This is a genomic window from Microbacterium galbinum (assembly GCF_023091225.1).
Lineage (GTDB): Bacteria > Actinomycetota > Actinomycetes > Actinomycetales > Microbacteriaceae > Microbacterium > Microbacterium galbinum.
Window position 1 is genome coordinate 1132883 of the sequence record NZ_JAHWXM010000001.1, and the last position, 917182, is coordinate 2050064.

841 protein-coding genes, 9 tRNA genes, 1 pseudogene and 1 riboswitch (2 of these 852 cut by a window edge) are annotated in these 917182 nt (G+C 68.9%); of the genes and pseudogenes, 345 read left to right on the top strand and 506 right to left on the bottom strand.

From position 1 onward, the window contains the following. Positions 1–663, bottom strand: partial view of a phosphoenolpyruvate carboxykinase (GTP) gene (locus KZC52_RS05575; protein WP_247623062.1) — the 5' portion only. Its footprint begins 1200 nt before the window's first position; 663 of the gene's 1863 nt are visible here — the first part of the coding sequence; its start codon is at positions 661–663; its stop codon lies off the left edge, out of view. Positions 664–774: 111 nt separating this feature from the next. Between KZC52_RS05575 and KZC52_RS05580 the strand changes: the two genes are divergently transcribed. After that, positions 775–2217 carry an XRE family transcriptional regulator gene (locus KZC52_RS05580; RefSeq protein WP_247623063.1) on the top strand — a complete coding sequence of 481 codons (1443 nt, stop codon included), beginning with the start codon at positions 775–777 and terminating at the stop codon, positions 2215–2217. Positions 2218–2250: 33 nt separating this feature from the next. Here the strand turns inward: KZC52_RS05580 and KZC52_RS05585 are convergent, their stop codons facing one another. Then, complete coding sequence (locus KZC52_RS05585) at positions 2251–3345, bottom strand: winged helix DNA-binding domain-containing protein (protein WP_247623064.1); 1095 nt, start codon at positions 3343–3345, stop codon at positions 2251–2253. Positions 3346–3496: 151 nt separating this feature from the next. Here KZC52_RS05585 and KZC52_RS05590 point away from each other — a divergent pair, with 151 nt between their 5' ends. Beyond that, positions 3497–3868 carry a DMT family transporter gene (locus KZC52_RS05590; RefSeq protein ID WP_247623065.1) on the top strand — a complete coding sequence of 124 codons (372 nt, stop codon included), beginning with the start codon at positions 3497–3499 and terminating at the stop codon, positions 3866–3868. Then, positions 3865–4182, top strand: a complete 318-nt coding sequence (locus KZC52_RS05595; protein ID WP_247623066.1) for a DMT family transporter — start codon at positions 3865–3867, stop codon at positions 4180–4182. Before KZC52_RS05590 ends, KZC52_RS05595 begins: the two co-directional genes overlap by 4 nt. A 22-nt stretch (positions 4183–4204) precedes the next feature. Here the strand turns inward: KZC52_RS05595 and murQ are convergent, their stop codons facing one another. After that, entirely contained in the window at positions 4205–5140 is a 936-nt protein-coding gene (murQ, locus tag KZC52_RS05600) for an N-acetylmuramic acid 6-phosphate etherase (RefSeq protein ID WP_247623067.1), read from the bottom strand. Further along, positions 5130–6032: an N-acetylglucosamine kinase gene (locus KZC52_RS05605; protein WP_247623068.1), complete on the bottom strand. Its 903-nt coding sequence runs from the start codon at positions 6030–6032 to the stop codon at positions 5130–5132. The genes murQ and KZC52_RS05605 overlap by 11 nt, the downstream gene beginning before the upstream one ends. Before the next feature lie 64 nt (positions 6033–6096). On the opposite strand from KZC52_RS05605, the gene KZC52_RS05610 reads away from it, so the two are divergent. Then, positions 6097–6957, top strand: coding sequence for a MurR/RpiR family transcriptional regulator (locus KZC52_RS05610; RefSeq protein ID WP_247623069.1), 861 nt, complete (start codon positions 6097–6099; stop codon positions 6955–6957). Between the two features lie 6 nt (positions 6958–6963). On the opposite strand, the gene KZC52_RS05615 is transcribed toward KZC52_RS05610, so the two are convergent. After that, positions 6964–8088 carry a DUF998 domain-containing protein gene (locus tag KZC52_RS05615; protein WP_247623070.1) on the bottom strand — a complete coding sequence of 375 codons (1125 nt, stop codon included), beginning with the start codon at positions 8086–8088 and terminating at the stop codon, positions 6964–6966. A gap of 88 nt (positions 8089–8176) precedes the next feature. Here KZC52_RS05615 and KZC52_RS05620 point away from each other — a divergent pair, with 88 nt between their 5' ends. After that, entirely contained in the window at positions 8177–8827 is a 651-nt protein-coding gene (locus KZC52_RS05620) for an HAD-IA family hydrolase (RefSeq protein WP_247623071.1), read from the top strand. A gap of 38 nt (positions 8828–8865) precedes the next feature. Here KZC52_RS05620 and KZC52_RS05625 read toward each other — a convergent pair whose 3' ends face one another. Both KZC52_RS05625 and KZC52_RS05630 read right to left on the bottom strand, forming a co-directional pair. Then, a complete protein-coding gene (locus KZC52_RS05625; protein WP_247623072.1) occupies positions 8866–9459 on the bottom strand; it encodes a TetR/AcrR family transcriptional regulator in 594 nt (197 codons plus the stop codon). Between the two features lie 43 nt (positions 9460–9502). After that, entirely contained in the window at positions 9503–9937 is a 435-nt protein-coding gene (locus KZC52_RS05630; RefSeq protein WP_247623073.1) for an Lrp/AsnC family transcriptional regulator, read from the bottom strand. Positions 9938–10087: 150 nt separating this feature from the next. Here KZC52_RS05630 and KZC52_RS05635 point away from each other — a divergent pair, with 150 nt between their 5' ends. The 7 genes from KZC52_RS05635 to paaZ are packed head-to-tail and all read left to right on the top strand — an operon-like array spanning position 10088 to position 18486. Continuing rightward, positions 10088–11215, top strand: coding sequence for a thiamine pyrophosphate-dependent enzyme (locus KZC52_RS05635; RefSeq protein WP_247623074.1), 1128 nt, complete (start codon positions 10088–10090; stop codon positions 11213–11215). Further along, entirely contained in the window at positions 11212–12261 is a 1050-nt protein-coding gene (locus tag KZC52_RS05640) for an alpha-ketoacid dehydrogenase subunit beta (RefSeq protein WP_372491558.1), read from the top strand. The genes KZC52_RS05635 and KZC52_RS05640 overlap by 4 nt, the downstream gene beginning before the upstream one ends. Next, positions 12258–13604, top strand: coding sequence for a dihydrolipoamide acetyltransferase family protein (locus tag KZC52_RS05645; protein ID WP_247623075.1), 1347 nt, complete (start codon positions 12258–12260; stop codon positions 13602–13604). The genes KZC52_RS05640 and KZC52_RS05645 overlap by 4 nt, the downstream gene beginning before the upstream one ends. A gap of 10 nt (positions 13605–13614) precedes the next feature. Then, positions 13615–14802 carry a thiolase family protein gene (locus KZC52_RS05650; RefSeq protein ID WP_247623076.1) on the top strand — a complete coding sequence of 396 codons (1188 nt, stop codon included), beginning with the start codon at positions 13615–13617 and terminating at the stop codon, positions 14800–14802. Beyond that, positions 14799–15539: an enoyl-CoA hydratase/isomerase family protein gene (locus KZC52_RS05655; protein WP_247623077.1), complete on the top strand. Its 741-nt coding sequence runs from the start codon at positions 14799–14801 to the stop codon at positions 15537–15539. The genes KZC52_RS05650 and KZC52_RS05655 overlap by 4 nt, the downstream gene beginning before the upstream one ends. Positions 15540–15562: 23 nt before the next feature. Then, positions 15563–16408, top strand: coding sequence for a 3-hydroxyacyl-CoA dehydrogenase family protein (locus tag KZC52_RS05660; RefSeq protein WP_247624715.1), 846 nt, complete (start codon positions 15563–15565; stop codon positions 16406–16408). Next, positions 16405–18486 (top strand): phenylacetic acid degradation bifunctional protein PaaZ, encoded by a 2082-nt coding sequence (paaZ, locus tag KZC52_RS05665; RefSeq protein WP_247623078.1) that lies wholly within the window; start codon positions 16405–16407, stop codon positions 18484–18486. The genes KZC52_RS05660 and paaZ overlap by 4 nt, the downstream gene beginning before the upstream one ends. 87 nt (positions 18487–18573) lie before the next feature. Here paaZ and KZC52_RS05670 read toward each other — a convergent pair whose 3' ends face one another. From KZC52_RS05670 to KZC52_RS05690, 5 genes are all read right to left on the bottom strand, one after another. Continuing rightward, complete coding sequence (locus KZC52_RS05670; RefSeq protein WP_247623079.1) at positions 18574–19863, bottom strand: hypothetical protein; 1290 nt, start codon at positions 19861–19863, stop codon at positions 18574–18576. 156 nt (positions 19864–20019) lie between these two features. Next, positions 20020–22512 (bottom strand): phosphoenolpyruvate--protein phosphotransferase, encoded by a 2493-nt coding sequence (gene ptsP / locus KZC52_RS05675; protein ID WP_247623080.1) that lies wholly within the window; start codon positions 22510–22512, stop codon positions 20020–20022. Then, the gene (gene dhaL, locus KZC52_RS05680) at positions 22512–23156 is read right to left on the bottom strand and encodes a dihydroxyacetone kinase subunit DhaL (RefSeq protein ID WP_281731236.1); all 645 of its coding nucleotides are present in this window, start codon (positions 23154–23156) and stop codon (positions 22512–22514) included. The genes ptsP and dhaL overlap by 1 nt, the downstream gene beginning before the upstream one ends. Continuing rightward, entirely contained in the window at positions 23156–24148 is a 993-nt protein-coding gene (gene dhaK / locus KZC52_RS05685; RefSeq protein ID WP_247623081.1) for a dihydroxyacetone kinase subunit DhaK, read from the bottom strand. The genes dhaL and dhaK overlap by 1 nt, the downstream gene beginning before the upstream one ends. A gap of 250 nt (positions 24149–24398) precedes the next feature. Beyond that, positions 24399–26519, bottom strand: coding sequence for a RecQ family ATP-dependent DNA helicase (locus KZC52_RS05690; RefSeq protein WP_247623082.1), 2121 nt, complete (start codon positions 26517–26519; stop codon positions 24399–24401). A gap of 88 nt (positions 26520–26607) precedes the next feature. Here KZC52_RS05690 and KZC52_RS05695 point away from each other — a divergent pair, with 88 nt between their 5' ends. From KZC52_RS05695 to KZC52_RS05730, 8 genes are all read left to right on the top strand, one after another. Next, entirely contained in the window at positions 26608–27027 is a 420-nt protein-coding gene (locus KZC52_RS05695; protein WP_247623083.1) for a pilus assembly protein CpaE, read from the top strand. A 99-nt stretch (positions 27028–27126) separates the two neighbouring features. Continuing rightward, entirely contained in the window at positions 27127–28128 is a 1002-nt protein-coding gene (paaA, locus tag KZC52_RS05700; RefSeq protein ID WP_247623084.1) for a 1,2-phenylacetyl-CoA epoxidase subunit PaaA, read from the top strand. Further along, a complete protein-coding gene (gene paaB / locus KZC52_RS05705) occupies positions 28128–28433 on the top strand; it encodes a 1,2-phenylacetyl-CoA epoxidase subunit PaaB (RefSeq protein ID WP_247623085.1) in 306 nt (101 codons plus the stop codon). The genes paaA and paaB overlap by 1 nt, the downstream gene beginning before the upstream one ends. Then, positions 28430–29254, top strand: a complete 825-nt coding sequence (paaC, locus tag KZC52_RS05710) for a 1,2-phenylacetyl-CoA epoxidase subunit PaaC (protein WP_247623086.1) — start codon at positions 28430–28432, stop codon at positions 29252–29254. The genes paaB and paaC overlap by 4 nt, the downstream gene beginning before the upstream one ends. Positions 29255–29259: 5 nt before the next feature. Next, complete coding sequence (paaD, locus tag KZC52_RS05715; RefSeq protein ID WP_247623087.1) at positions 29260–29742, top strand: 1,2-phenylacetyl-CoA epoxidase subunit PaaD; 483 nt, start codon at positions 29260–29262, stop codon at positions 29740–29742. Then, entirely contained in the window at positions 29742–30905 is a 1164-nt protein-coding gene (gene paaE / locus KZC52_RS05720) for a 1,2-phenylacetyl-CoA epoxidase subunit PaaE (RefSeq protein WP_247623088.1), read from the top strand. The genes paaD and paaE overlap by 1 nt, the downstream gene beginning before the upstream one ends. A gap of 14 nt (positions 30906–30919) precedes the next feature. Then, positions 30920–31690: an enoyl-CoA hydratase/isomerase family protein gene (locus KZC52_RS05725; protein ID WP_247623089.1), complete on the top strand. Its 771-nt coding sequence runs from the start codon at positions 30920–30922 to the stop codon at positions 31688–31690. Between the two features lie 141 nt (positions 31691–31831). Then, entirely contained in the window at positions 31832–33355 is a 1524-nt protein-coding gene (locus tag KZC52_RS05730) for an ATP-dependent DNA ligase (protein WP_247623090.1), read from the top strand. A gap of 30 nt (positions 33356–33385) precedes the next feature. Here the strand turns inward: KZC52_RS05730 and KZC52_RS05735 are convergent, their stop codons facing one another. Then, positions 33386–33904 (bottom strand): phosphoribosyltransferase, encoded by a 519-nt coding sequence (locus tag KZC52_RS05735; RefSeq protein ID WP_247623091.1) that lies wholly within the window; start codon positions 33902–33904, stop codon positions 33386–33388. A 145-nt stretch (positions 33905–34049) separates the two neighbouring features. Here KZC52_RS05735 and KZC52_RS05740 point away from each other — a divergent pair, with 145 nt between their 5' ends. The 4 genes from KZC52_RS05740 to KZC52_RS05755 all read left to right on the top strand — a co-directional run bounded on the left by KZC52_RS05740 (position 34050) and on the right by KZC52_RS05755 (position 39172). Further along, positions 34050–35696, top strand: coding sequence for a thiamine pyrophosphate-binding protein (locus tag KZC52_RS05740; RefSeq protein ID WP_247623092.1), 1647 nt, complete (start codon positions 34050–34052; stop codon positions 35694–35696). Between the two features lie 54 nt (positions 35697–35750). Further along, the gene (locus KZC52_RS05745) at positions 35751–36617 is read left to right on the top strand and encodes a PhzF family phenazine biosynthesis protein (protein WP_247623093.1); all 867 of its coding nucleotides are present in this window, start codon (positions 35751–35753) and stop codon (positions 36615–36617) included. Between the two features lie 340 nt (positions 36618–36957). Then, complete coding sequence (locus tag KZC52_RS05750) at positions 36958–38622, top strand: HNH endonuclease signature motif containing protein (protein WP_247623094.1); 1665 nt, start codon at positions 36958–36960, stop codon at positions 38620–38622. A gap of 154 nt (positions 38623–38776) precedes the next feature. Next, complete coding sequence (locus tag KZC52_RS05755; RefSeq protein ID WP_247623095.1) at positions 38777–39172, top strand: VOC family protein; 396 nt, start codon at positions 38777–38779, stop codon at positions 39170–39172. Positions 39173–39205: 33 nt separating this feature from the next. Here KZC52_RS05755 and KZC52_RS05760 read toward each other — a convergent pair whose 3' ends face one another. From KZC52_RS05760 to KZC52_RS05770, 3 genes are all read right to left on the bottom strand, one after another. Continuing rightward, positions 39206–39586, bottom strand: coding sequence for a VOC family protein (locus KZC52_RS05760; protein WP_247623096.1), 381 nt, complete (start codon positions 39584–39586; stop codon positions 39206–39208). Positions 39587–39699: 113 nt separating this feature from the next. Beyond that, entirely contained in the window at positions 39700–41577 is a 1878-nt protein-coding gene (locus tag KZC52_RS05765; RefSeq protein WP_247623097.1) for an FAD-dependent monooxygenase, read from the bottom strand. A gap of 117 nt (positions 41578–41694) precedes the next feature. After that, positions 41695–43074: an MFS transporter gene (locus tag KZC52_RS05770; protein ID WP_247623098.1), complete on the bottom strand. Its 1380-nt coding sequence runs from the start codon at positions 43072–43074 to the stop codon at positions 41695–41697. Positions 43075–43216: 142 nt separating this feature from the next. Here KZC52_RS05770 and KZC52_RS05775 point away from each other — a divergent pair, with 142 nt between their 5' ends. Genes KZC52_RS05775 through KZC52_RS05810 form a run of 8 tightly spaced genes read left to right on the top strand, consistent with a single transcriptional unit; the run spans position 43217 to position 51027 of the window. Then, a complete protein-coding gene (locus tag KZC52_RS05775) occupies positions 43217–44791 on the top strand; it encodes a fumarylacetoacetate hydrolase family protein (RefSeq protein ID WP_247623099.1) in 1575 nt (524 codons plus the stop codon). After that, the gene (locus tag KZC52_RS05780) at positions 44788–45471 is read left to right on the top strand and encodes a GntR family transcriptional regulator (protein WP_247623100.1); all 684 of its coding nucleotides are present in this window, start codon (positions 44788–44790) and stop codon (positions 45469–45471) included. Before KZC52_RS05775 ends, KZC52_RS05780 begins: the two co-directional genes overlap by 4 nt. Continuing rightward, entirely contained in the window at positions 45468–46964 is a 1497-nt protein-coding gene (gene hpaE, locus KZC52_RS05785; RefSeq protein WP_247623101.1) for a 5-carboxymethyl-2-hydroxymuconate semialdehyde dehydrogenase, read from the top strand. Before KZC52_RS05780 ends, hpaE begins: the two co-directional genes overlap by 4 nt. 41 nt (positions 46965–47005) lie before the next feature. Further along, complete coding sequence (gene hpaD, locus KZC52_RS05790; RefSeq protein WP_247623102.1) at positions 47006–48172, top strand: 3,4-dihydroxyphenylacetate 2,3-dioxygenase; 1167 nt, start codon at positions 47006–47008, stop codon at positions 48170–48172. A gap of 9 nt (positions 48173–48181) precedes the next feature. Beyond that, on the top strand, positions 48182–48967 hold the full coding sequence (locus KZC52_RS05795) for a 2-keto-4-pentenoate hydratase (RefSeq protein ID WP_247623103.1): 786 nt from the start codon (positions 48182–48184) through the stop codon (positions 48965–48967). Continuing rightward, a complete protein-coding gene (locus tag KZC52_RS05800; RefSeq protein WP_247623104.1) occupies positions 48952–49770 on the top strand; it encodes an HpcH/HpaI aldolase family protein in 819 nt (272 codons plus the stop codon). The genes KZC52_RS05795 and KZC52_RS05800 overlap by 16 nt, the downstream gene beginning before the upstream one ends. 37 nt (positions 49771–49807) lie before the next feature. Further along, positions 49808–50530, top strand: a complete 723-nt coding sequence (locus KZC52_RS05805) for a DUF6882 domain-containing protein (RefSeq protein ID WP_247623105.1) — start codon at positions 49808–49810, stop codon at positions 50528–50530. 59 nt (positions 50531–50589) lie between these two features. Beyond that, positions 50590–51027 (top strand): hypothetical protein, encoded by a 438-nt coding sequence (locus KZC52_RS05810; RefSeq protein WP_247623106.1) that lies wholly within the window; start codon positions 50590–50592, stop codon positions 51025–51027. Positions 51028–51064: 37 nt separating this feature from the next. Here KZC52_RS05810 and KZC52_RS05815 read toward each other — a convergent pair whose 3' ends face one another. Both KZC52_RS05815 and glyA read right to left on the bottom strand, forming a co-directional pair. Next, positions 51065–51943, bottom strand: coding sequence for a bifunctional methylenetetrahydrofolate dehydrogenase/methenyltetrahydrofolate cyclohydrolase (locus KZC52_RS05815; RefSeq protein WP_247623107.1), 879 nt, complete (start codon positions 51941–51943; stop codon positions 51065–51067). Beyond that, on the bottom strand, positions 51940–53214 hold the full coding sequence (gene glyA / locus KZC52_RS05820; protein WP_247623108.1) for a serine hydroxymethyltransferase: 1275 nt from the start codon (positions 53212–53214) through the stop codon (positions 51940–51942). Before glyA ends, KZC52_RS05815 begins: the two co-directional genes overlap by 4 nt. Positions 53215–53252: 38 nt before the next feature. Then, a riboswitch (ZMP/ZTP riboswitch) is annotated at positions 53253–53337 on the bottom strand. Positions 53338–53389: 52 nt separating this feature from the next. Here glyA and KZC52_RS05825 point away from each other — a divergent pair. From KZC52_RS05825 to KZC52_RS05850, 6 genes are all read left to right on the top strand, one after another. Continuing rightward, positions 53390–54916 carry a beta-N-acetylhexosaminidase gene (locus KZC52_RS05825; RefSeq protein WP_247623109.1) on the top strand — a complete coding sequence of 509 codons (1527 nt, stop codon included), beginning with the start codon at positions 53390–53392 and terminating at the stop codon, positions 54914–54916. Then, on the top strand, positions 54913–56088 hold the full coding sequence (locus tag KZC52_RS05830) for an N-acetylglucosamine-6-phosphate deacetylase (protein WP_247623110.1): 1176 nt from the start codon (positions 54913–54915) through the stop codon (positions 56086–56088). The genes KZC52_RS05825 and KZC52_RS05830 overlap by 4 nt, the downstream gene beginning before the upstream one ends. A 477-nt stretch (positions 56089–56565) precedes the next feature. After that, on the top strand, positions 56566–58608 hold the full coding sequence (locus KZC52_RS05835; RefSeq protein ID WP_247623111.1) for a sigma-70 family RNA polymerase sigma factor: 2043 nt from the start codon (positions 56566–56568) through the stop codon (positions 58606–58608). Between the two features lie 9 nt (positions 58609–58617). Continuing rightward, positions 58618–58989, top strand: coding sequence for a YrdB family protein (locus tag KZC52_RS05840; RefSeq protein WP_247623112.1), 372 nt, complete (start codon positions 58618–58620; stop codon positions 58987–58989). Further along, entirely contained in the window at positions 58986–60350 is a 1365-nt protein-coding gene (locus KZC52_RS05845; protein ID WP_247623113.1) for an FAD-binding oxidoreductase, read from the top strand. The genes KZC52_RS05840 and KZC52_RS05845 overlap by 4 nt, the downstream gene beginning before the upstream one ends. Further along, a complete protein-coding gene (locus KZC52_RS05850) occupies positions 60343–60747 on the top strand; it encodes an NUDIX hydrolase (protein ID WP_247623114.1) in 405 nt (134 codons plus the stop codon). The genes KZC52_RS05845 and KZC52_RS05850 overlap by 8 nt, the downstream gene beginning before the upstream one ends. A 68-nt stretch (positions 60748–60815) precedes the next feature. Here the strand turns inward: KZC52_RS05850 and KZC52_RS05855 are convergent, their stop codons facing one another. From KZC52_RS05855 to KZC52_RS05870, 4 genes are all read right to left on the bottom strand, one after another. Next, positions 60816–61595, bottom strand: coding sequence for a glucosamine-6-phosphate deaminase (locus KZC52_RS05855; RefSeq protein ID WP_247623115.1), 780 nt, complete (start codon positions 61593–61595; stop codon positions 60816–60818). After that, on the bottom strand, positions 61588–62514 hold the full coding sequence (locus KZC52_RS05860) for an ROK family protein (protein WP_247624717.1): 927 nt from the start codon (positions 62512–62514) through the stop codon (positions 61588–61590). The genes KZC52_RS05855 and KZC52_RS05860 overlap by 8 nt, the downstream gene beginning before the upstream one ends. A 74-nt stretch (positions 62515–62588) precedes the next feature. Further along, the gene (locus tag KZC52_RS05865; RefSeq protein ID WP_247623116.1) at positions 62589–63776 is read right to left on the bottom strand and encodes an ROK family transcriptional regulator; all 1188 of its coding nucleotides are present in this window, start codon (positions 63774–63776) and stop codon (positions 62589–62591) included. Between the two features lie 74 nt (positions 63777–63850). Beyond that, positions 63851–67189, bottom strand: coding sequence for a family 20 glycosylhydrolase (locus KZC52_RS05870; RefSeq protein ID WP_247623117.1), 3339 nt, complete (start codon positions 67187–67189; stop codon positions 63851–63853). 25 nt (positions 67190–67214) lie between these two features. Between KZC52_RS05870 and KZC52_RS05875 the strand changes: the two genes are divergently transcribed. Together KZC52_RS05875 and KZC52_RS05880 are read left to right on the top strand one after the other, a co-directional pair. After that, a complete protein-coding gene (locus KZC52_RS05875; protein ID WP_247623118.1) occupies positions 67215–67619 on the top strand; it encodes a RidA family protein in 405 nt (134 codons plus the stop codon). Between the two features lie 90 nt (positions 67620–67709). Next, entirely contained in the window at positions 67710–69176 is a 1467-nt protein-coding gene (locus KZC52_RS05880) for a L,D-transpeptidase family protein (RefSeq protein ID WP_247623119.1), read from the top strand. A 99-nt stretch (positions 69177–69275) separates the two neighbouring features. Here the strand turns inward: KZC52_RS05880 and KZC52_RS05885 are convergent, their stop codons facing one another. Further along, entirely contained in the window at positions 69276–71495 is a 2220-nt protein-coding gene (locus tag KZC52_RS05885) for an NADP-dependent isocitrate dehydrogenase (protein WP_247623120.1), read from the bottom strand. 117 nt (positions 71496–71612) lie between these two features. Between KZC52_RS05885 and KZC52_RS05890 the strand changes: the two genes are divergently transcribed. The 7 genes from KZC52_RS05890 (at position 71613) to KZC52_RS05920 (ending at position 80305) form a co-directional block, all read left to right on the top strand. Beyond that, the gene (locus tag KZC52_RS05890; RefSeq protein WP_247623121.1) at positions 71613–72071 is read left to right on the top strand and encodes a GNAT family N-acetyltransferase; all 459 of its coding nucleotides are present in this window, start codon (positions 71613–71615) and stop codon (positions 72069–72071) included. A 201-nt stretch (positions 72072–72272) separates the two neighbouring features. Further along, positions 72273–73286: a LacI family DNA-binding transcriptional regulator gene (locus tag KZC52_RS05895; RefSeq protein WP_247623122.1), complete on the top strand. Its 1014-nt coding sequence runs from the start codon at positions 72273–72275 to the stop codon at positions 73284–73286. Between the two features lie 130 nt (positions 73287–73416). Next, the gene (locus tag KZC52_RS05900) at positions 73417–74724 is read left to right on the top strand and encodes an ABC transporter substrate-binding protein (RefSeq protein WP_247623123.1); all 1308 of its coding nucleotides are present in this window, start codon (positions 73417–73419) and stop codon (positions 74722–74724) included. Between the two features lie 58 nt (positions 74725–74782). After that, complete coding sequence (locus KZC52_RS05905; protein WP_247624718.1) at positions 74783–75748, top strand: carbohydrate ABC transporter permease; 966 nt, start codon at positions 74783–74785, stop codon at positions 75746–75748. Then, the gene (locus KZC52_RS05910) at positions 75748–76635 is read left to right on the top strand and encodes a carbohydrate ABC transporter permease (RefSeq protein WP_247623124.1); all 888 of its coding nucleotides are present in this window, start codon (positions 75748–75750) and stop codon (positions 76633–76635) included. Before KZC52_RS05905 ends, KZC52_RS05910 begins: the two co-directional genes overlap by 1 nt. Continuing rightward, positions 76635–78869, top strand: coding sequence for an alpha-xylosidase (gene yicI, locus KZC52_RS05915; RefSeq protein WP_247623125.1), 2235 nt, complete (start codon positions 76635–76637; stop codon positions 78867–78869). Before KZC52_RS05910 ends, yicI begins: the two co-directional genes overlap by 1 nt. Beyond that, positions 78866–80305: a GH1 family beta-glucosidase gene (locus tag KZC52_RS05920; RefSeq protein WP_247623126.1), complete on the top strand. Its 1440-nt coding sequence runs from the start codon at positions 78866–78868 to the stop codon at positions 80303–80305. The genes yicI and KZC52_RS05920 overlap by 4 nt, the downstream gene beginning before the upstream one ends. Before the next feature lie 37 nt (positions 80306–80342). Here the strand turns inward: KZC52_RS05920 and KZC52_RS05925 are convergent, their stop codons facing one another. Beyond that, entirely contained in the window at positions 80343–81170 is an 828-nt protein-coding gene (locus KZC52_RS05925) for a hypothetical protein (RefSeq protein ID WP_247623127.1), read from the bottom strand. Positions 81171–81378: 208 nt separating this feature from the next. Here KZC52_RS05925 and KZC52_RS05930 point away from each other — a divergent pair, with 208 nt between their 5' ends. After that, entirely contained in the window at positions 81379–82215 is an 837-nt protein-coding gene (locus KZC52_RS05930) for an alpha/beta fold hydrolase (RefSeq protein ID WP_247623128.1), read from the top strand. An 86-nt stretch (positions 82216–82301) separates the two neighbouring features. Here the strand turns inward: KZC52_RS05930 and KZC52_RS05935 are convergent, their stop codons facing one another. From KZC52_RS05935 to KZC52_RS05965, 7 genes are all read right to left on the bottom strand, one after another. After that, positions 82302–84113, bottom strand: coding sequence for an ABC transporter ATP-binding protein (locus KZC52_RS05935; RefSeq protein ID WP_247623129.1), 1812 nt, complete (start codon positions 84111–84113; stop codon positions 82302–82304). Then, positions 84110–86041, bottom strand: a complete 1932-nt coding sequence (locus tag KZC52_RS05940) for an ABC transporter ATP-binding protein (RefSeq protein ID WP_247623130.1) — start codon at positions 86039–86041, stop codon at positions 84110–84112. The genes KZC52_RS05935 and KZC52_RS05940 overlap by 4 nt, the downstream gene beginning before the upstream one ends. 322 nt (positions 86042–86363) lie before the next feature. Continuing rightward, complete coding sequence (locus KZC52_RS05945; protein ID WP_247623131.1) at positions 86364–86861, bottom strand: methylated-DNA--[protein]-cysteine S-methyltransferase; 498 nt, start codon at positions 86859–86861, stop codon at positions 86364–86366. Next, positions 86858–88393, bottom strand: coding sequence for a DNA-3-methyladenine glycosylase 2 family protein (locus KZC52_RS05950; RefSeq protein WP_247623132.1), 1536 nt, complete (start codon positions 88391–88393; stop codon positions 86858–86860). Before KZC52_RS05950 ends, KZC52_RS05945 begins: the two co-directional genes overlap by 4 nt. 206 nt (positions 88394–88599) lie before the next feature. Next, on the bottom strand, positions 88600–90207 hold the full coding sequence (gene purH / locus KZC52_RS05955; RefSeq protein ID WP_247623133.1) for a bifunctional phosphoribosylaminoimidazolecarboxamide formyltransferase/IMP cyclohydrolase: 1608 nt from the start codon (positions 90205–90207) through the stop codon (positions 88600–88602). A gap of 45 nt (positions 90208–90252) precedes the next feature. Beyond that, positions 90253–90840 carry a phosphoribosylglycinamide formyltransferase gene (gene purN / locus KZC52_RS05960; protein ID WP_247623134.1) on the bottom strand — a complete coding sequence of 196 codons (588 nt, stop codon included), beginning with the start codon at positions 90838–90840 and terminating at the stop codon, positions 90253–90255. 9 nt (positions 90841–90849) lie between these two features. After that, positions 90850–92250 (bottom strand): cell division protein PerM, encoded by a 1401-nt coding sequence (locus KZC52_RS05965; protein WP_247623135.1) that lies wholly within the window; start codon positions 92248–92250, stop codon positions 90850–90852. Positions 92251–92344: 94 nt separating this feature from the next. Between KZC52_RS05965 and KZC52_RS05970 the strand changes: the two genes are divergently transcribed. After that, the gene (locus KZC52_RS05970) at positions 92345–93766 is read left to right on the top strand and encodes an NCS2 family permease (protein WP_247623136.1); all 1422 of its coding nucleotides are present in this window, start codon (positions 92345–92347) and stop codon (positions 93764–93766) included. A 99-nt stretch (positions 93767–93865) separates the two neighbouring features. After that, positions 93866–94780, top strand: coding sequence for a homocysteine S-methyltransferase family protein (locus KZC52_RS05975; protein ID WP_247623137.1), 915 nt, complete (start codon positions 93866–93868; stop codon positions 94778–94780). A gap of 67 nt (positions 94781–94847) precedes the next feature. On the opposite strand, the gene sucD is transcribed toward KZC52_RS05975, so the two are convergent. After that, on the bottom strand, positions 94848–95750 hold the full coding sequence (gene sucD, locus KZC52_RS05980; protein WP_247623138.1) for a succinate--CoA ligase subunit alpha: 903 nt from the start codon (positions 95748–95750) through the stop codon (positions 94848–94850). Between the two features lie 18 nt (positions 95751–95768). Further along, a complete protein-coding gene (sucC, locus tag KZC52_RS05985) occupies positions 95769–96935 on the bottom strand; it encodes an ADP-forming succinate--CoA ligase subunit beta (RefSeq protein ID WP_247623139.1) in 1167 nt (388 codons plus the stop codon). 172 nt (positions 96936–97107) lie between these two features. Between sucC and KZC52_RS05990 the strand changes: the two genes are divergently transcribed. Both KZC52_RS05990 and KZC52_RS05995 read left to right on the top strand, forming a co-directional pair. Next, positions 97108–97770, top strand: a complete 663-nt coding sequence (locus tag KZC52_RS05990; protein ID WP_247623140.1) for a TetR/AcrR family transcriptional regulator — start codon at positions 97108–97110, stop codon at positions 97768–97770. Between the two features lie 103 nt (positions 97771–97873). Further along, positions 97874–99109 (top strand): acyl-CoA dehydrogenase family protein, encoded by a 1236-nt coding sequence (locus tag KZC52_RS05995; RefSeq protein ID WP_247623141.1) that lies wholly within the window; start codon positions 97874–97876, stop codon positions 99107–99109. Between the two features lie 30 nt (positions 99110–99139). Here the strand turns inward: KZC52_RS05995 and KZC52_RS06000 are convergent, their stop codons facing one another. Further along, on the bottom strand, positions 99140–99628 hold the full coding sequence (locus tag KZC52_RS06000; protein WP_247623142.1) for a hypothetical protein: 489 nt from the start codon (positions 99626–99628) through the stop codon (positions 99140–99142). A gap of 83 nt (positions 99629–99711) precedes the next feature. On the opposite strand from KZC52_RS06000, the gene KZC52_RS06005 reads away from it, so the two are divergent. Together KZC52_RS06005 and KZC52_RS06010 are read left to right on the top strand one after the other, a co-directional pair. Continuing rightward, the gene (locus KZC52_RS06005) at positions 99712–101163 is read left to right on the top strand and encodes a phytoene desaturase family protein (RefSeq protein ID WP_247623143.1); all 1452 of its coding nucleotides are present in this window, start codon (positions 99712–99714) and stop codon (positions 101161–101163) included. Between the two features lie 113 nt (positions 101164–101276). Next, entirely contained in the window at positions 101277–102320 is a 1044-nt protein-coding gene (locus tag KZC52_RS06010; protein WP_247623144.1) for an ATP-dependent DNA ligase, read from the top strand. Between the two features lies 1 nt (position 102321). On the opposite strand, the gene ligD is transcribed toward KZC52_RS06010, so the two are convergent. From ligD to KZC52_RS06040, 6 genes are all read right to left on the bottom strand, one after another. After that, positions 102322–103377, bottom strand: a complete 1056-nt coding sequence (ligD, locus tag KZC52_RS06015) for a non-homologous end-joining DNA ligase (protein WP_247623145.1) — start codon at positions 103375–103377, stop codon at positions 102322–102324. A 71-nt stretch (positions 103378–103448) separates the two neighbouring features. After that, a complete protein-coding gene (locus KZC52_RS06020; RefSeq protein ID WP_247623146.1) occupies positions 103449–104567 on the bottom strand; it encodes an SseB family protein in 1119 nt (372 codons plus the stop codon). Positions 104568–104637: 70 nt separating this feature from the next. Further along, positions 104638–107106: an ATP-dependent helicase gene (locus KZC52_RS06025; protein ID WP_247623147.1), complete on the bottom strand. Its 2469-nt coding sequence runs from the start codon at positions 107104–107106 to the stop codon at positions 104638–104640. A gap of 83 nt (positions 107107–107189) precedes the next feature. Beyond that, on the bottom strand, positions 107190–108203 hold the full coding sequence (locus KZC52_RS06030; RefSeq protein ID WP_247623148.1) for an ABC transporter permease: 1014 nt from the start codon (positions 108201–108203) through the stop codon (positions 107190–107192). Then, positions 108200–109165 (bottom strand): ABC transporter ATP-binding protein, encoded by a 966-nt coding sequence (locus KZC52_RS06035; protein ID WP_247623149.1) that lies wholly within the window; start codon positions 109163–109165, stop codon positions 108200–108202. The genes KZC52_RS06030 and KZC52_RS06035 overlap by 4 nt, the downstream gene beginning before the upstream one ends. 85 nt (positions 109166–109250) lie before the next feature. Further along, the gene (locus tag KZC52_RS06040; RefSeq protein ID WP_247623150.1) at positions 109251–110237 is read right to left on the bottom strand and encodes a glycerophosphodiester phosphodiesterase family protein; all 987 of its coding nucleotides are present in this window, start codon (positions 110235–110237) and stop codon (positions 109251–109253) included. Positions 110238–110326: 89 nt separating this feature from the next. Here KZC52_RS06040 and KZC52_RS06045 point away from each other — a divergent pair, with 89 nt between their 5' ends. Both KZC52_RS06045 and KZC52_RS06050 read left to right on the top strand, forming a co-directional pair. Next, positions 110327–111238, top strand: a complete 912-nt coding sequence (locus KZC52_RS06045) for a Bax inhibitor-1/YccA family protein (protein WP_247623151.1) — start codon at positions 110327–110329, stop codon at positions 111236–111238. A 152-nt stretch (positions 111239–111390) separates the two neighbouring features. Further along, positions 111391–111663 carry a GlsB/YeaQ/YmgE family stress response membrane protein gene (locus KZC52_RS06050; protein WP_247623152.1) on the top strand — a complete coding sequence of 91 codons (273 nt, stop codon included), beginning with the start codon at positions 111391–111393 and terminating at the stop codon, positions 111661–111663. Between the two features lie 60 nt (positions 111664–111723). Here KZC52_RS06050 and KZC52_RS06055 read toward each other — a convergent pair whose 3' ends face one another. The 11 genes from KZC52_RS06055 to KZC52_RS06105 all read right to left on the bottom strand — a co-directional run bounded on the left by KZC52_RS06055 (position 111724) and on the right by KZC52_RS06105 (position 123486). After that, positions 111724–113022: an RNA polymerase sigma factor gene (locus KZC52_RS06055; protein WP_247623153.1), complete on the bottom strand. Its 1299-nt coding sequence runs from the start codon at positions 113020–113022 to the stop codon at positions 111724–111726. Between the two features lies 1 nt (position 113023). Continuing rightward, a complete protein-coding gene (locus KZC52_RS06060; RefSeq protein WP_247623154.1) occupies positions 113024–113449 on the bottom strand; it encodes a YciI family protein in 426 nt (141 codons plus the stop codon). 130 nt (positions 113450–113579) lie between these two features. Next, positions 113580–114965: a glycosyltransferase gene (locus tag KZC52_RS06065; protein ID WP_247623155.1), complete on the bottom strand. Its 1386-nt coding sequence runs from the start codon at positions 114963–114965 to the stop codon at positions 113580–113582. 8 nt (positions 114966–114973) lie between these two features. Further along, a complete protein-coding gene (guaA, locus tag KZC52_RS06070) occupies positions 114974–116560 on the bottom strand; it encodes a glutamine-hydrolyzing GMP synthase (RefSeq protein ID WP_247623156.1) in 1587 nt (528 codons plus the stop codon). Continuing rightward, positions 116557–117069 carry a DUF3817 domain-containing protein gene (locus tag KZC52_RS06075; protein WP_247623157.1) on the bottom strand — a complete coding sequence of 171 codons (513 nt, stop codon included), beginning with the start codon at positions 117067–117069 and terminating at the stop codon, positions 116557–116559. Before KZC52_RS06075 ends, guaA begins: the two co-directional genes overlap by 4 nt. A 64-nt stretch (positions 117070–117133) precedes the next feature. Next, entirely contained in the window at positions 117134–118114 is a 981-nt protein-coding gene (locus KZC52_RS06080) for a class I mannose-6-phosphate isomerase (protein WP_247623158.1), read from the bottom strand. Further along, a complete protein-coding gene (locus tag KZC52_RS06085; RefSeq protein ID WP_247623159.1) occupies positions 118111–119385 on the bottom strand; it encodes an ADP-dependent glucokinase/phosphofructokinase in 1275 nt (424 codons plus the stop codon). The genes KZC52_RS06080 and KZC52_RS06085 overlap by 4 nt, the downstream gene beginning before the upstream one ends. Positions 119386–119420: 35 nt before the next feature. Continuing rightward, positions 119421–120284 carry a ketose-bisphosphate aldolase gene (locus tag KZC52_RS06090; RefSeq protein WP_247623160.1) on the bottom strand — a complete coding sequence of 288 codons (864 nt, stop codon included), beginning with the start codon at positions 120282–120284 and terminating at the stop codon, positions 119421–119423. A gap of 49 nt (positions 120285–120333) precedes the next feature. Next, positions 120334–121179, bottom strand: a complete 846-nt coding sequence (locus tag KZC52_RS06095; RefSeq protein WP_247623161.1) for a carbohydrate ABC transporter permease — start codon at positions 121177–121179, stop codon at positions 120334–120336. Positions 121180–121181: 2 nt separating this feature from the next. Continuing rightward, on the bottom strand, positions 121182–122105 hold the full coding sequence (locus KZC52_RS06100) for a carbohydrate ABC transporter permease (RefSeq protein WP_247623162.1): 924 nt from the start codon (positions 122103–122105) through the stop codon (positions 121182–121184). A gap of 82 nt (positions 122106–122187) precedes the next feature. Next, entirely contained in the window at positions 122188–123486 is a 1299-nt protein-coding gene (locus KZC52_RS06105) for an ABC transporter substrate-binding protein (RefSeq protein ID WP_247623163.1), read from the bottom strand. 232 nt (positions 123487–123718) lie between these two features. On the opposite strand from KZC52_RS06105, the gene KZC52_RS06110 reads away from it, so the two are divergent. Continuing rightward, positions 123719–124525, top strand: coding sequence for a DeoR/GlpR family DNA-binding transcription regulator (locus KZC52_RS06110; RefSeq protein ID WP_247623164.1), 807 nt, complete (start codon positions 123719–123721; stop codon positions 124523–124525). 80 nt (positions 124526–124605) lie between these two features. Here KZC52_RS06110 and KZC52_RS06115 read toward each other — a convergent pair whose 3' ends face one another. From KZC52_RS06115 to KZC52_RS06125, 3 genes are all read right to left on the bottom strand, one after another. Continuing rightward, positions 124606–128868 carry an ExeM/NucH family extracellular endonuclease gene (locus KZC52_RS06115; RefSeq protein WP_247623165.1) on the bottom strand — a complete coding sequence of 1421 codons (4263 nt, stop codon included), beginning with the start codon at positions 128866–128868 and terminating at the stop codon, positions 124606–124608. A 199-nt stretch (positions 128869–129067) separates the two neighbouring features. Next, positions 129068–129820, bottom strand: coding sequence for an SURF1 family protein (locus tag KZC52_RS06120; RefSeq protein WP_247624719.1), 753 nt, complete (start codon positions 129818–129820; stop codon positions 129068–129070). Positions 129821–129879: 59 nt separating this feature from the next. Next, the gene (locus KZC52_RS06125) at positions 129880–130995 is read right to left on the bottom strand and encodes a GuaB3 family IMP dehydrogenase-related protein (RefSeq protein WP_247624720.1); all 1116 of its coding nucleotides are present in this window, start codon (positions 130993–130995) and stop codon (positions 129880–129882) included. A gap of 38 nt (positions 130996–131033) precedes the next feature. On the opposite strand from KZC52_RS06125, the gene KZC52_RS06130 reads away from it, so the two are divergent. After that, positions 131034–132164, top strand: a complete 1131-nt coding sequence (locus KZC52_RS06130) for an FAD-dependent oxidoreductase (RefSeq protein ID WP_247623166.1) — start codon at positions 131034–131036, stop codon at positions 132162–132164. 63 nt (positions 132165–132227) lie between these two features. On the opposite strand, the gene KZC52_RS06135 is transcribed toward KZC52_RS06130, so the two are convergent. The 8 genes from KZC52_RS06135 to guaB all read right to left on the bottom strand — a co-directional run bounded on the left by KZC52_RS06135 (position 132228) and on the right by guaB (position 140439). Then, entirely contained in the window at positions 132228–134027 is a 1800-nt protein-coding gene (locus KZC52_RS06135) for a sensor histidine kinase (RefSeq protein WP_247623167.1), read from the bottom strand. Further along, the gene (locus tag KZC52_RS06140; protein ID WP_247623168.1) at positions 134024–134371 is read right to left on the bottom strand and encodes a response regulator; all 348 of its coding nucleotides are present in this window, start codon (positions 134369–134371) and stop codon (positions 134024–134026) included. The genes KZC52_RS06135 and KZC52_RS06140 overlap by 4 nt, the downstream gene beginning before the upstream one ends. Next, positions 134368–134511 (bottom strand): hypothetical protein, encoded by a 144-nt coding sequence (locus KZC52_RS06145; protein WP_247623169.1) that lies wholly within the window; start codon positions 134509–134511, stop codon positions 134368–134370. The genes KZC52_RS06140 and KZC52_RS06145 overlap by 4 nt, the downstream gene beginning before the upstream one ends. After that, a complete protein-coding gene (locus KZC52_RS06150) occupies positions 134508–135998 on the bottom strand; it encodes a glycosyltransferase family 2 protein (protein ID WP_247623170.1) in 1491 nt (496 codons plus the stop codon). Before KZC52_RS06150 ends, KZC52_RS06145 begins: the two co-directional genes overlap by 4 nt. Next, entirely contained in the window at positions 135995–136708 is a 714-nt protein-coding gene (locus KZC52_RS06155) for a PHP domain-containing protein (protein WP_247623171.1), read from the bottom strand. Before KZC52_RS06155 ends, KZC52_RS06150 begins: the two co-directional genes overlap by 4 nt. Next, entirely contained in the window at positions 136705–137691 is a 987-nt protein-coding gene (locus tag KZC52_RS06160; protein ID WP_247623172.1) for an ATP-grasp domain-containing protein, read from the bottom strand. The genes KZC52_RS06155 and KZC52_RS06160 overlap by 4 nt, the downstream gene beginning before the upstream one ends. Position 137692: 1 nt before the next feature. Next, positions 137693–138736, bottom strand: coding sequence for a response regulator (locus tag KZC52_RS06165; protein ID WP_247623173.1), 1044 nt, complete (start codon positions 138734–138736; stop codon positions 137693–137695). A gap of 200 nt (positions 138737–138936) precedes the next feature. Next, a complete protein-coding gene (gene guaB / locus KZC52_RS06170) occupies positions 138937–140439 on the bottom strand; it encodes an IMP dehydrogenase (protein WP_247623174.1) in 1503 nt (500 codons plus the stop codon). Between the two features lie 366 nt (positions 140440–140805). Here guaB and KZC52_RS06175 point away from each other — a divergent pair, with 366 nt between their 5' ends. The 4 genes from KZC52_RS06175 to KZC52_RS06190 are packed head-to-tail and all read left to right on the top strand — an operon-like array spanning position 140806 to position 144791. Beyond that, positions 140806–142068, top strand: coding sequence for a branched-chain amino acid ABC transporter permease (locus tag KZC52_RS06175; protein ID WP_372491580.1), 1263 nt, complete (start codon positions 140806–140808; stop codon positions 142066–142068). A 5-nt stretch (positions 142069–142073) separates the two neighbouring features. After that, complete coding sequence (locus KZC52_RS06180; protein WP_247623175.1) at positions 142074–143051, top strand: branched-chain amino acid ABC transporter permease; 978 nt, start codon at positions 142074–142076, stop codon at positions 143049–143051. Further along, complete coding sequence (locus KZC52_RS06185) at positions 143041–144057, top strand: ABC transporter ATP-binding protein (protein ID WP_372491560.1); 1017 nt, start codon at positions 143041–143043, stop codon at positions 144055–144057. Before KZC52_RS06180 ends, KZC52_RS06185 begins: the two co-directional genes overlap by 11 nt. Next, a complete protein-coding gene (locus KZC52_RS06190) occupies positions 144054–144791 on the top strand; it encodes an ABC transporter ATP-binding protein (protein ID WP_247623176.1) in 738 nt (245 codons plus the stop codon). The genes KZC52_RS06185 and KZC52_RS06190 overlap by 4 nt, the downstream gene beginning before the upstream one ends. Before the next feature lie 152 nt (positions 144792–144943). Here KZC52_RS06190 and KZC52_RS06195 read toward each other — a convergent pair whose 3' ends face one another. Beyond that, complete coding sequence (locus KZC52_RS06195; protein ID WP_247623177.1) at positions 144944–146200, bottom strand: ABC transporter substrate-binding protein; 1257 nt, start codon at positions 146198–146200, stop codon at positions 144944–144946. A gap of 132 nt (positions 146201–146332) precedes the next feature. Beyond that, positions 146333–147268: an EamA family transporter RarD gene (gene rarD, locus KZC52_RS06200; protein ID WP_247623178.1), complete on the bottom strand. Its 936-nt coding sequence runs from the start codon at positions 147266–147268 to the stop codon at positions 146333–146335. A gap of 229 nt (positions 147269–147497) precedes the next feature. Here rarD and KZC52_RS06205 point away from each other — a divergent pair, with 229 nt between their 5' ends. Continuing rightward, positions 147498–149027 (top strand): polysaccharide pyruvyl transferase family protein, encoded by a 1530-nt coding sequence (locus KZC52_RS06205; protein WP_247623179.1) that lies wholly within the window; start codon positions 147498–147500, stop codon positions 149025–149027. A gap of 53 nt (positions 149028–149080) precedes the next feature. Here KZC52_RS06205 and groES read toward each other — a convergent pair whose 3' ends face one another. Continuing rightward, positions 149081–149377, bottom strand: a complete 297-nt coding sequence (gene groES, locus KZC52_RS06210; RefSeq protein ID WP_017203655.1) for a co-chaperone GroES — start codon at positions 149375–149377, stop codon at positions 149081–149083. A 139-nt stretch (positions 149378–149516) separates the two neighbouring features. Between groES and KZC52_RS06215 the strand changes: the two genes are divergently transcribed. Further along, on the top strand, positions 149517–150716 hold the full coding sequence (locus tag KZC52_RS06215) for a THUMP-like domain-containing protein (protein WP_247623180.1): 1200 nt from the start codon (positions 149517–149519) through the stop codon (positions 150714–150716). A 1-nt stretch (position 150717) separates the two neighbouring features. On the opposite strand, the gene KZC52_RS06220 is transcribed toward KZC52_RS06215, so the two are convergent. The 11 genes from KZC52_RS06220 to coaA form a co-directional block, all read right to left on the bottom strand. After that, on the bottom strand, positions 150718–151833 hold the full coding sequence (locus KZC52_RS06220) for a hypothetical protein (protein ID WP_247623181.1): 1116 nt from the start codon (positions 151831–151833) through the stop codon (positions 150718–150720). After that, a complete protein-coding gene (locus KZC52_RS06225) occupies positions 151830–152873 on the bottom strand; it encodes a hypothetical protein (RefSeq protein WP_247623182.1) in 1044 nt (347 codons plus the stop codon). The genes KZC52_RS06220 and KZC52_RS06225 overlap by 4 nt, the downstream gene beginning before the upstream one ends. A 6-nt stretch (positions 152874–152879) precedes the next feature. Beyond that, complete coding sequence (locus KZC52_RS06230) at positions 152880–153374, bottom strand: hypothetical protein (RefSeq protein WP_247623183.1); 495 nt, start codon at positions 153372–153374, stop codon at positions 152880–152882. Then, the gene (gene tsaD, locus KZC52_RS06235; RefSeq protein WP_247623184.1) at positions 153371–154438 is read right to left on the bottom strand and encodes a tRNA (adenosine(37)-N6)-threonylcarbamoyltransferase complex transferase subunit TsaD; all 1068 of its coding nucleotides are present in this window, start codon (positions 154436–154438) and stop codon (positions 153371–153373) included. Before tsaD ends, KZC52_RS06230 begins: the two co-directional genes overlap by 4 nt. After that, positions 154435–154926, bottom strand: coding sequence for a ribosomal protein S18-alanine N-acetyltransferase (gene rimI / locus KZC52_RS06240; RefSeq protein WP_247623185.1), 492 nt, complete (start codon positions 154924–154926; stop codon positions 154435–154437). Before rimI ends, tsaD begins: the two co-directional genes overlap by 4 nt. Next, positions 154923–155546 (bottom strand): tRNA (adenosine(37)-N6)-threonylcarbamoyltransferase complex dimerization subunit type 1 TsaB, encoded by a 624-nt coding sequence (gene tsaB / locus KZC52_RS06245; RefSeq protein ID WP_247623186.1) that lies wholly within the window; start codon positions 155544–155546, stop codon positions 154923–154925. The genes rimI and tsaB overlap by 4 nt, the downstream gene beginning before the upstream one ends. Positions 155547–155612: 66 nt before the next feature. Then, on the bottom strand, positions 155613–156098 hold the full coding sequence (gene tsaE, locus KZC52_RS06250; RefSeq protein WP_247623187.1) for a tRNA (adenosine(37)-N6)-threonylcarbamoyltransferase complex ATPase subunit type 1 TsaE: 486 nt from the start codon (positions 156096–156098) through the stop codon (positions 155613–155615). Next, positions 156095–157201 (bottom strand): alanine racemase, encoded by a 1107-nt coding sequence (alr, locus tag KZC52_RS06255; RefSeq protein WP_247623188.1) that lies wholly within the window; start codon positions 157199–157201, stop codon positions 156095–156097. The genes tsaE and alr (KZC52_RS06255) overlap by 4 nt, the downstream gene beginning before the upstream one ends. After that, entirely contained in the window at positions 157198–157557 is a 360-nt protein-coding gene (locus tag KZC52_RS06260; protein ID WP_247623189.1) for a holo-ACP synthase, read from the bottom strand. The genes alr (KZC52_RS06255) and KZC52_RS06260 overlap by 4 nt, the downstream gene beginning before the upstream one ends. Positions 157558–157609: 52 nt before the next feature. Then, positions 157610–159457: a glutamine--fructose-6-phosphate transaminase (isomerizing) gene (gene glmS, locus KZC52_RS06265; RefSeq protein ID WP_247623190.1), complete on the bottom strand. Its 1848-nt coding sequence runs from the start codon at positions 159455–159457 to the stop codon at positions 157610–157612. A 62-nt stretch (positions 159458–159519) separates the two neighbouring features. Beyond that, positions 159520–160464 carry a type I pantothenate kinase gene (gene coaA / locus KZC52_RS06270; RefSeq protein WP_247623191.1) on the bottom strand — a complete coding sequence of 315 codons (945 nt, stop codon included), beginning with the start codon at positions 160462–160464 and terminating at the stop codon, positions 159520–159522. Between the two features lie 36 nt (positions 160465–160500). Between coaA and KZC52_RS06275 the strand changes: the two genes are divergently transcribed. Beyond that, entirely contained in the window at positions 160501–161439 is a 939-nt protein-coding gene (locus KZC52_RS06275; RefSeq protein ID WP_247623192.1) for a Ppx/GppA phosphatase family protein, read from the top strand. A 71-nt stretch (positions 161440–161510) separates the two neighbouring features. Here KZC52_RS06275 and glmM read toward each other — a convergent pair whose 3' ends face one another. The 8 genes from glmM to KZC52_RS06315 all read right to left on the bottom strand — a co-directional run bounded on the left by glmM (position 161511) and on the right by KZC52_RS06315 (position 168499). Further along, positions 161511–162869, bottom strand: a complete 1359-nt coding sequence (gene glmM, locus KZC52_RS06280; RefSeq protein WP_247623193.1) for a phosphoglucosamine mutase — start codon at positions 162867–162869, stop codon at positions 161511–161513. A 15-nt stretch (positions 162870–162884) separates the two neighbouring features. Next, on the bottom strand, positions 162885–163370 hold the full coding sequence (gene rpsI / locus KZC52_RS06285) for a 30S ribosomal protein S9 (protein ID WP_247623194.1): 486 nt from the start codon (positions 163368–163370) through the stop codon (positions 162885–162887). 27 nt (positions 163371–163397) lie between these two features. Continuing rightward, a complete protein-coding gene (gene rplM, locus KZC52_RS06290) occupies positions 163398–163844 on the bottom strand; it encodes a 50S ribosomal protein L13 (protein WP_102194388.1) in 447 nt (148 codons plus the stop codon). Positions 163845–164025: 181 nt separating this feature from the next. Continuing rightward, positions 164026–164778 (bottom strand): MBL fold metallo-hydrolase, encoded by a 753-nt coding sequence (locus KZC52_RS06295; RefSeq protein WP_247623195.1) that lies wholly within the window; start codon positions 164776–164778, stop codon positions 164026–164028. A 32-nt stretch (positions 164779–164810) separates the two neighbouring features. Continuing rightward, on the bottom strand, positions 164811–165479 hold the full coding sequence (locus tag KZC52_RS06300; protein ID WP_247624723.1) for an endonuclease/exonuclease/phosphatase family protein: 669 nt from the start codon (positions 165477–165479) through the stop codon (positions 164811–164813). A 74-nt stretch (positions 165480–165553) separates the two neighbouring features. Further along, positions 165554–166396, bottom strand: a complete 843-nt coding sequence (gene truA / locus KZC52_RS06305) for a tRNA pseudouridine(38-40) synthase TruA (protein ID WP_247623196.1) — start codon at positions 166394–166396, stop codon at positions 165554–165556. Between the two features lie 80 nt (positions 166397–166476). Next, on the bottom strand, positions 166477–168018 hold the full coding sequence (locus KZC52_RS06310) for an APC family permease (protein WP_247623197.1): 1542 nt from the start codon (positions 168016–168018) through the stop codon (positions 166477–166479). A gap of 115 nt (positions 168019–168133) precedes the next feature. Continuing rightward, entirely contained in the window at positions 168134–168499 is a 366-nt protein-coding gene (locus tag KZC52_RS06315; protein ID WP_247623198.1) for a winged helix-turn-helix transcriptional regulator, read from the bottom strand. A 94-nt stretch (positions 168500–168593) separates the two neighbouring features. Here KZC52_RS06315 and KZC52_RS06320 point away from each other — a divergent pair, with 94 nt between their 5' ends. The 6 genes from KZC52_RS06320 (at position 168594) to KZC52_RS06345 (ending at position 172902) form a co-directional block, all read left to right on the top strand. Then, the gene (locus tag KZC52_RS06320; RefSeq protein ID WP_247623199.1) at positions 168594–169448 is read left to right on the top strand and encodes an SDR family oxidoreductase; all 855 of its coding nucleotides are present in this window, start codon (positions 168594–168596) and stop codon (positions 169446–169448) included. A 95-nt stretch (positions 169449–169543) separates the two neighbouring features. Next, positions 169544–170014, top strand: a complete 471-nt coding sequence (locus tag KZC52_RS06325; RefSeq protein ID WP_247623200.1) for a heme-degrading domain-containing protein — start codon at positions 169544–169546, stop codon at positions 170012–170014. A 61-nt stretch (positions 170015–170075) separates the two neighbouring features. After that, positions 170076–170513, top strand: a complete 438-nt coding sequence (locus KZC52_RS06330) for an SRPBCC family protein (protein ID WP_247623201.1) — start codon at positions 170076–170078, stop codon at positions 170511–170513. A gap of 54 nt (positions 170514–170567) precedes the next feature. Further along, complete coding sequence (locus KZC52_RS06335) at positions 170568–171605, top strand: iron-containing redox enzyme family protein (protein ID WP_247623202.1); 1038 nt, start codon at positions 170568–170570, stop codon at positions 171603–171605. Next, positions 171602–171808 carry a CDGSH iron-sulfur domain-containing protein gene (locus tag KZC52_RS06340; RefSeq protein WP_247623203.1) on the top strand — a complete coding sequence of 69 codons (207 nt, stop codon included), beginning with the start codon at positions 171602–171604 and terminating at the stop codon, positions 171806–171808. The genes KZC52_RS06335 and KZC52_RS06340 overlap by 4 nt, the downstream gene beginning before the upstream one ends. Continuing rightward, a complete protein-coding gene (locus KZC52_RS06345; RefSeq protein WP_247623204.1) occupies positions 171808–172902 on the top strand; it encodes an FUSC family protein in 1095 nt (364 codons plus the stop codon). The genes KZC52_RS06340 and KZC52_RS06345 overlap by 1 nt, the downstream gene beginning before the upstream one ends. A 40-nt stretch (positions 172903–172942) precedes the next feature. On the opposite strand, the gene KZC52_RS06350 is transcribed toward KZC52_RS06345, so the two are convergent. The 7 genes from KZC52_RS06350 to KZC52_RS06380 all read right to left on the bottom strand — a co-directional run bounded on the left by KZC52_RS06350 (position 172943) and on the right by KZC52_RS06380 (position 177807). Beyond that, a tRNA-Met gene (locus tag KZC52_RS06350) sits at positions 172943–173016 on the bottom strand. A gap of 36 nt (positions 173017–173052) precedes the next feature. Then, positions 173053–173124 (bottom strand) — tRNA-Thr (locus KZC52_RS06355). Between the two features lie 68 nt (positions 173125–173192). Next, on the bottom strand, positions 173193–174308 hold the full coding sequence (locus KZC52_RS06360) for a M23 family metallopeptidase (RefSeq protein WP_247623205.1): 1116 nt from the start codon (positions 174306–174308) through the stop codon (positions 173193–173195). 201 nt (positions 174309–174509) lie between these two features. Further along, positions 174510–175313: an inositol monophosphatase family protein gene (locus KZC52_RS06365; protein ID WP_247623206.1), complete on the bottom strand. Its 804-nt coding sequence runs from the start codon at positions 175311–175313 to the stop codon at positions 174510–174512. Beyond that, positions 175310–176353: a hypothetical protein gene (locus tag KZC52_RS06370; RefSeq protein ID WP_247624767.1), complete on the bottom strand. Its 1044-nt coding sequence runs from the start codon at positions 176351–176353 to the stop codon at positions 175310–175312. The genes KZC52_RS06365 and KZC52_RS06370 overlap by 4 nt, the downstream gene beginning before the upstream one ends. Positions 176354–176472: 119 nt before the next feature. After that, positions 176473–177270 carry an enoyl-CoA hydratase/isomerase family protein gene (locus KZC52_RS06375; RefSeq protein ID WP_247623207.1) on the bottom strand — a complete coding sequence of 266 codons (798 nt, stop codon included), beginning with the start codon at positions 177268–177270 and terminating at the stop codon, positions 176473–176475. A gap of 45 nt (positions 177271–177315) precedes the next feature. Continuing rightward, on the bottom strand, positions 177316–177807 hold the full coding sequence (locus tag KZC52_RS06380; protein ID WP_247623208.1) for an FBP domain-containing protein: 492 nt from the start codon (positions 177805–177807) through the stop codon (positions 177316–177318). Between the two features lie 49 nt (positions 177808–177856). On the opposite strand from KZC52_RS06380, the gene KZC52_RS06385 reads away from it, so the two are divergent. Next, entirely contained in the window at positions 177857–178615 is a 759-nt protein-coding gene (locus tag KZC52_RS06385; RefSeq protein WP_247623209.1) for an SDR family NAD(P)-dependent oxidoreductase, read from the top strand. Positions 178616–178914: 299 nt separating this feature from the next. Then, on the top strand, positions 178915–179286 hold the full coding sequence (locus KZC52_RS06390; protein WP_247623210.1) for a hypothetical protein: 372 nt from the start codon (positions 178915–178917) through the stop codon (positions 179284–179286). A 97-nt stretch (positions 179287–179383) separates the two neighbouring features. On the opposite strand, the gene KZC52_RS06395 is transcribed toward KZC52_RS06390, so the two are convergent. Both KZC52_RS06395 and KZC52_RS06400 read right to left on the bottom strand, forming a co-directional pair. Then, positions 179384–179468 (bottom strand) — tRNA-Tyr (locus tag KZC52_RS06395). 86 nt (positions 179469–179554) lie between these two features. Next, complete coding sequence (locus KZC52_RS06400) at positions 179555–180481, bottom strand: carbohydrate kinase family protein (protein WP_247623211.1); 927 nt, start codon at positions 180479–180481, stop codon at positions 179555–179557. 75 nt (positions 180482–180556) lie between these two features. Here KZC52_RS06400 and KZC52_RS06405 point away from each other — a divergent pair, with 75 nt between their 5' ends. Then, positions 180557–181153 carry a hypothetical protein gene (locus KZC52_RS06405; RefSeq protein WP_247623212.1) on the top strand — a complete coding sequence of 199 codons (597 nt, stop codon included), beginning with the start codon at positions 180557–180559 and terminating at the stop codon, positions 181151–181153. A 79-nt stretch (positions 181154–181232) separates the two neighbouring features. On the opposite strand, the gene rpoC is transcribed toward KZC52_RS06405, so the two are convergent. The 12 genes from rpoC to KZC52_RS06465 form a co-directional block, all read right to left on the bottom strand. Beyond that, positions 181233–185108 carry a DNA-directed RNA polymerase subunit beta' gene (rpoC, locus tag KZC52_RS06410; protein WP_247623213.1) on the bottom strand — a complete coding sequence of 1292 codons (3876 nt, stop codon included), beginning with the start codon at positions 185106–185108 and terminating at the stop codon, positions 181233–181235. Between the two features lie 81 nt (positions 185109–185189). Beyond that, entirely contained in the window at positions 185190–188690 is a 3501-nt protein-coding gene (gene rpoB, locus KZC52_RS06415; protein WP_247623214.1) for a DNA-directed RNA polymerase subunit beta, read from the bottom strand. A 219-nt stretch (positions 188691–188909) separates the two neighbouring features. Next, positions 188910–189515 (bottom strand): hypothetical protein, encoded by a 606-nt coding sequence (locus KZC52_RS06420; protein WP_247623215.1) that lies wholly within the window; start codon positions 189513–189515, stop codon positions 188910–188912. A 47-nt stretch (positions 189516–189562) separates the two neighbouring features. Beyond that, positions 189563–191254, bottom strand: coding sequence for an ABC transporter ATP-binding protein (locus KZC52_RS06425; RefSeq protein WP_247623216.1), 1692 nt, complete (start codon positions 191252–191254; stop codon positions 189563–189565). Then, positions 191251–192201, bottom strand: coding sequence for an ABC transporter permease (locus KZC52_RS06430; RefSeq protein ID WP_247623217.1), 951 nt, complete (start codon positions 192199–192201; stop codon positions 191251–191253). Before KZC52_RS06430 ends, KZC52_RS06425 begins: the two co-directional genes overlap by 4 nt. Positions 192202–192235: 34 nt before the next feature. Beyond that, the gene (locus KZC52_RS06435) at positions 192236–193240 is read right to left on the bottom strand and encodes an ABC transporter permease (RefSeq protein ID WP_247623218.1); all 1005 of its coding nucleotides are present in this window, start codon (positions 193238–193240) and stop codon (positions 192236–192238) included. A 118-nt stretch (positions 193241–193358) separates the two neighbouring features. Then, positions 193359–195032, bottom strand: a complete 1674-nt coding sequence (locus KZC52_RS06440; protein ID WP_247623219.1) for an ABC transporter substrate-binding protein — start codon at positions 195030–195032, stop codon at positions 193359–193361. Between the two features lie 154 nt (positions 195033–195186). After that, positions 195187–196050 carry a MurR/RpiR family transcriptional regulator gene (locus KZC52_RS06445; RefSeq protein ID WP_247623220.1) on the bottom strand — a complete coding sequence of 288 codons (864 nt, stop codon included), beginning with the start codon at positions 196048–196050 and terminating at the stop codon, positions 195187–195189. Positions 196051–196064: 14 nt separating this feature from the next. Continuing rightward, entirely contained in the window at positions 196065–197549 is a 1485-nt protein-coding gene (locus tag KZC52_RS06450) for a glycoside hydrolase family 3 N-terminal domain-containing protein (protein WP_247623221.1), read from the bottom strand. Further along, positions 197546–198379 carry a carbohydrate ABC transporter permease gene (locus KZC52_RS06455; protein ID WP_247623222.1) on the bottom strand — a complete coding sequence of 278 codons (834 nt, stop codon included), beginning with the start codon at positions 198377–198379 and terminating at the stop codon, positions 197546–197548. Before KZC52_RS06455 ends, KZC52_RS06450 begins: the two co-directional genes overlap by 4 nt. Continuing rightward, a complete protein-coding gene (locus KZC52_RS06460; protein ID WP_247623223.1) occupies positions 198376–199350 on the bottom strand; it encodes a carbohydrate ABC transporter permease in 975 nt (324 codons plus the stop codon). Before KZC52_RS06460 ends, KZC52_RS06455 begins: the two co-directional genes overlap by 4 nt. Positions 199351–199365: 15 nt before the next feature. Continuing rightward, positions 199366–200655: a sugar ABC transporter substrate-binding protein gene (locus KZC52_RS06465; protein ID WP_247623224.1), complete on the bottom strand. Its 1290-nt coding sequence runs from the start codon at positions 200653–200655 to the stop codon at positions 199366–199368. 180 nt (positions 200656–200835) lie between these two features. Here KZC52_RS06465 and KZC52_RS06470 point away from each other — a divergent pair, with 180 nt between their 5' ends. The 4 genes from KZC52_RS06470 to KZC52_RS06485 all read left to right on the top strand — a co-directional run bounded on the left by KZC52_RS06470 (position 200836) and on the right by KZC52_RS06485 (position 204151). Then, positions 200836–202095, top strand: a complete 1260-nt coding sequence (locus KZC52_RS06470; RefSeq protein ID WP_247623225.1) for an LCP family protein — start codon at positions 200836–200838, stop codon at positions 202093–202095. A gap of 32 nt (positions 202096–202127) precedes the next feature. Further along, on the top strand, positions 202128–202988 hold the full coding sequence (locus KZC52_RS06475; RefSeq protein WP_247623226.1) for a spermidine synthase: 861 nt from the start codon (positions 202128–202130) through the stop codon (positions 202986–202988). A gap of 92 nt (positions 202989–203080) precedes the next feature. Next, positions 203081–203608, top strand: a complete 528-nt coding sequence (locus KZC52_RS06480) for a hypothetical protein (RefSeq protein WP_247623227.1) — start codon at positions 203081–203083, stop codon at positions 203606–203608. Positions 203609–203662: 54 nt separating this feature from the next. Continuing rightward, entirely contained in the window at positions 203663–204151 is a 489-nt protein-coding gene (locus KZC52_RS06485) for a SprT-like domain-containing protein (protein ID WP_247623228.1), read from the top strand. A gap of 11 nt (positions 204152–204162) precedes the next feature. Here KZC52_RS06485 and KZC52_RS06490 read toward each other — a convergent pair whose 3' ends face one another. From KZC52_RS06490 to KZC52_RS06530, 9 genes are all read right to left on the bottom strand, one after another. Next, positions 204163–204624 (bottom strand): DUF3054 domain-containing protein, encoded by a 462-nt coding sequence (locus KZC52_RS06490; RefSeq protein ID WP_247623229.1) that lies wholly within the window; start codon positions 204622–204624, stop codon positions 204163–204165. A gap of 63 nt (positions 204625–204687) precedes the next feature. Continuing rightward, positions 204688–205314 carry a 2-phosphosulfolactate phosphatase gene (locus tag KZC52_RS06495; RefSeq protein WP_247623230.1) on the bottom strand — a complete coding sequence of 209 codons (627 nt, stop codon included), beginning with the start codon at positions 205312–205314 and terminating at the stop codon, positions 204688–204690. A gap of 100 nt (positions 205315–205414) precedes the next feature. Beyond that, on the bottom strand, positions 205415–206893 hold the full coding sequence (locus tag KZC52_RS06500) for an ABC transporter permease (protein ID WP_247623231.1): 1479 nt from the start codon (positions 206891–206893) through the stop codon (positions 205415–205417). Continuing rightward, positions 206890–207651: an ABC transporter ATP-binding protein gene (locus KZC52_RS06505; RefSeq protein WP_247623232.1), complete on the bottom strand. Its 762-nt coding sequence runs from the start codon at positions 207649–207651 to the stop codon at positions 206890–206892. The genes KZC52_RS06500 and KZC52_RS06505 overlap by 4 nt, the downstream gene beginning before the upstream one ends. A 128-nt stretch (positions 207652–207779) precedes the next feature. Further along, positions 207780–208415: a response regulator gene (locus tag KZC52_RS06510; protein ID WP_247623233.1), complete on the bottom strand. Its 636-nt coding sequence runs from the start codon at positions 208413–208415 to the stop codon at positions 207780–207782. Then, on the bottom strand, positions 208412–209608 hold the full coding sequence (locus tag KZC52_RS17535) for a sensor histidine kinase (protein WP_247623234.1): 1197 nt from the start codon (positions 209606–209608) through the stop codon (positions 208412–208414). Before KZC52_RS17535 ends, KZC52_RS06510 begins: the two co-directional genes overlap by 4 nt. A 69-nt stretch (positions 209609–209677) precedes the next feature. Continuing rightward, positions 209678–210469, bottom strand: a complete 792-nt coding sequence (locus KZC52_RS06520) for a class I SAM-dependent methyltransferase (RefSeq protein WP_247623235.1) — start codon at positions 210467–210469, stop codon at positions 209678–209680. 33 nt (positions 210470–210502) lie between these two features. Further along, on the bottom strand, positions 210503–211645 hold the full coding sequence (locus tag KZC52_RS06525) for an AMP-binding protein (protein ID WP_247623236.1): 1143 nt from the start codon (positions 211643–211645) through the stop codon (positions 210503–210505). 9 nt (positions 211646–211654) lie between these two features. Then, positions 211655–212581 carry a 1,4-dihydroxy-2-naphthoyl-CoA synthase gene (locus tag KZC52_RS06530; protein WP_247623237.1) on the bottom strand — a complete coding sequence of 309 codons (927 nt, stop codon included), beginning with the start codon at positions 212579–212581 and terminating at the stop codon, positions 211655–211657. A 116-nt stretch (positions 212582–212697) separates the two neighbouring features. Between KZC52_RS06530 and KZC52_RS06535 the strand changes: the two genes are divergently transcribed. Continuing rightward, complete coding sequence (locus tag KZC52_RS06535) at positions 212698–213675, top strand: o-succinylbenzoate synthase (RefSeq protein ID WP_247623238.1); 978 nt, start codon at positions 212698–212700, stop codon at positions 213673–213675. Positions 213676–213681: 6 nt separating this feature from the next. On the opposite strand, the gene KZC52_RS06540 is transcribed toward KZC52_RS06535, so the two are convergent. Further along, entirely contained in the window at positions 213682–214302 is a 621-nt protein-coding gene (locus KZC52_RS06540; protein WP_247623239.1) for a TetR/AcrR family transcriptional regulator, read from the bottom strand. Positions 214303–214442: 140 nt separating this feature from the next. Here KZC52_RS06540 and KZC52_RS06545 point away from each other — a divergent pair, with 140 nt between their 5' ends. Continuing rightward, positions 214443–217214 carry an efflux RND transporter permease subunit gene (locus tag KZC52_RS06545; protein WP_247623240.1) on the top strand — a complete coding sequence of 924 codons (2772 nt, stop codon included), beginning with the start codon at positions 214443–214445 and terminating at the stop codon, positions 217212–217214. Then, positions 217211–219163, top strand: a complete 1953-nt coding sequence (locus tag KZC52_RS06550) for a YhgE/Pip family protein (RefSeq protein WP_247623241.1) — start codon at positions 217211–217213, stop codon at positions 219161–219163. Before KZC52_RS06545 ends, KZC52_RS06550 begins: the two co-directional genes overlap by 4 nt. Positions 219164–219355: 192 nt before the next feature. On the opposite strand, the gene ccsB is transcribed toward KZC52_RS06550, so the two are convergent. From ccsB to KZC52_RS06580, 6 genes are all read right to left on the bottom strand, one after another. Beyond that, a complete protein-coding gene (ccsB, locus tag KZC52_RS06555; RefSeq protein WP_247623242.1) occupies positions 219356–220333 on the bottom strand; it encodes a c-type cytochrome biogenesis protein CcsB in 978 nt (325 codons plus the stop codon). 4 nt (positions 220334–220337) lie between these two features. Continuing rightward, positions 220338–222116, bottom strand: a complete 1779-nt coding sequence (gene resB / locus KZC52_RS06560; RefSeq protein WP_247623243.1) for a cytochrome c biogenesis protein ResB — start codon at positions 222114–222116, stop codon at positions 220338–220340. A gap of 43 nt (positions 222117–222159) precedes the next feature. Beyond that, positions 222160–222930: a cytochrome c biogenesis CcdA family protein gene (locus KZC52_RS06565; RefSeq protein WP_247623244.1), complete on the bottom strand. Its 771-nt coding sequence runs from the start codon at positions 222928–222930 to the stop codon at positions 222160–222162. Next, complete coding sequence (locus tag KZC52_RS06570; RefSeq protein ID WP_247623245.1) at positions 222927–223577, bottom strand: TlpA family protein disulfide reductase; 651 nt, start codon at positions 223575–223577, stop codon at positions 222927–222929. The genes KZC52_RS06565 and KZC52_RS06570 overlap by 4 nt, the downstream gene beginning before the upstream one ends. 64 nt (positions 223578–223641) lie before the next feature. Further along, entirely contained in the window at positions 223642–224046 is a 405-nt protein-coding gene (locus KZC52_RS06575; protein ID WP_247623246.1) for a MerR family transcriptional regulator, read from the bottom strand. Positions 224047–224112: 66 nt separating this feature from the next. Next, complete coding sequence (locus KZC52_RS06580) at positions 224113–224598, bottom strand: MarR family transcriptional regulator (RefSeq protein WP_247623247.1); 486 nt, start codon at positions 224596–224598, stop codon at positions 224113–224115. A 264-nt stretch (positions 224599–224862) separates the two neighbouring features. Between KZC52_RS06580 and KZC52_RS06585 the strand changes: the two genes are divergently transcribed. Next, complete coding sequence (locus KZC52_RS06585) at positions 224863–225768, top strand: NAD(P)/FAD-dependent oxidoreductase (RefSeq protein ID WP_247623248.1); 906 nt, start codon at positions 224863–224865, stop codon at positions 225766–225768. Between the two features lie 25 nt (positions 225769–225793). On the opposite strand, the gene KZC52_RS06590 is transcribed toward KZC52_RS06585, so the two are convergent. Further along, the gene (locus tag KZC52_RS06590; RefSeq protein ID WP_247623249.1) at positions 225794–226423 is read right to left on the bottom strand and encodes a histidine phosphatase family protein; all 630 of its coding nucleotides are present in this window, start codon (positions 226421–226423) and stop codon (positions 225794–225796) included. A gap of 1 nt (position 226424) precedes the next feature. Beyond that, a complete protein-coding gene (locus KZC52_RS06595) occupies positions 226425–226823 on the bottom strand; it encodes a DUF5684 domain-containing protein (RefSeq protein ID WP_247623250.1) in 399 nt (132 codons plus the stop codon). 116 nt (positions 226824–226939) lie between these two features. On the opposite strand from KZC52_RS06595, the gene aspS reads away from it, so the two are divergent. Then, positions 226940–228721: an aspartate--tRNA ligase gene (gene aspS / locus KZC52_RS06600; RefSeq protein WP_247623251.1), complete on the top strand. Its 1782-nt coding sequence runs from the start codon at positions 226940–226942 to the stop codon at positions 228719–228721. Positions 228722–229124: 403 nt separating this feature from the next. On the opposite strand, the gene KZC52_RS06605 is transcribed toward aspS, so the two are convergent. Beyond that, a complete protein-coding gene (locus tag KZC52_RS06605; protein ID WP_247624724.1) occupies positions 229125–229907 on the bottom strand; it encodes a sulfite exporter TauE/SafE family protein in 783 nt (260 codons plus the stop codon). A gap of 125 nt (positions 229908–230032) precedes the next feature. Here KZC52_RS06605 and KZC52_RS06610 point away from each other — a divergent pair, with 125 nt between their 5' ends. The 6 genes from KZC52_RS06610 (at position 230033) to KZC52_RS06635 (ending at position 234912) form a co-directional block, all read left to right on the top strand. Beyond that, positions 230033–230548 (top strand): GNAT family N-acetyltransferase, encoded by a 516-nt coding sequence (locus tag KZC52_RS06610; RefSeq protein WP_247623252.1) that lies wholly within the window; start codon positions 230033–230035, stop codon positions 230546–230548. A gap of 146 nt (positions 230549–230694) precedes the next feature. Beyond that, positions 230695–231834: an ABC transporter substrate-binding protein gene (locus tag KZC52_RS06615; RefSeq protein WP_247623253.1), complete on the top strand. Its 1140-nt coding sequence runs from the start codon at positions 230695–230697 to the stop codon at positions 231832–231834. Further along, on the top strand, positions 231813–232769 hold the full coding sequence (locus KZC52_RS06620; RefSeq protein ID WP_372491561.1) for an ABC transporter permease: 957 nt from the start codon (positions 231813–231815) through the stop codon (positions 232767–232769). Before KZC52_RS06615 ends, KZC52_RS06620 begins: the two co-directional genes overlap by 22 nt. Beyond that, entirely contained in the window at positions 232766–233560 is a 795-nt protein-coding gene (locus KZC52_RS06625; RefSeq protein WP_247623254.1) for an ABC transporter permease, read from the top strand. Before KZC52_RS06620 ends, KZC52_RS06625 begins: the two co-directional genes overlap by 4 nt. Next, on the top strand, positions 233557–234648 hold the full coding sequence (locus KZC52_RS06630) for an ABC transporter ATP-binding protein (RefSeq protein WP_247623255.1): 1092 nt from the start codon (positions 233557–233559) through the stop codon (positions 234646–234648). Before KZC52_RS06625 ends, KZC52_RS06630 begins: the two co-directional genes overlap by 4 nt. Positions 234649–234735: 87 nt before the next feature. Further along, positions 234736–234912, top strand: coding sequence for a YegP family protein (locus KZC52_RS06635; RefSeq protein ID WP_247623256.1), 177 nt, complete (start codon positions 234736–234738; stop codon positions 234910–234912). A 66-nt stretch (positions 234913–234978) separates the two neighbouring features. Here KZC52_RS06635 and KZC52_RS06640 read toward each other — a convergent pair whose 3' ends face one another. The 9 genes from KZC52_RS06640 to KZC52_RS06680 form a co-directional block, all read right to left on the bottom strand. After that, positions 234979–235734, bottom strand: a complete 756-nt coding sequence (locus KZC52_RS06640; protein WP_247623257.1) for an amino acid ABC transporter ATP-binding protein — start codon at positions 235732–235734, stop codon at positions 234979–234981. Further along, positions 235731–236522 (bottom strand): amino acid ABC transporter permease, encoded by a 792-nt coding sequence (locus KZC52_RS06645; RefSeq protein WP_247623258.1) that lies wholly within the window; start codon positions 236520–236522, stop codon positions 235731–235733. Before KZC52_RS06645 ends, KZC52_RS06640 begins: the two co-directional genes overlap by 4 nt. 34 nt (positions 236523–236556) lie before the next feature. Then, on the bottom strand, positions 236557–237369 hold the full coding sequence (locus tag KZC52_RS06650; protein ID WP_247623259.1) for a transporter substrate-binding domain-containing protein: 813 nt from the start codon (positions 237367–237369) through the stop codon (positions 236557–236559). A 145-nt stretch (positions 237370–237514) separates the two neighbouring features. Continuing rightward, positions 237515–237817: a Dabb family protein gene (locus tag KZC52_RS06655; protein ID WP_247623260.1), complete on the bottom strand. Its 303-nt coding sequence runs from the start codon at positions 237815–237817 to the stop codon at positions 237515–237517. Beyond that, complete coding sequence (locus tag KZC52_RS06660) at positions 237814–238077, bottom strand: glutaredoxin family protein (protein ID WP_247623261.1); 264 nt, start codon at positions 238075–238077, stop codon at positions 237814–237816. The genes KZC52_RS06655 and KZC52_RS06660 overlap by 4 nt, the downstream gene beginning before the upstream one ends. Beyond that, positions 238074–238376 carry a rhodanese-like domain-containing protein gene (locus KZC52_RS06665; protein WP_247623262.1) on the bottom strand — a complete coding sequence of 101 codons (303 nt, stop codon included), beginning with the start codon at positions 238374–238376 and terminating at the stop codon, positions 238074–238076. The genes KZC52_RS06660 and KZC52_RS06665 overlap by 4 nt, the downstream gene beginning before the upstream one ends. Before the next feature lie 97 nt (positions 238377–238473). Continuing rightward, positions 238474–238572 (bottom strand): 30S ribosomal protein bS22, encoded by a 99-nt coding sequence (locus KZC52_RS06670; protein WP_003792170.1) that lies wholly within the window; start codon positions 238570–238572, stop codon positions 238474–238476. 136 nt (positions 238573–238708) lie between these two features. Then, positions 238709–238900 (bottom strand): helix-turn-helix domain-containing protein, encoded by a 192-nt coding sequence (locus KZC52_RS06675; RefSeq protein WP_247623263.1) that lies wholly within the window; start codon positions 238898–238900, stop codon positions 238709–238711. A 270-nt stretch (positions 238901–239170) separates the two neighbouring features. Next, complete coding sequence (locus KZC52_RS06680) at positions 239171–239587, bottom strand: ArsR/SmtB family transcription factor (RefSeq protein ID WP_247623264.1); 417 nt, start codon at positions 239585–239587, stop codon at positions 239171–239173. A 104-nt stretch (positions 239588–239691) separates the two neighbouring features. Between KZC52_RS06680 and KZC52_RS06685 the strand changes: the two genes are divergently transcribed. Both KZC52_RS06685 and KZC52_RS06690 read left to right on the top strand, forming a co-directional pair. Next, positions 239692–241122 carry a TrkH family potassium uptake protein gene (locus KZC52_RS06685; RefSeq protein ID WP_247623265.1) on the top strand — a complete coding sequence of 477 codons (1431 nt, stop codon included), beginning with the start codon at positions 239692–239694 and terminating at the stop codon, positions 241120–241122. Continuing rightward, positions 241115–241786 (top strand): potassium channel family protein, encoded by a 672-nt coding sequence (locus tag KZC52_RS06690; protein WP_247623266.1) that lies wholly within the window; start codon positions 241115–241117, stop codon positions 241784–241786. The genes KZC52_RS06685 and KZC52_RS06690 overlap by 8 nt, the downstream gene beginning before the upstream one ends. A gap of 31 nt (positions 241787–241817) precedes the next feature. Here KZC52_RS06690 and KZC52_RS06695 read toward each other — a convergent pair whose 3' ends face one another. Both KZC52_RS06695 and proC read right to left on the bottom strand, forming a co-directional pair. Next, on the bottom strand, positions 241818–242105 hold the full coding sequence (locus tag KZC52_RS06695) for a DUF1905 domain-containing protein (protein WP_247623267.1): 288 nt from the start codon (positions 242103–242105) through the stop codon (positions 241818–241820). Between the two features lie 2 nt (positions 242106–242107). Next, a complete protein-coding gene (proC, locus tag KZC52_RS06700; protein WP_247623268.1) occupies positions 242108–242947 on the bottom strand; it encodes a pyrroline-5-carboxylate reductase in 840 nt (279 codons plus the stop codon). A 60-nt stretch (positions 242948–243007) separates the two neighbouring features. Here proC and KZC52_RS06705 point away from each other — a divergent pair, with 60 nt between their 5' ends. After that, positions 243008–243979: a cation diffusion facilitator family transporter gene (locus tag KZC52_RS06705; protein ID WP_247623269.1), complete on the top strand. Its 972-nt coding sequence runs from the start codon at positions 243008–243010 to the stop codon at positions 243977–243979. 17 nt (positions 243980–243996) lie between these two features. Here KZC52_RS06705 and KZC52_RS06710 read toward each other — a convergent pair whose 3' ends face one another. Then, positions 243997–244452, bottom strand: a complete 456-nt coding sequence (locus tag KZC52_RS06710) for a nucleoside deaminase (RefSeq protein WP_247623270.1) — start codon at positions 244450–244452, stop codon at positions 243997–243999. Between the two features lie 91 nt (positions 244453–244543). Here KZC52_RS06710 and upp point away from each other — a divergent pair, with 91 nt between their 5' ends. After that, positions 244544–245176 (top strand): uracil phosphoribosyltransferase, encoded by a 633-nt coding sequence (gene upp / locus KZC52_RS06715; protein WP_247623271.1) that lies wholly within the window; start codon positions 244544–244546, stop codon positions 245174–245176. A gap of 15 nt (positions 245177–245191) precedes the next feature. Here upp and KZC52_RS06720 read toward each other — a convergent pair whose 3' ends face one another. The 3 genes from KZC52_RS06720 to nadE all read right to left on the bottom strand — a co-directional run bounded on the left by KZC52_RS06720 (position 245192) and on the right by nadE (position 250383). Continuing rightward, positions 245192–245836 (bottom strand): GNAT family N-acetyltransferase, encoded by a 645-nt coding sequence (locus tag KZC52_RS06720; RefSeq protein WP_247623272.1) that lies wholly within the window; start codon positions 245834–245836, stop codon positions 245192–245194. 148 nt (positions 245837–245984) lie between these two features. Next, a complete protein-coding gene (locus tag KZC52_RS06725; RefSeq protein ID WP_247623273.1) occupies positions 245985–249494 on the bottom strand; it encodes a TM0106 family RecB-like putative nuclease in 3510 nt (1169 codons plus the stop codon). Between the two features lie 70 nt (positions 249495–249564). Next, positions 249565–250383: an NAD(+) synthase gene (gene nadE, locus KZC52_RS06730; RefSeq protein WP_247624726.1), complete on the bottom strand. Its 819-nt coding sequence runs from the start codon at positions 250381–250383 to the stop codon at positions 249565–249567. 114 nt (positions 250384–250497) lie between these two features. On the opposite strand from nadE, the gene KZC52_RS06735 reads away from it, so the two are divergent. After that, a complete protein-coding gene (locus tag KZC52_RS06735; RefSeq protein ID WP_247623274.1) occupies positions 250498–251055 on the top strand; it encodes a phosphorylase family protein in 558 nt (185 codons plus the stop codon). Between the two features lie 62 nt (positions 251056–251117). On the opposite strand, the gene KZC52_RS06740 is transcribed toward KZC52_RS06735, so the two are convergent. The 5 genes from KZC52_RS06740 to KZC52_RS06760 form a co-directional block, all read right to left on the bottom strand. Continuing rightward, entirely contained in the window at positions 251118–254249 is a 3132-nt protein-coding gene (locus KZC52_RS06740) for an AAA family ATPase (protein WP_247623275.1), read from the bottom strand. After that, on the bottom strand, positions 254250–255419 hold the full coding sequence (locus KZC52_RS06745) for an exonuclease SbcCD subunit D (RefSeq protein ID WP_247623276.1): 1170 nt from the start codon (positions 255417–255419) through the stop codon (positions 254250–254252). It lies immediately after the preceding gene. 120 nt (positions 255420–255539) lie between these two features. Further along, a complete protein-coding gene (locus tag KZC52_RS06750; RefSeq protein WP_247623277.1) occupies positions 255540–256985 on the bottom strand; it encodes an MFS transporter in 1446 nt (481 codons plus the stop codon). A gap of 326 nt (positions 256986–257311) precedes the next feature. Next, positions 257312–257776, bottom strand: coding sequence for a DIP1984 family protein (locus tag KZC52_RS06755; RefSeq protein WP_247623278.1), 465 nt, complete (start codon positions 257774–257776; stop codon positions 257312–257314). Between the two features lie 52 nt (positions 257777–257828). Continuing rightward, positions 257829–258137 (bottom strand): GNAT family N-acetyltransferase, encoded by a 309-nt coding sequence (locus KZC52_RS06760; protein ID WP_247623279.1) that lies wholly within the window; start codon positions 258135–258137, stop codon positions 257829–257831. A 326-nt stretch (positions 258138–258463) separates the two neighbouring features. On the opposite strand from KZC52_RS06760, the gene KZC52_RS06765 reads away from it, so the two are divergent. The 5 genes from KZC52_RS06765 to KZC52_RS06785 all read left to right on the top strand — a co-directional run bounded on the left by KZC52_RS06765 (position 258464) and on the right by KZC52_RS06785 (position 262238). Continuing rightward, positions 258464–259174: a winged helix-turn-helix domain-containing protein gene (locus KZC52_RS06765; RefSeq protein WP_247623280.1), complete on the top strand. Its 711-nt coding sequence runs from the start codon at positions 258464–258466 to the stop codon at positions 259172–259174. 46 nt (positions 259175–259220) lie between these two features. Next, a complete protein-coding gene (locus KZC52_RS06770) occupies positions 259221–260174 on the top strand; it encodes a DNA-3-methyladenine glycosylase family protein (RefSeq protein WP_247623281.1) in 954 nt (317 codons plus the stop codon). A 15-nt stretch (positions 260175–260189) separates the two neighbouring features. Then, entirely contained in the window at positions 260190–260399 is a 210-nt protein-coding gene (locus KZC52_RS06775; protein ID WP_247623282.1) for a hypothetical protein, read from the top strand. Next, on the top strand, positions 260399–260803 hold the full coding sequence (locus KZC52_RS06780) for a VOC family protein (RefSeq protein ID WP_247623283.1): 405 nt from the start codon (positions 260399–260401) through the stop codon (positions 260801–260803). Before KZC52_RS06775 ends, KZC52_RS06780 begins: the two co-directional genes overlap by 1 nt. Positions 260804–261068: 265 nt before the next feature. Beyond that, positions 261069–262238 (top strand): RtcB family protein, encoded by a 1170-nt coding sequence (locus tag KZC52_RS06785; RefSeq protein WP_247623284.1) that lies wholly within the window; start codon positions 261069–261071, stop codon positions 262236–262238. 105 nt (positions 262239–262343) lie between these two features. Here KZC52_RS06785 and KZC52_RS06790 read toward each other — a convergent pair whose 3' ends face one another. Beyond that, positions 262344–263807, bottom strand: coding sequence for an MFS transporter (locus KZC52_RS06790; RefSeq protein ID WP_247623285.1), 1464 nt, complete (start codon positions 263805–263807; stop codon positions 262344–262346). 52 nt (positions 263808–263859) lie between these two features. Beyond that, positions 263860–265206, bottom strand: coding sequence for a M20/M25/M40 family metallo-hydrolase (locus KZC52_RS06795; protein WP_247623286.1), 1347 nt, complete (start codon positions 265204–265206; stop codon positions 263860–263862). Between the two features lie 48 nt (positions 265207–265254). On the opposite strand from KZC52_RS06795, the gene KZC52_RS17540 reads away from it, so the two are divergent. The 3 genes from KZC52_RS17540 (at position 265255) to KZC52_RS06810 (ending at position 267201) form a co-directional block, all read left to right on the top strand. Continuing rightward, positions 265255–266265, top strand: coding sequence for an FUSC family protein (locus KZC52_RS17540; RefSeq protein ID WP_247623287.1), 1011 nt, complete (start codon positions 265255–265257; stop codon positions 266263–266265). A gap of 157 nt (positions 266266–266422) precedes the next feature. Beyond that, positions 266423–266689 carry a glutaredoxin family protein gene (locus KZC52_RS06805; RefSeq protein WP_247623288.1) on the top strand — a complete coding sequence of 89 codons (267 nt, stop codon included), beginning with the start codon at positions 266423–266425 and terminating at the stop codon, positions 266687–266689. Positions 266690–266787: 98 nt separating this feature from the next. Next, on the top strand, positions 266788–267201 hold the full coding sequence (locus KZC52_RS06810; protein ID WP_247623289.1) for a VOC family protein: 414 nt from the start codon (positions 266788–266790) through the stop codon (positions 267199–267201). A gap of 6 nt (positions 267202–267207) precedes the next feature. On the opposite strand, the gene thrC is transcribed toward KZC52_RS06810, so the two are convergent. The 5 genes from thrC to KZC52_RS17545 all read right to left on the bottom strand — a co-directional run bounded on the left by thrC (position 267208) and on the right by KZC52_RS17545 (position 271435). Further along, on the bottom strand, positions 267208–268611 hold the full coding sequence (thrC, locus tag KZC52_RS06815) for a threonine synthase (protein ID WP_247623290.1): 1404 nt from the start codon (positions 268609–268611) through the stop codon (positions 267208–267210). A gap of 105 nt (positions 268612–268716) precedes the next feature. After that, positions 268717–269211, bottom strand: coding sequence for a methylated-DNA--[protein]-cysteine S-methyltransferase (locus tag KZC52_RS06820; protein WP_247623291.1), 495 nt, complete (start codon positions 269209–269211; stop codon positions 268717–268719). Between the two features lie 35 nt (positions 269212–269246). Continuing rightward, the gene (locus KZC52_RS06825) at positions 269247–269654 is read right to left on the bottom strand and encodes an arsenate reductase ArsC (protein ID WP_247623292.1); all 408 of its coding nucleotides are present in this window, start codon (positions 269652–269654) and stop codon (positions 269247–269249) included. 18 nt (positions 269655–269672) lie between these two features. Next, a complete protein-coding gene (locus KZC52_RS06830) occupies positions 269673–270275 on the bottom strand; it encodes a response regulator transcription factor (protein ID WP_247623293.1) in 603 nt (200 codons plus the stop codon). Beyond that, positions 270272–271435 (bottom strand): sensor histidine kinase, encoded by a 1164-nt coding sequence (locus KZC52_RS17545; RefSeq protein ID WP_247623294.1) that lies wholly within the window; start codon positions 271433–271435, stop codon positions 270272–270274. Before KZC52_RS17545 ends, KZC52_RS06830 begins: the two co-directional genes overlap by 4 nt. 153 nt (positions 271436–271588) lie before the next feature. Here KZC52_RS17545 and KZC52_RS06840 point away from each other — a divergent pair, with 153 nt between their 5' ends. The 7 genes from KZC52_RS06840 (at position 271589) to KZC52_RS06870 (ending at position 277804) form a co-directional block, all read left to right on the top strand. Next, the gene (locus KZC52_RS06840; RefSeq protein ID WP_247623295.1) at positions 271589–272116 is read left to right on the top strand and encodes a small multidrug efflux protein; all 528 of its coding nucleotides are present in this window, start codon (positions 271589–271591) and stop codon (positions 272114–272116) included. A gap of 194 nt (positions 272117–272310) precedes the next feature. Continuing rightward, positions 272311–272916 carry a hypothetical protein gene (locus KZC52_RS06845; RefSeq protein WP_247623296.1) on the top strand — a complete coding sequence of 202 codons (606 nt, stop codon included), beginning with the start codon at positions 272311–272313 and terminating at the stop codon, positions 272914–272916. 120 nt (positions 272917–273036) lie between these two features. Further along, positions 273037–273660 carry a copper resistance CopC family protein gene (locus KZC52_RS06850; RefSeq protein WP_247623297.1) on the top strand — a complete coding sequence of 208 codons (624 nt, stop codon included), beginning with the start codon at positions 273037–273039 and terminating at the stop codon, positions 273658–273660. Positions 273661–273671: 11 nt separating this feature from the next. Then, entirely contained in the window at positions 273672–274208 is a 537-nt protein-coding gene (locus tag KZC52_RS06855; RefSeq protein ID WP_247623298.1) for a copper chaperone PCu(A)C, read from the top strand. Continuing rightward, positions 274208–275446: a Dyp-type peroxidase gene (locus KZC52_RS06860; protein ID WP_247623299.1), complete on the top strand. Its 1239-nt coding sequence runs from the start codon at positions 274208–274210 to the stop codon at positions 275444–275446. Before KZC52_RS06855 ends, KZC52_RS06860 begins: the two co-directional genes overlap by 1 nt. Next, complete coding sequence (locus KZC52_RS06865; protein WP_247624727.1) at positions 275395–276858, top strand: PepSY-associated TM helix domain-containing protein; 1464 nt, start codon at positions 275395–275397, stop codon at positions 276856–276858. Before KZC52_RS06860 ends, KZC52_RS06865 begins: the two co-directional genes overlap by 52 nt. Before the next feature lie 55 nt (positions 276859–276913). After that, a complete protein-coding gene (locus KZC52_RS06870) occupies positions 276914–277804 on the top strand; it encodes an SDR family NAD(P)-dependent oxidoreductase (protein WP_247623300.1) in 891 nt (296 codons plus the stop codon). A gap of 38 nt (positions 277805–277842) precedes the next feature. Here KZC52_RS06870 and KZC52_RS06875 read toward each other — a convergent pair whose 3' ends face one another. The 3 genes from KZC52_RS06875 to KZC52_RS06885 form a co-directional block, all read right to left on the bottom strand. Further along, entirely contained in the window at positions 277843–278454 is a 612-nt protein-coding gene (locus KZC52_RS06875) for a DUF4333 domain-containing protein (RefSeq protein WP_247623301.1), read from the bottom strand. Positions 278455–278665: 211 nt separating this feature from the next. Further along, on the bottom strand, positions 278666–279955 hold the full coding sequence (locus tag KZC52_RS06880; RefSeq protein ID WP_247623302.1) for a hemolysin family protein: 1290 nt from the start codon (positions 279953–279955) through the stop codon (positions 278666–278668). Positions 279956–280060: 105 nt separating this feature from the next. Continuing rightward, entirely contained in the window at positions 280061–281062 is a 1002-nt protein-coding gene (locus KZC52_RS06885; protein WP_247623303.1) for a TerC family protein, read from the bottom strand. Positions 281063–281306: 244 nt separating this feature from the next. On the opposite strand from KZC52_RS06885, the gene KZC52_RS06890 reads away from it, so the two are divergent. Further along, positions 281307–281465 carry a DoxX family protein gene (locus tag KZC52_RS06890; RefSeq protein ID WP_247623304.1) on the top strand — a complete coding sequence of 53 codons (159 nt, stop codon included), beginning with the start codon at positions 281307–281309 and terminating at the stop codon, positions 281463–281465. Then, the gene (locus KZC52_RS06895; protein WP_247623305.1) at positions 281462–282367 is read left to right on the top strand and encodes a VOC family protein; all 906 of its coding nucleotides are present in this window, start codon (positions 281462–281464) and stop codon (positions 282365–282367) included. The genes KZC52_RS06890 and KZC52_RS06895 overlap by 4 nt, the downstream gene beginning before the upstream one ends. A gap of 69 nt (positions 282368–282436) precedes the next feature. Here KZC52_RS06895 and KZC52_RS06900 read toward each other — a convergent pair whose 3' ends face one another. After that, positions 282437–284908 carry a X2-like carbohydrate binding domain-containing protein gene (locus KZC52_RS06900; protein WP_247623306.1) on the bottom strand — a complete coding sequence of 824 codons (2472 nt, stop codon included), beginning with the start codon at positions 284906–284908 and terminating at the stop codon, positions 282437–282439. Positions 284909–285071: 163 nt separating this feature from the next. On the opposite strand from KZC52_RS06900, the gene KZC52_RS06905 reads away from it, so the two are divergent. From KZC52_RS06905 to KZC52_RS06915, 3 genes are read left to right on the top strand one after another with little or no spacing between them, the layout of a single operon-like run. Then, a complete protein-coding gene (locus tag KZC52_RS06905) occupies positions 285072–287516 on the top strand; it encodes a glycosyl hydrolase family 95 catalytic domain-containing protein (protein ID WP_247623307.1) in 2445 nt (814 codons plus the stop codon). Further along, on the top strand, positions 287506–288453 hold the full coding sequence (locus tag KZC52_RS06910) for an acetylxylan esterase (RefSeq protein ID WP_247623308.1): 948 nt from the start codon (positions 287506–287508) through the stop codon (positions 288451–288453). Before KZC52_RS06905 ends, KZC52_RS06910 begins: the two co-directional genes overlap by 11 nt. A 34-nt stretch (positions 288454–288487) precedes the next feature. Then, positions 288488–289654 (top strand): ROK family transcriptional regulator, encoded by a 1167-nt coding sequence (locus tag KZC52_RS06915; RefSeq protein ID WP_247623309.1) that lies wholly within the window; start codon positions 288488–288490, stop codon positions 289652–289654. A 176-nt stretch (positions 289655–289830) separates the two neighbouring features. Here KZC52_RS06915 and KZC52_RS06920 read toward each other — a convergent pair whose 3' ends face one another. The 4 genes from KZC52_RS06920 to KZC52_RS06935 form a co-directional block, all read right to left on the bottom strand. Beyond that, complete coding sequence (locus tag KZC52_RS06920; RefSeq protein ID WP_247623310.1) at positions 289831–291459, bottom strand: extracellular solute-binding protein; 1629 nt, start codon at positions 291457–291459, stop codon at positions 289831–289833. A gap of 59 nt (positions 291460–291518) precedes the next feature. Next, a complete protein-coding gene (locus KZC52_RS06925) occupies positions 291519–292496 on the bottom strand; it encodes a carbohydrate ABC transporter permease (RefSeq protein ID WP_247623311.1) in 978 nt (325 codons plus the stop codon). Continuing rightward, positions 292493–293467: an ABC transporter permease gene (locus tag KZC52_RS06930; protein WP_247623312.1), complete on the bottom strand. Its 975-nt coding sequence runs from the start codon at positions 293465–293467 to the stop codon at positions 292493–292495. Before KZC52_RS06930 ends, KZC52_RS06925 begins: the two co-directional genes overlap by 4 nt. A 166-nt stretch (positions 293468–293633) precedes the next feature. Continuing rightward, complete coding sequence (locus KZC52_RS06935; RefSeq protein ID WP_247623313.1) at positions 293634–293882, bottom strand: hypothetical protein; 249 nt, start codon at positions 293880–293882, stop codon at positions 293634–293636. 156 nt (positions 293883–294038) lie between these two features. Between KZC52_RS06935 and KZC52_RS06940 the strand changes: the two genes are divergently transcribed. The 4 genes from KZC52_RS06940 (at position 294039) to KZC52_RS06955 (ending at position 297139) form a co-directional block, all read left to right on the top strand. Next, positions 294039–294545 carry a hypothetical protein gene (locus KZC52_RS06940; protein WP_247623314.1) on the top strand — a complete coding sequence of 169 codons (507 nt, stop codon included), beginning with the start codon at positions 294039–294041 and terminating at the stop codon, positions 294543–294545. 85 nt (positions 294546–294630) lie between these two features. Next, positions 294631–295152 carry a hypothetical protein gene (locus KZC52_RS06945; protein ID WP_247623315.1) on the top strand — a complete coding sequence of 174 codons (522 nt, stop codon included), beginning with the start codon at positions 294631–294633 and terminating at the stop codon, positions 295150–295152. A gap of 26 nt (positions 295153–295178) precedes the next feature. Beyond that, entirely contained in the window at positions 295179–296273 is a 1095-nt protein-coding gene (locus KZC52_RS06950; protein WP_247623316.1) for a fatty acid desaturase family protein, read from the top strand. Between the two features lie 50 nt (positions 296274–296323). Then, positions 296324–297139, top strand: a complete 816-nt coding sequence (locus tag KZC52_RS06955; protein WP_247623317.1) for a suppressor of fused domain protein — start codon at positions 296324–296326, stop codon at positions 297137–297139. A gap of 19 nt (positions 297140–297158) precedes the next feature. Here KZC52_RS06955 and KZC52_RS06960 read toward each other — a convergent pair whose 3' ends face one another. The 3 genes from KZC52_RS06960 to KZC52_RS06970 form a co-directional block, all read right to left on the bottom strand. Continuing rightward, positions 297159–297662: a type 1 periplasmic-binding domain-containing protein gene (locus KZC52_RS06960; protein WP_247623318.1), complete on the bottom strand. Its 504-nt coding sequence runs from the start codon at positions 297660–297662 to the stop codon at positions 297159–297161. Between the two features lie 55 nt (positions 297663–297717). Further along, the gene (locus tag KZC52_RS06965) at positions 297718–298353 is read right to left on the bottom strand and encodes a type 1 periplasmic-binding domain-containing protein (protein WP_247623319.1); all 636 of its coding nucleotides are present in this window, start codon (positions 298351–298353) and stop codon (positions 297718–297720) included. A gap of 67 nt (positions 298354–298420) precedes the next feature. After that, on the bottom strand, positions 298421–301000 hold the full coding sequence (locus tag KZC52_RS06970; RefSeq protein ID WP_247623320.1) for a fibronectin type III domain-containing protein: 2580 nt from the start codon (positions 300998–301000) through the stop codon (positions 298421–298423). Positions 301001–301370: 370 nt separating this feature from the next. On the opposite strand from KZC52_RS06970, the gene KZC52_RS06975 reads away from it, so the two are divergent. From KZC52_RS06975 to KZC52_RS06990, 4 genes are all read left to right on the top strand, one after another. Then, entirely contained in the window at positions 301371–301841 is a 471-nt protein-coding gene (locus tag KZC52_RS06975) for a hypothetical protein (protein WP_247623321.1), read from the top strand. Next, positions 301838–302257, top strand: coding sequence for a hypothetical protein (locus tag KZC52_RS06980; RefSeq protein ID WP_247623322.1), 420 nt, complete (start codon positions 301838–301840; stop codon positions 302255–302257). Before KZC52_RS06975 ends, KZC52_RS06980 begins: the two co-directional genes overlap by 4 nt. Position 302258: 1 nt before the next feature. Next, on the top strand, positions 302259–302975 hold the full coding sequence (locus KZC52_RS06985; protein ID WP_247623323.1) for a hypothetical protein: 717 nt from the start codon (positions 302259–302261) through the stop codon (positions 302973–302975). Between the two features lie 223 nt (positions 302976–303198). Then, entirely contained in the window at positions 303199–304248 is a 1050-nt protein-coding gene (locus tag KZC52_RS06990) for a DUF3800 domain-containing protein (protein ID WP_247623324.1), read from the top strand. Between the two features lie 407 nt (positions 304249–304655). Here the strand turns inward: KZC52_RS06990 and KZC52_RS06995 are convergent, their stop codons facing one another. The 3 genes from KZC52_RS06995 to KZC52_RS07005 all read right to left on the bottom strand — a co-directional run bounded on the left by KZC52_RS06995 (position 304656) and on the right by KZC52_RS07005 (position 309866). Next, on the bottom strand, positions 304656–305750 hold the full coding sequence (locus tag KZC52_RS06995) for a DUF4365 domain-containing protein (RefSeq protein ID WP_247623325.1): 1095 nt from the start codon (positions 305748–305750) through the stop codon (positions 304656–304658). A 238-nt stretch (positions 305751–305988) separates the two neighbouring features. Further along, positions 305989–306708, bottom strand: a complete 720-nt coding sequence (locus KZC52_RS07000) for a hypothetical protein (protein WP_247623326.1) — start codon at positions 306706–306708, stop codon at positions 305989–305991. A gap of 719 nt (positions 306709–307427) precedes the next feature. Continuing rightward, a complete protein-coding gene (locus KZC52_RS07005; protein ID WP_247623327.1) occupies positions 307428–309866 on the bottom strand; it encodes a hypothetical protein in 2439 nt (812 codons plus the stop codon). A 222-nt stretch (positions 309867–310088) separates the two neighbouring features. Here KZC52_RS07005 and KZC52_RS07010 point away from each other — a divergent pair, with 222 nt between their 5' ends. Beyond that, positions 310089–310961 (top strand): HNH endonuclease, encoded by an 873-nt coding sequence (locus tag KZC52_RS07010; protein WP_247623328.1) that lies wholly within the window; start codon positions 310089–310091, stop codon positions 310959–310961. A gap of 330 nt (positions 310962–311291) precedes the next feature. On the opposite strand, the gene KZC52_RS07015 is transcribed toward KZC52_RS07010, so the two are convergent. Next, positions 311292–311933, bottom strand: coding sequence for a hypothetical protein (locus KZC52_RS07015; protein WP_247623329.1), 642 nt, complete (start codon positions 311931–311933; stop codon positions 311292–311294). 857 nt (positions 311934–312790) lie between these two features. On the opposite strand from KZC52_RS07015, the pseudogene KZC52_RS17685 reads away from it, so the two are divergent. The 3 genes and pseudogenes from KZC52_RS17685 to KZC52_RS07020 all read left to right on the top strand — a co-directional run. Next, positions 312791–312874: pseudogene (locus tag KZC52_RS17685) on the top strand (Lsr2 dimerization domain-containing protein); the annotation flags it as partial. 12 nt (positions 312875–312886) lie between these two features. Next, entirely contained in the window at positions 312887–313090 is a 204-nt protein-coding gene (locus KZC52_RS17640; protein WP_443677133.1) for an Lsr2 family DNA-binding protein, read from the top strand. After that, positions 313087–313311 carry a hypothetical protein gene (locus KZC52_RS07020; protein ID WP_247623330.1) on the top strand — a complete coding sequence of 75 codons (225 nt, stop codon included), beginning with the start codon at positions 313087–313089 and terminating at the stop codon, positions 313309–313311. The genes KZC52_RS17640 and KZC52_RS07020 overlap by 4 nt, the downstream gene beginning before the upstream one ends. Positions 313312–313683: 372 nt before the next feature. Here the strand turns inward: KZC52_RS07020 and KZC52_RS07025 are convergent, their stop codons facing one another. Further along, entirely contained in the window at positions 313684–315126 is a 1443-nt protein-coding gene (locus KZC52_RS07025; RefSeq protein WP_247623331.1) for an MFS transporter, read from the bottom strand. A gap of 93 nt (positions 315127–315219) precedes the next feature. Here KZC52_RS07025 and KZC52_RS07030 point away from each other — a divergent pair, with 93 nt between their 5' ends. Next, complete coding sequence (locus KZC52_RS07030; RefSeq protein WP_247623332.1) at positions 315220–315675, top strand: MarR family winged helix-turn-helix transcriptional regulator; 456 nt, start codon at positions 315220–315222, stop codon at positions 315673–315675. Positions 315676–315731: 56 nt separating this feature from the next. On the opposite strand, the gene KZC52_RS07035 is transcribed toward KZC52_RS07030, so the two are convergent. The 7 genes from KZC52_RS07035 to KZC52_RS07065 form a co-directional block, all read right to left on the bottom strand. Further along, entirely contained in the window at positions 315732–318767 is a 3036-nt protein-coding gene (locus tag KZC52_RS07035) for a glycoside hydrolase family 2 TIM barrel-domain containing protein (RefSeq protein WP_247623333.1), read from the bottom strand. A 39-nt stretch (positions 318768–318806) separates the two neighbouring features. After that, on the bottom strand, positions 318807–321398 hold the full coding sequence (locus tag KZC52_RS07040; RefSeq protein ID WP_247623334.1) for a family 78 glycoside hydrolase catalytic domain: 2592 nt from the start codon (positions 321396–321398) through the stop codon (positions 318807–318809). A 64-nt stretch (positions 321399–321462) separates the two neighbouring features. After that, positions 321463–322542 (bottom strand): family 43 glycosylhydrolase, encoded by a 1080-nt coding sequence (locus KZC52_RS07045; RefSeq protein WP_247623335.1) that lies wholly within the window; start codon positions 322540–322542, stop codon positions 321463–321465. Continuing rightward, the gene (locus tag KZC52_RS07050) at positions 322539–324977 is read right to left on the bottom strand and encodes a glycoside hydrolase family 2 TIM barrel-domain containing protein (RefSeq protein WP_247623336.1); all 2439 of its coding nucleotides are present in this window, start codon (positions 324975–324977) and stop codon (positions 322539–322541) included. The genes KZC52_RS07045 and KZC52_RS07050 overlap by 4 nt, the downstream gene beginning before the upstream one ends. Then, on the bottom strand, positions 324974–326203 hold the full coding sequence (locus KZC52_RS07055) for a glycoside hydrolase family 1 protein (RefSeq protein ID WP_247623337.1): 1230 nt from the start codon (positions 326201–326203) through the stop codon (positions 324974–324976). Before KZC52_RS07055 ends, KZC52_RS07050 begins: the two co-directional genes overlap by 4 nt. After that, complete coding sequence (locus KZC52_RS07060) at positions 326200–328500, bottom strand: glycoside hydrolase family 3 N-terminal domain-containing protein (protein WP_247623338.1); 2301 nt, start codon at positions 328498–328500, stop codon at positions 326200–326202. Before KZC52_RS07060 ends, KZC52_RS07055 begins: the two co-directional genes overlap by 4 nt. Positions 328501–328559: 59 nt before the next feature. Then, entirely contained in the window at positions 328560–329930 is a 1371-nt protein-coding gene (locus tag KZC52_RS07065; protein ID WP_247623339.1) for an MFS transporter, read from the bottom strand. 157 nt (positions 329931–330087) lie between these two features. On the opposite strand from KZC52_RS07065, the gene KZC52_RS07070 reads away from it, so the two are divergent. Continuing rightward, positions 330088–330732, top strand: a complete 645-nt coding sequence (locus KZC52_RS07070) for a TetR/AcrR family transcriptional regulator (protein ID WP_247623340.1) — start codon at positions 330088–330090, stop codon at positions 330730–330732. Between the two features lie 119 nt (positions 330733–330851). Next, a complete protein-coding gene (locus KZC52_RS07075) occupies positions 330852–333050 on the top strand; it encodes an MMPL family transporter (protein ID WP_247623341.1) in 2199 nt (732 codons plus the stop codon). Between the two features lie 64 nt (positions 333051–333114). Here KZC52_RS07075 and KZC52_RS07080 read toward each other — a convergent pair whose 3' ends face one another. The 5 genes from KZC52_RS07080 to KZC52_RS07100 form a co-directional block, all read right to left on the bottom strand. Beyond that, entirely contained in the window at positions 333115–333951 is an 837-nt protein-coding gene (locus KZC52_RS07080; protein ID WP_247623342.1) for an ATP-binding cassette domain-containing protein, read from the bottom strand. Further along, entirely contained in the window at positions 333948–335780 is a 1833-nt protein-coding gene (locus KZC52_RS07085) for a dipeptide/oligopeptide/nickel ABC transporter permease/ATP-binding protein (RefSeq protein ID WP_247623343.1), read from the bottom strand. The genes KZC52_RS07080 and KZC52_RS07085 overlap by 4 nt, the downstream gene beginning before the upstream one ends. Then, positions 335777–336718: an ABC transporter permease gene (locus KZC52_RS07090; protein ID WP_247623344.1), complete on the bottom strand. Its 942-nt coding sequence runs from the start codon at positions 336716–336718 to the stop codon at positions 335777–335779. The genes KZC52_RS07085 and KZC52_RS07090 overlap by 4 nt, the downstream gene beginning before the upstream one ends. Positions 336719–336782: 64 nt before the next feature. Beyond that, positions 336783–338312, bottom strand: coding sequence for an ABC transporter substrate-binding protein (locus KZC52_RS07095; protein WP_247623345.1), 1530 nt, complete (start codon positions 338310–338312; stop codon positions 336783–336785). A gap of 189 nt (positions 338313–338501) precedes the next feature. Next, positions 338502–340946: a glycoside hydrolase family 2 protein gene (locus KZC52_RS07100; RefSeq protein ID WP_247623346.1), complete on the bottom strand. Its 2445-nt coding sequence runs from the start codon at positions 340944–340946 to the stop codon at positions 338502–338504. A 415-nt stretch (positions 340947–341361) separates the two neighbouring features. Here KZC52_RS07100 and KZC52_RS07105 point away from each other — a divergent pair, with 415 nt between their 5' ends. Beyond that, positions 341362–341616, top strand: coding sequence for a hypothetical protein (locus KZC52_RS07105; RefSeq protein WP_247623347.1), 255 nt, complete (start codon positions 341362–341364; stop codon positions 341614–341616). Between the two features lie 11 nt (positions 341617–341627). Further along, positions 341628–343226 carry a bifunctional phosphatase PAP2/diacylglycerol kinase family protein gene (locus KZC52_RS07110; RefSeq protein ID WP_247623348.1) on the top strand — a complete coding sequence of 533 codons (1599 nt, stop codon included), beginning with the start codon at positions 341628–341630 and terminating at the stop codon, positions 343224–343226. A gap of 43 nt (positions 343227–343269) precedes the next feature. Here the strand turns inward: KZC52_RS07110 and KZC52_RS07115 are convergent, their stop codons facing one another. The 3 genes from KZC52_RS07115 to KZC52_RS07125 form a co-directional block, all read right to left on the bottom strand. Further along, positions 343270–344091: a carbohydrate ABC transporter permease gene (locus KZC52_RS07115; protein WP_247623349.1), complete on the bottom strand. Its 822-nt coding sequence runs from the start codon at positions 344089–344091 to the stop codon at positions 343270–343272. A 1-nt stretch (position 344092) separates the two neighbouring features. Then, complete coding sequence (locus tag KZC52_RS07120; protein ID WP_247623350.1) at positions 344093–345019, bottom strand: carbohydrate ABC transporter permease; 927 nt, start codon at positions 345017–345019, stop codon at positions 344093–344095. A gap of 90 nt (positions 345020–345109) precedes the next feature. Further along, complete coding sequence (locus tag KZC52_RS07125; protein ID WP_247623351.1) at positions 345110–346366, bottom strand: ABC transporter substrate-binding protein; 1257 nt, start codon at positions 346364–346366, stop codon at positions 345110–345112. A 295-nt stretch (positions 346367–346661) separates the two neighbouring features. On the opposite strand from KZC52_RS07125, the gene KZC52_RS07130 reads away from it, so the two are divergent. The 4 genes from KZC52_RS07130 to KZC52_RS07145 all read left to right on the top strand — a co-directional run bounded on the left by KZC52_RS07130 (position 346662) and on the right by KZC52_RS07145 (position 353202). Next, positions 346662–348938, top strand: coding sequence for a glycoside hydrolase family 3 N-terminal domain-containing protein (locus KZC52_RS07130; protein ID WP_247623352.1), 2277 nt, complete (start codon positions 346662–346664; stop codon positions 348936–348938). A 38-nt stretch (positions 348939–348976) separates the two neighbouring features. Next, entirely contained in the window at positions 348977–351256 is a 2280-nt protein-coding gene (locus KZC52_RS07135) for an alpha-L-rhamnosidase (protein WP_247623353.1), read from the top strand. 103 nt (positions 351257–351359) lie between these two features. Next, the gene (locus KZC52_RS07140) at positions 351360–352406 is read left to right on the top strand and encodes a LacI family DNA-binding transcriptional regulator (RefSeq protein WP_281731452.1); all 1047 of its coding nucleotides are present in this window, start codon (positions 351360–351362) and stop codon (positions 352404–352406) included. Between the two features lie 274 nt (positions 352407–352680). Next, positions 352681–353202, top strand: coding sequence for a hypothetical protein (locus tag KZC52_RS07145; RefSeq protein ID WP_247623355.1), 522 nt, complete (start codon positions 352681–352683; stop codon positions 353200–353202). Between the two features lie 6 nt (positions 353203–353208). Here the strand turns inward: KZC52_RS07145 and KZC52_RS07150 are convergent, their stop codons facing one another. The 4 genes from KZC52_RS07150 to KZC52_RS07165 form a co-directional block, all read right to left on the bottom strand. After that, entirely contained in the window at positions 353209–353868 is a 660-nt protein-coding gene (locus KZC52_RS07150; protein WP_247623356.1) for a response regulator transcription factor, read from the bottom strand. Further along, the gene (locus tag KZC52_RS17550; RefSeq protein ID WP_247623357.1) at positions 353865–355016 is read right to left on the bottom strand and encodes a sensor histidine kinase; all 1152 of its coding nucleotides are present in this window, start codon (positions 355014–355016) and stop codon (positions 353865–353867) included. Before KZC52_RS17550 ends, KZC52_RS07150 begins: the two co-directional genes overlap by 4 nt. Next, positions 355013–355753, bottom strand: coding sequence for a hypothetical protein (locus tag KZC52_RS07160; protein ID WP_247623358.1), 741 nt, complete (start codon positions 355751–355753; stop codon positions 355013–355015). Before KZC52_RS07160 ends, KZC52_RS17550 begins: the two co-directional genes overlap by 4 nt. Before the next feature lie 277 nt (positions 355754–356030). After that, positions 356031–357341 (bottom strand): MFS transporter, encoded by a 1311-nt coding sequence (locus KZC52_RS07165; protein ID WP_247623359.1) that lies wholly within the window; start codon positions 357339–357341, stop codon positions 356031–356033. A gap of 136 nt (positions 357342–357477) precedes the next feature. Between KZC52_RS07165 and KZC52_RS07170 the strand changes: the two genes are divergently transcribed. Together KZC52_RS07170 and KZC52_RS07175 are read left to right on the top strand one after the other, a co-directional pair. Continuing rightward, the gene (locus KZC52_RS07170) at positions 357478–358065 is read left to right on the top strand and encodes a TetR/AcrR family transcriptional regulator (protein ID WP_247623360.1); all 588 of its coding nucleotides are present in this window, start codon (positions 357478–357480) and stop codon (positions 358063–358065) included. Positions 358066–358213: 148 nt separating this feature from the next. Beyond that, positions 358214–359206 (top strand): LacI family DNA-binding transcriptional regulator, encoded by a 993-nt coding sequence (locus KZC52_RS07175; RefSeq protein ID WP_247623361.1) that lies wholly within the window; start codon positions 358214–358216, stop codon positions 359204–359206. Between the two features lie 364 nt (positions 359207–359570). On the opposite strand, the gene KZC52_RS07180 is transcribed toward KZC52_RS07175, so the two are convergent. The 4 genes from KZC52_RS07180 to KZC52_RS07195 all read right to left on the bottom strand — a co-directional run bounded on the left by KZC52_RS07180 (position 359571) and on the right by KZC52_RS07195 (position 364218). Beyond that, the gene (locus KZC52_RS07180; protein ID WP_247623362.1) at positions 359571–359981 is read right to left on the bottom strand and encodes a hypothetical protein; all 411 of its coding nucleotides are present in this window, start codon (positions 359979–359981) and stop codon (positions 359571–359573) included. Between the two features lie 503 nt (positions 359982–360484). Continuing rightward, entirely contained in the window at positions 360485–361477 is a 993-nt protein-coding gene (locus tag KZC52_RS07185; RefSeq protein WP_247623363.1) for an AAA family ATPase, read from the bottom strand. 9 nt (positions 361478–361486) lie between these two features. Further along, positions 361487–363400, bottom strand: coding sequence for a TnsB C-terminal domain-containing protein (locus KZC52_RS07190; RefSeq protein WP_247623364.1), 1914 nt, complete (start codon positions 363398–363400; stop codon positions 361487–361489). An 80-nt stretch (positions 363401–363480) separates the two neighbouring features. Further along, on the bottom strand, positions 363481–364218 hold the full coding sequence (locus KZC52_RS07195; protein ID WP_247623365.1) for a TnsA-like heteromeric transposase endonuclease subunit: 738 nt from the start codon (positions 364216–364218) through the stop codon (positions 363481–363483). A gap of 417 nt (positions 364219–364635) precedes the next feature. Here KZC52_RS07195 and KZC52_RS07200 point away from each other — a divergent pair, with 417 nt between their 5' ends. The 3 genes from KZC52_RS07200 (at position 364636) to hrpB (ending at position 369542) form a co-directional block, all read left to right on the top strand. Further along, positions 364636–365064: a MarR family winged helix-turn-helix transcriptional regulator gene (locus KZC52_RS07200; protein WP_247623366.1), complete on the top strand. Its 429-nt coding sequence runs from the start codon at positions 364636–364638 to the stop codon at positions 365062–365064. Between the two features lie 112 nt (positions 365065–365176). Next, positions 365177–366784, top strand: a complete 1608-nt coding sequence (locus KZC52_RS07205; protein ID WP_247623367.1) for an SPFH domain-containing protein — start codon at positions 365177–365179, stop codon at positions 366782–366784. Positions 366785–366989: 205 nt separating this feature from the next. After that, on the top strand, positions 366990–369542 hold the full coding sequence (gene hrpB / locus KZC52_RS07210; protein ID WP_247623368.1) for an ATP-dependent helicase HrpB: 2553 nt from the start codon (positions 366990–366992) through the stop codon (positions 369540–369542). 15 nt (positions 369543–369557) lie between these two features. Here the strand turns inward: hrpB and KZC52_RS07215 are convergent, their stop codons facing one another. The 3 genes from KZC52_RS07215 to KZC52_RS07225 are packed head-to-tail and all read right to left on the bottom strand — an operon-like array spanning position 369558 to position 372640. Next, positions 369558–370277, bottom strand: a complete 720-nt coding sequence (locus KZC52_RS07215) for an ABC transporter permease (RefSeq protein ID WP_372491563.1) — start codon at positions 370275–370277, stop codon at positions 369558–369560. Between the two features lie 11 nt (positions 370278–370288). Beyond that, complete coding sequence (locus KZC52_RS07220) at positions 370289–371104, bottom strand: ABC transporter ATP-binding protein (protein WP_247623370.1); 816 nt, start codon at positions 371102–371104, stop codon at positions 370289–370291. A gap of 39 nt (positions 371105–371143) precedes the next feature. Continuing rightward, complete coding sequence (locus KZC52_RS07225) at positions 371144–372640, bottom strand: L-serine ammonia-lyase, iron-sulfur-dependent, subunit alpha (RefSeq protein ID WP_247623371.1); 1497 nt, start codon at positions 372638–372640, stop codon at positions 371144–371146. 71 nt (positions 372641–372711) lie between these two features. Here KZC52_RS07225 and KZC52_RS07230 point away from each other — a divergent pair, with 71 nt between their 5' ends. Together KZC52_RS07230 and KZC52_RS07235 are read left to right on the top strand one after the other, a co-directional pair. Then, positions 372712–373338 carry a hypothetical protein gene (locus KZC52_RS07230; RefSeq protein WP_247623372.1) on the top strand — a complete coding sequence of 209 codons (627 nt, stop codon included), beginning with the start codon at positions 372712–372714 and terminating at the stop codon, positions 373336–373338. A 74-nt stretch (positions 373339–373412) separates the two neighbouring features. Further along, positions 373413–373688 carry a hypothetical protein gene (locus KZC52_RS07235; protein WP_247623373.1) on the top strand — a complete coding sequence of 92 codons (276 nt, stop codon included), beginning with the start codon at positions 373413–373415 and terminating at the stop codon, positions 373686–373688. A 148-nt stretch (positions 373689–373836) separates the two neighbouring features. Here KZC52_RS07235 and KZC52_RS07240 read toward each other — a convergent pair whose 3' ends face one another. Beyond that, positions 373837–375567, bottom strand: a complete 1731-nt coding sequence (locus tag KZC52_RS07240) for an L-aspartate oxidase (RefSeq protein WP_247623374.1) — start codon at positions 375565–375567, stop codon at positions 373837–373839. Between the two features lie 77 nt (positions 375568–375644). Between KZC52_RS07240 and KZC52_RS07245 the strand changes: the two genes are divergently transcribed. Beyond that, entirely contained in the window at positions 375645–376580 is a 936-nt protein-coding gene (locus KZC52_RS07245) for a LysR family transcriptional regulator (RefSeq protein WP_247623375.1), read from the top strand. Between the two features lie 4 nt (positions 376581–376584). On the opposite strand, the gene KZC52_RS07250 is transcribed toward KZC52_RS07245, so the two are convergent. The 16 genes from KZC52_RS07250 to KZC52_RS07325 all read right to left on the bottom strand — a co-directional run bounded on the left by KZC52_RS07250 (position 376585) and on the right by KZC52_RS07325 (position 393252). Then, positions 376585–377106 (bottom strand): DUF2247 family protein, encoded by a 522-nt coding sequence (locus KZC52_RS07250; protein ID WP_247623376.1) that lies wholly within the window; start codon positions 377104–377106, stop codon positions 376585–376587. A 48-nt stretch (positions 377107–377154) separates the two neighbouring features. Beyond that, positions 377155–378798: a hypothetical protein gene (locus KZC52_RS07255; protein ID WP_247623377.1), complete on the bottom strand. Its 1644-nt coding sequence runs from the start codon at positions 378796–378798 to the stop codon at positions 377155–377157. Continuing rightward, positions 378791–379339 (bottom strand): hypothetical protein, encoded by a 549-nt coding sequence (locus KZC52_RS07260; protein WP_247623378.1) that lies wholly within the window; start codon positions 379337–379339, stop codon positions 378791–378793. The genes KZC52_RS07255 and KZC52_RS07260 overlap by 8 nt, the downstream gene beginning before the upstream one ends. Positions 379340–379471: 132 nt before the next feature. Next, the gene (locus KZC52_RS07265; RefSeq protein ID WP_247623379.1) at positions 379472–380032 is read right to left on the bottom strand and encodes a hypothetical protein; all 561 of its coding nucleotides are present in this window, start codon (positions 380030–380032) and stop codon (positions 379472–379474) included. Then, positions 380029–380460, bottom strand: coding sequence for a DUF4279 domain-containing protein (locus tag KZC52_RS07270; protein WP_247624728.1), 432 nt, complete (start codon positions 380458–380460; stop codon positions 380029–380031). Before KZC52_RS07270 ends, KZC52_RS07265 begins: the two co-directional genes overlap by 4 nt. Positions 380461–380469: 9 nt before the next feature. Then, on the bottom strand, positions 380470–380676 hold the full coding sequence (locus KZC52_RS07275) for a hypothetical protein (protein WP_247623380.1): 207 nt from the start codon (positions 380674–380676) through the stop codon (positions 380470–380472). Positions 380677–380709: 33 nt separating this feature from the next. Further along, on the bottom strand, positions 380710–381210 hold the full coding sequence (locus KZC52_RS07280) for a hypothetical protein (RefSeq protein ID WP_247623381.1): 501 nt from the start codon (positions 381208–381210) through the stop codon (positions 380710–380712). Between the two features lie 111 nt (positions 381211–381321). After that, a complete protein-coding gene (locus KZC52_RS07285; protein WP_247623382.1) occupies positions 381322–382035 on the bottom strand; it encodes a hypothetical protein in 714 nt (237 codons plus the stop codon). Beyond that, complete coding sequence (locus KZC52_RS07290; protein WP_247623383.1) at positions 382035–382355, bottom strand: hypothetical protein; 321 nt, start codon at positions 382353–382355, stop codon at positions 382035–382037. The genes KZC52_RS07285 and KZC52_RS07290 overlap by 1 nt, the downstream gene beginning before the upstream one ends. A 441-nt stretch (positions 382356–382796) precedes the next feature. Continuing rightward, positions 382797–383480 carry a hypothetical protein gene (locus tag KZC52_RS07295; protein ID WP_247623384.1) on the bottom strand — a complete coding sequence of 228 codons (684 nt, stop codon included), beginning with the start codon at positions 383478–383480 and terminating at the stop codon, positions 382797–382799. 199 nt (positions 383481–383679) lie between these two features. Beyond that, positions 383680–383988 (bottom strand): hypothetical protein, encoded by a 309-nt coding sequence (locus tag KZC52_RS07300; RefSeq protein WP_247623385.1) that lies wholly within the window; start codon positions 383986–383988, stop codon positions 383680–383682. Positions 383989–384128: 140 nt separating this feature from the next. After that, the gene (locus KZC52_RS07305; RefSeq protein WP_247623386.1) at positions 384129–384491 is read right to left on the bottom strand and encodes a hypothetical protein; all 363 of its coding nucleotides are present in this window, start codon (positions 384489–384491) and stop codon (positions 384129–384131) included. Between the two features lie 124 nt (positions 384492–384615). Further along, complete coding sequence (locus KZC52_RS07310) at positions 384616–391095, bottom strand: RHS repeat-associated core domain-containing protein (protein ID WP_247623387.1); 6480 nt, start codon at positions 391093–391095, stop codon at positions 384616–384618. Continuing rightward, complete coding sequence (locus KZC52_RS07315; protein WP_247623388.1) at positions 391095–392015, bottom strand: LAVTG motif-containing sortase-dependent surface protein; 921 nt, start codon at positions 392013–392015, stop codon at positions 391095–391097. Before KZC52_RS07315 ends, KZC52_RS07310 begins: the two co-directional genes overlap by 1 nt. A gap of 505 nt (positions 392016–392520) precedes the next feature. Further along, positions 392521–392593: transfer RNA gene (locus tag KZC52_RS07320), tRNA-Arg, on the bottom strand. 65 nt (positions 392594–392658) lie between these two features. After that, complete coding sequence (locus KZC52_RS07325) at positions 392659–393252, bottom strand: asparagine synthase (RefSeq protein ID WP_247623389.1); 594 nt, start codon at positions 393250–393252, stop codon at positions 392659–392661. A gap of 95 nt (positions 393253–393347) precedes the next feature. On the opposite strand from KZC52_RS07325, the gene KZC52_RS07330 reads away from it, so the two are divergent. Then, on the top strand, positions 393348–394205 hold the full coding sequence (locus KZC52_RS07330) for an SDR family NAD(P)-dependent oxidoreductase (protein WP_247623390.1): 858 nt from the start codon (positions 393348–393350) through the stop codon (positions 394203–394205). A gap of 15 nt (positions 394206–394220) precedes the next feature. On the opposite strand, the gene KZC52_RS07335 is transcribed toward KZC52_RS07330, so the two are convergent. The 17 genes from KZC52_RS07335 to KZC52_RS07415 form a co-directional block, all read right to left on the bottom strand. Continuing rightward, positions 394221–395090: a hypothetical protein gene (locus KZC52_RS07335; protein WP_247623391.1), complete on the bottom strand. Its 870-nt coding sequence runs from the start codon at positions 395088–395090 to the stop codon at positions 394221–394223. Next, entirely contained in the window at positions 395087–395332 is a 246-nt protein-coding gene (locus KZC52_RS07340; protein ID WP_247623392.1) for a hypothetical protein, read from the bottom strand. Before KZC52_RS07340 ends, KZC52_RS07335 begins: the two co-directional genes overlap by 4 nt. Positions 395333–395557: 225 nt before the next feature. Beyond that, positions 395558–396172 (bottom strand): GntR family transcriptional regulator, encoded by a 615-nt coding sequence (locus KZC52_RS07345; RefSeq protein ID WP_247623393.1) that lies wholly within the window; start codon positions 396170–396172, stop codon positions 395558–395560. Positions 396173–396337: 165 nt separating this feature from the next. Continuing rightward, positions 396338–396994, bottom strand: coding sequence for an NADPH-dependent F420 reductase (locus KZC52_RS07350; RefSeq protein WP_372491564.1), 657 nt, complete (start codon positions 396992–396994; stop codon positions 396338–396340). Positions 396995–397039: 45 nt separating this feature from the next. After that, entirely contained in the window at positions 397040–397498 is a 459-nt protein-coding gene (gene sufU, locus KZC52_RS07355) for a Fe-S cluster assembly sulfur transfer protein SufU (RefSeq protein ID WP_247623395.1), read from the bottom strand. Beyond that, positions 397495–398802 (bottom strand): cysteine desulfurase, encoded by a 1308-nt coding sequence (locus KZC52_RS07360; protein ID WP_247623396.1) that lies wholly within the window; start codon positions 398800–398802, stop codon positions 397495–397497. Before KZC52_RS07360 ends, sufU begins: the two co-directional genes overlap by 4 nt. Before the next feature lie 12 nt (positions 398803–398814). After that, a complete protein-coding gene (gene treZ / locus KZC52_RS07365) occupies positions 398815–400599 on the bottom strand; it encodes a malto-oligosyltrehalose trehalohydrolase (protein ID WP_247623397.1) in 1785 nt (594 codons plus the stop codon). Next, positions 400596–402944 carry a malto-oligosyltrehalose synthase gene (gene treY / locus KZC52_RS07370; protein WP_247623398.1) on the bottom strand — a complete coding sequence of 783 codons (2349 nt, stop codon included), beginning with the start codon at positions 402942–402944 and terminating at the stop codon, positions 400596–400598. Before treY ends, treZ begins: the two co-directional genes overlap by 4 nt. Beyond that, positions 402941–405193, bottom strand: coding sequence for a glycogen debranching protein GlgX (gene glgX, locus KZC52_RS07375; RefSeq protein WP_247623399.1), 2253 nt, complete (start codon positions 405191–405193; stop codon positions 402941–402943). The genes treY and glgX overlap by 4 nt, the downstream gene beginning before the upstream one ends. Then, positions 405190–405513 carry a hypothetical protein gene (locus KZC52_RS07380; protein ID WP_247623400.1) on the bottom strand — a complete coding sequence of 108 codons (324 nt, stop codon included), beginning with the start codon at positions 405511–405513 and terminating at the stop codon, positions 405190–405192. The genes glgX and KZC52_RS07380 overlap by 4 nt, the downstream gene beginning before the upstream one ends. A gap of 312 nt (positions 405514–405825) precedes the next feature. Then, a complete protein-coding gene (locus tag KZC52_RS07385) occupies positions 405826–406182 on the bottom strand; it encodes a hypothetical protein (protein ID WP_247623401.1) in 357 nt (118 codons plus the stop codon). Further along, positions 406179–406862, bottom strand: coding sequence for a hypothetical protein (locus KZC52_RS07390; RefSeq protein ID WP_247623402.1), 684 nt, complete (start codon positions 406860–406862; stop codon positions 406179–406181). The genes KZC52_RS07385 and KZC52_RS07390 overlap by 4 nt, the downstream gene beginning before the upstream one ends. 64 nt (positions 406863–406926) lie before the next feature. After that, positions 406927–407286, bottom strand: coding sequence for a hypothetical protein (locus KZC52_RS07395; protein WP_247623403.1), 360 nt, complete (start codon positions 407284–407286; stop codon positions 406927–406929). Then, entirely contained in the window at positions 407283–407624 is a 342-nt protein-coding gene (locus KZC52_RS07400; protein WP_247623404.1) for a hypothetical protein, read from the bottom strand. Before KZC52_RS07400 ends, KZC52_RS07395 begins: the two co-directional genes overlap by 4 nt. After that, positions 407621–408127 carry a hypothetical protein gene (locus tag KZC52_RS07405; RefSeq protein WP_247623405.1) on the bottom strand — a complete coding sequence of 169 codons (507 nt, stop codon included), beginning with the start codon at positions 408125–408127 and terminating at the stop codon, positions 407621–407623. Before KZC52_RS07405 ends, KZC52_RS07400 begins: the two co-directional genes overlap by 4 nt. A gap of 134 nt (positions 408128–408261) precedes the next feature. After that, positions 408262–410082, bottom strand: a complete 1821-nt coding sequence (locus tag KZC52_RS07410; RefSeq protein ID WP_247623406.1) for an alpha/beta hydrolase — start codon at positions 410080–410082, stop codon at positions 408262–408264. Positions 410083–410183: 101 nt separating this feature from the next. Then, positions 410184–410525, bottom strand: coding sequence for a DUF6507 family protein (locus KZC52_RS07415; protein ID WP_247623407.1), 342 nt, complete (start codon positions 410523–410525; stop codon positions 410184–410186). Positions 410526–410630: 105 nt separating this feature from the next. On the opposite strand from KZC52_RS07415, the gene KZC52_RS07420 reads away from it, so the two are divergent. Continuing rightward, entirely contained in the window at positions 410631–411278 is a 648-nt protein-coding gene (locus tag KZC52_RS07420) for a LysE family translocator (protein ID WP_247623408.1), read from the top strand. Positions 411279–411313: 35 nt separating this feature from the next. Here the strand turns inward: KZC52_RS07420 and KZC52_RS07425 are convergent, their stop codons facing one another. Beyond that, positions 411314–411940: a GyrI-like domain-containing protein gene (locus tag KZC52_RS07425; protein WP_247623409.1), complete on the bottom strand. Its 627-nt coding sequence runs from the start codon at positions 411938–411940 to the stop codon at positions 411314–411316. A 17-nt stretch (positions 411941–411957) separates the two neighbouring features. Then, positions 411958–412509 carry a TetR/AcrR family transcriptional regulator gene (locus KZC52_RS07430; protein WP_247623410.1) on the bottom strand — a complete coding sequence of 184 codons (552 nt, stop codon included), beginning with the start codon at positions 412507–412509 and terminating at the stop codon, positions 411958–411960. A gap of 88 nt (positions 412510–412597) precedes the next feature. Between KZC52_RS07430 and KZC52_RS07435 the strand changes: the two genes are divergently transcribed. Together KZC52_RS07435 and KZC52_RS07440 are read left to right on the top strand one after the other, a co-directional pair. Beyond that, positions 412598–413626 carry a zinc-dependent alcohol dehydrogenase gene (locus tag KZC52_RS07435; protein WP_247623411.1) on the top strand — a complete coding sequence of 343 codons (1029 nt, stop codon included), beginning with the start codon at positions 412598–412600 and terminating at the stop codon, positions 413624–413626. Then, positions 413626–414195, top strand: coding sequence for a cysteine hydrolase family protein (locus KZC52_RS07440; RefSeq protein ID WP_247623412.1), 570 nt, complete (start codon positions 413626–413628; stop codon positions 414193–414195). Before KZC52_RS07435 ends, KZC52_RS07440 begins: the two co-directional genes overlap by 1 nt. 18 nt (positions 414196–414213) lie before the next feature. Here the strand turns inward: KZC52_RS07440 and KZC52_RS07445 are convergent, their stop codons facing one another. The 6 genes from KZC52_RS07445 to KZC52_RS07470 form a co-directional block, all read right to left on the bottom strand. Next, positions 414214–415077: an AraC family transcriptional regulator gene (locus tag KZC52_RS07445; RefSeq protein WP_247623413.1), complete on the bottom strand. Its 864-nt coding sequence runs from the start codon at positions 415075–415077 to the stop codon at positions 414214–414216. A 344-nt stretch (positions 415078–415421) separates the two neighbouring features. Then, entirely contained in the window at positions 415422–415817 is a 396-nt protein-coding gene (locus KZC52_RS07450) for a helix-turn-helix domain-containing protein (protein ID WP_247623414.1), read from the bottom strand. Between the two features lie 93 nt (positions 415818–415910). Further along, entirely contained in the window at positions 415911–416189 is a 279-nt protein-coding gene (locus KZC52_RS07455; protein WP_247623415.1) for a hypothetical protein, read from the bottom strand. Positions 416190–416521: 332 nt separating this feature from the next. Then, positions 416522–416974, bottom strand: coding sequence for a BLUF domain-containing protein (locus KZC52_RS07460; RefSeq protein WP_247623416.1), 453 nt, complete (start codon positions 416972–416974; stop codon positions 416522–416524). Between the two features lie 285 nt (positions 416975–417259). After that, on the bottom strand, positions 417260–417583 hold the full coding sequence (locus KZC52_RS07465; RefSeq protein ID WP_247623417.1) for a DUF7882 family protein: 324 nt from the start codon (positions 417581–417583) through the stop codon (positions 417260–417262). A gap of 949 nt (positions 417584–418532) precedes the next feature. Continuing rightward, the gene (locus KZC52_RS07470; protein WP_247623418.1) at positions 418533–420056 is read right to left on the bottom strand and encodes a recombinase family protein; all 1524 of its coding nucleotides are present in this window, start codon (positions 420054–420056) and stop codon (positions 418533–418535) included. 17 nt (positions 420057–420073) lie between these two features. Between KZC52_RS07470 and KZC52_RS07475 the strand changes: the two genes are divergently transcribed. From KZC52_RS07475 to KZC52_RS07485, 3 genes are all read left to right on the top strand, one after another. Next, entirely contained in the window at positions 420074–420466 is a 393-nt protein-coding gene (locus KZC52_RS07475; RefSeq protein ID WP_247623419.1) for a hypothetical protein, read from the top strand. A gap of 89 nt (positions 420467–420555) precedes the next feature. Next, complete coding sequence (locus KZC52_RS07480; protein ID WP_247623420.1) at positions 420556–421314, top strand: hypothetical protein; 759 nt, start codon at positions 420556–420558, stop codon at positions 421312–421314. A 92-nt stretch (positions 421315–421406) separates the two neighbouring features. Then, positions 421407–421553, top strand: a complete 147-nt coding sequence (locus KZC52_RS07485) for a hypothetical protein (RefSeq protein WP_247623421.1) — start codon at positions 421407–421409, stop codon at positions 421551–421553. Positions 421554–421707: 154 nt separating this feature from the next. Here KZC52_RS07485 and KZC52_RS07490 read toward each other — a convergent pair whose 3' ends face one another. The 14 genes from KZC52_RS07490 to KZC52_RS07550 all read right to left on the bottom strand — a co-directional run bounded on the left by KZC52_RS07490 (position 421708) and on the right by KZC52_RS07550 (position 428288). Then, on the bottom strand, positions 421708–421971 hold the full coding sequence (locus KZC52_RS07490) for a hypothetical protein (RefSeq protein WP_247623422.1): 264 nt from the start codon (positions 421969–421971) through the stop codon (positions 421708–421710). 50 nt (positions 421972–422021) lie between these two features. Then, positions 422022–422669, bottom strand: a complete 648-nt coding sequence (locus KZC52_RS07495; RefSeq protein ID WP_247623423.1) for a hypothetical protein — start codon at positions 422667–422669, stop codon at positions 422022–422024. A gap of 800 nt (positions 422670–423469) precedes the next feature. After that, the gene (locus tag KZC52_RS07500) at positions 423470–423811 is read right to left on the bottom strand and encodes a terminase (protein ID WP_247623424.1); all 342 of its coding nucleotides are present in this window, start codon (positions 423809–423811) and stop codon (positions 423470–423472) included. A gap of 115 nt (positions 423812–423926) precedes the next feature. Then, a complete protein-coding gene (locus tag KZC52_RS07505; RefSeq protein WP_247623425.1) occupies positions 423927–424193 on the bottom strand; it encodes a hypothetical protein in 267 nt (88 codons plus the stop codon). Positions 424194–424201: 8 nt separating this feature from the next. Then, the gene (locus KZC52_RS07510) at positions 424202–424750 is read right to left on the bottom strand and encodes a hypothetical protein (RefSeq protein ID WP_247623426.1); all 549 of its coding nucleotides are present in this window, start codon (positions 424748–424750) and stop codon (positions 424202–424204) included. Between the two features lie 175 nt (positions 424751–424925). Beyond that, positions 424926–425090: a hypothetical protein gene (locus tag KZC52_RS07515; RefSeq protein ID WP_247623427.1), complete on the bottom strand. Its 165-nt coding sequence runs from the start codon at positions 425088–425090 to the stop codon at positions 424926–424928. A 22-nt stretch (positions 425091–425112) separates the two neighbouring features. Further along, positions 425113–425595 carry a hypothetical protein gene (locus KZC52_RS07520; protein ID WP_247623428.1) on the bottom strand — a complete coding sequence of 161 codons (483 nt, stop codon included), beginning with the start codon at positions 425593–425595 and terminating at the stop codon, positions 425113–425115. A 77-nt stretch (positions 425596–425672) separates the two neighbouring features. Continuing rightward, positions 425673–426248 carry a hypothetical protein gene (locus KZC52_RS07525; protein ID WP_247623429.1) on the bottom strand — a complete coding sequence of 192 codons (576 nt, stop codon included), beginning with the start codon at positions 426246–426248 and terminating at the stop codon, positions 425673–425675. Beyond that, a complete protein-coding gene (locus KZC52_RS17315; protein ID WP_281731243.1) occupies positions 426235–426363 on the bottom strand; it encodes a hypothetical protein in 129 nt (42 codons plus the stop codon). Before KZC52_RS17315 ends, KZC52_RS07525 begins: the two co-directional genes overlap by 14 nt. Before the next feature lie 92 nt (positions 426364–426455). Beyond that, entirely contained in the window at positions 426456–426908 is a 453-nt protein-coding gene (locus tag KZC52_RS07530; RefSeq protein WP_247623430.1) for an Lsr2 family DNA-binding protein, read from the bottom strand. Next, a complete protein-coding gene (locus KZC52_RS07535; RefSeq protein ID WP_247623431.1) occupies positions 426905–427225 on the bottom strand; it encodes a hypothetical protein in 321 nt (106 codons plus the stop codon). The genes KZC52_RS07530 and KZC52_RS07535 overlap by 4 nt, the downstream gene beginning before the upstream one ends. Beyond that, the gene (locus KZC52_RS07540; RefSeq protein WP_247623432.1) at positions 427225–427719 is read right to left on the bottom strand and encodes a hypothetical protein; all 495 of its coding nucleotides are present in this window, start codon (positions 427717–427719) and stop codon (positions 427225–427227) included. Before KZC52_RS07540 ends, KZC52_RS07535 begins: the two co-directional genes overlap by 1 nt. Beyond that, positions 427709–427990, bottom strand: a complete 282-nt coding sequence (locus tag KZC52_RS07545; protein ID WP_247623433.1) for a hypothetical protein — start codon at positions 427988–427990, stop codon at positions 427709–427711. The genes KZC52_RS07540 and KZC52_RS07545 overlap by 11 nt, the downstream gene beginning before the upstream one ends. Positions 427991–428066: 76 nt before the next feature. Then, positions 428067–428288, bottom strand: a complete 222-nt coding sequence (locus tag KZC52_RS07550; protein WP_247623434.1) for a hypothetical protein — start codon at positions 428286–428288, stop codon at positions 428067–428069. A 113-nt stretch (positions 428289–428401) separates the two neighbouring features. On the opposite strand from KZC52_RS07550, the gene KZC52_RS07555 reads away from it, so the two are divergent. Both KZC52_RS07555 and KZC52_RS17555 read left to right on the top strand, forming a co-directional pair. Further along, on the top strand, positions 428402–428950 hold the full coding sequence (locus KZC52_RS07555) for a helix-turn-helix domain-containing protein (protein WP_247623435.1): 549 nt from the start codon (positions 428402–428404) through the stop codon (positions 428948–428950). Beyond that, positions 428943–430070 carry a tyrosine-type recombinase/integrase gene (locus tag KZC52_RS17555; protein WP_247623436.1) on the top strand — a complete coding sequence of 376 codons (1128 nt, stop codon included), beginning with the start codon at positions 428943–428945 and terminating at the stop codon, positions 430068–430070. The genes KZC52_RS07555 and KZC52_RS17555 overlap by 8 nt, the downstream gene beginning before the upstream one ends. A 55-nt stretch (positions 430071–430125) precedes the next feature. Here KZC52_RS17555 and KZC52_RS07565 read toward each other — a convergent pair. Further along, positions 430126–430215: transfer RNA gene (locus tag KZC52_RS07565), tRNA-Ser, on the bottom strand. Between the two features lie 190 nt (positions 430216–430405). Here KZC52_RS07565 and KZC52_RS07570 point away from each other — a divergent pair. Both KZC52_RS07570 and KZC52_RS07575 read left to right on the top strand, forming a co-directional pair. After that, positions 430406–432154 (top strand): D-apionate lactonase family protein, encoded by a 1749-nt coding sequence (locus KZC52_RS07570; RefSeq protein WP_247623437.1) that lies wholly within the window; start codon positions 430406–430408, stop codon positions 432152–432154. Continuing rightward, entirely contained in the window at positions 432151–433416 is a 1266-nt protein-coding gene (locus KZC52_RS07575) for an MGH1-like glycoside hydrolase domain-containing protein (protein WP_247623438.1), read from the top strand. Before KZC52_RS07570 ends, KZC52_RS07575 begins: the two co-directional genes overlap by 4 nt. 22 nt (positions 433417–433438) lie before the next feature. On the opposite strand, the gene KZC52_RS07580 is transcribed toward KZC52_RS07575, so the two are convergent. From KZC52_RS07580 to KZC52_RS07590, 3 genes are all read right to left on the bottom strand, one after another. Beyond that, on the bottom strand, positions 433439–434443 hold the full coding sequence (locus KZC52_RS07580; protein ID WP_247623439.1) for a LacI family DNA-binding transcriptional regulator: 1005 nt from the start codon (positions 434441–434443) through the stop codon (positions 433439–433441). Continuing rightward, positions 434440–435447, bottom strand: a complete 1008-nt coding sequence (locus KZC52_RS07585) for a LacI family DNA-binding transcriptional regulator (RefSeq protein WP_247623440.1) — start codon at positions 435445–435447, stop codon at positions 434440–434442. Before KZC52_RS07585 ends, KZC52_RS07580 begins: the two co-directional genes overlap by 4 nt. Positions 435448–435527: 80 nt before the next feature. Then, complete coding sequence (locus KZC52_RS07590) at positions 435528–437825, bottom strand: beta-glucosidase family protein (RefSeq protein ID WP_247623441.1); 2298 nt, start codon at positions 437823–437825, stop codon at positions 435528–435530. Between the two features lie 145 nt (positions 437826–437970). Between KZC52_RS07590 and KZC52_RS07595 the strand changes: the two genes are divergently transcribed. The 3 genes from KZC52_RS07595 (at position 437971) to KZC52_RS07605 (ending at position 441160) form a co-directional block, all read left to right on the top strand. After that, the gene (locus KZC52_RS07595; RefSeq protein WP_247623442.1) at positions 437971–439272 is read left to right on the top strand and encodes an ABC transporter substrate-binding protein; all 1302 of its coding nucleotides are present in this window, start codon (positions 437971–437973) and stop codon (positions 439270–439272) included. Positions 439273–439359: 87 nt separating this feature from the next. After that, positions 439360–440241, top strand: a complete 882-nt coding sequence (locus KZC52_RS07600) for a carbohydrate ABC transporter permease (protein WP_247623443.1) — start codon at positions 439360–439362, stop codon at positions 440239–440241. 10 nt (positions 440242–440251) lie between these two features. Beyond that, positions 440252–441160 (top strand): carbohydrate ABC transporter permease, encoded by a 909-nt coding sequence (locus KZC52_RS07605; protein ID WP_247623444.1) that lies wholly within the window; start codon positions 440252–440254, stop codon positions 441158–441160. A gap of 409 nt (positions 441161–441569) precedes the next feature. Here KZC52_RS07605 and KZC52_RS07610 read toward each other — a convergent pair whose 3' ends face one another. Next, complete coding sequence (locus KZC52_RS07610) at positions 441570–441938, bottom strand: VOC family protein (RefSeq protein WP_247623445.1); 369 nt, start codon at positions 441936–441938, stop codon at positions 441570–441572. Between the two features lie 62 nt (positions 441939–442000). On the opposite strand from KZC52_RS07610, the gene KZC52_RS07615 reads away from it, so the two are divergent. After that, positions 442001–442450, top strand: coding sequence for a MarR family winged helix-turn-helix transcriptional regulator (locus KZC52_RS07615; protein WP_247623446.1), 450 nt, complete (start codon positions 442001–442003; stop codon positions 442448–442450). A gap of 3 nt (positions 442451–442453) precedes the next feature. Here the strand turns inward: KZC52_RS07615 and KZC52_RS07620 are convergent, their stop codons facing one another. Beyond that, on the bottom strand, positions 442454–443284 hold the full coding sequence (locus tag KZC52_RS07620; protein ID WP_247623447.1) for an NAD-dependent epimerase/dehydratase family protein: 831 nt from the start codon (positions 443282–443284) through the stop codon (positions 442454–442456). A gap of 146 nt (positions 443285–443430) precedes the next feature. On the opposite strand from KZC52_RS07620, the gene KZC52_RS07625 reads away from it, so the two are divergent. The 5 genes from KZC52_RS07625 to KZC52_RS07645 are packed head-to-tail and all read left to right on the top strand — an operon-like array spanning position 443431 to position 451254. Next, positions 443431–446067 carry a family 78 glycoside hydrolase catalytic domain gene (locus KZC52_RS07625; RefSeq protein WP_247623448.1) on the top strand — a complete coding sequence of 879 codons (2637 nt, stop codon included), beginning with the start codon at positions 443431–443433 and terminating at the stop codon, positions 446065–446067. Further along, complete coding sequence (locus tag KZC52_RS07630) at positions 446064–446753, top strand: aspartate/glutamate racemase family protein (protein ID WP_247623449.1); 690 nt, start codon at positions 446064–446066, stop codon at positions 446751–446753. The genes KZC52_RS07625 and KZC52_RS07630 overlap by 4 nt, the downstream gene beginning before the upstream one ends. Next, positions 446750–448732 carry a glycoside hydrolase family 127 protein gene (locus tag KZC52_RS07635; RefSeq protein ID WP_247623450.1) on the top strand — a complete coding sequence of 661 codons (1983 nt, stop codon included), beginning with the start codon at positions 446750–446752 and terminating at the stop codon, positions 448730–448732. Before KZC52_RS07630 ends, KZC52_RS07635 begins: the two co-directional genes overlap by 4 nt. A 4-nt stretch (positions 448733–448736) precedes the next feature. Next, the gene (locus KZC52_RS07640; RefSeq protein ID WP_247623451.1) at positions 448737–449990 is read left to right on the top strand and encodes a RuBisCO large subunit C-terminal-like domain-containing protein; all 1254 of its coding nucleotides are present in this window, start codon (positions 448737–448739) and stop codon (positions 449988–449990) included. Then, positions 449983–451254 (top strand): four-carbon acid sugar kinase family protein, encoded by a 1272-nt coding sequence (locus KZC52_RS07645; protein ID WP_247623452.1) that lies wholly within the window; start codon positions 449983–449985, stop codon positions 451252–451254. The genes KZC52_RS07640 and KZC52_RS07645 overlap by 8 nt, the downstream gene beginning before the upstream one ends. Here the strand turns inward: KZC52_RS07645 and KZC52_RS07650 are convergent. After that, positions 451251–451718: a hypothetical protein gene (locus tag KZC52_RS07650; protein WP_247623453.1), complete on the bottom strand. Its 468-nt coding sequence runs from the start codon at positions 451716–451718 to the stop codon at positions 451251–451253. The genes KZC52_RS07645 and KZC52_RS07650 overlap by 4 nt on opposite strands. Positions 451719–451727: 9 nt before the next feature. Further along, positions 451728–452441 (bottom strand): HEAT repeat domain-containing protein, encoded by a 714-nt coding sequence (locus tag KZC52_RS07655; protein ID WP_247623454.1) that lies wholly within the window; start codon positions 452439–452441, stop codon positions 451728–451730. Positions 452442–452539: 98 nt separating this feature from the next. Here KZC52_RS07655 and rhaI point away from each other — a divergent pair, with 98 nt between their 5' ends. The 3 genes from rhaI to KZC52_RS07670 are packed head-to-tail and all read left to right on the top strand — an operon-like array spanning position 452540 to position 457189. Next, entirely contained in the window at positions 452540–453706 is a 1167-nt protein-coding gene (gene rhaI / locus KZC52_RS07660; RefSeq protein WP_247624729.1) for an L-rhamnose isomerase, read from the top strand. Between the two features lie 40 nt (positions 453707–453746). Further along, a complete protein-coding gene (locus tag KZC52_RS07665; RefSeq protein WP_247623455.1) occupies positions 453747–455783 on the top strand; it encodes a bifunctional aldolase/short-chain dehydrogenase in 2037 nt (678 codons plus the stop codon). After that, complete coding sequence (locus KZC52_RS07670) at positions 455780–457189, top strand: rhamnulokinase (protein ID WP_247623456.1); 1410 nt, start codon at positions 455780–455782, stop codon at positions 457187–457189. Before KZC52_RS07665 ends, KZC52_RS07670 begins: the two co-directional genes overlap by 4 nt. 7 nt (positions 457190–457196) lie before the next feature. Here the strand turns inward: KZC52_RS07670 and KZC52_RS07675 are convergent, their stop codons facing one another. From KZC52_RS07675 to serS, 4 genes are all read right to left on the bottom strand, one after another. Then, positions 457197–458483, bottom strand: coding sequence for an LCP family protein (locus KZC52_RS07675; protein ID WP_247623457.1), 1287 nt, complete (start codon positions 458481–458483; stop codon positions 457197–457199). Positions 458484–458533: 50 nt separating this feature from the next. Then, a tRNA-Ser gene (locus KZC52_RS07680) sits at positions 458534–458618 on the bottom strand. Positions 458619–458660: 42 nt separating this feature from the next. Continuing rightward, complete coding sequence (locus KZC52_RS07685; RefSeq protein ID WP_247623458.1) at positions 458661–459482, bottom strand: HAD family hydrolase; 822 nt, start codon at positions 459480–459482, stop codon at positions 458661–458663. Further along, positions 459479–460798, bottom strand: coding sequence for a serine--tRNA ligase (gene serS, locus KZC52_RS07690; RefSeq protein ID WP_247623459.1), 1320 nt, complete (start codon positions 460796–460798; stop codon positions 459479–459481). The genes KZC52_RS07685 and serS overlap by 4 nt, the downstream gene beginning before the upstream one ends. A 122-nt stretch (positions 460799–460920) precedes the next feature. Between serS and KZC52_RS07695 the strand changes: the two genes are divergently transcribed. Continuing rightward, positions 460921–461301 (top strand): YybH family protein, encoded by a 381-nt coding sequence (locus tag KZC52_RS07695; protein WP_247623460.1) that lies wholly within the window; start codon positions 460921–460923, stop codon positions 461299–461301. 169 nt (positions 461302–461470) lie between these two features. Here KZC52_RS07695 and KZC52_RS07700 read toward each other — a convergent pair whose 3' ends face one another. Continuing rightward, entirely contained in the window at positions 461471–462010 is a 540-nt protein-coding gene (locus KZC52_RS07700) for an RNA polymerase sigma factor (protein ID WP_247623461.1), read from the bottom strand. Between the two features lie 77 nt (positions 462011–462087). On the opposite strand from KZC52_RS07700, the gene KZC52_RS07705 reads away from it, so the two are divergent. Beyond that, positions 462088–463086, top strand: coding sequence for a diacylglycerol/lipid kinase family protein (locus tag KZC52_RS07705; RefSeq protein ID WP_247623462.1), 999 nt, complete (start codon positions 462088–462090; stop codon positions 463084–463086). Positions 463087–463152: 66 nt separating this feature from the next. Here the strand turns inward: KZC52_RS07705 and KZC52_RS07710 are convergent, their stop codons facing one another. From KZC52_RS07710 to KZC52_RS07720, 3 genes are all read right to left on the bottom strand, one after another. Then, positions 463153–463881: a hypothetical protein gene (locus KZC52_RS07710; RefSeq protein WP_247623463.1), complete on the bottom strand. Its 729-nt coding sequence runs from the start codon at positions 463879–463881 to the stop codon at positions 463153–463155. Between the two features lie 46 nt (positions 463882–463927). Next, the gene (gene cls / locus KZC52_RS07715) at positions 463928–465388 is read right to left on the bottom strand and encodes a cardiolipin synthase (protein ID WP_247623464.1); all 1461 of its coding nucleotides are present in this window, start codon (positions 465386–465388) and stop codon (positions 463928–463930) included. 99 nt (positions 465389–465487) lie between these two features. Beyond that, complete coding sequence (locus KZC52_RS07720) at positions 465488–465661, bottom strand: hypothetical protein (protein ID WP_247623465.1); 174 nt, start codon at positions 465659–465661, stop codon at positions 465488–465490. Between the two features lie 114 nt (positions 465662–465775). Here KZC52_RS07720 and KZC52_RS07725 point away from each other — a divergent pair, with 114 nt between their 5' ends. Then, positions 465776–466894 (top strand): DUF4192 family protein, encoded by a 1119-nt coding sequence (locus KZC52_RS07725; RefSeq protein ID WP_247623466.1) that lies wholly within the window; start codon positions 465776–465778, stop codon positions 466892–466894. Here KZC52_RS07725 and lysS read toward each other — a convergent pair. Next, positions 466887–468446 (bottom strand): lysine--tRNA ligase, encoded by a 1560-nt coding sequence (lysS, locus tag KZC52_RS07730; protein WP_247623467.1) that lies wholly within the window; start codon positions 468444–468446, stop codon positions 466887–466889. The genes KZC52_RS07725 and lysS overlap by 8 nt on opposite strands. Positions 468447–468525: 79 nt before the next feature. Here lysS and KZC52_RS07735 point away from each other — a divergent pair, with 79 nt between their 5' ends. Continuing rightward, the gene (locus KZC52_RS07735; protein ID WP_247623468.1) at positions 468526–470343 is read left to right on the top strand and encodes a DUF2207 domain-containing protein; all 1818 of its coding nucleotides are present in this window, start codon (positions 468526–468528) and stop codon (positions 470341–470343) included. A 40-nt stretch (positions 470344–470383) separates the two neighbouring features. On the opposite strand, the gene KZC52_RS07740 is transcribed toward KZC52_RS07735, so the two are convergent. The 10 genes from KZC52_RS07740 to hpt form a co-directional block, all read right to left on the bottom strand. Beyond that, positions 470384–471076, bottom strand: coding sequence for a DUF2520 domain-containing protein (locus KZC52_RS07740; RefSeq protein ID WP_247624730.1), 693 nt, complete (start codon positions 471074–471076; stop codon positions 470384–470386). 4 nt (positions 471077–471080) lie between these two features. Then, a complete protein-coding gene (locus tag KZC52_RS07745) occupies positions 471081–473000 on the bottom strand; it encodes a PH domain-containing protein (RefSeq protein WP_308194250.1) in 1920 nt (639 codons plus the stop codon). Further along, positions 472997–473578: a PH domain-containing protein gene (locus KZC52_RS07750; protein WP_247623469.1), complete on the bottom strand. Its 582-nt coding sequence runs from the start codon at positions 473576–473578 to the stop codon at positions 472997–472999. The genes KZC52_RS07745 and KZC52_RS07750 overlap by 4 nt, the downstream gene beginning before the upstream one ends. Then, positions 473529–474011: a DUF3180 domain-containing protein gene (locus tag KZC52_RS07755; protein ID WP_247623470.1), complete on the bottom strand. Its 483-nt coding sequence runs from the start codon at positions 474009–474011 to the stop codon at positions 473529–473531. Before KZC52_RS07755 ends, KZC52_RS07750 begins: the two co-directional genes overlap by 50 nt. Beyond that, positions 474011–474547: a 2-amino-4-hydroxy-6-hydroxymethyldihydropteridine diphosphokinase gene (gene folK / locus KZC52_RS07760; protein WP_247623471.1), complete on the bottom strand. Its 537-nt coding sequence runs from the start codon at positions 474545–474547 to the stop codon at positions 474011–474013. Before folK ends, KZC52_RS07755 begins: the two co-directional genes overlap by 1 nt. Then, the gene (gene folB, locus KZC52_RS07765) at positions 474544–474930 is read right to left on the bottom strand and encodes a dihydroneopterin aldolase (protein ID WP_247623472.1); all 387 of its coding nucleotides are present in this window, start codon (positions 474928–474930) and stop codon (positions 474544–474546) included. Before folB ends, folK begins: the two co-directional genes overlap by 4 nt. Before the next feature lie 44 nt (positions 474931–474974). After that, positions 474975–475778, bottom strand: a complete 804-nt coding sequence (gene folP, locus KZC52_RS07770; RefSeq protein ID WP_247623473.1) for a dihydropteroate synthase — start codon at positions 475776–475778, stop codon at positions 474975–474977. After that, complete coding sequence (gene folE, locus KZC52_RS07775) at positions 475775–476374, bottom strand: GTP cyclohydrolase I (protein ID WP_247623474.1); 600 nt, start codon at positions 476372–476374, stop codon at positions 475775–475777. Before folE ends, folP begins: the two co-directional genes overlap by 4 nt. 2 nt (positions 476375–476376) lie before the next feature. Continuing rightward, on the bottom strand, positions 476377–478374 hold the full coding sequence (gene ftsH / locus KZC52_RS07780) for an ATP-dependent zinc metalloprotease FtsH (RefSeq protein ID WP_247623475.1): 1998 nt from the start codon (positions 478372–478374) through the stop codon (positions 476377–476379). 64 nt (positions 478375–478438) lie between these two features. Further along, positions 478439–478990 carry a hypoxanthine phosphoribosyltransferase gene (hpt, locus tag KZC52_RS07785; RefSeq protein ID WP_247623476.1) on the bottom strand — a complete coding sequence of 184 codons (552 nt, stop codon included), beginning with the start codon at positions 478988–478990 and terminating at the stop codon, positions 478439–478441. 103 nt (positions 478991–479093) lie between these two features. Here hpt and KZC52_RS07790 point away from each other — a divergent pair, with 103 nt between their 5' ends. Beyond that, positions 479094–479690, top strand: coding sequence for a DUF937 domain-containing protein (locus KZC52_RS07790; protein ID WP_247623477.1), 597 nt, complete (start codon positions 479094–479096; stop codon positions 479688–479690). 20 nt (positions 479691–479710) lie between these two features. Here KZC52_RS07790 and tilS read toward each other — a convergent pair whose 3' ends face one another. Beyond that, complete coding sequence (gene tilS / locus KZC52_RS07795; RefSeq protein WP_247623478.1) at positions 479711–480706, bottom strand: tRNA lysidine(34) synthetase TilS; 996 nt, start codon at positions 480704–480706, stop codon at positions 479711–479713. 68 nt (positions 480707–480774) lie between these two features. Here tilS and KZC52_RS07800 point away from each other — a divergent pair, with 68 nt between their 5' ends. Together KZC52_RS07800 and KZC52_RS07805 are read left to right on the top strand one after the other, a co-directional pair. Further along, positions 480775–481440: a TMEM175 family protein gene (locus KZC52_RS07800; RefSeq protein ID WP_247623479.1), complete on the top strand. Its 666-nt coding sequence runs from the start codon at positions 480775–480777 to the stop codon at positions 481438–481440. Positions 481441–481486: 46 nt separating this feature from the next. Next, complete coding sequence (locus KZC52_RS07805; RefSeq protein WP_045254862.1) at positions 481487–481978, top strand: inorganic diphosphatase; 492 nt, start codon at positions 481487–481489, stop codon at positions 481976–481978. Between the two features lie 104 nt (positions 481979–482082). Here KZC52_RS07805 and KZC52_RS07810 read toward each other — a convergent pair whose 3' ends face one another. Continuing rightward, positions 482083–483450, bottom strand: a complete 1368-nt coding sequence (locus tag KZC52_RS07810; protein ID WP_247623480.1) for a peptidoglycan DD-metalloendopeptidase family protein — start codon at positions 483448–483450, stop codon at positions 482083–482085. Between the two features lie 209 nt (positions 483451–483659). Between KZC52_RS07810 and KZC52_RS07815 the strand changes: the two genes are divergently transcribed. From KZC52_RS07815 to KZC52_RS07845, 7 genes are all read left to right on the top strand, one after another. Next, positions 483660–483735, top strand: a tRNA-Glu gene (locus KZC52_RS07815). A gap of 26 nt (positions 483736–483761) precedes the next feature. Next, a tRNA-Asp gene (locus KZC52_RS07820) sits at positions 483762–483835 on the top strand. Between the two features lie 69 nt (positions 483836–483904). Further along, positions 483905–483977, top strand: a tRNA-Phe gene (locus KZC52_RS07825). Between the two features lie 157 nt (positions 483978–484134). Next, positions 484135–484767 (top strand): hypothetical protein, encoded by a 633-nt coding sequence (locus KZC52_RS07830; protein WP_247623481.1) that lies wholly within the window; start codon positions 484135–484137, stop codon positions 484765–484767. Positions 484768–484788: 21 nt separating this feature from the next. Further along, positions 484789–486189 (top strand): threonine/serine exporter family protein, encoded by a 1401-nt coding sequence (locus KZC52_RS07835; RefSeq protein WP_247623482.1) that lies wholly within the window; start codon positions 484789–484791, stop codon positions 486187–486189. Positions 486190–486367: 178 nt separating this feature from the next. Beyond that, a complete protein-coding gene (locus KZC52_RS07840; protein ID WP_247623483.1) occupies positions 486368–488335 on the top strand; it encodes a S1 family peptidase in 1968 nt (655 codons plus the stop codon). A 115-nt stretch (positions 488336–488450) separates the two neighbouring features. Then, entirely contained in the window at positions 488451–489371 is a 921-nt protein-coding gene (locus KZC52_RS07845) for an AEC family transporter (RefSeq protein WP_247623484.1), read from the top strand. A 12-nt stretch (positions 489372–489383) separates the two neighbouring features. Here KZC52_RS07845 and KZC52_RS07850 read toward each other — a convergent pair whose 3' ends face one another. Beyond that, complete coding sequence (locus KZC52_RS07850) at positions 489384–490712, bottom strand: VCBS repeat domain-containing M23 family metallopeptidase (RefSeq protein ID WP_247623485.1); 1329 nt, start codon at positions 490710–490712, stop codon at positions 489384–489386. A gap of 127 nt (positions 490713–490839) precedes the next feature. On the opposite strand from KZC52_RS07850, the gene KZC52_RS07855 reads away from it, so the two are divergent. The 3 genes from KZC52_RS07855 (at position 490840) to KZC52_RS07865 (ending at position 493289) form a co-directional block, all read left to right on the top strand. Further along, positions 490840–491142, top strand: coding sequence for a DUF7882 family protein (locus KZC52_RS07855; RefSeq protein ID WP_247623486.1), 303 nt, complete (start codon positions 490840–490842; stop codon positions 491140–491142). A 52-nt stretch (positions 491143–491194) separates the two neighbouring features. Further along, positions 491195–491716: a hypothetical protein gene (locus KZC52_RS07860; protein ID WP_247623487.1), complete on the top strand. Its 522-nt coding sequence runs from the start codon at positions 491195–491197 to the stop codon at positions 491714–491716. 178 nt (positions 491717–491894) lie between these two features. Beyond that, the gene (locus KZC52_RS07865; protein WP_247623488.1) at positions 491895–493289 is read left to right on the top strand and encodes a cell division initiation protein; all 1395 of its coding nucleotides are present in this window, start codon (positions 491895–491897) and stop codon (positions 493287–493289) included. A gap of 61 nt (positions 493290–493350) precedes the next feature. Here KZC52_RS07865 and KZC52_RS07870 read toward each other — a convergent pair whose 3' ends face one another. From KZC52_RS07870 to KZC52_RS07885, 4 genes are all read right to left on the bottom strand, one after another. Beyond that, complete coding sequence (locus KZC52_RS07870; RefSeq protein WP_247623489.1) at positions 493351–494382, bottom strand: fatty acid desaturase family protein; 1032 nt, start codon at positions 494380–494382, stop codon at positions 493351–493353. Positions 494383–494610: 228 nt separating this feature from the next. Further along, positions 494611–494889, bottom strand: a complete 279-nt coding sequence (locus tag KZC52_RS07875) for a hypothetical protein (protein WP_247623490.1) — start codon at positions 494887–494889, stop codon at positions 494611–494613. A 181-nt stretch (positions 494890–495070) separates the two neighbouring features. Next, positions 495071–495985: an intradiol ring-cleavage dioxygenase gene (locus KZC52_RS07880; RefSeq protein WP_247623491.1), complete on the bottom strand. Its 915-nt coding sequence runs from the start codon at positions 495983–495985 to the stop codon at positions 495071–495073. A gap of 72 nt (positions 495986–496057) precedes the next feature. Continuing rightward, positions 496058–497209, bottom strand: a complete 1152-nt coding sequence (locus tag KZC52_RS07885; RefSeq protein ID WP_247623492.1) for a low temperature requirement protein A — start codon at positions 497207–497209, stop codon at positions 496058–496060. A gap of 359 nt (positions 497210–497568) precedes the next feature. Here KZC52_RS07885 and KZC52_RS07890 point away from each other — a divergent pair, with 359 nt between their 5' ends. Beyond that, complete coding sequence (locus tag KZC52_RS07890) at positions 497569–499101, top strand: sugar transferase (protein WP_247623493.1); 1533 nt, start codon at positions 497569–497571, stop codon at positions 499099–499101. A 4-nt stretch (positions 499102–499105) separates the two neighbouring features. After that, positions 499106–500059, top strand: a complete 954-nt coding sequence (locus tag KZC52_RS07895; protein ID WP_247623494.1) for a glycosyltransferase family 2 protein — start codon at positions 499106–499108, stop codon at positions 500057–500059. Between the two features lie 367 nt (positions 500060–500426). Here KZC52_RS07895 and KZC52_RS17325 read toward each other — a convergent pair whose 3' ends face one another. Both KZC52_RS17325 and KZC52_RS07915 read right to left on the bottom strand, forming a co-directional pair. Further along, entirely contained in the window at positions 500427–505769 is a 5343-nt protein-coding gene (locus tag KZC52_RS17325; RefSeq protein ID WP_281731244.1) for a PKD domain-containing protein, read from the bottom strand. A gap of 279 nt (positions 505770–506048) precedes the next feature. Next, positions 506049–507062 (bottom strand): glycosyltransferase family 4 protein, encoded by a 1014-nt coding sequence (locus tag KZC52_RS07915; protein ID WP_247623495.1) that lies wholly within the window; start codon positions 507060–507062, stop codon positions 506049–506051. Between the two features lie 59 nt (positions 507063–507121). On the opposite strand from KZC52_RS07915, the gene KZC52_RS07920 reads away from it, so the two are divergent. Further along, entirely contained in the window at positions 507122–508309 is a 1188-nt protein-coding gene (locus KZC52_RS07920; RefSeq protein ID WP_247623496.1) for a DUF1972 domain-containing protein, read from the top strand. Here the strand turns inward: KZC52_RS07920 and KZC52_RS07925 are convergent. Both KZC52_RS07925 and KZC52_RS07930 read right to left on the bottom strand, forming a co-directional pair. Continuing rightward, positions 508306–509640: an MATE family efflux transporter gene (locus KZC52_RS07925; protein ID WP_247623497.1), complete on the bottom strand. Its 1335-nt coding sequence runs from the start codon at positions 509638–509640 to the stop codon at positions 508306–508308. The genes KZC52_RS07920 and KZC52_RS07925 overlap by 4 nt on opposite strands. Positions 509641–509647: 7 nt before the next feature. Next, the gene (locus KZC52_RS07930) at positions 509648–511030 is read right to left on the bottom strand and encodes a tyrosine-protein kinase domain-containing protein (protein ID WP_247623498.1); all 1383 of its coding nucleotides are present in this window, start codon (positions 511028–511030) and stop codon (positions 509648–509650) included. A 128-nt stretch (positions 511031–511158) separates the two neighbouring features. Between KZC52_RS07930 and KZC52_RS07935 the strand changes: the two genes are divergently transcribed. Further along, positions 511159–511815, top strand: a complete 657-nt coding sequence (locus tag KZC52_RS07935) for an arsenate reductase/protein-tyrosine-phosphatase family protein (protein ID WP_247623499.1) — start codon at positions 511159–511161, stop codon at positions 511813–511815. Positions 511816–511848: 33 nt separating this feature from the next. On the opposite strand, the gene KZC52_RS07940 is transcribed toward KZC52_RS07935, so the two are convergent. The 5 genes from KZC52_RS07940 to KZC52_RS07960 all read right to left on the bottom strand — a co-directional run bounded on the left by KZC52_RS07940 (position 511849) and on the right by KZC52_RS07960 (position 519095). Beyond that, entirely contained in the window at positions 511849–513000 is a 1152-nt protein-coding gene (locus KZC52_RS07940) for a glycosyltransferase (RefSeq protein WP_247623500.1), read from the bottom strand. A gap of 97 nt (positions 513001–513097) precedes the next feature. Beyond that, the gene (locus KZC52_RS07945) at positions 513098–515812 is read right to left on the bottom strand and encodes a right-handed parallel beta-helix repeat-containing protein (protein WP_247623501.1); all 2715 of its coding nucleotides are present in this window, start codon (positions 515810–515812) and stop codon (positions 513098–513100) included. Positions 515813–515999: 187 nt separating this feature from the next. Beyond that, the gene (locus KZC52_RS07950; RefSeq protein ID WP_247623502.1) at positions 516000–517334 is read right to left on the bottom strand and encodes a phenylacetate--CoA ligase family protein; all 1335 of its coding nucleotides are present in this window, start codon (positions 517332–517334) and stop codon (positions 516000–516002) included. After that, positions 517331–518380, bottom strand: a complete 1050-nt coding sequence (locus KZC52_RS07955; protein WP_247623503.1) for a glycosyltransferase family protein — start codon at positions 518378–518380, stop codon at positions 517331–517333. Before KZC52_RS07955 ends, KZC52_RS07950 begins: the two co-directional genes overlap by 4 nt. Next, positions 518373–519095: a CDP-alcohol phosphatidyltransferase family protein gene (locus KZC52_RS07960; protein ID WP_247623504.1), complete on the bottom strand. Its 723-nt coding sequence runs from the start codon at positions 519093–519095 to the stop codon at positions 518373–518375. The genes KZC52_RS07955 and KZC52_RS07960 overlap by 8 nt, the downstream gene beginning before the upstream one ends. A gap of 118 nt (positions 519096–519213) precedes the next feature. Here KZC52_RS07960 and KZC52_RS07965 point away from each other — a divergent pair, with 118 nt between their 5' ends. The 3 genes from KZC52_RS07965 to KZC52_RS07975 all read left to right on the top strand — a co-directional run bounded on the left by KZC52_RS07965 (position 519214) and on the right by KZC52_RS07975 (position 522134). Next, positions 519214–520146, top strand: a complete 933-nt coding sequence (locus KZC52_RS07965; protein WP_247623505.1) for a glycosyltransferase family 2 protein — start codon at positions 519214–519216, stop codon at positions 520144–520146. Positions 520147–520212: 66 nt separating this feature from the next. Beyond that, on the top strand, positions 520213–520860 hold the full coding sequence (locus tag KZC52_RS07970; RefSeq protein ID WP_247623506.1) for a DUF4232 domain-containing protein: 648 nt from the start codon (positions 520213–520215) through the stop codon (positions 520858–520860). A 14-nt stretch (positions 520861–520874) separates the two neighbouring features. Then, positions 520875–522134 carry a hypothetical protein gene (locus KZC52_RS07975; RefSeq protein ID WP_247623507.1) on the top strand — a complete coding sequence of 420 codons (1260 nt, stop codon included), beginning with the start codon at positions 520875–520877 and terminating at the stop codon, positions 522132–522134. On the opposite strand, the gene KZC52_RS07980 is transcribed toward KZC52_RS07975, so the two are convergent. Continuing rightward, positions 522088–523254: a glycosyltransferase gene (locus tag KZC52_RS07980; protein WP_247623508.1), complete on the bottom strand. Its 1167-nt coding sequence runs from the start codon at positions 523252–523254 to the stop codon at positions 522088–522090. The two genes, KZC52_RS07975 and KZC52_RS07980, sit on opposite strands and share 47 nt — an antisense overlap. 203 nt (positions 523255–523457) lie before the next feature. On the opposite strand from KZC52_RS07980, the gene KZC52_RS07985 reads away from it, so the two are divergent. Next, the gene (locus KZC52_RS07985; protein WP_247623509.1) at positions 523458–523907 is read left to right on the top strand and encodes an FAD synthase family protein; all 450 of its coding nucleotides are present in this window, start codon (positions 523458–523460) and stop codon (positions 523905–523907) included. Between the two features lie 21 nt (positions 523908–523928). Here KZC52_RS07985 and KZC52_RS07990 read toward each other — a convergent pair whose 3' ends face one another. Continuing rightward, positions 523929–524321: an SIP domain-containing protein gene (locus KZC52_RS07990; protein ID WP_247623510.1), complete on the bottom strand. Its 393-nt coding sequence runs from the start codon at positions 524319–524321 to the stop codon at positions 523929–523931. Between the two features lie 81 nt (positions 524322–524402). On the opposite strand from KZC52_RS07990, the gene KZC52_RS07995 reads away from it, so the two are divergent. The 3 genes from KZC52_RS07995 to KZC52_RS08005 all read left to right on the top strand — a co-directional run bounded on the left by KZC52_RS07995 (position 524403) and on the right by KZC52_RS08005 (position 527975). Continuing rightward, positions 524403–524666 carry a glutaredoxin domain-containing protein gene (locus KZC52_RS07995; RefSeq protein WP_247623511.1) on the top strand — a complete coding sequence of 88 codons (264 nt, stop codon included), beginning with the start codon at positions 524403–524405 and terminating at the stop codon, positions 524664–524666. A gap of 164 nt (positions 524667–524830) precedes the next feature. After that, positions 524831–526207, top strand: coding sequence for an MFS transporter (locus KZC52_RS08000; protein ID WP_247623512.1), 1377 nt, complete (start codon positions 524831–524833; stop codon positions 526205–526207). Between the two features lie 28 nt (positions 526208–526235). Continuing rightward, the gene (locus KZC52_RS08005) at positions 526236–527975 is read left to right on the top strand and encodes an aldehyde dehydrogenase family protein (protein ID WP_247623513.1); all 1740 of its coding nucleotides are present in this window, start codon (positions 526236–526238) and stop codon (positions 527973–527975) included. Between the two features lie 18 nt (positions 527976–527993). Here the strand turns inward: KZC52_RS08005 and ypfJ are convergent, their stop codons facing one another. Then, a complete protein-coding gene (gene ypfJ / locus KZC52_RS08010) occupies positions 527994–528881 on the bottom strand; it encodes a KPN_02809 family neutral zinc metallopeptidase (RefSeq protein ID WP_247623514.1) in 888 nt (295 codons plus the stop codon). A 45-nt stretch (positions 528882–528926) separates the two neighbouring features. Between ypfJ and KZC52_RS08015 the strand changes: the two genes are divergently transcribed. The 3 genes from KZC52_RS08015 (at position 528927) to KZC52_RS08025 (ending at position 530963) form a co-directional block, all read left to right on the top strand. Continuing rightward, on the top strand, positions 528927–529916 hold the full coding sequence (locus tag KZC52_RS08015; RefSeq protein ID WP_247623515.1) for a malate dehydrogenase: 990 nt from the start codon (positions 528927–528929) through the stop codon (positions 529914–529916). A 116-nt stretch (positions 529917–530032) separates the two neighbouring features. After that, positions 530033–530416, top strand: coding sequence for a response regulator (locus KZC52_RS08020; RefSeq protein ID WP_247623516.1), 384 nt, complete (start codon positions 530033–530035; stop codon positions 530414–530416). A 76-nt stretch (positions 530417–530492) separates the two neighbouring features. Further along, a complete protein-coding gene (locus KZC52_RS08025; RefSeq protein ID WP_247623517.1) occupies positions 530493–530963 on the top strand; it encodes a recombinase family protein in 471 nt (156 codons plus the stop codon). A 7-nt stretch (positions 530964–530970) separates the two neighbouring features. Here the strand turns inward: KZC52_RS08025 and KZC52_RS08030 are convergent, their stop codons facing one another. The 39 genes from KZC52_RS08030 to KZC52_RS08220 all read right to left on the bottom strand — a co-directional run bounded on the left by KZC52_RS08030 (position 530971) and on the right by KZC52_RS08220 (position 583683). Further along, positions 530971–531600, bottom strand: coding sequence for a hypothetical protein (locus KZC52_RS08030; RefSeq protein ID WP_247623518.1), 630 nt, complete (start codon positions 531598–531600; stop codon positions 530971–530973). Between the two features lie 41 nt (positions 531601–531641). Next, the gene (locus tag KZC52_RS08035; protein ID WP_247623519.1) at positions 531642–533330 is read right to left on the bottom strand and encodes an alpha/beta hydrolase; all 1689 of its coding nucleotides are present in this window, start codon (positions 533328–533330) and stop codon (positions 531642–531644) included. Further along, positions 533311–533631 (bottom strand): hypothetical protein, encoded by a 321-nt coding sequence (locus tag KZC52_RS08040; RefSeq protein ID WP_247623520.1) that lies wholly within the window; start codon positions 533629–533631, stop codon positions 533311–533313. Before KZC52_RS08040 ends, KZC52_RS08035 begins: the two co-directional genes overlap by 20 nt. A 147-nt stretch (positions 533632–533778) precedes the next feature. Continuing rightward, positions 533779–534066: a WXG100 family type VII secretion target gene (locus KZC52_RS08045; RefSeq protein WP_247623521.1), complete on the bottom strand. Its 288-nt coding sequence runs from the start codon at positions 534064–534066 to the stop codon at positions 533779–533781. A gap of 122 nt (positions 534067–534188) precedes the next feature. Then, positions 534189–534854, bottom strand: a complete 666-nt coding sequence (locus KZC52_RS08050; RefSeq protein ID WP_247623522.1) for a hypothetical protein — start codon at positions 534852–534854, stop codon at positions 534189–534191. 4 nt (positions 534855–534858) lie between these two features. After that, positions 534859–535500: a hypothetical protein gene (locus KZC52_RS08055; protein ID WP_247623523.1), complete on the bottom strand. Its 642-nt coding sequence runs from the start codon at positions 535498–535500 to the stop codon at positions 534859–534861. Next, the gene (locus KZC52_RS08060; protein WP_247623524.1) at positions 535497–536624 is read right to left on the bottom strand and encodes a hypothetical protein; all 1128 of its coding nucleotides are present in this window, start codon (positions 536622–536624) and stop codon (positions 535497–535499) included. Before KZC52_RS08060 ends, KZC52_RS08055 begins: the two co-directional genes overlap by 4 nt. Further along, positions 536621–536923, bottom strand: coding sequence for a hypothetical protein (locus tag KZC52_RS08065; protein WP_247623525.1), 303 nt, complete (start codon positions 536921–536923; stop codon positions 536621–536623). Before KZC52_RS08065 ends, KZC52_RS08060 begins: the two co-directional genes overlap by 4 nt. Before the next feature lie 76 nt (positions 536924–536999). Then, on the bottom strand, positions 537000–537287 hold the full coding sequence (locus KZC52_RS08070) for a WXG100 family type VII secretion target (RefSeq protein ID WP_247623521.1): 288 nt from the start codon (positions 537285–537287) through the stop codon (positions 537000–537002). Between the two features lie 127 nt (positions 537288–537414). Then, on the bottom strand, positions 537415–538290 hold the full coding sequence (locus KZC52_RS08075) for a hypothetical protein (protein ID WP_247623526.1): 876 nt from the start codon (positions 538288–538290) through the stop codon (positions 537415–537417). Positions 538291–538364: 74 nt separating this feature from the next. Next, positions 538365–539033, bottom strand: a complete 669-nt coding sequence (locus KZC52_RS08080; protein WP_247623527.1) for a hypothetical protein — start codon at positions 539031–539033, stop codon at positions 538365–538367. A gap of 37 nt (positions 539034–539070) precedes the next feature. Further along, positions 539071–539664, bottom strand: a complete 594-nt coding sequence (locus tag KZC52_RS08085) for a hypothetical protein (protein ID WP_247623528.1) — start codon at positions 539662–539664, stop codon at positions 539071–539073. Further along, entirely contained in the window at positions 539661–540962 is a 1302-nt protein-coding gene (locus tag KZC52_RS08090; RefSeq protein ID WP_247623529.1) for a hypothetical protein, read from the bottom strand. The genes KZC52_RS08085 and KZC52_RS08090 overlap by 4 nt, the downstream gene beginning before the upstream one ends. Positions 540963–540979: 17 nt before the next feature. Beyond that, a complete protein-coding gene (locus KZC52_RS08095; RefSeq protein ID WP_247623530.1) occupies positions 540980–541327 on the bottom strand; it encodes a hypothetical protein in 348 nt (115 codons plus the stop codon). 82 nt (positions 541328–541409) lie between these two features. Beyond that, positions 541410–542303 carry a hypothetical protein gene (locus KZC52_RS17330; RefSeq protein ID WP_281731245.1) on the bottom strand — a complete coding sequence of 298 codons (894 nt, stop codon included), beginning with the start codon at positions 542301–542303 and terminating at the stop codon, positions 541410–541412. Between the two features lie 36 nt (positions 542304–542339). Beyond that, a complete protein-coding gene (locus KZC52_RS08105; RefSeq protein ID WP_247623531.1) occupies positions 542340–542705 on the bottom strand; it encodes a hypothetical protein in 366 nt (121 codons plus the stop codon). A gap of 58 nt (positions 542706–542763) precedes the next feature. After that, complete coding sequence (locus KZC52_RS08110) at positions 542764–543225, bottom strand: hypothetical protein (protein WP_247623532.1); 462 nt, start codon at positions 543223–543225, stop codon at positions 542764–542766. Positions 543226–543387: 162 nt separating this feature from the next. Beyond that, positions 543388–547899 carry a type VII secretion EssC family protein gene (locus KZC52_RS08115; RefSeq protein ID WP_247623533.1) on the bottom strand — a complete coding sequence of 1504 codons (4512 nt, stop codon included), beginning with the start codon at positions 547897–547899 and terminating at the stop codon, positions 543388–543390. Positions 547900–547963: 64 nt separating this feature from the next. Beyond that, positions 547964–549424: an RDD family protein gene (locus KZC52_RS08120; RefSeq protein ID WP_247623534.1), complete on the bottom strand. Its 1461-nt coding sequence runs from the start codon at positions 549422–549424 to the stop codon at positions 547964–547966. After that, complete coding sequence (locus KZC52_RS08125; RefSeq protein WP_372491565.1) at positions 549421–550146, bottom strand: hypothetical protein; 726 nt, start codon at positions 550144–550146, stop codon at positions 549421–549423. The genes KZC52_RS08120 and KZC52_RS08125 overlap by 4 nt, the downstream gene beginning before the upstream one ends. Continuing rightward, complete coding sequence (locus KZC52_RS08130; protein WP_247623536.1) at positions 550143–551774, bottom strand: serine/threonine-protein kinase; 1632 nt, start codon at positions 551772–551774, stop codon at positions 550143–550145. Before KZC52_RS08130 ends, KZC52_RS08125 begins: the two co-directional genes overlap by 4 nt. Beyond that, a complete protein-coding gene (locus KZC52_RS08135; RefSeq protein ID WP_247623537.1) occupies positions 551771–553213 on the bottom strand; it encodes an FHA domain-containing protein in 1443 nt (480 codons plus the stop codon). The genes KZC52_RS08130 and KZC52_RS08135 overlap by 4 nt, the downstream gene beginning before the upstream one ends. Continuing rightward, complete coding sequence (locus tag KZC52_RS08140; protein WP_247623538.1) at positions 553213–554028, bottom strand: PP2C family protein-serine/threonine phosphatase; 816 nt, start codon at positions 554026–554028, stop codon at positions 553213–553215. The genes KZC52_RS08135 and KZC52_RS08140 overlap by 1 nt, the downstream gene beginning before the upstream one ends. Continuing rightward, complete coding sequence (locus KZC52_RS08145; RefSeq protein ID WP_247623539.1) at positions 554025–555416, bottom strand: RDD family protein; 1392 nt, start codon at positions 555414–555416, stop codon at positions 554025–554027. The genes KZC52_RS08140 and KZC52_RS08145 overlap by 4 nt, the downstream gene beginning before the upstream one ends. Next, positions 555413–557839, bottom strand: a complete 2427-nt coding sequence (locus KZC52_RS08150) for a transglutaminase TgpA family protein (protein ID WP_247623540.1) — start codon at positions 557837–557839, stop codon at positions 555413–555415. The genes KZC52_RS08145 and KZC52_RS08150 overlap by 4 nt, the downstream gene beginning before the upstream one ends. Beyond that, a complete protein-coding gene (locus KZC52_RS08155; protein WP_247623541.1) occupies positions 557836–559098 on the bottom strand; it encodes a DUF58 domain-containing protein in 1263 nt (420 codons plus the stop codon). Before KZC52_RS08155 ends, KZC52_RS08150 begins: the two co-directional genes overlap by 4 nt. Further along, positions 559098–560069, bottom strand: a complete 972-nt coding sequence (locus KZC52_RS08160; protein WP_247623542.1) for an AAA family ATPase — start codon at positions 560067–560069, stop codon at positions 559098–559100. Before KZC52_RS08160 ends, KZC52_RS08155 begins: the two co-directional genes overlap by 1 nt. A gap of 58 nt (positions 560070–560127) precedes the next feature. Further along, positions 560128–566217 carry an Ig-like domain-containing protein gene (locus tag KZC52_RS08165; RefSeq protein ID WP_247623543.1) on the bottom strand — a complete coding sequence of 2030 codons (6090 nt, stop codon included), beginning with the start codon at positions 566215–566217 and terminating at the stop codon, positions 560128–560130. 152 nt (positions 566218–566369) lie between these two features. Then, complete coding sequence (locus KZC52_RS08170; protein ID WP_247623544.1) at positions 566370–567083, bottom strand: hypothetical protein; 714 nt, start codon at positions 567081–567083, stop codon at positions 566370–566372. Next, positions 567080–567907 (bottom strand): PP2C family protein-serine/threonine phosphatase, encoded by an 828-nt coding sequence (locus KZC52_RS08175; protein WP_247623545.1) that lies wholly within the window; start codon positions 567905–567907, stop codon positions 567080–567082. The genes KZC52_RS08170 and KZC52_RS08175 overlap by 4 nt, the downstream gene beginning before the upstream one ends. Further along, the gene (locus KZC52_RS08180) at positions 567904–569448 is read right to left on the bottom strand and encodes a DUF5684 domain-containing protein (RefSeq protein ID WP_247623546.1); all 1545 of its coding nucleotides are present in this window, start codon (positions 569446–569448) and stop codon (positions 567904–567906) included. Before KZC52_RS08180 ends, KZC52_RS08175 begins: the two co-directional genes overlap by 4 nt. Beyond that, positions 569445–571994, bottom strand: a complete 2550-nt coding sequence (locus KZC52_RS08185) for a transglutaminase domain-containing protein (protein ID WP_247623547.1) — start codon at positions 571992–571994, stop codon at positions 569445–569447. Before KZC52_RS08185 ends, KZC52_RS08180 begins: the two co-directional genes overlap by 4 nt. Continuing rightward, a complete protein-coding gene (locus tag KZC52_RS08190; RefSeq protein WP_247623548.1) occupies positions 571991–573361 on the bottom strand; it encodes a DUF58 domain-containing protein in 1371 nt (456 codons plus the stop codon). Before KZC52_RS08190 ends, KZC52_RS08185 begins: the two co-directional genes overlap by 4 nt. Beyond that, a complete protein-coding gene (locus KZC52_RS08195) occupies positions 573358–574347 on the bottom strand; it encodes an AAA family ATPase (protein WP_247632997.1) in 990 nt (329 codons plus the stop codon). The genes KZC52_RS08190 and KZC52_RS08195 overlap by 4 nt, the downstream gene beginning before the upstream one ends. Positions 574348–574384: 37 nt before the next feature. Next, positions 574385–580327 (bottom strand): Ig-like domain-containing protein, encoded by a 5943-nt coding sequence (locus tag KZC52_RS08200; RefSeq protein WP_247623549.1) that lies wholly within the window; start codon positions 580325–580327, stop codon positions 574385–574387. Further along, on the bottom strand, positions 580327–581460 hold the full coding sequence (locus KZC52_RS08205) for a serine/threonine-protein kinase (protein WP_247623550.1): 1134 nt from the start codon (positions 581458–581460) through the stop codon (positions 580327–580329). The genes KZC52_RS08200 and KZC52_RS08205 overlap by 1 nt, the downstream gene beginning before the upstream one ends. 109 nt (positions 581461–581569) lie before the next feature. Next, positions 581570–582139 (bottom strand): DNA-3-methyladenine glycosylase I, encoded by a 570-nt coding sequence (locus tag KZC52_RS08210; protein ID WP_247623551.1) that lies wholly within the window; start codon positions 582137–582139, stop codon positions 581570–581572. A gap of 115 nt (positions 582140–582254) precedes the next feature. Beyond that, positions 582255–583301, bottom strand: coding sequence for an NAD(P)-dependent alcohol dehydrogenase (locus tag KZC52_RS08215; RefSeq protein ID WP_247623552.1), 1047 nt, complete (start codon positions 583299–583301; stop codon positions 582255–582257). A gap of 52 nt (positions 583302–583353) precedes the next feature. Then, positions 583354–583683: a hypothetical protein gene (locus KZC52_RS08220; protein WP_247623553.1), complete on the bottom strand. Its 330-nt coding sequence runs from the start codon at positions 583681–583683 to the stop codon at positions 583354–583356. Between the two features lie 76 nt (positions 583684–583759). Between KZC52_RS08220 and KZC52_RS08225 the strand changes: the two genes are divergently transcribed. Next, complete coding sequence (locus tag KZC52_RS08225; protein WP_247623554.1) at positions 583760–584779, top strand: hypothetical protein; 1020 nt, start codon at positions 583760–583762, stop codon at positions 584777–584779. Positions 584780–584861: 82 nt separating this feature from the next. Here KZC52_RS08225 and KZC52_RS08230 read toward each other — a convergent pair whose 3' ends face one another. The 5 genes from KZC52_RS08230 to recQ all read right to left on the bottom strand — a co-directional run bounded on the left by KZC52_RS08230 (position 584862) and on the right by recQ (position 596413). Beyond that, positions 584862–586922, bottom strand: coding sequence for an acyl-CoA dehydrogenase family protein (locus KZC52_RS08230; protein WP_247623555.1), 2061 nt, complete (start codon positions 586920–586922; stop codon positions 584862–584864). A gap of 34 nt (positions 586923–586956) precedes the next feature. After that, positions 586957–588027, bottom strand: coding sequence for an HTTM domain-containing protein (locus tag KZC52_RS08235; RefSeq protein WP_247623556.1), 1071 nt, complete (start codon positions 588025–588027; stop codon positions 586957–586959). Continuing rightward, positions 588024–588836, bottom strand: a complete 813-nt coding sequence (locus KZC52_RS08240; protein WP_247623557.1) for a DUF5819 family protein — start codon at positions 588834–588836, stop codon at positions 588024–588026. Before KZC52_RS08240 ends, KZC52_RS08235 begins: the two co-directional genes overlap by 4 nt. An 82-nt stretch (positions 588837–588918) precedes the next feature. Further along, positions 588919–594051 (bottom strand): choice-of-anchor G family protein, encoded by a 5133-nt coding sequence (locus KZC52_RS08245; protein WP_247623558.1) that lies wholly within the window; start codon positions 594049–594051, stop codon positions 588919–588921. A 310-nt stretch (positions 594052–594361) separates the two neighbouring features. Continuing rightward, complete coding sequence (gene recQ / locus KZC52_RS08250; RefSeq protein ID WP_247623559.1) at positions 594362–596413, bottom strand: DNA helicase RecQ; 2052 nt, start codon at positions 596411–596413, stop codon at positions 594362–594364. 293 nt (positions 596414–596706) lie between these two features. Between recQ and KZC52_RS08255 the strand changes: the two genes are divergently transcribed. Then, a complete protein-coding gene (locus KZC52_RS08255) occupies positions 596707–597009 on the top strand; it encodes a GNAT family N-acetyltransferase (protein WP_247623560.1) in 303 nt (100 codons plus the stop codon). Beyond that, positions 597006–597923 carry a pirin family protein gene (locus KZC52_RS08260; protein WP_247623561.1) on the top strand — a complete coding sequence of 306 codons (918 nt, stop codon included), beginning with the start codon at positions 597006–597008 and terminating at the stop codon, positions 597921–597923. The genes KZC52_RS08255 and KZC52_RS08260 overlap by 4 nt, the downstream gene beginning before the upstream one ends. Before the next feature lie 15 nt (positions 597924–597938). Here KZC52_RS08260 and KZC52_RS08265 read toward each other — a convergent pair whose 3' ends face one another. From KZC52_RS08265 to KZC52_RS08290, 6 genes are all read right to left on the bottom strand, one after another. Next, positions 597939–599396, bottom strand: a complete 1458-nt coding sequence (locus KZC52_RS08265; RefSeq protein WP_247623562.1) for a sodium/solute symporter — start codon at positions 599394–599396, stop codon at positions 597939–597941. After that, positions 599393–599767, bottom strand: coding sequence for a heavy metal transporter (locus KZC52_RS08270; RefSeq protein ID WP_247623563.1), 375 nt, complete (start codon positions 599765–599767; stop codon positions 599393–599395). Before KZC52_RS08270 ends, KZC52_RS08265 begins: the two co-directional genes overlap by 4 nt. Then, positions 599764–600483 (bottom strand): LytR/AlgR family response regulator transcription factor, encoded by a 720-nt coding sequence (locus KZC52_RS08275; RefSeq protein WP_247623564.1) that lies wholly within the window; start codon positions 600481–600483, stop codon positions 599764–599766. The genes KZC52_RS08270 and KZC52_RS08275 overlap by 4 nt, the downstream gene beginning before the upstream one ends. Positions 600484–600492: 9 nt before the next feature. Further along, positions 600493–601674, bottom strand: coding sequence for a sensor histidine kinase (locus tag KZC52_RS08280; protein ID WP_247623565.1), 1182 nt, complete (start codon positions 601672–601674; stop codon positions 600493–600495). Positions 601675–601817: 143 nt separating this feature from the next. Beyond that, on the bottom strand, positions 601818–602057 hold the full coding sequence (locus KZC52_RS08285) for a YbdD/YjiX family protein (protein WP_247623566.1): 240 nt from the start codon (positions 602055–602057) through the stop codon (positions 601818–601820). A gap of 1 nt (position 602058) precedes the next feature. Further along, complete coding sequence (locus tag KZC52_RS08290) at positions 602059–604341, bottom strand: carbon starvation CstA family protein (protein WP_247623567.1); 2283 nt, start codon at positions 604339–604341, stop codon at positions 602059–602061. Positions 604342–604524: 183 nt separating this feature from the next. Here KZC52_RS08290 and KZC52_RS08295 point away from each other — a divergent pair, with 183 nt between their 5' ends. The 6 genes from KZC52_RS08295 (at position 604525) to KZC52_RS08320 (ending at position 611921) form a co-directional block, all read left to right on the top strand. Continuing rightward, on the top strand, positions 604525–607074 hold the full coding sequence (locus KZC52_RS08295) for an excinuclease ABC subunit UvrA (RefSeq protein WP_247623568.1): 2550 nt from the start codon (positions 604525–604527) through the stop codon (positions 607072–607074). A gap of 69 nt (positions 607075–607143) precedes the next feature. After that, a complete protein-coding gene (locus tag KZC52_RS08300; RefSeq protein ID WP_247623569.1) occupies positions 607144–607689 on the top strand; it encodes an ECF transporter S component in 546 nt (181 codons plus the stop codon). A gap of 195 nt (positions 607690–607884) precedes the next feature. Then, on the top strand, positions 607885–609594 hold the full coding sequence (locus KZC52_RS08305; RefSeq protein WP_247623570.1) for an ABC transporter ATP-binding protein: 1710 nt from the start codon (positions 607885–607887) through the stop codon (positions 609592–609594). Next, positions 609591–610412, top strand: coding sequence for an energy-coupling factor transporter transmembrane component T family protein (locus tag KZC52_RS08310; protein WP_247623571.1), 822 nt, complete (start codon positions 609591–609593; stop codon positions 610410–610412). Before KZC52_RS08305 ends, KZC52_RS08310 begins: the two co-directional genes overlap by 4 nt. 10 nt (positions 610413–610422) lie before the next feature. After that, the gene (locus KZC52_RS08315; RefSeq protein ID WP_247623572.1) at positions 610423–611298 is read left to right on the top strand and encodes a siderophore-interacting protein; all 876 of its coding nucleotides are present in this window, start codon (positions 610423–610425) and stop codon (positions 611296–611298) included. Then, complete coding sequence (locus KZC52_RS08320) at positions 611295–611921, top strand: ECF transporter S component (RefSeq protein WP_247623573.1); 627 nt, start codon at positions 611295–611297, stop codon at positions 611919–611921. The genes KZC52_RS08315 and KZC52_RS08320 overlap by 4 nt, the downstream gene beginning before the upstream one ends. A gap of 26 nt (positions 611922–611947) precedes the next feature. Here the strand turns inward: KZC52_RS08320 and KZC52_RS08325 are convergent, their stop codons facing one another. From KZC52_RS08325 to KZC52_RS08340, 4 genes are all read right to left on the bottom strand, one after another. Then, positions 611948–612319, bottom strand: a complete 372-nt coding sequence (locus KZC52_RS08325) for a type II toxin-antitoxin system PemK/MazF family toxin (protein ID WP_247623574.1) — start codon at positions 612317–612319, stop codon at positions 611948–611950. Continuing rightward, a complete protein-coding gene (locus KZC52_RS08330) occupies positions 612316–612537 on the bottom strand; it encodes a ribbon-helix-helix domain-containing protein (protein ID WP_247623575.1) in 222 nt (73 codons plus the stop codon). Before KZC52_RS08330 ends, KZC52_RS08325 begins: the two co-directional genes overlap by 4 nt. Before the next feature lie 159 nt (positions 612538–612696). Then, positions 612697–613860, bottom strand: a complete 1164-nt coding sequence (locus KZC52_RS08335; protein ID WP_247623576.1) for an acyl-CoA dehydrogenase family protein — start codon at positions 613858–613860, stop codon at positions 612697–612699. A gap of 141 nt (positions 613861–614001) precedes the next feature. After that, positions 614002–614934 carry a M15 family metallopeptidase gene (locus KZC52_RS08340; RefSeq protein ID WP_247623577.1) on the bottom strand — a complete coding sequence of 311 codons (933 nt, stop codon included), beginning with the start codon at positions 614932–614934 and terminating at the stop codon, positions 614002–614004. A 111-nt stretch (positions 614935–615045) separates the two neighbouring features. On the opposite strand from KZC52_RS08340, the gene KZC52_RS08345 reads away from it, so the two are divergent. Genes KZC52_RS08345 through KZC52_RS08355 form a run of 3 tightly spaced genes read left to right on the top strand, consistent with a single transcriptional unit; the run spans position 615046 to position 617818 of the window. Then, on the top strand, positions 615046–616068 hold the full coding sequence (locus KZC52_RS08345; protein ID WP_247623578.1) for a zinc-dependent alcohol dehydrogenase: 1023 nt from the start codon (positions 615046–615048) through the stop codon (positions 616066–616068). Continuing rightward, complete coding sequence (locus tag KZC52_RS08350) at positions 616065–616823, top strand: SDR family oxidoreductase (RefSeq protein ID WP_247623579.1); 759 nt, start codon at positions 616065–616067, stop codon at positions 616821–616823. The genes KZC52_RS08345 and KZC52_RS08350 overlap by 4 nt, the downstream gene beginning before the upstream one ends. Continuing rightward, complete coding sequence (locus tag KZC52_RS08355; protein WP_247623580.1) at positions 616823–617818, top strand: aldo/keto reductase; 996 nt, start codon at positions 616823–616825, stop codon at positions 617816–617818. Before KZC52_RS08350 ends, KZC52_RS08355 begins: the two co-directional genes overlap by 1 nt. Before the next feature lie 444 nt (positions 617819–618262). Here KZC52_RS08355 and KZC52_RS08360 read toward each other — a convergent pair whose 3' ends face one another. Genes KZC52_RS08360 through KZC52_RS08395 form a run of 8 tightly spaced genes read right to left on the bottom strand, consistent with a single transcriptional unit; the run spans position 618263 to position 627374 of the window. Continuing rightward, entirely contained in the window at positions 618263–619777 is a 1515-nt protein-coding gene (locus KZC52_RS08360) for an aldehyde dehydrogenase (NADP(+)) (RefSeq protein ID WP_247623581.1), read from the bottom strand. Next, on the bottom strand, positions 619774–620964 hold the full coding sequence (locus KZC52_RS08365) for a fumarylacetoacetate hydrolase family protein (RefSeq protein WP_247623582.1): 1191 nt from the start codon (positions 620962–620964) through the stop codon (positions 619774–619776). The genes KZC52_RS08360 and KZC52_RS08365 overlap by 4 nt, the downstream gene beginning before the upstream one ends. Positions 620965–621021: 57 nt before the next feature. Beyond that, positions 621022–621810 (bottom strand): enoyl-CoA hydratase/isomerase family protein, encoded by a 789-nt coding sequence (locus KZC52_RS08370; protein WP_247623583.1) that lies wholly within the window; start codon positions 621808–621810, stop codon positions 621022–621024. Beyond that, positions 621807–622943: an extracellular solute-binding protein gene (locus KZC52_RS08375; protein ID WP_247623584.1), complete on the bottom strand. Its 1137-nt coding sequence runs from the start codon at positions 622941–622943 to the stop codon at positions 621807–621809. Before KZC52_RS08375 ends, KZC52_RS08370 begins: the two co-directional genes overlap by 4 nt. Then, positions 622940–624184, bottom strand: coding sequence for a CaiB/BaiF CoA transferase family protein (locus tag KZC52_RS08380; protein ID WP_247623585.1), 1245 nt, complete (start codon positions 624182–624184; stop codon positions 622940–622942). Before KZC52_RS08380 ends, KZC52_RS08375 begins: the two co-directional genes overlap by 4 nt. 30 nt (positions 624185–624214) lie before the next feature. Then, positions 624215–625267 (bottom strand): Gfo/Idh/MocA family protein, encoded by a 1053-nt coding sequence (locus KZC52_RS08385; protein ID WP_247623586.1) that lies wholly within the window; start codon positions 625265–625267, stop codon positions 624215–624217. Continuing rightward, complete coding sequence (locus KZC52_RS08390) at positions 625264–626220, bottom strand: MBL fold metallo-hydrolase (protein WP_247623587.1); 957 nt, start codon at positions 626218–626220, stop codon at positions 625264–625266. Before KZC52_RS08390 ends, KZC52_RS08385 begins: the two co-directional genes overlap by 4 nt. After that, positions 626220–627374, bottom strand: coding sequence for a mandelate racemase/muconate lactonizing enzyme family protein (locus KZC52_RS08395; RefSeq protein WP_247623588.1), 1155 nt, complete (start codon positions 627372–627374; stop codon positions 626220–626222). Before KZC52_RS08395 ends, KZC52_RS08390 begins: the two co-directional genes overlap by 1 nt. A gap of 109 nt (positions 627375–627483) precedes the next feature. Here KZC52_RS08395 and KZC52_RS08400 point away from each other — a divergent pair, with 109 nt between their 5' ends. The 8 genes from KZC52_RS08400 to KZC52_RS08435 all read left to right on the top strand — a co-directional run bounded on the left by KZC52_RS08400 (position 627484) and on the right by KZC52_RS08435 (position 636624). Further along, a complete protein-coding gene (locus KZC52_RS08400) occupies positions 627484–628230 on the top strand; it encodes a FadR/GntR family transcriptional regulator (protein ID WP_247623589.1) in 747 nt (248 codons plus the stop codon). A 180-nt stretch (positions 628231–628410) separates the two neighbouring features. Beyond that, the gene (locus tag KZC52_RS08405) at positions 628411–629676 is read left to right on the top strand and encodes an ABC transporter substrate-binding protein (RefSeq protein ID WP_247623590.1); all 1266 of its coding nucleotides are present in this window, start codon (positions 628411–628413) and stop codon (positions 629674–629676) included. A 4-nt stretch (positions 629677–629680) separates the two neighbouring features. Continuing rightward, complete coding sequence (locus KZC52_RS08410) at positions 629681–630655, top strand: carbohydrate ABC transporter permease (RefSeq protein WP_247623591.1); 975 nt, start codon at positions 629681–629683, stop codon at positions 630653–630655. Further along, positions 630655–631482: a carbohydrate ABC transporter permease gene (locus KZC52_RS08415; RefSeq protein ID WP_247623592.1), complete on the top strand. Its 828-nt coding sequence runs from the start codon at positions 630655–630657 to the stop codon at positions 631480–631482. The genes KZC52_RS08410 and KZC52_RS08415 overlap by 1 nt, the downstream gene beginning before the upstream one ends. Before the next feature lie 4 nt (positions 631483–631486). Next, a complete protein-coding gene (locus KZC52_RS08420) occupies positions 631487–633631 on the top strand; it encodes a right-handed parallel beta-helix repeat-containing protein (RefSeq protein WP_247623593.1) in 2145 nt (714 codons plus the stop codon). Positions 633632–633654: 23 nt separating this feature from the next. Continuing rightward, positions 633655–633798 carry a hypothetical protein gene (locus KZC52_RS08425; RefSeq protein WP_247623594.1) on the top strand — a complete coding sequence of 48 codons (144 nt, stop codon included), beginning with the start codon at positions 633655–633657 and terminating at the stop codon, positions 633796–633798. A gap of 62 nt (positions 633799–633860) precedes the next feature. Beyond that, positions 633861–636023 (top strand): intein-containing Rv2578c family radical SAM protein, encoded by a 2163-nt coding sequence (locus KZC52_RS08430; protein ID WP_247623595.1) that lies wholly within the window; start codon positions 633861–633863, stop codon positions 636021–636023. Positions 636024–636084: 61 nt separating this feature from the next. Further along, positions 636085–636624: a YaeQ family protein gene (locus tag KZC52_RS08435; RefSeq protein WP_247623596.1), complete on the top strand. Its 540-nt coding sequence runs from the start codon at positions 636085–636087 to the stop codon at positions 636622–636624. Between the two features lie 369 nt (positions 636625–636993). Here KZC52_RS08435 and KZC52_RS08440 read toward each other — a convergent pair whose 3' ends face one another. Then, a complete protein-coding gene (locus KZC52_RS08440) occupies positions 636994–639252 on the bottom strand; it encodes a DEAD/DEAH box helicase (RefSeq protein ID WP_247623597.1) in 2259 nt (752 codons plus the stop codon). Between the two features lie 254 nt (positions 639253–639506). On the opposite strand from KZC52_RS08440, the gene KZC52_RS08445 reads away from it, so the two are divergent. Beyond that, positions 639507–640394 carry an aldose 1-epimerase family protein gene (locus tag KZC52_RS08445; protein ID WP_247623598.1) on the top strand — a complete coding sequence of 296 codons (888 nt, stop codon included), beginning with the start codon at positions 639507–639509 and terminating at the stop codon, positions 640392–640394. A gap of 108 nt (positions 640395–640502) precedes the next feature. Here the strand turns inward: KZC52_RS08445 and KZC52_RS08450 are convergent, their stop codons facing one another. From KZC52_RS08450 to KZC52_RS08465, 4 genes are all read right to left on the bottom strand, one after another. After that, complete coding sequence (locus KZC52_RS08450) at positions 640503–643739, bottom strand: efflux RND transporter permease subunit (protein WP_247623599.1); 3237 nt, start codon at positions 643737–643739, stop codon at positions 640503–640505. 9 nt (positions 643740–643748) lie between these two features. Next, positions 643749–644366: a TetR/AcrR family transcriptional regulator gene (locus tag KZC52_RS08455; protein ID WP_247623600.1), complete on the bottom strand. Its 618-nt coding sequence runs from the start codon at positions 644364–644366 to the stop codon at positions 643749–643751. 75 nt (positions 644367–644441) lie between these two features. Beyond that, the gene (locus KZC52_RS08460; RefSeq protein ID WP_247623601.1) at positions 644442–644804 is read right to left on the bottom strand and encodes a fluoride efflux transporter FluC; all 363 of its coding nucleotides are present in this window, start codon (positions 644802–644804) and stop codon (positions 644442–644444) included. Continuing rightward, positions 644801–645196: a fluoride efflux transporter FluC gene (locus tag KZC52_RS08465; RefSeq protein ID WP_247623602.1), complete on the bottom strand. Its 396-nt coding sequence runs from the start codon at positions 645194–645196 to the stop codon at positions 644801–644803. Before KZC52_RS08465 ends, KZC52_RS08460 begins: the two co-directional genes overlap by 4 nt. Before the next feature lie 85 nt (positions 645197–645281). Between KZC52_RS08465 and KZC52_RS08470 the strand changes: the two genes are divergently transcribed. After that, positions 645282–646811, top strand: coding sequence for an FAD-dependent oxidoreductase (locus KZC52_RS08470; RefSeq protein WP_247623603.1), 1530 nt, complete (start codon positions 645282–645284; stop codon positions 646809–646811). Positions 646812–646836: 25 nt separating this feature from the next. On the opposite strand, the gene KZC52_RS08475 is transcribed toward KZC52_RS08470, so the two are convergent. From KZC52_RS08475 to KZC52_RS08485, 3 genes are all read right to left on the bottom strand, one after another. Continuing rightward, entirely contained in the window at positions 646837–647646 is an 810-nt protein-coding gene (locus tag KZC52_RS08475) for a nitroreductase family protein (protein ID WP_247623604.1), read from the bottom strand. 4 nt (positions 647647–647650) lie between these two features. Then, on the bottom strand, positions 647651–648034 hold the full coding sequence (locus tag KZC52_RS08480; RefSeq protein ID WP_247623605.1) for a hypothetical protein: 384 nt from the start codon (positions 648032–648034) through the stop codon (positions 647651–647653). A gap of 313 nt (positions 648035–648347) precedes the next feature. Beyond that, entirely contained in the window at positions 648348–649193 is an 846-nt protein-coding gene (locus KZC52_RS08485) for a MerR family transcriptional regulator (protein WP_247623606.1), read from the bottom strand. A 165-nt stretch (positions 649194–649358) separates the two neighbouring features. Between KZC52_RS08485 and KZC52_RS08490 the strand changes: the two genes are divergently transcribed. From KZC52_RS08490 to KZC52_RS08505, 4 genes are all read left to right on the top strand, one after another. Continuing rightward, a complete protein-coding gene (locus KZC52_RS08490) occupies positions 649359–650204 on the top strand; it encodes a DUF4097 family beta strand repeat-containing protein (protein WP_247623607.1) in 846 nt (281 codons plus the stop codon). Beyond that, entirely contained in the window at positions 650201–650824 is a 624-nt protein-coding gene (locus KZC52_RS08495) for a PadR family transcriptional regulator (RefSeq protein WP_247623608.1), read from the top strand. Before KZC52_RS08490 ends, KZC52_RS08495 begins: the two co-directional genes overlap by 4 nt. A 132-nt stretch (positions 650825–650956) precedes the next feature. After that, on the top strand, positions 650957–651532 hold the full coding sequence (locus tag KZC52_RS08500) for a hypothetical protein (RefSeq protein ID WP_247623609.1): 576 nt from the start codon (positions 650957–650959) through the stop codon (positions 651530–651532). Between the two features lie 101 nt (positions 651533–651633). Next, on the top strand, positions 651634–652287 hold the full coding sequence (locus tag KZC52_RS08505) for a CatA-like O-acetyltransferase (RefSeq protein WP_247623610.1): 654 nt from the start codon (positions 651634–651636) through the stop codon (positions 652285–652287). 15 nt (positions 652288–652302) lie between these two features. On the opposite strand, the gene KZC52_RS08510 is transcribed toward KZC52_RS08505, so the two are convergent. Beyond that, on the bottom strand, positions 652303–652854 hold the full coding sequence (locus KZC52_RS08510) for a universal stress protein (RefSeq protein WP_247623611.1): 552 nt from the start codon (positions 652852–652854) through the stop codon (positions 652303–652305). 148 nt (positions 652855–653002) lie between these two features. Here KZC52_RS08510 and KZC52_RS08515 point away from each other — a divergent pair, with 148 nt between their 5' ends. Together KZC52_RS08515 and KZC52_RS08520 are read left to right on the top strand one after the other, a co-directional pair. Next, positions 653003–653188, top strand: coding sequence for a DUF3073 domain-containing protein (locus KZC52_RS08515; RefSeq protein ID WP_029259537.1), 186 nt, complete (start codon positions 653003–653005; stop codon positions 653186–653188). An 83-nt stretch (positions 653189–653271) separates the two neighbouring features. Then, positions 653272–654087, top strand: coding sequence for an MOSC domain-containing protein (locus KZC52_RS08520; protein ID WP_247623612.1), 816 nt, complete (start codon positions 653272–653274; stop codon positions 654085–654087). A gap of 9 nt (positions 654088–654096) precedes the next feature. Here KZC52_RS08520 and KZC52_RS08525 read toward each other — a convergent pair whose 3' ends face one another. From KZC52_RS08525 to KZC52_RS08540, 4 genes are all read right to left on the bottom strand, one after another. After that, positions 654097–655410: an MFS transporter gene (locus tag KZC52_RS08525; RefSeq protein WP_247623613.1), complete on the bottom strand. Its 1314-nt coding sequence runs from the start codon at positions 655408–655410 to the stop codon at positions 654097–654099. Next, positions 655407–656879 carry an amidophosphoribosyltransferase gene (purF, locus tag KZC52_RS08530; protein WP_247623614.1) on the bottom strand — a complete coding sequence of 491 codons (1473 nt, stop codon included), beginning with the start codon at positions 656877–656879 and terminating at the stop codon, positions 655407–655409. Before purF ends, KZC52_RS08525 begins: the two co-directional genes overlap by 4 nt. A gap of 6 nt (positions 656880–656885) precedes the next feature. Further along, the gene (gene purM, locus KZC52_RS08535) at positions 656886–658001 is read right to left on the bottom strand and encodes a phosphoribosylformylglycinamidine cyclo-ligase (RefSeq protein ID WP_247623615.1); all 1116 of its coding nucleotides are present in this window, start codon (positions 657999–658001) and stop codon (positions 656886–656888) included. Positions 658002–658080: 79 nt separating this feature from the next. After that, entirely contained in the window at positions 658081–658290 is a 210-nt protein-coding gene (locus KZC52_RS08540) for a hypothetical protein (RefSeq protein WP_247623616.1), read from the bottom strand. Positions 658291–658448: 158 nt separating this feature from the next. Here KZC52_RS08540 and KZC52_RS08545 point away from each other — a divergent pair, with 158 nt between their 5' ends. Continuing rightward, positions 658449–659054 carry a zinc-binding alcohol dehydrogenase gene (locus KZC52_RS08545; protein ID WP_247623617.1) on the top strand — a complete coding sequence of 202 codons (606 nt, stop codon included), beginning with the start codon at positions 658449–658451 and terminating at the stop codon, positions 659052–659054. A gap of 3 nt (positions 659055–659057) precedes the next feature. On the opposite strand, the gene KZC52_RS08550 is transcribed toward KZC52_RS08545, so the two are convergent. Both KZC52_RS08550 and KZC52_RS17560 read right to left on the bottom strand, forming a co-directional pair. Then, positions 659058–659465: a potassium transporter Trk gene (locus KZC52_RS08550; protein WP_247623618.1), complete on the bottom strand. Its 408-nt coding sequence runs from the start codon at positions 659463–659465 to the stop codon at positions 659058–659060. A gap of 403 nt (positions 659466–659868) precedes the next feature. After that, positions 659869–664470, bottom strand: coding sequence for an HtaA domain-containing protein (locus KZC52_RS17560; protein ID WP_247623619.1), 4602 nt, complete (start codon positions 664468–664470; stop codon positions 659869–659871). 157 nt (positions 664471–664627) lie between these two features. Here KZC52_RS17560 and KZC52_RS08560 point away from each other — a divergent pair, with 157 nt between their 5' ends. The 3 genes from KZC52_RS08560 to KZC52_RS08570 are packed head-to-tail and all read left to right on the top strand — an operon-like array spanning position 664628 to position 667583. Beyond that, positions 664628–665743 (top strand): heme/hemin ABC transporter substrate-binding protein, encoded by a 1116-nt coding sequence (locus tag KZC52_RS08560; RefSeq protein WP_247623620.1) that lies wholly within the window; start codon positions 664628–664630, stop codon positions 665741–665743. Further along, a complete protein-coding gene (locus tag KZC52_RS08565) occupies positions 665740–666813 on the top strand; it encodes a FecCD family ABC transporter permease (RefSeq protein ID WP_247623621.1) in 1074 nt (357 codons plus the stop codon). The genes KZC52_RS08560 and KZC52_RS08565 overlap by 4 nt, the downstream gene beginning before the upstream one ends. Beyond that, the gene (locus tag KZC52_RS08570) at positions 666810–667583 is read left to right on the top strand and encodes a heme ABC transporter ATP-binding protein (RefSeq protein WP_247623622.1); all 774 of its coding nucleotides are present in this window, start codon (positions 666810–666812) and stop codon (positions 667581–667583) included. The genes KZC52_RS08565 and KZC52_RS08570 overlap by 4 nt, the downstream gene beginning before the upstream one ends. An 11-nt stretch (positions 667584–667594) precedes the next feature. Here KZC52_RS08570 and KZC52_RS08575 read toward each other — a convergent pair whose 3' ends face one another. Beyond that, positions 667595–667963: a sterol carrier family protein gene (locus KZC52_RS08575; protein ID WP_247623623.1), complete on the bottom strand. Its 369-nt coding sequence runs from the start codon at positions 667961–667963 to the stop codon at positions 667595–667597. A 34-nt stretch (positions 667964–667997) separates the two neighbouring features. Between KZC52_RS08575 and KZC52_RS08580 the strand changes: the two genes are divergently transcribed. Both KZC52_RS08580 and purD read left to right on the top strand, forming a co-directional pair. After that, positions 667998–668666 (top strand): NUDIX hydrolase, encoded by a 669-nt coding sequence (locus KZC52_RS08580; protein ID WP_247623624.1) that lies wholly within the window; start codon positions 667998–668000, stop codon positions 668664–668666. Between the two features lie 232 nt (positions 668667–668898). Beyond that, entirely contained in the window at positions 668899–670176 is a 1278-nt protein-coding gene (gene purD / locus KZC52_RS08585) for a phosphoribosylamine--glycine ligase (RefSeq protein WP_247623625.1), read from the top strand. A gap of 7 nt (positions 670177–670183) precedes the next feature. On the opposite strand, the gene KZC52_RS08590 is transcribed toward purD, so the two are convergent. The 7 genes from KZC52_RS08590 to KZC52_RS08620 all read right to left on the bottom strand — a co-directional run bounded on the left by KZC52_RS08590 (position 670184) and on the right by KZC52_RS08620 (position 677391). Next, the gene (locus KZC52_RS08590) at positions 670184–670714 is read right to left on the bottom strand and encodes a GNAT family N-acetyltransferase (RefSeq protein WP_247623626.1); all 531 of its coding nucleotides are present in this window, start codon (positions 670712–670714) and stop codon (positions 670184–670186) included. 166 nt (positions 670715–670880) lie between these two features. Further along, entirely contained in the window at positions 670881–671609 is a 729-nt protein-coding gene (locus KZC52_RS08595) for an amino acid ABC transporter ATP-binding protein (protein ID WP_247623627.1), read from the bottom strand. Continuing rightward, positions 671606–673081 carry an amino acid ABC transporter substrate-binding protein/permease gene (locus KZC52_RS08600; protein WP_247623628.1) on the bottom strand — a complete coding sequence of 492 codons (1476 nt, stop codon included), beginning with the start codon at positions 673079–673081 and terminating at the stop codon, positions 671606–671608. The genes KZC52_RS08595 and KZC52_RS08600 overlap by 4 nt, the downstream gene beginning before the upstream one ends. Positions 673082–673187: 106 nt before the next feature. Further along, entirely contained in the window at positions 673188–674702 is a 1515-nt protein-coding gene (locus KZC52_RS08605) for a DHA2 family efflux MFS transporter permease subunit (protein WP_281731248.1), read from the bottom strand. Next, the gene (locus KZC52_RS08610) at positions 674699–675322 is read right to left on the bottom strand and encodes a PadR family transcriptional regulator (protein WP_247623629.1); all 624 of its coding nucleotides are present in this window, start codon (positions 675320–675322) and stop codon (positions 674699–674701) included. Before KZC52_RS08610 ends, KZC52_RS08605 begins: the two co-directional genes overlap by 4 nt. A 100-nt stretch (positions 675323–675422) precedes the next feature. Then, on the bottom strand, positions 675423–676103 hold the full coding sequence (locus tag KZC52_RS08615) for a response regulator (protein WP_247623630.1): 681 nt from the start codon (positions 676101–676103) through the stop codon (positions 675423–675425). Positions 676104–676125: 22 nt separating this feature from the next. Beyond that, entirely contained in the window at positions 676126–677391 is a 1266-nt protein-coding gene (locus KZC52_RS08620) for a sensor histidine kinase (protein WP_247623631.1), read from the bottom strand. Positions 677392–677585: 194 nt separating this feature from the next. Here KZC52_RS08620 and KZC52_RS08625 point away from each other — a divergent pair, with 194 nt between their 5' ends. Then, positions 677586–678491 (top strand): Ltp family lipoprotein, encoded by a 906-nt coding sequence (locus KZC52_RS08625; RefSeq protein ID WP_247623632.1) that lies wholly within the window; start codon positions 677586–677588, stop codon positions 678489–678491. Positions 678492–678528: 37 nt separating this feature from the next. On the opposite strand, the gene KZC52_RS08630 is transcribed toward KZC52_RS08625, so the two are convergent. After that, positions 678529–678744, bottom strand: a complete 216-nt coding sequence (locus tag KZC52_RS08630; protein WP_247623633.1) for a hypervirulence associated TUDOR domain-containing protein — start codon at positions 678742–678744, stop codon at positions 678529–678531. An 86-nt stretch (positions 678745–678830) separates the two neighbouring features. Here KZC52_RS08630 and KZC52_RS08635 point away from each other — a divergent pair, with 86 nt between their 5' ends. Together KZC52_RS08635 and KZC52_RS08640 are read left to right on the top strand one after the other, a co-directional pair. After that, the gene (locus tag KZC52_RS08635; protein WP_247623634.1) at positions 678831–679715 is read left to right on the top strand and encodes a phosphoribosylaminoimidazolesuccinocarboxamide synthase; all 885 of its coding nucleotides are present in this window, start codon (positions 678831–678833) and stop codon (positions 679713–679715) included. Between the two features lie 177 nt (positions 679716–679892). Beyond that, positions 679893–681248: a uracil-xanthine permease family protein gene (locus tag KZC52_RS08640; protein WP_247623635.1), complete on the top strand. Its 1356-nt coding sequence runs from the start codon at positions 679893–679895 to the stop codon at positions 681246–681248. 81 nt (positions 681249–681329) lie between these two features. Here the strand turns inward: KZC52_RS08640 and KZC52_RS08645 are convergent, their stop codons facing one another. Beyond that, on the bottom strand, positions 681330–682007 hold the full coding sequence (locus KZC52_RS08645) for a TetR/AcrR family transcriptional regulator (protein ID WP_247623636.1): 678 nt from the start codon (positions 682005–682007) through the stop codon (positions 681330–681332). A 107-nt stretch (positions 682008–682114) separates the two neighbouring features. Between KZC52_RS08645 and KZC52_RS08650 the strand changes: the two genes are divergently transcribed. Both KZC52_RS08650 and KZC52_RS08655 read left to right on the top strand, forming a co-directional pair. Next, entirely contained in the window at positions 682115–682987 is an 873-nt protein-coding gene (locus KZC52_RS08650; protein WP_247623637.1) for a DUF1266 domain-containing protein, read from the top strand. Next, on the top strand, positions 682975–684027 hold the full coding sequence (locus KZC52_RS08655) for a hypothetical protein (RefSeq protein ID WP_247623638.1): 1053 nt from the start codon (positions 682975–682977) through the stop codon (positions 684025–684027). Before KZC52_RS08650 ends, KZC52_RS08655 begins: the two co-directional genes overlap by 13 nt. A 469-nt stretch (positions 684028–684496) precedes the next feature. Here the strand turns inward: KZC52_RS08655 and KZC52_RS08660 are convergent, their stop codons facing one another. Next, positions 684497–685069, bottom strand: coding sequence for a hypothetical protein (locus KZC52_RS08660; RefSeq protein WP_247623639.1), 573 nt, complete (start codon positions 685067–685069; stop codon positions 684497–684499). 435 nt (positions 685070–685504) lie between these two features. Here KZC52_RS08660 and KZC52_RS08665 point away from each other — a divergent pair, with 435 nt between their 5' ends. Continuing rightward, entirely contained in the window at positions 685505–686272 is a 768-nt protein-coding gene (locus tag KZC52_RS08665; RefSeq protein WP_247623640.1) for a hypothetical protein, read from the top strand. A gap of 530 nt (positions 686273–686802) precedes the next feature. On the opposite strand, the gene KZC52_RS08670 is transcribed toward KZC52_RS08665, so the two are convergent. From KZC52_RS08670 to KZC52_RS08680, 3 genes are all read right to left on the bottom strand, one after another. Beyond that, positions 686803–687630, bottom strand: coding sequence for a hypothetical protein (locus KZC52_RS08670; protein WP_247623641.1), 828 nt, complete (start codon positions 687628–687630; stop codon positions 686803–686805). A gap of 291 nt (positions 687631–687921) precedes the next feature. Continuing rightward, positions 687922–688530, bottom strand: coding sequence for a TetR/AcrR family transcriptional regulator (locus tag KZC52_RS08675; protein ID WP_247623642.1), 609 nt, complete (start codon positions 688528–688530; stop codon positions 687922–687924). A 42-nt stretch (positions 688531–688572) separates the two neighbouring features. Continuing rightward, entirely contained in the window at positions 688573–689565 is a 993-nt protein-coding gene (locus KZC52_RS08680; protein WP_247623643.1) for an LLM class flavin-dependent oxidoreductase, read from the bottom strand. Positions 689566–689692: 127 nt separating this feature from the next. On the opposite strand from KZC52_RS08680, the gene KZC52_RS08685 reads away from it, so the two are divergent. The 4 genes from KZC52_RS08685 to KZC52_RS08700 all read left to right on the top strand — a co-directional run bounded on the left by KZC52_RS08685 (position 689693) and on the right by KZC52_RS08700 (position 694761). Continuing rightward, entirely contained in the window at positions 689693–690562 is an 870-nt protein-coding gene (locus KZC52_RS08685) for an SDR family NAD(P)-dependent oxidoreductase (protein WP_247623644.1), read from the top strand. Between the two features lie 49 nt (positions 690563–690611). After that, positions 690612–691580 carry an NmrA family NAD(P)-binding protein gene (locus KZC52_RS08690; RefSeq protein ID WP_247623645.1) on the top strand — a complete coding sequence of 323 codons (969 nt, stop codon included), beginning with the start codon at positions 690612–690614 and terminating at the stop codon, positions 691578–691580. Further along, entirely contained in the window at positions 691577–692524 is a 948-nt protein-coding gene (locus tag KZC52_RS17565; RefSeq protein WP_247623646.1) for an NADP-dependent oxidoreductase, read from the top strand. Before KZC52_RS08690 ends, KZC52_RS17565 begins: the two co-directional genes overlap by 4 nt. 581 nt (positions 692525–693105) lie before the next feature. Continuing rightward, positions 693106–694761: an ABC-F family ATP-binding cassette domain-containing protein gene (locus KZC52_RS08700; protein WP_247623647.1), complete on the top strand. Its 1656-nt coding sequence runs from the start codon at positions 693106–693108 to the stop codon at positions 694759–694761. Between the two features lie 118 nt (positions 694762–694879). Here the strand turns inward: KZC52_RS08700 and KZC52_RS08705 are convergent, their stop codons facing one another. The 5 genes from KZC52_RS08705 to KZC52_RS08725 form a co-directional block, all read right to left on the bottom strand. Next, positions 694880–695872, bottom strand: a complete 993-nt coding sequence (locus KZC52_RS08705) for a LacI family DNA-binding transcriptional regulator (protein WP_247623648.1) — start codon at positions 695870–695872, stop codon at positions 694880–694882. A gap of 59 nt (positions 695873–695931) precedes the next feature. Further along, complete coding sequence (locus tag KZC52_RS08710; RefSeq protein ID WP_247623649.1) at positions 695932–697362, bottom strand: GH1 family beta-glucosidase; 1431 nt, start codon at positions 697360–697362, stop codon at positions 695932–695934. Positions 697363–697366: 4 nt separating this feature from the next. Further along, the gene (locus KZC52_RS08715; RefSeq protein ID WP_372491567.1) at positions 697367–698257 is read right to left on the bottom strand and encodes a carbohydrate ABC transporter permease; all 891 of its coding nucleotides are present in this window, start codon (positions 698255–698257) and stop codon (positions 697367–697369) included. After that, positions 698254–699306 carry a carbohydrate ABC transporter permease gene (locus KZC52_RS08720; RefSeq protein WP_247623650.1) on the bottom strand — a complete coding sequence of 351 codons (1053 nt, stop codon included), beginning with the start codon at positions 699304–699306 and terminating at the stop codon, positions 698254–698256. The genes KZC52_RS08715 and KZC52_RS08720 overlap by 4 nt, the downstream gene beginning before the upstream one ends. Before the next feature lie 76 nt (positions 699307–699382). Continuing rightward, positions 699383–700693, bottom strand: coding sequence for an ABC transporter substrate-binding protein (locus tag KZC52_RS08725; protein WP_247623651.1), 1311 nt, complete (start codon positions 700691–700693; stop codon positions 699383–699385). Between the two features lie 173 nt (positions 700694–700866). On the opposite strand from KZC52_RS08725, the gene KZC52_RS08730 reads away from it, so the two are divergent. The 3 genes from KZC52_RS08730 (at position 700867) to purQ (ending at position 702445) form a co-directional block, all read left to right on the top strand. Next, a complete protein-coding gene (locus KZC52_RS08730; RefSeq protein WP_247623652.1) occupies positions 700867–701397 on the top strand; it encodes an adenine phosphoribosyltransferase in 531 nt (176 codons plus the stop codon). A gap of 95 nt (positions 701398–701492) precedes the next feature. Continuing rightward, entirely contained in the window at positions 701493–701741 is a 249-nt protein-coding gene (purS, locus tag KZC52_RS08735; protein WP_247623653.1) for a phosphoribosylformylglycinamidine synthase subunit PurS, read from the top strand. Continuing rightward, positions 701738–702445, top strand: a complete 708-nt coding sequence (gene purQ / locus KZC52_RS08740; protein WP_247623654.1) for a phosphoribosylformylglycinamidine synthase subunit PurQ — start codon at positions 701738–701740, stop codon at positions 702443–702445. The genes purS and purQ overlap by 4 nt, the downstream gene beginning before the upstream one ends. A gap of 61 nt (positions 702446–702506) precedes the next feature. On the opposite strand, the gene KZC52_RS08745 is transcribed toward purQ, so the two are convergent. Continuing rightward, complete coding sequence (locus tag KZC52_RS08745; RefSeq protein WP_247623655.1) at positions 702507–703775, bottom strand: hypothetical protein; 1269 nt, start codon at positions 703773–703775, stop codon at positions 702507–702509. A gap of 163 nt (positions 703776–703938) precedes the next feature. Then, positions 703939–704370 (bottom strand): DUF1761 domain-containing protein, encoded by a 432-nt coding sequence (locus KZC52_RS08750; RefSeq protein ID WP_247623656.1) that lies wholly within the window; start codon positions 704368–704370, stop codon positions 703939–703941. An 86-nt stretch (positions 704371–704456) separates the two neighbouring features. Between KZC52_RS08750 and KZC52_RS08755 the strand changes: the two genes are divergently transcribed. Continuing rightward, entirely contained in the window at positions 704457–706118 is a 1662-nt protein-coding gene (locus KZC52_RS08755; RefSeq protein WP_247623657.1) for a glycoside hydrolase family 13 protein, read from the top strand. An 82-nt stretch (positions 706119–706200) separates the two neighbouring features. Further along, complete coding sequence (locus KZC52_RS08760; RefSeq protein WP_247623658.1) at positions 706201–707199, top strand: LacI family DNA-binding transcriptional regulator; 999 nt, start codon at positions 706201–706203, stop codon at positions 707197–707199. A gap of 204 nt (positions 707200–707403) precedes the next feature. On the opposite strand, the gene KZC52_RS08765 is transcribed toward KZC52_RS08760, so the two are convergent. Both KZC52_RS08765 and fdxA read right to left on the bottom strand, forming a co-directional pair. After that, positions 707404–707919, bottom strand: a complete 516-nt coding sequence (locus KZC52_RS08765; RefSeq protein ID WP_247623659.1) for a flavin reductase family protein — start codon at positions 707917–707919, stop codon at positions 707404–707406. Further along, on the bottom strand, positions 707916–708242 hold the full coding sequence (gene fdxA, locus KZC52_RS08770) for a ferredoxin (RefSeq protein ID WP_247623660.1): 327 nt from the start codon (positions 708240–708242) through the stop codon (positions 707916–707918). The genes KZC52_RS08765 and fdxA overlap by 4 nt, the downstream gene beginning before the upstream one ends. Positions 708243–708350: 108 nt before the next feature. Here fdxA and soxR point away from each other — a divergent pair, with 108 nt between their 5' ends. The 7 genes from soxR to KZC52_RS08805 all read left to right on the top strand — a co-directional run bounded on the left by soxR (position 708351) and on the right by KZC52_RS08805 (position 714205). Next, the gene (gene soxR, locus KZC52_RS08775) at positions 708351–708824 is read left to right on the top strand and encodes a redox-sensitive transcriptional activator SoxR (RefSeq protein ID WP_247624735.1); all 474 of its coding nucleotides are present in this window, start codon (positions 708351–708353) and stop codon (positions 708822–708824) included. A gap of 146 nt (positions 708825–708970) precedes the next feature. Beyond that, a complete protein-coding gene (locus KZC52_RS08780; protein ID WP_247623661.1) occupies positions 708971–709324 on the top strand; it encodes a carboxymuconolactone decarboxylase family protein in 354 nt (117 codons plus the stop codon). A 10-nt stretch (positions 709325–709334) separates the two neighbouring features. Continuing rightward, entirely contained in the window at positions 709335–710399 is a 1065-nt protein-coding gene (locus tag KZC52_RS08785) for a nucleoside hydrolase (RefSeq protein WP_247623662.1), read from the top strand. A 3-nt stretch (positions 710400–710402) separates the two neighbouring features. After that, positions 710403–711719 (top strand): acyl-CoA dehydrogenase family protein, encoded by a 1317-nt coding sequence (locus tag KZC52_RS08790; protein WP_247623663.1) that lies wholly within the window; start codon positions 710403–710405, stop codon positions 711717–711719. Continuing rightward, entirely contained in the window at positions 711716–712981 is a 1266-nt protein-coding gene (locus KZC52_RS08795) for an LLM class flavin-dependent oxidoreductase (protein ID WP_247623664.1), read from the top strand. Before KZC52_RS08790 ends, KZC52_RS08795 begins: the two co-directional genes overlap by 4 nt. Next, on the top strand, positions 712981–713682 hold the full coding sequence (locus KZC52_RS08800) for a hypothetical protein (protein ID WP_247623665.1): 702 nt from the start codon (positions 712981–712983) through the stop codon (positions 713680–713682). Before KZC52_RS08795 ends, KZC52_RS08800 begins: the two co-directional genes overlap by 1 nt. Positions 713683–714013: 331 nt before the next feature. After that, a complete protein-coding gene (locus KZC52_RS08805) occupies positions 714014–714205 on the top strand; it encodes a hypothetical protein (protein ID WP_247623666.1) in 192 nt (63 codons plus the stop codon). Positions 714206–714343: 138 nt separating this feature from the next. Here the strand turns inward: KZC52_RS08805 and KZC52_RS08810 are convergent, their stop codons facing one another. Further along, positions 714344–715597 carry an LLM class flavin-dependent oxidoreductase gene (locus tag KZC52_RS08810; protein ID WP_247623667.1) on the bottom strand — a complete coding sequence of 418 codons (1254 nt, stop codon included), beginning with the start codon at positions 715595–715597 and terminating at the stop codon, positions 714344–714346. Beyond that, entirely contained in the window at positions 715594–717657 is a 2064-nt protein-coding gene (locus tag KZC52_RS08815) for a hypothetical protein (protein ID WP_247623668.1), read from the bottom strand. The genes KZC52_RS08810 and KZC52_RS08815 overlap by 4 nt, the downstream gene beginning before the upstream one ends. A 119-nt stretch (positions 717658–717776) precedes the next feature. On the opposite strand from KZC52_RS08815, the gene KZC52_RS08820 reads away from it, so the two are divergent. Beyond that, positions 717777–718184: an acyl-CoA dehydrogenase family protein gene (locus KZC52_RS08820; RefSeq protein WP_247623669.1), complete on the top strand. Its 408-nt coding sequence runs from the start codon at positions 717777–717779 to the stop codon at positions 718182–718184. 129 nt (positions 718185–718313) lie between these two features. Further along, entirely contained in the window at positions 718314–718964 is a 651-nt protein-coding gene (locus tag KZC52_RS08825) for a nucleoside/nucleotide kinase family protein (protein ID WP_247623670.1), read from the top strand. 100 nt (positions 718965–719064) lie between these two features. Here the strand turns inward: KZC52_RS08825 and KZC52_RS08830 are convergent, their stop codons facing one another. Further along, the gene (locus KZC52_RS08830; RefSeq protein WP_247623671.1) at positions 719065–720273 is read right to left on the bottom strand and encodes an acyl-CoA dehydrogenase family protein; all 1209 of its coding nucleotides are present in this window, start codon (positions 720271–720273) and stop codon (positions 719065–719067) included. After that, complete coding sequence (locus KZC52_RS08835; protein ID WP_247623672.1) at positions 720270–721652, bottom strand: O-acetylhomoserine aminocarboxypropyltransferase/cysteine synthase family protein; 1383 nt, start codon at positions 721650–721652, stop codon at positions 720270–720272. Before KZC52_RS08835 ends, KZC52_RS08830 begins: the two co-directional genes overlap by 4 nt. 100 nt (positions 721653–721752) lie before the next feature. Here KZC52_RS08835 and KZC52_RS08840 point away from each other — a divergent pair, with 100 nt between their 5' ends. The 7 genes from KZC52_RS08840 (at position 721753) to KZC52_RS08870 (ending at position 729932) form a co-directional block, all read left to right on the top strand. Further along, positions 721753–722664, top strand: a complete 912-nt coding sequence (locus KZC52_RS08840; RefSeq protein ID WP_247623673.1) for a Rossmann-fold NAD(P)-binding domain-containing protein — start codon at positions 721753–721755, stop codon at positions 722662–722664. Next, on the top strand, positions 722661–723920 hold the full coding sequence (locus KZC52_RS08845) for an adenosylhomocysteinase (RefSeq protein ID WP_247623674.1): 1260 nt from the start codon (positions 722661–722663) through the stop codon (positions 723918–723920). Before KZC52_RS08840 ends, KZC52_RS08845 begins: the two co-directional genes overlap by 4 nt. 28 nt (positions 723921–723948) lie before the next feature. Continuing rightward, entirely contained in the window at positions 723949–725283 is a 1335-nt protein-coding gene (locus KZC52_RS08850; RefSeq protein WP_247623675.1) for an amidohydrolase family protein, read from the top strand. After that, the gene (locus tag KZC52_RS08855; RefSeq protein ID WP_247623676.1) at positions 725280–726647 is read left to right on the top strand and encodes an NtaA/DmoA family FMN-dependent monooxygenase; all 1368 of its coding nucleotides are present in this window, start codon (positions 725280–725282) and stop codon (positions 726645–726647) included. The genes KZC52_RS08850 and KZC52_RS08855 overlap by 4 nt, the downstream gene beginning before the upstream one ends. A 266-nt stretch (positions 726648–726913) precedes the next feature. Then, the gene (locus KZC52_RS08860; protein ID WP_247623677.1) at positions 726914–728161 is read left to right on the top strand and encodes an extracellular solute-binding protein; all 1248 of its coding nucleotides are present in this window, start codon (positions 726914–726916) and stop codon (positions 728159–728161) included. Continuing rightward, on the top strand, positions 728161–729108 hold the full coding sequence (locus tag KZC52_RS08865; RefSeq protein WP_247623678.1) for a carbohydrate ABC transporter permease: 948 nt from the start codon (positions 728161–728163) through the stop codon (positions 729106–729108). Before KZC52_RS08860 ends, KZC52_RS08865 begins: the two co-directional genes overlap by 1 nt. Next, complete coding sequence (locus KZC52_RS08870) at positions 729105–729932, top strand: carbohydrate ABC transporter permease (RefSeq protein ID WP_247623679.1); 828 nt, start codon at positions 729105–729107, stop codon at positions 729930–729932. Before KZC52_RS08865 ends, KZC52_RS08870 begins: the two co-directional genes overlap by 4 nt. 208 nt (positions 729933–730140) lie before the next feature. On the opposite strand, the gene KZC52_RS08875 is transcribed toward KZC52_RS08870, so the two are convergent. The 3 genes from KZC52_RS08875 to KZC52_RS08885 form a co-directional block, all read right to left on the bottom strand. Beyond that, positions 730141–731094, bottom strand: a complete 954-nt coding sequence (locus KZC52_RS08875) for an ATP-grasp domain-containing protein (RefSeq protein WP_247623680.1) — start codon at positions 731092–731094, stop codon at positions 730141–730143. Positions 731095–731157: 63 nt separating this feature from the next. After that, positions 731158–732660: a SulP family inorganic anion transporter gene (locus KZC52_RS08880; RefSeq protein ID WP_247623681.1), complete on the bottom strand. Its 1503-nt coding sequence runs from the start codon at positions 732658–732660 to the stop codon at positions 731158–731160. Between the two features lie 66 nt (positions 732661–732726). Next, the gene (locus KZC52_RS08885; RefSeq protein ID WP_247623682.1) at positions 732727–733056 is read right to left on the bottom strand and encodes a hypothetical protein; all 330 of its coding nucleotides are present in this window, start codon (positions 733054–733056) and stop codon (positions 732727–732729) included. Between KZC52_RS08885 and KZC52_RS17645 the strand changes: the two genes are divergently transcribed. Further along, positions 732950–733546, top strand: a complete 597-nt coding sequence (locus KZC52_RS17645) for a TM2 domain-containing protein (protein WP_504915100.1) — start codon at positions 732950–732952, stop codon at positions 733544–733546. The genes KZC52_RS08885 and KZC52_RS17645 overlap by 107 nt on opposite strands. A 48-nt stretch (positions 733547–733594) precedes the next feature. Here the strand turns inward: KZC52_RS17645 and KZC52_RS08895 are convergent, their stop codons facing one another. Together KZC52_RS08895 and KZC52_RS08900 are read right to left on the bottom strand one after the other, a co-directional pair. Beyond that, the gene (locus tag KZC52_RS08895; protein ID WP_247623684.1) at positions 733595–733924 is read right to left on the bottom strand and encodes a hypothetical protein; all 330 of its coding nucleotides are present in this window, start codon (positions 733922–733924) and stop codon (positions 733595–733597) included. A gap of 214 nt (positions 733925–734138) precedes the next feature. Then, entirely contained in the window at positions 734139–734465 is a 327-nt protein-coding gene (locus KZC52_RS08900) for a low molecular weight protein tyrosine phosphatase family protein (protein WP_247623685.1), read from the bottom strand. A 78-nt stretch (positions 734466–734543) separates the two neighbouring features. Here KZC52_RS08900 and KZC52_RS08905 point away from each other — a divergent pair, with 78 nt between their 5' ends. Next, a complete protein-coding gene (locus KZC52_RS08905; protein ID WP_247623686.1) occupies positions 734544–734906 on the top strand; it encodes a UBP-type zinc finger domain-containing protein in 363 nt (120 codons plus the stop codon). A 27-nt stretch (positions 734907–734933) separates the two neighbouring features. Here KZC52_RS08905 and KZC52_RS08910 read toward each other — a convergent pair whose 3' ends face one another. Together KZC52_RS08910 and KZC52_RS08915 are read right to left on the bottom strand one after the other, a co-directional pair. Then, positions 734934–735278, bottom strand: a complete 345-nt coding sequence (locus KZC52_RS08910; RefSeq protein WP_247623687.1) for a hypothetical protein — start codon at positions 735276–735278, stop codon at positions 734934–734936. Between the two features lie 196 nt (positions 735279–735474). Next, positions 735475–736425, bottom strand: a complete 951-nt coding sequence (locus KZC52_RS08915) for a manganese catalase family protein (RefSeq protein ID WP_247623688.1) — start codon at positions 736423–736425, stop codon at positions 735475–735477. 182 nt (positions 736426–736607) lie between these two features. On the opposite strand from KZC52_RS08915, the gene KZC52_RS08920 reads away from it, so the two are divergent. Continuing rightward, on the top strand, positions 736608–737177 hold the full coding sequence (locus KZC52_RS08920; protein WP_247623689.1) for a sugar O-acetyltransferase: 570 nt from the start codon (positions 736608–736610) through the stop codon (positions 737175–737177). A 20-nt stretch (positions 737178–737197) separates the two neighbouring features. On the opposite strand, the gene KZC52_RS08925 is transcribed toward KZC52_RS08920, so the two are convergent. Then, entirely contained in the window at positions 737198–737494 is a 297-nt protein-coding gene (locus KZC52_RS08925; RefSeq protein WP_247623690.1) for a hypothetical protein, read from the bottom strand. Positions 737495–737591: 97 nt separating this feature from the next. On the opposite strand from KZC52_RS08925, the gene KZC52_RS08930 reads away from it, so the two are divergent. After that, complete coding sequence (locus KZC52_RS08930; protein WP_247623691.1) at positions 737592–737891, top strand: DUF7882 family protein; 300 nt, start codon at positions 737592–737594, stop codon at positions 737889–737891. 104 nt (positions 737892–737995) lie between these two features. Here KZC52_RS08930 and KZC52_RS08935 read toward each other — a convergent pair whose 3' ends face one another. The 8 genes from KZC52_RS08935 to KZC52_RS08970 form a co-directional block, all read right to left on the bottom strand. Further along, the gene (locus KZC52_RS08935; protein ID WP_247623692.1) at positions 737996–740140 is read right to left on the bottom strand and encodes an LAVTG motif-containing sortase-dependent surface protein; all 2145 of its coding nucleotides are present in this window, start codon (positions 740138–740140) and stop codon (positions 737996–737998) included. 222 nt (positions 740141–740362) lie between these two features. Further along, entirely contained in the window at positions 740363–741097 is a 735-nt protein-coding gene (locus tag KZC52_RS17570; protein ID WP_247623693.1) for a GntR family transcriptional regulator, read from the bottom strand. 41 nt (positions 741098–741138) lie between these two features. Further along, positions 741139–743385 (bottom strand): exo-beta-d-1,3/1,6-glucosidase, encoded by a 2247-nt coding sequence (locus tag KZC52_RS08945; RefSeq protein WP_247623694.1) that lies wholly within the window; start codon positions 743383–743385, stop codon positions 741139–741141. Continuing rightward, positions 743385–744416, bottom strand: a complete 1032-nt coding sequence (locus KZC52_RS08950) for an ABC transporter permease (protein ID WP_247623695.1) — start codon at positions 744414–744416, stop codon at positions 743385–743387. The genes KZC52_RS08945 and KZC52_RS08950 overlap by 1 nt, the downstream gene beginning before the upstream one ends. Before the next feature lies 1 nt (position 744417). After that, positions 744418–745506: an ABC transporter permease gene (locus KZC52_RS08955; protein ID WP_247623696.1), complete on the bottom strand. Its 1089-nt coding sequence runs from the start codon at positions 745504–745506 to the stop codon at positions 744418–744420. Continuing rightward, on the bottom strand, positions 745503–746309 hold the full coding sequence (locus KZC52_RS08960) for an ABC transporter ATP-binding protein (RefSeq protein ID WP_247623697.1): 807 nt from the start codon (positions 746307–746309) through the stop codon (positions 745503–745505). The genes KZC52_RS08955 and KZC52_RS08960 overlap by 4 nt, the downstream gene beginning before the upstream one ends. Further along, complete coding sequence (locus KZC52_RS08965; RefSeq protein ID WP_247623698.1) at positions 746306–747130, bottom strand: ABC transporter ATP-binding protein; 825 nt, start codon at positions 747128–747130, stop codon at positions 746306–746308. The genes KZC52_RS08960 and KZC52_RS08965 overlap by 4 nt, the downstream gene beginning before the upstream one ends. A 134-nt stretch (positions 747131–747264) precedes the next feature. Then, positions 747265–748932: an ABC transporter substrate-binding protein gene (locus KZC52_RS08970; RefSeq protein WP_247623699.1), complete on the bottom strand. Its 1668-nt coding sequence runs from the start codon at positions 748930–748932 to the stop codon at positions 747265–747267. Positions 748933–749058: 126 nt separating this feature from the next. Between KZC52_RS08970 and KZC52_RS08975 the strand changes: the two genes are divergently transcribed. Together KZC52_RS08975 and KZC52_RS08980 are read left to right on the top strand one after the other, a co-directional pair. Beyond that, positions 749059–749739 (top strand): TetR/AcrR family transcriptional regulator, encoded by a 681-nt coding sequence (locus tag KZC52_RS08975; protein WP_247624736.1) that lies wholly within the window; start codon positions 749059–749061, stop codon positions 749737–749739. A 118-nt stretch (positions 749740–749857) separates the two neighbouring features. Then, positions 749858–751072: an amidohydrolase gene (locus tag KZC52_RS08980; protein ID WP_247623700.1), complete on the top strand. Its 1215-nt coding sequence runs from the start codon at positions 749858–749860 to the stop codon at positions 751070–751072. A gap of 138 nt (positions 751073–751210) precedes the next feature. Here the strand turns inward: KZC52_RS08980 and moaA are convergent, their stop codons facing one another. From moaA to KZC52_RS09005, 5 genes are all read right to left on the bottom strand, one after another. Continuing rightward, positions 751211–752293 (bottom strand): GTP 3',8-cyclase MoaA, encoded by a 1083-nt coding sequence (gene moaA, locus KZC52_RS08985; RefSeq protein ID WP_247623701.1) that lies wholly within the window; start codon positions 752291–752293, stop codon positions 751211–751213. A gap of 131 nt (positions 752294–752424) precedes the next feature. Then, entirely contained in the window at positions 752425–753483 is a 1059-nt protein-coding gene (locus KZC52_RS08990) for an ABC transporter ATP-binding protein (RefSeq protein WP_247623702.1), read from the bottom strand. Continuing rightward, entirely contained in the window at positions 753480–754268 is a 789-nt protein-coding gene (modB, locus tag KZC52_RS08995) for a molybdate ABC transporter permease subunit (protein WP_247623703.1), read from the bottom strand. Before modB ends, KZC52_RS08990 begins: the two co-directional genes overlap by 4 nt. Further along, the gene (modA, locus tag KZC52_RS09000) at positions 754265–755041 is read right to left on the bottom strand and encodes a molybdate ABC transporter substrate-binding protein (protein ID WP_247623704.1); all 777 of its coding nucleotides are present in this window, start codon (positions 755039–755041) and stop codon (positions 754265–754267) included. Before modA ends, modB begins: the two co-directional genes overlap by 4 nt. 2 nt (positions 755042–755043) lie before the next feature. Then, entirely contained in the window at positions 755044–755436 is a 393-nt protein-coding gene (locus KZC52_RS09005; RefSeq protein WP_247623705.1) for a TOBE domain-containing protein, read from the bottom strand. 189 nt (positions 755437–755625) lie between these two features. On the opposite strand from KZC52_RS09005, the gene KZC52_RS09010 reads away from it, so the two are divergent. The 5 genes from KZC52_RS09010 to KZC52_RS09030 are packed head-to-tail and all read left to right on the top strand — an operon-like array spanning position 755626 to position 758621. Beyond that, a complete protein-coding gene (locus KZC52_RS09010) occupies positions 755626–756417 on the top strand; it encodes a HesA/MoeB/ThiF family protein (protein WP_247623706.1) in 792 nt (263 codons plus the stop codon). Then, positions 756414–757661 (top strand): molybdopterin molybdotransferase MoeA, encoded by a 1248-nt coding sequence (locus tag KZC52_RS09015; protein WP_247623707.1) that lies wholly within the window; start codon positions 756414–756416, stop codon positions 757659–757661. The genes KZC52_RS09010 and KZC52_RS09015 overlap by 4 nt, the downstream gene beginning before the upstream one ends. After that, positions 757658–758155 carry a cyclic pyranopterin monophosphate synthase MoaC gene (gene moaC / locus KZC52_RS09020; RefSeq protein ID WP_247623708.1) on the top strand — a complete coding sequence of 166 codons (498 nt, stop codon included), beginning with the start codon at positions 757658–757660 and terminating at the stop codon, positions 758153–758155. Before KZC52_RS09015 ends, moaC begins: the two co-directional genes overlap by 4 nt. Then, positions 758152–758385 carry a MoaD/ThiS family protein gene (locus KZC52_RS09025; RefSeq protein ID WP_247623709.1) on the top strand — a complete coding sequence of 78 codons (234 nt, stop codon included), beginning with the start codon at positions 758152–758154 and terminating at the stop codon, positions 758383–758385. Before moaC ends, KZC52_RS09025 begins: the two co-directional genes overlap by 4 nt. Positions 758386–758435: 50 nt before the next feature. After that, a complete protein-coding gene (locus tag KZC52_RS09030) occupies positions 758436–758621 on the top strand; it encodes a hypothetical protein (RefSeq protein WP_247623710.1) in 186 nt (61 codons plus the stop codon). A gap of 90 nt (positions 758622–758711) precedes the next feature. Here KZC52_RS09030 and KZC52_RS09035 read toward each other — a convergent pair whose 3' ends face one another. The 5 genes from KZC52_RS09035 to KZC52_RS09055 form a co-directional block, all read right to left on the bottom strand. Further along, positions 758712–759179, bottom strand: a complete 468-nt coding sequence (locus KZC52_RS09035) for a hypothetical protein (protein ID WP_247623711.1) — start codon at positions 759177–759179, stop codon at positions 758712–758714. A 30-nt stretch (positions 759180–759209) separates the two neighbouring features. Then, a complete protein-coding gene (locus KZC52_RS09040; RefSeq protein ID WP_247623712.1) occupies positions 759210–759638 on the bottom strand; it encodes a molybdenum cofactor biosynthesis protein MoaE in 429 nt (142 codons plus the stop codon). Next, the gene (locus KZC52_RS09045) at positions 759635–760123 is read right to left on the bottom strand and encodes a MogA/MoaB family molybdenum cofactor biosynthesis protein (RefSeq protein WP_247623713.1); all 489 of its coding nucleotides are present in this window, start codon (positions 760121–760123) and stop codon (positions 759635–759637) included. Before KZC52_RS09045 ends, KZC52_RS09040 begins: the two co-directional genes overlap by 4 nt. A 38-nt stretch (positions 760124–760161) precedes the next feature. Continuing rightward, positions 760162–761793: a molybdopterin-dependent oxidoreductase gene (locus tag KZC52_RS09050; protein ID WP_247623714.1), complete on the bottom strand. Its 1632-nt coding sequence runs from the start codon at positions 761791–761793 to the stop codon at positions 760162–760164. A gap of 74 nt (positions 761794–761867) precedes the next feature. Then, entirely contained in the window at positions 761868–762566 is a 699-nt protein-coding gene (locus tag KZC52_RS09055; protein WP_247623715.1) for a GTP pyrophosphokinase, read from the bottom strand. Between the two features lie 136 nt (positions 762567–762702). Here KZC52_RS09055 and KZC52_RS09060 point away from each other — a divergent pair, with 136 nt between their 5' ends. Next, positions 762703–764784 carry an APC family permease gene (locus KZC52_RS09060; RefSeq protein ID WP_247623716.1) on the top strand — a complete coding sequence of 694 codons (2082 nt, stop codon included), beginning with the start codon at positions 762703–762705 and terminating at the stop codon, positions 764782–764784. A gap of 116 nt (positions 764785–764900) precedes the next feature. Here the strand turns inward: KZC52_RS09060 and KZC52_RS09065 are convergent, their stop codons facing one another. Beyond that, complete coding sequence (locus KZC52_RS09065) at positions 764901–766070, bottom strand: SLC13 family permease (protein WP_247623717.1); 1170 nt, start codon at positions 766068–766070, stop codon at positions 764901–764903. Between the two features lie 211 nt (positions 766071–766281). Here KZC52_RS09065 and KZC52_RS09070 point away from each other — a divergent pair, with 211 nt between their 5' ends. Genes KZC52_RS09070 through KZC52_RS09095 form a run of 6 tightly spaced genes read left to right on the top strand, consistent with a single transcriptional unit; the run spans position 766282 to position 774025 of the window. Further along, positions 766282–766371: a potassium-transporting ATPase subunit F gene (locus tag KZC52_RS09070; protein WP_247623718.1), complete on the top strand. Its 90-nt coding sequence runs from the start codon at positions 766282–766284 to the stop codon at positions 766369–766371. Next, positions 766371–768050 (top strand): potassium-transporting ATPase subunit KdpA, encoded by a 1680-nt coding sequence (kdpA, locus tag KZC52_RS09075; protein WP_247623719.1) that lies wholly within the window; start codon positions 766371–766373, stop codon positions 768048–768050. Before KZC52_RS09070 ends, kdpA begins: the two co-directional genes overlap by 1 nt. 2 nt (positions 768051–768052) lie before the next feature. Next, positions 768053–770215 carry a potassium-transporting ATPase subunit KdpB gene (gene kdpB, locus KZC52_RS09080; RefSeq protein ID WP_247623720.1) on the top strand — a complete coding sequence of 721 codons (2163 nt, stop codon included), beginning with the start codon at positions 768053–768055 and terminating at the stop codon, positions 770213–770215. A gap of 11 nt (positions 770216–770226) precedes the next feature. Then, positions 770227–770850: a potassium-transporting ATPase subunit KdpC gene (kdpC, locus tag KZC52_RS09085; protein WP_247623721.1), complete on the top strand. Its 624-nt coding sequence runs from the start codon at positions 770227–770229 to the stop codon at positions 770848–770850. Continuing rightward, positions 770847–773357 carry an ATP-binding protein gene (locus KZC52_RS09090; RefSeq protein WP_247623722.1) on the top strand — a complete coding sequence of 837 codons (2511 nt, stop codon included), beginning with the start codon at positions 770847–770849 and terminating at the stop codon, positions 773355–773357. The genes kdpC and KZC52_RS09090 overlap by 4 nt, the downstream gene beginning before the upstream one ends. Then, positions 773354–774025, top strand: coding sequence for a response regulator (locus KZC52_RS09095; protein WP_308194251.1), 672 nt, complete (start codon positions 773354–773356; stop codon positions 774023–774025). Before KZC52_RS09090 ends, KZC52_RS09095 begins: the two co-directional genes overlap by 4 nt. Before the next feature lie 6 nt (positions 774026–774031). Here the strand turns inward: KZC52_RS09095 and KZC52_RS09100 are convergent, their stop codons facing one another. From KZC52_RS09100 to KZC52_RS09110, 3 genes are all read right to left on the bottom strand, one after another. Beyond that, positions 774032–774304, bottom strand: a complete 273-nt coding sequence (locus KZC52_RS09100) for a DUF1905 domain-containing protein (RefSeq protein ID WP_247623723.1) — start codon at positions 774302–774304, stop codon at positions 774032–774034. 25 nt (positions 774305–774329) lie between these two features. Then, complete coding sequence (locus KZC52_RS09105) at positions 774330–775115, bottom strand: TspO-related membrane protein (protein WP_247623724.1); 786 nt, start codon at positions 775113–775115, stop codon at positions 774330–774332. Between the two features lie 118 nt (positions 775116–775233). Beyond that, on the bottom strand, positions 775234–775797 hold the full coding sequence (locus tag KZC52_RS09110) for a TetR/AcrR family transcriptional regulator (protein WP_247623725.1): 564 nt from the start codon (positions 775795–775797) through the stop codon (positions 775234–775236). A gap of 94 nt (positions 775798–775891) precedes the next feature. On the opposite strand from KZC52_RS09110, the gene KZC52_RS09115 reads away from it, so the two are divergent. Continuing rightward, positions 775892–776734 carry an alpha/beta fold hydrolase gene (locus tag KZC52_RS09115; protein ID WP_247623726.1) on the top strand — a complete coding sequence of 281 codons (843 nt, stop codon included), beginning with the start codon at positions 775892–775894 and terminating at the stop codon, positions 776732–776734. A 95-nt stretch (positions 776735–776829) separates the two neighbouring features. Here the strand turns inward: KZC52_RS09115 and KZC52_RS09120 are convergent, their stop codons facing one another. The 10 genes from KZC52_RS09120 to KZC52_RS09165 all read right to left on the bottom strand — a co-directional run bounded on the left by KZC52_RS09120 (position 776830) and on the right by KZC52_RS09165 (position 787562). Next, positions 776830–777789, bottom strand: a complete 960-nt coding sequence (locus KZC52_RS09120) for a siderophore-interacting protein (protein WP_247623727.1) — start codon at positions 777787–777789, stop codon at positions 776830–776832. Continuing rightward, on the bottom strand, positions 777779–778579 hold the full coding sequence (locus KZC52_RS09125; protein ID WP_247623728.1) for an ABC transporter ATP-binding protein: 801 nt from the start codon (positions 778577–778579) through the stop codon (positions 777779–777781). Before KZC52_RS09125 ends, KZC52_RS09120 begins: the two co-directional genes overlap by 11 nt. Next, positions 778576–779694, bottom strand: coding sequence for a FecCD family ABC transporter permease (locus KZC52_RS09130; RefSeq protein ID WP_247623729.1), 1119 nt, complete (start codon positions 779692–779694; stop codon positions 778576–778578). The genes KZC52_RS09125 and KZC52_RS09130 overlap by 4 nt, the downstream gene beginning before the upstream one ends. After that, entirely contained in the window at positions 779691–780734 is a 1044-nt protein-coding gene (locus tag KZC52_RS09135; protein WP_247623730.1) for a FecCD family ABC transporter permease, read from the bottom strand. Before KZC52_RS09135 ends, KZC52_RS09130 begins: the two co-directional genes overlap by 4 nt. 33 nt (positions 780735–780767) lie before the next feature. Continuing rightward, positions 780768–781796, bottom strand: coding sequence for an iron-siderophore ABC transporter substrate-binding protein (locus KZC52_RS09140; RefSeq protein ID WP_247623731.1), 1029 nt, complete (start codon positions 781794–781796; stop codon positions 780768–780770). 267 nt (positions 781797–782063) lie between these two features. Beyond that, positions 782064–782267, bottom strand: a complete 204-nt coding sequence (locus KZC52_RS09145; protein WP_247623732.1) for a cold-shock protein — start codon at positions 782265–782267, stop codon at positions 782064–782066. Positions 782268–782500: 233 nt separating this feature from the next. Then, complete coding sequence (locus tag KZC52_RS09150) at positions 782501–785407, bottom strand: helix-turn-helix transcriptional regulator (RefSeq protein WP_247623733.1); 2907 nt, start codon at positions 785405–785407, stop codon at positions 782501–782503. Positions 785408–785496: 89 nt separating this feature from the next. Further along, positions 785497–785775: a hypothetical protein gene (locus tag KZC52_RS09155; RefSeq protein WP_247623734.1), complete on the bottom strand. Its 279-nt coding sequence runs from the start codon at positions 785773–785775 to the stop codon at positions 785497–785499. A gap of 177 nt (positions 785776–785952) precedes the next feature. Further along, the gene (locus KZC52_RS09160; RefSeq protein WP_247623735.1) at positions 785953–786408 is read right to left on the bottom strand and encodes an SRPBCC family protein; all 456 of its coding nucleotides are present in this window, start codon (positions 786406–786408) and stop codon (positions 785953–785955) included. 98 nt (positions 786409–786506) lie between these two features. Further along, positions 786507–787562: a DUF998 domain-containing protein gene (locus KZC52_RS09165; RefSeq protein WP_247623736.1), complete on the bottom strand. Its 1056-nt coding sequence runs from the start codon at positions 787560–787562 to the stop codon at positions 786507–786509. Between the two features lie 111 nt (positions 787563–787673). On the opposite strand from KZC52_RS09165, the gene KZC52_RS09170 reads away from it, so the two are divergent. Genes KZC52_RS09170 through KZC52_RS09185 form a run of 4 tightly spaced genes read left to right on the top strand, consistent with a single transcriptional unit; the run spans position 787674 to position 792729 of the window. After that, positions 787674–788711, top strand: a complete 1038-nt coding sequence (locus KZC52_RS09170; protein ID WP_247623737.1) for an FUSC family protein — start codon at positions 787674–787676, stop codon at positions 788709–788711. A gap of 55 nt (positions 788712–788766) precedes the next feature. Next, entirely contained in the window at positions 788767–789432 is a 666-nt protein-coding gene (locus KZC52_RS09175) for a DNA alkylation repair protein (protein ID WP_247623738.1), read from the top strand. A gap of 41 nt (positions 789433–789473) precedes the next feature. Continuing rightward, positions 789474–790187 carry a purine-nucleoside phosphorylase gene (gene deoD, locus KZC52_RS09180; protein ID WP_247623739.1) on the top strand — a complete coding sequence of 238 codons (714 nt, stop codon included), beginning with the start codon at positions 789474–789476 and terminating at the stop codon, positions 790185–790187. A gap of 40 nt (positions 790188–790227) precedes the next feature. After that, entirely contained in the window at positions 790228–792729 is a 2502-nt protein-coding gene (locus tag KZC52_RS09185) for a DEAD/DEAH box helicase (RefSeq protein ID WP_247623740.1), read from the top strand. A 20-nt stretch (positions 792730–792749) separates the two neighbouring features. Here KZC52_RS09185 and KZC52_RS09190 read toward each other — a convergent pair whose 3' ends face one another. From KZC52_RS09190 to KZC52_RS09200, 3 genes are read right to left on the bottom strand one after another with little or no spacing between them, the layout of a single operon-like run. Further along, positions 792750–793709: a D-alanine--D-alanine ligase family protein gene (locus KZC52_RS09190; protein WP_247623741.1), complete on the bottom strand. Its 960-nt coding sequence runs from the start codon at positions 793707–793709 to the stop codon at positions 792750–792752. Next, a complete protein-coding gene (gene alr / locus KZC52_RS09195) occupies positions 793706–794824 on the bottom strand; it encodes an alanine racemase (RefSeq protein WP_247623742.1) in 1119 nt (372 codons plus the stop codon). Before alr (KZC52_RS09195) ends, KZC52_RS09190 begins: the two co-directional genes overlap by 4 nt. Continuing rightward, entirely contained in the window at positions 794821–795507 is a 687-nt protein-coding gene (locus tag KZC52_RS09200) for a M15 family metallopeptidase (protein WP_247623743.1), read from the bottom strand. The genes alr (KZC52_RS09195) and KZC52_RS09200 overlap by 4 nt, the downstream gene beginning before the upstream one ends. 87 nt (positions 795508–795594) lie before the next feature. On the opposite strand from KZC52_RS09200, the gene KZC52_RS09205 reads away from it, so the two are divergent. The 4 genes from KZC52_RS09205 (at position 795595) to KZC52_RS09220 (ending at position 798938) form a co-directional block, all read left to right on the top strand. Continuing rightward, positions 795595–796332: a response regulator transcription factor gene (locus KZC52_RS09205; protein ID WP_247623744.1), complete on the top strand. Its 738-nt coding sequence runs from the start codon at positions 795595–795597 to the stop codon at positions 796330–796332. Between the two features lie 10 nt (positions 796333–796342). After that, entirely contained in the window at positions 796343–797410 is a 1068-nt protein-coding gene (locus KZC52_RS09210; RefSeq protein ID WP_281731249.1) for a sensor histidine kinase, read from the top strand. A 221-nt stretch (positions 797411–797631) separates the two neighbouring features. Continuing rightward, on the top strand, positions 797632–798123 hold the full coding sequence (locus tag KZC52_RS09215; protein WP_247623746.1) for a hypothetical protein: 492 nt from the start codon (positions 797632–797634) through the stop codon (positions 798121–798123). 35 nt (positions 798124–798158) lie between these two features. Then, positions 798159–798938, top strand: coding sequence for a hypothetical protein (locus KZC52_RS09220; protein WP_247623747.1), 780 nt, complete (start codon positions 798159–798161; stop codon positions 798936–798938). 248 nt (positions 798939–799186) lie between these two features. On the opposite strand, the gene KZC52_RS09225 is transcribed toward KZC52_RS09220, so the two are convergent. Then, complete coding sequence (locus KZC52_RS09225) at positions 799187–799840, bottom strand: FMN-dependent NADH-azoreductase (protein ID WP_247623748.1); 654 nt, start codon at positions 799838–799840, stop codon at positions 799187–799189. Between the two features lie 77 nt (positions 799841–799917). On the opposite strand from KZC52_RS09225, the gene KZC52_RS09230 reads away from it, so the two are divergent. Beyond that, complete coding sequence (locus KZC52_RS09230) at positions 799918–800250, top strand: winged helix-turn-helix transcriptional regulator (RefSeq protein ID WP_247623749.1); 333 nt, start codon at positions 799918–799920, stop codon at positions 800248–800250. 78 nt (positions 800251–800328) lie between these two features. On the opposite strand, the gene KZC52_RS09235 is transcribed toward KZC52_RS09230, so the two are convergent. Beyond that, positions 800329–801858 (bottom strand): SDR family NAD(P)-dependent oxidoreductase, encoded by a 1530-nt coding sequence (locus KZC52_RS09235; RefSeq protein WP_247623750.1) that lies wholly within the window; start codon positions 801856–801858, stop codon positions 800329–800331. A gap of 89 nt (positions 801859–801947) precedes the next feature. Here KZC52_RS09235 and KZC52_RS09240 point away from each other — a divergent pair, with 89 nt between their 5' ends. The 8 genes from KZC52_RS09240 to KZC52_RS09275 all read left to right on the top strand — a co-directional run bounded on the left by KZC52_RS09240 (position 801948) and on the right by KZC52_RS09275 (position 806772). Next, a complete protein-coding gene (locus KZC52_RS09240) occupies positions 801948–802418 on the top strand; it encodes a hypothetical protein (protein ID WP_247623751.1) in 471 nt (156 codons plus the stop codon). 50 nt (positions 802419–802468) lie between these two features. Continuing rightward, a complete protein-coding gene (locus KZC52_RS09245) occupies positions 802469–803533 on the top strand; it encodes a M4 family metallopeptidase (protein WP_247623752.1) in 1065 nt (354 codons plus the stop codon). Beyond that, a complete protein-coding gene (locus tag KZC52_RS09250) occupies positions 803508–803876 on the top strand; it encodes a protealysin inhibitor emfourin (RefSeq protein WP_247623753.1) in 369 nt (122 codons plus the stop codon). The genes KZC52_RS09245 and KZC52_RS09250 overlap by 26 nt, the downstream gene beginning before the upstream one ends. Before the next feature lie 173 nt (positions 803877–804049). Next, positions 804050–804271, top strand: coding sequence for a hypothetical protein (locus KZC52_RS09255; RefSeq protein WP_247623754.1), 222 nt, complete (start codon positions 804050–804052; stop codon positions 804269–804271). A 1-nt stretch (position 804272) separates the two neighbouring features. Further along, positions 804273–804779, top strand: a complete 507-nt coding sequence (locus tag KZC52_RS09260) for a GNAT family N-acetyltransferase (protein ID WP_247623755.1) — start codon at positions 804273–804275, stop codon at positions 804777–804779. Between the two features lie 129 nt (positions 804780–804908). Further along, the gene (locus KZC52_RS09265) at positions 804909–805643 is read left to right on the top strand and encodes a ribonuclease H family protein (RefSeq protein ID WP_247623756.1); all 735 of its coding nucleotides are present in this window, start codon (positions 804909–804911) and stop codon (positions 805641–805643) included. Between the two features lie 18 nt (positions 805644–805661). After that, positions 805662–806048, top strand: a complete 387-nt coding sequence (locus KZC52_RS09270) for a DoxX family protein (protein WP_247623757.1) — start codon at positions 805662–805664, stop codon at positions 806046–806048. Positions 806049–806121: 73 nt separating this feature from the next. Continuing rightward, positions 806122–806772 (top strand): Pr6Pr family membrane protein, encoded by a 651-nt coding sequence (locus KZC52_RS09275; protein WP_247623758.1) that lies wholly within the window; start codon positions 806122–806124, stop codon positions 806770–806772. A gap of 36 nt (positions 806773–806808) precedes the next feature. On the opposite strand, the gene KZC52_RS09280 is transcribed toward KZC52_RS09275, so the two are convergent. After that, entirely contained in the window at positions 806809–808170 is a 1362-nt protein-coding gene (locus tag KZC52_RS09280; RefSeq protein ID WP_247623759.1) for a flavin monoamine oxidase family protein, read from the bottom strand. A 207-nt stretch (positions 808171–808377) separates the two neighbouring features. On the opposite strand from KZC52_RS09280, the gene KZC52_RS09285 reads away from it, so the two are divergent. Further along, positions 808378–809013 carry a VanZ family protein gene (locus tag KZC52_RS09285; RefSeq protein WP_247623760.1) on the top strand — a complete coding sequence of 212 codons (636 nt, stop codon included), beginning with the start codon at positions 808378–808380 and terminating at the stop codon, positions 809011–809013. Between the two features lie 4 nt (positions 809014–809017). Here the strand turns inward: KZC52_RS09285 and KZC52_RS09290 are convergent, their stop codons facing one another. Beyond that, positions 809018–809995, bottom strand: a complete 978-nt coding sequence (locus KZC52_RS09290) for an SRPBCC family protein (protein WP_247623761.1) — start codon at positions 809993–809995, stop codon at positions 809018–809020. Between the two features lie 2 nt (positions 809996–809997). Beyond that, complete coding sequence (locus KZC52_RS09295) at positions 809998–810402, bottom strand: ArsR/SmtB family transcription factor (RefSeq protein ID WP_247623762.1); 405 nt, start codon at positions 810400–810402, stop codon at positions 809998–810000. A 141-nt stretch (positions 810403–810543) separates the two neighbouring features. Between KZC52_RS09295 and KZC52_RS09300 the strand changes: the two genes are divergently transcribed. Beyond that, on the top strand, positions 810544–810750 hold the full coding sequence (locus tag KZC52_RS09300; RefSeq protein WP_247623763.1) for a hypothetical protein: 207 nt from the start codon (positions 810544–810546) through the stop codon (positions 810748–810750). Between the two features lie 268 nt (positions 810751–811018). Here the strand turns inward: KZC52_RS09300 and KZC52_RS09305 are convergent, their stop codons facing one another. From KZC52_RS09305 to KZC52_RS09325, 5 genes are all read right to left on the bottom strand, one after another. Then, positions 811019–812614, bottom strand: coding sequence for an ABC transporter substrate-binding protein (locus KZC52_RS09305; RefSeq protein ID WP_247623764.1), 1596 nt, complete (start codon positions 812612–812614; stop codon positions 811019–811021). A 70-nt stretch (positions 812615–812684) separates the two neighbouring features. Continuing rightward, positions 812685–813440 (bottom strand): ABC transporter ATP-binding protein, encoded by a 756-nt coding sequence (locus KZC52_RS09310; RefSeq protein ID WP_247623765.1) that lies wholly within the window; start codon positions 813438–813440, stop codon positions 812685–812687. After that, entirely contained in the window at positions 813437–814435 is a 999-nt protein-coding gene (locus tag KZC52_RS09315; RefSeq protein WP_247623766.1) for an ABC transporter ATP-binding protein, read from the bottom strand. Before KZC52_RS09315 ends, KZC52_RS09310 begins: the two co-directional genes overlap by 4 nt. Continuing rightward, complete coding sequence (locus KZC52_RS09320; RefSeq protein ID WP_247623767.1) at positions 814432–815334, bottom strand: ABC transporter permease; 903 nt, start codon at positions 815332–815334, stop codon at positions 814432–814434. Before KZC52_RS09320 ends, KZC52_RS09315 begins: the two co-directional genes overlap by 4 nt. Further along, positions 815331–816308 carry an ABC transporter permease gene (locus tag KZC52_RS09325; protein ID WP_247623768.1) on the bottom strand — a complete coding sequence of 326 codons (978 nt, stop codon included), beginning with the start codon at positions 816306–816308 and terminating at the stop codon, positions 815331–815333. Before KZC52_RS09325 ends, KZC52_RS09320 begins: the two co-directional genes overlap by 4 nt. Before the next feature lie 160 nt (positions 816309–816468). On the opposite strand from KZC52_RS09325, the gene KZC52_RS09330 reads away from it, so the two are divergent. Then, the gene (locus tag KZC52_RS09330; protein ID WP_247623769.1) at positions 816469–817050 is read left to right on the top strand and encodes a PadR family transcriptional regulator; all 582 of its coding nucleotides are present in this window, start codon (positions 816469–816471) and stop codon (positions 817048–817050) included. Between the two features lie 46 nt (positions 817051–817096). Here the strand turns inward: KZC52_RS09330 and KZC52_RS09335 are convergent, their stop codons facing one another. Beyond that, a complete protein-coding gene (locus tag KZC52_RS09335) occupies positions 817097–817771 on the bottom strand; it encodes a cysteine hydrolase family protein (RefSeq protein WP_247623770.1) in 675 nt (224 codons plus the stop codon). Positions 817772–817861: 90 nt separating this feature from the next. On the opposite strand from KZC52_RS09335, the gene KZC52_RS09340 reads away from it, so the two are divergent. Beyond that, positions 817862–819331: an MFS transporter gene (locus KZC52_RS09340; protein WP_247623771.1), complete on the top strand. Its 1470-nt coding sequence runs from the start codon at positions 817862–817864 to the stop codon at positions 819329–819331. A gap of 330 nt (positions 819332–819661) precedes the next feature. Here the strand turns inward: KZC52_RS09340 and aztA are convergent, their stop codons facing one another. Next, positions 819662–820321 carry a zinc ABC transporter ATP-binding protein AztA gene (aztA, locus tag KZC52_RS09345; protein WP_247623772.1) on the bottom strand — a complete coding sequence of 220 codons (660 nt, stop codon included), beginning with the start codon at positions 820319–820321 and terminating at the stop codon, positions 819662–819664. Between the two features lie 55 nt (positions 820322–820376). Here aztA and aztB point away from each other — a divergent pair, with 55 nt between their 5' ends. Genes aztB through aztD form a run of 4 tightly spaced genes read left to right on the top strand, consistent with a single transcriptional unit; the run spans position 820377 to position 824685 of the window. Beyond that, complete coding sequence (gene aztB / locus KZC52_RS09350) at positions 820377–821237, top strand: zinc ABC transporter permease AztB (protein WP_308194252.1); 861 nt, start codon at positions 820377–820379, stop codon at positions 821235–821237. Beyond that, a complete protein-coding gene (locus tag KZC52_RS09355) occupies positions 821234–822517 on the top strand; it encodes an ABC transporter (RefSeq protein ID WP_247623773.1) in 1284 nt (427 codons plus the stop codon). The genes aztB and KZC52_RS09355 overlap by 4 nt, the downstream gene beginning before the upstream one ends. 1 nt (position 822518) lies before the next feature. Beyond that, positions 822519–823451: a zinc ABC transporter substrate-binding protein AztC gene (gene aztC, locus KZC52_RS09360; RefSeq protein ID WP_247623774.1), complete on the top strand. Its 933-nt coding sequence runs from the start codon at positions 822519–822521 to the stop codon at positions 823449–823451. Positions 823452–823482: 31 nt separating this feature from the next. Next, the gene (gene aztD, locus KZC52_RS09365) at positions 823483–824685 is read left to right on the top strand and encodes a zinc metallochaperone AztD (protein WP_247623775.1); all 1203 of its coding nucleotides are present in this window, start codon (positions 823483–823485) and stop codon (positions 824683–824685) included. Positions 824686–824802: 117 nt separating this feature from the next. Here aztD and KZC52_RS09370 read toward each other — a convergent pair whose 3' ends face one another. Both KZC52_RS09370 and KZC52_RS09375 read right to left on the bottom strand, forming a co-directional pair. After that, positions 824803–825564: an HAD-IIB family hydrolase gene (locus KZC52_RS09370; protein ID WP_247623776.1), complete on the bottom strand. Its 762-nt coding sequence runs from the start codon at positions 825562–825564 to the stop codon at positions 824803–824805. Further along, positions 825561–826661 carry a LacI family DNA-binding transcriptional regulator gene (locus KZC52_RS09375; protein ID WP_247623777.1) on the bottom strand — a complete coding sequence of 367 codons (1101 nt, stop codon included), beginning with the start codon at positions 826659–826661 and terminating at the stop codon, positions 825561–825563. Before KZC52_RS09375 ends, KZC52_RS09370 begins: the two co-directional genes overlap by 4 nt. 174 nt (positions 826662–826835) lie before the next feature. Here KZC52_RS09375 and KZC52_RS09380 point away from each other — a divergent pair, with 174 nt between their 5' ends. From KZC52_RS09380 to KZC52_RS09390, 3 genes are read left to right on the top strand one after another with little or no spacing between them, the layout of a single operon-like run. Then, positions 826836–827777, top strand: a complete 942-nt coding sequence (locus KZC52_RS09380) for a carbohydrate ABC transporter permease (RefSeq protein WP_247623778.1) — start codon at positions 826836–826838, stop codon at positions 827775–827777. After that, on the top strand, positions 827774–828661 hold the full coding sequence (locus tag KZC52_RS09385) for a carbohydrate ABC transporter permease (protein WP_247623779.1): 888 nt from the start codon (positions 827774–827776) through the stop codon (positions 828659–828661). Before KZC52_RS09380 ends, KZC52_RS09385 begins: the two co-directional genes overlap by 4 nt. Before the next feature lie 34 nt (positions 828662–828695). Then, the gene (locus tag KZC52_RS09390) at positions 828696–829784 is read left to right on the top strand and encodes a glycoside hydrolase family 130 protein (RefSeq protein WP_247623780.1); all 1089 of its coding nucleotides are present in this window, start codon (positions 828696–828698) and stop codon (positions 829782–829784) included. A gap of 239 nt (positions 829785–830023) precedes the next feature. On the opposite strand, the gene KZC52_RS09395 is transcribed toward KZC52_RS09390, so the two are convergent. The 9 genes from KZC52_RS09395 to KZC52_RS09435 form a co-directional block, all read right to left on the bottom strand. Next, the gene (locus KZC52_RS09395; protein ID WP_247623781.1) at positions 830024–834595 is read right to left on the bottom strand and encodes a galactose-binding domain-containing protein; all 4572 of its coding nucleotides are present in this window, start codon (positions 834593–834595) and stop codon (positions 830024–830026) included. Positions 834596–834750: 155 nt separating this feature from the next. Beyond that, positions 834751–836055: an ABC transporter substrate-binding protein gene (locus KZC52_RS09400; protein WP_247623782.1), complete on the bottom strand. Its 1305-nt coding sequence runs from the start codon at positions 836053–836055 to the stop codon at positions 834751–834753. A gap of 465 nt (positions 836056–836520) precedes the next feature. Then, a complete protein-coding gene (locus tag KZC52_RS09405) occupies positions 836521–838116 on the bottom strand; it encodes a DHA2 family efflux MFS transporter permease subunit (RefSeq protein ID WP_247623783.1) in 1596 nt (531 codons plus the stop codon). A 156-nt stretch (positions 838117–838272) separates the two neighbouring features. After that, positions 838273–838446 (bottom strand): CsbD family protein, encoded by a 174-nt coding sequence (locus KZC52_RS09410; protein WP_247623784.1) that lies wholly within the window; start codon positions 838444–838446, stop codon positions 838273–838275. Positions 838447–838562: 116 nt separating this feature from the next. Beyond that, entirely contained in the window at positions 838563–839177 is a 615-nt protein-coding gene (locus tag KZC52_RS09415; protein WP_247623785.1) for a hypothetical protein, read from the bottom strand. Continuing rightward, positions 839174–839755 carry an Asp23/Gls24 family envelope stress response protein gene (locus tag KZC52_RS09420; protein ID WP_247623786.1) on the bottom strand — a complete coding sequence of 194 codons (582 nt, stop codon included), beginning with the start codon at positions 839753–839755 and terminating at the stop codon, positions 839174–839176. Before KZC52_RS09420 ends, KZC52_RS09415 begins: the two co-directional genes overlap by 4 nt. Beyond that, a complete protein-coding gene (locus KZC52_RS09425) occupies positions 839752–840147 on the bottom strand; it encodes a hypothetical protein (protein WP_247623787.1) in 396 nt (131 codons plus the stop codon). Before KZC52_RS09425 ends, KZC52_RS09420 begins: the two co-directional genes overlap by 4 nt. Beyond that, positions 840147–840335, bottom strand: a complete 189-nt coding sequence (locus tag KZC52_RS09430; RefSeq protein ID WP_247623788.1) for a DUF2273 domain-containing protein — start codon at positions 840333–840335, stop codon at positions 840147–840149. The genes KZC52_RS09425 and KZC52_RS09430 overlap by 1 nt, the downstream gene beginning before the upstream one ends. Continuing rightward, the gene (locus tag KZC52_RS09435; RefSeq protein WP_247623789.1) at positions 840332–840862 is read right to left on the bottom strand and encodes an Asp23/Gls24 family envelope stress response protein; all 531 of its coding nucleotides are present in this window, start codon (positions 840860–840862) and stop codon (positions 840332–840334) included. Before KZC52_RS09435 ends, KZC52_RS09430 begins: the two co-directional genes overlap by 4 nt. Before the next feature lie 139 nt (positions 840863–841001). Between KZC52_RS09435 and KZC52_RS09440 the strand changes: the two genes are divergently transcribed. The 6 genes from KZC52_RS09440 to KZC52_RS09465 all read left to right on the top strand — a co-directional run bounded on the left by KZC52_RS09440 (position 841002) and on the right by KZC52_RS09465 (position 850142). Beyond that, positions 841002–841574 (top strand): RNA polymerase sigma factor, encoded by a 573-nt coding sequence (locus tag KZC52_RS09440; RefSeq protein WP_247623790.1) that lies wholly within the window; start codon positions 841002–841004, stop codon positions 841572–841574. After that, a complete protein-coding gene (locus KZC52_RS09445; RefSeq protein ID WP_247623791.1) occupies positions 841571–842158 on the top strand; it encodes an Asp23/Gls24 family envelope stress response protein in 588 nt (195 codons plus the stop codon). Before KZC52_RS09440 ends, KZC52_RS09445 begins: the two co-directional genes overlap by 4 nt. Beyond that, positions 842155–842478, top strand: coding sequence for a hypothetical protein (locus KZC52_RS09450; RefSeq protein ID WP_247623792.1), 324 nt, complete (start codon positions 842155–842157; stop codon positions 842476–842478). The genes KZC52_RS09445 and KZC52_RS09450 overlap by 4 nt, the downstream gene beginning before the upstream one ends. A gap of 117 nt (positions 842479–842595) precedes the next feature. Beyond that, a complete protein-coding gene (locus tag KZC52_RS09455) occupies positions 842596–843414 on the top strand; it encodes an aminoglycoside phosphotransferase family protein (RefSeq protein ID WP_247623793.1) in 819 nt (272 codons plus the stop codon). Positions 843415–843668: 254 nt separating this feature from the next. Further along, a complete protein-coding gene (locus KZC52_RS09460) occupies positions 843669–844421 on the top strand; it encodes an SDR family NAD(P)-dependent oxidoreductase (RefSeq protein WP_247623794.1) in 753 nt (250 codons plus the stop codon). A 231-nt stretch (positions 844422–844652) separates the two neighbouring features. Continuing rightward, complete coding sequence (locus tag KZC52_RS09465) at positions 844653–850142, top strand: GH92 family glycosyl hydrolase (RefSeq protein ID WP_247623795.1); 5490 nt, start codon at positions 844653–844655, stop codon at positions 850140–850142. Positions 850143–850276: 134 nt separating this feature from the next. On the opposite strand, the gene KZC52_RS09470 is transcribed toward KZC52_RS09465, so the two are convergent. From KZC52_RS09470 to KZC52_RS09480, 3 genes are all read right to left on the bottom strand, one after another. Continuing rightward, positions 850277–850558 carry a hypothetical protein gene (locus KZC52_RS09470; protein ID WP_247623796.1) on the bottom strand — a complete coding sequence of 94 codons (282 nt, stop codon included), beginning with the start codon at positions 850556–850558 and terminating at the stop codon, positions 850277–850279. A gap of 1 nt (position 850559) precedes the next feature. After that, a complete protein-coding gene (locus KZC52_RS09475) occupies positions 850560–850889 on the bottom strand; it encodes a DUF7882 family protein (RefSeq protein WP_247623797.1) in 330 nt (109 codons plus the stop codon). 105 nt (positions 850890–850994) lie between these two features. Then, on the bottom strand, positions 850995–851435 hold the full coding sequence (locus tag KZC52_RS09480; protein WP_247623798.1) for a MarR family winged helix-turn-helix transcriptional regulator: 441 nt from the start codon (positions 851433–851435) through the stop codon (positions 850995–850997). 128 nt (positions 851436–851563) lie between these two features. On the opposite strand from KZC52_RS09480, the gene KZC52_RS09485 reads away from it, so the two are divergent. Together KZC52_RS09485 and KZC52_RS09490 are read left to right on the top strand one after the other, a co-directional pair. Further along, positions 851564–851806, top strand: coding sequence for a hypothetical protein (locus tag KZC52_RS09485; protein ID WP_247623799.1), 243 nt, complete (start codon positions 851564–851566; stop codon positions 851804–851806). Further along, positions 851806–852372, top strand: coding sequence for a MarR family winged helix-turn-helix transcriptional regulator (locus tag KZC52_RS09490; protein WP_247623800.1), 567 nt, complete (start codon positions 851806–851808; stop codon positions 852370–852372). The genes KZC52_RS09485 and KZC52_RS09490 overlap by 1 nt, the downstream gene beginning before the upstream one ends. Before the next feature lie 18 nt (positions 852373–852390). Here the strand turns inward: KZC52_RS09490 and KZC52_RS09495 are convergent, their stop codons facing one another. The 3 genes from KZC52_RS09495 to KZC52_RS09505 all read right to left on the bottom strand — a co-directional run bounded on the left by KZC52_RS09495 (position 852391) and on the right by KZC52_RS09505 (position 854546). Next, positions 852391–853962 (bottom strand): MFS transporter, encoded by a 1572-nt coding sequence (locus KZC52_RS09495; protein WP_247623801.1) that lies wholly within the window; start codon positions 853960–853962, stop codon positions 852391–852393. A 97-nt stretch (positions 853963–854059) separates the two neighbouring features. Beyond that, positions 854060–854233 (bottom strand): CsbD family protein, encoded by a 174-nt coding sequence (locus tag KZC52_RS09500; RefSeq protein ID WP_247623802.1) that lies wholly within the window; start codon positions 854231–854233, stop codon positions 854060–854062. Positions 854234–854294: 61 nt separating this feature from the next. Then, positions 854295–854546: a hypothetical protein gene (locus tag KZC52_RS09505; RefSeq protein ID WP_247623803.1), complete on the bottom strand. Its 252-nt coding sequence runs from the start codon at positions 854544–854546 to the stop codon at positions 854295–854297. 91 nt (positions 854547–854637) lie between these two features. Between KZC52_RS09505 and KZC52_RS09510 the strand changes: the two genes are divergently transcribed. After that, on the top strand, positions 854638–856203 hold the full coding sequence (locus KZC52_RS09510) for an SDR family oxidoreductase (protein WP_247623804.1): 1566 nt from the start codon (positions 854638–854640) through the stop codon (positions 856201–856203). Between the two features lie 29 nt (positions 856204–856232). Beyond that, on the top strand, positions 856233–856502 hold the full coding sequence (locus KZC52_RS09515) for a hypothetical protein (protein WP_247623805.1): 270 nt from the start codon (positions 856233–856235) through the stop codon (positions 856500–856502). A gap of 106 nt (positions 856503–856608) precedes the next feature. Here the strand turns inward: KZC52_RS09515 and KZC52_RS09520 are convergent, their stop codons facing one another. From KZC52_RS09520 to KZC52_RS09530, 3 genes are all read right to left on the bottom strand, one after another. After that, positions 856609–858546 (bottom strand): BCCT family transporter, encoded by a 1938-nt coding sequence (locus KZC52_RS09520; RefSeq protein WP_247623806.1) that lies wholly within the window; start codon positions 858544–858546, stop codon positions 856609–856611. A gap of 329 nt (positions 858547–858875) precedes the next feature. After that, a complete protein-coding gene (locus KZC52_RS09525; protein WP_247623807.1) occupies positions 858876–860570 on the bottom strand; it encodes an ABC1 kinase family protein in 1695 nt (564 codons plus the stop codon). Between the two features lie 72 nt (positions 860571–860642). Next, the gene (locus tag KZC52_RS09530; protein WP_247623808.1) at positions 860643–861266 is read right to left on the bottom strand and encodes a PadR family transcriptional regulator; all 624 of its coding nucleotides are present in this window, start codon (positions 861264–861266) and stop codon (positions 860643–860645) included. 125 nt (positions 861267–861391) lie between these two features. Here KZC52_RS09530 and KZC52_RS09535 point away from each other — a divergent pair, with 125 nt between their 5' ends. Next, entirely contained in the window at positions 861392–861643 is a 252-nt protein-coding gene (locus KZC52_RS09535) for a glycine zipper domain-containing protein (protein WP_247623809.1), read from the top strand. A gap of 84 nt (positions 861644–861727) precedes the next feature. Then, positions 861728–863299, top strand: a complete 1572-nt coding sequence (locus tag KZC52_RS09540) for a glycosyltransferase family 2 protein (RefSeq protein ID WP_247623810.1) — start codon at positions 861728–861730, stop codon at positions 863297–863299. A gap of 98 nt (positions 863300–863397) precedes the next feature. Here the strand turns inward: KZC52_RS09540 and map are convergent, their stop codons facing one another. Beyond that, entirely contained in the window at positions 863398–864171 is a 774-nt protein-coding gene (map, locus tag KZC52_RS09545; RefSeq protein WP_247623811.1) for a type I methionyl aminopeptidase, read from the bottom strand. A 69-nt stretch (positions 864172–864240) separates the two neighbouring features. Here map and KZC52_RS09550 point away from each other — a divergent pair, with 69 nt between their 5' ends. Continuing rightward, positions 864241–864513 carry a helix-turn-helix domain-containing protein gene (locus KZC52_RS09550; protein ID WP_247624739.1) on the top strand — a complete coding sequence of 91 codons (273 nt, stop codon included), beginning with the start codon at positions 864241–864243 and terminating at the stop codon, positions 864511–864513. Between the two features lie 128 nt (positions 864514–864641). On the opposite strand, the gene KZC52_RS09555 is transcribed toward KZC52_RS09550, so the two are convergent. The 3 genes from KZC52_RS09555 to KZC52_RS09565 all read right to left on the bottom strand — a co-directional run bounded on the left by KZC52_RS09555 (position 864642) and on the right by KZC52_RS09565 (position 866563). After that, complete coding sequence (locus KZC52_RS09555; protein ID WP_247623812.1) at positions 864642–865079, bottom strand: DUF6841 family protein; 438 nt, start codon at positions 865077–865079, stop codon at positions 864642–864644. A 100-nt stretch (positions 865080–865179) separates the two neighbouring features. Beyond that, a complete protein-coding gene (locus KZC52_RS09560; protein WP_247623813.1) occupies positions 865180–866184 on the bottom strand; it encodes a DUF2510 domain-containing protein in 1005 nt (334 codons plus the stop codon). Positions 866185–866257: 73 nt separating this feature from the next. Beyond that, positions 866258–866563, bottom strand: coding sequence for an ArsR/SmtB family transcription factor (locus KZC52_RS09565; RefSeq protein WP_247623814.1), 306 nt, complete (start codon positions 866561–866563; stop codon positions 866258–866260). A gap of 82 nt (positions 866564–866645) precedes the next feature. On the opposite strand from KZC52_RS09565, the gene KZC52_RS09570 reads away from it, so the two are divergent. Further along, positions 866646–867902, top strand: coding sequence for an MFS transporter (locus KZC52_RS09570; protein WP_247623815.1), 1257 nt, complete (start codon positions 866646–866648; stop codon positions 867900–867902). A gap of 11 nt (positions 867903–867913) precedes the next feature. On the opposite strand, the gene KZC52_RS09575 is transcribed toward KZC52_RS09570, so the two are convergent. Genes KZC52_RS09575 through KZC52_RS09590 form a run of 4 tightly spaced genes read right to left on the bottom strand, consistent with a single transcriptional unit; the run spans position 867914 to position 870010 of the window. Next, positions 867914–868840 carry a DUF6615 family protein gene (locus KZC52_RS09575; RefSeq protein WP_247623816.1) on the bottom strand — a complete coding sequence of 309 codons (927 nt, stop codon included), beginning with the start codon at positions 868838–868840 and terminating at the stop codon, positions 867914–867916. Positions 868841–868882: 42 nt separating this feature from the next. After that, the gene (locus KZC52_RS09580; protein WP_247623817.1) at positions 868883–869119 is read right to left on the bottom strand and encodes a hypothetical protein; all 237 of its coding nucleotides are present in this window, start codon (positions 869117–869119) and stop codon (positions 868883–868885) included. After that, positions 869112–869675 carry a hypothetical protein gene (locus tag KZC52_RS09585; protein ID WP_247623818.1) on the bottom strand — a complete coding sequence of 188 codons (564 nt, stop codon included), beginning with the start codon at positions 869673–869675 and terminating at the stop codon, positions 869112–869114. Before KZC52_RS09585 ends, KZC52_RS09580 begins: the two co-directional genes overlap by 8 nt. 11 nt (positions 869676–869686) lie before the next feature. Beyond that, positions 869687–870010, bottom strand: a complete 324-nt coding sequence (locus KZC52_RS09590) for a hypothetical protein (protein WP_247623819.1) — start codon at positions 870008–870010, stop codon at positions 869687–869689. Between the two features lie 312 nt (positions 870011–870322). Between KZC52_RS09590 and KZC52_RS09595 the strand changes: the two genes are divergently transcribed. The 5 genes from KZC52_RS09595 to KZC52_RS09610 all read left to right on the top strand — a co-directional run bounded on the left by KZC52_RS09595 (position 870323) and on the right by KZC52_RS09610 (position 876449). Next, a complete protein-coding gene (locus KZC52_RS09595) occupies positions 870323–872272 on the top strand; it encodes an SIR2 family protein (protein WP_247623820.1) in 1950 nt (649 codons plus the stop codon). A 101-nt stretch (positions 872273–872373) separates the two neighbouring features. Next, positions 872374–872892 carry a DUF7255 family protein gene (locus KZC52_RS09600; protein WP_247623821.1) on the top strand — a complete coding sequence of 173 codons (519 nt, stop codon included), beginning with the start codon at positions 872374–872376 and terminating at the stop codon, positions 872890–872892. 232 nt (positions 872893–873124) lie between these two features. Continuing rightward, entirely contained in the window at positions 873125–873523 is a 399-nt protein-coding gene (locus tag KZC52_RS17650; protein ID WP_372491581.1) for an HNH endonuclease, read from the top strand. A gap of 317 nt (positions 873524–873840) precedes the next feature. Next, positions 873841–875130: a DNA sulfur modification protein DndB gene (locus KZC52_RS09605; RefSeq protein WP_247623822.1), complete on the top strand. Its 1290-nt coding sequence runs from the start codon at positions 873841–873843 to the stop codon at positions 875128–875130. A 629-nt stretch (positions 875131–875759) separates the two neighbouring features. Then, positions 875760–876449 carry a hypothetical protein gene (locus KZC52_RS09610; protein ID WP_247623823.1) on the top strand — a complete coding sequence of 230 codons (690 nt, stop codon included), beginning with the start codon at positions 875760–875762 and terminating at the stop codon, positions 876447–876449. 179 nt (positions 876450–876628) lie between these two features. On the opposite strand, the gene KZC52_RS09615 is transcribed toward KZC52_RS09610, so the two are convergent. The 7 genes from KZC52_RS09615 to KZC52_RS09645 all read right to left on the bottom strand — a co-directional run bounded on the left by KZC52_RS09615 (position 876629) and on the right by KZC52_RS09645 (position 884940). Further along, on the bottom strand, positions 876629–877588 hold the full coding sequence (locus KZC52_RS09615; protein ID WP_247623824.1) for a DNA cytosine methyltransferase: 960 nt from the start codon (positions 877586–877588) through the stop codon (positions 876629–876631). A gap of 34 nt (positions 877589–877622) precedes the next feature. Next, entirely contained in the window at positions 877623–878528 is a 906-nt protein-coding gene (locus tag KZC52_RS09620; RefSeq protein WP_247623825.1) for a NotI family restriction endonuclease, read from the bottom strand. A gap of 234 nt (positions 878529–878762) precedes the next feature. Beyond that, on the bottom strand, positions 878763–881591 hold the full coding sequence (locus KZC52_RS09625; protein WP_247623826.1) for a laminin G domain-containing metallophosphoesterase family protein: 2829 nt from the start codon (positions 881589–881591) through the stop codon (positions 878763–878765). 38 nt (positions 881592–881629) lie between these two features. Then, complete coding sequence (locus KZC52_RS09630; protein WP_247623827.1) at positions 881630–883180, bottom strand: Ig-like domain-containing protein; 1551 nt, start codon at positions 883178–883180, stop codon at positions 881630–881632. Between the two features lie 206 nt (positions 883181–883386). After that, positions 883387–883695, bottom strand: coding sequence for a winged helix-turn-helix transcriptional regulator (locus KZC52_RS09635; protein ID WP_247623828.1), 309 nt, complete (start codon positions 883693–883695; stop codon positions 883387–883389). Then, the gene (locus tag KZC52_RS09640; protein ID WP_247623829.1) at positions 883692–884096 is read right to left on the bottom strand and encodes a VOC family protein; all 405 of its coding nucleotides are present in this window, start codon (positions 884094–884096) and stop codon (positions 883692–883694) included. The genes KZC52_RS09635 and KZC52_RS09640 overlap by 4 nt, the downstream gene beginning before the upstream one ends. A gap of 238 nt (positions 884097–884334) precedes the next feature. Further along, complete coding sequence (locus tag KZC52_RS09645) at positions 884335–884940, bottom strand: TetR/AcrR family transcriptional regulator (RefSeq protein ID WP_247623830.1); 606 nt, start codon at positions 884938–884940, stop codon at positions 884335–884337. 84 nt (positions 884941–885024) lie between these two features. On the opposite strand from KZC52_RS09645, the gene KZC52_RS09650 reads away from it, so the two are divergent. Both KZC52_RS09650 and KZC52_RS09655 read left to right on the top strand, forming a co-directional pair. Continuing rightward, complete coding sequence (locus KZC52_RS09650; RefSeq protein ID WP_247623831.1) at positions 885025–886017, top strand: SDR family NAD(P)-dependent oxidoreductase; 993 nt, start codon at positions 885025–885027, stop codon at positions 886015–886017. Between the two features lie 148 nt (positions 886018–886165). Continuing rightward, positions 886166–886459, top strand: a complete 294-nt coding sequence (locus KZC52_RS09655) for a hypothetical protein (protein WP_247623832.1) — start codon at positions 886166–886168, stop codon at positions 886457–886459. Between the two features lie 10 nt (positions 886460–886469). Here KZC52_RS09655 and KZC52_RS09660 read toward each other — a convergent pair whose 3' ends face one another. The 3 genes from KZC52_RS09660 to KZC52_RS09670 form a co-directional block, all read right to left on the bottom strand. Next, positions 886470–886916: an NUDIX domain-containing protein gene (locus KZC52_RS09660; protein ID WP_247623833.1), complete on the bottom strand. Its 447-nt coding sequence runs from the start codon at positions 886914–886916 to the stop codon at positions 886470–886472. Beyond that, on the bottom strand, positions 886913–887068 hold the full coding sequence (locus tag KZC52_RS09665) for a hypothetical protein (RefSeq protein WP_247623834.1): 156 nt from the start codon (positions 887066–887068) through the stop codon (positions 886913–886915). Before KZC52_RS09665 ends, KZC52_RS09660 begins: the two co-directional genes overlap by 4 nt. Before the next feature lie 228 nt (positions 887069–887296). Then, positions 887297–887539 (bottom strand): hypothetical protein, encoded by a 243-nt coding sequence (locus tag KZC52_RS09670; protein ID WP_247623835.1) that lies wholly within the window; start codon positions 887537–887539, stop codon positions 887297–887299. 256 nt (positions 887540–887795) lie between these two features. Between KZC52_RS09670 and KZC52_RS09675 the strand changes: the two genes are divergently transcribed. Continuing rightward, positions 887796–890261: a M1 family metallopeptidase gene (locus KZC52_RS09675; protein WP_247623836.1), complete on the top strand. Its 2466-nt coding sequence runs from the start codon at positions 887796–887798 to the stop codon at positions 890259–890261. A gap of 186 nt (positions 890262–890447) precedes the next feature. Here KZC52_RS09675 and KZC52_RS09680 read toward each other — a convergent pair whose 3' ends face one another. Then, on the bottom strand, positions 890448–891077 hold the full coding sequence (locus tag KZC52_RS09680) for a TetR family transcriptional regulator (protein WP_247623837.1): 630 nt from the start codon (positions 891075–891077) through the stop codon (positions 890448–890450). 54 nt (positions 891078–891131) lie between these two features. Here KZC52_RS09680 and KZC52_RS09685 point away from each other — a divergent pair, with 54 nt between their 5' ends. Together KZC52_RS09685 and KZC52_RS09690 are read left to right on the top strand one after the other, a co-directional pair. Then, entirely contained in the window at positions 891132–891722 is a 591-nt protein-coding gene (locus tag KZC52_RS09685) for a biotin transporter BioY (protein WP_247623838.1), read from the top strand. Between the two features lie 104 nt (positions 891723–891826). Next, positions 891827–892120, top strand: a complete 294-nt coding sequence (locus KZC52_RS09690; RefSeq protein WP_247623839.1) for a hypothetical protein — start codon at positions 891827–891829, stop codon at positions 892118–892120. Between the two features lie 123 nt (positions 892121–892243). On the opposite strand, the gene KZC52_RS09695 is transcribed toward KZC52_RS09690, so the two are convergent. Further along, the gene (locus KZC52_RS09695; RefSeq protein ID WP_247623840.1) at positions 892244–892681 is read right to left on the bottom strand and encodes a VOC family protein; all 438 of its coding nucleotides are present in this window, start codon (positions 892679–892681) and stop codon (positions 892244–892246) included. A 99-nt stretch (positions 892682–892780) separates the two neighbouring features. Between KZC52_RS09695 and KZC52_RS09700 the strand changes: the two genes are divergently transcribed. The 3 genes from KZC52_RS09700 (at position 892781) to KZC52_RS09710 (ending at position 896365) form a co-directional block, all read left to right on the top strand. Continuing rightward, the gene (locus tag KZC52_RS09700) at positions 892781–893734 is read left to right on the top strand and encodes a helix-turn-helix transcriptional regulator (RefSeq protein WP_247623841.1); all 954 of its coding nucleotides are present in this window, start codon (positions 892781–892783) and stop codon (positions 893732–893734) included. A 109-nt stretch (positions 893735–893843) separates the two neighbouring features. Beyond that, positions 893844–896171, top strand: coding sequence for a phosphoribosylformylglycinamidine synthase subunit PurL (purL, locus tag KZC52_RS09705; RefSeq protein ID WP_247623842.1), 2328 nt, complete (start codon positions 893844–893846; stop codon positions 896169–896171). Beyond that, positions 896171–896365: a hypothetical protein gene (locus tag KZC52_RS09710; RefSeq protein ID WP_247623843.1), complete on the top strand. Its 195-nt coding sequence runs from the start codon at positions 896171–896173 to the stop codon at positions 896363–896365. Before purL ends, KZC52_RS09710 begins: the two co-directional genes overlap by 1 nt. A gap of 363 nt (positions 896366–896728) precedes the next feature. Here the strand turns inward: KZC52_RS09710 and KZC52_RS09715 are convergent, their stop codons facing one another. Then, on the bottom strand, positions 896729–897301 hold the full coding sequence (locus KZC52_RS09715) for a TetR/AcrR family transcriptional regulator (RefSeq protein ID WP_247623844.1): 573 nt from the start codon (positions 897299–897301) through the stop codon (positions 896729–896731). Positions 897302–897370: 69 nt separating this feature from the next. Here KZC52_RS09715 and KZC52_RS09720 point away from each other — a divergent pair, with 69 nt between their 5' ends. The 3 genes from KZC52_RS09720 to KZC52_RS09730 all read left to right on the top strand — a co-directional run bounded on the left by KZC52_RS09720 (position 897371) and on the right by KZC52_RS09730 (position 900898). Further along, positions 897371–899932 carry an MMPL family transporter gene (locus KZC52_RS09720; RefSeq protein WP_247623845.1) on the top strand — a complete coding sequence of 854 codons (2562 nt, stop codon included), beginning with the start codon at positions 897371–897373 and terminating at the stop codon, positions 899930–899932. A 136-nt stretch (positions 899933–900068) separates the two neighbouring features. Then, complete coding sequence (locus KZC52_RS09725) at positions 900069–900428, top strand: TraR/DksA family transcriptional regulator (protein WP_247623846.1); 360 nt, start codon at positions 900069–900071, stop codon at positions 900426–900428. A gap of 32 nt (positions 900429–900460) precedes the next feature. Further along, complete coding sequence (locus KZC52_RS09730) at positions 900461–900898, top strand: VOC family protein (RefSeq protein WP_247623847.1); 438 nt, start codon at positions 900461–900463, stop codon at positions 900896–900898. Between the two features lie 20 nt (positions 900899–900918). Here KZC52_RS09730 and KZC52_RS09735 read toward each other — a convergent pair whose 3' ends face one another. Then, positions 900919–901503 (bottom strand): TetR/AcrR family transcriptional regulator, encoded by a 585-nt coding sequence (locus KZC52_RS09735; RefSeq protein ID WP_247623848.1) that lies wholly within the window; start codon positions 901501–901503, stop codon positions 900919–900921. Positions 901504–901573: 70 nt separating this feature from the next. After that, positions 901574–902413: a Gfo/Idh/MocA family protein gene (locus KZC52_RS09740; protein WP_247623849.1), complete on the bottom strand. Its 840-nt coding sequence runs from the start codon at positions 902411–902413 to the stop codon at positions 901574–901576. Between the two features lie 63 nt (positions 902414–902476). Between KZC52_RS09740 and KZC52_RS09745 the strand changes: the two genes are divergently transcribed. Beyond that, positions 902477–903304: a hypothetical protein gene (locus KZC52_RS09745; protein WP_247623850.1), complete on the top strand. Its 828-nt coding sequence runs from the start codon at positions 902477–902479 to the stop codon at positions 903302–903304. Beyond that, positions 903301–904146, top strand: a complete 846-nt coding sequence (locus KZC52_RS09750; RefSeq protein ID WP_247623851.1) for an SMP-30/gluconolactonase/LRE family protein — start codon at positions 903301–903303, stop codon at positions 904144–904146. Before KZC52_RS09745 ends, KZC52_RS09750 begins: the two co-directional genes overlap by 4 nt. A 306-nt stretch (positions 904147–904452) precedes the next feature. Here KZC52_RS09750 and KZC52_RS09755 read toward each other — a convergent pair whose 3' ends face one another. After that, positions 904453–905421: a C-terminal binding protein gene (locus KZC52_RS09755; protein ID WP_247623852.1), complete on the bottom strand. Its 969-nt coding sequence runs from the start codon at positions 905419–905421 to the stop codon at positions 904453–904455. Positions 905422–905526: 105 nt separating this feature from the next. Then, the gene (locus KZC52_RS09760) at positions 905527–906411 is read right to left on the bottom strand and encodes a LysR family transcriptional regulator (protein ID WP_247623853.1); all 885 of its coding nucleotides are present in this window, start codon (positions 906409–906411) and stop codon (positions 905527–905529) included. 162 nt (positions 906412–906573) lie between these two features. Here KZC52_RS09760 and KZC52_RS09765 point away from each other — a divergent pair, with 162 nt between their 5' ends. Together KZC52_RS09765 and KZC52_RS09770 are read left to right on the top strand one after the other, a co-directional pair. Then, entirely contained in the window at positions 906574–907854 is a 1281-nt protein-coding gene (locus KZC52_RS09765; protein ID WP_247623854.1) for an MFS transporter, read from the top strand. 78 nt (positions 907855–907932) lie between these two features. After that, entirely contained in the window at positions 907933–909564 is a 1632-nt protein-coding gene (locus KZC52_RS09770) for an amidohydrolase (RefSeq protein WP_247623855.1), read from the top strand. Between the two features lie 159 nt (positions 909565–909723). On the opposite strand, the gene KZC52_RS09775 is transcribed toward KZC52_RS09770, so the two are convergent. The 5 genes from KZC52_RS09775 to KZC52_RS09795 are packed head-to-tail and all read right to left on the bottom strand — an operon-like array spanning position 909724 to position 914485. Further along, positions 909724–910596, bottom strand: a complete 873-nt coding sequence (locus KZC52_RS09775) for a siderophore-interacting protein (protein WP_247623856.1) — start codon at positions 910594–910596, stop codon at positions 909724–909726. Continuing rightward, complete coding sequence (locus KZC52_RS09780) at positions 910593–911441, bottom strand: ABC transporter ATP-binding protein (protein WP_247623857.1); 849 nt, start codon at positions 911439–911441, stop codon at positions 910593–910595. The genes KZC52_RS09775 and KZC52_RS09780 overlap by 4 nt, the downstream gene beginning before the upstream one ends. After that, entirely contained in the window at positions 911434–912501 is a 1068-nt protein-coding gene (locus KZC52_RS09785; protein ID WP_247623858.1) for a FecCD family ABC transporter permease, read from the bottom strand. The genes KZC52_RS09780 and KZC52_RS09785 overlap by 8 nt, the downstream gene beginning before the upstream one ends. Further along, entirely contained in the window at positions 912498–913532 is a 1035-nt protein-coding gene (locus KZC52_RS09790; RefSeq protein WP_281731506.1) for an iron chelate uptake ABC transporter family permease subunit, read from the bottom strand. The genes KZC52_RS09785 and KZC52_RS09790 overlap by 4 nt, the downstream gene beginning before the upstream one ends. Before the next feature lie 14 nt (positions 913533–913546). Next, positions 913547–914485: an ABC transporter substrate-binding protein gene (locus KZC52_RS09795; RefSeq protein ID WP_247623860.1), complete on the bottom strand. Its 939-nt coding sequence runs from the start codon at positions 914483–914485 to the stop codon at positions 913547–913549. A 296-nt stretch (positions 914486–914781) separates the two neighbouring features. On the opposite strand from KZC52_RS09795, the gene KZC52_RS09800 reads away from it, so the two are divergent. Both KZC52_RS09800 and KZC52_RS09805 read left to right on the top strand, forming a co-directional pair. Continuing rightward, positions 914782–915531: an SDR family NAD(P)-dependent oxidoreductase gene (locus KZC52_RS09800; protein ID WP_247623861.1), complete on the top strand. Its 750-nt coding sequence runs from the start codon at positions 914782–914784 to the stop codon at positions 915529–915531. Further along, positions 915524–915871 (top strand): nuclear transport factor 2 family protein, encoded by a 348-nt coding sequence (locus tag KZC52_RS09805; RefSeq protein ID WP_247623862.1) that lies wholly within the window; start codon positions 915524–915526, stop codon positions 915869–915871. The genes KZC52_RS09800 and KZC52_RS09805 overlap by 8 nt, the downstream gene beginning before the upstream one ends. 97 nt (positions 915872–915968) lie before the next feature. Here KZC52_RS09805 and KZC52_RS09810 read toward each other — a convergent pair whose 3' ends face one another. After that, positions 915969–916793, bottom strand: coding sequence for an SDR family NAD(P)-dependent oxidoreductase (locus tag KZC52_RS09810; RefSeq protein WP_247623863.1), 825 nt, complete (start codon positions 916791–916793; stop codon positions 915969–915971). Continuing rightward, on the bottom strand, positions 916786–917182 hold the final stretch of the coding sequence (locus KZC52_RS09815) for a mandelate racemase/muconate lactonizing enzyme family protein (protein ID WP_247623864.1). It continues 701 nt past the right edge of the window; 397 of the gene's 1098 nt are visible here — the last part of the coding sequence; its start codon lies beyond the right edge, outside the window; the stop codon is at positions 916786–916788. The genes KZC52_RS09810 and KZC52_RS09815 overlap by 8 nt, the downstream gene beginning before the upstream one ends.

Sequence of the window (917182 nt, forward strand, 5' to 3'; positions counted from 1 at the left end):
GTGCACGATGTACTTCTCGTCGTTGCACGGCCACTCGGCATCCGCCTGTCCCGGCGCGAGCGGGGCGCCGACGGTGTGCGCGGTGCGCACCCACGGGGCGCCGTCGGCGATCTGCCGGGTGACGGCATCGCCGACGCGGGTCATGATGCCGATCGAGGCGACCGCGTAGGCGCTGTCGGTGATCTGCACGCCGATGTGCGAGAGCGGGCCGCCGACCGCACCCATCGAGAACGGCACGACGTACATCGTGCGTCCGCGCATGGACCCGGCGAACAGGTCCGTCATCTTCTCGTGCATCTCGGCGGGCGGTGCCCAGTTGTTCGTGGGACCTGCGTCCTCCTCCTTCTCGGAGGAGATGAACGTGCGCCCCTCGGTGCGGGCGACGTCGCTGGGGTGCGAGCGGGCGAGGTACGAGCCGGGACGCCACTCGGGGTTGAGCTTGATGAGCTTGCCCTCGGAGACGAGGCCGCGCAGCAGCCAGTCGTTCTCGGCGCGCGACCCGTCGACCCAGTGCACGGAATCGGGCTGCGTCAGCTCCGCCATCTCGTCGACCCAGGCCACCAGCTCCGCCATCGTGGGAGTGTCATAGACCGGCACCGCGCCGAAGGTGCGCGCGGCGGCGACGGGCGAGGTGCGAGGGGTGAAGACTTCGGCGATGGCCATGGGCTGCTCCTTTGAAGTGTGGGGCGTTGAACCCATCTTCTTCGGCATTCCTCGGGACTTTTCAACGATTCTGGTCGTAAATATCGCGATTCTTTCGTCTAAGATCAAGGAATGGCGTCCTCCGGCATCCATCTCACGACCCTCGGCCATCGCATCCGCCACCACCGGCAGGCTCAGGGGTTCACCCTCGACGAGCTCGGCGCGCTCGTGGGCGTCGCGGGGTCGCAGCTCAGCCTGATCGAGAACGGCAAGCGCGAGCCGAAACTCTCGCTGCTGCAGGCCATCGCCCAGGCCACGGGCACCGAGGTCACCGACCTCATCTCGGGGGAGCCGCCGAACCGCCGCGCGGCTCTCGAGATCGAGCTCGACCGCGCGCAGGAGAGCCCGGTGTTCCGCCAGCTCGGCATCGCCCCGGTGCGCGTGACGAAGGGCATGAGCGACGAGACGATCGAGTCGGTGCTGGGCCTGCACCGCGAGCTCCAGCGCCGCGAGCGCGAGGCCATCGCGACCCCGGAGGAGGCCCGCCGCGCCAACACCGAGCTCCGGCTGCGGATGCGGGCGCAGAACAACTACCTCGGCGACATCGAGAAGCTCGCCGAGAAGCAGCTCAAGGCCGCCGGGCACGTGCAGGGCGCGCTCAGCCACCGCACCGTGAGCATCATGGCCGAGCGCCTCGGGTTCGAGCTCATCTACGTCAACGACCTGCCGCACTCCACGCGCTCGGTCACCGACCTCGAGAACGGGCGCATCTACCTGCCGCCCGCTTCCATCCCCGGCGGCCACGGCCTGCGCTCCATGGCGCTGCAGGCGATGGCCCACCGCCTGCTCGGGCACACCCCGCCCACCGACTACGCCGACTTCCTGCAGCAGCGCCTCGAGATCAACTACTTCGGTGCGTGCTGCCTGCTGCCCGAGACCGCATCCGTCGCCTTCCTGCAGCAGGCCAAGAAGGATCGCAACCTCGCCGTCGAGGACTTCCGCGACACCTTCGGTGTCACGCACGAGGCCGCGGGGATGCGGATGACCAACCTGCTCACCCAGCACCTGGGCATGTCGCTGCACTTCCTGCGCGTGGACTCCGACGGCGCGATCACCCGCGTCTACGAGAATGACGACCTGCCCCTGCCCATGGACGTCACCGGGGCCGTCGAGGGTCAGCGCGTGTGCCGCAAGTTCCAGGCACGGGCGGCCTTCACGCAGCAGAACCGCACGACCGAGCATCACCAGTACACCGACACTCCGTCGGGCACGTTCTGGTGCTCGACCCAGACCGGGTCGTCGGCCGACGGCGAGTTCTCGATCACGGTGGGCGTCCCCTTCGACGACGCACGCTGGTGGCGCGGTCGCGAGACGACCGATCGCGCGGTGTCGAACTGCCCCGACGAATCGTGCTGCCGACGCCCGTCGTCGGAGCTGACGGAGCGCTGGAACGGCAAATCGTGGCCGAGCGCCCGCGTGCACACCCACATGTTCTCGCCGCTGCCCCGTGGTGCCTTCCCCGGCGTCGACGACAGCGAGGTCTACGAGTTCCTCGGGCGTCACGCCGAGGAGTGATCCGCGGCGTCCATCTGCGGGTCGCTCCGCGGATCAGGCCGCGGCACCGAGGAACGCCGCATGACGCGCGAGCGCGGCGCGCACCTGCTCGTCGATCTCCGGATCGAGCGCCGGCCGCTCCCCCGCAGAGAACGGCTCGACGACCGCCTCACCGCCCCCGCGTCCGGATGCCGCCGGCAGACGCCACACCCCGACCACCTCGCCGTCGACGACCACGACGGGGCGCACCATGCCGTTCTTGCCCGGACCGACCGCGGCCAGCCCCTCGGGCGGGCACACGAGCGCGCGATCCGCATAGGAGATGTAGTACTCGTCGAAGGCTCCGAGCACCTGCACCCGTGGCGCCCCGGGCGAGCGACGCGGCGGTGCGACCGCTGCATAGGTGCCCTCCTCGACCTCGACCACGCGGACGCCCGCGCGGGCCACGGCCTCGCGCGATGCTCCGAGGGTGAGCCCCGACCACCACGCGAAGTCCTCGACCCGCACCGGCCCGTGACCGTCGACGTAGCGCACGAAGAGTTCGGCGAGCGGATCGTCGGGCCGCACCGAATCACGGATCCACGCGTCGGTCGCGACGAAGCGCTGTTCGCGGGTGATCCCCGCGGAGGTCGTCGCAGGCACGACCGGGCCCTGACAGATCTCGCCCCGCATCGCGAGAGCTCCGAGCAGATGCACACCGCGCTGATCCCGCGGGTCAATCCCGGCATCCGACCATCGTGCGAAGGCCTCCGCGCGGGAGCAGCCGCCATCGCGGAGCGCCGGGTCGATGATCCGGGCCGCGCGTCGCAGCAGCTCGTCGTCGATACCGAGATCGCGATGGCGCGTCGCGGCGGCCGCCAACTGACGCGCCCCGGTGACCGACAGCACCCACCCCAGATCTGGTGCCGGGATCGTGTGCAGGGTGCCGCGCATCGTCCAGGCACGCACGAGGTCGCCGCGATCGAACGCGCGATCGACCGCTTCCCAGGCGACGGTGCCGCGCGTGCGGGCAGCCAGCGCCCATCGCCCGGCGGTGAAATCCTGGCTCTGCACCGCCAGCATGTGCCGCGCCGCCTCGACCACCGACGCGGCGCGCGCGGTGAGCCGATGCGAACGAAGGCGCTCGTGGCGCAACGACGTGCGGTTCATGTCCCCATGATGCCCGGTGCCCCCGACACCCGTTCCCCCGACACCCGTTCACCTGCCGGACAGGGAATCCTGCGAGCATCCGACGTGTTCTCCCCTGCGGCGCACGAGCCCGGCATCCACCGTCGGCACCGCCGCTCCCGAAAGGCCCTCGATGACAGACCGACCCCACCGCTCGCCGTGGCCGCCCCTGCTGATCGCGATCGCGCTCGAGGTATCGGCGACGCTGTCGCTGCGCGCGGCCGAGGGCTTCACGCATCCGCTCTGGCTGATCGTGGTCGTCGCCGGGTACACCGGGTCGCTGTGGTTGCTGTCGGTCGTGCTCGATCGGGGGATGCCGGTGGGCGTCGCCTACGGCATCTGGTCGGCGATCGGCGTCGTGCTCACCGCCGTGCTGGGCACCGTGCTGTTCGGTGAGACGCTCGGCACGGTGCAGATCATCGGTGTCGGCGCGATCGTGATCGGCGTGCTGCTCGTCGAGCTCGGCTCGCACGCCCGCCCGACCTCGACGGAGGTCGCCTCGTGATCTGGCTGCTGCTGGTTCTCGCGATCGCCAGCGAGGTCACCGCCACACTGAGCCTGCGCGCCTCGGAGGGCCTGCGCCGCCGGCGGTGGATCCCCGTGATCGTCGTCGGCTACCTCGCCGCGTTCTCGCTGCTGGGCACGATCCTGGCGATGGGCATGCCCGTGGGCGTCGCCTACGGGATCTGGGCCGCTGCCGGCGTGGCGATCACGGCCGTGATGGGCCGCATCCTCTTCAAGGACCACTTCTCGGCGATGATGGCCGCGGGCGTCGCGCTCATCGCGGTCGGCGTCGCACTGATCGAGTTCGGGCACTGACCCCCGCGGCAGCCGGGCGAGCTCAGCTCAGCGCCGAGATCGCCTCGCGCAACAGGCCGTCGGCCGCGTCGAGGGCGGAGGCCGCGTCGGCGGGCGTCGCGCCGGTCGCGAGGATGAGCACCGCGAGCTTGACCGATCCGTCGGCGGCGGCGAGCGCGCGCGCGGCCTCGTCGGTGTCGACCCCGGCGAGCTGCGACACCGTGCGGATCGACCGCGCGTGCAGCTTCTCGTTGGTGGCGAGCAGATCGACCATCACGCCGCGGTAGGTCTTGCCGAGCTTGATCATCGAGAGCGTCGTGAGCATGTTGACCACGAGCTTCTGCGCGGTGCCCGACTTCAGGCGCGTCGACCCGGAGATGAACTCCGGGCCCGTCACGACCTCGATCGCGATGTCGGCGGCGGCACCGATCGCGGAGGCCCGGTTCGAGGCGATCGCGACCGTGAGTGCGCCCAGACCGCGGGCGTAGTCGAGTCCGCCGATCACGTAGGGAGTGCGGCCCGAGGCCGAGATGCCGACGACCGTGTCGGATGCGGTGAGCTGCAGTTCCGCCAGTGATGCGGCCGCAGCGTCGGCGTCGTCCTCGGCGTTCTCGACGGCCGAACGGATCGCCGTCTCACCGCCCGCGATGATGCCGACCACGAGCGACGGGTCGGTTCCGAAGGTGGGCGGGCACTCGCTCGCGTCGAGCACGCCGATGCGACCGGCCGTCCCCGCACCGATGTAGATGAGGCGCCCTCCGCGACGGAAGCGCTCGGTGATGCCGTCGACGGCGGCGGCGATCTGCGCGGCCTCCGCGGCCACCGCTCCCGCCACCCGGGCGTCCTCGGCGTTCATGCGCTCGACGAGCTGTGCGCTCGTCAGAAGATCGAGGTCACCGCGCTCGGTGGTCGCGGCCTCGGTGTCGAGCTTCGACAGCTCCTCGATCAGAGCGGTGAGTCGGGTGTCGTCATTCGGCACGGTGCACGAACCTTTCGTGAGGGAGATCGAAGCGGGTGGCGAGCAGGAGGGCACCGTCGATCGCGTCGCCGACGGGCCGCCGGACCCGGCGGCCGGCGGCGGCGAGCGCATCGGTGAGCTGCCCACGGAACCAGGCGTGGTCGGTGAGTCCGCCGTGCAGCACGACATCGGGCGTCGTGGACGCCGCGACGGCGGAGGCGGTGAGCAGGCGGGTCGCCTCGGCGGCGATCGCCCGAGCGGCCTCATCGCCGGCCTCGGCGGCATCCAGGGCGAGCGGAGCGAGGGTCGCGAGACGTCGGGCGAGTGGATCGCCGTGCGCGAGCCAGGGGATGATGTCGGATGCCGCGCCCACGGGTTCCGCGATCGCCTCCGTGAGAGAGGTCGCGGGCCCGAGACCATCGGCGGCGTGCAGCACCGCGCGGAGCACCTCGCGGCCAAGCCAGGAGCCGCTTCCGAGGTCGCCGACGTCGGGACCCCAGCCGTCGACGAGACGGGCGCCCTCGGCATCCGTTCCGAGGGCGGCGGCGCCCGTGCCGGCGATGAGAAGCACGCCGTGGCCGCCGTCGAGTGCACCGGCGTGGGCGGTGACGACATCAGAGGTCACGGCGACGGGGGCCAGCACCCGCGCGGCGAGGAGACCGGCCAGGCGCTGCGCGGCGGCGGGTGCGGCCCACGCACCTGCCGCCCCGACGGAGAGGGCCGATATCATCCCGTCCGGTACCTCGGCGAACACGGTCTCGACCGCTGCGAGAGCGGCGCTGACACCGTCGGCGGCGGCGAGCCCCGGCGCACCTGTACCCTCATGTGCAGGCCGGCGTGTCGGATCGGCGACCACCAGTCGGCAGCGCGACTTGCCGAGGTCGACGGCGAGCACGCGGGACATCGAGATCATAAAAATAGTCTACGCAGATTGACGGCGACATGAAAGAATTCTTCACAGCCGGAAAGGGAGATGAATGAGCATCCAGACGACGATCGCGGCTTCGGTCGACACGCTGCCGCCCTCCCTCGCCCGGATCGCCCGCGCCGTCGCCGACAACCCCACCCAGGTGATCGAGAGCACGATCACCGAGCTCGCCGCGTCGTGCGACACCTCGGTCGCGTCGGTCGTGCGCTTCTGCCGCGTGATCGGGGTGAGCGGTTACGCCGCGCTGCGTCGCACCCTCGCCGCCGAGCTCGGGCGCGAATCGGTCAACTTCGGCACCAACAGCGGGTTCGGCGCCGAGATCGCCGCCGACGACAGCCTGCGTGACGCCGCCCGCAAACTCGCCGCCCTGGAACGCCTCGCGATCGAGGAGACCGTCGAGCGCCTCGACTACGACGCGCTCGGAGCGGCCGCCGAGGCCATCGAGGGCTCGGGGCGCATCCTGCTGTTCGGAATCGGGGCGAGTCGCCTGGCCGCCGCCGATCTCGGCCACAAACTGCTGCGCATCGGCCACAACGCGATCGCCCTCGACGATGCGCACGAGGCGAGCGCCGCCGCCGCCCTGCGCACCTCGCCGACCGTCGCGATCGGCTTCTCGAACTCGGGAACGACCCCGGAAGCCGTGCTCTTCCTGCAGGCCGCCCGCGACACCGGTGCCACCACGATCGGCATCACCGGCGCCGGTACCTCTCCCCTCGCCCGCGCCTCCGATCACCTCCTCCTCACCCACGCGCGCGAATCCCGCTTCCGCGCCGGCGCGATGGTGAGCCGCATCGCCCAGCTCGCCCTCGTCGACTGCCTCTTCATCGGCGCGGCGCAGTTGCGCCGCGATGTCGCGGTCGACGCCCTCGAGCGCAGTGCCGCCGCGACCCGGGCGCTGCGCGGCGAGTAGCCGTTCTCAGGCGGTGTCGACGGCGTCCGGCGCCGCCGCGGGCTCCGGTGACCGCTCATGGATCGAGCCCGCCGTGCGCAGGAACACGATGATCCAACTGAAGATGAGCACCGCGGCGATCAGCTCGACGGCGGTCAGGTTGTAGTACCCGGTCGCGAAGAACACCGCGAGCAGAACGATCACCAGCACGTACGCCCACCCGAGCAGCACGAAGATGCGTGGGATGGTGCGCAGGAGCCACGGCAGCCCGACCACGATCACGGCGAAGGCCACCGCCATCCCGGTCGCGACGGTGTTGTGCACCGCGAAGAACTCGTCGACGGGGAAGATCCCCACGCACGCCAGGAAGATCCCGATGAGGATGAGTCCCGTACGCACGATCGTGCGGCCGCGCCGATCGACCGGGTCGGTCGCGGGAAGGCCCGCGGTCGCGTAGCGGGAGATCGTCGTGACCATGACGCCCGCGATGATCAGGGTGATGTTGAAGGCGTACGAGGCGCTGTTGGAGCTCATGCCCAGCGCCGAGAGGTTGTCGCGCCACCAGTGCGGATCGCTCGAGGCGAGCATGCTCGCGAAGGCGCCGATCACGAGGAACACCGCGAGCACGAGAGACAGGGTCATCGGGGTGAGCGCGACGGAGCTGAGGAACGACACGTACGCGGTGAGCGCGAAGGCGACACCGATGAGCACCGCTCCGGGGAACGCGAACACCGGCGCATCCGTGAAGCTCTGCTCGAGCAGCTTCGCGATCCCGAGCCAGCCGAGGTAGGCGATCGCCGCGTGGGCGAAGGCGATCGCGAGCAGGTCGTACCAGCGCAGACGGTCGCCCGGCACGCTGAAGCCGTCGCGCACGGCATCCGGATCGGCATCCTCGGGACGGGCGACGAGACGTCCGAGTGCGAACGCGAGGGCCGCGGTGGCCGCTCCCCCGTAGGCTGCGAAGTTGCCGATCGATCCCGTGCCGCTGATCGCCATCTCATGGCCGAAGAACACGGGGAAGGCGACGAGGAAACCGATCACGAGGAACAGCGCCCCGACGATGAGCGCGGCGGCCTCGAGCACGGCGTCGTCGCGCGCCGGCCCCCGCACCTGCCGGAGCACCTGGCGGACCCGTTCGGCGATCGCGTGCATGCTGCACCTCCCGCCGCCATCCTAGGGTCGCGGCGCTCGCCGATGGGGGGGGGCGGATGCCGCGGCGCCGCGCCGTTAGCCTGGAGGGGTGACCGAGACCCTCCACGCCCGCGCCGTCCTCCTCGACATGGACGGGACCCTGGTCGACTCGACCGCCGTCGTCGAACGCCTCTGGTTGGAGTGGGCGCAGCCGCACGGGCTCGACCCCGCCACGGTGCTGCGGGTCATCCACGGCCGCCAGGGCCACCAGAGCATGTCGATCCTGCTGCCCGAGCGCGACCACGCCATCAATCTGCACGAGAACACCGTCATGCTCGCGAACGAGAGCAGCGATGTCGCGGGCGTCGTCGAGATCACCGGCGCCGCCGCACTGCTGCAGGCGCTGCTCCCCCACCCGCACGCGATCGTGACCTCGGCGAACGTCGAACTGATGACCGCGCGCATGGGCGCGGCGGGGCTCCCCCTGCCCGCCCTGACGATCACCGCCGAGAGCGTCTCGGCCTCGAAGCCCGACCCCGAGGGCTTCCTCCGCGCCGCAGCGGAGCTCGGTGTCGATCCCGCCGACTGCATCGTGTTCGAGGACTCGGGTGCCGGCATCCAGGCCGCGCACGCCGCCGGTATGCGCGTGGTCGGCGTCGGCCCGCACGCCCACGCGCACGACCCCGAGGTGCAGGTCGACGACCTCACCCGTGTCGCCGTGACGGCGACAGACGACGGCTTCACGCTGACGATCGACTGACGACCCGCGCCGCACGCCGGTGAGGCGGATGCCGCGGCTCAGCGCGTACGGAGCCCGTCGAGGGCCACGGCGAGAACGTCGCGGGCGAGGGCTTCGGCCCCTTCGGGACCGCTCGGGCGGTACCACTCCACGAGGGAGTTGACCATGCCGAAGAGCAGACGCGTCGCGACCGAGGCATCCACATCGGCTCGCACCGCGCCCTCCTCCTGCGCCGCGCGCACGATCGCGGTCACGGCCTGATCGAAGGCGCGCCGACGTTCGAGTGCGCGCCGTTCGACCTCGCTGTTGCCCCGCACGCGCAGCAGCAGCGTGACCGAGGGCAGATGCGTCACGAGCACACCGACAGCGCCCTCGAGCACCGCGGCCAGTCGGTCGCCCGGGCGCACGGCATCCGTGATGGCCAGGACGCCCTCGAGGCCGTCGAGCGCCTCGTCGAGGGCCGTCTCGAGGATCTCCTCCTTGGAGGAGAAGTGGTGGTAGAGCGCGGCCTTCGACAGCCCGAGCCGGGCAGCGAGGGCAGCCACCGAGGTGCCGTCGTAGCCGGACTCGTTGAACACCGCCACCGCCGCGTCGAGCAGACCCCGGCGGTCGTACCCGGGGCGCCCTCGACGGACGGGGTCGGCTGCGCTCATCGCCCCAGTCTGGCACGCGGGCCGCGCGGCGAGGAGTGGCTGCTCAGCGCTCGAAGTCCTCGAAGATCAGGGTCGTGCGGGTCGTGCGGATCGACGGGATCGCCTGGATGTCCTCGAGAACGATCCGGCGGAGGTCGCGCGCATCGTTCGCCCGCACGAGCAGGATCACGTCGAAGTCTCCACCGACCAGCGCCATGTGCTCGATCTCGGGGATCGCCCGCAACCGATCCTGCACGAGCTGCCAACTGGCCTGCTCGATCGCGAGCGTGACGTAGGCGCTCGCGTGATGGCCGAGCTTCGCGGGATCCGTGCGCACGGTGTACCCCGTGATCACCCCCGCATCGGTGAGCCGTCGGATCCGGGCATGGGCGCCTGCCCGCGAGATGTGCACGGCATCCGCCAGCGCGGTCATCGACGCCCGCGCATCGCGTCGCAGCTCGTCGAGGATGGCCCGGTCGATCTCATCCAGCGTGGTCATGGCACTCCTTCGTCCCGCGTCGAATTCTGACACTTCGGCGAGCGCGAGCGCAACGAGCGCGCAATCGTCCAGCATTCAGCCGCACCTCTTGGACGACTGCGCGCGAGAGCGCATGCTGTCGTCATCAGGTTCGGCGAGGAAGGCGACCAGATGAACGACGACATGCTCCCCCGCGACGAGGCGGTGCAGCTCATCGCCCCCGACGGCACGCTCACCGAGGACGCGGACTATCCGCTCCCCGACCGCGGCGCGCTGCTCGACGCCTACCGCGGACTCGTCGAGGGACGCCGCTTCAACGACCAGGCGAGCGCACTGGTGCGCCAGGGCCGCCTCGCGGTCTACCCCTCGTCGCACGGGCAGGAGGCCTGCCAGGTCGCAGCCGCGCGGGTGCTCGACGGCGCCGCTGACTGGCTGTTCCCCACGTACCGCGACGCCGTCGCCATCATCGGACGCGGAGTCCCGCCGGCGGAGACCATGGTGCTGCTCGCCGGCGACTGGCATTCGGGCTACGACGTGCGTGCGCACCGCGTCGCCACGCAGTCCACGCCCCTCGCGACCCAGTTGCTGCACGCGGTCGGCTTCGCGTACGCCGCGAAGCGTCGCGGCGACGACACGGTCGTGCTCGCCCTGTGCGGCGACGGCGCCACCAGCGAGGGCGACTTCCACGAGGCGATGAACTTCGCGTCGGTCTTCCGCGTGCCGGTGGTCTTCTTCGTGCAGAACAACGGATTCGCGATCTCGGTGCCCCTCTCGCGCCAGACCGCTGCCCCCTCGCTCGCGCACAAGGCGATCGGCTACGGGATGCCGGGGCAGCGGGTCGACGGCAACGACGTCGCCGCGGTGCTGTCGGTGCTCGGCGCGGCCGTGCGGCGAGCACGCGCGGGCGACGGCCCCACGCTCGTCGAGGCGCACACCTATCGGATGCAGGCGCACACCAACGCCGACGACGACACCCGCTACCGCGAGCGCGCCGAGGTGCAGGCCTGGGTCGAACGCGACCCGCTGCGGCGGCTGCGCACGCACCTCCGCGCGGTCGGAGCGCTCGACGACGAGACCGAGGCCCGGTTCGCGGCGGATGCCGAGACCCTCGCGACCGAGCTGCGCACCGCATTGAACACCGACGCCGACCTCGATCCCGAGGATCTCTTCCGATTCGTGACCGCGACCCGTTCCCCGCAGCTCGAGGAGCAGTGGGCGATGCTGCGGGGCGAGATCGAGCGCACGGCGGCGGCATCCGGCCAGGCGGAGTCCGCCTCTCACGAAGGAGCATCCCGATGACGATCGCGCAGGACGGCACGCATCTCGACGGCATCGGCGCGGGCGTCGATGCGGACGGCCGGGCCCCGGCGACGCTCACGATGGCCGCGGCACTGAACCTCGCACTCGCCGACGCGCTGACCGACGACCCCGAGGTCGTCGTCTTCGGGGAGGACGTGGGGGCGCTCGGCGGGGTGTTCCGGGTCACCGACGGACTCACCGCGCGCTTCGGCGAGGATCGCTGCTTCGACACCCCGCTCGCCGAGTCCGGCATCGTCGGCACGGCGGTGGGCATGGCGATGAACGGCATGCGCCCCGTGGTCGAGATGCAGTTCGACGCTTTCGCGCTGCCCGCGTTCGAGCAGGTGGTGAGCCACGTCGCGAAGTACGGGAACCGCACGCGCGGAGGGGTGCGGATGCCGCTGGTCATCCGCATCCCGTTCGGTGGCGGCATCGGCGGGGTCGAGCACCACTGCGACTCGTCGGAGGCGTACTACGCGCACACCCCGGGGCTCACGGTCGTGTGCCCGTCGACCCCGCAGGACGCCTACTCGCTGCTGCGGGCGGCGATCGAGTCGCCCGATCCGGTCGTGTTCCTCGAGCCCAAGAAGCTGTACTGGACGCGCGGCGAGGTCGACACCGCGCACCGCGTCGACCTCGGCAGCGCCCGGGTCGCGCGCACCGGCACCGATGTGACGCTGCTCGCCTACGGCGCGGCCGTGCCGCTCGCGCTGGAAGCCGCCGAGGTCGCAGCCGCCGAGGGCCGCAGCGTCGAGGTCGTCGATGTGCGCTCGCTCTCCCCCTTCGACGACGCCACGGTCACGGCCGCCGTGCGCGCCACCGGGCGGGCGGTCGTGATCGCCGAGGCACCGGGCTACGCGAGCGTCGCCTCCGAGATCCAGTCGCGGGTGTTCGAGCGCTGCTTCGAGCACCTCGAGGCACCGGTGCGCAAGGTGACCGGGTTCGACATCCCTTACGCCCCGCCGAAGCTCGAGCACTGGTACCTGCCCGACGTCGACCGCGTGCTCGACGCGATCGACACGCTGCACTGGGAGGACGAATCGTGAGCACCCTCACCGCGCACGTCTTCCGGTTGCCCGATCTGGGCGAGGGTCTCACCGAGGCCGGTCTCGTGCAGTGGCTCGTGGCGGTCGGAGACACGATCGCCGTCGATCAGGCGATCGCCGAGGTCGAGACCGCCAAGAGCGTCGTGGAGCTGCCGTCCCCGTTCGCGGGTGTGGTGACCGCGCTGCACGGCGACGCCGGCGACACGATCGCCGTCGGCGCCCCGGTGCTGGAGGTGTCGGATGCCGCGGCGGCGAGCGCCTCATCCGAAGCCGTCCTCCCCGAGAACGCGGCGCACGAGGACTACCGAGTCGAGGAACGCGCAGGCTCGGGCAACGTGCTCATCGGCTACGGCACGAGCGAACGGTCGGCGAGCGGACGCCGCCGGCGGTCGGCCGTGCACGACTCGGCCGCGACGCCCGCCGACACGGCGGAGGCACCCTCCGCCCGCACCGTCGCGGTGCGCTCGCCGATCGTCCGTCGGCTCGCCCGCGACCTCGGTCTCGACGTGCACGCGATCCCCGCGACCGGAGCCGACGGTGCCGTGACGCGCGCCGACGTGCTGCGGGCCGCGGTCGATCATGCCGTCGACGGCGCGCACGCACCGGCATCCGCGGGTCCGGCGTCGTCCGCCGACGAGATCGACGGCCTGCGCGTGCGCGCCCGTGACCGCCTGTCTCCGCTGCGCCGGGCCGTGAGCGCCCGCCTGAGCCGCAGTCGCGCCGAGATCCCCGAGGCGACCGTCTGGGTCGACGTCGACGCGACGCGTCTCTGGGATCTGCGGCGCGAGATCGCCGCGGCCGGCGAGCGCGCGCCGTCGCTGACCGCGCTGTTCGCCCGCTTCGCCCTGCTCGCGCTCGAGGACCACCCCGTTCTCGCCTCGCGTCTGGATGACGGCGGGGAGGAGCTCATCGCGTTCGAGGGCGTGAACCTCGGGGTCGCCACCGACACCGAGCGCGGGCTGCTCGTGCCGGTCGTCCCCCGCGCGCACGAGCTGAGTGTCGCGCGACTCGACGCCGCGCTGCGCGAGCTCGCCGAGACCGCCCGGGCCGGGTCGATGCCGCCCGAACGGATGCGCGGCTCGACCTTCACCCTCAACAACTACGGTGGACTCGGCGTCGACGGGTCGGCTGCGATCATCAATCATCCCGACGTGGCGATCCTCGGCATCGGACGCGTGCTCGAGCGACCCTGGGTCGTCGACGGCGAGGTCGTCGCCCGCCGCATCGCCCAGCTGTCGCTGGTGTTCGATCACCGCGTGTGCGACGGCGGCTACGCCGCGAGCTTCCTGCGGCAACTGGTCGCGCTGATCGAACAGCCGTTGCGCGCCTACGGGCGCGTGTGAGGAGGCCGATATGACCGAGGCGTTCCTCATCGGCGGAGCCCGCACCCCGATCGGGCGCTACGGCGGCGCCCTCTCCGGCATCCGCCCCGACGACCTCGCCGCCCTCGTGGTGCGCACCGCCGTCGATCGCGCCGGAGTGCCGGATGCCGCGATCGACGAGGTGATCCTGGGAGCGGCGAACCAGGCCGGGGAGGACAACCGCAACGTCGCGCGCATGGCCGTGCTGCTCGCGGGGCTCCCCGACGACATCCCGGGTCTGACCGTGAACCGGCTCTGCGCCTCGGGGATGTCGGCCATCGCCCTGGCGGCCCAGGCGATCCGCGCGGGGGACGCCGAGCTGCTCGTCGCGGGCGGCGTCGAGTCGATGACCCGGGCCCCGTGGGTGCAGGCCAAGCCCGAACGGGCGTGGGCGAAACCGGGCGCCGTCGTCGACACCTCGATCGGCTGGCGGTTCACGAACCCGCGCCTCTCCGCACGCGCCGGCACCACCCTCTCGATGCCGGAGACCGCGGAGGAGGTCGCCCGACGCGACGGGATCACGCGAGAGGATGCCGACGCGTTCGCGCTGCGCAGCCACGCCCTCGCGATCGCCGCGATCGACGCCGGACGCTTCGCCGACGAGATCGTCGCCGTGCCCACGCGCGCCGGCGAGGTCGACGTCGACGAGGGCCCGCGCCGCGACACCGACCTCGGTGCGCTCGCGTCGCTGCGCCCCGTCGTGGAGGGCGGCCGCGTCGTCACCGCCGGCAACTCGAGCTCCTTGAACGACGGGGCCTCCGCCGTGATCGTCGCCTCGGGTGAGGCCGTGCGCCGCTACGGCCTCACACCCCGTGCCCGCATCGTCACGGCGACCTCCGCCGCACTCGCTCCGGAGATCATGGGTCTCGGTCCCGTGCCGGCGACCGAGAAGGCGCTGCGGCGCACGGGCCTCGCGGTCGACGCGATCGGGGCCGTCGAGCTGAACGAGGCCTTCGCCTCCCAGTCGCTCGCCTCGATCCGTCGGCTCGGACTCGACCCGGAACGCGTCAATCGCGACGGCGGAGCGATCGCCCTCGGGCACCCGCTCGGGTCGAGCGGCTGCCGCATCGTCGTCACGCTGCTCGGGCGCATGGAGCGCGAGGGGGCGGGGCTCGGACTCGCGACGATGTGCGTGGGCGTCGGGCAGGGCACGGCCATGATCCTGGAGCGGGTGGCATGAGCGACCCGCTGCTGATCGAACGGCGTGACGACCGCGTGCTCGCCACGCTCCACCGACCGGAGCGCCGCAACGCCATCGACCTCGCCACGATCGATGCCCTGCACGCGCTCTGCGCCGAGCTGGAAGCCGACCCCCGCACGCTGATCCTCACGGGTGCGGGCGGCGACTTCGCGGCGGGCGCCGACATCGCCCAACTGCGCGAGCGCCGCGCCGACGATGCGCGCCGCGGGATCAACGCCACGGCCTTCCTCCGCGTGGCCGAACTGCCGATGCCGGTCATCGCCGCCCTCGACGGCTACGCGCTGGGCGGCGGCGCGGAGCTCGCCTACGCCGCCGACATCCGCATCGCCACCGCGTCGCTCCGCATCGGCAACCCCGAGACCGGACTCGGCATCCTCGCCGCTGCCGGCGCGACCTGGTGCCTGCCCGAGATCGTCGGCCACGCCCGCGCCGCCGATCTCCTGCTCACGGGCCGTGCGCTGGGCGCGGACGACGCCCTCTCCTGGGGGCTCATCTCGGCGATCCATCCGCCCGAGCAGTTGCTGCCCGCCGCGCACGCGCTCGCGGACCGCATCGCCGCGAACGACCCGCTCGCCACCCGGCACACCAAGCGCGCCCTCCGCGCGCCGCGTGCGGAACATCCGCACATCGACGGAGAACTGCAGGCCGAGCTGTTCGAGAGCCCCGAGAAGGAGCGCCGCATGACCGCCTTCCTCGATCGCACGGATCGCTCGTGAGCGCGCCGGCCGTCGTCGGCGTGATGGGCGGAGGGCGCATGGGCGCGGGCATCGCGCACGCGTTCCTGCTCGCCGGATCGCGAGTGGTCGTCGTCGAGCGCGATACGGAGGGCGCGGATGCCGCGGCGCTGCGCATCGACGAGAGTCTCCGCCGTTCCGCCGACCGCGACCCCGGCCTCGATGCGGGCGAATGCGCCGCGCGCCTCCGGGTCACGACGGATGTCGAGGCGTGCAGGGGGGCCGCACTGGTCGTCGAGGCCGTGCCCGAGGACCGCGTTCTCAAGGAGGATGCGCTCGCGCGGCTCGAGCACGTGCTGCCGGACGAGGCCGTGCTCGCCTCGAACACCTCATCGATCTCGATCGACGACCTCGCGCTCGCCCGCCGACGGCCGGAGCGCTTTCTCGGGCTCCACTTCTTCAACCCGGTGCCCTCGTCGGCACTCGTCGAGATCGTGCGGGGAGCGACCACCGACCCGGCCGTCGTCGATACCGCGCGCGAGTGGGTCGCTCTGCTCGGCAAGACTCCGATCGTGGTCGCCGACTCCCCCGGCTTCGCGTCGTCGCGCCTCGGCGTCGCGCTCGGACTCGAAGCCATTCGGATGCTCGAGGAGCGCGTCGCATCCGCGGCCGACATCGACGCCGCCATGACGCTGGGGTACCGGCATCCGGTGGGCCCGTTGCGCACGACCGACCTCGTGGGGCTCGACGTGCGTCTCGGGATCGCCCAGGAGCTCGCCCGCGAGTTGGGTGACCGCTTCGAGCCACCCGCTCTGCTGCGCCGAATGGTGGCCGAGGGGCGGCTGGGACGAAAGAGCGGCGCAGGCTTCTACGACTGGACCGACCCCGACTCTCCGAAGGAGACGCGATGACCGAGTACCTGCCCAGTTACGTCGAGGGCGCCTGGTGGACGCCCTCGGCTGGATCACCCTCGACGGAGGTGCGCGACGCCTCGACCGGCGAGCTCGTGACCCGCGTGTCGACCACGGGTCTCGACCTCGCGGCGGCGCTCGTGCACGCCCGCACGGTCGGGCAGGCGAGCCTCGCCGGGCTCACCTTCCACCAGCGAGCCGTGCTGCTGAAGCAGTTCGCGCTGGCGCTGACCGCCCGCAAGGACGAGCTGTACGCGCTCTCGGCCCGTACGGGTGCGACGGCCGCCGATTCGTGGGTCGACATCGACGGCGGCATCGGCGTGCTCTTCTCCTACTCGGGCAAGGGACGCCGCGAACTGCCGAACGGCACCGTGCGCATCGACGGCCCGGTCGAGCCCCTCTCGAAGGACGGGTCCTTCCTCGGCCGCCACGTGCACACCACGCTGCCGGGCGTCGCCGTGCAGATCAACGCCTTCAACTTCCCCGTGTGGGGTGCGCTCGAGAAGTTCGCCCCCGCCTTCCTCGCGGGAATGCCGACGCTGATCAAGCCCGCGACCCCGACCGGCTACCTCGCCGAGGCGATGGTGCGCATCCTCATCGAGTCGGGTCTGGTGCCCGAGGGCACGCTGCAGCTCGTGAGCGGGAGCGTGCCCGACCTGTTCGACCACCTGCTCCTCGGCGACATCGTGGGATTCACCGGCAGCGCCTCGACCGCCGAGTCGCTGCGGCGGAGCGCCGCGGTGCAGACCGGGGGCGTGCGTTTCACGGCCGAGACCGACTCGATCAACGCCTCGGTGCTCGGCACGGATGCCACGGTCGACACGCGCGAGTTCGATGCCTACGTGCGCCAGCTCGTCACCGAGATGACGACGAAGGCCGGACAGAAGTGCACCGCGATCCGTCGCGTCATCGTGCCGGAAGGATCGGCGGATGCCGTGATCGAGGCCGTGCGCACCCGCCTCGCGGAGCGCACGGTGCTCGGAGACCCCCGAGCCGAGGGCGTGACCATGGGCCCGCTCGCCTCCCTCGCCCAGCGCGACGAGGTGCTGCGACAGGTCGCCGCACTGCAGGATGCCGGCGGACGGATCGTGATCGGCACGACCGCGACGCCGGAGGTGCGACGCGCCGACGGAACCACGGGGCCGGTCTCGGAGGGGGCCTTCGTCGCGCCGATCCTGCTGCGCTTCGACGACGCCGAGGCGGATGCCGTGCACGACATCGAGGCCTTCGGCCCGGTCGCCTCGATGCTGACCTACTCGACCATCGCGGAGGCCGCAGGTCTCGTCGCCCGCGGCGGCGGTTCGCTGGTGACGAGCATCGCGACGCACGACCCCGCGCAGGCGGTGGCGCTCGCGACCCGCATCGCGCCGTTCAACGGGCGGCTGCTGGTGCTCGACCGCGACGATGCACGCTCCTCGACCGGACACGGATCCCCGCTCCCCAACCTCGTGCACGGTGGACCGGGGCGGGCCGGCGGTGGCGAAGAGCTGGGCGGGATCCGGGCGGTGCTGCACCACATGCAGCGCACCGCGGTGCAGGGATCGCCCGAGATGCTCACGGCCCTGACCGGTGTCTGGCACACGGGCGCCGCGGTGCGCAGCGACGGACGGCATCCGTTCCGCCGATCACTCGCCGAACTGCGGGTCGGCGACCAGGTGGCCTCGGGATCGCGCACCGTGACCCTCGACGACATCGAGACGTTCGCGCGCTTCACCGGCGACACCTTCTACGCCCACATGGACGAGGCCGCGGCGGCGGCGAATCCGTTCTTCCCGGGGCGAGTCGCCCACGGCTATCTGCTCGTGTCGTGGGCGGCAGGGCTCTTCGTCGATCCCGAACCCGGTCCGGTGCTCGCGAACTACGGACTCGAGGACCTTCGCTTCGTCACGCCGGTGTCGCCGGGTGATGAGATCCGCGTCGAACTGACCGCGAAGCAGATCACGCCGCGCGAGACCGACGACTACGGCGAGGTGCGCTGGGACGCCGTCATCCGCAATCAGCGCGACGAGACCGTCGCGACCTACGACGTGCTCACGCTCGTGAGCAAGCATCCTCAGGGCGAGACGGTGCCCGCCTGATTCCGGAGAGGCCGAACAGCGCCCCGGCCGCGACCATCCCGACCAGAAGTCTCATGAGCGAGCGCATCGGCGGCATCCCCCGCCCGCTCATCCGAACACCAACGGCGCGCGCAACGTCGCATCCTCCACGCCGATGCCCGTCACGACCGCCGCCGGATCGGCGGGGTCGCGGTCGGAGCGGAGCCGCACGAACCCGCCGTCTCGTGTGGCCGACTCGTAGAAGTACTCGCCGGAGGCGATGACGGTCACGAAAGTCCCTTGCGGGAACGCTGTGATGGCCGCACTCACGGGATCCCCCACACGCACTCCGCCGGCCGAGGGCAAGGAGGCTCCCGGGTGGACCGGTTCGCCGTAGACGTTCGACACTCCGACCGTCACACTCGCGACGCGTTCGCCGCTCTCATCGGTCCAGATCCCGACCGATGCGGATCCATCGGCGGCGGTCAGCCACCACGGGCTCCCCGCCCATTCCGGCTCGACCGCCCGAGCACCCGGTACAGCGGCCAGCGCAGCATCGAGATCACTGCCGAGCACGATCGGACCGACGGCCGCGGTGCTCATCTCCCACGCACTCCACGGCGCTGACGGGTCGGCCGCCGCCGGTGTCTCCGACGGAGTCGGCGGATTCGCCGTCAGCTCCTCGATGAGGGCGTCGCGGGCGGAGCCGCTGTGCTCTCGCAGCATCTCCGCCACCGCCTCGGCGTCGATCGCCGATCCGTCGACCCCCGTCTGGAACAGCTCGACGATGACGTTCCCCATCGACGCGTAGCCCTTGTGATACCGCCACTCGCCATCGACGTACCCCTCGGTCAGCGTTCCGGCGATCGCCTGCACGTCGTCACCGTCGCCGACGATCTCGGCGTCGAACCCGGACTCCCGCTCCAGCACGTAGGAGGCGCATTGCTCCGTCGCCGCGCGAAGCTGGTCCATCCGCGCTGAGACCTGCGCCTCGTCGGCGAGCTGCAGCACGTGCAGCCGTCCCACGGCGTTGTCGCTTCCCTCGAGGGTCCACGTGAGGGTCCGCGCCGCGACCGATCCCAAGGACATCTCTGCGGAGAGCGCGCCGCAGATCGAGGGGACGGGCACCGGCCCACCCCCGTCGGAGATCTGCTCCAGTGCGCTCGTCGGTTCGGACATCTCCGCGATGCCCGGCAGGAGCGCGCGGATCTCGTCCTCCGAGGGCAGGAACCAGTCGAGCTCGTCACCGACGAAGTGGAGCGGCCCGTCGTAGGCCGCGGGCTCCGGAGTCTCGGGGGCAGCCGTCGGGGTGGGATCCGGCGTCAAGTCGGGTTCGGGCGCGCACCCGGAGAGTCCGAACAATGCCCCGGCCGTGACCAGGCCGAGGACGAGCTTCGTGAACGACCGCCCGTGCGGCATATGACCCTCCGATGATCCGCTGCGCCGCCCGCCGACGCCTCCCCTGGGGCGAGCGTAGCGGCTGCTCTGGACATCCCGCCCGCCTCCACGACCGGTCGAGATCAGAATGATACGAATCGCATGCCCGTGGGCGCATATATGTCGCGAGGGAAGGTGTCAGAGCCCGCTCACGTCCGCCAGAACAGCGCCCACCGCCTCCCGCGCCGCCGAAGCGGTCGGCGCTGCGAGGGCCGCATCGGCCGCACGTCGGCACGCGTCCTGATCGACGGCCGCGAGCGCCGCGCCGACCCGCCCGAGCGCGCGCGGTGCCATCGAAAGCGAAGTCACTCCGAGCCCCGCGAGCACCGGAGCGAGCGCGGGGTCCGCCCCGGCCTCGCCGCATACCCCGACCGGCTTCCCCGCCGCGCGCCCCGCAGCGCCTACCGCGCCGATGAGTCGCAGCACCGCGGGCTGCCACGGATCGTTGAGGTCGCCCAGTTCGCTGAGGAGCCGGTCGGCCGCCAGCGTGTACTGGGCGAGATCGTTGGTGCCGAGGCTGACGAAGTCGACGACTTCGAAGATCTCGGTGGCGAGCAGGGCGGCCGACGGGGTCTCGATCATGATGCCGACACGGTCGATCCCCGCGCCCCTGGCCCGCTCCGCGAACTCCGCCGCCTCCTCGACGGTCGCCACCATCGGCGCCATGACCTCGACGAGGGCCGATTCCGCCTCGGCGGCGAGGGCGAGCGCTCGCAGCTGATCATCGAGAAGACGCGGGCTGCGACGGGCGATCCGCAGACCCCGTACGCCGAGCGCCGGGTTCTCCTCGTCGTCGACGTTCGCGAAGGGCAGGGGCTTGTCACTTCCCGCGTCGAGCGTGCGCACGACCACCTTGCGACCGGGGAACGCGGCGAGCACCCCGCGGTACGCGATGACCTGCTCATCGACGGAGGGAGCATCCGTGCGCCCGAGGAAGCAGAATTCCGTGCGGAAAAGTCCCACGCCCTCGGCGCGCGCCTCCGCAGCGGCGAGGGCGTCCGCCGCACCTCCGACGTTGGCGAGCAGGGCGAGCGGATGGCCGTCCGCCGAGCGGCCCTGCCCGTCGAACTCGACGACGACCGCGGCGGCACGCGCGGACGCCACTCGCTCCTCATCCGGGCCGACCTCGACGGTGCCGCGATCACCGTCGACGAGCACGATCTCCCCCTCGCGGATGCCCGTGGCACCGGTGACGCCGACGACCGCCGGGAGTCCGAGCGAGCGGGCGATGATCGCCGTGTGAGAGGTGGGACCGCCCTGCTCGGTGACGAGCGCTGCGCAGCGACCACCGCCGAGGGCGGCCGTGTCGGCGGGCGAGAGGTCCACGGCGACGAGCACGAACGGCTCCTCGCGCTCGGGGACCCCCGGCAGGTCGAGTCCGAGGATCTCCGCGATCACGCGGTCGCGCACGTCGCGGATATCGGCGACGCGTTCGGCCATCCGCCCCCCGAGCGCCTCGAGGGCCGTCTCGTGCGATCGGGCCGCTTCCCATACCGCGCGCGCGGCCGTGCGGCCCTGCGAGAGCACGAGCGCGCGGGCATCGGCGAGCAGCTCGGGATCGGACGCGATGAGGCGTGCGGCATCGAGGATCTCCCGCGCCTCCCCCGTCGACTCCGCGGAGCGCGCACGCAGGTGCTCGGCGACCGCGACGGTCGCCCGCTCGACCGCCGAGACCTCGGCGGGGCGCTCGCTCTCGGCGACGACGACTCCGCCATCGGGCTCGGGCAGCGCGGGAGCGAGATGAACGACGGATGCCGCGGCGACCCCGGGGCTCACGCCTCGTCCGCGCAGCACATCGCCCGCGGTCACCGCACCCGCCGCATCCCGAGGCGGCGCGACCGGTTCCGGCGCCGAGCCCGTCCCGGTGCCGGTGCCGGTGCCGGTTTCGGGGAGCCCGTCCGTTCCCTCCCCGAACCCGTCGTCGAAGAGCGCCGCGATCCGATCGAGAGCACCGGCGGCATCCGCCCCGTGCGCCGAGATCTCGATCTCGTCGCCCTGGCGCGCGCCGAGGATCAGCAGCCGCGAGAGACTCGCCGCAGCCGCCTCCGGGCCGTCGGGCAGTCGCCGCAGACGCACGTCGACGCCGCCGGAAGCCTCGGCGATCAGGGCCGCCGGGCGGGCGTGGAGGCCCTGCGGGTTGCGCACGAGCACGCGGCGGGTCTGCGCGTCGCCGGCGGGCCGGGACGGAGCCACCGGTTCCGGAACCGGTTCCTCCGCACCGAGCTGCCCCGACTTCGCTCCGAGGGCCGCGGACGCCTCGGCGGCGACCGTGTCGAGATCTCCCCCGGCCGCCGCAGACACCACGGCGGCGAGCAGACCCTCGACGAACGGTGCGGGGGCGAGCCTGACCGGCACGTCGCTCAGGCGCAGTTCGAGTGCGAGCTCGGCGCTGAGCACAGCCGACCCGAGGTCCATGAGCACGAGCACACCGTCGCAGTCGGCGGCGAGCTCGTCGATCGCTTCGGCGACGGCCACGGCATCCGTGCCGAGGATCGGCGTACCGTCGGCATCCGTGCCCGCACCGGCCGCGACGCGCACTCGCGCGCCGGGCCCCTGCACCATCTGCAGGGCGAGCTCGAGCGCCGCCTCCCCGAGTCGTGCGCTGTGGGAGACGGCGACGATGCCGATCATCAGCTCGCCGCGATCGCCGCGGGGAGCGTCTCGAAGAGCAGCGTGGTCGATGCGGCACCGGGATCGAGATGTCCGGCACTGCGTTCGCCGAGATAGCTGGCCCTCCCCTTGCGGGCCACCAGCGGCAGCGTCGCGTCGCGCCCCGTGGCGGCGGCGACCGCAGCGGCCTGCGTCGCCTCGGCGAGGTCGGCACCTCCCTCGATGGCCGCGTCGAGCGCATCGACCGCCGGCGACATCGCGTCGAACATCGTCTTGTCCCCGACCTCGGGCTTGCCGCGCGCGACGATGCCCTCGAGCCCGGCGCGCAGCGCGGCGGCCAGGCCGGTCGCGTCGAGATCCTGGACCGCGCCGGTCGTCATCCCCATCCGCAGGAAGAACGTGCCGTAGAGCGGCCCGCTGGCGCCGCCGACCGAGCTGACGAGCGTCATCCCGACGGTCTTCAGGAGGTCGTCAGCCGCGGCCGGCGCGCTCGCTGCGAGCTTCTCGGTGACGGCGCTCATCCCCCGCGCCATGTTCGCGCCGTGGTCGGCGTCGCCGATCGCGGAGTCGAGTTCGGTGAGCCATTCGCGCTTCTCGGCGACAGCCGCGCCGAAGCGGATGATCCAGTCCTGCAGGGTGGCGATCGAGACGGTATCCGCGGCCATCAGGCGCCCCACCGCAGACCGGGGGTCACGACCGGGCTGTCCCACAACCGCAGCACCTCGTCGTCGGCCTTCAGCACCGTGACCGAGCAGCCGGCCATGTCGAGCGAGGTGATGTAGTTGCCGACGAGGTTGCGCACGATCTGCACGCCCGCTGCCTCCAGGAGCGCTGCGACCTCGGCGTACATCAGGTAGAGCTCGATCTGCGGGGTCGCGCCCATCCCGTTGACCATCACGATCGCGGGTCCCGCGAAGTCGAGGTCGGCGAGGATCGGCTCGACGAGCTGGCGGGCGATGTCGGATGCCGGCGCCAGGGGCTCCCGGTGGCGCCCGGGCTCGCCATGGATGCCGATGCCGATCTCCATCTGGTCGTCCGGAAGGTCGAAGGTCGGCTTGCCGGCGGCCGGCACCGTGCAGCTGGTGAGCGCCATGCCCATGGAACGCCCCTGGCCGTTGACGCGTTGCGCGAGGGCGACGACGGCGGCGAGGTCCTGTCCTTCCTCCGCGGCCGCGCCGACGATCTTTTCGAGCAGCACGGTGAGGCCGACGCCGCGTCGTCCGGCCGTGTAGAGCGAGTCCTGCACCGCGACGTCGTCGTCGACGACGACCGTGCCGACCTCGATGCCCTCCATCGAGGCGAGTTCGGCGGCCATCTCGAAGTTGAGCACGTCGCCGGTGTAGTTCTTCACGATGTGCAGCACGCCGGCCCCCCGGTCGACGGCCTTCGTCGCTGCCTGCACGCGGTCGGGTGTCGGAGAGGTGAAGACCTCACCCGCGACCGCGGCGTCGAGCATCCCGACACCGACGTAGCCGCCGTGCAGGGGCTCGTGCCCCGATCCGCCGCCGGAGACGATCGCGACCTTTCCCTGCGCCTTCGGCTCGGCCCGCGTGATGACGTGCGTCTCGAGGTCGACCGACAGCTCGGGATGCGCGAGTGCGACTCCCTTGAGCGATTCGACGAGCACGTCCTCCGGGGCGTTGATGAGCTTCTTCATCGTCCGATCTCCTTCGATCTCTTCCGTCGGGTGTCGATGCCGGCCGCATGGCCGACGTCGCGAAAGCAGGCGACCTGGAACAGGCGACACCGCCGTCACTGTCGAACATGCTCGGGACGGCTGGTCTTGTCAAGGTCGAACGTGGGATCCGGGGCCACCAACTCTCTTCTTCGGCGTTCTTCGACGCCACCGTGTCACCCGCGCCGTGTCACCCGCGCCGTGTCACCCGCGCCGTGTCACCCGCGCAGTGTCACCCGCGCAGGGCGAGCACGAACGGCAGCACCTCGGTCGCGCCGGCGAGCCGAAGCGTGCGCGCGGCGACCGTGAGAGTCCATCTGCTGTCGGCGAGATCGTCGACGAGCAGCACGGGACCGTCGGGGATCTCGAGGCGATCGGCGCTGAACCGATCCCAGAGACCGCCGAGGCGGAAGACGCTGTTACCGCCGGGCTGACCGCTCGGACCGCCGCCGACGAGACCGAGCTCGCCCAGGTACGGCAGCCGGCCGATCTCGGCCAGTCCGCGGGCGAGGCTGTCGACGAGCTGGGGGCGCGAGCGCGACGGGAGTGCCACCACCGCGACGGGCCGCTGCGACCACTCCCACCCGGCCAGCACGCGCACGCATCCGTCGAGCACCTGTCGCGTCACCGCGGCGTCCGGCGCCCCCGCGGCGAAGAGCGTGCGCAACGTGCCACCCCACCCCAGGTCGGTCAATCGCGCCAGCGCCCGCCCCTCGCCCGCCTGTTCGTCTGCGGCGATGCGCCCCTTGACGGGGACGTCGAGCCGATCGGCGCCCGTGGGCCAGGCGCGGCGGGGCTCGATCGGCACCCCGACCCGGTCGAGCGACTGGGAGGCCTGGGTGGTGGCCGCCGCGCCGATCTCGCGCGGGAACCATTCGCCCGCGCAGTTGTCGCACCGCCCGCAGGGCTTCGCGGTGTCGTCGTCGAGGGCGCGCTGCAGGAACTCCATCCGGCATCCGTCGGTCTGCTCGTACGCGATCATGTGCTGCTGCTCGGCGACGCGCTCCCCCGCGATGCGTTCGTATCGCTCGGCGTCGTAGCTCCACGGCGCCCCCGTCGCGACCCACCCGCCCTGCACGCGTCGCACCGCGCCGTCGACGTCGAGCACCTTCAGCAGCAGTTCGAGCGGGGTCCGACGGATGTCGACCATCGCCTCGAGGGCCGGTGTCGAGATCGGCGCGTCGCCGAGTGCGCCGATCACCCGCTCCGCACGTTCACGGTCGGGCATCGACGCGGTCGCGAAATAGTGCCAGATGTCGCGGTCCTCGACACCGGGCAGCAGTAGCACGTCGGCGCTCTCGCTGGCGCGGCCCGCACGGCCCACCTGTTGGTAGTACGCCACGGGCGACGAGGGCGCGCCGAGGTGCAGCACGAAGCCGAGATCGGGCTTGTCGAACCCCATGCCCAGCGCACTCGTCGCCACGAGCGCCTTCACCTCGTTACGCTGCAGCATCCCCTCGGATTCGGCGCGTTCCTCGGTGTCGGTCTGCCCCGTGTACGCCCGCACGTCGTGCCCGTGATCGCGCAGCAGTCGCGCCGTATCGACCGCCGCCGCGACCGTCAGCGTGTAGATGATGCCCGATCCGGGGAGATCGTCGAGGTGGCTCAACAGCCAGGCCAGTCGGCTCGCGGAGTCGCGCAGCCGGAGCACTCCGAGGCGCAGCGACGTACGCGCGAGCGGTCCGCGGATCGTGAGCACCCCGGCCCCGGGATCGCCTCCCGCCGTGCTCGCGCCGAGCTGCTCGGCCACGTCGACCATGACGCGGCTGTTCGCCGTGGCCGTGGTGGCGAGAACCGGGACGTCGGCCGGCATCTCGGCGATGAGATCGCGCAGCCGTCGGTAGTCGGGGCGGAAGTCGTGCCCCCAGTCGCTGATGCAGTGCGCCTCGTCGACCACCAGCATCCCCATGCGGCTCACGAGCGCCGGCAGACGCTCTTCCCGGAAGGCCGGATTGTTGAGGCGCTCGGGCGACACGAGCAGAACGTCGACCTCGTCACGGTCGAGCTGCGCGAGGACGTCGGTCCACTCGTGGGCGTTCGTCGAATCGATGGCGACCGCCCTCACCCCGGCTCGGGAGGCTGCCGCGATCTGATCGCGCATCAGGGCCAGCAGCGGCGAGACCAGGACGGTCGGCCCCGCCCCCTGGCCCCGCAGCAGGCGGGTGGCGACGAAGTAGACGGCCGACTTCCCCCACCCCGTGCGCTGCACGACGAGCGCCCGGCGGCGACCGTCGACGAGCGCTTCGATGGCCTCGTACTGCCCGTCGTGGAAGTCGGCATCGGGGCGGCCGACCAGCTCGCGGAGGGCGGCGAGAGCGGCCGCGCGGGTGCCGAGGGAGGGTGCGGAGGTCATCCCCTCACTCTGCCCCATCCCTCCGACACCGCGATCGGCGCACAGACGCACCGGCCCCGCCGCGCAACCGGTCGTCTAGCGTGGAGACGTGATCACCCGAGACCTGGCCGTCGCCCTCCGAGCCGCCGGCCTGGTGTGGCATCCGATCGAGGGCGACCGCTTCCAGCTCGACCTCCCGAACGAGGTGGAGCTGGAGTCCGAGGCCGACGTGTTCACCGTCAGCGGCATGACGATCGAGGCGCGGCAGACGCCGAGCGGCACCGACCTCGCCTTCAACGGCACGACCGAGTGGGCGCTCGACGCGGTGACCCTCGCGGATGCCGTGTGGCTCCCCCGCGAGGATCAGTTGCGCGAGCTGCTGCGCGGAACCTTCCGCTCGCTGGAGCGGCTCGACGACACCTTCCGTGTGCGGGTGCGGATCTCGGGGGAAGATTTCTCGTTCGAGCACCCCGATCCCGCCGAGGCCTACGGCCGAGCGCTGCTAGAGCTGGTCTCGCGCTCGCAGTGAGTCAAGGATCCGACGCGCGCCGGCCTTGAGGATCCCATCCCGTCGTGACAGAATTACCTAACGAACGGTCAGTAAAGAAGCTGGCCGGGAGGAGCCCCGATGAACGCCCCCGCAGACCCCTCGATCACCGCGGACGTCTCCGACGAGCAACGCATCTCCGACGAGGAACGTCTCTTCGACGAGCTCATCGCGAACGAGCAGCGCATCGAGCCGCGCGACTGGATGCCCGAGGCCTACCGCAAGACGCTCATCCGTCAGATCTCGCAGCACGCGCACTCCGAGATCATCGGCATGCAGCCGGAGGGCAACTGGATCACGCGCGCGCCCAGCCTCAAGCGCAAGGCGATCCTGATGGCGAAGGTGCAGGACGAGGCGGGCCACGGGCTCTACCTGTACTCCGCGGCGCAGACCCTCGGCATCACCCGCGACGAGATGATGCAGCAGCTCATCGACGGGCGGGCGAAGTACTCCTCGATCTTCAACTACCCCACCCCGACCTGGGCCGACATGGGCGCGATCGGATGGCTCGTCGACGGCGCCGCGATCTGCAATCAGGTTCCGCTCTGCCGCGCCTCGTACGGACCCTACGGCCGCGCGATGGTGCGGGTCTGCAAAGAGGAGTCGTTCCACCAGCGCCAGGGCTTCGAGATCCTGCTCACCCTCATGCAGGGCACCGAGGAGCAGCGACGCATGGCGCAGGATGCCGTCGACCGCTGGTACTGGCCGAGCCTGGCGATGTTCGGCCCACCGGACGACCAGTCCCCCAACTCCGCGCAGTCGATGGCCTGGAAGATCAAACGCTTCTCGAACGACGAGCTGCGCCAGCGGTTCGTGGGGATGCTCGTTCCGCAGGCAGAGATCCTCGGCGTCACCCTGCCCGACCCCGAGTTGCGCTTCGACGAGGCATCCGGGCGGTACGAGATGGGTGAGATCGACTGGGACGAGTTCTTCGAGGTGCTCCGCGGCAACGGACCGTGCAACACCGAACGGCTGGAGCGCCGGCGCACCGCTCACGAGGACGGGGCATGGGTGCGGGAGGCCGCGGCGGAGTACGCCCGCCGGCAGGCATCCGCCTCGGCCCTCGACAAGGAGGTGGCCTGATGGCGAGCCCCGGCACCGACCCTCGCGAGCCCTGGCCCCTCTGGGAGGTCTTCGTGCGTGCGAACCGCGGGCTCAGCCACGTGCACGTGGGGTCCCTGCACGCACCGGATGCCGAGATGGCGATCCGCAACGCGCGCGACCTGTACACCCGACGCGGCGAAGGGGTCTCGATCTGGGCGGTGCCCGCCGAGGCCATCACCACGAGCGACCCGGATGCGAAGGGCGCGTACTTCGAGAGCGCCGCGGGCAAGAACTACCGGCACGCCGTGTACTACACGGCCTCCGAAGGGGTGCCGCACCTGTGAACGCCGTGGACGGTCACGGTGACGTCACCGTCGAGGAGCTGCACCTCGCGCAGGAGCTCGCGGGATCCGGCGAGCGCGCGGCATCCGCCGACATCGCCGAGTACGCGCTGCGTCTCGGCGACGATGCGCTGATCCTGTCGCAGCAGCTGGGCGCCTGGATCTCGCGTGCGCCGGAGCTCGAGGAGGACGTGGCGCTCGGCAACATCGCCCTCGACCTGCTCGGCCACGCCCGCTCGCTGCTGCGCTACGCCGGCTCCTTCGACGGACGCAGCGAAGACGATCTGGCGTTCTTCCGCGACGAGCCGGAGTTCCGCAGCGCCTGGATCATGGAGCAGCCCAACGGCGACTTCGCGCAGACCATCGCGCGCCAGCTCGTCGTCTCGACGTACATGGTCGAGCTCTATGCGGCGCTGCGATCGAGCGGCGACGGGACCATCGCGGCCGTCGCCGAGAAGGCGCTCAAAGAGGTCGACTACCACCGCGACCACGCCGTGCAGTGGACGCTCCGGCTCGCGGGCGGCACCGAGGAATCGCGCTCGCGGATGATCCGCGCCCTGCGCGACGTCTGGCCGTTCGTCGACGAGCTGTTCCGCGACGACCCGCTGATCGACCGGCTCGACGATGCGGCCGCGCGCCCGTCATCGCTGCGCGCGGGCTTCGATGCCGTGATCGACACGGTCTTCGCCCGGGCCGACCTCGCGGTGCCCGACGTCGCGGCGTCGTCCGCCGGCGGACGACAGGGGTCGCACGCCACGCCGATGGGGCACATCCTCGCCGAGATGCAGGTGCTCGCGCGACGGCATCCGGGGGCGACATGGTGACGGCGATGACGACGACGGATGCCTGGCGGATCGCCGCCGCCGTCGCCGACCCCGAGGTCCCGGTGCTGACCATCGAGGACCTGGGCGTGCTGCGCGCGGTCGAGTCCGACGGCGCGCGGGTGCGCGTCGACATCACCCCCACCTACAGCGGATGCCCCGCGATGGACACGATCCGCGACGACGTGATCCTGGCGCTCACCGCGGCGGGCTTCGGCGAGGTCGAGGTGCGGCTCGTGCTCGCCCCGGCCTGGACGACGGACTGGATGTCGGATGCCGGCAAGCGCAAGCTCGAACGCTACGGCATCGCCCCTCCGACCGGTCGCGCGGCGGTGCACGACGGACCCATCCCTCTCACGCTGAGCGTGCGCTGCCCGCGATGCGGATCGCTCGACACCCGGGAGGTGTCGCGGTTCGGTTCCACCTCGTGCAAGGCGCTGTTCGAGTGCCGCGCCTGCCTCGAGCCCTTCGACCATTTCAAGGTGCACTGATGTCGCTGTTCGCGCCCGCCACGGCATCCGCTCCCCCGGCCCCGCCCCGCGAGGTGCCGAAGGCGCGTCGACGCGCCCGCTTCCACACGCTCGTCGTCGAGGCCGTGCGCCCGCTCACCGACGACGCGGTCGAGGTGACATTCACGGTGCCGGCCGCGCTCGCCGGCGAGTACGACCACCTGCCCGGCCAGTACGTCGCGCTGCGCACCGTGCTCGACGGGGTCGAGGTGCGTAGGTCGTACTCCCTGTGCCGTGCTCCCGAGCATCGCGCCGACGGCGCCGACACCCGGCTGAGCGTGGCGGTCAAGCGCGACGAGGGCGGGCGGTTCTCGACCTGGGCGCAGAGCGGTCTGAAGCCGGGGTTCGAGATCGACGTGATGAGTCCGCAGGGCACCTTCACCTCGGCCCTGCCCGACCTCGATCACCGGCACGTGGTGGGCATCGCCGCCGGCTCCGGCATCACCCCGCTGATGGCCCTGGCGCACACGGTGCTGTCGCGGTCGGACACCGCGCAGTTCACCCTGCTGTACACGAACCGGTCGACGCTCGACGTGATGTTCCTCGAGGAGCTCGCCGATCTGAAGGACCGCTACCCCACCCGCCTCACTCTGCACCACGTGCTCTCGCGCGAGCAGCGCACCGCTCCCGTGCTGTCGGGCCGCATCGACGAGCCGAAGCTGCGCACGATCCTCACGACCCTCCTCCCGCCCGACGACGTCGACGAGTGGTTCCTGTGCGGGCCGCTCGCCCTGGTCGACCTCTGCCGCGAGGTCCTGGCCGATGTCGGCGTGGGCAGCGAGCACATCCGCTTCGAGCTGTTCACGACCGGCGACGAGCCCGCCCGTGCCGCACGACCGGTGCAGGTGCGGGCGGGTGAGCGCACGACCACGATCGAGGTGACGCTCGACGGCGTCTCGTCGACGGTCGAGAGCCCCGTGGATGCGCACGAGTCGGTGCTGAACGCGGCGCTGCGCGTGCGACCCGACGCCCCCTTCGCCTGCGCGGGCGGGGTGTGCGGCACCTGTCGGGCCCGGGTCGTCGAGGGCAGCGTCACGATGACCGAGAACTATGCGCTCGAGCCCGACGAGATCGAGCGCGGGTTCGTGCTCACCTGCCAGTCCCATCCGACCAGCGACCGCGTCGTCGTCGACTACGACGTGTGAGGGAGAACGGACCGATGATCGATCTCCGCATCGCCGACGACGTCGCCCACGTCACCCTGCGCGCTCCCGAGCGTCTGAACGCGCTCGACGAGCAGGCGCTCCACGGCCTCGATGCCGCGTACGCCGAGGCCGAGACGGCGGGTGTGCGCGCGCTCGTGCTGAGCGGAGAGGGGCGCGCGTTCTGCGCGGGACGGGACATCTCGGGCGTGGATCCGCGCGACGACGACGTGATCGGGTACCTGGGCGGGCTCGTCGCCCCGCTCCTGCAGCGGATGTCGCGCTTTCCCGCGCCCACGTTCGCGGCTGCCCACGGCGCCTGCCTCGGCGTCGGCCTCGGCCTGCTGATCGCCACCGATGTCGTGTACGTCGCGGAGTCGGCGAAGATCGGCTCGCCGTTCGCCGCTCTCGGCGCGACCCTCGACTCCGGCGGGCATGCCCTCTTCCTCGATCGCCTGGGCGCGCACCGCACCCTCGACCTCATCTACACGGGACGCCTGATGACCGGCGTCGAGGCCGTGACCGCGGGACTCTTCTCGCGGGTGCTGCCCGACGACGAGGTGCACGAGGCGACGAGGGATGCCGCGGCGACGGCCGCCCTCGGACCGACGGCCGCGTTCGTCGCCAGCAAACGCCTCGTGGCGCGCATCCGCGACGAGCGGCTGGCGCTGTGGGAGTCGGTCGAGCTCGAGAACGCGGCGCAGGCGGAGCTCGGCGACACCGATGATTACCGCGAGGGATTCGCGGCGTTCCAGCAGAAGCGGAAGCCGCGGTTCCGCGGGCGGTGAGGCGGCGGACGATGAGGCGGCGGACGGTGAGGCGGCGGGAGCGCGTGCCGGCACGCCGGTGAACGGGGGTGCCGCTGAGCCGGTGACCCCGGGTTGTCAACGCTCTGGCCGGATGTCGGTGCCCGGTGTGACACTTCGGAGATGATGCTCTCGCAGCTGGTCTCGACGACCGAGGAGGTCGCCGCCACGTCCTCGCGCCTGGCGAAGATCGACGCGCTTGCCCGGCTGCTGGTCCAGGCCGACGCCGACGAGATCGCGCCGCTGACCGGGCTCCTGCTCGCGACACCGCGGCAGGGGCGCCTCGGCATCGGATGGCGAGGAATGAGCGCCCTCGAGGTCTCCCACGCCGATGCCTCGACGCTCGCGATCACCGACGTCGATCAGGCGTTCGAGCGTCTCGCCGCGGCATCCGGAACCGGCTCCGCGAGCGTGCGCAGCAGCACCCTCCAGGCGCTGGCCGCACGGGCGACCGCGCCGGAGTGGGATTTCCTCACCCGGGCCATGCTCGGCGAGCTGCGCACCGGCGCGCTCGGCGGCGTGCTGCTCGACGCGATCGCCCGCGCCTCCGATCGTCCGGTGCCCGCCGTGCGCCGGGCCGCCATGCTGTCGGGAGACCTCGGCGAGACAGCGCTGATCGCACTCACCGGAAGCGCCGAATCGCTCGACGAGGTCGGGCTCCGCGTCGGTCGTCCCGTGCTGCCGATGCTCGCCGCCACCGCCGCGACCCCGACCGACGCCCTCGGCATCACGGGTGAGGCCTCGGTCGAGTACAAGCTCGACGGTGCCCGCATCCAGGTGCACCGCCACGGCGACGAGGTGTCGGTGTACACCCGCAGCCTCGCCGACATCACCCACCGCGTGCCCGAGCTCGTCGAGATCGTGCGTGCCCTGCCCGCGCACGACCTCATCCTCGACGGCGAGACGCTGGCCCTCGATGAAGACGGTGGGCCGCGTCCGTTCCAGGAGACGATGTCGCGGTTCGGGGCCGACGCCGCGCGCGAGCTCGCCCTGCGCCCGTGGTTCTTCGATCTGCTGCACGTCGACGGGCGTGACCTCATCGACGAGCCGCTGGGCGTGCGGCTCGCTGAGCTCGATCGGGTCGCCGGCCCCTGGCGCATCCCGGGAACGGTGACGGCCGATGCCGAGGCCGCCGAACGGGTCTCGCACGATGCCCTCGCCGCCGGCCACGAGGGCATCGTCGCCAAGGCCATCGACTCGCCGTACGCCGCGGGTCGCCGAGGCAAATCCTGGGTCAAGGTCAAGCCCGTGCTCACCTACGACCTCGTGGTGCTCGCGGCCGAATGGGGCTCGGGGCGCCGTCAGGGTCTGCTGTCGAACCTGCATCTCGGGGCACTCGATCCCGCCGGAGAATTCGGCGAACCCGGCGCTCTCGTCATGGTCGGCAAGACCTTCAAAGGGCTCACCGACGAACTGCTGCGCTGGCAGACCGCCACGTTCCCGACGCTCGAGACCCGACGAACGCAGGGCACCGTGTTCCTGCGGCCCGAACTGGTCGTCGAGATCGCGATCGACGGCGTACAGCGATCCCCGCGCTATCCCGGGGGCATCGCGCTGCGCTTCGCCCGCGTCAAGGGCTACCGCCCCGACAAGGCGCCGGGCGAGGCCGACACGATCCAGACGCTCCGCTCCCTGCTGCGGGAGTGAGGTGAGAAGAGCGCCGGCTACGGCATCCGCTCAGGCCGAAGGCGCGAGCCCGAGGTCCTCTTCGCGCACGGTTCCCTGGAACGACCACGGGAAGTTGATCCAGAGATCGGTGTCCTTCCAGGCGTAGTCGGGCTGGATGATGGTCGACGGCTTCGTGTAGATCGTGACCGAGCGCACGTCGGCGCCCTTGTCCTTCAGCAACTGAACCGCGAGGGCGAGGGTGCGGCCCGAGTCGGCGACGTCGTCGACGAGCAGCACGCGGCGCCCGTCGAGGTATGCCATGTCGAGCTCGGGCGGGAGCACCTCGGGGGCGTCGAGCACGGTGCCGATGCCGGTGTAGAACTCGACGTTGATCGCGCCGCAGTTCTTCGCGCCGAGACCGTACGCGATGGCGCCGGCGGGCAGGAGCCCTCCGCGGGCGATCGCGACGACGACCTCGGGCTCGAAGCCGCTGGCGAGGATGTCACGGGCAAGGTCGCGGGTGGCGGCGCCGAAGCCGTCCCAGGTGAGCGTCTCGCGCTCGTTCGATGCGTCAGTCACCCGATCCATTGTCCTCCATCGCGGCGATAGACTGACCACGTCCGGCCGCCCTGCGACCGGTGCCTGAAAAAGAGGCACGAAGCACTCCTCGCCGACGCGGGTGCGAGACACATACGGAACGTCGTTCTCCGTCCCTGTCTCGAAAGGCTTCGCCATGCCCTCCGTCTCCGCGCACGTCGCGCTCACCCTCGCCCAGCACATCGACGCCGTCTTCGGGGTGATGGGAAACGGCAACGCCTACTTCCTCGACGCGATCGAGACGCAGACGGATGCCGTCTTCACCGCCGTACGCCACGAACAGGGTGCCGTGGTCGCCGCCGACGCGCACTTCCGCGCCTCGGGCCGGATCGCCGCGGGCACCTCCACCTACGGCGCCGGATTCACGAACACGCTCACGGCGCTGGCGGAGGCGGTGCAGGCGCACGTGCCGCTCGTGCTCGTGGTCGGCGACGAGCCGACGTCCGGACCGCGTCCGTGGGACGTCGACCAGATCGCCCTCGCCTCGGCGGTCGGTGCGCGCACCTATACCGTGGGCCGCGCCGACGCGGCGGCGACGACCGTCATCGCGATCGAGCACGCGCTCACCTACCGCGTGCCCGTCGTGCTCGCGATCCCCTACGACGTCGCGGCGTTGGAGGCGGGGTCCGTCCCACCGGCGCCGGAGCCGCGGGTGCCGGCCCCGCTCGCACCGAGCGGGGAGTTCGCCGAGGGGATGCTCGACGAGATCGCCGCCGCTCTGTCCACGGCCGAGCGGCCGTTCCTGCTGGCCGGCCGCGGCGCCTGGCTATCGGGAGCGAGCGCCGCGCTGGGCGAGCTCGCAGCGTCCACCGGCGCGCTCACGGCATCCACCGCCCTCGGCCGCGGAGTCTTCCCCGACACTCGTTTCGACCTGGGCGTCACGGGCGGTTTCGGGGCCGAGGGCGCGATGGAGCTGATCCGCGAGGCCGATGTCGCCGTCGTGTTCGGCGCGGGACTGAACCAGTTCACGATGCGCTTCGGCGCGCTGTTCGCTCCCGGTACGAAGGTGTTCCAGATCGACATCGCTCCGGCGGCCACGCACGCCCACGTCGGCGGTTTCGTCCGGGCCGACGCACGTCTCGCGGCCGAGGCACTGGTGGAGCGGGTGACGGGTTCGATCGGTGCGCCATGGCGTGAGAGCGTCGACGTCACCGCCGCGCGGGCGTACGACCACGGCGACGATCTCGCCCCCGACGGGCGTCTCGACCCCCGCTCCGCGGCCCGGCGCATCGCCGCGCTGCTGCCCGAGGACCGCGTGGTCGTCTCGGACGGCGGGCATTTCATCGGCTGGGCGAACATGTACTGGCCGGTCGCCGCGCCCGACCGGATGATGATGATCGGCACGGCCTTCCAGTCGATCGGACAGGGCTGGCCGAGCGTCGTCGGTGCCGCTCTCGCCCGGCGCGACGCCACCGTCGTGCTCACCTCGGGCGACGGCGGCGGACTCATGGCGATCGCCGATCTCGAGTCCGCGGTACGTGCAGCCGCCGGTCGCGGGGCGGCGGTGATCTGGAACGACGCCGCCTACGGTGCCGAGGTCAACCTGTACGGATTGAAGGGGCTCGCCGAGGCGCCGATGCGCATTCCCGAGGTCGACTTCGCCGCCTTCGCCGCAGCGGTCGGCGCCGAGGGCGTCGTCGTGCGCACGCTCGCGGATCTCGATCGCCTGGAATCGTGGGCTGCCGAAGACCCCGCGACCCGCCGCTTCCTGCTGCTCGACCTGCGCATCTCGGGTGACGTGATCGCGCCGTACCAGCAGGAGATCATCCGCGTGAACTCGTAGGCGCGGCATCCGTTCGTTCCTGTCCGTTCGTTCCTGTCCGTTAGGCTCCGATCCATGCCCGAGAACCCCGAGATCCTGCGCTACAGCGCGTTCGCCGCGACGCCCGACGGCGGCAACCCCGCGGGCATCGTGCTCGACGCCGCAGGTCTCGACGACGAGCGGATGCGGCGGATCGCCGCCGACGTCGGATACTCCGAGACCGCCTTCGTCACGGAGCGTTCCGAGGTCGATGGGGTGCCGCATCACCGAGTGCGGTACTTCTCGCCAGGAGCTGAAGTGCCGTTCTGCGGTCACGCCACGGTGGCGACGGCGGTCGCCCTCGCCGAACGTGACGGGGCGGGAACGGTCGTATTCGAGACCGCGGCGGGGCCGGTGGCCCTGGAGTCGGTGGCGGATGCCGCGGGCGCGATCACCGTGTCCTTCACGAGCGTCGAGCCGCAGGTGCGCGAGCTCGACCCGGCGGTACGCGATCGCTTGCTGGACCTGCTGGGTCTCACCGTCGCCGACGTCGATCCGCGGTTCCCCGTGCAGGAGTCATTCGCCGGCAACTGGCATCCGATCGTCTTCGTCGCCGATCGGGAGCTGTTCCACCAGTTCCGCTTCCGTCCCGCCGACATCGCCGATCTGATGCGCGCGCAGGGCTGGCTCGGAACGGTGACGGTGATGCACGCACACGATTCGACCGCGTTCGAGGCTCGCAATCTCTTCCCGGTCGGACGCATCACCGAGGATCCGGCGACGGGATCCGCGGCGGCTTCGACCGGCGCGTATCTGCGGGAGCACGGATACGCAGGAGAGACGATTCGCATCCGCCAGGGCGCGCACGTCGGTCGGCCGAGTGAGTTGATCGTGACGATCCCGGAGTCCGGCGGCATCGTCGTGGCGGGCGGCGCCTTCCCGCTTCCCGCCGACGGTTCCTGAGCGGGCGCGGCGAGACTCTCGGTCCTGAGCGAGCGCAGCGAGCCTCCGGTTCCTGAGCGAGCGCAGCGAGCCTCCCGGTTCCTGAGCGAGCGCAGCGAGCCTCCCGGTTCCTGAGCGAGCGCAGCGAGCCTCCCGGTTCCTGAGCGAGCGCAGCGAGACGAAGGGCCGCGGCATTGCCGCACGACTTGGGTCCCTGAGCTTGTCGAAGGGCCCCACCCCGCATGCACTCGTTCTGCACCGCTGCCGTGTTGTTCCGAGTTCTCCACCGATCGCGTCGATACTGGCTGTGGCCTGGTGTTTTCGTATCGGAATGTCGGTGGCTACTGGTGGACTGGGGCGTATGAACAGCACCGCCGAGTTTCTGGATCGGGTCGCCGCCGACCTGGCCGCGGTGCTGCGCGCAGACGCGCTGGCGGGGTTGTCGGATGCCGAGAAGATGCAGGTGCTCCGCGCCGCGGGTGAGCTCGCCCGTCTCGTCGACGCCGTCGTGGTGGAGACGGTCGGATCGGTCCATCAACGCCCGGCGGGATCGGGAGAATTGGCGTTCTGCGGTCGGTTCGGATGCCGGACGATGAACGAACTCGTCCAACGCGTACTCCGCACCGACGCGGCCGGGGCGGCACGGGTCGTGAAAGCCGGGAAGATCGTCCGACGGGACCTGGACTTCTCCTCCGGTGCGCTGCTTCCCGCCCGGTGGCCCGCTATGCGGGAAGCGCTGCTGGATGGGGCGGTCGGGGTCGCGGGGCTGCTCGCCGCGACCGGCCCCGTGGAGCAGGCGGGGCCGCGGATCGGGTCAGCGGACCGGTTGCGGGCGGACGCCGAGTTGGCGGAGTACGCCCGGGGACTCGTCGCCGTCGAGGGCGACGGGGCTATGGACGGAGACCGTGGTGCCGATGCCGAGCGCGAGTTCGATTCGGGCCCGCCGGCCACCCCGGAAGACTTGAAGCTGTTGTCGCGGGTGATCGTGACCTACCTCGACCCGGACGGTGCGGAACCTGCCGAAGAACGCGCGATGCGCGCCCGCGGGATCGTCCTCGGCCGCGCGAAGGACGGGGTGATACCGATCCGCGGGTCACTGCTGCCGGAGACGGCGGGGCAATTGCAACGCATCTGGGACGCGTACCTGAACCCGAAGGTCGACGGACCACCCGCCCCCGCGACCCCGCTCCCGGATGCGGGCATGGCCGGTGGGGTGCGGTTCGCCCCCTCCGCTGAGGGAGCGACGATGGGCTCGGTCGATGACGCCCTGCTCGGTGAACCGCTTCCCCGGCTCAACGGCAACGCTCTGCCGTCCGACGATGCCCTGCCCTCGGGCGACCCTGGTGGGATGGTCGATGGGCGGTCCCGGGCGCAGAAGCAGCACGACGCCCTCGCCGCCGCCCTCGGAATCGCCGCCCGCCACAGTGACATGCCCTCCCTCGGCGGCGCCGCCCCGACCCTGGTCGTGTCCGTGACCGCGGAGGACTACGCGTCCGGGCGGGGATGGGCGCAGGTCGACGGCATCGACACCCCGGTCTCCCTCGCCACCGCCCGGCACACAGCGTGCGGTGGCAGCATCCAACGCGTCACCTCCGACCCCACCGGTCGCATCATCGGCATCGACACCACCGACCGGGTATTCACCGCCCACCAACGCCGCGCGATCACCCTCCGTGACCGCGAATGCCTCATCCCCGGCTGCCACGTCCCCGCCGCCTGGTGCGAGATCCACCACGTCACCGAACACTCCCGCGGCGGACCCACCACCACCGACAACGGCGTCACCCTCTGCTGGCACCACCACCGCACCCTCGACACCTCCGGCTGGGAGATACGCATGCACAACGGCACACCCCACGTCCGCGGACCCGCCTGGTGGGACCCCCACCAAAAATGGCGAACACCCCGACCCGCACCCCGCACCACCACCACCGCCGCCACCGAGACCGCGAGCTCGACCTCGACCGCGACCGCGACCTCAAGAGCGCCAGCGACACACCGGACACGAACACCGATCCGCGCATGAACACGGTCGAGCAGAAGGGTGTTCCCGGTGAGGACCGTGTCCGTCGCCCTGCCCCTGCACCAGCACCAGCACCAGCCCTGCGCCTGCCCCTGCACCTGCACCTGCACCTGCACCTGCACCTGCGCCTGCGCCTGCGCCTGCGAGAATCGATGCCATGCCCGGTCTCCACCACGTCGAAGTATGGGTCGCCGACCCCGAATCCGCTCGCCGCGACTGGGGATGGCTCCTCCCGCGGCTGGGTTTCTCACTGCAGCAGGAATGGCCGGAGGGTCAGACCTGGGCTGCCGACAGCGGGCCGTACCTCACGATCACGACCCCACCGGGCGTCGACGATCGAGGCCATGACCGCCGTCGCCCGGGCGTCAACCACCTCGCCTTCCAGGGAGGCACCGCAACGGCCGTCGACGCGATCATGTCGCTCGCCTCAGAGAACGGCTGGCGCCCGCTGTACCACGAGCGCTACCCCCACGCGGGCGGCCCCGACCACTACGCCGGATGGCTGGAGAATGCCGCAGGCTTCAAGGTCGAGATCGTCGCGGAAGGAGCCTGACCGCGCCCCTCAGCCCCGCGCCGCCAAAAATCCTCAGCCCTGCGCGCCGTAGTCGGGCAGCTCCTGCAGCGTCCAGGTGTTGCCGTCCGGGTCGTCGAACGACACGAACCGCCCCCAGTCGAGATCCTCGACGCCGCGGGCATCGACCCCGAGGCCCCGCAGGTGGGCGAGAGCCTCGTCGGCATCCGGAACGACGACCTGGATCGAGTTCTGCTGACCCGGCTCGAGATCCAGGCCCAGCCCGGTGCCGAACGCGATCGAGCACGCCGAGCCCGGCGGAGTCATCTGCACGAACCGCAGCCCCTCGGTCGGGGTCTGGTCGTGGTCGGCGTTGAAGCCGATCTTCACGTAGAAGTCCTTCGCGCGGTCGACATCCGACACCGGCACGAAGATGAGTTCGATCTTCCAGTCCATCACGCCACTCCTCAGGTCACGGCGGGCGTCATCGCCCGTCCGCATCCACGGTAGGCCGCACCTCCGACATTCGCCAGATCAGACCCTGGAGCAGGCAGGAGACAATGTCAGCCTCACCGCGCCTGCAGCATCCCTTCAGCCAGGAACTCCGCCAGCTCCCGCACGCCCGCTTCATCCAACGGCAGGATCGCGGCGACGTACTGGTCGGGTCGGACAACCACGACGACGCCGTCGCGCGACAGTCCCCGCTCGGCGAAGATGTCGACGTCGGTCCACTTGCTGGGCCCCGCCGCGTACACCTTCTCCCAGTCGACGAGACCGAGCGGCCCGGTCCGCGGCTGGAACAGCGCCGGCGTCGTCGTCACCTCGACGTCCTCGAAGGGCTGCTGATACACGGCCTTCACGTCGAACACGGCGTCCGCATCGGCATCCGCCGGGGTGAATCGCTCGAAGAGCGGTGCCGCAGCCTGCGCCCACGCAGCCAACCGTTCACCGGACGCGTCGCCGAAGGCGTAGACGCGCCACCGCCCGTCGGCGCGCGCGTGGTGTCCGAGGTGCACCACGTTCCCGTCGCCCACCCGCACGACCTCCGCAGATCGGAAACGCTTCCCGAGCGGGACGCCGGTGGCCAGTCCCTGATGCGCATCCGACCCGGTGATCATCGACGCCGAGTACTGCGTCATGAACCCCGACGGGAACTCGGCCGTCGCGAGGTAGTACGTCGCGAGCTCCTGCGGGTCCGAGATCTCCTCCGGCTTGCGCGCCATGAGGCTCGACCACTCGCGATCGAAGTCGATGAGCTGCTGCGCGACGGGCCGCCGCTCGGCGCCGTACGTCGCGAGCAGCGCCTCGGGCGCGCGGCCGGTGAGCACCGAACCGAGCTTCCACCCGAGGTTGAAGCCGTCCTGCATCGAGACGTTCATACCCTGCCCGGCCTTGGCGCTGTGCGTGTGGCAGGCGTCGCCGGTCAGGAACACCCGCGGCGAGCGCCCGGAATCCTCGGGGGCGTCGTCGAATCCGTCCGTCACGCGATGGCCGACCTCGTAGACGCTGTGCCACGCCACCTCGCGCACGTCGAGCGTGTACGGGTGCAGGATCGCATTCGCCCGACGGATGATCTCCTCGATCGGCGTCTGCCGCACGCGGTGGTCGTCGTCGTCCGCGACTTCGCCGAGGTCGATGTACATGCGACTGAGATAGCCGCCCTCCCGCGGGATGTGGAGGATGTTCCCGGCGCGCGAGTTGATCGCGCACTTGGTGCGCCAATCGGGGAAGTCGGTGTTCACCAGCACGTCCATGACGCCCCAGGCGTGCGCCGCGACGTCGCCCACATGGATCCGACCGATCGCCTCGCGCACACGACTGCGAGCACCGTCGCATCCGGCGACGTACTTCGCCCGGATGACCCGTTCCTCCCCCGTCCGCGCTCCTGCGACGTACCGCACGCGCACCTCGACCGGGTACCCGCCCTCGTTGTGCACGGTCAGCCCCTCGAATGCGACGCCGTAATCGGGCACGATGCGGGCGGGCCCGTCGGCGGCCGCCTCGGCGAAGTAGTCGAGCACGCGCGCCTGGTTGACGATCAGGTGCGGGAATTCGCAGATGTCGTAGGCGTAGTCGGCGGTGCGCGCCGTGCGCACGATGCCGGCGGCGTCGTCGGGATCGGGCCCCCAGAAGTTCATCCATCCGATGTTGTAGGCCTCGGCGGTGATGCGCTCGGCGAACCCGAACGCCTGGAAGGTCTCGACGCTGCGCGGCTGGATTCCGTCGGCCTGACCCAGCACGAGCCGTCCGTCGCGCTTCTCGATGATGCGGGTCGTCGCGCCCGGATACTGCGACATCTGCGCCGCGAGCAGCATCCCCGCCGGCCCCGAGCCGACGATGAGCACGTCGACCTCGTCGGGCAGGTCATCGGGTCGCTCGATACCCGTGCCCGCGGCATCCTGCACGCGCGGGTCGCCGGAGACATAGCCGTGGTGGTGGAACTGCATCGTCGTCGATTCCTTCCGAACTTCTCTCATTGTGCGCGGGTTCTGCGCTCCCGTCGCAGTTTCCGTCGGCCCGGGCGCACCGAGCCGACGGAAACTGCGATGGGACGGATCCGCGGGTCAGGCCCGGGCGAGTCCGTGGATCGGGCTCACGGCCTGCTCCTCCTCGTGATCCGGGCCGAGCGGAATGCCGGAACGGTCACGCAGCAGCAGCGTCGCGATGAGTCCGATCACGGTCATGCCGGCGAGGTACCAGGTGACGGCCTGCGTCGAACCGGTCGCCGACACGATGGCCGTCGCGATGGTCGGGGCGAACGCGCCTCCGGCGATGGCACCGATCGCGTACGAGATCGAGACGCCCGAGAAGCGGATGCTGGCCGGGAACAGCTCCGTGTACAGCGCCGCCTGCGGGCCGTACGTGAAGCCGAGGCCGATCGTGAGGATCGCGAGGCCCGCGAAGACGAGCCCGATCTCCCCGGTGTTCACGAGCGGGAACAGCGCGAACACGCCGCCGAGCTGCAGCACCCAGCCGATGATGTAGGTCGTGCGGCGGCCGATGCGGTCGCAGATCCAGCCCGCGACGAGCGTGCTGATCAGCCAGGTGACCGCCGATCCCGCGACGGCCCACAGCACCGGACCGCGCTCGAGCCCGATCGGACCCTCGGGGTTGGTCGTGTATCCCTGGATGTAGCCGCCGGTGGTCATGTAGCCGACGGCGTTGTTGCCCGCGAACACGAGCGCGGCGATGATCACGAGCAGCGCGTGCTTGCGGAACAGCTGCACGATCGGCATCTTCGCCTTCTCCTTGCGCTCCGCGAGTTCGGCGAACACCGGACTCTCCTCGACGCGGCGACGCACGTAGTAGCCCACGAGGATCAGCACGACGCTGAGCAGGAACGGTACGCGCCAGCCCCACGCGAGGAACTGGTCGCCCGGCGCGATCACCGTCATGAGCGCCATAACACCCGAGGCCAGCAGCAGACCGAGCGGAACACCGATCTGCGGCGAGGCGCCGAAGATGCCGCGCTTGGCGCGCGGGGCGTGCTCGACGGCCATGAGCACCGCGCCGCCCCACTCGCCGCCGGCCGAGATGCCCTGCAGGATGCGCAGCAGGACGAGCAGCACCGGGGCGGTGATGCCGATCGTCTCGTAGGTCGGCAGCAGTCCGATCAGCGCGGTCGCGAGACCCATGAGGATGAGCGTCCACATGAGCACCGTCTTGCGTCCGAGCTTGTCGCCGTAGTGGCCGGCGAGGAACGCTCCGAGCGGGCGGAAGAGGAAGCTCACACCGACCGTGGCGAACGCGATCAGGGCGCTGTCGGCGCCGAGCGGCGCGAAGAACAGCTGCCCGAACACGAGCCCGACGGCCGTGGCGTAGATGAAGAAGTCGTACCACTCGACGGTGGTCCCGACCACCGTGGCGAAGACGACGCGGCGACGGTCGGCCGCCGTCGCGATGGTTCCGGTGGGTGTGAAACCCGCCTGTGACTGACCGCTCATGCGGTGTCTCCTTTGTTCGTGACTGCATTGTCACGGCGTGCATCCGAGTCGCGGTCGGAGGTGCTTGCCGGGGGTGGAAGCGATGATATATGATTTCGGATACGACGCACAAGGTGTCGGAGAAAGCGCGAGGAGGCGCCCCGTGACGGATACCATCGCCCGCCCCGGCAAGATCATCGCGATCCATCTGAGCTACGCCTCCCGGGCCGACCAGCGCGGGCGTCGCCCCGCCGCCCCCTCGTACTTCTTCAAGCCGTCCAGTTCCGTCGGGGTCTCGGGCGGCACGGTCGAGCGTCCCGCGGGCACCGAGTTGCTCGCGTTCGAGGGCGAGATCGCGCTCGTCATCGGCACCCCCGCCCGGCGGGTGGCGCTGGCGGATGCCTGGACGCACGTCGCGTGGGTCACGGCGTCGAACGACCTCGGCCTCTACGACCTGCGAGCGAACGACAAGGGATCGAACGTGCGCTCGAAGGGCGGCGACGGCTACACACCCCTCGGACCGCACCTCATCGACGCCCGCACGGTCGACCCGACGGCGCTGCGCGTGCGCGCCTGGGTCAACGGCGAACTCCGCCAGGACGACACGACGGCCGGGCTGATCTTCCCGCTCGCGCAGCTCGTCGCCGACCTGTCGCAGCACTTCACGCTCGAGCCCGGCGACGTGATCCTCACCGGCACTCCGGCCGGGTCATCCGTCATCGTCCCCGGCGACGTGGTCGAGATCGAGGTGGATGCTCCCGACGCTTCGGGCTCGCCCACCTCGGGCCGGCTCGTCACGACCGTCACGCAGGGCCACGTCGCCTTCGACGAGACGGTCGGGTCGCTCCCCGCGGTCGACGACTTGCAGCGCACCGAGGCCTGGGGCTCCGCCGAGGCCGCCGGTCTCGTGGCGGTCCCTTCGTCTCGTCGCGATGCTCTTCGCTCAGGAACCGAGGAGGGAAGGAACCCGGTTCCTGAGCGAGCGAAGCGAGACGAAGGGCCCACACTCTCCCCCGCCCTCCGCGCGAAGCTCCTCGAGGCCCCGACCGCCGGGCTCTCGGCCCAGCTGCGCAAGCGCGGCCACCACTCGTGCTTCATCGACGGCGTCACCGCGAACATCCCGGGCTCGAAGATCGTCGGCACCGCGAAGACGCTGCGCTTCGTCCCCTTCCGCGAAGACCTCTTCGCGAGCCACGGCGGCGGCTACAACGCCCAGAAGCGCGCGTTCGACGCCGTCGAGGAGGGCGAGGTCATCGTGATCGAGGCGCGCGGCGATGCATCCACCGGCACGCTCGGCGACATCCTCGCCCTGCGCGCCCGCACCAGAGGCGCGGCCGGCGTCGTCACCGACGGCGGCGTGCGCGACTTCGACCAGGTCGCAGAGATCGGCCTCCCCGTCTTCTCGCAGGGCGCGCACCCCTCGGTGCTCGGTCGCCGGCACGTGCCCTGGGAGGTCGACGTCACGATCGCCTGCGGCGGGGCGTCCGTGCAGCCCGGCGACATCGTCGTGGGCGATGGTGACGGCGTGATCGTGATCCCGCCCGCCCTCGCCGAGGAGATCGCGGACGCCGCGATCGCCCAGGAGCACGAGGATGCGTGGATCGCGACGCAGGTCGAAGCGGGGCATCCCGTCGACGGCCTGTTCCCCCTGAACGCCGAATGGCGCGCCCGGTACGAGGCGGAGACCGCCCCGCAGAACGAGACGGCCCCGCACACCGAGACGGGCACGAACGCATGACGACCACCGCCGCCAGCAAGTCCGAGGTCGCGTACGAGTGGATCCGCTCGCGCATCACCGGGCACATGTTCAGTCCCGGCTACCGCCTGGTGCTCGGCTCGATCGCCGACGACCTGAAGATGAGCGTCGTGCCCGTGCGCGAAGCCATCCGCCGCCTCGAGGCCGAGGGACTCGTCACCTTCGAGCGCAACGTCGGCGCCCGGGTCACGCTCGTCGACGAGAGCGAGTACGCCCACACGATGCAGACGCTGGGCATCGTCGAGGGGTCGGCGACCGCGCTCTCCGCCCCGCTGCTCGATGACGACGCCCTCGACGAGGCGGCCCGAATCAACGACCGCATGGCCCGGATGCTCGACCACCTCGACGCCCACGCCTTCACCGAGCTCAACCGGCAGTTCCACTCCGTGCTGTTCGAGCCGTGCCCGAACCCGCATCTGCTCGACCTCGTGCACCGCGGGTGGTCGCGGCTCTCCGGCATCCGCGATTCGACCTTCGCGTCGATCCCGGGCCGCGCCCAGCACTCCGTCGAGGAGCACACCGAGATCCTCGACCTCATCCGAGCGGGCGCCGATCCGCTCGAGATCGAACTCGCCGCCCGCAACCACCGCTGGCGCACGATGGACGCGTTCCTCGACGCACTGCACACCCGCACCGCCCCGACGACCGGAGACCAGTCATGACCGATCCGCGCATTCCCGCCGACCTGCCCGACCACATCCAGCACTACATCGACGGCGCCTTCGTCGACTCGGTCGACGGCGACACCTTCGACGTGCTCGACCCCGTGACGAACACGACCTACACGACGGCATCCGCGGGCAAGAAGGCCGACATCGACCGGGCCGTCGCCGCCGCCCGCCGCGCGTTCACCGAGGGCCCCTGGCCGCGGATGCTCCCCCGCGAGCGCTCCCGCGTGCTGCACCGCATCGCCGACATCGTCGAGTCGCGCGATGCCCGCCTCGCCGAGCTGGAGTCGTACGATTCGGGCCTCCCGATCACGCAGGCGCTGGGCCAGGCCCGCCGCGCGGCCGAGAACTTCCGCTTCTTCGCCGACCTGATCGTCGCGCAGTCCGACGACGCCTTCAAGGTGCCCGGTCGTCAGATGAACTACGTCAACCGCAAGCCGATCGGCGTCGCGGGTCTCATCACCCCGTGGAACACGCCGTTCATGCTCGAGTCGTGGAAGCTCGGCCCGGCCCTCGCGACCGGCAACACGGTGGTGCTCAAGCCCGCCGAGTTCACGCCCCTGTCGGCGTCGCTCTGGGCCGGGATCTTCGAGGAGGCGGGCCTGCCGCAGGGCGTCTTCAATCTCGTCAACGGGCTCGGTGAGGATGCGGGTGACGCGTTGGTGAAGCATCCGGACGTGCCCCTCATCTCGTTCACCGGCGAGAGCCGCACCGGGCAGATCATCTTCGGCAACGCCGCCCCCTTCCTCAAGGGCCTGTCGATGGAGCTCGGCGGCAAGTCGCCCGCCGTGGTCTTCGCGGATGCCGATCTCGAGGCCGCGGTGGATGCGACGATCTTCGGCGTCTTCTCGCTCAACGGCGAGCGCTGCACGGCCGGCTCACGGATCCTCGTCGAACGCGCGATCTACGAGGAGTTCGTCGAGCGCTATGCGGCGCAGGCGAAGCGCGTGAAGGTCGGCTACCCGCACGACCCGACGACCGAGGTGGGCGCACTCGTCCACCCCGAGCACTACGACAAGGTGATGAGCTACGTACGTGTAGGCAAGACCGAGGGCCGGCTCGTCGCCGGCGGCGGGCGCCCCGAGGGGTTCGACGAGGGCAACTTCGTCGCCCCGACCGTCTTCGCCGATGTCGCCCCCGACGCCCGCATCTTCCAGGAGGAGATCTTCGGCCCCGTGGTCGCGATCACCCCGTTCGACTCCGACGACGAGGCGCTCGCGCTCGCGAACGACACGAAGTACGGCCTCGCCGCCTACATCTGGACGAACGATCTGAAGCGCGCCCACAACTTCGCGCAGTCGGTCGAGGCGGGCATGGTGTGGCTGAACAGCAACAACGTGCGCGACCTGCGCACCCCCTTCGGCGGCGTGAAGGCCTCGGGCCTCGGCCACGAGGGCGGCTACCGCTCGATCGACTTCTACACCGACCAGCAGAGCGTGCACATCACGCTCGGCGGCGCCCACAACCCCACCTTCGGCAAGAACTGACCCCCTCCTGTCACGCAGGAATCGACAGCAAGGACGCTGACATGACCGACAAGACGCAGAAGACTCTCACCTCCTCCGGCTACTACGTGTCGCAGGAGGCACCGATCCACTCCGACAACCCGGTCGCGACGCCGACCAGCACGCCGCCCGACATCCTGCGCTGCGCCTACATGGAACTCGTGGTCACCGACCTCGCCGCCTCGCGTCAGTTCTACGTCGACGTGCTCGGGCTGTACGTGACCGCCGAAGACGACGACGCGATCTATCTGCGCTCGACCGAGGAGTTCATCCACCACAACCTCGTCCTGCGCCGGGGGCCGATCGCCGCCGTCGCCGCGTTCTCGTACCGGGTGCGCAGCGCGGAAGATCTCGACCGCGCCGTCGCCTTCTACGCCGAGCTCGGCTGCGACGTGCGCCGCGAGCCGAACGGCTTCGTGCAGGGCATCGGCGACTCGGTGCGCGTGGTCGACCCGCTCGGCTTCCCCTACGAGTTCTTCTTCGAGACCACCCACGTCGAGCGCCTCTCGTGGCGCTACGACCTGCACACCCCGGGCGAGCTCGTGCGCCTCGACCACTTCAATCAGGTCACCCCCGACGTGCCCCGCGCGGTGCGCCACTACCAGGACCTCGGTTTCCGCGTCACGGAGGACATCCAGGACGACGAGGGCACCGTGTACGCCGCATGGATGCGCCGCAAGCCCACCGTGCACGACACCGCGGCGACCGGCGGAGACGGGCCCCGCATGCACCACGTCGCGTTCGCCACGCACGAGAAGCACAACATCCTCGCGATCTGCGACAAGCTCGGCGCGCTCCGCCGCTCGGACGCGATCGAGCGAGGACCCGGTCGCCACGGCGTCTCGAACGCCTTCTACCTCTACCTGCGCGACCCCGACGGACACCGCGTCGAGATCTACACGCAGGACTACTACACCGGTGACCCCGACAACCCCGTCATCACGTGGGACGTGCACGACAACCAGCGTCGCGACTGGTGGGGCAACCCCGTCGTGCCCTCCTGGTACACCGAGGCGTCGCTCGTGCTCGACCTCGACGGCAACCCTCAGCCCGTCGTCGCCCGCACCGACTCCAGCGAGATGGCGGTGACGATCGGCGCCGACGGCTTCTCGTACACGCGGCCGGACGAGGGCGAGGCATCGATGCCCGAGTACAAGCAGGGCGAGTACAAGCTCGGCCACCAGCTGTAGGAGATGCGGATGCTGTCAGCAGAGGTCATCGCGCAGATCGCCGCAGAATTGGCCCGGGCCGACCGGGAGCACACGGTGATCCCCCGGATCACGTCTCGTTGGCCCGAGGCGACGATCGAGGACTCCTACGCGATCCAGGGCGTGTGGCGCGACACGCAGGTCGCCGCGGGCCGCACGCTCGTGGGCCGCAAGATCGGACTGACGTCGAAGGCCATGCAGCAGGCGACGGGCATCACCGAGCCCGATTACGGGGTGATGTTCGACGACACGGTGCACGAGTCCGGCGCCGAGATCCCCGTCGACCACTTCTCGAACGTGCGCATCGAGGTCGAACTCGCGTTCGTGCTCAAGCATCCGCTCGAGGGCCCCGACTGCACGCTCGACGACGCGCTCGCGGCGATCGACTACGCGGTCCCCGCGCTCGAGGTGCTCAACTCGCACATCGAGCTCGAGGGCCGCACGATCGTCGACACGATCAGCGACAACGCCGCCTACGGGGCGATGGTGCTCGGCTCGGTGCGCAAGCGTCCCGATGAGATCGATCTGCGCTGGGTGCCCGGCGTGCTGTCGCGCAACGGCGAGATCGAGGAGACCGGCGTCGCCGCGGGCGTGCTCGGTCACCCGGCCACCGGCGTCGCGTGGCTCGCGAACAAGTTCCACCAGCACGGCGCGCGCCTGGAGGCCGGCGAGATCATCCTGGCAGGATCGTTCACACGCCCGATGTGGGTGTCGCGCGGTGACGAGGTGCTGTGCGACTACGGACCGATGGGAACGATCGCATGCCGCTTCATCTAGATCCCTCCTTCCGCGACCGGCTCGCGGCATCCGATCGCCCGCTCGTGGGCATGTGGGTGTGCTCGGGCAGCCCGCTGCTCGCCGAGGTCGCCGCGGGCTCCGGCCTCGACTGGCTGCTGATCGACATGGAGCACTCCGCCAACACCCTCGATTCGGTTCTCCTGCAGCTGCAGGCGGTCGCCGCGTATCCGGTGACGCCGGTCGTGCGCGCCCCGGCCAACGACGTCGTGGCGCTCAAGCAGATCCTCGACCTCGGCGCGCAGAACGTGATCGTGCCGATGGTGTCGTCCGCCGAGGAGGCGCGGGCCGCGGTCGCCGCCACCCGCTACCCGCCGGAGGGCGTGCGGGGTGTCGGCAGCGCCCTCGCCCGCAGTGCGCGCTGGAACCGCGTCGACGGCTACCTGCGCGATTCGGCGCAGCACACGTCGCTCACGGTGCAGATCGAGACCGCGGCGGGCGTCGAGGCGGCGGGCGAGATCGCCGCCGTCGACGGGGTGGATGCCGTGTTCGTCGGCCCGTCAGACCTCTCGGCCTCGATGGGCCTGCTGGGTCAGCAGACGCATCCGGATGTCGTCGCCGCCGTCGAGCGCGTCTTCGCCGCGGCGAAGGCGGCCGGAACCCCGGTCGGGGTGAACGCCTTCGATCCGGTGGCTGCCGAGGCCTACCTCGCCGCCGGCGCCGACTTCGTGGCCGTCGGTGCCGACGTGGCGCTGCTCGCGCGGGCATCCGAGGCTCTCGCCGCGCGGTTCATCGCCTCGGGTGGATCGGATGCTCCGGACCGGGGTGAGAAACAGAGCTACTGACTGGCGGATTCATAGACTCAGCCACGAAACTGTTCGCATGACCTTCGCTGCGCTCCAGCCTCTCGCCGATCGTGCCGCCCTCTACTCCGTGATCCGCCAGGATCAGCTCTCGGCCGCTGCCGATGCGCTGGGCGAGCATCGCTGGGACGCCGACATGACGGCGGGCACCCTCACCTTCACCGCGAACGCCGACCCCTCGCGTCAGCTCGTCACGCGTGCGCACCTGATCGCCACGATCGCCCCGGGGCCGCGCTCGATGCTCTGGGCCTGGGCGCACCCGCAGGGCGACCCGCAGGGCATCGCCGCGCAGCTGCGCGCCTACGGAGAGGAGCACGGCATCGCCGAACTCACCTCGGCCGAGGTGCCGTTCCCCGCGGATGCCTCGGGCGACGAGGACTGGATCGCCGCGGCCGCGCACACCGTCGGCGGCGTCGCGGTGGAACTCACCGGCCGCTCCCCGTACTACTCCGCTCCCGTCGGCGGCGGCACACGCGCCGTCTTCCTCCTCGACGCGCCGCTGCCGCAGCTCACCGTGGCCGACGCCATGATCGTCATGCCGCGCATGCTCGCGAGCTTCACCCTGCCCGACGCACGCACCTCGGTGTGGGATCTCGCCCGCCTCGCCGGCTGGACGCTCACCTGGACCGACGAGGCCTTCTCGGGCGCGACCGTCGTCGATGCGACGGGTTCCGCCACCTTCAGCTTCGACGAGCACGCCCGCATCTCGAACGTGCAGAGCTCGCTCGGCGGCCAGCGCTGACATCGTCCCCGGTCGCTCCGGGGATGCGCACTCCGCGCGGGCTGTGGGATTCTGATCCTATGAAGAAGGCAATCGTGCGCTTCGGCTCGCTCTACGTGTTCAACGTGGTGGTTCTGCTGCTGATCGGCCTGCTGCTGCGGGGCGTCTCGGTGGGATGGCACGCGTTCTGGGCGGCGATCATCCTCACCCTCGCCGCGCTGTTCGTGAAGCCGACGCTGGCAGCCGCCTTCCGCCGATCCGCCGCGAAGTCGGCCGCCGACCGTACGAAGGCGGGCGAGAAGGTCGTCCAGTACGTGCTCGTGTACCTGGTCGAACTGATCGTCTGGGCGCTCACGGTGTGGCTGAGCGGCGTCGACGCCCGCGGATTCTGGGGCTACGTGATCCCGCCGCTCCTGCTGCTGGTCGGGTGGATGATCTACGACCAGGTCGACGACAAGCTGCAGGCGAAGGCCTCCGAGGTCTACGACAGCGTGCAGGCGCGCGTGCGCCGACGCTGACGGCATCCGTCGAGCGGGATGCCGTCAGCGTCTTCGTTCAGGCGAGGCGCTCTGTCGCTTCGACCACGTTCGTCATGAGCAGCGCGACGGTCATCGGGCCGACCCCGCCCGGGTTCGGCGAGAGGAAGCCGGCGACCTCGGCCACGTCGGGGTGCACGTCGCCGGAGACGACGCTCTTGCCCGTCTCGGGGTCGGTCGTGCGGGTCACACCCACGTCGAGCACGGCGGCACCGGGCTTGACGTCCTCGGCACGGATGAGGTGCGCGACGCCCGCGGCGGCCACGATCACGTCGGCCTCGCGGAGGTAGCGCGGCATGTCGACCGTGCCGGTGTGGGTGAGCGTCACGGTCGCGTTGATGTCGCGGCGCGTGAGCAGCAGTCCGATGGAGCGGCCGATCGTGACGCCGCGGCCGACGACCACGACGTGCTTGCCCTTCAGGTCGTAGTCGTTGCGCAGCAGCAGCTCGATCACACCGCGCGGCGTGCACGGCAGCGGGGTGCGGATCGGGCTGTTGACGTTGAGCACCAGGCGACCGAGGTTCGTCGGGTGCAGTCCGTCGGCATCCTTCGCGGGGTCGATCCGCTCGAGGATCGCATCGGTGTCGAGGTGCTTCGGCAGCGGCAGCTGCACGATGTAGCCGTGGCAGTCGGGGTCGGCGTTGAGCTCGTCGATCAGCGCCTCGACCTGCTCTTGCGTGGCATCGGCCGGCAGCTCGCGCTGGATCGAGTTCATCCCGATCGCCTCGGACTGGCGGTGCTTCATGCCCACGTACAGCTGCGACGCGGGGTCCGCACCGACGAGCACCGTGGCGATGCCCGGGATGATCCCGCGGGCGCGCAGCGCAGCGACGCGCTCGGTCAGCTCGGCCTTGATCTCGGCCGATGCCGCCTTGCCGTCGAGGACGACCGCGGTCACTGCTGCAGGTCCGGGTAGAGCGGGAAGCCGGCCGCGAGCGCGTCGACGCGGGCGCGGAGAGCCTCGACGTCGGCACCCGGCTGCAGCGCCAGCGCGATGATGTCGGCGACCTCGGTGAACTCCGTGTCGCCGAACCCGCGGGTGGCGAGCGCCGGGGTGCCGATGCGCAGACCCGAGGTGACCATGGGCGGACGCGGGTCGTTCGGCACGGCGTTGCGGTTCACCGTGATGTGGATGTCGTGCAGCAGGTCTTCGGCCTGCTTGCCGTCGATCTCGGCCTCGCGCAGGTCGACCAGCACGAGGTGCACGTCGGTGCCACCGGAGCGCACGGCGATGCCGGCATCCTTGACGTCCTGCTGCGAGAGGCGCTCGGCGATCAGCGCCGCGCCGCGCAGCACGCGCTCCTGTCGCTCGGCGAACTCGGGGGTCGCGGCGAGCTTGAACGCGGTCGCCTTGGCGGCGATCACGTGCATGAGCGGGCCGCCCTGCTGGCCCGGGAACACGGCCGTGTTGATCTTCTTGGCGATGTCGGCGTCGTTCGTGAGGATGAAGCCCGAGCGAGGGCCGCCGATCGTCTTGTGCACGGTCGACGAGACGACGTGGGCGTGGGGCACCGGGTTCGGGTGCAGGCCCGCGGCGACGAGACCGGCGAAGTGCGCCATGTCGACCCAGAGCAGTGCGCCGACCTCGTCGGCGATCGCGCGGAACGCCGCGAAGTCGAGCGTGCGGGGGTAGGCCGACCAGCCGGCGATGATGACCTTCGGCTTGTGCTCGATCGCGAGGCGACGCACCTCGTCCATGTCGATGACCGAGGTCTCGGGGTTCACACCGTAGGCGACGATGTCGTAGAGACGGCCCGAGAAGTTGATCTTCATGCCGTGCGTGAGGTGGCCGCCCTGGTCGAGCGAGAGGCCGAGGAGCGTGTCGCCGGGGCGCGCGATGGCGTGCAGCACGGCGGCGTTGGCCGAGGCGCCGGAGTGCGGCTGGACGTTCGCGAACTCGGCGCCGAACAGGCTCTTCGCCCGCGAGATCGCGAGTTCCTCGGCGACGTCGACCTCTTCGCAGCCGCCGTAGTAGCGACGGCCGGGGTAGCCCTCGGCGTACTTGTTCGTGAGCACGGAGCCCTGCGACTGCAGCACCGAGACGGGCACGAAGTTCTCGGACGCGATCATCTCGAGGAAGGTCTGCTGACGCTTCAGCTCGCGGTCGAGCACCTCGGCGATCTCGGGATCGACCTCGGCGAGCGGGGCGTTGAAGTAACGGTCGGTCATGATGACGGGCTCCTCTGACGACGGATTCGAAGGGTGTTCTCATCGGCCCAGGCGCGCGGTCGAATTCCGTGGTCGGTCGCTCCCCGGTGGTAACCCACCCAGACGCCAGTCGCGACAGATCGAGCATACCGGATTCCCCCTGGTCGACTCCCCGCCGCGCGGCTAGGGTTTGTTCATGGTCTTTACACATCAGCTTTCGCTCGTCCCGGTGCCCGCCGCAGCCGTCGTGCACGAAGGACGGATGCCGATCACCGCGACGACGCGCGTGCACGGCTCCTCCCCCGCGGCCGACGTCCTGACGGCCGCGGCCGCACGGCGCGGCGCCCCTCCCCTCACCTCCGTCGATGCCTCCGCGCACACCCCGGCCCCGGGCGACATCGTGCTGCGCATCGACGCCGACGCCGCGGCATCCGAGGGCTACCGACTGTCGGTCGGCACGCACGTCGAGATCATCGGCGCCGACGAGGCCGGCCTGTTCTACGGCGTGCAGACCCTGCTGCAGCTGCTCCGCGAGGACGACGAGGGCTGGAGCCTGCCGTACGTCGAGATCGACGACGCCCCGCGCTTCACGCATCGCGGAGTGATGCTCGACGTCGCCCGCCACTTCTTCGACGTCGCCGAGGTGAAGCGGTTCATCGACGCCACCAGCGCACTCAAGTTCAACCGCCTGCACCTGCACCTCACCGACGATCAAGGGTGGCGGGTGCACATCGACTCCTGGCCGCTGCTCACCGAGCGGTCATCGGCGACGTCGGCCGGCGGTGACCCCGGCGGTTTCTACACGAAGGACGACTACCGCGAGATCGTCTCCCACGCGGCGTCGCGGCACATGGTGCTGATCCCCGAGATCGATCTGCCGGGGCACACCCACGCGGTCGGCGTCGCCTACCCCGAGCTCGTCGAGGCGCCGGTGCTCAACGACGCCCTCGTCGCGCAGTCCGAGACGCTGGGGCAGCCCCTGCCCGTCGCGGGAGAGACGTACCTCGGCTGGGGAGTCGGTCACTCGAGCGTGCGCATCCGCGAGGAGCGCACCTACGACTTCGTGCGCGACGTCGTGCGCGAGCTCGCCGAGATGACCCCGGGCCCGTACCTCCACATCGGCGGCGACGAGTCGCTGGGTACCTCGCAGGAGGACTTCGACCACTTCGCCGAGCGCGCGACGCAGATCGTCGTGGATGCCGGGAAGATCCCCGTCGCCTGGCACGAGATGGGTGCCGCCGACGGCATCGCCGAGGGCACGATCGGGCAGTACTGGGGCATGAAGGTCCCCACCGGTTCGCACGCCGCCGAGGCCGCGCACTTCGTGGAACGCGGCGGGGCGCTGATCATGTCGGCCGCGGATGCCACGTACCTCGACATGAAGTACGACGACGAGTTCCCCCTCGGCCTCACCTGGGCCGCCGTGATCGACGTGCGAACCGCGTACGAGTGGGAGCCCACCGCCGTGCTCGACGTGCCCGGTGCGGCGATCCTCGGCACCGAGGCACCGCTGTGGTCCGAGACCACGCGCACGATCGACGACGTCGAGCTGCTCGTCTTCCCGCGCGCCGCCGCGCAGGCCGAGATCGCCTGGTCGCCGCAGCATGGAGAGGGACGCGAATGGTCGTCGTTCCGCGAGCGGCTCGGCGCCCTCGCTCCGCTGTGGAAGGCTGAGGGGACCCGATTCCACCCCGTCGCAGACATCCCCTGGAGCGATCGATGAGCGTCCACCCCGCAGCGACCGGAAGCCTGGTCGTCCACTCCGCGCGCGTCGTGGATCGCGGCGAGATCGTCGACGACGCCTGGGTGCGCTTCGACGACGGCCGGGTCGCCGCACGCGGAACGGGCGCCGACTGGGCGCCCGCCGACGAGGTCGTCGACGCGGCATCCGTCGCCGGCTCCGGTGCGCTTCTCACGCCCGGCTTCGTCGACATCCACGGGCACGGCGGGGCCGGCGCATCGTTCGACGACGGCGTCGACTCCATCCGCACCGCGCGCGACCTGCACCGCGCGCACGGCACGACCCGCGCCGTGGTGTCGCTGGTGACGGCTCCGCTCGATGAACTCGCACGCAGCGCCGCGCAGATCGCCGACCTCGTGCACACGGATGCCGACATCCTCGGCTCGCACCTCGAGGGGCCGTTCCTCGATCCGGGGCACCACGGCGCCCACGACCCGTCGCTCCTGCGCGCACCGCTGCCCGATGACGTCGACCGGCTGCTCGCCGCGGGTCGCGGAACGATCCGTCAGATCACGATCGCCCCGGAGCTTCCCGGCGGACTCGACGCGATCCGCCGGATCGTCGCGGCAGGCTCCGCGGCCGCCGTCGGCCACACCGATGCGGATGCCGCCATGGCGGTCGCCGCGTTCGAGGCGGGGGCGTCGATCCTCACCCATGCGTTCAACGCGATGCCCGGCATCCACCACCGCGCTCCGGGGCCGGTGCTCGCCGCCGCGGCGGATCACCGTGTCGTGCTCGAGGCGATCGCCGACGACGTGCACCTCGATCCGCACGTCGTCAAGCTCGTGTTCGACGCCGCTCCCGGGCGCGTGGCCCTGATCACGGATGCCATGGCCGCAGCGGGGAGCGCGGACGGCCGCTACGACCTGGGCGCGGTGAGCGTGACGGTCGAGAACGGCATCGCCCGCGCTGTCGAGACGGGGGCGATCGCCGGCTCGACGCTCACCCAGGACGAGGCTCTGCGGCGCGCGGTCGCCGCGGGCGTCGCGCTCGTCGACGCGGTGCGTGCGCTGACCGAGACCCCGGCCGGAGCCGTGGGCTTCGCCTCGGAGCTGGGCGCGCTGCGCACCGGAATGGTGGGCGATGCCCTGCTGCTCGATGCAGAACTGCGCGTGGCGCGCGTGTGGGTCGGGGCGCGGCCCCGCAGGGCCTAGGTCCTTCCACCGCGCGCCGACGCGCAGCGCAGGCGGCTCCGGTCCCTTCGCGCGGAGAGAGTGGAGGGTGCCGATCCCCCCGGATCGGCACCCTCGGGTTCCCCCACGTAGAGAGGGGGGCCGAGAACTCCTCCCCCGAGGCTCCCGACCCGCCCGACCGATGCGTGAACCCCCTGCATCGGAGCCCGAACCCCGCCCCCCGGTGGAGTTCGTCGTGGCTGTCTCTACAGATGAGACGACGTGCAGCCCGATTCATTACGCGAACCTGGGAAAAAATCTGAGAAAAGTTCTGAGACTCGTGAATATCCGCTTCTGACCGGGCTTTTCTTTTCCAGACATTTTCGCCGGCGAACTCCGGCGAGGGCTGGCCCTCGGGCGAGTTCCGAGAGAGAATGGAGAACTCGCGTGATGATCCGGCCCATCGCGCGTCTCACTCTGTGAAGGCACATACCCGTGCCCCACGACCGAGGGATCACAGTGCACGAAGAGAACACTCCTCACATCGACGACACGATCGCCGACGCAGACCTCATCCTCCGCACCCGTTCGGGTGACACGGGGGCGTTCGGAGAACTCTGGCGTCGTCACTACCCCTCGGGGATCGCGGTCGCACGCTCGGTCACCTCGTCGATCGACCCCGACGACCTCGTGCAGGAGTCGTACACCCGCATCTACCAGGCGATCGTCAAGGGTGGCGGGCCCAACGGCTCGTTCCGCGCCTACCTCTTCACCAGCATCCGCAACACGGCCGCCGCCTGGGGTCGCTCGCGCCGCGAAGACGCGATGGACGAGCTCGACGCGGTCGCCGACCCCGACAGCACCGACCAGGCATCGAACGACGCCCTCGATCGCAGCCTCACCGCGCAGGCGTTCCGCAGTCTCCCCACGCGCTGGCAGGAAGTGCTCTGGTACACCGAGATCGAGCAGATGCGGCCGCAGGAGGTCGCTCCGCTCCTGGGCATGAAGTCGGGCGCGGTCTCACAGCTCGCGTTCCGCGCCCGCGAGGGTCTTCGCGAGGCGTGGATCCAGGCGCACCTGCGCAGCTCGGCCCCGGGCTCGGAGTGCCAGTGGACGATCGAGCACCTCGGCGCCTACTCGCGCGGCAATCTCGGATCGCGTGACCACCGTCGCATCGAGGCGCACCTCGACGAGTGCGCCCGCTGCATGATCGTGGCCGCCGAGGCGAAGGACGTCTCCAAGCGCCTCGCACTCGTGCTGCTCCCCCTCGTGCTCGGCGTCACGGGCGCCGCGGGGTACCTGGCGACCCTGCAGGGCGGTGGCGCACCGATCGTCGCTCTCGCGGCCATGCCCTCCAGCGTGCCCGGCGGCGTGGTCGCCGGCGACGGCGGATCCGGCGCCCTCGCGGCGGGCTCCACCGCCGGCGGTGCGGGAGCCGGCGGTGCCGGCGGAGCAGGCGGGTCGGCCGGCGGTGGTGCCGGCGGGTCTGCCGGTGGTTCGGCCGGAGCATCCGGCGGGATGCTGTCGGGCATGGGCGCCCTCGTCGGCGCCGGTTCGGCCGCTCTCGTGGTGGCCGGTGTCGTCGCCGCGGCGACGATCATCCCCGGCCTGGCCGGGGCGAACCCGTCGACGTCGCTGCCGAGTGCCGGCGACTCCGATTCGTCGTCGATCTCCTCGGACGTCGGACCGGACGCGTCGATGAGCACCGAACCCGTGGATGACGAGCTCGACGAGCCCGTCGAGAAGCCGAAGGACGAGACCGTTCCCCCGGTGGCCGACGACGAGACGGATGCCGACACCGGCACGGACGTCCCCGCGGCCCCCGTCGTCACGACTCCGGCGAATCCGGCTCCGGGCTCGGGCGGCGATTCGGGTCCCGGGACGGTTCCCACCCCTGCGCCTACGCCTACGCCCACTCCGACGACGCCTCCGGACGAGGAAGAAGAAGAGCCGCCCGTCGACCCCGTCGTCCTTCCCGAAGGAGTCCCGACGATCACAGGTGTGTCAGTCAGTTGCCTGCCGCCCTCTAGGGACGAGGTTCTCGAGACCACCGTCTATACCCTTCAGCTCTCAGGCGTGGCAGATGCGAAGGTCGTTGCGTATACCGGCCTCGACGCCGACGCCCTCGAGGAGAGTTCGACGGGGACAGTCAACACACAGGGCATCGGGACACTAGAACTCCACCCCGACGTGTTCGAGTTGTTCTGGGGCAACGTCTCCGTGGCCTACTACATCGAAGTCGATGGTGTTCGGAAGACAAGCGACCTGAAGACACCTGCGGTGTTGCTCAGCACATGGGTCGACCCGTGGGAGGTGCCGTGCGGCATTCCCGACGTGCCGTTGCCCGCGGATGTTCCCGAACTCGTGCCAGAGCAGCCCGCCGTCGTCGAGCAGCCCGCCCCCGTCGAGGAGCCGGCACCCGCTGAAGAGCCGGCCCCGGCACCTGTCGAGGACGAGCCCGCAGCGGCGACCGCTCCCGCCGAGACCGATGCCCGGGTCGACGCCGCGGTGACGCCCGAGGTCGTCGTGGTGCCGGACGAGGAGCCGGTTCCCGCCGAATAGACTGGATCCATGCCCCAGGATCCCACCCCCATACCCGGCGTCGAGCGCCCCGTCATCACGGTCATCGACGTCATCCGTGCCGTCGTGCTGGTGGTGGCCGTCGCCTCTCTCGCCCTCTGGGGCTTCGCCACCTGGGATCTCCCCTGGAGCATCGTGGTGGGCATCGGCGCCCCGGTCGTCGTGATCCTCGTCTGGGCGCTGTTCCTCTCGCCTCGCCCCGTGCTGCGGGTGCACCCGTTCCTGCGCGCCGCGGTCGAGCTGCTCATCTACGTGGGCGTCACGATCGCCTGGTGGTCGATGGATCAGGCCCTGGTCGGATCGGCCTTCGCCCTCGTCGCGATCGTCACCGGTCTCATCAGCGGACGACGCGCACTCGGATGAGCGTCCTCGCGCAGCTGACCGCGGCTCTCGGCGATCTCGTCGACACGCGCGCGGCTGCGCTCGAGGAGGCGAGAGCCGACCGCTCCGGACATGCCGCCGAGGGGCGCCCCCTCGCCATCGTGCACGCCGAGACCGTCGCGCATGTGCAGGAGACGATGCGCATCGCGACCGCCACGCGCACCCCCGTCGTCGTGCGGGGCGCCGGCACCGGCCTCGCCGGAGGCGCGAACGCCGGCGAGGGGGAGATCGTCCTCTCCACCGCCCGCATGACCGCGGTGCTCGAAGTGCGTCCCGACGACCTCCTCGCGGTCGTCGAACCCGGCATCCTGAACGCCGATCTCAACCGTCTCCTCGCCGAGCACGGCGTGTGGTGGGCACCCGATCCCGCGAGCCGCGAGATCTCGACGGTCGGGGGCAACATCGCCACCGGCGCGGGCGGGCTGCTGTGCGCCAAGTACGGTGTGGTGCGCGATGCCGTGCTGGGGGTCGACCTCGTCCTGGCCGACGGCCGCCTGCTGCATCTCGGCCACCGCAGCGTGAAGGGCGTCACCGGTCTCGACCTCACGTCGCTCGTGATCGGCTCGGAGGGCACCCTCGGCGTCGTCGTCGGCGCCACGCTCAAGCTGCGCCGCCGCGTCGTCGGCACGGTCTGCACCATCGCCGCGACGTTCCCCGACGTCCGCAGCGCCGCGACCGCCTCCGCCGCCGTCACGGCCTCGGGCGCACAGCCCGCCATCATGGAGCTGATGGATGCCGCGAGCCTCGCCGCCGTGCACGCCGTCCTCGACCTCCCCGCCCCCACGCCGGGTGCCGCGCAGCTCACGATCCAGACCGACGGGCCCGCCTCCGAGGCGGAGGCCGATGCGATCGCCGAGATCCTGCGCGTCCACCAGGGCACCGTCGCCGTGACGCACGACCCCGTCGAGGGCGAGCGCCTGCTGGCGATCCGCCGGTCGATGCACCAGGCGATGGCATCGCTGGGTACGGCCCTCATCGAAGACGTCTCGGTGCCACGCAGCGCGATGCCGGCGATGTTCGACGAGATCGCGCGCATCGAGCGGCAGTACGGACTCACGATCCCCACCGTCGCGCACGCGGGAGACGGCAACCTGCATCCGAACTTCCTGTTCGCGGGTGCCGAGACGCCCGCGCACGTGTGGCAGGCGGCCGACGACCTGTTCCGCGCGGCGATCGCCCTCGGAGGCACACTGACCGGCGAGCACGGGATCGGCACCCTCAAGCGCCGCTGGCTCGCCGACGAACTCGGCCACGACCAGTGGGAGCTGCAGCGGCAGATCGCGCGGGTGTTCGACCCGCTCGGCATCCTCAACCCCGGAAAGGTGTTCGCCCCCGATGCCTGACATCCACGTGAGCGCGGCGATCATCGACGACGGCGCCGGACGCGTGCTCGTCGTGCGCAAGCGCGGCACTACCCGGTTCATGCAGCCCGGCGGCAAACCCGAGCACGGCGAGACGCCCGCGCAGACGCTGCTGCGCGAACTGCACGAGGAACTCGGACTCGAGCTCGACGAGAGCGCGATCGAACCCCTCGGCCGGTTCGTCTCGGCGGCGGCGAACGAACCGGGCCACCGGGTGGTCGCCGACGCGTTCCGCACGACGATCGATCCGAGCGAGGTGTGCGTGCAGGCCGAACTCGAGGAGCTGCGCTGGATCACACCCGACGACGTGTCGGCGCTCCCCCTCGCTCCCCTCAGCGTCGAGCACCTGCTGCCGCTGGCGTGGCCCGCTCCGCATTGAGGCGTGGCCCGCTCCGCGTGGAGTGATGCCTCAGCCCTGACGCGGGCCCGCTGCTCGCACGAGCGCGCTCAGATGCCCTGCCAGGCCGGCTTGTTCGCGAACGTGTAGCGGTAGTAGTCCGCCTGCGCGAGACGCGATGCGGCGGCCTCGTCGACGACGACGGTCGCGTGCGGGTGCAGCTGGATCGCCGAGCCCGGCAGCGATGCCGTGAGCGGGCCCTCGACGGCGGCGGCCACGGCCTCGGCCTTGCCCTCGCCGAACGCGAGCAGCACGAGGTGGCGTGCCTTCAGGATCGTGCCGAGTCCCTGCGTGATGCAGTGCATCGGAACGTCGTCGATCGAGTCGAAGAAGCGCGCGTTGTCCTCGCGGGTCTGTGCCGTGAGCGTCTTCACCCGGGTCTGCGAGGCGAACGACGAGCCGGGCTCGTTGAAGCCGATGTGACCGTCGGTTCCGATCCCGAGGATCTGCAGGTCGACGCCTCCCGCGGCGGCGATCGCGGCCTCGTAGTCGTCGCCGGCGTGCTGGATCGTGTCCATCGCTCCGTTGGGAACGTGGATGCGGCGGGGGTCGAGGCCGAGCGGCTCGACGACCTCGCGCGTGATGACCGAGCGGTAGCTCTCGGGGTGGTGCGGGTCGATGCCCACGTACTCGTCGAGCGCGAAGCCGCGCACCTGCGAGAGGTCGCGACCGGCGAGCTGCACGCGCAGCGCCTCGTACACGGGGAGCGGGGTCGACCCGGTCGCGAGACCCAGCACGGCATCCGCGCGTGCGTCGAGCAGCTCGACGATCTCGGTGGCGACCAGGGAGCCGGCGGCTTCCTTGCTCTCGACGATGACGACCTCAGCCATGGAAGACGATCTCCTTCTCGGGGACGGCGGCGCCGACGAGCGCGGCACCGAAGGCGGCAGCGGGTGACCCCGCGGGAAGCATCTCGATGCGCTCATCGAGGTGGAGCGATCGCATGAACGGCGACGTCTCGGCATCCGCCTGCAGGGCCGAGCGGATGCCATCCTCCAGGCGCGGGCCGAGAGCGGTGAGTCCGCCGCCGATGATGACGGTGTCGACATCCGCGGAGAGCACGAGCACGCGTACGGCGGCCGCTCCCCCGTGGTGCAGTTCGGCGCGGAGGCGGATCGCGTCGGCGTCGCCGGCGTCGGCCGCCTCGATGATGTCCTTGACCGGGAGCGCGCCGGGCCTGCCCCAGGCCTTGGCGAGTGCGCCGCCGCCGCAGAGGGTCTCGATGCAGCCGCGCTGCCCGCACCCGCACACGCGTCCGCGGGGGTCGACGGAGATGTGCCCCACTTCCCCGGCGGTGCCCCGGGAGCCGCGGTGGATGCGGCCGTCGATCACGATGCCGGCGGCGACACCCGTGCCGAGGTTGAGGTAGGCCATGGATCCGGTCGCTCCGCGCAGCACGGCGGCGCCGAGCGCTGCGGCTTTGACGTCGTTCTCGACGCGGAAGGGAATGCCGAGCTCGGCCTGGGCGCGCGCGGCGAGGTCGAGCGACTCGACGCCGAGGTTGACCGCGTGCAGGACCCGCCCGCTCTCGACGTCGACGAGCCCGGGGATGCCGATGCCCACCGAGCCGATGTCGGCCATCGCGATCGCGTTCTCCGCGGCCAGCGCGCGCACGGCGAGCACGATGCTCTCGACCACGGCGTCATCGCCCCACCCGGTGGGGCGCCGCAGGCGTCCGATGATCTCGCCCGACGGCGAGACCGCGACGGCATCGATCTTGGTGCCGCCGACGTCGAGTCCGACGCGCACGGCGCCGCCCGCGGACTCGCCGGCGCCTCGACGAGTCGCGAGCTCCGGGATGCCGGGGCTCGGGGTCGTACGGGTCACGAGACTCCCAGCTGGCCCGAGAGCACCATCACCGCGGCTCCGCGGAGGACGATGTCGTCCTGCACGGTGAGGCGGATGAGAGCGTCCTCGAACACGCCTTCCAGCGTGCGGGCGTGCAGGGTCTCGACGGCCGCGTCGATGAGGATGCCGTCGAGCAGGTCGGCGGGACCCGAGAGCACGACCTCCGAGAGGTCGAGGGCGGCGACGATCGGGGCGATGGCGATCGCCATGCGGGTGCCGGCGTCGCGGAGGATCTCGTCGCGGGCCGACGGGTCGGCGGCGACGGCCTCGCTCAGGCGCGTCTCGCTCAGCCATGCCTCCAGGCATCCGTCCTTCCCGCAGGCGCAGCGCGGACCCCCGTCGGTGCCGACCGTGACGTGACCGATCTCACCGGCGGCGAAGCGGCTGCCGAGCAGCGGCTGGCTGCCGGTGATGAGACCGGCGCCGACACCGCGGCCGATCTTGATGAGCATGAAGTCGGCCTTCGCCTCGCCGAAGGTGTACTCGGCCAGCACGGCGGCGTTGGCGTCGTTGCGGGCGAGCACGGGGAGGTCGAGGTCGGCGCCGAGCTTGGCCTCGAGGGGGAAGCTCGTCCAGCCCAGGTTCGGCGAGCTCAGCACGATGCCGTCGGGGCGCACGACACCGGGGGTGCCGATGCCGACGCCGAGCAGCGGGCGCGTCGAGGCGGCGACCAGCGAGCGTGCGAGCTCGAGCGTGGCGGCGTAGGCCGCGTCGCCGTCGGCGGACTCGGGCCGCGGCACCTCGCGGCGCTCGAGCACGTCGCCGTCGAGGCTGAGCACGGCTCCGATGAACGCGTGCGGGCCCGAGAGGTCGAGCCCGAGGATCTGGTGGCCGACGCGGTCGATGTCGATGAGGATCGGCGGCTTGCCGGGACCGGCGGTCTCGCGCACGCCCATCTCGATGACGATCCCGTCGGCGATGAACTCGGCCACGAGGTCGGAGATGGTGACCCGCGTGAGGCCCGTTTCGCGCGAGAGGTCCGCTCGGCTCATCGCGCCGGCGTGGTACAGCGTCTGCAGCACGAGGGCGCGATTGTGCCCGCGCGCGTGCTCGGGGAGGACCTTCGACCGCGAGCGCAGGTGGCGGCCGGGTCCGAAGGCGTGCGTATTCGCATCGACGTACTCCGACGACGATGCGGGGCGCTGTTCATCCGACACGGACATGTTTGTTAGTAGACCTTACGAACATAATTTACGCAACCCCGCTCGCCGAGCGAGTCCGCGAGGTTACCGAAACGTTACTTCTGTGTGACGGCCTCGTCGGGAGCCGTTTCCGCCCCCGTGACGAGGCGTGCGACGAGGCCCGCGACGATCTGCTCGCGGGCCTCGATCGTCATCGGTTTGCCCGGCACGCCGGGTCGCCGCTGCACGGGCGAGGGACCGTCAGGGGAACGGTACCGCACCCCGGCGGCCGCGAGGCGCCGCAGGTGCGTGGGGAGCCGGCGCGCGAAGTCGTCGAACGGCGCGGGATCCCCACCCTCCCAGAGCCGCTCGGCGATCGCCGCGAGGCGCGGGAACATCGCGAAGTCCACACGGTCGCGCGTGGGCAGGTGCTCTGTCCAGACGTTCGCCTGCCCGCCGACCGCGCCCTCCTCGATCCGCAGCGTGTAGCTGCGCTCGATGGTCAGCGGCGGCCCGACGCGGATGGGCTCCTCGACCGAATCCGCCTGCGCATAGTCGAGGTACACCTCGAGGTCGGGACAGGCGATGACCGGGATGCCGCGGCGCACCGCTTCGCGCATCGCCACGGGGCCGCGCCAGGCGAGGATGCGTACTCCCTCGGGAACATCGCCCTCGAGCACCTCGTCCCAGGCGAGCGCGGTGCGACCGCGGCTGCGCACGTGAGCGGCGAAGTGCGCGGTGAACCAGGGCTGCACGTCGTGCGGGTCGGCGAGACCGAGCTCGGCCATGCGCGCCTGCGCCGCCGGGCTCTCCGCCCATTCGGTGACCGGCACCTCGTCGCCGCCGATGCCGATCCACTCCGCGTCGAACACGTCGCAGAGCGCATCGATGGCCGCCCGCCCGAAGGCGAGCGACGCTTCGGTCGGCGCGAGCGTGCGCGGGTTCACGCCGAAGCGCTGCCAGGGGCCGGTGATCGGCTCGCCCACGTCGACGTTGCCGAGTTCGGGGTAGGCCGCGAGAGCCGCCTGGATGTGACCGGGCAGCTCGACCTCCGGCACCAGCGTGACGAAGCGCTCCGCCGCGTAGGCGACGAGTTCGCGCAGCTCGGCCTGCGTGTAGAAGCCCTCGTGCACGCCCGGCTCCACGGTCGCGAGCGGGCCATGGCCGCGCTGCGTGGCCTCGCGCCGTGCGCCGATCCCGGTCAGACGGGGATATCCCGGCACCTCGAAGCGCCAGCCCTGGTCATCGGTGAGGTGCAGGTGGAGCACGGTGAGGTGGTGATCGGCGAGGAGGTCGATGAGGCGGCGTACGTCGTCGGCCGGACGGAAGTGCCGGGCGACGTCGAGCATCGCCCCGCGCCAGCCGTACGCCGGCGAGCCCTGCCAGACGCCGGCCGGGATCACGGCGTCCGCCTCCGCCTCCGCATCGGGATCGCGCAGCTGACGCAGCACGGTCGCGCCACGGAAGACGCCGGCCGGTGTCGCGCCGACGATCTCGATCCCCCCGGCATCGACCGACAGGCGGAAGGCCTCGGCGCCGATGCGCCCCTCGGAATCGGGAGCCTCGGCCAGCGCGGCATCGACGCGGAGTCGGATGGCGGGAACCGCCTCACCCCGGTCCTCCGCCCGTTCGCCGCCGCCGAGCCGGCGGATCGCGGCGACCAGGTCGTCCGCTCCGACGACCGGCGTGCGCGTGGACCACCGGAACCCCGTCGTGTTCTCGTCGATGTGCGCGGCGATCCGGGGCACGGTCGCGCGGTGGGGCGCCGGCGGCATGCGCAGCGCCCGACCGGGGGTGGCGCCCGTGACCGCGCCGTCCGCCACGACCGGCACTCCCCCGACCAGCACCTCGACCACGCCCACGGGCGGGTGGAGAGGAGACTCGAACGTGGCCCCCGCGGCGATCGTCCGTGCGTCGAAGAGGACGAGGTCGGCGGTCGCCCGCTCGCGGATCACGCCTCGGGGCGCATCGCCGCGGTCGAGGCCGAGGCGCTGCGCGGGTGTACCCGACAGATGCCGCACGCCCTCCTCGAGCGTGAGGATGCCGAGCTCGCGCACGTAGTGACCCAGATAGCGGGCGAAGGTGCCGCGTCCCCGCGGGTGAGGTCGCGCACCGATCAGGATGCCGTCGCTCCCCGCCGTGTGCCGCGGATGGCGCATGATCGCCTGCACGTTGGCCTCGTCGCCGATGTGCATGAGGATGCCCGTGGCTCCGGCATCCGCGATGATCGTGTCGAGCACCACGTCGACCGCGCGACGACCCTCGGTCGCGGCGATCTCGGCGATGGTGCGTCCCACGAGGTCGCCCAGCTCCGGGTTGGCGGTGCCGGAGATCTGGATCTGCGTCCAGTCCGCCCGCTCCCCGTGGAACCCGTCGCAGCCGATCTCCTCGAGCTCGACCCGCACGCGCTCGCGTCCGGCGTCGTCGAGGTCTGCGAGCGTGCGCAGCAGCGAGCCGGTCTCGGAGAGCCGACTCGGAAGGAGCGCAGCGAGCGTCGTCGCCCCCGGCAGGTAGGGATAGGTGTCGAGCGTCGCATCCACGCCGTCGGCGATCGCCTGATCGATGAGTTCGAGAAGGTCGCGTGCGCGCCCGCGGTTCGGGGCGAAGTTCATGGTCGCGTGCGTGAGGTGGATCGGGCACCCGGTGCGCCGGCCGATGTCGAGCGCCTCACGATAGGCATCGAGCGCGGATCCGCCGTAGCTGCGCGTGTGCGGGGCCCAGTATCCGCCGCGTTCGGCCACGACCCGGCACAGCGCCTCGAGCTCGTCGGTGTCGGCGTACATCCCCGGCGTGTAGGTGAGACCGCTCGACATGCCGAAGGCGCCCGCGTCGAGGCAGTCGGCGAGCAGCGCGCGCATCCGAGCGATCTCGTCGCTCGTCGCCGGACGGTTCTCGTGACCCACCACGATCATCCGCAGGTTGCCCTGCGGCACCAGCATCGCGGCGTTCGCGACGGATGCGCGATCGATCGCGTCGAGCAGATCGGCGACGGTTCGCCACGGCGCGGTGGTCGGCCCGTTCCAGCCGGCGATCTGCGCGGCGATCACGGGTGCGGTCGCGTCGTCGAGCGGCGCGTAGCCGAGTCCGTCCTGGCCGATGACCTCGGTGGTGACCCCCTGCAGGATCTTCGCGTCGTGCGCGGCGCCGGCGAGCACCGCGAGGTCGCTGTGGGCGTGCATGTCGATGAACCCCGGTGCGAGCACGAGTCCGCGGGCGTCGACCTCGATCGCCCCCTCGGGCAGCACGAGGGTCGGCGACTCCGCGCCCTCCCGCACCACCGCGACCACGCGCGCGCCCTCGACCGCGACGTCGGCGACGAAGCGATCCGCACCCGTGCCGTCGACCACGGTCGCCCCACGGTACACGCGCACTCGACCCTGCGCGGCCTTGTCGGCGCTGAGCACCAGGGCCTCTCCGGGGGCTCCGTCCACGGCATCCGCAATTTGTTGAGGCATCTAACAAGGCTACTAGGCTGGCCTCATGACTGCGAAGACCCGTATCTCCACCGACGCCGCCCCCGCTCCCGCCCACACCTTCTCGCAGGGCGTGCGCAAGGGCCCCTTCGTCCAGGTCTCCGGCCAGGGCCCGGTCGACGCCGTGACCAACGAGTACCTCTACCCCGGTGACGTCGCGGCGCAGACGACCCGCACGCTCGAGAACGTCAAGGCGATCGTCGAGGCCTCCGGCGCGACGTTCGATGACGTCGTCATGCTGCGCGTGTACCTCACCAAGCGCGAGGACTTCCCGATCATGAACGACGCCTACGGCGCATTCGTCGAAGCGCACACCACGAGCGGTGTGCTGCCCTCGCGCACCACGGTCTTCACGGGCCTGCCGCGCGAGGAGATGCTCGTCGAGATCGACGGCATCGCGATCGTCGAGTGATTCTCACGGGGAGGCCACGGGCGACCGTTGCCTCCCCGTTATATGCTCTCCGGTACTCTTGTCAAAGACGGCACGTTAGATAACCGGGGGGTGAAGTTCGTGACGGATGTGATCTCGACTCACGAGGCTGCGACAGAAGCGCTCGACGAAGCGCCGACCGCGGCGGAGTCCGAGCCGCCCACGGGCGAGCAGCCCCTCGCGTGGGCTCCGAACGAACCGGCCCCCAAGAAGCGCCGCCTGGGTCTCTGGATCGGCCTCGGCCTCGGCGTCGTGGCCATCGGCGCCGGTGCGGCCTCGATGATCCTCATCGCCCCCGGCACCACGGTCGCCGGCATCAACGTCGGGTGGATGACGCCCGGCGCCGCGAACGACGCGATCGAGTCGCACCTCGCCGACACGCAGATCACTCTCACCGGAGCAGGCGACGGCACGGTGCTCACCGGCAGCGATCTGGGCATCGCCCTCGACGGCGAAGCGCTCAGCAACCAGGCCTTCGCCGAGCGTCCGATGTGGAACCTCGGCGCCTGGATGGGCGAGCCGATCGCCGGAGACATCACGCTCGACGCTGCGACGGCCACCAGCGCCCTGCGCGACGCCGTGCCCTCCAGCTTCGTCGACCCCACCGATGCGGGCGTCACCTTCGACGCCGCCAGCGGAACATACGTCACGACCCCCGCCGAGGCCGGCACCGCGATCGACGTCGACGCCCTCACAGCCGCGATCATCGACACCGTCGCCGCCGGCGGCTCGAACGTCGAGTTCTCGGGCGACCCGACCGAGGCCGCGGCCGCCGTCACCGACGACGACGCCGCGACCACCGCCGCCTCGCTGAACACCCTGCTCGGCACCGCCGGGTTCTACGTGGGCGAGGAGCGCACCGTGCCGCTCACGGCCGACGTCGTCGCCTCGTGGCTCACCGTCACCGAGGAGGGCGGCCAACTGGCCGTCTCGGCCGACGCCGCGGAGATCCAGAAGACCGTCGACCTGCTGCCCGGGATCGTCGACCGCGCACCCGTGAACGCGAGCAACATCGTCGACTCGGCCGGCAATGTGCTCCGCTCCGAGACCGAGGGCGTCACCGGACGCACGATCGGCGAGACGACCGGCATCGCCGACGACGTCGCCGCCAAGATCGAGGCGGGCGACGGGGTGTTCCCGCTCGCGGTGTCCGAGGTGCCGTTCGAGTCGGTGAACCTCTACCGCCACATCGACATCAACCTCAGCACGCAGCGCGCCACGCTCTACGAGAACGACCAGGTCGTCAACAGTTGGCTGGTGTCGACGGGCCTTCCCGGCACCCCCACACCGACGGGCGAGTTCAAGGTCTTCGCGCACACCCGCATGCAGGACATGGGCTGCTACGAGGGCGCCCCGTACTGCACCGAGGACGTCCCGTGGATCACCTGGTTCACGACCAACATCGGGTTCCACGGCACCTACTGGCACAACAACTACGGCAACCGGATGAGCCACGGCTGCGTCAACCTGCCGATCGACCTCGCGAAGTACGTCTACGACTGGTCGCCGGTCGGCCTCGAGGTCTCGGTCCACAACTGACCGACGCGGTCCACGTCTGATCCGGGATCACTCCCGAACACGAGCGGACACGACGAAGGGGCGGATGCCGAAGCATCCGCCCCTTCGTCGTATCCGCGATCAGTTCAGCGCATCGATGATCCCGTTCAGGGTGGCCGACGGACGCATGACCGCCGCCACGAGCGCGTCGTCGGGGCGGTAGTACCCCGCGATCTCGACGGGCGAGCCCTGCACCGCGTTGAGCTCGGCGACGATGGTCTGCTCGTTCTCGGTCAGTGCCGCGGCGATGGGCGCGAAGGCCGCCGCGAGGTCGGCATCCTTCGTCTGCTTCGCCAGCTCCTGCGCCCAGTACAGGCCGAGGTAGAAGTGGCTGCCGCGGTTGTCGATCGTGCCGAGCGCGCGACCCGGGGAACGGTCCTCCTCGAGGAAGGTTCCGGTCGCGGCGTCGAGGGTCTCGGCGAGCACGCGGGCCTTCTCGTTGCCCGTGCGGTCGGCGAAGTGCTCGAGCGAGGCCGCCAGCGCGAAGAACTCGCCGAGCGAGTCCCAGCGCAGGTAGTTCTGCTCGACGAGCTGCTGCACGTGCTTGGGCGCGGAGCCACCGGCACCCGTCTCGAACAGCCCACCGCCGGCCAGCAGCGGAACGATCGAGAGCATCTTGGCGCTCGTGCCCACTTCGAGGATCGGGAACAGGTCCGTGAGGTAGTCGCGCAGCACGTTGCCCGTCACCGAGATGGTGTCGAGTCCGTGACGCATGCGCGCGAGCGTGTAGCGCGTGGCCTCCTCGGGGGCGAGGATCGTCAGCGTCAGGCCGTGCGTGTCGAGCAGCGCGAGACCCTGGTGCACCTTGGCGATGATCTGGGCGTCGTGCGAGCGGTTCGCATCGAGCCAGAAGACCGCCGGGTCGCCGGTCGCGCGAGCGCGGGTGACCGCGAGCTTGACCCAGTCCATGACCGCGATGTGCTTGGTCTGCGTCGCGCGCCAGATGTCTCCGGCCTCGACCTCGTGCTCGATGAGCGCGTTGCCCTCGCCGTCGAGGATCTGCACGACACCGGCCGCGGGGATCTCGAAGGTCTTGTCGTGGCTGCCGTACTCCTCGGCCGCCTGCGCCATGAGACCGACGTTCGGCACGGTGCCGATCGTGGCGGGGTCGAGCGGGCCGTTCGCGATCACGTCGTCGATGACGGCCTGGTACACGCCGGCGTACGACGAGTCGGGGATGACCGCGAGGGTGTCGTCCTCGCCGCCGTCCTGGCCCCACAGCTTGCCGCCGTTGCGCACGAGGGCGGGCATCGAGGCGTCGACGATCACGTCGCTGGGCACGTGCAGGTTGGTGATCCCCTTGTCGGAGTTCACGTACGACAGGCGCGGACCCTCGGCGATGGCCTTGTCGAAGGCCGCGGCGATCGCGGTTCCGTCGGCGACATCGGCGAGACCGGACAGGATCGAGCCGAGACCGTCGTTCGGACGCAGACCCGCCTCGGCGAGCTGCGTGCCGTAGGTCGCGAACACGTCGGCGAAGAAGGCCTTCACGACGTGGCCGAAGATGATCGGGTCGCTGACCTTCATCATCGTGGCCTTGAGGTGCACCGAGTAGAGCACGTCATCGGCCTTGGCCTGGGCGAGGGTCTCGGCGAGGAAGGCGTCGAGAGCCGCGGCCGAGAGGAAGGTCGCGTCGATGATCTCGCGCGGCAGGACCTTGAGGCCCTCCTTGAGGACGGTGACGGTGCCGTCGGCGGCCGTGTGGCGGATGCTCAGCACGTCGTCGGATGCCGCGACCCACGACTTCTCGTTGGACTTGAAGTCGTCGTGGCCCATCGTCGCGACGCGGGTCTTCGACCCCTCGGCGAAGGCCTTGTTGCGGTGCGGGTGCTTCTTGGCGTAGTTCTTCACCGCGAGGGGCGCGCGGCGGTCGCTGTTGCCCTCGCGCAGCACCGGGTTCACGGCGGAGCCCTTGATGCGGTCGTAGCGCGCGCGCACGTCCTTCTCGTCGAGCGAGGTCGGGTCGTCGGGGAAGTCCGGGATGTCGTATCCCGCCTTCTGCAGCTCGGCGATCGCGGCCTTGAGCTGCGGGATGGATGCCGAGATGTTCGGCAGCTTGATGATGTTCGCCTCGGGCAGCGTGGCGAGGCCGCCGAGCTCGGCGAGCGCGTCGCCCACCTGCTGCTCGGGCGTGAGCTTCTGCGGGAAGGCTGCGAGGATGCGGCCGGCGAGCGAGATGTCCCTGGTCTCGACCTCGATGCCCGCCTGACCGGTGTAGGCCGTGATGATCGGCAGGAGCGAGGCGGTGGCGAGCGCCGGTGCCTCGTCGGTGTAGGTGTAGATGATGGCGTCGTCAGTCACCGGATGATCTCCGTTCACAAGGGCGATTTGTCTCGATACCAAGATACCCGCAACGCTGTGGGAGAAATCTCGACCCGATCGAGTGTGCGCGTGCGCGCGAGGGGTTAGCCTGGGGTCATGTCCGAACTGCGCATGGTCGAACTCTCCGCTGCGACGATCGTCGCCGTGAACAACATGTCGCTCAAGCCCGGGCAGGAGCAGTTCCTCGCTCCGGTCTCGTACGGGATCGCGGCGACCGTCATCAACCCGGCCACGTCGTGGCAGCGGGTCGTCCTCGACGGCGATGCCGTCGTGGGCTTCGTGAGCGCCAACTTCGATCCCGAGGCCCCGGAGGATCACTTCCGCTCGGTGCTGTGGCGCATCAACGTCGACGCCGACGACCAGGGTCGCGGCGTCGGCCGGTTCGCCGTCGAGAAGTTGCTCGAGGAAGCCCGCTCCCGCGGTCTCGACCATGTCGATGTGATCTACGAGGCCGGAGACGACGGCCCCGAGGCGTTCTTCCTGCGCGTGGGCTTCACGCCCGTCGGCGAGACGGAGTACGGCGAGGTCATCGCCTCGATCCGCATCGCGTCCTGAAGCCGGCGGCGGGGTCTCGAATCCCCTCCCCCATCGAGACCCCGTCGCCTTCGGCCGGGGCGTCGGGCGACCGTGCCCGCGCGCATCTCCCCCGGCGTGACAGAAATATGTTGCGCTCGACCACAAACCGTGTCTATCATCGCTGAAGAAGCCTGAGCGAAGCGCTTCGACAATCTCACCCAGAGCGACGATGGAGTCACGATGACGACGATCCACGAGGTGGCCGCTGCCGCCGGTGTCTCGATCAGCACCGTGTCGTACGCGCTCAGCGGCAAGCGTCCCGTGTCGGAGAAGACCCGCCGCCGCATCGAGGATGCGGCGCAGACGCTCGGGTACCAGCCCGATGCCGGCGCCCGGATGCTCGCGGGCCGCCGCACCCACATCTTCGCGCTCACGGAGCCGCTGCGCGCCGACACGCACGCCCCCACGCACATGGCGTTCGTGCTGGCCACCGCCGTCGCCGCCCGCCGCCGCGGCTACGACATCCTCCTCCTCACCGACGAGCAGACCTCCGATGGGATGAACCGCGTCGCCGCGTCGAACCTCGTGGATGCGATCCTCGTGCTCGATGTGGCGCCCGACGACGAGCGCGTCGACATCGCCCGCTCGGTGCGCACGCCGACGATCTTCATCGGGCTCCCCGACGATCAGCGCGACCTCACCTGCGTCGACCTCGACTTCGAGGCCGCCGGCCACCTCGCGATCGATCGACTCGCCGACGCCGGCCACACCGCGGTGCACCTCCTCGGCCAGACCGAGGTCTCGTACCGCAAATCGAACTTCCCCCGCCGACTCCTCCGCGGGGTCGAGGAGCGCGCCGCCGACCGCGGCGTCGTCCTGACCTGGACCGCGACCGGGGCCGCTGCCACCGACCCCGCTCTCGTGCGCCGATCGGCCGAAGCTGCTCTCGATGACGGCATCCGCGCGTTCGTCGTGCACGCCGTCGGCGACGTGCACGACGTGCTCCTCGAGGTGTTGGACGAACGCGGCCTCGCGCTCGGCGTCGACGCCTCGGTCATCTCGGCCGCGGCATCCTTCGACACCTCCGTACTCGCAGCGCCGATCGACACCATCCCGCTCGTGCCGCAGCAGTCGTGCGAGCTCGCGGTCGACATCGCCGTGCGCCACCTCGACGAGACGAACGTGCCGCCCGAGATCCACCTCATCGCGCCCGAGTACCACGGCGCGGGTTCCGTCCGACCGCCCCGCGACTGACCTCGCCCTCACACCTCCCTCCCGTATCGCCGAGATCGAAACGCTTCGACGATCACGCGATCGCCACAACTGAACACCCCACCGATGCAGTGTTCGGCCCTCCGGGGCCACCGAGAAAGGAGTGCCGACGATGGCACGCACGACACGCAGGACGAAGACGCTCACCGCCCTGGCCGCTCTCACCGCGACCGGTATCGCGCTGAGCGGCTGCACCGCCGGATCGTCCGACGACGGCGGAGACGGCCAGACCCTCAAGCTCTGGCACTACGAGGGCGCCGACAGCGCCATGGGCAAGGCCTGGGACGAAGCGATCAAGATCTTCGAAGAGGAGACCGGCGCGACGGTCGAGTTCGAGGAGAAGTCGTTCGAGCAGATCCAGAAGACCGCGAGCCAGGTGCTCGACACCGACGCCGCCCCCGACCTGATGGAATTCAACAAGGGCAACGCGACGGCGGGCTTCCTGGCCTCGACCGGCCTCATCACCGACATCTCCGACGCCGTCGAGGAGTACGGCTGGGACGAGAAGCTCGCCCCGTCGCTGCAGACCACGGCCAAGTACTCGGAAGACGGCGTGATGGGCGGCGACACCTGGTTCGGCGTGCCGAACTACGGCGAGTTCGTCGGCGTCTACTACAACCAGGATGCCTTCGCAGCAGCGGGACTCGAGATCCCCACCACCTACGAGGAGTTCGTCGACGTGCTCGACGCCTTCGTGGCACAGGGCATCACCCCGCTGGCCGAGGCCGGCGCCGAGTACCCGCTCGGCCAGCTCTGGTACCAGCTCGCCCTGCTCGAGGGCGACCGCAGCTTCGTCGACGCCTACCAGCTCTACGACGGAGAGGTCGACTGGCAGGGTCCGGAGATCACCTCCGCGACCGAGACCCTGAAGGAGTACGTCGACAAGGGCTACATCGCCTCCGACGTCTCCTCCGTCAAGGCCGAGGACGCCGGTGTCTCGTTCATCAACGGCACCTCGCCGATCTTCGTGTCGGGCTCGTGGTGGTTCGGCCGCTTCGTCGCCGAGGCCACCGGCTTCGAGTGGACGATGAACGCCTTCCCGGGCGCCGATCTCTCGCTCGGCTCCTCGGGCAACCTCTGGGTCGTTCCCGAGAACGCCGCCAACAAGGAGCTCGCGTACGAGTTCATCGACATCACGATGCGCCCCGAGATCCAAGCGATCATCGGCAACAACGGCGGCCTCCCCGTCGCCGCCGACACCGCCGACATCACCGACGAGAAGAGCGCCGCGCTCATCGAGACGTTCAACGGCGTGCTCGACGCCGACGGCCTGTCGTTCTACCCGGACTGGCCCGCACCCGGCTTCTACGACGTGATCGTGCAGGAGCTGCAGGGTCTGGTCACCGGCGTGCAGGATGCCGAGACCACGAACGCGAACCTCGGCGAGCAGTACGACGAGGGCACCGCCGAATTCCGTTGATCCGCCCGCGGGGGCGGCGCCCGACCGGCGCCGCCCCCGCACCCTCCTGGAGATGAACATGTCACTCGCCACCCGCGAGGGCCGCCGCACCAAGCTGCCGCCCGAAGAACCGTCGATCCCGCAGCGCAGCGGTGGGACCGGGGCCTACTGGATGTACCTGCTCCCCGGCTTCGTGCTGTTGCTCGTGGTCGTCATCGTCCCGCTGATCTGGAACGTGTACCTCACCTTCACGAAGTGGAAGGGCGTACGCACGCCGGAGTTCATCGGTCTCGAGAACTGGCAGAAGATCCTCACCGACAGCGACTTCTGGACCTCCTTCACCAACTCGGTGTGGATGATCCTCGCGATGGTCGTCGTGCCCACGATCATCGGCCTCATGGTCGCCGCCCTCCTGTTCGACGTGGTCGGACGCAAGTTCGGCGGCAAGGTCGGCAGCTTCCTGCGGGCCACCTACTACCTCCCCCAGATCCTTCCGATCGCCGTCGCCGGCATCGTGATCGGCTGGATCGTGCGCCCCGGCGGCGACGGCGCGCTCAACCAGATCCTCGCCTGGTTCGGCATCCCCGCCTACGACTGGCTCGGCCAGATGCCTTCCGCGCTCATCGTGCTGATGGTCGTGATGGTCTGGGTGCAGCTCGGCTACCCCGTCGTGGTGTTCATGGCCGCGCTCCAGCGCGTCGACCCCGAACTCTACGAGGCGGCCGAACTCGACGGCGCGAACTGGTTCCAGCGCTTCTCGGCGATCACGATGAGCATCATCCGCCCCGAGATCTTCGTCGTCACCCTCACCTGCACCATCGCGGCGCTCAAGGTGTTCGGCCCGGTGTACATCATCACCCGCGGCGGACCGGCGGGGTCCACCCTCGTCCCGGCGTACTACGCCTACCAGGAGTTCTTCACCAAGCGGAACGTCGGCTACGGCGCCACGATCGCGACCGTGCTCACGATCGTCGTGGTCATCGTGTCGATCATCTTCATCCGCGTCCAGAACTCGCTCGAGCGCAAGGAAAGGGCGGGTCTGTGATGCACGCCACCACCGCCATCGTCACCGGCAAGAAGGCCGCGAGCCGTCCGCGCGGCGGCATGACCAAGAAGCGTCCCGTCGACTGGCTCCTGCTGGCGCTCGTCATCGTCGGCGCGCTGCTCGTGATCGCGCCGTTCTACCTCGTGCTCGTGAACTCCTTCAAGTCGCCGCTCGACTACGCGACCTCCGGCCCCCTCGCCTTCCCCGAGACCCTCGACTTCGGTGGGATCATCAAGTTCTGGGAGCGCGTGAACTTCCCCGAGAAGGTCTGGAACTCGATCTTCATCGCCGGCATCGTCTCGGTGCTCGCGGTCGTGATCTCGATGCTCAACGCCTTCGCGATCGGGATCGGACGCGTGCGCGGACGCTCCTGGATCGTGCTGCTCTTCCTGCTCGCGAACCTGCTGCCGCAGGAGGCGCTGCTGTACCCGCTGTACTACATGTTCAAATCGGTCGGACTGTACGACAACGTCTGGTCGGTCATCATCGTGTTCACGGTGATCCAGGCCGCGTTCGGCACGTACCTGCTGTCGTCGGTGTACGGCACCTTCCCCAAGGAGATCCTCGAGGCCGCCTCGCTCGACGGCGCGACCCGCTGGCAGATCCTGTGGCGCGTCGTCTTCCCGATCAGCCGCCCGACGCTGTCGGTGCTGCTCATCTTCTTCTTCATCTGGACGTGGAACGAGTTCCTCATCCCGCTGACGTTCCTCGCGTCGAACGCCAACCAGACCGTCCCGGTCGCGATCAGCGTGCTGCAGGGCGACCGCCTCATGGACGTCACCACCACGAGCGCCTCGGCCCTGCTGGGCATCATCCCGACGCTCATCTTCTTCCTCATCTTCCAGCGCACCCTCACCCGGGGCATCACGGCAGGAGCAGTCAAGTAATGAAGTTCACCGACGGGTTCTGGCAGCTGCGCCCCGGCGTCACCGCGCTGTACGCGCAGGAGGCGTACGACATCGCCGAGACCACCGAGACCCCCGACGGCCCAGGTCTCGTCATCACCGCTCCGACGATGGTGATCTCCAAGCGCGGCGACACCCTCAACCGGCCCGTGCTCACGACCACCCTCTCCTCCCCCGCCGAGGGCGTGATCCGGGTGCGGATCGCCCACCACACCGGCCGGCGGTGGCACGGCGGCTTCGCCCTCCCCGGTGCCGGTGGTGCCACGGCATCCGTGTCGGTGTCGGACGCCGGCGGCGTACTCGACGCGGGCTCCCTCGTGGCGACGGTCACCCCCGGTGCCCCGTGGGACCTGTCGTTCGCGGTCGACGGACGCCGGGTCACCGGCAGCGGGCACAAGGCGCAGGGATACGTCCAGCTCGCCGAGGGCGCCCAGGTCGACCCGGGGATCGTGAGCAACGCGCGTCAGGGCGGCGGGATGCCGGCGGCATCCGTCTTCGTGCACGAGCAGCTCGACCTCGGCGTCGGCGAGCAGATCTACGGACTCGGCGAGCGCTTCGGTCCGCTGGTCAAGAACGGCCAGACGGTCGACGTGTGGAACGCCGACGGCGGTACCTCGAGCGAGCAGGCGTACAAGAACGTGCCGTTCCACCTCTCGAGCAGGGGCTACGGCGTACTCGTCAACGACCCGGGACACGTGTCGTACGAGATCGGCTCGGAGGCGGTCGAGCGCGTGCAGTTCTCGGTGTCGGGCGAACAGCTGGAGTACTTCGTGATCGCGGGGCCCACCCCCAAGGACGTGCTCGGGCGCTACACCGCCCTCACCGGTCGCCCGCCCGTGGTGCCGGCCTGGTCGTACGGACTGTGGCTGTCGACGAGCTTCACGACCGACTACGACGAGCAGACCGTCAACTCCTTCCTCGACGAGATGGCGGCCCGCGAACTGCCCGTGTCGGTCTTCCATTTCGACTGCTTCTGGATGCGCGAGTTCAACTGGTGCGACTTCGAGTGGGACCCGCGGGTGTTCCCCGACCCCGAGGGAATGCTCGGCCGCCTGCACGACAAGGACCTGCGCGTCTGCGTGTGGATCAACCCCTACATCGCCCAGCGCTCCCCCCTGTTCCGCGAGGCGGCCGACCAGGGGTTCCTGGTGAAGCGCGCCGACGGCTCGGTGTGGCAGTGGGACCTCTGGCAGGCGGGCATGGGGCTCGTCGACTTCACGAACCCCGAGGCGACGGCCTGGTACCAGTCGAAACTGCGCGCTCTCGTGGCGCAGGGCGTCGACTGCTTCAAGACCGACTTCGGCGAGCGCATCCCGACCGACGTGGTCTGGGCCGACGGCGCCGACCCCGAGCGCATGCACAACCTCTACACCGACCTCTACAACCGCGCCGTGTACGACGTGCTCACCGAGGCGCGCGGCGAGGGCGATGCCGTGCTCTTCGCCCGCTCGGCGACCGCGGGCGGGCAGAGCATGCCCGTGCACTGGGGCGGCGACTCGACGTCGACCTACACGTCGATGGCCGAGACCCTGCGCGGCGGCCTCTCGCTCGCCCTCTCGGGCTTCGCCTTCTGGAGCCACGACATCGGCGGGTTCGAGGGGATGCCGGATGCCGGCGTCTACAAGCGCTGGACAGCGTTCGGCCTGCTCGGCTCCCACTCGCGGTTCCACGGCTCGAGCTCGTATCGGGTGCCGTGGGCGTTCGACGACGAGGCGGTGGAGGTCACGCGTCGCTTCACGCACCTCAAGATGCGCCTCATGCCCTACCTGTACGCGCAGGGCCTCGACGCGGCCGCCACGGGTGTGCCGCTGATGCGGCCAATGGTGCTCGAGTTCCCCGACGACCCGGCGACGGCGTACCTCGACCGCCAGTACATGCTCGGCTCCGACCTGCTCGTGGCCCCCGTGTTCACCGAGGACGGCGAGGTCGAGTTCTACCTGCCGGCCGGCGAGTGGACCTCGCTGCTCACGGGCGAGACGGTGACCGGCGGCGGGTGGCGGCGGGAGCGGCACGGCTTCGATTCGCTCCCCCTGTACGTGCGCCCCGGAACCGTGCTCCCCTGGGGCGCCCGGGTCGATCGACCCGACTACGACTACCATGACGGATTGCAGCTGCGCGTCTTCGCGGGCGGCACCGGCACCGCGGCCGTCACCGTCACGAATCCCGACGGTCGCACCGAGACCTACACGGCCGACCTCGAGGAGATCACCGCATGACCACGCTGTTCACCCCCCGCGACGACTACCGGGGCTCGGGACTCGTCTTCCCCGCGGACTTCACGTTCGGGTCGGCGACCGCGTCGTACCAGATCGAGGGAGCCGCCGCCGAGGACGGGCGCACCCCCTCGATCTGGGACACGTTCAGCAAGACCCCCGGCAAGGTGTGGAACGGCGACACGGGAGACGTGGCCTGCGACCACTACCACCGCACCGAGGAGGACCTCGACCTGATGGCCGACCTGGGGCTGCAGGCCTACCGGTTCTCGATCGCGTGGCCGCGCATCGTCCCCACGGTGTCCGGCGGGGTGAACCAGGCCGGCGTCGACTTCTACTCGCGTCTCGTCGACGGGCTGCTCGCCCGCGGCATCCGTCCCGTCGCCACGCTGTACCACTGGGATCTGCCGCAGTACCTCGAGGATGCCGGCGGCTGGACCGCGCGCTCCACGACCGACGCCTTCGAGCGGTACGCCGAGATCATGGGCACGGCCCTGGGCGACCGTGTGCACACGTGGACGACGCTCAACGAGCCGTGGTGCTCGGCCTACCTCGGCTACGGTCAGGGCGGGCATGCACCGGGGCGCCACGAACCGGCATCCGCCCTGTCGGCCGTGCACCACCTCAACCTCGCGCACGGGCGCGCGGTGCAGGCGCTGCGGGCGACCTCGACGGGCGACCCGGACTACTCGGTCACGCTGAACTTCCACGTGCTGCGCGGTCAGGGCGACGGTGCGGCCGAGGCGATGCGTCGCATCGATGCCCTCGCGAACCGCGCGTTCACCGGTCCGATGCTGCGCGGCGAGTACCCCGCCGATCTGCTCGACGACACATCCTCGGTCACCGACTGGTCGTTCGTGCAGGAGGGCGACCTCGCCACGATCCACCAGCCGATCGACGTGCTGGGAGTCAACTACTACTCGACCGCGACCGTGCGGCTCTGGGACGGCGTCTCGCCGAAGCAGCAGAACGATGGGCACAAGGGCACCGAGGGCGGCACCGCCTGGCCGGGCAGCGATCAGCTCGTCGAGTTCGTCGAGCAGCCGGGCCCGTACACGGCGATGGGCTGGAACATCGCACCCGAGGGACTCGAGGAGCTGCTCGTGTCACTCTCGGAGCAGTTCCCGGAGCAGGCGCTCATGGTCACCGAGAACGGCGCCGCGTTCGACGACGAGGTCTCGGCCGACGGCACCGTTCCCGACCCGGAGCGCACCGACTACCTGCGTCGGCACTTCACCGCGGCGCACCGGGCTCTCGAGCGCGGCGTCGACCTGCGCGGATACTTCGTCTGGTCGTTGCTCGACAACTTCGAATGGGGCTACGGCTACGCCAAGCGGTTCGGCATCGTGCGGGTCGACTTCGACACGCTCGAGCGCACCGTGAAGGACTCCGGTCACTGGTACCGCGAGCTGGTACGCAGCCGCACGATCGCTCCCTGAGCGAGCGCGGTGGGGTCCCGCTGATCCTGGCGGGATCTCACCGATCGCGGTCGTCCCGGCTCTCCCGGTCGTCGCCGCGCGGGCGCTTGCGCGCCGACCACGCGGCGAAGGCGGATGCCGCCGCTCCCGCCGCACGATCGATCGCCTCGGCGGAGCGCGAGATCGCGTCCTGCGCGGCGTCCTGCCATCCGACGCTCGCCGTCGTGTCCCCCCGCCCGCGCGCGGTGTGCTCGGCGATCTCGAAGGCACGGGCGAGCGCGTCGACGGCGTCGCGGTAGTCGGCGAACTCCGCGGGCGTCGGACGCTCCCCCGCCGTGCGCCGCGCCTCCGCCGCACGATTCGCCGCGCGGAAGTATGCCGCCGTCGCCGGCTGCTTCACGTCCGACATCGCCGGGTAGGCGATCTGCAGACCGGGATCGGTCTCGTAGGTCATCCAGCGCGCGACGATCGCATCGTGGTCGGCGCGCAACCGCTCCAGCGGGCGAGGGGCGGATGCCGCGGGGAGCGCGGCGCGGGCCGCATTCAGGCGCACCTGCTTCGCGCGCACATCGGCCGCGGCCGCCTTCGCATCGCGCTCGGCGTCGCGCAGCATCCGTTTCGCGCTGGCCACGTGCTCCGCCGTCGCCCGGCGTGCGGTGCGTTCGGCGGCGATGCGGGTGTGATCGGCGCGCGCGATCTTCACGGCTGCGCGCTTCTCGACCACCGCGACCTTCGCCGCCCGCAGGTCATGGCGCGCAGCATCGACGGCGAGGCGTCGGCCACTGCGCGTGCTGCGACGCCGCAGCCCGACGGCGCCCGCGGTGACACCGCCGGCGCCGACCGCCGCGATCCACCACCACTCCCCGAGGAGCATCAACGGGTCCATCCTCCGATGCTATCGAGCCGCTGGCCGGGGCGCTGAGCAGGACCGGGGAGGGAACCTCACTGAACAGGTGTCGAATCCTTGCGGAAACCCCTGTCCCGGGGGGCCGCACGGGGGTACGTTGATCGTGCTCATCACTCCCCGATGGGCGCACAAGCCCACACCGCCGCACCGACCACGATTCGGTGCGGCACCGACGATGGAGGCCCACATGGGATTCGTAACCACGGAAGACGGCGCGGAGATCTTCTTCAAGGACTGGGGTCCCCGCGACGCCCAGCCCATCATGTTCCACCACGGCTGGCCTCTGTCGTCCGACGACTGGGACGCGCAGATGCTGTTCTTCCTGTCGAAGGGCTTCCGCGTCGTCGCCAGCGACCGTCGCGGTCACGGACGCTCCTCGCAGATCGGCACCGGGCACGACATGGACCACTACGCCAGTGACGCGTCGGCGGTCGTCGAGCACCTCGACCTGCGGAACGCCGTGCACATCGGCCACTCGACCGGAGGCGGCCAGGTCGCCCGCTACGTCGCCAAGTACGGCCAGCCCCAGGGGCGCGTCGCGAAGGCCGTGCTCGTCTCGGCCGTTCCGCCGCTGATGGTGCAGACCGAGGCGAACCCCGAGGGCACGCCGATCTCGGTCTTCGACGGTTTCCGCGAAGCGCTCGCAGCGAACCGCGCCGACTTCTTCCAGGCCGTCGCCTCCGGTCCCTTCTACGGCTTCAACCGCGAGGGCGCGGCCGTCTCCGAGCCCGTCGTCGCCAACTGGTGGCGCCAGGGAATGACCGGCAGCGCGCTCGCGCACTACGAGGGCATCAAGGCGTTCTCCGAGACCGACCAGACCGAGGACCTGAAGTCGATCACGGTTCCGGTGCTGGTGCTGCAGGGCGACGACGACCAGGTCGTGCCGTACAAGGATGCCGCGCTGAAGCAGCACGAGCTCCTGCCGAACTCCGAGCTCAAGATCTACGAGGGTTACCCGCACGGCATGCTCACCACGCACGCCGACGTGATCAACCCCGACATCCTGGCGTTCATCCAGGCGTAATCGCGGCCGCTCCACACGCAGACGGCGCACCTCGGGATCTCCCGGGGTGCGCCGTTCCGCGTCGTGCCGTGCGACGGCTCGTCGCGTCAGACCAGCGTCTCCTGCCATGCCGCGTGCAACTGGGCGAACTTGCCCGTGCCGCCGATCAGGGCATCGGGGGTGTCGTCCTCGATGATCTCGCCGTGCTCCATCACGAGCACCCGGTCGGCGATCGCGACGGTCGAGAGCCGGTGGGCGATGATGATCGCGGTCCGGTCGGCGAGCAGCGTCTGCAGGGCATCCTGGATCAGCCGCTCCGAGGGGATGTCGAGTGACGCCGTCGCCTCGTCGAGGATCAGCACCGCGGGGTCGGCGAGGAACGCACGGGCGAACGAGATCAGCTGACGCTGACCGGCCGACACGCGGCCACCGCGCTTGTTGACGTCGGTGCCGTAGCCGTCGGGCAGCGCCTCGATGAACCCGTCCGCGCCCACGGCCCGGGCGGCAGCGCGGATCTCGTCGAGCGAGGCGTCGGGTTTGCCGAGTGCGATGTTGTCGGCGACGGTGCCGCTGAACAGGTAGGCCTCCTGCGTGACCATGACGATCGCGCGGCGGAGGTCCTTCGGGTGCAGCGAGCGCAGGTCGACGCCGTCGAGCGTCACCGTACCCTTCGACGGGTCGTAGAAACGCGAGATGAGCTTCGCCAGCGTCGACTTACCCGCACCGGTCGTGCCGACCAGCGCGATCGTCTGCCCCGCGGGGATGTCGAGCGAGAAGTTCGGGAGGATCGTCTTCTCACCGTTGTACCCGAAGGTCACCTCGTCGAACTCGATGTGCCCGCGCGACTCCCACAGGTCGACCGGCTTCTCGGGGTCGGGCACCGTCGGCACCTCCTCGAGCACGCCCGACACCTTCTCGAGCGCGGCGGTGGCCGACTGGTAGGAGTTGAGGAACATCGCGATCTCCTGCATGGGCGCGAAGAAGTTGCGCACGTACAGCACCGCCGACAGCAGCACGCCGACGGTCAGCGCGCCCTCGGCGACGCGCACGCCGCCCCAGAGCACGACGATGCCGAGCGTGAGCGCCGCGACGCCCATCAGGCCGGGCTCGAAGGTGCCGAACAGCATCAGCGAACGGCGGTTGACGTCGCGGTACTCCCCCGAGATCTTCTGGAAGGCGACGTCGTTGCGGGGTTCCTTGCGGAACGCCTTGACCGCGCGGATGCCGGTCATGGTCTCGACGAACTGCACGATCACCTGTGCGCTGATGACGCGCGACTCGCGGTAGACGAGCTGCGACCGCGAGTAGAACCAGCGCATCAGGAAGAACAGCGGAACACCCGCGATCGCGAGGATGAGTCCGGACTGCCAGTCCCAGATGCACAGCGCGATGAAGGTGAACAGGCCGAAGAGCACGCCGGAGACGAGCTCGTTGAGGCCGCCGTCGAGCAGCTCGCGGATCGAGTCGAGGTCGCTCGTCTGACGCGAGATGATGCGCCCGGAGGTGTACGACTCGTGGAACTCGAGGCTCAGACGCTGCGTGTGCAGGAAGATCCGCTTGCGCAGATCGAGCAGCACCGCCTGCGTCAGCTTGGCGGCGATGATGACGTACCAGGCGATCATCACCGCGGCGACGACCCCTGCGAGCAGGTAGACGCCGCCGATCATGAACGTCGGCATCCAGTCGGAGTGCTCGATCACGGCCGGCAGCGCACGGTCGAGCCCGATGCTGATGAGGATGGGGCCCGCGACCTGCAGCGCGGTCGAGATGACGAGCACGACGGCTGCCAGCACGATGCGCGCCTTGAGCGGCCGCACGAGCGAGCCGAGCAGACGCAGCGAGCGCTGCCGGATGGCCCTGCTCTCCTCCTTGGTGTACCGGGAGCGGTCTTCGTCCTGCGTTCCGATGAGGGCGCTCATGACCGCACCTCCTTCTCGGTGATCAGATCTTCGTCGGGCTGCTCGCCGTTCTGGGCGCGGATGCCCGCCTCGATGTCGTGAGCCTCGTCGGCCTCGTCGTCGCGGATCACGGGGATCGCGCCGGTGCGCGCCGCTTCCTCGGCCTCGAGGCTGGAGATGACGTGACGGTAGTGGCGGCTGCTGCGCAGCAGCTCGCTGTGCGTGCCGACGGCGGTGATGCGCCCGGCCTCGAGCAGCGCCACGCGGTCGGCGAGGGCGACGGTCGACGGCCGGTGCGCGACGATCATCGCGGTCGTGTCGGCGAGCACGTGGCGCAGCGCCTCCTCGACGAGCGCTTCGGTGTCGACGTCGAGCGCCGAGAGGGGGTCGTCGAGCACGAGCACCTTCGGCTTCGCGGCGACCGCACGCGCGAGCGCGAGTCGCTGTCGCTGACCGCCCGAGAGACTCAGTCCCTCTTCACCGATGACCGTCTCGACGCCATCGGGCAGCGCGTCGACGAACGATGCCTGGGCGACGTCGAGGGCTTCGCGCAGGACGCGCTCGGCCTCGTCGCTGTGCACGTCGAGCTCGGCGCGACCCAGCAGCACGTTCTCGCGCACGGTCGCCGAGAAGAGCGTCGCGTCCTCGAACGCCATCGCGATGTGCTGGCGCAGTTCGGCCAGCGGCAGGTCGCGCACGTCGACGCCGTCGAGCGTCACGGAACCGCCGGTCACGTCGTAGAGGCGGGTCGGCAGCGTCGTGAGGGTGGTCTTGCCGCTGCCGGTGAGGCCGACCAGCGCCATGGTCTCGCCCGGCCGCAGCACGAGGTCGATGCCGTCGAGCAGGTCGCGCTCCTGCGCGCCGGCGTCCTGGTAGCGGAAATGCGCGTTCTGGAATGCCAGCTCGCCCCGCGGGTTCTCGATGTGCACGGGGTTCTCGGGGTCGGTGATCGTGTTCGTCTCGGAGAAGATCTCGAACACGCGGTCGGTCGCCGTGCGGGCGTCGAGCATGAACGAGAACAGGAAGCCGATCGACTCGATCGGCCAGCGCAGCACCGTCGCCATCGCGAAGAACGCGAACAGTTCGGGCAGGTCGATCGCGCCCTGCGAGATGAGCCAGATCCCCGACATGAGGCTGAGACCGAAGGCGATCTGCGGCATGAGGTCGAGCCAGAACCAGATCGAGGCGATCGCCCCGGCCTTGCTCATCTCGGTCTCGCGCAGCGTCTCGGCCTGGCGGCTGAAGCGGCTCAGCGCATGCTTACCGCGCCCGAACGCCTTGAGCACACGGATGCCGTGCACGCTCTCCTCGACGCTCGTGGCGAGGTCGCCCGCCTGGTCCTGGCTCCGGCGGGTGAGGGCCCCGTAGCGCTTCTCGAAGAGGTAGCCGCGGATCCACAGCGGGATCGCGGTGACGATGAAGATCGTGCCCAGCAGCCAGTGCCACCGGAACAGGAGTGCCGCTCCGATGATGATCGTGAGGATGTTCACCACGAGCAGCACGAGACCGAAGGCGAGCCAGCGGCGGATGAGGCCGATGTCCTGCATCATGCGGCTCAGCAACTGGCCCGACTGCCAGCGGTCGTGGAACGCCACGGGCAGGGTCTGCAGGCGCGCGTAGAGATCGGTGCGCATGCGGTACTCGACCTCGGTCGAGGGCTTGAGCACGAACTGGCGGCGCAGGAACACCATCAGGGCTTCACCGAGGGCGAGGCCGAGAACGGCGACCGCGCCCCAGACGATCGCTCCGAGCTCGCCGGTCTGCACAGGGCCCTGGATGATCTGCTCGAGGACGATCGGGATCATCAGCGCGATGATCGCCGCGGCGAGCGCGCTGGCGGCACCGCCGGCGAGCCGCCAGATGACGGGACGGACGAAGGGCTTGAGACGCCACAGCGCTGCGGCGGTCGACAGGGAGGAGGAAGCGGGGGGATTCTGCGAGGAAGACATGTCTCTCAGACGGTTCGTGCGGAAGAGGTTGCGGAGCAGGCGGACGCCGAGCGGTCTCGGTGAGTGCAGCGGACTCGTCGAGTCCGGCGTCCGGCGGGGAAGAGGCGGGCGCGGAGCGCGGTGCGGCTCTAGTGGAACGTGCGCACCGGAGTCGTGCCGAGAGCTGCGATCTGCGTGACCAGGATCGTGGTCATGGTGTCCTCCTCAGGGCTCGGCGGTGTCGTCCGGTCGGTGCGACAGCCCTCCAGCCTATTGCTGTGAACAAGCTGTGCGCAAGAGGAATTCCTCCTTTCCTCTCGCGCGACCCGTCGGCCCCGGTCTCTCAGCGCGCGATCTCTTCGCGTGCGAGCAGGCGCTTCTTCACGTCGAGTCCCCAGGCGAAGCCGCCGAGGGTGCCGTCGGTACGCAGCACCCGGTGGCACGGCACGAACAGCGCCGGGGCGTTGCGCGCGCAGATCGATGCCGCGGCCCGCACGGCGCGCGGGTTGTCGAGCACGGCGGCGAAGGAGGTGTACGTGAGCGGAGCGCCCGGGGCGATCTCCCGCAGCGCGGCCCAGCCCGACAGCTGCAGCGAGGTGCCCGTCTGACGCACGGGCACGGCGTCGATCGCCGCGAGGTCGCCCGCATAATACGCCTGCACGGCCGACGCTGCTTCGGTCTCGCCCTCGCGCACCTCTGCCGGGCGCACCGCCGCCGCGAGCCTTCCGAGGATCGCCCCGCGGTCGGCCGTCCAACCGGACGCCAGCACGCGCTGCTCGTCGTCGGCGAGGATGGTGAACGCCCCGTCGGGAGTGTCGATGGTCTGGATGAGGGCGGTCATGGGGTCTCCTTCGTGATCGGTGTCTTCGTGATCGGTGTCTTCGTGATCGGTGTCGTCGTGATCGGTGTCGTCGTCGCGCGCTTCGCCGAGCGGACGGGGGCCGCGCGCCAGAGGTGCGCGGTGAGGTAGCTCCGCCACGGAGCCGTCCGCTCCGCCCACGCCGTCAGGGCACGCGGTTCGCCCGGGAGACCGGAGGCCGCGGCCCCGGCTCGCATCGCGACGTCACCCGGGAGCAGGATGTCGGGGTCTCCGAGCACCCGCATGCGCACGTAGTCGGCCGTCCACGGCCCGATGCCCGGCATCGCGAGGAGCGCGGCCCGCTGCTCGGCCCCATCGTCACCGACCGTGAGGGTGAGCGAGCCGTCCGCCAGCGCGGCAGCGGCACCGGTGATGGCACGGATGCGGGCGGCCGGCCCCCGCAGCACCTCGGAGCCGTGCTCGGCGATCGCGGTCATGGTCGGGAAGAGCACACCGTCGTCGGTGCGCTCTCCGAGGGCGTCGGCGAGCGCGGTCAGCGCCGTCCGGGCGGCGACGACCGTGATCTGCTGACCGACCATCGCGCGGATGAGCATCTCGTGGGGATCGGCCGCTCCCGGCACTCGGATCCCCGGGGTCGCGGCGACCAGCGGCGCGAGCTCGGGGTGCGCACCGAGCGCGTCGTCGACGGCCCGCGGGTCGGCATCCAGATCGAACAGGCGCCGCACCGTGCCCACCAGGGGCGCGAGATCACCCAGCTGCGTGACCCGGGCGCGCAGATGCAGTCGCTCGGCGGCATCCTGCCGCACCTCGAACCACGCCGGCCCTCCGCTCATGCGCAGGTGCCGTGCGAACGACGTCTCGGTGGCCGCCTCGACCCCGGGCAATGCGCGGGCCGCCATCCAGGCGAAGATGCCCGAGGCATCGAGTGGCCCGCGGAAGGGCAGCACGAGGTCGATCGTGCCGGGAGCTGCGGCCATCGGCATCCGTCGTCGCGCGCGCAGCTCGCTGGGCGTGAGGGCGAAGACCTCGCGGATCGTGTCGTTGCACTGCCGGATGCTGGCGAACCCCGCCGAGAACGCCACGTCGGAGACGGGCATGTCGGTGCCGACGAGCAACATGCGCGCCGTGTGCGCACGGTGCGCACGGGCGAGGGCCAGCGGCCCGGCACCGAGCTCGCTGACCAGCACCCGGTTCAGATGCCGGCTCGAGTACCCGAGCCGCGCGGCGAGGCCGGACACTCCCTCGCGTTCCACCACACCCGCGGAGATGAGTCGCATCGCACGGGCCGCGGCGTCACCGCGCAGATTCCAAGCCGGCGACCCGGGCGCCGCCTCGGGGAGACAGCGCTTGCATGCCCGGTAGCCCGCCTCGTGCGCCGCGGCGCTCGTCGGGTAGAACGTCACGTTCTCGGGCTTCGGCGTGCGCGCCGGGCAGCTCGGCCGGCAGTAGATGCCCGTCGATCGCACGGCCGTCACGAACTGCCCGTCGAAACGGGTGTCGCGTGCGTCGATCGCGCGGTACCGCTCGTCGAAGTCGGTCACGGGGAGGCTCATGACTCCATGCTGTCACGGGCCTCCGACATCGACTGGCGGAAATCGGACATCACGGTGAGAGGTCACGACACGTCGCATCCGCGCGGCGCGAGACGGCGTGTCGTGACTCCTCACGCGATCGCCGATCTCCGATCGCCGAGAGACCGGACGGACCGAGGCCCCCACCCGCGGTCTGCGGATGAGGGCCTCGAGGGAGCTGCGGATGCTCAGTGGAAGAAGTGGCGCTCTCCCGTGAAGAACATCGTGACGCCAGCCTTGCGGGCCGCATCCACGACCTCCTCGTCGCGCACCGAGCCACCCGGCTGCACGATCGCGGTCACACCGGCATCGATGAGCACCTGGGCGCCGTCGGCGAACGGGAAGAACGCGTCGGATGCCGCGACCGAACCGCCCGCGCGCTCGCCCGCGCGCTCGACCGCGAGGCGGCACGAGTCGACGCGGTTGACCTGGCCCATGCCGACGCCGACCGTGGCGTTGTCCTTCGCGAGCACGATCGCGTTCGACTTGACGGCGCGGCACGCCTTCCACGCGAAGATCAGGTTCTCCATCTCGAGGTCGCTCGGGCGCTCACCGGAGACGAGCTCCCAGTTCTTGGCGACCGAGACGATGTCGTCGGGGAACCGGTCGGCGTCCTGCAGCAGGAGTCCGCCCGAGACCAGGCGCACGTCCATGCGCTCCTGCTGCCAGTCCTCCGGCAGCTGCAGCAGCCGCAGGTTCTTCTTCGCCTTGAACACCTCGAGGGCGGCGGGCTCGAACGCGGGGGCGACGATGACCTCGGTGAAGATGTCCTTGAGGTTCTCGGCCATCTTGAGCGTCACGGTGCCGTTCGCGGCGATCACTCCGCCGTACGCCGAGACCGGGTCGCACTCGTGCGCGCGCAGGTGCGCGCTGGCGATCGGGTCGAGGGCGTTCGGAGCGGTCGTCGCGATGCCGCACGGGTTGGCATGCTTGATGATCGCGACGGCCGGCTTGATCATGTCGTAGGCGGCGCGCAGGGCGGCATCCGCGTCGACGTAGTTGTTGTACGACATCTCCTTGCCCTGCAGCTGCGTGGCCTGGGCGATGCCGTGACCGCCCGCGCGCGTATAGATCGCACCGCGCTGGTGGGAGTTCTCGCCGTAGCGGAGCGTCGCGAGGCGCTCGGCCTGGATCGTCAGGTGCGCCGGCAGGTCGCCGTCGTCCTGGAGGGTGCCCTCGGCGAACCACGACGCGACGGCCGTGTCGTAGGCGGCGGTGTGCGCGAACGCGCGGGCCGCGAGCTCGCGCCGCTGCGACAGCGAGGTGCCGCCCTCGGCGATCGCCGAGATGATCCCGGGGTACGACTGCGGCGAGACGACGATCGCCACGTTCGCGTGGTTCTTGGCGGCGGCGCGCACCATGGCGGGCCCGCCGATGTCGATCTGCTCCACGACGTCGTCGCCCTGGGCGCCCGAGGCGACGGTCTCGACGAACGGGTACAGGTTCACCACGACGAGCTCGAACGGTGCGATGTCGAGGTCGGCGAGCTGACGCTCGTGGTCCTCGAGGCGCAGGTCGGCGAGCAGGCCGCCGTGGATCTTCGGGTGCAGGGTCTTGACGCGACCGTCGAGCATCTCGGCGACACCGGTCACCGCGGCGACGTCGGTCACCTCGAAGCCGGCCTCGCGGATGGTCGCGGCGGTCGAACCGGTCGACACGATCTGCACGCCGGAGTCGGCGAGCGCCTTCGCGAGGACGAGCAGATCGGTCTTGTCGCTCACCGAGACGAGCGCCCGGCGGATCGGCACCGTGTCGCGATCGCGGTACAGCGAGGGGTCGTGGCGGGGGCCGGCCATGGTGATGCTCCTTCGTGCGTCGGGCGTGAGAGGGGAGGAAGAGGATCAGGAAGCGGCGTCGAGCGCGAGCTCGCCGGTCGCGATGCGCCGTACGACATCGATCAGCAGGCGGCGCTCGACGGGCTTGATGCGGTCGTGCAGGGTGTGCTCGGTGTCGCCGTCGAGGATCGGCACGCGCTCCTGCGCGAGGATCGGTCCGGTGTCGACGCCGTCGTCGACGACGATCACGCTGGCGCCCGTCTCGGCGACGCCGGCGGCGAGCGCATCGCGCACCCCGTGCGCGCCCGGGAACTCCGGCAGGTAGGCCGGGTGGGTGTTCACGAGACGCGGGGAGAACTGCGCCACGAGGGATGCGGGCAGCAGGCGCATGAGACCGCTGAGCACGACGAGGTCGGGGTTCCAGACGGCGAGCTGGCGGCCGAGCTCCTCGCCCCAGGCCTCGCGGCTCTCGTGCTCGTGCCACGGCACGGTGAAGCTGGGGATGCCGAACTCCTCGGCGTGGGCCAGGCCGTCGGCCTCGCGGTCGGCGCCCACGACGACCACCCGCGCGGGAAAGTCCGGGTGGCGGGCGGCCTCGAGGAGGGCACGAAGATTCGAGCCGGTGCCCGAGATGAGAACGGCGACCGTGAGCACGCGCCCAGTCTACCGGGGCGCGGGAGGGCGCCCCTCCCCGGTGACATCGTCGAGCGGAGCCGTCTCCGCGAAGGGCAGAGGGGCGGCATCCGCTGGTGAATCGGCGGATCCGGCAGACGGCGACGTCGATGCCGCGTCACCGATCAGATCGTCGAGATCGGATGCCGTCATCTCGGCGACCCAGCGATCGGTGCGCTCCTCGGCGAGCTCGTCGCGGTTGCGCGGCGACAGCAGCAGGATCGCGGCGCCCAGCAGCACCTCTCCCCCGAGGGCGAGCGCGAAGGCGCCGACCGACGGGCCGGTCTCGGCGAGACGCCCCGGACCGATCGACCCGCTGGTGAGCAGCGCGGCGAGGGCGGCGACACCCGCGGTCACGGCGCCCATGCCGACCGCGATCACGGCGCGCGGCAGCATCCGTAGCGGCGTCCCCTCCCACACCAGGCGAGAGCGCACGGCCCATCCGGCCACGGCACCGGCGGCGACCGGCAGCAGCACGACGATGAGCATCCAGATCGAGCTGTTCTCGGGCAGCAGCCCCAGCACCGGGATGCCGGGCACGACGCCGAGCTGCGTGCCCGCCGGAGACACCGCGGTGCCGACGCCCACGGCGAATCCGGGTCCGGCGATCCACGACGCCGTCCAGATGAGGAGCGTCGGCAGGTAGAGGAACTGGGCGAGGGTGATCACGACCGCGCCGAGCACGTCGACACGTGCGGCCTGGAAGAGGGCGACGACCTCCCCGCCGCGGAACAGCGTGAGGAGGGCGAGCGCCGCGGCAGAGACACCGAGCACGGCGACGAGGGCGAACGCCGCTCCCCGCACGATGGCCGCGGGTACCGGGGTCCACTCGGTCCAGGCGTCCAGACGGTCGTGGATCGCATCGATCGGCCCGCCGTCGCCGTCCTCCCAGACCACGCGCACCGCTCCGCACACCGCACCCGCGAGGTACACGGCCGCGGGCAGCAGGATCGCGAGGAGCAGGGAGGTCTTCGCCGCGTCGAGACGCGAGGTGAGGGCGACGCCGGCGGCGATCGCGGCGAACACGACCGTGCCCGAGAGCACACCGGTCACCCACGAGCCGGCGTTCGCGGCTCGCGCGCCCGAGCGCGCCGCGAACAGCAGGGTGAAGACCAGGAGGGCGAGCGGGGCGACCGAGACGGTGAAGGACGCCGCCGCCGCCGGAACACCGACCGCGACCAGCGCCGCATCCGCGATCGTGATGTCGAGCGGTACCCCGTGCCCGAACGCCCACAGCGTGCCGGTCAGCGGCCAGAGCGCCCCCCAGTCGGCCGCGGCGCCGAAGGCGAGGGTCCACAGCAGGGTCAGCGGCGCCAGGAGCACGGCGAGTCCGACGGCGGCCGCGATGGCGGCGTCGAACGCGGCGAGGAGGGCGACGAGAAGGCGTTGCATAGCCTTTCGAGACTACGACGAGAATCCGGGCGGATGCCGGTGGGCGCGCGCGGCGCGGGAGAGACGATATCGTCTCATCCGGAGGTTCACCCGAATGACAACTGCCCCGTCCCCCGCACCCACCGCCGCTGAGCCGAAGAACGCCCTGGATCGTTTCTTCGAGATCACCAAGCGCGGTTCCACCTTCGGCACCGAGATCCGAGGTGGCCTGGTGACGTTCGTCACGATGGCGTACATCGTGATCCTCAACCCGATCATCCTCGGAACGCCCGACGTCGACGGCGTCGTGCTGTCCAGCTCTGCGGTCGCCGCCGCCACCGCGCTCACCGCCGGTGTGATGACGATCCTGTTCGGCGTGATCACGCGACTGCCGTTCGCGTTCGCCGCCGGACTCGGCATCAACGCCTTCATCGCCTTCTCGGTCGTCGGCTCGGTGACCTGGCCCGAAGCCATGGCGCTCGTCATGATCAACGGTGTCATCATCGTGCTGCTCGCCGCGACCGGCCTGCGCAAGATGATCTTCGACGCCGTTCCCGTGCAGCTCAAGCTCGCGATCACGGTCGGCATCGGCCTCTTCATCGCCTTCATCGGCTTCGTGAACGCCGGTTTCGTGACGGCGACCGGCAACGCCTCGCCGCCCGTCGACCTCGGCATCGGCGGCTCCGTAGCCTCCATCCCGACCCTGCTCTTCGTCGTCACGCTGCTCATCGGCGGCGTGCTGACCGCGCTGCGCGTCAAGGGTGCGATCCTCATCGCCCTCGTCGGCGGCACCGTGCTCGGCGGCATCGTCAACCTGATCTGGCCGTTCGGCCTCGACTTCGGCTTCACCGGCTCGATCGTGGGCCTGCCCGACCTCAGCCTGGTCGGCCAGGTCGACTTCGGCTTCGACCTGCAGAAGGTCAGCATCGTCGCCCTCGTGATGTTCGTGTTCACGCTGCTGTTCTCGAACTTCTTCGACGCCATGGGCACCATGACGGGCCTCGCGAAGGAGGCCGACCTCGCCGACGAGAAGGGCGACTTCCCGCGCATCAAGTCCGCGCTCGTCGTCGAGGGCATCGGCGCGATCGCCGGTGGTGGCACCTCGTCGTCGTCGGCGACGGTCTTCGTCGAGTCGGGCGCCGGCATCGGCGAGGGCGCACGCACCGGATTCGCCACGCTCATCACGGGTGCGATGTTCCTGGTCGCGATGTTCTTCACCCCGCTGACCTCGCTCGTGCCCGGCGCCGTCGCGGCCGCCGCACTCGTGCTCGTCGGTGCGATGATGCTCGCTCAGATCAAGAACATCGATCTCAGCGACTTCCGCGTGCTGCTGCCGGTCTTCCTCACCGCCACGGTCATGCCGATGACCTACTCGATCGCCAACGGCATCGGCGCCGGCTTCATCAGCTGGATCGTCGTGAACGCCTTCTCCGGTCGCGCCAAGACGATCCACCCGCTGCTCTGGGTGGTCGGCGCGGGCTTCGTGATCTTCTTCGCCCGCGGGCCGATCGAAGCACTGTTCGGCATCGGCATCTGAGAGCGAGTCGACGGAGGGGCGGATGCTGCGGCATCCGCCCCTCTTTCGTGTCCGGAAGTCCCGTAGCGCGGGCCATCGCGCGGTGGTAGACCGGGATCCATGGATGCCGACGCGCAGCGGTACGTCACCGACGGCGGTCTCGAGACCGACCTGATCTTCCATCACGGCATCGATCTGCCGGAGTTCGCGGCCTTCGTGCTGCTCGACTCTCGCCGCGGACGGCGCCTGCTCCGGGAGTACTATCGCGCCTACGGCGACATCGCCCGCGCGAACGGCGCGGGCCTGCGCCTCGAATCGGCGACGTGGCGTGCGAGCGCCGACTGGGGTGCGCGGCTCGGATACGACGCGACGGCACTCGATCGGATCAACCGCGAGGCGGTGTCCCTGATGCGCGCGGTCGCGGAGGACTACGCCGACCTGCCCGATGTACGCCTGGTGGGAATGCTCGGCCCCCGAGGCGATGGGTACCGCCCCGGGACGTGGGATCCGACGACCGGAGCCGACGATGCGCTGACCTATCACCGTCCGCAGGTGCAGTCCTTGACCGCGGCGGGCGTCGACATCATCGCGGCGTACACGCTCTCCGACGCGGCCGAGGCGATCGGGATCGTGCGGGCGGCACGCGACGAGGGCATCCCCGTCGAGATCTCGTTCACCGTGGAGACGGACGGCCGCCTCGCGACGGGGAGCACGCTCGCCGAAACGATCGATCTGGTCGACGCGGGCTCACCCGCCGACGGCTATCTCCTCAACTGCGCGCATCCCGACCACTTCGCGCACGCCCTCGACGCGGCGACGGTGCCGAGGATCGTCGGACTCCGCCCCAATGCGTCGCGTCGGTCGCACGCAGAACTCGACGAGTCCGAGACCATCGACGAGGGCGACCCGGCAGACCTGGCGATCGCCGTGGCCGCCCTGGCCGAGCGGATGCCGTCGGTCCGGGTGATCGGCGGATGCTGCGGCACCGACGCCCGGCACGTCGCCCTCATGTGGGACGCCCTGGTCGAACACTGACGGGGCTCCCCGGGCATGAAAGAAGGCCCCGGGGTGGAGCCCGGGGCCTTCTCCTACAGCTTAGCGCTTAGAGCGACTCGACGATCGCGCGCATCAGGTCGGCGGTCTCGGACGGCGTCTTGCCGACCTTGACCCCGGCGGCCTCGAGGGCCTCCTTCTTGGCCTGAGCGGTTCCGGCCGAACCGGAGACGATCGCACCGGCGTGACCCATGGTCTTGCCCTCGGGAGCAGTGAAGCCCGCGACGTAGCCGACGACCGGCTTGGTGACGTGCGCCTTGATGTACTCGGCCGCACGCTCCTCGGCGTCGCCGCCGATCTCGCCGATCATGACGATGGCCTTCGTCTCGGGGTCGGCCTCGAACGCGGCGAGCGCGTCGATGTGCGTCGTGCCGATGACCGGGTCTCCGCCGATGCCGATGGCGGTCGAGAAGCCCAGGTCGCGCAGCTCGAACATCATCTGGTAGGTCAGGGTGCCCGACTTCGACACGAGGCCGATCGGTCCCTTGCCCGTGATGTTCGCGGGCGTGATGCCGACGAGCGCCTCGCCGGGGGTGATGATGCCGGGGCAGTTCGGCCCGATGATGCGGGTCTTGTTGCCCTTGCTCTGGGCGTAGGCCCAGGCCTCGGCGGAGTCACCGACGGGCACGCCCTCGGTGATCACGACGAGCAGCGGGATCTCGGCGTCGATGGCCTCGACCATCGCGCTCTTCGTGAAGGCGCCCGGCACGAAGGCGATCGACACGTCGGCGCCGGTCTCCTTCATCGCCTCGGCGACCGAGGCGAAGACGGGCAGCTCGACGGCGTTGCCGTCCTTGTCGGTGTGCGAGACCGTGGTGCCGGCCTTGCGGGCGTTGACGCCACCGACGACCTGCGTACCGGCCTTGAGCATGAGCGCCGTGTGCTTGGTGCCCTCGCCGCCGGTGATGCCCTGGACGATGACCTTGGAGTCCTTGTTGAGGTAGATCGACATTCTTCTAGTCCTTCAGTCTCAAGCGTTGGCGAGCTCGGCGGCCTTGTCGGCGCCCTCGTCCATGGTGGCGGCCAGGGTCACGAGCGGGTGCGCGTACTCGGCGAGGATCGCGCGACCCTCGTCGACGCGGTTGCCGTCGAGGCGCACGACGAGCGGCTTGGATGCCGTGGCACCCAGCGTCTCGAGCGCGCCCTTGATGCCGTTGGCGACGGCGTCGCACGCCGTGATGCCGCCGAACACGTTGACGAAGACGCTCTTGACCTGCGGGTCGCCGAGGATGACGTCGAGGCCGGCGGCCATGACCTCGGCCGAGGCGCCGCCGCCGATGTCGAGGAAGTTGGCGGGCTTGACGCCGTTGTGGTTCTCACCGGCGTAGGCGACGACGTCGAGCGTCGACATGACGAGTCCCGCGCCGTTGCCGATGATGCCGACCTCGCCGTCGAGCTTCACGTAGTTGAGACCCGATGCCTTGGCCTTGGCCTCGAGCGGGTCGGCGGCATCCTTGTCTTCCAGAGCCTCGTGCTCGGGGTGACGGATCTCCGACGCGTTGTCGTCGAGGGTGACCTTGCCGTCGAGCGCGATGATGTCGCCCTCTTCGGTGCGCACGAGCGGGTTGACCTCGACGAGCGTCGCGTCCTCGCCCTTGTAGACGTCGAAGAGCTTCACGAAGACGTCGGAGACCTTCTCGACGAGGTCCTCGGGGAAGTTCGCGGCGCGCGCGATCTCGACGGCCTTCTCCTTGTCGATACCCGTGAGCGGGTTCACCTCGACGCGGGCGAGGGCCTCGGGGCGCTCGACGGCGAGCTCTTCGATCTCCATGCCGCCCTCGACCGAGCAGAGGCTCAGGTAGGAGCGGTTGGCGCGGTCGAGCAGCACGGAGAAGTAGAACTCCTCGGCGATGCGGGCGCCCTGGGCGACCATGACGCGCTTGACGATGTGGCCCTTGATGTCGAGGCCGAGGATGGCCTTGGCCGCCTCGTAGGCCTCGTCGGGGGTCTTGGCGACCTTGACGCCGCCGGCCTTGCCACGACCACCGGTCTTGACCTGCGCCTTGACGACGACGACGCCGCCGATCTTCTCCGCGGCTGCCTTCACCTCCTCGGGGGTGTCGGCGACGATGCCGGCGAGAACCGGCACTCCGTACTTCTCGAAAACGTCTCGTGCCTGGTACTCGTACAGATCCACTGTGGTTCCTTCACTGGGCTGCTGTCTGGTAATTCTCTCGATGTCGAGACATCGACCAGTCCCCCAGCCTACTACCTCGGACTGGACGCTCCTGCGGGCCCGGATGCTCCGCCGGGGGCCGCCCGCGTCACACCATCCGCATGCTCGACAGCGCGAGGTCTAGGCTCGTGCCATGCACGAATCCGCTGAACTGCGCACCGGCGTCGTGGCCGCTGCCCTCGAGCTCTTCGACACGCAGGGCTTCGATCAGACCTCGGTCGAGCAGATCGCGAAGGCGGCCGGCGTCTCGCGATCCACCTTCTTCCGCCAGTTCGGCGGTAAGGAGGACGTCGTCTTCGCCGACCACGAGGCACTGCTGGAGCGCCTGCGGGTGTTCCTCGCCGAGGGACACGACGATCCGTGGGGCGCGGTGTGCGCGGCATCCGAGTCGGTCTTCTCGCACTTCGCCCACGACCCCGAGCTCGCCCGCCGCCGCTATCGGATCGTGCGCGAGGTCCCGGTGCTGCGCGAGCGCGAGATCATCACGGTGTTCCGCTACGAGCGCCTGTTCGACGAGTACCTGCGCGGGGCCCTCCCCGGCGTCGACCCGCTCGACGCGGTCGGCTTCGCTGCCCTGGTGACCGCGGTGCACAACCACGTGCTGCGCCAGCTGCTGCGCGGCACGAAGAAGGTGCCTCTCGCGACCCTGCAGGCGGCACTGGCGGACGTGCGCCGTCGCTACGGCGTGCCGGCGGATGCCACGGCGAGCGCTCCCGACGATGTCGTCGTCGCCGTGTTCCCGCGGTCGATGCCGGTCGCCGAGGTCACGCGGCGCCTGCGCTCGCAGCTCGACTGAGCGCTCTGCGGCGGGTCCCTCGGGCAGGGTTCCGCTTTCGCGCTCCCGGAGTCGTGGAACTCAGTTTCGAGGAGTACGATACCTGGTGCCACGAAGGAGCCCCATGAGCATCGATTCCTCCCCCCTGCCCGGCGAGCGCGTCTCGTCGTACGACGTCACGGGACGGCAGGGCAGCGACTACTACGCCGTGTTCGCCGACATCCCGGATGCCGATCGTGCCGCCTGGGAACGCGCGCAGGCGTACGTCAACGAGGTCGCCCCGCAGATGGCCGACGCCTGGGACCGGGCCGAGTACCCGCTGACCGCCGCTCGCCGCCTGGGCGAGATGGATCTGGTCGTCGACGGCGTCGAGCACCCCGCTCTCACGCGTCTCTCCCCTCTCGCCGCCGGACTGGTCAACATGGAGGTCTCGCGAGGCGACGGCTCCCTCGGCACGATCCTCGCGGTGCAGGGCGGTCTCGCCCTGCGCACCCTCGCGCTGTTCGGCTCGCCCGCGCAGCAGGAGAAATGGCTGACGGCCCTCGCCGACGCGAGCGTGCTGGGGTCCTTCGCCCTCACCGAGCCCGACCACGGGTCGGACTCGGTCTCACTCGAGACGGTCGCGCGCCGCGACGGCGACGCCTGGGTCATCAGCGGCACGAAGAAGTGGATCGGCAACGGGGCATCCGGCGGGATCACCTTCGTCTGGGCGCGCGTCGACGACGAATCCGCCGACGAGCACGGCGCCGTGCGCTGCTTCCTCGTCGAGCAGGACACCCCCGGATACACCGGCACCGTCATCCGCGGAAAGGCGTCGCTGCGTGCGATCCACCAGGCGCACATCCGCCTGGACGACGTGCGCGTTCCCCTCGACGCCGTGCTCCCCGGAACGCACAGCTTCAAGGATGCGTCGGTCGTGCTCTACGCGACCCGCTCCGGCGTCGCCTGGTCGGCACTCGGCCACGCCACCGCCTGCTACGAGGCCGCCCTGGCGTACGCGACCCAGCGCGTGCAGTTCGGCAAGCCGCTCGCGAAGTTCCAGATGGTGCAGGAGCGCCTCACCCACATGCTCGAGGACCTCACCGCGATGCAGCTCTACTGCCGCCGGATGGCCGACCTCGAGACGGCGGGCGCGTTGCGTCCGACGCAGGCGTCGCTCGCGAAGTTCCACAACACCCGCGCCGCACGCCGCATCGCCTCGACCGCCCGCGACCTGCTCGGGGGCAACGGCATCCTGCTCGAGAACGGCGTGATGCAGCACCTCGCCGACATCGAGGCGATCCACACCTACGAGGGCACGGAGAGCGTGCAGGCGCTGCTTCTCGGGCGCGACATCACCGGGATGAGCGCGTTCGCCTGACGGTGGAGGACGGATGCCGGCGAGCGGCGCTCAGTCGCAGCCGCAGCCGCCCGACGGCGTCTTGACCATGAAGCACACGTCGCACACACCGTAGTCGCGCTCGGTCACCGGCTTCGGCGCCTTCTCGCGCGGCACCGACGGCGTGCGCGGGGTCGAGGAACGCTTCGCCGCACGCGCGGGGACGGAGGGCGCGTACTCGCTTGGGTGGGTGACGTAGAAGTACGGCGCACGCCCCTCGCTGGGCTGCAAGCGCAGCGGGGTGGAGCCGACGACGATCGTCTCGTCCTCGGCGAACCCGTTCGTGTAGGTGCGCCCGATGTGGAGCGAGGCGTGGTCGCCGCGGCGCAGGGCCTCGATATAGCGGCCGCGGTCGATGAACGAGGTCACACCCACGGCGTCGACGATCGCACCGATGAACTCGTGGTTCACCGGGTCGATGCGGTGCGCGCGCAGCGCCTCCGCGAGGGAGCGGTAGGGACGGGAGGTGCCGGTCGGGGTCGGGCCCTGTACTTCGTTCATCCTTTCCAGGATCGCACGATCCCGGGGCCGTCTCGACCGCTTCCGCTCCCCGGCCCCGGCGCAGGCCGTGCAAGACTGGCGGCATGGTGCGGGCGACGATCATCGGCAGCGGGCCCAACGGCCTGGCGAGCGCGGTGTCGCTCGCCAGGGCGGGGTACGAGGTGCGGGTGCTCGAGGCATCGGACACGATCGGTGGCGGCGTGCGCACGACCGACGGCATCCTTCCCGACTTCCGCCACGACGTCTGCTCCGCCGTGCACCCGGCGGCACTCGCCTCGCCGTTCTTCCGTGCCTTCGGCCTCGCCGACCGCATCGACTGGATCCGTCCCGACATCTCCTACGCCCATCCGCTCGACGGAGGCAGGGCGGCGATCGCCTGGCGCGACATCGAGAAGACGTCCGCCGCCCTCGGGGCCGACCGTGATGCATGGCTCGCCCGACTGCGGCCGCTGAGCGAGCACATCGACGGGGTCGTCGACTTCACCGGCCATCAGATCCCGCGCTGGCCGCACGAGCCGCTCACCGCCGCGCGTTACGCCCTGCGGATGCTCGACCAGGGCACACCGCTCGCCTCGCGCGCCTTCCGCACCCCGGAGGCGGCGGCCCTGATCACGGGTGTGCTCGCGCACGCCAATACGCCCGTTCCCTCGCTCCCCGGCGCGGCGGCCGGGCTTCTGCTCGCCGCCCTCGGTCACGCGCAGGGCTGGATGTATCCGCGCGGGGGCGCCCAGCGGATCGCCGACGCGCTGGTCGCCGACCTCGAGGCGCACGGCGGTCGCGTCGAGACGGGGCTGCACGTGCGCGACCTCGGCATCCTCGACTGGGGCGATCCCGCGCGCGGCGACCTGCTCCTGCTGAACACCTCGCCGCGTCTCGCCCTGACCCACCCCGGACTCCCCGCCGGGTACGCTCGCGCTCTCTCCCGCTACCGGTACGGACCGGCCGCGGCGAAGGTCGACTTCGAGCTCGACGGACCGGTGCCCTGGGCGAACGCCGACGTGGCGCAGTCGCCGACCGTGCACCTCGGCGGCACCCGTGAGGAGGTGCGGGCGAGTGAGAACGCCGTCGCCCGCGGGCGGGTGAGCGAGCGCCCGTACGTGCTCGCGGTCCAGCCCTCCGTCTTCGACGCCACCCGCGCACCCGAGGGCAAGGCCGTGTTATGGACCTACATCCACGTTCCCCTCGACTCGGACCTCGACGCGACCGAGCTGATCACGCGTCAGGTCGAGCGCTTCGCCCCGGGGTTCCGAGACCGCATCCTCGCGCACCGCTCGGTGCCGGCATCCGCACGCGAGGCCGTCAACCCGGCCGAGATCCAGGGCGACGTGCTCGGCGGGGCGTTCACGATGCGCCAGGCGCTGCAGCGGCCGACGCTCTCCGCGGCCCCGTGGCGCACGCCGATGCCCGGCGTCTATCTCGCCTCGGCCGCGACCCCGCCCGGGCCCGGCGTCAACGGCATGTCGGGATGGCTCGCCGCCCGCACGGCCCTCGCCGATGCCGGCGAGCCGCACGAGCTCGGCGACCTCTTCCCCTGACACCCGTTCCCCGTGAGGGGTCAGGACTCGCCGCGCCTCGCGGCGCCGGCGCGGCATGTCGTGACTCCTCGCGTCCCCTTCCGCCGCGCGCACGTGCTCGCCAGGATGGAGGCATGCGCTACGACATCCCCGCCCCGATGCTCGCGAAGGCCGCGGCGACCGTGCCCGATCCGGCGAAGACGCCCGGCGGCCTGCTCTTCGAACCCAAGTGGGACGGGTTCCGCGGCCTCATCGCGTGGGACGGCGAGACCGTCGAGATCGGATCCCGCGGAGCCAAGCCGCTCACACGATACTTCCCGGAACTCGTGGAGGCGATCCCGGAGCTGCTCCCCCGCCCGTGCCTGCTCGACGGCGAGATCGTCGTCGCGACCGGCGCGGACGGAGAGCAGCGTCTCGACTGGGAAGCGCTCAGCCAGCGCATCCACCCCGCAGCCTCCCGCGTGGCGCGCCTTGCCGCCGAGACACCGGCGATGTTCATCGCGTTCGACCTGCTCGCGGAGGGCGACGACGACCTGCTCGACCGGCCGTTCTCGGAGCGCCGGGCTCGCCTGGAGTCGCTTCTGGCGGACGTGGCGCATCCCGTGCACATCACCCGTACGACGCGTGATCACGATGCGGCGGTGCGCTGGCTCGCGGAGTTCGAGGGCGCCGGGCTCGACGGGGTCGTCGCGAAGCCGCTCGACCAGCCCTACGCCCCCGGCAAGCGCACGCTGATCAAGGTCAAGCACGCCCGCACGGCCGACGTCGTGGCGCTCGGATACCGCATCCACAAGTCCGGCGCGGGAGTCGGCTCGCTCCTCGTCGGCCTCTACGACGAGGACGGAACGCTGCGCCAGGTGGGCGGCGTCGCCGCGTGGAGCGACGCGCGCCGCCGCGACCTCGTCGAGGAGCTCGCGCCCCTGGTCGAGCGCGACGAAGCCGGAGACGCCGTCACCGGCGAGGGCGAACGATCGCGCTTCACCGGATCGAAGGACGTCTCCTTCGTGCGCCTGCGTCCGGAGCGCGTCCTCGAGGTGCGCTACGACCAGCTCGAGGGTGCGCGCTTCCGCCATACCGTGCAGTTCGAACGCTGGCGTCCCGATCGCGACGCGCGCTCGTGCACCTACGCGCAGCTCGACTCGGTCGCGGGATACGACCTCGCCGACGTGATCGGTTGACTCAGTCCTTCGCGGCAGGCTCCCCGTCGGCGTCCCAGTGCGCCGCCACCTTCTTGCTGGGCTGCACGCGCGGCGGCTCCCCCGGCATCTTGGGGAACTCGGGTGGGAACGACAGCTCGCCCAAGCCGTCTTCGACGTCGCGCTCCCACCAGGCGAGAAGGGTGTCGATGCGTCCGGGCTTCTGCTGCTTGTCGGCCCACGGGTCGCCGATCTCGTCGAGGCGCTGCGGAACACTGCGCACCGTGAACCTCGTCGGATCGAGGCCGTCCAGCTCGTCCCAGTGCACCGGGGTCGACACGGTCGCACCCGGCAGGGCACGCGGACTGTAGGCGCCCGCCATCGTTCGATCACGGTTGGCCTGATTGAAGTCGATGAAGGTGCGCTCTCCGCGCTCCTCCTTCCACCAGCTCATCGTGACCCGATCGGGCATCCGGCGTTCGAGTTCGCGCCCCGCGGCGATGACCGCGTGTCGCACGTCGAGGAACTCGTGGGTGGGTTCGATCGGCGCGAACACGTGCAGACCGCGATTGCCGCTCGTCTTCGCGAACGCCTCGAGGCCCGCCTCGCTCAGCACCTCCCGCAGGCCGTGGGCGGCGGTGACGGCATCCGCGAAGTCCGTGCCCGGTTGCGGATCGAGATCGATGCGCAGTTCGACGGGGTTGTCGGGGGCACTCGCGAGCGACGCCCACGGGTGGAACACGATCGTGTTCATCTGCACGGCCCACACGATCGCCGACGGTCGGTTCAACACGATCTGCGGATGCCGCCGCCCGCTGTTGTAGGTCACCGTCACGGCGTCGACGTAGTCGGGAGTGCCCTTCGGCGGATTCTTCGAGAAGAAGCCCTCGCTCCCCACGCCGTCACGGAACCGCTCGAGCGATACCGGTCGGTCGCCGTTCGACGCGAGGAAGGGATCGGCGACCCGCTGCACGTAGTCGGCCAGCTCGGCCTTGGTGATCCCGACCTCCGGCCACACGACCCGGTTGGGGCTGGAGAGCACGACCTCGCGCTCCCCCTCGGGGTCGGACACGGTCACGGGCACACGTTCGGAGGCCATGCAACGACCCTAGAGCGCGGCTGTCGCCCGCGGAAGGGCGCGCCGCAGCAGGGCCCCTCCGTCGTGTGGTGTCAGTCCTCGGTCGCGGGGGCGAGTTCGAGCACGCGCGTGAGGGCATCGCGTTCGACGATGAGGGTGGGACCTGCCGGATCGATCACGACGCCCGCCATCTCGGTGTGCCCCGCGAGCACCTTCGCGAGCTGCGCGGGCTCGAAGGGCAGCGGTCGGTCGCCGCGGCCGAGGGCGATGACCTCGAGCGGGTGCGAGAACAGCTGGAGGAAGCGCTTGCCGTCGGTCGTCTGCGCCTCGGCGATGCCCACCTGGCCGTCGGCGCCACCGTCGTTCACGGCCACCCACATGCGCGTCTCGGCGAGCGCCTCGCCCGCACGGGTCGCGGAGTCCTGCTCGCGCGGGGCCGCGACGATGGCCTTGACCGTCATCTCGGCATCGGCCTGCTCGAGCGTCTTCTGCAGCAGCTCGGTCGGGAACACCACCCGGTGCGGCGCGGAGGCGTTGTCGATGATGAGGCCCGCGAAGTCGCCGGCGACGACCTGCTGCATGACGGAGGTCGAGGGCTGCGCCACGGCCGATGTCGAGGAGGGGTCGGCTTCGAGCTTCACCGAGTCGCGCACGGCGGCGGCCGAACTGAAGGCCAGCATGAACTGGCGCTCCTCGTCGCGCACGACGGCGACGGCGAGGGGCTTGCCCTCGGCGATCTGCGCACGGGCATCGCCGTTCACGCGGATGAAGAGGTGTCCCTGCAGCGCCTGCCGCATGACGCCGAGCAGCTGCTCGTTGCTCGCGCCCTTCTCGACCTGCTTCAGGGCCTCGCGCAGCAGCACGTTGTCCTTCATGCCGGGAACGGACTCGGTCTGCTCGGGCGGCGACGCGGCGGCGAGAGGCAGACGCGGCTCGGCGGCGGGAGCGGCGGGGGCGGCGGGGGCCGTAGGCGCGGTCTGCACGGCCGGAGCCGGCTTCGCGTCGGGGTCGGGCAGCGAGACCTCGGGACCCGCCTCCGCTCCGACGCCGCGGAAAGCCTGCACCGAGATGCCGATTGACGGAGCGGCGGGGGCTTCCTCCGCCGCGGCGACCGGAGCCTCATCCGCCGGCGTCTCGACCGCCTCGGCGGCGTCGGGTGCGGAGGTGACGGCGTCGTCAGCGGACTTCTTGCGGCGGGAGAAGAGGGCCATATGAGCCAGCCTAACCCTCCGCGGCTCCGCCCTCGGCGGCAGTGGGCCCGGCGGCACCGGCCCGGTGCCGTCAGATCTTCTCGATCGGTGCGACCTTGATGAGGAGCTTCTTCTGCCCGGCGGTGTCGAAGCGCACGTGCGCGATGCGCTTGGCGCCCTCACCGGTGACGGCGTCGACGCGACCTTCGCCGAAGTCGACGTGGCGGATGCGGTCCCCCGCGGTGAGTTCGAGGTCGCCGTTGTCGCGCACCTTGGCCGTGACGCGGTTCGGGAACCGGTCCATGGCGGTCGAGAGGGGCTTGAGCGAATCGCGGCCCGGCAGCGGCTTGACTCCGAAGCGATCGCCGGAGCCGGAACCCGACCCCGATCCCGATCCTCCGAATCCGCCCGCGCGGCGCGCGTTGAGGGCGCGCGACTGCATGCCCCCGCGGGAGTTGACGTCTCCCGGGGACTGGCGCCAGTCGATCAGAGCGACCGGGATCTCCTGCAGGAAACGACTCGGCATCGCGACGGTCACCTCGCCGAACTGCGCCCTGGTCATCGCGAGCGACAGGTGCAGGCGCTTGCGAGCACGGGTGATGCCCACGTAGAAGAGCCGACGCTCCTCCTGCGGTCCACCGGGCTCGCCGGCCGAGATGCGGTGCGGGATGAGGTCTTCCTCGACACCCGTGACGAAGACCGCGTCGTACTCGAGGCCCTTGGCGGTGTGCATCGTCATGAGAGACACGGTGCCCGACTCGTCGTCGAGGTCATCGGCATCCGCCACGAGCGCCACATCGGTGAGGAAGTCGACGATCGTGCCCTCGGGGTTGTTGCGTGCGAAATCGCGGGCGACGGCGACGAACTCGTCGAGGTTCTCGACGCGCGCTTCGTCCTGCGGGTCGCGGCTGGCGCGCAGCGCATCGAGGTAACCGCTCTTGGCGAGCAGCAGGCTCAGGCCGTCGGCCACGGTCGTCGGAGCCGGCACCTCGCCCGTCGGCGGCAGCATGATGGCCGTCGCCTCGGTGAGCACGGCGTCGAGCTGCGCGATCGCCGCCTGGATCTTGGGGCCGAAGCCGAGCTGTGCCGGCATAGACAGGGCGTCGCGAAACGTGATCCCCTGCTCCTCGGCGAAGCGGGCGATCGCCGTCTCGGTCACATCGCCGATGCCGCGACGCGGTTTGTTGAGGATGCGGCGCACCGCCATCTCGTCGGCCGGGTTCGCGACCGCCACGAGATACGCCAGCGCGTCCTTGATCTCGGCGCGCTCGTAGAACTTGGTACCGCCCATGATCTTGTACGGCACCGCCGAACGGATGAAGATCTCCTCGAGCGCACGCGACTGGGAGTTCGTGCGGTAGAAGACCGCCATCTCGGAGTACGGCATGCCGGCGCGGTGCAGCGCCTCGACCTCGTCGGCCACGAACTGCGCCTCGTCGTGCTGCGAGTAGCCGGTGAAGCCGATGATCTTGTCGCCCTCGCCCCGGTCGCTCCAGAGCTTCTTCTCCTTGCGGTCGAAGTTGTTGCCGATCACCGCGTTGGCCGCCGAGAGGATGTTCTGCGTCGAGCGGTAGTTCTGCTCGAGCAGCACCACGCGCGCCCCGGGGAAGTCGCGTTCGAACTCGCTGATGTTGCGGATGTCGGCACCGCGGAACGCGTAGATCGACTGGTCGGAGTCGCCGACGACGGTGAGCGAGGCTCCGGCGGTCTCGGCGTTCTTCGGCTCGGGCTCCGGCTCGAAGATCATCATGCCGTTCGAGGCATACGGGTCCGGTGCCGACGACGATGCAAGGGGCCGCGTGAGCTCGTGGATGAGCGCGTACTGCGCGTGGTTGGTGTCCTGGTACTCGTCGACGAGGATGTGCCGGAACCGACGGCGATACGTGTCGGCCACCTCGGGGAACGCGCGGAACAGATAGACCGTCTGCCCGATCAGGTCGTCGAAGTCGAAGGCGTTCGCCTTCTGCAGCTGACGCTGGTAGTCGGCGAAGACCTCGACGAAGATCCGCTCGGCGGGGTCCGACATGTTGGCCTGCCGCGCATAGGACTCGGCATCCGACAGCTCGTTCTTGAGCTTCGAGATGCGCGACTGCACGGATGCCGGGGTCAGCCCGAAGGCGTCGGCCTCGCGCTCCTTGACCAGACGCTTGATGAGCGCGCGGGAGTCACCCGAGTCGTAGATCGTGAACGACTTGGTGAACCCGAACTGCTGCGCCTCGCGCCGCAGGATGCGCACGCATGCCGAGTGGAAGGTCGAGATCCACATGCCGCGTGCCGCATCGCCGATCAGGCCCTCGACGCGCTCGCGCATCTCGCCCGCCGCCTTGTTGGTGAAGGTGATCGCGAGGATCTGGCTCGGCCAGGCCTCGCGGCTGCGCAGCAGCGACGCGATCCGACGCGTGAGCACGCTCGTCTTGCCCGATCCGGCCCCCGCGACGATGAGCAGCGCAGGACCGCGATAGGTGACGGCTTCGAGCTGCTGCGGGTTGAGGCCGGCGAGGAGGTCGTCCTGACCCTGCGGGCCGGCGGTTCCGGGAACGATGAGAGGAGCTTCGGTCATGGCTCTACGAGTCTAGGCGGCGCCACCGACACCACCGCCGCCTGTTTCGCTCCCGCGCACGGTCCGGCATCCGCGACCGGAGCTCAGGCGATGCGCGTCCCCGGCGGCAGCATCCGTGCGGGCGTGCGCGTGCGCGACCACGCCCCGGCGAACAGCGACCCGGCGATCACGACCTGCACTCCGAGCCCGACGAACCAGCTCGGAACCGTGGAGTCGATCACCTCGCGCGGAGTCGGACCGGGGCTCCCCACCGCGCAGTCGTCCCAGCGCTGTTCGAGGGGCGACAGCTGCGCGCTGCGCACCCCGTACTTGATCTGCCCGAACAAATCGACCGGATACCCGCCGCTTCCGTACTCGGTGGGCGTGGCATCGGCCAGCACGACGAAGGGGTTCGCGGCGAGCGCCCACCACACGAGATCGAAGCGCGGCACCTCGTAGGTGTACTCCTCCCACTGGTCGCAGATCGGGCCGTTCTCGTCGTAGGGACGGCTGTAGTTCGTCGCCTCGCCGCGGACGGCGAGCCCGCCCAGCGCGAACACGATGAGCGTGCCGATCACGAGACCGGCGACCACGAGGTACGTCGTGGCGACCGAGAACAACGGACGCGCGATCAGACCGCTCAGCCCCACCCCGATGGCCGCGACGATGACGATCTCCGCGGCCAGTACGAGGATCGAGATGAGCAGCACCAGCGGGTCCGCGCCCCCGCCGAGCAGCGAGAAGGCGAGGAAGGGCAGCGCGACGAGCAGGAATGCCCCGCCCGTCGCGATCGCGGCGACGAGTTTGCCGAGCATGATGTCGCCCGTCGAAACCGCGGTCACCTGGATCGCGGCGAGGGTCGCCGATTCGCGATCGCCGTTGATGGCGTTGCCGCTCAGCGTGGGCGACACGAGCACGACGAGCAGGAGCACCATGTTCACGACGATCGAGAAGATCCCCGCCCCCGGGGCGTCGCCGTAGGAGTAGACGGCAGACGACAGCGCTGTGACCCCGAGGAGCACCGCGGCGAAGACGCCGAGCAGCACGTACCAACCGACACTGCGCAGGCGCTGGGTCAGTTCGAGACGGGCGATGGTGCCGATATGGGCGATGCTCATGCTCCGGCCTCCGTTCCGGGGTGAGCCGTGGGCGGGGGTGCGACCGTCGGATTCAGATGCAGGAACGTGTGTTCGAGCGCGCTCTGCGCCGGCGCGAACTCCGAGATCGGGAGCTGCGCGGCGACCAGCCTCTGCAGCGCGTGCGCGGCGGACTCCTCGGTCTCGAAGCCGATCAGTACGGCTCCGCGGTCGGCGCCGAGCGACTCCGGAGCCACCCCGAGGGTCGACGCGACCTGCCAGGCGTCGGCGGCCAACCGATCGGTCGAGGCGCCGAGCAGCCGGATCCGCCAGGCTCGGACGGATGCCTGGGCCGGCGCCGCGTCGACCACTGCCCCCGCGACGAGGAAGACGGCGTCGTCGACGACCTCCTCGAGCTCCGAGAGGATGTGGCTGGAGATGAGCACGGTGCGCCCCTCGGCGGCGAGACGGCGCAGCAGCACGCGCAGCTGCACACGGGCCTCGGGATCGAGTCCCGAGGCGGGCTCGTCGAGCAGCAGCACCCGGGGGTCGTGCACGAGCGCCCGGGCGAGCCCGAGCTTCTGCTTCTGCCCGCGGGAGAGCACCTTCGCGGGGGAATCGGCGAGCGGGGTGAGCCCGACGAGGTCGAGCAGCGCGGCGGCCCGATGCGCGGCATCCGTCGGTGCGATGTCGTACAGCCGACCCGTGGTCACGAGTGTCTCGCGCGCCGTCAGCGAGGGCCAGGCGCCGAGCGCGTCGGGCATCCACCCGAGCAGCCGGCGGGCGGCCAGCGGATCGACCATCGGGTCGACGCCGCCGATGCGGATCGTGCCGGTGTCGGGGGCGAGCAGCGAGGCCAGCATCAGGAGCAGGGTCGTCTTGCCCGCGCCGTTCGGCCCGACGAGTCCGGTCACCCGCCCCGGTTCCGCGCGCAGTGTGGCCGACCGGACGGCCTGCACCGTCCCGAACGCCCGGCTGACGTCTTCCACGACGATTCCACTCATGCGGGCCAGTCTGGCATCCGGCTCCGACGCTCCCGCCGCGCACCGCCGGGTCGCTCCGACGCCGGCTCTGCCGGTGCCCGATCCCTCAGCCGCGGAAGAACGCCACGCCCAGGTCGGGGTGATCGACGAAGACGCCGTCGATCCCCTGTCGCGCGATCACGCCCCACTCCGCCTCGTAGTCGCCGAAGGCGCCCTTGCCCCCGTCGCCGCGGAACTCGGGCGCGAGGAAGGCGTTCTCGGGTCGGCACGTCCAGGTGAAGACCTTGAGGCCCCGCGCATGCGCGTCGGCGACGATCGTGTTGCCGTGCGCCAGCAGCATCTTCTTGCTCACGCTGATGCCGTCGACCGAGCCGATCAGGCCGTTGAGGCCCCGCGGTGCGACCGTCGCCTTGTAGGTGAGCGCCCTCTTGCCGTGGGCGACGAGCTGGTCGTAGGGGCGGCCGGACGATTCGATCAGGTAGATGTAGGAGGCCGGGATGCCGCGGGCCCGGAGCTGACCCAGCACGGTCTGCTCGAAGCACTCGATGATCAGCGGCAGTTCTCCGTCCGCCCAGCCGGCGGCCCGCAGATCGCGCTCGATCAGCGGCACGAGGTCGAGACCGATGCTCGCGAAGTACGTGGCGTGCTTGACCTCGAGCACCACGCCGATCTCGCGCCCGTGCTCGACCGACCCGCGCCGCACGAGGTCGAGCAGATCGACGAGACGCAGGATCGGCTGCCCGCCGTCGAAGCTGGCGCTCGTGGCGCGCACCTCGGGCAGACGCTCGCGCCCGCGGAGCGTCGAGAGCTCGTCCCAGGTGAAGTCCTCGGTGAACCAGCCCGTCAGCGCCTGCCCGTCGACCCGCTTGGTGGTGCGGCGATCGGCGAACTCCGGATGCTCCGCCACATCGGTCGTGCCCGAGATCTCGTTCTCGTGGCGCACGACCAGCACGCCGTCCTTCGTCGCGACGACATCGGGCTCGACGGCATCCACCCCCATCGCGAGCGCCAGCTCGTACGAGGAGCGGCTGTGCTCCGGGCGATACCCGGGCGCGCCCCGGTGTCCGATGACGAGGGGAGTTTTCCTGGGCACGCTCTCAGCGTAGAACACCCCATCGCGCGCCCCACGCCGGTATCGTGGAGGAAAGCGACCTACGACACCCTTCTGGAGTGAGGCCCACCATGAGCAACTTCGCATTCAACAACCCTGCTTTCAAGCAGCAGGATCCGCGCAATGTCGCGACCTACCCCGGCGCACCGCAGGGTGCTCGGGGAGCCCAGGCCGCATCGTTCCAGCACGCCACCGTCGACGCCGCGGCCAACGCGCAGCTCGAGGGCATGTACGCAGCCCCGCCGGCGGGCTCGATCGAGACCGATCGCATGTCCGTCGAGGACACCGTCTGGAAGACGGCCGGCCTGTTCGGCATCCTCCTCGTCACCGCGGCCATCGGCTGGGTGTGGACGCTCGGCGGCACCGACATCACCTCGTTCTCGACCGTCTCGCTCGTGCCGTGGATGATCGGTGCGCTCGGCGGTTTCGTCCTCGCGATGATCATCACCTTCACCTCGCGCAAGAAGGTGCGTCCGGCGCTGATCTTCGCCTACGCCGCCCTCGAGGGTCTGTTCATCGGTGGCATCTCGGCGTTCTTCGAGGTCCTCTACCCGGGCATCGTGCTGCAGGCCACGCTCGCGACGATCTCGGTCGTCGGCGTGACCCTCGCCCTCTTCGCCAGCGGCAAGATCCGCGCGTCGAAGAAGGCCACCAAGATCTTCATGGTCGCGATGGTCGGTTACCTCGTCTTCTCGCTGCTGAACCTCGTGCTCATGTGGACCGGCGTCCTGCCCGCCAGCCAGGCCTTCGGCCTCTACAGCGCCGAGATCATGGGCATTCCGCTCGGACTGATCATCGGCGTGCTCGTGGTCATCATGGCCGCCTACTCGCTGGTGCTCGACTTCGACCAGATCCAGCAGGGTGTGCGCAACGGCGCTCCCCGCGTCTACGGCTGGCTCGGCGCCTTCGGCATCATGGTCACGGTCGTCTGGCTGTACGTCGAGATCCTGCGCATCATCGCGATCGTCCGCGGCAACAACTGACGATCCGTCGTCTGTCGCTCACGAGGCCCGTCTCTCTTCGGAGGCGGGTCTCCTGCATGTTCCGCCCCGCGGCGCAAGGGGTTTCCTGAAAGCTTCCTGAGAGCGCAGAATCGAGCGATCAGACGAAACTCGTCTGCACACAGGAGGTCATCATGAGCTTTCTCGGCTTTCTTCTTCTCGGTCTCATCGCCGGGGCCATCGCGAAACTGATCCTGCCCGGCAAGCAGGGCGGTGGATGGTTCATCACGCTTCTGCTGGGCGTCGTCGGCGCCCTGCTCGGAGGGTGGCTCGGCTCGCTGATCCTCAACCGCCCGCTCACCGAGTTCTGGGATCTCGGCACGTGGCTCCTCGCCATCGGCGGATCGATCATCGTGCTGCTGATCTACGGCCTCATCGTCGGTCGTGGCAGTCGCAGCAAGGCCTGATCACCGCTCCGTGCGCTGATCGCGGCGCTTCGCCCCCTCCGGCCCCCGGTGGGGGCGAAGTCATGTCCGCTCGCCGCGCGACTTCGCCTCGAGCAGCGCGCGTTCACGGTCGTTGCCGGTGAGGGCGGCGGCCGTCGCGAACTCGCTGCGCGCTTCGTCCTCCCTCCCGAGGCGGCGCAGCATCTCGGCCCGCGTCGCCGGCAGCAGGTGGTACCCGCGCAGAACTCCGGATGCCTCCAGCTGATCGAGTACCTTCAGCGCCGAGGCCGGCCCCGTCGCCATCGCGACGGCGGCCGCGCGGTTGAGTTCGACGACGGGTGACGGGGCGAGCCGCCCGAGCGCCTCGTAGAGCACGACGATCTGTTCCCAGTCGGTCTCCTCGATCGACGGAGCGAGCGCATGGCACTCGGCGATAGCCGCCTGCAGTCCATAGGCGCCACGGCCTCGGCCGACGGCATCCGCCCGCGCGAGCGCGGCGCGTCCTCGCGTGATCCGGCTGCGGTCCCATAGCCGTCGGTCCTGGTCGCCGAGCAGCACCGGATCTCCCTGCGCGTCGGTCCGCGCCGGGAACCGCGCCGCGGTGAGCTCCATCAGAGCGAGCAGCGCGAGGGCGTCCGGCTCGCGCGGCATCAGCCCGACCAGCACACGCCCCAGCCTGATCGCCTCGTCGGCGAGGTCCGGCCGCATCCATTCCGGCCCGCTGCTCGCCGCGTGGGCCTCGTTGAAGATCAGGTACACGATGCCGAGGAGCGCCCCGAGACGGGCGGTGTGCTCCTCGCGCGGAGGAGTCTCGAACGGAACCCCCGCCGCGGCCAGCGTCTTCTTCGCCCGCACGATGCGCTGCTGCACGGTGGCCGTGGGAACCAGGAACGCGCGAGCGATCTCCTCGCTCGACAGCCCCGCGACCACGCGCAGGGTGAGAGCCACCTGGGCTTCGCGTGACAGCACGGGGTGACAGGCGATGAACATCAGCCGGAGCACGTCGTCGTCGACCGCGTCCGGATCCCAGGGCACGGCGTCGATCCCCTCGGCCTGCTCGCGCTCCAGGTCGTGGGCGAGCACGGCGATGCGATCGTCGAAGCGCTCCTGCCGCCGCCATCCGTCGATCGCTCTGCGCTTCGCGACGGCCGTCAACCAGGCGGCGCCGTTACGGGGCACACCCTCGACCGGCCACTGCCGCAGCGCATCGAGCAGCGCCTCCTGGGCGAGGTCCTCCGCCCACCCGAAGTCGCCGACCATGCGGGCGAGCGTGCCGACGATCTTCGCCGACTCGATGCGCCAGACCGCGGCGACGGTGCGCTCCACCGTCCCCGGTGGGGGAAGGGGACGCACCGCCGCGTCGTCGGAGGAGGGGGTCATCTCACTGCTGGGCGCGCTGCGCCTGCTCCTCGCGCCAGCCTGCTTCCTTCTCGATCCACTCGTTGTCGGCGGGGAAGTCCGAGGCGTCGGTCACCCGGCGCACCTCGAGGAACGATCCGGGTCCGAGCGGTGCACGGCTCGCCCACTCGGCGGCCTCCTCGCGGCTCGACACCTCGAGGATCCAGAATCCGTTGAACAGCTCCTTGGTCTCGCCGTAGGGGCCGTCGGTGATGAGCGGGGTCTCGGCGCTGAAGTCGACGACGAAGCCCTCCGCGGCATCGGTGAGTCCCTCGCCCGCTGCCAGCACGCCGGCCTTGATCATGGACTCGTTGTACTTCCCCATCGCCTCGATGACCTGCTCGAAGGGGATCTCCTTGTACGCATCGACGGCCTCGTCGGTCGCGCGCATGATGAGCATGTACTTCATGGTGTTCTCCTTGATCGATGGGATCGTGTCTCGACCCTCTCATCAAAGACGTCGAACGGGAACGCGTCGGATCGACATGCGATCCGGAATTCTCCGAGATTTCTTCTCGAGCGCTCTCTCGAGCGTGTTCTCAGCGCCGGGGCGGCCGACGCACGGCCGCATCGATCACGGCGGTGAGCGCGCTCAGCGACTTCTCGGGGCTCCATGCCGCGGCCACCTCGGGGGCCTCGGCACTCAGCCGCGCGAGCAGCGCGGGGTCGGCCAGCACGCCGCGCAGGGCGGCGGCCAACGCATCGACATCGCCGCTCGGAGCGAGCACTCCCCCGCCCGCGCCCAGGACGTCGCGGATGCCGTAGCGCACGTCGTACGACACGACCGGCGCGCCGTGCAGCAGCGCCTCGACGATCGACAGCGGTTGCCCCTCGAAGGCGGTGGCGGTGAGCACGACCGAGGCCCGGTCGAGAACGCGCCCCGGGTCGTCGGTGTACCCGGCGAGCACGACGCGATCCGCCGCACCGAGCTCGGCGATGAGGGCGGTCAGGCGCTCCTGCTCCGGTCCGCCGCCCCAGATCTCGAGGCGAGTGTCGGGCACGTCGGCGGCGAGGAATGCGCGGATGGCCTGATCGACGCGCTTGCCCGGAGCCAGGCGTCCGAGCACCACGACCAGTCCCGGCTCCCGCAGGTCGTCGCGGCGCGCGACGGCCGCGATCGGGTTCGGCACGGTCTCGTTCCGCGCCGCCGTGCCGAAGCGTGCCACGACGTCGTCGCGCTGCGTCGCCGTCGGCCAGATCACGGCGTCGAAACGGTCGGAGAGGGCGAACCAGCGCGTCCACAGGGCGTTGGTCGGGGCATCCGCCGTGTAGGGAGCCTCGAGGTGGATGGTGTGGATCGTGTGGAGGATGCGCACGCGCGGATCCTGCCACCCCACGATGAGCTCGCCGAGCTGACGCGATTCGCAGATGACGACGATCGGGCGGTCGCCGAGGCCCGCGGCCAGGTGCGACAGCCACGCGCGGTACAGTGCGCCGAAACCGGCGACGCCGCCTACGACCTCGCCGTCCGCATCGAAGATCTGCACCGGCTCGACGCTCAGGTGCCAGTCGGGATTGCCCGGGATCACCGGGAGCGCGACGAACGGCCGACCCTCGGCATCCGCGATCGTGCGGTACTCGACCCCCGGGTTCGCGACGAGGGCGGGATCGGCGACCGATCGCAGCCACGCGGTCGCTCCGCCCTCGGCGGCGACGGCCTCGTCGAAGAGATTGCGCAGGCGGGAGGCGTCGACCAGAGCACCGCGCGAGACGAACGTCTCCCGGTGCTGCGCGTGGTCGGCCGCGGTACCCGGGTCGAAGGTGAGCAGCTGCGGCCCACGCCCCTCGGCCACGCCCGCACCGGCCAGCTGCCGGGCGCGCGACAGCGTCGCGATCGTGTAGCCGCCGTCGAGGTCGGGGATGAGCCGGCTCGACAACACCAGGTACTCGGCGTCCGGCAGGGCCGGCGCCGACGCGGGGAGCATCGTCTCCCCTACTCCCACTCGATCGTCCCCGGCGGCTTCGACGTCACGTCGAGCACAACGCGGTTGACGTCGCGCACGCCGTTGGTGATGCGGTTCGAGATCTTGGAGAGCACGTCGTACGGCAGGCGCGTCCAGTCGGCCGTCATCGCGTCTTCGCTCGACACGGGACGCAGCACGATCGGATGGCCGTAGGTGCGGCCGTCGCCCTGCACACCCACCGAGCGCACGTCGGCGAGGAGCACGACCGGGCACTGCCAGATCTCCTGGTCGAGCCCGGCTTTGGTGAGCTCCTCACGAGCGATGGCGTCGGCCTCGCGGAGGATCTCCAGACGGTCGGCCGTGACCTCGCCGATGATGCGGATGCCCAGGCCGGGGCCGGGGAACGGCTGTCGGCCGACGATCGCCTCGGGGATGCCGAGCTCGCGCCCGATCGCCCGGACCTCGTCCTTGAACAGCGCACGCAGCGGCTCGATCAGCTCGAAGTCGAGGTCGTCGGGCAGACCGCCCACGTTGTGGTGCGACTTGATGTTCGCCGTGCCCGCACCGCCGCCGGACTCGACGACGTCGGGGTAGAGCGTGCCCTGCACGAGGAACTTGACCGGGGCGCCGCCGGAGGCCTTCGCCTCGGCGACCAGGTCGAGCTGCACCTTCTCGAACGCGCGGATGAACTCGCGCCCGATGATCTTGCGCTTCTCCTCGGGATCGGTGACACCCTTCAGGTGGCCGAGGAAGGTGTCGGCGGCGTCGACCGTGATCAGACGCACGCCGGTGGACTCGACGTAGTCCTTCTCGACCTGCTCGCGCTCGCCCTTGCGGAGGAGCCCGTGGTCGACGAACACGGCGGTGAGCTGGTCGCCGATCGCCTTGTGCACGAGCGCGGTGGAGACCGCGGAGTCGACACCGCCGGAGAGCGCCGAGATGACGCGGGCGTCGCCCACCTGCTCGCGGATGCGCTCGATCTGCTCGGCGATCACGTTGCCGCTGTTCCAGTCGGACGCGAGGCCCGCGCCCTTGTGCAGGAAGTTCTCGAGCACGCGCTGGCCGTGATCGGAGTGCTTGACCTCCGGGTGCCACTGCACGCCGTAGAAGCCGCGGTCCTCGTTCGCGAACGCCGCGACCTTGGTCGCGTCCGTCGTCGCGAGCACGTCGAAGCCCTCGGGAGCACGCGCGACCTGGTCGCCGTGGCTCATCCACACGTTCTGCTCGACGGGCTGGCCGCCGAGCAGCGTTCCGCCGTCACCCGTGATGACGGCATCCGTCGCCCCGTACTCGCGCAGGCCGGTGTTCGCGACCTCGCCACCCAGGGTCTGGGCCATGTACTGGAAGCCGTAGCAGATGCCGAGCGTGGGCACGCCGAGGTCGAACACCGCGGGGTCGAGGCGCGGCGCTCCCTCCTCGTACACCGACGAGGGCCCTCCGGAGAGGATGATCGCGACCGGGTTCTTGGCGGCGATCTCGGCGGCGGTCGCGGTGTGCGGCACGATCTCGCTGTAGACGCCGGCCTCGCGCACGCGGCGGGCGATCAGCTGCGCGTACTGCGCGCCGAAATCGACGACGAGCGCGGGGCGCTGCTGGGTCTCGGACTGTTCGGTCAACGGGCACCTTCCGGGGCGGGAGCGGAGACCTCTGAGGCCTCTCGGGTGGCGAGGTAGGTCTTGACTTCACGGGCCACGATGGCCTCCATGAAGAACGACAGCAGCGGGATCACGCCGCCGAGGGCGAGCAGGATGAAGCGCGGGAACGGCCAGCGCATCAGGCTCCACATGCGGAAGCACGCGAAGAGGTACACGACGTAGAACCAGCCGTGCGCGACGAGGATCGCCAGCGACACGTTGAAGCCGTCGCCGAGCGAGGTCATCTCGCACGAGTTCGTCCAGGGGGCGAACAGCGACCACCACTCGCAGTCGGCGCCGGCGAGCACGCCGGCGAACCAGAGCGGTCCGCCCGATCCTCCGAGGAACAGTTCGAGGTGGATCGGCGTGTACTTCAGCACCATCTCGGTCAGCAGCAGGAGCAGCATGACTCCGGTGATGATCGACGCGATCTGGTAGAACTTCAGCGCACCGCGGATCGCCGGAAAGCTGGCGACTTTCGGTTCGGGCATGCGTCCAGTCTAGTCGGCGCGCCGCACCGCTCGATCCGGCGCGGATGGCCCGCGCTCGACGCCCTCACGGTGCGGGCGGCCGGGCGACCAGCGCTTCACCGTGACCCGTGAGCGCGCGCTCGGATGCCGCGGCGGGAACGAGCACGGTCGACCCCGCGGGGAACTCCTGCCCGCCCAGGGCGACCTCGCCATCGACCACGACGACGATCGCGAACCCGGGATCGAGCACCATGGGCTCGCCGTCGACCGGAACCCGATCGAGGCGGAAGTACTCGTCGGCGGCAGCCGGGAACGCCGACCCCGATCGCGGCGCCGTGCGGACGAGGGCGTCGAGCTGTGCCCGGTCACGTCCGGCGCGGTTCACCGCCGTCAGGGCCAGATCGAACCCGAGACCCAGATGCCCCTCGCCGGGGCCGTCGATCGCGAACCCCTCCCACTCGAGCAGGATCGAGAGGTCCTCGGGCTGCTGCAGTTCGAGCAGGAGAACACCCGCGCCGATCGCGTGCAGTTCCCCCGGCTGCACCCACACCACATCGCCGGGCCCGACCTCGATCGCGTGCAGCAGACCGAGGAGCGCGGCGACGTCCTGGCGCGCGACCAGATCGGCCAGGGCATCGGCCGTCACGTCCTCCCGCAGGCCGACGTGCACCGTCCCGCCCTCGAGGATGTACCAGGCCTCGGCTTTGCCGTGCGCGCGGCCGAGATGCCCGGCCGCGAAGTCGTCGTGCGGATGCGCATGCACCGGCAACCGCTCCCCCGCGTCGAGCAGCTTGACGAGCAGGCGCGCGTCGTCACCCCAACGGCGGACGTGCTCCTCCCCCAGCCAGGCGATCGGGTCGTCGGCGATCGCCTCGCGCAGCAGACGCCCGTCGGGCAGGGTGCTGAGGCCGAGGGTCTCCTCGCCGCGGACCGTCGTCACCGATCCGATCCAGTCCTCGGGTTCGCGGGGCGCGGACCCCGGATCGCCGCGGAACGCGCGGAGGCGCTCACCGCCGCGGTAGAAGCGCTCGGCCGGTCGGTTCGGGGCGAGGGCGATCGGGTTCATCGGGCAGCTCCATTCACATCGGCGTGCGCGGCATCCGCGTCAGCATGCGCGGCATCCGCATCGGCGTGCGCAGCATCCGCATCCGCGTGCGCAGCCAGGAACCCGCCGACGAAGGTATCGCCGAGACCGATCGTCGTCGGCTCCGCGATATCGAGGGCGAAGGCCGGCACGCCGATCGCTCCGGGGATGCCGCCCTCGACGGCGGCGACGAGCTCGGCGCCGCGGCGGCTCCGCGCCATCGCGGCCGTCTCCTCGGCATCCGACGACGAGAATCCGTCGCCGAGCCGGTAGCGCGTCGCCGCGACCCGGACAGCGCTCTCGAGCGCTGCGCGGTGGCGCGCGGCATCCGATCCGACGGCGATCGCCCAGTGCCGGGTGTGCACGACGAGGGCGGGGGCGGGGATCAGCCGGGCGATCGCAGTGAGCGCGGCGATCACATCGGCCGGATCGAGCAGATCGACGGATCGGCCCAGACACTCCTGCAGTTCGTCCTCGTTCATGCCGTAGACATCGATGCGGGAGAGCAGCCGGTCGCGGACGGTGTGCGAGAAGGCCCGCGTGTAGAAACCCGCGTCCTCGTAGTACACCAGCGCGTCGTCGGGCAGCGACGTGAGCGCCACGAGCAGCTCGTCGAGCCGGCGCTCGAGCAGGTCGTGGTCCTGCATGGTGTTGAAGCCCGACACCAGGAAGACGGATGCTCCGGCCAGGGCCGCCGGCAGATCGTCGGCGAGACGCATCTCGCGATTGGGCGGGTCGTTCGCGAAGATCAGCCGGTTCGCGCTCGGGGAGACGATGTCACCGTCGATCAGCCGCACGTGCGCCCCGACCGGGTACTGCACGATCAGGTGCGGATCGAGGGTGTCGCGGTCGGCCGACGACACGTACGAGACGCGCTCCGGCAGCAGACGGCGGACGTTGTCGTCGATGCTCACCAGATGCTGCACGCTCGGGATGCCGAGGCTGTCGAGCACGAGCCCCGCCCGCACCCCCGTGCCGCCGAGCGTCACGGCCACGTCGAAGTGCGCGGCGAAGCGCTCGATCACCTCGGAGGACTCGACGAAGCGCTCGGCCCCGGTCCCGGCTGCGACGAACGCGAGCACGGCCACCAGGAGCGAGCGCTCGTCGACGATCGACGCCGCGGCGGTCAGCTCGTGCCGCCGGATGCGATGCTCCCGGGCCAGCCGGCCCACGACGGCGGAGTCCCACCGCAGTTCGAAGTCGACCGTTCCGCCGAGCCCCAGCACGAGCCGACCGCCCACATCACGTGTCATCCGTCGATCGTCCTCCCCGTCGAGATCCGTGCCGGTCAGTACAGGTCGGCTTTGCCGTCCGCACCGAACAGTTCGATCTTCTCAGCCGCGGTCGCCTTCAGGGCGGCGATCGGCTCGGGCTGGATCGCGTTCGGCTCGCGCAGACGCTCGTCGGTGCCCAGGATCTCGCGCATGCGGTTGTGGTACGAGACCTTGATGTCGCTGGAGATGTTGATCTTGTTGATGCCCAGCTCGACGGCGCGACGCAGTTCGGAGTCCGGGTTCGCCGATCCGCCGTGGAGCACGAGCGGGATGCCGACCGCGGCCTTGATCTCCTGGAGCAGGTCGTGGCGCAGCTCGGGGTTCTTCTCGGCGGGGTACAGCCCGTGCGAGGTGCCGATGGCGATCGCGAGGCTGTCGACGCCCGTCTCCTCGACGAAGCGCACGGCGTCGTCGACGTTCGTGTAGATGATCTCCGCGGCACCCGACTCGCCGTAGCTGTCGTTCGCGCCGATCGTGCCCAGCTCGCCCTCGACCTGGATGCCCACCGCGTGCGCGGCCTCGACGACCTTGCGCGTGAGCGCGACGTTCTCGTCGAACGGCAGCAGCGATGCGTCGATCATGACCGAGGTGAACCCGGCCTTGATCGCCGTGATCATCTGCTCGTAGCTGCCGCCGTGGTCCCAGTGGATCGCCACGGGGACGCTCGAGCGGTGCGCGCGGGAGTGCATCGCCGCGATCAGGTCGGTCGTGATGTGCGAAACCTCGTCCGGGTGGATCGCGATGATCACCGGCGCGTTCTTCTCCTCGCTGATGTCCATGACTCCGTTGAACATCGCCCAATCGCTGATGTTGAACGCCGGGATCGCGAAGTTGTGCGCGTTGGCGACGTCGAGGATGGATTTTCCGGTGTAGAGCACGTGTTTCTCCTGTTTTCGTGATGGTCAAGGGCCCCGGGCGGGGTGGCGGTCAGCTCTTCACCGAGCCGGCCGTGAGGCCGCTGATGAAGTAGCGCTGGAAGAAGAGGAAGAGGATGAGCACGGGGATGGACCCGAGCACGCTCATGGCCATGATCTGGTTCCACTCGTAGGAGTGCTGCCCCATCAGGAGTTGGATGCCGATGGGCACCGTGCGCATGTCGATCGTGCGTGTGAGCGTCAGCGCGAACAGGTACTCGTTCCACGCGATCATGAACGTGTAGATGCCCACCGACACGATGCCCGGCACCGAGATCGGCACGAGGATGCGCCACAGCGCCGTGAACGACCCCGCGCCGTCGACGCGGACGGCCTCGTCGAGCTCGCGCGGCAGGGTGTTGAAGTAGCCGGTCATCATGATGATCGCGTAGGGCAGCGTGAACACCATGTACGTGAGGATCAGCCCGGCGTAGGAGTTGTAGAGGCCGAGGCCGACCATCAGGCCGAAGTACGGGATCAGCAGCGTGATGGGCGGCACGGCCTGCACGCTCACGATCACCACGTTGAGGATGCGCTTGCCCCGGAAGTCGAAGCGGCTGAAGGCGTAGGCCGCCTGGATCGCGACGATCAGGGTGAGGATCGTGACCGACCCCGCGACGATGTAGCTGTTGAGGAAGAACCGCACCGTCTCGGCGTTCGTGAAGATCGCGATGTACGCGTCGAACGAGAAGGTGTCGGTGATGAGCCGCGGGGGCAGCTCGAAGATCTGGGTGTTGGACTTGAACGAGCTCGAGAGCATCCACAGCACGGGTCCGGCGGCGAAGACGGCTCCGATGATCAGTCCGATCATCAGCGAACCCTTCGCGACGACGCGGCGGTTCTTGATGGTGAGCGCCATGTTCAGTCCCTCGCTTTCTGGTGACGGACGTAGAAGACGGCGAGCACCATCGACATCAGCAGCACGAGCACGGCCGAGGTGGCGGCGAGCGAGAAGTCGTACTTGGCGAAGGCGAGCTTGTAGGTGAAGGTGCTGAGCACCTCCGTGACGTCGATCGGACCGCCGCCGGTGGTCATCCAGATGAGGGCGAACTGCTGCGAGGTCCAGATCAGGTCGAGCAGCACGAGGCTCACGATGATCGGTCGCAGCTGCGGGATCGTCACGTTCCAGAAGCGCTGCACGTTGCTGGCGCCGTCGACGGTGGCCGCCTCGTGCAGTTCGGCCGGGACGCCCTGGAGGCCGGCGAGCAGGCTGACCATGAAGAACGGGTACCCCGCCCAGATGTTGATGAAGATGATGGTGCCCAACGCCAGCTGCGGAGAGGCGAGCCATTCGATGTCGGTGTTGAGCAGGAAGTTGATCACGCCGTTCGGGGCGAGGAGCATGCGCCACAGCACCGCGATGACCGCGACCGTGAACAGCCACGGCAGAACGTAGAGGGCCCGGAACAGCGAGCGCGAGACCCGGCCGAGGAGCGGGCTGTTCAGCATCATCGCGAACGCGAGACCGAGCACCAGGTGCGCCAGCACGCTCGCGACCGTGAACAGGATCGTGTTGCCGGTGGCCTTCCAGAAGCGGGGGTCGGAAAGGACCTCGACGTAGTTGGCGATCCCGACGAACTCGGGCGACTTGTTCAGGATCACGTTGTCCTGGAACGAATATCCGATCACCATCACGATCGGCACGATCATCAGGACGAACAGCAGGATGATCGTCGGCGAGAGGAAGGCGTACGACTCGGTGGTCTTGCGCAGTTGCCGTCGGCGCCGCGAGTGCGGCACCCCGGTGACGATCACCTCGGTGTCGTCGGTCGTTCTCAGGCTCATGAGGTGCGGGCTCCTAGGTTGGTCGGGTGCCGCACCGCATCATTGGCGATGCGGCACCCCGTTCAGGCGGGAGGCGAGGAGCTCAGAACTCCGCTTCCCAGGACGTCTGCGCCGCCTTGAGCGCGTCGGGGATCGACTGCTGCCCGTCGAGTGCGGACTGCAGCTGCTCGCCGAACTGGCGCATCAGCTCCTCCGCCACCGGCAGCCCGGTGAACTCGTTGGCGGGGTAGCCGGCCTGGTAGATGTCGAACGCGGTCTTGAACAGCTCGTCGTCGTTCACGAAGTCGGGAACCGAGGTCGAGTTGCCGGGGAAGGCCTTCGCCATCGTCGACAGAGTCGAGTTGGTCTCCTGGCTCATGAGGAACTCGACGAGCTTGAACGCCGCCTCCTTGTGCTCGGAGTTCTCGGCCACGCCGATGCCCCACGAGGCGTAGGGAATGCCGCGTTCGCCCTCGTATCCGTCCTCGGCGGGGATCGCCGAGATCGAGAACTCGAGGTCGGGGTTCGTCTCGCGGATGAGGTTGATGTGCGCGAGCGAGTCGATCATCATGCCGGCCCGGCCGTTGGTGAACTCCTCGACCTTGTCCTGCTCCTTCATCGTGAACGAACCGGAGGCGATCACGCCCGCGTCCCACAGCTCGCCGATGTACTCGACCGCGGAGGTCACGTCGTCGTTGGTGAGATCGGGCTGACCGTCCTTCAGCATCGAGCCGCCGGATGCCCAGACCCACGACATGACGTCGTTCTGCACACCGTTCGGCGCTTCGAGGGAGAGCGGGAGGACCCACCCGGAGACGTCGCCCCCGAGGGCGGAGACCTTCTCGGCGGCATCCTCGAACTCGGTGCGGGTGGCGGGCGGAGCGTCGACACCGGCCTCGGCGAGGAGCGCGTCGTTCGTGAACATCGGATACACGAAGTTGACGACCGGGATCATGTACGTGCTGCCGTCGACCTGGATCTGGCTGGCGAGCTCGCTGTCGTCGTAGTCGTACTCCTCCATCAGCGCGCTGAGGTCGGCGATGACTCCCTGCGAGGCGAAGTCGTTGACCCACGCACCGTCGAGACCGACGACATCGGGCATGGTGCCGGACGCGGCTCCCGCGAACAGCTGCTCCTTGGTGGAGGCGTACGGCCCGCTCACGAGATCGACCGTGATCCCGGGGTTCGCCGCCTCGAAGTCGTCGATGAGGGCGCGGAACTCGCCGTCGGGCAGTTCCGGCTCCCACCACTGGGCGAACTCGATCGTCACGTCGCCGCCGTCTCCACCGCTGTCGCCGCCGGTGCTGGGCGCGCAGCCCGCCACCGCCAGAAGGGTCACGGCCGCCGCGGCGGCTCCGACGATGTTCCGGGTGCGTCGCTGCCCCAGTCGCACTGTGCTCATCACTTCTCCTCTTCGAGATCGTGCCGCATCACGCGCTTCAATGCTTGTTCATGCGGTTTTGAGCCATGTTATGCCCGGATTTGCCGCGGCGTCAAGCGTCAATCTGGAGATGTCGTTACAGACTTCTTCCGCAGGGGGCCGATATTCCGCGGATAATCAGCCATGCACTCGATATGCCGTTTTCTGCACAAGTCTGCGGTGTTCGTCGCTTTCGTGTGCTAGAGATGTCTGCATGGAAACATCCGCACCGGCACATCGTCGTCGCCTCCCCGCGGGCAGGAAGGCCGATCTCGCCAGCTACGTCGAGCAGACGGGGCAGGTCACGGTCGGCGATCTCGCCGAGCATTTCGGCGTCTCGATCGACACGATCCGCCGCGATCTCGATCAACTCGACCGCGAAGGCGTGCTCGTGCGCACCCACGGCGGTGCCGTGAGTTCCGCGACCGGGCCGCTCAAGGACCGCGCCCTCGACGTGCGCATGCGCGTACAGACCGAGGAGAAGGAGCGCATCGCTCGCCTCGCCGCCGGTCTGATCGAGGACGGCTCGGTGGTGATGCTGAACGCCGGAACGACGACGTTGGCGGTCGCTCGCGCGCTTCGCAATCATCAGGATCTGACGATCGCGACGAACAACCTGCGGATTCCCGCCGAGCTCGCCCCCACCGCGTTCCGCGACCTGTACGTGTTCGGCGGTGCGGTGCGCTCGATCACCCAGGCGACGACCGGACCCGTGACGTTCACGATGACGCCCGGCGGCCCGGAGGTCGACATCCGCTGCGACCTCGCGCTGATCGGCGTCGGGGCCGTCGACGAGGGCGGGTATTCGGCCTCGAACCTCGGCGACGCCGCGATGATGTCCGAGATGATGCAGCGCGCCGAGCGCACCGCGATCCTGGCGGACTCCTCGAAGATCGGGCGCCGGTTCTTCGCGCAGATCGCGCAGCTCGACCGGGCCGACTACCTGATCACGGATGCCCCGCCGCCCCCGCACATCGCCGCAGCCCTCGCGCAGGCCGACGTGCAGGTTCTCGTCCCCTGACGACCTGACAGCGACCTGAACGACGACGGAGGCCGCCGGGATCGCTCCCGGCGGCCTCCGCTTCGATCAGCGGGGTGGGGTCACCACCATCCGCCGATCAGATCGAGGATCCAATCGATGATGCCGCCGATGATCCCGCCGATCGTGCTCGCCTTCTTGACGGTGACGGATGCCGTGGCCTCGTCTCCGTCCGACTGCGACACCGCGACGGTGTAATCGCCGGCCTTGGTGTTCTTCGGAACCGTCACCGAGCCGTCGAACGAGCCGTCGCCGGCGACCTGGATCGTGCCGACCTCGATTGGCGCGCCCTTCTTCGGTCGCAGCTGCACAGTCACCGTCTCGCCCGGCGCGTAACCCTCACCGGTGATCTGCAGCTTCTTGCCTGCCGTCACCTTCGAGGAGCCCAGGTCGATCGTGCCGGCGAACTCCGCCTCACCCGTGATCGTGAACGGCACCTGCACCGTCGTGCCCGTCGCCGGGACCGACACCGTGAGCGCCTGCTCACCCGTCGCTCCCGCGGGGACGGTGAAGGTGAGCGTCGCACGTCCGGCCTCGTCGGTCGTGTCGACGATCGCCGGGTCGATCGCACCCGCGGCGAGCTGGGTGTCGCCCAGCGAGAGCGTCACCTCGCCCGGTGCCGGCTCTCCCGCGCTGAACGCGAGCGACGACAGCGCGACGGTCACCTGATCGCCCGCGCTGTACCCGTCGGCATCCGCCGGGCTGACCGTGACGCCGACGGCCCGCTGCGCCTGATCGGGCGTCGCGGTGCCGTTCGCGTCGAACCAGTCGACCATCGACTGCAGATCGATCTTGCCGGTGTCGCGCTTGCCGGTGCCCTCTCGGAAGGTGACGAAGTTGTCGCCGCCCGCCGCGAGGAACGAGTTCGCCGCGACGGTGTACTCGGCCGCCGGGTCGATCGGGGTTCCGTCGAGCGTGATCGAGGTGATCCGCGCTCCCTGCGCCGCCGTGGGGTCGTACGTGTAGACGAGCCCCTCCGAGACGCCGAGCTTCAGGAACGGACGCGCCGCCCCCGCAGGCTGCCACTGCTCTTCGAGCACGCCCTTGAGCTGCTCCCCCGTCAGGGTGAGCGTCACGAGCGTGTTGGCGAACGGTTGCACGTTCGCCGCCTCTCGATAGGTGACGTTGCCGTCGGCATCGGATGCCCCGCTCGACGCGTACGCGAGGTTCGCGCGCAGACCGCCGGGGTTCATCAGGGCGATGTCGGCATCCGTCGACCACTTCTGCACATCGGCGACGAAGTTGCCGATCGTCGACTCGCCACCGCGGTTCTCCGAACCGTTCGCCTGACGCGCCCGGTTGAAGTCCGCCGTGATCTGCCCGACCTCGACCGCACCGAGCACGTCGGCCTCGGCCTTCGCCTTCGCGACGATCTCGGCGACCTCGGGCACTGCCGGGTAGAGCGGCTGTCCGTTGGCGGTGAGGGGCTTGATCTCGTTGGTGATCGAGATCAGGTCCTTCGTGGTCGGGTCGACCTGGATGTTCATCAGACCCAGGTTCTCGCCGTACTGCCCTGCCGAGACGACCGGGCGGCCGTCGATGACGTGGTTGTAGGCGAGGTGGGTGTGAGCCGAGACGATCGCATCGACATCGGCGTCCACGCCGTAGACGATCTCACCGAGCGGCGAGTCGGGCGTGACCGCCGCGACATCGGTGCTCTCGGCGCCCTCGTGCACGAGCAGGATGATGACGTCGGCCTCGCCGTTGGATTCGTCGCCGTCGCGCAGATCGTCGGCCACCGCGTTCACGGAGTCGGCGATGCTGCGCACCTCGAGGTCGGCGATCCCCTCCGGGGAGACCAGCGAGTCGAGATCCTCGGTGACGGCTCCGATGAAGCCGACCTTGACGCCGTCGAGCTCCTTGACCCAGGCGGGGGCCAGAGCGGGCTCGCCGGTCTCGGTCACGAACACGTTCGACGCGATGTACTCCCAGTCCGCGCGGTCCTGCACGCGATCGCGCAGGTCCTCCCAGCCCTGGTCGAACTCGTGGTTGCCCGCCGAGCTCACATCCAGACCGGCCGCGTTGAGCGCGTCGATGGTGGGGTTGTCGTCGTTGATGAACGAGGTGAACGTCGATGCACCGATCAGGTCTCCCGCTCCCGCGAAGATCGTGTTCGGGTTCTCGGAACGGAACTGCTGCACGGCTCCTGCGAGCACAGCGGCACCGGCGGCGGCGCCGTCGGCCTCGATGCGTCCGTGGAAGTCGTTCACCGTGACGACGTCGATGCTCACCGGCGGGATCTCCGAGGAAACACCGACGATGATCGGGTCGTGGTCGCTCGACCGATAGGGCGTACCCGCCTCGGTGGCTCCGAACGCGTAGCCGCGGTCGCTCCACTCGGGCGAGTTGATGCCCCACACGCCGGCTCCGGTGATCGAGGAGGCGAGCGACGGCGACGCGATCACGTGGTCGAGCGAACCCAGCTCGCCGTCGAACGAGTACGTGTACTGTCCGTCGGTCTTGTCGGCGACGAGATCGCTCCAGCCCGCCGACGTGAACACGTCGATCGGGTCTTCCTTGCCGTAGGCGTTGAAGTCGCCGATCAGCAGCAGGTCGCTGCTCCCGGTCGACTGCTCGAGGTCGCCGGCGAAGTCGAGGATCGCCTCGGCCTGCGCCACGCGGTCGGCGTTGAAGAAACCCTGACCGTCGGCCGGCTCGGCACCCGCGCCGGTGGGCGGGGACTTCGACTTGAGGTGGTTCGCAACGACCGTCACGACCCGTCCGTCGATGTCGAACGCCTGCGCGATCGGCTCACGGGCATTGCCCCCCACCGACTCGTCGGTCACGGTCGCACTGTCGCCGACCGGTGAGACGGCATCCTTCTTGTAGATGATCGCGTTGGTGATGTAGTCGGTCGTCGCCGCGTCGTTCAGGGCGTCGGGCGTCGGCACGAACGCCCACACCTCGCCGCCCGCCGCGTCGTTGAGCCCGTCGACGAGGTCGGCGAGCGCCGTGTCGATCGGCTTGCCGAGCTTGACCGAGTTCTCGATCTCCATGAGCGAGACGATGTCGGCGTCGAGTCCGTTGATCGCCGCGACGATCTTGGACTTCTGGATCGCGAACTGCTCCGCATTCGCCGCGCCGCGGGCGTCGGGGTTCTCGCTCTTCAATGTCGTGAAGTAGTTGAAGACGTTGAACGACCCGACCTGCACGTCGCCGCCCACGTCCGGAGCGGTCTCGGGGCGCGGGTTGGTCTGCTCGAAGCCGACCTTGAGCTCGGCGGGCGAGGAGTCGTCGATCGGCACGGTCGGCTGCAGCCGCCAGTCGTCGAAGCCCCACTGCAGGATGTAGCCGGCGTCGCTGAAGTCGACGACGTCACCCGTGCGCACGACCTGGTCGGTCGTGAAGTACGGCTGCTGACCCGGGTGGTTGTTGTTGTTGACCTGCAGAGACCACGCGTCGTCGAGCAGGATGCGGTTCGCCCGGTTGGCGGCCGCGATCGCGGCTGCATCATCACCCGGACGCGTCGTCTCGGTGCTCTTGACGTTGAGGTCTTCCCCGGCGTTCAGCCACAGCGTGCCGAAGTTGTAGAGCTGGTGGCTCGACGCGAGACGATAGGTACCGGCCGGGGCGACGAGCATGTTCTCGTACTGCTCGCGGTCGGCGCCCACGACGGTGTCGGGGAGAGGGGTGACCTCGGGCAGACCGGCATCGGCCGTGACGACCTCGACACCCGCGAGAGCCGTGGGCGAGATCTGGGTCTGGCCGAAGTACTCGCTCACCCGCCCGGTGACCGAGACGAGGTCGCCGATCTCGAGAGTCGGAGCGAGGGCGTTCAAGAAGACGAACACGCCGTCGGAGGCGCCGGGCGTCGCGTCCTCGGCGCCGCCGGAGCCCTGCGTCTGGATCACGATGCCCTTGTAGCCGCCGGTCCGATAATCGGCGGTGACGATGCCCTCGACGGTGACGGTCTGACCGTTCACGGGAGAGACGTCGCCGGTGCCCTGCACCTCGGCGATCGTGTGGGTGGCCGGCGTGCTCGCGACCGCGGCATCCTCCGCGGGGGCCGCCGGTGCTTCTTCGGGCGCGGGCGCGGGCGCCGCTGCCGCGTCGTCCGCCTCGTCCTCGGCGTCCGGCTGCGTCGACGGGGCCTCCTCCGGTGCGGGGGATGCGGTGTCGTCCGGCGCGGGGGTCGCCGGAGCCTCGGTCTCGGTGCTCGACGATGCGGGGGCATCGACGGGCTCCTCGGCGAAAGCGGGGGCCGCGGCGAGCGACCCGAAGGTCAGCGCGACGGCGGTGGTCAGAGCGAGAGCGCCGGTGCGCCCCCGCTTCCGGAATTCTGACGAATCGACTCCCGTGCGGGCGTCGTCGTGGGGGGCTGACATGCGAACGGTCTCCTCGACATTGTGGATTTCGGTGACGTCGGGCCCTTGTGGGGCCTGTCGTGCGAGCGCCCGGAGCGTGTGTCCGGACGCGCGCATGTCTTCGACCCTACGGAGAGGGTCCGACATCCTCAATGGTGTTCGCCGTTTGGTCACCGACTGCTCACCGGCCGCGCACGGCCGCATTCCCGGGGTGCGCGTGTCAGGCGGACGCCGCGGCGGCGTCCTCGAATTCCTCGACCTCGCGCTCCCACGCGTCCTTCGCCAGGCGGTACCAGAGGTAGAAGGCGAAGCCCGCGAAGATCGCCCACTCGACGGCGTAGAACACGTTGAGCCAGTTGACCGGCGACATCTCGTTCGGCGCCGGCGAATCGATGTCGACGAGCCCGGCGGATGCCTCGATCGCGGCGAGATACGGCCGATACACGTCGAGCTGGTCGGTGTCGTGCCAGAAGCTGAGCAGTGCGGCCGTCGACATCCGGTTCATCCGGTCGGGTTCGTCGTGCGGCGGCGGGACCGGTCCCTCGTCGGAGATGATGCGGCCGGCGATCTCGACGGTGCCGCCGTCATCGGCGTTCAGTTCGTCGATCGCCGCGTCCGCGCTCTCGCGGTCGGGTGCCCATCCGATCGCGACGGCGATCGAGGTGCGCTCGGCGACGCGCAGCTGACCGGTCACCCAGTAGCCCTCGACGCCGTCGTTGTAGCGCTGCGAGACGACGAGGAAGTCGCCGGGCACCCAGGTGCCCGAGGTCTCGACCCGCTGACCGACGAGCGGCTCGGGAAGGTACTGCCCCGGTTCCACGACCTCATCGAGCTGTTGCACCTGCTCCGTCGCGCCCGGCTCGGGCGGGTCGGTCTCGATCGCACGTTCGAGCTGCCACTGGCCGAGCCAGGCGAACACGCCGGCCACCAGCAGGCAGAACAGCAGCATGCCGATCCATCGCCCGCGCAGCATCACCTCACGGAGGGTCGGCGGGAACAGCGGGGCGGACGACACGGCGGCGATACGGAGGATCAGGCTTCGTACGGGGCGAGGACGACCTCGACCCGCTGGAACTCCTTGAGGTCGGAGTATCCGGTGGTCGCCATGGACTTGCGCAGCGCGCCGATGAGGTTCGCGGTGCCGTCGGCCACGGGAGCGGGGCCGTACAGGATCTCCTCGAGCGTGCCGATCCCTCCGACCTGCACGCGACGACCGCGCGGCAGCTTCGGGTGGTGGGCCTCGGGGCCCCAGTGGTAGCCGTGACCGGGCGCATCGGTGGCGCGGGCCAGCGCGACGCCGAGCATGACGGCATCCGCCCCCATCGCCAGCGCCTTCACGATGTCGCCGGAGGTGCCCACGCCGCCGTCGGCGATGACGTGCACGTAGCGTCCGCCCGACTCGTCGAGGTAGTCGCGACGCGCCGCCGCGACGTCGGAGACGGCGGTCGCCATCGGCGCGTGGATGCCGAGGGTCGCGCGCGTGGTCGACGCCGCTCCCCCGCCGAAGCCGACCAGCACACCGGCCGCGCCCGTGCGCATGAGGTGCAGCGCGGCCGTGTAGGTGGCTGCGCCGCCGACGATCACGGGCACGTCGAGGTCGTAGATGAACTTCTTGAGGTTGAGGGGCTCGATGTCGCTCGAGACGTGCTCCGCCGACACCGTGGTGCCACGGATCACGAACAGGTCGACCCCGGCCGCGGCGACCGTGTCGTAGAACTCCTGGGTGCGCTGCGGCGTGAGCGAGCCGGCGACGGTGACGCCCGCCTCGCGGATCTCGGCGAGACGCTGCGTGATGAGCGCGGGCTTGATCGGCTCCGAGTACAGCTGCTGCATGCGCACGGTCGCCTGGGAGTCGCTGAGGCCGGCGATCTCGGCGAGCAGCGGCTCGGGGTTCTCGTACCGGGTCCAGAGGCCCTCGAGGTCGAGCACGCCGAGGCCGCCGAGCTGCCCGAGCATGATCGCCGTCTGCGGGCTCACGACGGAATCCATCGGCGCCCCCAGCACGGGGATCCCGAAGCCGAAGGCGTCGATCGTCCAGGCGGTCGACACGTCCTCCGGGTTGCGCGTGCGCCGCGAGGGCACCACCGCGATGTCATCGAACGTGTACGCGCGACGCGCGCGCTTTCCTCGGCCGAGCTCGATCTCCATGGTCACCACTCCAGACTACCCGGGCGCGGAGGCGGTCGATGGCTGGGAGACTGGGAGCGACATCGGGAGGATGCATGGGAGCGGATGCCGCAGCGGTCGTCATCGTGGGCGGCGGGGTCATGGGACTCGCCACCGCCTGGGAACTCGCACGACGCGGGAAGCGTCCCGTCGTGCTGGAGCGGTTCGCCCGCGGCCACCGCGAGGGGGCGTCGCACGGAGCCACGCGCAACTTCAACAACGCCTACGACGAGGATCACTACCTCGACCTCCTCGTGCGTGCGCGGGAGGGGTGGGACTCGCTCGGTGACGTCGGCGGGACTCCCCTGTTACGGCTGCACGGCCTCGTCACGCACGGTGATGTCGACCTGCGGCGGATCCACGAGCGCCTGGCCGCGCGCGGCATCCCGGCCGAGGTGCTCTCCGCAGGCGAGGCGACCCGCCGCTGGGCCGGCATGCGCTTCGACGACGACGCGCTGTGGTCGCCCGACGCCGGCGTCGTGCGAGCATCCGCTGCCCTGATCGAGTTCGAGCGCCGGATCCTCGCCGCGGGCGGCGACGTGCGATGGAGCACGCCGGTCGCCGCGATCGACGACCGCGGGGAGGGCATCGACATCGCTCTCGCCGACGGCTCGCACCTGCGCGCCGAGACCGTGGTGGTCACGGTCGGTGCCTGGAGCCGGAACCTGGTCGGAGAGCTCGGACTCCCCCGCCTCACGGTCACCGAGGAGACGCCCGCGCACTTCGCGCCGGTCGATGACGCCGGCTGGCCGTCGTTCAACCACTACGTCGATCCGGAGGAGTACCCCGCGACCGTCTACGGCATGCCCACTCCCGGGGAGGGCGTGAAGGTCGGCTTCCACCGTGTGGGCGACGAGGTCGACCCCGACGCCCGCCCGCACGTCCCCACGCATCTCGACACTCTCGCCGGCTACGTGCGCGAGTGGATGCCGGGACTCGACGCGGCGAGCGCGGTGCCGATCAGCTGCACGTACACCTCGACCGACGACGGCGCGTTCGTCCTCGACCGACGCGGCCGGATCGTCGTCGGAGCGGGCTTCTCGGGCCACGGGTTCAAGTTCGCGACCGGGATCGGGGCGACGCTCGCGGATCTCGCGCTCGACGAGTCGGCGCGCGCCGCCGAGCCGTTTCGGCTCCCCCACGTGAGCTGAGAGGTCGGAACACGCCGCAGGACGGCATCCGCACGCGGCGAGTCGTGACCCCTCACCGGGATGTCAGACGTTGCGCAGGCCCTCGAGACGCAGCGCTTCCGTGCGCAGCTCGACCGGAAGAGTGAACCAGAACTCGGTCCCCTTCCCCACCTCGCTGCTCATGCTCATGGTCCCGCCGTGCGCCTGAACGATGGCGCGAGTGATCGTCAGCCCGAGCCCCACCCCGGGCACCGCGTTCCGGGTCGCCGTCGAGGCGCGGAAGAAGCGAGTGAACAGCATCCCCTGCTCTTCCTCCGGGATCCCGAAACCGGTGTCCTCGATGCAGATGCGAGCTTCGCCCTCGCGCATCTCCAGGCGTGCGGTGACGCGTCCGCCGCTCGGCGTGAACTTGATCGCGTTCGACAGGAGATTGTCGATCGCCTGACCGATTCTGCCGGCGTCGACGAGGAGACGGATGGGTTCCGCCGGGATGTCGGAGAGGAGCTCCACACCGTTCTTCTGAGCGTTCGGCCCGGACGACTCGACGGCGGATCGCACGAGAGCGGAGAGGTCGGTTTCCGCCTTCTCGAGCGGGAATCGGCCGGACTCCGCCTGCGCGGTGAAGAGCAGGTCGCCGACGAGGTTCAGAAGACGTTTGGCGTTCCGCTCGATCACGGCCACGAAGTCCTGCTGGTCAGCGGTCAACGGTTGTTCCGGATCGTTCTGCAGCAGGTCGAGGAACCCGATGATCGCGCTCAACGGCGTGCGCAGTTCATGCGAGATCATGCCGACGAACTCGTCCTTGAGGCGTGCGACCTCGACGGCCTTGGTCTCGTCCGTGATGACGAGCAGATAGCCGCGCTGTGCGCCATCCGTCCCCTGGTACAGCGACAGCGTGAGACGCACGGGCACGCTCGATCCGCCGGCGGTGGTCATGTCGACATCGGCTTCGACCGTGCGGCCCGCGTCGACTTCGTCGAGCAGGGCGCGCATCCCGGTCGGGTCGTCGAGCGACCGGGGAGTCGCGGGATCGGCGAAGAGGCCGAGTGCCGAGGGATCGAAGAAGCGATCGACGGTCACATCATCGAGCGCCTCGTCCACGGACAGACCGATGAGGCGCTCCGCCCCGGGGTTCCAGGCGATCACGACACCCTTGCGGTCGGTGGCGATGACCGCCTGGGCGGTGATCGAGCTCCACAGGCTGCTGAACGACTCCAGGAGGAACTGGTACTGCTTCTCGCTGGCCTGGAGCTGCTGGACCATCGAGAGGTTGTCCGAGAGCGCCGCCGTGCGCTCGACGACGAGCGCCTCCGCTTGAGCGGTGCGCAGACGCTGGAGACGTGAGAGCTCGTTGACGATCGCCCCGGCCACCGCGAAGACGAGGGGGCTGATCACGCCGCGGAGCCAGGCGAGCTCGCCGGCTGCCGAGTCGAGCGCGATCGGCATCAGGAAAGCGATCGACGTCAGGACCCCGATCAGGAAGACCGGACGCAACCCCGGTGAGGCGGCGAGCCAGATCACCGGGAGCAGGACGAACGACGAGAACAGCGACGCGGTTCCACCTGTGCCGACACGCAGCACTCCGATGGCCAGGATGTCCACCGCGGGGATGAGGAGCACGATCCAGCCGTCGTGAACGCCCCGTGCCGCGAGGACCGCGGCGAGCGCGGTGACGAGCCCCACCAGAGCGATACCGACGATCGCCGCCGCCGGATTCGTGGCCTGGATACCGGGCACCACGATCACGAGCAGCCCTGCGACGCCGACGGCGATGGCCGTGGGCCCCTGCTTCATGAGCGGTGTGGGGTCGTCGAAGTACCGCTGCCACCCGCGCTGCACGGGAGCGGGGGCGGCCGCCGTGCCCAAGGACTCGTAACGATTCATCGGTCGACTCCTGCGACGGCCCGGCGCAGGGCTGCCCCGCGCACGGGCTTCGGGAGCGCGGCATCCGCCGTCGGGTACGACGTCACGTCGAGCACGGAGCTGATCACGAGGAAGCACCGCGGGAACGTCTCCCGCACCAGGCGCGCGCACTCGGTGCCGGAGATACCCGGGAGCAGCAGATCGAGCACCGCGAGCGAGGGGTCGATGTGCGGGAAGGCCGAGATCGCCGACTCGGCGTCACCGGCGGAGAACACGTCGAAGCCCTCGCGGTCGAGATGACGACGCAGCAGCGACATCTGGTCGAGGTCGTCCTCGACCACGAGGGCCAACGGGCGTGCGCTCATCGGAGGAACATCTCGCGGACGACGACCACCACGACGACGACGGCGATAGCGGCGAGAGCCTGCCAGATCAGCCGCTTCTCGGAGCGTGCGTCCTGCTCGATCTCCTCGGCCTCGGCCTGGGGTGTGGGCATCTCGGTCATGAGTCGACCCGTCCGACCTTCTCGGTCTTGATCCAAGAGGCGTCGGCGCGACGCCACTCCTTGATGTAGGAATCCACGGTGATGGCGCACAGCAACGAGCCGTATCCGCAGATGTAGAGCAGGAGGCCGGCGAAGAACCGCCCGCCCGGCAGCTTCTCGACGGCCCGGGCGAGCCAGACGCCCAGCATCGAGATCGGGCCCCAGAGGTAGAAGACGAGGGCCCAGACGAAGAGGGTGTCGTCGTTCAGCGACCCGCCGAGGGCGAGCACGGCGTCTTCGAACGCCCAGGGGAACAGCGCGATGGCCATGAGGATGAGCGCGCCGAGGCCCGGGAACATGATGGCCTCGCGCCAGGAGTGCCGCCCGATGCGCCCGTCGAGTTGCACGGCATAGAGCATCGAGAACAGATAGATGCACGCGGCCGCGATCCACATGAACCGGAAGACGAACTCCGCGATGTCGCTGTGGAAGATCAGCAGGATCACGAGCGCGGTCGCCGCGACCAGCATGAAGGCCGGCAGCAGCAGGATGGTGAACCATGCGAGCCCGAACGAGAAGCTGCCCAGCTGGTGGTCGGGGTTCGGTCGGAACCACAGGTGCTTGTAGATCGACGTCAGCTGCACGTTGCCGCGCGCCCACCGCAGACGCTGTTTCCAGAGTGCGTCGATCGTGCGCGGTTCCTCGGCCAGCACGACGGCGTAGGGCTCGAACACCGCCCGCCGCCCCTTCAACTGGCCCTCGAAGGTGGTCATGGTGTCCTCGGCGAGGGTGCCGGTCGGGATCCGTCCGCCGATCGCCTCGAGGTTCGCCCGCGAATGGAGCTGCGCCCCACCCGCGAGGCACGCGATCGCCCCGAGCACGTTCTGGGTGCGTCGGGCGGAGAGCTGACCGATGATGTACTCGACCCCGATGAACCGGGTGAGGTAGTTGCGATCGCGGCTGCCCTCGGCGATGTACGCGGTCACCGCGCCGACCTTGTCGTCGGCGAGGTGCCGGGTGAGCTTGCGCAGTGCGTCGCGGGCGAAGATGACGTCGGCGTCCATGATCAGCACGGCTTCGGTCCACGGGTCGGCGAGGGCGATGTCGAGTCCGTGGTTCAGGGTGTGGGCCTTGCCCTGGCCGCCGACCTCGCGCCGCAGGTGCTCCACGCGTCCCGGGTGCTGCGCCGCCTTGGCCCGCACGATGTCAGGGGTGTCGTCGGTGGACGCGTCGTCCACGACGAAGATCCGGAGCCGCTCCTCCGGGTACTGCAGCTGCAGCAGGCGTTCGATCGCGGGCCCGATCACGAGCCCCTCGTTCCACGCGGGGATGATCACCGCGACGTTCGGGTGATGCGGGGCCGCCTTCCCGTAGTGGTTGCGGAACGCGTGCATCGGCAGCGAGAGGAACTGCAGCCCCGTGTTGATGACGGGCAGCGTGCCGACGAGGATGCAGAGGATGAGCACGATGACGATCGCCGTCTGCCACCATTCGAGCTGGTCGATCACGGCAGCGCCTCCGCTCCGAGCAGGTCGCGCACGCGAGCGTACCGGCCCACGTCACGGGCGTCATGGCTGTCGGTGGAGGCCACCAGCTCCGCACCCGCGGCGCGGAGCGCGGCCAGCGACGCGGGCTCGGGGCATCCCCACTTCTCGTTGACCTCGACGAGCGTGCCCGTTCGGGCGGCGGCTTGCGCCCACGCCGCGAGGCGCTCCTCGCCCAGGTCGCTCTCGGCGAGACCGATCTTCGGCAGCAGCGAGAAGCAGTGAGCGAGCTGGTTGCCCGGATGGCGTTCCATCGCGGCGATGACTCCGGCGACGAAGTCGTCGAGCACGTCCGTCGTCGCCCAGCCGTCGGCGATGCGCTCGCGCACGGCGGTCGGGCCGAGGGGCCCGTCGACCCCGGGGAACTGATGGTCGGCGATCAGGATGCGATCGATCCCCGCCGGCAGCTCGGGGATGTCGAGAGTGCCCGCGGTGTCGAGGATCTTGGCCTCGACCCCCGTGAGCACGGTCAGCCCCTCGGGCACGCGCAGGGCCGCGATCGCGGAGACGTACTCGGGCACCCAGGTGGTGTCGCGGCGCACGTGGTCGACGATGCGAAGGGTCTCGAGGCCCGCGACGACGGCGGCCGCGACGTTCTCCTCGGGAGTCGAGACGGCGTCGTCGGAGAAGGTGGAGTGGACGTGGTGATCGCCGCGGAGGATGCCGATGCTCACGCTTCCTCCTGGTGACCGGCGTGCTCCGAGACGAGCACGTCATCGATCTCGACCACGATGTCCTCGAGGAAGCGCACCGAGGCGAGCTCCCGGAACGGAAGCCGCTCGGGCAGTTCGGCCCCCAGGAACAGGTCGACCACGAGCGAGGGGATGTCGACGCCCGCCGCGATCGTGAGCGGCAGCGCGCCGGGGAATCGCGGGTTGACCTCGAGCAGCACGGCGGCTCCGGTGCGGTCGCGGCGCAGTTGCACGTTGGCGACACCCACCAGCCCGATCGCCCGGGCGATCTCGGCGGCGGTCTCCTCGAGCTCGGGATCGTGCACGGTGCGCCCGGCGATCGCGACGCCGGAGTCGACACGCGCGCGGGTGCGCGGCACCGCGGCGACGACCCTCCCCGCGGCATCGGCGATGACGTCGACCGAGTACTCCTCACCGGGCAGGAAGTCCTGCACGATCAGTCCCTCGTCGAGCGGGAGCGCGTCGAGCGCCGCCCGATCGGGCACCAGGCGGATGCCGCGGCTCCCCGCCCCCTGGCGGGGCTTGGCGAAGACGGGGAACTCCCACTCGATCGCGAGCGCGTCGGGACCGGCCAGCACGGTGCGCGGTGCGCGTCCGGTGGGGGCGCACCGCTCGGCGAGCAGCAGCTTGTCGAGCGCGGTGTCGAGGGTGTCGGCCGAGGGCGCGGCGAGGACGGCGGGGGCGAGTTCCTCGCGTCGGCGGGCGAGCGTGATGAGTTCGACGTCGACGGTCGAGATCACGAGGTCGAGGCGATCGTCGACCACCAACTGCGCGAGAGCCGGCACGAAGTCGTCGGCCTTGCCCGGCGGCACCAGACGCCGCTGCTCGGCGGGCACGAGATAGAGACCTGCCGCCCAGCCGTCCATGTCGGCTGCGAAGACCGTCAGCTCCGGTCGGCGCAGCAGCGAGCGGATGACGGCGACGCCGGCGGGTCCTCCGGCTCCGGTCACGAGGACGCGGGCCATGTCAGCCCTCCTGTCGGGTGAGCTCATGAGCGCCGACGAAGGCCGCCGTCTCGCGGACGATCTCGAGCGGCTCCACCGCCACGCCGCCACCGAAGCGCGACCAGTACCGAGCGGTCGCCCGCACGAACTCCGGCTCGAGGTAGGCGCGGCTCGCGGTCTGCGATCCGAAGCAGTCGAGCAGGCGCAGCTTCTGGTCGACGAAGCCGTCGATGCGCACGAAACGCGTGGGCCGGAAGTCGATCGTCGACGAGGGGCTCTGGTAGCAGGCGACCGTGCCGACGCGGCGGGTGGCGACCGTGGTCGCCTCGTTCACGGCGCGGTGATCCTGATGACGGTCGTGCGCGGAGTGCGTGTAGACGATCGTGGGCTGGATCTGCTCGACGACCTCTTCGATCAGACGCACGGTCGACCCGCCACCGGAGATCTCCGTGTCGACCAGGTCCTTGAGGAACAGGCGGGCGCCGATCAGCTCGGCGGCGGCCAGCGATTCGTTCTGACGGCTGTTGGCATCGCCTCCGCGCGCGCCTCGCGACAGGGTGAGGATGGTGATCTCGTCGCCCGCGGCGGCGTGCGCCGCGAGCACTCCCCCGACGCCGATCTCGACGTCGTCGGGATGGGCTCCGACCGCGAGCACGATCTCCTTGCGGCGTCCTTCCTCGCGACGGCGGCGGCCTTCCTCGGCGAGGTTGCGCACGACTTCGACGAGACGCGCGTTGTCGAGCGGCTTGGTCAGGAACTCGTCGGCCTGGGCGCGGAGCGCCGAGACCGCGTACTCCACCGAGACGTGGGCGGTCATGACGACGACGGGCACCGCCGGCACCTTGCGACGCAACTCCGCCAACAGCTCGAGTCCGTTCAATCCGGGCATCTCGATGTCGGTGATGACGACGTCGGGGCGGATCTCGGCGACCTTCTCGACCGCGACGAGACCGTCGGGGGCGAGGTCGACCACGCACCCGGCCCGTCGCTCGAGCACCGTCTTCACGAGCAGGGAGACGTCCTGGTCGTCATCGACGACGAGGACGCGGATGGCATCTACGGACAATTCGGCTCTCCTTGGGGAGATTCCCGACCGTTGGGGGCGGTATACCACCGGTGCGTTCGCCACCGGAAGCACGCGGGAAAGGGCGAGCAGGTTCCTCACGATTGTGGCACACGCCCTTCGCCTGACGGCGCGCGACGCCACGCAGAGAACGAGGGACGGATGCCGCGGCATCCGTCCCTCCCCTCATCCGCGCGAGCGGATCACTTCTTGTAGTTGGGCGCCTCCACGACGATCTGCACGTCGTGCGGGTGCGACTCCTTGAGCCCGGCCGAGGTGATGCGCACGAACTTTCCGCGAGTCTTGAGCTCTTCGATCGTGCGGGCGCCGACGTAGAACATCGACTGACGGAGACCGCCGACGAGCTGGTATGCGACGGCGCCGAGCGGTCCGCGGTACGGGACCTGCCCCTCGATGCCCTCGGGGATGAGCTTGTCGTCGCTGGGGACGTCCGCCTGGAAGTAGCGGTCCTTGGAGTAGGAGGTCTGCTTGCCACGCGTCTGCATGGCACCGAGCGAACCCATCCCGCGGTACTGCTTGAACTGCTTCCCGGACTGGAAGACGATCTCGCCCGGAGACTCGTCCGTGCCGGCGAGGAGCGATCCGAGCATCACGGCATCCGCACCGGCGACGAGCGCCTTGGCGATGTCGCCCGAGTACTGCAGCCCGCCGTCGGCGATCACCGGCACGCCCGCGGGGCGGGCGGCGAGGGAGGCTTCGTACACGGCGGTCACCTGCGGCACACCGACGCCGGCGACGACGCGGGTGGTGCAGATGGAGCCGGGGCCGACGCCGACCTTGACCGCGTCGACTCCCGCGTCGACGAGCGCCTGTGCACCCTCGCGGGTCGCGACATTGCCTCCGATGATGTCGATGTGCGCGAAGGACTCGTCGGCCTTGAGGCGCTTGACGAGATCGATGACACCCTGCGACTGGCCGTTGGCGGTGTCGACGACGAGCACGTCGACACCGGCGTCGCGCAGCGCCTCGGCGCGCTCCCACGCGTCGCCGAAGAAGCCGATCGCCGCACCGACGCGCAGGCGACCCTGGTCGTCCTTGGTGGCGAGGGGGTACTTCTCGCTCTTGTCGAAGTCCTTGATCGTGATGAGTCCGGCGAGCTTGCCGTCGGCGTCGATCAGGGGGAGCTTCTCGACGCGGTGCTTCGCGAAGAGGGCGATGACCTCGCCGGCGGCCACGCCGACGGATGCGGTGACGAGCCCCTCCGACGTCATGACGTCCTTCACGAGGGTCGACTGGCGCTCGAAGCCCGAGACGAAGCGCATGTCGCGGTTCGTGATGATGCCGACCAGACGGCCGTCGCCGTCGACGACGGGCAGGCCCGAGATGCGGTACTGGGCGCACAGCGCGTCGACCTCTTCGACGGTCGCGTCGGGGGTCGTGGTGATCGGGTCGGTGATCATGCCCGACTCGCTGCGCTTGACGCGGTCGACCTGCGACGCCTGATCGGCGATCGACAGGTTGCGGTGCAGGATGCCGATGCCGCCCTCGCGCGCCATCGCGATCGCCATGCGCGCCTCGGTGACGGTGTCCATCGCGCTGGAGAGAAGAGGAGTGGCGACCGAGATGCGACGTGTCACTCGCGAGGAGGTGTCGGCCTCGCTGGGGATGACATCCGTGTGCCCGGGAAGCAGCAGGACGTCATCGTACGTCAGTCCGACGAAACCGAAGGGATCGTGCTGTTCCATGGATGCTCCTCCTGCGCGTGTCGCGCGACGCCGAGTTCGTGGGGCCGGCCGGATCCGGCCGGGAAACCGTATGAAGATTCTAAGCGGAGAGCGGCCGAGAACATTCCCGGAGCCGGGCACCGTGACGACCCCGATCGGCCCACCGGTGTATTGGTACCGCTCTCATTTCGATCAGATTAAAGGTGTAGGCGAAACGCAGATCGCCCACTACAGTCAAGTGCGTCGTCCAACCCGAGACGGTCGAAGTCTGTGCGAAGGTGCACTCACCCTGGAGGTTGCGTGGGATCCACAACAATCGCCGTCCACCGGAAGAAGCCGTGGCTGGTCGCGTTCATCGGAGTGCTGCTCGCACTCGGCGCGATCCTCATGCAGCCGCCGCTCGCCGCCTCGGCAGAGACGACAGACGACGGTCAAGAGGTCACCGACTTCTACTTCGGCGGGGTCATCACCTTCGACGACGAGCCGGTCGAGGGCGTCGAGCTCTCGGTCTCCGGCAGCGGCTTCGAGGGTGAGACCGAGACGGATGCCGAGGGCAAGTGGCGCCTGTACGTGCCCGAGAAGGAGACGTACACGATCACGGTGAACGAGGAGACGCTCCCCGACGGTGTGATCGTCGACGCGTCGCTCCTCCCCGAGGGCACGCAGCCGATCTCCGGCACGACGGCATCGTTCGAGGTGGAGTTCGGTCTCACCGGAACCAAGATCCTCAACCTCTTCCTCGGCGAGGGCGAGCGCATCACCGTCAGCTTCATCGACCAGCTGGCGTCGCGACTCGTGGGCGGCCTGAACTTCGGCCTGCTCCTCGCACTCGCGTCGATGGGCGCGGCGCTCATCTACGGCACGACGCGACTGTCGAACTTCGCACACGCCGAGATGGTCACCTGGGGCGGGCTCGTCGGAGTCGTGACGACCTCCCTCTGGATGCTTCCTCCGTGGCTCGGCATCGCCGCGGCCGTGATCGCCGGCGGTCTGCTGGGCTGGGCCATGGATGCCGGTCTCTGGCGTCCGTTGCGGCGTCGCGGGCTGGGAGTCGTGCAGCTGATGATCGTCAGCATCGGCCTCTCGCTCGCGCTCCGCTACCTCTTCCAGTACATGATCGGTGGCGGCACCTACCAGCTCCCGGGCGCGAGCCCCGAGCCCATCCGGCTCGGACCCATCTCCTTGTCGTACATCGACATGATCGCGATGGGCGTCAGCATCGTCGTGATCATCGGGGTGGCGTTCTTCCTCACTCGCACTCGGGTCGGTAAGGCCACGCGGGCGATCTCAGACAACCCGCAGCTCGCCGCCGCATCCGGCATCGATGTCGACCGGGTCGTCCGGTACGTCTGGATCCTCGCCGGAACGCTCGCCGCGATCTCGGGCGTGCTCTGGGGCTACTTCCGCCCCGGAGTGACCTGGAACATGGGCATGCAGATGCTGCTGCTCATCTTCGCCGCGATCACGCTCGGCGGTCTCGGCACCGCCTTCGGCGCGCTCGTCGGCTCGCTCATCGTGGGTATGGCCGTCGAAGTGTCGACCCTCTGGATCCCCTCCGACCTGAAGTACGCGAGCGCCCTGGTCATCCTCATCGTGATCCTTCTCGTCAGACCGCAGGGCCTGCTCGGCCGCAAGGAAAGGTTGGGCTGATCATCATGGACTTCGGATCCATCTTCACCAACACGGCCGCTTACCTCTTCAGCCCCATCACGCTGGCATACGCGCTGGCCGCCACGGGCCTCGCCGTGCACTTCGGCTACGCCGGACTGCTCAACTTCGGCATGGCGGCCTTCATGGCCATCGGCGGCTACGGCTACGCGATCTCCGTGCTCTCGTTCGGGCTGCCGTGGTTCGTGGGCATGCTCATCGGCCTGCTCGGTGGCGCGCTCTTCGCCGTGCTCCTCGGCATCCCGACCCTGCGTCTGCGCGCCGACTACCTGGCCATCGCCACGATCGCGGCCGGCGAGATCGTGCGCCTGCTCTTCACCACGCAGGTCTTCGACGAGTTCACGAACTCCGCCGACGGCCTCGCGCAGTACAACGGCGGCTTCCGCGATGCGAACCCGTTCCCCCCGGGAACCTACGGGTTCGGCCCGTGGACGTACACGGCCAACGACCTGTGGAACCGCGTGTTCGGGCTCATCGTGCTCGCCCTCGCCGTGCTCCTCGTCTGGGCGCTGATGCGCAGCCCCTGGGGGCGCGTGCTCAAGGGCATCCGCGAGGACGAGGACGCCGTGCGTTCGCTCGGCAAGAACGTCTTCGCCTACAAGATGCAGGCGCTGGTCGTCGGCGGTGTGCTCGGCGCGGCAGGCGGAATCGTCTTCGTCCTCCCGTCGGCGGTCGTCCCCGGCAGCTACTCGACGTCGCTGACGTTCTTCCTCTGGACGATCCTCCTGCTCGGCGGCGCGGCCACCGTGTTCGGCCCGACGCTCGGAGCGGTCCTGTTCTGGGTGGTCAACGCGTTCCTCGCGAGCCTCCTGCCGCAGCTGGCGAACGCCGGCCTGCTGCCGATGACCGACAAGCAGGCGGCGACCGTCGTCTACATCGTCGTCGGCGTCGCACTCATGCTGCTCGTGATCTTCCGCCCGCAGGGCATCCTCGGAGACAAGAGGGAGATGACCTTTGTCAAGTGAACTGACCCCCGAGCCGGCCGCCGCGCCGGCGACGGGAAGCATCAAGCGTCCGAAGACCACCGGTCTGACGAAGGGCGAGGTCAAGCCCGGCGTCGCCAAGGTCGACCCGATCCTCGTTGTCGACGCGGTGCAGCGGCGATTCGGCGGCATGACCGCCGTCGACGTCGAGCACCTCGAGATCCCCCGCGGCGCCATCACGGCGCTCATCGGACCGAACGGCGCGGGCAAGACCACCCTCTTCAACCTGCTCTGCGGTTTCGACAGGCCCAACAGCGGCACCTGGTCGTTCGACGGCAAGAACCTGTCGGGCATCCCGTCGTTCAAGGTGGCCCGCATGGGTCAGGTGCGCACGTTCCAGCTCACGAAGTCGCTGTCGCTGCTCACGGTCCTCGAGAACATGAAGCTCGGAGCCACCGGGCAGCGCGGAGAGGGCTTCTGGTCGAGCCTGTTCCCCTTCCTCTGGCGCGCGCAGGACACCGAGATCGAGGGCAAGGCGCGTGAGCTGCTCGCGCGCTTCAAGCTCGACGCCAAGGAGAAGGACTTCGCCGCCGCGCTCTCGGGCGGTCAGCGCAAGCTCCTCGAGATGGCCCGGGCGCTCATGAGCGACCCGACGCTGGTGATGCTCGACGAGCCGATGGCCGGCGTGAACCCGGCCCTCACCCAGTCGCTGCTCGACCACATCCTCGACCTCAAGGATCAGGGCATGACCGTGCTCTTCGTCGAGCACGACATGCACATGGTGCGCCACATCGCCGACTGGGTCGTCGTCATGGCCGAGGGCCGCGTCGTCGCCGAAGGTCCGCCCGACCAGGTGATGGACGACCCCGCGGTCATCGACGCGTACCTCGGCGCCCACCAGGACGTCGACCTCGGTGCCGTCACCGGTCGCATTCCGGTCGTCGCCGACGCCGAGGCTGCGCGCATCCGCGAACAGATCGAGGCCGAGGCAGAGGCAGAGCTCGAGGCGACGGATCCCGTCGACTCCGACACGAAGGACAACGCATGAGCGAAGACAAGGTGGTCGTCGAACTCACGGACGTCCACGCGGGCTACCTTCCCGGCGTGAACATCCTCAACGGGGCGAATCTCGTCGCGCGTCAGGGCGAGCTGATCGGCATCATCGGCCCGAACGGCGCCGGCAAATCGACGCTGCTCAAGGCGATGTTCGGCCTCGTCAACGTGCGCGGTGGAGAGATCACGCTGAACGGCGAGAGCATCGTGGGCCTCAAGGCCGACAAGCTCGTCAAGCGCGGGGTGGCCTTCGTGCCGCAGACGAACAACGTCTTCCCTTCGCTGTCGATCGAGGAGAACCTGCAGATGGGGCTCTACCAGAACCCCAAGATCTACGCGGAGCGCCTCGAGTTCGTCACCGGCATCTTCGCCGAGCTGGGTAAGCGTCTCAAGCAGCGCGCCGGGTCGCTCTCGGGCGGTGAGCGGCAGATGGTCGCGATGTCGCGGGCGCTCATGATGGACCCGTCGGTGCTGCTGCTCGACGAGCCCTCGGCCGGCCTCTCCCCCGTGCGTCAGGACGACGCGTTCATCCGCGTCTCGGACATCAACAAGGCGGGTGTGACGACGATCATGGTCGAGCAGAACGCTCGCCGTTGCCTGCAGATCTGCGACCGCGGTTACGTGCTCGACCAGGGCAAGGACGCGTACGAAGGCACCGGGCGCGAGCTGTTGAGCGACCCCAAGGTCATCGGACTGTACCTCGGGACGCTCGCCGACGACGTCGCCTGAGCGCTTCGACGAGGGGCGGGATGCTTCGGCATCCCGCCCCTTTCGCATGCCGCACGGCGGTGCAGTCATGGCTACCTGCCCGCACGAGGAAGGCCCCGGATGCGAGCATCCGGGGCCTTCCGAGTGATCGGTCGATCAACTCATCGATTCGATCAGTTGGTGCGCTCGATGGTGTTGCCCGCGACGTACTTGTAGATGCCGATGGTGGCGCCCTGCGGGTCGCCGTTCTCGTCGAACGTCACGTCGCCGGAGTAGCCGTCGTAGTCGGCCGTGCCGCCGTCGGTGATGATCTTGGCGCACTCGGCGAAGCTGGTGCACTTCTCACCGTCGCCCGAACCGCCCGAGATCTCCTGCATCTTGGCCGCGATGTCGGCGCCCTCGGTCGAACCGGCCGCGAGCGACGCGAGCGCCACCAGGATCACGGCGTCGTAGGCCTCGGCCGCGTAGGTGAAGTCCTTCACCTCGGGGTTGCCGGCAGCCGTCCACGACGCCTGCAGGCGATCCGTGAAGTCGTCCTCGAGTGCAGGACCCGCCTTCGTGCCCTGCGCGCCCTCGAGCGAGACCGAGATCTCGTCGCCGTAGTCGGACAGGTTGCCGTCGACCATGTAGAACTTGTCGGCCGAGATGCCGGCGTTCACCAGCAGCGGCGCGATGGTCTTGAACTGCTCGAACGACACGATCGCGACGGCGTCCGGGTTCTGGGCCTTGATCGACTCGACCTGCGCATCGAACTGCGCATCGCCGACGTTGAACGAGACCGACTCGACGACCTCGCCGCCGGTGCCCTCGAACGTCGTGGTGAGCGCGTCGTTCAGGCCGGTGCCGTAGGCGTCGTTCTGGTAGATGATGCCGAGCGTCTTGGCGCCGTCCTCGGCGATCAGGTTGCCGAGCACCTCGCCCTGCAGCAGGTCGCTGGGGGCGGTGCGGAAGTAGAGTCCGTCGTCCTCCCAGGCGGTGAAGTCGGGGGACGTGTTCGACGCCGAGATCTGGAGGATCCCCGCGCTCACGTTTCCGTCGAGCACCAGCTTCGAGACACCGGAGGCGGCCGCACCGACGATCGCACTGACGTCAGCGTTGCGCAGCTTCTCGATCGACGTCTCGTACGCCTTGGTGTCGGTGTCGCCCTCGTCCTCGGCGGTGAGGTCGATGGTGATGCCGGCCTCCGCCGCGTTGACCTCCTCGACCGCGAGTCCGACACCGGACTCCATGGGCGGTCCCAGGAATGCCAGCGACCCCGTCTTCGGCAGCAGCGAGCCGAGCTTGAGGGTGAGATCGGTGGCGGGCGCGCCGCCGTCGGACGAGTCATCGGACGGGGTGCTGCTGCAACCCGCGATGACGAGGGCAGACGCGCTGACAAGCGCAATGCCTGCGAAGATCTTCGCGGTGCGCGAACCCTTCAGTGCCTTCATAATGCTCCCTTGCGTAACTGAGAGTGGACGTGACCACAGTCGAGTGCTCTAACCCTAGGGCGCAGAAGCGCTCCGTAGGGGTCGCAAGTGTTTCGGTGCGTTAACGATCCGCTACGCGGTGGAATACCGGTTTCAGACGATGGGCGTGGGAGCGGTCCTTCGCCCTCGTCGCGCGGCGAGCAGCAGGTCGATCACGAACACGACGATCGCGATCCAGACGATCACGAAACCGGCCCAGCGCTCGGCCGGCATGGGCTCGTGGAGGAAGACGACGCCGATGACGAACTGCATCACCGGGGTGATGAACTGGATCATCCCGATGACGGTGAGATCGATCCGGCGCGCACCGGCGGCGAACAGAAGCAGGGGCACGGCCGTCGCGATCCCGGCGCAGGCCAAGAGCACTGCGTGCCATCCGCCGTTCACGCCCATCGTGAGGCCCGCCGGGGTCTGAGCCACCAGGATGAGCTGCACGACGGCGATCGGGATCAACCAGAAGGACTCGAGGGTCAGACCGCTGACGGCATCCACCGCCGGCCCGATCTGCTTCTTGATGAGTCCGTACAGACCGAAGGAGGCCGTCAGCGAGAGGGCGATCCACGGGAACTCGCCGTGGGCCACGATGATCACGACCACGGCGACCGAGGCGATCCCGATCGCCGCCCACTGGAGCCGGCGGATCCGCTCGCGCAGCACGAACACGCCCAGGAGCACCGTCGTGATCGGGTTGATGAAGTACCCGAGGCTCGTCTCGACCACGTTTCCCGTCAGGGTGCCGATGAGGAACACCTGCCAGTTGACGTAGATGAGCAGGCCCGCGAGCGCCGTCCAGCCGAGGAGCTTCGGCCGCCGGATGATCGCCAGGAACGCGGTCCAGCCCCGCATGACGGTGAGGAGCAGGAGGCAGAAGACGAACGACAGCAGCACCCGCCAGGCGACGACCTCCCAGGGCCCCGTGGGCACGAGAAGCAGGAAGTACAGGGGCAGCACGCCCCACAGCAGATAGGCACCGCCCGCGTAGGCGACTCCGGAGGTCTGGCTCGACGAAGCGCGGGGGACGGAACTCACCGCACAACACTATGCCCGCGGTGCGCATCCACTGGCGGTTCCGTGGCCTGCCGGATGATTTCGGCAGGAATCGGATGCCGCGTGGCGGATGCTGCGCTTTCTTCCCGGGGTCCAAAATGGCCGATCGGTATACTGATCGGCATCGCCTGAGCCCTCGCGATTCCGCGATTCCCCTCGCGGACAGCCCTGCCTCCGCACCCGACGGCGGCGGTCTCCCGAAGGACGTGCCGTGCCCCCGCACACGCTCCCCCCGGTCGTCGCGTGCGGCGCCTACGAACGCGACAACCTCGGCGATCTGCTCTTCTTCGTGGTCGCCGATCACTTCGCGCGCGGCATCGTCGATGTCGAGTACACCGCGCCGATCGCCGTCGACATGTCCGCGCTCCTCGGGCGGCGGATCACCGCGACCGGCCCGACCCTCACCGAGAAGCCCGCCACGGGCATCTGGACCGTCGGTGGCGAGGTCGGCTCCACGCAGCGCGAGTACGTCTACCGGACCGCCGTCGACGACGCCGAGTGGTCGCGGTTCTCGTCACTCGACGCGGCCGAACAGGACGCGCTCCTCGACGAGGTGATGAACGCACGGATGGAGTCGCCGTACGTGCCGCGACCGAGCGCGTTCCCCCGCAACCGCGGGGCGCGCCTGGTGCTCAACTCCGTCGGAGTCTCGGGCATCGGCGGCCTGACTCCCTGGCGTGCCGCCGTCGCCACGAGCGCCCTGCGCGAAGCGCGCTACATCTCGGTCCGTGATCCGAAGTCCGCCGAACTGCTCGAGCGCCTCGGCATCCCGCACCGTCTCGCGCCCGACCTCGTCCACACGATCGCGTCGGTCCTACCGATCGATGCACCCCGCGACAGCTCCGTGCTCCTTCAGCTGTCGGAAGGACACATCCGCACGTACGGCATCGAGGCATGGACCGACGCCATCGTCGCGTGCTCGGAACTCGGGGATCATCCCATCCGGCTCTTCGTCGCCGGATCAGCGCCCGCGCACGATTCGATCGAGCGCTACCGCGAACTCATCGACCGGGTCTCGGCCGAGCGCCCGGACTGGGACATCGCCCTCAGCGACGCACGCTCGATCGACGACCGTGTGCGCGAGATCGCCACGGCCTCCCTCTGGATCGGCAGCTCATTGCACGGCCGCATCCTCGCGTGCGCCTACGGCACGAAGCGCCTCAGCATCGCCAAGCCGAAGGTCGACGTCTACGCCGAAACCTGGGACGCGGACTTCCCGTTCGGCATCGAGCCCTCCAGCCTTCCTGCTGCCGTGACCGCAGCACTCGAACACGAGCCGGATGCTGCGCATGCCGCGGCCCTCGCGGACTCCGCGCGCAAGAGCGTGGTCGACGCCCTGGCGGTCTTCACCGAAGCGGACGACGCGCCGGAGAGCGACGCTCTCGCCATCCGCATCGACGAGGTCACCCAGCTCCAGATCGCAGCGATGCGACTCGAGCACGAGCATGCCGAGGCGGTGCGCTTCGGCAAGGAGCGCGCAGCCGAGGCCCTCCGACTCGCCGGCGACAGGGATGAGCAGCGTCGGGCCCGGCAGGCCGTCGAGAAAGAACTCGCCGAATCACACGCTCGACTGAAGAAAGCGGAAACCGAGCTCGAGAGCCTGCGTTCACGGCTGCACGAGATCGAGACGAGCACGTCGTGGAAGATCGGATCGCGCCTCACCTCCGTGGCGCATGCGCTGCGACTTCCCCGACCGTCGTCGCTCCGACGGCGCGGGCGCGACGACTCCGCCGCGCGCTGACGAGAAGGGGCCCGGATGCCGAAGCATCCGGGCCCCTTCTCGGGAACGCTGAATCAGCGGACGACGACCGCCAGGACGTCGCGAGCCGACAGGACGAGGAATTCGTCCGCACCGAACTTGACCTCGGTGCCGCCGTACTTGCTGTAGAGCACGCGGTCGCCGACGGCGACGTCGAGCGGAACGCGGTTGCCGTTGTCGTCGATGCGACCGGGGCCGACCGCCACGACCTCGCCCTCCTGGGGCTTCTCCTTGGCGGTGTCGGGGATGACCAGGCCACTCGCGGTGGTCTGCTCGGCCTCGACCTGCTTGATGACGATGCGGTCCTCGAGCGGCTTGATGGAAACCGACACGGTCTACCTCTTCTTTCTTGACGCTGACACGAAAGACTTGTTCGCACTCTCAACCCGAGAGTGCTAACGCCAGTGTAGGCGCTTCGCTGGCACTCATGCAACGCGAGTGCCAGCCCCGCCGCCCGCGTAGGCTGAGCGAGTGGAGATGTCTGAGCTGCAAGCACTGCTGACCCCCGTCGGGCTGGAGTTGCTGGATGCGCTCGGCAGCGTCGAGTCGACGGACGAGGTCACGCGCGCGGTGTCGCGGTTGCGGGCCGACGGACACTCCCCCGAACTCGTCTCGGCCGTGGTCGGCCAGGCGCACCTGCGTGCGAAGGCGGGAGCGAAGTTCGGACCGTTCGCCGAGCGGATGCTGTTCACCCGCGCGGGCCTCGAGCAGGCCACACGTCTCGGCGTCGCCGCCCGCCACGCCCAGCGCATGCGCAGCGCGGGGCTGACCCGCATCGCCGACCTCGGCTCCGGGATCGGCGGCGATGCCCTCGCCTTCGCCGGAGCCGGTCTCGATGTGCTCGCGGTCGACGCCGACCCGGTGACCGCGGCGATCGCGGCGTACAACCTCGCCCCGTTCGGTGAGAGCGCGACCGTGCAGCACGGCACGGCCGAGAGCGCCGACCTCGACGGGCGCGACGCGGTGTGGATGGACCCCGCCCGGCGCACGGCCGGGCACAGCGAGACCCGTCGCGTCTCGCCCGACGACTACTCCCCCTCGCTGGACTGGGCATTCGCGCTCGCGTCCCGCGTGCCGACCGGGATCAAGCTTGGCCCCGCACACGATCGCGATGCGCTGCCGGCCGATGCCGAGGCCCAGTGGGTCAGCGCCGACGGCAGCGTGGTCGAGCTCGTGCTCTGGACCGGGGCTCTTGCCCGGGCCGGCGTGCGCCGCGCCGCGCTCGTGATCCGCGGCGAGCGCTCGCACGAACTCACCGCCGGCGCCGACGCCGTCGACGCCGAGGTGCGCCCGCTCGGCGCCTTCCTGCACGAACCCGACGGAGCGGTGATCCGGGCTCGTCTGATCGGCGACGTCGCCCGCAGCCTCGATGCCGGCATGCTCGACGAGAAGATCGCCTATCTGACCTCGGATGCCGCGCTCACCAGCCCCTTCGTGCAGTCCTTCCGGGTGCGCGAGACGATGGCCGCGAACCCGAAGGCGATCAATGCCGTGCTCAGGGCGAACGACATCGGCACGCTGGAGATCAAGAAGCGCGGAGTCGATATCGACCCGGCGCAGTTCCGCAAGAAGCTCACGCTGCGCGGTGGTGCCTCGGCCACGTTGATCCTGGTGCGGGTCGGAGACCAGCGCCGCGCGATCCTCGCCGACCGGGTGTCCGCCGCCGAGTAGGTCAGCCGGCTCGGGCTTCGGTGATCGTCAGGTAGGGCGTCTGGCTCGCGGTGAAGGCGAGAGTGAGCGACGAGCCGGGCCCGGAACCCGATCCGTCGTCCGACACGAAGGTGGACAGGCCGACGTCGATCGCCGTCGTGGAGGGCAGGCAGACCGCATCGAGCTGTGCGGCATCGACGATCAGGCAGGCCTCGGGCTCGACCGTCTCGCCGTATCGATTCGCCATCCAGACCGGCTCGTCTCGGAAGTAGCCGACGACGCTCAGGTTCATCTCGAAGCCCTGCGCGACGAGTTCCTCGGCCCGCGTGCGCTCGTCGCCGACGAACTGGGCGAGGATCGATGACGACGAGTCCCATTGCTGGATCGATGCGATCGGATCGCCGTCGGTGGCGACCACGATGTACGCATTGATCGTCGTGAAGACGGCGGTCACCTCGTCGACGGTCTCGCCGGGGCGCATGACCGCGACGTTGATTCCGACGTTCTGGAAATCGGACGTGCGCTGGCACTGGGATTGCGTCGCCTCGTCGACATCGACGACGGCGCAGGTCAGATCCCCTTCGCCCTTGGTGCCCAGCCAGACGATCGCACCGGAGTCGTCGTCCTGCCCGACCGCACGCAGCGTGCCGGGATCGAAGTCGGATTCGTCTTCGAGGAGAGCGCGCCGCTCCTGCTGCTCCGCGGTCAGCGCTATCGCATCGGACGGCGGCGCGAAGACGGCCCAGCCGATGCCGATCCCCAGCACGAGCATCAGCACTGCGGAGACCGTCACGAACCGCCAGTGCCGACGCAGCACCGCGTGCGTCCCCGGAGCCGCCTCCGGTTCTCGTGCGTCGATGGGGGCAGTCTCCGTAGCATCCGTCCCTTCCACCTGTCCGAGTGCGAGGGACTCCTCGAGGCTCGGCGCACGGTCGGTCGGACGATCGGATGCCGGAGCGGTCACCGTCGCGCGTGGAACCGCATGGTTCCTCTCGGGGAACGGGTCTGCGGATCCGGGGATGATGGTGCGACGACCCTGTTCGAGCTCACGCAGACGACTGGCCTCGTCTCGCGTCAGCGCGGCTGCGCGGCCGTACGCCTTGCGCTGCAGATCTCGCAGTTCGCCGTCAGTGCTCACTTCGCTTCTCCCGGCGCCGACTCCCGGGCGATCTCGAGGTACGACGGCCCCGCCCCGTAGGCATAGGTGATGCGGGTCGTCCCTCCGGTCTCCTCATCCGGGCGTTCGAACGCCAGGGACCGGGCACCCGCCTCCTCCGCGGCGTTCGGGTCGCACACCGAAAGCGGGGCTTCCCCGGAGCCGTCGTAGATCACGCACGTCTGCCCTGTCGCCGTGCGCGTGGCCGCCCATACGGGAGTGTCGCGGTCGTACCCGGCGATCCACAGACTCGTCCGCTCGAACCCGAGTGCCACGAGATTCTCTGCGATTCGCGACTGGTCCTCGTCGTAGAGCATGCCGTAGTTGTCGGCCTCGCCGTAGAGGAAGCTCTGCGAGAGCACCGCCGGGCGTCCGTCGAGAGTCAGGAACAGCTGCGCCGACACCTGGCGCTTGAGCTCGTCATCGACGTCGACGGTCAACGCCGCATCCATCCCCGAGGAGCGCACCGCATCCGTGCCGTTGCACGTCGGTCGGTACACTTCGCCATCGCTGAACACGAGGCATGTGGAGGCCCCGTCCCCCTTCGTCGCGGCCCACACGACCACGTCGGCCTCGACCGCCATGACTCGGATCGAACCGGCGTCGTACTCGCCGCCGTCGACGAGGCGCTGCTGCCACTGCTGCTGCGCCTCGCTGATCACGATGACGTGTTCGGCCGGCCGCGTGAGCAGCCAGCCGGCGACCGTGCCGATCCCGAAGACCACGACGATCGCGACCGCGATGGTGATCGTCCGTCGTATCGCCGACCGACGGGGCCGGTCGATGGACGGATTCTCCGCGCTCTCCTGGTCGTGCGGGTGTGCATCGATCTCCGACGGGGCGACCTCGCCGCCGGGGGTGACCGGCTCCGGACCGGAGGGATGCTCGACATCAGGGTCCCGGTCACGACGTGAACCGAGTTCCTCGAGACGTGCCATCTCAGCGGTGGTCAACCTGCCCTCACGCCCGTAGGCGCGCGCCTGCAGGGCGCGCAGTTCGACGGCTTCCTCGGCGTCGAGCATCCGACGTCAGCCCAGTCTCTCGAACTGCATGCCGGCCCAGACGAGCCAGCCCAGGCTGTACACCGTCGCGGTCAGCCCGAGCACGAGCGCCCAGCGACCCATCCCCCGGCTCTCGACCGGTCGACGCAACGACATGATCGACGCGATGATCGCAACCACCCCCACCGGCAGGCCCCAGCCGACGAAGAACGAGGCACCGAGGGCGACGATCGCTGCGAGCAGCGCCCACGGAGCGAGGCGGGCGTCATCGATGACCATCTCGGTCTCGGCGGGCGCCCACGCGGTGCGGCCCGTCGGGTCGTCCGCATCCGGACCGCTCACGACCACGGGCTCGATGCCCACGGGGCCGGTCGGCAGCCGCGTGTATCCGTCGCGACGCGCTCCGGGCAGTCGTGCGGAACCTGCCGGGCTCTCGACCTCGCCACTCGGCCGGTCGATGCGCGGAGTCGGTGAAGGCGTGGGCGTCCCCGGTGCGGGCGTCGGCTCCGTGGGGTCGGTCATACGGTGACCGCCTCCGCTACCTGGATCTCGGTTACGGGGAGCGTCGAGTCGGCGCCGAAGGCGAGCGTGGACGGCTGCTTGCCGGAGGAGATCAGCTCGGCGGCGAGCGCCGCGATCATGGCCCCGTTGTCGGTGCAGAGCGAGAGCGGCGGGATGCGTACCGTCACGCCCGCCGCGGCTGCGCGCTCGAGGGCGACGTCGCGCAGGCGGCGATTGGCGATCACTCCCCCGCCGAGCAGCAGTCGGGGAACGCCGAGGTCCGCGCAGGCGGCGAGCGCCTTCGTGACGAGCACGTCGACGACCGCCTCGCGGAAACTCGCCGCGACATCGGCCACCGGCACCTCGACGCCGTCGGCCTCGCATTTCTCGACCCAGCGCGCGACCGCCGTCTTCAGCCCCGAGAACGAGAAGTCATAGCGGTGCTTCGCCAGGTCGGAGGCGCGGGACAGCCCGCGCGGGAAGCGGATCGCGTTCGGGTCTCCGTCGACGGCCGCCCGATCGATCTCGGGCCCACCGGGGTACGGAAGCGAGAGCAGGCGGGCGACCTTGTCGAACGCCTCTCCCGCCGCGTCGTCCATCGTCTCCCCGAGGAGTTCGACGTCGGTCGTGAGGTCGCGAACGTGCAGGAGCGAGGTGTGCCCGCCCGACACGAGAAGCGCGATCGTCGGGTACTCGAGAGGTTCGGAATCGGCCGTGAGGATGTCGGCGGCGATGTGCCCGACGAGGTGGTTGACCGCGTAGAGCGGTTTGTCGAGCGAGACCGCGAGACCCTTGGCGGCCCCGACACCGACCATGAGCGCGCCGGCGAGACCGGGACCGCTCGTGACGGCGACGGCATCGAGGTCGGCGAGAGCCACGCCCGCCTCGGCCAGGGCCGCGTCGATCGACGGCTGCAGGGCCTCGAGGTGCGCACGGGCCGCGACCTCCGGCACGACGCCCCCGTAGCGGGCGTGCTCGTCCATGCTCGAGGCGATGGTGTTCGACAGCAGAGTGCGTCCGCGTACGATCCCGATGCCCGTCTCGTCGCAGCTCGTCTCGATCCCCAGCACCAGCGGTTCGCTCATGCGCTCACCTCACTCCCCATGCCGGAGTCGTTCCCCAGCGACCTGCGCAGCACGAGCCGCATCACGATCGCATCCACATCATCCGGCTGATAGTAGCGGGGGCGTCGTCCGATCTCCTCGAAACCTTCTGAGAGGTACAACCCCTCCGCAGACGGGTTGTCGGCTCGCACCTCGAGGAACACCTCGCGCGCCCCGCGCTCGCGCGCGGCATCGAGCAGGGCGCGCAGCAGAGCCCGTCCCCGCCCCACCCCGCGATGGTCGGCGTCGAACGCGATGGTCTGGATGTCGGCATCCGCACTGCCGCGCAGCGCGCGCACACCGCCGTAGCCGATGACCGAGCCCTCTTCGTCGTCGACGAGGTAGCGCCCATGCTCGCTGACGAGTTCGGCGGCCATCGCCTCGGCGCTCCACGCGTCGGTCGGGAACGAACGCCGCTCGATCCCCATGATCGCGTCGAGGTCGGCGGCGGTCGCATCGCGCAGGGTCACAGCCCCACCCGCTTCGGGGCGGCCGGCTGCTTTACGTCGGGCTGGCGGAGGTAGAGGGGCTCGGCGCCTGCGAGTTCGCGACCGGCGGCGTGAGCGCGGGCGCCGACGCGAGCGAGATCGACGGCCGACAGCGCGGCGACGTCGATCCGGCGGATACCGTCGAGGTGCGCGTCCGCGTCGACGACCGGAACGAGCACGGTGTCGGCGAGCACGCGCGGAAGTCCGTCGGCATCGACGCCGTCGAAGACCGTGATCGCGACCTCGCGTCGTCGCGCGTCGGTGACGATCGCGAACGGCCCGGTGACGGCATCCGTCTCGATCGCCGTGAGCGCCGCCGCGTGATGGCTGGGTACGGGGATCACCGGGATGCCACGACCGAGCGCGAAAGCCCGGGCGGCGGCGATCCCGATGCGGAGCCCGGTGAAGGGGCCGGGGCCCATGCCCGCGACGACGTGCGAGACGTCGTCACCACCCGACGCGGCCAGCGCCTCGACGAGCAGGTCGCCGATCACCTCGGCGTGCCCGAGCGGGTCGCTCGTGCCCGCCTCGGCGCGGCACGCGCCGTCGGGATCGATCAGCGCGACGGCGCTGCCCAGGGAGGTGTCGACGGCGAGAATCACCTCTCCAGGGTAGTCGCCGTTCACGGGTGGCCGTCGGCCGGGCTGTCGCGCCGGGAGCGAGGGGACTCAGGCCTCGATGCGCGTCATGGTGAAGTAGCGCGGCGCATCGGCGTCGAGCTCGGCCGGATCGATCTCGCCGCCGTCGTCGCCGACGGGACGCTCGAGCTCGATGTCCCACCAGGCATCGGCGAGGTCCTCCGCCATGCCGCGCCCCCACTCGACCACGACGACCGATCGCGCGAGGTCGAGGTCGAGGTCGTCGAGCTCCGCTCCGGAGCCGAGCCGGTATGCATCGACGTGCACCAGCGGGGCCCGGCCGACCAGCGACGGATGCGTGCGTGCGATCACGAACGTCGGGCTCTGCACCGGCCCCCGTACACCGAGCCCCTCGGCCAGGCCGCGCGTGAAGGTCGTCTTCCCGGCACCGAGGGGACCTGTGAGGATCAGCAGGTCGCCGGCTTCGAGCTGCTCGCCGATCAGGAAGCCCAGGCGCTCCATGTCGTCGGAGGAGGGGACCTCACGGCGCCCGAGGAAGGCGGGATCGACGCTCATGTCGTCCTCCGCGGAACGCGCGCTCCGATGCGGGTGACGATCTCGTAGTTGATCGTGTCGGCGGCATCCGCCCAGTCGGCGGCCGAGGGCACACCCAGCGTGGGGTCGCCGAACAGCACGACCTCATCGCCGATCGAGACCGGGGTGTCTCCCACGTCGACGACGAACTGATCCATGGCGATGCGGCCGACGTTGGTGAAGCGCTGTCCGCCGATCGAGACCGGCAGCCGACCCGACGCGTGCCGGGGCACGCCGTCGGCGTATCCGAGCGGCACGAGCGCGAGAGTCGTGTCGTGGTCGGTGCGATGGTCGTAGCCGTACGAGACGCCGGTGCCGGCGGGCACCCGGCGCACGGCGGCGATGGCTCCGCGGAGCGTCATCGCCGGACGCAGGCCCAGCTCGGCGGAGGTGCGGTCGTCGAACGGCGAGAGCCCGTAGAGGCCGACGCCGATGCGCACCGCATCGAGCCGCATCTCGGGCCGGTCGATCGCGGCGGCCGTGGCGGCGATGTGCCGGATCTCGGGATGGATGCCGAAGGATGCCGCGACCTCGACCCCCTCCTCGAACTTCGCCAGAGCTGCGCGATCGTCGTCGAGGGACGTGTTGGAGAGATGGCTGAAGAGTCCCACCACCCGCAGACGTCCGATGCGTTCGTGCCGGGCGGCCTCGGCGAGGACCCGTGCCCAGTCCGCCGGGGCGATGCCGTTGCGCGACAGACCGGTCTCGAACTTCAGATGCACGGCGACGGGGCGATCGACGCTCGCGACAGCCGCGGCGGCCTCGAGCTGATCGAACGATGAGATGCCGAGCTCGATGTTCTCGGCCGCCGCACGGTCGAAACGCTCGCCGGGCGCGTGCAGCCACGCGAGGATCGGGGCGGTGATCCCCTGCCGGCGCAGCTCGAGCGCCTCGGGGATCTCGGCGACGCCGAGCCTCGTCGCGCCGCCGGCCAGCGCAGCCACGGCGGCAGCGGCCGCTCCGTGACCGTAGGCGTTGGCCTTCACGACGGCGATGACCTCCACACCGGTCAGACGGCGGAAGTGGCGGACGTTGTCGGCGATCGCATCGATATCGACGGATGCCTCGCGGAACGGAACGGTCACAGGTGGCCTCCCTCGGCGACGACGAATGCGGTCGCGAGTCCCGCGTCATGACTCATCGTGAGGTGCAGGGTCGCGATCCCGCGCTCGACGATCACGTCGGCCGTAGATCCCGACAGCACGAAGTACGGCCGCCCCGATTCCTCCGATGCGATCTCGATCTCGGTCCAGTGCACGCCGTCCGAGCCGCCGAGCGCCTTGATCAGCGCCTCTTTCGCGGCGTACCGGGCAGCGAGCGACGGAAGCCGGAGGCTCCGCTCCGCGGGCGCGAAGAGACGCTCCAGGAGACGAGGGGTGCGCTCGAGGGTCCGCTCGAATCGCGGGATGTCGACGAGGTCGATGCCGGTCCCGATGATCACGGTTCCAGCCTACTCGCGGCGCACGGTCGGACCCGTGCACCGCGAACCCGGCTCATTCGACGGTGACGGACTTCGCGAGGTTTCGCGGCTGGTCGACGTCGAGCCCCTTCGCCGTGGCGAGCGCCATCGCGAAGATCTGCAGCGGGACGACCGCGAGCAGCGGTTCGAACATCGCGCCGGCGAGCGGGATGCGGATGACCTCGTCGGCGAAGGGCAGCACGGCGGCGTCGCCCTCTTCGGCGATCACGATGACCCGGGCTCCGCGAGCGCGGATCTCCTGGATGTTCGAGACGACCTTCGAGTGCACGAGCGCCGAATGGCGGGGCGACGGCACGAGCACGAACACCGGCTGCCCGGGCTCGATGAGCGCGATCGGACCGTGCTTGAGCTCGCCGGCGGCGAAGCCCTCGGCGTGGATGTACGAGATCTCCTTGAGCTTGAGCGCGCCCTCGAGCGCGATCGGGTAACCCACGTGGCGGCCGAGGAAGAGCACCGAGCGGGTGTCGGCCATCCAACCGGCGAGCTGGGAGACGTGCTCGTTCTCATCGGCGAGCACCCGGGCGATCTTGTCGGGCAGGGCGCTGAGCTCGTCGACGTCGGTCGACGCGTCGGCGACCGAGCCGCGCACGCGCCCCATGTGCAGACCGAGCAGGAGGAGGGCGGTGATCTGCGCCGAGAAGGCCTTGGTCGAAGCGACCGCGACCTCGGGGCCGGCGTGCGTGTAGACGACGGCATCCGACTCGCGCGGGATCGTCGCGCCCTGCGTGTTGCAGATCGACAGCGTGCGTGCGCCGCGCTCGCGGGCGTACTTGACCGCCATGAGCGTGTCCATCGTCTCGCCCGACTGGCTGATGGAGACGACGAGGGTGTCGGCGCCGATCACCGGGTCGCGGTAGCGGAACTCGTGGGCGAGCTCGACGTCGACGGCGACACGGGCCCACTGCTCGATCGCGTACTTGCCGACGAGCGCCGCGTACGAGGCGGTGCCGCACGCGGTGATGATGACGCGGTTGATACCGAGGAAGAGGTCGTCGAGTCCGTCGAGTTCGGGGATCACGACCTGGCCGTCGTGGATGCGCCCGCGGATCGTGTTGGCGACGGCCTCGGGCTGCTCGGAGACCTCCTTGGCCATGAAGCTCGCCCATCCGCCCTTCTCGGCGGCGGCGGCATCCCACGAGACCTCGAACGGCTCGGGTTCGACCGGGGTGCCGGCGAAGTCGACGACGGTGACGGCGTCGGGCGTGATCGACACGATCTGGTCCTGACCGATCGCGAGCGCGTGGCGGGTGTGCTCGACGAAAGCGGCCACATCGGAACCGAGGAAGTTCTCGCCCTCGCCGAGGCCGATCACGAGCGGGGAGTTACGGCGGGCGCCCACGACGAGCCCCGGGTGGTCCTGGTGCACGGCCAGCAGGGTGAACGCGCCCTCGAGGCGGTTGACGACGCTGCGGAACGCGAGCTGCAGGTCGCCGCCGTTCTGCGCGTACTCGCGGCCGAGCAGGGCTGCGGCCACTTCGGTGTCGGTCTCGCTACGGAACGCGACGCCGGCGGCCACCAGCTCATCGCGGAGCGAGGCGAAGTTCTCGATGATGCCGTTGTGGATCAGCGCGAGCTTGTCGCCGTCGGCGAGATGCGGGTGCGCGTTGACGTCGGTCGGGCCGCCGTGCGTGGCCCAGCGGGTGTGACCGATACCGGTCGTGCCGTCGGGCAGCGGGGCGTCGGAGAGCGAGTCGCGCAGAGCGCTGAGCTTGCCCGCCTTCTTGCGCATGCCGAGCGCTCCGTCGCCGTCGATGACCGCGACGCCCGCGGAGTCGTATCCGCGGTACTCGAGGCGGGCGAGACCGGCGAGAAGGATGTCCTGGCTGGGGCGCGGGCCCACGTATCCGACGATTCCACACATGCCGTCAAGAATAGGCGCGTTTTTTTGCGAGCCGTCCGAACAATCGAACCCGCCCGACGGGGTCAGAGCTTGCGCAGGAGCACGCTCTCGACCGAGTGATCCGCGCCCTTGTTCAGCACCAGACGGGCGCGATGCTTGGTCGGCATCACGTTCTCGACGAGGTTGGGCATGTTGATCTCGTTCCAGTACCCGAGGGCCGTCGTGATCGCCTCCTCGTCGGTGAGGTGCGCGAAGACGTTGAAGTACGACGACGGATTGCTGAAAGCACCCTCGCGCAGGGCGAGGAAGCGCTCGACGTACCAGTTCGCGATGTGGTCGCTGTCGGCGTCGACGAAGATCGAGAAGTCGAAGAGGTCGCTGACCGCGACGTCGTTCGGCGCCGCCGGCGGCTGGAGCACGTTCAGCCCCTCGACGATGACGACGTCGGGGCGACGCACCACCACGTGCGCGTCGGGAACGATGTCGTAGCGCATGTGCGAGTAGAAGGGCGCGCGCACCTCGGGCGCACCGCTCTTGACCTCGGTGAGGAACTCGATGAGCGAGCGGCGGTCGTAGGACTCCGGGAAGCCCTTGCGCTCCATCAGGCCGCGACGCTCGAGCTCGGCGTTCGGATAGAGGAAACCGTCGGTCGTCACCAGCTCGACACGCGGCGTGCCGGGCCACCGGCTCATCAGCTCGCGCAGGAGACGGGCGATCGTCGACTTCCCGACAGCGACGGAGCCGGCCACACCCACCACGAACGGGGTCGTCGAGTCCTCCTCCTGGAGGAACGAGCTGGTCGCAGCGCCGAGGCGCTTGGTCGACGTCGCGTACAGGCTGAGCAGGCGGCTGAGGGGCAGGTAGACCTCGCGCACCTCGTCGAGGCTCAGACGGTCACCGATGCCGCGGATCTCCACGACCTCGGTCTCGCTGAGCGGCTGATCGAGGTCGGCGGCCAGCCGCGCCCATTCCGCCCGCCCGATCTCTCGGTACGGCGAGAGGGGCTGCGTGGGGTCGACGGTGGTCACCCGACCATCGTATCGGGGCGACGGTAGTCTCTACGCGTGCGCCTCGGAGTCCTCGACATCGGTTCCAACACCGTCCACATGCTCGCCGCCGACGTGCGGCCGGGCGGGCGTCCGCTCGCGACGACGAGCGATCGCTCGGTGCTGCGCCTGATGCGGTATCTGCTGCCCGACGGCTCGATCTCCGAAGAGGGGGTCGTCGCGCTGGAGCGGGCGGTCGCGCAGGCCCGCCGGGTCGCCGAGGAGGAGCGCGTCGATGCCCTGCTCGCCACCGCGACCAGCGCGGTGCGCGACGCCGCGAACGGTGCGGAGGTGATCGCACGGATCGAAGCCGCTCTCGGGCAGCCGCTGCAGGTGCTCGACGGCGAGACCGAGGCCGAGCTGACGTTCCTCGCGGTGCGGCGCTGGTTCGGGTGGTCGGCGGGTCAGATCCTGCTCCTCGACATCGGCGGCGGTTCGCTCGAGATCGCCGCCGGTGGCGAGGAGCTCCCGGATGCCGCGGCATCCGTTCCGCTGGGCGCCGGACGCATGACCGTCCAGTTCCTGCCGAACGATCCGCCCGGGGAGGACGACGTCGAGCGTCTGCGCGCGCACGCCCGCGACACCCTCGAGGAGGTGCTGCCCCGCTTCGCGGACCTCCCCCGCCCCGACCACGTGGTCGGATCGTCGAAGGCCATCCGCTCTCTGGCGCGCCTCGTCGGGTACCCGGTGCCCGGGTGGTCGGGGTCCGAGCGGATGTTGCTCCCCCGCGCATCGCTGGGATCCTGGATCCCTCGCCTCGCGCGCCTGCCCGCGTCGGCCCGGCAGGAGCTGCCGGGCATCACACCGGATCGCACGTTCCAGATCGTCGCCGCCGCGGTCTCGCTGCACACGGCGATGACCGTCCTGAAGGTCGACGAGCTCGAGGTCTCGCCGTGGGCGCTCCGCGAGGGAGTGCTCCTGCGCTACATCGAGCAGCTGGGTCAGTCCCCGACCTGAGCTGGCGTCGGCCGCAGGGGCGCGAGCGGCTGCTCAGGACGGGGACTGCGCTCGGTGAAGAGCCGGGATCCTCAGAGCGCGAGGCGCTCGCGCACGATATCGGCGAGACGGTCGGCGTAGGCCTGCGCGGATTCCGCATCGGCGGCCTCGACCATGACGCGCACGAGCGGCTCGGTGCCGGACTTGCGCAGCAGCACACGCCCGGTGTCGCCCAGCTCGGTCGCGACCGCGCGGACGGCGGCCTGGACGACCTCGTCGTCATCGACACGGTCCTTGTCGACACCGCGCACGTTGATGAGCACCTGCGGGTAGACGGTCATCACGGCCGCGAGCTCGGCGATCGTCTTGCCCTGGCGCGCCATCTCGGCGACCAGGTGCAGACCGGTGAGCAGGCCGTCGCCGGTGGTGGCGAACTCGCTCATGATCACGTGACCGGACTGCTCGCCGCCGAGGGCGAAGCCGCCGGCGTTCATGTCTTCGAGCACGTAGCGGTCGCCCACCGCGGTCTGACGCACCGTGATGCCGTGCTCGCGCATGGCGACGTGCAGGCCGAGGTTGCTCATCACGGTGGCGACGAGCGTGTCGTCGGTGAGATGACCGCGCTCCTTCATCGACACCGCGAGGATCGCCATGATCTGGTCGCCGTCGATGACGTTGCCCGCGGCGTCCACGGCGAGGCAGCGGTCGGCATCGCCGTCGTGCGCGATGCCGATGTCGGCACCGAGACGTACGACCGCCTCCGCGAGGTTGTCGAGGTGCGTCGAGCCGACGCCGTCGTTGATGTTGAGACCGTCGGGTTCGGCACCGATGACGATGACATCGGCTCCCGCGTCGCGGAAGGTCTCGGGCGAGACGCCGGAGGCGGCGCCGTGGGCGCAGTCGAGCACGACCTTGATGCCCTCGAGCCGATTCGGCAGCGACCCCAGGAGGTGCACGACGTACCGGTCCTCGGCATCCGAGAACCGGTCGATCCGACCGACGCCCTCGCCGGTGGGGCGCAGCATCTCGCCGGACATGGCGGCCTCGATGCGCTGCTCGACGACGTCGGGCAGCTTGACGCCGCCGCGCGCGAAGATCTTGATCCCGTTGTCGGGCGCCGCGTTGTGCGACGCCGAGATCATGACACCGAAGTCGGCGTCACGGTCGGCGACGAGGAACGCCAGCGCGGGGGTCGGGATGACGCCCGCCTCGAGCACGTCGACGCCCGAGGAGGCGAGACCGGCGGCGACCGCCGCGGTCAGGAAGTGTCCCGAGACCCGGGGGTCGCGAGCCACGACTGCGGTCAGACGCTTGCCTTCGGCTTTGCGTGCCTCCGCAGTACGGCCCTGGCCCAGGACGACAGCAGTCGCCTGGGCCAGGGTGAGCGCGAGGTCGGCGGTGAGGATGCCATTGGCAAGCCCCCGCACACCGTCCGTGCCAAAGATCGGCATCGGAAGCAGTGGACCTTAACGCTTCGAGTACTGAGGCGCCTTGCGGGCCTTCTTGAGTCCAGCCTTCTTGCGCTCCTTGACGCGAGCGTCGCGCGAGAGGAAGCCGGCCTTCTTCAGGGTCGGGCGGTTGTTCTCCTCGTCGATGCCGTTGAGGGCACGGGCGATGCCGAGACGCAGCGCACCGGCCTGGCCCGAGGGGCCACCACCGGAGATGCGCGCGATGACGTCATAGCCGCCGGCGAGGTTGAGGACCGTGAACGGGTCGTTGATGAGCTGCTGGTGCAGCTTGTTCGGGAAGTAGTCCTCGATCGAACGGCCGTTGACCGTGATCGTGCCCGAGCCGGGGATCAGACGCACGCGGGCGATGGCCTGCTTGCGACGACCGACTGCGGCGCCCGGGACGCTGAGCACGGGGCGGGGAGCCGCCTCGACTGCATCGGTCTCGGGGGTCGAGGTCGAGAAGCTCTGGGGGGTTTCGGTGGTGTCCTGGATGTCAGCCACGAGTATGTCCTTAAGTCTGTACGGCGCTTACTGGGCGACCTGGTCGAGGGTGTACGGCTGGGGCTGCTGCGCGGCGTGCGGGTGCTCTGCACCGACGTACACCTTGAGCTTGGACAGCTGCTGGCGGCCGAGGCTGTTCTTCGGGAGCATGCCACGGATGGCCTTCTCCACGGCGCGGACCGGGTTCTTCTCGAGGAGCTCGGCGTAGGTGACCGACTTGAGGCCGCCCGGGTAACCCGAGTGGCGGTAGGCCAGCTTCTTCTGGAGCTTCTGACCCGTGAGCGCGACCTTCTCTGCGTTCACGATGATGACGAAGTCACCGGAGTCGATGTGGTTGGCGAAGGTGGGCTTGTGCTTGCCACGCAGGAGCGTTGCCGCGTGCGAGGCGAGACGGCCGAGAACGACGTCGGTGGCGTCGATGACGACCCAGTCACGCTGGACCTCGCCGGCCTTCGGGGTGTAAGTGCGCGTCACGATAGTGCTGCTTTCTTGTGTCGAACGGAGAAGTTCGTGAATCCCACTCCGGGGTGGTTCTTCCCGAGAGGGAGGAACACGCCAGTGGAGGGCTCACGTTCGGATGATGCACCCCGCCGACGAGCGGCACGGGCACCAAAGAGACAGCATACTCTACCGAGCGCGGTCCCTCAAACCGGCCTCACGCGAGGTCGGACCGCTCCCCCGGCGTCAGCACACGCAGCCGGTGCCCCTGCTCGGCGTGCTCGAAGATCCCGACCAGCCGCTCGAGGGTCTCCGAGAAGTGGAGCCATCCCTCCGCGTGCACCGGCACGATGACGGCATCCGCCATCACGCCCGCCGCCTCGAGCGCGGTCCGCGCGTTCAGCGTGAGATCGGTGTCGCCGAAGGCGCCGACGTTCGCGGCGCCCGTGAACAGCACGGCGATCGCGATCGCCGGGAACCGCTCGCCGATGCGGCGCACGAGATCGACCGAGGCGTTGTCTCCCGAGACGTAGACGGTGGGCTCGCCGGGCGCCTCGAGCACGAAACCCGTGACGAACCCGACCACGGCCTCCGCCCCCTCGGGTCCGTGGAGCGCGGGCACCGCCGTCACGGTGACATCGCCGATCCGATGCTCCTGCCACGGTACGAGCCCCGCGACCTGCGGGATCCGCGTCGCCGACTCCGCCGTGCCCAGCACCAGCGGCACCTCGGGCAGCAGGGCGCGACCCGCGTTGTCGAGGTTGTCGGCGTGCTCGTCGTGCGACAGCAGCACCACGTCGATCGGGCCGAGCGCGGAGGGACGCACGGCCGGACCCGTCAGCTTGCGCAGGCGTGATCCTCCCTCGTACACACCGGGTTCGTCGAACGTCGGATCGGTCAGGAAGCCGTAACCGCCGTACGTGAAGTACAGCGTCGGCCCGCCGACCAGGACTGCGGGAATCGTCGTCATGCTTCGAGTCTGCGGCATCCGGGTCTGCGGCGTCAGTCCGGATGCACCGAGACGAGGATCGGACGATGATCGCTGGTGCCCTGCGGCAGGGTCGTGATCCGCTCGATCTCGAAGCCCGTCGACGTCGCGAAGTCGTAGTGACCCCGGAACACGCGATAGCGGGTGTAGGTGTGGTCGTCGCTCAGGGTCAGGGCGTACCCGTGGTCCCGCACGGCCTGACCGAGATTCTCCTTGAACACCGGATAGTTGTAGTCCCCGACCATGAGCTGCGGCAGCCCGTCGCCGAGGGCCGCCAGCGACGTCAGCGCCGCTCGGATCTGGTGCCGTCGCAGCGAGTTCAGCGCCGTGAGCGGAGCCGCGTGGAAGGACCCCACGATGATCTCGCGCCCCTCGTCGATGTCGACCAATCGCGCGGCGAGGATGCGCTCGTGCGCGGGCTTGAGCATGCGATCGTGGAGCGACTTCTTGAGCCCGATCGCCCGGATCTCGCGCAACCGGAAAGTGCTCGACCGGTAGTACAGCGCCAGGCCGAGCCGGTTCCCCTGGGTCGCGTCGGCGAGCACCAGACCGCCGATGCTCTCGGGCAGGTGCTGCACGTCGCACTCCTGCAGGCACAGGATGTCGGGATCGTGCTCGCCGACGAGCGCCACGAGCTCGCTGGCGGCCCGGTGCTTGCGGAGGTTGTACGAGATGACCTTCATGATCGTTGCCACGATACCCCCGGCTGCTATGGGTCGGCTCCGGGTTGTCTCGGTCGCGCGGGTCTGTTATTGATTCACTCGCTGTCGCGTCGCGCCCGCGTCTGCTCGGCGCGCGCGGCGAGCAGATCGTCGGCCGGATAGCCGACCTCGGTGAGGATCAGCCCCCGAGCGGCCAGCACCTTGAACTCGCTCGTACGGGTGAGCGCGTCGCGCAGCACCACGAGGTCGCTCACATCCAGTCGCCCCTCCCCCACCGCCACGCAGGCACCCACGAGGGCGCGCACCATGCTGTGGCAGAACGCGTCGGCCTTGACCTCGGCGACCAGCACTCCTTCGGGATCGCGGGTCCACCGGTAGTCGAGAAGCGTACGGATGGTCGTGGCCTCGTCGCGGGGCTTGCAGTAGGCGGCGAAGTCGTGCAGGCCGATGAGGGTCTGCGCCGCGGCGTCCATCGCCGATGCGTCGAGTCGGCCCCGCACGCTCGTCGTGTCGAGGCGGCGCAGCGGATCGAATCCGGCGATCTCATCCGCGAGCCGGTAACGGTAGCGGCGCCAGACCGCCGAGAACCGCGCGTCGAATCCCTCGGGCGCGATCGAGGTACGGTGCACCGCCACATCGGAGTACGCGCCGAGCACTCCGCGCATCCGTCCGGCGATCGAGGCGGCCGGGTCGAGGGCTGCGCGTCCGTGCCGGGACTCGATGCGCGCCCACTGCGCGTCGTCGAGGTCGACGTGCGCGACCTGGCCGGAGGCGTGCACTCCGGCATCCGTGCGTCCGGCGACGACCAGCCGCACGTCGGAACCCACGATCCGCACCAGCGCCTCTTCGAGCGTGCCCTGCACGGTGCGCAGCGTCGGCTGCCGGGCCCACCCGCGGAAGTGGGTTCCGTCATAGGCGATGTCGAGCCGGATGCGCACGTCGACAAGCCTAGGACACCCACGACGACGGCCCCGGAGCATCCGCGGACGCCGGGGCCGTCATTGCGATCCGGGAAGGGTCAGATGCCGCCGTCGATCGAACGGATGGTGGTCGCCGGCTCATCCGGCACCATCACCTGGGTGTCGCGGTTCAGGCTCTCGCCGCGGAAGAACCGCTTCGACCGCGGGAACAGGTACCAGACGAACATCAGCACGAGACCGAACGCCAGCGATCCGATGCCGATCACGAAGGTGCCGCCGATGCCGAACAGCACGGTGTAGCCGTAGTCGACGTCCCACATGTCGATCGCCGACTGCACGAACGCCCCGGTGAGCATCAGTCCGCCCAGCAGCGGGAAGAGGCCCTTGAAGAAGAACTCGCGCGGCGAGCGGAAGATGTCGCGACGGAAGTACCAGACGCAGGCGAAGCCGGTGATCGCGTAGTAGAACGCGATGGCGAGGCCGAGCGACAGGATCGAGTCCTGCAGGATGTTGTCGCTGATGAGCGTCATGCCGATGTAGTAGACCGAGGCGACCACGCCCATGACGATCGTCGAGAACGACGGGGTCTTGTACTTCGGGTGCACGTCCTTGAACTTCGCGGGAAGCGCACGATAGACGCCCATGGCGAGGGTGCCGCGCGCGGTCGGGAGGATCGTGGTCTGCGTCGAGGAGATCGCCGAGATGATCACCGAGACCACGAGAACCCACCCGAACGGTCCGAGCAGCCCGTCCTTGATGGCGAGGAAGAAGTCGTCGGCGTTGGCCTCGTTGCCGAGTCCCGTGCCGGTCTCGCCGAGGCCCGCGTACATCATGGCCGCGATCGTGACCGCGACGTAGGTGAAGAGCAGGATGACGGTGGTGAGCAGAGCCGCGCGGCCCGGGATGCGCTTCGGGTCCTTGGTCTCCTCGTTCAGGGCGAGGCAGGTGTCCCAGCCCCAGTAGATGAAGAGGGCGAGCAGGATGGCCTCGGTGAAGCCCGACCAGTCGGTGAACGCGAACGGGTTCAGCCACTCCATGTCGAAGGGCGTCGGGTTCGGCGCCGTTCCCGCGAAGAACTGCCAGAGAGCAGTGACGATGAAGATGCCGAGGGCGAGGTACTGGATGCCGAGCAGGATGTTCTGGATGCGCTCGCCGATCTCGACCCCGCGCCAGCTCACCCACGTCATCGCGGCGATGAAGACGACGGCCACGACGACCACGCGCCAGTCGTTGTTGGCGAGGTCCTGCCCGATCAACGACCAGAAGTAGACCGAGGCGATCTGCGCGAGGTTGGCGAGCACGACCATGCCCGCGACGGCGACGCCCCAGCCGCCCATCCAGCCCGCCCACGGGCCGAACGCCTTGGTGCCCCAGGTGAACGTCGTGCCGCAGTCGGGCACGGCGTTGTTGAGCTCTCGATACGCGAACGCGATGAGGAGCATCGGAACGAAGGCGATGATGAAGGCGATGGGCGCCTGCGCGCCGACCGCGAGGACCACGAAGCCGAGCGTCGCGACGAGCGAGTACACGGGCGCGGTGGAGGCGAGACCGATGACGGTCGAACCCCAGAGCCCGAGTGTGCCTGCCGCCAACCCCTTGCCGTCGGGCCGTTCAAGGTGGATGGGCGTCGTAGCTGCCATGGTCAGACAGTAGGGCCATTGCGGTTATCGCGTCAATGACTTTCTCCGAACGACTGATTCCATCCGCGAATGGGTACGCACGCGACGAAATCCGCAGTTCAGTGAAATCCGCAGTTCAGTTTCGCCCGAGCATCCCGTCGGCGTGGTCGGCGATCCAAGCCATCAGCGGCAGCATCCGCTCCATGAGGTCCCGCCCGAGCGGGGTCAGGCTGTATTCGACGTGCGGGGGCACCGTCGGGAACGACTCGCGGTGCACGAGGCCGTCGTCGGCGAGGGTGCGCAGCGTGGAGGCGAGCATCTTCTCGCTGATGCCGTCGACCTCGCGGCGCAGCTCTCCCCAGCGCAGCGTTCCGTCCGACAACGACGAGAGAACGAGAACGCCCCACTTGCTCATCACGTGGTCGAGGATCACGCGGGTGCTACACCCCTGCTCGAAGACGAGCGGGGTGCTCTCCCGGATCTGCGCATAACTCACCGTCATGTAGGTACCTTACTTCAAAGTGGGTACCCGCAGGTCGGAAGGTTTTGAACCAGCGCGGGGTTGTCGAAGGTGTCATTCCCACGAAAGGACCCTCATGACCATTCTCGTCACCGGCGCCACCGGACAGCTCGGCCGCCTCGTCATCGACAGCCTCCTCGAGCGCGGCGCGGAGCCGTCGTCGATCGTCGCGGGGGTGCGCGACCTCACCAAGGCATCCGACATCGCCGCCCGCGGCGTGCGCACCGCGGTCGTCGACTACGACCGGGCCGACACGATCGCGGCAGCCCTCGAGGGCGTCGACTCGGTGCTCCTGATCTCGGGTTCCGAGGTCGGTCGCCGCACCGCGCAGCACCAGGCCGTCATCGACGCGGCGAAGGCGGCCGGAGTCGGCAAGCTCGTCTACACGAGTGCTCCGAAGGCCCCGACGAGCGATCTCGTGCTCGCCCCCGAGCACAAGGCGACCGAGGAGCTCATCGCCGCGTCCGGCATCCCCGCCGTGATCCTGCGGAACAACTGGTACACCGAGAACTACGCCGGTAACATCGCGCAGGCCCGCGAGACCGGCGTCCTGGCGGCCAGCGTCGGCGATGGCCGCGTGGCCTCGGCGAGCCGCAAGGACTTCGCGGATGCCGCGGCGGTCGTGCTGCTCGAAGATGGCCACCTCGGCCAGGCGTACGAGCTCGGCGGCGACGTCGCATGGACCTACGACGAGCTCGCCGCCGCGATCGCCGAGGTCATCGGCAGCCCCGTCGAGTACCGCGCGCTGACCGCCGAGGAGCACGCCGCCGCTCTCGAGTCCGCGGGTCTCGACGCCGGAACCGTCGGCTTCGTCACCGCGCTCGACGCCGGCATCCGCGACGGCGCACTGGCCGACACCGACGGCACGCTCGCGCGTCTGATCGGCCGCCCGACCACTCCTCTCGTGGAGGGTCTCCGCCCGCTGGCGTGACCTCGACGGCATCTCCGTCGCAGAAGGCCCGGTGTCCCTCGCGGATTCCGGGCTTTTCTGCGCCCGGGCGCGGGCGGGCCGCTAGTCTCACGAGTATGAGCATCGATGCACAGGCCGCCCTCGACGCGATCACCGCCGAGGAGCGGGAGTTGGATGTCGATCGTTTCACCGTGACGGATGCCTGGGAGGTGGGCGCCTGGCTGCGCGCGCGTGCCGTCGCCGACGCGTTGCCGATCGTCGTGTCGGTGGTCCTCGGGGGCCAACGCGCCTTCCACATGGCGGCGCCGGGCACGAGCGCCCTCAACGACGCCTGGCTGGAGCGGAAGTTCCGCGTCGTCGAGCACTTCGGCCGCTCTTCTCTGGGCGTGCACTACGACTTCCTCTCCCGGGGCGAGGACTTCGAGCGCTCATCCCGTCTCGACCCCGCGCTGTACGCAGCGGCGGGCGGCGGGTTCCCGATCCGGATCGGCGGAACGCTCGCGGGCGCGATCGGTGTGAGCGGCCTCGAGATGCACGCCGACCACGCTCTGGTCGTGGAGGCGCTGCGCGCGCACCTCTCGCGCTGAGACGATCCTCCGCCGCGTCAACCCCCTGGGCCCGGGGCGCTCGACGCGCGATGGTGGTCGCATGGCGAAGAACGTGCGCACGCTCCGATGCACCCCGGCGGATGTCTTTGAGGTGCTCGAGAACGGATGGCTGTACCCGGCCTGGGTCGTCGGCGCCTCGCGGATGCGCGAGGTCGATGAGACCTGGCCCGCCGAGGGATCCCAGCTGCATCACTCGGTCGGTGTCTGGCCCGCCCTCCTCGACGACACCACCGTCGTCGAGGAGTGGTCGCCCCCGAATCGCATGGTCATCCGCGCGAAGGGCTGGCCGATCGGAGAGGCTCGGGTGACCCTGAGGGTCCGCGCGTGGGACGGCGGCGCCATGGTGCGCATCGATGAGGAGCCGGTGAAAGGGCCCGCGACACTGCTGCCGAGCCTGATCACCACGCCGCTCCTTCGCTTCCGCAATGCGGAGACCCTGAACCGGCTGGCGTACCTCGCCGAGGGCCGCGCTCGCTGACCCTTCGGTCGCCAGCGCAGAACACTGCACCCGCCTCACTGATCGGAGAAGCACATGACCTCCCCTCTCCTCACTTCCCACGCCCCGCTCCCCTCCCCGCGCGGCCCACTCGGCGATGCGGTGCGGAAGCGCCTGACCGGCGAAGCGGATGCCGTGACCGTGCGGAGTGCGCAGGCCGCGGTGGCCGAGGCATCCGATCTCCTGCACGACGACGACGTGCAGCTGGCGCTCTTCCTGCTCTACGCCTCCGCGTACGGTTCGCTCCCCGGACTGGATCCTCGCCTGGAGTGGGATCCCGAGCTGATCGCGGTCCGTGGTGTGCTGGAGGCGGCCTTCGAGCAGCGCCTGCGCGATGTCGTTCCGATTCCGGAGATGCCGGAGCCCACCGTCGATGCCGTCGGGCGCGCGCTGTTCGCCCTCGCCGCGGACGACGACGGACCCAGCCTCTCGCGTTACCTCGCCCGCAAGGCGACCCCTGAGCAGGCCCGCGAGTTCTTCCTGCAGCGTTCCGTCTACACGCTGCGCGAGGCTGACCCCCACTCGTGGGCGATCCCGAGGCTCACCGGCCGGGCGAAGGCGGCGCTCGTCGAGATCCAGTCCGACGAGTACGGCGGTGGGCGCCCCGAGCGCGTGCACGCGGAGATCTTCGCCGCCGCGATGCGCGGTGCGGACCTCGACGACACGTATGGCACCTACGTCGACGATGTGCCGGCGATCACTCTCGCGTCGCACAACATGATGTCGATGTTCGGACTGAACCGTCGGCTGGTCGGTGCGATCGTCGGCCATCTGGCGGCCTTCGAGATGACGTCGTCGATCCCAAACAAGCTCTATGCCGACGGCCTGCGTCGACTCGGCTACGGCGAGGACGTCACCGACTACTTCGACGAGCACGTCGAAGCGGACGCCGTGCACGAGCAGATCGCCGCTCGCGATCTCGCCGGTGGACTCGCCGAGGACCGACCGGATCTGCTGCCGGACATCATGTTCGGAGCCGCCGCCTGCCTCGCGGTGGACGGCTGGGTCGGGGAGCACATCCTCGAGGCCTGGTCGCGCGACGAGTCCTCGCTCCGAGAGCGGGAGGACGTATGAGCGTGCACGACGAGCATCCGACGATCACCGCGTATCCCGACGGGCCCCTCCTGGTCCGGGGAGACATCGACCTTGTCGATGCCGAGGGCGCGCCGATCGAGCGCCACCGGCGCACGATCGCCCTCTGCCGCTGCGGGCTGTCGGCCATCAAGCCCTTCTGCGACGGCACGCACAAACCCGCGGGCTTCCGCACCGAGGATTGATGCGTCGCCCGCCCTTCCGTTCGGCGCTGCAGGCAGCGACGCGTCCCGCACGACTTCTGCTGGTCGCGAAGACCGCGCTGGCCGTCGGGATCGCGTGGTTCATCGCGCGATACATGCCGGGGGTCACCGACGAGTACCCCTATTACGCACCCCTCGGCGCGCTGGTGAGCATGTACCCGACGCTGATGGGGTCGGTGAAGTCCGGGCTCCAGACCCTGCTCGGACTCGCCGCCGGCATCGGGCTGGCCTCGATCATCGTGCTCACGGTGGGTCCGACGTGGTGGTCCATCCCGATCGTCGTCGGGCTCGGGGTGCTCCTCTCGGGCACGGGGTGGTTCGGGGTGGGGCGCGAGTACGTGCCCATGGCCGCCCTCTTCGTGCTGATCATCGGCGGGCAGAATGCCGACGACTACTCCCTGGGATACCTCACCCAGATGTCGGTCGGGGTCGCCGTGGGGCTCGTCGTGAATCTGGCGATCGCGCCGGCACCGCTCACCGCCGAGGCGACGGCAAGCCTGCGTCTCTTCCGCGAGCGACTCGCGACGCACCTGCACGATATCGGTGAGGCGGTGTCGGATTCGTGGCCGCCCGAGAAGGAGCAGTGGGCCGACGACGCGACCTCGCTCGCGGAGACGGCACGTTCGCTGCGCTTCGCTCTCGTCGAGGCGGACGAGAGTCGCCGAGGCAATCCCCGCGCGTGGGGTCGACGCGGGGAGACCGACGATGCGCACCGACAGCTGGAGGCGTTGGAGCGGATCTCGCAGCACATCAGGGACATCGCGGACTCGCTCGCGGACACGATCTGGGATCGCCCCGCGGCGATCGACCTCGATCTCGAACTCCCCGCTCCGCTGACCGCCGCCTGCCATGCGGTCGCCGACGTGATCGCTCTCGAGGATCCGACGTCGGCCGAGGCGCATCGCATTCGAGGAGAGGCGACGCGCGCCGTGCGTCTCCTCCTCGAGACGGTCGATGATCGCACGATCGAGTTGCGTCAGTCGATCGGCCCCGGTGTGCTCGCGGCGATGCATCTGCGGCGGATCCTGATCCTCAGCCGTCCCCCCGCCGATGCGCCCTCGGATGAGGTGCGGTAGCAACAGAAAACCCCGGTCCGAGGACCGGGGTGAATTCCTGTAGCAGGAGCGGGGCTTGAACCCGCGACCTCACGATTATGAGTCGTGCGCTCTGACCAGCTGAGCTACCCTGCCGCGACGCATCCGCGTTCTGCAGAGACGAATGCTGCGAGCCCCGAGTCAGGATTGAACTGACGACCCCTTCCTTACCATGGAAGTGCTCTGCCACTGAGCTATCGGGGCGTGCTGCCCCTCGCGGGGCAACCACACGAGAATACCATCACTGTGGCGTCCTCATGAAATCGAGCCGGTCAATACTCGTAGCGACCGGCGTTCGCCTTGAGCCATGGCAGCGGATCGATGGTCGATCCGTTGACGATGAGCTCGAAGTGCATGTGCGCGCCGTACGAACGGCCGGTGTTGCCGGTCTTGCCGATCACGGTTCCGACGGTGACCTTGTCGCCCGTCTTCACCTGCAGCGAGTCGTACTGCATGTGCGCGTAGTGGCTCGTGATGACCTCGCCGTCGATGACGTGGTCGATGTACACGGTGACGCCGTAGGCGCCGCCCTGCTCGGTCGCGAGGCGCACCGTGCCGTCGGCGATGGCCTGGACGGGAGCGCCGTTGCCGGGAACGAAGTCGATGCCCTCGTGCAGACGGCCGCTGCGCATGCCGTAGCCGTAGCTCATGCCGACGCCGACGAGGAACGGCCACTGGATGGCGGCCTCGGGGTCGTTAGTGAAGACCTCGTTGGAGTAGTTGATGCCCTGTTCGGCGGCGACCTCGACGAGGGAGATCGTGCTGAAGTCGTCGCCGCGGTCGAGGGCTTCGTTCTGCACGTCGGAGGAGGTGACGAAGGCCTGGATCTCATCGGATGCCGCGGACTTCTCGTCGGCGGCAGCGGGGGCGACCAGCGACGCGGAGGCGGCCGAGGTGCCCTGCACGGCGGCGAGGGCCTCGGCGGGGAGGGTCATCGACACCGCGAGGAGACCGGCGAGGCTCATGACACCGAGGGAGGCCCCGACGGTGACGACCTTGCGGATGCGGCCGGAGCGGCGCGGGGCGAGGTGCACGATCTCTTCGATCGACGACTTCTCGACGGGCACCGAGGCGGTCGCGCGGTGGAACGCCGATCCCTTGAACGCCTGCGAGGCCTGCTCGAACGCGTCGATGAGGTTCTCGGTCGGCGCGGGGATGGCGGGGCCGTCGATGATGATCGGCTCGTCGCTCACGACGAGGGGGACCTTGGCCGGCTTCGGCGTCGATTCGCCGAGCTCGGAGACGACCTCGTCGGGTGCGGCGATCTTCTCGACGGACTCGTCGGCGGCGATGGCCTCGGCCGCCAGCATGCGGGCGGCGCGACGGGACAGCGGCGCGGAGGTCTCGGTGGCCGCGGGGGATGCAGAGGCTGTCGCCGTCTCTCCCACCGCGGTGGCCTCGTGGGCCTGAGTGCGGAGTCGGCTGGAGCGGCGCGTGGGCGCAGATTCAGCCTGGGGATTCTCGAAGGGCAAAACGATTCTCTCGGGGTCGTACGTCAAGCTCGGGGGCGCTTACTCATGTTCCGCCTTCGGGCGGCGGAAATAACGATCGCATAAACACTACCTCGCCTCGGCTGGGAAAGCCATGAGTCATTCATCTTTCGCGCCGATCCGTTCGATCAGGCGCGCATGGACGGCGCTCCCGCCGGCGACGATCAGGGGGCGCGCCGTGTCGACGTCGAAGCGGGAGACCTCGCCTCCGGCCTCGCGGACGAGCAGTGCCCCGGCCGCGAAATCCCAGGGCTTCAGACCGCGCTCGAAGTATCCGTCGAGGCGTCCGGCGGCGACATAGGCGAGGTTGAGGGCCGCCGCTCCCATCCGCCGCAGGTCCCTCGCGATCGGCATCACGCGCCTCACCGTCTCGATGTCGCCGTCGTGCGTGGCCGGGTCGTATCCGAAGCCCGTCGCCAGCAACGCGCCTGCGGGTGTCTCGTCGGTGACCGCGAGTCGTTGGTCGCCCAGCCAGGCCCCGTGCCCGCGCGCGGCGGAGAACAGCTCACTCAGCGCGGGTGCGAACACGACTCCGGCGAGATGCTCCCAGCTCGCCGGGTCTGCCGTTCCGCGCACGGCGGCGATGCTGACATTGTAGGCGGGGATGCCGGTGGCGTAGTTCACGGTGCCGTCGATCGGGTCGACGACCCACGTGATGCCGGTCTCGCCCTGCGCCGCCTCGGACTCCTCGCCGAGGAACCCGTCACCCGGCCGCGCCGCGTCGAGCCGGGTGCGGATCAGGGCCTCGACCTCGCGGTCGGCCTCGGTGACGATGTCGGCCAGCGTGGTCTTGGTCGCCGCGAGCGTGACACCCTCGCGGCGACGGCGCTGCGCGAGCGCGCCGGCCTCGCGGGCGATCTCCTGCGCGAGCTCGGCGAGCTCAACCTCGATCTCGCCGCTCACTGCGGAGGACGCGGGGCGGGAGGCGGCGGCGGGAAGGCTTCCTGCGTGTGCGGAGCCGAGGGCGCCGACTGCGAGGGCGCCGACTGCGGGGGTGCGGACTGAGGGGGCGCGGGCTGCGGCGGCGCTGCCTGCGGAGGGGCAGGCTGCGGGGGCGCGCTCGGGTACGCGAATCCGGGTTCGGCGGGAGCGGTCGGCACCGGAGGAACTCCGGGAACCGTGGGAGCCTGCGGCTCGGGAGCCACCGGGAACGACGTCGCCGGGAGCGCAGCCTGCGGCACGTAGGCCGTGGGCTGTCCCGTGTAGTAGGCGTTCCAGTCGGGGCTGCCATCGGGCAGTGCGGGCAGCGGGGTCACACCGTCGGCGAACGTCGGCCACGAGAGGAACGCGCTCGCCGGAGGCGCCTGCTGCGCGGGCTTCTTCGGAGCGAAGAGCGCGTTGAGCAGAGGAACGAGCGTCGTTCCGACGGCGGCGAGGATCGTCAACGCGACGACGATCCGCCAGTAGAGCTCGACGTACTCGAACGCGTCGGGGAAAGTCAGGTAGAACACGAGCATCGCCACGAGGCCGCCGAGGAACACGACCGTGATGATGTAGATCACCCGGTTGAACGTGGTGGGGTGGCGCTGTGCAGCCGGGGTGAAGAGGCGCACGTGCAGCAGCGCGAGCTGCAGGATGCCGACCACGAGGAGCAGCTGGAAGAACCGCGCCGCTCCGTTGAAGTAGTAGTCGTCTTCGGGCAGCCAGATCTTGAAGGCACCGACGATCAGCGCGATGATCCAGGTGACCATGCTGGTGAGCGCCAGCCAGTCGGGGCGCTTGGGTGCGAGTCCCGCCTCGAGGATCGCGATGCCCGCGAATCCGGCGAACAGCAGGATCGTGAGGAATGCCCGGCCGATCAGGCCGTCCTGGTCACCGATCAGCACCCACACGACGCAGACGAGCGCTGCGGCGATCAGAGCCCCGATGGCGATCCAGATCGCTCCCCTGATCAGGAGCGACATGTTCTTCTTCTCTTCGGTCACGGTCTCCGGCTGGGACATGACGACCCTCCCCCTCTAGCGGCGTTGCCCCTCATCCTGCCATGCGAGCAGGCGCGGGCACTGCCCCGACGCCCCGGATGTGCACAAGCATCCGAAAGCCGACGTCGGTGCAGTCCGGGTCAGCCGGCCTTCTTCGCGGACGCGGCGGCGAACTCGGCGATCCGTGCCTGCGCGTCGGGCGTCTGCATCGCGGCGCCGATCGAGAGCGCCTCCGCGGTCAGCTGTTCGGCGAAGGTGCGCTCGGGTTGCGCGCGCACCAGGTGCTTCGCCTGCCCGTAGGCATCCGCGGCACCGGCGAGCCAGAAGCGGGCGATCTCCTCACCGCGAGCCCGCACGAGGGCGGCCTCGGCCGCCGAGTCCTCGCCCGTCACCGTCTCGGCCGCGAGGCCCCACTCCACCGCTTCGTCGGCGGTGAGGAGGCGATCCTGCAGCACCAGCTGCAGTGCACGTCGCTGCCCGACCGCTCGGGCGAGCTGCGCCGAGACCGACAGGTCGGGGGTGAGGCCGATGTTCGCGTAGAGGCTGCCGAGCCGCGATCGCGAGCCGACCACCGCGTAGTCGCTGCTGAGCAGAATTCCGAGCCCTCCGCCCGCGGTCGTGCCGTGCGCGGCCGCGACGACCGGCACCGACGATTCCGTCAGCGAGCGGATGCCGGTGTTGATGACCTCTGCCAGGGCCGTGATCTCATCGCCCGACCCCATCGTGGTCGCCATGTCGATCACGTCACCGCCGGCGCAGAATGCGGGCCCCGCCGCATCGATCAGGATCGCCTTCACATCAGAACGCGACGTCGCCTCGCCCGTGGCGTCGCGCCACGCGTGCGCGAGATCGGCGTTGAAGGCGTTGAGCCGAGCCGGGCGGTTCAGCGTGAGCCGAGCCATCCCCTCATCGACCGAGAACAGGATGGCATCGCTCATGGCTTCTCCTTCGAGCACAGGACGTTGCGTCCAGCGTAATCGCGGTCAGGCGTACTGCCACACCCGCGAGACGAACGCCTCCATGCGGCGGCGGGTGCCGTCGAGGCGGAAGTCGACCTGCCCGTCGGCCAGGACCTCGTTCGGCGCGAGCGGGTGTGCGAGCCGCACGTTCTCGTGGCACGAGAGGTCCGCGCAGATGTAGGTGCCGAACGAGTCGCCCCGCTGCCCCGCTTCCCCCGCCCGTCGCGCCGAGAACAGCGTGACCTGGTTGCCCGGCTGCATGGTGCGGCAGATGTCGCACATGCCCGATCGGCCGCGCCCCGGGTCGGAAGCGCGCAGCACGATGCCGACGATCTCGCCGTCGTGCGGGATCAGCACGTACCCGCGGCGGCCGGCGCCCGGATCGCGCCACGCGAAGAAGTCGAGGTAGTCCCAGTCGACCAGCACGAAGTCGTGCGGCATCTCCATGACCCGGAGTTCGTCGGCATCCGCATTGACGAACGATGCCCGGACGTCTGCTTCGGTGAGCGCTCGCATCGTCCCAGTCTAGGAAGTCGCGGGTGGGAACGGCTCGTAGAGTGGCGGGATGGCACACGCACTCGTCACCGGAGCATCCCGCGGCATCGGCCGGGCCACCGCGATCGCGCTGAGCGCGCGCGGCGATCGCGTCGCGGTGCACTACGGCAGCGACCGGGATTCCGCCGCCGAGACGCTCGCCCTGCTGCACGGCGACGGCCATCACCTGGTGGGCGGCGATCTCTCAGATCCGACGGCTGCCGCGGCCATCGTCGATGAGGCGACCGCGGCGCTCGGGGTCATCGACGTGCTCGTGAACAATGCGGCGATCGCGCCGAGCCCGGCGACCTTCCATCGGGTGGATGCCGTGGACTACGCCACCTGGCGGGAGACATGGACGCGGATGCTCGACGTCGACCTCCGCGCCGCCGCGAACGTCTCCTATCTCGTCGCCAACGCGCTGATCCGCGCGGGTGCCGACGGATCGATCGTGAACATCGGTTCACGCGGCGCCGACCGCGGCGAACCCGACTTCCCCGCCTACGGGGCGGCGAAGGCGGGACTGCACGCGCTCGGCCAGTCGCTGGCCGTCGCGCTGGCTCCGCACGGCATCGCCGTCGCGACCGTCTCCCCCGGCTTCGTCGGGACCGAACGGCAGCAGTCGAAGCTCGCCGGCGCCGAAGGTGATTCCGTGCGCGCGCAGAGCCCGTTCGGCCGCGTCGGCACGCCCGAGGAGGTCGCCGCCGCGGTCGTCTACCTCACCTCTCCCGAGGCGCAGTGGGCGTCGGGTGCGGTGCTCGACCTCAACGGGGCTTCTTACTTGCGGTGAGCGTCATGCGAAACGCCGTTTCTTGTCTCTGTCCGCCGAAGGGAGGACAGACACAAGGGACGACCGGACACCACAATTCAGGAGTGGCGCAACGAATCACCCGGGCGACGCGAGGAACGCTCGCGTGTGTCCTGTCTGCCGCAGTTCTGGCCGGATGCACCGCTCCGAGCCCGGACGCGCTCGAGTCGCCCGCCGCAACTGAGTTGGCCGTGGAATCGGCATCCGAGCCGACGACACCCCCGGCTCCTGTGTCGACGCCGAAATCCGAGCCGGACTGCATCCCTTCGGGAGGGGACGGCATGATTACCACCGGTGAGCCGCTCAATGTGGAGTTGTACTCCAACGTTCACGACTACGGCCCCCGCGATGGCGCGAACGGCACGGTGGAGTACGCCGCTGACGGCACCCTCGCCTCCTACGAAGTCGCCTCCGGCGACTACGTCGATGCGATCCTCGAACGCCTCTGCGTCGGCTTCTACTCCCTGCAAGCTCTCAACGCCGTGCGGCGCGGGAGCGTCCACTCGGTGGATCCGACCTATCAGGCCTACCTGGCCGGTCTCTACGTCGGTGACACGCTGAACCTCAGCCCGTACACGATCACGAGCGTCGGCGATCTCAACGGCGAGGTCTTCGCCTACGAGACGTCCTTCATCCTTCCGCCGCAGAAGTGAGCACGCTCGTCGACACTCGCAGCTGAGCCCGGGAACGAGAAAAGCCGCCAGCTTGCGGCGGCTCTTCTAATCCAGGCGTTCGGATGTGAACACCTTCTGGTGGCGAGTGAGGGATTCGAACCCCCGAATGCAGTGCAGTCTGATTTACAGTCAGATCCCTTTGGCCGCTTGGGTAACTCGCCAGAGCGCACCCGTCCAACTTGAACAGCCAACCGGGGGCACGAGTATTTATAGTACCCGTCGAACGCCGGTGGATGAAATCGAGCTGTCAGCTGCCCTGCACGCCGCGCGCCGACTCCGCGAGCGACTCGGGAGTGCGCAGCAGACCGCCCTCGGCACGGCACGTGGCCGCCGCGATGTCCATCGCCCGATGCAGCAGCGCCTGCCACTCGCCTGCGGCCTGAGGACGTGCTCCGACCAGCCCCGCAGCGACGGCGGCGAGGGTCGCATCGCCCGCGCCAACCGTGTCGACGATCGGCCCCGGCAGCGTCGCGATCGGCGCGGAGATCGTCGCGGTATCCGTCTCGATCACCGCGCCCTCCGAGCCCGCTGTCGCCAGCACCGCGCGCACGCCGAGACCGCGCAGACGCACGCGCAGCGCGTCGAGGTCGCCGTCGTACAGCAGCGTCGCGTCATCGGCGCCCACTTTGACGATCTCGGTCGCCGCGGCGAGGCGCTCGAAGCCGCGCACGAACTCCTCCCGGTCGCTGAGCATGCCCGCGCGCGGGTTGGGATCGATCGCGAGGCGCGCGTCGCCGACGGCATCCGCCAGCGCGTCGACCTCGGCCGGAACATCGAACGGGAAGCAGCTGATCGCCACGAGATCGGAGTCGGCGATCGCCTGCCGCGCGGCATCCGAATAGCGGATGCTGCGCCGCTGCGCCGCCTCGTTGAAGACGTACTCCGGCTCTCCACCGGCCGAGCGCTGCACGATCGCGCGCGAGGAGCCGTGCGGGGCCGGCTCGGCGATCAGCGTGACTCCGTGGTCGTCGAGGTACTCGCGGATGTGCGCGCCGGCCGCATCGTCGCCCACCATGGCGATCAGCGTCGTCGGCACCCCCAACCTGCGCAGGCCCACGGCCACGTTCAGCGCGGCGCCACCCACCAGTTCGCGGATGCCCGTCTCGTCGCGGATCTCGTCGATCAGGGCGTCTCCGATGACGACCGCGGATCGGGAAGAAGTGTCTGTGCTCACCCGCCCGACATTACCGCGCCCCGCCGTCATCGTCCGCTCGCACGGCTCGGGATGACCGAGGAGTACGGTGTGGCTATGAAGGCACGCTCCGTTGCCGCCGTCGCGGCCCTCCTGCTCATCGCCGGCCTCACGGGCTGCGGCGCCGCCTCCGACGGCGACGGGGGCTCCTCCGCCTCTCCATCGCCCTCGGAATCGGGATCGCCCACCGAGTCGGCATCCGCCTCCCCCACCCCGTCGCCGACACCCACCGCCGCCGCCGTGGCGCTGCCGACCGACTGCCGCGCGATCCTCTCGGAAGACGTGCTGTCGCAGCTCGGCGAGACGCCGCTCAACGACGCCGCATTCGGACCGTCGGGCGTCGGCCCGAACGGAACCCTCACCTGCATCTGGCGAGACCCCGGCGCCGACACCACGGGCCTCGTCACGACGATCGAGCGCATGAACCGCGGACCCGCGCTCGACCTGCTCAACAACCTCGCCGACACCGAGGGCTTCAGCTGCTTCACGCCCGACGGCGGTACCCGCTGCGAGAAGACCTGGCAGAACGAGCAATACCCCGTGACCGACGGGCGCACCCTCTTCTGGCGCGACGGCATCCTCATCGACACCCAGTACTCCAACCTCGCGCCCACCGGCTACACGGCCAGCATCATCGCGAGCATCTTCGACTAGGCATCCGCCCGCTCGGATGCCGGCGGGTACGACGAAGGCCCCGGGGAGAACCCCGGGGCCTTCGTTCACTCACTCACACTCAGTTGTACGTACCGGGCGTGATGTCGTCCGTCGAGAACGCGTCGAAGTCGACGTAACCGAAGTCACCGTCGGCGTACGCCCCGTCGGATGCGAAGATCCGGTTCGGGTAGCGCTCGCTCTTGGCCTCTTCCGTGGCCTCGACCGTGACGTCGCGGTACTTCGAGAGACCGGTTCCGGCGGGGATGAGCTTTCCGATGATGACGTTCTCCTTGAGACCGACCAGCGGGTCGCGCTTGCCCTGCATCGCAGCCTCGGTGAGCACGCGGGTCGTCTCCTGGAAGGAGGCGGCCGACAGCCACGACTCCGTCGCGAGCGACGCCTTCGTGATACCCATCAGCTCCGAACGGCCCGACGCGGGGCGCTTGCCCTCGGCCACGGCCTCGCGGTTGATCGCCTGGTAGCGCTTGAGGTCGACCATCTCACCCGGCAGCAGGGTCGTGTCGGCGTGATCGACGACGGTGACCTTGCGGAGCATCTGGCGGACGATGACCTCGATGTGCTTGTCGTGGATCGGCACACCCTGCGAGCGGTACACGCCCTGGACGCCGTTGACGAGGTAACGCTGCACCTCGCGGGCACCCATGACACGCATGACCTCCTTGGGGTCGAGCGTGCCCACCAGGATCGGCTGACCGACCGTGACGTGCTGTCCGTCCTCGACCAGGAGCGTCGCACGACGCAGAACCGGGTAGATGACCGGCTCGTCGCCGTTGTCGGGCGTCAGGATGACCTTCTTGGCCTTGTCCGTCTCGTCGATCGTGATGCGGCCATCGGCCTCGGCGATCGGCGACGCACCCTTGGGGGTACGAGCCTCGAACAGCTCCTGCACACGGGGAAGACCCTGCGTGATGTCGTCTGCCGACGCGGAACCACCGGTGTGGAAGGTACGCATCGTCAGCTGGGTACCGGGCTCACCGATCGACTGGGCCGCGATGATGCCGACGGCCTCGCCGATGTCGACGGTCTTACCCGTCGCCAGCGAACGGCCGTAGCACTGAGCGCAGACACCGACGGCGGAGTCGCAGGTCAGGACCGAGCGCACCTTGATGGTCTCGACACCCGCCGCGACCAGCTTGTCGATGAGCACGTCACCCACGTCGTCACCGGCGTCGGCGAGGACCTCGCCCTTGCTGTCGACGACACCCGAGGCGAGCGTACGGGCGAACACCGAGTTCTCGACGTTCGCATCGCGCACGAGCTCACCCTGCGAGTTCGGAGCGGCGATCGGGAGCTCGAGGCCCTTCGACGTGCCGCAGTCCTCTTCGCGGATGATGACGTCCTGCGAGACGTCCACCAGACGACGGGTCAGGTAACCCGAGTCGGCGGTACGCAGAGCGGTGTCGGCCAGACCCTTACGGGTACCGTGCGTCGCGATGAAGTACTCCGCCACCGACAGACCCTCGCGGTACGAGGAGATGATCGGACGCGGGATGATCTCACCCTTGGGGTTGTTCACCAGACCACGCATACCCGCGATGTTGCGGATCTGCAGCCAGTTACCACGGGCGCCCGAGGACACCATGCGGTTGATGGTGTTGTCCTCCGGGAAGTGCGCCTTCATCGCGGCCTGCACCTCGTCGGTCGCCTCGGTCCAGATCTTGATGAGCTCCTGGCGACGCTCGGCGTCGGTCGTGAGGCCCTTCTCGTACTGGGACTGGACCTTCGCGGCCTGCTTCTCGTAGCCCGCGACGATCTCGGCCTTGTTCGGCGGCGTCAGGATGTCGCTCAGGGCGACGGTCACACCGGAGCGCGTGGCCCAGTAGAAACCGGCGTCCTTAATGCGGTCCAGCGACGCAGCCGTCTCGACCTTCGGGTACTCCTCGGCCAGCTTGTTGACGATCTGCGACAGCTTGCCCTTGTCGGCCTGCTCGCGGACGAAGGGGTAGCCCTTCGGCAGCGCGTCGTTGAAGATCGCCTGACCCAGCGAGGCGTCCACGAGACCGTGACGCTCGTAGCCCTCGGGCGCTTCGCCCTCGAGGAACGTCAGACCCGGGATGCGGATGCGGATCTTGGCCTGCAGGTCGAGGGTTCCCTCGTCCTTCGCCAGGATCGCCTCGCCGACCGAACCGAATGCACGGCCCTCACCGGCTGCGCCCTCCTTGACCGTGGTCAGGTGGTGCAGACCGATGATCATGTCCTGCGAAGGCAGGGTCACCGGGCGGCCGTCGGACGGCTTCAGGATGTTGTTCGACGCGAGCATCAGCACGCGGGCCTCGGCCTGAGCCTCGACCGACAGCGGCAGGTGCACGGCCATCTGGTCACCGTCGAAGTCGGCGTTGAACGCCGCGCAGACGAGCGGGTGCAGCTGGATGGCCTTACCCTCGACGAGCTGCGGCTCGAACGCCTGGATGCCGAGACGGTGCAGCGTGGGCGCACGGTTGAGCAGCACGGGACGCTCGCGGATGATCTCCTCGAGCACGTCCCAGACCTCGGGACGCGTGCGCTCGACGGCGCGCTTCGCGGCCTTGATGTTCTGCGAGTGACCCAGGTCGATCAGGCGCTTGATGACGAACGGCTTGAAGAGCTCCAGAGCCATCTGCTTGGGCAGACCGCACTGGTGCAGCTTGAGCTGCGGTCCGACGATGATGACCGAACGGCCCGAGTAGTCGACGCGCTTTCCGAGCAGGTTCTGGCGGAAACGACCCTGCTTACCCTTCAGCATGTCGCTGAGGGACTTCAGGGCGCGGTTGCCGGTACCGGTGACGGGACGACCACGGCGACCGTTGTCGAACAGAGCGTCGACGGCCTCCTGCAGCATGCGCTTCTCGTTGTTGACGATGATCTCGGGGGCACCGAGGTCGATCAGACGACGAAGACGGTTGTTGCGGTTGATCACGCGGCGGTACAGGTCGTTCAGGTCGGAGGTCGCGAAGCGGCCACCGTCGAGCTGCACCATCGGACGAAGCTCCGGCGGGATCACCGGGACGACGTCGAGGACCATCGCGGCCGGGCTCATGCCGGTCTCGAGGAACGAGTTGACGACCTTGAGACGCTTGATCGCACGGATCTTGCGCTGGCCCTTGCCCTCGGCGATCTGCAGGTGCAGGTTCTCGGCCTCGGCCTGGAGGTCGAAGGCGGCGAGACGACGCTGGATCGACTCGGCACCCATGTAGGCCTCGAAGTACTGACCGAAGCGGTCCTGCAGCTCGTGGAAGACGTCGTCCTCGGGACGCAGTGCGCCGACCTCGAGCGTGCGGAAGTCCTCCCATACGCGCTCGAGCTTGGCGATCGCCTCGTCGGCACCCTTGCGGATGAGCGACATCTCCTTCTCGGCGGCGTCCTTGACCTTCTTCTTGGCATCGGCCTTGGCACCCTCGGCCTCGAGAGCGGCGAGCTCCTCCTCGAGACGAGCGAGGCGCTCGGCGATCTTGGAGTCACGGCGGTCGCCGAGCGTCTTCAGCTCGAGACGGACGTTGTTCTCCTGGGTGCCCAGGTCGCGGTGACGAGCATCCTCGTCGACCGAGATGACCATGTACGCGGCGAAGTAGATGACCTTCTCGAGGTCCTTCGGCGCCATGTCGAGCAGGTAGCCCAGACGCGAGGGAACACCCTTGAAGTACCAGATGTGGGTGACGGGAGCGGCGAGCTCGATGTGACCCATGCGCTCACGACGGACGGAGCTCTTGGTGACCTCCACGCCGCAGCGCTCGCAGACGATTCCCTTGAAGCGGACGCGCTTGTACTTTCCGCAGGCGCATTCCCAGTCGCGGGACGGTCCGAAGATCTGCTCTCCGAAGAGGCCGTCCTTCTCGGGCTTCAGGGTGCGGTAGTTGATGGTTTCGGGCTTCTTGACCTCGCCGTAGGACCACGCGCGGATGTGGTCTGCGGTCGCCAGGCCGATGCGAAGCTCATCGAAAGTTGTGGACTCGAGCACTAGTTCTCCTGTGTCGGAAATTCTTTTTGAGAAGTCTGCTTCGGGGGGCCCGGGAGTTGCGTCCCGGGCCCGTCCGAAGGATTAGATCTCGTCGATCGAGGCGGCCTCGAAGCGGCTGGAGATGTTGATACCGAGCTCTTCCGCGGCGCGGAACGCCTCGTCGTCGGTGTCGCGGAGGTTGACCAGCGTGCCGTCGGCCGAGAGGACCTCGACGTTCAGGCAGAGCGACTGCATCTCCTTCATGAGCACCTTGAACGACTCGGGGATGCCGGGCTCCTGGATGTTCTCGCCCTTGACGATCGCCTCGTAGACCTTGACGCGGCCGAGGATGTCGTCGGACTTGATGGTGAGGAGCTCCTGGAGGGCGTACGCGGCGCCGTAGGCCTCGAGGGCCCACACCTCCATCTCACCGAAGCGCTGTCCACCGAACTGCGCCTTACCACCGAGCGGCTGCTGGGTGATCATCGAGTACGGACCCGTGGAACGTGCGTGGATCTTGTCGTCGACCAGGTGGTGCAGCTTCAGGATGTACATGTAGCCCACCGAGATCGGCGCCGGGAACGGCTCACCGGAGCGGCCGTCGAACAGCTGCGTCTTTCCGGACGAGTCGATCAGGCGAACGCCGTCGCGCGTCGGGAGCGTCGAGTCGAGGAGACCGGAGATCTCCTCCTCCGACGCGCCGTCGAACACCGGGGTCGCGACCTTCGTACCGGGAGCGGCCTCGAAAGCCTGCTCCGGCAGACGCACGGCCCACTCGGGGGTGCCCTCGACCTTCCAGCCCTGCTTGGCGATCCACCCGAGGTGGGTCTCCAGCACCTGGCCGAAGTTCATTCGACCCGGGATGCCGAGCGGGTTCAGGACGATGTCGACCGGGGTTCCGTCCGCGAGGAACGGCATGTCCTCGATCGGGAGGATCTTCGCGATGACGCCCTTGTTGCCGTGACGGCCGGCGAGCTTGTCGCCCTCGGTGATCTTGCGCTTCTGGGCGATGTAGACCACGACGCGGCGGTTGACGCCCGAGCCGAGCTCGTCGTCGCCGTCCTCGGCGTTGAACTCCTTGACGGCGATGATCGTGCCCTGCTCACCGTGGGGAACCTTCAGCGACGTGTCGCGGACCTCGCGGCTCTTCTCGTTGAAGATCGCGCGGAGCAGACGCTCCTCGGCCGACAGCTCGGTCTCGCCCTTCGGCGTGACCTTGCCGACGAGGATGTCGCCGGGGCGGACCTCGGCACCGATGCGGATGATGCCGCGCTCGTCGAGGTCCTTGAGCAGCTCCGGGCTGACGTTGGGGAGGTCACGGGTGATCTCCTCCTTGCCGAGCTTGGTGTCGCGCGCGTCGACCTCGTACTCCTCGATGTGGATCGAGGAGAGGGTGTCGTCCTTCACCAGGTCCTGGCTCAGGATGATCGCGTCCTCGAAGTTGTAGCCCTCCCACGTCATGAACGCGACGAGGAGGTTCTTTCCGAGGGCCAGCTCGCCGTTCTCGGTGGCGGGGCCATCGGCGATGACCTCTCCGACCTCGATGCGCTCGCCGGCGGTGACGACGACCTTCTGGTTGTAGGAGGTGCCCTGGTTGGAGCGGTCGAACTTGCGCAGGTGGTACTCCTGCGTGCCGCCCTCGTCGAGCATGACGACGACGCGGTCCGCGGAGACCTCGGAGACGACACCGGCCTTCTCGGCGGTGATCACGTCACCGGCGTCGATGGCCGTGTAGCCCTCCATACCGGTTCCGACGAGCGGCGAGTCGCTGCGCAGCAGCGGCACGGCCTGACGCTGCATGTTGGCGCCCATGAGGGCGCGCTGCGCGTCATCGTGCTCGAGGAAGGGCACGAGCGAGGTCGCAACCGACACCATCTGGCGCGGCGAGACGTCGATGTAGCCGATCTCCTCCGGGAGGAAGAGGTCGACCTCACCGCTACCGCCCTTGGGGCGCGCGAGGACGTGGCTCTCGCGGAAGCGACCCTTGGCATCGAGCGGGGCGTTGGCCTGCGCGATGTTGAAGTCGACCTCTTCGGAAGCCGTGAGGTAGTCGATCTGGTCGGTGACGACGCCACCCTCGACCTTGCGGTACGGGGTCTCGATGAAACCGAACGAGTTGATGCGCGCGAACGTCGCGAGAGCACCGATCAGACCGATGTTCGGGCCTTCCGGGGTCTCGATCGGGCACATGCGGCCGTAGTGCGACGGGTGGACGTCACGGACCTCGACGCCGGCGCGGTCACGCGAGAGACCACCCGGGCCGAGCGCCGAGAGACGACGCTTGTTGGTCAGACCCGCGAGCGGGTTGTTCTGGTCCATGAACTGCGACAGCTGCGACGTTCCGAAGAACTCCTTGATCGCGGCGACGACGGGGCGCACGTTGATCAGGGTCTGCGGCGTGATCGCCTCGATGTCCTGCGTGGTCATGCGCTCGCGGACGACGCGCTCCATGCGCGACAGACCGGTGCGGACCTGGTTCTGGATCAGCTCGCCGACCGCGCGGATACGACGGTTGCCGAAGTTGTCGATGTCATCGGTCGCGAGACGGATCTCGGCCTTCTTGCCGCCACGGATGCCCGAGAAGGTCTCGGTGCCCGCGTGGATGCGCACGAGGTACTTGATCGTCGCGACGATGTCTTCGACCGTGAGGACCGAGTCCGTCAGCGGCGCGTCGAGACCGAGCTTGTGGTTGATCTTGTAACGACCCACCTTCGCCAGGTCGTAGCGCTTCGGGTTGAAGTAGAAGTTGTCGAGGAGCGCGCGGGCGGCCTCGGCGGCGACCTGCTCGCCCGGACGCAGCTTGCGGTAGATGTCGCGGAGCGCATCTTCCTTCGTGACGATGGTGTCCTTCGCGAGCGTCTCCTCGATCGAGGTGAAGCCGGCGAACTCCGCCAGGATCTCTTCGCTCGTCATGCCGAGGGCCTTGAGGAAGACGGTCACCGACTGCTTGCGCTTGCGGTCGATGCGCACGCCGACCTGGTCGCGCTTGTCGATCTCGAACTCGAGCCATGCACCGCGGCTCGGGATCACGCGCGCCGAGACGATGTCCTTATCGGACGTCTTGTCGGGCGTCTTGTCGAAGTAGACACCGGGCGAACGCACCAGCTGCGAGACGACGACGCGCTCGGAGCCGTTGATGATGAACGTGCCCTTGCCGGTCTGGAGCGGGAAGTCGCCCATGAAGACCGTCTGGGTCTTGATCTCACCGGTGAGGTGGTTCATGAACTCGGCCTCGACGTACAGCGGAGCGGCGTAGGTCTTGCCACGCTCCTTGCACTCCTCGATCGAGTACTTCTCGGGCTCGAGGTACGGGTTCGTGAACGAGAGCTGCATCGTCTCGCCGAGGTCCTCGATCGGGGAGATCTCCTCGAAGATCTCGCCGAGACCGCTGATCTCGTTGACGTCGGTGCGGCCGGCCTTCTTGGCCTCGGCCACGCGGGCCTTCCAGTCGTCGTTACCGACGAGCCAGCCGAAGGACTCGGTCTGGAGGGCGAGAAGGTCGGGGACCGTCAGCGTGTCGGAGATCTTGGCGAACGAGAGGCGGGAAGCTCCGCGTCCGTTCTTGGTGGTGGTGGATGTGGATGCGTTGCGAGCAGCAGCCAAGGGAATAACCTCCGTGAGCCCCGCAGGGCTTCTCGATTCCTTTGTCGTCAGGTGGAGTGTGCGCTCAGAAGCTCAACGAAATGCCGACCACCATATGAGGGCATGGAGAAGCGAGCGCAACTACTAACTATAGACACGAATCTGCGACATGGCAAGTGGAGTCCTTGACCAATATCGGATGCTGCGGTATTGGCATCCGTCAGCGCGGTGTGGCGAGCATCACACCCAGGTCCAGGTGACGAGCACCGACTCTGCGGTCTGCTGGCGCTCGGCCGCCGGCACCGTGTCGCTGAAGGAGAACGTCACGACGTAGGTCTGGTCGGCGCTGCTGACGTAGTACTGGTCGACGACGTAGGAGACGCCCTCACTCGACATGGCCGCCGAGATGTGCGCGGACTCGGAATCCGCGACGACGACGCGGTCGTGCACGACGACGTCGGTGGCGCCCACCGTCTCGAGTTCCTTCAACCCCAGCGTCTCGACCTGGTCGGGCGTGACGACGCCGACCGGGGACTTGAGCACGTTCACGTTGTCGGCGAACCCGTCGGCGTCCTGGAGATCGGCGGCGAAGCTGTCGGGATCGAACCCGGGGATCTCCTGCTGCGGGTCCTCCCACCCCGCGGGCGCGATGAACGTGTAGCCGTCACCGGCGATCGTGGCTCCCGTCGCGGGCGCTGCGTCGAGTTCGCCCGCCGTCGTCTCCTCCGCCTCGACCTCGGACGAGGACCCGCTCGTCTCCTGCGGGGTCGGGATGAGCGTCGAGCACCCGGTGAGGGTGAGGGCGGCGGCGACGAGCAGGGCAGCGGATCGAAGAGGAGTACGCATGCGTCACATGCTATCCACTGCCTGCGACATCGCCGGCCGCCCGCCCCTCACGACGCGATGTCGAGCTCGTTCCCGGGGATCGAGGCGAGCAGACGACGCGTGTACGGATCGCGCGGGTTCGTGAAGATCTCCTCCGACGATGCGGCCTCGACCAGGCTGCCGTCCTTCATCACGCACACGTAATCGCTGATGAGACGCACCACGGCGAGGTCGTGAGAGATGAAGAGATAGCTGAGCCCGTACTCGCTCTGGAGGTCGCCGAGCAGGGTGAGGATCTGGTCCTGCACCAGCACGTCGAGGGCGGAGACCGGCTCGTCGCACACGATGAGGTCGGGCGAGAGCGCGAGTGCACGGGCGATCGCGACGCGCTGGCGCTGACCGCCCGACAGCTCCGACGGATACCGCCCGAGCATCGACTGCGGCAGCGCCACGTCGTCGAGCAGCTGGCGCACGCGCGCACGACGCTCGGCGCCGCTCCCCCGGCGGTAGAACTCGAGGGGCTCGGCGATCAGACGCTCGATCGTGAACATCGGGTTCAGGCTGGAGTACGGATCCTGGAAGATCGGCTGCACGCGCTGGCGGAAGTCGCGCGTCTCGGCACGACTGAGCGACGCGACGTCCTTGCCCTCGAAGCGGATCAGACCGCTGGTCGGCTCGATCAGCTTCAACAGCATCCGCGCCGTCGTCGTCTTGCCCGACCCCGACTCCCCCACGATCGCGACCGTCTCGCCGCGCGGGATCGCGAGCGACACGTCGTTGACCGCGACGAAATCTTCGCCGCGTCCGCGCACCGGGTACACCTTGGTGAGGCCCTCGATCTCGACGATGTGGTCGGCCTTCGCAGCGGAACCGGAATCCACGGACGCGTCGGCCGCGGCATCCGCTCGTTCCTCGACCTGGAAGGCCTCCGGACGCAGGCGCGCGGCCGCCACCGAGGGGGCGGCCTTCACGAGGGACTGCGTGTACGGATGCTGCGGATCCTCGAGGATCTGGCGGGCGGGGCCCTGCTCGACCACCTTGCCGCGGTGCATCACCACGACGCGCTCCGCGCGCTCGGCGGCGAGACCGAGGTCGTGCGTGATGAGCAGCACGGCGGTGCCGAGCTCGCGCGTCATCGCACCGATCTGATCGAGGATCGTGCGCTGCACCGTGACGTCGAGCGCGCTCGTCGGTTCATCGGCGATCAGCAGACGCGGCTTGCAGGCGAGGCCGATCGCGATCAGCGCGCGCTGCCGCATTCCGCCCGAGAACTCGTGCGGATACTGCTTCGCCCGCTTCTCGGGATCGGGCAGGCCCGCGGCGGTGAGCGCCTCGACGACCTTCTGCTGCACGTTCTGCCGCGTGGCGAGACCGTGCGCGAGCAACGTCTCGGCGACCTGGGTGCCGACCTTCGCGACCGGGTTGAGGTTCGACATCGGATCCTGCGGGACGAGACCGATGTCGCGCCCGCGGATCGTGCGGAGCTCGTTCTCGCCGGCGTGCGCGATGTCGCGCCCGTCGAGACGGATGCTGCCGCTGGCGACCCTGCCACCTCCCGCGAGGAGGCCGATGATGGCCATCGCGGTCGTCGACTTGCCCGAACCGGACTCGCCGACGATCGCGACCGTCTCACCGGGCGAGATCTCGAGGTCGACCCCCTCGACGGCGTGCACGACGCCGTCCATGGTGGTGAAGTCGACCGCGAGCCCCTCGACGGAGAGGAGCGGGGTGTCGTTCATCGTGTTCTCCTGGGCGTTCATCGGGCACGCGTCCTCGGGTCCATCGCCTCGCGCAGCGCCTCACCGAACAGGGTGAAGCCCAGCGCGGTGACCGCGATGCAGATACCGGGCAGGAAGGCCAGCCACGGCGCGATCGAGAGTTCCGCCTGCGCGTAGGTGAGCATGCGACCCCACTCGGCCGTCTCGGGGCGACCGCCGCCGAGACCGAGGAACGAGAGCGCTGCGGCGTCGATCACCGCGGTCGCGAGCGTGAGCGTGCCCTGAACGATCACGGGACCGATCGCGTTCGGCAGCACGTGCGACATCGTGATGCGCCCCCGACCGAGACCGAGGGTCTGCGCCGAGAGCACGTAGTCGCTCGATCGCTGCTGCAGCATCGAGGCGCGCAGCAGGCGGGCGAAGATCGGCACCTGGGAGGCACCGATCGCGATCATCACCGCGAACGGCGTCTGGCCGAGGATCGCCGCGATCGAGACCGCGAGGAGCAGGTTCGGCACCGAGAGGATGATGTCGACGAAGCGCATGATCACGGTGTCGACCCAGCCGCCGAAGGTACCGGCGAGGAGACCGAGCAGCATGCCGCCGACGAGTCCCATCGCGGTGGAGATGACGCCGACGAGCAGCGACGCCCGCGCACCCCAGATCAGCTTCGAGAGCACGTCGCCGCCGAACCGATCCAGGCCGAGCGGGAACTGCGGCAGCTCCCCCGGTCCCGGGATGTAGGTCGGGGTGATGAACTTCGCCCCGGGGAGCGCGGTCTCGGGATACGGGGCGAGCAGCGGGGCGAGGCCCGCCACGAGGAGGAACAGCAGCACGATGATCGCGCCGATCCACGCCGTGGGGTTGCGGCGCAGACGTCGGAAGACGTCGCGCCAGAACCCGCCGGGCCCTTCCTTGATGCCGGCCTGGGCGATCGCGACGGTGTCGATCACGCCGCCGCCCTGGGCGGGTGGGAGTGCGACGCTCATGACATCGCCCCCTTCCGGATGCCGGTGATGGTCGTCATTGGACCCTCACTCTCGGGTCGATGAAGCTGTACGAGACGTCCACCGCGAGGTTGATCAGCGCGTACGCGATCGCGATGAAGATGATGAAGCCCTGCAGCACCGGGAAGTCCCGGGTGAAGATCGCCCGGGCCAGGAAGGACCCGATCCCCGGGAAGGCGAACACCGTCTCGGTGAGCACCGCCCCCGAGATGAGCAGACCGGTCTGCAGACCGATCGTCGTGATGACGGGCAGCATGGCGTTGCGCAGGATGAAGCGGTTGCGGAGCGTCGACGATCCGACGCCCTTCGCCCGCCCGGTGCGCACGTAGTCGGCGTTCTGCACCTCGAGCACGCTCGCCCGCGTGATGCGCACGATGATCGCGAGCGGGATCGTGCCCAGCGCCAGAGCCGGGAGGATCAGGTGCAGGATCGCGTCCCACGCGGCATCGAACTCGCCCGTGATGAGACCGTCCCACACGTAGAAGCCCGTGGGATGCGTGGCGTCGATCCTCGGATTCTGCCTGCCGTCGGAGGGCAGCCAGCCCAGTTGCACGGCGAAGATGTACTTCAGGATGAACGCGAGGAAGAACACCGGGATCGTGATGCCGATCAGGCTCAGCACGACCGAGGCGTGGTCGCTGAACTTGCCGTGGCGGCGCGCGGCCCAGTAGCCGAGCGGGATGCCGACGCCGACCGCGAAGATGAGCGCGACGACGCTGAGCTCGATGGTGGCCGGGAAGCGGCGGAAGAACTCCTCGACGACCGGCCGGTTGGTCTGGATCGAGGTGCCGAAGTCGCCCTGGAGCAGCCTCGTCACCCAGACGAAGTACTGCTCGATGAGCGGTTTGTTGAATCCGTAGAGTTCGTTGACCCTCTCGATGGCCTCGGGGGTCGCCTTCTCACCGAGAAGGGCGACGGCCGGGCCGCCGGGGAGGGCTCTGACCCAGGCGAACAGCAGGATGCTGAGGCCGATCAGAGTGGGGATGAGGAACAGCAGTCGCCCGCCGATGGTGCGCAGCACAGAGATCTCCGTAGATCGGGCGCACACCCTTCGTCTCGCTCCGCTCGCTCAGGGACCGGGAGGCCGGTCCCTGAGCGAGGAGCGGAGCGACGAGACGAAGGGTGCGCGTCGGTCGGGCCTACTTGGTGAGGACGATGTCCGTGAAGACCTCGTCGTTCACCGGGCTGGCCGGGTAGCTCTCGACGCGCGGATCGAACGCCAGCGTGGGCGCCGGGTGGGCGAGCGGAACACCGGGGATGAACTGCGCGACCATCTCGTTGATCTCTTCGTACAGAGCCGTCTGGTCCTCGAGGTTCGAGACGCCGCGCGCCTCGTTCAGCTTCTGGAACAGCTCGGGGTTGTCGAAGCCCCACTCGGAGCTCTGCTGGCCGAAGAAGACGCCGACGAAGTTGTCGGTGTCGTTGTAGTCACCGGTCCACCCGAGGAGGTGGATGCCGTGGTCCGACGTGCCGGTGGTGCGGTCGAGGTACTCGACCCACTCCTCCGAGACCGGGGTGGTCTCGACGCCGACGTCTGCGAGCTGCGACGAGAGCACCGTGAAGATCTGCTCGGGGTCCGGCATGTACGGACGCGAGACGTTGACCGGGTAGTTGAAGGTGAGCTTCAACGGGTTGGCCTCGTCGTAGCCGGCCTCGGCCAGCAGCTCCTTGGCCTTCTCGGGGTCGTAGTCGAAGGTGGTGACATCGGGGTTGTAGCCGTTGACGACCTCGGGCACGAACTCGATGGCCTTCTCGGTGCCCTCGGGGAGCACCTGGCTGATCAGCGCGTCCTTGTCGACCGCGTACGACAGCGCCTCACGGACCTTCGGGTCCTGCAGCTCGGGGATCGCCTGGTTGAACGCCAGGTAGAGGATCGTGAACGGCGGGCGCGACACCATGGTGAAGCCGTCGTCCTCGAGAGCCTTCGTGTCGGCCGGGCCGACGAGGTCGTAACCGTCGATCGAGCCGGACTCGAGCGCCTGGCGGCGAGCGGTCGGGTCGTCGATCGTGCGGAAGATGATCTCGTCGATCTGTCCGGCGTCACCCCAGTAGCCGTCATAGGCCTTGAGCGTGACCTGCTCGCCCGGTGCCCACTCCTCGAAGGAGTAGGGACCGGTGCCGACCGGGTGGCCCATGGCGTACTCCGAGAGCTGCGGAGCCTCGGCGGATCCGCCCACCTCGTCGGCGCCGAACTCCTGCATCGCCGAGGGGCTCTGCATCGCGAACGACGGCAGCGACAGCGAGGCCACGAAACCGGCGAAGGGCTTGTTCAGCTCGATCGTGACGGAGTAGTCGCCGTCGGGCGTGCACGACTTGTACACGGCATCCGCCGCGGTGTCGGCGTAGCCCTTGAAGAGCTTGTTGTAGTAGTAGCCGAAGGCCTCGGAGGCCGCGAGACCGGTCCAGTTGTACCAGCGGTCGAAGTTGACGCAGACGGCCTCGGCGTTGAACGGCGTGCCGTCCTGGAAGGTCACGTCCTCCTTGAGGGTGAAGGTGTGGCTCATGCCGTCCTCCGACGACTCCCAGCTCTCGGCGAGGAGCGGCGCGGGGTCGGCCGTTCCCGGCTCGGTGCCGACGAGACCCTCGAAGATCTGCCGGGAGACGCGGAAGCTCTCGCCGTCCTGCGCGAACGCGGGGTCGAGGCTGGCCGGGTCGGACGATGCGGCGAACACGAAGGTGCCGTCGACGTCGCCGGACCCTTCCGAATCGTTGTCGCCGCGCTCGCTCGCGACACAACCCGCGAGGGCGAGGGCGGCGATCGTCGCCCCCGTGATGGCGACGAGACCGCGTCGTCGAAGTGGTGACTGGTGCATGGATGAACCTTCCCTGTGGGGCGTTTCGCTGCGCATGCGAGCATCGTCGCCCGCATGGTGATTCCCTCGACGCTACTCAGTGGATGTTGGTATGCCAAGACTCTCGCGTTACGACAGTGTTGCGATCCGGTATCGCGATCTCCGGACCCCGGTCTCAGCGCCGGTGGTGCACCGCGGCGTCGTGCGTGAGCCGAAGCGGGATCGACACGGGCTCGCCGCGGTGCTGCACGACGCGCACGAAGAGCACGTCGACGAGGGCCAGCTGCGCGATCCGGCTCGACATCGCCGCCATCCGGAAAGGCGACTCGTAGGCGTGCGTGAGGAGCACGAGCTCGGCGGTCCGCGCGAGCGAGGAGTCGGCGACACCGGTCACCGCGACGGTGAGCGCACCGGCATCCCTCGCCACCTCCAGCGCACGCAGCGTCTCGACCGTCTCGCCGCTGTGCGAGAAGGCGACCGCCACGTCGTCCGACGTGCGCAACGCGGCCGCGGTCAGCGCCAGGTGCGGATCGGCCGAGTGCGAGACCGCGCTGCCGATGCGCGAGAGCTTGAGCTGCAGATCCTGCGCGGCGAGCGACGAGGCCGCCTGGCCGAAGAGGTCGATGTGGCGGGCATCGACGAGGGCCCGCGCCGCCCGATCCAGGGTCGCCGCATCGAGCCCGTGGGCTGTCTTTTCGATCGCGTCGATCTGCTGGGCCGCGAGCTTCGCAGCGATCGTGGCGGGGCCGTCGTCAGCCGAGATCGTCGTCGAATCCAACCCGAAGCGCGCCTGCTGCGCCTGGGCCAGCGTCACCGAGCGCGCGACCGCCACGCGCAGCTCGCGGTAGCCGCTGAAGCCCAGCGACTGCGCGAAGCGCGCGACGGTCGACAGCGAGGTACTGCACAATTCGGCGAGATCGGTGATCGCGAGTTCGACGACGAGCATCGGGTCGTCGAGGATCCGCTCGGCCACGCGCGTCTCGGCCGCGCTCAGCTTGGGGACCGAGCGGCGGACCAGCGCGAGAACGTCGTCGTCCATCGTGCGCACCCGTCTCAGCCGGCGGCGCCGACCAACCGCTCCCGTGCCATCTGCGCGCCCAGCCTGCTGGCGGCTCCCACCTCGATCGTCGGCAGCGGAAGCGCCGTGCGTGCGGCGAGGCCCACGTTGACGACGACCGCATCGGGGTCGCGCACGGCCGCGCGCTCCACGAGTGCACGCTGCGCGGCATCCGCATCGGGACGGTCGATGAGCAGCACGGTCGTGCCCTCCGTCGACACCGCGTCGTCGAGCACCCGATCCTGCTCCTCGACCGAGGTGTGCGCGACGTCGAGGCGCACGCGGCGCCCGTCGTCGGCGAGCGTCGCCGAGACGTACGCCGAGGCGCTGTCGACGGCCAGCGTCGAACGGCGGCGTGCATCGACGACCGACAGAGCGGATGCCGCGGCCGGGGCGTCTCCGACGACGCTGATCGCACGACGCACGACATCGGTCGCGTCGAACTCCTCGATGCCGTCCGACACTTCGGCGGCGGCCGCACGGAGCTTGCGCGCGAGCGCCGCCACGCGACCGGCGGCCTCCTCGACGCGCTCACGGGAGAGCGACCCGTCGCGCAGCGCTGCGACGATGCCGTCGCGCGCGGCGCGGAAGTCGTGCTCGTCCTGGTCGGGGAGGGCATCGTCGCCGGGGTTCGTGGGGTTTCCGATGCAGAGCAGGTCGGCGCCGGCCGCGAGGGCCTGCGCCGCTCCCCCGCCGATCCCGACGGTCTCCCGGATGGCCGCCATGTCGAGCGCGTCGGTGATGATGACGCCCTCGAAACCCCACTCGCGCAGCATGCCGAGCACGCGCGGGTTGAGGGTGGCGGGCCGGTCGCCCCACGCCGGAACGACGATGTGGGCGGTCATGATGCTGTCGACCCCGGCCTCGACCGCGGCACGGAACGGCGCGAGGTGCACGCGCTCGTACTCGTCGATGTCGAGGGCGATCTCGGGCAGCGCGTGGTGCGAGTCGAGATGTGTGTCGCCGTGACCCGGGAAGTGCTTGATGCACGCGGCGACGGCGCCGTCCTGGATGCCGTCCACCGCCGCGATCACGTGACGCGTGACGAGCGGCTCCTCGGAACCGAACGCCCGCACGCCGATCACGGGGTTGCGCGGATCGGTGTTCACGTCGGCGACGGGACCCAGCACGACGTTCGCACCGACCGCACGCACGCGACGGGCGAGCTCGGCACCGGTGCGCTCGGTCGCGACGAGGTCGTCGAGTGCGCCGAGCTGAGCGGCTCCGGGGAGCGTGGACCCGGTGGCCGACTCGAGGCGGGTGACGCTGCCGCCCTCCTCGTCGACGCCGATCAGGGCATCCGGATTGGCGGCCAGGATCTCGGCGCTCAGGGCCGACAATCCCTCACCCACGTTCTGGCCGAAGTACACGACGCCGGCGAGGCCGTCGCGCAGCTCCGAGGTCAGCCAGGCGGGCGCCTCGGTACCGAAGAAGCCCGGCCAGAGCACGCCGTTCGCGAGGCGCTCGAGGTCGTCGGTCATCCCTTCACGGCTCCCGCCACCATGCCCGAGGCCAGACGACGCTGCACGATCACGAAGAAGATCATGACCGGGAGGGTGATGATCGTCGAGGCGGCCATGATGCTGCCCCAGTCGTTGGCGAACAGGCCGAAGAACGATTTGAGACCGATCGAGACCGTGTACTGGTCGGTCTGCGCGCCGAGGATCGTCATCGCGAAGATGAACTCGTTCCACGCGGTGATGAAGCTGAAGATGCTCGTCGCGACCAGGCCCGGCATGACCAGCGGCAGCAGGATCGAGCGGAACATGCGCCACCAGCTCGCGCCGTCGATGTAGGCGGCCTCTTCGAGCTCGACCGGGACGGCCGCGACGAATCCGCGCAGCATCCAGATACCGAAGGCGAGCGAGAGCGCCACGTACACGACCATCAGACCGAGGATGCTGTTGAGGAGTCCGAGGCTCTTCACCTGGAGGAACAGCGGGATGACGAGCGCCTCGAGCGGCACCATCTGCACGACGAGGATCATCATGAGGATCGTGGTGCGGAACTTGAACTTGAAGCGGGCGACCGCGACGGCGGCGAGGAGGCACACGAGCGCACTCACGACGACGGTGACGATCGCCACGATCGCCGAGTTGCGCAGGAAGGTGCCGAACCCGCCCTCGGTGAGGACGAACGCGAAGTTGTCGAAGGTGAACTCCTGCGGCAGCAGCGACTGCCCACCGCTCGAGGCCTTCTTGTCGAAGGCGCTGGAGACCATCCAGTAGACGGGGAACAGCGTGAAGATCAGGACGGCCGCGACGGCGATCCCGATACCGATGCGGGAGCGGAGGGATGCGCGCGGGTTCACAGCTCGTCCTCCTTCATGAGGGATCGGATGTACACGATCGTGATGCCGATCAGCACGAGGGTGAGCAGCACGGCGAGGGCCGCACCGAAGCCGTAGCGGTTCTGACCGAACGACTCGACGTACGACCAGACGCCGAGGTTGAGCACCTGGCGGTTGCCGCCGCTACCGCCGGGCATCAGGTACACCTGGGCGAAGACCTTGAAGTCCCAGATCGTCGACAGGATGATGACGACCGAGAAGACGGGCTTGAGGGTCGGGAAGATGATCTTCCAGAAGCGGCGCCACGCGCCGGCGCCGTCGAGGGCGGCGGCCTCGAGCATCTCCTTCGAGACGCCGAGGAGTCCGGCGAGCACGGTGATCGCGACGAACGGGAAGCCGTGGTGCACGACGTTCAGCAGCACGATCGCGTAGAACGACCACTGGTTGGTGAACCAGTTGATCGACTGGTCCATGAGGCCGAGGTCTCGCAGGACGGAGTTGAAGATGCCGCGGTCGGCATCGAAGATGAAGGTCCAGACGTAGGTGCCGGTCACGGCGGGCATCGCCCACGCGACCATGATGCAGCTCGAGACGATGACGCGCCACGTGGTGCCGAGGCGAGCGAGCAGCAGGGCGACGAGCGTGCCGACCGCCACGGTGACGAAGACCGCCACCGCGGCGAACCCGACGGTGTTGGGCAGGACCACCGTCCACAGGGTCGGGTTGGTGAGCGCCTCGACGTAGTTGTCGAAGCCGATCCAGTTGTTCTCCCCGGTGTTGATCTCGCGCAGACCGTAGTCCTGCAGCGAGTAGATGAACACCTGGATGAGCGGCCAGAGCATGAGCACCGCGAGGATGATCAGCCCGGGCGCGAGGAGGAGCCAGGGGCGGGCCGTGACGATCGAGAGACCGCGACGCTTCCGGCCGCCGGCCACGGAGGCGGAGGTGGACTCCGCCTTCGTGGCCGGCAGTGGCGCTTGCACCATCGACATGGAAGGAGTGCTTCCTTACTGGTTGAGCAGGTCCGTCATCTCAGCGGCGGCATCCTTCGTCGCGGTCGCGACGTCCTTCTGCCCGCTGAGGATGGCCTGGATCATGGAGTTGGTCGTCTTCTTCGCCTGGACGGCGCCGAAGTTCGGGGTGACCGGGACGGATGCTCCGCCGTCGACCATCTGCTCGGCGAACGGTGCCACGAGCGGGTCGGTCGAGGCGAGGGCCTCTTCCATCGCGGACTGGACGCCCGGGAAGTAGCCGGTCTCGTTCGACCACTGCTCGGCGAACTCACCGGTGGTCATGAGCTTGACGAACTCCCACGCGAGGTCGGCGTTCTTGGTCGTGTTGAAGACCGAGAGGTGCGATCCACCGAGCACGGACGGGGCGATGCCGCCGTCTTCGCCGGGGATGACCGCCGCGCCGATCTTGCCCTCGAGGTCGGGGTTCGCCTCGATGAGCGACTTCGGCGTCCACGAGCCCGAGAGCATCATGGCGACGTTGCCCTGCGTGAACGCGTCACGGAGGTCGGTCTCCTTCCAGGTGGTGGCACCTGCGGAGGAGAAGCCGTGCTCGGTCGCGAGACCGGTGTAGAACTCGATGCCGGCCTGCGACTCGGTGCTGTCGAGCTCGCTGGTCCAGGTGTCGCCGTCCTTCGTGGCGATCTCTCCGCCCGCACCCCAGACCCAGGGGTAGACCTGGAACTCGGCGTCACCGGGAACCGGGAACGGGAGCATGTCGGGCTTGGCGGCCTTGATCGCGTCGCCCGCGGCGATGATGTCGTCCCACGTCTTCGGAGCCTCGAGACCGAGCTCCTCGAACACGTCGGCGCGGTAGACGAGCGAACGCACGCCGGCGTACCACGGCATGCCGTAGAGCTCGTCGTCGTAGGTTCCCGCGACCTCGAGGCCCTCGACCAGGTCGTCGCGCAGGCCGTCCTCGGCGTCGACGTACTCGTCGAGCGGGAGGAGGGCGCCGGCGTCGGCGAACTCGGCGGTCCAGGTGGTGCCGGTCTCGGCGATGTCGGGGGTGGTGCCGCCGGCGATCGAGGTGACGAAGCGATCGTGCGCGTCAGCCCACTGGATCTCCTCGATGTTGACCGTCGCTCCGGTCTCCTCTTCGAAGGCCGCGGAGACCTTGTCGTAGAAGGCGGTGGAATCGGGGTTCGTGCCCTTCATGATCCAGACGGTGAGCTCCTGGCCCTCTCCGTCTGCTGCTCCGCCGTTGTCGCCGCCGCCGGCGCAGCCGGCCAGCGCGAGCGAAGCCACGGCGCCGAGCGCCACGACCGGAAGAATGCGCTTGTGCATCAGTGGATCTCCTCTTTGAAACGTCCTGGGGATGGACGAGTGGGTGCTCGCCCTGTCGAATAAGTATCTACGACTAACTAATTGCCTGCAAGTTTTTCACACGATCGTCACATGCTTGTGACAATCGTTTCCGTGGGGCCTTCACAGGCATCCTCCCGGGGCCCTGGCTATGCTCTCGAGATGCCTCGCGCCCGCCACAAGGACCGATCCACCGTCGCCCGCCACGCTCCCCTCCCCACCCCGGGACCGATGAAGGGCTTCCTCAAGATCGCCGGGATCACCCTCGGCGTCATCCTGGTCTCGGCCATCGCCGTCGGCGCCTTCGTCGTCGTCGACTACATCAACCGCTTCAATGCCGACGCGGTGGCGCTCGAGGACGCGCCGGAGGTGGAACCTCCGTCGATCAGCGCCTTCCCGGGCGAGTTCAGCGTGCTGCTCATCGGCACCGACGAGTGCGGCGAGGTGTCAGGCGGGCTCCTCGGCGAGCGCTGTTCGGAAGCCGACGGCGGCATCCTCAACGACGTCAACCTCCTCGTGCACGTCTCGGCCGAACCCCGCAACGTCACCGTCGTCTCCCTGCCGCGCGACCTCATGATCGAGACGCCCGAGTGCACGCGCGAGGACGGATCGATCGCCTCGGCGACCAGCAAGACGCAGATCAACTCGATCTACCAGAACGCCGGGCTCTCCTGCGTCGCCAAGACCATCACCGACCTCAGCGGCGTCGAGATCCCGTTCGCCGCGAAGATCGATTTCGATGGCGTCATGGCCATCACCGACGCGATCGGCGGCGTGGAGGTCTGCATCGGCGGAGACGGCATCCGCGACGAGAAGGCGGGCATCGACTATTGGGCGCCCGGACCCCGGACCGTCTCGGGTTACGAAGCGCTGCAGTTCATCCGCACGCGCTACGGGGTCGGCGACGGCAGTGACATGGCGCGCGTCTCGAACCAGCAGCAGTACATGTCGCGACTGGTGAAAAAGATCCTCAGCGACGAGGTGCTCAGCGACCCGAGCAAGGTGCTCGGGCTCGCGAACACGGCCGTCGACAACATCAAACCGAGCACCGAGCTCGGCAACCCGGTGCGCATCGCGCAGCTCGCACTGTCGATCAAGGACGTCCCGTTCAGCGACTTCGTCTTCGCGCAGTACCCGGTCTTCGAGGACCCGGACGACAGCGACCGCGTCGTCCCGAACTACGAGGCCGCCGAGACCCTGTGGTCCGCACTCGCCGCCGGTCAGCCGGTGCAGCTCACGGGCGACGCGACCAACAACGGCGGCGTCGAGGTCGTCGGCCCGGGCACGGCGACCGACCCCGGGACCGCCCCCTCCACCGACGCACCGACGACCGAGACCCCGGCGCCCCGTGCCACGCTCGACCCGAGCATCTCGGGTCAGACCGCCGAACAGGAGACCTGCACCAACGGCCGTCAGCGCTGATCGGCACGGCACGAGCGCGTAGGCTCGCAGGCATGGGACGGATGCGCGCACGCGACACCGAGCATCCGCAGGCGAAGCTCGATCACGGCGGCGTCGCCACCATCGCCCCCTCGGAGTTCACGAGCGGATTCGAGCTCATCGTCGACGGCACCCCGCAGTCGCACGTCGACCTCGACGACCCGACGCACCTTCACTTCGAGTACATCGTGCGCATGGGCGCCGTGATCGATCAGCTGCCCGCGGGACCGCTCACCGCCGTGCATCTCGGCGCCGGCGCCCTGACCGTGCCGCGCTACATCGATGCGACCCGTCCGGGATCGCGGCAGCAGGTGATCGAGTGGGAGGCGCCCCTCGCGGCGCTCGTGCGCGAACACCTGCCCGTACCGAAGGGCGCGTCGATCCGCCTCCGCATCGGGGATGCGCGCGAGGGCGTGCAGAAACTCCCCGCCGCCCTCACCGGCGCGTGCGATCTCGTCGTCTCCGACGTCTACTCCGGCGCGCAGACCCCGGCGCACCTCACCAGCGTCGAGTTCTACCGCGAGGTCTCGCAGCTGCTCTCCCCGGGAGGGGTGCTGCTCATCAACGTCGCCGACGGCCCTGGACTCGCCTTCGCCCGCCGACAGGTCGCGACCGTCGCCGCGGTGCTCCCCGAGGTCGCGGTGCTCGCCGACACGCAGGTGCTCAAGGGACGCCGCTTCGGCAACCTCGTGGTCGCGGCATCCGCCTCTCCCCTGCCCACCGAGTGGCTCCCCCGCCTGCTCGCCGCGGGCCCGCATCCGGCGAAGATCGCGCAGGGCGCCGAGGTGAAGACGTTCGTGCAGGGCGCGCACATCGTCACCGATGCGGATGCCGTGGCCTCTCCGCGACCCGACGCCTCGCTCTTCCTGCGCTGATCCGCATCCGGGATGCTGGCACGCGGGCGTGCCGACCCGACGACCGGGTGAACGGCATGCAGACTGGACGGGGACGCTGCGGAAGGAGAGCAATGAGTTTCATCCGGGGATACGACCGGGAGAACCTCCGCGAGCTGGTCGATATCGACGAGTGCGCGGTACGGCTCGAAGAGATCGAGGATCAGCGCAGCCTTCCCGCTCTGCTGGAGCGCGTGTGGTTGCTGAAGGTGCTGGGACGCCTCGACGAGGCGCTCGCCCTCGCGGAGACGACCGTGCGACAGGCGCGCATGGCGGGCACGCGCAAGGATGTGCTGCGCGCCCGCGTGCTGCGTGCGACCGTGCAGCAGTTCCGTGGGGCGCACGCCGCCGCCGAGCAGGAGCTCGCCGCGTGCGCGGAGGAGGCCGAAGGGCAGGGGTGGATCACGATCGCCGCGTTCGCCCACCAGCACCGCGGCAAGAACGCCTTCGACGCCGGAGATTTCGACACCGCGCGCGACAGCTTCAAGCAGTCGCTGTTCCTGCGCCGCGAGGCCGGCGCGGCAGATCGCGAGCTCGAAGTCACGCTGCTGGCGATCGACGCGGCCGAGCGCCGTCGCCCGTCGCAGCTCGTCGCCGGCTGACCGTGCGCACCGGCCGTTCACCCCGGTGTCGGCGGTATGGCTTAGCCTGAGCGCATGGCGGATCTTGACCGTGTGCGCATCTGGGGTGAGGCGCTCATGACGATGTACCTCGACGACTCCTGGTCGTTCGGCTTCGACCATGCCAAGCGTCGCGCCGGGCAGTGCGACTACACGAAGAAGCGCATCACCGTGTCGCGCTATCTCGCGGCACGGTTCGACGACGACGAGATCCATCAGGTGCTGTTGCACGAGGTCGCCCATGCCCTCGCCGGGCACGCCGCCGCGCACGGTCCGGCCTGGAAGCGCGTGGCACGCGACCTCGGTTACGTCGGCGGCACCACGCACCACGGCGAGACCGCCGTCGAGCTCGCGCCCTGGATCGGCCGCTGCCCCGCCGGGCACGAGACGTTCCGGCATCGCCGCCCGACCCGCGCCACCTCGTGCGCCCAGTGCTCGCGCACCTTCGATCAGCGATACCTCTTCACCTGGACGCGGCGCGAGATCACGGCCGACGTGAAGCTCGCCGCGCAGTCGCCGCGCTAGGGCGCTGGGCTCTAGAGCGTGCGCGGGCCGTCGCTCGCGTTCTCCGAGGAGGCCGTTTCTTCCGGGTCGTCGTGCGAGAGGGTCGCGCCCTGCTGACCGTCGGCCGCTGCCCGCGAGGCGCGCCCGCGTCGCAGGAGAGCCGTGACCGCGCGCCACCCCACCAGCAGCACGCCGAGGGTCAGCGTCGCGACGATGATGAATGCGAGCTGAGCGGTGTCCCCCGTGACCACGCGCAGCAGCATACCGCCGGCGACGGTCACGACCCAGACGACCACGCCCCACAGCACCGACCACGGCCGACGCGGGCGACCGGGGAGCAATGCGGCGAGCGCGTGACCGACGAGCAGCGCGACCAGGAACGGCCAGGCGGTGAGCAGGAATCCGGCGGGGCTCTCGTCGTGAGAGGCGCGGCCGATCACGGCGAAGATCAGAACCAGCACGGCGTCGACGATGACTGCGGGGAGGAACCTCATGCCCCGACCCTACGCTCGTGCCCCGCGCACACGGTGCTGCCCCCGGGCGTGCCGCCGGCTGTCTCAGGCGAAGGCCGTGAACGCCCGGTCGCGGAGCACGGGCACCGCCGAGACGGCGTCGAGACGGGATGCCGCGGCGACCGCGTCGGCATCGGCGGTGTCGCGCGCCGAGCCGCTCGCCGAGACCAGGTGCCCGAGCGCACGGCGCAGAGCACGGAAGCCCTCCGCCGCGACCGCCGCATCGGGCGCCGTGTGATCGATGCCGAGGTCGGTGAGCGCCGCGATGATCGCTCCGGCGGCGAGGTGGTCCTCGACCGCGAAGCGCACGTCGTTCGAGCCGTCGCGCTCCCCCGCGGCGATGAGGGCGACCGAGGTGCGCGCCTGACGCTCCTCCTGGATGGCCTGCACGGTGCGTGCGACGGCGGTGGCATTGCGGATGCCTCCGACCAGCACCGTCGCTCCTCCGGCGGCGGCGGTCACCGCGAGCGCCGGTGCGACGGAGTCCGTCGACCACACCGCCGCCTCGGCCAGATCGATCGCGGCACCGTCGGCGACGGCATCCGCCAGTCTCGACGAGAAGTGCAGCACGTCGACGATCACGACCACGTCGGCCTCGGCGAGCCGTGCGAGGCCGGCGAGCCCCCAGTCGAGGCGGACCTGGTAGGTGGACTGATCGAACGGCGACGGCATCCGTCCAGCCTATTCCGCACCGTGAGGGGTCAAGACACGCCGCCCGCGGGACCGCGGCAGCGGCGTGTCTTGACCCCTCAGCGAGCCGGCGAGCCCGCCGTCAGTCGGCTGCCAGCGCCTCGACCGGCGCGACCCGCGTCGCGAGCCGGGTCGGCGTCGCGGCGGCCACGAGCGTCAGCACCGCCGTCGCGACGACGATGATGACCACCGGCAGCCACGGCACCTGCGGAGCGACGAGCCCGGCGGGCGTGAAGTCCGGCAGCACCGGCACCGAGCCGAGCAACGACTGGGCGGCGATCCACCCGTAGGCGACTCCGAGCACCAGACCCGTGAGCGTCGCGGCCACCGTGATGTGCGTCGCCTCGAGCAGCACCATGCGGCGCACCTGGGCGTTCGACAGCCCGATCGATCGCAGCAGCCCGAGCTCACGGCGCCGCTGCACGACACCGATCGTGAGCAGGTTCACCAGGCCGACGGCGGCGATCACGGCCGAGACGGCGACGAGCACCATCATGATCGAGGCGAAGGCGTCGAACGGCGCGAAGAACTCCGGCGGCACCTCCTCGGAGGTCTGGTTCATCATCAACCGCTTCGCCGACTCCAGCGCGACCGCGAACATCGTCACGAGGGTGACGCCCATCACCACGCCGATCGCCATGCGCGACGATCGCTCGGGATACCGCAGCGCGTTCTCGGCGGCGAGGCGCGCGGTGGCGCTGGACCCGAACATCCGCCCGACGAGGCGCAGCACCGGCGGCATGAACAGCACCGAGCCGAGCGCGAGACCGGTGAACGAGAGCAGGCCCCCCACGAACGCGACGACGACCCCGAGCGGCGTCACGAGTCCGACCAGCACCCCACCCGCGAGCAGGGCGGCACCGGCGATGAGCAGCACCCAGGCGCCGACATGACGCCCGGCCCTGCCCGACACCTCGTCGTGGCCGCGCTCGACCGATCCGCCGATCGCCTGCAGGGGCGTCACCGTGAGCACGCGTCGCGAGCCGACCCATGCCGCGACCCAGGTCGTGAGCGCGACGCCCACGGCGGGCAGCACGAGGAACGGCTGCGCGAGGGTGAAGTCCGCCGGCACGTTGGCGATCAGCATCCGCCCGATCTGCACTCCGACGGCAGCGAGCGCAACACCGACGATCACGCCGGTGAGCGCGCCGATCACGCCGACCACGAGGCCCTGTCGCCCGACCTCCGCACGCTGCGAGCGCGCGGTCGCACCGACCAGGCGCATGAGCGCGATCTGACGGGTGCGCCCGGCGATGATCGTCGAGAACGTGTTGGCGGTGACGATCGCGGCGACGTACATCGCGACCCCCGTGAGCAGCACCGAGAGGATGGCGACGACGATCGCGAGCGTCTCGCTGTCGCCGATGAACGGGTCGGCTTGCAGCGCCGCACCGATGAAGGCCGTCACCTCGACGAGGATCACCCCGAACGCCGCCGACAGCGCCGCGACCAGGATGCTGGCGCCCATGCCCCGGTCGCGCAACCACGCGAGGCGCGGAGCCGTGGCGGCCGTCTCGGGCACGACGGTACCGACCACCGAGGCCGTGCCGACGGCGGTCATGCCGACACCTCGGCCGCGAGCATGTAGGCCGAGATCTCCTCGGCGGTCTGGCGCGGGTGGTCGGCGACGATGCGACCGTCACCGAGGTAGAGCACGCGGTCGGCGTGGCTGGCCGCGATGGCGTCGTGGGTGACCATCGCGATCGACTGACCGTGCTCCCGGCTGGCGGCCTGCAGCAGCTGGAGAACCTCGCGTCCGGTCTTCGAGTCGAGGTTTCCGGTGGGTTCGTCGGCGAAGACGAGGTCCGGCGCGGTGGCCAGGGCACGGGCGATGGCCACGCGCTGCTGCTGTCCGCCCGAGAGCTGGTGCGGACGGTGACGCAGGCGCGAGCCCAGACCCAGCGTCTCGATGAGTCCGTCGATGCGCGCACGCTCCAGCGCGCTCGGCCGGCGCCCGTCGAGCTCGAACGGCAGCAGGATGTTGCCGAGGGCATCGAGCGTGGGAACCAGGTTGAACGCCTGGAAGATGAACCCCACGCGTCGGCGGCGCAGGATGGTGAGGTCGAGGTCGCCGAGACCCGTGATCTCGGTGTCGCCGATGAACGCGCGCCCCTCGGTCGGGGTGTCGAGGCCGGCCATGATGTGCATGAGCGTCGACTTGCCCGAGCCCGACGGGCCCATGATCGCGGTGAACTGACCGCGGCGGATGCCGACGCTGACGTCGTCGAGCGCCCGCACGACTCCCTCGCCGGAGCCGTAGGTCTTCTTCAGGTGCTGGACGCGGGCGGCGAGGCCCAGGTCGGTGGTCGTGATCTCCATGTCTCCGACGCTACGGAGCAGGTGCCGTCGCGGTCGTCGCCCAGCGGATGCATCCGCCTCCGCCTGGAGGATGATCCCGACGATGCCGCAGGGAGGATGCCGGGGGCCGTGCTCAGGCGAGGCGGATCTCAGGCGAGGCCGTGCTCGAACGCGAACACGACGAGCTGCACGCGGTCGCGCAGGCTGAGCTTGGAGAGGATGCGGCTGATGTGCGTCTTGACGGTCGCCTCGCTGAGGAACTCGCGCGTCGCGATCTCACCGTTCGACAGACCGCGTGCGGCGAGCGCGAAGATCTCGCGTTCGCGGTCGGTGAGGTCGGCGAACTGCGGAGGAACCGGGGTCGGCGCATCCGCGAAGTGCGCGAACAGCTCACGGGTGGCGGATGCCGCGATCACACTCGACCCCGCGTGCACGGTGCGCACGGCGGCGAGCAGGAACTCGGGGTCGGCGTCCTTCAACAGGAATCCGCTCGCCCCCTGACGAATGGCCCGGGCCGCGGCCTCGTCGAGGTCGAAGGTCGTCAGCATCACGATGCGCGGCGCGTCGGGGCGCTGGAGGATCTCGGCGGTCGCGGTGAGGCCATCCATGACCGGCATCCGGATGTCCATGAGCACGACGTCGGGTCGGGTCTGCTGCACGACATCGAGCGCCTCCCGCCCGTCGCCGGCCTCGCCCACGACCTCGAGGTCGGGCTGGGAGGCGATCAGCATCCGCACACCGGCGCGGAAGAGGGACTGGTCGTCGACGAGGACGACTCTGATCATGACGTGACTCCGATCGGCAGCATGCCGTAGACGTGGAACTGCGCTCCCCGGCGCTCGGCATGCAGACTACCGCCGACCAGCTGGGCGCGCTCGCGCATGCCGATCAGGCCGTGCCCGCCCTGCCCCAGCTGCACGGGAGCAGGCCCCGGCGCGACGGTGTTCGCCACCCGGATCTCGACCCGGTCGGGCAGCCACGCCAGATGCACGTCGACCGCTCCGTCGCCGTGGCGGATCGCGTTCGTGAGGGCCTCCTGCAGGATGCGGTAGACCGCGAGCTGGATGGCCGCGGGCGGCTCCCCCGGGGGCACGGGGTCGACCGTGATCCGCGGTTCGATGCCGGTGTGCCGCACCTGCGCGAAGAGCGTCTCCAGGTCGGCGAGCGTGGGCTGCGGTCCGTCGCCCTGGCGGTGACGCAGCTGGGTGAGGAGCATCCGCACGTCCGACAGCGCACCGCGGGCGGTCTGCGCGATCGTGCCCAGCGCCTCGGTCGCCATCTCGGGCTTCGCTGCGGCGGCGTAGCGGGCTCCATCGGCCTGCGCGATCACGACGGCGAGCGAGTGCGCGACCACGTCGTGCATGTCGCGGGCGATGCGCACGCGCTCCTGCTCCTCGGCGGCCACGGTCTCGGCCTGCGCGCGCGCCACCTGCGTGGCGCGACCGGCGAGGATGACCCGCCAGAGCAATCCCGCTCCCCATGCCATCACCATCGCCAGCACGAACAACGAGCCGAGCAGCACGGAGGTGAGCGCGGCGCGCATCACACTCGCGGCGTCGGTGATCAGTTCGCCCGACCACGCCAGCCCGAAGTACGCGCCGCCGACGATCCCGCCGCCGAGCGCCGAGGCGCCGCCGAGCCACAGCAGTCGTCGGCTGCCCCAGGCCGCCGTCGCGAACAGCACGACCAGCACGCCGAAGTCGAAGGGTACGGGTGGCAGCCCCGCAGCCATCTGGAGGAGCGCACCGAACCACGCGACGCAGAGGGCCAGAGCCGGGGCCAGGCGGGCGATCGCGGCGGCGCCCCAGACGATCGCTCCGACGACGAGGTAGGCCGTGACCGACCACCCGCCGTCGACGATCCAGACGCTGAGGCCGCCCGAGCCCGGCACGAGGGGGATGCCGACCGTGAGACCGAAACCGATGACCGCGCCGACGATGTCGAGGGCGAGCCAGGTGCGGGAGACGGGACGGAACACGCTCTCACGCTACGCGAGCGGAGGGCGCGCCGCGTCCGTCTGGGGATGTATCCCGAGTGCGACCGGCCGTCAGGCCCGGGCGATGATCTCGCCGTGCGGAACGAGGTACCAGCCGTCTCCGGCATCCGCCCATCGCTTCCAGGCGTCGCTGATCGCCTGCAGCTCGGAGGGGCCCGCGAGGCCGCTGTCGACGAGCTGGCGCGCGAGCGCCGATTCGAGGATGCGGTCGGCCCACATGCCGCCCCACCACGCGCGCTCCTCGGGGGTCGCGTAGCACCAGGTGGATGCCGTCGCCGTGACGTCGTCGAAGCCGGCGGCGCGCGCCCACGCGAGCAGGCGTCGCCCGGCGTCGGGCTCTCCCCCGTTCGCCCGGGCGGCCGCGCGGTACAGCCGCAGCCACTCGTCGAGCTCGGGCAGCAGCGGGAACCAGATGAATCCGGCGTAGTCGGCGTCGCGCGCCGCGACGATGCCGCCGGGCACCGTGACCCGTCGCATCTCTCGCAGGGCCTGCACCGGATCGCCGACGTGCTGCAGCACCTGGTGCGTGTGCACGACGTCGAAGCTGTCGTCGGCGAACGAGAGCGCGTGCACGTCTTCGATCGAGAAGTCGACGTTCGTGAGGCCGCGGTCCGCGACGAGGTTCCGGGAGAGCGCGAGGGCGTTCGCGTCGATCTCCGTCGCCGTCACGTGCGCGACGACGGTCGCGAACTCGGCCGTGATGCTGCCCGGGCCCGCGCCGACGTCGAGGAGGCGGGCGGCCGGATCCAGGTGCGGGCGGAGATACTCCGCGGAGTTCGCGATCGTGCGGGAACTGTGCGAACGGAGAACGGTCTCGTGATGTCCGTGCGTGTACGTGGCCATGCCCCAGTCTGGCACGGGCCGCGATGGCGCCCCTCAGCGCAGCTCGGCGGCGATGCGGCGGATCGCCTCGCGGTCGGGCTTTCCGGAGGCGAGCGTCGCGATCTCGTCGACGAGGATCAGGCGCGCCGGACGCGCGTGCTTGCCGAGCGCCTCGGCGACGGCGTCGCGCGCGTGCACGAGCTGGTCGGATTCGCTGCGGCGCAGCACCTCGCCGCGGGCGGCGACGATGACGGATGCCTCGCCCCACCGCTCGTCGTCGATGCCGACCACGACGGCCTGATGGAGACCCGGCACCTGCCGCACGATCCGCTCGACGCGATCGAGGGAGATGTTGATGCCGCCCGACACGATGACGTTGTCGGCGCGACCGTGCACCCGCACGACCCCGTTCTCGACCAGGCCGAGGTCGCCCGTGCGATACCAGCGGATGCCGTGCTCGTCGCGCACGAACACCCGCGAGGTCAGCTCGTCGTCTCCGAGGTAGCCGTCGGCGAGCATGGGCCCCGCGATGCGCAACTCTCCGTCGACGGTGCGCACCGAGACGGTGTCGAGGGGAACCCCGTCGTACACGCACCCGCCGCTGGTCTCGGTGGAGCCGTAAGTGCGCACGAGGCGCACGCCCAGATCGGATGCCCTCTCCCGCAGCGGCTCGGGCAGGGACTGCCCGCCGACGAGGATCGAACGGTAGGCCTGCAGCGCGGCGCGCACGGCGACGTCGTCGGCCGCGTCGAGCAGCGTCGCCACCTGCGCCGGTACGAGCGAGGTGTACAGCGCCTCGTCACCGTGTCGCAGCATCGACAGCGTGGCGTGCGCGAACGCCTCGGGCGAGAACCTGCCCGACAGCGCCACCGGTTCGGTGCCCGCGAGGATCGAACGCACGAGCACCTGGAGACCTGCGACGTACCCCGTCGGGAGGGCGAGCAGCCAGCGCCCCGATCCGATGCGGTCGGCGGTCGCCTCGGCGCTCGTGCGCAGAGCCTCGGCGCTCAGCGCCACGCGCTTGGGGATGCCGCTCGACCCGGAGGTCGAGATCACGACGGCCGTGCCCACCGGAACCCGATCGGGCACGTCGGCGAGCATCCCGAAGCCGAGCGCCGGACCCCCGTCGAGCGCCCGCCGCAGCGCGACACTCAGCGGCTGCGGATCATCGGCCTCGATCGGGATCAGCGCGGTCATGACGGTGCCTCAGTAGTGCCAGGGGAACGACGACCAGTCGGGGTCGCGCTTCTCGAGGAACGAATCGCGCCCCTCGACGGCCTCGTCGGTGCCGTAGGCGAGACGCGTCGCCTCGCCCGCGAAGACCTGCTGCCCGACGAGTCCGTCGTCGACGGCGTTGAACGCGAACTTGAGCATGCGGATGGCGGTCGGCGACTTGGTCAGCACGGTGCGGGCCATCGCGAGCGCCTCGCGCTCGAGCTCGGCGTGCGGCACCACGCGATTGACCGCGCCCATCTCATAGGCGCGCTGCGCCGAGTACTCCTCGGCGAGGAAGAACACCTCGCGGGCGATCTTCTGCCCGGTCTGGCGGGCCATGTACGCGGAACCGTATCCGGCGTCGAAGCTGCCGACGTCGGCATCCGTCTGCTTGAAGCGTCCGTGCTCGGCGCTGGCGATCGTGAGGTCGCAGACCACGTGGAGCGAATGCCCGCCTCCCGCCGCCCATCCGGGCACGACCGCGATGACGACCTTCGGCATGAAGCGGATCAGACGCTGCACCTCGAGGATGTGCAGGCGGCCCAACGAGGCGGGGGACGGAGAAGCCTGGGTCGCTGAGCCTGTCGAAGGGTCGGAGTACTTGTACCCGTCGCGCCCCCGGATGCGCTGGTCGCCGCCCGAGCAGAACGCCCATCCGCCGTCCTTCGCGCTGGGACCGTTGCCCGTGAGCAGCACCGCACCGATGCGCGGATCCTGACGGGCGACGTCGAGCGCACGGTAGAGCTCATCGACCGTGTGGGGGCGGAAGGCGTTGCGCACCTCCGGCCGGTGGAAGGCGATGCGCGCGATGCCTCCGTCGTTCGAGACGTGGGCCGTGATGTCGGTGTAGTCCTCGGCGCCGGGCGCGAGCTGCCACTCGGCGGGGTCGAACAGGTCGGAGACGAATGCGCTGGTCACCTCTCCACCCTATTCCCGCTCGCGGCTGCTCCCCCGTCGCACTTTCCGTCGGAAAGATCCGGCCGGACCGACGAAAAGTGCGACGGGAACGGCGGCGGGAGATGAGAATGAGACCCATGACGCCCGAACTCAGCGAGATCCTCTCCACCGCACGCGTGGTCGCCCTGCCGATGCACACGCGATTCCGCGGCGTCGACACCCGGGAGGCTCTCCTCTTCGAAGGCCCCGAGGGATGGGCCGAGTTCTCGCCTTTCATCGAGTACGCGGATGCCGAGGCCGCCACCTGGCTCGCCGCGGCGATCGACTTCGCCTGGCGCCCGCAGCCCGCACCCTTGCGCGACGGCATCCGCGTCAACGCCACGATCCCCGCGGTCGAGGCCGCGCGCGTGCCCGACGTGCTCGCGCGGTTCTCCGGATGCCGGACCGCCAAGGTCAAGGTCGCCGAACCCGGGCAGACGCTCGCCGACGACATCGCCCGCGTGCGCGCCGTGCGCGAGGCGATGGGACCGGAGGGCCGCATCCGCGTCGATGCGAACGGCCTCTGGAACGTCGACGAGGCCGAGCACGCCGTGCACGCGCTCAACGAGTTCGACCTCGAGTACGTCGAGCAGCCGTGCGCGACGGTCGAGGAACTCGCCGAGCTGCGCACCCGCGTGAAGTACCTGGGCATCCCGGTCGCCGCCGACGAGAGCATCCGCAAGTCGTCCGACCCGCTGGCCGTGGCTCGCGCCGGAGCAGCCGACCTCATCGTCGTGAAGGCGCAGCCGCTCGGCGGAGTGACCCACGCCCTCCAGCTCATCGCCGCGACCGGGCTTCCGGCGGTCGTGTCGAGCGCCCTCGACACCGCCGTCGGGCTCTCGCAGGGCGCCGCCCTCGCCGCCGCCCTCCCCCACCTCGACTACGACTGCGGCCTCGGCACGGCATCGCTCTTCCTCGACGACGTCGCCGATCGGCGCCCCCGCGACGGGGTGATCCCCGCCGACCGCGTCACCCCGGACGGTGCCGCGCTCGACCGCCTCGCCGCCGACGACGACCGCCGCGACTGGTGGCTCGCGCGCCTCGAACGCAGCTACCGCGTGCTCGACGCGGGCTGAGGCGGCTCAGACCAGGAGCAGATCGACCAGTCGGCCGAGTTCCTCGCTGCCTGCGCTGCGCAGTTGGGCGTCGTCGTGCCCGGCCATCGCGCCTCGCACGGTCATGCCCTCCCAGACGATCATGAGGATGCGGCCGGCGACCTCGGCCGGCACTCGCAGCCGCAGCTCCCCGGCGTCGACGATGTCCGTGACGATCTGCGCGATGCTGCCGACCATCTCGCGTTCCTGCGCCAGGTACGCCGCTCCGAACTGGGCGTCACGGAGCGCGCGGATGCGGATCTCGCTCATGAGCATCACGCCCATGCGGTCGTCGCTGCCGGAGTCCATCACCTTCTGCAGCAGGTCTGTCGGATCGCAGCCGGGCACCAGGCCGCCCTCGGCGGTGATCTCGGTCACGCGCTCGCGCACCGCGTTCACACGGGTCTCGGCGACACGTCCGGCGAGCATCAGGAAGAGCTCGTCCTTCGATTCGAAGTTCGAGTAGAACGCCCCGCGCGTGAAGCCGGCGCGCTCGCAGACCGCCTCCACCGAGGCGCCGTCGAGGCCGACCTCCGCGAAGAGCTGCTCGGCCGCCTCGAGCAGGCGGGCGCGCGTGTTCTCACGACTCCGGGTTGCCGGTATCGACATCGAAACCTCCTGGTGTTCGCGATCGTGACGATTCTCACACCCCGCACACAGATTTCCGAATGCGGGCGACCTTACGATACATCTATGTATTGGATACACCTGTGTATCCACCTCATCCCCCATCCTCCGGAGGAACCCGCGTGTCCACTCTCCTGTCCTCACTCGGTCGCTGGTCGTTCCGGCACCCCTGGCGCGTGCTCGGCTCGTGGCTGCTCGTGCTCGGCCTCGCGGGCTCCGGGGCACTTGTGCTCGGCTCCGGCACGGACAACACGTTCTCGATCCCCGGCACCGAATCGCAGGCCGGCCTCGAGCAGCTCTCCCGTTCGTTCCCGCAGGTGAGCGGCACGAACGCGCAGTTCGTCGTCGTCGCCGCCGACGGCGATCAGGTCACCGACGACGACTATCGCGCGCACATCGAGGATGCCGTCGACGAACTCGGCGGCATCGACGACGTGCTCGCCGTCACATCGCCCTACGACGAGATGGTCGACGGCATGATCAACGAGGACGACACCGCCGCGATCGTGCGCCTGCAGTTCGACGGTCAGTCGACCGACGTCTCGGAGGCGACCAAGGACGAGCTGAGCGCCGTGGTCGACGATCTCCGCGCGGCGTTGCCGGACGGTTCGCAGACCGCACTCGGCGGCGACCTCTTCGCGACCGAGATCCCGGGCATCACACCGACCGAAGCGGTCGGCCTCATCATCGCGCTCCTCGTGCTCATCGTCACGTTCCGCTCGTTCGTGGTCGCCGGTCTCCCCCTGCTCACCGCCATCCTCGGCGTCGGGATCTCGATGGCGGGCATCTTCGCCGCCACCGCCTTCGCCACCGTCTCGTCGACCACCCCGCTCCTCGCCCTCATGCTGGGCCTGGCCGTCGGCATCGACTACGCGCTGTTCATCATGGCCCGGCATCAGGATCAGGTGCGCGCCGGCGTCGACCCCGAGGAATCGGCATCCCGCGCCGTCGGCACCGCCGGCTCGGCCGTCGTCTTCGCCGGGATCACCGTGCTCATCGCCCTGATCGGGCTCGGCTTCGCCGGCATCCCGTTCCTGACGACGATGGGCATCGCCGCCTCCGTCGCCGTCGCGATCGCCGTGGCCATCGCGGTCACCCTCACTCCCGCCGTGCTCGGCTTCATGAAGGGCCGCATCGTCGGCCGCCCCCGGCGGGAGCGCGCCGCGACGAAGAAGGACGGATCCGCGCGCGCCCCCCGCCGGGCGTTCAGCGAGCGCTGGGTCGGCGGTGTGACGAAGCATCCGGTGCTCGTGTCGATCGCCGTCGTGCTCGGTCTCGGCGTCGTCGCGGTGCCCGCCCTCAGCCTCGACCTCGCCCTCCCCAACGCCGGCGTGCTGCCGAAGGACTCCGAGGCCCGGCAGAGCTACGACATCGTGGGCGAGGAGTTCGGTCCCGGCTTCAACGGCCCCCTCATCCTCACCGGAACGATCGTCACCTCCACCGATCCGGTCGGGCTGATGGACGACCTCGGCGACGCGGTCGCGAAGATCGACGGGGTGAAGGACGTCGCGCTCTCGACCCCGAACGAGACGGCCGACACCGGCATCGTGCAGATCATCCCCGAGACCGCGCCCGACGACCCCGCCACCGCCGACCTCGTGCGCGAACTTCGCTCGCACCACGACGAGTGGCTCGACGAGTTCGGCATCGACCTCAAGGTCACCGGGTTCACGGCGGTCGGGATCGACATCTCCGACCAGCTCGGAGGCGCTCTGCTGCCCTTCGGGATCTTCGTGATCGGGCTGTCGCTCGTGCTCCTCACCATCGTGTTCCGCTCGCTGTGGGTGCCCGTGACGGCGGCCCTCGGCTACCTGCTCTCGATCGTCGCCGCCTTCGGCGTGGTCGGCGCGGTGTTCGAGTGGGGCTGGTTCGCCGATCTGCTGCACGTGGCGAAGGTCGGCCCGATCATCAGCTTCATGCCGATCGTGCTCATGGGCGTGCTCTTCGGCCTCGCGATGGACTACCAGGTCTTCCTCGTCTCGCGCATGCGCGAGGACTTCGTGCACGATCGCGCCTCGCGCTCCGCCTCGCGCGCCGAACGCCGGGCCGCCGCTCAGCGCGCCGTCCGCAGCGGCTTCACGGGATCGGCGAAGGTCGTCACAGCCGCCGGACTCATCATGTTCGCGGTGTTCGTCGCGTTCGTGCCGGAGGGCGACTCGTCTCTCAAGCCGATCGCGCTGGGCCTCGCCGCCGGCATCGCGATCGACGCATTCCTCGTGCGCATGACGCTCATCCCCGCCCTCATGGCGATCCTCGGCGAACACGCCTGGCAGATCCCCGCCTGGCTCGAGCGCATCCTCCCCCGCGTCGACATCGAGGGCGAGGCCGTCGAGCGCGAACGCCATCTGGCCGAGTGGCCGGGCAACGGCTCGGTCGTCGCGGCCGACGAGCTCACGGTCAGCACCGACGCACCGGTCGTGGAAGCCCTGTCGTTCCGGGTCGCTCCGGGCGAAGCGCTGATCGCGACCGGTGGCGACGCCCGTGAGCGGCGGGCCCTCGCTCTGGCCGTCGCCGGTCGCGTGACCGCCGACGAGGGGCGACTCCGCGTCGTCGGGCACCTGCTCCCCGGCCGGGCCGCCTGGGTGCGGGCGCACGTCGGCTGCGTGATCGTCGACGATGCGGATGCCGCGCTCGACGACCTCGCCGAGGCCCTGCGCGGGCGCTCGGAGGTCGTGGTCGTCGACGGCATCGACCGACTGTCCGGAGGCCGACGCGACCAGGTGACGGCGATGCTGCGGGATGCCGCGGCCACACGTTCCCTGGCCGTCTTCGCCACGGCGTCCGATGCGGCGACCGCCCGCACGATCCTCGCGGAGGCCGGCTGGCCCGACGCGAACCTTCTCGACACCCGCGCCCCGCGACGGGCGACCGCAACCACCGAGGTGACCGCATGACCCTCCCCATCGAGCGCGCACGCTCCCGCAAGCCCATCACGTGGCTGACGATCCTCGGCATCCTGCTGCTGCCGGCGGCGATCGGCGGCATCCTCGTCACCGCTCTCCAGAATCCGACCGAGCGCCTGGACTCGATGACCGCCGCGATCGTGAACCTCGACGAGCCGGTCGAGATCGACGGACAGGTCACGCCCCTCGGGCGTCAGCTCGCGTCCGGACTCGTGGAGGGGTCGGACGACCTCGACTCGAACCTCACCTGGGTGATCTCCAACGAGGACGACGCCGCCGAAGGTCTCGCGAACGGCGACTACCAGGCAGTCATCACCATCCCCGAGGACTTCTCCTCGGCGGCCACCTCGGCCGGGCGCACGATCTCCGAGGGCGAGGGCACGCCCGAGAAGGCGACGATCGAGGTCACCACGCCCGACGACGGTCTCGTCGCCGACGACCTCATCACGGGGCAGATCGCGAACGTCGCGGCGTCCATGCTCGGCACCACGCTGTCGGAGGCCACGACCGAGAACATCCTGGTCGGCTTCACGACGATCGGCGATCAGATCGGCGAGGCCGCCTCCGGTGCACTCGACCTCGCGAACGGCGCACGGGATGCCGCGACCGGCGCGGCCGCGATCCCCGACGGCGCCACCCAGCTCGCGACCGGCGCGGGTGACCTCGGCACCGGCGCCACGTCGCTGGCGACCGGTCTCGACACGATCGCCACGAACACGCGGCAGCTCGCCGGCGCCGCGGGCGAGCTCGGGGCGGGGCTGACCGGTGGGGCGGCCGCGCTGAACGATCCGAACGGAGACTTCGCCAAGCTCGTCGGAGCCGCGCAGGGCGGGGCCCCCTTCCTCGACACGGCTGCCTCGGAGTCGGCCAAGACGGCCACAGAACTCGGCAAGCTCGCCGCCACCTGCGCGACGTCGGTCACCGACCCGGACTTCTGCACGAAGCTCGGCGAGGTGGCGACGTCCGCCGCAACCTCCGCGACCGCCGCCGGTACGGCATCGGCCTACCTCTCCCCGGTGTCCACGGGCCTCCCGGCCGCGGCATCCACCCTGGCGACCAACATGAACGAGGCAGGCTCCGGCGCCAGCCAGATCTCGGCCGGGCTCAACCAGCTCGCGACCGAGGGAGTCGACCAGTCGGCCGCGGGAGCCCGCGCGCTGGCGACCGGCGCGGGCCAGCTCTCGAGCGGCGCGACCGAACTGGCGACCGGCGCCACCGAACTCGCGACGGGCCTCGACACCCTCGCGACCGGCGCGGGCGACCTCGCCGGTGGTCTGCGCACGGCATCCGATTCGCTCCCCTCGTTCAGCGATTCCGAGTCGACGTCGATCGCCTCGGTGATCGCCGACCCGGTCGAGTCGACCTCGTCGATGGACACGATCTTCGGCCCCACCGCCATCCCGCTGCTCGCCGCGGTGGTGCTGTGGTTCGGTGGCCTGGCATCGTTCATCGTGATGCGCGCGCACACCGCCCGCACCCTCACGTCGCGCCGCTCGTCGCCGACGCTCACACTGCGCTCCTTCTGGCCCGCCGCGCTGATCGGCGCCGGACAGGGACTGCTGGTCTCGATCATCGTGCAGTTCGTCGCCTCGTACGATGCGGCCGCCTGGTGGACCTTCGCGGGCACCGCCGTGCTCGCGGGTGTCGTCTTCGCCGCGGTGAACCAGGCGCTCGTCGCGATCTTCGGCGGAGTCGGACGCTGGGTCAGCGCCCTGATCGGCGTGCTGGCCGTCGCGACCGGGTTGATCTCGACCGTGCCGGACTGGCTCGCGGGCCTCGGCGCCGCGCTTCCGACCTCACCCGCATTCGCGGGACTGATCGCCGGGAGCGGTTCCGCCGTCGCCGGCCTCGTCGTGTGGGGTGTGCTCGCCCTCATCGCGACCACCCTCGCGGTGGCCCTGCGCCGCACGACCTCGGCCACGGCGGTGCTCGCGACCTGAGCCGCGGCATCCGCCCTGTTCGTTCGTTCCCCCACCCCGCCCCGGGAAACGGAGACGTCCGGGCCGCGCGGCGGCGAGTCGTGCGAACGACACGCCCTGTCGTCGGCATCCGATCTCCGTTTTCGAACCCGCACGCACGACGCCCCGCCTCCGGAAGGAGACGGGGCGTCGTGGATGTCAGGGGCGGATGCCTCAGCTGATGCCGGAGTAGGCGTGCAGTCCCTTGAAGAACACGTTCACGATCGTGAAGTTGAACAGCACGGCGGTGAAGCCGACGATCGCGAGCCAGGCCGAGGGGTTTCCCCGCCAACCGCGGGTCGCGCGGGCGTGGATGTAGCCGGCGTAGAGCACCCAGATCACGAAGGTCCAGGTCTCCTTCACATCGAAGCCCCAGAAGCGGCTCCACGCGTAGTAGGCCCAGATCGACCCGGCGATGAGGGTGAAGGTCCAGAGGATGAACCCGATGATCGTGAAGCGGTACGCCATGCTCTCGAGGCGCTCGGCCGAGGGGAACGTACGCAGGAACCCGGGGCCGGTCTTGGCCGCACCCTCCGAGACGAGGCGCTCGCGCCGCGACTGCATGAGCTGGATGACCGAGAGCGCGAAGGCGAGGGCGAAGAACGCCGTGCCCAGCGAGGCGACGAAGACGTGGATCACGAGCCACACGCTCTTGAGCGGGTCCATGAGCGGCGTGACCTCGACGTAGAAGTTCGTCGACGACAGGCCCAGCAGCACCACCACGAGGCCGGTGATGAACGTACCGAGGAAGCGCAGGTCGACCTTGACCAGCACGATCAGGTAGACGGCGATGATGAGCAGCGTGCCGATCATCGCGAACTCGTAGAGGTTCGCCCACGGCACGCGACCGGCCGCGAATCCGCGGGTGAGGGTCGCACCGAGGTGGAAGATGAACGCGAGAACGGTGAGCGAGGTGCCGATGCGCGCCATGACGAAGCGCTGGGGCTTCGGCTCGATGGGCTTTCCGGTGGCCGTGAGCGTCGCTCCCCCGCGCGCGCCGGCGCCGACCAGCTCGGCCTCGCGCACGGTCTGCGCGTCGGCGGAGATCTGCGAGCGGCGCGCGAGGTCGAATGCGAACGCGATGAAAGCCGCGGCGTAGATCGCGATCGCGGTCCAGAGCAGGACCGGCGAGATCACTTCGAGGTCGAACATGGTGTCAGTCTACTTTCGGGGAGTCGGATGCCGTCGGGTCGGCATCCGCGAGATCTTCGGTGAGGTCGTCGGAGGCGGGGTCGCGGGCGACCGTGCCCCCGGCCGCATCGAGCAGGCGACCGTGGCCGGCGACGATGTCGTCGAGCGCCACCGCGATCGTCGGGTCCTCGCCGCGGGCGAGACCCGCGTACTCGAGCGAGACGGAGTCGCCCTCGACCGTGGCCTTGACCCACATGCGGCGGCGGGGCACGAACAGCGCGAGCATGAGTCCGCCGAGCGCGAGCACCGCGAAGCCGAGCACCCAGACGCCGGACTCGTCGCGGTGGATCTGCAGCGAGGCGAAGCGCTTGACCGACTGCGTGGCGTCGGTCGCGCCCTCGGGCGACTCGTCCTCGAAGGTGACCGTTCCCATGCCGTTCGGCAGGTCGGCGGTCTCGCCCGGAGCGAGCTCGATCGAGTCCTTGTCGACCGCGCGACCGGTGAGCTGGGTGAGGTCGGTGGTGTCGAGCACGTAGACCGACCGCGGGGTGCCGTCGTTGATGCCGAGGTCGCCCGAGTACACGTCGAGCGTGAGCGTCGGGTTGGTGAGCGCGGGGTAGGCCGAGAAGAACGCGCCCGTGTCGAGCACGGCGGTCGTCGGGTAGAAGAAGCCCAGCAGGCCGAGCTGCTCGGGGAGTCCGTCGGTGACCTTGATCACGCCGAGCGAGGTCATGTTGGTGTCCTGCGGCAGGAACGGCACGCTGTTCGTGAACACCACGTCGCCGTCGGCGTTGCGCACCGTGATGGTGGGCGCGTAACCGTTGCCGAGCAGGAAGATGTCGTCGTCGGCGACGGGCAGCGGCTCATTGACCTTGATGGAGCCGGTGCGCTCCTCCCCGTTCTCCTTGACCGTGACGTTGGCCGAGAAGTCGCCGGCCTGGCCGGAACCCGCCTCGCCGAACGGGGTGTACGAGACATCGAAGGTGTCGAGGCGCATCGAGTAGGGCGCGAGGGCGTCGTCGGCGACGAAGCGTCCGCGGTTCATCGAGTCGTAGTCGACGAGCGTGTTCGCGAACGTCTCGCCCTCGACCAGCACCCGCTGACCGGTATACGCGAAGCCGCCGCCGATGGCGACCGTGACCAGCACGCCGACGAGCGCGAGGTGGAAGAGCAGGTTCCCGGTCTCGCGCCAGTACCCGCGCTCGGCCGACACGGAGAAGGTGCGCCCACGGTCGTAGCGCTCGACCCGATACCCGAGTGCCTTGAGCTGCTTGGTCGCGACGGCGATCGATGCGGATGCCTCGGCCTCGGCATCCGTCTTCTCGCCGTTCCCCGCGGTCGCGGAGAGGTCGCGGGTGACGGCCCGGAAGTCGTCGAGCCGCTGCAGCCGCGCGGGCGTGCGGGGCGGGCGGGCCTGGAGCGCCTTCCAGTGGTGCCGGATGCGCGGGATCACGCAGCCGACGAGCGAGGTGAACAGCAGCAGGTAGATCGCCGAGAACCACGGCGACAGATAGACGTCGAAGAGCTTGAGGCCGTCGAGGATCGGGAAGAGATCGGGGTTGTCGCGCTGCCACTGCGTGACACCGTTCGGGTCGGCCATGCGCTGCGGGAAGATCGATCCGGGGATCGCGGCGACCGCGAGCACGAGCAGCAGGATCAGCGCGGTGCGCATCGAGGTCAGCTGGCGCCAGCCCCAGCGCAGCCACCCGACGAAACCGAGGCGCGGCTGCGTGATCGAGTCGTCGCCGTCGACGTGGTCGGACGGTCGCAGCGGATCGCTGGACCTGGGCGTCTTGCTGCTCACGGCACTCTCGTTCTTCCGGGTTTTCTTCTCGGTCGTCTCGTGATCAGAGCGGGAGGATGACACTGCTCATCACCGCCGTCAGTCGGGACATGATGTCGGTCCACAGCCCCGTCACCATCAGCACGCCGAGGGCGATCAGCAGCACGCCGCCGATGATGTTGACGACGCGGATGTGGCGGCGCAGGAATCCGATGGCCGTGGTCGCCCAACCGAAGCCGAGGGCGACGAGCAGGAACGGGATGCCGAGGCCGAGGGAATAGGCGAGACCGAGGGCCCCCGCGCGCACCGGGTCGCCGGCGTTGAAGGAGAGGGCGAAGATCGCCGTCAGGGTGGGGCCGAGGCAGGGCGCCCAGCCGATCCCGAGGGCGATGCCGAGCAGCGGCGCCCCGATCACGCCGTACTTGCCGTCGATGTGGAAGCGCAGCTCGCGCTGCGCGAAGCCGAACAGCCCGAGGAAGACGAGCCCCATGAGGATGATCACGACGCCGAGGATGCGCGTGATGAGCTCGCCCCACTGGATCAGGAAGACACTCGCGACGCCGCCGAGAGAGGTGATCGCGACGAAGACGGCACTGAAGCCGGCGATGAAGAGGAGCACGCCGATGACGAGGCGACCGCGACCCGAGGCCGAGGCATCCGTCGACGCGGTCGCGCCGTTCACCGGGCGGGGAGCCACGGATCCGCCGAGGAAGCCGAGGTACCCCGGCACGAGCGGCAGCACGCAGGGCGACAGGAACGAGATGAGCCCGGCGAGCAGAGCGACCGGGATCGCCAGCCAGAGCGCTCCCGAACCGATGATGTCCTGGGGATTCACGCGCTCTCCGCGAGCGCGTCCTTGACGAGCGTGGACAGGATCGAGGTCCCGTCGATGGGCCCGATGATGCGGGCGGCGACGCGGCCCTGCTTGTCGAGCACGAGAGTGGTGGGGGTGGCCTGGATGGGCGTCTCGGCCGCGAAGGCGAGCTTGGCCTGCGCGGTGTCGACGTCGATCAGGCTCGGGTAGGTGATCTCGAACTCGGTCGAGAAGGCCTTGGCCGTGTCGGCCTGATCGCGGGTGTTGATGCCGACGAACGACACACCCTGGTCTTCGTACTCCTGCCACACCGACTCGAGATCGCCGGCCTCGACGCGGCACGGCGCGCAGCCGGCGTACCAGAAGTTCACGACCGTGACCTGGCCCGCGATGTCGGCGCTGTCGAAGGCCTCGCCGTCTTCGGTGACGCCCGAGAAGTCGATCGGCTCGCCGCGCTCGGCGACGGGGATCTCCTGGATCGCGCCATCGGCGGCGACGTAGCCGGTGTTCTCACCGCTCAGGAACGACTCGCTCACGGCATCCGGAGCACAGGCGGTCAGGCCGACGGCAAGCACCGCGGCGAGCGCGGCTCCGACCGCACGCCGGGAACGGCGAGTGCGGGAGGGGCGGCCGCTGCGGATCGGGTGAATCCTCGAGGCGAGTGGCACGGTTACGAGTTTACGCCGAGGTTCCTATGGTTAGGCCGGACGCGGGCGCCGTCACCGGAGCCCCTCAGAACCGCGACAGCACGTCGTCGACGCCGGCCCGGAAACGCGGACAGGTGGCGATGTCGTGCGAGCGGCAGCGCAGCGCGTGCTCGGTCATCTCGCGCGAGCGACGCATCTCCTCCATGCGGCGGTCGATGTCGTCGATGTGCGACTGCAGCACCTGATGGCGCCCCCAACTGCTGTCGTCGAGCAGCACCGCGATCTGATCGAGCGTCATGCCCGCGGCCTTGCTGCGCTGGATCACGGCGATACGCACGACGTCGTCCTCGCCGTACCGACGGCGGCCGGCGTCGTCGCGAGCGGGGGTCAGCAGTCCGACCGACTCCCAGTGGCGCAGCACGTTGGTGGGCAGATCGACGCGGGCGGCGACATCGCCGACGGACCACGGATGCTCGGCATGTGACTTCATCCCAACATGAAGTCACAAACGGAGCGTGGACGCAAGGTCCGCCGCTCGACCGCCGAAGCGACGCCGTCAGTCCCGGCACTCCCTCGTGATGAGGTCGGCGACCTTCTCGAGGAAGTCGCTCACCACCGCCGACTGCTCGGCGCTCAGGTCCGTCGCGATCCGGTGGACGGCGACCGCCGTGGCGTCGAGCCCCTCGGAGGGATCGATCCGCCGCAGGGGAACGAGAAGCTTCGAGCGACTGTCCGCGGGGTTCCGCTGCGTGGTGATGACCCGCGCGGTCTCGAGCTTCTCGAGCGCCTTCGAGATCGCGGCGGTCGTCACCTGCAACTCGGACGCGAGGTCACCGGGAGTGATCGCCTCGTTGCGATGGTCGGCCTCGGCGATGAGCCGGGTGATCTCGCGAAGCAGTGGACTCGGTCCACACGACGCTTGACGTCGACGCGCCAGCTGGTCCTCTGCGACGCGCACGCGCTCCACGGCGCGGGCGACGTCGAGCGCGTACGACTGATCGATCGCGTTCCAGATGGTGGCGGGAGCCTCCGCGGTGCTCACCTCAGTCCTCCTGATTGATCAGGGACAACCACTTCCCGAAGCGCTCCCCCTCGGCGCCCGCGCCATCCTCGTTCGCAGCGATCTCTTCCCGTTCGATCATGTCCCGCTCCCTCCGTGTGGTGCGAACATCCGGACAATGCTCGCAAAACTAGATTACTAGCCGAACTAGTGATGTCAACCTCGCGCCCCGTCGCTTGACTTCATCCCGACATGAAGTCACAGACTGATCGCGAACACAAGATCCACCGGTCGGAAGGACCCCTCATGTACGACGTGATCGTGATCGGCGCAGGCCCCGCGGGCCTGCAGGCGGCGCTGACGCTGGGACGGATGCACCGCTCGGCGCTGCTGCTCGACTCGGGCGAGTACCGCAACGGCACGGTGCTGCACATGCACAACGTCGCCGCGAACGACGGCACCCCGCCCGCCGACTTCCGCGCGATCGCCCGCGCCCAGCTCGCGGAGTACGCGGACGTCGAGGTGCGCGATGCCCGCGTCGAGCGGGTCGATGGAGAGCAGGGGGCGTTCACCGTCGAACTCGCCGACGGCGGCACGGTGGTGGCTCGACGCATCGTGCTCGCGACCGGCATGGCCGACGAACTGCCGGCGATCCCCGGACTGCAGGAGCTGTGGGGCGCCGGCGCGTTCAGTTGCCCGTTCTGCGACGGGCACGAGCATGCGGACAAGCCGATCGCCGTGATCGGCGAGGCCGCCCGCGCCGCCCATCTGATCGGGCTGCTCGGCCGGATCGTGTCGTCGATCACGGTCTTCCCCACCGAGGGTTCCTTCCCGGAGGAGGATCGCGCGACCCTCGAGGCGCTCGGCGCCGTCGTCGCCCCCTCGTCACCTCTGTCGATCGCGCGGGAGGGAGAGACGGTGACGTTGACCACGGCGGAGGGCGAAGCATCTGTCGCCGGCATCTTCGTCGCCTCGGTGGTCTCGCGCCAGCGCGCCCCGTTCGCCGAGCAGCTCGGACTCGCGATGCTCCCGTCCGGCGCGATCGAGATCGACGACTTCGGCCGCACGTCCGTCGCCGGGGTGTCGGCGGCGGGCGACATCGCACATCGGGCCTCGCTGCCCGGCGCGATGGCCGCGGTCGCGCTGGCGGTCGCGGCGGGTCAGCTCGCCGCCGTCGGTCACATCCAGTCGCTCATGGCCGAGGGCGCGTAGCTCCCAGGGCCATGAACGGGATGCCTCAGACGGCGCCGACGTCGACCGCGCCGCCCGTCGCCGCGGGTTCGGCGTAGTCGACCTCACGCCACACGTCGCCGACCCGCTCGAACGAGGTCACGCTCGACAGGGCGCAGCGCCGGGTGCGCGGATCGTGCCGCAGCGGGAGTCCGGCGACCGACAGGTGTGTGATCCAGATCGGTGCCTGGTGCGACACGATCACCGCGTCGCCCGCCTCGGTGGTGTGCCAGAGCTCGTCCATCGCGGCGCGCATGCGCTCGGCGACGGAGACGTACGGCTCGCCCCAGCTGGGCACAGACGGCTGCCGCAGATGCCACCAGTTGAGCGGGTTCATGAGCGAGCGGCGCATCTGCGTGCCCTCGAAGACGTTGGTCGGCTCGATGACGCGTTCGTCGAGCACCGGCTCGAGGTGGAAGCGCTCGGCGAACGGAGCGGCCGACTCCTGCGTGCGCTCCAGCGGCGAGCACCGCAGGGCCTCGACGTCGCGACCGAGACCGGCGACGTGCTCGGCCGCCGACTGCGCCATGCGCCGTCCGTCGTCGCTGAGGTGGAAGTCGGGCAGACGGCCGTAGAGCACGCGGCCGGGATTGTGGACCTCGCCGTGACGGACGAGGTGCAGACGGGATGCCGGCACGTCAGGCCTTGCGGTAGCGGGAGTCCCCGAACCCGAGGATGAAGTACCCGATGAACGGGATCAGGAACAGCAGGAAGAACGAGAACGCACCACCCTTGCCGAAGCGATCGCCCACCTTGACCGCGACGACGATCGCGAGGATGACGTTGGCGATCGGCACCAGATAGAGCAGCACCCACCAGCCCGACATCCCGGCGATGCGCAGCAGGAAGATCGCGTTGACGATCGGGATCAGCGCGAGGATGCCCGGATACCCGGCCTTCGTGAACACCTTCCACCAGGCGATCGCCAGCAGCACGTAGAAGATGATGCCGATGACGCTCGTGGTTCCCGAGAAGAACGCGGAGACGAAATCGGGGACGACCGGTACATCGGCGGCGGGGACGAGGGCGAGTTCCATGGGAGCACCTTCCTTTTCCCTGCCACCCTACTGATCCCCTCCGCCCGCCGGAGACACGCCGCGCGCCCCCGTAGAATGGGCGGGTTCGCCCGTTCACAGAACAGAAGGAATACTCCGTGCTTCGCACCCACTCGGCAGGCTCACTGCGAGCCGAGCACATCGGTCAGACCGTCACCCTCGCGGGGTGGGTCGATCGCCGTCGTGATCACGGAGGAGTCGCGTTCATCGATCTTCGGGATGCGTCGGGCATCGCCCAGGTCGTGATCCGCGACGAGGAGATCGCCCACCCGCTGCGCAATGAGTTCGTCCTCAAGGTGACGGGCGAGGTGTCGCGCCGCCCCGAGGGCAACGCGAACCCGAACCTGCCCACCGGCGAGATCGAGCTCATCGCGACCACCGTCGAGGTGCTCAACGAGTCCGCTCCCCTCCCCTTCCAGGTCTCGACGGCGCTGGCCGACAGCGAGACCGTCGGCGAGGAGGCGCGCCTCAAGTACCGCTATCTCGACCTGCGCCGTCCGGCCCCGGCATCCGCCCTGCGCCTGCGCTCCGACGTCTACAAGGCGATCCGCGACGTGCTGCACGCCGACGACTTCACCGAGGTCGAGACCCCGACGCTCACGCGCTCCACGCCGGAAGGCGCCCGCGACTTCCTCGTGCCCGCGCGCCTGAGCCCGGGCAGCTGGTACGCCCTGCCCCAGTCGCCGCAGCTCTTCAAGCAGCTGCTCATGGTCGGCGGCGTCGAGAAGTACTTCCAGATCGCGCGCTGCTACCGCGACGAGGACTTCCGCGCCGACCGCCAGCCCGAGTTCACGCAGCTCGACATCGAGATGAGCTTCGTCGACCAGGAAGACGTCATCCGCCTGATGGAGTCGCTCGTCGTCGCCATGTGGAAGACGATCGGCGTCGAGGTGCAGACCCCGCTGCCGCGCCTGACCTATGCCGACGCGATGGCGAAGTACGGCTCCGACAAGCCCGACCTGCGCTTCGGCCTCGAGCTGGTCGAGGCGACCGAGTACTTCGCCGACACCACGTTCCGCGTCTTCCAGGCCGAGTACGTCGGCGCCGTGCGCATGCCCGGCGGCGCGGGCCAGCCCCGCAAGCAGCTCGACGCCTGGCAGGACTGGGCGAAGCAGCGCGGCGCCCGCGGTCTCGCCTACGTGCTCTTCAACGAGGACGGAACGCTCGGCGGCCCCGTCGCCAAGAACCTGTCCGAGGCCGAGCAGGCGGGTCTCGCCGAGCTCGTCGGCGCCGAGGCCGGGGACTGCGTGTTCTTCGCCGCGGGCGCCACGAAGGAGAGTCGCGCCCTCCTCGGTGCCGCCCGCGTCGAGATCGGTCGCCGCCTGGGCTACCTGAACCCCGACGAGTTCGCCTTCACCTGGGTGGTCGACGCCCCGATGTTCGAGCCGGCGGCGGATGCCGTGGCCTCGGGCGACGTGGCCGTCGGCGCCGGAGCCTGGACCGCCGTGCACCACGCGTTCACCGGACCGAAGCCGGAGTTCGAGGCGACGTTCGACACCGACCCCGGATCGGCCCTCGCCTACGCGTACGACATCGTGTGCAACGGCTCCGAGCTCGGTGGCGGCTCGATCCGCATCCACCGCGAAGACATCCAGAAGCGGGTCTTCGAGGTCATGGGCATCAGCGACGAGCAGGCCGATGAGCAGTTCGGCTTCCTGCTCGACGCGTTCAAGTTCGGCGCGCCGCCCCACGGCGGCATCGCGCTGGGCATGGACCGCGTGCTGCAGCACCTCACGAAGACCGAGTCCATCCGCGAGGTCATCGCGTTCCCGAAGTCGGGCAACGGCTACGACCCGCTCACGGCCGCGCCCGCTCCGATCTCGGCCGAGCAGCGCGCCGAGGCCGGCGTCGACTTCGAGCCGGAGGACGACGAGGCCTGACCCTCTGCCCCTTGTGGGGGATACTTCGACAGGCTCAGCAACCCGGTTCCGGGTGCTGGGCCTGTCGCACCCCCGGGTTCGACATGAGCTGGGCCCCGAGCCTGTCGAGGGGCCCCGCCCGAGAGAATGGGTCCCTGAGCCTGTCGAAGGGCCCCGCCCCGCACACCCGCACACCCGCACGGACGCATCACACATGCACGGAGCATCCGCCCGTATCGCCGTGCAGGCGTGCGCACTCCGTGCAAACGGATGCTGACGCCGGCGGGGACTGCTTCGACAGCCTCGGCAACCCAGTTCGGATCCAAGACCTCAGCAACCCGGGTCCTGATACTGGGTCCCTGAGCCTGTCGAAGGGTCCCGCCCCGCGAGACTGGGCCCCTGAGCCTGTAGAAGGCTCCCGCCCCTAGGAGGCCAGCCCGAGCGCCGGGGCGAGGTTCTCGTTCCACACGTCGACGCCGAGCTTGGCGATCAGGGCGATCACCACGACGAGGAAGACCACGCGGATGAACTTCGTGCCGCGCGAGATCGCCATGCGCGACCCCAGGTAGCTGCCCGCGACGTTGGCGACCGCGAGAATCCCCCCGAGCACCCACAGCACCGAGCCATGCGGGATGAAGAGCAGCAGCGCACCGAGGTTGGTGGCGAGGTTGACGATCTTGGCCTTGGCGCTCGCCTGCAGGAAGTCGTAGCCGAGCAGCGCGACGAGCGCGATCACGAGGAACGTCCCCGTTCCCGGCCCGATCATGCCGTCGTAGAAGCCGATCACGAGACCGGCAGCGCCGGCCATGATGTGGTGCTTGTGCCCGTGGAAGCGCAGCATGGTCGCCGCGCCCATCTGCGGCCGGAAGGCGGTGAAGAGTGCGACAGCGAGCAGGGCCACGACGATGATCGGCTTGAACGCCGCAGCGGGCAGCAGCGTGGCCACCGCGGCGCCGCCGAACGATCCGGCGAGCGCGATGAGGGCCATCGGGATCGCGGTACGGATGTCGGGTTTCGCGCGCCGATAGTAGGTGACGCTGCTGGTCGCAGTGCCGAACACCGAGGCGAGCTTGTTGGTCGCGAGCGCCTGGATCGGCGCGATCCCGGGGATGAGCAGCAGCGCGGGCAGTTGCAGCAACCCACCGCCCCCGACGACGGCATCGATCCAGCCCGCGGCGAAAGCGGCGATGACGACGAGCAGCAGCATCCCCCAGGTGAGCTGCTCGAGTCCGAGCACGGTGCCGATATCCACCCAGCCATGATTCCAGAGACTCGGGCGTGCACCGGCATCCGCTCGTCAGCGTGCGACGCGCCCGCTGACAGACTGGAGCCATGATCGAGGCCCTCCCCCTGCCGTACCCGTTCGCGTCGCGCCTGGGGAGCGCGGTGTTGCGCCGCGCGACGGCCGACGACACGGATGCCGTGATCGCCCTGCTCGCCGACGACCCGATCAGTGCAGCGCGCGGCGATGTCGCCTCGGCGGAAGACCGGCCGGCGTATGCCGAGGCGCTCCTCGAGATCCTCGCCGAGCCGTCGAACGACCTGCTCGTCGTCGAGCTCGACGGGGCGATCGTCGGCACTTTGCAGCTCACCTCGATCCCGGGCATGGCGCGTCGGGGCGCCCGGAGGCTGCTCGTCGAGGCCGTCCGGGTGCAGAGTGACCTGCGGTCGTCGGGCATCGGGTCGGCCGTGATGCGCTGGGTCGGCGAGCAGGCCGCACCCGCGGTCGGAGCAGCGATGGTGCAGCTCACCTCGGATGCCGCGCGCACCGACGCCCACCGCTTCTACGAGAAGTTGGGGTATATCGGGTCACATCTCGGTTTCAAGTACACGGTCGAGACCGCCTGAACTCCGCGCCAGGACGGGGCGCACCCCACCCCGCCACCACCCGGTCACCCTCCGTTCACCCACGCCGCTCCGACCGGTAACTCACGGCCCATAGTTTCCTCTCGCAACCCGAACCGGCGCACCGCCGGTCACCCGAGAGGACACTCATGGCACGCTTCACCCGCCGCGCGCGCATCGGCGCCGGTATCGCACTGGTCACCACCGCCGCTCTGGCACTCACCGCCTGCTCCGGCGCCGCCGACGCGACCGACGCCGGCGAGGGATCGACCGACGCCGCGACCGCGACGTCCGTCGCCGACTTCGGCACGTTCGCCGACCTCGAGGCCGCCGCCAAGGCGGAGGGCCAGCTCAACGTCATCGCGCTGCCGCGCGACTGGGCGAACTACGGCGAGATCCTCGACCTCTTCGCCGAGAAGTACCCCGAGATCACCATCAACGAGGCTTCCCCCGACGTGTCCAGCGCCGAGGAGATCCAGGCCGCCGAGACCAACAAGGGCCTCGACACCGCTCCCGACGTGTTCGACATCGGCCTCACGGTCGCGCTCCAGAACACCGACTACTTCGCCCCCTACAAGGTGCAGACGTGGGACGACATCCCCGCAGAGCTCAAGGAGCCGACCGGCCTCTTCGTCGGCGACTACGGCGGATACATGTCGGTCGGCTACGACTCCTCGAAGTTCGACGCTCCCGCGGAGCTCGCCGACCTGCTCTCGGCCGACTACAAGGGTGCCGTCGCGATCAACGGCGACCCGACCCAGGCCGGCGCCGCGTTCGCCGCGGTCGGTCTCGCGACCGTCCAGTCCGAGGGTACGCTCGACGACTTCCAGCCCGGCATCGACTTCTTCGCGGAGCTGCAGAAGGCCGGCAACCTGCTCAAGGTCGACGTGACCACGGCGACCGTCGCGAGCGGCGAGACCCCCGTCGTCTTCGACTGGGACTACCTGAACGCCTCGCACAAGGCCGACAACCCCAACTGGGAGGTCGTGGTCTTCGACGGCACCGGCTACGCGGGCTACTACAACCAGGCGGTCAACGTCGACGCCCCGCACCCGGCTGCGGCGCGCCTGTGGCAGGAGTTCCTCTACAGCGACGAGGTGCAGAACCTGTGGCTCGGCGGCGGCGCTCGCCCCGTGCGCATGGAGGCCATGACCGAGGCCGGCACGATCGACGCCGACCTCGCTGCGGCTCTGCCCGAGGTTCCCGAGGAGACGGTCGTCCCCACCGAGGAGCAGTCCGCAGGCGCCGGCACGCTGCTCGGTGAGAAGTGGGCAGCGGCGGTCCAGTGACGACTCTCGTCGACACGGGGGCGGATGCTCCGGCATCCGCTCCCGCTACCACCGCCGGGCCCGCGCACACCGCGCGGGCCCGGCGGTCCGCGCCTTCCTGGGCCTGGTTGGGTCTCGTACCCTTCGCGGCCTACATCGTGCTGTTCCTGGCCGTGCCGACGCTGCTCGCGATCGGCTCCGGTTTCTTCACCAAGGACGGCTCGTTCACCTGGACCAACGTGTCGGCACTGGGCGATCCCGTCGTACTGAACACGTTCGCCAACTCCGCCTGGATCTCGCTCCTGACCGCCGTCGTCGGCGCCGTCGTCGGCGCGCTCGTCTGCTACGCCCTCCTCGGGATGAATCCGCAGGGCGCGATCCGCTCGTCGGTGGATGCCGCGGCCGGAGTCCTCGCCCAGTTCGGCGGCGTGATGCTGGCGTTCGCCTTCATCGCGATGATGGGCATCCAGGGTGTGCTGACGGTGTTCCTCAAGGACACGTTCGGCATCAACATCTACGAGAACGGCACGTGGCTCTACGAACTGCCCGGCCTGATCCTGCCGTACATCTACTTCCAGATCCCCCTCATGGTCATCACCTTCATGCCGGCCCTCGCCGCGCTCAAGCCGCAGTGGGCCGAGGCGAACCTCACCCTCGGCGGCACGCGCACGAGCTTCTGGCTGCGCATCGGGCTCCCGGTGCTCGCCCCGTCGTTCCTCGCGAGCCTGCTGCTGCTGTTCGCGAACTCGTTCTCCTCTTACGCCACGGCCGCCGCTCTCGCGAGCCAGGGCTCGCAAATCGTGCCGCTGCAGATCCGCACCGCACTCACGAGCGAGACCGTGCTCGGTCGCGAGAACCTCGCGGGCGCGCTCGCCCTCGGCATGATCGTGGTGGTCGGCGTCGTGATGGCCCTGTACTCGCTGATCCAGCGTCGGGCCGCGAGGTGGCAGTCGTGAACCGTCTCGCCCCCTCGCTCACGACCCGCTGGGTCATCGGCATCCTCGTCGGCCTGTTCTTCGCCATCCCGCTCGTGTCGACGTTCCTCTACACGCTGCGCGACACCGAGAGCGGGCTCTCGTTCGACCACTGGCTCGCGCTGTTCGACCCCGCCGCCTCCGCGGCGATCAAGCCGATCTGGACCGGTCTCGGCAACTCGCTCATCCTCGCCGTCGTCACCGTCGCGATCGTGCTGTTCCTGCTCGCGCCGACGATGATCCTGGTGAACCTGCGCTTCGGCAAGCTCAAGCCGATCTTCGAGTTCGCGGTGCTGCTGCCGATCTCGATCCCCGCGATCGTGCTGGTCGTCGGTCTCGCCCCGATCTACCTGCAGATCGGCCGCTCGGTGGGCACCGGCACGTGGACGCTCGCGTTCGCGTACGGCATCACGGTGCTGCCCTTCGCCTACCGCTCGATCCAGGCGTCGATCGACGCCGCCGACCTGCGCACGCTCTCCGAGGCCGCACGGTCGCTCGGGGCGAGCTGGCCGACGGTCGTGCTCAAGGTGCTGGCGCCCAACCTCCGCCAGGGCCTGCTGGCCGCGTCGCTCATCTCCATCGCGGTGGTGCTCGGCGAGTTCACCATCGCCTCGCTGCTGAACCGGCAGGTGTTCCAGACGGCCATGGTCGTCGTGCAGAAGCAGGACCCGTACGCGCCGGCGATCTTCACGCTGCTGGCACTCGCACTCGTGTTCCTCCTTCTCCTCCTCATCGGTCGCGTCGCACGCGGCAACGGAAAGGCCCACTCATGACCATCGATCACGCACTCCCCCGCACCCAGGACAACCTGCTGCTCGCCGAGGCGGGCGAGGGCACCCGGGTGCAGCTGCAGAGCATCGTGAAGAGCTACGCGGGCAACCGCGTGCTGCACGGCGTCGACCTCGACATCGCCCCGGGTGAGTTCGTCTCGCTGCTGGGTCCGTCGGGCTGCGGCAAGACCACGCTCCTGCGCGTGCTCGCGGGCCTCGAGGGCTCCGACGAGGGCGCGGTGCTGCTCGGCGGTCAGGACGTCTCGCGCGTCCCGACCAACAAGCGCGACATCGGCATGGTCTTCCAGTCGTACTCGCTGTTCCCGCACCTGCGCGTCGCCGAGAACACGGCCTTCGGGCTGCGCCGCCGCGGGGTGTCGGCATCCGAATCCGCGAAGCGCGCGAAGGATGCGCTCGTCCTGGTCGGTCTCGCCGACTTCGCCGACCGCTACCCGCACCAGCTGTCGGGCGGCCAGCAGCAGCGCGTGGCACTGGCGCGCGCCCTGGTCACCGAGCCCAAGGTGCTGCTCCTCGACGAGCCGCTGTCGGCGCTCGACGCCAAGGTGCGCGTGCAACTGCGCGACGAGATCCGCCGCATCCAGCTGCGCCTGGGCATCACGACCGTGTTCGTCACGCACGACCAGGAGGAGGCGCTCGCCGTCTCCGACCGGATCGCCGTGATGAACTCGGGCCGCATCGAGCAGATCGGGTCGCCGGAGCAGCTCTACACGACGCCGTCGACCGCCGGTGTGGCCGCGTTCGTGGGTCTCTCGAGCATCGTCGCCGGCGTCGCCGAGGGCGACCACGTCGTCGTGTGGGGGCAGCGGCTGCCGCTGCAGACGCCCGCCGACGGCCCGGTCGACGTGTACCTGCGCCCCGAGAACGTGTTCTTCGCTTCGGAGGCGGATGCGGCAACCGACGCGGTCGTCGAGGAGAGCACCTTCCTCGGCAGCATGCGTCGCACGCTCGTTCGCACCGAAGCGGGAGAGATCGTCCGGGTGCAGCACGCCCCCGGCATCCACCCCGCCTTCGGCGATCGCGTCCGCATCGCGGTCGCGCCCGAGCCCGTAGCCGTGCACCCGCGCGCCTGAGTCCCGCCCTACCGCCGCACGCGGTCGGGCGCTACCGTGATGCACGAGAGGCCCTCCGCCTCGCAGACACCACAGAGAGGATGCCTCATGGCAGGCAAGTTCGAGCTCTACACCGACAGGTCCGGCGAATACCGGTTCCGCCTCAAGGCCGGCAACGGTCAGGTCATCGCGACGAGCGAGGGCTACTCCTCGAAGTCCGCCGCGGAGAACGGGATCGAGTCCGTGCGCACCCACGCCCCCGACGCCGAGGTCGTCGAGGTCTGATCCCTCCTCCACAACGATGAGGCCCCCGGAGCATTCGCTCCGGGGGCCTCATCGTGTGTGAACGTCTCACAGCACGCGCGAGAGGAAGTCCTTCGTGCGCTGGTGCTGCGGGTTGCCGATGACCTCGCGCGGGTCGCCCTCTTCGACGATGTGACCGCCGTCCATGAAGATCAGGCGCGAGCCGACCTCACGGGCGAAGCCCATCTCGTGGGTGACCACGAGCATCGTCATGCCCTCGTCGGCGAGCGTGCGCATGACCTGCAGCACCTCGCCGACCAGTTCGGGGTCGAGCGCCGACGTCGGCTCGTCGAACAGCATCATGTCGGGGTTCATGCACAGCGCACGCGCGATCGCGACGCGCTGCTGCTGCCCACCCGACAGATGCCCCGGATAGGCATCTGCCTTCTGCGACAGCCCGACTCGGTCGAGCATCGAGATTGCGATCTTCTGTGCTTCGGCCTTGCTCCGCTTCTTCACCCGCTGCTGGGCGACGGTGAGGTTGCCGAGCACATCGAGGTGCGGGAACAGGTTGAAGCTCTGGAACACCATGCCGATGCGGGTGCGCACACGGTCGATGTCGGTCTCGGGGTCGGTGATGTCGATCCCCTCGATCAGCACCTTGCCGCCGGTCGGCTCCTCGAGCAGGTTGACCGAGCGCAACAGCGTCGACTTCCCCGAGCCGGAGGGGCCGATGACGCAGACGACCTCGCCCTTGGTGACGGTGAGGTCGATGCCCTTGAGCACCTCGTTGTCGCCGAAGGTCTTGACGAGACCCTGGATGTCGATCGCCGGAGCGTGGACATCGATCAGTTCTGTGATCATCGTTCTCTCGCCATCCGTCGCTCCAGCCACGCGGTGTATCGCGTGAGCGGAATGGTCACCACCAGATACAGCAGGGCGCCGACGATCAGCGGCGTCGCGTTCGCGTTCGACGTGTTCGCGTCGCGGACGAAGGTGGTGAGCTCCTTCGACCAGATGAAGCTACCGGCGATGAACACGAGTGACGTGTCCTTCAGCAGGAGCACCAGCTCATTCGTCATCGGCGGGATGATGATGCGGAAACCCTGCGGGAGGATGATCCAGAACATCGTCTTCAGCGGCGACATGCCCAACGAGCGCGCCGCCTCCGTCTGCCCCTTCGGCACAGCCTGGACCCCGGCGCGGATGACCTCGGCGATGTACGCCGAGGCCACCAGCATGAGTCCGAGGAGTCCGGCGCCGACCGGCCCGCCCGGCACCTTCCACCCGAAGACGATCGGGACGATGAATGCCACCGAGAAGATCGTCAGAAGGGCGGGAAGGCCGCGGAAGAGCTCGATCCACGCGGTAGCCACCCACCGGAACAACCCGATGCTCGACAGCTTCATCATCGCGAAGAGGATGCCGAGCAGCAGACCACCCGTGAAGGCGATGATCGTGAACAGGATCGTGTTCCGCAGGCCGATCGTGATGATGTCGGGGAAGAGCCTCGCGGCGACCTCCACGTTCAGGAACTGGGGGATCGCCCGTTCCCAATTGATCGACAGGGCGATCCCCGCGATGACCGCGAAGAACACCACATACATCACCAGGCGATACAGCTTGGTCCTGGTCGTCCGTTTCAACGCCATTGTGAAGGACCTCCGAAACTCCTACGCACGACGATCAGTTCGCGCTGAAGTAGGAGTCGTAGATCTTCTGGTACTCACCGCTGTCGCGCAGCTCCTGCAGGGCGGTGTTCACCGCATCGACGAGCGCGTCCTTCTCGCCCTTGGCGAAGGCGAAACCGTAGGACTCCTCGGTGTCGTACGTCTCGACGATCTTGTAGGCGCTGTCGGCCTTCTCGTGCTCGATGTTGACCGGCTGATCCTGCAGAATGGCGTCGATCTGACCGGCCTGCATCGCGGGCCACAGCTCGCCGTCGGAGGGGTACTGCACGAGCTCGGCGCCCGTGGCGTTCTCGGTCGCGTAGGTCTCACCGGTGGTGCCCTGCTGGACGCCCACGTTCTTGCCGGCGAGGTCGTCGATCGACTCGATACCCGAGTCGGTGCGCACGAGCAGCGACTGCAGCGAGTCGTAGTACGGGTCGGAGAAGTCGATGTTCGCCTTGCGCTCGTCCGTGATCGTCATCGCCGAAGCTCCGAGGTCGCAGGTACCTGCGACGAGCGTGGTGCCGGACTGGAGCGCGTCGAAGCCCACGTCCTGGACGGCGAGCTTGAGGTCGAGCTTCTTCGCGATCGCATCGAGAAGATCGATGTCGAATCCGGAGTAGCCGCTCTCGGTGCTCGAGTCCTCGACCTCGAAGGGCGGGTAGGGCACGTCGGAGCAGGCGGTCAGCGTGCCCGCGCTGACGAGACCGTACTCGTCTCCGGCATCCGAGTCCCCGCTTCCGGAGTCGGTTCCGCCGGCGCAGCCTGCGAGCGCGAGGGTTGCGGCAGCCACGAGTGCGAGGCCGGCGAAGGTAGTGCGACGGTGCATAACAGCTCCTGAGAGTCGATGGCAGGGTAAGGCCCACCGAAGTGGGCCGATAGGTGAACATCCTGGCACGTGCCGGGTGGATGCCCTACTAAGAGTGCCCGATCCAGGATTACGGTTTTGTTTCGGTGCGTTACGCGTGCGGGGATCAGATCTCGAAGTCGACGGCGACCCGTGCGCTCACGACGGAGCGGATGTATCCCGACGCCTCGACGTGCGCGGGGTGCACCTGATACTCGTCGAGCGCCTCGACGGAGTCGAAGTCGGCGACGAGCACGACGTCCCAGTTCGACTCCGGCAACACGACGTTCGCGCCGGCCGAGATCGACAGCAGCTGCGGCACGACACCGTCGAGGGCGTTGAGGCGGCGGGCCACCTCGGCGGCCTGCGCGGCGCGCTCGTCGGCGTCCTCCGAGGCGAGCTTCCAGGAGACGACATGGCGGATGGTCATTTCAGGGCCTCCTCGAGCGCGGTGCGCAGTCGGTCCGGCGAGAGTCGCCAGTGCGCGTGCAGTTCTCCGTCGATCAGGACGACGGGGATCTTCTCCCACCACAGATCGAACAGGGCGGGGTCTTCGGTGATCGAGGCCTCGACGATCTCGATCCGCTCGGCCGCGGCATCCGGCAGCTCGGCGACGACGGCGTCGATGACCTCGGAGGCGACGTCGCAGAGGTGGCAGTCGGGCTTGCCGATGAGGGTCAGCGTGGTCACGCCGAGGGAACCTCGACCGCGCGTCCCTGCGCGATCCATTCGCCCGTGCCGCCCTCGACGTTGGTGGCGTCGTAGCCGCGCGCTTCGAGCGCCTCGACGACGCGAGCGGAACGGCCGCCGGCCTGGCAGATCACGTCGAACGACTCGGCCGGGAGCTCTTCGAGTCGGTTGCCGATCTCGGACATCGGGATGTTGACGGCGCCGGGCACGTGGCCCGCCGCGAACTCGTCCTTCTCGCGCACGTCGATGAGCGGCGTGCCCGTGCGGTCGGCGAGTTCGGTAACGGTGATCGACTTCATGGCTTCCTTCGAGCTGCTCGGACCTTCGGCAGAGACACAAAGCGCCCCCATTCGACATGCTCCGAAGAGCTGTCGGGGGCGCTCGTGTCTTGGCCGCTTACTTCTTGTTGCGGCGCTGGTGGCGAGTCTTGCGAAGCAGCTTGCGGTGCTTCTTCTTCGCCATGCGCTTGCGGCGCTTCTTGATGACAGAACCCACGGAAACCTCACTAAGTCAGGGGGTTGGGCGTCGCGATGATCGGACGCCCGGGTACGGGCACGGAAAAATGCCTCGGATCAGTCTAGCAAACCGTCGGGCCTGCGCCGTCACACCGACGATGCGGACTCCCGCACGGTCAGCCGACGTCGGCGATCGGGCGCTGGAGGGCGTCCGCCACGGCGGACTCCGGCACGCGATAGCTGCGTCCGAAACGGATGGCCGGCAGGTCGCCGGAGTGCACGAGCCGATAGACGGTCATCTTCGACACGCGCATGATCCCGGCCACCTCAGCAACAGTGAGGAACCGGACGTCAGGAACTTCGGGCATCCCACATACCCCTTTCTCGAATGAGCACACTCTATGGGTTGGCAGTGACGCGTGTAAACCCTTGGGGCCGGTGTGAACAGTGGGACTCACGGTGCCGTCACTCGTCACAGCAGAGGCATAGCCTCTCTCCGAGGTTCACTCAGCCGAAAGTGTCACACTCGGCGCAGGACCGGGGCAGGCACCGCCTCGGGACACGCGGGCTGGGGCCCGCGGCATCGCCCCCGACGACAGCCCCCCGGTCGCCGGGGGCGAACTGTGTCGAGCGGGGTGTCAGGCGCCGAGTCGCTTGAGGGCCGTGGCGACCACGTGCTTCGCGGATGCCGCCGCGCGCCCGACCACCTCCGCCGCGTGCGCGGCACTCTCGGGGATCGGGGCCCCGGGGTAGGCGATGTCGGGGGCGTCGTCGCCGAACGCGTCGACGAGGAAGGGCACCAGCCAGTCGTCGACGACCTCGAGCGGCTCGACCGCGAGGCTGTAGAAACGACGCTGACCGTCTTCGCGCACGGTCACCAGCTCGGCGTCGCGGAGCACCTTGAGGTGCTTCGACACCGTGGGCTGACTGATGCCGAGGTCGGCGACGATCTGGCTGACGCTCGTGCCCGCTTCTCCTTCGGTGGTGCGCCGCAGGAGGAGCTGGAGGATGTCTCGCCTCGTACCGTCTGCGATCACGTCGAAGATGTCGGTCATGTGTTCAGGGTAGTCGTCCCCGGCACGGAGTACCATGACGAGGGCTCGGTCTCAGGTGCTGAGCCGGCGCCGATCTGCGGCGGAGGCAGACGAAAGGGGACGCGATGTCGGGCATCGTGTCTGCGTCGTCCCCCAAGCAACGCCTGCGCAATGTCGCCGCCCACGGCCGTCACATCCTCACCTCCTCGCCCTCGCGTCTCGCCATCGTGGTGTTCGCGCTGCTGATCCTCGTGTTCACGGCGCTGCTCTCGCTGCCGATCGCTGCGGCCGATCGCACCGTCACCCCGCTCAGCGACGCGCTGTTCACGGCCGTCTCGACCATCTGCGTCACCGGCCTCGCGACCGTCGACATGGCGAACCACTGGTCGCCGTTCGGGCACGTGCTCATCTTCGTCGGCGTGAACATCGGCGGTCTCGGCGTTCTGACCCTCGCCTCCCTCATGGGCATGGTGATCTCGAAGCGCCTGGGGTTGCGCGCCAAGCTCCTCGCCGCGGGCGACACCAACCCGATGCGCGCGCACGGCGGCGTCGTCAACGAGAGCCAGACCGTCCGCCTCGGGGAGGTCGGCCAGCTGCTGCGCACCGTCGCCTTCTCGGCGCTCATCATCGAGGGCGCGCTCGCCGTGCTCCTCTACCCCGGACTCGTGATGGCCGGGGTGAGTCCGATCGCCGCTCTCTGGGAAGCCCCCTACTTCGCCGCGATGGCGTTCACGAACACGGGCTTCGCCCCCAACGACGGCGGCGTCGCGGTGTTCGCCGACGACTACCTCGTGCTGTCGCTGCTGATGGTCGGCGTCTTCCTCGGAAGCATCGGCTTCCCCGTGATCTACTCGCTGGCCAAGCACGTCTGGCACGTCAAGCGCTGGTCGCTGCACACCAAGCTCACACTCGTGACGACCGTGCTGCTCTTCGTCCTCGGGGCCGCCGTCTTCCTCATCCTCGAGTACCAGAACCCGAAGACCTTCGGCTCGATGGATGCCGCCGACACGACGTTCCAGGCCTTCTTCCTGTCGGCGATGACCCGCTCGGGCGGTTTCAACGTGATCGACATGGCCGACCTCAACGGCTCGTCGCTCGTCGCCGCGAGCATGCTCATGTTCGTCGGTGGAGGATCGGCGTCGACCGCCGGCGGAATCAAGGTCACCACCCTCGCGGTGCTCGCGATCGCGGTGTGGTCCGAGGCGAAGGGTCGCCAGTCCGTCGAGGTGTTCGGCCGGCGCATCCCCAGCGACGTGCAGCGCGTCGCGCTCAGCGTCGTCGCCTGGGGAGCCACGATCGTCGCCCTGTCGACCATCGTCATCGCGCAGATCACGAAGGCCGACATCAGCCACGTGCTGTTCGACGTGATCTCCGCCTTCGCCACCGTCGGACTCTCGACGGGCCTCACCGCCGAGCTCCCCGACGCCGGCTCCTACGTGCTCGCCGCCACCATCTTCATGGGGCGCATTGGTACAGTGACTCTCGCCGCGGCAGTCGCCGCGACATCGCGATCGCAGTATTACTCACTGCCCGTGGAAAGGCCGATCGTTGGTTGAAGTCCTCCGGGGCGACGCTCCCGTCCTCGTCATCGGTCTCGGCCGGTTCGGCGCCGCCTGCGCGGGCGAACTCGATCGTCTCGACCGAGAGGTCCTCGCGATCGACGGCAACCTCGAGCTCGTGCAGAAGTGGTCGGATCGCGTCACGCACACCGTGCAGGCCGATGCGAAGAACATCGACGCCCTGCGCCAGATCGGCGCCCAGGACTTCCAGGTGGCGGTCGTCGCGGTCGGCTCGTCGATCGAGGCATCCGTCCTCATCACCGCCAACCTCGTCGACCTCAAGGTCCCGCAGATCTGGGCCAAGGCCGTCTCGCAGTCGCACGGCAAGATCCTCGCCCGCGTCGGAGCGAACCACGTCATCTATCCGGAGCGCGAGGCCGGCGAGCGCGTCGCCCACCTCGTCAGCGGCCGCATGCTCGATTTCATCCGCTTCGACGACGACTTCGTGCTCGCCAAGATGTACCCGCCGAAGTTCATCCGAGGCATCGGCCTCAACGAGTCCGGCGTGCGCACGAAGTATCGCGTCACGGTGGTGGGCGTCAAGAGCCCGGGCAAGCCGTTCCGCTACGCCGAGGCGAACACGATCGTCACGAACCACGACCTGATCATCGTCTCGGGCACCAACAGCGACATCGAGCGCTTCGCCGCCCTCGACCGCTGACGCGCGCGACTCGTACAGGTCGGGCGAGGCGTCAGGCGTCGATGTCGAGAGTGATGTCGACGACATCGTCGATGCCGATACCCTCACCGTCCTGCAGAGCCTTCTTGATCGGGACGATGTAGCCGCCGTCCTTCGGCCAGAGCGACGTCGTCACGCGCGTTCCGCCGATCGTGACGGATGCCGGGATCATCCCCCACCCGTAGGTGACGACCGCGGCGACCTCGCCGATCATCACCGCTTCGGTCTCGGGCACGGTCACGAAGTGGAACGGCGCGGGCCCGCGCCAGAACCAGATCTCGCCCGAGAATCGCAGCCGCATGGTCACGCCCCGGCGGCGAGCTCCCGAGCGCGCGCCAGCGCGGCCGCCGAAGCATCCGCGAACGTCTTCTCGAGGTGTGCATCCTGCAGCACCGCGATCGCACGCTCGGTCGTGCCCTTCGGACTCGTGACCCGTCGGCGCATCTCGGCCGGGGTCTCCCCCGACGCTTCGAGCAGCGCCGTCGAGCCGATGAAGGTCTGCTCCGCCATCAGGCGGGCGTCCGCCTCGCTGAAGCCGAGACCGAGGCCGACCTTCGTCCATTCCTCGATGAGCAGGAAGACGTAGGCGGGGCCCGAACCCGAGATCGTCGAGAGCGCGTCGATCTGGGACTCCGGCACCTCGATCACGGCGCCGACCGTCTCGAACAGGCGGCGCACGAGCGCCATGTCGTCGGGCGTCGATGCGGGGCCGGCGGCGAGACCGGTGACCGCCTTGCCGACCGTCGCCGGGGTGTTGGGCATCGAGCGGATGACGTGCACGTCGGCGCCCAGCGCGTCTGCGAACGTGGCCAGCGTCACACCGGCGGCGAGACTCACCACGATGGCGTCCGGGGCGAGGTGCGGGGCGATCTCGCGGAGCAGATCCGGCACCATCCCCGGCTTCACGCCGACCAGCACGATCCGGGCGGAAGCGAGTGCGTCGCGGTTACCGTCGGGACGCTCTTCGAGGGCGATGGTCGTGACGCCGGGAAGGTCGGCGAGGTCGGCGGCACTCACCCGCGAGCGGTTCGTTGCGGTGATCCCACCGTCGACGGCGATGCCCGAGGCGACGACGCCGCGCAGGATCGCCCCTCCCATCGAACCGGCACCGAGGAACGCGAGAGCGGGGAGAGAGTCAGCCATGTCGTCATCCTACGGCGGGCGCACCTGCGATCCCCAGAGGGGGCGATCTAGACTCAACACATGAGTGCATCCGGCGGCGGCAAGGCGATCATCGCAGCGTTCCTGGCGAACATGGGCATCGCGCTCGCGAAGCTCGTCGCCTGGCTGCTCTCGGGGTCCGCGTCGATGCTCGCCGAGGCCGTGCACTCGATCGCCGACTCCGGCAACCAACTCCTGCTCCTGCTCGGCGGACGCAAGTCGCGCCGCGAGGCCGACCGCGCGCATCCCTTCGGCTACGGCCGCGAGCGGTACGTCTCGGCGTTCGTCGTGTCGATCATCCTGTTCTCCCTCGGCGGCCTGTTCGCCATCTACGAGGGCATCGACAAGCTCACGCACCCGCACGAACTGGACCCCGTGTGGTGGTGGCTGCCGATCGTCGTGCTCGTGATCGCGATCGGACTCGAGAGCTTCTCACTGCGCACCGCGATCAAGGAGAGCAACCTCGTTCGCGAGAAGGGGCAGTCCTGGGTGTCGTTCGTACGCCGCTCCAAGGCGCCCGAACTGCCCGTCGTTCTGCTCGAGGACACCGGGGCACTGGCGGGTCTGAGCTTCGCACTGCTCGGCGTCGGGCTCACCGTCATCACCGGCGACTCGGTGTTCGACGCGATCGGCACGCTCATGATCGGTGTGCTGCTGGTGCTCATCGCGATCGTGCTGGGCATCGAGACCAAGAGCCTGCTCGTCGGCGAAGGCGCCACCACCGCCGACCTCGATCGCATCGTCGACGCGATCGCCGCCGGCGACGAGGTCGAGAAGCTCATCCACATCAAGACCCTCTACCTCGGCCCCGACGAGCTCATGGTCGCGGCGAAGATCGCACTGACCGCCGACAAGTCGGTGCGCGAGGCCGCCGACGACATCGATGAGATCGAGGCGCGCATCCGCGAGGCCGTTCCCGCCGCACGCGTGATCTACATCGAGCCGGACGTGTACCGGCCTGCCCTCGATCCGGAGCCCCCGACGGACGCGTTCGTCTTCAAGTCCTCGGACTGACCGGCCAGGCCGCAGCGTCAGCGCTTGCGGGCGAAGAAGTCGCGCAGCAGGGCGGTAGCGGCATCCGCTTCGAGTCCCCCGACGACCTCGGCCCGGTAGGGCAGACGGCGATCGCGCAGCACGTCGTACATCGACCCGGCGGCTCCCGCCTTGTCGTCCCACGCCCCGAAGACGACCCGTCCGATGCGCGCCTGCAGGATCGCTCCAGCGCACATGAGGCACGGTTCCAGGGTGACGACGAGGGTGTGCCCCTCGAGATTCCAGGAGCCGACGGATGCCGCGGCCCGGCGCAGCGCCTCGACCTCGGCGTGACCCGTGGGATCGTGCGTCTCCTCGCGGGTGTTGCGCCCCTCGGCGATGATGCGACCGGCGGAGTCGACGACCACGGCACCCACCGGGATCTCGTCCGCGGTGCTCGCCTCCGCCGCGAGCACGAGCGCACGGCGCATCGCGGGCAGGTCGGCGGCGGTCATGGATCGAGCCTACGACAGCGGCGTGCGGCGTCCGCCGCGCGCGGTGCATCCGATGTCGTGCCGGGCGGCTCGGCGCATTAGCCTGTATTCCATGCGTGTTCACGTCGCCGACCACCCTCTCGTCACCCACAAGCTCTCGGTGCTGCGCGATGCGCGTACCCCGTCGCCGGTGTTCCGCCAGCTGACGGAGGAGCTCGTGACGCTCCTCGCGTACGAGGCGACCCGCAACGTCAAGGTCTCTCCGATCGAGATCACGACCCCCGTCACGACGACGATGGGTGTGAAGATCTCCGAGCCCCGTCCGATCGTCGTCCCGATCCTGCGGGCCGGCCTCGGCATGCTCGAGGGCCTGGTCAAGCTGCTCCCGACCGCCGAGGTCGGATTCCTGGGCATGGTGCGCGACGAGGAGACCTTCGAACCCACGACGTACGCCGAGCGTCTTCCCGACGACCTGAGCGACCGGCAGTGCTTCGCCATCGACCCGATGCTCGCGACGGGCGGCTCGCTCGCCGCGGCCATCCAGTTCCTGTTCGATCGCGGGGCGAAGGACGTCACGGCGATCTGCCTCCTGGGCACGCCCGAAGGCGTCGCAGCGATCGAGGCGCTCGTCGGCGACCGCGATGTGACGCTCGTGCTGGGTGCGCTCGACGAGCGTCTCAACGAGAAGGGGTACATCGTGCCCGGCCTCGGCGACGCGGGCGACCGCCTCTACGGCACGGTCTGAGCCGCAGGCGGCTGTTCAGCCCACGATGAGGCGGTACGCACGCTCATCCCCGTAGTGCTCGAAGCCGGCGCGCGCGATGATCGGCGCAGAGGTCGAGACGCGTCCCTTCACCAGAGCCGTCATGGCGCCCCATTGCGCCGCGATCCGGAGGCGTTCGGACAGGACTGCACGGTAGGCGCCGCGTCCGCGATGGTCTTCGAGAGTCGCCGCGCCCCAGAGACGCGCGAAGCCGTCGGCGAGTGTCCACCCTCCCGTGCTCACCGGCTGCCCCGCGAGGCGCGCGAGCACACGTCCGTGGGTGCGCGACTCCAGCGACGCGGTGAGCTCATCGAACTCGGCACGGAGGCCCTCGTCGTCGAGAGCGAGCTGCTCCCACACCGCGACGTTGATCGCGTCGACCGCTCGGATCTGGTCGAGGTCGGTGACCAGCTCGGCGATGGCCCCGTTCGGCGGAGGTGCTGCGGCCGCGGCCTCACCATCGATCGGTCGTGCGAACACCGCGACGGTGTCGATGTGTTCGGCTCCACGCCGGCGGAGCTCATCCTCCAGATCGGGCGCGTCCGAGGGGTTCGTCCAGAACGTCAGGGTGTCTTCGCCCCAGCGCACCGTGCGAGAGATCGCATGGTCGAGAACCTCGTCCGCACGCCGCGAGGAGCGCACCTGCGACCCTCGTACTCCCCCACCGAAGCGAGGAGGGTAGCGAACGAGGAGCAGCTCCGCGTTCTCGCTCTCGGATCCTCGGGGGAACCACGCCCACTCCGCGGCTGCTCGAAGTATCTCGTCTCGGGTATGCACAGGTTCGCCTCGGTCAGTCCGCCGCGCCCACCAGGCGGGCGAAGGCGCTGAGCCGCGCCACGCCCTCCGGCGTATAGGGAAGATCGTCGAGCAGTGCCGGCGAGTGGATCAGGTAGGCCACGCACTGCGCACGGGAGATCGCGACGTTCAGTCGGTTCTGCAGAAGCAGGAACTCGGGACCTCGCGGGGCATCGCGCCCGCTGGAGGCGGCGAGCGAGGTGATCGAGACGACCGCTTCCTTGCCCTGGAAGTTGTCGACGGTTCCGACCGGGACATCGCCGAAGCCCGCGGACGCGAGCACCTCGTGCACGAGCTGGCGCTGCGCGTTGTACGGCGTGATGACGATGATGTCGGCAGGGGTGAGCGGGCGGGTCGTCGTGTTGTCATCGTCGGTGTCGGCGTTGGCGCCGGCGCCGGTGTTGTCGGTGAACGTCCGCCCGACGAGATCACGGACGATCCGCACGACCTCGGCGGCCTCCTCCGGCGACTGCGTCGCGTTGCCACGGTGTCTCAGCGGCACGACGTGGAGCCCGGGGTCGATGCCGTCGACGGATCGCTTCTCGGTTCCCGGCGCGGAGGCGAGCTTGCCGGCGTAGGCGAGTTTTGACACCGGCGCGGCGACGAACGGATGCATGCGCCAGGAGCGGGCGAGGAAGTAGCCGTACTCGGGGCGCACGACCGCATCGCCGTCCATCACCCATCCCAGTGCCGAGGTATCGACGGGTTCGGGGTGAGCACCCTGACTGACCTGCGGCAATTGCTGCGGGTCGCCGAGGAGCAGCAGGCGCTTCGCACCCGCCGCGACCGCGATGGTCGAGGCGAGCGAGAACTGTCCCGCCTCGTCGATCACGAGCAGATCGAGACCTCCACGCTCGACGCGGGCGGTGTTGCTGAAGTCCCAGGCGGTGCCCCCGACCACGACACCCTCATCGGCGTGCTCGGCGAGGAAGGCCGCCATGCCGCTCTTCGGGATCACCGTGTACGCGGGATCGGAGTCGGGGTCCTTCGGCGCCTTCGCGACCTGCGCGGGCGCCACGCCGTCGGCGACGACTCGGGCGAGCAACGTCTCGATGATGGCGTGGGACTGCGCGACGACCCCGATCTTGAACCCGTGCTCGTTCACGAGCCGGGCGATCACGCGTGACCCCGTGTAGGTCTTGCCCGTTCCGGGAGGCCCCTGCACCGCGAGGTAGCTGCGGTCGAGGTCGAGCACGCCCCGGACGATGGCGTCGATCGGGTCGCCGGCGCCGGCCTCCACCGGCGGAAGCGGCGCGCCCGAGCGTGTACGCGGCGGGATCCGGCGCAGGATGTCGGTCGCCGGATCTTCCGGGAATCCCGGAGCTGCGGCGTGCACGGCGTCGGCCCATTCGTCGATCGCTCCCTGCAGGGAGACGACCCGCGGCGGCGCGGCGGGCGTCAGGGCAAGGGGGAGCTCGTCCCAGGTCTGCCCCTGGATCGCCGTCTCGGTGATGAGGAATCCGTCCTCGAGAACCTCGGCCACCGTCACGGCGTGCGGCACGTGCACCGCGCGCGAGGGGATGTCGACGTCGAACGGCGCCGGTGCCTCGTACAGTGCGAACGGCTGCGCTCCCACACCCAGCGTCGTTCCCGGCGAGACCTCACCGCGGATCTCGATGTCGCGGGACATCACCCGACGTCCCTCGCCGATGCTCCACTCGCGGCGCACGACCGAGGAGCCCGCATCGACGCGCACCACGTCGCGCGTGCCCTCCCACATCGTGACGGGCTCACGGAGCCGCTGGAAGTGCGAGACCCAGAAGCTCTTGGCCTCGCGCGGGAAGTAGTCGATCGCCGCTGCGGCGATGCGATGGACCTGGCCGTCCTGGCCCGCTTCGACGGCGCGCTCCGCGTCGGCGAGGAGGGCCACCGACCGCGGAGAGGGCTCGTAGATCACCTGGTCGGCGGCGTCGGGAGGGGCGGGGCTGACACCCTTCTGCCGCGCGATCTCGATCAGCCAGTTGCGCAGACGGCGCGTCGAGACGCAGTCGTAGCGGTTGTAGTCCGCGAGATCGGCGAGCACCGCGTCGGCATCGCTCTGCTCGCCCGCCGCCGCGAGCTCACGCGCGGCGACGTACTGCACGATCGAGTCGTCGCCCTTCTGCACGTCGCTCGTGCGCACGTCGTCGCCCATGTAGAGCGGCTCGAGCTTCTTGATCGAATACGAACGCGAACCGACGCGAACCGTGCGCAGCACCAGGGGGTAGAGGTCGACGAAGACCCCCTCACGGAGCAGTCGATCGACCTCGCCCTCGCGCACTCCGTGTCGCGCCGCCATCGCCACCAGGTGCGAAGTCTCGTAGGGCGCGTAGTGGTAGATGTGCATTCCGGGGTGGGCGGCCCGGCGCACGGCGACGAAGTCGAGGAAGGTCTCGAACGCGCGGCGCTCCTCGGCGAACGTGTGCGCCCAGATGGCCGTGTACTGGTCGGCGTTGTCGACCCAGCCGAAGAGATAGTCGATGCCCCAGTGCGACTCCCCGATCGGCGCCGGCTCCGTGTAGAGCGGGTCGCCTTCGAAGTCGAAGAAGATGTCGCCGTGGCTCGGCACCGGGAGGGTGTGGATCGCCGGCGCGTAGTGCACGTCGAAGGTGGGGGCACCGCTGGCATCGGCGCGGAGCTGCAGAGCGGCCTGCGCACGGAGCCCTTCGAAGGTGTCGACGTTCATTCCCGCCGGCGCCGTGGGCGCGGTGGCGAGCTCGTCGATGGTCGCGATACCCGCCGCACGCAGTCGGGCGCGCTGGACAGGACGCATGCGTGCGACCATCAGCAGGTCGCGGTGCGCGATCACCTGTTCCTCGCACGTCGCACAGCGGCCGCAGGCGACGACCTGCAGATCTCCCCGGTCATCGCCCCAGGCGAGCGGGTCGCCCTCTGCTCCCGCATCGATGCGTCGATCGGAGATCAGTGCGCGCAGGCGGGCGCGACGCACCTGGAAGAGCGGGAGCAGGTCGTCGACGGCGTGTGTGCTGAGCGTGCCGTCTCCCAGGATGAGATCGACCTCGTCGGCGCGCGGCACTCCCAGTCGATCGAGTTGGTCGACGTATGCCGCGAGCTGCATCAACGCGGTGACGCGCGCCTTGCGCGCCAGTTTCGAGTCCTGCACCCGCCAACGGCCGTCGGCATCGCGTCGCAGGAAATCGGCGAACCCCACGAACTCCTCGGTGGCGAACGCCGCCTGGAAGACGACCTCCGCATCCGAACGCAGAGCCGCCAGGCTCTCCTCGACCGCAGCACCCAGCGCCGCGGCATCCGTCGACGACACCTTCGCGATCTGGCGCACCGCGTCGTCACCGAGTTCGGCGACGTACCGCGCGAGCACGTTCCTCTCGTGGACGTCACCGAGCAGCGCCGCACGCGCGAGCGTCGCGTCTTCGGGCTCTTCGACCGCCGGAACCCGGCCCAGCTTGGCGTCGATCGCACGGCACCAGGCGAACTCGCATTCGGCTGCGGCCTTGAGGTCGCTGGCGCTCCAGATGACGCGCTGCGCCTGAGTGTCGATCCGCACGATGCTCCATTTCGTCGTGCTTCGACACTAGCTGCGGCATCCGACATCGCCGCAGCTCACGGCACCCGGGTCAGCGCCACCAGGTGTCGTCGGGCGTCACGGGGAGGTTGCGCTTGTGCTGGGTCGCGAGGTAGCGCGCTTCGATCCGGCCGGCCACCTCGGAGTCCACCGGGCGCCCCTCGAGGAAGTCGTCGATCTGCTCGTAGGTGAGTCCGAGCTCGTCCTCGTCGGCGCGTCCGGGTTGCCCGTCGAGCAGATCCGCCGTCGGCACCTTGAACGCGAGCCGGTCGGGGGCGCCGAGGAACTGCAGCAGCGCGCGACCCTGTCGCTTCGAGAGGCCGGAGAGCGGCAGGATGTCGGCGGCCCCGTCACCGAACTTCGTGTAGAAGCCGGTCACGGCCTCGGCGGCGTGATCGGTGCCGATGACGAGGGCGCCCTCGTGCCCGGCCAGCGCATACTGCGTGACCATGCGCACCCGTGCCTTGATGTTGCCGCGGTTGAAATCGCTGATGTCGCTGGTCACGGCGAACTCGATATCCTCTTCGACGCCGTCGACGCCGTTCTGGATGTTGACCTCGACCGAGCTGTCGGCGGCGATGAAGGCGAGTGCCGCCTCGGCATCCGCTGCGTCGTGCTGCACCCGGTACGGAAGGCGCACGGCCAGGAAACGGGCTTCTCCGCCTTCGGCACGCACGCGCTCGACCGCGAGCTGTGCGAGGCGACCGGCGAGCGTCGAGTCCTGACCACCCGAGATCCCGAGCACGTAGCCTCGGGCGCCGGTGGTGCGGAGGTAGTCGGCGAGGAACTGCACCCGCCGTTCGACCTCGGACTCGGGATCGATCTCGGCGCGAACACCGAGGGCATCGGAGATCTGCTTCTGCAGGGACACGGCTTCCTCCACTCTTCCTCCTCCCAGTATCTCCCGGTCCTGTTACGGAGGGATGACGCATCGCGGATGCCCCGCGGCTTCGCGTCGCCCGCCGGCACCTGGCAGGATGGCGAGGTGAAACTTCTCGTCGCCGCCATGGCATCCGAACTCGAAGCGTTCCCCGAGAACCTCGAAGGATTCGATCAGCTCGTCACCGGCGAGGGCAAGATGCAGGCGACGTACGCCCTCACACGCGCGCTCGACGCGAAGCCCTACGACGAGGTCGTCGTCGTCGGCACGGCGGGTGGGATCGATCCGGATCTCGACGCGAGCGTCCACGAGATCGGGAGCGCCCTGCAGCACGACGTGTTCGATCTCGACGGCATCGCGGGCCAGCACGTCTCACTTCCGGCGCGCGTGTCGACGGGTCGCGACGGCGTGCTGATCGCGACCGGCGACAGCTTCGTGGGCGATGCCGGCATCACGGCGGTCATCCGCCCGTCCGGCGCCGGACTCGTCGATATGGAGACCTACGCGTACATCTGGGTCGCCGAGAAGTTCGGGGTGCCTATCCGGGCGTTCCGCGCGATCTCGGATCGCGCCGAGGAGGGCGCGCTGGTCGATTTCCGGGCGGCGATCGCCCGGTGCAGCGTCCAGCTGCGCGAGGTCATCCGGCAGGAGTACGGCGTCTGAGCGGCGCCGCCGTCCGCGCATGTGCGCGGATACCGCGTCCGCACGCCTGAGCGGATGTCGCGTCAGCGCGTCTCGATGACGCTGGGCCCGGCACTCGTCGCACGTACGCGGAGCTGCGCCGGGATCTGATCCTGCATCGCCTCGACGTGACTGATCACGCCGACGGTTCGACCGCCCTGCCGCAGTTCGTCGAGCGTGCGCATCGCGACGTCGAGGGTGTCGGCGTCGAGAGACCCGAAGCCCTCGTCGATGAAGAGCGTGTCGAGACGGATGCCGCCGGCCCGGGCGGTGACCACCTCCGCGAGTCCGAGCGCGAGTGCGAGGGAACTCAGGAAGGTCTCGCCGCCCGAGAGCGACTGCGCGGGACGTGTCTGCCCGGTGAAGGCGTCGTGGACGACGATGCCGAGCCCCGATGCGGCGCCGCGTGCGGCGAGGGCGTCGGAGTGCCGGAGCTGGTAGCGGCCCGTGGACATGTCGCCCAGCCGACGGTTGGCCGCCTCGACGATCTCCTCGAGCTCGGCGGCGAGCACGAAGGTCTCGAGCGTCATCTTTCGTGTGTTCGGGCCCCGACCGGCGATCGAATCGGCGAGGTTCTGCAGCACGGCGTGCTCGGCCATCTCCTCGGCGCTGCGACCGTGCTCGTCTGCGGCGGCCGCGGTGAGCGACGTCAGCCGTTCGAGCACACCCGCTGCGGCTCCGGCGGCGGAGACTGCGGTGATCCAGCCGGCCCGGGCGTCGGCGGCGGATGCTTCGAACGGCGCGATGTCGATCGGTTCGTCGGGGAGCGCACGCATCTCGAGCGGCAGAAGGATGCTCTTCTCCTTCTCGCGGCTCACGGCGTGCCGGGTGATCTTCTCCTCGAGTGCGTCGCACTCGCGCGGCGAGCGCAGAGCCGCGCGGGCGTCGTCGATCGTCTCGAAGGGCGAGTCGGTGAGTGCGCTCCGTCGAGCCGCCTCGGCCTCGGCGCGAGCGAGCTCCCGCTGTTCGAGGTCGCGGAGCGCGGAGGCGAGCGCCGTTGCAGCGGCGATGCCGTCGCTGGTGATCGCGATGCGCGATGCGACCGAAGGGAATTCACCTCGCGCTTCGACGATGCGCGCTTCGGCTTCTCGGGCGCTCTGCTCCTGGGCGGCGAGGGTCTCGCGTGCCGCCCCCACTGCCGCCTCCGCGGCGGCGCGCTCGTCGTCGAGGGCCTCCGCTCGAGCGGAGATCGCGGAGATGGCGGCGTCATGGGTGGCGAGAGCACTCTGCGCATCGATCGAGGATCGCCGCTCGGTCTCGAGCGCCTCGAGTTCGGCCAGCGCCGTCTCTGCGGTACGACCCTCAGCGGCGGCCTCCGCTCCGGCGATCTTCTCGCGGAGCGACACGTGATGCTCGGAGGCGGCACGTTCCCGTCGAGCAGCCAGGTCACGCACGGCCTCCGCGGCCTCGACGTCGTCTGCCGACACCGGGTCGGCGTGCACGGCGGGAGCCGGATGCTCGCGCGACCCGCACACGGGGCACGGTTCCTGAGCCGTGAGAGTAGAGGCGAGTTCTCCCGCGAAGCCGTCGAGGCGCCGTCGACGCAGGAGCGCGAGCGCGGTCTGAGCCGTCGCCACCTCGTCGGTCGCCTCCGCGAGCGCACGCTCGGCCGCGGCGCTCTCCTCCCGCAGCTCTTCGCGACGGCGCACGGCCTCCGCGCGGGTGATCGCCTGGTCGCGCCGTCGGGTGAGGTCGTCGAGACGGTCAGCGGTGCGCCTCGCTTCGTCGCGGGCGTGGGTTTCCCTGGCGAGCTCGGCGGGCAGGTCGCCCTGCTCCCGGACGAGCTCGGCGACGCGTGCGGCGGCCTCACTCGCCGCGGCACGCGCGCGTTCGATCTCCGCGTTGCGGGAAGCGGAACCCTCCTCGAGCAGAGCGGCCTGCTCCCATGCGCCACGCTCGCTCAGACGCTCGGCAACCCAGTCGTTCAGCAGGTCGACGGTGGGGGCGTCGAGACCCGCATCGACGGCGCCCCACTCGTCTTCCGCGATCCGCGCCGACTCCGCCGCGGACTCCGCGGCGCGTGCGGCCCGTTCGGCGGCATCGATCACTGCGCGGAGGGCCTCGGCGCTGCGCGCGGACGCGAGCGCGACCCGATCCTCGTCGATCTGCGGCTGCTCGGCGTCCAGTATCGCGAGCGCGGCACGCGAACGGTCGCGTTCGCTCTGCGCCGCACGTTCCTCACGAACCTCGGCGAGTCGGGCATCCGCCGCCGCGAGTGCGCGCTCGGCATCGTCGCGTTCGGCACGGCGGCGCTCGCTGCGATACGCGGCTCGCGCCTCGGCGCGGCGAAGATCGTCGAGGCGTCCGCCCGTGTCGGCGGCGGGCACGTCCCGCGACGCCGCGGCTCCGGGTGTCGGCCCACCGCCGGAAGCGCCGGCGGACTCGGAAGCGAACGGCTCATCCGCCGCCGCAGCGCCTCCGGACGCCGCGGACTCGCCGGACGCCGCGGACTCTCCGGACGCCTCGGACTCCGCGGTGTGCGCGCGCTCATCCGCTCCCAGCGCCTCCCGAGAGACGAGCGCCTCGGCCTCGTCGAGCCGCGCTCCGATCGTCGCCAGACGCAGGTCGAGTGCGCGTTCCGACGCTCGACGCCGCTCATCGAATCGCGTTTGCACGTCGTCGAACCGCTCGGTGCCGAACAGCCGGCGGAGAAGTGCCTGGCGGTCCTTGCTATTGGCGAGCAGGAACTCCGAGAAGCGGTTCTGGGCGAGAAGGATCACCTGCAGGAACTGCTCGCGGCTCAGTTGGAGGATCTCGTCGAGTTCGTGAGCGACGTCGACGGCGCGGGCGGCTCGCCCGATCCATCCCGACTCCGTGTGCTCCTCGAGAGCCACCGCCGGTGCCTGTTTGGTCAGACCGCCTCCGCGTTTGGCCGGGCGCAGGTACTCGGGCGAACGCGTGACCCGATAGCGACCCGCCGGGGTGCTGAACTCGATCGAGACCTCGGAGATGTCATCGGGCTCGCAGTAGTCGCTGCGCAGCCGCTTCTCGCCGCCTTCGTAACGCGGCACTCCGCCGTAGAGCCCGAAGCACACGGCATCGAGGATGCTCGACTTGCCCGCACCCGTGCGACCGGCGATCAAGAAGATGCCATCGTCGGCGAACGAGTCGAAGTCGACGACCTGGCGCGAGCGGAACGGACCGAATCCCTCGGCCTCCAGGCGGTGCAGGCGCATCTAGACGAGCGCCTCTGCGCGCACCCGGTCGTCGAGCACCTCACGGATGAGCTCGATCTCACGTGCCGTGGGCCCGTGGCCCTCGCGGACGTGCTCGAGGAAGGCGGCGATGCGTTCGTCGTCGCTCACGGCCTCGCGCAGACGCGCCGCGTACGACCCTTCACCGCTCTCGACCGTCGTCGCCGGCAGGTGCTGCACCAGTGCGCAGAACGGAAAGCGCTCACGGAGGCGGCGCATCGGCTCGGTCTGCGGAAGCGCGTCGGTGTAGGTCGCGCACACCCAATCCTCGGCGTGAGCCGCGACGTTGTCGTCGGAGAGGATCTCGTCGAGGGTGCCCGTCAGAGTGACGAGCCGGCGCGGAACCGGGAGGTCGAGCCACTCGACACCCGCGAGCCCGCTCTCTCCGATCTCGACGAGCCAGGAGCCGCGCGGCTTGCTCTGCTCGCCGAAGCTGTAGTGCAGGGGCGCTCCGGCATAGCGCACGCGGTCGCTCAGGCGGTTGCGGCCGTGGATGTGCCCGAGAGCGACGTAGTCGGGGCCGTCAAACACCTCGAGCGGCACGACGTCGAGCCCGCCCTGGCGCACCTCGCGCTCGAGCCCCGTCGTCGCATCGACTCCGGCGGCGAAGCAGTGGGCGATCGCGACCGAGCGACCGTCGTGACGCGCCATGCCCTCGCGGACGAGATGCATGGCATGCGCCATCGTCTGCGCCTGGGTGCGCAGGGGACGTCCCTCGGCATCTCCCTCGGGCCAGTGCTGGCGCACGATCGCGGGCTCGAGATACGGGATCCCGAAGAAGTTCACCGGACCGTCGACATCGTGAATCGTCACCGGCGTGCCGATCGCCAGCGGATCGGTGAGCACGTGGATGCCCTCGCGCAGCAGCCGGGCCTGGAAACCGAGTCGGGCCGCCGAGTCGTGGTTACCGCTCGTCACGACGACGCTCGCCCCCGTGTCGTGCAGCGCGACCAGCGCATCGCCGAGCAGGGTGTAGGCGGGACCCGATGGCGTCGCGGAGTCGAAGACATCGCCCGCCACGACCACGACGTCGACCGCGTGCTCCCTCACCTGCTCCGTGAGCGCTCCGAGCACCTCGGCCAGCGCGTCCATGGTCGAGTTGCCATGGAAGGTGCGGCCGATGTGCCAGTCGGAGGTGTGCAGGATGCGCATAATCACACGGTACGAAGGGCCACCGACATTCCGTCCGAGGCGTGCCGCAGCAGCCGTTCACCGGCGGCGGATCGACGGGGCCGATCGTCGATCCGCCGCCCGACGGGCGACCGGCTCCGCTCAGTGCGCGGAGGGGACGGCCTCTCCGAGCGACGGCAGCAGCGCGCTCTTCGATCCGCGAACCATGGTCGCCGCGATCACCGAGGCGGCGACCATGAAGATCGATGCGGCGATGAACGTCCAGCCGTAGGCATCCGTGAGTCGCTCCGGACCAACCTCTGTCTGCGCGTGTCCACCGACCGCGGCCGCGTAGACCGCCGTGAACACCGACAACCCGATCGATCCGCCGATCTGCATCGCCGAGTTCGCGACCGCCGACGCCACCCCGGCGTCGTGCGGCGCGACGCCCGAGAGCGCCAGGTTCTGCAGAGGGATGAACACGAAGCCCATCCCGATCCCCAGCAGCACCAGCGCCGGGGCGATCTGAACGACGTACGCACCGTCCGGTGTGATTCCCGAGAGCGTGAACAGGCCGACCGCACCGATCAGCGGGCCGACCACGAGCATCGGGCGCGGGCCGATCACGGGCAGCAGCTTGGTCGCGATCGGCGCGAGCACCATGGTCGCGATCGGGAGCGGGAGGCTCGCGAGCCCGGCCTGGAGCGCTCCCATGCCGAGAACGAACTGCAGGTGGAACGTCAGGTACACGGTCGCGCCGATCATGATCGCGCCGGCGACACCCTGGATGAGGAACGCGCCGCCGCGCACGCGGTCGGCGACCACACGCAACGGGAGCAGCGGGTGCGCGACCCGACTCTCGACCCAGACGAAGAGTCCGAGGAGCACGCCGCCGAGCACGAGGAAGCCGATCGTCAGGGGCTGCGCCCACCCGCCCTCGGCGAGGCTGAACCCGTAGACGAGGGACCCGAGTCCGAGGGTGACGCTCAGGGCACCCGCGATATCGAGGCGCTTGCTGCCCTCAGCCGCGCTCTCGGTCAGCACGATCGCCCCACCGGCCACGCCGATCACGACGAAGACGAGGTTGACCAGCAGGCACCAACGCCAGTCGGCGAATTCGGTCAGGACGCCGCCGAGCAGCATGCCGATGGCCGCGCCGGTGCCGGCGACCGTGCCGAACACGGCGAAGGCGGTGTTGCGCTCCCGTCCAGTCGGGAACGTCACGGTCAACAACGCCAGGGCCGCCGGCGCGAGGAGGGCGGCGAACACGCCCTGCAGGCCTCGCGCGAGGACCAGCTCCCAGCCCTGCTGGGCGAGACCGCCGTAGAGGGAGGCGGCTCCGAAGCCGAGCATGCCGATCAGGAACGCCCGCTTGCGTCCGATGAAATCGGCGATCCGGCCGCCCAGGAGCAGGAGCGCTCCGAAGGCGAGGGCATAGGCCGTCACGACCCACTGGCGCTGCACGTCGCTGAGATCGAGAGCGGCCTGAGCACGGGGCAGGGCGATGTTGACGATGGTGCCATCGAGGACGACGACCAGTTGGGTCAACGAGAGGACGACGAGCGCCCACCATCGGGTCTGAGGGCGGGCGCGCAGGGATGACGACATGGAAAAACCTCCGGTGTCTGGTGAAGGATGCCGGAGGTTTCGAGCCTCGGACCAGCGCGCCGCGGGCGCCTGACCACCTCAGCCGACGGGGCTGAGCAGAGCTCGACTATAGCAAGTCGATCGAGAGGTTCGTAAGCGGAAGGTCCCCTGACCCACCCTCGTCACGACGATCGGCACGCGGTGATGCGAGATGCGCGGTGCGCGATCACCTGTGCGGCGTGCGGGGCTGCGCGATGCGAGATCAGGGCTGCCCTCCGCCCACAGGTGCCGGGACTTGCCCCTCCCGGCGGGGGTTGTGCCCGCCTCGTCGTGACTACCGACTTCCGCTACTCCTCCAGATCGTTCGTCCAGTTCGCCTGCTGGATCCGGTTGTCGAGTTCGCGCAGCTCCTGCGCGACCCGATCCGCGTTCGCCCGCAGCTCCGCCACGGGGAGCGCCGAGATCTGTCGCAGCTCCGAACGCATCTGCCGGGGGAACTGCGTGTTGCCGGATGCGGATGCCGCGGCATCCGTCAGCAGTGAATGCCGGAGCCGCAGCACGTCCCGCGTCGCGAGCGCGTCGGTCATCGTGCCGTCGGTCCCCAGATCGAGCCGTGCATTCGTGGCGTTGATCCGGCGGATCAAATCGCGCAGCCGTGCGAGGTCGGCTTCGGCGTCGACCAGCAGTGCGTTCGCGTCCTCGGAGGGCTCCTCCCCCTCCTGGAAACGGGCGTTCGCTGTGATCCGCGCGCGAAGCTGTTCGATCCGGCGCTGCAGATCGGCCCGTGCGGTGAGTGCCTCGGCGACTTTCATACGCCCCATCCTTCCAAATCGACGTCGTAACACAACGTCACGGACGAGGCGGTCACCGTGAGCGCAGCAACGACGCCTTCTCGGGGTGCGCCGAGAACCAGTCGGCAACGTACCAGCAGACCGCGTCGACCTTGCGGTCACCCCGCTCCTCGATCTCGGCGACCGCACCCTCGACGACCGTCCCGGCATAGCCGTGGCCGCGGAAAGTCGGGATCGTGAAGGCCCGAGTGAGCGCGATGGTGCGACCGTCGTCGCGGTAGTCGAGCACGCTCACGAGCTGCCCGTCGCGGGTCAGCGTGTAGCGGGAGGCGTCCTTCTCGTCGGTGAGGATGAAGCCGGAGGCGAGCGTCGATTTCGTCATCGGAACCACGTTACGCCCGCCGCGCGATCGTGTGGTCGTTTTGACACGGGCCGACACGATCGGACATAATCCCCCCATGACCACCAACGCACGCCCTTTGTCCGCCCAGGAGGCGAACGGGACTGCCGGGATGATGATGCCCGGTCGCGTTGGCATGTGTTGCCGAATGTGCAGCTGAACGAACAGCCACCCGCCCGACCCCGTCCCTCGCGATCTTCGAGGCAGGGGTCCCCGAGCATCCACCCTTTGCTCGCTTCCCGGCTCGCCCCGGTCATTCATGCAACGCATCAGAGCCCATCGGCTCACGTCCTGAGGACTTCATCATCATGTCGAACATCGCACTTCTCGAGCGTCCCGCCACCGCCCCGCTGCGCACCGTTCCCGCACGCACCGAGGCAGACGCACCGTTGAACACCGCCGCCGATCTTCCCGCCGCCCGTTCGCCGCGCGGCTTCGCCCTCTACGTCGGTCTCGACGAGATCAAGGCCGCCGAGGCCGGCGTGAGCCTTCCGCTGCTCGTCGACGCCCTCCGCCGCACGCTCGCCGAGCTCGCCCCTGGCGCCGAGACGCACGCCACGGTGGCCCTCGCCCCGCACGGCTCCGGCGGCAAGGACCTCGACGTGGTGCGTCTCGCCCTGCACGAGCCCGGCGCGATCGCCCGTACCAAGGCCGCGGCCGAGGACGACGCCGTCGACGAAGAGGGCGGCGTGACGGTCGACATCTCGCGCAAGCGCGTGCTCATCGACGGCGAGTCCGCAGCGTTCACCTACAAGGAGTTCGAGCTGCTGCAGTACCTCGTGCTCCGCGAGGGCCGCACGATCGAGCGCTCGGAACTGGTCTCGGCCCTGTGGCAGGCCCAGGACGACGAAACGCCCGGTGAGCGCACGATCGACGTGCACGTTCGCCGACTGCGCGCCAAGCTCGGCCGCTACGAGGACATCGTCCGCACCGTGCGCGGCATCGGCTACCGCTTCGATCGCCACGCCGATGTCGTCATCCGCTACGGACACGGCACCCCCTCGCCCGACCGCTTCTGACCCGCGCACCCATCGCTCTGTCGGACGCCCGACGTAGGGTGGGCGCATGACGATGACAGCGGATGCCGATGCGGCCGAGGCCGCGCGCGCTCCGCACGAGATCGTGTACCGACCGGAGCATCCGCTCGACCTGCTGCGGACCGTGGGGATGCTGCGTCGCGGGCGGAACGACCCCACGACCGTCATCGACGGCGGCGTCATCTGGCGCGCTCTGCGCACCCCCTCCGGCATCGCGACGATCGCACTCCGCGCCTCTTCGGGAGAGGTGCGGGCGACCGCCTGGGGCCCGGGAGCCGGCGATGCTCTCGACCGGGTCCCCCGGCTCTGCGGGGCCGACGACGACGCAGAGGGCTTCGATCCGACCCGGCATCCGCTGATCGCCGATGCCGCCCACCGTCACCCCGGTCTGCGGCTCACGCGTACCGACGAGGTGTTCGACGCGCTCGCATGCGCGATCATCGAGCAGAAGGTCACGGGCATGCAAGCCTTCGGGGCCTGGCGTTACCTCGTCACCCGCTACGGCGAGCGCGCCCCCGGCCCGACCCCGCGTCCGATGCACGCCGCTCCCCCGCATTCCGTCTGGCGCACGATCCCGTCGTGGATCTGGCAGCGCGCCGGCGTCGAGCCGCCGCAGTCGAAGACGCTCGTGCGCGCGGCGCAGCGCGGCGACAGCATCGAACGCGCCACGCGCGCCGCAGAGACCGGCGTCGACCGCGACCGCGTGCTCGCCAGCCTGCCCGGGATCGGCCTCTGGACCTCGGCCGAGACGCGCATCCGCGCGCTCGGAGATGCGGATGCCGTGAGCGTCGGCGACTATCACCTGGCGCACCAGGTCGGTTATGCACTGACCGGCACGCGCACGGACGACGACGGGATGCTCGCGCTCCTCGCCCCGTGGGCGGGCCATCGGCAGCGGGTGCTCCGCCTCATCCACGCCAGCGGCGTGCAGGAGCCGCGCCGAGGTCCGCGCCTCGCGCCCGAGGACCACCGCGCCCGCTAGCCCTAGGCTGTGACCATGAACCCGTCTCGTCGTCGACTCGCGCTCCGCCTGATCGTCACCGTCGGCCTGCTGGTGCTGGGCGTCGTGATCGGCCTGATCTTCCAGAACGTCTGGCTCGGCGTGCTGCTCGCCGCCATCGTCTGGATCGGGTGGTTCCTCGGCTACGAGTCGCGGCGCGGGCACAACGCCGGCGTCAACGACGAGGACCACGGTATCGAGCTCTGATGCCCCTCCTCGATCATCTCGGCATCACGGTCGCCGACCTCGAACGCGGGCGCGCCCAGTTCGCCCCGGTGCTCGCCGCGCTCGGCTTCGCGATCGGTTACGGCGACGATCACTCGCTCTCCTGGAACAAGGATGACGAGACCGAGCTGATTCTCATGGCACCGCGCGACGACGACCCCGAACCGCACCGTCACGGACGCGTCGGCTGGCAGCACCTGGCGTTCGCCGTCGACTCCCGCGACGACGTCGAACGACTGCACGCCATCGCCGTCACGGCCGGCTGGACACCCGTGCGCGAGCCGAAGGAGTACCCGCGCTTCACCGAGCGGTACTACGCCTCGTTCGTCGAGGACGACGGCGGCATCCGCATCGAGTTCATGCACAACCCTCCGCGCGACGTTTGACACCCACCCCGCCCGCCCCCTAATGTTGCAAGGCTGCGCCGACCGGTGCAGCACTCAGCCGAGGAGACGACGCATGACCGCCCTGCGGAATCAGCCCATCGCCACGGTCGCAGCCCTTCCGCAGAAGCGCCACGACCGCGATGAGTCGTACCCTCCGGCGCGCGCCGTGTGACAGCATCCGCTGTCCCCTGCCCCGCACCGTCAGGTCCGGGGCTTTTTTTATGAGTGCCCGACCTGTGACTGAACATCACGAAGGAAAGGAATCATGGAGAAGCTCTCCGCGCGGCTGCTGTCGTGGGCGTCGCTGATCGACGAGAAGACACTCGATCAGGCGCACACCACGGCACGCATGCCGTTCATCCACCCGCACCTGGCACTCATGCCCGATGCGCACCTCGGCAAGGGGGCGACGGTCGGCTCGGTCATCCCGACGCTCGGCGCCATCATCCCCGCCGCCGTCGGGGTCGACATCGGCTGCGGCATGATCGCCGTCCGCACGCAGTTCACGAAGAGCGACGTCGCCGGACGCGACCTCGCGCCGCTGCGGGTGCAGATCGAGCGCGCCGTACCGCTGTCGGCCGGCCACCACAACAACAAGATCGTCGCCACCGCCGAGCCCCGCATCGCGGAGCTCGAAGCGCTCGCCGAGCAGAACGGGTTCGACCCCGAGTCCTACGCCAAGAACTGGCGACTGCAGCTCGGATCGCTCGGCTCCGGGAACCACTTCATCGAGGTCTCCCTCGACGAGCTCGACCGGGTGTGGCTGTTCCTGCACTCGGGTTCGCGGGGTGTGGGCAACCGGATCGCCGGCCACCACATCGCGGTGGCACAGCGGCTGGCGAAGCAGTGGTGGATCGAGCTTCCCGACCCCGACCTGGCCTACCTGGTCGAAGGCACGCCGGAGTTCACGCGATACATCCGGGAACTCCGGTGGGCCCAGCACTTCGCGCTGCTGAACCGGGAGGAGATGATGGATCGGGTGATCCGGCAGGTGTCCGACTTCGTCGGCGCACCCGTCGACGAGCAGGAGCGGATCAACTGCCACCACAACTTCACCGAGTCGGAGAAGCACTTCGGCAAGCGGGTGTGGGTGTCGCGGAAGGGCGCGATCCAGGCGGATGCCGGTCGGCCCGGGCTCATCCCGGGATCGATGGGCACGGCGTCGTACGTGGTCGAGGGGAAGGGTGACCCGCTGTCGCTGAACTCCTCGCCTCACGGTGCCGGTCGGGAGTACTCCCGGTCGGCGGCGCGGCGCACGTTCACCCACGAGCAGCTGCGGGAGGCCATGGTCGGGATCGAATTCCGCGACACGGATGCCTTCATCGACGAGATCCCGCAGGCGTACAAGCCGATCGATCGGGTGATGGCGGATGCCGAGAGCCTCGTGACGATCCGGCACACGCTGCGGCAGATCGTGAACGTCAAGGGGAACTGATCTCCCTGCACAGGGGGGCGTGATTCGTGGGTCATCCACGGGTCACGTCCCCGTGTAGATGTCACCCTGCGGACGCTGGCAGACTGCTCGGATGGCAGCCGGCGATCAGACGACCGGCGACGCCTCGACCTCGGCGGGACGATCCGTGAACGCCGTCTTCGGTACGAAGACGAGAGTGACGGCGGCCACCAGGGCAGTGACGCCGCACACGATCCACACGGTGAAGTACCCGGCGAGCGACCCGGCGGTGCCCTCGGCCGCCGCACCGGCCGATTCGGCCACGCCGTTCAACAGCGCGATGCCGAACACGCACGACGCGATCGCCCCGCCCACGGTCTTGACCGAGTTCGTCAGGCCGGTCGCCACGCCCGTCTGCGTGGCGGGCGCACCGGATGCCGCCGCCGCGGGAAGCGCAGCCACGAGCGCTCCGGAGCCGAGTCCGGCGATCACCATGTTCGTCACGACCTGCGCGTAGGTGTCGTGGAACGGCAGGAACAGCAGGAACCCGATCCCGACCAGGAGCGACGCGCCCATCAACGTGAGCCGGGGCGTGGTGCGACGGGCGACCAGCGGGAACAGGAGCGCGCCGGCGATCATCGCGATCAGATAGAGCCCGATGATCAGCGAGGTCTGGAAGCCGGAGGTGCCCAGTCCGTAGCCGTGCACACCCGGGTCCGTGCGCGCGAAGGTCGACAGCGGAGCCTGCGCGCCGAGCACGCTGACGCCGAAGAGACCGGCGGTAAGGAACACCGGGCCGAGGGCCGGTGAGCGGAACATGCGCACGTCGATCAGCGGATCGTCGCGGCGGAGCTCCCAGAGCACGAACGGCACGACCAGCACGATCCCGAGCAGCACCACCGCCCACGACCACGGGTTCACGAGGCCGCCCTCGAGGCGCAGCAGGCTGAGTCCACCGGTGAAGCACACGAGGGCGAGCGAGATGAGGATGAGCCCGACCGTATCGAACGCACCGCCCGTGGGGTCGGGCGACTCCTTCACCCCGAACAGGATGACGAAGAAGCAGACGACGATGAGGATCGCCGGCACGAGGAGCACGACCGTCAGCGGCAGCACGTCGACGAGTGCACCTCCGGCGAGCGCCCCGAGGATCGCTCCCCCCTCGAGGGCGGCGACGAGGAGACCGGCGGCCTTCGCCGTGATCGTGGAGCGCCCCTCCATCCGGCGCGACCGCGACCAGATCAGGGCGATCTCGAGCGGGAGCCAGACGACGTAGAAGCCCATGAGCGTCCACGCGACGAGGAAGACCCCGAACGAGTCGGTGAACGGCAGCACGAGTGCTGCCGCGGCGGTGAGGGCCGTCGAGATCAACAGCATCCGCTTGTGGCCGACCATGTCGCCGAGCTTCGCGAAGGCGGGCACCACCAGGGCCGACAGCATGAGCTGCGTGCCCTCGAGCCAGTTCACGTCGGCGTCGTGGATGCCGAGGTGCCGGGCGATGTCGGTGAGCATCGGGGTGTAGTACCCCTGCAGCACGCCGCTGGTGAACTCGACGAACGCGAGGTAGCCGACGACGGCGGCCAGAGTGCCCAGTGTGCGCGTGCGCGTCATCGCGACTCCTGCTTCTCGTGGGGCCCCCGGACCCATCGAGGGGCGACTGAGATCACACTAGCCGTTCGAGGAGAGCGCGATGGAACCGCTCTCCCCGCGCGAGGGCGGCGATCTCGACGTTCTCGTCGACGCCGTGGATCGATGCCCGCTGGGCGTTCGACATCTCGAGGGGAGCGAAGCGGTACACCGCAGGGGCGAAGCGATGGAAGTGCCGGGAATCCGTCGCCGCCATCATCACGTACGGCACGGCCGGCACGCCCGGATGCGAGATCTCGAGCGCCTCGGCGAGCAACGCAAACTGCGCGTTCTCGGTCGACGATTCGGGCGACGGTTCGCTCGCCTCGACGACCTCGACCTTCACGAGCGGGTCGCGCACGCGCCGACGCACGCGCAGCACCGTCTGCTGCGTCGTCTCTCCGAGCGCGATGCGCAGGTTGACGGTGGCGGATGCCTGCGACGGGAGCACGTTCGCCGCGGTCCCGCCCGACTGCATCGTCGACGCGACGGTCGTGCGCACGAGCGCCGCCGGCTCTCCCCCGAGCGCGGCGAAGACCCGCGCCGTCAGCAGCGGCGCGGAGGCGAGCACCCGGAGCAGATGCCGCGCCGACCCGGGCGTCTGATCGGCGAGGCGCGACAGCATCCGAAGGATCGCCGTCGACGCCCGCGGCCGGAACGTCGTGGGGCCCAGCCGATCGACCGCGCGCGCGATGCGCCGCACCGCCGTGAGGGTCGGCGGGGCGGAGGCATGACCGCCGTCCCCGCGGGCCGAGAGCCGCACGGTCATCACGCCCTTCTCGCCGACGCCGATCATCGCCGCACGCCCGGGTACGAACGGCAGGGGCGCATCGACCACCGCTCCTCCCTCGTCGACGACGAGCCAGGGAACGATGCCGCGGTCGCGCAGCACTGCGGCGATCTCCTGCGCCGCGTGCCCGTAGGTCTCCTCGTTGCCACCGAACGACAGGTAGACATCGCGCGCTGGGACGAAACCGTCGGCGAGCAGGTTCTCGACGGCTTCGAGCACGACGATCAATGGCCCCTTGTCGTCGAGCGCGCCCCGCCCGTACACGATGCCATCGGCGATCACACCGGCGAAGGGAGGATGCGTCCAGGCATCGCTCTCGTCGACCGGGACGACGTCGTAGTGAGCCATCAGCACGACCGGCCCCTCGGATGCCTCCGCCCTCCCACGCCAGTGGAAGAGGAGCCCGAAATCGGTGTGGCGCTCGAGCGCGAGACTCTCGTGCGTCAACGGGTAGAGCTCGGCGATCAGGGCGACGAAGGCGTCGAACGGCTCCCGTCCCCGCTCTACGAGCTCGGCCGAGACGGTCGGCAGCTGGATCATCCGCGAGAGGCGTTCATCGATGCCGGGGCGCACGGTGGGGGTCACGTTCGCCATCGTATCGACCGTGTCCGCCTCCGCAGGAGCGAGGGGGAGAATGGAGGGGTGAGCCTCTTCGCCTTCGCCCCCTCCCGTGGACCGCGTTGGCCCCTCGCCCTCCAGGCCGCGATCGGCATCGCGGCACCGATCGCCGTGTTGACCGTCCTCGGCCAGGCACCGCTCGGTTATATCGCCGCCTCCGGCGCCTTCACGGTGCTCTACGCGGGCTCCGCCCCGGTGGTCGATCGTGCGCGGGTGCTGCCGATCATCGCCGTATCGCTGCTCCTGAGCGCCGCCCTCGGCATCCTCGTCGCGGGGAACACCCTCGTGGTGAGCATCGGTGTCGTGGTGATCGCGACCGTGAGCGCGGCTCTCGCGTTCGGTTTCCGGCTCGGCCCTCCCGGTCCCCTGTTCTTCGTGCTGGTCTACGGGTTGTCCGCCCACGTCGTCGCCTCCGGAACGATCGACCCGTTCGTCTATCTCGCAGCCCTCACCGGCGGTTGCCTGTTCTCGTACCTCGTCGCCCTCGCGCCGCTCGCGCTCCCCCGCATCCGGCGGATCCGGGCGCGCCCGATGCGGGAGCTCCTCCCCGGGCCGGCCTGGAACGCGGATTCCCGGATGCTCCTGCTCCGCGTCGTGATCGTCGCGATCGTGGGCGTGCTGCTCGGCCTCGTGATCGATCCCGATCGCACCTACTGGATCGTCGGTTCGGCCGTCGCCGTGATCGGTGTGGCCGCCGCACGACGCGCCGCCTTCCAGCGCGGGCTGCATCGGATGCTCGGCACCGTGGTCGGTGCCGGCCTCTACATCCTGCTCGCGCTGCTGCACCCGGCCGGCATCTGGCTGGCCCTGCTGCTGGGGCTGCTGCAGTTCTCGATCGAGCTCGTCGTGGTGCGCCACTACGCCCTCGCCCTCGTGTTCATCACCCCGCTCGTGCTGCTGCTGACGGGCGCGGCGACCGGAAGCATCGGGTCGCTCGACGTCGCGGGCGAGCGGATCGTCGACACGATCGTCGGCGCGGTGCTCGGCGCCGCCTCGGGTGTGCTGCATCCGCGGGCGGAGGCGAGGGATGCGTGAGGGCGCGCTTCCCCTCCACCGATGACGACCTGAGCGAGCGGCCTCGTCAAACGCACCGCGTTCTGAGCGGCGCCTCGCGACCGAGTCTCGGCGGCGGGAACACGAACCTGCGCTCGGCGGTTGCATCGGTGGAGGCATCCGCCGAGAGGAGACGCACATGGAGCTGACGCTCGTGACATCGGCGTTCTGCGGTGCGTGCGCGCGCACTCGCGCCGTCCTCGCCGACGCCGTGCGGTTCCTGCCGGATGCGACCGTGACCGAGATCGACGTGGCACGCGATCCCGACGCGGCGGAGTCCCTCGACATCCGCTTCACCCCGACGGTCATCATCCGTGCGGCGAACGGCGAGACGGTCTTCCGCGCGGAGGGCGTGCCGACCGTCCCGCAGGTGCTCACCGCCGCGGTTCGCGCTCTCCCGGCCTGAACCGGGACGCGCTCGCCGAACTCTCTTGTGCGCGGTGACGGACCGACGCAGACTGATCGTGCCTCGAACCCGGGGCATCCCTCTCACCAGGAGCAGTCATGGCGAATCTCAACCCGTACCTGTCGTTCCGCACCGACGCCCGCCAGGCGATGGAGTTCTATCAGAGCGTGCTCGGCGGAGACCTCGACATCAGCGTGTTCGGGGACTTCCCCGACATGGTGCAGGATCCGAGTCAGAAGGACCTGGTCATGCACGCGCAGCTCACCACGCCCGACGGCCTGGTGCTCATGGCGTCCGACACCCCCGACGGGATGCCCTACGAGAAGCCCGCCGGGATCTCGGTCTCGCTCAGCGGCAACACGCAGGCGCGCACCCAAGAGGTCTGGGACAAGCTCGCCGAAGGCGCGACGATCACCATGCCGCTCGACGTTCCGCCGTGGGGCGGAACGTTCGGGATGCTCGTCGACCGGTTCGGCATCGGCTGGATGCTGCACGGCGACCCCGAGGAGTGACGCGCGTCAACGCAGGGCGTGCGCCTCGATGAACGCGCGCAGCGCGTGCTCGTCGTCGGCCATCTCGGTGACGTGCTGGGGGGCGCCGAGCATCTCGCGGAGTTCCTTCGAGTAATCGAGCTCGACACCGATGGCCTCGTTGATCGTCTCGGCGAACTTGTGCGGCTTCGCGGTCTCGAGGACGAGCATGGGCACACCCTCCTCCACGTACTGACGCGCCACCTTCACGCCGTCGGCCGTGTGCGGGTCGATGATCTCCTCGGTCGAGGCGTACACCGAACGGATGGTCTCGAGCCGGTCGGCGTGCGTCGACGTGCCGCTGACGATCCCGTACTCGAGCGCGAAGCGCGGCTGATCGCCGGCGAAGTCGAAGTAGCCCTGCTCATCGAGGTCGCGCCAGGCGCCGACGACGCGCTCGGGGTCACGGCCCACGAGCTCGAAGATGAAGCGCTCGAGGTTCGATGCCTTCGAGATGTCCATCGACGGGCTCGACGTCGCGAGCGTCTGCGCCGCGTTGCGCGGCCGGTAGACACCCGTGCGGAAGAACTCGTCGAGCACGTTGTTCTCGTTGGCGGCGAGCACGAGGCGGCGGATCGGCAGCCCCATCTGCTTCGCGAAGAAACCGGAGAGGATGTTGCCGAAGTTGCCCGACGGAACGGTGAACGACACCTCGGTCGGGCCGTCGGCATCCGTCGCCCGCAGCCACGCCCAGAAGTAGTAGACGACCTGTGCGGTGATGCGCGCGAGGTTGATCGAGTTCACGGCGCCGAGGTTCTGCGCCCGCTTGAAGTCGAGGTCTCCGGCGAGGTGCTTGACGAGGTTCTGGCAGTCGTCGAACACGCCCTCGACGGCGATGTTGTGCACATTGTCGTCGTCGAGCGAGAACATCTGCGCCCGCTGGAAGGCGCTCATGCGGCCCTGCGGCGAGAGCATGAAGACCGAGACGCGCTCCTTGCCGCGCAGCGCGTGCTCGGCGGCGGATCCGGTGTCGCCCGAGGTCGCTCCGAGGATGTTGAGCACGGATCCCTTGCGCTCCAGCGCGTACTCGAGCACCTGCCCGAGGAACTGCATCGCCATGTCCTTGAAGGCGAGCGTGGGGCCCTCCGAAAGGCCGACGAGCGTGAGACCGCCGCCGATCGAGCGCAGCGGCACCACGTTGCCCGGGAACGGCGCGTAGGCCGCCTCGGTCATCCGGGCCAGGTCTTCGCGCGGGATGTCGGTGGCGAAGAGGCCGAGCACCTCGGTCGCGAGCTGCGGGTAGGTCAGTGCCCGCCAGCGCTCGAGCGTCTCGGTGTCGACGGTCGGCATCTCGGCCGGGACGGCGAGCCCTCCGTCGGGCGCGAGGCCCTCCAACAGCGTCTCGCTGAACGGCTGCGGCTGCATGCCGCCGCGGGTGGAGATGAACTGCACGTTGGCTCCTCGGTTCGGGACTTCGGCACGTCCATTCTCGCAGGACGTCGGACGCGTCGATGACGCGATGACGGATGCCGCCGCCGGCGCCTCCGGAACGACCCGTCAGAACAGCGACGCCGGCAGCGCACCCTCGTGCTCGAGCAGCCAGCGCTTGGTCTCGAGACCGTGGCCGGGGACGCCGCCCGAATACCCGCCGAGACCGTCGCCCGCGACGACGCGATGGCACGGGACGATGAGGGGCACCGGATTGGCGCCCATGATCGATCCGATCCCCCGGGCGGGGACCTCGGTGCCGCTCCGGGCCGCGAGGCCGCCGTAGGTGAGGGTCTCGCCGTGGCCGACGGTCTCGTACAGCGCCGTCAGGACGGCACGGGTCGCGACGGTCTGCTCGCCGAGCTCGATCGGCAGGTCGAACCGCGTCAGCCGACCGGCGAAGTACGCGTCCACCTGCCCGAGGGCTTCGCTCAGCAGCGGATCCGGGCCGAGCTCGGCCCCGGCCGGGGCCTCGGTGATCCACGTCACGCGCGTGACCGCCGTGCCGTCACTGACCACTCCGATGACTCCCACCGGCGTCGGCAGCGTTCCGAACCACGACATGCCCCGAGCTCCCTCCGGCCGCAGCCCGCAGAGGATCAGACGAGTTCGGCGACGAGGTTCTCGATCCGCGCGCGGATCTCATCCCGGATCGGGCGCACCGCGTCGATCCCCTGCCCGGCCGGGTCGTCGAGCGTCCAGTCCTCGTAGCGCTTGCCGGGGAAGAATGGGCAGGCGTCGCCGCATCCCATGGTGATGACGACATCCGATGCCTGGACGGCCTCGGTCGTGAGCACCTTCGGCTGCTCGGCGGTGATGTCGATGCCGAGTTCGCTCATCGCCTCGACCGCGACCGGGTTGATCGCGTCGGCGGGCATCGATCCGGCCGAGCGCACCTCGATGCGGTCTCCCGCGATCTCCCGCAGGAAACCTGCGGCCATCTGCGAGCGGCCGGCGTTGTGCACGCACACGAACAGGACCGAGGGCTTAGCGGCAGCGGAGGTCATGATGCCAGGATAGGCGGCTCAGATCCACCCGCGCTCCTCGGCGAGGAGAACCGCCTGCTGGCGGGTCGCGACCGAGAGCTTGCCGAGGATCGCCGAGACGTGATTGCGCACGGTTCCCGGGGCGAGCGAGAGGATGCGGGCGATCTGCCCGGTCGTCTCGCCGCGCCGCCCCGCACGCAGCACGTCGAGCTCGCGATCGGTCAGCGGCGAGCGCTCGTCGCTGAGGGCATCGGCGGCGATCTCCGGATCGACGTACTTGCCGCCGGCCGCGACCTTGCGGATGACCGCGGCGACCTCGTTCGCTCCGCGGGACTTGGGGAGGAAGCCCGACACCCCCGATGCCAGCGCACGACGCAGCACACCCGGCCGCGCGTGACGGGTGACGACGACGCAGCGGGTCACGATGGCGCGGTTCAGCCGCTCGGCGACCTGCACGCCGTCGAGGCCCGGCATCTCGAGGTCGAGCAGGCACACGTCGGGCTCGAGGCGCAGCGCCTCGGCCACCGCTTCGTCACCGTCACCGCACTCCGCCACCACATCGATGTCGTCTTCGAGCCGCAGCAACGCGGCGAGCGCCGACCGGATCATGCCCTCGTCGTCGGCCAGCAGCACGCGGATCATCGCGCGTCCTCCGCGGGGACGGTCGCGGTGACGACGAACTCGTCGCCGTCGTCACGCACGTCGAGCGCTCCGCCGACCTCGGCGAGACGGCGGCGGATACCGTCGAGGCCCGAGCCATCGGCATCCGATTCCTCACCCTCCGCACGGTCGTTCGCGATCGTGTACCGCCAGTGCGAGCCGTCTCGAGCGAGGGTGAGCCGTGCCCGCGCGCCGCCGCCGTGGCGCAGGGCGTTCGTGGTCGTCTCGCGGATCACCGGCCCGAGGGCGGATGCCGGCGCGGATGCCGCGTCCGGGGCGATGCGCGCTTCGACCTCGAGGCCCGCGGCGGTGAGCAGGTCGCGCGCGTTGGCGAGTTCGTCGCCCAGCGGCACCGAGCGGAAGCGGGTGGCGAGGTCGCGCGTGCCCTGACGTGCGTCGTCGACGCTGGAGCGCGCCGCGCGGAGCTGCTCCATGCCGGCATCCGCATCGACGGGCATGAGTCGCTCGGCGAGTTCGAGCTGCAACGCGATCACCTGCAGATGGTGCCCCTGCAGGTCGTGCACGTCGGTGGCGACGCGCAGACGCTCCTGGGTGGCCGCGAGCCTGACCTCGGAGGCTCTGGCGCGGTCGAGCGTGTTCAGCACATCCCACCACCACAGCGTGCTCACCGTCATGACCGGCAGGAGCGCGGTGTAGAAGATCGGCATCCACCACACGGCTGCCGCCTCGTCGTGAGCATCGATGAATCCGAGCGCCCCCATGACCAGCACCGCCGCGATGGTCACGCGGTACCGCACACCGGCCGGCCAGTTGAGCAGCGCGAGCGACTGGACGATGGGCATGAGCGCGAGCTGCCAACTGCCCAGCGCGATGCCCGCGACGACGCCGAACGCCACCGCGACGGTCATCGGCAGGAGGATGCTCCGCCATGCGACGCCGGGCTCGGCATCGACGCGGTGCCGGTAGTCGCGCAGCAGGAGCGCGGTGGACGCCCACCAGATCAGGCCGCCGATGGCCACGATCATGCCGGGCACGATGCTCTCGGGCTCGGCGAACGCGAGCACCGTCCAGAAGAACACCAGCATGAGTTCGAGGAACAGCACACCCGACACCGTGTACCACCAGGTGGCGATGATGCCGCGCGCGAGTTGGCGGGCTCCGGGTGTCGAGGGGGTGCTCACCCCACCACCCTAGAGCCGTGACAGTTGTCACCCCTCGGTCGTGCGGAGCGCGTGGATTCCGGTGACACCGCGGCACTGCCGGGATCGGACCCCAGCGGGTGAACTGGATGCATCGCAACGGAGAGACCGTTGCCGCACAGACCGGAGGACACCATGAACCTCATCGAGACCTTCCAGAACCTGGTCGCCCAGGTGCCCGAGCTCGTTCAGCCGCTCATCGTCGCCCTCGCGGGCGCCGTCCCGTTCATCGAGGGAGAGGGCGCCGCCTCGATCGGCATCATCGGCGGCATCCATCCCGTCGTCGCCGCCATCGCGGGCATCGTCGGCAACTTCCTCTGCGTGCTGGTGCTCGTGCTCGCCAGTTCCGGCGCACGGCAGGCGATCGTGCAGCGCAACCGCTCCCGTCAGCTCGTCGCGGCCGGCGGCGACGCAGCGGCGATCGAGACGCCGGAGGCGGCGAGCCCGCGCAAGCAGAAGTTCCAGAACGCTCTCGAGCGCTACGGCGTTCCCGGGGTGAGCCTGCTCGGCCCGCTGCTGCTGCCGACGCAGTTCACGGCGACGATGCTCGCCGCGACCGGCGTGAGCAAGACGCGGATCCTCTTCTGGCAGGGACTCGCGATCGTCGCCTGGACCACGCTCCTGACGATCATCGTCGGCGGCGCCGTGCACGTGATCGCCTGACGCGAGATCTCCGGAGGGAGATGAGGGGCGGCATGTGGGGACCGCCGCCCCTCGGGTGTGGTGCCCGAAGCACCGACGTGATCGGGGAGATCACTTGAGGGCCCTGGGGAAGGGCCCGTCGAGTACAACGAGGGGCGTCAGGAAATCTGACGCCCCTCGCTCGTGGTGTTTCGGCGACCTGACAGAATGGACGCGTGCACCCGTCCAGAAGACCCGCCGTCCTGCGCGGGTTCGCGGCATCCGCCGTGGCGATCTTCGTCGCACTGGCCGGGCACGTCACCGCCGGCGGGGCGATGCCGGGGCCGCTGGGAATTCTCGTGCCGTGGGTGCTCTCGTTCATGGTGTGCGTGCTCCTCGCCGGCCGCCGACTCTCGGTCATCCGGTTGAGCATCTCGGTGGCGGTCAGCCAGTTCCTCTTCCACACGCTCTTCGTGCTCGGCACGATCACGCCGTCGGGCGTCGTCGCCCCGCACGTGCACGGTGCCCCGCTGGTGCTCCCGGCCGCGGGCGCGATCCCGGATGCCGTCGTCGCCGACGGCACCATGTGGATCGGACACGTGGTCGCCGCCGCCCTCACGATCGCCGCTCTGCACCGCGGTGAAAGGCTGCTCCTCGGTCTGCGCGATCTCGCGCAGCAGAGCATCCGCTGGGTGCAGCGTCGGGTCGCCTCGGCGACCTTCGTGCCACCCGCGCGCCCGCTCGCGGCCCCTTCCGTCTTCTCCTCCCCCGTCGCCCTGCGCGATGCCCTGCTGCTGTCGACCCTGCGCGGTCGAGCACCACCTCTCTCCCCCGCGATCTGATCCGCGCCTGCGGCCTCTGTGCCGTCAGGCGATCACGCCTGCGCCGGCACGCTGCCGCGCGGGCATCCGAACGCACATGCGGCGTCGGCTTCCCGGCGCCCGTTGAGAGGTCTGTCATCCATGTCTCCTGCCCGCAGATTCGCGGTCGGGATGGCGGTGGCGGCTGTCGCGGTGTTCGCGACGGCCGTGCCGGCATCCGCCCATGATTCGCTCGTCCACAGCACGCCCGAAGCCGACGAGAGTCTGGCCACGGCGCCCGAGAGCATCACCCTGACGTACTCGGGCGAGCTGCTCGTGCTGGGCGATTCCACCCAGGGCGCGGTCGTGCTCGTGATCGACGAGAGCGGTCGCGATTGGGCGACCGGCGACGTGGAGGTCTCGGGTAACACCGTCACCGCCACGGTCGAGCCCGGAATGCCCGATGCCGGGTACCAGGTGCGCTGGCAGGTGGTCTCGGAGGACGGGCATCCGATCTCGGGCATCGTCCCGTTCACGATCGGCGACGCCGAACCGATGACGGCGACGCAGGCACCGACGGATGCCGATGCTCCCTCGTACGTCCCGGACGCCTCGGATCCCACGGATCAGTCCACTGATGAGACCGACGGCGGCCTGCGGTTGCTGCTCGTCGGCGGCGCGGGCGCGGCGATCGCCGTCGTCGCCCTCGTCCTGTATCGAATCCTCCGCCGTCCGAAGACGGCACCCGCCGCGTCCGCCGAGGGCGACGCCGCGGAAGAGATGTGAAAGGCATTTCCATGAACACCCCTACGAAGAACCTGTCCCGTCTGACCGCGCTCGTCGCCGTCTCGCTGCTCGCCCTCACGGGGTGCGCCGCTGCCGAGACGCCCACCGAGGTGGCCCCCGTGGGCGAGACCGTCACCATCGAGGACGCCTGGGTCAAGGCCACCGACGAGGACATGTCGGCGGCCTTCGGCACGCTGACCAACAGCGGCACGGATGCCGTCACGATCGTGTCGGCCGAGACCGACGCCGCCGGCATGGTCGAGCTGCACGAGACCGTCGAGAACGAGGCCGGCGAGATGGTCATGCGCGAGATCGAGGGCGGGTTCTCGATCCCCGCCGGCGGTTCGCTGGAGCTCGTGCCCGGTGCCGACCACATCATGCTGATGGGGCTCACGGGCGCCCTCAGCGCGGGCGACGAGGTCACCGTCACCCTCACGTTCTCGGACGACTCGACGTACGCCTTCACCGCTCCGGTGAAGGACTACTCGGGCGCCAACGAGAACTACGAGGGCGACGAGGGCGACGACCACGAGGGCATGGACCACTGATGCCCCCGCGCACCGAAGGTGCGCGCTCCGATCGCTCCGGGTCGACCCGGCGGCAGTTCCTCCTCGGAGGGGCTGTCGCCGGTGTCGGCGCGGTCGCGGCGATCGGGGTCGACTCCGCCCTGAACCGGCAGGACGCCGGCACCGCAACCCCCGCTTCGACGCCGATGAACGGCGAGGAGACCGTGCCGTTCCACGGCACGCATCAGGCCGGGATCGACACCGCCGCGCAAGCGCACGGACTGTTCCTCGCGCTCGACCTGCTCGACACGACGGATCGCGACGGCCTCACCCGGCTCCTGCGCATCCTCACCGATGACGCCGCCCGCCTCACGCAGGGGAAGGCGGCGCTCGCGGACTCCGAACCGGAGCTCGCTGCGGCCCCCGCACGCCTGACCGTCACGTTCGGGTTCGGCCCGGGCCTCGTCGCGCGCGCGGCGGGGTCAGCACCGAGCTGGCTCGCTGGGCTGCCGGCGTTCTCGATCGATCGCCTGCAGCCGGAGTTCTCCGACGGCGACCTGCTGCTGCAGATCGCCGCCGACGATCCGCTCACGGTCGCGCACGCGGCGCGGATGCTGTTGAAGGACGCCCGCAGCTTCGCGTCGCTGCGCTGGAGCCAGCAGGGCTTCCGCCGCGCGTACGGCACCGAGCGTCCGGGCACGACGATGCGCAATCTGTTCGGCCAGGTCGACGGCACCGCCAACCCCGACCCGGGAACGACCGAGTTCGACTCCGTCGTATGGGTCGAGGACGGATGGCTGGCCGGCGGCACCGGTATGGTCGTGCGCCGTACGCGGATGGACCTCGACAAATGGGATCGTCTGGATCGCAGCGGGCGCGAGGCATCCGTCGGCCGCACACTGGCGAACGGCGCACCGCTCACCGGCACGCAGGAGTTCGACGAACCGGACTTCGACGCGACCACGGCGGTCGGTTTTCCCGTGATCCCCCCGTTCGCGCACATGCGCCGCGCCCGCGGCGACGACGGCGAGAAGATCTTCCGTCGCGCCTACAACTACGACGAGCGTCCGGCAGGCGCGAGCGTGTCGGAGTCCGGCCTGATCTTCGTGTCGTTCCAGGCCGATATCGATCGGCAGTTCACGCCGATGCAGCGACGGCTCGCCGACCTCGATCTGCTCAACGAGTGGACGACGCCGATCGGCTCGGCCGTGTTCGCGATCCCGCCCGGATGCCGCAAGGGCGGCTTCATCGGCGAGACGCTACTGGGCGGCTCGTCGTGACGGTCACGGAGGCCGCGCCAACGGCCGCCTCCCGACCGGGCCGCGCGACGAAGCCCCGGTGGTTCGGAGCCCTGATGCTGCGGTTGCACTTCTTCGCCGGCATCCTGGTGGGGCCGTTAATCCTGGTGGCGGCGCTGAGCGGTGCGCTCTACGCGCTCACGCCGACGCTCGAGCAGGTCGTCTACGCGCACGAGCTGCACGCGCCGGCATCATCGACGTCGCTCACCCTCGCCGAGCAGATCAGGATCGCCGAGGAGCACGTCGGTGAGCAGGCGACGTTGTCGGCGGTGCGCCCCGCGCCCGAGCCGGGTGACACCTCGCGCATCCTGTTCGCGCAGGACGGGCTCGCCGCGAGCGAGTCCCGCGCCGTGTTCATCGACCCCGGCACGGGCGAGATCCGCGGAGACCTCACCGTCTACGGCACGAGTGGGGCGCTGCCGCTGCGCACCTGGATCGACAACCTGCACCGCAACCTGCAGCTCGGCGAGATCGGCCGATACTACAGCGAGCTCGCGGCATCGTGGCTGGGGATCGTCGTCGTGGCGGGCCTCGCGCTGTGGATCATCCGCATCCGCAAGGCGCGCGCGAAGCGCGATCTGCTGCGGCCGAACCCGACGCACACCGGGTATCGGCGGGTCTTCGGCTGGCACGCGTCTCTCGGGGTCTGGGTCGTGCTCGGAGCGCTGTTCCTCTCGGCCACCGGCATCACCTGGTCGCAATTCGCCGGCGCGAACGTCTCGAGCCTGCGCGCCTCGCTCGACTGGGGCACGCCGCAGCTCACGACCGCGCTCGACGGAGCGGATGCCCCGGCCGACGAGCACGCCGGGCATCACGGGGCGGTGTCCGCTCCGACCGGTGCGGCGAATCCCGCCACCTTCGATGCGGTGCTCGCGATCGCGCAGCGCACCAACGTCGACACCGGGCTCGTGGAGATCACCCCTCCCGCCGCGCCGGGCTCGGCGTGGGTCGTGCGCGGGATCAAGACGAGCTACCCGACCGAGGTCGACTCGGTCGCGATCGACGGCACGACGATGCAGGTCGTCGACCGGGTCGACTTCGCCGAGTTCTCACTGCCGGCGAAGCTCGCGCGGTGGGGCATCGACCTGCACATGGGAGTGATGTTCGGTCTCGCGAACCAGATCGTGCTGTTCGTGATCGCCCTCGCGATCGCCGGGATGGTCGTGCTCGGGTACGTGATGTGGTGGAAGCGGCGACCGCCGCGCTCGGCACGGAGGTTCGGGGGCTCGCCACCGCCGCGCGGGGTGCTGCGCGATGCCCCGTGGTGGGGGCTGGCGGCCGTCGCGGCGGTCGGCGCGGTGGTGGGACTGTGGCTCCCGTTGGTCGGCTGGACCCTCGTGGGGTTCGTGCTGATCGACGTGGTCGCGGGGCTCCTCTCGCGACGTTCGGCGTAGCCGCGGCATTCGCGCTTCGGGATCCCGGGGAACGGCGGCCGCGTAGGTTGGGGGAATGGATGCTTCCGATCTGCGTGGCCGCACGATCCTCGTCACCGGGGCGAACGCCGGCATCGGGTACTGGTGCGTCGAGCAGCTCGCGACCCGCGGGGCGCGGGTACTGCTCGGATGCCGCTCCGCCGAGCGGGCGGCGACGGCGGTCGACGCCGTTCGCACCCGGGTAACGGACGCCGATCTGCGCGTGCTGCCCCTCGACCTCGGATCGCTCGAGAGCGTCGCGCAGGCGGCATCCGGCATCGGCGAAACGCTCGACGCCGTGATCTGCAACGCCGGCGTGAAGGCGGCGACACCCGATGCCCGCACCGCCGACGGGCTCGACCTCATGGTCGGCACGAACTTCCTCGGTCATTTCGCCCTGATCGCACAGCTCGGCCGAGCACTCGCGCCCGACGCCCGGGTCGTGGCGGTCGGCTCGCTCGCGCACCGTTTCGCGCAGCTCGATCCCGTGCGCATCGCCGCTCCCTGGCGCGGATCATCGCTGCGTCAGTACGGCCGCTCGAAAGCGGCGCTCATGGCGTTCGCGTTCGAACTCGACCGTCGGTGGTCGGGATCCGGGCGCTCGGCGCTCTGCGCGCATCCGGGCTATGCGGTGGACCCGCTCACGCCCGAACGGCCCGGTCTCGCCGCCGGCTCGCGCCTCGTGCGGGCGCTGGCCCGTCCGACGCGCGCGCTCGTGCAGGGGAAGGACGCCGGCGCTCTGCCGATCGTGCACGCGTCGACGGCGACGGATGCCGCGGGCGGCGACTACTGGGGGCCGGGCGGGCTGCTCGAGTTCCGGGGAGCGCCGAAGCGAGTCGCCGCCTCGGATGCCGTGCGCTCACCCGCGACAGGGGCGGCCCTGTGGTCGGCCGCCGAGGCGGCGACCGGGGTCGTCTTCCCGGCCTGAGCGATCAGCCCGGGGGCGGGATCGGCCGGCGAGCGGAATCAACCGGCGAGCTCCGGGATGACGACGTTGACGGAGTACGACGACCCCTCGACCTCGGAGATCGTGACGGTCGCGGCGTACTGATCGCCGCCCTGGATCGCGGTGCACTCGAGGCTGTAGCCGTCGGACACCTCGTGCGATCCGCCCGGGCAGAGCACGCTCGGGCTCGGGAGCACGCCCGCGTCGGTCAGCGCCCGCGCAGCGGTGACGCCGATCTCTTCGGCGGTCAGCGTCAGGGTTCCACCGGCGTCAGTCGCGGGGCTCTCGCTCGGTTCGGGTGCGGGAGCGTTGTTCGGGGCATCCGCGACCTGCACCGAAACCGTGACGTTGATGCCGTCGACCTTCGTGAGGGTGACGTCGGCGTCGAACTCGGCACCGCTGGCCGGATCGGTGAGAAGGCACGGCACGACCGAGTCCTCCTTCAGCGGAATGCTGTCGTCGCCGCAGTCGATCTCGGGGCGCTGGCCGATCTCGGCTTCGAGCGCGTCCTCCGCGAGCGTCGCGATGTCGTCGGGCGACGCGGTGGCGGATGCCGAGAAGGTGCAGCCCGTGAGCGCCGTGGCGAGAAGGCCGGCAGCGGCGGTGAGAATGGCCAGTCGAGAAGTGCGCATGGAAGTGTCCCCCGTGTCGATGTCCCGGCCAGAGTATCGGCACACCAGGTGCACGTCGCGTTCCCGCGCTCGGCGCCGCGGCATCCGTTCGATACTCGCCGAGCCACCCCTCAACGGCCGAGCCACCCCTATCCGCACCGCCCGCAGAGGGGCGGCTCGCGCAGAAAGGGGTGGCTCGGCGAGAGGTGGCTCGGCGACGGCGCGGCGAGGGTCAGACGGCCGCGGCCGGCTCCTCCTCTTCCGCGCGCGGGGTCACCCGCACGCGGGCGATGCGGCGGCGGTCGAGCTCGGCGACCTGGATCGTCGCGCCCGGCACCTCGATCGTGTCGCCGACGACGGCGAGGCGTCCGAGCTGTTCGGTGATGAACCCGGCGATCGTGTCGGACGAACCGCGGGGCAGCTCGAGACCGGTCGCCTCCTCGAAGTCCTGCAGGTTCAGACGGCCGTCGATCGCGCCGCCCGGGAGATCCATCTCGGCGGTGTCGTACTCGTCGAAGATCTCGCCGACGACCTCTTCGACCAGGTCTTCAAGTGTGACGAGCCCGTCGGTGCCGCCGTACTCGTCGACGACGACCGCGATGTGGTGCCCGTCGGCGCGCATGCGCGTGAGGGTCGGCAGCACGCGGGCGGTCGACGGGATGTAGGGGATGTCACGCAGCAGCGTCTGCACGGGACGCGACGGATCGTCGCCCGCCGCCTCGAACAGGTCGCGCACGTGCACGAAGCCGATGATGTCGTCGATCGACTTGTCGGCGACGGGGTAGCGCGAGAACGGCAGATCGCGCACCTGCGCCATCGCCTCGGCGGCCGTCGCGGTCTCGTCGAGCGCGACGACCTCGGGGCGGGGCCGCATGACCTCGCTGATCTGACGTCCGCGCAGCGAGAGCACGTCGTCGAGGATGCGGCGCTCGTCATCGGGGAGGCCCTGATGCGAGGCGACGATGTCGCGCACCTCCTCGTCGCTGAGCTCTTCACCGGTCTTGTTCGGGTCTCCGCCCAGCAGACGCACGAGTGCGTTCGTCGACACCGACAGCAGCCAGATCACCGGCCGCATGACGATCGCGAAGCCGTTGAGCGCGGGCGCCACGGCGTACGCGAACTGCGCATTGCGCTGGATCGCGAGGCGCTTGGGCACGAGCTCGCCGAGCACGAGCGACAGGTAGGCGATCACGAGCGTCAGCGCGATCGTCGCGATCGTGAGAGAGATCGCCGGATCCAGACCCCACGACTCGAACAGCGGCGCGACGGACGGCGCGATCGAGGTCGCTCCGTAGGCCGCCGATGCGAAGCCGGCCACCGTCACGCCGATCTGCACCGCGGAGAGGAAGGTGTTGGGGTTGCGGGCCAGAGCCGCGACCTTCGCCCCGCGCTTGCCGCGCAGGCCGATCGCGTTGATCTGGCTCTCGCGCAGCGTGACGAGCGCCATCTCCGTCGCTGCGAAGACACCGCCGATCAGGACGAACGCGAAGACCAGGGCGATGTTCCAGAGCAGGTCGCCCATCAGCGGGTCACCTGCTCGGTGCGGGGGTGCGCGCCCGGGATGAACCGGGCGCTCGTACTGTCAGAGTCCGAAGAGTCAGAACAGTGGGCGTTCAAGGAGGGCTCCTTATTTGTCGGTGTTCTCGGTGGCGGAGGCGACGGCCGCGGGATCGCGGCGCGTCTTGAGGAGACTGGCGACGGTGGCGACCGCGATGGTCGCACCGATGAAGAGCAGCGAGAACCAGATCGGGATCTCGGGCGCCCAGAGCACGGGCTCGCCGCCGTTGATGAAGGGCAGCTCGTTGACGTGCAGAGCGTGGAAGACGAGCTTCACGCCGATGAAGGCGAGGATGACCGCGAGGCCCTGCGCCAGGTAGACGAGACGCTCGAGCAGGCCGCCGATGAGGAAGTACAGCTGGCGCAGACCCATGAGCGCGAAGGCGTTGGCGGTGAACACGATGTACGCCTGGTCGGTGAGTCCGTAGATCGCCGGGATCGAGTCGACGGCGAACACCAGGTCGATGAAGCCGATCGCGATGATCGTGAGCAGCATCGGGGTCACGAAGCGCTTGCCGTTCTTGACGACCGTGAGCTTGTCGCCGTTGTACTCGTCACTGACCGGCAGGTGCCGGCGCACGAACCTCATGAACCGACCGTTGGCGGGGTCGCTCTCATGGTTGCTGAACGCCTGACGGTAGGCGAGCACGAGCAGCAGCGCGCCGAAGAGGTAGAAGATCCACGAGAAGTTCTCGATGAGCGTCGCGCCTACGGCGATGAAGATGCCGCGCAGGATCAGGGCGATCACGATGCCGATCATCAGCACCTTCTGCTGGTACTTCTTCGGCACGGCGAACCCGGTCATCACGATGAGGAAGACGAACAGGTTGTCGATCGACAACGCCTTCTCGGTCAGGTACCCGGCGAAGTACTCACCACCGAAGGTCCATCCCGACACGACGCCGATGCCGACACCGAAGAGCAGCGCGAGGCTGATGTAGAAGATCGACCAGCGGGCGGACTCGCCGATCGACGGTTCGTGAGGTGTGCGCACGTGCGCGAAGAACTCGTACACGAAGAACGCGATCGTCACGGCGATCGTGATGATCCAGATCAGGGGGGTGACATCCATGAGGACTCCAGACTCGGCGTATGCGGCAGCAGCGCCAAAGTCTTCTCCATTCCTTCGATCAGGAACCGGCGGCCCGGGATGCGAACGCATCCGTAATGACGAAACCACCGTGGCGGAGTACTCCCCTTGGTGAGATCAGTCTAGAGCATGCGGACGGATGCTTTCTGACGAGGTGCCCTGAGCGGTGGAATTATCGCGCCACCTCTCGCGTTAGTTGAAATGTCAATCACCCGAAAGAAGCACCATGCTGATCGCCTACTGGATCGTCGCCGGCATCCTCGCCCTCGCCTATGTCGCCGCCGGAGGGATGAAGGTCGTGCAGCCGCGCGCGAAGCTCGCCGCCGCCGGCCTCGCCTGGGCACCCGACTTCCCCGCGTGGTCGGTGAAGGCCATCGGCGCATGAGCCTGACACCTGCGGCCGGCGCGTGGCGCGCGGTATCCGTCTCGACCGCCGGCGCGGCACCCGATGACACGCGCATGGACACCGTCGAACTGCTCGTGCGCGATCTCGACGCCATGACCGCGTACTACCAGCAGGCCGTCACGCTCGACGTGCTCGACCAGTCCGGAGCCACGGCCACCCTCGGCCGAGGCACGCAGAAGATCATGCGGCTCCGCCAGGAGAAGGACCTGCCGAACGCGAATCCGCGCGGCGCAGGCCTCTATCACACGGCGATCCTGTTCCAGGATCAGCACCAGCTCGCGGCATCCCTCCTGTCGATGGCCGAGCGCGTTCCGCAGACGTTCACCGGCTCGGCCGACCACCTCGTCAGCGAAGCGTTCTACTTCACCGACCCCGAGGGCAACGGCCTCGAGCTCTACCATGACCGTCCGCGCGACGAGTGGACGATCCTGCCCAACGGCGGGGTGCAGATGGCCTCACTCGCCCTCGACCCGAACGCGTTCCTGCAGCAGTGGCTGACGACGGATGCCGCGACCACCGGCGACACGGCGACGATCGGTCACGTGCACCTGCAGGTGGGAGACATCCCCTCGGCGAAGGCGTTCTACGCCGGAGTGCTCGGGTTCGATGTGACGGCCGATCTCGGCAGCGCCCTGTTCGTCTCGGCGGGCGGCTACCACCACCACATCGGCATGAACACCTGGCAGAGTGCCGGCGCCGGCCCGCGGGCCGCCTCGCTGGGCCTCGGCGATGTGCGCATCGTGGTGCCCACCCGCGACGACGTCGAGGCGCTCGCCGACCGCATCCGCTCGCACGGCGTCGACGGCGCCGACGATGGACACGCGCTACGCCTCGCCGACCCGTGGGGCACGCGCCTGGTCATCACGCCGGACGCCGCCTGACGGCATCCGCGCAAAGAGGAAAGGGGCGCGGGCGGCACACACTCCACCCGCGCCCCTGGTCTCATCGGGCTACCGCGTCACGTACGACAGGCTGTCGAAGCGGAGCAGGTCGCCCGAGGTCTTCACGATCTTGATCGTGTGATCCCCCTTCTTCACGTCGTCGAGCGTGAAGAGCACCTGCTGCGTGAGGCGGGTGTCGCTGTGCAGGTCGACCGTGTCGACGAGGTTGCCGTCGAGGTAGATCTCGGCGGTGCCCTGGTCGGGTCCGGTCGCGCCGGTCAGCGTCAGCTTCTTGCCGCTGAACGTGAACGAGACCGCCGCTCCGTCGTCGGCCGTGGCGTGCACGTCGTCGCGGTGGTCGCCGCGGAACCGCAGCTCGAGCCCGGTGTCGCCATCCGGCAGCGCCGCGAGGAACCCGCTCGCGAAGGTGATCTCGTCACCCGCGATCGTGTAGTCCGTGCCGTCGGTGAGCGGCGTGCCGTCACGCGAGATGCTCTGCAGCTCGCTCGGGTCGCGCAGCAGCGTGACGACGGCATCCGCCGGGGCCGCCCGGTCGAACGCGAGGTGGTCGACATCGATCACGCCCTCCTGCACGATGTCGAGGCGGTCGTTCAGCATGAACTGGCCCGACTTCTTCACGACGCGCAGAGTGTGCGAACCGTTCGGAAGATCGCGCACGCTGTAGACCTGCTGCTGCACCCCGCGGCCCTCGGCCTGGAAGGTGTCGACCGTGTCGACGAGCACGCCGTCGAGGTAGACCTCGGCCTCCCCCTGCGAGGAGTGCGTCTCGGTGAACCAGTCGATCCCGGTGCCGACGAACGAGTACTCGAACGCCGACCCGTTGGCCTCGCTGTAGTGCACGTCGTCCTGGTAGTCGCCCATGCCGCGTCCACCGCTCTGACTCCACGTACCGCTGTAGACGATGCCGGGGTCGTTGTTGTTGATCGTGCGCACGTTCGACGGGCCGGGCTCGGGAGCCGTGCCGCCCTGCGACGAGTCGAACGACGAGACCGTCAGGGCCTGGGCGCGGGCGGGCACCTCGGCGCCGCCGTTGCGCGTCCATGCGCCCTCGTAGGTGAGCCGTGCGTCGTCGTCGTTGAGGGTGAGCGTGCTGTTCTTCGCCGGCGTGAAGGTGAACAGGCGGGTGCCGTGCACGGGCACGTCGGTCGCGACGAACTCGCCGGTCGCCTTGCCCAGGTTCTTCTTCTTCCAGAGGTCGCGCACCTTGACCTCGCCCTCGACGCCGAGGTCGGCGAGCGAGACCGTGATGTCGGCATCCGTGCGTCCGAGGTTGAAGACCGCGACCGTGACGGAGCCGTCGGGGTTGGTCGAGAACCACGTCTGGCGCGACGAGCCGGTCGAGACCGGGTGCGCGGGGCGCCCGGCCTGGTTGACCGCGATGACCTCGTCGTTGGTGAGCAGCTCGAGGCCGTAGGCGTCGAGGTTGGTCATGTCGTTGCCGAGGTACATCGGCACCGACGACACCGCCCAGAACGTGGCCGCGGTGCGGCGCTCGTCCTTGGTGAGGCCGTCCATCTTGCCGTTGCCGACGTTCAGCGAGTCGAAGTCGTTCCATCCCGAGTTCGGCCCCGCGTGCCGCCACCATTCGGCGGCCTTCGGGAAGAGCCGGGCGATGTTGTCCCACGTGGTGAGAGCTTCGTTCTCGCAGTAGCACTCGACGTCCCAGTCGATGCGCCAGCCGTCGGCGTGCTCCTTCCAGTAGTCGGCGTAGCGGATGTCGAGCGCCCAGGAGAGCTCGAACCAGATGTTGTTGCGCTTCAGCGCCTGCGACCATGCGGCGACGTCGTCACGGGCGTCGAGCGAGAGGTCGCCGACGCCGGAGCCGGGGGTCACGCTGTCGAACTTGACGAAGTCGATGCCCCACTCGCCGAGCATGTCGGCGATCGAGTCGATGTAGGCCTGGCCGCAGGGGGTGGAGAAGTCGATGCGGTGGCCGATGCCCCAGTAGTCGGCCTGCTGCAGCGGCCGCTTGACGACGTCGGCGGTCGTGCACTCGGGGGCCCCGTAGACGGGGTACGCGGCTTCGTAGACCGATTCGGAGATGCCGGGGATGAAGTAGAGGCCGATCTTCTGGCCGTTGCCGTGCACGTGATCGATCACGGCCTGCAGGCCGTTCGGGTACAGCGTCTCACTCGGGATCGGGCGGCCGTACTCGTCGTTGCTGCCGTTCCAGCCGGCGTCGATGTTGATGTACTCGTAGCCGTGGCTCTGCAGCTTCTCGTGCATGGCGTCGGACTGCGCGATGATCTGGTCGGCGCTGATCCAGGCCTGCCCGTTGCCGGCGTAGACCTGCATGCTGTAGCTGCTCCAGCCCATGTAGGGCTTGTCCGCGAGGGACTCCTCGTCGGTGTTCGTCGCGGCGACGACGCTCGTCGCGAGTGCCGCCGTGACTGGGGTCGCGGAGACCTCGGTGGCGGATGCTGCGGATGCCGTGGCGGCACCTGCTCCGAGCACGAGTGCGCCGACGGCGAAGCCCGCCGCCCATCGCAACCGTGTTGTCGAACGGATGGTGTCGAACATGATTTCCTCTCGGTGGTTTCGACGGTGAAACCCCAGGCGCTCCGTCGCGTTGTCCCCAGGAAAGAACCGGACCCGACGGCCCGGCCAATTACTTGACACCGGTAATTAATCATGAATACGCTGAGACCGCAAGCAAACATCCGAGGTTTTGACAGGAAGATCGATGTCGCTCTCCGCAGCAGAAAACCCCTCGTCCGCCGCCGGAAATCTCCGGCTCTCGTGGGCTGCCCCGGCGACCCGATGGGAGGAAGCGGCCCCGCTCGGCAACGGGCGGATCGGCGCGATGGCCTTCGGCGGCGCCGACGCGCGCTACGCCCTCAACGACTCCACTCTCTGGTCGGGGACGCCCGACGGACCCGCCCGCGCGCTGCGCGATGTGATCGCCGCGGGCGCGGGCCCCGCACGCCTGGCCGAGGTGCGCGCGGCGCTCGACGCCGACGACGTGCGCCGCGCCGAAGACCTCCTCATGGCGTTCGAGGGACCCTACTCGCAGGAGTACCTGCCGCTCGGCGACCTGCACGTACGGATCACGGATGCACAGCCGGACGACCCCGCGCGCATCCTCGACCTCGACGACGCCGTGCTCCTCGAGACGCTGCGCATTCCCGGCGGCACGCTGCGCCGTCGGTCGTGGGTCTCGGCGCCCGCGCAGGTGCTCGTGATCGAGATCGAGGCCGACGCCGAGTTCACGGCATCCGTCGCGCTGACCACTCCCCTGCACACCGATGGCCTCGTCGTCCGCGACGGCGGGATGACGCTCGGCGTCGTGGCCCCCATCGATGGAGCGCCTCTGCACGAAGGACCGCTGCAGACGCCGCTGCGGTACGCCGACGACGAGGGCTACGACGCCTTCGCCGCGGCATCCGTCGCGTGGCGCACCGACGGCCGTGTCGAGGCGACCGCCGACGGTGTCGCCGTCCACGGTGCCCGGCGCCTGCTGATCTTCCTCTCCTCCTCGTCTCGCGCCGCGTCGTGGTGGGCCGGCGCGAGCGAGGAGGAGTGGCGGAACGCCTCGCGCGAGACGATCCGGAACCGCGCGGCGGAACAGGCGGATGCCGCCGCGCGCCGCGAGGCATCCGCACTGTTCGACGAGCACGTCGCCGACCGGCGACGGCTGACGCGCGCGCGGTTCGCGATCGGCGGGCGGCGCGAGGGCACCTGGGACGTCGAGCGCGACCTGCTGCGCGGCGACGACCTCGCCCTCAAGACGACCGTGATCGCCGAGTTCGGCGCGTATCTGCTCGCCTCCTGCTCGCGCGCGGGCAGCCCGGCCGCGAACCTGCAGGGCATCTGGAACGCCGAGCTGCGCCCGGCCTGGTCGTCGAACTACACGATCAACATCAACACCGAGATGAATTACTGGGCGGCTCCCGTGCTCGGCCTCGACGACTCCTTCGAGCCGCTGCTCGCGCTCGTCGAGAAGCTCGCCGAGAACGGCGCCGACGTCGCCCGCGAGCTCTACGGGGCTCGTGGCTGGGTCGCCCACCACAACAGTGACGTGTGGGGCTGGGCGCTGCCGGTCGGCGACGGCCACGGTGCCCCGAGCTGGGCGATCTGGATGATGGGCGGCGTCTGGCTGACCCACAACCTCTGGGATGCCTACGAGTTCGGTGGCGACCGCGACCTTCTGCGCACACGTATCTGGCCCGTGCTGCGGGGCGCCGTCGAGTTCTGCCTCGACTGGCTCGTGCCCGACGCCGACGGACGCCTGCGCACCTCTCCTTCCACGTCGCCCGAGAACTCCTTCTTCGCCTCGGACGGCGAGGGCACCGCGATCGGCCTGACGTCGGCATCCGATCTGCTGCTCGTGCAGGGCCTGCTCGAACGCGCCCTCCAGGCCTTCGACGCCCTCGAGCTCGACGACCCGACGCTCGCGGCCGAGATCACGAGCGCGCTCGGCGCGCTCACCCCGGTCGGCATCCGTGCCGACGGGCGCATCAGCGAGTGGTCGGCCGACGTGGTCGAGGTCGAGCCGCTGCACCGCCACCTCACCCCCGTGCTCGGCATGTATCCGCTCGAGGTGACGACGCGCGAACGCACCCCCGAGTTGTTCGATGCCGGCATCCGCCTGCTCGACGCGCGCGGCCCCGGAGCGATGGGGTGGTCGTGGGCGTGGAAGATCGCGCTCCGCGCCCGCATCGGCGACGGCGAGACCGCCGCTTCGCTGCTCGACGAGGCGCTCACGCCGTTCGACGGCGATGCCACGCGGCACGGTCCGGTCGACGGCTCGGAGTGGGGTGGCCTGCTGCCGAACCTCTTCAGCACGCATCCGCCGTTCCAGATCGACGCGAACCTCGGCTTCCCGGCCGCGATCGCCGAGATGTTCGTGCAGAGCCACGGCGGCGTCGTGCGCCTGCTGCCCGCGCTGCCGGCCGCGTGGACGACGGGCGAGGTGCAGGGCATCGGCGTGCGCACCGGCCTCGTCGCCGACGTCGCGTGGTCGGAGGGGCACCTCACCGAGGCGATCCTGCACAACCGCCTCGCCGAGGACCGCACGGTCGACGTCGAGCACGACGGGCACCGCGTGACGCTGACCGTGCCCGCGGGCGGCACTCTCTCGGTGCCGGTCGGCGCCGATGCTCTGAGCGGAGCTGTCGATGCGCGGTGAGTTCGTGACGGTCGACACCCCGACCACGCAGACCGAGCCCGCCGACTTCGACGCCTTCTGGGCCGAGACGCTCGACGAGACGCGACAGCATCCGCTCGGCGTGACGATCGAACCGCATCCGACCCGCTTGACCGCGATCGACGTGTTCGAGGTGACGTTCGCCGGATTCGGCGGCACGCAGATCCGCGCCTGGCTGCGCGCGCCGCACGGCGCCACCGCACCGCTCCCCGGGCTCGTGCAGTTCTTCGGATACGGCAACGGCCGCGGCCATGCGCTGCGCGACCTGCGCTGGGCCGCCGCCGGCTACGCGCACCTCGTGGTCGACGCCCGCGGGCAGGGCCACGGCGACACCGACGATGACCACCCCGACGGCGGCCCCTCGGCCGGCGGGTTCCTCACCCGTGGCCTGCGCTCGCCGCACGAGTACTACTACCGTCGTGTCTACGCCGACGCGGTGCGGGCGGTCGAGGCCCTCCGCTCGCTCGACCTGGTCGACGCATCGCGTGTGGGCGTCGTCGGCGCCAGTCAGGGTGGCGGGATCGCGCTCGCCATGGCCGGGCTCGTGCCCGACCTCGCCGTCGCGATCATCCAGGCTCCCTTCCTCAGCGAACTGAACCGCGCCGCCGACCTGAGCAACGAGGCACCGTACGCCCTGCTGACCCAGTACTTCGCCGACCGCCGGCTCGATCGGGCGGCGGCCCTCGACACCCTCCGCTACTTCGACGCGGTGAACCACGCGAAGCGCGCGAACGCTCCGGCGATCCTGAGCACCGGGCTGCGCGACGGGGTCACGCCCCCGGCATCCGTGCTCCCCGCCTTCACGGCTTACGGGGGCGAGAAGCACGTCGTGCTCTGGCCCGACAACGGCCACGAGGCCGGCGGAGACCTCGACGAGGAGAACGCCCTCGAGTTCGCCGCCGCCCGTCTGCGCCCGTGATTCGCTACGGTTGCCGATAACGAACGAGGAATTGATGGACCACGACACGTCGACGCGCACCACCCTCATCCGATCCGCATCGGATGCCGGATCGAAGGTGTTCGCGACCATCCTCACGCGCAGCCCGATCAGCCGTATCGAGATCGCCCGGCACACCGGCCTCTCACAGGCCGCGGTCACGAAGGCCGTGTCGCCGCTGGTCGCAGCGGGGCTCGTCGATGCACCGCCCGCCGAGCACCGCGACGGCAATCCCGGGCGACCCGTCGCCCCGGTGTCGATCGTGCCCGGAGCGATGATCATGCTGGGTGTGAAGGTGAACGTCGACGAGGTCATCGCGGTCGCCACCGACCTCACGACCACGGTGCTCGCCTCCGAGCACCGTGCGCTCGCGGCCCACGACCCGGATGCCGTGCTCGAGGCCATCGTCGAGGTCACCGCCTCTCTCGAGAGCGAGCTCGGGCCGCGGTCGGCCGCGATCGCCGGGCTCGGCGTCTCGATCTCGGGCGACGTCGACAGCCGTCACGGCATCGTGCGCGAGTCGGCCATCATGGGCTGGACCGACGAGGACTTCGCCGCGCGGCTGCGCGACCGGATCGGCCGACCGGTGACCCTCGAGAACGACGTGCACGCGCTCACCGTCGGCGAGCACTGGTTCGGCATCGGTCTGGGCACGGCCTCGTTCGCGATCGTCACGATCGGCCGCGGCATCGGAAGCGGACTGCACGTGAACGGCCAGGTCGTCAGCGGCGTCTACGGGGTCGCCGGCGAGATCGGGCACCTGCCCCTCGCCGATCCCCGACGCGTATGCCCGTGCGGGCGCAACGGCTGCGTCGAGGCCGTGGCCGCGACCCCCGCCATCGAAGCGGCCGTCTCGGCCGCGCACCGTCGGATCATCGGCATCGACGAGGCCGTGCGCCTCGCCCACGACGGAGACCCCGCTGCCGAGGCGGCGTTCCGCGAGGCTGCCGAGATCGTCGGCACCGCCATCGCCACGCTCGTGAACCTCACCGGCCCCGAACTCGTGATCATCGGCGGCGAGGGCGTGTCGAACTTCGACCTCTTCGATGAGACGCTGCGCAGCGCCTTCGAGGCACACGCCTTCGGCGCCGCGGCGCGCTGTCGCATCGTCGCACGCCCGCACACCTTCGAGGACTGGGCCCGTGGCGCCGCCGCGGCCGCGATCCAGTCCCTCGTGCGCTGAGCTCGGTTCCGCGGGGCGGGGCCCCTCGACAGGCTCAGGCACCCACCCCCTCTCGCTGAGGGGTCCCGCTCCGCCCGTCGGCTGGGTCGCTGAGCCTGTCGAAGCGCCGCAACCACCCACCCCAGGCAGAACTGCCCGGCGGAAGCATCCGCCGGGCAGTCCTTCACCTCACTCGCTCACAGTGCGTCGTAGAGCTCCTGCTGCAGTTCGAGGTAGCGGTCGACGCCCAGGCCGTTCAGGTCGTCGATGTACGACTGCCATGCGCCGTCGTCGTTGATGTCGCGCTGCCCCGTGACGAACTCCGCCTGCGCCTGCGTGATGTAGGTCGCGATGTTCGTCTGCAACTCGGCGATCTCCGCCGAGGTGTCGGGGTTCGGCCACAGCTTCTCCGACGGGAAGACGAGGCTCTCGTCGGGAGCGAACGGCTCGTAGAGGTTCGTGGCCTCGAGCAGACGACGCTCGTACCCGTCGGGCGCGTAGATGTCCTCCGGCACGACCTGCGAGTTGCGGAACTCGAGCGAGTCCCAGTACTGAGCCATCGAGCGCCAGGCGGAGTTCGAGGTCTCGTCGTACGTGAGCGGCTTGAAGGTCGGCTCGAGCTCGGGGTCGAGAGCGACATCGCCCGCCTCGGCCGGAACCCAGGCCTCGCCCTCGGGGCCCATGGCGCCGAGCTTGTCGCCCTCATCGGTCACGAGGTAGTCGATCGCCTTGATCGCCTGGATGCGCTCCTCTTCGCTCGACTTGTTCGTGAGCGCGAACATTCCCAGTGAGCTGATCGGCGAGCGGTACGTCGCGTACTGCGTGCCATCCGGGCCCTTCACCGGCGGCACCGCGTCGTAGTGCGTGTCGCGCCCGTCGGGCGAATCCTGCGTGACGATCTCGTACGGGTGCAGCACCGCCGCGGCACCGAGGATCTCGGCCTCGGCGTTGTCGCCCAGCGCGCGCAGCGACTCGCCGTTCTGCGTGAACGACGCCGTGTCGATGAGCCCCTCGTCCGCGAGCGACGAGATGTACTTCAGGCCCTCGCGCCATCCGTCGGTGGTCGCCGAGAGCGTCACCTTGTCGCCGTCGAGCACCATCGGCGGCGGGCTCGTGGGCGAGCCGTACGGGGCGTAGGTGAAGGCGTTCATGAAGTAGTTGATGACCGGTTCGCCCGACGATGCGCTGAGAGCGACCTCGTCGGCCTTGCCGTTGCCGTTCGGGTCGTCGTTCTTGAACGCGCGCAGCATCTCGCGCAGTTCCTCGGTGTCGGTCGGCTGGTCGAGACCCAGCTTGTCGAGCCAGGTGGAGTTGACCCACAGCTTCGACGGGTAGCTGCAGTGGAAGCACTCGGTCCACTGGGTGATCGCGTAGATGTGCCCGTCGGGCGCGGTGACCGACTGCTTCCAGTCGGGCTTCTCCTCGAAGCGCTCCTTGAGGTTCGGCGCGTACTCGTCGATGAGGTCTTCGAGGGGCACGAGCACGCCCTGCTGCCCGTACTTGAGCACCTCGCTGCGCGAGAAGGCGTCGACCCACGGCACGAGGAAGTACGCGTCGGGGTAGTCGCCGCTGGCGAGCGACACCTGGCGCTTCTCTCCGGCGACGCTGCCGTCGTAGGTGGTGGTCTGCCAGTCGAAGTCGATGTCGAACTTCTCCTCGAGCAGCTTCGTGAACGCGTTGTCCTTGAGCGAGCCGTTGTCGCCCTGCGGGCCGAACGCGACGAGCTTGCCGTTGTCGTCGCTGGGCGACGTACATGCCGCCAGCGCTCCTGCGGCGAGAGCGAGGGCGCCTACGGCCGCCGCTCCTCGGATGATGCTGTGTCTCATTGCCGGAATCTCCTTTGCCCGGGTAATGGGGGTGTGTGGTGGTGGGTCTGTGAGAGGGGTCAGCCCTTGACGGCGCCGACCATGATCCCCTTGTTGAAGTACTTCGCGACGAACGGGTAGGCGACGAGCATCGGGATGGTCGCGATGACGACGGTCGAGTACCGCATGAGGTCGGCGAGTTCACGGCGCCGCAGCTGCTCGGCGACGTCTCCGCCCCCGCCCGAGTCGTTGAGGATCAGGAGTCCTCTCAGCACGAGCTGCAGGGGTTGCAGGTCGGCGTTGCGCAGGTAGAGCAGGGCGTCGAAGTACGAGTTCCACTGCATGATCGCGTACATCAGGGCGATGACGGCGAGCAGGGGCTTCGCGAGCGGCACGACGATGGTCCAGAGGATGCGCAGTTCGGATGCCCCGTCGAGCTGTGCCGCCTCGTACACCTCGTCGGGCACGGCCGAGCGGAAGTACACGATCGCGATGATCACCTGCCAGACGCCGATCGCGTTGGGCAGCAGCATCGACCAGCGGGTGTCGAGGAGGCCGAGGGACTGCACGACGAGGTACATCGGGATGACGCCACCGCTGAAGAGCATCGTGAACACGACGCCACCGGTGATGACCTTGCGTCCGAAGAGCTGGGTCCGCGAGAGCGGGTAGGCGACGGCGACGGTGCCGAGCACGCTGATGAGCGTGCCGACGACGGTGTAGAAGATCGAGTTGCCGAATCCGCGGAGGATCGCGGGGTTGCCGAGCGCCTCTTCGTAGCCGCGGAGCGTGAAGTCGACGGGCCAGAAAAGCACGCGGCCCGCCGAGACGGCCTGGGGGCTCGAGACCGAGCTCGCGAGGATGTTCAGCAGCGGCAGCAGCACGACGAGCAGGAAGACCGTGAGCAGGACGTAGGCCGCGGCGATGAACACGCGGTCGGTCTTTGTCTCCTTGACCTTGACGCCGCGGGTGAGCGGGTCGCGCTTCGGCCGGCGCTTCTTGTTCTTCGCGACGACGACCTCTTCGGTCAGGAGCGCCTCGGTGTTGATCGTGGTCACCACAGTCCGTTTCCCGTCACTCGCTTCGACACCGTGTTCACCACGAGCAGCAGCACGAGGCTGATCACGGCGTTGAAGAGCCCGATCGTCGCCCCGAGACTGAAGTTCGCGTTGAGGATGCCCGTTTTATACACATAGGTCGGGATGATCTCGGATGTCGAGAGGTTGAGGGCGTTCTGCAGCAGGAACGCCTTCTCGAACCCGATCGCCATGATGTTGCCGACGCCGAGGATGAGGATGATGGATGCCGTGGGCAGCAGCGCCGGGATGTCGACGTTCCAGATCTTCTGGAGCCTGCTCGCGCCGTCGATCTTGGCGGCCTCGTAGAGCGAGGTGTCGACCGACGCGAGGGCGGCGAGGTAGATGACGGCCAAGTATCCGGTCGTGGTCCAGATGTCGGTGGCGACGTAGATGTGCCGGAAGAAGTCGGCGCTGGCGAGCAGATCGACCTGCCCCGCGCCGAAGAAGCTGAACGTGCGCCCGAGGAGTCCGACGCGCGGCGAGAGCAGCAGGATCGTCATCGACACCACGACCACCGTCGAGATGAAGTACGGCGCGTAGGTGACCATCTGCACGGTGCGCTTGAAGAAGCGCAGTCGCACCTCGTTGAGCGCGAGGGCGAGGATGATCGGCAGCGGGAAGCTGGCGAGCAGGGTGTACGCGGCGAGGATGAACGTGTTGCCGACCAGGCGCGGGAAGACGGGGTTGCGGAAGAGGTTCGCGAAGTTGTCGAAGCCCACCCAGGGGCTGCCCCAGACGCCGTCGATCGGGTTGTAGTTCTTGAACGCGATGACCGCGTTGGCCATCGGGATGTAGCGGAACACGATGAACCAGATGATGGGGATCAGCAGCAGGAGGTACAGCTGCCAGTAGCGGCGCAGGCTGCGACGGAACCGGGACTGCCGTTTCCGTCGTTCCGCGGGTGCCGCCGCAGTCGCGGTGGGGAGGTCTTGCTCGACACTGAGCGTCATGTCTGCCTTCTTGGGAGAATTACTTTACGTCGTAATATAAACACCGCCGAGGCCGATGCGCAACCCGAACATCCGACGTCTCCCCCGGGCGCTGAGATGATCCGGGCGCACGAAAGGTCGGCATCGCGGCGGATACCGACCTCTCGTGCGACCCGAACGGATGCCGTCAGCCGCGAGCGCGAGCGTTGTGCATCGCGATCACTGCGGCCGGCAGCGCGACCCACAGCACGAGGGTGGGCAGCACCCACCACCATGCCGAGTCGCCCTGCTCGACCCAGGCGCCGCCGAGCATGCCGACACCGAAGGCCACGCACGCTCCCCCGCCTGCGCTCATCGCGATCGACCACTTCGGCGTGACCTCGGCCTCACGCCAGTACGGCACCCGTCGTCCGGGGTTGGCGCGGACGACGCTCACGATCTATCCCGTGAAGAGACCCAAGCCGATGAAAAAGAAGAGAACTCCGGCGAACAGCATCCGACGACCGTAACAACGTCGTGCACGACCGACAACCGCGGCGCCCGCCGGGCCGTAGCCTGGTTTGCACACCCGCAGAGCGAACGAGGAGCAGTCATGGCCGCAGAGATCGACGAGGCCGAGCGCGCGGCCCGCGCCGCCCACCTCAAGGAGCGGATCTACCTCACGTTCGCCGCACTCGCCGTCGTCATCACGCTCTCGACCCACGGCCACGTGAGCGCCGGCGAGGCGGCGACGACGCTCATCGTCACGGTGATGGGCACCCTGCTCGCCGTCTTCACCGCCGACCTGATCTCGCACCTCGTCGTACACGAGCGGCTCTTCACGCCGCCCGAGCTGCGGCACGCTCTCGCGTCGAGCTTCGGGGCGCTCAGCACGGTCGTGCTGCCGTTCGTGTTCCTGGGATTCGCGGGGCTCGATGCCTGGTCGACGGATGCCGCGCTGCGCGCCAGCGCGATCGCCCTGCTCGCCTCACTCATCGTCATCGGCTGGATCGCCGTACGACGGATGCCGTTGACGTGGTTCCAGCGCCTCGTCGCGCTCGGAGCCGAGGCGGCGCTCGGCCTCGCCGTCATCGGCCTGCAGGTGCTCGCGCACGGGTGATTCTGGCGCGACATATTCGCACACACGCATGTTCCGGGGAGTCAACGCCCTGCCGTGATGGCGTCGACGCACCTAGCGTCGCGGTATGAACGCACAACTGAAGATCGCAGGGCAGAACCCTGAACTGCTGGGCCTGGGGTCCGTCCTCGTCGGTTCGCTTCCCGCCGCACTGATGACCGATGACGCTCCCGACCACTACACCGTCGAAGCGGTGTTCACGCGCAAAGCCGATCGCGATGAGGTCGATGCGATCCAGAGCAGCGAGATGCGCGACCACCTGTCCGCGAACGGATACCCGACGGTCGAGCTGCACGTGGCGGACCGTCGCCTCGAGATCGCGAACACCAATCTGGAAGAGCTTCGCGATGGCCTCGCCTCCGTGCTCGCGCAGCGGCTCGCCGAGATCACGACCGCCCTGCACACGGCCCGTGCGCAGGCGGCCGACCGATTCCAGATCGCCTCCGACCGCGAGCAGGAGCGCGCGGCGCTGGTCGCCGCGCTCGCCGACGCGGTTGTGTTCACCCCTCCCTCCGGAAGCGATCGGTCGTCCGACGACGACTCCCGCATCGAGGACTGGGTCGAAGAAGGAGGCGCCGTCCGCAGCTAGCGGCGACGCCGGAGAAGGAGGTCGTCATGGACGACATCCGCCAGAGCATCCGCACCCGTCCGCGCGAGGGCACCGCGCGCGCGACGAGCGCGTTCACCGAGCTGGCGCAGCAGGTCCGCCACCAGGGCCTGCTGCGCCGCCGATACGGGTACTACTGGACGAAGCTCATCGCCGCACCACTGGTCGTCGCCGTGTGCCTCGCGGCGTTCGTCTGGATCGGTGAGTCGTGGTGGCAGCTCTTCACGGCCGCCGCGCTCGCGATCGTCTTCACCCAGATCGCCTTCCTCGGCCACGACGCCGCCCATCGGCAGATCTTCGTCTCGGGGCGCTGGAATGACTGGATCAGCCTGATCCTCGGCGACCTGCTCGTCGGCATGAGTTACGGCTGGTGGCAGCACAAGCACACCCGCCACCACGCCAACCCGAACAAGCTGGGGTCCGACCCCGACATCGAGTTGCCCGTCATCGCCGTGACGGCCGAGACGGCGGCGAGGCACCGCGGTCCGGTGCTCACCTGGATGCGCGGACACCAGGGCGTGTTCTTCTTCCCGATCCTGCTCCTCGAGGGGCTGTCGCTGCACGCCTCGGGCCTGCGCCGGGTGTTCGCGCGCGGTCGTCTCGAGCGGCGATGGGTCGAGATCGCTTTCCTCGGCATCCGCCTCGGAGGCTTTCTGACGCTCGTCTTCCTCGTGCTGTCGCCGGGCATCGCGTTCGTCTTCCTGGCCGTGCAGTTGGGCCTGTTCGGCTTCTATATGGGGATCGCCTTCGCTCCGAACCACAAGGGGATGCCGGTCGTGCCGCGCGACATGACGCTCGACTTCCTGCGGCGTCAGGTCATGATGAGCCGGAACGTTCGGGGCACTCGCCTGCTCGACGTCGTGATGGGCGGGCTGAACTATCAGATCGAGCACCACCTCTTCCCGTCGATGCCCCGCCCTCACCTCCGCCGTGCGGCGCCGATGATCGCGGAGTACTGCCGCGCGCACGACGTGCCGTACACCTCCGTCGGCCTGCTCACCTCGTACGCCATCGTCGTGCGCTACATCAATCGGGTCGGGCTCGGCGAGCGCGACGTCTTCAGCTGCCCGCTCATCGAGCAGCGGAGCCTCATCGGCTCCTGAGCCGCCGCCCGCCCGTTGCCTCGCCTCTCGGCGACTGGAAGACTCGGGCGATGACCTCGGATCACGGCTTCCCCGAACACGTCTTCGATTCGCTGGGGGTCGCGCCGGCGCCTTTCCCCGATTTGATCGGTGGGTCGGTCCGCATCGTCGAGAAGCGCCCGACCGACGGACCGGTGATGGTGATGACTCTGGGCGCCTCACGCCTGCCGACCGACACCGGTGAACGGGTCGAGCTGGCGGTCGAGGTGATCGACGGGCAGCAGGGGGCCGCTTTCGCCGCGCTCGAGATCGTCTGCGACGACATCGCCCGCAACCGCCGGGTACCTCCGGTCGGCGCCCCCTGGCGCAATACCGACCCCTTCCTCTCGGGCACGCGCATCACGGCGATCATGGCGACGGGCTCTCGGTGGGGAAGCTCGTTCGACGAGGTGCGGCACGAGGGTGCCCTCGTCGGCCATGTGCGCACGCTGCGCCTGCTCACCGATACCGAGGCGGCGTACGCCGCGGCGCGTGGATGGGAGGCGCTGGTCGCCGAAGCGGGCTCGCTCGACGCGCTGCTCGACGTGACCCGTGACGATGCCGTGGCGGCCCCCGCAGGCATCGCCGGCAACCGTCCCGTGTTCCTCTCGAAGCTGCACGCCGAGCATCCGCCCCGCTGGGTCACGTTCACGGGCGCGCACCTGCAGTCGGTCACCGGACTCGAATCGGATGCCTACATGAACGACTCCGCGAACCACGAGGTGTGGTCGGTCGACTCGTTCCTCGCCCGGTTCCCATGGATCTCGGACTTCGCCCGGCAGGCCCTTCCCGGCCAGACGGCGCTGTTCACGGATGTCTCCGGGGCTTACGTGCTCGAGGACGACTAAGCCCCGGGCCACCGACGTCTCACTGCGCGGGCAGGCATCCGCCGTCGAGGATGTAGCCGCCGATGTCCACGGTCACGCCCTCCTCAGTGACCTCGCCGAAGACGCATCCGCCGTCGACGCCCCCGACGCCGAAGAGCACGTCGCCGTAGTCCTCGCGCACCTGCGCGTCGGGGAGCCCGGCATCCGTCAGGGCGGCCCGCACGGTGTCGACCGTGAACGTGCCCGCGGTGCGCAGGCCCTCGAGGTCGACGCGCAGCGCGTCGACGACGGCGGCGCTCGCCTCGTGCGTCGCGCCGTCGATCCCCATGCGGTCGCGGTAGCGGTCGTTGAGGTCCATCGCCTGCTCGGGATCGTAGGGCGCGCACTCGGGCGGCAGATCGACGCCCTCGACCTGCGGGCACGCCGCCGTCGGCGTCACCGTGGGCGTGGGTTCCGCACCCACCCCGCTCGGCCCGGCGCACCCCGCGAGCAGGAGCACCGCCCCGATCCCTGCGAGCACCGCCACCACGATCTTCTTCGTCATCCCGACCCCCTCGTCACGACGAGCTTAGGGCTGCACCTCGGTCGGTGTCGTGCCCTCAGCCGAGAGCGATGACGTGACCGTCGAGTCCGGAGGCGAAGGCGGCGAGACCGACCCCGAGCGCCTCGCCCGCGTACGTCGCGGCACCCGTGAAAGACGCAGGGGCATCGGCGAACACGGCTCGTTCCTCGGCTCCGGGCCAGGTGACGGCGATGACGTTTCCGGTGGGCTCGGCGAGTTGCGTGCCGAGTACGAGGAACGACACGTCGAGGTTGGCGGCGGAGGCCCGGTCGATGGCGCCGATGAGCGCGGGACCGATGGCGACGATCACGTCGGGACGATCGGCGAGAGCGGTGGTGACCGAGGCGACAGGGTCGGTATCCGCATGCACCTGCACCGTGGCGCGGTGACGGGCGGCCGCGTCCTGCACGGCGGCGAGCGCCAGGCGCTCCTCCTCACCCGGGGCGGATGGAACCACGATCGAGATCGTCTCCCCCACGGGCACCGCTGCGGTCACCGCGGATCGATCGAGCGTCGAGCCTGGCACGAGCTCGACCGGTGTCGAGGCTTCGCCGCTCGCCGACGGGGTGCTCGTGGGCGCCACCGTTGACGACGGCGATGCCTCGGCGACCGGAGAGCAGCCGGTGAGCACGACGACGAGCAGCAGGGCGAGAGCCGACGCAGACGACTTCATGAGTTCCTCAGAGATGTCGAAGATACGGGGATGCCCCGAGCCCGAAGGCCCGGGGCATCCGTGATCGTCAGTCGCGGTTCGCGACCAGGCGACGACGGGCGACGAGCACACCGCCGACGACGAGCAGCAGCAGCGCGATGCCGCCGATCGCGAGCGGCAGCTCCGCACCGGTCGTGGCCAGCGCGTCCGAACCGGCCGCCCCGGACGCCGCCGCAGCCGCGATCGTGAACGTCGTCTCCACGGTCGATCCGTCCGGGAGGGTCACGACGATCGTGTGGGCTCCGACCTCGAACGCCGCAGGAATCGTCCAGCTCGCGGCCAGCGTGCCGTCGGCCGCGACCGTGAACGAGCCGAGGTCGACGGGGTCGGAGTGCACGACGACCGACACGCTGTCGCCGGGGGCGAACCCGGTACCCGCGATCGTGATCTTCCCGCCCTGCACGGCCTCACCCGAGACCGTGACGCTCGGCTTCGCGGGAGCGACCACCGGAGCCTCGACTACGGCGACAGTGCGCTCAGCGGTCGCGGTGTTGCCCGCGGCATCCGTCGCCGTGTAGACGAGCTCGTAGGAACCGAGCACGTCGGTGTCGACCGTACCCTCGACCTCGAGCGACGCGGAGACGTCGCCGTCGCGCTCGTCGGTCGCCGTGACGCCGGCGAGGGCGTCGAACTTCTCTCCCTGCACGACCTCCGACTCCGCCGGGAAGGCGATCTCCGGAGCGGTGACGTCGTCGCGCACGAGGGTGACCTCGTCGACGACGCTGTTCACGGGCGACGCCGTGCCGTTGGCCTGGCTGCGCAGCGTCGTGACGGTGATGGAGTCGTCGGTGACCTCGACGTGCGAGTAGTTGCGCACCTTCTCCTGGTTGATGACCGATCCGTACCAGGCGTCGGGCGCCTTCACGTCGTAGTACTTCGAACCGCTGGCGGAGTTCGCGGTGACGTACAGCACCTCGCCCTCACCGGCCGAGACCTCGGCCTGGCCGGGCACCTCGGTCGCGTCGGCGAGTTCGCCGTCCTTGATCAGGTACGTGCGGGTGTAGCTGTGGTCGTGGCCCTGGAGCACGAGGTCGAAGCCGAGGTCCGAGATCGCGGTCGGCAGCGCATTGCGCAGACGCTCGATCTGGGAGTCGTACACGTGCGAGGCGACCGAGTAGATCGAGTGGTGGAAGGCGAGCACCTGCCACTTGGCGTCGGCACCGTGCTCGGCGACGACCTTCTCCATGAAGTCGATGTGGCTCTGGTCGTCGTTGCTGTTCGTGTTGAGGACGACGTAGAGCACGTCCTTGTACATGAACCAGTAGTCGCCGCCGGACGAGGTGCCGCTGGTCGCGGAGCCCGCCGTCTCGTCGAGGTTCGGCACGGTGTAGTGCTGCGCGTAGGCCCTCGAGCCCACGTCGTGGTTGCCGTTGACCGGCACGGTGGGGATGCTGGAGAGCTGCTCCGGCGCGAGGTAGTAGCCGTACTCGGTCTCGCTGGATGCCGTGTTGACCTGGTCACCGGCCGAGAAGAGCAGCTCGCTGTCGGGGTAGGTCTGCTCGGCGATGTCGAGCGTGTCGGCCCAGCCCTGTCCGTCGCGCTCCGCGTTGCCGGAGGCGCCGATCTGCGGGTCGCCGAAGAAGAGGAAGCCGTAGTCGCCCGAGAACGATGCGGTCGAGAACGACTTCACGTCCGACCAGCCGCCCGCTTCGGATCCCACGCGGTACACGTAGGTGGTGTTCTCGGCGAGCCCCTGGAGGGCGGCACGACGGTTGTACTCGTTGCTGCTCGTCAGGCCGCCGGTGGCCGTGACGGTGGTGACGCCGGATGCCGGGAACGCGCTCGTGTCGGTGCCGGGCGCGTACTGCAGCGACTGCGCGGTGTCGACGTTGGTGTACCAGGTCACGTTGCGGGTCGACTCGTCGGCACCGATCGTGAGGACCACGTCGTCGTACGACGCCACGGGCTCCACGCCCGCGATCATCGGGGTGAGGCTCTGGAAGTCGAAGTAGATGTCCGAGCTCGTGATGCGGTCCTGGTAGAGCGCGACGGCGATCGTGTTCTCACCGGCGACGAGGTCGTCGGCGTCGATCGTGAAGGTCGAGGTGACGGGGTCGCCGCCGCTGTTCCCCGCGTACATGAGGTTGCGCTGCGCTTCGGGCGCCGCTTCGACCTTCTCGTCGACGAATCCGGCGACCTTCTCGCCGTTCACGAAGACCTGCACGGCGTCGTCGTAGGTGAGAGTTGCCGAGAGACCGTCGATGGCCTCCAGCTGCTCGGCGTCGATGTCGACCGCCGTGCGGAAGTGGAAGGTCGGGACGTCGTCCGTCGTGCCGGCGATGTACTGGTTCAGCAGGGTGTTGATGGGGAAGCCCGAGCCGATGCCGGTCGGCTGGCCGTTCTTCGCGCCGAACGCGCCGGCCGCGGTCTTCCACGCGGAGTCGTCGAAGCCCGCCTGCGTCCAGACCAGACGATCGGGGGACCCTGTGGCGGGGTCGGTGTTGTCGTCGGAGTAGTGCCACGTGGTCGCGGCCGTGCTCAGGAAGGTGTCGGGCAGCTCTGCCGCGGTGGCGGCAGAGCTCCCGAGCGCGACGACGGCGCCGGAGGCCAACGTCGCGGCGAGGATCGCGGCGCAGACGCGCCGACGGGCGGGGGACGGAACAGACATGCGGAAGGGCACTCCTTGAAGAGTCTCGAGAGGGGGTGTTCGGTCAGGCTAGGGACGCCGCGGGCCCTGCTCCTGTCCACGCGGCATCCGTTCGGTGAACACCGAACAGACGGAGGGTTTCCGGGCGCGTCTGTCCGATCTCACGAGTGTTGTCATGAACTGAGACACCTAGGCCGCGAGATTCCGCAGTTTTGATCTCTAAGACCGGTAGACCTTCGTCTCACGAAACCTGTCAGTGTCTGCATGACGTACTTCGAACAGCTTGCGGCGCAGGTCTCGATGCATTTCATAGCCGATCTGCTACGACATGCATGATGCGTGCTTTGCGCCGCGCTCTTGGTATGTCCGCGTCCGATGCCAAGATGTCTCTATGGACCGTTTCGTCGCGCTGGTGGTGCAACATCGCATCATCATCGGCGTTGTCCTGTTTGGCCTCGGCATCGGAGCGTCAGGCTTGCTGGCCTTTGGTGCCTCTTCGGGCAGTCCACCAGACGGCGCCCAGAGCGCACTCTTGGTCATTATCGGCGCTCTGTTCAATGTCGGCGGAGCATGGGCCGTCTCCCGCCGACCAGGCGGTCCCAACCTCACAGGATCGCGGGTAGTCGTCCGGCACCTCGCAAAGATCACAACCGACGTAGGTATTCTGGCCGGACTCGCAGACGCGGCCTTCGAGGGCAGACCCGCTGGCAAGGGGCGTGAAGACATCGGCCAGTTGAGTTGGAAGCTCAGCGATGTCGAGAGCCGCCTCGTCACAAACCTTGAAGATTGGGCGAAGGTCTACCCAGACCTGATCGAAGACGAACCCGACAACGCAAGTGGCGAACACTCGGAGGAACGATGACTGACGAACTGATCCAGGCCAAAGTGGCTCGTATCATCAACAACACCGACCTGGCGTTCAACAAGGGTGCCGATGACGGCGTCGAAGAGGGGATGAAGTTTGCAATCCTCAGTGACGCTGGCGAAGACATCCGCGATCCAGATACCAACGAAGTGTTGGACTCGATTCAGATCGCCAAGACCGTTGTCAAGATCATCCACGCAGCCTCCCGATCCTCCATTGGTCGCACCTTCCGAAGCCACTCATCGGCGGGAATCTTCAATTCGTTGGGCCAAGGCTCTACACGTTATGAGACATTGGCGAGTGACGAGAGCCGAGTCCAACAGGAACTCGACCCTAAGAAGGCCAAGGTCAAGGTAGGTGACCGAGCTGTGGAATACACGGGCGAGTACACCGGAATCGTTTACGACTTCTAACATGCCTGACGCGCTTTGCTGGTGGTGCGGGGCAACAGCAGACTCTCGAGAACACAAGATCGCCGCCGCCGAACTTCGACTCAATCACGGCTCCGGGTCCTGGGGTGGCGACTCCGGAGTAGTACACATCGATGGGAACCTAAACGTCCGTGATATACAAGGGGCAAAAGCCGACATCCTCAAGTGGGAGTCGAACCTTTGCCAGAAGTGCAACAACGCCCGGAGTCAGCCGTTCGACCGCGCATACTTGGAATTGCTCCGGTATCTCGACAAGAACGAAGAAGAAGTCGGGGCTAGCGGTACGTTCCGGTTCAGTCATGTCTACAGCGATGCCTGGGCGATAGGGCGCGCGAACCTCATCCGATACTGGCTCAAGCACATCTGTTGTCGCGCTGCCATTATCGGCCTTGCAATCCCGCAAGATGTCATCCACTATCTCGACGATGTGGCGACTGCTGGGCCCGCTCCTCACACGAATCTGGAGCTCGTCGTGAACGACCCGGTATTCCGATTCCAAATGGAGGGTCGCGATCGACGGGGATCGGGCTTTGGGGATGCGGAGGGATTCACTCGCGATGGCCGCCTGGTAGCGATTGAATCTTTCGTCTCATGGGGTTGGCTAAAGTTGCAGTACCGCTTCGACATCTCCGACTCCAGCGGCTATGTTTCCTTCCCGGATGATCTAGTCGAGATGAGTCGCGTACCCCTCGAGGGCTGAGAAGCGAGTCGCTATCCCGTTCGCGCTGATCGATGCCATCGTCAAGAATTCTCCAGTTTCGAACTGCCTGGACGACGCCGCTGGGCTTGCTCCAGTTGCGGTGCGGAATCCGATCCCCATCAGCTGCTGCTGTTCAAGCAGACCGAGCAACCGGCGCCTCCAACATCCGTCTCGATGAGCGAAAATGGTGTCCACTACACGGACCGATGCGAGGTACTGAGGAATGACGGCATCAACGCCCCTGGTGGTTATATGCGACGAATCCGGCAACGACGGTGAGAACCTGCTCTCTGGGACGTCCACTGTTTATGCGCACGCGAGCGTGACGCTGTCGCTGGACGAAGCCGCGGAGCTGATCGATGATGTCCGTGCCCGTACGCGCAGTCGGGCCGCCGAGCTGAAGTCGAAGACGATCCTCGAACCCAGGCATCAGGCAACGGCGAAGTGGCTGCTGTCGCACCCCTCAGTCGAGGGCCAGGCGTCCGTGCACCTTACGCACAAGAAGTACTTCGTGGTTTCGAAGCTGTTCGACTCGACCGCGGAAGAACTCGCGCACGAGCTCGGAGACGACATCTACGAGTCAGGTGCCGCCCTAGCGGGGGCAAACCTGCTTTTTTTTCTCGGCCCCTCGAACTACGGCGAGGGATGGGACCGGCTCCTGATGAAGTTCCAGCACTTCATGCGCGCGAAGGACACCGATCAGGCACAGACGCATCTGGCGAGCCTGATCGATAACATGCTGCAGCTACTCTCGTACCAGGACGCGATCGTTCGTGATGTGCTGGGCACGGTATTCGCCGGGATCAACCATTTGGGATCGCTGTCGAGGCTGCAGCTCGGGGAAGGACTCGAGGAGCGACTCCGAACGATGGATCCGCTGATCTCCGCGGTGGGCGCCGCGGTGCACTTCTGGGCATCGATCTCAGGAAGGCCCATCGAGCTGGTGCACGACGACGCCAAAGAGCTGACGCCGGCGAAGATCGCGTGGGCGAAGCGCGCTCTCGCTCACCCCGAAGACGTCGCCCCCTCTCGCTTGGGTCTGGCCAGCGAGCTGGTCGACGTTCAACTCGTCGACTCCAAGTCCGATCCACGTGTTCAGGTCGCTGATCTCATCGCCGGTATCGCTCGCGTCGTCGGCGAATCACTGACCAGGGAACAACAGCACCCACTGAGTCAGAACCTGCTCCCGATGGTAAGCGGCGCGTCACTCTGGCCCATCCGGGACAACATGGATGTCGCGAAGGCTCGTGAGGCGATGCTCTCCCAGTTCTGATTGAGACCGCCATTCGGGGCCACGACACACGCATGGTTCGATACGCACTTGCAGCGACACGTGCGAACGTCAGCCAAGCCCGGCCAACATCCGAGGCGGGAGCGCCGGCAGGGTCCCGATGGCTCGCGACATGCGCATCGACGCGAAAGCGCACGCCGCAGCTCGGTCACTGCTCTCACGGCCGCAGGGTGTCAGTGCCGCTTCAGGGGATGTCATTCAGCGAGCGCCTCGGCACCTCCAGAGCTATGTCCGCTACATCGTCAGGCGTGCGTACATGTTGAGCTGTCTCGCGATCCGGGTTTCCTGACCTCGGAGGAGCGCATGGACTGAGCCGACAACATCTCGTCCCGTCCTCCTCTGTTCCCTTGGCTACTTGTACGGCCATTCCGCATTCTGCGCGAGCGGTGCTACAGATAGTTCCGATACCGGAATCCGAGTCGCTCGTGGAACTTGAGGAAGACGTTCGTTGCCGTCAAGACGTTGAACGTGAGACTGTCGAGGAGCTGCGGCTCACAGACAAGGCCGTCGCGCGTATACGTGCGCGACCACTGGCCGATCAACCCGGAGTCGACCGTCGCGTTGGATAGCACCATGATGCGACGAGTGTCTCGCTCCTTGGCCAGGGCGACGACATCGATATCGTCCGCGATGGAGGCGGGCGTCGCCGCGCCGGTCGGATCGACCACCACGATCACATCTCCGTGAGCGTGGAGTGGGCCGCCCTCAATGCGGAAGTCGGATCGTGCATCAAAGCCGAACTCCGTGAATAGCGGAAGCACCCACTCGTAGGTGAGGTACAGCCGCCCCGTGAGCACCGTTGGCTGGTCTGTTCCGAGCAGGCCGTTCAGCGGCTTAAACTCGCCGTTGTTGCTATGTACGCGAAAGTCGTGCGCGTCGAGGAGTGCGGTGACCAGCTCAATGTAGAGCTGAGGGTCCATTGGTGCGAGCTCACTTCGCATCGGATCGATTCCGTGGCCGAGCGGGCGGCCTCGCCACGCAGGACCATCGATGCGCATCGAACGATGCCTGGGCATCCGGGCGAGCGCCAGCTCGATCGTCTGGTCCTTCGAAAGATGGAACGTCGTCGAGGCTCCTGCGGTCGCGACCTTGGCGAGGCCGCCGCGGTTGTCGACGAGGTCGCGAACGTCGGCGGCGTAAAACGTGTCCACTGACTCGACATATTCGACGAGATAGACAGGCTCTGGCGCGTTGTACCAGAACCGGACGTGATCCATCGACACGGAGTGAGACGAGATCGACTCGGCGGCAGCCAACGCCTCGACAGTCAGAGTCTCAGCGTGATAGCCCTTCGCCTGTATCCAGACGCGAGGTCCACTGACGTCTCGCGAACCATCCTCGGCTTCGATCCATAGGTGCACGCCGACGTCGATGGCAGCTCGATCGATGCCGTAGTTGAGCACCACCCCGCGAGCCGCCAGCAGCATCTTGAGTTTGTATATGTACTGCTGCTCGAATACGTCGTCTTCGCCGATGTTCGGCACGCGCACCTCCTTCCGGCGCCCAATCACCTGCGCTATCCACAGCGTATGCCGCCGTCTCTCGGTGGACGATATTTCGTTCCGGTCTTGCTGCTGCATCACAGTCCACACGCGTGCGGGGAGAAACAGCATGGTGCGGGTCGAGACAAAGCGGCAACCGCCTCGAGAGCGACCGGGGCGAGGTGCCCGTGCGCAGCGGTCGCCCTTCGCCGGCCACCCAAGAACCGCGAAGTCCCCTTACCTAACGGGCGAGGGCCATCGCGCGCATCGCTATCTTGCCGGCGTTCATGATCCCGTATCGGTCTTCGACCCGCGCGGCGAGATCGTCTACGGATTCTCCCGCTTCGGCGGCAAGGAGCACGCTGCCGAGCAACACGGACTGATCGTAGACATCTCCGCCGGGCGCCAGAAACTCCGCCATCAGCACTTCTGTGGGGTCGAGCGGTATCTCTCGTAGTGGAGTGCTCACCTTCCATCGAGCATCTAGACGGCCCAGCGAGCACCACTTCGCTCTCGACCGGACCGATCTAGGCGAGAGTTTGACGTCGCCCTTCCCCGACGTCACAGCTGCCCGGGCCCAGACATCTCCTCCTGCTCCTCGAGGCTTTTGGAAGATCATGTCGCTGCGGGCGATGTCAGCCATCGGCTGCAGCATCAGGGTGAACACGCAGGAGTCATGGGCCTCGAGCCGGGTCCGACTTTCGTCATTCCCCCAGCTCCCGCCCACCAGCTGGCCCGAGACTCGCAAGTCCTCCGCACCACCTGAACTGAAGAGCAGCGCCGGATTCAATACCGTCACTGGGGTTCGGCCTTTGTTGGTCACTGTGATCACAGCGACGTCGAGTGCGGGACCGTCCAACCGATACGGCATTCGCCAGTCGATGAGATTGGGGTCCTGCATATCTGTTGGTGAAGCACGAACCATTCGAAGGCCATCCGTTCGACCGAGCTCGAGCTTCACCTTCAGGATGCTGCCGCCCCATCTCCACTCTCGGACAGCCCAGAAGAGTGCCACGGCCGCAACGACCAGGATCCCTATCTGCACCAGGTTGGCGAGAAGGTTAGGGGTCGGTGCGACGCAGGCGAGGGCGGTTAGACAGATCACGTTGCCTCTTGGCGTTCACGGGAATCCTAGCGAGGCAGACACACCCGAAGTTCCTCCGGGTATCTCTGGCTGGCCGGTTCGGGATGCCCCGGCTCCGTCGATCATCAAGCAGGAGGTACCGTGAGATCGAACGATCTTTCGACGATGAAACACCGCCCTCCAGCTACACGTGGTCGGGTAGGGATCGCCCCGAGGTCCGCCAGTGCCTTCTTCGTTCGGCGCGGAGGAATCCGGGCGCGAAAAGGCGATTCTTACCCAGTTTCCTGGCTTGGAGTTCAGAGACTTCAGGACGTACTCGCCGCCGGAGGTGTTGATCTTGCTCGTCACCGACTCGGTCATGATCCTGCCGACACCGAGATAGAAGCCTGAGGTTCTCGTCACGCTGTCGTTTCGCCAGCCAGCCAGCCATTGAAAAGCAGAGACCCCGCAGCGGGAAAGGTCCCGCTAGGAGGTCTGCCGGACGACGTGTTGAGTGCCCTGACGCCATTTAGCGCGATTGGGAGTTTTCGGCGATCCGGGATCTTGACGAATACGCCCGTGGATTCGCGACCCCCTGATAGCCGGTGCCGCGCGGGCTACTTCGGGTTGTTCGGGCGAGGGCGTCGCTTCGCCGCAGGTGGAAGCAGCGATTGCAGAGCAGATGCGGGCCGCAACCGCTGCAGCGACGCTGTCGCCGAGGGATCCAGCGTGCTGGTCTCCCCTTCGTAGTAGAGGGCTATCATTTCGCGGCTCACCTCGTCGTAGGCGAACGCGGCCACCCGCGGGATATTGAGCTGGTGCCCTTTAGCCTTCATGTAGTTGCGGATGTGCGCCTCCCACGTCGCGGAGGAGACTCCGGGTGGCTTGACCGCCCATACCAGCACCCAACCGTCCTCGACGTTCGTGCTTCCTGTGATCGGAACGGTCAGGCTACGTCCGCGGCCTTCCGGGTCTGGGTTGTCCAGCAGGTCCTTTGAATGCCGGGCGAACTTCTCTTGCGCCGCCTCGTTTCCGGACAGCAGTGTTGCGCCGACACTTAGCCAGCCGAAGCTCTGTCGGTCGTGCAGCTCATCGATAAGGTCAACGATGCTCGTCGTCGGCATCGACGGTTTCGGTGCACGCGGGCTGCCGTCGCGGGTGAGATGCCACTGATCGAGCGCATCCGTCCGGCTCGTGATGAACGCCGGTACCTGCTGCCGGAAGCGACGCAGTTCACCCGTGGTGGGGTCGGGCATGAATGGAAACGCGTCCTTGACCAAGGCCGGGTCGGGTGCTACCCACAATCCAGCTTCGTAGAAGTAGAGGAACAGGTCGAGTTCGTCAGGCGCCAAGAACATCATCGTCGTCATGGGATCACGCCTGCGCCGCAAATAAAGGAGGAACTCTGCAGGCCGGTCCACCAGCTCCGCGATCAGCTCGAGATCGTGCAGCGAGACCGTCCAGGGGACGTTCTCTAGATCGATGAGTCCGGCCTCAAGGAGATCCGCGGTCGCCGTGAACACGGCCGGGATATCGTCAAGGCTGACAGCAATCGTATGGATCTCGCGGATGTGAGTGAGATCCACCCATCCCTCTCCCTCGATGCGTAGCCCGCCGTCATCGACGATCCCTGAGCGCACTCGCCCTGCCTGTTCCGCTGCGTTCGTGATGATGCGCCTTAAGTCACCGAGCTGGCGCGATGTCTTCCCTCCCCGAGACAGGGCGCTGAACGCGACCGCCTTGTCCTCGATGACAAAGGCCACATCATCGACAAGAACCAAATGATCACATTCCACCCGTTTGGTATACGCATCAACCGAACCAGTCGCCTTCTCTGCCTCCGTTGCAGGGACGAAGAAATCGAACCCGTTCCGGTAGGTCGCCGTCGGAAGAAGCATCTTCACTGCGCGAAGCACCCGCTCCTCCAGGACCTCTCCGCGGTGCTTCGCATACGCGTCCCATTCAGCCTTCTGCGTCTTCAGGTAGTCCTCAAGCCTCTCCCTCAACGCCGGTGCTGTGTGTCCGTCATGTAGCAGCATCACGCGACCCGCACCGCCTGAAAGCAACGGGTGACGTCGCCACGGGTTGTTCCCCTGAACGAACTTCTCCGCGGCCTCCAACGCCGTCATCCCGGACGCATCAAGAGTGAAGAAGGCGACCACCCGTTCGACACGCTCCATTGGGAGGTCCGTCTCCGCGACAAGCTCATCGATGCCGACCGTGCAGTCATCCGCAGACGGTTCAAACATTGACATCAGAACAGTCACAGCCTGCTTGGTCATCGATGCGACATCTTCCCCGGGAGCGCCCGCAGGCTCTGACAGGGACCTCGCGAACTGCTGCCCCCGCTTGTTTAGTTTGCGGGCCTGGATCGAATGACAGGCATTCAGTACATTCAGCGCCTCAGCGGCACTGAACCCCAATCCCTTCTCCAGCGCAATGCGAACCCCCGGGTTGGCATCGAGCAGCTCGACCGCCGTCGCCTGCAACACGTCTGCGTACGAGGAGTTGCGCATCGCGACCTCTGACCCCTGCACACCCATCGACAACCACCCCAGTGGCGCGTCCGGGCCAGCGGCGACCAGCGTCCGGAACCAGCCCAGGTTCGTGATCTCTTCCAGAATCGGCCGGGCGTCCTGCACCACCCCGCTCATCTCATTCGGCTCCGCCGGTGGACCGTCCACCTCATCGGTACTGCGACCCGCAATCGCCAACAGGACGAGCAATTCGACCTGCCACGCGCCGCCGTCCGGGCTCGCGACAACCTGCCCAGCCGGAGCTAAGGGGAAGTACGCCAGCCTGGCGGTTTCTGCCAACCTCGCCGACGTGAAACGCGAACCCATTGCCGCGAGCTCACGTACACGGTCAGCGAACCTGGTACCCACGTTCGCCGCGAAATCGCCCTCAGCACTGAGTTCAGCAAACAGCGACTGCACCGTGTCCGAGGACTGCATCACAAAATCCACATAAGGATCCGTCGGCGCTGCGGCGTCCCCGTGAGGCAAATGCCGCCGCCTCTTCGCACGCGCCTTCAAACGCTTCGACTTCGATGCCATGCCTAATCGAACCACACGCCTCCGACACGCCGGCCACCTCGCAGATGCTGTCGGCTTCGGCCGCCTGAGAGCACCCATCCCGCTCAGCTCATCGGCAGCCAAGTGCGTCGTTGCGATTCGGATCATCGGTCCTTTGGCGCATGTAAACGGCCACAGCAACGACATGTACTCTTGCGCTCAATATTTTCAGAAGTGTCTGAGGCTGCCAGTACAGTCTGACCCGTGAGTGAATCGCCCGGACAGCGTCATGTACGCGGGGTAATCGAAAGCGTCACCGGACGCGCGAATGGTCGGGGCGTCCCTGAGCTCAGCGAGGCCGTTCTTCGTCTGGAGGATGGGTCGACGCTCGAGGTGCGTATGCCACGACCATTGGGAACAGAGCGGAGTTTTCGGGCACTGCCTGTCTCATTCGATTTTGTCGACTTCGGTGTTTGCCCGATCTGCCTCGCGCCGGAGCCGCGAAGCCGGGAGCATGTGCCTCCCCACTCGGTTGGCGGCAGCGTGATCACGATGACCTGCGAAGCATGCAACAACGAGTTCGGCAGCAAGTACGAGCCGCACCTTCGCAATTGGTATGAGAACACGATCGGGAAAGTACGACTCTCAGGCAAGTCCGTTCCTGGCCGCCGGAGCGTCGGCGAGTACCTACTACGCGAGAACGCATCAGGTGGTTTTGTTCTCTTCCAACACGGTAAACACGACCCGGCGGTCACTCAGATCTTGGGAGAACAGGAGTTCGAGTTGAGCTACGAGGTTGTCGACACAACCCGTTCTCACATCGCAGCGGTCAAGACTGCCTATTTGGCCGGTTGCGTTGCGCTGCGCGGGATTCCGCAGACGCCGCGCGCTGATGCGTTGAGAGCTGAGCTCCTCGCTGCCCGAGACGCGCCCCGTGACCAGAAGGCTGAGCTCGGCGACGTGGTGAGGTCCATCAAAGTCGCGCGCTCCGCGCACGAACCGAGCCCTGGGGAGATCGTCCTGATGGCCGCCGCGGATGGACAAGCGGAATCGGCGATGGTAATCAGCTTCAATCGCGTGTTCGCCATCGATTGGCCGCTCGACCCGATCACTGGATTTACAAGGTGTGTGGTCTGATGGCGGCCCAAAACAATCGTCCCAGCCAAGAGAACGTGGCGTCAGCCTTCGAGCCTGCTGAGGTCGTGGAACGCTTCATCCTGTGTGCGCGGCGGGTTGCCACGCACTCCCTCTAGCAGCGAGGGACCGCCTTGAGGCGCTCGCCGACACGGCTCGAGCATGCCTGATAGGCCGGTGGGATCGGCCTCGGCAACGACCCGACCGCCTGCAAGCTTGACCGCGACGAATCTGTCGTCGCGCCACTAGATCGCGTGAATTCGTCTCAACACGTCGCCATTCTGTCCGGCCCGGCCTAACTGAGACGCGTCCATGGGGCGTACGGCCCACCCATTAGCGCCAGCGCTCTCCCTCGAGAATGTCATCAATACGGTGGGCACTGCCGCCGCGAAGTAGCCACCGAATCGGCGTCTGCCACTCGCCGCGATAGGTCAGATCTTCTTTCGGGACGGTCATGAATCCCTGCACGCTCGCCGGGTCCCAGCCGTCGATGAGCGAAGCCAGCACATGCGCGAGATGGGGCAGCAATCCGTCGCGGGTCTGATCGCTGAACTGCCATTTCGGATATACGGCGAAGCCCTCCACCGCGAATGAGTAGATCGTGCCGATCCGCGCGCGGTCTTGAACCTCATAGATGCTGAGACCTAGCCTCTCTGCGACTTCAGACTCGCTGTACGATGCGGCGATCGTTTCTAAGCAGGTCTGATCCTCCAGCTCCCGCAGCTCGCCACGGGCGACGCGCTCCTCAGTCTCGGTGAGCTCCTGCAGCGTGAAGTCCCCGGACTCGATGAGGAAGGCACGAAGCGCGGGAGTCATAGCCGATGAGCTGGACACGGGTCGCACTTGAGTGAGGAGGCGCTCTGCTTCCAGTCGAAGCACGCGCAGAATCTCAGCGCCGCAACCCGTCCGGTCTATTCGCTCGAGCGCTTCATCGACCGCTTTGGCGAGAGCGAGCGGCCGAACAGCGGTTGACATGGAGGCTTCTCCCTACCAGCGACGGCGGCCGCTACACGGTACGCCGACTGTATCGCGTGTTCGGTCGCGCACGCACGCGTCAAAAGAACCAGCTCGTCGGCACACATCGATCGCTGCCTTCAACCACGCGTCGGGACCAGGCGCGGCGAAATGGGGCGCCAGAGGACTGGGCGGTCGAAGCGGGCGACCCGCAAACTGAGAGGTTACGTCCGCAGTGGTGAGTCGCGGTGTGTGCCGCGCGGATGCGATACTCGTGACATCACTTGAGCCCTTATCGGCGAGGTACTGAGACCCAATTGGGCCGCCTGCCGGCCCAACCCGGCACTACCTACCGTTGCAGGTTGGAGACACATGATGCCAGCGAGCGATGCAGGACACACTCCCCCCTCGGAAATCAGGGTGGGTGACAAGGTGCGGCTGACGGGAGCCGCGTGGGGCGAAATCGAATCGATCTCACCCATCAAGTTCGACCGTGTGCCCAAAATTGGCGAAGAGCACCGGATTACCGGCGGATCAGTTCTCGGTCCGTACTTCCTCGTTTCGGGAACCCCCTGGGCCGTGAATGATTACTACACTGCGGTTGTAGTGCATGACGATCAACGCCCCCGAACGTAGAACGACGGCGACCGAACGCTCACCGCTCCGCCTGGCTGAGTCAGCAATCTGGCGCTCGGGCTCGGTCATTGAGCACCACTCGCTCAGATAAGCCGCTCCGGTATCCCCAGTCTCGCTTCGACCTCATCATTCTCTGACGCGATTGGCGGGCCTCCTCGCTACGATCAGGGCATGACCCGGCGAGACAGCGTGGAGCAACGTGACGATCTTGACGGCTCTGTCGCAACCACGTCGTCGAGTTCAGCTACCGCGGCCGGGCGTACGAGATCGACCTATCGACCGACAACGCCGAGGCGTTTTTCCACGCCATCGAGCCGTATATCGACGCAGCTCGCCCCATCGACTACCGGGACCCAAGAACGCCACCAGCACAGCCGACGCCGACCGAAATCCGGCGGTGGGCGATCGAGAACGGCATCACGGTCTCGCCGCAAGGGCGGATCGCCCATCGCAACCGTGCCGCTCACGCCGCGGCTCTCCCAGGCGAACCTGACACTTGCACCTCTCGACAGCCTCCGCCCCCGAAGGAGGCTTCTTCGTGACCAGCCGCGACGATCACGCCCGTCTTACCCGCCTGCACGAAGTCCGTCAGGGCATAGAGTCCTTACACGCCCAGGCTCTCGCTGAACGCGCCGGACAGGTCTACTCCGTCGAGGAGACTGTCGAGAGAGTGCGGCGCCATGATCTCGCCCTCGAGGCCATGCCGAGCTGGGGGCTGGACGGCGAAAAGCAACGTCCGTCCGAAGCGCCTCCGCAACAATGAAGGCAGCCCCTTTGCGAAGGAGCGCACCGGTTGCCTTTCCCCGAAGGCACTCGTCACGAGCCGGTCACCATCTCAGCCCCGTCTCGGCTCAATGTCCAACCACTACCCCCGATAAGAACAGTTATCCGGACTATCCGGCGCGATGTCCATCGAGCTGACCTTGGGTTCGACAAGACCGCGCACCCACGAAACCGCAGTTGATTCCCGCGCTGGACTGCGACCAATCACTCCATCGGGGGATCAGCGCGACTGGCCTACAACCCCGCTTGCAGACGCCACGCTGCGGTCCCGTCATCCGTCGACGCACACGTCAATGCCTTATCGACAGTCTGACCCAGCTCCCATAGGGCCGTCTCTTCAGCGACCCACCACTTAGCCGACGCCGACGAGCTCTTTCTCCGCAAGAGCCGGGATCGATCGGCGAGACGGATGGGCAGGAATGCAGATCGCGATGATGGAGGCGAGAAGCGATACACCCGCTCCGATGTAGAGCGCAACACGGAAGCCGACCTCAGAAGGCACGATCGCCTCGCCGAGGTGGATTGTCATCTGCGCCAGGATCACCCCCACGACGGCCGCGCCGATGGTGGTTCCGAGTGAGCGCATCAACGTGTTGAACCCGTTCGCCGCAGCAGTCTCGTCGCGGGGCACCACGCCCATGATCAACGCCGGCATGGCCCCATACGCGAGAGCAACGCCACTGTTGATGACTATGCCGGTCAGAAGCAGTCCCCACGTACTGCCCATCGCCAGCAGTCCTACCCCATACCCCACCGCGAGGATTCCCGCTCCGACTGTGAGCGTGAACTTCGGCCCCCTCGCGTTCGTCATCCTGCCGCCAACCGGTGAGAGCAGCAGCATCATCAGTCCGGCAGGAGCCATCCAAAGGCCGGCAGCCAGGACTGATTGCCCGAGACCGTATCCCGTCGAAGATGGAAGCTGCAGCAGCTGCGGCATGACGAGCATGCTCGCGTACATGCCGAACCCCACGAATATCGATGCGATGTTGGTCCATAGGACGCGTGGGATCGCAGCAGTTCGCAGATCGACGAGTGGATCCGTGGTCCGACTCTCCCATATGCCCCAGAGGCCGAACACCACTGCCGCCAGACCGAACAGCCCGAGCGTCACCCACGAGCTCCACCCCCACTCCGACCCTTTGGAGATGGCGAGGATCAATGCCACGAGTCCGATAGACAGTCCGATAGCGCCAAGACCATCGAATCGCTGTCCGGCCGCGGCTGCATCAAGCGATGGCACGAAGAGCCACACGGCGATGACCACGAGCCCGGTGATCGCCGCACTCGCCCAGAACAGCACCCGCCAGTCGGAGAACTCGACGACTGCCGCAGACAAGGGCATCCCTATGGCGCCGCCGACGCCGAGTGTCGCGCTCACGGTCGCGATCGATGACGATAGCTTTTCTCGTGGCACGACATCCCGGAGAAGCGCGATACCGAGCGGCACCATACCGGAGCCCACCCCTTGAAGTGCTCTCCCGGCGATCATCACTTCGACGGTCGGAGCGACGGCGCAGACTACTCCGCCGAGGGCGAGCGGCACGGCGAGCAGCAGAATCATGCGCCGCTTCCCGAAGAGGTCTCCGAGTCTGCCCGAAATCGGAACCGCCACAGCAGCCGCAAGCAGCGTCGCCGTGACGATCCATGCGGTGTTCGCGGGGGATGTGCCAAAGATCCGCGGAAACTGTGCAATCAGAGGCGTCACCATGGTCTGCGTGATCGAGGAAGCGATCCCCGCGAACGCCAGCACGGCGACGACCACGCCCGGGCGGTGAGTGCGAATGCGCGCGATCATGAAACCTCCGAAGTTATGCAGGCTGCAACCAGTATGCATCTTGCATATGCATCATACACATGAGGCATGAGATGATCGGAACGGAGGAAGACCATGGAACGACGAATCGCAGACATTGAGTACGAGCAGATGGTGCAGAGCCGCTATGCCATCGCCCAGCACCAGCCACGCGGCGGCGATGACCTCGACCGAAGCGCCTATTTGCTCCTGAGTCGCATCCATGCTGAGGGCCCGAAGACGATCGGAGAACTCAGCGAGATCTTTCGCCTCGACACCTCGACAGTGCAACGACAGACGAGTTCGGCGATGCGCGCAGGTCTGATCGATCGAGCACCAGACCCCGACGGAGGAATTGCCCGCGTTTTCACGCTCACACCCGACGGCCTTGCCAAACTCATCGCTGTCCGCGATCGTTCTGTGCGCGCGCTCGGCGTGATTTTGGCGGACTGGTCGGACGCGGAGGTCTCAACCTTCGCGGACATGCTCCATCGCTTCAATACGGACATCGAGCAATACACGTCCTCCCGACGCGCTCCGCGCGAGCTTTAGCGTTCGCACCCGCCAGACTCGTGGTCGCCTGCGTCCGAGACAGATCAGCTCCTTCCTCACCCATCCGTTCCAAGGTCGAGCAGCCACGACCATGAGTACTCCACAGCACTCGGTCGTGCTTCACGCACCGCATCTGGGCCGAGCAACGCCGTTCCCACGCCACGGTGAGCAACATCGAGATGGACGATCGTCCTCGAGCTCTGAGGCAACTCCCACCAATGAGATGCCGACTCGAGATCCTCAACCGAGTGTCGTCCGACGTTCATATAGGTCGGCGACCCAGATCGCATTGCCACCACGCCCGCAGTGCCAGAGATCTCGAAAGACTCGACGCCCCCTCGAGTGCCATTCTCCTGAGGACGCAGATACGGCGTCGCGAGGTCGTCCACGGCCATCGTCCACCGCCCGATCGAAGCTGCACGATCTCTGTCCGGGTAGTTCTCCCACGGGCCGAGGCCAACCCATTCTGCGTCGGTGAAGCACCCTTCAAGCTCGAACCGCATGCCCACCCGCAAACCATCCGTGGTCGATTCTGGAAGTCTCACATTCTCATCGAAGCGGAAGGCCCCGTGACCGAGCTGAGTCATCCGACGCGTGTGCACCACCTCATCACCGAACGCGGCGCGGTAAGTCGTCGTGATCAGGTCCAGAGCTTTGGCGGAGTCGCTCTCGATTGTCGTGCTCACCCGTTCGAGCCTGAAGAAACCGCTCCGGAGGAACCGCTGGTCCAAGGTGAATGCCTGATCGTTGTCAGTGAGCGCCCGCCAGAGATTGAGAACCGGCCATTCACGGATCCTCGGATGACTCACGTTGCCGGTCGCATCAAGCGACAGGCCGTGATCCCGCCCGACAGCCTCGATCTCGGGTAGTTCGAACGTGCGCGGAAACGCGACCTGTTGCGCGCCGAGAGAAGTCTCCGCTGGCGCCCAGCGCTCGTCTTGGGCGAGCCTGATCGTCAGGGTGATCCCGAGCGCATCCGGCGCCTGGGCGGCTTCGACGATGCTGTTCGGTAGTTCGAGGTCAGCGACCTGACCCGCTGGGCAGTCGGGCACGGCGATCCGCGCTAGGGCTACGGGTCCGTGTGCCGTGTCTACGTGCGCATCGAATACGAATGAAGAGAGATCAGAGAAAGCTTGCCGGTTTCGAATCACGAGAGTCCCGGATCTCGTCTCCTCGGGGCCTGATTCGATTCGCAGCGGGCCGAAGATACCGCGTGCCTCAAAGAGCGCCGGCCGTGGCACCCCATTGGCATCGACGATTCCGTTGAGAACGACGGCACCGTCGTTGGGCACATCCCCGAAGTCGCCCCCGTACCGCCCACGACCACTTCGATCCGGGTCCAGAGCATGATCCTTGAACTCCCAGATGAATCCACCTTGGAGGCCGGGAGTCGACTCGATGAGGTCCCAGAATCGGGCGAGACCTCCAGTTGAGTTCCCCTGCGAGTATGCGTACTCGCACATGATCAGCGGCCGATCAGCCCGAGGGTCGGTCGCGTAGGCGGACAGCGCATCGAAAGACGGATACATCGGGCAGAGAATGTCGGTGGCGTTATGGCCGCCGTGCCAATCGAGCGAGATTGCGCCTTCGTAGTGAATCGGACGCGAAGGATCGAATCGGCGAAGCCATCCCGCAGCCGCATCGTGGTTCGCTCCGTATCCAGATTCGTTTCCAAGCGACCACGCGATGATCGAAGGGTGGTTCTTGTCTCGGAGCACCATCCTCGACACTCGTTCGAGGTATGCCGACAGGTAGCGCGGATCATCGCTCACGTGCGGAAACGCATGCGCCTCGATATCGGCTTCATCGACCACGTAGAACCCGAACTCGTCACAGAGATCGAGGAACATCGGGTCATTCGGATAATGCGAGGTTCGGATTGCATTCACGTTGAAGCGCTTGAGCAGAGTCAGCTCCTCGCGCATCTGCTCCTGCGAGATGACACGACCTGTGTGCGGATCGAAGTCGTGGCGGTTGATGCCTTGGATGAGCACCGGAACGCCGTTCAACAACAGTTCCCGGCCAACGACCTCGACCCGACGGAATCCGACCCTTACTCGCGCCGTATCGACGACATCGCCGTCGGCGTTCACCAACTCGACGACGATCTGCTCGAGCTGCGGGCGCTCCGCCGACCAAGGCGTGACGAGCAGGTCGGACAGCTCGAGCGTTGCCGTCCCCGCTACCGGCCGCGGCGCTACGGAGTTCGCAAGGGCAGCGCTCGCCCTCTCCATGCCGGCTGGCGCCGGCGCGCCCGCCGCGAGAAGCGGCAAGAGATCCATGAAGCCATCTGGGAACATTGCCGGAGGCTGCACCGTGCGGTCGGTCGACATTTCCGGTAGTCCCTGAACGGCTACCCGGGGGGCAACGGCCAGTTCATGGGTATCGCCCAGGACGGTGACGCGAACGGAATGCGAGGGCTCGAAGACGTGGTCCAGTCCGACCGTACTGACGCTCAGTTTGAGCGCACCCGATCGCGTGTTCGGGTCGAAGTCTGCCCTAGCAAAGACATCAGCTAGCCGGACTTCCGGAAGAATCGAGATCATCACGGCGCGGCTGATGCCCGCATGCCACCACTGATCCTGATCCTCGAGGTAGGTGTTCGCCGACCATTTGACGACCTTCAACTCGATTGTGTTGGCGCCTGCCCTAACAAAGCTCGTGATATCGAACTCTGCCGCAAGATGCGAGTCGGTACTCATACCGACTACCCGATTGTTCACGGCGACATGTAGCTGCCCCTCGGCCGCGCCGATTGTGAGGATTATCCGCTGTCCGGGCTGCGGGGCGAGGTCCACGGAGGTTCGATAGATGCCGGTCGGGTTTTCGTTGGGCGCATACGGCGGCACCGCGTCGAAGGGAATCGTGATGTTCGTGTACTGAGGCTGATCGCCGGAATCGGCCATCGTCCAGAGCTCGGGCAGCTGGACCTCCTGCCATGACTCTCCCGGTTCCGCGTCCGGGCCCGGGACAATCTGGAAACTCCAGAGGTCGAGAACTTGATCCGGCACCCGAGTGAGGGAGTTGATCAGCAAGCGCGCGGACCCGGGGGTCGTGGACTCGGCGGCGAAGGGGCTGCGTGCGGCGGCCATGGTTCTCCAAACGGTTGGGGCGTCGGATGCGCTAAAGACTCAGTGAACGATTTCGTGTGATCCTGCGGCCAGGTCGAGCCTGAGTCCGGGGAGTTGCAACTCGGCAGTCGTGTTCGACGGAACATCGACGCGAACCCGCAGTGCGTCTCCATCGCGCTCCCACATGACGCCTATTCGTCCGTAGACGCTGATGTAGGACGCAGTTGCATGCGTGAGGGTGCCTCCTGGAACCGGCTTGATCAGGAATCGGTTCTCGCCAGCGACCCGGATTCCCGCGACTGTGTCGAACAACCATTGACTGACCGCGCCAGGGGAGTAATGGTTGTGACTCTCTTTACCTTCCCAGTCCTCCCAGACAGTGGTTGCGCCGGCTTTCACCTCGGCGAGCCAACTCGGCGAACGATCGTTCTCGAGCATGCGGTATGCGACATCGGGTCGACCAACTTCAGTCAGGGTCGGGAGTAGGAACGGGGTGGAGAGGAATCCGGTCCCCACTCGGTAGTCGCGACTCTCTACCGCGCGAACCAGACGCGTCCCGATGACTTCGGCCACATCGTCGTCGAGCAGCCCGAGCGCGAGGGGGCGAACGAGTTTCGCCTGACGGTCGGTATCGATCGTCCCGCCCACCAAGAACAGGTGGTTGTATGCCTTCTTCGCTCCCTCGGCATACTCGCTGTATCGCTGGCTGTCCGCTGTTTCGCCGATTTCGTCTGCGATCTCGGCGAGATGACGCATCGTAAAGTGCAGGTACGCCGTCGCTTCTTCGGTCCTCGACGGTCGAGAGCTGGCTGTCACCGCGTCGCGGAACTCCTCGGGCTCTAGCCACTCCCCCAGGTGCATCCCCTTCTCGTAGACATACTCGTTGAAAGGGTTGCAAGCCGCGGCAGTCCTGCTCTTGTGGCCAGTGTTCGCGATCATGTAGTCCGCGTACGAGCTCATCATCGGGTAGAACTCGCGCAGAATGTCGGTGTCGCCGTAACGCTTCCACAAGCGATACGGAACGAGAACAGTCGCATCGGCCCACCCGACAGATCCGCCGGTCGCGTCGTACATCATCGCCATTCCGTTGTATGGCACAACCGCGGGGACTTTGCCGGACCGATGCTGCGCGTCACGCAGATCGCGGAGCCACTTCCGGTAGAACGCTGCGACATCCATCAGATAAGCCGCCGTCTCGAAGAACACCTGCGCATCGCCGGTCCACCCGAGGCGTTCACGCGTGGGGCAATCTGTCGGAACGTCGAGGAAGTTCCCTTTCATGCTCCACCGACTGTTCTCCAGAAGTTGATTCACCTGCGAGTTGGAGCATTCGAAGGCTCCCGTCTGCTCCATATCCGAGTAGACCGCGACAGCGGCAAAATCCGACGGCGATACCTCGACATCGGTTTCGAGGAGCGCATAACGGAATCCGAACACGGCGAACCTCGTTCGATAGTGGTTCTCGCCCTCCGCGCAGACGTATTCGACCTGCTGTTTCGGAGTGGGCTGAACTTCGCCGCGCAGGAGGCTCGTCTTGCCCGTCATGAGCAGCACCTCGGTGGGCTTCCCGAACTCCTTCGTGGGCTTAGTCAGTTGAAAGTTCGCCTGCGTGAACTCCCCATTGCTGTCGAGAATCTCGCCCATACGCAGTCGAATGCTCTGATCTCGTCGCGCCGTCACCGAGAACTCCACGAAACCCGCGATGTTCTGACCGAAGTCGAGCACTCTGGCGCCGCTCGGAGTCGTGATCAGGCTCGGGACGAACCGCTCTTTCAACCGGGGGATGACATTGTCCGCGCTTGTCGGCGTGAGTCCCGCGGTGGCGGCCTTCGCCTTGCCGCTGTAGGACGGCGCCTTGTTCGCGTCGCAGATCTCACCGTCCTTCAAATCGGCGAAGCGGAGCGGGCCATCGTTGCTCCAGGAGAACATCTCGTCGGTGACAATGCTCTCGCGAGTCCCATCAGTGAACGTCATCTCCAACTGCGCGAGCAGCGTTGTGCGACGGCCGAACACGTTGGTGGGACCGAATGCGCCGATCGAGCCTCGGTACCACCCATCGGCGAGATCGATCTTCAACTCGTTGGTGGCCCGAATATGGTCGGTGACATCGTAGGCCTGATACTGGAGTCGATGGCGATAGTCTGTGCTCCCCGGAGCCAACTGGAAGTCACCGACGCGTGCTCCGTTGAGGTGGGCTTCGTAGAGGCCGTGAGCTGAGATGTAGAGGCGCGCACCGACCAGCTCCTTCGTCGCCTCGAAGTCCCTGCGGAAGCAATCCACCGGGTACCTGACGTTCCGCTTGGGAGCGTAGTCACCCGTGATCCATTGGGCACGCCACTCCTCAGCATCCAGAAGGCCCATCTCGAACCAGGTCGATGCGGCCGCTCCCTCCAGATCGTCCTGATCCCAGAGCGAGACAGACCATTCGACTCGATCACGGCTCTCGAGAGCGGCACCCGCGTACCGCACCCCGACCATCGACGGCGACAGTACCTTTCCGCTGTCCCAAATCGTCTCGCCCTCTCGGCGAGCGACGATGCGGTAGGCCGTTTGCACGAGCCCGTCATCGCAGTTCCAGAAGAACCGAGGACTCCGGGTACCGAGTCCAAGAGGTTGATAAAGGTGCTCGGTGCGGAGCCTGGTGGCTTTCATCGGGCCTGCCTTTCGGTCGAGTAGCCGGGAGACCGGAAGAAAGGGTGCGAGACGGGGCCGGGGATCATTCGCGGGAGTCCTCATAGTCGGCCGGGCTCCACTCGTCGAGCCACTCGATGACCGGACGCTCCCCATCGAAGCGGATAGGCAACCAGACGTAGTCCGCGACCGCGGTGTTCTCTCCCGCCCCCAGTTGCATGATCTCTGCAAGGTTCATGCCGCTCGTCTGAGGAGAGGGTCGCCCCTCCATGCGAGCAGCCACCGCGTCGAACACATTCGGCATCTCGGCAGGCAGTTCCGGGAGCCATCGATCCGCAAGCGCGATGTAGAGCTCCTTCTTGTGCGGGTGTTGAAAGACGGAACTGATCTGCGAGGAGAATGACGTCCGTGATTCGTCCGCGGGGTGCGCGTCGCCGATGACTTCCCATGGGCCGTGGAAATCTCGGGCGGTGGCGAACTCCGACGGGTTGGGAAAATACCCGGTCGTGCTGGATGTCACCAGGTAGTGACGTTCTCCTCGTTTGAAGTAGGCGGGGGCCTCCCGGTTGAACGGCGGTCCGGAATGCGGGAAGTGGAGGCTCGCGTTCGGCGTCACATCGGTGTAATCATCCGTCAACTCGACACAGACGACATCGGTGTGCACCTTCTCGAAGAAGTAGTAGGCCTTGCGGGTCGCGGGGTCGACCACCAGGTCGAAGTCTCCCGCATCCATTCCGAGCGGTCTGAGACCGGTACGCACAACCTCATACGGTCCGAACAGCGAGTCGGCAGTCAGAACTGTCGAGACCTGAGTCTGTTGTTGATCTTCACCCATGATCTTCAGCCAGCAGACGAACTTTCCCGTGCTCTCGTTAAAGATGATGTGAGGACGGTCCATCTTCTGCGCAGGATGCAGCGGCGATGTCGGGTCGTCGAGCACTGGAGGAATAATCAATCCCTGGTCGTCCCAGTTGATCAGATCCGTAGAGGTGTACGCCCTGACGCCCCAATGCCAGTTCCCGCTACCCGGAGTCGTCCGTTCCTTGTTCTCTCCGTACCAGACGAAGAGCCCGTCATGGTGAAGGATCGAGCCCCCGTGCGCCTGAATGCGATTGCCGTCGGTGTCGAGCCAGGGCTGTCCGGGACGGATAACGTCAGAGTTCATGAATGAGCCTTTCTATGCTCTCTCGCCGCGATCGGGCTGTTGATGATGGTGGTTGAGGCGGAGCCGTGTTGACGCGACTGCACGGAGACGACGACATCGCCGCCTACTTCGGAGCCGCGGATCACCGCAAGCGCACGACCTCGATACGTCGCGTGAGTGGAATCGACGAACGACTCTTCGGTGATCGGCGCGGCGCTGCCCAACGCGGCGAGGCTTCCGGCGCCAGTGACAGTGACAGTGATCTGGTCAGCCGACATCGAGTCGACGGTTCCCAGTTCGTCTGCGAGCTCGATCCAGACGAACGCGAGGTCGTCAGGGCCGTTGGTTTCGGCCGACTCGGCACGAATCTGGACGACCGGCTGACCGGCCGTGCGCAACATGGCTCGACCCGATTCGCGCCCGCCGCGATAGCCGACGGCGACGATCTCGCCCGGCTCGTACTCGGCACGGAACCGAGCGGTGAATCCTGAGCGAGATCCAGTGCGCTTACGACCGACCGAACGACCGTTCAGGAAGACTTCGACTTCGTCGTCAGCAGAGTAGACCTCAATATCCGCTGTCCCCTCCGCTCCTCTCCACGACCAGCTGCAGACCGCATCGGATGTGCGCCACGGACTCCTGTTGGTGCGCCTACCGGCGACGTCCATGGGGCGAACCGCGATGCCGGGTGCGTCCGCCACGCCCCAAACTGCTGCAGCCAGCAGCGCGGGAGCGCCTGGGACGCCGGTGATGTCGAGAGCACCTGGTCCCGCGATCAACGCCGGAAACGGCTTGTTGATACTTCCGGAGTCGGCGCCGTAGCTCCAGACCCCGATTCCAGCCTCGCCGAGGTAGTCCCAGCCTGTCCACATGAAATCGCCGATCACGCCAGGCACGTCAAGGACCCGCGACCAGATCGCCGGCAGGTCTCCAGGCATCGATTCGCTCCCGACGATAACGCGCTCCGGGTACTTCTTTCGATCGGACGCGTATCGACCGAAGGCGTAGTTGTAGCCCGCGATATCCACGGAGCCGAAGGCGTCTCGGCTTGCGCGGTCAGCTGCAGGGAGTCGTGACACGAAGTTCATGATCCGGCCCAGCTTGGCCGTCACCATGTTCGCCGCGGTGCTTGTCGTGGTTCTCTTCGCTTTCGCGGGGGCCGCGGAGTATTGGTCGCGATCAAAGGCGGACGTACCGCGGCTCGACATCAGGTTCAGCAGAAGATTCACCGCCAGGGTCGTGGGGCGAGTCGGGTCGTTGCGACGGAAGTAGGCGTGCAGACGATGCGCAGCGTCGATCCCATCGGCTGTCGCCGTCTCGGCAATCTCATTTCCGATCGAGTACATGATCACCGAGGGGTGGTTCCGATCTGAGGCGATCATCGCATCGGCGTCCGCCTGCCATGACGCTTCGAATCGATCGGCATCGTCATGAGGCGTCTTGTGCTTCAGCCAGACGTCGGTGAGCTCGTCCATCACGTAGAGACCGATCTCGTCGCAAGCATCGAGAAAAGCGCGTGAGAGCGGATTGTGCGAGCTGCGGATCGCGTTGAAGCCCGCCTGCTTGAGCAGCCTCGCACGCCGATACTCAGCGGCGGCGAACGTAGCCGCTCCGAGTATGCCGTTGTCGTGATGCACGCATGCTCCCCGCAAGAGAACAGGTGCGCCATTCACCCGCAGCCCATTGCGGCTGTCGACGTGAATCGTTCGCAGCCCCGTGCGAACCGTCCGCGTATCGACGACCTCCGCGTCGATGCACAGATCGACCTTCACGTCATACAGCTCGGGGTGCTCAGCTGACCAGGGCCTCGGTTGCTCGATCTGAAGCGGGATCGTCACTGTTCCGCCAACAGACATCGACGTCGCCCTCTGCGCGACTGAACCCGTCGGCCCGTGCATCTCGACTGCGACGGTCGCACCGAGGGGCAGGTCGCCGACCGTGCCGACGACCACCTCCACGGTCGCCTCCGCACCGATATCGCGTGTGATGACTCGAATTCCGTCGTGCGCCAGCCTGTAGGGGCCAGCTGCCTCGATCCACACGGGGCGGTAGATCCCTGACCCGGTGTACCAACGACTGTTCGGAACCGCGGAGTTGTCGACGTGCACCTCGATCGTCGCCTCGCTCCCTCCTTTCAGCATTCCGAGGGAGATCGCGAACTCCCTGTAGCCGCTGTCGCAGCCTCCGAGTTCGCGGCCGTCGAGAAAGACGCGAGTGTCGCCGTACACGCCCTCAAAGCGAAGCGTGTACTCGATGTCCACCGCCGATTCAGGCACACACCACACCTTGGAGTAGGTGTACGTCCCGCCGGGAAAGTAGCCCCCGTGATTGCCGGTTCCCCCGACAGCAGAACGCGCCTCTCCGATCATCGCGTCGTGCGGGAGACGGACGAGCTCTCCGTCCACCTCTCCGTCGCGACGGAATGTCCACCCATCCGTGAACAGTTCCACCGTCATTCTCGTGCTCCTAGCGACGCGCCTTGCGAGCGGGCAACCTGCCCGAGCCAAGAAAGACTTGGTTTCGGCGTGCGGACGAACGTTTCTCGATCCACGGCGATGAGGCCGAAGGTCGGCGCCCAGTGCCCCCACTCGTAGTTGTCCAGCAGCGACCAGTGCAGGTATCCACGGACCGCGACGCCCTCGTCGATCGCATCCGCCACGTAGGACAATGCCTCTGCGGTGTATCGGATACGACGCGCGTCATCGCCGGTTGGGATCCCGTTTTCGGTGATGAGCGCCGGCAGGCCCGTCACAGCTGTCGCATGGCGGACGGCTGAACCGAGTGCGTCCGGCCTGTATGCCGCTCCGGTCATCGTGTTCTCGGGGTGATCCGGATGTGGGACGAGACCCTCGGCGTTGACTTCCTGCGCGGAGTACGACTGCACTCCGATGAAGTCATCCTCTACTGCTGCGTGCAGGTAAAGGTCTTCCCACAAGTAGCGGACCTCGATCAATTTCTGCTCGTGCTCCGCTGCGGAGTAGAGTGCGCCGTTTGCAATCGACCATCCGACCTTCGCGCTGGTTCGGCGACGAAGAATGTCCCGGGCGGCGTGGTGAGCTTCGATGAAGGGTTGAGCGAAGTCGGCGGTCGGAACCGGCAGGTTTGCGGCGATTCGCTCACGATCGGACGCTGCTCCCTCCACAGTCGGACTCTGCCACTCCGCCACCTGGCCCGAGCGCATCGCCTCCTGCAGCATGACCATCATCGCCATCATGTTCGGCTCATTGATCGTGACTACCCACTCCACGTCCTGCAGAATCTCTGTCACTGCCGTGACGTAAGCGGTGAAGCGCTCGGTGGCATGCGGCGAGAGCCATCCCCCCTCCTCCGCGAACCAGCGTGGATTCGTGAAGTGATGCAACGTGATGATCGGAGTGAGACCGAGCTCGAGGGCAGTGTCGATCATTCGCCGGTAGTGGGCCAGCTCCGCCTTCGAGAACTGCCCTTGACGCGGCTCGATACGAGCCCATTCGATTCCGAACCGATACGACGTCAGGCCGGCGTCCGCAAGCAACTGCATGTCTTCACGGAAGCGGTGGTAGCTGTCGTCCGCGTCACCACTCACCTCCATGCCGGGCACGAGACCTTCCCGTGCCCACCAGTCACTGTTGACGTTGTTACCCTCGATCTGATGCGGTGATGTGGATGCTCCCCAGAGGAAGTCAGGCGGGAATGCGGTCATTGCGGTTCTCCCTCGTTGTGGGTTTCGTAGATCTCGATGCTCTCGGCGAGCGCGACCGCCGAGCTGCCGCCGACCCCGATATCGAGGATGGTCGGGTCTTGCACCCACTCACGCGTCGCTGAACTCCAGTACCGCAGCTCGTCAGGCCCGAGTCGAAATGAGACCCGCCGCGTCCCGCCGGCAGGAAGAGTGATTCGCTCGAAACCCTTCAGCTCGCGAATGGGTCGAGATGCGCGACCGTGCCGCTGATGGATGTAGAGCTGAACCACTTCATCAGCCAACCGCCTTGACGTGTTGGTGACGTCGACGGACACCCTCACTGTCTCTCCTATTCCCAGGCGTGATCGTTCGATCGAGAGAGCGCCGTAGACGAAGGATCCGTAGCTGAGGCCGTGACCAAACGGGTAGAGGGGTGTGGACTCTTCGTCCCAGTAGCGACGACTCTGATTGTGCGGTTCGAAAGTTCGCTGATGGGAGTAGACCATCGGAACATGCCCGACATGTCGTGGCCAGGAGAAGGGCAGACGACCGGCGGGTGAGACTTCACCGAACACCAGCGCCGCGACAGCTTCTCCGCCGCGAGATCCCGGATACCAGACCTGGAGGATCGCCGATACATGGTCATTTGCCCATCGCAGGTCGAGCGGTCGCCCGGACATCACCAGGAGAACGACCGGGGTCCCGGTGGCGACAAGCCTCTGCAACTGTTCCAGTTGGCGACCCGGAAGTTCGAGGGTCGACCTGGAAGCATTCTCGCCGATCTGATTCTGACGCTCGCCGACGACGACGATCGCGACATCCGCCGACGCGACCGCTCCTTCCGCGCGGTCGATCGCTTCATCATCGTCATAGCCCGACGGGGTGTTCTCGACTGTGGGATCCTGGCGGTCGAACATCGATGGGAAGACGCGTGCCGGGACGCTTGCGCCGGGCTCATAGACGATGTCCGCGTCACCTTCCAGACTGCTGCGGAGACCATCGAGGATGCTGACGGTGTCTTCGGTATCGTGATCAAACACCCACGGCCCGAGAGTGTCACGCCTACTCGCAGCGAGCTGGCCGACGACCGCGACGGTCTTGAGCGCAGATCGGTCGAGCGGCAGTGTTCCGTCATTCGCGAGAAGCACAGCCGAGCGCTCGGCGACAATGCGAGCGAGTTCGCGGTGATCTGCGTCGACCAGGATCTCATCGGCGCGGGACTCATCGACGAAAGGATCCTCGAAGAGTCCGAAATCGAACTTGGCCGTGAGCACTCGACGTACGGCCGCATCCAGCGTCTGCTCATCGAACAGCCCTTGCCCGAGCGCAACGGGCAAGGTCGCAAAAGCGGGGTCGAACATACACATCTCCATGTCGAGGCCTGCCGTGAGTGCGCGTGTCGCTGCATCGGTAGCGGTTGCCGCGAAATGTTGGGTCTGCAAGGACTTCACTGCGTTGGCATCGGAGACAACGACGCCTTTGAATCCCATCTCGTCGCGCAGCACGTCATTCAAGAGCCAGGCGTTCCCGCTAGCCGGAACGCCGTTGAGATCCATGTAGGCACTCATGATCGTGGCGGCGCCGGCTTCGATCGCGGCTTTGAACGGCGGGAAATAGATGTTGCGAAGCTCAGCTTCCGAGATCTCGGCGTCGTCGTAGTCTCGTCCGCCCCGCCCGGCCCCGTAACCCGCGAAGTGCTTCGGGCCGGCTAGAACATTCTCCTTCTGTCGGTTTCCTTGGAAACCTCGCACCTGTGCCCCTGCGACGACCGCGCTGAGGTACGGGTCTTCTCCCGCACTTTCGACGATTCTTCCCCACCGCGGATCACGCGCAACATCGACCATCGGCGCGAATGTCCAATGGATTCCGACTGCTCGCGCCTCTCGAGCACTGGCGGCTTGTGCGGCCTCAATGATTGATGCGTCCCACGATGCCGCCTGAGCAATCGGCACGGGGAAGATCGTCCGCAGTCCATGAATGACGTCGAAAGCGAAGAGCAAGGGGATGCCGTGGGGGCTCTGCTCTACAGCGCTCCTCTGGAGTCGGTTGGCGATCGCCGGATCCGTGACGAAAAGAACTGATCCCGCGCCCCCCGCTGCAATCGCCGCCTCCACCATCGCCGGTTGGCGGATGAAGGCTTGTTGCTCAGGCGGCAAGGATTCGAGGTCGAGTTCGTTCGGCACCTCTCCCAGACCACCGAAGTAGAAAAACTGAGTAAGTTGGCCCGCTTTCTCCTCAGGGGACATGCGGGCGAGGAGATCCTCGACGCGATCGACGACTGAGCACGACGGGTCACGGTATTTCGGGGCTGTGATCATCTCGACGCGGTTCTCTCTGATTTGAGCGCAGACTATGGGAGGCAGGCGGGACAGCCGCCCTATCTGGTTGCTTTGACCTTGAGCATCACTGCGGTGCCACCGACCAACGTGCATGCAGCTGCGATCACCAACACAAGTCCGTAGTTCTTGTCGGCTCCAGTAACTCCGATGAGCAGAAGCGGCGCTGCGGCGATGGGGGCCAAGCCCTGCGCGATGGAGGTGGAGTAACCGTTGATGCCCATGAAGCGCCCCGCGTCTGTATCGCGTTCTGGGAGCACGTCGAGCACGATTGCTTGATCGACCGCGGAGAACACACCCAACCCGATGTTGGCGATGATCGAGCCGGTGAACAGAATCACCACATCCGAACCGCCGAACGCCATCACCAGCGCACCGATGGTGAAGGCGACGCCGGACAGAAGAACGAAGATCCGCCGACGCTTGAGCTTGTCGGAGAGGAATCCTCCGAGCATCGCGCCACCGGCCGCGGACAGCACGCCGAACAAGGAGAGGACGACGATCACACCTCCGATATCTGCGACGCGCCCCCCTTCGCTCAGCCGTGACGCGAAGAAGAGAGTGGTAAACGTGGTCGCGAATGTCACCCCGAAGTTGAAGAACAGCCGCCCGAACCAGTTCCACGCGAAATCCGGGTGCTTCCTGGGGTTGAAGACCATGTCTCGAAGCGCGCCAGAGATGGTGAGCTTCTTGTCCACGATGATGCTGCGGCTGGACGGCTCCTTGACGAAGATGACCCAGAGGGCCATCGCAAGTGCTCCGACTGCGCCGGGAACGAGGAAGACGAGGTAGTTGTTGCCGATGAATGCACTGGCGATTCCAACACCGATGACAGAGGCGATCATGGTGGTAAAGCCGCTCAGCCCCGCGACCTTGCCCCGCTGCTCCTCCGGAAGCCGATCTGCCTGAGAGAGCAGCAGCATGCTGAGAACCGTCGCCCAGCCGAGTTGAGTCACCACCCACGCCGCCGCGAGCAAGACGACCGTGGGAGCCATTGCCAGAAGCGCGAGCCCGACCAAGCCCACGATCGTGCCCGCGATGGCGAAGGGCCGGCGACGCCCGAGACGAGAACGCGTGCGGTCGCTCCACATACCCACGAGCGGCTGCGAGAGCGTCGCGGCGATCGCTCCCCCACCTACCACGTACCCCAACCACTCGATGTTCTGCGGGGCGATCTCCTGAATGCGGAGCGACAGGGAGATCCCGATCGGTCCGACGAGAGCAGCATAGGACCCGAGGGTGGCGAAGATCAGCAGCCAAATATAGCCGGCACTCACGCGGGTGCGGACGATGAGCGAACCTGTGGGAGTCAGGATCGCCTCACCGATCGCCGCTCCTCCCTCCATCGATGCGGCTGCAGCAGAGGGCAGCGCATCGGACGATTCCTTAGCAGCGTTCGGACGATCGTTCACAGCGTGACTCCTTTGTCGTGCGGAGGCGGTCGCAGCACATCAAAAAATGCCTCAACTCACCAATTGCGTCCAGGCTAACGACTGTTTGCTATCAAAGCGAGCCTTGCGAGCCGTCAAAACTGATGTCAACTGCAGTATTAAGCAGTAACATGTGACCATGAGCAATCGCACCGAGCGTGGTCAGTACGCCAAGTCGGCCACCCGCCGCACAGCCGTCGCCCGCGCCGCCCTCACCCTCATCGAGCAAGGAGGGCATTCGGACCTCACCGTCGCGCAGGTGGCCCACGCTGCGGGCATCAGCGAAAGGTCGCTGTTCTATCACTTCCCGACCAAGGACCACGTCCTGGTCGCAGCGCTTGAGTTGTCGGACCGCCTAACGACCGACGATGTCGGAGGGCTGGACGACAAGCAGTTGCGTGATGTCGATCACGTCGTCTCGATACTTGCTCGGCTCGACGCTCAGCACGAGTGGAAGGTTCGCCTAGTCGTGTACTTGAGCGCACGGGCGCAAGAGGCCGAGCATCCGGCGCATGCGTATTTCGTCGCGCACAACGCCGCTGCCGTTCAAGGTTTCGCGAATATGTTGCGGCACCGACAGCACAGAGGCCTGGCGCACCCCGACCTCGAGGCGGAGTCTGTCGCGCGACGCTTCGTCGCGATGTGGGATGGGTTGCAAGCGCACTGGCTAGTGGACCCGTCGTTCGATCTCGCCGATGAGATTCTCGCGAGTTTTAGGCAACTGACGGGACAGAACGTCATGGAGGCCAAACAGGCGTTCGAACGCGCGATCGCCGAAGCTTGAAGACCTAGACCTACTGCAACTGCAGTAGGTCTAGCGGTTCGCCAGGACGGTTCGGGATCCTTTGACGCTTGGAATTCTTGAGGTCGAACTTGTTTCCCCCTCATCTAGTTAGGATTTCGATGTCTACTTTCTTGTCACATGTCGGGCGCTTCAGCTCGCGCTTCCGGTGGGTGGTGGTGGTGGCGTGGGTGGTGATCTTCGCCGCACTCATCGGAGTCTTCGTCGCTGGCTCGTCCTCAGACTCGGCCGGAAAAGCCGAGACATCGATTCCCGACTCCCCTGCTTCTCTCGCCCTGGAGCGGATGAACGAAGAGTTTCCCGCATCCTCAAGCACCTCGGGTGCAACTCTGCAGCTCGTGTTCGCCCCTGACGGCGACGTAACGTCTCCGAAGATCGCGGCTGAGATCGCCGACATCCTCCACGATGCCTCCGGCCTGCCCGGAGTCCAATCGGTGACTGACCCCCTCGACCCGAGCAGCCCCTTCGTCTCCGAGGACGGGACGCTTGCCGTCGCAACCCTCTCGTACGGCGAGCTGACCGAGGAGGAGGAGAAGGACTACTACGAGGCCGCTCTTGACCTGCAGGAGAACGCACCCGGGTCGCTTGGCGTTGAGCTCGGCGGAAACCTCGTGCCTTTGGGGGCGCCGGCGCCCGGTCCGGGCGAAGGCGCAGGTGTCGTCATCGCGTTCATCGTGCTCGCACTCACGTTCGGCTCACTGATCGCAGCCGGTATCAACCTGCTGATCGCAGTCTTCGGCGTCGGCGTCGGACTCGTTGGCATCCTCGCCTACGGATCGTTGTTCCCCATCGGCGACAACTCGATCATCCTCGCCTCGATGCTCGGGCTCGCTGTCGGTATCGATTACAACCTGTTCATCCTGTCACGCTTCCGAAATGAACTTCGTAGCGGAAGAAGCGTCGAAGACGCTGTTGCTCGGGCCACGGGCACGGCGGGCACCGCGGTCGTGTTCGCTGGCCTCACCGTCATCGTCGCGCTCGTCGCACTCCTTGTCGCCAACCTGAGCTTCATGACAGAGATGGGCGTTGCGGCCGCGTTCGCCGTACTCGTCTCCGTTCTCCTCGCGCTCACTCTGCTACCGGCACTCATGCGATTCCTCGGGCTTCGCGCTCTCTCCCGAAAGCAGCGCAAGGCGCTGGAGCGGGGTGAACTGTGGTCGGAGGGCCAGAAGCAGCGGCGTGGCATCATGCGCGGATGGGGAAGCTTCGTGGTCAACCGACCGCTTGTGTCCCTCTTCGCCGGGGTGCTGATCCTGATCGTCGCCGCGCTGCCTATGGCAAGCATGAAAACAGCGTTCAATGTTCCCGGCGGATCCGACCCCTCGACAACAGAGAGGGCTGCGTACAATCTGATTCTCGATGAGTTCGGTGGCATTCAGAGTCCGCTCATTGTCCTCATCGAGGGCGACAGTGTCACGACCGAACTCGCGAAGGTCGAGCGTGACCTCGCTGCGCTAGACAGCGTCCAGCAGGTGGTTCCCGCGGAGCTCAATGCCGACGAGGATGTCGCACGCATCACGATCATCCCGGAGGGGGGCCCGATCGATGACGAGACCAAGGACCTGGTGCACGCCATCCGCGATCGCGCTGACGACGTGCAAGGCGTCCATCTGGAGGTGACTGGCGAGACGGCGATCGGAATCGACCAAGACGAGCAGTTGATGCAGGCCTTGATCAAATACGTCGTAGTGATCGTTGTGATCTCGATCCTGCTGCTGGTCGTGTTGTTCCGTTCCCTGTTGATTCCTGTGGTCGCAACCATCGGGTTCCTGCTCTCCGTCGGCGCTTCGTTCGGTGCTTCGGTAGCCGTCTTCCAGTGGGGTTGGCTGGACGCGGTCATCGCCGCCCCGCAGGGCGACCCGATGCTCAGCCTGCTCCCTCTGCTACTCGTCGGCGTGCTCTTCGGTCTCGCAATGGACTATCAAGTGTTCCTGGTCTCACGAATTCAGGAGATGCACCGAAAGGGCATGGAGCCCAAGGCCGCAATCCGCGAAGGGTTCGCACGCTCCGGGCCGGTCCTCGTCGCTGCCGCGACGATCATGATCGTGGTCTTCGCGGGATTCGCCACAAGCCATTTCGCGATCGGTGCCTCCATCGCTTTCGGGCTGATGGTCGGAGTCGCTGCAGACGCGTTCATCGTTCGCCTCGTGCTCATGCCGGCGCTGCTCTCGCTGCTCGGTAAGTCCGCGTGGTGGATTCCGAAGTGGTTGGACAAGATCCTTCCGGATGTGGATGTCGAAGGACACTCTCTCGACAATGAAGAACGGAAGGAAGCTCCGCAGCCCGCCCTGATCGGCTAGAGCTAAGCGCAATCAGAGGGGTCGATGCCTTTCGAGGCATCGACCCCTCTTCGGCGACCAGCTGTCAGGTGCCGCTCGTCGCGAGTCGAAGGCGTCGTCTAGCCTCTCTACGTTCGCGTTGGCGCGCCGGATCGGCAGTCGGAGCTGCCAGGAGAAGCTCCTTCGTATACGTGTCCTGCGGCCGAGTGGTCACGTCGACGGCCGAACCGGTTTCGACGATCTGCCCCTTATACATCACAGCGATTCGGTGACTGACGTGACGAACGACGGACAGGTCGTGCGTTATGAAGAGGTACGCCACTCCGGTGGCCTTCTGAAGTTCGATCAGGAGCTCCAGTACGCGAGCCTGAGTCGTGAGGTCGAGCGCCGACACCGGCTCATCGCACACGATGAGCTTCGGCTCCAAAGCCAGGGCTCGGGCAATTGCAATCCTTTGTCGCTGCCCCCCGCTGAATTCACGCGGGTAGCGAGTTGCCGCGTCGGACGGCATTCCGACTCGATCCAATAGCTGAGCCACGCGCTTGCGCGCTTCCCGCGCGTCCACGCCTTGGGCGACAAGAGGCTCGGATAGGGTGTCCGCGATCTGGAGGGCAGGATTGAGCGAGGTGTAAGGATCCTGGAACACGACTTGGATGTCCCTCGCCAGCGGCCTCCGCTGCCGATGGGACAGATGGGTGATGTCCCGCCCTCCATAAGTGATGGTGCCGCCCGTGGGAGCGGCGAGACCAAGGACTGCTCGACCGATCGTGGTCTTCCCTGACCCGGACTCTCCGACCAGACCGAGGGTCTCGCCTGCCGAGATGTCTAACGAGACTCCTCGAAGAACCTCCGGGGATGAGGCGCGAAAGCCACGCCCCGGGTACCGGAGTCGAAGATCAGTGATGCTCAGCAGCTCGTTCATCTGGCCGCCTCCGTTTCAGATCGGGACCGCGTGTTTACCGCATCCGCTCGCACGGTCTCTTCGTCGAGAATGGCGCCGATGAGTTCCCTCGTGTACGGGTGCGAGGGCGTGTGGAAGATGGAAGCGACGTCACCGCTCTCGACCAGCTCTCCTGAGCGCATCACGAGAACCCGGTCGCACAGATCCGCGACGACCCCGAAGTTGTGTGTTACGAGCAGCACGCCCATCCCAAGCTCGCCTTGAAGATCGCGCAGAAGATCGAGGATCTCCGCTTGGACGGTCACATCGAGTGCAGTGGTTGGTTCATCCGCGATGAGGAGCTTCGGCCTGGTCGCGACCGCCCCGGCGATGAGCACGCGCTGCGCCATTCCGCCTGAGATCTGATGCGGGTACGAGGCGAATGTCCGTTTCGGGTCCGGAATCCCGACCCGGTGCAGGAGTTCGAGAATAGTCTCCGTGGCCTCTTTCCGTGTCATGCCGTGTTTCAGGCCCTCGATCAGTTGACTGCCTACAGTGAACGACGGGTCGAGGTTCGACATAGGCTCCTGCGGAATGTACGAGACAACGCTTCCCCGCACCTTGCGCATCCCGCGTGAGTTTCGCCCGAGTAGCGATTCGCCCGCGAGAGAGAGTTCGCTCGCTCGGATTCTGGCTTCCTTCGGAAGCAGCCCCAGGATTGAGAAGGCCGTTTGACTTTTTCCTGAACCGGACTCTCCCACTAGACCGACGATCTCACCCGGCCCTACTTCGAACGACACTCCCTTAACAACTGCCTTTGCGGATTCATCCTGCTGGGGGTATTCCACCCTCAAGTCACGCACAGTGAGAAGTCCCTGCGTTCGTGAGGTTGACGCTCCTGAGAGAGAGGCATCGTCAGCAATGGCACGGCCGGGGTTGTCCGCCTCGACAACGGCTTCATCCGTTCGCCGCTTTCGAATCCTGGTGGTGGACTGCGGCCCTGCCAGTACATCGCGATACGCGTTGCCGAGGAGCATCAAGCTTCCGCTGAAGAGTGCCAGAAAGCCCGCCGGCCAGACCAGCTGCCAGGGATGGGCATAGATGTTAATGAACGCATCCGCCGTCATCGCCCCGAAGCTCGGAATCTGCGTGGATCCCAAGCCCATGAACGCCAGCCCCGCCTGCACCCCGATGGCAGTGCTCGCCATGAACGCCGAGGCGATGATCACGGGGCCTCGCACGGCATAGAACACATGGCGGGCGAGAATCCGACGATTCGGAAGACCTGACACGCGAGCTGCATCAACATACAGTTCGTTCCGCACGCCGACCACGAGATTGCGCACCAGACGGTAGATGTTCGGGGCGAGGAAGAGTCCGAAGATCACCATCATCGCCTGATAGGTGCCGCCGGTCACGGGGTACAGCACGATAACGAGGACGAGAGACGGAAAGCTCATGAGGAGGTTGAAGACCCACGATGTCACGGCATCCGTGCGCTTTCCGATGTATCCAGAGATCAGTCCCGCTGTCGCACCGACGACAATCGCTACTCCCCCTCCGATCAACGCTGAGATGACAGAAACGTTGATTGACGTCAGGACGCGAGCCCAGATGTCCCGACCATTCTGGTCTCCGCCGAGCAGATAGCCATCCGTGCCCGGGGCGGCGTTGATGAGTGCCAGCGAACTCTCGTTCGGGCTATGGGCAGTCAACACTGGCTCGAGAATTCCGAGGAGCACAAGTCCAGCGAGGACGATCAGAGAAACCAACCCGAAGGGTTTGCGAAGCAGGCGCCGGAACGAGCCTGCACGACGTCGGAGAGGCGTCACGTGCGGCTCGATCAGGGTCTGCGGGTCGTAGACGGTCATGAGATCCTCACCTTGGGGTTGAGCCAGCCGTTAGCGATGTCGACGATGAGGTTCACGACAACGACAAGGACGACGCTGAACAGAGTGACGCCGAGCATTGCCGGCAGGTCGCCCTGGATTGTTGCGTTGAATCCGTAAGTTCCGTACCCCGGGAGAGCGAAGATCTTTTCGATGAACAGTGATGCGCCAAACATCGTGATGAAGAGCAGGGAGAAGGTAGTCAGCGCCGGCCCTGCCGCATTGCGTAGGGCGTGCTTGAGCAGGATGGATGTGTTGGACACGCCGCGGCTGCGCAACGTGCGGACGTAGTCGCGACCGAGCTCGTCAATCATCGATCCTCGAATCTGCGCCGCAAGAGACGCGATCCCTCCGATGGCGAGCACGATCGCCGGAAGGATGATGGACGCAAACCATCCGCCGAACGAAGTGCCCAGTGGCACGAATCCGATCGCGGGCACCCAGCCAAGCGTGATCGCGAACACGTAGACAAGCACGATCCCGAGAATGATGGCCGGAAAGACGTGTGCAATGGTCGAGAAAGCTTGGAGAACGGTATCGAGAAATCCGGACCTCGCTGCCGAAGCCACGCCAAGAGTCACGCTGACGAGGATCGTGATGATGCACGCGATGACGACCACGGAGAGCGTGACCGGAAGCCTGCTGGCAAGTGCGTCAGTCACCGGCTGACTAGTGAAGTAGGAGTTTCCGAGATTGCCCTGGAACACGCCCGACAGCCAGTTGAAGTACTGCTGAACGATCGGCTGATCCAGCCCCAACTGGGCGTTGAGCGCAGCGATCTGTGCCTGCGTAGCGTTCGGGCCGAGGATGTTGAAAGCCACGGGGATGTTCGCCCCGAAAGTCAGAAAGAAGGTGATGCCCGTGACGATGAAGATCAGCACAAGGCCTGCGCCAAGACGGCGCAATAGGAACAGGGTCACGTGAGTCTCCTTATGGGCGGCATGGGACCGAGAGTTACCCGTCCCATGCCGCCACTCGTTCTCGTTACTTGCTGTCGGCCGGCTTGTACGGCAGCAAGCTCTGTCCGATGACCGCCGGAGAGGTGTACTTGATGTCGTTGGAAGCTACATAGAACCCGGTGATGTAAGTGATCGGAACATTCCAGGCTTCCTCGACGAGGTAGGCATTGACTGCGCTGTAGTTCGCATCCGCATCCTCTTCGCTCGATGCCCGCGCAGCGCTGAGCAGCTCGTCGAGCTCAGGCGTCGACGAGCGGAACGGGTTGAACACACCTTCGAGCGTGGCGTCCATGTCGCTCGCCGCGTCCACCGAGAAGCCGTTGAACATGAAGAACATCGCGTAGCTCCCGCCGAAGACTTTCGCGTAGAAGTCTTGGAACGGCACCGTTTCCCACGTCACTGTGATTCCGATATCGGCCAACGACTGAGTGATGACGGACTCGTATGTGACCGAGACTACGGTGCTCGGCATCGTCACTTCGAACCCGTCGGCGTAGCCGGCCTCGGTCATCAGCTCTTTCGCCGCCGCGAGGTCGTACGCATAAAGATCGTTCAGCGTCTCGTCGTAAACGGGCCCGTTCGGATTCACGTACTGCGCAGTCGGGTTGTTCGCTCCCTGGTTGATCGCCTGAGCGATCGAGTCGCGATCGATAGCGAGATTGATGGCCTTGCGCACGCGCACATCTGCCAGCGCTGGGATGATCGCGCCCTCATGGTCAGCGATCCAGAGGACCCCGAGCGAGTTCGGGCTGTTGTTGCCGGAAGTGAAGTCGGCCGCGCTGAACTGCTTGACGATGTCGACGGACGGGACGCCTGCGTAGTCCAGCTGCGACGCCTGAACAGCGTTCTGAACGGCGGTCGGATCTTGAATGACACTGACCTCGACAGTCTCGAACGGGTAGGCGCCCGCGTTCCAGTTGTCGTCGTTGCGCTCGAGCACGTAGGTGGCGCCTACCGTCGTCGCGTCGACATCGAGCGTGTACGGTCCAGAACCCACGGGAGTGAGCTGAGAGCTCTCGGCGGTGAGCACCTCGGTAGCTCCCACTGCTCCAGGATTCCCCGCCAGACGACCGAGAAGCGCAGCGTCTGGAGCGCTGAGCGAGACGATCACAGTAGACTCGTCCACCGCTTCCACGTTGGAGATCGCAGCCAGGTTGTCCGCTGTCGATGTTCCGGCTCGCGATGCGTCGAGCGACGCGGCGACCGCAGGCGCGTCGACCGGGGTGTCATCCGTGAAAGTCATGTCATCTCGAATGTGCAGTGTCAGCTGCGTGCGTGTGTCGTCGTACTCCCACGACTCCGCGATCGCCGGCACGAGGTTTCCATTGAGGTCTGCGCCAATGATCGTGTCGTACACGGACAGGAACATCGTTGCGTCGCCACCTGACCACTGTCCGATCGACCAGTTCGCCGGAGGCGCCTGCACGTGAATCCGGAGTGTCTGGTCCGCATCGGGGCTGCGATCGGTCGTGCTGGTGCTCGCACAGCCTGCGAGCACCAGCACAGCCACAGTCGTCACGGCCACGGCGGCACGTATGGGTGCGGTGATTCTCATCTTCTGACTCCTTTGTCGTGATTTTGATGATGCGGACCATCCGAAAAGGCACTGGTCGTTCTAGCTGCATTGCTCCCTGCGAGCTACGGTGGGACGAACTAGTAACACGCGTCACTCACGCTAGAGCACACGTGTTACTTAAGTCCAGTAACGGTCCCGTAACCGTGCGGACGTAGGAACCAAGCGGACCTATATGACGGTGAGGGACAGCTGAACTGCATCGCAGCCGTCGGCCGTCACTCGCAGTGTGACGTCTCCGCGACCCGTGGGCCGAACAACGGCAAGAGCACGCCCATCGAACGTTGTGTAGTCCCCGGCGGAGAACGAGTCTGTCGTCACAGGGTTCCCGCTGCCCATACCTTGCAGCTGGCCTGCTCCGGACACTTCGACCGCGACTCTACGATCGTCAACGTTTCGGACGGTGCCTTCATCGTCCACCAGTCGTATCTCGATAAAAGCGAGATCCCCCGTCCCATTCACGAGCTCTTGGCGGTCGGCGACGACTTCGAGCCTTAATCCACCTGTCGCCGAGGAGAGACTCGATCGCCCAACCTCTTGCCCGTCCCGGAATGCCACCGCGGTGAGTGTCCCCGGCTCGAAAATCGTCTCGAACTCGGCTCGGTACGCGCGGGTGGTACCTACAGCTGCCCTTGCGATCGTTGCGCCATCGAGCTCAAGCTGAACGTGATCAGCGTCCGCGTAGACCTCCACGTGAACCGGCTGGCCTTCGAACCCTCCCCATGACCAGCTCGAGACCGTATCGCTCCATGCCCACGGAGGCGAAACGGCGATCGGCGCCCCGTACCGGTGAGGTCGCTGTACCGCAATGTACGGCTCGGCCCGCAGCCCGAAGACGATCTCGCGGTAGTAGGACACCGGACGCCGATGGCCCGTGATGTCGAGGTCGCCGCTCCAGGCCGTCAACCCGGGAAACTGCGTCACGAATGAGGAACCGCTCGTCGATTCGTCGGCATACTTCACGCCGCCCAAGCCTGTCTCCCCGAGGTAGTCCAGCCCAGTCCAGGTGAAGTCACCAATCACGTTCGCATGCTGCCTGACGAGAGCCCAGTTCTCATCGATCTGCGCGGGCCATGTTTCGGCGCCGACGATGATGCGATCGGGGAACTCGGCCACATCCTGTGTGTAGCGCGATGTACCGTAGTTCATCCCGGCGACGTCAAGAACGGCGAATGCCTCCTCCGTTCGAGCGGTCACCATCGGGGAAGCTTGAATCTGGCCCATCATCTGCCCGAAGTCCCCCATCATCTGGTTCACCCCTCCCCCGACGGCGGCCGCCTCACGCCGCTGGCGCATCGATTCGATCACTGTGTCAAGGACCGAGACGAAGCCGTTGATGCCGTTGGTGATGAAGCGCGTTCTGTCGAGCGATCGGAGCTTCTCGGCGAGCTGTCGACTCATTCGCCCGCCGAATCGATCACCCGTTTCAGGGATCTCGTTCCCTATCGAATAGAAGATGACACTGGGGTGGTTGAAGTCCTTCGCAACCAGCGACTGCAAGTCGTCTTCCCACCAGCGCGGGAAGTTGAACGAGTAATCGAAGTCGCTCTTCGATGATGTCCACACGTCGAACGTCTCATCCATGACGAGCATGCCCAGACGATCGCACGCGTCGAGAAGAGCTGGACTTGCCGGATGATGAGAGCTGCGGATCGCATTGAAACCGGCCGCCTTGAGGAGCTGGATCTTTCGCTCTTCTGCGCGGGCGATCGCCGCGGCTCCGAGCGGCCCGTTGTCAGCGTGGATGCAGGCGCCGCGCAACTTGACCTGCTCCCCGTTGATGCGCAAGCCGTGAAGGGCATCGAGTTGCAGCGTGCGGATGCCGAAGGCCGTGGCTTCGGCATCGACGCATTGCTCGCCGTCCGCCAGCTCGAGGCGCGCCTCGTAAAGGTCGGGTGTGTCCACGCTCCAGCGCATCGGCGTCGGAACTCGCAGTCGGAATCGAGCTCGTGCGGACTCGCCCGGCAGCAAGGTCACAGGGGTTCTCTGGCGGGCCACTTCCACCCCTTCAGGAGAGATGACGATGGCCGTGAGGTAAGGCGACGCGGTCGCGACGTCGGAGTTCTCGATGAGAGACTCGATCTCGACGATCGCTCTCTCCGCGTCCACATCGGGCGTCGACACCCGGAGGCTGTCCACGGCGATCCGCAATGGATTCTTGACGACCTTGAAGACATCCCTGTAGATGCCGGCGCCGGTGTACCAACGTGAATCGAGGTGTGCTCGGCATTCCACCCGTATCTCGTTCTCGGCTCCGAATCGGACGTACGGATCGATGCGTACAACGAAACGGGAGTAGCCGAATGCATTCTGGCCCGCGAGCGCTCCATTGACGTAGACGCTTGCATCGCGATAGACACCGCCGAACTCGAGCGCGATGTACTTACCCCGGTCTTCGACAGGAACAACCAACACGCGTCGATACTCGAACGAACCGCCCGGGAAGTACCCGGTCGTCTCACCATGTGCGACGTCAGCGCTTCGGGGACACGAGAGGAGCGCGTCGTGCGGCAGAGTAACGTCACGCCAGGCGTCAGCGCTTGCACCACCGAGTTCCTGGAAGGCCGTCGCCTTCACCCGGTAGGTCCAGGACGTGTTGAAGCTCTCACGGGTCATCTCGGGGCCTCGAGTCGCCGATCGTCTCGAACCATTCTCTTCATTGAGGATTCACTTTCGCTCTGAGTATCACGTGTCACCACACCATAGCCGATGTTTAGTGACACGAGTCAACAGGCTCCAACAGCGAATCGATCTACTGCGTTCGAATGATGCAGAGCGATCCGGCCAGACGACTACGACTCGATCGGTGACGCGAAGACTTGACTCATCAACGTTTCTCGTGAGGAGTTCACATGTCACGCAACATTCCCGCGGCTGACCGCGTCGGCTCGGCTTCTCGACCCGGCGACCCGGCGTACTGCCTCATGAGCTTCATCGGAGGCACTCTGCTTCAGGTCGGAACTCAGGCCACGGCGTACGTCAGCACCCTGGCTCTATCCCCGCTGCACGCAAGCGGGTCGATTGGCTCACGATGAGTGCGTTGCGATGTGCGCGGCGGACGATCGATAGCGCTCAGCAGATCACGCTCGAGATCTCGGAGTTCGTGATCTCGTCTCTTCTCGCGGTGTTGATGGTCGGAGTGGTGATGATCTCTCAGATCGTTCGGATCGCACAGACCTCGGCCGAGCGTCGCGCCGTGGTGCGCTCACTCAAGGCACCTGATCAGGATCTGAAGTCGCGTAAGGCGCGGCGAAAGGAAACGAGGATCCGAGAGATGTATCCGTGACCAGAGAAGCGATGCCCACCAAGACGGGAGGTCAGGCGCAAATCAGCACGAATGCTCCGCGGCGGAGAAGAGCGGAGCTCATCTTCTTCCTGTGTTCGCTGGGTCTGTATTGTGCGTGGACGTCCGCCGTCGTTGCGGGCGCCACAACCGATCTCGACCGGCTCATTCCCACTCCGATGATCCCTCCACGGTCCACGCCGGGACAAGCGGTGGAGGCGTTCGCACTGATAACGCACCCGTACGCCGTTCTGGCGATCACGATCGTGGCAGCCGTAGGATCTTGGCGCCAACGCCAGCGACGACTCTCGACCGCGCTGACGGTCGCCGCTGCGGGCCTCGCGATCTGGGATATCCAGCGCGCGCTCATCAGTCGCCCTCACCCGATTTCGACTTTCGAAGACTCCGTCTCCTCGTGGGGATACTCGTATCCGGCCGGGCACATCGTCGGAGCAACGGTCTTGACCTGGGTGCTCGTCACACTTGCCAACGCGGGGCGGAAGTCCGCTAGATCACGGCGAAAGCGATGGGCGCTCGGCGTCATGTTCATGATCCTCGTCACCATGAGCGTGTGGGCGATGGGCACAGGCCGTCTGAGCGACCTCATCGGAGGTTTCCTCCTTGGCGTCAGCATCGCAACGAGCGCATTGTGGCTCAGCGGTGTGGAAGATCTAGGGAGGATGTGGCGCCTACGCAACCTGCCTGTCCATACAGGGGGCAGAGCGGCAGTGATCTACAACCCGGCGAAGATCCTCGACATAGACCTCTTTCGCCGCCGCGTCCTCTTCGCATTGGCGCGGAGCGGTTGGGAGCCGCCGCTGTGGATCGAAACGCGGCAGGACGACCCGGGCCGCGCGATGGCAAGGTATGCCATCTCCGAGGGGGTTGATCGCGTGCTCGTTGCGGGAGGCGACGGCACAGCGCGGACAGTCTGCGCGGAGCTCGCGAGCACGAGTATCCCCGTTGCCCTGATTCCCGCCGGTACGGGGAACCTGTTGGGTCGGAACCTCGGGATCTCCTTGGACGAGGACGAGGCACTCGAGGTTGCACTGCACGGACAGCGTCGGGCGATCGACATGGTCCGCTGGGCCGTTGACGGAAGGGCGACACCATTCGCCGTGATGGCTGGAGTCGGACTGGACGCTCAGATCATGCGAGACACTAAGGCATCGCTGAAGAAGTGGATCAAGGCGGGAGCTTACGTCCTTGCGGCCGCTCAACAGCGTCGAATGCGACCGTTCAGCGCTACCGTCTCGGTCGATGGAAAGCAGATCTACCGCGGCTCATCTGTCATGGTGCTCCTCGGAAACGTCGGCCGCCTGCAAGGTGGACTGTCTCTGATTCCGGCAGCGGAGCCCGACGACGGAGAGATCCACGTGCTGATCGCGTCCAGCGGGAGCGGTTTCAAAGGATTGGTTCGACTCTTACTCAGCGCGCGGCGGGCGAGCTCGCCGAATGCGACACTCCAACGGGCGAGAGGACAGCACGTCGAGGTGGTGCTCGATCGACCCGTTCCTTACCAACTCGACGGAGACGTCGAGGGCCTTGCAAGCGCCTTCACGGCTCGAGTAGTCCCCGGTGCGCTCGTCGTCATGACTCCTCAGCGCGGATGACGACGAGCGCGTAGCGGGACGTTCTCGGGCGGAATCCCAATGCTCAGCCTTTCAGCCCACCGGCGAACCCTTGGACGATGTACTTCTGGAGCAGGAAGTACGCCACGAGGATCGGCAGAATGCTGATGATGATGCCGGCGAAGATCAGGTTCCACTGCGCGCCGTACTGTCCAACGAAGCCGTAGACGGCGACGGTGATCGTCTTCTGCTGCGACCCGGAGAGGTACAGCAGAGGCGTCAGGAAGTCGTTCCACGTCCAGACCGCGTTGAGGATGGCGACGGTTCCGGTGATGGGTCGGACGAGCGGGAACACCACGGACCAGAACGTGCGGAACGCGCTCGCACCGTCGAGCGCGGCCGCTTCCTCGTACTCCGCGGGGAGTGCCCGCATGAAGCCTGCGTAGAGGAAGATCGAGAACGGCATCGCCCCGCCGACGCCGACGAGGATGACGCCCCACAGGGTTCCGAGAAGACCGAGGTCACGGATGATCTGGTAGAGCGGCAGGAGCGCGAGCTGCACCGGAAGCAGGAGCCCGGCCAGGAACGCGAAGTAGGTGATCTTCGACCAGCGCGCTCCGACTCGCGAGAGCGGGTACGCCGCAGCGGCAGAGAAGATGACGATCATCGCGATGGTGACGACGGTCACGATGGCACTGTTGATGAGTGCGTTGCCCAGGCCGCCCTGGCTCCACGCCTGCGCGAAGTTGTCGAAGGTGAACCGCTCCGGCGGGGCGAGGGTGCTGCTCTGGTCGCCCGTCGCCTTGAAGGCCAGGTTGAACAGCACGTAGATCGGGAAGAGGAAGATCAGAGCGACGAGGATCATCACGACCTCGAGGACGCCGGTGCGCCAGGTGTACCTGTACATGTCAGCTCTCCTGCCGGGCGAGAAGTCGATACTGGATCGCAGAAGCAATCGCGACGAAGATCGTCAGGACAACCGCGAGGGCTGCCCCATACCCAAAGCGCCCCAGCTGGAACGCGTTCGAGTAGATCAGGGTAGAGATGGTGTTGGTCGCCCCTCCTGGGCCTCCCTGCGTCATCACCCAGACCTGGTCGAAGACCTTGAGCCCGCTGATGAGCGAGAGCATCAGGTTGATGGTGATCGCGGGAGCGAGCATGGGCCGAACGATGTCCCAGAACCGACGGATCGATCCCGCGCCGTCGATGGAGGCCGCCTCGAGCACCTCATCAGGGATCCCCTGGAGGCCGGCGAGGAAGATGACCATGGAGTATCCGACGAACTGCCAGATCATCACGATCATGATCGCCCAGATGGCGACATCGGGGTCGCCCAGCCAGTTCTGACGGAGCGCTCCGAGGCCAATGGCTTCGAGACCCTGGTTCACGGCGCCGTCCGGGGCGAGGAGATTCTTCCAAAGGAATCCCACGGCGATGGACGTGATCACGACGGGAGCGAAGATCAGGACGCGGAGGACATTGCGTGACTTGATCCGCGAGTTCACGCCGAGGGCGATGAGGAGCCCGAGGATGTTCTGCACGACCATGACCACAATGGCAACGAGCAAGGTGTTGCGGATGGCGATGACTGCGTTCGGGTCACTGAGGATCTTCGTGAACTGCTCGAAGCCCACCGGCGACGGGTTAGGACTGACGCCGTCCCAGTCCGTGAAGGCGAAGAAGCTGCCCTGCGCGCTGGGGACCACGACGGCGAAGACGTAGAGCACCGCTGCGGGGAGAACGAACCACCACACGGAACTCGCGTAGCCGCGGTGGGGGCGTCGTCTCTTCTTCGGGAAGAGCGTCGCGCTCTCACGCAATGCGGGTGTTCCCATGATCACACTTCCTCGTCTGGTCTGTTCGGGTCGGGGATGAAGGCGCGATGCAGTCTTTGGGGACGCATCGCGCCTTCATCGGTGAGTGTTCTACTCGGCGTACGCGCTGTCCATGGCTGCCAGCGCGTCGGCGATGCTGGTCTGGCCGCCGAGCAGCTTCTGGACCTGGTCCATGTAGACCTGGTTCACGTTCGAGTTCGGCCAGGTCTGGTCGGGGAACGCAGCGGTGCGGTCGCTCTGCACCTGCTCGGCGACGCCCGCCAGGGCGGGGATGGGCTCGAAGCCCTCGACGGGAACGGTCGGGAAGATCGATCCCGCATCCAGGGCAATGTTCAGCCCTTCCTCAGACATGTAGAAGTCGATGAACTTCTTGGCGAGTTCGACATTGCCCTTGGCGTTGACGCCGTAGCCGGCACCGAGGCCGACGGGGAGGATCGTCTCCGAGGGGTCATCCGTGGCGGGGAAAGCGGCCGTTTCGAAGGTGGTTCCCTCCGGCGCGTAACCCTCGATGTCCGAGATGTGGTTGCTGACCGTGACGATGCCGACGGCGTCGCCCTTCGCGACCTGCTCCTGCGCGATCTCGAGGCTCGTGCCGAGGGTGTCGGTCGTGAAGCATCCGGCGTCCAGCATCTCGGTGTACTGCTCGAAAGCGGTTGACCATTCCGAATCCGAGAACGTCACGTCTCCCGCTGCCTGCTCGGTGGCGAAGTCCGGGTTCGGTCCGTCGACGAGAGTGGCGGTGAGCGCGTAAGGGAGGTAGTGGAAGGTTCCTCCGGCGAGACCGCCCAGCGCGTAGGCGACCTTGCCCTTGTCCTTGGCCGCGGTGCAGAGATCGAGCACCTCGCTCCACGTCTGAGGAGCCGAGACACCGAGCTCTTCAAGCGCCTGCGTGTTGTACGTGGCGGGGATGATGGTGAAGTTGTTGGCGACCATGAGGATCTCGCCGTCCGCCCCCATGACCGCCTTGTTGGCATCGTTGAACTCCGACACCCATGGCTGCGAAGAGAGATCCACCAGGTAGTCGCCCTTGGCGAGCGTCTGGGCTGTGATCGGGTTCCCGTTTCCGGGGAAAACGACGACCACGTCGGATGCGGTGCCGGAGACCAGCTCGGTGTTGATCTGCGTGAGGATGTTCGGCCACGGCAGGCCGGTGAACTCGACATTCACGCCCGGGTTGTCCTTCTCGAAGGCGGCGATGATCGCTTCCATCGTCTCGTCGCCGCTCCAGCCGGAGATGGTGAGGGTGGAGTCGTCTCCACCGCCTCCCGCCCCTCCGGTCGAACACCCGACCAGGCCCACCGCGATAACCGAAAGGGCCGCGATGGGGAGTACTGCTGCTGACTTCATGCGCATGAAATGCTCCATTGGACTTCAGGGATACGTCTGAATCGGTAGGTTCCGACGACTGCCGCAGAGACAGGCAAGCTGCTGCTCTGTGCGATGCGAGAACGACACTAAGCTCACCATACTCGCGCTGTCAACCGATTTACGTAAATCAGTTGACACGATTGTGTAAATCGGTTGACACGCCGGGTGCGCGGCGGTTAGCGTGATCCGGTCGGCGACTGGCACTGCGATGGACCATTCGCCCGAAAACGCGAGGAAAACCCCTCGACGATCAACGAAGATGCTTGGAGGCTCCGTGCCCACCGATGTCGAAACCCTGCCGTACTTCGACCACTCCCTGTCGATTGACCAGCGCCTCACCGACCTCCTCGGGCGGATGACCCTTGCCGAGAAGGTCGGACAGATGCTGCAGCTCGACGCGCGCGGCGACCTCGACGACCTCGTCTCTTCGAAGCTCGTCGGATCACTCCTCCATGCCTCACCGGAGCGAATCCTCGAGTCCTCCGCGCTCGTGGCGGAGACCAGGCTCCGAATTCCCCTACTGATGGCCGACGACTGCATCCATGGCCACTCGTTCTGGCCCGGCGCGACGATCTTCCCGACGCAGCTCGGTATGGCATCGACCTGGGACACGGACCTGGTCGAGCGTGGTGCGCGAGTGACGGCGATTGAGGTCGCCGCGACCGGTCTGCACTGGACCTTCTCCCCGGTTCTCTGCATCGCCCGCGATCCGAGATGGGGGCGTGTGAACGAGACCTTCGGCGAAGATCCGTATCTCATCGGCGAGCTCGGTGCCGCGATGATCCGCGGCTACCAGGGCGACGGCCTCAGCGATCCGACCGCGGTGCTCGCGACCGCAAAGCACTTCGCCGGATACTCGGAGACACAGGGTGGGCGCGATGCGAGCGAGGCCGATCTGAGTCCGCGCAAGTTGCGGTCCTGGTTCCTGCCGCCGTTCCAGCGGGCCGTCGACGCCGGCTGCCGCACCTTCATGCTCGGCTATCAGGCCATCGACGGCGTGCCCATCACCGCGAACAAGTGGCTCCTGCGCGACGTGCTGAAGGGCGAATGGGGCTTCGGTGGCACTCTCGTCACCGACTGGGACAACGTCGGAAGGATGGTGTGGGAGCAGAACGTCTGCGCCGACGACGTCGAGGCTGCGGTCGTGGCGGTCGAGGCGGGTAACGACTTCATCATGACGACTCCCGCGTTCTTCGACGCCGCACAACAGGCGGTGCGCGAGGGTCGCTTGAGCGAGAACCTCATCGACGACGCCGTGCGCCGCATCCTCCGACTGAAGTTCGAACTGGGCCTCTTCGACGGCGCACGCCTCCGCTCCGCCGACGCTCTGGCCGTGATCGGGTCATCTCCTCACGCGCAGGTGAACCTCGACATCGCGCGGCGTTCGCTCGTGCTGCTCCGCAACGACGGCACACTCCCCCTGAATGACACCGGCCGCGACTCCGCGCCGACCATCGCCGTGATCGGACCGAACGCGGACGATCCTCACGCTCAACTCGGCGACTGGGCCGGCGCCTCGGGGCAGATCAACTGGATGCCGGATGGGCACCCCCGAGACCTCACGACCACCCCACTGGATGGCTTCCGCGCCGTGGCCCCTGACGGATGGACCATCGCCCACGCACGAGGAGCCGACATCGGCGTCGAGATCGACGACCCCGCCGGTGCTGTGCTTCGCGACGGCCAGCCTCGCCCGAAGGTCTTCATCCCCGCAGAGCCCGACCCGGAGATGATCCGAGAAGCGGTGCGTGTCGCGGAGGCGGCCGACTGGGCCGTTGTCGTCCTGGGTGACACCGTCGCACTCGCCGGGGAGCACAAGTCGACCGCAACGCTCGAGCTTCAGGGCGCGCAGACAGCACTGTTGGATGCGCTCGTCGAGACCACGACCCCCGTGATCCTCGTCCTCATCCAGTCGAAGCCGTCCGTTCTTCCTCCGTCCGCAGACAAGGCCGCGGCCATCGTCGAGGCTTTCAACCCCGGTATGCAGGGAGGCCGTGCCCTCGCTGAGTTGCTCCTCGGCGAAATCGAGCCCGCCGGCCGCCTGCCCATCTCCTTCCCCCGCCATGCCGGTCAGCTGCCGGTGTACTACAACACCGTCCGAGGGCAGCACGGAGACCGCTACGCGGATCTCTCCCAGGACCCGCTGTTCGCCTTCGGCGAGGGCATGGGGTACACGACGGTCGAATACAGCGACCTCATCGTGGACACGTCTGCAGCTCCTCTCGAGGGCACGGTGAAGGCTCACGTCACGATCAGCAATACCGGGACGCGGCCCGCCCTCGAGACCGTCCAGGTCTACGTGCGCGACATCATCACGAGCGCCACGTGGGCAGACCGCGAGCTCAAGGCCTTCACCCAGGTGACTGTCCCTCCGGGGGCGAACGTGACCGTTCCCGTGGAAATCCCGGTGTCCGACCTGTCCTTGGTCGACGCCCGCGGCCAGCGCGTGGTGGAGCCGGGGCGATTCGAGCTGCTCGTGGGGCGAAGCTCCCGCGACCGCGACCTCCTCCGAGCCGACTTCGACGTCGTGCACTCCGCGCCCACCGAGTGACCAACGCGACGAATCCCCACCCCACACGAAAGCCGACCATGACCACCTGGAAATCACAGTTCATCGCCGCGACCGACGAACCCGACTCCGCGCCCCTGTTCCGCCGCGAGTTCGCACTCGATTCAGGGCACGGCACGGTCAGGCAGGCCATCCTGTCTCTGAGCGCTCTGGGCATCTGCGAAGCCTGGATCAACGGAGAGCCGGTCTCCGACGCCCTCCTCACACCGGGATGGACCAGCTACGAATGGCGTCTCCACTACGTCGACCACGACGTCACCGACCTGGTCGACAAGACGTTCACGGTAGGCATCGCCGTCGGCAACGGATGGTACCGGGGGCGCCTCGGCTGGATCGAGACAGCGAGGTACGGCGACGAGATCGCCGCATTCGCCGAACTGCGCATCACCTTCGAAGACGGACACGAGCAGACCATCGGCACGGACTCGACCTGGAGCGTCGGTGCGAGCGAGATCACCTCGAACGACTTCTACGACGGACAGAGCATCGACGCGCGACTCCGCGACGACAGCTGGAAGACTCCCGGGTTCGACGAGTCCGAATGGGGCAGCGTGAAAGTCGTCCCCTACGAGGGCGCCTTGGAACCGGACACCGCACCCCCGGTTCGCCGTGTCGACGAACTCCTGCCCCAGCAGATCTGGCGCAGCCCGTCCGGCTCTGCACTCATCGACTTCGGACAGAACATCGTCGGCTTCACACGCCTGCAGGTGCGCGGCGAACGCGGGACGACGATCACCGTTCGGCAGGCCGAAGTCCTCGAAGACGGAACTCTGGCGATGCGAACCCTTCGCTCCGCGACCAGCACCGACCACTTCACCCTCAGTGGCGGCGACGATGTGTTCGAACCCACGTTCACCTTCCATGGCTTCCGCTACGCCGAGCTCGTCGGCTGGAGCGGCGACATCGAACAGCTGACGACCGCGATCACCGCCATCGTCATCTCATCGGACCTCGAACGACTCGGCCACTTCGAATGCTCCGTGCCGGAACTGAACCAACTGCACGACAACGTCGTCCGGGGCATGCGTGGCAACTTCATCGACATCCCCACCGACTGCCCCCAGCGCGACGAGCGGCTCGGATGGACCGGCGACCTCTCGGCCTTCGCGCCCACCGCAGCGTTCCTGTTCGACGTCAAGGACTTCCTGTCGGACTGGCTGCGAGACCTCGCCCTCGAACAGTCGAACCGCGACGGACTCGTCCCCTACATCGTGCCGGACATCCTCAAGTACGCGGTCACACCCCAAGCGGGCGCCGGTGCCGACGAAGCGGCTGCTTTCTGGAGCGACGCCGCGGTCTGGGTGCCCTGGTCCCTCTGGGAAGCGTACGGCGACCCGCGCGTCCTCTCCGACTCCTTCGCCTCGATGCTCGCGCATGGGCGGCGGGTGCGCTCCCTCCTCTCGCCGACCGGAGTCTGGGACACCGGCTTTCAGTTCGGCGACTGGCTCGACCCCGACGCGCCCGCTGACCAACCGGGGGCGGCAAAGGCCGATCCCGGAGTCGTCGCCACGGCGTGCGCCTATCGCTCGGCCGACCGCATCCGTGCTGCCGCGGAGGTGCTCGGTAGAACGGCCGAGGCGGAGGAGTTCGCATCGATGGCACGTGAGCTCCGCACTGCTTTCCATCGCGAGTACGTGCACGGCGACCGGATCCTCAGCGACAGCACGACCGTGTACTCCCTCGCCATCGTCTTCGGGCTGCTCGACGGCGAAGAGCGAGAAACGGCCGGCGCCCGCCTGGCCCAGCTCGTCGCCGACAGCGGCTTCCACATCTCCACCGGTTTCGCCGGAACACCGTTCATCGCCGACGCCCTGACATCGACCGGGCAAGTCGAAGCCGCGTACCGTCTGCTGCTCCAGCGGGAGTGCCCCTCCTGGCTGTATCCGGTCACGATGGGGGCGACGACCATCTGGGAGCGGTGGGACTCGATGCTCCCCGACGGGAGTATCAACCCCGGCGACATGACGAGCTTCAATCACTATGCCCTCGGCGCCGTTGCGGACTGGATGCACCGCGTCGTCGGAGGTATCGCACCCCTTCAGCCCGGATATCAAGAGATCCTCATCGCGCCGAAGATCAGCGACGGGGTCGACTGGGCGAACACCGCTCTGGTCACCCCTCAGGGGCGCGTCTCCGTGCGATGGGAACGTGACGGCGACGTCATCCGGCTCCAGGCCACCATCCCTGAAGGAGCGACAGCCGTCCTCTCGTGGCAGGGAATCCAAGACCGCCCGCTTGGATCAGGCACCCACAGTCTTTCACTGCCCGCAACAACTACATCGGTCGACGCGTTCGCCTGAGGGTCGTCGACCGCCCGCCGCCGGGGCCTTCGTATATCAATTGACGACAAACGGGTACAGTGATCGAGGTGAAAGGGCGGATGCCCACACGGAGGGAGAACCGATGAGCGACTCGAGCGCGCCGCCGCGCCGCCGCCGACCCTCACTGGCGGACGTCGCGAAGCACGCGGGCGTCTCCGAAGGGGCCGTGTCGAAGGTCATCCGCAAGGCCTACGGCGTCAGCCCCGCCATGCAGGAGCGAGTGCAGAAAGCCATTGAAGAGCTCAACTATCGCCCACGCACTGGCGCCCGAGGGATGCGCGGCCAAACTTTCACCATCGCCATCGGTTCCGAGATGCCGCAGCTCGGGAACGACTTCTTCACACAGGTGACAAGCGGCGCCGCACGAAAACTCGGCGGAAGCGGATATCAGCTCATCATCGCTCCCTCTCTCGACGGAACCGATGATGCGGACCAGAAGGTCCTCGATGCGCTGGTGGATCGCCAGGTCGATGGGATCATCGCGATCTCCCTCGACGTCGGACTACCTTTCCTCGACCGACTCGCCGAGTACGTGCCGATGGTCCTCCTTGGACGGCATGACGACCCGCAGAACTACGACACCGTCACGAACGACGACCAAGCGGGTGCAACGCTCGCAATCGAGCACCTGCTCGAGCTCGGGCATCGCCGAATCGCGCATCTGACCGTCCGCCCGACCGAGAGCACTGAGGCGTCGCTCCCACCTCACGCGATTCGTGAAGCGACCTATTCGCGAATCATGCAGGAACGGAAACTTACTTCGCAGGTGATCTACTCGGATGCATCGGAATCGTCAGCGCATTCCGTCGCTTCGTCCCTGCTCGACTCCGATGACGCTCCCACCGCAATCTTCGCGGGAAACGACACCCTCGCGATCGGGGCACTCCGAGCAGTAGCGGAGCGTGGCCTCACCGCGCAGGACGTGTCGGTGGTCGGCTACGACAACATCGAACTCGCAAGCCATCCGCTCGTATCGTTGACGACCGTCGATCAGTACGGTTTCACCACCGGAGAGAAGGCCATCGAACTTCTCATGGAGCGGATCTCGGGCGAAAGAACGAGCCCCCGCCACGTCCGACTCGATCCGGCTCTCGTCGCCCGCTCGTCGTCGTCGCGCCCGGGCGTGTAGAACCGACCAAGATCGTAGACGTCGTACTCGCCGCCGCGCCGAGCTTGTGAATGTGGCCCCGCGCCGGCGTTCGCTCGTCGTTCACCCCTCGAGCGCCTCGTCCCGGTTGCTTCTCGGCTACCTCAGTTTCCTCGCACAGCGCTACCTCAGATGCAGTACTTCTTCAGATGCTGGGAGACGAGGTACGCGCGGAGCATTTCGCACATGCTGAAGACGTGCGACAGATCTGTCGCTGCACTACTCACCGCCATCTCAACGATCGAGGAGCTTCGGCATGCACGAGACCGCAACACCCACAGGACACCTGACCGCGCTCGAGCACGTGAGTGTGGCCACGACGGACAGGAACGAAGCGTTCATCCGCGGCGTCTACCTCAGCCTGGGTTGGACCGTGACCGACGGCACCCCCGAAGGACGAACGCTCGACCTTTCGCGAGACAGGAACATGGCGCATCGTGTTGCGCTCATCGAGCTGCAACGACGATGCGAATCGGGTCTGGACAAGATCGCTCGATTGGAGACCTCCGCAACGACAAGAGCGAGAGCCGTAGCATTCGCAATCGGCTTCACCGGACTCGCGCTGGTCGCACTCGCTGTCTTCCTCTACCTTGGCGCATTCACTGTGCTCTTCTTCGCTGCCGCCGCGCTCGGGTTGATACTGTGCGGGGCACCTCCGCTTATCTTCAGAGCACTGAAGATAAGACGCGCAAGAGAGATCGTGTCGCTTATCGACGCGGAGTACGCCTCCCTCCGAAGGGCGTGCGACGAGGCGGCAAGCTTGCGCGACAGCGACTAGCCTCCGTCATCGGGCAAGGCCCGCTCGGTAGGCGAAAGCTACGAGCTGGGCTCTATCCCTCGCTCCGAGCTTCATCATCGCCCTATTCGCATGTGTCTTAACGGTGAACGGTGACAAGAACATCTGCGCTGCGATCTGCGCGTTGTCCAGGCCGGAGGCTACAGCCACGACGACATCGTGCTCTCGCGGCGTGAGCGCCTGAAAGCGTTCGGCAAGCTCCTCGTCAACTGCCGGTCGCGTGTCATCGGCGACATGACCGATGAGGGCGGCCGACGCGGCAGCCGAAAGGGCGCCGCCGCCGGCCGCAACTTCATGTATACCGGCTGCGAGATCGGCTGGTCCGATTCCCTTGCTCAGAAAACCGTTCGCCCCTGCTCTTAGTGCCGCGAGCACGTTGGCGTCGTTGTCGAACGTGGTGAGGACAATCACTCGAAGCTGCTCTGCGGTGAATTTGGCCCGGATCCGTCGCGTGACCTCGACTCCGTCGATGCCCGGCATGCGGATGTCCATAAGAACCACATCGACGGTCTCAAGGTCGAGGAGATCCAGCGCCTTGAATCCATCGCTGACATCGTCGACGACCTCGATCTCCGGCTGCGACGCCAAGATAGCTCGCAGGCCTGCCCTGATCATTTCCTGATCGTCGACGATCAACAACCGGATCATGAGAGCTTCCCTCCGTCGAGACGCATGGTCACCATGACGCTGAATCGGGTGTCGTCCTGATGGACAGTCAACCGGCCGCCTGCGGACGACGCTCGTTCCTTCATACCTACGATCCCGAGTCCGGTGCCGTTCGAAGACTCTGCCCCGGCGGGCGGGATCTCGTTCGATGCTGTGATCGCCATAGTTGTTTCCCCTATCGAGATGGTGAGCTGAACAGCTCCATCTCCGTGTCGCTGCGCGTTCGTCAGCGCCTCCTGAACGATTCTGTATGCCGCAGTTGACACCTCGGGATCGATCATGGCAGGGGCGTCCGCGATCTCGGATTGGACGGTCAATCCCGCTGATCTGAACGAGTCGATGACGCGAGTGATACCGGGGTAGTCCGGAGCAGGGGAACCAACTTCGTCCGGCTCGTCAGCGCGAAGCACACGCAGAATACGCTGGGTTTCGATGAGGATTGACTGAACAGATCTGCGCGCAGCTTCGATAGCGTCCTTCGACGCACCTGAACCCGCCGGTAGCCCCACCTCCGCGACGCCGAGGTGGATGCCCAGCACGGCCACTTCGTGCCCGACTATGTCGTGGAGATCACGCGCAATTCGAACGCGCTCCTGCGCAACCCTTCTCTCGGCTTCCGACTCCCGACTGGCGATAGCGTCTTCAGCGCGTTGCACGAGCTCACTCCGGTAGCGGTCATAGTTCCGTAGGGCACTTCCAGAGGCAGCCGCTGTGAACGCCATCGCTAATGCAGTGAAAGCAGTGGCGTTCAAGACGCCGTACCCGTCGTGGAGCACGACCGCGGTGAACGCTGCTGCGCCCGCCAGAAGACCCACGACAATTCCAGGCAGACCTCGAAGAGCTACTGAAAAGGCGGTGAAGACCACGATCGTCCAAAGGACGAGGGGATCCCCTTGGACGATCGTCGCGACCATCGGGCCAAGCGCAACCACGATGATGCCGAGGGCCGGATGGGGACGAGCGATGAAGACACCAAGGACGGTGACGCCAAGCCCCAAGTAGAGGGTGGGCTCACTCCCGGCGATCAGGAGGATGACGACTTCAGTAATAGCCGCGAGAAGCGAAACAACGACCGATGACCGATCTAGCCACTGAAGCTGACGATTCAAGCCGGGCCGGTGGATGGTCACGATTCGATACTCCCACTACTCGCTGGCAGCTCGGCCGCGACCGCCCGATTTTGCGGCGGATACAGGAGCATCTTCACGCCGATCGCCATAGCCAAGCTTCCGAAGACGACGCCACCCAGCGAATTGGCTACCGTCGCATCATCGTCGTACGCGAAGGACATGATCGCGGTCTGAGTGAGCGCGAGCAGTATGAAGGCGGCGGCGAGATTAGCGTGTTTGATCGCCTCGACCAGGATGTCTCTGTCCCGCCGGGCGGACCATATGCCATGGATCGAGATGATCAGCTCGCAGAATGCCAGCGCCGCGATGGCAACGCCGATCGGCAAGCTGTACCCCGTTCTCTCACTGGATCCGAGCAAAGTAGTCAGGTTGCCGAGGATGAAGGCGGCGGCTAGCAAAGAGATTATCCATCCGATCGCACGATAAGCCCGCGCTCTCGTGGAGTCAGCCTCATCCCTTGACTTCACGTCGTCGCGAGTGAACGATCGGTACGCTCGCACGGCAACGAACTTGCATGTCGCAATGCCGAAGGCAAACAGGACGCTAACGAGGAGGAAAACCGACGGAGCCGCCAGCAATAGCGCGGCTTTCCACACCGCCATCGCGATATTGCCGGGAATCGACAGACCAGCGAGCGCGATGCCGCGATGGGATCGGTCGTGAATGGCCGCACGGATGCGAGCGCGAAACGAAAGTCCCGTCGGCTGCCGGTCCGGCTTTGCCGACGGAACTTCCATAACGACCGCCACGAAGTTACGCGCGACGCTTGGAGTTCACGACGGCAGTGATCGCCGTGAGGACGCCCGCGACGGCGACCGAAGAGAGAAGAACCTTGCGACGAGTGGACATGTTGACTCCTTGAGTGGTGAGTAGCGCAGGTGGCACCTGCAGAACAAGCGTCCCGCGCACGCGAACCGGTCGAGTCGTTCGTGCGGACCTGTTTCGATACTGCAGATGGAGTAGTTCGGTGGCATACCACTGCAATCGCAACAGGATCGGTCACACCCGAAGTGTTCAGCGCACGCTTCTCACGCGCCACCCGATCAACAGACCGCCGGAGAGCACCAGAAGCCCCGCGACGAGGTAGAGGAGCGTGAAGTTGCCGCCTGGACCCGCAGTTCCGGATACGAGCAGCAGCGGCGCGACAAGGGGTGCCAGCGCGCTCGGAATCTTCTGCGAGAAGGCCGTGATGCCCATGAACCGCCCGGCCTGCGTCTCGCGCATCGGCAAGACGTCGAGGACCATTGCCTGGTTGACAGCAAGGAAGACCGCCACACCCAACGAGGAAAGCACTCCCCCGACGATGAGCATGGGGAGGTCGCGTGCGAAGGCAGACGCACTCGCTCCAATTGCGAACACGACGACCGAACCGCAGATGAAGGGACGGCGGCGCCCCCATCTGTCTGAGAACCATCCACTTGCGATAGCGCCCACCGCCGACACTGCGGTCGTGATCCCAGACATGAGTGCGACGAGGGGCGCGACCTCGCTCACCGGCGTGTCCATCCGCGCGGCAAGGAAGAAAGTCGAATAGGTGGAGGTGAAGGTGATCCCTGAGAAGAAGAGAAAGCGCCCGAGCCAGTTCCACGCGAAGTCCGGGAACTCGCGAGGCCGAAAGCCGTAACTGCGAATCACCGACCGCATCGTGAGCGGCTCCGTGAACAGAGCGGAGCGGGAATCGTCCTCATGGACGAACAGGATGAACGCGACTATCAGTGGACTACCGATGATGGCTGGCACCCAGAGCGCCATGACGATGTCGGAAGAGAAGGGCCCGACCAGGAGAATTCCTGCCACCGGCGCCACCTGGGTGATAACCCCTGCGAGAGCGCCCACTCGGCCACGTTGAGACGGTTTCAGCCGATCCGCCTGGATGTTGCCGATGGACCCAAGCGCCGTTCCCCAGCCTACGTTCGCGAGCGCCCATCCCATCCCGAGTACGACCACACTCGGCGCTGAAGACATCACCCATACTGCGATCAAGCCGATCACGAGTCCCGCGACAGTGAAGGGACGACGGCGCCCCCATCTACTCCGGGTTCGGTCGCTGAGAATCCCGGTGAGTGGAGCGGTGACCAACGTGACCAGCGAACCCGCGCCGATGATGTACCCCAGTACCGCCTCGTTCCCTGGATCCAAGCGATCCAGTTTCAGCGCAAGTGTGAAAACCATCGGCACGAGGTATGCGATCGCGGCGCCTAAAGTCCCCGAGAGAAGTAGAAGTACTTCGCGTACCCCAAGACCCGGCGCGAGTGTCGAGGTTGCTTGGGAAAGTGGCTGCTCTGCCGACAGAGCGGACGCCTCAGCAACGACCGAATCTTCCATCGCCCGTTGCCTGTGCCGTGAACGCCCCATGTCTGACCACATCCCGTCTCTGAAATTACGCCCGTTGCGCGATTTTCATTCACCGTACACGAAATTCGCGCTGTGATGGTAGATTTGTTTCGATCTGAGGTGAGTGATGATGACAAGCGGTGTACGCGGCCCCTACGCGAAGACGGCGGCCGTGCGCCAAGGAATTCTCGAAGCGGCGAGGTTAGCTTTCGCTGAGACTGGCTACCGAGCTACGACGATGAAAGCCGTCGCTGAGCGAGCACAGATAAGTCAGCGCGGCCTCGTGCATCATTTCTCGTCGAAGGAGGAACTGCTCACCGGCGTTCTCGCCGACTACGACCAGCGAGTCGCGAAGAATCTCTCCGGCGACACTGGGGCCGCAGCATTACGTCGGCTCGTCGAGGCCACGGCTCTAGACGCAACGGAACCACGCATCATCGAGATGTACGCGATACTCTCAGCCGAGGCCGTCGCCACAGATCACCCCGCGCACCACTATTACCTGAAGCGCTACGAAGTTTTTCGCACGTACGTGCGCACACAATTCGAGATCCTCAGCGAGCGTGGCGACATGCGCTCGCCATTGGATCCTCACACACTGTCGATCGTCTTCACAGGACTCGTGGACGGGCTCCAGACGCAGTGGCTCTACGACCGCAGTGTCGACATCCGGGATGCCCTCCATCGATTCCTCGACACCGTACTATGCGACTAAGCCCAATGGCCACGGAGCGATGCAATCGGGGCCGAGGGGTCGCGCGCGGTCTTCAGTCGTCCGCACGCGACCAAGTCTCCGAAAACACGTGTGACTGCCCTAGTAGCATCGATTCGATACCTCGGCGTTCGCAAGGAGGACTGTACAGATGACGACGACGCATGGTTCCCTCAAGCCAGCGACGAGTTCGGACGTCGCCCGCCTCGCGGGGGTGTCGAGGTCCACTGTCAGTAATATCCTGAACGGCAATGATGCTCGCTTCCCCGAGAGCACTCGCGAGAGAGTCTTCACCGCTGCACGCGAGCTCGAATACCAGCCATCCCTGGCCGGCCGCTCTCTCGTAAGCGGAAGAAGCGACACGATCGTGCTGCTGGTGCCTCACACAAGCTTCGGGGGCAATCTTCAGGACGCAGTCGATCAGATCATGGTGGGGACGCGGCAGATCGGCGGAAATGTGGTCGTGCGCTTTGCCAGCGAGAATGCAGAGACTACTCGGGGTGCGATCAATTCACTACGCCCCCTCGCCCTGGTCGACTTCGGGGTCCTCTCGACTGAGGATCGTGAATGGCTCGAGGCTCGGGGTACGATCATCGTCCCCAGCCGAGGAGCACAGCGAGCGACAGTGAGCGACGGCGGTATCGGCACGCTCCAAGCGGATGTGCTTCTCGAGTCGGGGCCACGTGAGTTGTGGTTCGCCGCGCTGTCCGACAAGAGATTCGATCCGTACGGCCCCGGGCGCTTCGCTGCGCTTGAGTCCTACTGCACCGAACGCGGCCTGCCCTCGCCTAGGCAAGTCTCTGTAGAACTCACGCTCGACGGAGGCGTCGCCGCGTTGCGTGAGATCCTTGATGTGGGGCGCCCCGCTGGCGTCGCCTGCTACAACGACGATGTCGCACTCGCTCTGCTCGCCGCTGCGCGGGAACTGGGGGTGTCTGTGCCGAAGGACATCAGCATCGTAGGAGTCGACTACACGCCGTTGGGACAGCTGTGGGCCCCCACACTCACCACGATCGATACCGACCTCCGAGGTCTTGTGACGTCTCTTGCAGAGGATCTTCGATCTCGATTGAGTGGTGCGGACGCAGACGCGGCTGCAGTCCCTCATCTGCACTTCCGAGTAGTTCGGGGGCAGAGCGCCTGATCGATGGTGCGCTAGCCCGGCCTACGTGCTCGCGAATCGTATCGGGGTGCGGAGCGGCGTCGCTCCGCGAGCGTTCTTCCTGACGAAGTCGAACGCGCAGACGATCTTTCCAAGAAGTGCACCAGAAATGCACCACGCACTAACCCGGATACGGAAAAGCCCCCGATTTCTCGGGGGCTTCCATGGCGGTGACGGTGGGATTTGAACCCATTGACCTTTCAACAGTCCTAGTCGACCCATCGGGCAGTCCGTCTCCACGCAGGTTCCAGTCGGATCGTCGCATGCCAGGCGAGATACTGTCGGAGTCTCGGAAGGAGAGTGCGTCATCCACTTCTTCGACATCGCTATTGACGACCGACTTCCTTCATTGCCGCCCTCCATCGTTTCCGGCGAGCTGTTGCGTAAACAAGGCCCGACTGTCGCGGTGGCGCCGAAGCGCTCCATGGATCGTCGATGCGCGCGATACCACCATCTGCACCTGTTCCTCCGGCAATGGTCGATCACCGCGCGCATCCACGCCGACGGTCGGATCAATGGCGGCGATCAGCGTCGGAACATCAAGCCCGCATGCGACACCATCACCCATTCGCATCAAAATCCCCGCCAAAGAGCGACCCGTCAGATCACCGTCCAAGACGAACGCCATCCGTGGCGAACTCAGTGCTGCCATCACATCAATCAGCCGCGGCAGCCCCGCGATCTCCTCGGAGAGACTCAGCTGCTCGACTGAAGTGTTGCGAGGATGCCACCAGGAGTGAATGACGTCCCGCGCCATCGCGGCGAGGCCTGAACGATATCCAATACCGTTCGGATGCAACCACCGGGTAAGGCGCCGCTGAGCTCGTAGTTGCGCGGTTCGCGCTGACACGTCGACGTCAAGGCCGTTGGCGTGCCAACGCGCGTGTTTCAGACAGATTGGCCCAGACGGGCGCGCAACGAGAACTAGTTCACCCGCTACACATCGCCGACACAGAGACTCGAGTCCGCGATACGTGCCATTGCAGAAAGCGCATCGTCGAACCCAGAGCGACGGGTCGTGCCCACACATGGAAACAAACTCGCGCGATCGGTGAGCAAAGGAATCCAACGGCAGCCCTCCCAGGGCAGCGATGAGATTCGGGACGCCGCTCGGCCTAATCGCCGTGCCAAGTCGTGGATACTCGAGGCGGAGCGATCGCCACATCACATGCTCGGAGACCATGTTCGCTTTGCATAGTCGCGCGAAGTAGCTGGCGGGAGCCTCGGCAGTGTATGGACTGATCTTGACGGGGAGGGCTCTCATCGGCCGGTGCCAGTTTCGGCAGCTCTTCTACGTCGTTCCGCTTCTCGATCGAACTCCGCAAGGTCGAGTCGCTCTGTTCCGTCGTCGATTGCCCTAAATGCAGAAAGTTGTAGCAGATCCTTCAACGGCCCGATCTCACCGCCGGTGAGCCAGTGCAACGCCTTCGCCGATGCGAGGATCTCGCCTTGGACCTGGTCTAGAAGACACAACGAGTCCTCCATAGCAAGCAACAGATCTCCCCAGTCGGACTGGCCTTGTTCCGACGTAATCGTGAAGGGTGACGCCGTGAACAGCTCGAACCGCTTGCGTATCTGCCCTTCTCGGCTACCTGAAAGCAGGCCGGTGGTTTCAACGGCGATGCCGGCGTAGATGAAGGTGCCGCCGCATCGCTCGGAGAGTTGCTTCAGCATGTCGGAAGCCTCGATGTTCTGGCGATACTGCAGGTCGAGATGGTGCACATCGTCGATCAGAATCAGTTCGGTTCCGCATCGTCGTATCGCGTTCGCCACCATGTCCAGAAGCCCGTTGTAGGTTGATCGCACGAGGGTTGGCAGTCCGAAGAATCGAGCAAACTCGGAAAGCAGCGCTTTGGCCGAGCACTGGGCGGGTACCATCACGTACATCACGGGGACCCGGCCATCAGCGGCGGAGGGATGGCGGATGAGTCTCCTGCGTAGTTCGTGTTCTTTGCCGATCTGCATCAGCGTCGTCGTCTTCCCTTGACCGGGTTCGCCCGACAGAATGAGCCCAAGCTTTCCGACTTGACGGTGGGGGTTGAGGTGCACTCGTTCACGCACCGCAGCCTGGAAGGCAGCATATTGCGGAGTCTTCACAAACGCTCCCGCCTGCGAGTATCGCGCGCGAGCCTCGTTATAGATCCAACGCTCAGAGGGGGGCATCTTGCGCAACGCGGATGCTCGAATCTTCGGAGGTCTTTCGTAGCCGGAGTTCACAAACTCTCGCCACCCCTCCGCCGTCGTAATCTCCACGTTCTCTCCCTACGCGTCCGTTGCGTCTTCGGTCGGATCCAAGATCAGCGAGAACCCGCCTCGGTTCGGCCACGGCTCCTCGGCCGATGGTTCGACACTCCCCTCCCCGTCGACTGACGTCGACGCAGAGCTTCCATGCTCGTCAATTCCGCTTGGGAGCCGCATGGGGTCGGCGAGTACCGCTCTCGCCCGCGCTCGCCTTCGTCCGGATGTGGCCGGGTTGCCGCGGGTTGCGAACTCCTCGATCGCTCGAGCCAGCTCAGGTTCCGGCGAGTCGGCTCCGTTCTCCCCGTACTCTTCACGCGCCAGACGCCAAACCTCTCCGAGCATCGGTAGCCGATGCACCTCGTTGGACCATTGGAGCGGAATGAACTCATCCTCGACGTCCAGCCACACCACGTGCAGGTTGTACGGGTCTACGCGGATCCTCCAGCGTCCGTTGTTTTGCTTCGAATCGGAAGACTTACGACGGTACGCAGTCAAACGCGATGAGTCGTACACGCGATGATCGATCGTCACTCCGTAGCGATTGATCCGACGGTAGACAGTCGGCAACAGAGCGATGAAGTCATCGCGAGAGAGAGGGATCTCCAACTCCGGAGTGACGTGGCGAAACGCCTTGCACATCTGATTAGGGGAGAGTGCTATAGACGGCGCTAAAGGATCTCGAAGCCCGTCATGAACTGTTCTCTGCCATACAACCGCGATCCAGTCCTCTAGGAGCTCCTGCGCTTGAGCGATGGTGAGGAGTTGATCCGCTCGCTCCGGCAGGTTCTTCCCTCGATGCTCCACGCTACGGCCGGTGTACCCGTACATGTGCTCGAGCAGCATGGTGTTGATGGACTTAAACGTGCGCTCGACGTGCGCCTTGTCGGTGGGCGTGTGTGTCGCCGCCGTGTTCGTCGAAATTCCGAGCTGCTCGCATGCCGCGAGGAACGGCTTCGAGAGGTATGTGCTCCCTCGATCCGTGGTGATGCTCTCAGGGAAGATGAATGGCTGTTCATGACGCGCTCGCTCGTAGTCAGCTTGGTTGATCAATACGTCATCGGCCCATGCAGTAGAGATGAGTCGGCGAGTCTCGTGGGCGCCCTCGGGACGACGTGCGTATGGCACGAGCGCCCTCGCCAGCACGACCATCAAGTCCACGCTTTTCGTACCGACCGGTCTCAATACGGCGGCAAGAATAGATCGTGTCGCCACATCGATCAGGATCGTGAGTTCCGGTCTCCCTACGGTGTTATCGTCTATCCGGACCATCACATCGAGCGTCGTCGAGTCGATCTGCGCTTGATCACCAGGGCGCAACGCTGGGCGTTTCTTGAACATCCCTGCCGGTCGAAGCGAGAGCGACTCCTTAGTCTTAGCAGATCCGAACGCATGGTTCCCATCGTCTTCAGCCTTCAGGATCCGGTAGAACGACGAACGGCTTGGCACTTTGAAGTCATCACCGTACGACCGTCGAAGCAGTCGACCGACCTGCTTGAAGAGCGTCGACTTGCTTGTCGTTGACGCCTCAGTTCGCTCCGCAAGAACTCGGCTCACGACTTCAGCGACCCGCGGATCGCGCCAACCTGAAACCTTCTTTCGACCGGCCGAGGTCTTCCGTCGATCCAGGAGGCCGACGACTCCGTACTGGTCGTAAGCCTCAATCTTGCGGTACACAGTTCGGACGCCTACATCACGCCCGAGCACTGCGGCGACTTGCGAAGCAGCGGCGGCGACAGCTGCCTCCTTCGTTGCCCCTCTGGATACAGCCTCCTGAATCTCGGAGAGGGCGCGTCGCCAGGCGGCCACCTCGCCATCCTCGATTGCCTCGTCAAGACGGCGAAGAGAATGTCGAGTGGAGACGATCTTCGTCAGTTCAGCGCTTCGCTGAAGCTCGTCGCGCGAGACCTCAATCTCAATCCCGTTTGCTGCACGCAAGACTGCAGAATCTGGAGCAACGGCCGCGATTTCGTAGTCAACCCCGCGCCACGTGAGCCAGGCGCCTGCCGCTAGCCGCATCAGATGCCGCCTCTGTACAGCTCAGTCAACGGAGTAAGCGGCATCTCTTGGTCGAACAACACGCGCTGCGACCAAAGCAGCCAATAGCATCTGGCGAGACCGCGCCCATCGTCATCGAGGCGAGCGGCAAGGTCTCTCAACGAGCCGAGAGCACCCGTCGGCAACTCCGGCGGCTCTCCGAAGTCCCAGCGAGGGTCGCGATATCGCGAGAGGAATCGAAGGTTCGCATCCCGCACTCTCGAAAAGCCTTGGTGCACCGCGTACGCCCATCCGTGTGTTCCGGCAAACCTCGCGGTTCGATCGAACTGTTGGCGCGCTCGATCATCGATCAGCTCCGCCGGCCTAACGTCGACGAGAACGCCACGCCCTCCCTGCAGGCGCACGAAGAAGTCCGGAGTATGTTCTGACGGCTCAGCGCCTACCCAACGGATCACCATCGGTTGACTTGCAACCGCTAGAAGACGCTCTGAGCGGTCGAGCTCAAGCAAGAAGGCACGCTCCGCGAAGGATTCGAACACCACATGCCTCTTGAGCGTCGACATCCACAGCGAGCCGGAGTAGTGGCGCTTAAGCCGCCAGCTCGGGAACGCCCGCACCGGTTCACAGAGTTCGAAAGGTAACTCGTCGATGTCACCTGCATCTGCTTCGCGGCGTCTACCGTCAAGCACGAAGGCAACACGAACTGCACCTTCATCGGCAAGAGAGTTCTGTGGTACATCCCAGGAATCGAAGCGCATGCCAACCACCTTTCGGGTCTGTTCGTCCCGTTACAGTGGCTTTGCGTTCGTCCTGAGCAGAACCCTCCTGCTCAATCGAGAACCTACCCCGGCGGTACCACAGACGCAACTGATCCGGCCGAAGTTGTCAGGTAGGCGGGAAAGTTGTCAGGCCAGATGAGACGGCTGACAGATCGGTGGGAAGTTGTCAGGTGGGGCGAGAAGGGACAGCGTCGGCGCCGATATTCTCCACCGACTTTCCGTAATCAAACCGTTGCATTCGTTATCTCGCCGTTATACAGTGATCACACGGTGAATGTTTGCTGTGGCACTCACCGAATGTGATTGCAGGACACTCTTGGTGCAAGGGACAAGGGCCGGTCGGGAGCCTCTCCGATCGGCCCTTACTGCTGCCCCCGAGGCCGGTATCCTGTAGGGATGACCGATCGCAAGCTCGCCCTCGCCGCCTGGGAGAGCCTGTTCCGCGCGCAGCACGAGGTCTTCCACGACATGCTCGCCGATTTCGACGGCACCGACATCAGTCAGGCCGAGTACGACGTCATGCTCACGGTGACCCGCTCCCCCGACATGACCGCCCGTCTGCGCGACATCACGGCCAACATGCTGATCAGTCAGCCGAGCGTCTCGCGCCTCGTCGACCGCATGGTCACGAACGGCCTCGTCACCAAGTGCGCCGACCCCGACGACGGTCGCGGATCGCTCATCACCGCGACGGATGCCGGTGCGCGCGCGTTCCGCGCGGTCGCCACCGTGCACGGGCGATCCATCGCCGAACGCATGTCGGCGCTCGACGACGACGAACTGCGCACGCTCCGCGCGCTCTCCGACAAACTGCGCCGCTCCTGACACGGGGAGTTCTCCCCTCGGCATCCGTTCCTGTGATCTGGCAGGGTGGGAGTTGAGTCCCGCACGCCGCGGGAACGCAGACTTCCCCTTCGGGGGATCAGGGAGGTCACCCATGGAGCTCGCCGGAATCGTCGGCATCCTCGTCATCGTCGGCATCGCCGTCGTCATCGTCGTCGTCGTCCTGCTCATCCTGCTGCTGTTCGCACGCAGCTGGATCAAGGTCGCCCGCGCCGACGAGGCGCTGGTCATCTCGGGACGCAAGCAGAAGGTGCAACGCGCCGTCGTCGGCGCCGACGGCACCAGCCGCCCCGAGATGTCGGAGTCGCCGGTCACGGTCATCGTGAACGGCAAGTCGCTCGTCAACCCGATCACGCAGCGCCACGAGATCATCTCTCTGCGCTCGCGCCAGGTGTCGCTCAACGCCGAGGCGCAGTCGCTCGACAGCGTCACGCTCAACGTCGACGGCGTCGCGATCGTCAAGATCGGCTCCGACCCCATCCTCGTGCGCCGCGCCGCCGAGCGTTTCGCCTCGCAGGACAAGGCCATCGAGCAGTTCACCACCGAGCAGCTCGAAGGTGCCCTGCGCGGCATCGTGGCGACCCTCTCGGTCGTCGAGCTCATGCGCGAGCGCAAGAAGTTCTCCGACCAGATCGCCGCCGACGTCTCGCAGGAGCTCGCCGAGCAGGGCCTGATCCTCGACTCGTTCCAGATCAAGGGCATCACCGACAAGGTCGGCTACATCCAGTCGCTGGGTGCTCCCGAGATCCAGGCGAAGCGACAGTCGGCCGAGATCTCGCAGACGAACGCCGACCGTGCGATCAACCAGAAGTTCATCGCCAACCAGGAAGCCAACCTGGTCGAGCAGACCGCCCTCGACACCAACACCGCCAACGCGAACGCCGGCATCGGTCGGGCGCGCGCCGAGGCGGAGCAGGCCGAGAACCTCGCCCGCGAGCAGGCTCAGCAGGCCGTTCTGCAGCAGCAGGCCGAGAACAAGCAGGCCCAGCTCGACGCCGACGTCAAGCGCGTCGCCGACGCGCAGCGGTACGAGGCCGAGACCCGCGCCCAGGCCGAGCTCTACACGCGTGAGCGCGCCGCCGAGGCCGCAGCTATCGAGCAGGTCAAGCAGGCCGAGGCCCGCACCCGCATCGCCGAGCAGCAGGCGCAGGCCGACAAGGCCCGTGCCGACGGTGAGGCCGCAGCCGCGGTCGCCAGCGCGACCGGTGAGGCCGAGGCACTGCGCTCGAAGGCAGAAGCCGAGGCCGAGGCTCGTCGCCTGCGCGCCATCGCCGAGGCCGACGCGATCCGCGCCGAGGGTGAAGCCCGTGCCGCCGCCGTCGAGGCAGAGGCCAAGGCCATCGCCTCCAACCAGGACGCCTTCCTCTCGCAGCGCGTGCTCGACGTGCTGCCGTCGATCATGGCCGAGTTCGCCAAGGGCTACTCGGCGATCGGCAACGTGTCGATCATCGGCGGTTCCGGCGAGGACGGCGCCTCGCACGTCGTCGGCGCCGACAGCGCGAAGGCACTGCGCTCGGTGTTCGACAGCGTGCAGTCGGCGACCGGCCTCGACCTCGCCGGCATCATCCAGGGCCAGGCCGTGGGCCGCGGATTCGGAGCAGGAGTGGCCGAAGCATCCGCCGCCGCCCCCGCCGCCGCCGCACCGACGCAGCGCGTGCCGAACCCGACGACTCCCCCGCCGCCCGCCGACGACGCGGAGTAGTCACCAGCAGGACACAGCGGATGCCGCGGCCGATTCGGTCGCGGCATCCGTCGTTTCCGCCGTACCCAACTCAGGAAGAACTGGGCCGCGCAGCCTGTTTCCACCCCGATCCAGGCCGATCCCGGGCGGTTTTCCTGAGTTAAGTACACCTGCCGCGGGCCGCGCCACGTCTACTCGCCCTTCTCGACCGAGGCAGACTGGACCCATGACCTCCGCCGCCTTCGACCTCGCCGCGATCGGCGCGGGGCTCTCGTTCGCCTCCGCGATCGACGAGCTCCAGGCGGCGCTCGACACGAGTGCGTCGGTGGTCGTGAGCGCCCCTCCCGGCACGGGCAAGACCACGCTCGTGCCGCCGCTGCTCGCAACGCGATCGCCGGGCCGCGTGATCGTCACCCAGCCGCGCCGCGTGGCCGCCCGGGCCGCGGCGCGCCGGCTCGCTCAGCTCGACGGATCGCCGCTCGGCACGCGCGTCGGGTTCACCGTGCGCGGCGAGCGCGCCGTCTCCCGGGAGACACAGGTCGAGTTCGTCACGGCCGGGGTGCTGCTGCGCCGCCTGCTCGACGATCCGGACCTCGCGGGTGTGGATGCGGTGATCATCGACGAGGTCCACGAGCGCGCGCTCGAGACCGACCTGCTGATCGGCCTGCTCTCGGAGGTGCGCGAGCTGCGCGACGACCTCGCACTCATCGCCATGTCGGCAACGCTGGATGCCGAGCGCATCGCCGCCGTGATCGGCACCGACGACGAACCCGCGCCGATCGTCGACCATCGGGTGCCCGCCTTCCCCCTCACCGAACGGTGGGCGCCGAGCCCCGCTCCGCGCCTCGACGATCGCGGGGTGACCTGGGCGTTCCTCGATCACGTCGCGCGCACCGCGGCATCCGCTGCTCTCGATCTGCACCGCGACGATCCCGCTGCCGACGCGCTGGTCTTCGCACCGGGCGCGCGCGAGGTGTCGGAGATCGCTCGCCGCATCCGCGACACGACCGACGTGTTCGACGTGCGGGAGCTGCACGGTCGGATGCCGGCGGCCGAACAGGATGCCGTGATCCGCGGCCGCCGCCCTGCCGAAGAACCCCGCATCATCGTCACGACATCACTCGCGGAGTCCTCGCTGACCGTGCCGGGCGTGCGACTGGTGGTCGACACCTGCCTCGCCCGCACTCCGCAGCGCGACGCCGGGCGCGGGATGACGGGGCTCGTCACCACCGTGGCCTCCCGTTCGTCGAGCGTGCAACGCGCCGGCCGCGCGACCCGCCAGGGAGCGGGGACGGTCGTCCGCTGCGTCGATGAACGCACCTATGCCACGGCACCAGCGCGTCCGACTCCCGAGATCGCCTCGACCGATCTCGCGGATGCCGCCCTGCTGCTCGCCAGCTGGGGCGCACCGGGAGGCAAGGGTCTGCGACTGATCGACCCGCTCCCCTCCGAGAGCCTGGCCGACGCCCTCACGGTGCTGCACGGCCTGGGCGCGATCGACGACGACGGTCGCGCGACGCCCGAGGGCCGAGCCCTGGCACGCATCCCGACCGATCCGCGGCTCGCCCGCGCTCTGCGTGACGGCAGCCCGGTCGTGGGCTCTCGCCTCGCCGCCGAGGTCGTCGCGCTGCTGGGCGGCGACGTGCGCACGGCGGACTCCGACGTCGCGCAGGCGCTCATCGCCCTGCGGGGCGGACGAACTCCGGACTCTCGCCGGTGGCGCAGCGACGCGGATCGCCTCGAGCGCCTGACAACCTCGGCAGCGGGTGTGCGCTCCGATCTCGACGGTGTCGGCCTGGTGATCGCCCTGGCGTTCCCCGAGCGGATCGCCCGCCGCGTCGACCGCACGGCGAGCGGGGCGACGTTCCTGCTGGCCTCCGGCACCCGCGCGGGAGTGAGCGGTTCGCTCGCGGCCCTCGAGTGGCTGGCCATCGCCGACGTCACGCGGGCGTCCGGGCGCGCGGCGGCCGGTTCGGGGGCGATCGTGCGATCGGCTGCGATGCTCACCGAGGAGCAGATGGAGCAGGCGGCGAGCCACCTGCTCACCGACCGCGTCGAGGCGGAGTTCGTCGGCGGTCGCATCCAGGCGCGTCGCGAGCGCCGGGTGGGCGCCATCCTGCGCTCTTCGGCTCCGGTGCGCGCGTCTGCCGACGAGGGGCGGGATGCCGTGCGCCGCACGCTGCAGCGCGAGGGGCTGAGCATGTTCGCCTGGTCGGCATCCGCCGTCGAGCTGCGGAGCCGCCTGGCGTTGCTGCACCGGGAGCTGGGGGCGCCGTGGCCGGACGTCTCGGATGCCGGACTCCTCTCGGCCCTCGATTCCTGGCTCGCACCCGAGCTCGACGCTCTGGCCAGCGGTACCCCCGCGGCCCGGCTCGACCTGACCTCGGCACTGCGGCGCCTGCTCCCGTGGCCCGAAGCCGGGCGTCTCGACGAGCTCGTACCCGAGCGGCTCGAGGTGCCGAGCGGTTCGCGCGTCCGCATCGTGTATCCGACCCCCGACGATCCGGATGCCCGACCGGTCGTCGCCGTGAAGCTGCAGGAGTGCTTCGGCTGGGCAGAGACTCCCCGGTTGGTCGACGGTCGCGTGCCGGTGCTCTTCCACCTGCTCTCCCCCGCCGGGCGCCCGCTCGCCGTCACCGACGACCTCACCTCGTTCTGGTCGGGTCCGTATGCGCAGGTGCGCGCCGAGATGCGCGGCCGCTACCCGAAGCATCCGTGGCCCGAGGATCCCTGGGCGGCCGCCCCGACTCGACACACGAAGAACCGCGCCGCGCGCTGAGGCCGTTCGCCGCGGTCAACGCGTGCGTCGGCGCAGCGTCAGCGAGGCGAGCACGAGCGCGCCGATCGCGAACGCCACCACGATGAGCAGCGGCCCGAACACGTCCCACCCTTCGTCTCCCGCAGCGACGGCGTTGATCGTGTCGATCGCGTGGCTCAGCGGCAGCCAGTCCGAGATCGCGAACAGCACGTCGGGCATCTGGTCACGGGGCATGAACAGGCCGCCGAGGATGATCTGCGGGAAGACGAGCAGCGGCATGAACTGCACGGCCTGGAACTCGGTCTGCGCGAACGCGCTCGCGAGCAGTCCGAGCGCGGTGCCGAGCAGGGCGTCGACGATCGCGACGAGCCCGAGCTGCCAGAGCGGCCCCTCGACGTCGAGCCCGCACACTCCCACCGCGAACGACACGGTGATCACCGCCTGCAGCAGGGCCATGACTCCGAAGGCGAGTGCGTACCCGAGGATGAAGTCGGCCTTGCCGAGCGGCGTCGTCATGAGTCGCTCGAGCGTGCCCGATCGGCGCTCGCGCAGCGTGGTGATCGAGGTGACCAGGAACATCACGATGAACGGGAACAGTGCCAGGATCGCGCCGCCGAACTGATCGAACACCCCGTCCTGGTCGCTGAACAGCCAGGCGAAGAGCCCGACGAGCAGGCTCGGGGCGATGAGCATGAGGGCGATCGAGCGGGGGTCGTGACGCAGCTGCGCGAGCACGCGCCCGGCGGTTGCGAGCATCCGTGCGCCGTTCAACGCGGGGCCTCCGTCCCGCGGGCGCGGCGCGATCGGCGCGTCTCGCCGGCACCAGGACCGGCAGGAGAGACGGATGCCGCGGCCTGATCGCGTTCGATCAGCGTGAGGAACGCGGCCTCGGCGTCGGGGGCGCCGGTCTCGTCGAGGAGTCCCTGCGGGGTGGTGTCGGCGATGATCCGGCCGTCGCGCAGGAGCAGGAGGCGGTCGCAGCGGGCGGCTTCGTCCATCACGTGGCTCGAGACGACGAGGGTCACGCCGCGATCGGCGAGGCCCCGGAACAGCGTCCACAGTTCGGCGCGCAGCACGGGGTCGAGGCCGACGGTCGGCTCGTCGAGCACGACGACCTCGGGCGATCCGATGAGGGCGATCGCGAGCGACACGCGATTCAGCTGCCCGCCGCTGAGCGACTCGACGAGCTGGCCGGCCTGCGCGCGCAGCCCGACCTCGGTGAGCACGCGATCGACGTCGCCCTTCGGCGCCTTCAGCAGGGAGGCGAAGTACGCGAGGTTCTGCCGCACCGTGAGGTCGGCGTAGACCGCGGCGCCCTGGGTGCCGTAGGCGACGCGATGGCGCAGCTGCGGCGATCCGCCCAGTTCCCCCAGAACCGTGACCCGACCCGCGTCGATGCGCTGCACGCCGACGATCGCCCGCATCAGGGTGGTCTTGCCGCAGCCCGAGGGTCCGAGCAGCCCGGTGATCTGTCCGCGAGGAATGCGCAGATTGATGCCATCGAAGACGTGTACGGGCCCCCTCCGCACCCGGAGCCCCGTGATCTCGACCGCGGCTCCCTCGCCGCCCACCGAACCGCTCATGGTGCGATTATGCTCCGGCAGGAATGCCCGAGCCACCCCTCAGCACTCGATGACGTTGACCGCGAGGCCGCCCTCGCTCGTCTCCTTGTACTTGGTCGACATGTCGAGTCCGGTCTGGCGCATGGTCTCGACGACCGCGTCGAGCGAGACGTAGTGGCTGCCGTCGCCGCGCAGCGCCAGTCGGGCGGCGGTGACGGCGGTCGAGGCGGCGATCGCGTTGCGCTCGATGCAGGGGATCTGCACGAGGCCCCCGATCGGGTCGCACGTGAGTCCGAGGTGGTGCTCCATCGCGATCTCGGCGGCGTTCTCGATCTGGCGGTTGGTGCCGCCCATCACGGCGGTGAGTCCGCCGGCGGCCATCGCGCAGGCCGATCCGACCTCGGCCTGGCAGCCGCCCTCGGCCCCCGAGATCGAGGCGTTGGCCTTGAAGAGCGACCCGAGAGCCGTGGCGGTCAGCAGGAAACGACGGATGCCGCGGCGGCGGTTCGCCTCGGCGGTCTGCTCCTCGTCCAACGCGTCGGAGGGGGCGAGCGCCCGAGCATCCGATTCGAATCCCAGCAGCGCGCTGCCGACCAGCTCGCCGTACGGAGTGACGGCGTTGCCCGCCCCGAGGCCGGAGTCGGCGAGGAACCGCCACCAGTACATGGCGACGGCGGGCAGGATGCCGGCGGCACCGTTCGTCGGGGCGGTGACGACACGTCCGCCCGCGGCGTTCTCCTCGTTGACGGCGAGCGCGAAGGCACCGAGCCACTCGCCCGGGAGTTCGCGGTGGCCGTCGGCCTCCGAGGCGTCGAGCTGCCCGCGGATCACCCCGGCACGTCGCTTCACCTTGAGGATGCCGGGCAGCACACCGTCGGAGTGCAGGCCGGCGTCGACGCATCCGGCCATTGCGTCCCAGATCGCGTCGAGCCCCGCGGCCACCTCTGCTTCGCTGCGCAGGGAGGTCTCGTTGAGGCGCGCGACCTCAGCGATCGAAAGCCCGTGCTCGTCGCAGAGCGCGAGCAGCGACGCGGCATCCGCGTAGGAATAGGGGAACCCGGAGGTCGCGAGCGCGGCCTCCTCGCCCTCGCGACGGATGAACCCACCGCCGACGGAGTAGTAGGTCTCCTCCACCACCGCCTCGCCGTCGCTCGCCCACGCCGTGAGCGTCATGGCGTTCGGGTGCCCGGGCAAGCGCGTGCGCGGGGCGAAGACGATATCTTCCTTCGCGAAAGCGACCTCATGGGCGCCGGCGATGACGAGGGGTGCGCCCGCGGGATAGTCGCTCCACGCCGATCGCACCGCGGCGGGGTCGCAGGTCTCGGGCGAGAGTCCACGGAGGCCGGCGACGACGGCATCCGGGGTTCCATGGCCGATGCCGGTCGCGCCCAGCGAGCCGAAGAGTGTGCACCCCACGCGCGAGACGCGATCGAGCGAGCCTGCGGCGGCGAGCCGCTGCGCGAAGTCGAGAGCCGCCCGCATCGGTCCGACCGTGTGGGAGCTCGAGGGCCCCACTCCGATGGAGAAGAGGTCGAAGGCCGAGACGTACGCTGTCACCCCTTCAGGCTACGCCGGATCGTCGATGTCGGTTCACCTTCGTTAACCCGCTGACTCACTACTGTGGGCGTGTGAGTGATGACACCGGAATCCTGATCTTCCTCGCCGTCGGCGTTCTCGTCGTGATCGGCATCGTCGTCTTCGGCGTGCTGAGCTCGCGCCGCAAGAAGAACGCCACCAGCCGCACGTTCAGCGTGCGCTCCGGCCGCATCGGCACGCAGCCGTTCCTCGAGAGCAGCGACCTCGCCCTCGACGACAAGCGCCAGGAGGAGCTCTTCCGCCTCACCTACGAGATCGGCGGCTCGCTGCAGATCCCCTCCGACGACGAGCCCGACGACCGCACCGTGCACATCTCGCGGATCGGCCGCAGCCTGCGCGCCGGGTTCCCCCAGGCGAAGATCGGCCTGTCGGTGTACTTCCGCGAGTGGGAGAACAGCGAGTTCCCCGCGCGCTTCCCCGTGCGCGGCGACCATGGAACCACGGCGGTGACGATGGATGCCGCGGGCGTGACGGCCCTCGATGCGAACAGTTCGATCGTCTGGACCTCGCCGTGGCCGGCGCTGCGATTCTCGAACGGACCCGACCTGGTGCTGCTCGACGGCAGCGGCAAGACCGTGCGCCTGCAGCCGGCGGATGCACAACCCGAGGTCGAGGAGATCGTCATCAAGTACGGCACGCTCCAGCAGATGCACTTCTGAGCGCGCGTCAAGCCCCTTCAAGCGGGGCAGCTGCGACGGCATCCTGAACGTCAGACATCGCGAAGGGAGCGATCATGACGAACAGCACCCCCGAACCCACCGACGACCTCTCCGCCGAGGCGCAGACGCCCACGCCGACTCCGGCATCGGATGCCGAGGGCGAAGTAACCACGCCGGTTGCGGCCGAGTCACCCGAAGACGCCGATCCGAGCGAGGTGCCGAGCACCGAAGACCTCCAGGAGCCGAGCACCGAGAAGGACCCGGGTGAAGAGCCCAAGGCCCCGAAGCGCGACGAGCCCGAACCCGACCATGAGGCGGTCGGGATCGGGGTCGTCGACACCGAGGACTGAGTTTCCGCGGGTGTGGGGCCCTTCGACAGGCTCAGGGACCCACTAGCGCGGCTCGGTCGCGGACCGAAACCGGGTCGCGGGCAGCGACTGGGTCGCGGACCAGAACTGGGTCGCTGAGCCTGTCGAAGCGCCCCGCCACAAGAAACCCCTACTCGACGAGCTTGCCCGCCGTGTCGACCTCGCGCATGAGTTCGGCGATCTCCTCGGGGATCTCGGGGATCACCTCGCGCGTCACGCCGTCGCGCGGCGACCAGACGAGGTTCACCTGCAGCGTCGGGTCGGTGTCGGGGAAGTCGCTGCGGTTGTGGCATCCGCGGGTCTCACGACGCTCGAGCGCCGCCTCCATCGTCGCCCGCGCCGCGAGCGCCGATGCCTTGAGGTCGAAGGCGTGCGCGAGGTCCTGGAACCCGGCGATGTCGGGGTGGATGCCGATGTCTTCCATACGCCCCTCGATGAGATCGAGTTCGGCGAGGCCCTGACGCAGACCCTCCTCCGAGCGCACGACGCCGGCGTGCTCGGTCATGGTGTTGCGGATCGCGCGCTGCAGGGCGCGCACGTTCTCGCGTCCGTCGGCGGCGAGGAGGTCGTCGATCTCGGCTCGTGCGCCGGCGACGGCATCCGCTGACCGCTTCTGGGCGTCGAGCGATGCCGCGTGCTCCATCGCGGCCTGGCCGACGATGCGTCCGTAGACGAGCAGTTCGATGAGCGAGTTGCCGCCGAGGCGGTTGGCGCCGTGGAGCCCGCTCGAGGCCTCGCCGATGGCGTAGAGGCCGTCGACGTCGGTCTGGTGGTCTTCGGGCCGCACCCACACGCCGCCCATCGAGTAGTGCGCGGTCGGCGCGATCTCGATCGGGTCGGTGGTGATGTCGAGCATCTGCAGCTCCATCATCGTCTGGTAGACGCGGGGCAGGCGGGTCATGATCGTCTCGCGCGGCAGGTGCGAGACGTCGAGCCAGACGCCGCCGTTCTCGGTGCCGCGCCCCTCCTTGATCTCGGTGTACGCGGCGAGCGCGACGCGGTCGCGGGTCGACAGCTCCATGCGCTCGGGGTCGTACTTGGGCATGAAGCGCTCGCCGAGGGCGTTGCGCAGGATGCCGCCTTCGCCGCGTGCCGCCTCGGAGATGAGGGTGCCGGCGGCGTTCTCGGGCTCGATGATGCCGGACGGGTGGAACTGCACGAGCTCGGGATCGCGGAGGCGGGCTCCGGCGTCGACCGCGAGGCGGAAGGAGTCGCCGGTGTTCTCGTCGCGGCGCGAGGAGGTGCGGCGCCAGATGCGGTTGTGTCCACCGGCGGCGAGGATGACGGCATCCGCGTGGATCAGGTAGCGCGTACCGTCGGCCTGGTCGAAGCCGTAGGCGCCGAAGACGACGTTGTCGCGCACGAGCAGGCGGGTGATGTAGACGTTGTCGAGGATCGGGACCTCGAGCTGCTCGGCCTTGCGCACGAGGGTGCGCTGGATCTCGAGGCCGGTGTAGTCGCCCGAGAAGGCGGTGCGGCGGAAGGTGTGCGCGCCGAAGAAGCGCTGCGAGATGCGTCCGTCGTCTTCGCGGGCGAAGTCCATGCCCCAGCGTTCGAGGTCGCGGATGCCGCGTTCGGCGCCCTGCGTGACGATCTCGACGGTGTGGGGGTTGGCGAGCAGATAGCTCTCCTTGATGGTGTCGGCGGCGTGCTGCTGCCAGCTGTCGTCGGCGTCCATGGTGCCGAGGGCGGCGTTGATGCCGCCGGCGGCGAGGGAGGTGTGGGCATCCTGTCGGGGGCGTTTGCCGACGGCGAGGACGTCGATGCCGTGTTCGGCGACCTCGATCGCCGCGCGCAGCCCGGATCCGCCGGTGCCGATGACGAGGATCGTGGTGGAGATCTGACGTTCGCGAGTACTCATGCTCTCGACGCTAGTTAGGTCACCCTAATAACTCCAATGCATAGTTCCTCTTCGAACCATGTTGGTAGCCTATGGACATGAACCTCGAGCAGTTGCGCGGATTCGTCGAGGTCGCCCGCCTCGGGCACTTCACGCGGGCGTCCGAATCGCTGCACCTCGCGCAGCCGTCGCTCAGTCGGCAGATCTCGACGCTCGAACGCGAACTCGGTGCCGAACTCTTCCATCGCGCGCGCGGCCACATCGCCCTCACCTCCGCCGGCGAGACGCTGCTCCCCCGCGCCCAGCGCATGCTCGCCGAGGCCGAGGCGATCAAGGAGGAGATGGGCGAGCTCGCCGGCATCCGTCGCGGACGCGTGCGCCTGGGCGCCCCGCCCACCCTGTGCATGAGCCTCGTCGCCGAGGCGCTTGCGGCCTTTCACGTCGCGCACCCCGGTGTCGAGCTGCAGCTCGCCGAGGCCGGATCGCGCGCGCTGGTTGAGCAGGTCGCCGTCGGCGCGGTCGACATGGCGCTCATCACCGAATCGGCCGGCCCGCCGCCCGCGGGCGTGAGCCTGACGCGGATGCCGCTGCTGGCCGAAGAGCTCGTCGTCGTGTCGTCGGCGTCTCAGCCGCCGGTGTCGACGGCATCCGCCATCGGCCTCGACGAGCTCGCCACCCTGCCGCTCATCGTCTTCGACGAGACGTACGAACTGCGCGCGACGACGGATGCCGCGTTCCGCAGCGAGGGCCTCGAACCCGCGCCCGTGCTCGCCGGCGCCGAGATGGACGCCGTGCTGCGCTTCGTCGAACGCGGTCTCGGCGTCGCCGTCGTGCCCGCGATGGTGCTGCTCGACCAGCCCGGCTTGCGGTCGATGCGCCTGTCGCACCCCATGATGACCCGCACGGTCAGCCTCGCGCACCGCTCGGACGTACGGCCGGCGATCGCGGTGTCGGCCATGCGGAAAGTGATCGTCGCGACCGCGGTGGAGGTGGCGCGGCGGGACCCGGCGATCACGAGCCTGGTGGAGGGGTAGGGGTCTAGCGCTCCTCAACCGGGTCGCCCGGCCGATCTTCACGCGAGCACACGAGAGCCTCCGCTTCACTCATCAAGTACTGTCGCCAGCTCTCCGTCATGGCCGCCAAGCCAGAGGGGGTGCCTTCCTCCAGCGGCATGTATCTCACGAACGGTGCCACCGACTCCGGGTAGCCGAAGTCGGCGTAGATCAGTTCGACGAACTCGAAAGGATCCTTCAGATTCTCCCTGAGTTCGTACGTCGCGAGCAGCTCGAGATAGAGCCACTTTCGGACAGACAGCTCCGGCTCGAGCGTCGCCTGTTCTCCCACACCGAGGATCTCCCGAATATCCGCGATCGCGCTGCCATCGAGCTCCGAGAGCTCCTGGATGACCGGGTCGACAGGCGATTCGAGATCAGCGCGCTTCGCCAGAGCGACGACAGTCGTCGGCTTCACGATGCCAAGCGATAGCCCGAGTCGCAGGTCGTCAACCGTGAGATCAACTCCGGAGCGACTGAGAAACCGAATGTCGAGTTCAAGCCTCATCGACTCACCACCCGTTCACGTCCTTCGGGATCGGCACGAACCGCCCACTCACCACTGTTCCTCCGCCGGCGCGGACCCGGGGTTCAGCAGCTCGCCGACAGCATCCAGCACGATGCGGGCAGACGCCTCGGCCTCCAGTATCTCCAGTTCCTGACCCAGAGTGAGGTTGCGGCGCTCGCGTAACTCGGCGTAGCCGGCCCACGCGGCGTCGAGCGCGTGCAGCTGCTGCGCTGCGTCCCACACATCGCTGTCGCTCACGCGACCGGAGACGTAGAAGTCGCGGAGAACTGTGCGCGTGAGCATCCGTCGGCTGTCGTTCTCCAGCGCCTCGATCGCGCGCGTCCGCGCGACCTCCGTGCGCGCAACGCTCCCGCCGCCGATGCGCCAAATCGAGAGGCCGAGCCCGAGGACCGTGAGGAGGCCGAACGTGAGGAGCAGAAGTCGCATCCACAAGGGCGGATCGTGCATGCCGTCCGCCAGAACGGTCGTGCCGACGAGTACGCCCGCGCCGAGCAACACGATCAACCCCGCGGCGATCCCGCGCGTGACGATCTTGGCGTTATCCGCACGAGTGTCGATGTTCTCGATCTCGCGGAGGGTCTTGTCGCGCGTGCGCGGGTCGAAGACGTAGGTGGCGAGCCATTCCGACCAGCGGGGTTCGCTGGCGATCGGCCCGAGTTCGCGCGCCTCCACAGCGGGCGGCTCACCCGGGTTCGACCGGCGCCGCCAGAGCGGACCTGCGATCGACGGCGCCAGGTGTTCGTCTCGCGAGTTGTTCATGAGGTAGGTCGCGCGCCACTCTTCAGGGCATCGCGCCAGTGTTCTAACGATCTCGGCGGCGCTGGCTTCGGCAGGTGACCCGTCCCCGGGGAATCGCAGGAAGACCTGGAACGGATGCTCCGGGTCCCGGTCGAGGAGAGATGAGAGCCACACTCTGATCCGCGCAGGATCGTCGTGGTCGGGACCGACCCAGTCGAGCTTCACCCCGCGCTCGCTGAGGAGCTCGTGATCCACCCGACCGAACACCAGGCGCCGTGCGGCATCCATCGGAGTCTCCCACGAGCGATCGGCCCGGACGCGCTCGACCTCGTTTTCGTATGCGCCAACGGGGAAGGAGACACCCGCGTCAACGCCGTTCGGCACGCCGCTCACCCAATCCCAGTGAACGGCCTTGCCGTCGGGCGAGATGTCGATATCGACCCAGTCGCACTCGGAATCCCCACATCCCGGGCACGATGAGATCAGCGCACGCCGCTCGTCGACCTCGACCGTGAAGTGGTCGATGTCGACGGGGTGGAGGCCGGAGGAGAGGCTGGCGGCGACTGAGACGTCATTGATGTAGATGCACAGCTCCACGCCCGTGCTGCTCGCCTCCGACGGCTCGATCGCGAAGCGGATGCTGTCACTTGCGATGCGCTCCCAGCGACGCCCGTCGATCACGCGCGGCACCCATCGTTCTCGTCTGGGCGGGTGGGGGATGCCGAGCTCTTCGCACGCAGCGAGGAGAAGCCGCTCGGTGGCGACCTCGTCGTTGGCCGGCTGCCCGGCGAGAATCCGGAGGCTCGGGCTGTCGAGGTCGTCGACGAGGGCGGCCACCGCGGCATCGATGACGCGGAGGCTCCAATCCTCGCCCCTCGCGTGCACCGCGCGGACGATCGCGTCGAAGAATCGGAGTTCGGGGGTTTCAGTCATTGAGGGACCTCCTGTTCCCCACCGCATCAGCGACCCCACATGACTTCACCATCGCAGCCAATGCTCCTTCTTCCACTCCAGAAGACACCGACGGCACCGCCTCGACCGCGATCACACGCCGGACGAACATCCAGATCAGGCCAACGCCCACGAACAGCGCGCTCCCCAGCACCATCCACATCGGCACGGCGCGGGCCCAGCCCTCGACCTGCACCTCGTCGACGACGAACCCGAGCCAGAATGTGACTGGCCCGCACGATGCGGCGATCGCCCCGCTGACGGAGAGGTGCCACGGAACGCCCGTCTTGCGAATCATCAGCCGCACCAGCACGCAGACCACCACTGCGACGGTGAACGCCACGGGAAGAGCAGCAATGTTGCGCGCGAGGGCGTCGCGGCGCTCTTGTGCGAGAAGCTCCCAGGCGGCGGTGAAGGACGGTGTCCACGACCCGACGGAGATCGCCAGCGCGAGCGCCGCGAGCCCGAGATATGCGAACGCCGCGATGATCGTCTGCCAGACCGCACGCGTGCGCAGCGACATTACCGACGCGCCACCTATGCCTGCTTCTGGTCGCACCAGAATCACCCCCTCATGAATAAGACGACCTACTGCGTCGAACATGACGGCGCTACGCCACCTGTTACGCGAACGAGACGAGAAGCCTCGAGTGCTTCAGCGTGCGAACACCATCGGGAGCATCAGCTCCAGCGCCTGCATGGTGAGAACGACGGTCCAGTACGTCATCGCCACGAAGGCCAGCGACTGCGAGATCACCGACACCATCAGCGGCGCACGCTCGGTGCTGCCCTGCCGCCGGACGACGACGTGTCGCCCGATCACGTAGACCAGGGGCGACAGGAAGGTCCACGCCCAGGGAAACGGCTGGAGGAACCCGCGACCCGTCAGCGCGCGCACATCAAGCACGGCGAATCGAACGGATGCCGCGTACGCGCCCCATCCCAGAATGAACGACGTCCACAGCCACGGGCTGAAGAAGAGCTCGAAGAACAGTGACATGAACTCGCTCATGCTTTCCGCGGAGTCGTATGTCGGCCGGTCTACGCGCGCGACATCATCGACCATCAGTTGGACGATTTGCGGGAAGATCCGCTGCCAATCAGCGAGGTAGCCGAACGCCAGAATCGACGTCAAGATCGGCAGGGCGACGATGAGCCAGTTCCAGACGGTGCGCGAGCTTGCCGGCGGAAGGCTCTGCGCCGGAGGCACGATCATGCGTTAGCCTCGCGTTCGGCATCCGTTCGGTCATCGAGGTTCACCGTCGTGTAGAGGTCGACGCCGAGCGCCGCGACCTGCGCCATCAGCTCGGCCGGCAGCACGAATCCGCCCTGGGCGGAGTCGGAGTCGGCCGTCCACCAGATGCAGGTCTCACAGTCCGCCGGAAGCAGAGGCACCCTCCCCGCTACGGGACGGCAGGCATCGAGCAACCAGCGCAGCGCGACAGTGCCGGTTCGGTCGTCTTCGGTGTTGTCCATCCGGTCGGAGTCGATGCACCAGACGTTGCACTCCTGCACACGACCCGAGCGCAGAACTGTGCCTCTGGGGATGACCCCGGTGGGCTGGATGCCGAGCACCTCCGTGATGGATGCCAGTGGCGTCTCCATCGATCGCACGACGAAGGATGCCAGCCCGGATTGAATCATGCGCGCCACTCACCGTTTCCTTTGTTCATCATCGCTCTTGAAGCTCTTCCAGAATCTGTAGAGTCCGTTTCCCAGCGCGATGATGCCGAGGCCGCCGGCCACGGTGACCTCGAACGGTTGGTCTTCCCGCCTCGTAGTCGGAACTCCATCGCGGACATCCAGCCAGTACGCGAGCGCCATCAGCGCGACCCCCGCGAAGAACAGGACGAGGTTCAACCACCGATACGCGTTTCGCCTACGGGCGCTCACTCATCCTCCGATCGGCACTGTCGCAAGCAGCACGGCGAGAAGGATCAGAGTCGAGACACCGCACGAGCCGACGATCATTGCGTTGATCCGAATGCGGTCGCGAGTCGACGAACTGCGACGCGTGAAGGCCCGGGATCGACGATTCCGCTGTCGAATCGCGAGCAATGCGACCGTCGCCAGGACTTGCAAGGCGCCAAGCCCCGCCACCATGGCCGTTGTCTGGACCGCAAGCGGCACGTGCAACCGGAAGAACAGGATCACCAGCGAGGCCAGCGCCATAGCCAGCAAGCCGATCCCGAAGTTGACCGCCCACTTCGGATCGGCGTCGCGCACAATTCGCTCGGTGGCTTTCTGCCCGTAAACGTCGGCAAGAGCGCGGATGCCCTTGACGTTGAGCCGAATAGCTGTCCGAGGATTCACAATGAGCAATGCGCCGACCATCGACGTCGAGGAGACACCGAAGAGCATGATCGCCGCATCAGCGACGGCGGGTTCAGCCATGAACGTGCCGAGCTTCACCCCGTGCGCGACCGAGAACGTCGGCGAGTCGCCTGACGGGGGTCCCACTGCTGCTCTCGATCGTCACTCAGTTCCTCCGGTAGTCGCTATCGCTTAGAGCCTTCGTGGAATCACCGCAAAGGCCACGCCCCATTGAAGAGACGACCGAACGCCCGGAATATGACGCGACTTCGGACCATTCTTCGGGGTGTCAGCCGTTGCGATCAGCTCGTCGCCAGAAGGGGCTCCCTGAGCGACCGCGACGAGCCCGTCCGAGCCGTTCGTCTGTCTGCGTTCCCCTCGAGTGGTCCGGCTGGCCATCTCTCTCTCCCCCCCCCCCCCCCCCCCCCCCCCGGGTGCCACGGGCGACACAGCAGGAGGAAGATCGAGCTCTGCCAAGGCTCGGCCGACGGCTCTCCACCGCGCTGCCGATTCCGCGGAGAGTGGATGCCTCGGAGTCTCTTCGAGGTCCTTCAGCTCGTCACCCAGGATCACCTCGATGACTCGCGCAAGTGCATCATGCAGTGCCCGGGTAAGCAGGTACGCACCGATGTACTCGCCGTTCGGCACGGGTGCGAGCTCGGTCGTGTAGCACCGGGCGAAGGCGTCGGCCGCCTCCGCTCGGAGAAACGGGAATTCGATCGAGTCGATCCACGCCCTGAGGAACTCATCGCAGGGTCCGGCGTCCTCGAGGTGACGTTCATCGTCGAGGAAAAGCTGGGTGTGGACTTCATGCGGAGCGAACGAGTGCGCGCGTTCGATGGCTTGAGCGAAGGCCCCGTCGTAGACGAGGTCGACGAGGCGCGGCTCGGTCCGAGCGGCACGCATCAGCGGACCACGTCATGGCCGATGGCACGGAGCACGTCAGCCAGCCACACGAGACCGTACGACAGAGCAGCGTCCGGATGCGATGAGACCGACGCGAGGTGCGCAAGACTCTCACTCAGTTGCCCGATCGTGAGCGCACTCGGTTCGCGGATTACGTCGTAGAGATCATCAGCGGGGATCGACCAGAAGTAGTCCTCTCGAAGCGTCACGACCGGTCCTTCGAGCTGTTCGAGATGCCGCAGCAGCACGGACGTCGCCGCCCTGAGGGTCTCGATCGGCACGTGCAGTTCGTATGTCGAGCCGTCGTTGCTGTCACTCATCTTTGATTCCTTCCGATGGCTCTTCTAGGCGAGCGTTGTTTTCGCTACAGCAGGCAGATGCAGAGCGCGTCGGGTTCTGCCAGTGAGTTGCTCCAGACAACGACCTCAGCGTCGGATCTCGCTGGCGCTTCCAGCAGGATCTCGTTGCGGACGTTCATGACCGCGATCCGCCCGGAGGTGCGAATGACTCCTCGCCACCGAAGCGTCATCCCCTCTCCTGTCGAGCACTCATCGTCCGAATCCGAGAGACACACTGACGTCACACCGTCGAACTCGTTCATTGCGCCGACGGCAAGAGCACTATCGGTTGCCGCAACCGCGTCGCTTCCCATCGCCGTGGGCAGGCGCCCGACATCAGGATCGAGGACCAGAACCAGAGCATCAGGGATCGGCGCCGAGATGCTCCGCGGGCCTTGACGTTGTGGAAACCGCGTTGCTCGATCACCGAGGAACCTCGCTGAACGCGATCAGCTCGTCGACCCTGAACTTCTTCAGTTCTTCGTCCTGGCTCCAGCGCCTCACCGTGAATGCGAAGAGAAGCTGGTCGCCCTCATGCTCGATCACTGCCACGAGGACATCCGAGCCTCCGATCGTGGCGACGTCGGAGCCTCTCCACAGGCCGAGAACAGACGACGCCGGCAGTGTGAAGACGACGCCCGGCCGCCTCCAGCCCGCGATCAGTGACATTCCGGACGAGTCGATGACCAAGGTCGATTTCATTCCGCGACCGGCGTCCTTGCCCACCAGCCTCATCCGATGGGCCGCGACGAACAGATGTCGATCCCATTCCGTCCGCACCCGAACAGGCCCCTCTCCGACCTGCGATAACGGGATCGATACAAGGTTCGACAAGTCGTCGGGCAACCGAGGCGATCCGAAAGACTCGGCGTGATTTGCATTCCTCGACACCTGCGCCGCGATGTGCGGCGACGGATCAGGGCCCGCGACGTCAGACGTGGCGAAGAAGTCGAGACCGCTCGTCAACTGGTAATAGAGCACTATCGGGGTCACGATCACAAGCGCGACAGAAGCGATCAACAGTTCAGGAACCTGGATAGGAACGAACCACAGAATGAGCGCGCCGGAGATGCCGACGTACACCAGGCACACGACGACCATAATCATGCGGATGCGGCGCTGCCTCGCAGCCCACGTCCAGAAGCTAGGTGATGACAAGCTTGCCCACCGTTGATTCCCCCGATCATCCCGAACGCGCGCAGCGTTCGCAGTCCTCCGTTGCAGCGTCCGCCACTCCACTGAAGAGACGACCGAGCGCACGAATCATGACGCGACTTCGACAGATCCCGCGCTACTCCAGGCTGAACTAGAGCAAGTCGTTCAGGCTGACTCGATGCCACTCGCCCTTCCCCATATGAGAGACACCGACGAAAGGCGGTCGCTGTTCGGCCCGAAACATGAGTCGGAGAGGACCGTTCATCAGGAGCGACACAGTGTTGAAGTCGTACCAAGCGAGCGCATGCCGCAACCGGGTGTGCTGCGCCCAGCCGTGCACGAAGACCCATGCCAGAAACGCGATGGGAATGACCAGCCACAACAGGATGCTGCGTATGAACATCAGCAGGAGTCCGCCGACGATCTCGAGAAACCGCGCACCGCGGGTCGAAGCGCTCACGCTGCTCTCCTCGCCTGCGTCAGCAACGCCTCATCGCGACGAGGGGGATGTCGCGCTCGAAACAGTTCAGTACGCGTTATTGACGCGATCGTCTTCGAACACCTCCCCTCACCTTGAAAGCCCATGAATCGCTCGGCTCGTCAGCCCGAGCATGCCCGCTCGCGGACCCTGCCGTCCGAGTTGAGCCACATTCCGTTCGGCATGCCGTCCGCTGGGATCTCAAGTAGAGCTGACGGAGTTCCTGGGACGTCTCCCTGCACCTCAATGAAGTACTTAGTCCCAGGCTCGAGTGCTGGCATGGCGAACTCCACCGTCGAGAGTCCGTCGCTATCGGTGCCAGCTTGGAGCACAGTGCCAGCCCGAAGATCAGCCTCGCCCTCAGCATGCCAAATGGTCTCGTCGCTCGGTTCGCCCATTCCTCGATGCCATTCCTGGACGAGGATGTCAGTGGCGACCTGCCCCTCACAGACGGTGAAGAAAAGGTCTCCTCCGCTGACGAGCATCTCGTACTTGCCATGGTGGTAATAGTCATTGCACGCGGCCAACGAAAGGAGAAGTCCGATCAGAAGCGTCCCGGTCAGAGTCGCTCGAGAAGTAAACCGAAGCCTAGATGACTGACTCTCGGTACTACCACTTGAAGCAAATCTCTTCATATCCACCTCCAGGTCCAGCAGCCCATTCGATCGGGTTCAGGCACCCTCCGCCACGCTCATTGGGCCACTGCCCGAACACCCCGGACAAGATCAAACCCGCAGCCCAGACCGCGACGTATGCGTCGTTTCCCATTGTTGCCGACTGAACGGTGTGATTTGACTCGTGTCTGACGAGCTCAGGATGCGCGATGAAACCGTCTCGGGTGTAGTCCGTGACGATCACGTTTCCCAGAGTGATCGTTCCACCGAGCTTCGACCCTGCGCAGAGCACGAGCCCATTCTCGAACCAGTCGCAGCTCGCACCGCCGATCGCCGCAGTAGCGATGCCGAAAGCCGTCAGCGGGATGTTTCGCGCAAATCTTGCTACTCCCGCAGCAAGATTCCAAGCATTAGAGACTGCATCCACGACCCCTCGTAGGGCGCCTCCCGCCCACTGGTTGATCAGGCATGCCGCTGGATTCGGCATAAAGAAGCAGCTACTCGATCCACCAAACTGACTTCCCCGGCAGGCAGTGTCGCCGAATCCGCAGCCGACCATGTTGCGCAGGTGCAACTGAGTGGTGAAGTCCGAAGAACGATCCCTCGGATCCTTGGCGAAGTTGCGTGGCGCCTTACCGTCGAGATCCCCCATCGAGTGCTTGGGGAGCCTTGACCCCTTCTTCTTTCCTAGCGCAGCCGCGATCCCGCCCTTCTTCATCGCATTCTTCATGTTGGCCGTCGCGACGCCGCCCTTGAGTCCGCCACCGATCGGCAGGAACCCGAGGTGGTCGCTGAACGCGACCGGGGAGTTCTCGACATACGCGAACCGGTTCAACGACTGCGGGCGCACCAGCAACCCGCGCCACTCATCCGGCTGCACCCACGACCCGGTCGCGGTGTCGTAGTCACGGGCGTAGTAATGATCCAGCCCGAGAGTCGCATCACCCGGCTGCCCGTCGTTACCGACCAACGACGCCCACCCGGTGGACTCGAACCCGGCAGCACCGAAATCCGCATAATCCATGAGGTCCGTGATCCGACCCCCGGCATCCGCCGTCGCCGTCGCATTGCGCGCATCACCCAACACCCACGCATCGTCATACGCACCCGACTGGAACACGACCTCACCCGTCGGATCCCGCAACAACTCCGTCGACCCGTGCAACCCGCTATCCGTCGCAACCGGGGAAAGACCATCCCACGTCGTCCCGGTCGTATCCGACCCAAACCGGGTCTCATCCGTCACCGACGTCCGACGATCCAACCCGTCATACCTATACGACGTCGACCGCCCCTCCGTCTGCGTCGACAACAACCGCCCCGCCGCATCATGACCAAACGACGTCGGAACACCATCCACCGTCTGAGACGACCGATTACCCGCACCATCGAACGAGTACGACGCAGAACCCGCATTCACACCCGTCGTCTTGGTCGACGTGAGCTGCCCGGCGGCGTTGAACTGTGCCGTCAGATGAGAATCCCCCGCCTCAGCGCCCGTGACATCCCACGACGTGCGATTACCCGCCTCGTCATAGCCGTACGCGTTCGTCTCACCATCGGATGCCTCCGACTGCGTCAGGCGACCCAGGTTGTCGTACGTGAAGGTGTGAGAGAGGGTGTCGACTGTTTGCGTGGTGTCGGGCCCTTCGACAGGCTCAGGGACCGACGGTTCCGCGATCTCGGGACCCGTGATCGTGCGGACGGAGTCCGTCACACTGCCCGCGGCGTCGTACTCGTACGTGTACTCGAGCGACGCACCGGCGGGAACCGGAGACTCCACCTCGGGCAGCGTGCGCCGCTCGAGATAGTCCCACGTCTTCACGCACGGCTTCTGCCCACCCGCGGTCGGCGCCTGGCGCTCGGCGAGATACGTGCCCACGGCACGGCACTCCACGGCATCCGTCAGCAACGGCTCCGGCTCGGGCTCGGCAGGCACCGGCTCCGGCTCGGGCGTCTCGTGCAGCACCCGCGTGACCTGACCCAGCGGGTCGTACTCGAACGAGCTCGTCACCTGGTTCGGACGGGTGATGCCCGTCAACCGGCTCTCGGCATCCCACGCATACTCGACGACCCCCTCGGGCGTCGACTGCGTCGCCACGTCACCCGCGGCGTCGAACGTGTACGCCGTCTCGGTGCCATCCGGATACGTCAGCGACTCGCGCAGACCCGCCGGCGTGTACGTCGAGGTGAGCGTGTCACCCCGGGTGTCGGTCTGCTCGAGCAGACGACCCACCTCGTCGTAGACCCACCCGGTCGTGCCGGTCGGGTCATCCATCACGATCGGCTGCTGCTCGCCGCTGTACTCGAACGACACCTCGCCGTCCGCCCGCACCAGCGTCTCGACATCACTGCGCACGTCGTACGTGTATGCGGCCACGAGCCCGGCCGGGTTCGACACCCGCTCGACGCGACCGGCGTCGTCGTACGCCGTCTTCGTCTCGATGCCCGTCGGACCGGTCTCGGTCGTCTGACGCCCCGCCGCGTCGTAGGCGAAGGTCGTCTCCGCCCCCAGCGGGTTCGTGATCTTCTCGAGGAGACCCGTGGCGGTGTACGCGTACGCGGTCTTCACGTTCACATCGGCGGCGGCATCCGCCCCGGGCTCGTAACCCTCGATGACCCCGACGAGCTGACCCGCCTCGTCGTACGAGAAGGCTGTCGCCTCGCCGACCGGATCGACGGCCTGCGTCTGCCGGCCGGCCTTGTCGTAGGCGTACGCGCTCACGCCGCCCGCGGCATCCGTCGCCGTCACCAGGCGCGATGCCTTGTCGTAGGCGTAGGTCGTGACCCCGCCGAGCGCATCGGTCTGCGACACCAGGCGCCCGGCGGCATCGTAGGCGTAGGTCGTGCGCGCCCCACCGGGCGCGACGATCGCCGTCTGCTGCCCGTTGCGGTCGTACTCGATCGCGGTCGTGCGACCGTCGGCATCGAGGATGCTCGTGATCCGCCCCACGGCGTCGTACGAGAATTCGGTGACCGCACCGGTGGCATCGGTCTCACGCAGCACCTGGCCGGCGGCATCCACCTCGTAGAGCGTCGGATTGCCGTTGCGGTCGACGACCCCGATGAGGTTGCCGTCGATGTCGTACAGGTACTCGGTCTCGAACCCGGCCGGGTCGGTGACGAGCGTCACCCGATCCATCGGGTCGTACTCGTAGGTCGTGACGCCGCCCGCGGCGTCGGTCTGCGACACCACGCGTCCGGCGGCGTCGTACTCCACCGACGACGCGGCACCCGTGGCGTCGGTGGTCGTGACCGGGCGACCGAGATCGTCGATCGTCGACGTCGTCTCGGCACCGAGAGGATCGACGGATGCCGTCTGCACCCCGGTCTCGTCGTACCGGCGCTCCCACTCCCCGCCGTTCGGATCGATGACACCCACCGTGCGGTAGGCCTCGTCGAGCACGAACGCGGTGGTTCCGCCCTCGGCATCCGATGACGCCGTCAGGTTGTCTTCGCCGTCGTAGGCGAACGTCGACGCACCGCCCTCGGGGTCGGTCGCCGTGACCAGGCGCGCCAGCGCATCCCACGTGTAGCCGGTGACCGCGCCCATCGGGTCGGTCGCCGCCGTCAGCTGCCCGTTGCCGTCGTAGGCGTAGGTGGTGACCCCGCCCTCGGCATCCGTCGTCGATGCGAGGCGGTCGCCCGCATCCCAGGCGAACGACGAGACGCCGCCGGCCGCATCGGTCACCGCGGTGAGGCGGTTGCTCGCGTCGTAGGCGTACGTCGTGACCCGGCCGATCGCATCGGTCGACGACACCAGGTTGCCCCGCGCGTCGTACGCATAGGTCGTGGCGGCTCCCGACGGCAGGATGCTGCGCGTCAGGTCGCCCGCCGCGTTGTACTCGAACCGCACAGACGTGCCGTCGGCCTGCTGCACCTCGGTGATCAGGCCCTGCGCGTTGTAGACGTTGGTCTCGGTGCGGTCGCCGTCGAGATCGGTCGCCGTCTCGACGTCGCCGCCATCGGTGTACGTGTAGCTCGTGACGGTGCCCGACGGGTCGACCTCCTCGAGCAGGTTGCCGTCGTCGTCGTAGGTGTACTCCCACGTGCGACCGGCCTCGTCGGTGTGCGACGACACGTTGCCGACGTCGTCGAACTCCCACGTCGCCTTCTCACCGGCGGTGTCGACGATGCCCGTGATGCGGGCCTTGTCGTCGTACTCGAACACGGCCACGCCGCCCTCGTTGTCGGTGTAGGTCGTCTTGCCATCGGCGTACGCGAAGGTGCGCACGTTGCTCTCGGCATCCAGCTGCCGCACCACGCGGCCCGCCGCGTCGTACTCGTTCACGAGATACGTGACGCCGTTGCCGTCGGTGGCCGTGAGCATCCGGTGCTCGGCGTCGTACGTGAACGACTGCACGGTGCCGTCGGCGCTCGTGATCGACATCAGATCGCCGGCGTCGTTGTAGGCCAGCGACCAGGTGCGTCCATCCGGCAGTGTGAAGCCCGTGATACGCCCGACGCCGTCGCTCGCGACCTGCACGGTCTGCCCGGCGGCGTCGGTGATCGAGGTCAGCGGCGTGAACTGGTGCACGTCGGGGTCGGATGCCCCGTACGTGAGGGTCGTGGCGTTGCCCTGGCGGTCGACGTGCCGGGTGAGCTCGCCGATGCCCCAGATGTCGGCGGCGTCGAAGACCCAGGTCTCACCCTCGTCACTCGTGAGGTTCAGCTGGCCCGCGCCGCCCTCGGTGAGCGTGAGGCCGAGCCCCTCCTCGCCCGTGTAGCCACCGGCGCCGTCGCTCGCGAAGACGAATGACGCACCGTCGCCGCGCACGACCATGACCGAGTCGTCGTCGAAGCGCTGCGCCCGGGCTCCCAGCCCGAACGTCCAGCCCGCGCCGACCCGCGAGAGCCGGCCGTCCTGCGCGTTGTATACGAGGTTCGCCGCGATCGACTGCGCGCCGGGGCCCGCCAGGTCGAACAGCGGGAACGACTCGACCAGGTTTCCGGTCGAGAACGACACCGGATCGGCGCCGTAGGTCTGGTAGTTCTGGTAGCCCAGGTGGCGCCAGCGGGCGAGCTCGGCCTGCGACGGCGGCGAAGGCCAGCCGCCCAGCACGGGGTCGGTGCAGTCGAAGCCGATCGACTCGAGGTACCCGCCGAGGCTGCGGAACGTGCCGTCGACGATGCTGCCGAAGCCCTGATCGATGACCGGGCGGTCGTAGTTGTGGTCGAGGAACAGCGTCTCGACGTGCGCGTACGCCCCCGGCACCCCGCCGAACTGCGCGAACGGGAAGTTCGCGTTCGACGGCTCGATGTTCGACGGACGCCCCGTGTACGTCGGCATGTGCGTGACGAACGAGTCGCGCAGCTGGTTGTCGGCACCCGAGCCGCGCGAGTAGGCCATCGTGCCGCCCTCGGCCTCGTTGCCCCACGCGTACCCGTTCCAGGTCGCGAAGCCGAAGCTCACGGTGGCGACGGGGTTGGCGGATGCCGCGACCCCTGCGCGGGTATCACGGGAGACGAACGGGATGCCGGCCGGCCGTGTCAGCACGACCTGCGCCTTGCACTGCAGCGCGAGGTAGTTGGCGAGGCCCTCGACGAGGTTCCAGTTGTACGGGAACTCGGTCGCCGGAGCCGGCGTCTGCACGACGCCCTCGTCGTTGTCGGGGTCGAGCACCACCACCGGTCCCGGCGGAACCGGGAACGGGGTCCCGATCACCACGAACTGCGACAGGTGATCGGACTCGCCCTTGACCGTCTGCGTCTCGGCGTCGAAGTACGACGGCAGCTCGGTCCACGGCTCGTCGGGCGTCGAGCGCGTGTAGATGCGCAGGGTCGAGGTCTCGACCTCGGCCTCTTCGACGCGCGCCATGTCGACGTCGAACTCGAGCGTGATGCCCGGAATCACGTCCTTGACGACCGGGCCGTGCTCGGGGTCGTCGCTGGGCAGATCGATCAGCTCGGCGGGGAAGCTCGTGACCTTCTCGCCGGCATCGTTCAGCGCGACGATCTCGACCGGATCGCTCACCACCACACCCGAGGTGTCGACCACGGCCGAGCGGCGCGCCTGCGCCTCGGACGGCGCCTCGGTGAGACTGAGCGAGACGGGAGCCTCGAGGTCGTGGCCCGAGAACGTCGCCTGCACGCCGAGCGCGTCGGAGGCGATGTCGGTCGGCTCGCCGGGGGCGAGATCGGATGCCGCGGCCGAGGTCTCGATCGGCTTCGAGGTGCCGGTGGAGGTGTGGGTGGTGGCGCTGGTGGTCGTGGAGATGCCGCCCTGGACGGGCGGGGCCGCCGGGGCGGGGGTCTCGGTGGCGGTGCCGGTGGTGTCGTCGGTGGTGTCGTCGGTGTCGTCGGTGTCGTCGAGCTCACCGTCGGCGTTCAGGCCGGCGGCCGCGTAGACCTTCTGCAGCACCTCGGAGCGGGCCTGCTCCATGACCTCTTGGGGCGTGAACGGTGCGGGCGCCACGGCGCCGACACCGAGAACCAGCGCCGCGATCGCACTGACCGCGACGGACCTCGACCACATCAGCGACCAGCCTCGGTGGAGTCGTCGGTGTCGGGCGTCGTGTCGGTCGTGGTGTCGGGGGTCGTGTCGGGCGTCGGGTCGGTGCCTTCGGCACCCGGGGAGGTGTCGGCTTCTGCGGCGGGTTCGTCGAAGACGTCGAGGTCGGAGTCCGCGTCGGCATCCGAGTCGGTCTTGGTCGGCGCAGCGGCATCCGTATCGGTATCCGTGTCGGTGTCGGCATCCGCGTCATCACCCGAGTCGATGTCCGCCGTGGCGGCGGCGTTGCGGCGGCGCTGCCAGATCCAGAGTCCGAGGCCGCCGCCGATCAGCACGACGGCGAGGATGATGATCCACAGGGCGATCGTGCCACCGGTGATGGCGAGGTCGTCGACGCGCACGACGCAGGCGGCGAGCTCCGCAGCATCCGAGACGCCGTTGCCGTCGTAGTCCTCCGAGCCGTCCGCGCAGGTGCGCGTGCCGCAGATCACGAACTCGACCCAGTCGCCGATGCGGTCGCCGTCGGCGTCTTCGAGCGAGTTCGAGCAGGTGTCGGTGCCGCAGACGAGGCGCTCGGCGAAGTCGGGGATGCCGTCCTTGTCGCGGTCGGCCGTGGGCGAGGCGCACGTGGTGCTGCCGCACGAGAGCACTTCGGTCCAGTCCGGGATGCCGTCGGCGTCGCGGTCTTCGGTGCCGATCGCGCAGGTCGCGGTGCCGCAGACCTCGCGCTCGACGACGTCGGGGATGCTGTCGCCGTCGGAGTCCTTTTCATCCGCCGAGGCGAACACCACCGGAGCGGCCGCGACGCTCGCGATCACCGTGTCGGTGGAGGCGGGTTCGACCGCTTGTGCCATGACCGGTGTCGACATCAGCGACACCAGTGCGACTGCTCCGACGATTGCGCGCGCGACAACACGTCGCACCATGTACTTGGGCAAAGTCATCCCCCCGGATGCTCACAGGCGCCTCATATGCGCCGCTCTGGGGATTCACAGTGGCCTATGTCTTCGCGCAATTGCAAGCCGAATTGCGCGACACGCCGGGCGCAGAAAAAAGATTCCGTTCTCGCGTCATAAAACGCGGAGTTCCTCGTCTAGGCGGTAGCACGAGCACTTTCCCCGCCCGCCGCTTTTGGCATTTTGGTATATCGGGTGCGGGCGTTTATCCGTCGCGAATTTCGAATTCGTGCGGGGCGGGATCCTTCGACAGGCTCAGCGACCCAGTGCAGAGACGGGGCGACCCGGTGAGGGTGGGTCCCTGAGCTTGTCGAAGAGTCCCCCACAAGACACTCCTCCCCCGGCACAACTTCGGAGATCCGATTCGACACGCCGAACGAACGGATGCCGCGACCGGCGCGTCACGCCAGAACTCCGAAGTTGTGCGGGGGCGAGACACTCCCCGGGGACGAGAAAACCCCCGCCGCTCTCGCGACGGGGGTTTCAGGTGCTGTGCGCCCGAAGGGACTCGAACCCCTAACCTTCTGATCCGTAGTCAGATGCTCTATCCATTGAGCTACGGGCGCCCAGCCCGCTCAGCGGGCCGTGGAATAGCCTACATGAGACTCGACGCGAAAGCGAAACGAGCCCCTCAGGCGGTCTCGGCGGACTCCTTCTCGGCGTCCTTCTCCTTCTTCTTGCGCTTCGCCTTGGCGCGCTGCAGCGACGACAGCGCCTGCAGATCGACGAGCCGCAGCGCCTGCATCCGCGCCTCGCGCATGCGGGAGTAGTCAGGATCCTGATCGGGACGCATGCCCTCGACACGGAGTCGACGGTCGAGGTTGTGCCGCACGTCGGACCACGCACCCTCGCGCGCCTCTTCGACCATCGCGCCGAGCTGCTCGGGGTCGTCCATCATCTCGCGCAGCTTCGCCGCGACGCCGCTCGACTGCTTCGCCCGTCGCCGCAGGTTGCGCACATCGCGGTCGCGGTAGTCGTGCGTGCCGCGCGGATCGGAGTGCCGACCACGGGCCCGCTTGCGCAGGGCGGTGACGTTCGCGGCCGCAGCCTCGGACTCCTCGGCCATCGCTCGCAACGCCTCACGGGCGTCGGCGATGTACTTCTCGGTGTCGAAGATCCCGTCCTCGGCGATCGTCCCGACGAGGATGTGGTTCTTGATCGCGAGGCGCGCCGCAGCGGTCGCGATCGCGACGCCTTCGGCGATGGCATCCGCTGTTCGTCCCACCGGAACCTCCTCCCTTCGAGCGTACCCGTATCGCCCGCGCGCAGCCTCGGCCAGAATGGGCAAGAGCCCGCTCGGCTCGCCCTCGAGGAGTATGCATGCGGCCACTGACATTGCCCGGAAGCACGACCGTCATCACCGGCGCGGCCAGCGGCATGGGGGCCGAGGTCGCCCGCCAGCTCGCCGCCGCCGGCGCGCACCTCGCCCTCATCGACCACAACGCCGAGGCGCTGCAGGCCCTCTCGACCGAACTCGCCGGTCCGCGCAACCCGAGCGCGCCGCCCCTCACCATCCACGTGGTCGACCTGCGCGACGACGACGCGGTGTTCGCGACGGCATCCGACATCACCGCCGCCCATCCTCGGATCACCGCGCTCATCACCTGCGCCGGGTCGTCGATGCTCGGCGACATCGACCAGCTCACGATGGAGGAGATGCGCTGGCTCACCGACGTGAACCTCTGGGGCACCGTGTCGATCACGAAGGCGCTCCTGCCCGCGCTGCGCCGCGCCCCCGCCGCCCACATCACGCACCTCGCGAGCGTCTACGCCCTCGCCGCACCGGCCGGTCGCATCCCGTACGCGCTGAGCAAGTACGCCGTACGCGGGTTCTCCGAGGCGCTGCGGCACGAGCTCGAGGGCAGCACGGTGTCGGTCGGCGCGGTGTATCCGGCGGGCGTGCGCACCGGCATCATCCTGCACGGCAGGTACGCCGCCGCGATCCCGCCGGCCATCGCCGATCGGGCCGCCGCCGCACAGGCCGCGATGTACCACACCGAACCCGCGGATGCCGCGGCGCGCATCGTGCGCGCGACCGTCCATCGCCGGGCGCGCACCATGATCGGCCGCGAGGCCCGGCTCATCGACGTGCTCACGCGCCTCTCCCCCACCGGCTACTGGCGCGTCATGCGCGGGCCGCTGCGCGAGGCCATCGACACGACGACGCCGATCGACTGAGCCAGCGACCGGCCGTCAGCCCACCGCGCCGACCCAGATACCCGACGCCCACGCCTGCTGATCGCCGTTGCACCCGACATCGCCCGGGTACCCGCGCACGACCGCCATGCAGTTCGCCAGGAACTCGGGGTCTCCCCCGAACATCGACTGGTACGAGCCCGAGGCGTTGAGCGCGCCCCACACCTGGAACTGGTAGATGTGCGCGAGCTCGTGCGCCATGGCCCACTGCAGGCGCCCGGTGCTCCAGTTCGCGATGTCGGCGCGGTACTTGATGTAGCCGCCGCTGTTCGCGCAGGCCGGGGCCGTGCCGCCCGCGCACGACGACGACTCGTACAGGCCCACGCCCGCCCCGCCCACCTGGTCGAGGGCGGCGCGCACGCGCGCGTACCCGTCGGGTCCGCTCGTGCCCCAAGCCGGCCCGGCCGGACCCGCGGTGACGATCTGCGCCGCCTGCCAGTCGGAGACCTCCTCGCCCACCTTCTCGGTGAGCGCGTGAACAGTGGCGGTGGCCGCGACGACCACCGCGGGATCCGACCGCTCGGCGAGCACCGTCTGCTGCGCATTGAGAGCGGATGCCCGGTGCGCCGCCGTGTCGACCTTGCCGTCCGCGCCCTCCAATGCCGTGGAGAGAGCGGCGATCTCATCGACGAAGGCCCGGCGCACCTCGAGCACCGCGTCGCGGTCGGCGGCATCCTCTTCGGCGCGTTCGACGGCCCCTTCGAGATAGGCGGTGCGCGCGGCAGAGGTGTTCGCCTGCTCGGTCACGGCGATCAGTTCGGCGACCGTCTCGGCGCGCTCCGCCTCGAGAGCGGTGGCCCGATCGACCACGGCGCCGCCCACCAGGATCGCCGCAGCGATCGTCACCGCCATCGCGCGCCGGATCACTGCATGAATCCCGTGGTGTCGGTGAGCTCGGCATCCTGCTCGGCGATCTGCGAGCGCAGGGCCGTGAGCCGTGCGGCGAGGCCGAGGTTGTCGTCACCGATGTCGTCGAGACGCTCGGTGGTCTGCTCGACGCGCTCGTGGAGCTGGGCGACCTCGGCCGCACGCTGTTGGTCGGCGAGCACGACGATCGTCGCTCCCCCGATCAACAACAGACCCCCGACGACGACGGCTACGCCTCGCATACCGCTCCCCAGAGAACGCGAACACACCCAACAGGGCCAATATAGCGGTGTGCCGGGGCGGTGTGAGGGCGAAGTGCGGCGGACCGGCGTGCACTAACTCAGGAAGAACGGGCCGGATCCGGGCCCGGAGAGCGAAGATAACGATTTCAGGGGCCGGTTGTCCTGAGTTAGTGCCACGCACGCAGACCGCACACCAGACCGGCACCGAACGGACCAGCCCGCCCCTCAGACCTCGACGCCGCGCGCCAACCGCCGCTCGGCCGCGAGCCGCCCGCTCGCGAGGTGCTGCGGGATCAGCGTGCGCAGGGCGTCGGAATCACGGGCCTCGATCGCCTCGAGAATGATGCGGTGCTCCTCGGCCATCGCCAGGAGGTCGTCGTGCTGACCGAACAACCACTGCAGCCGCGTGAGGAAAACGCTGATCAGCTCGTTGAGCATGTCGTTTCCGGCGAGGCGCGCGGCGATCTCGTGGAACTCGCCCGCCGCGATCCGCGCACCTTCGGCATCGCCCGCGAGGGCCGCCGCCATCTCACGCTCGTAGGCGAGGCGGATGCGCTCGATGCCGTCCTCGTCGTGGCGCTCGGCGGCGAACACGAAGATCAAGGTCTCGATCGCCTCGCGCACCTCGGCGAAGTCCTGGATGTCCTGGCGCGTGAACTCGCGCACCACGGCCCACGTGCGCGGTCGTGCGACGACGACGCCCTCCGACACGAGAACGCGGATGGCTTCGCGCACCGGCAGCCGCGAGACGTGCAGCTCGGCGGCGATGTCACGCTCGACGAGTCGCGAACCCGGGGCGCGCCGACCCAGCACGATGTCATCGCGCAGTATGCGCGTCACTCGCACCGACTCCAGTTCGGTAGCCCCCGCCCCCGTCATTCCGGCAGTCTTGCACTCGCAGAGCGAAATCGCCAACTTTGGTATCCCAGGGCGAGAATATTCACCTGAATGAGACGAGGGACGGATGCCGCAGCATCCGTCCCCCGTCGTGAAATCGATCTCGACTCAGGGCAGGCGATTCGCCTTCGCCAGGTTCGCCTCGAGCTCGGCCGCGTTCTGCCGCACGACGTACGCCGGGCGATCGCGTTCGACCCGCCACGACTCGCTGAGGGGTCCGATGTTCACGGTGTCGAATCCGATCTCGTCGTAGAACTTCGTGACGAACGCGACGGCCTCGTCGTCGCCCGCGGTCGCGAGCGCGCGGCGGTCCGGCGTACCGGCCGGGGTTCCGTCGGACGTGATGTCGGCGGCCATGATGTGGTTGAACGCCTTGGCGATGCGCGAGGTGGGCAGGTGCGCCTGCACGATCTCGGAGGTCGTGGTCTCGCCCTTGTCGAGTGCGTCGATGTGGCCGTCGCGCTCGAAGTAGTAGTTGTTCGTGTCGAGCACGATCTTGCCGGCGAGCGGTTCGACCGGCACGTCACCGATCGCCTTGAGCGGCACCGTCACCACGACGACATCGCCCTCCGCGCCCGCGTCGACCGCGGTCGCCGCCTTCGCCTTCGGGCCCAGCTCGTCGATGAGATCCGTGAGGGTCTCGGGTCCGCGCGAGTTCGCGATCACGACGTCGTAGCCGGTGGCGACGGCCGCGCGAGCGACCTGAGCGCCGATGTGTCCTGCACCGATGATTCCGATAGTGGTCATGCAGGGGCCAACGCCCACCGCCCGCCGGTATTCCGAGAAGTCCCCGGATGACGTCGGCGCGCCCTAGGCCGAGGGTGACAGCGTCGACTTCTGCAGGGCATCCTCCGCGGCGACCCACGCGAGCATCGCGCACTTCACGCGCGCCACGTACTTCGACACCCCGCCGAGAGCCGCGGCATCGCCGAGCAGCTCCTCGTCGGGCTCAATCTTTCCGCGCGAGCGCATCGCCTCGCGGAAGGCCGCGATGCGCACGTCGAGATCGTCGACCGAGAGCCCTTCGGCGAGCTCGGCGAGCAGCGACGCGGACGCCTGCGAGATCGCGCAGCCGTGCCCCTCCCAGGCGATCGCCTCGATCGATCCGTCAGCCGCGCGGTGCACCTGCACGGTGACCTCGTCGCCGCACGTCGGATTGACCTGGTGCGACTGCGCCAGGATCTCGCCCCGCAGGCCGAAGCCGTGCGGCGTGCGCGAGTGATCGAGGATGAGCTCCTGGTAGAGGTTCTGCAGGTCGCCGGACGTCATGAGCGTGCTCCGAAGAAGTCGATGGCCGCGGCGACGCCGTCGATCACGGCATCCACCTCGGCGTCGGTCGTGTAGAGGTAGGTGCTGGCCCGCGTCGACGAGGTCACGCCCAGACGGCGATGCAGCGGCTGGGCGCAGTGGTGTCCGACACGCACGGCGATGCCGCGGTCGTCGAGGAACTGGCCGACATCGTGCGAATGGATGCCGGCGACGTCGAAGCTCGCGAGCCCCACGCGCGGCAGAGCGATGCCCGCGCCGAGCACTCGCACACCATCGATCGCGCCGAGTCCGTCGAGCAGGCGCACGCCGAGCTGGGCCTCGTGGGCGGCGATCCGCGGCATCCCGATCTCGGTCAGGTAGTCGACCGCTGCGGCGAGCGCGATCGCCTGCGAGACCCGCTGCGTGCCGGCCTCGAAGCGCTGGGGCGGAGCCATGTACTCGGCCTCGGTGGTGGTGACGGTGGTGATCATCGAGCCGCCGGTGAGGAACGGCGGCATGATCTCGAGCAGTTCGCGGCGGCCGTAGAGCGCGCCGACACCGGTGGGTCCGAGCATCTTGTGGCCGGAGAGCACGGCGAAGTCGACGTCGAGGGCGCGCACGTCGAGCGGTAGGTGCGGAGCCGACTGGCAGGCGTCGAGCATCACGAGCGCACCGACTTCGTGGGCGCGGGCGATCACCTGCTCGACGGGGTTGATCACGCCGAGCACGTTCGAGACGTGGGTGACGGCGACGAGCTTCGCACGGTCGGTGATGTGCTCGGCGAGGGTGTCGAGGCGCAGCGCCCCGTCGTCGTCGAGCGGGATCACGCGCAGGGTCGCACCGGTGCGCGCGGCGAGCTCCTGCCACGGGATGAGGTTGGCGTGGTGCTCCATCTCGGTCGTGACGATCTCGTCGCCCGCCTGCAGTCGCAGGGGCTCGGCCGCCGCGCCTCCCCGCCCGATCGAAGCGTTCGAGAGAGAGTAGGCGACGAGGTTCAGCGCCTCGGTGGCGTTCGAGGTCCAGACGATCTCGTCGTCGTCGGCCCCGATGAGGCGAGCGACCGTGGCCCGGGCGTCCTCGAAGAGCTCGGTGGCCTCGGCGGCGAGGGTGTGCGCTCCGCGGTGCACGGCGGAGTTGAACGTGGTCGCGAACTCGCGCTCGGCGTCGAGCACCGCGAAGGGCCGCTGCGAGGTCGCGCCCGAGTCGAGATAGGCGAGCGGATGCCCGTTCACCGCGCTCGCGAGGATCGGAAAGTCCTCGCGCAGCCGACGCACCTCGTCGTCGCTCAGCGGGGTGGCCGGGGCGGTGAGGGACGACGTGCTCATCCTTCTAGCTTCTCACCCCGAGACGGCCTCCGGGCCCTCGGGGGGAGCGACGACGGCCGCCGATTCGGACGGGACGGTGATCTCTCCGTCGACGATGAGCGCCTCGCCCGTCGCCAGGAGCACCTCGTCACCGGGGCCGACCGCGAAGGACGCGGGCTCGGGCGACAGGTTCACCAGCACCGCCAACGCACCGCGGTCGATCCGGTAGACACGGGCGTCGGGCGCGTTGCCTGCCGAGTTCGCGCTCACCTCGACCGTGACGCGGTTGCGCGACGAATCGGGGTCGGTGAGTTCGGGTCGGGCGCGGCGCAGCGCGATCAGATCGCGGTACAGCGCGTGCAGCCCGGCATGCGAGGGCCGGTCGAGTTCGGCCCAGTCGAGGTGCGAGCGCTCGAAGGTCTCCGGGTCCTGCGGGTCGGGCACCTGATCGGGGTCCCAACCCATGCGGGCGAACTCGGCGATGCGGCCCTCGGCGGTCGCGCGACCGAGCTCGGGCTCGGGGTGCGAGGTGAAGAACTGCCAGGGCGTGGAGGCTCCCCACTCCTCTCCCATGAAGAGCATGGGGGTTCCGGGAGCGGTGAGGGTGAGCACGGCCGCGACCGCGAGCCTCCCCGGCGACAGCGTCTGCGAGAGCCGGTCGCCCGCCGCGCGGTTGCCGATCTGGTCGTGGTCCTGGGCGAAGGTCACCAGTCGCCAGGCGGGGACCGTGTCGGCGACCGGTCGGCCGTGCGGACGCCCGCGGAACGACGAGAACGTGCCGTCGTGGAAGAACCCTCCGCGGGTGACCTTGGCGACGGCATCCGCCGCGGCGAAGTCCTCGTAGTAGCCCGCCGTCTCACCGGTCAGGGCCACGTGCACGGCGTGATGCCAGTCGTCGGACCACTGCGCCGTGAGCCCGTAGCCGCCCGCCTCGCGCGGGAGGATCAGCGTGGGGTCGTTGAGGTCCGACTCGGCGATCAGGGTGAGCGGCCGCTGCTGATGCGCCGACAGCGCATCGACCCGCTCGGCCAGCTCCTGCAGGATGTGCACGGGCTGCTCGTCGTGCAGAGCGTGCACCGCGTCGAGGCGGAGCCCGTCGACGTGGAAGTCGCGCAGCCACATCAGCGCGTTCTCGATGATGTACTCGCGCACCGCCGGCTCATCGAGGTCGATCGAGTCGCCCCATGTGTTGCGCTGACCGTCGCGCAGATACGGACCGAACTCGGGCAGGTAGTTGCCGCTCGGACCGAGGTGGTTGTACACGACGTCCTGGATGACGGCGAGACCGCGGGCGTGCGCGGCATCCACCAACCGCTGGTAGGCGCGCGGGCCGCCGTACTGCTCGTGCACCGCATACCAGAGCACGCCGTCGTAGCCCCAGTTCCAGAGGCCGTTGAAGGCGTTCACCGGCAGCAGCTCGATGTGCGTGACGCCGAGGTCGACGAGGTGGTCGAGCCGCTCGATCAGCGCGTCGAGGGTGCCCTCGGGGGTCATCGTGCCGACGTGCAGCTCGTAGATCACGCCGCCCGCGAGGGGGCGGCCGGTCCACGCGGCATCCGTCCAGGCGAAGGTCGACGCGTCGAATGCCGCCGACGGGCCGTGCACGCCGTCGGGCTGACGACGCGAGCGCGGGTCGGGGCGGGCTTCGTCGGCGTCATCGATCACGAAGCCGTAGCGGTCACCGTCGGCGAGCGCCACGTCTGCGCGCCACCAGCCGTCGGATGCCGAGGCCAGCTCGGTGTCGTGGGGGGACGCCGCGGCATCCGTCCAGCGGCGCAGCCGCAGTCGCTGCGCCCGCGGCGCCCAGACCTCGATCATCGTGCCTCCATCAGCAGGGCGACGGGATAGGTGTCGAGCAGCTCGGCCAGGCGCACGGGGCCCGGGTCGATGCGGCGGCCGGTGAGCACATCGGTGGCCGCACTGTCGGGGCGCATCAGGAGCGTGTCGCCCCAGCCGCCACGGGCCGCGAGCCCTACGGGCAAGCGGGTCGCGACGACGGTGACGCGGCCGCGGTCGACCGCGACGGCATGGGCGGATGCGTCGCCCACGACCTCGGCCGGACGGTAGCGGGTGAACAGCTCGGAGTGGTCGCGGCGCAACCGGAGGGCGCGCGAGGTGACCAGCATCTTGGCGAGACCCGTGCCGTCGACCGCCGGGAGGAGCCCGTGCGCCACGTCGGTGTCGAGCGCGCCGAGCAGCTGCGCGTGCGCGGCGAAGTCGACCGGGCGTCGGTTGTCGGGGTCGACGAGCGACAGATCCCACAGCTCGCTGCCCTGATAGACGTCGGGCACGCCGGGACCGGTGAGCTGGAGCAGCTTGGCCGACAGCGAGTTCGACCGACCGAAGCCGGTGATCTCGGCGACGAACCCCTCGAGCGTCTCGCGGGCGGCTCCGTTCGCGGCATCGGCGATGGCGATCACGCCTCGCTCGAAGTCCTCGTCGGGGTGCTGCCAGGTCGTCGACTCGGCCGCCTCGCGCGCGGCCTTGAGGCCGTAGTCGCGCAGGCGTTCGGAGGTGATCGGCCAGGCGCCGACCGCCGCCTGCCACAGCAGCGAGTCGAGGGGACCGTGACCGGTCGAGGCGATCGCGCGCAGATCGGCGAGCACATCGGCCCAGCGCTGCGGCATCTCGGCGAGGACCGACAGCCGCGCCCGCACGTCTTCCGAGCGCTTGGTGTCGTGCGTCGAGAGCGTCGTCATCGAGTGCGGCCAGGCGGCGAGGCGGTCCTGCTGAGCCGCGTGGAACTCGGCCGAGGTCAGCGCCGCGATCGACGGGTCGCCGCCGACCTCGGTCAGGGTACCGAGGCGGGTGTAGCGGTAGAACGCCGTGTCCTCCACGCCCTTCGCCATCACCGCGCCGCTCAGCTGCGGGAAGCGGTCGGCGATCTCGAGCGCCGTGTCGGCGAGGAGCGGGGCGAGTTCGGCGATCGGCCCCGCGAGATCCGGTCGGCGCCGGGAGGCCTCGGCCAACGCCCGGTCCAGGTGCTCGCGCCCCGCGGGCAGATACGGGCGATACAGCGGGAAGCACGCCACGATCTCGGTGAGCGCGTCGTCCGCGTCGACGATGCCGAACGGCAGGCTGCGCACGAGGCGTCGTACCTCGGACTGCAGGATCGTCTCGGCGATCATCCGCTTCGTCGTGTGCGTCAGGTCGTGCCACGACTCCGCCTCGGGCAGGCCGGTGTCGGCACGCAGACGGGAGTCGAGCGCGTCGAGCGCCGCGACACCGGCCGGGTCGATGAGCACGCGGTCGATCTCACCCAGTGCGTCGTACCCCGTGGTGCCGTCGGTGCGCCACCAGTCGGGCAGCGCCTCGCCCGGCTCGAGGATCTTCTCGACGAGCACGTACGCCCCGCCGGTCGCATCCGCCAGGTTCTCGAGGTAGCCACCCGGATCCGACAGGCCGTCGGGGTGGTCGACCCGGAGCCCGTCGGCGAGGCCATCGGTGATCCACCGGATGATCTCGCGGTGCGACGCCGCGAAGACATCGGGGAGCTCGACACGGATGCCGGCGAGCTCGGGCACCGCGAAGAACCGCCGGTAGTTGAGTTCGGTGTTCTGGTCCTCCCAGAACCGCAGCTCGTAGTGCTGCGCGGCGAGCAGGGCCGGCAGATCGTCGGCGAGCGCGGCCGTGCCGGGGGCCAGCGGGAGAACGTGCTCGAAGTAGGAGAGGGTGCCGTCCGGAGCATCCTTCTGCGGAGTCGTATCGACCACGAGGTCGCCCGACGCCACCACGTCGGCGGGCGCCGCGCCGAGGATCGGGAGGCGCACCCGGTCGTCGCCCCGCCGCCAGTCGATGTCGAACGCGACCGCGTGCGACGACGATCGACCGAGGCGCAGCACGTCCCACCACCACGGGTTCGCGCGCGGAACGCCGACCCCCATGTGGTTCGGGACCGTGTCGATCAGGATGCCCAGGCCCGCTCCGTGCGCCGCGGCCGCGAAGCGCTCGAGTCCTTCCGCTCCCCCGCGGCTCGGATCGACGCGCGAGTGATCGACGACGTCGTAGCCGTGGTCGGATCCCGGAGTCGCGGCGAGCAACGGCGAGAGATACGCCCAGTCCGCACCGAGCGCGGCGAGGTACGGCGCGACGCGCGCCGCCTCGTCGAGCGTGAGGCGCGAGGTGATCTGCAGGCGGTACGTCGAGAGGGGGCGACGGGTCACGGGTTCTCCTCGTCCGGTGCCTCGGTCGGAGCGTCATCGGCCTCGGCGGCGGATGCGGCCGCAGCCGCCTCGACCGCCTCGACGTGCTCGGTCTGCGCACGCAGAGATGCCTCGACGGAGTCGTCGGTGTCGATCTCCGCCTCGGGGCGCTCGCGCAGCACGAGCAGCGACTGGGCCTCGAGGATGAGGTCGTCGCGCGGACGCAGGGTCGCGCCCTCGATCGACTGACCCGCCGTGTCGACGACGATCTCCCAGCCCTTCGCGAGCCGGGCCGGCGGCAGAACGGCATCGACCGCGGCATCCCCGCTGTTGAAGTAGACGAGGAAGTTCACGTCGGTGACGGGGCGCCCGCGCACGTCCTTCTCGCGGATGCCGTAGCCGTTGAGGAACATGCCGACCGAGAGTCCGAATCCGGAGTCCCAGTCCTCGGGCTTCATCGGGCGTCCGTCCGGCCGCAGCCAGACGACGTCGGGCACGCGCTCGCCGTCTTCGTCGCGCACGGGACGCCCGTCGAAGAAGCGGCTGCGTCGGAACGTCGGATGCTCGTGCCGCAGTCGGGCGACGGATGCGGTGAACTCGATCAGGGGCCGGTCGGCGGCATCCCAATCGACCCAGGTGATCTCGTTGTCCTGCGCGTAGCCGTTGTTGTTGCCGCCCTGCGTGCGGCCCAACTCGTCGCCGTGCGCGATCATCGGCACGCCCTGCGAGAGCAACAGCGTCGCCAGGAAGTTGCGCTGCTGGCGCGCCCGGCGACGGTTGACATCGGCGTCGTCGGTCGGACCCTCCACCCCGTTGTTGTCGGAGCGGTTGTGGGATTCGCCGTCGTTGTTGTCTTCGCCGTTGGCCTCGTTGTGCTTCTCGTCGTACGACACGAGGTCGCGCAGGGTGAAGCCGTCGTGCGCGGTGACGAAGTTGATCGACGCCACGGGGCGACGGCCGGAGTGCTCGTAGAGGTCGGCCGAGCCGGTGAGGCGCGACGCGAACTCGCCGAGCGCCTGCGGCTCCCCCCGCCAGAAGTCGCGGACCGTGTCGCGGTACTTGCCGTTCCACTCGGTCCACTGGGGCGGGAAATTGCCCACCTGGTAGCCGCCGGGGCCGACGTCCCACGGCTCGGCGATCAGCTTCACCTGCGAGACGATCGGATCCTGCTGCACGAGCTCGAAGAACGCCGCCAGCCGGTCGACGTCGTAGAACTCGCGAGCAAGGGTCGAGGCGAGATCGAAGCGGAACCCGTCGACGTGCATCTCGGTCACCCAGTAGCGCAGCGAGTCCATGATCAGCTGCAGCGCGTGCGGACTGCCGGCGTTGAGGCTGTTGCCCGTGCCGGTGTAGTCGGTGTAGTACCGCTTGTCCTCCTCCAACCGGTAGTACGCCCGGTTGTCGATCCCGCGCATCGAGAGCATCGGTCCCAGATGATTGCCCTCGGCGGTGTGGTTGTAGACGACGTCGAGGATGACCTCGATGCCCGCGGCGTGGAGGGCGCGGACCATCGCCTTGAACTCCTGCACCTGCTGACCCTGCTGGCCGTTCGAGGCGTAGTCGTTGTGCGGCGCGAAGAATGCGAGCGTGTTGTAACCCCAGTAGTTGGTGAGGCCCTTGTCCTGGAGCACCGAATCGTGCACGAACTGGTGCACCGGCATGAGCTCGATCGCCGTCACCCCGAGGCGCACGAGGTGGTCGATGATGGCGGGATGCGCGATGCCCGCGTACGTTCCGCGCAGGTCGTCGGGTACGTCGGGATGCTGAACGGTGAGGCCCTTCACGTGCGCCTCGTAAATCACGGTCTGCGCGTAGGGCGTCTTGAGAAGCCGGTCGCCCGCCCAGTCGAAGAACGGGTTGATGACCACGCCCTTCGCCATCGACGCGGCGGAGTCCTCGTCGTTGCGCGAGTCGGGGTCGCCGAAGTCGTAGCCGAAGAGCGACTGCCCCCAGTCGATGTCACCCGCGACGGCCTTGGCGTAGGGGTCGAGCAGCAGCTTGTTCGGGTTGAACCGCTGACCCTCGGTGGGGTCGTAGGGGCCGTGCACGCGGTAGCCGTAGAGCTGCCCCGGCTGCACCGCCGGCAGGTAGCCGTGCCAGACGAACGCATCGACCTCGGTCAGCTCCACACGCTGCTCGGTGCCGTCGGCGTCGAACAGGCACAACTCGACCTTCTCGGCGCATTCGCTGAAGAGGGCGAAGTTGGTTCCCTGTCCGTCGTAGGTGGCCCCCAGGGGGTAGGGCGTTCCCGGCCAGATCTCGAGGCTCATGCCGTGATCTTAGGCGCACGCGGTGACGCGGCTGTTTCGGCGACGATCTCCACGGCGCGGTGGAAGTCGTGAACCTGGGCGATCTCGCTCGCCTGGGCGTAGGGGTGGCCGACGTAGCAGACGAACACGGGCGGCACGACCTCGACGAAGCCGACGGGGCCGTCGTGCAGCACGACGTAGCGGTCGGGGTCGACGCGCTCGTACGAGACCTCGCTCGGAGCGTCTGCGGTGGCCGGGGTGTCGGCGGCGGGCGAGTGGACGAGTCCGTGCTCGTCACCGCCGCATGCGGAGCCGGGGGATGTGCGGGTCTGTGCAGTCATGCGGGCTCCTGTGATTCTGTTTGTGGTGTCGACGATAGGCGCGCGCGGGGAATCGGAGAATGCCATTGCCAGAGCGGTAGGCCAGCGGTTAGCATCGGCAGTTCTCTTCATCGCGTCCGGCGTCACAGATCGCCGCGCTATCCGGTCATAGCTGGTGGAGCGACCGCGCTCCCCGTGGAGAAGAGGAGACCATGCTCGACGGACTGTCGCCCGCCGACGGCCTGAACGATGCGCTCGAGTTCGGCTCGTCTCGGTTCCGCTCTGTGGGGCGATGGCGGCGGCGCGTGGCGGACGGATGCTCGGTGGGCGCCGTCACCGGAAGATGAGGAAGCCGAGTGCGGCGAAAGCGAGCGAAAGCGCCAGTGCCATGCGGCCGAGTCGGGCGGCGCGAGCGTCGCGGCGGGCCGCGAGCAGGATCACCAGCATCGCCAGGATTCCCCCGATCCACCAGGTCTTGATGAGAACCGTGAGCACGACGAGCGCGACGAAACCGGTTACCGGGATGATCAGCATCAGGACGACGCTTGCCAGCGCGATGAGTGGGGTGAACCAGACGATCCTCGCGAAGAGGAGCGGGCCGTCTTCGACCCACGCGGCGGCGAGATGCGACCGCGGCGGCGGTGCAGCACAGATGAACGGCTCGTTCGTCGGGTGGCGTTCGCGCATCATGGAGTTGCAGTCGGAGTCGGAGTGGCGAAGCCGAACTTCGGCTCAGCCGACGGATGCTCCGGCTGCGACCAGTCCCGCCCGTTCAGCCCGGCCGGGAACATGAGGTCGACGAGCTCTTCCTCGCTTCCCGGCTCGCAGGTACTCGTGACGTCGATGTCGATCCAGTCCCGTGACTTTCCAGTCGTAACGGTGATGACGACTAGTTCGATGTGCGCAGAAGGCTTGCGCGCTTCCAGAACGAGGTCTTGCACGTCGCCGGAGAATGTACGCACTCCGATTCCGGACCATCCGTGCTCACCGAACCACTCAGAAAGGGCATCGATCGTCTGGTCGGGTGAACCGTCGGGCAAGCGCCAGCCATCGTTGTGGGGCGTCGAGCGCCCGAACGCGAATCGGTAGCCGTCACTGCCGCACTTGCTCGGAATGTCGCCGTATTTCTGCACGTCCCATTCACCGTCCAGGATCCTCAGTTGCAGTAACGAGATCTCTTTCTTGACTGAGGAGTTGATACTTCGCGCTTGGTGGTAGAGAGCTATACCCGATGGCGCACATCCCGCCATGGACAGCACCGCCAGCAACAGTCCAACCAAAGCGATGATCGCCCGGCCCCGGAAGCCGCGCCGACTTGGCACCTCCGTCCGCTTGGCGGACACGACAAGAATCCGATCTGTCATGCGCATCGAAACAGTGTGCTTGCGATCCGGGAACACCATCGGAAGCTATCCACAGCCCGATCCAAACCACTCATGACCACCCCCACGGATGCTCGAGCATGTAGAGGAGCAGGACGGGGCCGAGCGCCGCGATGGCGAATGCGCCGAGCGCGCCGAAGATCTTGGTCGCGAGCGATCCGAATCGAGTACGGAAGCGCACGTTCTTGTAGATGAACGCGGCGAGCACGATTGACACCCCGTACTGCAGGTACTGCCAGATCGGTACGAAGTTCAGGTACGCCGACCACGCCGTCCAGAGCGGGAATGCCACCCACAGGCACAGCGCCGCGAGCATGGAGCCCCATGCCGCCGACCGTGCTCTTTCTCGTTGCGCCGAGTTCGGAACGTAGGGATGCTCGGGCGCTGCGGTGCGTTCGAGGTCGTCGCTCATGCGCCCGGGAACTGTGAGTAGATCATGCCCAGCACCAGCGATTCGAGCATTCCGAGCGCCCCATAGAGCGCCGCCTGCCGGTTGCCCCACAGCGCGAAGAACAGAACCAACAGTGACGCCACACCGAACACCCACCAGACCATCGCGAGATAGCCGAAGATGGCGAGCCCGATGATGCCGTAGATCGGCACCGCCAGGATGATGAACGACACCGCAGTCACGATCAGTGGCGTGAACGCCACGATCGCACCGAAGGTCTCGGCTCTGTCGCGCTTCGCCTTCGCTGTCGGCGACTGGACGGGCGTGATCGGCGGTGCACCCGCGTTGTCCTCGATCATGATTCGGGCGAAGCGGTTGGGGCCGGAGTTGCCATGCCGAACTTGGGAGTCTCCGTAGGATGCTCCCGCTCAACGACGTCGTAGTCGAATAGATTATCCGGAAACATGAGCTCTCTGAGTTCCCAACGGTCTCCCGCTTCGCACGTACTCGTGGCGCGTATCGTGACAATGTCGTTCTCCACGCCACTGGAGATCGTGATGAGTAAGTCATCGATGTAACTCGATCTCTTCTCCGCCTCAACGGTGACGGATGAGACTCCAGCGGCGTAAGTCCGTCCGACGATTCCCGTCCACCCACGGCCCTCGAGCCAATCCATCAGCTCGTCCGCCATGTCCGGGGCTGTCGGTGCCGACATCCGCCAGTCGCTCTCGAGCGGCGTTCCACGCTGAACGTAGAAGTTGTATCCGTTTGCCCCGCATCCATTAGGTATGTCGCCGTACTCCCCTACCGTCCACTCACCATCGAAGATGTGGAGTTGCAATTCGGACAGCTCCTGCTTCATCGTGAGATTGGTTTCGCGAGCGTGCTCGTACAGAGTCACGCCCGTCTGCGCACAACTAGTCATCGTGAGAATTGCTCCTGTCGAAAAAAGCGTGAGTGCTGCGAGAAGACGACGTCGGCACCGCGATCCGCTTTTCACTGGCGCGCCTCGACGCGCTCGGCGAAATCGGCCACAGCTTGCATCATGGCTTCTGAGCGGGGATCCAGGTACCCGACGCTTTCCTCGGGGATGAATCCCAGATGCCAGTACGGCGCCCGGTGAATGCGATAGATGATCTCGGTCGAAGGGCCCGCATTGTGCCCCTGTGTCGCGGCTCCTGTCACCTCTCGCCCGTCTGCGTTGAGGTAATTCTCGACGGCTCCCCCGTGCGACCCGATCTCGGTGACTCCCTCCACTGTCTTTGGGTCGACAGGATGGGTCGAGAGATCCGTGCGTCCCATCCACGCGATCGGATCAAGACCAGAAGACGCGGCGGAGACCGAGACTGTTTCGTCGGCGATCTGGGCCGCTAGTGCCTTTGCCGCGCTCTCGGTAATACCCGCCGAGCCGAAGAGCGTGAGGTGATCGAAAACCCCGGGGTTATGGATCTGATTGGTCGTGACCATAGTCGTTCCGAGAGAGTGCGCCCACCCCTCCTGCCATGCATCCGGGTTGACGAAGCGCATCCCTGCGACGAGAGCCGCCTCCCGATCCGCCCCCAAGACGGGCTCCTTCATTCCCTGCACGGTGTACCACGCACCGGAATCCCACTCCATGAACAGGACAACCGCTGTCGATGGGTCCATCCCGCGAAGCCGAAGTTGCTCATTGCTCATGGCCGCGAGATCCGTGGCGATTCGCCCCCATTCATTCATCGCTCCGAAGTCGGTCTCGATGCCATGAGTCACCGTGATGACGTGATCTGCAGAATCGAGATCTCCGACGAAGAGCGAACCGCGAACCTCGCCTTGCCCGTCCAGGAATAGGGAGAGAACGTGAGATCCCTTCGCTGTCTCATCGAGGAGAAGGTTGAGCTTCGCGCGCTGATCTTCTGTGAGAGTCGACTCCCCGAGCAGTCGCTCGAGTTCTCGTGCGCCGAACTCCGCTCTGACCGAGGCAGGGATGCCGTTGAGGTTTCCGATCGTTGCGGGGGCGCGATTCCACAACGCGGAGAGCGGTCCAGTCACCCAAATGCCCGATGCATCCTGGGTCGAGCGTGACCTAAGTCGGTCGTAGAGTGCTTGCGCCTGTGCGGGCGGGATGAACCCGACTGTCGCGAAGAAGTCTGGATGAGTCGCGAGCCAGTCTTCGAGGTCCTGGTCGGTCGCGGTCGCGAACCACTCGATTCGTTGCGCCGTTGCCCGTGCCACTGCAAGGCCGAAGTAGTCGTCGAGCGACACGACTCGAGGCGCTTCTCCCGGGCCGGGCGCTGCCGCTGGCGGATAGAGCCCCCACGCCGTCTGCGACGTGGTCACTCGACTGCCATCGCGACGGGTGACCTCATCGCCGCCGGAGATGTTTCGGATCTTGTCGGCGAGGTCTTGCTCCGCCTGCGCCATCTCGCGGTGGAAGAGGTCGACCTCCAGGGCGAGCCGCGCGGCCTCCTGATCGAGCAGATCGAGATTCACCTTTGCGGTGGCATAGGCGTCCGTTTCGGGGTGGTTGCGCCCGGTGATGGAAGCATCGTTCTCGGGGTCCGCTACGAACTCCGCGATCTCCTGATCGAGGATCAGCGAATGCGACCGGTGGCGATCATTCAAGTTTTGAATGGTGCCCTGGAGCTCTGCACGCGTCTGCTCCAACTTCGCGAACGTTTCACCTGCGGCGTTGACCAGCACCGACTTCACCTGTGACATCGCTTCGGCGAAATCCTTTGCGGAGGCCAGGGGCTCATCGAGGGCATTCGTCGGACTGCCGTCAGGGATGATGGTCAGCGCGCCCTCGATCATTGACCACATGGCGGTCACCGCTTCCATGTTCCCCACGACTGACACGCCGAGAGATTCGGAGTCGGTTCCGAGCGTCGACATAGCTGCGGAGGACGGAACGTCCCGAAGAGTGTGAGCCACGAATGCGCTCATTTGCTGTCCGCCGACTCGAAGAGTTCCGGATGGCTGCCCCGCCATTCGTGCGCCATCGCCTCGTCACCCGCAACGATGGCGAGAGTCCCCTCGATAACAGACGCCGCCGCCGACGTAACGGCATCGATCAGCATCCCGGGCACCAGCGAGCGCGTCTCGAGAAACTCATCCCACGCATTCGCGATCTCCGCGCGGCCGCTCGCCATGAGGTCTGCTCGTCGTTCGGAAAGTACCTGTGCCGTCTTCACGTCTGAACCCAGCGGCTCTCCCGCGACGTCGACACCCTGCAGCACGACCGATACCTGCTCGGGCGATACCGACCATCCATCATCAACCATTCGAACCTCCGATCTCGAAGGCGAGATTACGACAGATCGACCCCAGATGAAGACATATGAACCGCATCTGTGGAGAGCATATTGATATGCCTTTAGGATCGGCTCATGTTCGCTCCCGAGACGCTGCTCGCGTTCGTCGTCGCCGCGTTCGTGATGGTCGTGATCCCCGGGCCGACGGTGCTCTTCACCATCGGTCGATCGATCGCTCTGGGCCGGGTCGGCGGGTTCCTCAGCATCCTCGGCACCGCCGTCGGATCGATCATGCTGGTGCTCGCCGTGGCCCTCGGCGTCGGTACGGTGATCGCGCAGTCCGTGATCCTGTTCACGATCGTGAAGGTGCTCGGCGCCGGCTACCTCGTGTTCCTCGGCATCCAGGCGATCCGGCACCGCCACGATGCCGCCGCAGCCGCGACCGCACCAGCCACGCGCAAGTCCGGCACCCGGCTGCTCGTCGAAGGCTTCATCGTGGGGCTCACCAACCCGAAGTCGATCGCGTTCTTCCTCGCGATCCTCCCCCAGTTCGTCGACCTGCACGCGGGCTCCGTGCCGCTGCAGCTCTTCGTGCTCGGCGTCATCGTCGTCGCGATCGGCGTCAGCTGCGACGCGATCTGGGTGCTGCTCGCGAGCGCGGCGCGCGACTGGTTCGGCCGCTCACCGCGCCGCCTCTCGACCATGTCGGCCACGGGCGGCGGCATGATGATCGGGCTCGGCGCCTTCCTGCTGCTGTGGAGCGAGAAGCCCGCGACGGCGTGAGCGCGGGCGGTGGCCCTCCGTCTCGTTTCGCTCGCTCAGGGACCGGCGGGAGCGACCGGCTGCCGCAGGATCGTGCGGAGTTTGGCCGGCTCGACCCGGCGCGCGTCGCTGAGATAGATCTCGTGGTGGATGCCGCGCATCTCCAACCCGTTCCCGGGGATGAAGCGGTGGTGCAGATCCTCGAGCACGGGCGCCTCGTCGTCGTACGAACCGACGTGCAGCGTCTGCACGCACAGCCCCTCGTCGAAGGTCTCGAGCCGCACCGCCGACAGGCTCGGCGAGGCATCCTTCTTCGCCGCGGCCTTGTCGCGCGCCGCCTCGACCACCTCGGCGGTGACATGGTCGGGAACCATGATCATCATCGTCCACAGCCACGTCGACTTGTCGCGGCGCGAGGTGAACGACGCCATATCCTCGGCATGCCAGAGGCCCTCCAACGGCATGACGACGGTGTCGACGCCGAGCTGCGCGCGGCTCGCGAACTTGACCCCGTAGGCGATCGGATACAGCGCGGCGAGGGCATCCGCGTAGGCCTGCGACACGTTCGGATCGCCGGCACCGTCGATCATCAGGTACTGCATCGGCGGCACGTCGACGAGCCGGAACACCCCGCGCTTCGCCTGGTACGCGTCGAGCGTCTTCTTCAGATCGGTGGCCGGCATCGCGAGTCCTTCCGTCATCAGCGGGTGAGCAGGTCGCCGAGGTCCCGCACGCGGCGCAGCGCCTCGGCATCGCGGGAGACGATCGCCGCGACCATCGCCCCGAGCAGCGCATCCGCGACGAGCTCGTGCCCCTCGCGTCCCGCCGCCGCGAACGAACGCTCGATCGCATTCCGCAGCGGAGCGAGGAAGTGCTCGACCATGCGCTGCCGCGCCGATTCATCGGATGCCGAGGCCACGAGCAGCGCCCGGAACAGTGCGGCGTCGGCATCCGCTTCGATCGAGGCGATCGAGCTCTGCAGCCAGAGGTCGATGTCGGCGCGGAGGTCGCCGGTCGCGGCGACGACGACCAGTTCGACCGGCAGCACGTCGTCGAGCACGCAGTCGGCGACGAGCGCCTGCTTCGTCGGCCAGCGGCGGTAGAGCGTCTGGCGCGGCACGCCGGCCGCGGCGGCGATGTCGCTCATCGCGACGCCCTCGTAGCCGCGGGCGAGGAGGAGCTCACGGGTGGCGCGGAGCGCGGCCGCGCGGGTGCGCTGATCCGGGGGCCGCCCGATCCGAGATTCCGCCATGAGTCGAGAGTACCGAAGGTGTTCCGCTACTTATGTGACATGTGTAACATAAGTGCCGCGTGAACTTCCGACCCGAATGGAGCCCCCGATGAGATCAGTACTGGTGACCGGCCCCGGCGAGACGACCGTCGTCGACGTCGACGCCCCCACCGCCGGCCCGCGCGACGTGCTCGTGCGCGTGCGCGCCTGCGGCATCTGCGGCTCCGACCACATGTACACGACCTATGGCGGCATCCCTCCGCGCCAGGGCGCGACGCCGCTCGGTCACGAACCGGCAGGCGAGGTCGTCGAGGTCGGCGCCGAGGTCGATGGTGTCGCCGTCGGCGACCACGTCGTCATCAACGTCATGGCCACCGTCGACGGCCTGCTCGGCTCCGGCGGCGCGCAGGGCGCGCTCAGCGAGTACGTGGTGCTGCTCGATGCGAAGCCGGGTGAGCAGTTCCGTGTCATCCCACCGCACGTGCCGTTCAGCGTGGCCGCGCTCAACGAACCGATGGCGGTCGCCCGCCACGCGGTCAACCGCCTCGACCCCGCGCCGGAGCACCGGATCGCGATCTTCGGCGCCGGCCCGATCGGCCTCGGCGCCCTGCTCAGCCTCAAGCGCCGCGGCGTCGCGCACGTCGTCGTGATCGACATCGTGCGCAACCGCCTCGAGAAGGCGCTGGCGCTCGGAGCGGATGCCGTCATCGATTCCCGCACCGAAGACGTGGCCGCGCGGCTGATCGAGCTGCACGGCCGGTCGACGGGCATCGGATTGCGCGGCGAGCGCTCCTCCACCGAGGGATACATCGACGCCGCGGGTGCGCCGCAGGTGATCCGGACGGTGCTCGGTGTCGCCGGCAAGCGCGCCGTGCTCAGCGTGGTCGCCGTGCACAAGGCTCCGGTCGAGATCGACCTCGGCGGGCTCCTGACCACCGAGCTCGACATCCGTCTGTCGATGGGCTATCCCACCGAGATCTTCGAGGTGACCGACGACATCATCGACAACTGGCAGAAGTACGCGCAGATCATCAGCGACGAGATCTCCTTCGACCGCGTGCAGGACGCACTCGCCCTCGCCGCAACGCCCGGACAGGCCGAGAAGGTCGTCGTCACCTTCGGCGGAGAGAACGACTGATGCCGCTCGCACCCCTCGACGAGAACGTCGCGCTGATCGTCGTCGACCTCCAGGTCGCCACCGCGCCCCGCATGGAGCAGGACACCCTCGAGCGGGTCGTCGCGAACACGAACACGCTCGCCGCGGCGTTCCGGGCATCCGGCAAGCCGGTGGTCGTCGCCACGGTCAGCGGGTCGGTGCCCGGGCGCACCGAGATGACCAAGGCGCACGGGGTCTCGACGGTGCCCGCCGGTGGCGATGCACCCCTCCCCTCCCTGGTGACGGACGCCGCCGACATCCGCATCCGTCGCGCACCGTGGAGCGCGTTCGCCGGCTCCGACCTGCACGACCAGCTCTCCCGCCGCGGGGTGACGCAGGTGGTCGTGACCGGCGTCGCCACCAGTATCGGGGTGGAATCGACCGCGCGAGACGCCTATGCGCTCGGCTACTCGGTGGCGCTCCCGGCGGATGCCGTCATGGATTTCCGCCCGGACGTCGGTGCAGCGCACCTCGCGCAGATCGTTCCCCTGCTGGCCGAGGTCACGACGACGGAGGAGTTGGTCGCCGCGCTGGGCGCATCGGGTCGCTGACGCGCGTCGCCGACCCGGTCATGCCTCTTCGATCGGCAACCAGAGCTCGCACGACGCGTGCGTGCCGGTGAACTCCAGGTACCGCACGATCGAGGGTCCGGGCCGCAGTCGCCACGGGTTCGAGGGGAACCATTCGGTCGCCGTCGCCGCCCAGAGGTTCTGCAGCGTCTCGGGGAACGGCCCGTCGGCCGCGAAAACCGCCCAGGAGCCGGCGGGCAGCGGCATCGCATCGAGGTCGGCGGGCACGGGCGACGACTCCTTCCGCGCCACGCCGTGCAGATAGGTGAGGGGGCTGCCTTCGGGTGCGTCGGGCTCGATGTCGGCGGTGACGGCCAGGATGCCGGTGGGCTCGGCATCCGACAGCGCCTTGAGGCGCGCGTGCTCTTCGGGAGCGATCGCGGCGATGTGCTCCTGGATGCGCGGGTTGACCCCGCGGTGGATCAGCGGGACGTCGACCGCGTGCCCGACGAGGACGATCGCAGGATGATGGGTGATGGTGACGTGCATGGGAGTGCTCCCTTCAACGCTCAGGCGGAACCGGAGCGTGGGTTGTGTGCGAAGAGGTCCGCCGTCACGGCGCGCGTCGGCAGGTCCGATCCCGTGCACGGCTCGGAACGCTCGTCCGAAGGCTTCGACCGAGCCGTATCCGTGCCGCACGGCGACATCGAGAAGATCGGATGCCCCGGCGACGAGTTCCGCGCCTGCCCGAGTCATGCGGCGACGTCGCACGTACTCCGTCAGCGGCATGCCCGCCAGCGTCGAGAACATCCGGCGCAGGTGGTACTCCGTGGTGCCGCGCGCGCGAGCGAATCCGGCGACATCGAGATCATCGACGTCGGTGCTCTCGACCAGGTCGACCAGAGCGTTCAGCGTGCCGATCATGCGTTCCTCCTCCGTGGATGCCCCCAGCATCCCGCGCGTCCGGCTCCCCCCACCCGATCATTCCGGACGGATTCGATCGGGTCGCACCCACGATCCATACCAAAGGATCGGCCCGTACCCTTTGGTATGGATCCGCGGCACGACTCCACCGGAGAGCGCGAAAAAGCCCCCGATCACTCGGGGGCTTCGCTGCGGAGACGAGGGGATTTGAAACCTCACCCCAGCGGTTGACAACATCCGGATCGGCGTAGTTCCGCGAATCTACGTCTGCTTTGAGCGGGTTCGAGGTTGCTGAAAGGTCGACGATTGGTGGCAGAAACGTGGCAGGAAGTTGCCCCGCCCGCCTAGCGGCTCCGACGCCGTGCCCTCGCTGGTTGCGCCCAGATGTCCCGAGCGAAGACGCGGGCGACCTCGGACGGGTCCGGCGACTCACTGTGGAATCTCTGCCCCAAGCCTGCTGACTCGATGATGTTGTACGGAGTGATGCCGAGCAGATCGGCGATGTTCTCGAGTTCGGCCTGCTTGAACTCGTACGCGCCACTGAGCCGACCAGTTATCGTCGGGCGACTCACGCCAAGCACCTCAGCAAGCTCCGAGTGGTGCTTCCCTACCCGAGCCGCCTCCGCTCGAACAGCGGCGCCAACGGCCTTCGCAGATAGGGAATGGGCGACCGGAACGCCCTGAGTGCGAGCCAACTCCTCACGGATCATCTCTCGAAACACTCGTTCGACGTTACTCATGCGCACCTGCTCTCGCTCGTAGCAGAGACACTACTCAGAAATCGTGTCAGTAGGTGCTGACCTCGGCTCCAGGCGGCGGCGGGAGAGATGGTTCTAGAAATGTCGGGGCTGGTCGGGCAGCGTGCGCACCCAGCGCATCAGCTCTTCCACCATGATGACCGGCTTCGTGTTCGCGTAGGACGGCGCAAGCTCGTTGCGGTCGATGGCAAACCGAATCGAGTCCACGCTGTAGCCGCAAGCCGCCGCAGCATCCTTGAGGTTTAGCGCCACGCGTTGAGGCAAAGCGCCCACCTTCAAGTGAATCTCAAGCTCGGCACGGACTGTATCGCGCACGATGTTCTGAATCTGTTCGGCAGTGTCAGGTCTCAACATGTCGAGGACGATAGCGGCGCGGTATCCTCGTGTCGAGCACGCATTTAATTCACTTGTCGATATCGACTCTTACCCTGTCGAAATCGACGGAAATGTCATTCCTAATTGGTGATATCCAGGTCGAAGGAATCTCCCGGAACCTCAAGACTGATCGCGATGATGTCTCGGGCCATGACCTCGATCTCGTCGACCGTTCGCGCCTGCGTGAACAGCCCAAGCTCGGGGATCTCTACGAACCAGAGGTTGCCGTCACGTCACGCCTTCGCCTCGTACACGTTCATGGGCTGAGCCTAACGATGTTGGACGCCCCCCAGCGTGAGCTTCGGTGGTTGTCAGGCGCTGATCCGCGTATTGGATTCGCGGACTCTGAACCACATCGTGAGTTCCATGAGGGCACGCCCCATCATGTCGTGGTCGCCCATTCGCAGGTCATCAAACGAATCGCGGTACCCGCGGACCTCGCCGGGGCTCGGGGCGATCATAGGCTGGTATCCCATGGTCCAGTCAGCGAAACGGCGGGTGTGGAGTGGTTCCTCGAGCAGAACACGAACGTCCGTGTGCCTCGGGTCTGCGTTGATTCGAGCCATCGTCTGATCGACGTCGTATCGATCGCCCTCAAGGATCTGCACGAACTCGCCGTCGCGGTAGAGAAGAAGACCCGTGATATCGCGAGCGTCGTTATGGCGCCGGCTGATTATTAGAAGATCAGCAAGTTCACCGTCGCTGAGCGGTTTCGTTGCAGTGCTGCAGTAGACGACAGAGACGAGTGGCTGTTCTTCGGTCACGCGGAGCCTTCCTGACGCGATGCTGAACTAGAGACCGCCGACATTGCCGCGTGCTGATCGTCGAAGTCCCCGACGATCTTGGACGCAGAATCGAATGCGCGCCATAAGCCGCTGGTCTGCCTGTCCACGTATCCGAGGAACGAGCCGTCTCGGCTACCGACGTAGAAGCCGGACGCAACGCACGCCCACAAGGCGTCCGCTTGCGGAAGGAGACTCATCGTGTCATCGTACATGCGTCTTCGACAGCGCGGAGATGTTTCTCAGTGACGAGCGCAGTTCGAGGTACTAACTGCGCACAGTGTCTGGTTGCGCGACCTCGATGGTCTCCTCGACAAGAGAAATTCCACCGCTGCTGTTAGCGGAGTTCATCATGTCCTGGAGCCACCGGTTGTTGATCTTCGGCGACACCGCGTCGTCGAAGATGAAACGCATCGGGATTGAGGGGTGAACCCAGATCGTCTCCCGCCCTGCACGCTCGGGGAGAACCCAGGACAGCGTGAAGGACTCGTTACGGCGCAGCTTGGTGGAGATCACGATCTTGAGGTGAGCGAGCGCGCGATCTTCGATCTCGATCGGTTCCGCTTCGTTCGCGTAGTAGAGAGAGCCCACAGCCCCCACCTCTCATTCCGAGTGTTCATCGAACGCCGACTCGGCGCGCAAATCCTGCTCACTCTAAGCCCCAACGGTCACCGTCGCTGACCAGCGCCGGGCGAGGGATCATCCCCCACGAATGATCCCTCACCCGCCTCGCGGCTCGCGCCGGGTTACCCTGGCATGGGCACCCCGGCGTGGGCTGGGAAGCCCCAACCGGACCAGCGACCTCTTGACCTTCCCAGCACAGGGCGCAAGCTGGCGCTTGAGGCCTGATCTGCAGCTCGGGGGAGTCGCAGACGCCGTGCCTCAGCCGAACCGGGTGCGCCTGGCTCCTTCGTTCGGATCGGAGGAGCCAGGTACCCACGCGATGGCAAGGGGCTGGCGGCCGGCCTCACCCTGAGGGGGGGTACAAGAGGAGGCCGACCGCCAGCGATGCAGAGCGCCACGTTGAGGGACGCACAACCGCCCTGCCACACAAACGTAAGCCCTCTGATGTCTCTGGTGACGCCCCTTGACGTATCCGAGGCACTGAGCAACACCTCATTGGGTAGTTCTTTCCTTTTGCTATCGAAGAGGACGGACGTACCATGCTTCGAGCGCGCAATCGATTTCATCGGTACCGCGTGAGGGCGGGGAGTCAGAGCGCGGAGGGGCTCACCTGTAGTCGGGAGGGCTGCAGCGACGATTCGTCCGACATGGGTTCGGCCCTCCACGTCTGGGGTGTGGAGGGCCGAATCGTCCCGCATGCCGGGGTTTTGACATCGCGGCCAACTCCCATCGGAGGCACCACTGGGGATGATGCCGGGAGCGGTCTGAGGTTCTCAGGGCGCACGCGTTGAAGAAGACATTACTAGACCGTCTAGATAAGTCAATGGCGAGGAAAATACCTCGTTTGAGCGTCGACCGCATCGGCCATAAGGGTCCGTGCGAGCGGGGTAGGCCGCCGTCGCTAGAAGATGAGAGGCTAACTCCAGATCAGCTCGATCCTGTTGGCACTGCCCTCTCGACTCCCCTTGCGCCCTGCCGCCAGCCGATGCACGACTGGAGTGACTACGCGGCGAATCACTCTGCGTTGCTCTGCGATGTCGAGGTACTGCCAGGTCGCGGCACGGTCGCTCGATCGCAGGAGTAGTTCGATGCTCGGGTCGATGGGAAGCGAGTTTTGCAAGGCGCGTCGTGCGCGCTGGATGATTGGCCGTACTCGAGCCTCTTGATCAAGTAGGAGGTCGACGCGTCGAACAGCAGCCGCCTCCGCCCGAACCTTCTCAAGGTAGTTCTCGTTCTCGGAGATTGTCGCCAGCAAGGTCTCTCTATGCGCGAGGCTCTCCGTATCCACGGGGTCGGGTGTGAGAAAGAGATCGGGTTGCGTCATCCGAGCGAAAAGCTGCTCAAGTACCGTGTCTTCCAGAAACGATGCTCGGATGCTGGCGTGCCATCCTTTGGCGTCGGAGCCTCGTGGAATCCCCGGTATTCCGTAGCAGAAGTAGTACAGAGCCGTGCCGTCGCCAGCGGAACCGCTGACCTGTCGCCCACGGGGCTGGGAATTCCATGACCTTAATGGCTGTCGACACACCCCACATTGCGCGATGTTCGACAAGAGGTGTTTCGCCGTGTGATCCCGCGGCCCCTTGCGACTTGGCCCCTCCATGATGAGTTGCAGGTGCTGCCAGTCTGCGAACGCTATGAGCGCATCCCACATGCCGTCGCCGACGATCTCTCCCTTGTAGTCGCGTTTGCCGGCGTATGCCGGAATACGCAGCATCTGCTTCACGATGGACGGTGTCCAAGCGGCTGCCTCGTGTGAAGGCAGGCGACGTGAACCCCGAGTGGGAACCGGGCGGGCGTTGAAGTCGCGAGCGATTTGGTAGAAGGAGTCCCCCTCGAGCACGCGGCGCGCCGCCTCAACCACGACTGGCGCCTCTTCCGGGTGCGGCTCCACTCGGAGCAGTTCTCGCGTGAACTCGTCGTACACGCGGAGATAGCCGTAGATGTTCCTTCCGTGCGGGCGCCCAGCATCGGCTGAAGCCCGAGCGCTTCGTCGGCGCCGCTCAGACGTCTTATCAGACTCGTACTCCGCGTCCACAGCGTCTTCAAGAAGGCTGCGACGATCGCGGGCGTTGGCTGGATCGTAGATGCGGTTATGCGTGGTGACCCAGATCCGCACGTTGCGCTCCCGGCAGAGGTCAACGAGATCTACCCACTCACCGACTCGACGCGACCCGCGGCTCGATTCCCAGATCGCGAGAACGTCTGCGTCGAATTCGTCAGCCTCGAGGTCAGTCACCAGACGTTTGAAGTCCTCGCGTTCCTTCTTGGCGTACCGGCTCGCACTCCTGTCAGCATCCCTGTACGGCGGGAGGTCGTGAAGCCGCCACCCCTGCTCCTCGATCGACTTCTTGTTTTCACTGTGCTGTTGGTCGGGGCTTCGCCCCGTGCCGTGCACATCCCTCGAGACTCGCAGGTACTCGCGAACTGTGAGCTGTTTCATCCACCAAGCAGACACCCGTGGCCGAGGGTTCGCAATGCGCGACGTCGGAGCCGAGACATACAATCGAATCTCTCGGCCGGAGGAAGGAACTGCCGGCGATGGGGAACCCAGGCTCCACGCTCTCCGCGTACCGCGACATGCAGTCACAAGCTCGATCGATCCTTGAAGCTGCGAAGCACGGTCCGCTGCAGAGCCTCACCGATCGTGAACTCGACATCCGCGAGCAGCCCGTCACGATTTACCCGAGGCCAGCCACCGTGCGTGCATGGGTGCGTTTCGGCCGCGAAGCCGTGCGCGTCGACGCGAAAGTGATGCGCTCCACTCCCCTCGCCGCCGGCATCGAGTTCCGCGCCGGCGACCAGACGTTCCGGTGTTGGGTGTGGGGCAACGCAGTTTCGATGCCGAGCTAGCCGTTAGCGCCGCCGAATATCGGCAACATAACAGCCATGCGGTCCGCGTGCCGTGCGACCAGGACGACCCAACCGCTAACGTGTGACGAGTGTTCACGATCATTGGATCCCTTGCCGACCGGTACTGGCCGGTCTTGGTGTCGGTCCTAGGTGCGATCGCTCTAGCTCTGTTCGGCACCGTATGGGTCGCTGCGGCGGATGTGATCGGGATGTTCTGGACGGTTACCTTCATCGTCGCTGCCGCGCTGCTGTCCGTGTTCGGCGGCGTGTTCATGGCGATCGCGCAGGAACTGCGGACCCAACGGACAGAGTCGGAGTTGCTCACCGTGATGCGCTCCACGATCATCCCCCTGGCCGAACAGGTCATCGTGGTGAAGAAGCCTGTCGTCGGAGTAGACATGGAGAATCTAGCTACCGAGCTCGCGCTCCATTGCCGAGCCCTCGTTCGAGATAAGGACGCGATCTGTGATGTCAACGTCTACCGCGTGATGTCTCACGGACTTGATCGCGTCAACAGAGCCTCGCGGGAAGCTCGCATCAGTTTCAAGAACACGACGAAGAACACCCCGCGAGCGATCGAAGAACGTCGTACCGTCGAGCGTGTGGTGGCGGGCGAAGTCACCTTCTGCCCCGACGTGAACAGCAAGAAGTGGCAGAAGCGGTTCTCGCTCGAGAAGAAGACTCGCGACTACCGCTGCTTCATCTCCGTTCCGGTCTTCAACGAGTCCCACAAGGTGATCGGGATGCTGTCGATCAACAGCAGCCGCAAGGGCGGACTGAGCGACCTCCACAAGAGCCACATGGAGACGGCCGCAAAACTGTACGCGCGTGCAGCCGCCACTTCGTGAAAATTAGCGCGTACATCACAGAAATCATCAGCCTTTCCACTCCTTGATGAGGCAGTATTGGAGTGGGGACGCAACCGAACAGGAGGAAGCTGATGGCACATGACCGTTACACCAAAGACGACGAAGCTCGTTTCCTCGAGATCATCGAACTCCGTGACGCCGTGCGAGCCGAAGAAGACCAGGCGGCGCATCGTCGGACCATGAAGCGAATCGGTTTCAGGCCAAACGAAGAGCAGTGATCCATGAACACAGAGCCCCCGCCGCGTCGGGGGCTTTGTCGTCTACCTAGACAGCTCCGCCCTCGTCGCCACAAGCCCGCCCCAGCTGAAGCTAGGGCGAGCCAACAAGCGGGGATCGGAACTAAACCAAGTAGCTCCGATCCCGCTCTTAGTATCACTCCTCTTCGTCGCCTCGTTCGATTGAGTCGGCCGCGCCCACCCCATCCTGCTCGAGCAGATCGACAAGGTTGCCGATCCCGAACGCGAGGTTGTGCACCTCTGCCGTCAGCTTCGCGATCATGGCGTGCTGCTGATCCGGCGAAAGACCAGGCCCACCGTTCTCTGTGTGCGACTGGTTCAGCTCCATGCTGAGCTTCAGCGCGTTCGTCTGAGCGTTGGAGAGGATCGTGCGGATGTCGTCGTACTTCTCGCTGAACATGAGTGTCCCTTCAATCGTGGTGCAATGAAAACGCAGGTTTCCGACATCGGTCAGGCTGCGCGGTAGAGCTTCCCGTTCGACGGATCAACCAGAACCGCCTTCGCCCCAGACGGTGCACCAGTCGGCAGCGAGTCCAAGATGATGTTCGGGGCCGCGATACGCGCCTGAGCCGTCGTCACCGAGATCGCCGCACCCGTAGCCCGCAACCATGCCGTGAGCGTATTCACAGAGATGTCCGCAGACCCACCCGGGACCAGACCGATACTCGACGTGCCGCCCGTCAAACCCACAGCGACCTTCGCGCCATTCGACAACACCAGCTCACCGTTCTCCAACCACGCAGACCCCACAGTCACCCGGTTCGGCTCAACCGTCACATTGCCGGCAGTAACCTTCCCACCACCCGTGAGGTTCACGTTCCCTTGCTGCGTGGTGTTGCCCGTCTGGGTGACATTCCCCGTGATCGTCCCCGGACCCTCAAGCCGCCACGGACCCACCCACCGGAACTCCCCGTTACCGATCAACTGGCCCACGATCTGCAACGTGCCCCCTGAGTCGATCAGCAACAGCCCACCGATGAAACGTAGCCGGCCGTTCGTCACCGACGAGTTCTCGAGAGGACGCGCGTTCTGCAGTCGGCGCACTTCCTGTTGCAACTTCCGAACCTGCGCGAATCCATCCGACAGATCATCAGCCATCTCATACCTCCAAAGTCATAAGTTCCTTCAACGTCATACGGGTGACAGCCCTGGCCACCCACCCCCTCCCACTGCCCCTCAAGTCGCTCCCGAGGCATTGCGAGATTCACGCACACAGGGATCGAAACGATCGGCCCTCTAAAGCCCGCCATGAGCGATTTCCCACGCCGGGTCGAAGGGGGCGTTAGGGATCGGGTGGGCCTCGTCTTCCTCTCGCATTCGGGCGAGATCTCCACCAGGCCACCCGTGCTTAGCGGAGTGCTGTTCTCGACGCGCCACCCACGACCCGCGGCGGTCGAGCCAGAGTTCGAACTGCTTCTTTCGCAGCACGTACGGCAACCCCGGGTCATCGACAGGTGCGGGCGGCAGCGCATCGACTCCGAGCAATTCGACGTCCACCCCGAGGTCAGTTGTCTTCTTCCGCCGCACGATTCACCGCCTTCGATCCCGAGTGTCCGTCGTTTCGGATCGGCGGCCACGGCAGGCCAGCCGCCCGCCGGCGCGCAGCGACCGCACGCATCAGAATCTCGACCGGCGTTTCTACGCGTTCACCGCCTTGCCGTTTTCGCCTCATCGGTCCTGCCCTTCATCGAGATCCGGGTACGGCGCCCGACGCCCCATACGGCGTGCACGCACATTCGCGCCCGGACCCAAGACCGCGATGATGTCGGGCCACGCGTTCGGGTTCCTCTCCCACCACCGCTTCCGCGAGGCGAGCCAGTCCTGTAGCGGACCAGCATCGTCGAACACGCGTAGCTCCGCAGGCACGGGTGTGGAGCTGTCCACACGCTTCCGACGCATCAGGCGACCTTCCGCATCCGGTAGACGCCACGGGCGCCTGACGACGACGGCAACGCGTCCTCCTCAAGCCCCGGAACCTGCAGGGTCGCAAGCAATCGGGCTAGGGCCAGTTGGTGCTGTCGGATCTCAGCAATCGCTGGATGCAACCGCATGCCCTGCGATGACGCGAGCATGGTCCCGTCGTCGGCGAGCTGTCGACGTAGCGTGACGATCATGTCGCGCACCCGGCACGCTTCCTCGAGCTGCGCAAGCTCATGACCGGCGAGGTCGAAGTCCGCCGTGATCGCGTCCCACAGTTTTCGTCCAGCGGCGTTCAGCCCGGACGGTCGTTTGACTGTCATGACCGATCTCCTTTCTGCCCTTCAAGGGCCAGTCGTTTCGTGAGCCGGGGAGGGATGCTCGCAATGCCTTGGGTGCGAGATGGGCACCCCGGGGAGGGTGGGGCGCCCATCTCTTTCACCAAGAGCTGATGCCGCGGTTCGAGACAGATACCGCACGCCTCGGACGGTTGCCGGCTTCGATGATGGAGGCGGGTTTGGCGGCTTCTAGCCCCGCGAAGTCCCCTGTGATCTGCAGGCTGATCTCCGTCGCTGGCGTCACCGCGATGAGCAGATCATCCGTCGGCGAGATCCAACCGCCTTTGCGTGACTGGATCATCGCAGCCTCTCCCAGCACGCTCGCTTCCTCGTCGGGGAGCTCGAAGACGTGAGAACCGATCGTCACGACCCCCATCAGTCGATGACCGATCCGTACGCCATCGATCGGCTGAGGACGTGACGAATGTCGTTGAGCGAGGTGTTCAGCGCACTGATGTCATTGACGACGCCAGCGGAGGCGGGGTAGCTCTTGCCGACCTCATCGATCGCATTCGGCCAGCCGGCGTCGAGTGACCGCCGCAGAATCGCGTTGGTCATTGACCGGTCTCCGCTGCGCACGCTGCGTTCGATGAGACGCAGCGCTTCAGCTTCGTCCTTGATGTTGTCGGCTCGATCCTGAGCATCTCGTTCCGCGATGATGTCACTCGACGAGATAGTCGACCCGAACAGCACTCGCTGCGATGACTCGAGCTTCTCGTTGATCAGGCGCAGTTCCTCCGCCTGAAGTGCCGAAATGCGAGCGTCGGCGCGAGCCTTCGAATCCTTGATCTGCTCCTGCTTGCCCTGGAGGCTCAAGCTCTTGTCGTTGTGGACGGAGTTGCGAAGACTGCTGTGTGCTGCCCGAACTGCTGATGCTTCCGAACGCAGTCCGTCGAGCTTGCTTTCGAGGTAGTCAAGTGCCATTGGTTTTCTCCTTAGTTGTTCATGTGGTCTGGGCACTGGTTGGTCCAGGTGCCGTTGGTGTTGGTGGATGTCCACCCGTCTTGGTGTGCCTGTTGGATGAGCTGGAAGTTCGCGATCCGGTCCGTTGAGGCGAATGCCGCGTCGCACGAGTCGCAGAGCACCGCTTTGCGGATCGTCACGTGGCTTCCTGTTCGGTCGTCCAGTCCCGCGCAGGCTGGCGGTGACCTGATGCTTCGAGTTGCGAGTAGTACAGGGAGAGTTCGCTGGCGAATGCGATGGGGTTGTCCCAGGCGTTCGACATCGCTCGAAGGTTGAGTGGTTTCGGGGCTGCAGCGCCCATGTTCTTCCTCCTGTCGTTGTTGTTATGCGAGTCGGTCGGCGTCCCGCAGGAAGCCGTAGTCGAAGACGCTCGCGGGGTCGCCTGCTGATTCCGCGAACTCTTTGCCGACGTCGCTGAGTTCCTCGTACTCCGGATCACCTGCTTCCTGTCGCATCCATGGAAGAGAGTCGAAGTAGGGGTCAAAGCCTGATCGCACGAACTCTTGCCCTTGGGGTGAAAGGCGTTCGACGTTGGGGTCGGTTTCGTCGAGCCCGCCGTCGTAGTTCCCTGCCCGCCCGAACTTGCTGTAGTAGTCGCGTATGAGGTCGCGGGCTTGCTGCACTGTGAGTGCCCGCCAGGCTTGTTCCACTTCTTGGGATGGAAGATCGCCGCTGATGATGATCCAGAGGTCTCGGAGCAGGGTTCGTTGCTTGGCCGTGGCTCGGTTCTGTCGGAGGTCGGTGAATGTTCGGCTGGTGCCACTGCTTGCAGTCGCACCTACTGTCTTGTGAGAGGTTCTTGTCATAGGTTCTTGTTCCTGGTTCCCTTTTGCCGGGGTCGGGGTTCCCTTTTGCCGGGGTCGGGGTTCCCTTTTGCCGGGGTTCACGTGCTGAGCACGTGTTCGGTGGGTAGCTGCACCCTGTATCTGTTGATGCCTTGGCGTTTGCCCTGGCGCGGTTGATGCAGCCTGTGGATAAGTCCCGCAGTCTCGAGGGTGTCGAGCGCTGGAGCGAGTGTGCGGCGGGTAACGCGTGCTTCGGCAAGTAGCGTCAGCCATGAGACGATCGCTTCCCCCGTGCGCCGATTACGCCGGGATAGCAGTACGAGATAGACGACCTTCTCTGCCGCAGTCAGCGGGGCTTCCCAGAGCCATCGCCGCGGCAACCGATAAAACCCGCCCTCGCGCGGCATCTCGTTGACCCGGTAATAGCTCGCGATGCCGTCGTACAACTGCCTCTGGACGATGATGCCCGCCGAGCTGAGGCGCGGAATGACTTCGCGCGTCGTCCGTACCGACACACCCGCACCCTCCGAGATCACCGACTGACTGGCGACTACTGTTCCGTCGTCTCGGTAAGGCAGGCACAGCAATGCGACGTAAACGAGAAGCTCGGTCTTCGTCCACCCGAGCCGGAACAGTTCGTTGGGAATCGGTGCCCATGCCTCATTGGGCTCCATCGCCAGCGGGGCGCTTTCTCTTCGACTTGTCGCGGGCGGCGGCCAGACGCTCCTGAGCTTCCCGGAACTTACGCACCCGGATTTGTGCGGCGTTCTCCTTAGGTTTGTCGATCATCTGATCCCCTCTCTGGGGTCGGTCTTCAGTTGAAATGGAGCGCCTCCCCTCATCAGGCCGGTGATGAGGGGAGGCGGGTCTGGGCGGTCGGGTTACGCCGCGGCGTTCTTCATCCACCCCTGCACGAGTAGGGCTTCCGCGACTTCTCGGAAGGAAACGGAAACGCCCTGTGGTGCGTGCGCGGCGATCGTGTCGGCGAGTTCATCGCGGATCGTCAACCACTCAGCCAGTGACCTCACCGGTGTGTCATTCGTCACACCTGCGTCGGTGGTTCCTCGTTGCGGCTCCTGTGCTGGTTCCAAGGTGAGCTGTCCCGTCCGGATCAGCTCGGCCTCCACCATGTCGTCGGCGAGAGCGAAAAGATCGGGGCGTTCGTTACGCACCCGGAGTTCCGTTCCGCGGTCGACGTCGTAGCCGGGATTTGCTTCGAGATAGCATTCGCGGACGTGGAGAGGCAGTTTCCCGGTCTTGCTGACGGGGATGCCGTTCTTACGTGCCCAAGCTCGCACCGCCCCAGGGTCGGGCTTCACCTCGAGCGCATTCATTTCGTGCGCTCCGAGGCATCCTTGGCCTTCGCCGCGGCGACCTCTTCCGCGAACTTCGGATCGCTCAAGAGAGCATCCCGAAACTCCTTGAACTGCTCGGGAAGACTGGTGAGCATGACAGCCACGTCGTTGTACTCGGCAACGAAGTCCTCGGGGCGGTCGTTCAACCACTCCGACCAGTCGGGCATCCAATTGGTCATCGGCTTGCCGTTCAGGTCGACGGTGAGCATCATCCCGAAGCCGAGTTCGCGGGTGTGATGGCTCACATCCTCGGCGTGGATGTCGGCGGGCGTCTCGCACCAGCTCAGCCGGCACATCAGATGTCCAGCCTCTGCAGCTCGGCATCCACACCGACGGGCCTCCGCAACAATCGCGGTTCCGCGCGCAACAACCCGGCCGCGGCAATGAGGTTCTGTGCGACGTCGAGCATCCACTGAGCCGCAGCGGCGCAGTCCGTGAACTCGTTCTCGCCGGGGAGGTAGACGTTCGGCGTGCCACCGTTGTAGAGATCTACTTGTCCGGTCTCCAGCCACTTGCCGCCGCCATACAACTCGACGGCGCCGACGTCGACGGAGAACGAGAAGATGGTTCCCTCCACCTCGTCGTTGATCTCGGAGAAGTCGATCTCTTCCGTCCAGGACGGCACCGCGGCAGAGATCTCTGGGTGGGCTTGCAGGAACGACGCCGCGTACTCGTCCCAGTCCGTGCTTTCCAGGCGCTTGGGGGGCGGGGTTGCCTGAGTAGTCCCCACCCCCTCACCCAACAAGGTGCGAGCGTCGGTGGCGTGGACTAGTGTGGTGTTACCAGTCATTTTCGGATCCCTTCGAATTGGCTTGACCGTCGCCCTGTTCCAGCAGGACGGCGGTTTTTTTCTTGCTTCGGGTGAAGCCTGCGCGGTATGACTCGCGTTCGACTTCGATCAAGTTCGCAATGTGTTCGTCGATCGTCCGACGGGCTTTCTGTGGCCCGAAGACTCTCAACGCGTCCCTCGCCAGACGAACCATCTGGTTGCGGGAGGTGCCGACACAAATCAATTCGCCACCGTTGACGAATGACATGCCTTGGCGCTCTAGCTCGCCCATTGCGTAGACGATGAGCCGATCGACTTCGTGCGGGTCCAACTTCGCCCGCGGAGTAGATGCCGAGTACATCTTGAGATCAACCAGCCTCCGCGAACTGGCTGGTGCCGACACGCTCCGTTGACCGTAGCCAATCGAGTACGACATCACGGTCGTAGACAACGGTCTTGGCGGTCGGCTTGAAGTACGACGGCCCGCTGCCACTGAACCGCATCTGCGCGAGCTTCGCCCTGGTCATTCCGGGGATCAGCTCGCACACCTCTTCTGGTGCGAGGAGATCCCCGAATCCACTACGCGTCATGTGACACTCCTTTAGTTTGTCCAGCCCGGATTTTTAACGCTACTTCAGTGTACACACCATTTCGATTTGACCGCAACCACTTCGTCACGCCCAATAAGCGTTACCTTGGATCCATGCCACATCCAGCCAAGGTGACGCGAAACGTTGATCAGACCTTCGGGGCAACCCTCCGGGAGGCGCGAGAGAAGCTTGGATTGTCACAGGCCGCTCTCGCCGAGACGATGCAGGGACTCGGTTTCGACTTTCAACAGCAGACGATCTACAAGATCGAGTCAGGCAACCGCAGGGCCACGATCGGTGAGGCAGCCGGGTTTGCGCGGGCTCTGCAGATCGACGATCTGAATACGCTGGTTTACGGCAAGAACTCCCTTGAGGTCACCCTGGTTCTGCGCCCAGTGGTGGCCGCGTCTGACGACCTTTTCTTCACTGCCCAGCGGCTCATGAAAGCACAGCTGACGCTCGGAGAGTTCCTCAGCGCCATCGATGACATCGAGGATCTTCCCGAACGTCAGGTTGAAAAGCTGCGCAATGCGCTTCGCTTCGACGCAGTGGAGATTGCCGCGGAAGCGAAGTCTTTCGCACTGCGACAGCTCGAGGAGTCCGAGATGGACGAACCATTCAAGGCGATCATCCGAGCGGCGTGGCAGTCCACCGGTGGCTAAGAGAGTTGTTCAAAACGTTTACTCGTATGCCGCGGTCAAGTCGCCTACGGGCCTTCTCTGGCGAGCGCGCTACCGTTCGCCGTCCCACAAGATCATCGAGAAACGCGGGTTTGCTGACAGGGACGCCGCTGAGGCGTGGCTGACCGCAGAGAAAGCAAAGCTGAACACTGGCGAGTGGACTGACCCGCGGAAAGCTCGGGTCACGGTGGGCGCGCTGGCGCCAGCGTGGCTGGCGCTCAAGAAGACGAAGCTCAAGCCTTCGTCGTTTGCGCCGCTGGAAGCATCCTGGCGGAACTATGTCGCACCGCGATGGGCCGACGTCGAGCTTCGTCGCATCGTCAACAGTGAAGTGGCCGAGTGGGTCGGTGCGATCGAGAAGTCCCCGACGATGACGATCAGGGCTTACGGCGTCCTGAACGGAATTCTGAAGCAAGCGGTTCGTGACGGGCGGATCCCCCGCAACCCGGCAGCTGACATAGATAATCTGCCGCGCAAGGTGTCCCGACGTGAGCACCGCTACCTTGCACCACAGCAACTACACGCCGTAGCAGACGCCTCAGGGAAGCACAGAGCGCTTGTGCTCATGCTCGGGTACTGCGGACTGCGGTGGGGCGAAGCGATCGCACTAAGAGGCCAGGACGTCGACCTAGCACGCCGTCGACTCTTGGTGCGTCGGAACGCAGTAGAGACGCTCGGCACGATTCACGAGGGAACCCCGAAGACGCGCGCCGGCGCGAGACAGGTTCCGATTCCGCGGATCGTGGCTGATGCTCTGGCATCCGTGGTCAATGGCGATGACGACCTAGTGTTCCCCGGCCCGCACGGTAGCTATATGCGACGCGTTCGCGCTTCGGAGGGATCGAAGTCCTGGTGGAAGTCGGCGTTGCGAGCAGCGGGCGTCGAGCCGATGGTTCTACATGCACTGAGACACACCGCAGCCTCTATTGCTGTGAGTGCTGGCGGGAACGTGAAAGCCATCCAGCGGATGCTCGGTCACGAGTCCGCAGCCATGACGCTCGACATCTATGCGGATCTGTTCGACGACGACATCGACACGCTTTTGGATCGCATCGATGCGCTTGCCAACGCCGTGGTTGATGGCAAAAGCGTGGCAGATTGAAAAAGGAAAGGCCCGAATCCCAGTGTTTCCAAGGGGATCGGGCCTTTCTTGAGTGCGGAGACGAGGGGATTTGAACCCCTGGACCCCTTAAAGAGGTCTCCACCTTAGCAGGGTGGTGCACTAGGCCGGACTATGCGACGTCTCCAGGCATCCTCGCCCGAAAGCTCGGATGCACCTAGCCATCGTAACGGATTCCGCGGCATCCTACGAACCGGGACCGAACCCGGTCCGATCCCCGCCGGATTCCCCCGCTCGCCTTGCCCGACACCCGGCACGTACGGCAGGATTGAAACGTACCAATCCGGGCGATGGCCCACCTCGTGCAAGGACGCATCATGACGTGGAACCGCCCCGAACGCGACGAGCGCACCCTCGGGGACTGGACGATCGAGCGCCGCGACGATGAGCTCGCCGACCTGCAGTGGCGAGGGCATCGGGTGCTCCGCAGCATCCGCGCCGTGGTGCGCGACGGCGACTGGAACACCCTGCCCCTGACCGTCGGCGAGATCACCGGCGACGACTCGCGCCTCGAGATCGCCGTGCGCACGACCGAGCCTGCGTTCGGGGGCGTGCTCCGCGCCACGGCCGACGCCGCCGAACTCGCCATCACCCTCGACCTGCGGGCGACGCGCGACGTCGACACCAACCGCACCGGACTCGTCGTTCTGCACCCACCTCAGGTCGCGGGAGCCGCCCTGCAGGTCGGCCACTCCGACGGCACGACCGAGCAGACCGCGTTCCCCGAGCGCATCAGCGCGCACCAGCCGGTCGTCGATATCACGTCCCTCGGCTGGACGCACGACGGCGCCGCGATCGACCTGGCGTTCGTCGGCGACGTGTTCGAGATGGAAGACCAGCGCAACTGGACGGATGCCTCGTTCAAGACCTACAACCGGCCACTCTCGCTCCCCTTCCCCTACCGCGTCATCGAGGGCGAGCACGTCGTGCAGGCCCTCCGGATCCAGGTTGAGGAAACGGCGGATGCCGAGATCCGCGCCGTTTCCGACACGATCCGCCTCACCCCTGCCGGCCCCTTCCCGTCGGTCGGGGTCGCCGCGGCATCCGCCCCCGATCCCGCTCCGGTCGTCGACCCCGTCGGCACGACCCTGCTCGTCGAGCTCGACCTCGCGAGTCGCGACTGGCGGGCGGCCATCGCCCGGGCCTCCACCTCCGGTCTCCCCCTCGACGTGCGCTTCGTGATCGACCCGGCGGCGCCCGAGAAGATATCGGATGCCGTCGCCGCCCTCGCGGGCATCGACCTCGTGCGCGCCACGGCCTTCCACCAGGTCAGCGATGCCCGGCACGTCTCAGACGGCGAGGCGATCGATCTGCTGCGCGCCGCCCTCGCCGCGCACGGCCGCACGCCCGCGGTGATCGGCGGCAGCCGCTCGCACTTCACCGAACTCAACCGCGAGCTGCACCGGCTGCCCGACGACCTCGACGGGATCGCGGTCACGGTCACCCCGCTGTTCCACTCGGCCGACACCGAGCAGATCGTCGAGTCCGTCTCGATGCAGCGCCTCGTCGCCGAAGAGACCGTCGTGCGCGCGGCCGGGCGCCCCGTGCACATCGGCCCGGTTTCGCTCCGCCCCCGCTTCAACGACGTGGCCGCCTCCGCCCAACCGCTGTCGCCGCATGACGACCTGCGCGACGGCTACGGCCCGCAGTTCACCGGAACCGACGACGACCGCCAGCAGGCGCCCGAACTCGCCGCCTGGACGATCGCGAGCGCCGCGGCCCTGGCCGTGCCCGGGGTCACCTCGCTCGTGTGGTTCGAGGAGTGGGGGCCGCGCGGCATCCGCTCGTCCGACGGAGAGGACTTGCCCGTCGCGTCCGCCCTGCACGCGCTCGCCGCCCTCGCGGCGCGCGACGGCGCGACGCTGCTCACCGGACCCAGCCCCGACGGGCTCCTGTGGGCGATCGGCGCCCGCACCGACGCCGGCGACGACATCCTCGTGGCCAACATCGCCGACGAGCCGCGCTCCCTGCACATCTCGACCGACCGCGGCGAAGCAGCCGTCGCGCTCGCCCCTTCCGCCTTCAGCCGCATCTCCCTCCCCCGAACCGAGGACCCGCACGCATGATCGACACCTGGAAGTCCGACCTCCGCACCTACGTCACCGAGCACGCGACGCAGATGACCCGCGAGCCCTCCGGCGTGCTCGCCCACCCGTACACGGTGCCCAGCTCGCCCGACTCCCCCTACTACTCGAACGCGCTGTGGGACTGGGACTCCTGGTTCATCAGCGTCGTGCTCGGCCAGGTCGAGCTCGAGACCGGCGAGGCGGGACGCTTCGGCCCCTACGAGGAGGGCACGATCCGCAACTTCCTCGACCACACCGACGCCGACGGCGTGATGCCGCTGCTGCTCAAGCCCGAGGGTCCGCTGCTGCACGGCGACCCCTCGCGCGCCGCCGGGTTCTCGCAGAACATGCACAAGCCGATCATCGCCCAGCAGGCCGCACTGCTCAGCCGTCGCCGGGGCAGCGCCGAGTGGATCAGTGACGGTATCCCGGTGATCCAGTCGTTCCTCGAGCGCTACCTCGAGAGCCACATCCACGCCGAGACGGGCCTGGCGTATTGGCAGACCGATTTCGCGATCGGCGTCGACAACGATCCCTCGGTCTACTACCGCCCCGACCGCAGCACGGCCTCGATCTACCTGAACTCGCTGCTCTACCGCGAACTGCTCGCCTTCGGGTCGCTGCTCGAAGACCTCGACCGGCTGCCCGAGGCGAACCGCTGGCGCGGACGCGCGCAGGACCTCGCCGATGCGATCAACACGCACCTGTGGGACGAGCGCGACGGCACCTACTACAGCGCCGACCTGGCCTTCCGCGAGATCGACGGCGACGACTGGCTGCACAGCGGCGCTCCGCGATCGTGGTCGGCGCTGCTGCTGCGGGTCGACAACTGGTCGAGCTTCCTGCCGCTGTGGGCGGGGTTCGCGTCGCAGGAGCAGGCCGAGCGGATGCGCGAGCGCCTGCAGGACACTCGCACGTTCCGGGCGAACTTCGGGGTGCGCACCCTGTCGCGCCTCGAGAAGCCTTACAACCTGCGTGCTTCGAACAACCCCTCCAACTGGCTCGGACCGGTGTGGGGCATCAGCAACTACCTCATCTTCCGAGGCCTCGAGAAGTACGGCTTCGCCGACGACGCCCGCGAGCTCGCGGAGCAGACCGTCGAGCTGTTCGGTCGAGACCTCGCCACGACAGGATGCCTGCACGAGTTCTACAACCCCGACACCGGGGAGGCGATCATGACGCGCAACTTCCAGAACTGGAACTTCCTCGTGCTCAACCTCATCGCGTACCTCGACGGACGCCCGGTCGTCGCGGAGTTCTGAGGCCGCGCGGGCGGGCCAGGGCTCAGGCCGTCGAGGCGCGCGCGACGAGTTCGGGCTGGAACACGATGTGCTCGGGCGCACGGCCCGGGTCGTCGGCGCTCTCGAGCAGCAGGCGCATCGCCGTCTCGCCCATGAGGTTGCTCGGTTGCCGCACCGACGAGAGGGGCACGGCCGCAGCCGCCGCGAAGTCGATGTCGTCGAAGCCGATCAGAGCGACGTCCTGGGGCACGCGGATGCCGTTCGTCAGCAGTCCCTGCAGCACCCCGAGCGCCACGAGGTCGTTGGCGCAGAAGATCGCGTCGGGGCGTTCCGACGCCGCGAGTGCGGCGACCTGATCGCCCGCGAGACGACCGGCGTCGACCGTCGACGCCACCGAGGGAAGCGTGTCGAGCACGGCGCCGGGCACCCCCGCGATCGCGCGGCGTGCACCGCCGAGGCGGTCTTCCACCTGACGCATGTCGAGGGGGCCGCCGGCGAAGAGGATGCGACGACGACCGGTGTCGAGCAGGTGGCGAGCCGCGAGGTACCCGCCGGTCTCGTCGTCGACCGAGACGCTGCTGAACGAGTCGTCGGCGCCGCGCCGGTCGACGAGCACGGCGGGGATGCCCCGGTCGCGCATCCGGCGCAGGCGCGGTCCCGCCTCCTGATAGGGCGAGAGCAGGATGCCGCGCACGCGCTGCTGCTCGAAGAGGTCGATGTGCCGGGCCTCCTGCGCGACGTCCTCGTCACTGTTGGCGAGCACGACCGAGAGTCCGTGTCGGGCGGCTTCGCGCTCGGCGCCGCGGGCGAGCTCGGTGAAGAACGGGTTGCGCACGTCGAGCACCACCAGGCCGACCATCAGACTGTGCCCCGCGCGCAGTTGACGGGCGGCGTCGTTGCGCACGTACCCGAGCTCGGCGATCGCCTCGTGCACGCGCCGGACGGAGTCCTCTTTGACGCGGTCGACGTGGTTGAGCACGTTCGAGACGGTGCCCACCGACACCCCGGCGCGGTCGGCGACGTCGCGGATGCTCGCGGCCACGGTCATGCCCTCCCGGTGCTCGCGCGCACCACGAGCTGGGGTTCGAACATCCGATGCGGCGCGGCGATCGCGTTGCCGCCGATCGCATCGAAGAGCAGGTCGACCACGGCGATGCCGAAGCCGTCGTGGCGGCCCATGACGCTCGTGAGCGGGATGAGCGAGGCCTCCGCGAACTCGATGTCGTCGTAGCCGACGATCGCGGTCTGCCGCGGAACCTCGACCCCGCCGGCGACGAGCGCGTTCATGATGCCGAGCGCGAGGAGGTCGTTCGCGGCGAAGATGCCATCGGGCATCATGTCCGACGGGCGCGAGAGCAGCGCCGCTCCGATCCGCTTGCCGCCGCGCACCGTGCGATCGGGCTCGTCCATCACCTCGAGCGTCGCCGCCCCGAACTCGCGCACGACCTCTCCCGCACCGGCCAGACGCCCCGAGACCTGCGGGATGTCGAGCGGGCCACCGACGAACAGCAGGCGACGGCATCCGACCTCGATCAGGTGCTGCATCGCCTGGCGCCCGCCCGAGACCTCGTCGAGCGAGACGGAGGGCTGCTCGTCGGACTGCCCGCGCTGGCCGACCAGCACCGAGGGCGTGCCGCGACGGCGCACCTGCGCGAGGCGGTCTTCAACGGGCAGGTGCGACGACATGAGCAATCCCTGCACGCGGTACTGCTCGAAGAGCTGGATGTAGTCGTTCTCGCGGTCGCGGCTTCGGTGAGAGTTGGCGAGGAACACGGTGAAGCCGAGCTCGCTGGCGCGCAGCTCGACGCTCTCGGCGATCTCGGCGAAGTACGGGTTGCTCACGTCGGGCGCGATGTAGCCGATCGCACTGCTCACCCCGAGGCGCAACTGCCGACCGGCGTTGCTGGGCACGAACCCGAGCGAGTCGATCGCGGCGCGGATGCGCTCGGCCTTGTCGGCCGAGACGCGGTCGGGGTGGTTGAGGTAGTTCGACACGGTACCCACGGCCACACCCGCGAGCACCGCCACGTCACGGATTCCGACTCGGGCCATGCGCGGCCTCCTTCGGCTCGGTGATCGATCAGTCACTTTACCGGCTCCTCTGCGACGCACCCGGAGCGGCACACGCACGCTCAGCCACGGCGTTCCCAGACCGGTTCGTCGGCGATCGCGTCGACGCGCTGCACGTCTCCGATCAGGTCGATCTCGATGGCCTGCCCCTCGTCCGCGGCATCCGCGGCCACCCGTAGCACGATGCGACCGGGTTCGACGATGCGATGCCCCGCGACACCGGTGAAGGCGAAGGCGGCAGCGGGGATTCGCACCCGCCACGTCTGCGCCTCCCCCGGGGCCAACCGCACCTTGTGGAACGCGACGAGCTGGCGGAGAGGACGCACGACCTGCGCCGCCGGGTCGCTCGCGTAGACCTGCAGCACGTCGGCTCCCTCGCGGTCGCCCGCGTTGCGCACCGTGACCTCGGCCTCGACGACGCCGTCGACGGCGACCCGGGTCTCTGCGACGCTCAGTCCGTCTCGCACGAAGGTCGTGTACCCGAGGCCGTGGCCGAACGGATGCCGCGGCGTCGGGTCGGCCGAGCTGACGCCGGTGAGCGATCCGAGCTTCGGGGCGAGGTAGCTGCCCGGCTGCGGGGTGCCCGGCCGGGGCATCTGCACGGGGAGACGGCCCGAGGGCGAGGTGACCCCGAGGAGAGCATCCGCGATGGCCGGCCCGCCCTCCTGCCCGGGGAAGAACGCCTGCACGACGGCCGCGCAGCGGTCGGCGGCGGCGCCGAGCGCGTAGGGGCGACCGGTCAGCAGCACGAGCACGACCGGACGACCGGTCTCGACGAGCGCGTGGAGCAGCTGCTCCTGCACCCCGGGCAGACTCAGGTCCTCGCGGTCGCAGCCCTCGCCCGACGTGCCGCGTCCGAACATCCCGGAGTCGTCGCCCATCACCGCCACGACCACGTCCGCGGCGAGCGCGACCGCGACCGCCGCGTCGATCCCGGAGACGTCGTCGTCCATGACGGCGCAGCCCTCGACGACATCGACCTCACCCGGCCAGCGCCCGCGCAGCGCCTCGGCGACCGTGGGCGCGGCGATCAGCGTATCGACCTCGGGATGCCGGGGCAGCACGTGCTTCACGAAGGAGTAGCACCCGAACACCGCCCCGAAGCGGTCGGCGTTCGGACCGACGACGGCGAGCCGTGGGGTGCGCCCTGCATCGAGCGGCAGAACACCGTCGTTCTGGAGCAGCACGATCGAGGCATCCGCCATCTCGCGCGCGAGCGCGCGATTGGCCGCGGAGTCGAGGTCGACGGTCGCATCGCCCTCGGGTGCGGCCGGCTCCAGCAACCCCAGATCGCGCTTCTGCCGCAGCACGCGGCGCAGAGCGCGGTCGACGAGCGACTCGTCGATCCGCCCGCTCTCGACCGCGGCGACGAGCGGCGCGAGGTAGTCGGAGCCGGTGGGGAGTTCGACGTCGATGCCGGCCGAGAGCGCGAGCACCGCCGCGTCTTCGCCATCGGCGGCGACCCCGTGCATCGTCTCGAGGAACCGCACGGCGAAGTAGTCGGCGACCACGGTGCCGTCGAAGCCCCAGCGGTCGCGCAGGATGCCGGTGAGCAGGTCGGCGGATGCCGCGGCCGGAACCCCGTCGACGTCGTTGTAGGCGTTCATGACCGAGCGGGCCCCCGCGCGGATCGCCCGCTCGAACGGCGGCAGGTGGACATCGGCGAGTTCGCGCAAACCGACCGAGACCGGCGCGTGATTGCGGCCCGCCCGCGACCCCGAGTACCCGGCGAAGTGCTTGAGCGTGGCGACCACCCCCGCCGATTCGAGGCCGCGCACGTAGGCACTGCCCACGACGCCGACCGTGAACGGGTCTTCGGCGATGCACTCCTCGACGCGTCCCCAACGGGCGTCGCGCACGACGTCGAGCACGGGGCCGAGCCCCTGATGCACGCCGAGCGCGCGCAGGTCCTCGCCGATCCGCCGGCTGAGACGTTCGGTGAGCGCCGGGTCGAACGCGGCGCCCCAGGCCAGCGGGGTCGGGTAGGTCGTCGCTCCCCAGGCGAGGACGCCGGTGAGGCACTCCTCGTGCACGAGAGCGCGGATGCCGGTGCGCTCGGTGAGAGCACTCTGGCGGCGGCGCAGCTCGGCGGTGCCCGCCTCGACCGTGATCGGCGTGGTTCCCCAGTGACGCGTGAGCTGGCCGAGGCCGTGCGCGGCGAACTCCTCGACGTGCATGCCGTCGGCGATCAGCTGATCCTGCATCGGGGCGGCGTTGTCGTCGCGGCGGGCGCCGGCCCACAGCCCCACCAGCTGGGCCGTCTTCTGCGCGAGCGTCATCTCGGCGATGAGTCGATCGACCGCGTCGTCGACGACCACCTCGTCGTCGACCGCGGCTGATTGTGACGTTTCAATGCTCATGGATTCATCCTTGCGCATCCGCCCGACGGCCGCCGAACTTCCTCACCGCGCCTCAGAACAGTTTTCGTTTGACAGGCCACAGATCTCCCCCTAACATCAGTTTTGAAACGTCTCAATAACGAGATATCACTTTCAAGGAGGAAATGTGTTCACAGCAGAACGGCGGCGCCTTCGCAAGCCGCTCCTCAGCGTTGCCGCTCTGGCCAGCGCCGGGGTTCTCATCCTCTCCGGCTGCGCCGGTGACAGCGGATCGGGTGCGACCACCTTCGAGTTCCTGAAGAACTCCGAGAACACCACCACGCAGCCGGTGCTAGAAGCCCTCGCCGGCGACCAGTGCGCCGCCGAAGAAGAGGCTATGCCCCTCGAGTTCAACTCGGCACCGCAGGCCGACCTCGACGCCCAGGTGCAGCTGCTCGCCACGCAGGACGAACTGCCCCCGATCTTCTCCGCCGGCGGCAACCCCTCCGAGGGCGCGAAGCTCGCCAAGGGCGGCTACCTCGTCGACTTCGACGAGAAGCTGACCGAGCTCGGCGTGCGCGACAAGATCGCCGAAGGCGCCGTGTCGACCATCAAGAAGCTCTACGGCGGCGAGTTCAACTTCCTGCCGTTCCAGTACAACATCGAGGGCATCTGGTACAACAAGCAGATCTTCGAGGAGCAGGGCTGGGACGTCCCCGAGAGCTGGGACGACCTCACCACCATCGCCGCCGAGGCCAAGGCCGCGGGCTACACGCCGTTCACGGCATCCGGCGAGCAGGGCTGGCCCATCACCCGCCTCATCTCGAGCTACCTCTTCCGCTCGGTCGGTGACGACGCGCTCGAGAAGGTCGCGTCCGGCGACGCCAAGCTGACCGACCCCGAGTACGTGGCCGCCGCGCAGGCGATCGCCGACCTCGGCGCCGAAGGCTACTTCGACGCGAACGTCACCTCGCTCGACATCGACAGCTCCTACAACGAGTTCCTCACGGGCAAGGCCGCCATGATCTACATGGGCAGCTGGATCCTCGGCAACATCAACGGAGACGGCAACCAGATCGGCGCCGACAACGTCGGGTTCTTCAACTTCCCGGCCGTCGAGGGTGGCAAGGGCACGCCCGACGCCTACCCGTCGAACGTCGGCCTGCCGGCCACGATGAGCAACGCCGCCTACAACGAGGGCACCGGCGCCTGGCTCGGCTGCATCGCCGAGAACTACGGCAACGAGGCGCTCGAGCAGGGCCAGATCACCGGCTTCATCGCCGACGACGCCGACGTCGAGCTGCCCGCGATCTCGCAGACGATCGCCGACGAGATCTCCACCAGCACCGACAGCGTGCTGTGGTTCGAGGCGCTCTTCAACGCGAAGGCGAGCAACATCTCGTCGACCAACGCCGCGCTGCTCGTCACGGGCCAGCTCACGGCCGAGGAGTTCATGACCCTCGTCCAGGACGCTCTCGACGCCGGTTGATCCGCACCGGCTCCGCGCACTCGTACCCGGAGTGCGCGGAGCCGGTTCTCTCGTCTCACCCCCTCTACACCCGAAAGGCCGCCACGCATGAAGTCCGTCCTCGGCGACCGGAAGACGATCCTGCTGCTGCTCCTGCCGGCACTGGTCATCTATACGCTCATCACCATCGTCCCCGTGCTCTGGTCGTTCGGCCTCACGTTCTTCACCGGCAGCATCCTCGAAGGCTTCGAGTTCAACGGCATCGAGAACTTCCAGCGGCTCTTCTCCGACCAGTACGTCGCCGACGCCTTCTGGTTCACGATCCGCTACGCGCTGCTGACCACCCTGTTCCAGGTCGTGCTCGGCTTCGGACTCGCGCTGCTCTACCACTTCGTGCTCCGCCGCTCCTCGGTCATCGTCCGCACTCTGGTGTTCTTCCCCGTCGTGCTCCCGACCGTCGCGATCGGCATCCTGTACCAGAAGCTCTTCCAGTCGGCCCCCGGCGACGGCCTCGTCAACGAGCTGCTCGTGAACGTCGGCCTCAGCAACATCGACTGGCTCGGCGACGGCGCGACCGCGTTCGTCGTCATCGTCATCATGGACGTCTGGCGCTCCGCCGGCTTCTACGGCATCCTCGTCTTCTCCGGCCTGCTCGACATCCCCGACGAGATCATCGAGTCGGCCCGTCTCGACGGCGCGAAGTCGTTCAGCCTCTTCCGCTACATCGTGCTCCCGATGTCGCTGCCGATCCTCTTCGCCTCGATGATCTTCAGCATCAACGGCACGATCAAGGTCTTCGACTCGGTCTTCGCCCTCACCGGCGGCGGCCCCGGCAACGCGACCACGCCGCTGACGATGTACATGTACCGCACGGCGTTCCAGTACAGCGACTTCGGCTACGGCTCGACCGTCGCCCTCGTGCTCACGATCATGTGTCTGCTGATCACGCTCGTCATCTTCCGCTCGTCGCGTCGCGACAACACCGTCTGAGGACAGCATCATGACCACCACACTCGACACGACGGCCGTTCCCAGCGCGAAGGCGTTCGTCCCGCACCGCCGCGGTCCCGCAGCGATCGCCCTCGGCATCCTGCGCAAGATCCCGACCTGGCTGACCATCGCGGTGCTCGTCATCGTGACGGCCTACCCGCTGTTCTGGATGTTCATCAACTCGCTGAAGTCGAACAACGAGTTCCTCAACAACCCCTCGTACACGCTCCCCGAGAACTGGCGATGGGACAACTACGCCGTCGCCTGGGAGACCGGCAACCTCGCCACCACGATCACGAACTCGCTGATCGTCACGGTGCCGTCGCTCGTGTTCATCGTGCTGCTCGGCACGGCGGCGGGCTACGCGCTCGAGATCATGGTCTTCAAGGGCCGCGCCTCGGTGCTGCTGCTGTTCCTGGCGGGCATCATGATCCCCGGGCAGATGATCATCCTGCCGCTGTTCAACGCCTTCTCGAAGATGGGCCTCAGCGGCTCGTACCTGCCGATGATCCTCATCTACGTCGCGGGCGGCCTTCCGCTCACGGTGTTCATGATGGCGACGTACTTCCGCGCGATCCCCCGCGAGATCTTCGAAGCCGCGACGATCGACGGCGCCTCGATGCTGCGTTCGTTCTTCGCGATCGGCCTGCCGATGATGAAGAACGCGATCTTCACGGTCGCGATCGTGCAGTTCTTCCTCATCTGGAACGACCTGCTCATCGCCCTCGTCTTCGGCGGCAAGAGGAGCCTCAACACGATCCAGGTCGGGCTCCTCAACTTCTCGGGCGAATACGGCGCGATCAACTACGGCCCGCTGTTCGCCGCGATCTGCGTGACGGTGTTCGGCATCCTGATCATGTACCTCTTCCTCAACCAGCGCATCATGAAGGGCCTCGCGGCCGGCGCGGTCAAGGGCTGAGACCCGCGACGACGAAGGGGGCGGATGCTGCGGCATCCGCCCCCTTTCGCGTCCCCGTCCGGGTGGTGAGGGGTCACGACACGCCGCGCGCGGCCACGCGCCAGCGACGTGTCTCGACTCCTCGCTTACGACGAGGTCGCCGAGTCCGTCGAAGCCCCCGCCCGCGCACCAACGGAGGAGAACTCGCGAAAGGGAGGAGCGAATCCGCGAAACGCTCCTCCCCTGGGTGAGATCTCCTCCCGAACGGTGCAGTCCCGAGCTTCGTTCGCTCCGGGCTTGCGCGCGAGGGGTCAAGACACGCAGCGAGCGGATGCCACAACGCGGCGTGTCTTGACCCCTCGCGAGTGGGGCACTGAGGTCGACCAGACAGTGGGTCGCTGAGCCTGTCGAAGCGTCCCCTCCGAGAGCGTCAGGCGCGGTCGTGGAGGGTGACGTGGTAGCCGTCGGGGTCGGCGAAGGTGAAGGTGCGCCCGAACGGTCCGTCAATGGGTGCGGCGACGATCGTGCGCCCATCGGCGACCAGGGCGTCGTGGATGCTCTGCACATCCGTCGCGTGCAGCCAGAGGGCGACGCCGATGCCGGGCTGCGCCGCTGCGGCGAGATCGGTTCCGGGCACGATGTCGCGCAGCGCGAACGCGATCGGCGTGGTCGTGAAGACGACGGCGTGCGGAGGCCCGGCGGGCGAGCGCACGAGGCCGAGGTACTTCTCGTAGAACGCCTGCGAGGCGTCGAGGTCGCGCGTCTGCAGAGAGATGAAGTCGGGGCCGGTGACGGGCATGGGATACTCCTTCGATACGTGTCAGTTTTCTGACATGCATCAATCTATGTCAGAATACTGACATGAGTCAAGACGGCATCCACCTGCCGACCTCCCTCGGGTATCTGCTGAAGGAGGCTGCGAGCGCCCTGCGATTCGCGATGGAAGAGGCCCTGCGCCCCCTCGACATGACCATCACGCGATACTCCTGCCTCGAACTACTCGCGCAGCGCCCCGGCCTCTCGAACTCCGACCTCGCCCGCGGCGCCTTCGTCACCCGGCAGTCGATGAACGTGCTGCTGCAGCAGCTCGAACGCGAGGGGCTCGTCGTGCGGGCATCCGAAGCCCCGGTCGGTAAGGCGCTCCCCACCGACCTCACGCTCGCCGGGCGCGACCTGCTCGCGCAGGCGACCGCCGCGGTGCGCGCGGTCGAGAAACGGATGCTGTCGAGCATGAGCGCCGACGATCAGCAGGTCGCGTTCCACCTGCTCCAGGGCATGGTGCGGTCGCTGCGCGCGGACACAGGCACGTGAGCGTCAGCGCCAGTCGTACCGGGCGCGGAACCCGAGTTCGTCCTGGATGCGGCGGGTCGACATGAGCGATCCGAACTCGGCGAGATCCTCGGCCACGGGAACGCCGGGGAACCACCGTTCCGCGACCTCGCGCGAGGGCGCCGCATTGCCCGACTCGGGAGCTGCGACGTTGTAGACGCGGAACCCGGGGGTCGCCGCCTCGAGCGCGAGCGCCACGGCTTCGGCTCCGTCGCGCGCGTCGACCCACGACCCCAGCAGGTCGCGGCGGTAGTCGGGCTCGGATGCCGCGGCGAAGGTGTCGTAGGCCTCGGGCGCGACGACGTTGGTGAAGCGCAGCGCGGTGATCGAGGCATCCGGATGCCATCCGACGAGCTGCGCGGCCATCGCCTCTTCGACGACCTTGCCGAGGCCGTAGGTGTTGAACGCGCGCGTGTAGGTCTCGTCGACCGGGAGCGACGGCGGCGCGACCTCGAAGGGGAAGCCCATGGCCGTGATGCTCGACGCGAGCACGACGGTGCGGATGCCGGCGCGATGCGCGGCGAGCAGCACGTGCGAGGAGACCAGCACGTTGTTCTCGAAGGTCGCGGCATCGGGCACGAGCCCGTTCACCGGAATCGCGGCGAGGTGCACGAGTGCGTCGATGCCCTCATGGCGCGCAGTCACCCCGAGCAGCGCGTCGAGCGTCTGCCCGTAGTCGGTGAGGTCCACGCGCGTGAAGCCCGCCCCGGCGGGGCCGGCGAGGTCGAAGCCGATGACCTCGGCTCCCCCGACGCGCAGTCGTTCGACCGTCGCGCGACCGAGCGTGCCGCTGCTTCCTGTGACCGCAATGACCATGGGGGACCTCCGCGTCCGAGTCTGGCACGTGATCGACCTCGCCGACCTCCATGCCCTAGTATTGAAACGTCACAATTCTAACGCGATTCGCTACGACAACGCTTTGTCTGCGTCTCTGAAACGTTTCGAAATCTTGGGAGTGTCCAATGCCGGCCACCGTATCCGCCGTTCGCTTCGAGCATCACCGCGAGCCCCTGGGCATCGGCGAGTCACGCCCGCGCCTGTCGTGGGTGATCGACACCGCTCCCACCGGATGGACGCACGCCGCCTCCCGCATCGAGATCGACACCGATGGCGCCGTCGAAACCTTCGAGATCGACTCCGACGCGCAGGTGCTCGTGCCGTGGCCGGGTCGGGCACTCCACTCGCGCGCCCGGGCATCCGTGCGCGTGCGGGTGCGCGGCACCGACGGCGAATGGAGCGACCCGAGCCCCTGGGCCACGGTCGAGACCGGACTGCTGCACCCCGAGGATTGGACCGCGGGCCCCATCGGCGCGATCTGGAACGAGAACCCGATGCGCGACGACCGCCGGCCCGCGCTCGTCCGCCGCGACTTCACCGTGCGCCCCGACCTCGTGCGCGCCCGCCTCTATGCGTCGGCCCACGGTCTCTACCAGGCCGAGATCAACGGCGAGCGTGTCGGCACCGACGTGCTCTCCCCCGGCTGGACCGTCTACCGCGAGCGCCTGCGCTACTACACCTACGACGTGACAGACCTGCTCGCCGAGGGCGACAACGCGATCGGCGCGTGGCTCGGCGACGGCTGGTACCGCGGTCGTCTCGGGTGGCGCGGCGGCTTCCGCAACGTCTTCGGCGACGATCTCTCCTTCATCGGTCAGCTCGAGCTCACCTACGCCGACGGCACGACCGAGACCGTCGCAACCGACACGCGGTGGCGGTCGGCGCCGAGCCCGATCCTGCACTCGGGAATCTACGACGGCGAAACCTACGACGCCCGCGAGGAGCTGCCGGGGTGGAGCCGCGCGGGGTACGACGACGGCGACTGGCAGCGCGTGCAGCTGCGCCGCCGCGACCCCGCGACGCTCGTGGCACCGACCGGCCCGCCCGTGCGCGTGACCGAGGAGGTGCACCCGGTCACCGTGCTGCGCACCCCGGCCGGCAAGCGCGTGCTCGACTTCGGGCAGAACCTCGTCGGCGTCGTGCGCCTGCGCTCCACGGCCGCCGCGGGCACGACCGTGACGCTCCGCACCGCCGAGGTGCTACAGGACGACGAGCTCTACACGCGCCCGCTGCGCGACGCGGTCTCGACCGACGTCTACACGTTCGCCGGGCGCCCCGAGGGCGAGGAGTGGGAACCGCGCTTCACCTATCACGGCTTCCGCTACGTGGAGGTCGACGGCTGGCCCGGCGACATCGATGCGGATGCCGCGGCCGGCGCTCTCGTCGCCCGCGTGCTGCACACCGACATGGAGCGCACGGGCTGGTTCGAATCCTCGAACCCCCAGCTCGACCGCCTGCACGAGAACGTCGTCTGGGGCATGCGGGGAAACTTCGTCGACATCCCCTCCGATTGCCCGCAGCGCGACGAGCGCCTGGGATGGACCGGCGACATCCAGGTGTTCGCGCCGGCAGCATCCTTCCTGTACGACTCCTCCGGCATGCTCGCCGGCTGGCTGCGCGACCTGGAGGCCGAGCAACTGCCCGACGGCACCGTGCCCTGGTACGTGCCCGTCATCCCGGCCGACACCATGTGGACCCCGCAGCGCCCGGGTGCCGCCTGGGGCGATGCCGCGACCATCGTGCCGTGGACCCTGCACCGCCGCTTCGGCGATGAGGGCGTGCTGCGCGCGCAGTTCGACAGCGCCCGCGCGTGGGTCGATCTGCAGGCCGAGATCGCGGGTCCCTCGCGGCTGTGGGACACCGGGTTCCAGCTCGGCGACTGGCTCGACCCTGCTGCTCCCCCGCACGACCCGGCCGACGCCCTCACCGATCGCTACCTCGTCGCCTCGGGCTACTTCGCGTACTCGGCACGGCTGGTCGCCGACATGGCCGCGACGCTGGGCGAGACGACGGAGGCCGCGCACTACACCGCCCTCGCCGCCGAGGCGAAGGCGGCGTTCATCGGCGCCTATGTGGGCGACGACGGGCGGATGACCTCCGACGCGCAGACCGCCTACGCGCTCGCCCTCGAGTTCGACCTGCTCCCCGACGAGCTGCGCTCCCCCGCCGCCGCCCGGCTCGCGGCGCTCGTGCGCGCCGGGGGCAACCGCATCGGCACCGGGTTCGTGGGCACGCCGCTCGTGACCGACGCCCTCAGCGCGAACGGTCAGCTCGACGCCGCCTACGACCTTCTCCTCGAGAAGGAGTGCCCGTCGTGGCTGTACCAGGTGGGCATGGGCGCGACGACGGTCTGGGAGCGCTGGGACTCGATGCGCCCCGACGGCTCGGTGAACCCCGGGTCGATGACCTCGTTCAACCACTACGCGCTCGGCGCCGTGGTCGACTGGATGCACCGCGTGGTAGCCGGCCTCGCCGCCGATGCCCCGGGCTACCGTCGCATTCGCGTCGCGCCGCGCCCCGGCGGAGGGCTCACCTCGGCATCGGCCCGACACCGCACCCCGTTCGGCGAGGCCGCGGTCTCGTGGCGGATCGACGCCGGCGTGCTCCACGTCACCGCCGAGCTGCCCGTCGGCACCACCGGCGTGCTCGCCCTCCCGGGACAGCCCGAGGAAGAAGTCGGGCACGGCACGCACACGCGTTCCGTCGCGGTCGACAGAGCGGACGCCGACGCCACCGACTCCGCCGCGGAGGTGACCGCATGACCCGCGTCGCCTTCCTGCACACCGGGGCCGTCGTGATCGCCCCGGTCGTCGACGCCGCCCGCGCGGCCCTGCCCGACGCGACGTTCGTGAACTACCTCGACGACCGGATCGTCGCCGATCTGGGCGACGCGGAGCGCGCGGCATCCGTCGCCGACCGTCTCGCGCACCTCGCCGGCGCCGCGCGCGATGCCGGAGCCGACGTCGTCATGCTCACGTGCTCGTCGATCTCGGGCTACGCGGCTCCCACCGCCGAGCGTGCCGGCATCCCCGTGCTGCGCATCGACGAGGCGATGGCCGATCGGGCCGTCGCCACGGGCGAACGCATCGCCGTGATCGCCACCCTCCCGACCACCCTCGCCCCGACCGTCGCGCTGCTGCGCGAGCGCGCCGCGATCGCCGGTGTCGAGCCGACGATCCTCGACGAGGTCGTCGACGGGGCGTTCGCCGCGGTCTCGGGAGGGGATCGCCCGCAGCACGACGCACTCGTCGCCGCTGCGATCGAACGCCTGGCCGCCCACGCCGACGTCGTCGTGCTCGCCCAGGCCTCGATGGCCTCGGCGGCCGAGAGCGCCCGCGTCACCGTGCCGGTGCTCACCAGCATCGCGCCGGGGGTCGCACGACTCGCCGAGCTGCTCGCGAACGACGATCCCGATACCCGCACCGCGACCCCGGAGGACGCCCGATGACCACCGGCATACGACCGCGCACGCTGACTCCGCTCGGCACCGACCACGCTCGCTGGGCGAGCGGTTTCTGGGGCGCCGTGCAGGAGCGCACCCGCGACGTCACCGTTCCGTCGATGTGGGACTCGCTCCGCGATCCCGCCGTGAGCGCGGGGCTGCGCAACTTCCGCATCGCCGCCGGCCTCGAGCCGGGCGAGCACGTCGGACCGCCCTTCATGGACGGCGACTTCTACAAGTGGATGGAAGCCGCGATCGCCCAGCTCGAGGTGCGCTCCGATCCGGCCCTCGCCGAGACGATCGACGAACTGGCACGACTCATCGCCTCGGTGCAGCGCGCCGACGGGTACCTGCACACGCCCACGCTGATCGCGGCGCTCGGGCCGGCGGCGGCCACCGACCTCGCCGACCGGTTCCACTTCGAGACCTACAACCTCGGCCACCTCATCACGATGTGCGTGCGCCATCACGAAGTCACCCGATCGCCGCTGCTGCTCGATGTCGCCGTGCGCGCCGCCGGGTACCTCGAGGATCTCGCCGAGAACAAGCCGGTCGAGCTCGCCCGCAGTGCGATCTGCCCCTCGCACTACATGGCCGTGATCGAGCTGTACCGCGCGACCGACGACCGCCGCTGGCTCGGGCTCGCCCAGGCGTTCCTGCGCGTACGCGACGACTTCCAGGGCGGTGACGACAACCAGGATCGCCTCCCCGTGCGCGAGCAGTACGTGGTCGCCGGGCACGCCGTGCGGGCGAACTACCTGTACGCCGGGCTCGCCGACCTCGCTCTCGAGACCGGGGACGCCGACATCCTCGAGGTGCTCACGCGGCTCTGGGACGACGTGATCGACACCAAGCTCTACATCACCGGAGGTTGCGGCGCGCTCTACGACGGCGCCTCGCCCGACGGGCATCCGTGGCAGGAGCAGATCAGCCGCGTGCACCAGGCCTACGGCCGCGCGTATCAGCTGCCCCACACCACCGCGCACGCCGAGTCGTGCGCGAACATCGGCATGATCCTCTGGGCAGAGCGGATGCTGGCGCTCACCGGCGAGGCGCGCTTCGCCGACGTGATCGAGCAGATCGCCTTCAACGCGCTGCTCGCCGGGATCAGCCTCGACGGCACCTCGTACTTCTACACGAACCCGCTGCGTCAGGTGCGCGAGCTGCCCTTCGAGCTGCGTCGTGCGGGCGACACGGGCCTGCACCCGGTGCCCGCCCCGCCGAAGTCCGACGAGCGTCTGCGCGAGCGGTACCTCAGCTGCTTCTGCTGTCCGCCGAACACGACCAGGACACTCTCGCGGTGGCACGAGCGTGCGGCGTCCGTCTCGGAGGCCGGTCTGCACGTGCACCAGTACGGCGGCAGCGAACTGCACGCCGTGCTCGACGACGGGCGGATGCTCGCGCTCACCGAACACAGCGACTACCCGTGGGATGGACGGATCGTCTTCACCGTGACCGCGGTCGAAGCGGGCGGACTGCCCGTGCACCTGCGCATCCCCGGATGGTCGTCGGATGCCGCGCTCACGGTCGCGGGCGAACCCGTCGCGGCGAGCGCTCCCGGAACCTACACGCGGATCGATCGGCCCCTCGCGGTCGGCGACGAGATCGTGCTCGATCTGCCGATGCCGGTGCGCGTGCTGCGCGCCCACCGCCTCGCCGAGGAGGCCGCGAACCAGGTCGCCGTGCAGCGCGGTCCGGTCGTCTACTGCGTCGAGGAGGCCGACCTCCCCGATGACGTTCTGCTCGAACAGGCGGCGCTGCGCCGCGGTGCGACGTTCGGCACCGAACGGATCGAGATCGACGGGCAGCGCCTTCTCGCCGTGACGACGACGCTCCAGGCCATTCCCGGCACCTCCGACGACGCCCTCTACGCCGACATCGACGCGGCCCCGCTCGTCGAGATCCCGACCCGGCTCGTGCCGTACTTCGCGTGGGGCAATCGCGGCCCGGGCGAGATGTCGGTCTGGCTCCCGATCGTCTGGTGACCCGATGAGCGACCACGTCACCGCGACCTACGTCATCGAGACCTCGCTGCCGCTGCAGCAGGCCGCCGAGACCCTCGCCGGGGAGCAGTCGACCGGCACCTTCGTGCGGGTCGAGCGCGAATCCGACGATCTGCGCGCCCGCTTCGCGGCGCAGGTCGTCGACCTCGAGGAGCTGCCCCTCACCGGCGACAGCGCCCTGCCCGGCACCGTCGGTGACCCGGCGCAGCGGCGGCGCGCCCGGATGCGTCTGCGCTTTCCGCTCGACAACTTCGGGCCGTCGATCCCGAACCTGCAGGCGGCCGTCGCCGGCAACCTGTTCGAGATCAAGGAGCTCGCGGCCGTCAAGCTGGTGGACCTCGACCTCCCCGCGGCCTTCGGCGAGCGCTACGGCGGCCCCCGCTTCGGACTCGCCGGCACGCGCGAGCGGATGGGACGCCCGGACGGCGCGCTGATCGGCACGATCGTGAAGCCGAGCATCGGCCTCTCGCCGGCCGATCTCGCCGAGGTGGTGGGAGAGCTGGCCGAGGCGGGCGTGGACTTCATCAAGGACGACGAGCTGCAGGGCAACGGCCCCACCGCGCCGCTCGCCGAGCGGGTGGCCGCCGTGATGCCGGTGCTGAAGCGCTACGCCGACCGCACCGGGCGCATGCCCATGTACGCGTTCAACATCACCGACGACATCCATCTGCTCGAGCAGAACCACGACCTCGTGGTCGCCGCCGGGGGTACCTGCGTCATGGTGTGCATCAATATGGTGGGCCTCGCGGGCCTCGCGCACGTGCGGCGCTTCACGCAGGTGCCGATCCATGGCCACCGCGCGATGTTCGGCGCGATCAGCCGCTCCCCGCAGGTCGGCTTCTCGTTCCGAGCCTGGCAGAAGCTCGCGCGGCTCAGCGGCGCCGACCATCTGCACACCAACGGCATCTCGAACAAGTTCTACGAGTCCGACGACGAGGTGCTCGCGTCGATCGCCGTTGTGCGCACGCCGCTCGACGGGGTGGGCGACACGGTGCCGGTGTTGTCGTCGGGCCAGTGGGGAGGGCTCGCCCATGCGACCCGTCGCGCGGTCGGGTCGTCGGATCTGCTCGTGCTCGCGGGCGGCGGCATCCACGGTCATCCCGACGGCGCCGCGGCCGGCGTCGAGAGCATGCGCGCCGCCTGGGCCTCGGCCGAGCGCGGTGAGACGACCGCGCAGGCGCTGGCGGCATCGCCCGAACTGCGTCGGGCGACCGAGCGTTTCGGGGCGGTCCGTGGCTGATTCGCCGCTGTCCCCGCCGGCCGTCGGCTACTACGGCGACGACGTCACCGGCAGCGTCGACGTGCTGCTGCAGTTCGCCCGGCACGGGGTGCGCGGATGCCTGTTCATCGGCACGCCCTCGGACGCGGCTCTCGCGGATGCCGCCGGCTCGCACGAGGTGGTCGGGATCGCCGGCATCGCCCGCTCGCTCTCGCCGGATGCGCTGGATGCCGAAGTGCGCCCCGCTCTCACGGCCCTGCGCGACCTGTCGCCCCGCATCGTTCAGTACAAGGCGTGCTCCACGGCCGACTCCTCTCCGACCGTCGGGAGCCTCGGCCGGGTGCTCGAGATCGGCCGCGAGGTCTTCGGTTCACGAACCGTTCCGGTGCTCTTCGCCCAGCCCGACTTCGGCCGCTACACGGTCTTCGGCCACCACTTCGCGGCCGAGGGCGGCACCGTGCACCGGCTCGACCGCCAGCCGACCATGTCTCAGCATCCGTCGACGCCGATGGACGACTCCGACCTCGCGGCGCACCTCTCGCGGCAGACCCCGCTGCCGATCGACGGTGTGCCGCTCACCCGGTACTCGACGGCGTCGTCGCTCGCCGCTGAGATCGACGGCTCCCCCACGGCCGCTCTCGTGCTCGACGCCATCGACGACGCGCATCTCGCGCTGATCGGCACGGCGTTGGAAGAGCTGAGTACTGAACGGCATCCGCTCTTCGCGATCGGATCGGGCGGACTCAGCAGGGCGCTCGCGCTCGGGCGTCCGGCATCCGCCCTCGCCGACGAACGCACCGCCGGCGGCCCGGTGCTGGCCGTGTCCGGCAGCCGCTCGCCGCAGACCCGGCGCCAGATCGCCGCGGCGCAGGCGGCCGGCTGGGCAGTGCGCCCGCTCTCCCCGGATGCCGACGCACAGACCGAGGTCGTCGCGCTGTTGCGCGCGGGCCGCAGCGTCGCCCTCTCGTCGGAGGATGCCCCGGCGTTCGCCGGTCATCCCGAGGTACTGGCGGCGATCGCCGATGCGGCGACGTCCGTCATCCGCGGGGCTCTCGGCGCCGGGGCGACCCGCCGCCTGATCGTCTGCGGCGGCGACACGTCGAGCCGCGTCGTGCGCTCGCTCGGCATCGCGAGCCTGTCGATCGCCGCGAATCCCGGCGCGAACGTGGTGGTGCTGCGTGCCCGCAGTGACGATCCCTCGGTCGACGGCGTCGAAGTGCTCCTCAAGGGCGGGCAGGTCGGCGACGACGGGCTGTTCGAGGCGGTGCGGGGTGGGGCTCGCTAGAGCGCGCGTCGATCGGGTGGCGTGCGCAGTTCCTTCGCGATGATCAGAGATGTCGGCACGTGCCCCGCCGCAAGCACGACAGCGCTGGCGGCGATGAACGGATTGCCCAGCAGCCCACTCGCAGCGAGGTAGACCAGCACGGGGAGCGCGGCCATCGGTACCGGCAGCGCCCACGTTCGCCGATAGAGCGAATCCGGGGTGCGCTCGACGACGTACCGTGCCCACAGGGCGTAGTACGCGACCAGCGCCAGCCCGCCGGGCACCGCCCACCACACGCTCATCGCGCCGGGGAGCGTGACGGCCGGCACGACCAGGCACAGCGCTTGGCCGCTGCGCTCCAGCACGGCGAGCACGCCGGGAACTCGCGGTCGGGGGAGCGGCGACCGCGGCGGAAGCAACCACAGCAGAAACGTGGGAGCCAGCACCGCCAGGGAAATACCCAAGCCCCACGGTGAGAATCCCATGGCCACAGGCTACCGAGCCACCCCTTCACCTCTGTCGCGCAGGATCCGGGAGAGACGACTCTTGCGCAGATTCTGCGCGACGATCCAGCCCACGTCGGGATGGTCGGAATCCAGCCCGAGGAAGGCGTCCAGGGCTATGTCGGGGTCCGCCGACACGACGACGCTCCAGCAGTAGCCGAGGGTCTGGCGCAGGACTCGCACGTCCGGAGCACGACGGCGCTCGCTCGGCCAGGTGACGAAGCGCGCCGTGGTCGTCGCGCAGACGCCGAGAGCATCGCCGACCGTTCGCGGGTCGCGCAGCAGCCGCGGCTCGCAGATCGCCGCAACCGCCGCGCGCTGGAGGAGCGGATCGGTCTCCTCCGCCCAGGACTTCACGATGGAGAGAAGCGCGGCGATGTCCCGATCGCCGAGAAGCTGCAGACCGATGACCGCTCCTTCGCGGACGCGCCACCGCTGGTCCTCGGCGTGGCCACGCAGTCGCCTGAGGACGTCGGCGTCGTCGGATCGAGCACCGCGGGATGCGGCGACGCACATCATCGCGAACTCGTCATCGGTCTTCTCGAGTTCGGCTATCACCGCCGGTTCGGCTGTGCGAGCTACTGCGGAGACGAGTGCGAGGTTCGCGCGGGGACCGGGAAGCCCGGAATGCGCGATGAGGAATTCGGGCCACCCGGTGGAGGGGAGCGCCCGAAGCCTCGTCTCCCATTCGACGTCGTCGGTCATCGCCCGATGATACCCATTCGCTTGCCGTCGGCAGTTGACGGATCTCTCGTACTGCCGTAACTTATGAAACGATTCATCTTTACAGAAAGCGAGTGACAATGTCCGTCCTCACCCCTGACCACCTCGCCGCGCTCGAGAAGCAGGGCATCGAGCTTCCCAGCTGGGCTTTCGGCAACTCCGGCACGCGCTTCAAGGTGTTCGGCACCCCCGGCACGCCGCGCGACCCGTGGGAGAAGATCGCGGATGCCGCGCAGGTCAACACCTACACGGCTCTGGCGCCGAGCGTGGCGCTGCACATCCCGTGGGACCTCGTCGACTCGTTCTCCGACCTGCGCAAGCACGCCGAAGATCTCGGCGTGACGCTCGGCACGGTCAACTCCAACACCTTCCAGGACGACGACTACAAGTTCGGCGCCCTCACCCATGAAGACGCCGCGATCCGCCGGAAGGCGATCGACCACCACCTCGCGTGCATCGACGTCATGGATGCCACCGGCAGCCGCGACCTCAAGATCTGGCTCGCCGAGGGATCGAACTACCCCGGCCAGGCCGACCTGCGTGGCCGCCAGGACCGCCTGCAGGAATCGCTCCAGCAGATCTACGCCCGCCTCGGCGACGACCAGCGACTCGTGCTGGAGTACAAGTTCTTCGAGCCGGCGTTCTATCACACCGATGTTCCCGACTGGGGCACCTCGTACGCGCAGGTGGTCTCGCTCGGCGACAAGGCATCCGTCTGCCTCGACACCGGCCACCACGCCCCCGGCACGAACATCGAGTTCATCGTCATGCAGCTGCTGCGCCTCGGCAAGCTCGGATCGTTCGACTTCAACTCGCGCTTCTACGCCGATGACGACCTGATCGTCGGCGCCGCCGACCCGTTCCAGCTCTTCCGCATCCTCTTCGAGGTCGTGCGCGGCGGCGGTCTGAACAACCCCGATGTCGCGTTCATGCTCGACCAGTGCCACAACGTCGAAGACAAGATCCCCGGCCAGATCCGCTCGGTGCTCAACGTGCAGGAGATGACCGCCCGCGCGCTGCTCGTCGACCGCGACGCCCTCACCGCCGCGCAGAAGTCCGGCGACGTGCTCGCCGCGAACGCGATCTTCATGGACGCGTTCTATACCGACGTGCGCCCCGCCCTCGCTGAGTGGCGCGAGTCGCGTGGCCTCGCCGCCGACCCGATGGCCGCCTACGCGGCATCCGGCTACCAGCAGAAGATCGCCGCAGAACGAGTCGGTGGCGTGCAGGCCGGCTGGGGCGCCTGAGCGCGCCGTCCCTCGACCCCTCGATCAAGGAACACCACTCATGACGAACCCGACCGCCGCCGACCTGATCGCGCGCAGCAACCGCCTGGGCGCCGACCCGAAGAACACCAACTACGCCGGTGGCAATACCTCCGCCAAGGGCACCGAGATCGACCCCGTGACGGGGCAGCACGTCGAGCTGCTGTGGGTGAAGGGCTCGGGCGGCGACCTGGGCACCCTCACCGAGAAGGGCTTGGCCGTGCTGCGTCTCGACCGCATGCGCGCGCTGGTCGACGTGTACCCCGGCATCGACCGCGAAGACGAGATGGTCGCGGCATTCGACTACTGCCTGCACGGCAAGGGCGGAGCCGCTCCTTCGATCGACACGGCCATGCACGGACTCGTGGATGCCGCGCACGTCGACCACCTGCACCCCGACTCCGGCATCGCGATCGCGACCGCCGCCGACGGCGAGGCCCTGACCTCGAAGATCTTCGGCGAGAAGGTCGTGTGGGTGCCGTGGCGCCGCCCGGGCTTCCAGCTCGGACTCGACATCGCCGAGATCAAGAAGGCGAACCCCCAGGCGATCGGCTGCATCCTCGGCGGCCACGGCATCACGGCGTGGGGCGACACGTCCGACGAAGCCGAGGCGAACTCGCTGTGGATCATCGACACCGCAGCCTCGTACATCGCCGAGCACGGGAAGACCGACCCGTTCGGCGGCGTCCGCACCGGCTTCGAGGCACTGCCGTCCGGCGAGCGCCGCGAGCGCGCCGCCGCTCTGGCCGGCACGATCCGCGGCATCGCCTCGCACGACCGCGCGATGGTCGGCCACTTCACGGATGCCGCGGAGGTGCTCGACTTCCTCGCCTCCGAGAAAGCCCCGGCCCTCGCCGCGCTCGGCACGAGCTGCCCCGACCACTTCCTGCGCACCAAGGTCAAGCCGCTGATCCTCGACCTGCCGGCCACGGCATCCGCCGAGGAGCAGATCGCGCGCCTGCACGAGCTGCACGCCGAATACCGCGCCGACTACCAGGCGTACTACGACGCACATGCGACCGCCGAGTCGCCCGCGATCCGCGGCGCCGACCCGCTCATCGTGCTCGTTCCCGGCGTGGGCATGTTCTCGTACGGCGCGAACAAGCAGACGGCGCGCGTCGCCGGCGAGTTCTACGTCAACGCGATCAACGTCATGCGCGGGGCCGAGGCGCTCTCGACCTACTCCCCCATCTCCGATGCCGAGAAGTTCGACATCGAGTACTGGGCGCTGGAGGAGGCCAAGCTGCAGCGGATGCCGAAGCCGAAGTCGCACCAGGGGCGCATCGCGTTCGTGACCGGCGCGGCGTCCGGCATCGGCAAGGCCATCGCCACCCGTCTCGCGGCCGAGGGCGCCTGCGTCGTCATCGCCGACCTCGACCTCGAGAAGGCGCAGGCCGCGGCGACGGAGCTCGGAGGCACCGACGTCGCGATCGGCGTCGCGGCGAACGTGGCGGATGCCGACGCGATCCAGGCGGCTCTGAACGACGCCGTACTCGCGTTCGGCGGCGTGGACCTCGTCGTCAACAACGCCGGCCTCTCGCTCTCGAAGCCGCTGCTCGAGACCACCGAGAAGGACTGGGATCTGCAGCACGACGTCATGGCGAAGGGCTCGTTCCTCGTGTCGAAGGCCGCCGCGCGTGTGCTCATCGACCAGAAGCTCGGCGGCGACATCATCTACATCTCGTCGAAGAACTCCGTCTTCGCCGGTCCGAACAACATCGCGTACTCGGCGACCAAGGCCGACCAGGCCCACCAGGTGCGGCTGTTGGCGGTCGAGCTCGGGGAGTACGGCATCCGCGTCAACGGGATCAACCCCGACGGCGTCGTGCGCGGCTCGGGCATCTTCGCCTCGGGCTGGGGCGCCAACCGCGCCGCGACCTACGGGGTCGCCGAAGAGGACCTCGGCCAGTTCTACGCCAACCGCACGATCCTCAAGCGCGAGGTCGTTCCCGAGAACGTGGCGGATGCCGTGTACGTGCTGACCGGCCCCGAACTGAGCCGCACCACCGGCCTGCACATCCCGGTCGACTCCGGCGTCGCCGCCGCGTTCCTGCGATGAGCACCCGCGCCGTCGCGGCCGTCGACCTCGGCGCGACCAGCGGCCGGGTGATGATCGGCCGCATCGGCGACGGCGTGCTCGACCTCGAGCCCGTCTCGCGGTTCCCGAACGGTCCCGTCGAACGCGCCGACGGCCTGCACTGGGACTTCGAGGCCCTCTCCGAGAACGTGCTCGACGGCCTGGCCGAGGCGGTCCGCCGCGAGCCCGGGATCGAGAGCATCGGGATCGATTCCTGGGCCGTCGACTACGGGCTGATCGCGGGCGGGAAAGTGCTCGCCGAGCCGTTCCACTACCGCGACGAGCGATCCGCTCGCGGCGTCGCGGAGGTGCACGAGATCGTCGCGTTCGACGAGCTCTACCGCCGCAACGGCCTGCAGTTCCTGCCGTTCAACACGCTCTATCAGCTGCGCGTCGACGACCGCGCTCCCGAGGCCGAGAGCGCGCTGCTCGTGCCCGACCTGCTCGCCTTCCTCCTCACGGGCGCGCGCGTGGCCGAGCGCACCAATGCCTCGACCACCGGGCTCCTCCGCGTCGACGACGCGGAGTGGGACACCGACCTCGCCTCCCGTCTCGGCATCGCTCCCGCGCTCCTGCCCGCACTCGTCGACCCCGGCGCGCTCATCGGCACCCTGCGTCCGCAGATCGCCCGCCGGATCGGCGCCGACCTCCCGGTGATCGCGGTCGGCTCGCACGACACGGCCTCCGCCGTCGCCGCGGTTCCGATGACGTCTCCCTCCGCCGCGTACATCTCGTGCGGCACGTGGGGACTCGTCGGCGTCGAGCTCGCGGAGCCCGTGCTGACGGATGCCGCCCGCGCGGCGAACTTCACGCACGAGCGCGGTGTCGACGGGCGTTTCCGGTTCCTGCACAACGTGGCGGGCCTGTGGCTGCTGAGCGAGACCGTGCGGGCCTGGGAGGCCGAGGACGGCGCTCCGATCGATCTGGTCGCTCTGCTGGCCGCGGCATCCGCCGTCACCGCACCCGTGCCGACCTTCGACGCGAACGACCCGTCGCTCTCGGCGCCGGGTGGCATGCCCGCGCGTATCGGCGCCCTGCTCGCCGCGAGCGGGCAGACGGCCCCGACCGACCGACCCGCGTTCGCGCGCAGCATCGTCGAGTCGATCGCGGTGGCGTTCGCAGAAGCTGTGGCGACGGCATCCGCTCTCACCGGGCGCCGCCTCGACGTCGTGCACATCGTCGGCGGCGGATCCCTCAACACCCTGCTGTGCCAGGCGACCGCCGACCGCACCGGGCTCCCGGTGCTCGCCGGCCCCGTCGAGGCCACAGCGCTCGGCAACGTGCTCGTGCAGGCGCGGGCGCTCGGTGCAGCGCCGGCGACGCTCGAGGAGCTGCGTGCCCTCGTGGCCGCGACGCATGCCCCCGTGCGCTACACGCCGCACACCTGACCGTCGGTCAGCGCACGTTGCCGTTCGAGCAGGTCTGCTGCGCGGCCGAGTTGCCCTTGATGGTGTCGGGGAGCGCCACGACGTTGTCGGGCGTCGCCGGCTCGGTCGGAGCAGCCTCCTCGGTCGGAGCCGTCTCCTCGGTGGGGGCCGTCTCCTCGGGGGTCGTCTCGGCAGGCGTGGGCTCCTGCACGATCACACCGTCGTTGCTGGTGTTCTGGTGCGTGATCTGCAGCTGCGCGTTCGCCTCGATCGCGTCGAAGAGATCGCCGGCGGCCGTGTAGTTCGGCACCACCTTGTTGGCGTTCTGCGAGTCGGTGCCCGTCGGGTACTGCACGAACACGATGTCCTCGAACGGGACCTCCTTGACCGCGAGGGCGATCTGCACGATCGTCATCGGGTCGTCCAGCGTCGTGCTCGTCTCGAGGTTGCTGAGACCGACGTGCGCGAGCTTCAGCATGGTGCCCACGTTGCCGAGGGTCTCGCCGCTGATGAGCTTGCGCGCCAGGCTCGACATGTACTGCTGCTGGTTGCCGATGCGGCCCAGGTCGCTGCCGTCGCCGACACCGTGACGGGTGCGCAGGAACTGCAGAGCCTCGAGGCCCTGCACCGTGTGGGTGCCGGCCGCCAGGTCGAGGCCCGTGTAGCGATCGCGGATCGGGTTTGCGAGGCACACGTCGACGCCGCCGATCGCGTTCGTGATCTCGATCACGCCGCCGAAGGTGACGGATGCCGCGAACTGCACCTCTTGACCGGTGAGCTCGGAGATCGTCTTCGCGACGCAGTTGAGACCGCCGTCGCTGTAGGCCACGTTGAGCGGCTGCTTGCTCATCGCGGAGTGCACGTTGCCGTCGTCGTCGGTGCACTCGGGGATGGGGATCATGAGGTCGCGCGGGAAGCTGACGACCGTGATGCGGCGGGGGTTATCGGAGACGTGCACGAGCAGGTTGACGTCGTTGAGGTTGCCCTCCGAGTCGTTGCCGCTGCAGCGGTCACCGAAATAGCCGGCGTACGCCTCTTCGCAGGTGTCGACACCCGCGAGCACGAAGTTGAATCCGCCCTCGTACTCGCTGATGTCCGGCGGAACCGCATCGGCCGACTGGCCCTCGAGTTCGACGGAGTTCGCGAGCTGCGTGCTGCGCAGGTCGTATACGACGTACGCCGCAACGCCCACACCGCTCACCAGCACCACCGCGAGTCCGATCGCGATGAACTTCAGCAGCTGGCTGAGGGGTCCCGGCGAGTGCAACTGGCCGTGGCGCGCGATCGTTCGACGGCGTCGGGTGTTCTCGGTCACACGGTGCCTTTCGGTTCTGCCTGCGGTGAGGGGGCACCGGGCTCAGGAAGCGGAGGGTGTGGGATTCGAACCCACGAGACATCTCTGCCCACTGGTTTTCAAGACCAGCTCCATCGGCCGCTCGGACAACCCTCCCGACAGACGGATCTGCCGACAAGCCGTGAGTCTAGCCGAGTTCTATTCTCCCGCGCTGACCTGGGCGGGCGCTGGAAGTGTATTCAGCGCACTCGCCAGCCCGCCGTCGACGACGTCGTCGGTGATCTCGGATGCCGCATCCTTCACCTCGGCCGGCGCCTGCCCCATGCCGACCGCGCGCCCGCCGAGCGTGCGCGCCCAGCCGAACATGCCGATGTCGTTGCGCCCGTCACCCGCGACGAGCACGCGCTCCCCGACGAGGCCGAGCTCTTCGCGCACGCGCTCCAGCGCAGTGCCCTTGTCGACCCCCTGCGGGGCGATGTCGAGCCAGGCCGTCCACCCGATCGCGTACGAGACCTCGTTCAGGCCGGCATCCGCCACCAGCCGATGGAAGTCCTCCTCGTCGTGACCGGGCGAGACCACGACGATGCGCGACACGGGCTCGGCCGCGAGCTCCTCGAAGCTCACCCGCCGGCCGCCGTCGAGCGTCCAGTCGTCGAGCTGGTCGGTGAAGAGCCGCTGGCCCGAGGCGAGCTCGACCATGTAGCGGGCGTCCGGCAGGCGCTCGCGCAGAAGGGCGAGCGCGGGCGAGGGGTCGAAGGTCTCGACGTTCCAGCGCTCCCAGTCGTCGCCGACGCGGCGCATCGTGACGGCGCCGTTCGAGCAGACGACGTACTCGGCGTCGAGTTCGAGCTGCTCGACGTACCGGCGGGTGGCCATCCAGCTGCGACCGGTGGCGATCGTCACGACGTGACCGGCATCGCGGAGGCGCGCGACGGCCTCGGGAACGCCCGGGCTCATCGTCTCGTCCTGGAGCAGGATGGTGCCGTCGACGTCGAGCGCGACGAGCCAGGGCGCGGTCATGCGGTGACCTTCGACGTCGCCTTCGTGTTCTCCGGCGTCAGAACCTCGAGCCCGCCGAGGTAGGGGCGCAGCACCTCGGGCACGCGCACCGAGCCGTCGGCCTGCTGGTGCGTTTCGAGCAGCGCCACGATCCAGCGGGTGGTCGCGAGCGTGCCGTTCAGCGTCGCGACGTGCTGGGTCTTCGGTGCGGAGCCGGAGTCCGCCCCGTCGACGACCGGCCGGTGGCGCACGTCGAGGCGGCGCGCCTGATAGGTCGTGCAGTTCGACGTCGACGTCAGCTCGCGGAACGCGCCCTGCGTGGGCACCCAGGCCTCGATGTCGTACTTGCGCGCGGCGCTCGATCCGAGGTCGCCCGCGGCGACGTCGATCACGCGGTAGGCGAGGCCGAGCGAGGTCAGCATCTCCTCCTGCAGGGCCACGAGGCGCAGGTGCTCGGCCTCGGCATCCTCCGCCTCCGTGTAGACGAACATCTCGAGCTTGTTGAACTGGTGCACGCGGATGATGCCGCGGGTGTCCTTGCCGTGCGATCCGGCCTCGCGGCGGTAGCAGGTCGACCAGCCGGCATAGCGCAGCGCGCCGTCCGACAGGTCGACGATCTCGTCCTTGTGGTACCCGGCGAGGGCGACCTCGCTGGTGCCGACGAGGTAGAGGTCGTCGCCCTTGTCGAGGTGGTAGACCTCGTCGGCGTGCTCGCCGAGGAAGCCGGTGCCCTGCATGATCTCGGGGCGCACGAGCGTCGGCGTGATGAGCGGCACGAAGCCGTTCTGCAGCGCTTTGTCGAGCGCGAGGTTCATGAGCGCGATCTCGAGACGGGCGCCGATGCCGCGCAGGAAGTAGAAGCGGGCGCCCGAGACCTTCGCCCCGCGCTCCATGTCGATCGCCCCGAGGATCTCGCCGATCTCGAGGTGGTCGCGCGGCTCGAAGTCGAACGAGGGCACCTCGCCGACGCGACGCAGCTCGACGAAGTCGGCCTCGCCACCGGCGGGCACGCCGTCGATCACGACGTTCTCGATGCGGGCCAGGGCGGCGGATGCTGCCTCTCCGGCGTCGTTCGCGACCTGCTGCGCCTGCTTGACGCGCTCGGCGAGCTCCTTGCCCTGCGCGACGAGCGCGGGCTTCTCCTCCTTCGGCGCCTTGGCGATGACCTTACCGAACGCGTTCTGCTCGGCCCGCAGCTCCTCGAACGCGGCGAGCGCCGCGCGGCGCGATCGATCGGCCTCGAGTGCGATGTCGACGGTGGCCTGGTCGTTGCCGCGCGCGGCCTGCGAGCGGCGGACGAGATCAGGGTGGTCGCGGAGAAGAGCGAGGTCGATCATTCCACGATTCTACGGGGGTCTCCCACCCCCTCAGGCTCGCCGGATGTCACACCCGGGGCCGTGCATCGTCTTTCTCCTCGGTGGTCGGCATCCGGCCGATCGCCGCTGTGGAAGGAATACCCATGACCACCCGTGTCACCTCGCTCGACCAGCTGAACCTGGCCTTCGCCGACCGCTTCAACGCCCGCGACCTCGACGGCCTGATGGCCCTGAACACCGCCGACGTCGTCTTCGTCCCGGCTCCCGGCACCCCGGTGACCGGCGAGGCCGCCGTCCGCGGCGCGCTCGAGCAGTTCCTCGGTCTCGACCTGCCGATCTCGATGACCGTCCGCCACGTGTTCGAGAGCGCCGGCACCGGCCTCGCGATCGCCGACTGGACGATCACGGGCACAGGCCCCGACGGATCCGAGATCGCCCTCGCCGGCACGACCGCCGACGTGGCCGTCTTCGATGAGGAGCACGGCTGGCGCTACGCGGTCGACAACCCCTTCGGCACCGTCTGACCCGCGCAGCGCGGTCTCCTGCGAGCCCGTCGAGACCCACCATGCGCGTCGAAACCCATCGGTGCCGACGTCAACGACGGTGGGTCTCGGCGGGCTCGATGGGTCTCGACGGGCTCGATGGGTCTCGACGCCCGGACCAGGGCGTCACCCCGGGGCCGAGAAGAACCCGTCAGTCCGCGCCCATGCCGCTCTGCCGGCAGGCGCCGAGCGCCTTGCGTGCGCGGGCGACGCGCTGGCGGACCGCCGCGGCGTCGATCCCGAGGCGCTCCGCCGCTTCGCCGGCCGACAACCCGTCGACGGCGGTGAGCAGCAGTGGCTCCCGCAACGAGTCGGGGAGGTCGTGCAGAGCGGCGAGCGCACCGTCGAGGATCACGCGGATCTCGGCGGCTCCGGCCACGTTCACGGCGTCGGGCATCTCGTCGTCGAGCTCGGTCTGCGGGCGGCGTGCCCGCTGACGGGAGAGGTCGATCGCGACGTTGCGCGCGATCGCGTCGAGCCACGAGCACACCCTTCCCGGCTCGGGAGTCTCCAGGTGGGCGACCGATCTCCAGGCGCGCAAGAGCGCCATCTGGGCGGCGTCGTCGGCATCGTCCACGGGCACGCCGAGCGAGATGCTGCGGCGCCGGAGTCGATCGGGCTCGTCCGTGATCATCTCGGTCAGCAGTGCACGCGCATCGCCGATCGACTCGCTCTTCGCCTGCGCACCCATTCCGGCCCCTCCCCAGAGCGCTCGGGCACCCGTCCCCGTGTCACCTGCATGACACATGCCGGGAATAGAGTATCGCCATGACGAAGCCCCCGGCCGCGAGACGACAGGCCGCGCTCGTCTACAACCCGATCAAGGTCGACGAGAAGAGACTGCGCGCTGCCGTGCGCGAGCTCTCGAAGGCCGAGGGGTGGGAGCATCCGGCGTTCTATCCGACGACGATCCAGGATGCCGGGCAGGGTGCCACGGCGCAGGCTCTCGCCCGTGGGGTCGACGTCGTGCTCGTCGCCGGTGGCGACGGCACCGTGCGCGCGGTCTCCGAGGCCATCGCGAACACCGGTGTTCCCCTCGCGATCCTGCCGAGCGGCACAGGCAACCTGCTCGCACGCAACCTGGCGTTGCCGCTGGGCTCGCCCGACGACATGATCCGTGCGGCGCTGACCGGATCCCGCCACGCGATCGACATCGGATGGGCGCGCATCACGCGTGAGAGCGGTGACGAGAGCGAGCACGCCTTCGTGGTGCTGGCCGGAATCGGACTCGACGCCGACATGATCGCGAACACCCGCCCCGACCTCAAGAAGTCGGTCGGGTGGATCGCCTACGTCGACGGCGCCGCGCGCTCGCTCGCCAACGCCTCGCCCTTCCGCTCGGTGTATCAGATCGACGACGGCCGCCTGCATTCGACGAAGGTGCACAGCATCCTCTTCGCCAACTGCGGCACCCTGCCCGCGGGCATCGCCCTGGTGCCGGATGCCTCGATCTCCGACGGAACCCTCGACGTCGCCGTGATCCGGCCCTCCGGTGCGTTCGGCTGGTTCAACGTCTGGCGCAGGATCTGGTGGGAGAACTCGGTGCTGCGGCGCTTCGCCGCCGGCAGGCGCATCCTCGAGCGCCGGGGGAAGGATGCCGCGGTGCACTACTTCCAGGGCCTCGCCGCGGAGGCTGCGACGTCGGTGCCCACGCCGGTCGAGCTCGACGGTGACGAGTTCGGCAATGCCGTGCGCATCACGTGCCGGGTCGATCCGAGCGCGCTCCTGCTCGCGCTGCCGGAGGGGCATCCGGTCGACGCGCTCTGACACGCGGCTTTCCTTCCGGTGCTCCGCAGCGAGGTGCTCCGCCGGCGATGCGCTCAGCCGGCGGTGTCAGTCGGCGAGCACCGACACCGTGCCGTCGAGGCCACCGCCCACGAGGGTGAGGGTGAAGCCGTCGTCATCGACCGCGTCGTCGCCGAACGAGAGGATCGTCGCACGCGGCGCCATGTCCATGGTGCAGATCTGGGTGTCGTCGGTGACGAAGGTCGCCGTGCCCGCGTTGCCCGAACCCTCGAGCGACTCGACGACCGGCGGGCATCCCGACGAGCCCCAGGTGAGCAGCACGAGGCTGCCGTCGTCGAACCATCCGGCGGAGGGCTGGTACTCGGTCGACTCCCCGGGAACGCCGGTGACGGGTGCCCCGCCGATCTCGGCGTCATCCGAGATATCGCCGTAGGTGACCTGCAGCGTGATGTCCTTCGTCGGATCCACACCGGCGGGCAGGCCGCCGATGCTGGCGCGCTGCACCATGTCCTGGGTGCAGACCTGGTCGGCTGCGCCGTCGACGAGCGTCACCGAGACGTTCTGGCCCTCGGCGGTCACCGTGTCGACCTGCGGAACGCACGTCGAGGAGCCCCAGGTGACGACGGCGAACATGCGGCCCTCGTCGAGCAGTGCGGCCTCGACGTCGGCGAAGTCGTCATCGCCGGCCCCGGGCGCGGTCGATGCACCGGGTGTGCTCGTGGGCGAGGTCGATCCGGGGGTGGCGGTGCACCCGGCGATCAGCAGCGCCGCGGCGAAAGCGGAGAGGACGGCGACGACGCGCGAGGGAGTGACCATGCCCCCAGGGTACCGGTGGCGATATTCCATCGGAAGTCGGGAGCGATCACTGCAGGGCGGAGGTGAGGCGCGCCAGGTTGTCCAGCACGGTCGAGCGCAGCGGCTGCTGCATCCACTCCTCGAGGGTGAGCTCCCGGCTGAGCGACCGATAGGTGTCTTCGACCTCGCGCATCTCGGCGACGAACTCCTCGCCGCGCACGAGCATGGAGACCTCGAGGTTGAGACCGAAGGAGCGCATGTCCATATTGCTCGAGCCGATGACCGCGACCTCGTCGTCGACCGTCAGGCTCTTGGTGTGCAGGATGTACGGCTTGCGGTACATCCAGATGCGCACGCCCGCCTTGAGCAGCACCTCGTAGTAGCTGCGCTGCGCGTGGTAGACCATGGCCTGATCGCCCTCTTCCGAGACGAACAACTCGACCTCGACACCGCGGTCGACGGCCGCGGTGACGGCGAGCAGCAGGGCCTCGTCCGGCACGAAGTACGGGCTCACGATCATGATGCGATTCTTCGCCGCATACAGCAGGCCGAGGAAGAGACGCAGGTTGTTCTCGACCTCGAACCCGGGGCCCGAGGGCACGACCTGGCAGTCGAGGTCCCCCGATCCGATGTCGGCGTGGGCGATGTCGATCTCCTCCAGCACGATGTCGGTCTCGCTGTACCAGTCACTGAGGAAGATCGCGTTGACGCTGAGCACGACCGGCCCGTCGAGGCGCACCATGAGGTCGACCCAGTGCAGGCCCCGCTTGATGTTCTTCGGCAGGTTGTAGGTCGAGTCGGTGACGTTCTGCGAGCCGAGGAAGGCGGTCACGCCGTCGACCACGAGCAGCTTGCGGTGGTTGCGCAGATCGGGGCGCTGCATCCGCCCCTTGAACGGCTGCACCGGGAGCATGAGGTGCCAGTCGGCGCCCATGGCGTTGAGGCGCCGGATCGTCTGCTTGTAGCGCGGCTTCCAGCGATTGGCCCAGTGGTCGAGAAGCACCCGCACCGAGACGCCGCGCGCCGCGACCTCCTCGAGCGCACGGAAGAAGTTGTCGGTCGAGGCATCCGATTGCAGGATGTAGAACTCGACGTGCACGTAGTCCTTCGCCTCGCGGATGGCGTCGGCCATCGCGTCGAGCGACTCCTGGTAGTCGGAGATCAGGTGCGCTCCGTTGTCGCCCGAGAGCGGCAGAGCGCCGAGGCGCTGGTTCATCTCGACCAGCGGACCGAACCAGTCCGGCGCGTGGGGACGGAGGGTTCCGAAGTGCAGGTGCTCGCTGGTCGCGGCGATGTACTCGTTGATCTGGTCCTGCTTGCGGCGGCGGGCGCGCGGCAGTCGCGGGTTTCCGATCACGAGGAACAGGAAGACCCCGACGAACGGGATGAAGAAGATCGCCAGCAGCCAGGCCATCGCAGCCGTGGGGCGGCGGTTGCGCGGGATGACGATGATCGCCGTGATGCGGATGGTCAGATCGAGCACCACGAGGAACGCCGTGATCGCCCAGGCGACGCCCTCCGCGGTCATACTGCTCTCTTCCTGACGGACCTCACCGATGAAGGGTTCCGTCGCGCATCACCGTCCGGCGGTGTTCGCTTCACAGTAGCGGATGGGTGGGACAGTGCCTCAGGAGCGCGGGGGAAGACCGCGGGCCGCGCGCTCCTCCGCCTCGATCTGCGCGTGCACCTTGCGTTCGGTGCGGTCGAATCGCAGGATGCCGCGGAGCACCATGAAGAAGATGGCGCTGACCCCGAGGGTCGGAAGGATCGACCACGCGGCGGCGACCCAGAAGTTGTCCATACCCCCATGGTACGCGACCTCACTCCTCCTGCGCCGATCCGAAGGGCGGGGCAATCCCTCCACAGGCCCGGTTTTCCGGAACGGGCGGATGCCGCCACCGGGCACACTCGCCTCATGAACACCGTCCTCCGTGCCGCAGATTCCGCCGAGTTCCTCGGCATCGTCCCCCTCCTCGCCGGCTTCACGCCCCGACGCAGCATCGTCATGCTCCCCTTCCAGGGCTCCCGCGCCTACGGCGCGATGCGCATCGACCTTCCCCGCGACGACGTGCCGCTCGAGCACTACGCGGATACCGCGATCGGCCTCGTCTCACGCGTGGCCGCGATCGACGCGGTCGCCGTCGTCGCCTACGTCGACGAGGCGGCTCAGAGCACACCGGACGGGTGGGTCCTCCCCCACGCCGTCGCCCTCGACGAACTGCTCGGTTGCGCCGAGGACGCCGGCCTCCGCATCGTCGACGCGCTGTGCGTCACGCCCGGCGGATGGGCGAGCTACCTCGAAGAGGAACCTCTTCTGCATCCCGTCGAGCCGGTGCGCGCCGAGAGGGTGCCCGGCATCGGAGACGTCTCGGGCGATCAGAACTCCGGTGCCGTGCTCCCCGTCGCCGACCTCGCGCAGAAGGAGCGCGTCGGGCGGGCTCTGCGCGACCTCTCCGAACTGCTCGGGCGCCCGGCGTCGTCGCTGTCCGACGACGAGAACCCCGAGGCCCTGGCCGCCCTCGCGATCCTCGACGACGTGCCCGCGTTCTACGAGCAGCTGCTCGACTCCCGTGGCGATCTGCCGCCCTTCGCGGTCGCCGCACTGCTGTGGTGCCTCGAGCGCCCCGTCTACCGAGACGTGGCACTGCTGCAGTGGGCGTCGGACCACGCCTCCGGTCGACGATCGCTCGGGGCGCAGCTCGACTTCGCCCAGCACGGCCGGTCGATCCCCGACGAGCTCGGCGACATCTTCCTCGGGCGCGGTCCTACACCCGATCCCGATCGGCTCAGCTTCGCCCTCGACGTCGTGCGCACCGCCGCGTCGCGCGCACCGCGTGCCGCCCGCCCCGCCCCGCTCACTGCGGCGGCGTGGCTCTCGTGGGCGCTCGGCCGGTCCACGCACGCGGCGCACTACCTCGACCTGGTGCGCGAGATCGACCCCGACTACGGACTCGCCGCGCTCGTGGGATCGATGATCAACGCCGCAGTGCTGCCGGAATGGACCTTCCGACGCACCGCGGGGCGGACTACTTGACCAGCGGGAAGAGGATGGTCTCGCGGATGCCGAGACCCGTGATCGCCATGAGCAGGCGATCGATGCCCATGCCCATGCCACCGGACGGCGGCATGCCGTGCTCCAGCGCCCGCAGGAACTCGTCGTCGATCGGCATCGCCTCGACGTCGCCGCGCGCGGCGAGCTTGGACTGCTCGACGAAACGCTCGCGCTGGATCACGGGGTCGACGAGCTCGGAGTACCCGGTCGCCAGCTCGAAGCCGCGGATGTACAGGTCCCACTTCTCGACCACTCCGTCGATCGACCGGTGCTCACGCACGAGGGGCGAGGTGTCGACGGGGAAGTCCATGACGAACGTGGGGCGCACCAGGTCGCCCTTCACGAAGTGCTCCCACAGCTCCTCGATGAGCTTGCCGTGGGTCGCCTGGGCGGGCAGATCGACGCCGTTGGCCTCGGCGAAGGCGATGAGGTCGTCGACCGGGTCCTGCGGGGTGAACGTGCGCCCGGCCGCGGCAGACAGCGACTCGTACATCGAGATGCGGTCCCACTCGCCGCCGAGGTCGTACTCGGTGCCGTCGGCCCAGGTCACCATCGTGGAACCTGCGACCGCGATCGCCGCGTTCTGCACGAGCTCCTGAGTGAGAGCGGCCATCTGGTCGTAGTCGCCGTAGGCCTGGTAGGCCTCGAGCATCGCGAACTCGGGGCTGTGCGTCGAGTCGGCGCCCTCGTTGCGGAAGTTGCGGTTGATCTCGTAGACGCGCTCGATACCTCCGACGACCGCACGCTTGAGGTACAGCTCGGGGGCGATGCGCAGGTACAGCTCGGTGTCGAACGCGTTCGAGTGCGTGATGAACGGGCGAGCGGATGCCCCGCCGTGCTGCACCTGCAGCATGGGGGTCTCGACCTCGAGGTAGTCGTGACCGGTGAACGTGGCCCGCAGGCTCGCGTTCACCGCGGCACGGGCGCGCACGGTCTGGCGGGCCTGCTCACGCACGATCAGGTCGAGGTAGCGGCTGCGGACACGACCCTCCTCGCTCAGCTCGGCGTACGCGTTCGGCAGGGGCAGGATCGCCTTCGATGCGATCTCCCAGCCGTCGGCCATGATCGACAGCTCGCCGCGGCGGCTCGAGATGACCTCGCCGTGCACGAAGACGTGGTCTCCCAGGTCGACGTACTCCTTCCAGTCCGCCAGCGACTCCTCGCCGACGTTCGCGAGAGAGATCATCGCCTGGATGCGCGAACCGTCACCCGCCTGCAGGGTCGCGAAGCAGAGCTTGCCGGTGTTGCGGCTGAACACGACGCGGCCGGCGACGCCGACCACGACGCCGGTCTCGGCTCCCGCTTCGAGCTCGTCGGCACCACCCTCGCCGTACTGGGCGCGCAGCGCCGGGATCGTGTGGGTCACCGGGACACCGACCGGGAACGCCCCGCCACCGGCATCCGTCCGCTTCGCGATCAGACGCTCGCGCTTGGCGAGACGCACGGCCTTCTGCTCGTGGATCTCGTCGTCGCCGAGCTCCGTGTTCGAAGGGTCGGTGGGGTTCTGCGCGGGCGCGGCGGACGCGTCGGTCATTCGGGGCTCCTTGGAAAAGTCGTTCCAGTTTACCGAGGCCGTAGGCCGATCCGAGGCCGAGGCTGGGTAGCCTCGAAGAATGGCCGCCCCACGGATCCTCCGCGCCCTCGCCACCACCGCCGCCGTCGCCGGCCTCGTGTTGCTCGCATCGAGCCCCGCGAGCGCCCGAGCATCCGTCTCCGCCGACGTCGACGACTTCTCCTACGCGTCGTGGGACGCCACCTACACGGTGGGCGTCGACGACGAGGGCCGAGCCACCATGCACGTCACCGAGGAGCTCGTCGCCCGATTCCCCGACTTCGACCAGAACCGCGGGATCGTCCGCGGTCTCGCCACCTCCTACGAGAACGCGGGCATCGACACCCGCATCCTCTCCGTCACCGATGAGACGGGCGCCGACGTTCCCTACGAGACCGACACCGACGATGGCGTGCTCTACGTGCTCACCGGCGACGACGACTACGTGCAGGGGCTTCAGACCTACGTGATCGAGTACGAGATGCGCGACGTCGTCCTCGCCGCCGAGACCGGAGTCGACGAGTTCTACTGGGACCTCCTCCCCCTCGACAGCACGCAGGCGATCGAGTCCTTCCGCGCCGACATCCTCTTCGACGACACCCTGACCGCCGCCCTCACCGGCGCCAGCCGCTGCTACGAGGGATACTCCGGGTCGTCGGAGGCATGCACGCTCGAAGGCCCGACGGACACCGCCGACGGCGCCCTCTTCCGCGTCGAATCGGGCGAGCGCGCCGCCGGCGACGGAGTGACCGTCGCGATCGGCTTCGACGCGGGTACCGTCACGCAACCCGCTGCCCGCACCCCGAACCCGGTCACCGACGTCGCACCGATGTTCGCCGCGGTCGGCGGCCTGGGACTGACGGTCGCGAGCTGGTTCGCCGTCTCGGCGGTGCGCAGGAGGCGACGCACCGCCACCGGCATCGTCGTGGCCCAGTACGACGTGCCGGATGCGATGCCCCCGCTGCTCGCGGCCGCGATCCTGCCCGGCGCGAAGGCCGTGATCCCCGCCGAGATCGTGCACCTCGCCGTCCGCGGGGTGCTGCGGATCGAGGAAGGCGCCGAGCCCGAGCGGCCGCGGCTGCGACGCCTTCCCGACGGACGTCTCCCCGACCAGCTCGACGCGGATGCGGTCGACAACCTGTTCCTCGGCGCCGACGACACCGGCGTCGTCGACATCCCCGCCGCGAGCGAGACCTTCGCCGCGCGCATGGGCGTCCTGCAGGCGCTGGGCAAGAAGCAGGCCGAGACCCGCGGGCTCACCGTGCGCGAGCGCGCCCGCGGCGCCGTGATCCTGCAGTGGATCGCGATCGCCGTCGCCGCGATCGGACTGGCGGTGGCGATCTGGGGCGTCGCCACCGGTCGGGTCGGAGCGATTCCGGCGCTCGTGGTCGTCGCCTTCGGGGCCTTCTTCGTGCTCCTGGCGAGCCTCTACGCATTCTCGAAGCACGTCATGCTCACCGCGGAGGGTGCCCGGCAGTACGAGTATCTGCAGGGGGTGCGCGAGTTCATCCGCGTCGCCGAGGCCGACCGTCTGCAGATGCTGCAGTCGTACACGGGGGCGGAGCGCCGGCAGGACGGCAGCGCGAACGTCATCGTGCTCTACGAGCGTCTGCTCCCCTACGCGATGCTCTTCGGCATGGAAGACGAATGGGGCAAGGTGCTCGAGCACGCGTACACGTACGAGCAGCGGGGTCCCGGCTGGATCGGCGACGGTCGCTCACCGTACCTGAGCACCTCACTCGCGGCCTTCGCCGTCTCCACCGCATCGGCATCGTCGTACACGGCCCCGTCGACCGGCAGCTCGTCGAGCTTCGGCGGCTCGAGCGGCGGCGGGTTCTCCGGCGGCGGAGGAGGCGGCGGCTTCTCCGGCGGACGCTGACCCGCACCTCGCGCTCCCCTCACGCGTTCGCGGGCGCCCGTCAGAGCAAAGGCGGAGGATCGGATGCTTCGCGCAGCGCCCGTTCGACGGTGGACTGCACGAGGGCCGAGAGGTAGCCGCCGGGGTTGTCGATGCCGATCTCGCGGAGGCGACCCGTGGCCTGTCCGATGATCGAGCGCGAGAACTCGGTCGCCGTCTGAATCGCATCGGCGTAGGCGGCGCGATCCGCCTCGGCCACGACGACCGGCTCGCAACCGATCTCGACGGCGAGGGCCTGGGCGATCGGCAGGACGGCCGCGGGAGCGGTGACCGCCGCGAACCCCGCCTGCAACTGACGCAGATCGATCGAGGTTCCGGTGAACGTGATCGCCGGGTGTACGGCGAGCGGGATCGCCCCCTTCGCGGCGGCGGGACGCAGTACCTCGATACCGAAGGCGGGGTCGGTGTGCAGCACGAGCTGGCCGATCTGCCATCCGCCGACCTCGGCGATACCGGCGACGAGCGATTCCAACTGGTCGTGCGGCACCGCGATCACCACGAGCTCGGCGCGGCGCACGACCTCGAGTGCGTCGAGCACGGGCACGTCGGGCAGAACGGCCGACGCCCGCTCGTCGTCGGATCCGCTCGTGATCCCCACGACCGCATGCCCGGCGCCGCCGAGGGCCGCGCCGATGACGGGCCCCACGAGACCCGCGCCGATGATGCCGACGCCGAGGCGTCCGTCGCGCTCCACCACGTCACTCCTCCGTCGACGCAGGAGGTGCGGGAGGGGCGGCAGGCGCGGGCGGTGCCGGCGGCTGAGGAGCAGCCGACGCCGGAGGAGCGGGCGGTGCCGGAGGAGCAGGCGGCACCGGAGCAGCAGGCGGCGCACCCGAAGGCAGCGGCGGAACCGGCGGTGCACCCGCATCCGCACCGGGCTGCCCCGCGTACGGCGGAGGCACCGGCGCATACGGCGGCGGTACGGGCGCACCCGCGGCCGCGGCATCCGCTTCTCCTGCATGCTCGCTCCAGCGGTGCGAGGTGTCGCGCGCAGCCGCGGCAGCAGCCCGGCTCGAGACGTCGCCGATCAGTGCAAGGGCGTCGTCGCGCTCGAGGCCCGAGAGGATGCCGTGGATCGGACCGGGAACCGTGTGCACCTGCGCGCCGCTGACGCGCTGCGCACGGTCGATCGGTCCCTGCGAGAGCGAGACGCCCTGCAGCCGCGCGAGCGGGAACACCGCGAGCTTGCGCCACATGACGCCGCGACGCAGGATCAGGCCGAAGTCGGTGACCGTGTAGCCGTGGCGCTTCCACGAGAGGGGGCGACGCCATCCGGCGCGACGCGGCATGGTGCGGTACGGGTCGCCCTCGACCGGTCCGAGGATGCCGTGCTCCCAGATGAGCGGGATGTCGGCCGCCGGCACGTCGGGCAGGATCAGCCCGAGCACCCGCTCGACGTCTGCCCGCTTGCCGACCGGCAGCACGATGTTGAACTGCTGCGCACTGCCCGAGGACTGCTGCGCGGCGCTCTTGCCGCTCATGCGGTTGATCTTGATCGACCACCAGCCGAACGGGCGCCACAGCAGCGACTGCGTGACCTCGACCGCGAAGATACGGCCCGGGGGCAGCGTCTCGGTCACCGTCGTGAGCAGACCGTAGGTGATGCGCACGCCGTCCGGCGTCGGAGCGATCGAGTACCGGAGCGACTTCGAGATCTGCGCCCAGGTGATACCCACGACGGCGATGACGAGGGGGATGCCGATGCCGAGCGCGAGCCCCAGCGAGATGAAGCTCCCGCCCACGTCTCCGTCGAGCAGGGCACCGAAGAACATGAACCCCATCGTGATGCCGAAGATCAGCGCGAAGAAGACGAACCACAGCACGCCCGCGAGCAGCTGCGAGCCGACCAGTCGGCCGGTCGGGATCTTCACGACGCTCTCGGGCGCCACGTCTTCGAGATCGACGCCGGCGATGAGTCCCGTGACGCCGTGGTTCATCGAGTCGACGAGCTGGGCGCGGGTGGTCGTCGGCCCGGCGGGTGCACCGGATGCCGCGGCCTGCCGCGCCGCACGCACGCCCGACGCGAGGCGCAGAATGTCGGCGCGCACGGCCTCGGCCCGCGGGGTGGCGAGGTACTCGAGCTCGACGTTCGCGTCGGTTCCGGCGCCGACGACCTCGAGCTTGGCGAGGCCGATGATGCGCGCCGGGAACGGCCGCGTGAGGTTGACGCCCTGCACGCGGTCGAGCGGGGCGCGGCGGTGCGAGCGGAAGATGATGCCTTTGCGCACCTCGACGTGGTCGCCGGTGATGCGGAACTGCTGGAAGCGCCAGACGAACCAGAAGATCGCGACCAGCACGATCAGGAGCCCGAGCACCGCCAGAAGGGCGATGAGGATCAGGTTGTTCTCGAGCACCCAGTCGACCGGGTCGCCCGAGGAGTAGTCGCTGTAGTGCGTGTCGCTCGGCGTCGTGATGTTCACGAACCAGGCGATCACCCGGTCGCGCAGGTTCGCGAACGTGATGCCCGCGACGATCAGCAGCACCAGCCCGCCCTTGAACAGGGGCGTAAGCGGATGCATCCGATGCCATTCGCCGTCGGCGAGGTTCGACGAATCCGCCTTCCCGGCGGGCGCGGCGTCCGCCGGCGTCGGCGGGGCGGGGAACTGCGGCTCGCTCACAGGCCGGTCCGGCGGGTCTCGGCGACCTCGATGAGCGTGTCGCGCAGCGCCTCGGCCGCGGCCTGCGTGAGGCCGGGGATCTGGACGCCGGTGGTCGCGGCGGCGGTGACCATCTTGAGCTGCGAGATGCCGAAGCCGCGGTCGACCGGACCCTGCGTGATGTCGACGAGCTGCATGCGCCCGTAGGGCACGGCGATCATGCGCTGCCAGAGGATGCCCTTGCGGAAGACGATGTCGTCGGCGCGCAGCATGTAGCCGATCGCCCGCGCCTGCCGCGGCAGGATGATCATCGTCACGACGATCAGCAGCGTCAGAGCGGCGCCGGGGATCCACACCCAGCTCTGGTGCAGCACGAGAGCGAGCACAGCGGCGGCGACGATCACGACGACGAGCAGGAGCGCGTTCTGCAGCAGCTGCGAGATGGCGTAGCGCGGCGAGATCTGGTGCCAGGTGCCGTCGAGCTCGAGGCGGGCCTCGCTGCGCGCCGTGCGGAGAGAGGTGTACACCCCCTGGTCGAGGGCGGCGAGGTCAGTGCCCTCGGCCGGGTTCAGGGGCGCGTTCTCTGGGCTCTGAGTCATCAGGATCCTTCGGCAGGGTGCAGAACTGTTCGGCGACGAGGGCGGCGACCACGAGCACGATTGCTCCCGCGATCAGGGCGATCATCGCCACTGTCGACCCTACCGGGGGATCGATCGGCCGTGTCAGGAGGAAGCCCAGGAGGCCGGCGCCGAAGCCCGCGAGCAGGGCTCCGAGCAGGCTCGAGGCGCGAGCGAGCGTCGCGGCGCGCAGCGCACGGAACGGATCGATGCGGATGCCGGTGCGCACGCTGCGCCGCACCGGCCAGGCGACGGCGAGCGCCGCCGCCGCGATCAGCACGAGCAGCACGGGGAGGAAGATCGAAGGGGTGAAGGTCGCGCGCCCCATCGCCGTCAGCAGCTGATCGAGGAGGAACCCGAGACCGGCGCCGACGACGGCGAGGATGACGAGGAGCCCGGCGGAGGTACGCTGCATCACTCCCCCTGTGCGCGCAGCGCGGCGGCGAGGTCGGCGATGCGGCCGTGACCTGCGAGCTCGGCGTCGGGGTCGACGTCGAGCCAGGGGTCGAGCACGAAGAGCCGCTCGAACGCACGCGGGTGCGGCAGCACGATGCGCGGGTCGTCGGAGACCTCGTCGCCGTACGCGATGAGGTCGAGGTCGAGGGTGCGGTCGCCCCACCGCTCGTGGCGCTCGCGCCCGTTCTCGTCTTCGATCGCATGCAGCATGCCGAGCAGGATCTCGGGGGCGAGACGCGTGGTCACCAGGGCGACCGCGTTCACGTAGCCCGGCGCGTCGGGGTCGGGCCCGTCGACGCGCAGGGCGACGGTCTCGTGCAGCGGAGAGAGTCGTACGTCGGTGACCAGGGGAAGGCGCGCGATGCGCTCGGCCGCGGCGGTGATCGTGGCGTGCCGGTCGCCGAGGTTGGCGCCGAGGGCGACGACGGCCGTGACCGGCTCGCGACCGGGGCCCGGCAGCGGAACCTCGGGCGGTCGGGTGAGGTTGCGGCTCATGCGGCGCCTCCTGCCGTGGTGCGCCCGCGTGTGAGAACCACCGAGACGTCGGCGAACGTGAGGGGAATGGGGGCGTGCGGCTTGTGCACCGTGACGGTGACGTCGTGCACCCGCTCGTCGCCGAGGACGGCGTCGGCGATGCGCGACGCGAGCGTCTCGATCAGGTCGACCGGCTCTCCCGCGACGATCGCCGCCACCTTCTCGGCCAACTCGCCGTAGTGCACCGTGTCGACCACGTCGTCGGATGCCGCGGCCGGGGCGAGGTCGAGACGCAGGCGCAGGTCGATCGTGAACTCCTGCCCGTCGGCGCGCTCGTGGTCGTACACACCGTGCCGGCCGAACACCGTCAGCCCGGTCAGCACGATCTCATCGAGGGAGTCCATCACCCCAGCGTACGCGGGAGCACCGACGACGCAGCGGCCGGCGCTCAGCGCCCTTCCCAGGCGTGCGCGATCGCGAGCGCGTCGCGGGTCGCGGCCACGTCGTGCACGCGCACCGCCCACACGCCGGCGCGCAGCGCGAGAGCGCTGGTCACGGCGGTCGCGAGGTCGCGACGCTGCTCGGTGACGTCGGCATCCGCCTGGCCCAACGTCTCGGCCAGGAACCGCTTGCGTGAGGTGCCGATGAGCACGCGGGGTCCCAGGGCGACGATGTCGTCGAGTCCCCGCAGCAGATCCCAGTTCTGCGCACCCGCCTTGGCGAATCCGATGCCCGGGTCGAGGATCACCCGCGACGGTGCGATGCCCGCCGCGGCGGCTTCGCCCAGGCGCTCCTGCAGCTCTCCGGCGACCTCGCGCGCGATGCGATGGTAGTCGGCGCGGGCGTACATGTCGTCGGAGAAACCGCGCCAGTGCCCGATCGCGTAGTCGGCACCGGACTCGGCGACGGCCGCGCGCATCTCGGGGTCGGCGAGTCCACCCGACACGTCGTTGACGATGCGGGCTCCCGCGCGCACCGCGGCCGCCGCCGTCGAGGCGTTGATCGTGTCGATGCTGAGAGCGACGCCGGTCGCGGCCAGCTGCTCGATCACCGGGATCACGCGCGACTGCTCGGTGGCGGCGTCCACACGCTCCGCGCCGGGACGCGTCGACTCCCCGCCGATGTCGAGCACGGTGGCGCCGTCGGCGCGCAGCTTCAGTGCCCGCGCGACCGCCGAGTCGACGTCGAGGTAGCGTCCGCCGTCGCTGAACGAGTCGGGCGTGACGTTGACGATGCCCCAGATGCCGGTCACGAGAGCGCGCCGGACGACGGACCGATGAGGGCGATGAGCTCGGCGCGCGCGATCGGGTCCTCGTAGATGCCGCGGGCGGCGATGGTGAGGGTGGATGCCTCGGGTTGGCGTCCGCCACGCATCGTCACGCACCCGTGGCTGGCGTCGAGCACGACGAGCACGCCGCGGGTGTCGAGGTTCTCGGCGATCGTGTCGGCGATCTGCTCGCCCAGCCGCTCCTGCACCTGCGGGCGGGCGGCGAGGATCTCGACGACCCGCACCAGCGCACCCAGACCCACGACCTGCTCCCCCGGGAGGTAGGCCAGGTGGGCGCGGCCGGCGAAGGGCAGCAGATGGTGCTCGCACACCGAACGGAAGCGGATGTCGCGCAGCAGCACCGCGCCCGAGGGCAGCGTGTCGGGGGCGGGGCCCCGGGTCACGCTGATCGTGCGCTCGAGCGGAGCCGCGGCATCCTCGCCGACGCCGCCGAAGAACTCCGCGTACAGCTCGGCCATGCGCGCGGGCGTCTGGCGCAGTCCCGGACGATCCGGGTCTTCACCGATCGCCTCGAGCAGCTCACGCGTCAGCCGCTCGATCCGCGCCCTGTCGACGCCCACGATCAGGCCGTCGCGGGACGCGGGTTCGTGGCTCCTGACGGCTCCTGTGCGCGGGCGGTCGCCGAGGGCTCCTCGACGGACGCCGCGACCGGCACGACCTTCTTGGGAACCTCGATCGGCGGCACGTCCGAGACCGGGCGGTCGCTGCTCGACAGCCACAGCGGGCGCTCGGGGAGCTTGCGGATCTCAGTGAAGATCTCGGCGATCTGGTTGTGGTCGAGGGTCTCCTCCTCGAGCAGCGCCAGGGCGAGACGGTCGAGGATGTCGCGGTTCGCGCTGATCACCTCGTAGGCCTCGTCGTGGGCCTGCTCGATGAGCGCGCGCACCTCGGCGTCAACGCGCTCGGCGACCTTCTCGGAGTACTCGCGTCCGCGGCCCATGTCGCGCGCGACGAACATGTCGCCGCCCTCGGAGCCGAGCTTGACCGGACCGACCTCGGTCGTCATGCCGTACTCGATGACCATCTTGCGGGCGATGGAGGTCGCCTTCTCGATGTCGTTCGAGGCGCCAGTGGTCGGATCGTGGAACACGATCTCCTCGGCGACGCGGCCGCCCATCGCGTACGTGAGCTGGTCCTGCAGCTCGTTGCGCGTAACGGAGTACTTGTCTTCGAGCGGCAGCACCATCGTGTAGCCGAGGGCCTTGCCGCGCGGCAGGATCGTGATCTTGGTGACCGGGTCGGTGTAGTTCATCGCCGCGGCGGCGAGCGCGTGCCCGCCCTCGTGGTACGCGGTGATGAGCTTCTCGCGGTCCTTCATCACTCGGGTGCGACGCTGCGGACCGGCGATGACGCGGTCGATCGCCTCGTCGAGCGCGCGGTTGTCGATGAGCTGCGCGTTCGAGCGGGCGGTGAGGAGCGCCGCCTCGTTCAGCACGTTCGCGAGGTCGGCACCGGTGAAGCCCGGCGTCTTGCGGGCGACGACCTCGAGGTCGACGCTCTGCGAGAGCGGCTTGCCCTTGCTGTGCACCTCGAGGATCTTCTGACGGCCCTTGAGGTCGGGAGCGTCGACACCGATCTGGCGGTCGAAACGGCCGGGACGCAGCAGCGCGGGGTCGAGGATGTCGGGGCGGTTCGTCGCCGCGATCACGATGACGTTCGCGTTCGGGTCGAAGCCGTCCATCTCGACGAGCATCTGGTTGAGCGTCTGCTCGCGCTCGTCGTTGCCGCCGCCCATGCCGGCGCCGCGGTGACGACCGACGGCGTCGATCTCGTCGATGAAGATGATCGCCGGGGAGTTCTCCTTGGCCTGGTTGAACAGGTCGCGCACACGCGAGGCTCCGACACCGACGAACATCTCGACGAAGTCCGAACCCGAGATCGAGTAGAAGGGGGCTCCGGCCTCACCGGCGACGGCGCGGGCGAGAAGGGTCTTACCGGTTCCGGGAGGGCCGTACAGCAGCACGCCCTTCGGGATGCGGGCGCCGATCGCCTGGAACTTCGCGGGGTCCTGCAGGAACTCCTTGATCTCATGGAGCTCTTCGATCGCCTCGTCGGCGCCGGCGACGTCGGCGAAGGTGACCGTCGGGGTCTCCTTGTTGACGAGCTTCGCCTTCGACTTGCCGAACTGCATGACCTTGCCGCCGCCGCCCTGCATCGACGACAGGAGCCACCAGAACAGCAGGCCCAGGAGCACGAGCGGCAGGAGGAGCGAGAGGAAGCCGTCGAACCACGTGGCGCGCGGCACGGCGTCGTTGAAGCCCTCCTTGGGGTCGGCGTCGTTGATCGCCGTGACCACCTCGTCGGCGCGGGCGTCGACGTAGTAGAACTGCACCTTGTCGGCGCCCTCGAACGGCTTCGAGAGCGTGAGGTCGACGCGCTGGTCGCCGTCGGTGTTGACCACCTCGGTGACGGTCGAGCCGCCGAGCAGCTTCAGACCCTCCTGCGTGGTGATCTGCTTGGGTGCCGCGATGTTCGAGACCAGCACGAACCCGAGGATCAGCAGCAGGCCGATCACCAGTACGTAGATCAGCGGATTCTTGCCGAGCTTCTTCACATCCATGATCGGATCAGCGTATCGCGCGCGTACTAGGCGCCTGCTGTGCGTTCACCCACGGCGTAGCGCGTCAGGAGTAGACGTGCGGGGCGAGCACCGCGACGTCGCGCAGGTTGCGGTAGCGCTCGTCGAAATCGAGGCCGTAGCCGACGACGAAATCGGTGGGGATGTCGAAGCCCACGTACTTGCAGTCGATGACCACCTTCGCGGCCTCCGGCTTGCGCAACAGGGCGAGCACCTCGATCGACTCGGCGCCGCGCGACTCGAAGTTCTCGAGCAGCCAGCTCAGCGTGAGCCCCGAGTCGATGATGTCCTCGACGATGAGCACGTGCTTGCCGTTCAGGTCGGTGTCGAGGTCCTTGCGGATCTGCACGACACCGCTGGACTTCGTGCTCGCACCGTAGCTCGACACGGCCATCCAGTCCATCGGCGCGTGGAAGGGCAGCGCCCGCGCGAAGTCGGCCATCACCATGACCGCGCCCTTGAGCACGCCGACCAGGATGAGGTCCTTGCCCGCGTAATCGTCGGCGACCCGCAGGGCCAGCTCGTCGAGCTTGGCGAGGATCTGCTCCTCGGTGACGAGGATCTCGGACAGGTCAGCCTGGATTTCCGTGGCGCGCATGGATCGATTTTAGGCGATCGATGACGCCGCTCTCCCCCTGCCCCGGCATCCGCACTACTCTGAGCCGTGAGACGGGCGGAAGCCCACCGACGGAAGGATTCCCATGGCTCTCGACGACATCCTGAAGCAGGTCCCGATCGACGACATCGCGAAGCAGCTCGGCGTCTCACCCGACGTCGCGAAGACCGCGGTCGAGCAGGGCGGTGCGGTGCTTCTCGGAGGGCTCGCGAAGAACGCCTCGACCGACGAGGGCTCGGCGGCGATCCAGAAGGCGCTGAAGAAGCACGAGGGCACGGGCGGCGCCGCCTCGATCAAGGACATCGATCAGGCCGACGGCGACAAGATCGTCACGCACATCCTCGGAGCCGAGGAGAAGAAGAAGGTCACCGAGAAGCTCACGCAGTCCGACAAGACGGCGGGCATCGACTTCGGCAAGCTCCTGCCGATCCTCGCGCCGATCGTGATGGGTCTGATCGCGAACGCCGGCAAGGGCAAGAGCGGCTCCGCCTCGACCGAGTCGCAGGGCGGCGGCGGGATCGGCGACATCATCGGCGGTCTGCTCGGCGGCGGCAACGGCAACTCCGGCGGCGGTGGCGTCGGCGACATCATCGGCGGGCTGCTGGGCGGCGGCAACAAGTCGGGTGACGGCGGCATCGATCTGGGCAACATCGTCGGCGGCCTCTTCGGCGGCAAGAAGTAACGTGCGCCGCCCGCCGCAGGTCAGGTGCGCGCCGTGAAGACGATGCGCCCACCGCGGCGGGCGGCGGCGCACCCGGGCAGGTCGATCGGGCCCTGACCCGACCAGTCGGTCACCAGGCGCGCGACCTCCAGCGTCTGCAGCCGGGTGAGGCTCACCCCGAACTCGCTGTCGACCACGAGGCGGATCACGCGATTGCGCAGGGCCGCGGGGTTCGCGGCGAGCGCCGCGACGCTCACCGAGATGCCGGCCTCGGCGTGCTCGACGATGTCTTCGATGGTCTCGTGGATCATCTCGTCGAACGCCTCGGCGTCTTCGCGCAGCTGTTCGGCGGTGCGCGCGAGGGCCTCGGCGATCCCCGGCCCGATCTCGGTCTCGAGCACGCGGAGCACGCGCTCGCGCACCCGCACCCGGGAGAAACGATCGTCGAGGTTGTGGGGGTCGTCCCAGACATCGAGAGCGGATGCCGCGCAGAAGGCGCGCGTCGTCGTGCGACGCACCGCCAGCAACGGGCGCATCCAGCGCACGCCGTCGTCGTCCTCCCGCACGGGCGCCATGCCCTGCAGGCTCGCGGCTCCGGCGCCGCGGGCCAGCCCGAGCAGAACTGTCTCCGCCTGGTCGTCGAGCGTGTGGCCGAGCAGCACCGCTCGCGCGCCGACCTCGTCGGCGACATCCCGCAGCGCCCGATAGCGCGCGTCCCGCGCCGCCGACTCGGGGCCGTCGTCGGTCGCGTCGTCGACCTCGACCCGCACGACGCGGGCTTCGAGACCGAGGGCCGTCGCCTGCTCGGCGGCCCGCGCGGCGACGGCATCCGATCCCGTCTGAAGGGCGTGATCGACGGTGACGGCGGTCGCGCGGATGCCGACCTTCGGCGCCTCGAAGGCGACCGCGGCGGTCAGTGCCAGGGAGTCCGCTCCCCCGGACAGAGCCACCACGACGGCGGCACCCTCGGGCAGATCGGCCAGTGCGGTGCGCACGGCGCGGCGGATCTCGGCGATGGCGGGGTCGAGTGACGGCATCCCTCCACGCTAGGGCACGGCATCCGCGGGGCGTGCGCCCGCCCCTGCGGCGGCACTATCCTGACGCCGTGACCGCACCGCACCGCACCCCGCCGTTCCGCACCGAGCGGTTCAAGGCCTTCGTCGACGCCGTCGTCGCGATCGCGATGACGCTGCTCATCCTGCCGCTCATGGAGGCGGTGTCGGATGCCGCGTCCGGCAAGCTGACGACGGCGGAGTTCTTCCACGAGCACTCGGGGCAGTTGCTGAGCTTCGCACTGAGCTTCCTGCTCATCGCGACCTTCTGGATGGGACACCACAGTCAGTACCGCGATGTGGAGCGGATCACCACGCCGCTGATCTGGATCAACGTGGCGTGGATGGCCACGATCGTGTGGCTGCCCGTGCCGACGGCCATGCTGGGGCAGATCGACACCGACCCACTGCAGAAGGTCGTGTACATCGGCACGTTGATAGCCACGCAGCTCGCAACGCTGGCCGGCGGCATCTATCTCGGACGGCGCCCGGAGCTCTCGACCGCGCCGCCCTCGACCTACCGCGAGGGGGTGCTCGGCGACCTGGCCGCGATCATCCTGTTCGCTGCGGCACTGCTCGTCGCCGTGCTCGTTCCCGAGATCGGGTACGCCGCCCTCTTCCTGCTGTTGTTGAACGCCCCCGTCTCCCGGCTGGTCGATCGACTGTCTCGCGGGCGTTCGCGCGACTCCGACGTTCAGACGCCCGGACCTGCCGAGTAGGCTTGTCCGCGGCATCCAACCGATTTTTCTCCTGAGGAGCACACGCATGGGCGCACACGACGCCGTCATCGAGATCCCGCGCGGCAGCCGCGTGAAGTACGAGGTCGACCACGAGACCGGGCGAGTGCACCTCGACCGCGTGCTCTACACGACCTTCGGCTACCCGGCCGACTACGGCTACTTCGACAACACGCTCGGCGAGGACGGCGACCCGCTCGACGTGCTCGTGCTGCTCGACCACGCCATCTACCCGGGCGTCGTCGTCGAGGTGCGTCCCGTGGCCGTGCTCAAGATGAGCGACGAGGCCGGCGGCGACGACAAGCTGGTCGCCGTGCTGTCGAAGGACCCGCGCTGGGCGCACATCCAGGACATCGACGACATCGCCGAGTACACGAAGAAGGAGATCGCGCATTTCTTCGAGCACTACAAGGACCTCGAGCCCAACAAGTGGGTCAAGGTCGACGCGTGGGGCGACAAGGCCGAGGCCGAGCGCATCCTCGACGAGGCGATCGTCCGTTTCGGCGAGCAGGGTCACTGACCCCTGGGCCACTGACCCGCCCCTGGGTCGCTGAGCCTGTCGAAGCGAAAGACCCCCGGTTCCGCTCAGCGGCCGGGGGTCTTCTGCATGTCGGGGGCGGATGCTCAGATCGAGATGCCCCGCGCGGCCATGAAGTCGGCCGGGTTCGTGTAGTACCCGTTGATGTAGACCTCGAAGTGGAGGTGGCAGCCGAAGGATCCGCCGGTGTTGCCCGCGTAGGCGATGATCTGCCCGGCCTGCACCTGCTGGCCGGACCTGACCGCGAAGCCGCCGTCGCGGATGTGCGCGTAGCCGGTCGCGACGCCGGTGCCGTGCTGGATGCGGACGTAGTTGCCGTACCCGCCGTTGTAGAACGCGGCGTCGACGACACCGGCGTACGCGGCGTAGATCGCCGCCCCGCAACCGTTGGCGAGGTCGATGCCGTAGTGCCAGCTCGACGAGCATCCGTTCGCGTTGCACTGCTGCGAACGGGGACCGTAACCCGAGCTGCGGTAACCGCCGTGCGGGCGCACCCATCCGCTGCCGCTGCCGGCGGGGGCGCCTCCGCCGCCGCTGTTGCCGCCGGCGTTCGCCGCGGCCTCGGCGGCCTCGCGCTCACGGCGCTTCTTCTCCTCGGCCTCGCGAGCCGCGACACCGGCCTGGTAGCCGGCGACCGTCTTCGTCGTCGTGTCCTTGAGGGCGGCGAGCTGCGCCTGCATGGTGTTGAGGTTCGCCGACTGCTCGTCGAGGGCAGCCTGCGCGGCATCCGCCGCCTGCTGGGCCGCGACCATCTTCTGCTCGGCGATCTTCTGCAGGCGGTCGCGCTCGTCGCGTGCGACCTTCGCCTGGTCGCTGAGCGACTGGGCGGAGTTGCGGGCGGCGACGGCATCGTCGTAGACCGACTGGTTGTATTCGAGGAGCTTGTCCATCGTGCCGAGGCGCGAGAGCAGCTCATCGGCGTTCGCGGCGGAGCCGGCGAAGAACAGCTCGAGGGAGGTGTCGTCGCCACCGTTGCGGTAGATCTGCGCGGCGACCTGGCCGGCCTTGCGAGCGGACTCGTCGGCGACGCCCGCCTGCTCGTCGGCCTTCGCCTGGAGCGTGTCGGCCTCGGCGATAGCTGCGAAGAACTCCTGCTGGGCCGTGAAGTATTCGTCGGAGGCGGTCTTGGCAGCCGCCTGGGTCTGCGCGACCTTCTGCGTGAGGGACTGGATCAGGCCCTCGATGCGCTGGATCTCGGCGCCCTTGGCTGCCTCGTTGTTCTTGGCCTTCTGCACGTCGTCCCAGCTCGGGTACGACGCGGCGTAGGCGGCGGAGACGCCGGAGGTGACCCCGAAGGCGCTGAGGGCGACGACACTGAGCGCGCCGAGCCCGAGCGCGCTGCGACGGCTGAAGCTCTGCTTCCAGAGAGCGTCGCGCTCGGCGGGCGTGGGCGCGCAGCCGCATTCCTCGGATGCTGCAGCTGCTGCGGCATCCTTCGTGATCTGGTCGTTCACACGGCCCCTTCCGCCGGTTTCACACATGTCACAGTAACAACAACTTTCACATGCGCACCAGGGCGCGCGGGTCGGTCGAAGGGCATGCTGACGGGTACATCGTCTCCCGGAACACGCCCGGGAGCGCGCTGACTCGCCCTCGATTCGCGATTTGCCCCGACTATCGCTTATGCTTGAGCGTCGGCAAGGAAGTCCCCCGGGACTGACTCGGCCCCATCGTTTAGCGGCCTAGGACGCCGCCCTTTCACGGCGGTAGCACGGGTTCGAATCCCGTTGGGGTCACCACGTCCGATATAATTGAAAACAAGTATGGCCCTGTAGCGCAGTTGGTTAGCGTGCCGCCCTGTCACGGCGGAGGTCGCGGGTTCAAGTCCCGTCAGGGTCGCTCCGTGCGATGAGCTCTTTCTTCGGAGAGGGCTCTTCGTCTAGGACGCGACAGGTTCGCCGGTCGCGCGGCTCTGTAGCTCAGTTGGTAGAGCGTTCGACTGAAAATCGAAAGGTCACCGGATCGATGCCGGTCGGAGCCACAAGGCTGATCATTACAATCAGCCCAGAAACCCTCGCCTAGCTTCTACATGGCGGGGGTTTTGCTTTGCCCGCCGGCATCCGCTGGCCTGGAGCGCAATAGCCCCGGGAGGTCTTTCGCCCGGCGCGCATCTCGGGTGTACTTCTCCGATGCGATCCGTGAATCCGATCCCCGGCAACCCCTGGCCGCACGACATGGTCATCCGTATCGAAGACGCACCGCATGCGCTCTTCGAACTCCTCTGGTTGCGCGAGGCGTACGGGCTCCGGCCCACCGGCGACGACCTTCCGCCGCTCCTCGTCCGGACTCCCGCGCCGGCTGCAGCCGTGCTCGACGCGGACACCCGGGCTCACTGGGAGAGAGCGTGGAATCGACTCTGGCGGGCGGCCTCCGTCCATGCCGGCCGCGAGCAGGATCACGACCAGTTCCCGCGACTGCTCGCGATGGAACCGGGCGACCCCGATCGCGAGAACCTCCTCCGCGACATGATGGGCCCGACCTGGCGCGACGAGTTCGGCGACGCCGCCTTCGACGACCCTTCCTACACCGACCACGAACACTCGGCCTTCGAAGAGCGCGCCGCCGCGCGCCCGCACACCCTCACCGACAACCCGGAGCACCGCGACCTGGAGGCCCTCATCCCCGCGTGGCGGGCGGGACTCACGACGATCATCACGATCCCGTGCCAGAGCGAGCACACCCGTCGCGTCGGTGACAACGCCCTCCTCGTCACGGCCGGCACACGAGCCGACAGCGTGGCATATCGGCGTGCTCTCTCCTCGTTCCCCTGACCCGGGCGAGAGGATGGAGGTATGCCCTCGAACTCGCGCCGGCGACTGCTCGCCTCGATGCAGCGGATCCTGCACAACGATCCCTCGAACGTCGCGCACACCGAGGCCATGCCGATCATCGACGAACGCACGGTGCCCCGCGTGCTCGACCTCGCCACGCGCATCGGCGAATCGATGTTCGCGGTCGGCGCCTCCGCTCACGAGGTGACGCTCGCGATCACCCGGGTGTGCGAGGCCTATGCCCTCAAGGGGGTGCAGGTCGACGTCACCTACAACTCGGTGACCGTCTCGTTCCACCTGAGCGGCGAGGTGTGGCCCGAGACTCTGCTGCGCGTCGTGCGCGTCGCCGCCCCCGACCACGCCAAACTGCAACGCGTGCAGGCGCTCGTCGCCGACGTCGAAGCGGGGCTCGACCTGGAGTCCGCCCGCACCGCGTTCCGCGTGATCCGGCGCGTGCCGTTCCGCTACCAGCAGTCCGTGGTCGTCGTCGCCCGGGCGATGCTCGCCGTCGGCGTCAGCATCCTTCTCGGCGCGTCACCGATCATCGTGGGACTCACCTTCATCGCCGCCCTCGCCGCCGCCCTCACGCAGGCCGGCCTCGCACGCGTTCGGGTTCCCCTCTTCTTCAGCCAGATCGCCGGAGGATTCGTCACCACTGTGGTCGCGGTCGCCGTATCGGCGCTCGGGTCCGCCGGGATCGAGCCGTTCGTCGGCATCCGCCCCTCGATCATCGTCGCATCGGGCATCGTGCTCATGCTCGCCGGGCTCACGGTCGTCGGCGCCGCGCAGGATGCGATCGACGGGTTCGCGCTCACCGCCGGCGGACGCATCCTCGACCTCACGATGCAGACCCTCGGTGTGGTGATCGGCATCCTCGTCGGACTCGAGCTCGGTAGCGTGCTCGGGTTCACGATGGACCTGCCCGACGACCCCGCCCCGTTCGGTCCCCTGCTCGGGGTCTTCGCCGGGGCGATCATCATCGCCGTCGCCGTCGCCGTGTTCAACGGCGCCGGCATCCGCATCATCCTCGTCAGCGCTCTGCTCAGCGCGATCACGATCGCCGGGTACACGGCATCCGTCGCCCTCAATCTGCACCCGGCCGCGGCGAGCGCGATCGGCGCTCTGCTCGCGAGCTTCGTCGGGGTGCTGATCGCCCACAACCTGCACGTTCCGTCGGTCGCGGTGACGACCGCGGCCATCGTGCCGCTCGTGCCCGGAGTGGCGGTATTCCAGGGGCTGCTCGAGATGGTGCACAACGGCGGCACCAGCATGGGCGTCGTCGGCGCGGGCGGCTCGCTGATCGACGCCGCCGTCATCGGGATCGGTCTCGCCTCGGGGGCGTCGCTCGGTCTGTACCTCGGCACCCCGGTGCGCGCGACCCTCGGCAGCGTCACGAAGACGCGAGCGCGTACTCGGCGCTGACCGGCTGTTTCGCCGTGCGTCATGGGGACATCTCCCCAATGACAATTCGCGCAAGACCTCGCTCCGATCGCATACAGCGCGCTCACAGGTTGGCTAGGTTGGGCGTGTCCCCGGGCACGCGCAAGCGCTTTCGCGCGCGCCGTCGATCACCTGCACTGCGAAATATCGAGACGAGAAGATGACCCCCAACAAGAGAAGAGTGCTGGCCGGCGGTACCACCGCGGCCATCATCCTCGCGCTGTCCGGCGCGTTGATCCCCACGGCCGCCACGGCTGACGAAGACGGCGCGGCGCCGACGAGCGGAGCGTCGTTCGACGCGAACGCCAAGCAGCTGCTCACGACCGACGGCGTCGAAGCCGTCGGCACGAACGCCGACGGCCAGGTCGTCGTCTACACGACCGCACCGCAGGACTCCCTGCCGGGCGAAGCGGATGCCTTCGTCGACGGTCACTCGAACGTCGTCGTCAAGGTGCTCGATGCTCCGCTCGAGTCCCTGGCGACCACCGATGTCGTCGCCGGTGCCGGTTACCTCGCCTTCGACCCGGCATCCCCGGAGGTCGGCGGTCTCTGCTCGATCGGCTTCTCGGGCTGGACGCCCACCGGCGATCCCGCGATCATCTCCGCCGGTCACTGCACTGACGACGGCGCGTACACGTTCAGCGCTCTGACGCTCCCGACCGGCGACCCGGCGGGTGGCGGCGACCCCGAGAACGGCGACGTGGCTCTCGTGGACGGCCTCGCCGAGCTCTCCTTCTCGCAGTACGGCGGCCCGGGCAACTCGACCGGCGCCAGCGGAGACCTCACCTCGACCGACATCTCGGTATGGGACGTGCAGAACGTCGACCTCACGCTGCTCCCGGAGATCACCGACTGGACGACCTCTGCGTCGGAGGACCTCTCACTCAGCACCACGCCGGTGCGTGCCGTGGGCGCTCCGCAGTTCGGCACCGTGAGCAAGTCCGGCCGGACGACCGGTCTGAGTTCCGGGCAGGTGACGGAGACCGGCGTCTGGGCGAACGTCAGCGGACGCCTCGTCTACGGCTTCCTCACGTCCGCGAACTCGGCTGAGGGCGACTCGGGCGGCGCGGTCTACCAGGGAAACACGGCCGTCGGCATCCTGTCCGGCGGCGGAACGGGCCCCGACGGTCCGGTGATGTTCGCAGCCGACCTGCAGAACGCACTCTCCCTCACCGGCGGCTACACCGTCGCGCTCTACGTCGACGCTCCGACCGTCACCTCGCCCGCTCAGGTCGGTATCGGCGGTGCGATCACCGGCACCGGAGCCGCAGGTCAGACGCTCGTCGTCACCCAGGCCGAGGGCGCACCCTTCGAGGTGCCGATCGACGGTAACGGCAACTGGTCGTTCCCCGCGCCGCCCGAGGTCGGCGAGTACGAGTTCAGCGCGATCGTGCGCAACGGCTTCAACGAGTCGGCGGCGACGCCGTTCGCGGTCGCTGTGCTCCCGGCAGCCCCGGTCTTCACGTCGCCCGCGAACGGTGACCGCATCGTGTCGGAGGTCACCGAGATCTCCGGAACCGGCGAGATCGGCGCGACGGTCACCCTGACCGGCGACGTCACCGATGAGGCCACGGTCGGCGAGGACGGCACCTGGAGCGTCGAGGTCGACCTCGGCATCGACGCCTACTCGGTCAGCGCCACGCAGGAGCTCGACGGCATCACCTCGGCATCTGCGACCTCGGCCTTCGCCGTGATCCCGACGGCCCCGATCGTCGACGCACCGCTGGCCGGAGGCGCCTACGCCTTCGCCAGCGCCCCGACGGCCGCGACCGGAACGGGCATCGAGGAGGCCGCGATCAGCGTCACCCTGAATGGTGCGGATGCCGGATCGACCACCGTCGCCGACGGCGCATGGAGCGTTCCGCTCACCGCCCAGGCGGGCGAGTTCTCGCTCGTCGTGACGCAGACCGTCAACGGTCAGAGCAACAGCACGACCGTCTCGTACGAGGTCGCGGCGGCTCCCACCACGGGCGGCGGCGCGGGCGAGGGCTCGGGCAGCGCCCCGGGTTCGCTCGCCAACACCGGTATGACCGATGCGACGCCGTACGTGGTGACGGCGGCGGCCCTGCTGCTCCTCGGCGCAGCACTGCTCACCGTCCGTCGGATGCGGACGCGCAACACCCTCTGATCCGATCCTGATCTGATCGCCGTCGGGCGGTGCGGGCTCCGGCTCGCACCGCCCGACGTGTTTCCCCCGCGCCCCCGGATTCGTCCGGCTCGCGGCACCTCGATACGCTCGAAGAATGCTCGAGACACTCACCGGATTCGTCGTGGTGGGCGTCGCGATCATCGTCGGCTACGTGCTGGCACGGATCGATCTGCTCGGCGAGCACGCGCGTCCGGTGTTGAGCCGCCTGGTCTTCTTCGTGCTCTCGCCGTTCCTGCTCTTCACCGTTCTCGCGCACGCCGACGCGACGATGCTGTTCTCGTCGTTGCTGCCCGTGTCGGCCATCGCCGCGGTCGTCGTGATCCTGATCCACACCCTCGTCGCGCGCTTCGCCTGGCGTCGGTCGGTGGCCGAGACGACGATCGGCGCTCTCTCGGCCGGTCAGGTCAACTCGAACAACATCGGCCTGCCCCTCTCCCTCTATCTGCTGGGGAGTGCGGCATTCCCCGCGCCGGTGATCCTTCTGCAGCTCCTGGTCTTCACGCCGGTCTCGCTCACGATCCTCGACGCCGCCACGGCCGAGCGCACCTCTCTGCGCCGCACGCTGCTGCGCACCGCGACGAACCCGATCATCATCGGCGCCCTGCTCGGAACCCTGGTGTCGGTCACAGGCCTGCAACTCCCGGAGATCGTCCTGGCACCCGCGCAGTTGATCGCGGATGCCGCGGTGCCGGTGCTCCTCATCAGCTACGGCATGTCATTGCACGGCCAGCGCGTGCTCGGCACGCGGGGGCACCGACGCGATGTCGTCGTGGCGAGCATCCTGAAGCTGGCGGTCATGCCACTGGTCGCGTGGGTCTTCGCCCAGTTCGTGTTCGGGCTCACCACGCACGAGGTGCTGATCGTCACGGTGCTCGCGGCTCTGCCGACCGCGCAGAACGTGTTCAACTACTCGCAGCGCTACGGCGTCGGCGAGGCGATCTCCCGTGACACCGTCTTCCTGACGACGATCGGATGCCTGCCCGTGCTGCTCCTGATCATGCTGCTTCTCGGCTGACGCCGGTCGCGATCACTCGATCTGCAGGTAGGAGCCGAACCCGGTTCCGATGACGTACGAGGCGCCGAACCCGCCGTTCCCGCCGCCGGGGTAGACCCGAAGGTCGCCGTTCGCCATCCGCGCGACGAGGTCGGGGCGCCCGTCGCCGTTGTAGTCGACGCCGCCCGTCATGGCCGTGAACCCGGTCCATCCGCGCCCGACGATCTGACGCGCGGCGAAGCCGTTGGGGATGCCCGGGTAGAAGTACTGGGTGCCGGCGGCATCGATCGCGATGAGATCTCCGCGCCCGTCGCGGTCGAAGTCGCCGCCCACGAGGTAGACCATCGAATTCCACTCCGGTCCGCCGGGACGCGTCTGCCCTGACAATCCGCCCTTGCCGTCTCCGAGATGGATCGTCATGTTGCCGTCCGGACGGACGGAGATGACGTCGTGGAGGCCGTCTCCCGTGTAGTCGGCTCCGGAGACGAGATGCAGCAGTCCGCCCCATCCGGTCGCGATGTCCCGCTGGGAGGCGAACCCTCCTCCGGCCGCAGGACTGCCCCCGTAGAACTCCAGCGTTCCATCGTTGCGGACCACGATCAGGTCGGAGTGGCCGTCGTTGTTGAGGTCGCCGTGCGCGATCTGTCCGCGGCCCGCCCAGCCGGAGGTGATGACGACGCGCGGCTTGAGCGCCGCGGTGCCGTTCCCCCCGAGGAAGTGGAGATCGCCATCGGCGGCCACACCGACGAGATCGGCCTTGCCGTCGCGGTTGTAGTCGGCCGTCAGCACCTTGGGGTTTACCGGGGTTCCGAGACCGGGGAAGTTCATCGGGATGAAACTGCCGCGCGTGACGTTCGTCAGGCACGTGAAGCCGTTGTTGATCGCGCTGTACACGCTGCCGTTGCGCCACACCTCGAAGTGCAGGTGGTACGCGTCGGTGGCGCCGGTCTTGCCGACGACGCCGATCTGCTGTCCGCGGCTGACGCGCGTGCCTGCCGCCTGCATGCCGGGCGCGGCCATGTGCCCGTAGCGGGTGACGTAGCCGCCGGGATGTTCGATGTCGACGTAGTTGCCGTACCCGCTGTTCGCGGTTCGCGCCTTGATCACGCCGTCATAGGCCGCCAGGATCGGCGTTCCGCCGCCTCCGCCGATATCGATGCCGTCGTGCTTGCGGTAGTTGTTGCGGCATCCGTCGCCGACCTTCGACTGGATGTTCCCGGACGAGGGTACGACCATCTGCCCGTCGGTCGCAGCGGATGCCGGTGCCGACGACGTGAGCGACGGGAAGAAGGAGGCGAGGACCACCGCCAGGAGTGCCAGAACACCGACTCGGGCGCGCCGCAAGCGTGACTGTCGCTTCATGTCGCGCTCTCCCGTGGTCGTTCGGCCCCAGCGGACATGATGTCCCCCGCCGTCACGGTACCAGCGCGACAGGAATTCGTGGCGGACATCGGCGTGATATTCCCCGAATAACAAGTACGGTTCTTCTATGGGCAGGCTCAGGTACGACGGCACTTCCGACCCGATCATCATCGAGGACGTGACGCTCGCGCATCTCAAGATCATCATCGCGACGAAGCTGCGCCGACAGGAGAGCTTCATGATGACGTGGGCGCCGCGTGACAGCGGCCCCAACAAGCGGGCGACGGTCTGGATCCATCCGGCGATCCCCCTGCAGTTCGGCTTCGACGAGGAGCAGCCGCCCACCGTCGACCCGCAACGCATCGCCGAACTGATGCAGCACCTCAACGCCAGCGGCGAGCTGGTGCTCGATCACGTGCTGTCGAGCTAACCGAAATATCGGTGCGCGCCAGCCGACCGCACGCACCCGCTACGCTGTGGCCGTGGACCCGACAATCATCCTTCTCGGCATTCTCGTCCTCGTACTCATCATCGGCGGGCCCTTCATCAAGAGGTGGGCGAACCGCAAGGCCGCAGCCGCCGGCGAGAACGCCGGACGCAAGTTCGCCGCGAAGCAACTGGTGAACGTGCTCGTCGAGTTCGGAACCACCGTCGTCATCCACGCCCCCGAAGACGCGGCGCGCGAGATCGTCGCCGAGGCCGCGGGCAAGAAACCCAAGGACTTCCCGGGGCGCGCGGACGGCGGCTTCGGCATCCGCTTCGTCGAGCCCGATGACACGATCGTGCGCCTGGTGCCCGATCCCGCCGGCACGCGCGTGCAGGTCGAGACCTTCCGCGAGTACATGGGCTTCCCCCAGACCGTCTCGTTCTGGCAGGACCTGCGCACGCGCATCTCGACCGCCGCCGCAGCGCGCGGGGTCACGGTGTCGGAGGGGCCGCACCTCGAATACCTTCGCGGTCACCTGCTCGACCCCAAAAACGCCCGCTGGGCACTCGACGCCTGATCGCCCCTCGCGCGGGGTGAATTCGCCTTTCGCGCCGGGTGAAACCGGCACGCAACTCCCGCCCGACGCAACTAGGCTGGACTGCGACGGCGACAGCGGCTCGCAGCGGCTGTCACGGCATCGGCCCTTCACGATCCCTCCCCGGTCCTCACGGACCTGCCCCAGAAAGGCACGAACCATGAGCGAATCCTCCGAGTCCGAAGACCGCAGCGGCGACCGCTCCCCCGACTTCTTCGACCAGCTGATCGAGACCACGCCGCCCGCAGCCTCCTCCCCGCAGGGCTCCTCGTCGTCTCCGGCGGCGTTCACGATCGGTTTCCGCGGTTACGACAAGGCGGAGGTCGACTCCGCGCTGTCGACGCTGCGCAACCAGCTGCAGCAGGCCAACGCCGACCTGGCCGACGCCGAGGTGCGTCACGCCGACGCGATCGATGCGCTGAAGTCGGAGGAGGGCTCCGCCCGCGAAGAGCTCGAGAGCGAGCTGACCGCTCTGAAGGCGAAAGTCGCCGAGACCGAGCAGCAGGTCGCGACGCTGACCTCCGAGCTCGTCGACGCCCCCGCCCCGGACGGTGAGGAGGCGCCGTCGCGCCAGCAGTTCGAGGCGATCCTGCGCGTGGCGGAGGAGCAGGCGAACGTCCTGATCCAGAACGCCGCGGTGCAGGCCGACCGCCTCATGGCCGCCGCCCGCGAAGAGGTCGCCGCCCAGCGCGCCGAGGCCGAGGCCGACGTCGCCCGCATCATCTCCCAGGCCGAGCGGGATGCCGACCAGGTGCGCCTCAAGATCGACACCGAGTACACGGCGCACGAGGCGCGCATCGAGCGCGAGGGCGCCCACGCCACCGAGAAGGTCAACCAGGCCTCGCAGGAGGCCACGGCCATCCGCACCGAGGCGGAGAAGGGAGCGGCCGCACTGCGCTCGCTCGTCACCCGCGAGACCACCCAGCTGCGTGCCGACGCCGAGCGCGACGTGCGCGAGATGAACGCCCGCGTGCTCGAGTTCGAAGAGACACTGACCCGCCGCCAGGACGACGCTCAGCAGGAGTTCCTCGTGCTGCACAACCAGGCCGTCGCCCACGCCGAGCGCATCACGAGCGATGCGAACGAGCAGGTCTCGGCCTCTCTCGACCACGCCCAGCGCATCTCGGCGAAGGCCGACGACTACGAGCGCCTCATGCGTTCGCAGGCGCAGTCCATCGAGGCAGACGCCCAGGTGCGCGCCCGCGAGACGCTCGACCGCGCGCGGGTGAAGTCGCAGAAGATCGTCGACGCCGTCACGACGCACACCAACACGGTGCTGCGGGATGCCGAGGACCGCACGCGTCAGCTGCGCTGGCAGCAGCAGCAGCTCACGAGCTTCATGGCCGAGGTGCGCGAGCTCATCCGCCCCGACGGCGTCTTCTCCGACGAGGGCGGCGCGACCGCGTCGCTCGGCGAGGTCGCGACGGTCGACGACGAGCCCGCCGAGGAGTTCCTGGGCGACGAGGTGCTCGATGACGAGGCGATCGACGACGATCGTCCGCTCGAGAAGATCACGATCGAGGTCGTCGAGAGCGACGACGACTCGGCACGCTGACACACCCCTGCATGACGAAGGCCCGAGCGGAATCCGCTCGGGCCTTCGTCATGGTCGTCGTCTATGCGCGGCGCATCTGCGACGCGGCAGGGCAGTCGAACGGATCGCTCGCGGCGAGCCCCACACGGTTGAGGTAAGCGATGACGATCGCGTACGACCGCCACAGGCTCGTCTCGGTGTAGGGGATGCTGTTGGCCGCGCAGTAGTCGCGCACGATTCCGCGTGCCTTCGAGAGGTGCAGGCGCGACATGTTCGGGAACAGGTGATGCTCGACCTGGTGGTTGAGTCCGCCCATGAACCAGGTGGCCCACCAGCCGCCGTTGACGTTGCGCGAGGTGCGCACCTGCTTCGAGAAGAAGTCGAGCTTGGCATCGGGCGCGATGACCGGCATGCCCTTGTGGTTGGGAGCGAAGGACGCGCCCATGTAGACGCCGAAGACGGCGAGCTGCACGCCCATGAACGCGAAGGCCATGCCCAGGGGGAGGAAGAGGAAGACCGGCACGATGACCAGCGCGAGGCGGAGCGCGATGAGGCTCAGCTCGGTCCAGCGGCCCTTCACGTTCTTCTGCGTGGTGAGGTGCTTGAGGCTGATGTAGTGGAGGTTGATCCCCTCGAGCGTGAGCAGCGGGAAGAACAGCCAGCCCTGCTTGCGGGTGATCAGGCGCACGAGACCGCGCGACTGCGCGGCATCCGTCTCGAGGAACGAGATCGTGTCGACCTGGATGTCGGGGTCCTTGCCGACCTGGTTCGGGTTGCCGTGGTGGCGGGTGTGCTTGGAGTCCCACCAGTGGTAGCTCATGCCGACGGCGCCGGCCGCGAGGATGCGCGCCAGGCGGAAGTTCGACGGACCGGACGCGAGGATCTGGCGGTGGGCGGCCTCATGAGCGAGGAACGCCACCTGCGTGAAAAGGATGCCGAGGGCTCCGGCGATGAGGAGCTGGAACCAGCTGTCGCCGAGCAGGATGAACCCGGTGATCGCACCGCCGAAGCCGAGGGCGAGCGCCCCCGCGACGAGAGAGTAGAAGACCGGGGTGCGCTGCATCAGGCCGGTCTCCTTGACCACCTGCTGCACATCGCGATACGCCTTCGCCATCGGCGGGAAGTCGGCGTTTCCCGAATAGGTCTGCCGGATGGGACCGAGCGTGGAAGCGGTGGATTCGAGCTGTGAAGTGGAGATGATGCTCTCCTTCCGATCGGGAGCCCTTGAGCTTCAGAAGCCAAGGGCAGATGCCGATCGCTGACCTCAGGCTAACCCTGCCCGCATACGCGGGAGGGCATACGAAAGCCCCTCCGGCATGTGATTCCGGAGGGGCGGGGTCGTTCAGGCGCGGGCGCGGCGCGGGCGGCGGCGGAAAACCGCGGGAAAACCGAGGTTCCGGCGCTTGCTGTGGGGTTCGTGTGAGAACTCCAGAGCCCGCTGAGCGTCGTCGAGATCGGCGAATGTGCCGAGATCGGCACCGCGCGCGTCACGCACGACGTGGGCGGTGCCGTCGAACTCGACGAAACCGGCGAATTCGCCGTCGCGGGTCGCGACGTGCACGTCGAGGTCGGCCTGCTTCCAGGTCAACGGATCGGTCGGATGGAAAGTTGTCGTACTCATGGTCATGCTCATCATTGCTGTGTGGCGGGCGCGTCGGCGCTCCGCGATGGAAGATCGTGGGCGGATGCCGCGCGCGTCGATGTGCGTGGTCCGGAATGGCCCTGATCAGTGGCAACGTGGGCGCCGAGAGGGGCGTGCACACACGTTGCGTAGACAGACTAGCAGATTTGCGCGGGCCGTGTCAGACCCTCACTCCCACGGCCAGCACCGCACGGTACCCCGCGGACGCATCCCCTGACATCGTCGCGAGCTGCGACACGGCCGAATCCTCCCCGAACACGTTGTCGCTGGCGAGCGTGATCCCAGAGAGATTCCGAGCCGAGCCGTCGTAGCCCGAGGTCGCGTAGACCGCCGCGCACTCGGCCTCGGGCAGCGCCAGCTGAGACGTCGCGATCGCATTGCTCGCGTCGGTGATCGACGCGACGTCCGGATACACCTCGAAGTGGATGTGCGGCCAGCGCCCGGCGTAGCAGCCGGGGAAGATCGAGGTGAACGACACCGTGCCCGCGGCATCCGCCACCTGCACGCCCCGCAGGTAGGTGACGTCCTCCAGGCCCGACGAATACATCGAGTACTCGCCCTGTGCCGTGCAGTGCCAGGCGTACACGGCGACGCCCTCGGCAGGCGCCCCGCTGGCGACATCGACGATCTGCAGCTCGAACACGAGCGGCACTCCCCCGGCGGTCGCGCCGCCGTCGATGGAGGAGCGGATGTCCTGGCGGACGATGCCCGAGTCCTCGAGGATGTCCGGACCGTTCGAGCCGTCGCCCGGGTAAGGCCCCGCGGTCTCCTCGGGAATCTCCGAGACGTCGGCGGCCACGGCATCCGCTGTCGGCGTGGGGGTGGGAGTCGGGCTGGGCGCCGGCGTCGCGGTCGGCGAGGGAGAACCGGATGCCGTGACCGACGGAGCGCAGGCGGCGAGCACCACCGCGCCCAGGCCGATCCCTGCCAGGCTCAGCACTCCGCGGCGCGTCAGCAGGGTGCGCAGGTCGAAGGCCGCGCCCTGATCGACCACCTCCTCATCGGGACGATCGAGAAGGCGACCTTCGTAGGCGGGGCCCTCGGGCGTACGGTCGGGCTCGGGGATCCGGGTCATGGTCGCGCTCCTCGTGTGCGGGTCGGGAGCATCCATGGTCGCGCGGCGGGCGATGCGTCGCCCCTGCGCGGGCTATGCGTTCTCGATGACGGCGGCCTTCTTCTCCGGCACCGGCGGGTGGAGCACCAGGAACACCACGATGATCACCATGATCACCGCGGTGAGCGCCACGGGGACCGGAAGGATCGGGTCGAGCAGCACGAGCACCGCACAGATCGGCACGACCGTGTTCACGACGCGGTCGGCGCTTCTGCGGATGGCGACCCACCAGACGCCGAGCAGGAAGACGGCGATCGGGACCGTCACCGTGAAGGACGCGGCCGTACTCGACAGCTCGCTCTTGCCCGTGAGCACGTCGAGCTCGACCTCGATGCCGGCTGAGAAGGCGGCCGCCGCCGCGAAGATCAGGTAGTGCGTGTAGCCGTAGCGCAGCGAGCTGCCGAACGATCCGACCGCACGATGGTGCTCCGGCCAGAAGTAGATCCACCACAGCGATGCCGTCACCACCAGGGTGAGCACGGAGATGGAGATGAAGGGCACGAAGGACTCGGCCTCGTGCAGCGCCTCGATGATCGCGTTCGCCGACGCCAGCAGGCTCTCGCCGAGAACGATCAGGGTGAACAGTCCGTAGCGCTCGGTGATGTGGTGCGGATGCCAGGGGGTCTGCCGCTCGTGCTCGGCGAAGACCGGGATCGACATCTCCAGCAGCGCGAACGCGGCGAAGGCGACGAGCTGGAAGGGCCCCTCCGGCACCAGCAGGAAGAGAATCCAGAGCACCTGCACCGCGGCGATGCCGAACGCATACCGCCGGGTCGCCTGGCGCAGCGGACCCGCGGCGCGCGACGCCCGCAACCACTGGGCGACCATGGCGATGCGCATCACCACGTATCCGACGACCACGAGCGCGAAGTGGCCGTGTTCGAACGCGCTGGGGATGCCGGCGGCGAGCACGAGCACTCCGCTCATCTGCACGATCGTGGTGACGCGGTACAGCCAGTCGTCGGTGTCGAACGCGGTCGCGAACCACGTGAAGTTCATCCACGCCCACCAGATCGCGAAGAAGAGCATGGCGTACGAGATGATCCCGTGCTGCAGATGCCCCTCGCTGAGGGCGTGGTGGAGCTGCGCCGAGGCGATGCTCACGGCGACGACGAACACGAGGTCGAAGAACAGCTCGAGCGAGCTGGCGACCCGGTGCGGCTGGGCGGCGTCACGCGGAATCATGCGGGTGAGACGCAGTCTCGGCGAAGTGGCGTTGGGTGTCACCGCGCCAGGATAGACCCGCTGTCGCGGCGGCGTGCGGGGCCACCGGAATATCGTTTCGGATCGTTGCGCGGAGAACCTACCGAACGCGACCGCCGTGGGCTATGCTGACGGGAGTCTGCAGTGCTCTCTGTATGCATTCGCCGTGTGGGACGGTGTCTGCTCGCCCGTGATGTGGGATCACGGAACGTCAGAGGGACCCGAGGGGTCGGGAATGCAGACGAAACCGCGAGCGTGGGGCTGGCGGTCTGGGGAATATCTGGGGAAACAATGGCGCACTGGGGATTTTTGCGTACATCACCGGCTCGAGGAGCCTCGGCATGACCTCCGTAGAGGATGCCGTGAGCATCACTCGCGCAGGAACGGCATTCGTGCCGGTTGCCGCTCCGCGAGCCGTCAAGTCGGTGCCGCGCTCGGTGGTCTCACCGCGCGTCTCCGCAACGCTGGAACGCCGCCGTCAGTGGGAGCGGCGATATCGGATGCGACTGCGGACGACGGATGCGGCTGTCATCCTGCTCGCCGTCGCACTGACGGCGGCGATCCAGCTGTCCATCGGCCTCACGGTGCTCGAAGTGCTGCGCGCCAGCGCGCCGCTGGCCGTGCTGTGGTTCCTGATGCTCGGCGCGCTCCACACCCGTGACGCCGCGCTGTTCCAGGCGAGTGCGACCGAGTACCGCGGCGTCGCGAACGCGAGCGGACTCGCGTTCGGGCTGGTCGCGATCATCGACGTGCTGCTGGCGTGGGAGTCGATGCAGCTGATGCTCGTCGTCGGGCTGCCGGTCGGACTGCTCGCACTCCTCGTCACGCGCTGGGGATGGCGGCACTGGTTGCAGGGCGAGCGGCGTCACGGGCGCTTCGCCTCCCGCACGCTCGTCGTCGGCAACCGGGACGACGTCGAGTACGTCATCCGTACGCTGCACCCGATCGGTGCCTCCGGCTATCAGGTGGTCGGGGCGACACTGCTCGACGGCAACGCCCGCGACGTCGAGATCGACGACATCCGCTTCCCGGTGCTCGGCAACTCCAACTCCGTGGCAACGGTGGCCACCGAGCTCGGCGCCGACACGATCATCGTCGCCAGTCGTCCGGAGCGCGACCCCGACTTCGTCAAGCACCTGAGCTGGCAGCTCGAGGGCACGGCCGCCGAACTGGTTCTGTCGAGCCGACTCACCGACGTCGCCGGCCCCCGCATCTCGTTCGCCTCGGTCGAGGGACTCCCCCTGATCCAGGTGCAGATCCCGACCTACGAGGGCGGCAAGCACGTGCTCAAGCGGGCGCTCGACGTGGTCGTCGCGACCCTCGCCCTCATCCCGATCGGCCTGATCCTTCCGGCGCTCGCCCTTCTCATCAAGCTCGACTCCCCCGGCCCCGTGTTCTTCCACCAGGAACGGGTGGGGCGCGACGGCCGGCGCTTCAGGATGGTCAAGCTCCGCTCGATGGCGACGGATGCCGAGCAGAAGCTCGCGGCGCTCAAGCTGCAGAACGAGGGCTCGGGTCTGCTGTTCAAGATGAAGGACGACCCCCGTGTCACGCGGGTCGGGCGGGTGCTGCGCAAGCTGTCGCTCGACGAACTGCCGCAGTTCTGGAACGTGCTCGTCGGCGACATGAGCGTGGTCGGGCCTCGCCCGCCGCTGCCGACCGAGGTCACCGCGTACGACGGCACGGTGTTCCGGCGCCTCTACATCAAACCCGGCATCACGGGTCTGTGGCAGGTCTCGGGTCGCAGCGACCTGTCGTGGGACGAGAGCGTGCGTCTCGACCTTCGCTACGTCGAGAACTGGTCGGTCATGAACGACCTGCAGATCATGTGGCGTACGGCGAAGGTCATGGTGCAGCCCAGCGGGGCATACTGAACGCATGAGCGCCGCCACGCCCGACGAGGGCCCTGCCGTCCTTGTCGCCGTGACGACCTTCCGACGCACCGAGCTGCTGCCACCGCTGGTCGCCGCGATCCGAGACTCCGCGGGAGCCGCGGGCACCCGGATGCGGATCTCGCTCGTCGACAACGACCCGGAGCGATCGGCATCCGCGGTCGCCGCCGGCCTCGGCGCCGACTACGTCTCGGAGCCCACTCCCGGGATCGCGGCGGCTCGTCAGGCTGCGCTCGACGCCGCCCGCGCCGGTGAGCTCGTCGCGATGGTCGACGACGATGTCGTCCCGCAACCGGGCTGGCTCGATGCCCTCCTGCGGGTCTGGGCGGCGGAGCATCCCGCGGTGGTGATGGGCTACGTCGAGTACGTGTGGCCCGAGGGCACGGACCCGTGGATCGTCGCCGGCGGATTCATGCGACGCCGACGACGCGTCACCGGGCAGCACCTCGATGCTCTCGCCACCGGGAACGTGCTGGTCGATGCCGCCCAGGTGCGGCAGCTCGGTGTCTCCTTCGACACGAACCTCGGCTTGGCCGGCGGCGAGGACATGCTGTTCGGGCGAGCGATCCTCGCGGCGGGCGGGTCGATCATCGCCTCTGCCGACTCCATCGTGCGCGACGAGGTTCCCATGGCCCGGACGACGCGAGAGTTCGTGCGACGCCGGACCATCTCGCAGGGGCAGATGCGCACGCGCCTGCTCACGCGCACGTCGTCGACGCCGCGGCGGATTCTCCTGCGCGGTGTGCATCTGCTCGGCGGCGTCGCCCGCCTGATCGTGTTCTCGGCTCGCGGCGCGCTCGCGCGTCTACGGGGAGACGTCGCGGCCCATGCCGTGCTGACACGACGCACCTGGTTCGCGCAGGGTCGCATCCTCGGCGCCGTCGGGCACGTGACGCCCGAGTACGCGCGGCCCCCGAAGCCGAACTCCGCTCCGGCGTAGCCGTCCGCGCGGCGCCAGCGCTGCCCGTGCGGCCGTCTTTAGCCGTCGTTGGTCGTCTCTGGTCACACGCGCAGGCGTGTGCAGTCACGAGGGGTCAAGACACGCCCTGCCGAGCCCTCGGGGGCGGCGTGTCGTGACCCCTCGCAGGGGTCCTCGCCCCCCACCTCCGGGCGAGGGGTCAAGACACGCCCTGCGGGACGGCCCGCGTGCGGCGTGTTGTGACCCCTCACGTGGATACTCGAGCACGGAAAGGGCCCGGCATCTGCGAGGATGCCGGGCCTTCCAGCGACGGGAGCGTATCGGGCACTCCCGGATCGCCCAGATGCGGGGAGGGCGAGCGCCTGGCCTGGCCTTCCCCGCACCGTGCCTACTGCGGAACCACCACGGCGATGCGATCGAACGACAGCTTGGTCGCCGGGTTGGTCGACGCCGAGCTGATCGACGTCTTGATTCCGACGCCGCCGGCCGCCTGCAGAGCCGCCGTCGTGTCGGTGCCCTGCAGCTGCCACGCGGTGGGCTCTGGCTGCCCCTCGACCCAGATCTTCGCGGCGATCGTGGTCGGGTTCGTGCCCGTGACCGACAGCTTGGTGTGCAATACCTGCCCGGGCGTGTACGCGGTCGGCAGCACGTAGCTGTTACCGATCGCGGTCTCGTCGCGCAGGATGTAGAGGCGGATGACCCCGGCCGGCTCGAACCGCACGCGGGCCGAGTAGTTCGAGGTTCCGACCGTGCGTCCGAGCACCGTCACGCTCGCCGTGCCGCCGGTCGAGGCGACGTCGGACGAGAACAGCGTATCGAGCACGATGTTCGTCGCCGAGACGCCCAGACGGGCCTCACGGGTCTGGGAGGGTGCCAGAGTCACCGTTCCCTGACCGGCGGCGACGCCGAAGGCGGCGTTACCGCCCGACGTGGCCCAGGCCCCGCCGAGATCCGACGTCCCCCACCCTCCGGTGAGAGTGCGGTTGAACTCGTCGGTCGCGAGCGGCGTCGGTCCCGCCGGAGGGTCGACGGGCGGCGCGGTCACGGTCACGGGGGCCGTGACGGTGTGCGTCGCTCCGTCGTCGTCGGTCACCGTGAGCGTCACCGTGTAGGTGCCGGCCGCGGCGTAAGGGTGCGACGCCGTGACGCCGGTACCCGTCGCTCCGTCTCCGAAGTTCCAGGCGTACGACGCGATCGTGCCGTCGGAGTCGCTCGAACCGTTCGCGTTGACGTTGGCCGTGAGGCCCGTCGTCGAAGACACGAACGCGGCGACCGGCGCCTGGTTCGGCGGCGCGACGACCGCACCGGTGACCACCTTGTAGTCGTCGATGCTGATCACGGTCGACACGGTCGAGACCGAACTGACGGCCATCTTCAGCCCCACGGATCCCGCCTGCTGCAGCGCGGCCGTGGTGTCGGTCGTCTGGAGCTGCGGCGTGGTCGGCTCGGTCGTTCCCGTGCGCCACACCTTGAGCGACAGATTGGTCGGCGAGGTTCCCCGCACCGACAGCACGGCCGACAGGCTCTCACCCGCGACGTAGTTGCCGGGCAGCACCACGCTGTTGCCGATCGCCGTCTCGTTGCGCAGCAGGTAGAGGCGGATCACTCCGGTCGACTCGACCTTGATGCGGCCCGAGTAGACGTCGCTCCCGACCTGACGGCCGTTGACCGTGAGGTTGAAGGCACCGCCCGAGGTCGCGTTGCTCGACGAGATCGTCAGCGAGGTGATGGTGTTCGTCGAGCTGACTCCGGCGAGGCGCGCCTCGCGGGTCTGCCCGGCTGCCAGAGCCATCTTGCCCACGCCGCCCGCGACCGAGAAGGCCGCAGCCCCGCCGGTGGTCGTCCAGGCGCCTCCGACGTCGGCGCTGCCCCACGAGGCGCTCGCCGACCGTGCGAAGGCGTCGCGGGCGATCACGTCTTCGGTCGAGGCCGGAGCCACGACGACCGACGAGGTCGCCTGGTGCGTCGCACCGCGGTTGTCGGTGACCGTCAGGGTCACGGTGTACGTGCCGGCGGTCGTGTAGGTGTGGCTGGCCGTCGCTCCGGTCGCGGTCGCGTTGTCACCGAAGTTCCAGGCGTAGGCCGTGATCGTGCCGTCGGTGTCCGTCGACCCGCTGCCGTCGGCCGAGACGGTCATGCCGTCCGCACCGCGCACGACGTTGGCCACGGCCTTGGGCGGCACGTTCGCCGCCTCGACCACGATCTGCTGTGTGCTCGTCGCCGAGCCGCCGCGATCGTCCGTGACCGTGAGCGAGACCGCGTAGGTGCCGCTCGCGCCGAAGGTGTGCGCCGCGGTCGCGCCCGTCGCGGATGCTCCGTCTCCGAAGTTCCACGAGTAGCTCGCGATGGTGCCGTCCGGGTCGGCGCTGGCCGAACCGTCGACCGACAGCGCCAGGAACTCGGCACTCGCGGTGAACGCCGATGTCGGCAGCACATTCGGGTTGCGCACGACCACGTCGTGGCTGACCGAGGAGGTCAACGACCCGCTGTCGCGCACCGTCAGAGTGACGGTGTACGTTCCGGCCGTCGTGTATGCGTGGGTCGGCGCGACCCCGCTGCCGGTCTCGCCGTCACCGAAGTTCCAGCTGTAGTCGGCGATCGGCCCTTCGACATCGCTCGAGCTCGAGGCGTCGAAGGCCACCGACAGGTCGGTCGGCGTGGTCGTGAACTGCGCGACCGGGAGTTCGTTGCCCTGTCCGGTCTTACCCAGCTGGTAGTGCTGCAGGATCTGGCTCGCGGACAACGGCGCGGAGTAGATCGCCACTTCGTCGACCGAGCCCACCCAGAACGGGTTGCCCTCCCATGTCGAGTCTCCGCCGACCCGCCAGTATCCGGCGTAGTCCTCGGCGTTGGACACCGAGTTCGACGCGACCAGTTCACCGTCGACGTACAACTGCATGCCGCTCGGAGACTGCTGCGCCACGACATAGTGCCACTGGTTGTCGCGGTAGGTGCTCGGCGCGGTGAGGATGTTCGTCCCCCCGTTGTAGGTGCCGAACTTCAAGCGGCCCACCGTGTCCATGTAGATGTGGCGGTCGTAGTTCGAGCTGGCGTTGGCGTTGTTCGAGTTGCTGTTGCCGAAGCCGACGATCTTGCCACCGCCGGTCGTGGTCGTCTTGAACCAGGTCTCGATGGAGTAGATGTCGGATGCCGCGTACTGACGATCGCTGATCACGTTCTGACGGTTGTTCCAGGTGCTGCCGACGCTCGAGGACGTGAACCGGATCGACTTGTTGGTCACTCCCGCGAGGGCTCCGGTCTCACCGCGCTGGATGGAGGCGTTGCCGCTCGTCTTGTAGCTGCCGGTGCTGCCGTCGCGGCCGGAGTCGGCTGCCACGGTTCCCGTGGTCTCGCCCAGACGCCAGTAGAGGGTCGGGTCGAGGTCGTAGACCGCCTTGCCGTAGGCATCCGCCGGCGCTGCCGGCAGAGCCGACGTGCGACCGGAGGCCACCCAGTGGGCGTCGACGACGTCACGGGTGATCGCGGTGTTGTAGACCGCCACATCGGCGATCCGACCGTTCAGGTACCCCGAGCTGCCGGCCGAGGGCCAGCTGCCCAGCGAGTCGCCGCCGATCCGCCAGTAGCCGGAGTAGCTCTGACCGGTCGTGGTGTCGGAACGCGAACCGACGCGCTTGCCGTCGAGGTACAGCACCATGCCGGACGAGCTCATCGTGCCGACCACGTGGTGCCACTGCCCGTCGTTGAGACCGGCGCCGCTCGTGACCGCCCGGGTGGTGCCCGGGTAGACACCGAACGACACCTGGCCGGTGTTGTTGAGGTAGATGTGCCGGTCGTAGCTGCCGGAGTTGCCGGTGGCGTTGTTACCGAAGCCGACGATCTTGCCGCCACTCGTGCTGGTGGTCTGGAACCAGGCCTCCACCGAGAAGGTGTTGGGTCCGACCTCCGACACCGAGGATGCACCCGTGCCGTTCGAGCCGTTGAACGCCGTCGACGAGGACGCCGCTCCGACGACCTGGCCGGCCTGCCCGCGGGTGGTCCCGCCGGCGAGGGTGACGTCGTTGCCCGCCATCCAGTCGATGCCCGAGGTGCCGGACGCCTCGTTCAGCGGCCAGTAGTACTTCGGCTGCGAGTTGAGCACGGCGATGTTGTAGGCGTTCTCGGTGCCGGTCGCGGCCACGGTCGCCGAGGTCCAGTCGGACGTCGTCGAGTTGCCGTTCGGATCGGTGACCTTCACGCGGTACTGGTACGTCTGACCCGCGGTGACCGCGTTGTCGGAGTACGTCAGGCGCGGACGCACCCAGTACGTCGACTCGGCCGTGGTCGTGTAGATCGGCTGCGCGATGTCGCGGCGGAAGACCTCGTAGGTCAGCTTCGCGTTGTCGGCATCGTGGTTGGCCGACCAGGCGATGCGCACCTGACCGGCACGGAAGGACTGCGTGCTGATCTGGTAGGCCCCGCCCTGGATGGTCGGGCCGACCTTGTTCGGCGCGGTCGACGGCTTCGCGAAACGCACGAGGCCCTGCTGGGCGACGCCGCCGACGGCCGTGAACTCACCGCCGTAGATCAGGTACTCGCCGGCACCCGTGACCGACCATCCGGCCTGGTCCATGCCCGAGACCGAGCCCGGCTGCCACTTCGGATACCAGTGCAGCAGCTTCGCGGCAGGGTTGCCGGTGAAGCTGCGGTAACCGTAGGGGTCGGGCGTGATGGTGCGGTTCGACGGGTTCTTGTCGAACGCCAGCGAGTGGTTGAAGTTCCACGGGTCGAGCTGCGGGAACTCACCGATGTTGCCGCAGTAGTGGGTGTGGGACGCCGTGTAGAGCACGCCCCCGGTCGGGAAGATCGAGTACGTGTCGCCGTGGCAGTCCTCCATCCACGCCATCGATCCGTCGCTCCAGTTCGCACGGAATGCGCCCTCGAAGTCGTCCTCGGTCTTGGAGCCGCCGAAGTCGTAGCCGCTGCCGTACACGCTGTCGCCGTCGGAGGCGAGCGCGTAGATCGATGCGCCGGTGCCGGCGTTGCGGATCACGCTGTTGATCGCCCACGGCAGGCTCTGGCCGGTGACCGCGTCGAGGGCGGCCATGCCGCGCCCGGGGTTGGTCGAGCCGTTGGTCGAGGTGAAGGAACCACCGATGACGACCTTCGACTTGTCGGGCGACACCACCACGGCGCGCACGCCGTAGCCGCCCGCGAGTTGCGGGTTGAAGTCGAGCACGGCACCGGTCGATGCGCTCAGCGCGGCGACACCGGTGCGGGCGACGTTGTTGATGTTGGTGAACTCACCGGTGACGTAGACGGTCGTGTCGGTGGCGACGATGCCCTGCACGATCGTGTTCGTCCCGGGGGTCCAGGTCGAGATGAGCTGCCCGGTCGCGGTGTTGAAGGCCGCGAGACGGTAGCGGTTCTGCCCGTCGACGGCCGTGAACCCGCCGCCGATGTAGAGGCGGGAGCCGTCGGGCGAGACGGCGGCCGCGAGGATGCGACCGTTCACGTTCGGGTTGAACGATGTGTCGAGCACACCCGTGGCGAGGTTGTACGCCAGCAGGTTCGACCGCGCTGTCTCGTTCGTGCCGGCGGCGGCGCCGGCCGGGCGCGCGCTGGTGAACTGGCCACCGGCGAAGACCTTGTTGCCCGCGACGGCCTGAGCCCACACGATGCCGTTGATCTGCACGGTCGGCAGCGGATCGGCGCTCATGGTCGTCGGCAGCGCCGGATCGGTCGGAACCGTATCGGCCTGCGCGGCGGGAGCCGTCAGTGTGGCACCGAGCATCGCTGTCACCAGAACGGTGACGATCCCCAGTGCGATACGACGGAATGGACGTGAATTCGAATCGTGATCGTTTTCGATCGCGTCGAGTCGACGGACTCGCATAGCGCCTCCCCAGGCGGCTGCCGAGTGATCGGCAAAAGAAGTGGATTCCCCCGCGTCCCCCATAGACGCATCCGCGGCAACGATAGCGCACAACCGCGGCGGATACCAGAAGAAGTTTCGCGACGGTTCCGCGACACCCCGGATCAGGCGTCTCGGGCCGGAAAGATCACCCCGGCGTCAGACCAGGATCTGCGCGAGGTGAGCGCACATCTCGTGCGTCGTGAAGCGCTCCTCGACGTCCCGACGCCCCGCCAGCCCCATCTCCGCCGCGCGCTGCGGATCGTCGATCAGGCCGATCAACCGCTGCGCGAGGGCCTCGTCGTCGCCGAGCGGCACGAGATGGCCGGTGCGCCCCTCCGTGACGTACTGCGACATTCCGGGGGTGTCGGTGTTCACGACCGGCCGACCGGTCGCGAAGGCCTCGAGCGTCACCGTCATGCCGGAGACGTGCAGATTGGGCCGGGTCGCGGTGGCGATGACGGATGCCGTCGCATAGAGCTCGTGCAGTTCGCCATGACTCATCCGCTGCACGACCTCGACACCGGCCGGAGCATCCGTCGACGCCGACGACTGGACGATGAGCTCGACGTCCGGGCGCTGCTCGTGCACGCGCGCCAGCGCGCGGAACAGCGTCTGCGGATCGCGGTCGCGGTCGTTGCCGACGCTGACGATGCGCGGGCGATCGGGGTACGGGCGGGGCGAGAAGAACTCGGCGTCGACGCCGAACGGCACCGCGACGATCCGTGGCCCCGCGCTTCCGAAGAGGGCGCGCAGGGGCTCGACCTGCGCCTCGCTGAGCACCCACAGCGTCTCGGCGCCGCGGAGCACCTCGACGAGACGACCGGTGTCGGCTCCGCGCTCGATCATGTCGGTCAGCCAGATCACTCCGGAGGCGAACCGCTCGTAGGGGCTCGCGACCTGCATGCGGAACGCCGCGTTCTCGTCCCACGTGAACGCCGTCTGGGCGCGCGGTCGGGGTCCGATCCCCACGCGCGACCGCAGGCGCGAGAGACGTCCGGGGGCCGGGAGGTCGAGCACCGCGACCGGCGCGTACTCGCACAGACCGTCGAGCCCGTAGGGCCACACGCTCGGCACCTCGCCGGCGGAGTGCCGGCGCTCCCAGCGCGTCACCGACTGCTCGGCAGGGAATCCCCAGATCAGCGGGCGGCGTTCGTGCGGCGGCGTGGACACCGCCCCAGGATAGCCCGCGGTCTTCCGGCGTTGTCGGCCGCCTCGGGCATACTGATGCGATGCAGACCGCCTCCGCTCCGTCGTCGACGTCCCTGCGCATCGCCCTCATCGGCACGCGCGGCATCCCCGCCGCCTACGGCGGATTCGAGACCGCCGTCGAAGAGGTCGGACGGCGCCTCGTCGAACGCGGGCATCGGGTGCTGGTCTACGGGCGCGACGCCGGCACAGCGGGCGACGTGCACCTCGGCATGCGCCGCGTGACCCTGCCGGCGGTGCGTCAGAAGGCGCTCGAGACCCTCAGCCACACGGCCCTGTCGACGGTGCACGCCGTCACCAGGGCCCGACCGGATGCCGCGTTCGTGTTCAACGCCGCGAACTCGCCCTTCCTCCCGCTGCTGCGCGCCCGTCGCATCCCGGTCGCCCTCCACATGGACGGGCTGGAGTGGCGACGCTCGAAGTGGGGCCCGCGCGGCAAGGCGTACTACCGCGCCGCCGAGTCGTTCGGGGTGCGTCAGGCCGACGCGATCATCGCCGACGCCCCCGGCATCGCCGACTACTACGACCACCAGTTCGGTGTCGCGAGCGAGCTGATCCGCTACGGCGCCCCCCTGCTCGACGACGCTCCGTCCGACGGCATCCGCGAACTCGGTCTCGAGCCCGGGGGCTACCACCTGGTCGTCGCCCGCTTCGAACCCGAGAACCACGTCCGCGAGATCGTCGAGGGCTATGCGATGTCGCAGGCCACGAAACCGCTCGTCGTGGTCGGCTCCGCGCCCTACGCCGCGGAGTACACGGCCGCGATCGACCGGATCGCCGCCGCCGATCCACGCATCCGACTGCTCGGCGCCGTCTACGACCAAGACCTCCTCGACGCGCTCTACCACCACGCCTCGACGTACCTGCACGGCCATTCGGTCGGCGGCACGAACCCCTCCCTGCTGCGCGCGATGGGCGCCGGCACGGCCGTGATCGCGTTCGACGTGGTCTTCAACCGCGAGGTGCTCGACGAGCAGGGCTGGTACTTCCGCACGCCGGCGGATGTCGCGGCTGCGGTCGACGCGGCGGAATCGGATGCCGGAGCCGTCGCCGCGGCATCCGCTGCCGTCCGGCGTCGCGCGGCCGATGCGTTCTCGTGGAACGACGTCGCCGCAACCTATGAAGACCTCGCCCGGCGCCTGGCGGCCGGCGACAGCATCCATCCCCTCGCGCGCCGCGCGCACCGCGCGGAGACGGAGTGGCCCGGCTAGACCGCGTCGACCGCGGTCTCGGCCGCGGCATCGGGTTCGCTCTTCAGGAGTCGATCCCGGTGGCGGTGGATGTAGATCGCGTACGGGATCACCTGGCAGACGATCAGCGCGAAGCTCACGCCGAGCAGCGGTCCGACGATGCCGAGCACCGGCGTCAGCACGAGCGAGAGCACGATGCTGACCGCGGCCATCGCCAGGGTCGGGATGACCTGGAAGCGGATGCCGGGTTTGTCCATGATGAACATCCCGAGCGGATACACGGCCGCGGTGAGCATGATCATCGCGCCGAAGGCGAGGATCGTCGAGGTGCGCACGTCGAGTTCGCCCTGGGTGATGAACTCGAACAGCCACGGTGCGATCAGCCAGACGAACGCGGTGGCGGCCGCTACGGCTCCGGCGAAGAGCAGCGAGAGCAGATACGGTCCGCGCTTCAGCTCACCCCTGTGCCGCAGACGGGCGAACTGCGGCCACAGCGCGACGCCCGCGGCCATCACCAGGCCGTTGAGGGCGAAGAACACCTGACCCGTGACACCGTACTCGGCCACGTCGGTCGGCGTTCCGAACTGGGCGAGCACGTAACGCTGCGACCCGACGGCGATCGGGTAGGTGATCATCTGCGCGAGCATCGGCCAGCCGACGTCCATGACCCTCACCCCGGGGATGCTGCGCCAGCGGAACAGCATCCGCAGAGCATCCGGGATCAGCGGCCGCGTCGACCGCGTCACCAGCAGGAAGCCGATGATCGCCGACAGCAGCGAGGCGCCGTACGAGGCGATCGCGAGATACGAATCGAACTCACGCCCGCCGAGGTGGAGCATCAGCCAGACACCACCGAGGGTGACCGGCGAGATGAGGCCCTGCACCAGGATCACCAGGTGGTTGCGCCGCTGCCCGAGCAGGATGCGGAACCACACGCCCAGGGTGATCGACAGGCTGAACAACGTGATGCACAGGAAGGCGGCGAGCGCCGCCCCCGGGATCGCACCGGCGTCGCCGAACAGGGCGCGCCATCCGCCCGTGACGAGCAGCACGGTGTTGATGAGCATGAGTCCGGTCGCGAACATCAGCAGGATGCGGCCGACCGAGGTGACCTGCAGTCGGAGCCGGCGATCGGTGCGGATGTCGTCACTGGTCGCGACGGCGTTCACGAGAACCGCGCCGCTGCCGAGGTCGGTGAACGTCAGCAGCGACGGGATCGTGATGAGCAGCGAGTACAGGGCGTAGTGCTGGATGTCGGTCTCGCCGAGGATCATGCGGGTCGTGATGACCCCGCAGACCAGCGAGACGACCATCGTCAGCGCGCGAGCGCCGAGGGCCAGGAGCGAGTTCATGGCGGTGTCAGCGCGGGGCGCGGGCGGCGAGGCGCGGGCGGACGCCGCGTCTCGGCTCGTCGGTGTAGTACGGGCTCTTCGCCGCGCCGCGCACACCGTTCAGCACGATTCCGAGCACCGGGGTCCTGGTCGACTCGAGCGAACCCAGGGCGCGCGTGAGATCGGCGGCCTTGGTGCGGTTCGAGCGCACGACGAACAGGGTGCCGTCGGCCATCGTCGACAGCCACAGCGCGTCGCTGACCGACAGCACGGGCGCGGTGTCGATGATGACGTAGTCGTAGGAATCGCGCGCCTCGTCGACGATGCGATGCAGTCCGCCGCTCGACAGCAGCTGGCCGGGGTTCGGGGGCTGCGCTCCGGCGGTGAGGATGTCGAGTCCGGGTCTACCCCACTGCTGCACGGCGTCGGCGAGCTCCACGTCGCCGATCAGCACGGTGGTCAGGCCGATCGAGCCCTCGAGCTGGGTGTAGCGGGCGGTGCTCGGGCGGCGCAGGTCGGCCTCGATGAACAGCACCGAGCGCCCTCCCTCGGCGAGGGTCAGGGCGAGTCCGAGGCTCACCGACGACTTGCCCTCCTGCGCCGAGCACGAGGTGACGAGGATGACGCGACGGTTCTTGTCGACGTCGACGAACTTGAGGCTCGCGGCGACCTGCCGCATCGCCTCGGCGACGCGGCCGTCGGGCTGCGAGCGGATGATGCGGGCGATCGTGTGGGTGTCGGATGCTTCGGGGATCTCGCCGAGGAGGGCGACCTCGGTGGCGTCGCTCAGCGTGCGCGCGGTCGTGATGCGGGTGGCCAGAAGCCGTCGGAGCAGCGCGAAGACGACACCGAGCGCGATTCCGGCGACGGCACCCACCATCACGTTCAGGCGGGTGTTCGGGGAGATCGGAACCGTCGGAGTGCGTGCGGCGGAGATCGTGTCGACGCGCACGGCGGGCTCGCCGTCGGCGCTGACCGGAGAGACGCCCGCGACGGCCGTCGCGAGCTCCTGGGCGATCGCGTTCGCGGTCTCGGCCGCGCTCTCGCCACTGGCATCCGTCACCCCGATCTCGATGACGACGGTGTTCAGGGGCACGTTGACGTCGACCCGTCGCGCCAGACGGTTGGCGGTCTCGTCGAGCCCGAGGTCGTCGATCACCGGGTCGAGCACGGTCGGCGACTTCACGAGGAGCGTGTAGGTCTGCACCAGGCTCTGCACGTAGTTCGACCCCTGCACCAGCTCGCTGGTGTTCTCGCCCCGGGTCGGGATCACGATCACCTGCGACTCGGCCCGGTACTCGGGGTCGATGAACTGCGAGTACCCGTATGCGGAACCCGCGCCGAGCACCATCAGCACGACGATCACGATCCAGTGGTTCCTGAGCGACTGGAAATAGTCCTGCAGTGTCATGTGTCCCCGTATCCCCTCGGCACCTCGACGTGCCTCAGTGTCTCGCACGGTGCCTTCCCCGCGACCATTATCACCTATGTTGGAGGATCGGACCGCAGAGATCTCTGCGGGGCACGACGGGGGAACACGTGACGCACAGACTGATCTTCGTCTGCGAGGCGAACATCTGCCGGTCGCCGCTGATGGAGCTGGTGCTCCGCGCGCAGGGCGATGCGGCCGGGTGGCAGATCTCGAGCGCGGGTACCCGCGTGGGGACCGCGGGCAATCGCATGTGCGTGACCTCGGCCGAGATCGCCGAGGCCTCCGGCGATGCCGAGACGCCGATCCTCGCCGCCGGCCACCGCTCGGAGGCGATCGACGCCGAGGCGCTGCGGACCGCCGATCTGATCCTCACCGCCAGTCGCGCCGAGCGCTCGGCGGTCGCCGCCGCCGCACCCGCCGCCCGTTCCCGCGCATTCACCCTGCGCGAGGCGATCCACCTCGGGGTCGAGCCCGTCGATGCCCGTGAGTTCGAGATCATCGCCGAATTCGATGCGGATGCCGCGAGCACCACGGGCCTGGCCCGATACGCCGAGGCGCTCCACGCCCGTCGCGGCTTCACCGCACCGCCGAAGACGAACCGCGCGCTGTTCGGTCGCCGCCGCCGGAACCCGTTCGACATCGCCGACGCGCACCACGACTCGGCGCGCGAGCACCGCGCGATGCTGACCTCGACGTCGGCCGAGGTCGGGCAGTTCCTGCGTCAGGCTGCGGCTTTCCTCGACTCTGCGTCGGGTTCGCGCTGACGTCAGCGGTCTCGGACCCCTGCGCCCTCGATCTCAGCGCCCCCGTGCGAGGTCGCTGAGGAAGGCCGCGATCGTCGCCCGGTACACCTCCGGGGCGAAGCGCTCCTTCGCCCGGTCACGATCGGCGAGCGCCGTCACGCGGAGCGCCGACCAGTCCGCGACGACGCGGGCGAGAGCATCCGCCAGCGCCGAGGCATCACCCGGCGCGACGAACGCGGCCGAGCCGTACGCCCCGACCGCCTCGCGCAGTCCGGGGATCTCGCTCGCCACGACGGGGCGCCCGGCGAGGACACCCTCCACGGCCGTGTTGCCGAAGGACTCGTCCTGGCGGGAAGGCACCACCAGCACGTCGGCCGCTCCGAGCGCCGGCCACACGTCGGACCGGAAGCCGTGGTGCTGCACGAGATGCGCGACGCCCAGCTCGTCGGTGCGACGCCGCAGGGTCTCGTCGTACGCCTCGTTGCCCTCGAAGACGGCCCCGATGAGATCGAGCTCCGCCTCGATCCCGGCGTCGCCGAGGAGAGCGACTGCTTCCACGGCCACGTCGGGGCCTTTGCGGTGGGAGATTCGACCGACGTAGGCGATGCGCAGGCGATCGATCACCGCGCGCGGCTCGGGCACCGAGTCCGGGGAGTCGACCCCGTTGGGGATGAGCGTCGCGCGACGACCGAGCGCCGGGATCACCGAGCCCACCGTGCGCATCGTGAACTCGCTGTTCACGATGATGCGGTGCGCGGCGAGGTGCGGTGCATAGAGCACCGTGTTGACGATGCGGGCGGCGGATGCTTCGGCCTCGTGCACGTGCGTCACGGTCGGCACGCGCAGCAGGCGGCCGACGATGGGCCAGAGCGGCAGCACGATCGTGCTCACGTACAGCGTCCGAGGTCGCAGGCGACGGGTGATCACGACGGCGGCGACGAACCCGCGGATGGCATCGCGCAGGGAGCGCAGCCAGTTGCGCGGGCGGAGAGCCGACTTGCGCAACGCGAAGGTCGGCGGGATCAGGACCTCGACGCCGGCGGCCTGGAGCTCGCCGACCAGCGGCCCCGCCGCGGGAAGCGCGACGACGACCCGCTCGCCCGCGTCGCGCAGACCCCGTGCGCTCTCGAGGAGCATCCGGTCGGAACCGAACAGTTCCCAGCCGGCGTGCACGAGCAGATGCGGGCGGCGGGTGTCGGCTGTCACCCGACCATTCTGCACGGCACGGCCGCTCGGCGCGCCCCTACCACCCATCCGCCCGCCGCATCACGGACGCGGCGGGCGGATTCGGTGGGGGTGGGTGTCAGCGGCCGCTGCCCAGCAGCACGGTGCCGCTGCCGACCCCGAGAAGGGTCGCAGCCGCGCCGGTGAGCGGACGCGCGATGCCGCTGTTGGCGGCGATCTCGTCGGCCATGCCCGAGAAGGGCTCGGCGGTGGTGGTCATCGCATTGCGCCATCCGGTGTTCTTCGCCGAGGCGAGCGCGAGCGGCGTCGAGAACGTCTCGTAGACGTTGCCCGAGCCACCCCAGGTGACCATCGACGGTCCGCCCTTCGAACTGCTGAAGAGGTTCCCGTCGATCGTGAGGTTCCACGTGTCGACGGCCCGCCCGGTCTGGGTGTCGTGAGCGAAGATCGCCCGCGGTCCGCCCGCGCCGAACACGTTGTTGCGGATCGTGATGTTGCGGGTGATCCACGTCACCGTCGGGTCGGCACCGGTCACGCGCGGGTCGCGTCCGACCTTGTGGGTGGCCTGACGTCGCTCGTCCTGCATGAGGTTGATGTCGTGCCGGGAGTTGTTGCCGAGGTCGTTGTTGGTGATGAGCACGCCCTCCGAATCGAAGATCCGGATGCCCTCCTTGTTGTCGAACGTCTGGCTGCGGGCGATCGTGACCTTCGATGAGAGCTCGGCGTGGATGCCGATCTCGGTGTTGTCGTTCGACGTGACGTCGACGATGTTCACGTCGTAGCAGGACTCGTCGAACCAGGTTCCGCTGCCGACGTTGCGGCTCGTGTCGACGTTGGTCATGTCGACCCCGCGGGAGCGCGTGACCTTGATACCACCGGCGACGGGCGAGCCGTTGAAGCGCTCGTTGTTGTTGTCGGTGATGAGCGAGTCCGACACGGTCGAGTCGTACGCCGTGGTCAACGACATGCCGAGCAGACCGTTGCGGCGGATCGTGAGGTTGTCGACCGTGGCGCGGTCGTTGCCCACGAAGAGTCCGATCGTGGCGTTGTCCTCGATGACCAGATCTCGAAGCGTGACCCCGACGTTGTGCATGCGGATGGTGCCGAGCACGTCGTACGAGGTCGCGTAGCGGCGGACGCCGAGGCCCTTGAGCTGCGAGTTCGCGGAGCGCACGTTGAACGCCTGCCCGAGATCGCTGGCCCGCACCTGCTTACCGCTCGGGTCGGTACCGAGGATCAGTCGGTCGGCTGCGTAATCGACCGCGAAGGTGCCGGCTGTGACCTGGGATGCCGAGGCGACCTGCTTCTGCGCCACCCCGTCGATGAACAGCATGTCGGGGTGGTTGGCCATCGGGTAGTTCGGGTCGACGAACCAGCTCGCGTTGCCGTTCAGCATGTCGTCGTCGAACTCGGCGGTCCATCCGCCGCTCACCCACGACGATCCGGACTTCGTCCAGGACGTCACCCGGGTCGATCCGTCGAACCAGACCGCCTCGCCGGGGTAGGCCTGGATGGTCATGGTCTTGTTGAAGGGCACCTCGACGGACTCGTGGTACTCCCCGGCGCGCACGACGATCGTCGAGCCGGCGGGCGAGGAGTCGACCGCCTTCTGCACGCTGCGGTACGGTGCCGCCGCGCTGCCGTTCTGGGTCTGCGATGTCGACGAGCCGTTGACGAACACGGCCCCCTGCGGCACGGCGTACGACGCGGTACCGACCGGGGCGGATCCGCGGGCCTCGAGACCGGTGCCCGGCTGGGGCTGCGGCTCCGGCTGGGGCTCCGGCTCGGGCTCGGGCTGGGGCTCGGGCTGCGGTTCCGGCTCGGGCTGGGGTTCGGGCTCCGGCTGCGGTTCCGGCTGGGGCTCGGGCTCCGGGTCGGTCACGACCTCGCTGCTCAACGGTCCCGTGGCGACCGTCGCCTCGAGGGCATCGATCTGCAGCGCCGATGCCGAGGCGCCGCTGCTGGAGGCATAGCCCCACAGCGCGAATCCACCGGCTCCGCCGATCTTGCTCGATGAGGTGTCGGTGACGGTCAGCTGCGGTGCACCGGGAGTGGTGCCCTTCGGGGTGAGGCGGGCCTCGAAGCTGACGGCATCCGTTCCGGTGACGGTCGCGTCGAACGTGTACCAGGAATCACCGAGGATGCTCAACGGCACCGACGCCGACTTCAGCTCGGTGTCCTTGCCGCCCTGGGTGCGCAGCACCGAGAGCTGCACCTGCCCCTTCGCGTCGGTGAGCAGGCGCACACGGTACGAGGCGCCGTCGCTCTGCACGCGGGTCGTATAGGCGTAGTAGCCCCGCCCGCCCGTCGACGACAGGCGCACGTCGGCGGAGAGCCGCACGTCCTTCGCCTGGACGGCGCGAGGGGTGAGATAGGCGGATTCGCCGGGCTTCAGCGCGATGGTCGCCGCGCCGTCGGCGACGCTCGCGACACCCGCACGCGACGACCACGAGGTGTAGGCCAGCCCGTTGTCGGAGCTGCCCCACCCCGCGGGCGAGGTGCGCTCGAAGTCGTCGGCGAGCAGCACGGCCGGTGCCGCTGCCGCCGCGCTGCGGGTTTCGGGCGCGGGAGCATCCGTGGCCGGCGAATCGCCGGGGGCGGGATCGGGTGACGCCGGATCGGGGGCCGGCACCTCGCTCGCGCTCGGCTGCGGCTCCGGGGACGGGGCCGGGGTCTCGGTCGTCGTCGGCTCGGGTGCCGGAGTCTCAGCCGCCGAGGCGGGAGCGCCGACCAGGCCGAGCAGCAGCGTCACGGCTGCGACCGCAGCGGTGGCACCGGTGGTCGCCAGACGAGGGGAGGGATCAGGACGGTGATGGTGACGTCGAAGACGCAACAGGGTTCTCCTAGGGGTTTCAGCCCGCGTACACCGCGCCCCTCCAACTTGCCCCCTCCGGGCGAGATGGTGTGCAGTATCGGTACGCACCGCCTACCCGGAGGGCGGCGGCCAGGGGTCAGTGTACACACGCCTACTGGAAGATCGTTGCGAAACTGAAATATATCGGAAGCCCGACGGGCCGGAATCAGGCCGGTGGGACCGGCGCTGCGCTGCGGATGAAGCGCATCTTGCCGCCCACCTGCGGGATGCTCTCGACCCGCTCCACCGCCACCGGAACCAGGCCCTTGGTGGCGAAGCGCAGCTTCGCGGCGGCCGCGTCGATCCCGGCCTGCGCATTCGGCGCATCGCTCGGGATGCAGCGGAGGGTGACGGCGTAGTCGGCCTCCTGCACGATCTCGAACTGCCGGATCGACAGCGGCGCATCGTCGAAGATGTGGCCGAGCGCACCCGCGATCGTCGTGCCGTCGGGCAGGCGCACGGCATCCGACGACCGACCGGAGATCGCGCCCAGTCTCGGCAGGCCGCGCCCGCAGGCGCAGGTGCCGGGCAGGTAGCTGCTGATGTCGCCGAGGCGGTAGCGCACCACCGGGAACACCCGGTTGCTCAGGTCGGTGACGACGACCTCGCCCTCGACGCCGTCGGGCACGGGAGCATCCGCGGCGTCCACGATCTCTATCCGCCGCACGTCCGCGAACACGTGCAAGCCGCTCTGGTGACTGCACTCCCCCGCCATCCAGGGGATCTCGGCCGAGCGGTAGTGGTCGTAGCAGGGGGCGCCGAAGGCCGTCTCGATCTCGGCGCGCGTGCCGGGGGTGAGCGGAGCCGCGGTCACCGCGATCGCACGAGGCGGATGCACCTCCAGCCCCAGACGCCGCAGGCGGCGCACGGTGTCGAGCACCCCGCCGCCGTAGCCGATGAGGAACCGCGGCTTCACCCGGTTCCAGTCGCGGGCGAACTGCGTCACCGCCTCATCCGTGATCTGGAAGGCGTCCAGCTGCACGCGCCGCGAGGGCAACCACCCGAGATCGTGCCGCAGCCGCGCGGCTCCCGTGAGCACGTGCCGGGTGACGATGCCGCGGTCGTCCCAGGGCGTCACGCCCCACCACTCGAACAGCCGCCACTCGAGCGCCCGCGCCGGAAAGCGCAGATCGCGCAGCAGATGCAGCGGCAGCCCCGTGCTGCCGCCCGTCTTCGACACCACACTGGTGCGCTGGTCGGCCTCATCGGTACGGATGGCGTCGAAGTTCTCGCGCAGCATGGCCTTGTCGACGATCGGCAGCGACGAGAACGATGCGGGGTCGCGCAGGTCGTCGTCGGAGAACCCGTGCGACGAGTAGAGGTCGCGATAGAAGGGGCTGTGCGCGAAGGCGAACCGCGCGTGCTCCGCCGACCGACGCGCACTGATGTCGGCGATCTCCTCGGGTGCGAGCGCGTCCATCTGCAGGAACGCCCGGTAGGCCTCCATGCTCGACCGTCCGCCGATCGCGGTCTTCAGGCGGAACGCCGCCTCGCGGATCACGCGTCCACCCCCCGGGCCTTCGCGCCGAGCCAGCGGCTGCGCAGCGCCGCCCGGTAGGCGGCCGCGTGCGAGGCCCCGGCATCCGCCCATTCCCGGCGCGAGAGATCCGGCCGCTCGGCCTCGATCCGCCGCACCGCGCGCAGCGCCTCGAGCAGCGCGCGGCCGTCGACCTCGCCCTCGTACATCTGCACCCACTCCGCGCCCACCTCGGCGGCGAGCGCCTCGTTCGGCTCGTTGCGCGGCACGAGCACCGGCCGGTCGAGCGACAGGGCCGCGAGCACGCTGCCGGAGTTGTGCATGAAGCGATAGGCGAGCACGACCAGCTCGGATGCCGTGACCAGCTCGACCAGCTCGGCATCACTGAGGAACGCGAGCTGCAGCGTCACCCCGGGCAGCCCCTCGACCTGCGCGCGCAGATCATCGGCCAACTCCTGCGTCGAGGCCTTCCCGCCGATCGTCATGCTGAGCTCGCGATCATCTCCGCGGGCCTCGGCGTAGGCATCCACGAATCCCGAGACGCCCTTGTACCGGCGCACGCCGCCGAAGGTTCCGAGGCGCCCGCGCACCCGGTCGGCGCGGGGCTGCGGCGCGTACCAGTCGCGATAGTGCCCGTGCAGGATGACCGAGCGCGCGGTGCCCTCCGGCAGCAGCGTGGTCTCGTTCAGGACGATCCGGTGATCGGCCTGGTGCTCGATGCGTCGCAGCAGCCACAGCCGGGCGGCGTTGTCGTCGGGAAGCTCGAGGTTGTGCACGGTGCGCACGACGGCGATCCGCCGGGAGAGCGAATGCCGCAGCGAAAGCAGCGCGGTCAGCACGTACTTGCCCACCGACGACACGGCACTCCCGCCGTGCAGCTTCACCTCGGGCCAGTGCCAGTGGAAGACGTCGTAGCGGCCGAGGATCGCGCCGCGCCATGAGAAGCGGAGGTGCTCGACCTCGTCGGAGTCGGCGAGTGCCCGATCGAGCATCGTGATGTAGGGGTTGGTCGTCACTCGCGGCGCCCCGAAGGACTGCATGACGCGCACGGGCCCCGGGCGCTCAGCCATCGGCCTGCAGGCCCTTGATCGAGCGGTACCAGCGCAGTGCGGCGAGCAGCAGGAGCAGCGCATTGATCGCGGCGAGCGCCGTGTAGATCACCACGAAGCCCTGCTGCCACCACAGCAGCGCGAAGGCGAGGCAGAGGAATCCGTAGTCGCTGGGGATCACCGCGAGCGAGTACAGCGAGCCGGAGCGCCAGGCCTCGCGCGGCGCCTCCTCGGTCTCGGCCGGGGACTGGAGCCGGTGGATGCGCCGCAGGAAGTCGGCGGCGATGATGCCGAAGAAGAACGTGTTCGCGATCGCGGCGAACGCCAGCGGTAGGAGCAGCCACCGGTCGTCGAGATCGTAGAACCGGAACCAGCACACGAGCACGGCGAGATGGATCGTCGCGAGCTTGAGTGAATCGAAGAAGTGGTCGAGCCACTCCCCCGCGAGCGAGCCCGTTCCGGTGAGACGCGCGAGCTGCCCGTCGGCCGAGTCGAGCGCGTAGCCGAGCACGAGCAGCGCCGCCACCAGCACCGACGACCAGACCGTCGGCGCGAGCAGCGCGATCAGCGCCACCCCGGTCAGGGTGCACAGCGCGCTCACGATGGTGACCTGCGACGGGGTCATCCCCCACGCGTAGGCCGTCGCCGCGAGCGGGCGCCCCAAAGGCCGGTTCACGTAGCGCGAGTATGCCGCCGCGCCCTTCGATGATTTCTGCGCCTGTTTCAGACGCAGCATCGCCCCACGAATCTCTGACACGACATCTCCCCAGGTGGCGTCAAATGTAGCCTTCACTATAGCCACAGGTGCCCTCGCACGGGTCCGTGGGTTTCGTGACGACGGGGAGGATGCACGAATGGACGAACGACGGATGCTGGGGATCATCGTCGTCAACTACGCCTCGGCGGGCCTTCTCGCCGAGAACCTGACCGCGACGGCTGCGGCGGTGCCGGACGCGCGGATCGTCGTCGTCGACAACCGCTCGACACCGGAGGAGCGCGCACGCGTCGAGGCCCTGAGCGTCGCGAACGGGTGGCGGCTCGTGCCGATGGACGACAACGCGGGGTTCGGCGGCGGAGTGAACGCCGGTGCCGCCGTGGCGTTCGACGAGCTCGGGGTCACCGACATCCTGCTCCTGAATCCGGATGCCCGGATCGACGGTCGCTCCGTCGCCGCCCTGTCCGCGGCGACCGCGGAGGGGCCCAGCGTCGCCTCGCCGCGCGTCGAGGACGTCGCGGGCCGGGTGTGGTTCGCCGGCATGGACGTGTACCTCGGCGACGGATCGATGGGCGGGCCGCGTCGCCGCCGCGAGCACCCGGACGCCCGACGCCTGCCCTGGCTCAGCGGAGCCTGCCTGTGGTTCACACACGAGGCCTGGGACCTCACGGGCGGCTTCGACGACGCGTACTTCCTGTACTGGGAGGACGTCGACATCTCGGTGCGCGCCGCCCGCGCGGGAGCGCGCCTGCTCGTCGTCGACGACGCTCTGGCGGTGCACGACGAGGGCGGTACGCATCGCGCGAGCGCCCAGCGACCGGAGGCGAAGTCCGAGCTGTACTACTACTACAACATCCGCAACCGGCTGCTCTTCGCGGGTCTGCTGCTCGACGCAGCGGATGCCGAGGCCTGGTCGCGCACCGCCTGGAGCAATGCGCGCCAGGTTCTGCTGCGCGGGGGACGCCGGCAGTTCCTCCGCCCGATCGCTCCGCTGCGCGCGGCATGGCGCGGTGTGCGCGACGGACGACGACTTCTTGCACAGGCTGGTTCGCAGCGGGGGCCCGCGGTCTAAACTCTCATCACCGGCCGCCGCCACTGCGGCGCCGGATGGGGAGACACGGGGAGCAGGGGGTCTGCGATGGACGCAACCGAAGAGACGCAGCCGAATCGACGGCGCGTGTGGATCACACTGTCGGCGCTGATCGTGGTGATCGCGCTCGCGGTCCTGGGCGCGATCTTCGTGCCGCCGCTGCTCGCCGGAACGCCGAGCACCGAGCCTTCGGCATCCGCCACTCCCACCACTCCTCCGCGCGACATCGTCGATCCCGATGCCCCGCGACCGACGCAAACGCCGACGCCCGCGGCCGGCGCGACCGACGAGCCCTTCGCCGAACTGAGCCCGGTCGCCCCCGACCAGACGATCGTCACCGAGGAGGGCATCGAGATCTCGCTGTCGTCGCTGCAGGCCGTCGACGGTCAGGCCACTCTCGCGGGCGAGACCTCCGGTCCCGCGATCCGCGCGACCGTGCGCATCACGAACACCGGCGACGAGCCGCTCGACCTCGAGTACGTGGCGGTCAACGCCTACATCGGCGAGGATCGTGCACCGGCCGGCACGCTGACGCAGCCCGGCGGCGCACCGTTCGAGGGCACCGTGGAACCCGGCGACTCCGCCGAGGGCACCTACCTGTTCTCGGTGCCCGAGGCCGACCGCGACGACGTCACCCTGACCGTGGACTACCTGTTCGGCGCCAAGGTCGCCGTGTTCCGCGGAGACCTGCGCTGATCGGCACACCCGGAATGGGGCGCGCCGAGCAGTACACGACCACCTCGATCGTCGCGGCGGCCGCTGCGGCAGCGACCGCGGTCCGGTACCAGTTCGGGCCGGGCGTGAGCCTCTCGCTGATCGCCGCCGTCGTGCTGCTGCCGGTGTGGTGGCACGTGCTGGCGAGGTTCCGCTTCGCCCGCCTGCTGCTCGCCCTCGCCGCGATCGCCGCCGTGTGGGGCGGGGTGCTCACGCTGTTCGAGACCATGCGCCCGGTGTCGACGAGCCTGCTGCTCGAGCAGACTTTCACGTTGCTCTCGCTCGCCGGCGGTATCGGAGTGCTGCTGTGGGCGCGCACGCAGATCGGTCTCGGCGGCACCGCCGTGGCGTTCGGCGTCGGGGCGTTGGCGAACGTGGTTCTCACGGGCGGCAACTCGGCGAACCTCTGGAAGTACTCGCTCGCGGTGCCCGTGATCATCATCGTGCTCGGTCTCACCGCGATGAGCGGACGGCGGTGGCTCGACCTGCTCGCGCTCGGGGCGCTCGCCGTGGTGTGCCTGGCGTCGGACTCCCGATCGATGACCTCGTTCCTGCTGCTGGCCGCCGTCATCGTGCTGTGGCAGATGTTCATGCCGCCGGGAACCCGGCGGCCTCGCCCGTTGCAGACTCTCGTGCTGCTCGGCGTGCTGAGCCTCGCAGCCTTCAGCCTGCTGCAGGCGCTGATCCTGGAGGGGGCGCTCGGCGACGCCGCCCAGCAGCGCACCCAGGCGCAGATCGACACCTCCGGGTCGCTCATCGCCGGCGGACGCCCCGAACTCGGAGCGGCGACCGCGCTCGTCGCCGAGCGGCCGCAGGGGTTCGGCAGCGGAGTGCTCCCCGTCTCGCACGACGTGTGGATCGCGAAGACCGGCATGAGCGAGCTGAACTACGACCCCGACAACGGCTACGTCGAGGGATACATGTTCGGCGGCCAGTACGAGGTGCACTCGGTGGTCGGCGACCTGTGGCTGCGCTTCGGCCCGGTCGGGGCGATCTTCGCCGTCGCGCTGATCGGGTGCGCGATCTACGCCGTCGCGCGCAGCGTCTCGGTCAAGGCCGCCGCCGGGATCGCGGTGTGGCTCGTGCTGCTCGGCGCCTGGGACACGTTCTTCAGCCCGCTGCTGACGTCGTCGCGCACCCTGGCACTGCTCTTCGCGCTCACGGCGATCCCGGTGGCGCGGCTGGCATCCCGTCGCGAGGCGAGCGGGGTCAGAGCTCGCCCGGACGCATCGCCTCTTCGTCGATCGCACGGATGATGCGCAGCGTGGCGGTGTCGGGTTTCGGCTCGCCGCTCTGCCCCCGGCGTCGCGGCGCGTAGACCACCAGCGAGTGGAACAGGAACCGCGCGAAGAACGCGACGATCAGCGAGAGCCCCGTCGCGAGGACGCTCGAGATGTGCCAGGTCTCGACCATCAGCGCCATCACCGGGATGCGCAGCGCCGCCTCGATGCTGTTGAACGCGAACGATGCCGCGAAGCGCTGCCACACGCCGCGGGCATTCGTGCGCATGTCGGCGAAGACGAACCGCTCCTGCAGCAGGAAGTTGCCGACGATCGTGACGACCGCCCCGATGATCGCCGCCCAGATGTACGGCACGCCGGCCGCCGTCAGCAGCCACATGATGGCGAGGTTCGCGACGGCGCCCACCGCGCCGATCAGGGCGAACAGCGACATCTTGCCGAAGCGCAGTCGAGCGAGATGCGCGATGAACGTGCCGCCCTGGCGCAGGCTCGCCTTGGAGGTGCCGTGGCGCCGCTCCGCGAATTCCATCGGCACCTCGGCGATGCGCAGATCGGTGCGCGCGAGGATCTCGAGCAGGATCTTGAAGCCCTGCGGCTGGAGCGTCGAGAGGTCGAGGCGACTCCGGTCGACGAGGAAGAACCCGGTCATCGGGTCGGTGCTGCGGGCGAGGCGGATCGGGAACATGGCCCGCGTCAGCCAGGTGGCCGCGCGCGAGACGCCGAAGCGCACCGCGGTGCCGAGCCCACTCGTGTCGCCACCACCGATGTAGCGCGAGGCGGCGACGACGTCGGCATCGCCCTCGGCCTGCCGGGCGAGCAGGACGGGCAGGAGTTCGGGAGGATGCTGCAGGTCGCCGTCCATGACGATGCAGAGATCGGATGCCGCGGCCTCCAGGCCGACCACGACGGCGCCGCCGAGCCCACCCGTGTTCTCGACCCGATGGATCACGCGCACGGGCAACGGAGCATCCGCGGCGACCCGCGCGACCTCGTCGGCGGTGTCGTCGCTGCTGTCGTCGACGAAGAGGATCTCGGCGTCGTACCCCGTCAGCGCGGCGGCGGTGCGGGCGACGAGCTCGGCGACGTTCTCGCGTTCGTTGAAGGTGGGCACGATGACCGTGACCTTCGTGTCCATGTCGCCCCCTCTGCGCGCGCCGCTGTGCGGCATCTCATCGTGCCACGGGTTCCTATGGGCTCGAAACCTGACCTCGCCCTGCCGCGCGCCCGCATCCGGGGGTGCGCTTTCGCGCGTGGGAGGTCTAGACTGACCCGTGCGGCTGTGGGAGTCGCAGGTGGATGGGGATCCGCCTACTGGGGAATCACTGATCTGGGGAGATCATGGGGACGCGTATCGGCTATGCCGCGGGAGCTTTCGACCTGTTCCACGTGGGGCATCTGAACCTTCTGCGCCACGCCAAGCAGCAGTGCGACATTCTGATCGCCGGCGTCGTGAGCGACGAGATGCTGCGCGAGGTGAAGGGCATCGAGCCCGTCATCCCGACGGCGGAGCGCGCGGAGATCGTGCGACACATCTCGTTCGTCGACGACGTGCACGTCGAGACGACGCCGTCGAAGCTGGATGCCTGGGAAGACGTGCGCTTCACGCACTTCTTCAAGGGCGACGACTGGCGCGGCACCGAGAAGGGGCTGCGGCTCGAGCGCGAGTTCGCGCGCGTCGGCGTCGAGGTCGTGTACTTCCCGTACACGGCGCACACCTCGAGCTCATCGCTGCGGCGAGCGCTCGACGCGATCACCGCGGGTGCGGGGGCTCCGGCGCTCGCGCGCTGACGGGCCGGTTCGCCGACGGAGTCAGTTCGCGACGCCGAGCAGGCTGCGGGCCATGCGCGCCACGTGGGGTGGCGTGTGCGGCCCCAGCCAGACGGTCCACTGCGCCGGCGGCTCGCTGCACGCCCACTCGACGCACCACGAGTGCACGGCATTGGCGAGGCGCTCACCCTTGGTGTGCGCGCGGATGCCGTCACCGCGCACGAGCCAGCGCACCGACACCCCGTCGGGCACGTCGATGTGACGCATCTGGATTCGCGCGGCCGCTTCGAGCAGGATCACGCCGGTCGCGTCCCACGGCAGTCGGGCGGCGATCCCCGCGATCACCCCGGCGTCCGCCGCGTCTCCGGCGACGAGCACAGCGCCCTCGATGTTCTCCCAGTCGGGGTCGTCCAGGTGCTCGCTCGCGTGGTTCATGGCTTCGATTATAGGTAAGCCTACCCTTACCGACAAGCCCTTCTCGGCCCTCTCCCCGCCAGGGCGTTCTACGCTTGTGTCATGACTTCTCCTGCTGAATCCACCATCACGATGTTCGGCGCCGACTGGTGCCGCGACTGCATCCGCACCAAGAAGCAGCTCGACGACCTCGGCGTCGAGTACACGTACGTCGATCTCGTCGCCGACCCCTCCGGTGCCGACGTCGCGAAGGACATCTCCGGCCGCACGAACATCCCCGTCGTCCTGTACCCCGACTCCTCCCACCAGGTCGAGCCGTCGAACGCCGACGTCGAGGCGAAGCTGCGCGAGCTCTCCCTGATCTGAGCGCCGCGTCGGCACAACTTCGGAGTTCCGGAGCGCCGCGCCCGCACAACTTCGGAGTTCCGGAGCGCCGCCCCGCGACGGCATCCGATTCAGCGGCGTGCCGTGTGCAATCTCCGAGGTTGTGCCGGGGCGACGAGACGAAGGGCCACCGCTACACTGGCGCGATGAGCACAGAGGCTCGGCCCGAACGAGCATCCGTCCGCCTGTCCGCGCGCACGATCGTGCTGTACGCGATCGGGTCCGTCGGCACCGGCGGATACGCCACGCTGCCCGGGCTGGTGCTGACGTACTTCCTCACCGACAACCTCGGGGTCGCCGCTCTGGCCGCCGGAGTCATCGTCACCGCCGCCAAGATCTGGGACGTCGTGATCGACCCGCTGATCGGCGCGGCCTCCGACCGTCAGCTCGCGCGCACCGGCTCGCGTCGCGGGTTCATGGTGCTGGGCGCCGTCACGCTGCCCGTGTTCTTCGCGCTGACGTTCGCGGTGCCTCCATCGTGGGGGCCGATGGCCGGTGCGGTGTGCGTGCTGCTCGCCTTCCTCGCCACGGCGACGTCGTTCAGCCTGTTCCAGGTGCCGTACGTCGCGCTGCCCGCCGAGCTCACCGACGGTTACGACGAGCGCACGCGCCTGCTCGGTTGGCGGGTCGTGGTGCTGACGGCATCCATCCTCCTGTTCGGCGCGGGTGGCCCCGCACTGCGCAAGGCGGGCGACGACCCCGTGCTCGGATATCTGCTGATGGGGATCGTCGCGGGACTCGCGATCGGCATCGGCATGTTCGTGGCGACGCGCACGGCGGATGCCGCAGCCGCACGCCGCGTCGGCGACGAGAGCGCGGTGGCCCCGGCCGCCGGCATCCGAGAGCAGTACGCCTCGGGGTTCCGGGCGCTGCGGCGCAGCCAACCGTTCCGTGCGCTGCTGGGCGCGTTCCTGCTGCAGGCGCTCGCGACCGGCACCATGCTCGCCGGGGCGCAGTACGTGGCGACCTGGGTACTGCGGTCGGAGGACGCCGTGACGTTCGTGTTCGTCGCGCTCGTCGGCCCTGCGCTCGTGGCGACGCCCGCCTGGACGGTCATCGCCCGGCGGGTCGGCAAGGAGCGCGCGTTCGGCATCGCGAGCGTGCTGTTCACTCTCGCCGCGGCGTCCCTCACGATCGCAGTCTGGACGCCCGGCGCCTGGATCTACGCCTCCGTCGCGGTGGCCGGAATCGCCTACGCCGGTCTGCAGTCGCTGCCGATGGCGATGTTGCCCGACGTCATCTCGCACGACGAGCGCACCCACGGCAGCGGGCGCGCGGGCACCTTCACCGGCATCTGGACCGCCGGGGAGACGGTCGGCTTCGCTCTCGGTGCGACGACGGTCTCGCTCACCCTCGCCCTGACCGGGTACGTCTCGACGGTCGCGGGCACGACGGTCGAGCAGCCGGATGCCGCCATCACCGGCATCGTGCTCAGTTTCAGCATCCTTCCCGCACTGATCATGCTCGCGAGCCTCCTGCCTCTTCACCGTTACCGCCTGCGCCGCCACGACATCGACGCATAAGCTGGGATCCCGTTCGAAGGAGCCGCCCGTGACCTCCACGCCCGTCGCCACGACCACGCCCGAGATCGGCGAGAGCGAGCACGCGCGGCTCGACACGGCGATCGACGACCTGCACACGGGCGCCCGAGTGTGGTCGGCGCTCACGGTCGCGCAGCGCGTGACGCTGCTGCGTCAGGTGCGCACGAGCGTGGCCGCGACCGCCGAGGACTGGGCGACGACCGCCGCGGCGACGAAGGGGCTCGATGCGCGGCATCCGCTCCGTGGCGAGGAATGGCTGAGCGGGCCCTACGGTGTGCTCGGCGCGCTCGACGCCTACATCGAGACGCTCTCGCGGCTCGCCCGCGGCGCCAACCCGCTCGACGGAATCACCATCGACCGCGCCCCCGGCGGCCGCACGCGCGTGCACGCGTTCCCCCTCACCGGCATCGATCGCTTCCTGCTGTCGGGATTCACCGGCGAGGTCTGGCTCGAACCGGGCACGACACCGCGCGCGGCCCGAGCCGCCGCCGGGCTCGGCCAGCGCACGCCGACCGTCTCCGGCGGAGTGGGGCTCGTGCTCGGCGCAGGCAACGTCACCTCGATCCCCGTGCTCGACGTGCTCTACGAACTGCTCGCCTCGAACCGCACCGCGCTGCTCAAGGTGAACCCGACGCAGGATCCCCTCGTGCCGATCTACAAGCGCGCGCTCGCCCCGCTCATCGAGCCGGGGTTCCTGCGCATCGTGCGCGGCGGCCCGGCGGTCGGCGCCTACCTCACGGCGCATCCCGACCTCTCGCACGTGCACATCACCGGGTCCGCGGCGACGTTCGACGCGATCGTCTGGGGCCCGAAGACCGCGCGCGGCGCCCGCCGCAAGAAGCCGTCGATGTCGAAGCCGATCACGGCCGAGCTCGGCGGGGTCTCGCCGATCATCGTCGTGCCCGGCGACTGGTCCGAGGCCGACCTGCGGTACCAGGCAGAGCACGTCGCGACCATGCGGCTGCAGAACAGCGGCCACAACTGCATCGCCGGGCAGGTCGTGATCCTGTCGGAGGACTGGGACCAGGCGGATGCCTTCCGCGCCGCGCTCCGTCGGGCCTATGCGAGCGCGCCCGAGCGACCCACCTGGTACCCGGGGTCGACGAACCGCATGCACGAGGCATCCGATGCCTACCCCGATGCCCTCGTGCTCGGCGACCGGCTGCTCGTGGAGATCGACGGCGACGACGACGCCTCGGCCCTGCAGAGCACCGAGTACTTCGCACCGGTCCTCGGCGTCGTGAGCGTCGCCGGGACGGGCCAGGAGTTCCTCGACGCCGCCGTCGCCTACGCGAACGACGAGCTGCAGGGCACGCTCGGGGCGAACGTGCTCATCGACCCGGCGACCGAGAAGTCGCTCGGCACCGGATTCGAGAGAGCGATCGCCGACCTCCGGTACGGATCGATCGCGATCAACGGCTGGACCGGCTTCGCGTTCATCACCCCGACATTGACCTGGGGCGCTTTCCCCGGCAGCACGATCGACGACGTCGGCAGCGGCATCGGCGTCGTGCACAACGCCCTGCTGCTCGATCGGGTCGAGCGATCGGTGCTGCGTGGCCCGTTCCGGCCGTTCCCGCGCTCCGCGCCGGGCCTCAACGGCGGCGGTCGAGTCACGATCCTGCCGACGCCCCCGTGGTTCGTGACCTCGCGCACCGGCGCCGAGGTGAGCGAGGGGCTCACCCGATTCCGCGCAAGCGGCGGCGTGGGAGGCCTCGTGAAGACCCTGCTGGCGGCGCTGCGCGCCTGACGCACCCCTGGGTCAGTCTCAGGGGTCGAGGTCGTCGACCGAGCGGGTGAACGTCTCGGCGCAGACCCCCAGGCCCTCGCTGTAGCCGAGCGCGAACCAATACTGCCGCTGCTCGCTCGACCCGTGCGTCCAGCTGTCGGGGTTCGAAACGCCCGACATCTCCTGGATGTGGTCGTCTCCCACCGCGGCAGCGGCATCCAATGCGTCCCGCCGCTGCTCCTCGGTGGTCGGTTGCAGGTACGGCGTACCGTCGGCGTCCGTCTGCTCGGAGATCCGCCCGATCCAGGCACCGGCGTAGCAGTCCGCCTGCAACTCCATGCGCACGCCGTTGCTGCCCTCTCCGGTGCCGTTGTTCGGGTACTGATCCATCGTGCCGACGATGTTCTGGATGTGGTGGCCCCACTCGTGACCCACGATGTAGAGCTGGGCGAGGTTGCCGGCGGATGCCCCGAACTGCTGCTGCATGAGCGAGAAGAACGTGGGGTCGAGGTAGACGCCCTGCTCGGGCGGGCAGTAGAACGGCCCGACGGCGTTGGAGGCGGTGCCGCACTGCGTCGAGGTCGCACCGTCGACCACCGTCAGGGTCGGCGGCACGTACCCCTCGACGTTGTCTTCCCAGAACGCGTCGAGTGCGACCTGTGCGCCGGCCATGCGGCAGTCGACGTTCTCGTTCGCGTCCTGCCCCGTGTCGCAGTTCTCGATGACCGAGCTCCCGGAGTCGGAGCCCGAACCGCCCGTCGACGTACCGCCGCCGAGAAGCCCCGTCAGGTCGATCCCGAGCAGCGGCCCCGCGATCAGGGCGATGAGGCCGAGCACCCCGACTCCTGTGCCTCCCGCGATCGCCGCGTTGCGACCGCGGCGGCGCGTGGTGTTGGTCGACAGGTCGGCGTCGGGGTTGAACGTCATGGCTCCGAGGGTACTCCGCCCCTCGGACGGTCGTAGGCTCGGGATATGACCACGACGATCACCATCACGGGCGCGGGCGGACAGATCGGCTACGCGCTGCTGTTCCGCATCGCGGCGGGAGACCTGCTCGGACCGGACGAGAAGGTGCGGCTGCGGCTGCTCGAGATCCCGCAGGGGATCGGAGCGGCGGAGGGCGCGGCGCTCGAGCTGCAGGACGGCGCTTTCGGGCTGCTCGAGCACGTCGAGGTGACGGATGACGCGGCGATCGGCTTCGACGGTGCCGACCTCGCGCTGCTCGTGGGCGCGCGCCCGCGCGGACCCGGCATGGAGCGGGGCGACCTGCTCGCCGCGAACGGTGGTATCTTCGGCCCGCAGGGGGCGGCGATCGCCGCGAACGCGGCACCCGGCGTGCGGGTCACGGTCGTCGGGAACCCCGCGAACACGAACGCGCTCATCGCCGCGGCATCCGCCGACGGCGTGCCGGCCGAACGATTCACGGCGCTGACTCGCCTCGATGAGAACCGCGCCAGGGCGCAGTTCGCACAGACGCTGGGCGTGCCTGTCGCGACGGTGGGGCGCCTGCCGATCTGGGGCAACCACTCCGCGACGCAGTTCCCCGACGTGTCGCACGCGACCGTGGCGGGCGAGCCTGCGGCGGAGGCTCTCGCCGCGATCGTCGGCGACGTGCCGGCGTGGTTGGACGAGACTTTCATCCCGCGGGTCGCCAAGCGGGGTGCCGAGATCATCCGGGTGCGCGGGTCGTCGTCGGTCGCCTCGGCGGCGAGCGCCACGATCGACCACGTGCGCGACTGGGTGCGCGGCACCGAGGACTGGACCTCGGCCGGCGTCGTCTCGCACGGTGAGTACGGGGTGCCCGCGGGCCTGATCTCGTCGTTCCCCGTGCGTGCGGTCGACGGCGAGTGGCGGGTCGTCGAGGCTCTGGAGATCGGCGAGGACGCCCGGCGGCGGATCGACGCCTCGGTCGCCGAACTCGTCGAGGAGCGCGATGCGGTGCGGTCGCTCGGTCTGATCTGATCCACTCTTCCGGCGCGAACGTGTGGATAACCGACTTATCCACTGTCCCCACACGTACGCGATTCGCCAACATATGGTTACTGGACTGACGACGCTCCGCGGAGCAGAATGGACCGGTGACCTTGTCTCCTGACACGATCGGAATGATCATCGCGCTCTTCGCCTTCACGGCGACGGTGCTCAGCGGCGTGGGCGCGATGCTCGCCCACCAGACGCGCGGTCTGGACGCGCGATTCGTGCAGATGGATGCGCGGATCGACGCCCGGTTCGAGCAGGTCGACGCCCGGTTCGAGCAGGTCGACGCCCGGTTCGACCAGGTGGACGCCCGGTTCGAGCAGGTCGATCGCCGATTCGACCAGGTGGACGCCCGACTCGATCGAGTCGACGCCCGCATTGACCGGGTGGAGGAACGCCTCCTCGGCGTCGAGCACGAGCTGGTCGACGTGAAGATCACGATCGCCCGGCTCGAGGGACCTCCCCGTCGCCTGCAACAGCTCTGAGCGGCATCCGATCCCGTCGGCGGAGTCGATACGGATTCGGCACCGACAGGGCAGAATGGAGTCCGGAGGTGCGCCCATGAGCGAGACGACAGACCGGACCACCGGCACGGCATCGGTCGATGACGCGCTGACGAGCCCGCTGCACCTGCCGCACGCCGCGGCGGAGTGCCCCAAGTGCTTCACCGAACTGCAGCAGAACCGCGACTTCTGGCTCGCTCGCCCCGACGGTTCACGCCTCGTCGGACTCGTGGTCTCCCGCGAGGGCATGCCTCCGGTCGTGCAGCAGCGCGATGATCTCACGCGCTTCGGCGTTCCGATCGAGGGGTTCCGTCACCCGGCACCCGACATCCTCGAGAGCTGGGGCGATCGTCTCGCCCGCCTCATCGACACCCTGCACAAGGGCGACGTGCTCGTCGTCGCGAACACGCACGCGCTCGGGCGCGACGGCGAAGAGGAGTCGCGCACGGTCGCCGACCTCCGTCGCCGCGGCATCATCGTCAAGGTGCTCAACCACGACGCGCGCCACCTGGCGGATCTCGCGCGCTGACGAACGCTTACGGTGCGGGTGTGGGGCCGAAGGCCGGCTCACCTGGCGTGACGCCGAAGAAGAGCGGATCGCTCGGCGACTCCTCTCGCGGCAGATACCCCTCCGAGAGGGTGACACCGCCGAAGATGAGCTTGCTGAGCTCTGCCGGGTCGCCGGGCCAGCATTTTGTGGTCGCGGTGACGAGAACCGAGCCGTTGGCGATGAACGTCACCATCAGCAACGAGAAGTCGCCCTGCCGACGCACGATCACATCGGACGACTGCGCGTCACCGGAGCCGAGTTCCTGACCCTCCACCTCGAAGCCCGCATCGGCAAGATAATCCTGCACCTTCTCGCGCATCCCATCCCGCTTATCCGGATCGATCTTCGTGTTGCGGGTGAGATCGAAATTGTAACTGTCGTCACCGCACCCGGCGCCCGAAGGCTGCATCCCGAACAAACCGATATCCGACTCCCAGGGCCCGTCGTAGATGAGCGCCTGGACATCATTCGTGATGGCCCGGTAGTCGAAGTAGTGCTGCTTCGACTGAGCAACAAGCTCGTCACCCGTGGGAATCATTCCGCCTCCGTTCACACACCCCGTAAGGGCAACCGACAACACCACCACAGCAGCGGACACCCGCCAGCGCTTCCTCATCTGCACGCCTCTACTCCTCGTGTATCGTCACCGCGTACCAGTCAATCGATCGGCTCGCCGGTGGCGATGATGTTGGCAATGTTACGGAACGATTCCGAGTCGCGAGAAAGGTACCCGTTACCCGCTTCCCACCACCCCCACACCGTGTTGCCGCCGTCGTGGGCCGCGTGCCCGGGTGTTCCGACCGCCATCTCGGTACCACCGCCCAGGCTCGGTACCTCACCCCCGTCGCTTTCGAAACTGACCGCACCCGGCAACGCCTCGGGATTCATCCCGTGGCCGAACGAGCTGTGCTCCCCGTACCGTGCGACCACATCCCCGGGAGCACGCGAGGCGTAGATTTGCGTGCCGGAGTAGTCCATTGGCGCGTCTCCGGTCCAGCCTGCGTGATACCCGTCGGGGACGCCTGCCGACCCGACTGCGATGAGGTTGTCGACTCCAAGGTTGTCGGGCGATCCGCCCACCGCGAGGAACGCGGTCGTGCTGCCGTATGAGTGCCCGATCACCGACGTCGTGACCTGTGAAGAAACCTCGTTGTCGAGCCCTCGCAGCGTGGAACTGAGCCTCGCCGCGCCCTCGGTCGCGCTGCCCATCACGTGTTCGGTCGCCAGATTCGGGGAGTCGTAGCCGTACCAGGCAATCGTCGCCGACCCCACGCCCTCACCGTACTCGTTCGCGAACTTGTTAAGGTTGCGGCCACTCGCCCCCCATGCCTTGAGGTCGTCGAGGCTCGAGAACATCCCACCGACCAGCACGTTGACGTTGGTGATGCCGTCCATCGGATCGACAGGGTTGCCTTCATCGTCAACGATGCGCACGCCGTACATCACAGCGGCGGTTGCCTGCGGGTGCTCGAACGGGTGGAACATCAGCAATTGGCCATCGAAGTCCGTGACCTCGCGCCCGAGCTGCTCGAGCTGCGAGTCGAGTGGCTCGCCATACGGGCCGCCTTCGATCACCCGGTCGTAGGCGGCCTTGTTGGCGAGGAACCGGTCGAGGTAGGGAACGCCTTCGAGGTTGCCGACGAACTCCGGGTAGGTGCGGGCCAACGCCGCGCGCTGCGCATCGGTGAGGCTGTCCCAGATCTCGGCCACCTCGGCCGGGCTGTCGGCGTTCGCGAGCGCATCGATCGCCGAGAGCGTCGAGTCGCTGAGGGTCGTGCCATCGGAGCGGACCAGGCCCGAGATCGCAGCCCCATAGGCCTCATCCCACAGCGAGTACGCCGATTCCCACTGCTCCCACAGATCGTCGACGGTGCTGGTGGCCGAGGCGAGACCGCTCTCGGCATCCGTCACGCCCTGCTCCGCCGTGTTGCGGGTCTGCGCGGTGTCGTCTGGCGTGCACTGGCGCTGCGCGAGCTCGGCCGCATCGAGATCGGCCGCCGCAGTCTCCTTCGCGGCGTGGGCCGTCTCGATGTCGTCGATGAGGTCGTTCGCCGCCTTCGCGTGCTGCGCCACGGCCTCGCCGTAGGCGCGCACGACATCGGCGATGCGCTCGAGGGTGAGGATCGTCGGGTTCATCCGGCTCGCGAGGGCGCCCGATTCGGTCTGAACGCGATCGATGCTCTCGCCGCGCCCTTCGAGTCCGCCGTCGATGTTGCGCAGCACGATCCGGGCGTTGCCACCCTCATCGATCAACGTCTCGAGGTCACGATGGATGCCTTCGAGCGAGCCGCTGTCGTACTCGATCTCCTCGAGCGTCCAGCCGCGATTAGGAGAAGTCAGCGACATAGTCGGAATCCCATCCGGCGCCGAGCGAGACGTCGAGGTCATCGAACGAATCGTTGATGCTCTTGAGGCGGTCGCTGATCGCGATGCCGTCGAGGTGCTGCGCCTTCGCCTCCATCGACGCCTGACCGAGTGCGTTCTCGAGCATGACCCGGAGGCTCGTGCGCCCCACTGGGTTGCCGACGCCGGTGTCGCGGGCCCAGATGTCGTTCGCATACATCACGTAATTGCCGATCGAAAGGTCGATCTGCAGGATCGCCCCTTCGAGCGCCGCCTTGTCGATCGCGACGTCCGACATCTTCACCCCCCGGTGCTCCGTGGTTTCACGCTAGTGGGGCATATCGGGATGCCACGATGGGCAGGACTCCCCATCCATCCGGTACCGGCAACGAGGTCGGGACACGACGAGGGGCCGACGGCGAACCGTCGACCCCTCGAAAACTGCGCTCGGTCAGCTGCCGGCGAGCTGCGTGTCGAGGTCCTGGATCGCACGCATCATGCCCAGCAGCGACTCCGACATGTCGTTGATGCCATCGACCGCGGTCTTCAGACCCGTCGTCAGCTCCGTGTAACCCTCACCGAACTTGCCCGACGCATGCTGCGTCTTGAAGTCCTCACCCAGAAGGGTGTCCACCTGACCCTTCAGCGTGTCCAACTGACCCTGAATGTCATCACGAGCCTGCGACAGCGACGACGCCACCTGCTCCATCTCTGCATAAGACGCACCGAAATCGGCCATCGTCCACACCTCCGGAAATCGAATGAACCGGACCCCTCCGGCCCGATACCCACAAACCTAACAACCCCCACCCCCACCGTCGATGGGGAGACCTCCCCATCGAGCCGCGAGTGACGGCGAGGTCAGCGGCCGATCACGCCCGACCGGATCCGCACCCAGAGCGGGTCCCGCTCCGAGAGACCGGACACGATCCGCATCACCCCGCCGATCTGACCGATGCCGGCGAGCGCGGCGATCACACCGACGACCCCCGCCGCCGCGGTCAGCTCGCTCGACCCCTCGATGAGGTCGCGGACGAACAGTGCGATCCCGCCCACCGCGATCAGCAGTGCCAGGGTCGCCGTGACGATCCGCACGAACACCCGCGGTTCGAAGTTCACGGTGCGAGCCTGCAGCCAACCGCCGGCGCGGCGCTGGCGCCCTCCGCGCGTGTACGGCAGGCGCATCCACCAGGTCGCGGCGGAGAGGAGCCGCCGCCCCGACCACCACAGCAGCACCAGCAGGGCGACGCCCGCGAGAGTGACGATGACGGCGACCACGATCGTCACCAGGTCGCTGCCGACGGGCGTGCCGCCCAGCATCCGCACCGTCTCGATGAGACCGACCGCCACGAATGAACCCCCGGCAGCGAGGGCGAAGCCCAGGATGCCGAGACCCCACCGCGACCATCGTTCGAAGTCCGCCCGCAGCGCCGCGGCGGCGCGGTCGGCTTCGACGGGGCGAGCGTCATCGGATCCCGTCTCGGCGATGAGAGGACGCGAGGCCGGGAGGATCAGGGCGAAGGGCATGGATTCAGGTTAGGCCGTCGTCGAGCGGCGTCTCGAATCGCGCGCCCTCCGGCAGTTGCGGCTCGACGCCTTCGGGAAGGTACTGCGTCATCGACAGCGCGAACGCCGTCATCACCGCCAGCTCCTGCCGCTGCGCCGGGTCGGAGCACATGCCCATGACGACCACGGTTCCCGCTTCGTCGGGAAGACGGATCTCACCCACCGTCATGACCGCGTCCATACCCCCGCGCGACACCAGTCCGCTCGTCACGGTGCCGACCCGCCCGTCCGGCGACGCGAAGGTCTCGGCGGTCGCGTCGTCGCCGAAGCGACCGAGCGGCAGGAGACGGTGCAGCGAGACGGCATCCGCAGTGTCTCCCGGACCCGTCACGACCACGTTCGTGCACAGGAACGACACCGCCGGCCGCTCACCGAGCACGATCGACACCCCGGCGAAGTCGAATCCGGTGTCGGCGAAGGTGCGCACACCCTCGTGGAAGCCGGCGACGATCGCCTCACGCGCCTCGTCCGGGAGCCAGCCCTTGCCGCCCTCGAGGTAACGCTCCAGCCATTCGTCGGGCGAGCGATCGCCGAGGGCACGGAACTCGATCCAGCCCTGCGGCATCCGCTGCCAGACCCGGTGGCCGGTTGCCTGTTCGACGCTCACAGCTCGTCGTCCGTCTTCGGGCCGTTGCCGTGGACCGTGTTGTCGACACGTTCGGCGAGGTTCTGCCACGGACCGAACAGGCTGTCGACGAAGTCCTGCCCCTTGCTGTGCGCGTCCATGGCGGTGTTGGTCATCCAGTAGGTGTTGGCGACCATGTTGCTCATGTTGATGTTCAGCGTGACGGCGAGGGTTCCCGCCGCCGTACCGCCACCGGCGAGAGCCGGGGTCATGCGCTGGATCGACGGGATGAGCACCGCACCGCCGGGGCCGATGAGCGTCTTCGCCGCGACACCCAGCAGACCACCGGCGAGCAACCCGACCGCGCCGATCGCGAAGTCCGTCCACGACCCGCGGCCGGTGAGCGCCTGCAGCCCGTCGATCGCGACCAGCGCGATCGCCATGACGAGCGCCACGGTGCCGAGGACCGGGATGAAGAGCGAGAGGATGGCGATGATTGGCAGCGCCGCGCGGAGGATGTCCTCCAGGATCGGCACCACGTTGTCCATGAGCCACTCGCCGGCATCCGCCAGCCAGTCGCCCGCCCCCTCGAGGAAGTTCGAGAACGCGTTGCCCGCATAGGAGTTGAGCGTGTCGCTCGCGCTCACGAGGTGCTGCGCGGCGATCGCCGCGTCGTCGTCGACCTCGATCTTGAGGCGCTGCGCCTCGGCGATCACGTCGTCGAGCGCGCCCTGCGCCGTCGCGAGGTCAGTGGTCGCATTCGACACGGCGTCGGGATCGGCATCCTCGGCGTCGGCGCCGTCGACGGCCTTGTCCTTCGCGGTCGCCTTGCTGCTCACCGACGCGGCGGCGGTGGCCGCTCGATCCTCGAGCTCGCGAGCGCGCTGCTGGTAGCCGGTCAGCTGCGTTACCCAGGTGCTGAGCGCATCGCGGGAGGTGCGCAGGGCCGAACCCGTGTCGACCAGGTGCGGACGGAAGTCCTCGCTCATCGCGGCGCGGAACGCCACGGCGGCTTCGCCCGTCCAGGCGGCGTCATCGTCGCCGTTGAGCATCGCGAGCGCGTCGTCGACGCTGTCGCAGCCGGTCGAGAGCCCGAGCACGAAGCCCTCGAGCTCGCCGAGATCGCCGGGAGCGGGATCGAATCCCAGAGCGGGGAACGCGGTCATGCGGATGCCCCTTCCTCGGGCTCCATGCTGGCGGCGAGCTCGGAGTCGAGCCCGCGGAACGCCTCGAGGATGCCCTGCAGCCCGGTGCTCGCATCTTCCGCGTAGCGACCGAGCTTGTCGATGCCGCCACCCCACGAATCGTGAAGGTCTTCGAGACGGCGCCGCAGCTCCTGCTGCGGAACGGCCGAGCCGGAGACGCTGCCGAGAGCGCTGGTCGCGGCATCCAACGACGTGCGCATGTTCGCGTACGCGGTCTTGCTCGCCTCCATGGCCGAGTAGTCGATACTCACATCAGGCATACGTGTCCCCTCCCCTGGTCACCGGTCGAAAGGGGGCGCCGACCCGATCGGTCGACGCCCCACGAAGAACGCTCGGTCAGCTGCCGGCGAGCTGCGTGTCGAGGTCCTGAATCGCACGCATCATGCCCAGCAGCGACTCCGACATGTCATTGATGCCATCGACCGCGGTCTTCAGACCCGTCGTCAGCTCCGTGTAACCCTCACCGAACTTGCCCGACGCATGCTGCGTCTTGAAGTCCTCACCCAGAAGGGTGTCCACCTGACCCTTCAGCGTGTCCAACTGACCCTGAATGTCATCACGAGCCTGCGACAGCGACGACGCCACCTGCTCCATCTCTGCATAAGACGCACCGAAATCGGCCATCGTCCACACCTCCGGAAATCGAATGAACCGGACCCCTCCGGCCCGATACCCACAAACCTAACAACCCCCACCCCCACCGTCGATGGGGAGACCTCCCCATCGAGCCGAACCGGGCGAAGAACCGGAATCAGGGCCGGGGGATGACGCCGGCGATGTCGATCTCGCCGTCGTAGGCGAGCCACGCGACCCAGGCGGCCGGCGCGAGCGTGCGCGCCTGGGCGATGGTCGTGGCGTCGATTCCCGCGCTCGCCAGGGTGTCGAGTCGACGGGACCACTCGGCCTTGTCGGAGGGCGTCGGCGAGGACGACGACGCCGCCCATTCCGCATCACGCCGCATCTGGCGCAGGTCGCCCGGATCGACGGATGCTCGCGCGCGGGGCGTGAGCGCAGCATCCTGTCTCCGCACCCGATCGCTACGGATCGCGACCCCCGCGATGAGGAGGGTGATAGCCGTTGTCATCGGCAGCCAGATCGCGAGGTCTTCCGGCGTGAACCCGCGGTCGTCGCCCGTACCGAGGACGAGGCGTATAGCGAGCATCGCGACGCACAGCAAGCCGACCAGCGCCGACGACGCCTCACCGATGCGGGCGCTCCGAACGTCCGGCACCCGCAGCAAGAGCACGACGAGCAGAACGGGTATGGCGATCACTCCCGCGACGACGGCGGTCGACACGGCCAGCTCGGGGTCGGTGAAGGCGTTCTTGCGGTCGGACGGACCGAGCATCACCGCCGACGCCAGCGCCGCCGTCAATCCGATGCCGAGCAGCGTTCCCCACACGGCGAGATATCCCGCGCTCGACTGCGCCCGTGGCGGCGCGCTCGCGGTGGCGATCGCCGGCGCCGCGGACGCCGAGACGAAGCGCCGCCGACGCTGATGCAGGTTCCACAGGCGGGAGAACAGCGCCGATGCCGCCCGCGGCTGTGCGCGAAGCACTTCCACCGCTTCGTTCGCAACCGCGGTGACCGTCTCATCGTCACCGGAGAGGCGCACGACCGGCTTCATGCCTCGCCCTCGGCATCGTGGGCGATCCAGAGCATCGGTTCGCTCGGGCGACGCATCGGTGGTCCGCCACGCCCTCAACCGGCTTCAGCGGGCGAGACCGCGGGTACGGCGTCCTCCTCCGCGACCCTCTCCCAGGCGAAGGTCGAGACGATCGAATCGCTCAGCAGCGCCAGCTCATCGAGCACCTCGGCGGGCAGCACGTCGCCGTCCGGGATGACGATCGTCGACGTGAACACGAGCGCCTTCCGGCGCTGCGTGCCGGGAACCGGAACGACGTAGGTGATCGTGCGTCCGCCGACGCCGTCGATCGACGACGCCCCGGATGGGCGCTTCGCCTCGGTCACCCAGCGCACGATGTGCTTGACGTGGTCGTCGAGGAAGACGGCGCCCCGCAGGCGGAAGGCCTCGGTCACCCAGCCGTCGAGGTTCTCGCCGGGGGCGGCCGTGAGCAGCGAGGCCGTGATCGACAGGGGGAGCAGTTCCTCCATCGGCACGTCCTGCTGCCGGTAGACGGCGAACACCTTGGTGTTGCGCATGACTTGGTTGACCTGCGCCATCATGGTGCGGAACTCGGCATCGAGGTCGGGACGCCCGGCCTGCATGAAGATCGCACTCGCCTTGCGCACGTCCTCCTGCTGCGCCGCATTGGTGGGCACGTGCCGCACCCAGCCCGGAGGAAGCACGAGGCGAAACGGGGGAACGCCGAACTGCATCTCGACGCCGAGGTCGTTGATCTCGTTCACCGAAGGGCTCCTCGCGCTGGTCTGTTCGGGGCGGCGGTCACGCCGGCAGGGTGATGCCGTCGATCACGCGGAGGATGTGCTCCTCCATGAGGGCGAAGGACTCGAGGGTCGAGCCCATCGCCTCGATCATGATGACCCATTCTCCCGCACGGAGCATGACCGTCCAGTTGGCGATCGGGCGCGCGGCGCCGTCGACGACGACGGCGGAGGTGCGGCGCAGCAGGAATCCGTTGCCGTGCGCGTCGGTCTCGAGTTGGATCAGCTCGGATGCCGTGGAGTCGGGCAGCGTCGCGATCTCTTCCAGCACAGCGCGCTCATCGAGCGCCTCGGCATCCGCCACCGTGATCTCGACGAGGACGTCGCTGTACACCCCGCGGGGGATGAACCACAGCTGGGTCGCTGCGTTGCCCGCGAGCCCGACGAGGCCTTGCGCCGTGAGGCGGATCGCATCCAGATCGCCGTCGGTGAGAGACGAACGTGTCGCGTAGAGCTCGACCGCCGCGTCGACCCACGCTTCCTCTCCGCCGTCGCCCGCGAGATCGCGGGCGGTCGGCAGCGGGAGGAACCACTCGTCGTCGTAGGCGAAGTCCCATCGCGCATCGGTCGCCGTCTCGACGGGAAGCGGCGTCATCGGGTGATCCCGTTCAGCAGGCCAGCGGGCGAGAGGCCACCGGACGGTCGACCGTTGGTCATGGCTACGCCCTTGTCCGCCCACTTGTAGACGTTCCATGCCTGCTCGAACAGCGTGGGAGCATCGGACTTGGCCAGCTGCTGCAGCGCCTGCGGCAGCTGCGTGTAGAGCCTGTTCCCATAACCGGTACCGACCGCAGCGGCCTCCTGGAACGCGACGGTGAAAGACCGATTCGCTCCGCCGAGGAATCGCTGTCCGAGTCCTGCGAGCGTGAACGGCCCCGTCAGCCGGGTGCGCGAGACGTTCTCGACGAAGTTTGCGAAGTTGAGCTTGCTCGCCGCGCGCCAGCCGTTCTTCGGCAGTGCGGAGATGTTGTGGATATTGCGAATCTGCCCGAGCGGCCCGGTGAGCTGCTTCGGGATCGCCTTGAAGAACTTGCCCAATCCCTGACCGAGTTTGCCGATCGGGAGAACTCCGACGATGGCCCACGCGAGATCCCCCCACCCCTTGCGGCCGTCGAACATGAGCGCGACGGTGAGGGCGAGCGCGATGACGCCGACGACCAGGGCGGCGATCGCGAAGAAGGGGCCGCCGATGATGAGGCCGAGCACCGCAATCGCGAGACCGACCCAGCTGACCCATTCGGCGACGACCGCGAGGACTCCCGCGATGTCCTCCCAGGTGGAGTCCTTGCCGATGTCGTTGGCATCCGTGAGGCCCGACACGGCCGTCTCGTACGCCTCGTGCCAGGTGTCGTACTCGGCGTCGAAAGCGGCGAGGTTGTCATCGTGATCGCTCGATGCCGTGCTCAGAGCGCTTTGGGCTCCGGATGCCGCAGAAGCGAGCTCCTGCCCCGCAGCGGTGTTGGCCGCCGCGGCATCCTCCTCCGGCGGGTTCAGACGCGTGTTCGTGTTGTGGGTGCTCAGCGCGGCCGATGCATCCGCCGCGTTCGACTGCGCCGTCTGCAGGGCCGTGAGGCTGGACTCGCAATCCGCGACCACCGTCTGCATGCGCGACTGCACCTGAGCGAGCGCCGTCGCGTAGGCGGAGAGGGTCGACCCCGCCGGCGTGTAGCGCCGACCGGCCTCGTCGAGGTCTTTGTGGACGTCGTCGATGACCTCCTTGATTTTGTCCATCGCATATCCGCGCCCGACGATCGTGCCGTCCTTGATGCCTTCGAGCGTGCTCGCCGCCTCGACCATGCTCTCGCCGAGCTCGGTGATCTGCGACCCTCGCGTGGAGATCGCCGCAGCATCCCCCGCGACCACCTCGACATCGCGTCCGCTGTGCGTCTGCATCTTCCCGCCCCTCCGTGTCAGTACGCCACCGGCGCGTGACCGCCGGATCCGCCCGCGCTGCTGCCCGACTGCTCCATCGACGTCGCCATCTCGGAGTCGAGACTGGTGACCTCGTCGACCGTCCCCTGCACTCGCTGGGCGACTTCTTTGAGCTTCGTCAGCAGCTTGTCGCGGCTGTCGTTCCAGCTGCCCTCGAAGTCGTGGCAGCGGTCCTGGAGTCGACCGTCGCCGTAGGGCCGCGCGACGGCGGCCTCGACGTCGTCCTGGCGCCCCGACGCCGACTCGAACTCGCTGACGATCGCCGTGAGCTGCTCGCTCGTGGTCTGCAGATACTCGATCGGCACGATCATGCTCTGGCCGCTCATCGCCCCTCCTCAGTTCCTGGACGATACGACATTAGTGGGCGGCGATGTCTCACACGATGGGGAGCACTCCCCATGTTGCGGATCACCGCGCGGCACGGCGCGCGGTGCCGTTCTCGGCCTTCTTCGTCAGCGCCCGGATGCTCTCGCGATCGGCCAGAATCCCCAGCTCCGTGATGCCGCCGGCGCCGAGGCCCCGACCGCGCGTCTTCGCCGCGGTGGTGCGGATGCTGGTGGTGGAGGAATGCTCCACCATCTCGCCGAGCCGCGTCCATCGGCGGAGGTCCTGAGCGTCGAGTTCCTTCCGATGCGCCCGGTGCAGTCGGCCGAGACGCCTTCCCCCGGCCTTCCGCTGACCGAACGTCTCGCTGTATTCGTCGCTCCCTTTCTCCAGGATCCTGCGCTGCTTCGCCTCCGTGTCGGCGATCACCGCCGCGATCTCCTGGGCGTAACCGGGCATCCCCCGGAGGATCCGCCGCTCCTCCGCGACCCATCGCCGCAGCAGTGCATCCTCGCACTCGTCGCAGAGACGCGATGGACGTGTCCCTTCCGTCGCGTACCCGCAGTCGCACGGGATCCCCCCGCGCTGTGTGCGCCGTGCGGGCGCCCATCCGAACCGCTCCCGTAACGACGCGGCACCCACGACGCTCTCGTGCAACTCCCCCAGATACCCCTCACCGCTCCGGCGCTGCGCCTCGCGCACCAGCGCCTCCCACCGCTCCGCATCGCCCGCACGCACCAACGGCCCCGCCTCCCGCGCATACTCCGCCAGGACCGCGAAGACCTCCGCCTCCACCAGCGCCGCCTTCAACGCCGACGCCGACGTCGTCCCCGGCCACGACGGAAACGCCGCATCGCGCGACACCTCGCGCACCCGCGCCTCACCCGCCGCCGCAAAACGCTCCCAGACCGGCTTCAGCGCCTCGTCACGCTCGAGCACGCCCCGCTCGAACTCCACCACCGCATCGAACACACCCATGCGAAAAGCGTAAGCCGTGCGCGCCTCCGCACGCGCTCACCGTCGACTCTTGCGTCCAGTCGCCGGTCGAGAATGCTGCGCTCTCACCTGCAGCGCCAGTCCGACGAGCTCAGTCAGGGCGGCGGCGCCGAGTCCGCGTCTCAAGACCTTGCTCGCCGTCTCGCGATACGCGAGCATCGACGCGGCGGCGAGAGGTGCTCCCAGCGTCTCCCATCGAGACATCTCTACGCCGCGCAGCTCCTCCCGGTGCCGTCGACGCAAGCGGGAGACCACGCGGCCTCCCGCTCGACGAAACGCAGTCGCTTCAGACGCGGTGTACTCGCCGCCGGTCACATACACTTGCTCCTGTTTTCGCGCGGTGCGCTCGATGACCGCAGTGACCTCTTCCGCGTACTCGGGCATCCCCCGAAGCAGTCGCCGCTCCTCCGCGACCCAGCGTCGCAACAACGTCTCCTGACAGTCATCGCACAACGCCCCGCGGCAACACCCCCTCGGTCGCAAACCCGCACTGACACGGAATCCCACCCCGCTGCGACCTCGACCGCGGAACCCACCCCCACCGCTCCCGCAACAGAGCAGCACCCACCGTGCTCTCCTGCAACTCACCCAGAAAACCCTCACCGCTCCGACGCTGCGCCTCGCCCACCAGCGCCTCCCACCGCTCCGCATCACCCGGCCGCACCAACCCACGAGCCTCCCGCGCATACTCCGCCAGCACCGCGAACACCTCCGCCTCCACCGACGCGGCCTTCAACGCCGACGCCGACGTCACCCCCGGCCACGACGGAAACCCCACACGCTCCCGCAACACCCCCAACCGCGCCTCACCCAACACCGCGAAACGCTCCCAGACCGACTTCAGCGCCTCGTCACGCTCGAGCACGCCCCGCTCGAACTCCACCACCGCACCGAACACACTCACGCGACCAGCGTAGGACGCACGCGCCTCCGCGCTCGGCCACGCGAGAAAACGGAGACCGGATGCTGCGCGGGCGGCGCGTCACGGCCTCCCACCGTCCGGCACGCCGAAGCGACGGCATCCGCTCCGGGTTTTCTCCCGACCGGATGCAGCCGCAGACGGAGCTCACCCGATGCGGTCGCCCTCGACGAGCGGCATCTGCACCGTGACCTGGCGACCGGCCTGCACGAAGATGCCACGACCCTCGGGGAAGTCGGTGCGCTTGACCTTCGGGAACGGCACCTTGAACACCGCGTCGCCGTCGAACGAGTCGGGCTTGAGGATGATGCCCTTGCGGCCGGCCTTGAAATCGCCGATGAACCCGAAGCCGCTGGTGACCTGCGTCACGTCGGCATCGCCGATCATGAGGTGGTCGCTGCGGTTGATCGCCTGGAACAGCGCCTTCATATCGCGCTCGGCGGGCGAGTCGGCGAACTGCGGCACGTCCTCCACGACGATGAGGATGCGCATTCCGAGCGCCTCGTCGGCGACGAGCTCGACGAGTTCCTTCGCGAGCTCCTTCGCCTCTTCGGGCGTGGTGGCGCTGCGCGTCCAGTCGGCGTATCCCTTGAGCTGCGCCCGCCGTCCGCCGAAGTGGAACAGCTTGACCGTCGGGTCGAGCCGCCGCATCGACGTGATGAGCCCCTTGAGCGCCGTGGTCTTGCCCGACTGCGGCGGACCGGCCACGACGAACGTGCCGACAGGATCGAAGTCGCGCGCGGCGAGCGTGTCCTCCGCGACACCCAGCACCGGGAACTCGCCCAGGCGATCGGGCAGATCGCGCACCGAGAGGCGGGTGGGCAGCGCGCCGATCTCCTCGACCTCGCGCACCCCGGCTCCGCGCAGCTGGGCCGCGAGCTGCTCGAGCAGCTTGGTCTGCTCGGCCACGTTGGGGGTGCCGCCGAGCGTCGCGATCTGCGTCTCGAGGCCGTCGACGATGGCACGACCCGGGGCGGACGTCTCGTCGAGCACGTCCTTCGGGGCGTTGAGCATCGCGTAGCCGGAGTCGTCGGAGAGACGCAGCACCACGCGGCGCGACACGTTCGCGCTGACCGCCGTCGGCACGGAACCCGAGCGGTCGGCGCTCGCGATCACGTGCACGCCGAGCGGGCGCCCCTCGCCGAGGATGCGCATGAAGGTCTGGTAGAACGGCATCCGCGCGGTGGTCGATTCCCACTCGCTGCGGAACTGCGGGAATCCGTCGATGAGCAGCAGGATGCGCGGCTCGCGCGACCCGGTGATCTCGCGGTACTCGGTGAGGCTCGAGGCGTTCGCGGCGCTGAAGCGCTTGCCGCGATCGTCGAGCACCCGCGCGAGCGAGCGCAGGATGCGCTGCACGCGCTCGGCATCGTCGCCGCCGATGATCGATCCGACGTGCGGGAGGACCTCGAGGCTCTTCAACGCACCCGACCCGAAGTCGAGGCCGTAGACCTCGACTTCGGAGTGCCCGGCGTGGAACCCGGCCGCGATCGCGACGGTGCGCAGCACGGTCGACTTGCCCGAGCCGCTCGTGCCGTAGACGAGGAGCGAGCCGTCCTTGTCGGGCACGAAGTACGCGGGCTCCTGCATCTGCCGGGAGGGCACGTCCATCTTGCCGAGCAGGATCTGCCCGTCACCGAGCACCGGCAGGTCGCGGATGTCGACCGCGCGCTCGAGGTCGTCGAGCCACGGGCGGCGCGGGGCCGGGATGCCGGCGATCGAGGATGCCGCGACGAGCGACGAGACGATGCGCTTCTGGTCGTTCGGGCCGAGGTCCTCGTCGTGCGAGTCGGATTCGGGTGCCTGGTCGGCCTCCCACGTCTGGATGGATCCGAACCGCAGCTCGGCCACCTTGACCTCTGCCTGCTGCACCTCGTCGGTCGTCCACCCACCGGCGTACGCCGACTGGAACGGCACGAGACGACCGGGGCCGGTCTTCGCGATGCCGCGACCGGGGAGCGAGGGTGGGAACGACGCCGCCACCGGGTCGTCGACGACGTCCTTCGAATCCGACTCGTCGGCCATGCGCAGGGCGACGCGCAGGTTGGTGTTGGCGCGCAGGTTGTCCTTGATGACACCCGCGGGCCGCTGGGTCGCCATGATCAGGTGGATGCCGAGGGAGCGACCGCGCTGCGCGATGTCGACGACGCCGTCGACGAACTCGGGCACCTCTCCGGCGAGCGCCGCGAACTCGTCGATCACGAGCACGAGGGCGGGCGGGGTCTCGGGGTCGCGGCGCTTCTCGAGTTCGAGGAGGTCCTTCGCCTTCTTGCGGTTGAAGAGATGCTCGCGGTGGTGCAGCTCGGCGCGCAGGCTGGTGAGCGCGCGGCGAACGAGGTGCGGGCTGAGATCGGTGACCAGGCCGACGCAGTGCGGCAGATCGACGCAGTCCGCGAACGCCGAACCGCCCTTGTAGTCGACGAAGAGGAACGTCACCCGGTCGGGGCTGTGCGCCGCCGCCATACCGAGCACCCAGGCCTGCAGGAACTCGCTCTTACCGGCGCCGGTGGTTCCACCGACGAGTGCGTGCGGCCCCTGCGTGCGCAGGTCGAGGGTCATGGCATCCGTCTGCGACTGCCCGATGATGGCGCGCAGGTTGCCCGCCTTCTTCAGGCGCGACTGCGGAGCACCCGAACGGTCGAGGATGGTGTTGTTCTGACGCCAGCGGTCGATCACGGCGTTCGGGTCGGAGGCCAGCTCGCTGCCGACGAGCGACAGGAACATCACCGAGTTCGGGATGTCGGAGGAGTCCTCGATCACGGTGCTCGAGTCGACGACCGGAGCGAGACGCTTGGCGAACATCGTCATGTACGCGTGCGAGACGCCCTCGACGCGCACGTCCTCGTAGGCGACACCGTTGCGCACCGTGCCGACCCGCGCGTGCTCGAGGCCGGCGCTGACGTCGACGAACGAGCGGCACGCCGCCGGCAGCGACTCGACCACCGGGGCGACGAAGAGCCCGTAGACGCCGACATCCGCTCCCCGCTCGAGGATCTGCGTGAGGCGTGCGCGGTCGACCGGCGCGTCGTTGGTGACGATCACGAGGATCGCGGTCTGGCCGGGGAACGTCGCTTCTTCGGCGGCGCGCTTGACGTCGGTGCCGTAGTACATCGGGTCCCAGTCGTCACCGTAGGGCGGGCGCTGCGACTTCGCCTCGCGCGAGCGGCGGAGCACGATCTCCTCGAGGCCGTTGAGCAGGGCCGTGCCCGTCGAGGCCGAGTCGGCCAGCGCGACGTCCTTGAACGGGTTGCGCTCGCTGGAGGTGTGCGGGAGCCACTTGAGCCAGTCGAGTTCGTTCGCCCACCCGGGCTCGGTGAGGGCGACCGCGACGAGCTCATTGGGCGAGTGCATCCCGAACAGCTGCACCGCGAGTCCCCGCAGCGCATCGCTGGCGAGCGAGGTGGGGCCGGCGACGCCGATCGATCCCGAGCTCTGCAGCGACTCGAGGATCGGCACGTCGTCGATCATCTTGTACCGCTCCTCGAGGCGGTCCACGCGCTCGATGTACTCGGGCAGCGCTTCGGGAATGTCGGAGCGCTTGATGCGCGTACGCGATTCGTCGGTACAGCTCCCCAACCGCACGGCCAGGAAGTTCCAGTGCTCGGGTCGACGGGTCCACAGCAGCGGGCCGAGTCGCATCGCCTCGTCGAACACGACCGCGACGGCGGGCACTTCGTTCTGGCGCACCTCGCGCTCTCGCGGCTGGGCGAGGTAGAGCTTCTCCTCGAGGCGTTCGAAGTTCTCCTCGAACTTCTCGACCTCCTTGCGCAGGCGCTGACCGAGGTTCGTCTTCTGGGAGATGAAGTTTCCGAACATCATCAGCGGCGACATGAAGACGATCAGCAGCGACCGCGGGTTCCCGCTCATCGCGTAGATCGCGGCTCCCAACAGGATCGGCGCGACCAGCATGGGCCACGGGAAGAGCCGCTGCACCTGGTCGCGGGGGTAGCGGGGCTCGTCGAGCTCCTCGCCGGTGAATCGCGCCTCGACCCGCGGGCTGCGGTTGAACAGCAGCGCGCCCCCGCGCTCGAGCACGGGGTCGCCGGCGGCCGAGCCGTCGAAGTCGCTCACGAGGTGCACGACGAACTCGCAGTCGCCGAGGGTGAAGCGCTGGCCGGGGATCACGCGCAGGCGCTGCACGAGGCCGCCGTCGACGAGGATGCCGTTGGCGGAGTTCAGGTCGACGATCTCGACGAAGGTCGTCGCGACCTCGATGCGCGCGTGGCGCTTCGAGACCAGCGGATCAGCGATCGTCACGTCGTTCGCGGCGTCGCGACCGATGAGGAAGTGTCCGAGGGGCAGGGCGAACTCCTGGCCCTGCGCGGGGCCGGCGACCACCGTGAGCACGGCGGCGGGGCGCGCCCCGGCGGTGCCGACCGACGCCCGGTTCGGGCCGAGGTTGACGACCTCGGCGAGGAAGCCGGAACCGATCGGGGCATCACCGACGAGGAGGTCGGGGGTGAGCATGGTGAGCTGCTCGCTGGTCGGCGGGGCGACGGAGAGGGTGAGCACATCGGCCGGCGAGGCCGGGATGCTGCGGGTCGGATCGGTCGATGCGATCTGGCGCGCGACGTCGGCCACGGTCGCGGTCGAGTCGGCCATCACGACGATGTCGGTCAGGGGCGCCGCCGGGCGGCGCAGGGTCAGCTTGACTCTCATCGTCGATCCTCACCGCGCCCGGGGCGCGTCTCACGTCTTCCGGCGGTGGGGCACTCGGCCCCGGTCATGCGTGTTCCACCCGCATCGTGCGGTCGCCGAAGCGCACGGTGTCGCCCGTGCGCAGCTCGGCGGGGTGCCCGGCGACGAGCGGCGTCTCGGCTCCGTCGCGGATGATCGCGCTCCCGTTCGTCGACGCACGGTCGACCACGAACACACCGCGGCGCGCGGGCATCACGGCCACGTGGGTCTTCGAGACCGACCGGGTCTCATCGGGAACGGGGATCAGCTGCGCCTCGCCCTCGCCCGCCGCGGCGGCGGGCGCGCGGCCGAACAGCGTTGTTCCGCGCACCTCGACGCGCGCGCCCGAGTCGAGCACGAGCACGGCGCGGATGCCGTCGCCGGCGTCGGCCCGGGGAACGGATGCCGGAGCGGGCACTGCCGGAGAAGGCGATGCCGGAGCGGGCACTGCCGGAGAAGGCGATGCCGGAGCGGGCGCCGCCGGGGCCGCGACCGCGGGGCCGGGTTCGACCTGCGCCGGGGGTGCGGGCTGCGCGACGGCGGGTCCCGGAGCGGGCGCCGCCGGCGCCTGGGGCGGTGCCACGACGGGCCCGGCCTGCACCGAGGCCGGCGGTGCGGGCGAGGGCACGGCCGGGGCGGGAGCTGCGGCCGGGGCGACCGGGAACGCGGGAGGGGCGCCGGTCGCGAGCGACGGCGGCACCGCCGCGACCATCGAGCCCGGAGCGGCGGCATCCGTCTGCTCCGGCTGCGGCGTCTGCGACCGATGCGCGCCGATGACCCCGCCGGAGAGACGCGCGCTCGGCACGTACTCGGCGGGGGCGTCACGGTCGACCGGGGTGGCGAGCGAGGGCAGCGGCGCCTTCTCCTCGTGCTCCGAGATCTTGACGCTCTTGCGGGCGATGCGCATGCGCTTCTGGTCGTAGGGGTTGAGGCCCCGGCGCACGTCGACGAACCAGGTGCCGGCGGCGAGGTCGAGCCACCCGCGCCCGCGACGTTCGATGTCGAAGAGCGGCGACAGGGCGATCACGAGCACCGGGCCGATCACGGGCACGATGAGCGAGGCGGAGGCGACGAGGTAGCGCACGACCGCTCCGCGCCAGAACTTCGGGCGTTCGAGGGTGCGCACGTTCACCGAGCGGATGCCGCACACCGCCTTGCCCAGCGTCACACCCTTTCGCCCGTGCATCACCAGTTGCACGATCACGTAGGCCAGGGTCAGCACCTGCGAGACGGCCAGCGCGACGATCACCCAGACCAGGTCGCCCCGGGCGAAGAACGCATCGACGTCGAACCCGCCGGAGGCGATGTCGGCGAGGATCGGAGGCAGCACGATGAGGGCGGGCAGGGCGAGGAGCACTGCGACGGCCGCCTCGAGGAGCGAGGCGAGCACGCGCGATCCCTTGCGCGCGGGGAGCAGCCCGAGCGAGGCGGCGTAGGCGGGATCCGGGCGTCCGTGCGCGTCGAGACCCTCGACGACGGACGCGCCGTCGTCGATCTCCCAGATCACTCCTGCTCCCCTTCGACCTCGTCGGCGTGCGAGATGTCGAGCAGCGGGAGGTCCTCGCGACTGACGAGACGCGAGGCGATCACGTGCTCGACGAGGCGGGCACGGCGGTTGGTGGCGAAGCTGCGCTGCCCTCCGCGCATACCGGGTACGCCCACGCGGTCGAACTTGTCGCACACGTTGTCGAGCTTGCGGTTGAAGCGGGTGACGGTCCAGCCCAGGCGCTCGGCGGCCTTCACCGACGTGGGGATGTCGCTCATGCCCGTGCCGTCGCGGCGCAGCTGCGGCTCGGCGAGCGCGAGGATCAGCAGCTTCTGGCTGAGGGTCAGGGGCACGTCCCCGATGGTCGACGCACCGCCGTCGTCGTGGTCGCGCCGGGTCGCGCGGAACGCGGGCTCGGCGGCGTGCAGGGTGAGCTCGTAGGTCGTCGGCCCCGCGCTGAAGACCACCGTGGTCTTCTCGAACACCAGCGGCAGTCGGGCGCCAGGCGCGAGCCAGGCCTGCACCCCGCCGGCCGAATCGGTCACGGTCGCCGTCAGCCGCGTGCCGACGTTCGACAGCCACCACAGCCCGTCGGCATCCGTGATCTCGAGGAAATGCCGGTGCAGGAAGAGGTTGTCGTCGAGCTCGAGATCCCCCTCCCGGCCCACGATGAATCGTCCCCCGCGCTCGATGGGGAAGTACTCCCCGGCGAACTCGACGGTCACTCCGGTCGTACCGCTCACTCCACGCACCCCCGTACCGGCTCCGAGGCTCTTCCGTCCTCGCGCCGAAGCATCACTTCGATGCACACGATATCGCCCGCCGGGCTCTCGACCTGCACCGTCGTCTCCGCGGTCTGCTTCTGCTCGCCGACATCGTCGAGGCGCACCTGGTGCCAGAGGTAGCTGTCGCCCTCCTGCGGAGAGGGGTTCGTCCAGGTGAACGTGACGGTCGAGCCCTCCCGCGTGCCGGTCGGCGCGGCGAGCGTGGGCACCACGTCCGGCACGACGTCCTGCGGCTGCGCGTCCTCGGATGCCTGAGGGGCGGGTTCGGGCTCGAGACCCGCGACGAGCAGGTTGAGTCCGACGATTCCGCCGATCACGAGCACCACCGCTGCGGCGGCGAGACCGATCCAGAGACCCGTGCGCGAGCGCCGGGCACTCGTCGCCGCGGGCGCGGGAGCCGCCGGGGAACCGGGTGCCGGCGGAGCCGGGACGAACGCCGGGGTCTCGGGCGCGACCACCTGCGGCGCGCGGAGCAGAGTGTGCTCGTCGTCGGGGACGGGCGGGGGCACCGGCGCGGCCGAGGGGCGCAGCTGCGTCTGCTCGAACGCCGAGGGCGCGACCGGTGCGTCGAAGCGGGGCACCTCCGGCGTGCGCGGCGGGGTGTGGCGCTGCGTCGTGGCCGAGGGCCGCGTCGACGTGGCCATGTCGGGGTCGATGCTGACGACCTCGCGCACCCGGGTCAGGCCGTCGTCGTCGTCTTCGAGCTCTTCGGCGGACGGATGCTCGTCGACGATGTCGATCGGGGTGACCGAGTGCGACAGCTCGATCTGCACCTTCTGCAACGCCCGCGCGAACGCGACCGCGCTCGGGAACCGGTCGTCGGGGTTCTTCGCCATGGCCCGCTCGAGCAGCCGCTGGAGGCTCTCCGGGGAGTCGGGTCGGCCGAGGTGCGGCAGGGCCGCGCGCTCGATGCGCTCGATGAGGTCGGCGCTGGAGTTGCGCTCACCCGGTCGCTCGAACGGCGAGCGCCCGGCGAGCAGCGTGAACAGCGTCGCTCCGAGTGCCCAGACGTCGGTGCGCGGGCCGCTCGTGGGCGGCTCGGCGAACGACTCGGGCGGCGACCACGGGATCGACATGCCGGATGCCTCGGTCGTCGCACCGGTGGTCGACGCGATGCCGAAGTCGGTGAGGGCCGGGCGGTTGTACTCGGTGACGAGGATGTTCGCCGGCTTGATGTCGCGGTGCAGCACCCCGGCGCGATGCGCCGTCTCGACGGCGCCGGCGACCTGCACGCCGACACGCAGCGCCTCGGCGACCGAGAACGGCTCCTTGCGGGCGCGCAGCTGCAGGTTCGGGCGCGGGCAGTACTCCATGACGAGGTACGGGCGGCCGTCGCCCGCGACACCGGCCTGGTAGATCGTGACGATCGCGGGGTGCGTCGAGAGCATCGCCATGACGTTGGCCTCGTCGGCGAACTCCTGGGCGGATCCGCTCGAGATGCGGTCGGCGAGCAGCACCTTCACGGCGACCCGGCGGCGCGGCATCTCCTGCTCGTAGAGGAAGACGTCGGCGAAGCCGCCCGTGCCCAGCGGCTCCACGTAGGTGAAGCCGGGAAGGACGGGCGGCGGTGACGGGCGACGATTCACGGCAGGTCCTCGAAGGCGACGGTGATCCCGTCGCCGAGGTCCACCACGTCGCCGGTGAGCACGAGCGTCTGCTCCCCCGGGTGCAGGCGCACGGGGTCGGCGCCCGGACGCAGCAGCGTCGACCCGTTCGTGGTGTGCAGGTCGATCACGACCACGGTGTCGCCCTCGGGGCGCACCTCGAGGTGGCTGCGGGAGATGTCCTGCTGCGGGCTCTCGACCGCGATCAGGTGCGGGAGGCTCGCCCCGCTCGCCCGCGTGGAGCGCGGACGACGCCCGATGATCACGGTGCGATCGAGTTCGACGACCTGTCCGCTCGACACCCGCAGTCGACCGATGGTCGGGCCGTCGGATGCTCCCGCGACGGGCAGCACGGCGGTCGGCGTCTCGTCGGCCGAGGCGGGCTGCTGCCGCAGGGCGCGCAGTTCGGCGGCCGAGATCGTCGCACCGTCGTGGTCGCCCTGGGCGGGGAGTGGCGGTACCGGCGGGGCATCGGCCGGCGCCGGTGCGGTGTGCACCGTCGCCCCGAAGAGCTGGTCGAAGATGTCGTCGTCGTCGGGGGTGATCGTGTCTTCGGTGGGCACCAGGGTGGCATCCTCGATGACGGGCAGAGGAGCCGAGTCGGAGGACTGCTCGGGGATCTCCTCGGTCACCGGCGCGACCGGCGGCTCAGCCACGGGGGCATCAGCCACGGGAGCATCCGGCACGGAAGCATCCGGCACGGGAGGCGCGGCCGGAGGCGTCACGGCCGAGGGAACGGGCGGTGGCGTCACGACCGGGGGCGACACGACCGGGGGCACCGGGACGGCACCGACGAGCGGGGCGCTGACGGCGGCATCACCTCCGAGCGCTGCACCTCCGAGCGCTGCACCCCCGAGCGCTGCACCTCCGAACAGGGCGAGCGGCACCGGGGCGGCGGCGAGCGCCGTGGCCGAGGCGCCCTCGTGCGTGGCGACGACGACCGGCGCCGGCCCGAGCGCACCCGTCAGCGGAGCGGCGTCGTCGGATTCGAGATCGGCGCTCACCGCGGCCGCGCGCACGATTCCGGTATGCACCGGCAGGCCCGCGTCGCCCTCGACGGTCTCGACGGTGATCTCGATGCGCGTGGCTCCGCCGATGAAGCGCTCGCTCCACGTCGTCACCTCGGCGCCGGAGAGTTCGTGCGCGCCGTCGACCGCGGTCACGCGGGCGGCGACCCCGCCGCGCAGCGCGATGCGCACATCGGCGCCCTCGGCGACCGCCGCGACGAACGGCGGCAGCGCGGTGAACGACCCGCCCGCCTGCGTCGTGAGCACGTCGACCACCGTCGCCAGCGTCTTGTGCGCGGGGAGCCGCTCCCAGAGCGTCGACACGACCTCGGTCGGGGCATCCGGCGGCAGCGCGACGAGCGCGCCGGGGATCACGATGAGATTCCACTGGCCCGGGCGATAGATGGTCTGCATCAGCGACCCCCTCCTGCTGCGGCTTCACGCGGACGCGTGTTCATGTCGATGTCGTCGTCGGTGGCGAGCAGTGTGCCCGGGCGCGAGGCGACCGAGACGGCATCGGCGATGACGACGGTGATGTTGTCGCGCCCGCCGGCGGCCACGGCCGCCTCGATGAGCGCGTCGGCAGCCCGCTGCGGGTCGGGCGTCGTGCCGAGGATGTCGCGGATGCGCTCGTCCGACACCTCCGAGGTGAGGCCGTCGGAGCACACCAGCATCCGATCGCCCAGCTCGGCCGGGAACATCCAGTAGTCCGCGTCGCCGGTGCTGGAGGCGCCGATCGCCCGGGTGATGATGTTGCGCCGACGATCGGTGAGTGCGTCGAGCGGCGTGAGCTCGCCCGCCTCGATGAGTTCCTGCACGACCGAGTGGTCGACGGTGATCTGCTCGAGCTCGCGGTCGGCGAAGCGGTAGGTGCGCGAGTCTCCGATGTTCACCGCGAGCCAGTAGCCCATGCCGTCGACATCGGCGATCACGACACCGCTGAGCGTCGTGCCCGCACGGCCGTTGCCCGAGGTCGACAGCTCCTCGACACGCTCGCGGGCCGTGGCCAGCGCCCGGCGCACGTCGTCGAGTTCGAGCGCCGCGCGCCCGATCGAGAAGGCGAACTCGGCGATGACGGCCGCGCTCGCGCGCTCCCCCGCCTCATGCCCGCCCATGCCGTCGGCGACGACGAACACGGGCGAGGTGGCGAGGTAGGCGTCCTCGTTGAGCGGTCGGCGCAGACCCGCGTGCGTCGCCGCGCCCGACGAGACGACCAGTCCGGGCCTCATGCGTAGCCCCCGACCGTGACGATGCGGTCGCCGATCTCGATCGCGTCACCGAGCCGGATCGGCACGCGCTGACCGGGCGGGCAGGCGATGCGCTGACCCTCGCGCACGATCGTGGTGCCGTTGGTCGAGTGGCGATCGAGCACCCATCCGCCCGAGGTCTCGGCGGCGGCCTCGAAGTGCGTCTTCGACAGCGAGAGCGTCTCGTCGCGCACCGCGACCGTCGCCGCGCCCTCCTCCGGGGAGGGGTTGCGGCCGAAGACCGTGCGCCGCGAGACCGAGACGCGGGTGCCGTCGTCCCACGTGAAGACGAGACGGTGCCCGGGGATGCTGATGCGGGTCGACTCGACGTCGGGGTCGTCGACGAGCGGTGCCGGGGCGGGAGCAGCCGGCGCGGCCGCGGCGGCCGGGGCGGGCGCGGCAGGCGCCGGTGCGGCGACCGGTGCCGGGGGCGCGGGCGGCGTCGGCGCGGATGCCGGGGCGACGGGCTCGGGCTCGGCGGGGGCCGAGGCCGAGGCCTGGGGCTGCGGCGGGCGGGGCGGAGCATCCTGCGTCACGCCGGGGACGAAGGCGATCAGGTCGCCGCCCTCGCCGATCGGCGCGGCCGGTGCCACCGGCGTCGCCGGGGCGGGGAACACGGGCGCCGACGGCGCGTAGGCCTCGGCCGGAGCGGGCGGGCTCTGCGGAACCCCCGCGGCGGCGGGAGGAGCAGCGGGCGACTGACCGGGAGCGGCCGGCGGTGCGTAGGGCGAGACCCCCGCGTGCGGGGCCGACGCGTGCGGGGCCGGGGCATGCGGCGCCCCGTACGATCCGGGGTGGGGCAGACCCGGGATCGCGGGCGGCTGCGACGGAGCGGTCGGCGCGGGGGACGTCGGCGACGCACCGTCGACGGTCGGCATCGCCGTGGTCGCCGGCGCCGTGATCGGCACGATCCCGCCCTCGGCGCGGGCGTCGAGCACGAGCGAGCGGCCGACCTTGTCGTGCCATCCCTGGAAGCGACCCGATCCGTCGAACAGCGGCGTGAAGTACCCCACGACGATGCCTGCGGCGAGACCGAAGATGATGTTGCGCAGCAGGGCGCGGCCGAAGCCGATCGACGACCCGTCGGTCTCCGACACGAGGCGCAGGCCCTGAGCGCGCATGCCGATGGAGCCCGCACCGGCCTGCATGTTCGTGTAGACCACGAACCAGCCCAGCAGCACGAGCCCGACGAGCGGCCCGCCGATGGTCACCGTGAGCAACGACGCCTCGAGCCCACCCGAGAGCGCGGTGGCGATGCCGAGCACCACGCTGAGCACGATCGCCAGACCGCCGGCGATCAGCGCATCGATGAGGTACGCGACCGCGCGTCGGGAGATCGGGGCGATCTGACCGAAGGGGAGCTGGGTCATGGGTTCTCGCTCTCGGGGGCGGTGGTGCGGTCGTTGTTCTCGATGGTGCCAGGTTCGCGGCGTGCGCGCGCGTCCGCGGAGTCGGCGACGCGGGCGGCCGCGGCATCCTTCAGGTTCTGGAAGCCGTGCGAGAGAGCCGTTCCGCCGAGGAGCGAGCGCAGATTCGCCCGCGCCTTCCAGCGCCGCCAGAAGCCGGCCTCCTTGCCCAGGCCGCCGACGATGTCGTCGACCTCGCTCCAGAACGCCTCGACATCGGCGGGCGTCGGATCGGTCGGGCCGAAGATCTCGGCATCCGCCCGCTGCGCCAGCGCGGCCGCCTTCGGCACATCGAGCGTGGCGACGACGGTCGCGGCGTCCTCGACGCGCGTGCCTCCCGGAGCGATCCGCGCGCCGTAGTCGGTCGCACGATCGGTGAGCTCGTCCCACCCGCCGCTGATGCGGTCGGAGGTGCGCGCGGCGCTGCGACGCGCACGGCGCTTGGCCGCCTTCCACGCACCGATCACGATGAAGGGCGAGGCGAGGATGGCGAGGATCGCGAGCGTGATGCCGCCGATCGCGAGGATCGCGCCCAGGATGCCGAGGATGTTGAGCGTCTCGTCCTCGGACTTGCGGTCATCGGGCAGCGTCGGGGGCAGATCGACCGGCTCCTGCGGCGGGGGCGGCGGCTGCAGCACCTGCGGCTTCGGATCGACGCGCGGCTTGGTGTTCTGGTCGTTCGGCACCTGGTCCTCGGGAGGAGTCGGGTTGAACGGCAGCCAACCCACGCCCTCGAAGTTCACCTCGACCCAGGCGTGGACGTCGTCGCCGGTGGCGGCGAACTCGGCGGCCTTCGCGTCTTCCTCGTCGGGGTAATACCCCATCACGACGCGCGCGGGGATGCCGACCTCGCGGGCGAGCAGCGCCATCGCGACGGCGTACTGCTCGTCGTCGCCGATCATCTGGTCGCCGCCCACGAGGGTCGAGATGCGCTCGGCGGTGTGGCCGGCGCGAGAGATGACCTCGCCCTCCAGACCGTGGCTGAAGAACCCGCCGTCGGCCAGCATCGTCTCGAGCGCCCGCACCTGCTCGATCGGGGACTCGGCATCCGCGACCGTCTCGGCCGCGAGCGAGGTGAGCTCCTCGGGCACGTTGCTCTGCTTGGGCTGGGTGACGTTGCCGAACTCGACCTCGGCGAGCCGGTCGTCGTCGATCTCGTTCGGGATGACGGTGTCGACCGTGTAGGTGTCGCCCGCCGTGAGCCGCGGCGTCGCCACCGCGGTGCCGGTCTCGGTGTTGTAGAACGTGCCGCGGCGCAGCTCTTCGGCGCGGTCGCCCGTGTACTCGATCTCGGAGACCGCACCGGCATCCGGCACCCACACACCGCCGTACTCGGCGATCTCGACCTGCAGCGTGACCGGGATTCCCTCAGCCTCGGGCGACATGTCGGAGCGCAGCGGCGTGAACGCGCTCGACGACCCCGGTCCCCCGTCGGTGACGTTGTAGACCATGCCGTCGAACTGGTCCATGACCGCGATGCGGATGCGCGCCTTCTCGGGCAGGCCCCGCACGGTGAAGAGCGTCTTGACCTTCTCGTCGCGCACGTTCTTACGGAACGCCTGCAGCGGGCTCGGGTAGTCGCGGATGTCGAACGGCGGGATGATCACGTCGCGGAACACGTGGCGGGTCTCGGCGGGAGCGGCGATGGCCGACGAGGCGATGCCCGCTCCCGCGGCGATCGCGAGCACGGCCGCTCCGGCCAGCAAACGGCGCAGGCGCATGTGGGCGGCACGCGAAGGGTCGACCTCGCTCACCGAGACGGCCGAGTTCTGCGGGGCCCACAGCTGACGCAGTGCCATCCAGGCGATGGCCACGACCGCAAACACGAGTCCCTGCACGAACGGGAACGCCGCCTCGGGAGTGCCGAGCGCGATCACCAGCACGAGCAGCGTGCCCGCGGGGATCAGCGCCCAGGCCACGTTCGACAGCCGAAGAGCGAGCGAGGCCGTGACGGTCGACGCCACGAGGGCCAGCAGGAACGGTACGAGCAGGTGGCCGTCGGCGGCCGAGACCGGGGCGACGGTCGTGAGCATCTGCTTCCACGACGTCACCACGCCCAGCGCGAGCTTCTGGAGCGTCTCGATCGTGGGCACGAAACCGGCGATGGTCGTGCCGGGCAACGCGAGCGCCCCACCGAAGACGAAATACACCGCGATCGTGAGACCGGTGATGATCAGGATGCCCCAGCGACGCCAGGCCGAGACGCCGGCGACCGCCAGGCCGAGGAGGAGTCCGCCGATCGCCGCGGGCAGGAACGACCCGCCGGCGAAGGTCGGCCAGAAGCCGAGGAGTATCGCGCCGACGAGCAGGGCGGTGGCGAGGAGATCGAGGATCCAGCGGCGCAGCGGAAGGGCGGTCGGCGCAGCCGGGATCGCGGGCGCGGTCATGCGAGCACCTTCTGCAGGGCGAGGGGGATCTGCTCGAGCGCGCCGATCGTGACGACGTCGGCGTCGCCGATGCGCCGCAGCTCGGGCGAGGAGAGCGTGGAGTCGGTGACGATCGCGAGCACCCGCGCGCCGAAGGGCAGGCGCGCGCACGCGAGCCGGAGATCTTCGGTGCGCACCTTCGATCCGCACACCAGCACGACGATGCTGGCGAGCGGCATGCTCGCGGCGAGCACGCCGGCGAGTTCGGCGATGCCGCCCTCGCGGGGCTTGGAGTTCTCGACGGCCGAGAGCGAGTCGAGCAACTGCTTGCCGGTGCTCGAGGGCAGCTCCCTGCCCTGCACCCGCATGTCGACGCGCTGCGAATCCCGCAGCGCGCGCAGGCCGATCGATCCGGCGGCCGAGATCGCGAGCTCGAAGTCCTCGTCACGGGCGTAGTCGCCGGTCGAGCGCGAGAGGCCGATCACGAAGTGCGAACGACGGGTCTCCTCGTACTGCCGCACCATCATGGTGCCGGTGCGGGCGGTCGACTTCCAATGCACGTGACGCAGGTCGTCGCCGGGCTGGTACTCGAGGAGGGCGTGGAACGAGACGTCGTCGCGCGACAGGTCGGCCGCCGGCATCCCCTCGAGGTCGCGCAGGAAGCCGAGCGACTGACCGTCGAAGAGGATCGTGCGCGGGTGCACGAACAGATCGACCGGGTCGTCGCTGCGGCGGGCGCGCTCGAAGAGACCGAGTGGATCGCCGCGCACGACGCTCACCGGACCGACCTTCACGACGCCGCGCTTCTGCGTCGGGATCGCGAAGAGCTCCTCGGCCTCGGCTCCCGGGGCGAGGCGCTGGATGCCGAACTCTCCTCGTCCCGACCCCACCGGCAGCACCACGCGCGAGGGCAGGATGGCGCGCGTTCCGAGGTTGGCGAGCTTCAGGGCGCCGATCGCCCGCTCCCCCACCACGACCCGGGTGCGGGCGAGATCGAGCGAGACGTCGTAGGCCGTGCGGCCGATGAGGAACAGAGCGCACAGCGCGACGACGATCGCGATGACGAGGGCGGTAATCGTGAACTCCACCCACCCGGCGACCTGCCCGAGGATCCAGAACCCGACCGCCAGGCCCATGAGCACCCACGCGAGCGGACGCACCGCCTGCGCGATGAGACGGAGGCGCGCGAGCATCCGCACACCGACGACCGCCGCGATGTCGCGCCAGCCGGCGTCGCGGTCGATCGTGGGGTGCGTGCTCTGCAGGGCCTCCGTGGTCATCAGGCCGCCGTTCGCGCCTGCGGGGCCGCCACGGAGTCGAGAACCCGCGCGATCACGGTCTCGCTCGACGTTCCGGCGAACTCGGCCTCGGCGTCGAGCAGCATGCGGTGCTGCCAGACGGGGCGGGCGAGGACCTTGATGTCGTCGGGCAGCACGAAGTGGCGGCCGTGGGCGGCGGCCCAGACCTTCGCGATGCGGATCATCGCGATCGCCCCGCGCACCGAGACTCCGAGGCGGGTCGCCGAGTCGGTGCGGGTCGCCTCGGCGAGCTCGGCGGTGTACCGCAGCACGGCGGGCTCGACGTGCACGGTCGCGGCGAGGTCGGCCATGTCGGCGACCGCGCTGGTGGTGATGATCGCGCCGAGGCCGGCGGAGGGGTTGCGGTCGGATGCCCCGGCCAGGATGCTCTCGGTGACGGCGAGGTCGGGGTAGCCGATCGACGTCTTGATGAGGAAGCGGTCGAGCTGGGCCTCGGGGAGCTTGTAGGTTCCGGCCTGCTCGATGGGGTTCTGCGTCGCGATGACGAGGAACGGGCGCCCGGTCTCGTGCGTGACGCCGTCGACGGTGACGCGCGACTCCTCCATGACCTCGAGGAGTGCGGACTGCGTCTTCGGCGAGGCGCGGTTGATCTCGTCGGCGAGCACGATCGACGCGAAGATCGGCCCCTTGTGGAACTCGAACCGGTGCTGCTGCTGGTCGTAGATCGTGACGCCGGTCACGTCGGACGGCAGCAGGTCGGGGGTGAACTGGATGCGGGCGCTGGTGCCCTGCACGGTGGCGGCGAGAGCCTTCGCGAGGCTCGTCTTGCCCGTCCCCGGCGCATCCTCGAGTAGCACGTGCCCCTCGGCGAGCATCGCGGAGATCACCAGGCCGACGATCTCCTGCTTGCCCTGCACCGCCTTGTCGACGTTCTCGACGAGACGGTGGAAGGTGCCCTGGAACCAGGTGGCCTGCTCGGGAGTCATGGTCATGAGTGTGTCGTTCCCTGTTCTCGTGGGGTGTCTTCGCGTGCGGGGGTGTGGTGCGGCATCACTGCCAGACCCTGTGCTCGTAGGCCGTGCCGTCGATGACGACCCAGGCCTCGATCGTTCCGCGGCGCATGCCGAGATAGCAGCCGATCTGCTGCTCGAAGTTGCCGTTGCCGTCGGTGGTGACGTTACGTCCGCCGAACGTGCCGCCGTAGGGTGCGGGCGCGTTGCTCGCACACTGCAGGTACATGGTCTTGTTGGGCGGGAAGTCGCGCATCGTGACGTAGAAGTACGCGCAGGTGCCGTCGTTGCAGTTGTCTTGGCCGTTCGCGTTACCGCTCGAGGTGACCCAGGCCTTGGGCGGCGGCTTCGAGCCGGAGGTCTCGCTGGCGGATCGTTCGATCGTCTGACCGGCGGAGTCCGTCACGCGCACCGTGATGGAGTGCTGCTGGCTGTAGCCGTTGCCGACCGTGCGCGAGCCGGTCGCGCCGACGTCCTCCCATCCGCCGCTGTCGATCCGGATCTGCACCGAGCTCAGCTCGCGGCCGTTCATCGACTGGTTGCCGTTCCACTCGAACGTGACGCTCGTCGCGTTCTGGCGGGTCGAGAGCCCCGGCTGACTGAGCGGCCCGTAGGGACGGCCCGACCGCGTGGCAGAGCCGTCGCTGGCGTAAGTCGTGCCGTCGACGGTGGCGACCGCGCGCAGCACCACGTTGTAGGTCGTGCCGTTGGTGAGGCCCGAGATCACGTTGTTGCCCGGGATGCCTGCCCAGCTCCCCCCGCCGTTGAGCGAGTACTGGTACTGCACCTCGTTCTCACGGGCGCCGTTGCGCGCACCCTGCGTCCACGCGAGCGTGAGTGCCCGGTCGCCGTCGGTGACCGACGAGAACGACGGCGCACTGGGCTTGTTGACGCCACGGCGCGGCGCCGACATCGGGCTCCACTCACCCCAGCCCGCCTTGTTGATCGCGCGGATGCGGTAGGTGTACGGCGTCTCGGAGGTCGAGACCGTGACCGCCTGCGTGCGCGCTCCTGCATTCGGAGTGAGGGTGTTGCGGAGGGTGTTGCCCTCCCACACCTCGAGCTGGAAGGAGTCGATCGCGTCACCGTTGGCGCTGCCGGGCTCCCACGAGACCTGCATCTGCGCCTGGTTGCCGACGCCCTGGATCTCGGCGGTCGTGGGCGCGGCGGCGGGCATCGGGGGCCCTGCCGGGATCTCGGATGCCGACCATCCGCTCCAGCTCGACGGCTCGGGCGCACGATTGTGGGCCTGAACGCGCACCTGGTAGTTGCCGCCGTTCTCGAGGCCCTCCCAGGTCATGGAGTTGCCCGTGACCTGCTTCTGCGTCACGCCGGACGGCGGGGCGGGCGAGATCTCGAGGGTGTAGCTCTCGACCGGCGACCCCGGGGTGGTGGGCGTCTGCCAGCTCACGTCGAGCGACTTGTCGCCGAACTTCAGGGTCGGCGGGTTCGGGGTGTCGGGGCGCGCGTCCGGCCGCGCGATCGCCGAGCCGCCCGAGGGCTCGGACTCGCCGACGCGGTTGGTGGCCGTGACCTGGAACGAGTACTCGACGTTGTTGGTGAGGCCGTCGAGGGTGCAGGTCGTCGAGCCGCACTCCTTCGAGTACGGATTGCCGGTCACCGAGCGCACCGTGTACTTCGTGATCTCGGCGCCGTTGTTCGAGGGTGCGCCGTACGAGACGACGACCGTGCGATCCTGCACGCTCGACACGGTGGGAGTGCCCGGGGCATCCGGCACACCCTGCACGGTCACGATGATCTGGCCGTTGGCCTCGCGGTCGGGATCCTTCGTGGCGTCCTGGATGCGGTAGCGCACGACCATGGTGCCGACGAAGTCCGCGGCGGGAGTCACCACGACCTCGTCGCCCTGCACCTCGGCACCGCCCGACCCCGACTCGGTCGACGCGTTCATGAGCTTGAGCGGCGTCTCGGGGAACGGGTTGAAGTCGTTCGCGAGCACGGGCACCGTGATGCTCTTGCCCTGGTCGGCCTCCGAGATCGTGTCGGTGTTGGCGGCCGGGAGCGGACGCGTCGACGCCCCGACGCGCACCGTCACCGTGCCCTCGACGGGGTCGGTCGTGCCGTCGGAGATCTCGAGCTTGAGCGAGGCGACCGTGCCCTTCGCGACATCCGAGCCCGCCTCGACGAGCAGCTCCTGTCCGTCGATCCGCGCGCTGATGCCGTCGCCCGCGCCGCTGACGTACTTGTACGTGTGCACGCCGGCGTCTTCGGGATCGGGGTCGGTCGTCAGCGGCACGAGATCGAGGCTCACGGGGTCCTCGCCCGCGGCGACGACCATCTCGGTGCCGATGAACTCGGGCTGCTGGTTGTCGGGCGGCAGCACGTTGATCGGGATGCTCAGCGTGGCCTTGCGCCCCTCGGGGTCGTCGGGCCCGGTGCCGTCGGTGACCTCGAAGGTGAGCGCGTCCTGCCCGAAGTAGCCGTCGGCCGAGGTGTAGACCAGCGTGGTCTCGTCCTGCACGAGGTCAGCGCCGTTCGCGTGCACGGCGCTCACGCGGGCGTGCTCGGTGATGCGGGCCGTGCCGCCGCCGGCGACCGTCACGTAGTCGGCGAGCGGCACTTCCTTGGTCTCGCCGCTCATGACCTCGAGCGGCTCGGTGGAGTCGAGGATCGGGCGCAGGTCGGATTCGGCCGGCACGAAGATGAACGCGGATGCCTCGAGGCCGTCCTGGTCGGTGAGGGTGTAACGGATGAGCTGGAGCTCTTCCGTGACGGTGACCCGCACCATCCCGTTCTCCAGCTGCGTCGCGCCCTCACCGAGGGTCACCTCGAGCCGATCGGTGGTGCCGTCGGGGTCTTCATCGTTCGCGAGGATGTCGATGTCGGCATCCATCGTCCCCTCGGTGAGGTCGGTGGGCCGCACGCGGTCGTCGCGGGCGATCGGCGCCTGCAGCGGCACGTCGTCGTCGACCGTGATCTGCAGCGCGGCGGTCGCGGTCGCGCCGCGGGTGTCGCGGATCGTGTACTGCAGCGAGGTCTCGAGCGGACGATCCGGCGCCTGCACGAGCACGCGATCGCCCGAGACGCGCGCTTCGATGCCCGTCTCGGTGGGCACCTCGAGGCCGTCTTCGACCAGCACGATCTTGTCGCCCTCGGGGTCGGAGTCGTTCTCCATCACGGGCACGGCGATCTCACGACCGGGTCGCACGACGACGGCATCCTTCACCGCATACGGCGCCTGGTTGACCTTCTCGGCGGGGGCGATGCCGACGCGGATCGTCGCGATGCCCTCCTTGCCGAGGCGATCGCGCACGCGGTACTTGAACACGTCGACACCGGCCGAGCCGTCGAAGGCCTCGTAGGTGAAGTAGTTCTGCGCGGTCTCGGTGATGCGGCCCTTGGTCGGGTTGGAGGCGATGTCGATCAGCTCGACCGAGTCGCCGTCGGCGTCGATGCCGTCGAGCGGCACCGCGATGTTGGCGGTCGACCCGGCGAGCACCCGCGCCACGAGGTCCTGCGGGCGCGGAGCGGCGTTCGTCTCCTCGTCGACCGGCAGGATCTGGATGGTGACGTAGCCGGCATCCTTCTGTTGACGTGAATCGACGGCTTCGTAGGTCAGGTAGACCGTCTTCGCGACCGGGCCGGCCTTGAAGCGCACCGTGTCCTGCGACACGAAGGCCTCGCCGTCCTCGGGATCGACGAGCGGCTCGACGAGCTCGGGCACGACGTGCAGCACGTCGTCATTCGGGTGGGTGTCATTGTCGAGCACCGGAATCGTGACGACGTCACCCGCGCGCACGGTCGCGGTGTCATCGTTCACGACGGGTTGGAGCAACTTGTCGGGCGCCGGGATCGGGATGACCACGACCTCACCCTCGGCCGACTTCGAGCCGTTCGAGATGCGATACGTGATGCGCGCCTGATCGGTCAGCGCACCCTGGTCGGTGATGCGCAACGTCTCGTGGTTGATGACCGACACAGAGATGCCGGAGTCCTCCTCGATCGACACCGACTGCACGACGAGGATGCCGCCCGCGGGGTCGACGTCGTTCGCGAGCACACCCACGAGCACGTCGCCACCGGTGGGCAGAAGTGCGACGTCGCGCACGGCGACCGGGGGCAGATCGGTCTCGGTCGCCTCGAGCACGTCGACGCGCACGATGCCCTCGCCGTTCTCGGGACCGGCCGTCGCAAGGTACAGCACGTAGTAGGTGTCGGCCTTGTCGGCGCTGAAGGTGAACGTCTTGTTCGGGGCGTCGGGCAGCACGGTGGCGCCGGTCACCTCGCTCACGCGACCGAGGCGCAGTGGCTCGCGGCCCGAACTGGTGTCGTTCGCGAGCGGGGCGATCGTGACCTGCTCGCCGACGCGGGTCACCACGTGATCGGCGTTCGTCTTCGGTTTCGTCGATCCCTCGGGGCGCACGTCGAGGGTGAGGGATGCCGTCGCGCTCTCGCCGTAGCCGTCGGCGACCGTGACCTGCACCTCCTTGCGGCCCTGCAGACTCGCGGTGGCCTTGTAGGTGATCTGGCCGTCGGTGCTGAAGTCGACCTCGTCACCGGGAGCGGGGACGACGTCCTTCAGATAGACGTCGTCGCCTTCGGGATCGATCCAGTCCGGGAGGATGTTGTACGAGACCGTGCCGCCGGTCTCGATCGTGAGGCTCGTCTTGCGCTTGGGCACGGGAGCGGTGTTGATGCTCTCGTCGTAAACCGTGAGGGTGACGGTCGCCGTGTCCTTGCCGTCCCGACCGTCGTCGGCCTCGTAGGTGAAGGTCGCCGAGCCCTTCGCATCCTCTGCGACGGCGATCTGCAGCGAACCGCCGTTCTGCACCTGCTGGATCTCTCCGATCGACGGCTGCGCCTCGACCAGCGTGGCGACCAGCACGTCGCCGTCGGGGTCGTTGTCGTTATCGAGCACCGGGAGCATGGTCGTGACACCGGGGCGCACGCCGAACGAGTCGTCCTCGGCGATCGGAGGGGTGTTCTCCTCCTTGCGCTCGGGCAGAGTCGTCTCGACGGTCTCCTCGGTGGAGTCGTCCTCGTTCTCGGTCTCGCCCTCGGGCGGGGTGAGGTCGTTCCAGTTATCGACGCGCTGCAGGCTCTCGTCGGCCAGCCAGGCCGCACCGCCGACGGCGTCGTTGAGGATGATGACGTCGCGGTTCACGCGGAACACCAGGCTCTGCGACTCCTCGGCGCCCTCGACCGTCGCATTGACGTCGTTGGTGCTGCCGGGGCATTCGCGGATGAACGTCGCCGTCCCCGCCCAGGCGCCGTACGTGCAGCCGCGCAGCCAGACCGGCGCGGTGGGAGTTCCGGTGCCCCCGGCCTGGGTCGTGCTCGGCTCGCTGCCGTCGAAGGGCAGACGCACCAGGGCATCCGGGGTGGCGATGGCGACGGCATCCGTCTCGGCGGATGCCTGCTGCAGCACCGCCTCGTTCGCCCCGGGGAGTTCGGCGCGGAAGCCGCCGGGAGAGGTGACGATGCCGGCTGCGGCGTCGAGCACGACCGGGGTCGTGCCGACCACGGTGATGGTGGGCCGTGCGGAGGTGTCGATCTCGCCGACGGACGCGGCCGAGGGGGCGCCCGCCTCTCCCTCGGCGTCGACGGGGACCGTGACGACCTCGCCCCGCTCGGCCGAGAGACCGTAGACGGTTCCGTCGGTACCGACCGCGACGTCGGCGTCGGCGCCGAGCTCGGCGACCGGGTCCTGCACCTCGGGTTCGAACCCGGGCACGCCCTGCACGGGGACGACCCACAGCTCGCCCGTCTTCTGATCGAGGATCGCGGTGGTGCGGTTGCCGAGGGCGACCTTCGAGGCGGCGGGGATCGCGGCCGAATCGCCGAGGGCGACGCGGGCGGGATCGACCGCGGTCATCGTGGAGGCGCTCTCGTCGACGACGAGGATGTTCGTGGCATCCTGCAGGATGTCGTAGTTCTCACCCGTCGTGCGCAGCCCGCCGTCGAGCACCGTGGACTCATGGTTGAAGTGGCCGACCAGCAGGCTCGACGTCTTGGTGATCCAGACACCGCCGTCGTTCAGGTCGACCTTGGTGGTCGGGAAGCCTTCGTAGGTGAAGGCCATGGTGGTGATCGCGATCACACCGACGGTGACGCCGGCGGCGGACGCCAGCGTCTTCGGTCGCGCGCGCATCCAGGACAGCGCCTTCATTCCGTGTTCCCCCCACAGGTCCGTGCTCGACTGGGGCCGAACGGCCTCGGGCCGCTCGGCGCACCTGATCATCCTAACCGCGCGCTGGAATACCGCCGCATGGGGAGAGTTCCCCATGCGGTTCGGTACGTGTCAGGCGAAGCGTCGCGGCGTCAGGCGAAGACGACGAAGCCGAGCGTCACGAGCCCCGCGACCGACACCGCGCACGCACCGACGAAGGCGAGGAGCGCCGTGCGACTGCGGCGCACTCCCTGCCGCGCCACGGATGGGAGCCCCGGGTCCTCGATGCGGGTCGGTGCCGGACCGCCGCCGACCGCGGGCGGGGCCTTCGGCACGAGGGGAGCCGGGCGGGGCTTGTAGATCGCCGGCGGCTCGGGCTCGGTGGGGCGCTCGAACGAGACCGGTCCCCGAGGGATCGTCGCATCGAGGTCGGACGGATCATCGAACACCGTGGTCCGCCGGCGACGCAGGCCGCGCCGGGGACGCACGATCGTCTCCTCCAGACCCGACGGCGCGACGGCAGCGCCGCCCGAGCGATCGACGACGACCGTCGACTCGTCCGGCTCGAACGATGCCGGGCGGGCGCGGTCGACCACGACGGTCGCCTCGTGGTCATCGTCCGACGATGTGTCGCGGGTACGGTCGACGACGATGGTCGCCTCGTCGATGTCGGATGCCGCGGGGCGGGAGCGCCCGACGAGCACCGTCGCCTCGTTGTCTTCCTCGACGTGCGCCCCGGCATCCGTCTGCGACGACGCCGGCTGCGACTCGGCATCCGCCTGCACGGACTCCGCCTGCTCGACCGCGCGACGACGGTCGCGTCGCGTGACGATGACGGTCTCCTCGTCGATGCTCTCGTCGGTCATCGCGCGCGCACCGGGATCGTCGTGCCCTCGAGCATCGAATCGGTGCCGACCGACACCGCCAACCGGCCGGCCGTGTCGTCGTCACGGCCGGCGCGCAGGCCGCCGGCGACGACGTCGATCACGACGACCGAGACGTTGTCGCGTCCGCCCGCCTGCAGCGCCCGGCGCACCAGAGCGGATGCCGCGGTCTCCGGGCGTCCGCACATCGTGAGGGTGGCGCGGATCGCCTCGTCGCTCACCTCGCCGCTGAGACCGTCGGAGCAGAGCAGCAGGCGCTCGCCGTCGATCACCGGGAGGAGCCAGCTGTCGGCCTCGCTGTCGGCCGCGCCGATCGCGCGGGTGATGATGTTGCGCTGCGCGAAGGTCGCGAGGTCTTCGGGACGCATCTCGCCCGCGTCGACCATCTCCTGGCCGAGCGAGTGATCGATCGTCAGCTGCACGAGATCGTTGGCGTGATGGCGGTAGACCCGCGAGTCGCCGACGTTGAAGACGAGCCAGTGCGGCAGTCCTTCGTGCTCGACCAGGGCCACGCCCGAGACCGTGCTGCCGGCTCCCTGCTTGTGCGCGGCGGCGATCGACTCGACCACGGCGGTCGCGCGTCCCAGCGCCAGACGCACGTCATCGATCGTGACGGCGGTGCCCCGGAGTGGCTCGAAGGCGGCGACCACCGCGGCGCTCGCCCGGTCGCCGGCCTCGTGCCCGCCCATGCCGTCGGCCACGAGGAACACGGGGGCCGCGGTGAGCAGGGAGTCCTCGTTCGCGGCGCGCTTGAGACCGGTGTCGGTCAGTGACGCGACATTGAGGACGACCTGTTCGACGGTCACGAATCGCGCTCCGCGATCACGTGCATCCCGACCTCGCCGAGGATGAAGCGTCCGGTTCCGACCACGCTCTCGCCCGGGTCGAGCAGCACCTCGGTGCCGTCCTCGGCCACCACGACGACGCCGTTGGTCGCGTGCAGATCGGTCAGCCGCCACTCGTCATCGGTGACGACGAGTCGCGCGTGGGTCTTCGAGAGGGTGCGGGTCGCATCGGTGATCGACAGACGCTGCTCGCCCGGATCGCCCACCGGGTTGCGTCCGATCACGACGCTCGCGCCCGAGAGCGCGAAGCTGCGGCCATCGTCGAGCACGAGTGAGCGACGCACTCCGCGCTTGCGTGCCACGACGACGGTCGCCTCGAGGTCGTCGTCGACGGCGACCTGGCGGGGCTTGATGATCGTCTGTGCGAGGTCGTCGGCGAGCAGGTCGTCGGACTCGGCGTCGTGCGCGAGCAGAGCCTCCGCCGCCGACGTCTCGGTCGGCGCGGCGGGAGCGACCGGAGGAGTGGCGATCAGGGGGACGGGACGGATTCCGGGTGCCGGGGTCTCCGTCACGGGCGGCACCGTCGCGGCCGGAGCGGCCGGGGGCGCCGGGGGCGTGAAGACGGGCGGGGTCGGGGCGAAGGCGGGCGGCAGCGGGAACTCCTCGGCGGGACCCGCGGGTGCGGCCGGAGCGGCGAGAGGCACCGGGGCGGCGGCCGGAGCGGGCGGAGCGGCCGGCGGCGCGGCCGGAGCGGAGACGACCGGCGGCTGCGGAGCGGGTGCCGTGGGCGGAGCAAAGGACGGAGCCGGCGGCTGCGGGGCGGGGGCAGGCGGCTGCGGCGCGGCCTCGGACGGCGCGGCCACGGAAGGCTCGGGCGTGGAAGACTGCGGAACCGGGGGCTGAGGCGCAGACGCGGGAGCCTGCGGGGCGGGGGCGAACGCCTGCCACTCGGCCGGGATCCCGGCGTTCCCGGCGGGCGGGGCGGATGCCTCCGACCCGGCGTTCGTCGAGCGCGGGGCCGGGATGAATCCCCCCGACGGAGCCGCTCCGGCGTGTGCGGAAGCGGGGCGCTGCGGCGCGAAGGCCGGGAGCGCATAGTCGCGGGTGTCTCCGGTGGTCGGTTCGAGCAGCGGCTGGGGCGTGCGGCGCGGCCCCGGCTGCAGGGCCGCGAGGCGGTCGCCCTCCGGGTACGGCGGCGCCCCGGCGGCGAGGATCGTCGCCCACACGGGCGGCAGCAGGATCGCGAGCACCGTCGACCCGGCGCCGCGACCGAACTGCTGGTTGATCCGATGCGTCGCGATCACCTTGAGATAGATGCCGTAGATCTGCACGATCGGGATCAGGTAGAACACGACCTTCCAGGCGGCGACGCCTCCGCGCGCGAGGATCTCGGCCTCGTTGAGGATGGGCACCCAGCCCTTCCACGCCTCTCCCCCGAGCCGCGGGAACAGGCGCGACAGCGCCACCGCGTACCAGACGTAGATCCCGAGGCCGAGGAGCAGGCCGACACCCCATCCGATGAGGAGCATCGAGAGCAGTCCGGACTCTGCTGACGGTGTCATAGGGTCTCCTTCTGCCGGTCGTGGGGCGAACCGGCTACTGCGAGCGTACCGATCACCGGACGGCGACCCGCGAAACGAGGACCGCTCGTCGGCCTCGCCCGGCTCAGCAACGAGGTGAGGCGCACCCGCGCGACCAGCCGCCGCCACCGGCTGTCGGCCGTCGACAGCGCGGCTCGTTCGTCGTCGACGATCTGCCAGGCGGCGACGGCATCCGCATCGGTGGGCGGATGCCCCGCGAAGATGCCGCGGTCGACGAGCACCGCGAGCCGCACAGCGGCCGAGCGATCGGTCGACCGGGCGCGCTGCACGCGCGTGCCCTGGGTCTGCAGGGCGACGTCGTGATCGGTGTACAGGTCGACGAGCTCTTCCCAGGCGCCCGCGAGCCGCACCTCGGGATCACCGGCGTCGCGCCGTGCGCGTGCCCGGCGGCCCTTCGCGATCAACAGCACCAGCAGGGGAAGCGCCAGGAGCACGAGCGCGAGGACGCCGAGACCGACGGCGCGCAGGATCGGCAGCAGAACGGCCAGGAACTCCGATTCGGGGGCCTCCAGCGGCGGAGCGTCGTCGTTCGAGTCGCTCTGCGCCTGCGGCGGATCGAGCGCCTCCGAGCGCGGCTGCTCCGGCACGGTCGGATGCTCGGGCAACTGCTCGCCCTCGGTGATCGCACTCGGCAGCATCGCGTACTGCGGCGTGACGTCGATCGGCATCCATTCGCCGCCGGTGGACCGCACCTCGACCCAGGCGCTCATGCTCTCGCCCGTGCAGACCTCGGTGCAGGCCGGGATGCCGGGCACCTCCTCGGCGCCCGCGAGACGCGCACCGATGACCACGCGCGACTCGAGGCCCCAGTGCTCGGCGAGCAGCGCGGCGGCCGTCGAGAACTGCTCGTCGTCTCCGATCGCCGACACGAGCAGCTCGGGCGCGGCATCCGACCCGGCCCGCCGCTCCTGCTCGACCATCGCGGTGAAGACCTCTTCGATGCGCGCCGCCGAGTGACCGGCATAGCTCGAGGCGAAGCCGTAGCCCTCCGCCCCGTCGAGTGCGGCGATCCACCCGGCCGACGCGGCGTCGTCGAGCACCGCGTGGCTGAGGTAGCCGCGCGAGCGCAGTCGGTCGATCAGTTCGACGTAGCCGGCGCCGGTGCGCGGCTGCTCCTGCATCTCGGCCCACTCGACCAGCGCGGGGAACGCGTCGGCGTCGAGCGTCGAGTCGCCGCCCTGCAGCGGCGCGATCCCGTCGCCGGTGGCCGGAGCGTCGACGAGCACCGAGTACCGGTCGCCCGGAACCAAGCCGCTCCCCCCGCCCGGAGCATCCGCGATCGTGATGGCCGTGTCGCCGTCGGCGTCGATGTGGAACCCGTCGGCGAGAGCATCCGCCCGTGATCCGGCGAACGCCGGCGCCTCGGCGAGTCCGGCGGGGGTCGGAACCCAGATGCCCCGGTAGGCATCGCCCACCGTGATGTCGAGCGCGATACGACCCTCGCCCGGGCCGGCCGTGCGCGGGAGCCGGCTGAAGCGGTCGTCCTCGGCGATGTGGAAGTCGTTGCCGTCGTAAGCGTCGAGCGTGACGAGACGGACGCGATCGACGGCTCCGGGGTCGCCCTGCACGCCGAACACGGTCTCGTCGAGGCGATCCCCCGCGAACCACGCGCGGTAAGAGCCGAGTGGGCTGGTCTGCTGCTGCACGACGATCATCGGCTCGACCTCGTCGCGCAGCACCGATCGGTCGGTCCAGCCGGCGGCGACGGGGGCCGCCGCGACGCCGGCGACGAGCGCGACGACCACGAGCGCGCCCGCGAGCAGGTGCCGGCGGATGCTGAGCCACACCGGTGCCGCCCGGCGCGAGACGCCGGTCGCCGCGACGATGCGCAGCGCCTGCGCCCGCTCGATGCGCGCCCGGCCGATCACCCAGACCAGGGCGGCGGCGAACACCCCCACCCCGATGAGCCACTCGCGCGGAGCGGGCACCTCGATGCCGAAGACGACGACCGGCGAACTCGTCGCGCTCAACCCGAAGGCCACTCCGAAGACGCTCATCGCGGCGACGACCGGGACCGCCGCCAGGGCACGACGCCCGGGATGGAGGGCGAGGAAGGTCGCGAGGAATCCGCCGAACAGCATCACGACGAGGAACGGGATGAGCACCGCCTGGTACTCGCCGAGCGGCGGGGCCAGGGTCAGCATCTGCTTCCAGCCGAGCACGACGCCGAACACGGCGTCGCGCAGGCCGCCGAGGAACGCGGGCACCGACGACAGCGCCGAGGGGATCGCCAGGGGGACGGCGACGATCAGGTACATCGCCACGGCCGCGAGCGCGGCGAGCAGAGCGCCCCAGCGCAGCATCCGCGCGAGGACCGCCACCCCCATCCCGAGCAGGCCGCCGGCGACACCGACGACGAGCGCGCGCGGCGACTCGTACACCGGCCAGGCGGCGGCCGTCGCGAGCGCGATGCCGACCGCCACGAAACCGAGCGCCCAGAACGTGAGGGCCGAGAACCGGAGTGCGGGGCCGTTCGCACCCCGGAGAGGCGTGCGCGTGCCGCTCATCGGAGCGCTCCTCGGGCCAGCATCTGCGGCAGATCGCCGAGCGCTCCGAGGGTCATGACCGACAGCTCGCGGGCCGTGCGCATCGTGGGCTGCTCGCCGAGCTCGCTGCGCACGGCGACGGCGTCGACCTGGGCGGGCAGCTTCACCGCGGCGTGCCGCAGTCGCTCGAGCGGTGTGCGCGATCCGGTGAGCAGGAAGCCGATCGAGAGGTCGGGGTAAGACTGCACCGTCAGCGCTGCCACGGCCTCGAGGCGCATGACCCGGTCGGACGCGTCGAGGGTCGAGGTCGCGTCGAGCATCGCCTTCGGGGTGACGGTCGGAAGGGTGCGGATCGACAGCACCTCGGTGCGACTGTGCTCGGGGATCTCGTTGCTCACCGAGAACAGCACGTCGCGGCCGTCGCGCACGCCCTGCAGCGCGAGGGATGCCGCGGCGCTCACCGTGTTCTCGAACTCGTCGTCGCTGTCGTACGACTCGGCGTCGAGGTCGAGGATGATCGCGATGCGGGCGTGCCGGGACTCCTCGTACTGCCGCACCATGATCGTGCCGGTCTTGGCGGTCGACTTCCAGTGCACGTGGCGCTGCGAGTCGCCCACGACGTACTCGCGCACGGCGTGGAACGACAGGTCGGCGTCGACGAGCGTCGTGCTGGGGGTGCCGTCGAGGTCGCGGATGAGCCCCGCACTGGTGCTCGGGATGCGCACGGTGACCGGGTGCACATGGATGCGCTGCACCTCGGGCCAGCGCATCTCGCGGCGGAGGATGCCGATCGGGTCGCCACGCGTGATCGTCATCGGCCCGACGTCGATCACGCCGCGACGGTGCGCCGCGATCGTGAGCTCTTCGCGGTGGTGCCCGTCGGGGCGCAGCAGCGGCACGTGCGCCTCGACCAGGCCCTCGCCGACCGGAACGTCGACCACGCCGGGCAGCGACAGGCGGGTGCCGTTGTTGCGCACGTCGAGCGTCGCGCCGATCTCAGCCCCCGCGACCACACGATCACGGTCGAGAGCGAGGTGAATGCGGTAGTCGTGCGCGCCCAGCACGAAGGGCACGCACACGATCAGGAGCACCAGCGCGATCGCGGCCACGGCCCACGCCTCGACCCAGCCGAAGAGCAGTCCCGCGACGACGCCGAGTACCAGGGCCGCGGCCACGAGCATCCCCGCGGCCGTCACCGTCTCGCGCACCCAGCCGGCCGTGCGACGACCGGCGCGCGTCACGGTGCGAGCCGCTCGGCGCATGCCGAACACCGCTCCCCGCACGGGGCCGCGGCGCGTACGCGAGTACCGCGTCACCGTCGCCGTGCGCGTCGAGGTCGACGTGCCGGCGGTGGTGCGGGTCAGGCGCGATTCGGTGTTGAAGCTCACGCAGTGCCGTTCTCGCGCGGGGGTTCGACGTCGAGCAGGATCTGGCCGACCACGGCCACCGCGGTCACGCCGTCGAACTCGGCCTCGGGCTCGAGCACGAGTCGGTGCGCCAGAGCGACGACGGCGAGCTCGCGCACGTCGTCGGGGGTGGCGTAGGTGCGCCCGTTCTTCGCGGCCCAGGTCATCACGAGCCGCGACAGCGCGATCGCACCGCGCACGCTGGCCCCCAGACGCACCTCGGATGCCCGGCGCGTGGCGTCGACGATGCGCATGATGTAGTCCGAGACGAGCGGGTTCACGTACACGCCGCGCGCCATCTCGGTCATCGTCAGGATGGTGTCTGTGCCGACGATGCCGTCGAGCACGCGGGTCGGCTGCGCCGCACCCTGCAGGATGCGCATGGTCGCCGCGTCATCGGGGTAGCCGATCGACGTCTTGATCATGAAGCGGTCGAGCTGCGCCTCGGGCAGACGGTAGGTACCGCCCTGCTCGATGGGGTTCTGCGTCGCCATCACGAGGAACGGCGAGCCGACCGGGCGGGTGACGCCGTCGACCGTGACGGTGCCCTCCTCCATGACCTCGAGCAGCGCGGACTGCGTCTTGGGGCTCGCGCGGTTGATCTCGTCGGCGAGCACGATGTTCGCGAACACCGGACCCGCGTGGAACTCGAACGTGCCCTCCTTCTGGTCGTACACGGTGATGCCCGTGACGTCGCCGGGGAGCAGGTCGGGGGTGAACTGGATGCGCGTGCTCGTGCCCGAGATGGTCTGGCCGATGGCCCGGGCGAGCGCGGTCTTGCCGGTGCCCGGGTAGTCCTCGAGCAGCACGTGCCCCCCGCTGATGCCCGCCGCGAGCACCAGCTCGACGATGTGGCGCTTGCCGAGCACGACCTGCTCGACGTTGCCGGTGAGGATCGAGAACGTCTCGGCGAACCAGGCGGCCTGTTCGGGGGCGATGGTCACGGGTGCAGCGGAGGAAGCAGGCATAGGAGCAACAGTATTCTTCTCGATGGTCTCGGACGGGTCAGGGGCAGGGGGCGGGGACGCGGTGCGTGATGGCATCCAGCTGCCCGTACGCACCTGTCCAGGTGAGGGTGATGTCATAGGCGCCCTCGGGCGCCGCGGGGTCGACCGCCACCGCGGCGGGAGGCAGATGCGACCCGCTCGCCGCGCCCGAGACGCTCACGACGTCGGCGATGTTCTCGGGCAGGCATTCGCGGAACTGGACGTTGACGATCGTGGGCACGGTTTGGGCGGTGATCTGCACCGGTGCCGAGCAGTACCCCGTCACGAACGTGTGGCATGCCTGTGCGAGCACCTGGGCGGGTGCGGTGTCGGCGGTCAACGAGAACTCCGAGCGCCACGTGCCGTAGACGTTGTACTGTGCCGCGAACCCGTCGCGCACCGAGATCGACGGTCCGCGTTCGAGCGGGTAGGAGTACGAGTTTCCGCTCTGGTTCGGCGTCGTCGCGACGCGATAGCTCGTGTCACCTCCGGGGCCCTCGACCGACGTGAAGGTGAACACCTGTGTGGCAGAGGTCTCGCTGACGCCGTAGCCGTTCGAGGCGCATGCCTTGACGTTGTACAGCTGGTACTCGACCAGCCCGTCCAACGAGGGAGAGGGGGATTGCTTCTCGGCTCCCGACACCCGGAGTTCCCCGCTGGGGCCGGCCGTGCACGAGACGGTGCCGGAGCGCCACGCGACGTAGGTCACGTTCACGCCGAGCGCGCTGCCGTTCGCCTGTGCTGCTCCGGTGCCAGGAGAGGCGATGCTGATCGAGGTGTTGGACGACGGCCTGGCATCCGTGTGCGACGGATCGAAGAACACAGTTCCCGCCACCGTCGCCTGCGTGGTGAACGCGCCACCCTCGTTGCCCGCGTTGCCGGTCGGCGGCTGGAACTGGCTGATCGGCACGATCGTGAGCGTCTGCGCACCCGGAGCGAGCGTGATCTGGGCCGCCGTCGTTCCGCCCGTGCGATCGATGACCTGCCCCGTCTCCTCGACGCGGAACGAGCGCGCGTCATCGGGGGCATCGATCGAGAGGCTCACGACACCCTGTGTCCGGCTGGTCGTGCCGGCCACATACACCGGCGTCGCCGTCGCGTTCGACACCGTCGGCGCCGCGTACGCCCAGCTGGTGTGCGCGGAGGTCGGAGCCGATGCACCGACGGAGTTGACCGCGGATGCCGTGAACGCATGCGGTTCGCCGTTGACCAGGCCGTTCACCGTGCAGCGGTACAGGCCGCCACCGGCCGGCCCGCACGAGGCGTTCGCGGCCGCGCCGTCCTGCTGGATCGTCACGCCGGTCACCGAGGGGTGCGCGCGTCCGGCCTCACCGAGCGGCACCTCGAGCACGACGGTCGAGCGCGTGTACCCGACGGTCGTGACGCTCGCCGGCGCCTGCGGGTAGCCCTGCAGATCGAGGGTGAGGGTGCCCGTGCCGGTGCGGCCCTGAGCATCCGCCACCACGAACGGCACCACGCACTGCCCGCCGGGAGCCTGCCCGCCGCCGGGCCAGCTCGCGGTGATCGCGCGCTCTCCCGACGCGGCGAGCGTCGCGACGTCGCACCGGGCGCCGGAGCCGAGCGACACCAGCTTCAAGCCGGAGCCCTGCTTGCCCGCGAACGGGTCGTACTCGCCGGCGATGTCGACGACGTCGATCGAGCAACTGGGGCTGGTCACGACGCACTGCTTCGTGAAGGTCGCCCCGCGCGGAGCATCCGGCGGCGCCGCACCGACGACCAGACGCACGGATGCCGCGGCCTCGCCGTACTGCGAGACGGTCACCTCGACGGCCTCGGCGGAGCCGGGCCGCGCGTCGGCGTGCGCCTCGACGGTGAGCGTCGGGCCGTTCTGCGTGACCGTGAACGAGGCGCCGCTGTAGACCGTGCGGAAGTCGAGCGAACGGGCGTCGCCTTCGCGGCCGCCCTCCCAGCTCGCCATGTTCGCGTAGAGGTCGAAGTCCGCGCTCGCGCCCGGCGCGACGGTGTGGGCGATCGACGAGAGCAGCAGTTGCGGCTCGGCGGGACGGATGCTGATGGGCACGTCGATGTACGACCAGCGCTCCTGGCCCTGGAGCCGCACCGGCACGAGGCACGTGTCGGACCAGGGCGACTCGCGGCCGGCGCGATAGGTCGCCTCTCCCCCGCCTGCGGGGAGGCAGACCGCGGCGGCGCGCTGCGTGGTGAACTCGCCCGTTCCGATCTCGACCGCGTCGCTCGCCGCGAGGTCGAGGTAGTCGGCAACGGTGAACGTCGCCTCGGCGTCTTCGTCGACCACGACCGGGGTCGCGCCCGGCGTGATCTGCACCTGCATGTCGTCGAACGCGGGGATGTGCAGGAACCCGTAGGCGACGACGTCGCGTCCGCCCGCAGCGGTGCCCGTGAGCTGGAACGGCACGAGGGTGCCCTCGGCCGGGGCCGCGCCGACGATGCGGTCGCCCTGCGCCGAGAAGCCGGGCTGGTCACCCCAGAGGCTGAGCTTCAGCGAGCTCGCGTCGCCCGACGGCCAGCTGACCCGGTCGGTGACGACGTCGATGCCGCGGTCGGCGAGATCGTCGCGGTCGCGCGCGGTGAGCACCGTGTCGGCGACGGTGGGCTGGTCGGTCACGGCGCCATCGGTCACCGAGACGACGATGAGGCCCTGCGCGGTGCTCTGCGTGCGGCTCGACGTCACCGTGTAGAAGTAGGAGTTCGTGCCCGCCACGTCGCCCGCGCGCAGCACGACGCGTCCGTCTTCGAGCGACGTGTCGGGGTCGATCAGCGACTTCAGCCGCTCGTAGAGCGGGTTGCCGGCGACGGGCGGAGCGTTGGGCACCAGTTCGGTGATCTCGAGGTCGCCCTGCGCCGGGTCGAGATCGTTCGCCCGGGGGTCGAGCACGATCGGCGTCGACGACCCGGCCTCGACGCGCACGTAGTCGCTGAAGGTCACCGGGGCCGCATCGTCGATGTCGGCGTCGAGCACGCCGATCCGCACGAGTCCGGTGCCCGTCTCGCCCTGCGGATCGCGCACGGTGTAACGGAAGGTCGCCTGGCCGCCGTCGACGCCTCCGGCCGGAGCGCGGTAGACGATCGAGTCGCCGCGCGCCGAGATCGTGGCCGTGCCGGCGCCCTTGCCGGGCTGATCGATGCCGGCGAGCACGACGCGGTCGCCGTCGCTGTCCATCCCGGTGGCGGGCACCGACAGCGAGACGGTCTGCCCGCTGAGCACCCGACCGGTGAGCGTGGTGGGCGTGGGAGCACGGTTGGTGCCCGGCGGCACGACGGTCACCGTCACGGCGCCGTCGTCGGAGAGGGACGGGTTGCGCTCGAGCGACACCGAGTAGGTGAGCCGGTACGTGCCGGGCGTCGACGGGGCGAGATAGCGGAGCGCGTTGCCGTCGGCGAAGACGAGCTCTCCCGCCTCACCCGAACCGGTCACCTCGGGCTGCACGACGAGGGGTTCGCCCCGCGGTGCGACGTCGTTGGCGGTCACGTTGATGCGGGTGAGCGACCCCGCCCGCACGGTGATCGCGTCGGGGAAGACGATCGGGCGGGTGACGGTCGACGGCGGCGTGAGGAAGACGGTGACCGTTCCCTCGACGGCCGCACCCGAGCCGTCGGCGACGGTGACGCGTGCACGGCCGATCACGCCCGGCTCGCCGTCGTCGGTCGTGCCGTTGACGCGGATGCTCTCGTTGTTGACGACGCGCACGCTCAACTGGGGCGACGAGCTCTCGGCTCCCGAGAGCATGAGCACGCGGCCCGTCGTGTTCTGCACGGCACTGAGCACGTCGACCGTGGTGTCCTCGCCCTCGCGCACGAAAGCGGTGAGCGGAGCCATCGCGAGGGGAGCCGCCCCGTCGACCGCCGTGATGCGGATCACGGCCGACTGCTCGGCCTGCGTCGTGGCATCCTGTGCGGTGTACGTCACGACGTACTGACCGGGCTCGGCGACCGTGAGCTCGACGTCGCCGGAGGCGAGGTTCGGCGCGACCTCGAGGCCCGCCGCCGTCGCCGCCGTCTGCACGGCGTCGACCAGGCGGTACGACCCGGAGCCCCCGGAGAGGTGATCGGAGATGCGGATCGACTGGGGCTCCCCCACCCGCGCGGTCAGCGCGACCGGCGAGGCGAGGAGCGCGGGGCTGCCGGTGACCTGCACGTCGAGGTTCTTCTCGGCGCGCGCACCGTGCACGTCTTCGACCACGACGGTCACGGGGATGACGGCATCCGAGGCGTTCGGGTCTGTGTGACGGATCGCGACCCGACCGTCGGCCATGGGAACGACCATCACGGGGGCGGCGGAGTCGGTCTCGTAGGCGTCGACGAGCACGAAGGGATCGCCCTCGGGGTCGACCCATCCCGACAGCGCCGAGACGACCGTGCTGCCGCCCGGAAGCAGCTGCGGTGTCGGCCACTCCTGCTGGCACGCGTCGACACCGCACCAGACCGGGGCGGAGTTCACCCCGGGATCGACGACGGTGAGCGTGACGGTGGCGGGCGGCGACACCGCGGCCCCGTCGGTCACGGCGTACGTGAAGGAGGTCTGTCCGCTCGTCGCGGTCACGTCGACGACGAGCGACTGTCCGTCGGACACGAGCGACAGCCGACCGAAGCCGTCGTCGCCGAGCCCCGCCGACACCGACTCGGGGTCGATCGTCAGGACGTCCTTCTTGTTCGGATCGTGGTCGTTGAGAAGCACGGGCAGGATGACCTGCTCGCCGGCCCGCACGCCGAACGAGTCGTCGACGGCGACGGGCGGCATCTGCTCCGCCACGTCCTCGACGATGATCGTGCCCTCCTGCTGCTCGGTGTCGTCGTCGATCGCCCACTGCTCGAGCGGGATGAGCACGCCGTCCGGTGCCGTCCAGAGCAGACCGGTGCCGATCTCGCTGAGCACCACGCGGTCGCCGTTGCCCTGGAAGACGGGTTCGATGGTCGCGGACTCGAGCGCGTCGTCGGGGACGGACAGCGACGTGGTCTCGCCGCCGGCCCACAGGGTGCCGGACCCGGTGTCGAGCCAAGCGGCGTAGGTCGTCGTGCCGACCACGACAGGGCGCGCGGGGACGCCGGATGCTTCGGCGATACGCTCCGAGTCGCCCGAGGCGAGCGCCACCGAAACGAGACCGTCGGAGTCCGCGACGACGACGTCGTCACCGGATGCCGCGCCCGCCTGCAGTCGTGCGCCCTCGGCGACGTCGATCGTGATCGGGGCGTCGGCGCCCGACGTCCAGAGTCGCCCTTCCGCGGCCTGGAGCATCGCCCAGCGATCGCCGACCACGGTGAGCTCGAGACCGTCACCGCCCTCGGGGGCGTCGGACACCTCGGCACCGTCTCCGAGGAAGCGGTGCTCATCGATGTCGAACCGGCGCACCGCGCCCTCTTCGGCCGAGTAGAGCGCGAGCACGCCCTCGGGCGAGAGGCCGATCGCATTGGCCGTGTACGACGGCGGGTCCTCGCCCTCCTCGACCTCGACCGCGGCGAAGGGGTCGACCAGAGCCGTGCCCGCCCCCGCGTCGAGGGTGGTGACCGAGACCTGTCCGGTGTCGGTGCGATAGGCCACGTACGGCCCGGCCGACACGATCTCGCGGGTTCCGGCCGGGGTCGGCTCGGAGGCGAGAGGAGTGCCCTCGTCGCCGGCATCCGCGATCAGGTCTCCGGGGCTCGCGGGATCGAGGTCCCAGCGCTGGCGGTTGCCCTGTGCGTAGAGCACGGCCGAGGAACCGCTCTGCCACACGGCTTCGGGATCGTCGACGTTGCGCACCGTGTCGATCTCGGCGAGGTCGGTGTTGACCCGCGCGTACTGGCCGCTGTCGCGCATGACCCAGACGGCCGATTCCAGACGGGGCACCTCCTGCGACTGGTAGCCCTGCGCCGTGACGGCGAGGGTGACGACCACGGCGAGAGCCGCGACGCCCGAGATCGCGGCGATGACGCGCCCGCGGGAGCGGGGCCTCGTCGCGGTGCGGTCGCGTTCGCCGATCGCCATCACAGGACCCCGGTGAGGAAGAGGATGCCGACGCCGACGCCCGCGATCACGACAGCGCCCACGAGCGCGCCGATCACTCCGGCGACGAGCGGAGAACGCGACGGGGCCCGGGTCGCGACCGGCAGGTCGTCGCGGTCACGGGCAGCGCCCTGCTGCTTCGCGGCGCGTGCGGCGCGACGGGAGTCGGGAGCGACGGTGGTGACGACGGGGCCGCGGGGCGCGGCATCCGAGAAACTGACCGGCGAGGCCGCGGCCCACTCGGCGGATGCCGCCTCGAAGGCGGTGGGCGCGATGCCGAGCTCGTACTGCGCATGACGCAGACGGTCGGCGAACGCGGCCATGCTCGGGAACCGGCGCGCCGGATCCTTCTCCATCGCCGTGGCGAGGATCTCGTCGATGACCTTCGGCATGCCCGCGATCGGCAGCGGTGTGTACTTGGCCTTCACGATGCGCTGCGTGAGCAGCTCACGCGTGTTCGACGCACGGTCGTCGCGCTCGAAGGGGCTGCGGCTGGAAAGGAGGGTGTACAGCGTCGCCCCGAGGCTCCAGACCTCGCTGGGTACCGAGCCCGACACCTTCTCCTGCAGCACCTCGGGGGCGCTCCACGGGATCGACATCGCGATGGTCTCGGAGTCGCCCTCGTCGAGCACCGCGGCCGCGATGCCGAAGTCGGCGAGCACCGGCGCACCGAGCGAGTTGATGAGCACGTTCGAGGGCTTGATGTCGCGATGCAGCAGCCCCGCCCGGTGCACGGTCTCGAGCGCGCCGGCGATGCGCACGCCGATATCGAGCACCTCGGCGAGCGGCAGCGGTGCCTTCTTGTAGCGGGCGCTCATCGTGTCGGGGCAGTACTCCATCGCGAAGTACGGGCGCCCGTCCGACGAGATCGACGCCTGATAGATCGTGACGATCGACGGATGCGCGCTGAGGCGGGCGGAGATGTCGGCCTCGACGTTGAACGCGCGCAGCACGTCGGAGTTCACGGCATCCGCCAGCAGCACCTTCACCGCGGCGACGCGGCGGGGCATGTCCTGCTCGTAGAGGAAGACGTCGGCGAATCCACCGGAGCCCAGCGGGCGCACGTAGCTGTAGCCCGACAGCACCGGAGGCGTGGAGGCAATCCGCTTCGCCACTCGCCCTCCCCCGGGAATTGTCATCGACGGGGGTCGCATCGAAAGCGCCGCGGCACGAGCGCACCGCGGGTTCCCCCGCGCACGAGTATAACCGCGACCGGCGACGCGCTCAGGCGCGCCAGCATCCCTCGATGTGATCGTCGACCATTCCCGCCGACTGCATCAGCGCGTACATGGTCGTCGCGCCGACGAAGCGGAACCCCCGCTTGCGCAGTTCCTTGCTCATCGCGGTCGACTCCGCGGTCACCGCCGGCACATCGGCGAACGACGCCGGGCGCGTGTCGGATGCCGGCGGCGCGAACGACCACATCAGCTCGTCGAGCTCGCCCTCGGCCATGTCGCGCACGAGTTGCGCATTGCCGATCGTCGCCAGGATCTTCGCCCGGTTACGGATGATGCCGGCGTCGCCCATCAGGCGCTCGACGTCGTCGTCGCCGAACTCCGCGACGACCGCCGGGTCGAACCCTGCGAACACCTCGCGGAATCGCGGGCGCTTGCGCAGGATCGTGATCCACGACAGACCGGCTTGGAAGCCCTCGAGCGCCATCTTCTCGAAGAGGGCCCGATTGCCGTGCAACGGGGTGCCCCACTCCTCGTCGTGATAGCGGCGGTACTCGGCGTCGTCACCCACCCAGCCGCAGCGCGCGCGTTCGTCGGGACCGGTGATCAACGAGCTCATGCCCCCACGCTAGCGGCGGGCACCGACACGGCCCCTCGCGGTGGGGCGCTTCGACAGGCTCAGCGACCCAAAGCACTGGGTCCCTGAGCTTGTCGAAGGGCCCACCCCGCGGACCTCAGGCGGCGAAGGTGGAGGCGTCGATCACGAAGCGGTAGCGCACGTCCGACGCGAGCACGCGCTCGTAGGCGGCGTTGATGTCGGATGCCGGGATCACCTCGATCTCGGCGGCGATGCCCTTCTCGGCGCAGAAGTCGAGCATCTCCTGCGTCTCGCGGATGCCGCCGATGTTGGAGCCGGAGATCGACTTGCGTCCGCCGATGAGCGATCCGACGAACAGGGGAAGCGCATCGGACGGCATCCCCACGCACACCATCGCCCCGTCGACGTCGAGCATTCCCAGGTACGATCGCAGATCGATCGGCGCGCTGACCGTATTGAGGATCATGTCGAACGAGCCGCGCAGCGAGCGGAACGTGTCGTCGTCGCTCGTCGCGTAATAGTGGTCGGCGCCCAGGCGCAGACCGTCGTCCTTCTTGCTCAGCGTCTGGGAGAGAACGGTGACCTCCGCTCCGAGCGCGTGAGCGATCTGCACGCCCATGTGGCCGAGCCCGCCGAGACCCACGACCGCCACCCGCGAATCCGGCCCGACCTCCGCGTGCCGCAGGGGCGAGTAGGTCGTGATGCCCGCGCACAGCAGGGGCGCGGCGACATCGAGCGCGAGCGCATCCGGGATCCTCACGACGAAGCCCTCCGTCACGACGACCTTCTCGGAGTAGCCGCCCTGCGTGATCGTGCCGTCGCGGTCGACGCTGCCGTAGGTGAAGACGGCGCCGTTGCGGCAGAACTGCTCCTCGCCGCGCCGGCACTGGTCGCACTCCCCACAGGAGTTGACCATGCAGCCGACACCGACGCGGTCGCCGACCGCGTGCTTCGTGACCTCGGCACCGATGGCCGCGACCGTGCCGGTGATCTCGTGTCCCGGCGCGAGAGGGTACTCGCGGGCACCCCAGTCGCCCCGCACCGTGTGGATGTCGGAATGGCAGATGCCGGCGAAGGCGACATCGATCAGAACATCGTGGGGGCCGAGCTCTCGCCGCTCGATCGTCGTCTTCTCGAGGGGAGCGGCTTCGGAGGGGGCGGCATAGGCGTTCACGCGGGTCATGCACACGACGTTACCCGCGCCGCCTGTCCCCTCTTCTCAGAGTCGCGTCTTCTCAGAGTCGCGGACCGCGGATCGCCGTCATCAGCAGACGCACGCCGAAGCCGGTCACGGCCACGCCGACGATCGCGCAGAAGACCATGGGCGGCCAGGCCCAGATCTCGGTATTGCGCCAGGGGATCGTGTCGGTCAGCACCCACTCGACCCGGATGCCGACGGCCACCACGGCGACGAGGAAGACCGCGCCGAACAGGATCACCACGGTGCAGGCGAGCACTCGCCCGGCCCGTGACGGCGCCGGGAGCGGGGCGTCGTCGTCGGGCGTGCCGTCATCGAGTGACGAATAGTCGACCTCGCGACGGAAGTACCGCCAGAGAAAGCTCATGCCGACGATTATCCCGTCTTCCGCGCAACGGCCCCGAGTCGATACGGTGAGCACGAGACTCTGGAGGGGAAGTCCCATGTACCGATCGTCCGCGCTCGCGCGTGTCCTGACCGTCATCGTCGCCGTGGTTCTCGCGCCCGTCGGCGCCGGACTCCTCGCCGGAGGGGGCCGGGTCTGGATGTCCTCGGTCTTCCAATACGCCCGTGAGCTCGACCTCGCGGAGCTGGCCGGACCGACCGCACTGCAGGTCCTCGGCATCCTGCTGCTCGTCGCCGTGGTGATCACGGGGATCTGGAGCTCGGCGGGTCTCATCGCGGTCGGCGTGCTCTCCCTCGCACCGATCGTCTTCGCGATGTTCCCGGCCGCGCTGATCACCTCGCAGCGCGCGGTCCGCCTCCCCCTCGAGTGGACCGACGGCATCATCTACGGCGTGCCGCTCGTGCTCTTCCCCGCGCTCGGAACGATGGGGGTGGTCCTGGCCCTCGCGCGTCGACGCCCCGAGACCAAGGGTGCGGGCCTCGGCATCGTCGGCGGCATCCTCGCCCCCGTCCTGCTCGCTTTCGGCGCGGGACTCCTCGCCTGGGGGATCGGAACCGGGATGCTGTACGCCTACCAGCGCTTCGAGATGGCCGTGCAGCCCGTCGCCGTGGCCTCGGTGCTCGGTGGGGTGATCCTCGTGGTGATCGGGATCGCGGTGACGCGCTGGTCGCCGTTCGCGCTCCTGCTGCCCGCGCTCGCGCTTCTCGTGGTCAACGCGCTTGTGCTTCTCCCTGACGTGTTCTTCCCTGCGCTGTTCCAGTTGCCGCGGGAGATCAGCAGCACGCTCCCGGCCCTTCTGCTCTTCGGCACCGGCACGGCAGTGGCTTTCTTGTACCTCTCTTATACGTTCGTGCTGCAACGGGTTCGCTCGCGGGCGCAGCAGACCCCGGCAGCCCCGGTCGCGGCTTCGTCGTCCGGGCAGCTCCCGGGTCAGCATCCGATCTACCCGCCGTCGCCCGCACAGTACTTCCCGGGCACGGGGATGGGTCCTGCGGCGCACTCCCCGGCGATTCCGACCTACCCGCCCGCCCCGGGCACCGGTCCGACCCGTTCATAACTCCGGAGAATCGGCGAAAAGGGCCCGATCACGCCGATCGGGCCCTTTTCCATGCAGTTCCTCCGGAGTTGTGAACCCCGGCTCAGTGCTTCTTCGCGGCGCGCAGCGCCTTCTCCTGGATCGGAGCCTCGCCCGAGGCTGCGAGGTCGGCGTAGTACGCGCGGGCCTCGTCCTGCCGGGCCTTCTCCGCACCCGAGGCGATCGGTGCGCGCACGTGCTCGGGCTCGTAGCCGAACGCGTTCACGAGGTCGAGCGCGTGCGGCCGCAGGCGGGCGCAGAGCCGGTCGATGTAGCTCGACACCGCCGCCGCGCGCTGCATCGACAGACGCCCGTTGATCAGGTGCCAAGCGAGGTGCTTCTCGATGAGCTGCAGACCGAAGAGGTCGCGCAGCCACGTGAGCACGGCCTTCGTCTGCTCGTCGTCGACGGTGTGCACGGCATCCGTGAACGCCTCCCACTGCAGCAGCTCACCGTGAGCGCGGGCCGCTTCGATGAGCTCGGCCTGGTTCTCGTTGAACAGGCGGGCGCCGAGCGCCTTGTCCTTCGCACCGGGACGCAGCCGGTTCGCGATGTCGGCGACCATCTGCTGCACGCGCTCGGTGAGCAACTGGTGCTGCTGCTCCTCGCGCAGACCGTTCTCGACCGACCGAGAGACCTGTCCGAGGTCGGCGACCGACTGACCGAACTGGCGCAGTCCCGCACCGTGGAAGAGCTTGCCGGCGGTCATCCCCACCGCGTACTTGGCGAGGGCAGCGGCATCCTTGCCCTTGAACTGGCTCGCGTAGTCGGTGAGCAGGCGCTTGCCGACGAGCTGCAGCAGCACGTTGTTGTCGCCCTCGAAGGTGACGTAGATGTCGAGGTCGGCGCGCAGTCCGACGAGACGGTTCTCGAACATGAAGCCCGCACCGCCGCACGCCTCGCGCGCCTCCTGCAGCGTGTCGAGCGCATGCCAGGTCGACAGCGGCTTGAGCGCCGCGGCGAGGGTCTCGAGGTCTTCGCGGTCGTCGGGGGTGTCGGTGCGCCCCGAGAAGACGCCGTCGAACTTCCGCAGGAACTCGTCGTGCGCGAAGATCTGCGCGTAGGTCGTGGCCAGGCGCGGCAGCAGGCGGCGCTGGTGCTTGCCGTAGTCGAGCAGCACGACCTCCTGCCCGTCGACGCCGTCGAACTGGCGGCGCTGGGTCGCATACGTGATCGCGATGTGCAGGCCGAGGGCGGATGCCCAGGATGCCGCACCGTCGAGCGAGACGCGCCCCTGCACGAGGGTGCCGAGCATCGTGAAGAAGCGACGACCGGGGCTGTCGATGGCGCTGGTGTAGGTGCCGTCGGCGGCGACGTCGCCGTACTTGTTGAGCAGGTTGGTGCGCGGGATGCGCACCTGATCGAAGCTCAGGCGCCCGTTGTCGATGCCGTTGAGTCCGCCCTTGAGTCCGTCGTCCTCACGGCCGATGCCGGGGAGATCGACGCCGTCGTCTCCGCGCAGCGGCACGTAGAAGCAGTGCACGCCGTGGTTCACACCGTTCGTGATGAGCTGCGCGAACACGGTCGCGGCGATGCCGTGCAGACCCGCGTTGCCGAGGTACTCCTTCGTCGCCCCGCGGAACGGGGTGTGGATGACGAACTCCTCGGTCGCGGGGTCGTAGGTCGCGGTGGTGCCGACCGCGGCGACGTCCGATCCGTGGCCGATCTCGGTCATCGCGAACGCGCCGGGGATCGAGAGGTCCATGATGCCGGGCAGCCACTTCTCGTGGTGCTCCTGCGTGCCGAGCTGCAGCACGGCCGATCCGAAGAGGCCCCACTGCACACCCGACTTGATCTGCAGGCTGGGATCGGCGACGACGAGCTCTTCGAAGCTCGCGATGTTGGCGCCGTTGTTCTCCTCGCCGCCGAGCGACTTCGGGAACGCTCGGTGCACGGCCTTCTTCTCGACGAGCAGGTGCAGCTGGCTGAGCACGCGCTCGCGGTGCTCGTCCTTACCGAGGTCGTCCTGCCGCCAGAAGGCGGAGTCCTTGATCATCTCGCGGGCCTCGCGGCGGGTGTCGCCCCAGGTCCCCAGCAGGAGATCGTTGACGCGGGCGACATCGATGGCGGGGCTGGTGGCCTCGACGATCGGGGTCTTCGTGGTGCGGACGGCGGCGTCGACCATGAGCATTCCTCTCGGAGAAGAAGGTGGAGTGCTCTTATCGTAGAACTCCGACAACTTCGGGCGAAGTCACCTGTACATCCTCTCCAACGCCCTGTCGGGATGTGCCCGCGTCGGGTTGTCGGTTGCTCACAGTCCGGCGTCGCTTCCACCTCCGCACGACCCAGAGCTGCACCTTGCGCCAGGTCACGTCGCGCACGAAGATCATGTCGCTGAAGATCATCACGAGCGAGAAGAACGGCAGCGACATCAGGATGCCGATGCCGGCGTGCATGCCCGTGATCGCGATCAGTCCGAAGATGCGCGTCCAGCGGTTGAGGAGCGTCAGCGGGAAGAGCAGTTGCATGTAGACGCTCAGCCACGAGGCGATGAAGATCGCCGGGGTCACGTGCCAGGCGATCTCGTTGAGCCAGGGGAACAGGATGAACTGCTCGAGACGCAACGGGTAGTAGGCGGCGATGCCCTCGGTCCACATCGACCCCTGCAGCTTCCACAGTGCGCTGGTGATGTAGACGATGCACAGCTGCGCGCCGATGAGGATGACGGCGACGTTGTTCGACAGCACCGGCACCCAGCGCGGCAGCATGTGGCCGCGGAACGAGAGCGGATGCTCGTCACGGGTCACCCGTCGACGGCGCGCATCGAGCGACCAGCGCCGCGACGTGTCGGCGAGCAGGAGGAAGAGGAGCATCACCCGGAACGTCTGGTAGTGCCCGGTGTTGAGCACGAGCGGGTTCGTCGACGCGTAGCCGAGCCACAGCACGACGAAGAGCGGCGCGATGATGCGCATCCGCCAGCCCAGCAGGTAGGCGACCGCGACCGCGAGCAGCAGGGCGAGCTTGAGGTAGGTGAACCAGTCCGGATCGCTGCGCGAGAACAGGATCGAGATCGGCCAGATGTAGGTGTTCACCCCGCTCGGTCGATACAGCGACTCTCCCCAGCGCGATCCTTCACCGAAGGTATAGGAGTAGTCCGGCAGATAGAGCAGGATGCTGACGATCGTGAGTCCCGCGAAACCGATGCGCATCACGGCGAGGCCGTAGGTGGCGTGCCGGCGATCGAGCAGCCAGTGGAGCAACGAGTCCCAGAGTCGGGTGACCGTGTTCATTCGGCATCCTCCTCGTCGCCGGTCAGCGAGCCGGTCACGCCGGCCGCTTCGGCCCAGTGCAGGAACGTGCGCGCGAACGCGTCTTCGCTCTGCTGCGACCAGTCGAGCACGGGGCGCCAGCCCAGCTGCGTATAAGAGGAGTCGGGGCGGACGGCATCCGGGTCGTTGCGGTCGTCCCACCGGATCACCGGACTGTAGACCGACCGGGTCTGCACGGCGAGGATCTCGCCGTCGTCGCCCCAGAGTGCGCGCGCCGCCTGCGTCGCGTACGACGTCGTGTAGTTCGTGGCGCGGATGAAGGAACGCACATCACCCGCGTTCGCATCGTCGGCCGCGAGCAGAGCCTCGTTCAGTTCGGCCAGGTCAGGGCTCGTGTGGAAGTTCTCCTCTACGACCGCCTTCTGCGCCTCGGTGAGCTTGCCGAACGAGGTCATGAGCTGCTCCGCACCGATCACCGTGAGCTGCTTGCGCAGCACGCGGCGGTACGGTTCGGCGAGTTCGATGGCCGTGACGTCGACCCACTTCGTCTCGACCCGCTCGCCGTCCGGCGTCTCGACCCACGCCCGCACCCAGAGGTTGCGGTCGGCGCTGGCCGGGTCGGGGGCGAAGATCCGGTAGTCCTGCACGAAGTAGGGCCGGATCCAGGCATCCGCCGCCCGACCGGGGAGCGCCTCGTATTTGACCTCCGTCGACGGGACGTTGAACACGGCGGTGAGAGCGATGTGCACCGCCGCCAGGAGGAGCGCTGCCGCGCTGGCGACCTTCGCCGCCTTCGGAATCGGCTGCGCTCTCGTCGACGTGTGGGTCATCTGCGTCCTCTGCTCGGCCTGCTGCGGAGACGTACGGCGGCACCCGAGCCGGGGGATCCCGGGTGCCGCCGATCGTGATCGGTCACGTCTTCGACGTCACCGACATCCGCCTCCTCCGCGCGCCGGCCGCGAGGGCCGCACCGGCCAACAGGAACGCCAGGCCCCAGACCAGCGACGGTCCGGATTCCGCACCCGTGGTCGCCAGACCCGACGGGGTCACTCGGAACTGGATGGAGACCGATCCGGACTCCGCTCCGGTGAGCGTCACGGTGTGGATGCCGAGATCCTGCGTTGCCGGGATCGTCCAGGTGAACGTCACCTGGCCGGCCGCGTTCGCGACCTGCGTGCCGAGGTTGAGCGGCGCGGACTGCATGACGCCCGTCACCACCTCACCCGGCCGGAACCCGGTTCCCGTCGCGGACTGGGACTCGCCCTGTGCGCGCTGCGGGTAGAGGATCGTGATCCCGAGCTCGGAACCCGGATCGGTTCCGGTGTCCGTGCCCGTGTCGGTTCCGGTGTCCGTGCCCGTGTCGGTGTCCGTACCCGTGTCCGTGTCGGTGCCGGGGTCAGCGCCCGGATCCGTGTCGGTGTCGGTTCCCGGATCCGTGTCCGTAGCGGTGTCCGTGTCCGTACCCGTGTCCGTGTCCGTACCCGTGTCGGTATCCGTACCCGTGTCCGTGTCCGTACCCGTGTCGGTGTCCGTACCCGTGTCCGTGTCCGTACCGGTGTCGGTGTCCGTACCCGTGTCCGTGTCCGTGTCCGTACCGGTGTCCGTGTCCGTACCCGTGTCGGTATCCGTACCCGTGTCGGTATCCGTGTCCGTACCCGGATCGGCACCCGTGTCGGTTCCCGGATCGGTGTCCGTACCGGTGTCGGTATCCGTACCCGTGTCGGTGTCCGTACCCGTGTCCGTGTCCGTACCCGTGTCGGTATCCGTACCCGTGTCCGTACCCGTGTCCGTACCGGTGTCCGTGTCCGTACCCGTGTCGGTATCCGTACCCGTGTCGGTATCCGTGTCCGTACCCGGATCGGCACCCGTGTCGGTTCCCGGATCGGTGTCCGTATCCGTACCCGTGTCGGTGTCCGTACCCGTGTCCGTGTCCGTACCCGTGTCCGTGTCCGTACCCGTGTCCGTGTCCGTACCCGTGTCGGTATCCGTACCCGTGTCGGTATCCGTGTCCGTACCCGGATCGGTACCCGTGTCGGTTCCCGGATCGGTGTCCGTACCGGTGTCGGTATCCGTACCCGTGTCCGTGTCCGTACCCGTGTCCGTGTCCGTACCCGTGTCGGTGTCCGTACCCGTGTCCGTATCCGTACCCGGATCGGTGTCCGTACCCGTGTCCGTGTCCGTACCCGTGTCCGTGTCCGTACCCGTGTCCGTGTCCGTACCCGTGTCCGTGTCCGTACCCGTATCCGTGTCCGTACCCGTGTCCGTACCCGTGTCGGTATCGGTACCCGTATCCGTGTCCGTACCCGGATCGGTGTCCGTGTCCGTACCCGGGTCCGTCACCGGATCGGTGTCGGTTCCGGTGGCCTCGACCACGAGGTCGGCCTCCACGGTGTTGCCGTTCACGTCCTCGCCGACCACTGTGTAGTCACCCGGCTCGGCCGTTCCCGGAACCGTGAGCTGCGTCCCCGCGGGCACCACGCCGTTCCCGTCGGTCGTGACGGTCACCGGAGCACCCACGGGGTCGCCTGCCGCATCCTCGATCTGGAACGTGACGTCGGTGAGCGGCGGCCACCCGTCGGAGGTGATGTCGGTCACCGCTCCCGGCGCGACCGGGCTGGTCACGTCGAGCGTCGGCGCGAACGCCTCCACCGTCACGTCTCCCTCACCCGTGTTGCCGTTCTCGTCGGTACCGACGACCGTGAAGGTGCCGGGGTCGGCATCGGCCGGAACCGTGATCGTCGTTCCGGGCGGAACGTCGCCGTTCTCGTCGGTCGTGACGATGACGGGCTCGCCCACGGGGTCGCCGTTCTCGTCTTCGAGCTGGAACGTGACCTCCGTCAGCGGCGGCCACCCACCCGACGTGATCGTCGTGGGCTGCCCCGGCTTCACCGGCCCCGAGAGCTCGACGGTCGGGGCCCAGGCCTCCACCGTCACATCCCCCTCACCCGTGTTGCCATCGGCATCCGTACCGACCACCGTGAAAGTGCCCGGATCCGCATCGGCCGGAACCGTCAGCGTCGTCCCCGCGGGGATGTTGCCATCGGCATCCGCCTCGACCGTGATCGGGTCACCGACCGGGTTGCCATCGGCATCCTCCAGCTGGAACGTGATGCTCGCCAGCGGCGGCCACCCACCCGACGTGATCGTCGTGGGCTGGCCCGGCTTCACCGGACCCGAGAGCTCGACGGTCGGCGTCCACGGCTCCACCGTCACATCCCCCTCACCCGTGTTGCCATCGGCATCCGTGCCGACCACCGTCAGTGTGCCGGGATCGGTGCCGACCGGAACGGTCAGGACCGTGTCAGCGGGGATGTTGCCATCGGCATCCGCCTCGACCGTGATCGGGTCACCGACCGGGTTGCCATCGGCATCCTCCAGCTGGAACGTGATGCTCGCCAGCGGCGGCCACCCACCCGAGGTGATCGTCGTGGGCTGGCCCGGCTTCACCGGACCCGAGAGCTCGACGGTCGGCGTCCACGGCTCCACCGTGACCGTCGCTTCCGCGGTGATCCCTTCGACGCCAGTACCGACGACCGTGTAGTCGCCCGGCTCCGTGCCGACGGGAACCGTGAGCACGGTCCCTGCGGGCACGTTGCCCTCGGCATCCGTCGTGACCGTCACCGGTGCACCGACGGGCTCACCCTCGCCGTCTTCCAGCTGGAACGTCACCGACGTCGCCGGCGGCCATCCAACCGAGGTGATCGTCGTCGCCTGACCCGGCTTCACCGGACCCGACGCCTCGACGGTCGGGGTCCACGGAGCCACCACGAGCGGCCCCTCGGCCGTATCGCCCTCGCCCTCACCGACGACGACGTAGTCGCCCGGGTCGGTCGAGATCGGGACCGTGAGGGTTGTGCCGGCCGGGATGTTGCCGTCGATGTCGGTCGTCACCGTGACCGGGTCGCCGACGGGATCGCCGGCCTCGGTCTCGATCTGGAACGTGACGTCGACCTCGGCGGGCCACCCGCCCGAGGCGATCGTGGTCGTCTGGCCCGGCTTCACCGGACCGGATGCCGTCAACTGCGGCGTGCCCGGAACGGCGAGCACCGTGACGGTGCCCTCCGCCGTGTTTCCGAACTCGTCCTCACCGGCGACCGTGTAGTCGCCGATCGCGGAGCCGGCCGGAACCGTCAGCGTCGTGCCCGCGGGGATGTTGCCGTCCTCGTCGGTCGTCACCGTCACCGGGGTGCCGACAGCGGCGCCGGTGGGGTCTTCGAGTTCGAAGGTGACCTCGGCCTCGGCGGGCCAGCCGCCCGAGGTGAGCGTCGTGGATTCTCCGACCGTGATCGGACCGGTCGCCGAGACCGTCGGCGTGTAGGCCTCGACCACCAGCGGCGCTTCGACCGTCTGATCACCGGCGGATGCCGTGATCGTGTAGTCGCCGGCTGCCGACGTGGGCGGAACCGTCAGCGTCGTTCCGGCGGGGAAGTCTCCGTCGCCGTTCGTCGTCACACTGATCGGATCACCGACCGCCGTTCCCTCCGCATCGGCGAGCTGGACGCTCACGGCGGTGTTCGCCGGCCAACCGCTGGAGGTCAGCGTGGTGGGCTGTCCCGGTTTCACCGGACTCGTCGCCTCGAGCAGAGGAGCGAGCGCGTTCGGCCCCGCTTCGGCTCGAGCGAGCACGAGCGTGCCCACCCCGCCTCCGCCGGCGATCGCGCCGACCGTGAGGACGAACGCCTCCTGGCTGTAGATCGGGCCGTTGTCGGGCTGCACGTTACCGCGGAGCGAGACGACGCCGTTGAGCAGGCTGACCGCCGGGGCGATCGCGGTGACGATCCCCGTAACCGCCGTTGTCACGGTGGGCACGACGGTGTTGACGACACCACCCGGTCCGAGCAGCACGGTGTTGATCGGCCCTGCGAGAGCTGCGACGAGCGTGCCGAGGGCGATCGGGACGTTCGCTCCCGCCACCTTGACCGTGATCGTGGCCGCCGGAGCGGGCGATCCCGGAGCGCCGGTGATGCTGCCGAGGGTCTGGTTCGTCACCGCGATCACGACGCCGGTTCCGAGGTCGATCGGCGTCGTGGAGCAGGTGGCGCCGGTGCCCACGACGCAGACGGTGCCAGAGATGTTCAGGACCGCGGCATTGAGCGTGGTGGTGAGCGTCGTGCGCACGAGCTCGGGAACCGTGCCGAGCACGTTCCCGACGCGGGTGATCAGGTTGTTGAGCACTTCCGCCGAGAGCACTTCCTCATCGACCTCGAGGCTGTTGAGTCCCCGGCCGGTCGTGTCCTCCAGCAACTCATCGAGATCGGCCGAAACGACTCCTGTTCGCAGGTTGACCGTCACCACGTCATCGCCGATGGGCGTGTCGAGGAGGGTGTTCAGCGCCTGATTCACCTGGGTGGTGATGGTGATGTTCAGGTTCGGGTTGCCGAGAATCGGCGCCAACGCAGCGTTGAGGCCCGCGATCGCACCCGCCAGGAGGCCGTTCGGTCCGGTGAGCGTGCCCACGGCCGTGTCGACGGTCGAGGCGACACCGCCGGTACCGACGAGCGTGTTCGTCAGCCCGGCCACCGCGGGAAGTTGGAGCGTCACCGTTCCTCCGGCGACGTTGTAGTCGCGGGAGACGGTCCCATCGCCCGCAAGAGAAACCTCGGAGCTGATCGCCCCGAGCGAGACGTCGAGGTCTCCGACGACGCTCGTCACCGTCGAGCCCAGCAGCCCCTGCAGATTGAGCGAGGCATTCGCCGGGTAGGCACCGGCGCCCGTGGTATCGACTACGCCGTTGTCCGCGACTGCCCCGGTCGCGGCGCGACTCGAGCCATCGGGATTCGAGGCGGAGTACTGGTTCGCCGCACCGAGCGTGAGGAAGTTCGAGAGCGCCGGCACGCTGAGACCACCCGGGACGCTGACACTCAGCGCGTTGAGCGCCGTGATGTCGAGGCCTCCGGTGTCGACGACGGGTTCACCCGTCGAGCCGTCGTTGGTCGTCTGCACCCCTTGCAGCGCCACGACGTCGTCGAGCGGTAGTCCGCCGAGCAGAAGACTGCCCGTGAGGAATCGCGAACTGGAGGCAGAATCGTCCCCTGGAGCTGCCACCGCCGCTGTCGGGGCGATGACGCTCCCGACCACCACTGCACTGATTGCTGCTACTGCGAGGATCCTGCTTTTGGGCAGAGTCCTCCTTCGTGTACTGCTCATTTGCCCTCCCGTGATGTCGAACGAAGTTCGTCGTCACTAGGCCCCCCCAGGAACCGGCTTCTTTACCGGTCAGGCGCAAGTAAGAGTGTTTCTACGGGAGATTTCGATGGTTGTCTAGGCGTTCAGTGAATTCCATTTCGAGAATATTCGGGGTCGCGAAACGTCGTTGTGCGCCCCGTGTCATCGACGGAGACGCTGGTGGAGAGGATCAGTTGGCGGCGATGACCGAGAGCACGGCGTCGCCGTAGTCATCGCGCTTCTTCGCTCCGATACCGCTGATGCCATCGAGGTCGGCGAGGCTCGCCGGGCGGTTCTCCGTGAGGGCTCGAAGCGTGGCGTCACTGAACACCATGTACGCGGGTCTGCCCAGTTCACGAGCGGTTTCCGCACGCCAGATCCGGAGGGCTTCGAAGAGTGGCCGGTCGTCGGCATCCACCGAATCCGCGGCCGTCGCTTTGCGCGCGCGCGTAGTCGTCGCACGCCCGATCGTGTCTTTGCGCAGGGGCACGGCGGTCTCGCCGCGCAGCACTCCGGCGGCCTGCTCGCCGGGTGCGAGGGTGCCATATTCCCCTTGCGCCATGAGAATGCTTCGGGCAAGAAGTTGGCGAACCACACTGCGCCAATCCTGATCCGAGAGATCGGACCCGATGCCGTAGGTGGCGAGCTTGTCGTGGCCCTGCTGACGGATGCGTTCGGTCGACGCTCCCCGGAGGATGTCGATCAGGTGCCCCGCGCCGAAGGCTTGGTTGCGCTCGCGCTTGAGGCGCACGATCGTCGAGAGCAGCTTCTGGGCGGGGACGAGTCCGTCGAAGGTCTCGGTGTCTTCGAGGCAGGTGTCGCAGTTGCCGCAGGGCTGCGACTCCTGGCCGAAGTAGCCGAGCAGGTTCTGCCGGCGGCACTCGACCGTTTCGCACAGGGCTAGCATCGCGTCGAGGTGCTGTCCCATGCGCATCTTGAAGGTGCGGTCGCCGGGGCTCTGGTCGATCAGGCGCCGCTGCTGCACGACATCGCCCAGGCCGTAGGCCATCCAGGCGACGGACGGCTCGCCGTCGCGCCCCGCCCGGCCCGTCTCCTGGTAGTAGCCCTCGACCGACTTGGGCAGGTCGATATGAGCGACGAAACGCACATCGGGCTTGTCGATGCCCATGCCGAAAGCGATCGTCGCCACCATGACGACGCCGTCTTCGCGCAGGAACCGCGACTGGTTGGCGGCCCGCACCTCGGCGGGGAGGCCCGCGTGGTACGGCAGGGCGTCGAGGCCCTGCGCGGCGAGATACGTGGCGGTCTGCTCGACCGACTTGCGGCTGAGCGCGTAGACGATTCCCGCGGGACCGGTGGCCGCGCCTTCGGCGGACTCCTGCGACTTGATGAAGGCGACGAGCTGCTTGCGCGGGTCGACCTTCGGCACGATCCGGTACTGGATGTTCGGGCGATCGAAACTGGCGACGAAGTGCTGCGCGGTACCGAGCTGAAGACGCTCCGTGATCTCCTGGTGTGTGGCGCGGGTGGCGGTGGCCGTGAGCGCCATGCGCGGAACCCCGGGGAACCGCTCGCCCAGGTCGCCCAGCGCGAGGTAGTCGGGGCGGAAATCGTGCCCCCACTGCGACACGCAGTGCGCCTCGTCGATCGCGATCACGCTGAGGGTGCCGCGCTGGAGGAGCGCCGTGGTCTGCGCGTTCGACAGACGCTCGGGGGCGACGTAGATGACGTCGAGCTCACCCGCGATGTAGGAGCGCTCGACCTCTGCACGCTCCTGCGGCGACTGCGTGGAGTTGAGGTAGGCGGCGTTGACGCCGTTGGCACGCAGCGCGTCGACCTGGTCGTGCATGAGAGCGATGAGCGGACTCACGACGAGTCCGGTGCCCTCGCGCACGAGCGCGGGAACTTGATACGTGATGCTCTTGCCGCCACCCGTGGGCATCAGCACCACCGCGTCGCCGCCGGCGATCACCTGATCGACGATCGCGGCCTGGTCGCCGCGGAAATCGTCGTAGCCGAAGACCGTGTGCAAGGCCTCGCGCGCGGTCGCGTATCGGCTCGGCGTGGCGCGGCGGGTGACGGGTGCGCTGCTCGGCCGCGGTGCGGATGCCGTCGACACCGGGGTCGTGGGGCCGGGGCCCCAGTCGAGGGGCGGCTCGAAACCGGCGCCCTGCGGCTCCCAGTCCATCGGCTCGGGCGGGGCGCTGGGCTCCCACCCGTCGTCGTAGGGCTCGTCGGCGTACGGCAGGTCCGCGTACGGGTCACGGGGAGTCTGCGGCATCCCTCCAGCGTAACGACCCCCGCCGACGCCGGCCCGCCCCTCTCCACAGGTCCGTCACCGGGCGGGCGCCGCCGTATCGGAGGAGATCTCACGCAACGCAGGAGCGTTTCCCCGTTTCCGTCCTGCAGAACGTGAGATCTCCTCCGGAGCATGCGCCGTATCCCCACACCCTGAGAGGTCAGAACACGCCGCCACGGCCCCGGGGCGCGCGGCGTGTTCTGACCCCTCACCGGGTGAGCCGCGCTCCCCCCGCGCGGGCGTAGGTTTGAACCAGACGCCCGAAGGAGCATCCGATGACCGACATCACCGTCACCCGCAACGACGACGACTCGCGCTACGAGATCCGCACCGGAGACCTGCTCGCCGGCTTCGCCGCGTTCGAGACGAAGCACGGCCAGATCCGGTTCACGCACACCGAGATCGACCCCGCGTTCCAGGGGCAGGGGCTGGCAGGCAAGCTCGCGAAGGCCGCGCTGACGGATGCCGCGGCGAGCGGCGACGCGATCGTGCCGCTGTGCCCCTACATCGCCTCCTACCTCGAGACGCACGAGATCCCGGGCGCCGAGATCCGCTGGCCGAAGCGACCGGGCGCATGATCGGCGAGCGGCGCATCGTCCTCGAACCCCGCGAGGTTCCCCTCGGCGGAGTCCGGGGCATGAACGTGCTGCGTGCGCTGCCCCACCGCAACCTGCCGACCATCGGCGCGTGGTGCTTCCTCGACCGCTTCGGCCCCGCCGACACCCGCATGCGCGTCGAGCCCCACCCGCACATCGGCCTGCAGACCGTGACCTGGCCGCTCGTCGGCGAGATCCGCCACCGCGACTCTCTCGGCAGCGATGCCGACCTGCGCCGCGGGCAGCTCAACCTCATGACGGCGGGCAACGGCATCTCGCACTCCGAGTACTCGATCGGCGACGACCCGATCCCCCTCGACGCCCTGCAGTTCTGGGTGGTGCTGCCGGAGTCCGCGCGGCACGGGGCCGCCGGCTTCGAACGCCACACCGAACTGCCCGGCCTGTCTCTTCCCGCCGAACAGGGAGCGGATGCCTCCGCCACCGTCGTTCTCGGCGAGTTCGCCGGCGTCCGTTCACCGGCGACCGTGCACACCCCGATCGTCGGCGCCGAGATCGTCGTGCCCGCGGGAGCCCGCGTGCGGCTGCCGCTGCGCCCCGAGTGGGAGCACGCCGTGATGCTCGTCGAGGGCGATGCGCAGGTGGCGGAGCATCCGCTCTCCCTCAACGACACCCTCTATCTGGGCGACTCCCGCGACACGGTCACGGTCGAGAGCGCAGAGGGCGCTCTGCTGTTCGTGCTCGGCGGCGAGCCCTTCGAAGACGAGATCGTCATGTGGTGGAACTTCGCGGGCCGCTCGCACGACGAGATCGCCGAGGCGCGCGAGGAGTGGGAGGCGGCATCCGCCCGCTTCGGAGAGGTCGAGGGGCACGACGTACGCATCCCAGCTCCTCCGCTGCCGCCCGTGCGCCTGATGCCCCGCAGCCGCAAGCTCTGACGCCCGCGGCATCCGTCACCCGCGCTCGGGGGTGTGCACGCGGGCGAGGAATCGGTCGGTGCGGGGCGAGGGCCCGCGCGGATCGAGCACCGACACGACGACCGTGACGACGACGGCGAGCGGGATCGTCCACGCGGCCGGCTGCGCGAGATACGGTGCGGCGATTCCGACCCCGTCGATCGCCGCGTGCACGAGCAACGCGAGCCCGCACGCGACCCCGCCGCTCACCATGCCGGCCACGGCCCCGCGCGCGGTGAGCCCGCGCCACCAGACCCCCAGCAGCACGACCGGTGACAGCGTGGATGCCGCGACGACGAACACCACGCCGACGCTCGCGACCAACCCCGCCGGCACCGTGAGCAGCGCGATCGCGAGGGGCACCAGCGCGCACAGCAGCGCCGAGACGCGGAACGAGCGCACCGAGCCCGAGAAGACGTCCTGGCTGATCACCCCGGCGAGCGACACGACGAGTCCCGCCGACGTCGCGAGGAATGCCGCGAAGGCCCCGGCGACGATGAGGGCCGTCAGCAGCTCGCCGATGATGCCGGGGAACACCCGCGACGGCAGCTGCAGCACGACGGTGTCGGCGAGACCCGGCACCGCGAGGTCGGGCGCGGCGATGCGCGCCAGCAGTCCCATGCCGCTCGAGACCGCGTAGAACGCGCTCACCATCGCGATCACGATCACGGTGGTGCGGCGCGCCGAGACGCCGGTCGGGCTCGTGTAGAAGCGCACGAGCACGTGCGGCAGCCCCATCGTGCCCAGCAGCAGGGCGAGCAGGAGGGAGGCCGTCTCATAGGCGTCGAACCCCGAGGGGCCGGCCTCGGCGGGGAACACGAGCGCGGGGTCGAAGTCGTGCGGACCGCCGCTCAGCGCGAACGCGATGAGGATGACCGGCACGAGGAGTGCCGTGAGTTTGAGCCAGTACTGGAACGCCTGCACGTAGGTGATCGCGCGCATGCCGCCCGCGGCGACGGCGGCGGCCACGAGCACCGCCACGGTCACCGCGCCCACCCACTCCGGCAGCCCCGCGACGACGACGAGGGTGATGCCCGCACCGTGCAGCTGCGGCACGATGTACAGCCAACCGATGATGAGCACGGCCGCACTCGTCACCCGTCGCGCCGAGGTCGACTCCAACCGGGCCTCGACGAAATCGGGGATCGTGTACGCCCCGCTGCGGCGCAGGGGTGCGGCGACGAACGCGAGCACCAGCAGATACCCCGCCGCGTAGCCGATCGGGAACCAGAACCCGCGCGCCCCGTCGAGCAGTACCAGCCCCGAGAGCCCCAGGAACGTGCCCGCCGAGAGGTACTCCCCGCTGATCGCCGAGGCGTTCCACACCGGGCGCACGGTGCGGGAGGCGACGAAGAAGTCGCTCGTCGTGCGCGAGATCCGCAGGCCGTAGACGCCGATCAGCAGCGTCGCGACGACCACGAGCGCGACGCCGACCAGATCGAGGACCGCGTTCACTCGCGGTCCCGCAGGGCACGGTACCGGCGCTCGTTGCGCGCGGCGGTGCGCACGTACAGCAGCGCGAACACGAGGATCACCGGATAGAACGCGAACGCCTGCAGCAGCCACGACAACGGCAACCCCCACAGCACGATCCGATCGATCGCGGGGATGAGCGCGATCGTCAACGCCATCGCCAGCACCACCAGCACGAACCCGGCGATCGTGCCGAGGGCTAGCCGGAACTGGCTGCGCATCAGGGCGCGCGCGTACACGGCATCCGCTTCGTCGACCGGGGAGCCCGGCAGGGCGATCCCGCGCGTCGCCGTCGTCGGGCGGCGCGGCGCGGCATCCGCCGTCACCCGCACCCGCTTCGGCGCCTCGATCACGGCAGCCCCTCGCTGCGCACCAGCGCCTCGCGCACGGTCGGCACCAGGCGCCTGCTCACCGGCAGCACGATCTCGCCCACCGATACCGACGGATCGGTGCCCGAGAGTCGGGCCTCGGTGACGGCGGATGCCCGCACCAGTGTCGAGCGATGGATGCGCAGGAATCCGGCATCCGCCCATCGCGCCTCGAGCTCGGAGATCGGGATGCGCACGAGATGCCCGGCATCGCCGTCGTCGTGGAGCCGCGAGTAGTCGCCCTGCGCCCGCACCCAGCGGATGTCGCTGCGGCGCACGAAGCGCACCGCCGAGCCGATCGAGACGGGCAGCACCTCGTCGTCACCCGCCGAGGGCGCGTCGCCGCGCTCGATCACCCGGTCGACGGCCTGCCGCAGGCGCGCGGCGCGCACGGGTTTGAGCAGGTAGTCGGCCGCGCGCAGTTCGAAGGCCTCGACGGCGCGGGCGTCATCGGCGGTGACGAAGACCACGGCGGGCGGTTCGGCGAGCGAGAGCAGTCCTCGCGCGAGTTCGGTGCCGAGCAGCCCGGGCATGTGGATGTCGAGGAAGGCGATGCGCACCGCGCGCTGGGACAGCTGCCGCAGGGCGTCGGCACCCGTCGTGGCCGTGAGGATGTCACCGATGCGATCATCGGCGCGCAGCAGGTGCACGAGTTCGTCGAGCGCCGGTCTCTCGTCGTCGGCGACGAGCACGTCGATCATGGCCGCACCTCAGTCGTTGTCCGGGTCGTTCAGCGGTTGCGACTTGGGCACCCGCATGCGCACCAGGGTACCGGCGCCGGTGTTCGTCTCGACGACCAGGCCGCCGTCCGCCCCGTAGAGCTGGCGCAGGCGCGTGTCGACGTTGCGCAGCCCCACGTGCAGGCCGTCGTCGGCCGCCGTGAGGGTGGAGCGCAGAGCATCCGGATCCATGCCGATGCCGTCGTCCTCCACCGTGATCTCGGTGTGCGTGCCCTCGTCGCGCGACGCGATCCGGATCTCGCCCCCGCCCTCGCCCGGCTCGAGCCCGTGGCGCACCGCGTTCTCGACGAGCGGCTGCACGGAGAGGAACGGGATCACCGTTGCGAGAGTCTCGGGCGCGATCTGCAGCGTCACGCGCAGACGCTCGCCGAAGCGGGCGCGCTCGAGCTCGAGGTAGGAACGGATGCTCTCGAGCTCATCGGCCACGGTCGTGAACTCGCCCTGCCGCCGGAACGAATAGCGGGTGAAGTCGGCGAACTCGAGCACGAGATCGCGGGCGCGGGCGGGATCGGTCGTGATGAAGGAGGCGATCGCCGTGAGGGCGTTGTAGATGAAGTGCGGCGAGATCTGCGCGCGCAGCGAGCGCAGTTCGGCCTCGGCGAGCTGGGTGCGCGAGGCGTCGAGTCCGCCCAGCTCGACCTGTGCCGCGCACCAGTCGGCGACCTCTTCGGCCGCCCGGACCAGCGCCGCCCGCACGGGGGCGGCGAACGCGACGACCACGCCGATCACGTGGCCGTCGACGACGATCGGCGCACCGACGCCCTCGAGGTGGTCGTCGGCGGCCCGCGAGGGGAAGACCTGTCGGCGACCCGACTCGCGCACGCGGCTCGCGATCCGCACGGCCGCGGCTTCCAGCCCATCGGGCGCGCCGTCGAACGAGACGGTGTCGTCGGCGGAGACGATCGCGACCGCGGCACTGCCGAGCAGCACGCGCAGGTGCCGGGCGGCCTTCACGACCTCCGGAGCCGAGAGGCCCGCGCGCAGGTGCGGAGCGGCGAGACTCGCGTGATGCAGCGCCCGCAGAGCCGCCTGCTCACCCTCGCTGCCGAGATCGGCCGCGCCGCGCGCGAGACGGCGGGCGAGCAGCAGCAGCACCGTCAGCGCTATGCCGCCGAGCACGCCCAGCACGGCGGCGAGAACGACGTCGGTCATGTGATCAGCCTAGGCAGGGTGCCTCGTGGGGGACGCTTCGACAGGCTCAGCGACCCAGCCCTTGTGGGTCCCTGAGCTTGTCGAAGGGCCCCGCCACGCACAACTGGGTCCCTGAGCTTGTCGAAGGGCCCCACGCGCACCGGTCAGCAGCACCGGGCGCCGGGGTTGCGGTCCTGGTCGTCCATGCGCTGACGCCAGAACTGGCGCTCGGTCATCGGGTCCTCGTCCGGATGATGACGACGGTGATGGGCGACGTAGGTCGCGTAGGCCGTGTCGCCCATCAGCGTCGTCATGTACCAGCGGATGCCGCGCCCGACCCGCGCCGCGGCACCGATCAGTGCACGCAACGGGGTGGGCGCGGCATCCGTGTGATGGATCACCATGTCAGTGGCTCGAGACCTTGCGCTCATCGGCGAGGATCGGCTCCCACTGCTTCTCGAGCTCGCGCTCGTCGGCGTTGGGCAGGAAGCCCGCCGGGGCGAACCGGCGGGAGGCGACCGGTTCGTCTTCGGTGTTCTCGCCGCCGCCGTTGCGGATCGCCTTGATGGTGACGACGATCGCCGCGATCATGACGATCAGCGCGAGCGTCACGAAGATGATCGAGAGCGTGCCCTGCACGGCCGTGTTGCGGATGACCGCCTCGAGCACCTCGCGTTCGCCGAGCGACGTGTCACCGGTGTTCAGCGCCTCGAGGTAGCGGAAGTGGTTCGCCCAGTATCCGATCGCCGGGACCGGCGAGAAGATCTTGTAGAGCGAGGCCGTGACCGTGACGACCGCGGTGAACGCGAGCGGCAGGCCGATGATCCACAACCACTTGACGTAGCTGCGGCCGCGCTTGGCGACGATCGCCATCACCACGGCGAGCGCGATCGCGGCGAGCAGCTGGTTCGCGATGCCGAACAGCGGGAAGAACGTGTTGATGCCGCCGAGCGGGTCGGTGACGCCGAGGATGAGGATCGCTCCCCAGCCGGCCACCATGATCGCCGTGCAGATCCACACGCCGGGCCGCCACGAGACGTCGCGGAACTTCGGGAACCAGGCGCCGATCGAGTCCTGCAGCATGAAGCGGGCGACGCGGGTGCCGGCATCCACCGCCGTGAGGATGAACAGCGCCTCGAACATGATCGCGAAGTGGTACCAGAACGCCATGAGCGCCTGCCCACCGAGCGCCTGCTGCATGATGTGCGCGAGGCCGAGCGCGAGGGTCGGGGCGCCGCCGGTGCGCGAGACGATCGACTCCTCGCCGACCGCTTGAGCCGTGCCGGTGAGCATCTCGGGGGTGAGGTTCACCCCCGTCAGACCCAGCGAGTTCACGAAGGCGACCGCGCCCTCGACCGTACCGCCCGTCACCGCCGATGGCGCGTTCATCGCGAAGTAGATGCCCTGGTCGATCGAGATCGCGGCGACGAGCGCCATGATCGCGACGAACGACTCCATGAGCATGCCGCCGTAGCCGATGAAGCGCGTCTGACGCTCCTTCTCGACGAGCTTGGGCGTCGTGCCGGAGGCGATCAGGGCGTGGAAGCCCGACAACGCTCCGCAGGCGATGGTCACGAACAGGAAGGGGAAGAGCGGACCGGCGAACACCGGCCCCATGCCGTTCTCGCCGAAGATGCTGACGGCGGGCACCGTGATCTCGGGGCGCACCAGGATGATCGCTCCGGCGAGCATCACGATCACACCGATCTTCATGAACGTCGAGAGGTAGTCGCGGGGAGCGAGCAGCAGCCACACCGGGAGCACCGCCGCGATGAAGCCGTAGATGATGATGCCCCACGCGATCGTGGTGCGGTCGAGGTGGAAGATCGCCTGGCCCCACTCGGTGCCGGCGACCCAGCCGCCGCCGATGATCGCGGCCATGAGCAGCACGAACCCGATGATCGAGACCTCGGTGACCTTGCCCGGGCGCAGGAAGCGCAGGTAGATGCCCATGAAGATCGCGATCGGGATGGTCATCGCCACCGAGAAGACGCCCCAGGGGCTCTCACCGAGGGCGTTGACGACGACGAGCGCGAGGATCGCGACGATGATCAGCATGATCAGCAGCGAGGCGATGATCGCGGCGGTGCCGCCGATCCGCCCGAGTTCCTGGCGGGCCATCTGGCCGATGGTGCGGCCTCCGCGGCGCATCGAGAAGAACAGCACGGTGTAGTCCTGCACGGCGCCCGCGAGCACGACACCCACGATGATCCAGATCGTGCCGGGCAGGTAGCCCATCTGCGCGGCGAGCACGGGACCGACGAGCGGGCCGGCGCCGGCGATCGCGGCGAAGTGGTGCCCGTAGAGCACGCGGCGGTCGGTGGGGACGTAGTCCTTGCCGTCCTGCTTGACCTCGGCCGGTGTCGCGCGGCGGTCGTCGGGGCGGGTGATGTACTTCTCGATCACCTTCGAGTAGAAGCGGTAGCCGATCAGATAGGTGCAGACCGCGGCGAAGACGAACCAGATCGCGTTCACGGTCTCGCCGCGCACGATCGCGAGCATCACCCAGGCGACACCGCCGAGCAGCGCGATCGCCGTCCAGATCAGGATCTTCGGGAGGGTCCAGCGCCGGCTCTTCTCCTCGTGCTCGGGAGAGAGGGCGACGGGTGGGAGTTTCGGGTCGGTGACGATGATGGGCTCGTCGTCGACGGTTCCGGCGCCGCGTCGGCGCGACGAAGGTGCGGTCATGGGGTTCTCCTCGGGGTGCGCGTCATTGCGTTCCCCCACGCTAGGAAACGGGCGCGGGGGTCGAGGAGCGGGAGCGGATGCCGTGCGACGAGCGGCATCGACGATGCGACGAACGGATGCCGCGGCATCCGTTCCTGAACGGCACCCAGGGCGATGTCCGACGTCGCGGATACACTCGCGACAATGCCCTCCCCCTCTGAGAACGCACCCGACTCGTTCGTCCGCGTCCGCGGGGCGAACGAGAACAACCTCCGCTCCGTCGACGTCGACATGCCACGCGATCGGATCGTCGCGTTCACCGGAGTCTCGGGATCGGGCAAGTCGTCGCTCGCGTTCGGCACCATCTTCACCGAAGCCCAGCGCCGATATCTCGAGTCGGTGGCGCCGTATGCGAGGCGGCTCATCCAGCAGGGCCACGATCCGCACGTCGAATCGATCTCGGGCCTGCCCCCGGCGGTCGCCCTGCAGCAGCGGCGCGGCGCGCCCAGCTCGCGATCGAGCGTCGGCACCGTGACGACGCTGTCGAACTCATTGCGCATGCTCTTCTCCCGGGCGGGCACCTTCCCGGAGGGTTTCACGACCCGGCTCGACTCCGATGCGTTCTCTCCCAACACCGTCGCCGGAGCCTGCCCGGAGTGTCACGGCATCGGCGTCGCACACACCGTCACCGAGGACTCGCTCGTGCCCGACCCTTCGCTGAGCATCCGCGAAGGTGCGATCGCCGCCTGGCCGGGCGCGTGGCAGGCGAAGAACCTGCGCGACATCACGATCGCGCTCGGCTACGACGTCGACGTCCCCTGGCGGGATCTTCCCCGTGCCGATCGCGAGTGGCTGCTCTTCACCGACGAGCAGCCGGTCGTGCAGATCACCCCGCAGCGCGACCGCGTGGCCAAGCCCTACAACGGCATGTTCTGGAGCGCCAAGAAGTACGTCTTCCATACGCTCTCCGACTCGAAGAGCCAGATGATGCGCACCAAGGTGCTCCAGTTCGTGCGTTCCGGACCGTGCCCGCTGTGCGGGGGTACGGGGCTGCGGCGCGAGGCCCTGGCCGTCACGTTCGCCGGCCGATCGATCGCCGAGCTCAACGCTCTCCCGCTGACCGACCTCGCCGACGTCATCCGCCCGACGACGCAGCTCACCGAGGTCACGCCTGCGCTCCCCACCACTCTTTCGGGCGAGCGCACCGACGTCGCCGTCGCCCTCACGACCGATCTCCTCGCGCGCATCGAGGTGCTCACCGACCTGGGGCTCGGCTACCTGGGGCTGGGCCGAGCGACGACCACCCTGTCCCCCGGTGAGATGCAGCGGCTCCGGCTCGCGACGCAGCTGCGGTCGGGACTCTTCGGGGTGGTCTACGTGCTCGACGAGCCCTCGGCCGGTCTGCATCCCGCCGACGCCGAGCAGCTGCTCGACGTGCTCGCACAGCTCAAACGCTCCGGGAACTCGGTCTTCGTGGTCGAGCACAACATGGACATCGTCCGGCACGCCGATTGGATCGTCGACGTCGGCCCCGGTGCCGGCGAAGGCGGTGGGCACGTGCTCTACAGCGGCGCGGTCCCGGGGCTCGCCGCTGTCGAGGCATCCGTCACCCGGCCGTTCCTGTTCCCCGACGCGCATGCGGCATCCGTGACGCGACGCGACCGCCGAGAGGCATCGGCGTGGCTCACTGTCGAGGGCGTGAGCCTGCACAACCTCGCCGACATCGATGCATCCGTCCCGCTCGGCACCCTCGTCGCCGTGACGGGTGTCTCGGGGTCGGGCAAGTCGACACTCGTCAGTCGGGTGCTCCCCGAAGTCGTGCGCGCGCACCTGCGCTCGGACGACACCCCCGACGAGATCGACGACACCCCGATCGATGCCGGAGGCGACGACTCCCGGCCGGCCGAGGCGACGGTGCCGGATGCGGGCGGCGACTCCCTGACCGTGCGCGACGTGCGCGGTCTCGAGCACATCGATCGTCTCGTACGGGTCGACCAGAAGCCGATCGGCCGCACACCGCGCTCGAACCTTGCGACCTACACGGGTCTGTTCGATGCCGTACGTGCCGTCTTCGCCCGCACCGACCTCGCTCGCGAGCGCGGGTACGGCGCCGGACGCTTCTCGTTCAACGTCGTCGGCGGGCGCTGCGAGACCTGCCTCGGCGAGGGATTCGTCTCGGTCGAGCTGCTGTTCCTCCCCGGCAGCTACGGGCGCTGCCCGACGTGCGACGGCGCGCGGTACAACGCCGAAACGCTCGAGGTCACCTACGACGGCCGGACCATCGCCGACGTGCTCGCCCTCACCGTCGAGCAGGCATCCGAGGCGCTGGCCTCGATTCCGGCGGCGGCGCGCAGCCTGCGTGCTCTCCTCGACGTCGGGCTCGGATACCTCCGCCTCGGCCAGCCCGCCACCGAGCTCTCCGGCGGCGAGGCGCAGCGCATCAAACTGGCGACCGAGCTGCAGCGCGTGCGCCGTGGCCACACTCTGTATCTGCTCGACGAGCCGACCACCGGGTTGCACCCCGCCGACGTGCAACGGCTGCTCGCGCAGCTGCATGCGCTGGTCGACTCCGGCGACACCGTGGTCGTCGTCGAGCACGAGATGGACGTCGTCGCCGCGTCGGACTGGGTCATCGACCTCGGGCCCGCCGGTGGCGACGCGGGGGGCCGCGTCATCGCGGCCGGAACCCCGGAGCAGGTCGCGCAGATTCCCGCGAGCCGCACGGCGCCCTACCTGGCCGAACGCCTGCGCTGACCACCGACGCCGTGCTTTTGCACGGCCCCCTCGGCATCCGCGCATCGTGCGCGCAAGTAGGCTGGAACCGTGGCCCGAACCTCTGTCCTGCCGACCCGCGTGCTGCTGATCTGCGCCGCGATCGGCGTCGCGACCGGCCTCATCGGAGGCATCGCCGGATGGGTCACGCCGATCCTGCTCGCAAGCCCCCTGCTCTTCCTCTACGGGCTCGTGCTCGGCTCGCACGTGCTGCCGGGGATCATCGCGCAGGAGGTGCTGCGGCGTCCGTTCGTGGCGCTCATCACGCACCTGATCGCCGCCCTCGTCTCGAGCGCGTTCAACCCGGCCTGGGCGCTGCGCTTCATCGGCACGGCGCTGCTGTTCGGCGCGATCCAGGAGGGCGTCGCGGCCCTCACCCGCTACCGCGCCTGGGGCGCCTGGCGCTTCTTCATTTCGGCGGCGCTGATCGGCGTCGTCGTGGCCGTCGCCGTGTTCTTCGCCGCGCACCTCGGCACGATGCCGCTGTGGGCGCAGATCACGTACCTCGCGATCTCGGTGCTCGGCCCCATCGCGTGGACCGCGATCGGCCTCGCGGTCGGCACGGCACTCAGCCGCGCCGGCGTCGCCCGTCGCTGAGCGCGTCGTTCCCGGCATCCGTCGCGCTCGACTCTCCGTGAGGGGTCAAGACACGCCTCAGCGGATGCCGGGCGTGAGGCGTGTCTTGACCCCTTACGGACTCACGAATGCACGTCGCGAGGTCAGGTAAGGCTCGGCTAAGTTAGAGACGTACGTTCCACCGAAGACGTACGTCCACCGACCCGGGGTCTCGCCGTGCGCCCATCCGCGCCTCTTCTCCGCGTGCGTGATGTCTCTCTCACCCACGCGGATGCCGCGCACCCCTCCCCGCGCGACGTGACCTTCGACATCGACCCGGGCGAGGTCGTGCTGCTGCTCGGCCCCTCGGGCTCGGGCAAGTCGACGCTCACGCTCGCGCTGAACGGGCTCATCCCGCACGCGCTTCCCGCCACCATGACCGGCACGGTCGAGGCGGGCGGGGTCGGCACCGCCGACGCGCAGACCTCCGAGCTGAGCACGCGGGTCGCGATGGTCTTCCAAGACCCGGATGCCCAGATCGTCACCGGAACCCTCTACGACGAGGTCGCCTTCGGCCCCGAGAACCTGCGCCTGCCCGTCGCTGAAGTCACCGCCCGCACCGAAGACGCCCTGCGCCGCGTCGGGCTATGGGAGCGCCGCGACGACAACCCCGACCGGCTCTCGGGCGGCGGCCGCCAGCGCCTCGCGATCGCCTGCGCCCTCGCCATGGGGTCGCCGTTGATCGTGCTCGACGAGCCGACCGCGAACCTCGACCCGCAGGGCATCGATGACGTCTACGCCGCCCTCGCCGACGTGATCGCCGCGGGCGACCGGGCGATCCTCCTCGTCGAACACAACCTCGACGCCGCGATGGGATTCGTCACCCGCACGATCGTGCTCGACCGCGAGGGGCGCGTCGCCTACGACGGCCCGGTCGCCGAGATCCTCCGTGCGCACACCGACGAGCTCGTCGCGATGGGGGTGTGGCTGCCCGCGGCGACGCTGGCGGCGCTGCGACTGCGCGACGACGGCATCCGTCTCGACCCCCTGCCCCTGACACCCGAGGAGCTGGCGGCGCAACTGCCCCCGGCATCCACCCCCGCGAGCGCGGCTGCGACCGCGACCGCGACCGACCCGACGACGGATGCCGCGCCCTCGGGCGAGGCGATCATCCGGGCGCGCGGGCTCACCGTGCGCCGGGGCCGCACCGAGATCCTGCACGGCATCGACCTCGATCTCACGCCCGGCAGCCTCACCGCCATCGTCGGCGCCAACGGGGCCGGTAAGACCACGCTCATCCAGGCGCTCGCCGGCGTCGTTCCGCCGCCGAAGCGGCAGGTCGACGTCGACGGCATCGATCCCGGGCGGGCCGCTCCCCGCGACCTCGCCGCCCGCATCGGCTTCGTGTTCCAGAACCCCGAGCATCAGTTCATCGCGCACACGGTGTTCGACGAGCTCGCGCACGGGCTGACCCTTCGACAGGCTCAGGGGCCGCAGGGCGAGCAGATCACGGATGCCGAGGTCACCGAGCGCGTGACCGAGATGCTCGAGCGCTTCGGCCTCGCGCACAAGGCCGACGTGCATCCGTTCCTGCTGTCGGGCGGCGAGAAGCGCCGCCTGTCGGTGGGCACCGCGCTGATCACCCGCCCCCGCGTTCTCGCGCTCGACGAGCCGACCTTCGGCCAGGATCGCGCGCGGGCGACCGAACTGCTCGCGCTGCTGCAGAGTCTGCGCGCCGAGGGCACGACGATCGTGATCGTCACCCACGACCTGCAGCTCGTCGCCGAGCACACGACGCACACCGTGATCCTCGCCGACGGGCGCGTGCACGCGAGCGGACGCACGGCCGATCTCTTCCGCGACGAGCAGACGTTCACCTCGGCGGGGCTCCGCCTGCCCGCCCTGCAGCGGGTGCTCGCGGCGCACGCACGGGGGGCCGAGGCATGACCGCCACCGCGTTCGACCCGTACGCGACGATGACCGTCACCTCGCGGCATCAGTTCCTCTACGCCCTCAACCCGCTCGCGAAGGTGGCGGGATTCGCCCCGGCGATGATCTTCCTGGTGTTCGTGCGCGACCTCGCCACTCCGGCCGCGTTCCTGCTGCTCGCCTATGTGCTGCTGCTCGTCGGCGCCCGCCTCACCTGGCGTCTGCTCCTGCTGCTCGCGGTGCTGCCCGTCGGCATGGCCGTGATCGGCGTGAGCTTCTCGCTCTGGGTCGACACCGCGCTCGTCGGTGACACGACCCCGGTGCTGCGGATCGGCGACTGGACCCTCTACAGCGGAGCACTGATGATCGGTTTCGCCACGGCGCTGCGCCTCGGCGCGATCATCTCGCTCGCCCTCATCGGCGGGCTCACCACCAGCGGACCCGACCTCGTGCGGGCGAGCGTGCAGCAGCTGCGGGTTCCGTACCGCATCGGCTACACGGCGTTGGCCGCGTTCCGCTTCGTGCCGCGCTTCGGCTACGAGCTCTCGGTGATCCGCGCAGCCCATCGCGTGCGAGGACACCATGGCGGCAACGGCCCCTTCTCGCGCATCGCACGCGGATGGGGGTACATCGTCCCGCTGCTCGCCGGGGCCATCCGGCACGCCGAGCGCGTCGCCCTCGCGATGGACTCCCGGGCCTTCGGCGCACACCCCACCCGCACCGAGCGGCACCTGGTGCCGTTCCGCACGCGAGACACGATCTTCGTCGCGCTGAGTCTCGCGGCATCCGCGGTGATCCTCCTCGTGTTCTCCCCCTGGCAACCGCCCTCCCTCTGAAAGGCACCCGATGGCGTTCAGCAAGCTCGTCAAGCCCGAGACGCAGGAACTCGTGCACCTCACCGTGCTGCGCTCCGAGCGTCTCGCCCCGCACTGGATGCGCGTGACCCTCGGTGGCGGTGAGATCGAGAAGTTCCGGCCGATGGGCTTCGATCAGTGGTTCCGCCTGTTCCTGCCGATCGGCGGTGACGCCGGACTCGACCGCGTGCCCGCCAAGGCCAACAAGATGTTCGGGTACCTGAAGTTCCTGCGCATCCCCGACGGCGAGCGCCCCGTGATGCGCAACTACAGCGTGCGCGCGTACCGACCGGCCGAGGGCGATCGCGGCGCCGAGATCGACGTCGACTTCGTGCTGCACGGATCGGCCGCCGAGGGCACCGCCGGACCCGCATCGCGGTGGGCCGAGACCTGCACCCCGGGCGAGCACGTGCTCATCATCGACGAGGGCCTCACCTTCAACCCCGAGCGCGGTGTCGACCGGGTGCTGCTCGTGGGCGACGAGACGGCCCTGCCGGCGATCGCCTCGATCGCGGCATCCGTTCCCGCGGGGGCCATCGGCACCGCGATCATCGAGGTGCCGTCGCTCGACGACGCCCTCGACTTCCCCCACCCCGAGGGGCTCTCGGTCGAGTGGGTGCTGCGCCCGCACGACGAGCAGCCGGGAGCCCTCGCGCTGCAGCGGGTCGCCGAGATCGACCTGCCGGCCGAGACGTTCCACACCTACGCGGCCGGAGAGCAGTCGCTCGCTTCGGGTGTGCGCAAGCTGCTCGTCGGCGAGCGCGGCGTCGACAAGAACACCGTCAGCTTCTGCGGCTACTGGAAGATCGGTGCCGCCTCCCCGACGTCGAAGGCCGCTCGCGAGGCCGCCGCGGAGCCGCTCGGATGAACGGGGCGGATACCGGTTCGTCGGCTGCCGGTTCGGGCGCGGATGCGGCGACGGAAGTGGATGCCGTGGCGACGCGGCCCGCGCGCGGACGGGTGCGCTTCCCGACTGCCCTGCTGCTGACCTGCGCGGCGCTCGGCGTCGCCGGGGCGGTTCTGCTCGCGCCGATGAACTGGCTCTCGACCCTGCTCACCGGACCACTGCCCTTCCTCGGGATGGGCCTCGCCGGACTGTGGCTGCTGCCCTCGGTGATCGCGCTGCGTTTGCTCAAGCGTCCGCTCGTCGGCTTGCTCGTCGCGCTGATCGCGGGGCTCGTCATGGTGCCGTTCTCGGGGTACGGCTTCGGCAGCGTCGCCACGAACCTCTGGTGGGCGGCGTTCACCGAGCTGCCGTTCCTGTTCGTGCTGTGGCGCTACTGGGGCACCTGGATGCACTACGTCGGAGCGGTCGCCGTCGCGATCGTCTACCCGATCTCGGCGTGGGCCTGGTTCGACCTGGGCAGCTTCGGCCTCGGGTACCAGGCGGCGTTCTTCGCCGTCACGATGGCCAGCTGCGTCGCGGCGACGGCCCTCGGCATCCTGATCGCGGATCGCCTACGCCGCGCCGGCGTCGGCGGACGCCGCTGACGCGCGGCGTTAATGCCGGACGACGATCACAGTGCGAGGTGCATGCGAAGGCACTCGTCGACCTCTCCCATCAGTTCGGCAGGCACCCATCCCACCGGCCGAACAATGCGCGAGGTCGCGATCGTGCGGACTTGTTCGATCTGTACCTTCGAATCGACGCTGAGCCCGGTGCCCGCCGCAGGCAACAGAACCTGAAATGGGAGGACTCGCGCGACATTGGACGTGACCGGCGCGACCGTTACCGTCGCGCGCGTACTGCGTACAGCCGCGGTGTTGGCCGTGTTGTTGCTGACGACAACGGCAGGACGGGTCTTCGCGACCTCGGCCCCGACAACCGGGTCGAAGGCGACCAGCACGATCTGGCCGCGCCGCAGCAGCGTGGTCGACGGCGCACTCACGCTGAGGCGAGTCCGTCGCTGGCAGCCGTGTCCCATTCGTCGTCGTAGCCTTCAGCGAATGCTTCGGCGTAGGCATCTGCCAGACGGCTCTCGCGCAAGAGCGACACAGCATCCTGAACCGCCGCCGACCGGGTGGCGTATTTTCCCATCAAGACCTCCGCGTCGAGGAACGCTACGTCACTCGCACTGAGGCTGAGGCTGACCTTGCTGTTCGTCATGCTTCAATGCTACTCGGGTAGCAAGGATATTGCCACCTCCTAGCATTCGCGCTTGAGACGTCGCGCGGGGCCCTTCGACAGGCTCAGGGACCCAGCTCGAGGGACCGGGGCGGCCCTTCGTCTCGTCGCTGCGCTCCTCGCTCAGGAACCGGCCGAGGGTCAGCGCTTGCCGGCGATCTGGCGGCCGACGATCTCGCGCATGATCTCGTTCGTGCCGCCGTAGATGCGGTGCACGCGGGCGTCGAGGAACGCGCGGGCGATCGGGTATTCGGTGATGTAGCCGTAGCCGCCGTGCAGCTGCACGCCCTGATCGAGCACCTCCCACTCGCGCTCGGTGGCCCAGAACTTGACCTTCGCGGCCTCCTCGGCCGACAGCTTGCCCTGAGAGTACGCGAGCAGCGCCCGATCGATGTACGCCCACAGCGCGTCGACCGTCGTGGCCATGTCGGCGATCGCGAAGCGGCTGTTCTGGAAGTCGATGATCCGCTCGCCGAACGCTTCGCGGTCCTTCGTGTAGGCGACGGTCCAGTCGAGGGCGGCCTGCGCGGCCGCGGCACCCGCGACGCCGATCGACAGGCGCTCGAGCGGCAGGTTCATCATGAGCTGCACGAAGCCCTTGCCCTCGACTCCGCCGATGAGGTTCTCGTCGGGAACGAACACGTCGCTGAACGACAGCTCTGCCGTGTCGTGGCCCTGGAAGCCCATCTTGTGCAGCTTCTTGCCGTGGTCGAAGCCCTCCATGCCGTTCTCGATGAGCACGAGGCTGAAGGCATCCGGTCGGTTGCCCTCACCGGTCTTCACGAACGTGACGACCAGGTCGGCAGTCGCGCCCGACGAGATGAACGTCTTGGCACCGTTGACGATGTACCCGCCGTCGACCTTCTTGGCAGTGGTCTTGATGCCGCGCAGGTCGCTTCCCGCGCCGGGCTCGGTCATCGCGAGCGCGCCGACGACCTCGCCGGTCGCCATCCGCGGCAGCCATTTCGACTTCTGCTCCTGGGTGCCCATGTGCACGAGGTACGGAACCGCCAGGTCGTCCTGGATGCCGAAGGCCCCGGCGAGCGAGCCCGCGCCGGCGGCGATGACCTCTTCGTTCACGACCGCGCGGAAGCGGTAGTCCTGCAGCATCCCGGCCCCGCCGAACTCCTCGGGAACCGACAGGCCGATGATCCCGGCCTCGCCGGCCGCGCGCATGGTGTCGCGGTCGACCTCGCCCGCGGCATCCCACCGCTCGATGTCCGCACCCGTCACGTGGCGCTTGACGAAGTCCTTGACGAGGTCGCGGAAGGCCTCGTGATCCTCTTCATAGATGTCGCGTTCCATTGCGCGTCCTCCTGAACGTGTCGGCGTCTTTGCTCCCGCGATTCTAGGGCGATGACGGATGCCGCGACAGGACGTTGTGGGAATGCATCCCGCGTTTCGTGGTACTGGGTACCGCGATTGTGGGATGCCTCCGAGCGTCGCTCAGGGCAGGTAGTCGGGCGCGGCAGGAAGCCCGAAGAACTCCTCGAGCGTGTGGAACCCGCCCGCCTGGTAGGCCGCGGCGAGGTCGCGCCCCACGTAGCGCAGGTGCCACGGCTCGGGAGCGTAGCCGGTGATGCCGGAGCCCCCGTCCTCGTAGCGCACGATGAACCCGTACTCCCAGGCGTGGGCGGCGACCCAGTCGCTCTGCGTGGTGCCGCCGAACCCGTCGAGCCCGCCGCACCCCAGACCGCACGCGACGACGTCGACCGCGAGGCCGGTCTGGTGCTCCGAGTGTCCGGGGCGCGCGGATCCGGCATCCGCCCCGGCCTGCCCCTGGTCGCGCACGTGCGACTCGTAGGTCGTGACCTGCAGGCCGTACGAGCGGTAGCCGTTGTTCGCACCGAGGCGCCCGACCCCGGCCTCGATGGCCGCGTTAGCCATGTCGCCGACCGCGGTCGCGACGTCGGTGCGCACCTGCCCGGATGCCGTGGTCATCTGCAGCGGCACGTCGGCGAGGGCGCCGGGCGCGTAGTCGGCGGGGTCGAGCGGTCGCGCCTTGTTGACGACGACCCACACCCGCGCGGGGTCGGAGAGCGAGATGCACGGCGCGTTGCCCGCCACGACGGCGGCGCGGAACGCCTCGCCCCCACCGAAGCCGGCGATGGTGGCCGCGTCGTCTCCGGCGGCGAGCGACTCCTGCACGGATGCCTCGGCGCACGGGTCGGCGGCCGGGGTGGAGCCGACGTCGACCGAGGGCACCTGCACGACCGCGACCGGCTCGGGCATCCGCGAGGCTTCGGGCGTCGAGGATGCCGGCGCCGAAGCGAGAGAGAGGAGGATGCCGATGGCGGTCACCGCGACGCCGATCGGCAGGGCGGGACCACGGATCGGGGAGCGCGGAGCCGCATGCTGAGCGTGCGGCGATTCGGGCATGATCTCCATTCTGCCCCGATCGCCGCGCGGTCACCGATATGCATTCACAGGCAGGTGGAGATTCATCATACGTATGAGTAATCTGGAACTCTGCGAGAAGAGGAGCAATCAGTGCTGACTGTGAATTACGTAGGCGATCGCACGCTGGACGTGCGCACGGCCGATCAGACCGAACCGCGCGACGGAGAGGTGCGGATCCGCGTCGCCTACACCGGTCTCTGCGGCACCGACCTGCACATCCTGCACGGCGACATGGACGCCCGCGTCGAGCGCCCGCTCGTCTTCGGACACGAGATGAGCGGCACTATCGACGCCCTCGGCGCCGGGGTCACCGGTTGGAGCGTCGGCGACAAGGTCACCGTCATGCCCCTCGACTGGGACGGCACCTGCCCCGCCTGCCTCGCCGGCAACGAGCACATCTGCCAGAACCTGAACTTCATCGGCATCGACTCCCCCGGCTCGCTGCAGGGGCTGTGGAACGTTCCGGCCGAGACCCTCCTCGCACTTCCCGCCGACATCCCCCTCGATGACGCCGCGCTCGTCGAACCGGTCGCCGTCGCGGTGCACGACGTGCGGCGCTCCGACCTCACCGCCGGGCAGAAGGCCGTCGTGATCGGCGGCGGCCCGATCGGCACGCTCATCGCCACCGTCGCCCGGCACACCGGTGCCGAGGTCGTCGTGATCGAGATCGATGCGCAGCGCCGCGCCCAGGCCGAAGATCTCGGATTCACGACGCTCGACCCCTCGGCATCCGACCAGGTCGCCTGGGTCGAGGAGTGGACCGCGGGCACCGGGGCCGACGTCGTGTTCGAGGTCTCGGGCGCGGCCACCGCAGTGCGCGGCATGACGGCGCTCGCGAAGGTGCGCGGCACGATCGTCGTCGTCGCCATCCACCCCACCCCGCGCGAGGTCGACCTGCAGCGCGTGTTCTGGCGCGAGCTGCGCCTGCTCGGCGCACGGGTCTACCAGCGCGCCGACTTCGAGACCGCGATCGAGCTCCTCGCCGACGGCGTGATCCCCACCGACCGGGTCATCACGCGCATCGTGCCGCTCGCCGAGACCGCCGACGCCTTCGCCGAGCTCGAAGCGGGGCGCGCGATGAAGATCCTCGTCGACGTGCAGGCCGGCGCATGAGCGGGCTCTTCGACCTCACCGGTCAGCGCGCCGTCGTCACGGGCGCGAACCGCGGCATCGGCTTCGGAATCGCCACGGCGCTCGCCGACGCGGGCGCCGACATCATCGCGGTCAGCACGAGCATCGAGCCCTCCGGCAGCGACATCGAGCAGGCCGTCACCGCACGCGGGCGCGGGTTCCGCGCGATCCGGTGCGATCTGTCGGATGCCGACGCCGTCTCCGAGCTCGGCGCGGAACTGCGCGCAGCCGAGGTCGACATCCTCGTCAACAACGCCGGCACCATTCTGCGCGCGCCGGCGGCGGAGCATCCGATGGAGTGGTTCGAGCGCGTGCTGCGCATCAACCTCACCAGCCAGTTCGCTCTCGCGCAGGCCGTGGGCGGATCGATGCTCGAGCGCGGACGCGGCAAGATCGTGTTCACCGCGTCGCTCCTCAGCTTCCAGGGCGGCATCAACGTCCCCGGATACGCGGCGGCGAAGTCGGGTCTCACGGGCGTCGTCAAGGCGCTGTCGAACGAGTGGGCGGGTCGCGGCGTGAACGTCAACGCGATCGCCCCCGGCTACATCGCCACCGACAACACGCAAGCCCTCCGCGACGACCCCGAGCGCTCGGAGTCGATCCTCGCCCGCATCCCGGCGGGGCGGTGGGGCGCGGCATCCGATCTCGGCGGAGCCGCCGTGTTCCTGTCGTCGGCGGCCTCGGACTACGTCGACGGAATCGTGCTGCCGGTCGACGGCGGATGGCTCGGGCGCTGATGCCCCCGGTCACGATGGAGAGCGCGCGCCTGCGCACCGGCACCCCGCTCACCCGCTTCGGACTCGGCGGCGCGCAGCTCGGCAACCTCGGCCGCGTCACCACCGACGAGCAGGCGAGGGGTGCGGTCGAGGAGGCATGGGCGCGCGGATCGCGCCTGTTCGACACGGCCCCGCACTACGGTCTCGGCTACTCCGAGCGGCGACTGGGCGAACTGCTCGCCGAGCATCCGCGCGACGAGTACGTGCTCTCGACCAAGGCGGGGCGCACGCTCGTGCCGCAGGTGTACTCGGCCGGTCAGCTCGACGACGGCGGCTTCGCGGTGCCCGCGGCGTACCGCCGCGAGTTCGACTTCTCGCGCGGCGCGATCCTGCGCGGAGTGGAGCAGAGCCTCGACCGGCTCGGCGTCGACCGGCTCGACATCGTCTACCTGCACGACCCCGACCACCACTGGGAGCAGGCATCGACCGAGGGCATCGGGGCGCTCATCGAGCTGCGCGAGCAGGGCGTCGTCGCCTCGATCGGTGTGGGCATGAACCAGTCGGCCCTGCCGGCGCGGTTCGTGCGCGAGACCGACATCGACGTGGTCATGCTGGCCGGGCGGTTCACCCTGCTCGAACAGGGGCCGCTGGCCGACCTGCTGCCCGCGGCGCTCGCGGCGGGCGTGGGCATCGTGAACGTCGGTGTCTACAACTCCGGCCTGCTGGCCCGACCGCGGGTCGCCGCGGACGCGACCTACGACTACGTGCAGGCCCCGGCCGCGCTCATCGCCCGGGCGAACGCGATCGCCGAGGTGTGCGAGGAGTTCGGCACCGACCTGCCGACCGCCGCCATGCAGTTCAGCCTGCGGCATCCGGCCGTCACCTCGGTGGTTCTCGGATGCCGCGACGCGCGCCAGGTCGTCGAAGGGGTCGAGCGTATGGATGCCGTGGTCGACGAGGGCCTCTGGGACGCGCTGATCTCGCGCGGGCTGCTGCCCGAGGGCATCCTCGGCTGAGGGCCCTTCGTCTCGTCACTGCGCTCGCTCAGGGACCGGTTCCTGAGCGAGCGCAGCGAGACGAAGGGCCCTCGCCCTCACCCAACGGAGGAGAACACACGCTCCGCAGGAGGCATCCGCCGTTTCGATCCTCCCGAACGCGAGAACTCCTCCTCAACGGATGCCGCGGGGCGGGGCCCTTCGACAAGCTCAGGGACCCAGTGGCAAACACCGGGACCCAGTTTCAGACGCTGGGTCGCTGAGCCTGTCGAAGCGTCCCCACGCGCGACTCGGGCGGAGAACTCCGCGTTGGGCGGAAGAATCCGCGCGAAAACTCCGCCCAACGGCAAGAACTCCTCCTCAACGGATGCCGCGGGGCGGGGTCCTTCGTCTCGTCGCCGCGCTCCTCGCTCAGGAACCGGTTCCTGAGCGAGCGCAGCGAGACGAAGGGTCCCGACGAGAGGGTCAGGCGCCGGCCAACTCCAGCACGCCGTCGACGCGGCGGGGCACATCGACCGCACCGTCGCGCAGCTCGGCGGGGAGCACGTCGGCCGGGGCATCCTGCCAGGCGAGCGGGCGCAGGAACCGCCGCAGCGCCGTCACGCCCACCGAGGTGTGCTGCGTGTTGGTCGCGGGCCAGGGGCCGCCGTGGTTCATGGCCCACGACACCCGCACCCCCGTGGGGTATCCGTCGTAGACGATGCGGCCGACGAGGTCGCGCGCGGCGTCGGTGAGCTCGCCGCGCACCTCGGCCTCCTCGGGCTGCGAGTGGATCGTGGCGGTCAGCGAGTGCGGCACGGCTTGCAGGGCCGCCGTGATCTCGCCCGTCGAGGCGTACCGCACGAGCACCACGAGGGGGCCGAACGCCTCCTCGGCGACCGCCGGAGTGACATCCGTCGCCGCGATCTCGAGCACCGCGGGCGTCAGCGAGAAACCGTCGGCTCCGGCGTGCGGGGTAACGAGGCTGCGCGCCCCGCCCTCGGCGATCAGCCGCTCACGGATCTCGTCGAACGCCCCGTGGATGCGCGAGTTCAGGAGGGTCTGCGCCGCGGAATCCTGCGCCCTCGTCACCACATCGGCGACGAGCGCGTCACCCTCGGCCCCGGCCGGCACGAAGGCGATGCCGGGCTTCGTGCACAGCTGCCCGGCCGATCCCGTGACCGACCCGAACAGACCCTCGCCGAGGGCCGCGGTGCGCGCGGACGCCGCCCCCGGCGTGATGACGAGCGGATTCAGGCTCGACAGCTCGCCGTAGAACGGGATGGGCGTCTCGCGCTCGTCGATGATCGCCTGCAGGATCTTGCCGGTCGACAGCGACCCCGTGAACCCGACGGCCGTGATGACCGGGTCGGCGACGAGAACGGCTCCCGCCTGCTGGCCGTAGACGATCCCGAACGTGCCCTCCGGCGCCCCGTACGCCGCGGCCGCGCGCACGAGCGACTCGAACGAGCGCTGCGAGGTCACCGGGTGCGAACTGTGCGCCTTGACGACGACCGGGTTGCCCGCGGCGAGCGCCGAGGCGGTGTCGCCGCCGATGACCGAGAACGCGAAGGGGAAGTTGCTGGCGCCGAAGACGGCGACGGGGCCGATCGGCACGAGCATCCGCCGCACATCCGGGCCCGGGCCGAGCGGTGTGTGGCCGGAGTGGTCGATGATCGCCTCGAGGTAGCCGCCCTCGTCGACGGCGTCGGCGAAGAGACGGAACTGGAAGGCGCTGCGCGAGAGCTCGCCGTTCAGGCGCGCCTCGGGCAGCCCGGTCTCGGCGAGAGCGGCGTCGACGAGCGCGGCGCGGTCGGCCTCGAGCCCGTCGGCGAGCGCGCGCAGGAGCCCGGCCCGCCAGGCGCGCGGACGCGAGCGCAGGTCGGCGAAGGCGGATGCCGCAGCGGCGGTGGTCGCAGCGACGACCGCGGCATCCGTCGCTTCGATGCCGGTGTCGGAGTGTGCGCCGGTGCGGGGATCGGTGGTCGTCAGGGTGGTCATGCGCTGGCCTTTCCGAGCAGTCCCCGCTGAGCGAGGCTGGTGATGAGCGCGCCGATGCCGACGCTCCAGGGGGCGAGATCCTCGCTGTGCTGCACCCGGTTGACGAGCGCGCCGAGGTACGGCGACGAGATGCGCACGACGTCGCCGAGGTGGTGGGTGAAGCCGTGGCCGGGCTCGTCGCGGTCGTCGGTGGGCGCGAACATCGTTCCCAAGTAGAGCACGAAGCCGTCGGGGTAGGCGTGGTGGTCGCCCGACGCCTGCCGCACGAGATCGGCGGGGTCGCGGCTGATCTGCGCCATGTGCGATTCGGCCCGCATACCGAAGCCGTCGTCGCCCTCGACCGAGAGCGTGACCGATTCGGCGCGCACGTCGTCGAGCGAGAACCCTCCATCGAAGAGGCGGATGAACGGGCCGACGGATGCCGAGGCGTTGTTGTCCTTCGCGCGTCCGAGCAGCAGGGCCGAGCGCCCTTCGATGTCGCGCAGGTTGACGTCGTTGCCGAGCGTCGCCCCGACGATGTCGCCGCGCGAGGAGACGACGAGCACGACCTCGGGCTCGGGGTTGTTCCATCGGGATTCGGCGAGCACGCCGACGTCGGATCCACCGCCGACCGTGGCGAGCACGGGCGCCTTCGTGAAGATCTCGGCGTCGGGGCCGATGCCGACCTCGAGGTATTGGCTCCACAGTCCCGCGGTGATGAGCACCTGCTTGAGGCGGGCGGCCTCGGGCGATCCGGGCACGAGGTCGCGCACGTCACCGTCCAGCGCGTCGAGGATCGTGGCGCGGATGCCGTCGGCGGACTCGGCCTCGCCGCGCGCCTTCTCCTCGATGATGCGCTCGAGCATCGATACGGGGAAGGTCACGCCCGAGGCCTTGACGACCTGCAGGTCGATCGGCGAGAGCAGCCACGGGTGGGCATCGTCGCGGGTGTCGGGCGCGGTGTTCGCCCAGACGTCGGCGAACGCACCGAGTGACGGCCCGTCGGCGGCACGCGCGGCGGCTGCCGGGTCGGCGCTCTCGGTGAGCGCGGTCATCGTCGGGAAGGTGGCTGACAGGTCACGCAGGATGCCGTCGCGCAGCACCACCACGCTCGGGCCTGCCGGCGTCTGCACACGCCCGACGAGCAGGGCGTCGCTCGCATCGGCGGGAAGGATGCCGGCGGCGTCTCCGGTCCAGGTGTCGCTCATGTCTCTCCTCGGGAGGTCGGTCGGGAGCTCGGTCGATATCGGCGGGATCGCCGGGCGTCAGCGCCGGTGGAAGACGCCGGGGCGCTTCTCGGCGAAGGCGGCGCGCCCCTCGGCGGCATCCTCGGTGGCGAAGGTGATGCCCTGCATCTCGCGCTCGTAGGCGATGGCCTGGTCCTGGGGCAGGTTGAACGCGGCGCGCAGATTGGCCTTCGCGGTCTCGGCCGCGATCGGAGGACGCGCGGCGATCGTCGCAGCGAGCTCCTGCGCCCGGGCGAGCAGATCATCGGCGGGCACGACCTCGCTGACGAGACCCCAGGCGAGGGCGCGTTGCGCGTCGATCGGGTCGCCGCTGAGCAGCATGAGGGCGGCGTTGCTCGCCCCGATGGAGTTAGCCAGCAGCACCGACATCCCTCCCCCGCCGATCCAGCCGAGCTTGATCTCGGGGGCGGCGAAGCTCGCCGTCTCGGCGGCGATGCGGATGTCGCACGTCAGCGACGCCTCGAGCCCTCCCCCGAACGCGTACCCGTTGATCGCGGCGATCACGGGCTTGCGCAGGTCGCGCAGTGCGTCGCAGTAGTCACGGCGGTTGCGGAACTCCCACGGCGTCTCGTACCGGTCGAGGGTCGAGATGTCACTGCCGGCGCTGAACGCGCGACCCGTGCCGGTGTAGACCACGGCCCGCACCTCGGGGTCGTCGTTGAGGCGGCGCACGATGCCCACGAGCTCGTCGCTCATGGCCTGGGTGACGGCGTTGAGCTTGGCGGGGCGGTTCAGGCGCACGGTCGCGACGTGCCCCTCTCGTGTGACGACGATCAACGGCTCGTCGGTGATGGCCGAGTCGGTCATGCGGTCTCCTTCTGCAGGCGGTCGTCGGCGGTCGCGGCATCGGGAGAAAGAGCGGCGAACCGCGCTTCGATCTCGTCGAGCACGTCGCCGGCATGTCGGCGCCCGGCGACGGCATCGCGCACGAGAGCGGATGCCGCGGACTGGAACGGGATGTACCCGGCGATCCGGGGTCGCACCCACGACGCCTCGATGCTCGAGAGGGTGCGCGAGTAGAAGCCGTACGCGGCCTCGTCGACCGCGGCATCCGTCCACGCCGCGCGCAGGCCGGGCTGACCGTCGTGCGCGGGGATGAACCCGCGCTGCGCGTCGTCGCTGAGCAGGTGCTCCAGGTGCGCGAGCAGGGCGGGCGAGGGCGCGGAGCGACGGGTGACCGCGATGCCGGTGCCGCCGATCGTTGATCCGAGGCGTCCCGCGTGCGCCGGTGCGCGGTCGAAGGCGACGACCGGCGAGCTGTAGTTCACGTAGCCGTAGACGAGCGGGATGTACCCGATGTCGCCGCGGTCGCGCATCCGGTCGAGCAGACCGATCGGGTTGAGCAGTTCGGTGCCCGCGGGGGCGTGCACCGAGAGGCGGGCGAGCAGATCGAGCGCCCGCCGCGCGACGGCGCGGTCGAACAGTCCCTCTCCGCGTCCCGGGTCGTCGCCGAGCGACACCGCGATCGAGCAGAGCGACAGGAACGCGTGGGGGCCGGCCAGGCTCGTCGCGACGAGCCCGCGCTCGGCGAGAGCGAGAGCGTCGTCCCAGGTCTCGGGCGCCTCGGCGACGAGATCGCGGCGGCGCACCGACACCTGCGTCGCGGCATCCAGCGGCAGAGCCCACAGCCGCCCGTCGAGCGTGTACGAGGCGATGCTCGGCCCCACCGCGGCATCCGCCCATGCCGCGATCCGTGCGGTGTCGAACAGCTCGTCGAGAGGACGGATGCCGCCGCTCACGAGCGCGTCGCCGAGGTGCGGATGATCGAGCACGAGCAGGTCGTAGCGGCGGGCGAGCTCGTCGATCGGCGCGGACTCGAACCCCTCGAGCGACTGCACCTCCCAGCGCAGGGTGTCGCCGTCGCCGAGGTCGCCGGCCGCTGCCTCCAGAGCGTGACGGCCGCGCGGGTGATCCCAGGTCAGGCCGACGTAGTCGGTCACGACGGCACCGCACTCGAACCCACGGGCACCGGCACGGCGGTCTGCGCCACCGCCCCGGCATCGAGCAGCTCCTGCGTGCGCTCGGGCGAGACGCCCAGCTCGGCGAGGATCTCGGCCGTGTGCTCACCGGTCAGCGGGGCGCCGCGGTCGATGCGGGCGGGCGTCTTCGCGAACCGGTACGGGAACCCGGGTGTCTTGATGCGCCCCTCGGTGGGGTGGTCGTACTCGACGAACGTGCCGTTGTGGATGATCTGCGGGTCGGCCACGAGGTCTTCGTAACCGTAGACCGGACCCACCCACATGCCGGCGGGCAGCAGCGTGTCGAGCCAGTGCTGCGTGGAACGCTCACGCAGGTGACGGGCCACCGTCGCATACAGCTCGTCGCGGTGCGTCCAGCCGTGCACCTCGGGGTCGAGACCCGCGAACGAGGGCTCGTCGAGCACCTCGCCGAGCTTCTCGAGGTCGGCGAACCCGAGCGCGAGGTAGCCGTCGCTCGTCGCGAAGACGCCGTAGGGGGCGCGGATGTAGACGTGCGCGTTCGGCTCGCTGCCGCGCTTCTGCGGCACCCCGCCGACCGTGTAGACGCTCAGCTCCTGCATCTGCAGGGTGGTGAGCGCGTCGAGCATGTTGACGGTCACGAGCTGCCCCTCACCGGTGCGCTCGCGGTGCAGCAGCGCCGCGAGCACGGCTTCGAACGCGGTCGATGCGGTGACGGCGTCCGCCAGGTACTGACCCGCCGGAGTCGGCGGCTCGCCCGCACGCCCGGCCGACAGCATCGCGCCGCTCATGGCCTGCAGGATGAGGTCCTGGCCCGGACGGTCCTTGTAGGGCCCGTCCTCGCCGTAGCCCGACATCGAGACGTACACGAGCGAGGGGTTGATCGCCGCCAGACTCTCGTAGTCGAGGCCGAGACGCGCGGCGACCCCCGGGCGGTAGTTCTGCAGGAACACGTCGGCCCCGGCGATGAGGTCGCGCACGACCTCGCGCCCGGCATCCGACTTCAGGTCGACGGCCAGCGAACGCTTGTTGCGGTTGAGGGAGAGGAACGAGACGTTGATCTCGTTGCCCTGCGCGCCACCGGCCGAGGCGAAGCGCTGCCATTCGCCGGCGGTCGGCTCGACCTTGATGACGTCGGCGCCCAGGTCGCCGAGGCGCTGCGCGGCGAAGGGCCCGGCCATCGCGATCGAGCAGTCGATGACGCGGTATCCGTCGAGGATTCCGCGGGTGGGGGTGTCGGACATGTCGTTCCTCTGGTTGTCAGACGGGCGTGATCAGACGGCCGTGTCGGCGCCGCCGGCGGCCGACGAGCGCAGGAGCGCATCGATCAGCTCGACCGAGCGGGCGGCGACGGTCACGTCGGAGTTGTTCTCGCGGCTCGCACCGGTGATCAGCTCGATGAAGCGGGCCGGCGGCACGAGGCATTCGTACTCGCCCTCCCCCTCGGGGATCACGACCTCCTCGCGGCGGCCGTCGTAGCGGCTGAGGGTCACGCGCTCGCGCTCGACGTCGATCATGAGCACGCCCTCGGTGCCGAACAGGCGGATGTCGACCTGGTACTTGTCGCCGTCGGCGAGCGTCGCGGCCCCCGATAGCGACCCCAGCGCCCCGCCCTCGAAGCGGATCACTCCCGCGTCGAACAGGTCGACCGGCGCCCCGGCGGTGATCGCACGACCGGCGACGGATGCCGCGCGCAGCCCCGTGAGCCAGAACAGCAGCGCCGAGGAGTGGGTGATCTGGCCGTGCGCATACCCGCCGCCGTGCTCGGGGCTCGACCACGTGGTCGGGTCGGGAGCGGTGTCGGAGTTCCAGCGCTCGAGCATGTGCGTCGGGTCGGTGCCGAACAGTCCGCGCGTGGGGGACGCCATATGGCACAGGGCGTACTGGATCTCGCCGACCGCCCCGGCATCGAGCATCCGCTTGGCCGCCACCGTGAACGGCTTGTAGTTCCAGCCGTAGGGCACGAGGAAGACGGTGCCGGCGCGCCCGGCGCGGGCGGCGAGATCCCACGCCTCGTCGGCGTGCAGGGTCATCGGCTTCTCGCACAGCACGTGCAGTCCACGGTCGAGCGCTTGTGCGGCGAGCGGGTGGTGCAGATCGTGCGGGGTGGAGATCACGACCGCGTCGATGTCGGCATCCAGCAGTTCCGTCGCGTCCTCCGTCGCGAACCCGAAGCCGAACTTCTCGCGCACGGCTTCGAGCCCGTCGCCCTTGCCGCAGACGCCCACGAGCTCGACGTCGTCGCGCGCCGCGAACAGCGGGAAGTGATTGCTCGTCGCCCACCAGCCGGCACCGATCGCGCCGAGGCGCACCGTCGCGGCGGTCATACGACCCACCGCCAGGTGCGGATGCCGTCGCGATCACCCTCGGCGACACGGCCCTGCTGCGCGAGGCGCTCGAGATTGCCGGTCATCGGGAAGATCAGATACTCGGCCGCAGCTGCGGGCCACGGCCCCAGATCGGCTGCCGCGCGCCAGATGAGTTCGAGCGAGGTGAGCTCCTCCCCGCCGGCGAGAACCTGTTCGATCACCCGGTCGACGCGCTCGACGTACGCGAGCGAGTCGTCGAGGAACCCGGCCACCGCCGCGCCCTCGTACACCGGGTAGTGGGCCGTGAGCAGCAGCTCGGCGTCGAGGGCGCGCAACCGACGGATGCTGTCGACGTACCGGGCCGTGTCGCGATAGGTGGGCGGGAACGCGGCCCGACCGTCGGCCGTCGGCACCGTCTCGCCGAGCACGGCATCCGAGATGAGGAGGGTGCCGTTCGCGGCATCCCACAGTGCCAGGTGCCCCGGGGAGTGCCCCGGCACCGCGAGCACCTCGATCGTGCGGTCGCCGAGATCGAACGTCTCGCCGCCGTCGAGGGCTCGCGCCACCGGCACGAGACCGGTCGAACGCCGCACCTCGGCGGTCGTCTCGGGCGGGTCGTCGAAGCCGTCGCGGACGGCGAACTCGCCGTAGCGCCCGGCGATGAGCGCCTCGACGTCCTCGGTCATGGCGACATCGGCGCGCCCGGCCAGGAACTCGGCATGCGGAGCGGCCGCGGCGAGCGCCGCGTTGCCGCCCGTGTGGTCGAAGTCGCAGTGCGAGCTGACCACCCAGCGCAGGTCGGCGAGATCGAACCCGATCTCCTCCAGCGTCGGCAGCAGGGTGCCGGGCACGGAGTCGGCGACACCGGTGTCGAACAGCAGGGCGCCCTCAGGGCCGGTGAGCAGGTACATCGCGATGAAGCGCTCGCCGAGCGGCGCCTGGATGCGGTGGATGCCGTGACGCACCTGCATCATTCGCTCCAGGTGCCGTGGTCGATCAGGCGGAGTCCGGCGCGCTTCGAGCGCACATGGGGCCCGGCCGGCTCCTGCCAGGTGGCCTCGCTGCGGGCCTTGAGGATGAGCGCCTCGTCGACCTCGATGCCGACGCCCGGACGGTCCCCGAGCACGACGCCGCCGTCGGCGAACTCCTGATCGAGCACGAGACCGAACGGCGCCCCGAGATCCTGCACCTCGGCCGACAGGTGATTCGGCACGGCCGCCGCGGCCGCCGTCACGGTGTGGTTCGCGGTGAGCCCGACGGGGCTGACGGGCAGATCGCGGGCGTGCGCGGCGATCGCCACGCGCAGGAAGTGCGTGACGCCCCACACCGCCCCCGCCTGCACGATGTCGGCACCGCCGGCGTCGAGAAGGGGACGGTACTGCTCGAGCCCGGTGAGGTTCTCGCCGGTGGCGACGGAGGCCTTGATCGCCGCGCTCAGGCGCGCATGCCCCGCGGCATCCCACCGCCGCAGCGGCTCCTCGACCCAGGTGAGGTCGATGCGCTCCTCGAGCGCGCTGACGTGCCGGACGGCCTGCTTGAGGTTCCACGACTCGTTGGCGTCGAGCATGAGCGCAGGCGCCGCGCCGCCGGCCTGGAGCACGTCGGTGAGGATGCCGAAGCGGCGCAGATCCGCCTCGACGTTTCGCCCGCCCTTGAGCTTGGCGGCGGTGTAGCCGCGCTCGCCGAAGCGGCGGTAGAGGGCGGCGAGCTGCTCGTCGTCGAGTGCGGCGTCGAGGCCCGAGGCGTAGCCGGGCACGAAGCGGTCGCCCGCTCCGAGCAGACGCCACAGCGGCTCACCCGCGAGCTTGGCCTTGATGTCCCACAGCGCGGTGTCGAAGGCGCCGATGCCACCGAAGGTCGCGCCCCCGTGCGACGACTTGAACACCCGCGCGAGCATGGCGTCGTAGAGGGTGGTGACGGCGCGGGGGTCCTGCCCCTCGAGGGCGGGGAACAGGCGCTCGAGGTCGGCGTGCGACCCCATGCCGACACCCTCGATGCCCTCGTCGGTCTCGAGGATCACGAGCGGCACGTCGGTGACGCCGGATGCGATGAACCCGTTGACGTCGCCGACGGGGCGCCCCCAGTCGTGGACGGTGCGCAGCGTGCGGTAGCCGGTGATCTTCATGTCGCCCTTGAGTGTGAGAGATCGAATGTGAAAACAACATACATCATATGTCTGTCGTTTCGCGAGTGTCCCCTGCCGCCCCATTCCGGAGGTCAATAGAGTGTCAGGCATGACCCCGCCCGCAGACGCCACCACCGCCGGTCGCGCACGCACCCCCATCGATCGCATCGGCGCGACCGTGCTGAACGAGCTCGTCCAGTCGATCGTCACCGGGGAGTACGCACCGGGCGACCTGCTGCCGCCCGAGAGCGTCATCAGCGTGCAGTTCGGCGTGAGCCGAACCGTCATCCGCGAGACGATGAAGCGCCTGCAGGAGAAGGGCATGGTCACGGTCGCCCAGGGGCGCGGCACGCACGTGAATCCCTCCACGAGCTGGAACGTGCTCGACCCCTCGGTGCTCACCGCCATGATCGAGAACGACTCGACCCTCGGCGTGCTCGACGACCTCAGCGTGGTGCGCGGGGCGCTCGAAGCGGCGATGGCCGCCGCCGCCGCCCGCGCGGTCGACGACGACGCCCGCACCCGCCTGCGCGAGAGCCTGGAGACGATGGAGGCTCACGTCGACGACTCGGCGGCATTCCGCGAGGCCGACGTGAAGTTCCACCTCGCCGTGATGGAGCTCGCCGACAACGGTCTCGCCGAGAACATCGCGCGCGTGCTCATCGCTCATGCGGTGGGCAGCGACCGCTTCACCGGTGTCGACCCCGCGCATGCGTTCGAGCTGACCCTCGCCGAGCACACCGCGATCCTCGAGGCGATCTCGGCCGGCGACGCCGAGGCCGCGCGCCTCGCGATGAGCGAGCACATCCTCGGCTCGTGGTCGCGCCGCCGCCTGCCGTCGAAGAAGCGTTCCTGACGGAGGCGCCGGGGCCCTCCTCCGCCGCGCAACCCTTCGCACGACCCTCAGCACGACCTAAAGAACATCAGTCATGTGATGTTTGCTTGATCGTTTTCGTAAGACGTAGTATGTTTCGACGCAAGGCCTGCACCCTCGGGTCCCTGCAGCAACTTCCCTATCAATGTTGAGAGGATCGCAATGAAGCGAAGGATCGCCATCCCCGCCGCCATCGGCGTGGCGGCACTGGCACTCACCGGATGCGGTGGAGCATCGCCGAACGGATCGACCGGCGGAGGCTCGGGCACGAGCGACAAGCTCGTCGTCTGGAACTGGGGCGACGCCGACGAGGCCGCGGCCGCATACACCGAAGACGTCAAGGCGGCGTTCGCCGAGAAGCACCCCGACGTCGAGGTCGAGATCGTCAACCAGCCGTTCGACCAGTACTACACGCTGCTCGGCAGCGCGATCGAGGCCGGCACCGGCCCCGACGTCGCCCTGTTCAACGGCGGCACGCAGCTCAAGAGCCGCGCCGACTCCCTCATCCCCGTCACCGACGAGCTCGCCGACCTCGAGGACACCCTCGCCGGCTGGCCCGCTTTCCAGGCCGACGGCGAGACCTATTCCGCCCCGATGTTCCTCCAGGGCTTCCCGATCTACTACAACAAGGCCCTCTTCACCGAAGCCGGCCTCGACGCCGACAACCCGCCCCAGACCTGGGACGAGCTGGCGGCCGCCTGCACCTCGATCACCGAGAAGACGGATGCCTCGTGCTTCGCGCTCGGCAACAAGGAGGGCCTCGGCATCGAGTTCTTCCTCTCGGGCTTCGGCTCGGGCGTCTTCACCCCCGAGGAGTACGACGCCTGGATCGACGGCGACCGCGACTGGACGAGCGAGCATGCGGTGCAGGTCTTGCAGATGTGGGCCGACACCGCTGCCGACGGCTGGTACAACGAGGGCGCGAACTCCACCGCGATGTTCAACGACTCGTTCGACCTGTTCTCGGGCGGCAAGTCGGCCATGGTCATCGGACTCATGAGCGGCACGGCGCACTGGAAGCAGTTCGACGAGTTCCTCGGCGAGGATCTCGGGTTCATGATGCCGGTCACCGTCAACGACGGCACCACCCTGGCCCTCCCGGCCGAGGGCGGCATCGGATACGGCGTGCTCAACGAGGACAAGAAGGAGCTCGGCGTCGACTGGATCAAGGCCACGGTCGACCACGACGCCCTCGCCGCCTACTCGCTCGCGGGCGGTCAGATCACGTCCGACACGACCATCGAGCTCGACACCGACATCGTGTCGGCGAACGACATCGTCGCGGAGTCGGCGGGCAGCAAGCCGCTGCTCCACACCGCCCTCGAGGCCGAGACGCTCGACCTGCTGCACCGCCTCGGCCAGCAGCTGCTCGGCGGCGAGGTCACCGTGCAGGACGCCGCAGCCCAGCTGGCAGCGTCGGAGGGCTGATCCCTTGGCGATCGACACCACCTCGACCCGGACCCTCGTTCTCGCGAACAAGGGTCCGGGCCGCGGCCGCCGGGAACGCGGCGCACGCCGCGATCTCGGCCAGCCGCTGCGCAAGAAGCCGTGGACGTCCGAACGGCTCGCGCCCTACCTCATGGTGCTGCCGGTCATCCTCATCCTCGCGGTCTTCCGCCTCTACCCCCTCCTGCTCGGCGTGAACTTCTCGTTCACGGGAGACAAGGAGCTCAACGGGCAGTTCGTCGGCCTCGACAACTACCTCACCCTCCTCGGCGACGCCCGGTTCCAGGCATCCGCCCGCAACGTGCTGGTCGTGCTGCTGTTCGTGCCGATCCAGGTCTTCGTCGCCGGCATCCTCGCTACCTTCGTCTTCCTGAAGATCCCGGGCCACCGCTTCTACCGCAGCGTGTACTTCCTGCCGGTGGTGCTCTCGCCGATCATCATCGGCGCGATCTTCAACATCCTGCTCGCCGCGAACGGTCCGATCAACGGCGCCCTGAACACCATCAACATCCCGGGCGTCGACTGGCTCGGCCTCCCCACCACGGCGTTGCCCTCGGTGCTCGTCGTGCACATCTGGGCGACGTTCGGCATGGCGTTCACGATCTTCCTCGCCGGTTTCGCGACCCTCGACGCCGAGCTGCTCGACGCCGCGAAGATCGACGGCGCCAACCTCTGGCAGCAGATCGTGCACGTCATCATCCCGAGTCTCAGCCAGACCATCCAGTTCGTGTTCGTCACGACCACGATCGGCATGCTCACCGGCCTCTTCGGCCTGCTGTACACGATGACCGCCGGCGGTCCGGGGGCGGCGAGCTACCTGCCCGAGTTCCTCATCTGGAAGCTCAACGGCGAGGCCCGCCCGGCGCTCGCGTCCGCGGCATCCGTCTTCCTGCTGCTGATCGTGCTCGTCATCGGCCTGATCCAGATCCGCGTGCTGCGTCGCGCCACGAAGGAGGCATGATGCGCCGCGAACGCCTGGGCAAGTGGATCATCGCCGTACCGATGATGCTGCTCGCGATCGCCACGATCGCACCGATGCTCTACGGCCTGAACATCTCGCTCAAGACGCGCAAGGACTACGTCCTCGATCGTCTCGGGGTCACGCAGACCTTCAACGTGCAGAACTTCTTCGACGCGTGGAACAACGCCGACATGGGCCGCTACTTCGCGAACACGATCATCGTCACCGTGTTCTCGGTCGCGATCCTGCTCGTGCTCGCGTCGATGTGCGGCTATGCGCTCAGCCACCTCACCTTCCGCGGCAGCAAGGTCGCGTTCCTCATCATCCTCGCGATGATGATGATCCCGTTCCAGGTGATCATGGTGCCGACGATCAAGGTGCTCAGCGACATGGGACTGATCAACACCTTCCCCGGTCTGATCGCCGCGTACGTGGCGCAGTTCCTGCCGTTCACCGTGTTCTTCATGACCTCCTACTACTCGGGCATCCCGAAGGAGCTCACCGAGGCGGCGCGCGTCGACGGCAACGGCCTGTTCGGCGTGTGGGCGCGCATCATGATCCCGGTCGGCAAGCCGGCGCTGATCTCGATGGGCATCCTGAACGCGCTGTTCGTCTGGAACGACATCCTCATCGCACTGCTGATCATGCAGTCGCCGCAGAACCGCACCGTCATGGTCGGCGTGAGCGCGCTGCGCGGCCAGTACCCCGACAACGTGCCGACGTACATCGCCGGCGTGCTGCTGGCGGTGCTGCCGATCATCATCGTGTACCTGGTCTTCCAGCGGCAGATCTCGGCCGGCGTCACGGCCGGAGCCACGAAGGGCTGATCCCATGAGCACCGACCGGATCGAGGTGTACGTCGACCCGGAGGGGTCGCCTTACGCCGACGGCTCGCACGGCTACCCCGCGAACGACCTGGCGCACGGCCTCGCCCTCGTGCGGGCACGGCGCGAGCCTGGTCAACGGGCCGTGATCTGGATGGCCGGAGGCGAGTACCGGCATCACGAGCCCGTCTCGTTCACGGCATCCGACTCCTTCACCGCGGTGGTGGCGACGGATGCCGCGAACCCGCCGGTGCTGCGCGGATCCGTGCGACTGACGGGCTGGCGTCCGGTGACGGTGAACGGGGTCGCGGCCTACGCCGCGCCTTCGCCGCGGGCGGCGGCCCGGCGGCTCTACGTCGACGGCGTCGCGGCGGAGCGCCCCCGGCATCCGCGCGAGGGATTCCTGCGGGTCGAGCAGCAGGAGGGCCTCGACCCGGCGGGCAGCTTCGTCGGCACGCTGTTCGACGGGGCGGCGTCGTTCCGCTTCGCCGAGGGCGACATCCCCGAGCTCGCGCAGGAGCGCGCGGTCGAGGTCGTCGTGCCGCACTACTGGGTGCAGGAGCGGATGCCGATCACCGCGATTGACCGCGACACCCGCACCCTCACGAGCTCGCTGCGCAGCATCTTCGCGCTGCGCGACGATGCCGCGAAGCTCTTCGCGCGCTACTGGCTCGACAACGTCGCCGAGCGCTTCGGCGAGGTCGCCGGCGAGTGGTACCTCGACGCGACCGGCGAGCTGGTCGGCGCGTCGGGTCCGCACGTGCTCTACCTGCCGGAGCCCGGCGTCGACATCGACGCGCTCGACGTGCGGATGCCCGTGACCGACGCCTTCGTGACGCTCGACGGCACCGCCGACGCGCCCGTACGCGAGGTGCGGTTCGAAGGTGTGCACTTCGCGGAGGCGGACTTCGAGGTCGTGCCGCCCGCGGTGCCGCCGTTCGGGGTACGCGAGGACCCGCAGTTGCCGTCGGCTGGCCGGTACGCGGCCGACGTGCAGGCGGCGAGCACCGTCCCCGCCGCCGTACGATTCGACTTCGCCCGCTCGTGCGCGCTCATCGGCGGCGGCATCGCACGCGTCGGCGGCTACGGCGTGAGCCTCGGCCCCGGCACGCGCGGGGCGCTCATCAGCGGTGTCTCGTTCAGCGATCTGGGGGCCGGGGCCGTGCGCTCGGGCGGAGGGATCGATGCCCTGGCGGCGGAGTACAACCGCGCGAACGAGGTCTCCGACTGCACGATCGCGCGCGGCGGTCAGGTCTATCCCAACGCCGTCGCCGTGCTCTTCCAGCACGGATCGCACAACGTGATCGCGCACAACGAGATCAGCGATCTCCTCTACTCCGGCATCTCGGTCGGCTGGATGTGGGACTATCTGCACAGCCCGTCCGAGGGCAACCTCATCGAGGGCAACCACATCCACCACCTCGGCCAGGGGCTGCTCAACGACATGGGCGGCGTCTACCTGCTCGGCATCGCGCCGGGCACGGTCGTGCGCGGCAACCACATCCACGACATCGAGTGCGCGAACTACGGCGGCTGGGGGATCTACCTCGATGAGGGCTCGTCGCACGTGGTGATCGAGCAGAACGTGGTGCACGACGTGTCGAGCCAGGCCTACCACCAGCACTACGGGCGCGAAGTGATCATCCGCGACAACGTGTGGGCGTTCGGTCGCAACGGGCAGGTGTCGATCACCCGCCCCGAAGAGCACGTGTCGTTCACGTTCCACCGCAACATCGTGGTGGGCGAGGGCATGCCCGCGTTCATCGGCTACCCCGACCACCGCGACCTGCGGCGCTTCGGGATCGACAGCGACCTGAATCTGTTCTGGGATGCGACGCCGCTCGACGGAGCGGTGCGGGCGGCGAACGCCGATCGCTCGACGGGACCGGATGGGCGGGTCGGTTTCGAGATCGTCGAGCGCCTCGACGACGAGTGGGCGGCACTCGGTCACGACCGGCACTCGATCACCGCCGATCCGCTGTTCATGGATGCCGCAGCGCGCGATCTGCGCGTGCGGGAGGGGTCGCCGGCGGAGGGTCTCGGCATCCGGGTGCCGGATGTGCGCGGCGCCGGGCCGCGACCGGTGTCGGAGCGACGGCATCCGCTGGGTGCGCCGACCGGCATCGACCCGTTCCTGCCGACCCGGGGGTAGGCGGACGTCCGTAGGCTGAGGAGATGGACGCGCACGTGCCGAACCCCCTGGTCTGCCCGACCTGCGGTGGAGCACTGACGTTCGAGATCCTCGACGACGAGCGCTTCCTCGTCGTGTGGTCGTGCGTGGAGTGCGGGTTGATCCGGGCGACCGAACCGACGGGATAGCCTCTTCGTCATTTTCTTCGAACCTCGCTTGCATTAATTTCGGATGCATGTTCGAATGAAGCATGCGTTGGCAGGGACAGAAGCTCGGAGAGACGGATGCCGCGGCACTCCCCGGTCTCGAAGACCGGTCGAGCGTGCTGCGGTCGGTGACGACCCCCGAGTTCGCCGGGGTGACCTTCCACGAGGTGCTCTCGAAGTCGGCGCTCAACCACGTTCCCGGCGCATCGCGCATGCCGTTCGCCTGGACGATCAACCCCTATCGGGGATGCAGTCATGCGTGCGTCTACTGCGTCTCGCCGGACACGTTGATCCTCTGCGCCGACGGGCGCCAGCGCCCCCTACGCGACCTGGAGATCGGTGACCAGATCATCGGCACCGAGCGCGAGGGCGCGTACCGCCGCTATGTGCCTACCGAAATCCGCGCCAAGTGGTCGACCCGCAAGGCGGCGTATCGGGTGACGCTGGCCGACGGCACCGAGATCATCGCGAGCGGGGATCACCGATTCCTGACCGAGCGCGGATGGAAGCACGTCACCGACGCAGAGTCCGGGCAGAGACCACACCTCACCACGAACAACCGGTTGTTGGGGTTTGGCATCGGGCCGGCGGGGGCAGACATCGATCAGACGAGCACCGATTATCGACGCGGTTACCTGGCCGGGATGATTCGTGGAGACGGAATGATCTTCCACGGCACCTATCCCAGCCCGGAGCGGGTGCGGAAGGTACACATGTTCCGCCTGGCGCTGGTCGATCCGGAGGCTCTCGACCGGACTCGGGAGTTCCTCGAAGCTGAGGATGTGCCGACGAGGACCAGACCATTCGCCGCTCAGACCGAGACTCGGAGCGCGGCGAACGCGATTCACACGGCGGCTCGGGCGGGAGTCGAGCGGATCGAGCAACTCATCCTCTCGCCCGAGGAACCGAACGAGAGCTGGTTCGCTGGATTCCTCGGCGGCATCTTTGATGCGAAAGGGAGTTGTTCGCGCGGAGTGCTCCGCATCTCGAATGGGGATCCCGAACTCATCCGCCTGATCGAGCAGGGCATGCGCGCCTTCGACGTTCCCCACATCGTCGAAGGCGCGCGCGCTAACGGAGTCCGCGACGTGCGCGTGACGGGCGGGCTACCCAGCCGCCAGAGGTTCTTCGCGATCGCCTCACCTGCCATCACGCGAAAACTCGACATCATCGGAACCGCTGTGAAAACGGCATCCGATCTCCGGGTCGTGTCGATCGAACCCCTCGGTGAAGTGCAGGACCTCCTCGACATCACGACCGGGACCGGCGATTTCGTCGCCAACGGAGTCATCAGCCACAATTGCTTCGCCCGCGGGACGCACGAGTACCTCGACCTCGACGGCGGGTCGGACTTCGACTCTCAGATCGTGGTCAAGGTGAACGTCGTCGAGGTGCTCGAGCGCGAACTGCGCAAGGGCAGCTGGCAGCACGAGACCGTGGCTCTCGGCACGAACACCGATCCCTACCAGCGGGCCGAGGGGCGCTACAAGCTCATGCCCGGGATCATCGAGGCGCTCGCGGCATCCGGCACCCCGATCTCGATCCTCACGAAGGGCACGCTGATCCGTCGCGACATCCCTCTGCTCGTGAAGGCTGCGCAGCGCGTGCCGATCGACGTGCAGATGTCGATCGCGATGTACGACGACGAGCTGCAGAAGGCGATCGAACCGGGAACCCCGAGCACGCAGGCGAGGCTCGACACGGTGAAGGCGCTGTCGGATGCCGGTTTCCCCGTCACCGTCTTCCTGATGCCGATCCTGCCGCACATGACCGACTCGGTCGACGCGATCGCGCATGCGCTCGAGCGCATCAAAAAGGCGGGCGCGCGCACGGTGATCTACGGAGCGTTGCACCTGCGGCCGGGTGTGAAGCCGTGGTTCTTCCAGTGGCTCGGAGAGCACCGGCCCGACCTCGTCTCGTCGTACCGCGGCCTCTACCCGGGAGCGTCCGCCGAGGCGCCGAAGCCCTATCGGCAGTGGCTCGCGAAACGGGTCAAACCGCTGATCCGGCTGCACGGCCTCGACGCGCGCCACGAAGACGACTACCCCCGGCGCGGATTCCGTCCGGGACAGGGCCACGTCGAGTCGATCTGGCGTCAGGACGGAGCGCCGACGACGGGGCGGGCACCGGGCAGTCCGAGCCCGGCCGTCACCTTCCGGACCACCGGTTCGGCGACCTCGGCCGCCGCGCAGCCCATGCTCTTCTGAGGGTGGGCTGCGGCATCCGCTGGTCGGGGCGGAGCGCCGCAGGCCCGTAGGCTCGGTGACTATGGCTACCGGCTCCACCATCCACACGTTCGACGTGCAACTCGCAGACACCGACCGCGGGGTCTACGAGGACTATTCGCTGCGCGTGGCGAGGCATCCGTCCGAGACCGACGCCTACATGATCACCCGCATCCTCGCCTACGGCCTCGAGCTCGCCGAGGGCATCGGATTCAGCGAGGGCATCTCGAAGACCGATGAGCCGGCCGTTCTCGTCCGCGACCTCACCGGCGCGATCACCGCCTGGATCGAAGTCGGCGCCCCCGATGCCGAGCGCCTGCACTACGGCAGCCGCCTCGCCGAGCGCACCGTGGTCTACACGCACCGCGACCCCGAGAAGGTCATGCTCCCGTGGGCCGGCAAGCGCATCCACCGCTCCGACGACCTGCGCGTGTTCAGCTTCGACCCCGGCTTCATCGACCAGGTCACGCCGCACATCGAGCGCCGCAACACGCTCACCCTCACGGTCACCGAACAGGTGCTCTACCTCGACCTCAACGGCGCCAACCTCACCACCGCGATCCACGAGCACGAGCTCGGGTAGCCCCCCTGAGGGGTCAAGACACGCCGCAGCCCCGGCATCCGATACGGCGTGTCTCGACCCTCGCGGTGCCGCACCGTCCGCGCCCTGGGGAGGAGATCTCTCGTTCCACAGGAGCCTCTCGCGGATCCGCTCCTGCGCATCGTGCGCTCTCCTCCGTTACGCGCACCCGCCCGCCCGGCCCGCACAACTTCGGAGATCGGACGAGACACCCCGCGCCGGCAGCCCTGCAGTCCGGCGTGTCGCCTCAGAACTCCGAAGTTGTGCCGCGGCTCACGCGCGAGGGGTCGAAAAAGGCCGGGTCGGATGCTTCCGACCCGGCCTTTCGTGACCCCTCAGGTCACGCGACCCTCAGCGGCGCACGCCCGCGGCTCAGCGGGTGAGCGCCTCGGCGGTGGGGGTGCGACCGGTGATCTCGTCGATGATGTCGTCGTCGATGCGCGCGTTCTCGAACGGCGCGTCGATCTCGGCCCGGTCGAGCAGCTCGGTCATACGACGCTGACGCTGACGCGTGATGAGCGTGACGACGCGGCCCGAGCGACCGGCGCGGCCGGTACGGCCCGAACGGTGCAGGTACGTCTTGTACTCGTCGGGAGCGTCGGCCTGCACGACGAGATCGATGTCGTCGACGTGGATGCCGCGGGCGGCGACATCGGTGGCGACGAGCACGTTCACGCGGCCCGAGGTCAGACGCTCGAGGTTACGCGTGCGCTTGGCCTGGTTCAGGTCTCCGTGCAGCGAGACCGCGGGGATGCCGGCGTCGTCGAACTGCTCGGCGAGCATGTCGGCGTAAGCGCGGGTGCGGGCGAAGACCAGCGTCTTGCCCTCGCGGTCGACGAGTGAGGTGAGGATCTCGGCCTTATCGCGGTGCTCGATCACGAGCACGCGGTGCTCGATCGTGCTGGACTCCTGGTCTTCACCGGCGACCTCGTAGACGGCCGGGTCGACGAGGAACTCGTCGACGAGAGCCGCGACCTCGCGGTCGAGCGTCGCCGAGAACAGCAGCTTCTGGCTGCCGTCGGCGGTGTGACGCAGGATGCGCTGCACGGGCTCGACGAATCCGAGCTCGCACATGTGGTCGGCCTCGTCGAGCACCGCGATGCGGCAGTCCGAGAGGTCGAGCTTGCCCTGGCTGATGAGGTCCTCGACGCGACCGGGGGTGCCGATCACGATGTCGACGCCCTTCTTGAGCGCGCCCACCTGGCGACCCTGCGGCACGCCGCCGTAGATCTGGGTGGTGAAGAGACCCACGCTGCGGGCGATCGGCTGGATCGTGCGGTCGATCTGCAGGGCGAGCTCACGAGTCGGAGCGAGGATGATCGCGCGCGGCGAACGACCGAACTCACGACGCTTGCCGGCCTGCGACTGCAGCACGCGCTCGACGAGCGGGGCGCCGAAGGCGATCGTCTTGCCGGAGCCGGTGCGTCCACGGGCGAGCACGTCGCGCCCGCCGAGCACGGCCGGGATGCTGGCCGCCTGGATCGGGAACGGCGTCGCCGCGCCCATGCCGGCGAGGGTCTCGACGATGTTCGAGCCGAGGCCCAGGTCGCCGAAGCTCACCCCGTCGACCTCGACGGCTGCGACGGACTTCGCCTCGAGGCGCTCGTGCACGACGTCGTCGGTCGGCTCGAAGGCCGCCTTCGGCTTGGCGTTCCAGTCGTTGCGGCCGGGGCGCGCGTCACGGCTCGGACGCTCGTCGCGGCGCGGGCGGTCGGTGCGGTACGCGCCACCGGTCGAGGGACGGCTGCGCTCGCCCGGTGCGTCGTAGGAGCGCTGCGTGCGGTCGCGGTCGAAGGCGCGGCGGGCGCGGTCGGCATCGTACGAACGCTCGGGGCGATCGGATGCCGCACGGTCGTTGAAACGAGGGCGCTCGGCGCCACGGTCGTTGTACCGAGGGCGCTCGGCGCCACCACGGTCGTCACGACGCGGACGCTCGTCACGATCGAAACGGGGACGCTCGGCGCCACGGTCGTTGAACCGGGGGCGCTCGGCGCCACCACGGTCGTCACGACGCGGACGCTCGTCACGGTCGAAGCGAGGACGGTCGGCACCGCGGTCGTTGAACCGGGGACGCTCGGCACCCCCACGGTCGTCACGACGCGGACGCTCGTCACGGTCGAAACGAGGACGGTCGGCACCCCGATCGTTGAACCGCGGACGCTCGGCACCCCCACGGTCGTCACGACGCGGACGGTCGTCGAAGCGGCGGCCGGCCGAGGGGCGGTCGTTGTAGCGGGGACGCTCGGAGCCGCCCTCGAAACGGGGACGCTCGTCGCGACGGTGCGGCGCCTCACGGCGGCCCGACTCGGCGCGGTTGCGGATGCTGCGGGCCTCGTCGCGACCGGCGCGCTCCTGCGCACCCCAGCGCTGCTTCGGGGCGCCCGACTCGGCCTCGGCCGGACGGTATCCGCGGTGGCCGGCGCTACGGCTTCCGGGACGACGGTCGTACCCACCGGCGGCGGGAGCGGAGCGGCGGTCGCCGGCATCCGATCGTCCGCCGCGCTCGTCGCGGCCGCCGTCACGCGACGATGCGCCGTGGTGACGGTCGTGGAAGGAGGTCTTGTTCGCGCCGTAGCGCGGCTCGAAGTTGCGAGCGGCGCGGCCGCCCTGGGGCTTCTTGTTCTTCGGCATGTGTGTCTTTCGTTCTCGCACGAGAACAGCACGGCGCACGCGGAGAAGCACCCGTGGATCAGGGGTGCCGGACGCTCAAGGGCCGGGGCCATTCATGTGATGGTTGAATGCGCGTCGATGGACGCTCACCATCGGCCCCTGGACTCACACTTCAAACAGGTAAAACGTCCGCGCGCTGCGCGGGTGTCCGAAGCCGACTTCCCCAGTGTACCCGCCGCACCTGAAAGACTCCCCCGCGGCCATACGATGGCGAGGTGAATCCCACCGGCATCCAGGTCTCCCTCCGTCGTGGCGACGTCACCGCGCAGATCGCCCAGGTCGGCGCCTCGCTGCGCGCGCTGCGCATCGGCGACGTCGACCTGATCTCCCCGTATCCGCTCGATCGGCCGACTCCGGGGTGCTCGGGCGTCGTTCTCGCACCCTGGCCCAACCGCATCCGCGATGGGCGATGGAACGACGAGGGCACTGACCGTCAGCTCGCGATCACCGAGCCGAAGTTCGGCAACGCCAGCCACGGACTCCTGCGGTTCACCGCCTACGAGATCGAGCAGACGGATGCCGCTGCCACCCTGCGCGCGACGATCGTGCCGCAGACCGGCTACCCGTACCTCATCGAGACCTCGGTCACCTACGCCCTCACCGACGACGGCGTCGCGGTGACGCACACCCTCACGAACCGATCGGAAACCGCGGCCCCCGTCGCCCTCGGAACGCACCCGTACGTGACCATCGGCGATGTCGACGCGCACGACCTCGTGCTGCGAGTGCCGGCGTCGACCGCTTTCGAGACCGACGAGCGGATGCTGCCCACCGGCACCCGTCCGGTCGAGGCGGCCCTGCGCGACGGCATCCGCCTGGGCGATGCGAAGCTCGACACCGGTTTCACCGATCTCGCGCGCGACCCCGACGGACGCGTGCGGCACTCGCTGACCGCGCCCGATGGCCGCCGCCTCACGCTCTGGCAGGGTGAGGGTTTCGATTTCGTGCAGGTCTACACGGCGACGAACTACCCCGGCCACGATCTGGCCGTCGCGATCGAACCGATGACCGCACCCGCCGATGCGTTCAACAGCGGCCTCGGCGTCCGTCGCCTCGCTCCGGGCGAGACCTGGACCCTCGACTGGGGCATCTCGCTGGGCTGACTCTCCGGCAGACGCGTGCAATAACTCAGGACGATCAACCAGAAAGGCCCCGGATCCGACGCTTTCGCGTGGATTCGGGGCCTTTCGTCCTGAGTTAGGGACAGCGCATCACTGCGACAGCCAGGGGCGCTCGCGCAGTTCCCGGCGGCTGAGCGTCGCTCCGTGCGCAACGACCGACACCTCGGCCTCGGTGAGCTCCAGCTCGTCCACCGCCACCGCGGACCCCGCCGAACCCGCATCCGGACCCTCCGGCGCATCCGGGGCGGAGTCCGTCGGCGCGGCATCCGCTCCCCCGCCCTTGCGGGCCTGGCGCCGCTCCTTCGCACCCTCGACGAGGTTGTAGAGCGTCGGCAGCACGATCAGCGTGAGCACGGTCGACGAGATGAGTCCACCGATCACGACGATCGCGAGCGGCTGCGAGATGAACCCTCCGTGCCCGGTGATGCCGAGCGCCATCGGGGTGAGGGCGAGGATCGTCGCGAGCGCCGTCATGAGGATCGGCCGCAGACGCTTCTCCGATCCGGCCTGCACGGCGGCGACCGTCGACAGACCCTTCTCCCGATACTGGTTGACGAGGTCGACGAGCACGATCGCATTCGTCACCACGATGCCGATGAGCATCAGCACACCGATCAGCGAGGCGACACCGAGCGGCACGCCCGTGATGATCTGCAGCAGGATCGCACCGGTGGCCGCGAACGGCACTGACACGAGCAGCAGCAGCGGCTGGCGCAGCGACTTGAAGGTCGCGACCATCACCACGTAGACGATGAGGATCGCGGCGAGCATCGCCAGACCCAGCTGCGAGAACGAGTCGGCCTGCTGCGAGGCGACGCCGCCGATCTCGGCGGACGCGCCCGCGGGCAGGTCGACCGCGGCGAGCGCAGCGGAGACGGATGCCGTCGCCACGGCGAGATCGTCGGATGCCGGGGGCACGGTGATCGTGGCAGTGCGCTGCCCCTGCTCGGTGGTGATCGAGGTGGGGCCGTTGCGCTGCTCGACCGTGGCGATATCGCTGAGCGCGACCGGGCCGAGCGGCGTCGGGATCGTCAGGTCGCGCAGCGCCTCGACCGTGGCCGGCGGCTCGGAGGTGACGAGGTACACGGTGAGTGCGGTGTCGTCGATCTCGACCGAGCCGAGCTGCTGCGGGCGCATCGTGTTCGACACGATCGCTCCGACGGCGACCTCCGAGAGCCCGCGCTGGGCGGCGGCCTCACGGTCGACGACCACGGCGATGTAGGGCAGGGCGGCGGCGAGGTTGTCGCTCACCTGATCGATGCCATCGCGACCGTCGAGCTCGTCCATCACGGCGGTGGTCGCCGTGGAGAGGTCGTCGCCGTTCGACGCCGAGACCGTGATCTCGATGTCGCTCGAGCCGAACCCGGCCGACGAGGCCACCGACACGTCGCCCACGTCGGAGAGACCGTCGATCGCGTCCTGCACATCGGCGCGCAGCTTCTCCTGGTCGGCGCTCTCATCGGTGAGCACCGAGTAGGTCACGCCCGAGGAGCCGCCCGAGAACGCGTCGCGCACCGAGGAGCCGCTCGACCCGATCGAGGCCTGCACGTGCTCGATGCCGTCGATGCCGCTGAGCGCGTCCTCGACCTTGATCGCGGCATCGGACTTGGTCTCGAGGCTGGCCGTCGGGCCGAGGTCCTGCGTGATGGTCATGGTGTTCTGCCCCGAGTCGCCGAGGAAGTTCTGCTTCATGAACGGAGCTGCGGCGAGGGTCGCACCGAGCACGACCACGGCCAGCACGACGGTGACGCCCGAGTGCTTGAGCGTCCAGCCGAGGATCGGGCGGTACGCCTTCTGCAGGCGGGTGGGCGGAGCATCCTGGTGCTCGGGGTCGATGGCTGCGCCACTCTCGTCGAGCAGCGGCTTGCCGGGCTTGAGGAACCAGTACGCGAGCACCGGCACGATCGTCAGCGAGACGAGGAGCGAGGCGATCATCGCGATCGACACGGTCATCGCGAACGGCCGGAAGAGCTCGCCGACCATGTCGCCGACGAACACGATCGGCAGGAAGACAGCGACCGTGGTGATGGTGGATGCCGTGATCGCCATCGCGACCTCGCGCACCGCGAGCCGGATCGCATCACCCTTGTCGGCGTCGCCGACGTAGTGCCTCTTGATGTTCTCGATCACCACGATGGAGTCGTCGACCACGCGGCCGATCGCGATCGTGAGCGCGCCCAGGGTGAGGATGTTCAGCGAGTACCCGAAGGCCTGCAGACCGATGAAGGTGACGAGCACCGAGGTCGGGATCGAGATCGCGGTGACGAGCGTCGAGCGCACCGACATCAGGAACAGCAGGATGACGAGCACGGCCATCACGAGTCCGAGCAGGCCCTCGACCGCGAGCGTCTCGATGGACTGCTCGATGAACGGCGCCTGGTCGAAGATCACGGTGAACGTGGCGTCGGGGAACGCCTCGCCGATCTCGTCGAGCGCGGCGATGACCCCGGCCGACACCTCGACGGTGTTCGCGGCGGGGAGCTTCGTGATCGAGATCGACAGCGCATCCTGGCCGTCGACGCGCGAGATCGAGCTGACCGGGTCGGACTCCTGGACGACGGTCGCGACGTCGCCGACGGTGAGGTCGGTGCCGACGAGCGGCAGGGCGGCGATCTCGTCGACCGAGGCGATCTTCGCGCCGGTCTGCACGGTGAGCGTCTCGCCGTTCTCGGTGATGTCGCCGCCGGGGAACAGCGTGCCGTTCTGTTCGAGCGCGTCGCTGATCGCCTGGGTGCTCTGACCTGCGGCGGCGAGCGCCGCGACGTCCGGGGTGATGGTGATGCGCTGGCCGACCCCGCCGACGATCTCGGCGGCGTTCACGCCATCGACGTCTTCGAGCTCGGGGATCGCGACGGTCTCGAGCTCGGCCTGCGCGTTGTCGGCGTCGTCGAAGCCCGACACGGCGACCTGGATCACCGGGAGGTCGTTGATCGAGATCGCGAGCACCTGCGGGTCGATGTCTTCGGGCAGCGTCGACGAGATGCGGTTGATCGCCTGCTGCATCTTCTGCTCGGCGGTCGCGAGGTTCGTGCCGTACGTGAAGCTCGCCTGGATGATCGAGGCGTTGGTGGTGCTCGTGGCGGTGGTCGACTCGAGGTCGGGCACGCCCTGGATCGCCGCCTCGATCGGCGTCGAGACGTCGTTCTCGACGACCTCCGGCGAGGCGCCGGGGTAGGTGGTCATCACGACGAGCGCGGGCAGCTCCAGCGAGGGGATGAGTTCCTGCTTGAGGTTCGTGAGCGCGAGCCCACCGAAGACCGCGGCGACGATCGTGATCAGGGCGATGAGCGCGCGGTTCTTGAGGCTCAGGACGGCGAGTTTCGACAAGGTTGTTCCTCAGGGTGCTGTCTGTGCGGGTGCGAGGGAAGGTGCTGCGGGTGCGGATGCTGCGGGTGCGGTGCTGCCCGGGGTGAGTATCCCGGCGAGGCCGTCTCGGATGAGGCGCTCCTCGAGGGGGTCGTCGCTGATCTGGGCGTGCCAGAGTACGCCGTCGATGAAGACGGCTGCGGCCTTGGCCCTGTCCAGTCCGTGAACGGAGGCGATGAATTCGACGACCTGGTCGGACCAGCGCCGAGCCAGTTCGCGCACGCGCGGATCGTGCACGGCGGCGGTCACGACGGCCCGATCGGTCTCGAGGGCGCGGGCGTCGGCGAGGCTCTCGGTGATGAGCCGGGCCAGCGCCTCGGGCGTCACACCGACCGATTCGACGGCCTGACGGGTGGCCTCGATGCGCAGTTCGATCTCGCGCACGAGGAAGCCGAGAGCGGCATCGCGCAGGTCGTCGAGAGTATCGAAGTACTGGGTGGTCGCCCCGAGCGGAACGCACGCCCGGGCGGCGACCTTGCGGTGGGTGAGGGCGTCGACGCCGATCTCGACGATCAGCTCGGCGGCGGCTTCGACGATCTCGCGGCGGCGCGCTTCAGGGTCGCGTCTGCGCCGCGCTTTCGTCACCATCGGAGTCCTCCCGTACGTCCGTACATGTACATTTGTACATTTTTGGGGTGGGAGGAAGCTGGGAGCGGATGCCGTCTACCGCAGCGCCGCGCCGAGCGCGAGCCCCGCACCGGCGGCGAGGAGCCCCAGCACGAGCATCCCGACGGCGTTGAAGGCCGCCGCCCGACGTGCGCCGCCCCGCTGCAGTGCGACGGTGTCGAGCATCGCCGTACTGAAGGTCGTGTAGCCGCCGATCAACCCGGCCCCGATGAGGAAGAGCTGCTCCGGAAGCGCCGTCGTCACGAGCCCGAGCGCGAACGAGCCGGTGAGGTTGATGAGCAGGATGCCCCACGGGTAGCGACGGCCCGCGAAGCGGGCGACGCCCTGATCGACGACGTATCGCAGCACGCTGCCCGCACCTCCCGCGAGCGCGGCCGCGACGAACAGCAGCGGGCTCATGACGGGGCTCCCGCATCACGCACTCCCGCATCACGTCGGGGACGGCCGATGCGCAGCCCGGCCGCCGCGGCGACGAGGCCGAACACGAGCGACCCCACGGCGTACGCGGCACCCACGAGCGGAGCATCCGCCCAGAGCGCCAGCGCGCCCGTCATGAAGGTGCTGTACGTCGTGAAACCGCCCAGGATGCCGGTGGCGAGGAACACGCGCAGATCCCTCGACGCGGGCAACCGCGCCGCGACGACGCCGATGAGGAACGCCCCGACGATGTTGGCGATGAGGATCGCGAAGGGGAATCCGCCGTGATCGGGGATCAGCAGCATCAGGGCCAACCGTGCCGCCGTACCGATCGTGCCGCCGGCCAGCACGAGGAGCAGGCGGCGGAGGGTCACGGCATCACGCTACTCCTCGCGAGGGCGCGCCGAGCACTTGTCAAGGGCGTGGGCGGTGCGGTGCGGGGCGCGTTGACTGGCCCGCATGAAGCCCCTGTGGAAGTCCGACGCCCCCGCTCCCCTCGGCACTCCCTTCGAGCCGGGCGCGCGTCACGACGTGGTGATCGTCGGCGCCGGGATCACGGGTCTCTCGACCGCCGTGATGCTCAGCCGCGCCGGCCTCGACGTCGCCGTCATCGAATCGGGCGATGTCGCCGAGCTCGCGACCGGCGGCAACACCGGCAAGCTCTCCCTGCTGCAGGGGAAGCGCCTGGCCGAGATCCGCGAGCACCATCCGGCCGCGCTCGTGCGCGCGTACGTCGAATCGAACCGGGCGGGGATGGACTGGCTCACCGCCTTCGCCGACGGCGCCGACGTCTCGTACCTCCACCGCACCGACCACTCGTACGCCCAGGGCCGCAGCGGACTCGAGACCCTCGAGGCGCAGCACGCCGCCGCGCAGGAAGCCGGCCTGCCGACGCGGATGCTCGCGGCCGGCGACCTCGGCGCACTTCCGTTCGCCGTCGCCGGGGCGGTCGCCCTCGACGATCAGGTGACGATCGATCCCGTCGAGCTCGCGGATGCCCTGGCCCGCGTCTTCCTCGCCGCGGGCGGCACGCTGCACACCGGCATCCGCGCCACCGGGGTGCGGGTGATCCCCGAGACGCACGTGAAGACCGCCGCCGGACCCATCTTCGCCAAGGACGTCGTGCTGGCGACCGGCAGCGCGATCCTCGACCGCGGGCTGTATTTCACGAAGACGAGCGGCATGCGGTCGTACTGCGTCTCGTTCCGCGTGCCGGGCGAGGTGCCCGCCGAGACGTTCCTCTCGGTGGACTCGCCCAGCCGATCGATCCGTCCGGTGGCGGATGCCGACGGCCCGGGCGGGATCGCCCAGCTCGTGGTGGGCGGGAACGGGCATCCGGTCGGACGATCCGACAGCGAAGAGGCGGCGGTCGAAGACCTCGTGCGGTGGACGCAGGAGCACTTCCCCGGCGCCGAGGAGACGCACCGCTGGTCGGCGCAGGACTACCAATCGCACAACCGGATCCCCTTCGTCGGCGCAATGCCGCGCGGCCTCGGCCGCATCCGCTTCGCGACCGGCTACGCGAAGTGGGGTCTGTCGAACGGCCCGGCGGCGGCGATCCGCCTGTCGTCCGAGATCCTCGGCACGCCGTGGCGCGAGCGGCCGCACTGGATGACGACGATCGCCACGCGCATGACGGTTCCCGCCGATCTCGCCCAGGGTGCGCAGGAGGGCCTCGAGGTCGGCAAGGAGGCGGTGAAGGGATGGACGGATGCCGAGACCCATCCCGTGCCGGTACCGCGCCCCGCCGAGGGCGAGGGGGTCATCGCGAACCGCGCCGGTCTCCCGGTCGGCGTCTCGACCGTCGACGGCGTCACGCGCGCGGTCGACGCCGTCTGCACGCACCTGGGCGGCGTGCTCGCCTGGAACGACGCCGAGTGCACGTGGGACTGCCCGCTGCACGCCTCGCGCTTCGCCGCCGACGGCACGCGCATCGAGGGCCCGGCACTGAAGGACCTCCGCGAACTCCCCCGCACCGGCCGGCGCTGACGCGCCCCCTGCATCCGCTGAGGGGTCAGTCCGCGTGCGGGGGCGCGGCATCCCACCCCTGTTGCGGTGTCTCGCAGTCCTCGCGGAAGACGTACTGCGAGGCGAGCTTTCGCTGACTGCTCGACCAGTCGATCGCCGGGCGGCGCTGCTCGGGCGGCAGGTAGCCGAGCCGGTACACGGCCATGAGCTCGAGCTCGTCGGGCACGCGCAGCAGCCGCACGATCTCGCCCCACCGCCCCGGAACCTCCATCGGGAACGAGATGAACTGGATACCCATCCCCAGCTCGACCGTCGTGAGCCAGATGTTCTCCATCGCGGCGCCCATGCTGAACACCGAGTAGAACGACGAGAGCTGCCCGGGTCGGTACTCGCTGCGGTCGAGCATCACGCCCAGCAGCAGCGGCGACCCGGCGACGAGCTTGCGGTTCTCCTCGCCCAGCGTCTTCGGAACGCCGAACGTGTTCATGAGTTTCTGCCCGCGCTTGGTGAACACCTGGCTCGTGAAGGGGCGCAGCGCCGCGGGCAGCTTGTCGAACAGCATCCCGCTGCGCTTCTCGTCCATCTCGGCCTGGCTGAAACGGAAGTACGGCTTGTAGCGCTCGAAGAACGTGCCGTTCGACATCGCCTCGGTCATGCTCTCGCCCGAGATGCGCGAGATCTGCGCGATCGTGTCGGGGTTCTCGATCACGACGAACCGCCACGGCTGGCTGTTCAGCTGCGAGGGCGCACGCCCGGCGGCCTCGAGCAGGATGCGCTGGTGCTCCTCGCTCACCGGATCGGGCATGAATCCGCCGTTGGTGGTCTTGCGGCGGCGGATGGCGTCGAGCAGTTCCATGGGGTCACTTCCGGTCGGCGGACGGCACGCGCGAGCACACGACGCCCGCGACGATGAAGGGGGCGGCGGCGAGCGCCACGAGCGGATGCCGTGCGCTGTGCGTGCCGAGGTAGAGGATCGCCGCGAGCGGCGCGGCAGCGGGGAGGAGGGCGAGGGCGGCGCGACGGCTCGCTCGGCGCGGGCGCGCCCACAGACCGGCGGCGATGGCTCCGCCGGTGGTGACGCACGTCGCGATGTAGAGGGCGTGGTGCACCCAGCGGAAGTTCCGCGTGTCGATGACCTTCGCGGCCACGGCGGTGCCGAGCGCGGCATTGGCCCCGTAAGCGGATGCTGCGACGACGAACAGCGGTGCGGCCGTGCTTCGCCGCCGCCTTCGCCTCCACGTCATGCCCCGACCTTACGCCCGCGCCCCCTCCGCCGAACCACCCCTTGCGCGCGAAACACCCTGTGAGTACGGCACCTCCCGGTTCCTGAGCGAGCGCAGCGAGACGAAGGGCCCCCGCGCGCAGCAGCGGAGGAGAACTCGCCCTCCGCAGGAAGCATCCGCCGTTTCGATCCTGCCGAACGCGAGAAATCCTCCCGAACGGATGCCGCGGGGCGGCCCTTCGTCTCGTCTCATCTCGTCTCGTCGATTCGCTCCTCGGTCAGGGACCGGCTGGTGAAACCGGTCCCTGAGCGAGCGGAGCGAGACGAAGGGCGGCCTACAGATTCGCCTCCGCGTACACGCGGAGCGCGTCGCGGACGAACTCCGCGCCGTGAGTGCCACCCGATGAGGTGGCGTAGTTCGCGCCGAAGCGCGGGTCGGCGACGTACATCTCGCCGAGTCCGAGCACGTACGCCTTCGCGTCACCGTCGGGGGCGGATGCCGGAGTCCCCGGCACTCCCGTCAGCCACTCGACGTGGCGGCGGGCGAGGGCCTGCGCCTCATCGGATGCCGGGTCGATGCCGCTCTCGGCGGCGGCGATCCAGTCGCGACCGAGGTCGGCGACCCTCTGCTTCCAGTCGATGCGCTCGGCATCCGTCATGCTCCGCCACCAGCGGTCGCCGTCGGCGTAGGCCTTCGCGCCCCAGCGCTGCTCGACCTCGTCCCTGTACTGCGTGTGGTCGAAGCCGTCGAACATGTTCTCTGCCATGAGTTCTTCACCTCCTCTCAGAGCGTCGATGGTGGATTCGACCGACGCGATCTGTCGCGCCAGCCGGGTCTGCTCCTCGCGCAGCAGCGCGAGGTGGGTTTCGAGAGCGGATGCCTCCGCGCGCTTGGTTCCTGCACCCTCGGCCCCCTGGATCCCTGCACCCTCGGCACCCTGGGTCCCTGAGCCTGTCGAAGGGCCCAACACCTCCGCGATCTGCGGCAGCCCGAGTCCGAGCTCGCGCAGCAGCAGGATGCGCTGGAGGCGCACGAGGGCGGTCTCGTCGTAGTGGCGGTAGCCGTTCGCCGCGATGCGCGTCGGCGCCAGCAGTCCGATGTCGTCGTAGTGACGCAGGGTTCTGCTGGTCGTGCCGGCGAGGCGGGCGATCTCCTGGATCGACCAGTCCCGACTGCTCATGCGCTTCTCCTTCCGTGTGGATGTCTCCACCGTAGAAGTTGACGTTGCGTCAATGTCAAGCGGCGCGAACCCGAGAGTTTCCCGACCTCTTGACAATTTCGAGATATATCGTGTTATCTTTCTCGAACACGATATATCTCGATCCTCGACCCAGGAGAAGCAGACATGACCGAGAAGTGGCTCATCGCCCCCGGCGAAGAACGCGTCATCGACATCGAATCCGTGACGCGCCTCAAGGTCGGCCTCGTCGGCGGACAGGTCGACGTGATCGCGCACGACGAACCCGGCATCCGCATCGAGGTCCACGGCGTCACCACCAAGGACCTCCGCATCGAATCCCACGACGGCGAGGTCGAGATCGACCACCCGCAGCTCGGCTGGGACAACTTCCTCGAGGTGTTCCGCAACTTCGGCAGCGGCGGTCCTCGCGCCGAGGTGAGCGTGGCCGTGCCCCGCTCGATCGCGCTGAACCTCGGCGTCGTCAGCGCCGGCGCCCTCGTCTCCGGCATCCGCAATGATGCTCGCCTCAGCACCGTCTCGGGCGACCTCATCGTCGACACCCTGATCGGCGACCTCACCGTCAACACCGTCTCGGGCGACGTGCAGGTGCGCGGTCTCACCGGCTCGATCAACGCGAACAGCGTGTCGGGCGACGTGGCCGTCACCGGCGTCGTGCGCAAGGCGACCGTCGACATCGTCTCGGGCTCGACGACCGTCGACGCCGCCGGTGATGTGAACACCATCTCGGTGAACTCGGTCTCGGGCGGCACCACGGTGCGCCTCGACGAGTCGCTCGCCGCGAACTACGTCATCCGTTCGCTCAGCGGCCGCCTGCTCATCGACGGCATCGAGCGCAGCTCCTCGGGGCCGAGCAACTACACCGGCACCAAGGGCGAGCTCGCCGGGCGCTTCGTCGATCTGCGGGTGAACTCCGTCTCGGGCGGCGTCACGGTTCTGCGCCGCACCCCCGAGTCGATCACGAACGACGCGGAATGGGAGGAAGAGGCATGACCCCCGCCGTCTTCTCGCACGGCGACCTGCGCCTGTACCTGCTGTCGCTGCTCGCCGAGTCACCGCAGCACGGCTACGGCATCATCCAGGCGCTCACCGATCGCACCGGCGGCACCTACACCCCGAGCGCCGGCACCATCTACCCGCGCCTCGCGAAGCTCGAGGAAGAGGGGCTCGTCACCAAGACGGTCGACGGGCGCACCACGATCTACGCGATCACCGACGAGGGCCGCGCCGAACTCGCCTCCCGCGAGAACGACCTGGCCGGGATCGAGTCCGGGCTCGCCGACTCGGTGCGCCTCATCGCCAACGAGGTGCGTCAGAGCGTGCAGGACGCGATGAAGACCCTCCGCGCCGACCTCGCCTCGGCCGCGCACGACGAACGCCAGTCGGCGAAGAGCCGCCCGCGCTCGGCATCCGATGACACTCGGGTGACGAGCCGCGAGGAGATGCACCGGGCGGATGCCGTGATCAACGCGTTCCGTGCACGCATCCGCACCGATCTGCGCACGCACGTGGCGCAGGGCGGCGCGCTCCCCGCGAACGTCGTGACCGATCTCGAGAACGCCCTCGACGCCGCCGCCCGCGCGGTGACGGTCGGCATCTCGACGACCCGCTAGGCCGCCTACCAGGTCGACAGGATCAGCGCCGGGTCGCTGAGCCTGTCGAAGCGCCGCGCCCCGCATCACCCGCCCCGAGAAGGTCCCGGTATCGCCCGCCGATATCGGGACCTTCTGCGCTACTGTCACCCCATGAGCATCGCTCGTCCGCTGCGCCGCAGCACCGCAGTCGCCGCTACGGTGGCGCTCTCGGTCATCGCCCTCACCGCATGCGTTCCCAGCATCACAGACATCCTTCAGCGTTCGACCGCCTCGTCCGTCGAGCAGATTCAGGACGACCTCTGGCCCTACCGTGCGGACATCGTCGCTGATCCTGAACAAGCGATCGTCGCGCTCGGATTCATCGCGGACGCCCGTCACGGTGTGCCACTGGAGGACAACCGCGGAGGAACGCTCCTTCTGAACATGAGCGATGGCGAGGACGGCCCGGCTCTCTCTCTGCTCGCATCGGGTGGGGCGCAGACGGGAGGCGGGTGGACGTACGACCAACAATCCGCCGCGGTCTGCGTCACGTTGACCTTCCCGCAGACTCGGGATCGCATCGTCACCACGCCCGCGAGGTGCCCTGACATCCCTCAGCTCGAGCACTTCGACCGCGTCTACTCCCTCGACGATCTCGACGTGCGCCGTGAAGTCACTGACGCTGACTACCCGGCGCCCGTGTGCCAGTGCTACAGCGGCAGCGCGTGCGACTGCCCGGGAGGCTAGGAGTACCGGCCGAAGCTTTCGACTTCAGCGCTGAGTCTCACGATGGAATCGGACCAGTCAGGTCCCTCGCTCACCGCGGGGACCGATGAGAGGATGGCGGCATGAGCACTCTCCGCCCGATCGATGTCGATTCGTGGCCGCGCGCCGAGCACTTCCGGCACTACTCCACCGCCGTGCCGTGCAGCTACGCCCTCACGGTCGAGCTCGATGCGACGCGGCTCACGGCGGCGATCCGCAACGCCGCGCGCAAGACATATCCGACACAGATCTGGGCCCTTGCTGATGCGGTCAACCGTCACGAGCAGTTCCGGATGGGCCTGACCGCCGACGGCGCACCCGGCATCTGGGACGTCGTGCACCCTGCGTTCACCGTGTTCAACCCCGAACGCGAGACGTTCGCGAGCGTGTGGACGCCGTACGATCCCGACTTCGCGACCTTCCAAGAGCACGCCGTCGACCTCCTGAGCACGCACCGCTCAGCGACGGAGATGTTCCCGCAGTCCGATACGCCGCCCAACACCTTCGACGTCTCGAGCCTGCCGTGGACGACGTTCACCGCGTTCTCACTGCAGATCAAGGATGCCGGGACGCATCTCCCGCCCATCTTCACCCTCGGCCGCTACGTCGAGCGCGCGGGCCAAGTGATCCAGCCCCTCGCGATCCAGATCCACCACGCCGCAGCGGACGGCTTCCACACCGGCCGCCTCGTCGATGACCTCCAGCGGCTGTTCGACGACCCGAGCTGGGTCGGCTGAGACGACCCCGGAGACCTACTCCGCCGCCTCCGGCCAGATCTCCTTCTGGGAGTCGGGCACGAGGTCGCCGAGCGGCACGACGAGGATCGACCGGTGCTGGCGATGCGCCAGGCGAGCGGCGACCGATCCGGTGAAGAATTCTCGGATGCTCTCGCCGATGCCCCGCTTGCGGGTGCCGATCACGATCAACTGAGCGTCGAGCTTGTGCGCCAGCTGCTTGATCGCGAGCGCCGGGTCGCCGACGAGCTGACGGGCGGTCCAGGTGATGCCCGAGGCGTCGAGGGCCGGGGCGACCGCCGCCTGCACGGCCTCGAATTCGGCCGCACCGGCGTCGAAGTTGATGTCGATGGGGGCCGAGTGCACGTAGCCGTCGGGGTCCTCGTAGGTGACGAAACGCGTCACGTCGACGTGGGCGACCACGAGGGGCACACCGAGTAGTCGGGCGTAGCGCACGGCCTCGTCGACCACGCGGCCGTCTTGATGGGGCTGCACTCCGACGATCACGGCCTTCTGCAGAGCCGCGTTCTGTGCGGCCTCGTCGGACGGAGTGGAGGTGTTCTCGGTCATGATGATCGCTCCCTTCACCAGCCTGGCATCAGCCAGAGGGTATTACCCGCGTGCTATTCTGAATGCTACTCTTACCGGCTGCGCGCCGGTGTCGTGAATGCCGCGGGTCCTGACCACCCGCCGCTTAACTCGTGAGGGGGTCTCGCGCATGGGCCGTGGCCGTCAGAAGGCGAAGCACACAAAGATCGCCCGCGAACTCAAGGCGTACAGTCCGTCGGTGAACTACTCCGCGCTCGAGCGCGAGCTGGGTCACCCGACCGACGAAGACGCCTACGTCGATAAGTGGGCGGACGATTATGCCGACGAAGACGAGGACGAACTAGAGAAGGCCTGACCGCCCCTCTGTTCGACTTCTCCCCCGTATGACCTACGGGGGTTTCGTCGTACCCGGGCGACACGATCTGCGAGGATCGACGCATGCCCCATGTCGTCGCTCTCTACCGTCACCCGATCAAGGGCTTCACTCCGGAGTCGGTCGGGTCCCTGACCGTGCAGGCCGACGGACGGGCCGCGGGAGATCGCGTGCTCGCGTTCCGTTTCGCGGATGCCGCGACACCGGAAGAGCGCGACGGCCTCGAGCACTGGCCGAAGGCGAAGGGTCTCGCCCTGCAGGACTTCCCGGCGCTGGCCGCCCTGCGCACGCACTACGACGACGCCCGTGCACGAGTGCGGATCGAGCACGACGGCGCTGTGCTCGCGGAGGCGGGTCTCGACGACGACGGACGCGCAGAGCTGACGGATGCCGTCACCGCGTTCGTGCGCGCGACGCGGGAGGGTCGACGCCTCGAGCGTCCCGGGCGTCTCCCCCTCGTGCTGGTCGGTGACGGCGAGACCTCGCGCTTCCAGGACCGAGCCCGAGGCTACGTTTCTCTGCACAGCCGCGGCAGCGCGGAGGCATTGGGCGAGGCGGTGGGAACGGGGATCGACGATCGACGCTTCCGCTCGAACATCGTCATCGATGGGGTCGATGCGTGGGCCGAGCTGGACTGGGACGGCGAGGTACGGATCGGCGACGTCACGCTGACCACGGAGGGACCGATCGTGCGCTGCCTCGCGACCCACGCGAACCCCGACACCGGCGAACGCGACGTCAAGGTGCTCACGACCCTCACCGGTGCGCTCGGACAGGACGAGCCGACGCTCGGACGGCTGTTCCTCCCGGTCACCCCTCAGAGCGATGAGCACGCGCCGGCGGGAGTCATCCGCGTGGGCGACGAGGTGCACGTGCTCTGAGCGTCGAGCTCACCAGCGGCCGTGCCGCGCCTCCCACTCGTCTTCGATCGTGCGGCGGCGCCCGGCCACGAGACCCGCGGGGATCGACACGACGAGCACGCCGATGACGACCATCAACGGCACCTGCCAGCTCCCGGTGGTCTCGTGCAGCAGACCGATCAGCAGCGGGAAGACCGCGGCGATGCCGTAGCCGATGCTCTGCACGAATCCGCTCAGCGCGACGGCGCTCTCGGGCGTGCGCGCACGGATGCTGAGCAGCACGAGGCTGAGCGGGAACAGGATCGCCGTGAGCCCGTAGATGATCGCCCACAGCGCCGGGGCGACCGTCGGCACGAGCAGCAGACCACCGAGACCCACGACCCCGCAGGCGACCGCGAACAGGAACAGCGGCCGCGTCGCCTGGAAACGCACGATGAGGATCGGCACCAGCAGCCCGCACGGGAGACCGGCGAGTGCGAAGAGCGAGAGCAGGAATCCGGCCGTCGCGGGGGTGACGCCGGCGATGTCGACCAGCATGGTCGGCAGCCAGGCGAAGGCGACGTAGGCCATGGTCGATGACGTGCCGAACACCAGCGCCAGCGCCCACGGCAACGGCATCCGCCACAACCGGCCGAACACGCGCGGGCTGGCCGGCACCGTGGCGATGGGTCCGGTGGCGACGGCCGCGGCATCCGTCAGGTCGTCGACCCCGTCGGTCGGGTCGAGCACAACGTCGGCGGCACGAGCGGATGTCGTCGACGCGCGCCCGCGTTCACCGATCAGCAGCGCGATCCACGGCAGCAGCGCGAGCACCGCGAACCCGCCCCAGAGCCCGAGCGACACCCGCCAGCCGAGCGAGTCGGCGACCGGCACGGCGACGAGCGGCGGCACGAAGGTCGAGACCGCCATCATGGTGGAGTACAGCGTCATCATGACGCCGAGACGGTCGGGGAAGTACTTCTTCACCAGCGGCGGCAGCAGCACGTTGCCCGCGCCGACACCGGCGAACACGACCACGGTCGCGGCGAGCAGGCTCGTCGAGTCGCCCGCGAAGCCGCGCAGCAGGAGTCCGAGAGACATCAGGGCGAGGGCGCCGACCGCGACACGCTCGAGCCCGAAGCGGCGTTCGACGAGCGGGGTGACCAGCCCGAACACGGCGAAGCACACCGGCGGCGCGGCGCCGATGAGGCCGACGATCACGGGCGACACCGGGAAGTCGCGGGAGATGTGGTCGATCACCGGTGACAGCGAGGCGACCGCCGAACGCAGCGAGAACGCCACGAGCACGATCCCGATCAGCGCGAGAGCCCGCCCCTGCCAGAGCGGGCGGCCCTCCGCGATCATGAGGTCTGCGAGCTCTCCACCCAGGCCAGGTACTCGTCGCTCACGGTTCCGGTGACGTACCGGCCGTCGAAGCAGCTCATGTCGAGGTCGTCGACGACCGAGCCCTCGGTGATCGCGGCCTTCAGGTCGTCGACCTCCTGGTAGACCAGGTGGTCGCAGCCCAGCACCTCGGCGATCTCGGGGATCGTGCGACCGTGCGCGATGAGCTCGTGACGCGACGGCATGTTGATGCCGTAGACGTGCGGGTGCCGCACGGGCGGCGCCGCCGAGGCGAAGGTCACCGAGATCGCGCCGGCATCCCGCGCCATCTGGATGATCTCCTTCGACGTCGTGCCGCGCACGATCGAGTCGTCGATGAGCAGCACGTTCTTGCCCTGGAACTCGGTCGACATCGCGTTGAGCTTCTGGCGCACGCTCTTCTTGCGCACCGCCTGCCCCGGCATGATGAAGGTGCGGCCGACGTAGCGGTTCTTGTAGAAGCCCTCGCGGTACTCGATGCCGAGCTTGCGGGCGACCTCCATCGCGGCGGGGCGCGACGAGTCGGGGATGGGCATGACGACGTCGATCTTGTTCATCGGCACGTGCTTCGCGATGGTGTCGGCGAGACGGTCGCCCATGCGCAGACGCGACTCGTAGACCGAGATGCCGTTCATGACCGAGTCGGGACGCGCGAGGTAGACGTACTCGAACGCGCACGGCGAGAGCTGCGTCTCGGCGGCGCACTGCTTGGTGTGCAGCTCGCCCTCGGTCGTGATGAAGACGGCCTCACCGGGCTCGACCTCGCGCACGACCTCGTAGTCGCCGTTCTCGAGCACCAGCGACTCGCTCGCGACGACCCACTCGTCCTTGCCCTCGTTGCCGGGCACGGTCGACGGGCGACGCCCCAGGATCAGCGGGCGGATGCCGAACGGATCGCGGAAGGCGAGCAGACCGTAGCCGGCGATCACGGCGATGACGGCGTACGCGCCCTCGATGCGCTCGTGCGTGCGCTCGACGGCCTCGAAGACCCGCTCGGGGTCGAGGTCGACCGTCGAGGTGGTGTTCTGCAGCTCGCCCGCGAGCACGTTGAGCAGCAGCTCGGTGTCGCTCGACGAGTTGAGGTGGCGGCGATCGCGCTTCGCCATCTCGGCGGTGAGCTCACGCGTGTTGGTGAGGTTGCCGTTGTGGATGAGGATGATGCCGTACGGCGCGTTCACGTAGAACGGCTGCATCTCCTCTTCGTTCGATGCCGTGCCCTTGGTCGCGTAGCGCACGTGACCGAGACCGACGTTGCCGAGCAGCGCACGCATGTCGCGGGTACGGAACGCCTCGCGCACCATCCCCTGCGCCTTGGCGTTGTGCATGACGCCGTTCGCCTCTGCCGTGGCGATGCCCGTCGCATCCTGGCCGCGATGCTGCAGCAGGAGGAGAGCGTCGTAGATGTCCTGGTTGACCGGGGCCGTCCCCACCATTCCGACGATGCCGCACATGGGGTTTTACTTCGCTCCGTCCGCGTAGGCGCCCACGAGGCGCACCGCTCCGCCGTCGACGCCCTTGGCGCCCTGTTCGAACTCTCCTGCCGGACGCCCGTCGAAACGCACCGTGCCGACCTGCCACGCGGGCATGCCCTCGGCCTGGAGCGCCGCGATCGCGGCATCCTTCGCGCTGTCGGAGACCACCGCGAGGAACCCGATACCCAGGTTCCAGGTGCCCTCCGCCGACTCGAGCGACGAACCGGCGATGTCGCTGAGCACGCGGAAGACCGGGCTCGGCGACCACGTGCTGCGGTCGACCTCGGCCCAGCTGCCCTGCGGGAGCACGCGGGCGAGGTTCGCCGCGATGCCGCCGCCGGTGACGTGGCTGAGCGCGTGCACCGCGCCCGGGATGGCGTCGATGAGACGCAGCAGGGGAAGCGTGTAGAGGCGGGTCGGCTCGAGCAGGGCCTCGCCCCACGTGCCGCCGAGGTCGGCCGAGTTGTCGCCGTACGAGATGCCGGCGCCCGTGATGATGTGACGCACGAGCGAGTAGCCGTTGGAGTGCAGACCGCTCGAGGCGATCGCGAGCACCGCGTCGCCGTCGGTCACGCGGTCGGCGCCGAGGATCGCATCGGCCTCGACGACACCGGTCGCGGCACCCGCGACGTCGTAGTCGCGCGGACCCAGCAGACCCGGGTGCTCGGCCGTCTCGCCGCCCACCAGCGCGGTGCCCGTCGCGGCGCACGCCTCGGCGATGCCGCGCACGATGTCGGCGATGCGCTGGGGGAAGACCTTGCCGCAGGCGATGTAGTCGGTCATGAAGAGCGGCTTCGCTCCCACCACGACGATGTCGTCGACGACCATGCCGACCAGGTCCTGGCCGATCGTGTCGTGCTTGTCGATCGCCTGGGCGATCGCGACCTTCGTGCCGACGCCGTCGGTGCTGGTCGCGAGCAGCGGGCGGCGGAAGTCGCGCAGCGCGCTCGCGTCGAAGAGACCGGCGAATCCGCCGACGCCTCCGAGCACTTCGGGGCCGTGCGTCGCCCGCACGGACGACTTCATCAGCTCGACGGCGAGGTCGCCGGCAGCGGTATCGACGCCGGCTTCGGAATAGGGATTGGTGGGGGAGGCAGCCACGCGTCCAGCCTACCGCCCGCCGGGCGTGCCGAGATGCGATCGGCTCCTGCGGAGGGAGGCGATCGCATCGGCGTCACCGTCAGCGCTGAGCGTCGTCAGCCCCGTCGACATCGTCGGCCGTGTCGCGTTCTCCTCCGGCATCCGCGGCGTCGCCGTGCCGCGCGTCGCCTTCGCCGGTCACACCCCAGGGCGCGGTCCCCGTCTCCATCCCGCTCATCGCTCCGGACTCTCCGTCGGCACCGTCGGCGGCCGGGCCCTCGCCCGTGCGTTCGTTCTCCTGATTGCGCATCATCTCTTCCTCTCGTCCGCGGGCAGCGGATGGCCCACTTCCCCCGGTCTACGCCTCGACGGTCGAAAGGGCGCGCGGGTTGACGCGGCGAGCGGCAGCGGTTAGCACTGCTTCCCGGATTCTCACCCCGAGCGCGGCCACAGCCCTACGATGGGGCCATGGCCGACAAGCCGCAGTGGCTCATCCGCGAAGACGCGAGCGTTCCGGTGCTCGTCGCGCTCGCGCTGCGCCAGGCCCTCGGCATCCGCGTTCCCGACGATCTGCCGACTCTGCGCGATCTGCCGGTGCGCGCGCCGGATGCCGCCGACGCCACGTCGGCCATCGAGAAGCAGTGGCGCGACTACTGGGACATGACGGTCGAGCCGCGCGCTCACCCCTCCGGTGTTCCCCTCGAACTGATCGACGGTTTCGACACGCTCGTGGCGCTGCCCGCCTCCGGCGCGGAAGAGCTCGGGGCGGGGATCGCCGCGCACGCGGCATCCGCTCTGCGCTACGCGCGCGCCGCGCACGACCGCTACGTGAAGTCGATGAAGAGCCACACCGGCGGCGACGCCTACCGGGCGTACGCCAGCGCGATCGCCGAGTTCGAGCGCGACATCGGCCGGCGGGCCCATTCGTTCGAGCTGAACGTGCAGGTGCTGCCGTTCTCGCAGCGCGGCATCTGGTGGATCGGTGATCTGACCGTCGCGGTGACCGACGGTCTGCGCCGAGACATCGTGGCGTTCGACTCGGCCATCCGGCCGGTCATCGCCGAACTGGCCTGAGGGTCAGTCGCGCTCGGGGGCGTGTGCGTCGGCGTCGGATGCCGCGGCTTCGGGTGCCGCCTGCGCTCCGGGTGCCGTCTGCGCTCCGGGTGCCTCGTCGTGGATCTCGATGATCGTCTCGCGGTCGACGCGCACGACCCGGTCGTGCCGGCGGCCGGTGCGCTCCAGGATCAGCGCGACGACACCGCCGAGGGCGATCCCGATCGGCACCGTCCACAGCAGCAGGAATCCGAAGACCTGCCCGGGCGGGTAGACGACGTCGAGGGCCTGCGACTCCTCGAAGCTGCCGGTGAAGGTGAGGATGCCGGCGGCGATCACACCCAGCACGACACCGATACCCATGAACACGCCGTACCGCGGCACGTGGCGCACGGTCGCTTCGACGGTCTGCGGGGTCTCGGAGGAGGACATACCCCCATTCTCCCACCGTTCCCTGCGGGCCGCGGCACGTCCTTCGTCTCGTCGCTCCGCTCCTCGCTCAGGAGCCGGGTGTCTGCGGCCCCTGAGACCCGGCTCCTGAGCGAGCGGAGCGAGACGAACGGCCACACGCAGCGGAGGAGAACTCGCGCTCCGCAGGAAGCATCCGCCGTTCTGATCCTGCGGAAGGCGAGATCTCCTCCGCTGGGAAGGCGAGATCTCCTCCGTCACGGGAGGAGAACTCCGCGTCGGGCGGATGCTTCGCCCAGAAGCCTCCGCCCATCACCGAGAACTCCGCCCATCGCCGCGTCGCTCCGCCCGTCACGGAGCCCTCCGCCCGACGCCCCGACGACGAACCGCCCTCCCGCGCGATGCGGAAGGGCGGTTCGATCGGGTGTCAGACCTCGGTGGTCGTGACGGACGACTCGGCCGTCGAGCGGCTGCGGCGTCCGATGAGCACGCCGCCCGTGCCGACGAGGGCCACGACCACGAGTCCGCCGACGATCCAGACCCAGACCGGCACGCCGCCCTGCTCGTCGGCGACCTCGGTGACGGCGGTGACCGCGGTGGTCGCCTCCGACTCGGTCTCCTCGTCGTCGGCCGGGGCCGCGACTCCGCAGTCCGCACCGACGGGGATGACGGCGCTGACCGGGTCGAGCGCCTCGCCCGCGGCGTAGGTGCCGAAGGCGGCGGCACCGGCCTCGGTGAGCGTCGACGGGATGCCGTCGAGCGTGATCACTCCGTCGACCGCGCTGACGTCGGCCAGCGGGAACTCGGCGAACCGCACGTCCTTCAGGTCGATGGCCTCGCCGGACTGCGTGGTGCCGGTGACGTCGACCACGATGTAGCCGGTGTCGCCCGCGAGCTCGAGGCGGAAGTTCGCCAGCGTCGTGTTCAGCGCGCCGTCGTGGCCCGTGAAGTTGATGCTGCCGCCGTAGGTCACGAGGCCCGCGTCGCTCTCGTCGTCGTACGAGCCGGAGCCGTTCGACCACACGAAGTCGGGGTACTGGTAGACCACGTCGGTGAGCGTCCAGCCGCCCTTCGCGATGCCCTCGATGTAGGTGCGGAACGACTCCTTGTATCCCCAGTTCAGGCTCGCGCCCTCGACGGTGCAGGCGCCGATCACGACGGTCTCACGGGCCAGCGTGAAGACGAGTCCGCGGGTCACCGAGCCCTGGAGGGTGAGCGTGTGCTCACCGTTCTCGAGCGTGGCGGGCAACGTGCCGGTCCACGTGGCGACACCGTTGGCGTCGGCATCCACCGTGCCGAGCAGGACGGGCGTCGAATACACGACGACCTGGATGTCCTTCTCGTTCGGCTCGAAACCGGATGCCGTGATCGTCGCCGTCTTGCCCGACTGCAGGGCGGTGAGGTTCTCGTCGTCGATCTCGATACCGGTGGTCGCCGGAGGCGTGGCCGGGAGGGCCGCCTTCTTGACGACCGCCGCGGCCGCCGCGACGGTGCCGGTCGATCCGCTCGGAGCCGCGGCTGCGGAACCGATCGTGAACGTGACCGGGCTCAGAGTCGTCGAGTACCCCTGGAACACCTGGTTGACGCCGGCGGAGGTGATGGATGCCGGGGCCGACGTGTAGGTGACCGCGCCGTTCGCCGTGGTCTTGCCCGCACGCGACAGGTCGAGCGTCGCGAACGGCACCTGGCTTCCGCCGTTGGTCACGTAGAGCGTCGCCGCATTCGCCGAGGTGAAGCGGATCTGCGGGTTGGCGACCGTGACATCGAGGATGCCGCCGTGACCGGTGAACCGGACCGCGCCCACGTACGAGACCGCGCCGAGGCCGGTCGCGGGGTCGTAGGTGCTGCCGGTCGCCTGTCCGAACTGGAACAGTCCGTCGGCGCGCGTGGCACCACCGGTGACCTCGATCGCGCCCTTGGCGATGTTGCCCGTGATGTAGCTCAGGAACGAGCTCGACACGTCCCAGCGCAGCGATCCACCGGGGACGGTCGCGACCGGAGCGGTCGGAGTGACCGGGGGCTTCGGGGGCTTCGGGGGCTGCGGCGGCTTCGGGCCGAAGATCTTGTCCCACTGCGCCTCGGTGACCGTCACCGTGCTGCGGGCGTAGATCGTCGATGCGGTCGGCATCGTGTGCTGCTGCCAGCTGATGACCTCGTACGTCTTGGTGCGGTCGAGCGCGCTCGCCGCCGCCGTGAGGTCGACCGAGTAGCCGCCGCCCGAGACGCTGCGCACGAACTGCATCGCGATGAAGCCGCCCTCGGCGGTGACGTCCGCCTCGGTGCCCTTCTCGATGAGCGCGACGTACGCACCCGTGATCGAGCCGTGCTTCGAACCGGTCGCCGTGACGGTCAGGCCGTTCTGGGCGGTCGCGGACGTCACCGCGGTCGTCACCTTCGGGCCGTCCAGGGGACCGAACACCGCATCCCACTGCGCATCCGTCACGTTCACGGCCTGACGCGCGTAGATCGTCGACGCGGTCGGGAGGGTGTGCTGCTGCCAGACGATCACCTCATACGACTTCGACCGGTCAAGACCCGCCTTCGCCGCCACCAGATCGACACTGAACGCACCACCGGACACGTTGCGCACGAACTGCATCGCCGCGAACCCACCACCGGCGGTCACATCCGCCTCGGTACCCGCTTCGATCAGCGCCACATACGCACCCGTGATCGGCCCCAGGTTCGATCCCGACGCAGCGACCGTCAGACCCTCGGTCGACGCCACCGACACCGCACCCGACACGGTCGGGCTGCTCGGTGGGAACACCGTGTTCCACTGAGCATCCGTCACGTTCACGGCCTGACGCGCGTAGATCGTCGACGCGGTCGGGAGGGTGTGCTGCTGCCAGACGATGACCTCATACGACTTCGACCGGTCAAGACCCGCCTTCGCCGCCACCAGATCAACGCTGAACGCACCACCGGACACGTTGCGCACGAACTGCATCGCCGCGAACCCACCACCGGCGGTCACATCCGCCTCGGTACCCGCCTCGATCAGCGCCACATACGCACCCGTGATCGAACCCAGCTGGGAGCCTCCGGCCGTGACGGTCAGACCGTCCTCGGTCGCCGTCTTCACCGTCGCGGTCGCGACGGGTGCCTCGGCGTAGTTCAGGGCGACGCTGCGCTCCTGCTCGGCGTTCACGACGCCGCCGGCGGCGTAGGTGTAGACACCGTACGCACCGGGCTTGGCCGCGGAGTCCTTCAGCGTGAGCGTCGCGGTGAACGTGCCGTCCGCCGCGATGTCGACCCACTGACTGCGGATGGTCGGCTGGAATGCCTCCGGAACCTGGTTCAGCACGGTCTCGGAGAGCGCCCAGAGCTGAGAGCCGATCGAGCGGTTCGCAGAAGGAGCGGATGCCGACGGCTTCCAGTTCTCGGCGAAGTTGCCGAACACGACGTACGTGCCCTGGGGCAGGTTCGCGGGGATCGGCACGCCTCGGCCGCCGACGTTCGCGGTCGGGCTGTATCCCGAGCCCTTCACGACGACCTTGTCACCGGTCTTGAGAGCGGTGCCCTCGACCGGGGTCACGCCGTCGGCCAGGAAGACCGAGATCGACGGGGCAGCCGGAACCGGCTTGACGATGTCCCACTGCGCCGTCGAGATCGTGACGGGCGTGCGCGCGAGCATGGTCTGCGCGTTCGGCAACGTGTGCTGCGTCCAGACGATGACCTCGTAGGTCTTCGTGCGGTCGAGAGCGGAGGCCGGAGCCGCGAGCGCGACCGAGAAGGCTCCACCCGAGACGTTGCGCACGAACTGCATCGCCGCGAATCCGCCGCCGGCGGTGACGCTCGCCTCGGTGCCGGTCTCGATGATCGCGGCGTAGACGCCGGTCGCGGCGCCGAACAGCGTGCCGGTGACATTCGCCGTGATGCCCGCATCGCTGACGGCGAGGTCGGAGACGGCGACCTTCGGGGCCGGCGCGTAGTTGAGGGCGACGCTGCGCTCCTGGTCGGCGTTGCTCACGCCACCGGCACCGTAGGTGTAGACGCCGTACGAGCCGGGGGTCGCCGTGGTGTCCTTGAGCGTCAGGGTCGCCGTGAACGAACCGTCGGCCGCGAGGGGCACCCACTGGCCGCGCACGGCGGCCTGGTACTGCGAGGGAACCTGGTCGAGCACGCTCTCGGCGAGCGCCCACGCCTGCACCGAACCCGAGCGGGTCGCGGCTGCGGCACCGGCGGACGGCTTCCAGTTCTCGGCGAAGTTGCCGAAAACGACGTACGTGCCCTGGGGCAGGTTCGCGGGGATCGGCACGCCACGGCCGCCGACGTTCGCGGTCGGGTCGTAGCCCGTGCCCTTCACGACGACCTTGTCGCCCGCCTTGAGCGCGGTGTCGGCCGCGGGCGTGGTGCCGTCGGCGAGGAAGACGGAGATCGCGGCGGAAGCCGGAACCTCGGGCTCGGTCGGCGTCTCGGGCTCAGCGGGGGTCTCCGGCTCGGTCGGCGTCTCCGGCTCAGCGGGCGTCTCCGGCTCAGCGGGCGTCTCCGGCTCAGCGGGCGTCTCCGGCTCGGCCGGGGTCTCCGGCTCAGCGGGGGTCTCCGGCTCGGTCGCGGGCGGGAAGACGGCATCCCACTGCTCCGCGCTGATGGCGACATCGGCGCGGGCGTAGATGTTGGTGGCGTCCGGGATCGTGTGCTGCTGCCAGACGATGACCTCGTACACCTTGGTGCGGTCGAAGGCGGATGCCGCCCCCGCGAGGTCGACCGTGAAGCCGCCGTCGGTAACGGTGCGCACGAACTGCATGGCCGCGAATCCGCCACCCGCGGTCACGCCGCTCTCGCTGCCCTTCTCGATGACGGCGGCGTAGGCGCCGGCCGTTCCCTCGGGAAGAGCGGATGCCGTGGCCCGCACCGTCACGCCGGATGTGTCGGCCGCGGTGACGCTGGTGGTGACGACGGTATCGGCCGCGAGCGCGGGCTGAGCGACCGTGAGGCCGGTCACGACGAGGAAGAGCGATATCAGGGCAGCTATCGCCGCGCGGACGCGGCCTGTCGCTGTGGTGCTGGGTGCTGTGGAGTTCACGGTTTCTCTCCGGGCCCCGGGGTGCGCGGGCACGCACGCCGGCGGTGCCGCTATGCAGTCGGGCGAAGGGATTAGGTTAGGCTGCACTAAGCAGCTACCGTTTCTGAGCGTAGGCTGTGCGCGAGGCTCGCGTCAAGTTTTAGGATAGCCTTGCCTTATGCGCCGCGTCTTTGCCGTCTTCCTCGCTGCCTCGCTCGCGATCGGACTCGCCGGTTGCGCACAGCCCGGCGCGGATGCCGCAACCCCCGACGCCTCGGCAACGCCCGCGGACGATTGCCCCCAGGCATCCGTCGCTCTCGCCGATCTCGACCTCGTCGATGACGTCCGCGCCGTCAAGGGCGGATCGACCGCCTGCCTGTCGAGCCATGCCATCACCCCCATCGACGACGACACCGCGCCCGAGCTGCCGGTCACGGTGACCGACAGCGAAGACCGCGAGGTCACGATCACCTCGGCCGACCGCATCCTGCCGATCGACATCTCGGGCACCATCGCCTCGACCGTCTTCGCCCTGGGCCTCGGCGACCAGGTCGTCGGGCGGGATGCCTCGACCCAGTTCGCCGGCACCGAAGACCTCCCCGTCGTCACGCAGAGCGGGCACAGCCTGAACGCCGAGGCGATCCTCGAGCTCGCCCCCACCGTCGTGCTCACCGACACGACCATCGGGCCCAAGGAGGTGCGCCAGCAGTTGCGCGACGCGGGCATCGCGGTCGTCGTCATCTCGAGCGACCGCCGCATCGACACCACCGACGAACTCGTCACCGAGATCGCCGCCGCCCTGGGAGTGCCCACCCGCGGAGCTGCCCTCATCGAACGCCTCGCGGGCGAGCTCGACGACGCCGAGGCCGAGATCGCCGAGATCGTGCCCGCCGACGAGGCCGATCGCGCCCGCATGCTCTTCCTCTACGTGCGCGGCAGCGCGAACGTCTACTACATCTTCGGCGAGGACTCCGGCGCCGATTCCCTCATCGACGCGGTCGGCGGCGTCGACGTCGCCGAGGAGATCGGCTGGGAGGGCATGAAGCCCATGACCGCCGAAGCCCTCGTCGCCGCGAAGCCCGACGTGCTCGTGATGATGACCGACGGACTCGAATCGGTCGGGGGCATCGACGGTCTGATCGAACGCGTACCCGCCGTCGCCCAGACGCCCGCCGGAACCAACCGCCGCGTGATCGACATGGCCGACAGCGAGATCCTGAGCTTCGGGCCGCGCTCGGCCGAGATCATCAGCGCCCTCGCCCGCGCCCTCTACGCGCCCGAGCCCGCGAAATGACCTCGGAGGTCGTCACCCCGACGCCGACCACGCGCCGGGGGCTGCGCTTCGCGCTGGTCGTCATCGGCCTGCTCGCAGCGCTCGTGATCACCTGCATCGCATCGATCACGAGCGGCCAGTACGACCTCTCCCCCACCGATCTCGTCGGCGTGCTGCTGCACGGCATCGGCATCGACACCGCCTGGGCGCCGTCGAACGCCACCGATTACGGCGTCATCAACAGCATCCGGATGCCGCGGCTGGTGCTCGGCCTGCTCGTCGGCGCCGCACTCGCGGTGTCGGGCGTGCTCATGCAGGCGATCTTCGGCAACCCGCTGGCGGATGCCGGTGTCGTCGGCGTCTCGTCGGGTGCCGCCCTCGGCGCGGCCTCGAGCATCACCCTGGGACTCGCCTCGTTCGGGATGTGGACGACCCCCGCGTTCGCCTTCATCGGCGGACTCGTGGCGGTGCTCTCCGTCTACTTCATCAGCCGTTCGGGCGGGCGCACCGAGGTCGTCACGCTCCTGCTCACGGGTATTGCGATCAACGCGATCGCGGGCGCCGGGATGGCGTTCCTCACGTTCATCGGCACGACCTCGACGCGCGAGCAGATCGTGTTCTGGCAGCTCGGATCACTCAACGGCGCGCTGTGGCAGAACGTCGCCCTCGTCGCACCGCTGGTCGCGATCGGCATCGTCGTGGCGTTGATCGTCGCTCCGAGCCTCGACCTCTTCGCCCTCGGCGAGCGCACCGCACGTCACCTCGGGCTCAACGTCGAACTGCTGCGCATCACGGTCATCGTCACCGTGGCGCTGCTGGTGTGCGCGGCCGTCGCGTTCGCCGGGATCATCGGGTTCGCGGGCCTCGTCGTGCCCCACCTGATGCGCATGATCATCGGCCCCGCGCACCTGCCGCTCGTGATCGCCTCGGCTCTCGGCGGCGCGCTGCTCATCGCCGTGGCCGATCTCGTCGCCCGCACCGCCGTGCCCCTCGCCGACCTGCCGATCGGCATGATCACCTCGCTCGTCGGCGGCCCCTTCTTCCTCTGGCTGCTCGTGCGCACGCGCCGCCGGGCGGGAGGCTGGGCATGACCGTCCGCCTGCGGGGCACCGGGCTCACCGTGCGCGTCGGCGACGGTCGCGCGATCCTCGACGACGCCTCGATCGACATCCACGCCGGGCAGATCCACGCCCTCGTCGGCCCCAACGGCGCCGGCAAATCGACCCTGTTCGGCGTGCTCGCCGGCGACGTGACGGCCCAGACCGGACGGGTCGAGCTCGACGGGGCGCCGGTCACCGGCATCCGTTCGCGCACCCTCGCGCAGCAGCGGGCGGTGCTGCTGCAGGAGAACACCGTCACGTTCCCGTTCACGGCCGAGCAGGTCGTGCGCATGGGGCGCTCGCCCTGGGCGCGCACTCCCGCGGCCGACGACGACGACGCGATCGTCGCGACCTCGATGGGATCCACCGAGGTGCTGCCGCTCAGCGCGCGCTCGGTCACGTCTCTGTCGGGCGGCGAGCGCGCCCGCGTGGCGCTGGCCCGCGTGATCGCGCAGAGCACCGGCATCCTGCTGCTCGACGAACCCACCGCCGCCCTCGACCTCAAGCACCACGAAGACGTCATGAGGCTCATCGGACTGCAGGCGGCCGAGGGCGTCGCCGTCGCGATCGTGCTGCACGACCTCAACGCCGCACTGGCGCATGCCGACCGTGTCACCCTGCTGTCGCAGGGGCGCGTGGTCGCCACCGGCGCCCCCGCCGAGGTGCTCACGGCGCCGCGCATCGAAGAGGTCTACGGTCAGCCCGTCGACGTCTTCCCCCACCCCGTCACGGGGGTTCCGCTGGTGGTCGCGCGCCGCTAGGTACCGGGGCCCTACGGGCGCAGCGGGAGCACATCGACGAGGTCGGCGCGCGTGCCCGAGGCGGCGATGCGACCGGATGCCGCGGCATCCGCCCACTGCTCCTCGCCCAGCGCGACCGCGAGCCACGTCGCGGCATCCATCTCGACCACGTTCGGGGGCGTGCCGCGCGTGTGCCGCGGACCCTGGATGACCTGCACCGCGCCGAACGGCGGCACCCGCACCTCGACGCTGTTGCCCGGCGCCTTCTCGTCGAGCAGCTGCAGCAGATACCGCACGGCCGTGGCGAGGGCGGGACGCGGAGGCTTCTCGCCCGCGGCGTCCGCCTGCTTCACGACGTCGAGCGCCGTGCGTCCGTCGACGATGTCGATCTTCTTGGCCATCTCCTCACCCTATGACCGCGCGTAGGCTCGCAGCATGAGCATGCATCCCGAGGGCGCCCGCGCCGAGCTGCTCGCCGCGGCATCCGGGCACGGCTGGAGCGGCCCCTTCCCCGCACTCCTCGATCCCGAGAACGCGCACGATGCGGCGGTGCTCATCCTGTTCGGTGTGCTCGATCGCGAACCGGCCGTGGTGCCCGATGCGGCCGTCGCGCGCGACCTCGACGTGCTGCTGCAGCGCCGCGCCCCCACGCTCTCGTCGCATCCGGGTCAGGTGTCGTTCCCGGGCGGTCGGGTCGAGCCGAGAGATGCGGATGCCGCCGCCACCGCGCTCCGCGAAGCAGAAGAGGAGACCGGACTCGACCCGGAGGGCGTCGACGTGCTGGCGACCCTGCCCGAGATCCCCCTGGCGGCCAGCAACCATCGCGTCACCCCGGTGCTGGGGTGGTGGCGCACGCCGTCGCGGGTGGCGGCGATCGATCACGCCGAGACGGTGGAGGTGTTCCGGGTGCCGGTGGCGCAGCTGCTCGACCCGGCGACGCGGTACACCTCGGTGCGCACGTTCGGCGACCGCACGTTCCGGGCTCCGGCGTTCGACGTCGACGGCACGATCGTGTGGGGCTTCACGGCCATGGTGCTCAGCGGCATCTTCGACGCGGCCGGGTGGACCGTGCCGTGGAACGTCGCCGACGAGCGGCCGGTCTGAGGGGTCCTCGGGGCGGGGCCCTTCGGCGGGCTCACGGACCGGCGGCCCGTCGACAAGCTCAGGGACCGAGCTGCACCTGTACCTAACTCAGGACAAATTGACTGATTCTGCGCTTTCCTGCCCTAGATGGCCCATAGCGCTCCGTTTGTCCTGAGTTAGTGCCACCCCGCGAACACCGCCCGCCCCGGCAACCCGCCGAAACCCAACGGGCGAGGCTCGATAGGCTGGGCGGGTGAAGATCCTCGTCCTCGGTTCCGGTGCCCGTGAGCACGCGATCATCCTCGCTCTGCGAGCAGAGAAAGCGGAGCACGAGATCTTCGTCTCCCCCGGCAACGCCGGCATCGCACAGGATGCGACACCCGTCGCGGTCGACGTGCTCGACGGCGGCGCGGTGACCGCGTTCGCGAACGAGCACGCGATCGACCTCGTCGTCATCGGCCCCGAGGCACCGCTGGTCGCTGGTGTCGCCGACGCGCTGCGCGAGCGCGGCATCCCGGTCTTCGGCCCGGGCAAGGCGGCGGCCCAGCTCGAGGGTTCGAAGGCCTTCGCCAAGCGCATCATGGACTCCGCGGGTGTTCCCACGGGCCGCGCGGTGAGGGCGACCACGGTCGCCGAGGTCGAGGCGGCGTTCGACGACCTCGGTGCCCCGCACGTCGTGAAGGCCGACGGTCTCGCCGCCGGCAAGGGCGTCATCGTCACCTCCGACCGTGCCGAGGCCCTCGCTCACGCCGAGCAGTATCTGCCCGCCGGTCCGGTGCTCGTCGAGGAGTTCCTCTCCGGCCCCGAGGTCTCGCTCTTCTTCCTCAGCGACGGCGACACCGTGCGCGCCCTCAGCCCCGCGCAGGACTTCAAGCGCGCGCTCGACGGCGACGCCGGCCCCAACACGGGCGGCATGGGCGCCTACTCGCCGCTGCCCTGGCTCGCCGAGCAGTTCGGAAGCGAGCAGGAGTTCGTCGCCGAGGTCACGCGCGACGTGGCCGTGCCCGTGATCCGCCAGCTCGACGCCGAGGGCACCCCCTTCATCGGCCTGCTCTACGCCGGCCTCATCCTCACCCCCGCGGGTGTGCGCGTGATCGAGTTCAACGCCCGCTTCGGCGACCCCGAGACACAGGTCGTGCTGCCGCGCCTGGTCACGCCCCTGTCGGAGCTGCTGTTCGCCGCGGCATCCGGCACCCTCGAAGACCAGCCCGAGCCCGTCTTCAGCGACGACGTCGCGATCACCGTGGTGCTCGCGAGCGAGGGCTACCCCGAGGCCCCGCAGACCGGTCGCCCGATCGAGAACCTCGCGGATGCCGCGGCCGTCGAGGGCGTGCGCATCGTGCACGCCGCGACGGCGGGTCCGGATGCTCCGGGCGGAGACCTGCTCGCCACCGGTGGTCGCGTGCTCAACGTGGTGGCGACGGCATCCGATTTCGGCACTGCCCGCGCTCGCGCGTACGACGCGATCGGACGCATCCGTCTGGAGGGCGCGCACTACCGCGGCGACATCGCCGCCCGCGTCGCCGAATGACGCTGCTCTACAGCGCGACCCAGTAGCGCCGCAGCATCCCCTGGGCGCGCGCCGACTGGTCGCTGATGTCTTGCAGCACTCCGCCGGCACGCTCGATCGTGCGGTACGACCCCTCGTTGTCGACGTCACAGGTGATCAGCACCCGCTGCAGGCCGATCTCTCGCGCTCGCTCGAGGCCGAGCGCGAGCGCGGCCGACGCGATCCCCTCGCGGCGACGTGAGGCCCGCACCGAGTAGCCGATGTGCCCGCCGGCCTCGGCGAGCCACTCGTTGAGCGTGTGCCGGAACGACAGGAAGCCCACGACCTCGTCTCCGTCGACCACCCAGTACAGGTCGTTGTGCACCCGGTCGGCGGGCGGGGCGATCGAGGTGTCGGCGAGGCGCTCGGCATCCGCGATCAGGGCATCCAGAGTCGCTCGGTCGGGCGTCACGGGAGCCGTCAGACCCGACCCGTCGACATGCCCCTCGCCGAACTCCGCCACGGCGGCTGCCCAAGAGTCGAGGAGGTCGGCGGTCGGTCGAACGAGCTGCACGGTCATCGCCCCACCCCATCAGATGGCGGTGTCCGCCCGCAAACCGCCCGCGTGCCGTCGAGACCCACCGCAAAGGTCGAGACCCACCTTTCCCGACGCCGATACCGGTGGGTCTCGACGCGGGTGGTGGGTCTCGACGAAGCAAGTCTCGACGAAGAGCGGATGCCGCGAACTACAGCACCTTCGAGAGGAACTCCTTCAGGCGCTCGTTCTTGGGTGCCTCGAACAGCTCGGCCGGTGCGGCCTCCTCGACGACGACGCCGCCGTCCATGAAGACCGTGCGGTCGGAGACCTCGCGGGCGAAGCCCATCTCGTGCGTCACGAGCACCATCGTCATGCCGCCCTCGGCTAGATCGCGGATGACCTGCAGCACCTCCCCCACCATCTCGGGGTCGAGGGCACTGGTGGCCTCGTCGAACAGCATGATCTCGGGGTCCATCGCGAGCGCACGGGCGATCGCCACGCGCTGCTTCTGACCGCCCGAGAGCGAGGCGGGCTTGGCATCCGCCTTCTCCGACAGGCCGACCCGCTCGAGCAGGGCCAGCGCGCGCTCGCGGGCCTTCGACTTCGACAGGCGACCCAGCTCGATCGGCGCGAGCGTGATGTTCTCGAGCACCGTCATGTGCGGGAACAGGTTGAAGTGCTGGAAGACCATGCCGATGCGCTGGCGCACCTCGTCGAGCTTGACGCTCTTGTCGGTGAGGTCGACGCCGTCGATGACGACCTTGCCCGACGTGGGCTCCTCGAGCTTGTTGAGGCAGCGCAGCAGCGTCGATTTGCCCGAACCCGAGGGCCCGATGACCGCGACGACCTCGCCGTCGTCGACCGTCAGATCGATGCCCTTGAGCACCTCGTTGCTTCCGAACGACTTGTGCAGGTTCTGCACGGCGATCTTGCTCATGCGTTGAACTTCCTCTCGAGGCGGTTCGCGAGCAGCGTCAGCAGCGTGATCACGACGAAGTAGATGATGGCGACGATCGTCAGCACCTGCGCCGACAGATAGGTCGAGGCGATGATCTGACGCGACTGGAACGTCAGCTCGGCGAGGCCGATGACGCTGATCAGCGACGTGTCCTTGAGGGTGATGATGCCCTGGTTCACGAATGACGGGATCATGATGCGGAACGCCTGCGGCAGCACGACCTTCTGCATGGTCTTCCAGTGGCCGAGACCCAGCGACCGCGATGCCTCGTTCTGACCGGGGTCGACGGCCTGGATGCCGCCGCGGATGATCTCGGTCATATACGCACCCGTGTTGAGCGAGAGCGTGATCGCTCCGGCCACGAACGGGTTGAACTGCAGGCCCGGGAACAGCTGCGGGATGGCGAAGAAGACGAAGAACGCCTGCACCAGGATCGGGGTGCCGCGGAACACGAACACGTAGGCGGTCGCGATCCACCGGAACGGCAGGAACTTCGAGAGGCGTCCGAAGCCGAACACGATGCCGAGCACGAAGGCGGCGACGAGGGCGACGAGCGTCGCGAGGATCGTCAGCCAGAGTCCGCTCATCAGCGCCGGCCAGTACTTCACGGCGACGGAGATGATGTCGGTCGGCTGGGCGGATGCCTCGCCCGCGCTGAGGTAGGTGTCCACGATCTCGTCGTACTCGCCGCTCTCCTGCAGGTTCGCCAGCCCGGCGTTGAACTTCTCGATCAGCTCGGGGTTCATGCCCTTGTTGACCGCGAAACCGTACTCGCCGCCGAGCTCGGGCTCGCCCACGAGACGGAAACCGGAGCCCTGCTGGATGCCGTACGCCAGCACCGGGAAGTCCTCGAAGTAGCCGACGGCCTGGTTCGCCTTGACGGCATCCACCATGTCGGTCGTGTCGGAGTAGGGCGTGATGCGGAAGCCGTACTCGTCCTGGTTGTCCTCGGCGAAGGTCTGGCCCTGGGTACCGGTCTTCACCGCGACGGTCTTGCCGTCGAGGTCGTCGAGCGAATCGATGTCGCTCGACTCGAGAACGCCGAGCTGGATGCCGCTGGTGAAGTACGGCTCGCTGAAGTCGAACGTCTGCTGACGCTCCTCGGTGATCGACATACCGGCCATGACGGCATCCACCTGGTTCGACTGCAGGGCCTGCAGGGCCGCGTCGAATCCGAGCTGGCGGATCTCGACCTCGAAGCCCTGGTCGTCGGCGATCGCGCGGAGCAGGTCCATGTCGATGCCGACGAGCTCGCCGTCGGAGTTCGTGAACTCGAACGGCGCGAAGGTCGTGTCGGTGCCGATGACGTACGTCTCACCGTCGGCGGCCGTGGCGGGGGCGGCTCCGCCGAGCAGCGCGGCGCCCGCGACGGCGGTCGCGAGCACGGCGGCTCCGGTCGTGCGGGCGAGGCGGCGGAGCCGGGCGCGCAGGGAAGAGGGGTGTGGGATCACGACGGATGCTCCTCGGATCGGGGTGGCGACCGGCCGGTCGCCGCCCGTCTACCTTAGTCAACGCGAAACGCCCCGCCCATTTCGGGGCGGGGCGTTCGTCGGAGGATCAGACGGTCGGATGCTTCGGCGCACCGCGCAGGAACAGCGACGCGATGAGCGCGACGAGGATCACGCAGGCCGGCAGCAGGATCGCCTGCGACATGCCCGTCGAGAAGCCCTCGGCGACGACATCCGGAAGGGTTCCACCCGAGCCGATCGACCCGCCGGCGTCGTCCATGCCGGGCAGGTTCGCCTCGAGGCGCGCCTGCATGAACGTGGCGATCGCGGCCGATCCGACCACCGATCCGATCGTGCGGGTGGTGTTGTAGATGCCCGCGCCCGCGCCGGCCTGGCGCATCGGGAGCATCCGGGTGGCGGTCGTCGCGAGCGGACCCCACATACCGGCGTTACCGAGGCCCATGAGGGCGGAGGGGAACAGGAACATCCAGATCGGGGTGTCCATGTTCACCAGCGACGAGTACCAGAACAGGGCTCCCGAGACGGCGAGCAGACCCGGGATCAGGATGATGCGGGGGTCGGTGCGGTCGAGGATCTTGCCCGCGACCGGAGCCAGCACTCCCGAGAGCACCGCCATCGGGATCATCAGCAGCGCCGCTTCGGTCGGGGTGAGCCCCCGGGCCGTCTGCAGGAAGAACATCAGCGGCAGCGACATGCTCGTCACCGTGAAGCCCACCGCGGCGATCGCGACGTTCGCTCCCGAGAAGTTGCGGTCCTTGAAGAGCTCCAGCGGCACGAGCGCCTCGGACTTCGTCTTCCACTGCTGCACGATGAAGATCGCGAGCACCACGATGCCGGCGATGATCATGCCCCACACCGAGATCGGGCCCCAGATGACGCCCCAGTCGTACTTCTCACCCTCCTGCAGGCCGAAGACCACGAGGAAGATCGCGACGGCGCTCAGCACGACGCCGAGGATGTCGAAGCGGTGCGGGTGCGTCTTGAGCTTGGGCACGAGGATCCACGCGGCGACGAAGGCGATCACGCCGACGGGCAGGTTGACGAAGAAGATCCACTCCCAGCCGAGGCCGTCGACGAGCACGCCGCCGAGCAGCGGGCCGACGAGCGTCGCGACACCGGCGGTCGCACCCCACAGGCCCATGGCCGCGCCGCGGCGCTCGGGCGGGAAGGTGCGGGTGATGACGGCCATGGTCTGCGGGGTCATGAACGCGGCGCCGAGACCCTGCACGGCGCGGGCCGCGATCAAGCCCTCGAGCGAGCTCGACAGACCGCACCAGAGGGATGCCGCGGTGAAGATCGCGAGTCCGATGAGGTAGATGTTCTTCGGTCCGAAGCGGTCGCCGAGGCGGCCGGTGATCAGCAGCGGCACGGCGTAGGTGAGCAGGTAAGCACTGGTCACCCACACGACGTTGTCGAGGTTGTTGGTGTTCGGGTCGAGGGCGGCCTTGATCGCGGGGTTCGCGACCGAGACGATCGTCGTGTCGACGAGGATCATGAAGAAGCCGATGACGAGCGCCCAGAGGGCGGGCCAGGGGCTCTTCGGTGCCTGCCCCGCGGCGAAGGGGCCGGTCTGGGGGCCGACGGCCTGTCGGGAATCGGTCATTGCTGTGCAGCCTTTCGCTGAGCGATGTAGCGGTCTGTGTCGTCGAAGTCGTTCGGGCCCCAGCGGAGCCCGTCGCCGTCGAGTCGGGTGAGGAGGGTGTCGAGCCAGCGCACCTCGGCCTCGAGCAGTGCCTCCTGGCGTTCTATTTCGACGAGCACCTGCGCGGGAGTACCCCGTTCGTGTGCTGCGCGGAGCCCGTCGCGGTGGGCCACGTGGCTGTCGACGAGAGCGGAACGACGCTCGCGCAACAGCGCGGTGACGTCATCGCGCTCGAGATTGTGCGCTTCGGCGAGCGCAATGCGGAAGTCGGTCTCGCTGTCGGTGCGGGGCAGTTCGCGGCGCACCCACGCGATGACGGTGTCGCGACCGGCATCGGTCAGCGTGTAGGTGGTGCGCTCGGGACGGTTGCCGTCGCGATCGATGCCGATCTCGTCGATCAGGCCGGTCTTCTGCAGGCGCGCGACCGTGTGGTAGAGCGTCCCGTTGGTGATCGTGAGCAGGCGGTCGTCCTGACGGCTGCGCAGCAGACGGACCATCTCATAGGGGTGCATGTCGCCCTCGCGCAGCAGCGCGAGCACCATCACACCCATGGGTGTGAGCGTGTCGATCGGATCCTTCATCACCTGCTCCACTTCGATTAGTCCACGTGGACTATACGCCTGTTTCGCGGCGCGATCAAGCACGCCCCCGGCGCGGAGGCGGATGCTGCGACCGCAGCCGTCAGACGTCGATCGGTCCGTGCCCCGCGCGTTCGAGGAGCACACCGACCTGCACGCGATTGCGCACCGCGAGCTTGGCGAAGACCTGCTCGAGATGCGTCTTCACTGTGCCCGGGGCGATGTGCAGCGCCGCGCCGATCTCCTGGTTCGTGGCGCCCGAAGCCACCCGCACGGCGACATCGCGCTCGCGCTCGGTGAGCACCGAGATCCGGGCGACCGCCGCGGCGCGCCCCTGCCCCTGCTCGCCCTCGACCGCGCGTCGCACCAGCTGCGCCGTGCTCTGCGCCGAGAACACGCTCTCGCCCGCGGCGGTGCGTCGCACCGCATCGATGATGCGCGTCGGCGACTCGTCCTTCAGGAGGTAACCGAGCGCCCCGGCGATCAGCATCCGTACGAGCTGCCCCTCGGCGTCGAGGCTCGTCATCGCGAGCACTCGCGCGCCCGATTCGGCCACGATGGCGGCGGTCGCTTCGGGCCCGTCCATCACCGGCATCCGCACGTCCATGAGCACCACGTCAGGTCGGTGCGTGCGCACGAGCTCGATCGCGGCGGCGCCGTCGGATGCCTCGGCGACGACCTCGATCGACGGGTCGGCACCGAGCACGAAACGGAATCCGCTGCGGATGAGGGGTTCGTCATCGACGATCAGCACCCGCACGGGGGAGTCGTCGAAGCCGGTCACGCACCGAGCATATCGGCGCGGGTCAGCCGCGCTCCTGCCAGGGCAGCGTCACGTCGACGATGAACGAGCCCTCGTACGCGCCGATCCAGGCCTGGCCGCCGAGTGCCGTGGCGCGTTCGCGGATGCCGAGCACGCCGTTCCCTCCGCCCGGAATGCTCCCGGGGGCACCCGCCGGCACCCCGGCGCCGACCGGATTCACGACGCGGATCCGCGCGCCGGACTCGGGAGCGACCTGCACGATCAGGTCGATCGGTGCGCGCGGCGCGTGCTTGACGGCGTTGGTGAGCGACTCCTGCACGATCCGGAACACCGCGCCGTCGAAGAGCGCGCCCGCACGCTCGGGCGACTCGATCAGGATCAGCGAGGTGATCGCATGACCCGCGCCGCGGAGACCGGCGACGAGGGCACCGACGGCCCGCATCGTCGCGGGAGCGGAGCTCTCGGCATCCGCTCCGCTGCGCAGCTCGCCGATCAGGCCGCGCATGTCCTGCAGTGCGGCGTGGGTCTGCTCGCGGACGGTCCTCGCCATCTGACCGGTCACCCCCTCGTCGGCCGCCGCCTCGAGCGCTCCGGCGTGCAGCGAGACCACCGAGAGGCGGTGGGCCAGGGCGTCGTGCATGTCGCGGGCGATGCGCTCGCGCTCGGCCTGACGCACGGTCTGCTCGGCGAGCACGTCGGCTCGTTGCGTCTGCACGGCCGCCCGCTGCTCGCTGCGCTCCGCGCGGTCCCGCGTGCGGGTCAGTGCCACCGACCCGGCGGCGATACCGAGCGACACGAGCGCACAGACGATCACCGCGACGTTCCATTCGACGCTGTCGACCGCGCCGATGCTGGTCGTGAGGAACCAGGGCAGGGCCCCGCCCCACGGCGTCAACGCCTCGCGCAGCGCGAACAGCAGCACGCTCCCGCCGACGACGGCGCCGATCGGCACGACCTTCGTCGGCTTCTGACGGATGAGCGCGACGGCCCCGATCAGCAGCAGCAGATACGAGGTGCCGACGACGGCGAGCACGCCACCGGCGATCACGACGACCAGCGGATGCCGCCGCCGCCAGAGCACCGTGAACCACGCGGCGATCGCGAAGAGGGCGATGCCCACGCCGACCGGGGTGATCCGCAGGGTGCCTCCGGCCGCCCCGTCGACGGTCGGGTAGGTCGCGGCACCCGGCACGTTCGCGACGGCGCAGATGTCGAGCACCGCGCCCACGATCAGGAGCGCGATCGACCCGGCCGTGTACGTCACGGCGCGACCGCGGGAGCGCGCTGAGGAGGGGTTCGATGCCGACACAGACCGAGCGTATTGCCCCGCGCGCCTCGCGCGCGCCTGCCGGACGGCACGAGAAGCCTCTGCCGAACGGCGTACCCGGGTGTGGACGGATGGCCGATACCCCCGGCCGAGCAGGGCTGCGAAGGTGATGGACGAGCGCCGACCAGGGCGCGATCCGCCACCCCCGTCCCCACCCCTTGAACCGAGGATTCGTCATGACTTTCGACAACACGGGCTCCACGCCCCCGCCCCCGCCCTCCCCGCTGCCCACCGCACCCACGGCGGCCTCCCCCGCACCCGGCGCCCCGGCCCCGGGCTCCCCCGCACCGGCGGCCGGCTCCCCCACCCCGGCCGCACCGCCCGTCGCGATCGGCGAGAAGTCGTTCCTCGTGACCTGGCTGCTCGCGCTGCTGCTGGGCGTGCTGGGCGTCGACCGCTTCTACCTGGGCAAGGTCGGCACCGGCATCCTGAAGCTCGTCACGTTCGGCGGCCTGGGCATCTGGGCACTCATCGACCTGATCCTGGTGCTCACGAACTCGACCCGCGACTCGAAGGGGTTCGCGCTCGCCGGGCACGAGGAGCACAAGAAGATCGCTTGGATCGTGACGGGCATCGTGATCGCGCTCGGCATCGTCAGCAGCGCCGTCAACGGTTCGCAGGCGTCGTCGCGCCCGACCTCCGACCGACCCGCGGTCTCGGCCCCGGTCGAGTCGGCCGCACCCGAGGAGACGACCGCCGCCGAGGAGACCGTCGAAGAAGCATCCGCCGACCCGGTCGAAGAAGAGGCGCCGGCCGAGCCCGAGGCACCGGCCGTCCCCGCCGAGTACGCCTCGGCGCTGACCAAGGCCGAGACCTACTCCGACTTCATGCACATGAGCAAGGCCGGCATCTACGACCAGCTCACCTCGGAGTACGGCGAGAAGTTCTCGCCCGAGGCGGCGCAGTACGCGGTCGACACGATGGTCGCCGACTGGAACGCGAACGCGCTCGAGAAGGCGAAGACCTACCAGGAGACGATGGCCATGTCGCCGTCGGCGATCCGCGACCAGCTCGTCAGCGAGTACGGCGAGAAGTTCACGCCCGAAGAGGCGGATTACGCGATCGCGCACCTGAACGACTGACACCGACCGGGCTGACGGCGCCGCGGGGGGGGCGCCGTCAGCTCTTCAGTCGCCGCAGAGCCGATCCCTTGTGCGCGGCGCGATCACCGCTCTTCTCCGACTCCACGATGTAGGCCGGGTCATCGGCCGTCGCCGTGAAATGCTGCCCCGCGAACTCGAAGTCCTTCGTGCGCTTCTCCTCGATGGTCCCTCGTGTGCGCCCCTGCGAGGTGTTCCAGCTCACCCGGTCACCCTTCGACAGTTCCTTCGACATGCATCCTCCGTTCGTTGCGGAGAGCATCGCGGATGCCGCGGCATCCGCCACTCCCCTTGACACGGCGCCCTCGCGCGACCGGGATAATGGGGCAGGTGAGCACTCCTGCAGACAGCACGTCCCAGAGCATCCCCGGCTGGCGTCACCTCTATTCGGGCAAGGTCCGCGACCTGTACGCCTCGGAGGATCCCGCCGACACGCGCATCCTGGTCGTGGCGAGCGACCGCGTCAGCGCGTTCGACTTCGTGCTGTCACCCGGCATCCCGAAGAAGGGCGCCCTGCTCACGCGGCTGAGCCGCTGGTGGTTCGCGCAGCTCGACACCCCCAACCACCTCGCCGAGGGCGAGATCCCGGACGCCGTCGCCGACCGCGCCATGCTCGCGCAGTCCCTCGAGATGCTGCCCGTCGAGTGCGTGGTGCGCGGCTACATCACGGGTTCCGGCTGGGCGGAATACGAGGAGAGCGGCACGGTCTGCGGCATCCCGCTGCCCGCCGGGCTCAAGAACGGCGACCGCCTGCCCGAGCCGCTGTTCACCCCCGCGTACAAGGCCCCGATGGGCGAGCACGACGAGAACATCACCTTCGCGCAGACCGTCGAGCTGGTGGGCGAAGCGCGCGCCTCCGAGCTGCGCGACGTCTCGCTCGACCTCTACACGCGCGCGGCCGCCATCGCCGAGGAGAAGGGCCTGATCCTCGCCGACACCAAGTTCGAGTTCGGCACGGATGCCGACGGCACGCTGCGCCTGGCCGATGAGGTGCTCACGAGCGATTCGTCGCGGTACTGGGATGCCGAGGCCTGGCGAACCGGCGTCACGCCGAGCCAGCGCATGGCGAGCTTCGACAAGCAGATCGTGCGCGACTGGCTGGCGTCGCACTGGGACAAGCAGGGCGAGCCCCCCGCGCTGCCCGAGCACATCGTCTCGCGCACGGCCGACCGCTACCGCGAACTGATCGACCGCCTCGGGGCGTAGCCAGGCAGGGCGGGACCCTTCGACAAGCACAGGGACCCAGTGGCTCCGGGACACAGTGGCTGGGTCGCTGAGCCTGTCGAAGCGTCCCCCACGCGAGACGAAGGGCACCCAGGGAACACTCAGGAATCGGTAGTGTTGCTCCAGCACTCCCCCACCCCGAATCCCTGAGGAGCCCGCATGCCCCTGTGGAAGATCCACGGCAACGGCCGCACCGTCGAAGCCGGCGCCGTCGTCGCCCCCGAAGAGCGTCTGAACTGGCCCGCCACGATCGCGATCGGTGCGCAGCACGTCGTCGCGATGTTCGGCGCCACGTTCCTCGTGCCCACGCTGACGGGCTTCCCCGTCTCGACCACGCTGCTGTTCAGCGGTGTGGGCACCCTGCTCTTCCTGCTGATCACCAAGAACCGCCTCCCCAGCTACCTCGGCTCGTCGTTCGCGTTCATCGCGCCGATCACCGCGGCGGTCGCCGCGGGCGGCACGGGTTCGGCGCTCGCGGGTGTGGCGGCCGTCGGCATCCTGCTCGCCCTCGTCGGTCTCGTGGTGCAGTTCGCCGGCCTGCGCTGGGTCGATGCGCTCATGCCCCCGGTCGTCGCCGGCGCGATCGTGGCCCTGATCGGTTTCAACCTCGCGCCGACCGCGTGGAACAACTTCAACCTCGACCCGGTCACCGCCACGATCACCCTCGTCGCGATCATCGTGTTCGCGGTGCTGTTCCGCGGATTCCTCGGCCGCATCTCGATCTTCCTCGGCGTCGCCGTCGGCTTCATCTGGGCGGCGTTCAACGGCTCGTTCGACGTGCCGAACGAGCTGCGCGGCGGCAAGACCCCGAACGAGCTGATCGCCGAGGCATCCTGGGTCGGCCTGCCCGACTTCCAGTTCCCCGACTTCGTCGCCCCCGGTACCTGGTCGACGATCGCGATGTTCCTGCCCGTCGTGCTCGTGCTCGTCGCCGAGAACATCGGCCACGTGCGCGGCGTCGCCACCATGACCGAGGACCCGACGGTCAACAAGCAGACCGGTCGCGCGCTCATCGCCGACGGTGTCGCGACGACCATCGCCGGTGGTTTCGGAGGCTCGGGAACCACGACGTACGGCGAGAACATCGGCGTCATGGCGGCCACCCGCGTCTACTCGACCGCCGTCTACTGGGTCGCCGGTCTGTTCGCGATCCTCCTCGCCTTCTCGCCCAAGGTCGGCGAGGTGTTCAACTCGATCCCCGCCGGTGTGCTGGGCGGCGCGACCACCGCGCTCTACGGCCTCATCGGCATCATCGGCATCAAGATCTGGGTCGACAGCCGCGTCGACTTCTCGCGCCCGGTGAACCAGTACACGGCCGCGGTGTCGCTCGTGATCGGCATCGCCGGATTCTCGATGAACCTGGGCGACTTCGCCTTCGGCGGCATCGTGCTCGGCACGGTCGCGGCGCTGCTGATCTACCACGTGGGCAACTTCATCGCCCGCGCGCGCAAGACGGGTGCCGACGACCCCAAGCCGCTCGAGCCCGTCGGTCCGCTGGGCGGCGACCCGGCCTGACACCGGCCCGCACGACAGGCTCAGGGACCCGGCACGAAACCGGGTCGCTGAGCCTGTCGAAGCGTCCCGCCCGAGAGACCGTCAGTCGTCGGAGCCGGCACCCTCGCACACCCCGCCGCGAGCCCGGGGGCGCGGCTCACCCTCGTGCGGGGCGACGGCGAGCGGCAGGGGCACGGTCGGCTCCGGCAGGTCGTAGAGCCGACGCACCCAGCGGCGGGCATCTTCGAGCGGATACGTGTCGCGGTACACCGAGTACTTCACGAACACGCCCTCGAGCACGCTGCGGAACATGACCTCTTCGAGCCCGGGATCGGCTGCGCCGCGCGCGCGGAACAGGTTGCGCACCGCGTCTTCAGCCATCGTGACCTGCTCGCTGAAGCGGTCCTCGGACTCGGCGAAGAGGCGGTGCGTGGCCGGCTGCTGCTGGATCGCGAGCACGACGCGCTGCAGCGGCACGGCGTAGGCGGTCGCCTGGAACACGCTGTCGATGATCGAGGCGAGCACCTCGTCGGGACTGCCCTCGACACTCGGCAGCTCGAGGAGCGTGATGAACCAGCGGTCGATGACCGCGGCGATCAGCTGATCCTTGCCGCCGAAGTGATAGCTGACGAGCCCCTGGGCGACACCGGCGCGCTTGGTGATCTCGGCGATGCTGGCGCCGGAGACGCCCCGCTCCTCGAACACCTCGATCGCCGCCTGGAGGATGACCTCCTTGGCTCGTTCGCGCGCACGTCGATTCTGGTCTTCCGATCGCGCCATGTGAAGTTCACTTCCCCGTTGCCCCCGAATGTGCACCGATGTGCGTCCCCGTACTATAGATTACTCGCTGAATGTACGTTCAGTTTAATTATCTCTGGGGAGCCTCCATGCACCGTCTCGCGCCCGTCGATTTCAACGACCTCGGGTCCATCGTCGGCTGGCTGATCGGCCAGTGGTGGGTGTGGGCGATCGTCGGCGCCGTGGCCCTCTTCTTCCTGATCCTCTGGATCATCCCGGCGGCCAAGGTGAAGCCCTCCGAGAAGTTCTCGACGACGGATGCCGCGGCGAACGAGATCGCCCTGGGCTTCCTGCAGATCCGCAACCTGCCCTCCGGCCCGTGGAACGACCCGACCGCGAGCGACCTCGGCCCGTCGGAGAAGTCGGTGCTCGTCGAGCAGTGGGGCGTGCACACCCGTGAGGAGTGGCTGTCGAACATCGAACGCCTCACCACGGTGCGCCGCCGCCGCGAGGTCTGGGTGCTGTACCTCGCCGTGCGCGTCGCCGTCGCCGAGCGCCTCGGCCGTGCCCCGAAGGCGAAGGAATGGCTGGCGGCCATCGTCGAGGAGGGCGGCGACAAGCGCGACGCCAAGACGTTCATCACCGCGATCGAGTACATCGAGTCCGAGGTGCGCAAGCGCGTCGGCAAGGACATCGTGACGCCGGGTCTGTTCGTGCAGACCCTCGACGGGTACGCGATCGGCCAGGCCGTCGCGATGGCGACCTGGGGCGTCGCACTCGGACACGGCGACGTGCCCGAGGCCCGCTCGATCATCCACGCGATCAACGTCGAGGCGCGGCCCGCGTTCTCCTCGTGGGCCGACTTCGGCCTCAGCTACATCGCCGGCCGGGTCATGCACTGGTCCGACGGCCGCGTCGACGAGAAGTCGTTCGAGAAGTTCGGCGACGGGTGGGCGGACTTCAAGGCCGCAGCGACCGAGACGCGCAACGGTCCGTGGGCGACCCTGCCGTGGACGCTGTAGCCGTCGACCTCGCTCCGCTGCAGCGCAGCGCCGGCATCCGCGACATCGTCGCCTACGAGCGGATCACGAAGACCCCGCTGCACCGGCGCTTCGTGTTCCTGCTCGTGGTCGTGCTGCTGTTCGCGGCGGCGATGCTCGCGGGTCTGTGGTTCCTCGGGCGCACCGACATCCTCGCCGTCGCACCGATCCTCGCGGTGTTCGTGATCGGCTACACGCTGCTCGCGGCCGTCGGATTCGTGTGGTTCGCAGTGGGCCTCAGCCGTCGCGTGAAGATCGCGGCGTTCGCCTGGCAGAACGGCTGGGCCTACGCGGATCGACTCGAGCACACCCGCCGCCCCGGCGCTCCTTTCACCCGCGTGCTGCGCGGCCAGGAGCGCGCGGTGGTCGCGGGCGACGATCCGCGGATGCCGTTCGAGCTCGGCATCCATCACTCGCTGTCGCGCGGTCAGGAGGGCGCGACCGTGCAGAGACCGTTCGCGTTCATCGAGCTGCAGCTGCCGTCATCGGTGCCGCACATCGTGCTGGCGAACCGGCGACGCAGCATCGTCCCGACGCTGGGCCTCGGCCGGGGCGCTGCCCGGATGGAGCTCGAGGGCGAGTTCGCGAAGGTGTTCCGGCTGATCGTGCCGGAGGGCTACCAGACCGACGCTCTGTACATCTTCACGCCCGACCTGATGGCGCGCGTGCTCGACCTCGGACGCGGCGCCGAGATCGAGCTCGTCTCCGATCGGTTGTACGTGTACCTGCCGGGGAGCACGCGCTTCGATCGGCCCGCCACCATGGCCGCGGCGCTCGTTCTCGCCGAGGAGTTCCACCGCCGATTCGCCGCACGCACCGAGCTCTACCGCGACGACGCCGCAGGCGAGATCGCGGCGCGCGCCGGCGTCTCGGTGGGGCTGCGGGGACAGCGCCTCGGCGGGCACGGCATCTCGGTGCTGGCCGTGGCGGGCACCGTGGGGGTGGTTCTGCTCTCGGCCGGCGTCACCGCGCTGACGCTCTTCGGCGGCGACTTCTTCGCGTCGCTCCTGGGCGGCCCCTGAAATCGCGGGTGCGCCCCTGTCCCGGAGGGGGCGACAGGGGCGCGCCCGTGTCACCCCCGCGTGGTGGGTGCTTCGACGAAGGGCACCACCCCGAGAGAACTGGGTCCCTGAGCCTGCCGAAGGGCCCCACCCCGAGAGACCGACGTCAGGCCGAGCCCCGCACCACGAGCTCCGTCGGCAGGCTGATCGTGCGGGCGGGTCTCCCCGGCGAGGTGCGACAGCAGCACCTGCGCCATGGGCTCGCCCTGCGCACACATCGCCTCATTCCGTGGACCGTCTCAGTTGGGATGCCCTTGCTGAGATCGCATCCGTACACGGTTTACGAGACCACCGACGATGCGAGATCAAGCGCATATGAGCGATAGCCCACGCGTCTCACATACCGATCCCCTTATGGACACCGTTCGTGATCGCGCTTGAGGTGACACCGCGCTGGGGCGAGGACCTTCAAGCTTCTCGGTTCGCAGCGTCAGGAATTTTCGATCAGACCAGCGACGATCTCTGTAGCGATGCCGGCCGCATCGAGTCTGCCGAAGAAATGCACTGCACCGTACCCGAACTGGTACTCGCTGACGACCTCGTCGTCGATCGGGAGTCCCTCTTCGTCGAACGTGAAGAGGAACGTGAAGCCCGCGTCGCGCACCGGCTCCAGGAACGACTCCTCGTCTTGGATTCGATGCGGTTCCTCCGCGATGCGAATCAATGATTGCGCGTGCGTATCGGTGGTGACCGTTTCGAGCGCGCGGCTTGCGAGGAAGGGGTGGATCGCCGAATCGGTGTCTGCTCGCGAGGAAGGGGCATGGAGCACGGCAGAGACGGCGATGTCGGGGTAGCAATCGTCCGGATCGCCGATCCCGAATCCTCGGCGTACGAAGACGGAGACCTCGCGGCCGCCGAGCCAGGGTGCCGTGTCAGCGGCGAGGGTGAGGACGTAGTCGTGCGAGGTGAGGACCGGATCGTCGGCGAAGATGGCGGGCGGAGTTCCGGCCAAACGCGATCCTGATGCCGCGTCGTCGGAGGCGACTCCTAGCAAGATCTCCATGACCTCATCGTACGAGGGCGACGACGCGCGTGCCTCGACGGAAGGCGAGCCCGCGAGAAGCGGGCCGGGCGCAGTAGAGCTGGACCAGTCGGGTACAGGAATCCGGCCCTCACACATACCGATCCCCAAACGGACGCTCGCCGCCATGACGGAAGTGGTGCCTGGCCCTGATGTGCTCTCGCGTTGCTTGGGCGGGCAAAGAGAATAGCGACTGGCCGCAGCGGTGTCTGTAGGCCATAGAGGGGACAGCGAGGAATCGCTTCGAGCCATAGGTTTTGACGTACCCAGTGCGCATGGTGCGCTTCTGGGTAGATCCATTGGGGGGTCAAAATGAAGGCATCAAAGAAGATTCGTCTCGCACGAGTGGCCGCTGTCGCAGTCCTCGCCGCAACAGCGGTACTGGGGGCGTCTCTACCAGCATCGTCGGCGACGTACGTGTGGCTGAACAAGTCGATCGCGCCGAACGGCACGACGTACACCGAGACCTCGGCGGCCGGCGGGTTCTCTCGTACCGGGATCAGCGCGTCCGTGGCTAACGCTGCCGGATACACCTGGGCGACCACGGTTTGGTTCAACGGCTACTCGAGCTCAGGCAACGCGACAGCGACGCAGAACGGCCCGCGTGGATGGGGCATCACCAAAGCGAAGTACACCTACGCCTGGTATCAGGCAGGCGACAAGGCTTCGGTCAAAGCGTGGCTCCTGGACGCGAAGCTGAATGGCACTGGCCGGAGCTCGACCCTCGGTCTCCTCGAGGACGATGAGGCCGCAGGCGTCCCGAAGGTCGCGTCAGTCACCGCGGAGGATCTGCGGGCAGGCGCAGCGGATGGCTTCACCCTCACCTCGTATGGCAGCACGGAGGGTGGCGAGTTGTGGACTGGCACTGGATTCGGACAGGAGTGCATCTTCATCGCGCAGGGAGACTACGTGTCTTCCAGTTGCAATCCCTCGGATCTCGCGGCCGAGCACGGCGTCGCGATCCACGCTCTGAGCGCGGACGGTACTGAGAGCGTGCAAGCGGTGCTGTCCCCGAACGGCGGCATCACCGAAGAGAACTCTGCCGAAGCCGGCCTCACCGCCCTCTCCGACAAAGTCGCAATCAACACCGCGGCGCCGATCGCTGGCGAACTCGAGGTCTCGAACACGAAAGCCCGAGGCGGTGCACAAGGGCTTGTTATCCCTCTCGTACAGGTGGAAGGCTGATCCGAAAGGGAGATACATCATGGAACCAGATCGTGACGAGAACATGGAACCGTACCGACAGGACTTCGCAACGATGCCTGGAGTCAACGGGAATCTGATCGGACCGTCGTTTCGCGATCTCTCCGCTCAGGACACAACCAAACGAGGGATGATGTGGTCGTCCATCGGAGTGGGCGTCCTCGTCATCGGCACCGGAATCTATTTCCTCGGAGACTGGCTGAACTGGTTCTAGCGCATCGCGTCATTCACGGGTGGGGCTCGCAGGTTTTGTCTGCGGGTCCCACCCGTTTGATTCGACCCTCGGCGGGTGTCGTTTGCCGATCCCCAAATGGGCGCTCGTTGTCACGACGGGAGTGGCGCCTGTCCATGCTCCGCTCTCGCGTTGCTCGAAGTGGGCAAAGAAAATCGCCACCGGCCGCGGCCCGCATCTACGAGGCCGTCATCGTCGACTATCTGGCCGACGAACCAAGACTGACGCATCAGCTTCGCCGCGCGTGTACCCCCGCAGGGCGTCACGCGCGGAAGTCGGCTCAGACGCGTTGCAGCCGAGCGGCCCTTTCTGTGTCGATGCCCCCGCGCCATCCGGACAGCGGCGGGGTGACGTCGGATCGGGGCCCGCCGGACCACGCTTGCGCAGTCTCGCTGTGGGAGACGAACCGATCCCAGCTGGCGGCGCGGGTGCTCGGCAGCAGTCCGAACTCGGCGAGCCCGATGAGGATGCCGTAGCGCTGGTACTTATCGGTTCCCGGAAGGATCTTCTCTCGGGCGATCGCCTTCTCCAGGGCACCCGCTCGCGTTCCCTCAGGCTGCGCCGCGATCACGTCGAGCAGGGCGCTGAGACGCTGCCGATCCTCCTCGGTCGGGCGGGGAAGTCCCTCGTTCGATGCCGCCTCGAGATCGGACAGGTAGCGGTAGGGCAGCTCGTTCCATGCCCAGCCCAGGGCCAGACGCACGAGCTCTTCGGTGATGTCGATCTCCGCGGGCACGTTGTCGAGGCCGCAATCCGGGAGACCGTCGTGGGTGACGGGCGCATCCGTCAGGTGCCGCGCCCAGGCGAAGGAGATCACCGTCTGCCGCCCTCGCGGAGCGCTGCCGAGCCCGGCTACGAAGGCCGCGAGCACACTGTGCTCGTCGAGCTTCGCGGCAGCGGCGATCGCTCGCTCGAAGACCTCGGTGCGCTCGATCGGCTCGGGCGAACGGACGGGCCACCCGAGCACCTCGGCGGCGGCGATGTCGGCCGGGTCTCTCGATGCCGCGGTGCCGGATACCCCTCCGGTGCGGGTGAAGCGATAACCGTACACGGGCATGAGTACGTCGAGCTCTGCTCGATCAGGGACACGACGAGGGGCGAGAATCACCCTTCCAGGCTATTGAGTCGACCGCGCACAGGAGAAGCCCTGGTGAACGGTTTTCAGGGCACTGTGCGACCACCGGGCCCTGAGCCTGTCGACGGGCCCCAGAACTGGGTCCCTGAGCCTGTCGAAGGGCCCCACACGGAGACACCGACATCAGGCGGAGCCCAGCACCACGAGCTCCGTCGGCAGGCTGATCGTGCGGGCAGGTCTCCTCCAGCGAACCGCGAGCGGCACCTGCGCCATCGATGGCGCAGCGAACGCCCTCGGTCGGGCAATCGCGGCGAACTGGAGGCGTTAAGAGGCGCGGTGCGCCAGCAGAGGAAGTACGGCTTCGTCAACGATGCGTTCGAAGTCGGCGCGATCGATCGGGTGGCCTGTGATCTGGGGCAGGCTTGTGAGGAGCCCGACGACGACGGCCAGGTCGATCGATGCCTTCGGCCAGTCCGAATCGGCCGGTTCGCGCACGGCTGACCGCATTGCCGCAGCAGTCGCGTCGATGAAGCGGGTGCGCAGCGCGTCGACGAGTTCGGTCTGATCGAGGCCGCTGCCGAGGAGGGCACTGATGACACGCTGGCGGCGGGGGTCCATGCAGCCCGAGGCGGCGATGATGCCCTCGATGAGATCGCCTCGTGTGCTGCCGGTGGCGACGGATGCGCTGGAGAACGTGATCGTGTCGACCGCATCGGCGAGCAGGTCGGGGAGACTTCCCCAGCGGCGGTAGACGGTGGACTTGCCGACGCCGGCACGCGCGGCGATCGCCTCCATGCTGATCGCTCGCGGCCCCTGCTCGCTGATCAGATCGAGGGTGGCATCGAGAATCTTGGCGTCGCGCCCGAGGTCGCGTGTGCGCCCCACGGTGCCCGCAGGGCGCTGACGCAGGGGCGTGGCGGGTTCGGCAGTCATGATGTGTCCAGGGTACTCGGGGGCGACGAGGGAGACCCCGCGCTAGGCGGCACTCATCGCTTCGGTGATGAGCTCGAGACTTCGCACGTGGTCGACAGACCCGTGGATGTGCGCGGTGATCATGAGTTCGTCGGCGCCGGTTTCGCCTGCCAGGAGATGAAGAGCGTCGTGCACGTGCTGTTGGTCCCCGACGATATGACTTCCGGTGAGGCTGTCTGCAATTGCGGTGTCTCGATCACTCCACGGGTGTCGCGATGCGGTCTCCGGGCTCGCGAGCGCACTCGTGACCCCGCGTGCGGAGCGCACGGCAGCGAGCCGAGTGCCACCGGCGATCCACTGGGCCTGCTCGTCAGTGTCGGCAGCGATAGCAGCGACAGCGAGGATCGCGAGGGGGCGCTGCAGCGTCCCGGGAGTGAAGTGTTCGCGGTACGTGCGCATGGCGGCGACGGCGAGATCGGGTGAGAAATGGCCGGCGAAAGCGAAGGCATCGCCGCGGGCGGCGGCCAGCCGAGCGCTGTTCAGGCTCGAGCCGAGCAGATGGATCGGTGGACGGGACGCTCCACGCGGCACAGCCCGGACATGCGAGCGTAAGTCGAGGGTCGGCCCGTCGAGGTACGCGTCGAGTTCGGCGAGCTGCTCGGGATACGACTGGGCGTCTGACCGGCGCAGCGCCGCTGCTGCTGCCGCGTCGCTGCCTGGCGCTCGCCCGACGCCGAGGTCGATGCGGCCGGGGTGAAAGGCCTCGAGGGTGAGGTAGCGTTCGGCGACCTGGAGGGGCGAGTGGTTGGGGAGCATGACCCCGCCGGCCCCGACCCGGATGCGGGAGGTGGTGTCCGCTATTCGGAGGGCGATGAGGTCCGGCGTCGAGGAGGCGATCATGGGCATGCTGTGGTGCTCCGCCGTCCAGAAGCGGGTGTAACCGAGTTGCTCGGCGCGCTGCGCCAGAGCGACGGACTGATTCACGGCGTCCGATTCGGTCGCCCCTTCAGCGACGGTGGCGAGGTCGAGCACGGAGAGGGCAATGGGCCCGGTCATGGGCACCTCCAGAGGTCTTGGCGGTCAAATCGATCCGCCACCGTTGCGATACGTTAGCGTTTCGATACGGTATCGTACCAAATGATCGCGCACCGCCGATGTGCGTGCACTGATGAAGGAGACACTCATGTTGAGGTTGGACAACCGGGTCGCGCTTGTGACGGGAGCAGGTCGGGGCCTTGGCGCCGACTACGCGAAGTTCCTGGCGTCCCGTGGCGCAGCCGTTGTCGTCAACAACCGACGTCGTAACGGCGAATCGCCGGCCGACGACGTCGTCGCGGAGATCGCCGCGGCCGGTGGAAAGGCCGTCGCGAACTACTCGGACGTCGTCGAGGACCCACAGGGTCTCGTAGACACGGCGATGGACACGTATGGGCGACTCGACATCGTCGTGAACAACGCCGGCATCCACCAGGAGATGTCCTTCTCCGACCCCGGCGCTTTCGACCTGATCAAGCGCTACATGGACGTTCACTTCTACGGCACGGTCGGCGTCACCAAGGCGGCGTGGGAGCACCTGATTGCCAGCGGGAGCGGTCGTGTGATCAACACGGTCTCGCCGGTCATGATCAACGGTTCCGTGGACATCACCGCCTACGTGTCCGCTAAGGCGGCAACGGTGGGATTCACGCGATCACTCTCCATCGAAGCCGAGGACTTCGGCATCACGGTGAACGCGATTGCACCGATTGCAGCGACCCGTCTCTCCGAGAAGGGCAAGTTCACCGACGAGTTTAAGAAGCAGCTGCGCGACAACAATCCCACCTCTCTCGTCTCGCCCGTCGTGGCGTACCTGGCCCACCCGGAGAACACCCTCAACGGCCGCAACCTCATCGTCGCGGCAGGAGAAGTGCAGCTGATGACCTTCGGCAAGAACGATGGCTTCCTCGACCGCGAGCTAACCCCCGAATCAGTACAGGCGAACCTCGACTCGATCCTCGACGAGACGACCAACACCGTCCTGCCCTACGAGCGCTTCCACGCCTCCATCGACTAGCGCCGAACAACAACCCAAGACAGCTCAGGCGCCACCCCAACCGGGCGAGGTGTCGTACATCGACGATGAGAGAAGAAAAGCAATGAAAGACATCAAGAAGGTCCTGGTCACCGGGGCCACGGGAATGCAGGGCGGCGCCGTTGTACAGGCACTCCTGCGCGCCGGCCACTCCGTGACCGGGTTCGTGCGCAACCCCGAATCAGCGCCCGCCAGGGCGCTCGCACAGCAGGGCATCGCCCTAGCTACCGGGAACCTGGAAGACATCTCGTCCGTGGAAGCGGCCAGCGCGGGTCACGACGCGGTGTTCTCCGTGCAGTTGTTCGGTGCCGACCCCGCCGACTTCGACTCCGAGCAGCGACAGGCCCGCAACCTCGCGACGGCGGCCAAGCGCGCCGGCGTCGCCCAGCTCATCCACACATCCGTCTCGGGCACAAGGTGGCGTCGCCGCTTCCCGGATTACCGGCAGGACGAGCTGTTCCGCGCGTACTGGGACAACAAGGAGGCAGCGGAAGATGCAGTGCGCCAGGCGGGCATCGACCGCTGGACCATCTTCAAGCCCGCCTGGTACATGGACAACGTGCTTCCCGGAAAGCGCCCCGACATATTCCCGGACCTCCCCGAGGGAAAGCTCGTGACAGCCACGGGACCGCAGACCGCGATGGCCCTGATCAACGCGGAAGACCTAGGAGCCGGCGTCGCGGCAGCCGTCGCCGACCCCGACACCTTCCACGAAGCCGAGATCGAATTCGCCGGGGACGTGCTCACCTTCCGGGAGATCGCAGCGATCATCTCCGAAGCCGCGAACCGAGAGATCACGCCCGTTTTCCACGCGCCCGAGGCATGGGAACAGGTCACCGGGACGCCCTACGCGGACAGTCGCCACTGGGACGACGTCGTCGGATATCCGGCTCGCCCTCACCACGCCGCTCGCTACGGACTGACCACCACAACCATGCGACAGTGGGCCGTCCGCCAAGACTGGCGACTCCCGATGAACGGGAACGAAGGCGCACTGTGAAAGCTGTCGGGTTCACCAAACATGGCGGCCGTGAGGTCATGCAGGTCCTGGAGCTGCCAGAACCGCACGCCGGAAACGGCGAGGTGCGCATCAAGGTTGCGGCGGCGCCCGTGCACCCGGCCGACATCAACATCCGCTCCGGGATCTCCGCGAAGTACAGCCCCGAGACCAACCCCATCTCCGACGTCTACGTCGTCGGATGGGAGATCGCCGGGATCATCGACGAGGTCGGCGACGGGGTTCGTCCCGAGCTCACCCTCGGCGCCGAGGTGATCGCGATCACCGAGCCCATCAAGGACCTCGGCGGACAAGCCCAATACGTCCTCGTGCCGGCGGAGTCCGTGGTTCCCGCTCCGAAGGGCATCGACCTCACGACGGCGTCGACCCTGCTGATGGCGTCCCTCACGGCGCTGTTGGCTGTGGATGCTCTGGCTCTCACTCCGGGCTCGACGGTCGCGGTGACCGGATCAGCAGGCGGGATCGGCGGATACGCCATCCAGCTCGCCAAGGCAGCCGGGCTGGCGGTCATCGCTGACGCGGCCGAGAAAGACCGCGACCTCGTCGCAAGCTTCGGCGCCGACATGGTCCTCCCTCGAGGAGACAAGTTCCCCGCCGCCGTGCGCGAGCTGCACCCCGATGGAGTGGATGGTGTCATCGACGCCGGGTCGGTGGGCGACGCGGTTGCCGCAGCGGTGCGCGACGGCGGACCGATCTCCACCGTGAAGGGCTTCAGCGGTGACACCGACCGGGGCGTTCGCTGGCTCCCCGTCTTCGTCTACGACCGCATGCGCGACACCGCAGCACTTGAGCGACTGCGCAATCTCGCCGAGGCCGGCGCGCTGACGCCTCGCGTCTCGGGCACCTATCCGATCGAGCAGGTCGCGGAAGCCCAACGACTTGTGGAGGAGGGCGGAATGCGAGGGCGGCCCGTGCTGGTCTTCTGAACCCGCTCGAACCTCAGAGGCCGGATGCTTCGACAGGCTCAGCAGCCCAGTTCTCGATGGCCCGTGCGATAGCTGGGTCCCTGAGCCCGTCGAAGGGCCCCACCCCGAGAGATCGACGTCAGGCCGAGCCCCGCACCACGAGCTCCGTCGGCAGGATGGTCGTGCGGGCGGGTCTCCTCCCGGCGAGCCGCGACAGCTCAACCCGACCATTGCAGGACACCTTCGGCCGACGGGTAGAAGACTCGACGTGTTGTCGCGCCGAAAGGGTACAGCACAGGTTTCGGTGGCTTGCAGTTTCGGCAGGGGGTTTTTCGGCTGGCCGATTGCCGGGGTGTCGCGTTTCTGAGCACCAAAGGCGGTTCGGCGCCGCAATCGATCGTTTGCGGCAGGCAACGGCAGCACCGTACGATGGACACGTGCATTTGTTTTTCCTGTGAAGGCTGAGTAAGGCCTACCGCGCTCGTTGAGTTTCTCCGAGCCTGCGGCGGCAGCTCGTTTTCTGACCCTCATGGGTCGCCGTCATCTGCGTACCCTTGCGCTCCCCGTATGGAGTGCTTGGTACGTCGTCTCGAAGGATTCGAATGCTCACCCTGACCAAACATCTACCGGCGCGCCAGCGCGCCCAACTCATTGCCTCTGACGTCTCAGTGATGCGCGGGGCGACCAGCGTCTTGAACCACGTCGACCTCACCGTTACTCCTGCGTCGCGGATCGCGATCGTCGGCGAGAACGGCCGCGGAAAGTCAACTCTGCTTCACGTCCTCGACGGCACCCTGCTCCCTGATTCCGGAACGGTGCAGCGCACCGGAACTTTGGGCGTCGCGGAACAGGAAATGTCTGCGGACGACGACCGAACCGTGGGCCAGGCCGTCGCAGAAGCGATCGCCGAACCGCTCGCTGCCCTTGCGGCCCTCGACGAAGCGGCCCGCGCCATGTCGGCCGGGGACGTCGGTGCGGATGAGCGTTACGCCGCCGCGCTCGAGCACGCTGAATTACTTGATGCGTGGGATGCCGAACGGCGGGTGCAGATCGCACTCGAAGCGCTCGACGCGGAGACCGACCCGGCCCGGCTGCTCGGTGACCTCTCCGTGGGACAGCGGTATCGAGTGCGTCTGGCGTGCTTGCTCGGTGCTGACGATGATTTCCTGCTGCTCGACGAGCCGACGAACCACCTCGATCGCTCCGGGCTCGAGTTCCTGGGCGCGCAGCTCCGCTCCCGTGCAGGCGGGGTCGTCGTCGTGACGCACGATCGGGCACTGCTCTCAGACGTCGCCGACACCATCGTCGACCTCGACCCGACGCTGGATGATCGCGTGCGGGTGTACGGCAGCGGGTATGCCGGGTATCGCGAGGGCCGGCACGCCGAACGAGAACGCTGGGAACAGGAGTACGACCGGCAACAAGCTGAGCATGCCCGCCTGCAGGACAGCCTCAGTTCTGCGCAGAATCGGCTCGTCTCCGGGTGGCGTCCTGAGAAGGGGACCAACAAGCACGGCCGTGCGACCCGTGCCGGCGGGCTGGTCCAGAGCGTGCATCGGCGTCAGGAACAGCTCGAAGCGCACGCGGTGACGGTTCCTGAGCCACCGCTGCAGTTCCGGTTCCCGGACCTGCCTACGAGGTCTGGCGCAGTGCTGCTGAGCGTCGAGCAGGTCAGCGTGGCCGGACGCTTGGCGGCCCCCGTGTCGTTCTCACTCTCGCATCGGGGGCGTCTGGTGGTGACGGGCCCGAACGGTGCGGGCAAGTCGACCCTGCTGAGAGTGCTCGCGGGTGAGCTACACCCGGACACCGGTGCGGTGCGGATGCCGCAAAACGCCCGTCTCGGGTTCTTGCGTCAGGAGACAAACCTGCCACTGGACCGTCGGGCGAGCGAGGTCTACACCGCGAATGTTGACGCACTCGTATCTGCCGGAACACTCCCCGCATCGGAAGCGGTCGGGCTCTCGCAGCTCGGCCTCCTGCGAGCTCGGCAATCAAGCAAGCGCATCGGTGAGTTGTCGATGGGTCAACAACGCCGACTCGAGCTGGCATTGGTGCTCGCGGCCAAGCCTCACGTGCTTCTCCTCGACGAGCCGACCAACCACCTCTCCATCGCTCTCGTCGACGAACTCACCGATGCGCTCGGCGACACGCAAGCCGCCCTGGTTCTGTCCAGCCACGATCGTCAACTCCTGCGTGACGTCGCCGACTGGCCGCAGATACATCTCGATGCGAGGACGAAAAGTGGGGCGCTGGCATGAGCAAGAAGAGTCGGACCCTCGTTTCGCGATCTCTCCGCTCAGGACACAACCAAACGAGAGATGATGTGGTCGTCTATCGGAGTGGGCATCCTCGAAACGCCCCACCCCAATCACGACGTCAGGCCGAACCCCGCACCACGAGCTCCGTCGGCAGGATGGTCGTGCGGGGCGGGTCTCCCCCGGCGAGCCGCGACAGCAGCACCTGCGCCATCGCCTCGCCTTGCGCGTACATCGGCTGACGCATCGTCGTGAGCTGCGGGTCGCAGCTGAGCGCCACCGAGGAGTCGTCGAACCCGACGAGGGCGATGTCGTCGGGAACGCGGATGCCGGAGGAGCGCAGCGCCGTCAACGCACCCCGCGCCATGAGGTCGCTCGCGACGAAGATCGCGTCGGGGCGGCCCGCCGCGAGTATGCGCCGTGCGGCGTCCGCGCCGCTGGCCTCGCTGTAGTCGCCCTCCTCCTCGGCGAACGGCGTGAGCGCGGCATCCGCCAGTGCCTCGCGGAAGCCCTGCACGCGGTCGATCGACGACAACATCGTGAGCGGACCGGAGATCGTGGCGATGCGGGTGCGGCCGATGTCGACCAGGCGGCGCACCGCCTCACGCGCCCCGGCCACGTTGTCGACGTCGACCACGTAGTCGGTCTCGCGCGTGCGCACGGGGCGCCCGCCGTAGACGACCGGCACGGCATCCGCGATCCGGTCGATGAACGCGTCGCTCGTGTGGTGCGACACCAGCAGCGCCCCGTCGACACCGCCGTTGCGCACGAAGCCGGTCATCTTGTCACCCGGGTCGTCGCTCGCGATGAGCAGGTTCAGCAGGTAGTCGGAGGTGCGCAGCGTGCCGGTGATGCCGGCGACGATCGCGGCGAAGAACGGGTCGCCGAAGAATCGCGTGGTGTCTTCGGGCACGATCAGGGCGATCGCGTGCGTCTGACGCGACGCGAGCGATCGCGCCGCGCGGTTCGGCACGTAGTTCAGCCGCTCGATCGCATCGTGCACCGCGGCGAGCGCCTCGGGGCTGACCGCCGTCGAACCGTTGACGACGCGCGAGACCGTCGACCGTGACACTCCGGCGGCAGCGGCCACCTCTTCGATCGTCGCTCGCGACACAGCTCTTCCTCCGATCCGGCGGGGCGATCGGATGCTCCGACCGCCCTCGCCGCCCGGTCTCAGAGAGAGCGAGCGGCGATGATGCGAGCGTACTCCCGCGCGGAGTCCTTGAGCGTGCGTTCCTGGGTGTCGTAGTCGACGCGCACGATGCCGAAGCGCTTGTCGTAGCCCCACGCCCACTCGTAGTTGTCGAACAGCGACCAGTAGAAGTATCCGCGCACGTCGACCCCGGCATCCGCCGCGTCGAGCACCGCGGCGAGGTGCAGGCGCAGGAACTCGGCGCGGTCGTCGTCGTGCACGCGCGTCTCGCCGTCTTCGACGACCGCGACGTCGTCGTAGGCGGCGCCGTTCTCGGTCATGTACAGCACGGTTCCGGCGGGCTGCGCGTACTCCGTCCACACGCGCTGCAGCAGGCGGGTGAGCCCCTCGGGCTGCACCTCCCAGTTCTGCGCCGTGCGGGGCAGGCCGCGCTCGACGTTGTGGATGTTCTCGAACGACGGGTAGGGGCTGCGCACCTTGCGCTCGGTGTCGGGCACGCTCTCGACCGCGGCGTTCTCGGGCACCGCGCCCGAGACGAGGTCGCCGTGGTAGTAGTTCACGCCCTGCGTGTCGATGTGCTGCGCGATGGTGGCGAGGTCGCCGTCGTGGATCGCGGCTTCGAAGGTCTCGACGGCCGCGGCATCCACCGCCCGGATGTCCTCGACGATGTCGGCCGGGTACTCGCCCCGGTAGATGGGGTCGAGGAACCAGCGGTTGAACTGCCCGTCGATACGGCGCGCGGCGTCGACGTCGGCGGGGTTCGTCGGATCGGCGGGGTCGGCGACCGTGTGGTTGAGCGTGATGCCGAGGTTGAGCGAGGCGTCGCGCCCGCGCAGCTCGCGCACCGTCTCGCCGTGGGCGAGCAGCAGGTGGTGGGCCGAGAGCAGACCCTCGGCGACACTCGTGTGACCGGGGGCGTGCTCACCGCCCGTGTACGACAGGAACGACGAGCACCACGGCTCGTTCAGCGTGGTCCACACGTTCACCCGGTCGCCGAGCGCGTCGTGCATGGTGCCCGCGTACTCGAGGAAGCGGTCGACCGTGTCGCGGTTCGTCCAGCCGCCGGTCTCCTGCAGCGCCTGCGGCATGTCCCAGTGGTACAGCGTCAGCCACGGCAGGATGTCGGCGGCGAGCAGCTCATCGACCAGGCGCTCGTAGAAGTCGACGCCCTGCGCGTTCACGGCACCGCCGTCGGGGCGCACCCGGGACCACGAGGTCGAGAAGCGGTACGTCTGGAGGCCGAGGTCCTTCATCAGCGCCACGTCGTCGCGGTACCGGTGGTAGTGGTCGCAGGCGACGTCGCCGTTGTCCCCGTTGATCACCGCTCCGGGTACGCGCGAGAACGCGTCCCAGATCGACGCGGTGCGCCCGTCTTCGAAAGCCGCCCCCTCGATCTGGTAGGCCGCGGTGGCGGCGCCGAAGAGGAAGTTCTGGGGAAACGCACGGGTCATGGAGTCATCCTTTCACCGCGCCCGCCATGATGCCACTGACCAGCTGCTTGCCCGCGACCACGAAGAGCACGAGCAGCGGAAGGGTCGCGAGCACCGCACCGGCGAGCACGATCGAGTAGTCGATGTAGTAACCGGACTGCAGCTGGCTGAGCGCGGTCTGGAGGGTGGGATTCGAGGGCGAGAGCACGATGAGCGGCCACAGGTAGTCGGTCCACGCGGTCATGAACGTGAAGAGTCCGAGGATGGCCATCGCGGGGCGGGCGGCCGGGATCCCGACCGTCAGGAACGTGCGGAACTGGTTGGCGCCGTCGACGCGGGCGGCTTCGATCAGTTCGTCGGGGATGACGTCGACGAGGTACTGCCGCATGAAGAAGACGCCGAACGCGGTGACGAGTGTCGGCACGATCACGGCCCCGATCGAGCCCGTCCAACCCAGCTCGCGCATGAGCATGAACAGCGGGATGATGCCCAGCTGCGTGGGGATCGCCATGGTCGCGATCACGAACACCATGAGGCCGTCGCGTCCCTTGAAGCGCAGCTTCGCGAACGCGTAGCCGGCGAGGGTCGAGAACGTCACGACCGAGATCGTGATGATCCCCGAGATGAGGAACGAGTTCCCCAGCGCCAGCCAGAACGGGATCGCGTCGAACACCTTGGCGGCGTTCGCGAGGAAGTTGCCGCCCGGGATGAGCGGCAGGTTCTCGCCGCGCGTGGCGTTCGTGCCGCTCGCGACGACGACCGACCACCACAGCGGATACACGCTGCCGATCACGAACGCGGCCAGCAGGCCGTAGGTGAGGAAGCCGGGGCGGCTGCCGATCCCCGCGTTGCCGAGGGCGCTGCCCCGGCGACGGCGGATCTTCTCGGGCACGCTCAGTGCCATCGTCGCGGTCATCGTGCGTCCTCCTCGAGGGTGGCGGCGGTCGCGCGGGCCCGGCGGCGCGCGGCGCGGTTGCGGCCGGCATCCCCCGTCGATATCCGTCGCGAGATCAGGAAGTTGATCACGCCGATGCCGACGATCAACAGGAACAGCAGGATGGCGACAGCGGATGCTTCGCCCAGATCGCGCCGGAAGAACGCGAGCTCCCAGAGGAACAGCACGGTCGTCTGGAACTGCCGGTCGCTGCCGCCGATGCCGCCGGCGGTGGAGACGTCGAACAGCCGCGGCTCGGCGAAGATCTGCAGTCCGCCGATGGTCGCCGTGATGATGACGAAGATCAGCGTCGGGCGGATCGTCGGGATCGTGATCGAGAAGAAGCGGCGGGCGGCGCCCGCGCCGTCGAGGGCCGCCGACTCGTAGAGGTCGCGCGGAACGGCCTGCATCGCGGCGAGCAGGATGAGCGCGTTGTACCCCGTCCAGCGGAAGTTCACCATGACCGCGATCGCGATGTGCGACAGCGCGGTGTCGTGCTTCCACTGCTGGTCGGCGATGCCGATGAGGTTGAGCAGGTTGTTGGCGAGACCGTCGGCCTCGTTGAAGATGCTCGAGAAGATGATCGCGACCGCCACCGGGGTGACCACGAACGGGATGAGCACGCTCATGCGCCAGAACGTCGGGGCGCGCAGCCCGCGGTCGAGCAGGTAGGCGATCGTCAGCGCGACCGCGAGCTGCGGGATCGCCGACAGCAGGAAGATGCTGAGGGTGTTGAAGATCGAGTTCCAGAACATCCCGTCGCCGAGGATCTCGACGAAGTTGCCGAAGCCGACGAACCCGCCCTCGCCCTTGAGCAGATCCCACTCGTGCACGGCGACGTACACCGTGTACAGCAGCGGGAACAGGCCCACCAACCCGAACAGCAGGAAGAACGGCGAGATGTAGAAGTACGGCGAGGCGTTCTGGTCGAAGCGGGAGACGCGATGGCGCCAGGAGCGTTTCGGCGGAGCATCCGATTCAGGGGCGGATGCCGCCACCCGCTGCTGCGCGGGCGGTGCGGTGAGAGTCATGGGGTTCCTTTGCGGGATGCTTCGACAGGCTCAGCAACCCCGTACCGATGGGTCCCTGAGCCTGTCGAAGGGCCGGTCAGCCGACCAGGTCGTTCAGGAGGGAGATCGCCTGATCCCAGGCGCCCTTCGTGTCGGTCTCGCCGCGGTCGAGCGCGCTGAGCGCCGGGCCGAAGACGTTCTCCTGGATCACCGAGTCATCGGCGCCCTTGAACTGCGCGACCACGCCCTTCGCGCGCTCCGCGAGGATCGCGCCGGTGGGGGCGTCGTTGAAGAACGCGTTCGGGGTGGCGTCGGCGGCGAGGGTCTCCTGCGCCTTCACCGTCGAGGGGAAGTTGCCGGCCGCGGCCGACTGCTTCACCTGCTGCTCGGGCTGCGTCAGCCAGTCGGCGAGCTCGGCCGCGGCCTCCTTGTGCTGCGAGGACTCGGGGATCGACAGGAACGCGCCGCCCCAGTTCGCCGCTCCGCCGGGGAAGACATCCGCGAAGTCCCAGCCGGTCGAGGCGTCGCCGCCGCCGGCCTCGACCTGACCCTGCACGACGCCGAGCATCCAGCCCGGGCACACGAACGTCGCGAAGGTGCCGTCGACGAACGACTTGCCGCCGTTCCAGTCCCACGCGGTCTGCGCGGCGGACTGGCCGCTCTCGGTCGCCGCCCCCAGCAGCTCGAAGCGCTCCTGCAGCTCGGCGTTGCCCTCGACGTTCAGCTCGCCGTCGGCGGTGTAGTACCCCTCGTCGAGCTGGTTGACCATCGCGTTCCAGACGAAGCCGGAGTGGTCGTACCAGGCCTTGCCGGTCTTGGCCGTGTAGTCGGCACCGACCTGGAAGTAGTTCTCCCAGTCGCCGTTCAGCAGCTCGGCGACCGACTCGCGGTCGCTCGGAAGACCGGCGGCCTCGAACGCGGCGCCGTTGTAGCAGATGCCCGAGGGGCCGATGTCGGTGCCGTAGCCGATGACCCGGCCCTCGGCATCCGTGGCCTGACCGTACTTCCAGTCGACCCAGTCGTCCTTGCGGTCCTCGATGCCGTAGTCGCGCAGGTCGACGAAGGTGTCGGAGACGTCCATGACGGCGCCGAGCCAGCCCTCCTCGATCGCGACGACGTCGCTGAGACCCGAGCCGGCCGCGATCTTGGTGAAGGCGTCGGTGCGGGCGTTGCCGCCGGTGTCGATGTTGGTGGCCTCGATGGTGATGTTCGGGTGGGCGGCCTCGTACTCCTCGTACAGGTCGTCGTAGCCGAAGGTGCCGAACGTGGTGACGGTGAGGGTGATCTCCTCGTCGGCGTTCGAGCCGCCCTCGCCTCCTCCGCCGGTGGAACAGCCGGCGAGGGCGAGGGCCGAGACGGATGCCACGGCTGCGGTCGTGAGGACCCGGTGGCGGGCGCGTGCGTTCACAGTTCACTCCTTTGTGAGGTGGTGCGGTGGGTGGTGCGTCGGGATGGTGCTGAGCCGTGGGCTCCGCGATGGGAGCGCTCCCACGACGTTCCGGCCACGATATGGGAGCGCTCCCACGATTGTCAAGGGCCCCCGTTTTCGAAACCCTCGAACACGAGGAGTACCCTTGCTCAGTGCCCGAAGCCGAACTCTCCCCTGCCCTCGTCCGCGCCCAGTCGCTGATCCGCAACGTGCCGGACTACCCGCAGCCGGGCATCGTCTTCCGCGACATCACGCCGCTGCTCGCCGACGCCGAGGCCCTCCGCGTCACGACCGAGGCCATCATCGAGCCGTTCGCCGGACAGTTCGACGTGATCGCCGGGATCGAGGCCCGCGGGTTCATCCTCGCGAGTGCCGCCGCCATCGCCGCGGGCACCGGACTCATCCCGATCCGCAAGGCGGGCAAGCTGCCCCGCCCCGCGGCATCCGTCGACTACGCCCTCGAATACGGCACCGCCACCATCGAGATGCACGACGACCTGCCCGCGGGATCGCGCGTGCTGCTCATCGACGACGTGCTCGCGACGGGCGGCACCCTCGCCGCCGGCCGCCAGCTCGTCGAGCGCCTCGGCAGCCACGTGGTCGGCATCTCGGTGCTGTTCGAGATCGACGGCCTCGGCGGCCGCGAGCTCATCGGCGATCTGCACACCGTCTTCCACGCCTGAGCGACGCCCCGCGCGCCACGCCCGGCGGCGAATCGCGACCGGAGCAGGGCGGTAGACTGGACGCGCCTTCCTGCCCGCGACTTCTGGAGCCGTTCATGCCCACCATCGTCGTCGACGTCATGCCCAAGTCCGAACTGCTCGACCCGCAGGGGAAGGCCGTCTCCGGAGCGTTCGCACGCCTCGGCGTCGAGGGCTTCTCCGACGTCCGCATCGGGAAGCGCTTCGAGCTCACGGTCGAGGGCGAGGTCACCGACGAGCTGCTCGCCGAGGCGACCCGCATCGCCGACGAGGTGCTGTCGAACTCCGTGATCGAAGACGTCGTGGGCATCGAGGTCGTCGAATGACCGTACGCATCGGGGTCGTCACGTTCCCCGGCTCGCTCGACGACCGCGACGCGCAGCGCGCCGTGCGCATCGCCGGCGCCGAGCCCGTCGCCCTCTGGCACGGCTCGCACGACCTCGAGGGTGTCGACGCCCTCGTGCTGCCCGGCGGATTCAGCTACGGCGACTACCTGCGCGCCGGCTCCATCGCCGCGCTCTCGCCGATCATGGCCGAGGTGAAGGATGCCGCCGCCAAGGGCCTGCCCGTGCTCGGCATCTGCAACGGCTTCCAGATGCTCGTCGAGTCGCACCTGCTGCCCGGCGGACTCATCCGCAACAGCCACCAGCACTTCATCCGTCGCGACCAGAAGCTGACGGTCGAGAACTCCGACACGGCGTGGACCAACGAGTTCCGTCGCGGGCAGGAGATCGTCATCCCGCTCAAGAACGCCGACGGCGGCTACATCGCCGACGAGCAGACCCTCGACCGCATCGAGGGCGAGGGCCTCGTGGCCTTCCGCTACGCGGGCGTCAACCCCAACGGTTCGCTGCGCGACATCGCGGGCATCACGAACGAGGCGGGCAACGTCGTGGGGCTCATGCCACACCCCGAGCACGCGACCGAGGCCGGCTTCGGCCCCGACACCTCGGTGGCCATGCGCTCCGGCATCGACGGGATCGGCTTCTTCGCGAGCGCGATCGCCGCGGTCGCGCGCGTCGCCGCGTAACTTCTTCGACGGAGGGGGCGGATGCTTCGGCATCCGCCCCCTCCGTCATTCCTGCCGCCGGTCAGTCGGCCGGCAGAGTGAAGGGGTTGTCGCCGGCCTCGGCCAGCAGGTACCAGGCGGTCGCGCCGGTGTGCAGGCTCGCGTAGTAGAGGTCGCCGAACCCGGAGTCGAGGCCGTCGGTCGAGGTCGCGACGATGCCCTTGCCGTCGCCGTTCGCGGCATCGCGCTGACCGAGACGGATGCTGTCGAGCAACGTGTCCGCGTAGGCGGCATCGCCGGCGGCATCCCGCAGCTTCAGGGCCAGTGCGAGGTGCGCTGCTCCCTCGAACCAGACCTTCGAGGTGTCGACATCGCTGATCCCGGGGCCCGTGTAGGGGCCGTCGGTGCCGACCAGGTTCGCGAGCGTCCAGTCGAGTGCTGCGTCGTAGCGCGGGTCGCCGGTCGCGAGCGAGGTCCAGGTCTGCGCGTCGAGCGGGATGGGGTGAGTGTTGACCGTGCTGCCGTCGAGCAGCGTACCGGTGTCGACGTGACCGTCGGGGCTCTGCATCGCGGTGACGAACGCGGCGGCGACGGCGGCGCGGTCGGCCCAGACGGTGTCACCGGTGAGCTGGGCGAGCTGCCCGAAGAAACCGGCGATGTCGGCGTTGTGCTCGGTGGACTTCCAGACGAGCGAGTCACCGGCATCCGTCTGCCCACCGGTGTAGCCGAAGGGGGCGCGCACCATGTCGGCGGTGTTCGTCTGGATCCAGTTCGCGATGTCGAGTGCACCGTCGAGGTAGCGCTGGTCGCCGGTGGCGTGGAACAGGCGGGCGAGGGCGAGCCCGGCCCAGGCCTGGTTTCCGGTGAACGTGCCGGGTCCGGTGATCTCCATGCGGCCCTGACGGATGGCGTGGGGCTCGTAGTGCGTGCGCACGCGCCCGTCGCCGATCGGGTCGTTCTCCTGAACGAAGAGCAGCGTCTCGCCGATGCTCTTTGCGCGGCGGATGTCGTCGGGAAGACCGCGGGCGGTGTACGCGATGATGACCAGTGCGTCGTCGTAGACGAACGACGGTGTGAAGTCCCAGGTCGGCGTCGTGAAGAACCCGCCCTCGTAGCTGCGCGGCAGGCACATGCCCTCGCCGTCGCAGAACTGGTCGGTGCGCGCATCGAGGAACTCGTAGGCGAGGGCGATCGACACGGAGGGCTCCGGAGCGGTCGGGTCGGCGGTCTCGTCGGCGGGGACGGGATCTCCGGTGGCAGCGGATGCCGCACCGGCGAGCACGGCGGTGGCGACGAGCGCGACGACCACCGTCCAGCCGACAGCACGACGGGGAGAACGGGAACGAGACATTGGGGGACCTCTCGTCAAACTCCGTGCGCGGTGGGGGAACGCGCACGGGCGACCCGAAGGTCACGCGATGATCATCGCAGTTCCGTCGCCGAGAGGGAAGGGGATTTCTTACAGTTTCTGCTCGTGTATGAATAAAGGCTTCATCGGTGCGGGGCCCGGCGCACTACACGGTCATCGCGGGCGGCCACAGCCCGATGATCGCCGCCATCACGAGCACCGTCACGAGCTCGTGCGCGATGTTGAGGGTCGTGAGCCGGGTCGAGCGCCCCTCGAGGGCGTCGTGGGTGATGAAGCGGGCCGCCGTGAAGCCGGCCCAGAGAGTGACCGCGGTGATGACGGCACCCCAGAACCAGGATCCGCCGTAGAAGTGCCAGGCGATGGCGGATGCTCCGGCGAGCACCCAGGCCGTGATGAAGCTCACGATCACCGTGGTGATGATCGGCCAGACCGCGGTGGCCGCCGGGCGATCCATGTCGACGTTCGCGAGCTTCGACCAGCGCGTACCGAACACCTTCGGCGAGTACCAGATCGAGCCGACGATCATGCTCGACAGCGTGGCCAGCAGAACGGCCCAGTAGTTGATCTCGGGAATCATGCGACACCTCCTCGTGATGGTGCCGTCAGCGTACTCCCGGGTGCGCGGTGCGCGAGTGATGCAAGCGCTTGCATTAGGCTCGGGGGATGCCTGAAATCGAACAGTTCGCCGCGCCCGGATCCGAGTGGTGGCGCAGCGCCGTCATCTACCAGATCTACCCCCGCTCCTTCGCCGACGCCTCGGGCGACGGCATCGGCGACCTCCCCGGCATCACCAGCCGCCTGGACTCGCTGAAGGACCTCGGCGTCGATGCGATCTGGCTGAGCCCCTTCATGACCAGCCCGCAGCGCGACGCCGGGTACGACGTCGCCGACTACCGCGACGTCGACCCGCTCTTCGGCACCCTGGCCGACTTCGACACCATGCTCGAGGCGGCCCATGCCCGCGGCATCCGCGTGATCGTCGACCTCGTGCCCAACCACTCGTCCGACCAGCACGTGTGGTTCCAGGAGGCACTGAAGGCGGCGCCCGGAAGCCGCGAGCGCGCCCGCTACATCTTCCGCGACGGAAAGGGCGAGAACGGCGAACTGCCCCCGAACAACTGGGAGTCGGTGTTCGGCGGCGGCATGTGGCAGCGCGTGACCGAGGCAGACGGCACCCCCGGCCAGTGGTACCTGCACATCTTCGACGCCACCCAGCCCGACTTCGACTGGACCAACGAAGAGGTGCGCGAGGAGTTCCGTTCGATCCTGCGCTTCTGGCTCGACCGCGGCGTCGACGGCTTCCGCGTCGACGTGGCGCACGGCATGATCAAGGCCGACGGCCTGCCCGACTACACCCCTCCGTCGGATGCCGACTCGATGGGCGGCGGCGAGGCGAACGTGCCGTACTGGGGTCAGGACGGCGTGCACGACATCTACCGCGACTGGCACGAACTGCTCGCCGAGTACGACGGCGACCGCGCCCTCTGCGGCGAGGCCTGGCTGCCGACGCTGAAGAAGACCTCGCTGTGGGTGCGCCCCGACGAGATGCACCAGACCTTCAACTTCCCGTACCTGATGACCGCGTGGGACGCGAAGGCACTCGGCGACGTCATCCGCGAATCGCTCGACGACTTCGGAGCGGTCGGCGCCCCCAGCACCTGGGTGCTCTCGAACCACGACGTGGTGCGCCACGCCACCCGCCTCGCCCTCACGGTCGACAACCCGCAGGGCGAGGGCATCGGCCCCCACACCCCGAGCAAGCCCGACGCCGTGATCGGCCTCGCCCGCGCCCGCGCGGCGACGACCCTCATGCTCGCGCTGCCCGGCTCGTCGTACCTCTACCAGGGCGAGGAGCTGGGCCTACCGGAGGCCATGGAGATCCCCGACGAGTACCGTCAGGACCCGACCTGGTTCCGCACGAAGCACGAGCGCTACGGACGCGACGGATGCCGCGTGCCGCTGCCCTGGGAGGCGGATGCCCCGGCGTTCGGCTTCAACGACACCGGACTCTCGTGGCTGCCGCAGCCCGACGAATGGGCGACGCACGCGCGCGACGTCGAGCTGGCCGACCCGAACTCCACCCTCTCGCTCTACACCGAACTGCTGGCGCTGCGCCGTGCGCACGGCTTCGGCTCGGGCTCGCTGGTCTGGGAGGACTTCGGTGCGGATGCCGTCGCCTTCCGCCGCGATGACGTGCACGTGGTCGCGAACCTCGGCACTGCACCGATCGCGCTGCCCGACGACGCGACGTTCCTCGTGAAGAGCCAGCCCTTCGCGGGCTCGGAGCTTCCCGTCGACACGACCGTCTGGTTCACGCGGGGCTGATGCCCTCCGGCCGGGGCCGCACGTGCGTGCGGCCCCGGCATCCGCTCACCCACCCGATCACCCCGATTCGAAAGGCGGCGCGATGGCGAGCATCGACGACGTGGCACGACTGGCCGGCGTCTCGACGGCGACCGTCTCGCGCGCCCTGAGCGGGCGCGGCAAGGTGTCGGACGAGACGCGCGCACGGGTTCTGGGGGCCGCCGACAGCCTCGGCTACGTGGTGTCGTCGCGTGCGTCGAGCCTCGCCTCCGGGCGCACCCGCACGGTCGGGGTGATCGTTCCCTACCTCGACCGCTGGTTCTTCAGCACCGTGCTGTCGGGGGTGTCGTCCGCGCTCATGCGCGCCGGCTTCGACATCACCCTCTACAACATCACCCCCGACCGCGAGACGCGGCGGCACGTGTTCGACACCTTCCTGCGGCGTCAGGGCGTGGATGCCGTGATCGCCGTGTCGATCCGGCTCGACGACGACGAGACGCGTCGGCTGCTCGAGCTGGGGATGCCGATCATCGCGATCGGCGGACCGCATCCGACCCTCGAGACCCTCACGGTCGACGAGCTCGGCATCGCCCGCCTCGCCACCGAGCACCTGATCGGGCTGGGCCACCGAGACATCGCGTACATCGGAGCGACCGCCGAGTTCGACGAGGAGTTCCATGTGCCGACCAATCGTCGCCGCGGGTTCGAGGAGGCGCTGGTCGACGCGGGCATTCCGGTCGACCCGTCGCTCGTGGTGGCCGCCGACTTCACGATCGCGGGCGGCCTGCGCGCCGCTCATCAGTTGCTCGGCGGGGGCGGTCCACGGCCGACCGCGGTGTTCGCGGCATCCGATGAGATGGCGATCGGGGCGATCCTCGCGGCGCGGGAGCACGGCATCCGCGTTCCGGAGGATCTCTCGGTGATCGGCATCGACGGGCATGAGCTCGGCGAGATCTTCGGGCTCACCACGGTCGATCAGTTCCCGCTGCAGCAGGGCGAGCGCGCGGCCGCCGCGGTGCTCGCGCAGCTGGGCGAAGGCGAGGTCCCGCCCGCCGATCTGCCGTTCGTGCTCACGGACCGGGGTTCGACCGCCGCGGTGTGAGCGGATCGGGGTTCACAACTCCGGAGAGAACGGGCGTTCCGGGGTAGTTTTCGGCCAGAACCGGGGTTCGGGGGCCGGTTCTGAGGAGTTATGCGCCGCGGGGGGCGTACCTAACTCAGGAAGAACGGGCGCGATCGTCCGATTCAGTGGCCGAAACTGCCGTTCGACGGCCGATGTTCCTGAGTTGGGTACGCGCGGGGCCGGTCAGGGCTGGTGCGGGAGGCTGTGGAACTTGCGGTCGACGTAGACGAGGGGGCGGCCCTGCGGGCCGGCGAACACCTCGAGCACCTCGGCGATCACCACGCTCGACGTACCGACGGGCACCGTCTGCAGCGCGCGGCAGCGCAGGGCGAAGCGGGCTGCGGGCAGGTACGGCTCGCCCGTCGGCAGGGTGCTCCACTGCTGCTCGGGCGTGAAGCGCTCCGACCCGCTCACGGCGAAGCTCTGCGCCAATTCGGAGTGATCGTGATCGATCAGGTGCACGACGAAGGTCGGGGCCGAGAGGAGCCCGCCCGCGCTTCCGGTCGCCCGGGTGACCGAGAACACGATCGCGGCCGGGTCGACGGCGACGGATGCCACGCTCGACGCGGTGAGACCGACGGGGCCCTCGGGGGTCGCCGCGGTGATGATCGCGACGCCGGCGGGGTGGGTGCGGAACGCCGCCTTGAGCCCTTCGCCGACGGCGCTGGGGACGGGGATGCCGGATTCTGAGGTGCTCACTCGGCGCCCTCCTGCGGGGGAAGTGCGGCGATGAGCGGGTGGTCGTGCGCGATCATGCCGACCTTGGCCGCACCCCCGGGCGAGCCCACCTCGTCGAAGAACTCGACGTTCGCCTTGTAGTAGTCGGTCCACTCGTCGGGCAGGTCGTCCTCGTAGAAGATCGCCTCGACGGGGCACACCGGCTCGCACGCCCCGCAGTCGACGCACTCATCGGGGTGGATGTAGAGCGAGCGTTCACCCTCGTAGATGCAGTCGACGGGACACTCGTCGATGCACGCGCGGTCCTTGACATCGACGCACGGCAGGGCGATCACATAGGTCATCGGGTCTTCCTTCGGGTCAGCGTTCCACGCTAAAACCTCAAGTACACTTTAGGTCAAATCCGCGGGCCAGGATCCGCGGGCATGAGCCACAGTATTCCGGAGGCAGGGATGACCTCGCACGCCGATGCCGCGCACACCGCCGAGGACGCCCTCTCGATCGGCGAGATGACGCGACGCACGGGGGTCGCGGCATCCGCTCTGCACTTCTACGAGTCGATCGGCCTCATCGCCTCGTTCCGCACGCCCGGCAACCAGCGCCGCTACCCGCGGCACATGATCCGGCGGGTGTCGCTCATCGCGGTGGCGAAGCGCCTCGGCATCCCGCTCGCCGACGTGCAGACAGCGTTCGCCGACGTGCCGCTCACCGAGACCCCGAGCCACGACGACTGGCAGCGCGCCTCGCGCCGCTGGAAGCGCGCGCTCGAGAAGCGTCGAGAGGGCATCGAGCGCCTCGAACGCGAACTGACCGGATGCATCGGCTGCGGATGCCTGTCGATGAAGGCGTGCGGTCTGCTGAACCCCGACGACGCACTCGGCAGTCTCGGGGCGGGCCCCCGCCGACTCAGCGACGACCAGGTCTGACCGCTCGCTCCGGATGACCTCGTGTTGCACTCCGAGGTGCGGGGCGGATGCCGCAGGTCTTAGCGTCGCGGTAGACCCTCCTTCCTCGGTGGCGCCGTCGCGCCCGGCGGCGGGAGCACCCGACGCACACCAGCAGAGAGCAGAGCATGAGCGCCTACTTCGACAGCGAAGCCGACAAGACCTACACGAAGGTCTACAAGGAACACACCCCCGACATCCTCGCGGCGTTCGCGGCCTTCGACAGCGCCGTGTTCGCTCCCGACGAGTCGCGGGCGATCCCGCTGAAGTACCGCGAGCTGATCGCGCTGGCCGTGGGCATCACCACGCAGTGCGTGTACTGCATCGACGCGCACTCGCAGAAGGCCGTCGCGGCCGGTGCCGACGAGGCCGAACTGGCCGAGGCCGCCTGGGTCGCGACCGCCATCCGCGCCGGTGGTGGCTTCGCGCACGGACGCCTGGCGTTCAAGCTCGCCGAGCCCGCGCACCAGCACCAGCACTGAGAGCAGGATCATGCCCGACTTCGCCCGCGAGAAGCAGTGGATCGTCGTCGACACCGACACCGGCATCGACGACGCCCACTCCCTGCTCTACCTGCTCGCCCAGCCCGACGTCGAGATCGTCGGTATCACGACGATCTACGGGAACTGCGCGGTCGAGGACTCGGCCCGCAACGTCGCGTACGTGCTCGACGTGGCGGACGCCCCGCGCATCCCGATCTACCTGGGCGCGAGCGGTCCCCTCGACGGCGACCCGTCGATCGCCTGGTTCGTGCACGGACACGACGGCCTCGGCGACCGCGGCTTCGAGCGCCCCGAGCCCACGCTCGAGGCGGAGTCCGCGGCCGACTACCTCGTGCGCATCGCCAACGAGCACCCGGGTCAGATCGACCTGCACCCGCTCGGACCGCTCACGAACATCGCGCTGGCGCTCGAGAAGGACCCGGAGCTGTTCCTGAAGTTCCGCTCGGTCGTCATCATGGGCGGCGCGGGCCCGTACCCGGCGCCCGGAACCCCGACCGTGACCGATGCGAACACGAACAACGACCGCGCGGCGGCCGAGGCCGTGTTCGGCGCCGTGAACAGCGGCAACGTGATCATGGTGGGCGTCAACGTGACCTCGCAGGCGCTGCTCGAGGAGGACGTCACGGCGCTGCTGCTCGGCTCCGATCTGCCGGCGGCGCACTTCGCGGGCACGATCCTCGATGCGTACAACGACTTCTACCAGTACAAGTGGGGGCGCCGGATCTCGGCCGCCCACGACGGACTGTCGTCGGTGATCCTGCATCGCCCCGAGATCGTGACGGGCTGGATCGAGGGCCCGGTCGACTTCACCCCGGCCGCGGGTTCGCTCGCGACTCGGGTCGCTCTCACGAGCGACGGCCTGCCGCTGGTGTGGGGCACGCCCGAGGGCGCCTCGACGCGGGCGGTGACCTCGTTCGATCTGACCGAGTTCCGCCGCCGCTTCGTGCACGCGCTCGCTTACGGCCGCACGCGTCCGGCGCTCGACCCGGCCGGTCGCACGGCCCCCGCGGGCTGGCCGAACTCCGGCCCGTCGGGCACGGGCGGGACGGACTGACGGATGCCGGAGGATCTGCTCGCGTTCACCTCGGTCGCAGACGTCGGGGTCGCCCTGGCGAACGTCGCCGAGATCGATGAGGTCATCGGCCGCATCGCCGCAGAGTCGCCGGCGCGCGACCACGACCGCGACCCCGAGCGTGGACTCCGAACCGACGTGCGCGAGCTCGCCCGCCTCGGGCTGACGGCGGCGAGACTGCCCGTCGCCGCCGGGGGCGCGGGGCTCACGTACCCGCAGCTCGTCGACCTGCAGATCCTCCTGGCCCGTGCCGACGCGAACGTCACGCAGAGCCTGCGCACGCACTTCACCACCAGCGACCGCGCCGCCCGCGCCATCGCCCGCGGTGAGACGGATGCCGCGACCGCCGAGATCGCGGCCGGCCTGCTCTTCGCCGGCGCGACCACCGAGGGCGCCGGAGAGATCGGCACGGTGGGCACGACACTGCGCACGGATGCCGACGGCATCCTGCGTCTGAACGGACGCAAGGCCTATGCGACCGGCACGGGCTACGCCGACCGGATCTCGGTGCTCGCTTCCGACGAGGACGGCCGGCATCTGGTCGCGATCGTGGCTGCGGATGCCGAGGGCGTCGTGCTGCACGACGACTGGGACGGCGTGGGCCAGCGGCTCACCACCTCGGGCACGGTCGAGTTCACCGACGTCGTCGTCGACCCGGAGCGCGTGCGCGTGGGCGAGGGCTCGCGCACCGACCGGCTCGGCAACCTCGACGCCGTGCTGCAGCTCACGCATCTCGCGACGCTGGCCGGGATCGCGCTGCGCACCCGCGACGACGCGATCGCCTGGCTGCGCTCGCGCACCCGCAACTTCAGCCACGCCTCGACCGCCGTGCCCGCCGACGACCCGCAGCTGCAGGAGCGCATCGGCACTCTCGACGGTCTCGCGCAGGCCGTGGTGGCGTCGGTGCGCACGGCGGCCGCGCTGCTCGGAGCCGACCTGGATCGCCCCCTCTCCGAGCAGACCGGTGACGGGCACCTCGCCGTCACACGCGCGCAGATCACGGTGCCGGCGCTCGTGCAGCAGGCCGCGCAGAGCGTCTTCGACCTGGGCGGCGGATCGCTCGTCGACGGCCGCCTCGCCCTCGATCGGCACTGGCGCAACGCCCGCACGCTCAGCAACCACAACCCCGTGCACCTCAAGGCCCGGGCGCTCGGCGAACGCGCGCTGGTCGGCAGCGACCTCCCCGAGATCTGGTACGTCGGCACGGGTCGGCTCGGGGCATCCGCTCCGGCATCCGCCACCGCATCCACGACAGCATCCGCGACCGCGTCCACGCCCGCTGAGAAGGAGCCCGCCCGATGACCCGCCCCCTCGTGATCGGCGCGAACGTCTACGACTACGGCACGGATGCCGGTGCCTGGCGCGCGCCGGGCGAAGACCCGTTGCGGGTGTTCGGCGCCGACTTCTGGCGCGACGCCGCCCGCACAGCGGAGGACGCCGGCATCCACGCGATCTTCCTCGCCGACACCCCGGGACTCGCATCGAACCCGGCGATCCGTCCGAGCCGGCTCCTCGAACCCCTCGCCGCGCTGGCCACGGTCGCCGCCGAGACCGAGCACCTCGGCATCATCTCGACCGTCTCTTCGAGCACGAACGACCCGGTCGAACTCGCCCGCCGTCTGCTCAGCGTCAGCGCCTTCAGCGGCTCACGGTTCGGGTGGAACGTCGTCACGGGGGTCACCGGTCCCGCCGTCACCGACTTCGGCTACACCTCCGACCCCGGACGCGAGGAGCGCTACGCCCGCGCCGAGGAGTTCGTCGATGCCTACACGGCGTTCCTCGCCGCCGTGCAGGGCGACACCGACTACGTGCACGAGGGCGAGTACTTCGGCGACAGCATCCGTCGTGCCGATCTGGGCGTCGATCCCGCGATCCGGGCTCTGCTGCCCGACGTCGCGCCTCTCGTGGTGCAGGCCGGCGGCTCGCCGCGCGGGCGTCAGCTCGCCGCCGCGAGCGCCGAGGCCGTGTTCGCAGCCGAGACCGTGAAGGAGACGGCGGCCGAGAACCGCCTCGACCTGCGCCGCCGGTCGGCGGAGCTCGGTCGGCCCGCGCCGCTCGTGCTGCCCGGCATCCACCTCGTCGTCGGTTCGACCGAGGAGGAGGCCGAGCGCCGCTTCCAGACGATCCACGAGCTCAGCCCCGACGGCTACGTGCTCAAGCGCTTCACCGCGATGTTCGGCATCGACGGCTCGCGGCTCGACCTCGACGCCCCGGCCGAGGGCGAGATCCAGCGCCTGTCGGGCGACCCCTCGGCCGCGCCGATCGGGTTCCGCAAGGCGATCGCCGCCTACGGCGCAGCCGGAAACCTCACCGTGCGCGAGCTGCTGCGGTACTTCGCCGGTTTCGGGCACCAGCTCTTCGTCGGCTCGCCCGAGCGGCTCGTCGACATCATGACCGACTGGGTGGATGCCGGAGCCGCCGACGGCTTCAACCTGCTGTTCGACACCAACCCGTGGGGCCTGCGCGAGTTCGCCGAGCACGTGACGCCCGTGCTGCGCACGCGCGGGCTGCTCGCCTCGCACGGCGATCAGCCGTTCACCCGCTGGATGAGAGAGGCCCGCTGATGACCCGTCTGCTGCGCGTCGACGACGCCACCCTCGCCGCCTTCGCGGTGCGCTCGGGCTCCGGACGTGCGGCGCGCGCCGCACTCGGCGCCGAACTGGATGCCGCGGCCGACGTGCTGCTGCTCGGCGACCTCACCGGCCCCGGGCCCGACCGCACCGCCGCCGCGGGGGCGCTGCTCGCGATCACGCAGCGGGTCGTCGTGGTGCCGATCATCGGTGAGCGGCAGCATCCGATCAACCTGGGTCGGAACATCTCGACCCTGTCGAACCTGCACGGGCGGCGGATCGGTCTGGCCGGGACGTCGGCATCCGTGCTGGCGCTGATCTCGCGGCTGTTCGAGTCGTGGCCGCTCGATGCGATGGTCGGTGATTCCGAGGCCGGGGTGTACGTCGACGATTCGCGCATCGTGCGGATCTCGGACCTCGCGTTCCCGTCGATCGGCGGGCCGCTGACGGTGCCGGTGGATGTGTCGGACAAACCCGTGACGGTGCTGCTGTCGGCTTCTGCCGAGGTGGGGCCGGGGGTCGATGTGGTGCTCGACGCGGCCGCGCTGCCGGTGTGGGGAACGGTGCCGGTGATCGGTGACGAGGGCGATGAGGACATCGTCGGGGCGCGTACGGCCTTCGGCCTCGGTGCGTCTGCGGCGATCGCGGTCGGCGCTCCGGCCTTCGCCGGGTCGGGTCGGCTCGACCAGGTCTGAGGTTTCGGGGCGGGACGCTTCGACAGGCTCAGCGACCCAGCTTCTTCACACGACTGGGTCCCTGAGCTTGTCGAAGGGCCCCACCCCACAGCACCCGCCCCGCTTCGGAGGAGATCACACGCTCCGCAGGATCAGAACAGCGGATGCCTCCTGCACAAGGCGAGATCTCCTCCCCTCGCGCGTGCGCGAGCCCCTCTCGCACCGCGTGGGGCGGAGTTCTCCGTGATGGGCGGAGGGATCGGGGGAAGATCTCCGCCCGACGGCGAGATCTCCGCCGGCACCGTTCGGGTGCGGAGCGCCACTCCTCTCTGCTCGCCGATACGCTCGGAGCATGACGCGTTTCGGCAGGTACCGCGGGATCCGGGTGGAGATCGTGCCGGCGCCGCGTGGCGACGTGTCGCTCTTCACCGACGAACCGCGAGCCACCGAAGAGGGATTCGTGCCGTACGGGTTCGAGCGACCCGAGATCCAGCAGTGGGTCAAGAACGTCGCCCCCGATGATCCGGAGCTTCGGCGGGACTGACCGCGTGAGCCTTCGACGGGCTCAGCGGCCCCGTTCCGTCACCGACCGGAGGAGATCACACCTTCCGCAGGATCAGCACAGTGGATGCCTCCTGCTCAGCACGAGATCTCCTCCCGCCGCGCGGCACGAACCGCCCGCCTAGGGCCGGCGGAAGCGCTCCAGCACCCCGCCCTGGCCGTACTCGCGGCGGAAGATCCCGCGGCGCTGCAGCTCGGGCACGACCTGGTCGACGAAGTCCTCCAACCCGGACGGGAACAGGTCGAGCATGATGTTGAAGCCGTCGGCCGACCCCGCCCGGAACCACTCCTCCATCGTGTCGGCGATCTGCTCGGGCGTCCCGGCGAGGAACCGCTGCCCGTACCCGCCGAAGTCGCGCAGCAGGCGGCGGATCGTCGGCTGCTCCGACCGGATCCGCTCGATGAGCACCCGGCGGTACGCCGCCGACCATCCGGCATCCTGCGCCTCGGCATCCGCCAGCACCTTCTCGGGCACCTGCGCGTCGAGGTCGAGCCCCGAGAAGTCGGCGCCGAGCGCCTTCGACAGCTCGTTGAGGCTGTAGGTCGCGGGGGCGAGGTGCTCCCAGTGGTCGAAGCGGTCCCAGGCCTCCTGCTCGGTGCTGCCGATCACGACCGCGAGCCCCGGGAAGACCCGCACGTCGTCGGTCGAGCGACCGGCCTCGACGGCGTAGGAGCGGATCTTCTGACGGTGCTCCGCCGCGGATGCCGGGTCGTGGTCGACCGAGTACACCCCGTCGGCGACGAGCCCGGCGAGACGCCAGCCCGGCTCAGACCCGCCGGCCTGCACGATGGCAGGCCGCTCGGGCACGAGGGCGTCCATCTCGAGCCCGGCATGCACCGAGAACGAGCCGTCGTGATCCACGATGTCGGAAGTGCCCGCGGTCTCCCACAGGCGCTTGATGACGGTCACGAACTCCTCGGCGCGGGCGTACCGCACGGCACGCTCGGGCACCTCGGTGATGCCGAAGTTGCGCACGGCCTCGACGTCCCAGCTGGTGACGGCGTTCCACGCGAAGCGCCCCTGCGTCGCGGTGTGCAGCGCCCACAGGCGGCGCGCGAGTTCGACCGGCTCGTTGAGGGTGGTGGATGCCGTCGCCACGAAGCCCAGGTGCTCGGTGGCCGCGGCCATCGCCGGCACGAGAACGCCCGGATCGAGGTACTGCACCGGACGGCTGCGCGGGTCGGTGATCGCCGGGCGGTCGGCGAGGAAGATCGCGTCGACGAGACCGCGCTCGGCGATACGGGCCACGTTCTGCCAGTGCGCGAGGTCGACGATCGCGTCAGGGCGGATGTCGGGGGCGCGCCAGGCGGCGGGTCGCTGCCCGACGCCGAGCACGTTGATGTTGACCGTGAGCAGGCGGTTCTCGTCGCTCATGATGCCTCCGTCTCGCTGCCGCGCTCGAAGCGGGCGGATGCTCCGGGGAGTTCGTACAGGGCGGGCGCGGGCAACCGCAGCCGGGCGCGCAGGGTCTGGGGAGCGGCATCCGAGTCGGCATCCGACCCGGCATCCGCGATCTGCGGCAGCGCACGGGCGATCGCGAGCAGTCCGTCGATGTCATCCACCGCATGGCCGGTCGCGAGCGGGTGGCCCGCGGCATCCGCGTAGGGCAGCACCCAGGCGTCGTCGCGCACGAGCAGGTCGACGTAGCGGTGCACGTCGTCGAACCGGCGCGACGACACGAACACCGGCAGGTGCTGCGGGCTGCTCGGCACGTTGAGCGGGCCCGCCGTCGGGAAGGCGCCGTCGGCGTTGATGCGACGGATGCTCTCGGTCTGCGCGAAGTGGCGGGCACCGGCATCCGCGGCGATGCTCTCCCGCGGCCAGGTGCGCAGCAGCTGCTGCACGACGCGGATGCGGTCGCGCTGCTCCTCGGTCTCGGTGTCGCCGTCGTCGAGCACCCAGGCGGTGCGTCCGCCCGACAGCTGCTCGAGCGAAGCGAGGCGCCGGGCGAGGTTGTACGGGTGGCCGGTGAGCGACAGATCGCCGGTGCCGACGGCGAACCACGCCTCGGGGAGGCGGTGCAGCAGGGTCGCGATCGCGACGGCTGCGTCGAAGTGCGCGCCCGGGCGCTCGTCGAACTGGAAGAGCACGGGCTCGCGACCGCCGAACGCCGCGGCCACCGCATCGAGCGAGCGCGGGTCGGCGGCGAGGCGGGCGGCGAGCGCGGCATCGAGCCGCACGACGCTCAGAGGACGGATGCCGTCGGCGATCGACTGCGCGACGGCGGCCTCGCGCTCGGCGGGATCGGCGATGCGATCGATCGCGTAGATCTCGCGGTCGGCGATCGCGCGCAGGCGGTGCAGCACGGGGTTGTGCGTCGACAGCGTCTGCGCGTTGCGCCAGAACCGGTCGAGACGCAGGGAACTGCGCAGGTTCTGCGCTTCGGCGACGGCTTCTGAACCATCGGCGAGCAGCGCCGGCAGCGTCATGAGCTTGTCGGTGGCCTCGATGACCTGCGGCACGATCGTGGCCTGCGCCTGGAAGACGGCGTTGACCGCGTCGTCGGCGAGGGCCTCGGCATCCGCATCTCCGGCGATGATCGCCCGGTGCGCGATCTCGCTCAGCCGACCGATCTCGCCGAGCGAGGCGCGGGCCGAGGCGACGAGCGCGCTGATGCGGCCGTAGCCCTCGAGCACGAGGATCGGCGATCCGCCGTGCGCGCGGTCGATCTGGTCGATGAGATCGGATGCCGCGGCGCGAGCACCCTCGCCGATACCCACGAGCACCGCGAGCAGGATCATCTGCTGCCAGCCCGGGGTGCCGAGGTGCTGCGTCTGCCACGGGGCGACGTCGTCGGGATCGACCGGAGCTCCGTCGAGCACGGTCGTTCCGCTGGCGGTGGCGCGCTGGCCGAAGCCGGTCCAGTCGTCGAGGAGCGTGACGCCTTCGGCATCCACCGGCAGCGCCGCGATCACGAGGTCGCCGGCATCGTCGACCGCGCTGTACTCGAGCCAGTCGGCGTAACGGCTGCCCGTGGAGTAGAACTTGCGGCCGGTGAGACGCGGGACGCCGGTCTCGGTCGAGAGGCGGGTGGTGAAGACGCTCCGGCCGGAGCCGTCGGCCTCGGTCCAGCCGCCGCCGATGATCGAGCCCGCGGCGACGCGGGAGATCCAGCGGTCGCGCAGCGGGCCGGCGGGCGACTTCACGTGACGCTCGGTCGCGAGCACGTGGGTGCGCCAGGCCTGGGCGAGGTTGGAATTGGCCGCCGCGATCGCGAGCAGGGCGTCGAGCAGGTCGAGCACGTCGCCGCCCAGACCGCCCTCGGCCACGGGCACGCGGATGCGGCCGAAGCCGGCGGCGGCGAGACGGGTGAAGAAGCTCTGCGGGAGCTCGGGGGCATCGGCGATGCTCGCCTGGCGGATCTCGTCGAGGAGCGCCGGGATTCCGGGGGTTCTCCGCGCCCAATCCAGGGAGCCGAACGGACGGGAGGTCATGGCTTCAGCGTATCCAGCACCGGGGAGCGGGGGCGTCCCTGTTAACGCGCATGACGTTCGCGACGGATGCCGTTCGATACAGTCGGAGCATCCCGCCGCTTTCTTCTCCGAGGAGCACCATGCCCGCCTCAGCTCTGCCGTCCGACCGCGCCACCGGGCTGGTGCGCGACCTCGCCGACCTGATCGCCGAGGTCACCGAGACGGGCGCCGCGCAGACCGCAGCGCGCACCCGCCGTCAGCAGCACGGCAACACCGAGCGCGCGGCCGACGACCCGCAGTTCCTGCGGGTTCTCGCCGATTCCGCCGCCCGTTCGGCCGTGGCTTCGGCCGCCGCGGAGTCGGTGCTGCGTCGCGCGGCGGAGGGCACGGCATCCGTCGCCGATGTCGAACTCGTGGCCGCGGGTCTCGTGCCCCTCGCCGGCGATGCCGTTCGGGCGCTGTTCGAGACGCTCGGCGCCTCGGCCACCCTGTCGGAGCACGGCCTCCACCACTTCTGGACCCGCCTGCACGACCTCGAGGCCCGGTAGCTACACCGGTCCCTGAGCGAGCGAAGCGACGAGACGAAGGGCGCCCAGGAACCGAGAGAGGGCGCTCAGGGGTCTGTCAGTGAAACCGTGGGAGGTTGGTGCGGTCCGCGCGACCCGGGGAGCCTGGCGATGAAAGATCACCGTTCGACGTTCTTGCGTGAGTTGGCGGATGTCGTGCCGCTACCCTCACCGACCGGGCCGAGCATCCTCGTCGGGATCGACGGCGTCGACGGCGCCGGCAAGACCGTGCTCGCAGATCAGCTCGCTGACGCGCTGCGTGATCGCACCCGTGTGGAGCGCATCTCGATCGACGGCTTCCATCGGGTCCGGGCGGAGCGCTACCGCCGCGGACGGCACTCGGCCGAAGGATTCTGGCGCGACTCCTACGACTACGCCGCGTTCCACCGAGAGGTCGTTCGGCCCTTCCGCACCGACGAGGGAACCTTCCTCCGCGCTACTCACGACGTCGACACCGACGACCTGCTCGATGGACCGCGCGAGGCGGTGGTGGCGGGGTCGCTCGTGATCGTCGACGGGATCTTCCTGCATCGCCCCGAGCTGCGCGATGCGTGGGACTTCACGATCTTCCTCGACGTTCCGTTCCGCGAGTCCGCTCGCCGCATGGCGACGCGCGATGACCTCCCGGCAGACCCCGCCGCCCCCGAGAACGCACGCTATGTCGGCGGCCAACGGATCTATCTCGAGCAGTGCGACCCGCGCGGTGCCGCAGATCTGGTCGTCGACTACGGCGACCTGTCTCGTCCGAGCATCCGCCGCTGATCCAGACGACGCATCGCGTGGCGGCCCTTCGTCTCGTCGCGCCGCGGTTCCTGAGGGAGCGCAGCGACACGAAGGGCCTCGCTCAGGGACCGGAGAAAGGTCAGGTGTAGAGGGACAGGGGCTGACGGATGCCGAGGAGGAAGTCGGCGCCGACCTCGAGCTTCTTGTAGTCGATGGGATCGTGCAGCGAGTGCGTGCGGATGTTGCGCCAGTGTGCGTCGAGGCCGATCTTCGAGGCGGTGGAACTCGACCCGGTGGCCTCGAACACCCGGTGGGCGACATCGGTCGCCGTCTCGCTCGAGACGACCTTGAGCTGCGCGACGCGGATCGCGATGTCGCCGCGGGCCTGCTCGTCGACCTCGGACCCGCGCGCGACGACCCCGTCGTACTCCTCGTTCACGCGATCGGCGAGCGCCTCGACCGCGGCGACCTGCGCGACGAGCTCGCCGTAGAGGCGCTGCACGAAGGGGTCGTCGCGGTACCGCTCGGCGCCGCTGAGGAACCACGCGTTCGGCCGCGCGTTGGTGAGTTCGCGCGCCTGGTCGAGCGCGCCCTGCGCGATGCCGAGGTACAGGTTGCCGAACAGCAGCTGCACAGCGGGCGTGAGCAGCGCCTGGAACCACTCTTCGGTGCCGAAGCCGAGCAGGTGCTCGCGGCCGACCGGAGCATCCGTGAACCGCACCGAGTTGCTGGCCGATAGCCGCTGACCGAGGAAGTCCCAGTCGTCCTGCACCTCGACACCCGGATGCCCAGCCGGCAGCACGAGGAAGGCGAAGCGCCCCTCATCCGGACCCGAATCGACCACCGCGTTCACGAGGATCACATCACCCACCGAAGAACCCGTCGAGAAGCGCTTGACCCCCGCCAGCCGGAACCCGCCGCCGTCGGGGGTGAGCGACAGCGTCGGATCGACCGGGTTGACCGAGTCGCCCCAGAGCCACGTGCCCTCGATCGACCGGCGGTACCAGTCGTCGCGCTCGTCGGCACTCGCGACCAGGGCGATCGTGGCCGAGTTGGCGTAGTGGTAGCCCAGCAACTGCGCGATGCCGGCATCCACCCGGGCGATCTCGCGCACCGCGAGGAATGCCGACGACCAGTGGCCTCCCCCGCCGCCCAGCGATGCCGGGTCGAGCAGGGTCGTGAGTCCCGAGCGCTGCAGCAGCGCAGACTCGGCGCGCGGCACGGCGCCGGCGCGTTCGCGGGCGAGCACGTCGACCGCGAGCTCCGCGGCCACGGCCTGCGCGACGGAGCGCCAGTGCGCGTTCTCCTCGCGGGTCGCGATCCCGGTCCACTGGCTGCGGGCGGTCACGGTGCGACCCCTGCGGCATCCGGATCGCCGGAAAGGTGCGCGCTCACCGCGGCGAGCGCGGAATCGAGGTCGGCGATCAGATCGGCGACCGTCTCGATGCCGACCGACAGCCGCACGAGCCCCTCATCGATGCCGAGCTGGGCCCGCAGTTCGGGCGTGAACGAGAGGTGGGTGGTGGTCGCCGGGTGCAGCACCATCGAGCGCACGTCGCCGATGTTGGTCATGCGGCTGAACACCCGCAGGCTGTCGATGAAGATCTCGGCGCCAGCCCGCCCGCCGCGCACGGTGACGGCGAACACCGATCCGCTGCGGCCGTCGAGGGTGCGCTGGGCGATCTCGTGCTGCGGATGCCCCGGGAGCCCGGCGTAGTCGACGTACTCGACCGCAGGGTGCTGGGCGAGGAACTCGGCGATCGCGCGGGAGTTCGACACGTGCCGCTCCATGCGCAGCGACAGGGTCTCGATGCCCTGCTGCAGCAGGAACGCGTGGAACGGCGAGAGCGCCGGACCGAGATCGTTCACGATGCCACCGCGCACGAAGTACTCGTAGGCGCGGCGGCCGTAGGTCTCGAGGGCGCTCGGCACGCCGGGCGCCGGCGAGTCGGTGATGCCGGGGTAGTCGCGCGGGCTGCCGGCCCAGTCGAAGGTGCCGCCGTCGACGACGATGCCCGAGATCGCGGCACCGTGGCCGGTGAGGAACTTGGTGCCCGAGTGCACGACGATGTGCGCGCCCAGTTCGAGCGGGCGCACGAGGTAGGGCGTGCCGATCGTGTTGTCGACGATGAGCGGGATGCCGTGGCGCTCGGCGATGCGGGCGACCGCCGCGATGTCGACCACGTCGTTCTTGGGGTTCGGGATCGTCTCGGTGAAGATCACCTTGGTGTCGGGGCCGATCGCAGCCTCCCACTCGGCCTCGTCGGTCGGATCCTGCACGTAGTCGACGCCGACGCCGAAGCGGGCGAACGAGCGACCGAAGAGGATGCGCGTGCCGCTGTAGATGCTCGCGGTCGAGACGAACCGGTCGCCGTTGCCGACGATCGACAGGATCGCGGCGCTGATCGCCGCCTGTCCCGACGAGACGACGATGGCCCCGACGCCGCCCTCGAGTGCGGCGATGCGACGCTCGGCGACCTCGTTCGTGGGGTTGAGGTTGCGCGAGTAGATCTGCCCGTCCTCGCCTCCGAAGCGGCGCGTGCTCTCGTCGAACGAGTCGAAGCGGAACGCCGCGCTCAGGTAGATCGGCGCGATGCGCGACCCGTGGGCGGGTTCGTCGAACTCCCCCGCGTGGATCTGGCGGGTGTCGAAGCCGAAGCCCGTCCAGTCGTACACCGGTTCGAGCACTTCGTGCGGGACGGATTCGGGACGGATGCCTTCGCTCATTGCCCCGACGCTAGACAACGCGCGCCCGCGGCGCTCGCCCGCGCGTCATGAGAGGTCACAGACCGGCGGCGCGTGACGGCGAACGGATAGCGTCGCGACCGTGACCGATGCCCCCTCCCGCACCCCGTCGACGGATGCCGTGACGCCCCCGGGATTCCGGTGGGCGGCGGCCGCGGCATCCGCTCTCCCGGCGCCTTTCGCTGAGCCGGGCGATGCGCCCGCCGCCGTGTCGTGGCGGTTCGCGGCGTTGCCGGAGCAGGTGGCGGATGCCGCGCGCGCGGCGTTCGGCGTCGATGTCGTGTCGGATGCCGCCGCGCCCGACCCCCGCGACCTGCCCGCCTTCTCGGCGATCTTCGCGCACGCGCGCGCCGAGCATATCGTGCGGGCGCTCGCCCGGAGGACGAACCTCGTGCTGCCCGCGGCATCCGCTCTCGTGATCGGCGACGGCCCGCTCGCCGATCGTCTCGCCGCGACGCTCACGATCGGGGGCAGCCGGGTGATCCGCGGGATCGCCGACCCGGTCGCGCGCCTCCGCGCGCACCTCGCCGGTGCCCGCACGGTCGACGAGCCGTGGCCCGTGGCCGACCTCGTGCTGACGACCGGCGAGGGACACTCCCCCGTCGACCCGGCATCCGTGACCGGGGTGCTGATCGACGCGTCCGTGGATGCGAACGGCCTGGTGCCGTCGGCAGGCGACACGGTTCGCCCGTTCGTCACCCGTGTCGGAGAAGGCACCTGGGTCGTCGAGGCCCCGGGGGTGTTCGAGACGCTCGGGCAGTCGAGCCTCCTCGCCGACGCGCTCGTCGCCCTGTCGATCCTCACGGCCCGGGCCGAGAATGGGGGACGCTTCGACAGGCTCAGCGACCCAGGTGCGGAGCTCAGCGACCCAGGTGCGGACCTCAGCGACCCAGGTGCGGCGGACACCCCTGGAGACTGGGTCCCTGAGCCTGTCGAAGGGCCCCACCCCGCAGCACTGGCCGACACCCACCTCGCCGAGCTGGTGCTCGCATGACCGGCCGCATCGCCGACCCGGCCCTGTGGCGCGAGGGCACCGAGCGCATCGCCTGGGCGCGGCAGTTCATGCCCGCGACGACGGCTCTCGCGGCCGAGCTGCGCGAGAGCGGGCGGGTGCGCGGCATCCGCATCGCCGTCTCCGACGTGCTCGAGCCGAAGACCGCGACCGTCGCACTGCTGCTCGCCGAGGCCGGTGCCGACGTCGCCGTCTCGTGTGTCGGGCGCGACACCGACGACGCGGTGGCCGCAGCGCTCGTGCACGCCGGCATCCCGACCTACGCGCACCGCGGGGCGACCGACGCCGAGGACCGCGACAACGTCCTCGCCCTGCTCGGCCACCACCCCGAGGTGATCGTCGACGACGGCGCCGCGACCATCCGTCTCGCGCACACCGAGCGCCCCGGCATCCTGGGGTCGATGGCCGGCGCGACGGAGCAGACCACCAGCGGTGTGCGCCCGCTGCGCACGATGGAGCGCGAGGGAGCCCTGCGCATCCCGATCGTCGCCGCGAACGACGCCCGCACCAAGTCGCTGTTCGACAACGCGCACGGCACCGGCCAGTCGGTGGTGCTGGCGGTCGCCGATCTGCTCGACCGGTCGTGGGCCGGCAGCGACGTGGTCGTCGTCGGGTTCGGACGCGTCGGCAGCGGCGTCGCCCGCCACGCCGCCGCCCTCGGCGCGCGCGTCACCGTCTCCGAGGTCGATCCGGTGGCCGCTCTGCAGGCGGCGTTCGCCGGGTACGCCGTCGAGCCGTTGGCGGATGCCGCGGCGCACGCCGATGTTCTCATCTCGACGACCGGCATCGCGCACACCGTCGCGGTCGAGCACCTCGACCGGCTGCCCGAGGGCGCCGCGGTCGCGGTCGGCGGCGGGGCGTTCCAGGAGATCTCGCTGCTCGCGGCCCTCGACGCCGGCGCCGTCGAGACGTCGCGGCGCGGAGCGGTGTCGGTGCTGCGGCTCGCGAACGGGCGCAGCATCCGCGTGCTCGACGACGGCCACTGCATCAACGTGAGCGCCGCCGAGGGCAATCCGATCCAGGTCATGGACCTGTCGTTCGGGGTGCAGCTCACGGCCGTCGACTACCTGATCGCGGGGCGCGGCACCCTCACGCCCGCGGTGCACATCCTGCCCCGCAGCGCCGACGATCGCGTGGCGGCGCTGGCGCTCGGCGCCTTCGGCGGCGGACTGGATGCCGTCTCGTCTGCGCAGAGCGACTATCTGACCTCGTGGCGCCCCCGCGACGTCACCCCCTGAACCCGACCCGCACACCCGAGAGACGACCATGAGCGACATCACCCTCCACCGCGCGCGCACCGTGCTGCCCGTCGCCGCGCCCCCGATCGCCGATGGCGCGGTCGCCGTGCGCGACGGACGCATCGTCGCGGTCGGCGCGCACGACGCCCTCACCGCCGAGCTCGGCGACGCGATCGGCGAGCGCCGCGAATGGGACGGCGCCCTCACGCCCGGACTCGTCAACGCCCACACGCACCTGCAGTACACCGACATGGCAGCGGTGGGCCGGGGGCAGTACCCGAGCTTCGAGACCTGGGCGCTCGCGTTCGAGAAGGGCTACCGCGTCGAGCACGACTGGGCGGCGTCGGCCGCCGAGGGCGTGCGCCTGTCGATCGAGTCGGGCACGACCGCGGTCGCCGAGATCGTCACCGACCCCGAGGCGGGGCGCGCGGTGCACGACGCCGGGCTGCACGGAGTCGTGTTCTGGGAGGTGTTCGGCTGGAAGCGCGCGGCCTGGCAGCACGACGGCCCCGAGCGCGTGCTCGCCCAACTCGACGCGCTCCCCTCCCCTCCCGCGACCGGCCTCTCGCCGCACGCGATCTACTCGCTCGACACCGATGTGTTCCGCGAACTGCAGCGGCTCGCCGAGGCGCACGGCGTGCGTCTGCACATCCACGCCGCCGAGTCGGCATCCGAAGACGAGTTCGCCCGCTTCGGCACCGGACCCCTCGCCGAGCGCTGGCGCGGCCTCGGCCACTCCGACATGCAGCTGCTCTCGGGTAACGGATCGGGCAACGGCGTCGTGCACTACCTCGACACGGTCGGCGTGCTCACGCCGCACTCGCACCTGGCGCACGGCATCTACGTCGACGCCGCCGACCGCGCACTGCTGCGCGAACGCGGGGTGTCGGTCGCGCTGTGTCCGCGCTCGAACGCCGTCATCGGACTGGATGCCCCGCCCATCGCCGCGTACCTCATCGAGGGCAATCCGATCGGAGTGGGCACCGACTCGCTGTCGTCCTCGCCCTCGCTGCGGGTGCTCGACGACGTCGCCGAACTGCACCGGCTCGCCCGCGCCCAGGGGTACTCGGCCGAAGACCTGCATGCTCGGCTGCTGCACGCGGCGACAGCCGGTGGGGCCCGCGCCCTCGGGCTCGCCGACGGGCCCGCACCGGCGGGCACCCTGATCGACGGCGCCCGGGCCGACCTCGCGGTGTTCGCGACGGCATCCGCCGACCCGCGCGATGCGCTCGCCGAGATCGTCGAGAGCGCGCCCGAGGCGCTCGGCACGGTGGTCGACGGACGGATGCTGTGGGAGGCGGGTTCCGTGGGGCGCGGCCCGTCGACGGGCTCAGGGAGCGCGTTCGAGGGAGCCCGCGCATGACCGACCCGAAGCCCCTCTTCTTCGGCCTGTACGAGCAGGCGTGCGTCGGCAACGGGTCCGGGGCCGTGAGCCTGTGGACCCACCCCGACGACCGGCGCCTCGGCGCACTCGACCTGCGCTACTGGATCGACCTCGCCCGTCGCGCCGAAGAGGCCGAGTTCGACCTGTTCTTCTTCGGCGACGTGCTCGGCATGTACGACACGCTCGGCGGCGGCCCCGCGACCGCGCTCGAGTGGGGCGTCGAGCTCCCCGCGCACGACCCGCTCCTGCACATCTCCGCTCTCGCGGCGGTCACCGAGCGCATCGCGTTCGGGGCGACGGTGTCGACGACGTACGAGCATCCGTTCGCCCACGCCCGCCGCTTCAGCACGCTCGACCACCTCACCGCCGGGCGCATCGCCTGGAACATCGTCACCTCGTACCTGCCGGGAGCAGCCGCGAACTTCGGCCTCGACGTGCTCGCGCACGACAGTCGCTACGACCGGGCAGACGAGTTCCTCGAGGTCGTCTACGACCTGTGGGAGCGCAGCTGGGACGACGACGCCTACATCGGCAGTCGCGAGCTGCGGCGCTTCGCCGACCCGTCGAAGGTGCACCGCGTCGACCACGAGGGTGCGCACTTCCGCGTGGCCGGTCCGCACGTCAGCCCGCCGTCGCCGCAGCGCACGCCCTACCTGATCCAGGCCGGCTGGTCGCCGCGCGGGCGTGAGTTCGCCGCCCGGCACGCCGAGCTGATCTTCGTCGGCGACTCCGATCCGCAGGCCATTCGGGAGGGGCTCGCCGGCATCCGCGCCCGCGCCGCCGAGCTGGGCCGCGACCCCGAACAGATCCGCGCCGTCGTCGGGATGAACCCGGTGCTCGCGCCCACGCGGATCGAGGTGCAGCAGAAGCTCGACGGCTATCAGTCGCACTACAACGCCGACGCCCAGCTCGCCGCGTACGCCGGCTGGAGCGGGATCGACTTCGCCGCCTACGCCGACGACGAGCCCATCGTGAAGCAGTCGACGAATCACACGCAGACGAAGGAGACCCGGTCGGATGCTCCGCCCCTCACCGCGGGCGACGTGCGACGCCGCTTCGCCTCGGTGACCGCCTTCGCCGACGACCGGTTCATCGGCACTCCCGACGAGGTCGCCGCGAACATCGAGGAGTTCGTCGAGGAATCGGGGGTCGACGGGTTCCTGCTGCACCAGTACCTGTCGCCGGGGTCGCTCGACGACTTCTCGACGCTGCTCGCGCCCCGACTGCGCGAGCGGGGGCTGTTCGGCAGACGCCCGTCGGAAGGAACGCTGCGCTCGCGCCTGCGCACCGACGGCGCGGACCGGCTCGGCGCCGACCACCCCGCGGGGGCTCGGCGGCGCTGAGGGGGTTTTGCGGGGTGGGGCCCTTCGACAAGCTCAGGGACCCAGTCTCCGGAACTGGGTCGCTGAGCCTGTCGAAGCGTCCCGAAACCGTCCCTGCGTAACGCGCAGATTTCACGGGAATGACGATCTGCGTCACATCATTTCGCCGTGTTTCCGAACCCGTGACCGCATGCCCCCACGTCCGAGAGACTCATGCCACGGGCATCCGCCCGACCTTCTCCCGACGATCGGTCACAGCCCGGTCGAGCTAAGGATCCCGCACCCTCATGAGCACCTCTCGCACGCGCGCCACCCGGGTCGCGCTGTCGGCCGCCGCCGGAGTCGCCTCCGTCGCCCTCCTCGCCGGTTGCACCGGTTCGTCCGCCCCGTCGAGCTCCTCCGGTGACTCCGATGACTTCGAGGGCGTCGAGCTGACGTCGTGGAGCAGCATCGACTTCGACCCGTACCAGACGCTGCAGAAGGAGTACTTCGAGAAGTGCGCCGCCGACCTCGGCATCACGATCGACGCCCAAACCCTCTCGGGCGACTACACGACCAGCCTGCTGCAGGCGGCGAGCTCGAAGTCGCTGCCCGACATCGCGCTCGTCAACACCGACACCCAGCTGCCGACGCTCGCAGCGCAAGGCGTGCTCTCCGACCTCGACACCCTCGGCCTCACGACCGAGGGTCTCGCCGAGCCGGTCGCCGCCCTCGGCGAATACGAGGACACGCTCTACGGTCTGCCCACGCAGGTCGAGGACTACTCGGTGTTCTACAACAAGGCGTACTTCGAGGAGGCGGGCATCACCGAGCTGCCCACCACCTTCGACGAACTCATCGCCGCCGCCAAGGCGACCACCACCGCCGACCACTACGGCATCGCGCTGCCCGGCATCGCGGGCGACGGCTCGACGTCGTCGTACTTCCTGCCGTTCCTGCTGAGCGCGGGCGGCGACCCGGCCGACCTCACCAGCGACGGCGCGGTCGCGGCGGTCGACCTCTACAAGACCCTCGTCGACGACGGCAGCCTCTCGAAGGAGTTCGTGAACTGGGGCTGGGACGGCATCGACCAGTGGAAGTCCGGCAAGGCCGCGATCACGGTCTCGGGCCCCTGGAACCTCGTCGACACGAGCCTCGACTTCGAGTACGGCACGTTCTCGGTGCCGGCCGCGACCAGCGCCGACGAGAGCAGCGTCGGACTCCTCGGCTACGCCTACACCGTGCCGGTGCAGGGCGACGAGAAGCGCGAGAAGGCGGCGGCCGCTCTGATCGAGTGCCGCGCCTCGGAGGAGAACCAGGTCGACACCGCGGTGCAGGGCGGGTACGTCCCGGCGCTGACGTCGGCCCAGGAAGCCTTCGTCGCCGAGGTCCCGGCCGCCGAGGCCTTCGTCACCCCCGTCGCGAACGCCTTCAACCCGGCGACGCTCGGAACCGAGTGGAGCGCCCTGCAGGCGAAGTACGTCGACGCGCTGCAGAACGCGACCGTCAACGGCGTGAGCGCCGAGGAAGCGCTGAGCAAGGCCGACCAGGGTTGATGACAGCCGCTGCCACAGCGCCGAAGCGGCCGGGGACTCGTGTCTTCGGCCGCTTCGGCCTGACCCTGGTGCGGCGACGGAACCTCGAGCTGTGGGCCTTCCTCGTGCCCGCGATCCTGTTCTTCGCCGCGTTCTTCCTGTTCCCCCTCGGGTACGGCGTGTTCATGAGCACGACCGACTTCACGACCGGCACCTTCATCACCGGCGAGGCGCCGTTCGTCGGGTTCCAGAACTTCATCGACATCTTCCGCGCGGATGCCACCGGTATCGCGATCGTGAACACCCTCACCATCACGGTCGTCGCCGTGATCTCCGAACTCGTGATCGGCCTCGCGCTCGCGCTGCTGTTCACGCGGCGCTTCCCGGGCAGCCGCTGGTTGCCCGCTCTCATCCTCATCCCCTGGCTGCTGCCGGCCGTCGTCGTCGCGACGATCTGGAAGTCGCTGCTCGCGGGAGACGGGGCGATCAACGACATCCTCGGATTCCTCGGCCTGCCCGGCAACGCCTGGCTCGCCGATCCCGCCACCGCCCTCGCCGCCGTGATCATCGTGACCGTGTGGGCGAGCCTGCCGTACTGGTCGACGATCCTCGCCGCGGCCCTCAAGCAGGTGCCGGTCGAGCACCTCGAAGCGGCATCCCTCGACGGGGCCGGGGCGTTCAAGCGCCTGTGGCACATCATCATCCCCAGCATCTGGCCCGTGATCTCGGTGCTCGTCGTCATGAGCGTCGTCTTCAACCTGCTGATCGTCGACCTCGTGCTCGCGCTCACCCAGGGCGGCCCCGCCAACAGCACCATGACCCTCGGCGTGCTCTCGTACCGTTCGGCGTTCAGCCTGTTCGAGTTCGGGCACGCGGGCGCCTACGGCATGCTGCTGCTCGTCATCAGCCTCGGCTTCGCCGCCGTCTACACGTGGCTGTCCGCCCGACAGGAGCGTGCCGAGCGATGAGCACCCGCACTCCCCGCCGCAGCCGCGGCTGGTTCTGGACCGTGCTCACGGTCTCGATCCTCATCGTCTACCTGTTCCCCATCTACTGGATGATCTCGGCATCCCTCCAGCCCGATGCCAACTCCACCGACACCGCGTGGTTCCCGACCGCCCCGGCCCTCGACGGGTACGTGACGGCGTTCGAGGACGGCGGCCTCGACGGCCTGCGCGTCAGCCTGATCACCGCGATCGGATCGGTGCTGCTGACCCTCGTCGTCGCGGTGCCCGCCGCCTACTCGCTCAGCCGGCTGCGGTCGCGGGCGGTGAGCCTGGGACTCGTCATCCTGTTGCTCGCGCAGATGATCCCGAGCATCGTGCTCGCGAACTCCTTCTACGCGATGTTCAACACGTGGGGCGCGCTGAACAGCTACATCGGGCTGATCCTCGCGAATGCGACCGCCGGCATCCCGTTCGCGATCATCCTGCTGCGCTCGTTCATGCTGCGCCTCGACACCGAGGTCATCGAGGCCTCCACCCTCGACGGACTCGGACCGGTCGGATCGCTGTGGCGTGTGGTCGTGCCGCTGTCGCGCAACGCGATCATCACGGCCGGGGTGTTCACGTTCCTCTTCGCCTGGGGTGATCTGCTGTTCGGCCTCACCCTCGTCACGAAGACCGACATGTATCCCGTGACCGTGTTCATCTACGCGCTCGCGAACTCGAACATGAACACGTGGGCGGCGACGATGGGGGCATCCCTCATCGCCAGCCTCCCAGCGCTCGTGCTTGTTCTCGCCGCTCAGCGGTACGTGAAGGAGGGCGTCATCGCCGGCAGCGGGCGGTAGCGCTTCGGCGGCACGTGGCACTAACTCAGGAAGAATGCCCCCGAATCCGCGGAATCGGGGGCGTTCTGGCGACTTCGAGGCGTTTTGTCCTGAGTTAGGTACGGAGTTCCCGGTGCACAACTCCGGAAGAAAGCCCCCGGAGCGCTGGTTCCGGGGGCTTTCGCAGGCTCGAGGGCCCGATTCTCAGGAGTTATGAACGCGCGAGGCGTCAGACTCCGACCGGCGCGGTATCGCGGGCGAGCAGTCCGCCGAGGAAACTCGCGATCGTGCGCGGGCCCGAGACGGCCGCGGTGGCCTCGACGTCGGGGTTGTAGTTCGTGTTGGTATTCACGTCGTAGGTGACGAAGCGGCCGTCGACGGTCTCGATGAACTCGATGCCCGCGACCGTGATGCCGGCGTCCTTCAAGAATGCGAGGTACTGCTGCACGAGCGGATGCTGCGCCGTGATCTCCTCGCGGATGCGGAACAGCGGCTCGGGCTCGACGCCGTCGGCGCCGGGCAGCGCGCACGCCTCGGCCGGGCACAGCTCGAAGCTGCCCGCGCTGGTGTCGACGCGCACGGCGTAGACGAACTCCCCACCGGCGAACTCGACCCGGGTGACGAACGGGGCGGTGGCGAAGAGGTTCTCCTGCAGCAGCGTGATGCCGTCGGGCGAGGCCTCGAAGTCGGGGCCGTCGACCCAGGCGTCGAATTCGTCGTGGCTGTCGTGGCGGCGCACGCCGAGACCCTTGCCGCCCTGGTTGTGCTTGCTGATGAAGGGGGCGGTGAACTCGCGGGCGCGCTCCTTGAGCGCGGCGGTGCCGAAGACGGCGATGGTGCGCGGCACCTCGATGCCGGCACGCTGCAGTGCGGCGTGCTGGGCGGCCTTGCTGACCTCGAGCTCGAGCACGGGGCTGCCGTTCACGACGGTGCGACCGGATGCTTCGAGCCACCGCAGCACGGCACGGCCGAACTCCTTCGAGTCGCCGTGGTCGCGCGTGTGCGCCGAGGCGCTCAGCCGCGACCAGAACACACCGGCGGGCGGTTCGGCGTTCAGGTCGATCGACCCGTCGGTGAGCAGCCATTCCTGCGCGGGCACGCCTTCGGCCTCGAAGGCCGCGGCGAACGGCGGGAACCATTCGGCGTTCTCGTGGATCACGTACACGCGGGGCTCTGCAGTCATACCCTCACGCTAAATCACCCCGAAGCCCCGAGGGCCGGTCGTCGTGATGCAGCGTAATGCGCGCTACCCCTCGCCGCCGAGCTGCCCCGTCAGTCGCCCGTGGAACGCACCGCTCGCCTCGTTCAGCCCGACGAGTTCGACGGACGTGCCGTGCCGGGCGTACTTCGTCTCGATCGCGTCGAGCGCGGCGACGGTCGAGGCATCCCACACGTGCGATCGAGACAGGTCGATGACCACCCGTGCGGGGTCGGCGGCGTACTCGAACATCGTCGTGAGGTCGTTGCTCGACGCGAAGAACAGGGCTCCGTCGACCACGTAGGTCGCGACCTCGCCGTCGTCCGAGACGGTGCGGGTGACCGAGACGACGTGCGCCACCCGGCGCACGAACAGGACGGATGCCGTGATCACTCCCGCCACGACCCCGACCGCGAGGTTGTGGGTGAGCACAACGGCGACGACGGTGACGATCATGACGAACGTCTCGCTCTTCGGCATCCGCTTGAGGGTCGACGGACGGACGCTGTGCCAGTCGAACGCACTGATCGAGATCATGATCATGACGGCGACGAGTGCGGCCATCGGGATCGTCGAGACGAAGTCGCCGAACACGACCACGAGCAGGAAGAGGAAGACGCCGGCGAAGAACGTCGAGATGCGGGTGCGGGCGCCGGAGCGCACGTTGATCATGGTCTGGCCGATGACGGCGCATCCGCCCATGCCACCGAAGATGCCCGACAGCATGTTCGCCGCGCCCTGCGCCCACGCCTCGCGGGTCTTGCGGGAGTGGGTGTCGGTGATCTCGTCGACGAGCTTCGCGGTCATCAGCGACTCCATGAGCCCGACGAGTGCGACGCCGAGCGCGTACGGCGCGATGATCGTGAACGTCTCCCACGTGAACGGCACGTTCGGGATGAAGAGTTCGGGCAGGCTGCGCGGCAGGGCGCCCTGGTCGCCCACGGTGGGCACGTTGATCGCGAACACCAGCACGACGGCGGTCACGATGACGACCGACACGAGGGGCGCCGGCACCAGCTTGGTGATCTTGGGCATGAAGATCATGACGAGGATGCCGAGCGCGACGAGCGGATACACCAACCACGGCACCCCGATGAGCTGCGGCACCTGGGCGCTGAACACGAAGATCGCGAGCGCGTTCACGAACCCGGTCATGACGCTGCGGGGGATGAAGCGCATGAGCTTCGCGACGCCGAGCACGGCCATCAGCACCTGGAAGACACCGGCGAGGATGACGGTGGCGATGAAGTAGTCCATGCCGTACGTCGGGGCGACGGGCGCGATCACCAGGGCGACGGCGCCGGTCGCGGCGGTGATCATGGCGGGGCGTCCGCCGAGGAACGAGATCGCGATCGCCATGATGAACGACGAGAACAGACCGACGGCCGGGTCGACGCCGGCGATCACCGAGAACGAGATCGCCTCGGGGATCAGCGCGAGACCGACGACGAGGCCGGCGAGCACCTCGCGCGTCAGCAAACGGGGGCTCTTCAGCGCGGTGAGCACGGAGGGATTCGCGCGATAGCGCGCGCGGTCGTCGACGGAGGTCACGGATGCTCCAGAGGGGGGTGATGGGCCCGATGGGGCCGATCCACTCTATGCCTCGGGGAGAGGCATTCAGATTGCGTCGAGATCGAGGTGCGCCTCCACTGTGCTGATGGTCTTCCCCATCGCGCGTGCGTAGTGGATTTCACGACGAGTCGCTTCTCCGATGTAGCCGCCCTCGCTCACAATGCGAACGTCGTCGGCGAGGTCAATCCGCCTCAGGTGCAGCTCACCAAGAGCAGTGCGCATAGTCATCGTAATTTCGCCGCTCACTGCTTCTGGAGCGAGCACGATTATGCCGAGTGCGGTCAGTCGTCTCCGCTCGGAGTCAAACAGGTCGGGAAAGCGCAGCGAACCGCAAAGGCACACCACCCTCGGGCTCTCGATCCCCTTGCGCCTCATACGTTCAGTCTGCCCCAGAGCCACATCGGGACGGATATCCTTCCGACGCCCTAAACGACGTGGGGCCGCCCGCTCACTGCTCTCAGCGCCGATAGATTCAGTTCGTGACTTCTCCGAACACCACACCACCGCCGGGTGGCATGTCAATGCACGCGGACAACAGCAGTGGTGGGACGGAACCTCATGGGGACCGATCGCTCCGCAGCATTCGGCGCCGACACCGATCAAGACCCGAACTGCCGCGAACCTGTTGTGGCTATTTCTCGGCGGATTCGGGGCTCACCGCTTTTACCTCCGCAGGTTCAGCACCGCGTGGATGTTCCCGGTGATGGCGATCACGCAAGCGATCTTCCTCGCCAGCGGGCACCCCACGTCACGCAACATCGGACTCTGCATCCTGGTCGTGCTCGTGGGGTGGCTTTTCGTCGATCTTTTCCGCATCCCCATCCTTGTCGACAACGCCAACGGAGTCGCGCGTCCTCTTTACTGATCGCCCCACCCCTGGGGTATGCCGTCGCCAGGATTCGTCAACGCTAGATCAGAAGGCAACCAGGAGACGTAGGAACCCGAGGGGCCCTGCGGCAAGAACGACGACCAGCACGAACAGGCCACTGATCACGAGGGCGGCGAGAGCGACCCCGCGCGGCCGCGATCTCCGGACGGTCGCGATGACGCTCAGGATGAGGGCAATGACACCGACGCGCATGAGCATCAGAGCACCTACGGGGTCCAGCCATCCGTAGGGCATAAGTGACGGCAAGGACAGCAACGACAGGATCAGTGCGCTCCAGGCGAGCGCGCCCAGCGGCTTCGCCGGCCTTGCAAACTCGTCGGCTGTGTTGATCCCGCCGACCTTGACGTCACGCATCAGGCCCCCTTCAGCGGACCGCGGTCGACAGCATCAGGAACAGCGCCCCAGGCCCCCGAAGAAGACGGCGAACGTGATCGTCGATACGAGGGTCAGCCACAGCCAGCCGAGCCGCCGCTCTGCGCGCCTCTGCAGAGACATCATGTTCGGGTGCGGTCATGCCCGTTCCTCTCCCCCTGAAGCTCCGAACCTAGCAGTGCCCCGACACGAACCCTCAGCGCCCTCGAAGATGGGGAGGGACCTTGCGCTGAAGAAGGTCGACCAACTGCGGGTCCATGAAGTCGAAGTCATCGGGGATGCCGAGCACGACGATCCGCACATCTCGCAGGTGTGGCATGAACCGTCTGCTGATCTCGCTCTTGTGCCGTTTCTCCATCACCAGCACGAGGTCTGCCCAGTCGAGGTCGTCGGGAGTGAGGCGTTCTTCGGCGTCGGGCTTGAGGCCTGCGGAGGCGACGCGGATGCCCGGCCAGTCACGGAAGACGTTCTCGGCCGTCGGACTGCGGAGCCGATTCCGGCTGCACACGAAGAGCACGTTCACTCCGCCAGGTTACGGCTCCGTCGGTGGTGGCCCCAGGAGGGCCTGTCCAAGCGGCGAGGGAACCGCGATGATGGCGGCATGACGACAGATCCCGAGATGATCGACGTGACAGTGCCTCCCAGCGGTACGGGGTGCGTGGAATGCGATGAGACCGGCTCGTGGTGGGTTCACCTGCGACGGTGCGCCGCATGCGGACACATCGGATGCTGCGACGACTCCCCGAACACGCACGCGACGAAGCACTGGCACGAGACCGGCCACTCCGTGATGCAGAGTTTCGAACCCGGGGAGGACTGGTTCTGGGACTTCCGAAACGAGACCGCTTTCGATGGCCCGTCGCTCGCCGCACCGACGAGCCATCCCGAATCACAGGCCGTTCCCGGTCCGAGCGACCGTCTTCCCGCCGACTGGATGGAGATTCTCAACGGCGGTGGACGCTGAGGGGCTCGCTCTGAGATGCCGGCCGGGTCAAGCGAGAGCGAAGGGGTAGCGATCGGCGAGTCCGGGGGATATCCGTTCGAGGGCGTGCCGGATGACGCGATCGGACGAGCGATCGCTCGATTCGAGAACGTTCGCCATCTCGAGCCACTGCGGCAGACTCTCCACGACGAAGGCGAAGCGAGCAGCCGACCGCTGACCCTGCTCATGATCGAAGAAGTAGACCTGAGAGTCGGTGTGGAGCAGCCAGTGGTCTCCTTGGCCGCTCTCTCCGAAAATCCACCAGGCATCGGGCCGTTCGCCCCTCAGCCAGTAGTCGGCGTCGTCGAACTCGAGGTTCTCCCGCCGGGCTCTCGCCTCGCCGAAGAAGATCAAGTCCGGCTCGAGCTCTCCTTCCGACGACGAAAGCGCGTCGAGATACGCCGACGGGAGCCAGTCCGGAAGACCCGATGAGTTCGGACGCGTTCTCCGACGTGCTGCGGGATCCGAGGAGGAAGGGGGCATCATCCGCGACCAACGGGTAGCCAGGCCCTCGGATTCATCCTCCGATCATAGGGTCAGCTCGCGGCCCCTATTTCATCCGCCCGAACGTCGCATCGATGTCGGCCATCTCCATCGCCGCGGTCGCCTCGATGAGCTTGCGCAGCTCGTCGTCGGCGCCCGGTGAGAACTCCTCGGGGCGCTCCGGCGAGATGGTCATCGGGAAGCCCTCGGGCGCCTGCTCGCTCGCGTCGAGCTCGGTGCCATCGTTCGACGACGATGCGCCCTGGAAGATCTTGCCCGCCTCGGACTGCGCCGTGAGGTCGAACGAGTAGTTCTTGCTCTGCAGACCGAGGTCGAGGAGCTTCTTCACCTCCGGGAACTGCTCGGCGTTCGTCTTCGGGATCGGCAGCGACGTGCGCCAGTTCACGCCGAGGGTCTCGAGCGCCTTCGCGTAGGCGTTCTCGTGCGCCTGGTCACGCACGATGAGGTACGAGATCGTCGTGCGCGCGGTCTTGTTGTCGGTCATCTCGTACAGCCGACACTTCTGCAGCCGCCCCGTCGATTCGAGCATGAGGTTGTAGAGCAGGTCGAGCACGAGATTGCCCGAGTTGTACACGTAGCTCCCCGACCACGGGTTGCCCACGGCATCCACCGGCAGCGCGCCCTGCGCGCCGACGAGGTAGTGGTGGATGTTGCTGGTGTCGACGGCGATGCTCAGCGGCGTCGCGCCGCCGGCACCGGGCTGATCCACCGGGTCGGTCGGCTTGCCCTGGTACTTCGGCGAACCGTCGAGGAGCCGGGAGATCGTGGTGCCGATCAGTTCGACGTGGCTGATCTCCTCGGTGCCGATGCCCTGGATGAGGTCCTTATACGGCTTGCCGTCGGGGCCGCGGAAGTTGATGCTCTGGAACAGGTACTGCATCATCGTGCGCATCTCGCCGAACTGACCGCCGAGCCCCTCCTGCAGCGCGTTCGCCGCCGCGGGATCCGGCTCGTCCGCGGCGATCTCGTTGATGAATTCCTGCACGTGGAAATACATGGTGCGCCTCCGTCGGCTCTGTGGGGTGTGCGCTCACCGTGCGCCCCCGCGGCGACTTCACCGCGGCCCTCGACGGATGCCCCGGCACGACGTACCATGCCCCCTCATCGCGAGGTCGCCCCACCGGAGCGTGTACCGACAGGGCATCCCTCATTCGCCCGCGCCGACCTACGGTGGGTCGCATGGACCTCACCGACCTCCTCACCCTCCTGAACGCCGGGGAGACCATCCCCGGCGGATCACCCGGCCACGCGGTGATGCACGAGACGAGCCAGGAGGCGCTCCGCATCGCCGGCGAACTCAACACCGGATACCACGAGCCCAACCGTGTGCGAGAACTCCTGGGTGCGCTGATCGGCACACCCGTCGATGACACGGTCACGCTGTTCCCGCCGTTCACCGCGGACTTCGGCAAGAACATCTCGATCGGCAAGCGGGTCTTCATCAACTCCGGATGCCGCTTTCAGGATCAGGGCGGGATCACGATCGGCGACGACAGCCTCATCGGACACAACGTCGTGATCGCCACGCTGCAGCACGGCATCGACCCCCACCGACGTGCCGACCTCATCCCCGCCCCTGTCACCATCGGGAGGAACGTCTGGCTGGGGGCGAACGTCACCGTGCTCCCCGGCGTCACCATCGGTGACGATGCCGTCGTCGGCGCCGGGTCCATCGTCACCAAAGACGTGCCCGCCGGGACGATCGCCCTCGGCTCCCCCGCCCGCGTCATCCGCACCATCGGCGAGTGACGGCGACCCCATACGCGAGGTCAGCCGAGCGGCTCGGGGTCGAAGTCGTAAAGGCCCCCGTAGGGAAAGGCGTCGTTCCCCGTGTCACGGGGGTCGTGCTGCACCGTCTCGGTGGAGATCACGACGCGGGAGCTCGGGGTGATGAGAACCTTCACCCGCCGATTCCCCACGACGACGAACTCGACGAACGCCGCGGGTCCGCTCGCGGCCGTCTCGATCTGCCGCAGGAGCACGTCGAGGTCTTGTTCCTGGGCGAGGTACGCGCTGACGCCGTCGATCAGGATCTCTGTTCTCTCCATCGTTCGCATGCCGTCCATCCGGGCACGATAAGCCCACGCCGACCCGAGCGCGACCGGGGTTGCGCGCGCACGGATGACCTGCAAGAGACGACCGGCGAGGACGTATGGTTGCTCCATGGGAACCCTGGAGTACAACAGCGCCCGCCCTCCGGTCGAGATCGATGATCGGACGCTGGCGCATCTGAAGATCGTGATCGGCACGAAGTTGCGTCGCCAGGAGAGCTTCATGATGACGTGGCTCCCCGAGGCGAAGAACCCGGCCGGCCGGTTGACCATCTGGATGCATCCGAGCATCCCTCTGGTCTTCTCCTTCGACGAGGCGGCTCTGCCGCCGATCGACGGCCGTCGCATCGAGCGCCTGATGGAGTCGCTCAATTCGCGAGGAGAACTGGTCCTCGACCAGCTCGAGGACTGACCCCGCCGAACCACCCCTTCGCGAACGAGCCACCCCCTTCCGCACGGCGCGGAAGGGGGTGGCTCGCGCTGAGAGGGGTGGCTCAGCGCCAGGGAAGGCTGCCGTTACGACTGACGCATCCGGCGGCGCACCATCAGCCCCGCGCCGACCAGCAGCGCCAGAACCGCGGCCCACACCGCCGGCATCAGGATCTCTCCACCGGTCTGCGCGAGCGCCTCGCCACCGGCATCCGCACCCGCGCTCGGCGCCGCGGTCACGGTGACGGCGGCGGTCACCTCGGTGCCGTCCGGCAGGATCACGACGAGCGTGTGCGCTCCGGCCGGAACGGATGCCGGGATCGTGACGGTCGTCGAGAAGGCTCCCGCGTCCGAAGCGGTCACCGTACCGAGGGCGACCGGCGTGGAGCGCAGCTCGAGCTTCAGCTGAGCGCCCGCCGCGAAACCCGCGCCGCTGACCTTCAGGCTTCCGCCCGCGACCACGCTCGACGATCCGAGCACCACCGCCGGAGCATCCGAACCGGGCTCCTCCGCAGCGGTCACGGTGACCGCAGCACTCGTCGCCTCGGCCGGGACGTATCCCTCGAGCGTCCCGCCGACGCGCACGGAGAGCGCACGACCTGCGAAGTCCGCCGGGATCGAGAAGGTGGCCGAGGTCGCACCCTCGATGGCCTCGCCATCCGCCAGCCACTGGAACGAGAAGGCGGTGCCCGCGGTCCACTCGCCGGTCACCGCGGTGACCTCGGCGCCGACCGTCGTCGTTCCGGTGATCGACGGCGTACCGACGACGAGCTCGCCGAGCTCGGGCTCCGCCGCCTGGCAGGCCTCGCCGCAGATCACGAAGTCGGACTGCAGGCCCTTGTGGTCGCTGGTCCACAGCGTTTGCGGGGTGAAGATCTCATCGTCCGAGACGGGCAGGGCGCGGGCGCCGCGCACGATGTCGCCCTTCGGCCCGACGATGCGCGTGCCGGTCAGGCTGAGGCGGTCGTCCGGCGCGAAGAAGATGTAGTCGATCCGGTCGCGCTCGTCGGCCTCGGGCGCCCACGCGAGCTGCGAGACGCTGACGTTGGGGGTGTCGGCCGGCCACGTGAAGCCCGGGTGGGTCACGGGGTCGGGGTACACGGCGCGGTACGCGTCGACGAGACCGCCGTCGCGCAGGATGCGGGAGGTCTGCCACGGGGCGACGACCCCGTTGTGGTCGTAGAGGTTCGCCGTGCTCTCGGTCCAGTCGAGCACCGACGGCTCGTTCATGTCGGCGCCCATGATGGTGAGGCGTCCGGCCTCGCGCTCGTTCGCCATGTCGGCGGTGAGGGCCGCAGCGGATGCCGGTCGCCCGGATGCCTCGTTGGCCGCGAGGATCTGCGGCACGTCGGTCACGGGACCGCTCAGCTTGTTCCACCCGCGCCACTCGGCCGGGAACCCGGAGCCGAGCACGTCGCCCGCGTATCCGCGGGGAAGGTAGGTGGCGTAGTAGCGGTACTCGAGGTGGCCTCCGTACGCGGCGATCTGGGTGTCGCCCACCTGCACGATCGCCTTGGTCCATCCGCCCTGGGTGCCGGGCGTCGTGACGACGCCCACGTCGACGATCGGATAGCGCGAGATGACACCCGCACTGCCGCCCGTGGAGTGGAAATCGAAGCCGAGGTCGCGGGCGACGGCCGCTGCCGCGCTCTGCGCCTCCTCGACGAAGATCAGGTCGGCGCCGATCTCGGCGAGCATGGTCGCGTCGGTGGTCTTGCCCCAGACGTTGAGCTGCACGACCGACAGATCGATCGGCTTCGTCGGGTCGACCTCCGGGCCCTCACCGGGCTCTCCGGTGCCCGGCTCTGCCGCGATGGTGAACGTCGCCGGCTCGCTGACGCGGGAGTAGCCGTCGTTGTAGAGGTACTCGACGCGGTAGTTCCCCGCGGCCAGCGGATTGCCCGCACGGTCGTTCGTGGGCAGCTGCACCGTGCCGGTCGCACCGGGCGCGTACGCCCAGGCCATGCCGCAGGCGTCGCAGGGCTCGGGCCGGGACTCGGGGTAGATCGCCAGCCAGTTCGTGGCCGTCGGGCGATCGGTCGAGTAGGCGACCGAGAGGGTATCCCCGACGGCGACGTCGGAGCTTTCGAGGGTGATCTCGGATGCCGCGGCGGCGGTTGCGGGCGACGCGGCGAGCAGCGGCGACACGAGGAGCGCCCCTGCTGCGGCGAGTGCGGCGAGCAGGGACGCGCTCCGACGACGGCGCACCACGGGGGGAGGTGACGAGGACATGTCTGACGTGATCCTTCCGGGAACAGTGTCGGCGTCCCCGACGGGACGCCCATCGGAGGTCGTGATCGCCTCCTGTAGCGACAGAACAGCCGCAAGATGACCGGTCGATGAACGCGATTCGTCCGAACGGCGACGGCTGCGGCATCCGCTCCGAATCCGGGAGCCCACGATGCACAGTTGTACACCCAGGACCACGGATGCCGTGGGCCGAGGTCGAGCCGCTCAGCCCAGCTCGCGCGTGAGCGAGTATCCCTGCAGCGACGCCTGCATCTGGAACGACATGACATCCGGGAGGTAGCGGTCGTCGCCCGCCTCGATCGCACGACCGTCGGCGGAGTAGCTGACGCGATTCACGCGCAGGAGCGGGCTCGAACGACGCACATCGAGCAGACGGGCGTCTTCGCTCGGAGCCGCGATCGCGTCGATCGACTGCTCGCCCGAGACCATGCGCACGCCGCGCGATTCCAGCGCACCGACCACGGACGGCTCATCGGGCGACAGCTCCTCGACGATCGGGGCGATCCACGACGGATAGGCGGTGCGCTCGAGCATGACGACGCGCCCGTTCAGAGACCGCAGACGCACGACCTCGAGCACCTCCCCGATCCCCCGACCGCCCCGGAACCGGCGCACCTCGGTCGCGGTCGCCGGGCGGCGCTGCTGCGTGAGCACGTGCCCGCCGGGTTCCATGCCGCGGCTCGTCGCCCACTGCGCGAACGACCGCATCTCCGAGAACCGCTGGCTCTGCACCGTCGTGCGCACCAGCCAGCCCGAACCGCGTCGCGGGGCGATCGCGCCCTGCCGCGCCATGAGCACGAGCGCGTTGCGCACGGTGCCGCGCGAGACCTCGTAGTCGGCCGCGAGATGAGCCTCCGAGGGCAGCATCCCGGTGGCGTCGAATGCGCCCTCGGCGATCTGGATCGTGAGGTCGCGGGCGATCTCGCGATATCGATGCACGACGCCAGGTTATCCGCCGTGCGCGTACCACCGCCGGACCGTCATTCCACCGTGAACCCCGCCCCGAGCAGCTTCTCCTCGCGCGACGAGGGGCCGACCAGCAGGGCGAACTCCCCCGGCTCCACGACACGCACGCCCGCGGCATCCACGATGGTGCAGTCGGCCACCGGCACCTCCACCCGCACACGTTCAGACGCACCGGGTGCCAGGTCGACCTGGCGATAGGTCTTGAGCTCGCGATCGGTCCAGCTGACGCTCGTCACGGCATCCCGCACGTAGACCTGCACCGTCTCGCGAACCGGCCGCGCGCCCGTGTTCGTCACCGTCACGTGCCCGACGACGATGTCGCCGAGGCCGAGCGACGAACGCTCCAGCGCGAGGTCCGAGTACGCGACCGTCGTGTACGACAGCCCCTCGCCGAAGCCCCAGGCCGGCGCCTGCGTGAGGTCGGCGTAGCGATCGCCGTGCTGCCCGCGGATCTGGTTGTAGTACGTCGGCTGCTGGCCGACGTGCCGGGCGAACGAGATCGGCAGACGGCCTGACGGCTCGACCTCGCCCGCGATGATCTCGGCGATCGCACGGCCGCCCTGCATGCCCGGGCTCGCGGCCCAGATCACGGCGGCGGCCTGCGAGACGGATGCCGGCAGCACGAGTGGCTTCGACGCCATCAGCACCACCACCACGGGCCTGCCGGTCGCGATCACCGCGTCGAGCAGGGCGTTCTGCCCGCCGATGAGTTCGAGCGTGGCGGTCGAACGGCCTTCGCCGACGAGTTCGATGCGGTCTCCGACGACGGCGACCACGACATCGGCGGCCTCTGCGGCGGCGACGGCCTCGGCGATCAGCGCCTCGTCGGGGGCGCACGGCTTCACGATGCGCGGGCGCGGCTGCCCGTCGGGGAACAGCGCTCCCTGCGGGTCGTCCTCGAGGGTGAGGATGTCGGCCCCGCGCGCGTGCGAGATCTCCCAGCCCCCGACGCCCGAGAGCCCGTCGAGCACGGTCGTGATCATCTCGCGCGGCTGACCGTCAAGCCATCCGGCCTGGCCCGACCCTCCGGCCCAATCGCCGAGCTGCGTCTGCGCGTCTTCGGCGAGCGGCCCCACGACCGCGACCTTCGTCGGCGCCGCGGCATCCAACGGCAGCACGCCGTCGTTCTCGAGCAGCACGATCGACCGGCGCGCGATCTCGAGGTTCAACTCGGCGTGCGCGGCGCTGCCGACGATCTCGTCGAGGTCGTCGCGCGGCAGACGCGGGTCCTCGAACAGCCCCAGCTCGAACTTGAGGGTGAGGATGCGCGCGGCGGCGGCGTCGAAGGCATCCGCCGGCAGCAACCCGCGCTCGACCGCCTCGAGCGCGCCCTCGAAGAAGCGCGGCGTCGTCATGATCATGTCGTTGCCGGCGCGCGTCGCGGCGGCCGAGGCGTGCGCGTAGTCGGGCTGCACGTGCTGCTCCCACACCATCCGACCGACGTTGTCCCAGTCGGTGACGAGGGTGCCGGTGTACCCCCACTCGCCGCGCAGCACGTCGGTGAGCAGCCAGTCGTTGGTGGTGATCGGGATGCCGTCCATCGTCTGGTATCCGAGCATGAACACCCGGCAGCCCTCGCGGGCGACCCGCTCGAACGGCGGCAGGAACCACGAGCGCAGCTTGCGGCGCGAGATGTCGGCCTCGCTGGCGTCGCGCCCGCCCTGCGTCTCGGAGTAGCCGGCGAAGTGCTTCGCGGTCGCGAGCACCGCGGTCGGGTCGTCGAGACCGTCGCCCTGGTAGCCGCGCACCATCGCCGAGGCGAGTTCGCCGATGAGGAACGGGTCCTCGCCGAACGACTCGTCGACACGGCCCCAGCGCAGGTCGCGGGCGATGCACAGCACGGGGGAGAAGGTCCAGTGGATGCCGGTGACCGCGACCTCCTCGGCGGTGGCGCGGGCCACGCGCTCGACGAGCTCGGCATCCCACGAGGCGGCCATGCCGAGTTGGGTCGGGTAGATCGTCGCCCCCGGCCAGAACGAGTGGCCGTGGATGCAGTCCTCGGCGACCAGCAGCGGGATGCGCAGGCGGGTCTGGGCGGTCAGGTCGTTCGCGCGCAGGATGCGCTCGGGCGACGTGTGCAGGATCGACCCGGCGTGACGGCGCAGGACGTGGTCGTCGAGATCGTCGCGCGCGTCGAGCTGCAGCATCTGCCCGACCTTCTCCTCGAGCGTCATGCGCCCGAGGAGGTCGGCGACGCGCTCGTCGATCGAGAGGGCGGGGTCCTGGTACGGCAGAGCCGTGGTGAGGGTGGGAGAGGTCATCACTTCGCGTTCCGGGTCAGGATGGTCGAGGAGTTCTGCGTGGTCGTATCGTCTCGGGTCGAGCTGGGCGGAGCATCCGTGTTCGCCATCGGGATGCTGCGCACCGCCGTGACGGCGTCGTTCACGTCGAGCCCCTTCTTCTTCATCGCGCGCGCCCGCTCGCCCGCTGAGCGCAGGCGCGGGTTGACGTACTCGTCGATGCCGAAGTTGATGAGCGACAGGGCGACGCCGATGATCGCGATGCAGAGCCCGGCGGGCACGTACCACCACCACAGGCGCGGGAACGCGCCGTTCTGCTGGGCCCAGAACAGGATCGTTCCCCAGTTGAGGTTGTTCACCGGGATCACCCCGATGAACGCGAGCGTCGTCAGGCCCAGGATCGCGGCGGTCACGGTGCCGACGAAGCTCGACGCGATGAGCGCCATGAGGTTCGGCAGCATCTCGACCGTGATGATCCGGCGCAGAGGTTCGCCGTTGGCGCGCGCCGCCTGGATGAAGTCGCGGTTGCGCAGCGACATCGTCTGCGCGCGCAGCACACGCGCACCCCACGCCCAGCCGGTGAGGCCGAGCACCGCGGCGATGAGGATGATCGGCGGGTTGTCGAACTGCGAGGCGATGATGATGATCAGCGGGATGCCGGGGATCACCAGGAACACGTTCGTCAGCGCCGACAGCGACTCGCTCTTCCAGCCGCGCACGTAGCCGGCGATGACGCCGATCGTGATCGCGATGACCGTGGCGATCGCGGCCGACAGGAAGCCGACCACGATGACGCCGCGGGTGCCGAAGATGATCTGGCTGAGCACGTCCTCGCCCATGTGCGTCGTGCCGAGCCAGTGCTCGAACGACGGCGGTTGGCGCAGCGCCGAGCGGTCCTTCTGGGTCGGGCCGTAGGGCGCGATCCAGTCGGCGAGGATCGCGATGAGCACGAAGATGCCGAGGATGATGAGCCCGGCGATCGACTTGCGGTTGCGGAACATCGCGAACGCCTGCGCGAGCTGCGACCAGAAGGTCTTGCGTGTATCGGTCATCTCAGGCCTCCGTCTGGCGGGTGCGCGGGTCGAGGTACGCGTAGACGACATCGGCGAGGATGTTGGCCGCGAGCACCGAGAGCGTGATCACCAGGAAGACGCCCTGCATGAGAGCGAAGTCCTTGGCGTTGGTGGCGTCGAGCAGCAGCTTGCCGAGGCCGGGGTAGCTGAAGACCATCTCCATGACGATCGTGCCGCCGACGATGAAGCCGATCGAGAGCGCGAAGCTCTGGATCTGCGGCAGCACCGCGTTGCGCGCGGCGTACGCCCAGAGCACGCGCCGGTTCGGCATGCCCTTCGCCTGTGCGACGGTGATGTAGTCCTCGTCGAGAACGGTCAGCATCATGTTGCGCATGCCGAGCATCCATCCGCCGAGCGACGCGATGATGATCGTCATCGCGGGCAGCGTGCCGTGCATGATCACCTGGCCGATGAAGTCGAGGCTCCACTCGGGAGACTGGCCCTTGTCGTAGGCGTGCGACGACGGGAACCACTTCAGCGTCGACGAGAAGATCGCGATCGCGATGAGCCCCAGCCAGAAGTACGGGATCGTGTTGAAGAAGGTCGTGATCGGGATGAGCGCGTCGAGCCTGCTCCCCCGCTTCCAGCCGACGATCGCGCCACCGACGGTGCCGATGAGGAACGAGATGATCGTTGCGAGGCCCACCAGGCCCAGCGTCCACGGCAGGGCGGCGGCGAGCACCTCGCCCACCGGCCGCAGCCCGTGCAGCGTCGAGATGCCGAGGTCGCCGCGGAACAGCATCCCCCAGTACTCGACGTACTGCTGCCAGATCGACTTGTCGCTGTCGATGCCGAGAAGGATGCGCAGCGACTCCGCCGCCTCCGGGCTGACGTTGCGGTTGCGCGCGAGGTACGAGCTGACCGCGTCGCCCTTCATGAAGCGCGGCAGGAAGAAGTTGATCGTGATCGCGGCCCAGAGGGTGAACAGGTAGAAGCCCGCGCGCCCGAGGAAGAAGCGCCAGGCGACCGGGCGTCGCCCGCGCTCGGCCGTCGTCGCGGTCGTGCCGACCTCGAGCGCGTCCTGCTGGATGAGGTCGTTGTCGTCGAGCTGGGGGAATGCGGTGCTCACAGCGCGCCTCCGTTCGCGGATGCCGAGGCGAAGTGCTTCTCGGGATCGGGGGATGCCGCGCGCAACTTGCGCGTGTACGGGTCCTGCGGGTTCAGGATGACGTCGTCGGCGGTGCCGTACTCGACCACGCGCCCCTGGTTGAGCACCATGATCTCGTCGCTGAAGTGGCGCGCGGTGGCGAGGTCGTGCGTGATGTAGAGCACGCCGAGCCCCTCTTCGCGCTGGAGGTCGGCGAGCAGGGTGAGCACCCCGAGGCGGATCGAGACGTCGAGCATCGACACCGGTTCGTCGGCCACCAGGATCGACGGACGCGAGGCCAGCGCGCGGGCGATCGCGACGCGCTGGCGCTGACCGCCCGACAGCTCGTGCGGGCGGCGATCGATCACGGCATCCGCGTCGAGACGGACGCGCGCGAGCAGGCGCCGCACCTCGTCTTCGGTGTCCTTCTTCGGCACGACGTCATCGAGGCGGATCGGCCGCTCGAGGTGGTAGCGGATCGAGTGGTACGGGTTGAGCGAAGCGAACGGATCCTGGAAGACCATGCGCAACTGCTGGCGGTATCGCCGCAGGCCCTTGCCGCGTCGCGGCACGGGTGCGCCGTCGAGCAGCACCCGACCGCTCGTGGGGGTCTCGAGCTGCGTGAGGATCTTCGCGATCGTCGACTTTCCGCTGCCCGACTGACCGACGAGGCCGAGCGTGCGCCCCGAGTCGAGGGTGAAGCTCACGTCGTCGAGCGCGGTGATCTGCCCGGCGCCGCGCACCGTGTAGGTCTTGGTGATGTTCTGGAACTCGAGGGTGGTCATCGCACCAGCACCCCTCTCTCCCCGGTGAGCCGGGGAAACGACGACAGCAGCGTGCGCGTGTACTCCTGCTGCGGCTGCCGCCAGATCTGCTCGGCGGTGGCGAGCTCGATGATCTCTCCCTCGCGCATGATCGCGATCCGGTCGCTGATCTCGAGCAGCAACGGCAGATCGTGGGTGATGAAGATCACCGAGAAGCCGAACTCGTGCCGCAGCTGCGAGATCTGCTTGAGGATCTCGCGCTGCACCAGAACGTCGAGTGCGGTGGTCGGCTCGTCCATCACCATCAGCTGCGGACGCAGCGCGAGCGCCATCGCGATCATCACGCGCTGGCGCATGCCGCCCGACAGCTCGTGCGGGAACGAGCGCACCCGCTGCCGCCCGACCTTCACGATCTCGAGCAGCTCCTCGGCCTCGGCCCGGCGCTGGCGGCGGTTCATGTCGGGGCGGTGGATCTCGAACACGTCCTCGAGCTGCGACCCGATCGTCGCCACCGGGTTCAGGGCGTTCATGGCGCCCTGGAACACCATCGACACCTTGTCCCAGCGGAAGCGCTGCATCGCATCGACGTCGAGGGAGTTGATGTCGACATCCGCACCGGAGGCGTCGTGGAAGGTGACGTCACCACCGGTGATCACGGCCGGCGCCCGCAAGAGACGCTGCACGCCGTACGCGAGCGTGGTTTTGCCGCATCCGCTCTCGCCGGCGAGACCGAGGATCTCGCCGCGCTGCAGTTCGAGGGTGACGTTCTTGACCGCCGCGACGGGCGGATCGACGTCGTACACGACCGAGAAGTCGCGCACGGTGAGGAGGGGGTCTGGCATGGGGGTTCCTTCGTGGGGGCGTCCTTCGTCTCGTCGCTACACTCCTCGCTCAGGAACCGGTGCATGGCGACCGGTCCCGCTCAGGAACCGGTGCATGGCGACCGGTCCCTGAGCGAGCGGAGCGAGACGAAGGGCTACTCGGCGGGCTTCAGCTTCGTGAGGATCTGCACGATGTTCTGCTGCGTCGGGTCACCCGAGGCGTAGGGGTCCTCCTCCGACGGCCAGCCGACGTAGTTGCGCGTGTTGTACTCGCCCAGCAGCGGGTGCGCACCGAGCGGGATCGCCGGCACCTGCTCGACGAAGATCTTCTGCAGCGTGTCGAGCGATGCGGTGCGCTCCTCGTCGGAGGAGGCGTTCGCGTAGGTGTTCAGCGCCTCGGTCGCGGCGGGGTCCTCGAACCGGCCGAAGTTGAAGCCGGCGATGCCCTCCGGGGAGATCCAGCGCGGATCCATGGTCGAGGTGTACAGGCCGTAGGCCGTGCCGCTGTCCTCGAGCCAGTGGATGATCGCCGAGAACGTACCGTTGTCGCGCGGGTCGGCCCAGCCGCCCCAGTCGGGCATGTCGATCTTGACCTCGGCGCCGATGGACTCCTTGACGTCTTCGGCGATGAGCTCCTGCGCGGTGTTCCAGTCGCTCCAGCCCGAGGGCACCGAGAGCGTGAACGAGACGGGCGTGCCGTCGGGGTCGACGAGCGCGTCGTCCTTCCACGTGTAGCCCGCGCCCTCCAACAGGTCGCGCGCCTTCTCGGCATCCACCTCGTAGTTCTGGCCCGCGAACTCGGGCTGGATCTCGTCCTCGAGGATCGACGACAGACCGGTCACCGACCACACGGGCTCGCTCGCGCCCTCGCGGGCGATGTCGACGTAGGCGTCGCGGTCGATCACCCAGGCGAGCGCCTGACGGAACGCGGGGTCGTCGAACGGCTTCTCCTGCAGGTTCATGAACAGCGTCGCCGATCCCGTGGTCGGGGCGACGAAGAACTTGTTGTGCTCGGGGTCGGCCGAGAGGAACTGCTCCTCGATCTGCGGGATGAAGGCCTGCGCCCAGTCCGCCTCGCCCTGTGCGAGGGCGGTGGTCAGCGCGGTGTTGTCGCCGTACGAGACGTAGTGCAGCTCGGGCACGGCGAGGTCGCCGCCCCAGTAGTCGTCGCGGGCCTCGAGGGTGACCGACTCGGTCGACCAGTTCGAGAGGACGTAGGGGCCGGTGCCCACGAGGTCATCGCCCGTGACCGGGTCGGTGGCCGGCTCGTCGAGGTTCTCCCAGATGTGCTTCGGCACGATCGGCACGTGCAGCACGCGCGCCTGGTTGACGTACTTCGACTCTCCGAAGGTGAGGGTCACGGCGTCGCCGTCGACGGTCGCCCCCTCGAACTTCAGGCCGGCGGTGTCGAGCGCGGGGGTCGAGACGAGCTCGTAGGTGAAGACGATGTCGTCGGCGGTGAAGGGTTCGCCGTCGCTCCAGGTGACGCCCTCGCGCGGCACGACCGTGAGCTGCGTGTAGTCGTCGTTCCACTCGATGCTCTCGGCGAGCCACGGGGTGACGCCGCGGTCGCCGGTCTGGTTGACGAGCCCGAGGGTCTCGAAGATGACCTTGCCGTACCCGTACTTCGAGGCGGCGGAGTCGCCGACGTAGGGGTTGTTCGACTCGGTGGTGATCGCGCCGTCGGGCTTGGCGATCGTGAGGGCGGCGGAGCCGGCGCCCTCACCGGCATCCGATGATCCACCGGACGAGCATCCGGCGAGCGCGGTGGTGCCGAGCGCGGTGACCGCCGCGAGGGCGATCAAGGACCTTCTGAGCTTCATTGCTTCTCCTTGGGGGCACGGGTCATTGTGCTGCGTTGCCGTCGAGCGGTCGGTCGATCGACGGCGTCGTGATTTGCTTACTGGCGAGAAAGTAAGCTTTCGTGAGGTTACCTACTGGTGAGTAAGATGGCAAGCCTGAACACCAACGACGGGGGTCCCGTGAACGAGAGCAGCGAGAAGTCGCGGGTGCGCCCGGCGACCCGCGCCAAGCGCGAGCTGATCCTCCAGGCCGCCGTCGAGATCTTCGGCAACAAGGGATCGACCAACGGCACCCTCGCCGATGTCGCCGAACAGGTGGGCATGACCCACGCCGGCGTGCTCCACCACTTCGGCTCGAAGCAGAAGCTGCTGCTCGAAGTGCTCGCCTATCGCGACCAGACCGACGTGGCCGACCTCGCCGAGAAGCACATCCCGGACGGGCCGGAGCTGTTCCTGCACCTCGTGCGCACCGCGTTCGCCAACGAGCTGCGCCCCGGCATCGTGCAGGCGTACACCGTGCTCTCGTCGGAGTCGGTCACCGACCACCACCCCGGACGCGAGTACTTCGAGGAGCGCTACACGACCCTCCGCCGCGAGGTGACCGCCGCGTTCCACGAGCTCTGCGCACAGGAGGGCGTCACCGCACCCGACACGATCGCCGCGGCATCCGCCAGCATCCTCGCCGTCATGGACGGCCTGCAGCTGCAGTGGCTGCTGCACCCCGACCTCATCGAGCTCGGCGAGACCAGCGCCTTCGCCATCCAGGCGATCGTCACCGCGGTGCTGCGCCCCGGCCCCGCCCTCGAGACCTACGTCGCGGGCGCCTGACCCGGGCGACCCCGTGCACTGATCGGTGCGAAACGCCGGTTCTGGAGGCTCACCCCCGACGTTCTGCACCGATCGGTGCACCAGGCGCGACCCGCTCGCCGCCGGATAGGCTCGGGCCATGACGATCGATCTCGAAGCGCTCTACGTCGACCTGCACCAGCACCCCGAACTCTCCTTCCAGGAGACCCGCACCGCCGGCATCGCCGCCGGCCACCTGCGCGACCTCGGACTCGAGGTGCACGAGGGCGTCGGGGTGACGGGCGTGGTCGGCATCCTGACCAACGGCGACGGCCCGGTCGTGTGGGTGCGCGCCGACATGGACGCACTGCCCGTGGGCGAGCAGACCGGCCTCGCCTACGCGAGCACCGCGACCGGCATCGACCCCGCCGGTAACACCGTGCCCGTCATGCACGCCTGCGGCCACGACATGCACGTGACCGCGATGATCGGTGCCGTCGAGAAGCTCGTCGCCGAGCGCGCCGAGTGGTCGGGCACGCTCGTCGTGCTCATCCAGCCCGCCGAGGAATATGGCGCCGGCTCCCGCGCGATGCTCGACGACGGGCTGCTCGACATCGCCCCGAAGCCCGACATCGTGCTCGGCCAGCACGTCACCCCGCTGCCCGCCGGCACGATCGGGGTGCGCCCCGGCACGCAGATGGCGGCATCCGACGGCCTCACCGTCACCCTGCACGGACGCGGCGGGCACGGCTCTCGCCCGCACTCCACGATCGACCCGATCGTGATGGCCGCGGCCACCGTCATGCGCCTGCAGACCATCGCCTCGCGCGAGGTCGACCCGCGCGATGTCGCCGTCGTGACCGTGGGCTCGATCCACGCCGGACTCAAGAACAACATCATCCCCGCCGAGGCGAAGCTCGAGCTCAGCCTGCGATACCCGAACGACGAGATGCGCGACCGCGTGCTCGCGAGCGTCGAGCGCATCGTGCGCGCCGAGGCCGCGGCATCCGGAGCCGAGCGCGAGCCCGAGATCCGCACCGACCACACCCTGCCGCCCACGATCAACGATGCGGATGCCACGGCCCGCGTCACCCGAGCGCTGCAGAGTGTTCTCGGGGAGGCATCCGTCGTCGATCCCGGCATGTTCACCGGCAGTGAGGACGTCTCCTGGTTCGCCCGCGACACCGGCGCGCCCCTCGTGTTCTGGTTCTGGGGCGGCGTCGACCCGGCGACGTTCGCGGCGGCGATGGCGGGCGGCACGCTCGACAAGGACATCCCCACCAACCACTCGCCGTACTTCGCGCCGGTCATCCACCCGACGATCGAGGTCGGGGTCACCGCGATGTTGGCCGCTGCGCGGGAGTTCCTGGGCTGAGGCGGCGGCGGGCCCGTGCACTAACTCAGGAAGAACCGGTCGGATTGCCCCTTCCAGCCCGTTTTCGGCGCGTTTCGGCGAGTTCTTCCTGAGTTAGGACCACCCGCCCCGCGCATAGCTCCGCGGAGAACCGCCCGCTCAGCCGCCGATCGCGTTCATCCCCCGGGCGGGCTGCAGGAACGACGGGTCGTCGATCGCATGGCCCGGCAGCTTTCCGAGGATGCAGGACCGCAGCAGGTCGGCGATCGCGTCGTCGCGCTGTCCGGGAACGGATGCTTCGCCCCGCAGCAGCGTCGTGAGGTCGTACTCGTCGTTCGAGAAGAGGCAGTTGCGCAGCTGCCCGTCGGCGGTGAGACGCAGGCGGTCGCAGGCACCGCAGAACGGGGCCGTGACCGAGGCGATCACGCCCACCTCGTGGGGTCCTCCGTCGATGCGCCATTTCTCGGCGGGCGCTCCCCCGCGTCCGGGAACCGGCTCCAACGACCACCGCTCACCGAGGGCTTCGAGGATCTCCTCGCGCGTGACCATCGTCGCGCGATCCCAGGTGTGCCCCGCGTCGAGCGGCATCTGCTCGATGAAGCGCAGTTGCGCGCCGACGCCCATCGCGAATGCCACGAGGTCGGCGAGCTGGTCGTCGTTGACGCCGCGCATGGCGACGGCGTTGAGCTTGAGCGGTCGCAGTTCGGATGCCGCGGCCGCCGCGATGCCCTCGAACACGTCGTCGAGCCGGTCGCGCCGGGTGAGGTCGGCGAAGCGCTGCCGGTCGATCGTGTCGATGCTGATGTTCAGGCGCGTGAGTCCCGCGTCGATGAGTGCGGGGAGCTTCTGGGCCAGGCTGATCCCGTTGGTCGTCATCGCGACCTCGACCGGCCCGTCCTCCCCCTGGATGCGTGAGATGCGCCGCACGACGTCGACGATGTCGGGCCGGAGGAGCGGCTCGCCACCGGTGAGACGGAACGTGCGGATGCCGAGGGCGGCGGCCACCTCGGCGACTTCGACGATCTCGTCGGTCGAGAGGATGCTGGTGCGTGCGAGCCACTCGTTGCCCTGCTCGGGCATGCAGTAGGTGCAGCGCAGCGAGCAGCGGTCGGTGAGGGAGATGCGCAGGTCGCGGTGCACGCGGCCGTGGGTGTCGACGAGTCCGCGCGGGTCGACCGCCGCCCGCTCACGAGACTCGGCAGCGGGCGCTCGGCGGCCGATCACGACCGGTACGGCCGTCATCGCTCCCCCTCGATCCCCGTCATCCTCCGAGAATAGCCGCTGGAATACCGGTCAGGGCGGGTGCGTCGGCGATCGACGGGGGATTGCCAGGGCCCGGCGGTCGGCCCGGCCGAACGGATGCCGCCGCCGGATCAGTCGACGGCCACGAACCGCACGGCAGCCGGATCGACGCTCACCCGCACGGTGCTCCCGACGGCGAGCCCGCCGGCATCCGCCAGCGGCACGTCGACGACCCCGAGACCGGTCCGCACGCGCACTCCGGTGAGGGTCTGCTCCAGATCCGCGATGGTGGTGGTCCAGGCATCCTCGCGCCCATCCGCCTCTTCCCCGACCAGCCGCGCATCCTCCGGGCGGAACACCGCGGCCAACGCCGCCCCGTCGACCGCGGCGTGCGCCCGCGACGCGGCATCCGCACTCGCGAGTCGCACCTCGCCGGCCCTCCAGTCCCCGCCGTCCGCGACGCCGACCAGGCGATTCACCCCGCCGATGCTGGCGACGAAGTCCGACGCCGGCTCGCCCAGCACCTCACGCACCGGTCCGCTCTGCGTGACCCGCCCCGCCTCGATGACGAGCAGCCGGTCGGCGAGCGCCACCGCATCGGCGGCATCGTGGGTGACGGCGACGGTCGTGACGCCGGCGAGCTGCTCGCGCAGCATTCGGCGGATGCCGGCCGCCGTGTCGGGATCGAGGGCGACGAGCGGCTCGTCGAGCAGCACGGCCTGCGGCGAGGCGGCGAGCGCGCGGGCGACGGCGACGCGCTGGCTCTCGCCGCCCGACAGCTCGTGCGGCATCCGATCGCCGGCGCCGGGGAGGCCGACGCGTTCCAGCCAGGCATCGGCGGATGCCCGGGCCTGGCGAGCCGCGACGCCGGCCGACCGCGGGCCGAAGGCGACGTTCTCGCGCACGGAGAGGTGCGGGAAGAGGCGGGCGTCCTGTCCGAGCAGCACGATTCCGCGGCGCATGGGGGCGACCTGCACGCGGGGCGCGGCGGTGCGGTCGACGACCTGCTCGCCGACGGAGATCTCGCCGCCATCGAGTGGCACGAGCCCGGCGAGCGCCTGCAGCAGCGTCGACTTTCCTGCGCCGCTCGGGCCCATCACCGCGACCGTCTCTCCGGCGGCGACGGCGAGGGCGACGTCGACCGCGAAGTGCTCGCGCTCGACGACCACATGCGCCCGCAGCGCCGTCATCGCGCCGCCCCCGGCCGCCAGCCCCGCACGAGCAGGAGCACCGCGATCGCGGTCGCGAGCAGCAGCAGCGCGAGGGCCACCGCCGCGCCCTGCGAGACGCCCGCACCGTTGAACGCGGTGTAGATCGCCAGCGGCATGGTCTGCGTGACCCCCGGCCGGTTGCCCGCGAAGAGCGCGGTCGCCCCGAACTCGCCGATCGCCCGGGCGAAGCACAGCACGACGCCCGCGACGATGCCGGGAGCCGCGAGGGGGAGGGTGATCCGGCGCAGGATCGTCCAGCGTCCGGCGCCGAGGGCGGCGGCCGTGCGTTCGTGATCGACACCGGCGGCGCGCACGGCTCCCTCGACGGCGAGCACGAGGAACGGCAGGGCGACGAACGACTGCGCCAGCACGACCGCGGGAGTGCTGAACGACAGGCCGAGCCCGCCGAGCCACCCCGCGCGCCCGAAGAGGTAGAGGAGCGCGACACCGCCGACCATGGGCGGCAGCACGAGCGGCACGGTCACCACGGCGCGCAGCACCGCCGCGACGCGGGGGCCGGAGCGCGCGATGAGCAGGGCGAGCGGCACACCGACGACGATGCAGAGCAGCGTGGCGACGAGTCCGGTGCCGAGCGAGAGAACGAGTGCGGAGCGAGCGGCATCCGAGGTCACGTCGTCGAGGAACGTCACCCACTCGACCCGCGAGATCAACGCGATCAGCGGCAGCAGCAGGAAGACGAGCCCGATCGTCGCGGGGATCGCGAGTGTGCGCGGGGCGTACCCCGGCACGCGGGCGGCGCTCACGGCTTCCCGAATCCGAACTCCGCGAGGATGGCCTGTCCGGCATCCGACAGCACGAAGGCGACGAAGGCCTGCGCGGCATCCGGGTTCGGGGCATCCGCGAGGGCGGCGATCGGATAGTGGTTCACGACGTCGTCGGCGTTCTCGGGCACGACGCCCTCGACGTCGTCACGGCCGATCACATCGGTGGCGTAGACGAGGCCGGCGTCGGCCTCGCCGGTCTCGACCTTCGTCAGCACCGCGGTGACGTTCTGCTCGAGGCTCGCGGCCTCGATCGTGACGCCGGCCGCATCGAGGAGCTTCGCGGATGCCGCACCGCACGGCACCTCGGCCGCGCACAGCACCGTCGTCACGTCGGCGAGATCGGCGAGGTCGGCGATGCCCTTCGGATTGCCGGCGGGAACGGCGATCACGAGGGTGTTCGAGGCGAACAGCTTCGGATCGACGGCGGCATCTCCGGCCTTGTCCATGTTGGCCTCGTCGGCCGAGGCGAACACGTCGGCCGGGGCGCCTTCGAGGATCTGCGTCACGAGGGTGGAGGAGCCGTCGTACACCGGCACCACGGTCACGTCGGGGTGCTCGGCCGTGAACGCCGTGGCGATCTCGTCGAAAGCGCCCGCCAGCGAGGCCGCGGCGTAGACGGAGACCTCACCGTCGAGCGTGTCGGCCGCGGCTTCCGTCGACGATGGGGCGGGCGCCGCGTTCGCGCACCCCGCGAGCGCGAGTGCGAGCGCGGCGATGCCGACGGCGGTGGAGCGGCGCAGAGAGCGGTGCATGGTCAACCCTTCGGGACTTCGATGACGACCTGGGTCGCTTTGGCGGAGGCGGTGGCGAGCGAGCCGATCTCGAGCCGCAGGTCGCGCGCGGCCTCGGCCGACATGAGCGAGACGACCCGGTGGGGCCCGGCCTGGATGTCGATCTGCGCCATCAGCCCCTCGATCTGCACGCGCGTGACGATGCCGACGAAGCGGTTGCGGGCGCTCGAGAGGGAGTCGCTCTGCGCGGTCGCCTCGTCGGCGAGCTCGAGCGCGCGGGCGGCGAGGGCATCGCCGGGGATCTCGGCGGGCGTGGAGTCGGTCACGGGCAGCAGACCCTGATCGACCCAGCGGCGCACCGTATCGTCGCTGACCCCGAGAAGCTGGGCGGCTCGTGCGATCCGATACGTCTGCATAGACACGAATCTACCGCACATGCGGAGATTCCGAACCCAGGATTCCGCACAAACGGAGGATAGATCTTTCGCCCGCAACCGATCTCTCCGTGAGGGGTCACAACACGCCGGATGCGGGCCACGTGTCGCGGCGTGTCTTGACCCCTCATGGGCCTCCGGAACGGCGAGCGCACGGCATACCCTGAACCCATGGACCCGCTCGTCGCCCCCGCACCGGCCCTCGACCCGACCGAGCTCGTGCGCACCGCGCGTCACGCCGTGCTCGGCGGTATCGGCGAAGAGGGGCAGCGTCGCCTCAACGCCGCGCACGTCGCGGTCGTCGGCGCCGGCGGCCTCGGCTCGCCCGCCCTGCTCGCGCTGGCCGCGGCCGGCATCGGCACCCTCACCGTGATCGACGACGACGTGGTCGAACTCACGAACCTGCAGCGCCAGCTCGCCCACCGCGTCGACGACATCGGCACCCCCAAGACCGCCTCTGCGGCGCGCGCGATCACGGCTCTCGCCCCGCAGACCTCCGTCGTGCAGAGCTCCGAGCGCCTCTCCCCCGACAACGCCGAGAGGCTGCTCGCGGGCGCCGACATCGTCGTCGACACGAGCGACTCCTTCGAGACGCGGCGGGCCGTCGCCGCGGCATCCGAAGTCCTGGGCGTTCCCCTCGTCTGGGGCGCCGTGCAGGAATGGCACGCTCAGGTGACGGTGTTCTGGTCGGACCCACCCGCATCGGATGCCGTCGTGCTGGCCGACCTCTTCCCGATCGGCACCGAGGGCGAACCGCCCAGCTGCGCGCAGGTCGGCGTGCTCGGCGCGCTGTGCGTGCAGGTCGGCGGGATGCTGGCGAGCGAGGTCGTGAAGCTCGTCACGGGTGCCGGCGACCCGCTGCTGGGTCGCCTGGCCGTGATCGACGCCCTCTCGGCGCGGCAGCACGAGGTCGCGATCCGCCCCGCGGGCCCGGCCCGCGTCGCGACGGAGGTCACGGCGTGAGCGCCGCACCCGGGGGCCGCCGCACGGTCGAGGAGCAGCTCGCGCGCGTGCTCGACGCGGTGCGTCCGTTGCCGTCCGAGACCCGCGCGATCCGCGACGCCTCCGCCCGCGCCCTCGCCGCCGATGCGACCGCCGCGCACGACATCCCGCTCTTCGACAACTCCGCGATGGACGGCTTCGCCGTGCGGTACGCGGATGTCGCGACGGCATCCGCCGATGCCCCCGTCACCCTGCGCGTCGTCGCCGATCTGCCGGCCGGGGTCTCGGACGACCCGGCGCTCGCCCCCGGCGAGGCTGCCCGCATCATGACCGGTTCGCCGGCGCCGACCGACGCCGACGCGATCGTCCCCTTCGAAGACACCGCGGGCGGTCTCGCCGACTCTCTCGGCGAGGTGCGGGTGCTGCGCGCGCCGGCGAAGGCGGGCGTGTTCGTGCGCCGCCGGGGAGCCGATCTCGTCACGGGCGACCCCGTCGTGCGCGCCGGCGAACGGCTCGGCGCGTTCCAGATCGCCGCGGCCGTCGCCGCCGGGATCGCCGAGGTCGCCGTGCGCCGCGCGCCGCGCGTGGCGGTCGTGTCGACCGGCAGCGAGCTGCTCGCCCCCGGCGATGCCGTCGTGCGGGGGCGCATCCCCGATTCGAACGGCCCGCTCCTCGAACAGTTGGTCGGTGGGGCGGATGCCGAGGTGGTACTGGTCGCCCGCGTGGCCGACGAGGCGGATGCCGTGCGCGCGGTCACGGCCGACGCGGTGGCCCTCGGTGCCGACGTGATCGTGTTCACGGGCGGTGTGAGCGCCGGAGCCTACGAGCCCGTGCGCGGGGCGTTCGACGGCGGCGGCGAGGTCGAGTTCGCGAGCGTGTCGATGCAGCCCGGCAAGCCGCAGGCGTTCGGCGTGCTCGATTCCGGCACGCTCGTCTTCGGCCTGCCCGGCAACCCGGTGAGCGTCGCGGTGTCGTTCGAGGTGTTCGTGCGGCCGGCGCTGCTGGCGATGCAGGGGCGGGCCGCGATCCATCGGCCGCTCGCATCGCTGACCGCGGATGCCGCGTGGACCACGCCTCCGGGCCGACGCCAGTACCTTCCGGCCGTCGTCGACCTCGTCGCCGGCACCGTGCGTCCCGCGACCGCGGGAGGCTCCGGCTCGCACCTGGCGGGAGGACTCGCACGGGCGCAGGCGTTCGCGATCGTTCCGGCCGAGGTGGAAGCCGTCGCCGTCGGCGATCGGATCGATGTCATGCTGGTGGAATGAGCTTCACCCACCTGGATGCCGCCGGTCACGCGCACATGGTCGACGTCACTCTCAAGCAGCCGACCGTCCGCACCGCCACCGCCCGGGGGTTCGTGCGCTGCAGCACCGACGTGGTCGCCGCTCTGCGTGACGGCACCACCCCGAAGGGCGACGTCATCGCCGTCGCTCGCATCGCCGGTATCCAGGCTGCGAAGTCGACGGCATCCCTGCTGCCCCTCGCCCACGTGATCGGCGTGCACCGGGCGAGCGTCGACCTCGAGATCGTCGACGACGGCGTGCAGATCGAGGCCACCGTCGGCACCGCCGACCGCACCGGCGTCGAGATGGAGGCACTCACCGCCGTCTCGGTCACGGCGCTCGCGGTCGTCGACATGGTCAAGGGACTCGACCGCTCGGTCGTGATCGAAGACGTGCGCATCACCGCCAAGTCTGGCGGGCGCTCGGGCGACTGGGTGCGACCCGGCGAGTCCGATCCCGGCGAGGCATCCGCATGACCCGCGTGCGCTACTTCGCCGCCGCCGCCGAAGCCGCGGGGACGGATGCCGAGGAGCGCACCGAGCCCACGTTGGCCGAGCTCCGGGCCGCGGTCGTCGCCGACCACCCGGCACTCGCCGACATCCTGCCGCGCTGCGCCGTGATGGTCGACGGCGTGCGCAGCGATGACGATCGCTCTCTCGACGGGGTCGAGCTCATCGACGTGCTGCCGCCCTTCGCGGGCGGCTGATCGATACTCTCGCGTGGCGATGCGGGCGTGTGGACGGCGAGAGACACACCGTGACGGGCGAGATCCCCGATGGGCTACGGTCGTGCCCGGAGGACGGGATGATCGTGATTGCCGGCAAGTCTCCCGAGGTGTCGGTTCTTCCTCGCGATCCCCAGAAGACGTCGATCGGAGAGTACGACTTCCAGGGATTCGAGCAGCGCGACGGAACCGTATCCTTCACGGTCACCTGTCCGTAACCCTCGCCGCTTCTCGAGATTCGGTGGCGAGAACGGAACTCACCTGGACTGAATCCGAATCAGAATCCGGTCCGGGGTGTCACCCGATCGCTAAGGGGTGACGTCGTTCGCACCAGGGCAGATGTCGCCGAGTTCAGCGAGTGCAGTGGTGGTGGCCTCATCGGCGGCTGCGATGTCGGCGGTCAGAGTTCCATCCGCCCACGTGTCGGGATCCTCGTGAGCTCTCTCCCAGATCGGGATGAACCGTGCAGCGGCGTCACGCACGGCGAGAACGACGTCTTTCACCTCGGTGTCATCGAGCTTCGCCGCAACGGCGGCCAGCTTCTCATCGGCCCCGGTGTGGAACGAGAGCATCGTGGACGGGCCGTAGGTGGTGAGGCCATCTGCACTCTCAGCGAGCTGGGCGGTGTACTCCGGGAGCTCGTCGACGACGATCTGGCAGGACGCCTCTCTCTGGGAAGCGTCGGAATCGTCTGCCGTCTCAGTCGTCGTGCCGACGCACCCGGAGAGCGGAAGTGTGGCCAGCAGAGCGACGCTGGCGAAAACGCGGGTCTTCATGATGTCCATCCTTACGAGGGCTGGTGGAGGTCAGCCGCCGATGCCCTTCCACGACGAGGTGCCGTCGGACTCGTGCTGGCGCTTCCACACCGGAAGGTCGCGCTTGATCGCCTCGATGATCTCACGGCATACGGCGAAGGCCTCGGCCCGGTGCGCGGATGCCACCGCGATCACGACGGCGGCGTCCCCCACGGCCAGCTGACCGATGCGGTGGCTGACCGCGACGAGTGCGCCGGCCCCGCCCTCGGCGTCCGCGGCGATCCGCCGCAGGGTGACGGTGGCGTCGGGGTGGGCGCTGTACTCGAGTCCGATCACCGGGGTGTCGGCATCCGGGTCGTTGTCGCGCACGCGCCCGACGAAGGTCGTCACCGCACCGAGGCGCGGGTCGTCGACCGCGGCGAGGTGCGCGTCGAGGTCGAGCGGGTGCTCGACGATCGCGGCGATGCGGACGTCGTTCATCCGTGGTCACCGCCGGCGAGCTGGTCGACGATGTGCGCGGCGACCGTGAGCACGATCGGGATGCCGGACGAGACGGCGTTCGTGGAGCCGGGCAGGTTCACCACGAGCGCGCCGAACGGGTCGACGACGCCGGCGAGGCCCCGCGACAGCACCGACTTCGGGGTGTCGGCGAGACCGTGACGACGCAGCTCCTCGGCGAGCCCGGGAAGCTCGCGCGTGATCACCGGACGGGTGCCCTCGGGCGTCTCGTCGCGCGGAGCGATCCCCGTGCCCCCGGTCGTGACGATCAGCTTCGCACCGCGGGCCAACGCGCGTCGCAGAGCGTCGGAGACGGAGTCGGCGCCATCGGCGACGATCTCGGCATCCGGGCAGTGCCACCCCGCTTCGCGGAGCAACCCGACGGCGATGGGGCCGCCGCGATCCTCGCGCTCTCCCGCGAACGATCGGTCGGACACGGTGATCACACAGGCGGAGGGCGAGGTCATGCGTCCACCCTAGGACGCGCCGGGGCCACCCGCACCGGTCAGTTGACCCGTACGAGCGAGCGCTGCCAGCCCGATGAGCCGTTCGGCGCGATCGGCGCGCGCTCCTCGATCTGCGTGTCGCCGTTCTTGTTGATCGCCCGCACCGCCACGTAGTGGGTGCCCGGGGTCGCGTCCCATTCCATGAACCACTGCACCCAGGTGTCGTCGTTGATGGCCTTCGACAGCGTCACCGGAGTCCATTCGCCGTTGTCGATGCTGACCTCGACCCGGTCGATGCCCACCGACTGCGCCCAGGCGACCCCGGCGATCGGGATGCGTCCGGCCTCGACCGCCTCGCCGAGCTTCGGGGTGTCGACGCGCGACGAGAACTTGATCGGCGCCTCGGCGCTGTACCCGCGCGGGGTCCAGTAGGCCTCGTCGTCGGCGAAGGTGGTGACCTTGAGCTCGGTGAGCCACTTCGTCGCCGAGACGTAGCCGTAGAGACCCGGCACGACCATGCGCACCGGGAACCCGTGCTCGAGCGGCAGCGGCTCGCCGTTCATCGCCACCGCGAGGATCGCGTCGAGGTTGTCGTCGGTCAGCGACGCCAACGGCGTGCTGGCGGTGTAGCCGTCGACGCTGCGCGAGAGAACCATGTCGGCACCGGACTTCACGCCGGCCTTGGCGAGCACGTCGCGGATCGGCACGCCGAGCCACTTCGCGTTGCCGACGAGTTCGCCGCCGACCTCGTTCGACACGCAGGTCAGGGTGATGACGTACTCGTCGAGCCCCATGTCGAGCAGATCCTGGAAGCTCATCTCGACCCGCTCGTCGACCATGCCGTCGATCACGAGGCGCCAGGTGTCGGGGTCGATGGTCGGAACGGTGAGCGCCGTGTCGACCCGGTAGAAGTCCTCGTTCGGGGTGAAGAGCGGACTGATCCCCGGCACGTCGAGCTCGGCGCCGTCGGGGATGGTGACGGTGCTGTTGGGGGTGGGGAGCTTCAACGCCTTGCGGATGCTCTCCACCGACGAGACGGTCATGCTCACCGCGCGCGACGCCACCCCGACGACGACGGCCGAGATGCCGGCGATCGCGGCGAGGCCGAAGAATCCGCGACGGCTGACGCCGACCTTCGTGTCGGCGGTGGCGAGGTCGGTGGGAGACGGCTTGGTGATCGGAGGCGTCGACGGGTCGACGGCGGGCTTCTTCGCCGCGGCCGGGGCCAGCGCGGCCTCGCGCCAGCGGCGCAGCCGGCGGATCAGCAGCACGAGGATGACGGCACCCGCGACCGTGCCGAGCACGGGAGGCAGGAAGGCCAGGGGCGTCACCCCGGCGCGCGTCACGATCGCCGCGGTCGACAGCACGCCGGCGATGCCGAGTGCGATCACGCCGAACGGGGCCCGCACGAGCTGCAGGATGCCGGCGATCGCCGAGGCGATGACCACCGCCAGTCCGAGACCGGCGAGCAGGGCGATCTTGTCGTACTCGCCGAAGGTCGCGATCGCGAACTCCTTGAACGGCTGCGGCACGATGTCGATGACGAACCCGCCGACGGCCAGCACCGGGCTCGCCGCGCGGGCGACGAGCAGGGCGAACAGCTCGGCGACGGCGAGGAACACCGCGCCGCTGATCAGGCCGGCCAGCGCCGCCCACGCGATGAACCGCTTTCCACTACGCCGATCGGCCATGATGCCCTCCTCGTCCACCGGTGACGGTGCTCCCCGGTTCTTCGGAGCGGACGACCGATCGGATGGCGCCGAGGCTACACCTCGACGATGCGCGGCGGGGGAGGCGGGGCGAGCTGGCGCTTCGGCACCCCGTGCGCCTCGCGGTGCAGCCGCTCCATCCGGGTGTCGAGTTCGGCGGCGGCCTCGGCCGCATCGCTCAGGCTGTCGACGAGATGCGAGGGCACCTGGTTCGAGAACTTGTAGTAGATCTTGTGCTCGAGGCTGGCCCAGAAGTCCATTGCGATCGTGCGGAACTGCACCTCGACCGGCACCGACAGCGCACCGGTCGAGAGGAACACCGGCACCTCGATGATCGCGTGCAGGCTCTTGTAGCCGTTGGGCTTGGGGGTGGCGATGTAGTCCTTCACGACCCGCACCGTGATGTCGTCCTGCGCGGTGAGCAGATCGAACAGCCGGTAGACGTCGGCGACGAAGCTGCACGTGACGCGGACGCCCGCGATGTCGGTGATCTCGGAGCGGATGAGCTCGAAGTCGGGCTCGTCGATGCCCTTGCGCGCGAGCTTCTCGACGATGCTGTCGGGAGACTTCAGCCGGCTCTTGACGTGCTCGATCGGGTTGTACGCGTGGTCGTGGGTGAACTCGTCGCGCAGGATCGAGATCTTCGTCTCGACCTCGCGCATGCCGAACTCGTACTCGCGCAGGAACCGCTGGAACTGGTCCCGCAGGGCCTTGGTCTCCTGGATCGAGATCTCATCGACGGGGAGGGTGGTCATGATGTCGACGTTATCCACCCGTGATCGGAAACGGCTGTGCATCCGTCCGTCCGCCGCGTGAGGATTTCGTGAGGGCGCCCGCCCGGGCCGTAGGGATTCCGTGAGGATGCCGTCAGGATGCCGTTCGGCAGGAGTAGTGTCGCCGGACGTGTCGGAAGAATTCAGAGAGGGCGGCGATGCGCCGGCGGTCAAGCGCATCCTCATCGGCGAACCCCTGACGAGCGCCCAGGTCGACGACCAGTTGCTGCCGAAGCGCATGGCCCTGCCGATCTTCGCGTCGGATGCCCTCAGCTCGGTCGCCTACGCCCCGCAGGAACTCGTGATGATCCTGCTGATCGGCGGGCTCACGTTCCTCTCCTTCACCCCGCTCGTCGCGGTGGCGGTCGTGGTGCTGCTGATCGTGGTCGTGCTCAGTTACCGCCAGCTCATCAAGGCGTATCCCTCGGGCGGCGGCGACTACGAGGTCGCCTCGAAGAACCTGGGCGAGATCCCCGGCGTGATCGTGGCGGCCGCCCTGCTCGTCGATTACGTGCTGACGGTCGCGGTGTCGGTCGCGTCCGGTGTCGACAACATCATCTCGGCGCTGCCCGGCCTCGACCCGTTCCGCGTGGAGCTGGCGGTCGGGTTCGTGATCCTCATCATCATCGTGAACCTGCGCGGGGTGCGCGAGGCATCCCTCGTCTTCGCGATCCCCACCTACGTCTTCATCGGCTCGGTCGGGTTGATGATCGTGACCGGACTGGTGCGCACGTTCCTCGGCGATGCGCCGGTCGCCTCCAGTGCCGACTTCTCGGTGCAGGCCGAGAACCTCAGCCAGGCCGCGGTGATCCTGCTGATCCTGCGCGCCTTCTCGAGCGGATGCTCCGCCCTCACCGGCGTCGAGGCCGTGTCGAACGGGGTGCCCGCCTTCCGCGCGCCGAAGGTGCGCAACGCGCAGTCCACCCTGGTGCTCATGGGCACGATCGCGATCTGCCTGTTCTCGGGCCTCACCGCCCTCGCGCTCATCACCGGCGTGCACTACGCCGAGAACCCCTGCGATCTCATCGGCTTCGACTGCACGAACCCGCAACCCAGCCTCATGGCGCAGATCGCTTCCGCGACGTTCGGCGGTGGGAGCATCCTGTTCTTCGTCGTGCAGGCCGCCACCGCGTGCGTGCTGCTGCTCGCGGCCAACACCGCGTTCAACGGATTCCCGCTGCTGGGCGCCGTGCTCGCCCGCGACGGCTACGCCCCGAAGTCGCTCAACACCCGCGGCGACCGCCTGGTGTTCTCGAACGGCATGATTCTGCTGGGCATCGCCGCGATCGTCGTGCTCGTGGTGTTCCAGGCGAAGCTGACGACGCTGATCCAGCTGTACATCATCGGCGTGTTCGTGTCGTTCTCGCTCGGCCAGATCGGCATGGTGCGGCACTGGCGGCGCGTGCTGCGCGGGCACGGCGCGGCCTCTCACGACGGGGCCGCGGCATCCGATCGCCGATCCGCCCGCGTGGGCCTGGTCATCAACTCCGCCGGCGCGACGCTCACCGTGCTGGTGCTCCTCATCGTCACGATCACGAAGTTCACGCACGGCGCGTACCTGGTGTTCTTCGCCATCCCGATCCTCGCGTTCCTCATGCTCGGCGTGAAGCGGTACTACCGCGACGTCGACCACGAGATCGCGATCGACGACACGACGCGGTTCGGGGCATCCGGCGACGTCGCCATCGTGCTCGTCAACCACCTGCAGAAGCCGGTCATGAAGGCCATCGACTACGCGATCGCCGCGAAGCACGACAAGACCCTGGCCGTGCACGTGGCCGTCTCGGCGGATGCCGCCGCCGCCGTGCAGAAGGACTGGAAGGACCACCTCGTGCCGATCCCGCTGGTGATCGTCGAGTCGCCGTACCGGTCGTTCGCGCAGCCGGTCACGCAGTTCATCACGCAGTACCGCGAGAAGCACGGCTCGTCGGTGGTGACCGTCTACCTGCCGCAGTACATCGTCGGGCACTGGTGGGAATCGTTCCTGCACAACCGCCGCGCCCGCCGTCTCGCGAACCAGCTCATGCTGGTGCACGGCGTCTCGATCACGCTCGTGCCGTGGCTGCTCGACTCGTCGGAGCTCATCTACGGCCGTCGCTCCCGCCCGCTGCCCGGGCAGGAGCGAGCCGGTCGCCCCGTCGCCCCGGTGGTCGTCTCGGGTCGCCGTGCCCACCGGCCGGAGGGTCCGCCGCAGGAGTAGGTCGCGTCTCTTCGGAGGCGGAGCTCTCGGCGTTGGGCGGAGTTCTCGCCGTTGGGCGGAAGAATCGGACGAGAACATCCGCCTGACAGGGAGTTCTCCGCCCATCGACGTGCGACTCACGCCACCAGCAGCAGCGCCAGTACCGCCACCGCGACGGTCGGGATCGCCGCGATCGCACCCCACATCATGAACCGGCCCCAGCGGATCTCGACGCCGAGAGCGGTGATCCGGTGGTGCCACAGCAGGGTCGCGAGCGATGCCCACGGCGTGATGAGCGGACCGAGGTTCACTCCGATCAGCAGTGCCATGAGCGCGACGGGGTCGCCGGCCGCGGGCTCGAGCACGAGATAGGCCGGCAGGTTGTTGATCGCGTTGGCGCTGACCGCGCCGAGAGCGGCGAGACGGAAGAGGTCGCCAGGACCGTCGCCGGCGATCGGGGTCGTCAGGAAGTCCAGGATGCCGCGGGCGTGGAGCGTCTCGACGATCACGAACAGGGCCCCCGCGAGCGCGAGCGCCTGCCAGGGTACGAGACCGAGCCGCAGCGCACGGCGCCGACGCACGGCGAACAGCACGATCAGCGCGAGGGCGGCGACGGATGCCGGGATCCACACGTCGTGCGTGAGGGCGAGCAGCGGCATGAGCACGACCAGGATGCCGGTGGCCGACCAGAAGAGCACGGGATCGGCCGAGCGGCGCGGCGGCGGCACCTCGTAGGCCGAGAACAGAGTGCGCCGATGCACGAGGGTGAGGATCGCCACCGGGATCAGGATGCCGACGAGGGTGGGCGCCCAGCTCAGCGCGAAGAACGCCCCCGGACCGCCCATCTGCGACGCCGCGAGCAGGTTGGTGAGGTTCGACACCGGCAGAGCCAGCGATGCAGTGTTCGCGAGCCACACGGTCGCCAGCGCGAAGGGGATCGGCGGCACCCCGATGCTCTGCGCCAGCACCACCACCACGGGCGTGACGATCACGGCGGTCGTGTCGAGCGAGAGGAACACCGTGCTCACCACGGCGAGCGCGATCACGAGCCCCCAGAGCAACAGAACCCGGCCGCGACCCCAGCGGGCGAGGCGCTGGGCGACCACGTCGAACACGGCGGCGTCGCGGGCGAGCTCGGCGACGATCGTGATCGCGACCACGAACCCGAGAACGGGCGCGATCCTCTCGCCGAGCGCCCCGGCATCCGCCCCCGGCAGGATGCCGGTGAGGACGCACACGACCGCGACCGCGACGAGCCCGCCGACGATCCACGTTCCGGCCCCGAGTCGCCGCGTCTTGTCTCCCACCTCGTGAGCATAGATCTCCCGAGCCCCGGAGGAGCGGATGCCGTGAGCAAGGCGCATGCATCGGCGCGAGCACCGTACGGGAACCGTGAGGATCGTCGAATGCCCGGCGCCCGCGGAGTTGTATCGGTGACGTGCTCGACATCCTCTACCTCGCGCTGACTCTCGCGCTGTTCGCCCTCGTCTCGTTCGCCGCGAAGGGGGTGGAGAAGCTGTGATCGTCTTCGAGATCATCGCCGCGGCCCTCGCCGCCGCGGCCGTCGTCTACCTCGTGATCGCCCTCGTCGCGGCGGAGCGCATCTGATGGGCGCCGAGATCTGGTTCGGCGTGCTGCAGGCCGCCGTCCTCATCGTCGCCCTCGTGCTGCTCTACCGCCCGCTCGGCGACTACATCGCGCACGTCTTCACGAGCCCGCGCGACGCCCGCGTCGAGCGCGGCGTGTACCGCGTGATCGGCGTCGACCCGGCATCCGAGCAGACCTGGCGGGCCTACGCCCGCAGTGTGCTGGCGTTCTCGGTCGTGGGTCTGCTGCTCGTCTACGGACTGCAGCGGCTGCAGGCGTTCCTGCCCGAGTCGCTCGGCCTGCCCGCCGTGCCCGAGGGCCTGGCGTTCAACACCGCGGCGTCGTTCGTGGCCAACACCAACTGGCAGTCGTACTCGCCCGAGCAGACCATGGGCTACACCGTGCAGCTCGCAGGTCTCACGGTGCAGAACTTCGTGTCGGCGGCGGTGGGCCTCGCGGTCGCGGTCGCGCTGATCCGCGGCATCGCCCGCCGCGGCTCGACCACGATCGGCAACTTCTGGGTCGACCTCATCCGCGGACTCGGACGCCTGCTGCTGCCGATCTCGATCCTCGCGGCGCTCGCCCTGCTCGCGGGCGGTGTCGTGCAGAACTTCGCCGGCTTCACCGACATCACCACGGTCGCGGGGAACCCGCAGACGATTCCGGGCGGACCCGTCGCCTCGCAGGAGGCCATCAAGCTGCTCGGCACGAACGGCGGCGGCTTCTTCAACGCCAACTCCGCGCACCCCTTCGAGAACCCCACCGGGTTCACCAACCTGCTGCAGATCCTGCTGATCCTCGCGATCCCGTTCGCGCTCCCCCGCACGTTCGGCCGCATGGTGGGCGACCACCGCCAGGGCTACGCGATCGCCGCCGTGATGGGCACGATCTTCCTCGTCTCGACGTTCGCGCTCTCGGCTCTCGAACTCGCCGGCCGCGGCACCGCCCCCGAGCTCGCCGGAGCCGCGATGGAGGGCAAGGAGGTGCGCTTCGGCATCCTGGGCTCGACCCTGTTCGGCAGCGCGAGCACCCTCACCTCCACCGGTGCGGTCAACTCGATGCACGACTCGTACACGGCGCTCGGCGGCATGATGCCGATGCTCAACATGATGCTCGGAGAGGTCGCCCCCGGTGGCGTCGGATCGGGTCTCTACGGAATGCTCGTCCTCGCGATCCTCGCCGTCTTCGTCGGCGGGCTGCTCGTGGGCCGCACGCCCGAGTACCTCGGCAAGCGCATCGGCCCGAAGGAGATCAAGCTCGCGAGCCTGTACATCCTCGTCACACCGACCCTCGTGCTCCTCGGTACGGCGCTGAGCTTCGCGATCCCCGGCATCCGGGCGGACGTCGAGGCCACCAGCATCCTGAACCCCGGTGTGCACGGCATGAGCGAGGTGCTCTACGCGTTCACGTCGGCGGCGAACAACAACGGCTCGGCGTTCGCCGGTCTCACCGCCAACACCCCGTGGTTCAACACCGCGCTCGGCGTGGCGATGCTGCTCGGGCGCTTCCTGCCGATCGTTCTCGTGCTCGCCCTGGCAGGTTCCTTCGCCGCGCAGGAGAAGGTGCCCGAGACCGTCGGCACCCTGCCCACCCACCGGCCGCAGTTCGTCGGCCTGCTCCTCGCCGTGACGGTCATCGTCACCGCGCTCACCTACTTCCCGGTGCTCACCCTGGGCCCGCTCGCCGAAGGACTCGTCTGACCATGACACTCATCACCACTCGAGAAGCGGATGCCGCGGCATCCGCGCCGTCCACCGAGAAGGCGCCGCGCACGTTCGGCTGGCCGCAGCTCGCCGCCGCCCTGCCCGGTGCGCTGCGCAAGCTGAATCCCGCCGCCCTCGTGCGCAACCCCGTGATGCTGATCGTCTGGGTCGGCGCCGCGTTCACGACCGTGCTCGCGATCGCCGAGCCGTTCCTCGGCGGCCCCGGAGAGTCGGGCGGCACCCCCGTGCCCGCGCCGTTCACCGCCGGGATCGCCGTGTGGCTGTGGCTCACCGTGCTCTTCGCGAACGTCGCCGAGTCGGTCGCCGAGGGCCGCGGCAAGGCTCAGGCCGCGAGCCTGCGCAAGACCCGCACGAGCACCATGGCGCGACGGGTGGTCGGATACGACGCCGCGACGGATGCTCTCGCCGCCCGCACCGAGACCGTCGAGGTCTCGTCGGCCGAACTGCAGCGCGACGACCTCGTGATCGTCGAGGCGGGCGAGCTCATCCCGGGCGACGGCGACATCGTCGCGGGCATCGCGACCGTCGACGAGTCGGCGATCACGGGCGAGAGCGCCCCGGTGATCCGCGAGTCGGGCGGCGATCGCAGCGCCGTCACCGGCGGTACGCGCGTGCTGTCCGACCGGATCGTCGTGCGCATCACCTCCCAGCCGGGCGAAACGTTCGTCGACCGCATGATCGCACTCGTCGAGGGTGCGAGCCGTCAGCGCACTCCCAACGAGATCGCGCTGAACATCCTGCTCGCGAGCCTGTCGATCGTGTTCGTGATCGTCGTGCTCGCCCTCAACCCGATCGCGTCGTACGCGGCGTCGCCGGTCAGCATCCCGGTGCTCATCGCCCTGCTCGTGTGCCTCATCCCGACGACGATCGGCGCGCTGCTCTCGGCCATCGGCATCGCCGGAATGGACCGCCTCGTGCAGCGCAACGTGCTCGCGATGTCGGGCCGCGCGGTCGAAGCCGCCGGAGACGTCACCACGCTCCTCCTCGACAAGACCGGAACGATCACCTACGGCAACCGCCGCGCCCACGAGGTGCTGCCGCTGCCCGGCGTCGACGCCGACGAGCTGCTGCGCGTCGCCGCTCTCGCCTCGCTCGCCGACCCCACGCCCGAGGGCGCGTCGATCGTCGATCTGGCGGCGAGCCGCGGCATCCGCATCGACGAGCAGACGGATGCCGTCGTCGTGCCGTTCACGGCGCAGACGCGCATGAGCGGCCTCGACCTCGCCGACGGCACGCAGATCCGCAAGGGCGCCAGCTCCGCGGTGCGGGCGTGGCTCTCCGAGGGCTCCGCCCAGACGGATGCCGAGCTGATGAGCCGCACGGATGCCGTCGCCTCCAGCGGCGGAACGCCCCTCGTCGTCGCGGTGAAGGGCCCTTCGGCAGGCTCCGGGACCGGCAAGGAGGAGATCCTCGGCGTCGTGCACCTGAAGGACATCGTCAAGGACGGCCTCCGCGAGCGGTTCGACGAGCTGCGCAGCATGGGCATCCGCACCGTCATGATCACGGGCGACAACCCGCTCACCGCGAAGGCGATCGCCGCCGAGGCCGGGGTCGACGACTTCCTCGCCGAGGCGACCCCCGAAGACAAGCTCGCCCTCATCCGGCGCGAGCAGGAGGGCGGTCGTCTCGTCGCGATGACCGGCGACGGCACGAACGACGCTCCGGCGCTCGCGCAGGCCGACGTCGGCGTGGCGATGAACACCGGTACGTCGGCGGCGAAGGAGGCCGGCAACATGGTCGACCTCGACTCCGACCCGACCAAGCTCATCGACATCGTGCGCATCGGCAAGCAACTGCTCATCACGCGCGGCGCCCTCACCACGTTCTCGCTCGCGAACGACATCGCCAAGTACTTCGCCATCATCCCGGCGATGTTCATGGGCGTCTTCCCCGGCCTCGCGGTGCTCAACGTCATGCAACTGCACTCCCCGGCATCCGCCGTGACCAGCGCGATCATCTTCAACGCGATCGTGATCGTGTTCCTCATCCCGCTGGCGCTGCGCGGCGTGAAGTACCGCCCGGCGAGCGCCTCGCAGATCCTGCAGCGCAACCTGCTCGTCTACGGACTCGGCGGCGTGATCGCCCCGTTCATCGGCATCAAGCTGATCGACCTCGTCGTCAGCCTCCTCCCCGGCTTCTGAAAGGCCCCCTCATGTCGTCCACCCGCACCACCGTCCGCACCGCGGGCGTCGCCGTCCGCGCGATGCTCGTCCTCACCCTCGTGCTCGGCGTCGGTTACACGCTCGTCGTCACCGGCATCGGCCAGCTGATCCTGCCCGCGCAGGCGAACGGCTCACCCCTCGCCGACGACAGGGGCAGCGCGCTGATCGGCCAGTCCTTTGCTTCGACGGAGCTCAGCACAGGCACGGCCGACGGCGACGCGCTTCCCGAGTACTTCCAGTCCCGCCCTTCGGCCGCCGGCGACGGCTACGACGGCGCGGCCTCCAGCGGCAGCAACCTCGGCCCGGAGAACGCCGACCTGATCGCCGCGATCGAGGAGCGCACAGCCACCATCGCCGAGCGCGAGGGCGTGAGCCCCGCCGAGGTGCCGGCCGACGCGGTGACGGCATCCGGCTCGGGACTCGACCCGCACATCAGCGTCGCGTACGCCCTGCTGCAGGTGCCGCGGGTGGCGGAGGCCCGAGGTCTCTCCGACGGCGCGGTGCGCGCGCTCGTGGAGTCTAGGATTCAAGGGCGGGATCTGGGATTCCTCGGCGAAGAGCGCATCAACGTCGCCGAACTCAATCTCGCGCTCGATGAGCGGGAGGGCGAATGACACGAGAGCGGCGGGGCCGTCTCCGCGTTCTCCTCGGCGCGGCCCCCGGCGTCGGCAAGACCTTCGAGATGCTCGCCGAAGGGCGACGCCTGCTCGACGACGGCCGCGATGTCGTGATCGCGGTCGTCGAGACCCACGGCCGTGCCGCGACGCTCGCCCAGACGATCGGTCTGCCCGAGGTGCCGCGGCGCACCACCGAGCACCGGGGCATCGCCCTCACCGAGCTCGACGTCGACGCCGTGATCGCCCGCCGGCCCGAGATCGCCCTGGTCGACGAGCTCGCGCACACGAACGTTCCGGGTTCGCGGCACCCGAAACGCTGGCAGGACGTCGAGGCGATCCGGGATGCCGGGATCGACGTCGTCACGACCGTGAACGTGCAGCACATCGAGTCGCTCAACGCCGTGGTCGAGAAGATCACCGGCATCGCGCAGCAGGAGACGATCCCGGATGCCGTGGTGCGGGCCGCGGACGAGATCGAGGTCGTCGACCTGGCCCCGCAGACCCTCCGCGACCGCCTCTCGGCGGGTCTGGTGTACCCGGCCGAGCGCATCGACGCCGCTCTCTCGAACTACTTCCGGCTGGGCAACCTCACGGCGCTGCGCGAACTGGCCCTGCTGTGGCTCGCCGACGAGGTCGACAGCGCCCTGCGCAGCTACCGCGCCGAGCAGGGCATCGAGGGCACCTGGCAGGCCCGCGAGCGCGTGGTCGTGGCGTTGACCGGGGGCCCGGAGGGCGAGACCCTGCTGCGTCGCGGTGCCCGCATCGCCGCACGTTCGGCGGGCGGCGAACTGCTCGCGGTGCACATCTCCACGCAGGACGGCCTGCGCGACGAGACCCCCGGCGCACTCGCGGCGCAGCGCGCGCTGGTCGAGTCGCTCGGCGGCAGCTTCCACCAGATCATCGGCGACGACATCCCCGGCGCCCTCGTCGAATTCGCGCAGGGAGCGGATGCCACGCAGCTCGTCATCGGCGTGAGCCGGCGCGGGCGGTTGATGGCGGCACTGACCGGACCGGGCATCGGCTCCGAGGTCATCCGCCGCTCGGGCGACATCGACGTGCACATCGTCACGCACGCCGCCGCCGGTGGACGCATCGCCCTCCCCCGGATCACCGGCGGGGCACTCGGCTGGCGACGGCAACTGCTCGGCTTCGCGGTCGCGCTCGCCTTCGGGCCGCTGCTGTCGTGGATCATGTTCGCATTCCGCAGCCCCGAGTCGATCACCTCCGAGGTGCTCGCTTATCAACTGCTCGTGGTCGTGGTGGCCCTGATCGGCGGCATCCGTCCCGCCGTGTTCGCGGCCGTGCTGTCGGGCATCACCCTCGACTTCCTCTTCGTCGCGCCGCTGTTCACGATCACCGTCGCGCACCCCCTGCACGTGCTCGCCCTCGCGCTCTACGTCGTGATCGCGATCCTCGTGAGCATCATCGTCGACCAGGCCGCGCGCCGTGCCCGCACCGCGAAACGAGCGACCGCCGAGGCCGAACTGCTCGCGGCCGTCGCCGGCAACGTGCTGCGCGGGGACAACGCCGTGCTGGCGCTCGTCAGCCGCACGCGCGAGGCGTTCGGGCTGAGCGGCGTGCGACTGCTCACGGCCGAGGGCGAGGTGCTGGCCAGCGACGGCGAGCCGCTCGCCGACGGTCGCACCACGACGGTCGAGGTCGGCGCGTCGCACGCCGTGCTCGAACTCAGCGGCGATGCGCTGGACGCCCCGGCCCGGCGCCTGCTCGACGCGATCGTGGCGCAGCTCTCGGCCGCGATCGAGCACACCGGGCTGCGCGAGACGGCGAAGGAGGCCGCCGCACTGGCCGAGACCGACCAGGTGCGCAGCGCCCTGCTCTCGGCGCTCAGCCACGATCTGCGCCGCCCACTCGCCTCGGCGGTCGCGGCGATCGGCGGACTGCGCGGAGCCCACGACCTCTCCCCCGACGACCGCGCCGAGCTGCTCGCCACGGCCGACGAGAGTCTCGCGACCCTCTCGACCCTCGTCACCGACCTGCTCGACGTCAGCCGGGTCGAAGCGGGCGTGCTCGCAGTCTCGTCGACGCGCCTCGATGCCACCGGCCCCATCCTCGCCGCCGTCGACGAACTCGGTCTCGGGCCGGCCGACGTCGAGCTCGCCCTGGATCCAGCCCTCCCCGCCCTGCGGGCCGACCCGGTGCTGCTGCAGCGCGTGATCGTGAACGTGCTCGCGAACGCGCACCGCCACTCCCCCGCCGGAACCCGCGTGCTCGTGTCGACGAGCGCCCTGGGAGAGCGGGCCGAGATCCGCATCATCGACCGCGGCGAGGGCGTGCCGGTGGAGCGGCGCGACAGCATCTTCCAGCCGTTCCAGCGCTTCGGCGACACCGACAACACGACCGGCCTGGGTCTCGGACTCGCCCTGTCGCGCGGTTTCACCGAGGGCATGGGCGGTAGCCTGACTCCCGAGGACACCCCCGGGGGCGGCCTCACGATGGTCATCTCACTGCCGCTGGCCGGCGCCGACACGGAGGACACGGAGTGAAGCTCCTCATCGCCGACGACGATCCGCAGATGGTGCGGGCGCTGCGCATTACGCTCGCCGCACACGGATACGAGGTGGTCGTCGCGGCCGACGGTGCCGCCGCGGTCGCCGCCGCCGCCCAGACCCACCCCGACCTCATCATGCTCGACCTCGGCATGCCGCGACTCGACGGCATCGAGGTGATCCAGGCCCTGCGCGGCTGGACGAACGTGCCCATCATCGTCGTCTCGGGACGCACGGGCTCCGCCGACAAGGTCGAGGCGCTGGATGCCGGAGCCGACGACTTCGTCACCAAGCCGTTCCAGGTCGACGAGCTCCTCGCCCGCCTGCGGGCGCTGTCGCGGCGCGCGGTTCCGGCCGGCGGCGAGTCGACCGTGACGTTCGGCGATGTTGTCGTCGACCTCGCGACCAAGACCGTCACGCGCGGCGGATCGCGCGTGCACCTCACCCCGACGGAGTGGCGGATGCTCGAGCATCTGTCTCGGCATCCGGGAGCCCTCGTCACCCGCCAGGACCTGCTGAAGGAGATCTGGGGCAGCGAGCAGGTCTCCGACTCCGGCTACCTACGGCTGTACATGTCGCAGCTGCGCAAGAAGCTCGAGCAGGAGCCCAGTGCGCCCGTGCACCTGCTCACCGAGTCGGGGATGGGCTACCGCCTCGTCGTCTGAGCCGCGTTATCGCGGGGTGACGGTCACCTGAACCTCGTCGCCGATGTCCTTGCCGAGTGCCTTGCGAACCTTCGCGCTCAGCGAGACCATGTGACCGCCGGTTCCCGTGACCATCGCACCGACGTTCTCCAGGATGAGGTCGTCGACCACGGCATCGACCCTGACGGTCTTCCCCGTGCCGAAGAACTCGGCCGAATCCGGGATCTCGACGCAACTCCACGTCTCGCCCTTGACGTCGACGCCGATCGCCGTGGTGAATGTCTTCTTCTCGGTGGCCATGCGCACACGATACCGAAGTGATGTCTCAGCGAGCCGCCCGCCCCCGCACGACCCCGATCACGCCCGCGAGCACGAGCACGACGGCGACCACGAGGGCCGCGATGCCGGTCGGCACGCTCTCCGGGGCGTCGGTGAAGCGTCCGACGGCGAGCCAGACGAGGCCCCATGCGGTCGCGAGCGCCGGGGCGATGCGGCCGGTCACGAGTGCCGCCGCGACACCGATGACCGCCACCACCACGAGCACGGCGACGGCCCAGACATCCGCCTGATCCGCCCAGTCCGCCGGGGCGATCTGCGTGAACCACGCCGCGGTGTTCGCCACGGTCGCGATCGTCACCCAGCCGAAGTGCAGCCCGTTGGCGCCGTCGGTGAGGATGCGGTCGGCGAGGTTCTTCGCCGGGAACCGCCCGAGCAGCACGATCACCCGGGCGAGCACCGCCACCAGCAGCGCGATCACGATCACCGTGAGCCACAGCGTCAGGAACCGCGCGGTCACCAACCAGAGACCGTTCAGCACCATCGAGGCGGCGATCCATCCGGCGACGGCCTGTTGCCGAGCATCCGCCCGTTGCGCGGGCAGCGCCTGCCACACCGTGTACGCGAGCAGGCCGATGTAGATCAGCGACCAGATCGAGAACGCGGGGCCGGCGGGCGCGAGGTACGACCCCTGCGCCGAGAGCGCGCCGTCCTGCAGATCGTCGACGGATGCTCCGCCGAACGCTCCGGCGCCGACGGCGGCCGCGATGAGCATGAAGGATGCCGCGGCGATGATCAGGCTCTGTCGGGCGATGCCCTTCGTCTGTGACTCCATGCCCCGGACGATACTGAGGGGTCGGCGCCGCCGCAGGGGCCTTGACTCTCGCCTGGCAATTGTCTAGCCTGGCTAGCGAATTGGGTCGGTCGCGCTGCGCTTCGAGAATCGGTCGGAGTCAGGCCGCAACCGCCGCGTCGATCAGCACCTCGGCGGCACCCCGCGCCTGAGCCGCGACCGCCGCGTCGCCCGAGATGGCCGCCGTGCTCTGCGCACCCTCGGCGAGGATCGACAGCTGCGCGGCGAGGAGGGGCGAGGCGCCCGTGCTCGCGACGAGGCCCGACATGTACTCCTGGAACGACGCCTTGTGCGAGCGCACGATCTCGGCGACCTCGGGATTCGTGCCGCCGAGCTCGCCGAACGCGTTGATGAACGCGCAGCCGCGGAAGTCGTCGGTGCAGAACCAGTCCTCGAGGTACCCGTAGACGGCGAGCAGGCGGGCGCGGGGGTCGCCCCCGGCATCCGTCACGGCGGCCGTCAGGCCGGACTCCCACTCGCCGTGCTTGCGCTCGAGCACCGCTGCGACGATGTCGTTCTTCGCGGGGAAGAGACCGTAGAGGCGGCGCAGCGACACGCCGGCGGACTGACGCAGCTCGTCCATGCCGACGGCCGCGTATCCCTTGCGGTAGTAGAGCTCCTCGGCGGCGGAGAGGATGCGTTCGCGTGCCTCGTCTTCGGTCATGCCAGAAGTCTACTTGACATGAGAACGATCGTTCTCTAGATTGATCACATCAGGCGAGAACGATCGTTCTCACCGAACCGAAAGGATCAGGATCATGGGTTACATCACCGTCGGGAACGAGAACAGCACCCCGATCGAGCTCTACTACGAAGACCAGGGTTCGGGTCAGCCCGTCGTCCTGATCCACGGCTACCCGCTCGACGGCCACAGCTGGGAGCGCCAGACCCGCGAACTCCTCGCCCAGGGCTACCGCGTCATCACGTACGACCGCCGCGGCTTCGGCGGATCGTCGAAGGTCAATGTCGGCTACGACTACGACACCTTCGCCGCCGACCTCAACACTGTGCTCGAGACCCTCGACCTGCGCGACGTCGTGCTCGTCGGCTTCTCGATGGGCACCGGAGAGCTCGCCCGCTACGTCAGCCGCTACGGCTCCGACCGCGTCGCGAAGCTCGCCTTCCTCGCCTCGCTCGAGCCCTTCCTCGTGCAGCGCGACGACAACCCCGAGGGCGTGCCGCAGGACGTCTTCGACGGCATCGAGGCGGCTGCCAAGGGCGACCGCTTCGCCTGGTTCACGCAGTTCTACAACGACTTCTACAACCTCGACGAGAACCTCGGATCGCGCATCAGCCAGGAGGCCGTCACCGGCAGCTGGAACGTCGCGATCGGCAGCGCGCCCGTCGCCGCCTACGCCGTCGTCCCGTCGTGGATCGAGGACTTCCGCGCCGACGTCGAGGCCGTGGCCGCCGCCGCGAAGCCCACGCTGATCCTGCACGGCACGAAGGACAACATCCTCCCGATCGACGCCACCGCCCGCCGCTTCCACCAGGCGGTTCCCGCGGCCGAGTACGTCGAGGTCGAGGGCGCCCCGCACGGCCTCCTCTGGACCCACGCCGACGAGGTCAACGCGGCGCTGAAGGACTTCCTCGCGAAGTAACGCCGCCGCACGGCATCCGTCCGGCCCAGCGAAAGTCCCGCCGCCCATCCGGGTGGCGGGACTTCTGCATCGATCGGTGGGGCGGCCTCGCGAACTCAGCCGCGCATGGCGACGCCGCGGCGCCAGTAGCCCATGAACGCCACCTGGCCGCGGTCGATGCCGAGGTCCTTGACGAGGTGACGGCGGAGGGTCGTGACCACACCGCTCTCCCCGGCGATCCAGAAGTACCGATCGCCGGGGGCGTCGGATGCCGCGATCTCCTCGCCGAGCCCCGAGTACGCCGGCGTCTCCCACAGCAGGTCGTCGCTCTCGATGTCCTTCACCGCGATCTCGTCCGAGGCATCCGCGTCTCCGAGGTGCGCGAGCACCGCCGGAATGACCCGGAGCCCGTGGGCCTGGTCGGCGTCGCGCGCCAGCCAGTGCACCTCGACCCCGGCGGGAGCGTCGATCGCGAGCTCGTCTGCCGCCGACGGCACCTCGATGAACGCCGTGCCGCGCAGGTCGCGCGGGGCGTCTTCGAGGATGCGCGCGATCGCGGGGGCCGCGGTCTCATCGCCCACCAGCACGACCGAGGGCGCATCGCCGGGCCGGTACTCGGTGCCGCCGCCCGCGACCACGCCGCGACGCGGTCCGATGATGATGAGCTCCTGCCCGGATTCGGCCGCGCTCGCCCAGCGCGACGCGGGACCGGTGAGGCCGGGCGCGAGGTGCAGCACGAAGTCGATGTCGACCTCGGTGTCGCCCGAGGCCGGATCGACCCGCAGGTCGCGGATCGAGTACGTGCGCATGGTGCCGCGCTCGTCTTCGGGCACGGCCAGGAACGACGCCCACCAGTCGGGGGTGTCGCGCTCCAGCGGGGGCAGGATGCCGGATGCCGGCGGGAAGATCAGCTTGATGCGGGCGTCGAACACCCCACCCGGCGTGCCGAACTCGTCGAGGTCCGCGCCACCGAAGGTCACCCGCACGAAGTTGGGCGAGACGCGCTCGACCCGGCGCACCTCGGCACGGGCGAGGATGTACGCGGGCTTCTCGGTGGTGGTGGTCTCAGCGGACATGGTGCCTCCCGATGGGTGTGACCATCGGCTTGCCGGAGACCGGGTCGATGGTGATCTGATTGGCGAGGCCGAAGACCTCTTCGACGAGTTCGGCGGTGACGACCTCGGCCGGGGCGCCGATCGCGTGCACGCGCCCCTCCTTCATCGCCACGAGCTCGTCGGCGTAGCGCGCGGCGAGGTTCAGGTCGTGCAGCACCATCACGATCGTGGTGCCGCGGGCGACGCTGAGGTCGGTGAGCAGGTCGAGCACCTCGACCTGGTGGGCGACGTCGAGGAACGTGGTGGGCTCATCGAGCAGCAGGATGTCGGTCTCCTGCGCGAGTGCCATCGCGATCCACACGCGCTGGCGCTGTCCGCCCGACAGTTCGTCGACGCTGCGGTCGGCGAGCTCGGTCACCCCGGTGGCGTCGAGCGCATCGGCGACGACTTCGTAGTCGTGGGCGCTCCAGCGGGCGAGCGTCTTCTGATGCGGATGCCGCCCGCGCCCGACGAGGTCGGCGACGGCGATCCCCTCGGGGGCGACCGGCGACTGCGGCAGCAGTCCCAGGATGCGGGCGACCTCTTTGGTGGGTCGCGCGTGCACGGATTTTCCGTCGAGCACGATCTGGCCGGCGGCCGGCGAGAGCAGGCGCGCCAGCGAGCGCAGGAGCGTCGACTTGCCGCATCCGTTCGCTCCGACGATCGTCGTGATCTTGCCGGGCGCGACCGTGAGGTCGAGGCCGTCGATGATGGTGCGGTCGCCGTAGGAGAGGGTGACCCCTTCGGCCGACAGGCTGTGCGAGACGGTCACAGCGATCCTCCCGAGCGGTTGGTGCGGATGAGCAGGTAGATCAGATACGGAGCGCCGAGCACGCCGGTGACGACGCCGACCGGGTAGCGGGTGCCGAGCAGGAACTGGGCGATCAGGTCGCTGCCGAGCACGAGCACGGCGCCGACGAAGGCGCTGGGCAGCAGCAGGTTCGCGCCCGGGCCGGTGATGCGTGCAGCGATCGGACCGGCCATGAACGCGACGAAGGCGATCGGCCCCGTCGCGGCGGTCGCGAAGGCGAGCAGGGTGACGGCTCCGAGGATGAACAGCAGGCGGGTGACGTTCACGCGGATGCCGAGGCCGGATGCCGAGTCGTCGCCGAGCTGCAGGGCGCCCAGCGCCCGCCCCTGCGACAGCATCAGCGGAACGATCACGGCTGCGGCGATCGCCATCGGCAGCACCCGCTCCCACGAGGCGTTGTTGAGGCTGCCGGTGAGCCACTGCATCGCGGTCTGGATGTCCCAGTTCGCGGCGCGCGACAGCATGTACGAGATGAGGCTCTGCAGCATGGCGGCGACGCCGATGCCGATCAGGATGAGCCGGGTGCCCGCGAAGCCGCCCTTGATCGAGAGCAGGTAGATCACGAGCGCGGTGAGCACGGCTCCCGCCAGCGCGAAGACCGAGACGACCGGGCCGTTGAGCGACAGCACGATGATGCCGAACACGGCCGCCGCGCCCGCCCCCGCCGAGATGCCGATGATGTCGGGCGAGGCGAGCGGGTTGCGCAGCAGGGTCTGGAAGCTCACGCCTGCGATGCCGAACCCGAAACCGGTGAGGATCGCGAGCACCGCGCGCGGCAGACGCAGGTCGCCGACCGTGAACGAGGCCCCGGGCACGGTCTCGCCGAGGATCACGCGGATGACCTCGTCGGGCGTGTAGAACGTGTTGCCGACCATGAGCGCGACGGCGAACAGCGCGAAGACGAGGATGCCGAGCACGATCGTCGCGCTGGCGTGGCGGCGGTGGCGCGCACGGCGCCCGGCGACGATGGCGGCGACGCGGGCGGATGCCGTCTGCTCCGGGCGGTCGAGCGTGTGTTCGGGGGCACCGGCGGGGCCGGTGCTTCCCGACGAGTTCGTGCGGTCGGTCGTGGTCACAGCTCACGCACCTTCTGACGGCGGACGATCCAGATGAAGAACGGGGCGCCGATGATCGCGGTGATGATGCCGACCTGGATCTCTTCGGACGACGGCGAGATCACACGGCCGACGATGTCGCTCGCGGTCAGCAGCGCGGCGCCGGCGACCGCCGAGAACGGCAGCAGCCAGCGGTGGTCGGTGCCGATCAGCATGCGGCAGACGTGGGGGATGACGAGGCCGACGAATCCGATCGGTCCGGCGATGGCGGTAGCGGCACCGGCGAGGATGACTGCGCCCAGGGCCGACAGCATCCGGGTGCGGAAGACGTGCTCGCCCAGCCCCTTGGCCATGTCGTCGCCCAGCGCGAGCGAGTTCATGCCACGCGAGCTGGCGAAGCAGATGAGAGCACCGACGAGGAGCACCGGGGCGGTGAGAGCGATGCGGGGCCACTCGGCGCCGCCGACGCCACCGACCTGCCACGACTGGAACGTCTGCAGCAGATCGACGCGGGGCAGCATGATCGCGCTGATGAGCGAGGCGAACGCGGCCGAGGTGGCGGCGCCCGCCAGGGCGAGTTTGAGGGGGGTCGCGCCGCCGCGACCGAGCGACCCGACCGTGTAGACGAAGGTCGCCGCGGCGGCGGCACCGACGATCGCGAAGGCCATCTGCCCGTAGGGGTTGGCCAGTCCGAAGAAGGCAATGCCGATGACGACGGCGAGCGATGCGCCGTTCGAGACGCCCAGGATGCCGGGGTCGGCGATCGGGTTGCGGGTGACGGCCTGCATCGTGGCACCCGAGAGAGCGAGCGCGGCGCCGACGAGCAGAGCGAGCACCGTGCGCGGGATGCGCTTGACGATCGCGGCCTGCTCGATCGTGTCGCTGTGGCCGCTGAACGCCGCGACGATGTCGTCGAACGACACGGCGCGCACGCCGAACGACACCGACAGGATGCTGAGGACCAGCAGGAGTGCGACTCCGGCGAGAAGCCAGAGCGTGCGCACCAGCACCGGGCGCCGCAGGTCTGCGGCGCCCGGTGCGATGGTGGTGGTGGCGGTCACTGAGGTGTCACTCCGCGCGAGCGGACTGATCGATTACTGAGCGAGCGGCGCGGCCAGCAGGGCGAGGTAGTCGCTGAGACCCCACGGGATCGACAGCGGCGACGGGTTGGCGGATGCCGCGATCGGGGTGGCATCGGGGAGGATCGCGATGCGTCCCTCGGCGATGGCCGGGATCTTCGACAGCAGCGGGTCGGCCTGCAGGGTCGCGATGAGCGACTCGTCGCCGTAGGTCGCGATCACGTCGACGTCGTCGAACTTCGCGGCGTCCTCGGCGCTCACCGACAGGTAGAACTCCTTGCTGTCGGCGGACTCCTCGACGATCGAGGGGAACGGCAGACCGAGGTCGTCGTGCAGGTAGCCGGGGCGCGTGTCGACGGCCGTGTAGTAGCCGATCTGGCTCAGGTCGGTCGGGTCGAAGAAGGCGAAGAGCACCTTCTTGTCCTTGAGGACGCTGTTCTCCTCGAGCGCCGCATCGGCGTCGGCGTGGAGGTCGTCGATGAGGGCCTGACCCTCCTCCTCGAGGCCGAGGGCCTTCGAGTTCATCTCGATCATCTCGTCGACCGGGGTGCCCCAGGCGATCTCGGGGTAGGCGACGACCGGAGCGATCTTGGAGAGGGTGTCGTACTCCTCCTGCGTCAGGCCGGAGTACGAGGCGAGGATGACGTCGGGGTTCGTGTCGGCGACGGCCTCGTAGTCGATGCCGTCGGCCTCGTCGAAGAGCACCGGCTCTTCGCCGCCGAGCTCGTCGAGCTTCTCCTCGACCCAGGGCAGGATGCCGTTGTCGTCGTCGTCGCCCCAGCTGGCCTTGCTGAAACCGACCGGCACGATGCCGAGCGCCAGCGGCACCTCGTGGTTCGCCCAGGCGACCGTCGCCACGCGCTCGGGCTTGGACTCGATCGTGGTCTCGCCGTAGACGTGCTCGATCGTCACGGGGAAGGCGTCGTCGGAGGCCGGGTTGGCGCCGGCATCCGAACCGCTCTCGGAGGCGGACGTCGCGCAGGCCGTGAGGCTCAGCGCGAGTGCCGCGGCGGCACCGACGGCGAGGAGACGAGAAGTGCGCACAGCAGATCCCTTCGGGTTGAGGAGGGGTGAGGCGCAGAGTCGCGCCGGTTTGGTAAGGCTGACCTAATGTAACCCGAAGTAAGGCGAACCTCAATTCGGGTGGCCGCATCGTTACCCGTATTCCAGTGGTCCCCGAGCCGGTTCCTGAGCGAGCGGAGCTTGATCCGGTTCCTGAGCGAGCGGAGCGAGACGAAGGGCCTCACCCCCGAAACGAAGAAGCCGGCCGGCTCCCGAAGGAGCCGACCGGCCTCATACGATCACGAGGGATCAGAGGGGGCGAATGTTCGCAGCCTGCATGCCCTTGGGGCCGCGCTCAGCGTCGAATTCGACCTTCTGGTTCTCGCGCAGCTCCTTGAAGCCGCTTCCGGTGATCGCCGAGTAGTGGGCGAACAGGTCGTCGGTGCCGTCATCGGGAGCGATGAAGCCGAAGCCCTTTTCCGCGTTGAACCATTTCACAGTGCCAGTGGCCATGTGTTTTCTTCTTTCTTTTTGATGTGGCCGCTGTTGTACACGGCCGCAGCACCGCACCGGAGCATCCGATGGGTACAGGGTGACGCTCTCCGGCGAGGAGGCGTGAGATGAAGGTTTTTCGGAATCCGTGCCGAACCGATCGGCGCAGAAGTCGGATCCGTGTAGAGGGCCGCACACGTCTCGTGGAGATTCGCGGGCCGGTGATGAACGATCCCCCGGAAGGAGGAGCAAGGTCACCGTATCACGCCCGGTCGGGAGTTCACCTGGGCGGGCATGCGCGCACCCGCCGCGATGGCCGCCTCGGTGCGGCTGCTGACACCGAGCTTGCGCAGCACGGCCGAGACGTGCACGCTCACCGTCTTGACGCTGATGAAGAGCTGCTCGCCGATCTGGCGGTTGCTCAGCCCCTCGGCCAGGAGGTCGAGCACCTGCCGTTCGCGGGCGGTGAGCGCGTCGGGATCGGGAGCGGATGCCGTCGCCGCGCTGTCACCGCGCACCGGATCGAGCGAGAGCCCCGCCGCGTGCGCGAACGTCGTGACCGTGGTCGTGAGGCGGGCGTGGCCGAGCGTCCGCGCGATCGTCGCGGCTTCGGCCAGCAGCATCCCCGCCGCCGTTCGATCGCCCGTGCGCAGCAGCAGTCGCGCTCGCTCGAGACGAGTGATGACGCGGAACACGACGGGCACGTCGTCTCCCTCGGCCACGTCGATCGCTCGCTGCAACGCGGGGTCGGACGGCGACAGCAGCGCTTCGACGATCGGCGACCACGAGTCGCCGAGCAGCTGAGCGGGCTGCGCCGCCCAGGCATCCGCCACCCGTTCCGACACCGCAGCGGTGTCGTCGCCCTCGGCGCGCAGCTCGGCGATGATCGCCGCCGCCTGCAGCAGCAGTCGCCTCTGGTGCAGCAGTACGGGGCCGTCGTCGTCGAGCATCACGACGATCTCGGCGAGCGCACCGCGCAGGTCGCCCGCGCTCTCGGCCACGGCGACGGTCATCGTGATGAGGTCGTACCAGATCTGCCGCTCGGTCTGCCCGGTCTCGACGAAGGCCGGGCGCCACTCGCGCAGCATGTCGGCGGCCTCGGTCGACCGCCCGCGCCAGGCGAGTGCGCGCACCCGCGTCATGCTCGAGTACATGCGGAAGACCCGCAGCGCTCCCTGCCGGTGATCGCGCGACATCATCTCGTCGACCCGCTCGATCTCGCCGCGCTCGAACAGCGCGACCGACATGTTCTGCATCATGATCGAGCCCGAGCTGCGACCGACACCGAGAGATCGCGCGAGGGCGAGGCCTTCTTCGGCGATGAGCACCGCCTCGCCGTAGCGACCGAGCAGGGTGAGGGCATCGGAGTAGTTGACGCGGTAGCGCAGGTCGGCGTTGGAGCTGCGGGCGAGGTCACGCGCGCGGTCGAACTCCAGGATGCCGCCCGTGATGTCGCCCAGGTGTGCGAGTGAGACACCGTGCACGTTCGCCGCGATCGACATCTGATCGCGGTCGCCCGCACGGCTCGCGATCTGCTCGGCCTCGTCGGCGACGCGGAGCGCATCGCGCAGTCGCCCCGCGACCATGTAGCGGCTGGCGAGCTGATTGAGAACGGTGGCGTGCAGTGCATCGTCGCCGACCCGCGCCGCGAGGTCGAGTGCCTGCTCGGTGAGCGGGATCGCGCCGGGGCGGCCGAGGTTGGCGAGGTACTGCGCCTTGTCGCGCAGCAGACGGGCATGGAGCCTCGGCGCGACGGTCTCGGGGTCGATCTCGTCGAGTGCGGCGCTGATCACGGCGAGTGCGCGTTCGCCGTCACCGGCGTTGCGGAGCACCGATCCGAGCGTCTGCAACAGGTCGACGTGCGAGAGTCCGGCGACGGTCGCGGCGTCGGGCACGCTCGGCCAGATCTCGAGCGCGAGCTCGCCGAAGCGCGCGGCGGCCGCGAACGCGAAGCGCCCCTTCGCATCGCGCATCGCGTCGATCGAGGCGAGGAGCGCGCGCGGTTCGTCCTGCGCGAGGTGCCAATGGTGCGCGAGCGAGGCGGTGTCGACGCCGTCGGTTCCGTCGCGCTGCGCCTCGAGCGCCTCGGCGTAGGCGCGGTGCAGCCGAGACCGCTCACCGGGCAGGAGGTCGTCGTGCACGGCCTCGCGCAGCAGCGCATGCCGGAACCGGTAGAGGTCGGAATCGATCACCAGGATGCCGCCGCGCGCCGCCTCGCGGATCGCCTCGTCGAGCCGATCCTCGGGCAGCCCCGCCAGCGTCGACAGCAGCGGGTGCGAGAGGGGGCGCTCGGCTCCCGAGGCGACCTGCACCACCCGCTGCGCGTCGTCGCCGAGGCGATCGAAGCGGGTGAGGAGCACGTCGCGCAGACCGTCGGGCAGCGGACCCGTCGTGCAGTCGGCGATCTCCTCGACGAAGAACGGCACTCCCTCGGCGCGCTCCTGCATGCGGGCGAGAGCACCGTCGGAGACCGAGCGACCGGTGAGCTGCTCGGCCAGGGCGCGCACGGCGTCGCCGTCGAGCCGCGGCAGAGTCACCCGTTCGATCAGGCGGGACCGCGTCGCCTCGACGATGAACCGGCTCACGGCATCGCCCCGGCGCACGTCGTCGCTGCGGCAGCTGAGCAGCAGGAGCACCCGGCCCCGCGCGAGGGTGCGCAGCAGGAAGGAGAGGAGCGCGAGCGTCGACTCGTCGGCCCAGTGCAGGTCTTCGATCACGAGCACCTGCGGGGCCACCTCGGCCGCGGTCTCGATGAGCGTGGCGATCGCGTCGCGCAGGCGGTCGGGGCTCGTACGCGCCCGGTCGGCGGGCTCGTCGACGAGTTCGGGCAACAGCATGCCGAGGGCCTCGGCACCGACGCCGACGGCCTCGCGCACGCGTTCGGCGCCCAGGTGCCCCACGATCGAGCGCAGGATCGCCGTGAGCGGCCCGTAGGCGGTGCGGGCCGCGCCGAGATCGAGGCACCAGCCCACGTGCACGTCGGCGCGCGTCGAGACCTCGGTCGCGAACTCGCGCAGCAGCCGCGACTTGCCGATACCGGCCTCGCCGTCGATCAGCACACCGACCGGGACCCCGTCGGCCGCACCCTCGAAGAGCCGGCGCACGAGGCCGATCTCGGCTTCGCGCCCGACCATCGCGGAGCTCGGCGCGAAGGAGGACATGCCTTCATCGTGCCACTCCCCTCCGACATCCGCCGGGCTCGCCCGATCACCGGCGCCGGGCCGGTCTCGGCGCAGTGCGACGACCGGATTCACCGGGCCGCGACCGGCTCGCGCGGCACACCGGCGGCGCGGCTGCGTACGGGTGCTGCATCCGTCGTCGAGCCCTGCGGGGCGGGCACCCGACGCCGGCCACGCACGACAGGAAGTGCGCTCGCCCGATGCCCCAGCATCCGCCCGATCACGCCCACCGGGCGCGGCACGATCTGGTCGGCGTGCTCGCGGATCGACCGGCGCCGTTCGATCGCCCGCTCCCGCTGCTGCTGCTCGAATGCAGTGACCACCTGGTGCGAATAGGTCTGCTCGTACATGACGCCTCCTCGTTGTCGATATCCCTAGACAACGCTCTGAGGCCCCCTCACGACATCGGACGGATTCCCTATCTTCGGCCGACCCACCCCCTTATGCGCCAGCCACCCCCTCCTGCACGGGGCAGAAGGGGGTGGCTGGACTGCAGAGGGGTGGCTCGGCGATCGAGCCCGCGTACGTCAGGCGTCGACGTCGCCCCGCCACTCGCCGGTCTCGACGCCGCGGCTCTCGATGAAGCGCTTGAAGTTCTCGAGATCCTTCTTGACGGCGTGCGTACCGACGCCGAGCAGGGCGCCGACCTTCTCGATCATGCCCTCGGGCTCCCAGTCGATCTGCACGGTGACGCGCGTCGAGATGTCGGTGAGCTTGTGGAAGGTGACCACGCCCGCGTGCTCGGTGTCGCCGCCGATGCTGTTCCAGGCGACGCGCTCGTCGGGGTGCTGCTCGGTGATCTCGGCGTCGAACTCGCGCTCCGCGCCGCCGACCTTCACCTTCCACCGCGTGTGCGTGTCATCGCGCTGGGTGATGGACTCGACCTCGTCGAGGAACTTCGGAAAGCTCTCGAACTGCGTCCACTGGTTGTACGCCGTCCGCACGGGAACGTCGACGTCGATGGTCTCGATGATCTGCACCATGTGTTGCCTCCTTGTGGGTCTTCTCCCATTCAGGGGGCTCGGCGGCGGCACGGCGATGGGGTTGACATCGTTCGTCCGCCGGCGGATGCTGCGGACGCCTAGGCGTGCAGCAGGTGCGCGCGCGCCGACGGACGCGGCACGTCGGGCGAGAGGATCGCGAGCACGCGCACGAGGGTCGTCATCCAGAGCAGCCCGAGACCGACGGCCATCGCCTCGAGCGCGGTCATCGTGATGAGACCGAACACCGCGAACAGCACGAACGCGACCGTGACCAGGGCCCCCACCCCGATCGTGGTGATGCTCAGTGCGCGCGGCGCCCCGGGCACGACGATCGCCGTCACGGTCATCGACGCCGCGAAGAACAGGAGCGTGATGGGCGCCACGATGTTGTGCGCGTCGGGGAACCGGTGCAGCGGCAGCAGGCCCACCCCGGCGAGCGCGAACCCGGTGACGATCCACAGTCCCGAGGTGACCGCGATGCGTCCGAGCGCCGGGTCTCCGAGGATGCGGTGCAGGTCGCGGCCGATGTACGCGCCGACCGTGCCGACCAGCGCACCGGCGACGACCAGGGTGCCGTTGAACGCCCAGGCGTCGTCGCCCATGCCGAGCTGCGAGAAGTTGATCTCCCACCACCGGGGGTCGGCGGCGGTCACCATCGCGAAGAGGGTGCCGATCACCAGATAGCCGAACAGGATGCTCGACAGGTCGGCCGTGCGCAGCCCGATGCCCGCGGCGAAGGCGAAGCGTCCGCCCACGGCCGCGGCGAACCCGGTGACGAGGGCGCCGCCGACGAGCGTCAGCTCGAGGCCCTGCAGCCCGATCGCCAGCACCTGGGTGCCGAGGAGCACACCCATCCCCGCGACACCGGCGAAGGCGACGGTGAGGGCGATCGCCGAAATATCGGTGATGATGCGCTGCCAGCGCGGCATCGGCGCGGTCTCGTTCCGGCGATGCCGGAGGGTGCTCACGACGAAGGCGCCGCCGGCGATGACACCGGCGGCGGAGGCGGCGGGAAGCGCCAGGGAGCCGGAGCCGATGAGCATCCGAGGCTCGGGGCCCAGCAGCAGGAAGCCGGCGGAGGTGCCGAGCACGAAGCAGACGACCGTGGCCCAGACCGCGACGGTCTCGCCGCGCAGCCGTTGTCCCTGGTCCATGGGTACATCGAACCACTAACTGGTTACGCCGGTATATCAGCAATTGGTCGAAGCATCCACCCGTTCCCGCGCACACCCCGAGAAGCGGCACTCCGGGACTACCGTGGGGACATGCGCATTCCCGCCGCGATCCGCGCCAGCCAGCGATCCCCGCTGCTGCAGGTCGTGAAATCCGCAGCGGCGACCATCGCCTCCTGGCTCATCGCCGGATGGGTCTTCCCCTCGCAGTTGCCCGTGTTCGCCGCGATCGCCGCCCTCCTCGTCGTGCAGCCGAGCGTCAACCAGTCGCTCTCGAAGGCCCTCGAGCGCAGCATCGGCGTGATCGCGGGCGTCGTGATCGCGATGGGCTTGGGTCTGCTCCTCGGCTCGCCGAGCTGGATCGTTCTGCTCGCGATCGTCGTCGCGATGCTCGTGGCGTGGATCTTCCGCGCCTCCCCCGGCACCGGCAACCAGGTCGCGATCTCGGCCATGCTCGTGCTCGCCCTCGGCTCGTCGAGCCCCGAGTACGCGTTCGCCCGCATCATCGAGACGCTCATCGGCGTCGCGATCGGCATCGTCGTGAACGCCCTGATCGTGCCGCCCGTGCTCGTGGCCCCCGCGCGTCACCACCTCGGCCTGCTCGGTGCCGAGCTCGCGGCGAGCCTCGACCGGCTGGCCGACGCTCTCCCGAACCCGCAACCTCCGGCACGGATGCAGGAGCTGATGCTCGAGGCCCGCCTGCTGCGCCCGATGAAGGATGCCGCGGATGCCGCGATCGCGGCGGGCGAGGAATCGCTCACCCTCAATCCCCGCAGATCCACGCACCGAGCGGATCTGCGGGAGATGCGCGCGCTGCTCGAACGGCTGTCGCCGATCGTCACCCAGGTGATCGGGATGACCCGCGCCTACGCCGACCACTACGACGACTCGATCGGCGAGGAACCCGCGGTGATCGCCATCGCCGAGCAACTTCGACGAGCCGGGCACGACGTGCGCCTCGCCGTGCAGATCGCCGATGTCGCCCCCGAACCCGAGACGCTGACCTCCGCCATCCCGGCCCTCACCGCGCCGCTCGTGATCCGGCCGCCGTCGAGCCAGCACTGGATCCTCATCGGATCGCTCATGGAGGATCTCCGCCGTATCCGCGGCGAGCTCGTCGACGACGAGTGATCCGGCGGCGGCATCCGGACGTCGGAATGTCCGCCGCGCGGCCTACTCTGGTCCCATGAGCGACGTCACCCTCGACCGGGCGCTCGCCGAACTCGCCGCCCTCGAAGATCCGAAGATGCGCGCGGCCAACGAGAAGCGCGGCGACGACCACGGCATGAACCTGAGCCGCCTGCGCGCGCTGGCGAAGACCATCAAGATCGACCACCCGCTCGCGCAGGAGCTGTGGGCGACGGGCGAGACGCCCGCCCGTCTGCTCGCTCTCCTCGTCTGCCGCCCGAAGGACTTCAGCGCCGACGAACTCGACGCCATGCTGCGCGAGACCGATCCGCCGAAGGTCAACGACTGGTTCGTGAACTACGTCGCCAAGAAGAGCCCGCTCGCCGAGGAGATGCGCCTGCGCTGGTTCGACGACGCCGATCCGACGGTCGCTGCGGCGGCCTGGTCGCTCACCTCGGTGCGGGTCGTCAAGGACCCCGACGGCCTCGACCTCGACCGTCTGCTCGATCTGATCGAGGCGCAGATGAAGGATGCCCCGGCACGGCCGCAATGGTCGATGAACGAGACGCTCGCGCAGATCGGCATCCATCATCCGGATCTGCGCGAGCGCGCCCTCGCGATCGGCGACCGCCTGCAGGTGCTCGCCGACTACCCGACGGCACCCGGCTGCACCTCTCCGTTCGCCCCGATCTGGATCGGCGAGATGGTGCGGCGAGCCGGCTGATCCGATGCCGCGCTTCCGCGCCCTCTGATTACGCTGGAGGAATGAGCACCCACATCGCGGCGGAGCCCGGTCAGATCGCCCCCATCGTCCTCTTCCCCGGCGACCCGCTGCGGGCCAAGTGGATCGCCGAGACCTTCCTGGATGACCCCGAGCTCTACTCCGAGACCCGCGGGATGCTCGGTTTCACCGGTACCTGGCAGGGCCACCGCGTCTCGGTGCAGGGTTCGGGCATGGGCCAGCCCTCGATGGCGATCTACGCGAATGAGCTGTTCGACTCGTACGACGTGCAGACGATCGTGCGCGTGGGCTCGTGCGGTGCGCTGACCGAGAAGCTCAAGGTGCGCGACATCATCATCGCGAACGCCGCGAGCACCGACTCGGGCATCAACCGGGTGCGCTTCCACGGACTCGACTACGCCCCCGTCGCCGACTTCGCCCTGCTGCGCGCGGCGGTCGAGGCGAGCGAGAGCGAAGAACTCGATTCGGCCGTGCACGTGGGCCAGCTGTTCTCGAGCGACCAGTTCTACAGCACGCGTCCCGAGCTCACGGAGCCCTTCGTGAAGCACGGCATCCTCGGCGTCGAGATGGAGGCCGCGGGCCTCTACACGCTCGCCGCCTTCCACGGCCGCCGCGCGCTCGCGATCTGCACGGTCTCCGACCACATCGTCACGGGCGAGGAGACCACGGCGCAGGAGCGCGAGCAGACCTTCGGCGACATGATCCGCATCGCGCTGCGCGCCGCGACCTCGGTCTGAGGCATCGACCGCCCGCGCCGGATGGGATGATCGAAGCACCATGGCATCCCTTCTCGACCCGGCCACCCTTCCCGACGGATCCGATGCGGATGCCGTCTACACGGCGTTCGTCGAATGGGCCGAGTCGACCGGCCTGACCCTCTACCCCGCGCAGGACGAGGCGATCATCGAGATCGTGTCGGGCAACAACCTGATCCTGTCGACCCCGACCGGCACCGGGAAGTCGCTCGTCGCGATCGGCGCGCACTTCGCCGCCCTGCTCGACGGACGCCGCAGTTACTACACCGCACCGATCAAAGCCCTGGTGAGCGAGAAGTTCTTCGCACTGGTCGAGGTGTTCGGCGCCGAGAACGTCGGCATGGTCACGGGTGATTCCTCGGTCAACGCGGATGCTCCGATCATCTGCTGCACCGCCGAGATCCTCGCGAACCTGTCGCTGCGGCAGGGGACGGACGCCGAGGTCGGCCAGGTCGTGATGGACGAGTTCCACTTCTACGGCGACCCCGACCGCGGATGGGCCTGGCAGGTGCCGCTGCTCGAGCTGCCGCAGGCGCAGTTCATCCTGATGTCGGCCACGCTCGGTGACGTGACCGCGCTCGCGTCCGACCTGACCCGCCGCACGGGCCGCGACACGGCGACGGTGACCGGTGTCGAGCGCCCGGTGCCCCTGCACTTCTTCTACGAGCAGACCCCGATCCACGAGACGATCGAGGAACTGCTGAACACGAACCAGGCGCCGGTGTACATCGTGCACTTCTCGCAGGCCGCGGCGATGGAGCGGGCACAGGCGCTGTCGAGCACGAAGGTCGCCACCCGCGAGCAGCGCGACGCGATCGCGGATCTGATCGGTGCGTTCCGCTTCACGACGGCGTTCGGCAAGACGCTCTCGCGCTTCCTGCGGGCGGGGATCGGCGTTCACCACGCGGGGATGCTGCCCAAGTACCGTCGTCTCGTCGAGCAGCTCGCGCAGCGCGGTCTGCTGCGCGTGATCTGCGGAACCGACACGCTCGGCGTCGGGATCAACGTGCCGATCCGCACGGTGCTGCTCACCGCGCTGACCAAGTTCGACGGCACGAGGATGCGGCAGCTCAACGCCCGCGAGTTCCATCAGATCGCCGGCCGCGCGGGTCGTGCGGGCTACGACACCGCGGGCACCGTGGTCGCGCAGGCGCCGGAGCACGAGAGCGAGAACCTCGCCGCCATCCGCAAGGCGGGTGACGACCCGAAGAAGAAGCGCAAGATCATCCGCAAGAAGGCGCCCGACGGCTTCGTGTCGTGGGGCGAGCCCTCGTTCCGCAAGCTCATCGATGCGACACCCGAGACGCTCACCTCGCACATGCAGATCACCAGCGCGATGATGCTGAACGTCATCGGCCGCGGGGGCGACGTGTTCGGCAATATGCGCGCGCTGGTATACGACAATCACGAGCCGCGCGCCCGCCAGCGCGAACTCGCCCTGCGGGCGATCGGCATCTACCGCACCCTGCTCGAATCGGGAGTGGTGGAGCAGACGGATGCCGGGGAGATCCGGCTCACGGTCGATCTGCAGCCGAACTTCGCCCTCAACCAGCCGCTGTCTCCGTTCGCCCTCGCGGCGTTCGAGCTCTTGGGCGACGAGTCCCCCAGCTACGCCCTCGACATGATCTCGATCGTCGAGTCCACGCTCGACGATCCGCGCGCCGTGCTGAGCCAGCAGGAGTTCCAGGCTCGCGGCGAGGCGGTCGCGGCGATGAAGTCCGAGGGCGTCGAGTACGACGAGCGCATGGAGCTGCTCGAGCAGGTCACCTACCCGAAGCCGCTCGACGAGCTGCTGACCACCGCGTTCGAGACCTTCAGCGCCGCGCAGCCGTGGATCCGCGACTTCGAACTGCACCCCAAGTCGGTCGTGCGCGACATGTACGAGCGCGCCATGTCGTTCGGGGAATATGTCGCCTTCTACAAGATCGCCCGCTCGGAGGGCGTGGTGCTGCGCTACCTGTCGGATGCCTATCGCGCGGCATCCCAGACCATCCCCGAAGAGCTCAAGACCGAAGACCTCCGCGACCTGATCGAGTGGCTGGGCGAACTCGTGCGCCAGGTCGACTCGAGCCTGCTCGACGAGTGGGAAGAGCTGCGCGCCGGCATCGACAACGGACGCGTCGATTCCCCCGACGAGATCGTGCCGCCCGCACCGAAGCGCCTCACGAGCAACGTGCGCGCGTTCCGCACCCTCGTGCGCAACGAGCTGTTCCGCCGGGTGCAGCTCGCCGCGCGTGAAGACGTCGACGCCCTCGCCGAACTCGATCCCGCCTTCGGAGCGGATGCCTGGAACGACGCCCTCGACGGCTACTTCGCCGAGCACGACCAGATCCTCACCGGGGCGGATGCCCGCAGTTCCGCGCTGCTCATCCTGACCCCCGGCGAGACGACGTGGACGGCGCGCCAGATCTTCGATGATCCGGCCGGCGACCACGACTGGGGCATCTCGGCGACGGTCGACCTCGCGGCATCCGATGAGGCCGGGGAAGCGATCGTGACGGTCACGGCGGTCGATCGGCTCTAGCCGGCCCGCGGCGGGAACGGTCAGCGCGGCACCCGAGCCCCCTTCACGAGCCGCGCCACCAGGTCGGGATACGCCACCCCGGCGGCGGCGAACATGCGCGGCGCCTGCGAGGCGGCGGTGAGCCCGGGCATGGTGTTGACCTCGTTGAGCACCGGCCCGTCGTCGGTGAGGAAGAAGTCCATGCGGGCCAGGCCCCCGCATCCGAGGGCGTCGAACATCGCCAGCGCGGCTCGCCTGAGGTCCGCCGACTCGTCGGACGCGAGCTGCGCCGGCACCGTGAAGCGCGCGGTTCCGTCGTACTTCGTCGCCGTGTCGAACAGCCCCTCGGCGTGGATCTCGAGCGGCGGTGCCGCCCAACGGATGCCGCCCGCCTCGCACAGCACGGCGACGTCGATCTCGCGTCCGCGCACGACCTCCTCCACGAGGATGCGCCGGTCGAGTCGCGCCGCCGCGCGCAGCGCCGGAAGCAGTTCGGCCTCCTCGCGAACGAGCGCCACCCCGTGACTCGATCCGGCCGAGACCGGCTTGACGACGACGGCACCCTCGAACTCCACGTCGCCGATGTCCTCGGCCGAGATCACGCGTCCCCGCGCCGTCCGGATGCCGACGGCATCCGCCACCAGCTTCGTCGCCCACTTGTCCATCCCGAGCGCGCCGGCGCCTACCCCCGAGCCGACCACGCGTACTCCGGCGAGCGCGCAGAGCGCCGCGAGCGCGCCGTCCTCGCCCGGCGCTCCGTGCACCGCCGGGAACACGACATCGGCTTGCGCGATCAGCGGCATCGCGAGCGCCAGCGACTCCGCCGCCGACGCTCCCGCCCGGATGCCGTCGGCCCGCCAGATCCCCCCACGGTCGATCGTGACGCAGGTCACCGTGTGGTCCCCCATCCGAAGGGCCGCCGCGACCGCGGCCGCCGAGGCGAGCGACACGTCGTGCTCGGCATTCTGCCCTCCCCCGACCACCAGCACGTGCACGGTCATGCGATGCTCCTCTGCACGCGGGGGCCGATGCCCGTGAGGATGGTGTGCGGGATCGTTCCGGCCCAGCGCGCCCAGTCCTGCAGCGACGGCACCGCACCGCCCTCCGGCCCGAGCAGCACCGCCTCCGCACCGCGCGGAACCGCGGTATCTCCCGTGTCGACGACGATCTGATCCATCGACACCCGTCCGACGATCGGATGCCGCGCACCGTCGATCGCGACGCCCGCCGCCGGCGACAGCTCGCGGGGCACCCCGTCGGCGTATCCGACGCCGATCACACTCAGATGCGTCGAGCGCTCGACGATGTGGTCGCCGCCGTAGCCGACCGCGGTTCCGGCCGGCACACGCGCGCTGTGCACGACGGATGCCGTCCACCGTGCGGCCCCGGCGAGCGCCGTGGTCTCGGAGGGATCGATCCCCACGAGGCCGGCTCCGATCCGCACGAGGTCGAAATGAGTGGCGGGGTCGGTGAGCGCCCCGGCGGTCGCGGCGAGGTGCACGGTCAGCGGCCCGAAGCCGGCGCGCAGCACGGCATCCCTCCCCTGACGCAACCGCTGCACCGCCGCCGCGTTCGCGCACGGGTCGCCGGCGTCGGCCCGCGGCAGGTGGCCCATGACACCGGTGACCTCGATCCGTCCGCGCGCCGACCGTGCGACCCGCAGCAGTTCGGCCCAGTCCTCGACCGGGCATCCGCCGCGGGCCATCCCGGTGTCGAGGTGCAGGTGCACGCGCACGGGAGCGGCGGCATCCGCGGCCAGCTGTCGCAGCTCCTCGACCGATCCCACCGCGATGTCGACGCGATGCGCGTGCGCGAGCCGCGCATCGACGCCCGAGGGATTCAGCCACGCCAGGATCGGCTCCGTGAGCCCGGCCTCACGCAGCTCGACGGCGTCGGCGGCATCCGTCACTCCCAGCCAGGTCGCCCCGGCGGTGACCGCAGCGCGCGCGACCGGCACGGCCCCGAGGCCGTAGCCGTCGGCCTTGACGACCGCCATGACGGCGGCGCCCGTCGAGGCGCGCACCCGCGCGACGTTCGCGTCGACGGCTGTCGGCAGGGCGGTGAGCGTCGGTGCGTGCAGCCGCGAGAGCGCGACCCCCTCGATGACGGCGCTCATCGCTGCATCCGCGGGTCTTCGGTCGGGTCGGCGTACATCTCGGGGCAGCCCTGAGTGACGGCATCCGGCCGGAGTTCGTAGTGCCACGACTCGTTCGCGTAGATCTGGCAGAGTCCGTAACCGGCGCCGTGCTGGGCGAGCCAGTCGAGGGTCGGAAGACCGCCGAGGTCGACAGCCTCGCCCGACACGTGCAGCGAGGTCTCGGGCGTCGCGACCCAGCGCGCCGCCTCCTCGGCCGAGCCGTAACTGATCACGGCCTGGTCAAGCATGTGCTGCTGCAGGGCCGCCGAGCGCCAGCCGCTGTTGACGAGGAAGGGGACGTCGGCGTCGGATGCCGCGCGCTGCAGCGCGTCGAGCAGCGCCGGGTCGAGGTTGCCGACGGCCACGCGGTCGGTGTCGAAGACCGTCGGCTGGTCGCCGTCGCGGATCACACCGTCGGCGTCGCTCGGGGCGAGCACCGATCCTCCCGGCGGGATCGAGGCGGCACCCGTCGAGGTCTCTGCGGCGCTGTCGTCGGTGGAGGCGTCGGGCCCGGGGCCGGCGGTGAAGCTGTGCGAGAGCACGGCATCCGCTGCGGCGAGCGACTGCTGCACAGCGAAGGCGGCGATGACGGCGACGATCAGTGCGATCGCCGACCAGACGATCCGCCGCGCTCGGCGGGTGGTGGAGGTGGTGCTGTTCATAACCCCAGTGGAGTCGCCGGGCTGTTGCCGTGGCGTATGCGGTTCTGCATATGCTCCCGATATGCGCGGGTGCGTAGGATCGCAGCCATGCGTGTGCTGATCGTCGAGGACGAGCCCTACCTCGCCGAGGCCGTCCGCGACGGGCTGCGGCTCGAGGCGATCGCCGCCGACATCGCGGGCGACGGGCACGTCGCGTTGGAGCTGCTCGACATCAACTCCTACGACATCGCGGTGCTCGACCGCGACATCCCCGGCCCGTCGGGCGACGACATCGCCCGCGCGATCGTCGCGTCGGGCAGCGGCATCCCGATCATCATGCTCACCGCCGCCGACCGCCTCGACGACAAGGCCTCGGGGTTCGAGCTCGGCGCCGACGACTACCTCACGAAGCCCTTCGAACTGCGCGAACTCGTGCTGCGCCTGCGTGCGCTGGGGCGGCGCCGCGAGCGCGCCCGGCCGCCGGTGCTCGAGGTCGCGGGGCTGCGGCTCGACCCGTTCCGCCGCGAGGTCTTCCGCGACGAGCGGTACGTCGCCCTCACCCGCAAGCAGTTCGCGGTGCTCGAGGTGCTCGTCGACGCGGCGGGCGGGGTGGTGAGCGCCGAGGAGCTGCTGGAGCGCGCCTGGGACGAGAACGCCGACCCCTTCACCAACGCCGTGCGCATCACCGTGTCATCGCTGCGCAAGCGGCTCGGGGAACCCTGGGTGATCGTGACGGTGCCGGGCGTCGGGTATCGGATCGCGACGGATGCGGCGGCGGATGCCGGGGGTGCGGTGACGGATGCCGGGGGTGCGGCGGCGGATGCTGGGGCGGATGCCGATGCTTAGACATCGCGGGATGAGCGCACGTCTGCGACTCGCGATCAGCTACGCCGGGGTCGTCGCGCTGGCGGGTTTCGTGCTGCTGGCGGTCGTGTGGTTGTGGCTGCTGCGGTACGTGCCGGATCAGAACATCGATGCGGGATTCTTCGTGCCGAATCGCTCCGACCTGATCCGCGCGTTCACCCCGTTCGCGACCTGGGCGATGATCGGATTGATCGCCGTCGGGCTCGCCGGCGGATGGCTGCTGGCCGGACGGATGCTCGCGCCGCTGTCGCGCATCGGCGCCGCCGCTCAGCTCGCCGCCCAGGGGTCGCTGTCGCATCGGGTGCGGTTGGAGGGTCCGGCCGATGAGTTCCGCGACCTGGCCGACGTGTTCGACGCGATGCTCGAACGGATCGAGGCCCATGTCGAGGAGGAGCGCCGGTTCGCCGCGAACGCCTCGCACGAACTGCGCACCCCTCTGGCGATCTCGCAGACGCTGCTCGAAGTCGCCCGCACCGATCCCGATCGTGACGTCGACGCCCTGATCTCGCGGCTGGACGAGGTCAACGTCCGGGCGATCGAACTGACCGAGGCGCTGCTGCTGCTGAGCCGTGCCGACCGGCGATCGTTCACGCACGAACCCGTCGACCTGTCGCTCGTGTCGGAAGAGGCGGTCGAGGCCCTGCTGCCGTCAGCCGACCGCCGCGGGGTCACGGTCGAGGTCGGTGGGGTTCCCGCGGTCGTCTCGGGGTCCGCGGCGCTGCTGCAACAACTGGTGACGAACCTCGTGCACAACGCGATCGTGCACAACCTCGACTTCGACGGACGCGTCGCCGTGCGCACCCATGACCTCCCCGCGGGGCTCGCGGTCGTGGTCGAGAACACCGGGGCGATCGTTTCGGCCGATCGCGCGGAGGTGCTCGTCGAACCGTTCCAGCGGGGTGCCGAGCGCGCCCGCGGCGACGACCACGTCGGAGTCGGTCTCGGCCTCGCGATCGCCGAGCGGATCGCCCAGGCCCACGACGGGAGTCTCGTGCTCACCCCGCGCCCCGACGGCGGCCTCATCGTGACGGTGTGGCTGCCCCGGCCCGCCGGTCCCTGAGCGAGCGCAGCGAGACGAAGGGCCCGCCCCACCGGAACTGGGTCCCTGAGCCCGTCGAAGGGTCCCACCCCACCGGAACTGGGTCCCTGAGCCTGTCGAAGGGTCCCACCCAGTGATGCCCAACGGCGACCTGTGGATAACTCCCGCGGGTGCGCTCAGATTCGGGCTACTTTGTGGCGGTGATGTCGACTCGATACCCCGCTGCCACCCTCGCACTCGCCGTGGCCGCCGCCGCCCTCAGCGGCTGCGCACCCGCCCCGGAACCCACGCCCACCCCGACGCCGGCGTTCGCCAGCGAGGAAGAGGCGTTCGCCGCGGCGGAGGAGGTGTATCGGGAGTACATAGAAGCCGTCAATGCAGAGCATGGAGGCGATGCCAGCGCCGACTCGCACGATTACCTCACCGGCACGATTCTCGAGTCTGAACTCGAGAACAGCCGTGCACTCGAAGCGTCTGGCTTGCACATCGAAGGAGACACGGTCGTTCGTAGCTTTGTCGGAGACGAGACGACCATCGACGCCGTGCAAGCAACCGTGACTGGCATCGCATGTCTAGACATCACGTCGGCGCGCGTGATCGACGCTGTCGGAGAAGATGTCACCCCAGCCGAACGAAGCGACATCTACAGCATCGTCGTCACGTTTGTCGGATCAAGCTCGTCATTGTTGATCTCAAATTATGAGGTAGGCACGGGGACGGTATGCGAAGGCTGATCGCGTCTCTGACCATCGCGATCTCACTCCCCCTGATGGCTTCAGCAAGTGCGGGATGTTCGCAAGGGTCGATCGTCTCTGGCGGGTGCGGGGTATCAAACGACGGCTCATCGATCACCGTAACCGGCACGCAATCCCAGTCCCCCGGCTCCCCGTCTTCCTCCTGGTCCCCCTCCAGCTCCGGCACTCCGGGAACCTCGGGCGCCCCGGTCGACACCGGCCCGAGTGAGCTGGAACGCTGCCGTGCCGACGCCGGCCGCGCACGCGTCTGCCTCGAGCCCCGGCGCCGCACCGAACCCTCGGCTCCGGCCCCGGCATCCGCCCCCGCCGCCCCCACGATCTCCATCAGCGACCTCGTCACCCTCACCCCGGCGACCGCGACCCCGACCGCCGACCCCTTCAACGTCGGAATCGCCGGGCTCCCCACGAACTTCGTCACGACCGCATCCGTGCACACCCGCACCGGCACCCTCTTCGGCGCACCGCTCACCGCCCGATTCACCCCGGTCGGCTACGACTTCGCCTACGGCGACGGCACCACCGCCCACACCACCACTCCCGGCGCCACCTGGGACGCCCTCGGCCAGCCCCAGTTCACCCCCACCGCGACCAGTCACACCTACACCGACCGCGGCACCTACGACACCACCGTCACCATCCACTACACCGCCGAGATCGACCTCGGCACCGGGTGGATCCCCCTCACCGGCACCCTCACCATCCCCGGACCCACCCAGCAGATCCGGATCTACGAAGCCCACACCGCCCTCGTCGCCCACACCTGCACCGAACAACCCACCGCCCCCGGCTGCTGAACACGCACCTGCAGGTGCGATGCACCCGTGCAGGGAGAATCCCCCCGGTCCTCCCTGCACGTGTGCATCCTCCCTGCACGTGCACAACACGGCGGGCCCTTCGACGAGCTCAGGGCGCCAGGTACCGCGCCTCCCGCCGTCTCATCTGCACGGATCGATCACACGTGCACGACGAAACCACCGGATGCTCCGTGCAGACGTGACATCTCCGTGCAGACGAGCGCGCGGCCGCCCCGCCCCGCCTGAGTTCAGGCGACGTTGCCGCGCAGCGCCGCGATCTCGCGCCCGTAGGTGCGGGCATCCGTCTCGGCGTTCTCCTTGAGCTCACGCGCGGTGTCGGCGAAAGCGTCGAGCGCGGGATTCACACCGACGAGCGTGAACGGACGCTCCACGACGCGCAGGTCGAGGCCCCACACGTCTTCGAGCACGCGACGCAGCCAGCCGGTCGAGTGGTCCCAGCCCTCCTTGGGGGTGCCGGGAGCGTAGTTGCCGCCGAGCACCGTGACGAGGGTGGCAGGCTTGCCGCGCAGCGCGGTGCCGGTCGGGTCGATGCGCGGGTCGGTGTAGGCCACGTCGAACCACGTCTTGAAGTGCTGCGAGACGCCGTAGTTGTACAGCGGCACCGCGAAGAGCAGCGCGTCGGCGCCGATCAGCTCGTCGGCGAACGAGGTCGCGAGGGCGCGGGCCTCGACCTGTCCGGGGGTGCGCTGAGCCTCGTCGACGAAGCCGCCGGTGACGGCATCCGCCCACGCGGTCGCGGGCACGGGGTCGGCGGCGAGGTCGCGCCGGGTGACGCGGGAGTCGGGGTGCGACGCGGTCCACTCGGCTTCGACGAGGTCGGCGAGCGACCGGCTGGCGGACGACGCGGGAAGGATGCTCGCATCGAGGCGGAACAGGGACATGGATGAAACCTCTCGTTTTCGTAGTCGCTCGGTTTTTCTTAGCGACATCGGTTAACGTAGCACGCTAGAATGAGGGCATGGCCGAGATCGAGCACGATCTGCACCGGTGCGACGCCGCCGTCACACTCGCCTTCAGCGTGCTCGGAAAACGCTGGAACGGCATGATCGTGTCGTCGCTCGGCGGCGGCCCCTCCACGTTCGTCGCCCTGCGCCGCGCGGTCGCGGGCATCAGCGACACCGTGCTCTCCGACCGCCTCGCCGAACTCGCCGACGCGGGTCTCGTGGCTCGCACGGTCGACGCCGGCCCTCCGGTCACCGTCTCCTACGCACTCACACCCGGCGGCGAGGGACTGCTGCCGATCCTCGACGACCTCGGCACCTGGGCATCCGCCAACCTCGTACGCCGCTGACGACGGCATCCGCCCGTCCAGCGGCATCCGCTGCGCCAGAGTATCCGCACTTCTCGGCGACGGATCTCGGCGCGCGACTCACCAGGGGCTGGGCTCGTAGTCCTTCAGGAAGACGCCGTGGATGTCGTCGCCGGCCTCGCCACGCACGATCGGGTCGTACACGCGGGCGGCGCCGTCGACCAGGTCGAGCGGGGCGTGGAAGCCCTCCTCCGCCAGGCGCACCTTCGTGTAGTGCGGGCGCTCGTCGGTGATCCAGCCGGTGTCGACGGCGGTCATCAGGATGCCGTCCTTCTCGAGCATCTCGCCCGCACTGGTGCGCGTGAGCATGTTGAGCGCGGCCTTGGCCATGTTGGTGTGCGGATGCCCCGGACCCTTGTACCGGCGCGAGAACTGCCCCTCCATCGCCGACACGTTCACCACGTACTTGCGGTGCGCCGACGACGCCGCCATCGACGCGCGCAGGCGGCTGATGAGCAGGAACGGCGCGGTCGTGTTGGCGAGCTGCACCTCGAGCATCTCGAGCGGATCGACCTGGTCGACCGACTGCACCCAGCTGTTGACGGTGTTGACGTCGGGCACGAGTCCGCCGGCGTCGATCGCGGTGCCGTCGGCATGCTTCTCGAGCGACGACGAACCGGGCGCCATCGCGACGCGGGCGAGGTCCTCGGCGGTCAGCGCCTGGCCGCCCTGCTCGGCGACGGTTCCGCCGAGGGCCGCGACCGACAGCAGCGGGTGGGCATCGACGGATGCCTGCAGCGCCTGCGGGTGCGGATCGGCGGTGTGCCCGAAGGTCTCCATCTCGGGGAGCGGGCCGTCGGGAAGCGGGTGGAGTTCGGCATCCGCCAGCAGCGAGTACGAACCCGGCGAGCGGCGCACGGTCTGCGCGGCGTTGTTGATGAGGATGTCGAGGGGCCCCTGCGCGGCGACGGAGTCGGCGAGGCCGATCACCTGGGCGGGGTCGCGCAGGTCGATGCCGACCACGCGCAGGCGGTGCAGCCAGTCGGCGGAGTCGGGCAGCGCGGTGAACCGGCGCACGGCATCGCGCGGGAAGCGCGTGGTGATCGTGGTGTGCGCGCCGTCGCGCAGCAGCCGGAGCGCGATGTGCATGCCGATCTTCGCGCGGCCGCCCGTGAGCAGTGCGCGCTTGCCCGTGAGGTCGGTGCGGGCGTTGCGCTTGCCGTGGCTGAAGCGGGCGCAGTCCGGGCACAGCTGGTGATAGAACGCGTCGACCAACGTGTACGGCTGCTTGCAGATGTAGCAGTTGCGGGGCTTGAGCAGCTCGCCGGCGATGGGGGCGTCGACGACGCTCGTGGCGAGGTCGTTGCCGCGCGTCTCGTCGTCGATGCGGTCCGGTGCACCGGTCGCCGTGCGGGCGACGACGGCCTTGTCGGCCTCGGCGATAGCGTCGCGGATCTCCTTGCGGCGCACGCGCTTGACGGCCTTGAACATCGCGGCGGTCGCGTGGCGCACGGCCACGAAGTCGGGGTGCTCGTTGTCGATCTCGTGCAGCTCGCTCAGCACGCGCAGGGTCGTGGCGAGATCGTCGGGATCGATGCCGGGGCCGAGGTCGCCGGAATCGCTGAGGTCGTCGCGGGGCGCATCGGTCATTGTGCCGATTTTACGCGAGAAACCCGGGCGTGCCCTGCGGACGGGAGCAGCCCTCGACCCGAGCCACCCGACGGGGGCACAATGTCTGCATGCCCACTGATGCGCATGTCCTCGGCCCCGGCCTGCTGCCGACGCCGTTCACGGCCGACGAGATCCGCGAGGCGACCGGCGCCGGCAAGACCATCCGCCTGTTCGTCGAGTCACCCGACGGATCTCAGCACGAGCGGTTCAACCGATTCGAGCAGACGGATGCCGAGGGCGCCACGCTCCGGGCCTGGTTCGCCGAGAACCCCGCCGACGTCGTGACGAGCCGGGTCACCTGGACCGATCTGCAGCACCACGCGGCGTTCCCCGCCGACCACACCACCGTCACGACCGAGGCGATCGACATCCCCCTCGGCCGCGTCGAGTGCACGCGCTACGACACGTCCGACGGCCCGGATGCCCCGGTGGAGACGTACTGGTTCTCGCCCGCCCACCCCGGCATGCCGGTGCGCTACGAGGTGCCGCTCGACGGCGGGGTACTGCGCACGACGGTGATGAGCATCGAACCGGCGTGACGGGCGCGAGACTCTGCCGCAGTGTCGGAGACCCGGCGTAGGGTCGCTGCATGAGCGCACAGATCGAAAGCCACGGAGTCGTCCCGTCTTATCTGCTCGCCCGGCTGGCTGCATCGGGGCGGTTCCCGCGTGCGGCCGCCGCCGCGCGGCAGACCCTCACCGCGGGCCGGCCGCCGTTCCGCGCCCGCATCGACCTCTCGATCGACGAGAACGGCGACCTGGTCGCGCAGCTGTCGGATGCCCCGAACCGCACGATCAGCGACGCGGCGAACACGCAAGACCTTCCGGGCGCGGTCGTGCGCTCCGAAGACGACCCGCCCGTCGCCGATGCGCCGGTCAACGAGGCCTACGACGGGCTCGGGGCGACCTTCGAACTGCTGCTCTCGGCGTTCGGCCGCAACTCGCTCGACGATGCCGGCGCACCTCTCGACGCGACGGTGCACTACGGCGTCGACTACGACAACGCCTTCTGGGACGGCGAGCGCATGGTGTTCGGCGACGGCGACGGCGAGGTGTTCCGCGGCTTCACCGGATCGCTCACGGTGATCGGCCACGAACTCGCCCACGGGGTCGTGCAGCACACCGCGAACCTCGAGTACCAGGGGCAACCCGGTGCGCTCAACGAATCGATCGCCGATGTGTTCGGTGCGCTGACCGAGCAGTACGCGCAGGGGCAGAGCGCCGCCGACGCCACCTGGCTCATCGGCGCCGAGATCTTCACCGAGGCGGTGGAAGGCGTGGCGCTGCGCTCGATGATCGCGCCCGGAACGGCCTACGACGACGACGAGCTCGGCAAGGACCCGCAGCCCGACCACATGAGCGGCTTCGTGCGCACGACCGAAGACAACGGCGGCGTGCACATCAACTCCGGCATCCCCAACCGCGCCTTCGCCCTCTTCGCCACCGACCTCGGCGGCAACGCGTGGGAGACCGCCGGCACCGTCTGGTACCGTGCGCTCACCGGAGGACTGTCGAGCACGGCGACGTTCACGGCCTTCGCCGACGCGACGGTCGCGGCCGCATCCGAGGTCGATGAGGCCACCGCGACAGCCGCTCGACGCGCCTGGACGAGCGTGGGAGTCTATGAGGATGAGCGAGTCCCCGCAGCCGACTGACGCCGAGCCGTCGGCTGCGCCCGAATCCTCGGGCGACGGCGGGCGGTCATCCGACCCCGGGGTGGTCATCGCCGTGGTGCGCACGGGCGGGATCGCGGGGATCAGCCGACGATGGCGCGTGGAGATCGCGGCATCCGACTCTCCCGACGCCGAACCGTGGATCGCGCTCATCGAACGCTGCCCGTGGAGCGCCGAGCCCGAGAGCTCCGCCGGCGCCGACCGCTTCGTCTGGAGCATCCGCGCGCGCACCCCCACAGAGCACCTCGAACGCGAGCTCCCCGATGGCGCCGTCGCCGGGCCCTGGCGCGACCTGGTCGATGCCGTGCGCGCCGCCTCGGCCTGACGCCCGTTCGCCTCGGCCTGAGGCCCGTTCTCGCCGCGAGTGGTCGCCACACGCCGCTCGCGATGCCTGAGACACGGCATGTCCCGACCCCTCGCGCCTCGGCCCCGCCCGCGCGCCCCGTGGATCCGGTGTGAATCAGCGCCGCCCGGCCGCGACGGAGAGACAATGGGCGAATGGGACTGTTCCAGCACCGCCCGGAAGAAGAAGAGAACCAGTGGGCCGGGCTTCCGTCCGAGCCACTCGAACGTGACGGCGTCGACGCGCTCGCCACCACGCCCGCCGTCGACCCGCTGTCGATCGGCCTCGGCGCCGAGCTCGGGTCGATCGTGTTCCCCGTCGCGCCCCCGGCGCCATCCGCGGTGTCGACCGAGAATCGCGAACCGGACGAGGACTGACATGACCTCCCCCGCATCCGACGGCATCGAGGTCCGCCGCGTGACGGCCGACGAATGGATGCTGTGGCGCGCCGCGCGCCTCGAAGCTCTGCGCGAATCGCCCGCCGCCTTCGGCTCGCAGCTCACCGACTGGATCGAGGCGCCCGAGTCGCGGTGGCGGGAGCGGCTGTCGGTTCCCGGGGCGCACGACCTGCTCGCGGTCGACGGCGAGCACGTCGTCGGAATGATCACCGGCATGCCGGTGGCCGACGACCCCTCCCGCACCGAACTGATCTCGATGTGGGTCGCTCCGTCGGCGCGCGGCACGGGACTCGCCGCCGATCTGATCGATCGCATCGTCGATTGGGCGACGGAGGCCGGGGCATCCGTCCTCGATCTCTCGGTCATGCCCGACAACCCGTCGGCGCACCGCGCCTACGAGCGCGCGGGTTTCACACCCCTCGACGAACCCGGCGACCTGCTCCCCGACGGTCGCCGCGAGATCCGGATGCGCCGCACCCTGCGCTGACGCGCCCTCTTTCCTCGTGAGGGTCAAAACACGCCGCGCCACCGGCATCCGCTGCGGCGTGTTGTGACCCCTCACGTTCGTGAGACGCGCCCCGCCGGCGACGTCGGCGGCCCGGGCTACGGTGGAGGGATGACGATCACCGCCGCCGCAGACGGCTCCGCTCTGGGCAACCCCGGCCCCAACGGCTGGGCCTGGTACATCGACGACGACAACTGGGCGGCGGGCGGGTCTCCCCACGGCACCAACAACCAGGGCGAACTGCAGGCGGTGCTCGAACTGCTGCGCGCGACGGCCGGCACCGACGAGAAGCTGCTCATCCGCTGCGACAGCCGGTACGTGATCGACTCGGTGACGAAGTGGATGCCGGGCTGGAAGCGCAAGGGCTGGCGCAAGTCCGACGGCGGCCCCGTGCTCAACCGCGACATCCTCGAGGGCATCGACGAGGCGATCCGCGGGCGCGACGTCGAATTCTCGTGGGTCAAGGGGCATGCCGGCGACCGGCTGAACGAGGCCGCCGACGAGCGGGCGAATGCCGCGGCGAAGGCCTATCAGGCGAAGCAGGAACCGCGCCGCGGCCCCGGGTTCACGCTCGCGTCCGGCGCCGGCGCCGCCGTCGCGGCCTCCGCCCCGGTCGCGGCATCTGCGCAGCACGCCCCGTCTGCGGCATCCGCTCCGGTCACGACCGCCCCCTCGGATGCCCCGCTCTGGGCCGAGACGTCGTCGCTGTTCGACGACTTCGACACTCCCTCGGCCGACCCGATCGAGCTGCGCCTGAGCCTCACCGGCGATGAGCACGCCCGCCTGCGCGACCGCGCCGAGGCGCAGGGCATCTCGCTCGAAGCGGCCCTGCGCCGTCTGATCTGACGCGCGTACACTCGCCTCATGTCGACAACCGCGCGCACGATCGGCCGCATCTTCCTCGGATCCTCCCTCGTCTTCGCCGGCGTCTCGCACCTGACGTTCGCCCGCCGCGAGTTCCAAGCCCAGGTACCCGAATCGCTGCCGCTCGACCCCGACGTCACCGTGCTCGCCTCGGGCGTCGTCGAGGTCGGTCTCGGCTCGGCGCTGCTGCTGGCCCGCAAACGACGCCGTCGGGTCGGCACGATCGCCGCACTGTTCTTCATCGCGGTGTTCCCCGGCAACGTCTCGCAGTGGATGCACCAGCGCGACGGCTTCGGTCTCGACACCGACATGAAGCGCTTCGTGCGACTTTTCTTCCAGCCGGCGCTGGTCGCACTGGCTCTGTGGTCGACCCGCACGCGCCGCTGAGGCGCGTTCCCACGACCCGCGGAGCCGACCAAAAGTAGACTCGGCGGATGAGTGGACGGCGGGTGACGCAGCGGTGAGGACGCGTACCGTCTTCGGCCTGCTCCGACTCGGCGCCGCCGCGCTCTGCCTGGTCGCCCTCATCCACCGTCTCGCGTGGGGGCTCGCCTCGCACACGATCGCCAGCCAGAACTTCTTCGCCTACCTGACCAACCAGTCGAACGTCGCGTTCGTGGTGCTGCTCACGATCGCCGGCATCATCGCGCTCCGCAAGGCCCGCGATCCGCGCTGGCTCACCGTCACCCTCGCCCTCGTGCTCACGTGGACGATCACGGCCGGCATCGTGTTCGCCATCCTCGTCTGGCAGGCGGGGCTGCGCGGCATCCGCATCGACGTGCCCTGGTCCGATCAGGTGCTGCACTTCTACCTGCCTGCCTGCGCCGCACTCGCCTGGGCGCTCGCCCCCGGCCATCGCGCTGTGCCGTGGCGGGTCATCCCGGCGACGCTGATCTACCCGCTCGTGTGGGGCGGGTTCACGATGATCCGCGGCCCGATCATCGGCTGGTACCCGTACTACTTCCTCGACCCGCGGCAGATCAGCGGACCGGCCGAGTTCCTGGTGTCGTCCGGCATCGCCCTCGCGACGTTCGCGACCGTCGCGACCGCGCTCGTGCTCATCAGTCGGATGCCGCTGCCCCGTCGCCTGCGGCAGGATCAGGCCGGGTAGACGACGCACCGCCGTGCCAGGCGGCGCACCGCCGCGTCACGCCGCGTAGGGCCCGAGCGCCTCCAGCGCCAGGGTGACCGCCTCGTCCTTGCCGAGTTCCGAGAACCTCGCCGCAGCGTCACCGCCGACGATCCCCACCAGCACGTTCTCGCCGGTAGCGGGGAGCAGGTTGATCCAGGTGCGGATGCCGACATCGCCGCCGACCGTGTGCCATACCGCCTCTTCGGCATTCCAGAACGGCTCGTCCCAGCGCAGCCACACGGTCTCGATCGACCCCATCGCGAGCGCCGAGATCGCGCCGCGGTTGGCGAACGGCAGCGGCGGGTCGAACTCGATGCCCTGCTCCTGCAGCACTCCGAGCGGCACCGTCACGACGACGCGGTCGAACGACAGCGCCTCACCGGTGCCCATGCGCACGCTCACGCCGGTGTCGTCGTAGGCGAGGCGGGTGACCGGCTGGTTGAGACCGACCTGCACACCGTCGAGCGTGTGCTCGATGAACGGCAGCAGGCTGTCGCGGGCGGCGCGCGGCTCGGCCGGAGGGAGCGGCGGGGCGAACCAGCTCGACAGCTTCGCGGCCTCCGCGCCCGAGGTGGTGGCGAGAAGCGCGAGCAGGGCGAGGATCGTGGGGTCGGCCGTGTCGACGCCTGCCGCGACGAGAGCATCCGCGACCGAACTGTCGACGGGGGCGGCCTGAGCGGTGGCGATCGCCGCGGTCAGGGACTCGGTGGCGACGGCATCCGTGTCTCCGTCGGGCGAGCGCCAGAGCGAGCCCGCGAGATCGACGACGGAGATGTCCTCGGCCTCGAGCGTCTGTACGAGGTCGGCATCCGCCTCGCCGAACAGCCATGCGCCGAGCTGCGGAGGAAGTGGCCAGGCGTCGTCGACCCGTGAATACACGCGTCCGCCGACGCGGTCGCGCGCTTCGAGAACGGTGACCTCGAAGCCCGCGTCGTTCAGCCGCGCGGCTGCCGTGGCGCCGGCGAGCCCCGCACCGATCACGGCGATGCGCTCGCCGTCGCCCGCGGCATCCCGCAGTTCATCGGCGGCGCGCTCACCCGAGGCGATCGCTCCGCGCATGGTGGCCGGGGCCTCCTCATCGGTGGCCTCGCCGGCGAAGAACAGGCGGTCGTCGACCGGGCGCGCGAGGGCGCTGCGGGTCTCGGCCCCGACGCCGGCGGGCACGAAGCTGACGGCACCGAACGCGTACTGGTCGCTCGTCCAGGTCGAGCGGATGCTGGCGGCCGGAAGCGGCACGCCGTTCGTGGGCTGCGGCTCGGGCGAACGCGTCGGGGTGCGCGTGGGCGTGGGTTCGGGCTCCGGGGTACACGAGGCGAGCAGCACCGAAAGGGCCCCGGCCCCGGCGCCCAGAAGCAGAGTGCGGCGCGTGATCCTCATCGTGTCGCCACTTTATCCCGCCTGGGTGGACAGTGGCTGCTCGGGAGGGCGTACCCAACTCAGGAAGAGTGCGGCCGTCGGGCACGGAAACCCCCGGATTCGGGCCCGGATCGTCCATTCCTCCTGAGTTGGTGCCACGGGCGAGCGCCGAACATCACTCCGCAGGATGACGCGGCGGCGACGGCATTGACCGTAACGTCGAATGCGATGGACAATCCCTTCGGCGAAGTGCCGGTGCTGCCGGTCGTCATTCCCCTCGCGCTCGTGGTCTTCCTGCTGATGCTGTGGCGATTGCAGATCCGCCGTGCGTTCTCGTGGCCCCGCGCCGCGGTGGCCGCGGCCCTTGCCGTGTATGCGGCGGGAATCGTGGGCAACACGATCTTCCCGATCTTCCTGAACAAGCCGAGCAGTGGGGAACCCTGGACTCCAGCGCTCGCGCTCGTGCCCTTCGCCGACTACGAGATCGCCGACGCTCTCACGAATGTTCTCGTCTTCGTGCCGCTCGGCATCCTCGTCGCGCTCGTGCTCGCACGTCCGACGTGGCCGCGAGTGGTCGCGATCAGCGCCGGGGTGAGCCTCGCCGTCGAGCTCTCTCAGCTCGCGGCACAGCGGCTCTTCGCGGGCGGGCACGTCGCCGACATCAACGACTTCCTCTCGAACGTCACCGGCGGCGCTCTGGGCTACGGCATCCTGCTCCTCCTCGTGCGGATGCCTCGACTGGGCCGGTTCGTCGACAGGTTCCGCTGGGCACCGGCAACCGTTCACGACTCCGGAGATCCGCGCCCGCAACGCGAAGAAACCGGCCGATCCGTGCGGAATCGGCCGGTTTCTCCGGAGTTGTGAACGGTCAGACCGCGAGCAGCTCCCGCTCGAGGCGGGCGTACGAGGTCTCCATGCCGTCGGCCATGCCGGTGGCGAGGATCATGTCGCGCGTCTCCTTGTCGGGGTACTCGATGTACAGCGTGATGAGGGTCGCGCCGTCCTCCTCGTAGAGGTTGAGGTCGTTGAGCGTCTCGACCGGCATCCCGATCATCCGCTCGGTCTGCACCGACCGCTTCGGGGCATCGATCAGCAGCGCCTCCCCCTCGAACCCGAACGGTTCGCCCTCGGTCTCGCCGACCGGAGCCCAGGAGGTGACGTAGCCCTGACCGACCTCGGTCGCGACCGTGCACTCCGTCATCACCCAGCCGTCGGGTCCGAGCAGCCACTGCTTCATGAGCTCAGGTTCGTTGTGCGCACGCCAGACCAGCTCACGCGGCCCCTCGACGAGGCGCGTGATGCGCACGTGGGTGTCGTCGAGCAGTTCGACCCGCGTGCCCTTGCCCTGCGCGTAGTCGCGGAGGTCCTGCAGCACGGCGTCGAGCTGGCTCATCGCGAGCGTCGTCCCCTCGACGGCGCCCATCGCCACGACCTGCTCGAGCGCCTCGGCCGAGGCGAAGTAGCTGGTGTTGACCATGCGCGTGCCCTCGGCGGTCGGTGTGAACGTGAACGTCATGCGCATCGACGGCAGGTCGGGGTTCGGGGTTCCGTCCTCGTCGGCGAAGGCGTCGAGGACCTCGAAGCCGTTCGGGCCGTCGATGTTGAGGAACTCCCAGGTGCCGGAGGCCTTCTCGCCGCGCGGTCCGTTCATCGTGTAGTTCGCCTTGCCACCCACGGTGTGGTCCCAGTGGGTGAAGGTGGCGGGCCATCCGGGAGGACCCCAGAAGCGCTCGAGCTGCCGCGGGTCGCTGTAGGCGTCCCACACCCGCTCGACCGGGGCCGCCAGATCGGCGACGACCGTCATGGTGAGGTTCTCGGCATCCGTGATCACATCGGTGACAGGCATTGTCAGTCTCCTTGTTCGTGTTCGGTGTGTTCGGCGTTCTTCGTGGTGCTCGTGGTGCTGTCGGTGCTCGGGGCGGGCGCGGCCAGCAGGTCGTCGAGGCGAGCGATGCGCGATCGCCACAGCTCTTCGTAGCGGGCGAGCAGCGCCTTGGCGCGGGCGATCATCTCGGGATTCGCGCGCACGAGGCGCTCGCGTCCCTCGGCGCGCTTGACGATGAGGTTCGCGGCCTCCAGCACGGCGACGTGCTTCTGCACTGCGGCGAACGACATCTCGTACTCGGCGGCGAGGGTCGAGACCGACTGCTCGTTCTCGATAGTCCGGCGCAGGATGTCGCGCCGGGTCGACGTGGCCAGTGCGTGGAAGACACGGTCGACCTCCGCTTCGGTGAGTTCTCGTTGTACAACCATTTGGTTGTACGTTAGACCCGGGCGCGGGATGTGTCAAGAGGTTCTGTCGGATCCGCTCCTTCCGGATCCACCTGCAGGTGATCGGCAGGCGCGCCCGAGCGGCGCCGCCGCGCCCGGAATCCTCGACCTAGGGTCGAGCGCATGGACTACAACTCCCTGTTCCCCCTGGTCTCCGCGATGTGGACCTCCGTCGCGCTCCTCGCGGGCGGCTACGCCCGCACGCGCAACCGCTCGGCGTGGACGTGGTTCCTGCTCACGCTCTTCTTCGGACCGATCGCGGCGTTCCTGCTCGTCGTGTGGGAGCCGGCGCCGCAGAAGCCGTCGGCCCAGACTCCGACGGAGAACTGAGGGGTGACGCGGGCGGGGCGGGGCCCTTCGACAAGCTCAGGGACCCAGTAGCGCTCAGGGGCCCTTCGACAAGCTCAGGGACCCAGTAGCGCTCAGGGACCCAGTAGCGCTCAGGGACCCAGTAGCGCTCAGGGGCCCAGTAGCGCTCAGGAACCGGGTGACGCAACTCGGTTCCTGAGCGAGCGAAGCGAGACGAAGGGCGCACGCAGAAGGAGGGCGACGGAACCCCGTCGCCCTCCTCCCCTCGGTCACCTCAGGGGTGATCCGTTCACTCGGCCATCGACACCGACGTGAAGTCCAGCCACCAGCTCTTCGGCTGCTCGAAGCCCTGCACGGCCGACGACATCGCACGGGGGGCGGTGTCGTTGGCGACGAACAGCCACGCGGCATCCTGCGTCACCAGGTGTCCGACCTGGGTGAGCAGAGCGGCGCGCTCCTCGTCGTCGACCGTGACCAGCGCCTGGTCGTAGAGCGCCTCGGCCTCTTCGTTGCAGTAGTCGAAGAAGTTGCCGTCGCAGCCGAACCAGAAGCCTTTCCAGCTGGAGGGCTGCTCCAGGCTGAACGCCTGGTTCGCGGCCTGCCATCCGGTGTTGCCTTCGCCGAGCTGCGCGTACATGCCCGAGAAGTCCACCGGCTCGAGCGAGACGTCGATGCCGACCTCGGCGAGCTGCGCCTGCAGCGCCTCGTTCATGGCCTTGGCCTGCATCGAGCCCGACCCGGCGGTGATGTAGCCCACGGTCACGTCGACGCCGTCGGGGTAGCCGGCCTCGGCGAGCAGCGCCTTGGCCTTCTCGGGGTCGTACGTGTAGAGGTCGTCATCGGCGGTGTAGTACAGGCTCGCCTCGGCGAACATCTGGGCGGCGGGAGCGGCGGTGCCGTGCAGAAGGTCGTCCGCGATCGCGTCGCGGTCGATCGCGTAGTTCATCGCCTGACGCACGCGGATGTCGTCGAACGGTGCCTCCTGCGTCATGAGCTGCCACGACCACTCCCAGTCGAACGGGTTGCCGGTCGCCACGAAGCCCGCATCCTCGAGGCTCGCGAGGTCATCGGGCAGGGCGGCCTCGATCCAGTCGACGCGTCCGGAGCGCAGAGCCGCGGTGCGTGCGGAGGGATCGGGGATCAGCTCGACCGTGAGGCGGTCGAGCTTGGCGACGTCGCCCCAGTAGTCCTCGTTGCGGGTGAACGAGATCGACTGGTTCTGGGCGAGCGAGTCGAACACGAACGGACCGGTGCCGACCGGGTTCGTGGCCTGGCCCGCGGCCCCCGACTCGTCGAGCGACGTGGGGCTCGCGAAGTAGACGTTGTACAGGTCGGCCAGGAAGAAGGCGAACGGCTGGTTCAGGGTGAACGTCACCGTCTGGTCGTCGACCTTCTCGACCGAATCGACGAAGGTGAGCACCGTGTAGTACGTGATGAGCACCGGGTCGTAGTTCGGGTCGGACTCGTCGGTGTAGCGGGTGATGTTGTAGATCAGGGCATCCGCGTCCCAGGGGGTGCCGTCGTGGAACGTCACGTCCTCCTGCAGGTGAAAGGTGTACTGCAGGCCGTCCTCCGAGACGTCCCACGACTCGGCGAGCGCGGGCGCCACACCGGCGGGTGCGTTCGGGTCGGAGACGTCGCGCTTGGTGAGGCCCTCGTACACGAGGTTGCCGATCAGGCGCTGGCCCTCGTAGCCGGCGGTCGTGATCGCGCCGGTGTCGAGGCTCGGGAACGAGGCCATCTGCGAGCCGATGACCAGTTCCTGCTCGCCGTCGGATCCGCCGGTCGGCGCTCCACCGGAGGAGCAGGCCGAGAGCGCGAGACTCGACGCCAGAACGAGGCCTGCAACGATTGCCGCTCTGCGGCGTGGGGATGGGGTGTTCATGTCTCTCCTCAGGTTCGCTGTGTGTGGTGCGGGTAGTGGTGCGGTGGTGCGGGTAGGGGTGGTGCGGTCTTCAGGCGTGCATCAGGGTGCGCGCGGCCAGAAGTTCTCGGGTGTACGGATCGGTCGGGTCGGCGAGCACGGCGGCGGTCTCGCCGGACTCCACGGCGTGGCCGCGGTTGAGCACGAGGATGTCGTCGGCGATGTGCTCGACGACGGCGAGGTCGTGCGTGATGAAGAACATCGCCACCCCGAGCTGCGCCTGCAGGTCGGCGAACGTGTTCAGCACCTGCGCCTGCACCGACTTGTCGAGCGCCGACACCGCCTCGTCGCAGATCAGCAGCTTCGGCTTGCTGGCGATGGCGCGGGCGATCGCCACGCGCTGGGCCTGTCCGCCCGACAGCTCGTGCGGGAAGGCGTGCACGTAGTCGGCGGCGAGGGCGACGGTTGCGAGCAGATCGACCGAACGCGACGCCCATTCTCGGCGGGCGATACCCTGCGCGCGCAGCTGGAAGGCGAGGCTGTCACCGATCGTCATCGCCGGGTTCAGGGCGTTGCGGGGGTCCTGCGGCACGAGCTGGAAGTCACGACGGGCCTGCCGCAGCTCCTTCGCGCTCAGCGCGAAGAGGTCGCGCCCATCGAGCCGCACGGTGCCGGCATCCGGTCGCATCAGGCGCATCACGATGCGCCCGAGCGTCGACTTGCCGCTGCCGGACTCGCCCACGACACCGAGCGTGCGTCCGGACTCGATCGAGAAGTCGACGCCGTGCAGGGCGGTGAAGTCGCCGAAGCGCTTCACGATGCCGGAGCCTTCCAGTACCGCGGTCATGCTGCCTCCTCCTGTGCTCCGTCGGATCCGCCGGCTCCGACGCTTCCGTCGGCGACGGCGTGGCCGGGTGCGACCTCGTGCAGGGTTCCCCAGTCGCGGCGCATCCGCACGGAGTCGGGAACGACGGCGAGCCCGCCGCGCGGCACTCCGGCCGAGGGCTCCGCGGCGAGGAGCGCTCGGGTGTACTCGTGGCGGGGAGCGCGCAGCACGTCGGGCGCGTAGCCCAGCTCGACGATCTGACCGCCCAGCATCACGGCCACGCGGTCCTGCGCCTGCGAGGCGATGAGCGTCGCGACGCCGATGTCGTGCGTGATGAAGAGGATCGCCGTATGCAGACGGTTGCGCAGATCGTCGAGCAGGCCGACGACGTGTGCGCCCACGGCCGCATCGAGCGCGCTCGACGGTTCGTCGGCGACGATGAGTTCGGGCCCGCAGCTGATCGCGATCGCGATGGCGATGCGCTGGCGCATTCCGCCCGAGACCTCGTGCGGATAGCAGCGCATCACCCGCTCGGCATCGCGGATCTGCACCTGCTCGAGCAGCTCGAGCGCACGCGCCTTGGCGGCCGCGCGACTCGGGCACTGGCGGTGCTGCAGCAGGGTTTCGACGATCTGCGATCCGATGCGCCGCATCGGGTCGAGCGACGAGTTCGGGTCCTGCGGCACCATCCCGATGCGGTCGCCGTGCAGCATCCGCAGACGGGATGCCGGAGCGCCGATGAGGTCGACGCCGTCGAAGTACGAGGTTCCGCTCACCGTCGCGGTCCGCGCCGCCAGGCCGGTCACCGCCCGGGCGAACACCGACTTGCCGCTGCCGGACTCGCCGAGCAGCACGGTCACCTGACGCTTCTCGAGACCGAGGCCGAGGTTCGAGACGACGGTGCTGGCGCCGCCGCCCGAGCGGGGGAACGAGACGCTGATGCCGGTGGCGTCGAGCACCAGCGCGGCCGGGTCGGCGAGGCCTCCCGCGGGAGGGGCGAGGAGGGTCTCGGTCATGACTTCTGTCCCTTTCCGGAGATCGCATCGCGGATGCCGTCACCGACGAGCGGGAAGAGCATCGAGAGCAGCAGGATCATCACCACAGGCGCGAGCGCGAGTGTCGGGTTCGTGTAGACCGCCGCCTGCATCTCGTAGAGGATCGACCCGAGCTCGGGTTGCGGCGAGGGGACGCCGAGTCCGATGAATCCGAGACCGCCCGAGATCGCGACGTTGGCGCCGACGAGCGAGGTCGAGTACGCGAGAACGGCGGGGAGGGTGACCGGAACGATCTGCCGCAGCAGGATCGTGCCGCCCGTCGCCCCGCTCGAACGGGCCGCGGTGACGAAGTCGAGCTCGCGGATGCGGGAGACCTCGGTCTCGGCGATGCGGGCGACCGGCGCGATCCACACGAGGGTGAGCGCGAGGATCAGCGTGCCCAGGCCGACACCGAACGAGATCGCCAGCAGCAGGGCGAGCAGCACTCCGGGGAAGGCGAAGAGCAGGTCGACCCCGCGCATCAGGATCGTGTTCGTGACCTTGCCGGCGAGACCGGCGATCGTGCCGATCGCGAGGCCGAGCACGGTGGCGATGACGATGGGGACCACGCTGACGATGAGAGAGGTGCGGGTTCCGTAGACGAGTCGGCTGAGCAGGTCGCGCCCCTGCGTGTCGGTACCGAGCACGTGGCCGTCGGTGAAGAAGGGGAGCAGACGCTCGGACAGCGACCCCGTGAGCGGGTCGGCAAGCGGCAGCAGCGGAGCCGCGAGCACGACGGCGGTGAGCAGCGCGACGATGCCGAGCGCGACGACGGATCGCAGCGGCATCCGGCTGAGCACCGATCGGCGACGGAATCGGGGCACGGCATCCGACGCCGCGACGGAGGCGGTGAGGACCGGGGGTTCGGCGAGTGCGCTCATGCGCGTCCCTTTCTGATTCGCGGGTCGAGGACCGCGTTGACGACGTCGGCGACGAGGAGCACCAGGACGAAGATCATCGCGATGATCAGGGCGACGGCCTGGACGAGCGTGTAGTCGCGCAGGCCGACCGACTGCACGATGAGGGCGCCGAGGCCGGGGATGCTGAAGATCTGCTCGACGAACAGTGCACCGCCCAGCATCGTGCCGACCTGGATGCCGAGCACCGTGATCATCGGCGGCAGCGCGTTGTGATGCGCGTGCACGGTCAGCCGCCAGGGCGAGAGGCCGCGCGCCTGCAGGGTGGGCAGCAGGTCGGTCGACTGCAGGGTCGAGATCGACGTCTTCAGCGACCGCGCCATCTGGGCGCCGGGTGCGAGTGCCAGCGCGGTCGCCGGCAGCAGGAGGTGGGCGGCGAGGTCGCCGACCGAGCCGTCGCCGCGGGTCGAGACACCGCCGGCGGGGAACAGCGGCCACACCACCGCGAAGGCGATGAGCAGCACGAGCGCGACCGTGTACTGCGGGGCCGACAGGAACAGTGATTCGATCCAGTCGGTCGTGCGGCGCACGCCGCGGAACCGAGTGGTGGCGAGGTTGCCCATCACGATGGCGAGACCGATCGCGAGGATGCTGGCGAGTCCGCCCAGGAGCAGGGTGTTCGTGAGCGCCGGTCCGATGATGTCGGTCACGGGGCGACCCTGGCTGTACGAGAAGCCGAGGTTGCCGCCGAGCACCTGCCCGATCCAGATCGTGAACTGCGACATCAGGGGCTGGTCGAGGCCCATCACCTCGCGCAGCTTCTCGCGCTCGGCGGGGCTGCTGTCGGTTCCGAGGATCGTCAGCGCGGGGTCACCGGGGATGGCGCGGATGGCGAAGAAGACGACGACGGCGATGAAGAGCGCCGTCACGACGGTCATCACGATCCGACCGCTCACGAGACGCACTAACCGGTTCTGTGCGATGGCTTTGTAGTCCATAATTGGAATTATGCACTGATGTACTGTTTCGGTACTGTTTCGTATTGATGACACTGTTGTCCCCGTCGGGACGAGCCCCGTGTTTCCGGGCATCCGACACGCGAGAATCACGTCGCAGTCCGAAGAAATCTGCACGACGTCCGTCAGAGAAAGGACCCCTATGGCCCTCCGGCACGCGATCCTGGCCGCCCTCTCGCGAGGAAAGCCTCGAACCGGATACGACCTCAACTCCAGCTTCAACGACGTGAACGACCGCGCCTGGCACGCGAGTCCCTCGCAGGTGTACTCCGAGCTGACGAAGATGGAGAAGCTCGGCCTCATCGATATCAGCGAGCGCAACCAGCGCGGCCGCACGAGCTACATCATCAACGACGAAGGTCTCGACGAGCTCCGGCGCTGGCTGCTCCACGATCAGCCCGACCACGGCGTGCGCGACGACGCGATGCTGCGACTGCTGAACCTCTGGACGCTCGACGACGCCGACGCCGCCTACCTCCTCGACGCCGAGGTCACGTTCCAGCGCCAGCGGCAGTTCAGCCTGACCCACCTCCTGTCGAACTGGGAGGAGGAGCGCGAGGACTACGACAGCCCGGTCTGGCGCAGTCGGCGAGCGCTCTACACGCTGTGGCTGCGGCAGACGACGCTGACCCTCGACTGGCTCGACGAACTGCGCGTCGTGCTCGAGCATCCCGAGATCCCCGTGCCCGACGCGCTCGAAGGGGCCGCCCCCGCACGCGCGTGATGCGTGCGGAGACGACCTCTCGGGAGCCGTTCTGCGGCGGTGCCGCTCAGGCGCCGATCGTCGCCAGATCCTCGGCCGTCCGGCCGTAGCCCGGCGTCGTGTACCGCTGCGCCCACTCGGCATCCTCGGCCAGCAGCTCGCGCCACGGGGCGACCTCGACGTAGAGCACGCGGAGCGAGTCGAGGGCGGCGCGGTGCAGCGCCTCGCCGTCGGTCGAGACGGCATCCAGCGGAACCGCCACGTCGAAGTTCTTCATCATGCCGGTGCGCGAGGTCGTCTCGACGCACACGTTCGTCTGCAGGCCGGCGACGATGAGGCGGGTGACGTCGAGATTGCGCAGGATCGGGTCGAGGTCGGTGTTGAAGAAGGCATCCCACCGGTGCTTCTCGATCACGATGTCACCGGGCTCGGGGCGCACGGCGTCGAGCACCTGCGAGCCCCAGTCGGCGTCGTCGCCGATCGGCGACTCCTCGTCGCTCGCAGCCGACGACGCCAGCAGACGGCGCATGCTCGGCGTCGCGTCCGCTCCGTCGGCGCGGGAGGTCTGCCGCGTGTAGATCACCGGCATCCCCTGAGCGCGAGCGGCCGCGAGCAGCTCGGCGCACTCGGCGACGACCTCGTCGAAATTCCAGATCGGCGGCCACCCCAGGGCGCTCCGTCGCTCCTGCTGCAGGTACATGTTCTGCATGTCGATCATGATCAGCGCTGTTCTCGAGCTCATCTCAAACCCAATCTCGTAGTGTGTCTTGATAGTCCAATACTGTTATATAGTCCTTTACGTTACGTCGGTATTACTTTCAGGAGGATCAACGTGTCGGATGCGACGACCATCGACGGCACGCGCGGTCGCAGGAAGTGGGCGGTCTTCGCCGTGCTCGCCGGGGCCGCCGCGCTGACGATCCTCGACGTCTCGAAGCTCGGCATCGCCCTTCCCGCCATCCAGGCGGATATGGGCGGCGACCCCGCGACCGTGCAGTTCATGCTCGTCGGCTACACCCTCGCCTACGCCGCGATGCTGCTGCCCGCCGGCCGCATCGGCGACGTGGTGCCGCGTCGCACGGTGTTCCTCACCGGCATGATCGTGTTCGTCGCGTCGAGTGTCGCGTGCACCTTCGCCCCCACGATCGAGTGGCTGGTGGCGGCGCGTGTGATCGAGGGCCTCGGCGCCGGCCTGCTCATGCCGCAGGTACTCGGGCTCATCCAGCGCGTGTTCCCCGCCGGAGAGCGCGCCAAGCCACTCGCCGCCCTCGCCGCCATCACCTCCCTCACCTCACTCGGAGCCCCGGTGCTCGCGGGGTTCATCATGGACGTCGCGGGCGACCAACTCGGCTGGCGACTGCTGTTCCTCGTGACCGTGGTCGCCGGCGCCATCATCCTCCCGTTCGCGTTCGTGGTCGTTCACGAACCCGTCGGCGAGCGCCGCCGGGGATACGACACGATCGGCACCGTGCTGCTCGCGGTCGGCGTGGTCCTCACGATCGGCCCGCTCAGCGCGATCTCCGGCACCGAGCCCCCCGCACCGTGGATCTTCGTCGGCATCGGACTCGGCATCGCCTTCCTCGCGGCCTTCATCGCCCACGAGCGACGGGTCACCCGGCGCGGTCGCGAACCCCTCGTCGACCCCGAACTGTTCCGCCTCCCCCACCTCCCGGCGGGCGTGCTGATCTCCGGATGCATGCACGCGGCGGCGACCGCCGGCACCCTGGTCGTGACGATCGCCCTGCAGCAGCTCGCGCACCTGTCGGCGCTCGAGACGGCGATGTGGATGCTGCCGGCCGCCGCCGCGAGCCTCCTGGGTTCCTGGATCGCGACGCGGGTCTCGCCGACGAACGGCCACGTGGTCGCGCTCGGCACGGCAACCGGCGCACTCGCCCTCGCGGGGAGCGGGCTCGTGTTCGGCGCGGCCTCGACGAGCACCGTTCCGCCGCTCATCGCCGCGCTCCTCTGCGTCAGCGCGTTCGGTTCGGGCCTCTCCGCGCCCGCGAATCAGGCGCGCACACTGCTGCACACGCCAGGGCACCGCTCGAGTGTGGCCGGATCGCTCATCCAGTTCGCACAGCGCACGGGTTCGGCGATCGGCATGGCGCTCGCGCTGATCATCTACTACGCGTTCTTCTCCGACACGAGCTTCGCCGGCAGGCCGGCATCCGGCGCGATGTGGGCGCTCTGGGCCGTCAGCGTCTTCCTCGTCGTCGCCACGGTGATCGCGGTGGTCGACCACGCCCGCACCCCGCGGGTCGAGCTCGAGGTCGCGGAGCCCGAGCCGCAGTTCGTGCCGTAGGACATCTCGGGCAGGGACCCTTCGACAGGCTCAGGGGCCCAGGGGCTGCTCAGGGCCCCAGTAGCGGCTCTACGGAAACCGGGTCGCTGCGCTCCTCGCTCAGGAGCCGGGTTTCTCGGTTCCTGAGCGAGCGAAGCGAGACGAAGGGCGCACCCCGCGCTCACCTGCACGGACGAATCACGTCTGCACGGAGCATCCGCCCGAATCTCCGTGCAGACGTGCGCGGTCCGTGCAGACGAGCGGATGCCGCGGCGTCAGCTCAGGAGGAGATCTCTCGCAACGCAGGAACATTCGAGGCATCCACTCTTGCGCTGCGCGAGATCTCCTCCGCTACGCGCGAGGCACCCCGACGACCCGCCCCTCCTCCACACGCACGACCCGATCCGCGGCATCCAGCAATGCCGAATCGTGCGAGACGCACACCACCGCCACCCCGCGATCGGCCTCGGATCGCAGCACCGAACGGATGCGCCGACTGCTCTCGGCATCCAGCCCGGTCGTCGGCTCGTCGAGGAGCAGCAGGTCGGCCTGCCGCGCGAGACCCTGAGCGAGCAGGGCGCGCTGCTGCTGCCCGCCCGAGAGTGAGGCGAACGGGCTCGGCGCGAGGCGGGTGATGTCCAGTCGCTCCAGCGACCGAGTCACGACCGTGCGCGCCTCGCCGTCCATCCGTCGCCACGGGCCGAGCCGACCCCAGACGCCGACGGCGACGACATCGCGCACCGTGACGGGCAACCGGGGCGGGATCGCCGCGCGCTGCGGCACGAAGGCAACGGCGCCGGGCACCGAACGCTGACCGCGCCGCGGCGAGCGCGTGCCCGCGAGCACTTCGAGCAGCGTCGACTTGCCGGCGCCGTTGGGCCCGGCGATCACCGCGAACTCCCCCGGCACGATGCGCAGATCGACGCCGCACACCACGTCGACGCCGTCGAAGGCGACGTGCACGTCGTCAAGGACGGCGATCGGATCGGCGAGCACGGGGGACGAAGTCATGTCTCGATCATATGAGTTTGATAATCATTCTCAAAAAGCTCTAGGCTCGCTCAACGTGACCCTTCCTCTCCTCGCCCCCTTCGCGCTCGAGTTCGTGCAGCGCGGCATGCTCGGCGGCGCACTCGTGGCGATCCTCTGCGGCGTCGTCGGCACGTGGGTCGTGATCCGCGGCATGGCGTTCCTCGGCGAGGCACTGGCCCACGGCATGCTCCCCGGCGTCGCGCTGGCCACGGTGCTGGGCCTGCCCGTGCTGGCCGGCGGCGCCCTGAGTGCCGTCGCCATGAGTATCGGGATCGGTGCACTCCAGCGCCGAGCGAAGCTGTCCTACGACACGAGCATCGGACTGCTCTTCGTCTCGATGCTGGCCCTCGGGGTCATCATCATCTCCCACTCGGGCAGCTTCGCCACCGACGCGACCGCGATCCTGTTCGGCGACATCCTCGCCATCACCTCGACCGACCTCATGCTGCTGGCCGCGGCCGCCGCGATCGGTCTCGCCGTGACCTGCGGCTTCCACCGCTCGTTCGTCGCACTGGCGCTCGACACCCGCATCGCCACCGTGCTCGGCCTGCGCCCGCGGCTCGCACAGGCCGCGCTCGTGGGCCTCGTCACCCTCGCGGTCGTCGCCTCGTACCAGGCCGTCGGTTCGATGCTCGTGGTCGGTCTGCTGCTCGCCCCCGCAGTCGCGGCCGGCCACTGGACCACCCGCATCCCCACGCGGATGCTGCTCGCCTGCGTATTCGGCATCGTCGCCGTCTTCCTCGGCCTCACGACTTCATGGTTCGCGGCGACCGCCGCCGGAGCATCCGTCGCCGCCGCGGCGATCGCCCTGACCTGCCTCTCGTGGGTCGCCCGCGCAGCCGTCTCCGGCATCCGCTCGACGACCCACGCGACGACCGCACCGGTGTCGGCATGACCGCCCAAACCGACCCCACTCGCCCCCGAAAGGACCCCGTGCGTTCCCGCTCGACCTCCCTCGCCCTCCTGGGCGCCCTCACGCTCGGCCTCGCCGCCTGCACCGGAGCGCCCACCGCCGACACGTCCGCCGAGACGGCGACCGACGCCCCCTCCACCGGCGACGGTCACGGCGCGATCGCCGGAGCCGAGGAGGTCGCCGAACCCCCGCTCGGGCTCACGGCGATCGACCCCGCCGGCACGGTCACGCACCTCGACCTGCTCGACGAGACCGTGACCGAGATCGGCGCGATCGACGCACCGCGGGCGATGACCACCGACGGCCGCTACCTGTTCGCCGACGTCGGCGACGGCATCGAGATCGTCGACAGCGGCGTGTGGACGTGGGACCACGTCGACCACTTCCACTACTACCGCGCGGCCCCGGCCCTGCTCGGCACGGTCGACGGCGAGGGTGCAGCGACCGTCGCCACGACGAACAGCTCAACCTCCGGCGGCACCGGCATCTCGTTCGCCGATTCGGGGGATGCCGTGCTGCTCGGCACCGAGGCCCTCTCGAAGGGCGAGATCCGCGAGCAGTTCCGCCTCGAGCGCGAGCCGCACGCCGGACTCGTGGTTCCCGTCGGGTCGTTCGCGCTCGTCACCGAGGCGGTCGACGGGGTCGGGGCGCGCGTCGCCGGCTACACCGCCGACGGCGAGCCGACCGGACTCGACGAGACGTGCGCCGCTCCCTCGGGCACGATCACGACCCGGGTCGGCGCCGTGATCGGATGCGCCGACGGCGCCCTGCTCGCCCACGTCGACGACGGCGAGCTCGTCGTCGAGCGCATCCCGTACCCGGCGGATGCTCCCACCGGCGCGGTCGCCTCGTTCGACAACCGCGAGGGGCGCCCGACCGTCGCCGGCCTCGCGAGCCCGACCGACATCCGACTGCTCGACACCCGAGCCCGCACCTGGACGCTGCTCACGGCACCGGCCCCGCTCGTGCACGTGACCGCGGTCGATGACGAGGACGGTCACCTTCTCGGGCTGGCCGAGGACGGGCGGATGCTCGTGCTCAGCGCCGCCGACGGCTCGCTGCTCGCCGAGACGGCGCCCCTCGTCGCCGCCTCGCTCGCGTCGGGCGCGGCCCCGGTGCTCGTCGCCGACCAGCACCGCGCCTACCTCAGCGCCCCCGTCGAGCGGCAGCTGTACGAGATCGATTACGCCGATGCCGCCCGCATCGCCCGCACGTTCGAGACCGCCACCGAGCCGGCCTTCGTCGCCGAGACAGGACGCTGACATGCGACCGCCCCGCCTCCGCTCCCGCGCCGCGACCGCCCTCGCCACCGTCGGCCTGCTCGCCGCGACCCTCACGGCGTGCGCGCCGCCCGCGACCGACGCGCGCCCCCTCGTCGTCGTCTCGACGAACATCCTCGGCGACGTCGTCGAGCAGCTCGTCGGTGATCAGGCGCGCGTGGTCACGCTCATGAAGCCGAACGCCGACCCGCACTCCTTCGAGATCTCGGCGCAGGAGGCGGCCACCCTGCGCGAGGCCGACCTGATCGTCTCGAACGGACTCGGACTCGAGGAGGGGCTGCAGCAGCACCTCGACGCGGCATCCGCCTCCGACGCCCGCACCTTCGTCGCCGGCGACGCGATCGAGGTGCTCGACTACAGCGAGGGCGATGCCGCGGGCATGCCGGACTCGCACTTCTGGACCGACCCGGCGCAGATGCTCGCCGTCGTCGACGCGCTCGAACCCGCGCTCGCCGAGATCGAGGGGATCGATCCCGACGCCCTGCAGTCGAGCGTCGCCGACTATCGCACCGAGCTCGACGACCTGGATGCCGAGATGACGGATGCCTTCGCGCGCATCCCCGCCGACCGTCGCGCCCTCGTCACCAACCACCACGTCTTCGGCTACCTGGCGGAACGCTTCGACTTCGACGTCGTCGGGGCCGTGATCCCCGGGGGCACGACGCTCGCCGCGCCCTCGGCATCCGATCTCGCCGACCTCGTCGACGCGGTCGAGGAGACCGGTGTCCCGGCGATCTTCGCAGAGTCGTCGTCGCCCGATCGTCTCGCACGGGCTCTCGCCGACGAGGCCGACATCGACGTCGAGGTGATCGAGCTCTTCACCGAGTCGCTCACCGACGCCGACGGCGGCGCCCCCGACTACCTGACCATGATGCGCGTCAACACCGAGCGCATCGTTTCCGGTCTCACCCGCTGAGACCACCCCTCACAGAGAAAGAAGCACCTGCATGAAGAAACTCCCCCTGCGCAGAGCGCTGGTCGGTGCCGTCGCCCTCGGCGCGGTCGTGACCCTCGCGTCCTGCTCGACCACCCCCGCCGCGGATGCCCCGGCGAGCGAGAGCTCGACGACGGATGCCGGCGCCCGCGTCGCGATCTCGTACGACGGCGGCATCCTGGTGCTGGACGGCGAGACCCTCGAGACCGTCGCGGACTTCGACTCCGAGGAGTTCACCCGCCTCAATCCGGCCGGTGACGACCGGCACGTCATGGTCACGATGAGCGAGGGCTTCCAGGTGCTCGACACCGGCGCCGGTTCCTCCGACGACGCGGCCCTCACCGACACGGTCTTCGCGGCCGACACCCCCGGTCACGTCGTTCGCCACGGCGGCAAGACGATCCTCTACGCCGACGGCACGAGCGACACGACCATCTTCGACACGGCCGATCTCGCGGCATCCGATGGACTTCCCGAGGTCGAGACGATCGCGGGCGTCGAGGCGCACCACGGCGTCTCGATCGTGCTCGAGGACGGCACGTTCCTCACCACCGTCGGCAACACCGACGGACGGAACGGCATCGTGGTGCGCGACGCCGACGGCGCGGAGATCGCCTCGTCGGACCAGTGCCCCGGCGTGCACGGCGAGGGCACGGCCGCGAACGAGGTCGTCGTCTTCGGCTGCGAGGACGGCGCCCTGGTCTACGCCGACGGCGAGATCACGAAGCTCTCCGCTCCCGACCAGCCCTATGGCCGGATGGGCAACGCCTACGTGAGCGAGTCCAGCCCGATCATCGTCGGCGACTACAAGAACGACCCCGACGCCGAGGGCTACCTGCTCGGCGCCGTCACCCTCATCGACACCGAGGCGCTGACGTACGAGGTCGTCGACCTGCCCGAGGGTGCGGAGTACACGTTCCGCGACGTCGCCCGCGGCCCGGGTGAGCTCGCGTACATCCTCGGATCCGACGGGTCGATCCACGTGCTCGACCCCGAGTCCGGCGAGATCACCGACACCTTCCCCGTGATCGACGCGTGGGAGGGACCCGCCGAGTGGCAGGACGCCCACCCCGCGATCGTCGTGGCCGGTGACATCGCCTACGTGACCGAGCCCGCCGCGAACAGCGTGCACGCCGTCGACCTCACCACGGGCGAGGTGCTCGCGAGCACCGAGCTCGAGGTCACGCCCAACGAGATCGCGCCGGCCGCCGGCTGATCCCCGGCGCTCTTCCCGCCCTCGGTTCGGGAGGAGAACACCGCGATGGGAGGACGAATTCTCAGAATCCGTCCTCCCATCCGTGTGATCTCCTCCCGAACGGGTGTCGGCCCCGCCTCACAACCGAGGGAGGAGACCCTCCAGGAACTCCGCCGTCGATTCCCAGCCGGTGACCGCATGGCATTCGACTCCCATCGCGAGCACGGGGTAGTCGTTCCCGGCGGGATCGAGCCGGTCGCCGACGAACAGCATGTCATCGAGGGGGATGCCGGTCTGCTCGACCAGTCGTCGTATGCCGTACGCCTTGTCGATGCCCCGCTCGGTGACGTCGATCGACGTCGACCCTCCCGAGCGCACTTCGAGATCCGGCAATCGAGCGGCGACGGCGGCGCTGAGCGCGTTGCGCTTCTCGCCCGTCGGATCCCAGGCCGCCTTGGCATCGAGCGGAGCCTGCTGCCCCAGCGCCGAGAAGGTGATCTGCGAGCCGCGGTCCTCGATGACGTCGCCCCAGGTCGTCTCCTCCCACAGACCGAGCCGGCGCGCCTCTTCTTCGAACACGGCGGTCGCTGCGGCGCGACGCCCCGCAGCGAGGTCGAGCGCGTAGACGGTCTCGATCCCGTGCGCACGGATGCGGTAGTACTGGGTGCCGCAGGCCGGGAGCAGGTGGAAGTTCGCCAGCGTCTCCGGGCCGGCGGCGGGCAGCCTGTCGACGACCTGCGCCGTGAACTGCTCCAGACGCCCGCCGGAGATGATGGCGACGGTCACGCGCTCGGCGAGCGCCACCAGGAGCGCCCCCATCCGGGGGTCGATCGCGCTCTTGGACGGCGCCAAGGTGTCGTCGAGATCGAAGGCCACGAGGCGCGGGGCGGGCGCGGTCATCCCGCCGCCTCGATGATCGCCTCGCCCTGCCCCCGCACGGGTCCCGTGCTGCCCCGCACGATGAACTCCACCGGAGGCAGCTCGATCGCTCCCGGCTCGTTCCCCTCGACGATCGAGACGAGGGCGCGCGCGCAGGCGTTGCCCCACTGGAAGACGTCCTGTCGCACGGTCGTCAGCGGCGGGATGATGTAAGGCGCGAGCGGGATGTCGTCGAAGCCGATGATCGAGAGATCGTGGGGCACGCGGACGCCCCGATCGATCGCGGCGGAGATGCCGGCGATCGCCATGATGTCGTTCGCGTAGATGATGGCGGTCGGCGGTTCGGGGTCGTCGAGCAGTTCGTGCGTCGCGCGCGCGCCGGCCGCACCGGTGAAGTCGGCCTCGACGACGGTGCCGGGGCGCAGCCCCAGCTGGGCGAGCTCGGAGGCCCAGGCCTCGCGACGCACGCGCGAGTGCACGTAGCGATCGGAACCCGAGACGTGCGCGATGCGCTCATGACCCAGGGCGTGCAGGTGGCGGACGGCACGACGGATGCCGGCGGCGTCGTCGAGCCCGATGGGGGCCGTGCCCTCGCCGGTTCCCGAACCGAGCAGCACGCAGGGCATCCCGAGTCCGGCGAGCTCGGCCGGACGCTCGTCCTCGACGCGGAGGTCGGTGAGGAAGACGCCGTCGACCCGGGCTTCGTGGGCGAAACGCGAGTAGGCCTCGCGTTCGGCCTCTTCGCCGTCGACGACCTGCAGCACGAGGGCGTAGCCGACGGTCGAGAGGAAGCTCTCGACCCCCGCGACGAACTGCGGGAAGAACGGGTCGGTGCTCAGCAGCTCGGGGGCGCGACGGATCACGAGGCCCAGCGCCTGGGCCCGGCTGCGCGAGAGAGCGCGCGCCCGGGCATCCGGACGCCATTCGAGCGCGCGAGCGGCTTCGAGGATGCGCTCGCGCGCCTCTTCACCCACGCCGGAGCGGCCGTTGAAGACGAAGGACACGGCGCTCTTCGAGACGCCGGCCCTGGCCGCGACGTCGCCGATGGTGATCTTGCGCTGCAGCACGGGCGAGGCGGGCCGATCGGCGCCGACGCCGTCGGGGGGAGTCGCGTTCATGGTTGTAGTGTAACCGACCGTTTAGCGAGATTTAGCGCCGTCTTCCACCGGAAGTCCGGCAGGTTGACCTCGCACAGCAAAACCGGTTTACTAAAGGAGTTGTCACCGTCGCGCACCACCGGACCACAGCCGGATGCGACGACGGAACGGTCGTATCAGTGAGGAACAATCGCCATGGGCAGTGCCGCACCAGCGCAGAGATCGAAGGCCGACCCGCCGCGTCGTCGCGGCGGCGCGCTGCACCGATGGCTCGGCGACAACCCCCTCGGACTCCTGCTGAGCTCTCCGTACATCCTCTTCGTCATCGTCGTCTTCCTCATCCCGTTCGGATTCGGGATCTGGATGTCGGTGCACGACTTCTACTTCACCGCCCCGGGCGTCGCGGTCGAGCATCCGTTCGTCGGCTTCGAGAACTTCGCGACCGTGCTGGCCGACCCGATCGTGCGGCAGGCGTTCGGCAACCTGCTGATCTTCCTCGTCATCAACGTGCCGCTCACCGTCGTGCTCGGTCTGCTGCTCTCCTCCGGGCTCGACGCCGTCGTGCACTGGAAGGGCTTCTTCCGCATCTCGTACTACGTGCCCTACGTGACGGCATCCGTCGCGACGCTGGCCGTCTGGATCTTCCTGTTCAACGGCAACGGCGTCGTGAACTCCCTGCTCGGCTCGCTCGCCCCCGACCCGTCGTGGCTCGCCAACCCGGCGCTGATCATGCCGCTCATCGCCGTGTACGTCACCTGGAAGAACCTCGGGTTCTACATCCTGCTGTACCTCGCCGCGCTCCAGAACGTGCCCAAGGAACTTCACGAGGCTGCCCAGCTCGACGGCGCCGGACGCTGGCAACGGTTCCGCTCGGTGACGCTTCCCGCCGTGCGCCCGGTCACCTCGCTCGTCGTGCTGCTGTCGATCATCACCACCGGGCAGATCTTCACCGAGCCGTACCTGCTCACCGGCGGAGGACCCAACAACGCCTCGATGACCCCCGCGCTGCTGATGTACCAGCAGGGCATCCAACAGGGGAAGCCCGACATCGCCGCCGCGATCGGCATGATCCTCGTCATCGCCGTGATGATCGTCTCGCTCGTCTCGCGCCGCATCACGGAAGGCAAGAACCGATGACCACGTCGACGACCCGCACCGCTCCCGACAAGGCCGCCCGCCCCGCGCGCAGCGGACGGGTGCTCGGTGTGCTGCGCTTCGTGCTGCTGCTCATCGGGGCGCTCGCGGCGCTCGTGCCGTTCTACTACATGATCATCGGCGCCCTCCAGCGCACGCGCGACACCAGTCTGTTCGGTCTGCTGCCGCTTCCGCAGAACCTCACCTTCGACAACTTCGTCGCGATCAACCAGTCGGTGAACCTGCTCGGCTCAATGCTGAACTCCCTGATCTTCACCGCCGGTGTGGTGGGCTGCACCCTCGTGTTCGGCCTGCTCGTCGGCTACGCGCTCGCGGTTCTCTCGTTCCGCGGTCGAGGGATGGTCTTCGCCCTCGTGCTGCTCGTGCAGGCGATCCCGTTCCAGCTGCTCATGATCCCGCTGTACGTCATGGTCGTGCGCTACTTCGGTCTCGCCGACAACTTCATCGGCATGATCCTGCCCTTCGCGATCAACTCGGTCGCCGTGCTCATCTTCCGCCAGTACTTCCTGCAGATCCCCCGCGACGTGTTCGACGCCGCGCGCATCGACGGCGCGAGCGAAGTGCGCATCCTGCTCTTCATCGCCGTGCCGCTCGTGCGCCCCGCCGTGCTCACCGCGATGCTCGTGACCTTCATCGGGCCCTGGAACGAGTTCCTGTGGCCGTTCCTCGTCACGAAGGACGCGACGAAGCAGACCCTGGCCGTGAGCCTGGCGAACTTCTCGCAGACGAACGGCTCGTTCCTCGAGAACCCGATGGGCGCCGTGCTCGCCGGCGCCTGCGTGCTCGCCGTGCCGGTGGTCGTGCTCTTCCTCCTGTTCCAGCGGCACTTCACGTCCGCGAACCTCGGCTCGGCCATCAAGGGCTGAGCACTCGACACCGAAAGACCCCGAAGGCATCGCCATGACTCCATCCTCCCCACCCGCCGCCGACCTCACGACGCGGATCCCCTACGCACTGACCCGTCTCGGCACGATCATGACGGCGAGCGACGACGACCCGCTCGAGGCCGAGGGGGTGCTCAACCCCGGCACGGCCTGGGGCCCCGACGGCGAGCTCTACCTCTTCCCGCGCGTCGTGGCCGCGGGCAACGTCTCGCGCATCGCGCGCGCGAGGGTGATCGTCGAGGACGGCGTGCCGGTCGGCGTCGAGCGCCTCGGCGTCGTGCTCGCCCCCGATGAGCAGTGGGAGCACGGCCGCCAGAACGGCGGGGTCGAGGACCCCCGCATCACCTTCCTCGAGCCCCTCGGCCTGCACGTGATGACCTACATCGCCTACGGCCCGCTCGGCCCGCGGCCCGCTCTCGCGGTCTCACGCGACACCGTCTCGTGGGAACGGCTCGGACCGATCCAGTTCGCGTACCAGCCCGAGCTCGCGAGCGATCTCAACCTGTTCGCCAATAAGGACATCGTGTTCTTCCCCGAACTCGTCCCCGGCCCCGACGGCCGCCCGAGCATCGCCCTGCTGCATCGCCCGATGTGGGACCTCGAATGGCTGCGCCCCGGTGAGGGTGCGCGCCCGCCGGCCGGGATCGACGACGATCGTCCGTCGATCTGGATCGGCTACGTCGACGTTGAGGCGGCACGAGCGGATGCCTCCGCCCTCACCCGCGTGCACGGCTCGGCCATGATCGCCGCGCCCGAGATGGCGTACGAGAGTGCGAAGATCGGCGCCGGCCCCTCGCCGCTGCGCGTGCCGGAGGGGTGGCTGCTGCTGCACCACGGCGTCTCCGGCGCAACCCCGAAGGGCTTCGAGCTGGCGCACGGGTCGGTGTACTCCGCCGGTGCGATCCTGCTCGACGCCGACGACCCGCGGCGGATCCTCGCGCGCTCGCCCGAGCCGCTGCTCGCTCCCGAGACCGCCGAGGAGACGCAGGGCACGCTCGCGAACGTCGTCTTCCCGACCGCGGTCGAGAAGATCGGCGAGCGCACGTTCGTGTTCTACGGCATGGCCGACTCGTCGATCGGCGTGGCCGAGCTCACGCATCTCTGAGCCCCGGACCTCGAAGGCCGCCTCCCTCGGGAGGCGGCCTTCGTCGTGTCCCCCCGCCCGGGCTCCTCGTCCGGGACCCTTCGACAGGCTCAGAGACCCAGAGTACCCTCACGCCTACCCGGGACCCTTCGACAGGCTCCCTCACTGGGTTGCTGAGCCTGTCGAAGCACCCGCCACGCGCACGCTAGGGCACGACGAAGGGGGCCGCCCCGAGTGGGACGACCCCTTCGCACTCGCACTCAATCGGTCGTGGCGCCTCTCCGCAACCGCACAGCGACGGCGCCCGATCCGAGCAACAGCAACGCGATGGCGAGCGTCCAGGGCAACCACGTCAGGTCGCCGCCCGTCGCCGGCAGGCCACCGGGGCCGTCGGCTCCTCCGCCGGGAGTTCCCCCTCCGGGAGTGCCGCCGCCGGGGGTGCCGGGGGTGCCCGGTCCACCGGGGACGCCCGGCTCGTCGGCGGCGAGGATCAGCACCGGAGTCGAGGCGATGTCGGCATCCGCCTGCATCACGACGATCGTGTGCTCGCCGGGATCGGTGTCCTCGGGCACGACGCCGCGGAACGCGATCGCCCCGTCGTCGTCCGCGATGACGACACCGAGGTCGGCGGGGGTCGATCGCAGCTGGATGACGTACTCGACGCCCGGCTCGAAGCCGCTGCCCGTCACGTCGATGCGGCCGCCGACCTTCGGTGATCCCTCGACCGTCACCACGGGCGCCACGACATCGGGATCGACCGTGACGGTCACCGGCGCCGAGGGCTCCGACCACCCACCGTTGTTCTGCGCGCGCACGGTGACGCTGTAGTCGCCGGGGACGAGGTCGCCGATGGATGCCGTCAGCGCACCGTCCTCCACCTGCACCACGTGATCGCCCACCGTGACCTCGTAGGCGGTGACGGGCGATCCGCCGAGACGCTCGGGAGCCGACCACTGCACGGTCACGACATCCCGTGAGGCCGTCGCCACGACATCGCGCGGAGCGCTCGATACGGCGTCGAGCCGCACGAGGCCGGCGAGCGCCGCCTCGAGAGCAGCGGCCGCGGCATCCGCATCCTCCTGGGGAGCGCCGGGCATGCCGCGCACCTGCTTCGCCGCCTCGAGCGCCGGGAGCAGCGGCGCCCAGCTCTCGGGGGTGTAGGCGGTGCTGTCGAGGGCGTTCGCCGCATCGATCTGCGCCTGCAGCCACGAGGTGTCGGCGTCGACCGTCACCCCGCACCACGCGATCTCCGTGCCGCCCTGATGACGGATGCCGACCGTCGTGCGTCCGGGTTCGCGGGCCTGGAGGTCGACCTCGACCCGCCCGTCGGGCGACACCCGCGCGTCTCCCGCGACGGTGACGACGGACTCGTCCATCGAGATCGCGGTGAAGACGTCGTCGGGGGTCACGGGTGACACGGTGGCGGCGACGACCGCCGTCGAGTCGCGTGGCGCCGTCACCGGCCCCGTGCACTCGAAGGTGTATCCGCCGTAGAGCTCGAACTCCCAGATGTTGAGTCCGTACTGCGTCGAGGGGAGACCCGCGAGCCGCACGTACCGCACCTCGGCGGGCGCGAAGTCGTGCGTGTGGGTGAGCGTGGGCTGCGCCGTCTGGACGCGGGCCAACGGCATCCACGTCGCACCGTCGATCGAACCCTCGATCCGGTAGTCGTTCGACGTACCGGCCTCCCACGCCACCACGCCGCGCGAGACCGAGCGCACACTCCCGAGATCGACCTGGAGCCAGTGCTCGGCGACCGCGCGCGCCGACGACCACTTGGTCGACTTCGAGCCGTCGGTGGCCTTGGGCCCGGTGATGGTGGCGTTGTTCTGGTGCACGCTGTCGACGGTGGTCGGTCGGCCCAGGGCGAGGTTCGCGTTGGCGGCGGGCACGGCCGGGGCCTCGACGACCAGGCGGTCGGAGAACACCTCGAACTCCCAGAGCGAGGGTCCATAGTTGAGCGCTCGGGTGAGCGTCTGCATACGCACGTAGCGCGCGGTCTGCCCGTCGAGCGTGATGACGTCGATCCCCCCGTCGCTGCCGCCCGACGGAGTCGTGTACGCGTCACGCCACGACCTTCCGTCGTCGGAGAGCTGGATCTTGTAGGTCTTGGCGAACGCCGCCTCCCACGACAAACGCACCGTGGAGACCGGCTTCGAGGATCCGAGGTCGATCTGCGCCCAGGCGCTGTCGGCGTTGTTGCCCCGCCAGCGCGTGTCGGGGTCGCCGTCCGCGAGGGAGAACACGAGGTTGTATCCGGCGTAGCCGGACGCCCGGGTGGCACTGTCGATAGCGAGATTCACGCTCGACGCCACGGTGAGCTCCCGGATGCCGTAGCCCGCACCCTCTCCGCCGAGGAGGAGCACACGGACGTGCTCGGCAGCGGTGGGGGTGATCGGCACCTCGTCGAGGCCGCCGTCGCCGCCGGAGATGTTCGCGCGGTCGGTCCAGTCGACGCCGTTCGGCGAGGTCTGCACCACGTAGTCGGTGGCGTGAGCATCCGCCCAGTCGATCGTGACCTTCGTCACCCACGATCCACGGGGCAGCGCGGCCGCGGCCCACTGCGTCCCCCCGGCGGCCGAGCGCCACACCGACGCGGCGTCCCGATCGCCCAGGGCGTCGACGGACGAGCCGTCGGCGGTGCTGCTGGCGGCGAACGGCGAAGACGTCGGGAGGGTCCCGTCGACGAGCGGCGCGGTCACCGTCTTACCGAGGTTCTCGCCCGAACCGAGTCGGAACACCGCGTGCTTCTCGGCCCCGCCCCCGGCCAGGGTGACACCCACCGACAGGCCGGCACGGTCGGGGTTCGAGAGGCTCACGACCGGGGTCTCACCCCGCTCGTCGAGCAGCACGATCGACGGCTGGTCGACCGTCAGGGTGCGGCCGTCGCCGAGGTCGAGGGATCCCGGTGCGAAGAAGGTGGCCATCGTGATTCCCGCGTCGCTGCTGCGCACGGCCTGCACCGCGGTGTCGTTGCGCAGGGTGCGGATCGTGGGCTTCGCCGCGTACGCCTCGACCTCCGCGGGGGTGGCGGCGGGCAGGACCGTGTAGTCGTAGGTGCCGGCCGCGGGCTTCGCGCCGTGGTCGACGTACAGCGAGAACGCATCTCGACTGATCGCCTCCTCGCCCTCCCAGCTGCCGGACTGCGTCTTGTTCGAGACCTTCACGTCCTGGCCCGCGGCGAACACGTACCCGACCTCGTCGTTGTACGCCCACGTGGCCGATCCGACGCCCTGCTGGTCGGTGCCGGCGGCCACGGGCCGTCCGCCCACGCTCGCGTTCGGCTTCGCGGCTGCCTGGTTGATGGTCGTGTGCACGGCCGCGTCGCTGGTCGACGCGATGCCGGCGCCGAGCGCCACCATGCCCTCGTCGAACGAGAAGTAGCTCTTCTGCGCCGTGGTCCCCGCGGTGTCGAGGGTGAGCACGCTCGCTCCGAACTCGCCGTTCGAGGTGCCGCCGGTGAAGCTTCCGCCGTCGCCGTTGCGGCCGCGGTTCTCGAAGCCGCGCTCGGTGCGCTTGACGTTCGGAGCGGTCACCCCGGGGTAGTGCCACCAGTCGAAGGCGGGTCCGAGATCGAGGTACTCGCGGTTGTTCACCTGGATCGCCGTCGAACCCATCGCGTTCCAGTACACGGGGTTGCCGATTTCGTCGCGGTACGAGGTGCGCAGCTCGGCGCCGAAGGTGCGCGACGAGTTGAGGCGCGTGAAGATGCCGTATCCGTCGCGCAGGTGCGAGGAGAACTCGGAGCGCCAGAAGTACTTGTTGCCGGTGACGCCGTTCGTCTCGGTCTTGCCGAGCACGCCATCGAGCACGGCCTGGTACCAGGTGGCGTACAGGGCGTCGGTGCGCGCCATCCGCTGCAGCGGTTCGATGAACTCGGAGGCGTGGCTGGTGATGTCGTTCACCGTCTTCGGCGGACGGTAGTTGAGGTAGAGCATGCCGATCTCGCCGCGGATCAGCCAGCGCGTACCGCTGATGAAGTAGAACGCGATCGAGTCGAGCTGGTCGCGCGTGAAGGCGAGACCGGTGCCGCGGGCGACATCCGACCACAGTGCGGCGTAGGTGAAGAGCACCATGCCGTAGCCCTCGCTGTAGAGCTGCGCGCCGTGCGCCCAGAAGCTGCCGTCGGGTTGCACGGCCTCCTGCACGGTGCCGGAGTGATCGACCGCGATCGTGGCGACGATGGTCGCGAACCCCTCCTTGACCTTCGCGATGTCGCGGGTCGACAGCGCCTCGAAGATGTAGTTCGAGGTGCGCCATGCGCCGTTCGCGCCGACCGGGTCGAGCTTGCCGGTGTTGTGCTTCAGCGCGACGTCGAACGCTTCGGGGCTCAGCGCCGAGCCGAGGAACATCGAGATGCGCCCCATCGCGATCGACTCGCCGATCTCGGTCTCCCACCAGTTGGTGTTGCCCGGGTTCACGCGATCCCAGTGCAGCAGCGCCCGACCGACCGCGTCGACGAGGCGGGGGTCGCCGAAGCCCTCGGCGTTCGGGTCCTTGTACGCCTGCGTCATCGCGAGCATCCGGTAGAGCGCGGTGTACGCCGACCACACGCTGCCGTTCGCCGAGCTGGTGCGATCGGCGTAGTTCACGTCGGACCACGAGCCGTCGGCGTTCTGCGACGCGACGTAGTCGAGCGCCTCCGACGTGCGGGCGAGGTAGATGCCGTTGGCGATGATGATCTCGTCGCCCTGCCCGAGGTAGTACTCCTCGAGGCGATCGATGACGGTCGCGACGTCGTCCTCCGGGGCGGCGGATGCCGGAGCCGCGAGCGCGGACGATCCGAGGACGAGAGCGAGGGTGAAGGCGATGAACGCGACGATGCGCTTCATGGCGGGGCTCCTTTGCCGGGTTTCTGCGTTGCCGGGCACCGTTGCGGGTGCGGCGGCGGGGCTCCGGCACGACGGCGGAGCGAAGAGTCCCGGGGTGCGCGCCATGACACGCGCACCCCGGGGTGGTGACCGGCTGGGGAGCCGGTCGAGATCGATCAGCCCTGGGCGATCAGGGCATCGATCTTGTCCGCGGCGGTTGAGAAGGTCTCTTCGAGGTCGCCCTCTCCCGCCTGCACGGCCTGACCCCAGGCGTCGCGGAACGTCTGCCACATCTCGGTGGCGTCCGCGACGTTCGGCACGTCGACCGTGAGGGGCACCGAGGCGGCGAAGGTCGCCAGCACGGGGTTCGTCGCGAGGTAGTCGGCGGCGATCGCATCGACATCGGTGCGGGTCGGGAACTGCCCCGTGGTCTCGAGGAGGGCCAGGTCGTTCTCGGCATCCATCGAGAACTTCACGAAGTCCCACGCGGTCTGCTTGTTCTCGCAGGACGTGTAGAGGCCGACGTTCTTCGAGTCGCCGAAGGTGTAGGTGTCTGCGGCGGCCGTGCCCGCGGCGGTCGGCAGCGGCACGACGCCGTACTCGACCTTGCCGTCGAACGCTCCGGCGCCCCAGGGGCCGGCGATGCCCATGGCCGACACTCCGTCGGCGAAGGGACCGGCCCAGGCGTCACCGCTGTAGGCCTCGGCCGAGGAGTACCCCTCGGCGTACATGGTCTTCCAGAACTCGAGCGTCTCGAGGCCCTCCTCGCTCGTGAACGCGGCGGCGCCGTCGCTCACGAGCTGGGTGCCTCCCGAGTTCGCGAGGAAGAACGGGTAGAAGTCGAAGAGCGAGTTCGTGTAGTCGCCGGATGCCGGCGGGTACAGCGAGTAGTCGGCGGCGCCGCTCTCCTTCACGGCCGCGGAGGCGGCGAGCACGTCGTCGTAGGTCGCGAGCTCGGGGTTCTCGGGGTCGAGTCCGGCCGCGGCGAAGACGTCCTTGTTGTAGTAGAGCATGAAGGGGTTGGCCTTCCACGGCACCTGGTACAGGTCGCCGTCGGGTGAGCGGAAGCCGTCGGCCGCGTCGCCGGATCGCTCGGTGATGAAGGACTCGCCGTCGTCGAACGTCTTCGAGATGTTGACCAGACCGCCCTGCTTCTGGAAGGCGGGAACCGCGGCCGGCGCCGTGTTGTAGACGAGGCACGGGGTGTTGCCGGCGGTGATGGCGGCACCGATCGCGTCTTCCGACGACTTGCCCGACGGAATGGCCGCTGCGGTGACCTGCTCGTCGGGGTGGTCGGCGTTCCACGCCTCGACCACGGCTTCGGCCCACTCGATCTCCTGCTCGTTCGTCGAGTACCAGATCGAGATCGGGCCGGAGGTCAGCTCCCCGCCGTCGGGGGCTGCGTCGCCGCCGGACGAGCCGCATGCCGCGAGGGGCAGCGCGAGGGCGGCGAGGGCGAGAACACCTGCATAACGCTTCATTGCGAGAAACTCCTTCGTTCGGTCGCCTCGGGTCGGCTACCTGCTGTGGTGGGGCGATCGCGGAGGATCGCTCGACCCAAGTAAACCGGTTTTGTAAGCGTGCGTCAAGAGTGTGCTCTTCGCACACAGAAGGAGCGAATAATCGCGCGAAAAAGACATTGCCGATGTCGCCCAGGCACTAAACAGAACTAAACCGAAGGGTAGGCTCCCGCCCCCGGACCCGTCCTCAGCGCCCGAGCGGGATCACCTCGGTGTGTTCCACGCCGTTCGAGTACGAGACCAGCTCGACCTGGGTGGCCGTCTCGCGCACGGGGCGTGCGAACTCCGCGACTCGCGCAGACTCGAGCGCCTTCCACTCCGGGCCCGTTCGGGAGGAGATCTCCGTGATGGGAGGACGAATTCTCGGAATCCATCCTCCCTTCCGTGTGATCTCCTCCCAAACGCAATGCGACTAAACCGAGAGGCTCAGCTCTCTCCATCGCGCCGGGATGACTGCGCCGCCGCACCCCCGAGCGACACCGTCGCGAGGAGGCCGAGGGCGAGGAAGCCCGCGGCGGTCCACGCCGCGTAGCGCGTGCCGTCCGAGAATGCCTCGCGCGCGGCATCCGCGGCGTCCGCCGTTTCGGGGTTCGCCGCCAGTCCGCTGATCGCCGCGCCCGCGCTGTCGACCACCGACGAGACCACCTGATCGCGCTGAGCCGTCGGCACGCCCTGGTCGTCGAGCGAAGCGGCGAGGATGCCGGCCGTGCTGGTGAAGAGCACGGTTCCGAGGATCGCCACTCCGAGCGCCGCCCCGAGCTGTCTCGAGGTCGACTGCGTGCCGGAGGCGGCGCCGCTGTCAGCCACCGGCACATCGGCCAGAACGACGCCGGTGAGCTGGGCGGTCGCGAGCCCGACACCGACCCCGTAGACGAACAGGAGAGGGATGAGCGGAACCCACGAGGCATCCGGACCGATCGCGAGGCCGACGCCGGCGACACCGACGATCTCGGCGAGGAGTCCGATGCGAACGATCCATACCGGCGCGATCCGACCGCTCGTCGCCCCCGCGATGCCGCTCGCAAGGAACGAACCGCCGGCGAGCGAGAGCAGCAGAAGACCCGTCTGCAGCGCGTCGAAGCCGAGCACGAACTGCAGCCACAGCGGCAGGGCGAGGATGATCCCGAACTCGCCGAGCGAGACGACCGCGGCGGCGATGTTGCCGTTGCGGAACGACGTGATCGAGAAGAGCCGCAGGGCGAGGAGGGTCGAGCGACCGGCGCGCTCACGATGAACGCCCCAGGCGATGAAGGCGACGAGCCCGACCAGCGCCAGCGCGAACGCGAACGGGATGGGCGAGATGTCGAAGGGCCAGGTCCAGTCGCCGATCTCGGGCCGCTGCTCGACGCCCCACCAACCGTAGGTGCGCCCCTCGATCAGACCGAAGACGAGGCTGCCCATCGTGACGACCGAGAGCAGGGCCCCCACCCCGTCGATGCGCTCGGCACGATCGCTGCGCGTCTCGGCGACGGTGAGCGCGACGCCGATGATGATCAGCACGCCGAGCGGGATGTTGATGCCGAAGGCCCACCGCCACGAGAACGCGGTCGTCAGCCATCCGCCGAGCAGCGGCCCGACGGCGGCCATGCCTCCGATGGTCGACCCCCACACCGCGAAGGCGATCCCGCGTTCACGGCCGCGGAAGGTGGCGTTGATGATCGACAGCGTGGTCGGCAGGATCATCGCCCCACCGACCCCCTGGGCGAGTCGGGCGAGGATCAGCGCACCGCCGTCCGAGGCGAGCGACGCCAGCACCGACGACCCCGCGAAGACCACGACGCCGATGAGCAGCATCCGCCGTCGCCCGAACCGGTCGGCGAGACTGCCGAACACCAGCAGCAGGGCGGCGAAGACGAGGGTGTAGGACTCCTGCACCCACTGCACCTCGGTGGAGGTGATGCCGAGGTCGTCGACGATCGCCGGGATCGCGACGTTCACGATCGTCGAGTCGACGATGATCAGCGACACCGCGATGCTGATGAAGACCAGGCCGACCCACCGCAGCCTCTCGTGCTTTTCCATGATCTCTAGCTTAGCTAGCATTCTCGATCTGCAACAGTCTTCGGTGCGCTCACCGCCGGAACCGCAGGCACGAAAACAGGGGCGGGGCCGTCGAATGGCCCCGCCCCCTCCCACTGTCCCCAGCAGGTCTCACCCAGCGCGCGGCTGGGAATCATGTCAGCCCTTGAACGCGTCCTTGACGTTCTCGCCGGCCTTCTTCACGTCGGCCTTGGCCTGATCGGCCTTGCCCTCGGCCTCGAGCTTCTCGTTGCCGGTCACCTTGCCCGCGGCCTCCTTCGCCTTACCGGCGATGTCCTCTGCGGCGTTCTTGATCTTGTCGTCGAGTCCCATGATGTTTCCCTTCGTGATGGTGGTTCTGGCGGCGGGGTCCTGCCCCCGCCGTCCTCCCGTCGGCCGGTGCGTGACCGACGGCGAGTCTGTGCAGCCCGGTCAGCGGGCGGATGCCGTCACGACAACCGCCTCTGATCGTGGGCGAGCCGCGCGCGCAGGCTGGTGTGGATCGACACGTAGGCGGCGGTCTCGCGGCCGGTGAGCGTGGCGAGGTTGGTCAGCAGCCGATCGAGGTGATCGACCAGCTCGCGCGGATCCGTGTTCTGCCGCGGGGTGACCGCCACGTGCAGCACCGGCTCGTGGCGCACGTCGTTGGCGGTCACGCTCGCCGAGAGGATCTCGTCGCGGCCTGCGAGCGACTTCTTGACGGCATCCGACACGAACGACTCCGTGACGGTGACGCGTCCGAGCGGGTTCTGCGCGCCGGAGGAGCGCAGTGCCGTCTTCGACCGACGGCCCGAGACGCTCGTGAGGGCGAGGATCAGCAGCGCGATCACGACGACGATCGCGACGACGGCTCCGACACCGATCCACGAGGCGGCCCCGCCGGCGATCGCGGTCGCGGCGCCCGCCTGATCGAGCCAGGTCTCGGCGTTCTTGCCGGCATCCGTCCAGACGTCGGCCGCGGTCGGCCAGCTCAGGAGGGCGATGCCGACGGCACCGAGGGCCAGGAAGATCAGGCCGATGAGGAGCAGCAGGGTGCGGTTCAGCGCACGGTTGGTGGCGTTCACAGGTCGGCGTCCTTCTCGGTCGCGCGCTCGATGCGAACGCGGGTGCGGATGCTGCGGGTCAGCCGATACGTCTGCAGCTCGGACTCGGCAAGGGCGAGAACCTCGCTCTGCTCGAGGGGCACTCCGGCGCCGGGGCGCACGGTCACGTCGATGCTGCGGTGGCCGACGCCGACGGTGATGGCGTCGCGCGCGATCCCGGTCTCCTCGGAGAGATGCTGGGCGAGGGCGCTCGCGATCACGCCGTTGTCGACGACGACCGCGCGGTCGCCCGCATCGAGGGTGTGCTTCGACAGTCGCCCCGGGGTGATCGCCAGGATGACGAACACCAGGCCGATGAGCGCGAGCACGACGCTGCCGGCGATGACGAGACCGGCGGGCTGCGTCGGCAGGCCGACCAGCCAGCCCGCGGCCGCCGCCGGGCCGACGAGGAGCGCGGGCTGAGCGGCGAGGCTCAACACGATCTCGAGGGCGACATAGGCGAGGGCGAGGATGAGGAGGACGACCGCGACGAACATCGCGACGGTGCGCGGCGAGTGGGTCTCGCGTCGGATGACGCGGCGAAGTGCGGGGGTGCTCATCGCACTCGTCTCCTTTCGGGAATGATGGCGCCGGTGATGGTGAGGGCGACGCGGGTGACCTCGTGGCCGAAGAGGCCGGTCAGCTCCCGCTGCAGGTGCTCCTGCAGCTCGCGGGCCCGGTCGAGCACCGGGGTGGTCTGGGCGATCGCGGCGGTGTCGTCGAGATCGGGCACGGGAAGCGGTGACGAGATGCGCAGGGCGAACCCTGCGCCTCGCGCGACGACGTCGGCCTTCACGTCACTGCGGGAGACGCCGATCACCGATGCGGATGCCTGTTCCGCGACCGTGCGATAGACGCGTTCCTTCACCTCGACGCGGCCCGGGACGGACTCCCCGCCGGTGGCCTGCCCCGCGGGGCGGCCACCGGCGATGACGTTCTGGTCGACGCGCATCAGGAGGTTCGCCGCCCCGTGATGACGTCGGCGAGACCGCGGACGTCGAGCTTGCCGGAGGCGATGCGTCCGACGATCGCTCCGACCCCTGCGAAGACGGCCATGAGGAGGAATCCCCAGAAGCCGAAGAGCAGGGCGGCGAGGGCGAGAAGTGCGCCGATCAGGGCGCCGGTGGCGGTGGGGCTCATGAGACGCGCGACTCCTCGTTCTCGTGGGTGTTGTCGTCACCGGGCACGTGCACGTCGTTGACCTCGACGTTGACCTCGACGACCTCGAGGCCGACGAGACGGGTGATCGCCCCGGCGACGGCGGCGCGGACGTTGTTCGCGACGGTCTGGATGGGTGCGGGGTACTCGACGACGATGGTGAGGTCGGCCGCGGCCTGGGTCTCCCCGACCTCGACCTTCACGCCCTGTGCGAGGTCGGTGGCGTTGATCACGTCGCGGATCGCGCCGAATGCGCGTGCTCCGCCGCCACCCAGTGCGTACACACCGGGCACCTCACGAGCGGCGATACCGGCGACCTTGGCCACCACGCCCTCGGCGATCGTGGTCGTACCGGCGGCGTCGACATCCGCGGGAATGCGAGAGGTCGAGAACCCGGCGGAACGGTCCACGCGGGGAGCGACGGCGGCCGGCGTCGGGGTGCCGGTGGTGTCGGGCAGCTCCTTCTCGGCGGGGCTGGTCGACGTGTTCTTCTGATCCTGCGTTGCCATGACGTGTCCTATCTCTTTCGACGGCCGACCACAACCCCTGGGGGATCCGGATCGGGAGCGATAACGTCGCTCACAAGTAAGAGGCGCGGATCACGCGATCCGTCACAAAAAAGTTTCAGAAAGTTCTGGTGGAGGTCCGATGGCCCGCTCGACAGGTCCGCGCAGCGGCGATCTGACGGTCGTCTCGGATCGCGTCCTGGTGCATCGCTCCGTCGACGGCGACTCCTCCGCCTTCCGCGAGATCGTGCGGCGGTATGCGGGTTCGATGCGGGCGTACGTGTCGCGCATCGTCGGCTCTCTGAGCGAGGCCGACGACGTCGTGCAGAACGCCCTCGTCACGGCGTGGCGCCAGCTCGACTCCCTGCGGGATCCGGATGCCGTGAAATCCTGGCTCATGCGCATCGCCAGCCGCGAGGCCTTCGCCTTCATCCGCAGACGCCCCACGGATGCCACGCTCACCGGCTACGATGCCCCTCATACCGAGAGCACCCAACCCGAGCAGATCGCGATCCGCAACGCCCAGCTCGCGGCCCTGTCGAAGGCCCTCGATACGCTGCCCGAAGATCAACGACGGTGCTGGCTGCTGCGCCAGGTCGCAGAGCTCAGCTACACCGAGATTGCAGAGGAAATGGAAACCTCACCCAGCACGGTCAGAGGACTCCTCTCCCGTGCCCGTTCGAGCATCACGATCCAGATGGGAGGCTGGCGATGACCGCGCACGATCACGATGACGCGCTCGACTGCGGCACGACCATCGATCAGCTCTCGGACTATCTCGACCGCGACCGCACGCCGCGCGACCCGCACATCGAGAGCTGCCCGGACTGCCTCAACGCGCTCGAGGCGCTCGAACGCGTGGGTCGCCTGTCGCGCGACCTCATCGATGCGGATGCCGCCGAGCTGCCCGCGCCTCCCGAGTCCTGGTTCGAGCGCATCTTCACCTCCATCCAGGAGGAACTGCGCGCCGGCCGCAGCCTGCCCATCAGCCACCCCGATCCGCGTGTGCAGATCACGGTCACCGAGGGGGCAGTGCGCGCGCTCCTGCGTGACAGCGGAGACGCGATCGACGGCGTCTTCATCAGCCGCACCGAGATCGTCGGCGACGCCGAGACGCTCGGCGCTCCCGTCGAGATCAACCTGACGGCATCCGTCCGCTTCGGCACGTCGATCCAGCACCTGACAGACGAGCTTCGCGAGGTCGCCTACGCCGCCCTCGCGAAGCACACCGACCTGAACGTCGTCGCCGTCAACATCTCCGTCGAAGACATCCACACCGACATCAAGGATGTGTCATGAGCACCACCACGCCCGACGAACCCGTCGACCTCGCCCGCCACGTGCGCACCGTTCCCGGCGTCACGAACATCTTCACGGCGCGGCCGCTGCTCGCCCGCCTGCCGGAGGTCGTCGCGGCGGCATCCGCGAAGGATTCCGACGGGCCGGTGGCCGACATCCTCGTCTCGACCGAACCCGATGGCACCTCGGTCGTCTCGACGCGCATCGCCACCTCGACCGACGACAGCAGCGTCGCCACCGCGCGCCGCGTCGCCGACACTCTCCTCGCGCACACCCCCGACACCGCACGCATCCAGCTGCAGATCGCCCGCATCCGCTGACCGCTCTTCATCGCTTCCCGAGCGCGCGAAGCGAGACGAGGCGCCTCCGCGGCGTGCGCCACCCGACAGGAGCGACGTCCCACGACGGACCGTCGTCGCGCACGTATGCTGTCCGGCATGCAGTCCCACACGCACGACCTGACGTTCACCGGGGGTGAGGTGCAGAAGAGGTTCCTCACCTGGTCGGAGGGGGAAGCCGACCGGGAGTGGGCCTGTCTCCAGGCGATCGAGGCGCACGCACCGGGCATCGCGCCCCGGCCGCTGAGGCGCGAGACGGTGGGTGGCCACCCCGTGGTCGTCATGTCGCGGCTTCCCGGTGACGCTCTCGGGGGCGCACCTCTGACTCCCGCGCAGACCGCGTCTCTCGGACAGACCCTGCGGCGGCTGCACGGCATCCCCCTCGACCGGGTCATGGCATCCGGAATCGGCGAGCGCCGCCTCGGCCCATCCACGCTCCGCCCCGCTCTTCGCGGATGGCTCCGCGCCCCCGAGGACCTTTCGGCATGTCACGATCCGGCTCTGGTACGCGCGGGCATCGACGCCGCGGCGGCCTGGCTCTCGTCGTCTGATGCGCTCCCCGCCCCCGAGATCGTGAGCCTCGGGATCGCAGACCTCAATCCCGCGAACATCCTCTGGGACGGGCGCACCTGCCGCCTCGTGGATTTCGAGGACGGCGGGCTCACGGATCCGGCCTATGACCTGGCGGATCACGTCGAGCACATCGCGGGTCGCCTCACGGGTGTCTTCGACGCGGGAACTCTGCTGGCCGCTGTGGGGATCTCGGACGAGGGTAAGGATCGGTTCCACGCGTACCGGCCCCTCTGGGCCGCGTTCTGGCTCGCGATGCTCCTTCCGGGGAACGGAGGATTCTCCCGCAACCCGTCGGGCTCGACGGAAGCCCAGGCCCGCCATCTGCTCGGGCTCCTCGGTCAGTGAGCCCGGGTCGCCTAACCCCTCGGAGCGAGCGCCCGCCCCGCGCCCGTTCGGGAGGAGATCTCCGCGTGGGGAGGACGGATGCGGGAATTTCCTCCTCCCATCCGTGAGAACTCCTCCCGAACGGATGCCGAACACCACCCGAAAACTCCATTCACGCGAATCCACCCACTCGGAACAGGCGTAGGCTGGAGAGAAGGACGGACCGTCCGAGAAGATCTCCCGGAAGCAGTGCCCGCCCGGGAAGAAGCCCACCCATGGCTCAGTACGACGTTTCGGACCGCTCGGCGATCGTCACGGGAGCAGGCAGCGGAATCGGCAAGGCCACCGCCCTCCTCCTCGCGAAGAACGGCGCCGCGGTCGTCGTCAACGACCTGAACGCCGAGCACGCGAACGCGGTCGTCGAAGAGATCCGTGCCGCGGGCGGCGTCGCCGAGGCATCCGTCGGCGATGCGACCGACCCGGCCTGGATCGCCTCCTCGGTCGAGCTCGCGAACTCCCTCGCCCCGCTGCGCATCGGCGTGAACAACGCGGGTATCGGCGGAGCATCCGCCCCCACCGCCGAGTACACCGACGAGGCGTGGGACAAGGTCATCTCGATCAACCTCAACGCCGTCTTCCGCAACATGAAGGCGCAGCTGCCCGCGATCCTCGCCAACGGCGGCGGTTCGGTCGTCAACGTCGCGTCGATCCTCGGCAGCGTCGGCTTCGCCAACTCCCCCGCCTACGTCGCCGCGAAGCACGCGGTCGTCGGTATGACGAAGTCGGCCGCTCTCGAGTACTCAGCGCAGGGCGTGCGCGTGAACTCGGTCGGCCCCGGCTTCATCGACACCCCGCTGCTGGCGACCATGGGCGAAGAGGCGAAGGCGTACCTCGTGAGCAAGCACCCGATCGGCCGCCTCGGCCAGGCCGACGAGGTCGCGAACCTCATCGCCTTCCTCGCCAGCGACGCAGCGAGCTTCGTCACCGGCAGCTACCACCTCGTCGACGGCGGTTACACCGCCCAGTAAGCGGATGCCGCGGGGCGGGCTGCTTCGACAGGCTCAGCAACCCAGCCTCTGAGGCTCAGGGACCCAGCTACCAGCTGCTGGGTCCCTGAGCCTGTCGAAGGGCCCCGCCCCGCCCGCCGACATCTTTCGTTCACCTGTTGTTGGACATCGCGTCCACAAACCTCCATAGTGTTCCTGACAGCGTTGTCAGAATGCGGGCAGCGCATCCACCCACCACATGGAGGTAATCGCATGCCCCCCATGCGTTCGGCATCCCCCGGCCGACACATGAGAAGACGCCGCGCGGCCCTCGCCGCCGGAATCATCACCGCCCTCACGGCGTCGTCCGTCCTCGTGACGCCCGCCGCCTATGCCGAAGAGGTCTCGACGCTCACGCCGTTCGAGGCTGTCGACCCGTTCATCGGCACCCAGATGAACGACGCGAACAACGGTCGCGGCAACGACCATTACGGCAACACCTTCCCCGGCGCGACCGTGCCGTTCGGCATGGTGCAGTCCAGCCCCACCACGTTCGAGACCGGCAACGGCCAGCAGTTCGGCGGCTACGAGCACGACGCCGACCAGATCCGTGGCTTCGGCATGACCCGCCTCTCGGGCACGGGATGCCGGTCGAACTTCGGTGGCTTCGACTTCCCGGTCATTCCCTTCACGGGAGCCCTGACCGACGGCGCCCTGCCGACCAACCCGGCGAACGCGATCGGCGAGTACTTCCTCGACTTCTCGCACGACGACGAGACCGCCGAGCCCGGTTACTACTCCGTCGGCCTCGAGAACGTGCAGGCCGAGCTCACCAGCACGACCCGCACCGCGGTCAGCCGCTACTCGTTCGACGAGACGGCCACGACCTCGACACTGCTCTTCGAAGCCGGCGGATCGAACAACCAGGTGCACGCCTCCGACATCGCCTTCGACCCCGCGACCGGTGAGCTCACCGGCTCGGTCAAGGCCAACATCGTCTGCAACGGCGGCTCGCAGTACACCGCCTACTTCTCGGCGACCTTCGACCAGCCGGTCGAGTCGTTCGGCACGTGGACACCGGCGGGCGTGCAGGCCGGCGGCACCGAGGCATCCGCCGCTACCAAGCACGGCGCCGGCGCCTACCTGACCTTCGCGGACGGCGCGGATGTCACGGCCAAGATCGGCCTGAGCTACGTCTCGGTCGACGGCGCCCGCGCGAACGCGCAGGCCGAGACCGACGCGCTTGACTTCGACCGGACCCGCGCTCAGGCGCGCGCGACCTGGGAAGAGGGACTCGGATCGATCGATGCGACCGGCGGCACCGACCGTGACCGCATCACCTTCTACACCTCGCTGTACCACTCGCTGCTGCACCCGAACACGTTCCAGGACGTCGACGGCCGCTACACGGGTTACGACGGAACGATCCACAGCGTCGAGGAGGGCCGCGACTTCTACGTGAACTTCTCGGGCTGGGACACCTACCGTGGCCAGTCGCAGCTGGTGGCCCTGCTCTACCCGGAGCGCGCGAGCGACATCAACCAGTCGATCGTCGACATGGTCTCGCAGTCGGGCAAGTGGACGAGCTGGCCGACCTACAACCAGATCCAGACGAAGATGAGCGGCGACTCGCTGCAGAACATCGTCGCGGCGACGGATGACTTCGGCTCGACCGACTACGACCGCGCGAAGGCTCTCGAGAGCATGCTCGCTACGCAGACGCTGCCGATGACGAACACCGGACGATCGGATGCCGTGATGTACGGCATCCACGGATGGATCGACGGAGACAAGCAGGGCGCCGCGACCTCGCGCACCATCGAGTACACGACGAACGACTTCGCGATCGCGCAGATGGCGAAGCGCCTCGGCAACGAGGCCGCGTACGAGCAGTTCTCGACCCGCTCGCAGAACTGGAAGAACATCTTCAACACGGCCACCGGGCACATCGACGCCCGCAACCGCAACGGCTTCCTGAACACCTCGCTCACCACGCAGGGCGCGCAGTTCGAGCAGTCGACCGGGTACCAGTACGGCTTCAACGTGTCGCACAACATGGCCGACCTCATCGACCTGCGCGGCGGCAAGGACGAGGCCACCGAGCAGCTCGACCGCATCCTGCGCGATCTCGACGCCGGCGCCTTCAGCGACGCCGCGTACATCGCCAACCAGCCCAGCTTCGGCCTGCCGTGGGTCTACAACTGGCTGCAGGCTCCGCACAAGACGACAGAGACGCTGTACCGCGCGGCCGACGAGCTGTTCACCACGGCTCCCGACGGCCTGGCCGGCAACGACGACCTCGGCTCGTTCAGCGCCTGGTACGTGTGGGCCAACATCGGGCTGATGCCCGCGATCTGGGGCACCGCCGACCTGCTGGTCTCGGCGCCGATGTTCGAGCACATCGAGATCACCTCGATCGGCTCCGACCGCACCATCTCGATCGACGCTCCCGGCGCCGGCGACGACCGTCGCTACACGACGGGCCTGTCGGTGAACGGTCAGGCGCAGACCGCGTCGTGGCTGCCCGCCGACTTCGCCCGCTCGGGCGGAACCCTCGACTTCACGATGGGCGCGACGGCCTCGACGTGGGGCACCGGCGAGGGCGACGTGCCCCCGTCGTTCCGCGACGGCAGCGACAACCGCAACTCGATCGGCATCACCTCCGACGGCGCCGTCAACATGGGAGGGCTGGATGCCGGCGGCATCGGCCTCTCGCGTGAAGACCTCGCAGCGGCGGGCGTCACCGGTGGGGCGAAGCTCCCCCTCGGTGACACCGGTGTCGAGTTCACCTGGCCCGACACGGTGGCCGGCGAGGTCGACCACTGGATCCCGAACGGCCAGGTCCTCGACTTCGGCGACGTCGCGGCATCCGGGATCTCCTTCCTCGGTCTCGCGACCAACGGCCCCTCGCGCGGCACCGCCCTGGTGACCTACACCGACGGCTCGACGAAGAAGGTCGACGTGCGCCTCACCGACTGGACGAACACGGGCGCCGAGCCCGGGAACATCCGCCTGGTGCCGCTCACGAAGCGCAACACGCTCGCCGGTGGCTCCGACACCGCCAAGCCGACCCTCTTCGCGACGGCGGTCGTTCCGCTCGACACGAAGAAGACGGTCAAGAGCGTCACCCTGCCGAACGACGTGTCGAAGGGCATCATGCACGTCTTCGACGTCGCACTGCGCCCGCTCGATGCGACCGAACCGGGTGAGCCGACGCTGCCGACGCGCCCCGATGCGCAGGAGCCGACCGAGCCGACCGTGCAGGCGCCGATCGACATCGACGGCACCGCGGTCACGAACGCCGACACCGTCTGGCGCTTCCACGACACGACCGACGACCCCGCCGCGGGCCTGGCGACCCACACCGGTTGGACCGCCGCCGACTACGACGACACGTCGTGGAAGACCGGCACCGGCAGCTTCGGCGCGAAGAACGGCGTGATCGGCGACCTGGGCGGCGGCTACACGCCGAGCACCCTCGTCACCCAGTACAAGACGGGCACCACCAATACGGAGGCGTTCTTCTTCCGCACGACGTTCGAGATCGACGAGGCCGACCTCGCGCAGATCACTCAGCTGAACGGAGAACTGGCCTACGACGACGCGGCACGCGTGTACGTCAACGGGCAGCTCGTCGGCGGCTTCGCGGATGCGCGCATCGGCAACGGCCCGAGCAACATGGTCTACGCCGGTGACAACGGGTCGGCGCCGCTGACGGGTGCGTTCACGGTTCCGGCATCCGCTCTGCGGGCGGGCACGAACACGATCGCGGTGCAGGTGCACAACACCAACGCGACGAGCTCCGACGTGTTCATGCAGCTGACCTCGCTCACCATCGCCGCCCAGGGCGCTCCCGCCGCGATCTCCGACGTGCTCCTTCACGTGGGATCCGACGAGACGCAGCGCAACCTGACGTTCTACACCGACCGTCGGATCGCGGCGCAGGTGCAGGTGGCACCGGCATCCGCACGCACCGGCGCCGGATTCCCGGTCGCCGAGGCGCGCACGCTCGACGCCACCACTGCGCAGGCCCGCGACGGGCGCTACTCGAACCAGGTCGTCATCGACGGACTGGCCGAGGAGACCTCGTACCTGTACCGGGTCGGCAACGACGAGATGGGATGGTCGCGCTCGTACGAGCTGTGGACCGGCACGTTCGACGAGACATACAGCTTCGTCTACCTGACGGACGCGCAGATCGGTGCGTCGGGCAGCTGGCAGAACGACCGCGACCGCTGGGCCGCATCGCTCGGTCAGATCGACCAGTTCGAGAAGGATGCCTCGATGATCGTGAGCGGTGGTGACCAGATCGAGACGCACCGTTCCGAAGACGAGTACGCCTCGCTGATCGCCCCCGAGCTGCTCAAGCAGGTGCCCTTCCAGGCGACGATCGGAAACCACGACAACCAGTCCGACCAGTTCAACTCGCACTTCTTCACCCCGAACCGCTCCGAGACCCACGGGTACGAGGGCATCGACGGGCGAGCCGGAGGCGACTACTGGTACACCTACAACGGCGTGCTCTACCTCAACATCAACACCAACGCGCGCAGCACCAACGAGGAGGACCACGCGGCCTTCCTGCGCGAGGTCGTCGAGGAGCAGGGCGCCGACGCCAACTGGATCGTCGTCGTCATGCACCATTCGCTGTACTCGGCCGCGTTCCACTCCGTGGAGCAGGACGTGAAGGAGCGCCGTGCGGCCCTCGCACCGGTGTTCAGCGAACTGGGCATCGACCTGGTGCTCGCCGGTCACGACCACATCTACACGCGCAGCTACCTCATGGACGGCACGACGCCGGCCGGAGACCTGGAGGCGCAGGAGAAGTCGGGTGTGACGCTCGCGGCCGAGGAGGGGCAGGTGCTGTACGTGACCGGCAACTCCTCGAGCGGCAGCAAGTTCTACGGTCTCGACGCGTCGTCTCCCGAGGCGGCCATCAAGGACCAGTCGAACCAGCCGCAATACACCGACGTCGACGTGACGCCCGAGGCGATCACCCTCACTACCTACCAGACGATGGATCGCAAGGTGATCGACGAGGTGACGCTCACCCGCACGGCGAACGACGAGAAGGGTCCGGAGTTCGCGGGCCTTCCCGCCGAGTCCGAGGTGGCGCAGGGACAGCCGTTCGAGCCGCTCGCCGGAGTCTCGGCGACCGACGAGATCGACGGCGACGTCACCTCGGCGATCACGGTCGAGGGCACGGTCGACACCACCAAGCCCGGTGTCTACACGCTCACCTACCGGGTGGCCGACCTGGCCGGCAACGAGACGGTCGTCGAGCGGGCGGTGACCGTGACCGCGGTCGAGCCGACGTTCGGCGGTGTCCCGCCGACCCGCACCGTCGTCGAGGGCGAGGAGTTCGACGAGCTCGCCGGGGTCTCGGCGAAGGACGCGAACGGTGTCGATCTGACCGACCGGATCGAGGTCGAGCTGGTGCAGGCGGCCAGCGCGGCGCGCATGGTCGGGCCGTCGGCGGGCGCGTACGCGCTCGTCTACACGGTGACCGACGACTACGGCACGACGGCGGTCGCGCAGAGCGCGGTCACGGTGGTGCCGCCTGCCGATCCGACCGACCCCGGCACGGGTGCCCCCGGCACGCCGGGTGGCGGCGGGGTCGTCGCCCCCGGAGACGGGACGGATGCCGGTGACGGCACGCTGCCCGCGACGGGCGGCGGAGCTTCGCTGCTCTGGATGCTCGGCATCCTGGCCCTGCTCGCCGGCGCGGGCCTGATGATCCGCCGCCGCAACGCGCAGGTCTGAGTGAACGAAGAGGGGGCCGCGGATTCTCACCCGCGGCCCCCTCTTCCGTGTCCGGGCCCGTCGTCTCGTCGCCGCTCTCCTCGCTCAGGAACCGGTTCCTGAGCGAGCGCAGCGAGACGAAGGGCGCCGATCCGTCAGCGGGCCAGCGAGCCCACTCCGGTGGCCGCGATCACGGCGACCTTCGCCCCTTCGAGTTCGTCGAACCACCCGATGTGCTCGGAGGTCGGCCCGAAGGCGTGATAACCGGGTTCGGGGTCGGCGGCCTTCACCGAGCCGAGGAACACCCCGCGCTCGTTGCCGACGTGGAATCCTCGCTCGACCTCGACCCAGAGGCCGCGGGGAGGCAGGGTAACAGTGAACCGGCGGCGCGGTTTCGCGAGTGACGCGCGCGACGCCTTGCGATCTCGATGGGGCATGTCAGGCGCTCACAGTCTGGAGTTCGCGGGCCTGCTCGAGCGACGAGGCGTACTCTTCGCGCGAGAGGTCGAGACCGTTCGCGGAGTTCGCGGCCTCCATCATCTTCGCGAGCAGCGGACGATGCAGCTGCGGGTCTCCGTCGAACGAGAACCGGAGGGGGATGGAGGCGTGGATCCAGAGTGTCTGGACCGTGCCGTCGAAGGTCGGAACGGTGAGGGCGAACGACTCGTTGCGCCGGAGCTTCGTGACGGTGACGGCACGGAGGTGAACGAGCAGGGCGTCATCCACGTCGATCGGGGCGTTGGTGTTTCCGTAGGTCAGGTGTCCCATGCTGCTCTCCTCGTGGTCGAGACTGCGTGAGATTTACATTACTAGGTTACCTAGTTACTTTCAAAGCAGAACGAAACATCGACCGATATAACGGTCGACGCGAACCTACGGGAGGTCGTCGATCTCCTCGGTGAGCCGACGCAGGAAGCGGGCGACCACGTCGGTCTGCTCCGGGGTGAACTCCTCGGCGATCGCCTCGATGCGGCGGGTGAGGTCGTCGACGGGCGAGTTGATGTCGCGCAGAGAGGGGCGCAGCACCTTCGACCGGGCATCGGCTGGGTGCGGGGCGACCACGATCTGACCGCGCTCGTGCAGACGGCGGATCACGCTCGTGATGGCCGCCGTGCTCACGCTCAGGTGCGCCGCGAGATCACCCGGCGTCACCGGGGCGTCGGCCGGCGCGTCCGCGATGAAACGCATGGCGACGCGGTCGGTGTCGTTCGGAGCGCGCACCGCAGCGAGGCGTCGCGCGAACTGCGCATCGACCCGACGGAACTCGTCGACGCAGTGCACGAGATCGGATGTGATCGTCGTCGTTTCGTTCACCAAGTGTCACCCCCTGACCCCTCCATGCTACAAGACGCTCACGTAACGAGGTGGCCTAGCGGTTTTCAATGGCGATCAGGGCGTCCATCGGGTGAGAAGATGGAATACCGCCCGCCGGAAAGGATGCCATGGCTGAGCGATTCACTCTCGACGAAGCGGGATACATCCTGTATTCCGACATGGTCGAGCGCCTGCGCGAGCGCTTCCCCACCGTGCCGGTGTGGCGGCTGGAGCAGGTCGCAGCCGCCGAGCACGACGCGATCACCGGTGGCGTGCTGCAGATCGTGCCCGCCGAGGTCGAGGACGGCACGATCGAGATGCTCGAGCGCGAGTCGCAGAGCGTGAGCGCCGAGAACGAAGGGGTGGCGTGATGGAGAGTTCCGAGGAGTTCACCCGCTCGGGTTACTGGTACCCGGAAGTCGACTCCGCGAGCACGGTCGACGTGCTCAACCTGCTGCGCCGCTACCGCTCGGCCGAGACGGCGATGCGCGCCCGCACGCGCGCGTCGATGCGCATGAACGAGACCGACCTCGTCGCGCTGCGCTTCCTGCTGCGCGAGCAGCGCGCCGGACGCATCGTGCGCTCGATCGACATCGCCCGCATGCTCGACATCTCGACGGCATCCACCACGACCCTCATCGACCGCCTCGAGAAGGGCGGGCACGTCCGCCGCGAGGCGCACCCGACCGACCGCCGCGCGGGCATCGTCGTCCCCACGGTCAGCAGCGACGACGAGGTGCGCCACACCCTCGGTGCGATGCACCGGCGGATGCTGTCGCTCGTCGACGAGATGTCCGACAAGGAGCGCGCGGTGGTCACCCGCTTCCTCGCCGGCATGACCTCGGCGATCGAAGAGGCATCCGATCTCGATCAGGAACTGCGCGACGTGATCCGCGACCACGAGGAGTCGCAGGAAGAGGGAGCGGCGGGCGAGTAACCCGCCCGCCTGCCCGCCTCAGACCTTCTCGGGCTCGGCCGGCTCGGCGCCGTCGGCGTCACCCGCGGCATCCGCTGCCTGCTCGACCCGCTCGGGGAACAGCTCGTCGAGGTCGAGGTCGGGGTTGTCGTCCTGACCCTCGACGAGCTCGATGGCCTCCTGCTCGGTCTGCACGCTCGGCATCGCGCCGGGCAGCGGTCGGCGCGCCGACTCCTTGAGCACGACCACCGCGATGAACCCGGCGATCGACGTGCCGATCACGTAGAACGCTGGCGCGAGCGACGAACCCGTCATCTGCACGAGCGCCTCCATCACGACCGGCGCCGTGCCGGCGAACAGCGCCACCGCCAGGTTGTACGAGATGCCCATGCCGCCGTAGCGCGACGACGTCGGGAAGAGCGCCGGCAGCGAGGAGGCGAGGTTGGCGACGTAGAACGTCACCGGGAACGCGAGCAGCACGAGGCCCAGAACGGTCGACCAGATCTCGCCGTGCATCATGAACAGGAACGCGGGCACCGCGAGCACGATCGCCGAGGTCGAGCCGATGAACAGCACCTTCTTGCGGCCGATGCGGTCGGAGAGCCGACCGGTGAGCGGGATGCAGAGGGCCATCGCCACGAGCACCGGGAGCGTCAGCAGCGTGCCGTGCACCTCGTCGTAGCCGAGGGTTCCGGTGAGGTACGTGGGCATGTACGAGGTGAGCGCGTAGCCGACGGTGTTCGCCGCGGCGACGAGCACGAAGGCCGTGAGCAGCTCGCGCCAGTACGCGCGGATGAGGGCGATGACACCCTTGGGCGCATCGGCCGCGGCCTGCGCTTCGTCGGCGGCGTGGGCCGCGGCATCCTGCGCTTCCTGGAAAGCGGGGGTGTCTTCGATCTTGAGTCGGAAGTAGATGGCGATGAGACCCAGCGGCAGCGCGACCAGGAACGGGATGCGCCAGGCGAAGCCCTGCATGACGTCGGCCGACAGCGTGAGCTGGAGGATCGAGACGAACGCCGCGCCGATCGCGAAGCCCATGTAGGAGCCGAGGTCGAGCAGCGAGGCGTAGAACCCGCGTCGCTTGTCGGGCGCGTACTCGGTGATGAAGGTCGTCGCCCCGGCGTACTCGCCGCCGGTGGAGAAGCCCTGCGCGAGCTTGAGCACGATCAGCAGGATGGGCGCCCAGACCCCGATGACCGAGAAGTCGGGCAGTACACCGATGAGGAACGTCGCGGCGGCCATCATGATGAGCGTGAAGGCGAGCACGCGCTGACGCCCCATCCGGTCACCGAGCTGGCCGAGCACGATGCCGCCGAGCGGGCGCGCGACGAAGGTCACGGCGAAAACGCCGAGCGAGAAGAGCGACTGCGCCCCGGCCGAGGCATCCGGCAGGAACGCCCGTCCGATGATCACCGCCAGGTAGCCGTAGACGCCGATGTCGTACCACTCCATGAGGTTGCCGACCACGGTTCCGGCGACCGCCCGTCGGAGCATGGGGCGATCGACCACCGTCACGTCGTCGACCGTGAGCCGACGCGGTTCGGTGGGCGCCGGTCGGAAGCGGCGGAGCAGCCGCTGCCAGAGGGATTCGCTCTTCACGGGATCGGACATGTCGTTCTCACTTTCTTCCCGTCGCGAGGCGAATGCCCCGGGACAGAGTTCGGGGAGACGGTACACCCACCGTCTCCCCGAAGTTCCTGCGGCTCGCTCAGTTGTTGAAGGCGTCCTTGACGTTCTCGCCCGCCTTCTTCACGTCGGCCTTGGCCTGATCGGCCTTGCCCTCGGCCTCGAGCTTCTCGTTGCCGGTCACCTTGCCCGCAGCCTCCTTCGCCTTACCGGCGATGTCCTCTGCGGCGTTCTTGATCTTGTCGTCGAGTCCCATGGGGGGCTCCTTTCTTCTCGGTGGTTCGCGATGGTCTGGTGGGGCATCCGGGGATGCCGGGTCATCCGGAGAGCAGCAGTCCGGCCATGAGCGGAGCGGACGCCGCGGCGACGAGCGAGACGCCGCCGACGATCCCGGCGGCGCGCCAGAAGGATCGGCGCTCGACGGGAGCGGTGATGCCGGACATGCGGCCGACGGCCTGCCGGGCCGACAGCGGGGTGAGGTCGACGCCGTCTGCGGGGATCATCCCGGGCGTCCGGCGGAGGGCGCGTCGGGTGCCGATCGTGCGGGTCTTCTCCACTGCCGGGGACATCGAATCACCTTCCTCGGAAGAAAGATTACTAGTTTGACTAGTGAAACGCCAGCCTAGTGAAATCTCCGGTGATCCGACCTACGCTCGGGACATGACCGAGCTCACCCAGCCCACCGGACGCGAAGACGACCTGCGCGCGATCCCCCGAGACGACGGCAGCGCCCCCGTCGCCCTGGTCCTCGGGGCGACCGGGTACATCGGCGGACGCCTCACCCCGCGCCTGCTCAACGCCGGGTACCGCGTGCGGGTTCTGGCGCGCGACGCGGCCCGCGCGGCATCCTTCCCCTGGGGTCCGGACTGCGAGATCGTCGAGGGCTCGGCCGACGATGCGGATGCCGTGGCCGAGGCCATGCGCGACGTCGATGTCGTCTACTACCTGATCCACTCGATGGGCGCCGGCAAGGACTTCGAAGAGGCCGACGAGCGCGCGGCGCAGACGGTGGCGGATTCCGCGGCGACGGCCGGGGCCCGCCGCATCGTGTACCTCGGCGGACTGCATCCCGACGACGTGAAGCTGTCGCCGCACCTGCGTTCGCGCGTGCGGGTGGGCGAGGTGTTCCTCGAATCGGGAGTGCCGACGCTCGTGCTGCAGGCCGGGGTCGTGATCGGGTCGGGCTCGGCGTCGTTCGAGATGATCCGTCACCTCACCGAGGTGCTGCCGTACATGCCCGCCCCGAAGTGGGTGCGCAATCACATCCAGCCGATCGCGATCCGCGACGTGCTGCACTATCTGCTCGGCGCGGCACGGGTCGACGAGAGCGTGAACCGGGCGGTCGACATCGGCGGACCCGACGTGCTGCGCTACGGGCAGATGATGAACGGCTACGCGGTCGAGGCCGGACTCCCCCAACGCGCGATCGCCGCCCTCCCCGTGCTCACCCCGGGTCTCGCCTCGCACTGGGTGAACCTCGTGACGCCGGTGCCGCGCTCGATCGCGCGCCCGCTCGTCGCCTCGCTGCAGAACGAGTGCGTCGTGAAGAACCGCGACGTCGACGACCTCATCCCGCGGCCGACGGGCGGCCTGACCCCGTATCGCCGGGCCGTCGCGCTCGCGATCGGCCGGTCGAACAACGACACGATCGAGACCAGCTGGCAGGATGCCGAGGTCTCGGGCGCACCGAGCGACCCGCTGCCGAGCGACCCCGACTGGGCCGGGCGCACGGTGTTCACGGATGCACGGTCGCTCGAGACGACGGCATCCGTCGATCAGCTGTGGCGCGTGATCCTGGGCATCGGCGGATCGAACGGCTGGTACTCGTCGCCGTTCCTGTGGGCGGTGCGCGGTCTCATGGACCGCCTCGTCGGCGGGGTCGGCCTGCGCCGCGGACGCCGCAGCCGCACCGACGCCCGGGTCGGCGACGCGATCGATTTCTGGCGCGTCGAGGCCGTCGAGGCACCGGGCACGACGACGGATGCCTCACCCGCCAGCGGAGGGCTGCTGCGGCTGCGCGCCGAGATGAAGGTGCCGGGCTCGGCCTGGCTCGAGCTGCGCGCCCTGCCGGAGGGGACGGGCGCCCGGTACGAGCAGCGGGCGGTGTTCTTCCCGCGCGGGCTGAGCGGACGTCTGTACTGGCTCGCGGTGCTGCCGTTCCACGGTGCGATCTTCGCCGGCATGGCCGCCCGCATCACCGCCACGGCGGAGGGTGCGGAGGAGTAGCGCGCCCCTCGTCTGGATAGGCTCGGGGCATGACCGCGGCCGAACCGAACCCGTACCGTCACCTCATCGCGCTGGCCGCGGGGATCGTGGCGCTGATCGTGTTCCTCACGTTCACGAGCGGCGTCATCGGCTATCTCGTCTCGATCGTCGTCGCCGGAGCGGCAGTGTTCGTCGGGCACCGCGCCCTGCGTGACCGCGGGCGGTTCTTGCTCGCCGCGATCCTCGGACTCGTGCTCAGCTACTTCGTGCTGATCACCTCGGTCGGCCTGCTCGTCGTGCGCCTGACCCGCCTCGGCTGAGGTTTCGCCGGGTCGGCCCTTCGTCTCGCTGCGCTCGCTCCGGAACCGGAACCGGTTCCTGAGCGAGGAGCGCAGCGACGAGACGAAGGGTCCCCGCGCACACCGATCAGTCGACGCGCGGCCGCTCCGGAGCGTCCGTCTGCTCGGGGTCGACGGCGGCATCCACCGCGGCATCCACGTCTCGCTGCGGGATGATGTCGATCGCCTCGGTCGCCGCCTCGTAGACCTCGGAGAGCGTCTCGTCGACGGTCTCCTCGTCGATCCAGGCGAGGTCGTCACCCGAGTGGTCGTACTCGACGGGCACGAGGGCGAAGTCGTCGCCGTACTCCTCGAGGCCGGCCATGACGCTGTGGCGCACCGCCGCACGGGCATACAGCTCGCGCAGGATCATGGGGTCGCGGCGCAGGTCGATCATGAACGCGACCATCATGAACGCCATGATCACCGCGAACGGCAGCGCCGCGATGATGGTCACGTTCTGCAGTGACTGCAGTCCGCTCCCCTCGTCACCCGACACGAGCACGACCGCGGCGATCGCGCCGACCAGGGCGCCCCAGGTGACCGTGACCCAGCGCGCGGGCTCCGGACGACCCTGCTGCGACAGCGTGCCCATCACGAGCGAGGCCGAGTCGGCGCCGGTGATGAAGAAGATCGAGATCAACAGGATCAGCAGGATGCTCGTGATCAGCGGGAAGGGCAGGTTCTCGAGCACGCCGAACAGCACCTCTTCGGGCGGATCGACCACGAGCCCGGCGCCGTCCATCTGCTGGCTGATCGCCGTGGTGCCGAAGATCGCGAACCAGATGAGCGAGATCGCCGAGGGCACGACGATCACGACCGCCACGAACTGGCGCAGCGTGCGGCCGCGCGAGATCTTCGCGATGAACATGCCGACGAACGGCGACCACGAGATCCACCAGGCCCAGTAGAAGATCGTCCAGCCCGAGAGGAACGTCTCGACCTCGGCACCCTGCGACGCCGAGCGGGCGATCATGGTGGGCAGGTCTCCGAGGAACTGCACGGCCACCGAGGGGATGACGTTGAGGATGAGCATCGACGGTCCGACGAAGAACACGAAGAACGCGAGCACCAGCGCCATCACGGCGTTGGTGTTGGAGAGCGCGCGGATGCCCTTCGAGACGCCAGAGACGGCCGAGGCGATGAAGCAGGCGGTGAGCACGGCGATGACCGCGATCAGGATGCCGTTGCCGACCTCTCCGATGCCCGTGACGAGCTCGACGCCGTGGCCGATCTGCAGGGCGCCGAGTCCGAGCGAGGCGGCCGTGCCGAAGAGCGTGACGATGATCGAGAAGATGTCGATCGTGCGGCCGAGGGGACCGGTCGTGCGGCCCTCACCAAGCAGCGGCGCGAAGATCGAGGAGATCAGCGGGGTGCGGCCGCGGCGGAATGCACCGTAGGCGATCGCGCCGCCGACGAGCGCGTAGAACGCCCAGGCCTGCGGACCCCAGTGGTAGAGCACCTGGGCCTGCGCGGTGTGCATCGCCTCGAGGGTGTTGGCCTCGACGGTGCCGGGCGGCGGCGTCTCGAAGAACGTGAGCGGCTCGGCGGCACCCCAGAACACCAGACCGATGCCCATGCCGGCGGCGAACAACATCGAGATCCACGAGAACATCGAGAACTCGGGCTCTTCGTCGTCGCGGCCGAGCGGGATGCGCCCGTACCGGCTGAAGCCGACGAACAGCATGAACACGAGGATCACGGTGGCGATCGTCGTGAAGAAGAAGCCGAAGTACTCGACCACCCACGCAAGCACACTGCTCGCGGTGCCCGACAGGTTGTCGCCCGCGAACACGCCCCAGGCGATGAACGCGACGGTCGCGAGGAGCGCGACACCGAACACGAGGTGGTCGGTGCGATAGGTGCGCCCCGTCTCTTCGACCGAGACGCCGGGGATCAGCGCCGGGTGCAGTCCGCGTGGTGGAACGGCCGACATGTCGCGGACGATCTTGCGGCCCGTCTCGGTGGCCTTGGGGACGATATTGGTGGCGGTGGTGCGGGGAGGCTTCTCTTCGGGGGTCTCCATGAGAAACCATTCTCCCACGGCGCGTTCACAGGCACGGGGGCTTGCGCGGGGTGGGGCCCTTCGACAAGCTCAGGGACCCAGTTTCGAGACACCCCCACCCGGCCTGGGTCGCTGAGTTTGTCGAAGCGTCGCAGGGCGGCAGCATCCATTCGCTCGGGAGGAGAACTCGCGCTGCGCAGGACCAAAAGCGGCGGATGCTCCTGCCGAACGCGAGATCTCCTCCGTTCGCGGGCGCACTGGGGCCCTTCGACAAGCTCAGGGACCCAGTTGCGAGACACCCCCGCCCTGGGTCGCTGAGCCTGTCGAAGCGGCGCAGTGCGGCCCCGCGCCTACCGGCGGAAGAAGCCCGAGAACACCGAGTGCAACAGGGGCAGAGCGGATGCCCAGAGCAGGGTGTAGCCGAGTCCGGGCACCGGCTCGACGAGCAGTGCGCCGCCCACGAGCATCGCGGCGAAGAGCACGCCCGACCCGATGCGGCGGGCGATGCCCTCGAGCCGGTCGAGACGGCGTTCGAGCCGCGAGGTGTCGAAGGTGACGTTGCCGTCGTCGACGCGGGTGATGATCGCGTCGATGCGGTCGGGAAGACGCATCGTGATGCCGGCGGTCTTCATGGCGCGCTGCGCCATGTCCTGCACGAGGTTGCCGCTCTCGTCGCGCAGCAGCCGGTTGGCGTAGGGCTCGGCGGCATCCCACACATTGAACGTCGGGTCGAGCGCACTGCACATGCCCGAGGTGAGCGACACCGCGCGGATCAGCAGCAGCAGGTGTTCGGGCAGTTGCAGCGGCAGACGGCGCACCATGTCGCCGAACTCGTCGGCGAAGTCGGCGAACTCGCGCGGGTCGACCTTCGACAGCTCCGCGAAGCCCATGCCGCCGAACCGTGCGAAGAGGGCGGTGAGCGCCCGTTCGAGCTCGCCGGTGTCGGCCGAGGGCAGCAGCACCCCGATCTCCTTCGCGGCGGCGACGAGTCCGCGGCTGTCCCGCGCGGTCACCGCGATCAGAAGGGTGCGCAGGCCGGCGCGCAGATTCGCCGGAACCTCGGCCATCATGCCGAAGTCGATGAAGGTGAGGTGCCACGGCGGGTCACCGGCATCCGCTCCCGCCGCCCGCGGCGTCACGAACATGTTGCCGGGGTGCGGGTCGGCGTGCACGAAGCCGTGCGTGAACACCTGGTCGAACATGACCTCGGCGAACACCTCGGCGACCTGCGCGGGATCGATGCCGGCGGCGCGCAGCGCGTCGGTGTCGTTGATCTTGATGGCCGTGACGTCCGACAGCGTCAGCACGCGGCGGGTCGACCGCTCCCACACGATCTCCGGCGCGTCGACGCGCGGGTCGTCGGCGAAGGCCTCCCGGAAACGCTCGGCGGATGCCGCTTCGTGCAGGTAGTCGATCTCCTCGAGGCTCGTGGCCGCGAACTCCTCGACGAGGGCGGGGGCATCCACCCGGTCTGACACGATGCGCACCCGCGTGAGCCACTTCCCGACCCGGCGCAGCGCGGCGAGGTCGGTCGCGACGATGCCGTCGATCCCCGGACGCTGCACCTTCACCACGACCGTGTCGAGCCCGGTGTCGGCGGCATCCTGCTCCGACAGCTTCGCCCGGTGGGCCTGACCGAGGGATGCCGCGGCGAGCGGAGTCTCGTCGACCCACGCGAACGCACGCCCGAGCGGGATCCCGAGCTCGGCCTCGGCGAGCACCCGGATATCGGCGAACGGTACGGCCGGCACCTCGTCCTGCAGGCCGGCGAGCTCGGCGGTGATCTCGGGCGGCAGCACGTCGAGACGCGACGACATGAACTGGCCGACCTTGATCATGAGGCCGCCGAGCTCGACCGCGAGGCCGTGGAACCGGCGGGCGAACTTCTGCATGCGCGGAGCGCGCGTGCGCTCGGAGATGCCGCTCATGCCGAAGCGCGGCAGCACGAGCTCGAACCACCAGATCTTCACGAACTCCCGAGCGGCGAAGGAGATGATGCGACGGTAGCGAGCGCGGTGGGCGCTCTGCGCCGGGGCATCCGTCATCGTGTTCTTCCTCCGCCGTCGGGAACGCCCGCCCGGAGGCCGGGCGGGCAGAAGCGCGTCATCCCGGCCGGATCAGTCCTGCGCGAGGATGCTGTACAGCTTACGGCGGGCGTCGTCGAGCACGTCGATCGCGGCCTGCACCTGCTCGGGCGATCCGCTGCGGCCGACCTGAGCGGCGGCGGCGGCGAGGTCGACACCGGCCTTGGGCAGCGCATGGAAGCGCGGGTCGTTGCGGTGGCCGTCCTTCGAGGTCGACTCCCACGGAGCCTTCGTCTCAGTCGTCTCGGTGGCGACGGCGCGACCGGCCTCGGTGAGCGAGTACGTCTTGCGACCGTTCTGCTCCTCGGCCTCGATCAGGCCCTCGTCGGCGAGCAGCTGGAGCGTCGGGTACACGGAGCCGGCGCTCGGCTTCCACGAGCCGCCGCTGCGCTCGGAGATCTCGTTGATGATCTGGTAGCCGTGCATCGGGCGCTCGGCGAGCAGCGAGAGCACCGCCGCGCGGACATCGCCGCGGGCCATGCGGCTGCCGCCGGACGGACGCTGCTGGTCGAACGACTTGCGCAGTTGGTCGAAGGCGTCGAAGAGCGCGCCGGCCGGACCGTTGGGGCCGCCGAGGCCGCCGGTGCCGAAGATGTTGCCGAGCGGGTTGTCGGCGCTGTTGCTGCCGGTTCCGCCGAAGGGGAATGCGTTGTTCATGATGACCTCCAGATGGGGTGGTGAACGATACTCAACGATATATCGTTCACCTGGGTGTGGGGTGGGAATCCGGGTCCCCCACAAGGGGGATGCGCCGCCCGTCCGACCTCCGTACCGTCGTACGCATGGCAGATCCCGAAGAGAAGTCAGAGAAGTCCGAGAAGGAGACCCAGAACGGCCTCGTCATGGGCATCGCCCTCGGCATCCCGTTCGGCATGGTGGCCGGCCTGCTGTTCTTCGACAACCTCGGCCTCGGTATGGGCCTCGGACTGTCGCTCGGAATCGCGATCGGGGTGGCGATCGACGCGCAGAACAAGAAGAAGGCGGATGCCTCGCCCGACGCGCCGCCGGAGGCGGACGGGCCACCGACCCCCTGAGGCCGCCTCGATTGTCCCCACCACACGCCCGGGGGAAATGCAATCCCGGTGCGGGTCACAGCGACGAGTGTTCTACTGGCGGCAATGTCGTCGTTCATCGGAATCCAGAAGCCGTCCATCCGGGTCAGCGTGATCGTGCCCGTCTTCAACCCGGGCGACGGGTTCCGCGACCTCATCGCCTCGCTCGACCGGCAGAGCCTGCGCCCGGACCAATTCGAGATCCTCCTCTGCGACGATGGCTCCGATGAGGCGACGAAGCGGCGCCTCGACCGCGTCGCCCAGGATCGTCCGCATGTTCGTGTGCTGAATCTGCCGCATTCCGGCTGGCCGGGCACGCCGCGCAACGAGGGCGTCGCGGCCGCGCAGGGCACCTATGTGCAGTTCGTCGACCAGGACGACTACCTCTTCGACACCGCCCTCCAGGCCCTCTGCGACTATGCCGATGCGAACGGCTCCGACGTCGTCGTCGGCAAGGAGGTGGGCATCGGACGCGACCTGCCGAGCCGCATCTTCCGTCGCGACATTCCGGATGCTGTGCTCGGCGAGCACCCGCTGCTCGAGATGCTCACACCGCACAAACTGTTCCGCACGGAGTTCCTGCGCGCCCACGGCATCCGCTTCCCCGACGGCCGCGTGCGCCTCGAGGACCACCTCTACGTGATGCAGGCGTACTTCGCGGCGTCGAAGATCTCGATCCTCGCGAGCGTGCCCTGCTACGCGTGGGTCAAGCATCCGGGCAGCGCGAGCGCTTCGCGCATCGATCCCGAGACCTACTACCCGCATCTCGAGAACGTGCTCGACGTCGTCGAGGCGAACACCGAGCCGGGCACCCTGCGCGACCGCCTGCTGCGGCACTGGTTCCGCGGCAAGATCCTCAAGCGCCTGAGCGGCAGGCAGATGCTGCGGTACCCCGCCGAATACCGGAACCGACTGATCGACGTGGTGACCCCCGTCGTCGAAAGGCGCTTCGGCCCCGGTGTGGACGCCGGGCTGTCGTTCCCCCACCGCATCCGCGCGGCGCTGTTGCGCGCCGGGCTGCGCGACGACCTCGTGCGCTTCGCGGAGTTCGAGACCGAGTTGTCGTGTGTGGCCGCGGTGACCTCGGCGAACTGGTCGCGCGGCGGCGGACTGCACCTGTCGATCGACGTCAGCATCCTGCGCGACGGGCGCGAGGCGCTCGTCTTCGACACCGAGACCGACCGCCTGTCGTCGCTGCCGCTGGAGTCGCTCACCGACCTGCCGCCCGAGGCGCTCGTCGCCGGGCGGGAGCGCACCAACGACCGGGTCGAGCTGTTCCTCCTCGGCGACGAGCCCGGCGACGAGCGCCGCATCGCGAGCGAGCGACCCCGTGCGCGTTCCGGCATCTCGGTCGCGATCGATCCGCTGAGGGTGTTCGCCGACCACGGCCCCTCCTCGACCCTCCGCCTGATGGCGAAGGTGCGGCGGGCCGGGTGGACGTTCGACGTGCCCGTGACATCGGATGCCGGTGCGCTGATGCGCGCGGGATCGTCGCCGCTGCTGGCCGGCAGCGCCGTGCTTCTCACGACCGGCTCGAGCGGCGGCGTCGAGCTGCAGCGCGAGGGGTCGGGCACGGGGCTGCGCGACCTGGCGGGCCGGTCGGCGCGACGCGCACGGCAGTTGGTGCGGCGGACGTAGGGGCGTGCCCTTCGGGGCCCTCCGTCTCGCTCCGCTCGCTCAGGAACCGGAGCGGCCCGGTTCCTGAGCGAGGAGCGCAGCGACGAGACGGAGGGTACCTACCGCGTCGGCAGCGTCAGGATCTCCGCGCCCTTCTCCGTGATCGCGACCGTGTGCTCGGTGTGGGCGGTGCGGGCACCCGTCGCGCTGCGGAGGGTCCAGCCGTCGGCATCCGTCACGAGCTCGTCGGTGTCGGCCATGATCCAGGGCTCGAGCGCGAGCAGCAGGCCGGGGCGCAGCACGTAGCCGCGGCCGGGACGTCCGTTGTTGGCGACGTGCGGATCCTGGTGCATGGTCGAGCCGATGCCGTGGCCGCCGAACTCCATGTTGATCGGGTACCCCTCGGCCTTCAGCACCGTGCCGATCGCGCGCGAGATGTCGCCGATGCGGGCGCCGGGGCGGGCGGCGGCGATGCCCGCGGCGAGCGCGCGCTCGGTCGTCTCGATCAGACGCTCGTCCTCGGGGTCGCGCGTGGCGCCGACGATGAAGCTGATCGCCGCGTCGGCCGCGATCCCGCGCAGCGAGACGGCGAGGTCGAGAGTGAGCAGGTCGCCGTCGGCGAGCGTGTAGTCGTGCGGCATGCCGTGCAGCACGGCGTCATTCACGGCGGTGCAGATGTAGTGACCGAACGGCCCGTCACCGAACGAGGGGGCGTAGTCGACGTAGCAGGATTCGGCGCCGGCATCCTCGATCATCTGCTTCGCCCAACGGTCGATGTCGAGCAGGTTGGTGCCGACGGTTGCCCGGGCCTTCAGCGCGTGCAGGATGTCGCCGACGAGGGCGCCGGTCGCGCGGGCGCGGTCGAGTTCGTCGGGCGTGAGGATTTCGATCATGGGGTGCTTTCCGGTGGCGACCAATAACTATCCCGGCAATCCTATCCCGGGATTAGTATTGGCATCATGATGGTCCGGATGCCCCTCACCCCCGCCGAGGTCGAACGCGGCGAGCGCCTCGGTGCCCTGCTGCGCGCTGCGCGGGGCGAGCGGTCGATGCTGGGCGTGGCGCTCGACGCCGGAGTCTCCCCCGAGACGCTGCGGAAGATCGAGTCCGGCCGCGTCGCGACACCTGCGTTCTCGACGATCGCCGCGATCGCGGGGGTTCTGGGCCTGTCGCTCGACGCCGTATGGGCCGAGATCGGTGCGGATGCCGCGGCTCCGGGTCGCGTGGCGTCGTAGGCGCGGCGGCGCGGCGGCGCGGCGCTCCGACGCGTCCGAGTGCCGCCGACCGGTGCGAAATGTCGGTAATGACGCGCCATAACCAACACTTCGCACCGATCGAGCGCGAGGTCTCGCGTCCCCGCAGCTCACCCCGGCAGTTCGACCCCTCGGGCGGTGGCGAGTTCGCGGGTCTTCTCGGCGGCATCCGTCTCGATGCACACCGCCGTCTGCAGCCCGAAACCGTTGTCGCGCAGCAGGTAGTAGCTGGTGATCTCGCTGAGGCGAGCACCCTCGGCATCACGGAACGCGAAGCGAACGTGCACCAGCGCGAGCTTGTCCGTCACGAGGGTGATGTCGAGCACCTCGTGCCCCGCCGCGGCGAAACCGAGCCGCTTGTGCAGGGGGAACGACATCGAGAGCCCCTGCACGAGCGCCTCACGGGACTCGGCCACCATCGACGCCGCGTCGTCGACGACCACCCCCGGCTCGGCCCACAGCTTCGCCCACGCGCCGGCGTCGAAGTTCGTCAGCGTTGCGGCGTAGCGGGTGAAGTAATCGTCGATCCGAGTCGCAGTGATGGCCATGCTTCGAGCCTCGCCGAGGTCGCGGACAGATGCAATGGGAGGGACATACGGAGGAGGCCCCGGCCGCTTCCGCGAACCGGGGCCTCACTCGGGCTGGTGGTTACTTGATGAAGACGTCGTCGGCGAAGAAGCCGGGCGTGATGCGATAGACGACGGTCTCGCCGTCCGGAACGAGGAAGGCCTCGGATCCGGTGGCCGAGCCGCCGGCGTAGAGCTCGTCGAGCCCCATGCCGTCGTTCAGCGCGACCAGCGCGTCGTAGCTGTTGATGACCGAGCCCGACGCCGTGACGGCGGCGAGCTGAACCTCAGCGGCGATGCCCGACTCGTCGCCCTTGTAGGTGACCGTGTAGTTGACGATCTCGTAGTGCGAACCGGCCGGAGCCGGGTCGTTGAACTGGTTTGCCTCGGAGACCGTGGCGTTGCCGTCGGGGTTGATCGAGTTGATGACGACGGTCCAGTCGCTGCTGTCAATCGTGGACCCCACCGGGTACGGGTTCTCGCGGGTGCCCTGTGCCGCATCGGCCGGCTCTTCGGCGACGGGCTCTTCGGCGTCGGCATCGGCATCCGACTCGTCCTCGGCCGGCTGGGAGACCGTGGTCTCTCCGCTGCCGAAGGCGACCTCGAACGAGTTGGCGACGACCGCGAAGAACACGACGAAGCCGACGATGGTTCCCACGATCGACAGCCCGAGGCCGATGAAGGCGAGCCACTTCTTGTCACCCTTGAGGAAGAGGGCGACGATGCTGAGGATGAAAGCGATCGGCAGCAGGATCCAGCCGAGGATCAGCGCGCCGGGCACGCACGCGAAGATGAAGCCGACAGCGCCGACGATGGCTGCGACCAGGGCGAGCACGTTGAGCTTCTTCTTGGGCTCTTCCGCCACGGCGGTGTGCGCGCCGGGGTACGCGGGAGCGGATGCTCCGGCGAAGGCGGGCGCGGGCGCGGGCGCGGAGAAATCTGCCGGGGCAGCGGAGGCGACGGGAGCCGTGGGTTCCGGAGCACTGGCCTCGTCGGCGAAGTTTCCCCACTGCTGACCGTCCCACCAGCGCTGACGTCCGGAGCCGTCGTCGTACCAGCCCGCGGGGGTGTCGTTCGGTGTAGTCATACGCTCATCCTGACAGAACGCTGAGAACCGATATGCCGGTGTTGCGGGTTCGTTATCCGCTATTCAGCGGCAGCTACTTCGCGAGCACCGAGTCCAGCAGCCCGGGGAACAGCGCGTCGAGGTCGTCGCGGCGCAGGGTCAGGCGGCGACGCCGGCCGTCGGGCTCGTTGCGGATGACGCCCGCCTCGCGCAGCACCTTCATGAAGTGCGACTTGGTCGACTTCGGCAGGTTCGGGTCGGTGGCGTGGCAGGCGGCCATGTCGAGCGGACCGTCGGCCAGCTGGCGGGTGATGGCGAGGCGCTCGGGGTCGCTGAGCGCGAAGAGCACGTCGGTCAGCTGGATCTCGGAGCGCTCCGGGTGCGGAAGATCGCCAGGCATGGTTCGAGAATAGTTGAACAATCGACGAATGGCGAGTACGGTCGGATGGTTCGAGAAAACTCGAACGGTTGAGGAGCGCCGCATGACCAGTACCGAGTCGATCACCGTGCCGCCGCAGCACGGTGGGGCCCTTCGTCAGGCTCAGGGAGCCCGCGCGGATCAGCGTCGCGACGGCATACGCTCCCGCCTCGGCTTCCCGCTCGCGGTCGTCGCGCAGATCGTGATGATGATGGGCGCGAGCGCGCCGTCGCCGTTCTACCCGGTGCTCGCGCAGCAGATCGGGTTCGACGCGATCGTCATCAGCGCGGTGTTCGCCGTGTACGCCGTGGCGCTGCTGCTCACGCTCCTCACGGCCGGTTCGCTCTCCGACCACATCGGCCGGCGGCCGGTGGCGGTCGGCGGATTCCTGCTGCTCGCCGCCAGCATGGTGCTGTTCTGGCATGCGGATGCCGTCGCCACCCTGTTCCTCGCCCGCATCCTGCAGGGCGCGGCGAGCGGCCTCCTCATCTCGGCGCTCTCCGCGACCGTGCTCGACTTCGCCCCGACCGGACGCCCGAAGGCCGCGGCCCTCTGGAACTCGCTGAGCCCCGGCATCGGTCTTGCGTCCGGCGCACTCGTGTCGGCGGTGCTGCTCGACGTGACCGGCGAGGCCCTGCTCGACGTCTTCGCGCCGCTGACCACCGCCTACGTGGTGCTCGCCGCGCTGTTCTTCGCGATCCCCGAGACCGCGCCGCGTCGGCCCGGAGTCTGGGCGTCGCTGAGTTTCCGGTTGTCGGTGCCCACCGGCATCCGTTCGGATTTCTGGCGCGGCGCACCCGCGATCATCGCGGGCTGGGCGACCGGCGGGCTGTTCCTCTCGCTCGGTGCGAACATCGTGCGCGGCGAGCTCGGCGGCGAGGCGCACGTCTGGCAGGGACTGGGCGTCGTGCTGCTCGCGGGGGTCGGCGCCGTCACGGCGTTCGCGATGCGGCGGATGCCGGCGCGCACGACCGTCCTGTTCGGCACGGCGGCACTGGCCGTCGGAACCGCTCTGTCGCTCGCGGCGCTCTCGGTGCAGTCGCTCCCCTTCTATCTCGTCGCCGCGGGAGTCACGGGCATGGGCTTCGGTACCGCATTCTCGGGGGTGGTCGCGTCGCTCGCGCCGAAGATCCCCGCGACCGAGCGCGCCGACACGTTCGCCGTGATCTACGTGCTGGCGTATCTCGCGTTCGGGGTGCCGGCCGTGGCGGCGGGTCTGCTCGTGGGCGTCGTCGGGCTCGAGGCGGTGTGCTTCGGATACGGCGTGGTCGTGATCACGCTGGCGGCGGTGGCGTTCGCGCTGCGCGTGCGGCGGGCGTAGGTGTCGGCCCGTTACCCGGGACTTTCGGTTTCATCGAACGGAATCACGACCGAGGCTTTCGCTGCCACTTCCTCGGAGTCTCGCTGGTCGTCATCGCGAGCCTCCTGATCGACATCGATTGCGTCTGCGCTCTCAGCCGTTCGAGACTCGATCAGCTCGGTCGCCCACTTCGGTCTTGCCGGGCGCGCCAAGCCCCTTAGCGTCGTTCCCTGGGCGTCGATTGCGTCGCCGTGCTCCCCAACATGCAAGAGATGCTCAAGCTGGAAATGATACGGGCGGATGCTGTTCGGTGCTGGAGACGTGTTGCCCATCAGCGCCTGGTCGAGGCACAGACTGACTCCCGCGGGAGTCGCATCCGGGCCGAAGCAGTATTTGGTCTCAGCCCATTTGCCCAGCTGTGCTCGACTGACAGAACCACAGCCGCCGAACGCGGTGCACGCATAATCAGCACCCGTCATCGGTGGAGCGTTGGTCACGAACGGCGGAAGATGGTCGTTGTACAGCAACATTCCCGGAGTGCGCCCGTGGCGATTAGCCCAGGTGATCAGCTTCTGATTCTGCTGCGGGCTCCAGCTGGAGTATGTCCCTGTCGGCTTGAAAGCTTTCGCCTGGAGCAAGAGATCGAGCCACTGCCCAGGACTCACCTCGATGGCGAGCTCGAGGTCTGCACCACTGGGCACGATGATTTGCCGACCATTCTTCGACAGACCGCCTTCCAACGTGCGCGTGTGCTGGGCGGCGTATGCCCCTACCTTCTGGCCGTAGTATCCGATGCGCCGCAAGAGATTGCTCGTCGTCGTCTCTTCATGCTCGATTGCCGGGGCCACGGCGAGGCTCGAATGCCGCTCCATCACGAACTGCCGGGTCTGCATCGTGTCCAGAACCGCCTGGTAGGACAGGTTCCACAGCAGCTGGGCTGTGCTCGCCGCGATCTCCATATCAAAACTGTATGGCTCGAGTGGCTAGCCCGGTGCGACTGATCAGTGCGAGCGCCGACGCTTCTCGCCCTGCGGAACCCACGTCCAGTGCAGCGCCGGGCCGTCGATCTGCTTCACGGTGAAGCGGCGCGCGCAGGTCGCGCACTCGACGCGGTAGGTCATCGACCAGCCGGGCTCGGATGTCTCGACGATCCGCACGCGACCAGCGCGCTGCTCATCGTTCGGGTCGGTGCGTTCACCGTCGCGGTACGGATCGCAGCACGGATGCCGGTCACTCACCGGCATCCTCCGGCCAGGTCCAGCTCGCGTTCGCTTCGCGCACCTGCTTCTCGATGCGGCGGCGATGCGAGGCCGCGCGTTTGGTGTCGGCGTTGCCGAGCACCGGCCAGCGCCACTCGGCGGGGAAGATGTGGAGCGCGAGCGTCGTCGCGTCGGGAGTGTGCGGATCGACGGCGTGCACGAGCGTGAACGCGTAGTCCTGCACCCGCCACACCGCACTCGGGAACGACACGAGCTTCTCCCGACTCAGCACGCGGCCGTATCCCTCGTCGGGGTCGAGCGGCGATTCCGCATGGAACCCGTCTCCTCCGTAGAAGTGGACGAACGCCCTCTCGAGCTCGCGTCGGAGCGCCGGCATCCGTTCGTCGGGGTCGTCGCCCTCGGACCGCGCCAGCGGGAAGATCCTCACCCGATCGTTCTCGACGATCCACGGGCTGAGCGCGCGCCAGTCGACCTCGACGTCGGGGCGCCCGTCGGGTCCGCGACGCTCACCCCGGCGGATGCGCAGGATCTCGTCGACGATCGCGAGACCGTCGGCGACCCGCACGAACGACACAGCGGATGCCGTCAGCCGAGGTTCGCCTGGATCTGACCAGCGAGCTTCTCGACGGCCTTCTTGTTCTTGACGCCGTCCATGAGCGCCGGCGGGCGGTTGTGGTGCACGTTCAGCCACAGGTGCACGTCGGATCCGGATGCCGCGGGCACGACCGTCGCGCGCCCGATGAGCTCCCAGTTGAGCATCGTCTTGCGGGTCTGGAAGTCGATCTGCGTGCCGTCGGGGCTCTGCCCGAGCACCTTCGCCTTGGTGTCGGCGAGGGTCTTCTGCACGGCTGCAGCAGTGGCGGCGGCATCGGCGTTCGAGTGGAACGTGGCGGTGGCTTCGGATGACATGCGGGTCCCCTCCGGTTGGGATCGTGTGTGTCGCTGGGGCCAGGCTAGCGGGTGGGGCGGACGGGGGCGGGGAGGGTTGACAGTACCCCGGTCCCTGAGCGAGGTGCGAGCCGACGAGACGAAGGGCCGCACACGCCACTGGACCCCTGAGCCTGTCGAAGGGTCCCACCCCGGCGGCTCCTGAGCGAAGAGCGCATCCACGAGACTAATGGTCTCGACGGGACTGCACTCTGTAGCTGTCGAAAACAGCGGCTGCGCATCTACCGTCTTCTCAACCTTTCGCCGCGAAGGCATGCCTGTCAGGATCGGCTCATGACTTCGACACTCGAGCCGCCGCCTCATGTCTTCGTTATCAAAGGCGATGTTCGCCGCTTCGCATGTGACGCGTTCATGTGGACCTCGGACAAAGAGCTCCGGGCGGAGGGCGGATGGCGCGACGCCGGTGATCACGTCGAACAGCGCTTGGATCCAAACATCCGTGCTGATTATCAAGCCGAGTTGCGATTTACACTCCCGCTGAATCCACAAGACGGTTTAGAGCGGGATCCGCAAATCATCATCACCGCCGTCCCGTACGGTGGCATAGACCGCGCGTCTGACATCCTCCCTCGCGTCCATGAGTTCTTCGCCGTCGCGGCGAAGGCGGCGTCCGAACGTCGAACCGGCCCTACGCGTGGCGCCGACAGCCTCCCGCTTCTCGCCGTGCCACTCTTCGGCGTCGGGGGAGGCGGTGGTGGACCCGTCCGCGGTGAGATCTTCCGAGAGCTTTACGACGCATGCCGCGAAGCAGCGAAGGAGTACCGGGTCGACATTGCGATCGTGCTCCGAACTGCTCGAGACTATGACCTCGCCCAAGCGATACGTCGCGCAGACCGCCAAGCCTGGCCCGGATTGACGAAGGAACAACTGAAGACGGCCACTCGCCTGGGATCAGAAGCTCATGATGCGAGACTCGTCCCATTTATGGGTGCGGGCATCAGCGTGTCCGCGGGCGCTCCGAACTGGGCCGGACTTATCGAGTCACTCGCCCGCACGGCAGGATTGGACGAATCGGTCGCAGCAGACCTCGCGAAAAACCATGATGTACTCGATCAAGCCGGATACCTTCATCGAGAGTTTGATCGGGTGTTCCCGGGAGATCCGGACGCTTTCACTCGCCAAGTCATCGAAGCGGTCGACATGCGACGCTACGGGCTCGCGCCCGCTCTCCTTGCCGCGCTGGACTCAGAGCAAGCCGTCACGCTGAACTACGACGAGCTCTTCGAATTGGCAGCCGACGATGGCGGGATGCCGCGGAGAGTGATTCCCGGCGACGCGACTGATCCCGAACGCTGGTTGCTGAAACTGCACGGAAGCGTCACCGACCCGAACTCAATCGTCCTCACGCGCGACGACTACCTCAGTTTCAACGCCGACCGTGCGGCACTGAGTTCGTTGGTGAAAGCAACGCTGATGACCCGACGCCTGCTCTTCACTGGCTTCGGCGTCAATGACCCGCACTTTCACGAGATCGTTCACGACGTCCGCCGCGCGTTGCCCGTAACGGGTGGCCCGTTCGGCACCGTGCTCACTCTCAAGGACAGCCCTACGACCAGCCGCCTCTGGCAAGGCGACTTGGAGTTCGTCGTTCTGGCGAGTCCGCGCTTGCACGACATTTTTCTCGATGCAGTTCTCGCTCACTCCGCATCGACTCATTCCTATCTTCTTGCGAGCGGGTACGCCGAAGCACTCGCCCCGGCCGACGCGGCGCTGAGGGCTGCCTTGCTCGCCTTCTCTGCCGCGGTTCCCGATGAAGCGAAGGAGAGTAGCGTCTGGCCCGTCATCGCGAACAGCCTGTTGGAGCTCGGGGACTCGACCGTTGCGGACCTGGACTCCTCTTCTGTCGTACCGACCCGAGTCGAAGCAGTCAAGCTTGATCTCGATGAGGTGCCCGAGACGCCGGGGCTAGTCGCGTGGTTCAGCGACGGGGTATGCGTTTACCTAAGCGCGAGCGGCAACCTTCACCACCGCATCGCAGAGCATCTATCTACGAGCCGAGATCTCACCCGGAGCAACTTGCGTACCCGCGTCGCCATTGACGTTCTCGGACTTGATCGAGCACGCGCCCGCAGTCGCCAGGACATGGTCACGCAGGAGCAAGCGGATGCCGTAGCCGAATGGCTGAGTCGTTGCGAAGTGGGGTGGCTCGCAACCGACAGACGCTCTGATGCGGCTCGGTTGAGGACTCAGCTATTGGAGCGCACGCGGCCGAGGTTCAACTGATCATGGTCAGAACAGGTGCCCGCGCTGCCGCGCTCAGTAGCTTCCTAGTCAGCGCAGGACTGACCGTCTCGCCTAAGCCGCCGGCCCCACGGCTGCCATCGATGCCCTCCGACGCGGCAGCCAACGTCATGGCTTTGTATCGCCGACTCGGTGGGGCGCTCGAGCAACCGCGCCTTTCGCCAGGAGCGTGGGACCTTTCGTCCGAAGGAGTCTTGATCGAGTTGGACGAAGGGTTTCATTTCAACCGCTACCGCGCGCTGACTCTTGACCACCCTTGGGCGTCGCATCTTCCGTGGAGAGACGCCTACCTTTCGTACTGCACGGACCACGAGCAGAAGTCAGGCACTGGAGGCCGACGTTGGTCATCACCGTCGGCGTCGCGGATGTTCGGAGGCACCGATGCGGAAGGCGTTTTCGAGACCTACGGCGCATCGCGGTGGAAGCAACGCGCGCTCTATGACTCGATGAAGGATGCCATCGCAATCGCGGGCCAGGTTCGCCTGGCTCGGGTCTCGATCTACGACACGATCGACGGCGTGCTCCTCGATCATGTTCTCTATGGCCGCGCGACACTGCCCGCCGACGAGGTCGTAGCGCATGTGCTGAACCGTCGTACTTAGAGGTCCGAGGTCAATGGTCGAGAATCAGAGTATGGAGAGTCCGCGTCTCGCAGGAGAATCAGAGTCTGTGGCGCCGGTCGGTGAGGTCACATATCGAAAACTCTTCGCTATGCCGTCGCCTGTGAGCATCACTGGGCGCTCATCGAGCATCACCAACTCGTTCGTCAATGGCGTGATCCCTGTCGTCGTTCCCAGCGAGGCCGAGCTTCGCGAGGCCCTGGAGATTCTCGGGATGCTCGAGCGGGTCGCCTGCGCGTACTGCGGTGACACGAGCACGGAGTGGGATCACCTCCGCCCCCTCGTCGACAAGCAACGTCCGACTGGCTATATCTCCGAGATACGCAATCTTGTACCCGCCTGCGGCAAGTGCAATCAGAGCAAAGGCAACAAAGCATGGCGTACATGGATGTTCAGCGACGCTCGCCTCTCCCCGAAGCGACGAGGGGTAGCTGACATCGATGCTCGCGCCGCGAGAATTGTTGCGTCAATTGCAAGTGACCTCCTGCGCGCACGGAGTCCTCATCGGCGCGAGCCGAGAGAAGCTTGGTCCACTCGTCGGTCGGCTTATGGCACGCCCCTGCGACCTAGCCCTTCAACGCGCCGACGTGCCTCAACTCCGCAGCCACACTAACCCAGTCGAGATCGATGCTTGTTCTTGGCCTCTCGACCTTGGGAATGAGCGTCTCACCGAGCTCGAACAGGTCGAGCGTTCGGAACGGGTTGACGTACATACGGCTCCGAGCGCGGCTGTCTCGGGCGCCTGCGCGAGTCAGCTTGGCCGTTCTGCGCACCACCCCCGCCTCTGGGCTCCTGGCGAGCAGGGGCACCTAACCCCTCCTTATAAGTTACCGCTTCCCACAATAACCTTGAACACCAAATTATAGAGTGCTAGGTTAACTATAAGAAACGCGCTACTCTTATAAATCGGCGAAAGGTTTGGATAAGCACATGGACACATCTATCGATATGGACTCGCTTCCCGCGGGTCTCGGAGGTATCCGCCCACTTGAGATCCCCGCGACGAAGTACCGCCAGGGCCAGCGCGAGATGTATGACTTCACTATCCCGCTGAGCCAGCTTCCTCAGCTCATCGCCAAGCGGCCCGACCCGAACGAGCCGATCGACGGCAACCGCAAGGTTGACCTGAATCGAGCAAAGGCCTTCGCGAAGTACCTGACACAGACGGTGAGCTGGGTCTCGCCCGCCATTATTGTGAGAGCCCCATCAGGGGAAGTGGACTTTTCTGCTGTCAAGGAGTTCCCAGACGGAACAGCCTGGGGTGTTCTCTCGATCCCCCTGCATGTCCTGACAGAGATCATCCTGCTCGACGGCCAGCACCGCACGCTGGGCGTCTTCATAGCCCTCGACGATCTGAATCGCCGCATCGCCGAGGAACGCGAAACGCAGCTTGCTGCAGAGCGCACCGGCGATGACGCAACCGCAGCCGCGCGCGGCAAGGAGGTCGCTAAGTTGCGCGCTCGGCGCGAGAAGATTGCAAACGAGCACATCCCGATCGAACTCGCCGTCGTCAGCAAAGAGGTCGCCAAGCAGATGTTCGTCGACATCAACAACAACGCAAAGGGCGTCAACGCAGACTTCACATCGTTCCTCGACAAGCGCGACATCATCAACGAGATCGCGGTTGACCTCGCCGACTCGCACCCGCTGCTCAGTGGACGCGTCGAAAGCGGACAGTCCGCACGGATGTCTCCGTCGAACCCGAACTTCATTGGTGTGAAGGGGCTCGCTGACATTATCCGCGCACTTCACGTTGGGGTGAATGGACGGGTCGGCGCACGCGTCGAGGATGAGCTGCGCGCGAACCGCGAGGCTGCGACGCAGGCCGCTTCACACTTCCTCGATATCCTTGTTGCAGCCTTCCCGGGCGTGGATGCAGTGATGACTGGAGAGCTCACGCCGGTTGAGGTCCGTCAGATCAGCATGATCGGCTCAGTTACAATGCTTCGTGTACTCGCGGGAACAACCCACCTGCTTCGCCAGCCTGAGCGTACCGGAGGCAAGTTCTCCGACGAAGAGATTGCAAACTTCATGCGCACGCTTGACCCGCACATGCGTGCGATTCCAATCGCCGAGACGGATAGGTTCTGGCTGTCTACCGGCGCGTTCATCGCAGGCACCCGAGCGCCCCAGGCACGTCAGGGCTCCCTCTCGAGTCTCTCCAACGCTCTCGTCACGTACGCGGAAGATTGGCGCACAGGCCAGGTTTCCAACACTTAAGGAGTGCCTTCATGAGCCCCGCGCCACTCTCGGCTGCGGCGCTCGTGCGCAAGAACCATCAGATCCCCGCGCCCATGCCTCGGTCCCAGCACTTCGCGTGAGTGCGACGCCGGCTCAGAGCTCCGGGCCCGGGGGTCTGGCGTGCCTAATCAGGCTCCCCAGAATATTCGAGCCTAACCTCGGCAACCGCGACGGCAAATTTTAGGGCTTCTGAAGAGCAGCGCGTAACGGCGCTTGGTCCCCTCGAGCAGCCCGCTAAGCCCGACTAGATCCTTCCGCCACCGGCTCAATCCTTCTAACGGCATGTCGTCTCACCTCATGCGGAAGGGCGTGCTCGTGCGCGATCTCAAGTTCGAGCAGCACGGGCGCTTCACCCAAGCGGCAATCGAGAGGGTTCATGAATTTCAGCGGTGATGTGCCACTCTGTCAAGGTGCAGAACCCCAAGCTTCGCTTCAGCTCTCCGCGCCCACCGCGCCGCCTTCAGCCTGCGTCCGCGTCTCATCGACAGAGAGCCCCCCGACCGCCCGCTCAAGCTCCCGCATCGGTCGAGCGAATACTCGCAGATGCGGCGTGGAGCGAGTCTCCCGAGTACAAGTCGATGGCTCGGCGTCACGCGATTCTTGGCACTGTGGCAGTCCTACCGTTTGCCTTCGCGATTGTCGGAGCCATAACTCGGCTTGGAGAGCGGGCCGAATATGGCCTCACCCCGCTGCTCTACTCCCCGTGGATGCCCGCGCTGATTGCTACGTTCCTGACCGCGTACGTGGCTTTCTTTTGGATTCTCTGGGACCGTCAGCGGCGCCGCAGATACTTCCGCTTGAAGCAGGACTTTGGAATTGCCGACGAACTGCAGGAAAGGGAACGTAACCTTGCAGACTCGGGCGAACCTCTTAGTCTCGCTGCGCTCTGGTCAGTCACACAAGAGCGGATTGAGTACTATCACCGGATTGTCACAACACAGTCGGAAGTTAGCTTCAAGAACGGCGCCGTCACTAGCTACGTGGGATTCGGCCTTTTACTTGTGCTAGCGATCATTGGGGCACTAACTGCGCGCGACGCCGCAACGTCGATCACGCTCGGGTCTCTCGGTGCGGTTGGCGCTGCGTTGGCTGGGTACCTTGGGGCTACCTTCATGAAGATTCAGGCTGAGTCTTCAGCTCAGTTACGACAATTCTTCTCGCAACCGGTCGAGTTCTCGAAGCTACTGGGAGTCGAGAGGCTCATCGAATCCCTCCCGCCGGAAGAACGCGCAGCATCCGTCCAACTCGTTGTCCGAGCGATGATGAGAGAGAACCAGTCCACCAGCGAGTCAAATTGACTGCCCGCGACGCTAACCCCGATCATCGAAGCATCCGAGCCCGTAGGATCCGATGATCGCAACGGCACCTGCAGCCAAGAGCACAAAGGCGAAGCGTAACCCCGAGCAGCGTCAACCTTAGATGCGCGGGATGCTTGATCAAGCGTTGCAACTGCCACCGGCCAAGCGGATGCCGACCTCTAGGCGGGCGAAGGCCGCTCAAGAAGTGACACCAGATGCGCCCCGATCGCGGCGGCGAGGTTTACTGGAACTGCGTTGCCTATCTGGCGACCCTGAATCGTCTTAGGCCCGCGAAGAATCCACTCATCCGGGAACGTTTGAATGCGAGCGGCTTCCCTCACGGTGAGCTGTCGCGGGAGAGTGGGATGAATCGGCGGATGAAAACCCGCCAAGTGGTTTCCGCTCGGCCCGTACCCACCGCCTGCCCGAATCGTCATGGATGGCTTCGAGACATCGAGTCGCGAACGGCGGTAGTTCGGGTCGTCCTCCCCGGGAGCGAGCATGCTCCAGCGCGCAGCAACATGCGGCGCGTGCCGATTAGCGACGTGATTGAAGCCGGGGTCATCCGGCAGATCCGCCAGATCGAGAATCGCTTCACCAACGGTCGGCTGTCGATCCGCCGTTGTAGGCAAAGGCAGGCTCGCTTCGGCATCTCGCACTCCGATAACGATGAGACGCCGCCTGCCTTGGGGGACTCCGTAGTTTGCCGCGTTCAGGACACCGTATGCGAACGTGTAGCCCTGGTCCTCGAGGGCATCCATGATTCCACTGAGATGATCACCGTTTCGTCGATGGGTGAGCGCACTGACGTTCTCGATCACAACGGCACGCGGTTGAACTTCACTGACGACCCGCATGTACTCGCGCCAAAGGAAATTACGAGGATCGTTCGGGTCCCCTTTTCCCGCCGTACTGAAGCCTTGGCAGGGCGGTCCGCCGACGACAGCATCCACTCCCCGGTAGGGAGTCGCGTCGAAGTTACGGATGTCGTCACAGACGACATTCCAGTCCGGTCGGTTGTGCGAGAGCGTCTCACACGAGACGGGATCGTTGTCCACGCACACGACAGGTTCCCATCCTGCGCGCTCGAAACCTAGATCGAGGCCGCCGCCGCCGCTGAACAGAGAAACGTATCGCATGAACCGAGCTTAGAACAAACATCCGACAAGCAGGTCACTGAAACGCCGCCTCGATGGAGTCTGCGTAGACGCCCATGGGAGGAAGATTGGTGGGGCTGTTGAGCGCAAGGGAGACCTGCGCGATGGTTGTCGTCAACGAACCAGTCGCCACGAGGGCTGCTGGAGCCCCATCGACCGCGTTGGCCCAATCTGGGTCATACGACAAGAACGTGATCGAACCCGCGGACTGCGGGTAGTCAGGCAGCGGCTGCCCGGTTCCGATCAAGCGATCCATGATCTTGTTGTACACGCCCCTTGGCGTGACGAAGTAAAGTCCGCCTCTGCACTTCGGTTCACGTTGAAGAAGATTTCCCTTATAAATGAGTTGGGACAATATCCGCTTGTTGACGTTCTCCCAGTTGAATCCCGCAGCCTTGCTCTCCACCTTTCTCCTGCCATCGCGGAGAGCATCAAGCGAGTCGTGATAGTTTCCGGTTGTATCAATCGTCTGGACTTCGATCGCAACGAATTCCTCGAGCCCACTGGGCGAAACTACTGCCAGAATCCAATCTACGAAGTATGAGCCGGCGCCCTTACGTTGCGGCAGGTGAACCTCTCCGCCCCACTTCTTACCGAACACACCTACTACACGAGATCCGGTCGCAAGCGCCCGTGCCTGAGCTTCTCGCCCATTGACAAGACTGAGTCCATCCCCGAACGCGCGAACTGCAACATCCCGAAGAATTCGGTAGTCGTCACCATACATCCTGTTAGGACAACAAACGACGGGGTCCATCGTGGTCTGCTTCAATGCGCAAACCCCAGATGGCGTTCCATCCTTCGGAACCTTCTCACAAGTCTTCCGAATGAAAGGGCAGTACATCCGTTCAGCGTCAATGGCCGCCGTCATGCTGCCGTCGTCCGGTCGGTAGCCGAACCAATCCACCACTGTCACTCCCATGGAACCATGGTGGCATCTTTTCATCCCGACGGCGAAGTGTGCTCGCCAGCTTGCCGCTGCCTTTCGCTCAAGAGTCGTTGAGAGCGCCTACGGCCAAGTCACAAACTGGACCTTCTTAACCATTGCTCCTCGCGTCCGGCACTCGCTTCCCAGGTCGTCGACGGCAACGTCGGACTCCGAACACAGTTCTCTCCCTGGCCGCAAATCCACATGACCGGGAGAGCCGCACTTCACTCAGGTGCTCACGCCATACTCCACCCCGCGCGTCTCGCGCCGCCGCAGCAACAGCGTCAGCCCACCAGCCGCAACGCCCGCCCCGAGCGCAATCCACAGCAGCATCCACGACCCGTCGATCCCGGTCGTCGCGAGCGAGCCATCCTCAGACCCCGCACCACCCCCGGCATCCGCCCCACCACCGGCCGAACCGCCATCAGACCCAGACCCACCATCCGAACCACCGGCAGGATCCACGACCGTCACCGAGTCCCACCCGATGACCGCCCCGTCCGCGGCGTACAGCGCGAAGCGGTGCTCACCGAACGGCACCGTCTCCGGCACGGTCAACGAGACCGCGCCATCCGTCACGACCCCCGACCCCGCCGACACCGGCGAAGAGAACAGGTACCCGTAAACAGTCGCCCCCTCGAACCCCGAAGGCAGCGAAACCGACACCGTAGCCCCCGGCGCGAAGCGCGACGGGTCGACCGAGATCACGCCTTCCAGCGCGTCGGTAAGGTCGGACTCCACCGGCGCCCACGGCGACGCACCCTCACCGATCAGCACGGAGACAGACACTGCCGCAGCACTCCGCGTCCCGATCGACGGAACGAACGACACCGCGTGCGCGCCAGACCCCGAGATGGGTGACGACAGCGCAACCGTCCAAGACCCGTCAGCCGCAACGACCGAAGACCCGAGCGACACCCCGTCGACCACCACACTCACCGAAGACCCGGCAAACCCGCGCCCGGAGAACGACGACACCACAGCATCCGACGGCAGCACCGCATCGAAGTCACCGGAAACCGAAAAAACAGACCCAAGATCAGCCCGCTGATACAGGAACTCACGCGAAGACAGAGCGTGATCCACCACGCGCACCTCGCCGATACACCCGTGCCAGCCGTGCTCGACCTCGGTGTTCCAGGTCGAGGCGCCGATGATCCACGGCATGAAGTCCGCGGCCATCATGCCGCCGACATTCGACGCGTTGCGCAGCACCGGCACGCCGTCGACGTACATGATGGCGGTGTCCGCGCGAGGGTCGTTCACGATCGCGACGTGGTGCCACGACCCCTGCATGATCTCGCCCGACCACAGCGTGTACGAGTTACGAGTGTCAGTGTCGCCCGCCGAGAACTGGTACTCGCGCAGGCTCGAGATGCCGAGCCATGCGGCGCCGGCTCCCGGGTCGGACGAGTCGTCGATCCCGATCCACTGGCGTGCGCCTCCACGCGTCAGCGCGGCGCTCCACCGGTTCGCGGCCTCGGTCCATTCCTCGTCGAGCTGCAGGAACGCCTCGACCGTGTACCCCGACGACGACGAGAGATCGGCGAACGTCGCCGGCGCCCCGTACTCGGTCGAGATGTACGACATGTTGTCGGGACCACTCGCGTTGCGGTGCACGTCGGCGAAGCACACGGCCCCGCGGTCCGACGAGTAGAACGGCACGTTGGAGTGGGATACCTGCACGTCTTCGAGCTTCTCGGGAGCATCCGTGTTCTCGATCGCGCTGCGATACATCGGGCTCTCGCCGGCCACATCCGGGATCTCAGTGGACGAATCCACGACACCCTCCGCCACCGAACCGAACCGCCAGTGCGCCACCGTGCCGTCGACGGCGACGTAGTCGTCCGCCCGCCCCGCAGCGGCCCACTGCTCGCCGACGCCGGTGCCGTCCCAGCCCTCCAGGACGATCTCCTTGGCCCGTTCCGACAGGTCGCCCTTCGTCTCCGAACCGGGCGTCACCGAGTATCCGAACCGCGCCTCGAAGTCCAAAGGAAGGGAGAACGACTGCCACTTCCCGTCCAGCACGGGAGTGTCGTTCGCGGTCAGCGACTCCTTGTCCTTCACCGTCACCCACGGCGACACCGACTCGACGTCGATGCGGTCGTTCGTGAGGTCGAACTCGAACAGCGTCATGTATCCATTGCCGCCGTCGGCCGCCATCTGGTAGTCCGTGAGCACCTGATACACCGGGTGACCGAAGTCGTTCGTGCGCTCGCGCATCGTGGTGCCGTGAAAGTGCCCGTTGACCGTCATGATGATCTCGTCGTTCGAGCGGATCAGCTGGTTCCACAGCTCCTCGCCCCACCACCAGTCCGCGGGCGACGTCTGGTCGAGCGCGATGTTGATCACCGCGTGCGACGACAGGATCACCGGAATGCCCGGGTTCGCGTCGATCACGCGCTGCGCCCACGCGAACGTGTCGGCCGAGGCGTTCCACGCGAGCGCGAGCGACATCCACTCGTGCTCCTCGGCCTCGAAGATGTACGCGGTCGAGAGCCCGTTCTGGAAGCTGTCGACGAACGTCTCACCGCCCTGCGCGGCCATGCGACCCGCGTCGAACCGCTGCAGGTACTGCCACGAGTTCGCCTCCGACGACCGCGCGTTCATGTCGGCGACGTCGTGGTTGCCGGGAACGACCGAGTACGGCACGCCCCCGTCGGTGAGCTTCTGCATGGCCTTCGCCGCGGCATCCCACTCGCCCGTCACCCACTGCTGGTCGACGACGTCGCCGACGTGCACGACGAACGGCACGTTGAGGTCGTCCTGGTGCTCGACGATCCAGTCGGTCTGCACCTCGAACGGGTTCGTGTCGTACTTCGGGTAGAACTGCGAGGCGCTGTACCGCGAATAGAACTGCGTGTCGGGCAGCACCGGCAGCACGAAACTCGAGCGCATCTCATCGGCGATGACAGCGGATGCCTGCGCCAGCGCATCCCCGATCGAATCGGTCGAATCGGCCGCAGCCGCCGGAACGACGGGCGCGGCGAGAAGGCCGGCGGCGACGACCGCGGCGGACAGGGCGCGCCACGGGCGGCGCGAAGTGGGGGAGGTCATGGTCTTCCTCAGGGAGAAGGGAAAGAAGGGAGAGGGGGTCAGCCGACGAGCGCGGGGCCGTAGGCCTCGATCTCGGACAGGCTCATCCAGTTGCTGCTCGCCTTGTTCGTGATGATCACGCGCAGGCCGGTGACGAGCACGGGGGTGCTCTCGAACTCGAGGCTCAGGTCGGGCGCCTGGTTCACGTACGGCCAGGCGACGGCATCCGTGGGCATGTCGATCCAGCCGCCGATGAGATCGCGGTACTGCACCGTCACCCCGCCGACGTTCTTCAGGCCGTTGAGGTCGAAGACTCCGGCGCCCGTGAGCTGGCGAGGCTGGTCGAAGTAGAAGCTCACCGTGTTCGGGTTGACGCGGTTCGCGGCCCCGCCGCTGCGCCAGTCGTCGAAGCCGGTGACCGTGCGGTTGCCGTCGGTCAGGCGGAAGTTCGTGCCGTTCATGTGCGTGTAGTCGTAGTGGATGCCAGCGCCGCGCAGGATGTTCACGCTCTCGGCGGGCGCGATCGTGATGACGAGGCGGGCGTCGAAGCCGGTGGCCGCGGTGGCGGGGACCTCGATGGTGCCGGCGGATGCCGTCGCATCGGCGGCGACGGACGCCCAGTCCCACGTGACCTTCGCGCGCACCGTGGTCGTCGAGCCCGAGACCGTGCGCTCGACGTGGGTCGGCGCGTGCATCTGCAGCTCCTTGAGCGTCTGGCCCACGTAGCCCGACATCGTCGCGTCGGCCGCGCCGCCCAGCGAGCCGACGAGGTATTCCGCCGTCACCGGGACGGTCTCGCCGAAGTATCCGGTGCCGGTGCCCTCGACGGTCACCGTGCCGTCGGTGTTCCACACGTCGGATGCCGGCGCGTTCCACGCGATGTTCGCGAGCGGAGCAGTGAGGCCCCACGAGTACTTTCCGGTCAGCGCCGTCGGGAACGCGGGCGTCGTGCCCGTGTCGACGCGCTGCTGGTGGGTCTCGACGGTGGCGGTGAGCGGATGCATCCGCCATTTCTGCACGTTCGCGCCGCCGGCGTCGTAGGTCTGCACCTCGCTGCCCGCCGCCGTCGCCCAGTTGTACATGTCGAGGCCGGCGATCGCGCCGTTGCCGTACGCCTGGACGTTGCGCAGGTAGCTGTATCCGTTGCCCGCGTCGCTCGCGGTCCACTGTGCGAGGGGGTTCGCCGCGGCATCGTCGAGCGTCACGCCGGGGAGCGTGAGGTAGCGGAAGTTCGGGTCGTCGTTCGCGCGGCGGGCGAGCACCTGGCCGTCGTCGTTCGCGAGCACGAAGGTGTTGCTCGCGCCCTCGACCGGATAGGCGAGCACGGCCTGGGCGCTGAGCTCGGCGGGGGTCTTGGCGAACGGGAACACCGCCGCGGCGGCACGCGTGCTGTCGGGCACGGTGGTCTGCGCGTTCGGGTTGCCGATCTCGATCACCTTGCCGGGCGCACTGAGGCTCTCGATCAGGAACGGGGTCGGCTCACCGAGCAGCACGGGATCGGGATCGGCCTCGGCGACCGCGATCGAGGGCAGCAGCGCGAGGGAGGTGAGGGCGGCCACGCTCAGGGTCGCGAGGGCACGCCGACGGGCACGACGAGAGAGGGTTCTCATGCGGGGGGTCCTTTCGGAGCGCGCACGAGCAGGGTCTCGCCGCGCCGACTCCGAACCTAGGGATCGCGGATGCCGGCAGGCGGCGCGGGAGTGAACGAAAAGTTAATGGGGTGAGGCGTTTGGGTGGCCTTCGACAGGCTCAGGGACCCGGTCCCCCGCTACTGGGTTCCTTCGTTACTTGGTTCCCTCGTTACTGGGTTCCCTCGTTACTGGGTTGCTGAGCCTGTCGAAGCATCCCTCCCCGCACGACCCCACGCGCCCAACGCATCGATCGCCTCCCCCAGCGCCTCCCCGCGCTCGGTCAGCACGTAGGCGCGGGTGTTGTGCGTCAGCGGCAATCGCCTCAGCACGCCGGCTTCTTCCAACTCGCGCAACCGGGTCGCGAGCATGTTCGTCGGCGCCCCGAGCTCGCGCTGCAGATCACCGTAGCGTTGCGGGCCGGCGAGCAGCTGCTCCACGATGAGCAGCGCCCAGCGCGCACCGACGATGTCGAGGGCGGCGGAGAGGTCGCTCACGCGGTCTGGTCGGTCGCCGGCTTCATCCAGAACGGCGAGTAGTGGTAACCGTCGGGGTCGTCGAACTGGCGCTGATACATGAAGGGGTAGTCGTCGATGTCACCGACGCGACCGCCCGCGGCTTCGGCGCGCGCGACGAGTTCGTCGACCGCCTCGCGGCTGTCGAGGTCGAACGAGACGGTGACCTTCGACGGGGTGTCGGGACCGCCGATCAGGTCTTCGGTGCCGCCGACGCTCGCGTACATCTCGCGGCTGCCGAGCATCACGTACTGCTCGGGCGCGATCTGGAAGCACGACACGTTGTGGTCCGACATCTCGGCGTTGAGGGTCCACCCGAGGGCGGTGTAGAAGGCGGTGGCTCGTTCGACGTCAGCCACGGGACAGGTGATGAAGAGGCTCATGTGTTGATACTTGCAAAATGCAAGTGCGGGGTCAAGGGGTGTTCGGCATCCGCTCGTCTGTCCGCCCATCTGCCCGCTCATCCGCACGGACGGATCACATCTGCAGGGAGAAACGGGCGGATGCTCCCTGCAGACGTGACATCTCCCTGCAGGTGTTGCGGGGTGGGCCCTTCGACAGGCTCAGGGACCCAGTCTCTCGGGGTATGGCCCTTCGACAGGCTCAGGGACTCACTTCCGACTACTGGGTTGCTGAGCTTGTCGAAGCATCCCGCCCCGGGTCACCGATCCCCCGCAGCAGCACCCGCACCGTCGCCTCGACCCGTTCGTCACTGAGCGGACGGCCCAGCAGGGCGGCATAGCTCGACATCGCGACGAACTGATCCGCGATGACCTCGGCGTCGGCATCCGATCGCACCTCGCCGTCGGCGACCGCGAGCGCCAACCGCTCGCGCACCCACTGGCGGATCGGCGCGGCCAGCCGTTCGTTCAAGGCGAGCCCGAGCGCGGCATCCGATGCGGTCACCACGATCAGCGCCCGCGCGATCGCGACGCCCTCTGCGTCGCCCAGCGACAGGCTCATGGCCGAGAACCAGGCCCGCAGGTCCGCCCCCAGATCAGAAGTGAACGGCACCGAGACCGCGGCGCCGGGCACCGACCCCTCGAGCAGCGCCTCGCCGAGAATCGCGGCCTTCGACGGCCACCAGCGGTAGATGGTCTGCTTCGAGACCTCGGCGGCCTCGGCGAGCCCCTCGATCGTCACCGATTCGTAGGCGCCCGTCGACACCGCGGCGCGCATCGCGTCCAGAACGGACCGGCGCGCTTTCTCACTGCGAGGACGGGGCACCATCAGAGGCTACTCGGGCGTACACTGATCCATAAGTAGACGCACCGTTGCGAAACTCGCAGGAACCCGAACAAGGAGCACGACATGGCCCTCACCGCCCACTCCACCATCGGCGAATGGCTCGACGACCCGACCGGCGGCCCGCTCATCCGCGGACTCTTCGAGCAGACCGGCGCCGACCCGTCGCTCCTCACCCCCGTGCTGGGCCTGCCGCTGCAGCAGCTCGTCGCGATGAGCCAGGGAGCCATGCCGCAGTCGGTCGTCGACGACCTCGTGCGCGCGGCCAACGGCGGCGTCGTGCCGGTCAAAGAGGCCGAGCCGGTCGTCGAGGCCGGCGCCCGGTTCGCCGGCAAGACCGTGATCGTCACGGGCGCGGCATCCGGCATCGGTCGCGCGACCGCCGAACGCATCGCCCGCGAAGGCGGACGCGTGATCGCCAGCGACATCGCCGCCGAGAAGCTCGACGCCCTCAAGGCCGACAACCCGGATGCCGACATCGTCACCGTCGCCGGCGACCTCACGAAGCAGGACGCGATCGACGCCGTCATCGCCGCCGCGGGCGACACGATCGACGGACTCGCGAACATCGCCGGCATCAACGACGACTTCTCGCCCGCAGGGGAAACAACGGATGCCGTGTGGGACCGCGTCATCGCGATCAACCTCACCGCCCCCTTCAAGCTCATGCGCGCGGTGCTGCCGATCATGGAGAAGGCCGGCCGCGGGTCGATCCTCAACGTCTCGAGCGAGGCGGGTCTGCGCGGAAACGCCTCGGGCAACGCCTACACCGCCAGCAAGCACGGCATCATCGGCGTCACGAAGTCGGCGGCGTTCATGTACGGCCCGAAGGGCATCCGCGTGAACTCGGTCGCGCCCGGCGGGGTGGCCACCGGCATCCCGATGCCCCCGCACATGTCGGAGTACGGCTCGGCCCGCCTCTCCCCGTTCCAGCAGGCGATCCCGACCGTCGCGACCGCCGAGCAGCTCGCCGCCTCGATCACCTTCCTGCTGTCGGACGACGGCGTGAACATCAACGGCGCGATCCTCGCCTCGGACGGCGGCTGGTCGGTGCAGTAGGCGTCTCGCCGCGCGCCGGAGTGCACCGATCGGTCAGTAATGTCGGTTCTCGGCCCGGAGAACCGACATTTCTGACCGATCAGAGGCGGGCCGCGGGAGCATCGGAACCTCACCCCACAAGGAGCGGGCGATCGCCTAGGCTCGCCGGATGACTGAATCAGACGCCTCTACACCGCAGCCGTCGCTGATCCAGCAGCGGATGGCGCTTGACCGGAAGAGCCGGTGGGCGATGGGCCAACTCGTCATCTCGCTCGTCCTGGCCGCCGGATGGGTCGTGGTGCTCATCACTGACGGGGGCGCCAAGCCCTGGCCGTGGATCGCCGCGATCGTCTTCCTCCTCCTCGCGATCGCGTGCATGGTCTCACTCGGCAAGGCGCGCCACGACACTCGGGCGTTCGAGGATGAACACGGTGCGGATGCCGGGGTTCAGGAGCGGATCTGACTCCGGCGCCTCAGCGCACCGCATCCGCCAGCACGCGATCGATCCACGGCTCGCGATCGAGGCCCGCGATCTCGGATGCCGTGAACCACCCGACCTCGACGATCTCCTCGCCGTCGGGCTCGATCTTGTCGACCACCTCACACGCGTAGGCGGTCGTCACGTAAGCGACCCGATCACCGTTCGGGTAGTCGACGACGAGCGACTCACCCCCGTAGGCACCGATGATCCCGGTGATGCGGATGCTCGCGCCGAGCTCTTCGCGCACCTCTCGCGCAACGGCATCCGCGGGTTCCTCGCCGGGTTCGACTCCGCCGCCGATCAGGCTCCATTCGTCTGTCCCAGCGCTGCGCGCGAGCAGGAAGCGCTCGCCGTCACGGATCACGGCGGTGACGCCCGGAAGCATCAGCAGGTCGTGTCCGATGCGGTCGCGCAGCGCACGGACGTAGTCGGAGATCACGAGCGCCCGAGTCGCTCCTCCGCCAGTGCTTGGCGATGCGAGGTCAGCGCCGCGCGCACGGCCGTGTAGATCACGAACCACAGCACGAGCAGGCCGATCAGCACGATCGCGACGTAGATGAGCAGGCCGATGACGAAGGTCGGAGCGAACATGCCCCCACGCTAGGGCCACGGGCCAGAGTGGGGCGGTGTGCCGCACCCGATCGGTGCGAAATGCTGCCTATCGACGCTCAGAACCGTCATTTCCGACCGGTCGGTGGCCACTGCGGCGACGAGACGTCAACCGCACACACGAGAGCGCACCGCCCAGGGGTGGTGACGGTGCGCTCTCGATCCTTGCCCGGGCGCGCGGACGCGACCGGAAGCTTCGGATGCCGAGGCTCAGCCCTTCATCGACACCCCGACGCGATCGCGCGGATGCCGCGCGTACGGGTCATCGGCGTCGGCGGGAGGCTCCTCGTCGTGGACGAGGTGATCGACCTGGCGCGCAGCGGCCGAACCGCGGCCCGCGACGACGGCATCCGCTTCGGTGAGATATCCCGATCCGATCACCCCCGCCTCTCCTTCGATGCGGTTGAACCAGATTCCGTTGCGGTGAAACGTCACTATGTCGCCGGCAGCCATGCCTATCTCTCCTTCGATCTGGCCCCCTGTCTACGCGACGGCACCGCCCCGCAGAACCCCCTTGCCGGATCCCTCGACGGCAGGTAACGGGACAGGAAAAATTCCTGCAATCTGCCCGACACAAAGGCGATATATTGCCGACACAGGACTTCCCTAGGTTGCGATCAACCCGCATTCGCGACCCCGGCCACAAGCCACCCCTGCACCACGACGACGTGACCGGTCGCCTTTCGTTCCTGCCTACCCGAAAGCACTCATGACCCGACTGACTCCTCTCCGACGTCGGCGGCTGCTCGCGACCACCATGGTCACCGCGCTGTTCGCCGGCTCCCTCCTCGCCACCGCCGTTCCGGCATCCGCCGCCGACGACCCGATCGACGGAGCCCGCACCTCGGGCGACGCCATGTTCCCCAACGTCGGCAACGGCGGATACGACGCCCTCGACTACGACATCGACATCGCGTGGAGCCCGACCGGCGTCGCCGGCACGGGCAGCACCGCCGTCGTCACGGGCAAGTTCGACTCGGCATCCACCACCATGACGGCCCGCGCCCTCGCGCCGCTGCGCTCGTTCTCGCTCGACTTCGAGGGTCTGACCGTCGACAGCGTGTTCGTGAACGGCCAGCCCGCCACCTGGTCCCGCGACATCGACGCGGCAGCCATCAAGTACAAGCTCATCGTGACCCCGGCGACCCCGGTCACCGGCGAGTTCACCGTCACCGTGAACTACAGCGGAGTTCCGGTGTTCCACACCGACGCCGACGACAGCCAGGAAGGCTGGAGCGGCACCAACGACGGTGCGATGCTGCTGGGCCAGCCCATCGGCATGATGACCGGCTTCCCGCACAACAACACCCCCGGCGACAAGGCCACCTACACGATCACGGTGGACGCCCCGTCGACCCTCACCAACACGGCGGGCGTGAGCGCCCCGGGCGCTGTCGCGAGCAACGGCGAGCTGCAGTCGAAGGTCGTCAGCCAGTCCGGCGAGCGCACCACGTGGACCTGGCGCCAGCAGAAGCAGATGGCGTCGGAGCTCGTCGTCATCGGCATCGGCCGCTACGAGGTCGTCGAGGGCAGCATCACGCTGCTCGACGGTCGCACGATCCCGTCGTGGTCGTTCATCGACTTCGGCCTCAGCGACGCGAACAAGACCACGGTGCGCAACCGCATTACGCAGCTGCAGACCATCACGCAGAACCTCGAGCGCATCTACGGTCCCTACCCGGGCAACAGCACCGGCGTGATCGTGAAGACCGTTCCGAGCGCGATCAACTACGCACTCGAGACGCAGGACCGCTCGTTCTTCCCGAGCGTGAACTCGGTCAACGGCAACACGCTCATCCACGAACTCGTGCACCAGTGGTACGGCAACAACGTCGCCCCGTCGACGTGGACCGACATCTGGATGGGCGAGGGCATGGCGACCTGGGGTCCGACGTACTACAACTCCTCGGAGGGACCGGCCGCTGGCGCGACCCTCTCGGAGCAGACGTACTTCAACTCGTGGAACAACACCGCTCCGACCAGCGCCAACTGGAACATCGCACCGGGCGGTCAGACCGACTCGGCCAACCTCTACGGCTACCAGACCTACACGCGCAGCGCGCAGTTCTGGGCGGCGCTGCGGGTCGCGATCGGCGATGAGCCGTACTTCACCCTGATCAAGCAGTGGCAGGTCGACAACGCGGGCAAGAGCCTCGCCGGCGCCGATCTGAAGGCCCTGGCCGAGGAACTCTCGGGCTTCGACCTCACCGCCTTCTGGACCGACTGGATCCTCGAGCCCGGCAAGCCCGCCTGGCCCGACAAGTACTTGGTCGCACTCAGCGGCGGCAGCCCCGAGGTCGCGCTCTACCCGGGCGAGACCGTGTCGTACACCGTCACGGCGCTCAACACCGGTCGCGTGCCGCTGGCCTCGTCGGTCGTGTCGGTCGACGTGAGCGCGCTGCTCGCGAACGCCGACCTGGTCGTGCCCGAGGGCGCCACGCTCGACGGCACCACGCTCAGCTGGCCGATCCCGGTCGGCACGGCGGTCGGCACGAGCGCGTCGCTGACCATCGACGCGACGATCAGCGAGAAATCGGCCGGCGGCTCGTTCGCGCTGGCCGTGAAGCCCCTCACCCTCGGTGGAAGCTGCACCGAGACGTGCGCGGTCGACACCTCGGTCGTCGAGATCGTCGCCCCGACCGAGCTGCCCACCATCACGGGTGAGGCCGTCGTCGGCGAGACGCTGACCGCGACCTCCGAGGGCTGGCCCGAGGGCACCGAGCTCACCTACGAGTGGGCGATCGACGGTGTTCCGGTCGAGGTCCCCGCGGAGGACGAGGAAGAGCCGGTCGACGAGCCCGCCGGGCTGATGGCCGCTCGCGCCGTCGATGCCGGACCGAACTTCGTGATCCCGGCATCCGCTCTCGGCGCCCGCATCACGGTCACGGTCACGGGAACCCTCGAGGGCTTCCGCAGCGGATCGGTCACGAGCGAGGCGACCGTCGCGGTCGCCGCGGCCGAGGTTCCCGGCGGAGGCGAAGACCCCGACAACGGCGGCGGCACCGGCGGTGGCACGGGTGGTGGCGGAGCCGTCACCCCCGGCGACCCCGACGGTTCGGGCGAACTCAGCCAGACCGGGGGCGAACTACCCACGGCACTCGGCCTGCTGGCCCTCGTGCTGCTCGTCGGCGGAGGCATGTTCGTCGCCGCCCGACGCCGCAAGCTCGAGGTCTGATCGAGGTCTGATCGGCTGACGCACGCGAGCGCCCGTCCCCGGGATTCCGGGGGCGGGCGCTTTCGGGTGCGGTCGGCGGTGCGGCGGTGGTCGGGCGGCGGTCGCGCGGTGGTGAAGGGTCAAGACACGCCGCAGACGGATGCCGCGGCACGGCGTATTCTGACCCCTCGGCGGCTCGGGTGGAGCTCAGGAGTTTGCGACGGCGGCCGAGCGGATGCCGGAGACGATCAGCGCGAGCCCCGCGGCGAAGTTGTCGTCCGGGCTGGCGCCCGGGGAGGCGAGTCGCGCGGGCGAGAGGTCGACGGAGGGATCCGCGGCCCCGATGACAGCCGCGTGCACCCGCTGCTGCTCGTGGAACGTGAACCCGATCACGTAGTGCACCAGGGTGTCGGCGGCGACCTCGGCCGCGGCATCCGTGAGCCCCGCGGCGAGCGCCGCCTCGACGAGCCGCTGCCGAGCGGGCAGGTCGAGCAGCCCGAGCGCGAGCGAGCTCGACACGACCTCGGCGCCGTCGCGGTGGGCGAGGAGACGGTCGCGCAGCGCGGTGGCCGTGGCGGCGAGGTCGGGGGCATCCGATTCGGCATCCGATTCGGCATCCGATTCGCCCGCAACCATGCGGGCGCTGACCGCGGCCAGGAGCGCCTGCTTGTTCGGAAAGTGCCAGTACAGCGCGCTCACCTGCACGTCGAGTTCGTCGGCGATGCGGCGCATCGAGAGCCCGGCGATGCCGTTCTCGGCGAGAACGCTCATGGCCGCGTCGACGACGTCGGGCTTGCTGCGCCTCGGGGCGGGCTGATCTGCGGATGCCGCGTTCATGGTGCTACTGTACCGAACAGTGTTCAGGTGAACAGTGTTCAGGAGGAACTTCCCATGTCAGCATCCGCCGTCTCCCCGCGCTCCGCTCTGGTGCTCGCCGACCTCGTTCCCGGCGCACGGGTGCGGGATATCGCACTCACGCTCGCCGGCACCGCGTTCATCACGGTTGCCGGATACATCGCCATTCCGCTTCCGTTCACGCCGGTGCCGCTGTCGCTCGCGACCTTCGCCGTGCTGCTGACGGGCGCCTCGCTCGGACCCCTGCGCGGAAGCGCGAGCGCACTCCTCTACCTGGCTCTCGGCGTGATCGGCGTGCCGCTCTTCGCCGGCGGCAATGCGGGCTGGGCGTTCTCGTCGTTCGGATACATCGTCGGCTACGTGGTCGCCGCCCTGCTGGTCGGCACTCTGGCACGCCGCCGAGCCGACCGTTCCGTGCTCTCGACGCTCGGACTCGCCGGCCTCGGCTCGCTCGCGATCTACGCGTGCGGTGTGCCGTGGCTCGCGGCCTTCGCCGGGGTCGACATCCCCACCGCGATCGGCCTCGGCGTCGTGCCGTTCCTGATCGGCGACGCGATCAAGATCGTCGCGATGGCCGGACTCCTCCCCGCCACCTGGCGCCTGATCGATCGCACCCGCCGCGACTGAGTCGCCCCTGCGCGTGCACCGATCGGTGCAGGATGTCGGTTCTGCCGCCGGATAACCGACATTTCGCACCGATCGGTGCGGTGGTAACTCCTAGACTCGGCGGCATGACGAACTCCCCCGCACCCCACGTGCGTCCGAACCGGATCGCCCTGCCCGCGCTCGCGCCGACGCTGTTCGTCGTCGCCGCGTTGTTCCTGCCGATCGGCGCGTTCCTCGGCACGATCAACGCGGATCGCGACGCCGACTGGGCGATCTTCCAGACACAGCTCGGCACCGTCATCTTCTGGTTCGGAGCGGTGTCGCTGTTCATCGGCCTGCTGCTCGTCGGCATCCGCTCGATCGCGCAGCAGCACCTCGACTTCGCGTTGCGGGCGCAGCGCCTGCAACGACCCGAGTGACGCACGCCGACTCGCCCGCACCCCGTACCCAACTCAGGAAAGGTCGGCCGGATCGGCCCAAAAACCTCCGTTCCGGCCCGATTCGGCCAGTTCTTCCTGAGTTGGGTACAGCGCCGACCGGCCTCACGCCACGTCGAGCACCCAGGTCACCCCGAACCGGTCGGTGAGCATGCCGAATCCGGCCGACCAGGCCGAGGCGGCGAGCGGCTCGACGACGGTCGCGCCCACGGCGAGCGCTTCCCAGTACCCGGTGAGCTCGTCGAGCGACGAGGCCCGCAGCGACTGGAAGAACGGACGGTCGGTGATCGTGACACCGTTCTCCCGACGGGTGACGCCGGCCGGAGCGTCCGTCGCTCCGGGGATGTCATAGGCCATCAGTGCGATCGCGCCCCCGGCGATCTGCCCGAAGACGACCTTGTCGGCGCCCGGAACGTCGGCCGGCATGCCGAAGTCCCCGTAGGTCGCCGCCGTGACGGTGCCGCCGAAGACCTCGGCGTAGAAGTCGAGCGCCGCGCGTGCGGTGCCGGCGAAGTTGAGGTGGGTCGTGGTGGTGACGGTCATGATTCCTCCTGTGAGAGATGAGCCGAGCGGATGCCCGTACGACCACTCTCTCGACAGAAGAGGTCAGTTTCGGTCCTCTACTCGGCGCACAATGGAGACATGGCCGGAAGCTCGTCACGGATGCTCGCACTGCTCTCCCTTCTGCAGACGCAGCGCGATTGGCCCGGTGCCGTGCTCGCCGAGCGTCTCGAGGTGAGCCCGCGCACGGTGCGCCGCGACGTCGACCGGCTCCGCGATCTCGGTTACCGGATCGGCGCGGTCAAGGGACCCGACGGCGGGTACCGACTCGCCGCCGGGTCGGAGCTCCCACCCCTCCTCTTCGACGACGAGCAGGCCGTCGCCGTCGCGGTCGCCCTGCAGAGCATCCCGGCGAGCGGCATCGACATCGACGAGGGAGCCGAGCGAGCCCTCGCGACGGTGCGCCAGGTCATGCCGTCGCGCTTGCGGCATCGGATCGACGGCATCCGCTTCCAGGGATCGACGGCTGCCGACCGCGTCGACCCCGCTACCCTCGAAGCGGTGACGGCCGCGGTGCGCGACCGGCACGTGCTGCGGTTCGACTACGGAGTGACCGAATCGGATGCCGCGCGCCGCCGCGTCGAGCCGCATGATGTCGTGTCGCGCCAGGGCCGCTGGTACCTGATCGCGTGGGATCTCGACCGCGACGACTGGCGCATCTTCCGCCTCGGCCGCCTGCACCCGCGCATCCCGACCGGCCCAGCGTTCACTCCGCGCCCGCTGCCCGGCGGGGTCGACGCCCGCACCTTCCTCGCGGCACGGTCGAAGGGATCGGATGCCGTCGACCGCTGGCCCTGCATCGGCACCGTCGTGATCGACCTGCCCGCCCGCGAGATCACTCCGTACCTCGACGACGGCGACCTCGAGCAGCTCCCCGACGGACGCTGCCGCCTCACGCTCGGGTCCTGGTCGTGGACAGGTCTGGTCGCTGCGGTCACCCGCTTCGACGCCCCCTTCACGATCGAGGGACCCGCGGCGTTCGCCGAGGCATCCGCCGCTCTCTCGGCACGCCTGGCCGCGGCATCCGCCCCCTGAAGCGCGCACGACTGCACCGATCCACCACCCCCACGACACCCGGCCGGCCACCCGACCGCACCCCGGTAGACTGGCACTGCCCCGCCGGCCCCTTCCTCTTGGAGTGTGCGTGACCACCGCCCCTGCACCTGCCCGCAAGCACGTCCCCGACTCCGTCTCGAACGCGATCGCGACGCCCGAGAAGGAGCAGCCCTACGCGGCGCTCGGACTCAAGCCCGACGAGTACGCGAAGATCCGCGAGATCCTCGGACGCCGCCCCACCTCGGGCGAGCTGGCGATGTACTCGGTCATGTGGTCGGAGCACTGCTCGTACAAGAGCAGCAAGAACTACCTGCGCCGCTTCGGCCAGAAGGTCTCCGACGAGATGAAGGAACGCCTCATGGTGGGCATGGGCCAGAACGCGGGCGTCATCGACGTCGGCGAGGGCTGGGCCGTCACCTTCAAGGCCGAAAGCCACAACCACCCGAGCTTCATCGAGCCCTTCCAGGGTGCGGCGACCGGCGTCGGCGGCATCGTGCGCGACATCATCTCGATGGGCGCCCGCCCGGTCGCGGTCATGGACGCCCTGCGCTTCGGTGCGATCGACCACCCCGACACCGCCCGCGTCGTGCACGGCGTGACCAGCGGCATCAGCTTCTACGGCAACTGCCTCGGCCTGCCGAACATCGGCGGCGAGACGGTCTTCGACTCGGTCTACCAGGCCAACCCGCTCGTCAACGCGCTCGCGGTGGGCGTGCTGCGCCACGAGGACCTCAAGCTCGCCAACGCGACCGGCGTCGGCAACAAGGTCGTGCTGTTCGGCGCCCGCACGGGTGGCGACGGCATCGGCGGCGCGAGCATCCTCGCCTCCGACACGTTCGCCGACGGCGGCCCGACCAAGCGCCCCGCGGTGCAGGTCGGCGACCCCTTCGCCGAGAAGGTGCTCATCGAGTGCTGCCTCGAGCTCTACCGCGACGAGCTCGTCGAGGCGATCCAGGACCTCGGCGCCGCGGGCATCTCGTGCGCGACCAGTGAGCTCGCCGCCAACGGCAACAGCGGCATGAAGGTGTCGCTCGACAACGTGCTGCTGCGCGACCCCTCGCTGACCGCCGAAGAGATCCTCATGTCGGAGTCGCAGGAGCGCATGATGGCGATCGTCGCGCCCGAGAAGCTCGACGCGTTCCTCGCCGTGGTGGACAAGTGGGAGGTCGAGACCTCCGTGCTCGGCGAGGTCACCGGCGACGGACGCCTCGTCATCGACTGGCAGGGCGAGCGCATCGTCGACGTCGACCCCTCGACGGTCGCGGTCGACGGCCCGGTCTACGACCGCCCGGTCGCCTACCCGACGTGGATCGACGCACTGCAGGCGGATGCCGCCGAGCTGCTGCCCCGCGCGAACGACGCCGACACCCTGCGCGAGCAGTTCCTCGCGCTGGTGGGCTCGCCGAACCTGGCCGACACGAGCTGGATCACCAACCAGTACGACTACTACGTGCTCGGCAACACGGCCCTGAGCTTCCCCGACGACGCCGGCATGATCCGCGTCGACGAGGAGTCGGGACTCGGCTTCTCGATCTCCACCGACGCCAACGGCCGTTACTGCCAGCTCGACCCCTACGCGGGTGCACAGCTGGCCCTGGCCGAGGCGTACCGCAACGTCGCCGTCACCGGCGCCGTGCCCACCGCGATCACCGACTGCCTCAACTTCGGTTCTCCCGAGAACCCCGAGGTCATGTGGCAGTTCGGCCAGACGGTCGACGGCCTCGCCGACGGATGCTTCGAACTGGGCACCCCGGTCACCGGCGGCAACGTCTCGTTCTACAACCAGACCGGCGACGTGCCGATCCACCCGACCCCGCTCGTGGGCGTGCTCGGCATCATCGACGATGTCTCGCGCCGCATCCCCTCGGGATGGCAGGACGAGGGCCAGAACATCTACCTGCTCGGCACCACCTCGACCGAGCTCTCGGGTTCGGCGTGGGCCGAGGTCGTGCACCAGCACCTCGGCGGACTCCCCCCGAAGGTCGACCTCGCGGGCGAGAAGCGCCTCGCGGGCCTGCTCGCCGCCGCGCGCGACGAGTGGCTGATCTCGTCGGCGCACGATGTCTCCGAGGGCGGCCTCGGCCAGGCCCTCGCCGAGGGAGTCATGCGCTTCGGCGTCGGCGCCCGCGTGTGGCTCACCGAGATCATCGACCGCGACGGTGTGGATGCGGCATCCGCCCTGTTCTCCGAGTCGACCGGTCGCGTCATCGTGACCGTGCCGCGCGAGGACGACGTGAAGTTCCGCGGCCTCTGCGAGGGACGCGGCTACCCGGTCATGCGTATCGGCGTGACCGACAGCGAGCCGCAGCTCGAGGTGCAGGACGTCTTCACGATCCCCGTCGCCGAGCTGCGCGAGCGCTCGGCCGCCACGCTGCCGTCGTACTTCGGTCCGACCGTCACCGAACAGGTTTCCTGATGAGCGACCTCAGCCGTCGCGAGCCCAACGAGCCGGCCCGGCGCGAGAGCGTCCGTCCCGAGCTCAGCGAGGACTACGGCGACCTCGGCGAGCGCCGCAACCGGCGCATCCGGGTGATCGCGTGGACGGTCATCATCGCGCTGATCCTCGGTGGTGGCGGCGCGACGCTGTTCACCCTGCTCCCCGGTTTCTGAGGCATCCGCTTTCCGGGCTTGCGACGCTTCGACAAGCTCAGCGACCCAGGGCGGTCGGCTCAGCGACCCAGGGCGGTCGGCTCAGCGACCCAGCGTTGAAACTGGGTCCCTGAGCCTGTCGAAGGGCCCGACCCCGCGCACCGCAACGCAGGAGATCTCGCCTTCTGCAGGATCGAATACCGCGGATGCTCCTGCGATACGCGAGATCTCCTGCCGTTCTGCGTAGGGGACGCTTCGACAAGCTCAGCGACCCAGCGTCTTGGCTCAGCAACCCAGCGTCTTGGCTCAGCGCCCCAGCGTCTTAGCTCAGCAGCCCAGGGGGGAAACCCGGTCCCTGAGCGAGCGCAGCGAGACGAAGGGCGCTCAGCGCGCGAACAGGAACCGCGCCAACCGCACGACGCCCTCGGAGTCGCGCTTCTCGCGGCCGAGCGACTCGACGATGATGGCGCCGAGGATCGCGCGGCCGATCTGCGCGACGGGGGCATCCTCGGCCAGCTGGCCGTCGCGGATGCCGGCGCGCAGCCGCGAGCCGAGATGCTCCTCGACGCCCAGACTCTCGCCGAGGTGCTGGCCGACTCCGGCATCCTCGGTCGCCGCCGCGACCAGCGACCGCAGCAGCGCGCCGCCCTGGGGTTCGTCGAGGATCGCGAGCACGCTGCGCAACCACGCCTCGACGTCGGCGGAGAGGTCGCCCGTGTACGGCACGACGAAGTCGACGGGGATGAGCCGCCCCTCGGCGAGGCACTCCCCGATCAGGGCTCCGCGCGACGGCCACCACCGGTAGATGGTCTGCTTGCCGACGCCGGCCTCTTTCGCGATGCCCTCGATCGTCAGCCGGTCGTAGCCCTGATTGTGGAACAGCCGGGCGGTGGCGTCGAGGATCGCCTCGCGCGCGGCGGTGCTGCGCACGGGTCCGCTTCGATGCTCGTTCACCATCCATTCAGGATAGCCACAGATCTCTAGACGAGACGTGCCGTATGCTCAACGAGTCTGAAGGAGATCGTCTTGGCTTCACTGCTTTTCCGTCTGGGTTCTTTCGCTGCGCGCAAGGCGTGGACGGTGGTCATCTCGTGGGTCGTGATCCTCGGCCTCGGGGTCGGCGCGTTCCTCACGCTCGGCGGCACGCTCAGCAACAGCTTCGACATCCCCGGCACCGCCTCGGGCGAGGTCATCGACGAGCTCGCCGACAAGCTGCCCGACACCGCCGGAGGCACGGGCACCGTGGTCTACCAGACCGAGAACGGCGAGCCCTTCACCGACGAGCAGAAGAAGGAGATCTCGGCGCTCGCGGCGAGCGCCGAAGACCTCGACGGCGTCGCCCGGGTCATCGACCCCTTCGACGCCCAGCAGCAGCAGGCCGACCAGGAGCAGGAGCTCGCCGACGGCGCCGCACAGATCGCCGACGGCCGCACGCAGCTGGATGCCGGTCAGGCCCAGCTCGACAGCGGACGCACCCAGCTCGAAGACGGCATCGCGCAGATCGACGCCGGCATCGCCCAGGCCCAGGCGGCCGGAGCCCCGGCACAGCAGATCACCGTGCTCGAGGGGCAGAAGGCCGCGCTCACCTCTCAGCTCGCCGCCCTCGACGCCCAGCAGCAGACGATCGACCAGAACCGCGACGACCTCGACGCCAACGCCGAGCAGCTCGACCTCGGCACCACCCTCCTCGATCTCACGGACGGCATCGGCGTCGTCTCGGATGACGGCTCGACCGCCATCGTCAACGTCTCGTTCGTCGACCCGCGCCTCGAGCTCTCCGAAGAGGTCAAGCAAGAAACGATCTCGCACTTCGACGACACCGCCGTCGAGGGCACCACGGTCGACTTCGGCACCGACATCGCCCAGGGCGTTCCCGAGATCTTCGGCATCGGCGAGGCGATCGGACTCGCCTTCGCGGCGGTCGTGCTCATCGTCATGCTCGGCTCGCTGATCGGCGCCGCACTCCCCATCATCACCGCGATCGTCGGCGTGGGCGTCGGCGTGACCTCGTCGCTGGCCTTCTCGGGCGTCGTCGACATGGCATCCGTCACCCCCGTGCTGGGGGTGATGCTCGGGCTCGCGGTCGGCATCGACTACTCGCTCTTCATCGTCAACCGCCACCGCAAGCAGCTGCTCGCCGGATCCCCCGTGCGCGAGTCGATCGGGCTCGCCACCGGAACCTCGGGCACCGCGGTCGTCTTCGCCGGCGCGACCGTGATCGTCGCGCTGCTCGCCCTCAACGTCACTGGTGTGCCGTTCCTCGGCCTCATGGGCACCGTCGGCGCCGTGTGCGTCGCGGTCGCCGTACTCGTCGCGATCACCCTCGCCCCCGCGATCCTCGGCCTCATCGGCGACCGTCTGCTCGGCAAGAAGGCCCGCGCGACCGTCGGCGAGCCGCACGCCACCGGCAAGCCCGTGAAGCGCATGTCGACGCTGCGCGCCGTCGTCACCGTGCTCGTCAGCATCGTGGGCCTGCTCATCATCGCCATCCCCTCGATGTCGATGCGCCTCGGCCTGCCCGACGGCGGCAGCGAGCCCAGCGACTCCACCAGCTACCGCGCCTTCCACGCCGTGAACGAGCAGTTCGGCGAGGGAGCCAACGGCCCGCTCCTCGTCACGGCCACCCTCGACGAGGCGGTCAGTGACGACGACCTGCTCGCCACGCAGGTGGAGGTCGCGCAGAAGCTCGCCGATCAGGACGACGTGGTCGCCGTCGCGCCCGTCGCGACCTCCGACGACAACACGCTCCTCGCCTTCCAGGTGCTGCCGGCCGAAGGCCCCAACAGCTCCTCGACGGAACAGCTCGTGCAGAGTATCCGTTCGCTGCCCGAACTCGACGGCGGCATCACGCTCGGCGTCGCCGGTCAGGCGGCCGTCAACATCGACATCTCCGAGGCACTCGCCGGAGTCCTGCCGCTGTACCTCGTGGTCGTCGTCGGACTCTCGCTGCTGATCATGATCGTCGTGTTCCGCTCGCTGCTCGTGCCGGTCATCGCCACCGGAGGCTTCGTGCTGTCGCTCTTCGCGACGTACGGCCTGATCGTGGCGGTGTTCCAGTTCGGCTGGGGCGCCGACATCATCGGGCTGCACAGCACCGGACCGATCCTCAGCTTCCTGCCGGTGATCCTCGTCGGCATCCTGTTCGGCCTCGCGATGGACTACCAGCTCTTCCTCGCCTCCGGCATGCGCGAGGCCTACGTGCACGGGGCGTCGGCGCGGGATGCCGTGGCGCAGGGCTTCCGCGCCGGCCGCTCGGTCGTGATCGCCGCCGCCCTCATCATGGTGTCGGTGTTCGGCGGGTTCATCTTCTCGGAGTCGACGATCATCCGGTCGATCGGCTTCGGCCTCGCGTTCGGTGTGCTGCTCGACGCGTTCGTCGTGCGGATGCTGCTCATGCCCGCGCTCATGCACCTGCTCGGGAAATCGGCCTGGTGGCTGCCGCGCTGGCTCGACCGCCTGTTGCCCAATGTCGACATGGAGGGTGCCGCGCTCGAGCGCGACCACCCCGCCGTGCACACCGACAGCATCCCGACGGTCGAGACGCCCGAGCCGAAGACGCGCGCCGAGCGCAAGCGGCGGCAGGGCTGAGCCCAAGCGGCAGGGCCGAGCGCAAGCGGCAGGGCTGAGCCCTTCGTCTCGCTCCGCTCGCTCAGGAACCGAGTAACCCGATTCCTGAGCGAGGAGCGCAGCGACGAGACGATGGGCCGCACAGTAGGGTGGCCGCATGGAGGAGGACGACGGTCGGCTGCGCGCGCTGCTCACGGCCATGCGTGCGCAGGCGGATGCCCGTGTCCGGGCGACCGCGGCGATCCTCACCGAGCTCACCCACGACCGCGAGGGCTCGAACGACGACGACGAGCACGACCCCGAGGGGGTCACGCTGTCGTCGGAGTGGTCGCGGCTGACCGGGCTCGCGGAGGCCGCGGCATCCGAACTCCAGCAGGTCGACGACGCGCTCGCACGCATGGATGCCGGCACCTACGGCGTGTGCCTGAACTGCGGCCGACCGATCCCGGCCGCCCGGCTCGAGGTGCGTCCGTTCGCCGAGTACTGCGTCGCCTGCGCCGAGAAGCTCGGGCACTGACAACTCCGGCGCGCGGGGCTAGCATTCCGAGCATGCCCATCGCACTCGAGAACGTCGGCATCGCCGTGCGCGACATCGACGCCACCATCGCTTTCTTCACCGACCTCGGCCTGGAGGTCGTCGGCCGCGACACCGTCAGCGGCGACTGGGCCGACACGGCGGTGGGGCTCGACGGCAACCATGCGCGCATCGCGATGCTGCAGACGCCCGACGGTCACGGCCGTCTCGAGCTGTTCGAGTACATCCATCCCGATGCGATCGAGACCGAGCCGACCCTCCCGAACGAGATCGGGATGCACCGGGTCGCCTTCTCGGTCGACGACATCGACGCATCCCTCGAGATCGCCGCCCGTCACGGCTGCCACCCGCTGCGCGGGGTCGCGAACTACCAGGACGTCTATCGGCTCGCCTACGTGCGCGGCCCGAGCGGCATCATCGTGATGCTCGCGCAGGACCTCACTCGCGGCTGATCCCGAGCGAGAGCAGCGCGTCAGTCGCGGCGGGAAGCCAGGCGGATGCCGTCCCACAGCCGCGAGAGACGCTCGACCATGTCGACCTCGGGGTCGAGGAGCCACTGCACCTGGAGCCCGTCGGCGGCGGCGAGCACGATGTCGACCGCGATCTTCGGGTCGAGCGTCGCACCGAGCTCCCCGGACTTCTGGGCGCGGTCGATCACGCCCGTGAGCACGCCGCGCGCCCACGCGTAGCGTTCGACGAAGTACTCGTGTGCGGGATGCCCCACCATCGTGGCCTCCGCCGAGAACTCGACGAAGAGCCGCACGAGACCGGGGACCGAGACGTTGTGCTCGATGATCGAGAGGAATCCGGCGAACGTGGGGTCTGGGTCCATGAACTCGCCGAGGTCGCGCTCGTCGCGGGCGCGCAGAACCTCCATGTAGAGCTCTTCGCGCGAGCCGAAGTAGTGCATGAGTCCGGGCTGGGTCAGACCGACCCGCGCGGCGATCTCTCGATTCGACGCCTTGCGGTAGCCGACCTCCGCCACCACGTCGAGCGCGACCTGCAGGATCTCCTCCCGCTTCGCCACACCCTTCGCGTACCTTCCCCGCGCCACCATGCGCACATTCTAGATTCGAATGCCACCGGGAAACCGATTTCCTGCGCCTGCCGTCATCGAAGAGGGCGCCTCACGACCTCTCGGCCACGACCGCGGCCAGCACGGCGACCGTCGCGGTCATCTGCTCGGGCGGTACCGGGAGCTCACCGGTGTCGAGCATTCGCACGAAGGCGTCGACACCGGGACGCACGTAGTCGAGCCCGATGACGATCTCACGGCTCTCCGTCCCGCCGCTCCCGACGGCGGTCACGCGGAACGGCACCGACACCTCACCCTCCGGGCGCACGAAATCGAGCGTCACCCCCACCCCGCCGACGGCGTATCGGGCGCGCACGCGCCCCGGGGAGTGCTCCACCTCGACCTCTTCGGGCGCCCCGGGAACCAGGCGCTGGGCGAGATCGGCGAGATGGATGCCGTAGAAGAAGAGGCCGCCGTAGGGTCCGTCGGGATCGGCCGGACCGGTGATGGTGAGACTCTGCACCTCCCCGATCGACGGGAGCGCGGCGGCGACGGCATCCGTGTCGGGCAGCCAGCGCAGCGTCGACGACGATGTGACGGGCGTCGACCCGGCGACGGCGAGGATCGCGTCGGCATCGGCGACCGAGAGCGCGAGCGGCTTGTCGACCCAGACCGGTACGCCCGCCTCGAGGAAGGGCACGGCGAGCGAGCGATGCGTCGACCCGTCGCGAGTGGCCACGATCAGGGCGTCGACCTCGCCGATCAGGTCGGTGGATGCCGTCACGATGCGCTCGATGCCGCCGAGCTCGGCCAGCCGCTCCGTGCGGTCGGCGACACCGGCGACGAGGGCCGTGATCCGGGCATCCTCGACGCCGTCGACGTTGAGCGCGCGCACGATCCCGTCGACGTGGGTGTTCTCGATGCCGACGATGCCGATGCGGTGCGCTGCCATGCCTCCATCCTCTCGAAGACGGGCCTCGGCGGTGTCGCCGCACGCCAGTAGGCTGGGCACATCATGCAACCGTTGCTGGACTTCGCGGGCGACTACTGGTGGCTCATCTTCCCGATCATGGGCATGGCCGGAGGCGCTGCGAAGGCGTGGGAGCGGTCGGCCAAGCGCCGCCATGAGCGCCGCCTCGAGACCCTCCGCATGAAGGCGCAGCTCAAGACCGCGCAGATCGAGGCGCGAGCTCTGAGCCAGAAACCGCGGGGCCAACGCACGACGGTCGTCGACACCACGGCATCCCCCGTTCCGAACGATCTGCTCGCGCGCCTGTTCGCCGAGCACGACGAGATCACCGCGCGCTGGCTCGACTACGAGCTCGACGTCGCGAAGCTCATCGCCTTCCCCGCCATGAGCGATGGCCGCCAGCCCCTCACGGCCGCGTTCCTGCGCGCGAAGCGCACCGCCGACGCACTGCGTCCGGCGTCGGCCGAGGCCACGGTCACCGAGCAGCAGGTGTCGGAGTACCTCGACGCGGTGGGTGCGTACGCCGTCGCGTTCGAGATCGCCGAGAAGGACGCCCGGCGTCTGCGCGATTCGACCTTCACCGACGCCGAGCGGAAGCGCCTCGATCGCGCGCAGCAGCTGCTCAAGGTCGCGGTCGACGAGTCGGCCACGCAGGCCGAGCGCAACGTCGCCTACAAGCGCGTGCGCGAAGAGCTCGACGGTCTCATCCTGCTGTCGGACGACGCCGTGCAGGTGCTCGAGAAGCAGGTCGCGCGAGAGATCGCGGCTCCCGCCGCACCTGCCTCTGCGCCGAGTGCGGCGTCGACCCCGGAGACGGCTTCCACCCCCGAGCCCGAGCGGATGCCGCTGCGGCGCACCGACGAGCAGTCGTGAAGGCCGAGAACCTCACCGGCCCGATCTGCGTGCACGCCGAGGCGCCCGTCTGGTCGACATCGTGGGGCGGCGTCCGCTGGGTCGACGGCGACGCCGCTGACCTCGTGACGCTGCGCGACGACGGCATCCATCGCCTGCACCTCGATGACACGTATGCGGCGTTCGTGCGCCCGCGCGTCGGCGGCGGATTCGTCGCCCTCGGTGCGCGCTCGCTGCACCTCTCGGATTCGCCAGACGGACCGGCCCGCGTCGCCGCGACCTTCGACCTCGGCGATGCGCGCTTCAACGACGGCACGGTCGACCCGCTCGGGCGGCTGCTCGCCGGGTCGATGGCTCTCGGCGGTGCCGGAGCCGTGGGGCGGATGCTGAGGATCGGCGGCGACCTCGACTCCACCACGGTGCTGTCGAGCGTGACCGTCTCGAACGGCGTGGCCTTCGCCCCCGGCGGATCCCGGGCCTACTACGTCGACACGGTCACGCAGCGCGTCGACGTGTTCGACGTGGCTGAGGGGGAGCTGCGTGGACGGCGCGGATTCGCGACGATCCCCGAGGAGCAGGGGTCGCCCGACGGGTTGACCGTCGCCGCCGACGGATCGGTGTGGGTCGCGCTCTGGGGCGGTTCGGCGGTGCAGGCGTATTCGCCGGACGGATCTCTCATCGCTCGGATCGAGCTGCCCGCCCCCCAGGTGAGCGCGTGCACGTTCGGCGGAGACGACCTCGGCACGCTCTTCATCACGACCTCGGCGCAGGGGCTCGGAGCAGACCACGGCACCGAGGCGGGCTCACTGTTCGCCGTGCAGCCCGGCGTGAGCGGTATGCCCGTGGCGGCGTTCGCCGGCTGACGGGTCTCTCGGGACCGGGTTTCTCGGGGCGGGACGCTTCGACGGGCTCAGCGCCCCAGTCAGAAGCTGGCTCAGCGACTCAGTCAGAAGCTGGGTTCCTGAGCCTGTCGAAGGGCCCCTGACCCAGCGACCTCGTCGTTATGCGCGGCATCCGCTCGGCACCCGTTCGGGAGGAGAACTCGCCCAAGGGAGGAGAAAAACTGCGGATTCCGCCGCCCAACACGGAGATCGCCTCCCGAACGTGCAGCGATCTCCTCCCGAACGGGCACGGGGACCCGGGGGTCGCGTGAGGAACTGGGCCGAGGCTCAGCCGGCGTACGCCGGGTTCACGATCGGCACCGATTCCCCGGCGAGGAAGCGGATCACGTTCTCGGCGGCGTGCACGGGCAGGTCGGCGAGCGCCTCGGGCGAGAACCACGCCGCGTGCGGGCTGAGCAGCACCTGATCGAGGTCGCGCAACGGGGAGCCGTCGGCCAGCGGCTCACCGTCGAAGACGTCGAGCGCGGCCGCGCCCAAGTGCCCGGAGCGCAGCGCATCGGCCAGCGCTCGCTCGTCGATGAGCGGTCCGCGACACGTGTTCACGACCACGGCTCCGGGCTTCATCGTCGCGATCGACTCGGCGTCGATCAGGTGCCGGGTCGCCTCGGTGAGCGGCACGTGCAGGGTGAGGATGTCGGCCTGCGCCACGGCATCCGGGATCTCGACGGGCTCGCACCCGGCCGAGCGGATGCCGTCGGCGGACGCGTACGGGTCGGCGACGAGCACCCGGAAACCGAGCGCCCGGCATCCGCGGGCCACGATCGATCCGATGCGGCCGAAGCCGAGCACCGACACCGTGGTCGTCGACGGACGCACGGCGAGGGGCCGGGCGTCCACCGCCTTCCAGGTGCCGGCGCGCACCGCGCGGTCGTAGGCCGGCAGCCCGCGCGCCTGGGTCATGATCATCGCGATGGTGTGCGCGGCGACCTCCTCGATGCAGTAGCTCGGGGTGTTCGCGACCGCGATGCCGCGAGCGGTGGCTGCTTCGACGTCGATCATGTCGTAACCGATGCCGACGCGGCTGATGATGCGTAGGTTCGGCATCCGATCGAGTACCTCGGCCGTGATCGGGGCCCACTGCACCACGAGCCCTGTGGCATCCGCCCCGAGAGTTGCGAGGTCGTCGGATGCCGGGGACGCTGCCCGTTCGGCGTGGAGTCCGGCGGATCGGAGCGTGTCTTCGATGACGGTTCCGGGGAGGTCGCAGTCGCTGACGAGGATGAACGGCGTTGTCATGAGAGCGATGCTATAGCATCTAGCAGTTGTGCGGGTTGGGGCCCTTCGACAGGCTCAGGGACCCAGCGGCAGACGCGGCGTGCGCCCTTCGCACGAGAAACTCACTCAGTCCTCCGCGTCGTGCAGGCTCAGCACGTGGTCGGCGGCGAAAGCGCTGAGCTGCTCGGCCACCCCGCGGATGTCGTCGCGCGCGTAGTGCGTGCGCTCCCAACTCGCGTACAGCGCGCACTGCATCGGGACGCCGCGATGGTGCAGCGGCTTCGACACCAACCCGAAGCGCGGAGGCTCGACGACCACGCAGGGGCCATGGCCGGCGGCCGACCGGGCCTGGATGATCGGGGCATCCGCGCCGAAGCTCGCCATCTCGACCGACCATGCCTCGCTCTCGGCCGCTCGCTGGATCTGCGTCCACGCGGCCGATCCGGTGCCCGAGGTGAGGAAGGGACCGGCCAGCAGATCCTCCAGTTCCAGGCGGTCCCCGGCAGCGAGCGGATGCGACGCGGGCAGCTGACAGTAGAGGGGCAGGTTCATGATGCGGATGCTGCTGAGCCGCGAGTCCGGCGGACTCGTCGTCACGGCGAGATCGGCCCCGGAGCGCAGCCGGTCGTAGGTCTCGACCGGCGTCGCGACCACGACGTCGGAGATGGGTCCGCCGCCCGCGATGAACGGCGCGAGCACGAGCACGCTCGTCATCTCGGGGGCTGCGGCGACGAACGAGCGCTCCTTGAGCACGATGCCGCTCATCACCTCGCGCGCTCTCCGGCCGCGGCGCACGAGGTCGCGCGCCATCGGTTCGAGACGGTCGCCCGCGTAGGTCGCGACCATGCCCTGCGGCATCCGTCGGAACAGGGATGCTCCCACCTGGCGCTCGAGCGAGGCGATCTGCCTCGATACCGTCGGTTGCGTCCTGATCAGGCGTTCTGCCGCGAGACTGACCGACCCGGTATCGAGCACCGCGACGAATGCCTCGAGTTCGCGTTCCCCGTACATACGTAAACCGTATACCTCACCCCGTTTTCTTCATTGGACGAGCATGGGGTGATCACCGCAGGATGGGCAGAACCCGAACTTCCCCCTCCTTCCCCGAGACAGAGAGCCCTCCCGATGGCTGCTTCCCGCACTGATATCAGTTCTGCCCGGCAACGACGCTCGATGGTGGGTGCCTTCGTCGGCACCGCGATCGAGTGGTACGACTTCTACATCTTCGGCACGGCCGCCGCCCTCGTCTTCGGCCGCGTCTTCTACCCCGACGTCGCCCCCGGCGCCGCGCTGCTCGCCTCGTTCGCCACCTTCTGGGTCGGCTTCCTGATGCGCCCGGTCGGCGGACTCGTCTTCGGCCACTTCGGCGACAAGTTCGGGCGCAAGAACGTGCTCGTGCTCACCCTCATCCTGATGGGCACCGCCACCACGCTGATCGGCCTCCTGCCCACCTACGCCCAGATCGGCATCCTCGCGCCGATCCTGCTCGTCGTGCTGCGCGGCCTGCAGGGCTTCGCGGTCGGCGGGGAGTGGGGCGGCGCCGTGCTGCTGTCGACCGAGAACGCCACGGCCAAGAAGAAGGGCCTCGCCGGAGCCTGGGTGCAGCAGGGCTCGCCCGCCGGATCCATCCTCGCGACCGTGATGTTCCTCATCGTGGGCCTGCTGCCCGACGAGCAGTTCATCACCTGGGGCTGGCGCATCCCGTTCCTCGTGTCGGCGATCCTCGTGATCGTGGGCCTCGTCATCCGCGTGAAGGTCGAGGAGTCGCCCGACTTCGAGGCGGCGAAGCAGTCGAAGGAGGTCGTGAGCGCCCCGGTGCTCGTGGCGATCCGCACCGCACCGCTGCTGATCGGGCTCGGTGTGCTCGCGTCGGTCATGGGCATCTCGAACGCCTACTTCTCGAACACGTTCCTGCTCGCCTGGACCACTGGATCCCTGGGCATCGAGCGGCAGCTCATGCTCAACATCCTGCTCGGCATGGCGATCCTGCAGTTCATCTGGCAGCCGATCGCCGCCAAGATCGCCGAGAGGTTCGGCATCGCCCGGGTGATGCTCGCGGGCCTCATCCTCAGCGTCGTGCTCACGGTGCCGTACTTCCTCGCCATCCAGGCCGCCTCCCCCCTGTGGATCACGGTCACCCTCTACGCCACGATCATCGGCAGCACCGCCTACTACGCGCTGCTCGCGACGCTGCTCGCCTCGGCGTTCCCGGCCCGCATCCGCTACTCCGGCGTCTCGCTGGCCTACCAACTGTGCGCGACCGTCTTCGGCGGATCGACCCCGCTGGTGGCCCAGTGGATCCTCAACTCGACCGGCGGCAGCGTGTGGGGTGTGGCCGTGTTCTACGCGGTGATGATCCTCATCACGATCGCCGGTGTCTGGGGACTCCAGCGACGCATCGCCCGATCGGTCGAGGCCGAGACCGCGGCCACGGCCACGGCATCCGTGGCCTGACGGCAGCCCCGGCCCGACCGGCATCCGTCCCGCCGTCCGAGCGACCACCCGAGCGACCCCCGAGAACCGAGAGAGACCATGCGCGTCGACACCATCTTCACCAACGCCCGCATCCGCACGCTCGATGCCGACCGCCCCGCGGCGCACAGCATCGGCGTGCTGGGCGGCCGCATCGTCGGCTTCGACGACGACCTCCACGGCGTCGATGCGGACCGGGTGGTCGACCTCGGCGGTCAGCCCGTGCTGCCCGGGTTCCACGACGCGCACCACCACCTCTCGCTCACGGGCTTCCGTCTCGCGTCGCTGAACCTGCGCCCCGGCGCGGTGAACTCGCTCGACGAGCTGTACGAGGCGGTGCGCGTGCACGCCGAGGGGCTGGCGCCGGATGCCTGGGTGCGGGGTTCCGGCTACGACCAGAACTTCCTCGAGGCGCATCCGACGGCCGAGGGGCTCGACCGGGTCGCGGGCGGGCGGCCCGTGATCCTCGAGCACGTCTCGGGGCACATGATGGTCGCGAACACGAAGGCTTTCGAGCTCGCGGGGTACACCGGACGCGAGGGGTTCCCCGAGATCGCGGGCGGCGGCATCCCCCGCGACGCCGCCGGCCGGCCGCAGGGCCTGCTGCAGGAGTCGGCGATGGCCCCGATCTTCGCGCTCGTGCGGCCGATGAGCCTCGACGAGGTGCAGCGCAACCTGGGGCTCGCGAGCGATCAGGCCCTGAGCTACGGACTCACCTCGGTCACCGAGCCGGGGATCGGCGAGATCCGGATGGTGGGCAACAGTCCGCTCGACTACCACGCCTACCAGTCGGCGGTCGAGCAGCGGCAGCTGCGGGTGCGCACCACCCTCATGCCGTACATCACGGTGCTGCACCCCTTCACCGACCTCCCCGACAAGGACGTGCTCGGCCTCGACCTCGGCATCCGCACCGGTCTCGGCGACGACATGCTGCGCGTCGGACCGGTGAAGATCGTCGCCGACGGATCGTTCATCGGACGCTCGGCCGCCATGCACGCCTGCTTCCACGGCGAGGCCGACAACTTCGGCGTGCTGCTGCACGAGCCCGAGGCGCTGCGCGACTACATCGTCGGCGCGCACCGGGCCGGGTGGACGGTCGCGACCCACGCGATCGGCGACCGGGCGATCACGCACGTGCTCGACGCGATCGAGCACGCGCAGCGCATCGCTCCGCGCCCCGACGTGCGGCACCGCATCGAGCACTTCGCGCTCGCGAGCGACGACGACATCGCCCGCGCTGCGCGGCTGGGTGTCATCCCCGTGCCGCAGGGCGTGTTCGTGTCGGACTTCGGCGACGGCATGGCCGCGGCGGTCGCCGCCGACCGGCGGGACGACATCTACCGGGTCAAGTCGCTGGCGGATGCCGGCATCGTGATCAACGGTTCGACCGATTCGCCCATCTCCGACGCCAACCCTCTCGTGTCGATCCGCGACATGGTGCTGCGGCGCACGAGCGGCGGCGAGGTGCTGGGCGAGCGCGAGCGCGTGACGGTCGACGAGGCCGTTCGCGCCTACACGTACGGGTCGGCGTACGCGGTCGGCCAGGAGCACGCGACCGGCACCCTGAAGATCGGGATGCTGGCCGACTTCATCGCCCTCAGCGACGACCTGTACGAGATCGAGCCCGAGCGCATCGCGGAGCAGTACGTGACCACGACCGTCGTCGGCGGCGAGGTCGTCTTCGAGCGCTGAGGGTGCGGCATCCGTCGGGCGCGGCACCCGTCGGGCGCGGCATCCGTCCAGAGTGCATCGATCGGTGCCAAACGCCGGTTCTGAGCGCTCAGAACCGGCGTTTCGCACCGATCAGTGCGAACCGCACGTGCGGATGCCGGGACGGACGTCCGGGAGATCTCAGCCGACGAGCGGCCCGCCGCTCTTCCAGTAGCCGAGGAACGACACCCGCTCCTTCGGGATGCCGAGCTCGGCGGTGAGGTAGCGCCGGATCGAGGTCGTCGTCCCCGACTCGCCGGCGATCCAGGCGTAGAACCCCGCATCGTCACGCGCCTCCTCGCCGTGCGCCGCACCCCAGGTGCGCACCGCCTGCTCGACGCGGGGGTCGCCGCCCTCGCGCAGCACACGCTGCACCCGGATGCCCTCGGGCACCTCGGCGGAGACCAGGTCGTCGGCCGGGTCGGCGCACTCGAGGATCACCTCGCCGACAGCATCCGACTCCAGAGTCGCGAGGATGCCGCGCACGGCCGGGAACGCCGTCTCGTCGGCGACGAGCAGGAACCGGCGCGCGTCGCCCGGATGCCAGTGCAGACCGTATCCCGTCCAGCCCATCCGGGCGTCAGGCCCGTTCACCACGAGGTGATCACCCGGCTGCGCCGTTGACGCCCAGGCTGACGCCGGCCCGGCGGGCTCGTGCAGGAAGAAGTCGATGTCGATCTCCCCCACCTCGGCGCGGATCGCGGCGGGCGTGTACGTGCGCAGGACGTTGCGCTCGTCTTCCGGGAGTGCACGCCAGCGCGCGTACCAGTCGGAGGGGTGCGGGGTGGGCTCCTCGAGGAGTCCGGTGTCGGCGAAGCTGCCGTCCGGCAAGGGCAGCACCACTTTGATCCGCTGGTCCATGCCCCAGGCGGCGAAGTTCCGCAGGCTCTCACCGGCCAGCGTCAGGCGGACGAAGTGCGGGCTGAGCATCCGTCGTGCGCTCACCCGCACGGGGAACGCGCTGTACGCCCACGGCCGCTCCGCGGGCACGCCGGGTGGCCGCTCGACCGTCACGACCGGCCTCCGATCGGCGCCGTCCCGCGCAGGGGCACCACAAGGGGCCCGCCGGTGACCGGATCGGGGATCACGACGTTCGCGAGGCCGAAGACCTCGCGCACCCGTTGGCTCGTGATGACCTCATCCGGCGGCCCCTCGGCGAGGATGCGCCCGTCGCGCATCGCGATGATGTGACTCGCATAACGCGCCGCATGATTGAGGTCGTGCAGCACCGCGACGAGCGTGCGCCCTTCGGCGTTGAGTTGCGCGAACAGCTCCATCAGCTCGACCTGATGCGCCACGTCGAGGAAGGTGGTGGGCTCGTCGAGCAGGAGCAGGTCGGTCTCCTGCGCGAGCACCATCGCGACCCAGACGCGCTGACGCTGGCCGCCGGAGAGCGCATCGACCGGACGATCGGCGAGATCGACGGTTCCCGTCGCCTCCAGCGCCCGCGCGACCGCGTGCTCATCGGCATCCGACCACTGACGCACGAGACTCTGGTGTGGATAGCGGCCACGCGCCACCAGATCTGCGACCGTGATGCCGTCGGGCGCCACGGCGCTCTGGGGCAGTAGGCCGAGTCGCCGAGCGACCTCCTTCGCCGGGAACGCGCTGATCGTGCGCCCGTCGAGCACGACGCGTCCGCTCGTCGGCGCCAACAGGCGGGACAAACCGCGCAGCAGCGTGGACTTGCCGCACGCGTTCGGCCCGATGATCACCGTGAACCCGCCGGTCGGCACGGCTACGGAGAGCTCGCGCACGATCTCGGTGCGGTCGTACGAGAGGGTGATCTCCTCGGCCGCCAGTCGAGGGACGGGCGAGGGACCGAGCGGATCGTCGAACGGGGGTGGGGTCTCAAGCACGGCGGCGGATCTCCAGGATGATCATCAGAACGAGGTACGCGCCGCCGACCGAGACGGTGACGACCCCGACGGGCAGAGGTGTGGGCAGCACGTGCTGCGCGACCAGGTCGGCTCCGAGCAGCAGCAAGCCGCCGAACAGCGCAGAGAGCACGAGCGAGAGCTGGGGCGTGCGGGCGACGAGACGGGCGATCTGCGGGGCGGCGAGCGAGACGAACGCGACGGGTCCGGCGACCGTGGTCGCCGCGGCGACCAGCACCACGCCGACGAGCAGGGCGAGCGTGCGGATCACCGTCGGTCGCGCACCCGACGCCGCCGCCATGTCGTCGCCCAGACCGAGCTGTCGCAGCGACGGCACGAGCACGATCGCCGCGACGACGAACGGCAGCGCGCACAGCAGCGCGCCCAGGAGCGGGCCGGCGGTCACGCCGTTCAACGATCCGGTACCCCAGGCCGACGCGAACATCGCGGTCTCGAGTTCGATCTGCAGCAGCATCCACGTGTTGAGCGAGGCGAGGATCGCCGAGACGCCGATGCCGACGACGATCAACCGGAAGCCCTGCACACCGCCGCGCGCTGCGAGGAGCCAGATCACGAGCGCCGTCGCGAGTCCTCCGACGAGAGCGCCGGCCGTCAATTGCGGCCACCCGCTCGAGACGAAGACCAGAGTGAGCAGCATTCCGGTGAAGGCGCCATTCGAGAGGCCGAGGATGTCGGGGCTGGCCAGTGGATTGCGCGTCACCGTCTGGAACAGCGCGCCCGCGATGCCGAGGAGCGCCCCGATCGTGATCGCGGCGACGGCTCGGGCCAGCCGCCAATCGATCACGACCGTACGGTCCATGGCATCGCCGCCTCCGAAGAGCGTGCGGACGACATCCTGCGGCGCTACGGGATAGGTGCCGAGGCCGAGCGCGATCACGCCGAGCACGCACAGGGCGAGAACCGCGGCGATCCCCACGAAGATACTGCGCAGGCGCAGCGGCATCCGTACCGGCCCGATGCGCAGCAGGACGCGACGGTAGCCGACCGGGGTAGACCGGATCGTCGTCGACGGCCCGGTCACAGCGCGCTCGCTCGACGACGACGGGCGAGGAGGATGAGCACGGGCGCCCCGACGAAGGCCGCCACGATGCCGACCGGAACCTCGGCGGGCGCGATGATGACCCGACCGAGCACGTCCGCGAGCAACAGCACCACGGGGGCGAGCGCGGCTGAGAGCGGCAGGATCACCCGCTGGTCGACGCCGAATGTCCAACGGATCACATGCGGCACCATCAACCCCACGAACGCGATCGGGCCGGCGAGCGCGGTGGCCGCTCCGGCGAGGAGGGTGACGGCGACGATCACGCCGATGCGGATGCCGACGACGTTCGCGCCCTGCGCACGCGCGACGTCTTCACCGAGGCCGACGGCGTTCAGCCCCGGAGCGAGCACGACGGCGAGCACCAGACCGAGCAGCACGAAAGGCACGATGGGCACGATCACGTCGAAGCCACGGCCGAGCAACGAACCAGCGTTCCAGCTGCGCATCGAGTCGAAAGCGTCCGGGTCGCTGAGCGCGATGCCGGTCGTGATGCCCGACAGCACCGCGCCGAGTGCGACACCGGCGAGGGTGAGCCGGATCGGGTCGGCCGAACCGCGACCCGAAGACCCGACGAGGTACACGGCGACGGTGACCACGAGGGCTCCGAGGAAGGCGAGCCACACGAACTGCGATGCATCGCGTAGGCCGAGCAGACTCACCCCGAGTGCCACCGCCAGCGCTGCGCCGGCGTTCACACCGAGGATGCCGGGATCGGCGAGCGGATTGCGGGTGAAAGCCTGGATGAGCGCTCCCGCGACGCCGAGGGCGGCTCCGGCGACCAGCCCGGTGACCGTGCGGGGAACGCGGAGGTCGAGGACCACGTAGGCGGTCTCCGCCGTGCCGTCGCCACGCAGCGCCGCGGCCACGGCGTCGAGCGGGAGCGGGTTGGCGCCGACGGCGAGCGAGAGCAGCACGGCGCACACGAGCGCGGCCAGGAGGATCAGGGTCCCCCCGACCGCGCGCGCACGACGGCGGGGGCGCCGCGTCGGCGGCGCCCCCGCGATGTTCATGGTGGAGGCGATGGTCACCGGGTCGTTTCGAGGAACGCCTCGATGTCGTCGAGCACCGACTGGGCGCCCTTCGGGCCCACGCCCGACACCCAGTAGCTGGTGTCGACCGGGGTCACCGAGGGGAAGGCATCCGCGTTCTGGGCGATCGCGTCGGGGATCTCCGACTCGTCATCGACGTCGGCGACGGTGACGAAGACGTGATCGGCGGTGGCCGACAGGATGTTCTCCGGCGAGATGTCGGCCTGCAGCCCATCGGCCCAGTCCTGATCCGGGATCGTGAATCCGACGCACTCGAGCAGGCTGCCCGAGAACGACACGGGGCCGTAGAGGCTCAGCGTAGTCTCGTCGCGGGGGCGGATCAGCTGCACGGTCTGGCCGTCGACCGCGTACTCGTCGGCCAGAGCCTCGCAGCGTTCATCGACCGCGGTGAGCAGGTCGGAGACCTCGTCCTCGCGGCCCAGTGCCTCACCGATGAGCAGCGCGTTGTCGCGCCACGGGTCGGCCTGCGTCTCGATGAAGACGGTCGGAGCGATGGCCGACAGCTGCTCGTAGAGTTCGGAATGGCGGGCCTCGGTACCGAGGATCAGGTCGGGCTTCAGCGCGGCGATCGCCTCGAGGTCGGGCTCGGGAACGGTACCGACGGGTTCGACGCCGTCGGCCTCGAGGTAGGCGGGAGCGCCGGTGACGTTGCTGGCGACCGCGGCCCCGACCGGCTCGATGCCGACTGCTACGGCGGTGTCGAGCTCGAGCGGCTCGAGGGTCACGACACGCTGCGGGTCGTCGGGCACGGCCGTGGTGCCGCGGGCGTGGTCGACCTCGTGCGTTCCGCTGGTCTCGGGTGCGGGATCGCCCTCGGCGGGAGCGTCGGCGGCCGCGCATCCGGACAGCAGGAGGAGGGCGCAGGCCGAGGCAGCGAGGAGCGCGCCGGAGCGGCGACGGGCACGTGAGAGCATGACGAATCGTCTCTTTCTGAGGGAGTCGGGGGGTCGATCGGGCCGAACGAGGTTTGGCAAGGCAACCCTAACATCCGCGACAACGAGTGCCGAAGTCAGGGACCTGGGCGGTACTCGTTTCCGCGGCTCTCCCCGCAGTGCATCGATCGGTCACAGAAGTCGGTTCTCGGGGCTCAGAACCGACGTTTCGCACCGGTCAGTGCGGTGTGGGGGCGCGTGCGGGCGGAAGGCCGGGGCGCGGGGTGCGCGTGGGGGCGGGGGTTGGTCGGACGGATGCTTTGCTATAGCGTTTAGTGATGGACACTCGCCGCGCACTCATCACCGGGGCCAGCTCCGGCATCGGGACGGCCGCCGCCCTCGAACTCGCCCGCGAGGGGCTCGACGTCTGGCTGACCTACACCGGGCGCGAGGCCGAGGCCGCTCGTGTCGCCGAGGACTGCCGCGCGGCCGGGGCGTCCGATGTGCGGGTCTCGCGACTCGACCTGCGCGACCCCGCCTCGATCGATGCATTGGTCGCGGAGATCACGGATGCCTGGGGCGAACTGCACGTGCTCGTGAACAACGGCGGCGTGTGCCCCTACACGCCCTACGACGAAATCGACATCGAGGAGTGGGACGGCGTGCTCGAGACGAACGTGCGCGGCACGTTCCTGTTGACGCGCGGGTCGCTACCGCTGCTGCGCGCCGCCGCGGGCGATCGCAGCGTCATCAACCTGTCGTCGATCGCCGGACAGGTGGGCGCCCTGCAGACCGGGCTGCACTACGCCGCGAGCAAGGGCGCGATCCTGGCATTGACCCGCAGCTTCGCCCGCCACCTGGCGCCGGAGGGGATTCGCGTCAACGCCGTCACCCCGGGGCCCGTGGCCAGTGCGATCACCGATCAGCTGCAGGGCGAGGGACGCGCGAAGCTCGAGGCATCGATCCCGCTCGGGGAGTTCGGACAGCCGGCCGACGTCGCCTGGATCATCGCCTCACTCGCCTCGCCGCGGGCGGGTTTCATCACCGGCGCCACGTACGACGTCAACGGAGGCGTTCGCATTGACTGACAGCATCCACTCCCGGTCCGCGGAGCAGACCGTGCAGGACCAGCTCGACGCGTTCAACGCGCACGACCTCGAGGCTTTCGTCGCGACATACGCCTCGGATGCCGTCATCACCGGCGTCGCTCCGGAGCCGATCGTCGGCACCGCCGCGATCCGCGCCTTCTACGAGCCGCGGCTGCAGAACCCCGAGCTGTCGTGCGTGATCGAGCAGACCGTGCTCTTCGGCGACCGGTGGGTCGTCGCACAGGAGCAGGTCGTCAACGCGGGCACCGCGACCGAGACCATCGCCACCTTCGACGTCGTCGACGGGCTGATCTCGCGCGCCTCGATGCTCAAGGCGTAGGCAGGACCAGCCTCACCGACCTGGGTCGCTGAGCCCGTCGGAGCATCACGGGGCGGCCCTCCGTCTCGCTTCGCTCGGTCAGGAACCGGCGAGAAGGCTACGGTTCCTGAGCGAAGGGCGCTCGGGAACCGGAACCCGAGAAGCGCTCGCGCAGCGCGGGGTCGACGGCGACGTCGCCGAAGGATGCCGTCCACGCCCCGTCGACCGCGATCGACTGCCCCGAGAGGTACGGCGCCGCGTCCGACAGCAGGAACGCGGTGACCGCTGCGACCTCCTCGGCTCGCGCGATGCGCCCCATGGGCGGCCCCTCGGACAGTGCCCGCTCGGCGGCTATCGGGTCGACGGATGCCGCGATCTGCGCCTCGAGGTGCGGAGTGCGCACCCCGCCCGGTGCGACCGTGTTCGCACGGATGCCGAGTGCTCCGTAGGTCACCGCCACACTGCGGCTGAGCGCATCGATGCCGCCCTTCGTGAACTCGTAGGCGGCGTGGTCGACGAACGACGCCCGCCCATGGATCGAGCCGATGTTCACGATCGCCCCGGCGATGCCCTGATCCACGAAGGCCGAGACGGCGGCGGAACACCCCCAGAGGTAGCCGAAGCCGTTGATGTCGAGGATCTCGCGGACCACGCGTTCGTCGAGCTCGTGCAGCGGTGTGCGCTTCGTGATCCCCGCGTTGTTCACCCACCCGGCCAGCGGCGCGAGACCGCGGGCGACCGAGGCGGCCCGCTCGTGCGCCGCGCGATCCGACGCATCGCCGAGCACCACCTCGGCCACCACGCCGGCCTCGACCGTGCCCGATCCGGGCGAGCGCTCGAGCCCGACCACGACCCAGCCGTCGGCCGTCAGCCGCTCGGCGACCGCGCGGCCGATGCCCTTTCCGCTCCCGGTCACCACGACACTGCGCATGGCGTCAGTCATCACCCTCTCCTCCCGAGAACGCGCCGAGATCGAAGACCCCCGGATCGAGGGTGAACCCGAGGCCCGCGGCATCCGTCGGCCTGACCGTGCCGTCGAACACCGGTCCTCCGACGATGAACGACGGCGCCGGGTCGTAAGGGTTCGTGCCGCGCGCGAAGGTCTCGACGCCGATGCCGAGATGCGCCGTGACCTCGGGATACACGTGGCCCGACACCGGAACGCCACGATCCGACGCCCAGGCGATGAGTTCGCGGGCCGGCGTCACTCCTCCGACCGCCACCACGTCGAGGCGCAGCACGTCGACGGCCTCGGCCTCGACCAGTGCGCGCAGCACGGCGGGGTCGGTCACCTCGTCGCCGACGGACACGCGCAGCCCGCTCTCGCGGCGG

Bases quoted from the DNA above. Each gene is read 5' to 3' on its own strand.
- KZC52_RS05660 (WP_247624715.1), top strand. From the start codon at position 15,563: ATGGGCGGAGGGCGCATGGGCGCGGGCATCGCGCACGCGTTCCTGCTC.
- KZC52_RS08915 (WP_247623688.1), bottom strand. From the start codon at position 736,425: ATGTATTTCCACGTGCAGGAATTCATCAACGAGATCGCCGCGGACGAG.
- KZC52_RS06795 (WP_247623286.1), bottom strand. From the start codon at position 265,206: ATGGCGAACGTGACCCCCACCGTGCGCCCCGGCATCGATGAACGCCTC.
- KZC52_RS06125 (WP_247624720.1), bottom strand. From the start codon at position 130,995: ATGGAGATCGAGCTCGGCCGAGGAAAGCGCGCGCGTCGCGCGTACACG.
- KZC52_RS08145 (WP_247623539.1), bottom strand. From the start codon at position 555,416: ATGACCCAGCTCCCCTTCGGTCAGATCGCCCCGATCTCCCGACGCGCG.
- KZC52_RS08780 (WP_247623661.1), top strand. From the start codon at position 708,971: ATGAGCGCCTACTTCGACAGCGAAGCCGACAAGACCTACACGAAGGTC.
- KZC52_RS07835 (WP_247623482.1), top strand. From the start codon at position 484,789: ATGCCCTCGAACTCGCGCCGGCGACTGCTCGCCTCGATGCAGCGGATC.
- KZC52_RS08960 (WP_247623697.1), bottom strand. From the start codon at position 746,309: ATGACCACCCTCGAGTTCCAGAACATCACCAAGACCTACACGGTGCGC.
- purQ (WP_247623654.1), top strand. From the start codon at position 701,738: ATGACCGTACGCATCGGGGTCGTCACGTTCCCCGGCTCGCTCGACGAC.
- KZC52_RS07165 (WP_247623359.1), bottom strand. From the start codon at position 357,341: ATGGAAGATTCGGTCGTTGCTGAGGCGTCCGCTCTGTCGGCAGAGCAG.
- KZC52_RS09120 (WP_247623727.1), bottom strand. From the start codon at position 777,789: ATGTCCGCTGAGACCACCACCACCGAGAAGCCCGCGTACATCCTCGCC.
- KZC52_RS07035 (WP_247623333.1), bottom strand. From the start codon at position 318,767: ATGGCCGCCGCACGCAGCCCCTTCGCCGCCGAGTCCACGACCCCCGGG.
- glyA (WP_247623108.1), bottom strand. From the start codon at position 53,214: ATGACCGACCGTTACTTCAACGCCCCGCTCGCCGAGGTCGATCCCGAG.
- KZC52_RS06445 (WP_247623220.1), bottom strand. From the start codon at position 196,050: ATGGACGACGACGTTCTCGCGCTGGTCCGCCGCTCGGTCCCCAAGCTG.
- KZC52_RS06575 (WP_247623246.1), bottom strand. From the start codon at position 224,046: ATGAAGTCACATGCCGAGCATCCGTGGTCCGTCGGCGATGTCGCCGCC.
- KZC52_RS06810 (WP_247623289.1), top strand. From the start codon at position 266,788: ATGGCGAATCTCAACCCGTACCTGTCGTTCCGCACCGACGCCCGCCAG.
- KZC52_RS06075 (WP_247623157.1), bottom strand. From the start codon at position 117,069: ATGCCCGAACCGAAAGTCGCCAGCTTTCCGGCGATCCGCGGTGCGCTG.
- KZC52_RS07125 (WP_247623351.1), bottom strand. From the start codon at position 346,366: ATGAAGTCAGCAGCAGTACTCCCCATCGCGGCCCTTTCGGTTATCGCG.
- KZC52_RS07985 (WP_247623509.1), top strand. From the start codon at position 523,458: ATGGGGACGCGTATCGGCTATGCCGCGGGAGCTTTCGACCTGTTCCAC.
- KZC52_RS07725 (WP_247623466.1), top strand. From the start codon at position 465,776: ATGAACACCGTCCTCCGTGCCGCAGATTCCGCCGAGTTCCTCGGCATC.
- KZC52_RS09555 (WP_247623812.1), bottom strand. From the start codon at position 865,079: ATGGCCATCACTGCGACTCGGATCGACGATTACTTCACCCGCTACGCC.
- KZC52_RS06475 (WP_247623226.1), top strand. From the start codon at position 202,128: ATGGGACGGATGCGCGCACGCGACACCGAGCATCCGCAGGCGAAGCTC.
- KZC52_RS06440 (WP_247623219.1), bottom strand. From the start codon at position 195,032: ATGCACCAGTCACCACTTCGACGACGCGGTCTCGTCGCCATCACGGGG.
- KZC52_RS08060 (WP_247623524.1), bottom strand. From the start codon at position 536,624: ATGACCGCGTTCCCCGCTCTGGGATTCGATCCCGCTCCCGGCGATCTC.
- KZC52_RS06870 (WP_247623300.1), top strand. From the start codon at position 276,914: ATGGATGCTTCCGATCTGCGTGGCCGCACGATCCTCGTCACCGGGGCG.
- KZC52_RS07220 (WP_247623370.1), bottom strand. From the start codon at position 371,104: ATGAGCGGTTCGGTGGGCGGCGAGGGAGCCGCGGTCGAGATCACGGGG.
- KZC52_RS06195 (WP_247623177.1), bottom strand. From the start codon at position 146,200: ATGAAGGCACTGAAGGGTTCGCGCACCGCGAAGATCTTCGCAGGCATT.
- KZC52_RS09710 (WP_247623843.1), top strand. From the start codon at position 896,171: ATGAGCGACCTCAGCCGTCGCGAGCCCAACGAGCCGGCCCGGCGCGAG.
- KZC52_RS07695 (WP_247623460.1), top strand. From the start codon at position 460,921: ATGACCACCCGTGTCACCTCGCTCGACCAGCTGAACCTGGCCTTCGCC.
- KZC52_RS07015 (WP_247623329.1), bottom strand. From the start codon at position 311,933: ATGTCAACCGCTGTTCGGCCGCTCGCTCTCGCCAAAGCGGTCGATGAA.
- KZC52_RS05650 (WP_247623076.1), top strand. From the start codon at position 13,615: ATGACCGAGGCGTTCCTCATCGGCGGAGCCCGCACCCCGATCGGGCGC.
- KZC52_RS09675 (WP_247623836.1), top strand. From the start codon at position 887,796: ATGACCCGACTGACTCCTCTCCGACGTCGGCGGCTGCTCGCGACCACC.
- KZC52_RS09465 (WP_247623795.1), top strand. From the start codon at position 844,653: ATGCCCCCCATGCGTTCGGCATCCCCCGGCCGACACATGAGAAGACGC.
- KZC52_RS08460 (WP_247623601.1), bottom strand. From the start codon at position 644,804: ATGAGCCCGCTGCTGTTCGTCGCGGCCGCGCTCGCGGGAGGTGCGGGC.
- KZC52_RS07525 (WP_247623429.1), bottom strand. From the start codon at position 426,248: ATGGAGCCCAATGAGGCATGGGCACCGATTCCCAACGAACTGTTCCGG.
- KZC52_RS07175 (WP_247623361.1), top strand. From the start codon at position 358,214: ATGACGACGACGCATGGTTCCCTCAAGCCAGCGACGAGTTCGGACGTC.
- serS (WP_247623459.1), bottom strand. From the start codon at position 460,798: ATGATCGACCTCGCTCTTCTCCGCGACCACCCTGATCTCGTCCGCCGC.
- tilS (WP_247623478.1), bottom strand. From the start codon at position 480,706: ATGCCGTCACTCGACCCCGCCATCGCCGAGATCCGCCGCGCCGTGCGC.
- rhaI (WP_247624729.1), top strand. From the start codon at position 452,540: ATGTCCGTCCTCACCCCTGACCACCTCGCCGCGCTCGAGAAGCAGGGC.
- KZC52_RS07105 (WP_247623347.1), top strand. From the start codon at position 341,362: ATGAGTGCGTTGCGATGTGCGCGGCGGACGATCGATAGCGCTCAGCAG.
- KZC52_RS07250 (WP_247623376.1), bottom strand. From the start codon at position 377,106: ATGAGGCTTGAACTCGACATTCGGTTTCTCAGTCGCTCCGGAGTTGAT.
- KZC52_RS08475 (WP_247623604.1), bottom strand. From the start codon at position 647,646: ATGGAACTGCTCGACGCCATCCGCCGCCGCAAGACCACCAACGGCGGA.
- KZC52_RS07600 (WP_247623443.1), top strand. From the start codon at position 439,360: ATGAAGTCCGTCCTCGGCGACCGGAAGACGATCCTGCTGCTGCTCCTG.
- KZC52_RS09495 (WP_247623801.1), bottom strand. From the start codon at position 853,962: ATGTCCGATCCCGTGAAGAGCGAATCCCTCTGGCAGCGGCTGCTCCGC.
- KZC52_RS07930 (WP_247623498.1), bottom strand. From the start codon at position 511,030: ATGACACTGCAGGACTATTTCCAGTCGCTCAGGAACCACTGGATCGTG.
- KZC52_RS06640 (WP_247623257.1), bottom strand. From the start codon at position 235,734: ATGATCACAGAACTGATCGATGTCCACGCTCCGGCGATCGACATCCAG.
- KZC52_RS07545 (WP_247623433.1), bottom strand. From the start codon at position 427,990: ATGGGCGAGCTAGAGCGCCAAGGCATGTCATTCGTCAACGGTGGCGAA.
- KZC52_RS08540 (WP_247623616.1), bottom strand. From the start codon at position 658,290: ATGCGCAATCAGGAGAACGAACGCACGGGCGAGGGCCCGGCCGCCGAC.
- KZC52_RS09725 (WP_247623846.1), top strand. From the start codon at position 900,069: ATGGAGGAGGACGACGGTCGGCTGCGCGCGCTGCTCACGGCCATGCGT.
- KZC52_RS08260 (WP_247623561.1), top strand. From the start codon at position 597,006: ATGATCGGCGAGCGGCGCATCGTCCTCGAACCCCGCGAGGTTCCCCTC.
- KZC52_RS05740 (WP_247623092.1), top strand. From the start codon at position 34,050: ATGCCCTCCGTCTCCGCGCACGTCGCGCTCACCCTCGCCCAGCACATC.
- paaE (WP_247623088.1), top strand. From the start codon at position 29,742: ATGTCGCTGTTCGCGCCCGCCACGGCATCCGCTCCCCCGGCCCCGCCC.
- KZC52_RS09260 (WP_247623755.1), top strand. From the start codon at position 804,273: ATGACCTCCCCCGCATCCGACGGCATCGAGGTCCGCCGCGTGACGGCC.
- KZC52_RS05735 (WP_247623091.1), bottom strand. From the start codon at position 33,904: ATGGATCGGGTGACTGACGCATCGAACGAGCGCGAGACGCTCACCTGG.
- KZC52_RS07110 (WP_247623348.1), top strand. From the start codon at position 341,628: ATGCCCACCAAGACGGGAGGTCAGGCGCAAATCAGCACGAATGCTCCG.
- KZC52_RS09185 (WP_247623740.1), top strand. From the start codon at position 790,228: ATGGCATCCCTTCTCGACCCGGCCACCCTTCCCGACGGATCCGATGCG.
- KZC52_RS09145 (WP_247623732.1), bottom strand. From the start codon at position 782,267: ATGGCCACTGGCACTGTGAAATGGTTCAACGCGGAAAAGGGCTTCGGC.
- KZC52_RS09745 (WP_247623850.1), top strand. From the start codon at position 902,477: ATGCAACCGTTGCTGGACTTCGCGGGCGACTACTGGTGGCTCATCTTC.
- KZC52_RS06050 (WP_247623152.1), top strand. From the start codon at position 111,391: ATGAGCTTTCTCGGCTTTCTTCTTCTCGGTCTCATCGCCGGGGCCATC.
- KZC52_RS06955 (WP_247623317.1), top strand. From the start codon at position 296,324: ATGACCTCGGATCACGGCTTCCCCGAACACGTCTTCGATTCGCTGGGG.
- sucD (WP_247623138.1), bottom strand. From the start codon at position 95,750: ATGTCGATCTACCTCAACAAGGACTCCAAGGTCATCGTCCAGGGCATC.
- KZC52_RS06965 (WP_247623319.1), bottom strand. From the start codon at position 298,353: ATGAAGTCGTCTGCGTCGGCTCTCGCCCTGCTGCTCGTCGTCGTGCTC.
- KZC52_RS09590 (WP_247623819.1), bottom strand. From the start codon at position 870,010: ATGTCATCCGAAGCCACCGCCACGTTCCACTCGAACGCCGATGCCGCC.
- KZC52_RS05875 (WP_247623118.1), top strand. From the start codon at position 67,215: ATGACTGCGAAGACCCGTATCTCCACCGACGCCGCCCCCGCTCCCGCC.
- KZC52_RS06380 (WP_247623208.1), bottom strand. From the start codon at position 177,807: ATGCGAGCGCTCACCGAAGCAGACGTCCGGGCATCGTTCGTCAATGCG.
- KZC52_RS08480 (WP_247623605.1), bottom strand. From the start codon at position 648,034: ATGACGTGGAGGCGAAGGCGGCGGCGAAGCACGGCCGCACCGCTGTTC.
- KZC52_RS07395 (WP_247623403.1), bottom strand. From the start codon at position 407,286: ATGAGCGACGACCTCGAACGCACCGCAGCGCCCGAGCATCCCTACGTT.
- KZC52_RS08360 (WP_247623581.1), bottom strand. From the start codon at position 619,777: ATGACCACCCTGACGACCACCGATCCCCGCACCGGCGCACACTCCGAC.
- KZC52_RS09005 (WP_247623705.1), bottom strand. From the start codon at position 755,436: ATGCAGACGTATCGGATCGCACGAGCCGCCCAGCTTCTCGGGGTCAGC.
- KZC52_RS08025 (WP_247623517.1), top strand. From the start codon at position 530,493: ATGAGCGAGACGACAGACCGGACCACCGGCACGGCATCGGTCGATGAC.
- KZC52_RS09470 (WP_247623796.1), bottom strand. From the start codon at position 850,558: ATGCCCCATCGAGATCGCAAGGCGTCGCGCGCGTCACTCGCGAAACCG.
- KZC52_RS06940 (WP_247623314.1), top strand. From the start codon at position 294,039: ATGGCCGCAGAGATCGACGAGGCCGAGCGCGCGGCCCGCGCCGCCCAC.
- KZC52_RS05995 (WP_247623141.1), top strand. From the start codon at position 97,874: ATGAGCATCGATTCCTCCCCCCTGCCCGGCGAGCGCGTCTCGTCGTAC.
- KZC52_RS07670 (WP_247623456.1), top strand. From the start codon at position 455,780: ATGAGCACCCGCGCCGTCGCGGCCGTCGACCTCGGCGCGACCAGCGGC.
- KZC52_RS06520 (WP_247623235.1), bottom strand. From the start codon at position 210,469: ATGGCCACGTACACGCACGGACATCACGAGACCGTTCTCCGTTCGCAC.
- KZC52_RS06820 (WP_247623291.1), bottom strand. From the start codon at position 269,211: ATGTCGTGGTTCGGAACGCTGCCGACGCCGGTGGGAGTCATCGGAGTG.
- KZC52_RS06140 (WP_247623168.1), bottom strand. From the start codon at position 134,371: ATGAGCGCACGCCCGTTGGCCCTCGTGGTCGAGGACGACCTCGACCAG.
- KZC52_RS06945 (WP_247623315.1), top strand. From the start codon at position 294,631: ATGAACGCACAACTGAAGATCGCAGGGCAGAACCCTGAACTGCTGGGC.
- KZC52_RS06180 (WP_247623175.1), top strand. From the start codon at position 142,074: ATGGACTTCGGATCCATCTTCACCAACACGGCCGCTTACCTCTTCAGC.
- map (WP_247623811.1), bottom strand. From the start codon at position 864,171: ATGATCGAAATCCTCACGCCCGACGAACTCGACCGCGCCCGCGCGACC.
- KZC52_RS07710 (WP_247623463.1), bottom strand. From the start codon at position 463,881: ATGGTCACTCCCTCGCGCGTCGTCGCCGTCCTCTCCGCTTTCGCCGCG.
- KZC52_RS06190 (WP_247623176.1), top strand. From the start codon at position 144,054: ATGAGCGAAGACAAGGTGGTCGTCGAACTCACGGACGTCCACGCGGGC.
- KZC52_RS05825 (WP_247623109.1), top strand. From the start codon at position 53,390: ATGGTCTTTACACATCAGCTTTCGCTCGTCCCGGTGCCCGCCGCAGCC.
- soxR (WP_247624735.1), top strand. From the start codon at position 708,351: ATGACCTCGCACGCCGATGCCGCGCACACCGCCGAGGACGCCCTCTCG.
- KZC52_RS08355 (WP_247623580.1), top strand. From the start codon at position 616,823: ATGCCCCCGGTCACGATGGAGAGCGCGCGCCTGCGCACCGGCACCCCG.
- KZC52_RS07635 (WP_247623450.1), top strand. From the start codon at position 446,750: ATGACCACCGGCATACGACCGCGCACGCTGACTCCGCTCGGCACCGAC.
- KZC52_RS08925 (WP_247623690.1), bottom strand. From the start codon at position 737,494: ATGGACGGCATGCGAACGATGGAGAGAACAGAGATCCTGATCGACGGC.
- KZC52_RS07625 (WP_247623448.1), top strand. From the start codon at position 443,431: ATGCCGGCCACCGTATCCGCCGTTCGCTTCGAGCATCACCGCGAGCCC.
- KZC52_RS07885 (WP_247623492.1), bottom strand. From the start codon at position 497,209: ATGATTCCGCGTGACGCCGCCCAGCCGCACCGGGTCGCCAGCTCGCTC.
- KZC52_RS08365 (WP_247623582.1), bottom strand. From the start codon at position 620,964: ATGAGCGACACCTGGACCGGAGACGCCGCCGGCATCCTTCCCGCCGAT.
- KZC52_RS07650 (WP_247623453.1), bottom strand. From the start codon at position 451,718: ATGGGATTCTCACCGTGGGGCTTGGGTATTTCCCTGGCGGTGCTGGCT.
- KZC52_RS07290 (WP_247623383.1), bottom strand. From the start codon at position 382,355: ATGAGTGACAGCAACGACGGCTCGACATACGAACTGCACGTGCCGATC.
- KZC52_RS06320 (WP_247623199.1), top strand. From the start codon at position 168,594: ATGACCATTCTCGTCACCGGCGCCACCGGACAGCTCGGCCGCCTCGTC.
- KZC52_RS08470 (WP_247623603.1), top strand. From the start codon at position 645,282: ATGAAGCCCCTGTGGAAGTCCGACGCCCCCGCTCCCCTCGGCACTCCC.
- KZC52_RS08630 (WP_247623633.1), bottom strand. From the start codon at position 678,744: ATGTCGAAGGAACTGTCGAAGGGTGACCGGGTGAGCTGGAACACCTCG.
- KZC52_RS05615 (WP_247623070.1), bottom strand. From the start codon at position 8,088: ATGCACGCGATCGCCGAACGGGTCCGCCAGGTGCTCCGGCAGGTGCGG.
- KZC52_RS08220 (WP_247623553.1), bottom strand. From the start codon at position 583,683: ATGAGCTTTCTCTGGCGGTACTTCCGTCGCGAGGTCGACTATTCGTCA.
- KZC52_RS08935 (WP_247623692.1), bottom strand. From the start codon at position 740,140: ATGTCCTCGTCACCTCCCCCCGTGGTGCGCCGTCGTCGGAGCGCGTCC.
- KZC52_RS06695 (WP_247623267.1), bottom strand. From the start codon at position 242,105: ATGCGGCTGCGATTCTCGGGCGAGATCTGGTTCTGGCGCGGGCCCGCG.
- KZC52_RS08285 (WP_247623566.1), bottom strand. From the start codon at position 602,057: ATGGTGATCCATCACACGGATGCCGCGCCCACCCCGTTGCGTGCACTG.
- KZC52_RS08400 (WP_247623589.1), top strand. From the start codon at position 627,484: ATGACCCCGCCCGCAGACGCCACCACCGCCGGTCGCGCACGCACCCCC.
- KZC52_RS07590 (WP_247623441.1), bottom strand. From the start codon at position 437,825: ATGAGCATTGAAACGTCACAATCAGCCGCGGTCGACGACGAGGTGGTC.
- KZC52_RS07260 (WP_247623378.1), bottom strand. From the start codon at position 379,339: ATGTCGCTGCGCACGCGTGCGGTCTGGCAGACGATCATCGCGGCGTTC.
- KZC52_RS09280 (WP_247623759.1), bottom strand. From the start codon at position 808,170: ATGAGGATCACGCGCCGCACTCTGCTTCTGGGCGCCGGGGCCGGGGCC.
- KZC52_RS07570 (WP_247623437.1), top strand. From the start codon at position 430,406: ATGACGTGGAACCGCCCCGAACGCGACGAGCGCACCCTCGGGGACTGG.
- KZC52_RS08235 (WP_247623556.1), bottom strand. From the start codon at position 588,027: ATGAACACGGTCACCCGACTCTGGGACTCGTTGCTCCACTGGCTGCTC.
- KZC52_RS09375 (WP_247623777.1), bottom strand. From the start codon at position 826,661: ATGAACGCGACTCCCCCCGACGGCGTCGGCGCCGATCGGCCCGCCTCG.
- KZC52_RS17645 (WP_504915100.1), top strand. From the start codon at position 732,950: ATGCCGAGTGCGGTCAGTCGTCTCCGCTCGGAGTCAAACAGGTCGGGA.
- KZC52_RS07990 (WP_247623510.1), bottom strand. From the start codon at position 524,321: ATGAACCACGCGAGCGAGCACCTGGACGACCCCGACTGGGAGAACATC.
- KZC52_RS09455 (WP_247623793.1), top strand. From the start codon at position 842,596: ATGCAGTCCCACACGCACGACCTGACGTTCACCGGGGGTGAGGTGCAG.
- KZC52_RS08095 (WP_247623530.1), bottom strand. From the start codon at position 541,327: ATGAGCGGCCAGAGCATGATCGTGCCGATCGAGTATCTGCAGACCACG.
- kdpA (WP_247623719.1), top strand. From the start codon at position 766,371: ATGGGCGCCGAGATCTGGTTCGGCGTGCTGCAGGCCGCCGTCCTCATC.
- KZC52_RS06950 (WP_247623316.1), top strand. From the start codon at position 295,179: ATGGACGACATCCGCCAGAGCATCCGCACCCGTCCGCGCGAGGGCACC.
- KZC52_RS07850 (WP_247623485.1), bottom strand. From the start codon at position 490,712: ATGAAGCGACAGTCACGCTTGCGGCGCGCCCGAGTCGGTGTTCTGGCA.
- KZC52_RS06745 (WP_247623276.1), bottom strand. From the start codon at position 255,419: ATGCGCATCCTGCACACCTCCGACTGGCACATCGGCCGCACCTTCCAT.
- KZC52_RS07550 (WP_247623434.1), bottom strand. From the start codon at position 428,288: ATGACGCGTAGTGGATTCGGGGATCTCCTCGCACCAGAAGAGGTGTGC.
- KZC52_RS06080 (WP_247623158.1), bottom strand. From the start codon at position 118,114: ATGAACCCGATCGCCCTCGCCCCGAACCGACCGGCCGAGCGCTTCTAC.
- KZC52_RS06765 (WP_247623280.1), top strand. From the start codon at position 258,464: ATGTCGAACATCGCACTTCTCGAGCGTCCCGCCACCGCCCCGCTGCGC.
- KZC52_RS07305 (WP_247623386.1), bottom strand. From the start codon at position 384,491: ATGCTCGTCAGCGGAGGAGACCTTTTCTTCACCGTCTGTGAGGGGCAG.
- KZC52_RS07360 (WP_247623396.1), bottom strand. From the start codon at position 398,802: ATGAGCACGTCGTCCCTCACCGCCCCGGCCACCCCGCTGAGCGACGAC.
- KZC52_RS09110 (WP_247623725.1), bottom strand. From the start codon at position 775,797: ATGACCGAAGACGAGGCACGCGAACGCATCCTCTCCGCCGCCGAGGAG.
- KZC52_RS09530 (WP_247623808.1), bottom strand. From the start codon at position 861,266: ATGAACAACGCATTCCCCTTCGGCGGAACCGGCAGCAACAGCGCCGAC.
- KZC52_RS06005 (WP_247623143.1), top strand. From the start codon at position 99,712: ATGGTGCGGGCGACGATCATCGGCAGCGGGCCCAACGGCCTGGCGAGC.
- KZC52_RS06805 (WP_247623288.1), top strand. From the start codon at position 266,423: ATGGAGCTGACGCTCGTGACATCGGCGTTCTGCGGTGCGTGCGCGCGC.
- paaZ (WP_247623078.1), top strand. From the start codon at position 16,405: ATGACCGAGTACCTGCCCAGTTACGTCGAGGGCGCCTGGTGGACGCCC.
- KZC52_RS07340 (WP_247623392.1), bottom strand. From the start codon at position 395,332: ATGCGAGGCGTAGCCGTCGTCGTCGGGGGTCTGTTGTTGATCGGGGGA.
- KZC52_RS09165 (WP_247623736.1), bottom strand. From the start codon at position 787,562: ATGGACCAGGGACAACGGCTGCGCGGCGAGACCGTCGCGGTCTGGGCC.
- KZC52_RS08590 (WP_247623626.1), bottom strand. From the start codon at position 670,714: ATGACCGTGCAGCTCGTTCGACCGACCGCCGACCTCCTCGACTCTTGG.
- KZC52_RS08380 (WP_247623585.1), bottom strand. From the start codon at position 624,184: ATGTCCGACACCCCCACCCGCGGAATCCTCGACGGATACCGCGTCATC.
- KZC52_RS06450 (WP_247623221.1), bottom strand. From the start codon at position 197,549: ATGACCGACGACCTCGAGCGCCTCGCGAACGGCGTGCTCTGGCCGGGC.
- KZC52_RS08520 (WP_247623612.1), top strand. From the start codon at position 653,272: ATGCCCCATGTCGTCGCTCTCTACCGTCACCCGATCAAGGGCTTCACT.
- KZC52_RS09190 (WP_247623741.1), bottom strand. From the start codon at position 793,709: ATGACCGTGCACGTGCTGGTGGTCGGGGGAGGGCAGAATGCCGAGCAC.
- KZC52_RS08675 (WP_247623642.1), bottom strand. From the start codon at position 688,530: ATGACTGCCGAACCCGCCACGCCCCTGCGTCAGCGCCCTGCGGGCACC.
- KZC52_RS09040 (WP_247623712.1), bottom strand. From the start codon at position 759,638: ATGAACGACGTCCGCATCGCCGCGATCGTCGAGCACCCGCTCGACCTC.
- KZC52_RS06990 (WP_247623324.1), top strand. From the start codon at position 303,199: ATGACGGCATCAACGCCCCTGGTGGTTATATGCGACGAATCCGGCAAC.
- KZC52_RS09400 (WP_247623782.1), bottom strand. From the start codon at position 836,055: ATGAAGCGTTATGCAGGTGTTCTCGCCCTCGCCGCCCTCGCGCTGCCC.
- KZC52_RS07085 (WP_247623343.1), bottom strand. From the start codon at position 335,780: ATGACCGTCTACGACCCGCAGACCCTGATCGAGCCGCACGTGACGCCT.
- KZC52_RS09100 (WP_247623723.1), bottom strand. From the start codon at position 774,304: ATGGCCACCGAGAAGAAGACATTCACCACGGCGATCGGCGTCGACGTC.
- KZC52_RS06300 (WP_247624723.1), bottom strand. From the start codon at position 165,479: ATGAAGGTCATCTCGTACAACCTCCGCAAGCACCGGGCCGCCAGCGAG.
- KZC52_RS07310 (WP_247623387.1), bottom strand. From the start codon at position 391,095: ATGTGGTCGAGGTCCGTCGCGGTCAGTGCGATCGCGGCGCTGGTTCTC.
- KZC52_RS06405 (WP_247623212.1), top strand. From the start codon at position 180,557: ATGAAGGCACGCTCCGTTGCCGCCGTCGCGGCCCTCCTGCTCATCGCC.
- paaA (WP_247623084.1), top strand. From the start codon at position 27,127: ATGAACGCCCCCGCAGACCCCTCGATCACCGCGGACGTCTCCGACGAG.
- KZC52_RS07040 (WP_247623334.1), bottom strand. From the start codon at position 321,398: ATGAAAGCCACCAGGCTCCGCACCGAGCACCTTTATCAACCTCTTGGA.
- KZC52_RS06495 (WP_247623230.1), bottom strand. From the start codon at position 205,314: ATGCCGTCGCCGTTCGATCAGTCCACCTACCAGGTCCGCCTCGACTGG.
- KZC52_RS05905 (WP_247624718.1), top strand. From the start codon at position 74,783: ATGTCACTCGCCACCCGCGAGGGCCGCCGCACCAAGCTGCCGCCCGAA.
- KZC52_RS09475 (WP_247623797.1), bottom strand. From the start codon at position 850,889: ATGGGACACCTGACCTACGGAAACACCAACGCCCCGATCGACGTGGAT.
- KZC52_RS07430 (WP_247623410.1), bottom strand. From the start codon at position 412,509: ATGGCGGAATCTCGGATCGGGCGGCCCCCGGATCAGCGCACCCGCGCG.
- KZC52_RS08640 (WP_247623635.1), top strand. From the start codon at position 679,893: ATGCCCCTGTGGAAGATCCACGGCAACGGCCGCACCGTCGAAGCCGGC.
- glmM (WP_247623193.1), bottom strand. From the start codon at position 162,869: ATGCCGATCTTTGGCACGGACGGTGTGCGGGGGCTTGCCAATGGCATC.
- moaC (WP_247623708.1), top strand. From the start codon at position 757,658: ATGAGCTTCACCCACCTGGATGCCGCCGGTCACGCGCACATGGTCGAC.
- KZC52_RS05965 (WP_247623135.1), bottom strand. From the start codon at position 92,250: ATGCAACGCCTTCTCGTCGCCCTCCTCGCCGCGTTCGACGCCGCCATC.
- KZC52_RS06970 (WP_247623320.1), bottom strand. From the start codon at position 301,000: ATGTCTGTTCCGTCCCCCGCCCGTCGGCGCGTCTGCGCCGCGATCCTC.
- dhaL (WP_281731236.1), bottom strand. From the start codon at position 23,156: ATGGCCGCGGATACCGTCTCGATCGCCACCCTGCAGGACTGGATCATC.
- KZC52_RS09035 (WP_247623711.1), bottom strand. From the start codon at position 759,179: ATGAAGACCCGCGTTTTCGCCAGCGTCGCTCTGCTGGCCACACTTCCG.
- KZC52_RS08255 (WP_247623560.1), top strand. From the start codon at position 596,707: ATGACCGACATCACCGTCACCCGCAACGACGACGACTCGCGCTACGAG.
- KZC52_RS09390 (WP_247623780.1), top strand. From the start codon at position 828,696: ATGACTCCATCCTCCCCACCCGCCGCCGACCTCACGACGCGGATCCCC.
- KZC52_RS07315 (WP_247623388.1), bottom strand. From the start codon at position 392,015: ATGACTTTGCCCAAGTACATGGTGCGACGTGTTGTCGCGCGCGCAATC.
- KZC52_RS08975 (WP_247624736.1), top strand. From the start codon at position 749,059: ATGGCAAGCCTGAACACCAACGACGGGGGTCCCGTGAACGAGAGCAGC.
- KZC52_RS07270 (WP_247624728.1), bottom strand. From the start codon at position 380,460: ATGATTCAATCCGGGCTGGCATCCTTCGTCGTGCGATCGATGGAGACG.
- KZC52_RS07420 (WP_247623408.1), top strand. From the start codon at position 410,631: ATGTTCGCTCCCGAGACGCTGCTCGCGTTCGTCGTCGCCGCGTTCGTG.
- KZC52_RS07485 (WP_247623421.1), top strand. From the start codon at position 421,407: ATGGCACATGACCGTTACACCAAAGACGACGAAGCTCGTTTCCTCGAG.
- KZC52_RS07445 (WP_247623413.1), bottom strand. From the start codon at position 415,077: ATGATCGGCACGCTGAACGCTCTGGTCGACCTGGTCGAGAGCACCGAC.
- KZC52_RS07385 (WP_247623401.1), bottom strand. From the start codon at position 406,182: ATGATGCGCGAACGCCACCCGACGAACGAGCCGTTCATCTGTGCTGCA.
- KZC52_RS05805 (WP_247623105.1), top strand. From the start codon at position 49,808: ATGACCTTCGCTGCGCTCCAGCCTCTCGCCGATCGTGCCGCCCTCTAC.
- KZC52_RS08700 (WP_247623647.1), top strand. From the start codon at position 693,106: ATGCTCACCCTGACCAAACATCTACCGGCGCGCCAGCGCGCCCAACTC.
- moaA (WP_247623701.1), bottom strand. From the start codon at position 752,293: ATGACGGCCGTACCGGTCGTGATCGGCCGCCGAGCGCCCGCTGCCGAG.
- KZC52_RS09435 (WP_247623789.1), bottom strand. From the start codon at position 840,862: ATGGCAACGCAGGATCAGAAGAACACGTCGACCAGCCCCGCCGAGAAG.
- KZC52_RS09220 (WP_247623747.1), top strand. From the start codon at position 798,159: ATGGCTTCAGCAAGTGCGGGATGTTCGCAAGGGTCGATCGTCTCTGGC.
- KZC52_RS05635 (WP_247623074.1), top strand. From the start codon at position 10,088: ATGAACGACGACATGCTCCCCCGCGACGAGGCGGTGCAGCTCATCGCC.
- ptsP (WP_247623080.1), bottom strand. From the start codon at position 22,512: ATGATCGGCATCGTCGCCGTCTCCCACAGCGCACGACTCGGGGAGGCG.
- KZC52_RS06535 (WP_247623238.1), top strand. From the start codon at position 212,698: ATGACGCCCGAACTCAGCGAGATCCTCTCCACCGCACGCGTGGTCGCC.
- KZC52_RS07610 (WP_247623445.1), bottom strand. From the start codon at position 441,938: ATGCCCGTCACCGGCCCCGACTTCATCTCTCTGCAGACGCGCGACCTC.
- KZC52_RS08595 (WP_247623627.1), bottom strand. From the start codon at position 671,609: ATGAGCAAGATCGCCGTGCAGAACCTGCACAAGTCGTTCGGAAGCAAC.
- KZC52_RS07330 (WP_247623390.1), top strand. From the start codon at position 393,348: ATGCGGCCACTGACATTGCCCGGAAGCACGACCGTCATCACCGGCGCG.
- KZC52_RS08485 (WP_247623606.1), bottom strand. From the start codon at position 649,193: ATGAGCAGTCGGGACTGGTCGATCCAGGAGATCGCCCGCCTCGCCGGC.
- KZC52_RS08820 (WP_247623669.1), top strand. From the start codon at position 717,777: ATGCCCGCCTCAGCTCTGCCGTCCGACCGCGCCACCGGGCTGGTGCGC.
- KZC52_RS08420 (WP_247623593.1), top strand. From the start codon at position 631,487: ATGAGCACCGACCGGATCGAGGTGTACGTCGACCCGGAGGGGTCGCCT.
- KZC52_RS07875 (WP_247623490.1), bottom strand. From the start codon at position 494,889: ATGAGTACGACAACTTTCCATCCGACCGATCCGTTGACCTGGAAGCAG.
- KZC52_RS07285 (WP_247623382.1), bottom strand. From the start codon at position 382,035: ATGCGTGCCGCTCGGACCGAGCCGCGCCTCGTCGACCTCGTCTACGAC.
- KZC52_RS08180 (WP_247623546.1), bottom strand. From the start codon at position 569,448: ATGACACCGTCAGCAGAGTCCGGACTGCTCTCGATGCTCCTCATCGGA.
- KZC52_RS08505 (WP_247623610.1), top strand. From the start codon at position 651,634: ATGAGCACTCTCCGCCCGATCGATGTCGATTCGTGGCCGCGCGCCGAG.
- KZC52_RS08340 (WP_247623577.1), bottom strand. From the start codon at position 614,934: ATGCCCGAATCGCCGCACGCTCAGCATGCGGCTCCGCGCTCCCCGATC.
- KZC52_RS09250 (WP_247623753.1), top strand. From the start codon at position 803,508: ATGAGCGAGTCCCCGCAGCCGACTGACGCCGAGCCGTCGGCTGCGCCC.
- KZC52_RS07115 (WP_247623349.1), bottom strand. From the start codon at position 344,091: ATGTACAGGTACACCTGGCGCACCGGCGTCCTCGAGGTCGTGATGATC.
- KZC52_RS06740 (WP_247623275.1), bottom strand. From the start codon at position 254,249: ATGCGCCTGCACCGCCTGGAGGCCGAGGGATTCGGTCCGTTCCGCTCG.
- KZC52_RS07995 (WP_247623511.1), top strand. From the start codon at position 524,403: ATGACTTCTCCTGCTGAATCCACCATCACGATGTTCGGCGCCGACTGG.
- KZC52_RS06675 (WP_247623263.1), bottom strand. From the start codon at position 238,900: ATGCCCGAAGTTCCTGACGTCCGGTTCCTCACTGTTGCTGAGGTGGCC.
- KZC52_RS06030 (WP_247623148.1), bottom strand. From the start codon at position 108,203: ATGAGCATCGCCCATATCGGCACCATCGCCCGTCTCGAACTGACCCAG.
- KZC52_RS09730 (WP_247623847.1), top strand. From the start codon at position 900,461: ATGCCCATCGCACTCGAGAACGTCGGCATCGCCGTGCGCGACATCGAC.
- KZC52_RS08320 (WP_247623573.1), top strand. From the start codon at position 611,295: ATGAACGGGGCGGATACCGGTTCGTCGGCTGCCGGTTCGGGCGCGGAT.
- KZC52_RS07030 (WP_247623332.1), top strand. From the start codon at position 315,220: ATGGAACGACGAATCGCAGACATTGAGTACGAGCAGATGGTGCAGAGC.
- KZC52_RS08490 (WP_247623607.1), top strand. From the start codon at position 649,359: ATGACCGAGAAGTGGCTCATCGCCCCCGGCGAAGAACGCGTCATCGAC.
- KZC52_RS07515 (WP_247623427.1), bottom strand. From the start codon at position 425,090: ATGGGCGCTGCAGCCCCGAAACCACTCAACCTTCGAGCGATGTCGAAC.
- KZC52_RS05850 (WP_247623114.1), top strand. From the start codon at position 60,343: ATGCCTGACATCCACGTGAGCGCGGCGATCATCGACGACGGCGCCGGA.
- KZC52_RS05945 (WP_247623131.1), bottom strand. From the start codon at position 86,861: ATGACCGCCCTCATCCAGACCATCGACACTCCCGACGGGGCGTTCACC.
- KZC52_RS07135 (WP_247623353.1), top strand. From the start codon at position 348,977: ATGACCACCTGGAAATCACAGTTCATCGCCGCGACCGACGAACCCGAC.
- KZC52_RS06975 (WP_247623321.1), top strand. From the start codon at position 301,371: ATGGACCGTTTCGTCGCGCTGGTGGTGCAACATCGCATCATCATCGGC.
- KZC52_RS09740 (WP_247623849.1), bottom strand. From the start codon at position 902,413: ATGGCAGCGCACCGCATCGGCATCGTCGGCATCGAGAACACCCACGTC.
- KZC52_RS09620 (WP_247623825.1), bottom strand. From the start codon at position 878,528: ATGGGAGTGACAGTGGTGGATTGGTTCGGCTACCGACCGGACGACGGC.
- KZC52_RS09370 (WP_247623776.1), bottom strand. From the start codon at position 825,564: ATGACCGCGCCCGCCCCGCGCCTCGTGGCCTTCGATCTCGACGACACC.
- KZC52_RS08085 (WP_247623528.1), bottom strand. From the start codon at position 539,664: ATGACGCCGCTTCCCGTCGAGACGGCGACCGATGCGCGATGGGACTTC.
- KZC52_RS06865 (WP_247624727.1), top strand. From the start codon at position 275,395: ATGCCGCAAGGGCGGCTTCATCGGCGAGACGCTACTGGGCGGCTCGTC.
- KZC52_RS07495 (WP_247623423.1), bottom strand. From the start codon at position 422,669: ATGGCTGATGATCTGTCGGATGGATTCGCGCAGGTTCGGAAGTTGCAA.
- KZC52_RS07620 (WP_247623447.1), bottom strand. From the start codon at position 443,284: ATGGTCATTGCGGTCACAGGAAGCAGCGGCACGCTCGGTCGCGCGACG.
- KZC52_RS17650 (WP_372491581.1), top strand. From the start codon at position 873,125: ATGCTCGAGCGGGTCGCCTGCGCGTACTGCGGTGACACGAGCACGGAG.
- KZC52_RS09665 (WP_247623834.1), bottom strand. From the start codon at position 887,068: ATGTTCGCTCCGACCTTCGTCATCGGCCTGCTCATCTACGTCGCGATC.
- KZC52_RS07045 (WP_247623335.1), bottom strand. From the start codon at position 322,542: ATGAACTCTGACGTTATCCGTCCCGGACAGCCCTGGCTCGACACCGAC.
- KZC52_RS08290 (WP_247623567.1), bottom strand. From the start codon at position 604,341: ATGACCGCACCTTCGTCGCGCCGACGCGGCGCCGGAACCGTCGACGAC.
- ccsB (WP_247623242.1), bottom strand. From the start codon at position 220,333: ATGTTCGACCTCGAAGTGATCTCGCCGGTCCTGCTCTGGACCGCGATC.
- KZC52_RS05930 (WP_247623128.1), top strand. From the start codon at position 81,379: ATGGGATTCGTAACCACGGAAGACGGCGCGGAGATCTTCTTCAAGGAC.
- KZC52_RS07470 (WP_247623418.1), bottom strand. From the start codon at position 420,056: ATGAAACAGCTCACAGTTCGCGAGTACCTGCGAGTCTCGAGGGATGTG.
- KZC52_RS07575 (WP_247623438.1), top strand. From the start codon at position 432,151: ATGATCGACACCTGGAAGTCCGACCTCCGCACCTACGTCACCGAGCAC.
- KZC52_RS05865 (WP_247623116.1), bottom strand. From the start codon at position 63,776: ATGTCCGTGTCGGATGAACAGCGCCCCGCATCGTCGTCGGAGTACGTC.
- KZC52_RS06295 (WP_247623195.1), bottom strand. From the start codon at position 164,778: ATGACGACGATTCCCGCAGTCCTGGTCGGCGGGCCGACGCTGTACTTC.
- KZC52_RS06120 (WP_247624719.1), bottom strand. From the start codon at position 129,820: ATGCTGCGCGGGCGATGGATCGGCATGCTGCTGTTCTGCCTGCTGGTG.
- KZC52_RS06860 (WP_247623299.1), top strand. From the start codon at position 274,208: ATGCCCCCGCGCACCGAAGGTGCGCGCTCCGATCGCTCCGGGTCGACC.
- KZC52_RS05745 (WP_247623093.1), top strand. From the start codon at position 35,751: ATGCCCGAGAACCCCGAGATCCTGCGCTACAGCGCGTTCGCCGCGACG.
- KZC52_RS06490 (WP_247623229.1), bottom strand. From the start codon at position 204,624: ATGAGGTTCCTCCCCGCAGTCATCGTCGACGCCGTGCTGGTTCTGATC.
- KZC52_RS06310 (WP_247623197.1), bottom strand. From the start codon at position 168,018: ATGGCAGCTACGACGCCCATCCACCTTGAACGGCCCGACGGCAAGGGG.
- KZC52_RS09650 (WP_247623831.1), top strand. From the start codon at position 885,025: ATGGCCCTCACCGCCCACTCCACCATCGGCGAATGGCTCGACGACCCG.
- KZC52_RS06880 (WP_247623302.1), bottom strand. From the start codon at position 279,955: ATGGGCGACCTGCTCTGGAACATCGCCCTGGTCTTCGCGTTCGTCCTG.
- KZC52_RS09380 (WP_247623778.1), top strand. From the start codon at position 826,836: ATGGGCAGTGCCGCACCAGCGCAGAGATCGAAGGCCGACCCGCCGCGT.
- KZC52_RS09595 (WP_247623820.1), top strand. From the start codon at position 870,323: ATGACTTCGACACTCGAGCCGCCGCCTCATGTCTTCGTTATCAAAGGC.
- KZC52_RS08815 (WP_247623668.1), bottom strand. From the start codon at position 717,657: ATGACCTCCCGTCCGTTCGGCTCCCTGGATTGGGCGCGGAGAACCCCC.
- KZC52_RS05640 (WP_372491558.1), top strand. From the start codon at position 11,212: ATGACGATCGCGCAGGACGGCACGCATCTCGACGGCATCGGCGCGGGC.
- KZC52_RS05970 (WP_247623136.1), top strand. From the start codon at position 92,345: ATGACAACTGCCCCGTCCCCCGCACCCACCGCCGCTGAGCCGAAGAAC.
- KZC52_RS09600 (WP_247623821.1), top strand. From the start codon at position 872,374: ATGCCCTCCGACGCGGCAGCCAACGTCATGGCTTTGTATCGCCGACTC.
- KZC52_RS09325 (WP_247623768.1), bottom strand. From the start codon at position 816,308: ATGGACTACAAAGCCATCGCACAGAACCGGTTAGTGCGTCTCGTGAGC.
- KZC52_RS05845 (WP_247623113.1), top strand. From the start codon at position 58,986: ATGAGCGTCCTCGCGCAGCTGACCGCGGCTCTCGGCGATCTCGTCGAC.
- KZC52_RS09490 (WP_247623800.1), top strand. From the start codon at position 851,806: ATGGAGAGTTCCGAGGAGTTCACCCGCTCGGGTTACTGGTACCCGGAA.
- KZC52_RS07960 (WP_247623504.1), bottom strand. From the start codon at position 519,095: ATGCTGCGTCTGAAACAGGCGCAGAAATCATCGAAGGGCGCGGCGGCA.
- KZC52_RS07605 (WP_247623444.1), top strand. From the start codon at position 440,252: ATGACCACCACACTCGACACGACGGCCGTTCCCAGCGCGAAGGCGTTC.
- folB (WP_247623472.1), bottom strand. From the start codon at position 474,930: ATGGACTCCCTCGATGAGATCGTGCTGACCGGGCTGACGGTGTTCGGC.
- KZC52_RS09225 (WP_247623748.1), bottom strand. From the start codon at position 799,840: ATGTCCCTGTTCCGCCTCGATGCGAGCATCCTTCCCGCGTCGTCCGCC.
- KZC52_RS05810 (WP_247623106.1), top strand. From the start codon at position 50,590: ATGAAGAAGGCAATCGTGCGCTTCGGCTCGCTCTACGTGTTCAACGTG.
- hpaE (WP_247623101.1), top strand. From the start codon at position 45,468: ATGACCGATCCGCGCATTCCCGCCGACCTGCCCGACCACATCCAGCAC.
- KZC52_RS06100 (WP_247623162.1), bottom strand. From the start codon at position 122,105: ATGAGCCTGAGAACGACCGACGACACCGAGGTGATCGTCACCGGGGTG.
- KZC52_RS08500 (WP_247623609.1), top strand. From the start codon at position 650,957: ATGAGCATCGCTCGTCCGCTGCGCCGCAGCACCGCAGTCGCCGCTACG.
- KZC52_RS06960 (WP_247623318.1), bottom strand. From the start codon at position 297,662: ATGACGAAGAAGATCGTGGTGGCGGTGCTCGCAGGGATCGGGGCGGTG.
- KZC52_RS06420 (WP_247623215.1), bottom strand. From the start codon at position 189,515: ATGCGTACTCCTCTTCGATCCGCTGCCCTGCTCGTCGCCGCCGCCCTC.
- KZC52_RS08315 (WP_247623572.1), top strand. From the start codon at position 610,423: ATGGCGTTCAGCAAGCTCGTCAAGCCCGAGACGCAGGAACTCGTGCAC.
- KZC52_RS09700 (WP_247623841.1), top strand. From the start codon at position 892,781: ATGGCCGGAAGCTCGTCACGGATGCTCGCACTGCTCTCCCTTCTGCAG.
- KZC52_RS08860 (WP_247623677.1), top strand. From the start codon at position 726,914: ATGAGCACCTCTCGCACGCGCGCCACCCGGGTCGCGCTGTCGGCCGCC.
- KZC52_RS09240 (WP_247623751.1), top strand. From the start codon at position 801,948: ATGCCCACTGATGCGCATGTCCTCGGCCCCGGCCTGCTGCCGACGCCG.
- KZC52_RS09315 (WP_247623766.1), bottom strand. From the start codon at position 814,435: ATGACCGAGACCCTCCTCGCCCCTCCCGCGGGAGGCCTCGCCGACCCG.
- KZC52_RS08070 (WP_247623521.1), bottom strand. From the start codon at position 537,287: ATGGCCGATTTCGGTGCGTCTTATGCAGAGATGGAGCAGGTGGCGTCG.
- KZC52_RS06175 (WP_372491580.1), top strand. From the start codon at position 140,806: ATGCAGCCGCCGCTCGCCGCCTCGGCAGAGACGACAGACGACGGTCAA.
- KZC52_RS08510 (WP_247623611.1), bottom strand. From the start codon at position 652,854: ATGACCGAGAACACCTCCACTCCGTCCGACGAGGCCGCACAGAACGCG.
- KZC52_RS06020 (WP_247623146.1), bottom strand. From the start codon at position 104,567: ATGGCCCTCTTCTCCCGCCGCAAGAAGTCCGCTGACGACGCCGTCACC.
- hpaD (WP_247623102.1), top strand. From the start codon at position 47,006: ATGACCGACAAGACGCAGAAGACTCTCACCTCCTCCGGCTACTACGTG.
- KZC52_RS09290 (WP_247623761.1), bottom strand. From the start codon at position 809,995: ATGCCTGTCACCGATGTGATCACGGATGCCGAGAACCTCACCATGACG.
- KZC52_RS07150 (WP_247623356.1), bottom strand. From the start codon at position 353,868: ATGATCCGGTTGTTGATCGTCGACGATCAGGAAATGATCAGGGCAGGC.
- KZC52_RS08000 (WP_247623512.1), top strand. From the start codon at position 524,831: ATGAGCACAGAGGCTCGGCCCGAACGAGCATCCGTCCGCCTGTCCGCG.
- KZC52_RS08015 (WP_247623515.1), top strand. From the start codon at position 528,927: ATGACCACGACGATCACCATCACGGGCGCGGGCGGACAGATCGGCTAC.
- KZC52_RS07510 (WP_247623426.1), bottom strand. From the start codon at position 424,750: ATGGCACTTGACTACCTCGAAAGCAAGCTCGACGGACTGCGTTCGGAA.
- KZC52_RS08195 (WP_247632997.1), bottom strand. From the start codon at position 574,347: ATGCCTGCTTCCTCCGCTGCACCCGTGACCATCGCCCCCGAACAGGCC.
- tsaD (WP_247623184.1), bottom strand. From the start codon at position 154,438: ATGAGCGAACCGCTGGTGCTGGGGATCGAGACGAGCTGCGACGAGACG.
- proC (WP_247623268.1), bottom strand. From the start codon at position 242,947: ATGGCTGACTCTCTCCCCGCTCTCGCGTTCCTCGGTGCCGGTTCGATG.
- KZC52_RS05590 (WP_247623065.1), top strand. From the start codon at position 3,497: ATGACAGACCGACCCCACCGCTCGCCGTGGCCGCCCCTGCTGATCGCG.
- KZC52_RS07170 (WP_247623360.1), top strand. From the start codon at position 357,478: ATGATGACAAGCGGTGTACGCGGCCCCTACGCGAAGACGGCGGCCGTG.
- paaB (WP_247623085.1), top strand. From the start codon at position 28,128: ATGGCGAGCCCCGGCACCGACCCTCGCGAGCCCTGGCCCCTCTGGGAG.
- KZC52_RS06315 (WP_247623198.1), bottom strand. From the start codon at position 168,499: ATGACGGTGAGTTATGCGCAGATCCGGGAGAGCACCCCGCTCGTCTTC.
- KZC52_RS05830 (WP_247623110.1), top strand. From the start codon at position 54,913: ATGAGCGTCCACCCCGCAGCGACCGGAAGCCTGGTCGTCCACTCCGCG.
- KZC52_RS07700 (WP_247623461.1), bottom strand. From the start codon at position 462,010: ATGGGTGCGCAGGCGAAGAGCGAGTCGATCGGCGATGCGCGTGCACTG.
- KZC52_RS06335 (WP_247623202.1), top strand. From the start codon at position 170,568: ATGACCTCCCCTCTCCTCACTTCCCACGCCCCGCTCCCCTCCCCGCGC.
- KZC52_RS07790 (WP_247623477.1), top strand. From the start codon at position 479,094: ATGGCTCTCGACGACATCCTGAAGCAGGTCCCGATCGACGACATCGCG.
- KZC52_RS07050 (WP_247623336.1), bottom strand. From the start codon at position 324,977: ATGACGGTGGAACTGTTCACGGATGGGTGGACATTCCGTCGCGACGGA.
- KZC52_RS08945 (WP_247623694.1), bottom strand. From the start codon at position 743,385: ATGACCTCTCCCACCCTCACCACGGCTCTGCCGTACCAGGACCCCGCC.
- KZC52_RS07145 (WP_247623355.1), top strand. From the start codon at position 352,681: ATGCACGAGACCGCAACACCCACAGGACACCTGACCGCGCTCGAGCAC.
- KZC52_RS06630 (WP_247623255.1), top strand. From the start codon at position 233,557: ATGACCATCGATCACGCACTCCCCCGCACCCAGGACAACCTGCTGCTC.
- KZC52_RS09485 (WP_247623799.1), top strand. From the start codon at position 851,564: ATGGCTGAGCGATTCACTCTCGACGAAGCGGGATACATCCTGTATTCC.
- KZC52_RS06345 (WP_247623204.1), top strand. From the start codon at position 171,808: ATGCGTCGCCCGCCCTTCCGTTCGGCGCTGCAGGCAGCGACGCGTCCC.
- aztA (WP_247623772.1), bottom strand. From the start codon at position 820,321: ATGACTTCGTCCCCCGTGCTCGCCGATCCGATCGCCGTCCTTGACGAC.
- ypfJ (WP_247623514.1), bottom strand. From the start codon at position 528,881: ATGACGTTCAACCCCGACGCCGACCTGTCGACCAACACCACGCGCCGC.
- KZC52_RS06035 (WP_247623149.1), bottom strand. From the start codon at position 109,165: ATGAGTGGAATCGTCGTGGAAGACGTCAGCCGGGCGTTCGGGACGGTG.
- KZC52_RS09575 (WP_247623816.1), bottom strand. From the start codon at position 868,840: ATGGAGATCGCGGCGAGCACAGCCCAGCTGCTGTGGAACCTGTCCTAC.
- KZC52_RS07630 (WP_247623449.1), top strand. From the start codon at position 446,064: ATGACCCGCGTCGCCTTCCTGCACACCGGGGCCGTCGTGATCGCCCCG.
- KZC52_RS08575 (WP_247623623.1), bottom strand. From the start codon at position 667,963: ATGGCCAAGAAGATCGACATCGTCGACGGACGCACGGCGCTCGACGTC.
- KZC52_RS09500 (WP_247623802.1), bottom strand. From the start codon at position 854,233: ATGGGACTCGACGACAAGATCAAGAACGCCGCAGAGGACATCGCCGGT.
- KZC52_RS08755 (WP_247623657.1), top strand. From the start codon at position 704,457: ATGCCTGAAATCGAACAGTTCGCCGCGCCCGGATCCGAGTGGTGGCGC.
- KZC52_RS17315 (WP_281731243.1), bottom strand. From the start codon at position 426,363: ATGATCGACAAACCTAAGGAGAACGCCGCACAAATCCGGGTGCGTAAG.
- KZC52_RS09310 (WP_247623765.1), bottom strand. From the start codon at position 813,440: ATGACCGCGGTACTGGAAGGCTCCGGCATCGTGAAGCGCTTCGGCGAC.
- KZC52_RS09170 (WP_247623737.1), top strand. From the start codon at position 787,674: ATGCGCATTCCCGCCGCGATCCGCGCCAGCCAGCGATCCCCGCTGCTG.
- KZC52_RS09055 (WP_247623715.1), bottom strand. From the start codon at position 762,566: ATGACCACCCTCCCCGTCGATGAGATCTCGATCCAGGAGACCAAGGCC.
- KZC52_RS08845 (WP_247623674.1), top strand. From the start codon at position 722,661: ATGACCGGCCGCATCGCCGACCCGGCCCTGTGGCGCGAGGGCACCGAG.
- KZC52_RS05920 (WP_247623126.1), top strand. From the start codon at position 78,866: ATGACCACGCTGTTCACCCCCCGCGACGACTACCGGGGCTCGGGACTC.
- KZC52_RS05910 (WP_247623124.1), top strand. From the start codon at position 75,748: ATGCACGCCACCACCGCCATCGTCACCGGCAAGAAGGCCGCGAGCCGT.
- KZC52_RS09115 (WP_247623726.1), top strand. From the start codon at position 775,892: ATGGGTTACATCACCGTCGGGAACGAGAACAGCACCCCGATCGAGCTC.
- KZC52_RS07975 (WP_247623507.1), top strand. From the start codon at position 520,875: ATGGGGCGCGCCGAGCAGTACACGACCACCTCGATCGTCGCGGCGGCC.
- KZC52_RS08580 (WP_247623624.1), top strand. From the start codon at position 667,998: ATGAGCATGCATCCCGAGGGCGCCCGCGCCGAGCTGCTCGCCGCGGCA.
- KZC52_RS07895 (WP_247623494.1), top strand. From the start codon at position 499,106: ATGAGCGCCGCCACGCCCGACGAGGGCCCTGCCGTCCTTGTCGCCGTG.
- KZC52_RS07450 (WP_247623414.1), bottom strand. From the start codon at position 415,817: ATGAGTAACGTCGAACGAGTGTTTCGAGAGATGATCCGTGAGGAGTTG.
- KZC52_RS06885 (WP_247623303.1), bottom strand. From the start codon at position 281,062: ATGGATGTCACCCCCCTGATCTGGATCATCACGATCGCCGTGACGATC.
- KZC52_RS09385 (WP_247623779.1), top strand. From the start codon at position 827,774: ATGACCACGTCGACGACCCGCACCGCTCCCGACAAGGCCGCCCGCCCC.
- KZC52_RS08200 (WP_247623549.1), bottom strand. From the start codon at position 580,327: ATGGCGATCGGCGAACGCGACCGCACCGCGACGAGGCCCCGCTCCCGC.
- KZC52_RS06230 (WP_247623183.1), bottom strand. From the start codon at position 153,374: ATGACCGACCCCACGGAGCCGACGCCCGCACCGGGGACGCCCACGCCT.
- KZC52_RS09150 (WP_247623733.1), bottom strand. From the start codon at position 785,407: ATGTCCTCCTTCGCGCCGAGCTCCGCGATGGTCGGGCGCGAAGCCGAG.
- KZC52_RS08855 (WP_247623676.1), top strand. From the start codon at position 725,280: ATGACCGACCCGAAGCCCCTCTTCTTCGGCCTGTACGAGCAGGCGTGC.
- KZC52_RS17325 (WP_281731244.1), bottom strand. From the start codon at position 505,769: ATGCTCGGTGCCACACTGACGGCTCCCGCCGCGCAGGCCGATACGGTT.
- KZC52_RS06840 (WP_247623295.1), top strand. From the start codon at position 271,589: ATGAACCTCATCGAGACCTTCCAGAACCTGGTCGCCCAGGTGCCCGAG.
- KZC52_RS06760 (WP_247623279.1), bottom strand. From the start codon at position 258,137: ATGACGAAATCGACGCTCGCCTCCGGCTTCATCCTCACCGACGAGAAG.
- KZC52_RS09690 (WP_247623839.1), top strand. From the start codon at position 891,827: ATGACGAACTCCCCCGCACCCCACGTGCGTCCGAACCGGATCGCCCTG.
- KZC52_RS05760 (WP_247623096.1), bottom strand. From the start codon at position 39,586: ATGGACTGGAAGATCGAACTCATCTTCGTGCCGGTGTCGGATGTCGAC.
- KZC52_RS09200 (WP_247623743.1), bottom strand. From the start codon at position 795,507: ATGAACAGCACCACCTCCACCACCCGCCGAGCGCGGCGGATCGTCTGG.
- KZC52_RS09605 (WP_247623822.1), top strand. From the start codon at position 873,841: ATGGACACATCTATCGATATGGACTCGCTTCCCGCGGGTCTCGGAGGT.
- KZC52_RS05750 (WP_247623094.1), top strand. From the start codon at position 36,958: ATGAACAGCACCGCCGAGTTTCTGGATCGGGTCGCCGCCGACCTGGCC.
- aztD (WP_247623775.1), top strand. From the start codon at position 823,483: ATGAAGAAACTCCCCCTGCGCAGAGCGCTGGTCGGTGCCGTCGCCCTC.
- KZC52_RS08135 (WP_247623537.1), bottom strand. From the start codon at position 553,213: ATGCAGACCATCTATCGCCCGGGCCAGTGGAATCTCATCGTGATCCCC.
- KZC52_RS06610 (WP_247623252.1), top strand. From the start codon at position 230,033: ATGATCGAGGCCCTCCCCCTGCCGTACCCGTTCGCGTCGCGCCTGGGG.
- KZC52_RS07440 (WP_247623412.1), top strand. From the start codon at position 413,626: ATGCCGCTCGCACCCCTCGACGAGAACGTCGCGCTGATCGTCGTCGAC.
- KZC52_RS06655 (WP_247623260.1), bottom strand. From the start codon at position 237,817: ATGACCATCCGCCATGTCGTCTCCTGGAAGCTCGCCTCGGAGGACGCC.
- KZC52_RS08660 (WP_247623639.1), bottom strand. From the start codon at position 685,069: ATGGAGATCTTGCTAGGAGTCGCCTCCGACGACGCGGCATCAGGATCG.
- KZC52_RS05990 (WP_247623140.1), top strand. From the start codon at position 97,108: ATGCACGAATCCGCTGAACTGCGCACCGGCGTCGTGGCCGCTGCCCTC.
- KZC52_RS09155 (WP_247623734.1), bottom strand. From the start codon at position 785,775: ATGTACGAGCAGACCTATTCGCACCAGGTGGTCACTGCATTCGAGCAG.
- KZC52_RS09535 (WP_247623809.1), top strand. From the start codon at position 861,392: ATGGCAGATCCCGAAGAGAAGTCAGAGAAGTCCGAGAAGGAGACCCAG.
- KZC52_RS07200 (WP_247623366.1), top strand. From the start codon at position 364,636: ATGACCGATCGCAAGCTCGCCCTCGCCGCCTGGGAGAGCCTGTTCCGC.
- KZC52_RS09640 (WP_247623829.1), bottom strand. From the start codon at position 884,096: ATGAGCCTCTTCATCACCTGTCCCGTGGCTGACGTCGAACGAGCCACC.
- KZC52_RS07060 (WP_247623338.1), bottom strand. From the start codon at position 328,500: ATGATCACAGCCCCGAAATACCGTGACCCGTCGTGCTCAGTCGTCGAT.
- KZC52_RS07455 (WP_247623415.1), bottom strand. From the start codon at position 416,189: ATGTTGAGACCTGACACTGCCGAACAGATTCAGAACATCGTGCGCGAT.
- KZC52_RS07195 (WP_247623365.1), bottom strand. From the start codon at position 364,218: ATGCGCTTCGATTCCTGGGATGTACCACAGAACTCTCTTGCCGATGAA.
- KZC52_RS06115 (WP_247623165.1), bottom strand. From the start codon at position 128,868: ATGTCAGCCCCCCACGACGACGCCCGCACGGGAGTCGATTCGTCAGAA.
- KZC52_RS09430 (WP_247623788.1), bottom strand. From the start codon at position 840,335: ATGAGCCCCACCGCCACCGGCGCCCTGATCGGCGCACTTCTCGCCCTC.
- KZC52_RS07735 (WP_247623468.1), top strand. From the start codon at position 468,526: ATGGCCGCCCCACGGATCCTCCGCGCCCTCGCCACCACCGCCGCCGTC.
- KZC52_RS08790 (WP_247623663.1), top strand. From the start codon at position 710,403: ATGCCGGAGGATCTGCTCGCGTTCACCTCGGTCGCAGACGTCGGGGTC.
- KZC52_RS08440 (WP_247623597.1), bottom strand. From the start codon at position 639,252: ATGCCGAAGAACAAGAAGCCCCAGGGCGGCCGCGCCGCTCGCAACTTC.
- KZC52_RS07160 (WP_247623358.1), bottom strand. From the start codon at position 355,753: ATGGAAGTTCCGTCGGCAAAGCCGGACCGGCAGCCGACGGGACTTTCG.
- KZC52_RS06055 (WP_247623153.1), bottom strand. From the start codon at position 113,022: ATGACCCCCTCCTCCGACGACGCGGCGGTGCGTCCCCTTCCCCCACCG.
- KZC52_RS08825 (WP_247623670.1), top strand. From the start codon at position 718,314: ATGAAAGATCACCGTTCGACGTTCTTGCGTGAGTTGGCGGATGTCGTG.
- KZC52_RS07955 (WP_247623503.1), bottom strand. From the start codon at position 518,380: ATGGCTGAGCGCCCGGGGCCCGTGCGCGTCATGCAGTCCTTCGGGGCG.
- KZC52_RS07235 (WP_247623373.1), top strand. From the start codon at position 373,413: ATGACGAACAGCACCCCCGAACCCACCGACGACCTCTCCGCCGAGGCG.
- KZC52_RS07870 (WP_247623489.1), bottom strand. From the start codon at position 494,382: ATGGCGAAGGCGTATCGCGATGTGCAGCAGGTGGTCAAGGAGACCGGC.
- KZC52_RS05800 (WP_247623104.1), top strand. From the start codon at position 48,952: ATGCCGCTTCATCTAGATCCCTCCTTCCGCGACCGGCTCGCGGCATCC.
- KZC52_RS07880 (WP_247623491.1), bottom strand. From the start codon at position 495,985: ATGACCCGGATCCCCGAGCCCGACCGTACGCCCGAGGGCCCCGCCTAC.
- KZC52_RS09810 (WP_247623863.1), bottom strand. From the start codon at position 916,793: ATGACTGACGCCATGCGCAGTGTCGTGGTGACCGGGAGCGGAAAGGGC.
- glmS (WP_247623190.1), bottom strand. From the start codon at position 159,457: ATGTGTGGAATCGTCGGATACGTGGGCCCGCGCCCCAGCCAGGACATC.
- KZC52_RS06780 (WP_247623283.1), top strand. From the start codon at position 260,399: ATGCCCCTCCTCGATCATCTCGGCATCACGGTCGCCGACCTCGAACGC.
- KZC52_RS09755 (WP_247623852.1), bottom strand. From the start codon at position 905,421: ATGACAACGCCGTTCATCCTCGTCAGCGACTGCGACCTCCCCGGAACC.
- KZC52_RS06045 (WP_247623151.1), top strand. From the start codon at position 110,327: ATGAGCAACTTCGCATTCAACAACCCTGCTTTCAAGCAGCAGGATCCG.
- KZC52_RS09255 (WP_247623754.1), top strand. From the start codon at position 804,050: ATGGGACTGTTCCAGCACCGCCCGGAAGAAGAAGAGAACCAGTGGGCC.
- yicI (WP_247623125.1), top strand. From the start codon at position 76,635: ATGAAGTTCACCGACGGGTTCTGGCAGCTGCGCCCCGGCGTCACCGCG.
- KZC52_RS08550 (WP_247623618.1), bottom strand. From the start codon at position 659,465: ATGTCCTCCTCCGAGACCCCGCAGACCGTCGAAGCGACCGTGCGCCAC.
- KZC52_RS07615 (WP_247623446.1), top strand. From the start codon at position 442,001: ATGAGTCAAGACGGCATCCACCTGCCGACCTCCCTCGGGTATCTGCTG.
- KZC52_RS07100 (WP_247623346.1), bottom strand. From the start codon at position 340,946: ATGACCCGTGAGAGCTTCAACACGTCCTGGACCTACCGGGTGAAGGCG.
- KZC52_RS05585 (WP_247623064.1), bottom strand. From the start codon at position 3,345: ATGAACCGCACGTCGTTGCGCCACGAGCGCCTTCGTTCGCATCGGCTC.
- KZC52_RS06915 (WP_247623309.1), top strand. From the start codon at position 288,488: ATGGACCACGACACGTCGACGCGCACCACCCTCATCCGATCCGCATCG.
- KZC52_RS09205 (WP_247623744.1), top strand. From the start codon at position 795,595: ATGCGTGTGCTGATCGTCGAGGACGAGCCCTACCTCGCCGAGGCCGTC.
- KZC52_RS07080 (WP_247623342.1), bottom strand. From the start codon at position 333,951: ATGAACGAGCTGCTGAGCATCACTGATCTTCGACTCCGGTACCCGGGG.
- KZC52_RS06605 (WP_247624724.1), bottom strand. From the start codon at position 229,907: ATGCTGCTGCTCGTCGTCATCGCCGCTTTCGCCGCGGGCTGGATCGAT.
- KZC52_RS06500 (WP_247623231.1), bottom strand. From the start codon at position 206,893: ATGACCGCCGTCGGCACGGCCTCGGTGGTCGGTACCGTCGTGCCCGAG.
- KZC52_RS09570 (WP_247623815.1), top strand. From the start codon at position 866,646: ATGACCAGTACCGAGTCGATCACCGTGCCGCCGCAGCACGGTGGGGCC.
- KZC52_RS08515 (WP_029259537.1), top strand. From the start codon at position 653,003: ATGGGCCGTGGCCGTCAGAAGGCGAAGCACACAAAGATCGCCCGCGAA.
- KZC52_RS08950 (WP_247623695.1), bottom strand. From the start codon at position 744,416: ATGACCGATACACGCAAGACCTTCTGGTCGCAGCTCGCGCAGGCGTTC.
- KZC52_RS07755 (WP_247623470.1), bottom strand. From the start codon at position 474,011: ATGCAGCGTACCTCCGCCGGGCTCCTCGTCATCCTCGCCGTCGTCGGC.
- KZC52_RS08745 (WP_247623655.1), bottom strand. From the start codon at position 703,775: ATGTCTCGTTCCCGTTCTCCCCGTCGTGCTGTCGGCTGGACGGTGGTC.
- KZC52_RS07585 (WP_247623440.1), bottom strand. From the start codon at position 435,447: ATGGCCCGAGTCGGAATCCGTGACGTGGCGGTGCTCGCGGGTGTGGCC.
- KZC52_RS07240 (WP_247623374.1), bottom strand. From the start codon at position 375,567: ATGAGTACTCGCGAACGTCAGATCTCCACCACGATCCTCGTCATCGGC.
- KZC52_RS08865 (WP_247623678.1), top strand. From the start codon at position 728,161: ATGACAGCCGCTGCCACAGCGCCGAAGCGGCCGGGGACTCGTGTCTTC.
- KZC52_RS07685 (WP_247623458.1), bottom strand. From the start codon at position 459,482: ATGACCGCGCCCTGGCTCGTCGCGCTCGACGTCGACGGCACCATCCTG.
- KZC52_RS06510 (WP_247623233.1), bottom strand. From the start codon at position 208,415: ATGATCAGAGTCGTCCTCGTCGACGACCAGTCCCTCTTCCGCGCCGGT.
- KZC52_RS09395 (WP_247623781.1), bottom strand. From the start codon at position 834,595: ATGAAGCGCATCGTCGCGTTCATCGCCTTCACCCTCGCTCTCGTCCTC.
- sufU (WP_247623395.1), bottom strand. From the start codon at position 397,498: ATGACGTCCGGCGACCTGCAGAACCTCTACCAGGAGCTCATCCTCGAT.
- KZC52_RS09525 (WP_247623807.1), bottom strand. From the start codon at position 860,570: ATGACGGATGCCCCGGCGCAGAGCGCCCACCGCGCTCGCTACCGTCGC.
- KZC52_RS09450 (WP_247623792.1), top strand. From the start codon at position 842,155: ATGAGCACCACCACGCCCGACGAACCCGTCGACCTCGCCCGCCACGTG.
- KZC52_RS07295 (WP_247623384.1), bottom strand. From the start codon at position 383,480: ATGATTATGGTCGTCGTGTGCCTGGTGTACGTCGGCATCTCCGGCGCG.
- KZC52_RS05950 (WP_247623132.1), bottom strand. From the start codon at position 88,393: ATGAGCCTCCCCGTGACCGACTTCGACGAGCGGTACCGCGCGATCGAC.
- KZC52_RS06525 (WP_247623236.1), bottom strand. From the start codon at position 211,645: ATGACCGCGCTGATCCCGATCGAGGCCGATGATCCGCAGCCGCTGAGT.
- KZC52_RS09025 (WP_247623709.1), top strand. From the start codon at position 758,152: ATGACCCGCGTGCGCTACTTCGCCGCCGCCGCCGAAGCCGCGGGGACG.
- treZ (WP_247623397.1), bottom strand. From the start codon at position 400,599: ATGATCGAGGTCTGGGCGCCGCGGGCGCAGCGACTGCGGCTGCGCCGC.
- KZC52_RS09270 (WP_247623757.1), top strand. From the start codon at position 805,662: ATGTCGACAACCGCGCGCACGATCGGCCGCATCTTCCTCGGATCCTCC.
- KZC52_RS08635 (WP_247623634.1), top strand. From the start codon at position 678,831: ATGGGGCAGGTGAGCACTCCTGCAGACAGCACGTCCCAGAGCATCCCC.
- KZC52_RS05765 (WP_247623097.1), bottom strand. From the start codon at position 41,577: ATGCAGTTCCACCACCACGGCTATGTCTCCGGCGACCCGCGCGTGCAG.
- KZC52_RS08560 (WP_247623620.1), top strand. From the start codon at position 664,628: ATGCGCCGCGTCTTTGCCGTCTTCCTCGCTGCCTCGCTCGCGATCGGA.
- KZC52_RS08090 (WP_247623529.1), bottom strand. From the start codon at position 540,962: ATGCAGACGCACAGCGGACGCGATGTCGAGGTGGTCGCGGGGGATGCT.
- KZC52_RS08920 (WP_247623689.1), top strand. From the start codon at position 736,608: ATGGACCTCACCGACCTCCTCACCCTCCTGAACGCCGGGGAGACCATC.
- KZC52_RS06785 (WP_247623284.1), top strand. From the start codon at position 261,069: ATGGAGAAGCTCTCCGCGCGGCTGCTGTCGTGGGCGTCGCTGATCGAC.
- KZC52_RS09160 (WP_247623735.1), bottom strand. From the start codon at position 786,408: ATGGTGCAGATCATCGAGACCATCGACGTCGACGTTCCCGTGCGGACG.
- KZC52_RS08230 (WP_247623555.1), bottom strand. From the start codon at position 586,922: ATGGTCGACGCCGCCGTCCGCACCACGAAGACCCCGATCGTCGAGGCC.
- cls (WP_247623464.1), bottom strand. From the start codon at position 465,388: ATGACCGCGGAGGGCGTCGCCTGGGCGATCACGGCGTTCCTCGTGGTG.
- KZC52_RS08170 (WP_247623544.1), bottom strand. From the start codon at position 567,083: ATGACCGACGAGAGCATCGACGAGGAGACCGTCATCGTCACGCGACGC.
- KZC52_RS08390 (WP_247623587.1), bottom strand. From the start codon at position 626,220: ATGCAGGTGCGTCACGGCATCCACCGCATCCAGGCGCCGCTCGGCGAG.
- KZC52_RS07055 (WP_247623337.1), bottom strand. From the start codon at position 326,203: ATGACCGCATTCCCGCCTGACTTCCTCTGGGGAGCATCCACATCACCG.
- KZC52_RS06325 (WP_247623200.1), top strand. From the start codon at position 169,544: ATGAGCATCGATGCACAGGCCGCCCTCGACGCGATCACCGCCGAGGAG.
- KZC52_RS07665 (WP_247623455.1), top strand. From the start codon at position 453,747: ATGACGAACCCGACCGCCGCCGACCTGATCGCGCGCAGCAACCGCCTG.
- KZC52_RS06010 (WP_247623144.1), top strand. From the start codon at position 101,277: ATGCGCTACGACATCCCCGCCCCGATGCTCGCGAAGGCCGCGGCGACC.
- KZC52_RS08720 (WP_247623650.1), bottom strand. From the start codon at position 699,306: ATGACTCTCACCGCACCGCCCGCGCAGCAGCGGGTGGCGGCATCCGCC.
- KZC52_RS09305 (WP_247623764.1), bottom strand. From the start codon at position 812,614: ATGAACACCCCATCCCCACGCCGCAGAGCGGCAATCGTTGCAGGCCTC.
- KZC52_RS09790 (WP_281731506.1), bottom strand. From the start codon at position 913,532: ATGAACATCGCGGGGGCGCCGCCGACGCGGCGCCCCCGCCGTCGTGCG.
- hpt (WP_247623476.1), bottom strand. From the start codon at position 478,990: ATGCGCGCCACGGAAATCCAGGCTGACCTGTCCGAGATCCTCGTCACC.
- upp (WP_247623271.1), top strand. From the start codon at position 244,544: ATGCGTGTTCACGTCGCCGACCACCCTCTCGTCACCCACAAGCTCTCG.
- KZC52_RS08805 (WP_247623666.1), top strand. From the start codon at position 714,014: ATGACGCGTTTCGGCAGGTACCGCGGGATCCGGGTGGAGATCGTGCCG.
- KZC52_RS08810 (WP_247623667.1), bottom strand. From the start codon at position 715,597: ATGAGCGACGAGAACCGCCTGCTCACGGTCAACATCAACGTGCTCGGC.
- dhaK (WP_247623081.1), bottom strand. From the start codon at position 24,148: ATGAAGAAGCTCATCAACGCCCCGGAGGACGTGCTCGTCGAATCGCTC.
- KZC52_RS05730 (WP_247623090.1), top strand. From the start codon at position 31,832: ATGATGCTCTCGCAGCTGGTCTCGACGACCGAGGAGGTCGCCGCCACG.
- KZC52_RS06635 (WP_247623256.1), top strand. From the start codon at position 234,736: ATGGCAGGCAAGTTCGAGCTCTACACCGACAGGTCCGGCGAATACCGG.
- KZC52_RS05935 (WP_247623129.1), bottom strand. From the start codon at position 84,113: ATGAGCGCCCTCATCGGAACGCAGGACGAAGACCGCTCCCGGTACACC.
- KZC52_RS08885 (WP_247623682.1), bottom strand. From the start codon at position 733,056: ATGAGGCGCAAGGGGATCGAGAGCCCGAGGGTGGTGTGCCTTTGCGGT.
- glgX (WP_247623399.1), bottom strand. From the start codon at position 405,193: ATGAGCCTCGAGATCTGGCCGGGAACGCCCTACCCCCTGGGGGCCACC.
- KZC52_RS09445 (WP_247623791.1), top strand. From the start codon at position 841,571: ATGACCGCGCACGATCACGATGACGCGCTCGACTGCGGCACGACCATC.
- KZC52_RS09715 (WP_247623844.1), bottom strand. From the start codon at position 897,301: ATGGTGAACGAGCATCGAAGCGGACCCGTGCGCAGCACCGCCGCGCGC.
- KZC52_RS08155 (WP_247623541.1), bottom strand. From the start codon at position 559,098: ATGACCACGGAGGCCCTGCAGAGCACGCACCCCACGATCGACCGCGAC.
- KZC52_RS09050 (WP_247623714.1), bottom strand. From the start codon at position 761,793: ATGGCCGATCGGCGTAGTGGAAAGCGGTTCATCGCGTGGGCGGCGCTG.
- KZC52_RS06855 (WP_247623298.1), top strand. From the start codon at position 273,672: ATGAACACCCCTACGAAGAACCTGTCCCGTCTGACCGCGCTCGTCGCC.
- KZC52_RS08990 (WP_247623702.1), bottom strand. From the start codon at position 753,483: ATGACGGCGCTGCGGGCGCATGTGGTCGTCGAGCGCGAGCACTTCGCG.
- KZC52_RS08160 (WP_247623542.1), bottom strand. From the start codon at position 560,069: ATGACCATGACTCCCGAGCAGGCCACCTGGTTCCAGGGCACCTTCCAC.
- KZC52_RS09670 (WP_247623835.1), bottom strand. From the start codon at position 887,539: ATGGCTGCCGGCGACATAGTGACGTTTCACCGCAACGGAATCTGGTTC.
- KZC52_RS09045 (WP_247623713.1), bottom strand. From the start codon at position 760,123: ATGACCTCGCCCTCCGCCTGTGTGATCACCGTGTCCGACCGATCGTTC.
- KZC52_RS08970 (WP_247623699.1), bottom strand. From the start codon at position 748,932: ATGAAGCTCAGAAGGTCCTTGATCGCCCTCGCGGCGGTCACCGCGCTC.
- KZC52_RS09405 (WP_247623783.1), bottom strand. From the start codon at position 838,116: ATGGAAAAGCACGAGAGGCTGCGGTGGGTCGGCCTGGTCTTCATCAGC.
- KZC52_RS09265 (WP_247623756.1), top strand. From the start codon at position 804,909: ATGACGATCACCGCCGCCGCAGACGGCTCCGCTCTGGGCAACCCCGGC.
- KZC52_RS08310 (WP_247623571.1), top strand. From the start codon at position 609,591: ATGACCGCCACCGCGTTCGACCCGTACGCGACGATGACCGTCACCTCG.
- KZC52_RS06665 (WP_247623262.1), bottom strand. From the start codon at position 238,376: ATGAAGTCGATCACCGTTACCGAACTCGCCGACCGCACGGGCACGCCG.
- KZC52_RS08405 (WP_247623590.1), top strand. From the start codon at position 628,411: ATGAAGCGAAGGATCGCCATCCCCGCCGCCATCGGCGTGGCGGCACTG.
- KZC52_RS08645 (WP_247623636.1), bottom strand. From the start codon at position 682,007: ATGGCGCGATCGGAAGACCAGAATCGACGTGCGCGCGAACGAGCCAAG.
- KZC52_RS06710 (WP_247623270.1), bottom strand. From the start codon at position 244,452: ATGACCGCCGCCGACCTGCCCGCGATGCGCCGTGCGCTCGTGCTCGCG.
- paaD (WP_247623087.1), top strand. From the start codon at position 29,260: ATGACGACGACGGATGCCTGGCGGATCGCCGCCGCCGTCGCCGACCCC.
- KZC52_RS09760 (WP_247623853.1), bottom strand. From the start codon at position 906,411: ATGTACGGGGAACGCGAACTCGAGGCATTCGTCGCGGTGCTCGATACC.
- KZC52_RS09210 (WP_281731249.1), top strand. From the start codon at position 796,343: ATGAGCGCACGTCTGCGACTCGCGATCAGCTACGCCGGGGTCGTCGCG.
- KZC52_RS09630 (WP_247623827.1), bottom strand. From the start codon at position 883,180: ATGAGAACCCTCTCTCGTCGTGCCCGTCGGCGTGCCCTCGCGACCCTG.
- KZC52_RS08215 (WP_247623552.1), bottom strand. From the start codon at position 583,301: ATGACCCGCGTGAACGCCTATGCCGCCCCCTCCGAAGCCGCTCCCCTC.
- KZC52_RS05870 (WP_247623117.1), bottom strand. From the start codon at position 67,189: ATGCCTCAACAAATTGCGGATGCCGTGGACGGAGCCCCCGGAGAGGCC.
- KZC52_RS05900 (WP_247623123.1), top strand. From the start codon at position 73,417: ATGGCACGCACGACACGCAGGACGAAGACGCTCACCGCCCTGGCCGCT.
- KZC52_RS07530 (WP_247623430.1), bottom strand. From the start codon at position 426,908: ATGAATGCGCTCGAGGTGAAGCCCGACCCTGGGGCGGTGCGAGCTTGG.
- KZC52_RS09505 (WP_247623803.1), bottom strand. From the start codon at position 854,546: ATGTCCCCGGCAGTGGAGAAGACCCGCACGATCGGCACCCGACGCGCC.
- KZC52_RS06650 (WP_247623259.1), bottom strand. From the start codon at position 237,369: ATGCACCGTCGCACTACCTTCGCCGGCCTCGCACTCGTGGCTGCCGCA.
- guaB (WP_247623174.1), bottom strand. From the start codon at position 140,439: ATGGAACAGCACGATCCCTTCGGTTTCGTCGGACTGACGTACGATGAC.
- KZC52_RS05670 (WP_247623079.1), bottom strand. From the start codon at position 19,863: ATGCCGCACGGGCGGTCGTTCACGAAGCTCGTCCTCGGCCTGGTCACG.
- KZC52_RS08065 (WP_247623525.1), bottom strand. From the start codon at position 536,923: ATGCCTGATGTGAGTATCGACTACTCGGCCATGGAGGCGAGCAAGACC.
- KZC52_RS08105 (WP_247623531.1), bottom strand. From the start codon at position 542,705: ATGCCCGAGTACGCGGAAGAGGTCACTGCGGTCATCGAGCGCACCGCG.
- KZC52_RS05630 (WP_247623073.1), bottom strand. From the start codon at position 9,937: ATGACCACGCTGGATGAGATCGACCGGGCCATCCTCGACGAGCTGCGA.
- KZC52_RS09330 (WP_247623769.1), top strand. From the start codon at position 816,469: ATGGCCCTCCGGCACGCGATCCTGGCCGCCCTCTCGCGAGGAAAGCCT.
- deoD (WP_247623739.1), top strand. From the start codon at position 789,474: ATGAGCACCCACATCGCGGCGGAGCCCGGTCAGATCGCCCCCATCGTC.
- KZC52_RS06470 (WP_247623225.1), top strand. From the start codon at position 200,836: ATGCCTCGCGCCCGCCACAAGGACCGATCCACCGTCGCCCGCCACGCT.
- KZC52_RS08150 (WP_247623540.1), bottom strand. From the start codon at position 557,839: ATGACCGCGCCCGCGATCCCGGCTGCGCCGACCGCCCTTCCGCTGCGC.
- KZC52_RS08870 (WP_247623679.1), top strand. From the start codon at position 729,105: ATGAGCACCCGCACTCCCCGCCGCAGCCGCGGCTGGTTCTGGACCGTG.
- KZC52_RS05855 (WP_247623115.1), bottom strand. From the start codon at position 61,595: ATGGCTGAGGTCGTCATCGTCGAGAGCAAGGAAGCCGCCGGCTCCCTG.
- KZC52_RS06900 (WP_247623306.1), bottom strand. From the start codon at position 284,908: ATGTTCGACACCATCCGTTCGACAACACGGTTGCGATGGGCGGCGGGC.
- KZC52_RS08430 (WP_247623595.1), top strand. From the start codon at position 633,861: ATGCGTTGGCAGGGACAGAAGCTCGGAGAGACGGATGCCGCGGCACTC.
- KZC52_RS05655 (WP_247623077.1), top strand. From the start codon at position 14,799: ATGAGCGACCCGCTGCTGATCGAACGGCGTGACGACCGCGTGCTCGCC.
- KZC52_RS09515 (WP_247623805.1), top strand. From the start codon at position 856,233: ATGACCGCGGCCGAACCGAACCCGTACCGTCACCTCATCGCGCTGGCC.
- KZC52_RS09410 (WP_247623784.1), bottom strand. From the start codon at position 838,446: ATGGGACTCGACGACAAGATCAAGAACGCCGCAGAGGACATCGCCGGT.
- KZC52_RS06930 (WP_247623312.1), bottom strand. From the start codon at position 293,467: ATGACGCTCAGTGTCGAGCAAGACCTCCCCACCGCGACTGCGGCGGCA.
- KZC52_RS05755 (WP_247623095.1), top strand. From the start codon at position 38,777: ATGCCCGGTCTCCACCACGTCGAAGTATGGGTCGCCGACCCCGAATCC.
- KZC52_RS08895 (WP_247623684.1), bottom strand. From the start codon at position 733,924: ATGCGTGACGTCAAGGTCGGCGGGATCAACACAGCCGACGAGTTTGCA.
- KZC52_RS06790 (WP_247623285.1), bottom strand. From the start codon at position 263,807: ATGACGCGCACGCGCACACTGGGCACTCTGGCCGCCGTCGTCGGCTAC.
- KZC52_RS08045 (WP_247623521.1), bottom strand. From the start codon at position 534,066: ATGGCCGATTTCGGTGCGTCTTATGCAGAGATGGAGCAGGTGGCGTCG.
- KZC52_RS06430 (WP_247623217.1), bottom strand. From the start codon at position 192,201: ATGAGCGTCGCACTCCCACCCGCCCAGGGCGGCGGCGTGATCGACACC.
- KZC52_RS06330 (WP_247623201.1), top strand. From the start codon at position 170,076: ATGGCGAAGAACGTGCGCACGCTCCGATGCACCCCGGCGGATGTCTTT.
- KZC52_RS07005 (WP_247623327.1), bottom strand. From the start codon at position 309,866: ATGGCATCGAAGTCGAAGCGTTTGAAGGCGCGTGCGAAGAGGCGGCGG.
- KZC52_RS07255 (WP_247623377.1), bottom strand. From the start codon at position 378,798: ATGACTGAAACCCCCGAACTCCGATTCTTCGACGCGATCGTCCGCGCG.
- KZC52_RS06095 (WP_247623161.1), bottom strand. From the start codon at position 121,179: ATGGCGCTCACCATCAAGAACCGCCGCGTCGTCGCGAAGGGTTCGCTG.
- purF (WP_247623614.1), bottom strand. From the start codon at position 656,879: ATGTGCGGCATCGTCGGAATGGTGGGGACGGCCCCGGTCAACCAGGAC.
- KZC52_RS05580 (WP_247623063.1), top strand. From the start codon at position 775: ATGGCGTCCTCCGGCATCCATCTCACGACCCTCGGCCATCGCATCCGC.
- kdpB (WP_247623720.1), top strand. From the start codon at position 768,053: ATGACACTCATCACCACTCGAGAAGCGGATGCCGCGGCATCCGCGCCG.
- tsaE (WP_247623187.1), bottom strand. From the start codon at position 156,098: ATGAGCGTCGATCCCGCCTTCCTCGGGCGCCGTGAGGTCCCCTCCTCC.
- KZC52_RS05940 (WP_247623130.1), bottom strand. From the start codon at position 86,041: ATGTCTTCCTCGCAGAATCCCCCCGCTTCCTCCTCCCTGTCGACCGCC.
- KZC52_RS06825 (WP_247623292.1), bottom strand. From the start codon at position 269,654: ATGACCTCCGCTGCCGCTAAGCCCTCGGTCCTGTTCGTGTGCGTGCAC.
- KZC52_RS05795 (WP_247623103.1), top strand. From the start codon at position 48,182: ATGCTGTCAGCAGAGGTCATCGCGCAGATCGCCGCAGAATTGGCCCGG.
- KZC52_RS07840 (WP_247623483.1), top strand. From the start codon at position 486,368: ATGACCCCCAACAAGAGAAGAGTGCTGGCCGGCGGTACCACCGCGGCC.
- KZC52_RS07980 (WP_247623508.1), bottom strand. From the start codon at position 523,254: ATGGACACGAAGGTCACGGTCATCGTGCCCACCTTCAACGAACGCGAG.
- KZC52_RS09295 (WP_247623762.1), bottom strand. From the start codon at position 810,402: ATGGTTGTACAACGAGAACTCACCGAAGCGGAGGTCGACCGTGTCTTC.
- KZC52_RS06645 (WP_247623258.1), bottom strand. From the start codon at position 236,522: ATGGCGTTGAAACGGACGACCAGGACCAAGCTGTATCGCCTGGTGATG.
- KZC52_RS08570 (WP_247623622.1), top strand. From the start codon at position 666,810: ATGACCGTCCGCCTGCGGGGCACCGGGCTCACCGTGCGCGTCGGCGAC.
- KZC52_RS06895 (WP_247623305.1), top strand. From the start codon at position 281,462: ATGAGCCTGACACCTGCGGCCGGCGCGTGGCGCGCGGTATCCGTCTCG.
- KZC52_RS07075 (WP_247623341.1), top strand. From the start codon at position 330,852: ATGTCTACTTTCTTGTCACATGTCGGGCGCTTCAGCTCGCGCTTCCGG.
- KZC52_RS07920 (WP_247623496.1), top strand. From the start codon at position 507,122: ATGCAGACCGCCTCCGCTCCGTCGTCGACGTCCCTGCGCATCGCCCTC.
- KZC52_RS07140 (WP_281731452.1), top strand. From the start codon at position 351,360: ATGAGCGACTCGAGCGCGCCGCCGCGCCGCCGCCGACCCTCACTGGCG.
- KZC52_RS09300 (WP_247623763.1), top strand. From the start codon at position 810,544: ATGGACTACAACTCCCTGTTCCCCCTGGTCTCCGCGATGTGGACCTCC.
- KZC52_RS09440 (WP_247623790.1), top strand. From the start codon at position 841,002: ATGGCCCGCTCGACAGGTCCGCGCAGCGGCGATCTGACGGTCGTCTCG.
- KZC52_RS06485 (WP_247623228.1), top strand. From the start codon at position 203,663: ATGGCGGATCTTGACCGTGTGCGCATCTGGGGTGAGGCGCTCATGACG.
- KZC52_RS08835 (WP_247623672.1), bottom strand. From the start codon at position 721,652: ATGAGCGAAGGCATCCGTCCCGAATCCGTCCCGCACGAAGTGCTCGAA.
- KZC52_RS07280 (WP_247623381.1), bottom strand. From the start codon at position 381,210: ATGGCTGAACCCGCCGTCGCTGATGCGGCGATCATGCTCTTCGGTGTC.
- KZC52_RS09685 (WP_247623838.1), top strand. From the start codon at position 891,132: ATGTCAGCATCCGCCGTCTCCCCGCGCTCCGCTCTGGTGCTCGCCGAC.
- KZC52_RS06540 (WP_247623239.1), bottom strand. From the start codon at position 214,302: ATGTCGATACCGGCAACCCGGAGTCGTGAGAACACGCGCGCCCGCCTG.
- KZC52_RS08685 (WP_247623644.1), top strand. From the start codon at position 689,693: ATGTTGAGGTTGGACAACCGGGTCGCGCTTGTGACGGGAGCAGGTCGG.
- KZC52_RS05895 (WP_247623122.1), top strand. From the start codon at position 72,273: ATGACGACGATCCACGAGGTGGCCGCTGCCGCCGGTGTCTCGATCAGC.
- KZC52_RS06685 (WP_247623265.1), top strand. From the start codon at position 239,692: ATGTCGGGCATCGTGTCTGCGTCGTCCCCCAAGCAACGCCTGCGCAAT.
- KZC52_RS06160 (WP_247623172.1), bottom strand. From the start codon at position 137,691: ATGGCCCGCGTCCTCGTGACCGGAGCCGGAGGACCCGCCGGCGTCGCC.
- KZC52_RS08650 (WP_247623637.1), top strand. From the start codon at position 682,115: ATGCACCGTCTCGCGCCCGTCGATTTCAACGACCTCGGGTCCATCGTC.
- KZC52_RS08715 (WP_372491567.1), bottom strand. From the start codon at position 698,257: ATGACCGCGACGATGGCACTGAGCGTGCCCGAGAAGATCCGCCGTCGC.
- recQ (WP_247623559.1), bottom strand. From the start codon at position 596,413: ATGCCGCAGACTCCCCGTGACCCGTACGCGGACCTGCCGTACGCCGAC.
- KZC52_RS07025 (WP_247623331.1), bottom strand. From the start codon at position 315,126: ATGATCGCGCGCATTCGCACTCACCGCCCGGGCGTGGTCGTCGCCGTG.
- KZC52_RS08760 (WP_247623658.1), top strand. From the start codon at position 706,201: ATGGCGAGCATCGACGACGTGGCACGACTGGCCGGCGTCTCGACGGCG.
- KZC52_RS08610 (WP_247623629.1), bottom strand. From the start codon at position 675,322: ATGAAGGATCCGATCGACACGCTCACACCCATGGGTGTGATGGTGCTC.
- KZC52_RS08030 (WP_247623518.1), bottom strand. From the start codon at position 531,600: ATGAGGAAGCGCTGGCGGGTGTCCGCTGCTGTGGTGGTGTTGTCGGTT.
- KZC52_RS07720 (WP_247623465.1), bottom strand. From the start codon at position 465,661: ATGGACAACTTCTGGGTCGCCGCCGCGTGGTCGATCCTTCCGACCCTC.
- KZC52_RS07120 (WP_247623350.1), bottom strand. From the start codon at position 345,019: ATGGGAACACCCGCATTGCGTGAGAGCGCGACGCTCTTCCCGAAGAAG.
- KZC52_RS09420 (WP_247623786.1), bottom strand. From the start codon at position 839,755: ATGAGCACCCCCGCACTTCGCCGCGTCATCCGACGCGAGACCCACTCG.
- KZC52_RS08785 (WP_247623662.1), top strand. From the start codon at position 709,335: ATGCCCGACTTCGCCCGCGAGAAGCAGTGGATCGTCGTCGACACCGAC.
- KZC52_RS06375 (WP_247623207.1), bottom strand. From the start codon at position 177,270: ATGAGCGATGCCATCCTGTTCTCGGTCGATGAGGGGATGGCTCGGCTC.
- KZC52_RS08240 (WP_247623557.1), bottom strand. From the start codon at position 588,836: ATGACCCACACGTCGACGAGAGCGCAGCCGATTCCGAAGGCGGCGAAG.
- KZC52_RS07535 (WP_247623431.1), bottom strand. From the start codon at position 427,225: ATGTGCCGGCTGAGCTGGTGCGAGACGCCCGCCGACATCCACGCCGAG.
- KZC52_RS09540 (WP_247623810.1), top strand. From the start codon at position 861,728: ATGTCGTCGTTCATCGGAATCCAGAAGCCGTCCATCCGGGTCAGCGTG.
- KZC52_RS07410 (WP_247623406.1), bottom strand. From the start codon at position 410,082: ATGGAAGCGGTGACCGCCATGTGGTCAATGATCGAGGGCGCGCTGACC.
- folK (WP_247623471.1), bottom strand. From the start codon at position 474,547: ATGAGCCGCAACCTCACCCGACCGCCCGAGGTTCCGCTGCCGGGCCCC.
- KZC52_RS08930 (WP_247623691.1), top strand. From the start codon at position 737,592: ATGGGAACCCTGGAGTACAACAGCGCCCGCCCTCCGGTCGAGATCGAT.
- KZC52_RS06465 (WP_247623224.1), bottom strand. From the start codon at position 200,655: ATGCACAAGCGCATTCTTCCGGTCGTGGCGCTCGGCGCCGTGGCTTCG.
- KZC52_RS08680 (WP_247623643.1), bottom strand. From the start codon at position 689,565: ATGACCGGGCCCATTGCCCTCTCCGTGCTCGACCTCGCCACCGTCGCT.
- KZC52_RS06000 (WP_247623142.1), bottom strand. From the start codon at position 99,628: ATGAACGAAGTACAGGGCCCGACCCCGACCGGCACCTCCCGTCCCTAC.
- purS (WP_247623653.1), top strand. From the start codon at position 701,493: ATGCCCACCATCGTCGTCGACGTCATGCCCAAGTCCGAACTGCTCGAC.
- KZC52_RS06875 (WP_247623301.1), bottom strand. From the start codon at position 278,454: ATGCGCACTTCTCGACTGGCCATTCTCACCGCCGCTGCCGGCCTTCTC.
- KZC52_RS07845 (WP_247623484.1), top strand. From the start codon at position 488,451: ATGCTCGAGACACTCACCGGATTCGTCGTGGTGGGCGTCGCGATCATC.
- KZC52_RS06225 (WP_247623182.1), bottom strand. From the start codon at position 152,873: ATGCTCGACGCCGAGGAAGCCGTCGAACTGCGCGCCCTGCAGGCGCGC.
- KZC52_RS05625 (WP_247623072.1), bottom strand. From the start codon at position 9,459: ATGAGCGCAGCCGACCCCGTCCGTCGAGGGCGCCCCGGGTACGACCGC.
- KZC52_RS06340 (WP_247623203.1), top strand. From the start codon at position 171,602: ATGAGCGTGCACGACGAGCATCCGACGATCACCGCGTATCCCGACGGG.
- KZC52_RS05840 (WP_247623112.1), top strand. From the start codon at position 58,618: ATGCCCCAGGATCCCACCCCCATACCCGGCGTCGAGCGCCCCGTCATC.
- KZC52_RS07555 (WP_247623435.1), top strand. From the start codon at position 428,402: ATGCCACATCCAGCCAAGGTGACGCGAAACGTTGATCAGACCTTCGGG.
- KZC52_RS07750 (WP_247623469.1), bottom strand. From the start codon at position 473,578: ATGACTCAGAGCCCAGAGAACGCGCCCCTGAACCCGGCCGAGGGCACT.
- KZC52_RS08905 (WP_247623686.1), top strand. From the start codon at position 734,544: ATGACGACAGATCCCGAGATGATCGACGTGACAGTGCCTCCCAGCGGT.
- KZC52_RS08455 (WP_247623600.1), bottom strand. From the start codon at position 644,366: ATGGTGACGAAAGCGCGGCGCAGACGCGACCCTGAAGCGCGCCGCCGC.
- KZC52_RS06505 (WP_247623232.1), bottom strand. From the start codon at position 207,651: ATGGAGATCACGACCACCGACCTGGGCCTCGCCGCCCGCGTCCAGCAC.
- modA (WP_247623704.1), bottom strand. From the start codon at position 755,041: ATGCACCGCTCTCTGCGCCGCTCCACCGCCGTCGGCATCGCCGCGCTC.
- KZC52_RS06025 (WP_247623147.1), bottom strand. From the start codon at position 107,106: ATGACCGAAGCTCCTCTCATCGTTCCCGGAACCGCCGGCCCGCAGGGT.
- KZC52_RS08140 (WP_247623538.1), bottom strand. From the start codon at position 554,028: ATGAGGCCCGGACTGGTCGTCTCGTCGGGCGCGGCGACGCACGCGGGT.
- KZC52_RS09520 (WP_247623806.1), bottom strand. From the start codon at position 858,546: ATGGAGACCCCCGAAGAGAAGCCTCCCCGCACCACCGCCACCAATATC.
- KZC52_RS06085 (WP_247623159.1), bottom strand. From the start codon at position 119,385: ATGACACGTGATGTGGGCGGTCGGCTCGTGCTGGGGCTCGGCGGAACG.
- alr (WP_247623742.1), bottom strand. From the start codon at position 794,824: ATGAGCGCCGTCATCGAGGGGGTCGCGCTCTCGCGGCTGCACGCACCG.
- KZC52_RS07890 (WP_247623493.1), top strand. From the start codon at position 497,569: ATGACCTCCGTAGAGGATGCCGTGAGCATCACTCGCGCAGGAACGGCA.
- KZC52_RS07540 (WP_247623432.1), bottom strand. From the start codon at position 427,719: ATGACTGGTAACACCACACTAGTCCACGCCACCGACGCTCGCACCTTG.
- KZC52_RS05605 (WP_247623068.1), bottom strand. From the start codon at position 6,032: ATGATCTCGATGTCCCGCGTGCTCGCCGTCGACCTCGGCAAGTCGCGC.
- KZC52_RS06755 (WP_247623278.1), bottom strand. From the start codon at position 257,776: ATGAAAGTCGCCGAGGCACTCACCGCACGGGCCGATCTGCAGCGCCGG.
- KZC52_RS05925 (WP_247623127.1), bottom strand. From the start codon at position 81,170: ATGGACCCGTTGATGCTCCTCGGGGAGTGGTGGTGGATCGCGGCGGTC.
- KZC52_RS09510 (WP_247623804.1), top strand. From the start codon at position 854,638: ATGACCGAGCTCACCCAGCCCACCGGACGCGAAGACGACCTGCGCGCG.
- KZC52_RS08330 (WP_247623575.1), bottom strand. From the start codon at position 612,537: ATGACGAACAGCAAGGTCAGCCTCAGCCTCAGTGCGAGTGACGTAGCG.
- KZC52_RS05690 (WP_247623082.1), bottom strand. From the start codon at position 26,519: ATGACCTCCGCACCCTCCCTCGGCACCCGCGCGGCCGCTCTCGCCGCC.
- fdxA (WP_247623660.1), bottom strand. From the start codon at position 708,242: ATGACCTATGTGATCGCCCTGCCGTGCGTCGATGTCAAGGACCGCGCG.
- KZC52_RS06480 (WP_247623227.1), top strand. From the start codon at position 203,081: ATGAGTTTCATCCGGGGATACGACCGGGAGAACCTCCGCGAGCTGGTC.
- KZC52_RS08370 (WP_247623583.1), bottom strand. From the start codon at position 621,810: ATGACCGACTCGGCCATCACCGACGAGCCGTTGATCGTCGTCACACGA.
- KZC52_RS09320 (WP_247623767.1), bottom strand. From the start codon at position 815,334: ATGAGCGCACTCGCCGAACCCCCGGTCCTCACCGCCTCCGTCGCGGCG.
- KZC52_RS09460 (WP_247623794.1), top strand. From the start codon at position 843,669: ATGGCTCAGTACGACGTTTCGGACCGCTCGGCGATCGTCACGGGAGCA.
- KZC52_RS08075 (WP_247623526.1), bottom strand. From the start codon at position 538,290: ATGAAGCCGGTCGTGCGCCTCTCCGGTGACGATGAGACGGTCACCGCG.
- KZC52_RS08625 (WP_247623632.1), top strand. From the start codon at position 677,586: ATGACTTTCGACAACACGGGCTCCACGCCCCCGCCCCCGCCCTCCCCG.
- KZC52_RS09655 (WP_247623832.1), top strand. From the start codon at position 886,166: ATGACTGAATCAGACGCCTCTACACCGCAGCCGTCGCTGATCCAGCAG.
- KZC52_RS09425 (WP_247623787.1), bottom strand. From the start codon at position 840,147: ATGCGCGTCGACCAGAACGTCATCGCCGGTGGCCGCCCCGCGGGGCAG.
- KZC52_RS09010 (WP_247623706.1), top strand. From the start codon at position 755,626: ATGGACCCGCTCGTCGCCCCCGCACCGGCCCTCGACCCGACCGAGCTC.
- KZC52_RS09335 (WP_247623770.1), bottom strand. From the start codon at position 817,771: ATGAGCTCGAGAACAGCGCTGATCATGATCGACATGCAGAACATGTAC.
- KZC52_RS07490 (WP_247623422.1), bottom strand. From the start codon at position 421,971: ATGTTCAGCGAGAAGTACGACGACATCCGCACGATCCTCTCCAACGCT.
- KZC52_RS07415 (WP_247623407.1), bottom strand. From the start codon at position 410,525: ATGGTTGATGATGGATGGTCGGTATCGCCCGAGCAGGTATCGGTCGTG.
- KZC52_RS07640 (WP_247623451.1), top strand. From the start codon at position 448,737: ATGAGCGACCACGTCACCGCGACCTACGTCATCGAGACCTCGCTGCCG.
- KZC52_RS06425 (WP_247623216.1), bottom strand. From the start codon at position 191,254: ATGAACGCCCAGGAGAACACGATGAACGACACCCCGCTCCTCTCCGTC.
- KZC52_RS08280 (WP_247623565.1), bottom strand. From the start codon at position 601,674: ATGACCGACGTCGTTCTCGCCGCCGTGCTGGGCGTGCTCGGCGGCATA.
- KZC52_RS08050 (WP_247623522.1), bottom strand. From the start codon at position 534,854: ATGCCCTTCGCCCTGATCCTCCCGGCCTCGCGTCCTCTCATCGCCGAG.
- KZC52_RS06065 (WP_247623155.1), bottom strand. From the start codon at position 114,965: ATGCTCCCCGCGTCGGCGCCGGCCCTGCCGGACGCCGAGTACCTGGTG.
- ligD (WP_247623145.1), bottom strand. From the start codon at position 103,377: ATGGCCTCCGAACGTGTGCCCGTGACCGTGTCCGACCCCGAGGGGGAG.
- KZC52_RS07965 (WP_247623505.1), top strand. From the start codon at position 519,214: ATGGACGAACGACGGATGCTGGGGATCATCGTCGTCAACTACGCCTCG.
- KZC52_RS07500 (WP_247623424.1), bottom strand. From the start codon at position 423,811: ATGACAGTCAAACGACCGTCCGGGCTGAACGCCGCTGGACGAAAACTG.
- KZC52_RS09735 (WP_247623848.1), bottom strand. From the start codon at position 901,503: ATGGTGGCGCGGGGAAGGTACGCGAAGGGTGTGGCGAAGCGGGAGGAG.
- KZC52_RS05780 (WP_247623100.1), top strand. From the start codon at position 44,788: ATGACGACCACCGCCGCCAGCAAGTCCGAGGTCGCGTACGAGTGGATC.
- KZC52_RS07095 (WP_247623345.1), bottom strand. From the start codon at position 338,312: ATGAGAATCACCGCACCCATACGTGCCGCCGTGGCCGTGACGACTGTG.
- KZC52_RS09560 (WP_247623813.1), bottom strand. From the start codon at position 866,184: ATGACTACACCGAACGACACCCCCGCGGGCTGGTACGACGACGGCTCC.
- KZC52_RS05610 (WP_247623069.1), top strand. From the start codon at position 6,097: ATGAGCATCCAGACGACGATCGCGGCTTCGGTCGACACGCTGCCGCCC.
- KZC52_RS06110 (WP_247623164.1), top strand. From the start codon at position 123,719: ATGGAAACATCCGCACCGGCACATCGTCGTCGCCTCCCCGCGGGCAGG.
- KZC52_RS08525 (WP_247623613.1), bottom strand. From the start codon at position 655,410: ATGATCGCGGAGGGCCGCCCGCTCTGGCAGGGGCGGGCTCTCGCGCTG.
- purH (WP_247623133.1), bottom strand. From the start codon at position 90,207: ATGGCCGGCCCCCGCCACGACCCCTCGCTGTACCGCGATCGCGACACG.
- KZC52_RS08425 (WP_247623594.1), top strand. From the start codon at position 633,655: ATGGACGCGCACGTGCCGAACCCCCTGGTCTGCCCGACCTGCGGTGGA.
- KZC52_RS09565 (WP_247623814.1), bottom strand. From the start codon at position 866,563: ATGCCTGGCGATCTTCCGCACCCGGAGCGCTCCGAGATCCAGCTGACC.
- KZC52_RS07215 (WP_372491563.1), bottom strand. From the start codon at position 370,277: ATGCTCGCAACCGCCGGGCGCGTGCTCGCGCAGCTGCGTCACGACCCC.
- KZC52_RS06890 (WP_247623304.1), top strand. From the start codon at position 281,307: ATGCTGATCGCCTACTGGATCGTCGCCGGCATCCTCGCCCTCGCCTAT.
- KZC52_RS09625 (WP_247623826.1), bottom strand. From the start codon at position 881,591: ATGACCTCCCCCACTTCGCGCCGCCCGTGGCGCGCCCTGTCCGCCGCG.
- KZC52_RS08335 (WP_247623576.1), bottom strand. From the start codon at position 613,860: ATGGAACGCGACATCTATGAAGAGGATCACGAGGCCTTCCGCGACCTC.
- KZC52_RS07865 (WP_247623488.1), top strand. From the start codon at position 491,895: ATGAGCGAATCCTCCGAGTCCGAAGACCGCAGCGGCGACCGCTCCCCC.
- KZC52_RS07070 (WP_247623340.1), top strand. From the start codon at position 330,088: ATGAGCAATCGCACCGAGCGTGGTCAGTACGCCAAGTCGGCCACCCGC.
- KZC52_RS09235 (WP_247623750.1), bottom strand. From the start codon at position 801,858: ATGACCGATGCGCCCCGCGACGACCTCAGCGATTCCGGCGACCTCGGC.
- ftsH (WP_247623475.1), bottom strand. From the start codon at position 478,374: ATGGATGTGAAGAAGCTCGGCAAGAATCCGCTGATCTACGTACTGGTG.
- KZC52_RS07405 (WP_247623405.1), bottom strand. From the start codon at position 408,127: ATGAAGCAGGAGCTGTCCGAATTGCAACTCCACATCTTCGATGGTGAG.
- KZC52_RS07520 (WP_247623428.1), bottom strand. From the start codon at position 425,595: ATGACAAGAACCTCTCACAAGACAGTAGGTGCGACTGCAAGCAGTGGC.
- KZC52_RS06910 (WP_247623308.1), top strand. From the start codon at position 287,506: ATGCGCGGTGAGTTCGTGACGGTCGACACCCCGACCACGCAGACCGAG.
- kdpC (WP_247623721.1), top strand. From the start codon at position 770,227: ATGTCGTCCACCCGCACCACCGTCCGCACCGCGGGCGTCGCCGTCCGC.
- KZC52_RS07435 (WP_247623411.1), top strand. From the start codon at position 412,598: ATGAGATCAGTACTGGTGACCGGCCCCGGCGAGACGACCGTCGTCGAC.
- KZC52_RS06680 (WP_247623264.1), bottom strand. From the start codon at position 239,587: ATGACCGACATCTTCGACGTGATCGCAGACGGTACGAGGCGAGACATC.
- KZC52_RS07805 (WP_045254862.1), top strand. From the start codon at position 481,487: ATGGGCGCACACGACGCCGTCATCGAGATCCCGCGCGGCAGCCGCGTG.
- KZC52_RS08850 (WP_247623675.1), top strand. From the start codon at position 723,949: ATGAGCGACATCACCCTCCACCGCGCGCGCACCGTGCTGCCCGTCGCC.
- KZC52_RS07205 (WP_247623367.1), top strand. From the start codon at position 365,177: ATGGAGCTCGCCGGAATCGTCGGCATCCTCGTCATCGTCGGCATCGCC.
- KZC52_RS08435 (WP_247623596.1), top strand. From the start codon at position 636,085: ATGGCTACCGGCTCCACCATCCACACGTTCGACGTGCAACTCGCAGAC.
- KZC52_RS06750 (WP_247623277.1), bottom strand. From the start codon at position 256,985: ATGTCGTCATCCCTGCGCGCCCGCCCTCAGACCCGATGGTGGGCGCTC.
- KZC52_RS08495 (WP_247623608.1), top strand. From the start codon at position 650,201: ATGACCCCCGCCGTCTTCTCGCACGGCGACCTGCGCCTGTACCTGCTG.
- KZC52_RS07245 (WP_247623375.1), top strand. From the start codon at position 375,645: ATGAACCTCGAGCAGTTGCGCGGATTCGTCGAGGTCGCCCGCCTCGGG.
- KZC52_RS08225 (WP_247623554.1), top strand. From the start codon at position 583,760: ATGTACCGATCGTCCGCGCTCGCGCGTGTCCTGACCGTCATCGTCGCC.
- aztC (WP_247623774.1), top strand. From the start codon at position 822,519: ATGCGACCGCCCCGCCTCCGCTCCCGCGCCGCGACCGCCCTCGCCACC.
- KZC52_RS08395 (WP_247623588.1), bottom strand. From the start codon at position 627,374: ATGAAGATCACCGGCTACCGCACGCTGCGCACCGTCCACGACTGGGGG.
- KZC52_RS09175 (WP_247623738.1), top strand. From the start codon at position 788,767: ATGAGCGACGTCACCCTCGACCGGGCGCTCGCCGAACTCGCCGCCCTC.
- KZC52_RS06550 (WP_247623241.1), top strand. From the start codon at position 217,211: ATGACCCTCCCCATCGAGCGCGCACGCTCCCGCAAGCCCATCACGTGG.
- KZC52_RS07380 (WP_247623400.1), bottom strand. From the start codon at position 405,513: ATGACTGCACAGACCCGCACATCCCCCGGCTCCGCATGCGGCGGTGAC.
- KZC52_RS09230 (WP_247623749.1), top strand. From the start codon at position 799,918: ATGGCCGAGATCGAGCACGATCTGCACCGGTGCGACGCCGCCGTCACA.
- KZC52_RS09770 (WP_247623855.1), top strand. From the start codon at position 907,933: ATGCGCGTCGACACCATCTTCACCAACGCCCGCATCCGCACGCTCGAT.
- KZC52_RS08795 (WP_247623664.1), top strand. From the start codon at position 711,716: ATGACCCGCCCCCTCGTGATCGGCGCGAACGTCTACGACTACGGCACG.
- KZC52_RS07925 (WP_247623497.1), bottom strand. From the start codon at position 509,640: ATGAACTCGCTCCTGGCCCTCGGCGCTCGCGCGCTGACGATGGTCGTC.
- KZC52_RS06135 (WP_247623167.1), bottom strand. From the start codon at position 134,027: ATGAATCGTTACGAGTCCTTGGGCACGGCGGCCGCCCCCGCTCCCGTG.
- KZC52_RS08185 (WP_247623547.1), bottom strand. From the start codon at position 571,994: ATGAGCGGCACGCGCACGCCTCTCCGGGGTGCGAACGGCCCCGCACTC.
- KZC52_RS07655 (WP_247623454.1), bottom strand. From the start codon at position 452,441: ATGACCGACGACGTCGAATGGGAGACGAGGCTTCGGGCGCTCCCCTCC.
- KZC52_RS09550 (WP_247624739.1), top strand. From the start codon at position 864,241: ATGGTCCGGATGCCCCTCACCCCCGCCGAGGTCGAACGCGGCGAGCGC.
- KZC52_RS07400 (WP_247623404.1), bottom strand. From the start codon at position 407,624: ATGATCGAGGACAACGCGGGTGCACCGCCGATCACGCCCGTCCAGTCG.
- KZC52_RS09800 (WP_247623861.1), top strand. From the start codon at position 914,782: ATGGACACTCGCCGCGCACTCATCACCGGGGCCAGCTCCGGCATCGGG.
- KZC52_RS09680 (WP_247623837.1), bottom strand. From the start codon at position 891,077: ATGAACGCGGCATCCGCAGATCAGCCCGCCCCGAGGCGCAGCAAGCCC.
- KZC52_RS06060 (WP_247623154.1), bottom strand. From the start codon at position 113,449: ATGAAGTACATGCTCATCATGCGCGCGACCGACGAGGCCGTCGATGCG.
- KZC52_RS07425 (WP_247623409.1), bottom strand. From the start codon at position 411,940: ATGCCGGCCACCGATCTGAAGAAGACGCTCGACGCGTACCAGGCGAAG.
- KZC52_RS08415 (WP_247623592.1), top strand. From the start codon at position 630,655: ATGCGCCGCGAACGCCTGGGCAAGTGGATCATCGCCGTACCGATGATG.
- KZC52_RS08800 (WP_247623665.1), top strand. From the start codon at position 712,981: ATGACCCGTCTGCTGCGCGTCGACGACGCCACCCTCGCCGCCTTCGCG.
- KZC52_RS06370 (WP_247624767.1), bottom strand. From the start codon at position 176,353: ATGTCCCAGCCGGAGACCGTGACCGAAGAGAAGAAGAACATGTCGCTC.
- KZC52_RS08210 (WP_247623551.1), bottom strand. From the start codon at position 582,139: ATGAGCTCGTTGATCACCGGTCCCGACGAACGCGCGCGCTGCGGCTGG.
- KZC52_RS08295 (WP_247623568.1), top strand. From the start codon at position 604,525: ATGCCCTCCCCCTCTGAGAACGCACCCGACTCGTTCGTCCGCGTCCGC.
- KZC52_RS06585 (WP_247623248.1), top strand. From the start codon at position 224,863: ATGTACGACGTGATCGTGATCGGCGCAGGCCCCGCGGGCCTGCAGGCG.
- KZC52_RS06105 (WP_247623163.1), bottom strand. From the start codon at position 123,486: ATGAGCACAGTGCGACTGGGGCAGCGACGCACCCGGAACATCGTCGGA.
- KZC52_RS07970 (WP_247623506.1), top strand. From the start codon at position 520,213: ATGGACGCAACCGAAGAGACGCAGCCGAATCGACGGCGCGTGTGGATC.
- KZC52_RS06460 (WP_247623223.1), bottom strand. From the start codon at position 199,350: ATGTCGATGGTGCAAGCGCCACTGCCGGCCACGAAGGCGGAGTCCACC.
- KZC52_RS09795 (WP_247623860.1), bottom strand. From the start codon at position 914,485: ATGCTCTCACGTGCCCGTCGCCGCTCCGGCGCGCTCCTCGCTGCCTCG.
- KZC52_RS09695 (WP_247623840.1), bottom strand. From the start codon at position 892,681: ATGACCGTCACCACCACGACCCACCTCAACTTCGCCGGCACCGCACGC.
- KZC52_RS06130 (WP_247623166.1), top strand. From the start codon at position 131,034: ATGGCTGGGAGACTGGGAGCGACATCGGGAGGATGCATGGGAGCGGAT.
- KZC52_RS06615 (WP_247623253.1), top strand. From the start codon at position 230,695: ATGGCACGCTTCACCCGCCGCGCGCGCATCGGCGCCGGTATCGCACTG.
- KZC52_RS09105 (WP_247623724.1), bottom strand. From the start codon at position 775,115: ATGGAGTCACAGACGAAGGGCATCGCCCGACAGAGCCTGATCATCGCC.
- KZC52_RS08165 (WP_247623543.1), bottom strand. From the start codon at position 566,217: ATGAAGGCGCTGTCCTGGATGCGCGCGCGACCGAAGACGCTGGCGTCC.
- KZC52_RS08275 (WP_247623564.1), bottom strand. From the start codon at position 600,483: ATGATCGACGTGCTCGTCGCCGACGACGAGAGACCGGCGCTCGACGAA.
- KZC52_RS06705 (WP_247623269.1), top strand. From the start codon at position 243,008: ATGAGTGCATCCGGCGGCGGCAAGGCGATCATCGCAGCGTTCCTGGCG.
- KZC52_RS06775 (WP_247623282.1), top strand. From the start codon at position 260,190: ATGAACCCGTCTCGTCGTCGACTCGCGCTCCGCCTGATCGTCACCGTC.
- KZC52_RS08115 (WP_247623533.1), bottom strand. From the start codon at position 547,899: ATGAGAGTCAAGCTGACCCTGCGCCGCCCGGCGGCGCCCCTGACCGAC.
- KZC52_RS06850 (WP_247623297.1), top strand. From the start codon at position 273,037: ATGTCTCCTGCCCGCAGATTCGCGGTCGGGATGGCGGTGGCGGCTGTC.
- KZC52_RS08035 (WP_247623519.1), bottom strand. From the start codon at position 533,330: ATGTCGCTGACTTCTCCTAATCGCGGCTGGACGCTCGAGGAGATCGAG.
- KZC52_RS08605 (WP_281731248.1), bottom strand. From the start codon at position 674,702: ATGACCGATTCCCGACAGGCCGTCGGCCCCCAGACCGGCCCCTTCGCC.
- KZC52_RS06770 (WP_247623281.1), top strand. From the start codon at position 259,221: ATGACGATGACAGCGGATGCCGATGCGGCCGAGGCCGCGCGCGCTCCG.
- KZC52_RS08385 (WP_247623586.1), bottom strand. From the start codon at position 625,267: ATGACCGCCGCGACGGTGCGCCTCGGCGCGATCGGTGCCGGCTGGTGG.
- KZC52_RS06145 (WP_247623169.1), bottom strand. From the start codon at position 134,511: ATGACCGAGATGCCCACACCCCAGGCCGAGGCCGAGGAGATCGAGCAG.
- KZC52_RS07180 (WP_247623362.1), bottom strand. From the start codon at position 359,981: ATGGCGCGGGACGTCATTCACTCCTGGTGGCATCCTCGCAACACTTCA.
- KZC52_RS09615 (WP_247623824.1), bottom strand. From the start codon at position 877,588: ATGCGATACGTTTCTCTGTTCAGCGGCGGCGGCGGCCTCGATCTAGGT.
- KZC52_RS05975 (WP_247623137.1), top strand. From the start codon at position 93,866: ATGGATGCCGACGCGCAGCGGTACGTCACCGACGGCGGTCTCGAGACC.
- KZC52_RS05725 (WP_247623089.1), top strand. From the start codon at position 30,920: ATGATCGATCTCCGCATCGCCGACGACGTCGCCCACGTCACCCTGCGC.
- KZC52_RS06595 (WP_247623250.1), bottom strand. From the start codon at position 226,823: ATGGAACTCGCCCTCGTCCCCGCCGCCGATGTACCGGTCGTCCCCGAT.
- KZC52_RS06985 (WP_247623323.1), top strand. From the start codon at position 302,259: ATGCCTGACGCGCTTTGCTGGTGGTGCGGGGCAACAGCAGACTCTCGA.
- KZC52_RS08750 (WP_247623656.1), bottom strand. From the start codon at position 704,370: ATGATTCCCGAGATCAACTACTGGGCCGTTCTGCTGGCCACGCTGTCG.
- KZC52_RS08565 (WP_247623621.1), top strand. From the start codon at position 665,740: ATGACCTCGGAGGTCGTCACCCCGACGCCGACCACGCGCCGGGGGCTG.
- KZC52_RS09090 (WP_247623722.1), top strand. From the start codon at position 770,847: ATGACACGAGAGCGGCGGGGCCGTCTCCGCGTTCTCCTCGGCGCGGCC.
- KZC52_RS06830 (WP_247623293.1), bottom strand. From the start codon at position 270,275: ATGATCCGCGTGCTGCTGGCCGACGACGAGGGCATGATCCGGTCGGCG.
- KZC52_RS07580 (WP_247623439.1), bottom strand. From the start codon at position 434,443: ATGACCGTGGCCGCGAGCATCCGCGACGTCGCCGACCGCGCCGGGGTG.
- KZC52_RS07705 (WP_247623462.1), top strand. From the start codon at position 462,088: ATGACGAAGCCCCCGGCCGCGAGACGACAGGCCGCGCTCGTCTACAAC.
- KZC52_RS09245 (WP_247623752.1), top strand. From the start codon at position 802,469: ATGAGCGCACAGATCGAAAGCCACGGAGTCGTCCCGTCTTATCTGCTC.
- KZC52_RS08350 (WP_247623579.1), top strand. From the start codon at position 616,065: ATGAGCGGGCTCTTCGACCTCACCGGTCAGCGCGCCGTCGTCACGGGC.
- hrpB (WP_247623368.1), top strand. From the start codon at position 366,990: ATGACCTCCGCCGCCTTCGACCTCGCCGCGATCGGCGCGGGGCTCTCG.
- KZC52_RS06385 (WP_247623209.1), top strand. From the start codon at position 177,857: ATGGCACACGCACTCGTCACCGGAGCATCCCGCGGCATCGGCCGGGCC.
- KZC52_RS06920 (WP_247623310.1), bottom strand. From the start codon at position 291,459: ATGAGACACAGCATCATCCGAGGAGCGGCGGCCGTAGGCGCCCTCGCT.
- KZC52_RS07855 (WP_247623486.1), top strand. From the start codon at position 490,840: ATGGGCAGGCTCAGGTACGACGGCACTTCCGACCCGATCATCATCGAG.
- KZC52_RS05890 (WP_247623121.1), top strand. From the start codon at position 71,613: ATGTCCGAACTGCGCATGGTCGAACTCTCCGCTGCGACGATCGTCGCC.
- KZC52_RS09285 (WP_247623760.1), top strand. From the start codon at position 808,378: ATGGACAATCCCTTCGGCGAAGTGCCGGTGCTGCCGGTCGTCATTCCC.
- KZC52_RS08545 (WP_247623617.1), top strand. From the start codon at position 658,449: ATGGCCGACAAGCCGCAGTGGCTCATCCGCGAAGACGCGAGCGTTCCG.
- KZC52_RS08965 (WP_247623698.1), bottom strand. From the start codon at position 747,130: ATGCCAGACCCCCTCCTCACCGTGCGCGACTTCTCGGTCGTGTACGAC.
- KZC52_RS07390 (WP_247623402.1), bottom strand. From the start codon at position 406,862: ATGCGCATGACAGATCGGATTCTTGTCGTGTCCGCCAAGCGGACGGAG.
- KZC52_RS09355 (WP_247623773.1), top strand. From the start codon at position 821,234: ATGACCGCCCAAACCGACCCCACTCGCCCCCGAAAGGACCCCGTGCGT.
- KZC52_RS08980 (WP_247623700.1), top strand. From the start codon at position 749,858: ATGACGATCGATCTCGAAGCGCTCTACGTCGACCTGCACCAGCACCCC.
- KZC52_RS05770 (WP_247623098.1), bottom strand. From the start codon at position 43,074: ATGAGCGGTCAGTCACAGGCGGGTTTCACACCCACCGGAACCATCGCG.
- KZC52_RS17330 (WP_281731245.1), bottom strand. From the start codon at position 542,303: ATGGGTGTGTTCGATGCGGTGGTGGAGTTCGAGCGGGGCGTGCTCGAG.
- lysS (WP_247623467.1), bottom strand. From the start codon at position 468,446: ATGACCGACGCGTCCGCCGCGCCCGCGCAGAACCCCACCGACCCTTCG.
- KZC52_RS06390 (WP_247623210.1), top strand. From the start codon at position 178,915: ATGATTACCACCGGTGAGCCGCTCAATGTGGAGTTGTACTCCAACGTT.
- KZC52_RS08710 (WP_247623649.1), bottom strand. From the start codon at position 697,362: ATGACCCGTGCGTTTCCCCAGAACTTCCTCTTCGGCGCCGCCACCGCG.
- KZC52_RS09765 (WP_247623854.1), top strand. From the start codon at position 906,574: ATGGTGGGTGCCTTCGTCGGCACCGCGATCGAGTGGTACGACTTCTAC.
- KZC52_RS06980 (WP_247623322.1), top strand. From the start codon at position 301,838: ATGACTGACGAACTGATCCAGGCCAAAGTGGCTCGTATCATCAACAAC.
- KZC52_RS07265 (WP_247623379.1), bottom strand. From the start codon at position 380,032: ATGATCGTGCCTCCGGCGCAGAGCCTTCCGCCGGCAAGCTCGCGCACC.
- KZC52_RS06905 (WP_247623307.1), top strand. From the start codon at position 285,072: ATGTCGCTCTCCGCAGCAGAAAACCCCTCGTCCGCCGCCGGAAATCTC.
- KZC52_RS08875 (WP_247623680.1), bottom strand. From the start codon at position 731,094: ATGACTGCAGAGCCCCGCGTGTACGTGATCCACGAGAACGCCGAATGG.